Below are 691816 nucleotides of genomic sequence, written 5' to 3'. Positions count from 1 at the left end.
ACCGGCGACAAAGGCGAGACCGGCGACAAAGGTGAGACCGGCGACAAGGGTTCAACCGGCGACAAAGGCGAGACCGGCGACAAAGGCGAGACCGGCGATCCGTCGCTCACCTTGCCAGTAACTGAAAATGAAACAATCACCGTCACGATGGTTGGGGATCCGGTGTACTATGATCCATCTGGTGACTACACGCCGACAGATGGTGGTCGGACGGTCATCACGGTTGCCGGTTCGCCGGACCCTGTCTACTATGATCCGTCAGAGGATGACTCAATGACACAGCCGGGTGAACCTGGTGAAGTCGATGGCGGTGAAACGCAGCGGACGGTTGCCGGTTCACCGGACCCTGTCTACTATGATCCGTCAGAGGATGACTCAACGACGCAGCCAGGTGAACCTGGTGAAGTCGATGGCGGTGAAACGCAGCGGACAGTTGCCGGTTCACCGGACCCTGTCTACTACGACCCGTCGGAGGATGACTCAACGACGCAGCCTGGTGACGTTGACGACGGTGGGGATCCGCAGACGGATGACAATCAGCCTGGTCAGCCGACTGAGCCAAGCACACCAAGCGCTACTGGTGATCAACCGCAAGATCATGATGGTCGGACTGGCAATCAACAGCCGACGACGCAGGGCCCGCAGCTTATGGCGCATGTCACACCGGGCGTGTCAACTGCAGGTGCTCGAACGACCAGTCAAGATCACGCAACGTTACCACAAACTGGTGAACACACCGACAACGAGTTGATCGCTGCAGGTGTTGGTCTGACGATCATGGAAGCAATGGCAGCTTTCGCAGTTGCGAAGAAGCGCCGCGACGATGAAGCGTTGTACTAAGCTCACGGTGAAGTGAGTCCCGAACGAGCTGCTACCCTCAGTGATATCAAGGGTGGGCAGCTTGTTCATACATATGAGAAGTGAGGCGTTAGCCATGGAAAAACAACTTTCGATCATTATGCCGTTTCGTCGTGAAACGATCACACAGATTACGCGCATGTTGACGAGTTTAAATAATCAGATCGGCGTGGATTGGTCGACGATCGAAGTTTTGCTGGTCGGCGACGGGGTCGACCGCCTGCCGGCTGAAGTCACCGCGTGCTTGTCTCAGACGTCCGCACGGCAGGTGACCTATCGCCCGAGTCGTGGTGCAGGTGTTGCCCGGCAGGTCGGGATCGATCAGACCCGTGGGCGCTACGTGATGTTTCTCGATGCCGACGACGTTTTGGCAGATGTTTTCGTGCTTCGCGATATGCTACAGGTCGTGGCGACGCAAGCCCATCAGCTGGTCATCGCGCGGTACACGAAGCAACGCCGCGTGGGGCAAGAGTTCCACTACGAATGCTCAGCGGCGCATGATTGGAAAGCAGCGTATGGCAAACTGTACAATCGTGCGTATCTGGTTGCGAGCGGGGTGCGCTGGTTACCGGATCTGCGGATCTTTGAGGACACCTACTTTGTTGGCTGTGTCTGTGAGTTGGCGACGGATATCTCTTATCTGGATCGGTCGGTCTATGTCTGGCTCTGGAATCCGGTGTCGACGGTGCGGCGTGACCATCACGCCTTTGACCATCAACTTCACGACTGGGCGCGTGCGAATCAGGCTGCACTTGCGGTGATGCACGCCCAAAAACCACAGGTCTGGTCGCGTGATTTTGACACCTACATGGCGGATCTTTACTTCCGCACTCGGCAATATGTACCGGCGGATGTGCCCGCCTTTCGTGCGGCGCATACACGCCTACTGGTGGCCAACCGACAACTCTGGAACCCGTCGGCGAAACAACGGATCTGGGCGCGGATCAGCGAGCTGGCTCAGCCAGGCAAGCGTTATGCGGGGGCCGCAGTGGACGGGGTTGAGCGCTATCTGAAGGCACAGGATCAGATTCTGCGCCTGGCATTCGAAGAATCGAGGGGACAAGCGTGAGCCGACCATGGCTAAGCCTGATTATTCCGTATCACCTGGCGTACGGCGCGGACCTCGAACGTGCGCTCGATTCGGTGATGGCGCAGATCGGGATCGATCTGACCGCGATCGAGATCTTATTGGTCAATGATGGTGGGCCGGCAGCCCCTCAGCGCCTTTTGACGCGCTATCCCGTCCGTCACTTGACGTTGACGACTAACGCTGGGGCCGGTGTTGCCCGCCAGTATGGGATGGATCAGGCGTGCGGCGACTACCTGATGTTCATCGATGCGGATGATCTGTTGGCCAGCCCAATAGTCTTGAATGCCTTCGAACGCGCTGCTCGTCAAGCCCCGGATGTGATCACAGCCCCTTTTTGGCAGGAGGTCAAGGATCAGGGCATCACGTACATCCCGCATGCAAGCATCGATCGGTCTGCTGCGTACGCGAAGGCGTACCGCCGCGCTTACCTTGACGCACTGGGGTTGCGTTGGCATCCCGCCTTGCGGGTCTATGAGGACCTGTACTTCGTCAGCCTTGCCGTGGACCTGGCCGCAACGGTCGCGACGCTGACGCAGCCCGCGTACATCTGGCGCCTGAACCAGGCCTCGACGGGGCGCCGTGATCACCACGCGATGGCGAGTGCGATGGAGGTCTGGGTCGAGGCGCAGCGCATGCGCCTGCAGTTTTTGCGGACGCATGCGCCGCAACGGTGTGGACATGACTTTTACGAGTGCCTCGGGGACGTCTACGTGCATGCTCAAATTTATCCCCCCGCGCGCTTGAACGCGGTTCGGCGTCAGGTTAGACTATTATTAGTTGAAAACATTGAGTTTTGGCGGCGACCGGGCGCGGCACGCCTGGTGCAGGCGATCGCGACTCGGCGGCTCCAAAACCGCCGACTGCAGTGGCCAGCGCTATCGCTGGCCGGATTGCCCGCGTACACCGCGTGGCTGGAGGAGCAAGCATGGACAAGCTAATCAGCATCATTATCGCGGCCGATTCGGCCACTGCGGCCGATCTCAGTATCCCGCTGTCCTCACTGAATAACCAGCTAGGGATCGATTTTCGCCAGGTCGAGGTGATCTTGATCGATAACGGGCGCTACCAGCTGGATGATTTAGAGCCGCTGCGGCTGTTCAATCACTTGAAGTTCCGCTACATCAAGCCTGCACGAATCTGGTCTTGGCCGGCAGCCTTGCAGCAAGGGCTGATGATCGCCACGGGGCAGTTCGTGATGTTCATGGGGCCGAATATGCAACTGAACCAGATCGACGTCCTGCAGCGCTTTTTCACGGTGGCTCGGGCCCATCCTGAGGCCCAGTTGCTTGCCGGCACGTTGCTGACGCAGCAAATGGCCCCGACGCGTGAGGTGACCTATCAGGTCGACGAGACGACCCGTTTGCTGCGTGGTCGGTGGTTCAACCGGGCGCTACTGATGCAGGCACAGATCGCATTCGAACCGTTCGGCGACTATACCGAGGAGTTAGTTGCGCGTCTGGCGGAGGCCGCGGCGACTGGCCACATACAGCCGGTGGACGTGATCGCGTGCGCGCAGTTTCTCGGCCGAACGGTGTCTGAAGCGGTGTTGGCGCCGGTCGCACGCGCTGTTACACCAGAGTGGGTCCGCATGATGGACCGTTACTTCACGCAGCTGAAGGCGATCGCGCCGGCAACTTACGCGAAGGCACTCGCGCAGTCGATCATCCGCTTTTACACCCAACTGGCCCAAGCCAAACCCACGGATCGTGATGCGATGCTGGCGCTGATGGCCAACTTGGTCGCGCATCACGGGGCACGTTGGGATGAGATCCAGGTGCATATCGATGAAGCCCGACTGGCCGACCAGGCGCCGCGTGCGCCGTGGAACAGCGAGCCTGCGCGCTTTGACGCCTACCTCGCACGGATCGCTGGCCACTAAAGCCACCCTAAGACTTCTACCCACAACCTGGGTGGAAGTCTTTTTGGTCGTCGGCGTCGGGTTTGGGCGCTTGCACAGAGTTTGGTATAATGAGGCCGAACGGAGGGGTTGCAGATGACAGACGATCTGAATCAGTTCATCAAGGCCAAGGCGCTGGGGATCCCCACGTTGCATCCGGATGAGAAGCGTGCTTTTTTGGGTAACTTTCGCGATCGGGTCGCCATGGCCGTTACGATCCGCCAACTGCACGATCCACGCGTGATGGCACTGCTCGATCAGGTGCTCTCGCGGTATCCTGGCTACCGGATCACGCTCAACGGGCGCATGATGCCACAGATGATCGAAGCGTACATGAAACAGGCACTTGCGCATGATTATCCATTCACGATCATGGCGCAGCCAGGCGTGCGCATCAAGCGGGACGCGCATGCAGATGACTTCGGTTGGGTCTTGGCCCATCCGACGGATAAGATCACGCGGCCGATCCTCTTGTGAGCGGGCGCGGACTGAAAGGAACGATGAACAGATGACGGAAGAATCACAACGCGTGCGCCAACAGATGCAGGGGCTGCGCGACGGCCTGCTGGCGGGCAAGGTGTTCACCAAGCTGCCCACGGCGATCGCAGGCGTGATGGCTGGTGTCGCACGTCAGAACCCGACGCCCGTGGTCCTGCCCAGCGACGATATCCGTGCTCTCGCGCGGATCCAGACCATCAGTTTGCGGATCAAAAACGACAAAGAGCCAGCCGTGAGTGATGAGGAGCTCGCCTTTTTGGTCGATCACTTAGCGAGTCGCAACCCGGCCGTTCGGGATAAGGGGGTCTTTTTCCTGATGAGCGACTTGTTCCAGGCGGATGCGTTCACGGCCGCACAGGTCCGCTGGTTGTTCGACTGGTTCCAATCGGAAGACGTGCTGTTTGCCCACATCCTTGAACCGGAGAATGACGGGGTCTTCCAGCGAAGCTTCGCGGTAATGCTCTTGTCTGGACTGGTCTATGCCGACCTGAATCGGTATCACTTGCTGGCGCAGGCCGATTACCAGCAGTTGCTGGTCACCTTGGCCACGTATGTCGTGCTGGAGCAAGACGGCCGTGGTTATGTGCAGGGGGCCGGGTGGGCCCATGCCTACACGCACATTGCCAACCTAGCCGACGAGCTGACGCAGGTGCCAGTGCTGACGCGCGGTGAAAAAGTGTTCCTGATGGCGACGATCTTTGAAGGCTGGCAGCGCAACTCGGATGCGCTGGTGTTCGGTGAAGATCAGCGCGTGGCGAGCTACCTTGTCAACCTAGCGGCCAAGCATCAGTTCTTTGCGGAGTCCCAGGTGATGTGCTTGACTGCGTGGCAGAACCGGTTGAAGGACATGCGGCCGCAAGAGACGCTGGCGTTTTGGAACCGCTGGTACAACCGCTCACGGTTGCTAGAAGCACTGCTGATGCGGGCGGACCTCCCGAAGGTCGTTGTCGATTATCTCCAGAAGATTATCGACTTATATTGAGGTGATGATGGTCGAAGCAGTGATTTTTGATATGGACGGCGTGTTGGTCGACTCCGAGCCGATCACGCTTGATGATCGGCTCGCTTACTTTGCGCAGATCGGCCTTGAGCTGACTCCCGCACAGGTGGCGGGGTTGATCGGCCGGAACCTCGGGCAGACCTGGCCGGCGCTTCTGCCTGATCGCCCGGCAGCGGTGTACGCGAAGCTGACTGCCGGCTATCATGCTTTTCGGCGCGCCCGGGCACTGGATTACGGCCAGATCGTCGATCCCGCCGCGCGCCCGCTGATGCAGTGGTTGAAGGCACACGGCCTGCGTGTGGCGATCGCGTCTGCCTCAGATCAGGCGCAGATCGCCCAGATGGCGGCGCAGACGCAACTGGCACCGTACCTGGACGTGATCATTTCAGGGCTGGACTTTGTCCGCTCCAAGCCGGACCCTGCGGTTTACCAAGCGGCTTTGCGGGCACTCGACCTCAACGCGGAACAAGCGATAGCCGTCGAGGATTCCCAGATCGGCATCCAAGCCGCCCGCGCGGCCGGGTTACGGGTCGCCGCGGTGCCGATCCGCGACCCGCGCTTGCAACAGGATCAATCAGCGGCGACTTGGCGCGTCGCAAGTCTGAGTGCGATCACGGCGTTGGTCCAGACCAGCTGACCCTGTCATGACAGTTCGATGAGAGTGGGTTCGCCTTAGTGTGAGGCGGCTCGATCCGATCGTTGCCGAACCTCGGTGACGATTTTTTTGATGGGCTTGTCATGCGATTCACATATATTATTAAGATAAAATGATTTATATTATCTTGTTAAATGACTAACTTTCAAGAAAAGTAGCCAAAAATCATAATGTTAAGTATAATATCGTTATGGAAAAGAGTGTGTAAGCGACAGGCCCATTCGGCCGATAGAGGGAGTGGAACAGATGCAAAAATCACAGCCAGCGCTTCGCATCTTGGGTGAGAAGGTGCGCTATTACCGCAAGCTCAAGGGGCTGTCACAAGCCGAGTTGGCAAAGGGGATCTGCACGCAGGCGACGATCAGTCTGATCGAGAAGCGCAATAAGGTGCCGAGCATGAACATCCTGCTGCGCCTGATCAACCGCCTCGGGATCTCCCTGGAAGACATTGTGATCGAGAACCATAACCATATTCAGCGCACGCTGAATGAGGTCGATACCCTGATCCGCCACGGCGACTATGTCGAGGCCGGCGAGAAGCTGAAGCAGGTCCGCCAGGCACGGCTGAACGGTGAGGAGGAGACGAAGCGCTACTTTTACTATCAAGGGATGGTCGAGCTGTTCGTCAACCGCGATCAGGATGAGGCGATCTATTACTTCGGGCGCGTCTTGAATCCGCTGACGGTCAATTATCGCGATCTTCCGGCGATCATGGCGACGCTCGGGCTCGGGTTGGCCTACGCTGAGAAGGGGACGACGGAGCGGGCACGGGTGTATATCGATGAGGCCCTGCGCTTATTGAAGCAGATCCCGTTGACCGAAAGCCGTTACCTCGATATCGAGCTGACGATCTTCTGGCACATCGCGCGGATCTACTATGAGTTGGGGGAATACACGGGCGCGCTACAGCACATTCAAAACGGGATCGCGATCGCGGTGAAGCACGATAGCCTGTTTCTGCTCGACGAGTTGTACGCGTTGCGTGCGCGGTCGCTGATGAAGCTCGGTGATGCCAAGGCCCCCGAAGCGTATCAGATCGCTCTGGCGCTGGCCCGGGTGACGCAGAGCGATCAACTCGTTAACGCCCTGCAAGCTGAATTGGTCGCCGCGGGATGACGCGCAAAAACGCCTCCTTGCCCACCACGTCTAACGTGGTGGGCAAGGAGGCGTTTGATCTAGGCGCTTGTGTTGCCGGTCAGTGAGACGCTGGTGCGGCCAAGGCCGCCTCGATGGCGGGGATCATTTTCTCAGGCGCCGTCTTGGGTGCGAAGCGGGTGACCGTTTGGCCGTCGCGGTCGACGAGAAACTTGGTGAAGTTCCACTTGACTGTCTGGCCCAAGGCCCCAGGGGCGGCCGCTTTGAGCCAAGCAAAGAGTGGGTCGGTCTGTTCGCCGTTGACGGCGAGCATCTGGTGCATCGGGAAGGTCACGCCCCATGTGGTCCGGCAGGCTTCCGCCGCTTCCGCGCCATTCGCGAGTTCTTGGTGAAACTGGTCGGACGGAAAGCCTAGGATCACGAGGCCTTGCGCCTGGTACTTGGCGTATAGGGCCTGAAGCTGTTCGAACTGTGGGGCAAATCCGCACTTGGTCGCCGTGTTCACGATGATGATCGGCCGGCCGCGATAGCGCGAAAGCGGGTAGGTCGTTCCGTCCTCCAGGGTCGCGGTGAGCGCGTAAAAGTCTGACATAGTGAGCCTCCTATTCAAAAAAGGACCGCACAAACGCGCGGTCCCAGTGGTCAATCTTCTGCTTGTGGGCGGGGCTTCTTGGTCGAGGCGAGCGCTGGCTGGTTGTTCAAGTCGGTGCGGACGACAAGCACGTCACACAGCGCGTTGCGGGTGACGTACTCCGTCACGCTGCCGATCAGCAGGCGTTCAACGGCATTGAGGCCGGTCGCACCGATCATGATCAGGTCGATTGCTTTTTGCTTCGGGACGTCGCGGGCAATGATCGTCTTAGGCGCGCCGTATTCGATGGTGTAAGACACGTCCTGCAAGCCCGCCTTGTGGGCCTGTTCGATGTAACCATCCATCGTCTGCTTCGCGGTCTCGGTCACTTGTTCGACCATGGCGGAATCGAAGCTTGAGACATTCTGGAAAGCACGGGTGTCGACGATGTGGATCAAGAACAATTCACTGTGGTTGCGTTTGGCGACGGCGACGGCCTTTTGGAACGCCAGCTCAGACTCGTATGAGCCGTCGATCGCGACTAAAATGTGTTTGTATTGTTGGAGCATGTCAATCACCTCTTTACCTTAATTGTAACCGATTGACGGGCCAAAAGAAACGGTCCCGCTCAACCCAGATACTTCGGGATCATCAGCCCCAGCGCCGTGGTGATCAGGGCGGCGAGGATCAAGGCGACGATCTGCATCCCGCCGATGCCGGTAGCTGCGGCCAGCCCGGCGACCACCGCGCTGGCAATGAACGCAAAGGCGAACAAGGTGAGGTCGTGGCGCACGTTGGCTGGGACTTCTTTGAGCGTCAAAAAGCGTTCGTGGCGGTGGTTCAAGAGGTACAGCGCTAAGACGAGTTGCAGGAGCGCAAAGCAGATAAATAGTGACGTGATCAAGGTGAGGGTCCTTTCCGTATCTGAGGTTAAGTTCATTATACCGAATAACCATTGGTGGTGCACGACTGTCGCAGGCTGTGCGGCAGTCGACAAAAAAAGCCGGCATTTGCGCCGACTCCAAGTCATGACTTTATGAAAGGCTAATTGGTGCCGTTCTCTTCCCAAATCGTTGAAACCCGCTGATTAGCAAGTGGGCCCAGACGACGACCGCGTTAGCCGTTAAGTGAGATAACAGCACGGCGACCGCCACTTCCAGTCCCAAGGTCTCGAAACTGTTCGGTCAACTGATAACAGGGAAGCGCGCACACCTTAGGTAACTTCCATGGTTCTATCCTAGCACGCTTGTGGTGAATGTGCAAGAACAGCGCCTCGTCTAAGCGCGTCGTGGCGCGCTTGGAACCGCTCACGAGCCCCGTTGCATCTGGTGGAGCTGCTCGAGGCGCTGCGCCAGTGCACGTTCGTAATTACCGGTGGCCTTGGGCTGGTAGTAGCGCACCTGTCGCAGTTGGTCTGGCAGGTACTGCTGCCGGACCCAGCCGCCTGGATAGTCGTGCGGGAGCTTGTAGCCCACCCCATGGCCGAGGGCGGCCGCCCCTTGGTAATGGGCGTCGCGTAGATCCGCTGGGATCGGGCCGCTCTTGCCCGCGCGCACATCTGCGAGGGCGGCATCGATCGCAGTGATCGCCGTGTCGCTTTTGGGGGCGAGACACAGGTCGATCACGGCGTTGGCTAAGGGGATGCGGCCCTCCGGTAAGCCAAGGCGCTCTGCGGCCTGGATCGCGGTCAGCGTTCGGTTAGCCGTCTGGGGATTGGCCAGGCCGATGTCTTCGTATGCGATCACAAGCAGTCGCCGCATGATGCTGGGCAGGTCCCCGATTTCGATCAGGCGCGCCAGGTAATGCAGCGCAGCGTTGACGTCAGAGCCGCGAATCGATTTTTGAAACGCCGAGATCAGGTCGTAGTGCGCGTCCCCGTTGGCATCACCGTCGAGCGCGCGCTGTTGGAGGGATTGGTGCATCACGGCGGCGGTCAGGGTGATGTGCCCGGCGACTTCTGGGGTCGATAAAGTGGCCAACTCGAGTGCGTTGAGTGCGCTTCGCAGGTCGCCGTTGGTCGCGGACAGCAGGAACGTGCGTGCGTCTGGGTCTAACACGACGGGGTACTGCCCAAGCCCACGCGTCTGGTCTGCCAAGGCGCGGTCCACCGCCTGGCCGATATCATCTGCGGTGAGCGGGAACACTTGGAAGATCTGGGTGCGGGACCGGATCGCCGGGAGGATGCTCATGTACGGGTTCTCTGTCGTTGCGCCGATCAGCACGATCCGACCTGACTCAAGGTGCGGGAGCAAGAAGTCCTGTTTCGTTTTGTCCAAGCGGTGGATCTCATCCAGCAGGAGGATCACAGTTCCGCTCATTTTGGCCTCTTCTGCGACGATCTGAAGTGATTTTTTCGTGTCGGTCGCGGCGTTGAGCATGCGAAACGCGTACTTAGTCGACCCGGCGATCGCACTGGCGATGCTGGTCTTGCCTGTGCCTGGCGGCCCGTACAGGATCATCGAGGATAGGCGGTGCGCGGCGACCATGCGCCGAATGATCTGGTCTGGCCCGACGAGGTGCGCCTGACCGACGACTTCATCGAGGGTCGTCGGGCGCATCCGGTAGGCGAGGGGTTGTTGCATGTGGGCCACATCCTTTCTCCTTTCAAGTATACAAGTCGCCCGGCACAAGTCAAAACGTGGTAGGCTATCTGTAGGTCAAAATAGGAGGATGAGTATGGCAACGATGTGGCAACAGGTGGTCGACCTTGGGTTGACCCCGCTGATCGCACAGACGCGATTGCAGGTGACCCTGACGTTTCCTGGCCCTGGTGAAGGGCCTCAAGGCGCCTACATCACCCACACGGCAACGCATGTCACGGTCACCACGGATGCATCGGCGGACACCGTCGCGCTGACCGATCAGCTGGCGGCGCTTTTGGCGTCAATGCCAGCGACTGCGCTGAGTGTGCCGCAGGTGACCGTCGCCTTGCAACTCCCGGAGGGCCTGTTTGAACGCTTGTACGCTACAGGCGCCTCGGCCGCTCAGGTCGATTACCTGACGTTTCGCAACACACTGTACCGGCAACTGGCCGTGGCGACCGCACAGCATCGTGACGCGCTCGCTGGGGCATGGGGCAGTCAGGCGGCGCGCCCTGAGGTAGCCCTACAACAGGTCCCAGGACACGGGGCGCGCCCGATCGCGGCGCTGCGCGTCGGCCAGTTGGCGGCACTGGCAGGGGCGACTGGCGTGACGCCTGCCGCCTTGACCTGGCTGCAGGCGTTACCGTGGTTCATGATGACGGCCCCGAGTGGCGGACTCGTTGCGGGAATGGCGGCGTGGGGTGTCGCAGCGCCTGTGATGACACTGGCATCGGGTGCGCCCACTGCACTGGCGGTCGATCCGCTGGTCGCGCCGCTGCCCGGCGCGGCCGCGTTGAGCCGTGAGACCCAACTGCTACTGATCGCGGCGTACCGGACCGGCTTACGGGTGCGTGTCCTGGATGCTGACCAGGAGTTGATCGAGCTGACAGATGGGGCGCGCGTCGAAGTGGTCCAAGGCGGGTCGTTGACCGCCTTGGATCCGGCTGTCGCGATTGCGCTGACTGACCGCAAGCAGGCGCAGAAAATGCGACTGGGCGCCGCGGGATTACCGCTCTCGCGTGGCACGGTGTACCACACGTGGGCAGCGGCACAGGCGGATTTTAAGCAGGGCCTTGCGCACAAGAGCCTGGTGGTGAAGCCTAATGCCGGACACGACGGCCAGGGAGTCAGTGTGTTCCCCCTGCCACCGACCGCGGCCGCATTCGCGCACGCCTTCGATGTGGCGGCCACCTTCGGCGATGTGCTCGTCGAGCTCTTCGCGCCGGGGACAGTGGTGCGTTGTGTCGTCGTGGCCGGACGGGTCGTTGCGGCCTTGGAATGCGAGCCCCCCAGCCTCGTTGGCGACGGCCGACAGACGATCGCCGCGTTGGCCCAGCGGCGTGGGGTGAGTCTGGATGCTGACGCGGTCGCGACATTGGCCGCACAGGGCGCTGACGAAGCGACTGTGCCCCTGCGTGGGCACGAGGTGCGCTTGCGCGGACACGCGCGCGTGACCGATGGCACAACGATCGATGTGACCGACGAGCTGGACGACAGCTACCGGAACTTAGCCCTTGCCGCCGCCACCGCGCTTGGGGTGCAAGTGGCGGCAGTCGATATGGTCTTGGTGAACCGGTATCAACCGTGGACGGCGGAACACCCAGAGCTGGCGAAGGTCCTCAGCGTCAGCTTACAGCCGCGCATGGCTCCGCACTTGACGCCGACGATCGGGTCACCCCGGGCCGTTGCCCCCAGCGTGGTGGCGGCGTTGTTTGGGCCAACGACTCAAAAAAAGCCTGAGACGTGACCATAATCACGTTCCCAGGCTTGGGCCCGACGCATCCAGCTGCGTGATGCGCCAAGGGCCGGCGCTGAGCGTCCGACGCCAGGTCCAAGGGGGTTACCTAGCGCGGGTGACGCGATCTGTCAGCCCTCAGGAAGGCCTTCTGTCACCATCCAAGCTGACCTTTCATTGCGCCGTTCAGTCGAAGAAGCGCGCAAAGAACCCTGTCGGTTTATCCTGATCTTGCGGCTTGGGTGGCGTGGTGGTGAGACGGATCTCTGACTGCTCGATCGCCTGGTCGCTGGTGATCAGCGCCCCACAGCCAGTCGCGGCTTCGCTGGCGGTCTCATCATTGACTAGCGTGAACGGAAAGTCGGCTTGGTTAGCGGCGGCCATGAACGGGGCCGTGAGGGCGGGACTGAGCTTGCCATTCAGCAGGAGCTTGAAGTGCGGGTCACCACGATGTGTGGCGATCGCGCGCTTGACTGCGGGCAGCGCCGCGGCCGTTGTCATCTCGTCGTTGGTGATGAACAGCGCTGCGCGCTCGCGCAACGAGCCAAGGTAATGCCGGCGTTCGTCCGGGTTCGTCTGCGGAGCGCCGTAGAGACGGTTGTTCAGACGGGTTTGTAGATCATCTTGATCTGCCATGGGGGACCTCCAGAAGAGTTTGCCTCAAGTATAGCATAGGAGTGATCAGGTGTTTGAACGTGAAGATTTTGCAGTATTTGAAGCGCCGACATTGCCCGGGCGTCTGGCGTTGATCCGCCGTGACCTTGACCCCAAATTCGAGCAGGCTGGCCAGCAGCTGGTGGCCCAGTTGGCGGCTGCTGGCGTGCCGGACCAAACAGTCCACATTGCCAAACACTTAAGGCGGTACAAGTTTCCGCCGCCGGACACGTGGTTGGCCCTGTCCGCCTCTCACCGGGGATATAAGATGGTCCCGCACCTTGAATTGGGGCTATGGGATGATCGCCTGTTCCTGTGGCTGGCCCTACTTGGGGAGAGCAAAGCTCACGCGTGGTCGTTGGCGCCGTTACGCACGCCAACGCTCAGTTTGCCGGCAGGATTCGAGTTGAGCGGCGACCACACGAACAAGGTGGCCCACCCGCTGACGGCGCGCGCATTCGATGCACAGGTTCACCGCTTCGAGACCGTCAAGCGCGCGGAGTTTCTGATCGGGCGAACGTACCTAGCCGACAGCTCATGGTTCGATCATCCGACGCAGCTCTGGGCCGACGTCCAGGCGCGGGTGCAGGCGCTGGCGCCGCTATACCAGCAGTTACTGTGTCAGTAAAAGGCGTCTGGCCCTTCCACGATTGGGGAGGGTCAGACGCCTTGTTCACTTGCGTGGTCATTGGCGCTGATGCTTGGCGTGCAGGTGCTTATAGGCCTCGAACCACCGGCGCATCTCCGCTTGCTGTTCCGGTGAGGACTGCGCGAAGCGCGTGCGGATCATCTGGCGGCGCTTGGGGTCAACGTTTTGATCCAGCCAGTTCGACCAGTTGCGCGGTAACGGCTCGGCGCTGGGCTGGGCGGCCGTTGGTGGGGTGCCGGTCATGATCGCTTGGTGCGCCTTGCGAAAATCACGCCGGCCTGCTGCGGACAGCGACTCATAGTCCTTTTGCTGCTCAGCCGGCAAGCTGGCCGCATCGGACAGTTGCTGGCGTGCGTCGGCACTCAGCACGAACATCAAGATCGGGTAGGCGAGGTAAAACAGCATCGCGATATGTGGCTGAAAATACGCGACGACCAAGGCGATCGCGCTCCAACCGCTCAACGCGAGGTTGGCGTCGCCGTAGATCTTGGTGTACACCCGCTTCATCTCGGCGCGGTCCGTGTACTCGTGGTGAATGATCGCACGGGCCAGCAGGCGAAACAAGAGGTTGACGAGCAACTGCAGTCCGCCGTACAGCAGGACGGACCAGCGCGTCGTGTTGATCGCCATCATGTCTGTCATCAACGGCATCAGGGACAGCGGGGCGAGGAAGATGAGGTCGAGCAGCAAGATCCGGTACGTGATCGTTTCGATCTCGGCAAAGGCGGTGGCGTGCTGGTACCACATATTCGCCACGAACAGAAACGAGATCAGGAAGATCCCGACGCTTTTGCCCAAGGCGAGGTAATTGTTGAGGTTGTCGTGCAAGACGGGGGGGATGTTCAACACCATGATCGTGATAATGATCGCGATGATCGCATCCGAAAAAGCGTCCAGGCGCGTTTTGAGTTTCTCCATACAAGTGACCTCCATTGATGGAAGTATTGTACGCGTTCTATCGGACGCCGGCAAGCCATTCCCCTCAGAGTTGAACGAATTGACCATTCGCGAGCAGCAGGCGAACAAAATCGGGCACCGTCTCGGTCCGGTTCCAGTCGCGCTGCCACTCACAGGCGAGCTGGGCGTTCGTGACCAGTTCACCCCCGGCCTGCGCGATCCGGCCCAAGGCGGTCTCGTGCGCGATCACGCTGGTCCCGCCAACCGCGTCGACGACCGGATGCACGTGGTACTGCTCCCGCAGTGCGTCCAGGGCCGGGAAGGTCAGGCAGGCTTCGGTCCATAAGGCAGCCATGACCAGGTGGGTGCGCTTCGTCGCGCGGACCGCGTTGACGAAGCCCTGGTCTTCCCAGGCGTTGATACTGGTCCGATCATAGCTGGCCGTCGGGCCGAGGACCTGGCGCAGCGGGGCGATCGTATCTTGGTTGCGTCCAGTCGCGACATTGACGGTGGACACGATGATCGGCACCGCAAAGGCTTGGGCGAGCTGGATCGTCATCGTGATGTGACGGATCAGTGTCGGGTGGGGGATCGACTGGATCGATTCGATCTGAGTGGGTTGGTAGTCGATCACCAGCAGGACGCTGTTTTCTGGGGTCAGCAAGGGATCCGTCAAGGGGTCCCGTCTTGGTAAACTTGTCATCGTATCGCCTCCTAAGATGCCCTCAGTGTAGTCGCGCGTGACCCAAAAAGCGAGTGAGACGACTCGACAGGCGTCACACACAAAAACACTCGCGAAAAGCGCGTCGCGGGTGCGCACCAAGCCGATCTGAGGGTCAGAACTTGATCTGGTGGGTGGTGATGAGGTGGCGGATCTGTGTCTGAACGGCCATCAATGTCCGGTGTGCGTCGGCCTGAAAGTCGGTCACCAGCGCCGCCGCGATCGTGGTCGTGTCCTGGTAAGCGGTGGCCCCGACAGGATCAGTGATGTGTAGCCCGTGTTCAGTCAGGTGCGCCGTCAGATAACCACCTTCGAAGCCTTCGTCGAGAAGCTCCTGGATCCAGTTTTGCAAGCCGAGCCGGATGATCGTGTCCGGGTCGGCATCAGTCCCGTTGCGCTTGGCCGCCTCGACGAGCGCGGCGACTTGGGTCATTGATTCTGGGATCTCATGCATGGCTAACGCCTCCTTAGGTCTTGCCGCGAGTATACGCGCATTGGCCGCAAAACGCGAGGCAGATGTTGCACCAGTTGGCACCGGCACGCGTATAATGAGGCCGACCACCAAAAAAGGTGCACCGCTCGACCCTGAATCGAGCGGTGCACCCTAAAAATTGTCTGTCAAAGCGAGATCGTTAGCACGGATAACACAAGACAAGGGATAGTTTAACATGAATGCGGTTACGCGTCTAGTGAAATCGCTTGTGTTCATAAAAAAATCTCAATAAAGCCGCTTTCCTGCCCGACGGGTGCGCGAACGTTCGGTGACCTAGCAGCCCTTGATGGTGCAAGGTTCGGGGTGGCTGATGGGTCGCCCTTTCGGTGAGGGCTGCCCTAAGCGCCTGAGATCAACGCAATTCAGGGAACCAGATGGCGATCTCTCGCTCAGCGCTGGCAACGCTGTCGGAGCTGTGAACGACGTTTTGGATCGGGCCTGGGCCCCATGCGCGGCCCCAGTCGCCACGGATCGTTCCCGGAGCGGCGGCGGCCGGATCGGTCGGCCCGGTCATCAGGCGTACACTGTCGATGATCGTCACGCCCGAGGCCACGATCGCCACCATCGGCCCGGACTGCATGTAACGGGCGATCCCAGGATAGAAGGCTTCATTGACGAGTTGGTGGTAATGCTGTGCGAGTTGATCGGGCGTCGCCTGCACCAGTTTCAGCGCATCGATGGTGAACCGTCGGCGTTCGAGCCGTGCGATCACATCGCCGATGTGTCCCGCGGCGACCCCATCGGGTTTAACTAATATCAGTGTTCGTTCTTCGGTCATGATTGCCTCCTGCAACGTCACCAATTGGTCACGTTTGATTATCATCATGATTAGTTTACACACTTGAGGCGATTCTGACCAGTGGTTTCTGAAAAACGGAGGAAAAGTGATGAAACTCACCTTAGTGGTTCCAACGTACCAGCTGGGGGCGTACCTGCGCCCGATGCTGGCCACGTTGACGCAACAGACAGCGCCTTTTGAGCTCTGGTTGGTCGATGATGGGTCGACCGACGGGACCGCAGCACAGGCGGCTGCGTTTGCTGCACAGCGCCCAGAGGCACACTTTTACGCCTTACGGCAGCACCAAGGGGTCTCCGCCGCCCGTAACTACGGGCTGGCGCATGCGACTGGCGACGCGATCGCCTTTGTTGACGGTGACGACCGGTTAGCGCCGACGTTCGTTGAGACGCTCGTGCACGGGTTCGCGTTAGGCGTCACCGCGGTCAGTGTCGGGTATCGGTGGTTTCGGACCACGCCGGTGCGCGCACTGGCATGGCAGACGGTCGATCAGGCGACCATGTTCGGTCAAGTTGCGCATCACGGCACCCAGATCGGTGGGTACGTCTGGAACAAGGCGTTTGCTCGTAGCGCGATCGGGGCCCTGCGCTTCGACGAAAGCTTGCCGTTGGCGGAGGATTACTGGTTCACCGCCAACTTTGTTGCTAATAGTGTCGGTCCCTATGCCTACTGGCCGGCTAGCCTGTATGACAAACGGAGTCGGCCGAACAGCACGATCCATACGGCCAGCTTTGAGGCGCGTCAGACGGAAGCACGGGTATTTGAGCGGATCCGGGCGTTGCAGCCGTGACCGAACTCATGGCCGCCGTGTGTGGCCTGCGCGCGCTCGAAGCGCCAAGCCCCCCAGCGTGCAACCCGTGATCACCAGGCCAAGCAACAAGCACCAGTCGGTTTGCCGCCGCCTCGCCAGTGCGTGCTGAGTCGCCGCTTGTGTGGCTGGCGTGGTCGCGGTGCGGCGGCCAGTGACCAGTAGCCGGTGGGTGTTTTGCATCAACGGGGTACAGGTCAACAGCGTGACAAGGTCCTGTCCATGGCGCAAACGCACCGCATCGACCTGCTCTGGGCGCACCACCTGCAGCGCGATCACGCGGTAGGTCATCGTCTGGGGGCCGACTGTCACGCTGAAGCGATCGGCCACCTGCAGGCGATCGAGATGGGTGAACAGTGGCTGGCCCGGCAGGCCGTTGTGCGCCGCGATCACACTGTGCGTGCTCGGCCCACCGAGGGGAAAGCTGGTCCCAGGCACCACGCCGGCCCCTTGGGCCAAAAGCGCAGGGGTGGTCGCGTCGAAAAGCGGGATCGCAAGGCCGAGTCGGGGGATGGCGAGGTGGCCGATCAGATGAGCCGTGAGGTCGCCGGCACCTGCGAACCGTTGGGTGAAGTCAGGTGCGTTAGGGACTAGGCCGTTGGCGGCCAGCTGCGCATTGCGCGTCTGCTGGGTGGCGCGGGTGCGGGCAACATTTTGACTGGCTCGCGTGCGGTCTTGGGCCAAGCGGTACTGGGTGACCAGGTCATTGACCGCACTGGCGACCGGTGCGTACAGCAGCAGGAGCACCCCTAACCCCAACAAAAGCCAGGTCAGGCGGTCAAGCCGCCGCATGCTTGCGGCGCTGGCCAGCACGCGCCAGCCCAGCGCTGGTGAAGGCGAGGCCCAAAATGACTAGCGCCCCTGCCGCCAGTGACCCGGTGGCCGGCGGGACCCCAGTGGCCGGCGCCTGGCGGATGGTCAGGCGCGTCAACGCAGCAGGACCAGGTGTCGCGACCGCGATCGTCACGGGCGTGGGGGCTTGGCGACGCACGTAGCCGCCTGGCGCATGCGTCTGTTGGAGCTGGTAGGTCCCGGCGGCCAAGCCGGCCAGCGTGAGTTGACCAGCCTGATCAGACGTGAAGGTCGTGGCCGTAACGGGTTCGGTCACCCACTGGAACCCAGTCGCGGTGCGTTGGGCGTAGACGGTGCCATCGTCGGCTGCGCGGCTGAGCAGGTACTGGGCGTCGGCCAGCGGGCGTTGGTCAAAGGCGTCAATGGTCGTGACGACCGCGCCACCGGACTCGACTGCCCCGCTGGTCGCAGTCAGCGTCGTCGTGTCTGTCCCCAGCTGGAAGTGCGCCATGAACGTGGTGGTCAGGTCCTGGTAGGCAAGGGCGTCAGGGACCACTATCACCGTGTAATGAAGGGTCAGTGGCTGACCGGCCTGTTCGGTCAATTGGCGCCAGGCCGCCGTCATGCTTGGATCGATCGTTAGCCGATGGGTCTGCGCGTCAAGGGTCTGTGCCGTCAGCGGGACGGTCAGTGCCTGACCGTCAACGCTCAGGCGCATGCTGTCGGGGATGATTCGCAGGCCTGCGTCAGCGCGTAGATCGAACGCGAGCTGGCGGTAGTGCCATTGACCATCCCCCTGCGCGTCGAGGTCACCAGGTAGCGTCAAGCGGGCGATCGCCTCGATCTTGAGCCCGGCGGGCACACTGGTGAGCTGCCCGGCTGTCAGCGGCTCTAGGCCCGCCACTTGCAATTCGGCGGTCATCGTGCCCACCTTGGGGTATAACCGATACTGCGATTGTAGCGGCGTGGCTTCGAGGGGCAATCCGAGGATCGTCGGGACGGCTTTTTGTTGACCCGCGGCGACGACCGTCTGCTCGAATAGATAGACGCGGTACAGGCCGTCTGACTGCGTCGGCAGTGTCGCAAAGCGGACGATGCCGTCATCGCCGGTCGAGACTGGGGCCCCGACCGGTTGACCCGACGTGCGCAAGTCATCCCAGTGGTGGCTGATCGTTAGCAAAGCGGCCACGTTGCTGGTGGATTGACGGGTCTGGTTGAAAAGCGCGGTGATGTCATAGGCCTGAAAAGTCGCGTCGGCGCTTGGTAAGGCGTCCAAGGCGGGCAGTGCCTCACCGGAGTTCACGATCGGACCCTGCGTACTGGTCAGCTTGGGCACTAGGTCAACGGTGATCGTGGTCGGCGCGGCTGCGTGGGTGACTAGCCGCGGCAGGGCCCCTAAGGTGAGAAACAGAAGCGTCAGGGCAAAAGCGAGTCGTCGGATCATAATGAACCTCCTTTAGTGAACGAACGAGTGATCAGCAGGCAAGTGGCCAGTAGTAGGGTCAGCAGGCCAGCCCAGAAACTGATCGCGGCCGAGCCACCGGTCTGCGGCCAGCGCAGAGGGGCGACGGGGCGCGCGTTCAGAGTGAATGTGAGTGCATTGGCCGTGCCCAGCGTAGCCGTCATCCGGTAAGCCGCCTCGGTCAGGTCTGTGCCGCTGTACCGAAGATCGCGCAGTGCGCCGTTGGGCGTCAGCGTGAAGTGAAATTGCCCCTGCAGGCCCGGCTGATCAGCCGGTGCGGTGACTTCTTGCAGGACGTAGTCGCCGGCAGTCAGGCCGGTGAATGAGGCGTTAGGCGCGGACTGGTCCGTGCTGGCCGCGTGGGCGTCTGTCAGTCGCCAGACCGCGCCGTCGCTACGGGTCAAGTTGAGCCTGAGCCAAAACGGGTCGAGCTGGAGCATCAGCTGGGTCGGCTCAGCTAAGTCGCTTGTTAAGGCCAGCACGCCGTTGCGGGCAGTGACCGTGAAGGCCAGGGGGGCCGCGCTGAAGCCGCTCGGTGCGACCACCGCGACCTGGTAGCGGCCGTAAGGGAGCGGCGTTGCCAGGATCTGGCCGTTGGCCTGGAGCGTCGTGGCCCTTGTGATCGGCGGTTCACCGGTGTTGGTCCGGGTGATCGTGACCAGTTGCTTCGTCAACGGGCTGTGATCAGGGTAGTGAACGGCGAGGACGTACGGCAGACGTAAGGGCACCGCCGTCGTGGTGACTTCGCGCGTGCTGGACGTCAGTGAGAAGCGGTCGGGTGCCGTCGTCAGCGATTGGACCTCGGTCGGCTCGGCGTAAGTGATCAGGATCCGGTAAGTGAGCGAGGCGTTGTCTGCATACAGGGGCGCGGTGAACGTGTGGTTGAGCCCGGCGGTCGTCAATGTCTGGTCTGGTTGCCAGCCGGTCGCAGTCTGGTGCGCTAGGGTCAACGTCACGGCGCGATCCGCCTCCCAAGGGTTAAAATCAGGCCACTTGATGTGCCAGGCGATTGTGCCCATCGCTTGGGTCGTTGCGATCGCGGGCTGCGGCAGCGACCACTGGGACGCACCGATGGCTAGCGTGCTGCGCGTCGTCACCGGTGCCGGTGTGCCATCGGCGGCGTACGTGCTCAGGAACACCGGGTATTGGATCCGGAGGCCTTCCATTGCTGTGAGCGCCGGGAGACGCAACTCGAAACCGGTCGGTGTGTAGGTCACGCGCGCATCGGCGCGACTGGTGGTGGTCGGCGTCACCGTGTGGCTCGCAGGCGTCAGCTGCAAAGCGGTGAGCTGAACGTCGGTGACTTTGCCGGGGCGTAGCACGCGCTCGGAGAGGATCTCTTGCAGCACGATCGGCGTTGGTGGCTGTACGGTGGCTTGTTGCAGCGCTTCGAGCACGCGCGTGGCCAGCGCCGCCTCGGGGGTGCCACTGAGCGGCGGGGTCAGCGGGTCAAGCCGGCCGAGCGGTCGCCAAGTGATCTGGGCGGTCGCTAACCCTGCGGCCACCCCTGACGCGATCGGTGGCCCGACCGTCGTCCCGAGCGAGAAGATCAGCCGTTGTGTATTCGGGCGTGCGTCGGGGGCGCTCAGAAGCGCTCGGGCGGTAGCGAGGGCCGCGTCTTGCCACTCGGGGAGCGCGGGAGCAGGGGGCGTCTCCGCAGCAGCTGTCAGCAGGGTCATTGACAGGGTGGGGGCAGACGTTAGCGGCAAGGTCACGCCTGTGTCGCCGGCGCGAAGCACGCCCACCCGCAGATCGAGCGTGGTCAGGTCACGCAACACCTCAAACGTCGCGCCGAGCTGGCTGAGCGCAACGTCTGGGTCGACCACGAGGAGGAGATCCACAGCTGGCGGTGGGGCCGCGGCCCCGAGCAGATCGAGGGTGACTAAGACGTTCGCCCCCTGTTGCTGCAGCGTTTTGCGGGCGTAGCCCAAGGTCTGCTCGCCGGCGGTGAAGGTGTGATACCCCTGGCCGCTCCACAGCGTCACCGCCGGGAGGGTCGGGGTGTTGCGGGTGTAGTCGAAGTTGTGGAGCCCATCGACCAATGGGTATAGATCAGGCGGTGCGCCAGGATCGTAGAAACCGGGGATCTCAGCCGCTTGAACGGGCTGAGGGCCGGACCCCAGTAACCACCAGACGAGCAGAAACCAGAATTGGCACATTGCGCTCACTCCTTTGTAAAGTCGCATCAGTATTGATTACGCAGGAGGGGCCGGTTGGCCCTCACCGCATGAAAAAAAGGCCGTGCGTCGTGTTGCGCGCATGCGGCCGTGCGTCGTGCCTCGAGTCGATCCCGGGCGGCGCCGGGCGACCCAACTTTTTTTCCGCCGACGCGCGTGCTATGCTAAGAACACTTGTGGGAGGTGCGTCATGCAGATGATCATTGCCCCCGCCAAAGCGATGCGGGTGGATACGGATAGTTGGCCGGTGGCGAGCACGCCGGCGCTGAACGCGGAAGCAGCGACGCTGTTCCGGTCGCTTCAGCAACTGACGCTGGCGGAGGCACAAGCGGTTTGGCGGTGTAGCGATCGACTCGCAGCAACGAACTACGCGCGGTTGCACGCGACCCACTTCGACGGCCCGCGGACGCCTGCCGTGATCGGCTACGTCGGGATCCAGTATCATTACATGGCGCCTGATCTCTTCACGGCCCCTGCGATGGCTTACGCGCAGGCTAACCTGCGGATCTTGTCGGGGCTGTACGGGGTGTTGCGCCCGCTGGACGGGATCGTTCCGTATCGGCTCGAAATGCAGTCGCGCCTGCCAGATCATCCCTCGCTTTACGCGTTTTGGGGCGCGCGGTTGCACGATGCGTTGGACTGGTCTGCACCGGTCTTGAACCTCGCCTCTCAGGAGTACGCCAAAGCGCTGACCCCATATCTGCGCCCGGGTGAGCGCTTTATCGAGTGCGTCTTCGGCCGGTTGCAGGGCGCGCGCGTGCAGGTGCGCGCCACGCGTGCGAAGATCGCCCGGGGGGCGATGGTGCGCTACTTGGCCGAGCGTCAGGTGACCACGCTGGCGGGGGTCCAAGCGTTCGATCACCCGGAGTACCGGTTTGACCCGGCGCGTTCGAGTGACGATCGGCTCGTTTTTCTCGAACGCACCTGAGCCGGTTCAATTAGTTGCCTCGACGCCGATGGCCTGCGATAATGGGGCCAAAAATCTGGGAGGCGACGCGATGATGCGACGGTGGGGCAAGCAAGCCGGGTGGCGACGCTTGATCAAATGCGTCGTCGCCGGGGGACTGCTGTTAGGGGTTTGGTTGCCAGTGGGACACTGGGTCACGGGCCGTTGGGTGCCACACCCCGGCCACGTGGTGCCGGTGCCGACCGTGATGATCCCCGGCAGCGGTGCGGATCAGGATCGCTTCGATGCGCTGATCCAGGCGCTGTCACACGATACAGCAGTGAGTGTCTTGAAGCTGCGCGTGACGCCTGGCGGTCAGATCCGGGCGACTGGGCAGCTGATCGCCGGGCGATGGGCGGTGATCGTGGTTGCCTTTGTTGATAACCGCGATGGTGAGGCGACGATCCGCAAGCAGGCGGGGTGGTTACAACGGGCGATGCAGTGGCTGGTGCGCCGCCAGCGCGTGACCCAGGTCAACGCGGTCGGCCACAGCAACGGCGGGTTAGTCTGGACGCTGTACCTTGAACAGGCCGCTCCAGCGGCGGTGACGGTCACCCGCCTGATCACGCTGGGCAGCCCGTATAACGGTGACCACAGCAGCGTCACCAAGCCGACCCCACTGTTGACTGTCATGCGTGCGCAGCAGACCCGCCTGCCAGCAACGCTGCGCGTCGATTCAGTGGCGGGCACGCAGACGCTGACCGGCGACGGCACGGTCCCGCTGGGGAGTGTGGAAGCGGGCCGGTATGTCTTTCAGGGTCACGTGGCGCAGTTCACCCAGACGACGGTATCGGGGCAAGACGCAAGCCATAGTGACCTGCTGGCCAACCCCCAGGTGCTCGCGCTGTTACGCCACCGGCTAATGGTCGCGGGGCCGCCAGACCGGGGTCACGATTAACTCAAAACACGCCCACCTAACCGCGATGCTCTCGCGGTTAGGTGGGCGTGTCTGTCGACTCAGCGCTGTCTGAAACGCAGTCGGCCCCCGTGGCGGCCGGCGGGTTGGCGGAACCACAGGCCGAGGCTGGTGCTTAGCGCAAGGCCGCTGATGGCGACGCCAAGCCAGAAGTACGGCGGGGTGTAAGTCATGGTGATCTTGTGGCGCCCGACCTTGACCAGGATCGCCAGGAACGTCTCCGCCGCGACTTGGGTGGTGACCGGTCGACCATCAACGCGGACATGCCAGCCCGGCGCAGCCGGGATCGTGGTCATGACGACATCGTAGCTTGAGGTCATCCGGATTGTCGCGCTAAGACTGCGGTCACCGCGGTGGGTGAGTTGCCAGCTCTTATGCCGCAGGTCATAGAGGCTCGACACTGCCTTGGCCTGGTCGAGCTCGAAGAGTTGAAGCGCAGAGAAATCCGCGGAGTCCTTGTTCAAGGTGAACGTCAGCCGGACCGGCTTGCCCGGTTCGCTCGGTGTCACGTTCAACAAGAGATTATCGCGGAAGGTGTCGTAGATCGGCACGACATGCCCGTCTTGCGTCAGGCTGACCAGCCCGTCTGTGAAGTTGGCGCCGATCTGGAGGTAGTAAGGGTCAGTCGTGTCTGCGGTAAAGGTGTAGGTGACGGTGTGCGTTTTGCCGAGCGACTTGGTGTACACGCCTTCGCTGCTCGTCGCCTTGACGCCGACTAACTCGGGGCCCGAGAGGCCGACAATGGAGAAAAAGCTGGTGACTGGCGTGCCAGCCAGTCCCGCCATCAGCCGTTCGAGGTTGGCAGTCGGCATGTCTTCATTCAGTGTCGTCTCTAGGATCTGCGTGCTTGCGGCAAACCCTAAGCCGACGGTGTAGGGATTCTTGTACAGGGCGAGCGCTTTGGTTCGGTCGAGGTATTCGTAGCGCAACAGGTCTGGTCGCGCGGAGACCTGAGGCAAAAAGGCATTGCTGGTGTTGTCTAGGCGTGGTGAGAGCCAGCCCTTGATATCCAGGAGCCCATCGGTCAGCATCGTGCCGTTCGTGTAGGCGACGAACCCATCCCCGGCGGCCTGCCCGATTGCCCCGAAGAACTTCGGCATCGCGGGCTCCATCAGTGACGTGAATTGATCCGTGCCGAAGTAGCCGATCTGCATCGCGTCGTTTTTGGTGCGCAGGACGGTCTTGCCGATCCGGTCGGTCGTTCCGAGCTTGGCGGTCAGCTGGGCGACACCGGTGCGCAGGGTCTCGGTGTAAGTGTGATAGTCGTGGTGACTGACATACGCGAGTTGGTTCAGCGTCATCACGGCGTTGCTTCCGGCGTCGACCATCATCAGCAGTGCGGCCAGCACGCCAGACAAAGCGCGGGTGTCGTTGCGGATCGATAAGAGCACAAGCGCTCCCATGCTCAGCACGAAGGTCAAGCCGATCTGGGCGGTCGACAGATAGGGATAATCCGTCGCGCGGATGAAGACGTAGCCAGCGAGGGCGATCTCGATCAGGAGCACAGGGACCAGTTGCCGGACCGATAACCCTTGCGGAAGCGTGCGGAGCTCACGCCAAGCGAGCATGATCACCCAAAAAACGATCACAAAAGAGAAGCGGTACGGATACCAGACGGGAAACTGGCCTGCGTGCCACAGCAGGTCGAGGGGCTCATACATCACGGACACCAGCAAAAACAGCGTCCACAGACCAGCGGCCAACCGTTCCTGCCAGCGGTAGTGGCGATTGAAGAAGTAGAGGCCGAACCCGATCAAGGCGAGGCTCCCGACGAAGATATTGGCCTCGCCGCTCGGCATCTGATCGAAGGAGAAGGCGCCGGCGAAGAGTTTGCCCAACAGCTTGATCGGATCGGATTCGAAGCGCCAGTGCACCTTGGTCACCGTATAAGTCGCCTTGCTCTGCGTCAGCTGAAAGAACGTGGGGAGCAGGAGCCAGGCCGCAAGCGCGCCGGCGAGAAGGCTCCCGCCGGTGAAGTGCCCGATCGCGCGCCACAAAGCCCGTCCGCGCAGTTGCGCGGCAACCACCCGGAAGCCGAAGTAGCCGATGATGAACAGGCAGACCATGTAGCCCATATAGTAGTTGGCGATCAGCGTCAGCGCCAGCCACCCGGCGTAACCCGCCAAGCGGCGACGTGCGATCAACCGATCGATCCCTAAGGCGACGAGCGGCAGGAAGACGGCCGCGTCTAACCACATGACATTGAGCTGGTTGGCGAGCATCCAGCCGGATAAAGCGTAGGCGGTGCTCAGGCCGATCAACCAGCCGCCTTGCGCCCGGTGGGCCCGCAGGTAGTGGCCCATCGCAAGTCCGGCCGCGGCGTATTTGGCGAGCGTCATCACCGTGATCGCGAGGTCGAGCGCAGTCTTCGGGAAGAGGAGCAAGATGAAGTTGAACGGGCTCATCAAGTAGTAGGCGAACGTGCCCAACATGTCGCCACCGAGGTCCTTGTTGAACGCATAGAAGAATTGCCCTGGATGGCCGAGCACGGTCTGCCGCCAGTAGCTATAAAAATCGATGTATTGCTGGCCGAGATCGACGGTCAGCAGGCTGTTGTTGCCGAAGGGGAAGACCTTGATCGCGATGTAATAGCTGGCCATGATCAAGACTGGCAAAAGCGCAGCGGCCCACAGCGCGTGGCGTTCGATGAAGCGGATGGATCGCATCGGCAAGACTCCTTTGATCGGGGACCGGTGCCCGGACCAGCCTCTAAAAATCGGTTAAGGTCTGGGCGAACGTGTCCAAATGGTTAGCATTAATAATACCATACAGATATTGAGCCGTGGCGTTTGCGCACGGATTTTGCTACACTCGAAGGGATATCATCAAAAGGGGACCGAATCTTGAAATACATTCGTACGCCAAAACCAAAGCGTGAACGGTCGCACATCCCGTTTCGGTTGAACTTACTGTTCTTCTTCGTCTTTGTCTTGCTCGCGACGCTGGTCGCGCAGCTCGCCTACTTGCAGATCATGAACGGTGAAAAGTTCAAGGCCGATGTCGACAGTACAGATTCCGCGATTGTGACCGCCAGCGTGCCGCGCGGACAGATCTATGATAGTGAGGGCCGCGAGCTGGTGACGAACAAGGCCAACAGTGCGATCACGTACACCAAGGGCGTGGGGGTCACGGCCAAGCAAATGCGGACCGTCGCGGATACGCTGGCCAAGTACCTGAGCGTCCCGGTCGACAACCTGAGCGACGGCGATAAGGCCGACTACTACCTCTCGGATGAGGCGGTCAGCAAGGCGGTGCTCAAGAAACTGCCAGCGGCGATCCAGCGGAGCACCGACACCGCCGTTCAGTACAAGGCGGCGCGTGCGTATGCGGCCAAGCACTTACCGGATTACTCTGACCACGAGCAACAGGCGATCATGATCTTCAAGAAGCTGAACGGGGCGAGTCAGCTGACCACGGTGTATGTCAAAGACGCTGGCGTGACCGAGGCCGAAGTCGCTGCCGTCGGGGAGCACCTGACGCAGATGCCAGGGATCAACCTTGGGACCAACTGGGAACGCGCCTATCCGCAGGGCACGTCGATGAACGGGATCATCGGGACGGTGTCGACGGAAAAAGCCGGCTTGCCAGAAGAGACGGTCAACGCGTACTTGGCCAACGGCTACGCCCGCAACGACCGGGTGGGGACCAGTTACCTTGAGAAGGCCTATGAGAACGTGCTCAAAGGGGCGAAGAGTCGGACGCAAGTCGAGATCGGCAACAACAATGACATCATCAACCAGGTGACGGCCTTTCAGGGCGAGCAGGGCAACGATCTGACGTTGACCATCGATTCGGCCTACCAGGCGAAGGTGCAGGCCAACGTCACGAAAGTCTTCAACCAAGTGATGTCGGACGGGCTGGGCGGTTACTCCGACGGGGCGTACGCGATCGCGATCAACCCGAAGACTGGGGCGATCCTGGCGTTGGCAGGCCGGCACCACAACACTAAGACTGGCAAGATCACGGATGACGCGCTCGGGGTGCTGAATCGCTCCTTTGCCATGGGGTCGATCGCCAAGCCGGCCATGGTGCTGGGCGCCTTGCAAGACGGTGTGATCACGACCACGGATAACACGCAAGCCGACACCGCGATCTACCTGCCGGCGACGCCAGTTAAGAAGTCTGACTACCCGATCGGCACGTTTTCGAGCCTCAGTGCCGTCGATGCGCTCGCCCGGTCGTCCAACATCTACATGATGTGGCTGGCGATCAAGGAAGGCGGCGGTGAGCACACCTATGTCAAGGGGAAACAGCTTCGGCTGAACTCGACCATCTTCAAGAAGATGCGTGGTTACTTCCACCAGTTCGGCCTCGGGATGAAGACCGGCATCGACTTGCCGGGCGAGGTCACCGGGGTCGAAGGGAGCGAGCTTAACCAGTACGGTCAGCTCGCGACCGGGTCGGCGCTCGACTTGGCTTACGGGAACTACGATACCTACACGTTGTTGCAGGAGGCGCAGTACGTGGCGACGATCGCGAACAACGGCTACCGCATGAAGCCATACGTCGTTCAGCGCATCAGCAAGACCCTCAGCGATGGCTCACTTGGGCCAGTGGTCGAGACGACCACGCCGACCGTACTCGGCAAGATCAAGAACACGCAAGCGCAGATCGACCTCGTGAAGTTGGGGATGTGGCAGGCGGTGCACGGGACGAACGGGTGGACCACGGCAACGGTGATGAACGACCTGAATCCAGGGGTCGCCGGCAAGACCGGGACGGCCGAGACGTTCACCCATGCGGACCAAGAAAACAGCGACTCGGCGTTGATCGAGACGATGACCCAGAGCTTCATCGGGTTCGCCCCAGCCAAGGACCCACAGATCGCGATCGCGGTCGTCGTGCCGAACTTGTCCCACTCTGGCGCGTACGCGAAGACGATCGCTAAGCAGATGTTCAAGGATTACTATGAGATGAACGATGTCAAGCCGGTCGCAGGCTACAGTGCCACCCAGTACAACATCAACTGACCCACACGGGATCGAGGCGAAGGCGCACTTTGCTTCGGTCCCGTGCTTTGGCTCAGCCCAGTCCGTGGCCGAACTGGCGCGAGACCAGACTAGGCAGCGTATTCAAAAAATGCTACACTGAAAGACGAAAACTGGGTGGACCCAGTTGTAGGGGAAATGTTTGTTGCTTAGCTCGTGCCTTGGTGCGAGCATTGTACCCACTGGCTGCGCAGGCAGCTCGCGTCGCCCCGTCAGGTCTGTGCGATCGACCCTGGCGGGGCGGCGTCCGTTACCAGAAGAGAGGAGCGTCGCATGCACAATCCATATTGGCGGACGCGCTATGAGAATACCCCGTTTGTCACATACGGGCTACTCGCGGTCACCGTGGTGGTCTTTATCCTTGAGACGATCGCCGGTGGCAGTACGGACAACTATGTCCTGTTACAGTTCGGGGCGCGATACAACCCCTTGATCTATGCCGGCGAGTGGTGGCGGTTCATCACGCCGATCTTCCTGCACATCGGGTTGATGCACCTGGCGGTCAATGCTGTCTCCCTGTATTTTCTCGGGGAGATCGCAGAGAAGATCTTCGGCCACTGGCGGTTCCTTCTGATCTACCTCATCTCTGGGATCGCTGGGAACGTCGCGAGTTTCACCTTCAATCCCGAGGTGCTCGCGGCCGGGGCGTCGACGGCGATCTTCGGGCTGATGGGCGCGTTCTTGCTGCTCGGGGACACCTACCGGCATAACGCGCTGGTCACGCAGCTGTCACGGCAGTTCATGACCATGGCGCTTTTGAACCTAGTCTTCAACCTGTTCAGCAGTGGCGTCGACATCTTCGGTCACATCGGCGGGTTGGTCGGCGGCGTTTTGATCGCCGGTGCGCTCGGTGCGCCGAAGCTGGGCCCGATGCCGCGGGCACGTCAGGTGATCGCTGCGGTGGTCTTGGTCGTCGCGCTGATCGCCTTGATCCACCTTGGTATGTTGCAGGGGGCCCAATGAAGACCTATTACGATGTGCTTCAGCTGCTGAAGCGCTACGGGACTTATATCCATGTGGGCCGGCGTCTGTGGGACATCGAGCTGGCGGCAGTGGAAGTCGATCGGCTCCACCAAGCGCAGCTGATCTCAGATAAAGACTATGCGACCGCTAAGATCGTTTTGCGCCACGCGCACGAGCAAGAGCAAAAACACCCCTTAATTCAAAACGACGGAGGAAAAATTGATGACTGACAAGAAGCTGATCGGTGTCGACCTTGGCGGCACGACCTGCAAGTTCGCGATCTTGACCGCGGATGGTGAGATTCAGCAACGCTGGAGCATCGACACGAACATCCTTGACGAAGGGAGCCACATCATCCCAGACATCATCGCGTCGATCCAAGATCACCTGAAGCTGTACAACATGGTCGCCTCAGACTTTCAGGGGATCGGGATGGGGACGCCTGGGACCGTTGACCTCGAGAAGGGGACCGTCATCGGGGCGTACAATCTGAACTGGAAGACCCTGCAGCACCCGAAGCGCGACATCGAAAAAGCCACTGGTATCCCGTTTTATGTCGATAACGACGTCAACGTCGCGGCGATGGGCGAGCAGTGGAAGGGCGCTGGCGACAAGTCGCAAAACGTCACCCTGGTCGCCTTGGGTACCGGGATCGGTGGCGGCATCATCGCCGACGGCCACCTGTTGCATGGGATCGCCGGCTCTGCAGGCGAAGTCGGGCACGTCACCGTCGACCCAGACGGGTATGAGTGTACCTGCGGCAAGCGTGGCTGCCTCGAGACCGTCGCCAGTGCGACCGGCGTTGTTCGGGTGGCACGAGACATGGCCGAAGAGTTTGCCGGGGATTCCAAGCTCAAGCAGATCCTTGACGATGGCGACGACATCTCCTCCAAGATCGTCTTCGAGTGCGCCGAAGAAGGCGACAAGCTGGCTTTGATGATCGTCGACAAGGTCGCTTACTACCTCGGCCTCGGCCTCGGCAACATTGGGAACATGCTCAACCCAGAATACATCCTGATCGGTGGTGGGGTGTCGGCAGCGGGGGACTTCCTGCTCAGTCGGGTCGACAAGTACTTTGCCCAGTTCGTCTTCCCGAACGTGCGCAACACGACGCATCTGCGTCTGGCCACTTTGGGCAACACGGCCGGTGTGATCGGCGCCGCAAGCTTGGCGCGCTGATCGGTTAGACAATATTCAATAGCACACCGGGAGTGGTGGCAGCGTTAAGGAGCGATTGGTTTGATTCAATTATTGATTGTAGTCTTGGGTCTCGGTCTGATCTTCTGGGCGGCTTCGTGGGGGTTCACCCAGTTTCAGAAGTCACGTCTGAAGTCGGTGGGCGGTGAGCTCGACCCAGAAGCGTTCGAAAAAACGATGCGAAAAGCGCAGATCATCGACCTGCGCGAGAAAAAGGACTTCGATGCCGGCCATGTGCTGGGGGCGCGTAACCTGCCGTACACGGTCTTGAAGACCCGAATGAGTGAACTGCGGCCGGATCTGCCGGTCTATATGTACGACTTGACGGGCCAGCTCTCTGTCCGGGCAGCGACCCGCATGAAGAAGGCCGGGTTCACCTCCCTTTATTTCCTCAAGGGTGGCTACGACAACTGGTCGGGCAAGACGAAGAAGAAGTGACCTGAACGCCGTCGCGGCTGCGACGGCGTTTTTGCGCCAAAAAAAAGACCGGCAGATGCCGGTCGGTGAGGTCAGCCCATATGTGCGCCATGGCGCTTACGGTTGGCCTTCTTACGGTTGTCGTTGATCTCCTCGACCTTGGTCTCAACCGGTTCGATATATGTCTTCTTGAACGCGATCACGCTACCGGCGACTGCACCTGCAGTCGCAACGGTGCCGAGCAAAAAGCCAGTCAAAAATTTGTGCTTCATGAAAATCCCCTCCGAAATGTCGAATTGAAGTTCTGCCTCTAGTATACTATATAGCTGGTGATGAAATGCATACGAACGAACCCAAATCCAAAATTTTGATGATCGGCGGACCGACTGCGACGGGCAAAAGCGCCTTGGCGGTCCACCTGGCGCAGCAGTTCGACGGTGAGGTGATCAACGGCGACGCGTACCAGATCTACCGCGGGATGGACATCGGCACGGCGAAGGTGACCGTCAGCGAGATGGCTGGCGTGCCCCATCACTTGATCGACATCGTGGCGCCGAATGCGCCGTTTTCGGTCGCACGCTTCAAGCAACTCGCCGGTGACGCGGTCGAGGCGATCACGCACCGGGGCAAGTTGCCGATCGTGGTCGGGGGGACGGGGTTCTACCTGAACGCCCTGCGACTGGGCCTGCCGCTCGGCGGCGAAGCCCCGCCCACGGCAATGCGCCAGGCGCTCGCGACCGAGTCGCCGGACGTGCTCTGGGCCCGACTAGCGGCGCAAGACCCGGTCGCCGCAGCACAGATCCCAGTTGGCAACACGCGCCGCGTGATCCGTGCACTTGAGGTGCTGGCGACCACCGGCACACTGGTGTCCGCCCAGCCGCCAGCCGAGCCGGCGTATGACGCCCTCGTGCTGGGTCTGACGACGGACCGCGCCGCGCTTTATGCCCGGATCGATGCGCGGGTGGAGCAGATGATCGCCGCTGGGCTCGTCGACGAGGTGCGGCGGGTACTGGCGGTCGCTGGACCCGAGGCGCAGGCGCTTAAGGCGATCGGCTACAAGGAACTGGTCCCGTACTTAGCCGGACAGGTGCCGCTGGCGGACGCCGTTGCGGCGATCCAGCAGCACTCGCGGCGTTACGCCAAGCGCCAGCTGACGTATTTTCGCCACCAGATGCCGACCCACTGGTTCGACCTGCTGGCGCGACCGGAACAGATGGCAATGATCACCGCGCTGGTCACAGCGTGGCGAGAAGACAATGGAGGAGACCAATGAGTTGGACAGATGGGCTTGACCCACAGTTAGTTAAGACGGTGCGTGCGGTGGATGTGCAGATCGCGCCGCGCCTGGCTGAATTAGACGAGCAGATCTTAGACAATCAGGCCAAAGTGTTGACGGCGTTTCGCGCCCACAACGTGGCGGAGAGCAACCTAAGCGGGACGACCGGTTACGGTGACGACGATCAGGGGCGAGACGTCCTAGAGGCGATCTACGCGCAGGTCCTCGGGGGCGAAGACGCGCTCGTGCGTCCGCAGTTCGTCTCAGGTACCCACACGATCGGGGTCGCGTTGCTGGGCTTGACGCGGCCAGGCGACGAGATCCTCTATATCACCGGTGAACCCTACGACACGCTCCAACAGGTGTTAGGGATGGCCGGCAACGGCATCGGGAGCGCGAAGGAGTACGGTATCGCCTGTGATTACGTCCCACTCAACGCGGATGGCAGCGCGGACCTCCCCGCGATCCAGGCCCGGATCGGCGCGCAGACGAAGGTCGTCTGCATCCAGCGCTCACGCGGGTATGCGACGCGCGACTCGTTCACGATCGCCCAGATCGAGGCGATGATCCAGGCAGTCCGCGCCGTTGCGCCGACAGTCTGGATCTTCGTCGACAATGCTTATGGCGAGTTCTCTGAGACGCGCGAACCGTTGGACGTCGGTGCTGATCTGATGGCCGGCTCGCTGATCAAAAACGCTGGCGGGGGCATCGCCAAGACCGGCGGGTACATCGTCGGGCGCAAAGACTTGGTCGAGCGGGTCAGCTACCGCATGACGGTCCCGGGTATCGGGGCAGCCGAAGGGGCAACGGGCAGCAACCTGTGGGATATGTACGAAGGCTTCTTCATTGCACCGAGCGTCACGGGTCACGCGATCAAGGGCGCTGTGTTCGAGGCCGCTTTACTCGAACGCCTCGGGCTGGACGTCCGCCCGAAGTGGGACGCCCCGCGCACGGACCTGATCCAGACCGCTAACTTCGGCAACCCGGCAGACATGGTTCAGTTCGCCAAGGCCGTGCAGGCATACTCGCCGGTCGATTCCTTCGTCACGCCTGTCCCGTCCGCGATGAGTGGCTATGAGGACCAAGTGATCATGGCCGCCGGGAACTTTGTCTCCGGTGCGACCATGGAATTCTCCGCTGATGGTCCATTGCGCGAACCATACACGCTCTACATTCAAGGTGGGCTGACCTATGCCCATATCAAGCTGGGTATCATCGGCGCTGCTCAAGCGACGTTTTATGCGCACTGATCGTTCTGACCTGACCGCGAGTTTGCGGGCGGGTCTTTTTCATGGCCTGGGTCAGCGGATTGGTCTAGTCGTTGACGGCGGCGGCGTGGCTAGCCGGCATCGGAGTGGTTAAAAACCGGGCACAGGTGCAAACTCTAGTCCGAAATGTTCGTCTAATGCACGATAAAGTACTCAAAATGGCGCTCAGTTCATCTGATCAAGTTTTTTCGCCGTATTGTTAGATTAACTAACATCAGCGATTGACAGTGCATGGGTGCATTGGTAGACTGGAGCTCGTTATGAAGGGAGCCTTGTCATGACCGAGATCAGCGATTTGCGCACCCGCCCCGTGCTACCGATTGGTACAGTAATGGCACTGACCGACCTGACCGCACGTCAGATCCGGTACTACGAGGCGCAAGACCTGCTTCACCCGGCCCGCAGTGCGGGCAACCACCGATTATATTCGCTATTGGATGTCGACGCCCTGATCGAGATCCGCGAGCAGCTGACCGATGGCTTTTCGATCGCAGACATTCGCGCACTGCGGCACCCGCGGCACCGGCCGACGAGCGACGAGGAAGTACGGCGGATGTTGCGGGCGGAATTGATGAATCAAGGGCGTCTCACCCCCAACGACCGCAACATCCCGAGCCAGGGCTTTGGTTTTCGCAGCTAAAGACAATTATTGAAGGAGTCTAATTGAAGATGGCAAAAAAACAGATCACGGCTGACATGATCCGGACCAGCGTGAAGGAAGAAAACGTCCAGTTTCTCCGCCTGATGTTCACTGACATCAACGGGATCATCAAGAACGTCGAGGTGCCGGTATCCCAACTCGACAAGGTGCTCGCCAACAAGATGACGTTCGATGGGAGCTCGATCGATGGCTTCGTGCGGATCGAGGAGAGCGACATGATGCTCTATCCGGATTTGAACACCTGGCTGCTGTTCCCGTGGGAGAACGATCACGGGAAGATCGCGCGCTTGATCTGCAGCGTGCACGAGCCGGACGGCCGACCATTTGCTGGGGATCCGCGGAACAACTTGATCCGGATCGTGGCGGAGATGAAAGACGCCGGGTATTCTGCGTTCAACATCGGCCCAGAGCCAGAATTCTTCTTGTTCAAGCTGGACGAGAAGGGCGAGCCATCGATGCAGCTGAATGACAAGGGGTCTTACTTTGATTTTGCGCCGCTGGACATGGGGGAGAACTGCCGGCGTGACATCGTGCTTGAGCTTGAAAAAATGGGCTTTGAAGTCGAAGCCTCACACCATGAAGTCGCCCCGGGTCAGCACGAGATCGACTTCAAGTACGCTGATGCCCTGACGGCGGCCGATAACATTCAGACTTTCAAGCTGGTGGTCAAGACGATCGCACGCAAGCATGGGTTGTATGCGACCTTCATGCCCAAGCCGCTGCACGGGATCAACGGGAGCGGCATGCACATCAACATGAGCCTGTTCTCAGACGATGCCAACGTCTTCTATGACGCACAGTCCGAATCCGGCCTGTCTGACGATGCGCTGCACTTCTTGGCTGGCTTGCTGCGCCATGCCCGCGGGTTGACCGCCATCAACAACCCGACCGTGAACTCCTACAAACGCCTGGTCCCAGGCTTCGAGGCCCCGGTCTACATCGCCTGGTCTGGCACCAACCGTAGCCCGCTAGTGCGGGTCCCGAACGGGCAGGGCTTATCCAAGCGGCTCGAACTGCGCTCCGTCGATCCGACGGCCAACCCGTACCTGGCGATCGCGGCGATCCTTGAGGCCGGTCTTGACGGGGTGAAAAACCGCCTGACGCCGGAAGAGGCGATCGATCGCAACATCTACCGGATGCAGGATTCCGAGCGTAAGGCTAACCATATTCAAGACCTACCGAGCACGCTGCACAACGCCCTCAAGGCACTGGAAGACGACGCTGTGGTCAAAAAGGCGCTGGGACCACACCTCTACCAGAGCTTCAAAGACTCTAAGGACCTAGAATGGGCGGCATACCGTCAGAGCGTTTCTGAATGGGAACGTGATCAGTACCTGGAGCTTTACTAGTCACCAGCAACCCCAAAGCCAAAGAAAGCGTCCGTCACCGGCCGCTTTTTTTGTTACACTGGAAACAGATATGACCGGGGCCGATCGACGAGGGCCCCAGCAGTCACGCTCAAAGTCGGGGCCGTCGGCTTAGCCGACAGCCCAGGCGGTGACAACGTTGGACTTATTCAGGAGGCGACATGACGATGAATACGATCACAGTGGTCGGTAGCATCAATCTCGATCGGACCATTCGGGTCACCCAGATGCCTAAGCCGGGTGAGACGATGCACACCCAAGCACTTTTTTCCGCAGGCGGGGGCAAGGGGGCGAATCAGGCCGTGGCGGCCAAGCGCGCCGGCGCTAAGACGCATTTTATCGGCGCGGTCGGTGCGGATGACGCCGGCCGCACGATGCGTGAGCTGTTGGCGCAAGCGGCGATCGATATCACCGGCGTCGTGACCGTCAGCGAGGCGACAGGTCAGGCATACATTATCGTGGATGATCACGGGGAGAACAGCATCATGATCCACGCGGGGGCCAACGCTGCCTTCACCCCGGCCCAGGTGGCTGCGCACGCCGAGGTGATCCGCGGAAGCGACTTTGTGATCGCGCAGCTCGAAAGTAGCTTGCCGAGCACGATCAAAGCCTTCGAGCTGGCCCGTGCGGCAGGGGTCAAGACGATCTTGAACCCCGCCCCGGCGCTCAAGGAAGTGCCGGCGGCCCTGCTGCGCGTCAGCGACATGATCGTGCCCAACGAGACGGAGACGGAGATCCTGACGGGGATCAAGGTCACCGATGAAGCGAGCATGCAAGCAGCCGCATCAGCGCTTCACGCGTTGGGGATCGCCGCAGTGATCATCACCGTTGGCGCCCACGGCGCGTATTATGATGTCGCTGGGCGACACGGAATCGTCCCGGCGTTCCCGGTCAAGGCCGTGGATACGACCGCCGCAGGGGACACGTTCATCGGGGCGATGAGTAGCGTGCTGGCCCCGGACTTCAGCAACCTTGAAGCGGCGATCACCTACGCCAACCGCGCGTCGTCTCTAACGGTCCAGCGCTTCGGCGCCCAGCCGGCGATCCCATACGCCCGCGAGATCCAGGCGGCGAGCAAGACTGACGACGCTTGAAGCGATCGTCGGCCAGACAAGAAGCGGCTGTTGCCTCCGGTCAAGTTCCGGTGGCAACAGCCGCTTCTTGTCATGCTCAGGCTTTGAGGCGCAATGGCAGGGTCAGGGTGCTCGCTTCGAGGTCTAAGTGGTAATTCGTGACGGCGGTCGGGCGGTGCGTTTGCGCCATGTCTGCGCCATGAATGATCAGTGCCAGGTGGCGATCGGCTGGTAGGGTCAGGTGGGTCGGCTGAAGCTCGAAGTCGAGGGTGAAGGGTTCACCCGGCGTGACGGGCACGTTTTCGTAAGCATTCTTCTGGTTCTGCACGTTGACGTGACCGAAGGTGATCAGCTTGCTGGCCGTCGGCGCAGCCTTAGCGAACTCAAGGATGGTCGTCGTCTTGTAGTCGAAGCCAAGCGGGTAGCCGGCGGCCTCGACCGTCTTCGCCACCGGCCCGAAGCGCTGAGCCGGCCCGACATCGACGAGGCGAACGCTCAGGATCGCAGTCGGGGCGTCGATCCACAGCCGCAGATGCACGCTCGGTGTGCCTTCCAGTGTGACCTGGTGGTCGAATGCCGGGAGGTCGAGCCACAGGCGGTCTTCATTGTACAGGCTGTCCGGCTTGACAATCTCTAACTCGTAGGTGTCAGAAGTCTCGTGGTGGGCGCTGAAGGTCGCCGTTGCGTTGTCGGCGAAGCTAGCCCGCGTGTGCGTGGTGCCGGTCGCTAGGTTCACGCGCTGCTGCTGGTGTGCGTCATCATCGCGGCCGAAGTCTGAGTAGGTGTGCCAGGTCTCCGGTTCAACGTTGTCCTGCACGGTGACGTTCGGCAGCTGATCTGGGGCGCCGTTGTCAACGTCTAACAGTTCGTAGGATAACCAGAGGTTCATCATGTCGGTGAAGTCCAGGGATAAAACGTTGTTCACGTAGACGTGCTGGCCCTGGTGAAGGAACAGCTTCTTGTGGATCGGGAGTGCGCGTAAGCCTTCCCAGAGCTTGATCACGTTCTTGGGTTTGACGTTCCAGTCGTTGAGTCCGTGTGTGGAGACGATGTCGCAGGTGATGTTGGCGAGGTGGTTGCGGTAGTTGCGCGCATCCCACCACGCGGTGTAGTCGCCGGTCTCGCGGTCCTGTGCGGCGGTGATCGCCGCTAGCGCCTGATCCCATGTCGGCTTCATCCGCAAGAAGTCGCCGGTGGTCTTTTGGCGTGAGTAAGTGTCGACTGCGAGCACATCGGCGTCCTCGCCTTGGAACCCACCCGGGGCGACCACCAGGCCGTTCTCACGGTAGTAGTCGTACCAACTCGAGATGGCGGATTCCGAGATCACGGTCTTGAGCCCGGCGACGCCGCTGGTCGCCGCGGCGATCGCCAGTGTGCCAAGATAGGACTTACCGGTCATGGCGACCTTGCCGTTACACCACCATGCTTTGATCTCGATGCCATCTGTGCGGTTGGTGAAGGCGCGCCGGGCGCCGGTCAGCCATTCGATCACCGCGACGGCACTGTCCGTCTCGCTTTGACCGCCTGTCGAGCGCACGCCATCAGACCCGCGTGTGCCGACGCCGGCCGAGTAGACCGTGACGAAGCCGCGGCCGAGAAAATAGTCGTTCAGCGCGTAGATCCCGTTTTCATCCGCGTAGACCTCCGCCTCGCGCGCTTCGCCGTTGACCGGGTGGTGCGGCAGTACAGGTGGCGTCGCGGGGGCCGCGGTGACCTCCGTCTTGGTGCGCGAGTGCGTCTTGACGGCCACGCGCGTGCTTGGCTCATGGGTGATCCAGTCGACATCGTTCGTGCCGTGGAAATAGGGATTGGCGGTGAATAAGACCGGCATCTTCAGCCCGTGATCGGTCTCCAGCGGCCGGAAGATCGTCGCCTCCAGGAGGTCGCGCTGCCCGTCATGGTCGGTATCGAGGTCGGATTCGATCCAGACGACTTCGCGGTGCAGCTGCCGGGCGTCGAAGACGTTTTGGGCCTTGCCGTTGAAGAACAGGTAGCGCGGTGTGTCACCTTGAAAGTCCTTGAAAAAACCACGGGTGGCCAAGGCGTCGAGGTAGTTGACGAGGTGCTTTGTCCGCGTTGTCAGCAGCAAGTATAGCGCGTCAAGGAAGGCCGCCGGCGTATCGATATCCTCGGCGATCGTCGGCAGTTGCGTCTGCGCCATGAACGCCAGCGGGTCGTCTAGCGGATAATCTGTGAACGGCTCAAAGCCCAGTAGCTGCAGGACGGCCGCGTAGAACTCGACTCGTGAAATGTGTGTCACTTCTGCTTGGGTCAGGTCGACCAAGGTCCGGTGGGCGTCGATCGCGACGTTGGCCAGCGCCTGCTGCTTGGCGGTCGGGGAGTAAGCTTCTGGGAACAGCAAGGGGAGGTTGGTGCGGACCAGCGTTGTGAGGTCGAGCGTCGGATCGGTGGTGAAGCCGAGCTTGGCCAGCTCCTGGACTTGAGTCGCATGGTCTGGGGTCAGACGCGCGAATTGGTTGAGTTTCAAATCGGTCCCTCATTTCATTTTAATTGATAGCCCCAGTGTAGCCGTCTGGCCCATGACTTTCAAGCGTTGACGCGTGCTGGCGGGTTCCTTATAATAATATGGGTCCACCAGGTGCCAGTAGCTCAGTTGGATAGAGCAATGGTCTTCTAAACCATCGGTCGCGGGTTCGAATCCCGCCTGGCGCATTTTCAGCCGAACCACCGCAATGCCAAGCCGAGTAAGCCCGCAAACGCGGGCTTTTTGGTTTCCGGTCAGCTGACCGATTGGGCAAAACTAGCTCGATAGCCAATTGAATCGTAAGAAAATCAAAAGAAGATTGCATCGGGCGAATATAGCGGGTATGCTGTCAAACATTGCGATGTCACACGTTAGAAAATAGGAGAGATAGCATTGAAAATGACCTTCAAACAAGGACTGGCCGCCGTTGTGGCGGCTGTCGCACTGATGGCGACTGGATTCGGCGCCAAAACCTTCGCTGATAACTACTGGGCGGGACACGTGGATGTCGTGGCGATCAACACGGACATCGACACTCTGGCGAGCCGGGTTCAAGCGAAGAATACCCAGATCACGCAGCTCAACGCCGACCTGGCCAGCGCGAAGGCGACGGTGGCGGGGAGCCAGGACCAGATCAAGGGCTTGCAGGATCAGCTGGTGCAAGCTGACGCCGATAAGCAAGCGGCGCTTCAAGCCAAGATCGCCGAGATCGACCAGAAGATCGCGGAAGGGAATCGGAAGGTCGCGGCCAAACAGCAGGAAGTGGACGCCGCAAACCAGAGAGCTGCGGCCTTGCAACAGCAACTGGCGACGGCGCAGCAACAGCTTAACGCGGCGCAGGCTAAGGGCAACGCGGACCTTGATCAGGCATTGACGGAGGTCCAGGCGACCCGGGCCAAGGCAGACCAGGCCGTTCAGGCGAATCAGTGATTTTGGCCAAGGCGCTTCGGCGCCTTTTTTGCGTTGCAGCGCAAAAAAGACCGGCGGGTCGCCGGTCTGGGTGGTGCGTGCTTAGTCGCGGTCTAACTTGTCTTTGACGTCGTCCACGGTGTCTTTGATCGCATCCTTGGCGTCATCAAGCTTCTCTTTGACCTTGCCAAGGACACCCTCCGCCTTGCCTTGCGCTTCGCGGGCCTTATCGCCAGTGACCTTGCCTTCAACTTCTTTGGCCTTACCGGAGATCTTGTCCCTTGTGCTGTCGACTTTACCATCTAAACTCATAGATAATCCCTCCTTTGATATACCCCTATTATCTTATATTGAAGAATGAGTTGCAAACAATTTAATTCTTTATAAATGACCTCGGCTCGTCACCCCCATGCCCAGAGCAGTGGGCAGCAAAAAAAGCCCGGCGAGCCGGGCTTGGCAGAGGCCAGTCAGTAGTCGAGCGGGTCATCTTGTTCGAGCAGTTTGGCCTTTTGCGCGTCGAACTCCGCTTGGGTGATCGCGCCTTCGTCCAGCAGGGCCTTGAACGCACGGATCCGGTCGATCTTGGCCGCAGTCGCGGCTTGTTGCTGCTGATCGGCGGCTTGCTGGGCGGCTTGCGCGGCGGCTGCCGCGGCTGCCGCCAATTTTTGGCGGTGGTAGTAGTACCAGATCGCGCCGCCGAGGAGCGCCAGGCCGAGGAACACGTACCAGTAGGTGATCAGGACGGCGAAGGCGAAAAGGGCGATCAGGGCGAGCAGACAGCCGCCACTTTTGGATGTATTTTTCATCGGTTCACCTCCGGATGGTCTAAGCGACCGAACACTAGTGACCATTGTAGTCCGATCGTTGTGGTCGAGCAATGACCTTCTGCGGTGAGACACAAAAAGGCGCCCGGTGGGGGCGTCGAGTCGATGCGGGGCGTTAGCCGATGTAGCGGCCAACGACCGGACGCTTGGTCAGCACCCCTTTGCCGTGCGGTGAGTGCGCGATGGCGGCGGTCAGATCCTGCCCGGCGTGGTTGCCATGGTGATTCTCGCCGCCCCAAGCGGGCACATCAGTCAGATCGTAGACGATGCCGTCGATCGCGACATACTTGTGGGGGTCATCGACCCCATTGTAGTGGGCGAGCGTTGCGCGTGTGAAGGTGCGTTCCATCAAAATCCCTCCAGACCAATATAATTGTGGACATCCCAATCATACCGCCAGGTCTGTTGGGACTCAACCCCACGGGCGGATTAACTGGTGATGGCAATCGGACTAGGTCTTAGGTCTGATGTTTAACCTTATTTTCATGATAACGCTTGACTAAATTACTTAAAATCAGTAAGATGAATTCATCGCTACCAAAGAGACCATTCATGCAATTTCGAATGGAGGTAATTTACATGAAGTACAAGATCCAATTAGACACGCAGTCGCAACTGTTCATCGCGATCGACCTGACAGACCAGCAGCACACTGGGACTGGTCGGACGATCGAGCAGGCAGTGGCGCAGCTGAATAACTAATGCCGATTGTCAGCGCACGCCCTTTGGGTGTGCGCTTTGTGCTATACTGAAGCCCTTGGCAGGGGCACCGCGCGGCCTGACGCCGCGCACGCAAAAAGGGTCGGGCAAATGCCTGACCCTTTGATTTTTACGCGTCAACGCTGGCGCAGATAGTTGCGTAAGGCATAAAGCCCCGCCACTAGGGCGATCATCCACACAAGCAGGCTGAGTGTTAACAGCCCGACGCCGAACAGCTTGAGGGCGGTGGCCAGGATGATGACGGCCGCGACGGCGTCGATCGTCAGGTTCAACGGGGCGTGCAGCCGCGCCGTGACGACGATCATCAGGCCGGCGACCAGCAAGAATAATAATAGGTAGCTGAGAATTAACATGTCCGCACTCCTCTAACGGTGATCTCTGCCTGCCAGTATAGCGGATATCGTAGACGGCAACAAGCCTGGCGCACGGTGACACAAACTTTCACTTGTGCCTTGCCGGGGGATTTGCTATAATCGACACGTTGTATTTGTCACCCCTCATCTGCAACCGCACAACGTCAGGTTTTCAAGCGTAGCACCTGACTTGGCGAGTCCTCAGGGGAAAAAGCCTACGGGCAACAGGAGGTGCACAAGATGTACGCAATTATCAAAACTGGCGGTAAGCAATACAAAGCCGAAGTCGGCGAAGCACTTTACGTCGAGAAGCTCGATGTTGAAGAAGGCGCAACGGTCACCTTCGACCAAGTGATCTTGGTCGGCGGTGAAGGCGATGCTAAGATCGGCACGCCTACGATCGACGGCGCGACCGTTACGGGTAAGGTTGAGAAGCAAGGGCGTGAAAAGAAGGTCGTGACCTTCAAGTACAAGCCTAAGAAGCACAGCCACCAGAAGAAGGGTCACCGTCAACCTTACACGAAGGTTGTCATCGACGCGATCAACGCCTAACTAGGAGTTGAACACATGATCAAAGCGATTTTTACCCGCGACGGAGACGGCGCGCTACATCAGTTCAAGCTGACGGGGCACGCAGACTCCGGTGAGTACGGCCAAGACATCGTCTGTGCGGCGGTGTCAGCCGTCAGTATCGGTGCAGTCAACGGGATCGAAGCCCTCGCCGGCTACGAACCGACAGTCGTGGCGGATGAGGTCAACGGCGGTCACCTCGATGTGACCATTCCGCACCGCATCAGCCAGGATCAGCGCCACACCACGCAGATCTTGCTGGAGAGTTTATTGCTGGCCATGCAAGACATCGCGGCGGATTACGGCGATTATGTAACGGTGCAAACCAAATAGAGCCTAATTCAATATTCGGAGGTGTACAGACTATGTTAAAGATGAACTTACAATTCTTCTCCCACCATAAGGGGGGCGGTTCCACTTCTAACGGGCGGAACTCTGCCGGTCGGCGTCTTGGCTCCAAGCGCGCTGACGGCCAGTTCGTTCTTGCCGGGAACATCTTGTACCGTCAACGCGGGACCAAGATCCACCCAGGCACCAACGTCGGCCGTGGCGGTGATGATACGTTGTTTGCAAAGGCAGACGGCATCGTGAAATTCGAGCGCCTTGGCCGCGACCGCAAGCAAGTATCAGTTTATCCAGTCGAACAAGCTGAATAACACAAAGGCGCCCCGGTCACGGGGCGTTTTTTTGACCGACCAAGGGTGAGTGACTCCGGTCCCACCACCGCCATCACGGAGGGATCACTATGGCAAACGAACGATTACAGCACCTGCAGGCGAAGCTGCAGACGCAAGAACTAGATGCGATGCTCGTCACCGATGCGACGAATATCACGTACCTGACCGGTTTCACCGGTGAAGAGAGCGCGCTGTTGGTCAGCGCGACGCACGCGTGGTTGATCACGGATTCCCGCTTCACGGAGCAGGTCAAAGTCGAGGTCACGAACGCGGAGATGGTCTTGCACCAGGCCGGTGTGCTCGCAGAAGCCGGCACGCTGGCGACGACACACGCGCTGCACCGGATCGGGTTTGAGGCCGAGACGCTGGTGTACGCGGCGTACGCGAAGCTTCCGGCGACCGTCGAGTGGATCGCGACGACGAATTTGGTCGCCCAGCTGCGTGAGGTCAAAGACGCAACGGAGCTCGCGCTGATCCAGCGGGCGATCGAGATCGCAGAGGCCGGTTATCAGCACGTGCTGGCAACAATCCAGCCGGGGATGACTGAGGCGGCTGTGGCGCTGGACCTTGAGGTTTATATGCGCCAGCTCGGGGCCTCTGGCCCATCTTTTGAGACGATCGTCGCCAGCGGGGCGCGCTCAGCGATGCCACATGGGGCGGCGACAGACAAGGTGATCGAGGCTGGAGACGTGGTCACGCTAGATTGGGGCTGTGTCTATCACGGCTATATGTCCGACCTGACCCGGACGTTTGCGGTCGGTGAGCCGGATCCGCAGATCCGGGCCATCTACAAGGTCGTGTACGCGGCGAACGCGAGGGTCACCGCACTGATGGCCCCGGGGGTGACTGGCCGAGCGATCAACGATTGCGCGCACGGGTTCATCGACGCTGCCGGTTATGGGCAGTACTTTGGCCACGGCACTGGGCACGGGATTGGTCTGTCGATCCACGAAGGCCCTGGCGCTTGGGGCGTCTACAACCAAGTCGGTCAGGTGCCAGGCAACGTTGAGACGAACGAACCTGGGATCTACTTGCCTGGCATCGGTGGCGTCCGCATTGAAGATGACCTGCTGATCACGGCAGATGGGGCCCAGTTGCTGAGCACGCCGGCGCCAGCTGAGATCTTGGTAGTGAAGGTGAGCGATTGATAACAGCACGCAGCGGCCCCCAGTGCGGGCAGACCGCGAATGAGCGGGGACACCCGCAACTCCATTGATCCGATTCACCGCTTGGCTGACCTGCCGCCAAGACCTTGACGGCGCGGTTGCGCGACCCGGTGGAGATTGATATAGTTAGAGGTAATGGACAAACGACAATGGAGGAACCATAATGATTTCTGTAAACGACTTTAAAAACGGCTTGACGATCGAAGTAGAAGGCGGTCTTTGGCGGATCGTTGAATTTCAGCACGTCAAGCCGGGGAAAGGGTCTGCGTTCGTTCGCTCGACGCTGAAGAACCTGCGCACGGGGGCCGTTCAGGAGAAGACCTTCCGCTCCACTGAAAAGGTCGAAAAAGCCCAGATCGACACCAAGACGATGCAGTACCTGTACGCTGACGGGGATTCCTATGTGTTTATGGACATGGAAAGCTACGACCAACTGACCCTGCCGGGGGATGAGATCCGCGACGAGCTCAAGTACATGAAGGAAAACATGGCCGTCAAGATCATGATGCACGGCAGTGAGACCCTGGGGGTCGAAGTGCCGAACACGGTCGATCTGGCGGTCGCCGCGACCGAGCCGGGCGTGCGCGGGAACACCAGCAGCGGTGGAACGAAGCCGGCGACGATGGAGACCGGGTTGGTCGTCAACGTTCCGTTTTTCGTCAATGAAGGGGACGTCTTGACGATCAACACGCAAGACGGCAGTTACATCTCGCGCGCCTAGCGCGCGCAGAGGTGACGACGCACACGGATATGAGGAGGATGCCTAATGGCTGAAGAAACGAATATCATACTTGCCAACCGCACGGATGCGCAAGGGACGATCGAGATCGTCCCAGAGGTCTTGGAGGTCATCTTGGGCATTGCCGCGGTGTCGGTCGACGGTGTCTACCAGATGCGTGGGAGCCTCACCAGCTCGATCAATGAGTGGTTCGGCCGCGCCAACCATGGTAAAGGGGTGGCCCTGACCGTGGACGGCGAGCGGCTGACCGCAGACGTGTACGTCTACCTCGACTACGGGGTCGCCGTGCCGAAGGTGGCCTTGGCCATGCAGGAGACGCTGCGGGAACAGTTGCTCTTCATGACAGATCTCACCTTGGATGAGGTCAACGTGCACGTGGTGGGCGTCGTGCCGGAAAAAACGGCGAAGATCGACCCAGATGACCTGTTCAAAGACGACGACAACGAAACCGAGGAAGACGACGCATGATAGGCAGACATGAATCTCGGGAAGCGGCGTTCAAGGCCCTGTTCGCCTTGGATGGCAACCCGGAAGCCGACCGTGAGCAGGTCTACCAGGACGTGCTCGGCGATGACCAAGTCGCCAGTGACTACATGGTCGCGCTGATCGACGGCGTGCTTGCCCATGAGGCAGAGCTCGACGCTGCGATCACCGGCAAGCTCAAAGCGGGTTGGCGCTTAGACCGGCTGACGCGGCCGGATCTGGTCGTTCTTCGGTTGGGCCTGTACGAGGTCCAATACGAACCCGACCTCCCGGACAAGGTGGCGGTCAACGAAGCGATCGAGTTGGCGAAGAAGTACAGCGATGACCAAGCCGCGAAGTTCGTGAATGGCATCTTGGGCCAGTACGTCAAGGCCTGATCGCAAGCGGGTGTGGCGGTGAGGGCACGCCCGTGAGGCATTATCAGATACGCGCAAGGACCTGGGACACGTTCGCTGCTGTCCCGGGTCCCTTTCGCATTTTTGCCCTATTATTTATTTTTTGGTACAGACACAGCATATCCTTTATAATAGCCTGAGGAGGACGACACATGACGACGATTCTTGACGGGAAACAGACGGCCAACACGTTGATGACGACACTTGCCCAGACGGTGAGCGACTTACGCAGCCAAGGGGTGACCCCGGGGCTGGCCGTGGTGCTGGTGGGCGATGACCCAGCCAGCGCGATCTACGTACGTAACAAGCAGCGTCGCGCCGAGAGCCTCGGCATCCGGTCGATCAAAGAGACCTTACCGGCGACCACGACGCAGGCCGCGCTCCTAGACGTGATCGCGCGCCTGAACCAGGACCCCACAGTCGACGGAATCTTGGTTCAGCTGCCACTACCGCCGCAGATCGACGCAGACACGGTGATCGAAGCGATCGACCCGAACAAGGATGTCGATGGCTTTCATCCGGTCAATGTCGGGCGCCTGTGGACCCACACACCAGGGGTCGTCGCCTCGACGCCTTACGGGATCATGGCGCTACTCGCGCATTATGGGCTAGACGTGACAGGGATGAACGCCGTGATCGTCGGGCGCTCCAACATCGTTGGGCGGCCGATGGCGGGGCTGTTGCTGAATCATAATGCGACCGTCACGATCGCCCACAGCAAGACCCGCGACCTGGCGGCGGTGACGCGCCAGGCCGACCTGCTCGTGGTCGCGACAGGCGTGCCGGAGTTCATCACCGCAGACATGGTCAAGCCAGGCGCAGTGGTGATCGATGTCGGGATGGATCGCAACGCGGCCGGCAAGCTGGTCGGAGACGTTGATTACGCGAGTGTTGCGCCGATCGCTGGGGCGATCACGCCGGTCCCGGGCGGCGTTGGTCCGATGACGATCGCGGCGCTGATGATGCAGACTGTCGAATTAGCAAAGAGGCGAGTGCATGCCTGAATCAGATTATCTATCAGTCAGCGCGCTGACGCAGTATCTGCGCCGCAAATTTGACCTCGATCCCTACTTGGCGCGGGTGTTTTTGACCGGGGAGATCTCGAACTTCCGGCTGCGTCCGGGGCATCAGTATTTTTCCCTGAAGGATGATCACGCGAAGATCTCGGCGGTCATGTTCAAACCGGCCTTCGCCAAGTTGCGCTTTCGCCCCGAAGAAGGGATGAAGGTACGTGTTACCGGCCGGATCACGTTATATAACGCCTCGGGGCAATACCAGATCGTTATCGACTCGATGGAGCCGGATGGGGTCGGGGCCTTGTATCAGGCGTTGGCACAACTGAAAGAGAAGCTCGGCGCGGAAGGGCTCTTCACCCGTAACCAGCGGCCGCTGCCGTTGTTCCCCCGCCGAGTGGCTGTGATCACCAGTCCGAGTGGGGCGGTGATCCAAGACATCCGGACGACGGTTGCGCGGCGCTACCCGATCCTGCAGCTGACGCTGTTTCCCGCCGTTGTGCAGGGTGACCAGGCCGCTGACAGTATCGTCGCGCAACTCGAGCGGATCCGGCGCATGGGCGGCTTTGACGCCTTGATCATCGGGCGCGGCGGCGGGTCGATCGAAGACCTGTGGCCGTTCAACGAGGAGCGCGTTGCGCGGGCGCTCGTCGAGATGCCGATGCCGATCGTCAGCTCGGTGGGTCACGAGACAGATACCACGATCACCGACTTCATCGCGGATCACCGCGCCGCAACGCCGACAGCTGCCGCCGAGCTCGTCACCCCGATCACGCTGGTCGATGCGCTGGATCGCATCACGGAAGACCGGCTGCGGTTGGTCACAGCGATGCGCAACCGACTGCAGGCCCAGACGGATCGGTTGCGTCACGCGCAACGCAGCGTTGTGCTGACGCAGCCGACGCGGTTGTATGACCAGTACGCACAACAAGTCGACCTGCTGACCACGCGGTTGGGCGAGCGTATGCGCGCCCAGCTGGACGGGCAGGCGCGGCGGGTCGCCGTCGCGCAGGCGCAGTTGCGACCGCGACAGCTTGCGGTCCGCGTGACCACGGCGCAGCAGACGCTCGCGGCCGACCGCGCGCGGTTGATCCGGGCGGTGCAGGGGCTGGTCGCGACCCGGCGCCAGACCTTCGGGGCGGCGGTCGAGTCACTGGACCACCTGAGCCCGCTCAAGATCCTGGGGCGTGGGTATAGTTATGTGACCGATGTAGACGGCAAGATGCTGAGCCGGACCCAGGACTTCGTCCCCGGCGCGCAGGCTTCGATCCATGTGAGCGATGGGGATGTCCCGGTCGTGATCGCAGAAAGGAAGTAACTATGGCTGAAGAACCGACTTTTGAACAGAACCTCGCCCAACTCGAGCAGATCGTCGCCAATCTGGAGCAGGGCAACGTGCCCCTAGAAGAGGCGCTCGACCAGTTCAAGCGCGGCGTGACCCTGAGTAAGCAACTCGAGGCGACGCTGAAGACTGCAGAGCAAACCGTCACGCAGATGGTCAAGGAGGACGGCACGACGGTCGACTTTGCGCCGGATGGCAATGCTTGAGGCCCGCACGCAGACGTTCATCCCACTGATCGAGGCGACGATGGCGGCTCGGCTCGGCGCGATCGCGAACCAGCACTTACAAGACGCGATGCGCTACTCACTATTCGCAGGGGGCAAGCGGTTGCGGCCGTTGCTGCTGCTGGTGACCGTTGATAGCTTCGGCGGGGACGTTGAGCAGGCGCTTCCGGCTGCCGCGGCGCTCGAGTATCTGCACACGTACTCGCTGATCCACGACGACTTGCCGGCAATGGACAACGATGACCTGCGTCGCGGCAAGCCGACCAATCACCGGCAGTTCGGCGACGCACTCGCGATCCTCGCGGGGGATGCGCTGCAAAGCGAGGCTTTCGCGATGCTCGCGCAGACCGAGGCCCCGGCGGCAACCGTCGTCGCGCTCACGCAACGGTTCGCGCAGGCGGTCGGCGCCAACGGTATGGTCGCGGGCCAAGTGATGGACATGGACGGCGAGCATCATCACCTCGACATCGCGCATCTGCGGTTGTTGCAGGCACTGAAGACCGGTGCGCTGATCGAGTGTGCAGTGATGATGGGCGCCGATCTGGTCGCGGCCGACGCCTATGATGCCGTCGCCCTGCGCAAATTCGCGCAAGCGTTTGGGCTCGCGTTTCAGATCCAAGACGACCTCAACGATGTGACCAAGTCGACTGCAGAGCTGGGCAAAACGGCCAATAAGGACGTGGCGGCCGACAAGGCAACGTTTCCGGCGATCATGGGGATGGCCGATGCGCAAAAGGCGCTGGCCACCCAGTTGATGATGGCGCGGGATGCGCTCAGCCACCTCAGCGTCGCGGCCCCCCAGCTGCGCGCGTTTCTGACGTATTTTGACTGACGCACCTGGCTGATGGGTCGCCTCAGGGCAACGGCTGACTAAGTATAAGGAGTAACATGGCAAAAGAACGAGTAGATGTGCTGCTAGTCGAGCAGGGGTTGTTCACCTCCCGCGAGCAGGCCAAGCGCGCCGTGATGGCGGGCGAAGTGTACGACCAGAACAATGAGCGGCTGGACAAGCCCGGCGTCAAGATCGCGGCCGATGCGGTCCTGCACGTCAAGGGCAAGGTGATGCCGTATGTCAGTCGTGGCGGGCTCAAGCTCGCTAAGGCGCTGGACGTGTTTGCGCTCGACTTGACCGACAAAACTGTGCTTGATATCGGCGCCTCCACCGGTGGGTTCACCGACGTCGCGCTGCAGCACGGGGCCAAGCGTAGCTATGCGCTTGACGTCGGGTACAACCAACTGGCGTGGAAGCTGCGCGAGGATCCGCGGGTCACCGTGATGGAACGCGTGAACTTCCGCTACAGCAAGCCGGCGGACTTCACGGCCGGCCCCGTCGAGTTCGCAATGACCGACGTCTCCTTCATCTCCCTGCGTCTGATCCTGCCGCCGCTGAAGCCGATCCTGGCCCCGGGCGGACACGCCGTTGCACTGATCAAGCCCCAGTTCGAAGCCGGTCCGGCCAATGTCGGCAAAAAAGGGATCGTGCGTGATCCTAAAGTGCACGAAGACGTGTTGACCATGATCGTCGACTTCGCCCTGGCGACCGGATACAACGTCCTCGGGTTGGACTTCAGCCCGATCAAGGGGGGCGAAGGCAACATCGAGTTTTTGATCCACCTGCAAAACGCGGCCACGGTGCCTGGCGTGCGCGCCGAGTCCGTCTCCGTCAAAGAGACGCTGGCGCGTGCCTACGCGGAGCTGCGTCCGGGGCACTGACCCCATCGAGGTCTCGCCGTGGCGGGTGGGCCTTTTTTTCGTATCTGCATATCTATTCATTAAACTAGCATGAACATGCAAAATGCGTTAGACTACGGGTATAGATACGGAAAGCAGGTGGCAATATGCAAAAAAGTGAACGTCAGGCGCACATTCGGCGATTGGTCGAGCACACCGTGATCCAGCGGCAGGGTGAGTTCGTGACCAAGCTCGACGCCTTAGGGATCCCCGTTACGCAGGCGACGATCTCGCGCGACATCAAGGAGATGCAGCTGGTCAAGGTGCCGATGGCTAACGGGCAGTACCGGTACAGCCTGCCACCTGAAAAACAATTGGCGCCGCTGGATAAGTTGCGGCGGACACTGGCCGGGGCGTACCTGCGCGGTGATGTGATGGCGCAGTTCGTCCACTTGGTGATGTCGCCTGGGACCGCCCCGGCGGTCGGTACACTGATCGATCAGCTGGAGGACCCGCGGATCTTCGCCTCGATCGCCGGCGATGCAGCGATCCTGGTGATCTGCCGCGGGGCAGATGAGGCGGAGTCCGTGTTGAAGATGCTAGACGGAATGGTGGGATAACATGCTGCAAGAACTCGCGATCCACGATTTTGCGATCATTGAGGACCTCGAACTCAGCTTCACGACTGGGATGACCGCCTTGACCGGCGAGACCGGCGCCGGGAAGTCAATCATCATCGACGCCGTCAGCCTGCTTGCCGGCGGGCGCGGAAGCGTGGATTTCGTGCGCACCGGCGCGGCGAAGGCCAGCCTGCAGGGGCTGTTCGATGCGACGTCTAATCCGCGAACGGCCGAGGTGATGGCGACATACGGCCTGACCCCAGATGAAGGGACGGTCCTGCTCGCCCGGGAACTTTACGCGACGGGGCGCAACCTCTGCCGCGTCAACGGCACGTTGGTCAACACGGCCACGCTGCGGGCGATTGGGGAGACGTTGGTGGATATCCACGGGCAAAACGAGCACCAGCAGCTGATCCATCCCGAGACGCACCTCGGCCTGCTGGACCAGTTCGCCGGCGCGTCGCTCGCGCCGTTATTGACCGAGTACCACACGGCCTATGCTGCGTACACCAAAGACATGGCGGCCTTGCACAAGAAGCAGGCTAACGAACGCGAGTGGGCACAGCGGCTGGATATGCTGCGCTTTCAAGTCGGTGAGATCCAAAGCGCGGCGTTGCAACCGAACGAAGACGAGCAGTTGGCAGCCGAGCGTGATCGCTTGGCGAATTATCAGCGGATCGCCGATGCCTTGAACGACAGCTACGCGCTGTTCAGCAACGAAGAGGCCAACCCCCTCGATCTGATCGCCCAGGCGATGGCGAAGATGCAAGGCGTCGCGGCGCTCGATCCGGCGTTTGACAGCATCGCTAGCACCATCGCAACGGCGTATTACGGCCTGCAAGACGCCCAAGGAGACCTGTCTCGCCAGATCGATGAGCTGTCGTGGGATGAGGGGCGCCTAGACGACGTTGAGAAGCGGCTGGATCTGATTGCGCAGCTCGAGCGCAAGTACGGGGCCACCGTCGAGGCGGTCATTGCGTACGGGCAAAAAGCGGCGGCCGAACTCGCAGACATGGAGGCGACAGAGGCTGACGCGTCTGGGCTCGACCAGCGCGTCACCGCCCAGCACGAGGCGCTTTTGGCTCTGGGGGCGACGATCCACACGGCCCGCGTCAAGGCGGCCGATGCGTTGGCGGCAGCGATCCACCAGCAGCTGGCCGCGTTGTACATGGCCAAAACGGTGTTCACCGTTCACTTCACGCCGCTGGTGGCCGGGGAACTGCGGGCCGATGGGCTCGACACGGTCGAATTTTACATTCAGACGAACCCGGGCGAGGCGGCCAAGACGCTCGCACGCATCGCCAGTGGTGGTGAACTGTCGCGGATCATGCTGGCACTAAAGACGATCTTTGCGAAGACGGACGGCGTGACCAGCATCATCTTCGATGAGGTCGATACCGGCGTCTCTGGCCGGGTCGCACAGGCGATCGCCAACAAGATCAGTCAGATCGCCATGAACTCGCAGGTGTTGTGTATCACCCACCTGCCGCAGGTCGCGGCGATGTCCGACCACGAGTATGTGATCGAGAAGCGGGTGGCTGGCGGGCGGACCACGACCACGGTGGCCAAGCTCGACCACGCCGCGCGGGTGCGCGAGATCGCGCGGATGCTGGCTGGTGAAGAGGTCACCCACCTGGCGATCGAGCACGCGACGGAGATGCTGGCGATGGCCGCGAAGACGAAGGCGAGCCTGCGCGCGTGAGGCACAGGCGCAAAAAAATAGGGCGGCTCCTGTGGGGGGCCGCCCTATTTGTCTGCGTCGTGATCGGGTTCACAGCTTCTGGATGAAGGTCAGCTGAGCGAGGGACACGACACGCACCACGTTGCTGCGGTATGCTTGAAGCAGATAGCGTCCGTCGCCGAGCTGTCGCGTCAGGTGCCCGGCCATCGGGTCTCCCTCACCGGCGAAAAAGGCGGCGACCAAGTAATGCTTGGCGTGTGCCTGAGCGGCGAATGCGTGGAGCTGGAATTGTGGCATCACCACGGCCGGTTCTTCCAAGGCGAAGAACTCGCGCGTTGACTTGATCAGGGTGTGCGTGACAGATTGAAGGGTGTGGGCGTGATTTTCCATGGTGATGACCTCCGAACGTTTGTTTGTGTCTTCATTATACGAACAAACGTTCTGATGTGCAAGGACTTTGGTGAAATCTTTTTTGGGGGAGGATCGCAAATGACGGTAGCAGTGGTGTTTGGAGGGGGTGGCGCGCGTGGGGCCTTTCAGGCCGGGGCGTACCAAGCGTTGACGGCGGCAGGGCTCCGGCCTCGTTTCACTTTGGGCACATCGATCGGCGCGATGAACGCGTTTGCGACCACCCGGCTGGATGCGGCGGCCATGTGCCAGTGGTGGTTGACCGCGCTGCCTAGCCAGGTCGTCGGGGTGCCCGGTCGACCGGTCGTCTTCGAGCCGCAACTCGATGCGCTGATTGCATTGCCGCGGCGCTACCCGTGGCCGGCACTGGCGGTGTGTGGAGTCGGCCGAACGCGCGCACATGTCGTCACGCTGCAAGCGGCGACCGCCAAAGTGTGGTTGCTGGCGAGCGCAGCGATCCCCGGCGTCTTCGCGCCGGTCACCATCGACGGCGTGACGTACATCGACGGTGGGGTGGTGAACGACCTGCCAGTCGACATCGCCCGCGATCTGGGGGCCACGACGGTGATCGCGATCGCGGCCCAGGGCCTCGGGCCAGTGCGTGGTGCGGCCGACTACTTGATCCAGCCGGCGCCGCGCACCACCGGCATCCTCGACTTTCGCCCACGTAGTCGCGCGGCGCTCCTCGTGGCCGGGCAAAAAGCGGCGCAGCGGGTGCTGGCGACGACTGACCTGGCGCAGGTGTTCCGGGCCACTTGATGTGGGCGCGCAAGGCGGCATCCGGCGTGAATGCCGGTCAGCGCCGTGCTGCGGTGCGGAACCGCCGGATAGACCTTGAATTTTGCGGGTAAACACCGCATAATAGGTCTAATACAGTTAATGAAAGAGGTTAAAGCATGCAGGAACGGGGAATGCTCATCGTTTTGTCTGGCCCGAGTGGGGTCGGGAAGGGAACGGTGCGGCAAGCCATGCTCGAAGGGGATTATCGCGACTTTCAGTACTCGGTCTCGATGACGACGCGTCAGATGCGACCCGGTGAGGTGGATGGGGTCGATTACTACTTCCGCACCAAAGCGCAGTTTGAAGCGGAGATCGCAGCCGGGCAGATGCTGGAATATGCCAAGTATGTCGACAACTACTACGGCACACCGCTCAAGTATGTGAACCAGACGTTGGATGCAGGGCGAGACGTCCTGCTTGAGATCGAGGTCAAAGGGGCGATGCAGGTGCGTGAGAAGTGCCCCGATGGCGTCTACATCTTTTTGACCCCGCCAGACCTGATGGAGCTGAAGAACCGCCTCACCGGCCGCGGGACGGATTCGGCTGAGGTGATCGAAAAGCGCATCGCGCAGGCCAAAGAAGAGATCCAGATGATGGCGAACTACGACTACGCCGTCGTCAACGATGAGGTCCAGAAGGCCGTCGCGCGGATCGAGCGGATCATCGAAAGCGAACACCTGCGGGTCCCGCGGGTGATCGATCGCTACAAGAACATGGTCAACTGACCAAAAGGAGAGACAAACATGATCATCTACCCATCTATCGATAAGTTGCTCGCGAAGGTGCCGTCTCGTTACTCGCTGGCGGTGTTGGCCGCGAAGCGCGCGCACGAGCTAGAAACGCCCGGGAGTATCCGGATGCTGTCCACGTACCGGTCGAAGAAAATGGTCGGCCAGGCGCTAGAGGAAGTCGCAGCCGGTGACGTGATCATCGACCCGGAATCCAAGCTGCTCGAGCGCGACGCCGAAAAGTTGGACCACGAAGCATAAGCGCGTTAGCGACCGCCTGACAGGGCGGTTTTTTTGCGTTAGGCGTAGCGGTGTTGGTGACGGTGTGACCGCCGGTGAGGCAGGTCTGGTATAATATGACGCAGAATCATGCGCGCATGCGCATGGCAACTGATGAGGAGGCGCGTGGCATGACGCAACATATCGGAGTGATGGTGACAGGCGGGATCGCCGCATACAAGGTCCCACTGCTGATCCGCAGCTTGATCCGCGGTGGGGCAGAGGTCCGGGTCGCAATGACGCAGGCGGCAGAAGCCTTCGTGACGGCTGCAACGCTGGCCACCGTCAGCAAGCACTCAGTCTTGACCGATGCGCGTGAGTTCGCCGAGCCAGCGCATGTGGCACACGTGGCGCTCGCGCACTGGATGGACCAGGCGGTGGTGGTCCCGGCCACGGCGAACACGATCGCGAAGCTGGCGGCCGGGCTGGCGGATAACGTGGTAACCACGACGCTGCTGGCGTTTGGGGGGCAGAAGCTCTTAGTCCCGGCGATGAACGACCAGATGTGGGTGAACCCACAGACGCAAGCCAACGTGGCGCACCTGCGGGACATGGGGTGGCAGGTGCTGCCGCCGGCCACTGGGTTTTTGGCGGAGGGGTACGCGGCGGTCGGGCGAATGCCTGACCTGCCAGTGATCGAGGCTTTCATCGCGACCGCACAGCCCGAGCCCTTCTTAGCGGGTCAAACGGTGCTGATCACTGCTGGCGGCACGCGCGAGCGCCTCGACCCGGTGCGCTATATCGGCAACGACTCCTCTGGCAAGATGGGCACCGCGCTGGCCAATGTTGCCGCGGCCGCAGGGGCCCAAGTGACCTTGGTGACGACCGGCGACCAGCCGGTCCTCCCAGGGGTGACGGTCATCTCGGTGACAACGGCGCAGGCAATGCAGACGGCCGTGCAGGCAGCGTTCGCGGCGGCCGATGTGGTGATCATGGCCGCGGCTGTGGCCGATTACCGACCGAAGTACACGGCGACGCAGAAACTCAAAAAAACCGGTGACGCGGGCCTCACCCTTGAGCTGGTGCAGAATCCCGATATTCTCGCGGGGCTGGGGGCGACCAAGACGCACCAATTCGTCGTTGGGTTTGCGGCCGAGACGAATGATGTCCTAGCGAACGCGACCGCCAAGCTCGCGCGCAAGCACGTGGACATGCTCGTGGCCAACCGGGTCGGTGACGGCCACGGCTTCAACGCGGCGACCAACCAAGTGACGCTGCTGACGCCGGACCAAGCACCGGTCAGTGTGCCTGAGGCCAGCAAAGTCAATGTGGCCGCGGCGATCCTCCGTCACATCCAGCAGGTGCGGGCATGACCGCCGTCGCCAAGGTCATCGTCGATGTGCCGACGATGCAGACGGACAAACCCTTCGATTACGCGATCCCCGCGGCGTTGGCCGGCCAGATCCAGCCGGGCATGCGGGTGTGGGTCCAGTTCGGCCGCGGCGCGCGGCAGGTCGCAGGCATGGTGGTCGCCGTCAACGCGGCGGCTGACTATGACGGCGACCTGAAGCCGATCCTGGCGGTGCTGGATTACACCCCCGTGTTGAACGCAGAGGGACTCGCCTTGTCGCAGTGGCTCGCGCAGACCACCTTCGCGTTTTGGATCACCTGCATCCAGACGATGTTGCCGACAATGCTGAAGATCGAGACGATCAAGACGGCGGTCCTAGGGCCTAAGCCGACGCCAGCGGCGCAAGCGCTGCTCGGCGACCGTGCAGGACTGCCGCTGGCCGACCTCGATGAGGCGGCGACGGCGCAGGTCCTGCGATTGGTCCAAAGCGGGGCACTGACCCTCCATTACGCGCGCAAGGATCGCGCGACGGTCAAGACGCAAGACTATGTCGTCCCTGACGCTGAGGCCGACTACGCCGCGTTGCGTGTTGCTGTCCGCCCGAACGCCACGAAGCAGTTGCAGCTGCTGGACCTACTGGCCCAGTGGCAGGCGGCGCATGAGACGCCTGCGGTCGCCGCGGTGACGGCAGACACCGGCCTAGTGCGTGCGGACTTGGTGGCTGGCGCCAAGCGCGGGTGGTTGACCCTCGAGGCGCGTGAGGTCTACCGCGCGCCTTACGCGCAACTTGACGACCAGCCGCACACCGCGCCACTGACGTTGACCTCTGCGCAGGCGGCCGTGACGACCGCGATCCAAGCGGCGGTCACAGCCACACGCGCCGAGACGTTCCTGCTGGAGGGGGTGACCGGCTCCGGAAAGACTGAAGTGTACCTGCAGGTGATCGCTGCCGCTTTGGCTCAGGGGCGCAACGCGATGATGTTGGTGCCAGAGATCGCGTTGACGCCGCAGATGGTCCACCGCGTCAAGGGGCGCTTCGGCGCAACTGTCGCGGTGATGCATAGCGGCTTATCCGATGGTGAAAAGTTCGATGAGTGGCGCCGGATCCAGCGCGGTGAGGCGCGCGTGGTCGTGGGGGCACGCTCCGCGGCGTTCGCGCCGCTCACCAACATCGGTGTGTTCATTATCGACGAGGAGCACGAGTCGAGTTATAAGCAAGACGATGCCCCGCGCTACCACGCGCGCGATGTGATCCTGCACCGGGCGGCGACGCACCACGCGCCGGTGGTCCTCGGATCGGCGACGCCGAGCCTGGAATCGCGGGCGCGGGCCGCCAAGCAGGTCTACACCCCGCTGATGCTGCCCCAGCGGATCAATGCACACCCGATGCCGACGGTGCACATTGTCGATATGCGCGACGCCTATAAGCGCGGGGGCAAGGATGATTTTTCTAAGGACCTCCTAGACGCCCTGGCGCTGCGCCTGGCGCGTGGGGAACAGAGTGTGCTGCTGCTGAACCGGCGGGGCTATTCGAGCTTCGTGATGTGCCGCGAGTGTGGCTTCGTCGTGCAGTGCCCGAACTGCGATATCAGCCTGACGTTGCACATGGACACCCACACGCTGCGTTGCCACTACTGCGGTCACGAGGAACCGATCCCGACGGTCTGCCCGAGCTGCGGGTCTAAGAAGATCCGCTACTACGGGACGGGCACGCAAAAAGTGGAACAGTCGCTGCACACCTTGCTGCCTGAGGCGCGGGTGCTGCGAATGGACGTGGACACGACCCGGCGCAAGGGGGGGCACGAGCGGATCCTCTCGGCGTTTGGGGCGGGTGAAGCGGATATCCTGCTGGGCACGCAGATGATCGCCAAGGGACTGGACTTCCCGAACGTCACACTGGTCGGTGTGATCAATGCCGACACGGGACTGGGGATGCCGGACTTTCGCGCCAGTGAGCGGACGTTCCAGCTCTTGACGCAGGTGTCCGGCCGCGCCGGACGCGCCGATAAGCGCGGTGAGGTCTTCATCCAATCCTTCAACCCGGAGCACTACGCGATCCAGTTCGCGCAGCACCATGATTACGAAGGGTTCTTTCGCCACGAGATGACGATCCGCCACCGGGGGGACTACCCGCCGTACTACTTCACCACGAAGCTGACGGTCAGCCACCCGGATGAGGACGAAGCGGCCAAGGCGATCTTCAGCCTGGCCGCGCAGCTGCGCAAGGCGCTGTCGCCCACCGCGATCGTGCTTGGACCGACGCCCGGCGCGATCGCCCGACTGAAGAACCGCTACTTCTACCAGCTAGTGATCAAGTATAAGCGCGAACCCCAACTGGATCAGACGCTCAAGGCGATCTTGGACGAAACGCAAGCGGCCAGTCGCAACGGATTCTTCGTCGCGATCGACCGTGAGCCGCAGAATTTCATGTGAGACGTGTATAATAGTGAGCACATGGACCGACGAATCGAGGCTAATGAATGACATCTATTATTTTTCTCGGCACCCCACAGTTCGCGGTGCCGATCCTGGAAGCGCTGAATGCACAATACGACGTGGTGGCCGTGTTCACCCAACCCGACCGTAAAGTGGGGCGTAAGCAGGTCCTGCATGCGAGCCCGGTCAAGCAGGCCGCAACCGCGCTGGGGTTGCCGGTGTTGCAGCCGGAGAAGCTGGCCGGCTCACCAGAGCTCGCCGACGCGATCGCCCTGGCGCCGGACCTGATCATCACCGCCGCGTATGGGCAGTTTTTGCCGACCAAGTTTCTGAACGCGGCGAAGATCGCAGCGCTCAACGTGCACGGCTCCCTGCTACCGAAGTACCGCGGTGGGGCGCCGATCCAGTACAGTATCATCAACGGTGATACCGAGACCGGCGTGACGATCATCGAGATGGTCAAGGCGATGGACGCCGGGGGGATGTACGCGCAGGCCAAGTTGCCGCTGACGCGGACCGATGACACCGGCACCGCCTTTGCCAAACTCAGTCTGCTGGGCCGGGACCTGCTGCTGGCGACCCTGCCGGCAGTGATCGCCGGTACGGCCACCAAGACGCCACAGCCAGAAGCCGAGGTGACGTTCTCGCCGACGTTGAAGAAGGCTGACGAACACCTCGACATCACGCTACCGGCGGTCCAGCTCGACAACTGGGTCCGCGGCTTGCGGCCAGACGTCGGGGGCTGGGTCGACTTGCTGGGCGTGCGCACCAAGCTGTGGGCGATCACGCCGCTAGCGGACCGCACGGCGGCCGTGCCGGGCACGGTGATCACCCGCAGTAAGAAGCGCTTGGTGCTGGCGGCGGGTGACGGGACCACGTTTGCCGTCGATGAGCTGCAGCCAGCAGGCAAGGCGAAGCAACCGATCGCGGCGTTTTTGAACGGCGCCGGTCAGTCTATTCAAGAAGGAGATTTGATCATTGGCGAAACCAACTGACCCGCGGACCCTGGCGGTCACGATCCTGACGAAGGTGCGCACACAGGGGAGCTACGCGAACCTCGCGCTCGACGCGAGCTTGCGCCAGGCCCACTTGGAGGCGCGTGACGCGAACTTAGCGACCACGCTGGTTTACGGGGTGATCCAACATCAGCTGACGCTCGACTATTACCTTGCGCCGTTCATCGGCGCCAAGCCACTCGACGCCTGGGTGCGTGTGCTGCTCGACACCGCCGTGTTTCAGATGGTCTATCTCGACAAGGTCCCGGAACGGGCGATCTTCTACGAATCTACGCAGATCGCCAAGCGTCTGGGCCACATCGGGATCGCGAAGTTCGTCACCGCGGTCCTGCGTAACATCCAGCGGCGCGGTCTGCCGGACCCGCAGACGATCACCGATCCCTTGGCGCGCCTCAGCGTCACCGCCAGCGTACCGCGCTGGCTGGTCGACAAGCTGGTCGACCAGCTCGGACTTGAGAAGGCCAGCAGCATCCTGGCGTCGATCAACCAGCCAGCCGAGGCTAGCCTGCGCGTGAACACGACCAAGGGGACCCGCGCCGAGCTCAAGGCCGAGCTACAGTCGCGCTTTCCTGAATTGCGCGACTCCCTGCTGTCACCGGATGGCCTCGTCGCGCCTGGCGGGCATTTTGCCGCGCTCCCGGAGTTCGTCGTCGGGGCCTTCACCTTGCAGGACGAAAGCTCGATGCTGGTCGCGCCGAGCCTGGCGCTTGAACCTGGCGACCGAGTGCTCGATGCTTGCGCGGCTCCGGGGGGGAAGACCACGCACATCGCGCAGTTCCTCGACCCTGCACTTGGGGGCCACGTGGACGCGTTAGACCTGCACCCACACAAGGTTCGCCTGATCGAACAAAACGCGGCGCGCCTGGGCCTGACAGATCGCATCACGGCGCAGGCGATGGACGCCCGGACAGTCGGAACGGCGTTTGCCCCGGCGTCTTTTGATCGCATCCTGATCGACGCGCCTTGCTCAGGGCTGGGCTTGATCCGGCGCAAGCCTGAGATCCGTTACGAGAAGACCCCACAAGACCTTGAGAATTTGCCAAAGATCCAGCGCGCACTTCTCGACGCGGCCGCCCCTCTGCTAAAATCACAGGGACGGCTGACGTATAGCACTTGCACGATGGTCGAAGAGGAGAACCAGGGGGTCGTCGCGGCGTTTTTGGCGGCGCACCCTGAGTTCGAGCAGGTCCCAGTCCCGCTGGCCCAGCCGTTGGACCGCGCGCATGGGGGGCCTGCGCTTCAGCTTTTTCCAGACGATTACGGGACGGATGGCTTCTTCATCGCGAGTCTGGTGAAGCGCTGAGCGGCCGGCCGGCGCGAGAGATAAGACATAGGAGACACCATGGAATACACGTATCGGACAGACATTGGCCGCAAACGGCCGAACAATCAGGACTACGTCGGCCTGTTTGCCAATGACGCCGGCACCACGCTGGCGATCGTGGCGGACGGGATGGGGGGCCACCAAGGCGGCGACGTCGCTTCGGAGATGGCAGTGTCCCATATCGGCTACGCCTTTGAGAAGACGAATACCACCGACGTCGAGACGATCGTGCGGTGGTTGATCTTTGAGCTGCAAGAAGAGAACACGGTGATCTTGGAAAAAGCGCAGCAGTACGCGGACCTCAGCGGCATGGGGACGACGCTGGTCGCCGTGATCATCTCCGGTAACCGTTTCGTTGTCGCTAACATCGGGGACTCGCGCGGGTACCTTTATCGCAACCGGCACCTGATCCAGATCACCGAAGACCACAGTCTGGTCAATGAGCTGGTCAAGACCGGGGAGCTGACGCCGGAAGAAGCAGCGAAGTTCCCGCAACGCAACGTGATCACGCGCAGCCTAGGCGTCTCCTCAGATGTCGATGCGGACGTGACGATCTACGACATGGAATACGACGACTACCTGTTGCTGTGCTCGGACGGGCTGACCAATCAGGTGTCGGATCCGGAGATCGCCGCGGTCTTGGCGCAGCCGGTCCCGATCGGCGATAAGGCCGGTCAGCTGATCGACATGGCCAATGCCGCTGGCGGTCCTGACAATATCACGGCACTGATCATTCACCAGGATTGGAGGGCGCAGATTTGATCGAACCAGGCTATATTCTCAATGAACGCTATAAGCTGCTCAAGACGCTGGGCGAAGGGGGGATGGCGAACGTCTACCTCGCCCACGACTTGATCCTCGATCGCGATGTCGCCGTCAAGGTCCTGCGCTTGGACCTTCAAAACGATCCGGACACCATCCGGCGGTTCCAGCGCGAGGCGATGGCGACGACCGAGCTGGTGCACCCGAACATCGTGTCGATCTACGATGTCGGTTCGGCGCATGGTCAGCAGTTCCTCGTGATGGAGTACGTGCAAGGCTCTGACCTCAAAAAATACATCGTCGAGCACTTTCCGATCCCGTATCAGCGCGTCATCGACATCATGCAGCAGATCCTGTCTGCCGTGCAGTTGGCGCACGACCATCACATCATCCACCGCGACTTGAAGCCTCAAAACATCTTGATCGATGCAGACGGCAACGCGAAGATCACGGACTTTGGCATCGCCGTTGCGCTGTCGGATAACTCGATGACGCAGACCAACTCGCTGCTCGGCTCGGTCCACTACCTTAGCCCGGAGCAAGCGCGCGGTGCCATGCCGACGCGCCAAAGTGACATCTACGCGCTGGGGATCATCCTGTTCGAGATGCTGACCGGTACGGTCCCGTTCGAGGGGGATTCGGCGGTCTCGATCGCCTTGAAGCACTTTCAAGAAGACATGCCGGCGGTGCGGGATTACGATCCGCGCATCCCGCAGGCGCTTGAAAACGTCGTGCTCAAGGCGACCACCAAGGACCCGGCGAACCGCTACACCAGCGCAGACGCAATGGCGGCCGACCTCAAAACGGCGCTGTCGCCAGCGCGCGCACGCGAACCCAAGTACGTGGTCCCGACCGATGGCAGCCTGGATGAGACGAAGGTGATCCCAAGCATGGCGGCGGCGACGGCTACGCCGACGCCTAAGGACCCGAAGTTGGTCCCACGCCCCGGCGGCGCGGGCAAGGCGCCGCTGCCCAAGGCCGCCAAGAAGCGGCACTGGCGGTCGTACTGGCCGTTTTATCTGCTCGGGATCGTGCTCGTCGCGATCGTCGGGGGGCTGATCTTCGCCTTCAGCGGCAACCGTGGCGATGCGACCGTGCCGGATCTGCGCGGCATGACGCGCACGCAGGCGGTCGGCGCACTGACCAACGCTGACCTTGAGCTCGGCAGTGTCACCCGTAAGGCGTCTGAGTCGGTCGATAAGGATCACGTGATCAGCAGTGATCCGGGTCAAGCGGCGAGCGTCAAGAGCGGGAGCAAGGTGGATCTGGTCTTGTCCAGCGGGCCGAAGCGCTACACGCTGAAGGACTATGTCGGTCTAGACTATGTCGATGTGGCGGGGGACCTGCGCGATCGTGGGTTCACCGTCAAGAAGAAGGAAGAGAGCTCCGACACGGTTGCTGCCGGCGAGATCATGGCGCAGAGCCTTGATGCTGGCAAAAAAGTCGTCGTCAAGGGGACGACGATCACCCTGACGGTCTCGAGCGGGACGAAGACCTTCGCAATGGCAAATCTGAGCAATCAGACGAAGGCGCAGGTCGAGGCCTATGCCGAGAACCACGGCTTGACGCTGACCTTCAACGATGCGGATTACAGTGACAGCGTGGCGTCGGGCAATGTGGTCGATCAGTCGCCATCGGCAGGCACGGACATGAGCAAGGGGGACACCTTACGCGTGACGCTGTCCAAGGGTAAGGAACCGGAAGCGTCTAGCTCTTCGGCTAGCGATACGACGAAGACTGTGACCCGGCGCGTCTCGATCACTTACGAGGCGCCGGCAGACGCCAGCACCAGCGCGTCGAGCGATGCGGCCAGCAGTTCGAGCAGCACCAGCGGTGCCAACCAGGTCCAAGTCTACATCCAAGACAAGACCCACAACATCAGTCAAGTCTACAAGAACATGACCATCACCAGCGACACGACCATCACCTTGACCTTCACGGTCGATGATGCGACCAGTGGCGCGTACCGCGTCGTCAACAATGGCGTTGTCGTCGCCTCGGAGGATAATATTGAGTGATCAACAGTTGACCGGGCGCATCATTCGCCAGCTCAGCGGCTACTTCGACATTGCGGTCGATGGAACGGTGTACCGCACGCGTGGCCGCGGGAATCTGCGGCAAAAAAAGGTCGCCCCCCTGGTGGGTGACTTTGCCGAGTTCTCGCCCGGCGTGGGGGCCGATGATGAAGGGTACCTGCTGAAGGTCCTTCCGCGCGAGAACGCTTTGGTCCGGCCGCCAGTCGCCAACATCGATCAGGCGATCCTGGTCGTCGCAGCCGCTGAACCGGAATTCTCGCTCAACTTGCTGGATCGCTTCCTCGTCTACCTAGAGGGCAAGCAGATCCACGCGGAGATCTACCTGACGAAGACCGACCTGATCTCCGCCGCCAGGCTGGCTGAGATCAGCGCCAGTCTCGCCGGTTATGAGCAGATCGGCTACCGCACTTTCCACAGCGAGCCACCGTTTGCGGCGGCACTGATGGAAGCGGTACGGGCGACGTTCGCAGACAAGCTGACGATCTTCACAGGGCAGACAGGGGCCGGTAAATCGACCCTGATCAACCACCTGGTCCCCGGGCTGCGCCTAGCGACCGGGGAGATCTCCAAAGCGCTCAACCGCGGGAAGCACACGACCCGCACGACTGAGCTGTTCTTGGCCGACGGCGGGTTGGTCGCGGACACGCCGGGGTTCAGCTCGCTGGGCCTGCTGGACGTGACGCTCGATGACCTCCGGATGCGGTTTCCGGAGTTCGTCGCCCGCGCGTCTGACTGCAAGTTCCGCTCGTGCCAGCACGTGGCCGAGCCGGCCTGTGCGGTCAAGGCGGCGGTGGCGGCAGGGACGATCATGACCAGTCGCTACGAGAACTATCTGCAGTTCCGGGCCGAACTGGCGGGTCAGCGCCCGACATACCTGAAAAAATGAGCAAGAGGCGGGCGTTGTGCCTGCCTTTTTTGTGTGGCGGCGGTAATCAATTTTTTTTACGGACGATTAAGTGAACGAAAGCAAAACAGTGGCGCATCCGTGGGGTCTGCGCTATGCTGGAGACAAGAAGAGTTCCAAGGAGGACACACTGATGAAAATTGCGCCTTCGATCCTGAGCGCCGACTTTGCCAACCTGGCGCGAGACATTCGCTTGGTCGAGACCGCCGGTGCCGATCTGTTGCACGTGGATGTGATGGACGGCCATTTCGTCCCGAATCTGACCTTTGGGCCGAGCATGGTCGCGGCGATCCGCCCGGTCACCAACCTCGGGCTGGATGTCCATCTGATGGTGGACGATCCGAGCCTCTGGATCCCGGAATTCGCTAAGGCTGGTGCGGACACGCTGATGGTGCACGTTGAGGCGACGCCGCATATTTATGGGACCATGCAGGCGATCCGCTACGCGGGCTGCCGGGCAGGCGTCGTGCTCAACCCAGGGACTGCCGTCGACACGCTTCAGCCGCTGCTGCCGATCGTCGATCAGGTCCTAGTGATGACCGTGAACCCCGGGTTTGGGGGCCAGCAGTTCCTGCCGGACATGGCGGCCAAGGTCGCCGCACTGGCGGCGTTGCGTCAGACCAATGGGTACCACTATGCGATCGAAGTCGATGGCGGGATCACCGACCAGACGGCGCCGGTCGTGCTTGAGGCTGGGGCCGATATCCTTGTGGCGGGGTCTTACGTCTACGCATCAGACGACCCGGCTGCCCGGATCGCGGCGTTGCGGCGCGCCTGATGACGACGCTGAATCTGATGGTCGGCGGGCCGGCCGCGGCATTGCCGACCGATTGGCCGCAACTGGCGGGCGACTGGGTCGGGGTCGACCGCGGCACGCTGCGCTTGCTGAAGGCGGGCATCACCCCGGTCCTGGCGGTCGGGGACTTCGATTCGCTCACCCCGGCGGAGCGCGTGACTGTCGCCGCCGCAGTCGCCGAACTGCACACGGCGCCGGCGGAAAAAGACGAGACGGATACAGAAATGGCAGTCCGGCTGGCCTTGGCCGCCGGGGCGACCCGCGTCCGGCTGATCGGGGCGACCGGTGGCCGGCTGGATCACCTGCTGGCCAACCTATTCTTGGCGACGCAGCCGCGCTTCGCTGCCGACGCGGCGCGGATCGAGCTGTTGGACCGACAGAATCGGGTCCGGTTCTTCACCGCCGGCTCCCATCAGTTGCAGCCGGACTCGACATACCGATACTTGGGGATCGTGCCGCTGACAGCGATCGCTCACTTGACCATTACTGGGGCCAAGTATCCGTTGCACGACTGGTCGAGTCAGACCCCGTTTGCTTGGGCGTCCAACGAGTTTGTCGACGCGACGCCGGTGGTCATCAGCTGGACGCAGGGGACGGTTGCCGTGATCGAGTCGAATGATCGCATCGGCCAGACCCGCGACAACTGAACCAGTAGATGTGTCCCATTTTTACGGAGATTGATCCCCTCAAGTGCGTGTGCTGTTGGTATAATGGACCTAATCGAGGCATAGGAGGACATCTGGGTGGGTGAATGGGCACGAACGTTAGCGAATAATCTCTTGGTGCGCGAACTGGGGCTGGTCGCGCTGTTGGTCTTGGCGGTGGTGGTCTATTACTTCCGCTACGTGCATGCGGCCAAAACGCTGCGCGGCCGGTCTCAGCGCGGCAAGCTGAGCCGGTTGATCGCCGGGACGCGGCACTTCATGGTGCTGATCGCGGTGGTGCTAGTCGCAGTCGTCGGCTATGACCGACTCTGGCCGCACTTCGCACCGCACGCGCAGACGCAGCGGCAGACGGCCACTCAGCCGAAGAAGCGCGCGGCGCACACGTCGAAGTCGGTGCGCGCGTCGCAGGCCGCCGCGCAGACGACCAGCGAGACCAGCAGCACGTCCAGTCGCGCGGTGCAGGAGACGGCGGCAACGCGCGCCGCGGTCCAACTGGTCGAGGACTACTACGCGCAGCACGCCGATCAGCTGAAGACGGATAAGGCAGTCACGTACCGCTACCTGGGCGACACAACCGGCAATGCCAGCTTACCCGTGCACCGGGTGGGGGGCTTCGTCAAGCAAGGCGATCAGATGGTCCAGCGGTACGAATTCTGGGTCTATCCGGGCAATCAGTTCGATCAACAGACAGATTTCTAAGGTATACCGCTCAAGCCCTGTCACGACAGGGCTTTTTGCGTGGCCCAACAGGTTAAAAAAAAACAAAAGCGCGGTTTTGTCGGCGGAAATGTTTTCGTAATAAATAACACGGCAACACGCGCGCTTTGGCCCCGTTTGGGGTGGGCCATACGGCCAAAGCCCACCGATCGATAATCGTGACCATACGTGTTGGCTTAACTGAGCACAAGCGCAGGCCGCGGTGTGCGCCCAGACCCTAATGTGCAGTAACGCACGAATCACCTGAATGGTGGCGTTTTTATAAATGGAGAATTAGTTTGTGATTAGTTTTCGCAAAGAAAAAAGTTCGTGGCGACGAAAACGGTTTTTTTCTGCGGCGGATATGAAATCCCCTGAACAAGTTTTGTTGCAGATTTGAAAACATAATTTTAATACCACTAAATAATATAGCCATTAATTTTATATGTTTAAAATTCGTGGACTTTTATGAATTGTGGGCTTACAATTCAGATGATATCCGTGTATTTAGGCGCGCTCTGCCAAACATATCGTCTTACTGCGGATACAAAAATTGCTTTTTCTTATAGGATGAATTTGATATGAAGGATCGTCAAGGGGCAAAGAAATTGTACAAAGCTCACAAGACTTGGATCGCTGCCGGGGTCGCGGCTGCAACCCTGTTCAGTGTCCAAGCCTTGGGGACGCAAACTGTATCTGCTAGTGAAACCGCACCGGTGGCCACCAGCACGACCACTAAAGCGGACCTGCTCGCGGCAGTTGCAAGTGTCAAGTCTCAGATCGGCTCGATCGGTGGGGTGAAGGACACTGTCACCAATAAGACATTCTACGGCGACGTCGACGCCATCAACGCACAGGTCGAGAGTGGCGCGATCACGACTAAGGAACAACTCCTGACAGCCATGCTGCCGATGGCCAACGGCTACAAGGAATACGCTAAGGCGCAGGCGAAGCAACAGCTTGGCGAAGCCGCTAACCTGACGGACCCTGAAACTGGCCGCACGTTCAACGGTGACATGGACAACTTGTTCAACACCGCCGCTGTTTCGGTGGACCCAGAGTTCGAGGGTGTCCGGATCGACCTGGACACGACGGAGTACGCGGCCGTTCTGGCGCGTGCCAAGGCGGCCACGACCAAGACCATCAAGGTCGACTTCATCGACACGACGTCTGAGTCTTCCGACACGTATTTGAACGTCGTGGTTCAGACCTCGTTTACCGTGGGCAAGAACGAAGGCGTCAGCTTAGACAAGGTATTCGCCGAAGTGCCTGCCGGCTACCGTGTCGACAAGACCAAAGTCACCTGGGACCAGGCGAACAACAAGTATTACATTGGCGTTTACAACGTGCAGGCCTTGCAGGATAAAGTCGCTGACGCAGCGGCCAAGCTTGCTGCTGCCGCCAAGGACGCCAAGGCCACCGTCGTCAACGATCTGCTTGCCCGCATCCAGGACAACAAGGACCGTCTGAGCGAATACGGTGAAGAGACGGACACCGCGACCGGCCGCACGTTCAACGGCGACTTCGACTACGCGAAGCAGCTGGTCAACGAAGGTAAGATCACGTCCCGCAAGGACCTGTACAACTACCTCAAGCCAGTCGTTAGCGGCGTCAAGGAACTGCTGAAGAGCCAGGGCAAGGCTGCGGTCGCACCTGTTGGCGAAGCGATCGACCCAGAAACGGGCCGCACGTTCAACGGTGACATCGACTACCTCTTCAACTCTGCTGAGGTCAAGGTCGACGACGATGGGGTTTACTTCGATCTGGACTACGATGCCCTGAAGGCTGTGACCGAACGGGTCCAGGCGCTGAAGGCTAAGATCGCTGAAGACGCAGCTCGCGGCGGCAACATTGCCGACACCCCGAACAAGTCCACGATCGCCAGTGACGCGGCCCGTGGCGGCAGCATTGCCGACACCCCGAACAAGTCCACGATCGCCAGTGACGCAGCTCGCGGCGGCAGCATCGCGGACACCCCGAACCTGTCCACGTTAGCGTCCGAAAAGGCGGCTAAGGCAGCCGAAGCCGCGAAGACGCCGACTCCGACGCCAGTCGCTAAGAAGACGGTCAAGGCCGTTGCTGCGACCACGCCTGCTGCCAAGGCGGCTAAGGCGGCACTGCCTCAGACCGGCGACAGCGTGAACCCGATCGCTTCGTCCCTTGGGGTCGTTGCGGTCATCGGTGCGCTGTTCGGCCTGGCAGGCACTTCTCTGAAGAAGCGCGCCTAAGTTAGTCTGCGCACACCACTCAAAGACCCCGCGTAGCGGGGTCTTTTTGCGTCCTTGGCGACGGGCCCGCGGTTTTGGGTCCCACGGCGGGGTGTGGCCATGTATAATGGTAACTAGACGGAGGTGGGGAAATGGCAGGACAGCGGTTTTTGATCTGGGGCCTAAGTGTGGCGCTTGGGGCAACGCTGATCGGCTTCATCTGGCGCTATGTCTTCGTGGTGCGCCACAGCCAGGGGCGCACGCAGCAGCGGCAGTTGATCCAGGCGATCTTTGCGGCGCGGGCGCTGCTGATCATCGGCGGGGCCGCCTTGATCGGGACCGTTGCGCTCGGTCAGCTTCATCCTGCCGCCACGACGCCGGCGGCCACGGTCCCGCGCCAGGCGCCTAAGGTGCACTCGGCGAGCGGTCAGCGGCCCACGCGAGACGATGCGGTCCGCCTGGTCGACCATTACTACGCCGCACACCCCAAGGAACTCAAGCACAAGGGTCTGGTCGTTTTTCAGGCCGTTGGGACCACGACGGGCAAGGGCGGGGTAACGGTCCAGCGGATCGGCGGCTTCGTGAAGCGCGCCGGCCAGCTGACGCAGCAGTACGAGTTTTGGGTCTATCCCGGGTCGACGTTCGAGCGGGTGAAGTGAGGAGGGCAGGCAATGGAGATCAAGATCGGGACACACCCGTTGATGGCTGGTGAAGTGCCACCGGCGGTCTTTCCGGTGGTGATGACGACGGGCCTGACCGCACCGGTCTGGGCACCGGCCGATTTTGCGATCGACGGTCCCCTGACGGTCGGCAGCCATGCGATCACGTTGACGGCGCAAGGGAAGCTGATGCTTCAACTGGCGAACCCGGCGCTCGACCTCAGCCAAGCACATTACACCGCTGGACGACTCGTGGTGATGCCGGAGGCGACGGCGCGGACGATCACGGTCACACGCACGATCACGTTCATGGGCGCCGGCGCGCAGACACCCGCGCCGATCGTCCAGAAGGTCACGGTGCAGGTGCTAGCCGGCAAGGTCGGACGCGATCGGATCATCGGGTTTGCGCCGATGGGGGATTTTCCCGCCTTGGTCGCGCCGGGGGTCACGGGCTTCGTCGCGGATCGCAACGTCGCCGCGCTGCCGCTTGCCCCGGGGTTCACGCGACCGGTCCACCGCTTCATCACGGTCACGTACCTGCCTCGGGTGTTGGCGTACACGATGTACCCGATGGATGAAAGCGGGCAGAGCCTGGTCGAGGGCCAGCAGGTCTACGGGCTGCAGGGCCAGCCGATCGCTGACTACCCGGAGTATGCCGGCTACACCCGTGTAATCGAGCCGCTACGCGTCCCGGCCGACCCGGCTGATCCGGTGATCGTTACGTACACCCCGCTGAACCCATGGGCCGGGGTGGCGCCGGCGCGTTCACCGCACCACGTGGCGGCGGTCCCGTATCGGCCACAGGCCAGTGCGGTCCCGCAGGCGCTACCGGCGCGTCAGCTCGGACTGGCGGCGGTGGTCACCCGGGCGTTGAAGCAACTCGTCGGCTGGCTTCCACTGCCGCGCGACGTCGAGTGAGCGCTGCGGGCTGAGGGGGGCCTATTGCCGCGCGACCAGGGTTGAGACGCATGGCGCCGAGTGCGCAGGGCAGCGCCAGCCTTTGGGGCCGTCACATCAAAAAAAGCCCCTCACCGGCTGGTGAGGGGCTGATCTTTAGCTCGGGACTAGACCCGAGTCACTTTACCTGATTTCAATGCGCGGGCAGATACCCAAACGCGCTTCGGCTTGCCATCCACGAGGATGCGAACCTTTTGCAGGTTTGCCTTCCAGGAGCGACGGCTGGAGTTCAAAGCGTGGGAACGCTTGTTGCCAAATACGGTGTGGCGCCCTGTGATTACGTCTTTTGCCAATTCTCGGACCTCCTTGCTTATCCGCAAGCTGCGAATTTTTCACTCAACTAACTTATCATAGGCACAGCGGGAATGCAAGAAGTTTTGCCAAGTTATTTTACTTGACAGGGGTGGATAAGCGGATGGGGCGCGCTTTCCAAACATTCCGGCCTATGCTAAACTAGTTGTTAAGTAGTGCGGCTTGGCGCGTTTGGCGCCGAGCCAGTCAATAGGAGGTCAAGACATGGCGGTCAAAATCAAAACCAAGTATGGGATCATCGATATCTCCAACAACGTCATTGCGACAGTGGTCGGCGGTGCGGCGACGGATATCTACGGCATCGTTGGCATGGCCAGCAGAAACCAGATCCGCGACAACCTGAACGACATTTTGAAGCGCGAGAATTACCTGCGCGGGGTCGTTGTCCGCCAGGCGGATAACGGCGTCAACGTCGAGGTCAACATCGTCGTCGGCTACGGCACCAAGATCTCCGAGGTCTGCCGCAACGTCCAGGACAAGGTCAAGTACAACCTTGAGACTATGCTGGGCGTGACAGCCAATGAAGTGACCGTGATCGTCCAAGGTGTGCGGGTCCAAAACGAAGACTAGTCAACAAGTTACTCTCACGCCGCTGGCCGGCACCGTGGCAGGCGACGTGAGAGTTGAGCAATGGAGGCAATATCCCAGTGGAAGTAACCGAAATCAACGCGGCGAAGTTCCAAGACATGATCCGTGTCGCGGCACACCGCATCAAGAAAAATGCAGAGTTTGTCAACTCTTTGAACGTTTTTCCCGTGCCAGATGGCGATACCGGGACGAACATGAACCTGACGTTCCAGACCGGGGCCAAGGCGGTGCTCGAAAGTGACAGCGACCATGTCGGGGAACTGGCCAAGCACCTAGGCAAGGGCTTGCTGATGGGCGCACGGGGGAACTCCGGCGTGATCTCCAGCCAGCTGTTCCGCGGGTTTGCCAAGAGCGTTGAGAAGAAGTCGACGCTGTCTGCACAAGACCTCGCCGACGCCTTCGCTGGCGGCGTCGAGACGGCCTACAAAGCGGTGATGAAGCCGGTCGAAGGCACGATCCTGACGGTGGCCCGTGAAGGCGCCAAGGCGGGCCTCAAGGCGGCCGCGACGACCGATGACGCCGTCGAGGTGATGACTGCGGTGGTCAAGGCGGCCAAGCGTGCGCTGGCGAAGACGCCAGACTTGCTGCCGGTGCTCAAGGAAGTCGGCGTGGTCGACTCCGGTGGCCAGGGCCTCGTCTTCATCTACGAGGGCTTCCGGGAAGGGCTGAGCGGGGAGACCAGCGACGATGCCTATGTGCCGGATGAGACCGAGATGGGTGAGATGGTCAACGCCACGCACCACCAAGGCGCACAGACGCAGCTGAACCCGGATGATATCGTGTACGGCTACTGCACGGAGATGATGGTCAACCTGGGAGAAGGGGCGGACCCGAAGCCGTTCGACTACGAGACCTTCCGCACCTACCTGAACAAGCTCGGCGATTCGACACTGGTCGTCGCCGATGATGAGGTGGTCAAGGTCCATGTCCACACGGAGCACCCGGGCACGGTCTTCAAGTACGGGCAGCAGTTCGGCACGCTGGAGAAGATCAAGGTCGACAACATGCGGCTACAGCATGAGTCGATCATTGAGCGTGAGGAGCAACAGGCCGCACAGCCGCAGCCGCTAGCTGAGATCGCCGTGGTCGCCATCGCGGCCGGGGCTGGGCTGGGCGAGCTGTACAAGAGCCTGGGCGTCGCTTACGTCTTGAACGGCGGGCAGACGATGAACCCGAGCACCAATGACATCCTCGAGGCGATCACTGCCGCGCACGCCAAAAACGTGCTTGTGTTGCCTAACAACAGCAACATCTTCATGGCGGCAGAGGAGGCGGCGAAGGCCGCGACCGTCGACGTGGCGTTGGTCCGCTCGCGCACGATCAACCAGGGGTTGACGGCAATGCTCGGCTTCAATCCGGAAGGAACCTTGGCCGACAACGCCGAGGCGATGACCGCCGAGCTGGCGAACGTGGTCTCTGGCGCGGTCACCCAGGCGATCCGGGACACGACGATCGACGGGCTCGAGATCCACAAGGACGATTGGATGGGCATCATCGACAACAAGATCAAGGTCTCGATCGCCGATCGCACGCAGGCAACCATCGAGATGATCGACACGATGCTCGATGAGGACGCTGAGATCATCACGCTGATCGTTGGGCAGGACGGCACGTCGGCAGAAGCTGAGGCGATCTCGGCGGCGGTCACGGCGGCCAACCCGGACGTGGAGGTGGAGATCCACACCGGCGACCAGCCAGTGTATCCGTACTTGGTCTCCGTTGAATAAGCGCAAGGGCTGGAAGCTGGTGGTTTCCGGCCCTTTGCTTTTTCTACTATAGTATAGTCACAACTGAGAAAGGAGGGGCGGGATGCTAGCCGACCCATTGACGGCGCTCCCGGGCGTCGGACCGAAGCGCGCCGAGCAGCTGGCGACGCTGGGCCTCGAGACGATCGGAGACCTGTTGTTCTACTTCCCGTTTCGCTACGATGATCTGCAGGTCAAGGATCTGGCGGAAGCGGCCGATCAAGAGAAGATCACGCTCAAAGGGGTGATCGTCGCCCCGCCGATCGTCACCCGCGTCGGGGCGCGCAAGACGCGGCTGAACGTCAAGCTGCAGGTCGACCATGCCGTGGTGCTGGTCACTTTTTTCAACCAGCCGTGGCTCAAAGACAAGTTCGAAGAGGGCATGGCCGCCGCAGTCTACGGCAAGTGGGACGCCAAGCGGCACACGATGACAGGGATGAAGGTGCTGGCGACGCAGACTGAAGCGGCGCCATCGCTGGCGGGGATCTACCCGACGAACAAACACGTCCGCCAGAGCACGCTGGTCGAGCTGGTCCAGACGGCCTACGCGCAGGCGTCAGCGGAGATCGGCAACGTCGTCCCCCAGGCGTTGCGGCAGCGGTTCCGTCTGCTGAGTGACGCCCAGATCGTGCACGGCATGCACTTTCCCGACTCCCTGCAGGAGGCCCAGGCCGCGCGGCGGTCCGCGATCTTCCGTGAGTTCTTCCTGTTCGAATGCCAGATTCAGTCGCTGCGTGCGGACAATCAGCAGGCCGCCAACGGCCTGGCGATCCCATACGACAACCAGGCGCTGCGGGCCTTGATCCAGACCCTGCCATTTGCGCTGACTGGGGCGCAAAAGCAGGTGGTCAACGAGATCTGCGCGGACCTGCGCGCGCCGCGGCACATGAACCGACTGCTGCAAGGGGATGTTGGCTCGGGTAAGACGGTTGTCGCGGCGATCGCGATGTACGCGGCAGTCACGGCGCGCTATCAGGCTGCATTGATGGTCCCAACGGAAGTGTTGGCTGAGCAGCACTTCGCGAAGCTGACCAAGCTATTCGCGGAATTCCCCGTCAAGCTGGCGCTTTTGACCGGGTCGACGACCGCCAAGGCGCGCCGGCCGATCCTTGACGGCCTGCGCAGCGGCGAGATCGATCTCGTGATCGGGACCCACGCGCTGATCCAGACGGCGGTCGACTACGCGAACCTCGGGCTCGTCGTGATCGACGAACAGCACCGCTTCGGGGTCAACCAGCGCCGGATCTTGCAGGAAAAAGGGCTCAAGCCCGACCTGCTGGCGATGACCGCGACGCCGATCCCCCGGACGCTGGCGATCACGGCCTACGGGGAGATGGATGTCTCCAGTATCACCGAGCTGCCGGCCGGCCGCCAGCCGATCACGACCACTTGGGTGCGCAAGAACCAGCTTCGCTCGGCGATGACCCGGGTGCAACAGGAACTGTCGGCGGGGCACCAGGTGTTTGCGATCACCCCGCTGATCGCTGAGTCCGAGAAGATCGACCTGCAAAACGCGGCGCAACTGTTCACTGATCTCTCGCAGGCGTTTCCCCAGTGGCACGTGGCACTTCTGCACGGACAGATGAAGTCGGACGACAAAGAGGCGATCATGCGCGCCTTCAGCGCCAACGAGGTGCAGCTGCTGGTCTCGACCACTGTCGTCGAAGTCGGCGTCGACGTGCCTAATGCGACGGTGATGATGATCTACGATGCAGACCGCTTCGGCCTGGCGCAGCTGCACCAACTGCGCGGCCGCGTCGGGCGCGGCCAGGCCGCCGCCTACTGCATCCTGATCGCAGACCCCAAAAACGATACTGGCGTCGAGCGGATGGAAACGATGGTCGCGACCACCGACGGCTTCAAGCTGGCCGAGAAGGACCTTGAACTGCGCGGGTCCGGGGATATCTTCGGCGATAAGCAAAGTGGCCTGCCGGCCTTCAAGGTCGGCGACCCGGTCGCCGATTTTGCCACCCTGACCGCCGCACAGCAAAGCGCCGCCGCCTTGTTCAAGGCGGACCCAACGCTGAACGCTGCGGAATATGCCCCGCTACGGGCGTACCTCGCGCGGATGCAGCGGCAGGTCGGGCGGCTGGACTGACCGTCACGGTTGCTTTTTGGTCGGGATTGGCGCACAGTGGACCTATTAGACACACGACAAAGGAGTGGTTGGAAGTGAAAATTGCCGTAGACGCCATGGGTGGCGACCACGCCCCCGAAGTGGTGATCGCAGGAGTCGAGCGCGCGCGCGATGAGTTGCGCGATGTCGAGTTCTTGCTGTATGGGGATGAGACGAAGATCCGCCCGTTGCTGCACAGCCCGGCGCAGATCACCGTGATCCACACGACGGAGAAGATCGAGAGCACGGATGAGCCAGTTCGCGCGATCCGCCGCAAGAAACAGGCCTCGATGGTGCTAGCGGCCCAGGCGGTCAAAAGCGGGGCCGCTGATGCGGTCTTCTCCCTCGGCTCGACCGGCGCGTTACTGGCAGCAGGCCTGTTCATCGTCGGCCGGATCCCGGGGATCGACCGGCCTGGCCTGATGCCAACGCTGCCGACCGTCGACGGGCGCGGCTTCGTCATGCTCGATGTCGGAGCCAACGCCGATAACCGCGCCTCGCAGCTCGTGCAGTACGCGGTGATGGGCAACTTTTACGCCCGGGACTTGCGCGGGGTGGCGTCGCCGCGTGTTGCTCTGTTGAACAACGGGACCGAGCCGAACAAGGGCGATTCGCTGCACCAGGAGACCTACCAGCTCCTGAGTGAGCTGCCTGGGATCGTGTTCGTCGGCAACGTGGAATCTGACGCGCTGCTCCAAGGCGTCGCCGATGTCGTCGTCACTGATGGCTTTACCGGCAACGCGGCCTTGAAGGCGATCGAAGGGACGGCCAAGTCGATCATGCGGCTCGTCAAGCACGCAATCATGGACAGCGGGGTCAAAGGCAAGCTCGGCGGCCTGCTGCTCAAGGGCAGTATCCGCGGAATCGCCGACACCTTCGACGTCTCTAGCTATGGTGGGGCGGTGCTTCTTGGGCTCAAGGCCCCAGTCGTCAAGGCGCACGGTGGGGCGGATGCCGATGCGGTCTACTACACGATCAAGCAGGTCGCCGCGATGGTCGCCAACGGCACGGTCGCCAAGAGCGTGGACTACTTCGCCGCGCACCGCAGCGCGGAGTAGGAACGGTCTAGACAAATTCGGCGCTATCGGGTATGCTAGAGGGCGTCGAAAAAATAAGGAGGAGCCGTGTCATGACTGAGCAAGAAGTATTTGGCAAGATCGCCAGTCTGATCGAGGATCACTTCCAGATCCCCGCAGACAAGATCACCAACGAACTGAGCTTCAAGAAGGACCTCGACGCGGACTCGATCGATACGGTCGAATTCGTGCTCGAACTCGAGGACACTTTCGGGGCGGAGATCCCGGACGAAGACGCCGAGCACATCGAAACCGTCGGCGATGCCGTTCAGTACGTCCTGAACCACCAACAATGACTGTCAATCAGGCCCGCCTGCATCCCTCTGGGAGCAGGCGGTTTTTTTGACGTTCGGCGGCCCAAACGCGTCAATGCAGACACTTGTTCGCGATCTCGAGACAGGTTAGGCCCCCTGTACGATGATTACAGAACGGTGAGCCCCCCGGACCGAAATGAAAAATACCCCGCGGCGGCATGAAAAGGCTTACGAAGACGCGGTTGGCCTTGCAAAGCGGCAAAGTCTTATATATAATGATTCATAAATTCATTTGAAGTCTAATCTTGCTCTCATCTTCGAGTTTCAGCACCACGATTCGGAGTCAGCAAAGGGGGAGTCTATGTGGAAAAACCAGAAGATCTGCTTTTAGATATTCAACATCTTCACACCGCATTCCGAGTCGGCGACGACTTTTTTGATGCGATCGACGATGTCAATCTCACGTTACGCAAGGATGAAATCTTGGCGATCGTGGGGGAGTCCGGGTCCGGTAAAAGTACCCTGGCCACCAGTATCATCGGGCTACACAATCCGCTCAACACGCGGGTGACCGGTGATATCTTGTACAACAACCTGAACTTGGTCGGCTTGAACGAGCCGATCTACAACCGGATCCGTGGTAACGATATCGGTATGATCTTCCAAGATCCGCTGGCGGCTTTGAACCCGCTGATGCGGATCGGCGACCAGATCGCCGAGACCCTCGTCTACCACACGAAGATGTCGAAAGAAGAGCGCGATGCGCGTGTTCTGGAACTGCTGGCGCAAGTCGGCATCCCGAACCCCCAGCGGGTCTTCCGTCAGTATCCACACGAACTGTCTGGTGGGATGCGGCAGCGGATCGTGATCGCGATCGCGATCGCCTGCAAGCCGCCGATCATCATCGCCGATGAGCCGACCACCGCGCTGGACGTAACGATCCAGGCGCAGATCCTGGATTTGTTGCGCGACATCCAGACCGAAACGCACTCTGGGATCATCCTGATCACCCACGACCTCGGTGTCGTGGCCGAAACAGCCGACCGCGTGGCGGTCATGTATGCCGGTCAGATCGTCGAACTCGGGACGGCGCAGGATGTCTTCGAGCACCCGACGCACCCGTACACGCGTAGCCTGCTCCGGTCGATGCCTCAGGCGGACTCCGACGACGACGAGCTGCACGTGATCCAAGGGGTCGTACCGTCTTTGAAGAACATGCAGGTGAAGGGGTGCCGTTTTGCTGAACGGATCCCGTGGATCCCAGCCGACGCACATGAGGCGGAGCCACACATGCACGAAGTGGGACCGGACCATTTTGTCCAGTGCTCGTGCTACAAGACGTTCCACTTCGAAGACGAACCAGCGACGACCACGGAGGGGTAGCTTATGGCATTAATTGAAATTCGAGATCTTAAGATCCACTACCCGATCCGTAGCGGGTTCTGGAACCGCGTGACGGACCACGTGCTGGCCGTCGACGGGGTCAACTTCGACATTGAAGAAGGGGAAACTTACGGGCTGATCGGGGAATCCGGTTCCGGGAAGTCGACGATCGGTAAGGCCATCGTCGGCTTGGAGCCGGTCACCTCGGGGCACATCTTCTACAAGGGCGAAGACATCACCAAGGCGAGCAACCGCAAGCGCCTGCAGTACAACAAGGACGTTCAGATGATCTTCCAAGACTCCTTGTCCAGTCTGAACCCGCGCAAGCGCATCGAAGACATCATCGCAGAGCCAATCCGCAACTTCTCCAGCCTGACGCCGGATGAAGAACGGCGGCGCGTGCAGGAGCTGCTCGACATCGTCGGCATGCCATCCGATGCGATGTACAAGTACCCGCACGAATTCTCCGGGGGGCAGCGTCAGCGGATCGGCGTCGCCCGTGCCGTTGCGACCAACCCGAAGCTGATCGTCGCCGATGAACCCGTCTCGGCGCTGGACTTGTCCGTTCAAGCGCAGGTGCTGAACTTCATGAAGCGGATCCAGGAGCAGTACAACATCTCCTACCTCTTCATCTCCCATGACTTGGGGGTCGTCAAGCACATGTGTAAGGCGATGTCCATCATGCACCGCGGGCGGTTCGTCGAGATCGGCTCCCGTGAAGACATCTACAACGATCCCCGCCATATCTACACGAAGCGGCTACTCTCCGCGATCCCCGACATCAAGCCGGCCAACCGTGAAGCCAACCGTGAGAACCGCAAGGCGATCGAAGCGGAGTTCCGGGACGAAGAGAACCGCTACTACGACCAGAATGGCCGTGTCTACGACCTGCAGCAGATCACTGATTCGCACTGGGCGGCACTGCCAGAGCTGAAGAAAGATGAGGAGGCGTAGACTATGTGGAAAACCATTCTGAGACGATTTTTAGTGATGATCCCACAGTTGATCCTGCTGAGCGTCATGGTCTTCGTTCTGGCCAAGATGATGCCCGGGGATCCGTTCACGGGGTTGATCACACCGCAAACTGACCCGGCCCACATCGCCCAACTTCGGGCGCAAGCCGGGTTGAATGACCCGTGGTGGACCCAATACTTCCGGTGGGTCGCGAACCTGTTCCAAGGGGACATGGGCCAGAGCTACGCCTTTAAGCGGCCAGTCACCGGCCTGATCGGCGACCGGGCTGTGAACACCTTCTGGCTGTCACTGGTCACGCTGATCGTGGCGTACACTGTGGCGATCCCGCTTGGGGTCATTGCTGGGCGCTTCGAAGATTCCATGCGCGACAAAGTGATCCAGGTCTACACCTTCGTCCTGCTTGCCGTGCCGAGCTTCGTGTTCCTGCTGTTTGCCCTGTTACTGTTCGGGTACGTGCTGGAATGGTTCCCGACGTCGGGGTACGTGTCGCTTGAAGCAGACCCGGGGACCTTCGGGTACTTCTTGAGTCGCATCCAGCACATCCTGCTGCCGGCGATCACCGCCGGGTTACTGTCGACGTCTGGGACGATCCAGTACCTGCGCGCCGGGGTCATCGATAACACGAACGAAGACTTTGTCCGCACCGCCCGCTCTAAAGGGGTGCCGGAGCGCGTCGTCTTCTCCAAGCACATCCTGCGTAACTCCCTGTTGCCGATCGCGGCGTTCATGGGCAACTCCATCACAGGGTTGCTCGGCGGCTCGATCTTCGTCGAGACCATCTTCTCTTATCAGGGGATGGGGCAACTGTTCATCTCCTCCATCGGGACGCGTGACTACTCCGTGATCACCGCACTGACGCTGCTATTCGGCTTCCTCACGCTGCTGGGCAACCTGCTCTCAGACATCATCATGAGCATCGTTGACCCACGCATCCGTGTCGAGTAATGAAAGGGGGATATGACAATGGACAACAATGACAACCAAACGACGGCTGTAGTCGCCGAAATCAAACCATCGCCATCCGCCTTTCGGGTGATCGTGCGCGAATTCTTGAAGGACAAGGTGGCCATCGTCTCGCTGGCCCTGGCGTTGATCATCATGGTCGGGAGTTTCGTCTGGACGCTTTTCATCCCGAACGACCTCGTCACCTCGGTCAACATCATGGATCGCTACTTGGCCCCAGGGGTCAACGGTTTCATCCTGGGGACCGATGATGGTGGCCGTGACATCTTCTTGTACTTGGTCGTCGCCGCGCGCAACTCGATCTTCATCGGGGTCTCTGTGGCGGTCTTGAACGAACTGATCGGGATCGTCCTCGGGACGATCTCCGGCTACTTCGGCGGCCTCGTCGACAACCTGATCATGCGCGTCGTCGACTTCTGGATGGTTCTGCCAGGGAACCTGATCATCATCGTCCTGGTCACCATCGTGCCGAACTATAACCAGTTCAAGCTGATCGGGATCATGACGCTGTTCTCCTGGATGGGGACGGTCCGTCTGATCCGGTCGCAGGTCCTGTCACAGGGGCGGCGTGACTATGTCATGGCCTCCAAGACTTCCGGGACCTCGAACCTGCGGATCATGTTCGGCGGCGTGCTGCCGAACATCTCGTCAATCATCATCACCGACTTGACGCTGACCATCGCGAGCTCCATCGGGCTCGAATCCGGGCTGGCCTTCCTGGGCTTCGGTCTGCCGAACAACACCCCGTCGCTTGGGACGTTGATCGGGTATGCGACCCAGCCTGAGATCATCGTTGACCGTTGGTGGGTCTGGCTGCCAGCCGCGCTCTTGCTGCTGGTCCTGTCCATGTCGATCAACTTCGTCGGTCAGGCCCTCAAGCGCTCGGCGGACTCCCGTCAGCGCCGCGGCTAGGCGTTACAACTGAATTGGTTGCCGTGCATCTCGATGCACGGCATGCCTTAGCGGCGAGTCGGGCGACCGAACTCGCCGTTAACGCATGTCGAAGGGCATGATCCGGCGGGACGATCCACCGTCGAAGGGGCAATTTTGCGGCCTGAACGCATTTTTTGACGAAAATGAGACTAAATGGTGAAAATTAGTATTGACAATGTTTTTTAATTAGGCTATCATTTTGTTCACAGAAAGCGTTCAACCGTTGTGGATCACATAACTGTTGAGGGTTGGATATTTTAAGGGGGAAACTTCATGAAGAAGAAATCCGCATTTGGATATGTTACCCTTACCGCTGCACTGAGCATCCTGCTGGTTGCCTGTGGCGGCAAGAGTGACACGAGCAAGAACACCTCAAGTACCACCACCAAGAGCGTCAGCTTTGCGACGGCGTACAAGAGTGACAAGGCTGCCATCAAGGGCGGCACGATGAAGATCGGGGTCGCCATCGACCAGCCGTTCAAGGGGGTCTTCAGCGAACAGTACTACGATGACGCCTATGATGCTGACTTCATGGGCCCAGCAGCTGAATCCTTGTTCTCCACGGACAGCGAATTCAAGTTCACTAACGATGGGGCCGCTTCGATCAAGTTCGATAACGACGCTAAGACCGCGACCATCAAGATCAAGGACAACGTCAAGTGGTCTGACGGCCAGCCTGTGACCGCGAAGGACTACGAATTCGCCTACGAACAGGTCGCCAACAAGGACTCCGATACTTCCCGTCTGACCGGGGCGCTGTTGAACCTTGAAGGGTTGGAAGAATACAACGCGGGTAAGTCCGACAAGATCTCCGGGCTCGAGATGCCTGACGGTGAAAACGGCAAGACGGTTGTCCTGCACTTCAAGGAAATGAAGCCTGGCTTCACCCAGTCCGGTAACGGCTACTTCCTCGAAAGCGCTGCGCCGTACCACTACCTCAAGGACGTCGCGTTCAAGGACATGGTCAAGAGCGACAAGATCCGTAAGCACCCACTGTTCTTCGGGCCATTCGCCATCAGCAAGATCGTTGCGGGCCAGTCCGTTGAGTTCACCCCGAACAAGTACTACTACAAAGGGGTCGCGAAGCTCGACAAGATCACCATGGAAGTCGTTTCGACCTCCACGGCGGCGGCTGCGCTGAAGAACCACAAGTACGATACGGTCCTCAAAATGCCAACGACCACGTATGACAACTGGAAGAAAGTTCCGGGCTACGTCAACTTGGGTAAAGAAGAGCTGTACTACAGCTACATGGGCTTCAAGCTTGGGAAGTTCGATAAGAAGAAGAACATCAACGTCATGGACAAGAACGCGAAGATGAACAACAAGTCGCTGCGTCAGGCGATGGCTTACGCGCTCAACGAAGACGAAGTCAACAACAAGTTCTACGCTGGCGGCCTGCGGACCACCGCGAACACTCTGATCCCACCGATCTTCGGCAAGTTCCACTCCAACGCGAAGGGCTACACCCTGAACCTGGACAAGGCGAACAAGTTGCTTGACAAGGCGGGCTACAAGAAGGGCAAAGACGGCTACCGGACCGACCCAGACGGCAAGAAGCTGACCATCAACTTCGCCGCGATGTCCGGGAGTGAAGCCGCTGAAGCGATCGCTCAGAACAACATCCAGCAGTGGAAGAAGATCGGTCTGCGCGTTCAGCTGACCTCCGGGCGTCTGCTCGACTTCAACAACTTCTACGACAAGGTCCAAAACGACACCAAGGACGTGGATGTCTTCACCGGTGCATGGGGCGTTTCTTCCGAACCTTCCCCAGCTGACCTGTACTCCGCTGCGGCGCCGTATAACTTCTCCCGTTTCGTCTCTGACGAAAACACGAAGCTGCTTGATGACATCGACTCCGAGGCTTCCCTGGATGAAGCACACCGTGTTGAAGCCTTCAAGAAGTGGCAAGATTACGCCCTTGATCAGGCCTACGTTGTGCCACTGCAATACAGCATGACGGTATCGCCAGTCAACAAGCGCGTCAAGAACTACAATGTCTCCTACGGCTCCGAAGGGACCCAATGGCAAGACATCCAGCTTACTGCTGATTCTCCAGCAACCAAGTAAGCGTGACGAGAACACCCGCTGAATGCGGGTGTTTTTGTGTGCGCTGATTCAGTCGTCAATGCCACGGAATTGGCGGGGTGAGTGGCATTTGGGGTGGTCGACTTGTATAATAGTGAAGAATAGTGCGCATCAATGCACGGAGGGGGATTACACATGGTTGCATCAGAGTTCGTGAGTGAACTGCGGCAGCGCTACGGGATCGAGTTTCGCGATCTGGCGTTGCTCGACGAAGCCTTCACCCACTCCTCGTACGTGAACGAACACAAGGAACTTGGGCTCAAGGACAATGAACGTCTGGAGTTCCTGGGCGACGCGGTGCTCGAGCTCACGGTATCAGATTATTTGTACCGCCACTTTCCTGACCTGCCAGAAGGCAAGCTGACCCGCATGCGGGCGGCGATCGTGCAGACCAAGAGCTTTTCTGCGTTTGCCAAAGAGGCCCACTTCGATCAGTACATCAAGTTGGGCAAGGGCGAGGAAAATGCCGGTGCGCGGCAGCGCAAGACGCTGCTCGAGGACCTATTCGAGGCCTTCAACGGCGCGTTGTACCTCGATCAGGGGCGTGAAGCGAACATCCACTTCGCCGAGCAAGTGATCTTCCCGAAGATCGATGCCGGCGAGTACGCGGCGAACATGGACCACAAGACGGCACTGCAGGAGTTCGTGCAGCAAAACGGGGAGGTGCTGATCGCCTACCGCCTCGTGGCCGAAAGCGGCCCGGCGCATGACCGACAGTTCAAAGTCGAGGTGACGGTGGACGGCGAGGTGCTGGGCACCGGGCTCGGGAAGAACAAGAAGGCGGCCGAGCAAGCGGCGGCCAACGACGCACTGTTGCGACTCCAATCTAATGCGAGTGAGTGAATCGAATGCAATTAACACATCTCACGATCAACGGCTTCAAGTCCTTCGCGGATAAGACTGAGATCGAGTTCGTTTCTGGACTGACCGGCATCGTCGGGCCGAACGGGAGCGGGAAGAGCAACATCACCGAGGCGATCCGTTGGACGCTCGGGGAGCAAAGCGCCAAAAGTCTGCGCGGGGAGAAGATGGGCGACGTGATCTTCGCCGGCACCGCTGCGCGGCCACCGCTGAACCGGGCGGAAGTGGCGATGACCTTCGATAACGCAGATGGGTACCTCAAGAATCAGCCGGCGACCGTCACTGTGACCCGCCGGCTTTATCGTGATGGGGAGTCCGACTTTCTGATCAACAACCAGAACGTTCGCCTCAAGGACATCGTCGATCTGTTCATGGATTCGGGCCTGGGCAAGGAGAGCTTCTCCTTCATCTCTCAGGGGCGCGTCGAAGCGATCTTCAACTCGAAGCCAGAAGACCGGCGTGGCATCCTCGAAGAGGCCGCCGGCGTCTTGAAGTACAAGCTGCAGAAGCAAAAAGCCGAAAAAGAGCTACGCGAAACCGACGATAACCTCGATCGCGTCAACGACATCATCACCGAGCTGCACCACCAAGTGACGCCGCTGGCGGAGCAAGCCTCGCTGGCCCGTGACTTCGAGCGGCAGACGGCGGATTACACGCGGGTCCACAAGTCGATCCTGGCGTTGGAGATCCAAGCGCTGGCGGCGGAGCAGACGACCACGCAGCAGCAGGCGCAGGTGACGCACCAGACCGTCGCGGCGCTGACCGAGCAGGCCAAGCGGCTAGAGGACAAATCGGAAGGCCTGACGGCGCGCGATCAGGCGCTGGAAGCCGAGCTGAACCAGGTCAACGATGAGCTGTTGAGCCAGTCGATGCGGCTCGAGAATCTGACCGGTGAGGCGAACCTGTCGACTGAACGGGTCAACAATGCCCAGGCGACGCTGAGCGAACTGCAGACGCAACTCGACACAGCGAAGACGCAAGTCGCTGGCGCGTTGGCGCGGCAGGCAGACCTGCACGACCTGCAGGCGACGCAAAAAGCCAAGGTCAAAGCGCTGACGACGCAGCTCAGTGGCTTAGATGAGGCCGCGCAGAGCCCGGCCGAGCTCAACGCGCAGCTGGAGGACGCGCAGAGCGCGTACATCGACCTCCTGCGTCAGCAAGCGGATACGCGCAACGCGCTGAATGCGGCCAAGAAGGACCAACAAGTTGCCGAATCGCAGAATCAAGCCGAGCATCAGCGGATCCAGGAGCTGAACCGGCGGGTGACCGCGCAACAGGCAGCCGTTGACGACTTGACCGCCACAGTGGCCGACTTGCACGCGCAGGCTGAAGCGGCCCAGACGACGCACGCCAGCGCGCAAGCGGCGGCCGAAGCGGCGCAAGCACGTTACGCCGACGCCCAAGAGCGCTATGCGCAGGCCGGGACGCTCTATCAACGAGCTAAGTCGCGTTACGAGACGCTTCAGGAGCTTAAGGACGACTACGCCGGCTTCTTCTCCGGCGTCCGGGCCGTGCTGAAGCACAAGGCGGACCTGCCTGGCGTGATCGGGGCGGTCGCCGAACTCCTGTCAGTGCCAGCCGAGTACCAGCAGGCGCTGGATGTCGCGCTGGGGGGCAACCTGCAGGCAGTGGTCACCACCACCGAACAGGCAGCCAAGCAGGCGATCGGCTACCTCAAGCAGACGCGTGCTGGCCGCGCGACCTTCTTGCCGACCGCCGTCGTGCGGCCACGCTCACTCCCTGAATCCACCGTGCGTGAACTGACCGGCCAACCCGGCTACGTCGGGGTCGGGGCCGAGCTCGTGCGCTTCCGCGAAGAAGTTGGCAGCGTGATGCGCAACTTGCTGGGCAGTCTGATCGTGGCCGAGACGCTGGACGCTGGCATCCGGCTCGCGAACCTGACCGCTCACCGCTACCGGATCGTGACACTGGATGGCGACATCTTGACCCCAGGCGGGGCGATGACCGGGGGCCAAACCAAGAAGCAGGGGAGCTCGCCGCTCGCCCGCACGCAGGAGGTCACCGAGTTGCGTGCGCAGTTGCGGCAGATGCAAGAAGCGCTGACGCAGCAGCAAGTCAAGCTTGGTGAGTTGCGATCTGCCCTCGCCGCGGCCCAAGCGGCGGCCACCCAAACGCAGGCGGCCTTGCAGGCGGCGCAGGCCGCACACACGGCGCAGGCCGCCCAGCTCGAGGCGCAGACCGACAGTCTGACGCAACTACAGCGTCAGCGTAAGGCGTTGCAGCTCTCGGTCGACGGTGGTGAAGACTACGCCGGCCAGATCGAGACGTTGGCCAGCCGGGCGAGCGAGCTGGAAGCCGTGATCAGCGCCAAGCAGGCGACGATCGATCAGGTCAAGCAGGCGCTCAGTCAGGCCAGCCAGGACGCGTCTGTCACTCAGGCCGAGCTCAGCCGGTTGCAGACGGAGCTGGCGGTGCTCAAGAACGATCAGAAAACCACGGCGACACAGCTCGGCCAGTGGAACGAGACGCTGGTGGCCAACCGCCAGGCAGTCGAGCAGCTGACCACGCGGATCGCGAAGATCCAACAAGACGCGCAGTCCAACGCCCACGACAAGGAAGACCGCGCCAAGGCGATCGCCGCCCTTGAGGCCAGCACCAAGCAGCTCCGGGCGACGCAAGACCGGGTGACGAAGGCCAAAGCGGCGAACCGCGGCGAACTCAGTCAGGTCTCCGCGCAGATCACCACCACCTATACCCAACAGCACCAGGCAATGGCGGATTCCGAACAGCAAAGCGTCAGCCTTAACCGGATCAAGATCAACTTGGAGAACCGGCTGAGCACACTGGCCGAGACTTACCAGCTGACTTACGAAGCTGCGCTGGCGGCGACGTCGGACCAAGCCGCTGATCTGCCGGTGCTCCGCTCTCAGCTCAAGCTGCTCAAGCGCGGGTTGGATGAACTCGGACCGATCAACCCCAATGCGGTCGCCGAGTACGAGAACGTCAAGACCCGCTATGATTTTCTCACCAAGCAGCAGACGGATCTGCTCGACGCGAAGCAGCAGCTGCTCGACACGATGGGCGAGCTGGACGAGGAGGTCAAGGTCCGGTTCAAGGAGATGTTTGACGCGACCAACGCGGCTTTCATGGATATTTTTCCCCGGATGTTCGGCGGCGGCGCCGCCCACCTGTCGCTGACCGACCCGGATGACTTGCTGAACACCGGCTTGGAGATCTCGGCGGAGCCGCCGGGCAAAAAGCTGCAGCGCCTGTCCCTGCTGAGCGGGGGCGAGCGCGCGCTAACGGCGATCGTGTTGCTGTTTGCGATCTTGCAGGTGCGGCCGGTGCCGTTTTCGATCCTCGACGAGGTCGAGGCCAGTCTGGATGAAGTCAACGTCAACCGCTTCGGGGAATTCCTGAAGCATTACAGCTCTGACACTCAGTTCATCGTCATCACCCACCGCCGCGGCACGATGCTGGCGGCCAATATGCTCTACGGCGTGACGATGCAGGAATCTGGGGTGTCCAAGATGGTCGCGGTCTCGCTGGACCAGCTCGCGACCGATCAGAAGCACGCCTGACAAGGAGGCCCACATGGGATTATTCGATCGAATCAAACAGGCTTTCGGCGGGAGTTCGCCGGAAGCGGAGACGCCGGCCGTCGAGAAGTACGACGCGGGACTCGAAAAAAGCCGTAGCACCTTTGGCGAGCGGCTCAACACGCTGTTTGCGAATTTTCGCACCGTTGATGAGGACTTCTTCGATGACCTCGAGGAGATGTTGATCGGCGCCGACGTCGGTTACGAGACCGCTGTACGCTTGTCCGACGAGCTGCGCGAGTCTGTGAAGCTCCACAACGCGAAGAAGCCCGAGGACGTGGCGCGCGTGATCGTCGGCAAGCTCGTCGACCTGTACGGTGAGGCTGGCGCGCAGGAAGACAACACGCTACACTATGCGACCAGCGGCCCGACCGTTTTCCTCTTCGTCGGGGTCAACGGCGCGGGTAAGACCACGACGATCGGCAAGCTGGCCCACCAACTGCAAGCAGAAGGCAAGTCCGTTCTGCTGGCGGCGGCGGACACCTTCCGTGCGGCGGCCATCGAGCAGCTGCAGGAATGGGGCCGACGGGATAACGTGCCTGTCGTGGCGACTCAGGCCGGCGGGGACCCGGCGGCGGTCGTGTACGATGCCGTCCAGCGCGCCAAGGCCGATCAGGTCGACGTGTTGCTCGTCGACACAGCCGGCCGCCTACAGAATAAGGTCAACCTGATGAAGGAGCTCGATAAGATCAAGCGCGTGATCGTGCGCGAGCTCCCAGACGCCCCGCAAGAGGTCCTGCTGGTACTTGATGCGACGACGGGCCAAAACGCGCTGAGCCAGGCCAAGGAGTTCAACCAGACCACCAGCATCTCCGGCATCGTCTTGACCAAGCTAGACGGCTCGGGCAAAGGCGGCATCGTCTTGGCGATCCGCAACGAGTTGCACGTGCCGGTCAAGCTCGTCGGGTTGGGCGAGGGGATGGACGACTTGCAGGCCTTCGATCCAAACAAGTTCGTCTATGGGCTCTTCAAGGGCCTGATCGACGTACCGGCGGACGACTAGCCTTGGTCAGCACATGCTAGCATGCAAATAGGACCCCAGCGCCGCGGCATAAACCGTGGCGCTGGGGTCCTATTCGCGGTGCCGCGCCGTCAGGCGGTAGCCCTAATCAAAAACGCCGCCTGATCGGCGACGTTCAGCCATGCGAGTTATGCTGCAGCGGGCTTCTTCTCGCGCCCGAGGACCAGCTGGAGCAGGATCATCACGGCGTAGCCGATGATGATGTAAAACAACAGCGGACCGTTCGTGACGGAGTCGACGAACCAGTACTTCTGCCAAGCCGTGTTGGACATCACCACGTCGAAGATCACGGCGGCCAGCAGGCCCAGCGTGTTCAGGATGGCGAAGAACCACAAGTTGCCGTTCTCGCGGTTGTGCACGTAGACGGCGGAGAAGAGGATGTTCCAGGCGGCCCAGCCGAGCAAGGCTAGGATCACGCCCCAGTAAAGAATCGTTGCTACCATAATTGTCCCTCCAATTCAATGCACCCTTATTTTAACACGGATGTAAGCGCAACACATCCATTTTGTGAAAGTTGATACAGATTGTGCTGGCTGCAGGACCCGCGGCCGGCCGGCATTCGGCCTGGCGTGTGACAGTTGGCCCAGGCCGTGAGGGGCCGTCTCCGGCGCAAGCCGCATTGACGCGTCGCCGCTCGACCGGTATTCTTATAAAAGGACAATTTAGAAGGACTGACGAGATGGAAATCGATAAAAACAACCGAATGAATTCGCTGTTCGAGTTTTATGGCGCGCTGCTCACGTCGAAGCAGCATAGTTACCTCGAGCTGTATTACGGCGACGACTATTCCCTGGGCGAGATCGCCACGGAGTTCGACGTGTCACGCCAGGCGGTGTATGATAACATTCGCCGCACGGAGGCTAGCTTGGAGGAATACGAGGCCAAGCTGCACCTGCTGGCCAACTATCAGGCGCAGAATCAGGCGGTCGACGCCTTGGTCCGGTACGTACACGGACGCTACGCCGAAGACGCCGAGCTGAGCACGCTTTTGTCACGCGTCGCCGAACAGGCCGCGCGCTGATCAGAGGAGGAAACCATGGCATTTGAAGGATTATCCGAACGATTGCAAAAAGCCTTCGCGGGCCTGCGCCGCAAGGGCAAGGTCACTGAGGCAGACGTCCGTGACACGATGCGCGAGATCCGCCTCGCCTTGCTGGAAGCCGACGTCAATTTCGGCGTCGTCAAGGACTTCGTCAAGTCCGTGCGCGACAAAGCGCTCGGGGCTGAGGTACTTGAGAGCCTGACGCCGGGGCAGCAGATCATCAAGATCGTCAACGATGAACTGGTCGCGACGATGGGCGAAGCGGCCGTGCCGCTGAACAAGTCGCCGCACATCCCGACGATCATCATGATGGTCGGTCTGCAAGGGGCCGGGAAGACGACGACGGTCGGGAAGCTGTCGAAGTACCTGATCGAGACCCAAAAGGCGCGGCCACTGCTGATCGCGGCCGACGTCTACCGGCCAGCCGCGATCGACCAGCTGCAAGTCGTCGGTCAGTCGGTCGGGGTGCCGGTCTTCGAAATGGGCACCGACACTGACCCGCGTGAGATCGTGCGCCAAGGGCTGGCCCAGGCCGACCTGCAGCATAACGACTACGTGATCATCGATACCGCCGGGCGGTTGCAGATCGACGAGAAGTTGATGACTGAGCTGACCGACATCAAGGCGATCGCGCAGCCAACCGAGATCCTGCTCGTTGTCGATTCGATGACCGGGCAGGCGGCGACCGACGTGGCGAAGGGCTTCAACGATCAACTCGACTTGACCGGCGTGGTCTTGACCAAACTTGACGGGGACACCCGTGGTGGGGCGGCGCTGTCGATCCGCAAAGTGACGGGCAAGCCGATCAAGTTCATCGGGCAAGGCGAGAAGATGGACGCGCTCGACGTGTTCTATCCGGACCGCATGGCGAACCGGATCCTCGGCATGGGCGACATGCTGACGCTGATCGACAAGGCCCAGAAGAACTTTGACGAGAAGCAGGCGATGGAAGTCGCCGAGAAGATCAAAGAGAATTCCTTTGACTTCAACGACTTCCTCGACCAGATGGACCAGGTCTCCAGCATGGGGTCGTTCGATGAGATCATGAAGATGATCCCGGGCCTAGCGAACAATCCGGCGATGAAGAATTTTCATGTTGACCCCAAAGACATTGCGCACCAAAAGGCCATCGTCTACTCGATGACGCCGGCCGAGCGCGAGGACCCGGATCTGCTCAACCCGAGTCGCCGGCGCCGGATCGCGGCAGGGGCCGGGCGGCCGATCGTCGAGGTCAACCGCATGATCAAGCAGTTCAACCAGTCCAAGCAGATGATGAGCCAGATGTATAAGGGCAACTTCGCCGGCATGGAAGGCATGATGGGCGGTGGGATCCAAGGCCGCCTCGGCAAGATGGCGATGAACAACATGATCCGCAAGCAGAAGAAGAACAAGAAGAAACGCCTGAAGAACGTCAAGCGGTTCAAGTCCTAGCCAAGCGCAGGCGCTTGGCGATCGATCCAAATCCTGCACCGCCATCCCGCACCGCCGCACCGATTCGCACGTCGAATCGGTGCGGCGGTGTTTGTTTGGGCTTGAGGCCGGTGCTGCGCTTGACCGCCATTCTTTTTGAGGTGTGCAGTTGACTTCACATTAGGGACGTGGTTTACTACTAGGTGAAGACAACTTCACTTTGGAGGCACACATGCAACTGATCAACGATGTGGCCGCGGCGCGCAAAGCGCGGGGCTGGACGCAAGAAGCCCTGGCTGAACGGGTCGGGGTGACACGCCGCACGATCATTTCATTAGAGAAGGGGCACTATACGCCGTCGCTGACGCTTGGGCTGATGATCGCAACGGCGCTTCAGGTCCCGGTCGCAGACCTGTTTCGACTGGAGGAATGAGGAATGAAAAAAATTGCGTTTGTTCAGATCGGTAATGCCATCTTGAGTGGCCTGTTCGCGTTTGCGGCCATCGACGTGATCCGCCATTCGACTAGCACCGCATCGGCTGCGGCGTTCTGGCTGACACTGCGGTTCGGATGGCCCATGCTGGTGTTCCTGGCTTATGGGCTGGTCTTCGAGGTGGCGCAGCACCTCTATCCGCGGCTCGACGCGAGCTTTGACCCCCAGCAGGGCGAACAAAGCGCGGCCGATGAACGTGAACTTCAGATCGGGCGGTTGGCCGCGGCCAAGACTAGCCAGTGGGTCCTGGGGATCGTCCTGACGGGACTGATGGTCGTCGTTGTGCTGACGGTCAGCGCGACCATCACGAAGCAGCTGCTGGGGATGATCACGGCCGGAATGCTCGGCGCCACGGCCAGTGCCTATTACCTGATGTATCTCATCGAATGGTGGCGGCTCGACCGGCACCTGTGAGGGAGCAGTCCACCACACAAAAATATCGGTTGTAAAGAAAAAACTCTTTACACGCCCAATAAGCTTTGCTATTATATTGAGGTTGAGAAATTTACAGGAGGTGGACTTAATGGCAGTTAAAATTCGTTTGAAGCGGATGGGTTCTAAGCGTAAGCCTTTCTACCGCGTTGTGGTTGCTGATTCTCGCTCCCCACGTGATGGTCGGTTTATCGAATCCGTTGGCTACTACAACCCATTAACCGAACCAGTTGACTTGAAGTTGGACGAAGACAACATCTTGGCATGGCTTCAGAAGGGCGCGCAGCCTTCCGATACCGTTCGCAACTTGCTTTCCAGCAAGGGCATCATGCAAAAGTATCACGAAGCACGCTTTGCTAAGAAGTAGGGGATAACGTGGACATTGCTGCACTGATTCGAGCAATCGTGGCGCCATTAGTCACACACCCCGAGGCCGTCGTGATCACGCCGCACGAAACGGCGGATTACATGGCTTTTGACTTGATCGTCGCCCCTGATGATGTCGGTCGGGTGATCGGCAAGGGTGGTCGGGTCGCACAGGCGATCCGCACCATCGTTTATGCCGTCAAGTCACCATATACCAAGCGTGTGCGTCTGAACATCATGGACGCGCCGCATGACTAAAAAGGTCGGCAATCGCCGGCCTTTTTAGTTAAGTGACGAGAGACTGGAAGAATGAGGAGAACAACATGTCGAATCTGTATCACGTGGGTAAGATCGTCAACACGCATGGCATCAAGGGTGAGTTGAAGATTGTCCCGATCACCGATTTTCCCGAGCAGCGCTTCGCCAAGGGGAGCAAGCTGGTCATCGAGGCGGCCCCGAACGTTGACGTCGAAGTCGCACACGTCCGCCAGCAAAAGGGGCTCTACTTGCTGAGCCTCAAGGGGTACGACGACATCAACCTCGTGCTACCCTTCAAGGGGCACCTGTTGTCCGTCCGCGAGACGGACCTTCAGGCGCTTGATGACGGGGAGTATTACTACCACGACATCATCGGCTTGACCGTGATCGATCAGACCGGTGCGACCCTGGGTCAGGTCACTGAGATCCTCGCGCCGGGGCCTAACGACGTCTGGGTGATCCCGCGTCCCGGGCAGCCAGATATCCTCTTACCGTTCTTGAACAGTGTGGTGCAACGCATCGACTTGGCGACCAAGACCGCCTATGTCGACGTGCCAGCGGGGTTGATCGACGATGCGGATTGATGTGTTGAGCCTGTTTCCTGACATGTTTGCGCCGCTTCAGCAGTCGATCATCGGCAAAGCACTTGAGCGCGACCTGATGCAATTCAATGTCATCGACTATCGTCAGTACACCCACGACAAGCACAATCACGTCGACGACACCCCATACGGTGGCGGTGCAGGGATGCTGCTCAAGCCCGAGCCATTGTTCGAGGCGATGGACGCGCTGGATGCGGCGGCCCCTGGGCCTAAGCGCGTGATCTTGCTCGACCCGGCCGGGCGCAAGTTCGACCATGTGGCGGCTAAGTCACTGGCGCAAGAGGCGCACTTGGTGTTCATCTGTGGCCATTATGAAGGCTACGATGAGCGCATCCGCACCCTGGTCACCGACGAATACTCGATCGGCGATTTTGTCTTGACCGGCGGCGAGTTGCCGGCGATGATGATGATCGACGCGACCGTGCGCTTTTTGCCCGGGGTGCTCGGTAATGAGCAAAGCGCCGCGACCGATAGCTTCGAAGACGGCCTGCTCAACTATCCGGAATACACCCGGCCGCCGGTCTACCGGGGGATGGCGGTGCCGGAGGTGTTGCAAAACGGGAACCACCAGCTGATCGCGCAGTGGCGACTCAAAGAGTCGTTGCGGCGAACTTACGAGCGCCGGCCGGACCTTCTAGAGACGCTGACACTGGACAAGAACGCGCAAAAACTGTTGCGTGAAGTCGAACGTGAAGCCCGGACGGTGAGCGCACCGGATGAAGCCTGATCATCGATATTGCAAGCCTGACCGTCGAGTGGCGGTCAGGCTTGTTTTTGCGTCAGGGCGGGCCGAGGAGATGGTCAAACTGGGGAGACCGGTCGTTGGGCACTTGTGGTGGCATGGGTGCAGTCGGTCTAACGCAGGCTCGAGCCTGGTTGCGCGCGACATTGTGTTTTTGGGGGCTGACGTTGGGTGGGGACTGAGCAACGGTGGGAGCTTGCGTACTGCTTCCCGACTTTCGTCGAGCTACGGACTCGCAACGCGGGCATGTCTTGCTTCCGTTCGGCTTCGCCTCACGCCGCAGGACACATGAAGCATCGCTGCATGTGTCCGGCTAGGCTAGCCGTCCCGCTAAGGGCGGCTTTGCGCCGCTCTGGTTCGTCGAGCTGCGAAGCGCATGTGGGTGCGGTCTAAGTCGTTCCAACGCAAGGCCCAAGCCCGGGGCCTCACGTTAGGCCGCCTTAGCCCAACCCGCATGACCGCGCTTCTCCGCTCTGGAGTTTTCAGACACACCAAAGCCGCCCCCAGGGCACCTGAGGACGCCTTTGGCTGACTACCGCGGCTGCCCCGCGGGGGCGCCCGGCCGGGGGTGAACGGTCTGCCATCGACCGGCCGGGTGGTGACGCGGTCAGTCTGCGTCACCGTCTTGGTTATCCCGCCAGATTCAGACCGTCTGGCGTGGCAGCGTGCAGTTGCACCGATCACCACCGTCTTGCCTTGTGCCCGGTGGTGTCACCCAATTTCAACCAGCTAGCGTGTGTATGGTCCGCCGCGCCTCACCGTATCGATACTCCGGGTTGAGCCTACCGAGGACGCAATGCCCCTGGATGACTTCGGCTGTCCGTCGGGTTACCGGTCTCGTTGCGCTGACGCGATCACCCGGCGGAACCTCCCTGGATTACCTGCAGTCTACTGCGGGCCCGTGGGTTTGACAACTAAAACGACTCGGGCCTCGGCCTGGTCGACCGCAATAAACAATTAAATTAATTGAGTAAATTGCTTGTCACTATATCTAAATAAGCGTATAATCCAAATCCGCTGCTCTTTGATCTCAATGCCCAAGACGGGCCACGCCGTGTGCGGGGATCCGCCATTCGTGTGGGCAAGAGAGCGGACGTGAACAACGGAGGGATACGATATGGTAGGCAAAGCAATCGCGAAGCACAAAGGCCTGGTCACGGTCGCCGTGCTGATGATGCTCCTGCAGGTGGGGGCCGCACTGTGGCAACCCAGCTACATGAAGGAGATCCTGAGCGTGATGGCGGATCTCTCGCTGTCAACCACCAAGAAGATCGACAAGATCAGCGGTTACGGCCTTGGCCTGATCGCCATCGCTGTGATGGGCCTGATCGGGTCGGTGCTCAACACCCTGGCGGCGGCCAAGCTCGCCCAGACGGTGTCCGCCGATCTGCGTGAGCAGACGTTCCGCAAGATCCAGACGTTCTCCTATGAAGACATCGAAAAATTCAAGTCGGAGAACTTGGTCGTGCGGATGACCAATGACATCAACCAGATCCAGATGCTTCTGATGATGGTCTTCCAGGTGCTGATCCGCGTGCCACTGCTGTTCGTCGGCGCCTTCATCCTCTCGATCATGACCATGCCACGGCTGTGGTGGATCATCGTGGTGATGGTCGTGCTGATCGTGGCGGTCACCGGCGTCTCGATGGGCCGCATGGGCCCACACTTCGCGGCGTTCCAGCGGCTGATCGACAAGATCAACGGGATCGCGAAAGACAATCTGCGCGGCGCGCGCGTCGTCAAGTCGTTCGTCCAAGAGGACAGTCAGGCGGCCAAGTTCGATGCGGCGTCAGATGAGCTCAACGGCCACAACTTGGCGGTGGGGTACACGTTTGCAGCGATGATCCCAGCCTTCACGGTGATCTCGCAACTGGCGATCTTCCTAGCGATCTGGCTGGTATCGACGGTCGTCACCCAGAGCCCGAGTGTCGCGCAGGACCAGCTCGGCGGGATCATGTCATTCATCCAGTACATGATGCAGATCATGTTTGCCATCATCATGGGCGGCATGATGTCGATGTTCGCCTCACGCGGGTTCGTGTCAATGGGGCGGATCGCCGAGGTGCTGAATACGCCTGTGACGATGACCTATGACACCGAGGCCGTCGAGGACCTGGCGGGCACCGTTGAGTTCGACCACGTGACTTTCGCGTATCCGAACGACGCCCAGCCGACGCTCAAGGACATCAGCTTCAAGTTAACGGCCGGATCGATGGTCGGGGTGGTCGGCGCGACCGGCGCCGGTAAGTCGACGCTGGCCCAGCTGATCCCACGGCTCTTCGATCCGACTGAAGGGACCGTGCGTGTCGGCGGCCAGGACCTGCGCCATGTGTCGCAGGCCACGCTTCACAACACGATCTCGATCGTCTTGCAAAAAGCGATTCTGTTTTCCGGGACCATCGCGGGCAACTTACGCCAAGGTAAGGCAGACGCGACGACGCAGGAGATGGACCGCGCCGCCAAGATCGCGCAGGCGGCCGAGTTCATCGAGCGGCTACCGGAGCGTTATGACGCACCGGTGGAAGAGCGTGGGAACAATTTTTCCGGCGGTCAAAAGCAGCGGATGTCGATCACGCGCGGCGTGATCAAGCAGCCGAAAGTCCTGATCCTCGACGATTCAACGTCAGCGCTAGACGCCCGGTCAGAGAAGTTGGTCCAGGAGGCGTTCGACCGGGAACTGCAAGGGACAACGACGATCATCATTGCCCAGAAGATCTCCAGCGTCGTGCACGCGGATACGATCCTGGTCCTCGATGAAGGACGCTTAGTCGCGCAAGGCACGCACCACGAGCTGGTCGCGTCCAGTGATGTCTACCGCAAGATCTACGAGACCCAAAAGGCGAAGGAGGCGTAAGCATGAGCGATACGAGTCGCGCCATCAAGTTTTTCTACCTCTACTTCAAGAAGTACAAGCTACAATTTGCCGTGATCGCGGTCCTGATCTTCGCCGCGACCTACCTTCAGGTCAAGGCGCCGGTGGTCATGGGGGATGCGATCACGCACCTGTCGACCTATGTCGGGGACTACTTCACCCATCAGCACGCCCCGGAGGCGACCAAAGCACTCAAGCAGATCGCGGCGGCTGGGCCCCAGGCGCAAGATGCGCTCCAAGGGATCGCGACGAAGCTGAGTCAAGCGACCGGCCATACCGTGGCCTGGACCAGTCTGACAGATGCGACGGTGCCGACGCAGGTGGCGGCGGCACTACCCAAGGGGACCACGATCGATGGGCTCCAGCAGGTGGCGGCGATGCCGGACAGCTGGAAGGCCCTGACGGACGCCAACGTGCCCGCCGCACTGACCGCGAGCCTGCCGAAGGGCACCACCATTCACAGTCTGCATCAGGTCGCCGTGTCCGCGGCGGCCAGCAAGGCGGACTTCATGGGCACCATGTGGAAGCTGCTCGCCTTTTATGTGATGACCGGGGTGGCGCAGCTGCTCTACACGCTGTTGTTCACCCGCATCGTCGCGCATTCCACCAACCGGATGCGCAAAGGGTTGTTCGGGAAGCTTGAACGGATGACGATCGCGTATTTTGACCGGCACGAAGACGGCGACATCCTCGCACGCTTCACGTCGGACCTCGATAACATCCAGAACACGCTGAACCAGGCCGCCGTCAACGTGACGACCAACATCGCGCTGTTCATCGGGATCGTCATCATGATCTTCCGCCAAAACGTCAGCTTGGCGTGGGTCACCGTCTCCACGACCCCAGTCGCCGTGCTGTGCGCGGTCGTGATCGTGATGCAGGCCAAGCGCTATACTGACCGCCAACAGGCCGAAGTCGGGGTGCTGAATGCGTACATGGACGAGAAGATCTCCGGCCAAAAGGCGATCATCGTCGAGGGCCAGCAGCAAGAAACGATCGCCGGGTTCGTCGAGAAGAACGACCGCGTCCAGCGCTCGACCTTTGCCGCCCAGGCGTGGTCGGGCATGATCTTCCCGTTGATGAACGGCTTTTCACTGCTCACAACGGCGCTGGTGATTTTCTTGGGCACCAAGATCGCGCTGAACGACGCGTCGATCAGCACGGCCGCGGCGCTGGGCCTGGTCGTGACCTTCATCCAGTACGCCCAGCAGTATTACAATCCGATCATGCAGATCTCCAGCTCCTTTGGGCAGCTGCAGCTGGCGGTCACCGGTGCGACCCGGCTGAACGTGATGTTCGACGAGCCAGAAGAGGTCCGCCCGGTCGACGGGCTGGCCTTTGACGGGGTCGGCACCGGGATCGCCATCGACCATGTCGACTTCGGCTACCTGCCGGGCAAGCCGATCCTCAAAGACGTGTCAATCGACGTGGCGCCTGGCCAGATGGTCGCGCTCGTCGGGCCGACCGGCTCCGGTAAGACTACCGTCATGAACTTGATGAACCGCTTCTACGACGTCGATGACGGTGCGATCCGCTACGACGGGACCGACATCCGGGCGTTCGACCTCGATCAGCTGCGCGCGAAGGTCGGGATCGTCCTGCAGGAGTCCGTGCTCTTCGCCGGCACCATCGCGGATAACATCCGCTTCGGCCAACCGGACGCTAGCATGGAAGAGGTGATCACGGCGGCCAAGACGACGCACATCCATGAGTTCATTGACGCGCTGCCGGAAGGGTACGAGACCTATGTCGACGAGAGCAACTCCGTCTTCTCAGTCGGCCAAAAACAGCAGATCTCGATCGCCCGGACCATCTTGACTGACCCAGCCGTCTTGATCCTCGATGAAGCGACCAGTAACGTCGACACCGTCACCGAGCAGCAGATCCAGTGGGCGATGGAAGCGGCCATCGCCGGGCGGACGAGCTTCGTGATCGCACACCGCCTGAAGACGATCCTGAACGCCGACAAGATCGTCGTGCTCAAGGACGGTCAGGTGATCGAGGTCGGGACGCATGACGAACTCGTCGCGGCTGACGGCTTTTACGCCGAGCTTTACCACAACCAGTTCGTCTTCGAGTAGGCGCCCGTCAAGAAGTCGGACTTTACACCCCGACGACGCTATGCTACACTATGGACTTGTGATAACTCACAACAACAACGATATTCCGCTGGTCGGGACGATTAAGAATGTCGGTAAAAGGAGAAGCTTTTCATGAACCCAATTATTGCAGAAATCACGAAGTCCCAGCTTCGCGACGATATCCCTGAATTCCGCCCTGGTGACACCGTGCGGGTCCACGCCAAGATCGTCGAAGGCGAACGCGAACGTGTTCAGATCTTCGAAGGCGTTGTGATCAAGCGTCGCGGCGTTGGCATCAGCGCAATGTACACGGTCCGCAAGATCTCTAGCGGCGTTGGCGTTGAACGGACCTTCCCTCTCCACACCCCGCGTGTCGAGAAGATCGAAGTCGTTCGTCACGGCCAAGTTCGGCGTGCGAAGCTCTACTACCTGCGTGCACTGCGTGGGAAGGCTGCTCGTATCAAAGAGAAGCGTCGTTAATCCTGAAAAGGCCGCGAGAGCGGTCTTTTTATTTGACCAGCGCTCCGCGTTGCGGGGCCGTCGCTGCGGAGACCAGAGACGCGATTCCACGAAAGGAGGCAGTCAGATGGACCAGATCATCTATGTCGTGTTGTACGCGCAACCGGATGAACCGGTGCGCCTGATCAAAGCCTTCCAGTCGGCGCGGCGCGCGGCGGAGTACGTCGACATGCTTCGACGCGCCCCGTTTCCGGACCAGTCACCGGCCGGCTACCAGTACCAGGCGCTACATTTGAATTAAGCCAAGGGAGATGAGCAGATGGCAGAACAACCTCAGGAACGCTTAGCGCGGATCAACGAGCTGGCCCACAAGGCCAAGACCGTTGGCCTCACAGATGCGGAGACCGCAGAGCGCCAGGCACTGCGCGAGGCCTACCTGGCCGACTTTCGCGCCGGGTTCCGCGAGCAGATCGAGACCACGTCCTTCGTCAACAAGCAGGGCAAGGAATGGACGCCCAAAAAAGTGATCGAGATCCAAAAGAAACGCGGTTTGCGGCAAGATTAGGCTTTCAAACTGACGTGAGCTTTTGTACAATGATAGAGTTGAAACTTGTACGAACGGGTACACCAAGAGGGGAGGAACGAACATGACTTTCGCATTAGGGTTGATCCTCGGTGCGTTGTTGGGGGCCATTGCAGGCTTTTACGGCGCGCGAGCTTACATGAAGAAGTATTTCCGCGATAATCCCCCTGTGAATGAAGAGATGATGCGCAGCATGATGATGTCAATGGGGCAGAAGCCTTCTGAGAAGAAATTGAATCAGATGATGCAGCAGATGAAGCAGGCACAAAAGCGCACCAAGTAAGTCACGCTTTGCGGGAATCGGTTCGGTCGATCATGACCGAACCGTTTTGTTTTGCGACAGGCCGGCGATTTCTCATCGGGTTATTTGCATTCACTTAGCAAAAAATTATATAATTTCTGGACAATCTCATTTTGGAGGCAACGAACTGTGGGCATTTTCAAAAAACTCGGTTGGTACTTTCAACAGGAAAAGAAGCGCTATGGCTTCGGGATCTTCTGCCTGCTGTTAGTCGCTTTGGTGAACCTGATCCCACCGAAAGTCATCGGGACCTTGGTCGACGCCATGGATAAACGCGATCTAACTAGTGATCGCTTACTGCTGTGGCTGGCGCTCTTGCTGTTTGCGGGTGTCGGCCAGTACGTCTTCCGCTTCGGCTGGCGCAACGCCATCTGGGGTGGCGCCGCGAAGCTGGAAAAGACGCTGCGCACCCGGCTGTTTTGGCACTTCATGAAGATGGATGCGACATTCTACCAGAAGCACCGGACTGGTGACCTGATGGCGCACGCGACCAACGACCTCAACGCGGTCCAAAACGTTGCAGGGGCCGGGATCTTGACCCTGTTCGACTCGGTCATCACCGGTGGGACCACGATCCTAGCGATGGTCTTTTTCGTCGACTGGCGTCTGACCATTCTGGCGATCCTGCCGATGCCGCTGCTCGCGGTGATGGCCCGTAAGCTGGGGATGAAGCTCCACGCGGCCTTCGCGCACTCACAGGCGGCGTTCTCCCGCCTGAACGACAAGACGCAAGAATCTGTCTCCGGGATCAAGGTGATCAAGACATTCGGTCAGGAGCAGGAGGACACCGCGGATTTCAATAAGATCGTTGACAAGACGATCACGATCAACAAGAAGGTCAACTTCTTGGACGCGCTGTTCGATCCGACCACCAGCCTGATCATGGGGATCACCTACGTCATCACGATCGTCTACGGCGGTCACCTGGTCTTGAGCAGTCAGATCTCGATCGGCCAGCTGGTCTCCTTTGTCTCGTATGTGTCATCATTGGTCTGGCCGATGTTTGCCATCGGGCGGTTGTTCAACATCCTGGAACGCGGGAATGCCTCGTATGACCGGGTGAACCTGCTGCTTCAAGAGAAGAGCGCGATCCTCGAGGCACCGGATGCGATCACGACCCCCGCGCACGGCGACATCCGCTTCAAGGTCAATAAGTTCAGCTACCCGAACGACGACCACGCGACGTTGATCAACGTGCACTTCACGCTGCATGAAGGCGACACGCTGGGCATCGTCGGCCGCGTCGGCGCTGGCAAGAGCACGATCTTCAAGCTCCTGTTGCGCGAGTTCGACCAGTACGATGGGGTGATCGAATTCGGCGGGCACGACATCCGCCAGTACGCGCTGGATGCCCTGCTGGATTCGATCGGCTACGTGCCGCAGGACAACTTCCTGTTCTCGACCACTGTGGCGGACAACATTCGCTTCAGCGCCTTTGAGAAGGACCAGGGGGAGGTCGAAGAGGCCGCGCGCGAAAGTGCCGTCCATAATGACATCTTGGACTTCGCGGAAGGCTACGGGACGCTGGTCGGTGAGCGCGGGGTCAGCCTGTCCGGCGGCCAGAAGCAGCGCCTGTCGATCGCCCGGGCGGTGATCACGACGCCGGAGCTGCTGATCCTTGACGATTCGCTGTCAGCGGTCGATGCGAAGACCGAAAACGAGATCCTCGGCAACCTCAAAGGCGAGCGGGCCAACAAGACGACGATCATCGCGGCCCAACGCCTGAGCTCTGTGATGCACGCCAACGAGATCATCGTGCTGGAAGACGGCCATGTGATCGAGCGCGGCACCCACGCGGAACTATTGGCGACGCACGGCTGGTACGCTGAGATGTGGCAGAAGCAAGAACTCGAACAAAAGATCGAAGGTGAGACCCTTGGCTAAATACGAAAGTGCATGGGCGCGCAGTATCCCGATGAAAGAGCAGCTTCAGATCATGAAGCGATTGCTCGGCTACACCCGGCCGTACAAGAAGCAGTTCATCGGGGCGATCGTTGCCGCCGGCTTCCTAGCCGGTGTCAATGTCTTGCTGCCGCAAGTGCTCCAAAAATACATGGATGATTACTTGAGTCACATGAACGCGACCACCGCGATCATTTTTGCCTTCGGCGTCATCTATGCCGTCGGGACTGTGATCAAGGCGGTCTTCCAGTTCTTCCAGACCTTCCTGTTTTCGATGGGCTCCGAGCGTGGGTTGGAAGACGTGCGGCGCCAGCTGTTCAAGAAGCTGCACGCACTGGGGATGCGTTATTTTGACCAAACGCCGGCCGGCTCCATCGTCAGCCGGGTGACCAACGACACGATGACACTGACCGATTTTTGGAACGTGATCCTCAGCGTGATCGTCGGGCTGTTCTCCGTGATCTCCAGCTTCGTCACGATGTACGTGCTCAATGCCCGCATCGCGATGACGGTCCTGGCGTTCCTGCCAGTGCTGCTGATCGTGATCTGGTATTACAGCCACTACTCCAGCAAAGTCTACCGGCACATGCGGGAGAAGCTCTCGGAGCTGAACACCAAGCTGAACGAGTCGATCGAAGGCATCGGCATCATCCAGCAGTTCCGTCAGGAGAAGCGGATCGCCAGTGAGTTCGAGGCGACCAACGATGAGTACCTCGACTCGCGCAAGGCGATGATCCGCACCAACTCGCTGTTGCTGTCGCCGATCATCAACCTGCTGTACAGCCTTGGCCTGATCGCTGTGTTGTGGGCGTTCGGCCTGATCTCACTGCACAGTTATGTCGAAGCTGGGGTCGTGTACGCTTTCACGACGTACACCGCCAACTTCTTCAACCCGATGACGAACATGATGGACTCGCTGTCCTTCTTCCAAGACGGGGTCGTTGCCGGTAGCCGGATCTTCCGGATCCTGGACAACACGGAGTACGCACCAGCCCAGAACCCAGGCGCCAGTGCGACCATTACGACCGGCAAGATCGAGTTCAAGCATGTCTCCTTCGCTTACGATGGGGTCCACGAGATCCTGCACGACATCAGCTTTGTCGCCAACCCGGGCGAGACCGTCGCCTTGGTCGGGCACACCGGCTCAGGGAAGTCATCGATCATCAACGTGATGATGCGCTTCTACGAGTTCGGTACGGGGCAGATCCTGATCGATGACGTGGACATCCACGACTACCCGATGGAAGAGTTACGCACCAAGCTCGGCCTGGTACTGCAAGACTCCTTCATGTTCTACGGGGACATCGCCTCGAATATCCGGCTGTTCAACGATAAGATCACCGACGCACAGGTCGAGGCCGCGGCGCAGTTCGTTCAGGCCGACCGGTTCATCGACAAGCTGCCGAACCAGTACCACGCCCGAGTGATCGAAGGGGGGAGCCAGTTCTCAAGCGGTGAGCGCCAGCTTTTGAGCTTCGCCCGCACTGTGGTCACGAACCCGAAGATCCTGGTGCTCGATGAGGCGACCGCCAATATCGACACGGAGACTGAGTCTGTGATCCAAGAAGGGCTGCGCCGTATCCGGCAGGGCCGCACGACCATCGCGATCGCGCACCGGTTGTCGACCATCAAGGACGCGAACCTGATCCTGGTGCTCGATGCCGGCCGGATCATCGAGCGCGGCACGCACGACGAGCTCCTCGCCAAGCAGGGCCGCTACTACGATATGTACCGGTTGCAAAACGGGGATGTTGAGTGACGAACGAGACGCTGACCAAGTGGCCAGCGTCTTTTTGGGTGCCGGCGCGACGGGTTGGCAAGCGCACTGCGCCCCGGGCTGGGACGTCGCAAGCCTTGGCCGCGAGCCCAGCGCAACGCAGGCCGCCTTTCGTGAGCCGGCGAACGGGCTCACCGCTGATCATGCGCGACTCGATCGGCCCGGCAGTGACAAAACAATGAAATTTCGATTAACGTTGCCTTAGGGCCGCACTGTGTTATCCTGTGAGCAAGAAAGTAGCGGAGGTGCCACTGACATGATGAAGTGAGCGTAAATGGGAGCTGACGTGAGACTTGTTTGAAGCCACCACTGGGGCAGTTGACCCCGGTGCGGGGGACGGCCAAGGCGTCAGTCTGCATTGACGATCACCGCCGGCACCAGCCTGGGAGGGATCCCAGGCTTTTTATGTGCCGCCGGACCGGGTCAGCGCCCTTGTCCGTCACCACTGCCAATGGAGGAATCACAATGACGACCAATTATCTGCGCCAGCAGCGGACACGCCTGCTCGGCTACTTGCTACTCGTGCCAGTCGCGGCACTGGCTGAGGTCAGCGTTTCTTGGGTCCTGCGCCTGATCACCGACGTCGTGACGCACAAGTCGCCGCTGTCGTTCACCGCGCTGTGTGCGATCGTGCTGAGTTACATGCTGGTGTCTAACGGCATCAACTTCATCCGCAACATGCAACGGTCTAAGCTGCTGACCCAAGCGACGCGCAACCTGCGCGCAACGCTGTTTGCGGTGCTCGGGCATCTGGCGCTGCACCAGTTCAATACCGATGGGCAAGGGACCCACCTCGCGCGTTTCGGGCAGGAAGCGGAGATGGTGGAGCGCCAGTATTACGGGTCATTACTCAACGGCTACTACCTCGCTTGGCAGTTGGGGATCGCACTGATCGGCACGCTGCTACTGGATGTTCGGGTCATGCTGGTGGTCCTGGTGCTGTCGCTACCGGCGTTCTTCGTGCCGAAGCTGACGCAGCACGCGACCGAGGTCGCCCAGGGCCGGGTAATGACTGCGACGGAGGCCTTCACGGCGCGCGTCGCCGATCTAGCCAACGGGTATGCGACGCTACGGTTGAACCTGGCGCAGACGCGGTTTGGCCGCCTATTCGCGCACGACGCTCAGGCGCTGGCGACCGACACGGTGGCCTATAACCGGGTGCTCAAGTCGATCAACGCCTTGCAGAACCTGCTCAACGACCTGCAGTACCTCGGTACCTGGGTCGTCGGGGGCTACTTCGTGATGCAAGGGACGCTCACGTTGGGGGACCTTGTGGCGTTCTCCCAACTGATGATCTTTGTGTCCTATCCGCTGTTCGAGCTGGTCAGTCTGGTCAGCGATTACCAGGCTGGCCGGGCAGTCAAAGGGCGGCTGGATGCGATCGTCACCAGCGTGCCACCGGTCGCGGCGACACCTGCACTGGCGCCGGTCCACACGATCCGCTACGCACATGTCGGCGTGCAGGTCGCGGGGCAGACGCTGCTGCACGATGTGAATTTGACACTGGACACCACGGCGAAGACGCTGATCGTCGGCGCCAGTGGGAGTGGCAAAAGCACGCTGGTCCGGCTACTGTTCGGGTATTATCCCGCGATCAGCGGCCAGCTGACGCTGGACGGGCGGGCGGTCGACACGCTCACGCTCGATCAGGTCGCCAGCCAAATCGCGTATGTCCCGCAGTCGACGTACGTGTTCACCGCCGACCTCGCGGCGAACACGACGCTGTTTGCCCCCCAGCCCGCCGCAACGGTCACTGCGGCGCTTCAAGCGGCCGGTCTGGGCGACTGGGTGACGCAGCGTGATCAGGCGCTGGCGCAACCGCTGAGCCAAGCGGACACGGCGCTGTCAGGCGGTGAGCGCCAGCGACTGGCGTTGGCGCGTGCCGCGCTGCAGCCGCGGCCGTACACGATCTACGATGAGTTGACCACCGGACTGGACCCGCAGATCGCGGCGAGCATCGAGGCGACCGTGTTTGCGCAGCGAGCGGGGTGTGCGTTCATCACGCACCGGTACAACCCGGAGCTGTTTGCCGCGGCCGATCAGATCGTCTGCCTGGCTGCCGGCCGCATCCAAGCCGCCGGCCCGTTGTCAGCACCGGCTGTCCAGCAGGCGCTGGCGGCCCTTCACTTGAACTAGGAGGCATTATGAGCGATTATGCACACCGCCATCCTTGGCGGCTCGCCGCGTATGCGGTGATTGCACCGGCTGCGGTGCTTGCCCAGATCGGCTTTGCGCAAGTGCTGCGCCTGATCACAGGGGCCCTGACAGGGACTGTACGACTCGGTTACGGCCTGCTGGTCGTGATCGTCTGCGGGTACTTGGTCGTGGCGGCCGCCCTGTTTTTTCTTGACCTGTACTGGAGCCAGATGATCGCCGCTCAGGCGGCCAGTGAGCTGCGCGGCCGGGTCTTCAAGACCCTGACCGCGCTGCCGCCGGCCGAACGGCGGCGGCTGGCGAGCGGTCGCGCCGTCGCCAAGTTGACCAGCCAGGTCGATGCGGTCCAATCCGGCTGGTACCTGCAACTGCTCACGCTGTACGGGTTCATCTGTGAATTCGTGCTGGCAGTCGGGACGGTGCTGGTCGCTGCCCCGGGTCTAACGGCGGCGATCTTGTTGTTGACACTGCCCGGTGTGTTGCTCCCGGTGCTGGCGCGGGGGTGGTTGACGCGCGCCAAGGTCGCGCAGCTGGAGGCGATCCAGCGGTACACGGCACTGGTGACCGACCGACTCAACGGCTTCAGCACGATGTACCTTTTCGATCTTCGGGCCCGGCTGCGGCAGCAGCACGACGCGGCCGCCGATCAGCTATTCACGCAGACGCGTCACCAGCTGGCCGTGACCAAGGCGGTGCGGGCGGCCGGTCAACTGTTCAGCAATGCGATGTATCTGGGCACCTGGGTGATCGGGGCGCGCTTCGTGCTTGATGGCGAGCTGACGTTGGCCGATCTGGTCGCCTTTGCGCAGTTAGTGATCTTCATCAGCGAGCCACTCGAAGAAGGCATCGGGTTACTAGCCGAGCTGCCTGGCGGCCGGGCGGCAGCCCGTGAGCTGGCGGATCAGGCGCCCGCGCCGATCGCCGCACATCAGCAGGTCGCGCGCGTCGCGCTCCAGGCTTTTTCCGCCACCGTTGCCGGCACGCCTATCCTGCGCGAAGTCTCGATCACACTGGATCTGCACCAGCGGTACTTGATCGTCGGTGCGTCGGGGGCAGGCAAAAGCGCCTTGATCAGTGCACTGCTGGGTGAGTTACCGGCGACGAGCGGTCAGGTGGGTTACTGGACGGCAGATGGCCGCCCGGCGACGGCTGCTGATCTGATGGCCACCGTGACCGTTGCGCCGCAGACGCCAGACATCTTCTCGACGACGGTGCTTGAGAACCTGCGCCTGTTCGACCCGCAGATCACCCCAGCCGCAGTTGCGCAGGCCGCTGCGCTCGCCGCGCTCACCGTGCCGCTGACTAAGCACGTCTCGTCAGAGGCCGCCGCACTATCAGGTGGGGAGCGCCAGCGGCTGGGGGTCGCCAGGGCGCTGTTGTTCCCAGCGGCCGTAATGATCGCCGATGAACCGACGGCTGGCCTCGACGCCGACACCGCGCACCGCGTGGCTCAGACCCTGGCAGCGCGACCGGGTGGGCGCCTAGTCGTGACGCACCAGCACCTTGCGCCGCTGCTTGCGACGACGGATCAGGTGCTCGTGTTGGCGAACGGGCAGCTGGTGGCGAGTGGCGCACCGAGCGCACCGGCGATCCAGGCGGCACTACTGCGATTAAACCTGCAAGCTTGACGGTTCAGATGAAAGGGGAAAGCAATGAAGATCGATCGTTCAACGCGCGAGGATGAGGATCAGCTCGAGGGACAGCTCGAGGCATTCAATCAGCGGGTGCGCCCGTATCCGCAAGCGACGCCTCAGGTGTTCAGTTACAGTATCCATGACGCGGCCGGTGCGCTCATCGGGGGGATCTACGCGTACGCGTCGACCTATCGTGTGGGCTATATCGACACGCTGTGGGTCGCGCCAGAAGCCCGGCGGCGCGGGTTGGCGACTGCGTTGCTCAACCGCGTCGAGGCCGAGATGACCGCGTTCGGTTGCCCGGTCGTACACCTGGAGACCTTCGACTATCAGGCCCCGGCGTTCTACCGCGCGTGCGGGTACACTGAATTCGGCCGCTTGACCTACCCGGAGGCGACGGAACTGTTCATGATGAAGCCGCTGGCTGGATAGCCCAAAGACCCGCACCACCTCGACGTGTCGAAGTGGTGCGGGTCTTTGGGGCTCAGCTCACCGCGCTTGGTGGCGGAACCCGTAGGCGAAGTAGACGCACATGCCGACGGCGAACCACACCAGGCTCATGAGCCATGTTTCTCGGCTCAATTGGCTCATCAGTAACAGGCAAAAGCCAAACGACAGGATCGGGACCACTGGGTAACCAGGGACCTTGAACCCCGGGTTATCGATCTGCGCATGGCGCCGTAGCGGGATGATCCCGAGGCTGACGAAGGCAAAGGCGATCAGCGTGCCGATGTTGACCAGGTTGACGAGTTGCGTCAGCGGCACCAGACCGCCCATCACTGCGATGATCAGGGTGACGGTCCACAAGGCGTTGAGCGGCAGCTGGTGGACGACTTTGCCGAACCATGGCGGCAGCAGGCCATCACGACCGATCGCGTAGACCAGGCGGCTAGAGGAGTAGATCATAGTCACCATCATCGTGAACATCCCCGCCAAGGCCCCGATCGCGATGATCCCGCCGAGCTGTGGCTGGTGGATCAGGGTCAGTGCGAATGAGACGGGGTCGGCGACGTCCAGTCGCGTATATGAGACGATCCCGGTCAGCACGACGGCCACGGCGACATAGAGGACAGTGGCGATCAGGAGCGTGCCGATGATCCCCCGCGGGAGCGTCTTTTGCGGCGCCTTCACTTCAGGGGCGCTGGCGGAGACGGCGTCGAAACCGAGGTAGGCAAAAAACACCAGTGAGGCCCCAGCCAAAACGCCCTTCGCGCCGAACGGCAAGTAGGGCTGCCAGTTGAGCGGGCGGATGTAGAACGCGCCGACGCCGATGAACAACGCGATGATCGCCAGTTTGACGTAGACCATCGCGCGGTTGACCTTCATCGAGGTGGTCATCCCGCGTGAGAGCATGAAGCCGATGATCAACACCACGATCACGGCGACCAGGTTGATATACGTGCCGCGTGCCGGGGCGAACGCGCCGGACAACGCGCGGGGCAGGTGCAGCCCGAACCCGCTCAACAGGCTGGCGAAGTAAGCGGAGAAGCTGGTGGAGACAGCGGCGACGGCCAGCATGTACTCCAAGATCAGCGCCCAGCCGATGATCCAGCCGAACACCTGGCCGAAGACGATGTTCCCGTATGCGTATGCAGAACCGGCGACCGGTAAGGCGGAGGCGAACTCCGCGTAACACATCGCCGCGAGGCTGCAGACGATCGCGGCCAAGACAAAGGCCAGCGTGATTGCTGGCCCGCTGGTGGTGGCGGCGACGGTGCCGGGGAGGATGAAGATACCGGTGCCGATCACCGCCCCGATGCCCAACGCGATCAAGTCGCGAGTGGTCAGCGTGCGGGCGAGTTGGTGATCGGCGTTGAGCGTCTTTGCCAGATCCGGTTTTGCCGTGAGTCGTTGCCAAAAAGTCATGTTGTCGAATTCCTCTTATCTCTTATTTGAGCTTGCCTTGCTGCTTTTCGGCCTCGTACTTCTTCTGGTCGGGTTCATAGTGGAAGTCTGGGTCGATCGCGTGGTCGATTGCGTCAAAGGCGGCCTGCATCTGGTCGCCCAGAGCCTTGGTCACGTCCTCTGTCAGCCGGCCGCTCGGCACCGTGATCGGCTCACCGAAGCGGACCGTCACGCGTCGGCGGCGCAGCAGCTGCGAAAAGCGGACCGGACCCTGGTAGACCGCTGGAACGATCGGCACTTTCGCCAACTTGGCGATCAGGACCGCGCCGCCCTTGAGTTCGCTGGAGTAGCGCGTTCCGGATGGAAAAATGATGATCGATAACTGGCCGCTTTTGAGCTGCTTGACCGGAGTCTTGATCGCGCTTGGCCCCGGGTTGGCCCGATCGACGCCAAACGCGTTGGCGTGCACGAGGATCCAGCGCAGGATCGGGTTTTTGAAGAGCTCCTGCTTCGCCATGAAGCCGAACTTGCGCGGTGCGCCGGCCAGCGCGAAGAAGATCGGGTCCCACCAGGTGCGGTGTGGGCCGACCAGGACGTAGGGCCCGTCCGGCAGGGCTTCTTTGTTCTCGTAATGGGTGTTGCCGTTGATGATGAACACGAGCACGCGGGCGACCGCGCGGATGAATGTATAGAACATGGCGTCTTCCTTCTTTATTAATTTCTCGTTGAATTATACCATTGAACAGGCCGTTGACCAACCGCGGCGTCGGGACGGATTGAAAACCCACCGGGGCATGGTATGATGAAAGCCAGACGATAAAGGGGAGTTAACGATGGACCTTCAAGATGCAGAGCGCATCGACCACTTGCAGGCGGCCGGGGTGCAGATCATTCAGGCGCAAGACGTGTTCGCCTTCTCGCTCGACGCCGTGTTACTGGCCAACTTTGCGCAGGTCAGCCCGACCAGCCGGGTGGTCGACCTCGCGGCGGGCAACGGGGCCGTCGGGCTGTTCATCGCGCCGCGCACCCAGGGGCAGGTGACGCTGATCGAGCTTCAGCCACGGCTTGCCGATATGGCCGCCCGTAGCGTGGCGCTCAACGCCTTCACGCATGTCGACGTGCACGCGCTGGACCTGGCGGCCGCGACCACGGTGGTGCCGAAGGATTCAGTGGACGTGGTGACCTGCAACCCGCCGTATTTCAAAGTCAGTGCCAAAAGCGTCAAGAATCCGAACGCGCACCTCGCGTTGGCGCGCCACGAGCTGACCACGGATTTTGCCACTGTCTGCCGGGTGACGGCCGACTTGTTGAAGTACCAGGGCAAGGCGTTTTTTGTCCACCGGCCGGACCGGCTGCCAGAACTGCTGGCGACGATGACGGCAGCGAAGCTTGCCCCTAAGCGCATTCGCTTCGTCTACCCTAAGGCCGACCGGGAGGCGAACATGGTTTTGATCGAAGGGCTGCGCTCGGGCAAGCCGGATGGCGTGCGCATCATGCCGCCGCTGACGGTGTACGGGCCAGATGGGCACTACGGAGAAGAGGTGAGCCGGTTACTTTATGGCTAAACCGTATTATTTTTACGTGTTGCTGTGTGCCGATGGCACGTTCTACGGTGGGTTCACCGATGACGTGGGTCAGCGCGTCGCCACGCATAACGCTGGCAAAGGCGCGAAGTACACGCAGCGCCGCCGGCCGGTGCGGTTGCTCTTCGCGGCTGCATACCCGGACAAGCACGCGGCACTGTCAGCAGAGTGGCACTTCAAGCATCAATCCCGGGCGGCCAAGGAGGCCTTCTTGCAGGCGCAGGGGATCGATTGGCAGCACTGAAAGGGGCAACGGGATGACCTATCTCTTGTTACTGCGCGGGGTCAACGTCGGCGCGCACCGCGTGCCGATGGCGACGCTGCGGGCGCAGCTGACTGAGGCGGGCGCCACCGGAGTGGTCAGCTACATCAACAGCGGCAACCTGCTGTTCGACGACCCGCGGCCGGATGTGTCGGCGCGGGTCGCGCGCGTGCTGGCGACTTATCCGTTTGGGATCGGCTTCGTCTGCTATCCGGTCGCGACCTACCTCGACCTGGTGGCCACCGCGCCAGACTGGTGGGGGGCACCAGGCGATTTGCGCCACAATGTGCTGTTCAAGTTGCCGGGGTATCAGGCGGGGTTCGACGCCCGCTTGCAAGCCCAACTGACGCCGCAGGATCGCGTGGCGATCACCCCGCAAGCGATTTTTTGGACCGCGCCGGGGCAGGCGCACTTTTCCCAGAGCCTGTACGCGAAGCTGACGCCGCAGCCGTTTTATCCGCTAGTCAGCATCCGCAACCGGAACACGACGCTCAAGCTCGCGGCGCTGGCGACCGCACGTGTCAACTAATTATCCTTGTCAAACGCACGGCGAGCCGGTATACTGTACCAAGTGTGAAAACACAAACCACATTCTGTCGTGATCGTGGGCGTGGTGCCGCACAGCGGTCTGCTCGCGAGAAGAGCGGTGGAAGAGGAAAAAACCATATTGGAGGACTACACATGTCTGTATTGAGCATGAAACAACTGCTTGAAGCTGGTGTCCACTTCGGCCACCAGACCCGTCGCTGGAACCCGAAGATGAAGCCGTTCATCTTCACGGAACGTAACGGGATCTACATCATCGACTTGCAGAAGACCGTTAAGATGGTCGACGACGCTTACAACTTCGTCAAGGACGAAGCGCAAGACGGCGGCGTGTTCCTGTTCGTCGGCACGAAGAAGCAGGCCCAAGATGCGATCGCTGAAGAAGCGACCCGCGCCGGCCAGTTCTACGTGAACCACCGTTGGCTCGGTGGCACGCTGACCAACTGGAACACCATCCAGACTCGGATCAAGCGTCTCAAGGACATCAAGAAGATGGCCGAAGACGGCACGTTCGACAAGCTGCCGAAGAAGGAAGTTGCCCTGTTGAAGAAACAGCAGGAGAAGCTGACCAAGTTCCTCGGCGGGATCGAAGACATGCCACGCATCCCAGATGTGCTGTTCATCGTTGACCCACGCAAGGAAAAGATCGCGGTTCAAGAAGCGCAAAAGCTGAACATCCCGATCGTTGCGATGGTCGATACCAACACCGACCCAGATGACATCGACGTGATCATCCCATCTAACGATGACGCGATCCGTGCGGTCCGTCTGATCACGGCCAAGATGGCAGACGCGATCGTTGAAGGCAACCAGGGTGAAGACCAGGGCGAAGATCAACAGGTCGCTGGTGACGCCAAGGTTGATTCCATCGAAGACATCGTTGAAGCCGTTGAAGGCGACAACCAGGATGCCGAATAATACGAATTAACATGGCCGCCGACCGTTTCGCATACTTTTGCAAGACTTTCGGCGGCTATTTTTGTGAAATTCTTGCGCCTGCGCACGAATTTCGCTTTAATTAACTTAACGACAATTTTCCATATAGGAGGAACAATAATGGCTATTACCGCTGCTCAAGTGAAGGAATTACGTGACCGCACCCAGGTCGGCATGATGGACGCCAAGAAGGCGCTCGTGGCCGCTGACGGTGACATGGACAAGGCGATCGACGTCCTGCGTGAAAAGGGCCTGGCCAAGGCGGCCAAGAAGGCTGGTAACGTGGCGGCCGAAGGGCTTGCCGCGATCACGATCGACGGCAACGTCGCTGCGGTGATCGAAGTCAATTCCGAGACCGACTTCGTGGCGTCCAACGATAAGTTCCAGAACTTCGTGAAGCTTGTCGGCCAAGCCGTTGTGGCGAACAAGCCCGCAGACATGCCCGCCGCGTTGGCCCTGACCATCGACGGGCAGACCATCGACGAAGCCGCGAAGGCCCTGACCGCCGTGATCGGTGAGAAGATCAGCTTCCGGCGCTTCGAGATCGTTGAAAAAGGCGACGGTGACCACTTCGGCGCCTACCTGCACAACGCCGGCCAGATCGCCGCGCTGGTGACCGTCGAAGGCGCTGACGAAGAGACCGCCCGCGATATCGCGATGCACGTGGCCGCGATCAACCCGAAGTTCCTGAGCCGCGAGGACGTGCCAGCCGACCAGCTGGCCCACGAGAAGGCCGTCTTCACCGAAGAGACCATCAACGAAGGCAAGCCGGAGAAGATCGTGCCACGCATTGTCGAAGGGCGCGTCAACAAGTGGCTCAGCGAGATCTCCCTGGTCGATCAGGAATTCGTCAAGGACTCCGACAAGACCGTTGCGGAATACGCGCAGAGCAAGAACGGTACCGTTAAAGGCTTCGTTCGCTTCGAAGTCGGCGAAGGGATCGAAAAGAAGCAGGATAACTTCGTTGACGAAGTGATGGGCCAGATCAAGTAAGCTGACTCACCGAAGGAAGTACGCCGTGTGCGTACTTTTTTTGCGGCCGCACGCCTATCGCGGCGCCCCCTTGGGACTCGTTAAGCGCCGCGGATTATGGTAAACTGTTATCAGCAATTAACGGAGGGAAACGTGAACATGGTCAAATACAAGCGAATCGTACTCAAAGTCAGCGGCGAAGCCCTCGCCGGTGAAGACGGGTTTGGCATCAAGCCACCAGTGATCAAGAAGATCGCCGAGCAGATCAAGGTCGTCCACGACCTTGGCGTGCAGATCGCGATCGTCTGCGGCGGCGGGAACATCTGGCGCGGCGAGACCGGGGCTGAGATGGGCATGGAGCGCGCGCAAGCCGATTACATGGGCATGCTGGCGACGGTGATGAACGGGTTGGCCCTGCAGGATAACCTGGAGAGCCTCGGGGTCCCGACGCGCGTTCAGACCTCGATCGAAATGCGCCAGATCGCGGAACCATACATTCGGCGGAAGGCCGTGCGGCACCTTGAAAAAGGCCGCGTCGTGATCTTTGCCGGTGGCACCGGGAACCCGTATTTCAGCACCGATACGACCAGCGCGTTGCGCGCGGCCGAGATCAACGCCGATGTCATCCTGATGGCCAAAAACGGCGTGGACGGGGTCTACTCCGCAGATCCGAACAAGGATGAGACCGCCGTCAAGTTCACGGAACTGAGCCATTTGGACATCATCAACAAGAATCTGCACGTGATGGATTCCACCGCCAGCACGCTGTCGATGGACAACGATATCCCGCTGGTGGTCTTCAATCTGAATGAACCAGACAACATCAAGCGGGTCGTCGAAGGTGAGCACATCGGGACGACCATCAAGGGGAGAGAATAATCATGGCCAACGAGATCATTGAAGCCGCCAAGACGCAGATGGGCAAGTCGACCGACGCCTTGTCCCGCGAACTCGGCAACATCCGCGCAGGGCGGGCGAACGCCAGCCTGCTCAACCGCATCGAAGTCGACTATTACGGCGCTCCGACGCCGCTGAACCAGATGGCGTCGATCACCATCCCGGAACCGCGGGTCCTGATGGTGACGCCGTACGACAAGACCGCACTGAAGAACATCGACGCTGCGCTCAACGCTTCGGACCTGGGTATCAACCCGGCTAACGACGGCAATGCGATCCGGCTGGTGATCCCACAGCTCACCGGTGAACGTCGCCAGGAGATCGCCAAGGAAGTCGGCAAGTTCGCGGAAGAGGCGAAAGTCGCTGTCCGCAACATCCGGCGCGACGCCCTCGACAAGCTGAAGAAGCAGGAGAAGGCCTCCGAGATCACAGAAGACGACCTGCACCGCGCGGAAAAAGACGTCCAAAAGATCACCGATGACGCCACCAAGCGCATCGATGCGATCGCTGCGGACAAAGAAAAAGAGATCAAGGAAGGCTGAGCCGACCTTGCGCGTGGGCGTCCCCAGGTGGGGCGCCTTTTTTGGATATCTTAACCTAAAATTAGCGGTCGGCGTCTAGCTCGCCGGGCCCGCGTGCGCGGGTCGTAAGGTCGATGGCCGCCGATCACCAAATGCGACCTGGTGCGCGTCAGGCCGCCCCGAATTGTTGTTGCGTGGCGTGAGGTTTGATACAATCATCTAGAATGACTGTTGGGCTGAGCGCCCAGCATAAGGAGGAACCCGCGTGTTCACGGAAAAAACAACGCCACAGCCGCTCGACGCGACTCGGATCCCGGCACATGTCGCGATCATCATGGATGGCAACGGCCGCTGGGCGAAGAAGCGGTTCTTGCCGCGCATCGCCGGCCACAAGCAGGGGATGGAGAACGTCAAGGTGATCACGAAGGCGGCGAGTCGGCTGGGCGTCAAGGTGCTGACCCTGTATGCGTTTTCAACCGAGAACTGGAAGCGGCCGGACTCGGAGGTCAACTACCTGATGGGCCTGCCGGTCGATTTTTTTGGTGTGTTCATGCCGGAGTTGATCGCCGAGAACGTGCGCGTTCAGGTGATGGGCGAGCTCGATGCCCTGCCGGCCAAGACGCGCCAAGCCGCGGAAGACGCGATGGCCGAGACCGCGGCGAACACCGGCATGGTCTTGAACTTCGCCTTGAACTACGGCGCCCGTGACGAGTTGGTCCAGGCGACGCGAGAGATCGCGCAAGCGGCGGCGGCGGGTACGTTGGACCCGGCGACGATCGATGACACGACGGTGGCTGCGCACCTGATGACGCGGCACTTAGGCGCGCTCGCAGACCCGGACCTCTTGATCCGGACGAGCGGGGAGAACCGGCTGTCGAACTTCCTGCTGTGGCAGATCGCTTACAGCGAGCTCGTGTTCACCCCAGTCTTTTGGCCAGACTTTACGCCGGCCGTACTGACCGCTGCGATCGCCGATTACCAAGCTCGCGATCGCCGCTTTGGGGGCATCCATTAAGTTTTGTTGAGGAGGAAGTTATGAAACAACGTATCATCACCGCGGTCGTCGCGCTGGCGATCTTCATCCCGGTATTGATCGCCGGGGGCCTGTGGCTCGAGGTCGTCGCCGCCGCACTAGCGCTGGTCGCAATGTCTGAGATCTTCATCATGCGCAAGCGCATTATCGTGTCGTTTGATTTTTTGATCGCCGCCTTAGGGGTCTTGCTGGTCACCGTTCCGGACCGCGCGTTCGACTGGTTGCCGCCGTTCATCTCGCGGCTGGACCTGATCTATGTCGCAGTGGTCTTGTTGCTGATCCACACGGTGGCCAGCAAGAACAAGACGACCTATGACGACGCCGGGATCGCGACGCTGTCCCTGTTTTATATCGGGACCGGTTTCCACAACCTGATCGCAGTGCGCAACGACGCCGGGCTGGACACGCTGATGTTCGCGCTGATCGTGGTGTGGCTGACCGACTCCGGCGCGTACTTCGTCGGGCGGGCCTTCGGCAAACATAAGCTGTGGCCGGCGATCAGCCCGAACAAGACCTGGGAAGGGTCGATCGGGGGCAACGTCGTGGCACTGATCTTTGCGGCGGTGTATCTGCATTTTTTCCCGCAGTTCTACGGCTTCTGGCCGATGATGGGGATCGCATTGACCCTGTCGATCGTCGGGTCGCTCGGTGATCTGATCGAGTCCGCCTTGAAGCGCTACTACGGGGTCAAAGACTCCGGCAAGATCCTGCCCGGGCACGGGGGGATCCTCGACCGGTTCGATAGTCTGCTGCTGGTCCTGCCGATGCTTCACCTGTTCGGGATCGTCTAATCAATCGAAGGAGTGGGTCGCATGACCACAATCATTGCATTCCTGATCGTCTTCGTCGTCCTCGTGCTGGTGCATGAGTTCGGCCACTTTATTTTTGCCAAATGGGCAGGCATCTTGGTCCGAGAGTTCTCGATCGGGATGGGGCCGAAGCTGGTCGGCTGGCGGCGCAACCACACGGCTTACACGCTGCGGCTGATCCCGATGGGCGGCTATGTCCGCATGGCGGGCTGGCAGGATGACGATGACTCAGAGATCAAACCGGGCACGATGCTGACCGTCGAAGTCGGTGCAGATGACGTGATCACCCGCATCAACCTGAGCCAGCGAACCACCCTGCAAGGCGGGATCCCCGTGCAGGTCAGCGCGATCGACCTGGTCGATAAGCTCGAACTGCAGGGGTACGCGAACGGGGATGAGGACACGCTGCTGACGTGGCGCGTCGATCACGACGCGACGGTCATCGAGGCGGATGGCACCGAGGTGATCATCGCCCCGGCCGACGTGCAGTTCCAAAACGCGCCGGTCTGGAAGCGCCTGCTGGTGAACTTTGCCGGCCCGCTGAACAACTTCATCCTGGCGATCCTTGTGTTCATCGGCATGGCGTTAGCTAGTGGCGTCGCGAACCTGCAGACGAACCAGATCGGCCAGATCCAGCCGGATTCCCCGGCGGCCAAAGCTGGACTGCGTGCAGACGCGGTGATCCGGTCGATCGATGGGCAGTCGGTCGAGACGTTCACAGATATCAGCACCATCGTCAGCAAACATAAAGGCGACCCGCTGACCGTTATCGCCACGCAGGGCGGCCAACGGGCAACGCTGACCATCACCCCTAGCGCCAAGGGTGTGATCGGGGTCTACCCAGCGCTGGACCACGGCGTCGGCACGGCGATCCGCTACGGCTTCACCCAGTCATGGGCGATCGCAAGCCAGATCTTCCACGTGCTCGGTCAGCTGGTGTCCGGCCAGTTCTCCCTGAACAAGCTCGCAGGGCCGGTCGGCATCTATACGATGACCAGCCAGGCCGCGGCCGGTGGGTTGAGCACGCTGGTGATGTTCCTCGCGATGCTTAGCATCAACCTTGGGATCATGAACTTGATCCCGATCCCTGTCCTCGACGGGGGCAAGATCCTGTTGAACCTGATCGAGCTGATCCGGCGCAAGCCGCTGTCGCAGGACAAAGAAGGACTCGTGACGATGATTGGCGCGGGGCTGATGTTTGCCCTGCTGCTGGCGGTCACGATCAACGATATCATGCGCGCGTTTTGATAACCGCGCGGACCCGGCTGGGTCCGCGATCACTTTGGAGGCATTATTGTGAAACAATCCCGTTTATTCATCCCAACACTCAAGGAAGTCCCAAGTAGCGCCGAAGCCAGGTCGCACCAGATGATGCTGCGCTCAGGGTTCATTCGCCAGGTCTCGGCCGGCGTCTATGCGTACCTGCCGCTCGCCTACCGCGTCTTACAGAACATCGAGGCGATCATCGACGACGAGATGGCCAAGATCGACGCGGTCAAGATGCAGATGCCGGCGATCCTGCCGGCCGAACTGTGGCAGGAGTCCGGCCGCTACGAGACATACGGCCCGAACCTCTTCAAGTTCAAGGACCGCCACGAACGCGACTTCATCCTCGGCCCGACACATGAGGAGACGTTCACTGACTTGGTCCGCAATCAGCTGAACTCTTACAAGAAGATGCCGCTGGTGCTCTACCAGATCCAGACCAAGTTCCGCGATGAGGACCGCCCGCGCTACGGGCTGTTGCGGGGCCGCGAATTCATCATGCTTGACGACTACTCCTTCACGGCAACAGAAGCGGACCTAGATGTCGTGTATAAGCAGATGGAAAAAGCCTACACCAACATTTTCAACCGCCTGGGCTTGGACTTCCGCGTGATCATCGGGGATGGCGGGGCAATGGGCGGCAAGGACTCTAAGGAGTTCTCTGCGATCGCCCCGATCGGTGAAGACACCATCGTCTACTCGGATGCCTCCGATTACGCGGCGAATCTGGAGATGGCGACGAGCATGACCGTGCCGCGGCCGTCTCACGAAGACGCCCAGGCGCGGGAGACCGTCGACACCGGGGCCGCCAAGACGATCGAGGAGGTCGCGGCCGAGCTGGCGATCCCGGCGACGCAGATCATCAAAGCGGTGCTATTCATCGCCGATGACCAGCCGGTCCTTGCCCTGGTCCGCGGGGATTACGAGGTCAATGACGTCAAGCTGAAGAATCTGCTCGGCGCCAATTTTCTCGAGCTGGCGACGCCGGAGCAGGTCCGAGCGGTGATGCACGCCGAGATCGGCAACATCGGCCCGGTCGGCGTCGACGAGACCGTGCGCGTGATCGCGGACAACAGCTTGCGCGGCTTGGTCAACTTAGTCGCCGGCGCCAACGCACCAGCGCAGCACTACCTGAACGTCAACCTCGACCGCGACTTCACGCCTGAGCAGTTCGCGGATATCCGCTTTGTGACTGAAGGCGAGTTGTCGCCGGACGGGGAAGGGGTGCTCAAGTTCACCCGCGGGATCGAGATCGGGCACATCTTCAAGCTCGGGACGCGCTACACCGAGGCGATGGGCGCGACCTTCCTTGACGAGAACGGGCGGAGCCAGCCGATCATCATGGGCTCGTACGGGATCGGGGTCTCCCGCCTGCTGTCCGCCATTGCGGAGCAGACGTTGGATGACGCCGGGATGGTTTGGCCGACGAGCATCGCGCCTTACGATGTACATGTTGTGCCAGTCAACCTGAAGAAGGCGGATCAGCAGACCCTGACCGACCAGATCGAGCGCAACCTCGAAGCCGCAGGCTATACGGTGCTGGTCGATGACCGCAACGAACGGCCGGGCGTCAAGTTCGCCGATGCTGACTTGATCGGGTTGCCGGTGCGCGTCACCGTCGGTAAGAAGGCCGAGGACGGGATCGTTGAGCTCAAGTTGCGCAAATCCGGTGAGACGCTGGAGGTCAAGGCCGAAGAGCTGACGAACTCGCTGAAGATCTTGCTGGACCAGTTGAATTAAGCCCCAACGCCGCCGCTTTGGCGGCGTTTTTGGTGTCCGCCGCCCCGGTACCTTGCCCAACAGGTGCGGCCCACGCCTTGCCGCGGCGCCGACCAGGCGGTCCCCGGTCGGTCTCAGCCCGGCTTGCCGAACCGCGGCCCGTGGGTTACGATTGGGCTATGACAAAATAGAGGGAGTGTGCTTGTTGGCCCTATCGAAACAAGAAATGTTCGCCAAACTGCGTGAACAGATCCAATTACCTGACGACATCGCGAACTATCCGGGTTTTGCCAGCGCGTGGGTCGATGCGGTGGTCGTTCACCAGCGCTCGAAACGCTACGACTTCACCATCGGGACCGAGGCGATCCTGCCGTACGCGGTCTTCACTCAGCTGGAGGCGCACCTGACGGCCGCCTTCAAGGCGATCGCCGAGACCGGGCTGGCGATCAAGGCAACGCATCCGGAGATCACCCAAGACTTGTTGGCGGCATACTGGCCGTACGTCTGCGCGCACGCGGAGCTGACGTCCAGCATGGTGGCGGAGCAGTGCGCCAAGCAGACCCCACAGCTCGCGGACGGGCGGGTGACGCTGACGGCCGAGAACGATATCGTGCGCGATTTTTTGGTCAACCAAGGCGTTGGCAAGCTCGAAGAGACGTACCGTCAAGTCGGCTTCGGCGGCTTGCGGCTGAATGTCGTGATCGATGACGCGGAGAGCGAAGCGAAGCTGGCCGCGCTTCAGGCGCACAAGGCGCAAGAAGCCGCGGAGCTGGCCAAGCGGGCCGCCGCAGTCGTGCAAGCGCGCGAGCAACAAGCGGCCGCAACCCCAGCCGGGGGGAGCGGCCCGATCCAGCTGGGCCGCGGCTTGAAGAAAGACGACGTCCCGGCGCAGATGGTCACGGTCACGCAAGAAGAGCGGTCCGTGCTGATCGAGGGCTACGTGTTCGACGTCGAAGTCCGGCAGCTGCGCTCTAAGCGCGCCTTGTTGATGCTGAAGGTGACCGATTACACGTCGAGTTTTTTGGTCAAAAAATTCAGCAACGGCCCCGAGGACGAGGCCGCCTTCGCGCGGATCCAGACTGGGATGTGGCTGCGGATCCGGGGCTCGGTGCAGGAAGATAACTACTCGCGCGAGCTGACGGTCAATGCGCAGGACATCCAAGAGGTCCACAAGGCCCAGCCGGTGGACGACGTCGAGGGCGACAAGCGGATCGAGTTGCACCTGCACACGAACATGAGCACGATGGACGGGATGACACCCATCGGCGCCTATGTCAAGCGCGCCAAGAGCTGGGGGCATACCGCGATCGCGGTCACCGACCACGCCGGGCTGCAGGCGTATCCCGAGGCGCACAGCGCGGCGCAGAAGAACGAGATGAAGATGATCTATGGCGTCGAGGTCAACCTGGTCGACGATGGGACACCGGTCGCTTATAACGCCGATGCGCCGCGTGACCTGACCTCAGATGTCTATGTGGTCTTTGATATCGAAACGACCGGGCTGTCTGCTGTCTACGACAAGATCATCGAGCTGGCGGCGGTCAAGATGCAAGACGGGCATGTGATCGGTGAATTCGAGCAGATGATCGACCCAGGGTTCGCGCTGTCGGAGACCACGATCAACCTGACCCACATCACGGATGACATGGTCCACGGCTCGAAGTCGGAGGCCGAGGTCTTGCACCTGTTCCGCGACTTCTGCGGTGATGCGATCATGTGCGGCCACAATGTGACATTCGACGTCGGCTTCTTGAATGCGGCCTACCAGCGCATGGATGAGGCCAAGATCGCCAACCCGGTGATCGACACGCTCGAGCTGTCGCGCATGTTGCACCCTGAGCGCAAGAACCACAAGCTGGACACCCTGACAAAGGCGTACAAGATCTCGCTTGAGCACCACCACCGGGCCAACGCCGACGCCGAGGCGACCGGTTATCTGATGTACGCGCTCGAAAAAGAGGCGGCAACGAAGTACGGCATGGTCCGCCTCGATCAGCTCAACGACCGGATCGGTGCGGGGGATGCCTGGCAGCAGAGCCGCCCGAGCCATGCGGTGATCCTCGCCAAGACGCAGGCTGGGCTGAAGAACCTGTTCAAGCTGGTCTCGATGAGTAACGTGGAGACGTACTACCGGATGCCGCGCGTGCCGCGGAGCCGACTGCAGAAGCTACGCGAAGGGCTGATCGTCGGTTCCGGTTGCGCCTCGGGTGAAGTCTTCACCGCAATGATGCAAAAAGGCTACGCGGAAGCAGCAGAAAAAGCTGAATTCTACGACTACCTCGAGGTGCAGCCGCTGCCGAACTACTTGCCGTTGCGTGAAGCGGAGATGATCCAAGGCGATGCGCACCTGAAAGACATTATCCAAAAGCTCATCAAGATCGGGCAGGAACAGGGCAAGCCGGTGGTCGCGACCGGGGACGCCCATTATTTGGACAAGACTGATGCGATCTACCGCAAGATCTTGATCCACTCCCAAGGCGGGGCGAACCCGCTGAACCGCCACAGTCTGCCTGATGTCCACTTCCGCTCGACGCGGGAGATGTTGGATGATTTTGCCTGGTTAGGCGCCGATCTGGCCCATCAGGTCGTCGTCGAGAACACACACACCGTGGCCGATTGGATCGATGAGGCGATCACGCCGGTCAAGTCGAAGCTCTACACGCCGGATATTCCTGGCGTCGAGGAGAACCTGACCACCGACGTGATGACCAAGGCGCACCGCCTTTACGGCGACCCGCTCCCCGAGATCGTGGCCAAGCGGCTGGACAAAGAGATGAAGAGCATCATCGGCAACGGGTTCTCGGTGATCTACAACATCGCGCAGCAACTGGTGCTCAAGTCCAACAAGGACGGCTACTTGGTCGGCTCGCGTGGGTCGGTCGGCTCCAGCCTTGCGGCGACGATGTCGGGGATCACCGAGATCAACCCGCTCCCGCCTCACTACCGCTGCCCGCAGTGTCGCCACTGTGAGTTCTTCACCAAGGGGGAGTACGGCTCTGGGTTCGACCTGCCTGACAAGGTCTGCCCGGATTGCGGGGTGGAGATGGTCAAGGACGGTCAGGACATCCCGTTCGAGACGTTCTTAGGCTTCCACGGGGATAAGGTGCCAGATATCGATCTGAACTTCTCCGGGGATTACCAGGCGGTCGCGCATAACTACATCAAGGTGCTGTTCGGTGAGGACCACGCGTTTCGCGCGGGGACCATCGGCACAGTGGCGGACAAAACGGCGTATGGCTATGTCAAGGCTTACGAGCGCGACACTGGCCAGATGCTGCGCGGGGCGGAGATCGACCGGCTGGCCAAGGGGGCGACCGGGGTCAAGCGGACGACCGGCCAGCATCCCGCGGGGATCTTGATCGTTCCGGCGGACAAAGACATCTACGACTTCTCACCGATCCAATATCCCGCCGACGACCAGAACGCGGCGTGGATGACGACGCACTTTGATTTTCACTCCATTCACGACAACATCCTGAAGATGGATGTGCTGGGTCATGATGACCCGACCATGATCCGCATGCTCCAAGACCTCTCGGGCATTGACCCGAAGACGATCCCAATGGATGACCCCGGTGTCATGTCGCTGTTCTCCAGTCCCGACATCCTCGGGGTCACGCCGGAGCAGATCAACTCGAAGACCGGAACGCTTGGCGTACCAGAATTCGGGACCCGCTTCGTGCGGGGGATGCTCGAGGAGACGCACCCGGCGAAGTTCTCCGAACTGCTCCAGATCTCTGGGCTGTCCCACGGGACGGATGTGTGGCTGGGCAACGCCGAAGAGCTGATCCAACAAGGCGTCGTCACCATCAAGGAAGTGATCGGCTGTCGTGATAACATCATGATGGACTTGATCCACTGGGGCATGGACGAGTCCATGGCGTTCAACATCATGGAGCGTGTGCGTAAAGGTAAGGGGATCCCGGATGACTGGCAAGCCGCCATGCGGGCCAATGAGAACGTCCCGGACTGGTACATTGACTCCTGCCTGAAGATCAAGTACATGTTCCCGAAGGCCCACGCGGCGGCTTATGACTTGATGGGGTTGCGCATCGCATGGTTCAAGGTCTACTTCCCGCTGGTCTACTACGCCGCGTACTTCTCGGTGCGCGCCGAGGATTTTGACCTGGTCGCGATGAGCCACGGCAAAGACGCGGTCAAAGCGGCGATGAAGGCGATCACCGACCAGGGCAACGACGCCTCGGCCAAGGAGAAGAGCCTGCTGACGATCCTGGAGATCGCCAACGAATGCCTGGAGCGCGGCTTCAAGATCAAGATGGTCGACATCGAGCACTCCGACGCCCATGACTTTACGATCCTCGATGACCACACGCTGCTCGCCCCGTTTCGTGCGGTACCTGGGTTGGGGGATAACGTCGCGAAGCAGATCATCTCGGCGCGTGAAGAGAAGCCGTTCTTGTCTAAAGAAGACCTGGCAACGCGCGCGAAGGTCTCGAAGACCTTGATCGATTACATGACCGAGAACCACGTCCTCGACGACCTCCCAGACGAGAACCAGCTCTCCTTGTTCGACAGCCTGTTCTGAGCCGAGCCAAGGCGGTGAGGTTTTCAGCAAAGGCGGTTGCGCCGCTGACGAATTTGTGCTAGATTGTTAGTAGTATTTAAATCGTTGGCGGAAGGGAGTGAGCAGAAATGCTCACTCTTTTTCTTGGAAAGTCCGCGGATTTAAACCAATACACTTCGTCTCCAAGCGGAGGCAGACAAAGGGGGGAATGGGTTGAGCACGGTTGTCGATACTGTCAAAACAATCGTTGATCCGATCCTGGCAACACACCACTTCGAACTTGCGGATATCGAGTTCGTCAAAGAAGGGGGCAGCTGGTTCCTGCGCGTCTACATCGACAAGCCCGGCGGCATCACGCTCAATGAGTGTGTGCTGGTGAGTGAGGCCTTGTCTGAGCAACTTGACGCGATGGACCCTGATCCGATCCCGCAGGCTTACTTCTTGGAGGTCTCCAGTCCGGGTGCCGAACGGCCGCTCAAACGCGAGCAGGACTACCAGGCCGCGATGGGTGAGTACATCCACATCTCGCTGTTCCAGAAGCAGGATGGCAAGAAGGTCTTCGAAGGCTTCCTCAAGGCCCTCGACGAGACGACGTTGACGCTTGAGGTCAAGGACAAAGCCCGCCGCAAGACGTTGACGTTCGACCGCGCTGGCATCGCGAATGCGCGCCTGGCGATCGAGTTCTAGTGGGGATAATTGGCCCGAGCGAGTCGGGCGTTGAAAAGGAAGGAACAACATGTCAAAGGAAATGATCGAAGCCCTCGATGCGCTTGAGCAAGAAAAGGGCGTCAAAAAAGAAATCGTCATCGACGCGTTGGAAGCGGCGCTGGTCTCTGCGTACAAGCGCAACTATAACCAGGCCCAAAACGTCGAAGTAACTTTCGACCCGAAAAAAGGTGACATCAAGGTCTACGCCGTCAAGGAAGTGACCGAACAGGTCTTTGACTCCCGCCTGGAAGTTAGCCTGCAAGACGCCCTGGAACTCAACCGCGCCTATGAGGTCGGCGATGAGATCCGCTTTGAAGTGACGCCACGTGACTTCGGCCGCATCGCGGCACAGACGGCCAAGCAGGTGATCATGCAGCGCGTGCGTGAAGCAGAGCGCAGCATCATTTTTGACGAGTATTCCCAGTACGAAAACGAGATCATGACTGGCCAAGTGGAGCGCCGCGATAACAAGTTCATCTATGTGAACCTGGGCAAGATCGAAGCGGTGCTCGGCAAACAAGACCAGATGCCCAATGAACATTACGAGGCCCATGATCGCATCAAAGTCTTTGTCTCGAAGGTCGAGAACACGAGCAAGGGCCCACAGGTCTTCGTGTCCCGCACCAACCCGGGATTGGTCAAGCGCCTGTTCGAGCAAGAGGTGCCCGAGATCTTCCAAGGTGTCGTTGAGATCGCCGGCATCGCCCGCGAAGCCGGTGACCGCACCAAGATCGCAGTCCGCTCGACCAACCCGTCAGTTGACCCGGTCGGCACCACCGTTGGGCCGAAGGGCGCGCGGGTGCAAGCCGTGGTCAACGAGCTGTCTGGCGAGAACATGGACGTCGTGCAGTGGGAAGAAGACCCGGTGGACTACATCGCCAACGCCTTGAACCCTGCTCAGGTCATCGCCGTGCAGTTCAACGATGAAGACAACGACCGGTCCTGCACGGTGATCGTGCCGGATTACCAGCTGTCGCTGGCGATCGGTAAGAAGGGGCAAAACGCGCGGCTGGCGGCCAAGCTGACTGGCTACAAGATCGACATCAAGCCGGAGTCAGAAGTTGAATTCGTCGATGACGAAGAGCTGGAAGAGGCCGATGAGGCACTGGAAGCCCAACTTGAGGACACCGCGTCGACTGACCTTGATGAACCTGACGCCGCAGCGGCAGACGCCGAATAGGAGGCTTCTATGAAGCAGCGGAAGATCCCGATGCGCAAGGACTTGCTGTCCGGGGAGATGTTCCCGAAGAAGCAGCTCGTGCGCATCGTGCGCAATGCTGACGGGACCGTTTCGATCGACCCGACTGGCAAGGCCGCTGGGCGGGGCGCGTATGTCGCGCTCGACCCGACCGCCGTGGCGCAGGCCAAAAAGAAGCAGGTCATCGACAAGGCGTTTGCCCTCAAAGTCGACCCCGACTTTTACGATGAGCTGTACGCTTACGTCGACCACCAGAAGGCTCGCCTTGAGCTGTTCGGCGATAAGCAATGACCAAAGACCAAGCCTTGAACCTGCTGGGCCTGGCCAAGCGCGCTAACCGGCTTACGTCGGGTGAAGCGTTCGTCTTGGGCGCGATCCGCGACCAAAGCGCCCGCTTAGTGCTTGTGGCCAGCGACGCCAGCGCGAACACGAAGAAAAAATTTACCGATAAAAGTAGCTTTTACGAGATTCCACTTGTAGACAGTCTGACGACCATGGAGTTGTCTCACGCGATCGGCGCCAAGCGGAGTCTGATCGCGGTCTGCGATTCCGGCTTTGCAAAAAAGCTATTAAAGCTGCTCACCTAAACAACAAGGGAGCGTGAAGAAATGGGCAAAAAACGAGTCTATGAATTTGCCAAGGAAGTAAACGTCACGAGCAAAGCGGTCATCGATGCCGCCGCGAAGCAGGGGATCGCGTTCAAGTCCCACATGGCGACGATCGAACCAGCTCAAGAAGCGAGCCTGCGCGGGGCGCTGACGCCTGCCGCCAAGCCGGCGGAGCAGTCTGCGGCCCCTTCAAGCGCCAAGCCAGCCCCTGCGCAGACGAGCGCTGAGCCGGCCGTGAAGCCTGCCGCGCAGAAGGTCGCGCCCGCGGCCGACGCGAAGGCCGAGAAGCCAGCACCGGGCACCCACCACACCGTGCAGAAGACCGCCGACGGCAAGACCAAGATCTCTAAGTCAGCGATCCGGCGCCCGAAGAACACCCAGAATGCTCGCGGCGGCCGCTTCGGCCAACCGCAAGGCGGCCAGGGCAACCAAGGGGGCCAAGGCAACAATAACCGCGGGGGCAACCGCCAAGGCGGGGCGACTGGGGGCAACCGCGATAATCGCGGCGGCCAGACCCAAGGTCAAAGCCAGCGTGGGGGTCAGAGCCAAGGCCAGCGCAGCAGCCAGCCGCGCGATCGGCGCGACAACAACCGTAACGATCGGTTCCAGACTAGCGGCGCACCGAGCCCACGGCCACGCGCCGGGCGTGCGACCCAGGCTAACTCGAACCCGCGGCCTGTAGCGGGCAACGACGAGAAATTCATCCAGCAGCTGAAGCAGTCGCAGCAGCGGCGAGAAGACAAGCAGCGGGCAGCCGCGGCGCCAAAGCCGCAGCCGACCGCGACGCCGCGTGAGACCCCCGTGGTCCCACCGGTGGCGGCAACGCCTGCTAAGCCAGCGGCAGATAGCCGGCAGAACGACCAGCGCGGGCGCACCCAGTTCAACGGGCGGCCGCAGAACAATACCAATAACCGCGGGAATTCCTTCAACAAGAAGCGCAACAAGAAGAACAAGCGGCGTGCGCAGGCGCAGCCGAAGAAGGAAATGCCACAGCGTAAGGAGCGGCCATTGCCAGAAAAACTGATCTATACGGTCGGGATGAACGCCCAGGACCTCGGGAAGATCCTGCACCGCGAACCCGCCGAAATCATCAAGAAGCTCTTCATGTTGGGCGTCATGGTCAACCAGAACCAGAGTCTCGACAAGGATGCGATCGAGCTGATCGCGACCGACTACGGGATCGACGCCGAAGAGAAGATCGAACAAGACATCGCGGATATCGATACGCTGTTTGACGCCGAAGCCGAGAACACCGACTATCAAGCACCGCGGCCGCCAGTCGTGACCATCATGGGGCACGTTGACCACGGGAAGACGACCCTGTTGGACAAGCTACGTCACACCCACGTGACTGAAGGCGAAGCCGGCGGGATCACCCAGCACATCGGGGCCTACCAGGTCCGGCTGAACGATCGCTTGATCACCTTCCTCGATACCCCAGGGCACGCGGCGTTCACCAACATGCGTGCGCGTGGGGCGGACATCACGGACATCATCGTGCTGGTCGTGGCGGCGGATGACGGCGTGATGCCGCAGACGATCGAGGCGATCAACCACGCGAAGGCGGCCAAGGCGCCGATCATCGTCGCGGTCAACAAGATCGATAAGCCAGGGGCCAACCCGAACCACGTGATGGAACAGCTGGCCGAGTACGGGCTGATCCCAGAAGACTGGGGTGGCGACACCATCTTCGTGCAGATCTCAGCGAAGTTCGGTAAGAACATCGACGAACTGCTCGAGATGATCCTGCTCGAAGCCGACGTGCTCGAGCTCAAGGCCAACCCGCAGCAAAAGGCGATCGGGACGGTCATCGAAGCGAAGCTGGACAAGGGCCGTGGGCCTGTCACGACCGTGCTGGTCCAGCAAGGGACGCTGCATGTCGGCGACCCCGTCGTGGTCGGGAACACCTTCGGCCGGATCCGCGTGATGACCAACGATCGCGGGCGCCGCGTCAAAGAGGCCGTTCCCGCGATGCCAGTCGAGATCACCGGGCTGAACGACGTGCCGCAATCAGCGGACAAGTTCGTGGTCTTCGACGACGAAAAGAGTGCGCGTGCGGCCGGTGAAGAGCGCGCCAAGCGGGCTTTGGATAAGGTCCGCCAGGAGACGCACCGCGTGACCCTTGACAACCTCTTCGAAACGATGAAGGAAGGCCAACTCAAGGAAGTCGACGTCATCATCAAGGGTGACGTGCAAGGCTCCGTTGAAGCGCTGTCCGGCTCGTTGAAGAAGATCGAAGTTGAAGGCGTGCGGGTCAACATCATTCACCAAGCCGTCGGGGCCATCAACGAATCCGACGTCACCTTGGCCAGCGCATCCAACGCGATCATCATCGGGTTCAACGTCCGGCCGACCCCACAGGCGAAGCTCCAGGCCGACGCCGAAGACGTCGACATCCGCCTGCACCGGGTCATCTACAAGGCGATCGAAGAGATCGAAGCCGCGATGAAGGGGATGCTCGAGCCGACCTACGAAGAGAAGGTCATCGGCTCCCTGACCGTGCGTGAGACGATCAGCGTCTCCAAGATCGGGACCGTCGCCGGCGCCTTCGTCGACAACGGCTTCATCACGCGCGACGCTGGCGTGCGCCTGATCCGCGACGGCATCGTGATCTACGATGGCAAGCTCGGATCGCTGCGCCGCTTCAAGGATGACGTCAAGAAGGTCACGGCCGGTTACGAACTCGGCTTGACCATCGAAAACTACAACGACATCAAGGTCGACGATCAGATCGAAGCTTACACCATGGAAGAAGTCCCGGTGAAGTAATCGCTCGATCGTCCAGGAGGTCACTATGAAACACCGTATCGGCCGGGTAGAGACTCAGATCCAGCGAGAGATCGATGACATTTTGCTCAAAGACGTCAACGATCCGCGGGTCCAAGGCGTTACCATCACCGGCGTTCGCTTGACGGGTGACCTGCAGGAAGCCACAGTGTATTACAGCATCCTGCAGGACGATCCGAAGCACCTCGAAGACGCGCAGGCCGGGCTGGATAAGGCCCAGGGCCTGATCCGGCGTGAGGTCGGCCAACGCATCAAGCTGTTCAAGGTCCCGACGATCACCTTCGTCCGGGATGCCTCTGTGCAGTACGGGGCCAGGATCGACCAGCTCCTCAACGAGATGAAGCGCAAGGATTAGGGTCAACCATTGAAGCGTCAGGCGTTTGCCTGGCGTTTTTTGGTGTCTTCGGGCCGCCGCCGTCTGATGAATCCGCCGGCACGGGGTGCAGGCGGCGGGGTTAAACGGTATAATGGGACGAATGAGAGAGGTGTCCATCCATTATTATGATTGAACGACTATACATGCCTTTTTTTGAGGCGAGCAACTGGCACGCGGCGGTGATGACCTCGGGCGGCTGGATGATCATCTTGACGCTGGCCGTCTTGGAATGCTTACTGTCCGTGGACAACGCGGTCGTCCTGGCGGCGCAGACGAAGTCGCTCCCGACCGAGAAACTTCAGCACCACGCCTTGGTCTATGGGATGTGGGGCGCCTACCTGTTTCGCTTCATCGCGATCGGTTTAGGGGCTTACCTGCTCCACTTCTGGGGGGTCAAGGCCGCCGGGGCGTTGTATTTGCTGTGGATGTCGGGCCACTACTTCTATGGCCAACGGCACCCGTCAAGCGGCGCGAAGCCTGAGGTGCGGGAGAAGCACGTCCACTTCTGGCGCACGGTCCTTCAGATCGAGGCGTTGGACGTCGTGTTCTCCGTCGACTCGATCCTGGCCGCGCTCGCGGTCGATTCGAATCCGGTGATCGTGCTGATCGGCGGCTGTTTAGGGATCTTAGCGATGCGATTCGTCGCGCAGGTGATCACGAATTTCATCACTAAGGTGCCGGAACTCGAGACGATGGCCTATGTCCTGATCGGCGTGATCGCCTTCAAGTTAGCGGGCAGCTTGCCGATGATCAATGTGGAGATCCCGAACTGGTTGTTCAGTCTGATCGTGGTCGCGGCGTTTGGTGTGACCTGGTTGGTCCACCAGCGCCATGTGAAGAAGCGGAGGGAAGCGTGATGGATGGCATCGTGCCAGTTTATAAACCCGTCGGCATGACGAGTGCTGATGTCGTCAGTAAGCTGCGCTACTTGCTCAGGATGCGGAAGATCGGCCATTCCGGCACGCTGGATCCCAGTGTGGATGGGGTGTTGCCGATTGCATTAGGGGCGGCGACCAAGGCGGTCCCGGCGTTGATGACCCTGGGCAAGACGTACACCGGTGAAGTCACCTTTGGCTTTGCGACAGAGACCGAGGACCTCGACGGCGCGTCGGTCGCCCGCGTCGCCTTGGCTGCGCCGTTCACCGACGCAGCGATCGACGCGGGGATGCAGGCGCTGACCGGGCGGATCACCCAGATCCCGCCGATGTATTCGGCGGTCAAGGTCAACGGCCGGCGCCTGTATGATTATGCCCGACACGGGGAGACCGTCGAGCGACCGGTGCGGCAAGCGACGATCTACCGGTTTGACCGGGTCGGCGCGCCGGTATTCGATGCCGCGGCTGGGACGCAACGTGTGCGCTTTGAGGCGCAAGTGTCCAAGGGCACGTACATCCGCACGCTGGCAGTCGACCTCGGCCGGAGCCTCGGCGTGCCTGCGGTGATGAGCCAGCTGACCCGTGTGGCCAGTGGTGGCTTCACGCTGGCCGAGACGCTCGACTTACGCCCACTAGATCGCGAGACCGCTCCGGCCGCAGTGGCGGCGGTGCTGCGGCCGATCGAATCCGCCTACCCTGATGTGGTGCAGCACACGCTGACTGCGACAGAGTGGGCCGCAGTCCAGGTCGGCCGGGGCCTTGCGCTACCGCTCGATCAACCGCAAGTCGCCTTGATGCACGCCGGCGTACTCAAAGCGCTTTACCGGCGTGAAGGCACGGCGTACCGGCCGGATGTGATGTTTCTCGCGAATGAAGGGGGGCCAACGGCTTGACCACCAGTACAATGCAAGTCTTCGACGTGATCCCACCGCTGGCGCCAACGTTGCGGCCGGCCGCGCCGATCGTCTTGGCGCTCGGCTTTTTCGATGGCGTGCACCGCGGTCACCAGGAGGTGCTGCGGCGGGCCAGGGCGGAGGCCGACGCGCGTGGCGCGCAGCTTGGCGTGATGACCTTTGACGTCCATCCGGCCGTGATCTACCAGCATGTGCCGGCAGACTCGGTCAAGTATCTGTCCACTCGGGCGCGCAAGACCGAGCTGATGGCGCAGTTCGGCGTGGACCTGTTGTACTTCGTCCATTTCACGCCACGCTTCGCCGCGCTGGACCCGCAGACCTTTGTCGATGAGTACCTCGTCGGCCTGAACGCGGCGGTGGTGGTCGCGGGGTTCGATTACACTTACGGGAAGCAGGCGGTCGCCAACATGGCGACACTGCCGACATATGCCCGCGGGCGCTTCGACTGCATTACGGTCCCGGCCGCCTTGCGCGACGGCAGCAAGATCTCGTCGACGCATGTCCGTTCGGCGTTGGACGCCGGCGATGTCGACCTCGCCAATCAGCTGCTGGGCTACGCCTACGAGACGACCGGCACCGTCGTTCACGGCGAAGCGCGCGGGCGCACGCTCGGTTATCCGACGGCCAACATCGAGACTCCGAACGCGGAACGTCTGCCGGCCATCGGCATCTACACCGTTGCCTTGCAGGTCGACGGGCGGTGGGTCCCAGGAATGGCCTCAGTCGGGCGCAACGTGACCTTCGGGGCCGGGCGACCCGTCACGCTTGAGATCAACCTGTTTGATTTTCATCAAGACATCTACGGGCGCTCGGTGCGAGTCCGCTGGCTGCACTATCTGCGCGGTGAGGTCCGCTTCACCGGCGCGGCGGGGCTCGTCGCCCAGCTGGCCCAAGATGAGGCGCAGTCGCGCGCCTACCTGAAGGAGTTGACCCGCTGATGGCTGGGGCGTACATTCACATTCCGTTTTGCGCGCACATCTGCTACTACTGCGACTTCAACAAGGTCTTCATCGAGGGTCAACCGGTCGATGACTACATCGACATGCTGATCCGCGAGATGCACTTGGTGATGGCGAGTCACCCCGACGAGCCAATCGAGACGGTCTACGTCGGTGGCGGTACGCCGACCACGTTGAGCCCTGCCCAGCTGGAGCGACTGATCACCGCGATCCGGCGGGAGCTGCACTTTTCGCAAGGGGAATTCACCTTCGAGGCGAACCCGAACGACCTGCTGACGCGCGACAAGCTTGCGGTGATGCGTGACAATGGGGTCAACCGGCTGTCGATCGGTGTTCAGTCTTTCGACGATGCCATCCTCAAACGCATTGGGCGCACGCACCAGGCGGCGGATGTCTATCGGGCGATCGATAACGCACGGCAGGTCGGCTTCGAGAACCTCTCGATCGACCTGATCTTTCGCCTACCGGGGCAGAGCCGGACGAATTTTCTCCAGAGCCTGCACCAGGCGCTGGCGCTGGACCTGCCGCATTACTCGACGTACTCGCTGATCCTGGAGAAAAAAACGATCTTCTACAACCTGATGCGCAAAGGGCGCTTGCAGCTGCCGAGCCAGGACGTCGAGGCTGACATGTACCAAGACGCGATCGACCTGATGGCGGCGAACGGGCGGGCGCAGTACGAGATCGCCAACTTTGCGAAGCCTGGCTTCCAGTGCCAGCATAACCTCTTGTACTGGCGTAACGACAAGTACTTCGGCTTCGGCGCGGGGGCGTTTGGCTACGTCGGGCGCGATCGCTACCATAACTTCGGGCCGATCCAGCAGTACCTCGCGCCGCTACACGCCAACAAGGTCCCGGTGATCGAGCACCACCTGGTGCCGCTTGAAGAGCAGATCGAAGAGGAGATGTTTCTCGGGCTCAGGACACGCGAAGGGGTCAGTCGGGCGCGGTTCGCGGCCCGCTACCAGCTTCAGATCGAAGACGTTTACGGCGATCTGATCGCGGCGCTCAAAGCGCAGCAGCTGATGATCGAGCGCGACGGGCACCTGATCCTGACTAACCAAGGGATGTTTCTCGGCAACGAGGTCTTCCAGCAGTTCTTGATCGAAGATCCGCTGGTCTAACGCGATAATCAGGGGCCGCGCCCACCAGCTGACCGCCGGTGAGCGCGGCCCTTTGCCGTTGTGTGCGCACTCGGTCGCAGGACCGATTTGGCAGAAGCACCTTGACATTGCTAAGGCGGGTTGGTATATTATTCATTGTATTAGCACTCACCGTTTTGTAGTGCTAAAAGGGGTGGTAATATGTTGACGAAACGCCAACTGCTCGTCTTGAAGGAGATCATTCGGCTGTTCACCGAAAGCGGTCAGCCCGTCGGCTCGAAGACGCTGATGGCGGAGCTGCCGATCCATGTCAGTTCGGCGACGATCCGCAACGACATGGCGGCCTTAGAAGAGCAGGGATTGATTACAAAGACGCACAGTAGCTCCGGCCGGGTACCGTCGACACGTGGCTACCGCTACTACTTGGACAACCTGGTCGAGCCGGCAGCCGCGACGCCTAACGAGATCGCCGCGATCCAGCAGGGGTTCGGGGGGCATTTTTATAAGATCGACGAGATTGTCGCGCAGAGCGCTCGGATCCTGTCGAACTTGACTAGCTACACGGCCATCAGCCTCGGCCCAGAGGTCACGAATATCCGACTGACCGGCTTCCGGATGGTGCCGCTGGGCAACCACCAGGTGATGGCGATCCTTGTCACCAGCAATGGTAACGTGGAGAATCAGCTCTTCACCTTGCCGCCTGAGGTGGACGCTGAGGAGGTCGAAAAGGCGATCCGGATCATCAACGATCAGCTCGTGGGTCTGCCGTTAGGGCAAGTGGCGCGCAAGCTGCAATCCGAGGTGCCGGCGGTCTTGTTCAAGTACATGACCAGCCCGAACGGGTTCCTAGACATCTTCGGTAACGTCTTGCAAAAAGCGGCGGCCGAGCGCTTCTATGTCGGCGGGCGGCTAAACCTGATGGACTACGTCGAAGACGGCGACATCGGGCAGATCAAGCGGCTGCTTGCGATGATGGAGCCGGAGCAAGGCGACATCAACCAGCTATTGAGCCCGGGCACCGTCTCGGATCTTCAGGTCCGCCTCGGCGCCGAACTGACGCCGGACGCACTGGCGAACCTGAGCGTCATCACCGCTAAGTACAACGTTGGGGAGCACGGGACCGGTATGATCGCCTTGATCGGCCCGACGCAGATGCCGTACTCGAAGATGATCGGCTTGCTCACCGCCTTTCGGGCGGAGCTGGCCCAACGCTTGACCAACTATTACGCCCATTTTGACCAATGACGAAGGAGGGGCCCATGACGGATAAAGAAAAGCAACCGGAGCAGCCGGTCGACCAGCCGGAGCAAGCGCCGTCACTCAAAGACGAGATTGCCGCTGAGATGGCGGCAGACTTGAAAGACGAGGTGCAAGCCGCAGATGTCGATGTCGACGCGCTGCTCAAAGAGCGCGACGACTTCGAGGACAAGTACCTGCGCGCGGCCGCTGAGATCAGCAACATGAATAACCGCTTCAAAAAAGAGCGGGCACAGTTGCTGAAATACGATGGCCAGAAGCTTGCAACGGCGGTGTTGCCGGTGCTAGACAACCTTGAGCGTGCCTTGCAGACAGAAGTGTCTGACGACGGCGCCCAATCTCTGAAGAAGGGGGTCGAGATGGTTTACACCCACCTCGATCAGGCGTTGAAGGATAACGCGGTCACCGAGATCGACGCCAGCGGCAAGTTCGATCCGAACTTGCACCAAGCGGTCCAGGCGGTGCCAGCCGACGCTGACCACGCGAAAGACACAGTGGTCAGCGTGCTGCAAAAGGGCTACATGCTCAAGGATCGGGTCATCCGGCCAGCGATGGTCGTTGTGGCCAACTAACGTGACGAACAAAATTTAGAACAGAGAAGGGATTTTAACATGAGTAAAGTTATCGGGATCGACTTAGGGACCACGAACTCTGCTGTTGCCGTGCTTGAAGGCGGCGAACCAAAGATCATCACGAACCCAGAAGGTAACCGCACGACGCCATCCGTCGTTGCGTTCAAGGACGGCGAGATCCAGGTCGGTGAAGTGGCGAAGCGCCAGGCGATCACCAACCCAGACACGATCATCTCGATCAAGCGTCACATGGGTGAAGCGGGTTACACCGTCAAGGTCGGCGACAAGGCTTACACCCCGCAGGAGATCTCCGGCATGATCCTGCAATACATCAAGAAGTTCTCCGAGGATTACCTGGGCGAAGAAGTGACCGACGCGGTCATCACCGTACCGGCGTACTTCAACGACTCCCAGCGTCAGGCGACCAAGGACGCCGGGAAGATCGCAGGCCTGAACGTCCAGCGGATCGTCAACGAACCGACGGCCTCGAGCCTGGCTTACGGGCTGGATAAGACCGATAAGGAAGAAAAAGTCCTGGTCTACGACCTCGGCGGTGGGACCTTCGATGTCTCGATCCTTCAGCTCGGCGATGGCGTCTTCGAAGTGCTGTCGACCAACGGGGACACCCACCTCGGCGGTGATGACTTCGATAACAAGATCATCGACTGGCTCGTGGCGGAATTCAAGGCCGAAAACGGCATCGATCTGGCCCAAGACAAGATGGCAATGCAGCGTCTGAAGGACGCCGCAGAAAAGGCCAAGAAGGATCTCTCTGGCGTTTCCTCCACCCAGATCTCACTGCCGTTCATCTCGGCGGGCGCTAACGGGCCGCTGCACCTGGAGCGCACCTTGACCCGCGCCCAGTTCGATAACATGACCGAAGACTTGGTCCAAGCAACCAAGATCCCCGTTGACAACGCCTTGCGAGATGCTGGACTGACCAATGCCGACATCGACAAGGTGATCCTGAACGGTGGGTCCACCCGGATCCCGGCTGTTCAAGACGCGGTCAAGTCTTGGACTGGCAAGGAACCGGATCACTCCATCAACCCGGACGAAGCCGTGGCGCTCGGCGCCGCGATCCAAGGGGGCGTGATCTCCGGTGACGTCAAGGACGTGGTCCTGCTTGATGTGACGCCGCTCTCCCTGGGGATCGAGACCATGGGCGGGGTCTTCACCAAGCTGATCGATCGGAACACAACGATCCCGACCTCCAAGAGCCAGGTCTTCTCGACTGCGGCGGACAACCAGCCGGCCGTTGACATCCATGTCCTGCAAGGCGAACGCCCGATGGCCGCAGATAACAAGACACTGGGTCGCTTCCAGCTCACCGACATCCCGGCCGCACCACGCGGCGTGCCTCAGATCGAAGTCAAGTTCGACATCGACAAGAACGGGATCGTGCAGGTCTCGGCCAAGGACCTCGGGACCGGCAAGTCCCAGAACATCACGATCAAGAGTTCTAGCGGCCTGTCCGACGACGAGATCGATCGCATGATGAAGGAAGCCAAGGAGAACGAGGAAGCCGACACCAAGCGTAAGGAAGAAGTCGACTTGAAGAACGACGTGGACCAGCTCCTGTTCCAGACGGATAAGACCCTGAAGGAACTCAAGGACAAGGTCTCCGACGACGAGATCAAGAAGGCGGAAGACGCTAAGGAAGCCCTCAAGAAGGCGCAGCAAGAAAACAACATCGAAGACATGAAGGCCAAGCGCGACGAGCTGAACAAGATCGTGCAGGACATGACCGTCAAGATGTATGAAGAAGCGCAAAAAGCGCAGCAGGCGGCCGGCGATCAGTCCGCTGAAGCCACCGGCGACGCGGACACCAAGAAGGCCGACGATGACACGATCGATGGCGAGTACAAGGACGTCAACGATAACAAGTAGCCTGATGACCGAAAAAGCCGAAGCCCAGGCGGCTTTGGCTTTTTCTATGAACTGTGTTATCCTGAACTCCACTGAGCCAATCTGAACCGAACTGAGGAGACAATATGGCAGAGCAGAAAGATTACTACGACATTCTGGGCGTCAGCCGTGACGCGGACGACGCGGCCATCAAGCGGGCCTTCCGCCAGCTGTCGAAGAAATACCACCCGGACATTAACCACGAGCCCGGGGCGGAACAAAAGTTCAAAGATATCAACGAGGCCTACCAGGTCCTCTCCGATCCCCAAAAGCGTGCGGCCTTCGATCAGTACGGGTCCGCTGACGGGCCACAGGGCTTCGGCGGCTACGGTGGGGGTGGTCAAGGCTTCTCCGGCTTTAGCGGCGGAACGCAAGGGTTCGGCGGGTTTGATGACATTTTCAGTCAGTTCTTCGGCGGGGGCAACGGCGGCGGCCAGTCCGCAGCCGGGCCGCGCCAAGGCGCCGACTTGCAGTACCGCATGGACCTGACCTTCACCGAAGCGATCTTCGGCAAGAAGACCAAGATCTCCTATGACCGTGAGGCGCTGTGTCACACCTGTGGCGGGAGCGGGGCTAAGCCTGGCACCAGTCCAGTGACTTGCAGCAAGTGTCACGGATCCGGCTACGTCCAAGTCCAGCGCAACACACCGCTGGGCGCGATGATGACCCGTGAGGTCTGTGACGTCTGCGGCGGGACCGGCAAGGAGATCCGCGAGAAGTGTGAAGATTGTCATGGGACTGGCCACCAAAAGGAGCGGCACTCGGTCGAAGTGACCGTCCCAGCTGGCGTCGAGGACGGGCAGCAGATGCGGTTGCGGGAAGCCGGCGAAGCCGGGATGAATGGCGGCCCGTATGGCGACTTGTTCATCGTCTTCCGGGTCGCGCCGAGCAGCAAGTTCGAGCGCGATGGGGCGACGATCTACTTCAAGTTACCGATCAGCTTCGCGCAAGCGGCGCTGGGCGACACGATCAAGGTCGACACGGTCCACGGGCCGGTCGAGCTGAAGATCCCGGCAGGCACGCAGACGGCGACCAAGTTCCGGCTACGCGGCAAGGGGGCACCGCACCTGCAGGGCGCAGGGATCGGTGATCAGATCGTCACCGTCGAGGTCAAGACCCCGAAGAACTTGAACCCGAAGCAAAAAGACGCGTTGATGCAATTCGCTGCGGCCAGCGGCGAGGACGTGACCCCACACGAAGGGTCGCTGTTCGACAAGGTGCGCGACGCCTTCAAGAAGTAACGCGCGACCGCGAGGCGGGCGCACAGTAGAGCAGGCGCGGTGCGCCGACGGCCCATGGGGGCTGCCGGTGGATCGCGCCTGTTTGCGGGGCGCAAGGACGGCCCCTGCATCAAGAATCTTTTGTCCCGGCTGTTTTTCGGTTATACTTAAAGGTAACGGTTCGACACAGAAAGTGGGCAATTCAATGGACAAAGACGCAATGCTGGCGCGCCAGCAGCACATTCGCAACTTCTCGATCGTCGCGCACATCGACCACGGTAAGTCGACGCTGGCTGATCGCATCCTGGAGCTGACCGACACCATCGCTAAGCGCGATATGCAGGCGCAGGTGCTCGATGACATGCCGCTAGAGCGGGAGCGCGGGATCACGATCAAGCTCAACGCCGTCGAGTTGCACTACCACGCCAACGACGGCGAGACCTACATTTTCCACCTGATCGACACGCCGGGACACGTCGATTTTTCCTACGAAGTCAGCCGCAGCCTGGCCGCCTGTGAAGGGGCGCTGTTGCTGGTCGACGCCGCGCAAGGGGTCGAGGCGCAGACGCTCGCGAACGTCTATCTGGCGCTCGACGACGACCTCGAGATCGTGCCGATCATCAATAAGGTCGATCTACCCAGCGCCCAGCCCGATGTCGTCAAAGAGGAGATCGAGGAGATGATCGGGCTGGACGCCTCAGAGGCGGTCCTAACCAGCGCAAAGACCGGCCTGGGGATCCCAGAGGTGCTGGAGCGCATCGTCTCGGATATCCCTGCGCCCAGTGGGGACCTGGACGCGCCGCTGGAGGCGCTGATCTTCGATTCTGTCTACGACTCGTACCGCGGCGTCGTGCTGGCGGTGCGGATCAAGGAAGGCATGGTGCGGCCAGGTGACAAGATCCAGCTGATGAGCAACGGCAAGACCTTCGACGTCACCGAGGTCGGGGTGATGTCGCCTAAGGCCGTGCCGCGGGACTTCCTGATGGTCGGCGACGTCGGGTACATCACCGCCAGCATCAAGACGATCCAGGACACCCGCGTCGGCGATACGGTCACGTTAGCCGCCGACCCGGCGACCAAGGCGCTCGACGGGTTCCGCAAGATCACACCGATGGTCTACTCCGGGCTGTTCCCCGTCGACAACGCGAAGTTCAACGACCTGCGCGAGGCGTTAGAAAAACTGCAGCTCAACGATGCGGCCCTGGAGTTCACGCCGGAGACCTCCACGGCTCTTGGGTTCGGGTTCCGCTGCGGCTTCCTCGGTCTGCTGCACATGGACGTGGTCCAAGAGCGACTGGAGCGCGAGTTCAACCTCGACTTGATCATGACTGCGCCAAGCGTCGACTACCAAGTCGCGTTGACCGATGGTAGTCAGATTACCATCGATAACCCGGCCGAGTTGCCGGAACCCAGCGAGATCCGGACGATCAGTGAGCCGTTCGTCAAGGCGAGCGTGATGGTCCCTAACGATTACGTCGGCGCGGTGATGGAGATCGCCCAGCGCAAGCGCGGGGAGTTCGTCACGATGGATTACCTCGATAAGTACCGCGTCAACGTGATCTACAACCTGCCGCTGTCCGAGATCATCTACGACTTCTTCGATGACCTGAAGTCCTCGACCAAAGGTTACGCGAGCCTCGATTACGAGATCACCGGGTACCGCGAAAGCGACTTGGTCAAAATGGACATCTTACTCAACGGCGATGCGGTCGATGCGCTGAGTACCATCGTGCACAAGGACTTCGCCTACGACCGCGGTCGCGCGATCGTCGCCAAGCTCAAAGAGACGATCCCGCGGCAGCAGTTCGAGATCCCGATCCAGGCGGCGATCGGCAACAAGATCATCGCCCGCAGCACGGTCAAGGCCTACCGCAAGAACGTCCTGGCGAAGTGCTACGGCGGTGATATCACCCGCAAGCGCAAGCTGCTGGAGAAGCAAAAAGCCGGTAAGAAGCGCATGAAGGCAGTGGGGAGTGTCGAGGTCCCGCAAGAAGCGTTCATGAGCATCCTGAACATGAACGAAGCAGACAAGACCGGTAAATGATTGACGTCCAACAAGCGAGCAGGCCTGCACTTCCCGAACTGGGGGGTGCAGGCCTGCTCGCTTATCTGGTTTGAGGCGAAGTCGCCTTTTAGTGGTACAGCACGCGGAATTCCTCTAACACCACCAGCGCGGTGGTCGGATCGAAGGGTTGCCCGATCGCGGCAAAGGCGGCCGCGAAAAATGCGTCGTGGCTAGTGCGCCAGCTGGTGAGGGTGCGATCGGCCTCACCCTCGGCGAAGGCGTGGCTTGCCGGGACCGTCGCATAGCTGACCACGGTCACCGCCGTCGTCACGGTGATGGCGACGGGGCGCGCCTGGCCGTCGAGGATCACATCGAGCTCACCGACCGCCGGTAGTGGCTCGTGGTCGCGCTGGTAGAAGGCCAACGCGCTGGTGGTCGCGGTTTTGGTGCCGGCGACGACCAGAGCGGCGAGGGTGTCCGCTTCTGCTGGGGTCGCGCCGAACGCATAGGCACTGCTCATCTGTGCGGTCGGCAAGACGACGCCGGCCGCCTGTGCGTGCGCAAAATAGGTTTCTGGGTCCATGGGGTCCTCCGTTCAAAAAAGGCGGCCAGTCTGGCCGCCGGATGCCTAGTATTCGACTTTGTCGACGTCTGACAGTTGGATCTCAGGCATCGTCAAGTGCATATCGCTGGCAAGCGCCTGCTTAGCCGCGGCCCGAGTCTTGATCACATCCATGTTCCAGATGATGTTCTCGATCTGACCACCTTCAAAGTCGAAGGGTTCCGTATAGAGGTAGCCTTCTTCCTGTCGGTGCACACGGGTCTGGGTCAACTCGGTACTGAGCGCGCGCGCATAGTCGCGATCCTGTAGTGCCGGAAGCTCTTTTTCGGTGACAAATCCTTGCGCGTTGATCGTGTCTTCTGCGACACGCAACGCCTCTGCTGTTGCTGCCATATTCAATTCTCTCCTATCTGCGCAGTCGCTGATTGGAGTTGGGCTGTTGATCTTGTACGCCCTTATTATAGCACTGTTAGCCGGCAGGGTGACTGTCGCGGACCCTTGAGTTCTGGTATACTGGTTCAGTTATATGAAAGGACGATGGCTTGTGTCGCATTACGACTGGCAACTTGAAGAACAACCCGACGCATCAGCAGTGACCGATGTCGCCGTGGCGCTGAAGGTGCCGCCTTTTTTGGCGCGCCTCTTGATCCAGCGGGGGATCACCACCCCTGAGGGCTTCGAGGCGTTCGTGAATCCGGACCTCAGCCGCTTGCACGACCCGATGGCCTTGCACGACATGGACAAGGCTGTCGCACGCATCCAGCAGGCGATCGAACACCAAGAGAAGATCACGATCTACGGCGATTACGACGTCGACGGCTTGACCGCGGCCAGCATCATGCAGGAGACCCTGCAGAGCATGGGCGCGGAGCCCGAGGTTTTCATCCCGGATCGCTTCACGGATGGCTACGGCCCGAACGCGGCGGTCTATCGCTACTTGCAACATAATGGGACCCAGCTCGTGATCACGGTGGATAACGGCGTCGCTGGCGCTAGTGTGATCGATGCGGCGATGGATGCGGGGATGGACGTGGTCGTCACCGACCATCACGAGTTGCCAACGGACTTGCCGCATGCGGTCGCGGTCGTCCACCCGCGCCACCCAGGCGGCGACTATCCCTTCGGTGACTTGAGCGGGGCGGGGGTCGCGTTCAAAGTCGCAAGTGCCTTGCTCGGTGGCGCGCCAGTCGAAAGCATCGACTTGGCGGCGATGGGCACCGTGGCTGATCTGGTCAGCCTGAAAGACGAGAACCGGATCATCGTCCAGATGGGCTTAGCGATGATCCGCACGCAGCCGCGCGCGGGCTTGGCCGCCCTGCTAGACGTCGCCAAAGTCGATCCGGCGACGGTCGACGAGGCGACGATCGGGTTCGCCCTTGGGCCGCGGCTCAACGCGCTCGGGCGACTGGGAGATGCGAACCCCGGCGTCACGCTTCTGACGACTTTCGACGATGAAGAGGCCGCCGTGCTCGCAGCGAACATCAACGAGCTGAACAGCAAGCGCCAGGCGCTGGTCGACAAGATCGCGACTCAGGCATTGGCGATGGCGACTGCGCCAGAGAACCAAGCGCGCCGGACGCTGGTCCTCGCACACCAGGGGTGGCACGAAGGGGTGCTCGGGATCGTTGCGAGTCGCGTGGTCGAAGCGACCGGTAAGCCGACGCTGGTCCTCAACATCAGTACCGACGGGGCGAGTGCAAAGGGCTCCGGCCGCTCAGTCGAGGCTTATCACCTCTTCAACGCGCTGGATGCCGTCCGAGACGAGATGACGCATTTTGGCGGTCACCACATGGCCTGCGGGCTAACGGCCCCGGTGGCCAACTTGCCAGCACTCCAGACGGCGATGGAGGCGGCCGCGGTGACGAGTCTCAAGGATGCACCGCGGCCGACGTTACCGATCGCCACGCGGCTGAGTCCAGCGGATCTGACGCTGGATAATTACCACCTGATGCGCCAGCTCGCCCCGTTTGGCAACGGGAACCCGGAGCCGACCTTCACCTTGCGTCCGGAGAGCCTCGGCGATATCCGCCAGATCGGTCAGACGAAGGCCCATCTGCGCTTTGCGGCGGACGGGGTGCCAGTGATCGCCTTTGGGTATGGCGACCAGGCGACGGCGCTGGCCGGGGCCAGTCAAATCAAGCTGGCGGTGCGCCTGGACAGCAACACGTGGCAGAATCGCACGACCTTGCAGCTTCGCCTGGCCGATTGGGCCTTGCAGGCGCCGCAAGTGATCGACATGCGCCTGCCCCAAGTGGCGGCAGAGCAGTTTCGCGGTGCGTACACCTATGTCTTCTTCGATCAGCGCACGCAGGCTAAGCTGACCCGTCAGTTCCAGTTCGGCGGGCCGACGGTACTCGCTTCAGCGTTGCCGGATGCGGCGCCGGCGGTGGTCCTAGTGGATCTGCCCGCCGATGAGGCGAGCTTGCAGGCGGTGATGGCGAAAGTGACACTACCCGTGCGCGTGGTCTTTGCGGCTGAACCGGCCGCGCTGGTCGCGCTGCCGACGCGCGCCGAATGCGGGCAGGTGCTCCGCTTCTTGGGTCAGCACCCAGGCTTCGACAAGCACCACCTGCCCGCGCTGGCCAAGGCGGTGCACCTGACCACGACCCAAGCGATCTTTGCCGTGCAGGTGTTTTTTGAACTCGGGTTTGTTACAATAAAGGGTGCGCTGATCGACGTGGCGCCTGATCCGGTCAAGCGACCGTTGACCAGCGCCGTCGCCTACCAGAAGCGCGAGCAGTTCCTCAAGCTCGCCCAGCAGTTGCGTGCCGCGGCACGCCCTGAGCTGGAACAGCGCCTGATCGATATGAGAATGTGAGGCAATAAGCATGGCAATCAACTTCAAAGACTATATCGCCAACGTTCCGGATTTTCCGGAGCCGGGGATCATTTTTCGCGATATCTCACCCCTGATGCAAGACGGCAAGGCCTTCGCCGCCGCCACCGATGAGATCGTCGAGTACGCTAAAGACAAAGGGGTCGAGATGGTCGTCGGGCCCGAAGCCCGCGGCTTCATCGTCGGCTGCCCAGTGGCCTACAAGCTCGGCGTCGGCTTCGCTCCGGCCCGCAAAAAAGGCAAGCTGCCGCGGGCGACGATCAGCGCGAGCTATGACCTGGAGTACGGCCAGGCGACCCTATACCTGCATAAAGACGCGATCCGACCAGGCCAGCGGGTGCTGGTCTGTGACGACCTGCTGGCGACCGGCGGCACGTTGGCTGCGACCATCGAGTTAGTCGAAAAGCTGGGTGGTATCGTCGTCGGGACGGCCTTCTTGGTCGAACTCTCTGACCTACACGGGCGCGACAAGCTCAAAGGCCACGACGTGTTCACCCTGACCACTTACCAGGGCAAGTGAGTGCAACCGGTCATGACAATGCGTCGTGGCCGGTTTTTGGCTTCGCCGTTCCGCGAATTTGCACCCATGGCCCCCGAGTGAGAAGATAGAGTTGGAGGATCATCAGAATGGCGAAGAAGAAAAAAGACGAGAAGACGCTCGTCGAGAAGATGCTCGACAAGGCGAAGATCCCGTACACCCCGTATGAGTTCCCAACGCATGCCGAAGGGGACGTGGCCCAGCTGACCGTCGAACACCTCGGCGTGCCGGAGCACCGGATCTATAAAACGCTGGTGCTGACCGGCAATAAAACGGGGCCGCTAGTCGGAGTCGTGCCGCTGGATCGCCACCTTGACTACAAGAAGCTGAGCGCCGCTTCGGGCAACAAGAAGGTGGGGATGGTCCCGTTGCGTGACCTCGTCGCGACCACAGGCTATGAGCACGGCGCTAACACCCCGATCGGGATCCACGCGACCCACCGCTACCCGATCTTCATCGACACCGAAGCGCAAGCGGAAGCGGAGATCCTGGTTTCGGCCGGTAAGATCGGGCGCTCCGTCGGTGTCGCCCCCGAGACGCTCGCCACGTTCGTTGCGGCGCGCTTCGCAGACATCACGGCGCTGACAGAACAAGCTGAATGAGGGAGGCCTTTATGTTTACCACCGATCACAGTCGCTTTGCGACATATGGCGTCATTGCCCAGCTCCCAGGGGAGATCATCGACAGTCTCTGGTTGATCATCGATCAGAATCTGACCGGGGTCGTCCCGCTGGGGCAGCTCTTGCGGTTCGACCTGCTCAACACCAAAGGCAAGCTCACCGTCGCGTTCTCGCAGGAAGGGGACGAGACGCAGATCGCGATCGATCTACCGTTCGACTACGACCCCGCGTACCCCGGCACGGTCATGGCTTACGATGACGGGCACGCCCAGACCATCTTGCTCCCAACAGAGGCCAAAGGCGGCCAGAACTGACAAACCGGCTCGGACAACATGTCCGGGCCGGTTTCTTTTGGGGTGTCAGGGGTCACCGTGCGTCTCCCCCCAGAGGCGCGTGGTGAAGCCGGTTGCTAGCAGGCGGCAACGTCGATCTGTGAAAAGGCAGCGTCGATCTCCGCGCGGGCCTGCTCCTGCTGGGAGAGGCCGGCATTGAAGAGCGTTGCGTCCAGGTTGTCAGGCTCGATCGCCATCAGCGTCAGGGTGACGCCTTTTTTGATCCCCTGCAGGCCATCGATCAGTGTCCGGTTGAAATCCTCGTAACCGTGCGGGGCGCTGAGCTTGGCGCACTGGTCGACGAAACGGTTGAAGCGCAAAATATTTTTACTCAAGTACAGGCGGATCCGCTCGAAGCTCTCGCTCGCGTAGCAGTTCCCTTTTTCAATATTTTTGCAGGTGTGGTGATACTCTTTGAAAACCGTTTCGAAGACGAGCAGCCGTTCCAACTCCTGGTTCACACGCGCGACGTATTGGTCTTTTAGCATCAGTAGATCCTCCTTGCTCACGAATTAACTTAACTTACGAGACTAATTGTAGCACTTGCAAAACTAATCGTCAATATAATCAATAAAGAAAAATAAAAATTCGTTTGTTATATTAAACATTAATCGTAACCGCTGCCATTTTTAGCCGATTGGGGTTGCATAGAACCCAAAACTTCTCACCAGTCTTTGAGTGCCGTGAGCAGCCAGAGCCGTTCACAGGGTGACCAATAAAAAAACACTGACGCTCGGCGTCAGTGTGAAGGGGTAGGTCAGGGGTGTTTGGGCGGCTGCGGCTTAGGCGTTCGCCGAAGGTGCTTGAAGACGTCTTGCACCTTTTGAAAGTGCGCGGGGTCCGCCTGGGCCTGCTTGACCATCTGCGCGAAGTCATAAGGGCGCGGGCCATCATCGTTTTGGGGGTGCTTATTGAACCAGCTCATTGTGAGACCTCCATCTGCGCTGCGCGTGGGCGGCGGTATGTCAGGATCGACAAGACGGCACCGGCGTGAATGAATGCCGTGACGACCATGTAGTTCGGGACCAGGGCGTAGGCGATGAACGCCCACAAGCACAGCGTGTTCGCGACAAGCAGGCGATCGCGCCGCAGGGATAGCACGAACGCGACGAGGTGCGCCGCGCCGCCGAGGAGACTCAGCCACCACCAGTGCGGCTCCCAGGTCATCAGGAGCTGACCAAAGGCAGCGGGGGAGAACCCAGTCGCCAGCGTCCGAATCCCCGCGACGACGATCACGACCAGCGTAAACCCGAGATAAAGCAGGCTGAGCCCTGCGACCACTTTGACGACCGATATCTTCACTGCTGACCCCTCCAATTCGTCTAGTTCTCAGTATACCGGCTTGACCAGCAAAAACAAATCCAGATTTAGTGCTTTGCAAAAAAACAAAAATTTGCTATACTGAGTCCTGTTGTGATGCCAGACACCGCATCATGGAGAGTTGGCAGAGTGGTAATGCAACGGACTCGAAATCCGTCGAACCGGCTAATACCGGCGCGCAGGTTCAAATCCTGTACTCTCCTTTCGTAGCGCTTTGTTGCTTCCCGTTGAACCCTGAAAAGCCTGACATATAGGCGTTTCGGGGTTTTTGTTTTCCGTTGTTTTGCGTTGCTTTTAAAATCAGAGTGCACAAATAGTGCTTTCAAACGGCGTTTTAAGTCAGGCCTGATGCTTTTGCCTACCGCCCGCACGAAATGATTGTCTTGTACGGGATATCCTCGACTGTTCTATAGGGGTCGCCTGCTTGACCATTACTCCCTGTAAAAGTCCTACTCAAGACCGTTGTAGGTATGCGAGTACTCTGTTACTATCTCTGCAATGGTTAACAGACATTTGAAACAAAAAGATGGGGGAATACTATGGCTAAGCCTAAGTACAACACATGGATTCGAAGAAAACGAATTATTATCTTCTTAGTAATCAGCCTGTCTATCTTACTTGGGGCCGGAGTTTTAGCAAGCCAGTCTAGATACTTTTGGCTTCTGGGCCTGCTATCACTGCCATTCATCTACATCACAGTTGTGCTAAGCGTGACGTATTATCAGTTCTCCAGTAACGGAGGCGGCTATCAAGCCAAAATTCATACACTGGTTGCCTCACAGCTTCGTCAAGATCATAAGCACGTACTAGATATCGGTACTGGTAGCGGCGCACTTGCGATTGAGATCGCGCAGCAAGATTCACACGTTGCTGTTACGGGTATTGATTCTTGGTCGAAAAATTGGGAGTACTCAAAGCAACAATGCGAACGTAACGCTCAGTTGATGGGGGTCTCTGAGCAAACGCGTTTCCAAAAAGCGAGTGCGGCCAAGTTGCCATTTTCTGACAACAGTTTTGACGCTGTCGTCAGTGTCCTGACTTTTCATGAAGTGACTTCTGTTCAAAACAAGGTTGCTTTGATTAACGAAGCGCTTCGTGTCCTCAGTCCAAATGGTGAGTTTGTTTTTCTTGATCTCTTCCGAAATGATTCAATCTTTGGTGACTTATCAACACTAACTGCGACATTCAATGCTTCAACCGTCCAGATATTACCGCTAGAAGACTGTCTGCAACTTCCCGCCATATTGAGATCAAAACACGCCTTGTACTATGCAGCTATCATAAAAGGGGTTAAGTAATGCCGTGATTGCTGGGTACGGGAAGACTGCCTCCAAATGGATGTCATTACCTCTCCGATGATGGACCTAGCATTGGAGAGTGGGTTCAACCGTTTGGCGAACCACATCATTCTACCGGACGGGTTCACCTTAGCAAGGAGCAGAATGAGATTTACAAACTAAGCAGCGGCGTATTTTAAGAGGTGAATGTATGAAATTTGTCAAGTGTATGAACTTCACGCAAGAGCAGCTAGATGCCATTTCAAGGGCATTATACAACGACTATAGTCCAAAATACGGTAGTGATCATCAGTACCTAATTGGTGCGTATTTACGTGACGGCGCATACTTTGTAGAAGTGAAAGTGGACAATCAGATTAAAGAGACATTTCATTTAGTAATTTCAAACTACGCACTCGGACTCAGCGAGCAACTGCTACAAATCATTAACAAGAAGGCTGAGTTAATGTTTCGTGAAGAATTGTTCTACGGTGTCAAAGATGAGGGAACGCTTAGTGCTATTATCTCAAGCATTATGGGCTCGTTTGCCGGCCAGCAGTTCTATCCGGGAATCGTCAAAAAAGCGACGATGTACTGGTACAAGATCGCAACTTCGCAAGTTTTTCATAACGGGAACAAACGAACTGCTCTGCTTAGTGCCCTTTATATGTTGAATTACAATGGGTTTTCACTCCGTCGAGTTGACGGCAATGAACTATATAGAATTAGTGTACAGGTAGCCAAGAAGGAATTGAGCGCTGAGCAACTAGAGGACTTCATCCTTCGAAATTTAACGCTTAACTATTTCGACTCCGAACAAGCAGCAAATGAAAATAGATGGGCGATCGATATGAATATCCGAGTTGACAATCCAAATGCTTAGCGTATGATATATTTCAACAGAAGTTAGAAACGGAGGTCGAATCATGCAAAATCTGCAAACAAAAATCAGCGCCGAGTTAATCGCAAAGATTGATAAGAACGCAAAGTATCAAGCTGAATTTGACCAACCCGATCAAAAACAGTTTGAGAGAGATCTTGATAAGATGCTGCAAGATGAACAGATTAAGCAAGCAATGCTACTCTTGGCGGATGCTTGATTAAGGAAACACTCAAATTAGATGAGGATATACCCCACAGTTAATCGCGCTGTGGGGTATTGTTCTCCAGGGGTTCCACCTTGTGCTCTGGGTACATGTGCCAATATTTTAAGTACCGGCGATCCTCGTTCCCATCGCGGTTCAACAGGTACAGTCGAAAGTGGACCGGCAGATTCTTAGGTTGCCACTGCTCAAGATAGGTGTACTGATAAGTCATGCCTAGGCGGCGCATTACCGCGCCACTCTTCGGATTATTCACGTCATGCGTAGCGGTGAGGTACGGGTAATCGGCCACGGGGAGCGCCGCAATCAGTGCCAGGCTGGCCTCAGTCATGTACCCATGACCCCACGCACTTGGAAGCATGCCATACCCGAAATCATGGCTTTCACTTGCTTCTGCATGCACATAGCCAATCGCTTTGTTTGACTCTTTCAGGCACACTGCCAGCTGCTCGCCGTCTGGTGCATCGAGGTATTGATCGTGTAGCATCTGCAAAGCCGAATCAATAGTTGCCGGTGCAAACCACGGTAAGAAGCGGTTTACATCAAGGTTTCTTTGAATCGCGTAAAATTCGGGTATGTCAGTCTCGGTGAATGGTCGTAAAATGAGCCGTACTGTATTTATGATTGTCATAATCGGTTACTCCTTTAACATAAAGTCTATCAGACGACAGGCTGGCTGATCCAATCACTGATGGCAAAAATCTTCGCGATGAATGAGAAACGGTCGCCAGCCAGGACGACCAACCAAGTATATCCGCGAGCCAATTCAGTACCACTTCATCCAAATTCAGCTGATTTCAACCGTTCCAATCGCCTAAAGAATGGCCGTGCATCAACAATTAGACGTCATTCAAACCGTTAGATGACAACTCGAAATCCGTTGAACCGGCTAATACCGGCGCGCAGGTTCAAATCCTGTACGCTTCCTATTCATTGATTGTAGCGCCTCGTAAACGTTGACCTGCCAGGGTTTTCGACGTTTGCGAGGCGTTTTTTTCGATTGCGCTTGATTTCCCAACGAAACCGCCCTTGATCGTTCATTGTTTCGGTCGTCGAAAAGCATTACAATCTGACTGATCATATCGTCAAGTTGAAACGATCAGAACACGAGGGGAAACCAAATGGATCAAGTTGAAGAATGGCTGGCTGAAAGCCAGTTGGCGATGCATGGGTGGGATTTCAGCCACCTGGACGGTCGTTGGGCCAATGAGCAGCTGCCTTGGCGTTATCGAGATTTGGTTCAAGCTAACCTCGAGGACGAGCTGATGTGGCTTGATGTCGATACGGGCGGGGGGGAGTTGATGGACAGCTTCAATCATCCCGCAAGCCAAACTGTCGTCACGGAGGGCTGGGGCCCTAACCTCAAACTGCTGCGCGAGAAGTATGCGGCTTCTGGGGTGACGGTGATCGCTGACCAAGGTGAAGACCTCTCGAACGTTCCCGATAATCATTTCGATATCGTCACCAATAGTCATGGCGCCTTGCCCGTTCAGGAGACCGTGAACAAGTTGCGCCCTGGCGGCCTTTTCGTCACCCAGCAGGTCGGGGCCACCAATAATTTTGCGTTATCCCGATTTCTAGATCCCACTTACAGTCCGGCATACCCAGACAATACGTTGCTCGATGCCTGTGCGCGCCTGCAAAAGGCGGGCATGCACATCGCGCAACAAGACGCAGCGTTTAGCAAGATGAGTTTCTTCGACGTGGGCGCGATCGTGTATTATGCAACGGTGATCCCTTGGGAGTTCCCGCACTTCTCTGTCAGGGCGTGCTTGCCCCGGCTACAGCAATTAGATCAGCTGATCGAAACACAAGGTAGTATTTCAACGTTTGAAGATCGGTTCATGATCGTTGCGAGAAAACCGGTTTAAACCAGGGGAGGGACGGGAATGGCGCGCAAAAAGTTGATCCTGATCGGTGGCACAATGGGGATTGGCAAAACCACCATCGGCCAGTATCTAGTCGCAAAGCGGTTGGATCATGCCGTATTTCTCGACGGGGACTGGTGTTGGGCCATGCACCCTTGGGTCTTCAACGAAGAGAACAAGGCAATGGTGCTGCGCAATATTCAGTTCTTGCTGAATTCGTTCATCGCCAACAGCTCATTCGACAATATTGTGTTCGTGTGGGTCATGCATCAACAAGCGATCATCGATGATCTGGTGGCTGGGCTTCACGGTGACTACGACTTGTATTCGTTCTCGCTCACCGCAACCGAGGCCGAGCTGACGAAGCGGTTCAGCCGAGATGTTGATGCAGGCATTCGCGATCAAACCGCGCTTCAAGGCGCGATCGATCGGCTCAAGATGTATCAAGCGGTCAAGTCGATCAAGGTCGATGTCTCAGGCCGAGATTACCCCGAAACCGCCGATATCATGATCAATGAGATTCAAAAGGGCGCGGATCGATGAATTGACTTTCCGTTAGACGTCAAGCATGCTGAACGAAAAAACGGCGACCGATCTCGGTCGCCGCGCAGTTTTCTGCTCAGGTACGTGGTAAGGATGCGGGCAGACGCTCAGAAACACCTGTTTGTGACGGTGGGACGTATCGCTCACACCAGTGCGTCCAGCTGCTTCAGGGCTTTTTCCGCGTCCAGCAAGCCGACCGAGTAGACGAGGGTGCCGACTTCGGTCCGGGTGTTGATGTATTTGATCACCACGGGGCCGCTAGTCGTCTCCAGAGTCAAGAAGAGGTGATACATCTCCTTGGTCCCCGGTGTCGTGATGCCCATGATCCCCGCATCGCCAAAGAGCGTGTTGTCGATCAGGGCGGGATGATTACCATCAGAGGCCACAATCACGCGGTCGTCGATCGTCAGACGGTAGCCCTGAATCTCCGCGACGGGGATGTAGCGGTGACCGAACGGGGCTCGGGCGACGCGGACGACGCCTCGCGTGCGGTCGAGTTCGAAGTAGCGGTCGGGTAATTCGGCGTGAAACTCTGGGTAGCGGTCAAACATGGTCTGCCTCCGTCTTTAGGGTCGTGAGCGCTTCAACGAGCATGGCCTCAGTGAAGGCACGGACCTCAGCCAGCATGAAGGTCGTCTGTGAAGCCAGGTCGGCGTCAGGCGCTTGTTCCTGCCAAGCGGCCACGCGTTGGCGTAGTTGCCCCTCGGTGAAGTCGCGGGCGACGACGCGGTCCGCGGCGTCTGCGATCAGGGCATGTAGTTCGGTTGGGTCGGTCACATGATCATCTCCTAGCGTCTATACCGCCATTATAGCGGAAACAGTGACGGGTTTCACTTTGCCTCGGCGTGATTCTACGATATGATGGATTCAGCCGGGCGGTGAGCCGCCCCCACAATGACTGGTCAACGACTAGAGGAGAAACGACATGAGCAAGGACAAAGAGACGAACATGCTGGACTATATCGGCGACAAGATGGATGCATTGGACTTTGACGGTGACTTGGATCTGAACTGGGACAAAGAAGCCCACGTGATGGAAGTCGAGCTGACCATGTATGTCGACGCGGCCGAGGGGTTCGAGGTCGAAGACCAAGACGGTCAGACCGTCGACGCAGGCGGTGAGGTCGACTACTCCGATGCCCTCTTGTTCTTTGATGAGACGCGCATGAACGGGGCGGATTACGCGGAGAACTACCTGGCGACCGTCGGCTTCAACGGTAAAAAAGGGATCGAGCAGGCTAAGGTGGACGCGCTGTTCATCGTGTTGCAGGCCCTGCTTGACGACGGTCAAAGCGACCTGTTCGACTTTGTCGACGGGACTAGCGATGCGGAGACGTTCGAGCTGACGTTCGACCAGGCGCGCTTCGACGCGACCTATGCCGATCAACCCGCGGCGGCCAAAGCAACGTTCTTGCCTTACCCGAAGTACTGATAGGAGTGACGACGATGGATCAGTGGTTCGCGATCACTGTGGAGACGAGTACGGCCGCCGTCGAGGCCGTCGCCAATGCGCTGATGACCCTTGGCGCAGGTGGGGTGCAGATCGACGACGCCGCGGATTGGACGACGGCCAGTGTTAGCGAGACCGGTGACTGGTTCGATCCGACGACGATCACTCACCGTACGGAAGGCGCCGGGGTCACCGGTTTTTTCCCGCCGACAAGCAACGTGACCGAACTGCGTCACGACTTGCAGAACCTGATCGCGCAGTTACCCAGCTTCGGGCTCGCCCCGGGCGCGGGGACGGTGACGGTCGACGGGCTCAATGAAGCGGACTGGGCCAACGAGTGGAAGAAGTACTATCAGCCCCTTCGCATCACACGGTACCTGACGATCGTGCCGGAATGGCTGACCTACTCGCCCGCGCAGGCGGGGGAGCAGTTGATCCGGCTTGACCCCGGGATGGCGTTTGGCACCGGGAACCACCCGACCACGGCGCTGATGCTCCAGTTGTTAGAAAGCGTGATCCGCGGCGGTGAGACGATGATCGATGTCGGCACCGGCTCCGGGGTGCTCGCGTTGGCTGCGCGGCTGCTGGGGGTCACGCAGGTGCTGGCGACTGATGTCGATGACGTTGCGGTCACCAACGCGCAGGCGAACCTGGCGCTGAACCCCGCCATCGATGGGATCGAAATCGTCGCTAACGACTTGCTGAGCGGGATCGACGCGCAGGCCGACCTGATCGCAGCCAACATCCTCGCCGAGGTCTTGCTGCCGCTGATCCCCCAGGTGCCAGCGCGGCTAGCGCCGAAGGGTCAACTACTGCTGAGCGGGATCTACTATGATAAGTTGGCGGCGGTTGAAGCGGCCTTAGACGCGCAACAGCTCACTGTGACGCGACGCTGGCAACAAGGTGACTGGTACGGGCTGGTCGCCCGCAAGGCGGTGGTGGAATGAATCGCTTCTTCACGCAGCAGCCACTAGCGGTGGGCCAGGCCGTGACGCTGAGTCCTGAGATCGCCAAGCATGCGGTGCGGGTCTTGCGCCTCGACGTCGGCGCTGCGGTCGAGCTGGTCGATCCGAATGCCCAGGTCTTCGTCGCAACGATCGAAGCGACGGCGCCGCTGCGCGTGGTGGTCGCGTCAACCGTGGCGACGCGCAGCGAGCTGCCAATCGCGGTGCAGATCTGCTGTGGGGTGCCGAAGGGCGACAAGGCAGAGCTGATCGTTCAAAAAGCCACGGAACTCGGCGTGCAACGCGTCTCGTTTTATAACAGCCAGTGGGCGACAGCGAAGTGGCAGGCGCCCAAGGCGGACAAGAAGCTTGCCCGGTTGCAGTTGATCGCACAAGGCGCGGCGGAGCAGAGCCACCGAGCGCATATCCCGGTGGTCGAGCTCGTCAGTTTTCAGGCGATTCTGGCGGCGAAAGCAGATTCCAAGCTGATTGCCTACGAAAAAAGTGCTAAAATTGGTGAAACCAGTGCCCTTGTTCAGGCAGTCACGCAGCGCCCACAGACGCTGGTCGCGGTGTTCGGGCCCGAAGGCGGGATCAGTCCCGCCGAGATCACGGCACTGACTGCCGCCGGGTTCACAGCGGCTGGCCTTGGCCCGCGGATCTTGCGGACAGAGACGGCACCACTATATCTGCTCAGTGCGATCTCAACGCTGACAGAGTTGCAGGGAGAGAACAACTAGATGACGACATTCTTCACATGGGTACAGACATACCGCGGCCGGATCATCGCGCTCAGCGTGCTCAACACCTTGATCTTGCCATGGGTCTTCACGGGGTTACATGTGCACGTGGCGATCCGCGTTGCCGTGCTTTTCATCCTGCTCAACTTGACGCTGGCGTTTTGGATCGGCCGCTGGCTCGCTAAGGGTCACCTCGCGTGGTGGTACAGCCTGTGCTTGCCGCTGCTATTCGGCTTCATGGTCTGGTTCCGATTCGCGGATTACGGCTACTGGTTCATGCTGATCTACTGGGTGGTCACGATGCTCAGTAACACCAAAGAGGTTCAATGAGAGGCGCGGGCGACCGCGCTTTTTTCAATGCGCTGGGCGGGGTGAAAAACGGTTGCGCAGTACCACAGTGCGGGCCGATGCGGTATAATAACAACTAATATCGTCGAGTCACCGCGCTGATGGCGCAAGAGCCCGCGACAGCTGCTGCTACGCGCCGGCGGTCGCGGAGAGGGGGATTAACACAATGGCAGAAGAACCAGAGTTGACGCAAGATCAAGTCATGGCGATGTGTGAGACCTACATGAATGACGAGCACCTCGCATTCGTCAAGAAGGCCTACGACTTCGCGGCGTATGTCCACAAGGAGCAGCACCGCAAATCCGGGGAGCCGTACATCATCCACCCGATCCAAGTCGCCGGCATTCTCGCCAATCTACGGATGGATCCGGTCACAGTCGCCAGTGGCTACCTGCACGATGTGGTCGAGGACACCAACATCACGCTCGGTGACATTCAAGAAGTGTTCGGCAAGGAAACCGCGATCATCGTTGACGGCTTGACCAAGCTGTCGAAGGTCACCTATGTTGCCCACAAGGACGAGCTGGCCGAGAACCACCGCAAGATGCTGCTGGCGATGGCACAGGACATGCGGGTGATCTTGGTCAAGTTGGCCGATCGGCTGCACAACATGCGCACCCTGATGCATTTGCGCCCAGACAAGCAGCGACGCATCGCGAATGAAACGCTGGAGATCTACGCACCGTTAGCTGATCGGCTGGGGATCTCGGCCATCAAGTGGGAGTTAGAGGACCTGAGCCTGCGTTACCTCAACCCCCAGCAGTACTACCGGATCGCCCAGTTGATGAAATCCAAGCGTGGAGAGCGCGAGGCCTACATCGACTCGGCGATCAAAGACATCAACACGGCGCTGGCTGATCTCAACATGAAATACGAGATCTACGGGCGGCCGAAGCACATCTACTCGATCTACAAGAAGATGCGCGACAAGCACAAGCAGTTCGATGAGTTATATGACCTACTGGCGGTCCGTGTGATCACCGAGACGATCAAGGATTGTTACGCGGTGCTCGGCGCGATCCACACTCAGTGGAAGCCGATGCCTGGTCGCTTCAAAGATTACATCGCAATGCCCAAGGCGAACATGTACCAGTCGCTGCACACGACGGTGATCGGGCCTAAGGGCAAGCCACTTGAAGTGCAGATCCGCACCGAAGAGATGCACCATATCGCCGAGTACGGGGTCGCGGCCCACTGGGCTTACAAGGAAGGCCAGACGGATGAGGTCCAGTACGACAACTCCGGCAAGAAGCTCGACTTGTTCCGCGAGATTCTCGAGATCCAAGACGAAAGCAGCGATGCGGCCGACTTCATGGAAAGCGTCAAAGGGGACATCTTCTCCGATCGGGTGTATGTGTTCACGCCGCGTGGCGATGTTTACGAGTTGCCTAAGGGGGCTGGGCCGCTTGATTTTGCCTACCTCGTCCACACCGAGGTCGGCAATAAGTCGGTCGGCGCCAAGGTCAACGGCAAGATCGTGCCGCTGAATTACCAGCTCAAGAACGGCGACATCGTTGAGATGCTGACCAGTACCGGCTCCAAACCGAGCCGCGACTGGATTAACCTGGTCTACACCTCACGGGCGCGCAACAAGATCCGGCGCTACTTCAAGCAAGAAGACAAGGGCGCCAACGCGGAAAAAGGGCGCGATGCGCTTGAGCACGCGCTACAGGACCTGGCCTACACGCCCAAGGACTTCATGGGCGGCAAGGACGCGATGGGTGAGCTGCTTGCGCGGCTGAATTTTGCCAGCGAAGAGGAACTGCTCTCAGCAATCGGCTACGGGGAGTACAGCCCAAAGGTGATCGCCAACCGCCTGACCGAAAAAGCGCGGCGGGAGAAGGAGGCAGCGGACCAAAAGGAGCGCGAAAAAGCGATCCTGGATGCCAACCAGAAGGTCACCACGGTCTCCAAGGAACGTAAACCGACGAGCCGCACCGAAGAAGGCGTCGTGATCGAAGGCGTCGATAACCTGCTGGTCCACCTTGCGAAGTGCTGCAGCCCGGTTCCCGGTGACCCAATCGTTGGCTACGTCACCAAGGGCCGCGGGGTCACCATCCACCGGGCGGACTGCCCGAATGTGTCGGCGAGCGACCCGGCGATGGCTGGCCGGCTGATCGACGTTCAATGGCAGAACCTCAACGATCAGACCCAGCTGTTCGATACCGACTTAGAGATCTACGGTTACAACCGCAACGGGCTGCTGAACGAGGTCCTGCAGACACTGAACGCGCAGAGCAAGAACCTGACAAACATCAACGGGCGCGTCGACCACGACAAGATGGCTGACATTCACGTGACGGTCGGGATCCGCAACCTGGCGCACCTTGATCGCATGATGGATGCGATCAAGAATATCCCCGATATTTACGAAGTCAAACGCAAGCAAGGCTGACACGCGGCGCGCAGGGATGCGCGCCGTTTTGGCGGTACAGGAGGAATGAGATGAAAGCAGTGGTTCAACGCGTCTCAGAAGCCAAGGTCACGATCGACGGGATCGTCCATGGGCAGATCGGGACTGGGTTCATGGTGCTACTGGGGGTCGGCCCGCATGATACCGGTGCGGATGTCGACTACCTGGTCAACAAGATCAGTAAGCTACGCGTCTTTGCAGACGATGCGGGCAAAATGAACCGGTCGTTGGCACAGGTCGGCGGGGCGGTGCTCGCGATCTCACAATTCACGCTTTACGCGGACACCCGCAAAGGCAATCGCCCAAGCTTCACCGATGCGGCGGCACCAGCCCTGGGCGCGCACCTCTACCAAGCGTTCATCACCGGCTTGCAAGACGCTGGCCTGCCGGTCGAGACGGGTCGCTTCGGCGCCGACATGCAGGTCTCGCTGACCAACGATGGGCCAGTCACGATCCTTTTTGATACGGAGGCGCAACATGCTGGTTAACGCGATCTGGGACCTCGATGGGACACTGTTTGACACCTACCCGGAGATGGTCACCGCCTTGCATGCCGTGTTGACGGCGCAAGGGGTGACGATCAGCCAAGCGGCACTCTTGGTCGCGATCAAGCGCGAGTCGATCCAAACGACAGTCACCAACTATGCTCAGCAATTGGGTGTGCCCATTCAGGGTCTGCTCGAAGCGTATCATGCCCTTGAACGGCAGACGGTGATGACCGCCCGCCCATATCCAGAGGCCAGAATGGTCCTTGAGGCGGTCAAGGCGGCCGGTGGCCATAACCTACTGATGACGCACCGCGACCGGTCGGCGTGGGCGCTCCTGCAACAGGCCGGGCTTCGTGATCTGTTTCTTGATGGGGTGACCAGTGAACTCGCGTTACCGCGCAAACCGCGCCCGGATGCGATCAATTACCTGCTGCACCAAGATCAGCTGAACCCGGCGCGCACGGCGATGATCGGCGACCGTAAGCTGGATGTGATCGCAGGCCAGGCCGCCGGCGTGACCGGGGTCTACTTCAACGTCGACGGTCTCAATGACGCGCCGATGGCTGATGTATCGATCGATCACCTGCGTGAGCTCGTCCCGCTTTTTTCCGCCAGGTAACGAAAAATACCGTTCCACGCCGCATCAGCAGCGTGGAACGGTATTTTTGGGCAATGCGCCTTACTGGTGATTGCCGGCCTTGAAGTAGGCTTGCAAGCCCTGAACGACAGCGTTGGCGACCTGCTGCTGGTAGCTCGGACTGCTGATGTAAGTGAAGTCTTGATCCGAGTTGATGTAACCCATCTCCATCAAGATCGCCGGCTGCTTGTTGTCGCGAAGGACTTGGTAGTTAGCGAAGGCCGTCTTGCGATTCGTCAGCGTCAGTGAGCGGCCCAAGGCATCATTGACGGCAGTCGCGAGCGGCTTGCTGGTCGCGGCGGTGTAGTAGTAGGTGGTGAAGCCCGACGCGGTGTTGGGGTTCGGCGTCGAGTCGAAGTGAAGTGAGATGAACGCATCGGCATGCAAGGTATTCGACTCGGCCGCGCGCGGGGCGAGGTCGACGAACTTATCGGAATCACGCGTGTACACCACGTTGGCGCCTTGCGCAGACAAGGCGCTCCCGATCACCTTGGCCATCTGTAGCGTGTAGGTCTTCTCGTACTTACCGCCGGTGGACAGCGCACCGGAATCGACGCCGCCGTGCCCGGGGTCAAGCAGAATTGTCGCTTCCGCAAGGGTCGTCGCGGCCTTCGCTGTTTTGCTGCCAGGCGTGGAGACGGTCCAGCTCGCGACGTAGCCGGTCTTGCCGGTGCTGGTCTTGACCTGATACCAGTCGTTGGCCTGACTCAGGACAGTCAGTGTCGCCCCTTTGGCCACCTGGGTGACGACGGGTGCGTTGATCCCAGCCGCTTGGCGCACGTTGGTCGTAATGGTCGTGGTCACGGTGATCGCGCTAGTGGTCGGCGTTGGGGTCTTACGCAGGTAGGTCTGCTGCGGTGCCGCCAGGGTCACCGTCTGGCCAGTCATCTTGATCATGCTGGTGGCGACCCACGCCGCGGTGTTCTTATAGGTGATTTCGGTCCAGCCGTTTTCTTGGTACAGCACGTTGACCTTGGTGTTCGCACTCAGCGATCCAAGGATCTGGGCGCTAGTACTTGCGGTCTGCCGCACGTTGACCGTGCTGGCCGTGGTCGCCACTTTCGCGTGGTCGGTCGTCGCCTCGTTGTGGTCAACGAGCCAGCTCGCGACCCAACCGATCTTGTTGCCCGCCAGGCGAACTTGGTACCAGGAGTTGCGCTCGCCGAGCACGGTCAATTGTGTCCCGCTCGGCACTTGACCCATCGCGTTGTACGAAAGGCCGGGGCCGAGGCGGACGTTCAGCATGCTGGCGCGGACCGTCAGCGTATCGTTGTTCGCCAAAACGGTGGTCGTCGCCAGCGAGATGCCGATCAAAAACGCGAAGGCGGCGATCAGCGGCCAGCGGCGGAGCTGTCTTAGGTGCATGTTATCATCCCCAACAAAAAATTGTCTCTATTGATGATTATACCAAGCCCCCGGCTAAAAAGGGGCGTTTGGACTGATTTTTTGAGGCGAACGCCGGTCGGCGCGTCGCGCGATCAACCGGGCCAAGGGCGGGTGATCATTGGCGGCGACGGCATTGCGGCTGCATCATCACAGTTCGGTGGACTGGCCCACTAAAGTCACATTGACAATCCCGCCAAAACAACGTATCCTGTGTTGTAAATACAGGTGCCAATGACGAAGCAGGATAGGTCAACGTTTAGCGACCCGGGATGGTGCAAGCCGGGACAGACCGAAAAGACACTTCCGAGGCAGACGCGCTCCGGTCGCCACCGTTATGGCTGAGTTAAATCACAAGGTGGTACCGTGCACTGCACCCTCGTCCAGAGGGGCAGTGTTTTTTTGTGCCCGTCAACAATTAAGGAGGAAATTATGAGTTACCAACGTCCTAAGGGCACGGCGGATATCCTGCCGGGCCAAAGCGAACTGTGGCAGCGCGTCGAAGCGATCGCGCGTACCGTGATGACCCGCTATCGCTACCGTGAGGTCCGCACGCCACTGTTTGAAAACATGGAGGTCTTCGCCCGCACGAGCGGTGAGACCTCAGACATCGTCACTAAAGAGATGTACAACTTCGAAGACAAGGGCGGTCGAATGATGGCGCTGCGGCCAGAAGGCACTGCCGGCGTCGCCCGGGCCTATGTCGAAAACAAGCTCTATGGGCCGGAGTTCGCCAAACCCTACAAGGTCTTTTATATGGGCTCGATGTTCCGCTACGAACGGCCGCAAAGCGGGCGGCAGCGTGAGTTCCACCAAGTCGGGGTGGAAGCGTTCGGCGTCGACAGCCCGGCACTTGATGCCGAAGTGATCGCTTTAGGCGTCGATCTGCTGACGGCGCTTGGGGCGCGGTCGCTCAAAGTCGCGATCAACACCCTGGGCGATCCGACCTCCCGTCAGTCGTACCATCAGGCCTTGATCGACTACCTGACGCCGTTTGCCGACCAGTTGTCGGCAGACTCTCAGGTGCGCTTGACCCGCAATCCGCTGCGCGTGCTGGATTCGAAGGACAAAGGGGACCAGGCGATCGTCGCCAACGCCCCGAAGATCTTAGACTACTTGACGCCGAACGCAGCGGCGCATTTTGCCACCGTCCAGGCACAACTGGACGCCTTGGGGATCGCCTATGAGATCGATCCGGACATGGTGCGTGGGTTAGACTATTACAACCACACCATCTTCGAAGTGATGAGCGACGATCCGGTCTTCGGCGGCGGCTTCACCACGATCCTTGGTGGGGGGCGCTACAATGGACTGGTAGAAGAGCTCGGCGGCCCCGAGACCCCTGGCGTTGGCTTCGGGATGGGGATCGAGCGCGCAATGCTCTTGATGCAGGATCAGACTGTGGCCGACCGCCTGCCGGTCTACATCGTCACGATCTCAGCTGACGCGGCGGCCACGGCGGCGCGTCTGGCACATGAGATCCGCTTGCAGGGCTACCCAGTCGACCTGGACTACCAAGGACGCAAGGCCAAGGCCCAGTTCAAGGCGGCCAACAAGGCCAATGCCGAGCTCGTGATGACGCTTGGTGAAACGGAACTGGCCGAAGGGGTCGTTACAGTCAAGAACATGGCGACCGGTGAGCAACAGCAGGTCCAACAGGCCGCGATCGCCGGGTCGTTCAAACAAGTCTATACGGAATTAACGGAGGCAGCGCAACATGAGTAAGCGTTCAATGTATGCGGGTGACGTCACGACGGCCAATATCGGCCAGACCGTCACGCTGAAGGGCTGGGTGCAAAAGCGCCGCAGCCTGGGGAATTTGATCTTCGTCGACCTGCGCGACCGCGCGGGCATCGTGCAATTGGTGTTTTCCCAGGCATTCGGGGCAGACGCCCTTGCAATCGCCGAAAGCGTCCGGAACGAGTACGTGCTGGAAGTGACCGGTACGGTCGCGGCGCGGGATGCCTCGGCGGTCAACCCGAAGATGGCGACCGGTGAAGTCGAAGTCGAGATCAGTGACGCCACGGTGCTGAATAAGGCCAAGACCCCGCCGTTCGAGATCGACAACGCGGTCAACGCGTCGGAAGAAACCAAGCTCCGCTATCGTTACCTCGACCTGCGCCGGCCGGAGATGCAGCAGGCGATTTTCACCCGCGCCAAGATCATGCAGGCGACGCATCGCTACTTCGATGACAATGGCTTCATCGACGTGGAGACGCCAACGTTGACTGCATCCACCCCGGAAGGCGCGCGTGATTACCTCGTGCCGTCTCGCGTGTACCCAGGTAGCTTCTACGCGCTGCCACAGTCCCCACAGTTGTTCAAACAACTGCTGATGGGGGCCGGGTTCGACCGGTATTACCAGATCGCCCGTTGCTTCCGTGACGAAGACCTGCGTGGCGACCGCCAGCCGGAATTCACGCAGATCGATATGGAAACGAGCTTCCTGTCCGCAGAGGAGATCCAGAGCCTGACGGAAGGTCTGATCGCGCAGGTGATGCACGACGTCAAAGGGATCGACGTTGAGCTGCCGTTCAAGCGCATCGAGTGGCAGGACGCGATGGACAAGTACGGTTCCGACAAGCCAGACCTGCGCTTCGGCATGGAGATCCAAGACGTGTCAGAACTGGTCAAGGATTCCGACTTCAAGGTCTTCGCCGGCGCGGTTCACAATGGCGGTCAGGTGCGCGCTATCGTGCTCCCTGGCGGGGCGGAGAAGTACTCCCGCAAGAAGATCGACGAGCAGCAAGACTACATCAAACGCTTCGGCGCCAAGGGCCTAGCCTGGCTCAAGGTGACCGAAGACGGGATCAGCGGGCCGATCGCCAAGTTCTTCGGTGAAGGGACGTCATTGACGCAGGCGGTCGGAGCGCATGCCGGCGACTTGATCCTGTTTGTCGCCGACCAAGCGAGCGTTGTGGCGGCAAGTCTCGGCTACCTCCGCACGCACTTCGGGCACGAGCTGGGCCTCATTGATGAGGCTGCCTTCAAGTTCTGCTGGGTCGTGAACTGGCCACTGTTCGAGTACGATGAGGGGATCGATCGCTGGGTCCCAGCACACCACCCGTTCACCATGCCTAACGTTGAAGACGTTCACCTGTTGGATACCGATCCGCACGCCGCACACGCCCAGAGCTATGACATTGTGCTCAACGGCTACGAGTTGGGCGGGGGCTCCATTCGTATCCACCAGCGCGAGATCCAGGAAAAAATGTTGCACGCCCTCGGTTTTACCCCGGAGCGGGCGCAAAAGGCGTTCGGCTTCCTGCTGGATGCGTTGGACTTCGGCTTTCCGCCTCATGGTGGGCTGGCCATCGGACTCGACCGCTTCGCAATGCTGCTGTCCGGTCGCGACAATATCCGCGACGTGATCGCGTTCCCGAAGAACAGCAAAGCCAGTGAGCCGATGACCAAGGCGCCGTATCCGGTCGCCGACAACCAGCTGAAGGATCTCGGGATCGAGGTCCGTGCCGGTGTTGATGCCGAAGCGGCGCATGCCGGGGATGAGGACTTGACAGATTAGATAAGCTATGAGCAGTTCCGGTCAGCACTGGTGAGTTTTCCAGTTCTGACCGGTTTTTTGGGCCCGCCACCCCAAAGGCGTTACGGCACGTCACGTTCTGGAATCATCGGACCATCAAAGGTTATGGCACAACCCCACCAGCTTGAGAATCTGGCAGTGGACAATCTAACCGCGCACCGCGTATACTGGCGGTGAGGTGATGAACATGAAAGAAGACCAAGATGCCTTAAAGGCGCGACTGACCCCGGAACAGTACGCGGTCACGCAGGAAGCAGCGACCGAGCGCCCGTTTTCGGGCCAGTACGATGCGTTTGACGAGCCGGGGATCTATGTCGATGTGGTGTCCGGTGAACCGCTGTTCAGCTCGCTGGATAAGTACGACGCAGGGTGTGGTTGGCCGAGCTTCACGAAACCGATCGCCCCGGTGAAGGAGAAGCGCGACCAACGCTTCGGCATGGAACGTGTCGAGGTGCGCAGTCAAGAGGCGGATTCGCACCTGGGCCACGTCTTCACTGACGGGCCAGCCGCCGCGGGTGGCCTACGCTACTGCATCAACTCAGCCGCGCTGCGCTTCATCCCAGCCCAGGCGTTGAGCGGTCAGTACGCCGCGTATCGGGCCCTGTTCGAACAGGAGGCAGACGATGGCCAGTGAGACTGCGATCTTTGCCGGCGGCTGCTTCTGGTGCATGGTCGAACCGTTCGACACGCAGCCGGGGATCCAGGCCGTAGTGTCCGGTTATACCGGCGGTCACGTGCCTGATCCAACGTATGAGCAAGTCGCCAGCCACCAGACCGGTCACACCGAGGCGGTCAAGATCACCTTCGATCCAGCGGTGATCTCATACGCCAAACTGGTGGAGATCTACTGGCGGCAGACCGACCCCACAGACGCAATGGGACAGTTCCAGGACCGCGGCGACAGTTATCGCCCGGTGATCTTCGTCAACTCACCCGCCCAGCGTGCCACGGCCGAAGCGTCCAAGGCAGCGCTGAGCGCGAGCGGGCGCTTCAAGGCCCCGATCGTGACGACGATCGAGGCGGCCAAGCCGTTTTACCCTGCCGAAGCCGCACATCAAGATTTTTATAAGAAGGTTCCGTGGCGTTACGCGATCGAAGAGAACGGCGGCCGCGCGCAATTCAAGGCTACGCACTGGGCATGATTCTGGACCACTGGTCGCATTCAGTGGGGCCGGACTGTGCCGTGTGCATTGACGACTCTTTGGGGTGATCAACTGTGGCCCGCGGCTGCGGGCACTGCATCAGCTGGTTCCAATACTGGCCGTCGCGGACCTTGTCCGGCAGCTGCGTCTAAACTGGTGGCGCGATCACGGCGACGGTTCAACGTGAGGTGGCGAGGACCCAAGGACAAGCGCCGCTGCGAGTGGCTGATGTCGCGCAGAGGCGCCCAAGCCCCGCTGAATGCGGGCGTCCGAGCCGGGCACCGTGGCCGAGCACTTCTTCCCAGCCTGACACCCAGCCTGCAAGCGCAAGTGAAAACGCGCGGTGCAGGCTTTTTTGCGTGCGACGCCCCAGGGTCAGCGTGGTATACTGAAGGCACCAACGCGAGAAAGAGGATCGGTATGCAAGAGATAGAACGTCTGATCAGGCGGCACCAGAATTGGAGTCGGTTCACCGCCGCGATTTTTTACAGTATCTGTATCGCCATTGCGCTGAACATGTTCTGGGAACCTGGCGGTGTGTTCGCCAGCGGCATCACCGGGGCGGCACAGCTACTGGCGACTGTGGTCCGCAAATGGTTCAACTTCAACCTGTGGGGCGTGGCGACAACGGACCTCTTCAGCACAGGGACGTTGCTGTTCCTGCTAAATGTGCCGCTGTTCGTGCTTGCTTGGAAGCAGATCGGCCATCGCTTCACGCTGTTCACGTTTCTGGCCGTTATCTTCTCGACGATCTCCATTCGCTTGCTCGGGGTGATCCGGCCATTGACCACCGACCCGATCGTCTGTGGGATCTTCGGCGCGGTCGTGAACGGGTTGGGGACCGGGTTTGCGCTCCGCAATAACATCTCGACGGGGGGGCTAGACATCATCGGGATCGTTTGGCGCAAGAAGACCGGGACCACGATCGGCACGGTCAATATCGCGGTCAACGTCGTGATCATCTTCCTCGCCGGATTCGTTAACGACTGGCCGCACGCCTTGTATTCGGCGCTTGCGATCTTCATCAACGGCAAGGTGATGGATTCGATGTACACCCGCCAGCAGCGCCTGCAGGTGATGATCGTCACGGATCAGCAAAAAGCCGTGGTCAACGAGATTCAAAACACGCTGCGCCGAGGGATCACGATCGTCCATGACGCAGAAGGGGCGTTTCACCACGAGGAGAAGACGATCCTGTTCACGATCATTTCACGTGCGGAGATGTTTGAGCTAGAGGCGGCGATGAAGCGGGCGGATCCTTATGCGTTCGTCTCGATCACCGAATCGGTGAAGATCATGGGCCACTTCTACGAACCGAAGACTGACTGACGGATCATGGGGGTTGTGACATCACCGCTGACGGCACGACTATTCCAGATCGTGACGTGCCATAACGCAACGCCCTTTCTAACGCATGCCTGCCTGCAACTCACTGCGGTCGAACGGGCAGCGCAAGCCGCATAAGCGCGCTCCCTTGCAAAACCTAAGTGCGGGGTTTGCAGGGGAGCGCGCTTATACTCTGGGCGACAACCGCGTTATGGCGCAGCCCCTTTTTATCTGCCGTTAAGTCGGGTACAATCAATTCAGAGCGGGGAGCTGAAAATGTCTGATCGGGCAGCTTGGTCGCCTTTAGCCCAGCGGTGTCTGCGGCGATTGCGCGAGGCGGCTGGGGCATCCAGCGCTCCCGCAGCACCAATGACTCGAAGAAGGGAGTGCGTTCACCGATGAATGAGTTACTGATCGGGGCTAACGTCAGCATGTCCGGCAAGGGGATGTTTCCTGGGGCGGTCGCCGAGGCCGTCGGATACGGGGCCACGACGTTGCAGTTTTACACGGGTGCGCCGCAAAATACTCGACGCAAGCCCGTCAGCGAGATGCGGATCCCCGAAGGGCTGGCTGCAATGCAGGCGGCGGGGTTATCTCACCTTGTGATCCATGCGCCCTATATCGTTAACCTGGGAAACACGATCAAGCCGGAGAACTTTCCGTTCGCCGTCCAGTTCATGCAACAAGAGGTCGCCCGGGCGGAGGCGCTGGGGGCCTACACGATGCCGATGCATCCGGGCGCGCACGTGGGAGCCGGCGTCCCCGCCGCGATCGAGCAGATCGCCCGCGGACTCAACGAGATCTTGCGCCACGATCAGCACGTGACCATCGCGCTTGAGACGATGGCCGGCAAGGGGACAGAGGTCGGGCGTCAGTTCGAAGAGCTCGCCGCGATCCTCGATCGCGTTCAGCTCAACGACAAGCTGGCGGTGACGATGGACACTTGTCATATGAGCGACGCCGGCTACCCCGTTGAGACCGATTTTGACGGGGTCCTCAACACGTTCGATCACGTGATCGGCTTGGACAAACTGGCGGTCATCCACGTCAACGACTCCAAGAATGCGCAAGGGAGCCACAAAGACCGCCATGCCAACATCGGCTTCGGCACGCTCGGCTTCGATTGCCTCAACGCGATCGTGCACCACCCGCAGCTGACGGGGATCCCGAAGATCCTTGAGACGCCTTATGTCGGGCCAGCCGATAAGCGACTCTACCCGCCGTATGGAGTGGAGATCGACTGGTTCAGGACCGGACGCTTCGCCCCGGCGGACTTGACCGCGCTAGCTGAGCAGACGCCTTGACGGCGCATCAAAAAAGCACTTGAGGCGGCGCAACCAGCCTTACCTCAAGTGCTTTTTGATATGGCACGTCACGTTCTGAAATAGTCGTACCGCCAGAGGTGGTGTCACAACCCCACGCCATTATTTTTTGGCGACATCATCGAAGGCGTCGAGATTCATGTGCTCGAGGATCAACATCGCAGTCTCTTCGATCGAGCGGTGCGCCGTGTTGATCACCATACAGCCGAGTTTTTCGTAGAGGTCGGCCGCAAACTTGAGCTCTTCATCGACTTGTCCGCGGGCGGAGTAAGCCGTATCAGGGTTCAACCCGTAGGCGATCATCCGCTCGCGCCGAAATTCCATCAGGACCGATGCGTCGGTGGTCAGGCCCACGATCTTCTTAGGGTCGACTTTGTAGATTTCTGCCGGGATGTGTGCGTTCGGGACCAGCGGCAGATTGGCGACCTTGAGGTTCCGATTGGCCAGGAACAGCGACAGCGGGGTCTTGCTGGTGCGCGAGACGCCCAGCAACACGATGTCGGCCTCAAGGAAGCCTTTGGGGTCCTTGCCGTCATCGTAGAGGACCGCGAACTCCATCGCCGAGATCCGGTCGAAGTACTTTTCGTTCAGGTCGTGCACGGCCCCGGCGACACCGCTGGGGGTCTCACCGGTGAGTGTGGCGACCGAGCCGACGATCGCACTCATCACGTCGATGAACGGCAAGCCGATCTGCTTGGCGTAGTCCTTGCCGAGCTTCGCCAGCCCGGGGGTGACCAGCGTGGCGATGACCAGCCCGTTGTCCTGCTTAGCCGTGTCTAAGGTCGTCATCAGCTTCTGCTCGTCGTGGGTGAACGGGAAGCGCAGGTAATGCGCGGTCTGGTCATCGAACTGCGCCGCGACGGCCTGCGCCAGCTTGAGGCCGGTCTCGCCGATGGAGTCGGAGATAATGTAGTAGTTTGTTTCAATTGGCATGTTGTCACCTCGTGAATGAATGGGGAGCGCTTACGGTTCACCGCTATCTTACCATAACTCGCGATGGGGCGTGGCGAGTCGGCCGCGTCCCAATTTTCTGCAACAAATTCACAAGAAACTGGGAATGCCGTATTGACGCGTTTTTTCCGGTCCGGTATAATAGCTAAGAACTGTTGGCAATGATATCTGTCGGTGGTTACACAGTGTCGGAGGGAGGGATATCATATGGCAAAGACGGTCGTTAAGAAAAACGAATCTCTCGATGATGCTCTTCGGCGCTTCAAGCGCACCGTATCCAAGTCAGGTACATTGGCCGAATACCGGAAGCGGGAATTCTACGAAAAGCCAAGCGTTAAGCGCAAGCTGAAGTCAGAAGCAGCTCGCAAGCGCAAGAAGTTCTAATTGCGCGTCATCGAACGCGGTCCTTTGAGGGGCCGCGTTTTTCTTTGGGTCAGGATAAGCGTATACTGAACCCAGACGCAAGACGAAAGGAAGCCGATAACATGGCATTGATGGACCAACTCAACACGCAGATGAAGGACGCGATGAAGGCCAAGGACAAGCTGACCCTGGCCACTGTGCGCATGATCAAGTCTGCCCTGACCAACAAGCAGATCGCCAAGGGCGAGGCACTGACCCCAGAGGACGAACAGGCCGTCCTATCGACCGAACTCAAGCAGCGCAAAGAAAGTCTGGTGGAGTTCAAGGCCGGTGGGCGCGACGACCTGGTCGCACAGCTGGAGGCGGAGATCAAAGTCGTTGCGGCTTACCTCCCCAAGCAGATGGACGAGGCAGCGGTGACTGCGCTGGTCGATACCGTGATCGCGGAGACTGGGGCCACTGGCAAAGCCGACTTCGGCAAGGTGATGAAGGCGCTGATGCCACAGGTCAAGGGTCAAGCGGATGGCGCAATGGTCAACCGCATCGTCAAATCAAAGCTGGGATGATCCCCCAACAGCCAGGCAAATGAAGGGCGCATCTAGCCCGCCCAGTCAGTTGATCAACTGGCTGGGCGGGCTATTTTTGCGGCGCACCAGCTTCGGCCGACTCGTGGCACAGCGCCTCGGTTGCGCAACGGTCGGTGCTCTGGTATCCTTGCTGGGATCAATTGGGAAGGAATGCGGTAAGCTTGGGCCAAAGCGCGCCGCACGGGTGAACCGGATGTTCGAAAACCATAAACGTAAACGCCAAGTCGCTAAGTGGGTCAGCACCCAGGCCTTTGAAAGCTCACTGGATCCTGAGTGCTCGATCTGCGTGACCGACGCCGACGTGGTGAATGGTCTGACCCGGTTCTGCTTTGCCGACGCCGTGTTGCAGATGACGCTGGGCGAACAGGCGACCGTGACGCTGCCATTCGCTATGGATGAGATCGGTCGAAGTCCGTTGATGGGTGAGCTCTTCTTTCGCTTAGAAGAGTGGCAGACGGAGTATGAAGGGGCGTTCAAGGCGGCCCTGGCAGAGGACAGGGCCGGGACCGATATTTGGGCCGAAGCGACAGAGGCGGGCAGCTTTGAGCTGGCGGCGACACTGGCCGTGCTCAAGCGGTGGGCACGCAGGATGTTGGCGGAGACGCGTGAGCTGGCGACCGTCACGGCGGGACTGGGCGCGCTGGCCCGGCTGCGGCACGTCCCCGGGGTCACGCTAGCCGGCGACGTGGCGGCACCGGTGATACCGCTTGCCTTCACCTTAGCGCCGGCAGCCACGGCGGCCCTGGCTGACCTCGAGGCGGCGTACACCGGTGACGTTTGATCAGCGCAGCCCGCTTGGGTCACGGGCTGGCCGGGGCGCGAAGCCGCCAGTTGGTGCGCGAGTGCCTGCTCATAGGCGGCTTTGTCTGGCCAAGCCCGCAGACCCCCGGGCGTATCGCGCGCAGTTGGCGTCAGTGGTCGGCTTGCAGACGGCTTTATGGTAGAATAAAAGCAAAGACTATCCAAAATTGGGGGCAACGAGTTGCCAGACAACGCAGCAGAGAAGATTATTACTTTAGACAGCGCCGAGCAGGCGATCCAGCTGGCCGGCATCAATGACCAGCACTTCGCGCTGATCGAAGAACAGCTCGACGTCTTGATCGCACCGTTCGGCCAGGAACTGCGCATCAGTGGCACGCCCGAGAACGCCAGCCTCGCGTACCAGCTCCTGCAACAGCTGATTGCGCTGATGGCCCGCGGGATCCGAGTCGCGCCACAAGATGTGATCTCGGCGATCAACATGGCGAAGCGTGGCACACTGGAATACTTTGCGGACATGTACAGCGAGACGTTGATCAAGGACATGAAGGGCGCGCCGATCCGCGTCAAGAATTTTGGGCAGCGGCAGTACATCCAGTCGATCCGCCGCAACGATGTGACGTTCGGCATCGGTCCGGCCGGCACCGGTAAGACCTATCTCGCGGTAGTCATGGCGGTGGCCGCGCTGAAGGCGGGGGAAGTCGAGCGGATCATCCTGACGCGCCCGGCGGTCGAAGCCGGCGAGAGCCTTGGGTTTTTGCCGGGTGACTTGAAGGAAAAAGTCGATCCGTACCTGCGTCCGATCTACGATGCACTGCACGCCGTTCTCGGTACGGAACACACGAACCGGTTGCTAGACCGCGGGGTGATCGAGATCGCCCCACTGGCCTATATGCGCGGCCGTACGCTGGACAATGCCTTTGCCATCCTGGACGAGGCGCAGAACACGACCCGGATGCAGATGAAGATGTTCCTGACCCGTCTAGGCTTCGGGTCCAAGATGATCGTGAACGGCGATGTGACGCAGATCGACTTGCCAAACAATCAGCGCAGCGGCCTGATCGAGGCGCGCGACCTCCTGCAGGGGATCGACCATATCGGGTTTGCGACCTTCGCCGCCAGTGACGTCGTGCGGCATCCGGTCGTCGCCAAGATCATCGAGGCGTATGGCAGTGAGGCGTAAGTCTCAAGCGTAACTTGGGGGTGAACGCATGAAGCGCAAGCACATGACAGCCCGCGGCATGACGATCCTGACCGTCCTGGCGATCAGTCTCGCGAGTTTTGCAATGCTGATCTGGCAGGTATTGCCGCAGCCGTTGAACGTGAAAGTCAATACCGTCGCCAAGCAGACGATCATCGCGACGCAGACCGTGGTGGACCAGCAGCGGACTAAGGAGGCGCGAACCGCGGCCCGTAACGCGGTCACGCCGGTCTATTCCTACGACAACACGATTGCCGGTAAGCAGTTAGATAAGCTCAACCGCCTGCAAAAAGCGGTGACCGCAACGGTGGCGGCAGAATCTGCCAAGGCGCAAAAAGCCGCTGACGACTCAGATTACAAGGCCCCAGCGCAGAGGCCCTGCTCAAGGCATTCAAGGCAAGCTACCCGGCCGCTGACTACGATTATTTCGACCAGTACTCGGACGGCTTCTACCGTAGCCTGTTCGGGATGGACAAAGACGCGCGCACCGCGTTGTTCACGGCGGTCACCAGCGTCTTGACGACCCAGCTGACGGGTAAGATCGCGCCGGATGGCGTGACCAGCGCCAAGGCGGCGGCGGGCACAGCGCTGGATTCGATGGGACTGACTTCCGCACAGCGCAAACTCGCCGCACAGCTGATCGATCAGACGCTGATCCCGAACGAACTGGTGGATGCGACCCAGACTGAGGCGAAGCAAGCCGCAGCGGCGGCCGGCGTCAACCCGGTGCAGATCCTGCAAGGGCAGGTGATCGTCCAAGAAGGTCACTTGGTCGATAGTACGGCGATGCACCAGCTGGCGGTCCTCGGATTGACGAAGCGCGCCCGCCCGACGGCTGTGATCGGGCTGATCCTGCTACTTGTGATCCAAGCCGTTGCACTCGGCGTCTTGCTGCGGGATTATCCGGTCACTTCGTGCTTGCGACACACGGTGCTGTATGGCGCGCTGCTGCTGGTGATGCTTGGGCTCATGATCGGGCTGCGTGTGATCGCCCGGGCCGGTCAGCCGAACCTCACGTTGCTCCTGCCGGTCGCCGTAATGCCGCTACTGCTTCGCACGTTCATCGGCCGGCGCATCGCGTTACTCAGTGCCGTGATGATCACATTTTTCGCCTACTTCGCGTTCTACTCGACCACCGGGAGCATTTTCTCCGCCGGGACCGCGCTCACGTACTTGACGACAGGGCTGCTCGCCGTGATGATCGCTAATGAACGCCTTAATGATGTCTTCGGGCGGGTCGCTTTTTGGGTCCTGGGGATCAACCTGGCGCTCACGCTGAGCTTGATGTTGCAACAAGGGGTAGACTTCACCCGGGCGGCAACCTGGCAGACGATCGGTTTCACCGTGGTCGGCCAGCTGTTGGGCTACATCTTGGCGATCGGGCTCACCCCTTACTTGGAGATGCTCTGGCGCGATGATTCGATCTTCACGCTCAACCGCCTGTCGAACCCGAACGACCCCTTGCTGCGTCAGTTGCTGGAAGAGGCGCCGGGCACCTATCACCACAGCATGATGGTCGCCAACCTCGCGGCTAACGCGGTGGCGGCCGTCGGAGGCCGTCAGATGCTGACGCGTGTGGCGTGTTATTACCACGACGTCGGCAAGCTGACTCGGCCACTGTACTTCACAGAGAACATGCCAGCCGGCTTCGTGTCACCGCACAACGCGCTGACGCCAGCGCAGTCGGCCGAGATCATCTTCGCGCATGTGACCGACGGGGTGAAGATGCTCCGCAAGCGGCGGATGCCCCAGTTCATCATTGACATCTGCGCGCAACACCATGGCACGACGCTGATGCAGTACTTCTATGTGACGGCTAAAAAGGCGGATCCGCTCACTCGAGAGGAAGACTACCGGTATCCGGGGCCAAAGCCACAGACACTTGAGGCGGCCGTCGTCAACATCGCCGACACCTGTGAGGCTGCGGTGCGGTCGATGCCACATCCGACACCGGACGGGATCCAGTCGTTCGTGCACAAGATCATCAACGAACGGTTGGTAGATGGTCAGTTCGATGAGGCGCCGATCACTGTCGCGCAGCTGCGCGTGGTCGAGCATTCGCTGAATGACGGCCTGGCAAGCACCTTTTACAACCGCATTGAATATCCAAAATTAGAAGAAGATAAGTGAGGACTTGAGATGGATCTAGAATTGTTCGACGATGAGAAGCGCCTGACGGCCGATCATACGGCCTTGGTGACGCAGCTAGTGGCGTTTGCGGGGCGCGAACTGAAGCTACCTGAGGACACGGAGATGTCGATCACGATCGTTGACGACGCCGAGATCAACCGGATCAACCGCGAATACCGGGACACGGACCGGGTAACGGACGTGATCAGCTTCGCGATCGAAGAAGGTGACGAGGAACTGGTGGGCTTCGACGACATCCCGCGCAACATTGGCGACCTGTTCATCGATCCGGACCAGGTTGCGCGCCAGGCGGTGGACTACGGGCACTCGTTCGAGCGTGAGCTCGGCTACACGGTAGTTCATGGTTTCTTGCACTTGAATGGCTATGATCATATCCAGCCGGCGGATGAAGCGGTCATGATCCCGCTGCAAGAAAAGATCCTGAGCGCCTATGGCCTCACCCGATAAGCGCATCCAGAAGAACCGTCACTGGCTGGCCTCGGCTCGCCATGCCCTTGACGGCCTGTGGGGCACATTCTTGCACGAAGGGAACTTTCGACGGGAATCAGTCGTTGCCTTGGTCGTGATCGGGGCGGCAGCGGTGTTCGACGTCAGCCGCTTCGACTGGTTCCTGCTACTAATCGCGATCCTGCTGGTGTTTCTCGCCGAACTCTGGAACACGATCATCGAAGCGGTGGTCGACTTGGTCGTCGGGGCGCGATTCGATCCCCAAGCCAAGCGGATCAAAGACATGTCAGCCGGAGCCGTCCTCGTCGCCGCGCTGATCGCAGTCGTCTGTGGGGGCTATGTGTTCTTGCCTGTCCTCTGGCGTCTGATCGCTAGATGAGGCTATATCACATCAAACAGGGGCCGCCGACGTTCGGCGGCGCCCGAATAGGAGGGACCTAGATGGATGAATTGATCGAAGCGGCCAAGCAGCAGCGCGAGCGGGCCTATGTGCCTTATTCGCACTTTGCGGTGGGTGCCGCCGTGACTGTCGACGGCCACGTTTTTACGGGCTGTAACATCGAGAACGCCAGCTACGGGCTGTCGCTGTGTGCCGAGCGTAATGCGATGTTCGCCGCCGTGATGGCAGGTTACACACACTTAGATGCGATTGCAGTGATCGCTGATACACCGGGTCCGGTGTCGCCGTGCGGGGCATGCCGTCAGGTGATGACGGAGTTTTTTGCCCCAGACGCACCGGTCACCTTGACTAACCTCAAAGGGGACACACTTGAGACCACGGTGTCGGCAAGTCTGCCCGGCGCATTTGAGAAGGGAGATATGAACGCTTGACTCATCATTCAGGTTTCGTCGCCATCATCGGGCGGCCCAACGTTGGCAAATCGACATTCATGAACCGGATTCTCGGCGAAAAGATCGCGATCATGTCGCCTAAGGCCCAGACGACGCGCAACAAGATCAACGGCATCTACACGACCGACGACGCACAGATCGTGTTCGTCGACACGCCGGGGATCCACAAGCCCAAAAACGCGCTGGACGACTACATGGACACCGCGGCGCTGTCGACGCTGAACCAAGTTGACGCCGTCTTGTTCATGGTGGCCGCCGACGAGAAGAAGGGCCCCGGCGACCAGTACATCCTCGATCAGCTTGCGCACGTGCACGCCCCAGTCTACCTCTTGGTCAACAAGATCGACTTGGTCCACCCAGACGATCTGTTGCCGTTTATTGATCATTTTAAGGACGCACATGATTTCGCCGGCATCTTCCCGATCTCGGCGACTGAAGGCAACAACGTGGACGACTTGTTGCGTGAGCTGACGGCGGCCTTGCCGGAAGGACCACAGTACTACCCGGAAGACCAACTGACTGACCATCCGGAGTATTTCGTTGTCGGTGAACTGGTCCGTGAACAGATCCTGCACCTGACGCACGACGAGATCCCGCACTCCGTTGCCGTTCAAGTCGAGCGGATGAAGGACCGGAGCGAAACGGGCAAGCTGCAGATCGAAGCCTACATTATCGTCGAGCGGGATGGACAAAAGGCGATCGTGATCGGCAAAGGCGGTGTGATGCTCAAGCAGATCGGGATACGCGCACGCCGTGAGATCGAAGCCCTCCTCGGCGAGAAAGTCAACTTGAAGCTCTGGGTCCGGGTCCAGAAGAACTGGCGTGATAATAACGCTTACCTGAAGAGCCTCGGCTACAACATGAAGGAACTGCGGTAATGACTCGAGTGGACGCGACCTTTGCCGGCCTGGTGTTGGCGCGTCACAACTACCGGGAATCCGACATGCTGGTCAAGCTGATGACCGACCGCTTCGGCAAGAAAATGTTCATGCTCAATCGCGCGCGCAAGCCTGGCTTTCGGATGACGGCCGGGATCTTGCCGTTCACGCAAGGTGAGTATGTCGGGACGATCAATTCGGATGGGTTATCGTTCATGACGGCCGTGAAGGATGCGACGCAGTTTCAGGCGATCGCTAGCGATATCACACTGAACGCGTACGCAACATACATCTTGGCGCTGATCGATCAAGCCTTTCCAGACGGTGAGCCACTCGGCCGCTGGTTCGACTTTGCGACCGCGGCACTGACGGCGATCGACACGGGGTTCGACCCCGCCGTGATCACGAATATCGCTGAGGTCCAGCTACTCGGCGCCTTCGGGGTCCAACCCGACTGGCGTGGTTGCGCGCTAGACGGTCGAACAGATCTGCCCCTGGATTTTTCTGAGCAGTACGGCGGCCTGCTGTGCCAGGACCACTGGCACCTCGATGCCTATCGCTACCGCGTCCAGCCTAAAGCGCTGTACCTGCTTCGCCGCTTCAGCGTGATCGATCTGCATCAGCTGCACTCGATCACTGTGAGTCCGGCCACGAAAGCCGAGCTGCGCCGGGTCCTAGACCGCATGTACAGCGATATGGTCGGCGTGACCCCCAAGGCCAAGCGCTTCCTGGATCAGATGGCCCAGTGGCAAGACAAGTTGCCACCACTCAGTTGAAGGGCGTACCTCAGGCTTCACCTCACAGCGGGGTGAGGCTTTTTTGATCCCGCGCCACTAGATTGGTTGACAACTTAGTGACCGGCGAGTAGACTACTAAATAGTAAAACAACTTAGTGGGAGGCGCGTCATGAAACAGACTCAATTGCTCAAGGGGGTGCTGGATGGTTGCGTGCTCGCGCTGATTTCGGGGCATGAACTGTATGGTTACGAGTTGATCCAGGCGCTTCGCGCGACCGGCTTCGACTCGATCGTCGGCGGCACGCTGTATCCGCTGCTGGCAAAATTGGAAAAAAACGGCGATCTAGTCAGCCGAATGCGCGCCTCGCCGGATGGTCCGGACCGCAAATACTACCGGCTGACGCCGCAGGGCCGCCAGACGCTGGCGGCGTTCGACGCGCAGTGGCACCAGTTGACGAACCAGGTGGCAACGATCTTAGAAAGGGTGACCAAAGATGACTGATTTAGCGCAGACTTATCGAGACGAGATGACCCAACTCGAAGCGCAGCTGACACCGAGCGACCGCGCCTATTTTAGCGACTTGCGGGTGTATGCCAGCGCCCGCGCGCTGTGGGTGAGTGAGATTGCACTGAACCAGGCGCTGCTCAGCATGATGCGCGATCTCCTAGAGGCTGAAGCCGCCGGAGAGACCGCGGTGCAGCTGTTCGGCGACGACCCGAAGGCGATGGCCGATGCGGTGATCGGACAACTCCCGCGACCGCGTCTACGTGATACCGCGGCGCTCGGTCTGATCGTGATCAGCTTGAGCTGGTTTTTCTTACTGCTGAGCGGTGGAACTGCGACGGCAGCGGGGATGCGCCTCAGCATGATGGCCGTCGTCTTGACCCCACTGATCGAAGGGGGCTTGATCGTAGCCGCGTTTGCAGTGATCCGCGCCGCGACCTATCCGCACTCACGCTGGCTGGCCACCCGGTACGGCGCTGGGTTGACGATTGGCACACTGGTGGTCGTTGGACTGGCAGCGCTGGTCGCGGTCTATATCGGTCTGCCACAGGTGTGGTCAGTCCTGATCCCAGTCCCGTGGAACTTCGTCGTGATCGGTGGCGCGACGCTCGCCTTCCTGATCGTTGAGTGGCGGCAACATGACCGTGGCAACTGGCCGATCATGGCGATTGGCGGCTTTTTGGCCGGCCTGGCCTTGATCGAGCAAGCCGCGGCCATCCGTCCGCTCGCCATAGGGGCCTGGTGCACTTGGGTCGTGCTCGGCAGCTTAGGGGTTGCGGTCGTGCTCTTTGTGGCTTGGCGTCACCACCAGGCCTGAGCCCGATTCGTCGACCGCTTGCATTGCGCGCGTCGGCGCCCTATCCTGAACGCAAAGGAGTGAGCACGATGAGTGAATTTGACCACGCCCCCGAACGGCGGAGGACCGATGCGATCAAGTGGGCGGTGGCGGACTCAGAGCAACAATGTGGATCGCGGATATGGATTTCGCGACCGCGCCGGCGATCACGGCCGCGCTACAGGCGCGGCTGACCGATGGGGCGTATGGGTACGAGGCGCCGTCCGCTGCCTATTTCACGACTGTCGCTGAGTGGCTCGCGACCCAGCACCAGGCCCGCCCAGCCCTTGACTGGCTGATGTTTGCTGGCGGTGTGATGCCGGCACTTGCCGCTTTGATCCGTCAATTGACCGCACCCGGGGATCAGATCCTGGTGCAGGCGCCAGTGTACAACATGTTTTTCAGCACGATCGCAGCGAATGGCCGGCGCGCCGTCAGTGCGGATCTGCGTTACACTGCGGGTCAGTACGCGATCGATTGGCCCGCCCTGGCGGCGCAGTTAGCAGCACCGGCGACCACGATGATGCTCCTGTGCAGTCCGCATAACCCGATCGGTCGCGTCTGGTCTCGCTCGGAACTGACGCGCATCGCGGCCCTGTGTGCGCAGTGCGAGGTTCAACTGGTCGCAGATGAGATCCACGCCGATCTCGTGTGGCGCGGTGCGCCGCACGTGCCCCTCCATGCGGTGACCGATACCGGTATCAGCTTGATCTCACCCAGCAAAACGTTCAACCTCGCTGGTCTGCACTCCGCCACAGTGATCGTGCCAGAGCCAACGCGACGGGCGCAGGTGCGGCGCGCACTGGCGATCGCACAAGTCGACGAGCCCACGGTGTTGGCTGTCCCGGGGACGATCGCTGCTTATTCGCAAGGCGGGCTGTGGCTCGCCGCGCTTAACCAGCAGCTGCGGACGAACTGGACCGAGGTAATCGCCTTTCTTGCTGCCAACCTACCGCGGTGCACGTGGTTCCGGCCACCGCGACTTACCTGATGTGGCTTGACGTCTCAGCGTACAGATGCCCTGCGTCGGCTTTGGTCACACAGATCCGTCAACGTAGTGGGTTGGTGCTGGCAGATGGCACCGTCTACCAAGGCAACGGCGCGCATTTTTTGCGGCTGAACCTCGCCTGCCCACCGGTCATGCTGGCAGACGGTCTGCAGCGCTTGGCCAGCGGGCTGGCGGCCACTGATTGATGTCTGAGTCCGTGCGCAGACGACCTCAAAACAGGCGCGGCGCACCCCGGTACTGAAGGGGTGTGCCGCGCCTGTTCGGGCGTAGCGGTCAGACGAATAAATAGATCGAGGCGTACATGAACGCACTGCCCAGGATCACGAACAGATGCCAGATCACGTGGATGTAAGGGATCTGCTTTTGGGCGTACAAGACTGCACCGAACGTGTAGGCGACCCCGCCGGCAACGAGTAGCCAAAACCCGATCGGCCCCAAGTGTTGCCACAGTGGCTGCATCCCAATCAGACACATCCAGCCGAGGATCACGTAGATCGCCGTTTCAGCATACTTGAGCTTGCCGAGAAAAAAGCATTTATACCCGACGCCGAGCAGACACAGGACCCAGATCGCGGCGAGCAGCCCGACCCCAAGTGGCCCACCGATGGCGACGAGGCAATAGGGGAGATACGAACCGGCGATCAGGAAGAAGACCCCGGAGTGATCGATCACCTGTAGTACGTGCCGAGCCTTGGTGAAATAGAGGCTGTGAAAAAGGGTCGAGGCAGTGTAGAGGACGATCAGTGCGAGCCCGAAGCCGGTGAAGGTGACCAGGCGTAGCGGCGTCGTGGCCTTAAAGGCCAAGGCGACAGTACCGACGACGGCCAACCCGAGTGCAAAGGCATGGGTCACCGCACTCAGCATCTCGTTGTTGAAGGTGTAGTAGCGCGACCGCGGCTTAACTTGTAATTGCATGTTCGAGACCTCCCGTATTGGTTTACTCATTAATGATACCGCGTTCGGTACTGTATTTCAATTACATCTGGTTTTTAAAACTAAATAAAGTGATACTGACAAACCCTGCCGGTTTTGCTATAATTGAAGGGTGCCGAAGGACATCTACAAAGAAAGCGTGGCAGAGAAATGACCAAAATCAAACTTGTGACCGACTCATCGATCCAGATGACCCCAGAAGAGCTCGACCAGTATGACGTGCATGTGATCCCGCTGACGATCATGATCGACAGCACCGTCTACGTCGACGGCGAGACGATCACCCGAGAAGAGTTCATGGCCAAGATGGCGGCAGCGACCGCGCTACCGAAGACCTCTCAGCCGGCGATCGGCACGTTTCTCGATATGTTCGATGCGCTGACGGAAGACGGCAGCGAGGTCTTGGCCATCCACATGCTGGAGGCGATCTCAGGCACGGTCAACTCTGCACGCCAAGCCGCCGAGCTGGCGCACGGTAAGGTGACCGTGATCGATTCGGACTTCACCGATCGCTCGATGGCCTTTCAGGTGATCGAAGCGGCCAAAATGATCCAGGCCGGCCACACCGTCGATGAGATCGTTGCCCGACTCGCGGAGATCCGTGCCAACACGAAGCTGGTGCTGGGCGTGTCGAACCTAGACAACTTGGTCAAAGGCGGGCGGCTCAGCCGGGTGTCCGGGATGATCTCCACGCTGCTCAACATCAAGGTGACGCTCGAAGTCACTGGCGGTGAGCTGGTCGCACGTCAAAAAGGCCGCGGGATGAAGACGATCCACCGCTTCGTCGACGAGACCGTCGAGAAGATGAAGGCGCTCGAGAACATTCAGGCGATTGGCGTCTCCTACGCCGGTGGACTTGAACTGGCGACCGGGGTGGCAGACAAGATCCGCGCTGCGTTGCCGAATGTCCCGCTGATGTTTCGGCCGACCGATCCGGTGATCGCGACACACACCGGTGAAGGGGCCTTTGCGATTACGTGGTATGTGGATTAGAATAGAGACTAACGGGCAGGGGTGACCCTGCCTTTTTCTATCCAAAGGGGGCAATCAGATGAAATGGGCGACGATTGGCCGCCGCGTGCTGTATGTCGCGGTCGTGGCGGTACTCACGTTTGGCGGCTGGCAGCTTTTCGGGCCTGAGCCGACCACACACCACCTCAGCGGCCAGACCAAGTCGGTGCGGCCCCTCCAGCTGACCGCGATCGGCGACTCCCTGACACATGGGGTCGGAGACGAGACCAACAGCGGCGGTTATGTCGCGCTGATCAAGACCGATCTTGAGCGGAGCGGCGACTACACGGTCACGACACAGAACTACGGCGTAACTGGCGATACCTCGACGCAGATCCAAAAGCGCGTCGATCAGCAGTCGAAGCTGCGCGCATCGGTCAAGACCGCAGATATCTTGACGGTCACCGTCGGCGGCAATGACCTGATGCATGTGCTGCAGGACCACTTCCTCGACATCACCAAGCAGGACGTCGCCGAGGGGAATGCGGCCTTCCAGAAGCGGCTGGCGACCCTGATCGGCACGCTGCGCGCGATGAACCCGACGGCGCCGATCTATGTGTTCGGGATCTACAACCCCTTTTACGTCTATTTCCCACAGCTGACCGCGATGACCGACAGCGTCACCCAGTGGAACGCCGCAACGAAAAAGACGCTGGCGAAGGTCACCGACGCCTATTACGTCGACATCGACGCAGTGCTGACGAAGGGCGGCGCCACGCAGACCGACAAGGCGACTAAGAGCAGCCTGAAAAAGGCGCTTGCCGGTGGTAATCCGCTGATCTTCACCCAAGACCATTTTCACCCCAATAATGCGGGCTACGCGAAGATGACTTCGCAACTGTGGGCCGTGATGCAATCCAGTCAGAAAGCGTGGGAAAAACCATGAAACGCGCAGAACATCGACAACAGCAAGGGCAGCTGGCGCCCACCCGGCCCACGGCCTCACGCCACATCAACTGGTGGCAACTCATCGCCTTGACGCTGATCGGCCTGATCCTGGGCAGCGGCATCTGGTTCGTGACCAAGGTCGTGACGCCTTACCAGACGCCGATCAGCCGCTCGACGCCTGCGACGAGCAGCGACCCGGCACTGACCGTCTCATTGACTAAGCGCCAGGTCAACCGGATCGTGACCTATTATCTGAATGATTTTCAAAAAGGCAGTCAGGTGAAATACAGCCTGACCGTCGCCGACCAGGCGGTGCTCGGCGGCGACTTCAAGTTCTTCGGGGCGACCATCCACTTCGAGCTCCTGTTCGATCCACTGGTCCGGTCTAACGGCGATGTCGAATTGAAGGCGCGGAGCCTGAACGTTGGCAGTCTGCCCGTCCCGATCAGCTACGTGATGAGCTACGCCGGGCGCACCTTCAAGCTACCAGACTGGGTCAGCCTGAATAGTAAGAAGGAGACCATTGTGATAGAATTGAGCAAATTCGCGCTAGCTAACGGGATGAAGATCCAGGCCAATAAGATCGATCTGCCGAACGACCAGATCGACTTGTCGGTGTTCCTACCGACGCAGTCTAAGTGAGGGGGATGACCAATGTCTGAGACGGCAATTTTTGCAGGTGGGTGCTTTTGGTGCATGGTGCAGCCATTCGAGACCCAACCGGGGATCCAAAACGTGGTTTCCGGCTACACAGGGGGCCACGTGCCTGATCCAACCTACGCGCAAGTCAAGCAACACGAAACGGGGCACACCGAGGCCGTGAAGATCACCTTCGATCCGACTGTGATCAGCTATGCGCGACTGGTCGAGTGCTACTGGCAGCAGACCGATCCGACAGACGCAATGGGGCAGTTCCAAGACCGCGGCGATAACTACCGGCCAGTGATCTTCGTCAACTCACCGGCCCAGCGCGCGACAGCCGAAGCGTCTAAGGCCGCCTTGGCGGCAAGCGGGATGTTCCAGGATCCGATCGTCACGACGATCGAAGACGCCCAGCCCTTCTACCCGGCAGAGCCCGAGCACCAGCAATTCTACGCGAAAAATCCGCGCCGGTATGCGGCGGAGCACGCCCAACGTCAGGCGTTTCTTGACGCACACTGGAAGGAGTAAGCATGCGACAGTCTTTTTATCAGTTCTTGATGACCCTGCGCAACCCCAATGACCACGGGGAAGTGGCTAACTTTGCGCAAAACGCCTTCCTCGATCACGGCTTCCCCAAACAAGAAGACGACTTCGAGGCCCTCAGCAACTACTTGGAATTGAACGGCAACTACCTCCCGTCGATGAGCATCTTCGACGAGGCGTTCGCGCTGTATCAAGCACACGAACACGTAGGAGGTCCACAACATGGCTAAACTTCGAGTGCCGATCTGGGTGATGGCGACCGGGATGAGCGTTGCACTGATCGGTGGCGGGGCCCTCGGTTACGCGACGCGGGGGACCGTCGATTCTGCCCGTCAAGCCACAAGCGGGACCCCCACCGGTGTGCCCCAGTCTTTCGATAAGGTGCTGGCGACCTACAGTGTGATCCGCAAGAACTACTATGAATCGACCAGCGCGACCAAGCTGGCCGACGGCGCGATCGCCGGGATGCTAGATAGCCTCGGCGATCCGTATTCGACTTACCTGCAAGACACTGCTAAAAACGATCTGGATAGTACCATCTCGGCCAGCTTCGGCGGGATCGGCGCCACGATCGAGCAAGGTGCGAATAAGCTGACGATCGCGAGCATCATGCCAGACACCCCGGCCAAAAAAGCGGGGCTCAAGGTCGGCGATCAGCTCCTGTCCGTCAACGGACAGTCGGTCGAGAAGCTCGATGTGACCAGCGCGGTCGCCAAGATTCGTGGCAAGATCGGCACCAGCGTCAAAGTGGCCGTCTTGCGTGATGGCAAAACGGTGACTGCGACGATGACGCGCGCCAAGATCACCACTGATACGGTCACCGGGGCCCTGAGTCCCACTGATGCTAAAGTGGGGGTCATCACGATGGCCACCTTCTCTGAGCCGACGGCCTCGCAGTTCAAGGCCACCGTCAAGGCGTTGCGCAAGCAAGGCGCCAAGGCCTTCGTACTCGATCTCCGCGGCAACCCCGGTGGAATGCTGGAGACCGCGCTTGAGATCGGGTCGATGTGCCTCAAGGACGGGCAGACGATCGTCAAGATCGAGGACCGCGCGAAGCACCAAGAAGTCTACACGGCCAGCAAGCAGTACGACAACGGTTTCAAGGTGACCGAACCGCTGGCCGTCTTGATCGATGGCGACTCTGCTAGTGCCAGTGAGATCCTGGCCGGCGCGCTGGCGCAGGACCGGCACGCCCCGCTAGTGGGGACCAAGAGCTTCGGCAAGGGGACCGTCCAGAACATCGCGAGTCTGTCGAAGACGGCCGAAGTCAAGTTGACGGTCGCCCGGTGGCTGACGCCTAATGGGACCTGGATCCACAAGAAGGGCTTGACCCCGACGATCAAGGTCGACTATCCCGACTACGCGAAGATCGCAGCGGTCAGCGTGACTAGCCTCAAGCTGGGCGATGAAAGCGGTAATGTGCGGGCGCTTCAGCAGATGCTGGTCGCCCTCGGGTTCGATCCGCAGGCCACGAATGGCTACTACGGACCGACGACCGCCGCAGCGGTGAAAGCTTTTCAGGCGCAGTACAAGTTGACGACGAGTGGTACGGCCGATACGGCCACGATCAGTGCGATCGAGGGCCAGCTGGCCCAGAAGTTCCAGCACGATGATCCGATGATGATACAGGCGGTCAAAGCCGCACACCACTAAACAGCAGATGGCCCGAGTCAGTGATCGATCACTGACTCGGGCCATCTTTTTGAGTTCGGGTTGCGCCAAAAGGACATGCTGGTCGAATGGAGCCCGACTCCCGGGACGTGAGGGCGGCAGCCGTCGTCGACAACGGGGGACACGACCGGCTTGATGGGTCGTTTCGCATGGTCTGTCACATCCACCTCGACGAGGCCACTTGGCTTAGTGCTGACCTGCGCGGGTCGCCGCTTCTCGTACGGGGCTGAAGCTGAGGCGGTGGATCGGTGTGATCCCGAGGGCATCGAGGCCCGCCAAGTGGCGGGCCGTCCCGTAACCCATGTTGTCACACAGGTCGTACCCCGGGTAGATCTGATCATACATCACCATCAGCCGATCACGGACCACCTTGGCCACGATGCTCGCCGCCGCAATCGATAGGCTATTCGCATCGCCCTTGATCAGCTTGCGTTGCGGGAGCGGGACGGGGACGGTCATCGCATCGACAAGCAGATAGTCCGGGCGAACACGGAGGTGCTGCACGGCTGTGGCCATTGCCAGCTCGGTCGCGTGGTAGATATTCTCGCGATCGATCATCTGGGCGTCGGCCACCCCGAGGCTGACGGCAACGGCTTGTGAGACGATCTGAGGGAACAGTAAGGTGCGCGCATGCGCGGTCAGCTGCTTGGAGTCGTTGACCGGTAGCGCAAAATCATGCGGTAGGATCACCGCCGCCGTGACGACTGGCCCGGCCAACGGTCCGCGGCCCACCTCGTCGATCCCTGCAATGTGTGGATACCGGGGCCACAACTCACGCTCATAGCGACTGCGGTACTGCAACGCCAATGCCGAAGCCGCAGCTGCGGCCTGGTGGCGCTCGTATTGTGCGAGCAAGCGTTGTGCCCCGATCCGCGTGTCGGCGCGAAGTGCGGTCAGCGTCGCCTCAGCGACGACTGGCTGGGCCAACAACACCTTGAACTCACTCAGCGTGGTCATCGGGCACCTCGAGCGTGAACGGGCCAAGCTTGCCTTGGCGTGCATCGAAAATGAGCCGCTCAGCTGCCCGGTTGTAATTGTCCCCAAAGCCCATCTTACCCGCCAGCACGACCATCAGCTCGTGTGCGGGTAACGCGACCTCATCCGCGTTGAGATGGTAAAGGAAGCGCAACTTGGCCGGGGCCTCGGCTTGAAAGAATCGAAGCCCGTACAGACCGACTGTGTCCTCTTGAAAGACCGAGTCTGCGATCGCCCCGGTCAGCGCCAGCTTCATGCCGATCGTCTCGTCATCGAACTTCGGCCACAAGATCCCCGGGGTGTCCAGCAGTTGCAGGGTGTCATCTGCCTTGAGCCATTGCTGATTCTTCGTCACCCCAGGGCGGTTCCCGGTGACGGCAATATTCTTTTTGATCAGACGATTCAGCACCGTGGACTTGCCCACGTTCGGGATCCCGATGCACATTGCCCGCAGGCTCGGGTTGCGGATGCCGCGGGCTTTTTGCTTGGCGAGCTTGGCCGCCATCAGCTTCTGGGCCAGCTGGGGGATCTGCGCCAGACGCTTGGCGTGCTGGGCGTCGATAGCGAGCGCCTCGTAACCCAAGCTTCGATAGTGATCCAGCCACAGCGCCGTCTTGACCGGATCGGCTAGGTCCTTCTTGTTGAGCACCATGATGCGCGGCTTCTGGCCGACGATCTCGTTCATCATCGGATTACGGCTGGCTTCAGGAACTCGCGCATCGACGACTTCGAGCACAAGGTCGACGAGCTTCAGCTTTTCTTGAACTTGATTGCGGGCCTTGGCCATGTGACCGGGGAACCATTGAATTTGTGCCATGTGGATACCTCTTTCGTTGTTTTACCACCAGCCATTGTACCAGTTTTGGGGCCCGCCTGTAAAAGCCGGACGATCAGCGTAATCTTTTTCAAATGGGGGGATGGCGTGATGAAGATCCGTGAGTTGCTGGTGCATTGGCACCTGTTGATGCACACCAAAGCCTGGGAGACCGAGGCGACCCTGTGGCAAATCATCGTGGCGCGCCAGCTGGGTCCTGATGACGATGCCAGCCAGCTGGCGGATTGGCCCGGCGTCGCGCCGCTTCAGATCGCCTGGACCGACCCAGAGTGGCGTCACACGGCGCACCAGCTCTACCGTCGTCAGCCGGTCTTGACGCGACTCGACCCGCAGTACCCGCTTCGGCTCCAAGAAAGCAGTCAGCCGCCGCTGGTCCTGTTTTTCGCGGGGCGGTTGGGACTCTTAGAGCGCCTGGCTCTCGCGGTGGTCGGCGCGCGTCAGGCGAGTCGTTACACACGCGAGGCCCTGATCAGCTTGGGGCGGGACCTGCCGGCGCTGGTGATCGTCAGCGGGCTGGCGGCTGGGGCCGACACCTTCGCGCATCAGTATGCGCTCAGTCGTGAGTGGCCAACGATCGCGGTGTTGGCCAACGGCCTCGACCAGGTCTACCCCGCGCGCAACGTCGAACTTCAAGCCCGCATCGGGCAAGTGGGGCTGTTGCTGAGCGAATATCCACCAGGCGTCACGCCACAGCCGTTTCGCTTTGTTGCCCGAAACCGGATCATTGCGGGTCTGGTGCATGGGGTGCTGGTGACCGAGGCCGCGGCGCACAGCGGGAGCCTGATCACGGCTAACTTTGCCCTCCAGAACGGGCGGGAGGTCTTCGCGGTCCCCAACCAGCTCGATGCGCCGCTGGGCGTTGGGACGAACGCCCTGATCCAAGCGGGGGCCAAACTGGTCCAGCGAAGTGCAGATATTGCAGAAGAGTTGCGTTTTTATCACTGAGCATGCATATTTATATAGTAGGAATTGACAAAGGTTCCAACGATAGATATGATAGCTTGTGTTTTTGAGCTATCTGCTCAGTGAAAGGAGGGCGCCCATGACCGCCAAGAATTTGGTCATTGTGGAATCGCCAGCAAAAGCCAAGACGATCGAAAAATACCTAGGTCGCAACTACAAAGTGGTGGCGTCTTTGGGGCACATCCGGGACTTACCCAAAAGTCAGATGGGTGTCGACGTCGAACATAATTACGAGCCAAAATACATCTCCATCCGCGGTAAGGGGGATGTGATCAAGGACCTTAAGAAGGCCGCCAAGAAGGCTGACCACATCTACCTCGCCGCTGACCCGGACCGTGAAGGGGAAGCAATTGCGTGGCACGTCAGCCACATCCTAGACCTCGACCCCGCCGGCAAGAACCGCGTGGTCTTCAATGAGATCACGAAAGATGCCGTCAAAAACGCGTTCAAGACGCCGCGAAGTATCGATATGAATCTGGTCGATGCACAACAGGCACGGCGCGTATTGGATCGACTGGTTGGCTATTCGATCAGCCCGCTTCTGTGGAAGAAGGTCAAAAAAGGGCTGAGCGCCGGGCGTGTGCAGTCCGTCGCGCTGAAGCTGATCATCGACCGTGAAAACGAGATCCGCGCCTTCAAGCCCGAGGAGTACTGGAGCTTGGATGCCGAGTTCAAGAAGGGGACCAGCAAGAAGTTTGCAGCCAGTTTTTACGGTCTGAATGGCAAGAAGACGGCCCTGCCGAACAACGATGCAGTGCAAGCGGTCCTGCGTGAGGTCGACAAGAAGCAGCCGTTCGATGTGACGAACGTCGTCAAGAAAGAGCGCAAACGCTTCCCGTCACCACCGTTCACGACCAGCTCACTGCAGCAGGAAGCCAACCGTAAGCTCGGCTTCCCGGCCCGTAAGACCATGATGTTGGCGCAACAGCTCTACGAAGGGATCAACCTTGGCGGTAAGCTCGGCACGACCGGGTTGATCACATACATGCGAACCGACTCGACGCGGATTTCGTCTGTCGCCAAGGAAGAAACCAGTCAGTTCATCCACGACGTTTATGGCGAAGCCTACGCCGCGGTCAAGATCCGCCAGGGCAAGCTGCAGGAAGGGGCGCAAGACGCCCATGAGGCGATCCGGCCGACTAGCACGAACCGGACGCCGAAGAGCCTCGAGGCGGTGCTCGACAAGGACCAGATGAAGCTCTACCGCTTGATCTGGAGCCGCTTCGTGGCCAGTGAGATGACGCCGGCGGTGGTCGATACCGTACAGGTCACGATCACGCAAGGCGCAGCGACTTTCCGGGCCAACGGTAGCCAGACGAAGTTTGAAGGGTTCACGAAGCTGTACGTCTCAAGCCGTGATGCTGACACGAAGGACAATCTGCTCCCAGAACTCGCGATCGGCGATCAGGTGACCTTGGTCAAGACCGATCCGGCCCAGCATTTCACCCAGCCACCGGCGCGCTTCTCCGAAGCGAACCTGGTCAAGGCGCTGGAAGAAAACGGTGTCGGTCGCCCAAGTACTTACGCGCCGACGATCGAGACGATCAAGAAGCGCTACTACGTCAAGATCACGGCCAAGCGATTCGAGCCGACTGAGCTCGGGGAGATCGTCAACGACCTGATCAACGAATTCTTCCCGGACATCGTCAACATCAAGTTCACCGCGAATGTCGAATCTGAGCTCGATAGCATCGAAACCGGAGAGACGGAATGGGTCAAGGTCATCGACCAGTTCTACCAACCGTTCAAGCAAGAACTCGCCCACGCTGAAGAAGGGATCGAGAAGGTCCAGATCAAGGACGAACCCGCGGGCTTCGACTGCGACATCTGCGGCGCGCCGATGGTGATCAAGCTTGGCCGCTTCGGCAAGTTCTACGCCTGCTCACGCTTCCCGGATTGCCGCAACACCAAGGCGATCGTCAAGGAGATCGGGGTGATCTGTCCGAAGTGTGGCCAGGGTCAGATCGTCGAGCGCAAGTCCAAGCGCAACCGCATCTTCTACGGCTGTGACCGCTACCCTGCCTGTGACTTCGTCTCGTGGGATAAGCCGGTCGGCCGCGATTGCCCGATCTGTGGCCACTACCTGATCGAGAAGAAGTCGCGTGGCGGACGCCAAGTGGTCTGCCCGAACAACGACTACAAGGAAGCCGTGCAAAAATAACCGTCCGGTCAGATCGCGGCTGCGGTCTAGCGGGCACAGGAGGAACTTATGCCAACAGTCAACGTGATCGGTGCCGGACTGGCCGGCAGTGAAGCGGCTTGGCAGATCGCTAATGCCGGGGTCGACGTGAACCTGTACGAGATGCGGCCGGTCGCGACGACCCCGGCGCATCACACCGCGAACTTTGCGGAGCTGGTCTGTACGAATTCCTTGCGCGCGAACGGCCTGACCAATGCGGTCGGCTTGCTCAAAGAGGAGATGCGCCGGCTGGACTCCGTGATCATGGCCAGCGCTGATGCGACCGCAGTTCCCGCTGGTGGTGCGCTGGCGGTCGACCGAGAGCCATTCTCCCAGCTAGTCACCGCTAAGTTGCGTCAGCACCCACGGATCACCGTGATCAATGAGGAACTACACGATTTTCCAGCGGGGATCACGGTGGTGGCGACCGGTCCGTTGACCGCTGACGCGTTAGCGCAGCAGATCGTGGCCCTGAATGGGACAGATGGGTTGCACTTCTTTGATGCAGCAGCCCCGATCTTAGACGCCAACTCGATCGACGACAAGATCGTCTACAAAAAATCGCGTTACGATCGCGGCGAGGCCGCCTACCTGAACTGCCCGATGACCCGCGAAGAGTTCGAGACGTTCCAGCAAGCCCTGGTCACTGCCGAGGTCGCGACAGGGCACGGGTTTGAAAAACTCGACGTCTTCGAAGGCTGTATGCCCATCGAAGTGATGGCGAAGCGGGGGCCACGCACGATGCTGTTCGGGCCACTGAAGCCAGTCGGCTTGGCAGACCCACGCACTGGGCGGGACCCGTACGCGGTCGTCCAACTGCGGCAGGATAACGCCGCGGCCAGCCTTTACAACATCGTTGGGTTCCAGACGCACCTGAAGTGGGGCGAGCAAAAGCGCGTCTTTCGACTGATCCCAGGGCTCCAAAACGCGGAGATCGTGCGCTATGGGGTGATGCACCGCAACACCTACATGAACTCACCGGCGGTCTTGGCGGACACGTACGAAAGTCGCAAGCGGGCTGGTTTGTTCTTCGCCGGTCAGATGACCGGGGTCGAAGGCTATGTCGAATCAGCGGGGAGTGGCCTGATCGCTGGCCGCAACGCGGCGCGACTGGCCCTGGGCCAACCGTTGCTGACCTTCCCGGAGACCACCGCTTTGGGATCGATGGCCCACTATATTACGCATACCAGCGCCAAACACTTTCAGCCGATGAACGCAAACTTCGGCATCATGCCCAGCCTGCCAACCCGGATCCGCGATAAGCGCGAGCGCGCGCAGGCGCTGAGCGACCGTGCTTTGGCGGACCTAGCAACCTTCATGGGCTGAGCATAGCAAGGGACCTTGACTTTTGTCACGGTCCCTTGTTTGTGTACACTAGTCCAATAGCGTGACGGACCAAAAGGCCGCTTTCTTCGCTGCCGGCGTGCATGGCCACCCAGGCCTTGCGGGTTATCTCGCAGGTAAGCCATCAGCCTAGCACCCGTCGGCATAAAAATGCTTCTGCGCGAGTCGCGTGATTGTCGGCGCCTGCGCGCTGTGTTACGGTGTTAGGGAGGTGAGAAGATGGATCAGATCCAAGAATTCTGTCAGTACCTGCTTGTTGAGCGCCATTACTCTGCAGAGACCAAGAAAGCCTACGCGGAGGACCTCAATGCGTTTCGTCAGTTCCTCCAGGACAACGGCGGCTTCTCCAGCTTTGGGGCAGTCGACCGCCTGGACGTTCAGACCTACCTCGCGAGTCTGTCCGCGCGTGCGCTTGCGCGAAGCTCGGTCGCCCGCAAACTCTCCAGTTTGCGGAGCTTCTACCGCTACTTGATCCGAGTGGGTGAAGCCAAGGTCGACCCCTTCGAGGTCGTCGAGACCCGCAAGAGCCACAATCACTTGCCGAGCTTCTTCTACGAAGCGGAGATCCAGGAACTGTTCGCGGTCGTCGACGGGCCGACACCGTTAGATCAACGCAACTCGGCACTCCTGGAAGTGCTATACGGCACCGGGATCCGAGTCAGCGAGTGCGCGAATCTCACGTTACCGCAGATCGATTTTGAGCTTGGGCTCCTGCTCGTCCACGGGAAGGGTAACAAGGATCGCTATGTCCCATTCGGGCGGTATGCGGCAACGGCCCTGCACCGCTACCTGGACGACGGGCGCATCACGCTGATGGCGAAGCTGGATCAGCGCCACGAGCGCGTCTTTGTCAATCAACACGGTCGTCCGATCACCGCGCGCGGCATTGAGTACATCCTCGATCAGCTGGTGAAGCGCACGAGCCTGACCGGCGGGATCCATCCGCACATGCTGCGCCACAGCTTCGCGACGCACATGCTCGACCACGGCGCAGACTTGCGCACGGTGCAGGAGCTTTTGGGGCACGCGAGCCTGTCGACGACCCAGATCTACACGCACATGACGACGGAACACCTCAAGGCTGACTACATGAAGTACTTCCCCAAGCACAATTAGGGCGAAAGTCTGATGTTTTGACCAATCAAACCCTTTACACTGAAACTAGGACATGACGCCTTGTCGTCTCGCGACGGGCATGAAGGAGTGTAACGATGACAACAATTGCAGCAGTACGCAAGAACGGCCATACCGCCATTGCCGGTGACGGTCAAGTCACCTTGGGCGAAAAGGTGATCATGAAGGGCAACGCACACAAGGTCCGGCGCATCTATGGTGGCCAGGTCGTGATCGGGTTCGCCGGTGGCGTCGCAGACGCGTTCACCCTGGAAGAATGGTTCGAAAAAAAGTTAGAGAATCACGCCGGCAACCTGCGCCGCGCCGCGGTGGCGCTGGCGCAGGACTGGCGCAAAGATCCCACCCTGCAGAAACTTGAAGCGATGATGATCGTGATGGACCAACACGACTTGCTACTCGTCTCCGGATCGGGTGAAGTGATCGATCCGGACGATGACGTCGTGGCGATCGGCTCTGGGGGCAACTATGCCCAAGCTGCCGCGATGGCGATGATCCAACACACCGAGATGCCAGCTGCGGATATCGCCCGGGCCGCGATCGACATCGCGGGTTCGATCGATATTTTCACCAACCACAACATCATTGTGGAGTCCTTCTAGGAGGCCAATATGAGCGTAAAAACCCCAAAACAGATCGTTGAAGCCCTGGACCAGTATGTGATCGGTCAAAGTGACGCCAAGCGTGCCGTTGCGGTGGCGCTGTACAACCGCTACCGACGCATGCAGCTACCAGACAAGCTCCAACAAGATATCACCCCGAAGAACTTGCTGATGATTGGACCGACCGGGGTCGGCAAAACCGAGATCGCCCGTCGGCTCGCGAAGATCGTCAACGCTCCGTTCGTCAAGGTCGAGGCGACCAAATTCACCGAGGTCGGCTATGTCGGTCGCGACGTCGAGTCGATGGTGCGCGACCTAGCCGACGTCGCGGTCTCAATGGCAGAGGCCCGTGCGTTTGCCAACGTGCGCGGCCGTGCAGAGCGGGAAGCGAATAAGCGACTTGTCCGCCTGCTCGTTCCCGCCCTCAAGAAGGCCAAAAAGTCGTCTAACCCGATGGCCGACATGATGAGCATGCTACAGGGCCTTCAGAACGGCGACGGGGTGCCAGACCAGCAACCACAAGAGGAGCTGACCGACGAGATCCGCAACCAGCGGCTGAGCGTCGCAGAGCAACTCGAACACGGCCTCCTGGAAGACCGCGAACTCACCGTCAGCATCACCGACGAGAAAAAACCCAACGGCGGTAATGACATGTACGGCCAGATGGGGATCGACCTGAGCGAGACGCTGGGGGCGATGATGCCGAAGAAGAAAGTCGACCGGACGATGACGGTCAAAGAGGCGCGCGAGGTCTTCATCCGCGAAGAAAGTGACAAGCTAGTCAACCACGCAGACATCTACCACGATGCGATCCAGGCCGCGGAGAACAACGGGATCATCTTCATCGATGAGATCGACAAGATCGCGGCCGGGGATAAGCGTAATTCTGGCGAAGTCTCCCGCGAAGGCGTGCAGCGTGACATCCTGCCGATCGTAGAAGGGTCGCAAGTCTCGACCAAATACGGGCCGCTGAATACTGACCACGTCTTGTTCATCGGCTCTGGGGCGTTCGCCACGGCCAAGCCGTCGGATCTGATCGCAGAGTTGCAAGGGCGCTTCCCGATCCGCGTGGAGCTCAAGGATCTCACGCATGACGACTTCGTTCGCATCCTCACAGAGCCGGACAACGCGCTGGTCAAGCAATACATCGCGCTTATCAAGACTGACGGCGTCAAGCTGACGTTCACACAAGAGGCAATCGACGCGATCGCGACGATTGCCATCCGCGTCAACCACGATACAGACAACATCGGAGCGCGCCGGTTGGCCACTATCCTCGAGAAGCTGCTCGAGGACGTCCTTTACGAAGGGCCGGACATGCAGATGGGTGACATCATGATCACCGAGGAGTACGTTACCAGTAAGGTCGGCAACATCGCCGCGGACAAAGACATGACGCGTTATATCCTGTGATCGCCTGGCAGTCCGACCACACTTGCGTTTGGTCGTGATCAGCCGCCTGGCAGAGGCCGCGGGCAGGGCCAGACCTTGCCCCCGAGACCGCGCGCCCGGGTCAGATCGCGGGCCAGGGGCCAGGTTGCGCTTGGGCCCTGTGCCGGCCGTGGTGACGTCCGAAGTTCAGCGCTCAGACTTGAACGAAAAGCGCTGTCATGGTATAAATGAGAAGCACTGACCAGTGAATTGGTCGATACCAATCTTGAGAACGAGGAAGAGACTATCATGGTAACCTTACACAATGACTTCTTGACCGTCACCGTGGCGGAGCACGGGGCGGAGATCACGAGCATCCGCGATCACCATACGAACCAGGAATACATCTGGCAGGCTGACCCGAGCATTTGGAAGCGTCACGCCCCAGTGCTGTTCCCGATCGTCGGTGCACTGAAGGATGACACCTACACGTACCAAGGGCAGACGTATCACATGACGCAGCACGGGTTTGCGCGCGACCGCGAGTTCACCGTCAGCGCACAAAGCGCCACACAAGTCGACTTCCTACTGACCGATGACGCAGAATCGCGTGCGCTTTTCCCGTTTGCCTTTCGGTTCGGCCTGCGCGTGAAGCTCGAAAACAACACCGTCACGGTCACTTACCACGTCGAGAATCCAGCAGAAGATGCGCCGTTGCTGTTTTCCGTCGGTGGGCACCCTGGGTTCAACATCCCGCTGACTGAGGACACGACCTATACGGATTACTACATGGCGTTCGCGCCACGCAAGTCCCGTGTGCAGATCCCGTTGCTCGCTGGGGCGGGGATCGACTACCAGAACCGGACACTGGCGGCCACCGACACCAACCTGCAGTTAAGCCATGACTACTTCAAACACGACGCTGTGATCTTTGAGCTCAACGGCAAGAGCACCTTCGCGATCCGGTCGGACAAAACGACGCGCGGCGTTGAGCTGACCGTCGATGATGCCCCGTTCATGGGCGTCTGGAGCCCGTACCCGACCACCGGTGAGTTCGTCTGCATCGAACCATGGTGGGGGATCGCGGACACCGTCGACGCCTCAGGGCGACTTGAAGATAAGCTGGGGATCAACACGCTGGCCCCGGGTGAAGTCTTCGACCACCACTACACGATCACGATTCACTGACACCCAAAAAGAGCCGCTTACGCATTTGGCGTAGGCGGCTCTTTGGGGCTGTAGTGACAAGTCAATCCGCCGTTGCACACCCTGATTGGTCCGGCAGACAGTCACACGGGACCATCTCGGGGGCATCGAGCTGCTTGGCTGCCAGCACCGCTTGCAACGCCTCAATGTCGCGGCGCGACAGGGGGGTGGTTTGGATCAGGTCCAGCAGCACGCCGCCTTTTTTCATACCACAGAGGTGCGCGAAGAGCGCCTGGCTGGACTCGCGCATCGCCGTGCTTTCGGCGACCACCGGTTTGTAGGTGAATGCGCGCACGGCTTTTTGCGTCGTCAACATCTTTTTTTTGACCAGTCGCGCCAGTAACGTCTTGATCGTCGAGTCAGACCAATCACGGCGTTGCTGGATCAAGTCGATGATCTCACGGCTGGTCGCGGTGCCTTTGGTCCAAACGATCCGCATCAATTCCCACTCTGACGGTGTCATCACCGTCGCATCCGGTTGCGTCATCGTATCCCTCCATTGATCAGTATTGACCTACCGTAAGCTTACTGGCTTCGTCTACGGTTGTCAACCAGATGGCGATACTCACGGCTGGGCGTAGCGCCGCTGGATCTCCGCATTGAGGGCGCGCAGTTGGTCGGCATCGACCTTCAGGATCGCCCGGTCGTATGTCCACAGACCGTTGACCTCATCTTCGACATCGGCGACCTGCGTATAGATCGCGACGGCCAGCCCCGCTCCGAGCTGCTGCAAGACTTTCTTGCGGTACAGCTTGACTAAGGCGGTCATCAGCTGCGACGCCGTACGGTAGTGCCGGTAGCCATATGGCGTACCCGTCGCGAGATGATCAGGCACAGCGAGGGAATAGCCCCCGAATTCTGTCAGGGCTTGGATCCGACCGGCGGCATCTGCGTGGACGCGATACGGCTTGTAGTAGCGATGGACAGACTTGAAGTCGCCGCCGCCTTGGTCATACCAGCCGGACGCATGATCGATCAGTCGCGTCGGATCGTGCTGACGGATGCGCGCCGCCAACTGGACCGAATCAAACTGCCCCCAGCCTTCGTTGAAGGGTACCCAGGTGCACAAACCGACCACGTTTTGCAGTAGCCGCACGGTTCGATCAGCGTCGCGGATGAAGTGCGCACGGCCCCGCGCATCGCTTCGGCCAAGCCGCTTGTAGTCGTGGTCATTCAACGTCACGCCCACGAAGGGGAGCTTGCGAATGATCGTGTCGTCGTACGGCCCGCCGCCAGAAGGCAGGTCTTGCCAGACCAGCAGCCCGATGCGATCACAGTGATAATACCAGCGCAATGGCTCGATCTTGATGTGCTTTCGCACCATATTGAACCCGAGGGCTCGGATCGCCCGAAGCTCCTTGACCACGGCGGCGTCACTCGGTGCGGTGTATAGCCCATCCGGCCAGTAGCCCTGATCGAGCAACCCGGATTGGAACACTGGTTCCCCGTTGAGTAGAAAAGCTGGGTGCCCTTTGGCGTCCTTGCCGCGGGTAAAACTGCGCAGACCAAAGTAACTTCGGACCTCATCTTCACCTACCGTGATCCGCAGATCGTACAAGAACGGATCCGCTGGCGACCATGGATGCGGGGCGGGCAAGATCAGCGTCTGCGTTCGTCGCGTGTCCGTAACCGCAGCCACAGGTTCGCCTGCGGCCAGGACCCGGATCGTGATCGGTGTGCGATCGGTGGTGTTCAACACCACGGTGACCTTGACACTGGCCTCTGCCAGCATTGGGGTGATCGTCAGCGCCGTCACGTAGACCGCAGGGACGACCTCTAGCCACACGGTCTGCCAGATCCCACTTTGCGCAGTGTACCAGATCCCGCCGCGGGCCAGTTTCTGTTTACCATACGCCTCACTCCCTTGATCGGTGTGGTCTTGCACCGCAACGATCAAATCGATCTCGGCCCGGTCCGTCGGTAGCTCGAGGTCGAACGGCCAGTAGCCGCCGGTGTGTTCGCCGATCAGCGCGCGGTCGACGAATACGCGGCAGAATTGATCGACCGCGCCGAAGTGTAGGCGGATGTGGTCGCCTGGCGCATGTGCCGGTAGCACGACGCGCCGGTGATACCAGAGCGTCTCTCCCGGCTGGAGTTGCCGCTCGACGCCGGCTAGCGCAGCTTCAGGTGAAAAGGGGACCCGGATTCGCCCTGTGTAGTGCTCAGGCTCGCTTGGCGTGGCCGTGATTGCGTAGTCCCAGAGGCCGTTCAAGTTCGTCCAGGCCTGGCGGGCCAGTTGCGGCCGCGGATAGTCCGGCAATGGGTCCGCCAGTGTTGGGCTGAATGCTGTGTGAAGTTGATTCATACAAGACACCTCCATCTACTTATGAATGGTAGACCAATTCCACTTGGAGTACAATTACAGAAATGAAAGACAGGAGGCGCGCAATGACCCCAATACTCCGAACGCTGACGACCGCCGATATGCCCACACTTTATGCCTTAGCCTATGAAGGCGATCGCACCTGGCAGCAGTGGGATGGGCCGTACTTTGATCACGCCACACCAGACCGGGCGGCGTTCTTGGCGCATCCGCCCATTGAGACGCTTGACCATATCGCCGGTGTTATCGTCGACGATCAGCTCATCGGCGTCGTGACGGCTTACTACGAAGATGGCCCGCTGCGGCGCTGGCTTGAATGCGGGATCGTGTTGTACCGCTCCGGACAGTGGGGGCATGGGATCGGCAGCCAAGCCCTCCGGCTGTGGGCGCAGACCCTCTTCGCGCGTATCGACTTGCCCCATCTTAGCCTCACCACCTGGTCTGGCAACTCGCGCATGATGCACGCGGCAGTTAACGCCGGGTTCCAGCTCGAAGGCCAGTTGCGTCAGGTGCGCTTTTGGCAAGGGCGCTACTGGGATTCGATGAAATACGGCTGCCTGCGTGACGACTGCCCACGATGATCACCACCAAATAACCCGCCAAGGGGCTGTGCCATAACGCGGTTTTAGCCCAGAGTATAAGAGCGATCTCCTGAAAAACCCGAACTTAGGTTTTTCAGGAGATCGCTCTTATACGGCTAGGGCGTTGTGTTATGGCACGTAACGTTCTGGAATAGTCGTGCCACCAGAGGTTATGTCATACCCCCTTAGCGGGTTATTTGCGGTTCAGTGCCGGACCCAGTACGTGCGCCCATCGGTCGTGCGCGCCAAAAATCCGTATTCGATCAGATTGCGACGGACCGTGACATAATCGTCGACGTGGCGCCGCAACTGCTCGTTCACCGCGGCCTCACTGTAATTTTTTTGCGGATCGAACATCTGCGCCAAGGTCGCTAGGAGGACCAGCTTGCGCTTCTCCTTGCTCGGCCAAGTGTCGATGCGGCCGTCAGGCGTCATGAACGTCTTGAGCACTTTGTCGCGCTCGGCGGGTGTGATCGCGTAACGCTCATCCAGCATTGTGGCGCCTGCGTGGGGGAGAAGCGTGCCGTCTTCAATGGCCAACAACTGCATCACGGCGAGGAAGCGCGTAGCCTGACGTTGCTTGGTACGAAGCTTGAAGCGCTGATTGCGCACCGTCGCACTGGCGAGCCCCAACCGTTGGCTGATCACGGTGTCGCTCAATCCCTGAGCCAACAGGGCCAATAGTTTCGCTTGCGCTGCGCTCACGCCCAGCGCTGACGGATCCGTCAAAAGCGCCTGAAGCGGTCCCTGATGGTGACTGGTGACATGCGCGCGGATCGCGCCTGCGGCCGTCAGTAGTTGTTCACCGACCGGATAGATCTGCTCATGGACGACGACAAAATCACAGTACAAGCAACGGTACCCAGTTTCATTGCGGGAAAAACCGTTCATTACGTCAGCTATCGATTGATCTGTTTGCATATTCGTAAACCTTTCCTGTTTTTGTTTATTTTATCGTGAATCGACCCGCCGTGCAAGCCCGGTGGGCGGTAATCTCGCTCATACCGGCATTTAACGGCCGCGTGATCATTAATGAACCGATGTTCAATAAATACAGAACCGCTGGCTTGTTCAAGTGCCAAATGGTATCCTATGTCTATAAATAAACAGTCGTCACTTATCTAGGGAGGTACCACATGGACAGACGCATTGAGAAGACTCGCCGTGCGATCCAGACCGCGTACCTCGCGCTGCGCCAGCGGCAAGCCGCAAACACGATCACGGTGGCCGCAGTCGCTGAGCTGGCTGATATCGGCCGCGGAACGTTCTATCTTCACTACTCGGACCTTGCCGCACTTGATGCGGCGATCACGGATCAAGTTGCCGCGAACATCGTGGCGCAGCTTCAGCCCGACCGCGTCCAGGTGATCGGTGGGAGCTATCGGCACTGGCTCAGTGCACTGCTCGCTCTGCTGGAAGAGGCGCGACCGCGCTTGGCCTTGGCCGCAGCCAGTGGCCAGCTGGACCGGCTCATTGAACCTTGCCGGGCCGCATTAGTCGACCTGTTTGACCAACTCGCGCCCGGCCCCCTTGATCCGTTGGCGGCACGTTACTGCGCCGCCGGATTGGTCGGGGTAACGGTCGATTGGCTCACCGGTGCACTGACGAGTCCGGAGGCGGCCTTAGTCGCTATGATGGACCGAGAGATCCGTGCACTCTTGGCCTAAGTGGTCGTTCCCAATACCGCGGCCGCACGGCTGCATCTCACGAAAGAAGGCGCTCCATTTGAGTTCAATGCCCATTCGACTGATCGCAAGCGACATGGACCAGTCGTTGCTCCTTTCAACCAAACAGTTGCCTGTTGGCACGTTTGATCGGATCACCGCTTTGGCCCGAGCCGGGATCGAGTTCGTCGCGGCCAGTGGGCGCGCGGTGTACACGCTTGAAGCGATGTTCGCTCCGGTCCTGGATCGCATGACCCTAGTCGCCGAGAACGGCGCGGTGATCAAGCGCCACGGCCAGCTACTCGCAACGGAACTGCTACAGCCGAACGATTACTGGCAGGTCCGTGATTTTGCGCGTGCTCAAGGACGTGGCGTCCCGTTCGTCTGTGCGATGGATCAGACAGTGCTGGAACAAGCCGATGATGGCCACGAGGCGACACTTCGGCACTTCATCACCAACATGGCCTTCGTGCCGGACCTGCGAGACTGCACGGTCCCGGCGCCTAAGACCACGGTGTACCTCCCCGACGGCAGTGCATACACGGCCATGGCGCGGCAGTACCGCCCGCGATTCGGTGCGCAATACACGGTCACAGTCGGTGGGCCGACGTTCATCGACATCATGTCACCCCGTGCAGACAAGGGGCAGGCCCTTGCTTGGCTTGGACAGCACCTCGGTATCCCGACGGCTGCGATGATGGCATTTGGCGACACCGACAACGACATCGCGATGATGCAAACAGTGGGCTACGGCGTGCTGATGGCTAATGCAACGCCAAACATGCAGGCATACGCGCGTTACTGCACGGCGAGCAACGATGACCGCGGGGTCTTATTGGGGATCGATCGCGTACTGGCCGGTCAGCTGCCAGCACGCCTGACCTAAGTGGGGTGATTATAATGAAGATCGCGGTTTTTTGTGGCGCATCCGCGGGGAATGCCTCGATTTACACCGCGGCGGCCGAGCACCTCGGCCGATGGCTCGTGGCCTATGGGCATACGCTGGTCTATGGTGGCGGTGGTGTCGGCCTGATGGGAATACTGGGACGGACGGTGTTGGCGAACGGTGGGCAGGTGATCGGCATCATGCCGACCAACTTATATGCACGCGGGGCGGCCCTGGCCGGCCTTGAGGTGCAGCAGGTCCCGGATATGGCGATCCGCAAGCAGCGGATGCTCGCGTTGGCCGAAGGGTGCATCGCACTGCCTGGTGGTCCCGGGACGCTGGAGGAGATCACCGAGGCCTTCTCGTGGGCGCGGATCGGCGACAACGCGAGTCCATGCGCGTTTTACAACGTGGCGGGGTACTGGGATCCCTTAGCCCAGATGTTTGACCGGATGGTCGAGGCTGACTTTCTGACTGCCGCCGACCGCCGCAAGCTGTGCTTTGCGGCGCACCTGACGCCGATCGCGGCATTCATGCGGGCCTATACCCCGCCAGCCATCCGCACTTACCCAACCGCTGGTGCTTGACGCCCCGACACGGCGTGCTATACTAGAAGACAAAATCAATCGGTGATGAGAAAAAGGGTCGACCCATCTCAGACGTTCAGCGAGCAAGGGGCAGTGCAAGCCTTGCCGTCGTGGGGAGACTGGCGTTTTCGAGCCAACCTAAGCAAGGGCGAGTCGCAAGGCTCGAAGTAGGGTGGAACCGCGCGCAAGCGTCCCTATGTCAGTTTTGGCATAGTGGCGCTTTTTTGTGTCACTGAGGTGAAGGAGAACAGCGATGACAGAGAAAATGAGCGTCCAAAAAATGATCCAGACGCTGCAGAACTTCTGGGCGGACAAGGGGTGCATGCTGATGCAGGCCTACGACACGGAGAAGGGGGCCGGGACGATGAGCCCGTACACCTTCCTGCGCGCGATCGGTCCGGAGCCGTGGTCAGCCGCGTATGTTGAGCCCTCTCGGCGACCAGCGGATGGCCGCTACGGGGAGAACCCGAACCGGCTGTACCAACATCATCAGTTTCAGGTGGTCATGAAGCCGAGCCCCAAGGAGATCCAGGCCTATTATTTGGATTCCCTGCGTGCGTTAGGGATCGAGCCACTGCAACACGATATTCGCTTCGTGGAAGACAACTGGGAGAACCCCTCCATGGGGTGTGCCGGGGTCGGTTGGGAAGTCTGGCTCGACGGGATGGAAGTCACGCAGTTCACATACTTCCAAGTCGTCGGGGGGCTTGAAGTCTCACCGGTCACCAGCGAGATCACTTACGGGGTCGAACGCCTGGCGTCTTACATCCAAGACGTCAACAACGTCTTCGACCTTGAATGGGGTGACGGCGTGCTTTACGGCGATATTTTCAAGGAACCGGAGTTTGAGCACAGCAAGTACGCGTTTGAAGCAAGCGATCAGGCCATGCTGCTGCGGTTCTTCGATGATTACGAGAAAGAAGCTTGGCGGCTGATGGACCTCGGGTTGGTCCACCCCGCCTACGACTACATCCTTAAGTGCAGCCACACCTTCAACCTGCTGGACGCCCGCGGGGTCGTGTCCGTCACCGAGCGCGCCGGCTACATGAACCGGATCCGTAAGATGGCGCACAAGGTCGCCCGTGCGTTCGTCGCCGAGCGTGAAAAGCTCGGCTTCCCGCTCTTGAAGCACTAGCAATCGGAGGTAGAGGCATAATGACACACAACTACTTATTGGAGATCGGGCTGGAGGACATGCCAGCGCATGTCGTCACACCAAGCCTGGCGCAATTCGCGACGAAGACTGAGAAGTTCCTAGCGGACAACCACCTGACACACGGCATGATCGACCAGCTCGCAACGCCACGGCGGCTGGCGCTACTGATCCACGACTTGGCCGACAAGCAGGCCGACGTCGAAGAAGACGTGAAGGGCCCAGCCAAGAAGATCGCCTTGGATGCTGAGGGGCACTGGAGCAAGGCCGCGATCGGGTTCACGCGCGGGCAGGGGATGACTGTCGATGACATCACCTTCAAGACGATCAAGGGCGTCGATTACGTGTACCTCCACAAAGCGATCGAAGGCCGGCCTGCGGCGTCGATCTTGCCGGGCTTGATCGACGTGGTCAAAGGGTTGACCTTCCCGACCCGAATGCACTGGGGGAGTTACGCGTTCGAGTACATCCGTCCGATCCACTGGCTCGTCTCGCTGCTCGACGATCAGGTGATCCCGATGCAGCTCCTGGACATCGAAGCCGGGCGCCGCACCGAAGGCCACCGCTTCTTGGGCCAGCCAGTCGACCTCGCGCAAGCGACTGATTACGTCGAGGCACTGCGGGCACAGAAGGTCCTGGTCGAGCCGGCAGCACGTCAGGCGCTGATCGCCACTCAGATCGATGCGATCGCCGAGCGCAACGACTGGACCATCGATCTCGACGCGGATCTGCTCGAAGAGGTCAACAACCTCGTTGAGTGGCCGACCGCTTTTGCCGGCCGCTTCGACGCAAAGTATCTGGCGATCCCAGAAGCCGTGTTGATCACGTCGATGAAAGACAACCAGCGCTACTTCTACGCGCGCGATGCGCAGGGCAAGATGGTCAACGCCTTCATCGGGGTGCGCAACGGGAATGCCGACGACATGGCCAACGTGATCGCCGGCAACGTCAAGGTGCTCACCGCGCGGCTTGAGGACGCGGCCTTCTTCTACGCGGAAGACCAGAAGAAGACGATCGCCGAATATGTCGACCGCCTGAAGACGGTCAGCTTCCATGATAAGATCGGCTCAATGTACGCTAAGATGGCACGCGTGCAGACGATTGCCGGCTGGTTGGCCGACGCGGTCGGTCTGCCGGCGGCCGATAAGGCCAAGCTGCAACGGGCGGCGGCCATCTATAAGTTCGACCTGGTGACGGCGATGGTCGGTGAGTTTGCCGAACTGCAAGGCGTAATGGGCCAGGTGTACGCGACACTAGCAGGTGAAGACCCGGCCGTCGCACTTGCGATCAAGGAACACTACCAGCCGATCAGTGCGGACGGGGCACTACCGACCAGCACGATCGGGACGCTTCTGGCGATCGCCGACAAGCTGGACGGGCTGATGAGCTTCTTTGCGGTCGATCTGATCCCAAGTGGCTCCAATGATCCATACGCGTTGCGTCGACAAGCTTATGGGATCGTGCGGATGATCGCCGCGCAGCACTGGGCGTTCGATATTACGGCGATCCAAGGCGCACTGATCGACGCACTAGCCGCGAATGATCAGCTCGCGGGGCTCGACTACCAGAAGAATCTCTTGGCGCTGAGTGACTTCATGCGCGATCGGGTCAGCCAGTACCTGTCAGGACAACAGATCCGCCACGACATCCTCGATGCTGTCAGCGCAAGCGCGACGGTCGATGTCGAAGCGATGATCGATGCCGCTGCGATCTTGACCAAGCACCAAGATGATCCGGACTTCAAGTCGGTGCTTGAGGCGCTGGGCCGGGTGGTCCGGATCGCGGATAAGCAGCCGATGCATGTCGCGATCGATGCGGCGCTTTTCGAAAACAGCACTGAAAAAGCCTTGAATGACGCGGTCAGCGCCGCCAAGGCTGGTTACGGCGAGAAGCCAAGTGAGGCCAACTATCAGGCGCTGCGCGCGTTGACCCCAGCAATCACAGACTACTTCACCGAGACGATGATCATGGCCGACGACCCAGCTGTTCGAGCCAACCGCTTGTCCGAGCTGACCGGGTTAGCGACCTTGATCCACCAATTCGGTGACGTCACCGCGGTGATCGTCAAGTAGCGTTGACATCCATGAATAACCGCGTATACTATAGGTTGTATTAGTATGCGGTAAAACCGGTAGACAAGAAGTCGCATTTCGATCATGGAGTGCGACTTTTTACCGCTATGCCGCGGCACCAAAGGGGGTGGGCAACGATGGCAATGATCCCGAACGAGACGATCGATCAGGTGCGCAACACCGTCAACATCGCCGATTACATCGGGCAGTACGTCAACCTGCACAAGCAGGGCCAGAACCTGTTCGGCGTCTGCCCCTTCCACGCCGAGAAGACGCCGAGTTTCTCGGTTTCGGAGAGCAAACAGATCTTTCAATGCTTCTCTTGTGGGCGCGGGGGCAACGTGTTCAAGTTCGTGATGGACTACGACAAGTTGAGCTTCCCCGAAGCCGTCGCCAAGGTCGCTGAATTCGTCAATGTGCCTTTGGGCGTTACGATCGAATCCGACCGACCCAAGGAAAGCGCGACGGTCACCCGGCAAAAGGAGATCCTGCGCTTAGTCACTGACCTGTGTCACCACGTGCTGGTCAACACGGCTGGGGGAGAGGCTGCGCTCGCTTATCTGACCGGGCGTGGCCTAAGCCAGGAGACGATCGACCACTTCGAGGTGGGCTACCTCCCGAAGGACCGCACGCTGTTGAAGAAGTTTCTCGACAGCCGGGCCGTTCAGTACGACGAACAGCGCGCAAGCGGCCTGTTCGTTGAAGATCAGCAGGGCCACCTGTTCGATCGGTTCAGCGACCGGGTGATGTTCCCGCTCAAGGATGCGTATGGTGCCGTGATCGGGTTTTCTGGCCGCGTGCTGACCAAAGACGGGGCGCAGGCCAAGTACCTCAACTCGCCGGAGACCGAGCTGTTCAACAAGCGCGACGTCTTATTCAACTTGGATGAGGCGAAAGGCGAGTTCAAGCAGAGCGGGGGGGCGACCCTATTTGAGGGCTTCATGGATGTGATCTCAGCCTACCAGGCGGGCGTCAAGACGGGGATCGCCTCGATGGGCACGAGCTTGACACAAGAGCAAGTCGCGACGATCGCCCATCACACCCACCAGCTGACGATCTGCTACGACGGAGACGCCGCTGGGCAGCACGCCGCTGACCGCGCGTTGCGCCTCGTCCGCGACCACCCCCGGCTACAGGTCGGTGTGGTCGTGCTCCCGGATGCGCAAGATCCGGACGAGTACATCCAAGCCCGCGGTGCCCAGGCGTTCGGTCAGCAACTGGCGCATACGCTAACGCCGGTCGGCTTTCGGCTCAGTTACCTCGCCAACGGGCATGACCTGACCGCCGACCAAGAGAAGCTCGCCTACATTGACGCCGCGCTCAAGGAGGTGGCCGGCGAGCCCGATCCCGTCGCCCAAGCGGTCTACCTCGAACAGATCAGCGGGTTGACCGGCGTTCCGACGACGGCGCTTCAGCAGTCGTTGCGCACAGTCCGCCCATCAGCACCGAGTGCCGAGCCCGCCGACGGATTCGACTTCGGCCCACCGCCACCCGAACCGGACGTGGCGTTCGGAGCGCCGGAGATGGATCAGACGAGCAACCCCGCGCGGCCGAGCCACTACGACCGCTACCAAAAAGCGCAGCGTCAGCTGCTCCAGCTGGCCTGGCGCGATCCCAACATCGCGCGTCGGTTGCACACCAGCGATTTTGTCTTCGAGACGCCCCCGTATCAGCAACTGTTCGACGCCTGGCTCACTTACACCAAGGATGAACCGGCACCCAGCGTCGCCGGGTTCATGGACACGCTGGACCCGACGTTATCACCAGTCGTCGCTGGGATCGACTTTGCCCCACTGCCTGATCAGGCAGTGGACGCAGTCGATGACCTGATCGTGCGTGCGCAGGAGCAGACCGTCGTCACGCAGGCCCAACAAGTCAAACAGCAGCTCAACCAAGCGGTGCAGCTGGGCGACCGGGAGGCCATCAACCGACTGACGATGCAGTATTACACCCTGATGCGCCAAGTCAAGACCATGTGATAAGAACCTAGCGTCCACGGACGCTGACCCAAGGAGGAACTTTAATGGCTGAACAGACGACCAACAAGCAATACGAAACAGCAGTAAAGCAGATCATTAAGGACTACAAAGCAAAAAAAGAGATCACCAATGAAGAATTGGTGACGAAGATCGTCAAGCCATTTGAGTTGAAGAGCGCCGCGGTCGACGAGCTGATGCAGAATCTGGAAGATAACGGTATCTCGATCGTTGACGCCAACGGTGACCCATCCGAACTTAGCCTCAAGAAAGAAAAGAAGATCTCCAAAAAAGAGCTCTCCGACATGTCAGCGCCGAGCGGGATCAAGATCAACGATCCGGTCCGCATGTACCTCAAGGAGATCGGCCGGGTCTCGTTGCTGACCGCGGACGAAGAAGTCGCGCTGGCCCTGAAGATCGAGCAAGGGGACCAAGAAGCCAAACAGCGCCTCGCCGAAGCGAACCTGCGCCTGGTGGTCTCTATCGCGAAGCGTTACGTCGGGCGCGGCATGCAGTTCCTGGACCTGATCCAGGAAGGGAACATGGGGCTGATGAAGGCCGTCGAGAAGTTCGACTACCGCAAAGGCTTCAAATTCTCGACGTATGCGACTTGGTGGATTCGCCAGGCGATTACCCGCGCGATTGCTGACCAGGCGCGCACCATCCGGATCCCGGTCCACATGGTCGAAACCATCAATAAGTTGATCCGGATCCAGCGTCAGCTGCTGCAAGACCTCGGGCGGGAACCAACGCCAGAAGAGATCGGGGCCGAGATGGACATGCCGACGGATAAGGTCCGCGAGATCCTGAAGATCGCGCAAGAACCGGTCTCCCTTGAGACCCCGATCGGGGAAGAGGATGACTCGCACCTCGGTGACTTCATCGAAGACCAAGACGCGACCAGCCCGGAGGACCACGCGAGCTACGAACTGCTCAAGGAGCAGCTCGAATCCGTCCTCGATACGCTGACGGACCGGGAAGAGAACGTCTTGCGTCTGCGCTTCGGCCTGGACGACGGCCGGACCCGTACCCTTGAGGAAGTCGGGAAGGTCTTCGGCGTGACCCGTGAACGGATCCGCCAGATCGAGGCCAAGGCACTGCGCAAGCTGCGCCACCCGAGCCGGTCCAAGCAGCTCAAGGACTTTTTGGAATAACCCATTGAAGGGCGCCGGTATCGGCGTCCTTTTGGTTGTTCGGCCAGTCGTGTATACTAAAGTTATCACGAGATGAGGAGTAACACTGTCATGGAAAAATTTCACCTGTCTAAGCGCCTGCAGCACATTGCCGATTTCTTGGGGGACGGTCGCCGCATCGCCGATATCGGCACGGACCACGCGTACATCCCGATCCAGTTGGCCAAGGCTGGGCGCATCGACTTTGCCGTTGCCAGCGACGTCGGCGAGGGACCGGTCGCGATCGCGACGGCCAACGTGCGCGACAACGGGTTGGCCGATGTGATCGACGTCCGGTTGGCAGACGGTCTGGCGGGGCTGCGGCCGGAAGACGGCATCGATACCCTTTTCATCGCCGGGATGGGTGGCTTATTGATCCGCGACATCCTGACCGCCGGGCTGGCACACCTCGATGGCACCGAAACGTTGATCTTGGCCCCTAACCGCGATGACGAGGCGCTACGGATCTGGCTCGCCCAGCACGAGTTCGGGATCCTCGACGAAGACCTCGTTGAAGAACTGGGCCACGTCTACCCGATCATCGTCGCCGGGCAGACCAAGCCAGAAGTGCCGTACCAAGAGGCTGATCTGATCCTCGGTCCCGTGCTTCGGCAACGGCGCAGTGCACTGTTCCTGCAGGAGCTCGACAAGCGGATCGTCAAGACACAGGCGGTGCTGACGAACCTCGCCAACGCACAGGCGGATCAAGCCGCCAAGATCGCTGAAGAACGCGCGCGCCTCGCGCTGTTTGAAGCCGAGCGCAACGCCTAATCAAGGAGGCAACTGATGCTAACAGGTCAGACGATCATCGATCAATTCGAGCAGTTCGCCCCGCGTAGCCTCGCCGTTCCCGGCGACCCGGTGGGGATCCAGATCGGCGACGCGACGCGCCCGGTGCACACCGTCCTTGTGACGCTGGATGTGCGCCCAGAGGTGGTCGAAGAGGCGATCCAACTCAATGCAGACATGATTTTTGCGCACCATCCCGCCGTCTTTCGCCCCGCGGCGAACCTAGACTTCGCCGACCCACAGAATCGCATGTACGGCCGTCTAATCGAACACGGGATCCTAGTCTATGCGGCGCACACGAACCTGGATCGGGCGACCGGTGGGATGAACGACTGGCTCGCCAATGCGATGGGGCTGACACAGATCCGTCCGTTCATCGCGACCGGCGATGAAGCGAACATGGGCCGTATCGGTGACTTAGCCGAGCCGATGCGCCTCGACCACTGGGCGAGCACGCTCAAGGCGCGCTTTGACTTGCAGGGGCTGCGGGTGATTGCCACGGACCTTACCCGCCCGGTCCAGACCGTTGCCGTTTTAGGCGGCGATGGCGGCAAGTTTTATCGCGACGCGCAGGCGGCCGGTGCTGACGTCTACGTGACCGGCGACGTTTACTACCACACCGCCCATGAGATGCTCGCCGCCGACATACCCGTGATCGATCCTGGCCATCACATCGAGGCGATCATGAAGGCGCAGGTCCGCGCGCGCTTGATCGACTGGGCCCAAAGTGAGGACTGGCCCGTTCAAGTCATCGCGTCTCAACTGAGTACCGATCCGTTTCATTTCATGTGAAGCCGGGTTCTGCCCGATCAAAACAGGGCTGCGCCGTAACGCAGGTTTAGCCCAAAGTACAAGAGCGGTCTCCTGAAAAACCCGAACGGGTTGACAGGGGACCGCTCTTATGTGGCTTACTTTGCCCGTTCGAACGCAGTGAGTAACAGGCAGACATGCATTCGAATGCCTCGCTTCGGCATCGCCGGATGGCCGATAGGTGATGGCACGTCACGTTCTGGTAGACACGTGCCACCGGAGGTTATGCTTGCGTCCGTCAGCGCGCAGGCGGCATGAAGTGGTTCTCTAAAGAGAAGCGTAACGGTGGGACAGACTCATCGATGCACCGTTGCCAGTAGTCGACATGGCGACGGTCGATCGGATCCTGGCTATCCGTCACCGCTGGGGCGGGGGCAGTCTGTTCGCTGTACCAACAAAGGTAGAACCGGCCATTGAGGGTAATAGAGAAGATCGATTCGCGCGCGAGGTGTTCTGGGATCAGGGTGCGGTCCACGGCCGCCTGGTGCGTGCGCAAAAAAGTCATCCATTCGCGCGCCGTCGCGATCTGATCAGGGTAGACTGCAAATCCTTCCAGCTCGATCATAGGTTCGGGTCCGTTGTAAAGTTAAGTGGGCTGAGGTCCGTCGACTTGGCCAGCAAGGCCATCGTGAACCGCTGCCAGGCCGCCTTACTGAGAGCGGCGCTGGTCATCGTTGCGCTGGTCGCTAGCGCCGCCAGCGCCGGGGCATCCAAGCCGTGGCTCTGCGCGTCAGTTGCGGCGATGTGTGCCAGCAACTCAGCATGAGTGGCTACTTGCACCTGGTTCAGATCGTGCTGGAAGTACCGGAAGTGGGCGTCCATCAGCACCCCGGCCAGCTTGTACTGCCAATAGGCGGCGTCAAGGCTGGGCGGTAGCGCGCCGCGCTGATAGTCCGCCGGTGTGTCGGTCGTTCCGGCAAAGAACGGCACGAATTGACTCTGCGCCGCGACGCCCATGGCGATCCAGTGCAGATCGGCGATCTCGTAGGGCAGGTCCGGCCGCAACTGTAACACATGGGCCTCTTGTGTGCGAGCCAGACTGATCGGCCGGAAGCGGTGCGCTGCGCCAGCCAACCTGTCTGCCGGATCGTAGTCGGTCTCCTCGAAGTGGGCCCCGAGCACCTGGAACGCGTCGTCCACAAACAGCGGTCGGTCAGCCTGCAAGCAAAATGGCAGATCGTCATCTGTTGGCTGGCTCTGTCGCTTCGGGCTCAACCGACGTTGTCCGTCCCAGACGCGCGCGGTGTTGTAGGTGTGATCGAACGCGCCAGTCGTCCCGAAGATCTGCCGGAAATTGAAGGCGGTCCCGCGCTCCCACAGGCGGTGGGTCGCGGCGAAGTCGAACAAGTCGGGGCTGTACATGAAGTCGGGGGAGTCTGGGAGCACGCGCTGGATTGCCAGCTGGTTCGCGACCACGGCGTAGCAATCATCGGGGATGCGTTGCGCGACCCACTGATGCCCGGTCGCGATCTCCATGTACCAAGCCTCGTCGTGATCCGCAAATAAGACGCCGTTCGCCTCACCGGTGCCATGTTGCGTCACGATCTTCCCGAGTCGGGTCACGCCTTCTTGGGCCGACTGAATGTACGGGAGCACGACGGTGACCATCGCTTCTTCGATGATACCGGTGTCTGCCACGAACGGGTCGTAAGCCAGTACTCGCGGGTTCGCATAGGCGCTTTCCGTGGCACTCATCGCCACGCCCGCCGAGTTGATGCCGGCTTCTTCGAACAGCCCGAAGTCCGTCGTCCACTCCGGGGTGGCCGTGTACTTGAGCGCGTGGCTCGGCAAGGCGAGCGTGAACTGATTCGCCTTAGAAGCGAAGGTCACGGTGTCGTTGACTTGAGCTGGATGGACGACGACGTGCTTCGGCCAAGCCGCCTTGCTGTCTTCGTTGCGTCCGATCATCACGCTGCCGTCTGCGCTAGCCGCTTTGCCGATCAGGATACTGGTACAGGATGTGCGCGTTGCCATTGTCTTTGCCTCCTTGATCACTGTTCGCGGACTGTAGACAAAGTCCGCGCAGTTACCTCTAGTTTAACAAAAAAGTCGCTAGGGGGCTGTTAAATCCACAACCGCGCGTGTATTCTAGTGAAGGTCGCGCCTCGAACCCGGGTGGCGCGCAGAATATGTGTCTACAAAACGTAGACGAAGCGAGGCAATCCCCATGGCAAAACTGACCCAATACACCCAACATGACACACTGCGGCGGCTCGGCGTCGTCCTGGCCAGCGGTCTGATCACCGCCATCGCCTTGAATTTCTTTTTGACGCCAGCCAAGGTCTTCCAGTCTGGGGCCACCGGGGTCGCACAGCTGCTCTCGTTGTTCTTGCAGCGTGCTGGGGTGGCCCATCAGGATCTGACCGGCTGGTTCAACTTGCTGTTGAATCTGCCGCTCGCGTACCTCGGCTGGCGGAAGCTGGGCCGAGATTTCACCGTGTTCAGCTTCTTGAACACGCTGGTGATCTCAGTCCTAGCGATCCTCCTGCCCGTGCACGCCTTGTCGACGAACCCCTTGATGAATGCGATCTTCGGTGGCGTCCTGACTGGCGCGGGCGTCGGGATCGCGCTGCGTTTCGGGTTTTCGACCGGCGGCCTCGACATCCTGTCGATGTACTTGGCCAAAACGACCCGGCGGACGGTCGGCGCGCTGATGTTCGCGATCAACCTGGCGATCATCTTAGTTGCGGGCCTCGGGATCCAGTGGGAAAGCGCCTTGTACACGATCATCTCGATCTACTGCATGACCCGGGTCGTGGATGGTCTGCACACCTCGAACCAAAAAATCACCGCGATGATCGTGACCGAGCACGCCGAAGCGGTGATCGCTGCAGTCCGCGCCCGTCTGATCCGGGGGATCACGGTGATGCCAAGCAAGGGGGGCTTTCTCGGCCGGCCGAACACGACGCTGATGATCGTGATCACGCGCTACGAGCTGTACGATCTGACCCAAGCGACGCTGGGCGCAGACCATGCGGCCTTCATCGATATCCTCAACACCGTGGATGTCGTCGGCGAGTTTTTGACCTCTGACCAGCAAGCGGCCAAGCGTCAAGGTCAGCACGAGGCCTAGCCAATCCGTACGGGCTGTGCGATAATGGAGTATCGAAAAGAAGAGAGGATGATCACGATGCCATTAGTTCACATTGATCTCATCGAAGGTCGCTCCCCGGAAGCCTTGCGCCAGATGTGCGCGGACGTAACGGAAGCGATCGCTAAGAACACCGGGGCACCAAAGGAACACATTCACATCGTTCTCAACGAGATGGCGAAGAACCACTATGCCGTGGCCGGTGTGCTCAAGTCCGACGAGCAGTAAGGAGGCGCGCTGTGGCAGACGCACAGGAGTCATCAGAAGAGACTGCGTACTACGCGGAGATGAAACAGAAGATCGTGGCGGCGCTGGAAACGGTGATCGATCCAGAGCTTGGGATCGACATCATCAACCTTGGTTTGATCTACGGGGTCGACTTGGATGAAACCGGTCATTGCGACGTGGAGATGACGCTGACGACCATGGGTTGCCCGCTGACGGACATCCTGGATGATAGCATCCACCATGCGCTGCTGGCGGTGCCAGGGATCAAGTCCATCGACATCCACCTGGTCTGGTATCCCGCCTGGGGGCCCGAGCGCATGAGCCGTTATGCTAAGATGGCGCTGGGGATCCACTGACCGGTGATAGACACACACGAAGGCCGGGCCTGTCCCAGCCTTTTTTGCGAGCCAAAGGAGGACGGCGCGTGGACTACTGGCAACATCTGAATGCAATGGCCGCTGCGTGTCCGACACCGCTTGTCACGCAGCAGCTTAACGCGATGACCACCTGGCGGCAGGCGGTCGCGCACGGTCAACTGCCGGTTCAACCGCTGATCCGACTGGGATTGCCAGCCGAGGAGCGCCTCAGCACCGATCCCGTGGTCGAACAGGCGCTGCACCGCTTCGACCAGCTCGCACGGAATTTTCGTCAATACATCGCCTATCACTACGGGATGTGGGCCTTCGTCAGCCAGACGCTGGCCGAGACCTGGCAGGCCACTTATGGTCCGCAGCGCTACCTCGAAGTGGCCGCGGGTAACGGGTACCTATCCGCCGGCTTGCAGGCGGCTGGTAGTGAGGTGATCACGACCGACCCGTTGAGCTGGGTCGGGACGAACGCGACCGGTCGGGCCCCGTTAGTCCCGGTGCAGCGCGCGGGCGCCACAGCTGCGCTGTGGCGGTATGGCCACGCGGTCGACGCCGTTGTGATGGCCTGGTCGCCTGATCAGGAATGGAACGATGCCGCGTTCTTGCACACTTTGCGCGCCGCGTTTCCTCAGCTGCAACTGTTCGTGATCGGCGAACGTCATGGGGCGACCAACAGCCGGCTGTTCTGGCAACAGGCTCGATTCGTCCCGGATCGCCGCCTGCTCACCCTCAACCGGGCGTTTCCGCAGTTCGACGCGATCAACGACCGCATCTACCGGATGCGATGACACGAAAGGAGGGGCCGCATGAAGCGCTTTTTGTTGCTCGATATCTGCTGGGTCGCCTTGGTGATCCTGGCGGGCTGGACCTGGTCGCTGCACGACCAGTCCGAGTACGCCGATCGACTCGACCACTACGGCCTGTCTGAATCGGCCCAGGTCGTCCACCCGAGCCGCCACCTGACGGTCCAAGAAGCCGCAGCCGCCCTGGCCAAGGCCAAACTCGGTCCAGTCCAAGTCCAGTTCCACGCCGCGGACCACCAGATCTTCCTCTTTGCGACGCAAGCCGATGCCGGACTTCCGCTCCAATCCGGGCAATGGTTCTCGGTTGCAGACCTGACGGCAACGCTACCCGTCGCCGTGGTCGGCCAAGCGGTGGTGGCGCAGTTGTACACCGGTAGTCAGCAGCAATACCTTCAGTGGGACAAGACGTACTTACCCGTGCTTGGCACTGTCGCGACCCGCCGTGACAGTCCGCTGAACCGGGCAATCTTCCTGAACGCTAGCAGTACCGCCGCCCAAGATGTCTCGCTCACCGCCACGACGATCTATGTCGATGGTCAACACCTTGCGAAGGAGATGGCGACCATTCGCCGCGTCTTTGGTGGGACACTGACGGCCTATCACTACGAAGGCAGCAGCGCGCGGACTTGGTGGGCAGAGGTCGGCTTGACCCTGCTACGCAGTACCGGATTGCTACTCGCCGCACTCGGGTTGACCTGGGCTGCAGCACGACTGGTTCGCGCAGGCACGCCGCGTGACCTGACCCCTGAATGGCGGCGTCAGTACGACCGCGGCCGCTGGCGTCAGGCCGTCACGCATGTCGCCGGCGCCGTCGGCCTCGGCGGCGCTGTATGCTGGTGGTGGTTTTATTTGACGGACCGGACCCGTTTGATCGCTTTTGTTGCGGCATTGTGGGCGGTCCACGCACTCGGACTGTGGTGGTGGTTGCGCCGCAGTCGACTCACGAAGGAAGTGGCGAGACATGACTGAATTACCTGTTGGCTTTGTGGCCAAGTACACTGAATTGCTCGGTGCAGACGCCCCGGCATTCTTGGCACGGTTCTCCGCACCGCTCCAAACCGGCTACCGAGTGAACCCGCTGCGGCCGGCAGCCCCGCTTGAGACCGCTGGCGCTCCGATCCCGTGGAGCCAGTGGGGGCACTTCGGTAAGGTCGCCGGTAACGGGATCGACCATGTGGCGGGTTATGTCTACAGCCAAGAACCTAGCGCGCAGTTCGTGGGCACCGCGGCGGCCCCTACGCCTGGCGAACGGGTATTGGACCTCTGCGCCAGCCCCGGCGGCAAGACCACCCACCTCGCTAGCTTCATGGCGCAGCACGGGGTGCTGGTCGCCAACGAGATCAACCCGGGGCGCGCCAAGGTGCTCTCAAGTAACGTGGAGCGCTTTGGCATCCGTAACGCGATCGTGACGAACAACGACCCACAGACACTTGCCGTGCACTGGCCCGAGGCGTTCGATCGGATCTTGGTCGACGCCCCGTGCTCAGGTGAAGGGATGTTTCGCAAAGACCCCGACGCCATGCAGTACTGGACGCCAGACTATCCTGCCAGCTGTGCCACACGCCAACGTGAGATCCTGACCGCTGCGGTCAAGATGCTGCGCCCAGGTGGGACCCTGATCTATTCGACGTGTACCTTCAGTCCAGAAGAAGACGAGCAGATCGTCGCCTGGGCGCAGCAGACGCTTGACCTGACGCTGGTGCCCCTCGCCAAACCCGAAGGGATCAGCGACGCGCGCCCAGAATGGGGCGGCGGTGACCCGACGCTGGCCTATGCCGCCCGGCTTTGGCCTCAAACAGCTGCCGGAGAAGGGCACTTTGTCGCCAAGTTGGTCAAGGCTGGGGACACGCCGATCACCGGTCCGACCGAAGTTGCGAGCCGTCTGAGCGCCGAGCAAAAGACGAGCTGGCAAGCATTCGCGAACCAGAGCCTCACGTCGGCGTTGACACCAGGCGCCTTTTACCTGCGCGGTGACCAGCTTTATGCACTGCCTGCCACCACCCCCAGCTTAGCCGGCGTTAAAGTGCTGCGGGCCGGGCTACACCTGGGCACGTTCAAGAAGAACCGGTTCGAGGCCAGTCACAGTCTGGCCACTGCGCTTGCACCGCAGGCCTTTCAGCAAGTGGTCCCCGTCGACGACGCGGAGTTTGCCCGCTATCGTCATGGGGAGACCTTGGCGCGGCCGCAACTGACCGGTAAGCGGACCGTTTTGTTGACCCTTGACGGCAAGTCGTTTGCGCTAGGCAAACTTGTCGGCGGAACGATCAAAAACGCATACCCCAAAGGCCTGCGGATCTGAGCGACTGATCAAATTCAAAAAGCGGTCCATTCATCCGAGTCGGAGAATGGACCGCTTTTTAGCGTCGGGTCAGGGGTGGGGCAATCCGCGCTGATTGATGTAGCTTTGGAGTGCTGGCGTGAGCACAACCGGGACCTGACGCAAAGCAGCAGGCGATTCTGCCCCAAGCGCCGCCATCAGTGCCGGCAATTGTGCCTGCCAACGCTTGAGCCGCGCGATCGCCGCGGCCTCACCGTCTTGCACGAGCCAGTGCAGGACCAGCCCGCTGAGCCCGACCGCAGTTGCCCCGAGCCGTAGGGCCTTGACCACATCCAGCGGCGTACGGATCCCACCAGTGGCTAAGCGGGTGAGGGGCTGTCCCTGGGCTTCCAGCAAGGACTCAACGGTATTTTGGCCGAACCCTTGCAGATAGTCATAATCGCGGTCTGGGCGGCGCACGTTTTCGATCTGGCCGAAGTCAGTCCCGCCCCGGCCACCGACATCGACGTAGTGGACCCCGATCGCCGCAAGCTGGGTGAAGGCCTCCCGCGAGAAGCCATTGCCGACCTCTTTGACCACCACAGGGACCGGGCTGGCCGCAACGACCGCCTGCAGATTGGCCAACCAGTGAAACTCGCGGTCACCTTCCGGCATGACGGTCTCCTGGATCACATTGAGGTGAAGCTCGATCGCGTTGGCTTGGAGCATCGCGACCGCCTTGGCGACCGCCTCAGGACCGTGATTAGCCCCGAGGTTACCGAGAATGAAGGCCGCTGGTGCCGCAGTCCGCAGCGCCGTGAACGTTGGTGCCAAGGCCGGTTCGGCCAACGCAACGGATTGGGAGCCACTGGCGATCGCCAGGTCACAGGCCGCCGCGATCCGGCCGAGCTGTGCGTTCAGCCGCCCGGTCTGCGCTGAGCCGCCAGTCATCGCGTTGATGTATAGTGGCCACGACCACCCCCAGAGGTCTGGGGTGACTGAGACGGCCGCCACTGCAGTCTCGGGTAGTGGAGAGTAGATGAGCCGGACCTGGTCGAAGCCCGCATCGGCGACGGGTCTAAAGTATTTTTCCGCCAAAAACACATGCTCGTCCTTGCGGTGTGATTGTACAGACGTCATCTCAATCCTCCAATACGCGTGCGGCAGGACCAGGGGCACTGACGAGCACCCGCTGATCGAACTGCGGCGACAGTGCGGCGCAGACCGTGGCGACATGCGGTGCTAGCGTCAAGAGCTTGACGTTCGGCCCAGCATCCATTGTCGCGTAGACTGGCACCCCGCTCGCCCGCAAGCGGTGGACCGTCTGCCAGACCGCCAGCGTCTCCGGCTCAAAGTAGGTGAACGCCGGATCTGCAGCCATGATCGCCGCGTGCATCTGCATCGCGCTTTGCTCGGTCAGGTGGCCGATCGTGGGCATATCGTCGGCCGCTAGCGCCTGGATCATTGCAGTGGCCGCCGCTTCGTTGTGCGTGACCCAAGCAGGGTAGTAGGGGCTCGTCGCCACGGTGTTCGCCATCAGGTCGCGGGACCCGATCGGCTTAGGCCCCGCGTTGACCATCACGACCACCATACGCAGCGGTAGCGTCGTGGCCGGCAGTGGTTCTGCGTACGAACTGGCGTCATCAGTCCCCCGGTGCCAGACGGCCAAGCCGCCGAATACCGAGCGGGCGGCCGAGCCGGACCCGCGGCGCGCGAGTCGAGACAGCGCGCGGTCATCGAGTGTCAGGCCAGCGGCGTGGCTGGCCGCCAGCGCCAGTGCCGCATAAGCGGAGGCCGAGCTCGCCAGGCCAGCAGCCGTCGGGACGTGGTTGGTCGAGGTGACCCGTGCCCGCGTCGTGATGCCCGCTTGCCCGCGCACTAGGTCCAAAAATCGGGTCAGCTTAGCGGCTGACTGAGCCTGACCATCGAGCTGGAATTGGTCGGTCGCCAGGCGCGCATCGAACTCGACGCGCGTATCGGTGTAAAAATCCGCCAGCGTCAACGAAACGCTGCTGGTGTAGGGGAGGATCAGGTCAGCGTCTCGCTTGCCCCAGTATTTGATCAGGGCGATGTTCGTGTGGGCACGGGCAGTCGTCATACTAGCGCCTCGCTTTCGGCAAATTGATGGGTCCAGACAGCAGTGGCGCCCGCAGTGGTCAGGGCCGTAGCGATCCGGCGCGCCGTCCTGGCGTCTTGGGCCAAGGCGATCATGCAACCGCCTTGGCCACTACCGGTCAGCTTAGCGCCCAACGCGCCGGCTGAATGTGCTGCGGTGATCAGTCGGTCCAACGCAGCACTGCTGACCCCCAGCGCGTGCAAGGCACGCTGGCTCTCGTCTAGTGCGGCCCCAAGGCGGGGCAGATCGCTTGCGGCGAGCGCCGTGCGAGCGGTCGCCACCGCCGCCCCGATCCCGGTGATCAACGGCTGATACTGCGCAGGGGCGGCCTTAAGCTTCGCGGCAACGCTTGCGACCGCCGCTTTGGTCTGTCCCATCGTACCAGTGTCGGCGATCACAAGCGCTCCGCTAGTCGGAAAGGCGATCGGCTGCGGGGCCTGGCCGCGCACGAACCACTGCGGCGCCGTGGCACTGGTGGTCGCTGCGTCTAGCCCACTGGGGTTGCCATGGATCGCACGCTCCGACACCGCCGCCCAGTCGAGCAACGCACTGCGGCTCAGCGGTGTCTCGTACGCTGCGTACCACGCCCGGATCACCGCCGTGGCTGTGGCCGCACTGGAGCCCATCCCGCGCTCCGGGGGCAGTTGGCTGTCGATCCGCAGGTCAAAGCCCTGCGTCGAGGCGCCAAAAAACGCCTGCAGCGCGTCGATCAAGGCGGCGATGCCGGCGAAAGGGAACTGCGCCACCTCCAGGTGGCCACGGTAAAAGGTCGACTCGATCAGCCGCTGCCGATCGCGCCGCGGCGTCAGGGTCGCCTTTAGCTGAAGCGCGCGCACGGGCAATGCAATGGCCGGCTGGCCATACACGACCGCGTGCTCGCCGATCAAGATAATTTTGGCATAACTAGTTCCGGTCGATTGATTCACAATGATCTCTCCTTAACATCTCTTAAATCATACCCCAAAGCCCCGTTGGCGACTACGAACGTATGTTAAAATTAAGCATCACATCACGGGAGGCAAGCCGATGAGCTTACAGTTTATTCTAGGGACCGCGGCCGCCGATCACCGCACGGCAGTGGTCGCCGCCGTTCAGCGTGCACTGCAGGACCCCCAAGCGCGCGTCTTCTACTTGGTGCCGAACCACGTGAAGTTTGAATCCGAAGTCAGCCTGCTGCAGGGATTGCGCGCCGGCACTGGCCTGTATGCCCAGACGCGGGTGCAGACCTTCTCGTTCACCCGTCTGGCCTGGTATTTCCTCAAAAACGACCCCGTCTATCAGCAACCGCGCCTCGATCGCCCGAGCAACACCATGCTGGTGGCAAGGCTACTGCAAGCGCACGCCGATGAACTACGGATCTACGGGGGCGAGGCCTCACGCCCAGGCTTCATCGCACAGCTCGCCGATCAACTGAGTGAACTCCAGGTCGGCCGGGTCACCGCCACTGACTTGGCCACGGCCGCCGCGACTCGCCCCGTTGGCGATCGCCAGCGTCAAAAGCTCGATGACCTCACGGTGATCGCACAAGCCTACGAACAAGCGATCGGCCCTTATGTCACCGAGCCCAGCCTGTTGACTGCCCTGGGCGCCAAACTGGCGGACCTCGACCTCAGTCACACCACCTTCGTGCTCAATCACTTCAACGAGCTGTCGGCCACCGAGCAAGCACTTGTCGAAGCGCTCCTACCGCACGCTAAGCAGGTCGTGGTCGCCTTGACGCTCGATCAGCCCGCCGTCGATGCTGTGCCTGCACCGCCGTGCCTGTTTCTCCCCGCGGCTCGGCTGTACCACCGCTTATACCAAAGCGCACGCCGGCTCCAAATCCCGGTAATGGTCGATCAACGCGCCCCCGAGCGCACGTTGAGTGCGGCCTTGCAGGCGGTCGATGCCTTTTGGCGAGCCGACACGGCGCTTGACCCTAAGGCGTTGCCGCAAGTCGCGACCGGATTGACTTTAGCCAAGGCCAGTGACCCTTACACCGAGTTACGCCATGTCGCCCAGACGATCAACCAGGCGGTGCACGCCGGGGCGCGCTACCGCGACTTTCTTGTGATCGCTCGGCACCTTGACCCGTATCAGGACCTGATTGCCCCGGTGTTTGCTGCGTTCGATCTGCCAGTCTTCGTCGACCTCGAACACCCGATGGCGAACCATCCCCTGATGGCGCTCTTAGATAGCCTGTTTGCGATCCAGAAGCACCACTACCAGTACCAAGACGTGATGCGGTTGTTGAAGACCGAGCTTTTGGTCCCGGCCGGGATGTCTTTGGACGCGTTTCGCGACGCGGTGGACGTGACCGACAACCACCTGCTGCGCACAGGGCTGAGTGGGAGCAGCTGGCTGCGCGACACGCCTTGGCAGTATTTCCGGCGCCGCAGCGATGACGACCAAGTGGATCCAGATCCGGTCAAGACCGAGCAGATCAACCAGATCCGGCAGTTTGTCGCGACTGCCTTACCGCCGCTGTTCACCGAACTCACGCAGGCGACCAGCGGGCGGCAAGCCGCGACCGCGCTGTATACTTGGCTGACGCGCTACGGCGTCGCGACCCAGCTGGCGGCGTGGCGCGCGGCCGCGATCGCTGCAGGCGACCTCAGTCGCTCGACCGCCGGTGAACAGGCGTGGCACACCTTCGTTGACCTCCTGGACGATTATGTCGCCGTACTCGGTGAGGCGTCGTTTGACCTCACTCAATTCGTCGACCTGCTAGACGCCGGGATCGCCGGGGCGACCTACACCCAGATCCCGTCGACCCTAGATCAGGTCACCGTGTCCGAAACGGCGCTGACGCGCTTGCCCAAATTCAAGCATGTGTTTGTGATCGGAGCGACCAGTCTCGTGATGCCGGATACACCGAGCGATACAGCAGTGCTGACAGCCACCGATCGTAAACTGATCGCACCACTGTTGCCTGAAGGGGCATTTTTGCCCCAATCCGGCGCTGAGACAACGCTTGGGGACCCCTTCATCAACTACGTCGGGATGATGGCAGGGGATACGCACCTGACCATGAGTTATCCTGTCTACGCAGACCGCGAGAACCAACCGTCTTCCTACCTCAGTCAGATGGCGGTCCGCTTGCAATGCCCGCTTGAGCGCTGGCAGGGCGTTCAGCTCGACACCCCGGTCGCCCAGGTGGCCGGGACCGCGCGCAGCTTGCTGAGTGACTTCGTGGCCGTCGCCCGCCAAGCGCGCGACACGCACGTCGCGCTCGGGTCAGCCTGGCAGGCCGTCTTGACACAGCTGCGCCAGGTGCCACACTGGGCGGCACTGGCCGCACGTCTAGCTGGCAGTCTCGACTACAACAATGCCGTGGGGCGGCTCGACCCGACACTGGCGCAGAAGCTGTACGGGACCCACCTGAATGTCTCGATCTCTAAGTTAGAGACCTACTACCGCAACCCGTACGAGTACTTCCTGACTTACGGGTTACGCCTGCGCAAGCGGCCGGAGTTCGAGCTGACCCCAGCAGACACCGGATCGCTGTACCACGGGGTGATGGACCAGTATCTGCGCCAGCTCCAGGCCGAGGGGCAGACACTGGCGACGGTGCCCCCCGCTGAGATCGAATCAGCCGTTCAGGCGCTACTGGATGCCGCGATCACGCAACCAGGCTACGAGATCCTGACGGCCGATGCGCAGATGGCGATGGTCCGGCGCCGCGTATCGGCGATGCTGACAGCAGTCCTGACCATGATCCGCGGTCAGCAACAACGCACCGCGTTTCGGCCGGCTCGGACCGAGCTGTTATTCGGCCAGTTCGATCAGCAGCAGGGGCTGGCACCACTGATCCTACCGGTGGGACAGGCGCACTCGATCACGGTCCGCGGAAAGATCGACCGCCTCGACACATTGCACCTAGCGGATCGAGACTACTTCCTCGTGATCGACTACAAATCTTCCCAACACGACTTCGACCCGTTGCAGGCATACTATGGGGTCTCCCTTCAGCTACTGACGTACATCGACGCCGTCCAGAACGATGCCGCCCAAAAACAGACCGCGATCGTGCCAGCTGGGGCGCTGTACTTCAAATTCGGCCAGCCCAAGCTCGCGTACAAGCCGGCGCAGGACACGGCCGCCGAGGCGTTCAAGCAGTACCGCATGAAGGGGCTGCTCGTCTTTCCAGACGATGCCGATGATGCGCTTGAGCTGGCCACCGCGCTGGATCTGACGCTTGCGACCGACAGTGGCCAATCGGCGATCGTGCCCCTCGGGCTGACCAAGGCCAGAGCGTTCAGCAAGGTGAACAAGAATCGGTTGACTCCCGATGAACTGGCCCTGTACCTTCGCCATAACCGCGCCAAGATCGCGGCTGCCGCCAGCGCGATCCTCAATGGCACGATCGACCTGGCCCCGATCCAGTTCGGCCAGGAGAGCACCGTGATCACTGGCAGCGATTACCAGACGATCATGACCTTCGACCCGGCGACTGGGACTGACCACTATCACCATGTGCCGCACCTCAGCCGTGAGGACCTGCTGGCGCAACTGGCGGCCGAAGCCGACGATGACCCGGCGGACACGCAGAAAGGAACAAGTGACCATGGAATTCACGACTGATCAGCAACAGGCGATCACGCACACTGGCCATGACGTGCTGGTGTCTGCCAGCGCCGGCTCAGGCAAGACAGCGGTCCTCGTGGAGCGCATCGTGCAGCAAGTGCTCGCTGGGGCCGACGTGACGCGCATGCTGATCGTGACCTTCACCAACGCCGCCACGGCAGAGATGAAACTGAAAATTCAAAACGCGCTGAAGCAGCGGCTGACCACCGCTCACGCGACGCTAACTTCGGCCCAACGTCGCCACCTCGCGAATCAGATCGCCGTGATGAACGCCGCCTCGATCATGACCCTGGACGCGTTCTCGCTGCAAGTCGTTCAGCACTACTATTACGTGATCGACCTGGACCCAGGCTTTCGTATGCTGACTGATGCGACCGAAACAACGCTATTAGAGGCTCGCGTGTGGGCCGAAACGCGTGAGGCTGCGTTCAATGGTGCCGATGCGGCGGCCTTCACGGCCCTCGCGGATAACTTCACCGACCTCGCCGGGGGCGCGCCGACTGCCGATGGTCTGCAACCGATCGTCATGCAGCTTGTACAGTACGCGATGACGACGGTCGACCCAGCGGGTTGGCTAGCCAAGTTGCCACAAGCCTACACGCCAGCGGGGTTAGACACACTGTTTGCCACGACCCTTTGGCCCGCTTTGCGCGCCGAGTTGCTGAGCTTGGCCGATGCCCTAGAGGCGATCCGGGTGACCCTTGAAGACCCGGATCCCGGCCTGGCGGCGTGTGAAGCGAACGTGCAGGCGACCCTCGACCAGGTCACGAATGCCTTGGCCTTGGATGCCCCTGACTATGCCCAGGCGCAACTGGCGCTCAGCGCGATCAGCTTCGGGCTGTGGCCACGCAAAAAAGTCGCCGATGCCCACAAGCCGGTCAAGGACGCCGCGCACGCGCAACGTGAGGCGTTGCGCGACAGTCTCGCGACCATTCAGGCCAGTGTGGCGATCGCCCCGGCGGACCTGCGGCTGGCCCTCGCCAGTGCTGGCCCGATGATGATCACCCTGGCGTCAGTCAGCCAGACGTTCCTCGACGCCTTGACCCGCGAAAAGGCGGCCCGGCGCCTTCAGGGGTTCGCCGACATCGCGCAAAACGCCTTGCGGATCTTGACCGCGACCGATCCGCAAAGCGGCCAATCCGTCGCGACCCACTACCAGGCCGCTTTCGATCAGGTGCTCGTCGATGAATACCAGGATATCAACCAACTCCAAGAGGCGCTGCTGACGGCGATCAGCCGCCCTGAACCCGGTAATCGCTTCATGGTCGGCGACGTCAAGCAGAGCATCTACGGGTTTCGGCTCGCGGATCCACAATTGTTCTTGGCGAAGTATCAGGCCTTCGGTCAAGCCGAGGGGACTGGCGAGCGCATCGTCTTAGCCGAAAACTTCCGCTCCAGTGCCAACATCCTGAACTTCACCAACTTGGTGTTCAGTCAGCTGATGGACACTCAAGTCGGTCAACTCGACTACGACGCCGCCGCCCAACTTCGACTAGGGGCCAAAGACATCCCGGCCGACTTCGCGCCGGCGACCGAGTTTTTGATCCACGTGACCGACCGACCAGAAGACGACCAACCGGACACAGAGCTGACCGACGACGCGGCCGCGCTCGACAAAGATCAGGCCGAGGCGCAGATGGTGATTCGGCGGATCCAAGAGATGGTCAACGATCCCGAATGCCAACTCTACGACCGCAAGCAGCAGGCTTATCGCCGCGTTGAATACCGGGATATCACGCTGTTGTCCCGCGCCCGTAGCCAAAACGTGACGCTGCAAAGCGAATTCGCCCGTGCCGGCGTCCCGATCGTGATCGCCGACGCACAGAACTACTTCAAGACCACGGAACTGATGGTGATGCTGTCGCTGCTTCGGGTGATCGACAACCCCAAACAAGAGATCGCCTTGGTTGCGGTGTTGCGCTCGCCGCTCGTCGGGCTATCCGCGGACGCGCTGGCACTGATCCGCCTAGCCGACCGCAACGCCAGCTTCGACACCGCACTGGCGACCTTTGCGGCCCAAAGTGGCGGGACCGACTTTGCCACCGCGACCCGGGCCAAGGTCCAGCACTTCCTAGACCAGCTCGAAGAGTTTCGCGCGTTTGCGCGCGAGCAGGAGCTGGTCGACCTGATCTGGCACCTCTACGCGGAGACCGGCTACCTCGATTTTGTCGGCGGGTTGCCCGGTGGCGCCCAGCGCCAAGCGAACCTGCGCGCACTGGCCAGCCGCGCGGCCGGTTACGAAAGTGGTGGGTTCAAGGGCCTGTTTGCCTTCATTCGCTTCATCGAGATGATGCAGAAGCAGGACAAAGACCTGGCAATGCCGGTCACCTTAGCCCCGGATGTCAACGCGGTCTCGCTGATGACGATCCACGGCAGCAAGGGCCTGCAGTTCCCCGTGGTCTTCTTGATGGCTGCGAGCAAACAATTGAACTTACGTGACCTCAGCCAACCCCTGATCTTGACCAGAGACCTCGTCGGTGCTCAGTGGCTCGACCCCCAGACACGTGAAGTCTACGCCCTGCCACAGTACCAGGCCGCACGTCGCGCGAAGCACCGTCAACTACTCGCTGAAGAACTACGTCTGCTGTACGTCGCCCTGACCCGAGCCGAGCAACGGCTGGTGATCGTCGGTACCGCAGGGGAGGCGGCCAAGTTGATCGAACGCTGGGCCAAAGCCGAGACGGCCCCAGACCTCCTACTACCAGCACCACTGCGCGAGACTGCCGGGAGCTATCTTGACTGGCTCGGCTACGCGATCGCTCGGACGGGGGCCCTCGACTCGACGCCGGTGCTGCCCGCCGCGGCGCAGTTCCACGCAGCGGTCGACGTGCACTTCATCCACACGGTCACGCCGGTGATCCAAGCGACGCAAGCCAAGACCGGTGCCCAGCCGCCGCTCGATCTGCCACTGGCCGATTGGCTCGCTTGGCGTTACCCCCACACCGCGGCGACGACCACGACTGGCTTTCAAAGCGTCTCGGAGATCAAGCGCGCCTTCGACGACCCCGACACGATTGAGCTGGTGACCAGCAATCGTCAGCTCGGCGGCAACCGGCTCGTCAGCGACTTTGCCGAACCGACCTTTTTGACCCAGGGGACCGCGATCCCGCGGACCGCGGTCGGCTCGGCGACCCACCTGGTGCTCCAAGCGCTTGACCTGCACCACCCCGTTGACCGGGCGCATTTGCAAACAACGATCGCCACGCTGGTCGACGCTGGGGCGATCGAACCGGGGGTCGCCCGCCAGATCGCCGTCGATCAACTCGTGCGCTTCTTCGCGTCACCGCTCGGCGCCGCACTGATCACCCACGCCGACACGCTCCAGCGCGAGGCCGCGTTCTCGCTGCTGATGCCAGCCGAGTCGCTATTTGCGGCCATGGCAGGGGAGACCGCCGACATCTTGGTCCATGGGATCATCGACGGCTACTTCGTGGCGGATGAAGGGGTGACGCTATTCGATTACAAGACCGACCACATCAGCGGGGATCCACAGCCCGTGATCGACCGCTACCAGGGTCAGCTGAACCTCTACGCCCGCGCGCTAGAGACACTTCAGCCGCGGCCGGTGCGCCACCGCTACCTGATCCTGCTGGCGACTGGTGACGCGATCGACCTAGCCGCCACGCCGCAAGCAGAGTAGAATGGAGCCAGACTGTGAGAAAATTGGTGAGGACATGTCTTCTGTGACCACATATGCCGTGATCGACCTTGAGACCACGGGCACAAGTATCGATGCGGGGGACCGGATCATTCAATTCGGGTGCGCGTTGATGCGCGACGGCCAGATCGTCCAGACGGTCTCGCAGCTGATCAACCCGGATCGACCAGTCCCGCGCGCGATCCAACAGCTGACGGGGATCGTCCCTGCGCAGCTTGTCGCGGCGCCGTACTTCGAAGACGCCGGCTACATGATCGAAGACCTGTTGCGAGACACCGTGATCGTTGCGCATAACGTGAACTTCGACTACCCGTTCCTCAGTGCTGAGCTGGCCCGGATCGGCCTTCGCCCACTGACGAACCCGGCGCTAGATACCGTTGAATTAGCCCAGATCTTGATGCCCACACAAGCGAGCTTTCGTCTGAGCGACTTGACCGAATCCCTGGCAATCCCGCACGATGCGCCACACCACGCGGATTCAGACGCAGTTGCGACAGCCAAGCTCCTGTGGCAGCTGCGCGCTAAGTTTCAGCAACTACCAGGCGCCACCCAGCGGCAGCTCGTCGCGCACAGCGACAACTTGCTGCGGCAGACCGGCGACTGGTTAGCACAGCAAGTGATCGACCTCCCCATGCCAAGCGACTGCGTTGAAGTGGGCCAGTTCTGCCTGCGCCGACCGCAAGCACTGACGACCGCGTTGCACGGACCGGGCGCATATCCGCTGACTGACAAGGCCAAAAAGGCGCTGTTGACGCCAACTTACAAGCTCCGGCGGGGCCAAGTCAAGATGATGGACGCCCTGTACTACAACGCTACCGGTGCGCAACAACCGATGATGATCGAGGCGGGCACCGGACTGGGGAAGACGTTCGGCTACCTGCTCCCGTATGCGTATGTCTGCGATGAGAACCAGAAGCTGGTCGTCGCCACTGCGACGACCGTGTTGCAGGCGCAGCTCGTCCACCAGGCGATCCCGGCGCTGGCCACGATACTCGGGCGAGAGGTGCCCGCCGTGATGCTCAAAAGCGCCCGGCACTACCTGGACTTGCAGAAGTTGGCTGCGACCTTACAGGAACCCGCGGCCAATCGCCAGACGCAGCTGCTCCAGTTGCGGTTGATCGTTTGGCTCTGCGAGACCCAGACCGGCGACCTAGATGAGCTGCACATGACCAACTATCAGGCACCACTGTTCGCGCGTATCCGCCACACCGGCAGCACCCCGACCACAACGGGGCCATACCAGGCCGTTGATTTTTACGGACGCGTCTTGCGCGCTGCACACGATGCAACGATCATTGTGACGAACCATGCGTACCTCTCGCGACACTTTGAGACGTTACCGCTGCATCAGCCACCGTTTCTAGTGGTGGATGAGGCGCAACACTTCGCGGACAACACCGCCGCAGCCTTCTCCCACCGCATCGATCTGCGCCGGATGCGGTTGGCGTTGAGCCACCTACGCGAGCTGACTAGTCGCCGCAAGGGCCGCAGTCTCCAGGCGATCTATGCAGATGAACCGCTGATGCAATACCAGCTTGCGAGCACTCAGGCCACGATCGACACACTGCTCGGTCGGATCACGGACTTGCAAGCGCAACTCTATCAGCACTTCTTTCGGGCCGAGGGGACGACCACTGGCCCGGTAGAAAAGATGTTGATGCCCGAGCAGGTCAGCTGGCTGATGGATACCCTGGCCGCACCGCTGACCGTGATCGTCGCCCAGCTGGATGCCTTACAAGCGGTATATGATGGGTTACAGGCGGACTTCAACGCGCATCCCGATCGATTCCTGGTCGGAGATGCGGCAGTGTTTCAAGCAGTCGATGGGGTGGTCAGTGCATTGGCCGCGCGCCGCCGCACGCTTGCCCGACTGGATCCCGACGCGATGCGCACCGGCGCAAGCGGGGTGACTTGCGTGACGCTTGCGCATCCACGAGACGTCGCGAGCCTGGCCATCACCTGGGACCGCTTCAACGTGGCCGCTCCGATCCAAGCGGAGCTTCAGCATTTCAAAGCGCCGACATTCGTCGGTGCAACGTTGACAGTCACGCGAACGTTCGAGTTTCTGCAGGCCCAGCTGGGCTATTCGAGCCTGCCCGAGGCGCAGTGCTTGCGCCTGCGCAGCCCATTTCACTACAAGGAGCAGGCGGCGGTCTTCTTAGCCGAAGACGCCCCCAACGCGAACGACTTGACGCCAGCGGCCTACGCCGACTATCTGGCCGAAGCGATCGCGCAACTGGCGGATACTGATCACCAGACGATCGCCCTGTTCACCTCGCTGAGCACGATCGCCGCCGTGTACGCGCGTCTGAACGCGATGCCGATCGGGGGACACAAGGAGATCTTAGCCCAAGGCGTGACCGGCTCGGCGGAGAAGATCGCCAAGCGCTTTGCCCTCGGGGAGGACTGCCTGTTGCTCGGTGCGGCCAGCTTCTTTGAGGGGATCGACTACCCCGACAAGCAGCTCGAGCAGGTGATCTTGACCCGTCTGCCGTTTGACGCACCCGAAGCGCCGGTGACCAAGGCCCGGTACATCGCGCTGCGGCAAGCCGGGCTCGACTCGTTCAAAGTCGACGCACTGCCGCGCGCGACGTTGCGGTTTCGCCAGAGCTTCGGGCGATTGATCCGGACCGAGCGCGATCGAGGGGTGTTCGTCTGCCTGGATCCGCGGTTGACGCAGACCGCGTTCGGTCGCAAAATGGCCAAGAGCCTGCCGAACCTCAAACCGATGACCCTGCCCTTGGCGACGCTCGTTCCGCTTGCCCATCAGTGGCTGGCGGGGTCGATGCCACCGTTGAAAGGAGACCCACATGCGTAGAGCAGCAAGACAAAAATGGCGCCGACGCGCCTGGTTGATCATCAGCTTGATCTTACTCGCTGGCGTGATCGGCGTCTGGCTCCGTAGCCTGGCGCCGATGCGTGAGTTGCGGCGCCAGGCGATCACCATCGCCGAGACCAAAGCCGACGTGACCCGCGTCGATGACTTTTATTGGGACACCCAGCGTGATTCTTACCTGACCGTTGCGGGGCGGACCAAAGCGAAGAAGCGGGTCTACGTGCTGATCCGGCAAAAAACAGGGAAAGTCCACGTGCTCGCACAGTCGAGTGGCATCACCCAGGCACAGGTCACCGCCCAGGTCAACACGCAGTACGCGCCGCGCCGCATCACCAGCATCGGGTTGAGCCGGCGTGGAAAGAAATTCGTCTGGGATGTTGGTTATCGCACGAATTCTGGTAAACTTGGATACGTAACGTATGATTTTGAGACCGGCAAGCAGCTCGCGGCGATCCGCAACCTGTGACCGGACCCCAAAGGAGTGGTCCTTTTGCATTTAGCCAAACGTATCATCAGTGTCGCGCCGAGCGCGACGCTCGCGATCAGCAACCTCGCCAAGCAGATGAAGGCGCGCGGGGAAGACGTGATCGATCTGTCGATCGGTCAGCCAGACTTTCAGACCCCGACCTTCATCGCTGAGGCCGCCAAGGCGGCGATCGACAGCGGCGCGGCCAGTTTCTACACCGCAGCGACTGGGATCCCCGCACTTAAGGCGGCGATCCGTGCGCACGTGCTGGCACAGACCGGCGTCGATTACGGTCCGAAGCAGATCGCGGTAACCACAGGGGCCAAGCTGGCCCTGTACAGCCTGTTCCAGGTGCTCCTGGACCCCGGCGAAGAGGTGCTGATCCCGCTCCCGGGCTGGGTCTCTTACGTCGAGCAAGTACGCTTAGCCGGTGGCGTGCCACGACCGGTGCCGTCGTCAGGGCACTTCAAAGTCACGGTCGATGACCTCGAGGCGCAGTGCACCGCCGCGACCCGCGCGTTGGTGATCAATTCGCCGGCCAATCCGACCGGGACGATCTACACGCAACAGGAATTGACCCTGATCGGGAACTGGGCGCTGCGGCATCACATCTTAGTGATCGCCGATGACATCTACCGTGACCTGCTGTTCAACGGGGCCAGCTACACCAGTATGGTGTCGATCGATCCCGAGATCACGAAGAACACGGTCTTGATCGCGGGTGTCTCAAAGTCCTATGCGATGACTGGCTGGCGCATCGGCTTCGCCGCTGGCCCGGAGAAGGTGATCGGTGCGATGGCCACACTGCTGGGTCACGCCACGGGTAATCCGACCACTGCCGCCCAGTACGCGGCCATCGCGGCGTTTGACAGCGACGGCCGCAGTGTCGAGCAGATGCGGGCCGCATTCGAAGACCGACTGAACGTCATCTATCCGCTGCTGACCAAGATCCCCGGGTTCTCACTGCCGGAGAAGCCGCAAGGGGCCTTTTATTTGTTCCCCAACGTCAAGCGCGCCGCTCAGCTGACGCACTTCACCTCGGTCGATGACTTCGTCGCCGCGCTGTTGCGCGACACCGGTGTCGCGATCGTGCCGGGGCGTGCGTTCGGGATGCCAGATCACGCGCGGTTAAGCTATGCGGCGGCCAAGCCCGACTTGATCGAGGCCCTCCACCGCATCGACGCCTTCGTGGCCGCCAACGCCAACTAGCCAAAACCTGCGGCCGAGCGCCGCATGAATCAAAGGAGTAAGACATGACAGAACAGATCCGCATCATTGACGCTAAGGACCATGTGAACGAGGAAGTGCGCATCGGGGCCTGGCTGACCGACAAGCGGTCGAGCGGGAAGATCGCCTTCCTGCAACTGCGCGACGGGTCCGCCTTTTTCCAGGGCGTCGTCTTGAAGAACAAGGTCGATGAGGCCGTATTCCAGGTCGCTAAAGACATGAAGCAGGAGACCTCCATGTGGCTGACAGGGGAGATCCACGAGGACAGCCGGAGTCACTTTGGCTACGAAATCGAGGTCCACGACATTGAGATCATCGGTAACTCAGAGGATTACCCGATCACGCCGAAGGAACACGGGATCGAGTTTCTACTGGATCACCGCCACCTGTGGTTGCGGTCCAAGCGTCAGTTTGCGATCCAGCAAATTCGCAACGAGATGATCCGCGCGACCTACGAGTTCTTCAACAACGAAGGCTTTATCAAGATGGACCCACCGATCCTGACCGGCTCTGCGCCGGAAGGGACCACGGAACTGTTCGAGACTGAGTACTTCGACAAGCCAGCCTTCCTAAGTCAATCCGGTCAACTGTACGCGGAAGCCGGCGCGATGGCTTACGGCAAAGTCTTCACCTTCGGCCCCGTGTTCCGCGCGGAAAAGAGCAAGACGCGCCGGCACTTGACCGAATTCTGGATGATCGAACCCGAGATGGCGTTCATGCACCAAGCACAGAGCCTGGAGATCCAAGAACGCTACATCGCGTTCCTGGTCCAAGGTGTGATCGACAACTGCGCCTACCAGCTACAACTGCTCGACCGTGACATCGAGACCCTGAAGAAGTACACCAAGCTCCCGTTCCCGCGCATTCGTTACGATGAAGCGATCGAGATGCTTCAAAAGGCGGGCTTCGACGTGCAGTGGGGGGATGACTTCGGCTCACCGGAAGAAACCTACTTGTCCGATCAGTTCGAACAACCCGTGTTCGTGCTGAACTACCCGAAGGCGATCAAGCCGTTCTACATGTTGCCAGAAGAAGGGCGCGATGATACCTACGTCTGCGCGGACCTGCTGGCCCCTGAAGGCTACGGGGAGATCATCGGCGGTTCCGAGCGTGAGGTCGACTACGACAAGCTCAAGGCCGCGATCGAGGCCAAGGGGTTGGACCTTGATGAGTATGGCTGGTACCTTGACCTGCGCAAGTATGGCACCGTGCCGCACGCCGGTTTCGGACTCGGGCTTGAACGTGCGATCACGTGGATCTGCCACCTCGATCACCTGCGTGAGGCGATCCCGTTCCCACGCATGATCAACCGGCTCAAGCCGTAATCGCATCTCGCAGGCTGGGCGAACGCTCGGCCTGTTTGCGTCTACGTGCAAAGGAGAGGAGGGCCTATATGGAGTTGAATGCTTACCTGCGTGCTGGCAGTACCAGCGTCTCGAACGCCTTGTTCGCACACTTCGCGGACACCGACCTGACGCACCAGGAGTTCGTGGTCTACTTGTTCCTACTGGAATGGGATCAGCGCCACACCGCTGCGCCAGACCTAGCCGCCCTGAGCCAGGCGACCAAGCTTGCCCCCCAGGCGTTGTTCACGGTGATCCAGAGTTTGATCACCAAACAGGCGATACAGCTGGTCAGCACTAAAGACGCCAGTGGCCGCACAGTTGATCGCTACGACGTGACCCCGCTGCTGACACAAGTGCTCGCCCCAGTCGAGCAGACCGCCTTACCACAGGCGGACACTGCGGGTAAGGCCACATTCAGTCAGATCGAAGTCGAGTTTGGGCGGCCGCTGTCGCCGATCGAACAACAGACGATCCGTGATTGGCTGGCGGTCGATCACTACGCACCGGAGATGATCCAACTCGCGTTGCGCGAGGCGGTGCTCAACCGCGTCTACTCCCTGCGCTACATGGACCGGATCCTGATCGACTGGGAGAAGCGGCACCTGACCACGCCGGCCGCGGTGCAGGCAGAAAAAAACCGCCACCTCGGCTTATAAGGAGGGCTACGAATGGATGACCAACGCGCCGTCGCACTACTGACACTTGTGCTCAAGCTGTATCCCGGGGTCCCCCCGACGTTGAACGCCAAGGACCCATTCCAGATTCTGGTCGCGGTGCTTTTATCGGCGCAGACGACCGACGTTGCCGTCAACGCAGTCACCCCGAAGCTCTTTGCGGCCTATCCGACCCCCACGGCGATGGCCGCGGCCCCGGTCACGACCATCGAGACCTACATCGACCGGCTGGGGCTGTACCACAACAAAGCCAAGTACCTACAGGCCCTGAGCCAAGCGCTGGTGACCCAGTATGACGGTCAGGTCCCCAGCGACTTCAAGGCCCTGACCCACCTGCCAGGCGTCGGGCCCAAAACGGCGACTGTGGTGCGGACCGATGCGTTCGGGATCCCCGGAGTCGCCGTCGACACGCATGTCACCCGGATCATTCGAGGCTTCGGCATCGCATCTGCCACCGCGACACCAACGCAGATCCAACGGCGGTTGGAGGCGCTGATGCCCCCTGAGACCTGGATCAACTTGCACCGCGCGCTGATCCGGCTCGGCCGCGAGTGGCTGACCGCGCGGCACCCACAGCTACCACCAGGCGCTGAGTGGGACGTGTTTGCCCACGATTACGCCCCGTTGAATCAGGAGGAACCCGCAGATGACTGATCAGATCTTACCTTCCACACGCCACGCGACCCGTGAGTCCTGGGACCACTACTTCATGAAACTGGCGACCACGATCGCCGAACGCTCGACCTGCGAGCGCGCGACAGTCGGCGCCGTGCTGGTGATGGCCCACCGGATCATCGCGACCGGCTACAACGGCAGCATCGCGGGCGACCCGCACTGCGATGACGCCGGGCACCTGATGCGCGACGGCCACTGCATCCGAACGCTTCACGCAGAGATGAACGCGATCCTGCAATGCGCCCAAAACGGCGTCTCCACGCGCAACGCGGCCGTCTACGTGACGTTTTTCCCGTGCCTGAACTGCACCAAAGCGTTGATCCAAGCAGGGGTCAGCCGCGTCTTCTACGCGAATGACTACCACAACGATCCCTATGCGGTGGCGCTGCTGGAGGCGCACGACGTCGCAGTGACCAAACTTTAGACCACCTGGAAAGGGCCGCCTGTCATCCACAAACGTGACAGGCGGCCCTTGGCGCATTCGGACGCCGAGGGCGATCGCAGCCCCAAAAAAGCACTGCCTCATTCAAACACGTAACGCCCACCTTAGGATCGCAGGTAGGGGACGTGATCACCAGCCTGCGGTGGCGGTCCGGCGCGCACATGTCTGCCCGTCACCACTGCATTCGCACGCCCCCCTGTGACCCTAGTTTTACCGGAGGGCATGCGATGCGCTAGGTAACACCGCTTGACCCCTCAGCCTTGGTCGCGTATCCGGCCACACAAAAAGCCACCATCACTGGTGGCTTGCGGGCGCTCACTCGTCGTCGCCGTCACCCCCAGAACCGCCAGAGGTGGCGGGGGGCTCTGATGACGAAGGCGGCAGCGTGCTACTGCTGCTTGGCGTACTGTTGCTCGGCGTACTGCTAGGTTCAATGCTGCTGGTGCTGACCGAACTCGAGGTCGACTGGCTACTGATGCTACTTGATTGGCTGCTGGTGCTGCTCGAGGACGAGGATGAACTTGCCGGTGGCGTCGTCACCGCTTTTTGCGTGGTTGGGCCGTAACCTTGCACGTAGAGCTCACGGGTGGTGTTGCGGGTGTCACCGGTGATCTCGGTTCCCGGGTCGCTGCCTTTGAGAATGTAGGCCACGCTGACCGAATCTGGCTTGACCCAATCCCGGCTGGTGAGCCCTTCGGATGTGAAGGTCATCAGCGCTTTGTACAGGCGCTTAGGGATCGCTTCTTCGGTCGGGGAGACGCCATTTTGTTGGGCCTTGTCGTAACCAATCCAGACGCTGGCTACACGGTCTCGGGTGTACCCAGTGAACCAAGAATCCTTGACTCGGCCGCTGAGCGCGCTGTTTTTCGCCAACTCTTCATCGCTGTAGTTGGTCGTCCCGGTCTTGCCCGCTTGGATCAGTCCGCTGATCGCCGCGCTGGTCCCAGTCCCGCGCGTGATAACGCCCTTGAGCATGTCGGTCACCATGTAGGCGGTACTCGACTTCATCGCGCGGGTGCCCGCATTCTTGAAATTGACCGTCTCACCATCGGCCGTCACGACCTTGCTGATGTACGACGGCTTGTAGTAGGTCCCACCGTTGGCCAACGCGCCGTATGCCGCCGTCTCCTGTTCAGTCGTGACCGAGGCCCCGATCCCACTAGCGTAGACCTGCTGATCGGTCGGCAAGTCGATGCCCAAGCCCTTGAGGAAGTTCACCGAGCGACTCAAGCCGACATCGTCGAGCGCCTTGATCGCCACGATGTTACGCGACTGCTCCAGAGCCGTGCGCATCGAGATCCGACCGAGGTAGCCACGGTCAAAATCGTACAGGGGCGTGGTCGTTCCGGGATAATTGTACGGCGTGTCATCGAACTGCTGGTAGGTGGAGTAGTTCAAGTACTCGATCGCCGGCGCGTAATCCATCAGCGGCTTCATCGTCGAGCCGTTACTGCGATCGTTACGCGTCGCTCGGTTGTAGGCGAGTCGCACATCCCCAGTCTTGCGGCCACCGATCTGGGCGATCACCGCACCCGTTTTGGGGTCGGACAAGGTGACCGCGGTCTGCAACTTGTCGTCGTCAAAGCCGATCGATTCGTCATTGTTGACCAAGTCGTACAGCTTCTTTTGGGTCTCATAATCCATGTTCGTGTAGATCTTCAGGTTCTCGGCGTAAGGATCGACATCGAGTTTGGCTTTGACCTGCTTGATCACCTCAGTCAGATAAGAGTCGATCACTTTATCGACCGTGTTGACGTTGCTCGTGGTCGTCGTCTTAGGCTTCAACCCGGCTGTGATCGCGGTGGCCTTGGCCGCCGTCGCCTGTGCCTGGGAGATCTTGTCTTCACGCAACATCGCGTCGATCACGGCGTCCCGCCGCGCCTTGGCGCGGTCTGGGTAAGTGTAGGGGTCATAGCCTGCAGGCGACTGCCCCAAACCGGCAATGAACGCCGTCTGGGCGAGATTCAGCTGACTCAAGGACTTGCCGTAGTAGTACTGGGCCCCGGTCGCCATCCCGCGCTGACCGTAGTTCATGTAGACCTTGTTGATATAGAACTCGAGGATCTGGGCTTTGGAGTACTGGCGCTCGACCTTGACCGCTAGCCAGGCTTCTTGAGCCTTGCGCCGCAGGGTCTGATCTGACGTTTTGGTGGAGAAGACTGCGAGTTTGACGAGCTGCTGGGTGAGGGTCGAGCCGCCTTCAGGTCCGTTGCTAGTCCCGGTGAGCTTAGCTTTGACGTTGCTCAGCGCGGCCCCGGCGATGCGGATCGGGTCGATCCCCAGTGCTTCACGGTAGAAGCGCCGGTCTTCGATTGAGACGACCGCGTCTTTGAGCTGCTGGGGGATCTTATCGGCCGTGACATAGACCCGATTCTCCGTGCCGAGGCTGAGCAACTTTTTGTTGTTGGCATACAGCGTGCTGCTCCCACCGCTCATCAGGTCCTCTTGAGTGATCGTCGGCGCATCCTTGGCGTACCACGCGAATAGGCCGATGCCGGCGACCAGCGCCAGCACGAAAGCCAGGGCCAACCAGCGAAAGACTCGCAGGACGCGGCCGGGGCGGTGTTTACCTGCCTTTTTTTGTGGTGAGTTAGATTGGCGTGTGCGCCTAGACGCGACACGCGACGGAGTTGTTTTAGCCATTCTGGGTCCCTCTCTTTGTTTGGATCAGCCAATCGACCCCGTCCAGGTACGGGATCAACGGTTGGAGTTGCGGATGAAGCTCGAAGCCGTGCTGCTCAAGCTCGCTGAGCGGGATGGACTTGCGCTCACCACGCTGGGCGGCAGTCCAGAAACGGTTCAAGTCGCTTGCTGGGTAGACGAATAACCGGCCCGAGGTGACGAAGCGGATCACCACGAAGCAGATCCCGCCTTGGGCCAAGCAAGCGTTGAAGTGCGCGACCTGGTGTGGATGAAAATTCTTGAGCGGAAAACTCTGCTTGTTCTTGGTCTCTTTGGCGTCAAAGTCAAGGTAGCGGCCTTGATAGACCCCGTTATAGTCCGTCGTCGAAGGGGTCTTGAAGTACGCCTCCCGCACAACTGCCTGTGCCCGCGACGGGTAATCGACCTTAACGATCTGAAGCGGGGTCGGTTTCTTGTACACGACCGCCTTTTGCGCCTGGCGGTAATATTGATTGCTCTGATTGAGTTCTTCTTCTAAAGTCATGCCGCGGCCGCCATACTCGACAGGCGCAGACCGCGTAGTTTGCGCGGGTGCCGCGTATGGCTTACCATTAGGATAACGAATCGTCATAGGATCACACTCCTAGTGCTATTATAACAAGGACCGTGAATTTGACCTAATCGAATAGGGGGGGACGACTTTGGGGGCAAGAGTTTGGCTGACCGGTTACCGCGCGTGGGAACTCGGCGCGTACGGGGCGACGGATCCGAAGATCACCGTCATTAAATATGCGTTAAGAAACGCGCTACGCCCACTGTTAGAAGACGGGCTAGCGTGGGTGATCACCGGTGGGGAGCTGGGGGTCGAGCAGTGGGCCGCCAGCCTGGCACTCGACTTGCGGACCGACTATCCGGCGCTCAAAGTCGCGCTGATGTTGCCGTTTGCTGAGTTTGGCCATCAGTGGAATGAGGCGAATCAGGGCCAACTGGCCACCCTGATCACACAAGTCGACTACCACGGTAATACCTCCAGCCACCCGTACGAGCGCCCGCAACAACTCAGCGATTACACGCGCTTCATGGCCCAGCACACCGACCAGGCGCTGTTCGTGTACGACCCCGAGTTTGAGGGCAAACCGCGCTTCGCGTACCAGACGGCACAGGCGGAAGCTAAGCGGCGCCCATATCCGGTGCAGCTGCTGACGATGCCCGACCTAGAGGAAGCCGCCCGGGCGTACGGTGAGGCGCAAGCGGCCCAGCACTGGGACGAGTGAGCCGTTCAACGCCGGTGTGACGCATTTTTTCATTTTCAAACCCGGTCGAATATGGTATGCTTAATTCATCCTGTGTTTAGGGAAAACGACGAGGTGTTCGGTTATGGAAAACAACAACGAAGCAACGTTCAACTTGCAGCTCGATGCCAAGACCATTTTGGAGAAGAACTTCAAGACGAAGGTGCGTGGCTACGACGCGGATGAAGTCGATGAGTTCCTCGATCAGGTGATCAAGGACTACGAGGCCTACAATGCGGAACTGGATCGGCTGACCGAGGAGAATGCGCGCTTGCGCAGTCGTGTCGATGAGCTGACCAAGCAGCTGAGCGTCTCCAAGAACGTCGCGGCGGCCACCCCGTCACAGCCGAACGCGAGCGCGACCAATTACGACATCCTCAAGCGCCTGTCGAACTTGGAACGTCACGTCTTCGGGAGCAAGCTGGCCGACGGCGGCCAGAAGCCGACCGACCCGATGGGGATCGATCGCTACTAATCCGTGAATCGCTTGCAGATCACGAGTAATCGCGCCTGGCTTCAGTCAGGTGAGGAAAGTCCATGCCCGCACAAGCTGCGATGCTTGTAGTGTTCGTGCCAGGCCCAATAAGCCTGGGTACCGGCAACGGTAACGGCGGCTTAAAGCGCTAAAACTTCGGTCATGCGTGAGTCGGCCTGAAAGTGCCACAGAGACGATGCCCCTTGGAAACAGGGGGATTGGAACGGGTAAACCCCGCGAGCGAGTAACCCAAACTTTGGTAGGGGCGTATGACCATGGGAATTGAACCGACGGCCATACAGCGAAAGCTGAGATAGATGATTACTGACGGTGCGCCTTGCCTGATGGCGCACTTGAACAAAACATGGCTTATAGGGGTCTGCAAGCAGGCACAGTCCGAGTTCGCTCGGGCTGTTTTTTTGTCTGTGGCGTGAGGCTCGTCTACGCGTCCCAAAACAGGTACAATAAAGGTATTGAATCTGCACCCCGAAGGAGAAAATATGCAACACAAGTTAATGGCGACAATGGCCGCGGGCTTAGAAGCGCTGACGGCACGTGAGCTCCAAGCCCTCGGCTTCGAGACGACGACCGACAACGGCAAGGTGTTCTTCAGCGGCGACGACCAGGCGATCGCCACCGCGAACGTCTGGTTGCGCACCGCAGACCGCATCAAGATCATCGTTGGCCAGTTCAAGGCCACCACCTTCGATGACCTCTTCGAAGGGGTCAAGGCCCTGCCATGGGACCAGTACCTCCCACTGGATGCCGCGTTTCCAGTCGCGGGACGTAGCGTGCGCTCAACGCTACACGCTGAGCCAGACGTCCAGGCGATCACCAAAAAAGCGATCGTCGATAAGCTGGCGACCGTCTACCACCGCCGCGGGCGCCTGCCCGAAACCGGCCACACGTATCCGCTCGAGGTGTCGATCCTCAAGGACATTGCGACGCTGACGATCGATACGACTGGACCATCACTGTTCAAGCGCGGCTACCGGATCGCAAAGGGGGAGGCGCCGATGAAGGAGAACTTCGCGGCGGCCTTGGTGATGCTGACGAACTGGCGCCCCGAATTGCCGTTCATGGATCCGACCTGTGGCTCAGGGACAATCCCGATCGAAGCCGCGCTGATCGGCCTGAACATCGCTCCCGGTCTGCAGCGTCGGTTTGCCTTCGAGGATTTTGCCTTCTTCGATCAGGCGACCCTGACGGCGGCCAAAGACGCCGCCATGGATGCGGCCGACTTCGACCGGCCGCTGGACATCACCGGATGCGATATCAACCAGGAGATGATCGAAGTCTCACGTCTGAATGCGAAGCAGGCAGGCCTGTTACACAACATCACCTTCAAGCAACTGGCCGTCAAAGACAATCACCCGACCCAGCCACGCGGGGTCCTAGTCGCCAATCCCCCTTATGGGAAGCGAATGGGGGAGCTGGAAGCCGCGCGCAAGCTATACGCAGAGATGGGCCAGATCTACAGTCAGATGCCGGGTTGGAGCAAGTACATCCTGACGGCCGATCTAGGCTTCGAAAAGGCGTTCGGCAGCAAGGCGACCAAACGCCGCAAGCTCTACAATGGGAGCCTGCGGACCGACCTATTCCAGTATTGGGCGACTCAGCGGGCTTAACGCATACGCACTGATGGAGGTGGCAGAAGTGAAGGTCTTGACCTTGTTCGATCTCCCGGCAGACGCCGAGAAGACATTGACGCAACACCCTGAGCTCACCGTGATCCGCCAGGCAGACTACCGATCCGAGATGGGCCCAACGATCGATGCGATCTTGGGCTGGGATGACCGCGCCGCCGCGATCCTTGCCGCGCCTAACCACGTCCGCTTCATTCAGGCGGTCTCCGCCGGCGTCGATTACCTGCCGCTGGCAACACTCGCCCAGCAAGGGATCATACTCGCGAACACCAGTGGGATCCACGCTGCGCCGATCGCAGCGTCTGTCCTCGGCGCGACGCTGGCCTTTGCCCGTGGGCTGTTTCCGATCGCGACTAGCTGGGATGGCCAAGCGCGGCGTGCCGCGATGTTTGAATTGACCGGTGAACGCGCGGCCGTGTTCGGCACCGGTCATATCGGCCAGGCGATCGCCCGGCAACTGGGCCAGCAGGGGATGACCGTGATCGGGGTCAACCGCCGTGGGCGCGAAACCCCTGGGTTCGCCGAAGTGACGACAGCGGCCGACTTGACGCCGATCCACAACGCCCGGGTGATCGTCAACGTGATGCCGCTAACGCCCGCGACGCAGCACTTCTTCGACGCCGCGTTTTGGGCTGACTTGACGGCCGCACCGGTGTTCATCAACGTGGGACGCGGGCCGTCGGTCGACACCGACGCGTTGCTGGCGGCGCTCCGCACAGGCCAGTTGACCGGCGCCGCGCTTGATGTCTTCGAGCAGGAACCGCTACCAGCCGGATCGCCGCTATGGCACACCCCTAATCTGCTCCTGACCCCCCATGTATCCGGGACGGTCACACACCTGCGACAGGCCGTCGCCGAGATTTTTTTGCCCAACGTCTTGAGCCTTGACGCGACAGGGGCAATTGTTAAGAATCAAGTGGACCTGGCCACCGGGTACTGATTTTTGCGTACCGCTCGGGTATACTGAACGTGTAATCGGTTTCAGCAAACAAAAGGAGGTACTTGCTCATGGCGCAACGCACCACTGAGATCATTGGCTTACTGGAGGATGCTCTATTGACTCACCGACCGGTGAAGATCCACACCATCGACAAGCAGCAGCTACGCGGCGTCGTTGATTCGATCATCCCGGGCACGGTCAAACCGTATCAGGAGCGCAGCACCGTCACGATCACGACGGCCAAGGGCGCCAAACGTCTACAAGAATACGCCATCGCCAAGATCGCTTGGGCATGAGCGACTGGGCGCACTGACTTGACGCACCCAAACAGCGCCTCGACCGCACATCTCTCGTGCGATCGAGGCGCTGTTGCGCGTCGTTCGGCTCAGGCGCGTACGAGTAAGTCGACGAGTTGCGCCTTCGGGATGCCCGTGAAATACTGCGCCGTGTCGATCGGCTCAAGGGCGGCCGTAATGTGCGCCCGGTCGTACACCACGCCGATCAGCGCATTGGCGACCTCACTGGCGTCCTTAGGCCCGAAGAAGTCACCGAAGAACTTGACGGCTTGGATCTTGGCCCCTTCAACCGTGAGGCGTGCATCGATCGTGCCCATGTCGAAATGCTGACGTTTCTGCTGCGTGAAGGCCGGGGACTTGCCGTAGACCCAATCCCAGTTGCTGTAGACCTCACGGTAAAGCCGGTCGATCTCGACTTGGTCCTCAGGCGTGATCTGGTATTCCCGGTCTGCGATCGCGTCGACCGAGTCGACCCCGAACAAGCGCGTCAACAAGATATCGCGAAACTCCGGGACCGTGATCGCCTGATAAGCGGGAGCCAGGTAAGGGCGGAGGTTCGTGACCCGCGCGCGGACGCTTTGGATCCCCTTAGAGGCGATCTTGTCCGCTGGGACATTCAAGACCTGTGGCACGACAGACATATCGACGTCTAGCATTAGCGTGCCGTGTGAGAAGGTCTTGCCGTCTCGCGTGTACATCGCGCTGCCGGAGAACTTCTTGCCGTCGATCAGCATGTCGTTGCGCCCAGAGACCTCGGCACCGGTCGCGCCCATCTGGTGCAACGCGTCAACGATCGGTTGGGTGAAAGACTTGAAGTCGCCGAAATCCTTCGAATCGGCATCGACCACAAAGGAGAAACAGAGGTTGCCCAGATCGTGGTAGACCGCGCCGCCACCAGATAGCCGCCGCGTCACGACAACTTGGTGTGCGTCAACGTAGGCCTGATTCAGCTCTTCTTGGGTATTCTGGTTCCGCCCAACGATCACGCTTGGCCCCTCGTAGTAAAACAGCAGCAGCGGTTCATCAAAATTCTTGTTGTTCATTAGGTATTGTTCTGTTGCAAGATTCATGCGAATATCATGCGACGTCATCAAGACATAGTACATTTTAACGGCCCCTTTCTGTTGCATCCCCATTGTAAGCGCTGTTACACTTTGACGCAAGAAAAAGCGCCTAGGACCGTTTCGAAGGGGGGTGCATTTCGAATCGCCTTGCGCTACAATGATAACTATATTAAATGCCGGTGAGAAAGACCGGCGAAAGGGGATTAATATGGCAACTGAAACACCACGTTACCAAGATGATCTGTATGATGCCGTCAACGGCGAGTGGGCCAAGACAGCGGTGATCGCGCCAGACAAGTCCCGTACCGGCGGCTTCTCCGACCTTGCCGACGACGTCGAGGACAAGTTGATGGCCGACTTTGCCGCCGTCTCAGCCGGGGAGCAAGCGGCCCCAGATGCCTACTTCGAAGCCGCGACCCGGTTGTACGACAAGGCCAAGGACTTCACTGCCCGCGACGCTGCTGGGATCACGCCCGCGTTGACGCGCCTCGCGCAGCTGACCGCAGTCTCGGACCTCGCCACGTTCAACCAGCAGGCGGCAGCACTCGCGCAGGCCCTGTTTCCATTGCCATTCAGCGGTAGCGTCGACCCCGACATGAAAGACACCAGCGTCAACAAGTACATGATCAGTGGCCCAAGCACGATCTTGCCGGACACGACTTACTATGCTGACGACAACGCGCAGGGACAGCAATTGCTCAAGATCTGGACCGAGATGGCCCAAGCGCTGCTGGCGAAGACCGATCTCAGCCCTGAAGACCAAGCCACATTCCTGCAAGACGCGCTGCAGTTCGATGCGGCGATCGCCACTCACGTTAAGAGCGCCGAGGAGTGGGCCGACTATCCGAAAGTGTATAACCCACAGCCGTTCGCTGAAGTCGCTGAACAGTTCGGCGCCTTCGACTTCACCGCGTTTGTGACCGCCACCTTACCGGCAAAGCCTGAGGTGATCATCGTCGCAGATCCGCGCTTTTTGCAAGAATTCACCGCGCTGTTCAACGCGGACACGTTCACCGCGTACAAGCACTGGGCGTATGTCACGGAGCTGATCTCACTGACAGGGTACCTCTCCGAGACGTTGCGTCAGTTGGGTGGGACGTTCAGCCGAGCGCTGTCTGGCAGCCCTGAAGAACCGAGTCAGGTCAAGCACGCGTACCGCATCGCCAATCGGTTCTTCGCGGAACCGATCGGGATCTACTACGGCAAGACCTACTTCGGTGAGCAGGCCAAAGCGGATGTCACCGCCTTGGTCGAGAAGATGATCGCCACTTACAAGCGCCGCTTGGCTAACTCCGATTGGCTGTCACAGCCGACCAAGGACAAGGCGATCGTGAAGCTGGACAAGATGGTCCTGAAGATGGGCTATCCTGATCAGGCGCACGCGCTGTACCAAAAACTGACGGTTGCCCCAGACACTGACCTGACGACTGCGGTGATCCGCCTCGCGCAGACGGTCCGTGAAGACAACCTGGCCAAGCTGACGCAGCCGGTCGACCGCACCGAATGGGCGATGCCAGGGCACTTAGTCAACGCCTGCTACGACCCGTCGCGCAATGACATCACGTTCCCCGCAGCGATCCTTCAAGCGCCGTTCTACGCACTGGATCAGACCCCGAGCCAAAACCTCGGTGGGATCGGTGCCGTAATCGCCCACGAGATCTCCCACGGCTTCGACAACAATGGGGCCCAGTTCGATGAGTTCGGGAACATGAATAACTGGTGGCAAGAGGCCGACTACGCACACTTCAAGGAACTGACCCAAGCAATGATCGACGAATTCGATGGGTTAGAGACTGAAGCTGGTCGGGCCAACGGTAAGCTGATCGTTTCCGAGAACATCGCCGACGCCGGTGGCCTCGCCGCTGCCTTGGAAACCGCCAAGAACCTGCCAGATTACGACCTGCATGAATTCTTCATCAACTGGTCCCGGATCTGGCGGCAAAAGGCCCGGCTGGAACTCCAAAAGATGTTTCTGGCCACGGACGTACACGCCCCAGCCAAGCTGCGGGCCAACGTCCAGCCGCAGAACCTCGCCGATTGGTACACGACGTTTGACGTCAAACCTGGTGACGGGATGTACCTCGAACCGGCGAAGCGTATCACGATCTGGTAACCGCGCCAACTCGACAAAAAGGGGCCAGCTGGCCCCTTTTTGTGCTTGATTCAGGAGGATGACAATGACACGACCACAAGATGATCTCTATGACAACGTCAACGGCGAGTGGGCGGCGACCGCGACGATCGCGCCTGACAAGGCGGCCACCGGTGGCTTTGCCGACCTGCGTGACGGGGTGGAAGACCAGATGCGCGCCGACCTCGCCGCAATGGCTGCGGGAACGCACGTCACACCAGCCGAGTTGACCGATGCGATCACGTATTACCGCAAGGCAACTGATTTTGCCGCCCGCAACGCGGCCGGCATCGCGCCGGCACTGGTTCACCTGACCCCGCTGACGACAATCACGACTCTGGCAGAATTCAATGCCCAAGCGGCGCACTGGGACCACGCCGGCTTCGCGCTCCCGTTCAGTCTCTCGGTCGGGCCGGACATGAAAGACACGGCGCACAACATGGTCCGGTTGGCCGGGCCAAGCACGATCTTGCCCGACCGGACCTACTACGAAGACCCACACAAGGGTGGGGCACAATTGCTGGCTGTCTGGCGCGACATGGCCGAAGCCCTGCTCGCACAGACATCGCTCAGCGCGACCGACCAGGCGCAGGTCCTTGCCGACACACTGACGTTCGATGCCGCGGTCGCACGCCACGTCAAGAGCCGCCTGGAATGGGCGGACCGGGTCAAGTCGTACAACCCGCAGCCACTGTCAGAAGTCGCCGCGCAGTGTGGCGATTTCGCGCTTGTCGACTACCTAGAGGCGGTCCTGCCGACAGTACCGGAGACCGTCAATGTTGCGGACCCTGGGTTTTTGGCCGCGTTCCGCACGCTGTTGACTGAGTCTAGCTTCACCCGGTTCGCGCACTGGGCATATCTGCGGACACTGATCACCATGACCCCATACCTCAGCGACGACTTACGCCGACTGGGTGATCAGTTCGACCAAGCACGCAGTGGTAATCCTGAGGCACCGGCACCGGCGGTCGCAGCGTACCGGCTAACCAACGCCTATTACAGTGAATCGATCGGCGTCTACTACGGACAGACCTACTTCGGCGCAGCCGCCAAGGCGGATGTGACGACGCTGGTCGAGCAGATGATCGCGACTTACAAGCGTCGACTTGCGGACTCCAACTGGTTGTCTGCCCCGACCAAGGCCAAAGCGATCCATAAGCTCTCAACCATGCGGCTGAACATGGGGTACCCGGAGCACGTGCACCCGCTGTACGCGAACCAACCGATCGACGCCGAGACAGATCTGCTGACGGCCAGCCTAGCGATCCAGCGCTACCGGCGCGATTATGCATACGCGCAGCTGACGCGACCCGTCGATCGCACGATCTGGGCAATGCCAGGACATCTGGTCAACGCCTGCTACCGCTCCAGTTGGAACGATATCACATTCCCAGCGGCGATCCTCCAGGCCCCGTTTTATGCGCTGACCCAGACGCCGAGCCAGAACCTCGGCGGGATCGGTGCCGTGATCGCCCATGAGATCTCCCACGGCTTCGACAACAATGGTGCCCAGTTCGATGCCCAAGGGAACCTGAACAACTGGTGGCAGCCGGAAGACTACGCGCACTTCAGGGCGCTGACACAGGCGATGATCGCCCAGTTCGACGGGCAGCCGACACCGGCCGGGCCGATCAACGGGCAACTGTGCGTCTCTGAGAACATCGCGGATGCCGGTGGCCTCGCCGCCGCGCTAGACACCTGTAAACAACTGCCGGAATACGACCTGAAGGCGTTCTTCACCAACTGGGCGCGGATCTGGCGACAAAAATCTCGGCCGGAGACGCTGCGGTTACGCCTCGCCACCGACGTGCACGCCCCGCACCCACAGCGGGCGAACTTGCAGCCGCAAAACCTCGCAGATTGGTACACGACGTTCGACGTTCGGCCGGGCGACGGCATGTACCGTGCCCCAGAAGACCGGATCACGATCTGGTGAGACCAAGCGACGCCAAAAAAACTGCCAAGACGCAACGCGTCTTTGCAGTTTTTGATGTGTGCACACGGTAGGGGCTCAGCCCGCCAGTTGCTTCAGCGCTTCAGGCCGAAACCCAGAGAAAGCGTCCAGACCGTCTGCCTCAAGCACAGGGACCGCTTGGAATCCCTTGGCCTTAAGGTAGTTGATGTATTCGGGCTCATCGTTGATGTTGTGTTCGGTGAATGCGATGTTGTGCGTCTTCAGGTAGTTTTTGGTCATCCGGCACTGCGGGCAACCATTCTTCGTAAATAACGTGATGTTCGACATTGTGATCACTCCTGTCATTCAGTACCCACATGATACCCCATGTTGTGGTACACGTCAACTTAAAACACCACATCCAGTGTGTGCCGCAACGGGCCACCAGATGTGGTGTGACGATAGTCTCAGTATACACGATTCGTAGGGGGGAAGGCTAGTCGCGATCAGCGAACTGGCCCGTGTGTCACAGGATCGGCGAAAGTAGCCGAGAACCGGCCTGCTTGAAGCGTAGCCAGCGACTCTGGCGCGCGACTTCCTCAGCGGTCAACAGACGACTGTGCGTCAAGTCGGCGGTGAAAATCGTCGTCAGCTCGTGAGCCACGTGGCGATCATAGATGAACGCGTTCGCCTCGAAGTTCAGCTTGAAGCTCCGGATATCGAGGTTGGCGCTCCCAACACTCGCGATCTTGTCGTCGACCACGACAGTCTTGGCGTGCAAGAAGCCGTTCTCGTAGTGATAGACTTTGACCCCGTAGCGCATCAGCAGATTCGCGTAGTACTGGGTCGCGCGAAAGATGAAGGGGTGGTCCGGCATGTCCGGGATCATGACCCGCACATCGATCCCCGCCAATGCCGCCGTGATCAAGGCATCGATCACCGTGTCATCGGGGATCAGGTAGGGAGTCTGAAGCCAGACTGACTGCGTCGCCCCTGTGATCATCTTAACGTAGCCGTATTTGATCTGCTGGGCGCTGGTCTCGGGGCCACTAGACACGATCTGGATCGGCGTGCTGCCAGGGTGTTGCGGCTTGATCTGGCTCAGCGGCACCGTGGAGACGCTGTAGGGTGTCTCGCGTGCGGTCGGCACCGTCGCGTTCCAGTCCATCAAGAACTGGACCTTCATCGCCAAGACCGTGTTACCGATGATCCGCATGTGGGTATCCCGCCAGTGGCCAAACTTGGCCTTCCGCGAAACGTACTGATCACCAACGTTGAAGCCACCGATGTAGCCGATCTGATCATCGATCACAACGATCTTTCGGTGCAAGCGGTAATTCAAGCGAAAATCCAAGAAGAGGTGCCGCGAGGAAAAGTAGGTCTCGACCTCGCCGCCCGCTGCGACCAGTGGAGCCCACCACTTGGCCGTCGCCCCCTGGCTGCCCCAGGCGTCATACAGCACCTTGACCGCCACCCCGGCCTCAGCCTTGGCGATCAGCCGCTGCTGCAGCGCATTCCCCAGTTCGTCGTTATAGATGGTGTAATATTCAACGTAGATGTGATCCGTCGCGGCGTCAATATCTGCGAACAGCGCGTCAAACTTCGCCGTCCCAGTCGTGTACAGGGTGACCTCGTTGTCACCGAGCACCGGCGCGCCGTCTGTGTTGAGGAATAAGTTGATCAATTCCTTCGAGGCAGGGGAGAGCGCGCTCTTGGGCAGTAGCTGATTCTTGGCGTTCTCGCGCTTTTGTAGCTGAACGAACGCATCGATCCCTTTGCGGTACTCGGATTGGATCGCCCGCATTTTTTTGGCCGACAGGCCACGGCCAGCGAACAGGTAGACCCCGAACCCGATCACCGGGACAAAGATCAACACGAGCAGCCAGGCCCAAGTCGTTGAGATGTCGCGGACTTCGCGCAGGACGGTAAAGATCGCCCCCAGCGTGTTGAGGACCAGGATCGCAAGGACAAGTCCGGTAATGATCGTCATAGGCGACCTCCTGAAAAATTGATTTTGGGGGTTTACTTACTAATTATTAGTTGGTACACTAGTGACATTCTGATAAAAGGTGGTCATGACCAAATGAACAACGCACTGCTGAACTTATTACACCAACGTCGCTCGATCTACGCCCTGGGGAAGAACCTGAGCCAAACCGACGACGAGATCGTCGCCTTGGCTGAAGACCTGATCCAGGCCACGCCATCGGCCTTCAATTCGCAGACTGTTCGCGCCGTCTTCTTGTTTGGCGATAAGCACGACCAGCTCTGGGACATCATCGTGGAGCGGCTGAAGTCCGAGGTCCCGACCGAAGCAGCGTACGAGAACACCAAGAAGAAGATCGCAAGCTTCAAAGCGGCCTACGGCACGATCCTGTATTTCACCGATACCGCTGTCGTGCACCAGCTTGAAAAAGACTTCACCCTGTACGCAGACAATTTTGCCACATGGGCTGAACAGGCACAAGGCTCCAGCCAGCTCAACGTCTGGACAGGCCTGGCCAACAACCAGATCGGCGCGTCTATTCAGCACTACAACCCGATCATCGACGACCTGGTCCAAGCGGCCTTCGACATTCCGGCTAACTGGAAGCTGCGCGCCCAGATGCCGTTCGGCTCGATCGAAGCGCCTGCCGGCGACAAGGACACGATGGCCAAAGCCGATCAGTTCAAGGTCCTCAAGTAACGCGACACGAGCCACCCCAAGACCCGGTCGAGCGCCCATGGCGCCGGCCGGGTTTTTGCGGCGTTTGGCGCCACGGTTCAGGGCCTGGCAGCCTGCTGCTCAGCGACTCGCAACCCCTGCTGTGCGAGGGTATGCGCCCCACGGTTCTGCCGGTCGGGCACCCATTGCCACAGCAACAAGTCAAATTGATCCACCAGCGGCAGGAGTTTTGTGACATAATCAGCATAGTGTTTGGCGTAGCGTTTGGTCAGCGCGTCGATCACCAGTTGCGAATCCGAGTAGAGGATGACGCTGGTGGTCCGTCCCGTCTCAATGAGGTAGCTCAGCCCCGCGAGCACGGCTTCGAATTCGGCGGCGTGGTTCGAACTCGGCGGTAGCGGGTAATGCAGCTGGTCCGTGTGCCCGTTGTCGACCACCAAAATACCGATCCCGCCCAATCCAAAGTTGCCTTTTGTCGCTGCGTCTGTGTATAGTCGTATCAATGGAAAACCTCAACTCCAAGGAAGTGTTTATGTGGCAAAAAAGCGGTTCATGATCCAACCTGCCTGGCTTGATTTTAGCATTTTTTGGGCACTGATCGTTAGCGGGATCGCCCTGGCCGTCATCATTCAGATGGAAACCATCGGTTATGGTTGGCCTGAGCCAGTCGCGCTTGCGCTTCTGGTCATCACGCTGGGCGTCGCCGGCCTCCAAGTGCACCGATCCACCTTAATCATCACCGACCGGCAGGTGACCTTGCGCCGCTTGCTGCCAGGCAACACCCTTGTTCTACCAATCGGGAGCGTGACCGGGGTCAAGGCCACCGGGCACACACTGACCGTGACGACCCAAGCGTACGGCGCGATCACCTTCGTTCGACTGGGCCGCGTCGAAGCCGTCACCCAAGCGTTGAATGCGTTGATTTGAAAGGAGTGCACACATGTCAGATATTGAGATCTCACAAGCCAATGAACGGGACGAAATGCAGCCGATCCAGACGATCGGCGCGATGGTCGGTCTGTCTGAATCAGAGCTCGAACCCTACGGCAAAGCGAAGGCGAAGATCAGCTTCGCCGCGCTCAAGCGCCTGCGGGATCAGCCGCTGGGCCAACTGGTCCTGGTCACCTCGATCAACCCAACGCCCGCCGGTGAAGGGAAGTCCACGGTGACCATCGGGCTGGGGGACGCCCTTCGTCTCCGGGGCCAAAACGCAGTGATCGCCTTGCGTGAACCGTCCTTAGGCCCGGTAATGGGCATGAAAGGCGGCGCGACCGGCGGCGGCTACTCGCAAGTCGTGCCGATGGAGGACATCAACTTGCACTTCACCGGGGACATGCACGCGCTGACCACGGCTGTGGACACGCTGGCCGCCCTGATCGACAACCATCTGCAGCAGGGCAACGCGCTGAATCTCGACTCGCGCCGCATCCTGTGGCGTCGCGCCTTGGATATCAACGACCGCGCACTGCGACATGTGACCATCGGCCTCGGCGGGGCAACGTCGGGGGTGCCTCGGGAGACTGAGTTTGACATCACCGTCGCCAGTGAACTGATGGCGGTCTTGTGTCTAGCCACAGACTTAGGGGACCTCAAGACCCGAATCGCCCGGATCGTGATCGGCTACACTTACGATCGCCAGCCCGTCACGGTCGCGGACCTCGAGGTGACCGGCGCGATCGCGATGCTCCTTAAAGACGCGATCAAACCCAACCTCGTGCAGACACTCGCACACACACCCACGTTGATCCACGGCGGCCCATTCGCAAACATCGCCCACGGCTGCAATTCTGTCTTGGCGACCCGGACGGCCTTGGCGCTGGGGGACATCGCGTTGACAGAGGCCGGCTTTGGCGCCGATCTGGGCGGGGAGAAGTTCATGGACATCAAGACCCCGGTACTGGGTAAGACGCCAGATGCCGTCGTGATCGTCGCCACGATCCGGGCGCTTAAGTACAACGGTGGCCAATCGCTCAAGACGCTGACGACCGAAGACCGGACGGCGCTGGCCCAGGGGTTCCCGAACCTCCAGCGCCACATCCACAACATGCGCCAATACGGTGTCCCAGTGCTGGTCGCCATCAACGAGTTCGCGACCGACACCGCGGCGGAGATCGCCGATCTGGTCGCACTGTGCGCCGATGCCGGGGCGCAAGCGATCCCGGCCAACGTCTGGGGGCAGGGCGGCCAAGGCGGCTTGGCCTTGGCAGACGCCGTGCTTGACGCCTTAGCTCAGCCACACGCCACATTCACGCCGTTATACGATCCGCAGTCGCCGGTCAAGGAGAAGATCGCCGCGGTCGTGACCAAGATGTACGGCGGGGCCAAAGTCGAGTACGACAGTAAAGCCGAAACTGCGCTGCGCACGATCATCAAGCACGGCTGGGACCGGCTCCCGGTCTGCATGGCGAAGACGCAGTACTCGTTTTCGGATGATCCCAAAGCCCTCGGTGCACCGACGGACTTCACGATCCATGTCCGCGACATCACACCGAAGCTTGGCGCGGGCTTTCTCGTCGTGATGACCGGTAGCATCTTGACGATGCCAGGGTTACCGAAGCGACCGGCGGCCATGAACATGGATGTCTCAGACGATGGCGTTATCACAGGTCTATTCTGACGCCCAGGCGCTGGTGTTTCCCGACACCACGGGCTTCGTCCCGGGAACTGGGGCGACACACCCGCGCCTGGTGCTCGTCGGTGAGGCGCCCGGTGAAACCGAACTGACGGCCGGCCGACCCTTCACGGGCCGTGCTGGGATCAAACTTGACTTGATGTTGCAGGCGCTGGACCTGACGCGCCAGGAGGTCTTCATCACCATGGCCTTCCATCGCCGACCCACCCGGCGCAGCCCGAGCGGCCGGTGCGTCAACCGCCCGCCGACTCACCAAGAGATGCTCGCCGAGGGCTTCTTGCTCGATGCGGAGCTTGACGCGCACCCAGACGTGCCACTTTTGCTCATGGGCAACACCGCACTGTGGCGGCTTTTCCATGGCACTGTCCGCGACTGGCACGGCCAGGTCCAGACTGCTTCCCTGAGCCGGGTCGCCGCAGGGGCCTTCGTGTCTGGGCCGCGCCGCCGCTTCGGCGTGACCGCGCATCCCGCTGCCTTGCTTTACCGCAGGCAGACCGAGCAGATGGTCTTAGCTGACCTGATGCGACTCAAACCACTTCTACTGGAGGCAACAACTTGATCGGATATCTTCTTCTCGCCGTGGCCATGATCGGCCTCGACCAATGGGTCAAAGCCTGGATCATCGCCCATGTCGCGCTCGGCCAGACCGTGCGCTTCATCCCCGGGGTGCTCAGCTTGACCCACATCAAAAACACTGGCGCCGCGTTCTCGATCCTTGAAGGCAAGCAATGGTTCTTCTATATCGTCACCGTCGTCTCACTGGTCATCGTGGCCATGCTCTGGAAAGACTCCGGGTGTCACTTCTGGTACCGCCTCGGGTTGACGCTGATCTTTGCCGGCACCATCGGCAATGTGATCGACCGGCTGCGCTTCCAGGAAGTGACCGACATGTTCCAGCTCGACTTCATGAACTTTGCGATCTTCAACGTCGCTGACGCCTGCCTGACCGTCGGGGTCGTCATCGTGTTGATCTTCCTGTTATTCGTCGAAGGGAAGGGGAAAGCATGACCCTCGCGTTCACGATCACGGCGCAAAGTGGCCGCTTGGACAAAGTGATCGCAGATACTGAACCGACGATCACACGCTCGCAGGCTGCGAAGTGGCTGACCGCGGGCCGCGTGACCGTCAATGGCACGGTCGCGGCCGCCAAGTATAAGGTCCAGGCCGGTGACGTGGTCCAGATCGACCCACCGGCCCCAACGCCTCTGACAGCGATCCCCCAGGCGATGCCCCTAGCGATCGTCTACGAAGACGATCAGGTGATCGTGGTCAACAAGCCTCAAGGCCTGGTCGTCCACCCCGCACCAGGCCACCCGGACGGGACGCTGGTCAACGGCTTGTTAGCCCACACGGACTTCTCGGCCATTAACGATGTGATCCGTCCCGGGATCGTCCACCGCATCGATAAAGATACTTCTGGCCTGCTGATGGTCGCCAAGACGCCAGGGGCACTCGAAGCCCTGAGCGCGCAGCTGAAAGCCAAAACGTCACTGCGCGAATACTGGGCGATCGTGCACGGGACCTTCAAAGTTGCGCACGGGACGATCGACGCGCCGCTGGGTCGCGACCCTAAGGACCGCAAGAAGCAGGCGGTGGTCGCCAACGGCCGCCAAGCGGTCACGCACTTCGACGTGCTCGAACAGTTCACCCATTACGCGTTGGTCCGGTGCGTCCTTGAAACCGGTCGAACGCACCAGATCCGCGTGCACATGGCCTACATTCATCACCCCGTGGCCGGTGATCCGCTGTATGCGCCGCGAGTAACGTTACCCGGCCACGGTCAGTTCCTACACGCCCGCACGCTGGGGTTCGTTCATCCGACCCGCCACGAGCTGATGACCTTCGAGGCAGACCCGCCAGCTAATTTCACGCAAACGTTGACAGATCTGCGGGCAGGCATTGACAGGAGCACGCGGATCCGCTAAACTACGAGTAACTTAATCAGCACCTTTAACTAAGTCCAGAGAGGCTTAGAAGGGATCACGTTCCCGCTGCGGCGGGAGAGATAGGCTCAGACTGTTCAAGCCGCCTTCTACACCCTCACTGGATGCAGATGGCGGCTTTTTTGGTGCATCAGGCAGCAGCCTGAGGGAAAGGATGAGCAAAATGGCAAAACAAGTGGTCGATGCAGTCACGATGCAGCGCGCCCTGACGCGTATCACGTATGAGATCATCGAGCAAAACAAGCAGTTGGACGAGCTGGTCCTCGTCGGGATCAAGACCCGCGGGATCTACTTGGCCAACCGGATCGCCACCAGGCTGAACCAATTGGAAGGCCTGAACGTGCCGGTCGGCGAACTCGACATTCGGCTGTATCGAGACGACATCCACAAGGCGGATTACCACGAGCAGCCGGACGTGACCGGGGCCGATCTGCCGGTCTCGATCACCGACAAGCACGTGATCCTGGTCGACGACGTGATCTTCACCGGCCGCACCATCCGCGCGGCCCTGGATGCCCTGATGGACCAGGGGCGACCGAAGAAGATCAGCCTAGCAGTGCTCGTCGATCGTGGGCACCGCGAGCTGCCGATCCGCCCCGACTTTGTCGGTAAGAACATTCCAACGGCCCGCACGGAAGAGATCAATGTCGCCGTTGAGGAGATCGACGGCGTCGACGGCATCAGCATCGGTCAACTGGAGGCATAACAACGTGGCATACCGTAATCAAGACGCGATCTTAGACATTCACGACCGCCCGTCTCTCGGGCACTGGGTCGGCTTATCCATTCAGCACCTGTTCGCCATGTTCGGCTCCACCGTGTTGGTGCCGATTCTCGTCGGCCTAGACCCAAGCATTGCCTTGTTCTCAAGCGGGGTCGGCACCCTGATGTATATCCTGATCACGCGGGGCAAGATCCCGGCCTACATGGGGTCGAGCTTCTCCTTCATCGTCGTGATGCAAGCGTTGATGAAAGGGGCAGGCTATCCCGCCATTGCGCAAGGGACCATCGCCGTCGGGTGCGTCTACCTCGTGGTCGCCTTGATCGTTAATTTTGCCGGTAGCGCATGGATCGATAAGGCCTTGCCACCGGTCGTGGTCGGTCCGATCGTGATGGTGATCGGCCTGAGCCTGGCCGGGACCGCCGCGACTGACGCAACGATGCGCGCCGTCAGCGCCACCGAGAGCGTCTATGACCTGCGCTACTTTGCCGTCGCCCTGATCACCCTCGGCGCGACCATCGTCTACAACATGTACCTGAAGAAATTCATCAGCCTCCTGCCGATCCTGCTGGGCCTGGTGACCGGCTATCTGGTCGCGATCGTGGTGGGGCTAGTCGATTTTGGCCCCGTCGCGTCGGCGGCGTGGTTCTCGCTACCGGCGTTCCAGATCCCATTCGTCACGTACCACCCGCAATTCTACTGGGGTGCGATCATCTCGATGGCGCCGATCGCCTTTGTCACCATGACGGAGCACATGGGACACATCATGGTGCTCGATGAGATGACTCACCGCAACTTCTTCAAGGATCCGGGTTTGAACCACACGCTGGCTGGTGACGGTACCGCGTCGATCATCGCTGGTTTTGTTGGCGGGCCCCCAGTCACGTCGTACGGTGAAAACATCGGGGTGATGGCGATGACCAAAGTCCACAGCGTCTACGTGCTCGGTGGGGCAGCTTTCTTCGCGATCCTGTTCGCCTTCATCGGCAAGCTCTCTGCCTTGATCCACACGATCCCAAGTCCGGTGATCGGGGGCATCTCGTTTCTGCTGTTCGGCGTTATCGCCAGCAATGGCCTCAAGGTGCTGATCGACAACAAGGTCGACTTCAGCCAAAAACGTAACCTGATGATTGGGGCCACGATCCTGGTCATCGGCATCGGCAACGCCACGTTGAAGATCAAAGGCTTCGAGTTCTCCGGCTTGGCACTGGCGACCGTGATTGGCATTGTCATGAATTTCGTCTTACCCGCACACGCAGCCAATGAGGAGGCCCCGGCTGATGCAACAGACACCCACTAAGCTCGACCATTTCGTCTCCGCCGACCAAGTCGACCCAAGCCTTGCGATGCGCTTGATCGCCCGCGCGGCCGCCTTCAAGGCCGGCGCCACACCGACGCTCCCGCAACCGACGTACGTCGCCAATCTATTCTTCGAGAACAGCACCCGCACCCACACCAGCTTCGAGATGGCTGAGCGCAAACTTGGCATGACCGTCTTGCCGTTCGAGCCCAAGACCAGCTCCGTCACCAAAGGGGAGACGCTGAGTGACACGCTTCGGACGCTGGCGGCGATCGGCACCCAAGTTGCCGTGATCCGCCACCCCCAAGACGACTACTACACGCCCTTGATCGCAGAAGACATCCCATTACACCTGGTCAATGCAGGCGACGGCGCGGGGCAGCATCCCTCACAGATGATGCTGGACCTGATGACGATCTATGAGGAATTCGGGCACTTCGACGGACTGACGGTCGGGATCGTCGGCGACTTGACGCATTCACGCGTTGCCCACAGCGACATGCAACTGCTGACCGCGCTCGGCGCGACCGTGGTCTTCTCCGGCCCGCAGACCTGGTACACGCCTGAGTTTGAGGCGTATGGTGCTTATGTCCCGTTAGACGACCTGATCCCACAAGTCGATGTCTTGATGTTGCTGCGCGTCCAGCTGGAGCGCTTGAGTCCAGCCGAACTGACCGAATTCGACGCAGCGAGTTACCACGACCGCTTCGGGCTCACCGCGGCGCGGTACGCCCAGATGAAACCAGGCGCGATCATCATGCACCCAGCCCCCGCCAACCGTGACGTCGAGCTCGCTGGGTCGCTGGTCACGGCACCGCGCAGCCGGATCTTCACTCAGATGACCAACGGCGTCTTCATGCGCATGGCGATGCTTGAGCTCGTCTGCACTCCCTGAAGTCTTGACCCGCAGCCCACACACCGTGCGCTGCCTCAGAAAGGAAACCTGACAATGAACACGTTGATCCAAAATGCGATCGTGGCCGACCGCCATGTTTTTAAAGGGGACATCCTGATCGAGAACGGCCGGATCAGTGCCCTCGGGCAGCATCTCAGTGCACCGGCTGGCACGACCGTGATCGATGCCGCCGGTGCCACCGTGATGCCCGGCCTGGTAGATGTGCATGTGCACTTCCGCGAACCCGGCTATACGCACAAAGAGACGATCCGCACTGGCGCGCAAGCCGCGGCACATGGCGGTTTTACGACTGTCGTGGCCATGCCGAACCTCGATCCGGTACCAGACAATGTGACTGATCTGGCCGCGTTGATCGCCAAGAACCATCACGATGCGCAGATCCACGTCCAGCAGTTCGCCGCGATCACACACGGGCTACGGAGCACGAATCTGACCGACTATGCGGCGATGAAGGCTGCCGGAGCCCTCGGGTTTTCTAATGACGGAGTCGGCGTGCAAGATGCGGCAACGATGTATCACGCGATGAAGGGGGCCGCGGCTGTCGACGCGCCGATCGTCGCGCACATCGAAGACAACGGGCTGGTCGACCATGGGGTGATCAACGCCGGCCCCAAAGCGCAGGCCCTCGGCCTACCCGGGATCAACCACGTGAGTGAGTCGGCCCAGCTGGCACGCGATCTGACCCTTGCAGAAGCGACCGGGGTGCATTACCACGCTTGTCATGTCTCGACCAAGCAGAGTATCGAACTGATCCGCGACGCCAAGGCGCGCGGGGTCCACGTCACGGCTGAAGCGACGCCGCACCACCTGTTGCTCGACGATGGCCACATTCCCGGTGACGACCCGATGTTCAAGATGAACCCGCCGCTGCGGTCCGAAGCTGACCGCCTCGCGCTGATGGATGGTCTGCGCGACGGCACGATCGACTTGATCGCGACCGATCACGCGCCGCACACCCAGGCCGAAAAAACGGGCTCGTTCCGCGACGCTGCCTTTGGGATCGTTGGGAGCGAAACCGCGTTCGCGCTGCTGTACACCAGCTTCGTGCGTTCCGGGTGGTGCACCCTCAAAGATCTGATCGGCTGGATGAGCACCAAACCGGCAGACGCCTTTGGGCTGGACGCTGGCCGGATCAATATCGGCGCACCGGCTGACTTGACCATCGTCGATCTCGACCACGCGTACCAGATCGATCCGCGCACCTGGCGCTCCAAGGGCCACAACAGCCCGTTCATCGGGCGGACCGTCTACGGCAAGGTCCTGTGGACCCTAGTCGACGGCGCGGTCGCATACCAAGAGGAGGGAACCCTGTGAAGCGTTACTTGATCTTAGAAGATGGCAGCGTGTTTGCTGGTGAAGGTTTCGGTGCACCGACGGTGACGACCGGTGAGATCGTCTTCAACACCGGGATGAGCGGCTACCAGGAGACGATCACCGACCAGAGCTACAACGGGCAGATCATCACGTTCACCTACCCGTTGATCGGTAACGCGGGGATCAACCGCGACGACTACGAGAGCATCAATCCGACGACCAAGGGCGTCGTCGTGCGCGAGACCGCGCGAGTGACCGGCAATTGGCGCGCGCAGATGAGTCTCGATGAATTCCTGCGCCGCAAAAAGATCCCAGGGATCAGCGGGATCGACACTCGGGCGCTGACCAAGCGGCTGCGGGAGGCCGGGACCATGAAGGCGAGCATCGTCGATGCCGCCGATGCGCACGCCTTCGATCAGCTCAAGGCGCTGGTCCTGCCGCGCAATCAAGTCGAGCAAGTCGCGACGACTCAGGCCTATCCTGCACCTGGCACCGGCAAAAACGTGGCCGTGATCGATTTTGGCCTGAAGCACAGTATCCTGCGGGAGCTCTCCAAGCGCGCCTGCAACCTGACCATCCTGCCGCCGACCGTAACGGCTGCCGAGGTGCTGACGCTGAACCCAGACGGGGTGATGCTGACGAACGGCCCCGGCGACCCCAAGGACGTCCCTGGGGCGCTTGAGCTGATCCGCGGCATTCAAGGGCAGATCCCGCTCTTCGGGATCTGCCTCGGCCACCAGCTCTTCGCCCTGGCGAACGGGGCGGACACGTTCAAGATGAAGTACGGGCACCGCGGATTCAATCATCCCGTTCGGGAGATCGCGACCGGCCGGATCGACTTCACGAGTCAGAACCACGGCTTTGCGGTCGATCCTAGCAGTATCGATCCCGACGTCTTGCTGGTCACCCACGAAGAGATCAACGATCACACCGTCGAGGGGCTCCGTCACCGGCTATACCCCGCGTTTTCGGTTCAGTTCCACCCGGACGCCGCGCCTGGCCCGCACGATGCCGACCACCTCTTCGATGAATTCATGGAAATGATGGATGCCCATGCCCACCGCAAAGGAGTCGAAAATGCCTAAACGTCAAGATATTCACAAGATCCTCGTGATCGGCTCCGGGCCGATCATCATCGGTCAGGCCGCTGAGTTCGACTACTCTGGGACGCAAGCCTGCCTCGCGTTGAAAGAGGAAGGGTACTCAGTGGTGTTGGTGAACTCCAATCCCGCCACGATCATGACGGATAAGGAGATCGCAGACAAAGTCTACATCGAACCCCTGACACTCGAGTTTGTCAGCCAGATCCTGCGTAAGGAACTACCTGACGCGATCCTGCCGACGATCGGTGGCCAGATCGGACTGAACCTCGCGATGAGCCTGGCCAATAGTGGGATCCTAGACGAGTTACACATCGAGCTTCTGGGCACTAAGCTCAGCGCGATCGACCAGGCGGAGGACCGTGAGCTGTTCAAGAACCTGATGAAGTCGCTGAACGAGCCGATCCCAGAATCGACGATCGCCCACAGCTTCGAAGAGGCACAGGCTTTTGCCACCGAGATCGGGTATCCGGTGATCGTACGCCCAGCCTTCACCATGGGGGGGACCGGCGGCGGGATCGCCAAGACGGAAGCCGAACTCGCGGTCATCTGTGACAACGGCTTGACCCTGAGCCCAGTTCACCAGGTGCTGATCGAGCGCTCCATCGCCGGCTACAAGGAGATCGAGTTTGAGGTGATGCGCGACGCCGCGGACAACGCGATCGTCGTCTGCAACATGGAGAATTTCGATCCCGTTGGCATCCACACCGGTGATTCCGTCGTGTTCGCCCCGGTCCAGACGCTGACAGATAAGGAAGTGCAGATGCTGCGTGACGCCAGCCTGCGGATCATCCGCGCGCTGAAGATCGAAGGGGGCTGCAACGTGCAGCTGGCCTTAGATCCGCAGTCCTTCAAGTACTATGTGATCGAGGTCAACCCGCGAGTCAGCCGCAGTTCAGCCCTCGCCAGCAAGGCGACCGGCTATCCAATCGCGAAAATGGCGGCCAAGATCGCTGTGGGTCTGACCCTAGATGAGATCCAAAACCCGATCACCGAGGCAACCTTCGCCGAGTTCGAACCGATGCTCGACTACGTGGTCGCCAAGATCCCACGCTTCCCGTTCGACAAGTTCGAAAGCGGTGACCGCACGCTAGGCACGCAGATGAAGGCGACCGGTGAGGTGATGGCGATCGGCCGAACGATCGAAGAATCGCTGCTCAAGGCCGTCCGCGGACTGGAAGTCGGTGCGACCCACCTCTGGCGCGCGACCGATGCGACGATCGACGATGAGACGCTGACCGCGAAGATCATCACGCCCAACGATGACCGGCTCTTCTTCCTCGCCGAGGCGTTCCGGCGTGACTACACGATCAGTGAGCTCAGCGAGCTGTCTGGGATCAACCCGTTTTTCCTCGACAAGATCAACCACATCACTGAGTTGGAAGTCGAGTTGCGCGCCAACGTAGACGACCTCGCGCTTTTGACCATCGCCAAACGTAACGGGTTCGCAGACGCAACAGTCGCTGACTTGTGGCACACGACGGCAGACGCGGTGCGCGACCTGCGCAAGCAGCACGGCCTCGTTCCGGTCTACAAGATGGTCGACACCTGCGCCGGTGAGTTTGCCAGCACCACCCCGTACTTCTACAGCACGTACGAGCAGGAGACCGAATCGGTGCGTGATCCGCGCGAAAGCATCCTAGTGCTCGGCTCAGGCCCGATCCGCATTGGGCAGGGGGTCGAGTTCGACTACGCCACGGTCCACTCCGTCAAGGCGATCCAAAAAGCGGGCTACGAAGCGATCATCATGAATTCCAACCCCGAGACTGTCTCGACCGACTTCTCGATCTCGGACAAGCTTTACTTCGAACCGCTGACCGTTGAAGACGTGCTCAACGTGATCGACCTCGAGCAACCCCGTGGTGTGATCGTGCAATTCGGGGGCCAGACCGCGATCAACCTCGCGGCGCCGCTGGCCGCCCACGGGGTCAAGATCCTGGGCACCAGCCTAGAGGACCTCGACGCCGCTGAAGACCGGGATCGCTTCGACGCGATCATCAACGACTTGAAGATCCCGCAACCAGTCGGGGACACCGCCACGGATAAGGCTGGCGCGGTCGCGATCGGCAACCGGATCGGGTACCCGGTCTTGGTCCGCCCAAGCTATGTGCTGGGTGGCCGGGCAATGGAGATCGTCCACTCCGAAGCGGAGCTCGCGAATTACATCGACCGGGCCGTGTCTGTGTCGAACGATCACCCGGTGTTGGTCGACCAATACCTCGTCGGGACCGAGTGCGAAGTCGACGCGATCACCGACGGGACGACCGTGGTGATCCCCGGGGTGATGGAACACATCGAGCGCGCCGGGGTCCACTCCGGGGACTCAATGGCCGTCTACCCACCGCAAGACTTCAGCCCGGCCGTCTTGGCCCAGATCGAACGCGACACGATCGCGTTGGCGAAGGCGCTCAAGTGCATCGGGATCATGAACATCCAGTTCATCGTACGCGACGAGCAGGTCTACGTGATCGAAGTCAACCCGCGGGCCAGCCGGACCGTACCGTTCTTGAGCAAGGTGACCGACATCTCAATGGCGCAACTCGCCACCCAGGCGATCCTCGGCCAGGATCTCGCTACGTTAGGGTTCAGCTCCGGTATCCAGCCGGTCCGCCCAGGCGTGCACGTCAAGGCTCCAGTGTTCAGCTTCTCCAAACTCAACGCAGTCGACAGTATGCTCGGTCCTGAGATGAAGTCGACCGGTGAGGTGATGGGGTCCGATCTGACGCTCGAAAAAGCGCTGTACAAGGCCTTCGAGGCCAGCCACACACACCTGCCGAGCTACGGGACTGCACTGTTCACCGTCGCCGACGCCGATAAACCCGAGGCAGTCGCCTTGGCCAAGCGGTTCCGTGAAGTCGGCTACCAGATCGTCGCGACCCAAGGGACCGCCGCGGCACTGGAAGCTGCCAGTGTCCAGGTGACCACGATCGCTAAGCTTGGGGAAAGTGGTGAAAACGCGATCCTTGATGCGATCGCTGACCACAAGCTCCAGCTGGTGATCAACACCACCAGCGCGGATCGCGCGGCAACAAGCGACGGCTACCGTATCCGTCAGGCGGCGATCGCCCACGGCGTCCCGCTGATGACGAGCCTCGACACTGCAACGGCGATCGTGCGCGTGCTTGAAAGTCGCGCATTCACCACGCAGGCGCTATAATGACGACAGTTAGCGCTGACTATCGGGTCGCCATCAAGGAGGAGTTCGTCATGCAACCGATCATCGCACTTGATTTTCCCGCGCTGGAAGACGCGACCGCGTTCGTGCGGCGCTTCGACCTGCACCAACCCTTGTTCGTCAAAGTTGGAATGGAGCTGTTCTACGCTAGCGGGCCGCAGATCATCAGCGCGCTACGTGCGGTGCGGCCCCTGAACATTTTTCTCGACCTCAAGCTCCACGACATTCCCCACACCGTCGAGCGCGCAGCCTATCAGCTCGGACGCCTCGGCATTCAGCTGACCACTGTGCACGCCGCCGGTGGGCAGCAGATGATCGCCGCGGCTAAGCGCGGCTTGCTGGCCGGGGCGGCAGACGCGGGTCTCCCGCCGGCACGCCTGCTCGCGATCACGCACCTGACCTCCAGTGATCAGGCGATGTTGACCACAGAGCTGCAGATCGACGTCCCGATCGCCAGTGCAGTTCAGCATCTGGCCGCAGTGGCGCAGGCGGCGGGGGCCGACGGCGTCGTCGCGAGCGCTCAGGAGCTTCCGCTGATCCGCGCGGTGACCGCCCCAGATTTTCTCGTCGTCACGCCGGGTATTCGCCCCGCAGACGCCGCGGTGGGGGATCAGGTCCGCGTAGTCACCCCCGCAGAAGCTGCTCGACTCGGGAGCAGCGCCATCGTGGTCGGCCGCCCGATCACTCAAGCATCCGATCCGCTGGCGGCTTACCGTCAGATCAATCAAGAATGGAGTACCGCACATGTCTGATTATGAAACCCAAATCGCCGCTGACCTCCTCACGATCGGTGCCGTCAGCTTACGGCCATCGGCGCCGTTCACTTGGGCCAGTGGCATCCTCAGTCCGATCTACACCGACAATCGCGTGACGATCTCCTACCCCGAAGTGCGCAGTCGCATTGCAGCCGGATTGGCGGCGTTGATCCAGGCGCAGTTCCCGGCTGTTGAGGTAATCGGCGGCGTTGCGACGGCAGGGATCCCACACGCCGCCTTGGTCGCCGACCGCCTGGGCTTACCGATGGTCTACCTGCGAAGCAAACCCAAGGACCACGGGGCCGGCAAGCAGATCGAAGGGGCCTTCACGCCGGGGCAAAAGCTGGTCTTGATCGACGATTTGCTGAGCACCGGGGGATCGGTGCTCAAGGCGGCCGAAGCTGCCCGTCGGGAAGGCGCAGATGTGATCGGCGTTGCCGCCATCTTCAGCTATCAGCTACCGGCGGCCGATCAGAACTTTGCCGCCGCGCAGATCCCATTCGACACCCTGACGAACTACACGACGTTGATCCACACCGCTAAGGACCGCGGGACCGTCACCGCAGAAGAGCTCGACTTGCTCAAGGCCTGGCGGCGCGCACCCGAAGTATGGGGCCGCTAAAGGCCAACAAAAGAAGCACCGATGACGCGGCCAGAGCCTGTCATCGGTGCTTCTTTCGCTTATCACGCCCGGTCGGTCACCGGCCGGTGGCGCAGTTGCGCCACCTGTGCCGGGTCAGGCGTCGCCGTGACGGTGCGCTGACCCTCATAGACGACGAAGCCCGGCTTGGCGCCGTTGGGTTTGCGGATCTTCTTGACTTGGATCCAGTCCACCTGAACATTCGCGCCGTTGCGGCTCTTCGAGAAGTAAGCCGCCAGCATGGCGGCCTCCGCCAGAGTCTGCTCGCTCGGCACGGCATCATCGATGATCACATGCGAGCCAGGGATGTCCTTGGCGTGTAGCCAGATGTCGGTTTTTTTGGCTTTGCGGAGCGTCAGCTGGTCGTTTTGGAGGTTGTTCTTGCCGACCCAGATCTTGGTCCCGTCGCTGGCGTAGAACTCCTCGGGCTGGGCGAGCTTGCGCTTGAGCGGTTTCTTGCCTTTCTTCTGGCGCTTGAGGTACCCGCCATCTTCCAGCTCAGTCCGAATGTCTTCGAGGTCCTTGGGGCTAGCGATCTCGATCTGTGCCATGATGCCGTTGAGATAGTCGAGTTCACGCTGGTTTTCCGCCATCTGCTCGTGCACGTACGCGACCGCGTTACGTAGCTTCTGATACTTAGCAAAGTACTTCTGCGCGTTTTGAGACGGGGTCAACTGGTTCGACAGCGTGATCTCGATCGGGGCCATCTCCGCGTAATAGTTCGGTAGGGTGACCGTGGTCATCCCACGCTCGACCTCTCGCAGGTAGGTCGTCAAGATCTCCCCGCGAATGCGGTAGTCGTCTGCCTTAGCGGTTTCTTGAAGCGTCTGTGCGAGCTTCTGCTGCTTCTTGACGTCTTTATCAATGACCGTCTTGAGCACGTGGATGATATTGCCGCCCTGGTTCTGGACGCGATCATGCTCGGCCTTTTGCGCATAAAACCCGTCGAGCATCGCCGACAAGGTCTCAAAGTGTTGCGGCTGCCCGTCGAGGGTGAGGTACGGCACTGCCGAGAAGCTGACCCGCTTGCCGGTGGTGATCGTCGGGTGGGGCTGATCGAAGCCGGCGATGAAGTCGGCCCAGGCACGATCCGCGGGGCCGCCCGTCAGCCGTTGGGCGAGTTCCTGAGCCGAATCCACTGCCAGACCTTGATAATGGCGCTGCAATAACTTGGGGAGCGGAAGATCGGTCGCCTTCATCAACTCACGGTAGCCGCGGCTGGTATCAGTGAACGGATCCACCTTGTCTTGCCGTGGCGGAGCAACGTAGGTCGCGCCTGGCATCAGCAGGCGGTAGCGATTCTGATCCGTCCCGACGTGCCGGATCAGGTCGATGATCTTGCCGGTGTTCAGGTTGACCAGGGTGATGTTACTGTGTCGGCCCATCAGCTCGACGACTAAGCGGAGCGTGAGGTCATCCCCGAGCTCATCGCGCGTGGAGAAGTCGAGGTGTAAGACCCGGTCGGTCTCGACTTGGACTAGCCGCTGCAACGTGGCGCTGGCCAGGTATTTGCGTAACGTCATCGTGAAGTTGGTCGGGACATCCGGATTCGTGTAGGGGATCTGGGTGACCTGAACTCGGGCATACTGCGGGTGTGCAGACAGCAGGAGTGGCCAGTTCTTCCGGTTGGCCCGGATCCCGAGGATGACCTCATTGGCGTACGGTTGCGTGATCTTGTTGACGCGGCCGCCGACGAGCAGGGTCGCCAGCTCGCGCTGCATCGCATGTGTGAAGAGCCCATCAAATGACATAAGTGCCTCCAGGGGCGCCATTGCGCCGATTTTTCCGTAAAAGCTTCAGGTCTTATTGTACCGTTTTTCATATCTCGGCGCAAAACGCCGGGCGTGTCACCGGTGGTTTTTGCGCCGAAGTCATTCAAAAATAACGTCATTCATGGTATGGTTATTGAAGCTAATCGAAAAGAAGTGGGTGAGCACATGAAGATCGCAGTCGTCACAGACAGCACGGCATACCTGACCGAACAGCAGGTCACCGCTAACGACATCAAGGTCGTCCCGATCCCCGTCATCCTAGACGGCAACGTGTACGACGAGGGCAAAGACATCACCGCCCCTGAGTTCTACGCCAAGTTGCGCACGGCCAAGACGTTCCCGAACACTTCCCAGCCGCCGCTGGGCGAGATGCTCAAACTCTATGAAAACCTGGCCAACGAAGGCTATGACACCATTCTCAGTATCCACCTTGCCAGCACGATCTCCGGGTTCGTCAACACGCTACGCGGTGCCGTCAGCGAGGTCAAAAACGCCCATGTGATTGTCTATGACTCTCAGATCACTGTGATCTTGATGGGCGAGCTCGTCTTGACCGCCGCTCGGATGGCTAAGGCCGGCAAGTCAGCCGATGAGATCGTCGCCGCGTTGGACGACTTGCGCACGACGATCGGAGAATACTTCATCGTCAACGACTTGCAGAACCTCGTGCGTGGCGGCCGGCTGAGCAATGCGGCCGGCTTCATCGGGGGGATGCTGAAGATCAAACCCCTGCTGACCTTCGATGACGATAGCCACAAGATTGTGGCGTTCGAAAAGATCCGTTCGCTCAAAAAAGCTTATGCACGTGTCGAGGAGCTGTTCCAGACCGCACTAGATGCGACCGACTACCCGGTCAAGGCCTGGATCATCGATGCCAATGACCCGGAGGCCGGGGACGCTTGGCAAGCCGAGCTACAGGCCAAGTTTCCATCGGTCAAGTGGGCGCGGTCCTACTTCGGCCCGGTGATCGGCACCCACTTGGGCGAAAAAGCCATCGCGCTGGCCTGGATCCGCGACACGACGACCGACTAACGCCAAGCGCGACGCCAACTGCCGGCGTCGCGTTTTTGCGCCAATGACATAACAGAGAGGAAGGGCAACGTATGTTTTTGACGACACCCGGCCACAGCGGCCGGATCTTATCCACCGACACCGTCTACACTGGCCCGATCTTTTCGGTCCTCAAGCAGACGATCGACACCCCCGATGGGCTTCGCGTCACACGTGACTTGATTCAGCACGCGCCCGCTGTGGCGATGCTGGCGCTGACCGTCGACGACCAGGTCTTAGTCAACCGCGAGTATCGCGTTGGGGTCAACCGCGAGTCATTCGCCTTGCCGGCTGGCCTGATGGAACCGGATGAAACGCCGACTGCCGCCGCTATGCGCGAGCTGGCAGAAGAGACCGGGTACCTGGCCCAAGCGGTCACGCCGTTGGTCGCGATCCATTCGAGCGAGGGGATGACCGACGAGCTCGTCCACCTGATGCTGGTGACCCTCGATGTCGACCAGCGGACGGCGCGCCATTTTGACCAAGACGAGTTCGTGACGACTGCACTGGTCCCACTCGACACAGTTATCACCGCGATGCGTGACGGTCGGATCACCAGCGCTCAGAGCGTCGCTGCGCTGAGCTACTACATGGCGTTCATTCGCCCCACTCAAGACGAAGGAGCACGGCGGTTTGAAAAACATTAAATTCATTGCGACGGACATGGACCACACCTTGCTGACCGAGGCCGGCACGCTCCCCCCGCACTTTGAAGCCTATCTGGACCGACTCGAAGCACTCGGGATCCAGTTCGCGATCGCCAGTGGCCGCCCACTGTACACGCTGCAGAACCTGTTCCCCAAGCATAAAGACCAGCTGACCTTGATCAGCGACAACGGCGCGGTCGTCTGCCATCGTGGTGAGATCATCGCCAAGTCTCTGCTGGCACCAGCAGATTACCAGGACATGGCCCGCTTCATCAAACACCAGACAGATGGCCGGCCACTGGTCTGCGGACTGACCGCCGCGGTCGCCGAGGCGGATGACCGGGCCTACGACGCCGTGTACCGAGAGTTCTACCACAACCTTGACTACGTGGCAGACACCGCCCAATGGCAGGGTGAAGCCGACAAAGTCACGATCTATCTGCCCAACGACGACGCGCAGGCGACCTTCACCGAGCAGATCGCGCCACGCTACGCGGAGCGATTCTCTGCGACTGTGTCCGGCCCCGTCTGGATCGACCTCATGCCTAAGGGGATCAACAAGGGGACGGCCATCCGCGCAGTCGCCGAGCGACTGCAGATCGATCTTGGCGACATGATGGCGTTCGGCGACACGTTCAACGATGCCGAGATGCTGGCGACCGTCGGCCACGGCTACCTCGTGGCCAACGCCGACCCGGGCATGGTGCCTTACGCCAAGTATCGCACCGGAAGCAACGAAGACTACGGCGTGCTCCAAGTACTCGACCAGGTCATCGACGCTAAGGACTGACACGCACAGGCGGTGACGGTCGCATTGCACAGCGCACTCGGTTGACCATCTGCTCTGCGGCAACATCAGGGGGCGGGCGACTGTGGCCAGCGTTGCACAGGCTGGCCGCCGTCGGTCACGCGACGGGTAGCGTCTCGTGCACCAAAAAAGGCCGATCACTCGGCCTTAAGCTCACTCTGCCAGCTGCGCTTCCAGCCGGTGCAACCCAGCCTGAATGGCAGACTGAGGCAGCCCACCCGCGGCTAACGTCGCATCGCTGTACCGCGCGAGCGCCGCGTAAAACCAGCGCCCCAGCACCAAATAATCCTGCGGGGGCATCGCGTAGCGGACCCGCTGAAATAACGCATCCGCCTTGGCGAACTGTTGCGTCTCGATCAGCTGCTCAAGCTCAGTCTGGTAGGGCAGGGTCGCCGCTTCTGCTTGCGGCCAGACGATCGTTGTCTCCGGCGCGTCACCGCTCCCCCCGAGCAGGTAATGCAGCCCCTGCGCGAACCCCTTGATCTGGCGCATCAACCAGTCATCATCTTCTCGTTGTTGCATCTGCACCTCGCCTCCTTACCGGCAGTATACGCCCTGGCGTCGGCACTTGCACGTCATATGTCGGACAGGCAAGAAGGGACCTTCAACCATGTTAATCACCCCGTATACGACGCAAGCGATCACGCTGATCGGTGCGCCCACTGACACGCAACGCCTACTCGCACACCGCGATCAAGCGATGCTGCTCGGCACAGCAACTGGGCCGCTCGCGGCGTTCACCACTTGGCGCAACCCGATGCACCCATACCTGCTCAACTTCACCTTTGCCCTGACCGCTGCTGGTCAGGCGTACGATCAAGCTGAACTTGCAGATGCACTCCTGTCGGCGACCACCGCGCGCGCTAAGGCCCTCAAGGCCCGGGGCCTGATCACGCGCACAACTGCCACAACGACACCACTGATCTCCGCCATGGTCTCTCGTGGCCTGCGGCGGGTCCGCACCACCTTCAATCCGGTGCTCAGTCTGGCGACAGCTGCGCTGCCCTCGACACCACTGCCGGTCGGCACGACCCTGCACAGCAGCACCGCGCTAGCGCAGCAACCTGCGTTGCGCGACGCATTGCTCACGCGCACCTATGAAGCCTACGCACTCAGCCATCGGATCAATCCGGTGGCCCCCTACAACGCGGGGCGCTGGGCCGCAGTGATCCTCGATGATCTCGTCGCAGACGTACCGCTATTGCTGACCCACCAGGGAGAGCTGAAGGCTTACTGCTTGATCTACGCACACGACGCGCAGCAGGTCGATTTTGGCTACGCGTGGGGCGCCGACGCTGACTGGCTCGCCCCGTTAGCCGAACAGACGATCAGTAGCCTGAGCGGCTTGTACCAGACCCTCAACGGCGAGTTTGACGACACCGATCCAGGCGCCTTACAAGTCGCTCGACTATTTCCTGCCGCGACGCGGACAGACAACGAGCTGGCCGCCTACACACTGGTTTTTTGATCCTGAAGAAGGGACCGTGACAAAAGTCATGGTCCCTTCTTTGTGTCCGACGATTCCAGCAGCCTGACGGTCCCGTCAGGCCCAGGCGGCCAGGACGCCCAGGGCCGTCGCCCGGGCGGTGAGCAGCGCGACCCCGTGACTCAAGGCCCAGTAGTTCAGTGGATCTCGGCTCGTCTGGTGCGCCGCCGTGTTGATCACAGCCCACGGCGTCTGCTGCGCCAGCGGTGTCGTTGCCACTTGCAAACCGGCCGCAGTCAAGCCGGTGACGAGTTCGCGGTCTTGGGCCGCCGTCGGGTCCAGCAGGACGGTCTGACCGGTCTGCGGGCGAGTCAGATGGTAGCTATCCGTCAGCGCTTTGTCCAGCGCGGCGGCGAAGGTCGCCGCAATCCCGATCGTTTCACCCGTCGATTTCATCTCTGGGGCCAATGCAGTCGGTAACCCGGGTAGCTTGCCGAAAGAGAAGACCGGCGCCTTGACCGCGACGCGCGCCGGGGCAGGGGGGCAGCCGACCGGCAGCCCCAGGTCGGCGAGGCGCGCGCCGAGCAGCAGGTGCGTCGCGAGCTGGGCCAGTGGCCGCCCGGTGACCTTGCTCATGAATGGGACTGTGCGGCTAGCCCGTGGGTTCACGTCGATCACGTACAGGCGGTCGGCGACGATAAACTGCACGTTCATCATCCCCTGAGCGTGGACCGCCAGCCCGATCTTCGTCGCCGTGGCGATGATTGCTTGCTGTTGCACCGTCGTCAGGTGCTGCGGTGGGTACACGGCGATCGAGTCGCCCGAGTGAATCCCTGCACCTTCCACATGCTCCATGATCCCGGGAATGAACACCTGGTGCCCATCGCTCAGCAAGTCGACTTCACACTCGATCCCCTGAACCGCATGGTCGATCAAGATCGGCTGGTGCGGGGCGGCGTCGATCGCTTTTTGGACATACTCGGCCAGGGCCGTTGGGCTGTCGACGACCGCCATTGCGCGGCCGCCAAGCACGTAACTCGGCCGAACCATCACGGGATACCCGATCGTCGGCGCGATCGCCTGCGCGGTCGCGAGGTCCGTCGCAGTCGCACCTGCTGGCTGAGCAATCGCTAGCTCAGCCAGCAGGGCCTCGAACGCATGGCGATCCTCGGTCTGCGCGATGCCAGCCAACTCGGTCCCCAGCAGCTTAACGCCGTGTGCCACCAGTGCGGCACTCAGGTTGATCGCCGTTTGGCCGCCGAACTGCACGATCACGCCCAGCGGTTGTTCCAGCGCGATGATGGCCAAGACATGCTCGACGGTCAGGGGCTCAAAGTACAGTTTGTCAGAGACCGAAAAATCAGTCGAGACCGTCTCAGGGTTGTTGTTGACGATGATCGCGTGGTAGCCAGCAGCCTGCAGCGCTTGGACACAGTGCACGGTCGTGTAATCGAACTCCACCCCTTGGCCGATCCGGATCGGCCCCGAGCCGATCACCAAGACACTGTGACCCAGCGGCACGCTTTCGTTTTCACCCGGGAAGTGCGTGCTGTAAAAGTACGGGGTCGCACTGGCAAACTCACCGGCGCAGGTGTCGACCATCTTGTAGACCGGCGCAGGCGCCAGCGCCGCCACGTCATCGAGCGCACAATCCATTGCCGCCGCGATCATCTCGTTACTGAACCCAGCTTGCTTCGCAGCCTCGACGGCCGGTGCGGTACACGGCGTGTGATGCAACGCCTGCAACGCTGCCCAAAGTCGCGCGAAGTGATGCAGGAAAAATGGGCTGATCTGCGTCACCGCGGCTAATTGATCACTGGTCCACCCCTGGTGCAAGGCGCTGAAAAGGTGAAAGAGCCGCTGGTCAGTAGGGTGGGTGAGCGCGTCGACCAGTGCCGCGTCATGGCACTCGACTGCTGGCAACAGCGTCGTCTGCAGGGACGGCGTCGACTCAAGTGAGGCAATCGCTTTGAGCAAGGCCTCGTCGAAGGTCGTGCCGATCCCCATCACTTCACCGGTCGCCTTCATCTGCGTGCCCAACGTCGGCTCAGCGGTGGTGAACTTATCGAACGGGAGGCGCGGGAGCTTGACGACCACATAGTCCAGTGTCGGCTCGAACGCGGCAAAGGTGGTCTTCGTCACCGGGTTCTGAATCTCAGCCAGACTCAACCCCACCGCGATCTTCGCGGCGATCTTCGCGATCGGGTAGCCGGTCGCCTTGCTAGCCAGTGCGGAGCTACGACTGACGCGCGGGTTGACCTCGATCACGTAGTACTGGTCGGTGTCCGGGGACTGCGCCAGCTGCACATTGCACCCGCCACGAATATCCAGTTCACCGACGATCGCCAAGCTGGCTGTCCGTAATCGCTGATAGGTCGCATCGTCTAGGGTCTGCGACGGGGCGACCACGATCGAGTCGCCAGTGTGGATACCGACCGGGTCAACGTTTTCCATGCAGCAGACCGCGATCGCCGTGCCCGTTGCGTCGCGCATCACCTCGAATTCGATCTCCTTGAACCCTGCGATGCTCTGTTCGATCAGGCACTCGGTCACTGGTGACAGGCTAAGCCCGCGCGCTCCGATCTCGCGCAACTCAGCCGGCGTGGTCGCAATGCCACCGCCGCTCCCCCCGAGCGTGTAGGCGGGGCGCACGATCACTGGGTAGCCGACGGTGGCGGCAAAGGTGAGGGCATCGTCGAGCTGATGCACCGTCAGGCTTGCCGGGATCGGCTGCCCCAACGTCGTCATCAACTGCTTGAACGCTTCGCGGTCTTCGGCCTGCTCGATCGTCGCCAATCCGGTCCCGAGCAGTTGCACGTTATAGGTGTCCAACACCCCCGCTTGGTCTAAGGCGACAGCCAAGTTGAGCCCGGTCTGGCCACCCAGCGTCGGGAGCAAGGCATCGGGGCGCTCTGCTGCAATGATCTTCGTCAGGGCCGGAACGGTCAATGGTTCGAGGTAGACTTGATCGGCGATCTCCGCATCCGTCATGATCGTGGCCGGATTGGAGTTCACTAGGACCACCGTATACCCCTCCTCGCGTAGGCTCAAACACGCCTGGCTCCCAGAATAGTCGAACTCGGCAGCTTGACCGATGACGATCGGACCGGATCCGATCACAAGGATCTTATGAATGCTCAGATTTTTAGGCATAACGGGTCACCTTTTCCTGCATGAGTTGGTTGAACCGGGTGAAAAAGCCTGTCGCGTCTTCTGGCCCCGGCTGTGCTTCCGGATGAAACTGGACTGAAAAAGCGGGGAGGTGGCGCAGCGCCAGACCCTCGATCGTCCCATCATTACCTTCGACGGCGGTCACGACCAGATCCGTGCCGGCCAGCGAGCTCGGCATCACCGTGTAGCCATGATTCTGACTGGTGATAATCGTCCGCCCGCTATCGAGCAGCGTAACGGGATGATTGATCCCACGGTGACCGAATTTCATCGGTTGAGTCTGGGCCCCGTTGGCCAAGGCGAGGAGCTGATGCCCCAGGCAGATGCCAGCCAGTGGGTACCGCGCCTGCAGCGCCCGGATCAGTGGCAAACAGGCAGCGTAGTCCGTCGGGTCACCGGGGCCGTTGGACAGTAAGAGCCCATCCGGTTGCAACGCAACGATCGCCGCTAGCGAACACTGAGGCGCGACGACCGTCACATCACACCCATGGGCCAACAACTGCGCCTCGATTCCAGCCTTGGCGCCAAAGTCCAGCACGACCACGTGGTGGGTGGCGTGCGGTGCCTTCATCGTCGCGGCGACCGGCGTCGGCCACTTGTGCCGCTGGGAATGGAGCGCCGCATACGTCGAGTCGAACGAGGCCGTTAGCGGTGCATCGAGCAACAGCGCCTTCATGGTGGCGCAGGTCCGGATGTGTTTAGTCAGCGCCCGCGTATCGATCCCCGCGATGCCGGGGACGCCTTGCGTAGTCAAAAATTGGGCCAGTGTCTCACCCGTCGGGCCCGGTTCGTTCTCCAGTGTATGCACGATCGCCGCCTGGCAGACGGCGCGTGGCCCCTGATCACGACGCGGATCAACGCCATAGGTCCCGATCAGCGGGTAGGTGAAGGTCAGGAGCTGATCGGCATAGGACGGATCCGTCAGCGCCTCCTGGTAGCCGACCATACTGGTATTGAAGACCAGTTCGCCGACCCCGACACCAGGCGCGCCGAACGCCGTCCCGGTGAACTGGGTGCCATCTTCTAAGTAGAGAAATTTTGCCATCTGGGCCACCTCGATTTTTATACACAATATATGCGAATAATCATTGTGTACAGTTAACGCTACGGTGGGTGAAATGTCAACTCATTTCGGCTTATTATGCATATTTCCGCGTTTAAACCCGGATTTATTGGATTTTTTTCGCATATTTATTGCTAAAAGCTTGCCATTCAACCGCGGGAGGGGTAGACTACGTTCATCCAATATCGATGCATTTTCTTGAAATGAGGGCGACAATCATGCACGTAGCGCTGATCGGGGTCACCGGCTATGCCGGCACAACCCTATTCCAACTTCTCTCCACCCATCCTGCAGTCGACACGATCCACTGTTACGGCCACGACCTGACCGCTGCGGTGCCGCTGGCCACTGCGGTCCCGGCGCTGCGCTTCCTGGCGCCCGCCGCCCAGCTCGAACCGTATGCCCCCGAGACCGTAATGGCCGATAACGACGCCGTCTTTTTCGCGACCTCGGCCGGGGTCACCAGCCAGCTCGCGACCCCGTACTTGGCCGCGCAGTTTCCGGTGATCGATCTATCCGGTGATTTTCGCCTCCATGATCCTGCGACCTACACCGCGTGGTACCACAGACCTGCTGCCTCCGCCGATGCGCTTGCGCAGGCGTACTACGGGCTGGCCGAGTTCGGTGATGCCGCCGATCACCCCTATATCGCCAATCCGGGCTGCTACGCGACGGCGACGCTGCTGGGGCTTGCCCCGCTGATCCAGCACCACTTGATCGATCCTCAGACGCTCGTCGTGGATGCCAAGTCCGGGACCTCTGGTGCGGGCAAAACGCTCAGTGAGATGACGCACTTCAGCAATACGAATGAGGACGTGCAGCTGTACAAGGTCAACGAGCATCAACACATCCCCGAGATCGTCCAGCAGCTGCACGCCTGGGACCCGACGATCACGAGCCTCCAGTTCACGACGACACTGATCCCGGTGAGCCGCGGTATCCTCAGTACGATCTACGCCAAGGCCACGCCGACGCAGGCCGCGGCGGTGTCGGCGGCGTTCACGACAACTTACGCCGACCAGCCGTGGGTCCAATACCTCGGGCCCGCACTGCCAACGCTGAAGACCGTGGTCGGCTCGAACTACTGCGCGATCGGGACCCGCTACAACCCGACCACCCACACCCTGATGGTCGCCAGTGTCATCGACAACTTGATCAAAGGGGCTGGCGGTCAAGCGATCCAAAACTTCAATCAATACTTCGGCCTGCCCGCAACTGCTGGATTACCGGCCCTCGTCACAATGCCTTAGGAGGCGCGACATGCAAGTTTCTGACACATTTCTTTGGCCACAAGGCTATTACACCGATGGGTTGAACGCCGGGATGCGGCACCACAAAAACGACATGGGCTGGCTAGTCTCCAGCGTTCCCGCCGCCGCGGCCGGAACTTACACCACGAACCAGTTTCAAGCAGCCCCGACCAAGATCATGAAGCATCTGATCGGCACGCATCACCAGCTGCAGGCGATCATCATGAACAGCGTCTGTGCGAATTCCTGCACCGGCGCGCAGGGCACGGCCAATGCGCAGACCGTGCGTGAATGGGGGGCGGCGAAGCTCGCAATCCCAGTCGACCTCGTCGGTATCGCGTCAACGGGCGTGATCGGCACGCAGCTACCGATGGCGAAGCTGCAAGCTGGCCTGGCCCAGCTTCAGCTAACGCAGGACCAGGCCGTCACCACCGCGATCATGACGACTGACACGCACCCCAAGACCTGCAGCGTGACGCTGACGATCGACGACCAGCCGGTGACGATCACCGGGTTTGCCAAAGGGTCGGGGATGATCCACCCAATGATGGCGACGATGCTCGGCTTCGTGTTCACCGATGCAACGATCGACGGGTCAGTCCTGCAGGCCCTGTTATCCCAGACCGTCGATGAGACCTTCAATCAGATCACCGTTGACGGCGATACCTCGACCAATGACATGGTCGTGGCGCTCGCCAACGGGCAAGCCCACACCCACCCCTTGACCCCGACGCACCCCGCATACCCCGAATTCGGCGAAGCGCTCAAGGCCGTGCTCGCTCACCTAGCGCAAGGCATCGCTGCTGATGGGGAAGGGGCGACCAAGCTCGTCGAAGTCAACGTCACCGGCGCAGCGACGCATGCCGAAGGGCAGATGGTCGCCAAGGCCGTAGTCGGCTCTAACCTGGTCAAAGCCGCGCTGTTCGGCAACGACCCGAACTGGGGCCGGATCATTGCCGCGATCGGTCAGACGCACGCAACGGTCGACACTGCGCACACCGCGATCGCGCTGAATGGGATCCCGCTGGTGCACGACTCGCTGGAAGTCCCGTTCGATGAACCCCAGGTCAAAGCCAGCATGGCCGCGGCCAAGGTCACCGTGGATGTGGCGCTTGGTGCCGGGACTGCCTCCGGGCAAGCCTGGGGCTGTGACCTGACTTACAACTACGTCAAGATCAACGCGTCATACCGCAGCTAGGAGGCCCCATGAACGATCTGATCATCATCAAGCTCGGTGGCAACGCCGCCACCCAACTGACCCCGGCATTTTTTACGCAACTCAAGGCTTGGCATGCGGCCGGTCAGCACCTGCTTCTGATCCACGGCGGCGGGCCCCAGATCAACGCGTGGAGCGCCAAGATGGGCTTGCACGCCCACAAGCTCGCCGGTATCCGGGTCACTGACCCTGCCACGCTTGCAGTCACCCAGGCCGTGCTGCTCGGGCTCGTTCAGCCGACCCTGTGCCAAGCCATCGCACAGGCTGGACTGCCGGTCATCGGCTTGAACACCACCGATGAGCAGCTACTGGTCGGTGAATACCTTGATCAGCACCAATACGGCGAGGTTGGGCAGGTCACGGCGGTGAATGCTGCCTACCTGCATGACATGCTGCGCCACCACGTCGGAGTGCTCGCCCCGCTGGCGCAGACCACGCAGGGGCAGATGCTGAACGTGAACGCCGACATGGCAGCGGCCAGCATCGCCCAGGCGCTACACCCCGCCAAACTGATCCTGCTCACCGATGTTCCCGGCGTCTTACGCGACGGGGCGGTCATGCCGAGCGTCACGACCGGTGAGCTCGCCGAGCTGATCCGCGCCGAGGTGATCACCAGCGGAATGCAACCCAAGGTGAACGCGGCAGCCACTGGCGCCCAAAGCGGCGCCAGCGTCGTGATCACCGATGATCTGACCCACCCCGGCACAGAGATCCGCATCGCCGGCTGACCCCAAGGAGGCAATTATGACCCATCTTTTCAACACCTATGCCCGTTACCCGTTAGACCTCGTCCAAGGGCAGGGCACGCAACTGACCGATGCCACCGGTCACGAGTACCTAGATTTCACCAGCGGCATCGGGGTCTGCAGCTTCGGCTACCAACACCCCGCGATCACTGCCGCCGTCGCCACGCAACTGCAGCAGGTCTGGCACACCTCGAACCTCTACGAGAGTCAGTTACAGGAAGCCACGGCCGCACTGCTCGCCGGGGCGGATCAGCGCGTCTTCTTCTGCAACTCTGGGACCGAGGCCAACGAAGCGGCCCTGAAGCTTGCACGCAAGGCGACCGGCAAAAACCCAGTGCTCGCGTTCAACAATGGCTTCCACGGCCGCACGTTTGGGGCCATGTCCATGACTGGTAACCCCGACATCCGCCAAGGTTTCGGTCCACTAGTCCCGGACATCGAGTTCGCCGATTACAACGATCCAGAGGCGGTGACTCAGATCACGCCAGACTTTGCGGCCGTGATCCTAGAGGTGATCCAGGGCGAAGGCGGCGTGTATCCCGCTGACCCCAGCTGGGTGCACGCAGTCGCTGACGCCTGCCACGCCAACGGGGTCCTGCTGATCATCGATGAGGTCCAGACCGGGATCGGGCGCACCGGCACCCGTTTTGCGTACGAAGGCTATGGGCTCGACCCAGACATCGTGACCTGCGCCAAGGCGCTGGGGAACGGTCTACCGATCGGGGCGATGATCGGTAAAGCCGCTTTGGCCCCCGCCTTTGGGCCCGGCGTACATGGCTCAACGTTCGGTGGTAATAAACTTGCATTGGCCAGCGCTCAGGCGGTGCTGACCGCGCTGACCCCCGCATTCCTAGCGGCAGTCCAAGCTAAGGCCACGCGCGCTTGGAGCATGCTGACGACGCAGATCGCACCGCTGCCAGCCGTCACCGGCGTCTCGGGGCGGGGGCTGATGATCGGCATCCACTTGAACCCACAGGTGCCGGTGGCCCACGTGATCCAGCGACTGCAGCACCAGGGGCTCCTGACGCTGTCGGCTAAGCACAATACGCTGCGGCTACTGCCGCCGTTGGTGATCACAGAACACGACCTGCTGGCCGGCTTGGCCCAGATCGCCCAAGTGTTGAAGGAGGAAGCCTGATGAATCACTTCAAGAACCGGTCGTTTCTCAAGGAATGCGACTTTACCCCCAGGGAGCTACAGGTGTTGATCGACTTCGCCCAGCACCTCAAGGCCCTCAAGCAAGCGCACGTGCCGCATCCGTACCTACAAGGCAAAAACATCGCGCTACTGTTCGAGAAGACCTCGACACGCACACGGTCGGCCTTCACCGTCGCCGCCACTGATTTGGGTGCCCACCCGGAATTCTTGGGCAAAAACGACATCCAGTTCGGTCAAAAAGAGTCGACGGCTGACACCGCCAAAGTACTCGGAAGCATGTTCGATGCCATCGAGTACCGCGGCTTCGCACAGACCACCGTTGAGGCACTGGCCGCAAACAGTGGGGTGCCGGTCTGGAACGGGCTGACCGATGAGTGGCACCCGACGCAGATGATCGCCGATTTTCTCACGCTTCAGGAGCACTTTGGCCAGCTGAAGGGGCTGACGCTCGCGTATTTCGGGGATGGCCGAAGCAACATGGGTAACTCACTGCTGGTCACCGCCGTGATGCTCGGTGTCAACATCCATATCGGGGCCCCGGAAGCCCTGTGGCCAAGCCAGGCCGTGATTCAGCTCGCGCAGGGCTACGCCAAGCAAGCCGGCAGTCAGGTCCTGCTGACCGCAGACGCCAAACAAGCGGCGCAGGGGGCTGACGCGGTGTACACCGATGTCTGGATCTCGATGGGCGAAGCCGTCGATCCCGCTGAGCGTATCCAGCAACTGCTGCCTTATCAGGTCAACGCCGAACTGATCGCCGCTACCGGCAAGGACCCGCTGATCATGCACTGTCTACCGGCTTATCACGATCATGACACCGTCGTCGGCCAACAGCTCGGCGAGCAGTTCGGCTTGGCCGCCCTTGAGATCACCGACGAGGTCTTCACCAGTCCCCGTTCAGTCGTGTTCGAAGAAGCGGCCAATCGGATGCCGGCGATCAAGGCGATCATGGCCGCCACCCTGGGCGATCCATTCCTCCCAGATTACTTGTTCGACTGAGCAGATACGCCGGGCACACAATTGAACGCACTTGGCCCAAGGCTGGGCGCCGCGATCCCCGATCTAGGGCGATCCAAGCGTCCGGCCTTTGTCTGTGCCTTGCGGGTGGTGCCCAATCGACTTCACCAGCGCGATTTTACCTGTACTCGTACTCGCGCTGGTGACGTATTACAATAGAGCTAACAAGGAGGAGTCACCATGCATCTTGCAATCGTTGAAGACGACCCATTGGCACGGGCCGCACTGGCCCCTGTACTCGAAGCGGTGGGGCAACACCAGCCGTTGAGCTGGACTTTTTTTGCTAGCGGTGAGGCGCTATTGTTCGCCCTAGACGAAGTCCCGGTGGACCTCGTGATCCTTGACATCAAACTGAGCGGTATCGATGGGGTCACCGTTGCCAAGCGGCTCCGCCAACGCGATGCCGAGTTGCCGCTCGCCTTCTTGAGCAACTACGACCGCTATGTCTTTGACGGCTACGATGTGTCAGCCATGGCCTACTTGCTCAAGCCGCTGACAGTCGATCAGCTCGAACGGCTGCTGGTGCGGGCGCAGTCAGACCGACACGAAGCGGCACTACTGGTGACCACGAGCAAGGGGCTTGTGCGCGTCTATCTGTACGATCTGCGCTATCTGAGCGTGCAAGGTCACTACACGGAGCTGGTCACGCAGACCGAGCGGCTGACCGTTAAGCAACCCTTGGCCGAGCTAGCTGCACAACTGTCACCGGCCTTTGTCCAAACCCATCGTGCCTATTGGGTCAACCTGGGTTACGTGTCTGTGGTGGGGGAGTCCCAGATCACTCTGAACGACGGGACTCAGCTGCCCCTGGCTCGGACCGCGAAGTCGGCGGTGAAACAAGCGCTACTCGCGCACTACAGGGGGATCGCCAATGATCGTCGATAGCCTGATCGCCAGCCTGCTGCTCGCCGCCAGTGCCATGCTACCCGTACACCGGTGGGGCCACCTCACACTGGATCTGCTCGTCCTGGTCCTCGTACTCGGCGTGCACCAAGTCCCAGCAACACTGCTCCTACTAACCGGAAGCGCTGTGATCCTCGCCTGGCGTCAACGCACCGGGGGCCTGATCGTGGAGGCCGGTTGCCTTGGACTTACGCTGGCTGGAACGCTGTGGCAGCCACACGCTGCCCTCGGCTGGAGCGCTGTGGGCCTTGCATTCATGGGCTTGCGGCGCGTCTGGTCGACGGAACCAGATTGGATCGTGCGCCTAGCGGCCAGCGCGCTGGCGGCGCTGCTGATCAGTGTGCTCTGGTCCGCTGATGGCTGGCCGCAAGCCGCGCTTGTGATCACCTTGTTAGGCGGTGGCGGATTGTACGCGTACGTGCGGCACACGCTATTTCACGCCAATGACCTCACTGTCGCGCGGTCGCTGGACCAGATGATGGCCAGCTATGTGCAGGAGCTAGACGCCTTGTACGCGCGCGTGCGCGGTTGGCGGCACGACTACCATGACCACCTTCAAGTCCTCAAGGCGACGCTGGGCCAGGGGCAAGTCGCGAGTGCGCAAGCATACTTGGCGACACTGGAGGACAAACTGCATGAGGTCGACACCATCGTGCATTCCGGCGATCGCCTCGTCGACGCTGTGGTCAACGCCAAGCTCACGATCGCCGGTCGCCTGGGGATCCCCACCGATGTCAGCGTGTTCGTGGGTGAACGGCCACTGCGCGACGAGGTCGACATGGTCGTCATCCTCGGCAACCTGCTAGATAATGCGATCGAGGCGATCAGCGCGCAGCCGGTAGGTGAGCCACGCAGTCTGCGGGTCTACATCACGCTGGCGAAGCAGCAATTGTACATCTCGGTGACCAATTCGATGGCTGACGCTCAGGCCATCGATCCCGCCTTCGCGTCGACCAAAAACGATCGGCGCGGCTTAGGCCTGCGGCGGATCAACGCACTGGTCGCCAAGTATAACGGCATGATCAACCGCCAGTATGAGACCGGTGTGTTCGCCACGGAGATCTTACTGCCGCTGGCGACGATCACCAACTGACCGTTCAGGCGCGTTTTGGCCCCACTCAGGGTCAAAATGCGCCTGTGTTAGTCTTCCCGCGCTACACTGGGCGAAGTAAAGGAGGTGAGGCGGATGAATCGACCATCCCCTCAAGAACATCTGCTGACATGGTACGCCCGTGTCCTGCGCCAGGCCCAGGGCCACTTCTTATGGCTGATCCCCGCGCAAATTGCGAGCCAACTGACGATCACGCTGATCACGGCCGGGTTACCAGCCTGGTTGGTGGGCCAGCTAGAGGTCCACACGCCTGGTGCCCGCCTCGCGCTTGGGATCGCCGGGCTCTCTTTGACGCTCGCACTCGCGACGTGGCTTCGGCCGACGTTGCGCACCCGGCTGTTGGCCCACCAAAGTTTCGGCCGTCTGCGCCTCAGCTGGGGGGCCGAAAAAGAATTCGTGACCGGTGACTACCAGAACGTGATCGACCCGGTGTACCGTGAACGCTATGAGGCAGCGGCGCAGTTTGCGACTAATACCGACAACGCCGCAGCCAGTCAGCTGTTCACCGCTGTCAGCGATACCTTGAGCGCGGCGAGTATGACCCTGATCCTCAGCGCGTTACTTGGGCGGATCATCTGGTGGCTCCCGTTGGTCGCGATCCTCGTCGCGCTCGGCGCCGCTGGTCTGCTCGCGTGGGCACGGCGGGTCCGCACCCGAGTCCGAGACCAGAACCAAGCGCTGTATAACCAACAGTGGGTCGTCCAATCCGCGGCGTTTGCCCAGAAGAACGCCAAGGATCTCCGGCTCTACCACATGGCGCCTTGGTACGGCAAGCAGCTACACACGATCAAACGCAAGCGCTACGGACTACGCCAACAGATCGAACGGACACAGTGGCTCGCCACCACCGGAACGCACTGGCTGGGTGCGGCGCGAGATCTACTCGTCTACGGCGCCCTAATCGTGGCGATCCAGCATGGCCGCATTGACCTGAGTACATTCACGCTGGCCTTTGGGTTGATCGGTGAGGTCAGCCGGAACACTACAATGATGCTGACGAGCTGGCATCAGTGGCAGCTGCACCGCCATGACTTGGCGGCGTTCACACCGTTCTTGCCAACGGCCCCAGCCGCCGAGCCTGCTCCGAAGTCGCTGTCGGCCGCACCGACCATCCGCTTCATCGACGTCAGTTACACCTATCCCGGCAGTTCAACGCCGACACTGCATCACCTGGACCTGTTGATCCCCGGTGGGTGTAAGGCGGCGCTGGTCGGCCGTAACGGGGCGGGCAAGACGACCTTGACGCTTCTGTTGATGGGCCTGTTGACCCCGCAACACGGCACGATCACGCTGGATGACCAGCCGCTGAGCACGATCCCAACGGCAACGCTTCGACGGTTGTTTGCCCCGGTCTTTCAAGACGGGCTGGTGATCGCCGACACCTTGCGCCAGAACATCTTGATGCACCAACCCGAAGCACCCCAACGCCTTCAGCATGTCCTGGTGGCAACTGGCCTGCAGCCGCTTGTTGACCGACTCCCCCAGGGGCTAGACACGCCGCTGACGACTAAGCTGGACGACGCCGGCATGGACTTATCCGGCGGCCAAGTCCAGCAATTGATGCTAGCGCGTGCGCTATACCGTGACGGTGCGATCCTAGTCCTCGATGAGCCAACGGCCGCCTTAGACGCCCTGGCGGAACGCCGCCAGTATGAGGCCTACGAGCGCGAAAGCACTGGCAAGACGAGCCTGTTCATCAGCCACCGGTTGGCCTCAACGAAATTCTGCGACCAGATCTATTACTTACAAGACGGGCACGTGACCGAGCAGGGCAACCACGACGCCTTGCTAGCGCAAGGCGGGGCCTACGCCGCGCTATTTGCCATCCAGCGTCGCTACTACCAAAAGGAGGTGAACCCGGATGCACCGACAGTTTGACTATCTGCGTTTTGTCCATCAGCTCGACCACACGATCTTGCCGTTGGCGGTCGTTGCGGCCGTGCTGACCGTAGCACAACCGCTGCTGATCGCGACTCTGCTAGGCTGGCTTCTGACCCGCTTAGTCACCACCGGGGCCACAACGACCTTGCTGATGTGGACCGCCGGAGCTGTGATCGTGATCGCAGTTCTCAACACCGCTAAGTCGTTTTGCGATTATCGCTACAACCTAGCCGCCACGGCGCTGAACGACCGCGTCGATGAACAGGTCACCCAGAAGCTGATGACGGTCAGCTACGCCACATTTTTGACCCAACCGTTTCGCGACGAATACTCGGCTGCGATCAGCGGGTGGACGTATACCGGTGGCTTCCAGAACTACATCCATGACCAGCTCATCGCGGCGCTCACGCTCATTATTTCTGCGTTGGCCGGCGGCGCAGTGATCGTGCGCTTGATGCTCAGTCGCCCGGTACACAGCGCCGGTTGGTCGGTGTGGGTCAATGGTTGGCGATTCGCAACGTTACTCTTGATCTTACTAGGGACCGTGCTCGCGATCACGGTCGCCAGTAATCACTTGTCTGCGCGTTTGGGGGCAGCCTTTTACCAGTTCAACGTTCGCCTCAACACCGTGTTGAATTACTACGTCAACGAACTGTTGCGCCCGATCGCAAACGGGAAACATTTGCGCCTGTACGATCCCGACCATTGGTACTTGAACCAGGATCGGGAGGCCACTGACCGGCTGATGACCCGGAGCAACCGGCTTTGGATCCGGCGCAGTCAAGCGGGGATGCTGGTCAGTGTGGGACTCGTGCTGGCCGTCGGCTGCCTGTACCTGCTTGTCAGCCTCAAGGCGCTCAGTGGGGCGATCGCTATCGGGACCGTGGTCCTCAGCGTTGGCTACCTGAGTCAGCTGATCACTGCGATCGCCGGTTACTTCATGCTGCACCCCCAGGCGGCCGCACTGTACGACGCCCTGGATCATTACCTTCAGTTCCTGAACTACCCCGATCCACCGGCTGCTGGTTCGATCCCCGTTGAAAAACGACTCGACCGTCAGTTCAGCGTCCACTTCGACGATGTATCCTATCGCTACCCAGGCGCAACCGAAGATGCCGTCAGTCATGTGACCTTAACGCTAGAGGTCGGGCAGCGCCTCGCGCTCGTCGGCCCTAATGGAAGCGGTAAGACCACCCTGATCAAATTACTGATCCGCATGCTGACACCGACCAGTGGGCGGATCACCCTCAATGGCTTTGACATCCAAAAATACGACTTGGCCGAGTACCAGGCGTTATTCGCCACCGTCTTTCAAGATTTCCAGCTATTTGCGTTCTCTGTGGCCGAAAACGTCGCCGTATCGCCGAACGTGGATCGTGCACGGGTCGCCCAGGCCCTGACGATTGCCGGCGTGGCCGAGCGCGTCTGCGAGTGGCCGAAGGGGATGGATACCGCTTTGACGCGTGAGCTAGACCCAGACGGCGTGACTGTTTCCGGGGGTGAGGCACAGAAGCTCGCCATCGCCCGTGCCTGGTACAAGGACTCACCATTCATCGTCCTCGATGAGCCGACTGCCGCGTTAGACCCCGTCTCCGAGTACGAGATCTATCAACATTTTGACGCCCTGATCGCCGATCGGACTGCCCTGTACATCTCACACCGAATGAGTGCCACTCGATTTGCCGATCAGATCCTCGTCATGTCGGCTGGCCGCTTTGTCCAGCGCGGGACGCACGCGGCACTCATGGCCGAGCCCGGCTTGTACCGAGACTTATTCTCCGCCCAGGCCGACTTGTACCAGTGATCGCTTGATCGCTCGACTTGATCGCCTGGGCGGCTGATCACTCTAGACGAAAAACCGGTGCCTCGACAAGGCACCGGTTTTTCGTCTACGGTCCAGGCAAGCTCATGACAATGCCGTGATCAACGGCTGCAGGGCGCGCTTGAGGCGCGCTGTGGCCGTCGCAAACAAGACTGGGTCCGGTGCAGTCAGTTGCACTTCACCGAACGCACGCGTCGCAATGTAGCAGCGATAGCGAAGTTCTACCTGCAGCGCGGCCACGCCAGGTAGGCGACCGTATGTCTGAGTGATATCGCCACCGGCAAAGGGATGATTCGCCGCGACACTGAACCCTTCATCAGCAAGGGCGGCGCTGATCCGCTGCCGTATTGCGCGCGAAGCGGTCAGGTCGTGCCGGTTCCCGATCACCACATCTGCCGGCGGGGTCTCGTGGTCGTGCGGGTATTCCGCAAAACTGTGCAGATCGAGCAGCACGACCCGGCCAAACGTCGCCTGCTTAGCCGCCAACAACGCCTGTAGCCGATCACGATAGGGGGTGTGGTAAGCGCGCAGCCGAGCCTGGATCACCCTAGGCGGCAGGGGGGTTCGATACAATGGGTGCCCAAACGTGTTGCGCGTGTAGACTGCAGTCTGCTCATACGACCCATCATGCGGACCACGTCTCGACCGATTGGGATCGGCCACATAGCGGTTCACACGGTTGACTAACGTGGTCACCCCCATGGCAGGCAACCATTCATACAGCGCTGGTAAGAACCAATCCGTGTTCGCCAACACGACATCTGGCCGCAAAGCCGCCCGCATGCTGGCCGGACACCAAGTCCCGCTGTGCGGTAGGCTGACGACCAGCGGCCATCGGTGGGTGAATTCGTTGGCCACAGTGAGCAGGGGCATTCGATCGACCTTCTTTCGGGTGATTCGTGACGAAACTATCTCGATTCATTATAGTCAGATGATGTAGCACGATGCAATCAGCCTCGCCACCGGTCGCCGAGGCGACACGTTATGGCAAGCCGGTCAGCGTAGCGAATCGGACGTTAGGTGCCGGTGCAGGTTAGCGTCCCTTGGTGAGGGTTTAAGGGGAAACGTTTACGGTGTATGCTATGGTATAGGTTATAAGGAATTTGCTTCAACGAAAAAAGACTGACAAACAGATTCGCAACGGGGGACTTGGTGTGACTGCTTTGAGGCGTCTGTACCAGCCAGCGCTTAATCTGGAGGTAAACACATTGATCTTTCCACCACTTTTAACCAATCAAAAGACGCTAGAAGACCGCCTGAAGCAGCTAGGTATCCGCGATTCAACAAGGATGGTTTACGCCCGCCCTTGGAATGATTCTACGACTACTGCCGGCGCGCTTTTTATCGGCCCATCTATCTGGTTCTTAACGGCGTGCTTTAATCGGCCCAGCTTTATTGTCTTCGAAGAAAATCAAATTGCCGTTGTCAGAACCTTTGCGGTTCACACACACGTGACTCGCTTTGACAGACATCGTTTGACCGACTTCTCGCTTGCGCCTGTCGCGGCCGCAAAGTCTAACGATAATGGCGTCGGTTATCAATTGACGTTTACCAGCATGGGGCGGACATACAGCTACTTCGTCTTATCTCAATACAAGCTGCCTAAGAATCAGTATCTGACCCTGAAACTAACTCAGACGATCAAATTTGTTCAAACGTGGAAAATTAACCTGATATCGGCGTTCGCCTCAACGGGCGTATAAAAGAGCCGTTGAATCATCAGCATAGTCAGGCATAGACGCGTCGTTGGGCGTTACGCCTATGGCTCTTCTATTGGTTTTACGGCATTGCATATCTCACATTTGATTTTAGGCAATTGAAAAAGGGCGGACGTCGTCATGATTGATGACTATTTGAGTGAAGCAGATTGCGGCATATAAAGGCTTCTTTATGACATGACGATGACGGAGTCAAGGTAAGGCTCGCGCTGCAATGGCGCGCACCTTAAACCCACAGTCGAAATACGATCTCGCATGAGCGCCTTTGGCGCCAAGTGGTCCGAGACAACAGGCTGTTCAACCCTAAGCCACGTCAGCATATTCTCGGCTGTCATGCCACGATCACCGAAAATCGTGCTCATTGACGCAAGTGATCGGCACGTTCAACGAGCGATGCTCATGACTGACTTGTGTGGCGATCACAAAGGCTCCGTCGGGATAAGCGCTCGTCCCAGTTATCGGTAGTTCGAAGAGGGCAATTGCATAAGACTGGATGCGAACTACCGCCCACTTTTTAGTTAACATAATATATATTATACGAAGAAATGCAACCGAAGTTGATCGCGCCCACAGTTCGGCCGCGATCCAATATCCAACCACTGCGCGCATGCGCCGATCCACGGCGGATCCACAGCGATCACCGCCGCCATGTGCTTCAACGGCTGATGGCACCGCCGGCGTACCGGCACGACCACACCCAACGACTTGGTCATCACGCCGCCACCCAAATGCGCCGAACGCTCGCGCCATAACCGGTCCACCAAAAAGCACGCCATCCCGTTGGCTTCCGGGATGGCGTGCTTGAATCGACAACACAGGCTGATCGCTCAGTCCACACTGCTGAAGCTAGCAATGGTCGCTGCGTCCAGGCGCCGTAAGAGCGTCTGGACCAGCTGGGTCGACGCTTGGAAATCGCTTAGCGCCGTATAGTTGAACGCGGTGTGCTCGTAGCGCACCGGGATCCCGACCACGATCGTCGGGATGCCTTTCCAGTACCCGATCGCTGCCCCATTCTGTCCCCCACCGGTACGGACCGCACGGGTGTACGGGAGGTGCAACTCATCGGCAAGGTCGGCGGCAAACTGCTGGAACTGCGGGTTCGCGATGTAGGTGGTGTCCATATCGCGCAGCATCGGGCCACCTTTCATCCGGGTCTGGCTAAGCCAGTCTGGCTCGAAGGTATCATCGGCTGGGCAGCCTTCAAAGACGATGGCGAGGTCCGCCTCGACCTTGCGCGCGGTCACATACGCACCACGCAGCCCAACTTCTTCCTGTGTGGAGAGGCCTGCGACCACATCGACACCCAGCGCTTCACCGTCTAGGGTCGCCAGTGTGTCGACCAGCGCCGCGCACCCGATACGATCGTCGAATGCCTTGCCGAAGAACACGCCGTGCTTGGCATCGAATTGGCACGCCACGGTCGGCACGATCGGACACCCGGTGTCGATGCCAAAATCATTGATGGTCTCTTCACGGCTGGTGCTCCCAACGTCGATCGACATCTCGGCGATCTGCGGGACCGTGTTGCGTTCAGCAGCGGTCATGAAGTGCGGTGGCTTAGTCGCCACGACCCCTTGGACATACTCGCCCCGCTTGTTGCGGATCGTGACGCTCATCGCGGGCACGTTCGTCGGCACCCAGCCGCCGAGCGTGACGAACTTGATCAGCCCGCTTGGCCGCACCGCTTGGACCAGCAGGCCCACTTCATCCGCATGGGCGTCCAACTGAACGACCGGTCGCTTGCCGGTGTTCCCGTTACGCGCAGTGAGCGCGTTGAACATCCCGTCGATCGTCGTCGTGCCATATGGCGCGACGGCATCGCGATACAGGCGGACCACGGGCTGCTCATAGCCAGATGGCCCGAAGGCGTTCGAAAAGTTCTGGATCAGTTGGATCTGTTCAGCTTCTTGCATGGATAGGACCTCCTCTAAAAAAAGCGCCCAATGGTGGGCGCTTCGGCGTTACGCTTCGTAGGCTGCCTGCAGCGGTGGGACCACTTGCTTCTTGCGGGACACGACGCCTGGTAGTGCCAGCCGCCGATCCGCGTCAAAGGTTGCCCCGAACGCGGCTTCCAGCTTATCTTGGTCCTGACCGTACGCCAGGCCGATCGAGTTCGAATTCAGGATGTCGGTCGCGATCAGTACGAACGTATCGTAGCCGTTCTGCTCGGCTTCTGCCTTCATCGTGGCTTCGATCGCCGCCTGACGCGCTTCGATCTCGGTCAGATCGACGACATTGACTTGACCGATCCGGACTGTCTTACCGGCCATCTCGAAGCTCTTGGCGTCGCCCTCGACGATATCCAGATCTGACTTGGCTGCCAGGTTGGTGCCTGCCTTCAGCATGGCCAACCCGTATGCTTCCAGGTCGAGACCCGCGATCGCGGCAAGTTCAGGCAGGACCTCACGCTCAAGCGGCGTGGTCGTCGGGCTCTTGAGCAACAAGGTGTCAGAGATGATCCCGGAAGCCATCAGGCCGGCCAGGGTCGCCGGGACCGTAAAGCCTTTTTCCTTGAACATCTTGTAGATGAGCGAGTTCGTGCTCCCCACGGGTTCGGCCCGGTAGAACAGCGGCGCCGCCGTCTTGAAGTTCGCGACCCGGTGGTGATCCACCACGCTTGCGATCGTCACGTCGGCGATATCTGCCACGCTCTGCTGGAACTCGTTGTGGTCGACGAGCATGACCGTGTCGGTCTCGTTCGCCGCCGTCTTGATCACCCGTGGCGCCGCGACCTTGAAGTAGTCCAGCGCGAACTTGGTCTCATCGTTCGGTTCGCCCAGTGCCACCGCCTCAACGTCAGGGTTGCCGAGCTGGCGCTGATACTCCGCCCAGCTCATCGCACTTGTCAGCGCGTCCGTATCTGGATTTTGGTGGCCAAAAATCAATGTCGTCATGATTGGTTCTCCCTTATGTTTGTTGGTCTAAAAACTACTCATTCAGTTTAACACGGTTCTCCGCGACCCGCGACAAGTAATCCTTGTCCGCAAGATATTCATCGAAGGCGGCGAGCAGCTGCGCAACGCGCGGGATCTTATCCTTATCCTTGCGGAAGACGAACGCCAGCTCAAAGTTCACGGCGGGCTCAAACGCGACCGCATACGCATGGATCTGCTCCTGGTGCGCCTGATAGAAGGAATTCGGCAAGGCGGTGTTGATCCCGGTCCGGTTGATGAACTGCATGATCTGATACGGGGTCGTGAACTGGGCAACACAATGCGGGTAGTCGACCAGCTGATTCTTGTAGGACTCCTTCAGCAAGTGGCTGAGGAAGTACGTCTCTGGATACGTGACCCACGGGCTCTCGTTCGTGTCGCGGAAGTGGACCCGCTTGCGCTTGGCGAGCTTCTCGTTATGGTGCAGGAACAGCAGCTGCTCGTCAATGATCTTACGCGACTGGTACGGCTTCCAGTTCTTGATCGTGTCGTCTGGCAGGTACATGATCGCCAGGTCGATCTGGTTGTTCTCGAGGTGTTCCCAGATCTCGTGACGCGTCATGTTGAGCAGCTGGACCTGCACCGCTGGATTCTTCAGGTAGTAATCCGCGATGAACCCGGTGAAGGCCCCGTCTTCGATCGACGCCAACAGCCCGATCTTGATCACCCCAGTGTTTGCATTGGACGCTTGCTGGATCTCATCGGTCGCCTGATTGAGGACCTCGTAGATATCGTGCGTCGCACTGAGCATCGTGCGCCCAGCGTCGCTCAGGTGCAGTTTCTTGCCCACCGAATAGAACAGCGGTGCCCCCACCGTCCGTTCCAGCTTCTTGATCTGCTGCGTCAAGGCTGGCTGTGTGATGCCCAGCAACTGTGCGGCTTGAGTGTAGTTCATAGTTTCTGCGAGCTGCAGGAAGTAGGACAACGTCTTAGACGAGAAGATACTTTCTTGTTTAGTCTTCATCATGGGACCCCTTTGCGCGAATGCGTTTTCTCAAAAACAACTTACTGACCCAATAATAAGTTAAAACAAAAAAAGAAGCAACAAAAATGCATGTTACTTCTTATGATTTGGAAAAGTTTATTCAGTTGGCGGGTAACCAGCTCTTCCAGCCGGTATAGTCCGCGGTGTGCAGCAACGCCTCGGCGTTCTTGACGCGATCCGCCGTCGGTGGTTCGATCCCGTCCAGCGGGTACGTGATCCCCAATTCGTTGTATTTCTTAACGCCCAGAGTGTGGTACGGCAGGACCTCGACTTTTTGGATGTGATCCAAGGTCTTGATGTAGTCCCCGAGTTCAGCGAGGTAGTTGTCGTAGTCTGTCCGCTGTGGGACCAGAACGTGCCGGATCCACATATCGCAACCATTCGCCGACATCCACTCCACCATATCGAGGATGTTCTCATTGCCGAACCCAGTGAGCTTCTTGTGCTCGGCCGAGTTGATGTGTTTGATATCGACCAGTGAGATGTCCGTCACTGCCATCAGCTGCTTGAACTTCGAGAACCACGGCTCATCGCGAGTGAACGGGTTGCCCGAGGTGTCCAGGCACGTGCTGATGCCGCGCGCCTTAGCCTTAGTGAACAGATCGATCAGAAAGTCGATCTGCACCAGGGACTCCCCGCCCGAGCAGGTCAGCCCCCCGGTCTTGCCCCAGAAGGCCCGGTAACGCTCACAGTCATCCAACAGCTCGTCTGCGGTCATCTCGGTGCCGACCCCGATGTTCCACGTGTCGGGGTTGTGGCAGTACTGACACCGCATCCGGCACCCTTGAAGAAAGATCACGAACCGGATACCCGGGCCATCGACCGAGCCGAAGCTTTCGACCGAGTGGACATACCCCTTGATCGGCCCGTCGTCGGTCAGCCCGACCTGATCCAAGATGTTCAGTGGGCTCTTGCTGTTATCAATCAATTTCATCGTGATGACCTCCAATGTGTGGTACTAGCCTAAGCATAGGCCCTAATGGTTTTGACCACAAGCGGCAAGTACGTTTGCCGCCTCTGGACAAAACGGGAGCCATGGGCTCCCGTTTTGATGGTGCATGACTGTTGATCAGCTTACATCTCTTCGAAGAAGGTCCGGGCGATGACGTCGTCTTGCTGTTCCTTGGTCAGGTCTGCAAAGTAGACACAGTAGCCAGAAACACGGACGGTCAGCGTTGGGTATTCTTCTGGGTGCTTCTGCGCATCGATCAGGGTCTCCTTGTTGAAGACGTTGATGTTCAGGTGCATCCCGTTGTTCTCCATGTAGCCGTCGATCATGTTGACCAGCGTGTCCTTGCGGGTCTCATCATCATGGCCAAGAGTGTTCGGGGTCACGCCGAACGTGTTGGAGATCCCGTCTGTTGCGTAGTGATAAGGAATCTTCGCGGTGGACATCAGGGATGCCAGCGCCCCGTTCTTTTCTGCGCCGTATGCCGGGTTCGCACCTGGGGAGAATGGTTCGCCCTTTTGGCGGCCGTTAGGCGTAGTCCCAGTGTTCTTCCCATAAACCACGTTGGAGGTGATGGTCAAAACAGAGGTCGACAGCTTAGCGCCGTGGTACAGGTGGTGCGTGTTCATCTTGTTGTAGAAGAACTTGATCAGCCACTTCGCGATGTCGTCTGCACGATCATCGTTGTTCCCGTAGCGTGGGTAGTCTGGGTTCTCGGCTTCAAAGTCGATCGCGACACCCTTTTCGTCACGGATCGGGTGAACCTTCCCGTACTTAATTGCGGAGATCGAATCAACGGCATGGGAGAAGCCGGAGATCCCGGTCGCGAAGGTGTAGTCCAAGCGCGTGTTCTTCAGGGCCAGCTGCGCAGACTCGTAGTAGTACTTGTCGTGCATGTACTGGATCGCGTTCAGCGCGTTGACATACACGTCGGCCAGCCAGGTCGCTTGAACGTCGAACTTCTTCATGAATTCATCGTAGTTGATGACGTCGGAATCGATCGGTTCGGTTTCAGGCCCGACTTGGGTCTCACCGATCTCATCCATCCCACCGTTGATCGCGTACAGGATCGCCTTGGCCAAGTTGGCGCGGGCACCGAAGAACTGAACGCCGTCTGCGATCGGCTGAGCGGACACACAGCACGCGATGCCGTAGTAATCAGTGCCCCATTCGGTGCGCATCAGGTCGTCGTTTTCGTACTGGATCGTGGAGCTGGTGATGGAGACTTCGGTCGCATAACGCTTGAAGCCTTCAGGCAGCTTGTCGGACCAGAGCAACGTGATATTAGGCTCAGGCGCAGCCCCCATGTTGTCGAGGGTCTTCAGGAAGCGGAACGCCGTCTTGGTGATGTGGTGACGGCCATCGAGTCCGACCCCACCCAGAGACAGGGTCGCCCAGATCGGGTCGCCCGAGAACAGGGAGTTGTATTCTTCCGTGCGGATGAAGCGAACCATGCGCAGCTTCATCACCAGGTGATCGATGAATTCTTGTGCCTGTTCTTCGTTCAGCAGGCCCCGCTTCATGTCGCGTTCGATGAAGGCATCGATCGTGGTGTCGATGCGGCCAACGGACATCGCGGCCCCGTTTTGGGTCTTAACGGCCGCCAGGTAGCCGAAGTAGATCCACTGAACGGCTTCTTGGGCGTTCGTCGCTGGCTTGGAGATGTCGTAGCCGTAGCTCGCCGCCATCTTCTTGATGTCGTTCAGGGCACGGTACTGATCGGAGACCTGTTCGCGCAGACGGATCACATCGTCGGTCATTTCGCCGTCACCGATGTTGTTGAAGTCCTTGACCTTGTCTGCCATCAGCTTGTCGATCCCGTAGATCGCGATCCGTGGGAAGTCGGCCACGATCCGGCCACGCGCATAAGCATCTGGCAGGCCGGTCACGATCTTGTAGTGACGTGCCTTGCGCATATCCGGCGTGTAAACATCGAAGACCCCTTGGTTATGAGTCTTGTGGTAAGCCGTGAAGATCTTGTGCATCTCTGGATCTGGCTTGTAGCCGTAAGCCTCCAAAGCATCTTCAGCCATCCGGATCCCACCGAAAGGCATGAAGGCGCGCTTGAGCGGCTTGTCGGTCTGCAGCCCAACGATCGTTTCGAGGTCCTTGTTCAGGTACCCAGGGCCGTGGCTGGTGACCGTGGCAACGACTTTGGTGTCGGCGTCCAGGACACCGCCAGCTTCGCGTTCTTGCTTCTTCAGGTTCAGCACCTGGTTGTTCAAGGTCGTGGTCGCTTCGGTCGGGCCGGCGAGGAACGATTCGTCGCCATCATATTGGGTCAGATTGTGCTGGATGAAATCGCGGACGTTGATCTCATCTTGCCAATCCCCACCGTTGAACCCTTCCCAGTAGGTCTTGATGTCTGTTTTGTCTAACTGCTTCATCTGGATAGCCTCCTAATGTTGATTTCATATCACAGATTTTACATTCTTAGTATAACACATCACAATCATCGTGCAAGCACTTTCTTTCCTTATGTTTCGGGTAGTTAATCGCTTTCGCGTCAAGTGCTCACCGATGATCTTAGAAAAACATTTCACGAATTTATTTTTGGTCAGAAACCGCGTGTGCCCGAATGTAAGCGGTTATTGTGCCACTCAATTTAAGCACAGTTACCCAAGACTTGTGCTATAACAGGTGCAAAATTTCACAAGAAAAGCGTCGCCCAGATGAAGGGCGACGCTTTGTTTTATGCTTCACTTGGTCCAGCCAAAAGCGGCAACGGGTGCACATACAGCGGTGTCCCTTGCGTATCCGTATCGATCACAAACGACCCGTTGGAGTACCGATCGCCATCTGGGTAGCGACTCGCCTGGATTTCACAGACCTCGTCCGTACTGGTCAGGACCTGTAGCACCATGTCCGCTTCGACGGTCGTCATCGCAACGATCCGGTGCGGATCGCGCTTGAGTTCCCGTAAGACCATCAGGCCGCGCCGCGCCCGCGCACCGACCCCCATCTCCTTGAGCTTCATCTTCTTGAATGCCCCGCGTTGGGTCAAAAGCCCGACCTCAGTCTGCACCGGGTCGTCCGCCAGAATGAAGTTGACGACCGTGTCGCCGTCTTTGAGGTCCATACTCTTGACCCCAGTCGACCGCGCCCCGATCACGCTGACCTCACGCAGCGGGAATTGCTGCCCGTAGGCGTGCGTCGTGACGGCAAACACCGTCTGCTGACTGTCCGGTGCGGCGAAGTAGACATTGACGACACTAGCCGTCTGGGCCTTGAGCTTCATCCCCACCATCGGGCGACTCTTGTAGTTGCGCTGCGGCTGCAGGTCGGCGAGAGCGGTCTGCTTGATGTAACCGTCGCTGGACCCCAGCACGAAGTTGCCCGGTTGCGTCAGCTCGCTCAGCCCATAGACGGCGATCACGTGTTCATCCGTCCCGATCCCAACGGTCTGGCTCAGGTGCTCACCAGCGTCTTTCCACCGCAGGTCGGCGATCTCATGGACCGGCCGGTAGACGACGTTGCCCGCACTCGTGAAGATATACAGGTGCTCAAGCGTCCCCATCTCCTGGGCAAACAGTGCGAAGTCGTTGGCCTTGAGCCCATTATCCGCTGGTGCGACCGCCTGAAAGCTGCGCAGAGAACTCCGCTTCAAGTAGCCATCGCGCGACACGAGGACCATCACGCGCTCGTCGGCGACGGTCACGGTGGTGTCGACTTCCAGCTGTTCGATCTCAGACTCGATGCTTGAGGTCCGGTCATTGCCGTAGACCTTCGCGATCTGGCTGAGTTCCCGCTCGATCACAGCGTCACGGGCCGCGGGATCCGACAAGATCTGTTGGAACTCCGCGATTGCCTTGGCTAGGGCCGCGGCCTCTTCCTCCAGCGCCGTGATGTCGGTGTTGGTCAAGCGATACAGTTGTAAGGAGACGATCGCCTCGGCCTGCGCCACGGAGAAGCCGTATGCGCTGACCAGGTTCTGCTTCGCATCCCCCTTGTCCTTGCTGGCACGGATCGTGTGGATCACCTGGTCGAGGATCGAGATCATCTTGATCAGCCCTTCGACGATGTGCTGACGCGTCTGGGCCTTCTTCAGGTCGAACTCGGTCCGGCGCGTGATGACCTGCCGCCGGTGCTTCAAGTAGGCGGTCAGCATCGGGGCCAGACCGAGCTGGCGCGGCTTCATCTCGGCGATCGCGACCATGTTGAAGGAGTAGTTGATCTGCAAGTCGGTGTTCTTGAAGAGGTACGTCAAGATCCCGTCCGCGTTGGCTTCTTTCTTCAGCTCGATCAAGACGCTGAGCCCAAAGCGGTCTGACTCATCGCGCACTTCCGCGATCCCGTCGACTTTTTTCATCAGGCGCAATTCGTCGATCTTCTTGATCAGCTGCGCCTTGTTCACTTCATACGGCAGCTCCGTAATCACGATCTGCTGCTTGCCGCCGCGCAGCGTCTCGATGTGCGTGCGGGAGCGAACGACGATCTTGCCACGACCGGTCTCGTAGGCCTGCCGGATACCGGCGAGCCCCTGAATGATGCCCCCGGTCGGAAAGTCTGGCCCTTGGACAAACTTCATCAGGTCGGTCAGCTGCGCGTCAGGGTGTTTCATCAAGTACAGCAACGCGTTGATGACCTCACGCAGATTGTGCGGCGGGATCTCGGTCGCGTAACCCGCGGAGATCCCCGTCGCGCCATTGACCAACAGGTTCGGAAAGGCCGCCGGCAGCACCGTCGGTTCCTCAGTCGTATCATCGAAGTTAAGCACCATATCGACGGTGTCCTTCTCGATATCCTTGAGCAGCTCACCGGCGATCTTGGATAACCGCGCCTCGGTGTACCGCATCGCCGCCGGTGGATCACCGTCCATCGAGCCGTTGTTCCCGTGCATCTCGATCAACGGTTCGCGTAGCTTCCAGTCCTGCGATAACCGCACCATCGCCTCATAGATAGAAGAATCCCCGTGGGGGTGGAAGTTACCCATCACGTTCCCGACGGACTTAGCCGACTTGCGGAAGCCTTTGTCGTAGGTGTTGTTATCCTGGTTCATCGCGTACAGGATGCGCCGTTGCACCGGCTTGAGGCCGTCGCGGACATCCGGGAGCGCGCGTTCTTGGATAATGTATTTCGAGTAGCGGCCGAAGCGCTCGCCCATGACGTCTTCAAGCGTCATCTCTTGGATCTGGTTCGCCAACGCGGTCACTTTCCTTTCTTCAATTGTTGCTTGATCTGGTTGACCCCGAACTGCATCTCGGTGTGGTCGCTAGTCGGCGTGGCCATGATCGAGCCGTCATCGTCTAAGTCGAAGTCGACGTTCGCTTCGATCCACTCACGCCGCGGCTCCACGCGGTCGCCCATCAGGGTGGTGACCCGCCGTTCCGCCAAGGCGCCGTCTTCGACGCGCACGCGGATCAGCGTGCGTGTCTCCGGGTTCATCGTGGTCTCCCAAAGCTGGTCGGCGTTCATTTCACCCAGCCCCTTGAACCGAGTCAGGGTGTAGCCCTTGCCCATCTTTTTGGTCTCTTGCTCCAGCTCTTCATCGGTCCACGCATACGCGATCTTGAGGTTGCCGCCCTTGCCTTTTTGGAGGCGGTACAGCGGCGGCAGCGCGATGTAGACCTTGCCCGCATCCATCAGCGGACGCATGTAGCGATAAAAGAACGTCAGGAGCAAGATCTGGATGTGCGCCCCATCGGTATCCGCATCGGTCATGATGATGACTTTGTCGTAGTTGGCGGCATTCACGTCGAACTCCGCCCCGACGCCGGCGCCGATCGTGTAGATCATCGTGTTGATCTCTTCGTTCTTTACGATATCTTGCAGCTTCGCCTTTTGGGTGTTCAGCACCTTCCCACGCAGGGGTAAGATTGCCTGGAACTTACGGTCACGCCCTTGCTTAGCGGAGCCGCCCGCGGAATCCCCTTCGACCAGGTACAGCTCGTTTTTCTTCGCGTTCTTAGACTGCGCTGGCGTCAGCTTGCCCGACAGCAAGCCTTGGTCCTTCTTCTTGCGCTTGCCGGAGCGGGAATCGTCACGGGCTTTGCGCGCTGCTTCGCGCGCTTCACGGGCCTTGATCGCTTTGCGGACCAGCTCCTGGGCCGCCTCGCCGCCTTCCATCAGCCAGAAGCTCATCTTCTCGTAGATCACGCCGTCGACCACGGTGCGCGCTTGCGGCGTGCCAAGCTTGCCCTTGGTCTGACCCTCGAACTGCAGGATCTCCTCTGGAATCCGCACCGACAGCACCGCGGCTAAGCCTTCGCGCACGTCCGAGCCTTCCAGGTTCTTGTCCTTGTCTTTCAGCAGGTTGACTTTGCGGGCAAAATCATTGAACGCCTTGGTCAGCGCCGAACGCATCCCGAATTCGTGCGTCCCACCGTCACCGGTACGAACGTTGTTGACAAAGCTGATCGTGTTTTCGGAGTAGCCGTCGTTGTATTGCCCGGCAAAATCGACCACGACGCCGTCACGCTCACCTTCAAAATTGAAGACCGGGCTGACCGTGTCGCGGTCCTCGTTCAGGTACTTGACGAAGCTGACCAACCCATCCGGGTAGTGGTACGACTCCGCCCGGCCCGACCGCTCATCCGTTAAGGTGATCTCGATGTCCTTGAGCAAAAACGCGGACTCACGCAGGCGCTCCGCCAGCGTGTCGAACGAATACGTCGTGGTCGAGAAGATGGTCGGATCTGGCTTGAAGGTGATCGTGGTCCCATTCGGTTCATTCGCCTTGCCGAGCTTCTGCAGGCCCCCATCCGGATGCCCGCCGTTGATGAAGTGCTCCTCGAAGGCCTGCTTGTCGCGTACGACGCGCACGGTCAGGGACTCGCTCAGCGCGTTGACAACGCTTGAGCCCACACCGTGCAGACCACCGGAGGTCTTATAGGAATTCTGGTCGAACTTCCCACCGGCGTGGAGCACCGTCAGGATCACCTCGATCGTCGGCTTGCCCGACGCGTGCATCCCCGTCGGCATACCGCGTCCATGGTCGACGACGGTGATCGAATTGTCCGCGTGGATGGTCACGGCGATCACGTCACCGTAACCCGCTAGCGCCTCATCGACGGCGTTATCGACGATCTCGTAGACCAGGTGGTGCAACCCGCGGGTATCGGTCGATCCGATATACATCCCCGGCCGCTTACGCACGGCTTCCAGACCGTGCAGGACCTGGATCGATGTGTCTGTGTAAGATTCACTTGCTTTAGCCATAGAACGCTCCTTTGGATAAATTACTTGTTTAACCATACACCAGACCGCGCCGCTTTTAAAAGCAAATTCTGCGTGTTCGAATGTATGTTCGCCCGTCTAGTTTAGCGGTTCTTTGCGCCGCCGTCAAAAAATGGTAGAATCAGAGGCGACTTGCACCCACGAAAGGAGCTGCCTGATGCAGACGCTTGCGCACAAACCCACGCTTCAGACCGAAGACGGTCGGATCCGGCTTCGCCCCTTCGCGGCGGCGGATATCCCGGTCATGTTGACGATCTTGACTCAGCCACTGGTCAATTTATACACCGGCGCGCTCGACCACTGGCCGGCAGCTGACGAGCAGTGCCCACTGTCTGACGCCGAGCGCCAGCGCACGATCGCCTGGTACCAGACGCGTAACGCGCAACCTGACCGCCTCGACCTCGCGATCGAAGCGGCCGGCCAGCTCGTCGGGGAGGTCGTCTTGAATGCGTATGACGCGGAAGCGGCGCGCTGCAACCTGAGGATCTTGATCGCAGACGATGCGACCGATCAAGGTATCGGCACGTCGACCTTCCGCCTCCTGCTGCCTTACGCGTTCGCCCAGCTCGAACTGCGCGAACTGACGCTGGACGCATTCGCCTTCAACCCCCGCGCCGTGCACGTTTACCACCGCGCTGGCTTCGTCGATACCGGCGTGTTGCCGGCCGAGTTGATCGTCGACGGTCGCCCGATCGATTCGATCGAGATGCACCTGACCGCCGAGATGTTTACCCATGAAAGGAACGTATGATATGACCATCGCACTGTGCTTCATCCTCGCCTACCTGATCGGCTCGATCCCGAGCGGGGTCTGGGTCGGCCAGGCCTTCTTCCATAAAGATATCCGGACAGCCGGCTCTCACAATATCGGGACCACCAACGCGTACCGCGTCTTAGGCCCCATCGGCGGGACCATCGTCTTAGTGATGGACATCCTCAAAGGGACCCTAGGCGCCAGCCTGCCGATGCTGTTCGGCCTGCCGCAGCACTGGTTGGTGTTGATCGTCGGGTTGGCCGCCGTGTTCGGTCACACCTTCTCGATCTTCATCGGCTTCAAGGGCGGCAAGGCCGTCGCGACGAGCGCCGGGATCTGCCTAGCCTATAACCCCGCGTTTTTCTTGTTCTGCTGCGCGGTCTTCATCAGCCTCGTGTTGCTGACCAGCATGGTCTCCGTCGCCTCTACCGTCGGGATGGGGATCGTCACGCTGGCCTCCCTGTTCCTCCACGACTGGCTACTGACCGTCGTCGCCTTCGGGATCTGGCTGCTCTTCTTGATCCGGCACAAGGACAACCTCAAGCGCATCAAAGCCGGCACTGAGAACCTCGTCCCGTTCGGGCTGGGTTACCGCAGACACCAGAAAAAATGACCATGAAAAAACGCCGTCAACTTCTGACGGCGTTTTTCCATGGCCCTCAGTCCCGGCGCTGCCAGGTCTCAAAGGTGTGCGTCAGTGCCGGATCAGGGTCTTCGACGGTGCGCGCCGCCACGCGCGTAAAGGCGTCCCAGTCCAGTGCCGGCATCTTGACGTCCCCGACGAACTCCCCGGCCAGACGCGTCACGTACAGCGTATCAACGACGTCTGCGAAAAGCGCGAAGACCTGGGCCCCGCCAACGATCATCAACGCCTGTTCCGGATGCGCCGCGGCCAAGGCCAGTACGGCGTCGCGGTCGTGGACGACGACGGCCCCAGGTGCGGCGTAGTCCGTCTGCCGAGTCAGCACAATGTTCGTACGCCCCGGCAACGGCCGCTTGCGCAACCCGTCATAAGTCGTGCGGCCCATCACAACGAGCTGGCCTAGCGTCTGTTGCTTGAAGAATTTCAGGTCGTCCGGCAGGTGCCAGGGCAGGGTCTGCTCGTTGCCGATAACCCCATTATGGGCTTCAGCCCAGAGAAATGCGATCATAGTCTCCTCCTTGGGTCACACGGCCACCGGCGCCTTGATCGCCGGATGTGGGTCGTAGTCCAGCACGCGAATATCCGTCATCTCGAAGTCGTCGAGCGTCTGCTTGGCCGGGTTGAGCCACAGCGTCGGCGCCGGGCGCGGCGTCCGGCTGAGCTGTTCGGTCACCTGCGTCAGGTGGTTGCTATAGATATGCGCATCCCCGAAGGTGTGGACGAACTCGCCGGGGACCAATCCTGTGACGCGCGCGACCATCGCCAGTAACAACGCGTAGCTCGCGATGTTGAACGGCACACCGAGAAACAAGTCGGCGGACCGCTGGTAGAGTTGAAGCGACAACCGGCCGTCGTTCACGTAGAACTGAAATAGCGTGTGGCACGGCGGCAGCGCCATGGTCGGCACGTCTTCTGGGTTCCAGGCGGACACGATCAGCCGCCGCGAATCAGGCGTCGTCTTGATCATCTCGATCACGTTTTGGAGCTGGTCGATGGTCTCCCCGGTGCTGGTCTGCCACGCGCGCCACTGGCGCCCGTAGACGTTGCCGAGGTCGCCGAAGCGTGCCGCAAACGCATCATCGGCCACGATCCGCGCATCAAACGCGGCGAGCTCAGCTTGATATTGCTGGTCGAACGCTGCGTCGACGAGGTGCCGGCGGCCAAAGTCGGTCATGTCTGGGCCGGTGTATTCCGGGGACTGGATCCAACGCGCAAACGCCCACTCGTCCCAGATGTGGTTGTTGTGTTGGAGCAAGTATTGGATGTTCGTGTCGCCGTGCAGGAACCACAAGAGCTCGCTTTTGATCAGCCCCAGCGGTACGCGCTTGGTCGTCAGCAACGGAAACCCTTGGCTGAGGTCGAAGCGTAACTGCGCGCCGAAGACACTGTAAGTGCCGGTGCCGGTGCGATCGCCTTTGAAGTGGCCAGTGGTCAGGACCTGCTCGAGCAGGTCAAGGTAAGGTCGTTCTAGCATCTCAATCCTCCACGTATTCGTCAAGTTCCGCGAACCGGTCAAAGAGTTGGTCGAGCTGCGCGTTAAGCGCATCGATCTGTTGTTGCAGGGTCCCCAGGCGCTGATAATCCGCGCCGGCGACCCCGCGCATCTCCGCCTTGAGCGCCGAGATCTGGTCATCCAGTGCGTCCATCTGCGGTTGGAGCGCGTCGTGTTCGAGCTGTTCCGCGTAGGTCAGCTTGGTCTTGACCTTCGGCTGTGTCGGCGGCACCGGTGTCGGCGCGCTCGGCTTGTCCGCGTGCGCAGGGTGCGCCGGTTGCGTCTGAGCCTGCAAGTAATCGGTGAACAGCCCCGTGTAGCGTGCGATCGCCCCGTTCCCGTTGAAGATCAACAGAGTGTCCGCGACTTTATCGAGGAAGTAACGATCATGCGAGACCGTGATCACGGTACCCGGGAAGCGGTCCAGATAGTCTTCAAGCACCGTCAGTGTTGCCACGTCCAGGTCATTCGTCGGCTCATCGAGAAGCAAGACATTCGGTTGACTCATCAAGATCCGTAACAAGTACAGCCGCCGCTTCTCCCCGCCTGATAACCGTCCGATCAAGTTACCGTGCATGCTTCGCGGAAACAAGAACTGCTCCAGCAGCTGGGTGACCGAGACGCGCTCCCCGGCATTGGTCACGAGCTCCTCGCCGGCCTCTTGCAGATAACTGATCACCCGCTTGCTGCCATCAAGCGTCTGGCTCATCTGGGTGTAATACCCGAGGCGGACGGTCTCACCAAGTTCGATCACCCCCGCGTCTAACGGGCGCTGGCCGGCGATCACATTGAGCAAAGAGGATTTGCCCGCACCGTTGAGCCCCGTGATGCCGATCCGCTGCCCCGGCTGGACCAACCAATCGAAGTGTGACAAGATCGGGTGCCCGCCCAGCGTGAGGCTGGCATCGTGCATCTCGATCACTTTTTTGCCCAGTCTGGCGCTAGCGACCTTCATCTCGACTGTTCCAGTTGCGCTCGGGCGGCCATTGAGGTCATCTTTGAGGTCATTGAAGCGGTTGATCCGCGCCTGTTGCTTGGTCGAGCGGGCCTGGGCCCCGGCGTGCATCCACGCAAGTTCCTGCTTGTACAGCTGCTGTTGCTTGTGGCCCGCTGCCTGGTCACGCTCGACCTGCTCGGCTTTTTGGCCGATGTACGCCTCGTAGTTACCCGTGTAGCGGTAGAGCTGACCGTGATCCAACTCCCAGATCGTGTTCGCGACCCGGTCGAGGAAGTAGCGATCGTGGGTGACGACGAGCAGGGCCCCTTTGTACTTACTCAGGTAGGTCTCTAGCCAGGCGATCGAATCAAAGTCCAAGTGGTTGGTCGGCTCATCCAGGATCAGCAGGTCCGGCGATTCGATCAGGACCTGGGCGAGCCCCACCCGTTTTTGCTGCCCGCCCGACAGCTGGCCGATCTGCTGGTCGAGGTCGGTGATGTGCAGCTGCGTCAGGATCGTCTTGATCTCGGTTTCGACCGACCACGCATCGAGCGTCGTCATCTGCGCATCCGCGCGGGTGTAGGCTGCCTGGGCGGCTGGATCCATCGGCGCGTCAGTGTAAATTGCCAGCGCACGCTCATACTGCCGGATGGCCGCAAACACAGGTGACTGACCGCCGTACACCGCGTCCATGATCCGCTTTTGCGGGTCCAACGTGGGGCGCTGCGCGAGGTAGCTGATCTGATAGTTGCGCGGGGCCTCGACCTGCCCGGCGTCGAACGGATCGGTCTCGGCCAGCCCGTTGAGCAATGTGGTCTTCCCCGTCCCATTGACCCCGATCAACCCGATACGATCCCCTTCGTTGATCAAAAAATCGATGTTCTGAAACAGTTGTTTATCGCCGTAAGCTTTGCTGACGGCTGTTGCGGTCAATGTCTGCATGTTATTCCCCACTATCAAAGTCTGCTTTCATCATACCATGGAACGCCCCCGCGCGTTAGCCTCGCGTCTCACGCCAACGCCCCTCAGCGGCTCAAAAAAGCCGCCCGCAAGCGGGCGGCCAGGGACGGTCAGATGAGCGGATACTCGTCGGCGACCGTTTTTTTGGCGTCGATCACGATGTATAGGTGCCCGTTCTTCTGGGAGACCTTGCTGGTCTGGTAGGCATTATCCAGACCGCTCGGGTCTTTTTGGGAGAAGGGGAAGTAGATCTGAATGTTCTTCTCGCTGTCGGCGTCGAAGGTCAGATCCATTTTCTCGATGTCTTGGTACTTAGTCGCGCGGCCAAACATCCCCAGCTCAAGCGAGCCCGTGTTGATGTCCGTCGACTTCACATGGTCTGCTTCCGGCAAGATCTCGACCTTGAAGCTCTTGCACGGGTGGATCTCTTGGATGCTCCCCCCGTTGATGCGACCATAGCTCGTCGTTACCCGACTGATCCAGATATCGGCAAGCTCCTTATGGGAGATCGTCCATTCGTCCCCGTTACGGAAGTGGAAAACCAGTTGTTCAAACACGTGCTCTGTCATGCGGCTCATCCTTTCTTGTATGTGCTTACATACGTAGTGTACCACATCTGCCGCAGACTTAAACCATCGCTGCAGCGATCAACTGCTCGCGCTCATTCGGCAACTCCCCGGCCACGACCGCCGCTTCTAGCGCCTGCAGGGTCTCGCCGAGCTGTGGCCCCGGCGTGAAGCCCTGTTGGATCAACGCCGCCCCGTTGATCGCTAGTTCGCGCTTGCTGTGGATCGGCAGCGCGTCGTACGCCGCAGCGATCGCGTGCCCGTCAAAAGCCGGCACCAAGTACGCCTGCGCGGCCAACGCGACACGCACGGCGGCCTCCCCAGCTTGATACAGCTGCCACGCCGTCGGAGCCGCCAGCTGTGCACACAACTGGGTGGCGCGCTGCGTGAGCTCGGCGAGTGCATTCGCCTGCTTCCAGGCCGTCATCAGCGGATGGACCGGCACCTGACACAGGGTCGCGACCAGCGTCCAGGCGACTGCTGGCGCTGTGATCTGCGCCGGTGGCAAAGCTGCCAAGGCGACCAGCCCCGCCCGATGCGCCCCGAGCAAAGGGACATGCGTGTCGAGGCCGGTAGCCAAAAACGTCTGCAACCCGGCAGCGCGCGCCTGGCCGAGCATCAGCCGGGTGAACTCGGCCGCGATCCGTTCGACGGAGATCTTCTCCAGTAGCGCCGCGTTGGCTTGGATGGCCGCTTGCGTCGCCGGCTCGACGGCAAAACCGAGCTGGCTTTGGAAGCGGACCGCCCGCATCATCCGCAACGCATCTTCGTGAAACCGTGCGTGGGCATCGCCCACGGCCCGCAAGACGCGGCGGTCAAGGTCGGCCAGCCCGTCGAACAGGTCGATCACCGTCCCGTCGTGGCGCACCGCCAAGGCGTTGACGGTGAAGTCGCGCCGCCGCAAGTCCTCTTCCAGCGACCGAACAAAGGTGACGTGATCGGGGCGGCGAAAATCCTGGTAGCCCGACTCCGTCCGAAACGTCGTCACCTCGTAGCCCGCCCCGTGCCATAGCACCATCACCGTGCCGTGCTGGATCCCAGTGTCGACAGTCTTGCGGAAGATCCGCTTGATCTCCGCCGGGTAAGCCGAGCTTGCGATGTCGACATCGTGGATCGGCAGTCCCAGCAACGCATCGCGCACACTACCGCCGACAAAATAGGCTTCGTAGCCCGCGGCTTCGATCTGCTTCATGATCGGGATGGCCGCTTGAAAATCAGGATGGGATAGATCGATCTGCATGGACTCACCTTTTTCTCTAGATTGCCCTCCTATCATAGCACACCCGCACGACAACTCTGTTAAGATAAAGGCAGAAGCTATCCTAAGGAGGTGCAGCATGACCAAAACATCGCGCCGAGTACTGCTCGACTTGATCTTGATCGCGTTGGGGTGTGCGCTCTACGCCTTCGGGCTCGTCACCGTCAACATCGAAAACCACCTGGCAGAAGGCGGGATCACCGGGATCACGCTGCTGATCCGCTACTGGTGGCACCTCGATCCGGCCTACTCGACGATCTTACTGAACATCCCACTGATCCTCGTCGGCTACAAGTTCCTCGGCAAGCGCGCCTTAGCCTACACGATCTACGGGACGGGGATGCTATCTGGCTGGCTCTGGCTGTGGCAGCGTCTGCCCGTCAGCCTGAACATCCATCACGACCTTTTCATCGCTGGGGTCCTCGCCGGGTTGTTCGGCGGGATCGGCAGCGGGTTGATCTACCGTTGTGGCGGGACCACCGGCGGTTCGGATGTGATCGCGCGGATCCTGGAGAAGCAGACCGGCATCCCGATGGGTAAATCGCTGCTCGCCTTCGACGTCGTGGTGCTCTGCGCCAGCCTCTCCTACCTGAGCCTCGAGCTGATGATGTACACCCTGCTGGCGAGCTATGTGTTCTCCCGCATCGTTGACTTCACGCTGGAAGGGGCTTACTCGGCCAAGGGCGTACTGATCGTCTCCAACGAGGCGCAAGCGATCGCCGCGGCCGTCATGGCGCAGCTCGAACGTGGGGTGACCTACCTCCACGCAGAAGGCGGTTTTGCCCGCGATCAGAAGCGCGTCGTGTACGCCGTCGTCGCCCCGACCGAGATCGCCGCCGTCAAGCGGATCATCGAGCAAGCCGACCCGCAGGCGTTCGTCACGATCCTCGACGTCCATGAGGCGCTGGGCGAAGGATTCACCTACAAGAAAAAGCCGCGCCGCCTGTTTCTGGGCTGAGCGCCAAAAAGAAGCTGAGGGGCCCTGAATGCGAACCCTCAGCTTCTTTGGGCGTTCAGTCGCGGCCAACGGCTCGATTGCCCCGTCACTGCCGAGCGACTAGCCCGTGATCGAACAGCGATTGCGCCGCGTCAGTCATCGTCTGCGTCACCGGGCGCTGCCGCCACCCGAGGTCTGCCTCAGGCTCGGCGCTAGACAGCCGGTACTGGCGTGCCAGCATCGGGACCAAGGCGCGTAAGCTCGGGACCACCCGCGCGGCTAACCGGGTCACCGGATTCGGCAACGCGACGACATGGATGCGCTGGTCGGGATAGGCGCGCTGATAGGTGCGCGCGACCGTCACGAGGTCGGTGTGATGGGCCGCCGCTAGATAGCGGTGACCGACCGCAGCCGGGCTCGCCCACGCCAGTCGGTGCAAGGTCGCCAAGTCCCGTACGTCCGAGACCTCCAGTGGCACCTTCGGCACGACCGTCCAGCCCTTGAGCATCGCCTGAAGCATCTGATCCGAGCTGATCGCGTGGGCGGACAGCGCCGGACCGTAGATCGCTCCAGGCAAGATCGTGGTGAGCGCCAGCCCATACTCCGCCGCCAGCTGCCAGGCCAGGCGTTCTGCGTGCACCTTCGACCGGCGGTACGGATCCAGGGCCGGATCGGCCAGGTCCGTCCAAAAATCTGGGTGGATCGTGACCGCACCGACTGATGCCCGCGGGGTAGCCGCCGCGCCAGAGCTCGTCATCACGAGCCGCGTGATCCCCACGGTATGCGCCGCGGCAAAGACCTCCCGGACCCCGCTGGTGGCTACGGCCACCAGCTCTGCTTCACTTTCCGTCCCGTGCCCCAGTGGTGAGGCGACATGGATCACCCCATCCGCCCCACGCAAACCCGCCACCCAGCCCGTTGCAGCCGTCAGATCCGCCGCAAAGAACTGAAGGGCGTCGCCACGATCCGCCGCGTCGCCAACTAACACGCTGCGGCGTACCTCGTCCGCTTTGGCCAGGCTGCGTAGTGACCCCCTGACCGCATACCCGTGCGCGAGCAGGTCTTGGATCACCCAGCGGGCGACAAACCCAGACGCCCCTGTTACAACAATTGTTTGCATCAACGTATCCTCCACGATATGATTTTAGACATAATATACAGTTTTATGTCTAATTTGTCAATGGCCGATTTTTTTGGTATCCTTACGGTTGAGGTGATCCGAATGACGCGTCAAGAAACGCTCGCCGTCGCGCTGAATCACGCGGTACTTGCCCACGGTTTTGCAAAATCGTCGATGAATACGCTGGCCCAGCAAGTGCATATCAGTCGCGCGACCCTTTATCTCTACTTCAAGAACAAAGAGGCTGTCATCGCCGCAGTGTGTGCTCGCCACCACACGTTCCTTCAGCGTAACCAGCCCAAGACGTTGCCCCTGAGCGCCGCGGGCTACCTAACGCTTCGGCTGAACACGATGCTACTGCTGGGCGCGCGGTCGCCGGTCTTTCGTGCCGATCTGGCCGCGCAGTACCCGGCACGCGCTGCGGCCCTCGACGCCGATTATGCGCGCTATACGGCCGAGGCAGTCACGCAACTTCAGACCCTGCAGCAGGCGAAGATCCTGGCCCCAACCGTTCACTGTGAGACGTTGATCCCACAAGACGAGCTACTGATCACCGGTGCGTTGCGCCAGGTGATCGCAGCTGAGCTGGCGGTCGAAGACGCGGTCACGCTACTGCGCGACTACTTCGAAAGTGCGGTGCGCGGGACTGTCGTCGACGGCCTAGCGTTGCCGTTCGCCGCGGTGGCGCCACTGACTGAGCGCGTCCTGGCAGAACTGCGCGACACATACGCCTACCGCTGAATGACACGGCTAGCCAGCACAAAGAAGGGGTGCGCCCATGGGTGCACCCCTTCTTTGCTTGCTTCACGCATCAGCGCGCGGTCAGGTCATCTAGGCGCGCCTGCATCTCTGCATCATCTGGAACCAGCGCGAGATAGCGGGTCAGCGCCGCTTGTAGCTCGGCGCGCGCGCCAGTCGACTGGAAGAAGTCGATGATGTCGCGCAGGAAATCGGGCTGATCTTGGAAGTTGCGAAAGGCCAGCAGGTAGTTCTCACGGGCCTTGGCGACGTTATCCAGGCGATCGTAGCTCTTGGCTAAATTCCAGTAGATCTGCGGATCGACCCCCCCACTGGTGTCAACGGCTTCCAGGAAGGCGATATTGGTGTCATCCGCCCCTTGGGCCACCAGCAAATTGCTCCACTCCAGCATCACGGTTTGGTTCTCCGGATCAAGCGCCCGCGCTTTTTGGAGGTAAGCCTCTGCCAAGTCGAGCGCCTGGGTCTTCAAGGCCAGGCGCGCACCAAGCGTGTACAGCGCCGGGTTGGTCTCATCGACCTGCAGGCCCTGTTGCACCGTGGTCAAGGCCGCTTCCAGATCGTTGGTCTGACTCTGAGCCGTCGCCAGCGGCATATACGCATTGGCGAAGCTCGGGTCCTGGTCGATCACGCCTTGCAGCGTGGTGATCGCGCGCTCCGGCTCATCCAGCTGCGCGTACAACGTCCCCAGCTGAAACGCGCTCGTCGGATCGAGCTCGGTAACGCCGAGCTCCTCGTACACGGCCACCGCGTCTTCATACTGCCCCAGGTGAGCGAGCGTGGCGGCGTAGCGCGCCTTGATGCTGACGTTGGCCAGCGTCTCCACCCCGCTGTTAAGCAACTGCGCGTAAGCCACGCTCGCCAGGTCATCCTTGCCCCAGTCAAAATACAGCTCGCCCAAAGCGAACGTCACCACCGGCTCCTCGGGCACAAGGCGCTGGGCCAGCTGGAGCTTCTGCTCGCTGACCTCATACAGGCCCTGGGTCTGGTAGACATCTGCCAGGGCTAACAACGCTTGCGGATAAAACGGGCTGCTCGGCGCGATCATGCTGAGCAGTCCGATTGCTTGATCCGTGTCACCATTAGAGACCGCAATGTCCGCCAAGGCTGTCTTGAGGTCATCTTGATCGGGGTATCGCCCCATGAGCTCTTGGTAGAGCCGCTGGGCCTGACCCGTGAACCCAAGGGCATACAACTCACCTGCCAAGTTGTACTTGGTCTCATCGTCATCATGGGCCAGCACCTGCTGGAACAGCTCCCGGCTCTTCGCCAGGTCGCCTGCTTCCAGCGCATTCAACATTTGCTCCGCGTACATGCTTTCCTCCTCTAATAACGGTTCAGCCGGAAAAAAGAGGCCGAGCGCTGGCTCGACCTCTTTTGCCCTAGGATCGGTGATTCAAGAGACTACTTGACAGCGTCCTTGAGTGCCTTACCAGGCTTGAACGCAGGAACCTTGGATGCAGGGATCTCGATCTCTGCACCGGTTTGTGGGTTGCGGCCCTTACGAGCAGCGCGTTCGCGTACTTCGAAGTTACCGAAGCCGATCAGTTGAACCTTTTCGCCCTTGGCAAGAGCGCCCTGGATGGAACTGAAGACGGCATCGACTGCTGCGGTTGCATCCTTCTTGGTCAAGCCAGTGGTTGTTGCAACGCTTTCGATCAATTCTGCTTTGTTTGCCATGATCTATTTCACCTCCGTAAATTTACGGTGCAAGCACCGCACGACCCATTCGGGGATTCCCCAAGAATGAGGAAACAATGATAAAAACCGTATCACTATTTCATCCCTAAAGTTATCACACAAAGCCCGGCGTGGCAAGGTTTAATGCACTTTTGTCACACACTTTCGCATTTGCGTGAAAATATTCTTTTGAAAATTATCGCGCCCGGTCAAACTCGCCAAACGCCGGTCACTTGCGACTTCGCGCGATCAGGTGGATCGGCGTGCCGTCAAAGTCGAACGCCGCCCGCAACTGGTTGATGAGAAAACGCTCATAGGAGAAGTGGAGCAACTCCGGATCGTTGACAAAAACCACGAATGTCGGGGGTTTCACCGCCACTTGCGTCATGTAGTAGATTCTCAGGCGCTTCCCATTAATGGTCGGGGTCGGGGTGACCGCCAAGGCGTCCATCAACACGTCGTTCAGCACCGCGCTTTGGATCCGGCGGTTCTGATTTTCTGAAACCAAAGTGATCATCGCCGGCAGGTTGCGCAGCCGCTGCTTGGTCTTCGCCGAGACAAAGATGATCGGGGCGTACTCCAAGTACTGGAATTCGTCGCGTACGTGCTGCTCGAACTCCTTCATCGTGTGGTTATCCTTGTTGGTCAGCGTGTCCCACTTGTTGACGACGATGATCACCCCACGACCCGCCTCGTGCGCATAGCCCGCGACCTTCTTATCCTGCTCACGGATCCCTTCTTCAGCGTTCAGGACCACCAAGACGACGTCGGAGCGGTCGATCGCCCGCAACGCCCGCATCACCGCGTACTTCTCGGTGCTCTCATAGACCTTGCCGCGCTTGCGGATCCCCGCCGTGTCGATCATTGTGAATTCCTGCCCGTCGTGGACGAACTTCGTGTCGATCGCATCGCGAGTCGTCCCTTCGATATCGGAGACGATCACGCGCTCCTCACCGAGGATCGCGTTGACCAGGCTTGACTTACCGACGTTCGGCCGGCCGATGAAGGAGAAGCGGATGCTGTCATCCTCCGGGGCCGCCCCTTCCGCTGGAAAGGCGGCAAAGACCGCGTCTAACACGTCACCCAGGCCGATACCATGGGTCCCAGACAGTGGGAAGGGCTCACCGAAGCCCAGCGAGTAGAAATCGTAGATATCGTTGCGGCGCTCTGGGTTGTCGACTTTGTTGACCGCCAAGACCACCGGCTTATCCGCGCGGTAGAGGATCTGGGCGACCTTCTCGTCTGCCTCAGTGACCCCTGCTTCGACGCTGGTCAAAAACAGGATCACATCGGCCTCTTCGATCGCGATCTCGGCCTGTTGGGCGATCTGGGTCAAGAACGGCTCGTCCCCCATATCGATCCCCCCGGTATCGATCAAAGCGAACTCTTTGCCGAGCCACTCCCCTTTGCCGTAGATCCGGTCGCGGGTGACGCCGGGGGTATCTTCGACGATCGAGACACGCTCGCCGAGGATCCGGTTGAAGATCGTGGACTTCCCGACATTCGGGCGGCCAACGATCGCTAATGTTGGAAGGACCATTACCTCACTGCCTTTCTGGGCCCTGAGCCCCACATCCAAGGGCCTCAGGTGCTTGATTTGATAAGATCGGCCTTGTCGTGGGCCAAACGAAGAAGGAGGGCGTGACAATGTCACACCCTCCTCCCCATCATAGTCGATGATTAGTCTTGGTCGTCGGAACCGAAGCCCTTCAGCGCGTCACCGAGCAGATCGCCCATGGAGAAGCCGGAATCATCCTGCTGGTATTCAGCCGGGATCGCGGTGTGTTCTTCACGGCGGTTGTTACGACGAGGACGGTCGTTGTTGCCGCGGTTGTTGCTGCGGGCAGGCCAGTCTTCTTCGACGCCTTCAGGCCGTTCTTGCAGTGCCTTGATGGACAGGGCAAGACGGTGCTGATCAGGGTCAACAGACAGGACCTTGACGTCGACCACTTGGCCTTCCTTCAGCACATCGTTAGGTGTCGCGATGTGTTCGTGAGAGATCTGGGAAATGTGGACCAGACCTTCAACACCAGGGAAGACTTCAACGAACGCGCCGAAGTTCGTCAGGCGACGCACGGTCCCAGACAGGACAGCGCCAGCTGGTGCTTCGGTCTCGATGTTGTCCCATGGCTGTGGCAAGGTCGCCTTGATGGACAGGGAGATCCGGTCACGTTCTGGGTCAACAGCCAGCACTTTGACCTTAACGTCTTGGCCGACCTTGAGCACGTCGCTTGGCTTGTCAACGTGGTCAAAAGCGATCTCAGACACGTGGACCAGCCCATCAACGCCACCGAGGTCAACGAAGGCCCCGAAGTTGGTCAGACGTGCGACCTTACCTTCAACAACGTCACCAGGCTGGATCTTGGAGAAGATCTCAGCGCGAGCTTCCTTCTTGTTGGCTTCAACGATCGCACGGTGGGAAAGGATCAGACGGTTGTCGTTTGGTTCAACTTCAACGATCTTGAATTCCAGTTCCTGACCCTTGTACTGAGACAGATCTTCAACGAAGTGGTCAGCGACCATGGAAGCCGGAACGAAGCCACGGACCCCAGCGTTAACGACCAGACCGCCCTTAACGACAGAGGTCACCGGTGCGGTGATGGTCTCGCCTGCATCGGCCTTCGCCTTGATCTCGGCCCAGACTTTCTGCGCTTCAAGGCGCTTCTTGGACAACAGGTACTGCCCGTTTTCTTTGTCCTTACCGATCGTGGAGATCACGACCAGGTCAAGTTCATCGCCGACATTAGCAACCGACCGAATGTCATCGATTGGCTGAGTTGATAATTCTTTCAGAGGAACGACACCTTCGACCCCGGTGCCTTCGATCCCAACGATCAGTTGCTTGTCCTCAACGGCTAGTACTTCACCCTTAACGGTGTCCCCAATATGAACGGTTTCGACTTCCTTCAAAGCGTCCGCCATGGTTTGGGCGTTCTCGTTTGCTACATTGTTTTCACTCATGCCAAAAAATCCTCCTATACGACTGTCATACAAAGACTATTGTACCTAATGAGTCAAGAAATTACCAACTATTTGTTTACTCGGCTCAGCGTTTTTCTGCGACTAGTTTCAGGATGGTCGCGACTTCCGCCTCGATCGTCATGGCACTGGAATCGATCCGGATCGCATCCGCAGCCTCGCGCAGCGGGCTGACCGCACGCGTGGAATCCTTGCGGTCACGCGCTTCGATCTCGTCTGCAAGCACGTCCAATGGCGTCTCGATCCCCTTGGCAACGTTCTCCTTGTACCGGCGCTTGGCCCGCTCGGCGACACTGGCGACCATGAAGATCTTCAGGTCCGCATTCGGCAGGACCGTCGTGCCGATGTCGCGCCCATCCATCACGATGTCGCTGGTCGCGGCGATCTGGCGCTGGCGGGCGACCATCTCTTCACGCACCTGCGGCAGTGCCGACACTTGGCTGACATTGTTGGTCGCTTCCGGTTCACGGATCGCATGCGTCACATCGACCCCGTCCATGAAGACCAGCTGCCCCTCGGGGGTCGGCTTGAAGGTGATCTCAAGGTCCTTCAGGTGCGTCATGATCGCCGCCTCGTCCCCGTAGTCCAGCCCCAGACGATGCGCCATCACCGTGGCAGTGCGATACATCGCCCCGGTGTCGCAGTAGATGAACCCCAGCTGGCTGGCGACCAACTTGGCAATGGTACTCTTCCCCGACCCGGCTGGGCCGTCGATCGCAATTTGCATAATTAATCTCTCCCGATGCGTATTTTCTCAAAAAAAGTTGAGCCGGTGGTCGGCTCAACTCTGACTACTTGACCTTGACGACTTGCCCTGGGACCAACGTGCCCTGTCCGTTCAGCGCGTAGAATTCCTGCAGGGTCATGCCGTGATTGACCGCAATGCGGTAAGCGTTGTCACCCGCCTTGACCGTGTAAGTGCCACCGGCAGTTGGACTAGCGCTACTGCTGGAAGTCGAGCGAGACGTGCTGCTTGCTGCCGAAGTCGTCCCCGAGTCAGTCTGCGTCTGCTGGCTCGATGACTCGGACTGACTCGATTGCGGGTCACTGTTAGCGGACTCAGCACTACTCGACGAGCTGGTGCTGCTGGATTGACTCGAGCTCGAACTCGTGCTGCCACTGCTAGATTCCTCCGATTGACTCGAGCTCGACTTTTCACTTTCAACTGCGATATGCGTCTTATTGCCGCCGGAACCGCCGGAATTGCTCGAGATCGCGTACATGGTGACCGGGACCAAGACGAACAGTGCGATCAACGTCCACAAGACATAGGTCAGCACCGTTGTCCCGCGGTGTTTCTTGCGAGTCGCGAGACGCGACAGGTTGCCGTCGTCGTCTCGCTCATCCTCGAATTGTTTCTCCCACGGTTTGGTTGGGTCGTTAGAGGTTGGCGCCTCCTGGTCATTTTTGTGCATAACGATCCTCCTTACTCAACTGCAACCATTGTATCATAGTTAATGTCATTGGTTATTAATTCATTTTAAAGATCGTGTGAAAAATCGCCCGCCAGTCGGTGTCCGGCCGCTGCGGCCGCAGGCCCCCCGGGGCTAGCTGAGCCAGCACCGCCGGCGTCAGCGGCCCGCAACAGGTCTCGTGGTGCGCGACTGCCGGCGAATCAAAGTGAGCGAGCAAGGCTGCGCGGTGGCAAGGTTGTGCGTTCAAGAATGCGGCCATCGCCGCAAAGCTCCCCTGTTTCTCGCCGAGTCGCGCCTGTAGCTGTGCTAGGGTCTGGGCCTCAGTGAACCCAGCTTTGATGTAGGCTTCGACCAGGCTGATCTGCGGGTCGTCCATGTCGACGTAAGCCTCCGGGTGCTGGTAGACGGTCTGGATCAGCGTCGGCTCTGGTAGTGTCTGCGCGAACTGCTGCGCGCGCTGGTAGTCCCCTGGTGCGAGCAAGAGCAAGCTCGCGCTGGGCAGACCATCACGGCCAGCCCGTCCGATCCCTTGTGTATACGCCTCCAGCGACTCCGGGAGGTGGGTGTAGACCACCAAGCGAACATCGGGCTTGTCGATCCCCATCCCAAACGCGCTCGTCGCACAGACCACCTCGAGCTGATCCGCCATGAACTGACGCTGAATCAGATCCCGCTGGCCGCTGCTCAGCCCCGCGTGGTAATACGCCGCTGTGCAGCCGCGCGCGCGCAAGTGCGCACTCGTCGCCTCCGCCTCCGCTTTGCGGTCGAAGTAGACGATCTTGGGGCCATCGACGGCGCCGATCAGTTCATCGAGGCGCGCCGTCTTCGCCGCGGTTGAGTCAACGAGCGCCACGCCCAGATAGATATTGGGCCGGTCAACGGACGCGATTATGCGGACGGGGGCCTGTAACCCCAGGCCCGTCGTGATGTCCGCCTGCACGCGGGCCGGTGCAGTCGCGGTCAGCGCCATGGTCGCCTGGGGCCGAAGCTTCTGTCGCGCTTGCCCCAGTTGCAGGTAGGCCGGACGAAAGTCTGGGCCCCACTGCGAGATGCAGTGGGCCTCGTCGATCACCAGCAGACTGATCGGCAATTGCGCTAGCCGGTTCAGTGTCGCGGGCTTCATCAGCGTCTCCGGGGCCACGAAGAGAAAGCGCGTGGCGGCAAGCCCGGCCATCACCACCTCGGCATCACCTGGCGTCAAGCGACTCGATAAGGCCACCGCCCGCTTTTCACCGCTCGCCTGCAAGCGGGCGACTTGATCTTCCATCAGCGCCAACAGCGGTTCGACGACCACCACCAGCCCGGTCATCAGCACCCCAGGAAGCTGGTAGCACAAGGTCTTCCCGCTTCCCGTCGGCAGCACGCCCAAGGCATCCTGGCCCGCCAGTGCCGCTTGGATCAGCGGCGCTTGCCCCGGCCGAAAATGGTCAAACCCAAAGCGCACCTTCAATTCTTGCTCAAGCTCATTCATTCGGCCACCGTCCTTGTAAGTCGAGGATCTGCGCCAGCCGCACCGCGAAGAAATCCGCCTCGGGCACCGCCGCCAACAGGTGATGATAATCTGGGTCCAGGGGGCGTGGCAGCGCGGTCAGCGCCCCCATCACCGCCACGGGGATCAGGGCGGTGATCGGCGGCTGCCACCCCAGGATCGTCGCCCCCAGCAGATGCTCGTTCACCGTGCTCGGGCGCAACCGCAGCTGGGTCGCGATCGTCTCGCGTGACGCACCGGCCGTCGCCAGCGCACAGGCCTGGCGGTTGCTTGCAGACAGCAACGACTTGGGTCCACCCCACAACTGGTGCAAGGTCAGCCACTCCGGGTGGGCTGCGATCACCAAGATCAGCTGACTCAGCGCGTCCACGTCGCCGAGCTGGTCGCGTAAGCCGTCTGTGGGCGCGTCCCCGACGTAATCATGACCGACGAAGCGCGCCGCCAGCCGGTTCGCGGTCGCGTCAGGCAGGGCAGCAAAGGCCGCCGTCAGTTCGCTGATCACCGTCGGCAGCGCGACGGCCCGGCTCCAGCGCCGGATCGCTTGTTGCGTTGCCCAGTCGCTGCTCACTGGCCGGTAAGCCCGCGCGTGGTAGCGGGCCTCGGAGACCACTTGCACCCCAAGCAGCAGGCGTTGTTCAAAGCCCTGAACGTCCAACTGCGCAGCGTAATGCGCCGGTAGCGGCAGCCGAGCGGCCGCCCTCTGCTTTGCCTCTGGTTGATTCAGGATCAGACCGGTCTCCGTGCGCGTCAGTGCGCCTGCGCGCACCAAGCGCTCGACCGCCGCTTGAAAATCTTCGCGCGCCAGCGTAGGGTAGAGTTGAAGCCACTGGAGCTGCGCGTGCTCAAGGGCCGCGTACAAGTTGGACAGCGTTTTTTTGCCGACCAGCAAGAGGTACACGGCGATCTCACGCCGCGGCTTGGCGGAAAAAAATTGGATCACGAGGTCTTCCAGCATAACTGCCTCCCAGGAGATGAATTCTAATATGCCATTATACGCCAAGGTGGACCGCGCCGCATGCATTGCGTGCGGTCGGTGTCAGATGCTTGCCCCCGAGCTCTTCACCTACGACACAGAGGGGATCGCCAGCGTCACCCTCGACGCCAATACCGGCACGCAACCGCTGACGCCGGCACAGGCGATCGACTTCAAGCTCGCCTACACTCGTTGCCCCACCGGCGCGATCGAGCGACGCGAGACCCCGTTCGACTGACCGCGCCGCTCAGGGCCACCCCTAAACAGACACAAAAAACACAGCCCGTGCGGTGCCCCGGAGTTGGCGCGTTGTCCAACCCTGGAAAGTCACATCACGGTCTGTGTTTTTTGGTTGCTAGGTCCTCAGTGCAGGTGCGGCACCTGTGCGGCGCGTTGTTGCTTTTCCAACCACGGCATCAAGGCTTTGGCTAGGGCGAAGAAGACGACCGAGACCACTACGCCCTTGATCAGGTTGAACGGCACGACCCCGATCAGCACGTATTTGGCCGTCGACATGCCCAGCTGGAAGTTCATGACGGCCAGGTACGCCGGCATGATCAACACTAAGTTGAGCACGCTCATGATCACGGTCAGGCTGAGCGTGCCCCCGATCAGACCCGTGAGCTGACGCCCGATCGAGTTCTTATTCTTCATCAGGGCGACCACCGGCCACATGAACCCGCAACTCGCCACGAACGATGCGGCATCCCCGATCAGGTTGATCACCCCACCGCCGGTCAGCACATAATGCAGCAGACTGCGAACGAAGGCGACCATCACGCCGCCGACCGGACCGTACAGTAGCCCCCCAAGCAAGACCGTCAGATCAGACAGATCCAGCTTGAGGAACGGAAACGCCGGCAGGATCGGAAACGCCAAGAACATCTGCAGGATGAACCCCACTGCCGCCAGCAACGCCACACCGACCAAGCGGTGCACTTTAGAACCAGACATACAAAAACCCTCCAAGTGGTTGCTTCAGAGGAGCAAAAAAGACCCACTACCCCCGGGGAGATAACAGGTCTTTGATTTGAATGTTGGCATTCAAAATAAAGCCCCATCTTCTTTATCTAGACTTTAACTATCGGTACCGGAATCACACCGGATCGGCCGCGTTGCCGCGGGTCGTGGACTTTTACCACCGGTCGGGAATTGCACCCTGCCCCTGAAGACGAACCGAATATTTAATTACTCACTTATTGTAACCACGAGGGGCACGACTGTCAACCCTTTTCGGCAACCGTTTTCAGTGCCTGGATCTCGATCGGCTTCAACGCGCGGTGCTCGCCGGAGACGAGGCCTTCCAGTGTCAGTGGCCCGTATTCTGTCCGGGACAGTTTGAGCACCGGGAAGCCCAGCGTCTTGAACATCTTCTTGACCTGGTGGTTGACCCCCTGGTGGATCGTCAGGGCGATGATCGCAGTCCGCTTGGCCTTGTCGACCGACATGATATGGAACCGCGCCGGGGCCAGCTTTTGCCCCTCGACGACGAGCCCATCACGCAGCGGCATCAGCTGAGTGCGTGTCGGGATCCCTTGGACCTTGGCGACATACTTCTTGTCGACCTTGAAGCTGGGGTGCATCAGCATGTTGGCGAAGTCGCCGTCATTGGTCATGAGCAGCAGGCCAGAGGTGTCGTAATCAAGCCGCCCCACCGGATACAGGTGCTCCTGAACGTCGTCGAAGTAATCGGTCACGACCGCACGGTGCTTGTCATCAGTCACCGCGGTGATCACGCCGCGCGGCTTATAGAACAGGTAGTAGCGCTTGCGCTCCTTGCCCAGTGGGACCCCGTCGACGAGCACCTCATCTTGCGGGGTGACTTTGACGCCCATCTGCGAGACCACGGTCCCGTTGACTTCGACGTGGCCGGTCCGGATCAGCTCCTCAGCTTTGCGGCGAGAGGCGACCCCTGCGTTGGCGATCACCTTCTGCAGGCGTTCTTCATTCGATTGCATTGTCTTCTCCTTCTTCATCATCCAAGGCAGCTTCAAAATCGGCGAACAGGTCGACTTCAGCCGGCGCTTGGGCTTCACCCAGCGCCGGTAGGTCGTCTAGCGTGGTCAGACCGAAATAGTCCAGAAAAAACGGGGTGGTGGCATACAGGATCGGACGCCCAGGCGCCTCTTTGCGGCCGGCCTCGCGGACTAAGCGCCGCGCCGCCAGGGTCGTCAACGCACCGGAGCTTTGCACGCCGCGGACCTCATCGATCTCGATGCGCGTGATCGGCTGCTGATAGGCGATGATCGCTAGGACTTCTAACGCTGCCTGTGAGAGTCCCTGCGCCGGCGGCCCGGCAAAGTATTTCTTCAGGGTCTCACCGAACGCCGGCTTGGTCAGCAGGAAGTAACGGTCTTCGGACTGCTGGATCATCACCCCACGGGTGGGGTCATTCGCCAGCTGTTGCTGGTAGGTCTCAAGTTGCTGGCGCATCGCCGCACCGCTGATGTTGAGCAGCGTCGCAAACTCGCTCAGGTCAACCCCGGCCTCCCCCGCCGTGTACAGGACAGCTTCGATCAGTGGTTGCATCAGGCGACCTCCTTCATCATCACCGTGATCGGGGCGAACGGCTCCGCCTGCTCGCATTCGATCCGGTCGTTTTTCATCAGTTCCAAGATCGCCAAGAACGTCGTGACGACGCCTTCGACCGTATGCGCGGCGATCAACCGCTCGAAGTTGCAGGTGTGCCACTGCGCCAGGTTCGCGAGGACCTCCCCGATCCGCTCGTCGATGGAGATCGGCTCTGCCTCGATGTGGGCGATCGTCTGCGCCGTCGCCAGCTGGCGCTGGACCACCGCTGACATCGCCGCGGTCAGGTCGCGCAGCTTGACGGCACCGGGATGGATCGGCACCCGAACGTCGGCATCCGGTAGGGTCTCTGGCTTGGCGTACGAGCGCGCTCGGGCCTGCTCGTAGGCCTTCAGGTCGCCGGCCGCCTCCTGGTAGACCTGATAGGTCAGCAGCTGGGCGACCAGGTCCGCGCGCGGATCGACATAGTCGGTGTCGTCTGGCTCATCTAGCTCGGGCTGTGGCAAGAGCAGCTTGCTCTTGAGCGCCATCAGGCTGGCGGCCATGACAAAATAATCACCAGCCACATCCAACCGCAGCTCCTGCATCTGGTGCAGGTAGTCGAGGTACTGGCTGGTGATCTGTGCGATCGGGATGTCATAGATATCGACTTCATTGGTGCGGATCAGGTGCCACAGCAGGTCGAGCGGCCCGGAGAAGTCATTCAGCACTAGTGTCAGTGCCATCTGGATCCTCTTTTCTACGTTGGTTGAAAGCGGCGATCAGCGGTGCGGTCTCAAGCGTCCCCATCAGCTTGCGGTCCGGGTATAGGTGCTGCAGGTCGGCCAACACGGCGAATTGCGTCGCGGTGTCACGCACGGCCGGCGATAGCGATAAGTGCCGGACCAACGCGAATTCAGCGCCGAGCTCGACACCGACGACGCCTTCAAAGTCCGAGCCGATCGCCTCGCGGTACAGGTACAGCAGGTGGGTGTTGTCTTCGGTGTACAGCCTGAGCTCTGTCTTCAGGTGGTCCATATCCTTGAGGTCAGGCACGAAGGACAAGAACCCCATCGCGATCTTCGCGTAATCGTTCTTGTATTTAGTCAGCATAAAACAAGCCTCCCACATTAACTACTCTCACACGCTACGATACCATAGCTTGCGGCTTCCAGCAATCAAAACGCGCGCGTCAGCCGCGGGGATGGGTCTCGTGGTAGACCGCCACGATCTTCTTGTTGCTCAGGTGGGTGTAGATCTGAGTCGTGCTAATGTCTGAGTGACCGAGCAGCTCCTGCACCACCCGCAAATCCGCGCCGTTTTCGAGCAAGTGGGTAGCAAAGCTGTGCCGCAATGTGTGTGGCGTCACGTTCTTCTGGATGCCCAACGCGTCAATGTAGGCCTTGAGGTTCTTCCAGATCCCCTGGCGCGTCAGCTGCCGCCCGTGAAAATTAACGAACACGGTCACCGGTGCGGTCTTGCGCGTCAGCTGTGGGCGGGCTGAGCCGAGGTACTGCTGGACCCAGTCGACGGCCTGCGGACTGATCGGCACGATCCGCTCCTTATCGCCCTTCCCGGTCACCTGAAGCAGGTTCAGCGTCAGGTGCATCTGGTCGAGCCGCAGGTTGACCACTTCCGACACCCGCAACCCCGTCGCGTACATCAGCTCGAAGATCGCCCGGTCACGCAGCCCCAGCGGCTTGGTCACATCCGGTGCCGCCATCAACCGGTCAATCTCTGTGTTCGACAGCGTGGCCGGCAGGTGCTGTGCCGGCTTTGGTGAGTCGACCAGCGTCATCGGGTCAAAGTCGATCAGCGCCTCTTGGATCAAGTAACGGTAGAAGCGGCGCATCGCGCTGATCATGCGGCTCATGGAGCTCGCCGCCTTCAGCCCGTTCTGGTCGCTCAAGAAGGCTTGGATCACTGCAAGGTCCTCGGGAAATTGCGTCAGCGGCTGCTCGGCCAGCCACCCCGCGAATTCGCGCAGATCCTGCCGGTAACTGGTCTGCGTCGTCGCGGCCAAGCCACGCTCAACGTCGAGGTAATGGATAAAATCACTGATCAGATCATCCATAAGTGCACCTCTAATCGTGTGTCGTCAGTTCGGTCTGGCCATCGCGTTGCTGGATCAGCTTCGCCTTCATCAAGTGGCCCAAGGCCCGTTTGAAGGCCCCCTTGCTGATCCCGAAGGCCTGCTGGATCGCCGCCGGATCGCTTTTGTCCGTGTAGGGAATGACTTTGTTCGGACTGTGTTCCAGTACCGCCAGCACCATCGCAGCATCATCAGAGATCGCCTCATAAGCGCGTGGCTTGAGCGATAGGTTCAACACGCCGTCGTCGCGCACCCCGATCACCCGCGCAGAGACGACTTCACCGAGGCGGGGTTCCGCGTCACGCTCCGCCGGGTGGATGAAGCCGAGGTAAAAATCATCGGTCAGGACATGCGTCCCCGCCATCTTGAGCCGGTACACCGTGCCGGTGACGTCTTGATTCATCATCGCCGGCTTAGCCTGGTTCGCCACCGCCTGAATGATCGATTCGTCGGCCAAGTTGCCCCACAGCCGGTGCTTCTTGTCAATCATCAGGTCGACCATCAGCTTGTCACCACGGTTCGGCCACAGCCGCGCCAGCTCTGGCAGCTGGTCGAGTGAGACCACGATGTCTTTGTCAGGCAGCCCGATGTTGACGAAGACGCCCAAGTCCCGGCGCACCTCGACCACCGTCCCGAAGGCGTAGTGGTCGTGCCCGATCGTCGGGATCTTGGTCGTCAGCCGCGCATTGCCCTGCGTGTTCTCGTAAGCAAAGCCGGTCAACGCCGACCCGATCGCCGGGAGCACCTCGAACTCAGCCCCATCGATCGCCATCGTCACGCCTGCATACTGGGCGAAGACCTGCTTATCATTATGATCGGTGACCGTCGCCTCGATGATCTGACCATTGAATTTCATCTCTGTTCCTCCTCTATAACTCCGTGCCGGTCAGCGACCGGGCAACAGGTTGAAAACCGTCAAGACGACATACGTCATCCCGCTTGCGATCACTGGACCGGCCGCGATCCCGCGCAACAGCACGACGCCCATGATCGTGCCGAAGACTAGGGCGACCGTCATCTCGGGGCTCTGTGCCAGCAAGCCAACGCCCTTGGCCGACAGCACCGCGACTAGGACCCCCATGGCGATGGCGATCCAGCCGGCCGGGCTGCGCAGCACGCGGACCAGCTCCCGGACCCCGATCTCTCCGGTGGCGATCGGGACCATGATCGCCGCAGAGATCACGGTGACCCCCCAGTTGATCCCTTGTCCCTGCAGTAACTTCAGCGCTGGGTGGAAGGCGGGGATCAACTTCAACACCATCACCACCGCGACCCCGATCAGCAGCGACTGATTCTTCGCCAGTGCGGCGATCGCCAATACGGCGCCCAAAAAGATCCAGCTTTCCATATGCTCCTCCTCGATCTGTGCTGTTGCTATTCTACTTGAGTTGACATAAAAATGCAAAGCCGGGCTCACCCACACCGCGCCGGCGTCATCCCAGTGCAGACCAAGCACCGCCGCACCGTGATTCGCAAGACGAACCATGGTGCGGCGGTGCTTGGGTTAGGTCAAGCCGGTGTCTTCACCCGGTCGACCGATGTGCGTGGCTTAAAGCGCGTTGGTCGCGCCCTTGTAGATGATCCCACGACGGGAATCAACGGTGATCACTTGGCCATCGGTGATGGCGTTCAACGCGCCTTCTGCCCCGACGACGACCGGGATGCCCATGGCGATGCCGACCACTGCCGCGTGGCTGGTCAGCCCACCGTTTTCAACGACCAGGGCCGAAGCCTTTTCGATCGCTGGCAGGTAATCCTTATCGGTCGTCTTCACGACCAGGATGTCACCCTTTTGCATCTTTGCCGCGGCTTCCTGCGCGTTGGTGGCGAGGACCGCCTTACCGACGGTGGATTCGTCGCCGACACCGGACCCTTCGACCAGCTTGGAGCCGATCAACTGGACCTTCATCACATTGGTCGTGCCGGTCTCGCCGACTGGCACCCCTGCGGTGATCAGGATCAGGTCGCCTTCTTCAGCGAAGCCGAGTTCCTGGGCCTTCTTGGTCGCCAAGTCGAACATGTCATCGGTGGATTGTGGCGCTTCCGCGATGATCGGGTAGACGCCCCAGTTAATCATCAGACCGCGCTGGGTCTTTTCATCAAAGGTAATCGCCAAGATGTCTGCCTTTGGCCGGTACTTGGAGATCATGCGGGCGGTGAAGCCGGACTTCGTGGCCGCAACGATGGTCTTGACGCCCAGGTTACGCGCGGTGTGCGCAACGGCCTGGCCGACAGACTCGGTGATATTGGCGTTCGAGTACGCCTTGAGGGCGAACGCGTCCTGGTCCTGCATCGCCTTTTCGGTGTACTCGTCGATCCGTGCCATTGCGGCAACGGATTCAACTGGGTACTCCCCGTTCGCGGATTCGCCGGAGAGCATCGTCGCGTCGGTCCCGTCGAAGACGGCGTTGGCCACGTCGTTCACTTCCGCACGGGTCGGGCGTGGGTTCTCCTGCATGGAATCCAGCATCTGGGTCGCCGTGATGACTGGCTTGCCCAGTGCATTACACTTCTTGATGAGCGACTTCTGGACCAGTGGGACGTGTTCGAACGGGATCTCGACCCCCATGTCCCCACGGGCGACCATCAGACCATCAGAGACCTTGATGACATCGTCAAAGTTGTCGATCCCTTCTTGAGATTCGATCTTCGGGAAGATCTGGACGTTCAGGGCATCCTTTTCTTCCAGCAGTTCACGAATATCCAAGACGTCTTGCGGCTTGCGGACGAAGGACGCGGCGATGTAGTTGATCCCGTTGTCCAGGCCGAAGCGGATGTCATCGGCATCTTTTTCGGTGATCCCTGGCAGGTTGATCGCAACACCAGGGGCGTTCACGCCCTTGCGACTGCCGAGCACCCCGTCGTTTTGAACGGTCGTGACCAGTTCACGGTTCGCTTCGTCTTTCTCGGTGATCAAGCAATCGATCAGCCCGTCGTCAAACAGAACGTGGCCACCCACATGGGTGTCGTCGTACAGACCTGGATAGGTCACGGCGATCTTCTCTGGGGTCCCGTCAAGGCTAGCGTCCATCGAGATACGGAGCACGTCGCCCGTGTGTAGCTCGATCTTGCCATTCGGCGTTGCCTGCACGGTGGTACGGATCTCTGCGCCCTTCGTGTCGAGCATGATGCCGACGGTCTTGCCAGTGATCTTCTCCGCTTCGTGCACCATGTTCATGCGTTCAAGGTGTTCTGCGTGATCACCGTGAGAGAAGTTAAACCGGAAAACGTTAGCCCCCGCTTCGATCAACTTGACGATGATGTCTGTCGTGTTACTTGCTGGCCCAAGCGTGCTAACGATCTTGGTCTTTTTCATAAATGAAATCGCTCCTTTGACAATTTTTTAATGCCGACTTTAACGTCAGAATTAACTCGATTAGTAGGACAGGTCCTCTGCTAACTTATAGAGGGACAGCTCGGTCTCGTGCTTGGCGTTGAAGAGGTCAAGCATCGGGTGGTTGACCAGCTGGTTGTTCTGGATCCCGACGGCCAAGCCGCCTTTGCCCGCCATCAGCAGTTCAACGGCGTAAGCCCCCATCTTGGACGCCAAGACGCGGTCCTTAGCGGTCGGGTTGCCACCGCGCTGCACGTGACCGAGGACGGTCGCGCGGGTCTGGAAGTCGCCGTAAGCATTGAGCTTCTTGGCGAATTCATCCGCGTGCATGACCCCTTCCGCCAAAACGATGATCGCATGCTTCTGGCCCCGCTCGCGGCTGGACTTCAGCTTGTTGGCGACGGATTTGACGTCGAAGTCATGCTCAGGGATGATGACATCGGCGGCCCCACCAGCGACCCCGGCCCAAAGCGCGATGTCGCCGGCGCCGCGGCCCATCACTTCGACCACGAAGGTCCGTTCGTGAGAAGCGGCCGTATCGCGCAGCTTGTCGATGGCGTCCAGCGCAGTGTTGACCGCAGTGTCGAAGCCGATCGTGAAGTCCGTGTAAGGAATATCGTTATCGATCGTGCCTGGCAGACCGACGGCGTTGTAGCCGTGTTCGGTCAGCTTCAGCGCCCCGTGGTAAGAGCCATCGCCTCCGATAACGACCAGCGCGTCGATCCCGAACTTGTTGAGCTGCTCGATCCCCTTGAGTTGGGTGGCTTCCTGCTCAAATTCAGGGTAACGTGCGGAGTACAACATGGTCCCGCCGCGGGAGATCACGTCGCTGACCGTTGCGGCTTCCATCTTGAAGATGTCGCCCGCAACCAGCCCAGCGAACCCGTAATTGATCCCGAAGACTTCGAGGCCTTCAGTAATTGCCTTGCGTGCAACGGCACGAACTGCGGCGTTCATGCCTGGTGCATCGCCGCCACTGGTCATAATCCCAATGCGTTTCATCATTTCACCTCATGCGTTTTCTTTTAGGGACCATAACAGCCCCCAAATACTGATTAAGCATATCACTTTTCAGAAAAAAAGTCCCGTGCTCACTAAAGAATTTTCGTTTTTTCCGAGTGACCCGTCACGGCCTGTAGCACGGCGTTTGTGTCGCCAACTAGACCACGGACACCCGTCATCAACTCGTCTGTCGGACTGACCCAGTACCCCCGGTCCAGCAGCACGCTTTCGCGCGTTTGGTCCGCCACAGTGATCACTGGTACAGTCCCATGGTGCGCCTTGAACAGTTTCAGCAAATCTGCCTTGCCCGCCTCGCTCAGTGTCACGGGCAGTTTGACGAACAGCTTCTGTTGCGGCAAGTCGGCCAGCGCGTCTGCGGCTGTCACCACGCGGTTGGCGATCAGCTGCAGCCCCTCGCGCGCTTCCACGCGCCCGGTGATAACGATCACGTCGTTGGCCACCAGCGTCGGCAGGGTCGGAAACAATTTCGGAAAAACCGTGACGCTGACATTGCCGGTCGCGTCTTGACCATCGATGAAGGCCATCTCCTGCCCTTTTTTGGTGCGGATCTGCTTGATCCGGCGCACCACCAGCACCAGTGTCACCGTTTGGTTCGCCTCCAGCGTCGCCACCTGGGCCAGCGGTCGGTACGGGGCGAGTTGATTGACGACCCGGTCGACCGGGTGTCCGGAGAGGTAGACCCCCAACACCGCGGCCTCTTGGTCGAGCCGCTCCGTCGCAGCCATCTCTGGCACACTGATCGTTTTGGGCTGCAACAGTTCGAACAACCCGACGTCGTTGCCGGCGAGCTTGATCGACTCGATCAGCTCCCCCAGATTGGCCAAGGTCTGCGCCCGGTTGTCGTCGAAGCGGTCGAAGGTGCCGGCATAGACCAATGGGGCGAAGCTCTCCGGCCGCAACCACTTCGGATCGAGCCGCTGCATCAGGTCTTGCAAGGACTTGAATGGTCCCGCCGACCGCGCGGCCAACAAGGCATCCACAAAGTCACGGCGCACCCCGCTGATCGACAGCAACCCGAAGCGCAGCCCGCCTTGCTCAAGGCGAAAAACGCGCCCCGAGCGGTTGATGTCCGGCCCGGCGACGGTGAGCTTGCGCTCGCGCAGCTCCTGCACATACTGGCGCAACTTGCCCGTGTTGCTCAGGCTCGCGTTCATCAGTGCGGCGAAAAACGCCGCCGGGTAATGCACCTTGAGGTACGCGAGCCAAAACGCGATCTTAGCATAGGCGACCGAGTGACTGCGGTTGAAGCCGTACTGGGCGAACTTCTCGATGTACGCATACACGGTCGTCGCCGTCTCGACGTCGTAGCCCTTCGTCTGCGCCCCCTCGATGAAGCGGACGCGCTCACGCTCGATCACAGCTTGTTTCTTCTTGGACATCGCGCGGCGCAGCAAATCGGCTTCGCCCAAGCTCAGCCCGCCCATCACGCTGGCCGCCTGCATGACCTGCTCTTGGTAGACCAAGACACCGTATGTCGACTTCAGGATCGGCTCGAGCGCAGGTGCCGGATAGGTGATCGGCGCCTGCCCGTTCTTGCGCGCGATGAAGGTGTCGATCTGTTCCATCGGCCCCGGTCGATACAAGGCGTTGACCGCCACGACGTCTTCGAACTGCGTCGGGTGCATCCGGCGCAGCACGCTGCGGATGCCATTGCTTTCGAACTGGAACACCCCGTTCGTGTCCCCGCGCGCGAACAATGCCAGTGTCTCGGCATCGTCCAGCGGGATCTGCTTCGGGTCAAACGGGCGCCCGGTCTGCCGCTCGACCGATGCGACGGCACTGGCCAAGATGCTCAAGTTGCGCAGACCCAAGAAGTCCATCTTCAGCAGGCCGAGCGCTTCGACGTCACCCATCGGCACCTGCGTCTGGGCGATCCCGTCACCGCCATCTTGGAGCGCGACGGTATCCGTCAGCGGCTCCTGAGCGAGCACGATCCCGGCGGCGTGTGTCGAATCGTGGCGTGGCAGTCCCTCTAGCGCCAGCGCGGTCTGGAACAGCGCCTGGTTCTGCTCGGAGTCGCCCACTAGGTTGCGCAGGGGCTGTGACTGCTGGTAGGCGCTCTGCAGATCGATATGAAACTGACTGGGGATCGCGGCGCTCCACTTATTGCTGTCGAACTGACTCAGGCCAAAGACCCGCGCGCAGTCCCGCAGCGCTTGCTTGGCCCCGAATGTGCCGAAGGTGATGATCTGCGCCATGTGATCGGCGCCATAACGGTCGTGCACGTACTGGATCAGCTCACCACGCCGGTTGTCCGGGATATCCAGGTCGATATCCGGCATATTGGCGCGCGCTGGGTTCAGGAACCGCTCGAACAGCAGATCATAGGCGATCGGGTCGACCTCCGTGATCGCCAGCGCGTAGCTGACCAGCGAGCCCGCTGCCGAGCCCCGCCCGGCGCCGGTCATAATGCCAACGGAGTGGGCGTAGTTCATCACGTCCCACACGACTAAGAAGTAATCGTCGAACCCCATCTTCGTGATCACACCGAGCTCATAGTCCAGTCGGTCCCGGTAGCGCACCGGCACGGCCTGGCCGGCAAACCGCTGGCTCAGGCCCTCGACGGCCAGCGCCTGCAGGTACGCCGAGGCCGACCGATCGTCTGGGACCGGATAGCGCGGCAGCTGTGGCTGCCGGAACGTGATCGTCGCATCGGCGCGGGCCACCAGCTCGGCGAGCGCCGTCAGTGCATCTGTGCGCCCCGCCTGCTCAAACGGTGCCGCGGCGACTGCCGGTGGGGTCAACCAGTCTGGCCCTGCGTCCATCAACGTCGGGTCGCGGAAGTTGAGCGGCGTGCCGGCCCCGATCGCCTGCATCGCTTTTTGCGTGAACGCGTCGCTGGGGTCCAGGTAGCAGACCCGACTCAACGCGATCAGGGGCAACGCATGTGCAGCCGCCAGGGCAGGGATCGCAGTGGTCAGCTGCGGCCCCGTCACCCCCACTGCGAGGCTTGCGGGTTGCTTGGCGGCCAAGGTCGCCAGATAGGTCGCCTGGGCGGCTTGATCATCCGCTAGTGGTGGTGCCAGCAGCACCTCGCCCGGCACGATCACCGCGACGCCGGTCAGCTCAGGTAGTGCGGCCAAGTCGATCGGTCCTGGCGCCAGCTTGATCGCGCTGGAGACCCGCAGCAGCTGGTGGTACCCCGCCGTGGTCTCGGCGATCAGAAGCGCCGTCGCATCAGCGATCGCTAGCCGCATCCCCAGTAGCGGCTTGATCCCTGCGGCCGTCGCCTGCCGGTAAAAGTCGACCACCCCGTACATCACGTTCGTGTCGGCCAGCGCGATCGCCGAATAACCGCGCGCCTTGGCGGTGTCAACGATCCCCTGGACCGTCAGCGGGCTCTGCAGTAAGCTGAAGCTGCTTTGAACTTGTAAATGCGTAAACATCATTGGCCACCTCAGTTTCCATTATACCTGAATCCCCTCACAGCTGCAGGGCTGGTGCGCCTGAAAAAGCGGCGGTCCGCGCCTGTAACGGTTGCAATTCTGCCTTGCCGTGTTAAGATATCAGAGAAAAGAGGGATACTATGCGCTATATCGTCACACTCGTGTGGGGCATCCTGCTCGGCGAGGTCGTTGGCTTCCTGGTCAGCGCTTTAGCCGGCAGTACCTTTGACCCCATGCTGAGCATGGTCGTCGGCTTGGCCTTTGCGGTCATCCTGTTCATCATGCCCGTGATTATGAAACACTTCGACCCAGAAGCCACCAAAAAAGCGTGATCGCGGATCACGCTTTTTCTTTTGGGCTAGCCCTGCTCCCAAAGGAGTTGTGACGCAGCCTCTGATGGCACGACTATGCCAGAACGTGACGTGCCATAACGCCCTTTCTAACGCATGTCTGCCTGTCACTCACTGCGTTCGAACGGGCAGCGCAAGACGTATAAGAGCGACCCTCAGCAAAACCTAAGTTCGGGTTTTACCGAGGGCCGCTCTTATACTCTGGGCTAAACCCGCGTTATGGCCCAGCCCTTTGGGCGTTATTTGGTGATATAGATGAACAGCGTGGTCGCCGAGAAGCCCACGTCGAACTTGACGCCGTGAGACGTGATCGTGTCGATCGTCGTCGAGCTACTGTCCTTATCGCTGGTCGCCTTCTGAAAGGCCTTGGCGACTTTTTGGGCGTCTGCACCGACCGCGTTAGCCAGCAGCCCGAACTGCGTGCCAAACGCCGCCTGCGCTTGCTTGTCCTTGAGGGCCTTGACTGGGACCATGTCGGTGATTCCCATCAATTGACCCCCTTGAACGTTCAGGCGGACGGTGCCCCCGCTGGTTTTCAGCGCCTGCTTGAGCCCGCTGAACGTCGCCGGGAGCTGCTTCGCCTTCGTCGCCGCGCTCGCCTTGGCCATTGCGGCCTGAAGCGCCTGTTGCTGCTTGACCATCGCGGCCTGCTGTGCCGGCGTCAACTGACTGGCGTCGACCTTGGTCTTGCCGGCCTGCTTGAGCTGTTTTTGAACGTCTTTGGGTAGCGCGGTGGCAATGATCGCCTGGTTATACTTGGCCGCCACGGTCTTATACGCGCCAAGCGACTGCGCGGCCTTGACGGTCACGCGGTGATCCAGGTCCCCGGCCATCAGCCGGACCGACTGCGCCTTAGTGGTCACCGGCACGGTGATCACATAAGCCCCGCTGTTGACCTTGACGGACCCGTCGCCCGTCGCAGCGCGGTAGTGCACGCGGCTGGCGCCTTTAGCCTCGCCTTTGATCACCGCGACCATCCCCGACTGCTGATACGTTGTCTTCGTGGTGGTCAGGGTCTTGCCACAACCGGCTAAGACCAGCGCACTGGTCAGCACCAGGCCCAGCGCACCGACTCGTTTGATGTGTTTCATGATTAGCTTCATCCTTTTTACATTCAGTCTGTGCATTAGTGTAGGCCGCGTGCGCCCAAAAGACAACCAGAAAGTGACTAGGTGTCACATCGGCGGTAACACCTGAAAATTATGGTCGACCGTCGCCGAAAGGACCGGCTGTGCGCGTAAGTAGTCGGCGATCAGCTCCGTCATGTCTTTTTGGTTCTCGCGGATCACCTTGCTCGGGTCAAACATCGCAAAGTTGCCCCCGCCAGCCGCGCGATACTGGTTGACCGTGACTTCCAGTCGATCTGTCGGGGCCACCGGCCGGCCGTGGTACTGCAGCTTGCGGACGCGCTGGCCGACCGGCTGGGTGATGTCCAGCGTGTAATCGATCCCCTGATACATGTCATAGTTGTAGTGTTGCGGCTTGGGTTCAGCGAACCGCGGTGTGACGATCAAGTGACCCTGGTCGTTCAGGCTGAAATACGTCGCGTCTTGCTCCAACGCCGCCCGCAGATCCGCGCCGCTCAGTGCCATCACCGCTAGCGTGTTGGGGTAGATATAGTTGGTCACGACGTCGCGCATCGTGATCTGGGTGCCGAAACCGCGGCCTTCGTTGTTGAACAGCGCCGTTCCAGCGATGTCAGTGCCAGTCGCCGCCATCTGTACCCGGTTGATGAACTCGATGTACGGATGCTCGACGACCCGCGCCGCGAAGGGATCCGCGATGCGCATGTCGCCGACCACCTGGCCCAGCGGCGCGTCCAGCCAGTCCTCGACGGCCGCGCTAGTCGCGCTGACCGCGGTGATCACTGCCGGGGCCGCGACTGCCGCACCCGTCGGCACCAGCGCCGCCGAGGCGGCCGCGACGTGCACGCCGCTTGCCGTGCGGTCAAGGGTCAGGCAGATCTGGCCGACGTTGGCGCCGCGGTAGCCGGGCTGCGTGACGGGCACGCCGTTGACGATCCCCGCCAGCTCCCGGTGCTGGTGACCGGTGATGAGCGCATCGACCCCGTCGATCGCGGTCAGCGCAAAGCCGACGTTTTCACCAGTCAGCGCCTCGGTCGGTGCCCCAGTCGCCAGGTCGCGCTCGAAGCCGCCGTGATACGCGATCACGACGACATCCGCCAGCGCGCGTAGCCGAGGCACCCACGCCTTAGCAGTCTCCACGACGGACGCGAAGGTCAGCCCAGCGATGTTGCTCGGCCCTTCCCAGTGCGGGATGTAATCGGTGGTCAACCCGAGCACCGCAATGGTCACCCCATCGCGCTCGAACAGCTGGTACGGCTGACCAAAGGCGGGCCGGTCCCCGTCGAGGATGTTCGCGCACAGGATCGGGTATGGGAGCGTCGCGAGCGCTGCGGCCAGGTAGTCGCGACCATAATTGAATTCATGGTTCCCGATGATCCCAGCGTCGTAGCCGACCGTCGCGTAGGCCGCCGTCGCCAAGTCAGGCTGTGCCTTGACGCGCGCCGCGTAGTAAGCCAGCGGTGACCCCTGCAGGAAGTCGCCGTTTTCGATCGTCAACACCGGTCCCGGTGCGGCGGCCTTCAGCTGATCGATCGTCGTTTTGGCCTTACTCAGTGAAAACGGCAGGTCCTGATCGCGCTTGACGTAGTTGGTCGGGGTGACGAAGCCGTGTGTGTCGCTGGTGGAAAGTAATGTGAGCTGCATGTTAGTCCTTCTTTTTCGGAGTGGTGGGCGTCGGTTGGGTCATCGTGGTCATCGTCTCGACCAGCATCTTCTGAAGCACGGCGTTGATCGCCAGGTTGACCATCGCGTTTTGGATATTGGTCGTGTCTGTCTTATTCACCTTGTTGATCAGCACGTCACCGGTAAAATCGGAGTTCACCTGCTGCACCGCCCCGATGAAGGCGAGGATGAAGGCGTCAAAGGCCTGCTGCTTCTCGCGCCCGCGCAACTGGTAGTCGATGCCCGCGGCGATCGTATCTAACGCGAATACCGGCTTGAGCATTGCGATCACGAGGATGTTGGCGATCTGCCCCTTGTGGTACTTCTTCTTGACCGGTGAGGTGATCACGCCTTTTTTGACGTAATTGTTGACCATCGTCGGCGTCAGCTCGTCCAACCCGAGCGGCGTGATGATCTCGTTGACATACTGCACGACCTGATCCATGTACAAGTCGAACTGCGGCAGATCGGTCCACCGCGGCAACTGTGCCTGCTGGAGCCGTGCGAGGTACGCCGTAAATACTTCTTCTTCAGCCATATAGAGCCCTCCCTTTTAACTACATTGTACCACGTCAGCTAGACTTGGAAACCAGAATCATCCATCGCGTTGCCTCGACGCAAACAAATAGCCCCGCGCCGGTCGGCACGAGACTATCTGGGTTACGCGTTAGCGTCTGACTTCTTGACCACTTGGGCGCCTTTGTAGAAGCCCTTCGGAGAAACGTGGTGAGAAACGCGGTATTCGCCGGTCGTTGCGTCGAATTGCAGGTTAGGCACATTCAACTTGATGTGACCGCGGCGCATACGCTTCTTGGTTTTTGAAGTTCTGCGTGCTGGAACTGCCATGAGCGGAAAACCCCTTTGTTTTAGATTTCTTTTCTACTATACCGGACATCCGAGAAATTGCAAGGCAAAATCCCCGTCCGATGCCTTGGGTAGAGAACTACCACAGCACGTCTTATCTTACTAAAAAATGGGCGTCAAGGCAAGACCTTAACAGCAGATTTTTGGCGTGCCTAGTCCTGGGCCTTGCTGGTGAAGCTCAGCTGACCATCTGCGACCCCGATCTCGACGGTGCTGTTTGGCAGGATGTCGCCGCTGATCAGCCGCTTGGCCAGCGGCGTTTCGACCGCAACGGTGATCAGCCGCTGCAGCGGTCGCGCCCCGTAAGCGGGGTCGTACCCCTTGTGCGCCAACCACTCCTGCGCCGCCGGCGTGACCGTCAAGGCGATCTCCTGGGCGGCCAGGCGCTGACTCAAGTGGTCGAGGTCTTTGATGGCGATCTTCTCCACATCCGCCAAGCTCAGCGGGTTGAACAGGATGATGTCGTCGATCCGGTTGAGGAACTCCGGCTTGAAGTGACTGCGGATCAGCGTCATCACCTGCTGTCGACTCGCATCGGTGATCTGCCCATCTGTCTGCACGCTGTCAAGCAGCGCCTCCGATCCGAGGTTGGACGTCATGATGATGATCGTGTTCTTGAAGTCCACCGTCCGGCCTTGGCTATCGGTCAAGCGGCCATCATCCAGCACCTGCAACAGGATATTGAAGACGTCCGGGTGGGCCTTTTCGATCTCATCGAGCAAGACGATGGTGTACGGGTTGCGGCGGACCGCCTCCGTCAGCTGACCGCCTTCCTCGTAGCCCACGTAGCCCGGCGCGGCCCCGACCAAGCGCGAGACGCTGATCTTGTCCATGTACTCGGACATATCGAGGCGGACCATGTGCTTTTCGGAGTCAAACAGTGAGGCCGCCAGTGTCTTGGCCAACTCGGTCTTCCCGACCCCGGTCGGCCCGAGGAACAAGAAGCTCCCCAGCGGACGCGATGGATCCTGCAGTCCGGCGCGCGACCGCAAAACTGCATCAGCGACCGCCGAGACCGCTTCATCCTGGCCGATCACCCGCTCGTGCAGGTGATCAGCTAAGTGCATCAGCTTCTCGCGGTCGCCTTCCACGAGCTTGGCGACCGGGATCCCAGTCTGGCGCGAGATCACCGCCGCGATCTCGTTTTCGGTCACACTTTCCTGCACCAGCCAGCTGTCCGGCCGGTCGGTCTGCTCGAGTACGGCCAGTTCTTTTTCGAGCTCAGGGATGGTGCCGTGCTGGAGGCGCGCCGCGGCTTCCAGGTCATAGCGGCTCTGCGCGTCTTCCAGCTCGTGTTTGGCCTTGTCGATCTCGGCCTTCTTGGCGTTGAGCTGGGTGATGTCCTGCTTCTCCGCGTCCCACTGCGACTTGAGCTTGTTCGTCTCCTCTTTGAGGTCGGCGAGCTCCTGTTGCAGCTGGTGCAGGCGCTTTTGAGACGCCGGATCGCTTTCTTTTTTGAGCGCCGCCTCTTCGATCTCCAGCTGCATCTGGCGGCGTTCGGCCACGTCCAGCTCCGTCGGGCGCGAGTTCATCTCAACGTTGATGTTCGCACTCGCCTCATCGACCAAGTCGATCGCTTTGTCTGGCAAAAACCGGTCGGTGATGTAGCGATCCGACAGCGTGGCGGCCGCGACGAGTGCGCTGTCGTGGATCCGCACGCCGTGGAAGATCTCGAAGCGCTCCTTGAGTCCGCGCAGGATCGAGATCGTGTCGGCGACGGTCGGCTCCTGGACCAGCACGCGCTGAAAGCGGCGCTCCAGCGCCTTATCCTGCTCGATATTCTCGCGGTACTCGTCGAGTGTCGTCGCACCGATCAGGTGGAGCTCACCGCGCGCGAGCATCGGCTTGAGCAAGTTTCCCGCGTCCATTGCCCCTTCTGCCTTCCCGGCCCCGACGATCGTGTGGATCTCATCGATGAACAAGATGATCTGCCCCTCGGACTGTTGCACCTCTTTGAGTACCGCCTTCAAGCGCTCTTCGAACTCGCCTCGATACTTGGCCCCAGCCAGGAGACTGCCCATGTCGAGACTGATGATCGTCTTGTTCTTCAGGTTATCTGGCACGTCTTGGCGCACGATGCGCTGGGCGAGCCCTTCGACGATCGCGGTCTTGCCGACCCCTGGTTCACCGATCAGCACCGGATTGTTCTTGGTCTTGCGTGACAGGATCCGGATCACGTTGCGGATCTCTTCGTCGCGGCCGATGATCGGATCCATCTTGCCGCTGCGCGCCTCGGCCACCAGGTCCGTGCCGTACTTTTTCAGGCTCTGGTAGTTGTTCTCTGCGGTCTTGGAAGTGACCTTCGCCCCGCCACGCGCCTGCTGGACCACGTCGGCGAACTGTTGGCGGGTCACCCCAGTGTCCGTCAGGTACTTGGTGATCGCGAGGTACTTCTGGTCAAACAGCGCCAGCAAGACAGCTTCAGTCGCGATGAACTCATCGCCGAGCTGCTGCTGGACCTTGCCGGCGTCTTGGAAGAGCTGGAACAGCGACTGGCTCATGTTCTGCCCGTAGCTGCTGGCCCCTTCGACCACGGGTTCCGCGTCCAGCGCCTGATCGATCGCGGCGGTCAGCCCATCGAGGTTGACCCCTGCCTGCTGGAACAGTGCGGTCGCAAACGCGTTGGGCTGTACCATCGCCTTCATCAGATGGGGCACGTCGATCTCCTGGTGGTGCCGCACGCTGGCGATCTGCTGGGCCGCCGCTAGGGCCTCGGTCACAGCCTGTGTGAATTGTTCTGGATTCATCCTGAATTCCTCCGTTCCGGGTGGTCCGCTCGCACACCCTGATACCCTCATCTTACCAAGATGCGTTTGGTCAGTAAAGGTCAAAGCCCAAAGTTCAGCCCTAGGACCGAGCGCCAACACGGCCAAAAAAGGCAACGTCGATCGCGACGTTGCCGTGTTTGCCCAGCGGAGCCAAAAGCGCTTTTTATCGCGGTCCGGCCGCCTCTGAGCCCCTGGCAGCTGCTGAGCCGACTGAAGCCAGCCTGCTTCATGCTTTTTGCTGGCACCGCCGAACTGCCGGCCGCAGACGCAGACCCGGCCCTTTTGGGCACCAGGCACGGTCGTGTGGCCGTACGGGTCCCCAGCACCATCACTCACGTATTAGGACGCCAGCGACATCAAGCCTTGGGGTCGTCGTCTTGGGGGGCTGGACTTTGCGGGGCCTGGCGCGTCTCGGTCGGCGCCGGCGTCGATTCCGCCTGGTCCGTGAGGTCCTGATTCTCTTTTTGAAGCCGCTTGAGTTGCTTTTTGAGTTTGCTCAAACTAGCGGTCGACACGAGCAGTGCAGAGGCCGCCCCGAGGATCAGCGACACGACGATCACTAAGATCAACGGCCAGTGAAACGCCGCCCCAAAGAAGTTCACCGCGACCGGTTGGCCGTTCAGCAAGGCGAAGATGATCACGACCAGGGCGATCACCAGCCCGACGATCAGACGTTGTTGGTTTTTCATCACGCATCCCTACTTTCGATTGAAGAGCCCACCGGCCAGCCAATCGCCGACATGTGGGGCCAAGGTGTACAGTGTCGCGCCGACGTTCATCAGCCATGGCGCATTGATCTCGCGCACCGGTCGCCCAAAACTGTTGACGATCCGCGCGGCCAGCTTGATGGGGTCGAGCACGATCCAGTCGACCCGCTGCAGGTAATCGTTAGCCTCTGCCACCGAGAAGAAGGCGGTGTCGATCGGCCCTGGGCACACGGTGGTCACGCGCACGCCGAACGGTCGCAACTCCAAGCGCAGCCCGTTGCTGTAGCCGACCACGGCGAACTTGGTCGCGGAGTAGACCGCCGACTTCGGCGTCGCCATCTTGCCGGCCATCGAGGCAATGTTCAGGATGTGCCCACGCCCACGCGCGACCATCTGGCGGCCGATCAGCTGCGTCATGTACATCGTCCCCAGCACGTTGACGCGCATCATCCGCTCGACGGTCGCCATCGACGTATCCAGCGCGTCTTCAAAGTGGCCAAACCCTGCCGCGTTGACCAACACGTCGACCGGTCCGACCTCGCGGGCGATCCGGCTGACGACGGCCTCGATCGAGACCGGATCCGCGACGTCGCAGACATAGGCGTAGGCCGGCTGGCCGGACAGCGCGGTCGCCTCTGCCTGGGCCGCGATCAGTTTGTCCTTACGCCGCGCCAGGAAGACGACCGTCGCGCCCTGCTTGGCGGCGGTCAAGCCGATTGCCTTGCCTAGGCCGCTGGAGCCACCGGTCACGACGATGATCTGGTGATTCAAGTCTTTCATGAATGAGCCTCCTGCGTCTGCCCGGACTTGGCGAACGGCACCGTGACTTCCTGCAGGTCGTGGACGACCTGGGTGTGCGCGAAGACCTTCTGCGCACTGCGCTGAAGCTGCGTCGCCGCCTTGCCAATGTAGCGGGCTGAGATATGGTTCAACAGCAGCCGGTGGGCACCGGCCTGGGCCGCGAGCTTGGCGGCCTGAACGTTCGTCGTGTGGTAGTATTGCCGGGCGAGCTTTGCCTCGTCGGGGCCAAACGTCGCCTCGTGCACCATGACCGTTGCGTCTTGCCCTAACGCGATGGCCGCCTCGGTCGCCCGGGTGTCCCCAAGGATCGCCACCGTGCGCCCCGGTTGGGCCGCGCCGATGAAGTCGGCCCCGTTGAACTGACGGCCATCCGGCAGGGTGACCTGCTCACCGCGCTTGAGCCGCGCGTACAGCGGCCCCGCCGGGATCCCTGCGGCGCGGACCTTATCGATCAAAAGCTCACCAGGATGCGGCTTCTCCTCGATCCGAAAGCCAAAGCTGGTGATGCGGTGGTCGAGCCGGGCGAAGCTGACGCGAAACGTTGTATCCTCAAAGATCACGCCGGGATTTTCCAACAACACGAAGTTGAGCTTGTACGGCAACCGCGTCTGGGTGACCTGCAAGCTGGTGCGGACGAAGCGCTCGATCCCGGCTGGCCCGTACACAGTCAGCGGCGTTTCACCGCCTTGGTTCGCGCGGCTCGCCAAAAACCCCGGGAGCCCAAAGATGTGATCGCCATGCAGGTGCGTGATGAAGATCTTCGTCACTTTGCGTGGGCGGATCGTGGTCTGTAAGATCTGGTGCTGGGTCCCTTCGCCGCAGTCGAACAACCAGACCTCGTTGCGCTCATCTAAGAGCTTCAACGCCAAGCTAGAGACGTTACGTGACTTGGACGGTGACCCAGCACCTGTTCCCAAAAATAAAAGTTCCATGATGTGTCTTCCTCACTATGCATGCGCGCATGCAGACTACTGGTAAGTGTACCACAACTCACCGCCGGACCGAATACCGGCACCCGCGCCGGGCCGACATTTGCGCCAGGGGTGAAAAAACGACCGGGTGCCACGTGGCGACCCGGTCGACTGCGGTTACTTCAGGTGCGCGACGATCTGCTTGACCACATAGGCGGCGTAATACTTGTTGCCGGTCGGGTTCATGTGGGTCTCATCGTCGTAGAACCAGTCTTTGTGCGCGGCCGAGTACCCGTGCCAGTCGATCACGGTCAGATTCGAATAGCGCTTGGTCGCCCCGGCCAGCATCGTGTTGACCGTGTTTTGCCACGGCCGTGTCGGCACGTGCGCGTTGATCCAGAAGACTTGCCGACTGGCCCCGATCGCCTGCATCATCTGATCCATCTGGCTGGTCGAAAACGAGCCATTGGTCCCCAGGCCGATCACGACCGTCTGCCCCAGCGCCCCTTGCTTAGCGTACTGCTGGACCAGATCGATGCTCTGGTAAAGCTGACGCGAGATCCCCGCGTCAACGAAGGCCTTGGGCATCACCTTCATCAGGTCCGGTTTTGCATCCAGCATGACGGAGTCGCCGATCGCACTGACGTTCAAGTTCTGAGCGGTCTGCAACGCCGGCGCATCGATCCCGTAAGCCGTGTACCCAGCGACCGCCGATGGCAGCGCCGCGCTCGCACTGGCTGCGCGACTGGAGGCCACGCTGCTGGAGCGCGCCGCCTTGCTCGACGCAGCGGCGCGAGACTGTTCCGCGACGCGCGCGCGCATCGACGCGAGGGCCTTTTTCTTAGCGGCCTCGGTCGTCTCATTGGCCCGCAGCGCCTTGGCGACCGGACTATCGTTCGCCGTGTCCTTGACCCCCGGCGCAACGATCAGCGCCGCCGTACCCAGGCCGAGCACAGCCAGTGCCAACACCCCGCGCGTCGCGTGCAGTGGCGTCCAGTGGCTGGCCTGGAACCATTGCCGCCAGTGCCCCGGCTGCCAGTGCGCCAACGGTTGTTCGATGAACCGGTAAGACAGCTCACTGATCAGCAGGATCAGTGCCACTTCGATCACCGGGTAGAGCACGGGGTGATCCGCAACGTCGCGCATGGCGACTTCCCAGAGGATCATGACCGGGAACTGATACAGGTAGATCCCGTAGCTGCGCGTGCCGACCCAGTGGAACACCGGATTGCTCAGCACGCGGCCCCACAGGCTGACCGGCGAGGCGACGACCGCGACGAGTACGACGACCGCCAGGGTGAACAAGAACATGCCCCCTTGATAGACGAATGCGCCCTGCGCGTTCAACCCCAGCAAGCCGACGACCATCAAGACTGCCGCGATCGTGCCACCGCCATCGAGCAGCAGGCGCGCCGACGGCTTGAGGTGCGTCGCCAAGCGCGTGCTTGGCCACAAGAAGGCCAGCGCCGAGCCGATCAGCAGCGCGAAGGCCCGGGTGTCCGTCCCGTAGTAAAGCCGGCTCGGATCTGCCGTCGGGTGCATCGTGTACAGCACCGCCATCCAGAGCGCGCTGACCAGCGCCAGCCCCAGCGTGACGCGAAACGCCGTGGTCTTGGCGCGCCGTGAGCGGCCCTTGCGCATCAGCAGCAGGAAGACCAGTGGCCATAGCAGGTAGAACTGCCCTTCGATCGACAGGGTCCACAGGTGCGTGAACGGTGATTCGTTATTCGCGAAGTGCTCGAAGTACGACTGACCGTTGGCAATCTGCCACCAGTTATAGGTGAAGGTCAGGTTCGTGAGCACGATCTTGTGAAAATTGACCAGCAACGGCCGGGCAAACAGCACCATCGCGGCCCCGGTCCCGAACAGCACCGTCACCAGCGCCGGGTAGAGGCGCTTGATGCGCCGGCCCCAGAAGCGTTTGAGATCTAAGCGGGCGTCGCGCCCATACTCGCGCAAAAAGCCGTCGGTCAGCAGATAACCTGACACGACCATAAAAATCAACACGCCTAAATATCCGCCGCGAAACAGCTCTGGGCGCAGGTGATACAAAATGACCCCAATGACCCCAAGTGTCCGCAGACCATCGAAGCCCCCGATATAGCGGCGCGTCGCCGCAGTATCCTTGCTAGACATGGCCTAGGCCCCCTTGTCTTAGTATGATTTTATTCGACGAACTCGAACGTGAAGTCCTCGATCGCGACGAGGTCGCCCGTCTCTGCGCCGGCATCGCGCAGCGCGTCGTCGACCCCGAGGCTGCGCAACTGCCGAGCAAAGCGGATCGCCCCGTCGTCGTGGTCGAGGTTGGCCATCTTGAACAGCCGTTCGACCTTGGCCCCCGACAGGATGAAGGTCCCATCCGGATCCCGCGTGACCTGCAACTCCTCTGGCTTCGGCGCAAAGGTGTAGGTCGCCGATTCCAGCGCCTTGGACTTCGGCACGAAGACTGGCGCGGCGGCCAGGGCCTTGGCGGTGTCGCGCATCAACTGCTGCACCCCATCGTGCGTGATGCTGGAGATCGCGTAGATGTCCGCTTCGTCGACCCCTTCTGCCAGCAGGGCGGCCTTGAACGCCGCAAAGCGCTCAGCAGCCCCTGGCACGTCCATCTTGGTCGCCACGACCAGCTGTGGTCGCGAAAGGATCGTCTCGTCGTAAGATTCCAGCTCAGCGCGGATTTGGTGGTAGTCGTCGAGCGGTTCACGCCCATCGTCTGGATCCATCTCGACCAGGTGTAAGATCACCCGGGTGCGCTCAACGTGCCGCAGGAACTGGAAGCCCAGGCCGACCCCGTTGCTGGCGCCTTCGATCAGCCCAGGCAGATCCGCCATGACGAAGTCGCTGCCATCCGCCAACTGGACCATCCCCAAGTTCGGCACCAAGGTGGTGAACTGGTAGGCCGCGATTTTCGGCTTGGCCTGGGTCACAACGGACAACAGCGTCGACTTGCCGACCGACGGGAACCCGACCAGGCCGACGTCTGCCAGAACCTTGAGCTCAAGGGTGACGAAGCGGTGCTGGCCCGGCTCACCATTCTCGGCGATCTCAGGCGCCGTGTTCTTGGGCGACACGAAGTGCATGTTGCCACGGCCACCGCGCCCGCCGCGGGCCACCACTAGGGTCTCACCAGGGTGCGTCAGGTCACCGATCTCTTCGTGCGTGTCGGCGTCGTAAACCGTCGTCCCAGCCGGCACCGCCAGCCGCACGTCGTCTGCCCCGCGACCGTACATCTGCTTGCCCTGACCATTACCGCCAGCTTTGGCCTTGAAGTGCCGCTGGTAGCGAAAATCCATCAGCGTCCGCAGCCCTTCATCGACATAAAAAATGATGGAGCCACCCTTACCGCCGTCACCCCCGGCCGGGCCGCCGAACGGGACGAATTTTTCGTGGCGAAACGCCACCATCCCGTCGCCGCCTTTACCGGCCTGCACTTCTACTGTCACCTGATCGACAAACATGTTCGTCCTCCTTGATCCGTTCGCTGGGCCTAAAAACACAGTCTTCCTATTGTACGGGTCTGCCTTGCAAAATGCAATGCGGTTCTGCGTCTCATTATACCAATACCTTCAGGCGGTGTGCAGTCACGTTCTGAAAATAAAAAACCAAGCTCTCCTTATGAAAAATGGCAAAAGACTCTTTCATCACGCGCCACTTTCGACTAATATTTATTCATGACGTTACATGTTGGAAGGAGATCATCATGAAAACTAGCCGCACGCGCACGATCGGCGAGCTTCTCTGCGTCGGGTTGATCCTCGTGCTGGCCTGGGTCGCCTTACGCCCGGCGACGACTCACTCGGCCCATTATACATTAGATAAGGGTGACCTACGCTATGACGGTCAGGTCTTGAAGGGTCAGTTCACCGGCCACGGTCAGCTGTCGTTCGCGAACGGCGACCGCTACGTTGGCCACTTCACCACCGGCCGCTTCAACGGCCGCGGCACGTTCACCTCCCACGCCGGGTGGACGTATGTCGGCCAGTTCAAAGGCGGCGCCGTCACTGGTCAAGGCACACTGACGACCGCGCAACACAAGCAGTATCGGGGGACGTTCACGAATGGTAAATTCACGCGCGCACAAGCATCAACGGATTAAATGGTTCAGTCTCGTGCGCATCACCGGCTTGTTGCTGGTGCTCACCTATCACTTCTATCAAACTAGCTTTCCAGGCGGCTTCATCGGCGTCGATGTCTTCTTCGCCTTCTCTGGGTTCCTGATCACCAGCCTGATGGTCGATGAGTTCGCGCGGGCGCAACGCTTCGACCTGCTGGGCTTTTACCGGCGGCGCTTCTACCGGATCGTCCCACCGCTCGTCCTGGCCGTGTTGCTCGTGATCCCGTTCACCTACCTGGTCAACCCAGACTTCATCACGGGCATCGGCACCCAGATCGCGGCGGCCGTCGGATTCGTGACGAACTACTTTGAGATCAACACGGGCGGGAGCTACGAGACTAAGTTCATCCCCCACCTCTTCGTACATACCTGGTCGCTGGCCGTGGAGATGCATTTTTACCTGATCTGGGGGCTGGTCGTTTTCCTGATCGCCGGGCTCGTTGGGCACTTCGGCGGCCGCCGCGACGCGCAGACCACGTCGTTTCGCTACGGTGTCGCGTTCGTCTCGCTGATCCTAGCCGTCGCCAGCTATGCGACCATGGTGACGCGGGCGAACGGGCTGACCGAGTTCTCACCCGTCTACTTCGCGACCGTCACCCACTCCTTCCCGTTCTTCATCGGCGCAGTCACCGGCACACTCAGTGGGGTCACCACGCTGACCGCACCCTTCGCCCGGTTGAGTCAGCGCGCGCACGCGTCCGTTGCCGCACTGGTGATGGGCCTCAGCGCCGCGGGACTCGTCGGCCTGGGGCTGACCTTGCGCTTCGACCGCCTGAGTACCTACCGCTACGGGATGCTCGCTGCGGTGCTGCTGGCCTGCGTGATGATCGTCGCCGCCCGCGTCCTGCACGACCAGACGCCCACTGCGCGTGAACCACGCCTCGTCTCGTTTTTGGCCGACACGTCCTACAGCCTCTACCTCTATCACTGGCCGCTGTACGTCGTGTTCTCCCACCTGATGCACAACACCGCGGCCGTCGCGCTGACGGTCGCCATCGGCCTGTGCTTCTCCGCCCTGTCCTATTACGTGATCGAACCGACGCTCGCAGGCCGGTCAGGTCAGGTCTTCAGCTGGCGACCGACTTGGCGGCAGGTCGGCCTCCCTGTCAGCTTACTGACCCTGGGGTTGGGCGGGCTGACTGGACTCACGGTCGCGCACGCCCCGCAGATGTCTCGACTGGAACAAACACTGTGGATCCAAGGCCTTTACCAAGACCGCGACCAGCTCAAGGCGCTCAACGATCAGGTCGTCGCCCTTGAGCGCCCTAAGTCAAGCGCCCCACCGACAACGAGCCCGGCGCCGAAATCGCGCGATTACCGCGCCTTCAATCGCAATAGCACGGCTCAGCAGTATGGGATCCCGAGTGGCGTCTCGATCATCGGTGATTCGGTCACGCTGGGCACCCGAGAATACCTCAGCCAGCACGTCGCCGAGTCCAGCATCGACGCAGCCGGGGACCGAACGATGGACCTCGCCTACACGGTCTTGATCAACGCGCAAAAAGCGAACACGCTGCGCGAATTCGTCGTGATCGCGATCGGCACCAACGCGCTGAACGATTATGCGGTCCAGCTCAACAAGGTCGTCAAGGCGATTGCCCCCGGCCACAAGCTCGTGTTGATGACGCCGTACAACGCGCAAGCCTCACCGAGCTGGAACTCAAGCAAACTCGGCGAGCTGGAACGCCAGCTCCCGAGCCAGCACAAGTGGATCAGCATCGCCGACTGGGGCCAGATCGCCCCGCAGCACCCGCATGTCTTCAAAGGGACCGACGGGGTCCATTTCGGCGGCCACGCCGACGGAGACGTCCTGTTCGCCCAAGTCGTCAATGACGCCTTGATCGATGCCGCCAAGCGCCCCGCGAAAAAATGACCAAAAAGAAAACGCCCATTGGGCGTTTTCTTTTTGGTCGCGGTCAGGCCTCCGTCATCGTGAAGCCGCTCCACGGCTTCAAATACGGCAACAAGAACAGCTCCTCAGGGTGAACATGCCCGACGACGTTCACGCGCCCGTCGTTGACCATCTCACGCAAGGCGATCTGCGTCTCCCCCTTGTACTGGCCGTAGCCGTCATTGTCGATCAGCACATCCCCGCGCTGGATCGCCACAGTGTGATGCGCAGGAAACGCCCGATCGGCATACTTGACCCGCGTCTGCGAGCTGCGCAACAGGTACTCGGACCGGTCGCCGCGGTAGCTGTGCGCGTTGGCGAACATCAGCTCACGCTCCAACGCGGTGCTGTCCGCCGCTGGGATCACCCGCAGTGCGGGGTAGTCAGCATAAAACGCGTCGTGTGCCGCCTTCAGTTCCGCTTCACTGGCGTACGCGTTGCCGATGATCACGTCATTAATCGAATCCATCAGCACATAATGCTTGATCTGCGTCGCCAATGGCAAGTCGCGGTGTGCCTCCAACGTGCACAGCCCGTCTTGTGTCGGCCACGGGCCAAAGGTCGCTGCATGGGCATTCACGAAGGCCGCAGTGTTGAGGTCATAGCGCGTATACATCGCCGTCGCGAATTCGAAGAAGTCCTGCCCCAGCCCCGAGTAGCGGTGCGGATAGAAGTTATGCGAGCCCAGCAGGTTGTCTCGATTCGGCGAAAAGGACATGATATTGTCGATGTAGTGCGTCCCTTGCGACATGTTGACCTCGATCTTGATACCGTACGGGTTGCGTGTCATCTGCGCTTCCTCCGCGCCGGTGAACCCAAGGTCGAGCCGGACGCCCCACGCGCCAAGGTCGTGGAAGAAAGCCAGGTCGTCATACGCGACGCCCAGCTGCTTGAACAGGGCTGGGTTGATGTCGACCATCACCTGCATGCCAAGCTGGTTGGCGTGATCCACCACCCGCTTGAAGCTGGCCACGACCTCATCCTTATTGCCGCGGATCTCAAGCAGTGACGTGAAGACGCGCTTGAACCCGTACTTCGCCGCAAGGGCCAGGTACGCGGCGTCCTGCTCATAAGTTGAACGTTCTGGATAAACTGAAACACCGAGTTTTCCCATGTGTCAAATCCCCCTTTACCTCTCTCAGTCTACCATATTGGTTTAGACCGATGAAAGGGGTTTCTCTAAATTGGTAGGAACAATTTTACGGATGACGCTTATTGACGGTTACCGTCGCTTTATTTGGCCGTTTTTGAATGATTGTGCTTGAACGCGACGGGTTTTGGCGTATAATGAAAGCTATGAGGTGATGAAAATGCTTACAGAAGAACGGCAACGCTACATCAAGTCCGCCCTGGCGCAACAGGCGGTGCTCAAAGCCAAAGACCTGATGCAGGCGCTAGGCGCGTCCGAGTCGACGATCCGCCGCGACTTGGCGGAGCTGGAGGCCGCCGGTCAGCTCCGTCGCATCCACGGTGGCGCCGAACGGTTAGCCGACAACGTGGTCGAGGCAAGCGTCCAAGAAAAAGCGACCCAGGCGTTGCTGGAAAAGCAACAGATCGCCAAGGCCGCAGCCGCGATGATCCGCCCGCACAGCACGATCTTCCTGGACGCCGGCACGACGACCGCCCAGATGATCCCGCTGCTCCCCGCATTGGATGTCACCGTCGTCACCACCGGGGTCGATAACGCCAGCCAGCTGGCCGACTTCGGGGTCGAAGCCCTGATGCCTGGCGGCCGGATCAAGGCCGCCACTAAGGCGACGGTCGGCGCCAACACGGTGGCCGCCCTTCAAGCGATGCATTTTGATCTCGCCTTCATCGGGACCAACGGCGTCCACCTCAAGTACGGCCAGACCACGCCCGACGCAGAGGAAGCCCAGGTCAAGCAGGCCGCCATCGCGCAGGCACGAGACGCCGTGATCCTCGCCGACCCGAGCAAATTCGGTCAAGTGAGCTTCGCCCAGTTCGCCAAGCTCAGCGTGGGGACGATCTTGACCACCCGACTGAGCGACCTGGCCCCTTACTATGCCGACACCCAAAATATTCAGGAGGTCCAACATTGATCTACTCCATTACACTCAACCCGTCGATCGATTATGTCGTCGGTCTGCCCCAGCTGACACTCGGCCGAGTCAACCGCCTCGAGTCCGCCGTGAAGCTCCCAGGGGGCAAAGGCATCAACGTCAGCCGGATCTTGAAGGCGCTCGACCTGCCAACGGTCGCGCTGGGCTTCATCGGTGGCTTCACTGGCAGCTTCATCGAACACGCCCTGGCCACTGATCAGCTCGACTGTGCCTTCACCCCGATCCAAGCCGACACGCGGATCAACGTCAAGTTGAAGGCTGACGCTGAGACCGAGCTCAACGCCGCCGGGCCGACGATCACGCCCGCGGAACAAGCCAGCTTCAAGCAGCAGCTACAGGCGCGGCTCCAGCCTGGTGACGTGGTCGTCATGGCCGGCAGCCTGCCCACCGGGTTGCCCGAAACATTCTACCGCGACCTGATCCCGCTGATCCAAGCGGCCGACGCCGAATTCGTGATCGACACGACCGGTGCCGCCCTGCTGGAGACCCTCCCCGCCCACCCACTGGTCGTCAAACCGAATCATCACGAGCTGGCCGAGCTGTTCGGCGATGCGGCGTATCCCGACCTGGCCGCGGTCGCGACCGCTGGCCGCAAGCTACTGACACTTGGCGCCCAGCACGTCCTCGTTTCGATGGCCGGCCGCGGCGCGCTGATGATCACGCCGACCCACACCTACCACGGCAGCGTGCCGGCCGGTCGAGTGATCAACTCGGTCGGGGCCGGCGACTCGATGCTGGCGGGCTTCACCGGCACGCTGGCCGCGACGCATGACCCGCTCGAGGCCTTCAAGCGCGGGATCGCCTGCGGCAGTGCGACCGCTTTTTCCCAAGACCTGGCCACGCGGGCCAAAATCGATGAAGTCTACGCAACAATCAAAATGGAGGCACTCTGATGGATATCCGAGACTTACTGCTCAAAGACGTCATGATCATGGACCTGACCGCCACCGACAAGGCCGGGGCGATCGCAGAGATGGTCGCTCGATACGCTGAAGCCGGGGTCATCACCGACGCGGCGCTGTACCAGCGCGACATCCTGCACCGCGAAAGCGAATCGACCACCGGGATCGGTGATGGGATCGCGATGCCGCACGCCAAGGACGCGGCGGTCACGCGGGCAACGGTCTTGTTTGCCAAAAGCGCGGCCGGCGTCGACTTCGACGCGCTGGACGGCCAGCCCGTTCACCTGTTCTTCATGATCGCCGCCCCAGAAGGCGCCAACAACACGCACTTGGCCGCCCTGGCCGCCTTGTCTTCCCTGCTGATCGACCCGGCGCTGGTCGCCAAGCTGCGCGAGGCCCAGACGCCCGATGAGGTCGTGCAACTGTTCGCCGACGCCCAAGCAGCCAAGGACGCCAAAGACGCCGCCGAGTCGACTGCTGCTGCCACCCCGCCGACAGACACCCCTGCGACGGCCCGCCCGTTCGTTGTCGCCGTCACCGCCTGCCCGACCGGAATTGCCCACACCTACATGGCCGAGGCCGCCTTGAAAGAAGCCGCCGAGAAAATGGGGGTCGACATCAAAGTCGAGACCAACGGCTCAGAAGGCGTCAAACACAAACTGTCTGCCGCAGAGATCGCCGCGGCGACCGGCGTCATCATCGCCGCGGATAAAAAAGTGGACATGCCCCGGTTTGACGGCAAACACCTGCTCAACCGGCCCGTGATCGACGGGATCAAGCAGCCCGAAGCGCTGATCGAGGTCACCCTTGCCCAGAGCGCCCCAGTCTTCCACGCAGACGGGGCGGCGACCACCGCCGCAGAACCGGACCAAAAAGGGCTGTGGAACCGCGTCTACCAAGACTTGATGAACGGGGTCTCCAACATGCTGCCATTCGTGGTCGGCGGGGGGATCATCATGGCGCTGTCGTTCATCTTCGAGAATGCCTTCGGCGCCCACTCGATGGCCTTCACGTTCACCAATAACCTGGGCAACTACGCCTTTTCGTTCCTGGTTCCTGTCCTGGCAGCCTACATCGCGGTGTCCATCGGCGATCGGCCGGCCTTGATGCCCGGCTTCGTGGGGGGCTACATGGCCACGGTCGCCAGTGCCTCTGTCGTTCACGCACAAAACCCCGCTGGCTTCATCGGCGGACTGGCCGCCGGCTTCATCGCCGGGTGGCTGATCATCGGCCTCAAGCACCTGCTGGCCGGCATGCCGCACTCGCTAGACGGACTCAAGACGATCCTCGTCTACCCGGTGCTCGGGCTCGCAGCGATGGGACTGATCATGTTCTTCGCCGTCAATCCGATCTTTGCGGCCCTCAACGGCGCCCTGATCAGCTTCCTTGAAGGGATGGGGACCGGTAACGCGATCCTCGTCGGGGTGATCCTTGCCGCGATGATGAGCATCGATATGGGCGGCCCCTTCAACAAGGCCGCTTATACCTTTGCGATCGGGATCTACCAGGCGTCTAACTTCACCGACGGCCGCTGGATGGCGGCTGTAATGATCGGTGGGATGATCCCACCGCTGGCGATCGCGATCGCCTCCACCTTCTTCCCGACCAAGTTCACCCAGACCGAACGGAACTCCGGCCTCTCGAACTACGTGCTCGGCCTGACCTTCATCACGGAAGGCGCGATCCCATTTGCCGCGACCGACCCCGTCCACATCATCGGCAGCTCGGTGATCGGCTCTGCCATCGCCGGTGGGCTCACCCAAGTGTTCGGCGTCAATGTGCCCGCCCCGCACGGTGGGATCGTTGCCCTAGCCCTGACCGACCAGAAGCTCGGCTTCATCGTCAGCCTGCTCGTTGGCGCGATCATCGCTGGCGTACTCCTCGGCGTCTGGCGGCCGGTTGCCAAAGACAACGCCTGACCCTTGCCCCCTCGCGACTCAGGCATGTGACCTCGACCGGCACGCCTGAGTCGTTTTGTTTGCCCCAAAAACCGATTCGCAGTAGACTGCAGGTAATCCAAGGGGAGCTCGCCTGGTGATCGCGTCAGCGCAACGCGGTCGTTCACCGACGGGTAGCCGAAATCATCCAGGGGATATTGCTTCCTCAGTAGGCTAGGCCCGGAGTATCGATACGGTGAGGCGTGATGAGTATGCTCACGTTAGCTGGTCTAAGTCGGATGACACCACCGGGCACAAGGCAAGACGGTGGTGATCGGTGCAACTGCACGCTGCCACGCCAGACGGTCTGAATCTGGCGGGACAATCAAGACGGTGACGCAGACTGACCGCGTCGCCACCCGGCCGGTCGATGGCAGACCGTTCACCCCCGGCCGGGCGCCCCCGCGGGACAGCCGCGGTAGTCAGCCAAAGGCGTCCTCAGGTGCCCTGAGGGCGGCTTTGGTGTGTGTGAAAACCAGAGCGGAGGACTCGCGGGCTTAGCGGGACGGCTAGCCTAGCACAGTGCGTTGAGCCCGCACTTAGGCTCGACGTACTGTGCGTAGCTAGACGCGCCCGCATTGGCCTTGCAGCGCTCGACGACGATCGGGAAGCAGTAAGCAAGCACCCAACCATTGGTGAGTCCCCACCCAACGTCTGCCCCAAAGCCACAATATTGCGCGCATCCCCCGGACCTTAGCCACGCCGTGCGACGACCGCCGGCCTGCGATCGGCTCACCGATCAACGTTTCGGCCCCTTTGAGCCGCGCCACCTGACAGTCCAGCGATTAACGGTGTTTTTTGCCGCAAAGGTTGCTATACTGGTGAGGAAACTCACTGAAAGGAGCGTTGACACTTGGATGCCATTCGCTACGAAAAATTAGCCGACCACGAAGACGCCGGCCGGAAATACTTCATCGATCACTGGTTGAGCGACACGCTGATCGTGTCGTCCGGCGATTACCACTTCGCCGATCTCAACGGGTTGATCGCCTTAGAACCTGACGACACGGTCGTCGGCCTGATCACCTTTGCGATCCACGGGAACGCGATGGCGGTCGTCAGCCTGAACTCCGTGCGCAACGGCCGCGGGATCGGTAAGCGCCTGTTGGCCCTGGCGGAGAACCGGGCACGCATGATCGGGCTGACCAAGATGGACGTCTCCGTGATGAACGATAACCTACAGGCACTCGGCTTTTTCCAGCGCCAGGGCTACCGCCTGACGAAGATCATCCGCGGCTCTATCGACATCGCCCGGACACGCAAGCCGGAGATCCCGCTGATCGGTGCAGACGAGATCCCGTTGCACGATGAAGTCCTGATGTCCAAGCTGCTGGTCCAACCCAAATGACCGCGCGCCACGACCTGATCCGGCAGTACTGTCACATGTGGGAGACCCGCGACTTCAGCGCGCTAGACACCCTGCTCAGCCCGGACTGCCAGTATGAAGAGTGCTACGGCCCAGTGTACCGCAACCGGGCCGAGATCCACGCATGGATCTCGGCCAAACGCGAAGAACAGGTCGTGCAGGCCTGGACGCTGCACGACTGGTACGACACCGCCGAAGACGTGATCGTCACATGGACGTTCGCGGCGACGGAGGCCCAACCACTCCTGTTCGATGGCGTCTCGGTGATCCACTTCAACGCGGCCGATCAGATCGACCGCGTGCGTGAATTCTCCGCGACCCATCAGCGCACCACCCCGTACGCTTAACGCACAGTGCCCCGGTGACTCGGCGCTGGTCCGCGTCAAGTAGACAGGTCAAATAATTAAAGTGCCTATGCAGTTTTCCTTACGGCATGACTCCGGTATTCCATCGGGGTCATGCCGTTTAGTGTTTCTTGGCGGCGTTCGTGGTTATACCAGTTGATTGCCGCTTCAATACTCTTCATCATCTCAAGCTCGGACAAGCAGTGCTCAAAGGCGAACCACTCAACCTTAAGATGGCTCCACAGGCTCTCCATTGGGCTATTATCGCCAGGAGTACCTGGCCGCGACATGCTGTGGGTAATTCCTTCACCCGCTAAGAACGTGTTGTAGGTGCGCCCGGTGTATGCCGATCCTTGGTCACTATGCGTAATTTCTGGCCTGATGCCATTGTTGCTCTTGATGGCCAGCTTAATCGTCTTGGTGGTAAGCGCCGCGGTTTCGCTCGGTGCCACACACCAGGCAATCACGCTGTGATCATAGAGATCCTTCACGGCACTAAGCCGCAGTTTCTGTCTACCTTCTTGACCGTAAGTGAGCTCGGAACAGTCGGTCACCCAGACTTTGTTGGCCGCGCTAGGGTGGAAGGCATGCCCCGCATCGACGGTGTACAGCTTGTTGGCTAGGAGGAACTCCTTCCTCTCGGCTCTGCGATCGTGCTTCGCTACACGGATAGAGGCTCGAATCCGTCCCTGACGCATGAGCCTGCGGACACGACCGTGACTCACGTGATAGGGTGTTTCCTTATTGATATACGTCACGAGCCGTTTAACCCCGAAGACATAGTGATGCTTTTCCTCAAGGGTCACGATGTAGGCCAGAATAGCCTGATTCTCCCGTTCATGGACCGTCACCTTACGATGCGTCCACTTGTAGTACGCTGCACGCGAGATACCCAGAAACCGGCATGTCTCACTGATGCCATAAAGCTGACCGGAGTCGGGATTCACTTCTTGCGCGAGTTGCTGAATGGCCTGATATTGCCTGTCTGATCGACATTCCCTCTTTCCAGTTCTTGGAGTTTTTTTAACACTGCGACCTCCGTTGACACACGGGTTAATCGTGCCTGTAGTCGCTTGTTCTCGAGCTTCAAACGCTCTACTTCAGTGAGCTGACTATTATCTTCCTTCGCCTTACCGCGGCGGTCTGCGAGGGCGGACTCACCACCTTGCTTGAACTTTTTGACCCATGCATAAACCTGTCCATACGAAACGTTGAACCGCTGGGTTGCGGCGACGTAGTCGTGTTCGTTGGCGATGGTCCATTGTGCGATCTCGATACGTTCGAGCTGCGTAGTCTTGCGTCCATCCTTCATTGGCTTGGCCCTCCCAGTGGCTTGTAGTGATTTACCACTAGTATACAGGGATACCCATTGACTGATGACGGTTTTACCCGGAATGCCGTAGGCAACAGCCAGCTGCCGAAAAGATGTGTTACCGGCTAGGTACTTCTGCACGACTTCTAGCTTGAACTCCCGAGAATACTGTTGGTTAGTATGCCTGGACTTAAGACCATCCATCCCATCAGCTGCGTAACGTTCTAACCACTGGTTGACCTGGTGGTGATCGATACCGTGTATCCTTTCCACTGCCTGTGAACTCCAGCCGCCCTCATTAACCAAACCAATGTAGAACAGTTTCTCTTCGGGCGTGTATCTTGAACCTATCCGGCCCATAAAAAAACTCCTTCCTAAGAAGGCAAGCTTTAATTATTTGCTTGTCTACCTAGGTAGGAGTATAGCCCTCACTGGTCGAGTCACCGGGGCACTGTGCGTTATTGCAGCGAAACCTTGATCGCCTGGGCGACCGACTTGCTGATCCCGAGGGCCTGCAGGTCGGCCAGGCTGGCCGTCTTGATGTGGTTGATGGTCTTGAACTCACGCAGCAACTTCGTGCGCGTCTTCGGTCCGACCCCTTGGATCGTCTCGAGGCGCGACGCCAGGGAGTTCTTGTTGCGCAGCTGACGGTGGAACGTGATGGCGAAGCGGTGCACCTCATCTTGGATACGCGTCAGCAGGAAAAAGCCTTGCGACTGCGGGTCCAAGTCGATCGGCGCATCTTGATCGCCGAACAGCAACGCCGCGGTCTGGTGCTTGTTGTTCTTGACCATCCCCGCCACCGGGATGTCGAGGTTGAGCTCGTTTTCGAGCACGTCTCTAGCCGCATTGAGCTCCACCACCCCGCCGTCCATCAGGATCAGGTCCGGCAAGGTCGCGTGCTCCTTGAGCAAGCGGGTGAACCGGCGCCGGATCACCTCGCGCGTGTTGGCATCTTCGTTAGCACTGTGGCTATCCTCGGCCGCGGCCAGCTTGTACTTGCGGTAGTTGGTCTTCTCCGCTTGACCGTCGACGAACTGGACCATCGCCGACACCGGCTCGGCGCCTTGGAGGTGACTGTGGTCGAACGCCTCGATCACGCGGCCGTACGGCAACCCCAGCGCGTCGAACAGCTCTTTTTGCGCGCCGACGGTGGTTCGGTTGTCCAGCTCCATCAGCCGGAACTTCTCCTCCAGCTTGATCTGCGCGTTCTTGTGCGCGAGGTCCATCAGCGCACGCTTCTCCCCGCGCTGGGGGGTCCGCACCGGTAGCTCCAGTACCGACGCCAGCAACTCGCGGTCAAGCCCCGCCGGCACCAAGACCTCCTTGGGCCGGACGTTGTTCTTGCGGTCGTAGAACTGCAGGATGAACGACTCCAGCTCCTCTTCAGCCGAGTTGACGATTGGGAACAGGCGCGACTCGCGCTTCATCAGACGCGCCTGGCGAATGAAGAAGACCTGGATCGAGATCCACCCCTTATCCATGTAAAAATTGAAGATGTCGCGCTGCGTTTTGTCCGTCGAGATGATCTTCTGCTTCTCGACCGTCACGTCGATGTAGTGCAGCTGGTCGCGTAGCTCGGCCGCGCGCTCGAACTCCAAGTTCGCCGCCGCCGTCTGCATCTGCTTGGTCAGCGTCCGGGTCACTGTGCCGGTGTTGCCATCCAAAAAGCTGCGGATCTTGGCGATCTGTGCGGTGTACTCGGCCTCCGGCACCGTCCGCCAGCACGCACCGAGGCATTGCCCCATGTGGTAGTACAGGCACGGGCGGCCCTGATAGCCGTTGCAGCGGCGTAGCGGGTAGACTTTTTGCAGGAAGTGCATGGTCTCCTGGGCGGCGTAGACATTCGGATATGGCCCGAAGTAATACGCGCCGTCCTTCTTAATGTCGCCGGTGATCAAGAGCTTCGGGTCGCGCTCGTTGGTGATCTTGATGTACGGGTAACCGGTGCCCTTCTTCAACTTGATGTTGTAGTAAGGCTGCCACTTCTGGATCAGCGTGATCTCCAGCAGGAAGGCTTCCTTATCGCTGGAGGTGACGATGTAGTCAAAATCAGCGATGTTCGCGACCAGCTGCGCGGTCTTCCCGTCGTGGCTGCTCTTGAAGTACGACCGCACGCGGTTCTTCAGGTTCTTCGCCTTGCCGACGTAGATGATCTTACCGTTGAGGTCCTTCATCTGATAGCATCCCGGCAGGTCCGGCAGCAGCGCCAGCTTGTGTTCAATGTGTTCTGAGGCCACTGTGCCCCTCCTCTCGAAACAAACGTTCGCCTCCTATTGTACTGATTGTCCCCCTCGCCTGCAAGCGCGCCGCCCCCACCACGACGCGGCCATGCCCCGCACAAGCGCTCGAATGCCCAGTGCACGCCCGCCCAGCTCACGCGCGGGTGCGCCAACCACTAGGCGCTTGCCGCCTTCACCGCCAGTCGCCGCCGCGATCAGCCACAACCGAGGCTGGGCCATAAAGCGCTGTACCAGCGTAAAGCACGGCCCCGTGACCCCCCAAACTTCAAGGGGGACACGGGGCCGTGCGTATATGGCTTGTTCTGCCCGTTCGATCGTCGTGAGTGACGGGCAGGCATGCGTTAGGACGCCACACTGCGACCTTCGGCTATGCCGGACGGAAGCAATTGTACTGACTGCGGCCTTCGGCATGGTCGGACGGAAGCAACTGTACTGACTGCTGAGTTCGGCATAGCCGGACGGAAGCAATGGGCGTCGCGTATGGGGCGGACTATTCTGGACTAGTCGTGATGCAGCCTTGGGCCGTTCATTATGTCTTGGCCCCGTCGCGCCACTTATTGGGCCAGGACCTTGCTCAGAAAGTCCTTGGTCCGGGCTTCCGTCGGGGCGGTGAAGATCTGCTCCGGCGTGCCTTTTTCCGCGATCACGCCTTGATCCATGAACCAGACCTGGTCGGCCACTTCGCGGGCAAAGCCCATTTCGTGGGTGACCACGATCATCGTCATGCCGGACTTGGCCAGGTCCTGCATGACCTTGAGCACTTCGCCAACCATCTCGGGATCGAGCGCGCTGGTCGGTTCGTCAAACAGCATCACGTCAGGTTCCATCGCCAGCGCACGGGCGATCGCCACACGCTGCATCTGACCCCCGGACAGGCTAGCCGGGTAGGCGTCGGCCTTGTCCGCCAAACCGACCTGATCGAGCAAGCTCTTGGCTTTGGCGGTCGCCTCAGCATCGCTGGTCGCCTTGACCTTCATCGGCGCTAACTTGATGTTCTCCAGCACCGTCATGTTCGGGAACAGGTTGAACTGCTGGAACACCATGCCCATCTTCTCGCGCACGGCATCGAGCTGCTTTTCGGACAGGCCGACCAGGTTCGTCCCTTCGAATTCGATCTCGCCGCTAGTCGGCTGGTTCAGCAGGTTCAGGCTGCGCAAGAAGGTGGACTTCCCACCGCCAGACGCCCCGATGACGACGATCACGTCGCCTTGGTTGATGGTCTCAGTGATGTCGTTCAAGACGACGGTGTCACCGAATTTTTTCACGAGGTGGTTGATTTGGATCAAAGGCTTACTCATGTTTCATCTTCCTTTCAAAGTGACCGAGCAGTTTGGACAGCCCGAATGTGAGCACAAAGTAAATGACCATGGCGACGAAGATCGGCTGCACGCCCTTATAGGTCGCAGTCTGCACGACCTTGAGCTGGTAGATCAAGTCCGTGACCCCGATGATGGAGACGATCGAGCTTTCCTTGATCAGCGAGATGAACTCGTTACCCAGCGCCGGCCAGATGTTCTTGATCGCCTGTGGCAGGACCACGCTTTGCATCGTCTGCTTCTGCGACAGCCCAAGCGAGCGTGCCGCTTCGGTCTGACCCGTCGGGATACTTTCGATTCCGCCGCGGATGATCTCAGCGACATACGCACCGGAGTTCAGCGCGACGGCGATGATCCCGGCGATCAGGGCCGGAATGTCGATGAACATGCCGATCCCGAAGTAGACGAACATCACTTGGATCATCAGCGGCGTGCCGCGGACGAATTCAATGTAGGCAACGGCCAGCGCCTTGACCAGCTTGACGTGGCCGAGACGCATCAGCGCCAGGAGCGTGCCCAGCAGGACCCCGATCACGACAGCGACCGCGGTGATCAGCAAGGTGTAGCCGATCCCCTTGGCGAAGAACTGCCAGTAGTGGAACATGGAGGTGTTCGCCGTGTTTTGGGTCATGGCCTTGCCGGCGGTCTTCATGTAGGACTTGATCAGCCCCTGCTTCTTGATCTCGGCGATCGACTGATTGGCCTGGGCGACCAAAGCGTCCGACCCTTTGGCAAACCCGATCGCCTGCCCGTTTTCCTCGGGGTCCAAGGTCCACCCCGACTTGACCATCGCCAGTTGCGGATCGTTTTGGACATACGCCGTGGCGACCGGTTCTTCGGCGACGACGCCTTCGACCTTGTGGGACTTCAGCGCCAGGATCAGGTCCGTCACCTTCGTCAGCCCGAGCAGCTTGGAATCAGTCATCTCAGACTTGACCAGGTCTGCCTGCATGGAGCCGGTCTGCGCGCCAACTTTCTTGCCGACGAAGGACTCAGCACTCTTGTAGAGCTTCGCGTCGGCCTTGTTGACGATGATGTCTTGATCGGCGGTGTAGTAGATGCTGGAAAAATCGACGCTCTGCTTCCGCTCCGCAGTCGGTGTCATCGCGGACAGGACCATGTCGACCTTCCCCGTCTGCAACCCGACCAGCAGTGAGTCGAAGTCCATCTGCTTGATCACCAGCTTGACGCCCATGTCGGCGGCGATCTTCTTCGCGATCTCGACGTCGATCCCGACGACCTGGTTCTTCCCGTTCTCGTTGACCAAAAATTCGTAAGGTGCGTAATCCGGGCTGGTACCCATCACGATGGTGCCTTTGGCCTGGATCTTCTGCAGGCTGTTGTCCGCCGCGTGGACCGGCGTCACTGCGGCCGTGACGGCGGCAACCAGGCCGAGGATCAGTGGCATGACCCAGTGCATCAACTTCTTCATTGGTAAAACTTCCCCCTGACGATTTATCATGATTCATACAATACACCCATATTCATTTTTATGCAAGTAATATTCATACATTTTCACAGCGCTTGCCCGTCGCAACTTCGCCGTCTGCATGCTATAATGCGGACAAACGCTGCAAAGGAGTGAGCGCATGGCACTGAAGGTCAACACGAAGACCGACTGGGGCGAGATGTTCGATAAGTTCGCCGCGGTCCCGGAAGAAGAGAAAAAAGCCGCAACAGGCGCAGACCCAAAGAAACAAGCCGAGGTGGCCAAGAAGGCCGCCGCCAAAGACAACCCATGAGAACAGCAAAAACGGCCGGATATCCGGCCGTTTTTTGCTGTTCTCATGTTACTGGTCGCCCGGGCTCATCGCCTGCTGGTCGATCGCGTCCGCGTCCAAGAACCAGTACCGGTGCCAGTCACCGGCGAGTGCGGTGAACGGCACCGGCGTCTGCCCGGTCGCCGCCACCGCCGCGAGCAGGTAATTGCGCAGGATCCACGGGTCGTTGAGCGACTGTTGGGTCAAGGTCATCACGCGCTGCAACTTGGCCTCGCTAATGTGCAACCCGACGGCCACTCGCCGCGGGGTCTGTCCGCTCAGCCGCAGATTCGCGGCGAATTCGGCGCGCGTCGCGGCGCGTTGGTCAGGCGTCAAGGACATGGCAGTTTCTCCTTTCGAGTGGGGCAAAAAAGGCGCCTGCTCACAGCTTGATGTTCGGGTACTTCTTCTTCAGCTTCGTCAGGTTCGCCTGCGCGACCTCATCGAACGGGATGTCCGCCCACAGCGCGATCTGTGACAAATACCACAGGACGTCGCCGAGATCGCGTTTGAGCTCCGCGCGGTCGAGGTCGTACCCCTGAAAGGTGTACTTCTTGACCAAGTCCACGACCTTGCCGCCGTCGGAAGCGAGCCCCAGCGTCAGGTTCGTCAGCACATGCTCATTGCCAGCCAGCGTCTTGTTGGCCTGCTGTTGATAGTCATTCAGCTCCACAACTATTCCTCCCCTTCGTCCCCGGTCACCCCAGCGGTCGCCTCTAGCCACTGCCACACTTGCGGCTTGCCTTCGCCGGTCTCGGCCGAAAACAGGACCAAGTCATCCGTCTGGTTGAGGTCGAGGGTGCGCTTGATCTGGTTGATGATCGCCGCACGTTTGGCCCGGCTGGTCTTGTCGACCTTGGTCCCGACCACTAGTACCTTGATGTTGAAGTACTTGAGGTACTGGTACATGCTGACGTCGTCTTCACTCGGCTCGTGCCGCGCATCGACCAGTAGCACCGCGCCACGCAGTACTTTGCGCGTGCTCAGGTACTCTTCGATCATTGCGGCGAACTTCATCCGCGCGGTCTTCGAGACCTTCGCGTACCCGTATCCGGGGACGTCAACGAAGTAGAGCTTGTGCTCAACATCATAAAAATTCAGCGTCTGTGTTTTACCGGGCACGCTGGATGTCCGCGCCATGCTCTTACGGTCGATCATCCGGTTGATCAGGCTGGACTTACCGACATTGCTCCGGCCGACGAACGTGATCTCCGGATACCCGGTCGTGGGGTACTGTGCGGCGCTGGCCGCACTAATCTCTAGGTCAACTTCATGGACTTTCACTCGGGCTCACTCCTTAACTGAGGTCTAGTGTATCATAGAACGTCGGACAATTCCCATCGGCATAATAAAAAGCCGCCGCAGCGGCTTAAGTTGAACCAGTGGTCACGACGCCTGTTGGCCATCGGCGAGCACCATCTCTGGCGCGCCGGTCCCGTCGACCGCCGCCTTGGTCACGACGGCTTTGGCGACATCCGGCCGACTCGGCAAGTCGAACATCAGATCCTGCATCACGGCTTCGATGATCGACCGGAGACCGCGCGCCCCGGTGTCGCGCTCGATCGCCTTGTGTGCGATCGCGTGCAAGGCGTCCGGGGTGAACTCGAGGTCGGTGTCGTCGAGGCTCAACAGTTTCTGGTACTGCTTGACCAGCGCGTTCTTCGGTTCGGTCAAGATCTGGACCAGGTCGTCTTCCGTCAGCTTCTCAAGCGCCGCGATGATCGGGATCCGCCCGATGAACTCTGGAATGATCCCGAACTTCATCAGGTCTTCCGGGACGATCTGCTGCATCACTGACTTGCTGTCGTCGTAGCCCGCGACGGTCTTGCCGCCTGCGCCGAACCCGATCGTCTTTTCGCCCATCCGGTTCTTGACGATCGTCTCGATGCCGTCGAACGCCCCACCGACGATGAACAGGATGTTCGTCGTATCGATCTGGATGAACTCCTGCTGCGGGTGCTTGCGCCCGCCCTGCGGTGGCACATTGGCGATCGTGCCTTCGAGGATCTTCAGCAGCGCCTGCTGGACCCCTTCACCGGAAACATCTCGCGTGATCGAGACATTCTCGGACTTCTTGGCGATCTTATCGATCTCGTCGATGTAGACGATCCCCTTTTCTGCCCGCTCGACGTCGTAATCCGCGTTTTGGAGCAACTTCAACAGGATGTTCTCCACGTCTTCGCCGACGTAGCCAGCTTCTGTCAGCGTCGTCGCATCGGCGATCGCGAACGGCACGTTCAGGATCCGCGCGAGGCTCTGCGCCAGGAAGGTCTTCCCGGACCCGGTCGGGCCGATCAACGCGATGTTGGACTTCTGTAGCTCCGTGTCGCCGGCATCGGCGATCTCCATCTGGTTGACGCGCTTGTAGTGGTTGTACACCGCCACCGCCAGTGCCCGCTTGGCCGCGTCTTGGCCGATCACGTAATCGTTCAAGATCTTCAGGATCTCGATCGGCTTTGGCACCTCAAGCTGGTTTTGGGCAGCTTCTTCTTTGAATTCGGAATCGATGATCTCTTTGCACAGGTCGATACATTCATTACAAATATATACCCCAGGGCCAGCAACGATCTTTTTCACCTGATCGGCCGACTTGCCGCAAAACGAGCAGGTGACTGGTCCGGTGGTCTCCACGTTGTCAAACATGTTTATGCACCCCTTCTTGTTACGTCCATCATACCAAATAACCGGCTGAATGCCTATGGACTTGGTCTAGCCTATCACACTGCGCGCAGGGGCGCAAGCCACGCCGCCGGGTCGCGCTGGCGCAAAAAAGACCCACGCGTCGGCGTGGGTCTAAGTGCGTGAAGCTTAAGCTTCCTTGGCGGAGTCGGTGATCAGCTTGATCGCCTGCTTAACGCCGATATCGTGCTTCAGCATGTCATCGGACAGCGCACGGCGAACGGCGCTTTCCTCCATGTTGTACTCGCCGGCCAGGTCCTTGATCTCTTCGTTGATCTGGTCTTCGGTCGGTTCGATCTTCTCAGCGGCAACGATCGCTTCAAGCACCAGGTTGGTCTTGACACGCGTCTCGGCGTTGGCGGCGAACTGCTTCTTCAGGTCCGCTTCGCTAGTGCCCGTCAGCTGGAAGTACATCTGTGGGTTGATCCCCTGCTGCTGCATGGAGCCCATGTACTGGTCGTATTGGTTCTGGGTCTCGCTGTCGATCATCGCTTCTGGGATCTCTTCGATCGTGGCGTTCTCGACTGCTTTGGCGATCGCCTGTTCCTGAAGGGCGTCTTCTGCTGCTTCGACCTTCTTTTGCTGCAGGTCAGACTTGATCTTCAGCTTGAGCTCGTCGAGCGTGTCGACGTCTTCGTCAAGGTCCTTGGCAAAATCGTCATCCAAAGCAGGCAGTTCCTTGCTCTTGACTTCGTGGATGGTCGTCTTGAATTCGGCTTCCTTGCCGGCCAGGTCCTTGGCTTGGTAATCTTCTGGGAAGGTGACCTTGACCGTCACGTCTTCATCCGCCTTGTGGCCGATCAGCTGATCTTCAAAGCCTGGAATGAAGGAACCAGAGCCCAGCTCCAGCGCGTAGTTGGTGGCTGAGCCGCCGTCGAATTCTTCACCGTCAACGGTGCCGACATAATCGATGGTCACGGTGTCGCCCTTGGCCGCAGCGGCGTCTTCCTTGAGGACGAGCTCCGCTTGGCCTTCGCGCTTGGTCTCAAGTTCCTTGGCGACGTCTTCATCGGTGACGTCGCGGTCCTGCTTGTCCACGGTCAAGCCCTTGTAGTCGCCGAGCTTCACTTCTGGCTTCACAGTCACTTCCGCAGTGATGACCCACGGCTTGCCCTCGTCCATGGAGTCGATGTCGATCTTTGGCTGGTCGACTGGTTCGATCCCGGCTTCGTCAACGGCCGCTTCGTAGCTCCCTGGCAGCAGGATGTTCAGCGCATCTTCGTACAGGGCGGATTCGCCATACATGCGGTTGAACACCGTGCGGGACACGTGGCCCTTCCGGAACCCTGGAACGTTCAGGTTCTTCTTCACGCGGTCGAATGCCTTGCTCAAGCCTTCTTTGATTTGGTCTTGTTCGATTTCAAAGGTCAAGACGCCCGTGTTGGTGTCTTTCTTTTCCCATTTTGCAGCCATGCTGTACCTCCGACATAAGTTTTCGCAATTCGTATTGCATACCGTCTTATGATACTCGAAAACCACAGCGTTGTAAACGACTGCCAAGGGATTTTGCTTGCCAGGCACCGGGGCCGCACGCAGTCCCCTTCTATATTATTCTGCCAGCGTCGCCGCCAACTGCGTGGTCAATGCGGTGACCTGCGCTGCATCGGTCTGCCCGACCAGTGCGCTGCTCAACTGCACGCCGTCGACCAACCCGGCTAGCGCCTTGAGGTAAGCCGGATCGGTCGCATCCGTGTTGACGACGATCGGCAGGTCGCTGGCGGCGCGGATCGCGGCGACCTGCGCCGTCAGCAGTGGCAGTGGCAGTGCCGGGGACAGGGTCAAAAAGCCGGTGGCCCCCGCGACCACGGTCCGGATCCGGTCCGGCGCGGCGGGCCCGACGATCGTGATCAGATCGACCCCAGCGGCTGCCAGTGCCGGGGCGAACAGCCCAGCTTCCTCGTGCGGCAGGTCTGGGACGATCACGCCTGATAAGCCCAGCGCTGCGGCCGTGGCGGCGAACGCCTCGAACCCGTAGACGAACGGCAGGTTGACATAGGTGACCAGTACCAGCGGTACGGTCGTCTTGGCGTGGATCGCGCGGATCGTCTCGAAGGCGGCCGCCACGGTCAACTGACCATCCAACGCCCGCAAATTGGCGGCCTTGACCGCCGGGCCATCCGCGACCGGATCCGTGAACGGCAGCCCCAGCTCGATCATCGGCGCACCGGCTGCGACTTCGGCTAGCACATTGGCGACCGTCGTGTCACTGTCCGGATCGCCGATGATCTGAAACGGGATCAGTGCGGTATTCGTGAAAACAGAAGTGTAATTAGTCATTGAGTGCGACCCCCCGGTAGTCTGCGACCTGTGCGACGTCCTTATCCCCACGCCCAGACAGCGTGCAGATGATGATCTGATCCGGCCGCATCGTGGCGGCGAGCTTGCGCGTGTAGGCCACCGCGTGCGAGCTTTCGATCGCGGCGATGATGCCTTCTTCCTTGGCAATGTATTCGAAGGCCTGGACCGCCTCTTCATCAGTGATCCCAACGTAGTGGCCGCGACCACTGGCCTGCAAGGCGGCGTGTTCCGGGCCGATGCCCGGGTAGTCGAGCCCAGCCGAGATCGAGTAGACCTTCGCGATCTGACCGTCTTTGTCCTGCAAGAACTTGGAGGCCATCCCGTGGAAGATCCCATCACTGCCAAGCTCCAGCGTCGCGGCGGTCTTACCCGAGTCGATCCCTTCGCCCGCGGCCTCGGCGCCATATAGCATCACGTCCGGATCATCGAGGAAGGCGGCAAAGCTGCCGATCGCGTTGGAGCCCCCGCCACAACAGGCGACGATCGCATCGGGCAGCCGCCCCTCGGCTTCGAGGATCTGCGCACGCGCCTCCGTCGAGATCACACTTTGGAATTCGTGGACCATCGCGGGGTACGGCGCCGGGCCGACCGCCGACCCGATCACATAGAACGTGTCAGCCGCGTGCTGCGCCCAGTCGGCCAGCGCGGCGTTAACGGCATCCTTGAGCAGGCCTTGGCCGTCGGTGACGGCCACCACTTTCGCGCCGAGCAACGCCATCCGAAAGACGTTCAACCGCTGGCGGTCGGTGTCTTCCTTGCCCATGTAGACAACGCATTCCATCCCGAACAACGCGGCGATCGTGGCGGTCGCCACCCCGTGCTGGCCCGCCCCGGTCTCGGCGATCAGGCGCGTTTTGCCCAGCTGCTTCGCCAACAGCGCCTGACCGATCACGTTGTTGATCTTGTGTGCGCCGGTGTGGTTCAGGTCCTCTCGCTTCAGGTAGATCTTCGCCCCGCCGATGTCTTCGGTCATGCGCTTCGCGTAGTACAGAAGGCTCGGCCGCCCGGCGTAATCATTCAACAGGCGGTGAAACTCGGCTTGAAAGGCGGGGTCGGTCTTGCACGCCTGAAAGGCGTCGTTCAGCCGCAACAGCTCCGGCATCAGTGCTTCTGGGACAAACTGGCCACCGTAGTTGCCGTAACGGATATCTGATTCACTCATGGTTCATTCTCCTTTGTGTGTCTGTGGGTCATTGCGCTATCGCTCATCACGCGCGTCGCCATCGCTGCTCTGCCATCGTGTGCCCTCCCTCATGGAAACACAAAAAATTCCGCCCTAAACCAGTCGCCATGACTGATTAAGGACGGAATTGCTCCGCGGTGCCACCTTAATTGGCTGTAGGCCAAACAGCCTACACCCCTCCTTTGCGAAGGGCTAACACCCTCCCGACAACTGACGTATGCCTCACGTACACCCTGACTCGCCAATGCTTTTGGGGTGTCCCTCAGTGGTCCATTTAACTGCCTGCGTTCGACGACACTCTCAGCACCGGTCGCTCTCTGTGCGCGCACGACAATCTTGATCTCCACTTCAACGGTTTAGGACGAAATGTTTTGTTGTGACGACTATAAGGCTATTCTCACCGGTCGTCAACCCTTTTTTAATTTAGCGGTCAATCTGCGACGACGGCCGAGCCGTTGCCCGCCGCATCGTACTGCACGCCCTGGACCTCGAACTCAAACCCCGGGAAGCGCGCCATGAAGGCCCCGAGCGCCGCAAAGTAAGCGGCGGCCTCTGACGACCAGCGCTCGCCGGGCATCACCACGAACACCCCTGGCGGGTACGGCAGCGCCCCTGTCAGCGCGACCCGCCCACGGATCTGCGCGAGCGGCACGCGCTCGCCCTGCCCACGCACATAGAGCTGATCGGCCTCGCGCGGCGTGAGCGCTTGCGCGCCCCACGTCGACTGAGTGAACAGCGCGGACAGGGTCGCTTCGAGGTGCGCCGCGGCCAGCTGCGCATGCATCTGGCCCGCCAGTTCGCGCACCGTCACCTCAGCATACTGCGGCCACTGGGCGAGGGTCGGCAGGACCGCCGTCACCAGCGTGTCGTCCCAATAGGCGCGCTCCAGCGCCTGAAGCGCCGCGAGCAGGGTCGCCCAATCCGCCGCCGTCGAGCCCGGTGTCGCGAGGAACAAGCCGGTGGTCAGATCCGTTTTTTCCGCCACGATCCCGTGCTGGGCAAGGTAAGCCCCGACCAGTGGGGCCGGCAGCGGGGCCTCTGGGGTGCCGAAGCAGACGGTCACCTTCAGCGGATCGTTCAGCGACTCGGCCTCCGCCAGCCCCTTGAAGCCGTGCCATGTCGCGTCCGGGACCATCGTCCAGGCGGCCTGCGTCGCCAACGTCTCGTCGCTAACCGTTGCCCACGCTTGTCCGGCCACGGTCGGCGGAACGAACGGGCGGAACAGGCGGGTCCCGAAGAGTTGGCGCCGAAACGCGTTGGCGTCTTGCAGCGCCTGTGCCCACAGCTGCGCTCCGCGTGGCGCCTGGTTCACATAGGCGTTGACCGCCAGGGAGGCATACAGCGGGTAGGAATAGCTCGTCGTCACGAACTTGAGGTAGGCGTGGTTGAAGTGGTCGTGGTCGATGTAGCGAGCTTGCCCCACCAGGTGTGCATCGCGCTTCAGGATCTGCGAGGTCTGCGCCAGCCCCGACATGGTCTTGTGGACCGATTGGGTCACCAACAGCCCCGGGTCGTCCGGCCCCAACGTCAGGCGCGCGATATCGCCGCCGCGCAAGGCCGGTAGGAAGTGTTCGTACCCCGACCAAGCCGCGTCCAGCAGCAGGTAATCGCACAGCCCCCCAACGCGCGCCAGCAGGGCCGCCAGTTGCGTCATCTGCCCGTCGTATGTATCGAGCTGAAAGACGCCCAGCCGAAACGGCCGGAGCTGCTTCGCCCGCACTGGATCCACCGTCATCGCCGCGGCCCGCAGCTTGGCCGGCGTCAACGCGTCGGCCTGTACGCCGCCGATCATGCCCCGATCGTTGCGCATCGTTGGCAGGTACACGGGTTTGGCGCCGGTCATCACCAACGCCCCGGTGTCCAGCGACCGGTGGCTGTTGCGGTCGAACAACACGAGGTCCCCGGCCGTCAGCGCGGCGGCCGCGCAGATCGCGTTGCTCGTCGTCGTCCCGTTCGTGACAAAGTAAGCCGCGTCTACTCCGTAGACCTGCGCGGCAAACTGTTCCGCTTCAAGCGGCGCCCCGCCGTGCGTCAACATATCGCCCAGCGCAGGCACAGAGTCGCTGACGTCGGCTTGAAACAGGTGCGGCCCCAAAAACGTCGTCAGCACTTGCCCCGCCGGTGCCAGTGAGAAGAAGTGCCCGGCGTGGTGCCCTGGCGTCGCAAAGCTGACCGGCTGCTCGGCGCTGAACGCGATCAGATCGCGCAGGAACCGCGGAACCTGCGCGGTCTCATACGCCGCAGCCGCCGTGGCGACGGCGGGCCAGTCGACCGCTGTCGGCGCGAACTGCGGGAGCCCCGCCGGCAGCGCGCCCTGGGCCAGTTGGCCGACCACCGCCGCAGCCTGTAAGCCATCGCCCACTGCCGCGAGCGGTTGCGCTTGCCACCCCGCCGCGGTCAGTGCCTGCGGTAACGGTAGATCGGTCACGATTTTCAACACATGCATAGTCTCTTCTCCTCAGGCTTCACTTGACTTTTGAGCCAAATTTTCTATATTAGGATAAGTAATTTACACGACAGGAGGCGCGCCGTGCAGCATAACAAAGCACCTGGCCCAGTGGCATCTGGCTGACACTGCACACTTGGGAGGAATTCATTACATATGACTAGCTTAGAACCAGACCGCAAATACATCAAGTGGCCGACGCTGGCACTGCTGACATTCGTCACGGTGATCGGCTTCGACGACATCATCTACCCGTTCCAGAATCAGGGCTTGTCCGTCGTCGTCTCGTGGGTCTTCATGCTCTTCACCTTCGTGATCCCCTACGAACTGATCGCCGCACAGCTCGGCGCGACCTTCACCGAAAACGGCGGGGGCCTGGCGACCTGGGTCCGGCGCACCAGTACCGACACGCTGGGCTACTGGACCAGCTGGATGTACTGGTCCAGCACCCTGCCGTACCTCGTCGACGTGGCCAACTCTGTGATCGTCGCCCTGTCCTGGCTCGTCTTGGGCAACAACAGCCTTGATCAGCACATGTCCAACCTGTGGTTCGGGATCTTCACTTTCGCCGTGATCCTGATTTTCATCGTCTTGGAAAACGTCTTCAAGCGGTCGCTCGAGGTCATGAGCCTGATCGGCGGCGGTGCGATGTTCCTGATGACCGTCTTGTTCGTCGTGATGACCGTCGCTGGTTTGATGCACGGCAACCCGATCGCGACGCAACCCTTCGACTGGCACGCCTTCATGCCCAAATTCGACACGCACTACTTCGCCTCCACCGGCCTGTTGATCTTCGCCATGTCTGGCGCCGAACTCGGAGCGGCGTACATCCTGCAGATGCGCGACCCGAAGCATGAGTATCCGAAGGCCATGATCATGCTCGCCGTGATGACCGCCTTTTTGACCATCTTCGGCTCCTTTGCCCTCGGCGTGTTCTTCAACGCCCACCACTTGCCGAACGACCTCAAGATGAACGGCGCCTACTACGCCTTTCAGATGCTCGGTGAAAGCTTCGGCCTGGGCCGCAGCCTGATGTACGTCTTCGGCGTGGTGCAGCTGATCTATATGCTCGCCCAGCTAGCGGTCCTGATCGACGCCGCCTCGCGCGTGCTGTCCATGGATACGGCGATGCAGTACATGCCGAAGTGGCTGCTCAAAGAGAACCGCAACGGCCGGCCGATCCACAGTTATATTTTCACCGCGGGGCTTTGCTTGTTCCTGCTCCTGCTCTCCGGCACACTGCCAAATATCAACGCAGTCTTCAACTGGCTGTTGAACCTGAACGGGATCGTCAGCCCGTATAAGACGTGTTGGGTCTTCTTTGCCTTCATCGCCTTGCGTTGGCGCCAGGAGCGCTACCAATCCACCTATGTCTTCCTGAAGCACAAGTGGGCCGCCTTGGCCGTCGGGGCATGGTGCTTCCTGTTCACCTTCGCCTGCGCAACGCTCGGGTTCATCCCGCAGGAGGCGAAAGTCGGGACCGCCACCTTCACCCACCAGCTGGGGATGAACTTCCTCTCCGTGGCGGTCTTGTTCGGCCTCGGCTTCGTGATGCCGCTACTCGCACGCTGGGAAAAACGACGCGCGCGACAGTAGCGCAGCCCCAAAAGCGTTGGACCCCGACCGGTTCAACGCTTTTTTGGTGGCCAAAGCTTCCTCAGCGCTGGCGGGCCGCCGCTGACGCCGCTGGCGCCGCGACCGGCCCGCAACGACCAAGGCACGGCTGGTCAGTTCTTCTGCACGGCCAGCCTTCACGCTGCGGCCAACCCCGAGGGGGCATGCGCTTACCCGAGCGAGCCGGCCTGGGGCTTCGCGCTGGCAACAAAAAAAGCCCGCAAGCGGGTGCTTGCGGACTTCTGTGGGACGGCGTGTTAGTCGAGGATCTCGGAAACGACGCCGGCACCAACGGTACGCCCACCTTCACGAACGGTGAACTTGGTCCCCTTTTCGATCGCGACAGGACTGATCATGTCGACTTCGAAGGTGACGTTATCACCAGGCATAACCATTTCAACGCCTTCTGGCAGCTGGATTACACCGGTAACGTCCGTTGTGTGGAAGTAGAACTGAGGGCGGTAGTTAGAGAAGAATGGCGTGTGACGGCCACCTTCTTCCTTGCTCAGGACATAAACTTCACCCTTGAACTTGGAGTGGGTCTGGATGGAACCTGGCTTTGCCAGGACCTGGCCACGTTCGATCTGTTCGCGACCAACGCCACGAAGCAGGACCCCAACGTTATCGCCAGCTTCACCCAAGTCGAGGGTCTTACGGAACATTTCAAGCCCAGTAACGGTGGACTTGAGCACTTCTTCCTTCAGACCAACGATCTCGACTTCGTCACCAATCTTGACCGTCCCACGGTCGATACGGCCAGAAGCAACGGTCCCACGGCCGGTGATGGTGAAGACGTCTTCGACAGGCATCAGGAATGGCTTGTCGGTGTCACGAACTGGGGTCGGGATGTATTCGTCGACCGTATCCATGAGTTCTTCAATCACCTTGCGCTGTTCTGGGTCGCCTTCAAGGGCCTTGAGGGCGGAACCACGAAGGACAGGAATGTCGTCACCAGGGAAATCGTATTCGGACAGAAGTTCACGAACTTCCATTTCCACAAGGTCGGTCAGTTCTTCGTCGTCGACAAGATCGGTCTTGTTCAGGAAGACGATCAGGTAGTCAACGCCCACCTGGCGAGCCAGCAGGATGTGTTCACGCGTCTGTGGCATCGGGCCGTCAGTAGCGGCAACAACCAAGATCGCACCATCCATCTGAGCAGCACCGGTGATCATGTTCTTAACGTAGTCCGCGTGCCCTGGCGCATCGATGTGAGCGTAGTGGCGCTTTTCGGTCTCGTATTCAACGTGAGCGGTGTTGATGGTGATACCACGTTCCTTTTCTTCCGGAGCAGCATCGATGGATGCATAGTCTTGCGCCTTGGCGAGACCCTTTTCCGCAAGTACGGAAGTGATTGCCGCGGTCAGGGTAGTCTTACCGTGGTCAACGTGCCCGATCGTACCAATGTTGACGTGGGGCTTAGTGCGTTCATAGTGTTCTTTTTCAGCCATGAAAAAACGAACCTCCTGTATATTTTCGTAAAGACGCAAAGCCAAGACCCTGCAATCCTTTACGTTCTAGTGTACTACATTTAAGCCAAAATACCAAAGCAAATATTCTGGCTGGAAATGAATTCCGAAAATGATTATATCGAGAATCTCAGGCTTTGTAAACCGGCAACGTCAACTTTCTTTCCTTTACAGCAAAATGCCGCTATTTCGCCATATTCATCAGTTGCGCCGTCTGAGTGGTCAACCAGTTGAACAATGTTTTTTCCGCCGCCGTCACCCCGGCGCCCGCCTTGTTCAGGTAGCTAGCAGCAAAGTGTGCGGGGTCCGGAATCACCTGCGCGATGAATGGGTACAAGTAGCCCAGCTCAAAGCGCAACACCTCGACCGTCGCCCGCATCAACTCCGGATCATCGAGGCCGACCTGCAACTGGACCTGATTCAGCACCTGCAACAGGGTCGGATCATTCAGCACGCCAGGCAGTGCACTCGGCACCACGGTCCCGGTCTGCGCATAGCCGGTGACGGCCACCGGTGTGTCGTCCCCCACTGCGGTCAGCGCATCGAGGATGCTGATCCGGATCGCCGGGTGCACGTCGGGATCATTCAGGTTGGCCCGGGCCGCTTCGATCATCTGCGCGCGCGGCAGGCGGCCGATATCGTTGATCATCTGCTCTTGCTGGTGCGGGTCAAACCCACCGAGGTGGCGCAGCGCCCGGCTGAGCGACGCGATCACCTCACCGTTAGCCGCGAGGTCGGTCGCCTCTGCTGCCTCGATCTGCGCTTGAAGCGCCGGCTGCGCGGCCGGCTCGACATGGTGCAGCACCGCCCACGCGAAGCGGTAGTCCGGCAAGGCGAGCAGCGTCTCGAACAACAGCGTGCGGGCCTCTGGTGCGGCCAGGTAATCCTCCATGAACTGGCTGATGTACGGGACCGCTTCGTGTGGCTGGTGCAGCCCGTTCAGCGCTTGCGTCAGCGGCAGCGCGACCTCAAAGACCGGCGTCAGCTTGAACGCCTTTTCGAGGTGCGCGGCGGCGCTCGCGTAATTGGCGTCTTCGAGCGCCTGCAACCCGATGGTCAGGTGCCGGTTCCCGTTATTCGGCATCGCAACGATTTTTCCCATGACTGTCCCTCATTCGTGTTTTCTCGTTCTTATCATACCAAAAAACGGCACCTTGAGGGTGTCGTTTTTGCGCGCGTCACTTACTGGCGCTTGGCGCTGTTCTGGTTGACTTCCATGATCACCGGAAGGATCACCGGACGACGCTTGGTCTGATCGAACAGGAAGCGGCTCAGGTCATCACGCACACTTTGCTTCAGCGTGCTCCAGTCGAACTCCTTGTTGTCGAGGTTCTTCTGCACCGTCCCGGCGACCAGGGTGCCAGCCTCCGTCAGCAGGTCCTTGGCTGTCTTGGCATAGACGAACCCGCGGCTTTGGATCTTTGGCTTGGAGACGATCCGCTTCTTCTTGCGGTCGATCGTGACCACCGCGATGAAGATCCCGTCTTCGGCCAGCATCTTGCGGTCGCGCAGGACGATATTGCCGATGTCGCCGACCCCGATCCCGTCGATCATGGTGTTCCCGGCGTCGACATGGCCGGCGTTATACATCTTGCCTTTCTCGTAGCTGAGAATGTCCCCGATGTTCGGGATCAGGATGTGGTCCTCGGGGATCCCGGTTTCGTGGGCGATCTCTGCGTGGGCAGCCAGCAGGCGGTACTCGCCTTGGACCGGGATCACGAAGCGCGGCCGCAGCAGGTTGACCATCAGCTGCAGGTCTGCCTTGTTCGCGTGCCCCGACGCGTGGAGGTCATCGGAGACCGCCTTGACTTCGCCACCGGCCCGGTAGATCATATCGCGGGTCTTAGCCGCCATGGTCTCCATCGCGTGTGAGATCGAGGTCGTGATGAAGACCAAGTCGCCTTCGTGAATGTGGACCAGGCGGTGCTTATTGGTCGCCATGCGCTGCAGCGACTTGAGCGGCTCGCCCATTCGCCCAGTCTCGAGGATCACGACTTCGTGGTCTTCCAGGCCCTTCAGCTCCTTGGTCGTGGCGAGGATGTCGTCACTCGGCAAGACCAGATCGTTCAGCCGGATCGCGGTCTTGACGACCCGCTCCACTTCACGCCCGGTCAGCACCACGCGCCGGCCGTTCTCGGCGGCTGCGTTGAGCACCTGCTGGATACGTTCGATGTTCGACGCCACGCTGGCAACGATGATGCGCCCGGTGTGGTACTTGAAGGCCTCTTCGATGTACTTGTAGATCTCGCGCTCGCTCGCGTTTTGGTACGGCGATTCCGCGTTGGCGGAGTCGGACAGCAGCGCGAGGACTTTGCGGTCCCCGATCTTTGCCAGCCGCGACAGGTCGGATTGGTACTGCGGCGCGGCGCTCTGGTCGAACTTAAAGTCACCCGTGTACACGATCGCGCCGTTGGGCGTCTCGATCACGATGCCCAGCGCCCCTGGAATGCTGTGGGTCGTCGGGAAGAAGGAGACCTTGATCTTCCCAAACTCGACAACTGACTTGGCCGTGACCACATGAAAATCTTTGAACTTCTTGGCCTTAGGCGTCGTCATGTTCAGCTTGGCCAGGGCGACCGTCAGCTCGGAGCCAAAGACCGGGACCGGGTGCTCCGCCAGAAAGTATGGCAGGGCGCCAACGGCATCCGCGTGGCCGTGAGACAAGAAGATCCCCTCGATCCGGTCAGCATTCTCTTCCAGGTAGGTCAGATCCGGGATCACGATGTCGATCCCCAATAACTCATTGTCCGGGTATTTCAGCCCGAAATCACATACAAAAATTCGGTCGTCCACTTCGACGGCGTACATGTTTTTACCATTTTCTCGTACACCACCGAGGGCGACCACCTTGATCTTACTCATGGGTTCACCTCTGCAAAGTATTTACGTTTTTCGCCACGCGTACGCGGCAACGAATAAATCCTGTTTTCAGTGTACCACACCACTGGCGGACTTGCGACCGTTCCGGCAAAACCGCACCCCGCATTGCCGCCGCGCAGGCATCAAAAACAATCTAAGATTAGTTCCGGTAAGAACTGGTGAATTCTCCAGTTTCTTACCGGAATTTTCTTTTTGCTCGCTACACTGAAGATGAAGCTAAAATCGAACATAACCCAAGGGACTTCGAGTCCGTAACACAAAAGGATCTCCGTCATCTTCGTCGCGCAAATCTGGTTTAAGATCGTGGGCCTTCGAGGTCGTGTTTAGGAAATGAGTTACGAGAAGAAGATGCGGGCTAGCTTCACCAATTTAGAAAGGGAGTAATATTTTGTCCGATGTATTCGCATTGGATGTTTCTAAAGGTCACAGCTACGGTGTTTGGTACCGCGGTGACCAGTGTTTAAAGGAGTTCGAGTGTGTACACAACAAGCTCGGCTTCACTCAGCTTGACCAAATGCTCAAGCAAGCGGATGACCCGATCGTGTACTTCGAAGCCACAGGGATCTATTCACAGCCACTAGTACGCTTCTGCCAAGACCATCAATTACGGTATGGCCGCTTGAACCCGCTGGAGCTACACTTGCATTCAGAGAGTTTACGGCGCGTGAAGACCGACCAAAAGGATGCCCACAGGATCGCGCTATCTGTGACGCATCACCAGTATCGATTGACCACTCCGTGGACACCTGAATATGAGCAGTTACGCCAATTGAACCGCTTCTACCAACAAGTGATGGATGAGGTCAAACTAACGCGGCTAAAGCTATATACAGCCCTCCAACAGACTTTCCCCGAAGTCGAGCAACTGTTTAGCTCTCGCGTATCGAAGCTGGCACTAAACGTGATCCTTTTATTTCCACACCCAGCCTTTGTGCGGGGGATCTCACGTACTTGCTTAAAGAACAAGCTGATGAGTGAGACCGATAAGAAACTGTCTCAAGCCAAAGGCTTGAAGTACGCAGAGAAGTTGAGCGCCTTGGCCAAGGATAGCTATCCCGCCGCCGATTCGGACAGTGTCCAAGTCCAAGAAGTGCAGTATTATTGTCGGCAGTTGATCGAGTTGGTCAAGCAAGAAGACAGCTTACGAAAACAAATGACGAGTGTCGCAGAGAGACTACCACAATTTCAGATCTATCAATCGATGCCTGGCATTGGGGCATTATCAGCCGCACAACTGGTCGGCGAGCTTGGAGATATATGTCGTTTTGATAATGCCAATCAAGTCAACGCATACGTTGGGATCGATCTGAATCGTTATCAATCTGGCAAGTACACACGACAAGACCATATCAATAAGCGGGGTAATCCTCACGCGCGTGCCTTGCTTTATCTGATCGTCAGAAACATGATCCGGCAAAAGGCCGCCGCGCCCAATCATATTGTCGATTATTACTACGAACTAAAAAACAACCCTATCCCGAAACGGGATAAGGTTGCCGTCGTGGCTTGTATGAACAAGACACTGAAATGCCTATATGCCATGGTAATGGCAGGCACTAAGTATCGTTACCGATACACGGACTCGAAGTCCACTATTAGCGCGGAGTCATAAGCTCCTACACCTGTATAGTAGTTCAATCCAGGTCGTTTTTAAAGGGGAAGTGAGGAGGTTTATTTAGCTTACCCAAAAAGTGACGACCGTTTGCGGCCCACCCCACTAGTACCAAACCCTCAGCCTAAATACCTAAATCCAAGACCTAAGTTCAATACCTAAGTTCAAGACCTAAAACCTAGTTCAAAACCCTTGACTAATCGTAGGAAATCGGGTTGTGACATAACCCCTGGTGGCACGACTATTCCAGAACGTTACGTGCCATAACGCAACGCCCTAGCCGTATAAGAGAGACCCCCTGCAAAACCTAAGTTCGGGTTTTTCAGGGGGTCTCTCTTATACTCTGGGCTAAAACCACGTTATGGCACAGCCCCGTTAAGATTAACGACGAAGACCAAGTGCCTTGATCAGGTCGCGGTAACGCTGAACGTCTTTGTTCCGCAGGTAGCGAAGCAAGTTACGGCGTTGACCGATCTTCTTCATCAGACCAACATAAGAGTGGTGGTCCTTCTTATGAACGCCCAAGTGAGCGTTCAGGTTCTTGATGTCAGCGGTCAGCACAGCGATCTGCACTTCTGGTGAGCCAGTGTCGCCTTCGTGACGTGCAAACTTTGCGATGATTTCGTTCTTTTCAGTTTGAGAAACAGCCATGAGCTTATTTCCACCTTTCTATTGAAATTGCCCGAAACTGCGGGAGACGACGGTGAACCGTCAGGCGAAGAAACGGGTTCAAAACTTGACCACGTCCCAAGCACGAATGCCTGGTCATCCGAGGTCGCAATAGTTCACGACCCCGGGTGATTACTTAGCCAAAAGCGCAGACAGACGGCTCTTGTCGCGGCCGGCCTTGTTCTTGTGGATCAGGCCTTTGCTGGACGCCATGTCGATCGCACGCGTTGCAGCCTTGTACAGGTCCTGCTTGTTGTCGGCGTCAGAAGCGGCGGCGACCTTGAACTTCTTCACGCTGGTCCGCAGTGCGCTCATCTGAGCAACGTTGCGTTCGCGGTTAGCAGCCTGGGTCTTCACCCGCTTGATCGCAGATTTGATTTGTGGCATAAGAGTTTCACCTCCGGGGATTGATTGGGTGTCGTTAAACAACACAGGAAACATTATAGCGAAGCCCGTTCGGCTTTGCAATAAAAACTTGGCCGCCGGCTACGCGCGTTGCGGTTGCCCGCCGCAGTAACGCAGGACGAACAGCTCGAACGCCAGCGACTTATCGATCTGGCCGGTCTTCATCGCCGTTTCGGTGTCGACCAGGCCGATGTACGCCTGCCGAAGCGCCTGCGCACTGACCCGGTTGACCTGCTGCAAGGCGAGCTTGACGCGGTACGGGTGCACCTTCAGTGCGCTGGCCAGGCTCCCCTGGCTGTACCCTTTTTGCGCAAGGATCTGGGTTTGAAGCAGCAGGCGAAACTGGCTGATCAACAGGCTGTTGAGCCGGATCGGCTCCTCTTTTTGGAGCAGCAAGTCGCGGTACAGGCTCAGCGCCTGCGTCGCGTTGCGGGCGACGACGGCGGCTACGAGGTCAAATACCCGGTCCGTCAGCTGTTTGGGCACCAAGGCGTCGATCGCCGCTTCATCAAGCGGCTGCCCCCCCTGCGCGTACAGCGCAAGCTTGGGGAGCTCCCCCATCATCACGCTGTAATCACCTGCCGTCCGCTGGACCAGGGCCGCCAAGGCGGCCGGCGTGATCTCGGTGTGCTGCTGCGCCAGCGCTTGGCGGATCGCGGATTGGGCCGCGCGCTGGTCCAACGGTTTAACGTCTACGACGACCGCGGCCTTTTTCAGCGCCTTGGTCAAGCGCTTGCGCTCATCCAGCTTCGGGTAAGCGGCGACCACGACCATCACCGTCGACTCGACCGGGTGAGTGAGGTACGCGGTCAACCCCTCCAAATCATGGGTGACTGGGACCTTCGGCGTTTCTCCGGTCAAGAAAAACGGGTCTGTGATCACGACTTCGCGGAAGTCCCCAAAAAACGGGGGCGACGTTGCATCATCCAGCGCGACGGCCACCGGCGTCTGCCGCATGTCGTAGCTCGCGTAGTTCATCGTCGCCTGATCAGGCGGCACCAGCGCACGCAGCGCCGCGAGCGCTCGGTCCAGCAGGGCGCGCTCCGTGCCCAGTAACACGACCAGCGGTGGGCGCAGGCCCTGGTTCAACTGTTGGATCAGTTCATCAACTTGCATCACTCAGTCCCTTTCAAAAACGTGTGCAGGGTGCGCCCCTCCAGCCAGATCATCCCCGCCGTTGCCGTCGTGAGCACTGGGACCTTGGCGGCAGCCAGCGTCTGTAGCGTCTCGGCGTGTGGGTGACCGTAGCGGTTCGCAACCCCCGCCGAGATCCACGCCCACTGTGGGGCGATCTGCGCGATGAACGCCGGGTCTGTCGCGGTCCGCGACCCATGGTGGCCAACTTTCAAAAAGTCCACCGTCAGTTGCTGGGGCATCAACGTCGTCTGTTCAACGGTACGGTCCGCATCCCCTGTCATCAACCAATCGCTGCCTCCTATTTTACCATAGAGGACCAGCGAATCCGCGTTTTTCTCCGTCGCGGTCGCGGCGGTCGGTGCGACCACCCGCAAGCTGATCATACCCGCCCGAAGCGTTGCCCCGGCCAAGACCTGGCGGTGTTGGGTGACTTGACCCGCCAACGCGGCCTGGACATACGGGTGCGCCGCTGCCAATGGCGTGGTGTACAGCGTCGTCACCGGCATCAATTGCGTCAGCAGGCCAGCATCCCCGACGTGATCGGCATCGGCGTGGGTCAGCACCAGCGCGTCCAGGTGCGCCAAGCCGCGCGCGTGCAGGTAATTGACGATCGCCGCTTTGGCCGGTGGGTTGCGCCGGGTCCCGAATCCCAGTCCGCCGGTGTCGATCAACACGACCCCTTGCTTATAGGGCGCTTCGATCAACAGGGCGTCGCCTTGACCGACATCAAACATGGTCACCCGCCACTGCGCGTGAACATTGACGATCAGCCAGCTCACCGCGAACCAGCCGCCAACGAGCCCCCACCGCTTGCGGACCAGCGCACGCAGGATCAGCCCCACGCCCAGCAGCGCAAGCCCCGCCGGCAAGGCGCCAAAGATCACCTGACCGGGCAGCTGCCCTGCACGCTGGAGCTGCTGCTCGCCGACCGTCAACACAGCACCCAACACGCCGGTCAGCGGCCCCTTCGGCCACAGGCAGACGATCACCAGGGCCGGCATCAAGCCGAGCTCGAATACCGGCATCAATAGCCAGTTGAAGCCCACGGTCAACACATGCAACCGGTACGTCTGAGCGAGGATCACCGGGGCAGACACTGCGGCCAGTCGCCAAGTCGTGCCCCAGCGGGTCGCCCCCGGCGCCAATATCAGCACCCCGGTCAGCAGATAGGTCAGCTGCCCGCCCAACGTGTGCAACACGTACGGCTGGACCAACAGGTTCAACGCAAGCACGAGGCTGAAGCAGTCGAGCTTCGTCAGCATCAATTGCAGCCGGTCGTTGACCAACAGCGCGATGCGCAGCCACACGGCGCGCATGATCCCTGCGCCCGCTGGGAGCAGGACCAATAGCGCCGGTAGCGTGGCGATCAACAGCCAGTCGATCGCCGCCTTCGGGAGCCGCAACCGGTCCGTCAAGGCGTACAAGGCGCCGATCAACGCAAACAGATGCAGCCCTGACACCGAGAACAGATGGAAGAGCCCTAGGTCGATGAACGTCTGGCGCTGCGCGTCAAAATCGGCGTCGAGCTGGCCAAGCAACAAGCCCTTGGCGTAGGTCTGGACCTTGGCCGGTAGCTGAGCCAGGTGCAGCATCAGGCGTGCCCGCAGCCCATGAAGCCACTCGCCAAGCCCCCGCGGCGTCACGACGGTCAAGCTGAGCGCCTGCTTGGGGCTCTGGTAGGCCAGCTGTTGTTGTTGCCAGGCGTAGTCGGCATAATCGAACTCGTATTGATTACGCGCCCCGCTCAGGCGCGTCGCCGGGCCCTGCCAGGTCACGAGCGTCGGTGTCGTCACCCGTGCAAGCTGTGCGGCCTGTGCGTCGGTCAGGGTCACCTGGCCACTGATCCTCACGCCGTTAGCCGCTTGGCCGACGTAGCGCGCCATGCCCGCCTGCAGGGTCCACGCCGTTGGCATCACGCGGACCACCCCCACCGGGCGCGGCGGGGCAGCCGTCTGCTGCGCCATCACGGCCCCGCGCGCGAGGCCCAGGAGCACCCCGACCCCGATCAGCGGCCCGGCGAAGCGCCAGCTCTTGAAGCTCGCCCAACCGATCAAGAGCAGTCCCAGCCACCAGGGTTGCAGGATCAGGAGCAGTCCACCCAGCAGCGCCGCGATTCCGAACACGCCCTGCCGGCTCATGGTCCGACCGTCACTAACGGCGCCAGGCGTTCGTAAGTTTTCTCACCGATCCCGCTGACGTTCTTCAGGTCCTCGACCGTCTTGAACCCCCCACTGGTCTCACGGTAGGCGATGATGTCTGCGGCCTTTTTCGGCCCGATCCCGCTCAGCGTCTGCAGTTCCGCCTCGGTCGCCGTGTTGAGGTCGACCAACGTGCCGCTTGCGCTCGCCGCGCTGGCCCCACTTGCGCCCGGTGCCGGCGCCACGGCTGCTTCCCCTTTACTCGGAATGTAGAGGCTTTCCTGGTCGCTAGCGAACTTGGCCAAGTTGATCTGCGTGATGTCGGCGACTGGCGTCAGCCCGCCGGCTGCCTTGACCACGGCGTCCCAGCGGGTGGTCGTCGTCACCGGGTAGAGCCCAGGATGCACGACGGCCCCTTTGAGGTGAACGACCCCCGCCTGCGGCCCGCTTCCGCTACTCGTAGCCGTCGAACGGCTGGCGGTGCTGGTGCTGACGCTAGCTGTCAGCGGTTCAACGCTGGCCGGCTGCGGCCGCGCCTGCCACCAGAGCCACCCCAGCACTGCGACGACGACTAACGGGACGACCCAATATAGGCGCACCCACTCCTTAAGTTGATCCATCTGACTCACCTCCATTCACAGGAAGATTTCGCCAGTTGGCCCAAAAAAACCGCGACATCGTCACGGCTTCCTTAACGGTTCTGTAAGTAATCGACGGCGTCTTGCAAGGTGCGGACCGGCACGATCTTCATCTTGGTCCCGATCGCTGCGGCCGTCTTCTTGGCAACTGCGTAGTTATTCTGATAAGTCGGATCGACCTTCAGGATCGCCTTGGTCGCCGGTTCGTCCGGGGCGAAGAACACCTTCGCCCCCGTCTTATCCGCGATCACGACTTTCTTGTCGATCCCACCGATCTGGCCGACTTGGCCAGCGGCGTCGATCGTTCCGGTCCCCGCGATCAGCTGACCGTCGCGTAACTGCTGACTGGTGATCAGCGTATAGGTCTGGAGCGCAAACATCAGCCCCGCACTCGGTCCGCCGATGTCACCGGCATCGATCGCGACCTTGGGCGTCGTCTTGACCGTCGTATGCTCCGTCAGCGTGATGCCGATGCCCGCCTTGTGGGTCCCTGGAAGTTGCATCAGCTTGCCGCTGGCGTGGTGGACCTTGCCTTGGCGCGTGTAGGTCAACGTCAACCGACTGCCGACCTTACGTCCTTGGATCGCCTTGATGTAGGCATCTGCGCTGGCATAACGCCGTCCGTCCAGCTGTGTGATCGTGTCACCGAGCTGGAGCTTGCCCTTGAACGGCGACTGCTTGAGGATCGACATCACGTAGATGCCAAGCTGATTCACGGTGACCGGGCGCTTGGCCAGCTTGAAGGCCGCGACCACCGCGTTAGTGCCCGCACTTTGGATGTAGTAGCGCTGCAACAGATCATATTCGGCGCTGGTGTCGCTACCCATCAGCTCCTGTTTGGACATCGTCTCCGCATAGGGCTGAAACTTGCTCCACAACAGGAGCGCCGGGCTGGCCGGGCCGATCACGCCGACGGTGGTCAGCATGTAGGCGCCTTTTTCCGTATCTTTGTGCTGGTCAACCGTGACGTAAGGCTTGAGGGACTCGGCTGAGCCAGGCACCTCGATGTAGCGATTCGTCGGCCAAAACAGCAGCCCCCCGACGACCACCACCAGCCCCAAGGCCAGCGCGAGCCAGCGCCACCAACGGTGAGTCCGCTTCGTCGTCATAGGCGCTCACCGCCAAACTTGGCCTTCAACGCCGCATCGACGTTAGCCGGGACCAGCGCACTGACGTCGCCACCAAAACTCGCGACTTCCTTGATCAGGCTGGAGGAGATGAAGCGGTAGCGCTTATCCCCGAACAACAGCACGGTCTCGATCTCTGGCGCCAGGTTCGCGTTCATGTCTGCGATGCCGCTTTCGTAATTATAGTCCGCGGTGTTGCGCACGCCACGAATCAGGGCCGTCGCGCCGATCTGGCGGGCGTACTCGACCGTCAGCATCGCCGGCTGGGCAACCACACGCACGTTGGCCAACGCGGCGACCGCCCCGTCGATCAGGGCGAGCTTCGTCGCCGCGTCGAATAGCGGTGCCTTGCTCGTATTCGTCATCGCCGCGATCACGACTTCGTCGAACAAGCGGCTGGCCCGGGTCACCGTATCGAGGTGCCCGTTCGTGAAGGGGTCAAAACTCCCCGGAAACAATGCGATCTTCGTCATACCATCACTCACTTCGCTCTAGGATCAAAACTTGCGCCACGCCGTAGGTCTGGTGGCGCAGCTGCGTGTACCCCACGATCTCTGCGGGGTACTCGACATCGAGGCCGGTCTCCAGCATCACCCGCCCACCCGGGGCGAGCAGGTCGTGGGTCAAAAATGCGGCCAGTTGCGTCAACACAGTCTGTTGGGCGTATGGCGGATCGGCCATGATCAGGTCGAACTGCTGGTGCGCCGCCCCGAACTGGGCGATCGCCCGGTCCACTGGGGCTTTGAGCACCGTGAAGCGCTCGGGGGCCTTGGTCAAGGCAACATTCGCGTGGATCGTCTTGATTGCCGCGAACTGGCGATCGACCAATGTTGCGTGGGCCATTCCGCGCGATACCGCCTCGATCCCGAGTGCCCCAGTGCCAGCATACAGGTCGAGCGCCTGCCCACCGGCAAATTGCTGCCCCAGCATGTTGAACATCGATTCCTTGACCTTGTCTGCGGTCGGCCGGGTCTGATCCCCCGGCACGGCGTTCAGCCGGCGGCCGCGAAAATCACCACTAATGACGCGCATTAGGTCCTCCCTTCGGGGCATCGTCGTCTTCGTCGTCTTCCAGCGCCGCCAAACTGCGCTGGCCACCGTATTCAGTGGCGAGGCTCGGTTGCATCGAGACCTCGACTCGCTTGACGAAGCGCAACTTCTCCAGCTTTTCTTGCGCGGCCGGGATCTGCGCTGCATCAAGGTACAGATAGACGTACTTCATGCGCTTGGAGACATACAGCACGCTGCCGTAATGGCGCAATGCCTTGATCTGCTTGAGTGAATAGACCCAAACCACCAGTCCCTGACGCGGGGTAAGCGCTAGCATGTCCTTTCCTCCTTGCGTGTGTCACTCAATTCTGGGCGGCTGGCTTCAGGATCGCCAGCAGCTCCTGGCTCTGGACTAGGTCGCCTTCTGCGACGTACAGATGCCGCACTGTACCACTGAACGGCGCGTGCACCGTGGTTTCCATCTTCATTGCCTCGGTGACGAACAGCGGCTCACCTTCCGCCACCGTCTGCCCGACCGTCACGGCGACGCTCAGGATCCGCCCGCCCATCGGAGCCGGGATCTGGTTCTTGTCGGTCGGCTCGGCCAGCTGGTGACTGGCGGTCGCGTGCTGAACACTGGCATCGCGGACTTGCGCCTCGCGCTTTTGGCCGTTGACGGTGAAGTACAGCGTCCGCTGACCGCTGGCATCGGGTTCGCTGATCGCATCCAGCTGCATGATCATCATCTGACCCGGCCGCAGCAGCACCCGCACCCGCTCGCCGACCCGCATCCCCTGGAAGTACGTCGGGCTATCCAGCGTGGTGACGGGGCCGTATTGCCCCTGACGCTTCAGGTAGTCCTTGTAGACGTCCGGGTAGAGGATCGCCGAGAGCACTTGCGCCTCGCTCGGATGCGGCACACCAGCCGCCTTCAGCGTCGTCCGCACCGCGTCGAAGTCGACGGGTTCCGCCAGGCGCCCTGGCCGCACGGTCAGTGGGGCCTGCCCCTTGAGGATCTTTCGCTGCAAGGTAGCCGGGAATCCGCCGACAGGCTGCCCCAAGTCGCCGCGGAAAAAGTCCACGACGGACGCCGGGAAGTCCAGCGTTTCGCCGTGATCCAACACCGCTTCTGGGGTCAGGTCGTTTTGCAGCATGAACAGCGCCATATCCCCAACGACCTTCGACGACGGGGTGACCTTGATCAGGTCCCCGAACAGCGTGTTGACCTGCGCGTACATCGACTTGACCGCCTCGAAGTCGGTCAGGCCCATGCTCTTGGCCTGTTGCTGCAGGTTCGAGTACTGGCCGCCTGGCATCTGCACGGTGTAGATGTCGGTCAGCGGCCCGGTGACATTGTTGGCAAAATCAGCGTAGTACGGCCGGATCGCCTGGAAGTACTGGTTGAGGTGCTCGGCGTTCGTGATCGCCAGGTCGGGCTGCCGCGGGCTCCCCGCCAGCGCGTAATAGAGGCTCTCCATCGACGGCTGACTGGTGGTCCCAGACATCGCCGACTGCGCCACGTCGACCACGTCGACGCCGGCGCGGACCGCCTGTACGTAAGTCGCCACCCCGTTGCCGGTCGTGTCGTGCGTGTGCAGGTGAAGCGGGACGTCCACCGCGTCCTTCAAGTCGCTGATCAACTCATAGGCCGCCTGTGGCTTGAGCAACCCCGCCATGTCCTTGATCGCCAGAATGTTCGCACCAGCGTCGACGAGCTGCCGCGCCAGGTCGATGTAGTAGGCGCGGTCGTACTTCGGATGCGCCGTACTCAAGATGTCACCGGTGTAACACATCGTGCCTTCCGCCAACTTACCGGTCTCGCGCACCGCGTCGATCGAATGCGTCAACTGCGGGACCCAGTTCAGCGAGTCAAAGATCCGGAAGACATCGATTCCGTTCGCCGCGGCCACCTTGATGAACTGCCGGATCACATTGTCCGGATAGTTCTGGTAGCCGACCGCGTTACTGCCCCGAAACAGCATCTGGAACAAGGTGTTCGGCATCGCTTCGCGCAGCAGCGCCAGGCGCCGCCACGGATCTTCGTTCAAGAAGCGGTACGCGACGTCGAACGTCGCCCCGCCCCACATCTCCATCGAAAACAGGTTCGGCAGCGCATTGGCCATGTCCGGGGCAACGCGCAGCATGTCGCGCGTCCGCATCCGGGTGGCAAACAGGCTCTGGTGCGCATCGCGGAACGTCGTATCCGTCAGCATCACCCGTGGCTGGTCGGCCAACCACGCGGCAACGGCCTCAGGCCCGTCCTGCGCGAGCAACTGCACCAGGTTGACCTTCGGTGCCGCCTGCGGGAACTGCAGGCGGTAGCTCCAATCTGGGTAATACTTCTGGTCGTGGCGCTCTAACCCCGGAAAGCCGTTGACGGTGATCTCCCCGACATAGGCGAGCAGCTGGTCGGTGGTGTTGCGCGCCGGCTTGAGCTTGAACAACTGAGGGGTCGCGTCGATGAAGGTCGTCTCCGCTTGCCCCTTCTGGAACGTCTCCGAGCGCAGCACATTTTCGAGGAACGGCAGATTGGTCTTGACCCCGCTGATGCGAAATTCACGCAAGGCGCGCTGCATCTTCCGCACGGCGCCCTCGAAGGTCGCGGCGTGCACCGAGGTCTTGACTAGGAGCGAATCGTAATACGGGCTGACGATCGCGCCGGCGTAAGCGTTCCCGACGTCGAGGCGGACCCCGTAGCCCCCGGGACTGCGGTACGTTGTGATCGTGCCCGTGTCCGGCATGAAGTTGTTCGCCGGGTCCTCCGTGGTGATCCGGCACTGGATCGCGGCACCGCGGAAGCTCAGCGCGTCTTGGTGCGGCAGCCCGATGTCGTCAAACAGGTCCGCCCCTGCGGCGACTCGCAGTTGGCTCTGCACGATATCGACGTCGGTGATCAGCTCCGTGATCGTGTGTTCGACCTGCACGCGCGGGTTGACCTCGATGAAGTAAAACTGGTCCCCTTCGACCAGGAACTCGACGGTACCAGCGTTTTCGTAGTTCAAGCTTGCCATCAGCGCGACCGCGGCGCGGCAGATCTCGGCGCGCAACTCAGGCGCCAGGCCGATCGCCGGGGCGATCTCGATCACCTTCTGGTTGCGCCGCTGCACGGAACAGTCCCGCTCAAACAGGTGGATCAGGTGACCGTGCGTGTCGCCGAGGACCTGCACCTCGATGTGCTTGGCGGAGCGGATATACTTCTCGACGTACATCCGGTCGTCGCCAAAGCTTGCGACCGCTTCATTGACCGCGTTTTGGTAGACCGCACGCAGTTCTTCTTCGGAGTGCACGATCCGCATCCCCTTGCCGCCGCCACCGCTGGCCGCCTTGAGCATCACGGGGAAGCCATGCGTCTGCGTGAAGGCGAGGATCTCCTCGAAGTCCTGCGTCGGCTCCGGGGTCCCGGGGATGGTCTGCAGCCCGGCGGCGTGGGCGGCGGCCTTGGCCGCGACCTTATCGCCAAAGATGTCTAGAAGCGCTGGCCGCGGCCCGACGAAGGTCAACCCAGCTGCGGCGACCTTGCGCGCGAACGTCGCGTTTTCGGACAGCAACCCGTAGCCGGGGTGGATCGCGTCAGCACCGCTGACCTTGGCGATGCGGATGATGTCATCCATATCCAGGTAAGCCGCGATCGGGGCCTTGCCGGCACCCACTTGGTAAGCCTCCTGCGCCTTGAACCGGTGGATCGCCAGCTCGTCTTCTTTCGCAAAGATCCCGACCGTCTTGAGCCCGAGCTCCTCGGCGGCGCGGAAGATCCGGACCGCGATCTCCCCGCGGTTTGCCACTAACACTTTATGCATGCGTGCCCTCCTTGGCCTTTTTTTCACTTGCACTGATGTTGAGCATCAGCCCGACGCTGATCGACAGCACCAGCATACTGGAGCCCCCGTACGAGATGAACGGGAGCGTGACCCCGGTGACCGGGATGACCCCGCTCACCGCCCCGACGTTGAAGATCGTCTGGATCAGCATCATCGTCGCGATGCCGTATGCGATCAGCGCATGGTAGTTGTTCTTCGCCCGGATCCCGATCAGGTAAAACCGCCCGATCAAGAAGAAGATGCCGATGATCACAAGGCTCGCGCCGAGTAACCCCAGCTCCTCAGTGATCACCGCGAGGATGAAGTCGGTATACGGCTCTGGCAGGTAACCCAGCTTCTGGCTGCTCATGCCCAGACCGACACCCCAAAAGCCGCCGTGCGCGATCGCCAACAGCGAGTTGACCACCTGCCCGCCCTCAGTCTTGACCATGTCAAAGGGGTGAAACGCCGCGACGAGCCGCCGCAGCTGGTAGCTGTGCTTGAGCACCGTCTCGGGGATCTTGACCTGCGACAGGCCGTAGTAAGCCGCCCCGCCGAGGCTACCGAACAGCAGGCTCATCCCGATGCCCAGCCGCAGTGAGATCCCGCTGGCAAAAAGCATGATCAGCGCGATCATGGTCAGGATGATCGCCCCCCCGGTATCCGGCTGGCTGAGGACCAACACGATGCAGACGGCCACGATCATCAGCGGCCCCCAGAGCTCGCGCACCTGGAAGTCCGGCCGGCGCATCTCGTCTTGGCGCTGCGTGAACATGTACGCGAGGTAGAGGATCACCGCCAGCTTGGCAAACTCAGCCGGCTGGATGTGCACTGGCCCAAGTGGGATCCACGCGACCGCCCCGTTGACCGCGGCCTTAGGGTCGAGTTTGCCCTGCACGACCAGGATCAAGAGGCCCGTGAAGATCAGCACCCACATCCCCACTTGCGCCCACTTCGAGCGCAGGAGTGACAGCTTGAAGTAATAGAAGAACGCAACTAGCATCACCCCGAGCAGCACGAACAGCAGCTGCTTGATCATCACAGATGTCTCGGCGTCGCCGAAGTGCACCCGCACGTAATACGCACTGGCGGAATAGACCATCACCACACCGGTTGCACACAGCACCAGGAATGGGATTAAGATGTAGTAATCCATGTAGCGGAGTTTCTTGAACACGGCACTCGCCCTTTCACGGCAAAATGTTGTCTCGATTATACCATACGTTCCGCGCCGGCGCGCCGCGGTGCGTCGATCCTTGCGGCGGCCGCGCGGGCTTTTTTTCAAAAAAGCATTGCAATCCGATTAAGAAACGATTATATTCAGAATCAATCAATGGCAACGAAGAGATAAGTACCTCTGGGCGCGCGCGCAGAGAGCCGGGGTGGGTGTGAGCCGGTCGCGCAACCGTTGGGAATATGGTCTCTGAGCCAGTGACGCGGCGAGCTTCGGTGAGCGGCGTCCGGGCGCGCCCGTTAACGCGCTAGGGTATCCGTGCAGTGTGGCACGCGTACCCGATGAGTGGTCGCTAGCGATAACGATCAAAACAACGGGTGGTAACACGACTTGTCGTCCCGGGAACTTCAGTTGAAGTTCCCGGGCTTTTTTTGTCCCTGTTGGCCAGATCTGCCCCGCTCCCCACTCGATATGTCGCACACCGCTTCTAAAGGAGATCACCACATGACCGATCCAACTTATCACTTCGAGACCCTGCAGTTGCACGCCGGCCAAGAGGAACCGGACCCGACCACCGGTGCTCGGGTCACCCCGATCTACCAGACCGCCAGCTTCGTGTTCAAAGACGCCCAGCAGGCCGCGGACCGCTTCGCCTTGCGCGACGCCGGTAACATCTACGGCCGCCTGACCAACCCGACCAACGCGGCACTAGAGACCCGCATCGCCGCCCTAGAAGGCGGCACCAGTGCGATCAGCCTGGCCAGCGGCGCCGCCGCAGTGACCGCCGCGATCTTGAACATCGCCGGTAGCGGCGACCACATCGTCAGCGCCGCCACGATCTACGGCGGGACCTACGAGCTCTTCGCCGAGACCTTCCACCGGCTCGGCATCGACGTGACCTTCGTCGACCCCGATGACCCCGCCAACTTCGAGGCGGCGATCCAGCCGAACACCAAGGCGCTGTTCTTTGAGTCGCTGGGTAATCCCGCCATCAACATCGTCGACTTCGAGGCAGTCGCTGCGATCGCCCACCGGCACCAGATCCTGACGATCGTTGACTCCACCTTTGCGACACCGTACCTGATCCAGCCGCTGGCACACGGCGCCGACATCGTCGTCCACTCGGCGACCAAGTTCATCGGCGGTCACGGCGCGACGCTGGGCGGGCTGATCATCGAAAACGGTCAGTTCGACTACCGCGCCTCCGGCAAGTACCCCGGCTTCACGACCCCGACCCCATCTTACAACGGCCTCGTCTGGGCCGACCTAGCCCCGGCCGCGTTCACCACCAAGATCCGCGCGGAGCACTTGCGCGACACCGGTGCCACCTTGGCCCCCCAATCCGCTTGGTACTTGCTCCAGGGCCTTGAGACCCTGTCACTGCGCGTCGAGCGCCACGTCGCCAACGCGCGCAAAGTCGTCCAGTTCCTCGAGGCGCACCCCAAAGTCGCTTGGGTCTCCTACCCCGAAGCGACTGGCTCCAAGTACGGGGCGCTCGCCCAACGCTACTTCCCCAACGGCACCGGCTCGATCTTCACGTTCGGCTTGAAGGCGGGGCGCGCCGGGGCGATCCAGCTGATCGACCACTTGACCCTGTTCTCGCTCCTGGCGAATGTCGGCGATGCGAAATCGCTGATCATCCACCCGGCCTCGACCACGCACGCCCAGCTCAGCGACGCGCAACTCCAGACCGCCGGGATCACGCCGGACCTGATCCGCCTGTCGGTCGGGATCGAGAACATTGACGACCTATTGGCCGACTTGACCCAGGCCCTGGCGACGGTCGACTGATCGCCCGTTGGTGCTTGTCGCCGCTTCAGGCCCAACAAAAAAACCGTTTCGCGTCTGGCGAAACGGTTTTTTAACGGTCTTGGGTTACAGGTCCTTGGCCATCTTACGGCGCTTGTCCGCTTTCTGGCGCTCACCGGTGTTCAGGATCTTCTTGCGCAGACGCACGGACGTCGGCGTCACTTCGCAGAGCTCGTCATCGTTCAGGAACTCGATGGACTCTTCCAAAGACAGGTGCTTCGGGGTCTTGATCGCAGCCGCGTGGTCCTTACCAGATGCACGGGTGTTGGTCAGGTTCTTCCCCTTAGTCGCGTTGACGGCGATGTCGTTGTCGCGGCTGTTTTCACCGACGATCATCCCCTCGTACACATCGACCCCAGCGTCGATGAACAGCTGACCGCGGTCCTCGATGCTCTGCAGGGAGTAGGTCGTGCTCTGGCCGGCGTTGATCGAGACCAGCGCCCCGGTATTCCGCCCGGGTTCCCAGTTCTTGATCACCGGCATGTACTTCTCGAAGGTGTGGTTCATGATCCCATACCCACCAGTCGAAGACATGAATTCGCTGGAGTAGCCGATCAAGCCACGGGAAGGCGCGAGGAAGACCATGCGGGTCTGACCGTTACCTTCGTTGACCATGTTGATCATGTCACCCTTACGCTTCGCCATCGCGTCGATGATCGAGCCGGTGTATTCTTCCGGCGTGTCGATCTGCACTTCTTCGAACGGTTCGCTCATCACGCCGTCGATGTCGCGGTAGATCACTTCCGGGCGGCCGAGTTGTAACTCGAACCCAGCCCGACGCATCTCTTCGACCAGGATGGACAGGTGCAGTTCCCCACGCCCGGAGACCATCCAGGCCCCCGCCTGATCCGTCGGCTCAACGCGCAGTGAAACGTCTGTCTGCAGCTTGGAGTTCAGGTAGTCTTCGATCTTGCGCGCCGTCACCTTATCGCCTTCGCGACCGGCAAACGGGCTGTCGTTTTGCAAGAACAGCATCTGCAACGTCGGCGGATCGATCCGTAGCACCGGCAGTGCTTCTGGCTGGCTCGCGTCGGCGACCGTCTCGCCGACGAAGATGTCATCCATCCCCGACACGGCGATCAGGTCCCCGGCCTTGGCCGTCTGCACTTCGACCCGCTTGAGGCCGAAGAACCCAAACAGCTTGGTGACCCGGAAGTTCTTCTTGGTCCCGTCAAGCTTCAGCACGGACACGGAGTCGCCCACAGAGATCGTCCCGCGGAAAACGCGCCCGATCCCGATCCGCCCCACGTAGTCGTTGTAGTCCAGCATCGCGACTTGGAACTGCAGCGGTTCGTCGGTGTTGTCTTCAGGTGCTGGAATCGTCTTGATGATCGTATCGAACAGCGGCACCATGGTGTGTTCCTGGTCCGCCGGGTCATCGGAATAGCTAGACGTCCCGTTGATCGCACTCGCGTACACGATCGGGAAGTCGAGCTGGTCGTCTTCGGCGCCAAGGTCGATGAAGAGTTCCAGCACTTCGTCAACGACTTCGGCCGGACGGGCGCCTGGCCGGTCGATCTTGTTGATCACGACCACCGGGGTCAGGTGCTGCTCCAGCGCCTTCTTCAGCACGAAGCGCGTCTGTGGCATGGTGCCTTCGAACGCGTCCACGATCAGCAGCACGCCATCGACCATCTTCATGATGCGTTCCACTTCACCACCGAAGTCCGCGTGCCCGGGGGTATCCACGATGTTGATCGTGGTGTCCCCGTACTTGACTGCCGTGTTCTTCGACAGGATGGTGATCCCGCGTTCCTTTTCAATGGCGTTAGAGTCCAGCGCCCGGTCCCCGATGCTCATGTGCTCGGCGAGGGTGTCGGATTGCTTCAGCATCTCGTTGACCAACGTCGTCTTCCCATGGTCAACGTGGGCAATGATGGCAATGTTGCGAATATCGTCGCGTGTCTTCACGTGTGTTAACTTCCTTTCAGCGTGTCGCTTTTGGTTACGGCATAAAAAAACGTGTCGGTTCGACACAGTCTTCGGTTACACATTATAGCACAGCCAAGGTGGTTGTGGCAGTTTTCTGAAAACTTTATTTTGGGTGCACGAAACCGCTCTCGGGTGACGCGATAATCGTCAAGATCGTCGCGTGCGCCTGCGGCATCGCCGCGACCACCAGTCCGGCTTCCAGCAGGTCCACCGGCGTGCCATCCGGGCGGGTCACCCGCAACCCGAACCCGGCGCCGATCGCCATGCCGGCAGCGACGTCCCAGGGCTGCAGGTAGGACACATAGCCGACCTGTTGCCCTTGGGCGATGGCGAGAAACTCCATGCCGGCGCTGCCGGTCATGCGCGGCCCGGCACTCGCCAAGGCGATCTCGCCGAGGTGCATCCGATTGCGGATCACCATCGGCGCGTTGACCCCGAGCAACCCGTCAGCCAGCGCCCGGTCCGGGACCGGTGGCAACGGCACCCCGTTTTTGGTCGGGGCCAGCGTCGGTCCCCCGGTGATCAGCTCGTCCCGCATCACGTCAAGGATCGCCCCATACAGCGGGACGCCGTCTTGGTACACCCCGATCATCACGGCGAAGTGCGCGCGTTGCTTGACGAAGTTCATCGTGCCGTCGATCGGATCGACGAAGAACACGAGCCCCGCCAGCCGGTCGAGCTTCGCTGCGCCCCCTTCTTCCCCTTCAACGTGGGCATTCGGATAGGCCGCGTGGATCTGATCGATCAAAAACGCCTGGTTCGCCCGGTCCACGTTCGTCACCAAGTCGTTGCGGTTCGTCTTGGTCGTCACCGCGACCGGGGCCGCCATCGCCGCCAGGATCCGGCGCCGGCTCTCGTCCAGCCAGTTGCGGACCTGCCGATCAAGGGTCGTGAGCACCACCGTCATGGCGCCACCCGCAGTTTGAGCCGCGGCGCGGTACTCGTCTTCGCGGCCTTGACCACCTGGTACAGCGAATAGCCCGAGTCCGCCTCGAAGGCGCGACCCAACTGGCGCTCGGTGCCCTTGTCCGGGACGACTGACTTGAAACCGTTATACGCTGCGAGCAGGTTCGCGCGGTCCACGCCTTTTTCGTAGGCATCCTCGACCAGCGAATAGAACGTCGTGACCTGGATCATCTCGTCTTTGGTCCAGTCTAGGTCTAATGGGTATTGGTAGTTTGGTTTCATCCTTCATCACTCTCCTGTTGGATCTCAGTCAGCTTCGCCATCACGCCGGCAGTGATCGCCGCGACCTCCTGCTGCTCGGCATCGGACCCGCTGACGCGCGCCACCTGCGTCACGCCGCGCGCGTCGATCAACATCGGCTGCGATAGGGCTAACGGCGTCTCCGCGGCGTCGACCAGCGTCGCCACCGGCGTCAGCAGCGCGTCACCGGCCAAGGCGGCGATCAACCGGCGCACCGACGCGGCAATCACGAACTCGTCTGCGGCGTCCGCGAACGCCTGACACGCTTGCACCGCATCGCCCATCAGCGCCGCCGGGTCACCGTCTTTGAGCAGACTCAACACCGGCGTTGCACCGACATACGCACGGCTCCACAACAAGGCGTAATCGCGCTGCGTCCCCACCGCATACGCCGTCACGGTGTCGACTGGCACCGCCAGCCGCGTCGCCAAGAAGCGCCGGAAGCAGGCCGTCAGTGCCTGCGTGCCGACCCCCAGCACGCTTGTCTTCGGCAGACCGGAGATCCGCTGCGCAAAAAACGTCCCGACCGCGCTTTCCTGGGTCGCCACCAGCACCACGCCGCCGAAACCGGCGGCCATGGCCGTGTTGAGCACCTTGCGCATCTGCGCGACCGTACTGGCGCGCTGGGCGGCAGCCGGCGCATCACTGTAATCCGTGAACACCAACACGTCGGCCATCCCCAGCACTTTAGGGGTCGCTTTTTGGATCTGATTCGCCCCAAGCGTTGCCAGCGCTTCAAGGGCAGGTAGTGCCACCGCACCAGGCTCCGGGGTCTCCACCGCCAGCGCGAGGGCCAGGTCACTTTGGATCAACGTCGCCGCCACGCAGGCTGTCGCCCGGCTCTGGCCGCATACCACCACTCTTTGCATCCCACTTCCTCCATATACTTCTGTATTTTACGCATTTTGGTCACAAAACACAAAACCGGCTTTCGTCAGGCGACCACCCGTTGACACAGCGCCGGCCCGCTAAGCCCGTGGACCCTCGCTCTGGTCTCGTCGAGCTGCGGTTCCACAACGCGGCCACGTCTTGCCACGCCAACCCCCTCGCGCCCAACCCCGGGGCGCAATGCGCTTGCCTGAGCGAGCCGGCCCGCTAAGCCCGTGGGCCCTCGCTCTGGCAACCAAAAAGCGCCCAGGTCAGGAGGCTGACTTGGGCGCACTGTCTTCAGTTACAGGTTCACCGGCATCCCCAATGCGAGCTCGGCACCGTCCATGATCGCCTCACCCAGCGTCGGGTGCGGGTGGATCGTTAGCGCGAGGTCCTCGGCATTCAGCCCCGACTCCACGGCAACACTCAGCTCCGAGATCAGGTCGGACGCGCCTGGGCCGGCCACTTGCGCGCCGATGATCGTCCCCGCGGGATTGGTCACGAGGCGCACGAAGCCGTCCGTCTGCGCCAGCGAGATCGCCCGACCGTTGGCCGCAAATGGGAACTTCGCGGCCTTCGCCTTAATCCCCTGGTCCTCGGCTTGCGCCTGAGTCAGGCCCACTGAGGCGAGCTCCGGATCGGTGAAGCAGACCGCTGGCATCGCCTTGTAGTCGATGATATCCGGCTGGCCAGCGATCGCCGCAGCCGCGACCTTGCCCTCGTAGCTCGCCTTGTGCGCCAAGGCGGCCCCTGGCACGATGTCACCGATCGCGTAGATGTTTGGCACGCTGGTGCGCCCTTGGTTGTCGACCTTGATCAACCCCCGGTCCGTCGTCTCGACCCCGACAATGTCCAGTCCCAGGTTGTCCGTGTTCGGTCGGCGCCCAACGGTGACCATCACGTCATCCGCTTCAAGGGTGTGGTCCTGACCGTCAACGGTATAGGTGACGGTCACGCCGGTGTCGTGCTCTTCGGCGGTCTTGGCCATCGCGCCGGTGATCACGTCGACCCCGCGCGCCTTGAAGGACTTCGTGACCAGCTGCACCATGTCTTTTTCGAAGTTCGGCAAGATGCTCGGCGTCCCTTCAAGGATCGTCACATGGGCGCCAAGGTTCGCGTAGGCGCTCGCCAGCTCGGAACCGACGTACCCGCCGCCGATGATGACGAATTCCTTCGGCACTTCGGGCAGATTCAGGCCGCCGGTGGAATCGAGCACCCGCTGGCCGAACTTGAAGCCCTTGATCTCGATCGGCCGCGAACCGGTCGCAATGATCAGGTTGTTGAACGTATACGTCTGCGCGGAGTCTTTTTGCATCACGCGCAGGCTGTGGTCGTCCTTCAAGAAGGCCGTGCCCCAGACGACGTCGATCTTATGCTTCTTGAACAGCATGCCGACCCCGCCGGTCAGGCGCTCGACGACTTGGTGTTGCTTCCAGTCCTGCGTCTTGGCAAAATCCAGCGTCGCCCCGTTGCTCTGGACACCAAAGACGCTCCCGCCCTTAGCCTCCTGCAGCGCGTGCCCGGCGTTGATCAGTGCCTTGGAGGGGATACAGCCGACGTTCAAGCAGACCCCGCCGATGAAGGTATTCTCGATCACTGTGACCTTCTGGCCCAGCTGTGCAGCGCGGATCGCCGCCACGTAGCCGCCGGGGCCCGCCCCGATCACAACGGTGTCCAAATCAATTGCAAAATCGCCAACAACCATGCTTATCCCTCCATCAACAGCAGATCCGGATCTGCGAGCAGTGTCTTCAGTTCATTCAGCGCACGTTGTGCCAGTGCGCCATCGATCAAGCGGTGGTCGTAGCTCATCGACAGCTTCAACATGTTGCCGACCACGAGCTCACCGGCCGCATTGACCACCGGCTCCTTGGCGATCTTGCCGACGCCGAGGATCGCCACTTCCGGCTGGTTGATGACAGGCGTGAACCAGCCGCCACCGATACTGCCGACATTACTGATCGTCATCGAGCCACCGCGCATCTCGGCCGGCTTGAGCTTGCCGTCCACCGCCTTTTGCGCGTTTTCGCTGATCTCACGGGCGATCGCAAAGACAGACTTGCTGTCGGCGTTCTTGATCACAGGCACGTACAGACCATGCGGCGTGTCCGTGGCGATCCCGACGTTGAAGTAATGCTTATAGACGATCTCGTCGCTGCTGTTGTCGATCGATGCGTTCAGCGCCGGGAAGTCACGCAGCACTGTGACCAGCGCCTTGACGATGTACGGCAGGAAGGTCAGTTTGATCCCACGATCCGCCGCGACTTCCTTGTACTGCTTGCGGTGCGTCATCAGCTTGGAGACTTCCACCTCGTCAAAACTCGTGACATGCGGACTCGTCGCTTTGCTGGCCAGCATCGCCTTGGCGATCGCCTTACGCGTCGGGGTCATCTTCTCGCGGGTCTCGTATTCTGCCTCTTCAGGCGCAGGCTTGTACGCCGGCAGCGGTTGGGCCGCCGCTGGTGCGACCGGTGCAGCAGGCTGGGCTGGCGCCGGTCGATCGGCGGCCGGCGCGATCGGCGCGGCCGCAACTGGTGCACCGCCTGCCTTGAAGGCATCGATGTCCGCCCGCGTGATCCGCCCACGCTTGCCGGTGCCTGGCACTTGGGTCAGGTCGACGCCCTGGGTCCGGGCGTACTGACGCACCGATGGCATCGCTAAGATCTCACGGTCCGGGTCGACTGGTGCGCTCGGCACCGCAACCGCCGCTGGTGCCGCCGGCGCAGCCGCGACTGGTGCGACGGGGGCTGCTGAGGTTGGCGCCGCCGGTGCGGCCTCGTTGTGGCCTGGTGCGTCCATCTCGACGAGCACTTCACCGACGGTGGCGACCTGACCCTCAGGAACGAGCACCTGGAGGACTGTGCCGCTGACCGGTGACGGGATCTCCTCGACGCTCTTATCACTTTGGACTTCCAGCAACGTCTCGTCTTCAGCGATCTGGTCTCCTGCCGCGACGTGCCACTTGACGATCTCGCCTTCCGCGAGTCCTTCGCCGAGCTCCGGAAGCTTGAATTGGTAGACCCCGCCGGCAGCCGGTGCCGCCGCGGTCGCTGGAGCAGGCGTCGCGGCTGGGGCAGTAGGCGCCCCGGTCCCGTCGTCGATCTGAACCAACGGCTGGCCGACAGTGGCGACCGTGCCTTCAGGGACCAGGAGCGAAAGGACCTTGCCGGTCACCGGCGACGGGATCTCCTCGACGCTCTTGTCGTTTTGGACTTCCAATAGGGTGTCGTCTTCGTTGATCGTATCGCCTGGGGCAACGTGCCACTTGACGATCTCACCTTCCGCGATACCTTCACCGATGTCCGGTAATTTGAATTCATATGCCATGTCTGTTTCTCCTTCTTAGAACGCCACAATCTCGCGGACCTTGGCTTCAACGTCCTTCGCATTCGGCAGCCAAGTCGTCTCGGCCTCGCCGAATGGGAACGGGGTATCCGGGGCCGCCACTCGTCCGATTGGGGCCTCCAGTGACAGGATCGCACGCTCGGAGATCTCGGCGATCACGGTGCTGGCCACGCCAGCCATGCGCTGGGCTTCTTGAACGACGACCGCCCGGTGCGTCTTTTCGACCGAGGCGATGATCGTTTTCACATCCAGCGGGGCAATCGTGCGCAGGTCGATCACTTCGACCTCGATGCCGTCTTTGGCCAGGACGTCGGCCGCCTTCAGCGATTCGCGCACCATCGCGCCATAGGTGATGATCGAGACGTCGCGTCCCGGGCGAGCGACTGCGGCTTCATCCAATGGGACCGTGTAGGCCTCATCGGGCACTTCATCGCGGAAGGAACGGTACAGTTTCATGTGTTCCAGGTACAAGACTGGGTCATTGCTGCGGATCGCGCTGATCAAGAGTCCCTTGGCATCATACGGATTGCTCGGGACAACCACGCGCATCCCTGGGAATTGCGCGACAAGGCCCTCGAAATTATCTGAGTGCATCTCAGGCGTGTGCACGCCACCACCGAACGGTGCGCGGATCGTGATCGGCATCTCCCGCGTATTACCCATGCGGTAGCGCATGCGCGACATCTGCCCACCGATGCTGTCCATCACTTCAAAAATGAACCCGTAAAACTGGATCTCCGGAATCGGCCGCCAGCCGGTCAAAGCCAACCCGATCGCTAGGCCACCGATACCGGATTCGGCCAGCGGCGTGTCGAACACGCGGTCCTCACCGTGCTTGAGCTGCAACCCGTCAGTGGCGCGGAACACCCCGCCGTTTTGACCGACGTCTTCACCGAATACCAGCGTCTTCGGATCGGCCGCGAGTTCTAAGTCCAACGCATTCGTGATCGCTTGGATCATTGTTTTTTGAGCCATCTCACTTGGCCTCCTTTGCTTGGTACTGGGCGATCTGCTCGGCCACGTTTTGCGGTGCCACCTCGTAAGTGTTCTGCAAGAATTCAGAGACCTTCTGCTTCGGTGCCTGGTCGGCCTCAGTGATCGCCGCCTTGATGTCTGCCTTGGTCTGCTCGATCAACGCGTCTTCTTGCGCCTGCGACCACAAGCCTTTGGCGGTCAGGAAGTTCCGCATCCGGATCAGCGGGTCGCGCTTTTGCCAGATGTCGTCGGTCTCCTTGCTGCGGTAGCGCGTCGGGTCGTCCCCAGACAGGGTGTGAGGCCCGTAGCGATAGGTCAACGTCTCGATCAGGACCGGTCCGTTGCCAGCCGCGGCATACGCCCGCGCCTCCTTCATCACCTCGTAGACGGCCAGCGGGTCCATCCCATCGACCTGGATCCCCGGGATCCCCATCGCGACCGCCTTTTGGGCCAGCGTCTCCGCTGCGGTCTGCTTCTCACGCGGCACGGAGATCGCGTACTTGTTGTTCTGCACGACGAAGATCGCCGGCGCCTTGAACGCCCCTGCGAAGTTGACCCCTTCGTAGAAGTCGCCCTGAGACGTCCCGCCATCGCCGGTGTAGGTCCAGGCGACTTCGGTGCTGTTGTTCTTCTTCAGCCCCAGGGCGACGCCCGCCGTCTGCACGTACTGGGCCCCGATGATGATCTGTGGCGGCAACGCGTGCAACTCAGCCGGGTACTCATTGCCCTTGACGTGCCCCCGTGACCAGAGAAACACGTCAGCAACGCTCAGCCCGTGTTGGATGAGCTGCGGAATGTCGCGGTAGCCACCGAGGAGCCAGTCTGATGACTGCATCGCAAAGTTGCTGGCGAGTTGAGACGCCTCTTCGCCGCTCGTCGGTGCCCAAAAGCCCAGGCGGCCCTGGCGGTTGAGGGCCGTTGCGCGCTGGTCGAGCACGCGCGCCCAGACCATCTGTGTCATCAGTTCGACCAGTTCATCGTCAGACAGATCCGGCATCAAGTCGGCGTTCACGACCTCACCGACCTCATCAAGGATCTGCACTGTCGGGAAGTCCTTCGCCTGATTGCGCAACAACTGATCAAAATCAACTGCTTGCTGGTTTGCCATAGTTGGAACCCCTTTTCGTGTGTCTGTGTTCTGATTTTTTAGGAACTGTATTAGTTCAGCCCTTTACAATATGACTTTAACATCACGAAAGCGCGAATGCAAGCGTTTCACCCGCTAAGGGCAAAAAGTATAAATGCCTTAATCAAGCCTGTGAAAGCATTCACGGACCAAAAGAAACAGATTGAATTGTGAATTAGTACACATAGGTAACGCTCGGTATGGCTCAACCACGCAAAAACGCCTCGACGCGTGTCGAGGCGTTCAATCTCAAGTGTCTGTCAATTAGGCCCAGAGCCACGAGACGGGGTCCTGGTTGTAACGGAATGCGGCTTCTTTGGCCGAATGTCGCATCGGAGCAACCAGGGCACGACGCACCTGTGTCGTTGGGGTGGCGATCAGGCGCCGTACTGGCACCAGCGCGGTCGCGAGCAGCGGCCGGGCGGTGTGCTGGCGAAGGACCTGGGTCTGCACTTGACTGAACCAGGTGAGCGCCGCTGCGCGGAGCATCCCCAGGCCAGCCGCCAACGTCGGGCGAGTCAGCACCGGTGCGGCGAACAGCGTCTGGGCGTCCGTCGCGATGAAGCGGTTGTCTGCGATCGCGAGCACTTCGACGCGCGCATCGTGCAACACCCGGCTCCCTGCCAGCGCTACGCCGGTCGGCACCTGCCGACCGGTCAGCGCCAGCACCACGCGCAACCAACTCGTTGTGACAGTCGCTGCGTCCGTCAGCACATCAACGGGCAAAAGCTGGCCAGCACGGACCTGAACGAGGTCGCCGGCGACCAGTGCCTGCGCGTCGATCGCCCGAAGTAGCCCGTCGCGAACGACCAGCACCGACTGAGGGGCGTTGAACTGCATCAGCCAGCGCTTGAAGGCGGCATGGACCGCCATGCTCGCGCCAAAGATCAGCGTCGCCAGTGCGAAGCCGAGCCACGCAGCGTTGAACCAGGCGTCGGATAAGAACCCGAGGCCCGCGCCCAACAGGAGGACCGGCTGTAGCTGAAACGCTGGTGCCAAGATGCGCGCCGCGTGCCGCTGTGTGAATTGCTTTTGCTTGACCTGAATCCCGGTCAAGCCACTGCGTACTTGCATCATCGTCTGTCTCCTCTCTTCCCAGAGAGGCTAGAGACGTGCCGAATTTAATTTAGATTAAGTGGTGGCACATGCTCAAACCTTCCGGGATCTGCGTTATCCGGACTACCACCATCGATCGCTGTTTGTTTCATGCACTCACCACCCTTCCTTCACTCGCCGTTGCGCGTAAAAAAGCGCGCACCAATCGGGTATGCGCGCGATTACTGCATCCCAATCGTTTAGTTTTAGCACTATACGCCTAGAAGCGGACTTCAGTTGCATTAGCGCAGGCCTTTGTAGACAAGCGCAGTTGACTCATTGGCATCTCTGGATGTTTCTGAGCAGCAACATTGTTCGTATAGGAGCCTCACCTAACGGAAAGCACCGTATTTAGATTACTCTTATATCATACGCAATCTATCTCCTGCTGTCAAGGTGAGAGCTTGCAGATTGACTTTTTTGTTCCGCCGAGGTGTGGTAAAGTGGATTAGAAACCATGATATGGAGGTCACGCACGTGTATTTAATGAAAGACATTACCCGCGACGGCGAGCCCGTTCTGCGCCAGGTCGCGCAGCCAGTCGAGTTCCCGTTATCCGATGCAGACCGGCAACTCGCCCACGACATGATGGAGTACCTCGTGATCAGCCAAGACGAGGACGCCAACGAGAAGTACAAGCTGCGCCCCGGTGTCGGACTAGCCGCCCCTCAAGTGGGCGTCGGCGAGGCAATGGCCGCCGTCTTGGTCCCGGGTCCCGATGACGCCATTCTGTTCAAGGAAGTGCTCATCAACCCGAAGATCATCAGCCACAGTGTCCAAGAGGCCGCGCTGTCTGAGGGCGAAGGGTGCCTGAGCGTGGACAAGGACGTGCCCGGCTACGTCGTCCGCCATGACCGGATCACGATCCGCTACCAGAACCTCGACGGCGAGACCAAGAAGGTCCGGCTCAAGAACTACCCGGCGATCGTGTGCCAACACGAGATCGACCACCTCAACGGGATCCTGTTTTATGATCACATCGACAAGCAGCAACCGTTCCACATGGATCCTCAAGGGATCTTGATCGACTGACCCATTCGCCTCACGCGTTGCGTGGGGCGTTTTTTGTGCCCCTTGGCCCCAAAAAAACAGCCCGCAAGCGGGCTGTTGGGTCTCATTGGTGCGTCTGTTTGCGGCCCTCGACTAGGCGCGAAACGACCATGGACGCGGCGAGGTTCCCCGTCGAATTCAGTAGCGTCGCCGGCACGTCGATGATCGTCGAGATCACCAAGATCAGCGGGATCGCGTTGGTCGGGAAGCCGAACATCGTGACGATCAGCGTCTCGGCGATCATGCCGCCGACCGGGACTGCCCCCATCACCGCGCCGACGAAGAACCCGCCGGCAATGATCAAGAGGATGTTCATCGGATCCGTGATGTCGCGGCCGAATAGCAGGAACAAGAAGGCCACTTTGAAGACCCCGCCGATCGCGGAACCGTCTTTGTGGATGTTAGCCCCCAGCGGAATCACCGTGTCGACAATGTCGTCGGAGAGCCCCATCGCCTTGGCCGCCGTCAGGTTCGCCGGGATCGAGGCGGCCGAGGAGCTGGTCGCGATCGCCGTGATCGCCGGAACGGTCACATGCCGCCAGTAGTTTCGGACACTTTCGCGGCCGCCCGCCATGAACGCGTACAGCGTCAAGACGCCGAAGAAGTAGATCACGGTCAAAACGAGGTAGAGCACGAAGGCCCGCAGGTAACCGCCCACGATCTGACTGCCGAGGCTCCCGACGACGCTGGCGAAGTAGCAGGCCAGCCCGATCGGGGCATACTTCATGATGTAGTTGACCACCTTGAGTACAACGGCGTTCCCGGATTGCAGGAAGCGGCGGAAGAAATCCCCTTTGTCGCCGCTCGCTGACGTCGCGATGCCGACGAACAGGGAGAAGACGATCATCGCCATCATGTTCGACTTCGACAACAGCTTGGTGAAGTCATCCACGGTGAACAGCTCGACTAACCGCTGCAGGACCGGGATGTCCGATTGCTCGGCCTTCACGTTGCCCATCATCGCCTTAAGGCTGTCGACGTCCCCGGTCTGGATCAGCGGGAACAGCCGCACCCCAATGTAGCCGATCAACGTCGCGACGGCTGCGGTGAACAGGAAGACGGCGACCGTTGAGCCAAGGATCTTTCCCAGCCGGGCCTTGTTCCCCATCGACCCGATCGCACTGGTGATCGAAAAGAAGATCAGCGGGATCAAGATCATGTACATCAAGTTGAGGAAGAGTTCCCCGAACGGCTGTAAGACGCTCGCCTTGGGCCCGACGACGGCACCGACGATCCCACCGATGATCACGCCGCCCAGCAGCAGAAACGTTTCTTTATAATTGCTCCATAATTTGCGCATGAGATACTCCAGTCACTAATTTTTCATAAAATCAGCCTTTAGCCTACCGCATAACGTGTGCAGACACAAGTCTGAAGCGCGGGTGTTCGACTTTTTTACCTGCATCGATCAGACACGCGCAACATCGGCGACGTACTCAGCGGTGACCGCATTGGTGACAAAGGCGACATCAAAGTGTAGCTGCCCGTCCCGCCGCCAGTAGTCGGTGACGACGAACGCGGGCGTCTGCGGATCCACGCCCTGCTGCCCCGTCGCCGTGGCGACCGCGACCAACGCCGCGTTGAGCGCGGTGACGGTGCCGTCTGCCGGCTCAGCCACCTCATACTCGAACGCCAAGATCCCATGGCCCCAGACATCGGCGACCGGCTCGGACGCCACGCTCGCCGCCCAGCCAAGTTGTCGAAGCGCACCAGCCACGGCGCTATCGGTGATCCGCTGGGCCTGCGCGATGTACCCCCGCAGCGCCTGGCGTCGGTGAACCGCCCGCCACAACAAGACACCGGCCACACCGAGTCCCACGATCAGTATGCTGAGCCACCACCACATCTCGCCACATCCTTTCTTGGTCAAGGCTTTGGGTCCAGTATAACGCATCGGACCGCCCGCGCGATACCGGCACGGGCGGCGTGGCATCCCCTTGCCAAGTATGATAAACTGGTCATAACTGTTGAGTACGCTCGACAAACGACCGGTAAATCGCAAGGCGACACCCCGCGTTGGGGCGTTTCTTTGCGTAGACTGAAAGGAGTAGCAACAATGATCTACAAAGTATTGTACCAACCCGATAAGGTGCGCAACCCGAAGCGGGAGACGACCCAGACGCTTTACCTCGAAGCGGATTCTGCGGCCGCAGCCCGGGCCCTGGTCGAAGACCACACGCCTTACAACATCGAATTCGTTCAGGAGCTGAGCGGAAACTTCTTGGACTTCGAGAAGCAAGCGCCTGGCTTCGAACTGACGGAGTTTTGATCTAGATGAAACTCAATGTCAAGAATAACGAAACCGCCGTTTTCGCGATCGGCGGGCTGGGTGAGATCGGTAAAAACATGTACGGGGTTCAATTCCAAGACGAGATCATCGTCATCGATGCCGGGATCAAGTTCCCGGAAGATGATCTGCTTGGGATCGATTACGTGATTTCCGATTACTCTTACCTGCAACAAAACCAAGACAAGATCCGCGCGCTGGTGATCACACACGGGCACGAAGACCACATCGGTGGGATCCCCTACTTCCTGAAGCAGGTCCCGAACGTCCCGGTCTACGCCCCACCGCTGGCGGCGGCGCTGATCCGCGGCAAGCTGGAAGAACACGGCCTGCTGCGCACCACTGAGTTGCACGAACTCAAAGAAGACGCCGTCCTGAGCTTCAGCAAGGTCTGGGTCGACTTCTTCCGCACCACGCACAGTATCCCAGATACCCTTGGGGTCGCGATCCACACCCCCCAAGGCGTGATCGTCGAGACCGGGGATTACAAGTTCGACCTGACGCCAGTCGGCGATCAGCCGTCCCCGAACTTGCAGAAGATGGCACGCCTGGGTGATGAAGGCGTCTTGCTCTTGATGAGCGACTCGACGAACGCCGAGGTCCCGAATTTTACGAAGTCCGAGCGCTTCGTCGGCCACTCGATCCGCCACCTCTTCGATGGGATCGAAGGCCGGATCATCTTCGCGACCTTCGCGTCCAACATCAGCCGGATCGCACAGGCCGCCCAAGCCGCGATGGACCACGGCCGCAAGATCGCCGTCTTCGGCCGGTCGATGGAAACGGCGATGGTCAACGGCCGCGAACTCGGCTACCTCGACATCCCAGATGACGTCTTGATCGACGCCCACGCGCTCAACAAGATCCCCGCCAACGAGGTCATGATCCTCTGCACGGGCTCGCAAGGCGAACCGATGGCGGCGCTATCGCGCATCGCCAACGGGACCCACCGGCAGATCTCGATCCAGCCTGGCGATACGGTGATCTTCTCCTCCAACCCGATCCCTGGCAACACGGTCAGTGTCAACCACGTGATCAACTCGCTGGAGGAAGCGGGCGCCGAGGTCATCCACGGCAAGGTCAACAACATCCACACCTCCGGTCACGGTGGGCAGGAAGAGCAGAAGCTGATGCTGCGGCTGATGAAGCCGAAGTTCTTCATGCCGATCCACGGGGAGTACCGGATGCTGAAAATCCACACCGAGCTGGCCCAGGAGTGTCACATTCCCGAAGACCATTGCTTCATCATGGATAATGGGGACGTCCTCGCCTTGGGCAAGGACACGGCGCGCCGCGCCGGTCACTTCCCCGCCGCGGATGTCTACATCGACGGCTCTGGCATTGGCGACATCGGCAACGCGGTGATCCGCGACCGGCGCCTCCTGTCCGAAGAAGGGCTCGTCGTGGTCGTGGCGACGATCAACATGCAGAAGCAGGCCGTGCTGGCCGGACCAGACTTGCTGTCACGCGGCTTCATCTATATGCGTGAATCCGGCGAGCTGATCAACCAGGCCCAGCGGCGCGTCTACCGCACGATCAAGGCCACCTTCAAGCAAAACGAGAAGGTCACCGAGGGGATGCTGAAGGACGCGATCACCGCGAACCTGCAAGAATTCTTGTTCGATAAGACCGAACGCCACCCGGTGATCCTGCCTATGCTGATCACCCTGTGAGCCACGCCCCCGCTGCAAAGCCGCAGCGGGGGTTTTTGGTCATCAGAACCAAAAAGTGCGACTCGCCACAGTTCCAAGTTGTTTTCTGGAATCTCGCCCGGTATAATCAAACTTAGTGAAAAATCGGAAGGGGTAAGCGCATGGCCGCTGTTTTTTTCTACATCATCTTCAATCCCGCCGCGGGGTCTGGCACCTCGGTGGCGACCTTTAAGGCGGTGCGGCAAGTCCTCGATGACCGGCAGCTCCCCTATGAGATCCGCGTCAGCCGCTATTCTGGCCACGCCGTCCAGCTCGCCCGTCAGATCGGTAGCTTCAACACCCATGACCACGCCGTCCTGATGGTGATCGGCGGCGACGGGACGCTGAACCAAGCGATCACCGGCCTGCGCGAGACGAAGCAGCAGGAGCTGCCCGTCGCCTACATCCCGGCGGGCTCCGGCAACGATTTTGCCCGCGGGATCGGGATGCCGCAGGACCCGATGGCGGCACTCGACCAGATCCTCGCGGCGACGGCCCCGATCACCCTCGACATCGGCCAGTACACAGAGGCCACCCGGCACGAATCTGGCTTCTTCGTCAATAATGTCGGCGTTGGCTTCGACGCCGCTGCGGTCGCAGCCGCCAACCGTAGTAGCTACAAGAAGCTGTTGAACCGCCTCCACCTCGGCAGCCTCGCGTACATGTTTGGGGTCGTGAATGTCTTCTTCTCACGCAAGCCGTTCCCCGTGACGGTCCATGTCGACGGCCAATACGAGATCATCCAGCGGGCTTTTCTCTGCACGACGACGAACCACCCCTACTTCGGCGGCGGCGTGCGGATCCTGCCGACCGCGACCCCGACAGACGGTGAGCTGGACTTGATCGTCGTCGAGAATCTCAACGTCTTTTATTTCCTGTTCCTGCTGCTCGAGCTGATCCGCGGCAAGCACATGAAGTACAAAGCGGTGCACCACTTCAAGTCGAGCCACTTGCGCGTTGAGACCAACTCCCTCGAGTATGGCCAGATGGACGGCGAAGAGATGGGCACACGGGCCTTTCAACTGGAGTTCAACGTGACCAAGCAGAAGTTCTGGATCAAACTGGACTGATACCACCACCAAAAAAGCAGTCGCGACCAAGTCGCGACTGCTTTTTTGGGTCAGAAGTAATCCGAGAAGTACGGCTCATCCATCGGGATCAGGTTTTCCAGCAACTTAACGGCCTTCTTAGAAGCCTGCAAGCGCTCGATCTTCGCCAAGTAGGACGGGCGGCGGTAGCTCATCATCATGGTGGTGAGCGTCTGAATGTCCAGTCGTACCGCCTCACCGACCGGCCGTTCGGTCACGTGCAGGCCCGCTTCGTCCCACCACAGGCCGAAGGTGCCATTATTCCAGCTGGCCAAGGGGTCGCTGACGATGAAGTGCAGCGCACCGGTCGGCTCAACGAACGGGTAGTGCCTGAGAAATTCCGCGACATCGACGATCCGCGCCATGTAGTACGGGTGAATGGTCTGGTTGATGTCCCCATCATCGAGCAGGAAGTGCAGCGGCTCGTTCTTGTAGATATTGCCGCGGACGTGCTCGACCATCGAGAAGTGTGCGGCGACGAAGTTCCACAGCCCGATGCGGGCCTCCTGCGTGTTGTAAACCATCTCTTTGATGTGGAAGACCTCGTTGGCGATCCAGTACAGGACGTAGCCTTGCGGAATGTCGTGGTCGTCGTAATAGACGCCGGCAGTCCGCTCCTCTTCATTCTCCCACCGCCAATACTCGTCCCAGTTCAGCTGGTTGCGGATCATTGCCCCGTGGTTGTGCAGCGCGAAGCGGTCGTAAGTCTCGATCACATCCGGATCGTCGATCTCCAGGCGCTCCACGTGCCCCGGCATGTCCGCATTGGCCTTAGGCAACTGCGTATCGCGCACATCGAAGGTCAGGTGATCGGACATGATCTCCCAGCCTTTTTTGCGGTAAAACGGAATGGCGTACGGATAAAGGTAGGAGATCCACTGCCGGTGCTCACGCATGTGCGACAACCCCAGTTTGACCAGGTCATGCATCAGGCCGTGACCGGCATACTCAGGGTAGGTCCCGACGCCAGTCAGCCCTGCCATATCATAAAGCGTCCCGTGAATATTGACGCGGCACGGGTAGATCGCCAGCTGCGAGATCAGCTCGTCGCCGTGGAACCAGCCGATCACATCGGACTTCTCCAAGACCGGGCGCTTGGCCCGTTCGAGCTCCCCTTCATCATAGCCGGATTCCTCCACGTCCTTCGCGGTCACCTGAAACACGTAGGTGAGCAGGTCGTTGAACTGCTCGAGGTTGGCCGGGGTAACGGGGCGGATCTCCAATTCGGATCGTATGTCTGACATAAAAACTCCTTCTTCAAAGTTGGGCCGCCACGCTGGCTGGGGTGATCCCAGTCATCCCGATCATCGGGTCGACCGCGTTGTGGGCGACCATCTCCGGGGTCAGGCGGTAGTCTTGCGGTTCAGGCGCCGCGGGTTGGTCTTCATTATCCGCAGCTGGTATCGTCGTGTCAACTGTGGGCAACGCGACCTGGAGCCGCTCGACCAGGGCGGTCTGGCGGTTATCCGCGACGGACTGGACCGCCAGCTCGAAGGCGCGCGGATCGCCCATCAAGATCAAAAAATCCTTAGCCCGTGTCACCGCTGTATAGAGCAGGTTCCGTGCGAGCATTCGACGACTGCCCAAGGTCAGCGGGAGCACGACGACTTGAAACTCGCTCCCCTGCGCCTTGTGGATCGACGTCGCATAGGCCAGTGTGATCTTGGTCCAATCTGACCGCTGATACGTCAGCTCATTGCCGTCAAAATCCACGGTCAACTCGTCGGTCTTCGAGGCCGCTTGCTTGGCCGGCGTGATCCCGGTGATCTGCCCGAGCTCACCGTTGTACACGTTGGCTTCCGGGTTATTGACCAGCTGCAAGACCTTGTCCCCGATCCGGTAGACCCCGTTCAGCGCCTCGACTTCCTTGGTGCGCGCATCACGCTTCGGGTTCAGGATCGTCTGGATCATCGGGTTGAGCTGATCGATCCCCGCTGCCCCGCGATACATCGGGGCCAGCACCTGAATGTTGGCCGCCTCGAACTTCTGCGCTGCGCGCCCGACGACCTGTCCGACGGCCGCCGCCAGCTGATTCGGCGGGCAGAGGATGAACGAGCGGTCCGGCTGATTCTGCTGCCAATCCGGTGGCAGTGTCCCGCGGTTGATCGCGTGGGCCAGCGGGATGATCGAGCTCGTCGCGTCTTGGCGATGGATGTGCGTCAACTCCAAGCTCGGGAGCGTGCGGCTGCGCAGCAGGTCGGCGAAGACCTGGCCGGGCCCGACGCTCGGCAGCTGGTCCTTATCGCCGACCAGGATCAGTTTGATCCCCGGCGGCAACGCGGTCAACAGCGAGCGAAACAAGTACGTGTCGACCATCGACATCTCATCGACAATCAGGAGCCCTTCCGGGAGGTCTTTGGGCTCGAACTCCTGGGTGTCGACCGCCAATCCCAACAGCCGGTGGATCGTGCTGGCCGGCAAGCCGGTCGTCTCCATCATCCGCTTGGCCGCGCGCCCGGTCGGCGCCGCGAGCATCAGTGGGAACACCTCATCCTTGTATCGGTTCGGGTCCAGCGACAGCGCGTTGAGCTCCGCGTACACCCGCACGATCCCGTTGACGACCGTCGTCTTCCCCGTCCCCGGGCCACCGGTCAGCAAGAAGACCTGCTGCTGCATGGCAGTCTGGATCGCCTGGGTCTGCGTGTCATCGTAGGTGATCCCCTCACGCTTTTCGACCAAGCGGATCGCCTTGGCCACCGCCGACTCACTGGGGGCGTCCTCGTTGGCCCCAAGCAACAAGCGCATCCGGTCGGCGATCGCCCCTTCAGCCTCGTAGAGCTTCTTGGGGAACACCCGCTGGGCTTCGACGTACACGCGGTTCTTGCGCGTCAAGCCAATCAAGGCGTCTGCGACGCGGTTCGGGTCGATCTCCACATTGCGCGCGCCTTCGAGCAGGCCGATCGTCGCGTCCAGCAGTACCGGCAGCTGCGCGTAGGTGTCACCGGTCCCGTCGGTCAGCGTGCTCAAGGCGTCCAGCAGCGCGCCGGCCAGTCGCATCGGCGCATCCGCCGCGATGTTCAGGTTGGCCGCGATCGCATCAGCGCGCTTGAAGCCGATCCCGTCCACATCTGCGATCAGCTGGTACGGGTCCTCCTCGATGATGTGCAACGCGTCCGTGCCGTAAAGTTGGTAGATCCGCGCCGCCATATTGCTGGTGAAGCCGAAGTCGTTCAGCCCGATGATCACCTGCTCCATGCCGAGGTTCGCCGTCAGGTTATCGACCAGCGTCGCGCGTTTTTGGGCGTTAAGCCCCAGCGGCGTCAACACGGCCTCATCCTTGAGGATCTGGTCGATCGCCCCCATCCCCAAGGCATCGACGATCTTCTCCGCGGTCTTCGCCCCGATCCCAGGGAACTTATCCGAGCTCAGGTAGTTGATCAACCCCTGTTTGGAGGTCGGCTTCTCCACCTGGTAATTCGCAGCTTGGAACTGGCCGCCGTACTTCGGATGGTTGACCAGGCTGCCGACAAACGTGTATCGCTCCTCTTCCTTGATGTCCCCGAAGCTACCGGTCACCACGATCTCTTTGTCCGGCCAGTCGAAGTCCTTTTGCTTGATCTCGATCAGCAGGATCTTGAAGAAATTCGTCGGGTTCTGAAAAAAGATCGCCTTGACCTGGCCGCTGACGGTGTGTTGCCCCGCGTCAGCCATGCGCTTGCCCCTTTAAGAAGCCTGCGATGTCACGCACGCGCGACGCCTGCTGGTCGTAGCCATCGGGGTCCAACGCTTGGGCCGCGTCGAGCCAATGACTGCCGTCGGCGCCGGCCCCCGCCTGCGCCATCCCGTATGTGAACAGCACCTTCGCGTCGCCCATCTTCAAAAACGGCGTCAGCATCGAGGCGGCCGCGGTGAAGGCCCCGGTCGTCAGGAACAGCTCGGCCGCCAGCAGCGCTGCGTCGACACGCGTCGGATCCGCCTCGTGTGCCGTCAAGGCGAAGGCCACGGCCCGCTCTGGCCGCCCTAACTGCTGCTCGCACAAGGCAAGCATGTATTGGGCGTCCTGCGCCAGCGCGTTTTGGCCCCCGATCAACTGCTGGAAGTACCGGGCCGCCAGCGCGTAGTTCTCCTGCGCAAACCCCAAGAGCCCAGCGTCATACGTCAGCTCGGCCTCGTTGGGAAACAAGCCCTGCGCCCGGAGCAAGAGCTGGCCGGCCTCATCGTAGGCGTGGATACCGATCAGCATCGTTGCCAGCGTCGCATAGCGCTTGGGGTCCGTCGGCTTCGCGTCGATCCGACGCACCGCCTCTTGGATCGCCGCGTCGTGCTCACCGCGGTTGAATTGCGCGATCATTGAATCTGTCATGATGGCCTCCTTTGGCTCCAGTCACTAGATCGTATCGGTCGGCTCGAGCCGCCGGGTCAAAAAGTGGGTGTCGTTCCAGCGGATCAGTTCGAACGGCAGCTGCGGCCCGTGCGCCGCCAAGATCGTCACGCTGGTGTTCGTCAGCCCGCCGTCCTTGCGCATCGCCGCGATCGGCGTGCCCAGCAGGCTCTGGATGAGCGCGACCAAGGCCGCGCCGTGGCTGACGAACAGCAGGTTAGCCTGCCCGGTGGTGTCCTGCGCCACGGCGTCGAGCACCACCGGTTGCATCCGCGCGATCAGCTGTGGGAAGGTCTCTCCGTGGATTGCCGTCGGATCGTACTCGCCTGGGGCCTCGCGAAAGGCGTGCAGCTCCTTGGGGTAGCGCTTGGCCACATCCGCAAAGCGCATCCCCTCCATCTTGCCCAGGTTGAACTCGCGCATCCCGGCGGTCACCGTCGTCGGGATTCGCTGACCCAACGCCTCGATCAGGGCCGTCGCTGTGTTGCGCGCACGCGGGAGCGGGCTGACATAAGCGTGCGCAAACGGGATCCCCCGCAAGGCCCCCGCCAGCTGCGCGATCTGCGCGTAGCTCTCGGGCAACAGCGGGGAGTCCCCGTTCGCGCCTTGATAGCGCCCCTCTAGATTCCAGGTCGTCTTCCCGTGCCGAACAAAATATAACCGCGTCACACTTGGTCCTCCTCAGATTCGATACCTCTAATTATCGCGATTCGCGCACCACAATTCAAGGCGTGACCGGTATAATGAGACCTAAACGACGAAAGAAGGCCCTCTGGATGATCATTTCGACGACCGTGCTGACTCCGGCGCAGCGCACCGATTGCGACCAGCTGATCGCCGCCGCTCACGCGGCGGATCAGACACACCGCGATCCGTTTTTGAGCAACGACTACAACTACTACCGTGGAATGCCTGCCTTGTTTTTGGCCTACGAAGCCGCGCAATTGGTTGGCGTGCTCACCCTGTACGCCGACGACGCGCCCGGAACTGGCAGTGTGGATATCAACGTGATCGTCGCGCCGACTTGGCGACGACAGGGGATCGCCACCCGGCTGTGGGCGACGGCGCGCACTGTGCTCTTGCGTTACGGTTACCCCACTGTCGAATACAGCTGCGAGCGTCGCTTTTTGTTGACCCACCCGACGCTAACGACCAATGCGCACCTGCACGCCGACCCCGATGCTGAGTGGCAGATGGTCGCCACCCCCCAGCTGACGCCGGCTCACACCAGCCAGGCTGTCCGCCTGATGGTAGCCGCTGACCTCGAGACACTGCTGCCGGCTTACCGCCAAGCCTTCCCCGAGGCCAGTGAGGCAGAAGCAAGGCGTTACCTGCACGTCAACCTGGACGCCGAAGACGTCTGGCCGGTCGTGATGACGCACGCCGGCCAGGTGATCGGCTACTGCGCGATCGACTTAGACGATTACGACTACCTCTTCGGTCTTTTCGTCGCTGCCGATCAGCGCGGTCAGGGACTCGGCCAGCGCTTCGTGGCGTTGATCCTCGACCTGCTGGCCAAGACCCGCAAACGTCCGGTCCGCCTCAGGGTGACGGCGAACAACTCGCTCGCTCATCACGTCTATCAGGCCGCCGGGTTCCAAGACGAGACCGAAGTCCTGTACCTGACACCGCAACAGGCCCCTTGGACCGTGGGCTGACGCCAAACACCCCTCGATGGCCAGCCGCGCATTGGCACCAAGGGGGACGTCAAAAATAAAACAGGTCTTCAAAGCGCACTTCCAGCGCGATCGCGAGGGTCAGCGCCAACTTGGCCGTTGGCGCAAACTGCCCTGTCTCGATCGAGCTGATCGTATTGCGAGACACCCCGACTTGAGCGGCCAAGGCCTGCTGCGACAGGCCACGGGCTTTGCGCACCGTCTGCAGGTGATTGTGTAGCGTCAGCTGATCCATCGCACTCACCCTGGGGCGACCAGCTCGAGCACATACAGCAGGCTGGCGGCCACCGCGGCCAAGCCAGCGCCCCAGCATTCAAGGCGCCCCCAGCCCAAGCGGTGACTCCCGTGGCGCTGGCGGTAAGCAACCTGGACGAACTCATCCCAGCTGAGTATGGCCACGATTAACCAAGGGGCCACCAGCGGGGCGCGCCCCTGCCACTGCTGGATCATGCTGATCACCAACACGCCCAGCAAGAGCCCCCCGAGCACAAGGTGGCCCCCGCTAGCCGCTGCGGCGCGCACAGCGCGCTCCTGTTCATCCCATAACAGGTTATCCCGCCGACTCTTCGCTAAGATCTCGTCTCTTTTCATCACGGCCTCCGCTTATGCCAAGTTAACTTGTCAGACCGAGTATAGACTCGCCAAGTTCACTTGTCAAGTCGCAGCCGCACGGGATCGACCGCGACCCCTTCCAGCGTCAGTAAAGCGACCTTACGGGCCAGGCCCCCCGCATACCCGGTCAGGCCGCCGTCGCCGCCGACGACCCGGTGGCACGGCACGAGCAGGGACACCGGATTGTGCCCGACGGCCCCACCGATGGCCCGGGGGCTCGTTGGGTGGCCCTGGGCCGCGAGCTGGCGCGCCAGCTCACCGTATGTGATCGTGGCCCCCAGCGGCACCGCCTGGAGCAGGGCGCCGACCGCTTGGCGAAATGGGGTGCCCACCAACTCGACCGGGACCTGCGCCGGGGCCGGCGACTGCCCGGCGAAATACGCATCAAGCCACGCCACGGCCTGCACCAGGACCGGCGAAGCCCCTGGCGTGGCCGCCGCAAGGTCGAAGGGGCCGCCAAAGTACGCCTGATCGTCAAACCACAGGCCGTCCACCGCGTGCGCATTGGCCAACAGAGTCATCTCCCCGAGTGGCGCGTGATAGTGCATCGTCTTCATCGTTGAACCTCCCGTACATACGTTTGGGCTTATCATACCACGTCACGCCCCCAAGGGGAATCACCCGCGTCCAGTGCGCCCCCGCGAAAAAAAGTAGCCGCGTGGCTGCTTTATCAGTGCGTCTCAGATGTACTGCAGGACCTTGGCGTCGTTATACGCTAGGTCGATCGTGCCGCCACCGAGGCACTCGGCGCCATCGTAGAGCACGACGGCCTGGCCCGGGGTGATCGCGCGCACCGGCTCGTCAAAAACGATCTTGGCGCGGTCACCGGCCAGCGTCACAGTCACCCCAGTGTCCGCCTGGCGGTAGCGGAACTTCGCCGTGCAGTGGAAGGTCTGCGCCGGCGCCGCGCCGGTGAAGAAGCTCATCCCGCTGGCGTCGAGGCTTGTCGCCATCAGTGCCGGGTGGTTGAAGCCCTGGCCGACATAGAGCACGTTTTGCGCCAGGTCCTTGCCGACCACGAACCACGGCTCAGAGTTCTGGCTGTTGCCCCCGATCCCCAGCCCGGAGCGCTGCCCGATCGTGTAGTACATCAGCCCATCGTGCGTGCCCTTCTCGACGCCATCCAGCGTCATCATCTTGCCCGGCTGGGCCGGCAGGTAGGTCGACAGGAACTGCTTGAAGTTCCGCTCGCCGATGAAGCAGATCCCGGTCGAATCCTTCTTCTTGGCCGTTGCCAAGCCGTACTCCGCGGCGATCGCGCGGACCTCAGGCTTCTGCAAGTGGCCGATCGGGAACAGCGACCGCTTCAGCTGCGCCTGAGAGAGCTGGCTCAAAAAGTAGGTCTGATCCTTATTGCCGTCTGCGCCACGCAGCATGTGCACGGTCCCGTCAGCATCCGTCGTCGTCTGCGCGTAATGCCCCATCGCGATGTAATCGGCATCAAGTGCCTCGGCGTAAGCCAAGAACGCCTTGAACTTGATCTCCTTGTTGCACATCACGTCCGGGTTCGGCGTGCGCCCCGCCTTGTACTCGTCGAGGAAATACTGGAATACCCGGTCCCAGTACTCCTGCTCGAAGTTGATCGCGTAATACGGGATCCCGATCTCGCTTGCGACCTTGGCCACGTCCTCGTAGTCGGTCGTCGCGGTACAGACCCCGTTTTCGTCGGTGTCGTCCCAGTTTTTCATGAAGACGCCGACGACATCATAGCCCTGCTGCTTCAGGAGCAGCGCGGTGACAGAGGAGTCCACCCCGCCAGACATCCCGACCACAACGCGGGTGTTGCTGTTGTCCACAGTGATCACCATCATTTCAATCAGATTCTGGAAGTTATCCGATTTGAAGGTCGTCAATTCCAGTAATCCCCATTATACCAGTGACGCGGTCAAAAACAATCCTAACGCAAAGTAAGTGCTTTACCGGTAGCGAATGTTGCTCAGCCGCATCAGCTCCTTATAGCGCGCCTCTGCAACAGGTGGCAACAAGAAGCCCTGCTTGTGCATCAGCCCGGCCGCTTCCAAGTTCATCGTGGTCAGCACGTATGGCACCGACGTCCCCTGGGCCATCAACAGATCGTAATAGGTCTGCAACAGCGCACGCAGTGACGCTTGGGTCGGGGGCAGGGCCGCCATGATCTCCGTCAGCTTCGCGATCGCCAACTTGGCGCGCTCACTGCCACCAGCGTACCACTTGACTTCCTTGTCTTCCGCCCGCCAACGCAGCAGGTGCCGCCACTGAACTTTTTGCTTCATCCCCAGCAAGACGCGCACATCACAGTGCAAGACCGTTGCTAGCGCGACCAGCGTGGCAATGTCCGGATAGCGCTTATCCAATTCCCACTTCGACACGGTTTGACGTGTCACGTGCAGCTGCGTCGCCAACTCGGTCTGGCTCAATCCGACCGCCTCGCGTTGCTGACGCACCGCTGCGCCGATCCTTAATGTCATCCTCACCCACTCCTTTTGGGTCCCATCATACCCGTCGATTCGCCGCACTGCCAGCATTTCTGCCCGCAACCGCGCGTTGCCCCCTGACTGATCGCGCCCTAATGCACCGTGGCACCGGCACGTCGCCGTTGCGCCACCGGGCCAGGCGAAGCCGGCCGGTGCTGACCTGAGCGCGTACAGCCTCGCGCCGGCGCCTAGGCACACAAAAAGGCCGCGTTACCACGGCCCCGTGTGTTACGCCGGATCGATCACGTTGCGCTCGATCAGATTATCGATGATGTACTGGTACTGTTCGACGTTGTCTGCGGTCTTCGCGTCTTGGAAGATGTTGACCGCCTTCAGCCCGTTCGCTGTCGTCACACCCATCTGGAAGGCAGACAGGTCCTTTTTGACCGTCACCTTGAGCTTGTTGGCCGCCGTGAACGGTGAGTTCGGATCGAGGCTGCGCTCTAACTGGAAGTTCCCGTTCTTCGTCTGAACAAACCCTAAGTCGATCAACGTGTAGCGCTTCAGTTGCGCGCTGATCTGGTAGGTCCGTGGGTCGCCCAAGGCTGACCCGGTCGCCGCTAATGCCATACTCTCACACTCCTCGCATTGGATACGCTTCTAGTTTAACATTGCCGCGCCCCTGTGCGCAAAAAAACCGCGACTCAACGCGGTTTTTGACCGTTAGCGCGCGGACTTGGCGCGCAGACGCGTGACGATCTTGATCAAGGCCGTGGTGAACTGCGTCACGTCCAGCGCCGTGGTGTCCTTGCCGAAGCTGATCCGGATCGACTCCGCGATCCGGGGACTGTCGGCCCCGTACATCGCTGTCAGCACGTGCGACGGCTCCAAGCTGCCCGCGGTGCAGGCAGACCCGCCCGAGACCGCAAACCCGGCCAAGTCGAGGTTCGTCTGGAGCGCGTAAGTCGACACGCCTGGGAACCAGAGGTTAAACACATGGTTCAACGCATCGGCTTGGACCGCGCCATTCACGTCAAACGTGATCCCTGCGGCGCGCAAGTTATCGATGATCTGGTGCTTGAAGCCGAGGTATTTGGCCTGCCGATCGGCCTTCGTCTGCGGGGTGATCAGCTTCACCGCCGCGGCGAACCCGGCGATCCCGACGACGTTCTCCGTGCCGGCTCGCCGCTTCATCTCCTGCTCCCCGCCGCGGATGAACGGTGGAAAGTTGAGCCCGTCACGCCGGTAGAGGAAGCCGACCCCCTTAGGCCCATTGATCTTGTGGGCGGACACCGACAGCAAGTCGACGCCCAAGGCCGCGACATCGATGTCGAGCAACCCGTACGCCTGCGTCGCGTCCGTGTGGAACCACGCCTGGTGCGTGGCCAGTCGCGCACCGATCGCCGCGATCGGCAGGTGGCTGCCCACCTCGTTGTTCCCCATCATCACGGAGACCAGGATCGTCTCGTCGTCTAAGGCCGCGTCCAAGTCACCCAGGCTGATCTGCCCGGTCTCATCCACCGGTAAGTAGGTGACCCGAAAGCCCTCGCGTTCCAGCTGGGCCATCGGTTGCCCGACGCTGGGATGCTCGATGGCGGTCGTGATGATGTGGCGCCCCAAGGCGGCACGCGTGTGGGCCGTCTGCAGGATGGCGGTGTTGTTGGCCTCTGTGGCCCCGCTGGTGAGCTGGATCTCACCCATCCGGGCACCGATGCTGGCGGCCAGCGTCTGCCGGCTTTGGTCCATCACGGTGTGCGCCGTCCGACCGAACCAATGCGTCGAGCTCGGGTTGCCGTAATCATTGGTCATCTGTTCCGTCATGGCCGCGATGACCTGCTTAGCCATCGGGGTCGTGGCGGCGTTATCGAGGTAAATATGTGCCATGACGTCACTCCTTTGCGCTTGTTGGGTCAGGCTGCGAGCTGCTTGATGTAGGCCAAAAGCATCGCGGCGCTCCGCCGCCCGGCCTCGATAATGAACTCATCGAAGTTCACACTGGCCGACTCGTCACCGTTATCGCTCATCGCCCGGATCACAACGAACGGCTTGTGGAACTGCGTGGCGACCTGGCCGATCGCGCCGCCTTCCATCTCAGACGCCAGCGCCTCCGGGTAGATCGCGTGAATGCGCGCGATCGCAGCTTGGCTGTTGATGAACTGATCGCCGGTCACGATCAAGCCCACATGCGTGGTCAGGTCCACCGCCTGCGCCGCCTTAGCGATCGCCGCGACCAGCGTCTCATCCGCCGTGAAGCGCTGCGGCTGGGCGGGAAGCTGGCCCGGCAGGTAGCCAAACGCCGTCGAATCAACGTCGTGGTATGCGACCGCGCTGGCGATCACGACATCGCCGATGTTCAGCGCCGGGCCGATGCCGCCGGCCGAACCGGTGTTGATGACGACATCTGGTTGGTACTGGTCGATCAAGATCGCGGTCGTCATGGCCGCCTGGACCTTACCGATCCCGCATTCGACTAAGGTGACCTCGATCCCGTCGATCGTGCCGTGGTAGTAATGCTGGCTGGCAAAGACTTGCTCGCGCTGGCCTTCCAGCTGCCCCAACAGCGTGCGGATCTCTTCTTCCATCGCACAGATAACGCCTAACTTCATGCTCAATTCTCTCCTGTCTCGTTCAACTGACCGTCTGGTGGTCACGGTCCTCTATTGTACACTGACTTTTAGTCAGTCACAACCCAAACAATACCCCGGCGACGATCACGAGCAACCCGATCACGATGCCGATCGCCCAGTTCAGCTTTTTCTTCAGGCTATTGACCTTCTTATAGGTAACGTCATCGAATCGGCCCGTGGTCGGGTGCGTTCGCGTCTGCTTCGCGTAATCACGCTCGACCTGGCGGCGCCGCGCGTCGCGGCTCTCCGCTTCGGTCTCAGCGTGCTGTTGTGCCTCACGGTAAGCCTTGCGAGAACGTGTTTCAGCCATGGTCTTCCTCCTGTCTCATCGCGCGCCAGGCATTCAGCCCGATCAGCGTCTTCGCGTCGCAGAGCGTCCCTTCGGCTTGCGCCGCCTGCGCCTGGTCGAGCGTCAACCACTCGCCCGCCAGCTGTTCACCGTCGTCCAACGGGCGCTGGTGCGCCGGGTGGTGCAGGCCGGTGGCCATGAACAGGTGCGTCTGTGCGTCCGAGAAGCCGGCGCTTTGGTAAAACGCGCCTAGCGCCTGCCAGGTCGTCGCCGCTAGCTGGGCCTCCTCGTTGAGTTCGCGTTGCGCACACTGAAGCGGCGACTCGCCCGGCTCGATGCGGCCGGCCGGCAGCTCCAATGTCTCCTGCCGCAGCGGCGTGCGCCACTGCCTGACGAACAGCGCACGCGCCCCGCGAATGGCGAGGACGCCGGCTGCCCCATGCGTTCGGACGATCTCCCGCACCTGGGTCCGGCCATCCGGTAGTGCGACCGTCGCGCGCGTCAGCGTCAGGATCCGTCCGCGGTATAGTGTCTCAGTGGTCACGATGCGTTCCATGCCCTCGCCTCCCTTCGACCCTTAATGATACCAATTCTGCCCGCGTTTACAAATGGCTTAATCAAAACTCAAAGAATCTCAATCTAGAGGCGGATATTCCCCCTGCGGTTCTATGGTAAACTAAAGGCACGATATCGAAAAAACTCAGGAAGTGAAACGCCGTGAAAAAAACCCAAAAACGTGTCCGCCGCTGGCGCGTGGCCATCTGGACCGCCGGTGGGTTCGCGCTCGGATTACTCTCGCAACAACTCTGGCTAGCCCTCTTCGTCGCCCTGGTCTTCGGGGGCGCACGCCTGATCGGGGAACTCTCGCGCCCGAAGCCGCAAGCACCCGAGGAGACCCCGCCGCTGACCGACAAAATGGCGGCCCACTACGCCGACTCGGGCCTCAGCGACAGTGAGATCGACCTGTTCCGTGAGACCATGGACACTGCCGCCGCCCAGATCCGCGAATTCGATGCGATCGCCGCGCGGGTGCCTAAGATCAAGGCCGTCGCCTTGAACCATGACCTGCAAGACGTCCTGCACGCCTACTTCAAGGCGGTGGTCAAGACACCGAAGCAGCTGGCAATCGCCGGCCATTTTATCTACGAACAGCTCCCGAACCTCGTCAGCATCGCCAAGAAGTACGAGGCGATCAGCCACCATGAGGTGAAGACCCAAGACACCTACGACGTGCTGACCACTGCGGCCAACACCTTGAGTGAGCTGGCCGAGTCGATCCGGACCGACTATGCCACCTTCGTCGAAACCGACCTGGACGACCTTGAAGCCGACCTCAGCTTAGCCAAGAAGCAGATCACCCCACGGCTGGCCGAATCGACTGTTCAGCCCGGCCACACTGTCGATCTGACCCACATCAAAGAAGAAATGGAGAACACGCATGAGTGACGAACAACCCACCACAGAGACCCAAAGCCTCGTCAATGACCTGCTGAGCCAGCCCTTCTCGGCCAACGCAAACCCGGTCGTCGAACAGGCCGCCCCCGCTCAAGTCGAGAACCGCCTGACCCCCGAACAGGAGGCCCAGGCCAAGGAACTGGCTAAGCAACTCGACGTCAAGACCCAGGATGCCGTCATGACTTACGGCGCAGCGGCCCAAAAGCAGCTCGGCCAATTCTCCCAGACCATGCTGAACCAGGTCCAAAGCCAAGACACCGGGGCTGTCGGCGATGCGCTGACCAGCCTGATGGCCCGCCTGAACGAGGCGAACCCAGACGAACTGCGCGCCGAAAACAGCAACATCTTCAAGAAGATGTTCGGCAAGGTGAAGCGGTCGATCTTCGAGATCACCGCCAAATACCAGAAGATCGGTGCCCAGATCGACTCCATCGCCAGCCGGCTCGAGAAGGAACAGCAAGGCTTGCTGACCGACAACAAGATGCTCGAGGAGCTGTACGGCCAGAACAAGGCCTACTTCGACGCGCTGAACATCTACATCGCCGCGGCTAAGATGAAGCTTCAGGAGCTAGAGGAGACAACGATCCCGACGGCCCTGAAAGACGCCCAGGAATCCGGGGACCAGATGAAGGTCCAAGAGGTCAACGACCTCAAGCAGTTCCAAGCCCGGCTCGAAAAACGCGCGTACGATCTACAGCTCGCCCGGCAGATCACGCTGCAGCAAGCCCCCCAGATCCGGTTGATCCAAAACACCAACCAGGCCCTGGCCGAAAAGATCCAGGCCAGCGTGAACACCGCGATCCCGCTGTGGAAGAACCAAGTCGCCATTGCCCTCACCCTGCTGCGGCAAAAAGACGCCGTCACTGCCCAGCGCCAGGTGTCCGAGACGACCAACGACCTGCTGAAGAAGAACGCGTCGATGCTCAAGATCAGTGCGATCGAGACCGCCAAGGAGAACGAGCGCGGGGTCGTCGACATCGAGACCCTGACCCAGACCCAAAACGACTTGGTCGACACGCTCAAGCAGACGCTGCAGATCCAGCAAGACGGACGCGCCAAGCGCAAAGCCGCCGAGGCCGAGCTGTCCAACATGGAAAACGACCTCAAGAACCACCTGCTCGACTACACCTCCGGCCGCATGGGCAGCGGGCCGCAGGTCTAACCGTCCCCGGACCGTCGATGTTGATCGGCGGTTTTTTTGACGCACACCCAACAGGGGCAGTGTCGACTGGTGATTGACCAGTCGACACTGCCCCTGTTGGGCTGCGATCCTCATTGGATCACTGACCAACGCTTTACTTGGCCGCACGCTGCTGGTGCATGCGGTAGGCGGTCAACGCGACGGCGACCAGACACAGCGCCGCCGCCAGAACGAAGGCCCGGTGCATCCCGGTGATGAAATACGCCGGGTGCGCCGGCAGGTACGTCGTGACCTTGCGCCCCGCCGACTGACTCATCGACGCGAACAGCGTCGTCGTCGCCGCCGAGATGCCGACCACCATGCCCAAGTTGCGCGCCAGTGCGTTCAACCCGCCGGCGATCCCCAAGTCCTGAGGGGCCACCGCACTCATCACGATCGTGTTGTTGGGCGATTGGAACGTCCCGTTCCCGAAGCCCATCAGCCCGATCAGGAGCAGGACCACCGCGACGGGGGTCGCTAGCCCGAGCTGCGCGTAGCCGAGCTGGCTGACCAAGATCACGCCCAGCCCCACCAACGTGATGGTGTACGGGCCGATCTTATCCGACAGGCTGCCGGCCAGCGGCGCGACGATCACCTGCACGACGGGAAAGAGCATCAGGATATAGCCGGCTGTCGTTGCGGACAAGCCCCGCGCGTTCTCGAAGTAGAACGGTGAGATCACGTTGAAGAAGAAGTTCGTCACGAAGATCAAGAACCCGGCCAGCAGGCTGAGCGTGAACTCGGCGTTGCGAAAAAGCTTGAACGCCACCAGCGGTGCCGGGTGGTGCTGCTCGATGCGGACGAATGCCGCCAGCGCGAGCCCCGCGATCGCGAACAGTGCCAGCACCCGCCAGTTGCCAAAACCCACGACCTGGCCCATGTTGACGGCCAGGAAGAACGGGACGATCGCGCAGACGAAGCTGATGAAGCCCGGCCAGTCGATCGCCGCGTGGCTCGGGGCGAGGTCCTTCGGCAACACGATCTGGCCCACGATCATGGTGATCACCCCGATCGGTAGGTTGATCCAGAAAATGTAGCCCCACGGGAGCTGCCCGAGGATCAGTCCCCCCAAGCCCGGCCCGGCGATCGAGCCGACCGACACGAACGAGCCGATCAGCCCAAGCGCCTTGCCGCGCTCTTTCATCGGGAAGACCTCCGTGATGATGCCGTTGTTGTTGGCCATGGTCATGCTCGCGCCCAGCGCCTGCACCACCCGCGCCGCCAACAGGAGCGCGAAGCTGTGATTGAAGCCGGCGAACAGCGAGCCGACGGTGAACAAGACCGTGCCGAGGCGAAAGATCCGGATCTTCCCGACCGTGTCCCCGAGGCGCCCCATCAACAGGAGCAGCGCACAGATCACGATCAGGTAGATCGACACGACCCACTCGGCTTGATTCATCGGGATGGCCAGGTCGTTAGCCATCACTGGCAATGCAATATTGACGATCGATGCGTCGAGCGTCGACATAATGGTGAACATCCCCACCGCGGTAATGATCCACCAACGGTTCTTTTGAACCTTGGGATCGTTGACATAACTCGTCATAAGTACCTCCATGTGGTGTCTAAACTGTGGTTCGTCGTTCATTATACGCCGTGATTTTCAGAAAATGCAAAGGGGCAATTTACACTTTTTACGGAATCGCGGTCAGATATTTACCGTCGATACCGTGTCTTTACACAATGATGCACGTCACTTTACATTCACTGGGTATGCTAGAGACACATCAGAAATTGGAGGCACGATCATGAAAAAAACTGGTTTGCTCCTCAGCGTCACCTTGCTCTTCGCCTTGGCGGGCTGCAGCAGTCCAAGTAAGACCCCGGCGAGTTCCAGCAGCACCGCGCAGACGAAGATCGTCGCAGTCGGCTCGACGGCACTTCAGCCACTGGTCGAGGCCGCGGCGCAGCAGTACACCGACGCGACCCCCGGCGCGGACATCACCGTTCAAGGCGGCGGCTCCGGCGCCGGCCTCAGTCAGGTGGCGAGCGGCGCAGTCACCGTCGGGAATTCGGATATTTTTGCCCAAGAAAAAGACGGCGTGGACGCGAACGCCCTGGTCGATCACCAGGTGGCCGTGGTCGGCATCGCTCCGGTCGTCCACCCCGGTGTCGGCGTGACGAACCTGACCCACCAGCAGCTCGTTGACATCTTCACGGGCCAAGTCACCAACTGGCAGCAGGTCGGCGGCGCGGACCAGAAGATCGTCGTAATCAACCGGGCGCAAGGCTCCGGGACCCGCGCGACCTTCGAGAGCCTGGCCCTCAAGACCAACAAGGTGATGACCGCACAAGAACAGGATTCCAGCGGGACGGTCATGAAGATGGTCAAGTCGACCCCCGGGGCGATCTCCTACCTTGCCTTCTCCGCGATTCAAAGCGGCGTCAACAAGCTCAGCCTCGACGGGGTCGCCCCGACCGACGCGAACGTGACGACGAACAAGTGGGTCGTCTGGGCCTACGAGCACATGTACACCAAAGGGTCGCCTAAGGCCGCAACGGCGAAGTTCATCCACTACATCCAATCCGCCAAGGTGCAAGCCAGCCTGGTGAAGAAGATGGGCTACATTCCGGTCACGGCGATGAAAGTGGCCCGCACCCATGATGGTCAGATCGAAGACGTGAAGTGAGCTGACGCCTCAACAGACGCAAAGATGCCCGCCGCACTGCCTGATGGCAATGCGGCGGGCATCTTTAATGGTCAATCAGCGTCTGGTTCGACCTTGACGTTAGCCGCCTGCGGGCCTCGTGGGCCTTCGACGATCACGAAGTCGACTTGCTGGCCCGGGGTCAGGACCTTATACCCGCCGCCAACGATCGCGGAGAAGTGGACGAACACGTCCGGCTGATTCGGCAGTTCGATGAAGCCAAACCCCTTGGCCTCATCGAACAGCTTGACCCGCCCCTTCACCTTAAGCCTCGAAGCCGTCAGCGACGGCTTCTGGGAAATTCGCGGTGACGATCGCCGCACACCGGGCACACAGCGTCGGGAAGTGAGCGTCAGCCCCAACGGTCGGCGTCGTCATCCGGCACCGGTCGCAGACCGCGCCGGTCGCGTGGTCAACGTGCACCGCGACGTCCTCGAAGGCGACCGCGTCCGCTGGCTTCGGCGCATCCACCGCCGCAACGGTGAAGGCACTGGTGATCATCAGCTGTGCGACATTGGCATCAAGCCCCGCCAGCAGGTCCGCGACCGCTTGGGTCGGGTACACGGTGACATGCGCTTCCAGCGACTTACCGATCACCTTGGCGTCACGCGCCAGCTCCAGCGCCTTTTGCACCTCTGCGCGCAGGTGCATGAAGGCGGCCCACTGGTCAAGCAGTGCAGCTTGATCTGGGAAGTGCTGCGCGTCCGGCAGATCACTCAGCGCCGCGTAGTCGACGCTTTGGTGCAGGTACGGCCAGACCTCCTCGGCGGTGTGCGGCAGGATCGGTGTCAACAGCTGCGTCAGCGTGAGCAGCGCGTCGAACATCACGGTCTGCATCCGGCGGCGAGGCAGGCTGGTCGCGCCTTCGATATAGACCACGTCCTTGGCAAAATCGAGGTAGAACGCCGAGAGCTCGTTGACCAAAAAGCCGGAAATCGTTTTTTCGACCGTCGCAAAGTCATACTTGTCGTAGGCCGCCTTGACCGTGGCGATCACCTGGTTCAAGCGGACGGTCAGATACTGGTCGACGCTGCCGAGATCGGCATAGGCGACCGCATCCGTCGCCGGATCGAAGTCGCTGGTGTTCGCGATCATGAACCGCAACGTGTTGCGGATCTTACGGTAGGCTTCGGAGATCTGCGCGAAGTTATCCATCGAGACGCGCACGTCAGAACTCGAGTCGACCGTGGAGACCCACAGCCGGATGATCTCCGCCCCGTACTGCTTTTCGACCGTCTCCGGCACGATCGTGTTGCCCAGCGACTTGGACATCTTGCGCCCTTCCCCGTCCAAGGTGAAACCCTGGGAGAGGATCTGCTTATACGGCGCGTGACCGTGCGCAGCGACGCTGGTGATCAAGCTAGAGTTGAACCACCCGCGGTACTGGTCGGACCCTTCGAGGTACAGATCCGCCGGGTAAGTCAGCTCTGGCCGTGCCTCACACACTCCGGCCCAACTCGACCCCGAATCGAACCAGACATCCATGATGTCAGTCTCCTTGGTGAACTCACCGTGCGGGGAGTGTTCGTTGGTGTAACCGGCAGGCAACAGGTCCTTGGCCTCACGCTGGGACCAGACGATGGAGCCGAATTCACCGAACAAGTCGGCGACATGGTCGATCGTCGCTTTTTCGATGATCGGGGTGCCGTCTTCCGCGTAGAAGATCGGCAGTGGTACGCCCCAGGCGCGCTGGCGGGAGATCACCCAGTCGCCGCGGTCGCGGATCATGTTGTACAGACGGGTCTTGCCCCATTCCGGGGTGAAGGCGACGTGATCGATCGCATCCAGGATCTGCGCCCGAAACGCGTCGACGCTGGCGAACCACTGCGTTGTGGCCCGGAAGATCACCGGCTTCTTGGTCCGCCAGTCGTGCGGGTAACTGTGGGTGAAGAAATCGAGCTTGAGCAAGGCGCCCTTGGCCGTCAGGGCCTCTGTCACCATCGGGTTAGCCTTGTCATAGAACGTCCCGGTGAAGCCTGGGGCGTCTTCGTTCATGAAGCCCTTCTCATCGACCACAGACATCACCGGCAGCCCGTATTTCATGCCCGCCTTGTAGTCATCTTCCCCGTGTCCAGGCGCCGTGTGGACCAACCCGGTCCCCGCGTCTAGCGTCACGTGGTCGCCGAGGATCACAAGGCTCGTCCGGTCATACAGCGGGTGCTGGGCGGTCATGTTCTCCATGGCCGTCCCCTTGAAGGTCTTGAGCACCTTAACGTCTTGCCAGCCAAGGGTCGCCTGGATCTTGGTCAGCAGTTCGCTCGCGACGACGTACTTCTGGCCGTCTGCGTCCACCTGCGCATACTCGAAGCGCGGGTTGACCGCGATCCCTTGGTTCGCCGGGATCGTCCACGGTGTCGTGGTCCAGATGATGAAGCGCGTGTCCGTGTCGATCAGGCCTTTGCCATCCACGACGTCGAACGCGACGTAGATCGATGGCGACTTGACGTCGTGGTACTCGATCTCGGCTTCGGCCAGGGTCGATTCAGACGACCAGGACCAGTAGACCGGCTTCAAGCCGTGGTAGATGTACCCTTTTTCGGCCATCTGCCCAAAGACGCGGATCTCTTGGGCCTCGAATTCTGGCTGCAAGGTGATGTACGGGTGATCCCAGTCGCCCATCACCCCAAGGCGCTTGAAGTCGATGCGCTGCTTGTCGATCTCTTGCATCGCAAACTGCCGGCACAGCTCGCGGTAGTCAGCCATCGACATCTCCTTGCGCTTGACGCCTTTCTTCGCCAGCTGCTGCTCGATCGGCAGCCCGTGGGTATCCCAACCGGGGACGTACGGCGCACGAAAGCCGTTCATCGACTTGTAGCGCACGATGATGTCCTTGGACACCTTGTTGAGCGCGTGGCCCATGTGGATGTTCCCGTTGGCAAACGGCGGCCCGTCGTGCAGCACGAAGGTCGGTTTGCCTTCGTTGAGCTTTTGGCGCAAGGCGTAGACGTGGTTCTCTTCCCACGCCGCCTGCATGACCGGCTCCTTGGTCGGCAAGCCGGCGCGCATCTTGAAGTCGGTCTTGCCGAGGTTCAGTGTGTCTTTGACTTTCATGGTTTCCTCCTTGATCGCATCACGCAACAGCACAGTCTGGCAACAACCAAAAAGACCCCCATCCGATTAGGACGAGCGTCTCGTGGTACCACCTAAGTTCGGGTCGTCAAGCGACCCCTCTGACCCGATAACGGTGGTGACCGGTCTGACCTACATCTCGGCCAGGCGACTGTGAACTGATATCCCGCCTTGGGTCTGCCCGACTTTCACCGTCTTCGGGTCGCTTGCTCAGACTACCAAGAGGGGACGCGTGTTCATGCGTCTTTATTCAGCGTCGGTCGGCGCGTCGCTCGGCTGGTCGAGATCCGCCGGTGCCGCTTCGGCAGCCGGTGCATCGGCCACCTCGTCATCCGTCGGGAACACGATCTCCGTGTAGCGCGTCGCCCCATCGCTAGAATCATCTGCCCCCGAGTTTACTGGAACGTCCGGGGTCTTGTCAAGCTCGGATTCGACTTGCGCCGGGTCGAGGTACTCTGGCGCCTCTTGCGAGCTGGCCAGCAGTTCCTTCCATTCAGGGCTCTTGACGACTTCCAGTTGGCTCTCCAGCATGACTTGCAGGCGCTGGCGGAAGACCCGCGTCTGACGCTTCAAGTCCTCGGTCTGAACGTTGATCGTCTTGGCCTTCTCCGTCGCGTCGCCAAGGATGTGGTTGGCCTTATCAGTCGCATCCGTCAGCAAGTTCTGCGCGTTCTTCTCGGCCTGCTGGGTGATGAGGTCCGCTTCTTGATCCGCGTTCTTCTTGACCTTGTCGGCGGCTTCTTGGGCGACGATGATCGACTGGTTCAGGGCGTCCTTGAGGTCCGTGAAGTACTTGATCTTCTCCTCGGTCTCGCTGAGCGACTTCTCCAGTTCCTCGTTCTTCTTGATCGCCGCGCTGTAGTCCTTGATGATCTGGGCCAGAAAATCATTGACCTGATCCTTGTCGTACCCGCGCATCCGGGCGTCAAATTCCTTGTTGTGAATGTCCAATGGGCTCAATGCCATGTCTAGTTCCTCCTTAGACCAGCGCGCCTGCGCCGCCTTATTTGTGTATCACGTCGATGTCGACGCGCTGTTTGCCCTTCTTGGTCTCGCCCAACAACGCGGTCACGCGCACGCGCCCGAAACCGCGCACGGAGACGATGTCTGCCACGCCGACCATCAGGTCCGGCGCAGTGCTGACAGCGAAGTTCAGCCGGACTTTTTGCCCCTCGATCAGGGCCTTAGCCCGGGCCCGCGAGACGTTGAAGGTGTGGCCGACCAGGCTGTCCAAGCGCACGCTCGTCATGGTGAGCTGTGCTTGTTCCCAATCGTTGGTCGGCCGCACCACCGCATCCAGCGCGATCGGCTCGAGGCGCACGCCGATTCGGCCGACGTGATCCACATTGGCCTGCACCCACTCACTCATCGTCCGCGTCGTGAACGTCTGCCAGTGCACGCCGTCGGTGACGATATCCCCGAACTGCGCACGGTCGATGCCACTGTTGGCGAGTGTCCCGAGGACCTGACTGTGCGTCAAGTCGGCGAACTTGGTCGGGTACTTGATCTCTAAAGCGGCCAGCTCGAAGTCTTCCGGCTGCGGCTCAAAATAATCCGGGGCGAACAAGACCCGCACCCGCTCCGCGTCCGGCCAGCCGCCAAACGCATGGGCCCGCACCTCGCCGTGCGCGCCGCACAGGGTCTGAGCGATGTACCACTGCCGCGGGTCCAAAAAATCGGTCAGGACCGGGCGGTACTCCGTCGCAGCCTGACCGATGCGCTCCGCCAAGGCGTCGATCAGCGGGCCTTCTTCCTTGCGAAAGTGCTGATAGATTGCGTCCATCAGAGCATCGCCCCGATCAGTGCCCAGAACAGCCGCTGCAGGCCTTCTTGCACGAAGCTCAGGACCAAAAAGGCGAGGATCGGCGAGAAATCCAGCCCAAAGAGCGGCGGAATGAAGCGAAACAGATTCAAGAACGGCTCGACGATCCGCCCGAGCAACTGGCCAAGCTTGGAGTCCAAGGCCCCAGGAAACCAGGTCATCAGGATGTACACCGCGATCGCCACCATGTACAGGTACAACGCCCAGTTCAACACGTCATAAGTGACGCTCAATACGTTGATCATGCGTCCACCTCGCTCAGTTCGTCAGGTCGACATCGGCGTCGACGCCCAGTGTGGCGGCCAGGCTCCCATCGATCTGGAAGTTCGCCGGTGTGACCAAGAAGATCATCTCACCGATGCGCTTGATCTCGCCGTTGATGGCAAATACGGTCCCCGTGAGAAAATCCACGATCCGGGTCGCCGAATCCGGGTCGATCCGGTCAAAGTTGACCACGACCGCCTTGTTGTTCAGCAAGTGGTTGCCGATCTCTTTGGCGTCGGAATAGATCCGTGGTTCGTAAACCACGATCTTCGCCGTTTTGTTCGTCGGTTCGCTCATCGAGACCACCTTATTTCCTCGGAATGGCGTCTGCTTCGCCTGCGGTTGAGCAGGTTGGGCCGGCGCGGCTTGAGTCGGTTGCGGGGCCGACTCGAACGGCGCGTCGTCTTCTGGATCCATGGCAAAGAATTGATTGAATTTGCTTGAAAGCTTGTCAAATGCCATTCGCACACCTCCTCAAGGGGTTGTCGGCTCGCTTACTGACGACGGAAGCGGAAGAATGGCGGTTGCTCGTCACCCTTGTCTGGATCCGCCTGATCCGGCTGGCTTTCGAAGATGTCGAATTCCTTCTTCTCCGCCTTGTCGAGCTTGGCGTCAGACGCCGCTGGCCGCTGGCTCGGCTCGCGCCGCAGGTCCCAATCGTCACCGAACGGATCGTCGGTGGTCTTGGCGGCTGGCTTGGCCGGGGTCGCCGGCCGGCTGGTCTCGCCGCGGCCACTACGGGCAGGCTTGACTTGCGCTTCGTCGATCCCGGTCGCGATCACCGTCACGACCACTTCATCCCCCAGGTCCGAGTTGATCGAGGTCCCGAAGATGATGTTGACGTCGCTGGTCGCCGCCTGTGCAACGATCTCGCTGGCGTCTTGCGCTTCGAACAAGGACAGGTCTGGCCCGCCGGTGATGTTCAGCAGCACCTGCTTGGCCCCGTCGATGGACACTTCCAGTAGCGGGCTGGAGATCGCTTTCTTGGTCGCCTCGATGGTCCGGTTCTCACCGGTCGCCGCGCCGATCCCCATCAACGCCGACCCCTGGTTCGCCATCACGGTCTTCACGTCAGCGAAGTCCAAGTTGACATAGCCAGGGCTCGTGATCAGATCGGAGATCCCTTGGACCCCTTGACGCAGCACGTTATCCGCCGCATGGAAGGCCTCAAGCATCGGGGTCTTCTTGTCGACGATCTCAAGCAGGCGGTTGTTGGCGATGATCACCAGTGTGTCCACGACCTCCTTGAGCTGAGCGATCCCCTCGCTGGCGTTCTTCGCGCGCTTTGGTCCTTCGAAGGTGAACGGGCGCGTCACGACGCCGACGGTCAGGGCACCGAGGTCCTTGGCGATCTTCGCCACGACCGGGGCCGCCCCGGTCCCGGTGCCGCCTCCCATCCCGCAGGTGACAAAGATCATGTCCGCGCCGGTCAGCGCCTGCTGAATCGCTTCTTCGGACTCCTCCGCCGCTTTTTGGCCGATATCCGCCGTTGCGCCGGCGCCGAGGCCGCGCGTCAGCTTGGGGCCGATCTGGATCTTGGTCTCTGCGTTCGAGTTCGCGAGCGCCTGCACGTCCGTGTTGGCGGCGATGAACTCCACGCCCTTCACGTCCTCTGCGATCATCCGGTTGACGGCGTTGCCGCCGGCGCCGCCGACCCCGATAACTTTGATCACCGCGCCAGTATCATTTTGTGCATCAAGTGAGAATTCCATTGTCGTTCCTCCTAGGTTTATTCGAAGAAAGTATCGAAGAAGCGGTGAAGCAGGCCCGGCTTTTTCTCCGTCGGGGCGTCTTCGGCTTCTGCGCCTGCGCGCGGGGCGCTTGGGACTTTAGTCGGGGTCGGCGCCGCCTGCTTCGGCTGGTGCACGACAGGGGTCGGCAGCACGCTGGCCACAAGGGCGTCGATGTCTGTCATCTGGGCGGCGTAGGTGATCAGCCCGAGGGCCTGGGTGAACGCCGGGTGCCGCAGCCCCATCTCGTCTGGGACGAACCGCTTGACTGGGATCGGCTGCGCTTGTTCGGCGTTAAAAATGTCCTGCGCCAGCGTCACCGTCCCAGGCAGAGCGGTCGTGCCCCCGGTGATCACGATCCCACCGGGCAGCTCCAGGGCGTGCGCCTGTTGCAAGGCCACCTTGAGCCGGTTGAACGTCTGGGTCAAGCGCGCCTCGATGATCTCCGCCAAGTATTTCTCGGTGACCATCTCGGGTTCGGTCTTGCCGACCACGGTGACCGGAAAGGCGTTATCCGTGGCGGCCAGAGAGTCGGCAGTCCCGTAGTCGCGCTTGAGCTTCTCCGCGTCCTTGAGGTCCGTGTTGAGCACGACCGAGATGTCTTTGGTCACGTACTCCCCGCCTTCCGGATCGACGGCGGTGAACTTCAGCTTGTGGTCGTGGATCACGCTGGCGGTGGCTTGCCCCCCGCCGATATCGATCAAGACGGTGCCGAAGTCCTGCTCACCGTCGCTCAACGCGACCTGGGCGGCGGCCAGTGGGTCGACGACCATGCAGCGGATCTTCAACCCGGCTTTTTCGATCGCCTTCTTGGTGTTATGTAACACCGTTTTCGGAACGGTGAAGAGGATCCCGCGCATCTCGAGGCGCACCCCGACCATGTTGCGCGGATCCTTGATCCCGTCGAAGCCATCGACGATGAATTCCGTCGGCACCAGCGTCAGGCTCTCGCGCTCCGGTGGCAGGTTCCGCACCAAGGCCGCCGCCGCCACAGATTGGACATCCGTATCGGTGATCTCCTTGCTCTGGTCGCCGACTGCGATCATGCCGCTGACCGATTCGATCTGCAACATGTTCGCCGGGACGCCAGCGACGACCGCCTCAATTTTGATCGCGGCTTTTTCTTCCGCTTGGGCCACGGCGCGCTGGATCGCACCGGCCACTTTGTCAATATCAACGATCACGCCGCGGGATAACCCCTCGGACCGTTGACTGCCCACACCAATAATGTTCAGTTGGCCTTGTACAGACTCGGCAACAATCACTTTTATTGAGGTGGTCCCGATATCAAGTCCTACGTATAGCCCTCGATTTTCCATGACGACGGAACCTCCTTGTCTTTTTACATTATTTATCGAATGAAAACGTAATACTGGTTTAATTCTACCACAGGGGCCCTGTGTCTGTACCCCGTCTATTCGCTAAACCTAATCAAATTTTGTGGATTTTGCGCGTCACTTCGTGTAAGGCGTGAAATACGCGCCCACTTCCAGGTCGATCGTTCCCCGCTTCTTCACCTGGGCCACGATCGCCGGGTAGTAGCTGATCTTCTTCGCCACGGTCCGGCTGTCAGCGACCACGGTGTTGCCGTCGGTCATCGTCATGGTGATCTGGTACGGGTTGCTCCCACCGCGTGTCGCGCGGACCTCGCTGATCGTTCGCCGGACCGCCGACGGGAACTGCCGGATGGCCCGCGCCATTGTCGCCGCGTCGCGCGCCCCGAAGTCGGTCAGCACCGGGTAGTTATCGACCGGTGTCGTCGAGCTTGTCGCCATGATCGTGCCGTTCTCGAGGATCATGTGGTAGCGCCCCTTGGTCAAGACGTACCCCATCGGGATGTACTCCTTGACCGCCAGGGTGACGTGATTCAGGCGCGTCACCCACAAGCTGATCGTGCGAACCTCCGGCACTGTTGCCTTGATCTGGGCTAAGCGCTGCTGGCGGGCCATCAAGACCCCAGGGATCGTGTCGGTCGCCCCGAGCTGGCTGGCGTCGATCACCGTCTGGATCGGCAGGTTCTTGGTGCCGGTGACGCTGACCTCTTGTACCTTCGCCAGCGGACTGGCCATGTAGCCAAAAAACAGCAGCAGCACGGTCAGCGGGGCGAGCACCAGTATCAGATTGCGCGTGCGGTGGTGCCGCCGCAGCTCGGTGACCTGCGGCAGACTGAGCCGGGGGCGTGGGCGCCGTGTCCGGGCCTGACGCGCCTGATACGCTTCCCAAGGCGTCAAGGGGTCTTTGGTTGTTGGGTTGCGCTTGCGGGTCCAGGCCACGGGGAGTCACCTCACTTGATCACGGATTGAAGGACGGCGATCAGCTGATCGCTTGCATCGGGGGTCCCTAGCCCCAAAGCGGCCCGCGTCATGCGGACCAGGCGCGCATCATCATCCATCAAGTCGATGATGGTCTGCGCGAAGTGCGTGTCGATCTCCGGCTCGGTGATCATCAGCGCAGCCCCGGCGTCCGCCAGCGCCTTGGCGTTGACGAACTGGTGGTTGTGCGTGACGTTCGGGCTCGGGATCAACACGCTTGGCAACCCAAGCGCCGTCAGCTCAGCCAGGCTGGTCGCCCCACTACGGCCGACCACCAGGCTGATGTCCGGCAGAATGCTCGGCATGTCGTCGACGTACGGCACGACTTTGACGTTTGCCGGCAGCTGGTGCAGGCTCGGCTTGACTTTGCCGTAGTTCGCATTGCCAGTGACGAACAGCGTCTGAAAATCGGCTTGGCCAAACGCCGGCAGGGCGTCGAGCGCCGCTTGGTTGATCTTCGGGGCCCCGCGCGAGCCACCGAAGATCAGCAGCGTACGCTTGTGGGGGTCGAGCCCAAAATCAGCGAGCCGGTCGTTAGGCTTGAGCCCCGCCACCTGCTGCGCGCGGGGGTTCCCGGTGATCACGACCTTCTTGGCGGGAAAACTCGCCGCCACTTCCGGGAAGGTGATCGCGACCTTATCGACGAAGTGGGCGAGGAACTTGTTCGTCACCCCGGCCACCGAGTTCTGCTCGTGGATCACCGTCGGCACATGCTTGCGCGTCGCCGCGTAGAGTAACCCGGCGGAGACATACCCGCCGGTGCCGACGACCACGTCGGGGCGGAAGTCGGCGATCAGCCGCTTCGCCTTCTTCTGGGACTCCAGGAACAAGGCGACCGTCCGAAAGTTGTCCGCCGTCAGCTTGCGTTTGAAGCCCTGAAGCGCCAGCGTCTCGAACGGGATGTCTGCGCTGGGCACGATGCGAGACTCCAGTCCGCGCTCGGTCCCCACGTACAGCACCGCGTCGAGGTCGCCGCGTTCTTGCAGGCGCTGGATCAAAGCCAGGGCCGGGTAGATGTGGCCGCCTGTGCCGCCACCGGATATCATCAGTCGCATGCGGGATGCTCCTTTGCGTATTGGTCGACCGCGGTGATGAACAAGTCCCCCCGGGTCTCGAAGTTCGGGTACTGATCCCAGCTCGCCGCCGCTGGCGACAGTAAGATCACATCCCCCGGTTGGCTGGCGTCAAAGGCCAGCGGCACCGCGGTCTGCACGTCCTGTGTGCGCGTCGCCGGCACCCCGGCGGTGGCCGCGACCGCTTCCAGCAGCGGCGCCGTTTCGCCGAACGTGATCATGGCGCGCACGTGCTGTTTGATCAGCGGGAGCAACTCATCCATCGGCAAGTGCCGATCCAACCCCCCGGCCAGCAACACGATCGGTTGATCGAAGGCCTCGATCGCCACGCTGGCGGCCTCAACGTTGGTCGCCTTGGAGTCATTGTAGACTTTGCGGTCCGCAACGGTCTCGACGTACTGGATCCGGTGGCGGACGCCGGTGAAGCGGCTCAGGACCGCGCGGATCGCGTCATCGGTCACCCCGGCCAGCTTGGCCGCCGCGATCGCCGCCAGCGCGTTTTCGATGTTGTGCTCACCCGGGATCTGCAGCGCAGCGGCAGCCATGATCGGCTGACCGTCAAAACACAGATCGGTGCCATCGAAGGTCGCCCGCGCCCCGGGCGCGTTGTGCCGGGAGAACGGCACGATCGTCGCCTGACTCTGTTTGGCCAAATCATGCATCTCCGGCAGGTCCCAGTTCATGACGAAGTAATCCGCGGCGGTCTGATTCTGGGTGATCCGCATCTTGGCGGCGACATAGTGTGCGCGGTCCCCGTGGTAATCCAAGTGAGCCGCGTAGATGTTCGTCAACACCGCGATATGCGGATGCAACGTCACCGCCCCGGCCAGCTGGAAGCTGGAGAGCTCCGCCACGATCGTATCCGCCGCCGTCGCTTTTTGCGCGACACCCGAGACCGGGATCCCGATGTTACCGGCGTCGTAGGCGTGTCCGGTCGTCGCCCCTTCGTTGAGCATCAGGCCGATCAGCGTGGTGGTCGTCGTCTTCCCGTTGCTCCCGGTGACGCCGATCCACTTGGCGTCGGAGACCTGGTAGGCCAGCTCCGGCTCCGTGATGACTGGGATATGCAGCGCCAAGGCGCGCTGCACCATCGGGTTACTGTACGGGATGCCGGGGTTCTTGACCATCAACTCGAAGTCTTCGTCCAACAGCTCGACGGGATGGCTACCGGTGATCACCTTGATGCCATCGGCGAGCAGCGCCTGGGCATCCTTGTTGTCCTCGAAGTCCTGCTTGTCGTTGACCGTGACGAGCGCGCCCAGTCGGTGCAGGAGCCGGGCAGCGTTCACTCCACTTTTGGCCAGACCCAAGACCAAGACTTTCTTGTTCTGATAAGTTGTGATTGCTTTCATGGAACCTGATCCGCTTCTTTCTATCCGATTAAGTTAAAACAGTACGAGGTACAGCGCCCCACCCAGGAGGCCGACCAGCCAGAAGACCAGGTCGACCCGCCACTCAGACCAGCCGAGCATCTCGAAGTGGTGGTGGATCGGTGACATCTTGAAGATGCGCCGGTGAAAAACCTTGAAGCTGAAGACCTGAAGCATCACGCTGGCCGTCTCGCCGACGAACACGATCCCGATCAATAGCAGGGACCACGGCCGGTTGAGCAACAAGGCCACGACTGCCAGCAGCCCGCCTAAGGCCAGGCTACCGACATCCCCCATGAAGATCTGCGCGGGCTTGTGGTTGAACAGGAAGAACCCGACCATCGCCCCGATCACCGTCAAACAGATGATCAAGACATCGAGCCGTCCGTCGCGCACCGCCAGTGCCGCGTACATCGCAAAGGCGATCGCCGACAACCCCGCACACAGGCCGTCGATCCCGTCACTCAGGTTGACCGCGTTCGAGAAGCCGACGAGCCAGATGATGCTGAAGGCAACGAAGACCCACGCGACATTCAGCTCACCGACGACCGGTAGCGCCAGCGTGTGGGGGAACCCTTCGTGAAAGTAGGCGACCAAGAACACCACTGCCCCGAGGATCTGGCCGAGCAACTTCTGCCAGGCCCGCAAGCCAAGGTTCTGCTTCTTGGCGACCTTGATGAAGTCGTCCCAGAATCCGAGTGCTCCGTAGAGCACTAGGACGAACAGCGCGATCCAGACGCTCAGGCTCAGCTGGTGCTGCCAAGCCGCCGTTGCGATCGTGGCGACCACGATCGCCAACGTGTTGACCAAGCCGCCCATCGTCGGGGTGCCGTTCTTCTTCGCGTGCCACTTCGGCCCGATCTCTCGGATCGTCTGGCCTTCCTTCTTCATCCGCATGTAGCCGATGAACAACGGCATCAGGATCACCGTGAGGCCAAACGCCGCCACCATCGGGATCAACATCTGTGTGAATTGCATGATTCTCTCCTTCAGCAGAGCTGAGACACTGGCCGAGCCGGTCTCCACTCCCATTTTTGTCGCCGATCGGGCCCCGCTGGCGGGGCCACGCGCCCGAACCTAACTGGGGCCCTGACTTACTCGGCCTGCTTGAACGTGATCGTCACCGTCGCATTCGTCAGCAAACTCCCGGCGGCCAAGCTCTGATGGGTCGCATAACCGGTCCCACTCAGCGTGAATTTTTTACCAGTCAATTGGGCTAATTTTAACACATCGCTCTTAGACCAGCCACTGACGTCAGGCATTGTCATCGCCCCGTTCGTCAGGAGCAGGACCCGGGCGTTCGCCAAGGCGGCTGACCCCGCCAGCGGCAGCTGCTGGACCACCCGGTTGCCAGTGCCGACCGCACTGACCGTCAGCTTCGCCGCCGTCAACGTCTTCGTCGCCGCGCTGACGCTGGCATTGGTGACCGCGGGCACGCTGGCCAACACGGCATCGCCGCTTGTCGCCGCCTGGCCTTCGTCCAGTGCGAGCGCGCGTTTCAACAGCGGCTGGAAGATCTCGTTGATCATGGTGGAAGTCGGCGCCGTTTGCTTTTGGGCCTGCTTCAGCGTGACATAGACGACGTACTTCGGGTCACTGGCCGGCGCGACCGCCAACACGCTGTGCAAGTTGGCGTCGCCGCCCGTGATGTACCCCTTGCCGTCTGCGCGTGGGATCTGGGCGGTCCCGGTCTTCATCGCCAGGTCCACCCCGTCGATCTTGTACGGCACCCCGGTCCCGTACGACTCGCTGACCACCCGTTTCATCTCGGTCAGCACCGCGCTGGCCGTGCTGGCCTTGATTGGGTGGCCGACGACCTGGCGCGGATAAGTCGTGACCGTGCCGTTGGGCGCCACCGTCTTGCGAACGATGCGCGGTTGGATCATCGTACCCTTGTTCGTGATCGCCGTGACCCCTTGCAGGATCTGCATCGCCGTCACAGAGATCCCCTGACCGAAGCTGATGTTCAGCCGCTGCAGGTCGTTCGTCAGGCCGTACGCCCCCGCGTTTTCACTCGGCAGGGTGATGCCGGTCTTCTGGCCGAACCCGAAGGCCTTGAGGTACTTGCCCTGGTTGGTGACCCCGATCGCCTGCTCGATCTTGACCATCCCCGTGTTGCTCGACCGGGGGAACGCCTGGCTCAGCGGGATCATGCCCCAGCCCGCCGGATCCCAGTCCGAGACCGTCCCGCCGGCCACCTTCATCGTGCCGGACTTGTAGTACTGGTTGGGGGTGTAGGTCCCGGTGTCGATCGCCGTGGCCAACGTGAAGATCTTCATCACCGACCCCGGTTCGTAGCCGTCTTCGACCAAGGCGTTGCGCCATAGCGTCCCCAGACCGTCACCCGTGCTCGGGTCGAACGTCGGGCGTGAGCTGGCGGCCATGATCGCCCCGGTCTTGGCGTTCATCAAGACCGCGGTCAGCCCCTTGGGTTGGTACTCGGTCTGGACCTTCGTCATCAGGGTCTCAAGGTAGGTCTGCAGGTTGCTGTTGAGCGTCGTGTAGACCTTACAGCCGTTAGTCGCCTTGACCGTCTTGACCTTGGCTTGCGGCAGCCGGTAGTTGCCCATGTCCGCCTGGTAGGTCGTGTGTCCGTTGGTCCCTTTGAGCAGTTGATCGAACTGCTTTTCAAGCCCCATCACCCCGACCAGCTGCTGATCCTTGTCCTTGCTGTTGGCCTGGACCAGGCCAACCGTATAGCTCGCAAAAACGCCGTTCGGGTAGAGCCGCGACGGGCTGTCTGTGAAGTTGATCCCACTGAGGTGTTCGGATTCGATCTGTTCCTTGATCGCCAGTGATAGGCCGGTGCCCGCCCGGCCAAACTCGACTTGAAAGGCGTTTTTGGCCGTCGGGTTCAGGTAGGCCAAGATCTTCTCCCGGCTTAGGGGCAGGTACTTCGCCAGCACGGTGGCCGCCTTCTCCTTGTCTGTCACATACAGCTTCTTGTCGCCGTTCTTATAGGTCTTATCGACGATCGCGAAGACCGTGTAGGTGTTGGCGTCCTCCGCGATCACGTTGCCCGTGCTGTCATAGATCGCCCCGCGCTTGGCCTTCAGCACGCTGCCGCGTTGATACTGCTTCTCGCGGTAGGCCTGCAAGTCCTGATTATCGCTACGCCCGCCCAACGCAAGGTACGCAAAACGACAAACGAACCCGAGCCCGATCAAGGCCGTCAGGCTCATCAGGAGGATCCCGAAGAGCTTCCGGTTTTTCTCTGGGTGTCTCGCGTTCGTTTGTCGTTTGTGGGTCATCTTTTTCATTTATTCGTCACACGCTTGATATTGCCCTCGATCACGGTGAAGCCGTGAGCCTTGGCAAAGTTGTTCAGTCGACTGGAGTTGGAGAGCTCGCCCACCGTCTGCTTGGCGTCGGCGACGGCCTGGTTCTGGGTGGCGGTCGCCCGCGCGACGTCTTGGTACTCGCGGTTGATCCCGGCCAGCTGGAGCTGACCCATCAGGTAAAACAAGGCAAACGCGACGACGGCCAGGCCACAAGCCAAGACCAGCAGGCGCTCCAGTGGACTGAATGCGATCCGCCGCTTGGGGGCGGCCGCCGGCGTCGGCTGCGCCTGTGGGGTCGGGGCCGGGGTCGGCGCAACTTCTGGCTGGGCCAGGTCTAGCTGGCGCGCGGTATTATCATTCATCATCGGCATCCGCCTCCTTCAGGTTCTTCTCCAACACCCGCAGCTTGGCGCTGTGGGCCCGGTGGTTCACGTCCAGTTCGGCTTGGCTGGGCAGGATCGGCTTACGGCCGACCAGATGGAAGTCTGGCTGCGCACTGGCCGGGATCACTGGCAAGTCGCGCGGCAGGTCCCGGACCGTCGTCGCTTCCTTGAACATCGCCTTGACCAACCGGTCCTCAAGCGACTGGAAGGTGATCACGCTGAGCCGCCCCCCTGGCGCCAGCAGCGTAAGCGCTTGGGTCAGGGATGCTTCAAGCGCCCCGAGCTCGTCGTTGACCGCGATACGGATCGCTTGGAACACGCGCTTGGCCGGGTGGCCACCAGTGCGCCGAGCCTTGGCCGGGATCCCCGCCTTGATCAGCTCGACCAACTCGAACGTGGTCTCGATCGGCCGCGTCGCCCGCGCCCGTTCGATCTGGCGGGCGATCGGCTTCGCGAACTTTTCCTCGCCGTAACGGCTGAAGATGCGCACGAGGTCTTGGAAGGACCACTCGTTGACCACGATCTTAGCGGTCAGCGGCTGGCTCTGGTCCATTCGCATGTCAAGCGGCGCATCGAAGCGGTAGCTGAAGCCTCGCGCCGAGTCATCGAACTGCGGCGACGAGACCCCGAGGTCGTAAAGAAGCCCGTCCACTTGCGTCACGCCGAAGTCCGCCAGTGCAGCCTGCAGACGGCGAAAGTTCGTGTGCACCAGGTGCAGGTTCGGCGTTGTGCCGAGCTTGGCGCTCACCGCGTCGATCGCGGCTTGATCTTGGTCGAACGCATAGAGTTGGCCCGTTGTCAGCTGGCCCAGGATCCGCTGGGTGTGCCCGCCTCGGCCGAGTGTGGCATCGATATATGTACCCGTCGGCTGGATCGCCAGCGCGTCGGTCGCTTCGTGCAATAGCACAGTCTCGTGTGTGTATTCGGTCATCGTATCACAGTCCAAAGTCCATCAGATTTTCGGAGATCTCGTCGAAGTTGGCTTCGGCGTCGGTGGCAAAGGTCGCCCACTTCTCATCGCTCCAGATCTCGATGCGGTTGGCGACCCCCACCAGCGTGCAACCCTTCGCCAGCCCGGCGTGGGTGATCAGGGGGTTCGGGATGTTGATGCGGCCCTGTCTGTCCAGCTCGCACTCGGTCGCTGCGGAGTAGAGAAACCGCGTGAACGTCCGGGCGTCCTTCTTGGTCAGCGGCAGGGTCGCGACCTTCTCTTGCAACTTCTCCCACTCCGGCATCGGGTAACCGAAGAGGCAGCCGTCCATGCCGCGGGTGAGCACAAAATTCGCACCCAGCTGCTCGCGAAACTTCGCCGGAATGATCAACCGGCCCTTCGCATCGATGCTGTGATGAAACTCACCCATCAACATGGCGACACCTCCCCTGATATTGTTATTTTCAGTCTACCACATCCCCCCACAATCCACCACAAATCCTCTAAAAAAGCCTTGACAAAACTGGTGTTCGCCCCTTTTCCGCCGGCGCACACAAAAACGGCCTTGTGGTGACAGGCATCACAAGGCCGTTATCATGGTGGGACTGGGTGGGGACCCAGCCCTATTTATCTGACGATCAGTGCGGTCAGCCACCAGATCGTGGTGGCGATGAGGAGCGTGCGACTCAGCCAGTGGGTGTACACCGTCATCAGCAGGTCGTAGTCGCGCGCGACGCGGTCGATCACGAGCAGGATCGCGATGGCGACGGCGCAAAACAGGCATAGCCAGATCATGTCGGCTGTGGCAGGCGTGCGCATCAGCCACAGCGCGAGCAGGTTGAAGCCGACCGCGGCGAAGTAAAAGAGGTTATTGCGAAAATGTGCCGCCATGCTCGCCAGCACGAATGTCCAGCCGAACAGCGGTAGGGCAAAAATCAAGATCGTTGTCATAACTTTCCCTCCACTGTTACTATACCGGTTTTGGGCCAGCAGGGAAAGCCGCCGCTTCACGCGTGGGTGCAGATTTTGATTGCCGCCTGCGCCAAAAACAGGTAAACTGTACCGTAAATAGCAAAGGTGGTGTTCATGGTGAAACAGAAGCGGTCTAAGTTCTGGTATATCACCCACATCGCAGCGGTCGCGATGCTCATCGTCACCGTCTTCGGTGCGGTCGCAATGGCATTTGCAGCCTTCTAAACCGACACGCAAAAGCGCGGGGCCTCAAGCCCCGCGCTTTTTTCGTGCTTGGCCCCTAGGCGTGACCCAGCTTCTGCACTTGCTTCGGTAAGAATAGGGTCCGGATGCTGGTCACCAAAACGGAGATGACGATCAGGCTCAGCAGCCCTGTGGCCAGCGCGCTCCCGCCGTTGATCACCAGCGAGTACTGCCACGCCGGCATCCCCTTAGGCGCATACGACCCCCAGAAGATCCACCCGGCGAGGAAGTGGCAGAAGTACTTGGCCACATCGCCCAGCAAGACGGCCGCCCAGGCCCAGGCGAAACTGGCGGTGCGCTGGTCGCGCTTCAGCGCCGTCTGGAGCCGCCCGGCAAACAGCCCGCCCAGCCCAGCAACCGCAAAGGCGACTGGGTACTCCAAGAGCCCCTGCCCCACGTTCAGGACCGACCCTTCACCGATCCCGATCAGCAGCATGTCCAGCAGCCCCCAAGTGAAGCCAGCGACCAGCCCGGCCCCGACGCCGCGGCGCAGCGCCAGCACGCTGATCGGGATGACGCCGTAGCTCATCTGCACCGAGCTGATCCCGGTCTTATGTGGCACGTACTCCAGGGCCATTGCAAACGCCGCGATGATCGCGATCTCCATCAATACCAACAGTTTGTCCTTAGTTTTGGACATACAAAAAGCCTCCTCTGTGGTGACCCGCGCACAAAGAAGGCCGAATAATCGGCATTCACAAATCCCTACGCTCGTATTAACGAACAGGTTCGAAGGGTCTGGGTCTCCCCACTCTCAGCCATTGGCTCCCCCTTTGTGACGGTCGCACATGTTTAGTTGTCTTACTCGCTGACTATAACATAGTTGATCTGACCTGACAACTACAGGATCGGGGTCAACAGCCGCGACAGTTCCTCGCCCAGCCGCGTCAGGCGGGGCTTGCGCTTCGCCATCGCGTGCGTGTAGTGCGTCGCGCGGGCCATATCTGCGGTGAACAGCGCGGCCGCCTGCTGGGCCAGCGTCTTGTCGTAGATGAACGCCGCCAATTCGAAATTCAGCCGGAAGCTGCGGATATCGAGGTTCGCCGTGCCTGTCGCCAAGAACTGCCCGTCGACCACCACCGTCTTGTTGTGCAAAAAATCATCATTATAATAGTAGATTTGTGCACCAACGCGGACCAGCCGATCGAGGTAAAAGCGCGTGGCCCGCGCCATCATCGGTTGATTGGTCCGCCGCGGGACCATGATCCGCACGTCGATCCCGGAATTCGCGGCGATCGCCAAGGCGTCGATCAGGCTGTCATCCGGCACGAAGTACGGGCTTTGGACCCAGATGCTGTGCTTGGCCATCCCCAACAGCCGCAGGTACCCCAGCTTGATCGCCTCCAGGGGTTGCTCCGGCCCACCGGCCACGATCTGTAAGGTGGTCGTCCCTGTGTCTGGTGCGGGGGGGAAATCCTGCGGGTGAAAGTCGACTTTTTGGACCTTCGCCGTTGTGTTCCAGTCCATGAAGAAGCGCGCCTGAAGCACCGCGACCGCTTGACCGGTCAGCCGCAGCTCGGTGTCGTGGGCGATCGGGCGCCGGCGCGGTGAGCTGCCGATGTCAAACCCACCCATGTAGCCGATCCGCCCATCGATCACGATCACTTTGCGGTGGTTACGGAAGTTGATCCGGGGGTTCGCGCGCCCGAAGCGCGTGGCGATGAACGGCTCAACAGACCCGCCGCACAGGATCAGCGGTTGCCAGAACTTCGGACTCAACCGGTGAGAGCCGAACGTGTCGTACACGACCCGGACCCGCACGCCAGCGCGCGCCTTGGCGCACAGCAGCGTCCGTAACCGGCGCCCGGTCGCATCGGGCTCGATCGTGTACGCCTCGATGTGGATCTGAGTCTGCGCGGCCGCCAGGTCTGCAAACAACCGCGTCTCAAAGGCCGTGCGCGTGCTGATCAGCTGACAGTCATTGAGCGTTGTGATCAGCGCGGCATCGACCTGCAGCAAGGCGCGCACCAGCTCTGGCACACCGGCTGCTTGGTGGTTCCCGATCAGGTCTTGCCCCACCGCGACCGCCTCACGCTGAGCCGCCACCATCTGGTCGATCCCTAGCCGGTGCTGGGTGGCCATCGCGTTCAGCTTGTTCGTAGACAGTTTGCGCCCGAATAGCCCGTAGAACCCAAACCCGATCACCGGCAGGATCAGGAGCACTAACAGCCAGCCCCAAGTCGCCGAGATCTCACGTGGGCGACGCAGCATCGTAATCAACGCCAGCCCGGCATTGACGACCAATACCAGCCCCAAGATCAGCCAGCCCCACATGTCCCCCACACCCCTTCCTCGATATGAGTTTCATTATAACACGCGCTGACGCGCCGCCAAAACGCGGTAGGCCGCCGATACCCCGGGGCCAATCAGCGCACCGCCGCGAAGCTTGGGTTCGGTGCCCTGACGCCCCCGGTCTGATCAGCGTTGAGCGTCGCAGTGGCGCCCAAGAAGGGGTCAGGCCTCAGTAGCGGCGCCCGGTGCGGTCCGAGGCCAGAACCACATGCGCCATCAGCCCGCCCCTTCGAACGCCTATCTGCCGCACTGCGTTCGAGGGCCAAGCCCGCAAACAGGCGTGGCCCCCAGCCAACCTTGAGTGCAGGTTGACCAGGGGCCACGCTTATACGCTGGGCGACGCCCGCTTTGTGTCACAGGCTTGAGGCGATCAGTTATTGCCGAACCACTTCGTCTTTAGCTTAGCCATCGTGCCGTCTTGTTCCAGCGCCTTGAAGGCCGAGTTGAGCTTCTTTTGAAGCGTCTTATCCGACTTGCGCAGCCCGACGGCGAACTTCTCGGCCGTGAACTTCCCGGTCAGGATCCGGTACGCGGACGGGTCAGCCTGGTGGGCCACATAGTAGCGCGCGTAGACTTCATCCATGAAGATGCCTTGGATCCGGCCGGCATTCAGGTCAAGGAAGGCCTCATTGAACGTATCGTAGAGGACCGGGTCTTGATCTTTGATGTACTGCTTGAGCAGCTTCGGGCTGTTGTCCAGCGCCTCGGCACCACTTGAGCCCGTCTGGACCCCCAAGGTCTTGCCCTTCATGTCGCTCATCTGCTTAACGTTCGCGCTCGTCTTGGTCACCAGGATCTGATTGTTGGCCATGTAGCTATCCGAAAAGGCGACCTTTTTTTGGCGGGCCGGGGTGATCGAGTAACCGTTCCAGATCAGATCGATCGAGCCATTCTTCAGCTCGGTCTCTTTCATCGACCAATCGATCGGCTGGAAGTCGACTTTGATCCCGTAGCGCTTGAAGACGGCCCGCGCCAGGTCGATGTCAAAGCCGGCCAGCTTGTTGTTCTTCTGGCGAAACCCCATCGGCACGAAGGTGTCATCGAGTCCGATCACGACTTTCTTCGCGTCTTTGATCTTGGTCCAACCGTCATCGGACTGGGCCGAGCGGTCACAGCCGACCACCGCGAACAGTGCCAGTCCTAACATCAAAAGCCAAATCAATTTCTTTTTCATGATCCATTCCTCCTACTTAGTGACTGTGTATGTCGTATCTGCGACGCTCTGCGCGAAGTCCATGTCATGCGTGACGACGACCTGCGTCATCCCCTGCGCCTTGACCGCGTTGACCAGGTTCGCGACGCTTTGACGTAAGTTCGGGTCCAGCGCGCTGGTCGGTTCATCGTAGAGTAAGATCTTCGGGTTCAACGCCAAGGCGCGGGCGATCGCCACGCGCTGCTTCTGGCCCCCGGACAGGGAGAACGGAAAGGCCTCGGCCTGATCGGCCAAGTCGAGATCGGCCAACAACTTCAGGGCCCGTGCCTTGGCGTCCGCCGCGCTGAGCCCCTGTAACGTCGGGGCCAGCGTGATGTTGCGCAGCACCGTCATGTTAGGGAAAAGCTCGAAGCTCTGGAACACGACGCCGATCACGCCGTCCTTGCGCAGCTGGGCCGGGGTGGTCGCCTCGCCGTTCCAAGTGAAGCGGCCGCTATCAGCCGTGATCAGCCCCGCGATGATGCGCAGCAGCGTGGTCTTCCCCGCACCGGACGGCCCGACGATGGCCAGCGTTTTTTGGTCTTCGATCTTCAAGGAGACGTCCTTCAAGACCACCTGCGTGTCAAACTGCTTGGTAATGCCTGTCAATTCTAGCATCTGTTTTCCTCCCTGGCGCGCCGCCGGTTTACTTGAAGTAGTCGTAGGACTTCTCGATCTTCTTTTGAACGAAGGTCAAGACCAGCGTCATCAGCAGGTAGATCACCCCGACCAGCATCAGCGGGACCAGGGTCACGTCGCGCGCCGAGGCGATGTTGCCGGCGCGAAGCAAGTCGCCTAGCCCGATCACGTAGACCAGGCTGGAGTCCTTGACCAGGTTGATCACCTCGTTGCCCATGGACGGCAGGACGATCTTCAAGACCTGTGGGATCACGACGTAACGCAAGGTCTGCCACCGCGTCAGGTTCAAGACCGTCGCGGCTTCGAACTGGCCTTCCTCGACGGCATCGAACCCCCCGCGGAAGATCTCGGAGAAGTACGCCGCGTAGTTCAAGACGAAGGTGATGATCGCCGCGTCGAAGCGCTGAAAGACGATCCCGACCATCTGCAACCCGTAGAAGACGAAGATCAGCTGAAGCAACAGCGGTGTCCCGCGGAAGACCCAGTCGTAACCCTCGATCAACCCCTTCAGGCCGCGGAAGAACCACTTCTTCACGGCAGATTCCCCGGGCCGTTCCCGGCGCATCAGGCCAACTGAGAGCAACATGCCCAGCGGGATCGCCCCGAGCAGCGTCAGGCCGAAGACGGCAAGCGTCATCTTGGTGCCTGAGAGCAATGCGGGTAGTATCGATGAAATATAGTCCATGTTGTTTCCTCCTCAGAGCGCCTGGTCGCCCAGGTCTGGCAAAGTGTCACGGGCGCTGAGCCCGATCATTCAATCGTGGTGCAGCGGGCACGGACGCAAAAACGCGCCCGCCTACCCGTTGCCGGATAAGAGGACGCGTCTGCGTGGTGCCACCTCAGTTCGTCAGTGCGTCACCACACTGACCTCGCGTGGTTGAAAGCCCATGGGCCCGGGAACAAAAAACGCCCTCACACAGCAACTGCTGTATGAGGGCGCATCTCGCGCGGTACCACCTCAATGTTGCCGACTTGTCACCAAGGCGGCCTCACATGGTCTTTCAACCACAGCGATAACGAGCTCAACCGGCCTGACCTACTGGCTTTCAGCCAGGCACTCTTGGATGTGAGGCACAAAGGGTGACATCCGGCTCCCACCGTTCCGGATTCGCTTGGGTCACTGCGCTTGCGCCATTTCCAATCAACGTTTTGAATGATTGTCTTAGATAATACTCAGCCCCAACACACTTGTCAACCCTGCCGCCGAAATAATCTGGCCCAAAAGCCCACTTTTTTTTGCTCGATGTTCATCAGCGGCACGCTTTCGCCCAGCAGGCGCCGGGCGATGTTGCGGTAGCCTTGGCTCGCCAGGTCATCTGGGTCCATCACCACCGTCTCGCCCTTGTTGGAACTCGCGATCACCGAATCATCGTCGACGATGATGCCCAGCAAGTCGATCCCGAGGTGCTTGGTGATCTCTGTCACGTCCATCGCGCGGCCGTCCGTCATCATGTGCTGGCGGATGCGATTGATCACCAGCCGCGGCGGGAAGACCATGTCGCGCTGCTCGAGCAAGCCGACGATGCGATCGGCGTCGCTGACCGCGCTGATCTCCGGGGTCGTCACGACGATCGCCCCGTCTGCCCCTTCGACCGCGTTGCGGAACCCCTGCTCGATGCCCGCCGGTGAATCGAGGATCAGCCAGTCGAACTCCGGCCGCAGCGCCTCGACGATGGCTTTGACCTGCTCGGGCTCCAAGGCGTCCTTCTCGGCATTTTGCGCCGCCGGGAGCACATACAGGAGGTCATCGAAGCGCTTGTCCTTGATCAGGGCCTGGTGCAACTTGGCGCGGCCCGTGGTCACGTCGACGATGTCGTAGATGATCCGGTTGGAGAGGCCGAGCACGACGTCGAGGTTGCGCAGGCCGATGTCAAGGTCCAAGAGGCAGACCCGTTTGCCTTGCAGGGCCAATGCAGTCCCGATATTCGCGGTGGTCGTCGTCTTGCCGACCCCGCCCTTACCAGACGTCACTACCAGTGCGTTTCCCATTACAAGTCCTCCAATTTGCGGAATAGTTTGGGCCGCAGCTTACCCAGTGCCCCGAGCTCGCCGTGATCCAAGATGTGCAGATCGTTGATGTAGCACAGCGTCTGCGGGCCATACGTGTTCTTCTCGATCACCTCGACCGTATCGGCGATCCGGACCTGACCGGCACCGCTGATGTCACCGACGATCACTGCGTCTTGATCGCCGGTGAAGCCGGCGATCAACAGCCCTTCGACGGGGCCCATCACAAAAATGCTCCCCGTCGCCCGCAACGTCGCACTGCGATGTAGCGTGCCGGTGAACAGCACGTCGCCCGTGTAATCGAGCACCTGCCCCGAGCGAATGATCCCGCCGACCAGGTGGACGCTTTGCGCCAAGAAGCGCTGCCGCAGTGGCGCGACGTGATCGACTTCCGCGTGGACCGACTTGATCGCAAAGCGCGGGAACCCATCGAACACCTGCTGGACCTGGGCCAGCTGTGCCTCTGGCAACAGCCGGTCACCGGTCTCGATCGAAAAATCGACGCTCCCCTCTGGCGTATCCTGTGCCAGGCGTTCAAGTAGCGTCTGCAGCTGCGCCGTGATCTCGGTCATCCCTGCCCAGTCCGCGAGTTGCAACTCAAACCCCGCCTTGCGTCCTTTAAGTGTGACTGCCTCCACGTTTTCACCCCGTTAATCTCGTTTCTATCCTTCCATTATCGCACACTCCAGCCAGATTTGTAGCGGTTCAGCCAAACTTCTGCGCGTGCATCGCCGGCCACCAAAAAAAGATCCACCGCTAACTGCGGTGGATCGCTACGCGTGCGATTCAGGCTTGAGGCGCGCCAGCAAGTGGGTCAGCGGCGCGTAACTCAAGGCGAACAAGACGAGGTTGATCCCCAGTCCCGGGCCGATGTGGTGGGCGATCAGGTCGATCGGCGTCGCCGTGGTGCTACCGAGGAAGCGGCTGACGAAGTAATACGCCGCCAGGTACGCCGTCAACCCGATGATGACCACCGAGCCGACGTACAGGGCCGTTCGCGGCACCAGCGGTTCGATCTGTCGCACGACGTACACGAGCAACGGCCACAGCAGCATGTGGACGCCCAGCATGCCGGTGTAAAAACTGTCGAACACCAGCCCGACCACCCCGGCGATCGCGACGATGTAGGCCTCGTCGGGCAGCTGCAGCGTGATCATCAAAAGCGCGATCAGCGTCAGCTGCGGCACGCCGGTCACAGCGGGCGTCATCACCCACTGGGCGAAGACCTGCGTCAGCGTCCCGTCCAGCAGGAGCGCCACCAGCAGGATCAGCGCGACCCAGCCGTGACCGGTGAATGGCTTATCATTCTGCATCGCTGTCACCTTCGATCGTCCGGTCGATCACCGTCACGACAGAGGCATCGTGCAGGTCAGCCGCCGGCTTGAGGTAGACGGTGTTGGCCAGGCCGAAGTCGTCTTTCTTGATGCTGACGACGGTGCCGATCAACAGCCCCTTAGGCGTCGCCCCGCCCAGACCGGAAGTGACGACCTTCTCCCCTTTTTTGATGTCCTCTTCCGTGTTGATCTGACCCAAGATCAGCTCACCGGACTTTTCGGCAAACCCGGTGACCACACCGTTGATCGTCTTGCCGCTGGTCGTCAGGATCGAGGCGGCAAAGCGGTCCGCGGCGCGGTTGTCCGTCGAGATCATCTCGACTTTGGCCTGCGTCTTGGAGATCTCCACGACGCGCCCGAGCAGACCGGAGCCAGACATCACCGGCATCCCCTTCTTGACGCCAGCGCCTGAGCCCTTGTCGATCAAGAGCACGTTGCGCCAGTCATCCGGGGTGCGGGAGGTCACGGTAGCCGAGATCTGCCCGTAATCCGTTAGCGTCGCGTTGAGCTTGAGCTGCTTTTTGAGCGCTTGGTTCTCGCGCGACAGCGTCTGGTTGCGGACCTTCGTCTGCGCGAGGTCATCGATCTGCGCCTTCAGCCGCTTGTTCTCCTGAAACGCGTTGAGCAAGTCGTTGACGTCATCGAGGCCCGACTTGATCCAGCGCGCCGGACCGGAGACGACCCGCGCACCGATGCCGACCACATCGTTGCCGATCTGCTGCATCAGCGGCGGCGCCGACTGGTTGTTGCGGACCGAGATCGAGCTGAAGATCAAGCCGAGGCTTGCCAGCAAGGCGATCATCAGCACGATCATTTTTTTGTTCGAAAAGAACTTCTGCATTGCGTACCTCCAGACGTCGCGTCAGGCGCGGGTCGGCACAAAAACGGGCCGGCCCAAAACCAAATGGTTGGTCACCGGCCCCATGAACCCGCGCGGGCAATTAGTGCTTCTTCAAGACGTCGATGTTCTTCAGGGATTCCCCGGTGCCGATCGCGACGCAATCCAGCGGCGATTCGGCGACAAACACGGGGACCTTCGTCGCATCAGAGATCACTTCCGGCAGGTTCTTGAGCATCGCCCCCCCACCGGTCAGCACGATCCCGCGGTCGATCACGTCAGCGGCGATCTCGGGCGAGGTCTCTTCCAGCGTCTCCTTGATCGCATCGATGATCGCCAGCACGATCTCATTCATCGCAGTGGCCACGTCGACCGCCGAGATATCGATCGTCTTCGGCAGACCGGTCAGCAGGTCACGCCCGCGAATAGTCATGCTTTCGATGTCTTTGGCCTGGTCGACGGACGCAGAGCCAATCTGGATCTTGATGTCTTCGGCGGTCCGCTCCCCGATCAGCAGGCTGAAGTTCTGGCGGATGTACGTCGCGATCGACTCGTCGATCTTGTCGCCGGCCATGCGGATGGAGCGACTGGAGACGATCCCCCCCAGGGAGATCGTCGCCACGTCGGTGGTCCCACCACCGATATCGACGACCATGCTCCCCGTCGGATCCATGACCGGTAGCCCGGCACCGATCGCCGCAGCGTAAGGTTCCTCGATCACGAAGGCGTCTTTGGCCCCGGCGACCTTCGCCGCATCGATCACGGCGCGCTTCTCGACTTCCGTCACGCCACTCGGCACGCAGATCATCACTTGCGGGTGGTTGCCCTTGCCGCCGAGCGCTTTGTCCATGAAGTACTTGAGCATCGCGGCCGTGGTGTCGTAATCCGCGATCACGCCGTCTTTCATTGGTCGGATCGCATTGATGGTGGCCGGCGTCCGGCCGATCATCGCTCGGGCTTCTTCCCCCACCGCGATCACTTCGTCTGTCTGCGTATTTTTCGCGACCACGGAAGGCTCGTGCGTCACGATCCCTTTCCCGTCAACGTACACGAGGGTGTTGGCTGTACCGAGGTCGATCCCGATGTTTTTCGATCCTAATCCAAGCAAAATGTTCTCTCCTTCAACTACTGCATCGTTTTTTCGGTCCCTATGATTATAGCATACCCCGCACTATCAAGGGTTTTTCAACGCGAATTTGCAAAATCTTATATCTTGCCCGCCGCGGCAAACGAGTAAAAGCTAGCGCCACCGACCACCAAGTGATCCAGTAACGGGATGCCCACCACGGCGCCGGCGGCCACGAACCGCTGCGTCAGCTCACGGTCGGCCGGACTCGGTGTCGGGTCGCCGCTGGGGTGGTTGTGCACTAGGATCAGCTTGGCCGCATTCACCAACAGGGCCTCGCGGTAGACCACGCGGGGGTCGGCCATTGCCCGGTCGAGCCCCCCGCGGGCCACGACGCGCTCGGCGATCACCGCGTTTTTGACATCCGTCAGCACCGCGACCAACACCTCCTGCGCCTCACCGGCCAGCCGGGCGCTCATCGATCGGCCGAGCCCCGCGCTCGAGACGACCTGCCCGTGCCGGAGCCGCTGGCGCACCTGCACACGCCGCCCCAGCTCGACAGCCGCGCAGAGCAAGGCGGCCTTTCCCGGTCCGAGCCCGGGCAGGGCCATCAGCTGATCGACGCCGACGTGGGCCAGCTCGACCAGCTGCGGGTACCGGGCCGTGAGCGCGGTCGTCGTCGCCGTCAGTGGCGTCGCCCCACTGCTGCTGCCCAGCAGCACGCGCAGCAGTGCCTCGTCTGTCAGGGCCTTGGCCCCGTGCGCCCGCAACGCTTCTCTTGGCTGCATCCTGATGCGCCTCCACTCCTGTTTAGAGAAGATTACGCGTTCGGCGCCGCGAACAACGCCTGGCGTACGGCGCTTGCGAGGTACAGGGAGCCCGTGATCACGACCGGCTCATCGCGGTAGTCCGCGAGGTGTGCGGCCAGCGCCGCCTGCCAGGTCTCGAATCGCCGCAACTTGGCGGCGTCTGGATAATCCGCGAGCGCTTCAGCCCGAGGATTGTCTGGCACTGGCACCAGCCACAGCCGGTAAGGCGTGTGTTCGAGCAACGTGATCATCTGCGCGACGTCCTTGTCCGCCAAGATCCCGACGATCAGGGTCAACGACTGGTGGCCAAACACTTGCTGCAGCGTGTCGCGCAGCGCCGCGATTCCTTGAGGGTTGTGGGCCCCGTCGATCACGATCAGCGGGTCATCACTGAGCTTCTCCATGCGCGCCGGCCACTGACTGGCCGCCAAGCCCCGCCGGATCTCCTTGGACGCCAGCGGCCAGTGCAAGGCGGCCGCGGCCAGCTTGCTCGCCTGGATCGCAAGCGCCGCGTTGTGCTGCTGGATCTGGCCGACCAGTGGGAGCGTAAGGGCCGCCAGGCGGCCTTGGTCATCCCAGTAGCTGAACCGCTGCCCCCAGCCGACCATCGTCGCATGGTCGACGCCAAAATCCTGCCCGTCGACCAGCCAGCGGCTGTGGGTCGTGGCGACCTTCGCCGCGACAGCGGCGGCCGCCTCAGCCGGTAGCGCGGCAGTCACCACGGGCCGCTCTGGCTTGATGATCCCCGCTTTGTGGGTCGCAACACTGGCCAGCGTGTTACCAAGCAGCTTGGCGTGATCCAGCCCGACGCTGGTGATCACGCTGACCAGCGGTGTGATCACGTTCGTCGAATCCGTATCCCCGCCGATCCCCACCTCGATCACCGCCAGATCAACGCCTTGGTGGTCAAAGACCCAAAACGCCATCGCCGTGATGAACTCGAACTCCGTCACACCGAACCCCGGCTGGGCCGCCTGAAGCGACGCCAACGCGATGGCGACAACGTCGTACGCGCGCGCCAGTTGGTCGTCGTCCAGTGGCACCCCGTCGATCGCGATGCGCTCGTTGAAGCGCATGATGAACGGCGACGTGTACAGGCCGACCGTCAGCCCACTGGCCATCAGGATGTGCGCGATCGCATTGGCCGTCGAGCCCTTCCCGTTGGTCCCAGTCACATGCACGTACTGGCCGCGCTCCGGGTGGCCCAACGCCGCCAACAGCGCCGTGATCCGCTCGTGACCACCGGTCTTGGCCAGGCGGGGCAACTGGTGGATCGCCGCCACCGCCGCTTCATAACTTGTCATCTACTCACCCTCCGAATCGCTATTCCCTCAATTATAGCCCGTTCCCCCGCCGGGTCTAGCCCCCAAAATCGGGCCCGAGCGATCGACCCTGTCGACTGCGTGAGCGGTTGGGCCCTCGCGCGACGCGAGCAACGCGCACGCGCCACCGTCAAGCGGCCAAGCCATGGCCCTGGGTACCGCACGCCACCTTAGCCACCAACAAAAAAGCGCGGCATCGCTGCCGCGCCACGCAACCGCCCCGAGGGCCGCGCCTAAAAGACGATGACCGGGGTCCCGTTGTCGACCACACTGAAGAGTTTGGCGATAAAGGCCGGTGGGTTGTTCACACACCCGTGCGAGCCATGCGCCTGGTACCACGTCCCGCCGTATTGGGCCTGCCACGGGCTATCATGCAGCCCGACGCCAGTGTCGTTGATCGGCATCCAGTAGGCGACCGGGGTCGCGTAATCTTCCCCTTTGAGCGTCGCATTGCGCTGCTTGGCCCAGATGGCGAAGACCCCGCTCGGCGTCGGCGTCGCCGGCTTGCCGGTGACCACCGCACTGTCCATCACCAGCTGTCCGTTCTTGTAGTACCACTCATGCTGGTTGACCTTGTCGACTTCGATGTACGTTCCCCCGATGTCGGTCCCGTCTTCGTGGTACCCACTGCCGACATGCGCCAAAGCGTGGGTAAAATCTTCTCCGGCCTTGATCAGCGCCGTGACCTTCGTCGATTCACTGGCCGATGGGATGCTCCAGCCGTAGATCCCGGCGGGGACAGTCACCGTGCCCCGCTTGGTCGACTTGAACTGGCGCGCCTTCGTGTAGGTCCCGTACTGCGCGTTGATCCCCTGAATATAAGCCTTGACGGCCGCCTGATCGACGCTCACCGCGCCGTCCGTGTAACTCAGCCACGTGTGGAGCGTCTTGGTCGGGATCGTGACGGAATGGTTCTGAATCGTCAGCGTCGCCTTGAGCGTGCCCAGCTTCTGCAGCTTCGCGACGGCGTCTTTGAGCGCCGCCGAGTCGGCGGTCAGCTTCGGCTGCACGTAGGCCTTCGTCAGGTCCACCTGGGTCTGATCCGCGGCGACGGCCGTTTGGATCGCCGTGGCGAGCCGCTTGGCGTCCAGCTGGTTGCCGCTTTTTTCCTTCTCGATCACATAGGCATCCCCACGGTCGACGACCTTTGCGTCTGTCGGTGCGGTCCGCTGCGGGTTCAGGCGCTGCGCCAGGCTGCTGGCGTAACTGGTGATCGCCGTATCGTCGCCCACCGCGAGCATGTCGGCCTTGGCGTTGCCCGCTAAGACAACGGTCTCAAAGCCCCAGGGATTCTGCTTCTTGAGCAGCGCCGCCAGCGGCTGGTGAAAATCACGGTCCAACCCCAGCTTCGTGCCGCTGACCGACTCGACGGTCTGGTCCGCTTCGGTAAGCGTGTACGTCACGCGGTCAAAGTGTTTTTTTATCGCCGCATTGGCCCCGGCGACGGTCTTGCCGCCGACCGCCACGCCCAGTACGCTGGTGTCAGGCAGGAATCGGTCCCGGTAATGCAGCCCGCGTAGCCCGTAGGCACCTGCGGCTAAAGCCGCGACGGCGACCAAGCCGATGATGGCCGCACGTTTTTTCTTCGTCATGTGTTCGTCTCCTCGCTTCGGTTCGCCACTGCCGCACACAGCGTGGTCGGTGTTATGATAACACAACTTGCGCGCGCTGACAGCGACCGGATCCTTCAAGGTGATTATACATTTATTGCAGTTTTATGACAACGTCACAAAACTGTCACGCACGTTGGGTCAAAGTTCCGTCTTGCATCTCGAAGACATGATCGGCGAACGGATCGAGCCGCACATCATGCGTGACGATCACCACGGCCTTACCGCGCTCGCGGGCCAGCGCCTGGAACAGCTGCCCCACCACCTGGACCCGCGGGCTGTCGAGCGCCGCCGTCGGTTCATCCGCCAGGACGATCGCGGGGTCCGGGTACAGGGCGCGGGCGATCGCGACGCGCTGCTGCTGGCCGCCGGAGAGCTCAGCCGGGAACTTGTGCTTCAGCTGGTCGATCCCCAACTGGCGCAGCAGCGCTTGCAGGGCAGCGGCATCCAGATTGCCGGTGCGCTTGACGCGGTCGACCAGCTTGAACTGGTCAGCAACAGTCAGATACGGCAGCAGGTGGTAGGCCTGCAGGACGAAGCCGATCGATTCGAGCCGCAGCCGGTCGCGGGCCTTTTGGGTGCGGTCACTGTACGTCTGGCCGGCGACGGTGACGGTCCCGCTGGTAGGCGTCAACAGCCCCCCGGCGATCGTCAAAAACGTGCTTTTGCCCGACCCAGACGGTCCAACGATCAGGCTCAACTCGCCGGGCTCGGCGGCAAACGAGACATCGTGGAGCACTTGCACCCGCGCGGAGCCGGTCCCGAAGACCTGGTCGACGTGTTGTAACGTGAGAACTGACATGATTACCCTCCGATCACACTGACAGGATCAACGCGCAGGACCGAGCGGACTGGGATCAGTCCCCCGACTAGGGCCATGGCAAGCAGCCCGACGCCGACCAGCGCTAACACGGGCACGTCGAACGCCATCGGCACGCTAGCCGGCATCGCGACGGCGGTGATCACCGTCAGCGCGGTCCCCAACACGAGCCCCGCCGCAACCAGTAACAGCGACTGGCTGACCGTCGCCCCGACGAGCACGCGGCTCGGGAGTCCCTGAGCGCGCAGGACCGCGTAGTTCGGCAGCTTCTGCATCGTCAGGATGTACAAGAACACCGCGATCACGATCAGCGAGATCACCATCAAAAACCCGATCATCAGCTCGAACGTCATGTTTTGCGCCGAGTAACCTGGCAGTTTGTTGATGAACGTCTTCAGCGAATAGGTCTGCAGCGCCCGGTCCTTCGCCCGGTAGCCGGCATCACGCGACACGATCGCCGAGGCGATCGGGCCGGGCATCAGGTCCTTGAGCGTCTGCCAGGCGGCCAACTGACCGTAAAGCACCGGGGCGATGTTCATCTTGGCGTGTGCGGTGAAGCCGACGATCGTGTAGGGCTTGGGGTCCGCGTTCAGCTTGAGTGTGTCGCCCAGTTCGTGGCCTGCGTCTGCCAGCGACGTATCCACGACAAGCTCGTGTGCGGTCGTCGGACGGTGGCCGCGCGTCAGCTTGAGGTCGCGCGCGACGAACTGGGACGCCTTCAACCCGATGAAGACCGCGCTGAGTTTCGCGTGCCCTTTCGCCTTAGCGACGACCGACGCTTGACCGATGTAGGCCTCGTCCGCCGAGAGCGGGCCGGCCTGCGCCGGCGTGATCAACGACTGGCGCATGTCCACATTCGCATTGGCGTTCAGCGTGACGCTGTCAACGCCCCATGCGTCCAAGGCGTCTGTGTTCTCCCGCGCAAGGCCCAGCGCAAGGCTTGTGAGGATGAAGATCAGGTAGCTGATCAAGACGATCATCGCGATGATCAGCCCCGAGCGCAACTTCTCTTTGCGGATCTCTTTCAACGCTAAAAACATTCGGTCATCCCTCCATCTGGTCAAGCGCCGTCGCCAGCTGGGCGAGCCGCGCCGTGGCGGTGTCTGGTTCGAGCAAAACGTCTCGGATCGTCTGGTGGCACAGCGTGGTCGCGGCCCACGCGGTCGGCGACGGACCCAAGCGACTCGGCCCATTGTGCAGCCGGTCGGCGTTGGCGCGAAAATGCTGGCGGATCAGCGCCCGGTACGGCGACTCGCGCACCCCGGTCAAAAACGCGCGGGTGGCCGCCAAATACGCCGCGGCTTCGTGGCCATCCGGCTGCGGCAGCCCCGCATGAATGTCTTGCATCGCCAAGCCGAACACGTAGCGGTAAGCATCCGTCAGATCATCAAAGTATTTGTAGAACGCCCCGCGTGCGATCCCCGCCTGCGCGACGATCCGGGCCACCTGCGCCGTGGCCAACGGGTGCTGGCTGAACTCATCCAGCAACGCCTGCCGGATCCGCGCCTGCTTCTGCGGCGCCAGGTGGTCAAATGTCGTCGAAACCATCGTGCTCCCTCTCCGATCGTGTAAGTGACACTGTGTCAACATCGTTGAGTATAACGCAAAGTGACACCGTGTCAACCTTTTTCTCGCCGCCTGCCGGCTCTCGCCCGCGCGGGTCGGCGTCGCGACCACCGGTTCCTGCCCGACGGTCGTGGCATCAAAAAACCACTCACCGGTCGGGTGAGTGGCGTGGCGTTCGGTCACTTAGCGGCTTGCAGTTCCGCGATGCGCGCCGTTGTGGCGGCGAGCTTCGCCGCGAAGTCCGCCTGCTTGGCTTGCTGCTCGGCGACAACGGCCGCAGGCGCCTTCGCAAGGAAACCGGCATTACCCAGCTTCTTGTCGAGGCGACCGATCTCACCTTGGAGCTTGGTCGCTTCCTTCTCAAGCTTGGCGATCTCGTCGGCCAGATCGATCAACTCGGCCAACGGCACGTAGACCGTCGCCCCTGAGATAACCGCCGTGGCGGCCAGCGCCGGGGTATCGAGGGCGGTGCCGACCTCAAAGTGCTTGCTGTGCACGAAGCGGTCGATGAACTCGAAGTTCGCCTTGAAGATCGGTGCCAGCGCCGCGTCTTGCACCCGCACTTGCACGTCGATCGGGCTAGCGAGCGGCGCGTTCACGTCGGTGCGAATGCTACGGACCGCACGGATCAGCTCGATGATCGCCTGCATATCGTCGATCGCCTGGTCATTCGCGAACTCGGCGTGGGTCGTCGGGTATGCGGCGGTGACCAGCGATTCCCCGTCATGCGGCATGGTCAGCCAGATCTTCTCGGTCACGAACGGCATGATCGGGTGCATCAGGCGCAGGACCTGGTCCAACACGTACATCAGGTTGACGCGCTTGGCGGCCTTGGCCGCCTCGTCCTCACCGTACAGCACTTCCTTGGACATCTCGATGTACCAGTCGGCCAACTCGTTCCAGATGAAGTTGTAGAGGTCACGCTCGGCCTCGCCGAATTCAAAACTGTCGAACTTCGCCGTGACACTGGCGATCGTCTGATCCAACCGGGCAAAGATCCACTGGTCGGACAGGTCAAAGGTGGCCGGATCCGGCTTCTGGTCAGCGCTCGTGTCGGCCAGGTTCATCAGCACGAACCGGGACATGTTCCAAATCTTGTTGACGAAGTTCCAGCTCGCCCCCATCTTGTCCCAGGAGAAGCGGGTGTCTTGGCCAGGCGTGCTCCCATTGACCAGGAACCAGCGCAAGGCGTCGGCGCCGTATTGGTCGATCACATCCATCGGGTCGATCCCGTTGCCCAGCGACTTGGACATTTTGCGGCCTTGTTCGTCGCGGATCAGCCCGTGCAGCAGCACGTGCTTGAACGGGCGCTGACCGGTGAACTCGAGCCCTTGGAAGATCATCCGGGCGACCCAAAACGGGATGATGTCATACCCGGTGACCAGCGTGTCCGTCGGGTAGTAGCGCTTGTAATCCGCGCTGTCTGTGTCCGGCCACCCCATCGTGGAAAACGGCCACAGCGCGGAACTGAACCAGGTGTCCAAGACGTCTGGATCCTGGTCCCAGTTCTCGGCGTCTTCTGGTGCGGTCATGCCGACGTACATCTCACCGCTGACCTTGTTGTACCAAGCTGGGATCCGGTGACCCCACCAGAGCTGGCGAGAGATGACCCAATCGTGGATGTTGTTCATCCAGTTGAGGAAGGTGTGTTCGAAGCGCTCCGGCACGAAGGTGACCTTGTCGGCCGTCTCCTGGTTGTGGATCGAGGCCTCCGCCAGCGGGCCCATCTTGACGAACCACTGGGTGGACAGCCGGGCTTCGACTTGGACCCCGGTGCGTTCGGAGTGTCCGACGCTGTGGACGATCGGGTCGATCTTGATCAGATCCCCGGACGCTTGCAGGTCTTTGACCAGCGCCTCGCGGCAGTCGAAGCGGTCCATCCCCTGATACTTGCCGGCGTTCGCATTCATCGTGCCGTCGTCGTTCATGCAGTTGATCCGTGGCAGGTCGTGGCGATTCCCGACCTGAAAGTCGTTCGGGTCATGCGCCGGCGTGATCTTCACCGCCCCGGTCCCAAAGGCTGGGTCGGCGTGTTCATCGGTGATGATCGGGATCTCGCGGCCGACCCCTGGGACGATCACGTTTTTGCCGATCACGGCTTGGTAGCGCGGGTCGTGGGCGTTGACCGCCACGGCCGTGTCCCCGAACATCGTCTCGGGCCGCGTCGTCGCGATCTCGATGCCGCCCGGCGTCCCGTCGGCGTACTGATAGATCAGGTGGTAGAACGCACCTTCGTCGTCTTGGTGGATCACCTCGATGTCCGACAGCGCCGTGCGCGCCTGCGGGTCCCAGTTGACGATGTACTCGCCGCGGTAGATCAGGCCCTTGTTGTACAAGTCAACGAAGACTTTGCGCACCGCCTCGCTCAGGCCGTCGTCCAAGGTGAAGCGCTCGCGGGAGTAATCCAGAGACAGCCCCAACTTGCCCCATTGGGTCTTGATCGTGGCGGCGAACTCGTCTTTCCATTCCCAGACCTTATCGACGAACGCCTCGCGGCCGAGGTCATAGCGCGTAATGCCTTCTTTGCGCAGCTTGGCTTCGACCTTGGCCTGGGTCGCGATTCCGGCGTGGTCCATCCCCGGTACCCACAGGGTGTCGAAGCCCTGCATCCGCTTCTGGCGGATGATCATGTCTTGCAGCGTCGTGTCCCAGGCGTGGCCCAGGTGCAGCTTGCCGGTGACGTTCGGGGGCGGGATGACGATGCTGTACGGCTTGGCGGACTGATCGCCAGACGGCTTGAAGACGCCTTGCGCCAGCCACTTCTCGTAGCGGCCCGCTTCGACCGCTTTGGGGTCGAACTTTGGTGCTAATTCTTCTTTCATAAGGAATCCCTCCACAGGTTTTTGGTTGGACAAAAAAAACTCGCCCTAAGATTAGGACGAGTTGACTCGCGGTGCCACCTAAATTGGGGAAACCCGTTCCCCCAGCTCAGTTCGATATCGGTGAATGACCGGTCGCCCCTACTCGATTCAGGTGGACAGCTCGCAAGCTACACTCCGGAAGTGGCTCAAGGCTCGCACCTGACCGCCTTGTCGCTGCAAAACCCACCTGCCGGACCCTCTTGTTCAACGCGTTATCCGCATTATAAACTAGTGCGCATGACCCGTCAACGCGAATCGTCAGTGCCGCGTCTTCTGGTGCGCGGTGAACAGGAGGCTCTGCAACTCAGACGTCAGGTCGATGTAGCGGATCGTTGTCTCCGGCTTGCAGGCGACGGGCTTCGGGGCGAAGGTCAAGATCGCGTCGATGCCGGCGTCTTCCAGCGCGTGGACCACCGCGGGCTGCGAGGCACTCGGCACCGCCAGGATCGCCGTGTGCATCCCCGGCTCGAGGTGCGTGGCGAGCGTCTCGAACGCGTACACCGGGATGTCCGCCACCACCCCGAGCTTGGCCGGGTCCGAATCGAAGGCCATCGTGATGTTCAGATCCGGGTTGCGGCGAAAGTTGTTCTGCATCAAGGCAGCTCCCAGCCCCCCGACACCGACGAGGATGATCGACTCGCGTGTGTGCACCTCCAGCAACTTGCCGAAGGCGTCCACCAGCGTCCCGACCGAGTACCCGTAGCCGCTTTTGCCCATCTCCCCGAAACTAGAAAAATCGCGTCGGATCGTGGCCGACGGGATATGCACGATCTCACTCAACTTGTCCGAGCGAATGCGGCTGATCCCCTGTTGCTGCAGCTGCTGCACGGCGCGGTAATAGAGCGGGATACGGCGGATCGTTGCCTTGGATACTGGTGCTTTGGCTTTTAACATGGCGTCCACCCCTTACACATTTTGTTACCGTTTTCACCTTTCAGTTTATCACGTTGTTTGTGAACGGGCAAACAAACTTTTCGCCGGCGCCTCGCCGCCGGGCGCAAACCGGGTTGTGACATAACCCCTGGTGGCACGACTATTCCAGAACGTTACGTGCCATAACGCAACGCCCTAGCCGTATAAGCGAGACCCCCTGCAAAACCTAAGTTCGGGTTTTTCAGGGGGTCTCGCTTATACTCTGGGCTAAAACCGCGTTATGGCACAGCCCCTATGCGGTCACAGCAGTTCTGCGATCAGGTCTCGGTCCTGGGCCATGAACTCGTCGGAGCCCTTGATATCGGTGATGATCAGCCCGTCTAAGGCGCGTTGCATCAGGCCATCCACGTCGAGCTTACTTTCGTAGTAGCGTGCGCGGTCGAGGTTCGGCTTCGTCTTCGGTGCCGGTGGGGCGAAGATCGTGCAGCAGTCCTCGAATGGCATGATCGACAACTCGTACGTGTCGATGTCTTCCGCCAAGCGGATGATCTCGTTTTTGTCCATCGTCGCCACCGGGCGGATGATCGGCATCGTGGTGACGTCGTTGATCGCGACCATGCTCTCGAGCGTCTGCGACGCGACCTGGCCGACCGATTCCCCGTTAAAGATCGCGAGTGCCCCGCGCTTGTGCGCGATCGCCTCGGCGAGCCGCAACATCAGGCGCCGCTGGATGGTCATCAGGTACCCTTCCGGCAGCGTGGCCTTGATCGTCTCTTGGATCTCCGTGAACGGCACCTGAATGAAGCGGATCGAGCCGACATACGGTGCCAGCTTGGTCGTCAGCTGCTTGGCCTTGGCCAACGCTTGGTCGCTCGTGTACGGCGGCGAGAAGAAGTGGACCATCTCGATGTCGACCCCGCGCTTCAAGGCAAGGTAGCCGGCCACCGGCGAGTCGATCCCACCGCTGAGCATCAAGATGCCCTTGCCTGCCGTACCGACCGGCAAGCCGCCGGCCCCCAGCACCGTCTTCGTCGACAGGAAGATCGCCTCACGCCGCACTTCCACACGTAACACGTAATCCGGGTCTTTCATCTTGACCACTAGATCCGGGCGCACTTCGGTCAGGTAGTCGCCCAAGTCCAGGTTCATCTCGTTAGTGTCGAGGGCAAAGCTGTGGTCCGCCCGCTTGGTCTGGACCTTGTAGGACGCCCCGGTCGGTACGGTCGCCGCCATCAGCGCCTGCACCGCCGCGTGCACCGCCGGCATCTCCTTGGCCACGGCGACCGACGGCGAGAAGCTCTGGATCCCGAACACTTTGCTCAACCGCGCCATCACGCGCTCGGCGTCTTCTCCGTTCAAGTCGATGTGGAGCCGATCGCGCTTCGGGTGCAGGCGCAGCGCCGGGAATTCGTGCAGCGCCTTGGTGACATTGCCGTTCAGCCGGCCGATGAACGCTTGGCGGTTCTTGCCCTTGGTGGACAGCTCGCCGTAGCGAACCATGATTTCACTATATTGCACAGTATCTTCCTTTCTCGGTGTCAGGCCTGCGGCATCAGCTTGGCGAAGCCGGCATAGACCTGATCGAAGGCGGCGTTGAAGGCGTCCGCTTCGGCTAATGTGTTTTGGTCGTCCAGACTGACCCGGATCGCGCTGGTCGCCACGCTGCTTTGAACGTGCATCGCCGCGAGCGTACTGGATTCCGTCCCTTTTTTGCTGGAGCAGGCGCTGGTGGTGCTGATATAGATATCATGCTGCTCGAAGGCGTGCACGATCGTCTCGCCACGCACGCCGCGGATCGCGAAGCACAGGATGTGCGGGGCAAAATCCGGCGTCAGCTGGCTGAATAACACGACATTCGGGTACTGCGCCACGTGCTCATAGATCCGCGTCCGGATCGCCTGCTCATGCGCGACCTTCTCGTCTTCGTCGGTCAGCAGCAGGCGGAGCGCCTTGGCCATCGCGGCGATTGCCGGGGTGTTCTCCGTCCCGGAGCGCAGGTTCGACTCCTGGCCGCCGCCGGTCATCAGCGGCGCGATGTGGCGGCCTTCCTCCATATAGATAAACCCGGTCCCACGCGGCCCGTGGAACTTGTGGCCGGAGAACGTGATGAAATCGATCCGGGGGTGGCGCAGCGCCGCCATCAGCCCCTTGCCGATCCCCTGCACCGCATCGACATGCAGGTGGATGTTGGGATGGGCCTCGAGCAGCTCGGCGACAGCCGTCAGCGGCTGCTTGGCCCCGATCTCGTTGTTCACTGCCATCACCGACACCAAGATCGTGTCGTCGCGGATCGCCGCCGCCAGAGCCGCCGGATCGATGAAGCCGCGGTGGTCGACCGGCAGGTAAGTGACCTCAAAGCCCAACTGCTCCAGCTGGTGCATCGTGTTGATGATCGCCGGGTGCTCGACGGCCGTCGTGATCAAGTGCTTGCCGAACTGGCGCTTCTCGATCGCAGTGCCTTTGAGCACCCAATTGTCGCCTTCCGTGCCGCCGCTGGTGAAGTAGATCTCATCCGGTTGGGCCTGGATCAAGTCCGCGATCTGCTTGCGGGCGCTTTGAAGCATCGCATCACCCTTACCGCCGACCGCGTGCAGACTGCTCGGGTTCCCGTAGAAGTCCTCCGACACCTTGCGGTAGGTATCGAGCACTGCGGGTAGCGCCTTTGTCGTCGCGCTATTGTCAAAATAGATCATGTCTCGTCGCCGTTCCTTCCGAATTGTAAGTTCACTGGATGAAATTATACCAGAAGCCCAAGGGTTTGGGTACCCACGATCACGGTAGGCGGCTGGGAACCAAAAAAAGAGCGCGGACAATCGTCGACTTGTCCGTGCTCTATCTTTAGTCGCCGGCTTGCCGCACAGGCAGGGCCGAAACGCCAGTGCGGCGCCTTGACCATACCGATCACTCAGGCTCAGAGCTTGGCGGGGGAGCCGGTCAGCCCTAGCCCGCTCAGCGGGCCACGACCGTCACAGCTCAGAACAGATCGGCCCCCTTAGCCGTCAAGTAGGCGTCTTCGACTTTTTTCACGCTGCCGGGTTCGGTACTCTCCAGTGCTGCGCCGATCACGTCGGCGGCCTGCTGGTAGTTGAACTGCGCGTACAGCGTGTGGGCCGCCTCGACCGCCTTGGCGATGTCTTCGTGGGTGGTCTTGTAGCGGTTCGCGTACTGCAACAGCTGCTCGGTCATCGCTGCGGCGTCGATCACCTCGCGACTCTTCGTCTTGAGGGTCTCGATATCTGTAGCGATCCGGATCAGCTGCTTGGCGATCTGGTCGAGGTCGATCTTGACCTGATTCAGATCCCGGTTCAGCTGATCGACCGTCCGCGTGACCGCCCGGAAAAAGTCGAGGTACGGCCGCGGTAGACCCGGGAGGCCGTGGCGAGACATCTCGTATTTGATGTCCCGCAGCGCCAGCTCGAACTGGTCGGCCTGATCCACCGCTTTTTGCTCCGTCTCCCGCAGATCAGCCACCGACGCGTTGATCGCCTGCTGCTTGAGCTCGATCGCCTTCAAGTCGGTGCGCGTCGCGCCGAACTGGTCGCGGACCGCCGAGTAGATCGCGGTGTGATCCGCGATCCGGTCGATCGCCTGCTGGTAGCCCGTCTGCAGCGTCTCCAGCTCCAGGCGCAGGTCGTTGGTGCGCTTAAGCTCATCGTGGTTCAACGCGTACGACTGATTCAAGTGGTCGAGCTCGGTCGCAAGCGTGTGGTTCTGCTTCAAGGCGTGATTGATGAACTGACGCAAGTCCGCACCGGTCTTGTCCACCGTATCCTTGGCCGTCAGCTCTTTTTCCATCACGGCGTACAGGCTGTCGATCTTGTCGGCGATCGTCGCCGCGTTGGCGGTCAGCTCCGTCACGTCGAGGTCACGGATCTGCTGTTCGGCCTGCGCGACCAGCGCCCGAACGCTCGCCACGCCTTCCGGAATGTCTTCGGTGAACCGGAAGTGCCGCGCGACCAGCTGCGCGTCACCGCGCTCGATCTCGTTGAGCTGCTCAGGAAATTCATTGACGACCGAATTGACCAGTTGTGGGAGCGCCTTGATCTGGTTCTGCACGGCGGCGATCGCCAAGCGCGCCTGGTGCAACTGCGTCTTCGCCAGGTCGTAATCCCCTTCGACGTTCGTCGCGTTGACTGTCGTCAGCTGGGCGGCGATGTCTTGCAACGCGGCCTCTAGCGGGGGGAGGGCCTCGCCGTACGCGAAGCTCTTGGCCAATACCGTCTTGCGCGCCTCTTGGTAGTCGTCACGCAGGCGGTTCAGCTGGCCGCGGTTCTCAGCCTCGCTCGCCTGCAACTTCTGCAACGCGCCGTGGATCGCCACCAGCTGCTGTTGTGTGTCGGCCCGCAGTGCATCCAGCGTCTGCAGATCCGCGTTGACGGACTTGAAGCGAAACTGCTTGTTGGCCTGTTCGACATCTAGCAGTGCCGTCTGCAGGTCCGTCAGCGGGCCGCTCGTCAACTGCTGATAGGCCTGACGTTGCGCGGTGAACCCGTCAAGGCTCGCCCCGGCCACGCCCAGTTGATCGATGTTGCGGATCAGACTCGTGATCGAGCCGTCATCCAGCGTTGCGATCTGCGCGTCCAGCTGCTGGATCGCCCGGTTATTCTTGAGCTGGAAGCCCCAGACCCCGAGTCCGACCAGCACGATGAGCACAAGTATCGCAATAATGATCCCAGTCATATTTACACCTTCCACACCAGTGCCTCGAATTGCAAATTCACGCGCGTTCCACTACAATGCTCGTATTCACATGGGCACAAGTCTTCTCTCCTAGTATCTCAAAAAGACCCCGAACTTAAAAGGCCTAATATAGGTAAACGCCCGGTATTCCTGAATTTTCTCGAAAGGTGGTCCCCACATGACCGAACTAGATCCCCTCATCGTCGCCCAAGTCGACGCCCTGCTGGACGGCGAACACAACCCGATCACCGCACTGGCCAACGCCAGCGCGCTGCTCTACAACACCATGCCTGACCTGAACTGGGCGGGTTTCTACCTATACAGCCCGACCAACGCCAGCCTCGACCTCGGCCCCTTCCAAGGGCAAGTCGCCTGCATGCACATCCAGCCCGGCCAAGGCGTCGTCGGCACCAGCTTCGCCCAGCAGCAGGCGCTGCGGGTCCCGAACGTCCATGAATTCGCTGGCCACATCGCCTGCGACGCCGCCAGCAATTCGGAAGTCGTCGTGCCGCTGACTGTCGGCACGACGACGGTCGGGGTCTTGGACATCGATTCCCCACGCCTTGACCGCTTTAGTGAAAACGACCTGAAAACCTTGCAGGCCTTCGCGCAAGCGCTGGCGAAACACCTTGACGCCGATGCTATCCGTAAGGTATACTAGCCTGCGAGTAATTTAATGCAGCAGTGAATGGCATGGTCGGCTCCAGTCGCGCACCCCACTTGTGGGCGAGCGCAGTAACCGCGGCTGCATTGGTGAACCGCCTAGTGCGACTGCCCGTGTGCTGAGTTCACATCCCATTAACTTACTCCAATACAAAATTTTTGGAGGAATCTCAATATGTCTCGTTATACTGGTCCTCGCTGGAAGCAGTCTCGCCGTCTCGGCCTGTCCCTCTCCGGCACTGGTAAGGAACTCGCGCGTCGTCCGTACGCCCCTGGCGATCACGGTGCCAACAACCGCCGCAAGATCTCTGAATACGGTCAGCAACTGACCGAAAAGCAGAAGCTGCGCTGGATGTACGGCTTGAACGAACGCCAATTCCAGAACCTGTTCATCCGCGCCGGCAAGATCAAGGAAGGCACCCACGGTGATAACTTCATGGTCCTGCTCGAACAGCGCTTGGACAACCTGGTATTCCGTCTCGGCCTTGCGACCACGCGTCCGCAGGCTCGTCAGCTCGTCAACCACGGTCACATCACCGTTGATGGCAAGCGCGTTGACATTCCTTCCTACGAAGTTAAGCCGGGTCAAGTGATCGGCTTGCGTGAGCGTTCCCAGAACCTCACGATCGTCACCGAAGCGCTCGAAAGCACGGTTTCCCGCCCTGCTTACGTGACCTTCGACGACAACAAGAAGGAAGGCTCCCTGGTTCGTCTGCCACAGCGCGAAGAACTGGAACCAGATGTTGACGAAGCGCTGGTCGTTGAATACTACAACCAGAAGCTGTAATATTCAGCTCCACAAACGTTGTGACCGGACTTCTACTGTTGCAGATCGTTGCAGATTCTACAACTCGGATAGTAAGTCCATTGCACGCCCATTCTGGGCGTGTTTTTTTTTTCGGGCATTAACGAGATGTTCTGCAATAAAGTCTTGCTGGTTATACCTGTCGTTCAGTCGATTCATTTTTCATCTTCACAAAGTTCAACGTAAGCACCCAATAATCGACCGTCTTGCAAACTGAGAAGGGCCGCAATCCTATTTTTGGATTGCGACCCTTCATTGCTTACGCGGTTTCGCTAGTTGCTGGCTTTAGATGCTGATTCCAAGGTAAATAAGCCTCAGCTTGTTCCCTCGTTGGTGAGGCAGACAGTTGTGACAGCCCATGCAGAAGTCGCTCAATGTAACTTCGTGGATCCAGTCCGTTGGCTTTGGCAGTCTCAACGATCGTCATCCAGATCGCATTGGCTTCGGCCCCCTTTGGGCTGGTGGCGAACAGCCAGTTCTTTCGTCCAATCACGAAGGACTTCATGTTCCGCTCTGATGCATTGTTGCTCAAATCAATCTCGCCAAACTCCAAGACTCGATTAAGCATGCACCGCTGATTCAAAGCGTAGGTCAGAGCGACACCCAGTCGCGATTTCGGCGCCGGCGCGGCCTGATCACACCAAGCCCAGAACTGATCAATCAGAGGTTCTAGTTCTGCCTGTCGACATTTCAGACGCTCGGCCGGTGATAAGAGCGCCCATTGTGTCTCAAGGTGGAACATCTGGTTGAGCAGCTCTAGCGGTTTCGTGCTGGTAAATTTACCTTTAACCTTCGCTGCGTCGTCGTAGAATTTACGCCGAACGTGCGCCCAACAACCAACACGGATGACGCTGTCGCCAAGAAGATTATATCCGGCATAGCCATCACACTGCAGGACCCCAGTATAGCCTGAGTATATTCGCTGCGCGAACTTACCAGAGCGGGTGTTGCCATAAGCGTAGTAGACGACCTGCTGGTCGGCGAGGCGAATACTGCGTTCTACCCAGATGTATGATTTACTCTTTGCCGACTTACCCGGTTCTCTCAGCACTTGGAACGGTGTTTCGTCGCCTTGCAGGAACCGCTCTGACAGGAGGTACTCGTGCATCAGGTCATAGACTGGTCTGACGATTTCTGCCGCGTTGATTACCCAGTTTGTCATGGTCGTCTCACTGAGTAGAAGACCCGCTCGGCGCCATTCTAATATCTGACGATAAAGCGGTGTACCCAGCATGTATTTCTGATAGAGCAACTCAGCGACTAGCGACGAGGTCGCGAGACTGTGCGGGAACAACGCCTGCGGCGCTTGTCCTTGATACAGGTGACTCACACCATCCTCGAGCTCACATTCCGGACACTTGTATGTCTCTTCAAAGATACGCTCAACATACAATCTGCCTGGTATGTGTTGGACCACTTCACGCACGAGATGCTTGCCCACTTTAGCCAGCTGATGACCATGATCACACAGCTCACTTTTTCGAGTGATCACGGTTTCTTCGATGGGCAATTTTGGATCGATTGATTCACCGCGACTGCTTTTAGGCTTGCGCTTGGCTTTTACTACGACTATTTCTTCGCTTTGTTGCCCAGTCTGCTCTGGGTCGGTAAAAACACTGTTATCTCCCAGAAGAGACAGCTGATTAGGATCGGTCATCTTCTCCGAATGGGAGCCGTAGAGTTTCCGAGTTAAATACGCGACCTGCTCGGTGAGCGCCTGAACTTGTTTCATGAGTTCTCGATTTTGCTCGAGTGCCTGTTTGAGCAGATCTTCAGTCGTAGTGACCATGGGCGTAGCCCTCGATTCATTGATGTTGGGTTGAGTGTACCACTGGTGCGACGGGCTTTCTACCATTATTTCTTGGACAAAACTGGTTTACCGTCGACTCCAATCCCCAACCAGATAAAAGACGCTCTAATTGCTTAGCGTGGAGTTTCTTAACCTCATTTTGAGTCGTTGGCCACTGTAGCCGGCCGTCCTCAATTCGCTTGTAGAGCAGGATAAATCCATCGCCAGCCCAATATAGGGCCTTAAACCGATCCTTGCGGGTCCCGCAAAATAGAAACAGTGCCCGACTGTACGGATCCAGATGATATTCCTCTTGGATAACTCCAGCCAAGCCTTCAATACCACGACGCAAGTCGGTCTTACCACAAATCAAATAAATGCCGCTGAGCTTGTGGATATCAATGAGCATTGGCGAACACCGCCTTCATCAAGGCATCCAGGATATAGCCCTGGATATGGTTATACACTACAACCGTTTTGTTGGTGTCAATCTTAACTTGAAAGGCCTTGGTGGCAGTGCTCAGTGGCGCCCGCCGCTGGTCATCCTCTAATTTGATCCGAACAATCTCAGGTTTCTCATCCATAAAATTACCTCACCAATTTAGATTTGATGAGGCAATCATACTGCCCGGCAAGGGGCAATCATATCCGGTCTGTTATTGGGTGCTTACAGTTCAACAAAAAACAGACTCCCCGCTTCTCTAGTTTTGTGAATTTCAATAACTGGTGTTTTTCCCCTTCCATAGTATGATTGACCTTCATGGAATTAAGAATATAATCTTAGATATAAATAAATCTCTCGGGGGTCTATATGGAAAGGGAATGCGTTTTTATTTCGTTTGTGGCGGCTGTTACCACTGAAAGTGAGCAGAAATTATGACAGATGCCAGTAATGTCTTTGTAAGAAACGGTGTGCCAACAATTACTTATGTTGCTCGTCACGAGTTAATGCTGGAAGAAAATTTAAAAAACGAAATTACTCAACTAACAAAAATTGTACATGTAAAATCAATTAGTAAAACTGGTAAGACCGTTCTAATTCAGCATGTTATGAGTGAAAACCATTTAAACTACGTCACAATAAATGGATCCGACTTTGTACTCGAAGAGGACTTTGCAGCAACAATTGCCGCAATTATCGGGGTCGAGCTAGAGTCAGAGATTTTAAAAACTCAATCGGCTACAAAAGTTAACTTTTCGGCAGAAGTAAGGGCCGGCTTTTTAAGACTATTTGATATTGGCTTCAATACAGGTGATGACCTAGTGAAAACAAAGACCTATGTCGGCCAGCGACATACACCTGTACGAGATTCACTTTTAAGGTTTTTACTTCAAAACGACATTGTAATTGTGTTCGACGATTTTCATTTTATTGACGAAGAAAAACAAATTAAGATTCTAAGAGCATTAAAATCCTGGTCTCAGAGCGGTGCCCGGTTCATAATTGCTACCACTCCTGGACGTTCGAAAGAACTTTCAGACATTGAACCTGATTTAAGTGGTAGATATGATTCCCTTTCAATTCCGACCTGGACGACTGCCGATTTAATAATGGTTGGCAAAAAAGGGTTTGACTATTTAGGTATCCCCTATGACGAACCTGCCTTGTCTTTTTTAGCACGATATAGTTTTAGAAACCCACAGTTAATGCAATCGTTCTGCCTCTTTGCTGCCTTAGACGTTAAAAATAAGTTAACAGTCGAACATGCACGCGGTGCTATTCAGAAATATTATGAAAGAAACATTGATGCGGGCAAACGTTATCTAATTGATCTAGAAAAGGGGCCAGATGAACATGGAACTCAGCGTACCGTCCGACCAGCAATCGGTAACCCTGATGCCGATATTTATAATCTTATCGTGCGAGCTACAGCATCATTGAGCTTGGATCATGAAAAGGTTCCTTACCCAACGTTTACCAAAGAAGTTAAATCCTTTACAGATAACATCGAAGATAACAATTCGTTCAACGGATCGCTAACTAATTCATTGCATCATATAGTAAGTATTCAGGCTGTCAAACATAAAAAAGAGTCGCCACTTATAGTTTATGAAAGCGAAAAGAACGAGGTTCTCTTCCAAAACTCACATATTGCCTTTTTACTAAACTGGACAAGCACGCTAGATAAATTGTGTGATCTTGAAAAAGAAGCAGAGTCAAAGAAAAGCCGAAACGGTAACGTAGAAAACCAAATTGACCTTTTTGACCAAACGTTTAATTAAATGTTTATGAGTCTACACAAATTTTACAATACTATGCCACTACAAACCTTGGGCTCAGTACTCATTTTACGTCAGCTTCTCTCAATGCCACCTATGCATTTGAAAAGTCTCACTACTTCTGCGCGCACTAATCACAGTGAACTATATCGATATTGGAATGAACTCCTGATCTTGGTGTATAAGTAGTGCTCTTACGAGTTTGCCACACCCCTTTCTTGGTGAAAACGTGTGTGCTACCGGAAGTTTGCGCAGTGACCTATTAGTGCTCGCGACTGCCCTCAATGCGTAACGCCAACGACACCAAAATAAGTTCTGTGAATGAATCTCTAGATTTGGATTACTGCCCAAACCTGGAGGTTCATATCTGGTCAAATGCTTTTTTTGCGCCACCTGCGTGCTGGTGACCACGCGCCTCGGATCGTGCACCAGTTTGGCGGGGTGGTACACCGACCTGTCGTTTTTGGCGCGCCTAGACACACCAAAGCCGCCCCAGGGAAGCCCCCAGCGCGCCTTTGGCTGACGTGACCCGCCGTTGCCAGGCGGAGCCGCAGGGCCGCAGCGGCTTGACGCCGCGTGGGCCTTGCGTGGCCGGTGTGTCAGCACACCGGCCGGACTTGATTAGATGCCTGCCGGAGCAGGGGCAACCCGACGGTTCGCACGATCGATTCATCCACATACCACTGGCCTTTGCGTCCGTCAGTACGCGACGCTTCACTGCATATGCTCTGTGGGGGTTACTAGGCGAAAGCCTTGGATGATTTCACCAAGCCTGAAGGTCACCGGTGCCGGCAGCTGTCCGACATCACCTTAGACTCGAGCTCGACGTTACTGTAGCACGCCGTTGATTTTTTAGCAAGCGGTTACACTCGCGACGGATTTTCCGGCCGACTTCGCCCCGCCCCCGCAAAAAAGCGGTAAGATGAAGCTGTCTGATCCACCCGACACCGGCCTATTTCGCGGCAATTTGGCGATGTCAAATTTTTTGGCTACACAATCCAGGCCGATTCGACTAGGCTCAAGCGTGAGGAGTGATGTGTAATGATCATTGGCGAACAATTACGTCAGGCCCGAACGGCCGCTGGAATGTCACAGGAACAGTTGGCGGAGGTTGTCTCGGTCAGTCGGCAGACAGTGTCGAACTGGGAAAACTCACGCAGCTATCCAGACATCGAACGCGTGATGCGACTAGCCGAGCTGTACCATCTCTCCTTAGACGAACTCTTGAGAGGTGATCGACAAATGGTGAAGTCATGGCTCGATGCGACCGATGTCGTCAAGACGAGCAAGTGGTTAGCCCTGATGCTGGGGCTGAACCTCTGCTTGACGCTCGGGCTCATCTGCTCCAGCCACGTGGTGTGGCTGACCGCGTTGCTACTGCTGTTGCTGGTTGGATGCATTGGCACTGCATTCTTCTTGATGGTCAAGCTGATCTGAGGTGATCCTGATGCTAGTGCTAGTTCTAACGCTCCTCGTCGTCGCGATCGTACTCGCCGCGGTCACGCTCGCCTACCTGATGACCCAGCTGCTGACCCTTGACGCGACGGCCCGCGGGCTCGCCCGTCCCCGGTTGATCGGGGTGCTAGCCGCAGGGACCCAAAACGGCGCGGGCCTGCTCGCTTACCTCGCGCTCCGGCGCAGCCACCCGCTCGTCCCGGCGTGCGACTGCCCCGCTCGCCGCGAACGGTTGAAGGTCGCGAGCCTCGGCGCATTCGCCGTTCTGCTCGTCTGCGGGGTCTGCGGCGTGCTGGTCTTACTGTCGGGTCGGCTTGCGTGACCGGCGCCCCCGTTGCAGTGGCCGCCGCTGAACCGGATCCAGTACCCAGAACCGCAAAGGAGCCGTTGGCCTCATTGGCCAACGGCTCCTTTGTCATCCGCTCGGTGAGCAAGAACGCTCGTAAGCACCCAATAACAGACCGGATATGATTGCCCCTTGCCGGGCAGTATGATTGCCTCATCAAATCTAAATTGGTGAGGTAATTTTATGGATGAGAAACCTGAGATTGTTCGGATCAAATTAGAGGATGACCAGCGGCGGGCGCCACTGAGCACTGCCACCAAGGCCTTTCAAGTTAAGATTGACACCAACAAAACGGTTGTAGTGTATAACCATATCCAGGGCTATATCCTGGATGCCTTGATGAAGGCGGTGTTCGCCAATGCTCATTGATATCCACAAGCTCAGCGGCATTTATTTGATTTGTGGTAAGACCGACTTGCGTCGTGGTATTGAAGGCTTGGCTGGAGTTATCCAAGAGGAATATCATCTGGATCCGTACAGTCGGGCACTGTTTCTATTTTGCGGGACCCGCAAGGATCGGTTTAAGGCCCTATATTGGGCTGGCGATGGATTTATCCTGCTCTACAAGCGAATTGAGGACGGCCGGCTACAGTGGCCAACGACTCAAAATGAGGTTAAGAAACTCCACGCTAAGCAATTAGAGCGTCTTTTATCTGGTTGGGGATTGGAGTCGACGGTAAACCAGTTTTGTCCAAGAAATAATGGTAGAAAGCCCGTCGCACCAGTGGTACACTCAACCCAACATCAATGAATCGAGGGCTACGCCCATGGTCACTACGACTGAAGATCTGCTCAAACAGGCACTCGAGCAAAATCGAGAACTCATGAAACAAGTTCAGGCGCTCACCGAGCAGGTCGCGTATTTAACTCGGAAACTCTACGGCTCCCATTCGGAGAAGATGACCGATCCTAATCAGCTGTCTCTTCTGGGAGATAACAGTGTTTTTACCGACCCAGAGCAGACTGGGCAACAAAGCGAAGAAATAGTCGTAGTAAAAGCCAAGCGCAAGCCTAAAAGCAGTCGCGGTGAATCAATCGATCCAAAATTGCCCATCGAAGAAACCGTGATCACTCGAAAAAGTGAGCTGTGTGATCATGGTCATCAGCTGGCTAAAGTGGGCAAGCATCTCGTGCGTGAAGTGGTCCAACACATACCAGGCAGATTGTATGTTGAGCGTATCTTTGAAGAGACATACAAGTGTCCGGAATGTGAGCTCGAGGATGGTGTGAGTCACCTGTATCAAGGACAAGCGCCGCAGGCGTTGTTCCCGCACAGTCTCGCGACCTCGTCGCTAGTCGCTGAGTTGCTCTATCAGAAATACATGCTGGGTACACCGCTTTATCGTCAGATATTAGAATGGCGCCGAGCGGGTCTTCTACTCAGTGAGACGACCATGACAAACTGGGTAATCAACGCGGCAGAAATCGTCAGACCAGTCTATGACCTGATGCACGAGTACCTCCTGTCAGAGCGGTTCCTGCAAGGCGACGAAACACCGTTCCAAGTGCTGAGAGAACCGGGTAAGTCGGCAAAGAGTAAATCATACATCTGGGTAGAACGCAGTATTCGCCTCGCCGACCAGCAGGTCGTCTACTACGCTTATGGCAACACCCGCTCTGGTAAGTTCGCGCAGCGAATATACTCAGGCTATACTGGGGTCCTGCAGTGTGATGGCTATGCCGGATATAATCTTCTTGGCGACAGCGTCATCCGTGTTGGTTGTTGGGCGCACGTTCGGCGTAAATTCTACGACGACGCAGCGAAGGTTAAAGGTAAATTTACCAGCACGAAACCGCTAGAGCTGCTCAACCAGATGTTCCACCTTGAGACACAATGGGCGCTCTTATCACCGGCCGAGCGTCTGAAATGTCGACAGGCAGAACTAGAACCTCTGATTGATCAGTTCTGGGCTTGGTGTGATCAGGCCGCGCCGGCGCCGAAATCGCGACTGGGTGTCGCTCTGACCTACGCTTTGAATCAGCGGTGCATGCTTAATCGAGTCTTGGAGTTTGGCGAGATTGATTTGAGCAACAATGCATCAGAGCGGAACATGAAGTCCTTCGTGATTGGACGAAAGAACTGGCTGTTCGCCACCAGCCCAAAGGGGGCCGAAGCCAATGCGATCTGGATGACGATCGTTGAGACTGCCAAAGCCAACGGACTGGATCCACGAAGTTACATTGAGCGACTTCTGCATGGGCTGTCACAACTGTCTGCCTCACCAACGAGGGAACAAGCTGAGGCTTATTTACCTTGGAATCAGCATCTAAAGCCAGCAACTAGCGAAACCGCGTAAGCAATGAAGGGTCGCAATCCAAAAATAGGATTGCGGCCCTTCTCAGTTTGCAAGACGGTCGATTATTGGGTGCTTACGAACGCTCACGTAGAGCGGTGCGGCCACGGTTGCACCACGTCACGCGTCCACATCGCGCTGGGCGCGAGCGAGCCGGTCAGGACCGCTTGTGCCGCGCCGCTTTCAGAGTCGCCTTCATCTGCTTCTTGCTCCCAAACATCCGGTCGATCTTCGCGTTTTCACGCGCCCTGCCCCGCAACGTCAGGTTCTGAGCCTGCTCCGCCTCGAGCTGCTGAAAGCTCGCCAGGCGCGCCGCCGGCAACCTGCCGGCTCGGATCGCGGCCTGGACCGCACAGCCTGGTTCGTGTTGGTGGCGGCAATCCTTGAACCGGCAATCCCGGGCCAGTGCTTGGATGTCGTCGAACGTCGCCCCCAGGTCCGCCTCGACGAGCCCGAGTTCCCGCATTCCCGGCGTGTCGATGACCAGGCTCCCGTTGGGCAGGCGCATCAGTTGCCGGTCAGTGGTCGTGTGCCGCCCGTGCGCATCGTGGGCGCGAACGGCTTGCGTCGCCAATGCAGCGGTGCCGAGCAAGTGGTTGATCAGGGTCGACTTCCCCACCCCGGACGAGCCGATGAAGGCGTAGGTCAGCCGCGGTTGCATGAAGTCGGTCAGCTCGGCCAATCCGTTGGCCTGCGTTGCGTCGCAGACGATCACCGGGGCGGCCCCGGCGACCGCCGCGACGGCGGCCAACTGGTCCACGCGCGCGGTCGCCTGATCGGCTTTGGTCAGCACGACGGCGGCCTGCGCACCGGACGCGGCCGCAACGGCCAGGTAGCGTTCCAGCCGACGCAAGTTGAAGTTGCCGTCCAGGGCCATGCACAGGCACAGCCAGTCGATGTTGGCGGCGACGAGCTGCGCGTCTGTGCGCCGCCCCGCGCTTTTGCGGAGAAAAACAGTCTGGCGCGTATTCAGGCGCTCGATGGTCGCTGGGTCTGCGGCGTCTGCGGGCAGGCGCACCTGGACCCAGTCGCCCACGGTCGGATAGTCCTCCGGGCCCAACGCCAGGTTAGCGAAGCGCCCCGCGACTTGGGCCTGGAACTGCCCGGCTGCCGTGATGAGTGTGTAGTGGCGGTGACTGGTCGCGATCACGCGCGCCAGGGTCAACCCGCTGGCGACGGGCTGAGCGCCCGTCGCACCATAGTTTTCGATTGTCAGTTTGATGTCCTCCTTAGCGTGGAAGACTAGGCATTGTCTTCCTTCGGTGTCATGACGACCGCGATCACAATGCTCAGCATAGACCCTCACCCTTTCTCTCGGCGACTCATGCCGCCATTGCCTGACATTATACCAGACCGAGCCCGGGCGGTGCACGTCCGCTACGGCCGGGCGCTTGTCTTGCGCACGCCCGCATGGCATGCTTGGGGCAACTAGTTTTTTTGGCCGGACCCTGTCCCCTTTGGGTGGGGCTGATGCGTCTTACTATTGAGGAAAAAGGAGGGGTGGCATGGCAGGCGTAACCTTTGATGACCACTTGCTGGCGCTCGGGCGGCAAGTGGTCGCCCGACTCGCCGTGCGGGGCATCTCGCAAGCAGACGCTGAAGACGCTGTCGGGACGGCGTTTGAACGGATCTACCAACTGCTGCCCGAGCTGACGCTGACGAACCTAGACGGATGGTTCTACCGCGTCGCGTTGAACGCCTACCTCGACGCGTGGCGCCACCGGCGCAAAGAGGCGTTAGGCGCTGCTGTCCCGGCGGCTGCGGCCCCACCGCCCGCGCAGTTCGCGACCTTGATCGCACCGCTTAACGCGCGTGACCGGGAGATCCTCGCGTTGAAGTACTACTACGGCTTCTCGTACCAAGAGATCGCTTCGGCGCTCACGCTCAAGCCGGAGACCGTTAAGAAGCAGCTACAGCGGGCTCGCGCCCGCCTCAGACCTTACCTGGAGGATGATCACGATGGACCTTGAACACGCATTACGCCGAGCCAAAACCCGCCAACTCGTCAAAAATCTCGTTGGCGCCTTGCTGGTCGTCTTGCTGATCGGTGGCGGCAGCCTTGCGGTCGTCGACCGGCTGGCTGCCCACCAGATGCAACAGCTTTTCGATCAACTGCTGGTCTACCACCAAGTCGCCGAGCCCAATGTCGCCGTGAGCAACGAACAGTTGACCAACGCGGGGTTGGCCAGCGGTCAAGTCGTGACGAACGAGTACAAGTTGATCGCCGGGATCCCGGTCCCGTGGCGAACACTAACCAGCCAGTTCGCGACGCTATCTCACCAGGTGGATCAGACGATCGGGCATCGCCACGCGCTCAATGTCGGCGACACTGGCGCAGCGGACCAGACCCAGTCGTACACGCTGGACGGGCAGAAGATCGCCAATTTTTACACCGCGTCCACCGCCACGCTGCCCAATGAAGGGTTGCGCCTTGCAGGCATGACCAACACTTACGGGGAGCTGGCCCTGACCTTCGATGCCCCGCTGACGCTGGCGGAGATCAAGCACGCCTTGCCCCGGCAAATCACGCTGTGCTGGGGATACATCCTCGACGACCCGAGCACGGCCACCAATGGGCTTCAACACGTCGCCGATCCACTCGGCGTTGACCTGACGGCGCCACTCGACTACTCGGATTGGCGGCACTACTTGGCCCAGTACTGGCGATCATACGGCCCGCAGGACGCCAACGTGACCGCCTACCGCACCGCGATGGCTGCAACGGCCAAGACCGTCCGGTTCAAAGGCGTCATGGTCACCGGCAGCGCCGCGGCTTTGGTCACCGCGGCCAAGCTGCCGATCGTAGCGGGATCGAGCGTCGGCGTCACCGTCCAGCCCAAGCCCTATCAGCACCACGACTGATCACCCCGCGATCCGACCGCCGCGTCAGTCGCCCCCACGGCACGCAAAAAAGGCAACCGGCTGGTTGCCTTTTTGCGTGTCGCCCGCGCGGAACCGCTCACCCCGCCGGTGCGATCATGGTCAGTTGAATGCGATCGCGGGCTAGGTCGACGGATTCGATCCAGACCGACACGATGTCGCCGACTGCCACGATCGCCTTGGGGTCGCGCACGTACTGAGTCGTCATCCGTGAGACATGCACGAGCCCGTCGTGCTTGACGCCAATATCGACGAATGCCCCGAAGTCGACCACGTTGCGGACGGTCCCTTCAAGCGCCATCCCCGGGACTAGGTCGGTTATGCTCAAGACGTCTTGGCGCAACTGCGGGGCCGCCATGCGGTCACGCCCATCACGCCCCGGCTGCAACAGGCTGGTGACGATGTCGCGCACCGTCTCCGCCCCCACGCCGCTTGCGATCAGCGGCGCAGTGTCGACCAGCCGCAGCTTCGTCTGGGCGGCCTCGGTGCCGAGCGCGGCCGGGGCGACACCGGCCGCCTTCAGCAGCTGGCGGGCAACCGGGTAGCTCTCCGGATGCACATCGGTGTTGTCCAGCGGCTCACGGCCGGCAACGATGCGCAGGAACCCGACGGATTGCTCGAAGGCCTTGGGGCCAAGCCGCGGGACTTTTTTCAGCGCCGCCCGGCTCCCGTAGCGGCCGTGTTCATCGCGGTACTGCACGATGTTGGCCGCGATCGTCGCAGACAGCCCGGAGATGCGGGTCAACAGCGCCGCACTCGCTGTGTTCAGGTCCACCCCGACGCGGTTCACGGCACGCTCGACCACGCCGTCGACTTCGCTGGCCAGCGCTTTGGCCGGCAGGTCGTGCTGGTACTGCCCCACGCCGACCGCCGCGGGGTCGATCTTGACCAGCTCCGCCAGCGGATCCTGCAGCCGCCGGGCGATGCTGATCGCGCTACGCTGCTCGACGTGAAGCGTCGGAAACTCATCGCGCGCCGCCTGGCTGGCCGAATACACCGAGGCCCCTGCCTCGTTGACGATCACATAGTAGACCTCGCGATCCAGCTGACGCAACGCCGCCGCGACGAACTGCTCGGACTCGCGACTCGCAGTCCCGTTGCCGATCGCGACCACCGTGACCTGATAGCGCTCGATCAGGTCGATCAATGCCGGCATCGCGGCCTGCCGCTTGGCTTCCGGGGCCGGTTGGTGCGGGTAGATCACGGCTTGGGTCAAAAACTTCCCGTTCTCATCGACGACCGCCAGCTTACAGCCGGTCCGGTACGCCGGGTCGAACCCCAAGACGACCTGCCCCTTGAGCGGCGCTTGCATGAGCAGGTTGTAGAGATTCTGCCCGAACACTTGGATCGACTCGCCGGCGGCCGTGTCGGTCAGCGCACTGCGCGCCTCCCGCTCGATGGCCGGGCCGACGAAGCGCTTGTAGGCATCCTGGTACGCGGCTTCCACGGCGGCGGTGGCGGCGCTGGCAGGCCGCTGGCCGATCAGCTTGCCGTGGTAATAGCGAAAGATCGCCGCAGTGTCCACGTTGACTTTGACCGATAAGAGCTCGGCTTTTTCCCCGCGGTTGATCGCCATCACCTGCGTCGCAGATAGCTTCTTGAGCGGTGCCTCGAAGTCGTAGAACTGCTGATAGACTCCCTTCTCATCCAGTGCCTGCTTCTTGGGCCGCACGGTCACCCGCAGCGTCCCGGTCCGCGCCGTGGTGTTGCGGACCCAGTTGCGCCACGCCGCAATTTCACTGAAGCGCTCAGCCAACAACTCATGTGCCCCGTCAAGCGCCGCCTGTGCCGAGTCGACCCCCTTGGCAGCGGCGACATACCGCTGGGCTTCACGCAACACGTCGCCGCGCGGCAACGTCAGGAGCCAGTCCGCCAGCGGCGTCAGGCCCTGCTGTCGGGCGACCGCCGCTTTGGTCTGGCGCTTCGCCTTGTACGGCAAATAAAGGTCTTCCACCGCCTGAAGTTGGGTGCTCGCCAGGATCTGCCGTTCCAATGCGGGGGTCAGTTGCCCCTGCGCGTCGATCGCGTGGATCACCGCTGCCTGCCGCGCCTGCAAGGCCGCGACGCGCTGATAAGCCGCTTCGATCGTCTGGATCTGGACTTCGTCGAGGCTGCCGGTCATCTCCTTGCGGTAGCGCGCGATGAACGGGAACGTGTTGCCCGCATCCATCAGGGTCAGCACGGCGCTGATCTGCCGATCAGTGATGCCGGTGATCCCGGCACGAATGAGTTGAAGTGTTGGTTGATCGATCAAAGAAGCGTCCCTCACGTTCTTCTGGTAGTCGCGCAGCGCCAAGCGCTGCATGCCTCTCTATGTGTAACACAAAAGCGCCAAGGCGTCCAGGCAGGGCCCGCTCACGGCTCGTGCCCACTGTGCTCATGGACGCGCAGCGGCCCGCCAAACTCGGCCAGCGCGGCCGTCAGCCCCGGAAAGACCGCATCGGTATAATAATCAGCCGCATCGCTCAACGCCGCTGCCGGTTGCCGGCGCTGCATGCGCGCCATGGCCCCGAGCTCCTCACGCCGCCAATGCGCATGTACGCCCATCGCAGTCAGGATGTGCCGCCGGTTGTCCACCAGCCCATCGGCCAAGACCCGGTCGCCCAGCTGCCAGACGCCTAGGATCAGCGGCTGGGTCTGCTGGTACAGCGCCGCCGCCCCGCGCTCAGGGTGCAGGAGCGCCAGGTAGAAGCGACTGTTCAGGCGACTGAAGCGATCGTCCGCCGGCAGGCTGAGCGCCTGCTCGAAAGCTTGCCGACTGCGCGCCAGCTGGCCGCGCACGGCGTAATCGAACCCGCGAGTCGTCCACATTCCCGTCGCCACGCGCTGATAGCCCGGCACGGCGCGATAGACCTGAAGATCGCGCCACAACCGGTCACGGATCGACTCCCCAACGCTAGGGTCAAACAGCCAGCTGGCGGTCATCAGCTGCACGATGTCTCGCAACGACAGCACACTGGCCGTCAACGCATACTGACGCAACGTGTCATGCTCGGTCGCCGTCAACTGCCAATCCGGCCATTGGGCCAGCTTCGCGATCACCGCCTGCGCACTGGCCTCAAGGGCCGGCTTGACCGGGGGCGCCACGGTCTGGTGCGCGCGCTGTGCGTCAAACTCACTCAATGTCAGCCCGAGCCGCGCGATCAACGGAAATAAGGCGTCTAAGCGCGGGGCGTTCTCCCCATTTTCAAAGCGGATCGCCTGCCGTGGCGATAAGACGTCGGCGTAAAAATCTGCCTGGGTGATGCCTTTCATCTGACGCAACCGCCGCATCGTCGGCCCACTTTCATCTGCCATTTTTGTCACCCCTTCTACTGCGCTCAGCATAGCAGACTATGCTGGGTGATGAAAGGTGGGATCGATATGTTTCAACTGATACGCCGGCTCTACTCGCCGCACCGCAGGCTCGTGGTTGCCTTACTATTAAGTGCCCTGGGCCTGAGCTTCGATGGGATTGTGCAGCCTTACGTGATCGGCCATTTCACCGACGCGATGGCTGCCCATCAGCTCAAGCAGGGGCTCACCCTGTTAGGCGGGTGGGCCATCGCCCTCGTCTTCCTCGTCTCGTTCAACTACGCCTACAATTATTGCGTGGGCCAAAACCGCCGCGCCTTGAACCTCGACTTGCGAATGCTGGTGGCCCAACACGCTTTGGCCCCGAGCAACGCAACGCAGTCGAGCAGCCAGTTCACCGCGGTGATCTTCAACGACATCAAGCAGATCGAATCGGCGTTTGTCGACTCGCTGGGCATGATCGTTTTTTGTAGCCTACAAGCCCTGCTCACGTTCGCCTTCATCCTAGCCACTAACTGGCGGCTCGGCCTGCTCTTCGTCAGCTTCGGGCTACTGCCCAGCCTAGTCCCTAAGTTCACCGGTGCCTGGCTTCAGCGCGGCACCATCGCCTGGCAGACCGCCAACCAGCGCTACACGGACCAGTTGGAGGAGACCTTGAACGCCAGACCCCTGGCGCGCACCTACCAGCTCGATAGCACGCTGCTCGACCGCCTGCACCATAGTCTGGCCCGCAGCGAGCACCGCTATTTTGCGATGAATCTGCGTCAGAGCGGTGCCAGCACCCTCGTCCAGCTCCTGTATGACGTCGCCTTTCTCGTGCCGCTGGCGATCGGGGCCTGGCTCGTCTTTCACGGCCAGTTAACGATCGGTGCGCTGCTCACCCTGAACTCGGCCGCAGATCGCGTCACCGCGCCCCTCGTCAGTATCGCTCAGTATTACAACCGGTTGACCGCGGCGCGTCCACTCCTCGATCAGGTCCTCACCGCGCCTGTTGCCCCGCAGCCCTACCCACTGGCCCCGGTCGGCCCACCGACGCAACTCACCTGGACCCACGTGACAGTCGGCTACGATCACCCACTGACCCCACCGCTAGACTTAACGATCACCCAAGGGGCGCACTGGCTGATCCAAGGTCCATCAGGGAGTGGCAAGTCGACTTTGCTGCAGACGCTCGCAGACACCTTGCCGCCACTCAGCGGCACACGCGCTCACGCCACGCGCTGGGCCGAGCAGATCGCGCTGGTGGCCCAGACGCCCTTTTTGTTCCACGATACGTTACGCTTCAACCTCGCGCTGGGTCGCCCGGTGACCGACGCGGACTTGCAGGCAGCCCTGGTGCAGGTCGGCCTGCCACACTTGGTGGATCAACTCGCCCTGGTGCTTGGCGCCACGGCCCGCCCGCTATCCGGCGGCGAACTCAAGCGGCTCGAAGTGGCCCGCGCCCTACTCACGCACCGCCCCATCCTGCTGGTCGACGAAGGCTTGAGCGGATTAGATCCCCACACCGCCGCGCAGCTCCAGGCGGTCTTCCAACGCTTCAGCGGTACGCTGATCCAGGTGGAACACCATATCGATCCGGCAGCACTCGCGACCTACGATCACGTCCTCACGCTTCAGCCGCTGTGAGTCGCCCCGCTCAGCCGCTAAGTCAAGCAACCCGCGCACGCCAGGCCAGATACTCACCACTTTGACACTAAAAAGGCCATCAAACCGGATGTCGATCGCCACTTTGATGGCCTTTTCAGCTAATTATTGGGCATTCGCCGCTTGCAGGACCCACGATCAACTTCTCGCGCGCCCGCCACAGCGGTTGGGGCCGGCACGCTCACTGCCGGTAGTAGGCCTGCGGGGCAAACCCGCCTTGACCGCCACCGAGGATCATCCGGTCGCGCGTCACATCGGAGTCATCCGCCGTGGTCGCTTGTACCCCCTTGGGCACGAGCAGCAGCGGGTCGAACTGCTGAAACGGCTGGCTTGCATCCCAGTAGCCCAGGGTCGCCATCAGTGTGCGCCCGACCGTCGTGTCCGTCGAGTCGAACATCACGAACTGGTGGTGGTCGTCCTGGTCGTGGTTACTGATCACAACGCCGATGTCGCTGCCCGTGTTGTCGAAACCGGCGGGACGCTTCTGCGTCTCAGTCGTCACCACGAACCGCCCCCCATCGGCCGGATTGACCCACGTGCCGGCCAGGCTCGTGTAGTTCCCGGCCGCCAGCTGCTGTAGGTCGAGCCCCTGGATCGCGCGGCGCCGGGCAGCCGTGAGGTCCTGGGCGAAGATCTGCCGCACCGAGTTGTTGCTGGTCCAGACCTCGATCAGGTTCTCCTGATTGGTCGCATCCCCAGTCAGCGCCTTGAAGTCCGCAGTCGCGCCCTTGGGGTAAAAATTGACCGCCCAGTTGATCGCCACATGCGCCGCGTCGGCTAGGGTGCCCAAAAGCGCCGCCCCTTTGCGCGTGTAGGTGAGTGCGTGCGTCCCGGCGCTGTCGGTCAGGGTGGTGCCCTTGAGCGTGATCTCGCCGGTGCTCAGCTGATCCGCCGTGACGGTCAGGTGCCCCCCGCCGCCGGCCTCAAGGCCCGGGGTCGTCCCGTCGCGGTAGTTAGCGGAGAAGCCGATCGGCGTCCACTGCCCCTCGAGGCTGCTGAAGTCCCCCCGTTGGATCGCGGCAAGTTGCATGCCGGCGCGAGGCTTTTTGGCCTGAGGCTGACGGGGCTTGCCTTGAGTCGACTGACGCGTCGCCGTCTTCGGCTGCGGCGTCTGCTTGGTCGTCGGTCGGCTGGTCGCCGGCGCGCCACAGGCCCCCAGCATCGCCACCGTACCCAGGATCAAAGCGGCTTGAATCGTTCGTTTGCTCATCTCTGTTGTCTTGGCCGCACGCGGCCACCCTCCTCGTTCGCGTGACGTTCCCTCTCATCGTACGGGCGCCACGTGCCCGGCGCAAGCGCCGTCCGCGGCTTTTGGTCTGATCCTTGCATTTATGTAACACAAAAACACTGGGGCCCATTGCGGTCCCAGCGTTTGCGTCTATCGGGTTGGGCCTACCGCTCGCTGAAGTGGTACGCCGGCTCGTCGTGGGCCACGTCCACTTGCATCGCGAGGTGGTCGAAGAACCAGGCGTCCGGCTCAGCAATGTAGTAGGTCACGCCGTCTTTGAGGGTTGTGGCAACGGCATCGTCGAGGCTATCGTCTCGCGTCATGCCGACGGAGAAGCCGTCGTGCACTTCAGTTTTGCCGTAAACTTTGCCAAAAAACCGGATGCCACTCCCTGTCGCCGGGAGCGCCAATTCTTGGCGGAACCACTGGCTGGCCGCATCGGTGATCGTTAACATGGCGGGGCCTCCTTCGTTAATCAGCGTCCTTCTTGACGAGCCCATGGGTGAAGGCGTAGATCGCCGCTTGGGTACGATCTTCGACTTCCAGCTTCGCCAGGATGTTCGAGACGTGCGTCTTGACCGTCTTGAGCGTGATGAAGAGCTCGGTGGCGATCTCCTGGTTGCTCTTGCCCTTAGCGATCAGCATCAGGACCTCCCGCTCGCGGTTGGTCAGGTCATCGTACAGCTCGGGCTTTTGCTTTTGGGTCAAGCGATTCATCATCTTGGTCGTCACCTGCGGCTCGAGCACCGACTCGCCTTGCGCGGTCTGGCGGATCGCACTGGCGATCTCCTCGGCCGTCGCGGTCTTGAGAATATAGCTCGCGGCCCCCGCCTCAATGGCCGGGTAGACCTTCTCATCGTCGATGAAGCTGGTCAAAATGATGATGCGCGCCTCTGGCCAAGCGGCAAGGATCTTCTGGGTCGCGGTAATGCCGTCCATGTTGGGCATCACCAGGTCCATCAAGATCACATCGGGGCGCAGGTCGAGCGCCATCGCCAGCCCCTGGGCCCCGTCTTCGGCTTCACCGATCACGGTCAGGTCTGGTTGCACCCCGAGGTAAGTGGAGATGCCGAGGCGCACCATTTCGTGATCGTCTACAATCAATACATTAATCATTCGCGACTTCCTTTGATAGCGGGACCCGAATTTCGACGCTGGTCCCCTTTTTCGGGAACGAGATCACCTTAGCGGTGCCGCCCACACTGGCGGCGCGCTCGGTGATGTTCGACAGGCCGTAACTCCCGGTCGTATTTTCGGTCTTGGGGTCAAACCCCACGCCGTCGTCCACCACGCGCAGGATCACGTTGGTGTCGACGCGGCGCAAGTACACTTCGAGCGACTGCGCCTTGGCGTGGCGCAGCGTGTTACTGAGCAGCTCCTGCACGATCCGAAAGAGGTTATCTTCGACCGCCGCCGGCAGGTGAACATCCGCCAGCTCCCACTCGATATGGATCTTGATCTTGGTCTGCAACTCCTGCAACAGCGCGATGATCCCTTCACGCAGCGACTTGCCTTCCAGCGTGGTCGGGCGCAGATGCAACAGCAGGGCGCGCATCTCGGCTTGGGCCTCGTTGATCACACTTTCGATCGTCTTGATCTGCTTGAGCTCTGGCGCGTCCGGCGTCGTCGCGTTGACCACGCTGCGCAGCGCGGAGAGCATCATCATCGCCGCGAACAGCTGCTGCGACACGGAGTCGTGCAACTCGCGTGCCAAGCGGTGACGCTCCTGGGTCAGGATCTCCTCCTTGGATTCCCCCCCGACCAGGATCGGGGTGCTGGAGTAGCGCTCGATCTCATGCTGTAAGCGTATCATTTTTTGCCGCAAGGCTTCAAGTTGTTCTGCGACATCTTGGCCAAGCGCCGCATTGGCTTGCGTCGTACGCGCAAGCACCGGCGCCTCGTACTGGCCGGCGACCAGCTGCGTCAACCGGCGCGAGAGCTGGTTGTGCTGGACACGCATCAGACTATATGTACTGATCGTGACGATCAGTGCGACCAACACGGCCCCCGAGATCAGGTAGGCGAGGATCGGCCCGGCGAACACCGGCGTCATCAGGATCGTCAAGAACCCTTGCGTGGTCTTGGTCGTGACCAGGTAGACGATCCCCGCCTCCAGCGCGCCGATCAGGATCAGGGTGAACAGGAACTGCCACACGATGCGGTGAGGTTTCATACCGACAGCACCTCCAGATCACCGACGATCACATTCGTGATGATGTGAATGCGCCGACTCGCCGAATCGTAATCCGGGCTGTAGTGCTTCACGGCTTCATTGTGCAGCGAGAGCTCCACCCCGTCAAGCGTCAGATCACCGATCACCGCGCTGTGGTCGACCAGCACGCCAACACCGACTGGGACGAGCACCCGGGTCTTGCCGAAGCCCTTCCGGATCACGATCGTGTTGTCCCCGGTCGGCAACAGTGTGTTGCCGAGGTCGACGATCGTGTCCCCGGCGGCCAAGGTCATGTTGAGGTCATCCCACTCGAACACCCCACTGCCGATCGTCTCGTCACCGAACCAGGCGTGGCGCTTGCGCGTGCCGCCCTTCTCCATCGGTGTCTTCGCGCGCACCGCCACGTACTGCTTCTTCGCCCAGGGCATCACGCGATCGTGCTGGCTGCCGGAGAAAAAGCGCAGCAGTGCGATCAGCGCGATGAACAGCATGACCCAGACCGTCGGGTTGATGAACACCGAGACGACCATCAAGACGGTCCCGAGCGTGAGCCAAAACGTCCGCCAGAAGCGGCCCTTCAGCCCCAACAGCAGCGCGCAGCTCCCGAAGATGACCCCGATCAAAGAAGACGGGTTCGTCACGGTTTGGAACCCCAACAAGAGCAGTAGGCCGAGCTCGATCAGCCAGAATAGTTGCCAGCGTCGTTTCATCGCGGCCTCCTTGAATGATTGATGTCCCCATTATACGGCATGGGGGTGCCGTTGGCTTAGGCCTCGCGACTGATTTTGCCCGTTCCGCCTGACGCCAAAAAGCCGCGGCTCTGCCGCGGCTTGCGTCACTGGTGCCGACGTCTGCCGCTAGCCGACGCTGATCGCATCGACTAATCGGCATGGGTCGCCTTAACCTTCGACCTTCGTGATCTTGATGGTCATATCCCCACCAGGGGTCTGCACCGCCACGGTGTCGCCGACCTTGTGGCCGATCAGGCCTTCGGCGATCGGGCTTTCGTTCGAGATCTTGCCGTTGAACGCGTCCGCTTCCGCCGCGCCGACGATCTCGTAGGTCTCTTCCTCGTCGTCGCCGACTTCTACGAAAGAAACCTTCTTGCCGAGGCTGACCTCATCGGCGGCCACGGCGTTGGCATCGATGATCGTCGCGTAACGCAGCATGTTCTCGACGGTCACGATGCGCGTTTCCAGCGTGGACTGCTCGTCTTTAGCCGCTTCGTACTCCGAGTTTTCGGACAGATCCCCGAAGCCGCGGGCGATCTTGATCCGGTTGATCACCTCGGGCCGCTTGACGGTCTTCAGGTTCTCCAGCTCTTCTTCCAGCTTCTGCTTGCCGGATTCTGTCATTGGGTAGCTCTTATCTGCCATCTTTATTCTCCTCTACGCCCCGAGACTAGCGCGAAGGGGCGGGCCTGCGCCCGCCTCCTACGCTGGATCCCAGCGCTGATCTATGTGTATTGCCAATCAACTATGTTAGAAACATTGACGCCGAATGTCAACAGATTAATTCTGCAACCCGCGCGTCGCCAGGATATCCTTGATCTTCGTCACCAGCAGGTCGATGGCCACGGTGTTGCGGCCCCCTTCCGGCACGATGATGTCGGCGTAGCGCTTGGTCGGTTCGATGAACTGGTGGTACGACGGCTTGACCGTCTTCAGGTACTGACCGATGATGTCATCCAGCGCCCGACCGCGCTCCTTCATGTCGCGCCGGATGCGGCGGATGATCCGGATGTCGTCGTCGGTGTCGACGTAGACCTTGATGTCCATCAGGCTGCGCAGCTCCTCATCGGCGAGGATCAAGATCCCCTCGACGATGATGACGTCCTTGGGCTCGACGTGCACCACGTCTTGGGACCGGTTGTGGTCCGCGTAGTCGTAGACCGGCTTATCGACGGCCTGCCGCGCGATCAACTGGCGCAGCTGCTGGTGCAGCAGTGGCGTGTCGAAGGCCAGCGGGTGGTCGTAGTTGATCTTACGGCGCTCCTCGAAGGGCAGGTCGCTGTGCTTGTAGTACGAGTCCTGTTCGAGCAAGAGCAGCGAGTGCCCCGAAAAATGGTCGAAGATCGCGCGGGACACACTGGTCTTCCCGCTGGCGGAGCCGCCGGTGACCCCGATCACGATTGGTTTTTGAACGGTCATGCGTTAATTAGCCTCCAGGTCTTGGTCTCACAAAACGGGGCGCGAAGTCGCGCCCCGGGTCACGGTCAGTTGCCGTTATCGGCGGCGAACTGCTGTGTGTTGATATTATGCTGCTGCAGCGTCTGCGCGTACAAGATCTCGCCAGTCTTCAGATTCCCAACGAAGTACAGGTAGTCGAGCGACCGGTCCTTCGGCGCCAGCACCGCGCGGATCGACTGCTCGGATGGCTGGTCGAACGGTCCGGGCCCAAAACCGGCGTGGACGTACAGGTTGTACGGTGAATCGACGCTGGTGTCCTTGTTGGTCAGGAGCGTCTTGTGCGTGTTGAGCGCATACATCACCGCGACGTCGGACTGCAGTGGCATCTTCACATCGAGGCGGTTGAGGAAGACGCCGGCGATCTTCTGCCGGTTAGTCTCGTCGACCGCTTCGCGTTCGACCAGACTCGCCAAGGTCAGCACTTCTTGGACGGAGTAGCCCTTCTGCTTGATCGCGGCGTAGTACGGCGTCATCACCTGATCGGTCTTGGCGACCATCTCCGTGATCAGCGTCTCTGCGGAGGTCTCGGCGTCCACCGTGTACGTCGCCGGGAAAAGGTAGCCTTCCAGGCGGTAGCGCACGCCTTGCGCGGCCTGCGCGCTCTTCAAGAGCTTCGGGTACTTCTTGACCAACCGGTTGAAGAACGTGTCGTCCTTGAGTGCGGCGATGAAGGCTGCCCGCGTCAGGCGCGGGTTCTTCTTCGCCAGCTTTGCGACGTTGTCTGCAACCTCTTCGGCGGTGACCCCTTCATTGACCAGAACGGTCCCGATCGACCGGTCGGCCATCGCCCCCCCGCGCAGTGCGGTCAGGATGTCATCAAAGGAATCGGCCTTGGTAAAATCGTAGTCCCCCGCCTGAAAGCTAGGCACGTTGTGAAACTTGACGTAGAACTTGAAGATCAAGGCGCTTTTGATCACACCGCGCTTTTGAAGCACCGTGCCGATATCCCCGGTGCTCGCACCGCTGGGGATCGTGACGGCGATCTTGGTCTTGGACTCGGGGTCCAGTGGCTGCAAGGCGCTGTGCACGTACAGGCCGATCAGGAGCCCGACGATGACGACGATCGACACCAGCACCCCCACGATCCACTTCACTAAGTTGCGCGATGCGCGGCTGGTGACCAAATCGGCTTCACGCCGTGGGTCTTGGTTCGGAGACTTATCCACTCCCATGCCCTCCTCAAAAAAATTACTGGCCCCATTATACAAAACCCCGCCGCAAAATGCGACAGGGAGTTAGGACAGACCGCGCCGACCCGCAAGCGGACAACGGCACGGCGCGTCTGCCCAGGCCGTTAAGATTTCGTCAAACTTAGCGGATCTGCGCGGCGAGCTCCTGAGTCAGGGCGGCAACGACCTTAGCGAAGGCCGCATTGACCTCGTCTTCTGTCAGGGTCTGATCGTCACGCCGGTAGGTCAGCGTGTAGGCCAGACTCTTCTGGTCCGCTGCCACCTTGTCGCCGACATAGACGTCGAACAGGTGACTCTCCTGCAAGTACTTGCCCCCGACCGCCGCAATCACGGCCTGGATCTGCGCATTCGTCACGTGCGCTGGGACCTGGACCGCGATGTCGCGCGTCACGCTCGGGAACTTCGGCGCCGGTGCCGCCTGCATCTCACTGCGCGGTGCGGCCATCAAGGCGTCGAGGTCGAGCTCGAACACAAAGGTCTGCGGCAGGCTGTTGGCTGCCTCATACGCGGGGTGCAGCCGTCCGATCAGACCGATCACCTGCGTGCCGAGCATCAGGGTCGCGCTTTGGCCCGGGTGCATCGCCGGCTCATCGGTCAAGGCGACGTATTGGACCGGCGTCTCGAGACGGTAGTCCGCCAGAAGCGCCTCGACGACGCCCTTCACAGCGTAAAAATCGACCGACTGGGCGGCTTGATGCCAGTTCTTCTGGATCAGCTGACCGCTCAAGGCCCCGGCGACGTACTCGTGCTCGGCAGGCCGCGTGTGGCCGGCGGTACGCAGGAAGACACGCCCTTGCTCGTACAAGGCGAGGTCCGTCTGCTTGCGCGCGACGTTATACGCCACGGCGTCCAGCAAACCGCTGACCAGGTTGCGCCGCAGCGTCTTGTGGTCTTCGGTCATCGGGAAGGCCACACTGGTCGCTTCAGCCGGCGTCAAGGTGAACGCCGCCGCCTTGGTCGGGCTGGTCAGCGCGTAGCTGATGATCTGGGTCAAGCCCAGCCCTTCCAACAGCTTACGGGTCCGCCGGATGCGGGCCTGCGTCGGGGTGAACTCCCCGATCGTCATCGTGGTAGTCGGCAGTGTGCTCGGCAGGTTGTCATAGCCATAGATCCGGGCGACCTCCTCGATCAAGTCGGCCTCGATCGCGATGTCCCAGCGCCGAGTCGGCACAGAGACTGCGAACAGCCCGTCGGCAGCCGTGACGCCGAAGCCCAGCCGCTTGAAGATCGCGCTGACCGTCTCTTCATCCAGCGCGGTGCCGAGCACATGGTTGATGCGGGACAAGGAGATATCCACCACCGTCGGCGTCGCGTCGATCGCACTGGCCGACAGCGTCCCGGTGGCCACCTCTCCGTTGCCGAGGGCGGCCATCAGGCGGGCCGCCTCATCCAGCGCCGCATTGATACTGCCCACGTCGATCCCTTTTTCGAACCGGGCGGAGGCCTGCGAGCGCAGGTTGTAGCGCAGCGCCGTCTTGCGGACGTTGACCGGGGCGAACTTCGCCGCCTCGATCACGACCGTCGTTGTCGTGGCGGTGATCTCGGAATCGAGCCCCCCCATCACGCCGGCCAGCGCGATCGGCTGCTGGCCGTTGGTGATCACAATGTCTTCGGGGTCCAGCTCGTGCGCATTGCCGTCTAGCGTCGTCAACGCCTCGCCGGCGGTCGCACGCCGCACTACGATCTGCTGGCTGCCCAGCTTCGCATGGTCAAACGCGTGCAGCGGCTGGCCGTAGCCGAGCATGATCAGGTTGGTCACGTCAACGATGTTGTTGATCGGCCGGATCCCGGCGTTCCACAACCGCCGCTGTAGCCACAGTGGGCTGTCTTGGACCGTCACGTGATCGACCACGCGCATCTGGTAGGCCGGCGCGTCGGTCGGGTCGGTGACGGTCGCCGTCAGGTAGTCGGCGACCGGGCGGCCCTGCTCGACGACCGGCTGGTCATCAAAGTGTGGCGTCGTGTTGTAAGTCGCGCCGACCTCCCAGGCGACCCCACGCATCCCTAAGGCGTCCGCACGGTTCGGGGTGATCTCAAAGTCTAGGATCGCATCATGCATGCCCAGCGCCTCCAGCGCATCGCTCCCCGGCGTCAGCGGCTCGTCGAAGACATAGATCCCGGCGTCAAACGACTTGGGGGCGATCGAGTCCGAGAACCCGAGCTCCTGCAGCGCACAGATCATGCCGAGACTCTCGACCCCGCGCATCTTGCCCTTCTTGATCTTCTCGTTGCCGCCGATGCGGGCCCCTGGCAGCGCAACGATCACGGTCTGCCCAACGGCGATGTTCGGCGCACCGCAGACGATCTGGCGCAGCGCACCTTCCCCGACGTCGACCTGCGCGACGTGCAGGTGGTCGGAATCCGGGTGGTCGGCGAGTTCAACGACCTTACCGACCACGACTTTTTTCATCTTCTGGTCGTCGGGATAGCGCACCGAGTCGACCTCGATCCCCGTGCGGGAGACCTTGTCCATCAGTTCTTCTGGCGTGGCGGGGACATCCACCAATTCCTTGAGCCAAGCGTATGAGACATCCATGAATTAACCCTCCTGTTGGAACTGGGACAAGAAGCGCACGTCGCCCTGGTAGAAGCTGCGAATGTCGTCGATCCCGTACTTGAGCATCGCAAAGCGATCCGGGCCGAGGCCAAAGGCGAACCCCCCGTACGCGTCGGCGTCGACCCCTGCGGCGTTCAACACGTTCGGGTGCACCATCCCCGCGCCGAGCACTTCGATCCAGCCGGAATACTTGCAGATCGGGCAGCCGGCGCCGTTGCACCGGAAGCAGGACACGTCGACTTCGACAGACGGCTCCGTGAACGGGAAGAAGCTCGGGCGCAACCGGATCTGGCGGTCTGCCCCGAACACGTGCTGAGCCAGCGCCAACAGCGTCCCCTTGAGGTCGGCCATCGTGATGTGCTTGTCGATCACAAGACCTTCGATCTGGTGGAACTGGTGACTGTGGGTCGCATCATCTGTGTCGCGCCGGTACACGCGCCCCGGGCTGATCATCTTCAGCGGCCCCTGGGTGAAGTCGTGGATCTCCATCGTGCGCGCCTGGACTGGACTGGTCTGCGAGCGCATCAGCAGCTGTGAATCGAGGTAAAACGTGTCCTGCATATCCCGCGCCGGGTGGTCCTTAGGGATGTTCAGCATCTCAAAGTTGTAGTGGTCTTCTTCGACTTCTGGCCCGTCGATCACCTGGTAACCCTGGCCGATGAAGTACGTCTCGACATCATCCATGATCTGCGCCAGGATGTGCGGCGTGCCAGCGATCACCTGATCCCCCGGCAGGGTCACGTCGATCGTCTCCTGCGCCAGCTTCTTTTGGATCACGGCTTGCTCCAGCGCCGCCTTGCGCGCCGCGATGGCGTCTTGCAAGTCCGACTTGATCTGGTTGGCGAACGCCCCGACCTTGGGCCGCTCGTCTGCGCTGAGATCCTTCATCCCGCGCAGGACCTCAGTGATCGGGCCCTTTTTGCCCAACAGGTTGACGCGGATCTGGTTCAGTTCGTCCAGATCACCCGTCCGGCCGATCTGCTTGTGGTTCTCTTCGAACAACTGCTCCAACTTGGTCTTAAGATCCATGTTGTTTCTCCTTTACATTGTCTGACCACGTAACCCCGAATGCGGGCGGGGACCCAAAAAAAGACGCCTCGCCCCAAAAAGGGACGAAGCGTCGCGGTACCACCCTTGTTCACGAACTAATCGTGCAACTCAACAGCATAACGGCAGGACCGGAGCTTCCTTATCAGAAGTCTACTCGGGAAGTGAAAACACGCGCTTGACCCTGAGGCACCTTCCAGTCCATGGATGCCACTCCCTAGCAGGGTCGCCCGCCTGAGCTTCCGTCATCGTATTTACGTGATCGGTTATTGCCCTTAGTCTAGCACACGGCGGCTGAAAATGCCACCATCGTCCGGGTCCACTGCCGCACCGGTCGCCGTCTGCTATACTGAAAGCACGATCGATTGCCAAAGGAGGCCATGATTTGCCCACTCGCCAAGAACGTCACCACCAACCTGCCCCGCCGAACCACCTGCGCCTCATCGTCGGTGCCGTGGCCCTCTCCGTCATCGCCGTGACCGTCGGCTTCGCCTTGGGCCAAAACACGACGCCAGAACCCACCCCAGTCAAGGTGTCCTCACGCGCGAAGCGCCCGGTGGCCGCACACCCTGACAAGCCATCCGCAGCGACCAACAGCCCCGCCTCATCGACGGCCGCGGCCAACGCCACCACAACGATCACCGACGGGGCACGCCTCGCCCAATACAACGGCGTCTATGGCAGTGACACACGCAGTTACGCCCTGGACCTAGCAGCGGGGACCTTCAACCGCCAAGACGGCGACGCCAACGACACTTACCGCGTCACGCAGATCCTGCAGCATGCTGACCACAGCCTGGTGGTCAACCTGCAGGGACTGCGCACGACCCAGCCCAGCACCCTCAGCCTGCTGATCGCCCCGGCCGGTACGAAGATCACGCGCAACTGGCAGGTGCAGGCGCCGCTTCAAGACCATAGCGACGCCAATATGACCCGCCTGGCGATCGCACGCTCCCATGATGGCGGCCGCACGTTCGACATGACGCCAGCCTACCAGGCCTTCGCCGATGAGATACTCGTCACGCCTAGCGACGCAGACCCGTTCTCGGTGCTGTTCACGCCGGAGGACTGACCCGACTTCCGCTCACTAGCAGTCTGAAGGCCGATCGCAGCGCTAGCGCTGACTGGTTGGCCCCACATGGACACCAAAAGGCGCTGGGCCCCAGCTTTGACTGGGGCCCAGCGCCTTGTCGTCTCGATGTGCGTGATCACTGCCCGCACTCACCGTCAGACAGCCAGCCGTCTCCCCATGTGTGCGCAGCGGCCATCACGGGTTCCAGCGCGGCGCCTTTCGGGGTCAGCGCGTATTCGATCAAGGCGGAATCAGGGTGCGTCAGCCGGTCGATCAGACCTTCCCCTTCCAGCTCCTTCAAGCGCTCGACCAACACGCGGTCGGAGCACTTGGCTACCGCCCCGGCGATGTCTTTGAACCGAGACGGTCCGTGGTTCAACAGCACCTCCAGGATCATGCCGTTCCACTTCTTGCCCAGGATCGAGAAGGTCTTCGTGAACTTCGGGCAAAGCGTCATTTTCGTACAATCGCTGGTCGCGGTCGCGATACTTTCAGCCATGTATTCTCACCTCATAATAATGTCACTTACATTTAGATAGCACCAGTATACCGCAATCTCCAGAAAAAACAAGCCCAGCCCGGCAATATTCCGGGGCAACGCCAAACCAGTGGCCGAGCCGCAATCAACGGCTCACGATCAACGCACGACGCTTCCAGACCAGTCCCCGCCATAAAACGCGCCCAACGCTTTGCGTTGGGCGCGTCTGATACGCTTCCGTCAGTTCAGACTGGTCTTGAACGGATGACGGGCCTTCTTCAGCCACGGGACGATCACTTCGTCGACCGCGGCATAGTCGTCGACGAGCGACACCACCAGGCTTTCGCGGTACCGCGGCACACCGAGGGTCGCCCCCCACATGTGCTTGATGATGATGTCTTTTTCCATCGGCGTCAGGTCAGTGAGCTTCTCCGCGTTTCGCAAGGCGATCCGCGGGTGGACGTAAGCGTGGGTGCCTAGGTCGAACTTCGTCGTCCGCCAATCATAGTAGAACAGATCGTGAAGCAGGCCCGCTCGAGCTAGCGCGCGGACATTCAGATGCCAGCGTTGCCCCAGGAGGTAACTCCGGTACGACACGCTGATGCAATGGTCCAGCCGATTCGAGTAGTGGTGCTGGGTGTAGTCCGCCAGCCGCTGGACGGCGGGTTGATCTAACAGGTCCTGGACGAGTGCCAGGTACTCGGTGTCGGTGGTCCAATCAAGCTTTTCACTCATTGAATATCCCCTTTGATGAATTGCCTCGTTCAACACCCCTTAATTATAGCAGGTCGCGGGCCTCAAAAACCGGGGATTAAGCGATTCTTAATCCACCTTGATCGGCTCAGGCGGTCAGGTGGAATAACACGACGGCTGCCGCGATCGCGACGTTGAGCGACTCCGCGCGTCCCTTGATCGGGATGTACAGGTTGGCGTCCGTGGCGCGCAAGAGTTCCGCCGACATCCCGTTGCCTTCGTTGCCCACGATCAGCGCAAACTGGTCACGCGGCGCCACGTCGCGGTACGGGACCGCGTTGGCGTTCAGCTCGGTCCCGTAGACCGGCAGGCCGGCTGCCTGCAACTGCGCAACAAGCGCAGGCAGCGGTGCCGTGACTAGGTTGACATGGAACTGGCTGCCCTGCATCGCGCGCAGGACCTTGGGGTTGAAGGCATCGGCGGTCCCGTTGCCGAACACGACAGTCTGGATCCCTGCGGCGTCCGCGGTCCGGACCAGCGTCCCCACGTTACCCGGGTCCTGGATCCCATCCAGCAACAGGAACTGACCGGCTAGTGCCTTGTCGAGCGTGCCTGCGACCAGCGGCATGACCGCAAAGATCCCTTGCGGTGTCGGCGTCTCGGCGAGGTGCTTGGCCACTTCCGGCGAGATCTCCGTTGTGAGCGCGTAAAACGGCTTGAGTGCCCGCTCGTTCAGGTACTTGCTCGTCGCGTAGATGCGCTTCGGGGTGACGCCTGCGCGCAACGCCTCTTCGACGAGGTGCCAACCTTCAAGCAGATAGGCTTGCCCCTGCTTCTGGTACTTCTTGGTCGCCAGCTTCTTCGCGTTTTTGATGTGTTCGTTCTTCGGTGATGCGATGTATTCCATGATGGCCTCCTTAAGGCGAAACGTTCTTCTTCTCTGCTCAGTCTATCATAGCGACCCGCAGAATATGCTAAAATAAAGGAAGAAATCGGAGGCGATCAGATGACAACAATCGCAAAACGGATCCGCGTGCAAGGCCGCGTGCAAGGGGTCGGCTTTCGCTGGATGACCCTGATGGTGGCCCAACAGTTGCATATCGTCGGCATGGCGCAGAACGAACCGGACGGCTCGGTCACCATCGAGGCGGTCGGGGCGCCAGACGCGATGGCGCAATTCACCGCAGCCGTGAAGGCCAGTCCCTCACCCAGTGGCAAGGTGACGCAGTACACCGAGCAGGTGCTCGACCCGATCCCAGCGTACAGTCGCTTCATGGTGCGCTGAGTGACACCCAGCGAATTCAGCCCTAAGGCGGGTTGAAAGGCGTCCGCCCTTCAAGTAGAATGGTGTGCAGTACGAGATGAAGGGATAGACACCATGACGAAAAACAAAAAATGGCTCGCGCTCGGCGGCTTAGGCAGCCTGAGCCTACTTCTGGCGGCCTGCCAGCGCACAGCCAGCACGACGACGATGAAAGCTCCGACCGGCTTTTTCGGCAGTTTTTATAACCTGATCGGCAAGCCCCTGCAGCACCTGATGGAGTGGCTCGCGCAGTTCTTCGGTACCGCCAACGGCTACGGCATCGCGATCATCATCATCACCCTCGCGGTGCGGTTGATCCTGTTGCCGCTGATGCTGCGTCAGCAGAAGAACATGACCGAGTCCCAAGAGAAGATCAAGATCTTGAAGCCGCAGATCGACCTGATCCAGGCCCAGATGAAAAAGAGCAACTCGCAGGAAGACCAGATGCGGTTGAACGCGATGATGCAAGACGTCTACAAGAAGAACGGCACGAGCATGATCCCGTCCATGGGTTGCTTGACCCTCCTGATCCAGCTGCCGATCTTCTCCGGTCTGTACCAGGCGGTCGCCTACTCCCCGGAGATCTCCTCCAGTAAGTTCTTCGGGATCGCCCTGGGTCAATCCAGCATGGTAATCACCATCATCGCGACGCTCCTGTATGTCGCCCAGAGCTACATCATGCTCCAGATGTACCCACCGGAACAGCGCAAGCAGATGCAGACCAGCGCGTTTCTCAGCCCGGTCATGACATTCGTCTTCTGTATGATGTATAACGCCGGGCTGGGCCTTTACTTCCTGGCCGGCGGGATCATCATCTTGATCCAGCAAGTGATCGTGACCTACATGATCACTCCAGCGATCCGGACGCGGATGGACGCCGAGCTGGCCGAGAACCCACCGGTGATCGTCGTCGACGAGAACACCTTCAAGGCGACCGCACCGGCCGCGGTCGATGGCGACAACGTGATCCCAGCCTCTAGCCGGCCAGAGCGCAACGCTCACGGCCGCAACGCTGGTAAGCAGCGCCACCACTAAGCCACGATAACGCCTCTTTGAGGCGTTTTTTGGTGTCTCATGTCTCCTTGATCAGCTTGACGGTGGCGACGCGAACACGCTGTGGATGCATGACCACCGCCCCGGCCGTAGCGCTACTGGTCGCGTGAGTGGTCAGGCCCAGCCTCGGCGCGACATTGCGCTGAGCGGTCACGCACAGACCCCCTAGACGCCAAACAATCTAAGATTAGTTCCGGTAAGAACTGGTGAATTCTCCAGTTTCTTACCGGAATTTTCTTTTTGCTCGCTACACTGAAGATGAAGCTAAAATCGAACATAACCCAAGGGACTTCGAGTCCGTAACACAAAAGGATCTCCGTCATCTTCGTCGCGCAAATCTGGTTTAAGATCGTGGGCCTTCGAGGTCGTGTTTAGGAAATGAGTTACGAGAAGAAGATGCGGGCTAGCTTCACCAATTTAGAAAGGGAGTAATATTTTGTCCGATGTATTCGCATTGGATGTTTCTAAAGGTCACAGCTACGGTGTTTGGTACCGCGGTGACCAGTGTTTAAAGGAGTTCGAGTGTGTACACAACAAGCTCGGCTTCACTCAGCTTGACCAAATGCTCAAGCAAGCGGATGACCCGATCGTGTACTTCGAAGCCACAGGGATCTATTCACAGCCACTAGTACGCTTCTGCCAAGACCATCAATTACGGTATGGCCGCTTGAACCCGCTGGAGCTACACTTGCATTCAGAGAGTTTACGGCGCGTGAAGACCGACCAAAAGGATGCCCACAGGATCGCGCTATCTGTGACGCATCACCAGTATCGATTGACCACTCCGTGGACACCTGAATATGAGCAGTTACGCCAATTGAACCGCTTCTACCAACAAGTGATGGATGAGGTCAAACTAACGCGGCTAAAGCTATATACAGCCCTCCAACAGACTTTCCCCGAAGTCGAGCAACTGTTTAGCTCTCGCGTATCGAAGCTGGCACTAAACGTGATCCTTTTATTTCCACACCCAGCCTTTGTGCGGGGGATCTCACGTACTTGCTTAAAGAACAAGCTGATGAGTGAGACCGATAAGAAACTGTCTCAAGCCAAAGGCTTGAAGTACGCAGAGAAGTTGAGCGCCTTGGCCAAGGATAGCTATCCCGCCGCCGATTCGGACAGTGTCCAAGTCCAAGAAGTGCAGTATTATTGTCGGCAGTTGATCGAGTTGGTCAAGCAAGAAGACAGCTTACGAAAACAAATGACGAGTGTCGCAGAGAGACTACCACAATTTCAGATCTATCAATCGATGCCTGGCATTGGGGCATTATCAGCCGCACAACTGGTCGGCGAGCTTGGAGATATATGTCGTTTTGATAATGCCAATCAAGTCAACGCATACGTTGGGATCGATCTGAATCGTTATCAATCTGGCAAGTACACACGACAAGACCATATCAATAAGCGGGGTAATCCTCACGCGCGTGCCTTGCTTTATCTGATCGTCAGAAACATGATCCGGCAAAAGGCCGCCGCGCCCAATCATATTGTCGATTATTACTACGAACTAAAAAACAACCCTATCCCGAAACGGGATAAGGTTGCCGTCGTGGCTTGTATGAACAAGACACTGAAATGCCTATATGCCATGGTAATGGCAGGCACTAAGTATCGTTACCGATACACGGACTCGAAGTCCACTATTAGCGCGGAGTCATAAGCTCCTACACCTGTATAGTAGTTCAATCCAGGTCGTTTTTAAAGGGGAAGTGAGGAGGTTTATTTAGCTTACCCAAAAAGTGACGACCGTTTGCGGCCCACCCCACTAGTACCAAACCCTCAGCCTAAATACCTAAATCCAAGACCTAAGTTCAATACCTAAGTTCAAGACCTAAAACCTAGTTCAAAACCCTTGACTAATCGTAGGAAACGGGTTGTGACATAACCCCTGGTGGCACGACTATTCCAGAACGTTACGTGCCATAACGCAACGCCCTTTCTAACGCATGTCTGCCTGTAACTCACTCCGTTCGAACGGGCAGCGCAAGCCGTATAAGCGAGACCCCCTGCAAAACCTAAGTTCGGGTTTTGCAGGGGGTCTCGCTTATACTCTGGGCTAAAACCGCGTTATGGCACAGCCCCTTTTGGTGTCTAGTGGTGCAGCTTGCGGGCGATGATATCGCCGATGAATTGAACGATGAAGACGATCACCAAGATGAAGATCAAAGCGACCCACACGACGTCGTTTTGGTAACGCTGGTAGCCCAAGGCGATCGCCAGGTTCCCCAGGCCACCGGCCCCGACTGCCCCGGCCATCGCGGTCAGGCCGACCACGGAGATGATCGTCAAGACGCCGACGCGGACCAGTTCGGACAGTCCCTCACGCAGGTAGACGCGCATGACGATCGCCAGCGGGGATAACCCCATCGCCTCGGCGGCTTCGATCACACCGGGGTCAACCGTCAGCAAGGCGTTTTGGACCTGCCGGGCAAAAAACGGGGCAGTGCCGACGATCAGCGGCACCAGGGCCGCTGTCGGGCCGATGCCGGTGCCGACGATCAGACGGGTCAGCGGATTCATCACCGCTAGCAGGATAATGAACGGGATCGCCCGCAGCACATTGACGACCTTGTCGAGGATGAAGTAGAACGGCCGGTTGGCCAAGAGGCCCCCTTCGTCGGTCAACACGAGCAAGATTCCGAGCAAGATCCCCAAGATCCCGGCGACCACGACGGTCCCGAGGGTCATGTACAGGGTCTGCCAGATGGCCTGTGTGACCCCGTTGTCCCCACTCCAGATCGGAACGACGTTCGGGAAGAATTTTTCTAACAGAGACATTACGCTTCCTCCTTTACATCGAGGCGCTGAACGGTGACGTCATGATCCGCCAAGTACTTGAAGGTCTGCGCGAGGTCTTCCGCACGGCCGCTGAGCACGACGATCAGGTTGCCGAACGGCGTGTCTTGCAGGATCTGGATGTCCCCAAACAGGATGTTGGCGGTCACGTTGTAATCCTTATACAGCGTCGCCACCAGCGGCTGATCAGTCGATGCGCCGACGTAGGTCAGGCGGACCAAGGCGTCTGGCGCCTGTAGTTGCTGGACCGCCGGCTGCTGGCGAACCGAATCGAGCGCCGCCTCCAGTTGGATGGTCGTGTCGATGAAGTCCTTGGTCAGCGGCTGCACCGGCTTGGCAAAAATGTCGAGCAGCGAGCCCCGTTCGATGACACGCCCTTCATCCATCACCGCGACCTTGTTGCAGATCTGCTTGACGGCTTCCATCTCGTGGGTGATCAAGACGATCGTCAACCCCAAACGCTGGTTGAGCGACTTCAGCAGGTCCAAGATCGCGCTGGTCGTCTTCGGGTCCAGCGCACTGGTCGCTTCGTCCGAGATCAAGATCTCTGGGTCCGACGCTAATGCGCGAGCGATCCCGACGCGCTGCTTCTGGCCCCCCGACAGTTCGGCCGGATAGGCGCCGGCGCGGTCCGCCAGCCCGACCAGCTCGAGCAGCTCCGCGACCTTCGCCTGGATCTCCGCCTTAGACTTGTGGCCCTTCAGCGGAAACGCCACGTTCTCCGCGATCGTGCGCGAGTTCATCAAGTTGAAGTGCTGGAAGATCATCCCGATGCGCTGACGCTTAGCGCGCAACTGACGGGCGTCCAAGGCGAGCATATCCTCGCCGAGCACGGTGACCGTCCCACTAGTCGGCCGCTGGAGCAGGTTGATCACCCGCACCAGCGTCGACTTCCCCGCGCCGGAGTAACCGACGATCCCATAGATGTCGCCGCGCTCGACGGTCAGGTCGACATGGTCGACCGCGTGCACCGCGCGTGTTTTTTCTTTGAATTGAACGTCGATCTGGTCAAGCGTAATGATCGCATCGTTTGCCATGATTGTCCTCGTTTCTATTGGTTAGTACTTCGTATCCCAAGCCGGCACGGTCGACCCCTTGTAGTACTTCTTCAGCAGGGCGGCAGTCCGGTCGGTCTGGTAAGCCTTGACGATCTTCTGGTAGGTCTTGTTGGACTTGTCCTTGGCCGCCTTCGCCACGATGATGTTGATCCACGGGTGAGAAGCCTTGGAGAGCTTCTCGACGGCGATCGCATCCTTCGGGTCAAGCTTCGCAGCAGCCGCGATATCGTTGTTGACCACGGCCGCAGCGACGTCCTTCAAGCTGCGCGCAGTCTGGGCTGCGTCCAGTTCGGTGAACTTCAAGTTAAGCTTGTTCTCGGTGATATCCCGGACGGTCGGCGTCGCAACGTCTTTGACTTTGATCAGCCCCTGCTGCTCGAGCAGCTCCAGCGCGCGGCCTTCGTTGGTCGCGTCGTTCGGGACCGAGACCTCGTCGCCCTGCTTCAGGTCCTGAAGCGACTTGAGGCGATCGGAGTAGGCGCGGATCGGGCCGATGTAGGTATTCCCGATCGCGGTCAACTTCGCATCGTGCTTCTTGTTCCAGTTGTCCAAGAAGTCGTGGTGCTGGAAGGAATTCAGGTCCACATCCCCATCGAGCAGCGCCTGGTTCGGCGTGTTGTAGTCCGTGAACTCCACCAGCTTGATGTTGACGTCTTGTTTCTTCAGGCGCTTTTGGATGTCCTGCCAGATCTCCTTGTCGTTGCTCATGATCCCGACTTTGACGGTCTGGTCATCGGACTGGCCACATGCCGCCAAGCCTACTAATGGTAATACTAAAACGAGTGAAACAGCAACTTTTTTCCACAATTTCATGATGATTGCCCCCTATTGGTTTACTTCCACGCCGGTTCCGCCGAACCTTTGTAGTACTTCTTCAGCAACTTCGCCGTCCGCTCAGTCTGATAAGCTTGGACGATCTTCTGGTACGTCTTGTTGGCCTTGTCCTTGGCCGAGCGCGCCGCGATGAAATTCACGTATGGTTCGGCGGTCTTGTTGAGCTTCTCAACGGCGATCGCCGCCGCTGGGTCGAGCTTTGCGGCCGCGGCGATGTCGTTGTTGACGATCGCGACGGCCACGTCATTCAGGCTGCGCGCCGTCTGCGCGGGGTCCAGCTCGCTGAACTTCAGGCCCAGCTTGTTCTCGGTGATGTCGCGGATCGTCGGGGTGGCCACCGCCTTGACCTTGATCAACCCGGCGTCGGCCAGCACGCCGAGCGCCCGCGGTTCGTTCGCCGCATCGTTCGGCAGGGCCACCGTGTCACCGCGCTTCAAGCCCTGAAGCGACTTGAGCGTGTTCGAGTAAGCACGGATCGGTGCGATGTACGTCTCTCCGATGTCAGCGATCGCCGTGTGGTGCTTCTTGTTCCAGGTGTCCAGGAACACGTGGTGCTGAAAAGAATTCAGGTCCACGTCACCGTCTTGCAGCGCCTGGTTCGGGGTGTTGTAATCCGTGAATTCCACCAGTTTGATGGTCACGTCTTCCTGCTTCAGGCGCGTCTGAATGTCTTCCCAGATTTCCTTATCGTTACTCATGATGCCGACGGTCACCGTCTGCGCCGACTTGGCCTGACCGCAAGCGGTGAGGCCGATCACTGGCAGCACTAGGGCAGCGGTGACGAGCAATTTTGGCCAAATTTTCATCCTGTTTCCCCCCTCAAGTCTAACCAAACAAAAAGCCCGCTCCTAAACAACGTTAGAAGCGGACTGGCCGCGGTACCATTCTAATTCGGTGAGGACCCGGGTCCTCACCCTCACTAACGGGTCGTATTCAACCCGCGTGCAAGATAATGGATGCCAGCCATTGCAGCCTTACAAGCAAGCTTGTTCGGTGCACCGATCCGTGAGCCATCTTCATGCCTGTTCACTACCCCGTTCTCATCACCCGGGTTTTCTGCACAGTCCTGCAGGCATTACTCTCTCACATCGTTCGTTTGGTTACTGAATTGTCTTCGAGTTTACCGACTTCCGCTGGGCTTGTCAACCCCGAAAGTGAGAAAAACGTGAGACTCGACTCGCCGCAGCCCCCCCGCGCCGCCGCCACCGCAGTTCAGACCCGCCGCCGCCATGCAATCAAGGCCCCCAGCACACCGAGCAACCCGACGCCAAGCGCGAGCAACCCCAGTCGCTCACCATTGCGCGCCCCTTGACCTGGCGTGCGACTGCTGGCCGCTGCTTCGACCTTGCGGCCCGACTGCAACGCCTTAGCCGTCGTCGCCGGGATCGTCAGCGCCGCCTCATCCATCGTTCGGGCGTCAGGCGCCATCTGCCAATGGACCCCAAAGATGGCCACTTGGGGCGCAGTCGTCCGCTTGAGGGTCACGGTGAACTCACCCTGCGCGTGTGTTTTCACTGCCGGTAGTGCCCGACCGGCCACGCTGATCGTCACCGGCAAACCAGGCTTAGCGATATGCTGCGGAACGTGGCCGGTCACTGTCAGCGTCGTCGCCGTCTGGTTCGCGACGCGTACCGTGAGCCGCTCGCGCTTGACCTTGGCCGGATCCAGCAGGTTCAACTGGCGCTTGAGCTTCATCAGGCGCAGGTCCGCATCCGTGATGGCCGCGCGCGACAGCTGGCCAGACTCGACGGCGTGTTTGATCTGGGGGATCCCCACGGCGTAATCGTCGGCCATGATCGCGTCGTTCCCCGCCTGCACCGCCAGTAGGTCGGGGCTGGCGAGCCCCTGAGCTTGTTGGTAGGTCGTGATCGCCCCCATCGCCAGGTCATCGGTAATGATCACCCCGTCATAGCCAAGCTGGTGGCGCAGCAGATCTGTGATCACCGCATGTGACAGTGAGGCGGGGTGCTTGGCGTCAAGGGCCTGCATCACGATGTGCGTGACCATGATCGCATCCACCTTAGCCGCGACCCCCGCCGCGAACGGTAGCAGATCGGTGGTCTTGAGCGTGGCCAGCGGTTTCGTGACCGTGGCGAACTGCGTGTGCGTGTCCGCCGCTGAACCGTAGCCGGGAAAATGCTTCAGCGTTGCCGCGACCCCGGTCCCTTGGATCGCCGGGACCACTTGCTTGATGTAGGCCGCCGTCGCCTGGTAGGACTGGCCCAGCGTGCGTGAGTAGATGAAACTGTTGCGGTCGCTGGTCACGTCGGCGATCGGCGCAAAGTTCCAGTTGACGCCGAGCTGTTTCAGGGCCGTCGCTTGGGTCTTGGCCGCTGCCAACACCGCAGCCATCCCGCCGGTGGCAAAGGCCGCCTGTGGGGACAAAAACCGCTGCTTGGCAAAAGTCAGGCTACTGCTCAACCGCGACACCGTACCCCCCTCTTGGTCCGTCGCGATCAGAAGCGGGACCGTGGCCGCCGCTTGAAAGCCGGCGACCTTGGCCCGCGTCTGGGCAGCCGTCTGACCCGTCAAGTCGCTGCCAAACAGGATCAACCCACCGAGGTGATACTGCGCGACCGCTTGCCGGGCCGTCGCCGGATCTGCCGGTGTCCGGCTGATGAACAGCTGCCCGATCTGCTCATCCAGTGACCACGAGCCGATCATCATGCGCAGGTCTACGTCACTGATCGACTGGTCCGTCGCCCCTTGCACCGCTCGCCCCGGGGCCAACCACACCGCGGCTAGGATGAGCAAAAAGGCCCAAATTTTTTTCACTTTCATCACTCCATCGCCCGTTTCGACCATCATACCCAACCCCGTCACAAAGTGCAATCTTGCGCCCGGTGTGCGGTGACGACCCGGGCACAATCCACGCGGCCATCAAAAAAGCGCTGCGACGTTGGTCACAGCGCTTGCTATCATGCCTCAAGTTCGATGATCCAATTCTTGCTGCGCTCCGGTGAGTCGAGCACCGTTGGATCGTCGGCTGCCGCGGCGTTGACCGCGACCACGCGCCCGGACAGCGGGGCGTCGAGATCAAGGACCGTTTTTTCGGCCTCGACCGCCAAGAACGGCTTGCCCACGGTCAGCTGATCCCCGACCGCGGGTAACTCCGCGAACTTGATCGCACCGAATGACTCCTGTGCGCCTTCAGTCAAGCCAAGGCGCACCCGCGACGCGCGTGTCTCTTGCCAGAAATATTGTGCCATGCGACTTCCTCCTATTCAAACCCCTCGCCTTCACGCGAGAACATGTAACTCTGATGGTGATACCGCATCGATAAGACCATCCCGACCGACAGCATATTCGCCAGCAGGAACGACCCCCCCTGCGAGACGAACGGTAGCGGGATCCCGGTCAATGGGAGCAAGCCGATGTTCATCCCGATGTTTTCGAAGACGTGAAACAGGATCATCATGATCACGCCGGTCGCGATGTAGGCATAAAACTCATTCTTGGTGTCAAAGCAGACCCGGATCATCTGATAGATCAGCAGGAAATACAGCAAGATCAGCGCCGCACAGCCAATGAACCCGAACGCTTCCCCGATGGCCGAAAACGCCATGTCCGACTCGCGGACCGGGACCGTGACCTTGAGGTTGTTGAAGCCGCGACCGCTCATCATCCCCGATCCGATCGCCTTCATCGACTGCCAGAGCTGATAGGAGCTGCCGCTGGTCGAGCTGCTCGGATCCAGCCATGCGTCGATGCGCTTGAACTGGTAGTTCTGGAACCCGACACGCTTGAGGATCGCGCGCCCCCAGTCCTCGATGACCAGGAGGATCGTCCCGGTCGCGATCGCACCGGTCGCCAGCCCGATCGGCAGAATGATCCGCCACGTGATCCCGGAGACCAGCACGACCCCGGCGAAGATCGCCGCAAACACCAGCGAGGTCCCGAAATCTTTTTGCAGGATCATCAGGATCAGCACCGGGACTGTGCACAAGAGCATCGACCCGATCAGCCGCCAATCGTTGCCCCAGCTGTGCTTGTAGGTCACATTATGGTTTGTGACGACCCGCGCCAGCATCAGGATATACGCCGGTTTCATCACCTCGGACGGCTGGAACGTGATCGACTTGAACTTGAACCAGCTGCGGGCACCGGTGTCGATCGCCGTCTGCTTGTCGTAGAGGAACAAGACCGCGATCAACAGGAAGATCCCCAGCCCGTACAGCAGTGGGGCAACACGCCATAGCTGCTCGGCGTCGAACTGCATCACGAAGATGATTCCGGCACCGCCGACGACGTACCACACGAGCTGCATGATCATCGCACGCATCGGGCTGCCCGATGCATCGGCGGTGACGGCCATGTAGATCGCGGCCATCCCGAACAGCGCCAGCAGCATCACCGACAGGATAATCCCGTAATCGATGCGGTCGCCTTTCTTCTCGTTGGTGACTTCTCGTGCCAAATCTGTTCACCCCTTCCCGTCGCAAGCGACGGCCTGTCTCGTTGGCCTGGGCCAACACCCCTCCATTACACCAAAAACCGCGCCGATTTACAATCCGGCGCGGCAAATCCAGCACTTTCTTAACTGTGGTGCAGGTGATACTCCGCGATCAGGAAGTTGACCGCATCGTCCATGGTCTTGAACCGGTTCGGCTTGGTCTGCCCGGCTTGGTAGGCCAAGAAGCGCTTCTCCTCGGTCTCGACGTAGCCGATCTCGTTCTTGTTGACCGTCAACACAGAGACGGTGTGCCCGTTGCGGGTCACGTCCTCCTGCTGGACCATGATCTTTTGTTCTTTTGCCATATTAACTCCTTTGATTACCTACCGGTGGTAGTTGCCCTGCTCGGCCTCCGCCATGTTCTTCTGCGGATCGGGATTGCGCCGCACGGTGAAAAAGTCCGGCACCGGATCGAGTCCACCCGGCACCAGCGGGTTACACCGCAGGATGCGCGCCAGCCCCATCACCGTACCCTTGAGCGCCCCGTGCTTGCGCAACGCCTGGATCATGTATGTCGAGCACGTCGGATAATACCGACAGCTCGGCGGGATCAGGGGCGAGATGAAGCGCTGGTAGACGCGCACGACCCCTTCTAAGACTCGCCGCAACGGCCGTCACCTCAGTTCAAAAAATCGAAGATATGCGTCCAAGTGCTGGGCACGAACACCCGCCACGGGTTTCCGCCGCCGATCGCGTAGCCGATCATACTGCCGATGATCAAGGCACCGACAACGAGCAGCGCCCCGATCACCAGGTGCTTCACGACGCGTTTCGCATACGCTGTGCTCACTTTGTGGCCTCCGTTTCACAGGCGTCGACCCGACGCCGCGTGGTCTAGTACTGCTTGTGGTGCGCGATGTTGTCCAGCAGCACACCCGTCCCCAACGCAACGGCGTCCAGCGGATCATCGGCCAGCAGGACCGGGACCTTGAGTTCAGCGGCGAACAAGTGGCTGATGCCCTTGAGCAACGCCCCCCCACCGGTCAGCATCACGCCGCGGTCGATGATGTCCGCAGACAGCTCCGGTGGCGTCTTTTCCAGCACGTCCTTGGCCGCCGCGACGATCTGCATCATCGTCTCGTGCAGCGCTTCTTGGACTTCCGTTGAGGTCACCTCGACCTCACGCGGCAGACCGGTCGCGATGTCGCGCCCACGCACTTCCATCGTCTCTGCCGGGTCGGCTTCGTAGACCGCCCCGACCTGGATCTTCAGCTGTTCTGCCGTGTGTTCCCCGATCAGGAGCTTGTGCTTGTTCTTGACGTAAGCGGCGATCGCCGCGTCCATCTTATCCCCTGCCAGCCGCAGTGACCGGCTCGTGACGATCTCACCCATGGAGAGCACGGCGACATCAGAGGTCCCCCCACCGATGTCGATCACCATGTTGCCTTGTGGCTGGAAAATGTCCAGCCCGGCCCCAACGGCGGCGACTTTGGGTTCGAATTCGAGGTAGACTCGCTTGCCGCCGGACTTCTCGGCGGCCTGAATGATCGCCTTTTGCTCGATGGACGTGATGTTCGTCGGCGCACAGATCAGAATGTTCGGCTTGGACATGAAGCCCTTGACGTTCAGCTTGTTGATGAAGTACTCAAGCATCGCCTCGGTGATGTCAAAGTCCGCGATCACCCCATCCTTGAGCGGGCGGATAGACTTGATGTTGCCGGGCGTCCGGCCGACCATCTTATAGGCTTCTGTCCCCACCGCCAAGACCTTGCCGGTGTGCGTATCGATCGCAACGACAGACGGCTCGTTCAGGACGATCCCCTTGCCTTTCACGTTGATCAGGACGTTGGCCGTCCCTAAATCGATCCCAATGTCTTTTGCCATTGTTTATTTTCTCTCCTCAAAATGATTACTAACGTCACATTATACCATAGAACCGCCTACCTGCGAAGGTCACAGCAGATAACGCAGGTTCCCCGAGGCGGTCAGGAAGGACAGGAAGAACTCGCTGACGGTATACCCCAGCGCGATCGCGATGAACAGCATCAACAGGCGGCTGGCGCCCACGTGATTCGGGCGGAGCAGCTTATCGAAGCGCAGCGCGGACAGGAGCCGGAAGCTCACTAGGATAAAGAGCACATGGGAGATGATCGTCAAGACGGCGGATAAGCCGATATCGGTATACATAAGTGCCTCCTTCAACTAGGCATCGTCTCAGCGACCCCAGTATCCTCAATGTTACCCCACCCCCATCGGTTTGTGGGCATCCTTGGCAAAAAATTCAGAAATGGCGCCGATGGTCACCGGTGGCGCGCCCAGATCAGCCTGATCGCGTTGCCGTGTGCCCGACACCCAGGCGGTCGCGCAAGCCAACTCAGCGCCGGCACACCGGCCACCGCCCGCGCCCAGCGGCCCGATCACCCCCACGCGCATAGACCTGCGCAACGACTCAGCGCCGGGCTCGACGCCCCCAGATCAGGCCACCCCATCAGGCGACGCGCAGGCTGACGTCTGTCTGCCCGTCCACTCACGGCGTTCGAGCAAGCAAAGCCCGCCGTTAAGCGCACCCTGGTGCACCAGGCAAAAAGAAAATTCCGGTAAGAAACTGGAAAGATGACCAGTTCTTACCGGAACTATTCTTAGATTGGGTCACTTGCCCGTCTTGACGTGGATCCGGTTGATCGCGCGCTGCAGGGCGACCTGCGCACGCTGGAGATCATCGGTATCCGAGTGGGCCTTGGCTTCTTCGATCCGGCGTTGCGCCCGCTGACGTGCGGCTTCGGCCCGGTTCAGGTCGATGTCGCGTGCCCGCTCGGCGGAATCCGCCACGATCGACGCCACGTTGTTGGCGACTTCCATGAAGCCCCCGTTGACCGCGATCACGTCTTCGTGCCCGGGGTTATCGACACGGCGAACCCGCACCTCCCCGATCATCAGAGGCGCGACGACGGGTTCGTGGTTCGCCATGATCCCCATTTCCCCGGTCGTGGTCTTGACCACGACGAGGTTCGCATGGTGATCATAGACCAGGCCGTTCGGCGTCACGATGTTGACGGTCATCACTTTTGGTTGTTCAGCCAAGAAGAATCCCCTCCTTAGTTCGCAGCCGCTTGCAAGGTATCGTCACTAGACGCGGAACCGGCTGGGTCGTAGCCCAGCGTCTTCGCCTTTTCGACCACATCTTCGATGCGCCCGACCAGACGGAAGGCTTCTTCTGGGTAATCGTCCATCTCGCCATCGAGGATCATCTTGAAGCCCTTGACGGTTTCTTCAACGGGGACATACGTCCCTGGCAAACCGGTGAATCGCTCCGCCACGTTGAAGGACTGGGACAGGAAGAACTGGATGCGACGGGCACGGGCAACCGTGACCTTCTCGTCGTCAGACAGTTCATCCATCCCCAGAATGGAGATGATGTCTTGCAGTTCCTTGTAACGCTGAAGGACCTGCTGAACGCGGGTCGCGACCTTGTAGTGCTCGTCGCCGACGATGTCCGGGGTCAGCGCACTGGAAGAGGATTCCAGTGGGTCAACGGCCGGGTAGATCCCTTGCTCTGTCAAGCGACGTTCAAGGTTCGTCGTGGCATCCAAGTGCGCGAATGTCGTTGCCGGCGCTGGGTCCGTGTAGTCATCGGCAGGCACATAGATCGCCTGGATAGACGTGACAGAGCCCTTCTTCGTCGACGTGATCCGCTCCTGCAACTGGCCCATTTCGGTAGCCAGCGTTGGCTGGTAACCCACGGCGGATGGGATCCGGCCAAGCAGCGCGGACACTTCAGACCCCGCCTGAGTGAAGCGGAAAATATTGTCGATGAACAGCAGCACGTCTTGGCCCTGGACGTCACGGAAGTACTCCGCGATGGTCAACCCAGTCAGGGCGACGCGCATCCGGGCACCAGGCGGCTCGTTCATCTGACCAAAGACCATAGCCGTGTTCTCCAGAACGCCGCTTTCCTTCATTTCGAAGTACAGGTCGTTCCCTTCACGCGTGCGTTCGCCGACGCCGGTGAAGACGGAGATCCCGCCGTGTTCTTCCGCGATATTGTGGATCAGCTCTTGGATCAGAACGGTCTTGCCGACCCCGGCACCACCGAACAGCCCAACTTTCCCCCCACGCAGGTAAGGTTCAAGCAGGTCGATGACCTTGATCCCGGTTTCGAGGATCTCTGAGCTGGTACTCAGGTCTTCGAAGGCTGGGGCATCTTTGTGGATGCCGTCGCGTTCATGATCGGGGCCGAATTCTGGGCCGCCGTCGATCGTCTCACCCAACACGTTGAAAACGCGGCCTAAGGTATCCTTGCCGACCGGCACGGAGATGGAACCGCCGGTATCGGTGACGGCCATGCCGCGCACCAACCCATCGGTCCCATCCATCGCGATGGCCCGCATCACGCCATCCCCGAGCTCCAAGGCGACTTCCAGCACGAGCTGTTTGCCGTCTTCTTTGGCTACGGTCAAGGCGTTGTTGATCTCAGGTAAGTTTTCGTTAATTGGGAATTCGACGTCGACAACAGGGCCGATCACTTGCACGATTTTACCTAAATTACTCAATGAAATCGTCCTCCCTGTTGATGCGCTCGCAACTGCGAGCGTCTATTGCGCACTAAGCGCTTATTCGAGCGCGGTCGCCCCACCGACGATCTCGGTGATCTCGGTGGTGATCTGTGCCTGACGGGCCCGGTTATAGGTCACGGACAGGCGGGAGATCAAATCGTTGGCGTTATCCGTCGCGCTCTTCATCGCAGTAGTCGAAGCGGCGTGTTCCGCCGTCTTGGCGTCCATGATGGCGCCGAAGATCAGGCTCTCCGCGTATTGCGGCAGGATCGCCTCGAGCACTGCGTCTGGATCTGGCTCGGTCAGGTATTCGATGTTGGTGTCTGCCACCTCAGAGACATCAAGGTCTGTGATCGGCAGCATCTTCTCGGCCCGAAAGGCTGAGGTCAGCGAGTTGACATGGTGGTTATAGCACACGTACAGCTCGTCGAACACGCCGTTGTCGAACATCGTCACCGCGGTGCGCACGATCTCCCGCACTTCGTCGAAGGTCGGGATGTCGGAGACCCCGCGGTACTCGTAAGCCAGGTTCATGCCACGGCTCTTGAAAAAGTCTGCGCCGGTACCGCCGACCGCCATGATCACATAGTCATCCTTGTGCTTATGGTCGTCGACGAACATCTGCATCATGGCCTTCAAGATGGTCGAGTTGTAGGCCCCGACCAAGCCGCGGTCACTGGTGATCACCAGGTAGCCGGTCTTCTTGATCGGACGCTCCTGCAAGAGGTTCGCGATCTGCAGGCGTTCCGCGGACACTTCTGCCCCTTCCAGGGCCTCGGTCTGCTGACGCTCGATCTCGAGCAACTGCGCGGCCGCCAAGTGGGTCACGATCTCACGCACCTTGCTGGCGTACACCTGGTACGCTCCGGCGCGCTTCTCGATCTGACTGAGCTTGGCCCCCGAGACCATCTGCATGGCCTGGGTGATCTGCCCCGTCTTCTTGGTGGACGCGATCTGGCGCTTGATGTCCATTAATGATTCAGCCATGCGGCACCTCCTTATTTGTCGGTGCTGCTGGAGAACCCATCGGCGAAGCCCTTGACGAGCGCATCGAGCTTGTCCGTATCAGGCAGCTTGCCTGTGGTCTTGATGGTCTCGAGCAGGTCTGCCCCGTTGGAGTCAGCGTAGTCGAACAGTTCGTCTTGGAACCGCGCGATGTCGTCGATCCCGACGGCGTCAAGGAACCCGTGGGTCAGGGCGTAGAGGATCAGGACCTGCTTATCAACGGGTAGTGGCTTGTGAACGGGTTGCTTCAGCACTTCAACGGTGCGCCGCCCACGGTTCAACTTAGCCTGCGTTGCCGCATCCAGGTCGGAGCCGAATTGGGTGAAGGCTTCCAGCTCACGGAAGGAGGCCAAGTCGAGACGCAGGGTCCCGGCGACCTTCTTCATCGCCTTGATCTGGGCATCGCCCCCGACACGAGAGACTGACAGCCCAGCATCGATCGCCGGCCGCGTCCCAGAGTAGAACAGGTCGCTTTGCAGGAAGATCTGGCCGTCCGTGATGGAGATCACGTTGGTCGGGATATAGGCGGAGATGTCCCCGGCCTGCGTCTCGATCACCGGCAGCGCCGTCATGGAACCGCCGCCGAGCTCATCGGAGAGCTTGGCCGCGCGTTCTAGCAGACGGGAGTGCGTGTAGAATACGTCCCCTGGGTAGGCTTCACGGCCTGGTGCACGCCGCAGCAGCAGGGAGAGTTCACGGTAGGCGGTCGCTTGCTTGGTCAAGTCATCATAGATGATCAAGACGTGCTTGCCGTTGTACATGAACTCTTCACCCATGGCCGCCCCCGCGTATGGCGCGATGTAAAGCATCGGCGCTGGCTCGGACGGGCCGGCCGTCAGCACGATGGTGTAATCCATCGCGCCGAACTTACGCAAGGTTTCGACCTGGGTGCGTACGGTCGAGTCTTTTTGCCCGATCGCCACGTAGATACAGATCATGTTCTGGTCTTTTTGGTTAATGATCGTGTCGATCGCGATCGAGGTCTTCCCGGTCTTGCGGTCGCCGATGATCAGCTCACGCTGGCCACGGCCGATCGGGACCAGCGAGTCGATCGCCTTGAGCCCGGTCTGCAGCGGTTCCGTAACGGATTTACGCTGCATGACACCTGGGGCCTTCACTTCGATCGGCCGGGTCTTGGTCGTGTTGATCGGCCCCTTGCCGTCGACAGGCTGACCCAGCGCGTTCACGACGCGCCCGATCAGCGCGTCACCGACCGGCACGTCCATGATGCGGCCGGTCCGCTTGACTTGGTCGCCTTCGCGAATGTCGTCAAAATCCCCGAGGATGATGATACCGACATCATCGCTTTCAAGGTTTTGGGCCATCCCGTATGAGCCGTTGGCAAATTCAAGTAATTCGCTGGCCATCGCGTTCTTGAGGCCGGTCGCACGGGCGATCCCGTCCCCGACATAGGTCACGGTGCCGACTTCTTCGACGTTCAAGTCATCTTGATAGTTTTCAAGTTGTTTTTTGATCAGAGAACTGATTTCCTCAGTCTTGATGCTCATCCGGTTCACCTCTTTTGCTTAGTTGGTGAGCAATTGCTTCTGAAGCTTGACGAGGCGGGTCGCGATCGTGCCATCGATGACCAAGTCATCGGACACGACCTTCACCCCACCGACGATCGCCGGGTCGACCACAGGGGTCAACCGGACGTCTTGCACGTCGAAGCGAGAAGCGATCGCTTGTCGCATTGCCTGAGTTTGTGGGTCATCAAGCGGCACCGCCGTCGTGACCGTCGCGTTCACGATCCCGTTTGCTTCATCGAAGCGCCGGGCGAACGCGGTGATCACGTGGCTAAGGCCACCGATGCGGCCGTTGCCGGCCACCACGTCGATCAGGTTCTGGACCAAGGGGCTGGCGTCGCGCTTGAGCAGCGCGAGCAGTTGATCCTTGGCCGCCTGACCGAGGTCCTTGCCGGCCAAGGCCGGCAACAGCTCAGGGTTGTCGTCGATCACGCGTTGGAGTTGGTCGAGGTCCGCCTGCGTCGAGTCAAGCTCTTGGTGAGCTTGGGCCACTTCGAACAGGGCCTTGGCGTAGCGCGGCGCTACCATTTGATCAGTGACTGCCATTGGCGTCACCCAGATCCTTGATGTAGCGATCGATCAGCTCTTTTTGCGTATCGGCGTCTAATTCCTTGCCGATGATCTTCTTGGCGATCGCCAAGGAGAGATCCGCAACGTCATTCTTCGCGTTGGTCAAGGCGTCTTGCCGCTCCTGGGCAATGTCCTTGTGCGCGGTCGCCTTCAGGGTGTCTGCTTCCGCCTTAGCGGCCGACACGAGCTCTTGACGTTGCTTTTCGCCGTTTTCCTTCGCCGTGGTGACGATCTTAACGGCATCAGCCTTAGAATTCTTCAACTCCGCCTGGCGCTTTTCGGCCAATTCCTTGGCTTCTTGGCGGGCGTTATCCGCGTAGTCCAGATCGTTTTCGATCTTCTCTTGGCGCTTAGCCATGATCGCGGTAACGGGCTTCCAGGCGAAGATCCCGACAAGCACCATTAAGACAGCGAAGGTGACGATGGTAAAGAGCATATCGCCTGCAGTCATAGTTGTTGACTCCCTTCTTAACGCGCTGTGGCGCTGATGGCAAGGCCTGGCCCAACCATCACCACGCTGCGCGCTTGTCTTACTTTTGCAGCAACATGAACGCGATAACGATCGCCATGATCGGCACCGCTTCGATCATCCCAACCCCGATGAACATGGTGGAACGAAGGGAACCGGAAGCTTCTGGCTGGCGTGCGATGCCTTCCAGAGTCTTAGAGATAACTTGGCCGTTACCATAGGAAGCGGCGAGCGCGGCAAATGCGGCAACGATAGCAGCTGCGATGTATTGCATGATTTTTCCTCCTATTATTCAGAAACTACCTTTTCGGACGTGTATACCGTCGCTAAGGTGACAAAAATGTACGCTTGGATCGTACCAATGAACACTGAGAACCCTTGCCAGATCATTTCGATCAAAAAGGCCCCCACGAACGACACGGCCCCTGCGGCACCGTGTCCTGAGAACGCCAGCTGCCTGATCAAAAGCAGCAGGACTTCACCCGCAAAGATGTTCCCGTAAAGACGCATCGATAACGTGACAAAGTTCGTGAAGTTCTCAAGGATGTTGATCGGGAGCAGGATCGACACTGGCGAAACGTATCCCTTCAAGTACCCCTTCATACCGTTGAAGACGACCCCGAAGAAGTGCGACAGGACCATGACCATCATGCCCAGACTCATGGTGATGATCGGGTCAGCCGTCGCCGACCGGAACCAGGTCTTCCCGCCCACATCGACTTGGAAGATCAAGCCGATCTGGTTGTTCACGAAGATGAACAAGAACAGCGTGAAGGCAAACAAACCAAAACGACTGCCCTCCTTGCCGGGCATCGACTGTTTGACGATCCCGTTGACGAAGTCGATCAGGTACTCGAGCACGTTCTGCTTGCCGTTAGGCCGGATAGCCGGCTTGCGCGACAACCAGAAGACGAACGCGAACACGAGAACGGCACTCACCAGGATCGCCAAGTCGTTCGCCGGATTGAAGCGCAGTCCGAACAGTTCGAAGTCGGGATAACTTTCGTTCACAGAATTCACCTCCTTAACCGAAGCAATAGCCACACGATATGTACGGACGCATTGACGGGCGTGCAATGGTCGGTTATTGTTTCAAAAAATGTGGATTTCCGGATACCCATCCGTCAAACACACCAATCACTTTAACACCATTCAATGAAAAAGACAAAGCAAACCAAAAAATTTCCAACGTTGATCTGACGGCTTTTTCACGGGTTCTTTCACTGATCCCCCGGCGAGTGATGAAAAACCAAAAGGCGCATTGCTATGATTATGCCACATTCGGTCCCCTTGGACAACCGCTCGTCGGCGTTGCCTGACCGAAAAAAACGTGTCCCAAAGTTCCCCCGGTGAACTGGACACTCGGCGCGATCCGTCCATTGACAAGTCGGTTCAAGTTCGTTCACATATTATGGTAGAAACACGACTGACCGATCAGTCAAGCCCCGTCGAGGCAAACAAAAAGCGCCTCGCAAGTTGCGAGGCGCCAGAGGCACTTACTTCGTACCGAAGAGCCGGTCACCGGCGTCGCCGAGCCCCGGGAAGATGTAACCCGTGTCGGTCAGGTGGTCATCCAGCGCCGCCGCGTAGATGTCCACGTCAGGGTGTGCGGCCTGCACGGCCTTGACCCCTTCCGGTGCCGCGACCAAGACGACCAGGCGCATCGACTTGGCCCCGCGCTTCTTCAGGGCCTCGACGGCCATGTTCGCACTCCCACCGGTCGCAAGCATCGGATCAACGATGATCAGGTCACGCTGATCGATGTCGGCCGGCATCTTCACGAAGTATTCGTGCGGCTTGAGGGTCTGCTCGTCACGGTACATCCCCACATGCCCGACCTTGGCCGCTGGGATCAGGCGCAGCACGCCGTCCACCATCCCTAAGCCGGCGCGCAGGATCGGCACGACAGCCAGCTTTTTGCCTGCTAGCTGCTTTTGCGTCGTCTTGCCCATCGGGGTCTCGATCTCAACGTCTTCAAGCGGCAGATCACGCGTGATCTCGTACACCATCAGCTCCGCGATCTCGTTGGCGATCTCACGAAACTCCTTGGTCCCGGCGTTCTTGTCGCGGATCAGTGTCAGCTTGTGTTGAATCAATGGGTGGTTCAAAACCGTAAATTTGCCCATGTGCAAATGGCCCTCCTTTATTTATGGCAAACGCCAAGCTCACGGTGAGCTTGGCGCTTTTGGCATTCCTGCCCAAAACCTTATCTATGATAAAGGATGACGACCGGTCAGCGCAAGTACTGATTGCCGGATCCGGGTCAAAACTTCTTGATCGTCACGATTCTGGATCGCTTCGGAGATCAGGTGCGCGACGGCCTTGCAGTCTTCCTCGTTGAACCCGCGGGTCGTGATCGCAGCGACGCCGACGCGGACGCCAGAGGTCTTGAACGGCCCGTTCGTTTCGCCAGGGATCTGGTTCTTGTTCGTCGTGATCATCACCGTGTCCAGCAAGTCCTGGACCGTTCGGCCGGTGACCCCATAACCGGTGACATCGAGCAGCACCATGTGGTTATCCGAGCCCCCGGAGATCATCTTCAGGTGCGGGTCCGCGGCGAACCCTTCACACATCGCCTGCATGTTCTTGACGATCTGCTGGGCGTACAGCTTGAAGTCTGGCTGCATCGCCTCACCGAGCGCGATCGCCTTGGCCGCGATCACGTGATCCAGCGGCCCGCCTTGGATGCCTGGGAACAGCGCGGAGTTGATCGCCTTGCCGTACTGCTCACGCGCGAGGATCATCCCACCGCGGGGACCGCGTAGCGTCTTGTGCGTCGTCGTGGTCACCACGTCAGCGTACGGGACTGGGCTCATGTGCACCCCTCCCGCCACGAGGCCCGCGATGTGCGCCATGTCGACCATCAGGTAGGCCCCGACGTGATCGGCGATCTCCCTGAACTTCGCGAAGTCGATCTCCCGGCTGTAAGCCGAGGCCCCGGCCACGATCAGCTTCGGGTGCACCGCCTCCGCCTGGGCGGCGATCGCGGCGTAATCCAACCGGCCGGTCTCCGGGTCAAGCGCGTAGTGGTAGAAGTGGTAGGTCTGGCCGGAAAAATTCACGGCCGCCCCGTGAGTCAGGTGCCCACCGTCAGTCAGATCCATCGCCAGCACCTTATCGCCGTCTTCCAAAAAGGCGCGGTACACGGCCATGTTGGCCTGCGAGCCGGAGTGCGGCTGAACGTTCGCATACGCCGCGCCGAACAGAGCCTTCGCCCGATCGATCGCAGTCTGTTCGATCACGTCGATATACTCGTTGCCCCCGTAATAGCGGTGCTTCGGGTAGCCTTCGGAGTACTTGTTGGTCAACACGCTCCCCTGCGCGGCGCGCACGGCGGGGCTCACGATGTTCTCGGATGCGATCAGCTCGATGTTGTGCTGCTGGCGCATCTCCTCGTGTTGAATGGCAGTGAAGATCTCTGGGTCATAACTCGTGTAATCCATGCAATCCCTCCTATTCGGTTGGCTTCAGTATATCAGAACGTTCAATTCTCGTCAGGGTTAAAATGTTCGTTCCCAGCGGATTTTAATAACCGGTTCATGTAAGCGACGCCAAGGCCTGTCGGTGCGAATGCCTCGGCGAGGATCAGGGTGACCGTCGGGTGCAGATCGAACCACCGCAGGCCTGCAAACAGGTTCCGGGCGGCAGCCGGTAGATCTGCCCCCAGGCTGTATGTCGGCACGGCCGCCGGCAAGGTCATGAGCACCGGATCGGTCGCCAGCACGCCGAACGGCTGCTGGCGTGCGGCCGCCCACTTGAGCGCCTGCGGCCAGTCGGCTGGGTGGTCAACGATCACGACCTGCGCAGTCGGCGCGTAATGTTTGTATTTCATCCCCGGTGCCTTCGGGGTCTCCTTGGCGCCGACCTTATGGTGATCGGTCGCCACTTCACCGACCAACGGCTCGAGCATCTCCGGGGTCACTTCCCCCGGGCGCAGGATCGCGGGGGGCTGCACGGTCATATCGATCACCGTCGATTCGACCCCCACCTGCGTCGGACCATCCGCCAAGATCCCCGCGATCGCCCCGTCGAAGTCATGCAAGACGTGCTCCGGCCGCGTCCCGCTCGGCTTGCCTGACAGGTTCGCCGACGGGCCAACGATCGGTCGGTCCGCCAACCGGATCATCTCTCGGGTCAATGCGTTGGCCGGCATCCGAAAGGCCGCGGTATCCAGTCCCCCGGTGACGACCTTGGACAGCCGGCCTGGCAGGACCGGCAAGATGATCGTCAAGGGGCCCGGCCAGAACTGGTCCATCAGCTGCTGTGCCGCCGGCGTGATCGTGGCAAACCGCGCGACCATCGCCGGGTCGGCGACCGTCACAATCAGCGGGTTGTCCGCCGGCCGGTGCTTAGCGGCGTAGACCTTGAGGGCCGCTTGGGGGTCCGTCGCGTCCGCGCCCAGGCCGTACACGGTCTCGGTCGGAAACGCAACGACCTCCCCGGCGGCGATCAGCTGCGCCGCCGTGGCCACCGTGTCTCGATCAAACAATTTGGTTTCCATGCTTCTCTCCTCTTTTACGCAAAACTCAGACGCACCATTCGGGGGTGCCCGGCCATGTCGCGGCGAAACTCAACTTGCGCCTGTGGGACCACCGCCTTGAACAGCGCGGTGAGCGCCGGCACTTGGTGGTAGCCATACTCCAGGTAGATCCGCCCGCCTGGCGTCAGGTGCGCCGGCGCCGCCTGGATGAACCGCTCGAACAGCGCCAGTCCGTCATGTTCAGCAAACAGCGCCAGGTCCGGCTCGAACGCCAGCGTGCTCGCGTCCATCACCGCGACCTCAGCCCGGCTGATATACGGCAAGTTCGCCACGATGAAGTCGTAGCGCCCCGGCAGTGCCGCGAACAGGTCACTGACGACCAGGTGCACCGATGCCCCGAGCGCCTTGGCGTTGGCTTCGGCGACCGCCAGCGCCGCCGGGGACACATCGCTCAGTGTCATCGCTGCGGCGAGCCGCCGACTCAGCGTGACGCCGATCGCACCACTGCCGGTACCGACGTCCAGCCCGCTGGCAGCGCCTTGCTGGTCGGCCAAGACCCAAGCGACCAACTCCTCGGTCTCAAACCGCGGGATCAGCACATCTGGCGTGACGCCAAACCACTCGCCGTAAAACGGCGCCCGACCGACGATGTACTGCGGCGGCTCGTTGGCCAGCAGGCGCTGGACATCCGCGGCAAACTGCGCGGCCTGCGCTGGCGGCAGCGGGTCGCGGTCGTGCAGGCGTAGCTGGCTCGGGGTGAACCCGGCGCGCACCTCCAGCACGTAGCGCGCGCCGTCTGGGTCGATCCCGGCGTCAGTAAGCAAACGAGACGCCCCGCGGAGCGCCTCTGCATAAGTCTTACCCATTGATCTGTTCCAGCTTCGTGGTCTGGTCTTGCAAGATCAAGGCGTCGACGATATCTTCAAGCTCCCCGTTCATGATCCGGTCCAGCTTGTTCAGCGTCAGGCCGATCCGGTGGTCGGTCACCCGGTTTTGGGGGTAGTTGTACGTGCGGATCCGCTCGGAGCGATCCCCGGAGCCGATCGCCGTCTTGCGCTTCTCCGCGTAATCCGAGGCGTTTTGACTCTCATAATAGTCGTAAACACGGCTCCGCAGGATCTGCATCGCCTTCTCGCGGTTCTGCTGCTGGGAGCGCTGATCCTGCATCGTCACCACGATCCCCGTCGGCAAGTGCGTCATGCGTACCGCACTGGAGGTCTTGTTGATGTGCTGACCACCCGCCCCGCTGGACCGGTACACATCGGTGCGGATATCCTTCGGGTCCAAGTCGAGTTCGACCTCGTCGTACTCCGGCATGATCCCGACTGTCGCGGTGCTGGTATGCACCCGCCCCGCCGATTCAGTCGCTGGCACGCGCTGCACGCGGTGGGCGCCGTTTTCGTATTTGAGCTTGGAGTAGACCGACTCACCGGTGATCAAGACGGAAACTTCCTTGTAACCGCCCACCTCGGTCGGGTTCTCATCGATGATCTCGGTGGTCCAGCCCTGCTTTTCGGCGTACTTCATGTACATGGTCAGCAGGTCGGCGGCAAAGATGCTGGCTTCATCCCCACCGGCCGCCCCGCGGATCTCCATGATGATGTTCTTATCGTCATTCGGGTCCTTCGGCAGCATCAGCAACTTGATCTGGTCCTCCAGCTGCACCTGCTCCGGACGCAGGCTCGCCAGGTCTTCCTTGGCGAGTTCGACCATCTCCGGATCGTGGCTGTCGCGCATCATCTCCGTCGCCTCGTCGATGTCTGAGCGGACCTGCTTGTACTGCTTGTAGGCGGCGACGACTTCGCGCATCCCGCCTTCTTCCTTGGACAGCGCCAGGTAACGCTTCGTGTCCTGGATCACTGCCGGATCAGACATCAGCTCCTGCAACTCGTCGTAGCGGTCCAGCAAGCCGTCTAACTGTTCAAAAATCTTGTCCATAGTTCCTCCTCAAATCCGAGTTCATGCGCGCAGGGTCTGCGGCGGGTAATAGTAGTGGTGCCGACAGACCGGGAAGTAGGACTCGTTGCCGCCGATCTGGATCTGCTCGCCGGCGTAGACCGGCTTGCCGTCGTGCACACGCAGGTTCATGATCGCCTTTTTGGCGCAGAACCAGCAGATCGTCTTCATCTCTTCGATCTTATCCGCGTACAAAAGCAGCGCCTTGGAGCCTTCGAACAAGTCGTTTTTGAAATCGTTCTTCAAGCCGAACGCCATCACCGGGATGTGCAGCTCATCGACCACCCGCGCGCATTCGAACACGTGGTGCGTCTGCATGAACTGCGCCTCGTCGATCAGCACGCACGCCGCCTGCGGGTTGAGTGCTTGCACCAAGGCGAAGACGTCGGTGTCCCCTTCGATCGGGTGGGCGGGGCGTTCCATGCCGATACGGCTGGCGACCACTCCGACGCCGGAACGGTCGTCGAGCGCCGACGTCAGGATGATCACCTGTTTGTGCTGCTCCTCGTAGTTATGGGCGACCTTCAGGATCTCAATGGACTTGCCGGAATTCATTGCGCCGTAGCGAAAAAATAATTGGGCCAAGCGAAGCACTCCTTTGTCACGCGTTTTGAAAATACCCTTTCCAGTATACTAGACTCTGCCCCGAAAAAACAGACCGGGCGCGGGCCATCGCGTCACCATTCCGCCCGCGGGCCCGCGTGAAATATGGTAGAATGAATCGACACAATGAGAGGACGAATCAGGATGACAATTTCACTCAAAGCGCGCCTGGCGATCGCCGTCGGCCGCTTCAGCTACTGGTACCTGCACACCTTCCGCAACGGCGGCAGCTCACTCCCGGGCAAACTCGCGGCGCGCATTGACCCCGACGTGTTGACCGCACTGGGGCAAGGCCGCGAGACCATCGTGATCACCGGCACCAACGGCAAGACGCTGACGACGAACCTCGTCGTCAAAGTCTTGGCGCAGCAATACGATGACGTGTTGACCAACCCGACTGGGTCCAACATGATGCAAGGGATCATCACTGCCTTTCTCGCCCACAAGCCCGTGCGCGGCGCCAAGCGCCCGATCGCCGTCCTTGAAGTCGACGAGGCCAACGTTGCCCCAGTCAGCGCCGCGCTGCACCCGCGGGCGTTCGTGATGACCAACATCTTCCGTGACCAGATGGACCGTTACGGGGAGTTCTATACCACCTACGAGAAGATCCTCAAGGGGGTGCGGGCCAACCCCGATGCCGTGGTGATCGCCAACGGTGACGCCCCGATCTTCAGCGCGCGCGAGCTGCCGAACCGCTGGCGCTATTACGGGTTCGCACTCACTGAGACCGCCGGCACCGACCAGGTCGCCCCACCGAACACCGATGGCGTGCTCTGCCCTGTCTGCGAGCACATCCTACACTATCACGGGATCACCTATGCCAACCTGGGCGACTTCTTCTGCCCCAACTGCGGCTTCAAGCGCCCTGCGCTGGCTAACGCGGTGACCGCCGTCGCCGCTCAGACCCCGACGCGCTCCAGCTTCGCCATCGACAATCACCCCTACCAGCTCTCAGTGGGCGGGACCTACAACATCTACAACGCCTTAGCAGCCTACACGGTCGGCGCCGAGTTCGGTATCACGCCCGCCCAGATCGAGACGGCTTTCAGCTACGACGAGAAGGTCTTCGGCCGTCAGGAGCAGATCGAGATCGCCGGCAAGCACGTGACCCTGATCCTGGTCAAAAACCCAGTCGGGCTCAACGAAGTGCTCAGCATGATCCAACGCCAGCCGGACCCATTCGCCTTTGCGATGCTGCTGAACGCGAATTACGCCGATGGGACCGACACCAGCTGGATCTGGGATGGGAACCTAGAGGCGATCGTCGCCAGCCCCCAGGCTCAGACGTTCATGGTCGGCGGCGAGCGCTACCAAGACGTCGCCTTCCGCATGCAAGTCGCCGGCGTCTCCGAGGCCGACTTGATCGTCAAGCCCGACCTCGGAGACGTGATCGAGGCGGTCAAACAGGTCCCCGAGACACAAGTCTACCTGCTGGCGACCTATACGGCTGTGCTCCAGTTACGCAAGAAGCTGGCCGCCGCCGGTTACATCAAAGCGGGGTTTTGACCCACCCAAAAACGGCAGCCCTAGGGCTGCCGTTTTTGGTGTCATCACCCTTGCAAGTACGCCTGCATTGCCGGCAGCAAGGCGGTCGCTTCGCGCCGACCGGTTTCATATAGCGCCTGCAACTTGGTCGTGTCGCCTTCCAAGCGCGACACATTCACCGGTTGCTGCGGCGCGATCACGAAGAGCCGCCCCGCGTTTTCCAAATCGACTAACTCGTCGGCCTGGCGGTTATACATCGTCGGGCGGGCGATCGCAGCCTGCACGAAGTCTGGATATGGGGCAAATGCACGCGCGTAGGCACGCGCCAGGACGGCCCCGGTCTGGTGCTTGCGGTAAGTGCGCTCGCGCGTGCGGATCACAACGATCCGGTCGACCCCCGCACCCAAGGCGTAGTGGAACGGGATCGAATCCACGATCCCACCATCAAGGCACAAGCCGCGGGTGGTCTGGGCTGGGGCCGAGATGAACGGCATCGCGCTGGACGCCTTCAGTGCGCCCACCAGCGCGGCCCCGGTCGGATGGGTGAAGTAGATCGCCCGCCCCAGGCTCAGGCTCGTCGCAGTGATCACGAACCGCATCGGGCTGGCCGCGTATGTCGCTTCATCAAAATCCTCCCACGTGTCGCCGTGGGGCGCGAAGAGGTAATCTAAGTTGATAATATCCTGCCGCCGCAGCGCGCGGCGCAGAGAGATGTAGTTCTTATCGTGGCGGTACATCACGTTGATGCGGTCTGTGCGGCCCGGTTGCTGGGAGATATAGTTCGTCCCACACAGGGCGCCGGCGGACACGCCGACGACGAGGTCAAAAAACTGTTGGTGGGCCATGAACGTATCCAGCACCCCTGCGGTGTACTGCCCGCGCAGTGCGCCACCCTCCAAGATCAATGCAGTTCGTGTCATTCGCATCCTCCATTCTGCCGGTCCAGCCGGCGTGGCCCTATTCTACCCCAAAACCTGAGCCGGTGCCAAATCCAAGCCCGACCGGCAGGCGCCTGCCAGCGCCAGAGGCGGCCAGGGGTTCGGGTTAGACGCCTTGGGCCGACCAGCGTCGTGCGCTCGACCATCAAAAAAGCGCCGCTAGCGGCGCTTTTTTGAGGCTCAGGCCTCTTCTTCTGCCAATAGTTGGCGGAACGGGATCAGGTGCTGCGCCGAATACTTGGCGACAAAGGCATCGACCGCCGCCGGGTCTTGCGTCTCACGATCCAAAACCAGCTGTTCGACCGGTAGTGGGCGCAAGTCGGAGATCTTGACGTCGATCACGACTGGGCCCTGCGCGTCTTTGGCCTGGGCGAACGCCGCGTGCAACTCGTCTAAGGTCCGAACCTCAAACCCGGTCGCCCCAAGCGCCTGTGCCGCCGTCCCGTAGTCGGCGTCGATCAGATCGACCCCAGAGTGCGGCTGACGCGTGTCATCTTGTTCGGCTTCGATGAAGCCTAGGCTCTCGTTGGTCAAGATCACGTTGATGATCGGCATGCGGTACTTGACCTGCGTCAAGATGTCTTGCATCACCATCGCGTAGCCCCCGTCACCGGAGATCGACCAGACCTGGCGGTGCGGGAACTCCGCCTGCGCCCCGATCGCCGCGGGCAGCGCATAGCCCATCGTCGCATACCAGCCGCTGGTCGTGAACCGCTGCGCCTGATCGATCTTCAGGTAACGCATCCCGTTGATCGTCACGTTGCCGACATCGACCTGGAAGATCGCATCCGGCGTTGCGGCGTCGTTGATTGCCTTGAAGACCGGCTCGACCCGCAGCGGTGTACTGTCGTCGGCTTCAAAGCTCTGGATCCACTCGACCCAGTTCGCCTTGTTGCGCAACGCCGCACGGTACCAGCCCGTCTCCGGCTGCTGCTCACCGCGTTCGAGCAACTCATCAACGGTCTTTTTGACATCCGCCATGATCGCCAGATCGACCGTGTGGCGGCGCCCAAACTTGGTCCCGTCGATATCGACCTGGATGTACTTCGCGTCTGGCGCAATGAAGTACGCCTGGAACGGCATGTCGGTCCCGAGCATCAGCACAGCGTCCGCCGACCCGGCGACCTCGACCCCCGGCTTAGAGGCGACGCGGCCTGCCGACCCCATATAAGCCGGGGCGCTGTCTGGCACGATCCCCTTGGCTGGGGCGGAGCTCAGGATCGGCGCTTGGAGCATATCACTCAGCGCCAGCACTTCCTGACCAGCACCGCGCGCACCGAGTCCGATGTAGATCAACGGATGTTTGGCCGCCGCCATGATCGCCCAAGCGTCTTCGATCTGCGCCGGGTACGGGGCTGGTAACAGCGGCTTCTGGTACAGCGGCGCGCTGGAAACATAGTTGTCCTCGATCGGCTGCCACCCGAGGTCCTTCGGGATCGTGACCACGGCCACCCCACGCTTGGCGTATGCTTGGCGGATCGCTTCGTCGACCACGCTCGGCAGTTGCTCAGCGGTCATCGCAGTGCGGTTGTACACGGAGACATCCGCGAACATTGGGTTCTCGTTCATCTCTTGGAAGTAGCTGGTGTTCATCGCGCTCGTCGGGACCTGGCCGACCAACGCCAGCACCGGCACTCCATCGTACTGGGCATCATACAAACCGTTGAGCAGGTGGACGGCCCCAGGTCCGGCCGAACCGAAGGTCACGCCGATCTTGCCGGTGATCTTCGCCTCGCCGACCGCGGCTAAGGCCCCGACCTCCTCGTGCCGGACCTGGATATAATTGAGCGTCTCACGCCGGTTGTGAAGTGCGTTCATGGTCGAGTCGAACGACCCGCCCGGTAACCCGTAGATATTCTTGACGCCCCAGCTTTCGATGACCTTGAGCATCGCGTCTGATGCATTGAGCTTTGCCATGGTTGATCCCTCCGTATTTGCTTACTTTTTACAAGTCTCATTATAGCTCATCACTAATTAAAAACAAGTACCGAAACCACTTTCATTATTACCTCGACCATAGCACGCTGACGCACCGCCAGGGTAATGATGTGCTTGTGAATTCAGGGACGTCAAAGCGCGCGGGGACCAGGTTACCCTCGTCCCCGCGCGCTTTGTGATCAAACCTCATGGTCACCGACCAGACTGCCGCCAACCCGGTAACGCCTGCCTGGTCGCGCCTGCGCGAGCCAGACCGATCTGCGCAGCAGATCCAACCGACGATGCCTGCCGTCGCGCCACGCAACCGGACCGCTCCCGCGCCTCACGCTCAGTTCGTGCGGTACTGCCGCTCTTGGCCGCTGACGCCGGTCAGGACGAACGGGCCCGCAAAGAAGGCCGGATCACTGCTATAATCTGCTGGGCCATAAGGCACCTTGTCGCGGAACAGCGTCTCGTAGTCCGGGATGCTCAGGCGCGTACGGGCGTCCAGCAACGCGGCATGGTCGGCGCGATGCAGGTGCGCCGTGAACCCCTCAACCAGCGTCCCGCTGAAAAATTCGCCGACCGCGCCCGAGCCATAGGAGAACAACCCGATGCGCGCGCCAGGGGTCAGCGTGTCATCCAGCTCAAGTAGCGACAACAACCCCAGGTACAGGGAGCCGGTGTAGATGTTGCCGATGCGCCGACTGTACTGAATACTGCGCTCGAACCGTGCGGTCAACTCAGCCTGCTGGACTGCCGAAGCCGCCGGTAGAGCCAACCGTAGCGCCTTGAGGCCCATCTTCGTGTATGGCAGGTGGAAGCAGAGCGCGTCAAAATCCGCGACCGTGCGCCCAGACTGGCGTTGGTATTGGGCCCAGACGCGTTTGAAGAAGGCCAGGTACTGTTCCGTGGAGTACTTGCCACGCGCCAGTGCGGTGTCTTGGTACACCGGCCGCCAAAAGTCCATGATCTCTTCAGCATAGTAGACCGAATCGTCAGCCAAGGCCAGCACGCGCGGTGCTTCAGTCACCAGCATCGCGACTGCGCCGGCGCCTTGGGTGACTTCCCCGCCGGTCGCCAGCCCGTAGCGCGCGATGTCGCTGGCGATCACCAGTGCCTGCTGCCCGGGATGCGTCGCCACATAATCGCGCGCCATCATCAGCCCCGCAGTGCCACCATAACAAGCCTCTTTGATCTCAAGCGCACGTACCCACGGATGGAGTCCCAACAGGCGCTGAACATACAACGCGGACGCCTTGCTCGCATCGATGCCCGATTCCGTCCCGACCACGATTAGGCCCAGCTTCGTCGTATCGATCGTCAGCTCGCGCGCTGCTGCGGCCGCCATCGTCACGATGTCTTGGCTGCTGGGGGCGACGGCCTGCTGGTCCTGGCCGATACCGATGGTGTATTTATCCGGCTCATCGCCGCGTGCCCGCGCAAGCTCGCGCAGGTCGATGTACCAATTCGGGGTGTAAAGTCCGATCTGATCGATCCCGATCGTCACTGTGCATCATCCTTTCGTAATTCGGCCACAATGGCCTGAGCGTGCGCCAAGTCTTTGGGGACCGCCTGAAGCCGGGCCGCCACGGCCGCGATCTCTGTGTCCCGTGCCCCGGCTGCGATCGCCAGCGACCGCGCCTGAAGCGCCATGTGCCCCGCCTGGATCCCAGGGCCGGCCAGCGCGCGCAAGGCCGCCAGGTTCTGCACTAGCCCCAATGCAGCCAGGACCGCCTGAAGGGTCGCCACATCAGTGTACCCACCCAAGCGCTTGGTCACCTGGGCCAGCGGCAACGCGCTGATCGCACCGCCGACCACGCCCACTTGCAGGGGCAGTCGCAGCGTCCCGGTGAGGTCGCCTTGGGTCGTCTGCCGCCAGACTGCCAGCGGCCGGTAAATCCCGGTATGGGCAGCATACGCTTGGGCGCCCGCTTCAACGGCCCGTGTGTCGTTGCCGGACGCGAGTACCGCGGCGTCGATCCCGTTCATGATCCCTTTGTTGTGTGTCACGGCGCGGTCCACGTCACATTCGGCCAGGTCGCTCAAGGCGCCGATCCGCGCGGCGATCGTCTCGCCATCGACGTCACGGGTCGCCAGCGTGGCGGCCGTCAAGGTCACGGTCGCGGTGGTCACCTGCGGGCTCGCATTGGTCAGGATCGCGACCAACGCGGGCTGACCCAGCCATTGCCCGACCGCCGCGGCGACCGCCTCAGCGATGGTGTTGACGATGTTAGCCCCCATTGCCGCCTGCGGGTCCACCTGCAAACTGAGCTTCAAAAAACGCCCTGGGGTGCTGACCGTGACCGTCTCAAGCCCCCCACCGCGGCGCACGATCGACGGGTGAGCGGCAGCGGCGACGGCCTGCAGGTCAGCCATGCGCGCGGTGATCAGCGCCGCGGCGGCGGTTCGATCGGCCACACCATCGAAGACCACCTCTCCGGTGACCCGGTGAGGGCGCGTCTCAACGTGCACGCCGCCGCTGAGCGCCGCGAGCCGGGCCCCGTTAGAGGCCGCTGCGATCACAGATGGTTCTTCGGTCACCATCGGCACCTGATACACCCGCCCGTTGACGCGCAAGTCGCGCGCGAGCCCCAGCGGCAGCGTGAACTGGCCCAGCTGGTTCTCGATCAGGCTATCAGCCACGGCCGGCGTCAGGCCCGGCGCCGCCGCGAGGACGGCCGCGTCTGCCGCAGTCAGTGCGCCGCTTTCGACCAGCGCTGCGCGCCGCGCCGCGGCACTCATCTGGTAGAATTTCACCGGCTGACCTGCATCGCAACGCCGATGCCACCGCCGACGCACAGCGCCGCGATGCCTTGATGCTGATTGGTCTGCTGCAACGTATACAGCAACGTCGTCAGCACGCGCGCGCCGCTGGCGCCCAGCGGGTGGCCTAAGGCGATCGCACCGCCGTTGACGTTGAGCTTGGCTTCCGGCAACTCCAGCTCGGAGGCCACCGCCACGCTTTGAGCGGCGAAGGCCTCGTTGATCTCCACCAGGTCGATATCGGTCATGGCACTGCCAGTACGCCGTAGTAGCTTTTCGATCACGCGCTTCGGGGCGTAACCCATGAAGTTCGGATCGATCCCACCCTCATTGTAACCCGCAATCGTCGCCAAGTATGGCAGGCCCTCAGCGTCGGCTAGGTCCTTACGCATCAGGATCAGCGCCGCGGCCCCATCGTTGATCCCGCTCGCATTGCCCGCCGTGACGGTCCCGCCGTCTTTGAAGGCGGCCCGTAACCCGGCGAGCTTCGCCAGGCTCGTGTCCGCCCGTGGTCCTTCATCTGCAGTGACCGTCACCGGTCCGCGGCGAGTGGTCACCGTGACCGGCACGATCTCGGCGTCGAACCGGCCAGCCGCGGCCGCCGCAACGGCCTTTTGGTGAGATGCGAGCGCGAACCGGTCCTGGACCTCACGGCTCACACTGAACTGCTCCGCGACGTTCTCCGCGGTGATCCCCATCGGCAGACCGGTGAAGGCATCGGACAGTCCGTCACGGTACAACCCATCGATGAACTCAACGTTGCCGAACTTATGACCAAACCGCGCGCTCGGGGCGTAAAACGGGGCCTGACTCATGCTTTCTGTGCCGCCGACCAACACGACATCGGCGTCGCCGAGCAGGATCGCGCTTTGGCCCAGGCGCACAGCCTTGAGCCCCGAGCCGCAGACCTCGTTGATCGTCATTGCGGTGCTCGCTGGCGCCAGGCCACTCTTGAGCGCGATCTGCCGCGCGACGTTCTGCCCGGAATTCGCCTGCAGGACGTTACCGAAGATCGCCTGATCGACACGCGACGGCGCCAGCCCCGCGCGTTCGATCGCGGCTTGGGCGGCCACGGTCCCCAACTCGACTGCTGACAAGCTGCTCAGCGCGCCGCCGAGTTTGCCGATCGGCGTCCGCGCTGCACTGAGGATAACCACTTCCGTCATAATCTTCTCCACCTTATCCGTATGATTAGCCTTTTGACTAGCCAATTCTGTCCTAATCATTATACGCAAAAGGCCCGGTGGCAACACCTGGCCTTAGGAAAACTTATGGAATTCGCGCCGCCGCGGGCTTGGCGCCGGCCTTCCGCCTGGCGCGTCGATGCGCTACAATACGGAGGAAGCCTCACCACCGAAAGGAGCCCGTCGCCCATGCGCGTGATCGACCTGCTCGCTCTGTTGAGCGACTACAACCAAAACACGCCGGTGCAGATGGCCACGCGCGATGGCCGCCGAGCGATCGCCCGCTTGACCCTAGATGAGGTGCTGGAAGAACCCCGGCTGATCCTACACCCCCAAGCCGGCGGCCACCCGCACAAACTCTGGGAACTGGCGATCCTGCTGGACCGACCGGACTTGCGGTTGCGCTACGTCTACCTCGAGGATGCGCCGGTCCGCCCGGCCTTCGGGGTCCAACTGCGCGATGGTGCCTTGGTCCTCAACTGATCAGCTTGGGAGCCGCCGCATCAGGCGGCGCAGGTGCGGTCGATCGATCAGAAGCACCCCGAGGTCCTCAGCCAGCTCCTTGGCCGCGTCACTGAACTCGGAATTCGTGATCACCGCCGCCTCGTCCAACTTGTAGAAATTATGCCCGGTCCAGACCTCCTGCACCGCCTTGTTACCGACGAAGCCCGTATAGCGTTTGCACTGGAAGCCGACCGTCCGCTTCTTCTTGGTCGCAATGATATCGATCCCCTGATCACCGGCGAAACGGGTGACCTTGATGTGCTTGAACCCGTTGCGCTTCAACAGGTACGCGCAGAAGTGCTCGAAGTCTTCACCGGCCATGGCGTCGACCGCTTCCATCTGCAAGTCGCGGTAGCGAAAGTGTCGGCGGTACAGAAGCACGGCATTGAGCACCGTCCACCCGGCGATCAGCACGAATGCCGCGAGGTCCAAGTGCCCCTTGAATGTGGCTGGGAGCCATGCCCGACCGACGAACGCATAACCGAGGGCGAGCGCGAAGCCGAGGGTCAGGAGCCAGTAGAGTTTATGTAAGAATGCACGCATGGTGTCACCTCCTCTATTAGCCTACCAGAAAAACCCCGCGACCAGGCGAAAATTCGTTGATTCTTCACCCGGAATTCGGTACGCTTATAACAGATATGAAAGGAAGCGGTTACAGTTGAAGATTGATTCTATGGTATTCGTCCGGTTGCGCGATGACGTGATCACACAGTACACGTTAGAGAATGACCGCGGGATGAGCCTGAGCTTCCTGACCTTCGGCGCCCGAGTCTCCCGGATGCGCCTGCCGAACAAGGCGGGCCACAACCCCAACCTGACCCTCGGCTACATCACGTTTCAGGATTACATCGAGGAACCCGGCTTATTCGGCGCCACGATCGGGCCCGTGTTCGGCGAACAGGGCGCCTTGCCGGCCAACTCCGGGCGCACCGGTTGGCAGAACTGGAACTGGCACGCGGAGACGCGCCAAGACGACCAGCACGTTCAGATCCGACTGACACTGGACCTAGCCGACGGCATGGACGGCCAGCCCGGGAGCCGGCACATCGAGGTGCTCCATACGCTCGACAACGACAACCACTGGACGATCGACTGGCACGTGACGTCAGACGCCGTCATCGCGTGTCGCCCGCTGATCAACCTGCCGTTAGTCCTCACCGGCGATCCAGCACAGACGGTGATGACCCAGAAGCTGCGCCTCGACGCCGAACCGGTCGCCCTCCCCGTCGACCGCCCGTTGATCAGCGAGGCGACAACGGCCCGGCTAATCGCCAAGGACTGGGCGGTGAGCCTAGAGACCGATGCGCAAGGCTTGACCGTGACCACCTTCCCTGAGGTCGATGCGACCAACTGCTTCAACGGGATCTTAGGGCATCCGCATGTCGCCGTCGGCTTGCGCCCGACCAACGGCCCGTTCATGCTGGGCCCAACACGGGACTTTGACCGGACCACCACACTCACACTGCATTCACTACGCTAGGAGGGCCTATGAGTCCATTCAATGCGGCCGCAACGGCCATCGTCTTGATCATCATTCAGACCGGGATCATCTTACACTTGATCCCCATGAAGCGCCGTGGCCGCTCGATCCTCATCGGCTGCTCCGTCGCCCTGTGCGTCCTGTTGCTCGCGGTGATGTGGCGCGCTTGACCTCCGAACCCACCAGGGACTGTGACAAGCGGCGTCCTGGCGCTGACGAGGCGTCTTTCAGCCGGAACGCGCAAGCACAAACCAGCTGATCACGCGCCGTGCCAGCGCCGATCTGCTGGGATCGGCGCGCACCAACAAGGACCGAGTTGCTGATCGACAGATCCGGACACAAAAAAAGCCGCGCACAAGCGCGGCTTTTTAGGACTAAGTCTTAGGCGAGGGCCTTCTTAGCGGTCTCGGCCAGGGCCGTGAAGCCGGCTGGGTCGGAGATCGCGATGTCGGCCAACATCTTACGGTTCATGTCGATGTTTGCGACCTTCAAGCCGTGCATCAACTTGCTGTAAGAAATGTCGTTCAGACGAGCGGCGGCGTTGATGCGGGCGATCCACAGGGAGCGGAAGTTGCGCTTCTTAGCACGACGATCGCGGAAAGCGTAGCGATAGGACACCATGACCTGCGCATTCGCTGCCTTGAACAGCAAGTGCTTGGCCCCACGGTAACCCTTGGCGAGCTTCAGGACCTTCTTACGACGTTTGCGAGTAACGGTTCCACCTTTAACACGTGGCATTAGTAATTCCTCCTCAAATAATTAAACGAAAACGGGCCAATGAAAACTTACTTCACTTGGCTGAGCATCTGGCGGATCCGGCGCATATCTGAGTGGGATACCAAGCCTGACTTGCGCAGTTGACGACGTTGCTTCTTGGTCTTACCGTGGAAACGGTGGCTGGTGTAAGCGTGGCCCCGCTTCAAAGCACCACTAGCGGTCTTCTTGAAACGCTTGGCAGAGGCACGGTGTGTCTTGAATTTTGGCATGACGATAATTCCTCCTAATGACTTAGTCGCTGACTATTTCTTGTCAGCCTTTGGTGCGAGCATCATGAACATGCTCCGCCCGTCCATCTTTGGTCGGGCTTCAACAGTGGCCAGCTCCTTAACAGCTTCAGCCATCTGTTCGAGGACCTTTTGCCCGAGGTCCTTGTGGGTGATCGCCCGGCCACGGAACCGGACGGACACCTTGACCTTGTCCCCCTTTTCGAGGAACTTGGTCGCATTTTTCAACCGGGTGTTGAAGTCTGCCTCGCCGATGGTCGGGCTCAGGCGGATCTCCTTGATGCTGATGGTTTTTTGCTTCTTGCGCGCTTCACGCTGCTTTTTTTGCAGTTCGAAGCGGAACTTCCCGTAATCCATGATCCGGGCAACTGGCGGCTTAGCGGTTGGCGAAACCAGAACCAAGTCCAAGTTCACCGAAGCAGCTAACTCCAATGCCTCGTGGGTACTTTTGACCCCGAGCTGTTCACCAGTCTGGGAAATCAGTCGAACTTCACGGGAACGGATCCCATCGTTGACCATCATATCTCTTGCTATGGCAGTTCACCTCCGAAGAATTTTGGCGAAAAAACAAGAACGCGGAAGAGCCCACTATGAGCCCCGCCGCGTCGTTATATAACCGAACTATCAACCCAGCGGCCAGAGGCATAGGTGAGAAGCGGGAACTTCTGCTTGTTTTCTCAACGTGTACTAGTATAGCCAGCCGGGCGTCAAAAGTCAACGGAAAACTTCAGGTCCGCGCACCGATGACCCTTTACCCGGTGCGAGTCAGTCGAGCGCCTTGCCGAGTTCCCCGCGCTTGTGCTTGCCGTCACGGGAGTAGTTCTTGACCTCCGCCTCAACGGCTTCGACGAACATGTTGGCCGGCATCTCTTCGCTATCCGGCTGGCCGTACTTGCGCACCGACACGCTGGCGCTCGCCAATTCATCATCCCCCACCACGACAGTGTACGGGATCTTGTTGGTCTGGGCCTCGCGGATCTTATAGCCCATCTTTTCGTTGCGGCTATCCACCTGCGGCCGCAAGCCAGCCTTGAGCAGCTTGGTCTTCAGCTCGGTCGCGTAATCCAGGTGCTTGTCGGAGACCGGGATGATCGCGATCTGCGTCGGGGCCAACCAGGTCGGGAAGGCACCCTTGTAGATCTCCGTCAGATATGCGATGAAGCGCTCCATGGTGCCGACGACCCCACGATGGATCATCACCGGCCGGTGCTCCTGCCCGTCGTTGCCGACATAGGTGAGCTCGAAGCGCTCAGGCAGCATGAAGTCCAGCTGGATCGTGGACATCGTCTCTTCGTTGCCCAGGGCCGTCTTCGTCTGGATGTCCAGCTTCGGGCCGTAGAACGCGGCTTCCCCTTCGGCTTCGTAGTAATCGAGGCCCAGATCGTCCATCGCCCCTTTGAGCATCGTCTGGCTACGGGTCCACATCTCTTCATCGTCGAAGTACTTCTCGGTGTTCTGTGGGTCGCGGTAGGACAGACGGAACGTGTAGTCGTTGATGTTGAAGTCTTCGTAGACATCCATGATCAACCGCAGGATCTTCTTGAATTCTTCTTGGATCTGATCCAGCGCGACGAACGTGTGGCCATCGTTCAGCGTCATTTCGCGCACGCGCTGCAGGCCAGACAACGCCCCAGACTTCTCGTAGCGGTGCATCATGCCCAGCTCCGCGATGCGCAACGGCAGTTCGCGGTAAGAGCGGATGTGGTGCTTGTAGACCTGGATATGTGACGGGCAGTTCATCGGCCGCAGCTCGAGCAGCTCGCCGTCGCCCATGTCCATCGGTGGGAACATGTCTTCGCGGTAGTGGTCCCAGTGGCCGGAGGTCTTGTACAGATCCAGGTTGGCCAGGATCGGCGTGTAGACGTGCTCGTAGCCGTCCGCCAGTTCCTTGTCGATCACGTAACGCTCGATCACGCGGCGGATCGTCGCGCCATTGGGCATCCAGTACGGCAGGCCGGCGCCGACCTTGGGATCAACGAAGAACAGATCCAGGTCACGCCCGATGTTACGGTGGTCGCGCTCCTTAGCCTCTTGGCGGCGCTTGGCGTCGTCTTCAAGGTCTGCGGCCTTGTAGTAGGCCGTCGCGTAGATCCGCTGAAGCATCGGGTTGGACGACTTGCCTTCCCAATATGCGCCGGCAACGGACAGCAGGGCGAAGTGCTTCAAGTCCTTGAGGTTCGGCAGCAACACGGTCTCTTCGAAGTCGAAGAAGTCGCCCATCTTGAAGCCGGCCACGGTGTCTCCGGCCAACGCCTCAATCAGCTGCAGCTTGTACGGCTCCGCCTTGAAGTAGGCCAAAGCGTCCGCCTTGCTCATGCTGACGGCCTCGATCGCAGGCGCCGCCTTGACCAGCGCGGCCATCTTGTCGGCGATGGCCGGCAGCTGATCGACGGTCAGCTGGCCGTCGTCACGGTCGGTGTCGTAGAAGAACCCATCGTCTTGGGTCGCCCCTTGGCCCAACCGCACTTCCGGGTGCAGCGCTTTGATCGCGGCGGCCATGATGAAGGCCCCGGTCTCACGCAGGACGGCCAACCCGTCTTCGGTATCCTTGGTGACGATCTCCAGTGCGCCGTCTTGGATCAGCGCCGTCTCGAGACCCACGAAGGCCCCGTCGACTTTGCCGGCGACCGCCTTTTTGGCTAAGGACGTCGAGATGGACTTCGCCACGTTGATGACGGTGACGCCCACCTCGAATTCTTTGACACTCTGATCTGGGAAAGTGATCTTGATAGACATATTGTCGTCTCCTTTATTAGTCTGCCGAAGCGCAATAACGAAAAATCGCCCCGAATGCCATTTCTGACATCCGGGACGATTCCTCGCGGTTCCACCCGACTTGAAAGCACTGCTTTCCTCTCATGCTGCGTGTAACGCCGCAAGCCGGCCCCCAAGGGGGCACTCTCGGAAAGTGGTGCGGATCAGGTCATGCTCGACTTTCAGCCACGGTCGAGGCTCTCTGGTGAAACATGGTCCTTATTGCTTTCGTCTTCGATACCTAGATTAAACCACAGCCACCTCGACGGCGCAAGCATTTTGCCGCAAAAAAGTTATCGAACCGTCGACGCTTGTCTACGCAACGCGACACCGCGACGATCACCCGTTGCGTCGGTCACGCCCACCGATCGCGAGCTCACGAGCGAGAAAACGCACGCGTTCCATGATCCGCTGGGCCTTGAGGCCCTCGTTATTGCCGACGTCGACCCCGGCGAGAAACTCCGTCAGCTCGGCCATCGTCTTGTTGGACGAAAACAGCGTCGGCAGCTCCTCTTGCATGCGGTATTGCAGGATGATGCCGAGCACATCGTCACGGATCCATGGGCTCAGGCTCTCCGCACCGATATCGTCGAGCATCAGCACCGGGGCCTTCTTGATGCGGTCGAGCTTCGGGAGCACGGTCTTATCCCCGATCGCCGCTTTCATCTCCACGGCGAAGGTCGGAAAATGCACCAGTGTCGACGCGACGTTGCGGGTCGCCAAGTCGTTGGCGATCGCACCTAACAGGTAGGTCTTGCCGACCCCAAACGGCCCCGTCAGGTAGAGCCCTTTGTGGAAGTCATGCGGGGCCTTAGCCACCGCAACGGTGAACTGAATCGCTGCGTTCAAAGCAGCCGCTCGGTCCGTCGCGTCGTAGCCATCGAGGTGGGCGTTGACGATCGCCTTGGGCATGTTGATCGAGGTGACCAGCGCCGCGCGGTCTGCCTGCGCGTCTTGCGCTAGCTTCTCAGCGGTCGGCACATAGGTGATGTCGATCAGGCGGTTGGAAACCACCAGCTGCGGGGCGTACCCCGGCGCGATCAGGGGGGTGCCAGCGTGGAGCCGGTCGCGTGCGGTGACGAATTCGTAGATCTTCGCCGCGCTGCGCGTGACCGCGTCCGGGGCCAGCTGGTCAGCGCTAGCGCGCAAGAACGTCTGAACGTCTGGATCCGCGACCGCCTGTTGCATCATCGCCTGGTACTCATCGCTCAACCGGCGTCGGTCCATCACCTTGGCGAGTTCATCTTTCATCGGCTTCATGAGGGGTCACCTCCGTTGTCTTCAAGGGCTTTCAGGGCGGCAAGGCCCGCCTGGATGTCATGCTGCTCCGCCGCACTGACCGGCTTCGTCTCCGGTTGGTAATCTTGTTGCATCCACGCCGGTGTCTTCTCCTGGCGGCTCGGCCGCGAGTTGCGGCGCGTCGTGCGCGGCTTGCGCTCAGTGAACGCGTGGATCTCCGCCAAGGCGCTGGTCGGGGTGGTCACGCCGGCCTTGAGCCAGCGGTTCACGATCGCATCGAGATACGCCTGGTTCACACTGTCGTTGGTCTGCAGGATGTAGTCGATCAGGACGTTGACGGTCGCATCCGGAAGCACCTGACGCTGCACCAGCTTACGCACCGCGGCGATCTCGTTGGTCGCCGCATACATGTTCGGATTCTTCGCCTTCTTGGTCGCTTCCAGGAACTCGCGTACCGGCGTGGTCGCCGCGTCCGCAAGCAGCTGTTGCTCGCGCGCGGAGAGCTTGCCCGCGGTCGGGGCGTCTTTCGGCTTATCGGCCGCCGGGGTCGTCACCAGGTGCGGGGGCTTGGTCGTGTAGGTCTGCTCGGCAAACCGCCGGACTTGTGCGACATCTAACTGCCCCGTCGCAAAGTCGATCCCTTGCTCGATCAGGCGGGCAAAAGCGGTCGGGCCCAGCCCGTAGAACTTCGCGATCTGGTACAGGGCCGCCTGGTGCCGGTTCAACTCCCCGTCTTTGAGGTGCGTGCGCACCAGTAGCTGGGCGAGCAACGCCCAGTCGTAGCCGTCGCCGGCTCCGAGGCTGACCGCCGGCGCAGGCTTTTGTTGCACCGTCTGGTTCGCCGCCGTGACAGCAGGCTCTGGCAGCACGTGGCTGAGTGCAAAGACGTCTAGCAGGCTGGCGCTGACGTTCGCCCAGGTTGAGTTGTGGACATTGTGTAGCGTGTACTGGTCGACCAGCTCGTGGTAGCGACTCGCCCCCACCCGGTCGTACAGCAGCATCCCAAGTGTCGCATCGTTGAAAAACGCGTCCGGTTCGACCGGCCGGTGCAGCTCATACGCGTAATAGCGGCCCAGCGCATCGGTGGTCGTGTAGGTCTGGAGCAACCCGAGTGCCTCTAGTCTGACGCGTGCATCAAACAGGGCGTCGACCCCGACACCGAGCAGGTCGAGCAAGTGGGTCTGCTTCTTGCGATCCGTTAAGGCCGGTGCGCGGTTGGCTTCACGCCAAAGGCTCAGGTACAGCGCCAGCGCGGTCGGGCCGATCAATGGCTGGTAGAGGCAGATCGCCACATCCTGGTCGTGATCGCTGAAGTAGGTCGCCTGAGTGACGATGTAGTCATCTTGCGCCATGAAGCTCTTGGGTCGGTTCATCAGCTGTTCCTTTCCGTCACGCGGCGTCCAAAAAGGACCTGGCGCTCGGCCAAGCCCTTTTTGGCGCCCAACGCGCGACTATTGTTTGTTTTTCTCTTTATCCATCATGTCCTTCAGCTCCTGCATGAACACGGACATATCCTTGAACTGACGGTAGACGCTTGCGAAGCGGATGTAGGCAACGTCATCGACATCGGCCAGCAGGGCCATCACGTGCTCGCCGATCGCCTGGCTGGAGACCTCGTTCTCGCCGATCGCGCGCAGTTTGTTCTCCACGGATTCGACGATCCCCTGCATCTGCTCCATCGTGACCGGCCGCTTCTCTGCCGCACGGATCAGCCCCTTAAGAATCTTCTCGCGGTTGAATTCCTCGCGTGTCCCGTTCTTCTTGATGACCAACAGTGGCGTCTGCTCGACGCGCTCGAAAGTCGTGAAGCGAAACCCGCAGTTTTCGCATTCACGGCGGCGGCGGATCGCTCGGCCACCGTCTGTGGGGCGCGAGTCGACAACGCGAGAACTGTTATGATGACAATGTGGGCATTGCAAAAGGCCACCCTCTTAGTAGTTGATACTTTATTATAACACACCAGATTTAGTGTGCCAGCAGTGATTGTAACAGCCAGCGACCGCCCTTGCAACCGATTGCGGCCCTCAGGACTGCAGGGTACGCAAGTGCGCCAGCAGCGACTGGACCTGCGCCTCGCGCACGGCGCGACCCTGTGAGTTGTCGATCAGGAAGTCGGCCCGCGCGATCTTATCAGCCAGTGGCATCTGCGCCGCGATCCGCGCTTGGGCCGCAGACACCGTCAAGCCATCACGCGCCATCAGCCGCGCTAGCTGAAGGTGCGGCGGCAGGGTGACCACCGCGACCCCGTCGAAGCTGGCCTCGTAGTGCGTTTCGTACAGCAGCGGGATCTCGCCGACCACGACCGCCGCCCCAGTCGCCTTGGCCGCCGCCAAGGCATCGTTGATCGCCGCCCGCAAGTACGGATAGTCGATCGCGTTGAGCTCGGCAAGCTTCGCCGGGTCATTGAACACCAGGTCGCCGAGGCGCTTGCGGTCCAGAGTGCCGTCCGGGCGCAGCATCGCAGGGCCAAACGCCGCAGCGATCGCCGCCAAGGCCGGCTGACCCGGTTCAACGATCGCCCGCGCGATCACGTCCGCGTCGACCACCGGGCAGCCCAGGTTACGGAACACGGCCGCGACCGTACTTTTGCCGGTCGCGATCCCACCAGTCAAACCTAACAGATAAGTCATTTGATCCGCCGCTTTCTTAATGGCTGGCAGTGCGGGCAGTAGTGCGTCCCGCGCTGGCCGACCTTGATCTTGACGATCGTCGTCTGGCACCGATCACACGGCGTCCCTTCGCGGTCGTACACGTGTAGCTGCGTCTGAAAAGCGCCGCGCTGCCCCGTTGCATCGACGAAGGAGTGCACACTGGTGCCGCCCGCAGTGGTCGCCGTGGCCAACTCCGCAATGATGTTGTCTCGCAGGGTCTTGGCCTCTTGGCGCGTCAGGGTGCACGCGGGCTGCTCTGGGTTGAGGTGGCTGAGCCAGAGCGTTTCGTCTGCGTAGATGTTACCGACGCCCGCCACGACGTGCTGATCGAGGATCACCGACTTGATCGCCTGCTTGTGCCGCTGCAATTCGCGGTAAAAAGCATCGGGGTCAAAGTCCGCCTCGGTGGGTTCCGGCCCGATCGACGCAAGTCCGGCGACCGTCTTCATCTCCGTCCCAGTTGGGACCAAGGCCATGCGGCCGAACTTCCGCATGTCATGATAGCGCAACTGGCTCCCGTCGGTGAACGTGAACGCGACATGGACGAAGCGGTGCCGCGGCACTGCTGCGTCAGGGACGAGCTGATATTTGCCCTCCATCCGCAGGTGCGACACCATCGTGATTGCGTTATCGAAGCGAAACAGCAGGTACTTGCCGCGCCGGTCGATCGCCGTGATCGTCGCGTGCGCCAGGGTTTTGGCAAACGTCGCCTGCCCACCGACCAAGATCTTCTCCCAGTCGGTGTCGACGGCCTGGATCGTTCGGCCAGCGACCAGCCCGCTCAGCCCGCGTCGAACGTTTTCAACTTCTGGTAATTCTGGCATAGTGGCTCCTTTCACGCAAAAACCGAGCGCAAGCGCTCGGTCTGCGTCACCGTTACTTCGCGTCGAACCAGGTCTTGCCGTAGTGGCTCTCAACCTTCAGCGGCACGTCGAGGCTCACCGCAGCGTCCATCACCTTCGGCACGAGTGTCGCCAGCTGCGCCATCTCGTCGGCCGGACCTTCGAAGATCAGTTCATCGTGGACCTGCAAGAGCATCCGCGACTTCAAGTGGTGTTCATCCAGCATCGCCTGCATCCGCACCATCGCGATCTTGATGATATCCGCGGCGCTGCCCTGGATCGGCGTGTTCATGGCCGTCCGCTCTGCGAACTGACGCAGATTGAAGTTCCGCGAGTGGATCTGACTCAGGTACCGGCGCCGGTGGAACAGCGTCTCGACATACCCTTGCTCACGGGCGATGGCGACCATCCGCGCCATGAAGTCATGGACCTGCGGGTACTGCTCGAAGTAGCCGTCGATGAAGGCCTTGGCCTGCTTACGCGTGATCCCGATGTTCTTGGCCAGGCCAAAGTCGCTGATCCCGTAGACGATCCCAAAATTGACCGCCTTGGCCTGACGCCGCATGTCCGGGGTCACCTGGTCCGCCGCGGTCAGACCGAAGATCTTCATCGCGGTGTTCGCGTGGATATCCCGGTCGGCGCGGAACGCGGCTTGCATGTTGGCATCCCCAGAGATGTGCGCCAGTACGCGCAGCTCGATCTGCGAGTAGTCGCTGGAGAAGATCTGCCAGCCCAGCTGCGACGGAATGAAAGCCTGGCGCACCTGCTTACCGTTGCCGCGCGCCGGGATATTTTGCATATTCGGATCGACCGAAGACAGGCGCCCAGTCTGCGTCAGTGTCTGCAAGTAGCGCGTGTGGATCTTGTGATCCGGCAGGACCGCCTTGATCAGCCCTGCGACATACGTCGATTGCAACTTGGCCACCGTGCGGTAATCCAGGATATCCTGCACGATCGGGTTCGCGTCAGTCAGCTGCTCGAGCACATCGACGCTGGTCGAGTACCCCGTCTTGGTCTTCTTGATCACCGGCAGTTGAAGCTTGTCGAACAGCACTTCACCCAGCTGCTTAGGCGAGTTGAGGTTGAACTTCAGGCCCGCCTCGCCATAGATCTTCTCCTCCAAGACATGCATCGTGGTGGTCCACTCATCCCCCAGCGTCTGCAACTTCTGCTGATCCAAGGCGATGCCGGCGATCTCCATGCGCGCCAGCACCTTGGCCAGTGGCAGCTCAAGGTCATCGAATAGGGCTGACTCCCCTTGCGCGGCCAGGTCGTCTCGCAGGTGTGGGCGTAACGTCAGGATTGCCTGGGCCTTACGGGCGAAGTGGCTGAACAAGGCGTCGTCTTCCGGCACCTTGAGCTTGGCGCCCTTCCCGTAGACATCGACGTCGAACGGCAGTGCATAGTCGTGATCCTGAGCGATCTGCCCAAAGTCGTTACTGTTTTGGTCCGGATTCAGAAGGTACGAGGCCAGCAGCACGTCGAAGTCGATCTGCGGCAACGCCACGCCTAGGCGCTCGGCCGCCACCAGGTTGCGCTTAGCATCAAAGACGCTCAGCGTATGGGCCGCCAACCACGCGCTGAGTTGCGGCGTCGTCAGTAGCGTGACGTCGCTTGAGACGAAGGTCGTCGTCGCGGTGCCGATGAAAAACCCGATCATCTCCGCGGTGTGATAGTTCTCCGTCAGCATCTCAAGTTCAAAGGCGACCGGCCCTGGGGCCGCCGGTAGCTGGTCAAGGCCCGCCTCATCCAAGACCTGATAGTGCACTGGTCGCTCATCGACCACCGTCGCGCCCGGTAGCTTCGCCAGCGCCTGACGCATATCCAGGCGAGTGTACAGGGCCCGTAGCGCCTCGATGTCCGGCCCGGTGTAGCGGATGTCGGCCAGCCCAATGGTGATCGGCGCGTCCTGCAAGATCGTGGCGAGCCGCTGGCTCATGAATGCGTTGTCCCGGTCGTTGATCAGGTTGTCCTTCATCTTGCTCGGCTTCATCTCGTCGACCTGTGCGTACAGCGTCTCGAGGTCACCATAAGTCGTGACCAGCTTCAACGCGGTTTTTTCCCCCACCTTGGTCACGCCTGGGTAGTTATCCGAAGCGTCGCCCATCAGCGCCTTGACATCGATCAGCTGTCGGGGCGTGATCCCCAGCTTGGCCTTCATGTAGTCGGGGGTGTAGGCTTCAAGCTCCGCCACCCCTTTTTTGGTCACCTGTACCGTGACCTGGTCAGTGGCCAGCTGCGTCAGGTCGCGGTCCCCGGTCACGATCGTCGTGACCATCCCGGCTGCCTCAGCTTGCTTGGCCAGGGTCCCGATGATGTCATCGGCCTCGTAGTCCTGCAACGCGTAGTGGGCCATGCCGTGATCCGCGATCATCTCATGGATCAACGGGAGCTGCTCGAGCAGCTCCGAGGGGGCATTGTCACGGTTGCCCTTATAGTCGTCGAACATCTTCGTGCGAAACGTGCCGCCGCTCTTATCGAACGCGACCAAGATGCGGTCCGGTTTTTCCTGGGCCACGATGCTGTCGAGCATATTATTGAACGCGAACACGGCGTTAGTGTGGAGCCCCTCACTGTTGGTGAAGCGGTCGAGCTGGTTGTACAGTGCATAAAACGCCCGAAACGCGATCGAGCTACCGTCGATCAGCAGTAGTTTTTCTTTGGCCATGTTGTCCCTCCTAGCGTGCTGCCTCCATTGTACCATGCCACGCCCCATTCGTTGAGCCACCCTGGCCGTCGCTCTGGCAACAAAAAACCCTCTGCGAGCCGTTGCGGCATGCGGAGGGCTCACACTCAGTTGCGGTCAGAGCCGCCACCGAAGATCTGCAAGATCGCCATGAACATATTCAGGAAGTCCAAGTACAGCATCAGTGCGCCTTGGATCGCTAAGCTATTCATCGAGTACGCCGGCTGACCGGACTGCCCGGCCGTCAGGTACATCCGCTTGAGGGCCTGGTTATCCCACGCCGTCAAGACCAGGAAGACGATCAAGATGACATACGCCATGATCAGCTGCATCCCGCTCGAGTGGATCAGAAATACGTTGATCAACGTGACTAAGATGATCCCGATCAGCGCGTTCGACGCGATGGCCCCGGCGCGACTCAAGTCCTGCTTGGTCACACGCCCGACCACCGACATCGTGATGAAGGCGACCGCGGTCGTGAGGAGCGCAGCGGTCATCGTGCCGAGTTCGTAGCGGATGAACAGACTGGCGTACATGAAGCCAAACGACGCCGAGATCAGCGTGAACACCACGGTGGCATACGCCCCGCTTCGCCGCGCCGCCTTGTTGTTCATCACGAATAGCAGGATGAAGGGCATCAATGTCATCAGCCAAAACATCAGCGGACTCGAGTTGATGAAGCTGGTGTAACTGTCGACGAAGACGGTCCCCAGCAAATAGCTGATCAGGCTGGTCACAGCGATCCCCAACCCGACGGTCGAGTAGACCCGGTTGAAGAAAGCAGCTAAGCCAGTATCATTGACAACACGACGTTCTTCCATCGTATCAACCTCTCTTCTCTAGTGAATAGCCCCATTATACCAGTTTCTGACCAAAAGTCAGTTGGACTTAAGACGGAGTTCTCGCTCCGACCTTGCCAGGTCGCCTCAGCTCAATTGGCCGTTGGACTGACGTCTGACAGCAAGTTCTCGAAGGCGACTTCGTACTTCTGGATGTCACCGGCACCCATGAAGACGAACACGGCGTTCTGGTAATCCAAAAGCGGTGACATGTCTGTCAGTTCGATCACGTGACCGCCCTGAGTCACCTTGGCCGCCAGGTCTTCTGCCGAGACGCTCCCAGACTGCTCGCGCGCGGAGCTGAAGATCGGGGTGACATACACCGCATCGGCAGCGCTGAGCGTCGCCGCGAACTCGTCGAGATAAGCAATGGTGCGTGAGAAGGTGTGCGGCTGGAACACCGCCACGACCTGCTTGTCCGGGTACTTCTGACGCGCCGCGTCCAGTGTTGCCTTGATCTCGCTCGGGTGGTGCGCGTAATCATCAATGATCACCGCATCGGCCATCTTTTTTTCGGAGAACCGGCGCTTGACCCCGGTGAAGCTGGCCAGCTCGCGTGCGGTAAACTCAGGGTCAAGCCCTTCCGTGAACGCGACGGCGACAACCGCCAGCGCGTTCAAGACGCTGTGTTCACCGAACAGCGGGACGTGGAAGTGCCCGATCAGCTGGCCGGCATGAAAGGCATCGAAGCTCGAGCCGGTCGTCGTGCGGCTGATGTTTTTGGCGACAAAATCGTCTTGGTCGCTGGTCCCGTAGTAGTAGACCGGCACCGATACATCGAGTTTGCGCAGCCAAGGGTCGTCGCCCCAGGCGAAGATCGCCTTGCGGACTTGCTTGCCTTCCGCCTCGAACGCTGAGTAGACGTCTTCAATCCCGGTGTAATAATCCGGGTGGTCGAAGTCGATATTGGTCATGATCAGGTAGTCTGGCGAGTAGGCGAGGAAGTGGCGCCGGTACTCGTCCGCCTCGAAGACGAAGAACTTGGAGTCCGGCGTCCCCTTGCCGGTCCCGTCACCGATCAGATAAGAGGTCTTCTCGATCCCGCTGAGTGTGTGCGCCAGCAAGCCGGTCGTGCTAGTCTTACCGTGCGCGCCGGCGACCCCGATACTGGTGTACTGGCCGAGCAGCTTGCCGAGGTACTCGTGGTACCGGTAAAACGGCAGACCGAGCACCTTCGCCTGCTTGACCTCGGGGTGCTCGTCAGTGAACGAGTTCCCGCAGATGATCGTGTACCCCGGCTTGACATTCGCCGCGTCGAACGGCAGCATCTCGATGCCGGCCGCCGCCAGTCCCCGCTGGGTGAAGGTGTACTGAGTGATGTCAGACCCCAGCACCTTGTGGCCGAGGTCATTGAGGATGAGCGCCAAGGCGCTCATCCCCGAGCCCTTGATGCCGATGAAATAATCTGTTTCCTGTGTCATGGTCGAATACTTCTTTCTTAATACGCGCGAGAATCGCGCGAGTCTTTGGGTTCTGGGAGGTCTTCTTTGTTGAAGTAGACATCTCGAGGCTTGGAGCCATTGGCGGGCGAGACATAGTGGCGCATCTCCAGGTCATCGATCAGATTCGCCGCTCGGTTATAGCCGATCGAAAACACGCGCTGCAACTTGCTGGTCGAGACGTTCTTCTCCCCTGCGAGGTACTTGAGCACGTCGGGGAACAAATCGTCTTGCGCCTCGCTCGCGTCCGCCTTGGCGACCAACTTATCCGGTTGGAACAAGTACTGCGGCGCGCGCTCCTGGCGCACGAAGTCGACGATCGCTTCGATCTCGCGGTCGACGAACGTCCCCTGCAACCGGATCGGTTGACTGGCCCCGTTACCAAGGTATAGCATATCACCTTTGCCGAGCAAACGCTCGGCTCCGTTGTGGTCGATGATCGTCCGGGAGTCCACTTGACTGGCGACCATGAAGGCCACCCGCGTCGGGATATTGTTCTTGATCGTCCCGGTGATCACATCGACCGATGGCCGCTGCGTCGCGACGATCAGATGGATCCCGGCCGCCCGCGCCTTAGCTGTGATGCGGGCGATGTAATCCTGCACTTCACTGGCCGCGACCATCATCAGATCGGCCAGCTCATCGATAATGATCACGATGTGCGGCATCACCAAGCCATAGTCGCCATGGGCGCGCGCACGCTCGTTGAACTGATCGAGGCTGCGCACCCCACCGGCCGCCAGCCGCTGGTAGCGCGTCTCCATCTCGTTGACCGCCCACTTGAGTGCGGCACTAGCCGCCTTGGGTTCAGAGACCACCGGCGAGACCAAGTGCGGCAGGTCATTATAGACCGCCAGCTCCACAGCTTTGGGATCGATCAGGAGTAGCCGGACTTCCGCCGGCGTCGCCTTGTACAGCAAGGAGGTGATCAGACTGTTGATGAATACGGACTTCCCCGAACCAGTCGCCCCGGCGATCAGGCCATGAGGCATCTTATCGATGTTGGTCACGACTGGCTGACCGAACAGATCGACCCCCAACGCGACGGTCAGCGGTGACGTCGCGGTCTGAAAGGCCGAAGACGCCAACACTTCCTTGAGCATCACCGGCCGCGGGTTCAGGTTCGGGATCTCGATCCCCACGGTCGACTGCCCCGGGATCGGGGCCTCGATCCGGATATCCTTAGCCGCCAGCGCGCGCTTGAGGTCATCAGTCAGGTTCGTGATCTTGCTGACCCGCACGCCGGGATCCAAAGCGATCTGAAACTGGGTCACCGTGGGCCCGATCGTGTGGGCCACCGTGTGCGCACCGACGTTGAACGCAGTCAGCGTGGCGTCGAGCTTATCACTTTGCCGTGCGACCCACTCGGCCTGCGCGGCGTCGTCAGAGACGACCGGGGCCTTCAGCAAGTCCAATGGTGGCAGGTGGTAGGCCGCCGCGGCTGCCGCGCTGACTTCGAGTGCAGGGGTCGAATCGCGTCCAGCGGCACCGGTATCGTTCGTGTCGGTTGGCTGCGCCTCAGTCTGGGGGGGACTGCGGCGACACTGGCAATCCCTGCTGCATCGCAGGCGTTGGCGTGATCGCACGTGGCGGCTGCGCATCGGGCTCGCTCGGCGCCGAGACCGGCGCAGTCGGCTGCGCCTCTGTCGGGGCGTGCTTCGCGGCTTTTTGCGCCTTCAAGTACGCGCGGACTGAGGCGCGGACCGCGTATGGGTTCGGCAACTTGCTTGGTCGACCACCGGCGCCACGCTCGGCGGCCGCAGCGCGTGTCTCACTGCGCAGTTGTGGGTCTGCCGGAAGCGGGGCCTGTGCGTCCATCAACTCCGACACCGTCGCCGCGACCGGCACGGGCACGGGTCGATCGGTCTTTGGCTGATCGATCGGCGGCTCGGTCGCACTGGCCACAAGCGTCTCTGAGTCAGCTTCAGCTGGCTGGGTGACCACTTCGTGCGCGTGCGGCAGGTCAGCTTGAGCTGCGGCGACCGGTTGGGGCGCGGCGGCTGCCACTGGCGTCGTCAAGGGCGCTGTGGGCTTAACTGGCGTTTGCGTCGGTGCTGCGACCGGTGCGGACTGGGCGTCGTCGCCCGGCTGCTCAGGTTCAGCCACCACCACAGGGGTCGACGTCGGCTCATCTGCCCACAGCAACGCGCCGTCGCTCGGCTCGGCGAACCGATACACCGCGTCGTCGCTGGGCCGCATCTGCGTTGCGATCGCGGCGTAATCGACCGGTCGCACGGTCGGCCGGTGTCGCATCCGCGGGATCGCGATCAACGCGGCCAATGGGTCGACGGAATGGTGCACGGGCTCCGGGACGATCGGCGCGCGGTGTGTCACCGGCGGTGTCGCCGGTTGGCGCGGCGTGCGCGGCGGTAATTCATACGCCTGCCGCGAGGTAGACGGATGTGGGTCACGGTTGAACGCGGGCCCATCGTAATGCGGCATAACATCAACTCCCTTACTAATGGGACTATTTTACCATACGCACGCCCCTCCCCCGCGCCGGGACAACAAAAAACCGCCGATCTTAACGATCAGCGGTCGATCATCCGGCTAGGCTGTCTGCGCAGCCACCACGGCCGTGGCGGTGGCCATATCGAACGGCGTCCCCGCTGGCAGCTCATCGGGCATGACCAAGATCCCGCGCTGCTGCGGCGCACCTGGGATCGCGAGCTCACGTGCTGAACACAGCATCCCGTCAGACTGGACGCCACGCAACTGACCTGGCCAGATCAGCTTGCCATCGGGCATCATCGCGCCGGGCAACGCCGCGACGACCGTCTGGCCCAATGCCGCATTCGGTGCCCCACAGACGATCTGCTCGCGATGATCCCCGAAGTCGACCGTTGTGAGGTGCAGGTGATCAGAATCCGGGTGCGCACTGAACGCAACGATCTTACCGATCACCAGCTTCGGCGTGTGGTCGACGACCAGTTCGCCAGGCAACCCTGCCGCGTCGATCGCTGCATTCAGCGCTGAGACCTGGGCATCGGTCAAAAAGACCTGCCCGGTGCCTTCGATCGCACCGAGCCACTGGCTCGCGTTGAAGAAGTTGAAGCCGATCGCGGTCGAGTCCGGGCCGTAGATCCCGGTGATATCACCGGCCTGGACGGTGTGCTGAGCGGCCACATCCGGTGCCAATACGGCCACGAGCGTGTCGCCCCATGCAGTTGGATTATAACTGGTGATCAACATTCTGATGTCTCCTCCTTGATGTGCTGGCCCAAGTCTGGGCCGAAAAAGACGTGGCACCCGAGAGTGCCACGCAAGTGTCGCTTATGCCGGCAGCCCGTTGATGAAGGTCTCGACTTCTGCCTTCGTCTTCCGGTCGCCGTTGACGAAGCGGCCAATCTCTTCGCCGTCCTCGAGCGCGATGAAACTTGGGATCCCCATGACCCCTTTGTCCTGCGCGATCTCGATGTTGTCATCGCGGTCGACGTAGATAAATTGATAGTCTGGGTACTCGGCCTCGATCGCAGGCATCGCCGGCTTGATGAACGTGCAATCTGGGCACCAGTCCGCGGAGAAGAACAGCATTTTCTTGCCAGCAGCGTTGGCCGCCGCCAGGATCTTGTCGTTGGAATCGAATTTTTGCATACGCATCTTCCTTTCACTTACTGAATACAAGTGTAGCATACACGGTTTCAGTGGTTTTGGCAATGCAGTAAGTGTAGCTTTCGAGTATACTGAATGCAACCACAGAAAAGGGGTCTGGATGATGAAAAAACGCACCGCCTTGATCTTTGCCGCCGCCGGGACTGCAGCGCTTGCGGCTACGCTGGCGTCGCACGCCTACGCGTACTACTGGCACCACATCCTACCGAATCGCCTGTTCAAGCGCGTCCGCAACACGATCGCCTCTGAGCAAGACATCACTGGCGGATGGATCAACATGTCGCCCGACGCCGGTTGGCAGCACGATAAGCTGATCGCGACCTACCGCGGCGGGATCACCACCGCGACCACCACGTTCCACTTCAACGTGGCCGAAGACGGCACACTGATGGATCTGACGCGCGACTAGAAGTGCGCGACCAACTCGTAGATCCGCCCGCCCTTGGCACTGAACTTGTGCTCGTACTCGGTCTCGATATTGTCGCTCACCCGCGGATCGCGATGTAGGTCGAGCGCCACCAATTCATAGTGCATTCCATAGTTGTTCATGCTGACCAGGGAAAACTCGAAGAAGCCTTGGTTGTCCGTCTTGAACTGTAGCACACCGTCTGGCTTCATGATCGCCTTGTACTGATCGAGGAAGGTCTTGTAGGTCAGGCGGCGTTTTTCGTGCCGCGTCTTCGGCCACGGATCCGAGAAGTTCAGGAACACGCCGTCGACCTCACCGGGGGCAAAGTAGTCGGTCAGGTCCGCCCCGTCACCCAAGATCAACTGGAGGTTCGGCAGCTGTAGCTCAACTTGCTTGCGCAGGATGTACGCGATCGCCACATCTTGGATTTCCAGCGCGATAAAGTTCTGGTCCGGATGGGCCTGCGCCATCTCAGTGATGAACTTGCCCTTACCGGAGCCAACTTCCAAAAACAGCGGCCGCGCCTGGTCGAATTTGGCCTGCCACTGACCCTGCAGCCCAGCCGGGCGCACAGTGATGAACTCGGGATGCGCTTGGATCAGCGGCATCGCCCAGGGTTTGTTACGTAATCGCATGTGTTTCTCCTCTTCTCGTTGACAGTCCAAGGGGCCAAGACATTCGTCTCGGCCCCTTGACGGTCTGGTTCAGTCTTCTGGGTTGACCAGGTGGGATAACTGCAAGATTGCCCGGTTCATCTCGGTGTAACGCTGCCGCTCGTAGTTCTGCTTGATCTCATTGAGCAGGTGTAGCTGGCCGTACCACTCGATCCGGGCGAGCAAGCTGGGCGTCAAGGTCGTGCCGTAATCGGCCAACCACCGCGTCCACTCGTCCCGCGGGACATAGTTGATCAAGACGACGCTGAGGTCAAAGGCGATGTCGCCAAGGCTCGCCTGATCCCAATCGACCAGGTACAGCTTGTTCGCGTCCGACAGCAACCAGTTCTTGTGGTTCAGATCGCCGTGACACACCCGCAGCGTGCGCGGCCCTTGCGGCAAGGTCCGTAACCGCGCCGCGACGGTTGCGACGAGCGGGTGCTCGCGCAGCGCCTTGGGCAAGTCGGCGACGTATTGATCGCGCAACTGCGCCGGTGTCTGGCCCTGGCCGCCGACTTTTTGAAGCATTCGCTTCAACAAGGTAGACTGGTGGACTTTAGCGAGCAAGCTCGCGACCATCTTAGAGTTCATCTGCTCCCGCGTCAGCGTGCGGCCGTTCAGCCACTCCTGCGCGGTGAGTACATCACCGGTGGAAATGCGTTTGGTCCAGATCAGCTTCGGTGTGATGCCCTCAACTGATAATGCCGCCAAAAAGGGGGACGCATTTCGTTTTAAAAAGAATTTCTCATGGGCGTACACGCCCATGAATGCCCCACCAGTCGTTCCGCCCACCGGCGAAAGCGACCATCCGGGATCCAGATCTAGATCCATTGGCTGTCTCCTTAATGTGAATGCCGCAGGACTGGCCGCGATCGGCTCAGAGTGCGTCTTGCGCCGCCTTGAAGGCCGACGAACAGAATCGTTTCCTTAGAATATCTTACCGAGTCTGCGCGAACGCGTCAAGAGACGAACAACGGTTCTACGCTAGGCGGCTTTCGCAAGCCGTCGCGGCAGGTACCACTGGGCAAACGCCAGCCCAAAGGCGATGCCCACGCCCAAGACAACGCCGGCGACTAGCCAGCGGCCACGCAGCAAAGCGCCAACGCTCAAGCCCACCGCCAGCACCAACAACAGGCCACGTGTGAGCGCAATGAACGCACGCACCCGTGCCTGATCTGGCAACGGCCAAAGGTGGGTGAAGACGACCTCGCCGTACGCCAACGCCAGCGGAAGTAACTGAAACCCGACCAGGTAGACGAACAGCGCCGCAAGCAACGCCGCGAGCCACAGTGGTTGCACCAGCGCGATCACGACAGTGCCGATCACCGCCAGACGCAAGTACAAGCCGAGAAACTCGGTGCGCCGCAGGAAGCCGCGTAAGAACAGGTTCGCCCAAGGTTGACCAGCACGCTTGGGGGCTAGCGGCAAGAGGACGTCTAACCACTTGCGTCGGCGTACGCCGCCGGCCAGCCCAGGCACATCGGTGAAGAGATTGTAGAAGCGGTAGAGCCGCCCCATCCGCTTCTCCTCGGCGGCCACGACGCTCAACCAATCCAGCGTGGCTGGTGCGAACCGGCTACTCAACCGCCAACGCAGCGCCAAGTCGGCCGCCAGCGCGACCAGCATCGCCAGTGCGGGGTGCACCCATAGCCCGACTGTCACGGCACCCCAGGCCAGCACGAGCAGCAGCCCGCGTGTTGCCCAGCGTGGCAGGATACGCTGGTAGTGTCCCAACAACTGCAACCATTCGTCGGTATCCTTGAAGGCCCACAGCGCAACGATCAGCGTCAGGGTGCCTGATCCCGCTGGCACGCCAAGCACGCGCAACAACGGCATCACCGCGAGTGCGGCGAGGGCCAGGACAGCACCGGGCAGTAACAGGCTGTAGCGACGGGCACGCAACATCGCGGCGGCAAACGCGCCGGTCTGCGGGAGCAAGAACGTAGCGTCTGCCGGTTCGACCAGCGTGGCGAGCTGTCCCAGCGCCAGCAACGCGACCAGCACTAGCCCGACCAGCGGCCGAAGCCACCAACTGACCACCAACGTCTGCAACGTCTGGCTGTAGCCGTACATCAGCGTCCCTGCGAGGATGATCAGCGCCAAGACGAAATGGTCGTTAAAGACGAGTTTGAGGTATCTGAACTGCGCTTTTTGGTGCCGACGCAGGCGGCGCGTCCACAGCTCACGCATCGGCAGCCTCTTTCGTCATTGCCAAGTACACGTCATCGAGGCTCGCGTCTGGTAAGGCGAACTGGTCGCGCAAACTGGCAACGTCGCCGCTGGCCCGCACTTGGCCGTCTTTCAGTAGCACGAAGCTGTCCGCGTATTGCTCGGCCGTCGCCAGGATGTGCGTTGACATCAACACACTGCGGCCGGCCGCCCGCGCGGCCGTGACCAGATCTAGCAGGTCATGGACCGCCAAGGGATCGAGCCCGGTGAACGGCTCATCGATGATCGTCAGCTTCGCTTGCGTCATGAAGGCGGCCACGATCATCACCTTCTGCTTCATCCCCTTAGAAAAATTCGCCGGAAACCACTCTAACTTGTTGCCTAGTCGGAACCGCTCAAGCATTGCGTCGGCCAGCGGCCACGTCGCCTCCGGGTCCAGCCCGTAAGCCATCATCGTCAGCTCGAGGTGTTCACGCAGTGTCAGCTCCTGGTAAAGCACTGGGGTCTCCGGGACGTAGGCGATCGCTTGCCGGTACGCGTCCGGGTCCGTCGCCAGGGTCGCCCCATCGATCTCGATGCTGCCGGCCTGTGGCGTCAGCAGGCCAATGATGTGCTTGATCGTCGTGGACTTCCCCGCCCCATTGAGCCCGATCAAGCCGATGATCGCCCCGTCTGGGACCGTGAAGCTGAGGTGTTTAAGGACCGGCAAACTGCCGTAGCCGCCGGTCACGTCGTTGACGCGTAGGGTCATGAGATCGCTCGCTTTCATCTGTGATTTCTGATAATAATATGATAGCATGAAACCAAACCAAATCCGCACGGAAAGAGGAATCTACATGACAGATTGCATTTTTTGTAAGATCATCGCAGGCGAGATCCCAAGCGTCAAGGTCTATGAGGACGCTGATGTCCTCGCCTTCCTCGACATCAGCCAAGCGACCAAGGGCCACACCCTGCTTGTGCCCAAGAAGCACGTCCCTGACGTCTTCGCCTATGACGCAACGCTCGCCGCAACGGTCTTCAGCCGCCTGCCGAAGCTCGCACGGGCGATCCAGGCCAGCGACCCGCAGATCACCGGGATGAACATCCTGAATAATAACGGGGCCGTCGCGTACCAGAGCGTGTTCCACTCCCACATTCACTTGATCCCGCGCTATTCGGACCAAGACGACTTCAGCATCCACTTCGGCGACCACAGCGACCGCTTCGACACCGCGGCGCTCAACGCAGTTGCGGATGCCATTCGCGCAAAGGTCGGTGACTGACATGAAATTCTCCACTGGATTCATCCTCGGCGCCCTCGCCGGGACCACTTACGCCCTGCTCACGACCAAGCGCTCCGGCCCTGCCCGCCAGCAGGCGCTCGCACATTACGTCGACGACGTAACCGGTGCCACGCAAGACGTGCAATCCGCCGTCCAGCGCTTCGGCGCCGCGGTGACCGCTCTGCGCCAGGAGCTCAAAGACACCCTGGCGCCCAACGTCGAGGCGATCAATGACGCCGTCACCGACTTCAGCTTCCAGACCCAGGCGCACACCGATGCCCTCACCGAACACCTAGAGGCGATCAGCGGCGCCGCCGAAGCGCTCCAGCCGGAAGCCGACCAACCTGACACGCTATCGGACTAATATCATCCGCCGGTGCGGTGCGGGATTAATTTTTTGAAGCTTCTGTGAAGACCGCCCCCGGGTTTTGTGGGATGTGGTATAGTAAAAGGCGTGCAAAATAAACTCAAATAGGATGTGTCAAGATGAAAAAATGGATCGCCGGCTTAGCTGGCTTGCTTCTCGTCGCGACTTTGGCGGGCTGTTCCAGCAGCAACGAGACCGTTGCGAACATGAAAGGCGCCAAGATCACTAAAGACGAGTACTACGACGCGATGAAGACCTCCAGCAACGGTGGTGAAGCCACCTTACGGAATCTGATCGTGGCGAAGGCGCTTGAACAACAATACGGCGATAAGGTCTCCGATAAGAAGGTCACCGCGCAGTACAACAAGGTCAAGAAGTCCTACGAGGCGGCAGGCACCGATTTTGCCAGCGCCCTGACACAAAGCGGTCTGACCGAGAAGTCCTTCAAGGAACAGATCAAGACCTCCCTGCTGTCTGAGGTTGCCCTCAAGGCCCTCAAGAAGCCGACCCAGAAGCAACTGGATGCGCAGTGGAAGAAGTACCAGCCAAAGATCACCGTTCAACACATCCTGGTCGCCAAGAAAGACAAGGCCGAAGAACTGATCAAGCAGCTTCAGGCCGACAACACCGAAAAGAAGTTCAACGAGTTAGCCAAGAAGAACTCGACCGACACCGGTACCGCCTCTGCTGGCGGTAAGCTGACCGCGTTCGATAACACCGACACGCAACTGGACTCGACCTTCAAGGCAGCCGCCTTCAAGCTGAAGCAAGGCGAGATCACGACCACCCCGGTCAAGACCGACTACGGCTACCACATCATCCGGGCGATCAAGGTCCCAGCCAAGGGCACTGAAGCGTCCAATAAGAAGAAGCTCACGGCGCAGCTCTACACAACATGGCAGAGCGACGAGACAACCATGACTGGCATCATCAAGAAGGTGCTCCAGAAGGCGAACGTCTCCATCAAGGACAACGACCTCAAGGATGTTCTGTCCGTCTACCTCGGTTCCTCCAGCAGCTCCAGCAAGTAATGTTACTTTTAGCCTCCCTGCGCGGGAGGCTTTTTTGTTGCCGCCACAACTCGCTATGATCAACCACTCCCGATATAGACCAGTCCCTTCGCCCGATAAAGACGGCCTCCTGTTAAAACCCTAGGTTCGGGTTTAACAGGAGGCCGTGCTGATACGCTGAGCTGAAGCCGCATGTGCTTCAGCCTTCGGTGGTTCAATGCGGATCCGGGTAAGTCTGGCCGTTCAGCGGCCGGTAGAAGCGCCGGTTGTCCATACCGAACAGTCGCTCAGAAAAAGTGCCTGGTTCGACGTGCTGATACGCCGTCGTCATCATGTTGATGCTCGCGTCCAGCTCATCGAGGTCATGTAAGATCTGGGCTTCCAGTAGCTGTGGTCGGACCGGGCTGCCATACTCTAGCAGACCGTGGTGGGCTAGGATCATGTGCCGTAGCATCACCATGTCTTCAGCGTGCACATCGATCTTCAGCTGCTCCGCCGCCTCGACCAAGGCTTCATCGACTAAAACGATATGGCCGATCAGGTTGCCCTCGACTGTATACTCTGTTGAGACGGCGCCGGACAACTCCATCGTTTTGCCTAAGTCGTGCAGGATCGCACCAGCGTACAAGAGTGACTTATTCACGCTACTGTACTGCGCGGCCACCGCCTTGGCGAGCCGCAAGATGCTCAGGGTATGGAAGGCCAAGCCCCCGCTGAACGCGTGGTGATTAGATTTGGCTGCCGGATAGGTCAGGAACGCTTGCTTGTGGTCAGCCAAGAGCTTGCGCACGACCCGGTTCCAGTTGGCGTTCGTGATCTCAAAGATGAAATTGTTGAGCTCCTCCCCCATGTCTGCGCTGGATTCTGGCGCCCGCTCGACGAAGTTCGCCGGATCGTTGCCCTCTTCCTGCGTCGCCAGGCGCAGGCCAGTGATCTTGATCTGCGGATTACCCTGGTAGAGCTCACGCTTGCCGGACAGTAGCACGACCTCTCCAGCCTGAAACTGCTGGATGTCGTCTTCTGTCGCGTCCCAGAACTTGGCCGTGATGTGTCCGGAAGTATCTTGGAACGTGAACGCAATGAATTTTTTATTCGTCTTCGTCAGCCGTACCTCGGCGGACTTGATCAAGACCGCGAGTTTCACGTCTGCGCCGTTGGGGTAGTCAAAAATCTTTTTTGCCATATCGGTCACCTTTTTCTAAGCAGATCTTCTGCCCCCTATTCTACCAGTTCTGTGCAGTGGCAACAAACAGCACGCGCGTTTTTAGCGCAAAGGTGGGCGCAGGATCACGATGCGCACGTGCCCCCCTTCGTGATTGGCGCCTGAAGCGCTGAGTCCCTGCGTGATCGCCGCTTGCGGATCGTAGCCGCTGGTAATCGACCGCCCAGACCCGCAGTGCACCCTGCGCCCAATAATGAAGTGGCGGCGGCCTAGAGGTTAGCTTCTTAACGGTCACATCAACAAAAAGCCCCAGTATCTGAGAGGCTAGCTCACCTACTAGATACTGGAACTCCGTGTTTGGGGTCACTTCCGACCTAGCGCCTGTGTTTGTGCGTGAACTCGGCATTAACTCGTGCGGTGCTTGCATTGCCGCGTCAAGTTGATCCATTGGCCAGCAATACCCCTTCTCGTTATGCGGCGCCTCAATCTCTGCGCTGGTTACGCCTTAACAACGCCAAGGCGCTCATCGCCCCGAGCTCAGCGATCCCTAAGAGCTTTGCCCACGCTGCCTGATCATCACCAGTCTGTGGCAAATTCTCGGCGGACGATTCACTCTCAGTTAACCCCTAACCTGAGCTGAGTTGATACCATCCATACGCACCCGTCCGCAGCGTCCATCACCAATTCAAAAAGCCGTCCGCGAACGGACGGCTTTCACCTTACTTATCTTGCTTATCTTGGTAGATCTCGACGATCGGCTGGGAGATCGCCTTGTTCAGGTCGTCCATCAGGATGGACAGGGCCTGTTCGCGGGCCATCAGGTCTTGGATCGGCTGGATGTTTTGCATCTTGTCGCCCAGATCCTGCAGCGGCTGCACGTCTTCTTGCGTGATCTCAGTGCCCTGCATCTGCTTTTGCTGCAGTGCCATCTGCTTGTCCTGGAACTGCTTGAACAGCGCGTATGCCACTGCATCGAGCTTCAGCATATCGTAGGCCTTCTTCAAGTCTTGGTACTGCTGGCTCTGACGCAGATCGTCAGCCAGTTGGTTCGCGGTATCGTATACGTTTGCCATGCGGTGCCTCCTAAAATTGTGAGTGAGGGCTAGGGATTGAACCAGCCTTTCACGTCATTATACCATTCTCCAAGCGTCCCTTTGGCTTTGTCGAAAGCATTTTGTGCGCCACTTTGAATTTCGGTCCACAGATCGCCGCTTTCAAGCGCCGGGGTCTGCAACTCTGCACGCGTTTTGGCGTCCTTAGTCGCAAAACTGGTCTGCGGTGTGTTCGGCAAAATGTTGGTCATCTCAGACTTGAACAGCGCACTGGCGCTACTACCGGCTCGAATGTAGTGATCCTTATCAGAGTTGGCAAAACCCGTCCAGGTGGCCACAACGACATCCGGCGTGTAGCCGACGACCCAGCTGTCGTGGCTACCGCTGCCCCAGCTGTCCGGGATCTCGACGGTCCCCGTCTTGCCGGCAACGGTGTAGTTCGCCGGCTTGGCGTTTTGACCCGTGCCGTCGTTGAATACCCCGATCAGCATGCTGGTCATCTCGGTGGCTGTCGCCTTGCTGATGATCTGCTTGCTCGACGTCTTCGTATTGTCGACGATGGTCTGGCCGCTCGCATCCACGATCTTGCGAATGAAGTGGGTGCTAGGCAAGCGTCCGCCGTTGGCGTACGCCGAGTAGGCACGCGCCAACGTCAGTGGCGAAAAGCCGGTGCTGACCCCACCGAGCACCGAGGAGAGCTGGTGCGCATCGGTGCCCTTGAGCGTGATCCCGAACTTCGCCAGCTCCGAGACACCTTTGTCAATGCCGATCTGGTTCATCAACCAGACCGCCGGCGCGTTGAGCGACGCGGCCAACGCTTGGTACATCGGGACGGTGCCGAGATAGACCCCTTCTGGGTTGGTCGGGGTGTAATTGTCCTTGCCGTAGCTGAGCTTCTTGTCTGTCAGGCTGCTGTCGTACGCGTAGCCGTTCTCCAGCGCTGTCGTGTAGACCATCATCGGCTTGAGGGTCGAGCCCGGCGAGCGTTGGAGCTGTGTGGCGTAGTTGAAGCCCAGGTAGACATGCGGGCCGCGCGACCCGACGACCGCTAGGACCCCGCCAGTATCTGGGTCGACCGCGATCGAGGCCGCTTGGGCCTTGGTCCCATCCGCCGCATCAGGGGGGAAGACCCAGCTGTTCTCAAAACTAGTCTGCATCTGTGTCTGATAGGTCGTGTTGAGCGTGGTGTAGATGCGGTAGCCCTTGTTGACGATGTCATCCTCATCGATCCCGTACTTGTTGCGCGCCTCCTCGATCACCGCATCGAAGAAATATGGGTACTTCTGCGCACCGTCGTTGCTGTACGTGTTCTTCAAGGTCAGGCGCTTGGTCTTCTCCGCGCGCGCCTGCGCGGCGGTCAACTTGCCGTTATCGACCATCAGGTCCAGCACGAGGTCACGCCGCGACAGTGCGTTGTCCATGTGATCGATCGGATTGTAGAAACTCGGACTGCGCAGCATCGCGGCAAGCGTCGCGCCTTCGCTGATGCTCAGATCCGCAGCGTTCTTCCCAAAATACCGCCGGGACGCGTCTTGAACGCCCCAGACCCCGTTGCCGAAATACGCATTGTTGAGGTACATCGCCAAAATGTCTTGCTTAGAGTACACTTTAGTCAACTGGACCGCTAAAAACAGCTCCTGACCCTTGCGCAGGAACGTCTGCTTCTGCGACAACAGCGTGTTTTTCGCCAGCTGCTGGGTGATCGTGCTCCCACCACCGGTGATCGTCCCGCGGTTGATCACCAACCCGGCGACTGCACGCAAGATTCCTTTGATGTCAAAGCCAAGATTGGTGTAAAAACTGCGGTCCTCAGTCGAGATCACCGCGTTTTGAACGTTGATCGAGATATCCTTCAGGTCGACGTAGGTGCCTTTTTGACCGTACAGTCGGCCAGCGACCTGATCATCCCCTGCGAGGATCGTGGTCCGAGTCTGCATGCTGCTCTTGATCTCCTGCACGTCCGCCGTTTTAGCCTTGTAAGTGAACCAAGACGAGAGCCCCAAGACGACGAGGAGCACGAGCAACACTGCCCAGCGGATCAGCTGGAAGCGGCGAAAGACCCACGCGATCCCCCGCCCCGCCTTGGCGAGCCACGGGCGGATCGTGGTCCATGATTGCTTTAACAAGACGCGGTCCTCCTATAATGATAATAGCGTTATTCTACCATACGCCAACTGCCGGGCCTTCCGTCTGCCGGCTGATTTTTACCCAAAAACAAGAACCTAAAGGAGTTCCCATGCCTGAATTCACCCTTCATGCGACCGCCACCGACGCCCCTTCCGTCCGCGCGCTCTTGACCCAGTGGCGCGTGCCGAAACACTGGCGCCACACGCTGCGTACCACGCAGATGGTTCAAGTCGCCGGTCACTACCGCCACTTCAACGAACCAACACAGGCTGGCGAGCCCGTCACCTTGCACTTCAGCGTCCCGCCGGTCACGACCTACCGCCCGGACCCTGGGCCCCTTGATGTGGTGTACGAAGACGCACAACTGCTGATCGTGAACAAGCCCGCTGGCATGAAGCCACACCCGAATCAACCCGGTGAAGGCGCCACGCTGATGAACCGCGTGGCCGCCTACCTCGCGCCAAGCCCCGCCTTCATCACTCACCGCCTGGACATGGCCACCAGCGGGCTGACGCTGATCGCCAAAGACCCGCTGACCCAGTCGATCCTTAACCAGCAGCTCGGCGATAAGACCATGGCGCGCAGCTATACCGCACTGGTCCCCAGCGGTTTAGCGGCCAGCGGCACCATCACCGCCCCGATCGGTCGCGATCCCGACGATCGTCGCAAGCGGCAGGTGCGCGCTGATGGCGACGCCGCATGCACCCACTACACCGTGATTGCCCGCGGCCTCGCGGTAGATCGCCTCCACCTGACGCTCGAGACCGGGCGCACCCATCAGTTGCGCGTGCACCTCGCGGCCCTCGGCTACCCGATCATCGGCGATCCCCTGTACGCCCCCGCGCCCCTTGAGGCACCGCGCTTGATGCTTCATGCGAGTGAGCTGACACTGGTGCGGCCACTGACCACGTCACGCCTGACCGTCACCAGTCCCGTGCCGTTTTGATCGCACCACCCAAGACGACCAACGCGCGTCCCACCGTTTCCGGTGAGGCGCGCGTTGGCGTTAGTTCGTAAAGGCTTGTTGGTATTGGGTGTTGAACCAGATCGCCGCGTCGACGTCCGGACTGATCACAACGATCGTGTCGTGACCGGCCACGGTGCCAACGACCTGGGGAAACTGGATCTCGTCGAGGATCGCGGCCAACAGGTTACCGTTCGACGGCAGCGTTTTGATCACATTCAGAAACTCGACACGCGTGATCCCTAGCCCGACTTCGCGGACAGAGTCGCTGAGTCGCTCCAACTGCGAGTCCGAGTCGCCGCGAAACAGCGTGTAACGAACGGCGCCGGTCGCGTCTTGCGCCTTGACGATCCGCATCTCACGAATGTCTCGCGAGATCGTCGCCTGGGTCGCATCGATCCCCGCCTGCTTCAGCTCACTCAACAGCTCCTCTTGCGTCCCGATCGCTTTTTGGTTGATGATCTTGGCCAAAGCCGTCTGGCGTTCCGTCTTGTTCATGGCGCCACCTCCACGATATGATAAGTCGATTATACTACATTTCGGCAGGGGCACCGACCCCCAACAGCGCCAGCGCGCTCGTCAACACCTGGGTGGTCGCCTGGACCATCGCCAAGCGCGCCGGCAACTCAGCGTCGTCGACCAAGACCTTGGTCGCGGCGTAGTACTTGTTGAACGCCTTAGCTAGGCGCAACGCGTACTTGGCGATCACAGAGGGTTCGTACGCTTGGGCTGCCCGGGCGATGACGTTCGGGTAATCCGCCAGCAACTTCAGGACATCCCAAGCGGTCGGGTCCGTCAGCGCCACTTCCGGTGCCGGCGCGACTGTTGTCTTATTCAGGATGCTGTTGGCCCGCGCATTGGTGTACTGGACATACGGTCCGGTCTCGCCTTCAAACCGCACGACTTCTTCGAGGTTGAAGTCGAAGGAATCGAGCCGCTCGTTCTTCAAGTCGTGGAAGATCACAGCGCCAACGCCGACTTGATGTGCGACGGTCGCAGCGTCTGCCAGATCCGGGTGCTTCTCGGCGATCTGCGCTTGCGCCAATGCAATTGCATCGTTCAAGACCTGCTCCAGCAGAATGATGTTCCCCTTACGCGTCGACAGCTTCTTCCCGCCTGAAGTGATCAGCCCGAACGGGATGTGGTGGATCTCATCCGCCCAATCATCGCCCATCTCTTTGATCACTGCCTTGAGCTGGTCGAAGTGCTCACGCTGCTCGTTGCCGACGACATACAGCGACTGAACGAAGTCGTACTCAGCATGCCGGTAAAACGCAGCGGCCAGGTCCCGCGTCATGTACAGCGTGGCGCCATCGGACTTTTTGATCAGCGCCGGGTTCAAGTCATACTTGGACAGGTCGACGATCTCCGCGCCCTGGCTCTCGTGTAGCAGCCCCTTGTCCTCAAGCGCCTGCACCACGCCGTCCATCTTGTCGTTGTAGAAGGCTTCCCCGTTGAAGGAGTCGAACGTGACGCCCAGCATATCGTAGATGCGCGTGAACTCCTTGAGCGATTCTTCACGGAACCACGCCCACAGCTTCGTCACCTCAGGGTCACCGTCTTCAAGCTGTTTGAACACCGCACGCGCCTCGTCGTCGAGGTGCGGATCCTTCTCTGCTTCCTCATGGAACTGCACGTAGTACTGCACGAGGTAGTGGATCGGGTCCTGGCGCACATCCGCCTCATTGCCCCACTTGCGGTAGGCGACGATCAACTTACCGAACTGGGTGCCCCAGTCGCCGAGGTGGTTGATCTTGATCGGGGTGTAGCCGACCTTCGCCAAGATATTCGCCAAGGCGTTACCGATCACCGTCGACCGCAAGTGGCCCATGCTCATCGGCTTCGCGATGTTCGGGCTAGACATATCGATCGGCACATTGCCGGTCCCCAGTTGCTGATCGCCATAATGCGCCGGATCCTGTGCGATGGTGGTCAAGACACTGTGCGCAAAGCTGACCTTATCTAGGAAGAAATTGACGTAGCCCCCAACGGCGCGAACGGCTTCGAACGGCTTGGCGTCGATCGCAGTCGCCAAGTCCGCCGCGATCATCTTCGGTGCCTTGTGGTAAAGCTTGGCCAGTGCGAAGGTCGGAAACGCGTAATCACCGAGATCCGAACTCTTCGGCGTCTCGATTGCCGCAGCGATCGCGGCAACGTCTAGGTCAGTCCCCAGCGCCTGATGCAGTGCATTGACGACTTCTTGCTTAAAATCCATCTTTTTTCCTCCTTGTCGATAAAAAAACTCGTCTCTTCCGTTATGAACGAAAGAGACGAGTCACCCCGCGGTACCACTCTTGTTGGCTGTCTGCCCACTCGATATTCAGCTGTGCCTCCAAAGCGCGCCACCGCTCAGGCGAGTCGCTCACACTATCCGCGACCTCACTGCACGCCCTCAACGGCTTCTTCTTTGTCATCGGCTCGGGATGACCCGTGATGGTAACAAAAAACTGGTGCGACTCGCACCAGTTCCATCAAGCGGTTGACGAGAATCGAACTCGCGACGCCAGCTTGGGAAGCTGGAGTTTTACCACTAAACTACAACCGCAACAACAGGAATAATTATATCGAGCCTTGGCCCAGATTGCAAGTCTTTGGCCTAAAAAAACCAAAAGTTATCGGTTGCCCAATCATTAAAAATAGGTAAACAAGTTGCTCATAATTTTAACCGTGTTATAATTTTAGTAAGACATGAAAGGATGCGATCTTGATGGCAAAAACGACAAGACGGTACTACTTTGCCGCGCGGAACGAAAAAACGCCGAATGGCTATACGATCAGTTTCGTCAATATCCCGCACGCACAAGCCGTCGGTGTGACCTACGAAGAGACGGTCTATTACTCTTACCGCGTCCTCTCTGATTTTTTGTCCCACTTGCCCGACGACGAGGCGGCATTGACTGCCTACACCCTCGCACAGATCCCCGATAGTGAGGAACCCAATGTCTTCTATTCGTTGGTCAGTGTGACGCCTGACTACGATCCACATAAGATGCTGACCGATTTCACCCTCCCGCAAGCGCCGCCGGCCGAGATCCGGCGCAGGGCCGGTGAGCTGGCGAATCTTGTGGCGCGTCGTCAGGACCGCGTCGCCCTATGAGCCGCTTAACGCTCACTGCCTTCGCTGTGGGCAGCCTCGTGTTTTGCGTCGGCCTGATCGTGTGGCTCATCACGATGATCCGCGACCGTTCACCACTCTGGCCCCGTCGGATCACGCTTGGTGCTGCTGGGTTGGCGATCGCCGCGTTACTTCTGAATGCGTTCACGTAACGCGAGCGCACGTGCCAAACAACCGAATGCCCCTTCGCTGCAATGGCGAAGGGGCATTCGGTTGTTTGCGCTTCATCTGATGGCACTGGCCTCGGTTCTCACACTGGGCGGCTGACGAGGCGACACACACTGAGCATTGCTCATATGGGGGTCCACTGCGCGAAGGATCCGTCGGGGCGACTTTCCGAGTGGGTGTGCGTCGCCGCGTCAACCGCCAAGCCTGATGGCGTTGACCACAACGTCAAAATCACAGGTGCCGACGCCACCCCCACGCCCCAAGCGTGACCACGATCAAGCCCAGACCAAGCGCGACAACCCCTGGACCCGCCGCGTCCCCCGTCTGCGGCAGCGAAGGCTTGCCACTGCGGCGGGCGGGCGTTCGGGTCAACGCCTTGAGCCGCTTAGCCTTTGCGACTGACGGCTGCGTTGCCGGCGGCGTCGATGGGACCGCCGGCCGGCGTGGTTTGATTCGCCGGATTGGCTCGATCGGACTTGTCGGGTCAGTTGGGCCGGTCGGGCCCGTCGGATCCGTTGGGTCAGTTGGGCCCGTTGGATCGGTTGGATCAGTCGGACCCGTTGGACCCGTTGGATCGGTCGGATCAGTCGGGTCGGTTGGACCCGTTGGATCGGTCGGGTCAGTCGGGCCCGTCGGATCAGTCGGATCGGTCGGACCCGTTGGATCAGTCGGACCCGTTGGATCGGTCGGATCGGTTGGATCAGTCGGACCCGTTGGATCGGTCGGATCGGCGATGACCATGAAGCTTTGGGTCTGACTCGCAGGCGTCAATTGTCCTCCATCCGTGCGCCGCACGTCGAGATTCACAACAACGCACGCCCCTGTCGCTTCATTGACTGTTAGGGTGAATGGAAGCGTAAAAGACCCGCTGGCCGCTCCCGGGGTCGTCGCGACCCCCGCAGCGTTCGTCACGGTCACTGCAGCGTTATTGCTGGTCAGTTGCAAGGCATCCAAGGGCAAGCGCGCGCCTGCGCCATAATAACTAACGGTCGCGACGCCGTGGTAAGTTTTCCCCGCGATCACTTGCGAGATACCCGAGTTGGTGAGGCCCTCAATGTCTGAGACGCTCAGCGCCAAGTTGCTGATGTAAAACACCGACGGTACAGCCGCCGTGGATTGTGCTTGACGTTCAAGCGCCGCCTGGGGCCGGCCGACCGGTGCTTGGCCGACGCTGATGGTCCCTGCGACCACCCCAAATAACACAAAAGAACTAAATCTGCCCATCAATCAATTACTCCTCATTCACGTTTTACAAATTCTATAACAACACTTTGTATAAAAATATTTTTAGATTAGTGACTAACAATTCAGGCGCTGACGAGTCAGCTCTGATCTGTCGCATGCGCTGCAGTCGCACGACTGGCCGACAGCACCCCACCCAAAAACGCAATGACGACCTTATAGGTCTCGACATCAAGCGGGCGCTGCTGGAAGGTCAACGTAATGTTGGGATCGAACAGTTCCTCGATCGGTAGCTCTCGGTCGCCTTGGTCGCGACTGTTGTCTCGGGTCTGCATTCGGAGACTGACCAGACTGTTCAGATCGACCTCGTAGTACGTGGCCAATCGCCGCAGGCTACTCAGCGTGGGGACCTGCTTATTGGTCTCCCAGTTCGATAGACTCGCCGGTGAGATCCCGCTATCGGCCGCGACCGTCGCGATCGTCTTGCCCGTTCGCGTGCGGATCTCTCGCAGTTGTGCACCAAGTGTCATCAACATGACACGCCTCCTCCTTGTTCCCATGCCCCAGCCCATTACGCCTTGTACAGCTTAATTGAGCACGCACAGTTAATGTGATTATAGTATCACAGAATTTATGTATAGAAAATGGTAAAAAATGTTAAATTTTTATTTGTTAACTTTTTAAATAAGTTTCAGATAATTTCGTTTTTGGCTGCCTATGACGCAATAATTTATTCATGTGCCGGCTGATATATCGGCGTTTTATGTAATGTTTTATTATAAAGCGACGGTTTTTTTGTAAATCCAGACCCATTTCGACCGCAAATCACACGTCAACACGCGGCGGCGGGTGGCCGTGGCCGACGATCGACCGCTCGACTAGTCAAGACAGCCAAAATATGGTTAAATTAGGCACGACACACAGGACAAATTCAAAGGAGTGGCGATTTTGGTCAATTTGAGCACAACGATCGGCAAGTACACGTTCGACAACGTTTTGATGAACGCCAGTGGCGTTCACTGTATGACCGCGGACGAACTCGATGAAGTAGCCGCAAGCCCGGCGGGGACTCTGGTCACCAAGAGCGGGACGCTGGTTGCCCGCGCCGGTAACCCGGATCCGCGTTATGCCGCTTTGGCGCTCGGCAGCATCAATTCGATGGGCCTGCCCAACAAGGGGTATACCTACTACCTAGACTATGCACTCAAATTCCAGGCCACTCACCCGGATCGGCCACTATTCCTCTCGATCGCAGGGACCGGCCCAGCTGACTACGCCCAGATGGCCGCGACCATCCAGGCCAGCGACTTCAACGGCCTGACAGAGTTCAACCTGAGCTGTCCGAACGTGCCGGGCAAGCCACAGATCGCCTACGATTTGGAGACGACCGAGCAGATCCTCGATGACCTGTTCAACGTCTTCCACAAGCCGGCCGGGATCAAGTTACCTCCGTTCTTCGATCTCGCCCAATTCGATGTGATGGCCGCCCTGCTGAATCGCTACCCCCTGACCTTCATCAACTCGATCAACAGCTTGGGCAACGGGCTGATGATCGACACCGCGACCGACACCGCGCTGATCCGCCCTAAGGGTGGGTTCGGCGGGATCGGCGGCGCCTACGCCAAGCCGATCGCCCTAGCCAACGTACGGGCATTCCGCCAGCGCCTGCGTGAAGACATTGCGATTATCGGGACTGGTGGTGTGACCACCGGGCGTGACGTGTACGAGTTGATCCTCTGCGGCGCTAGCCTCGTCTCACTGGGCACGGTCCTGCAAGAGGAAGGCATCCCCGCGTTTGCCCGACTGACCCGCGAGTTAGAAGCCGAGATGACTGCCAAGGGCTACGACAGCATCTCCGCCTTCCAGGGCCAGTTGAAGACCCTCTGACCACACAAAAACGACGCCATGATGGCGTCGTTTTTGTGTCTCCCCTATTGGTCACCGAAGACTTGCTGGCGCAACCGTTGACCGGTCGGGGTTGTGGCGAGGCCGCCTTCTGCAGTTTCCTTGAAGATCGATGGCATCTGCGCGCCCACCCGATCCATCGCTTGGATCACCTCATCCGGCGGGATCACCGTGCGGACACCAGCCAGGGCCATGTCGGCACTGGTGAAAGCCTGCGCCGCTCCCATCGCGTTGCGCTTGATGCAGGGGATCTCGACCAGTCCGGCGACCGGGTCGCAGATCAACCCCATCAAATTGGCCAAGGTGATCGCGACGGCCTGCGCAGCGGTGTCCGCGTTGCCGCCTTTGGCGCAGACCAGCGCGGCGGCCGCCATCGCAGCCGCCGACCCGACTTCCGCCTGACAGCCACCTTCCGCGCCGGCGATCCCCGCATTGTTCGCGATCACCAGCCCGAAGGCCCCGGCGGTGAACAAAAAATCGACCTGCTGTGCGCGCGTCAGGTTCAGCTTGTCACGCGCAGCGACGAGGCAACCGGCGACGACGCCCGCGCTTCCGGCGGTCGGCGTCGCACAGATCAGCCCCATCTTCGCATTCACTTCATTGACCGCTACCGCGTTGCGCACAGCGGCTAACACGGTCTCGCCGAGAAAGAAGTCTCCGGCCGCTAAGTATTGGTCTAAGCGCTTAGCATCGCCTCCAGTCAATCCCGTCACGGAACGGACACCACGGATCCCTTGGACGATCGAATCCTCCATCACTTCAAGGTTCCGCGCCATGATCGCGCGGATCTGAGTCGGCGTCCGCCCGGAGTTCTCTGCCTCGACGGCCACCATGAACTCCGCCACACTGGCATAGGCGGCACTTTGGTCGATCAATTCAACGATCGTATTGAACATCGTCACCCCTCCTACTCAAAGTACGTGACATTGTGGACGTCCGGCAGTGCGCGCAGCACCGCAGCCAAATCAGGCCGCCGGTCGTCGACTTCAAGGATCATGATCGCATTGTCGCCTTTAGCTTCGCGCGTAACGGTCATCGTCCCGATATTGACCTTGGCCTCGCTCAGCACCTGCGTGACCTTCGCGATCATCCCCGGCACATCTTGGTGCACGGTGATGAACGTCGGCGTGCCCATACTCAGTGAGATCTTGAAGCCATTGATCTCACTGATCTGAATGTTCCCCCCGCCGATCGACACGCCTAGCACAGAGAGCTTGTGCGCCCCTTTTTGCAGAATGATGCGTGCTGAGTTCGGATGATCGACTTTGTCGCTTTTCGGCACGAAGGTCACCTTGATCCCTGCTTCGTGCGCCAGCTTGAGCGATTGCGGCAGCCGTTCATCATCCGGGGCCATGCCGAGCAACCCGCCGACCAGCGCGATGTCGGTCCCATGGCCGCGGTAGGTCTTGGCGAAGGACTCGTATAAGTAGATGTCCACCCGCTCCGGTTGCTCGCCGAAGATGTTGCGGACTACTTTGCCGATCCGCGCAGCCCCTGCGGTGTGAGACGAACTCGGCCCCACCATCACGGGGCCGATGATATCAAAAACGCTGTGGAACCTCATTTCTTTTGCCATATCGCGCCTACTTTCTTGCCTTAATCTAACCACGCCCGGCCTGAACGCGTCAACTGAGACGCGACACGGCCCGCACGTAAAAAGCGATGCCGACTGGCACCGCCTCGGGTCACTTGAAATAGTATCGACCGGTCTCTAGCGCACTTGTCGGCATCAACAACTTGCCGTACTCCGACAGGACCGCTGAGCTGATCGCGACCTTGTGGCCATACTCAAGGGCCACCGCGATCTGATCCTTCGCCTCTTCTGGCGTGATGTGGTTGGGGTAAAAGGTCAAGACCAGATAGTAGCGATCGTTGTAGCGATAGAGGTCACTCGATGCGCCTTCTAACCGCAAGACCCCCGCTAACGCGATGAAATCTTCAAAATCACGCATCTGGAGCACGAGCTCCTCTTTGCCTGACTCATTGGCGTCAATGAAGCCGCCTTCGTCCGTCGCGTCCTTATCGTCCGTGTCCAGCTGATTCAACTGCTGACGGATGAAGTCCGGCACGTTGACGTCTTGGTCGTCTGCCTCGTCATCCGCCTCGGACTCATCTTCGTCCATCATCGTCCGGCTGATCAGTAGCTCCAACCCAGACTGACTCGGCATCACCTGAAAAGTGACCGCCGAATCCGTCGCGAAGCTGTGGTCCTTGTCGACCTCGTCCAGGATGCTATAGAAGAAGTTTTCGATCGTTTTGTGGTTGCCTAGCAGATCTAAGACCGTGATCCCACGCTCGGCCAGATCCTCGTTGCCAAGTAAGACGCGAATCGTGTTGTCGTTAATGCGTTCCATTTCCATAATGACTGCACCTCACTTTGTCCGCAGTTCTGGCCTCATTATACCAGAAGTTCCATCGTTCGACATTCTACCCGTTACGCCCCTGGAATGCAAGCATTCACGCTAACTTTTGGTCAGCAAAAAAGCCTCGAAGGTCCCCTTCGAGGCCATGCCAACGCGCGCTTAGAACCCTGCGAGCAGTTGGGCTTGTTGCAGCTCCAGCGCACGCACGCTGCGCGGCAGGAAGCGGCGGATCTCGTCTTCGTTGTAGCCGACTTGCAAGCGCTTCTCGTCCATGATGATCGGGCGGCGAAGCAACGCCGGATACTGCACGACCAGATCGATCAGTTGATTGACCGTCAGATCGTCCACTTTGACCCCCAGATCTCGGAACACCTTGGACCGCGTCGACAGGATCTCTTCCGTGCCGTCCTCGGTCATCGTCATCACCCGCCGGATCTCCGCAGCGTTCAGCGGCTCCGACATGATATTTCGCTCCTCATAGGGGATCTGGTTCGCCTTGAGCCAGGCGCGGGCCTTGCGGCAGGAGGTGCAACTCGTTGATGTGTACAGATGAATCATACGCTCTCGCTCCCATCTTCGGTCGGTCTTTCCTTCTCTACATTATAAGTATAAAGGATTGACCAAAGCGGAAACAATCACATTTGAAAAAAATATTTTTGATTTTGGGCACAGGGTGCGATTATGAAGCGATTTCTTCGCAATTAAAAACCATCTGTGTTTTTATAATTTCTCATCTAAAGTGACTTGACACCCGAAAACTGCCCGTTTGGCTAACATAAACAATAAAGAATTTTCGTCTATTGCGCGACTGACAGACGCAATCCGGCCGTCGCCAACCGCACGGGGATCGCACCGGCAGCCACCTGTGCCTCTGCTTGGAGCTGGGCCAAGTCGACCGTTTGCGGCAGGTGCGTCAAGAGCAGCCGCCCGGCTCCGGCTGCGGCCGCCAGCGTGCCCGCCTGCGTCGACGTCAGGTGCCACATCGGCGGCTGGTGCTCGGCCAGAAAGTTCGTATCCGCCATCAGCAGGTCACAGTCGGCCGCAAACGGGGCTAACCCAGCAAAGGCGCGTGTATCGCTGGTGTTGACTAAGACCTGACCCGTCGCCAGCTCCTCGATCCGCACCGCAAAGGCCGGGACCGGATGCGCCGTCTCAAGAAACGTTAAGCGTAGCGGGCCGAGGGTCAGCGTCGAGTCCGCGGTGTAGCCGACGCCTTGCGTGAAGGAGCCAAACGTCAGCGCCGCAAAGTTCAACGGATCCTTCGTGTGCCCATAGACTGGTAGTGGCGACATTTTTTTGGTCCCTGGATGCAACTGATAGTAATACTGCAACACGCCGAGGTCCGCAGCGTGATCGTGGTGGTAATGCGTCAACAAGACCGCGTCTAACGCCAAGGGGTCCCCATATTTTTCCAGGGCCAAAAGCGCCCCACTCCCGCAATCCATCAGGAGCTGGTAATCCCCACTACGGACTAAGTACGCGCTCGTCCCGACGCCGTGATCAGGGTAGCCACCATAGTAACCTAATACCGTTAATTCCATGAGTTCGTCCTTTCCGCGCGTGCCGCGCGTTATACTAAAGGGGTTGGAGGTGGTCAAAAATGACACAGAAGATCCAAATGGTCCTGGGAACAAAATACTACTTAAAGCAGATCATCGCAAAGCACCCGGTCCCGATCCGATTACTGGAGGGCCTCGTCAAGGGTCAAAACGCCGCACTTCTCGACCCGACCGGGGTGATCCCGTTCGTCGCCCCAATGCGAGGGACAGTCCTTGCCCACAACGGGGAACTGCCCGAGACGGGGTACATGCACTTCATGTACTTCAAGCTGTCCAAAGACGACGCCCCGATCTTTGCCGACAAAGCCAAGGCCCTGGTCGACCAAGCCGACCGTCTGAGCGGCGAACAAGGGATGTGGCTAATGCAGACCGACAGCAAGGTGATCGAATACGTCCTGATGTCCGCCTGGAGCCGCAAACTCGACGTTTTTGCGGCGAAGGGTGCCCCGCTGTTCGCACCGATCCTCCCGTTCATCGACCGCGCAAGCCAAGGTCTCGGGTTCCACGAGGCCGCCTATCAGATCGTCGACCCGAACGCACCGGAACCAGCGCCTGCGGCTGATCAAGCCAAACCACTCACACTGGCTGACTTACTGCGTCCGCGGCCGAAAGCGTAATCGACCCGACTTGGACGACTAAGGGGGTGAGCATCAGCTCATCCCCTTTGGTGTCCCGCGCTGCCAGCGGATCAAGCACGCGGCGACATGCCACGAAGGATCAAGCGCGCCGTCAGGAAACCGAAAGTCGCATAAATCAGCGCAAAGACCGCGACAAATAGTAACCCGCCTGCCCCCCAGCCAGGATCATCGAGTACGGCACTGAGCAGTCGGATCACCAGGCCCGCATTGAGTGCACCGAACACGAGTGGCAACGCGAAGACCGCAAGCGTCTGATGGATCACCACGCGTCGGATCAGCGACTCAGGCATTCCGAGCTGTGCCAGCGTTCGGCGGCTGGCCTGCTCCTGCAAGCCAGCGACCAACTGCTTCACCAGCAGGATCGCACCGGTCGCGACCATTAGCGTCAACCCCATCAACAGCGCGATAAAGAGCTCCAACCCAAACGTTGCGCTCGTCACCCGCGTCAAAGGCCCTTTCAGGCCGATCGCACTGCGCGCCATGGTCGAGCCTTTCAGCTCGGCCCCAGTCTGGACGGCCCGTTGACCCCGCAACGCTTGGTCGGAGTAGGTCGCCTGATCGACTTCATCACGCGCGTCCAGCGCCGCTAACGCCTTGTCTAGGCGGGCAGGCGCGCGGAACTTGTAACCGTACAGCCTGTCGATCGGCGCCTTCAGCTCGCGGTAGACTGCGTCCGTCACGACCAGAGCCCGGTCAAAATACGCGGTCCCCCCTAGTGGGAACTGGCTCGTGATCTGGGTGACCATCACGTGTGTGGCCGTGCGTGGCAACGTCAGCGCCCATTGCGTCGAGCGCCGCAACCACGTGTGCTGGAGCAGCACGCGACTGTAGATCGCCATCACGGCCTGGTCGCCATGCAGCGTCAATGCCGGTAACCCCGGCTGGACGCGCCGGATCCGCGTGTACGCAGACAGGCTGATCACATTGTAGAGGGTCCGATCCCCGTCACCGTCCGCACCTTGCAAACGGCCCGCCGCTAGTTTGGTCTCTAGCGGCACGGTCTGGGCAATCTGGCCGTCACCTAGCTGTTGCCGCACGATGTCGCGGCCGCGTGCCGAGGTCACCCCGTCTAAGGCGATTGCCTGATGCAGCCCCATCTGGCTGAACTGGTAGATGATCACGCCGCTTCCGAGCACCGTGATCGTCATGGTCGCCAGCAACGTGGTCAAAAACAGCGAGTGGCTGTTGTGCCGGACCCGCTTGCGCAGATCCGTCAGCGTCAGCAGGGCGGACGCCCGGCGCCGGACCTGGGGCAGGCGGATCAGCACTCCCGCAAGCGTCGGTAATGCCGTGCGAAACAGGCCGTAAGTGCCGACCAACCCCGCCACCAGGATCATCCCCCACAGCAGTGGGACCGACCAGCCCCGCACACTCGCCGTGTAGGTCCAACTGATCAGGTTGTAGGCGCCGACGTAAGCGCCGCCCAGCAGGAACAGACTGAACCCGGTCAGCAAGAGTTGCCAGCCGCTGTCGCGCCTGACCGGCGTTCGGGCCGGTGTCGGGTTTAAGGCGCGGCGCAGCGGCGTGCTGGCGATGGCCAGTGCGTTGAGCACGCCCAAAACAGCAAAGATCAATAGGTAGACCCCGGCTAACTCCAAAGCTGCACTGGTCGACCAGAGCAAGCCGGTACTAGTCTTCAACGCCATCCAACGCATCAGCATCATCACGAAGAACTTGGACAAGAGCACCCCTGCCCCCAAGCCGATCCCCACCGTGGCCAGGCCCTTGAGCAGGCTCTCGGCCACCAGCAACACGGCCAGCCGGCGAGTGGGCATGCCCAACAGGCGGTACACCCCGATCTGATCCATTCGCCGCATGATCATCACGCCGTTGAGGTACAGTAAGAAGACGATCTCAAACAACAGCAAGAGCACCAGCAACACGATCAAAAATGCAGGGACCATGTCGGGGGTCGCTGAGACCGTCCCGACCGCCTGCATCAGGCGGTCATCATCAGTGATCGCCAGCAGAGCGTACAAGACGGCCAGCATCGCGCTGGCGACCAGGACAAAGAGCCAGTTGGTCGTCGCGTTGCGCTTAAGGCTAGTCGCGAGGAGTTGTCGCACGCCGCCGCCCCCCTCCGTTGATCGTCGCTTCCATATCGATGATCCGATCGAAGAACTCCTGACGGGTGCCGTGCCGCGTCACTTCCGCGAAGTACGCCCCATCGCGAATGAAGATGATCCGGTTGCAAAAACTGGCAGTGAACGCATCATGAGTGACCATCATGATCGTCACATCCTCGGCTAAGTTGAGTTTCGTCAAGTACTGCAAGAGCTCCGTAGCCGCCATCGAATCGAGGCTCCCCGTTGGCTCATCTGCCAAGATCAAGCTGGGTCTGGTGATCATCGCGCGTGCAGCCGTGACCCGCTGCCGCTGGCCCAAGCTGAGCTGATCCGGATAGCGCGTGAGCAGGCTGGACAGTCCCAACACCTCCGCGACATGTGCCAAGCGCGCGGCCATATCGGTCGGACGCGGCGGTACAAAGGTCAACGGTAGCGTGATGTTATCCGCCACCGTCAGATCCGGGAGCAGGTTGAAGGTCTGAAAGATGAAGCCAAGTTGCTCACGCCGGTACTGCGCCGCCTCACTGTCGGTCAGCGTACTAAGGGCTTGACCCGCGACCCAGACATCGCCCAGCGTGGGGGTATCGAGCGTCGCGATCATGTTCAGTAGCGTGGACTTCCCCGCCCCACTAGGGCCCATGATGCCGACAAACTCGCCGGCGTCGACTTGAAAGTTAAGGTCGTTGAGCGCGGCGACCCGGTTGAACCGGTGACCGTAGATCTTGGTGAGATGATCGACTTTGACGACTCGCATGATGGCCGCCTCCTTTTGGCTCTATCATACCAGAATCCCACAGGCCGCGGGGCATTCGCCTTGTTATCACCGGCCAAAACCGCTACGATAATAGAGAATGGAGATGAGTGCAATGTTCAAGATCATGATCGTTGAAGACGATCGGACTATCGCGGACCTGATCGCGCAGGCCCTGACCAAGTGGCAGTTCACCGCGACCGTCGTGACAGACTTCAATACCGTCGATACGCAGTTCGAGGCCGAATCGCCAGACCTCGTGTTATTAGACATCAACCTGCCGGTCTATGATGGGTACTACTGGGTCCGCAAGATCCGTGACATCAGCCACGTCCCCGTGATCTTCATCTCAAGTCGCAACACCAACATGGACATGGTGATGGCAATGAACCTCGGGGCGGATGATTTTGTCAACAAACCCTTCGCCATCGAGGTGCTCGTCGCCAAGATCAACGCGCTGCTCCGGCGCACATACAATTACAGCGATGGCAGTGGGGACGTCTTAGTCCACAACGGCTTGAGCCTGGACCTGCAGACCGGGATGGCCAGTGTCGGGGACACCGAGATCAACCTCTCAAAGAACGAATATAAGCTCTTACAGATCCTGCTACGCGCGCATGGCGCGATCGTCAGTCGCTCGCGCCTGCTCAAGGACCTCTGGCAAGACGAGCGGTTCGTCGACGACAACACCCTGACCGTCAACATCAATCGCCTGCGCAAAAAAATCGCGGAAGCTGGCCTACCAGACTACATTGAGACCAAAGTCGGCCAGGGGTACATCATCCCCTGACGCACGGAAAGGAGTCGCCCATGCGCTTGCGCGATTACTTACACGACCACCTGATCCAGATCGCCGTTTTCTTGGTCGGCCTCGGCGCGTTTTGCTTCGGGCTGTGGCTAGATCCAGACCAGCAAGTCCGCCTCTCGACGCTGGTCTACGTCGCGGCGCTGACCGTTCTGGCCGGGGCTGGGTTCCTCTGGTGGCGCTACCGGGTCACCCGGGCATGGCTTCGCCAGCTACAAGCGCGCACAGACGCGGGGGCCGGGGCGCTGGATTGGCCCCTACCGCCGGCACACACCGTCCGCGAGCAGACGGTCGTCACGGCCTACAACCACCTGTTGCGCGAGCATCAGCGCAGCCAATCCACGCTGCTGGCCAACCAGCAGGACCAAAAAAGCTTCATCGACTCATGGGTCCATGAGATCAAAGTCCCCTTGGCGGCCAGTCGGTTGTTGACCGACAGCCTCGATGGCCGGGCGCCAGAGGTGGAGATGGACCAGCTTACCTTGCAGCTTGATCGGATCGACCACTACGTCGAGCAGGTCCTCTACTACGCACGCCTCGACAGCTTCGCCCGCGATTACCTGCTCCAAGAACACGGGTTGCGCGCCATCGTCGACGCCGTGATCGTCGACGCCCGCAACCGGTTCATCGCCCAGCACATCCGCTTCACCCTCACCGGGCACGACCAAGTCGTCGTCACCGATGACAAGTGGCTCCGCTTCATCCTCGCCCAACTGGTCTCCAATGCCCTGAAGTATACGGCAGACGGCGGTCTGATCACCGCGACGCTGGCGGCGACACGCGATGAGGTGACCCTTGCGATCCAAGACTCCGGGATCGGCATCCCCGATGACGAACAGCACCGCGTCTTCGAGAAGGGCTTCACCGGGACCAATGGCCGTAACGCCAACCAAAAATCGACCGGGCTCGGGCTCTACTTAGCCCAACGCCTGAGCGATAAACTCGGCCACCACCTGACACTGACGTCTCGTGTCGGTAAGGGCACAACGGTGACGCTCCACTTTCCCAACCTCAGTTACTATGGGGAGTCTGGACCGACCCTGACCAAACCGCAACTTCAGAAAGGAGCTGATCGCCATGGCGACCACGATGACATTTGACCGCTGGCGATTGATGGAGAACTTGAGCACACACTGGATCACCCTAGCGATGATCCTCACGCTCATCTTGTTGATGGGCCTGGCGATTGTGACCCAGTCCGTTCGCCGCAAGTCCCTGCGTCGCCGCGTACAACTGGGCCTGACCGGTGCGATCCTGCTGTGTGCCGGCGGTGGACTCGTCGCTTGGCGCTACATCCAGCCCTATCTTGAGATCCGCCACTATGTCACCCCTCGTGTCCGCGTCGCTCACCCAGAATTCTTCGGCCTTGTGCCTGAATCGGGCACGACCGTCGGCAACAGCGCCGGGGTGAACAACTACGCTGACATGGCCCATCTCCCGATGTACGATCGCCACACCGTGCGCAAGCCGGTGACTTACCTCGGGCAGGACCACAGCACGGCCTACTTCGAGATGTTTGATCGCATCTACAGCTTCAGCGGACCCGTCAAGGTCGGCGGGGTCAAGCAGGCGGTCCTTCAAGGTGACCGCTACACCCTTAACGACACGCGCTACCGGCAACTCGGGTTCATCGACCCGACCAAGATCTCGACCCGCGCACTAGTCGTCCCTGCCGCCAAGACCTACGACCTCCCTAACGCCACGAAGGTCTATGCCCTCCAGACGGCTGGCTTCACTTGGACCACGGAACGGTCGAGCTCGATCGATGACGTGGATTGAGCGATCCCACGCACAAAGCCTCGCCACCGCCCAAAGTTTGGGTGGCAGCGAGGCTTTTTTGCGCCGGTTCAACGCTGAAGGTGCGCCCACAATTCAACGGTGCCCTTGGCCAGCGAGGCCGGCACATCGATGATGCGCTGGTTGCGACTGCCGCGAAATTGCAGCGTCAAGTCCTTCTCGGCTTCCAGGAAGCGCCCATCGACCAGAATGTCGATCAGGTCGAGTAGCGCCAACTTGTCTGGCGACTCCTGCATCAGTTCATCCCACTTGTAACCTGTCCAGCTCCAGATATCCTTCGTGTGCCCGAACGTGGCGCGGACTCGGCGGCATAGCTGCAGACACGTCTGGGTGTTGAGGAACGGCTCGCCGCCCAAGAGCGTCAGCCCTTGCACGTACGGCTGCGCGAGATCCGCGATGATCTGATCCTCCAGCGCCTGCGTGTAAGGCTGCCCGTAGTGAAAATTCTGGGCGACCTTGTTGTAACACCCGGGGCAAGCGAACTTGCACCCAGAGACGTAGAGGCTACAGCGGACCCCTTCGCCATCGACGAAGGTGAAGGGCTTGTAGCTGGCCACATACCCCTGTGACCAGTCAGCCGCGAGCCACTCCAATGGTTGCGGGTCATTCGGTAAGGTTTTGGGCATACGATCACTCCATTCAATGTTTCCATCCTACCACAAGATGTAGCATCAAAACAGCCCTCAGCACATGATGTTGAGGGCTGGACGATCAGAGTGCCTTGGCCCCGATGTCGGTGCGACTGGCCAGCAAACCGAGCAACGGACGCAACCGGTCATACGCGCTGGCCTGCGCCGCCGCCGGGGTGTCTCCGACCCCGACGACGGTGAAGACGCGGCCCCCGCCGGTCTGCAAGCCATCGGTCCCGTGGGCGATACCGGCCGGCAACCAATCGTTACGCGCCTCAAGCGCTGGTGTGACGACTGGCAAGACTGGCGTGGTCGCCTGCGGGTAGCCTGGATGCGCGGCGACCACGCCGACGTAGGTCCGACCAGTCAGCGTCAGGGGTTCGGCCGCGCCGCTCATCAAGTCAACGGTCAGCTGATAAAAATCATTCTCGACCTGGGGCAGCAGCACTTGGGTCTCTGGATCGCCGAAGCGCAGGTTGTACTCCAGTAACTTGGGCCCAGCCGCCGTGAACATCAGGCCCAGGTACAAGACCCCGCAGCCGTCGAGGCCATCCGCCGCCATCCCCGCAAGTGTCTGGTCGACCAACGCCGCCGCCTGTTCACGCTGGTGGGTCGTGAACTGCGGCGCTGGGCTGATCGCCCCCATGCCCCCAGTATTCGGGCCTTCGTCGCCGTCGAATCGCCGCTTGTGGTCCTGTGCGAGTGGGAACAGCACCCGCGTCGTCCCATTAAACATCGCCAGCACCGAGGCCTCTGCACCGCTCAGGTATTGCTCGATCAGGACCGGCGCCGCAGGGTGATCGGCGTAGAGGGCCTGAAGCGCGCTTGTGGCTGCCGCTGCCGTCGTCGCAACAGTCACGCCCTTGCCGGCGGCCAACCCATCCGCCTTGATCACGACCGGTAGTCCGGCCGCCTGGACGGCGGCCTGCGCCGCCGCTAGGTCATGGGCCACCGTCGCGGTCGCCGTCGGCAACCCGTGACGGGCCATGAAGGCCTTGGCGAACTGCTTGCTACTTTCAAGTTGTGCCAGTTCCGCCGTGGGGCCAAAGATCGCCAGCCCCGCGTCTTGAAACGCGTCCACGAGTCCCGCCGCCAGCGGTTGTTCCGGCCCGACAAAGGTCAAAGCGACGTTCGTCCGCGCGAATGCGATCAGCGAGGCGGTATCGTCCTCATAGAGTGGCACGAGGGTCAGCCCCAGTAGTGGCATGCCCGCGTTACCAGGGGCGACAAAAACAGTCTCGACTTGCGGCGAGGCGAGAAACGCCTTACCCAGTGCGCTTTCACGCGCACCGCTACCGATCACCAGTACATTGACCATGGTTCTCCTCCTTGGCTGAGCTCAGTGACGGAAGTGCCGCACACCGGTGGTGACCATCGCGATCCCGTACTTGTCCGCCATGGCGATCGAATCCTTATCCCGGATCGACCCGCCCGGCTGAATGATCGCGCGGATCCCGTGCTGCGCCGCATATTCAACGCAGTCATCCATCGGGAAGAACGCATCGGAGGCGAGGACTGCCCCAGCAAAGTCAGCGTTTTGCTGTGCCTGCTTCAGCGCGATCGCCACCGACCCGATCCGGTTCATCTGGCCGGCGCCGATCCCCAAGGTCTGCCCGTCGCGTACAACGACGATCGCATTGGACTTGACGTGCTTGACGACCTGCTGACCGAAAAGCAACGCCTTGAGCTGTGCCGCAGTCGGCTGGACTTTGGTCACCACGGTCACATCCGCTTCGGTCTCCACGCGGTCATCACTGGTTTGTCGCAGCAGCCCACCGAGCAGGTCGACCGATTCGATATGCGGCGTCTCATGGACTGCGGCCAGCTGGATGGTCATCAGCCGCAGGTTCTTCTTCTTCGCCAACACGGCCAGTGCGTCATCATCAAAAGCTGGCGCCATGATGATCTCAAGAAACAGGGCGTGCATTTTTTCGGCGGTCGCCAGGTCGACCGGTCGGTTCAAGGCGATGATCCCGCCGAAGATCGACGTCGAATCTGCCGCATACGCTTTGTCCCACGCGGCTTCGATCGTCTCCCCTTGCCCGATCCCGCAGGGGTTCATGTGCTTGACGGCCACCACCGTCGGCCCGTCGAACTCGTTCAACATGCTCAGTGCGGCGTCTGCGTCGCGAATGTTATTGTACGACAGCGCCTTGCCGTGGAGCTGGACCGCGTTCACCAGCGACTCCTGCGGTGCGTCTGGCGCAGCGTAGAACGCCGCCTGCTGGTGGCTATTTTCGCCATAGCGCAAGGCTTGCTTCAGCGTGTACGTCGGGGTGTAGCGTGTCGGGAACGGTTCTGGGTCAAGGTACGCGGCGATCTGCGCATCGTAGGCCGCCGTTACTTGGAACACCTTGGCCGCCAAGCGCGCGCGCAGGGCAGCGTCGTCTGCGTCCAAGCCCGCCAGGACCGCCGAGTAATCGGCCGGGTCGACCACCGCCCAGACGCTGTCACTGTTCTTCGCTGCCGCCCGCAGCGCACTAGGTCCCCCAATATCGATCTGTTCGATCGCTTCTGGGCGGGTGACGTCCGGCTTGGCGACCGTCTCAGCGAACGGGTAGAGGTTCACACAGATCACATCGATCGGCGTGATCTCATGCGCCTGTAACGCCGCCATGTGCGTCGGATCGTCGCGCTTGGCGAGGATACCGCCATGGATCCGGGGATGGAGGGTCTTCACCCGCCCGTCCAACATCTCTGGAAAGCCGGTCACGGCCTCGACGCCAGTGACTGCCAGCCCCGCGGCAGTCAGCACCTTGGCTGTCCCACCGGTCGAGACCAGTTCGAACCCTCGGTCGATCAGACCTTGCGCAAATTCAGTCAGGCCAGTCTTATCAGACACACTCAGCAATGCACGTTTCACGTTATATCGCTCCTTCTTCAATGAGTCGGTCAACAGTTGTCGGTAATAAGCGGTGTTCCACCGCGTGGATCGCGGTGGCAAGGTCGGCGCAGGACATGTGTGGCAGCACCGCGACCGGCACCTGCGCCAGGATGCGTCCGGAGTCGATCCCAGCATCGACGACATGCACCGTCACCCCAGTCACCTTGACGCCATACGCGTAGGCGTCCTCGATCCCCGTGCGGCCGGGAAAACTCGGCAGCAAGGCGGGATGCAGGTTAATGATCCGGTCAGGGTACGCCGCGAGTAGCGTCGGTCCGATGATCCGCATGAATCCCGCAAGGATCAGCAGGTCGGCCGGTGGGAGCATTGCCACGATCGCCTGTTCGGCCGCACGCTTGGTCGGATACGCCTTGTAGTCGACCGTCAACGTCGGGATCCCGGCTGCCTCGGCCTTGGCGAGCACCGGTGCATCTGCATGGTCGCACACTAAGGCCACGATCTGGGCCAGTGGGCTGGCCGCATAATGCGCCGCCAGCGCCGCAAAGTTGCTCCCAGTCCCCGAGGCAAAGATGATCAATCGTTTCATTCGCCCCTCCATGTCAGCGCGTGCGTCGACCGCGGCGTCACCCGGCCGATCTTACGCGCGTGCGGCAGCGCCGCCAGCACCGCCGGCACATCTGTCGCCGAGACGGCCAAGACCAACCCGATCCCCAGGTTGAACGTCCGCCGCATCTCCGCTTTAGCTAGGCCACCGGCTGTCTGTAACCGCTGGAACAGCTCCGGCCACGTCCAGCTCGCCGGATCGATCTCTGCCGCCAGCGCTGCCGGTAACATCCGAGGCACATTGTCCGTGAAGCCCCCACCGGTGATGTGCGCGATCCCGTGGATCAACCCCGCTTGAATCAGCGGCAGGACCTCCCGCACGTAGATCTTCGTCGGCTGCAGCAGCGCCGTGGTCACCTCGGTCCCATCCGCCAGCGGCATGTTGCCGAGATTGGTCTCAGCCAGCAACTCGCGGACGAGCGAGAAGCCGTTGCTGTGCACGCCACTAGACGGCAACCCGATCAGGACGTCGCCGGCCGTCACATGCTTCGGCAGCATCTGTGACGCTGACGCAACGCCAACGGCAAACCCCGCGAGGTCGTAGTGATGCTGCGGATACATTCCAGGCATCTCGGCAGTCTCGCCACCGATCAGCGCCATCCCCGCCTGGCTACACCCATACGCGATCCCGCGCACGATCGTCTCGATGCGCGCCGGGTCGACCACATCTGTCGCGAGGTAGTCGAGAAAAAACAGTGGCTGCGCGCCACTTGCGAGCAGGTCGTTTGCGACCATCGCGACCAGGTCGATCCCGATGGTATCGTGCTGATCACACTGCAGGGCTAGCAGTAGCTTCGTGCCAACGCCATCGGTCGCGCTGACCAACACCGGCTCGGGAACCTCTGGCATCCGGTAGGCTGCCGCAAAGCCGCCGAGTTGATCGAGCACCGCCGGATTCTGCGTCGCTTGCGCGAGTGGCGCGATCCGCCGCACCGTTTCGTTGCCCGCTTCGATACTGACGCCGGCGTGTTCGTAATCGATCGTCATGCGTAGACCTCCTTCACGTTGATGTGCAGTTGCGACAGCTCATGATCGAGGTTCGTCGCATAATCGTCTAGGTCCGTCGGGTACTCGCCCGTAAAGTAGGCGACACACAACCCGCCGTTCGGCGCGGTGGTCGGTAGCGCGACGCTGTCTTCCAGCCCCTGGACGGAGAGGAAACCCAACGAATCCACGCCCAGCGTCGCCTTCATCTCGGCCACGCTTTGATTGGCGGCCATCAGTTCCTTGGTGGTCTGAATGTCGATCCCGTAAAAACACGGGAACCGCAACGGTGGGCTGGCGATGCGTAAGTGCACCGCCTTGGCCCCTGCGTCTTTGAGCAGCTGGACTAGCTGGATAGCCGTGGTCCCGCGCACGATGGAGTCATCGACCAGCACCACACGCTTGCCGCTGACAACCGCGCGTACGGCACTGAGCTTCATCCGCACGCTTTTTTCCCGCAACGCCTGAGTTGGCTGAATGAACGTGCGCGCGACGTACTGGCTCTTGACCAACCCGAGCTCGTACGGCAGGCCACTGGCCCGTGCATAGCCGATTGCGGCAGATAACGAGGAGTTCGGCACGCCGACGACAATGTCACCGTCCGCTGGCTGCTCGGCCGCCAAGCGTTCGCCCATGGCCACGCGCGCCTGGTGCACGTTGACCCCGTGAATCTCCGAATCTGGCCGGGCGAAGTAGACGAACTCCATCGAGCAGACGGCCAGTTGGGTGCGGCTCGTGTAGGCCTCGACGGTCATGCCGGCGTCTGTGATCGTGACCAGCTCACCAGGCTGCACGTCTTGCAAGTAAGTGGCGCCGACCGCGTTCAGCGCGGCCGTTTCGCTACACACGATCAGGCCGCCGTCTGGCCGCTGACCCACCACCAGCGGTCGAAACCCGTTGGGATCGACGGCCGCATATAGGCCCGTCTCCGTCAGTAAAACGAAGGCAAACCCACCGTGGACCTGGTTCAGCGCGGCTTTGAGTTGCGCCTTGAACGTCGGCGCAGGGCTACGCCGCAACAGGTGCATCAGCACCTCAGTGTCGCTGGTCGACTGAAAGATCGCACCGTCCGCTTCGAGCTTCGCGCGCAGCGAGATCGCGTTCGTCAAGTTCCCGTTGTGCGCCAGCGCGACCGCGGCATCGGTGAAGCGAAACAGCAGCGGCTGAATGTTCTCAAGAATCCGCCCCCCCGCAGTTGCATAACGCACGTGACCCAAGGCCGCATCCCCGCGCAATTGCTGCAGCGATTCGGGCTGGGCGAAGACCTCCGACACCAGCCCGAACCCGTAATGGCGTCGAAGCCCGGCCGGGGTTTTGCCCACGATCCCGGCGCCTTCTTGCCCGCGGTGCTGGAGGGTGTGGAGCCCGAGGTGCGTGACTTCGACGGCGTGTGGGTCGCCCCACACCCCGAAGACCCCGCATTCCTCGTTCAGGCTCTTTACTTCAGCTGACATTGCAATGCCTCCTCGTTGAGTGCCTTCAGCGCTTGGACCGGCGCCTGGATCACTTGATCTTGCGCATAGACGGTCAGCATCGCATCGGCCGTCTCACCCAATCGCTGCGCCCGCCCCTCGGTCAGAGCCTCGAACGCGGCCTGCGCGGCGGCGGGGACCGTGACCACGAAGCGGCCTTGCGTCTCACTGAACAGCCGGACCGCAGGCCAATCCACGCTGACCTGCGCACCGATCCCGTGGCCAAAGCTCATCTCGGCCAGGGCGACCAACAGCCCGCCGTCAGCCACATCGTGCGCCGCCGTGACCAGGTGCCGGCGGATCGCCTGCAAGACCAGGGCCTGGGTGGCTTTTTCCGCCTCAAGGTCTAGCGGGCGCAGCGACCCACTGACCGTGCCGGTCTGCACTTGTTGTAGCAGCGACCCGTTATAGTCGTCGCCTGTGGCCCCGACAACGTAGATCGCTTCACCGGTCGCCTTGAAGGCCTGGGTCGTGATGGTCGTCAAGTCCTCGATCAACCCGACCATCCCGATCATTGGCGTCGGATAGATCGCCACCCCGTTCGTCTCGTTGTAAAGGGAGACGTTGCCGGAGATCACCGGCGTGTTGAGCACACGGGTCGCCGCCGTGATTCCCTTCGCGGATTCCGCCAGCTCGTAGAAGATCTCAGGCTTGGTCGGATCACCGTAGTTCAGGCAGTCCGTGATCCCGAGCGGTTCGGCGCCGCTGGCGACCAGATTCCGCGCCGCTTCCGCCACCGTGATCGCCCCACCGACCTCAGGGTCCAGATACAGATACCGGCCGTTGGAGTCGGTGGTCATCGCCAGCGCCCGGTGGGTGCCGCGCACCCGGACGACCGCGGCATCGCTACCTGGCCCAACGACGGTGTTCGTCTGCACTTGGGCGTCGTAGCGCTGGTACAGGAAGGCTTTGTCCGCCACGTTCGGATCCGTGAGCAACTGCTTGAGGGTCGCCAAGGCGTTCGGGACCCGCGGCGCAAAATCAGGGGCCGGATGGGCCAGCCGAGCAGGCCGGGCGCTGGCCTGGTGGTAGACCGGCGCATCCGACGTCAGGGCGCTGACCGGGACATCACAGACCACCTCACCATGGTGCAGCAGGCGGTAGCGGTGCCCCGCCTCAACGTGCCCGCACACCACCGCATCGAGGTCGTAGCGCTTGAACAGCGCGATGATCTCCGCCTCACTGCCCGCTTGCACGCAGAGCATCATCCGCTCCTGCGATTCGCTGAGCATGATCTCGAACGGCGTCATGTTCGGCTCCCGCTGCGGGATCAGATCGAGGTCCATCACCATCCCAGAAGCCGACTTATCCGCCATCTCGACGGTCGAGGAGACCAGTCCCGCCGCCCCCATGTCCTGCATCCCGACGAGCACATCTTGGTGCGCCCGTGTCACCTCCAGGCAAGCATCCATCAGGAGCTTCTCCATGAATGGATCGCCGACTTGCACCGCAGACCGGTCCGCTTCGGCCTCATCCGAGAACTCCGCGGAAGCAAAACTGGCCCCGTTGATCCCATCACGACCGGTCTTGGCCCCAACGTAGATCAGCGCGTTGCCGACCCCAGCCGCCTTCCCCTTTTGGATCTTCGCTTTGTCCATCACCCCAACGCACATCGCGTTGACGAGCGGATTCTTCGCGTAGGACGCCGCGAACTTGATCTCACCGCCCACGGTGGGGATCCCGATCGCGTTGCCGTAGCCGCCGATCCCGGCGACGACCTGGTCGATCAGCTGCTTTGTGCGTGGGTCCTGCGGAGACCCGAACGCCAGCGAATCCAGCACGGCGATCGGCTTAGCCCCGATAGAGAAAATGTCGCGGATGATCCCACCGACCCCGGTGGCCGCCCCTTCGTATGGCTCGACGGCGCTTGGGTGGTTATGGCTTTCCGCCTTGAAGACCACCGCCTTGCCCTCACCGATATCGATCACGCCGGCGCCTTCACCGGGCCCCATCAGGACGCGGTCGTTTTTGGTCCAAAAAGTTTTTAGCACCGGCTTGCTGAACTTATAGGCACAATGCTCGCTCCACATCCCGCTCGCAAGGCCGATCTCCGTATAGGTCGGCAGGCGCCCCAGCAGTGCGGCGTACCGATCGTACTCTGCTTCTGTCAAGCCCCACGCCAGGTAGGGTTTGACGGTACGGATCGTCTCTGGACTCATTTCAGTTTGCAACACGGTCGCTTGCTCCTTTCGTCGCTTCGATCAGGGATCGGAACACCCCGAGGCCGTCGGTGCCGCCGAGTAACGCCTCCACGGCGCGCTCAGGATGCGGCATCATCCCCAGCACGTTGCCCTGCGCGTTGGTCAGCCCCGCGATGTCATTCGCACTGCCGTTCGGATTGTGCGCGTAGCGGAACACGACCTGCCCGTTGGCCTCAAGCGTCGCGAGTGTGTCTGGGTCCGCGTAGTAATTGCCTTCCCCGTGGGCGATTGGGAGCACGATCCGCTGACCGGACGTGTACGCCGTCGAGAACGCCGTGTTGGCATTGGCCACGATCAGGGGTTCCGGCTCGCAGATGAACTGTAGGCTGCGGTTCCACTGGAGCGCACCGGGCAGCAGCCCGGCCTCAGTCAGGATCTGAAAGCCGTTGCAGATGCCCAAGACGTACCCACCGGCCGCGGCAAACGTCTGCAGGGCTGTCATCACCGGTGCGAACTTCGCGATCGCACCGCTACGCAAGTAATCCCCGTACGAGAAGCCACCAGGGACCAGGACCAGGTCGTACCCGGTCAGGTCGGTGTGATCGGCCGGGACCATAGTCGCCGCCTGCCCACACACGGTTTCGACGGCCCAGAGCAGGTCTTCGTCACAGTTTGACCCTGGAAAGCTCAGCACGGCCGCCTTCATGCGCCCACCGCCGTCAGGTCGAACCGGTAGCTTTCCATGTTGACATTGGCCAGCATCTGATCGCAGATCGCATCGATCTGCTCACGCGCGGCCGCCTCAGAGTTCGCCTGGAGGGTCAGCTCGAAGTACTTACCGACCAGCACGTCTTGCACATTGGTCTGGCCCAGCCGACCGAGCGTTTTTTTGATCACTTCCGCCTTGGGGTCCAGAACGCTCGGCTTGTAGTTGACGTAGATCTTGGCTTTATACATGTTGTGCTCCTTTCAGGCGATCCAGCACCATCTGGTAGACCGGCTGCAGCGGCCCCTGGTCCTTGCGAAAGACGTCTTTGTCCAGCGAGCGACCGCTGGCCTCATCGACGAGCCGGAAGTTATCCGGCGACAACTCATCGGCCAGCACCAACGTGCCGTCCGCCAGGCGGCCAAACTCAAGCTTGAAGTCGACGAGCTCGATCCCGATCTGGGCAAACCGCGCCTTGAGGTAAGTGTTGACCCGGTCGCTCAGCGCGTGGACCGCGTCAAGCGTTGCCTGATCGGCGAGCCCCAGCGCGATGATCTGCTCATCGTTGATGAACGGGTCATCCAAGGCATCCGACTTGTAGTAGAACTCATGCACTGCCGGGACCAGCGGCTGCAAGTGTGTGGCCTGGAACTTGCGCTCGAAGCTACCAGACGCGAAGTTGCGAACGACCGCCTCAAGCGGGAGCATCGCACACCGTCGCACCAGCATCGTGGTATCATCACGCGTCTCGAGGTAGTGGGTCGGCAGCCCGGCCGCGTTCAGCTCCGCGAACAGGAGGCTGGAGATCTGGCGGTTCAACGTGCCCTTGCCCGGGATCGCCACTTTTTTCTTGCCGTTCAGCGCAGTGGCCTGATCGAGGTACTCGACCCACAGCACATCAGGCGTCTCTGTCGCGTACATTTTCTTGGCCTTGCCGGTATATAACAGCTCAGTTTTGTTCATCTTGGTCTCCTTCCAGGCGGACTGCCGCCAACCGTTCAGCGCTGGCGCCACCGCACACAGTGATGTGCCCCATCTTGCGACCCGGCCGCGGTTCGGCCTTGCCGTAATCGTGCAGGTGCCAATCAGGGTGCGCGGACCAAGTGCGCCGCGCCGTCTCGAGATCGTCCCCCAGCAAGTTGCGCATCACCGCCGGCTGCGTCAGCGTGATCGGCGGGATCGACAGACCACAGATGCTCAGGATATGTGCGGTGAACTGAGAAAAATTGCACGCTTCGATCGAATAGTGTCCGGAGTTGTGTGGCCGTGGCGCCAGCTCGTTGACGACCACGCCACTCGTGCTCTCAAACAGCTCGATCCCCAGCACCCCGCGCAAGTCGAGCGCCACGGCGATCTTACTTGCCAGCTGCTCGATCTGGTGGCGGCCCCCCGGGGTCAAGTTCGGGGCCGGGGCGATCGTCGTGTGCAGAATATGCGCCTCGTGGCGATTCTCGACCACGGGGAACGGCCGGACCTCATCGCGGCCGTCGCGTGTGACCATCAGGGACAGCTCACGCACGAAGCTGAGCCGTTCCTCTAAGATGCACGGGGCAGATGCCGCCAAGGCCTGTGCGGCCGGTACATCGGCCGCCGTGTTAATGTCGACTTGACCATGGCCGTCATAGCCGCCGGTCGTCGTCTTCAGAATGCTCGGCACCCCGATCCGGTGGATCGCCGGGATCACTGCGGCCGCGTCTGGCACGGCCGCAAACGCGGCGGTCGGGAGTCCGTGATCACGCAGGAAGGTCTTTTCGGACAGCCGGTCTCGGGTGATCGCCAGCATGGCAGTACCCTGTGGCAGCGCGGCTTGGCGCTGCGCCGCGGCCAAGGCAGTCAGATCGACATTCTCGAACTCATAGGTCAAAACATCGGCCCGCGCGGCCAGCGCCGCCAGCGCCGCCTCGTCCGCGTAATCGGCCTCGATCTGAAAATCCGCGACCTGGCCCGCCGGTGCGTTAGGCGTCGGATCAAGGACTCCGACAGTGTAACCCATCGCTTTAGCCGCTAAGGCCAGCATCCGCCCCAGTTGACCACCACCAACGATGCCGATCGTGGCTGGCGGCAGGATCTGCTTAATCATCGAGTTGGGCCTCGCTTTCAGCGGCCTGGCGCGTCTGGGTCGCCCGGTATGCCGTCAAGGCCGTCGCTACCGGCTCGTGCGCCAGACTCAAGATGCTCGCCGCCATTAGCGCCGCGTTCTTGGCCCCGGCCTCGCCGATCGCCATGGTCGCCACCGGCACGCCGGCCGGCATCTGCACGATCGACAGCAAGGAGTCCACACCGTTTAATGTTCGGGTTTGGATCGGAACACCGATCACTGGCAAGGTGGTATTCGCCGCCAACATCCCCGGCAGGTGTGCCGCGCCACCTGCCCCCGCGATGATCACATCGATCCGCGCCGCACGCGCGGTCTGCGCGAACTGCGCCAGCGTCTCGGGCATCCGATGGGCCGAAATGACCCGTTTTTCATAAGGGATCCCCAGTGTATCAAGGAGTTCTGCTGCCTGCTTCATTGTGGGCCAATCCGAGATCGACCCCATCACGATCGCCACTTGCACGATAGCCACCCACTTTCTTAAGTTGCTTGTAGTTTAGCATGGACACGAGCGTCTTTCAACATAATTTCGGAACGTTTATTGATAGATATATTTATAATGTTCGTGTTTATTGTTCGCATAAAAAAAGGCTGTGCCGCGTGCACAGCCTTCGCCGTTATTGTTGCTGTTCAAAGTTGGCAACCGCCCCCATCAGGTTCGCCGCTTCAAGATACTTGCAGCTCATCACGCTCGGCTTAACGTCCGCGATCTCGACAGTTGCCATCACTTGGTCCAGATGCCGTTCAATGCCTGGGATCAGCGCTGGATTACGCGAGATCCCCCCGCCGATCAAGAACACTTCCGGGTCGAAACTGTACTGCAGGTTGAAGATCGCCTCAGCCAGCGCCTGATACATCTGCTCGGTCAAACGGACCGCCAGTGCATCTCCCGCCGCCGCGCGCTCAAACACGTCCTGACCCGAGACCACCTCACCGCTGGCCGCTTCATAAGCCTTGGCGACCGCAACGGCCGTCCCCTGATGACTCAACGTGTCACCGTTTTGAAGCATATACCCGAATTCACCGCCGAGTAGGTGGTGACCGTGTGCCACGCGGCCTTCTGCGATGATCGCCCCACCGACCCCGGTGCCGAGGACCAGGACCGCCACCCGCTGACGACCGGCAGCAGCGCCGCTGGCCACTTCGGCCAACGCCGCACAGTTGGCATCATTCTCGATCGCCACCGGCAGCCCGAAGCGCCGCTCAAGTTCTGGGACGATCTTGAAGTTGTGGATATAGGGCAGCGCGCTGGCGCCTTCGATCACCCCCGTCGCCTGGTTGACCGCACCCGGCGACGAAATTGCCACGCCGGTCAGCGGTCCCGCCTCCTTAAGCTTCTCGACCGCGGCGCTCAGCACGGCATAAAACGCGTCCAGCGTCGCTGGTGATGCCTCCGCAAAGCGCGCCGTCAGCGCCCCGTCTGCGTACCGGGCAAACTTGATGGTCGTCCCACCGATATCGATCACTGCAAGTGTCATTGTCTCACATCTCATTTCGTATTTGATCGCCGTCATGGCGTATAAACTCAGTGTAGACGCCTGTGTAACCGGTGTCAAACCAGTTTATCGGCCCCGAGACGACCAAAAAAGCCGATGTCTGACGACACCGACCTTTGCAGGCTTACTTCGTGAATTCTTCGACGAGCTTCTTGTTCTCATCGTTGGAAATGGATTCGTTAAGGGCCTTATCGGCCAACTTCGCCATATCCGCCGTCGAGAGCCGCTTCATCAGGCTACGGATCTTCAAGACGCTGGTTGCGGACATGGAGTATTCGTCCAGGCCCATCCCAAGCAGGATCGGGACCATGATCGGGTCGCCAGCGGCTTCCCCACACATGCCAGCCCACTTGCCTTCCTTGTGCGCCGCATCGATCACGTTCTTGATCAAGCGCAGGATGGATGGGTTGTATGGCTGGTACAGGTAAGAGACATGCTCATTCCCGCGGTCAGCCGCCATGGTGTATTGGATCAAGTCATTGGTCCCGATGGAGAAGAAGTCCACGTGCTTGGCGAATTGATCGGCCAAGACAGCCGCGGCTGGGATCTCGATCATCATCCCCAATTGGATGGTGTCAGACACGGTCACCCCTTCGGCCACCAGCTTGGCCTTTTCTTCCAAGAAGACGGCCTTAGCGGCTTCGAACTCCTGAATCGTTGCGATCATCGGGAACATGATGCGCAATTCACCGAAGGCAGACGCGCGCAACAGGGCCCGCAACTGAGTGCGGAAGATATCCTGCTTATCCAGCGAGATGCGGATCGCGCGGTAACCCAGGAATGGGTTCTGTTCTTCTGGCAGCGGCAGGTACGGCAGGTGCTTGTCCCCACCGATATCCATGGTGCGCACAACGACTGGCTTCGGGTTCATCGTCTCAAGGACCTTCTTGTAGGCCTCGAACTGATCATCCTCCGTCGGCAGTTCTGCGGAGTCCATGTACAGGAATTCGGTCCGGTACAAGCCGATCGCTTCGGCCCCGTTGGCGAGGACGCCATCGAGGTCCTTCGGTGTGCCGATGTTCGCCGCCACGTCGAAGTGCTTGCCATCAGCGGTGACCGACTTGGCGGTCTTGAGCAGTGCCCATTCCGCTTTCTGGTCCGCGTATGCCTTCGCTTCTTTGGCAGACGCCTCGACTTGTTCAGGCGTCGGGTCGATGGTCACGTCGCCGGTCAGGCCGTCGACGGTCAGCATCTGGCCTTCCGCCACGCTGGTCGTGATGTCTTGGGTCCCAACGACAGCTGGGATCTCAAGCGAGCGGGCCATAATCGCACTGTGGGCGGTCCGGCCACCGATATCGGTCACGAACGCCTTGACGTAAGTCTTGTTCAGCTGTGCAGTGTCAGACGGCGTCAAGTCGTGCGCCACAACGATCACTTCAGAATCGATCAGTGCCGGGTTCGGCAAAGCTCGTCCGAGCAGGTGGGCGAGCACCCGTGTCGAAACGTCGCGGAGGTCCGCAGCACGTTCCTGCATATACGGGTTGTCAGTCATCGCTTCAAACATGCCGATGAACATGTCGGAAACCGACTTCAGCGCGGCTTCAGCATTGACCTTATCATCCTTGATGTTGGTCTCGATGGCACCGGTGAATTCTGGATCAGCCAGGATCATCATGTGGGCATCGAAGACCTGAGCTTCTTCTTCGCCAAGTGATTCAGCCGCCTTGTCGCGGATGATCTTCAGTTCGCTGTTGCTCTGGTCGAGTGCTTGGTGCAAACGGTCGATTTCTTTTTCTGGATCTTCAATAGTAGACTGAGAAAATGACAAATCGGGTTGCACTAACAAGTAGGCCTTCGCAGTTGCGATGCCGTCACTAGCGGCGATCCCTTTGAGTTGCTTTGTCATTAGTCAGACAGACCTTCCTTTTTCATCGTATCTTCGATCGCTGCGATGGCTTCGGCTTCGTCAGCGCCTTCTGCGGAGATGGTCACGTCGGCACCCTGGCCAACGCCCAAGCTCATAACGCCCATGATGGACTTCAAGTTGACGCTCTTGCCCTTGTATTCCAAGTTGATGTCAGAGTTGAACTTGCTGGCCGCCTGAACCAAAAGGGTCGCTGGGCGGGCGTGGATCCCTGTTTCTGCAATAACATTAAATTCGCGTTTTTCCATGAGTAATCTGCTCCTTCGCATATAAAGTCTTTTGCCGAATAGAATGGACGATTCTATTTCTTGTAAACCTTACCATTATTCCGTTTTCGCGGCAAGTCTTAACAGCACTTTTAATCTTCCGACACGGATTGGTAGCGGTAGATGATCTGGCCGTTCCGCTTCGCCTGCCCGACGATCTCCTCACGGCCTGCGTAATTGGTCCAAGCCGCACGAAATGCGGTGAACGTCTCAGGCGTGATCTCGATCTGGTCCAGCTTGCCTGCCCGCATGTCATCCATCATCTGTCTGTAGTCCGGTGCCATTCGCCTACCCCCTTTGGCCGCGCCCATTGATGAGCTTCATCAGTTGACGCGATTTCACTGACACGATTATGCTAGCATTAAGCGAATGAAACCGCAAACATCGCGCCTTCGCCCGACACCTGCACCCGCTCAGCCGCGCGCCTCGTGGCCGACCGTGACCGGCACACCGAGCCCGCTCCCCTTACGATACCGGTCCAGCGGCGGTTAGGCAAGTTTTTTAGCACTCGTCGAGTCAGAGTGCTTGATTTTTCCGCGCGCTGTTGTATACTGATGGCAAGGTCAAAAAAGGTCAGACACTTTTTTGACGAAAGACCACGCGAGCAGGCCTCGCGTCCCCAGAGAAAGGTTGTGAATTCGGTGCTATGTGAGAACTGTCATCAAAATCCGGCGACCATCCACCTGTACACCAGCGTGAACGGTCAGCGGCAGGAGATCAACCTATGCCAGAACTGCTACCAGCAGCTCAAGGCGCAAGCAGGAGGTTCTATGAATCCAACGAATGCATCTAACGACCCCTTCGGCTTCAACAGCCTGGACGACATCTTCCGAGCGATGAGCCAGGGCGAACGCCCTCAGGGGCAACCACAGGAACAGACCCCGCCGACCCAAAGCGGCCGAGGCAACCGCGGCAGTAACCGCGGCGGCCAAGGCGTGTTGGCGCAATATGGTGTCAACCTGACCGATAAAGCGAAAAATGGCGAGATCGACCCCGTGATCGGCCGCGACCAAGAGATCGCGCGCGTGATCGAGATCCTTAACCGCCGGACTAAGAATAACCCCGTCCTGATCGGGGAAGCCGGGGTCGGCAAGACTGCGGTCGTTGAAGGCCTCGCGTTGAAGATCGCGCAAGGTGACGTCCCGGCCAAACTCCAGGACCGGCAAGTGATCCAGCTCGACGTCGTCTCGCTGGTCCAGGGCACCAGCATGCGCGGCCAGTTCGAGCAGCGCCTGCAGCAGTTGCTCGACGAGCTCAAGAAGAACCCGAACATCATCTTGTTCATCGATGAGATCCACGAGATCGTCGGCGCCGGCAACGCAGAAGGCGGTATGGACGCCGGCAACGTCCTGAAGCCGGCGCTCGCCCGAGGCGAGATGCAACTGGTCGGTGCGACAACCAACAACGAGTACCGCCAGATCGAAAAAGACTCCGCGCTCGCCCGTCGTCTGCAACCCGTGACGGTCGACGAACCAAGCGTCGAGGAGACCATCAAGATCCTGCAAGGCATCCAGCCACGCTACGAGGACTTCCACCACGTGACCTACACGCCGGAAGCGATCAATGCGGCCGTCACCCTGTCGAATCGCTACATCCAAGACCGCTTCCTGCCGGACAAGGCGATCGACCTGCTCGATGAAGCGGGCTCGCGCAAGAACCTGACGATCGCCGTTGCCGATCCGAAGACGCTCCAAGCCAAGATCGACGACGCCGAGAAGCAGAAACAAGATGCGCTGAAGCAAGAAGACTACGAAAAGGCCGCTTTCTACCGTGATCAGGTCACCAAGCTGCAGAACATGCAGGAAAAACAAAAACTCGACGCCAAGGAAGACATCCCGACGGTGACCGACAAGGACATGGAGCAGATCGTCGAACAGAAGACCAACATCCCAGTCGGTGAGCTCAAGCAGCAGGAACAGCAACAGCTCAAGGACCTCGCAGCCGACCTTGAGGCCCATGTGATCGGCCAAAACGAAGCGGTCGACAAGGTCGCGCGCGCGATCCGCCGCAACCGGATCGGCTTCAACAAGACCGGTCGACCGATCGGCAGCTTCCTGTTCGTCGGGCCGACCGGCGTCGGGAAGACCGAGTTGGCCAAGCAACTCGCTAAGGAGCTGTTCGGCTCACAGGAAGCGATGATCCGCTTCGACATGTCCGAGTACATGGAGAAGTTCAGTGTCTCCAAGCTCATCGGTTCGCCACCGGGCTATGTCGGCTACGAAGAAGCTGGCCAGCTGACCGAGCAGGTACGGCGCAATCCGTACAGCCTGATCTTGCTGGACGAGGTCGAAAAAGCCCACCCAGACGTGATGAACATGTTCCTGCAGATCCTCGACGACGGGCGCTTGACCGATAGCCAAGGTCGCACTGTCTCCTTCAAGGATACGATCATCATCATGACCAGCAACGCTGGAGCCACCGACGCGGAGGCGAATGTCGGCTTCGGTGCCTCAATCAAAGGGACGACTCGTAGTGTTCTGACACAGCTCGGCAACTACTTCAAGCCCGAGTTCTTGAACCGCTTCGATGATATCATCGAGTTCCAGCCGCTGGATAAGGCCGCCTTGCTCAAGATCGTCTCCCTGATGATCGACGAGACCAACGCGAACATCCACGACCAGGGCCTGACGATCCATGTCACCGATCCGGTCAAGGACAAGCTCGTCACGCTCGGTTACGACCCCGCAATGGGCGCTCGCCCGCTGCGCCGGGTGATCCAAGAACAGATCGAAGACCGCGTCGCGGACTTCTACCTCGATCACCCACAGGCCAAGGCCTTGGAGGCACGCATCGCCAATGGCGAGATCGCGATCTCCGAAGCCGGAGCATGACCGCGAACGGTCGGACCATGCGTCCGACCGTTTTTTTGGGCTTAGCCCACGCTGCCCCGCCGACGCGTCGCCTCGGCGTTTGCGAGACACCACTTTGCGACTTTCCGGTGGAATCCTTTTATTTTTCACCAAAAGTCCATTATAATGGAAATAGTAAGAAGAACGGGGGCAACGAAAATGCGTTTAATTGATATCACGAACAGCTACCCGCACCTCGTGGCGCAGCAGCTCGCCCACACCGATACGACCTACATCAAGCTTTACTCGCTCGGCAACGTGACCGTCGTCTACACCCGTGCACCGGGCCACGATGAGCTACTGTTCACCAGCGAGACCCGCAACATCAAAGATGCCGAGATCGCCTTTGCTTTGCAAAAGCTCTGCGGTGTCGAGTTCAACGACGTGACCGTGATCCGTGGTGACAAGATCGCCGAGGTGTCACTCGACACGACGAACGCGTGATGCTTCCCGAAAACACCGGCGCCGCCGGTGTTTTTTCGCACTTGGAGACTAATGATGGGACTTTTTGCCAAACTTAAGGCCTGGTGGCGGGCACGCCCCACCACGACCACGCCGCCGGCGGCCGTACCCGTCACATCGCGTCAGCAGCCGACCCCTGCGCCCGAGCCGCCGACTGGCGTGCCGCTGCCACCGGCCACCGGCACGCCGGCGACCAACGTTCATGTGACCGTGTACTTTTATGTTCGCGACCACACGCGTGACCTGCGGCCGCCACTTCAACTGAGCGGCCACACCGGGGCCCCGTTACCCCTCGTGCCACCGGTCATTGAAGGCTTCGCCCTTGCAGAGGTCGTTGGATTCACGACCACCTTCCCCGTGGCCAATCAATCGATCTTCTGCCTATACCGACCGTGCGTCGCTGCCCCGGTGCTCGTCTATCACCGCGACACGCACGGCCGCCTGCTGACGCCACCGGTGATACTGGCTGGGGCCCTCCACGCCCACTTCATCCCCACCCCTCTGGCTGAACTAGCAGATCACTTGATGACACCGCCGCTTGCTGGCCGGTTCACCACGGTCACACAGACCCGCACCCTTCGCTATGACTTGGACCCCTTAGTGCCTAGCCAGGCCCCTGAGGCCGCTTATGTCGAACTACTGGCGGCCAAAGCAGCTTACGCCCAACCTGATCTGACGGCCCCCTTGGCGACACCGCTACCGGCCGGCTCGTATTGGCGGGTCTTCGCCTTAGCGCGCGACCAAGACGGCACGGTGTGGCTCAACATCGGCGGGAGTCAGTGGCTCACGGCTGCCCAGACCCGCCCGCAGGCACACGATCCATTCCGTCTGCCACCTGCGCCGCTGCGGTTGCCCGACGCCGCCTTCGCCTATACGATGACCCCGACGACGCGTCAGGCGACCGTCACGGCCACCGTCAGTCAATGGACCGCCCCGTATGGAACCGTGGAGCCGGGGCCGGTCTCAGCGGGGACCCTCGTGCAGCTGACCCACACCGCCATCGCATCGAACGGCAGCCGCTGGGTGCGCCTCGCCTCTGGGCTGTACATCCAAGCCGAATACCTCGACTGACCGGGCCAAAAAACCACCTTCGCATTGAAGCGCCCCGTAATTGTTAGACAAGCAGTCTAACGATTGTGGACACTTCACGAAAGGTGGTTTTTTTGGTGATGGTTGCTCAGGCTTGATAGCTCGGCGCGATCTCGTTGACGAGGGCCTGCGAGTCCGAATCCAGCGGGGCCACGCTCAACCCCACGGCTGGCGCCGCGCCCAGAACGTCTGCGGCCACACTGCCAAGGCGCTCGACCAAGCGCTGTTGCGTCGTCTCGTCGGCCTCTGGCGCATCGATCACCAAGATCAAGTGGGCCTGCCCGGAGTAATGCATCAAGCGCAGCCAGGCGCGCCGGATCACCAGGTGCTCCGCCAGCTCAGTCTCAAGCGCAAGCCACAGGCCATCGGGGAGTGTTTCGGGATCAGAGACAGCAATCTCGACCTCGTTTTGCTCGGCGTGCCGATCATTGGCTTGCTTGCTCAAGTCGGCCAGCATCTCACGGTCGAGGTTGATGTTGTCTGAGAACGGATTGACCACGATCCCGGCAACATCGGCGTTATCGCCAACGAGGTGCGCGATGTCGAGGAATCCGACCGGTAGCACATGCGCCCGCGCAACGTTATCTTCCAGGCCGTTGTCATTCCAGTTATCGTACAGTTCGTTGACTGCAAGCCAGTCACTGAACAGCGGCTGGACGTGCTCGTCGTCATTCGTGGTCAGCAGCGGGAACTGCAGATCCGCGTTGTTGTCGAGATCTGCACCGTCTTCTGCGAGCACCACCATCAGAAGTGTCGCGTGCTCGATCAACTCTTCCAAGAACTCGCTCATGCTGTCCTCGGTGCGCTGCAACGTGAATGTCCGCCACTTGGCGAGCAAGTCGTCGTTGGTGATCGCATGCAGGTCGCGGTCGGCGTCTTCTTGTGCGTGGTCTTGGTTGTCTTTCGAATCAAATAATCCCATGGTGATTCCCTCCTTGGCTTATAGCTTGGCTGTCAGTGTGACGTCTGGATACTTGTCGGCGAACCACCGCAGGGCGTACTGGTTCTCGAACAGGAACAGCGGTGCGTCGTGCACGTCTTTGACCAGCAAGTTGCGCGAACTGGACATCCGTTCGTCGAGCTGATCCGGATCGATCCACCGTGCGACACGGCTACCGATCGTCGTCATCACGACTTCCGAATTGTATTCATTGAGCATCCGGAACTTGAAGACCTCGAACTGCAGCTGCCCGACGGCACCGAGAATGTAGTCTCCGGTCGAGTACGTGCGGTACAACTGCACCGCACCTTCTTGAACCAGCTGCTGCATCCCCTTGTGAAACGACTTTTGCTTCATGACGTTCTTCGCCGTCACGCGCATGAACAGCTCCGGCGTGAACTGCGGTAGTGCCTCATATTCGACCGGATCCTTGCCGGCATAGATCGTGTCGCCGATCTGGAAATTGCCGGTGTCATACAAGCCGACGATGTCGCCGGCCACCGCGTTTTGGACCTGTTCGCGCGAATCAGACATGAACTCCGTTGCGTTGTTCAGCCGCAGTGGCTTGCCGGTCCGGGTCAGCGTGACATCCATCCCGCGTTCGAACTCACCGGCGCCGATCCGCACGAAGGCGATCCGGTCGCGGTGGTTCGGGTTCATGTTCGCCTGGATCTTGAAGACGAAACCGGAAAACGCCTGATCCGTCGGACTGAGCTCACGGCCATCACGTAGCGTGTGTGCACCAGGCTCCGGTGCCAAGTCCACGAAGTGATCTAAGAAGGTCTCGACCCCGAAGTTCGTCAGTGCCGAACCGAAGAACACCGGCGTCTGGTCGCCGGCCATCACTTTTTTGAGGTCGAACTGGTTACCGGCGTCATCCAGCAACTCGATGTCGTCGAGCGTGTCGCGGTAGAGCGACTCGTTGACCAGCGGCTCGCTGGGGTCGAGGTGCCCATCCGCGTCCAGTGGCAGGTACCGCTCCCCCGCCTCGTTCTCGCGGTACAGCTCGATACGACTGTCGACGCGATCGTAGAGGCCGACCAGCCCCTTACCCATGCCGATCGGCCAATTCATCGCGTAACCTTCGATCCCAAGCAATTCTTCGAGCTCGGCGATCAGGTCCAGCGGCTCACGCCCGTCGCGATCTAGCTTGTTCATGAAGGTGAAGATCGGGATGCCCCGCTGCTTGACGACCTTGAACAGCTTCTTGGTCTGTGCCTCGATCCCTTTGGCGGAGTCGATGACCATGACTGCTGCGTCGACGGCCATCAGTGTGCGGTAAGTGTCTTCGGAGAAGTCCTCGTGGCCTGGGGTGTCCAAGATGTTGATGCGCTTGCCTTGGTAGCCAAACTGCATGACAGAGCTTGTGACCGAGATCCCGCGCTGCTTTTCGATCGCCATCCAGTCAGACTTGGCGAAGTGCCCAGACTTCTTGGCCTTCACGGTCCCCGCTTCGCGGATCACGCCACCGAACAGCAGCAGCTGCTCCGTGATCGTCGTCTTACCGGCATCGGGGTGGGAGATGATCGCAAAGGTGCGGCGGGTCGCCACCGCGTCCTTTAGTTCTTGTGGTTTCATGGTGAAAATTCCTTTCGTGTTGCCGTTAACGACTCGTCAGACGTGTCTTTACATCCGCTCGCTCCTGTCCGTGGTCATCCCACAAAAAAGCCCCGCGACTGCGCCGGGACTCGTCAAGTCTCAATTATAATGAACCGACGCGACCATGGCTAGTCTGGCGCCGATTTTGTCAGGGAAATCGGGTTCGGGGATCAGACCGGCTCGGCCGCGTCCGGCTGTTGCGGCCGGTGCAGATGAACGTTCACCAGCCGAGACCCTTCCATCTTGCCGGTGGTCAGCGTCATGCCCTCCCCTAACGTCAGCGTTTCCTGCTTGCGGTTGGTCGGGATCGCCCCCAGCCGTGTGATCATGAAGCCAGCGATTGTGTCGACATCCGGCTCATCGAGGGCGGTGCCGAACTCCGCGTTGAAATCATTCAGGGTCATCCGTCCTGCGATCAGGTAATCGTCCGCATCGAGCTTCGTGACCAGCACCGTGGCAGAATCCGACTCATCGTCGATATCGCCGACGATCTCCTCGATCAGGTCCTCGATCGTCACGAGGCCGACGACCCCACCGTACTCGTCCAAGAGAATGCCCATCTGTTGCTGACGGATCCGCATTTCGGTCAGCAGGTCATCGATCGAGATCGTCTCGGGCACGAACAGTGGATCGGTCATGATGTCTTCTAGGCGCACGGACGCAAACCCGACCGTGCGCGCCTGCCGCAGGAGGTTCTTGATGTGGACCACGCCGACCACGTTATCCTTATCGCCTTGGTAGACCGGGATCCGGGAGTAGATATTGCCGAGGATCGCATCGATCGCCGTGGCGTCCGGTTCGTCTGCGTCGACCATGAATGCATCGATCCGCGGCACCATCACCTCGCGCGCCATCTTGTTGTTCAGGCTAATGATGCCTTCCAGCATCTCGTATTCGTCCGCGTCGATCGCGCCGCTTTGCTTCCCACTTTCGATCATCGAGACCATCTCATCGCGGGTGACCTGGTTCTCTGCCGCATTGATCTCGATCGGCGTTAGCCGGATCAGCAGGTTCGTGGACGCCGACAGCAACCAGACGAACGGCCGCATCGCGACGCTCAGCCAGGAGATCGGGGTCACTGCCGCCTTGGCAACTTTTTCCGTCATCGACAGCGCCAGTTGCTTCGGGTAGAGCTCGCCGAACACCAGCGAAAAATAAGAGAGCACGATGGTCACGAGGATCACCGCCAGCTCCGAGGCGCCCTTGAAGTTCCCCAGCACCGGCGCGAGGCGGCTCGCGATCGCCGTGGCCGCTGAGGCAGATGACAGGAATCCGGCGAAGGTGATCCCCACCTGGATCGTCGCCAAGAAGTTGGTCGAATTCTTCATGATCCGCACCAGTTTCTCCGCCTTTTTGTCGCCGGCTTTCGCCTGGCCTTCCATCTTGCTGCGGCTCAACGAGACCACCGCGATCTCCGCCGCCGCAAAAAACGCATTGAGTAGCGTCAGTATCAGGATCAGACCGATCTGACCCCATATCGAACCCGCGCCACCGTCCATAGTCAACACACGCCTTTCAAGTCAATGATAACTTCAGTATATCAAGCACGCCCGCTCAATTCAATTTCGCGCCGCTCAACCCTTCGGCGCCGTCAGCTTGGCTTGCTTATGAAAATGATAGAGCTCTAACGCGTACGATAGCACCGTTTTGACCACTCCGTACACCGGCACGGCGAGGATCGTGCCCAAGATGCCGTACAGGTTCCCGACCACCAGCAGTAAGATGATGATCGTCATCGGGTGGATATCCAGACTGCGCCCGATCACGTTCGGGTAGATCAGGTTCCCGTCGGTCTGCTGGACGATCAAGACGACGATGATGACGAAGGCCACCTGGCTCCACCCCTGGGTCGCGGCCACGACGAGCGCCGGGGCGATCCCGATGTAGGGGCCGAGGTATGGGATGATCGTGACGACACCCGCGATGAAGCCAAGCAAGAAGGCGTAAGGTTGGCCAATGATCAGGTACCCAATGAATGTCGCCAGCCCGACGAACAGGCACTCCAACGCTTGGCCTGCGATGTAATGCGACAGCGTCTCACTCATCCGGGTGAACACCGTGGCGATCTCACCGGCGTAGCGATCCGGGAAGAACCGTTGCACCGCCGGAACGAACTTGTCCCCGTCCTTGAGCATATAAAACAGCAACACGGGGATCGTGATCACGTCGATCACCACGCCGGCCACGGACCCGAGCAGGCCCGGCAGGCCGGTTGAAAAGCCACCGAGCACCTGCGCGAGCAGTTTGCTCGGCTCCACTTTGAGCTTACTCAAAACGGCGTCGACGTCGAACTGCTGGTACCACTTGTAGTGCGCCATCTGCCGGATCACTTTGCGTAGCGCTGCCAGTGCGTCCGGTAACCCCGTGATCAACTGGGTGATCTGGGTGACCAGATTCGGAATGATCGCGGCGATGATCAACACCAGCCCACCGAGCACCACCAGAAACACAAGCGCGATCGCGATCCCGCGCGGCACATGCGCGCGCCCCAGCAGCTTGATCAGTGGGTTGAACAGGTAGAACAAGAAGCCCGCCGCGATGATCGGGATCAGGAGCGTCGAGAAGAATGTCGCGACTGGCGCGAACAGGAACCCCAGGTTGGACACCCCGATCACTAAGACCACTAGGATCAGGGCTTCGACTGACCAGAACATCAGCTTCGACTGACGCAGTTTTTCAAACATCACGGGTCCCTCCGATTTTTGCCGTCACCGGCACCTTGTAGTGCTATAATATCAGAAAATCATGACCCTTAGTGAAAGATGTGATGACCCATGGAATTCAATGTGACGACCGACATGACCAGCCAGACCTACCGCGAAGCCCTTGCGATCCGCCAAACGGTCTTCGTCGAAGAACAACACGTCCCAGCAACGCTGGAAGTCGACGCGGATGAACCAAAGGCGATCCACTTCGTCGCCTTCGAGAACGGACTGGCGCTCGGCACCGCCCGGCTGATCCCTGAAGGCACCGGCTACCACGTGCAGCGCGTGGCGGTGTTGCGCGCTTATCGCCACCACGGCGTCGGTAAGGCCCTGCTCGAACAGCTCGCCACTTACGCCGCCGCCCACGGCGCCACTGAGTTACACCTCGGTGCGCAAGTTCAGGCCGTCGGGTTCTACAAGACCCTCGGCTATCAGCTGACCGCGCGGCCCGAGTTTCTCGACGCTGGCATCCGCCACCGGGAGATGCAGCGCCGCCTATGATGATCTTGGCACCCCAAAACGGGCCTGTGCCGACCAGCAATTTGCCGGTCGACACAGGCCCGTTTTTGGGTCACTCACGCGTGTCAAAAGCGCCTCAGTCCGTCGCGTAGTGGGCGATGATCGCGTTCATCGCCGCGGCCGCGCCGGGGTCACCCACCAGGTTGGTATAGTAGGCGGCAAAGCGAGGGTCGGCCTCGTACATCTCCCCAAAGCCCCGGTGCATCGCTGCCGTCAGCTGCGGCGTCGTCACCAGTAACCACTCGCGGTGCGCGCGGTAGGCGCGTTCAGCCGCCGGACTGGGCAACGCTGGCGCCTCGAGGTAGGCGCGCAGGGCGGCCGCCAGTGTCTCTTGCGCCGCGGCCATCGCATCGAACTGCGCCTGCGTCAAGCCGGCGTAGCGCTGATCGGCAGCTGTCTTAGCTGCCTGGCCGTAGCGCGCAACGACCTCCGCCCCGTAAGCCTCATCGTTTTGGCGCAGCTGGTCTTGCTTGAAGGCCATGAATTTTTGATCATCAGTCATCTTCTGATCCCCCTTCTGATTGGTCAGGGTCGCCGTGATCTGATCCCGGATCCGTTGCAGTCGCTCGATCTGCGCCGCCAACTTCGCTTGTTGATCCATCAGGCGCGCCGTGCGCGCCGCCGCCGGCAGGGCCAAGAGCCCGGCGATCTCGGTCAGGCTGAAGTCCAACGCACGGTACGCCAGGATCAACTGCAGCCGGTCCACCTCAGTGGGCCCGTACTGGCGATACCCATTCACCGCCAGCGGTGGGGTCAACAAGCTGATCTGGTCGTAATAGCGCAGCGTCCGCGGGGAGACCCCACTAAGGCGTGCAAGTTCACTGGTCGAATACGTCATCTGGCTACCTCCACCACTGAGAATAAGGGCTGACGCAGCGTCAGGGTCAAGCCTTAATTAGTCGAATTCGTCGTACCCTTCAAGCTGGTCCAGATCGATGTAGAGGCGGTATTCGACCTGCGTGACCTGACCGGCCTCGAGGTCATACCGCTCAATGTAATACGGGTGATCGGTCTGGCCGATGTGTTGCGGTAACGGGAAACCCGCTTTTTCGAGCTGTTCTAGGCCTTTGCCGAAGCTCGTCTGGACCGGTAGCTGATTGAGCACCCCACTCGCCGGCGCCGTGGCGACGCCCACAGTCCCCGCCGGCATCTGGAAGCACTCCAGACCAGCAGGGGCGGTCGCCGTATCTGGTAACACACTGCCGATCCAGTACTGGAACTGGCCGTACGGCGAGAAGATCACCATACTGCTGCGGTTCGGCGTCTGTGTCTGCGCGTCGAGCTGCGCGAACCAGCCGGCCTGTTCGAACGCCGTCCAGCACGCCCAAAACGTGCCCATCTCATCGCTGTCCACAGCGGTGTACACCTTGCCGACGAACTTGGCCGGCTGCTGCATGATCAATTCTGTCATTGCTGTTCTCCTTTGTGACAAAAAAACGCGAGGCACGCCTCGCGCTTGGGTCTACACCCGGTGGGATAATTGCAAATACCGGTTGTACCACAAATCGATGTAAGCCTGCGAAAACGGGCCTTTGCCGTGGTTGATCCAGTCGACCAAGACGCGGACGTTGGCCTTCAAGATCCGGTCCGTTGTGGCCGGGTACTGCCACTGGCGCCGGTGGGCCTCGTACTCGTCGACGTCCAAGAGCCGCTTTTCACCATCGGGAAAGACTTTGACATCCAAGTCGTAATCGATGTATTTTAACGCCTCTTGATCCAGCGTGACCGGGCTGGCGAGGTTGCAATAGTAGGACACGCCGCCTTCGCGGATCATCGCGATCACGTTGAACCAGTAATGTTTGTGGAAATACACGATGGCCGGTTCACGCGTGAGCCAGCGCCGACCATCCGATTCGGTCACCAAAGTGTGATCGTTACAACCGATCAATGCATCTTCGCTGGTCTTCAGGACCATTGTATCCCGCCATGTACGGTGCAGCGTCCCTGGGTGCTTGTAGCTTTGAATGGCGATGTAATCGCCTTCCTTAGGGATCCGCATAGTTAACCAGCTTTCACCAAAAATCTGTTATCAGAGACGATTATATCAGAAAGCTGATGCTTATGCACCCGCCCACGCGTCCCTCAATCTGGCGTCTGCGCCTGGATCGCCGCGGCGATCTGCGGCTCGGGTTGGTAATGTTGCGCCCAGTCAGCCGGCTTCAACACCTTGTGCGTCACCGGGTCGCGGTGCGCCGTCCCGTCTGGGAACTGCTTGTGCATGTTGGCCGCATGGATCGCCGTCAATACGGGGGTCGGCTCAACGCCCATCAGCACGAAACTCCCAAAGATCAAGTAGGTCAGATCCCCCAGCGCATCAGCCTGCTGGACTAGCGGCGGGTACTGACTCGCCGGCTTGGCCGTCAACTTCTGGCGTGCGTGCGCGAGCTGGGCCTCGATCCGGTCGAACGCCGCGGCGATCCCCGCCTCACTGCGATCGGTCGTCGTTGCGAGCTCTGTCAGCTCCTCTAGGATGAAGCCGACGCGGTCCGTCAGGTCTAGCACACTCAGCGGTGTGGGGCGTGCGGGCTGGCGGTCGTCGAACACGCGGTGAAAAGCCGCAGACTGCTGGTATAAGTCTGTCATGGTCAGTCCTCCCTTGTCTGGTCTTCCAGCGTACGCAGGACCGGGTCGATGTCGTCAAGGGCAAACCCCTTACGAAATAGCGCCTGCTTGACCCGGTTACGGCGGTCGAAGCCGGTATAGTTGCGCTTGAGCCGCCACTGCTTCGCGGCCTCCTGCTGCAGGCGTTCCGCTTCGCCTGCTTCGTCCTTGGTCAGCGTCAAAGCCGCCAGGGCTGCCTCGGTCTGCTCCCGCGTGAAGCCCTTTTGGGTCAGGGCCAAGCGGATTTTTTGCCGCTGATCATTGAACGCACGGCGGGCGTTGCGCCGCGCCGCCTTCTCGGCCACCCGACCGGCGACGGCCAACCACTCGCTGGTCTTGACCCCCGCGAGTGCGTCCTCGATGACGCTTGCGGCCACCCCTTTTTCTCGCAGCCGTGCGCTCACCTGCTTCGGCCCACGCTCGCCCATCAGGAGGTCATCGCGCACGAAGGCGTCCGCCAACTTGGCGTCATCGAGGTAGTGGAGTGCCTGCAACCGCGCGACTACGGGGGCGATCGCCGCCTCGGGCAGATTCTCTTGCAAAAGACGCTGACGCACCTCTTGCACGGTCCGCATCTGGTGGCTCAGGTAGTCCAAGGCAAGCGAATTGGCGGTCGCCTCGACTTCTGCTGTCTTGATCGTCTGCTCGAGTGCCGCTGGTAGCGCCATCCCTTTGGTGAGCATGAAGCGGATCAACGTGCTTTCGCTGACCGGAAAGGCATACTGGCCGTCAACAAAAATGTTGTAGCGCCCTTTGCGCTTCTGCGTGGTGATAGCGGTGATGATTTTCACAATCAGGCCCTCCTTTGAGTTGGTCACACGGTGACTATGTAATATAATATACCTGAACTGGAATTGGAGGCGAGAAGATGTTTGAAGCTTATTTTTTTGACAAGCGCGCCACCACGAACTATCGCGTCTTCCGCCTGCTCAAGGCGCTGCAAGACAGCAACTTCACGATCAACCGGCTTGCCCAAGACAGCGGCCTGAGTTACTCACAGACCTATAACGCCTTTCAAGACATCATGCTCGAGCTCCAACTGATGTCCGATCGGCCCGTCGCCGATGTGAACGAAACGGACTTCAAGGCCCTGGGGGGGCAGGTGTCGGTCGATATGTACCGCTTCCACCTGCTCCAGGAGTCGTTGCCATTTCGCTTTTTTGATTACCTCTTCACCGCTGGCACCCCCGACGTCCACACTTTCTGTACCGCCGCCGGGGTCGCCATCCCAACGCTGCGGCGCCGGATCGCGCCGTTCAAGGCGTATGTGACTGGTGTGGGGCTGCACCTGAATGGGGTCACCTGGGCGATCGAAGGCGAAGAGCTCCAGATCCGGATGCTGATGTTGACGTTTTATCAGCTCGCCTTCCGCGGCGTCGGTTGGCCGTTCTCTGAGCCCGCCTTTCGCCGGGCCAAACACCAGATCGACCTGATCAACCAGGCGGATCCGCTGTGGTTCGAACCTGAGGCACTATACACCAAGCAGGACCTGTTGATCCTGGCCGTCCAGCAGCTGCGCATCGATCACGGACACGCGCTTACGCCGGACCGCCGCTGGAACAAACTGGCCAAGGCGTCTAACCTGCCCTTGAAGTCGCTGATCTACACCCGCGACCACTTCCCCTCTTTGACTCCACGCAAGTGCACCGCCGAGCGCGACTTCTACTACTTCTGTCGGATCCACTACCTCTCCTTCGGGACCCGAGTCACCCCGCGCCAAGCTTGGGTGATGCGCGACTTCGATCGGCCCGGCCTAGCGATCAACCAATTCGCCGACGGACTGCTGGATGCGCTGATCGATGCCGCTGATCCACTGACCCCAGAATCGATGGCTGCAGCGCACGACGTGTTGCGGGTCAACTTACACCGCATGGCGGTCTCTTACTATGTGCTCCACGGCAACTTCGCCAAGCGCATCGACTTTCTCGACCGCAATCCCGCCGAGGCGGAAAGCGGGACCCTACCGCACTTGATCCACGACTACTTCGACCAGATCGACGCGACTGGACCACTGGCGGCCTTTGCGCGCCACTGGCCCCACATGCACCGTGAGCTCTACCGGGTGATCGCCCCGGACTTTCCCGCGCTGAACGCCGACCACTTGGTCAAAGTCGCGATGTTCGTGGACGGTGGGACCTTTGTCGCGCGCGATTTGCGCCTTTTTTTGGAAGGTATCCAATTCGTGCATCTGCTGCCGACCGATCCCAGTCAGGTCCCGGATCTGATCATCTCCACGCTCAGCGATACCACGCTGATCACCAGCTTCTACGGCGCCGCGAACCTGACCCACACCGGGATCATCCCTTGGGCCACCGAAGCCGACGACAACGACTTCTACCACCTGATGACCCTCCTGCGGCGCGCACGCCAAGGGGCGCCGACCGACGCGCTGGCCGCTTGGTGAACCGAGCTAAGCGCCCACATCGGTCATGCGCCGGCGTCTTCGTGTGGGGCCAAGCACGCATCGATGGCCTGCGCGAGAGGCCCAGCGCGCCCAAAACCGGTCGCACTACCACACGATGCCCGGTCTAACGCCTGCGTATTCGGTCACGCACGGCACTCGACCGGGCACGCAGGCGGGATCAACACGGCCCCGTGTCAGTCCGAAGTTCGGGTTGACACGGGGCCGTGTTGATATGCTGGGCTTAAATCCACGTATGGCTCGTTTTCTTTGGGCGTTCAGGCCTGACCGTCGTGCCATGGCACCGCCTTGTAGCCGGTGAAGTAATTCAAGGCTTCGTAGCCAACCAATGCGATCACCACGACTACCGTCAGCAAGGTGTTATTCACCGACTTGAAGACGAACAACACCCCGACAAGGATCATCAGCGCTGCGACGAACAGCAGCTGTAGCCGCTTGTTCGGTTGGATCTGAAATGTCGCTTCAGGGCTTTGAAACGCCAGCTTGTGGGTGGCCGTAAACTTACCGACCCGGTAGCTGACCGCGTCACCTCGCTTCACGGTCAAGGTCAGCTCGTGGCCTGGCGTGATCTCATGGGTCTCACCCTGATGAAAGACAAAGGCCGGCATCCGGCTCTGCCCGTTATTCGTATACTTGATCTTCACTCGTCTTGCCTCCTGGCGCATCTTGCGCGTGCTTTCCTGTCGATTATACCGGAAATCCCCGGTTTTTGATATAATGCAGGAGACAATCAAAGGAGAGCTTATGGAAAACACAGTCAAAATCGGCCAGCGCTTCCCGCTGACCATCAAGCGCCTCGACATCAACGGGGCTGGGATCGGCTACTACAAGCGCAAGATCACCTTCGTCACCGGTGCTCTACCGGAGGAAGTCGTGGTCGCGGAGGTGACCGGTATCCACGAGCGCTACCTCGAAGCCAAAGTCCACCGGGTCAAGGTGCCATCCAAACACCGCGTCACGCCCGTTGACCCGAAATATGGACAAGTCGGTGGCATCGAACTGGGACACCTCGACTACCAGGCGCAGCTCGCATTCAAGCGCGATGTCGTCGCCCAAGCACTGGCCAAATTCAAACCCACCGGCTGGCAGCACTACGACCTGCGGCCGACCATCGGCGCCGCCGACCCGTTGCACTACCGAAACAAAGCCCAGTTCCAGGTGCGGTCGATCGACGGGCACGTTCGCGCAGGACTGTACGCCCCGAACTCCCACGACCTTGTACCGCTCGAGACGTTTGCGACCCAACGCCCCCTGACCATGCAGGTGATCAACCACCTCTGTGGCCTGCTCGAACAGCTCGACATCCCGATCTACTCGGAGCGCACGAACAGTGGGATCGTCAAGACCCTGGTCGTGCGCGAGTCCGCGGCGACTTCAGAAGCGCAACTCACACTGATCACCAACTCGGAGAAGCTGCCGCACCAAGCCCGACTGCTCGACGCAATCGCCCGTGAGCTCCCGATGGTGGTGACGGTGATGCAAAACGTCAACCCGGGCAAAACCAGCCTGATCTGGGGCGCAGAGAGTCACCTGCTCGCTGGCCAGCCCTACATCACCGAGCGCATCGGTGACCTCGACTTCCAACTGTCGCCACAGGCCTTCTTGCAGCTGAATCCCGCCCAGACCGAAGTGCTCTACGCCACCGCGCGTACCGCCTTGGCACTGGCCCCCCACGAGACGCTGGTCGACGCCTACGCGGGAATCGGCACGATCGGCCTAAGTCTCGCGCACACCGCCCAAGCGGTACGCGGGATGGAGGTGATCCCCGAGGCGGTCGCCGATGCTCAGGCGAATGCCTTACGCAACGGCATCACGAACGCACACTATGAAGTCGGCACCGCGGAAACGGTCCTCCCGAAGTGGCTTGCCGAAGGGTTCCGGCCCGATGCGGTGATCGTGGATCCACCACGCGCCGGCCTCGACGGCCCCTTCATTCAGGCGCTACTCCGCGCCCGGCCGAAGAAGTTCGTCTATATCTCCTGCAACCCATCGACCCTGGCGCGCGACCTGGTCGCCTTGACCCGCGCTTACACGGTCGATTACATCCAATCGATCGACATGTTCCCCCAGACCGCGCGCTGTGAAGCCGTGGTCAAATTCACCCGGCGCTAGCCGGCACACCAAAGAGGGCTGCGACGCGTGTCGCAGCCCTCTTTGGTGTGCCTGATCACATCTGTGCTGGCTTTACGCCTTGGTGCCGCGCTCTGCGCGCCACAGCGTGAACGCCTTGCGCATCCCCTTCAAGACCCCAGCATCGGAGTAGACGAGCACGTTGGTCCGGTAGATATTGACCGCCAGGACCGTGAACCCCGCGAGAAAGGCCACCGCGACGCCCAAACTGAGCCAGGCGGCCAGCATCGAAGCGTGACCGAGCGCCAAGCGGACCGGCATCAGCTCGATGTTCAAAAACGGAATGAAACTCGCCACCTTCAAGAGGGCGGCATCACTGGTCTGGGCGATGAACGCGAGCATATAGCCCGCCATCCCGAGCAGAGAGATCGGCATCACCGCCGTGTTGACCTGCTCCTGATTCGCCACGAGCGACCCACAGACCGCCGCCAGTACGGCAAAGGTCAGGGTCCCAACGATGAAGAACAAGACCGCGATCAGACTGGTCATCGACCAAAGCACGGACAAGTCGACGCTGGCCAGCAGAGTCTTGACGAACGCCTGCTGCCGCGCCCAGACCCACGCCGCACCGCCAACCAAGGCGTACACCGCGATCTGCGTGACCAACAGGGCTAAGATCCCGGCCAGCTTGCCAAAGAACTGGGTGGTCGCACTGACGGAGGACAGTAGGATCTCCATGATCCGCGAGCCTTTCTCCGTCGCGATCTCTTGGGCCAGCATCGACCCGTAGATCATCGTGATCACCATGATGAAGATCGTCAGCAACATGGCGAACCCACGATTGACCATGGCGGTGGTGTCGTTTTTGGCCACCTGCTTCCCGTCTTCGATCGCAACGGTGCGCGTCTTGACGGTGGCCGGACTCAGCAGTGATTGGACTTGCGCATCACTCAGGTGCAACTTCGCCGCATTTTGTTGTAACTTGAGCTGCGAGAGTACCGCCGTAAGCTGGGTTGCGTCGACGCTGGTCTCCGCGTTCGCGCGTTCCACGTACTCTGCGCTGACCGATGGCGTCAACGTCACCGTTAAGACGCCATCGATCTTCTCCTGTGTCAACTGGCGGTCAGCCTTAGCCGCCGGCGTCGCCACGTAGTCGACATCGGCGGTTTCCGCCTTGTTGAGCACCTTGACCAGTCCAGTGTTGTCGCTGACCACCGCCACTTTGGCCGGCTCGCTGGTCTGGCCGACGAACCAGGCAACCCCGACGCCGATCCCGACGAAGACCAGTGGTGAGAGGACCAGGAACAGCCAAGATCCGCTTTTGACGTTCTTCTTATAGACCTGTTGCATCACGATCCAGAATTTACTCATGGTCAGCACCTGCTTTCAGTCGGAAGATCTCATCAAGACTTGGTGGGACCTGTCGGAACTCCGGAATGTACCCTGACTGCGTGGCGGCCGCAAAGATCTGCTCACCGACGGCAGGCGTCGCCAGCGTCAGTTCGAACTGACGACCGTGGGCGACCACCCGCGACACGCCGTCAAAGGCCCGCAGCTGTGCTTCCGTCAACGGCGACTCGAGGAATAGCTTCGTGCGGCCAAACTGCTGACGGATCGCATCGACCGTGCCGTTCAGCACCGTCTGGCCGTTACGTAGCATCACGAGGTGATCCGAGATCGCCTCAACATTGCCCATGTCGTGACTGGAGTAGATGATCGCCGCCCCATGGTCACGCAGCATCATGATCCCGTCTTGCAGCAAGCTCGCATTAACGGGGTCCAACCCAGAGAACGGTTCATCGAGGATCACGAGCTTGGGCATGTGGATCAAAGTCGCGATCAGTTGCACTTTTTGCTGGTTCCCCTTGCTCAAGTCCTTGACCTTGTCGGTGAGCTTGCCCTTCACCTGGAACCGGTCGAACCAGGCCGGGATCTCCGCCTTGATGGCCGCGGTCTTCATCCCCCGCAGGCGAGCAAAGTAGACGATCTGGTCTTGAACGCGCATCTTGGGGTAGAGCCCGCGCTCTTCCGGCAGATAACCGATCATGTCGTAGTCGGCACGGGTCAATGGCTGCCCGTTCCAAGTCACCTGTCCCGCATCCGGCGTCAAAAAATTCAAGATCATGCGAAACGTGGTGGTCTTCCCCGCCCCGTTTTGCCCGATCAGCCCCATGATCTCCCCGGGGTGGACCGTGAAGCTTTCGTGGTCCACCGCGGTCATCGTGCCGAAGCGCTTGGTCAAATCATGTAGTTCAAGCATTACCATGCCTCCAATCCTGTTCTCGCTCTAAGTGGCGGATCTGTCGCGTCAGGCTGACAAAATTCGCCCCGTACAGTGCGGCCAGCCCCCCGATCAACCCACCGATCAGGCCGGTCCGAAGCGGTGTCGCACCGGTCAGACACACTAGGTACAGCGCGACAAACTCGAGGGCTACCGCGCCCAGGCCAACACCCGTCCAACGGCGGCGTAACTGGCGCAACAGCGCGATGTGCGAGCGCTGGTCCGTGTAGATCCGTGCGGTTGGATCGGCGTGTTGCCAATACAACCACCGGCCGCCGAGGACCGGTTGACTCATCAATAGCGTCCACCCGGCGTCTTGCATCAACTGCGTGTACTCAGGCAGGTCGGCGGCCAACTGATAATCCAGCCGGATCACCCCATCTTGGGCGGGCACGGGGACGAACGTGTAGCGACAGACGTGGCGCGCCTGAACGCGCCAGCCCGCGTGTAGCTGCGCCGTCAGGTAGTGCGCCTCTTGCGCCGACTTGTAGACCCAAAACACTCTAGTCTGCTTCATCATCCAGCACCTCCGCATTCTGTACCAACTCCTGCAACCGGGCGCGTTCCGCTCGCAGGAGCGCGATCCCAGCCGGGGTGGCTTGATAGATCTTGCGGCTGTCGGTCGTGGCGACCAGGTCGATCAAGCCGTCGTGTTGCATCTTCTTGAGCGTCCCGTACATCGTGCCAGCGCCGAGGACCAATCGGCCGGCGGTGATCGCCTCGATGTGCTGAATCACCCCGTAGCCGTGCATTGGCTGGCGCAGCGCCAGCAGGATGTAGAACGCGGTCTCACTCATCGGCAGCTGATCTGTCGTGGACATGACGCCACCTCCCCTGGTATATCGCGATGTGATATATCTGCCGTGGTTATATCGTACCGCGATACACGCGTCTTGACAAGTGCTTTTTTACGCGCGCATCGCGGTGTATCATGGACCATAAGCACAAAAGGAGGTTCCTATGAAAATCTATTTTGCCAACGGCCTGTTCTCACACGCCGACTTCAACTACAATGCGGCCCTCGTTGCGCGCCTGCGGCAGGCAATGCCAGGCCTTGAGGTCTACCTGCCGCAGGAAAACGCGGCGATCAATGATAAGCAGGCTTATGCCGACGCCAAGATGATCGCCCAGGCCGACACGGCTGAAGTTCTGGCCGCCGATCTGATGATCGCCGTCTTGGACGGTCCCGTGATCGACGCCGGCGTCGCCAGTGAGATCGGCGTCGCCTACGCCAAGGGACTCCCCATCATCGGCCTGTACACAGACTCTCGCCAGCAAGGCGCCGGCAACGCCAAGAAGCTCGCCGCACTCGCCGAGATCGCCGAGAATCAGTTCCACTACCTGAACCTGTACACGATCGGGTTGATCAAGCTCAACGGGACCGTGGTCAACAACGAAGACGCGCTGATCGAGGCCGTTCGCGCCCGGCTGTGACCACTCGCACCGCAGACCAAAACAACAGGCACTGCCCGGATGATCCGGGGCAGTGCCTGTTGTTTGATTGGTGTGGGGCAGGGCCAAAAGGTCAACTGCGGACAGGCTGATCGGTGTCGCGAGGCGAGCCGTCAGGGCCAAATGCAGCTTTGGTCACAGCCCTTTACGCCTCTGCCCCCGGCGTGGAGGTGATCAAGGTCATCTTGCCGGTGAAGCGCCACGACTTGATCTGGTTCGGAATGATGAAGTGCACCCCTTTTTGCAGCGGATAAGACTCACCGTCTGCGATGATCTGCCCATCGCCTGCCAGAACTGAGACTAGCGTGTACGGCGCGGTGGCCGTCTGATCCAAGTGGCCGTTCAGCTCGATCTTGTAGACCGAGAAGAACTTGGAGATCGGCGCGGTCACAAAAGTCGTGATCGTCGCGTCATCTTGCTTGACCGTCTGGATATCGAGTTGCGGGTCGACGCTTGGCACGTTGGTGGTCTCGATACTTTGCTGCAAGTGTAACTCGCGCTTGTTGCCATCGGCATCCGTGCGGTCGTAGTCGTACAGCCGGTAGGTCGTGTCCGAGCTCTGCTGCGTCTCAAGCACCATGATGCCCTTGTTCAGCGCGTGGATCGTCCCGCTTGGCACGTAGACAAAATCGCCCGTCTTTACGGGGACCTTACGCAACAGGTGGTCCCAGTCACCCTTGTGGATCATGTCTGCCAGCTCTTCGCGCGTCTTGGCGTGGTGCCCGTAGATCAGATACGAGCCGGGCTCTGCGGAGATCACGTACCAGCACTCCGTTTTGCCGAGTTCACCGGGACGTTCATGTGCCGCGGCGTAGGCGTCATCCGGGTGCACCTGAACGGACAACGAGTCGTTCGCGTCCAAGATCTTGGTCAACAGTGGAAAGACCTTGCTCTTTTGGTGGCCGAAGTAGTCTTGGTGATCGCGCCAGGCGACATCCAGGGTGGTCCCCGCCAGCGGGCCATTCGCGATCACATCAGGGCCATTCGGGTGCGCAGAGATCGCCCACAGCTCACCGATCTTACCCTCAGGCAGCGTGTAGCCAAAGTCAGTGGCCAACTTGCGCCCACCCCAGATCTTTTCGTGAAACACAGGTTCAAGAAAAATTGGTTCAGTCAAAATGATTGCCTCCTCGGTGTTCTTTCGTTCAAATTCTAACACACTAAGCAACCGTTCTCATAAAATCCGCGATAAATTCGTCTCGCCAAGTCAAAAAGTTGTCATTGACCACTGGGTGCACCCGGTTCGTCAACACGATCAGCGCCTGGTGTACCGCCGGTTGCAGTAGCCAAAACGTGCCGGTGTACCCGGTGTGGTACAACCACATCCGGTCGTGGCGGTCGCGCCGCAGGTCCCAGCCGAGGCTGCGCCCCAACCCATTGACCGTGTGATCTTGCAGCAGTTGCGCAAAGGTCGCCGGCCACGCAGGCGGCGGTGCCGGGTCAAAGGCGAGCTGTGAAAAGCGCTCGAAGTCCTGCAGGCTGGCAAACAACCCGGCCGCCCCAGAATGGCAGCCCAGGATCGCGCTCTTAGGATCGTGCACTACCCCGCGCTTAAGGGTCTGCGTCAACGCATCGTAGCTCGTCGGGACACAGCGCGCCGCTTCTGGATTGAACGTTGCGCTCATGAGTCCCAGCGGGCTGAGGACCCGCCGGCGGATCAGCAACTGGATCGGTGCACAGTAGACCTTCTCAAGCGCCCATCCGACCAGCAACAGGTTGACATCGCGGTACACGACCGCCCGATCGACGGCCGCTGTCACCTGTAGCTGCGTCAATAAGGCGGTCTGTAACGCCGGCGCCGCGAGCGTATCTCGGTGCGGGATATAACCCGCCAGACCCGAGGTATGCGTCAGCGCTTGGCGAAACGTCGTCGCGTGCGGAAACGCCGGTAGGATCGCCCGTAGCGGGGTGTCCGGGGTCAGTCGGCCTTCCGCCCAAGCTTGCAAAAAGACCATCGTCGTACCCATCACCTTCGTTAGGGACGCCACATCATACAGCATCCCCGAGTGGAGCGGTGCTGGCTGCGGTGCAACTTGCGCCTGCCCGAGGACCAGTTGCTCGACCACCCCATCGTGTAGCCACGCCGCGCTGACGCCTGGCACAAGGCCGCGCGAGACCAGCGGGCGCAATCGTTCTAATCCGTTCATTGCGTCACTTCCCGCTCCCAGTATACCAGAGTTCAACGGATCGAAAACCACAGCGTCAACTGATTCGGTCCGGTGACCATCAGATAATGTGCGGCCGGATCGAAGTGAAAATCGTGCCACCCGACCTCCAGCAGGTTCGCATAGAGGCGGGTCAAAGCCAGTTGATTCGGCACCGTCAGGTTCACATACTGCACGCCAGTGTGCCGCGCGAACCGCGGTTTGGCCTTCAAGTCCTCGATCACGGACCAACCGATGTGGCGGACCGCGTCGCCGTTCGTCAAAAACGCCTGGCTGTCATCTTCTTGCTGCCGCACGAATCCCAGCACCGCCCGTAGGTACCACGCCGTCTGCGTCACCGCAGTCGTTCGCACGACGAAGCGGCCGATCTGCGTCCCGACCGTCAGCGCGCCAGCCGGCTGGGCTAGGCGTGCCGGGGGCTTGAGCGGCCGCATCGCCCCGTCCGTGAAGTCATAGCCGCGCGTCACTTCGACTTGCGTGCCGCGGTCGTATTCCACGAGCAAGACGTTGAACTCAGGGTCTTGGGCGCTGAAGCCCTGTGCAAAGCCGGTCTGGTGCCAAGCCAGAGGCTCGGCGCCGGCGCGGGTCAACTGTGCCGCCACCGCGAGCAAGACCTGCCAGTTCGGTACGCTGAAGCTGAAAGCGGCCAGGCCGGCGCGGGTGCGTTTGACCACCGTCCCGCCACGCGTCAGGCTCAGCAGCACATGCCGGTTCCCCGCCACCCCGAGCAGTGCGCGCACCCCGTTATCCTGCAACACGGTCAGCCCAACGACTTGATGATACCAATCCCGCATCCGCGCCAGGTCATGGACCTGAAGCGCCACGAAGCCCACCCGCGTCTGCGGGCTCAACACGAACCATCCCATCTCTGTCCCCCCCGACACATTCGGCACACTTCCGTTTTGGTCAGCATACACACTCCTGGTGGGCTTGGCGAGTAATCGGCTTGATCACCATTGGGCATGCACATAAACAAGACGGGTGCACATGCACCCGTCTTTAGCGTCTTATAGGGTCAATTCATAGTGGATCGCCTGAGGGTAGCTCCGCCACGTCAACCAAGTAGCCAGCCCGCTGGCCAGCAACAAGCCCATGTCGTACCAGTATGAATTCAAGAAGCCCCCTGCGAGTACGATCAGCGCGATCAAGATGAAGCTGACCCCTGCGGTCACACAACCGATCGCACCACCCTGGGCCCCTTTATCCCCGGTGAATTGTTTCGTGAATGGCAGCTGCCTGCCGACCAAGATCCGCCCGTACAGTAAGCTGCAGAGCGTACAGAGCATCGCGACCAGCAGCCCCGCCGTCAACGCGTGCGCCCCGTTGAACGGCAGGGTCACCAAGGCGATCAGCAGGATGAACGGGTAGACCAGCTTCGCGGTCATCGCCATCACCACGCCACGCAACAAGAGCCCGTGCGTCGGGAACGGGACGTAGCGAAACAGCGTCATCGCCTCAGGGTGTGCCGAGAACGCCAGGTTGAAGACGGCCGTTGCCAGCCCAATGATCAGTCCGACCCCGAGATAGGAGAGGAACGGACCTGCTTGACGCAAAGGCAGATCGCGGATCAGGCTGAGGGCCATGATCCCTGGGAGGATCACCCCGTACGCCAACTGGGGATAGACGCGCAACTTATAATCACGCTCTGACTGCAACATGCGCCAGCCCAGTGTGTAATAGGTCGCCTCTTCAGGCGTCGCAGTCAGCACCCGACGCGTCAGCTTGAACCACCCCGACTGACGCTGGTGCTTATCCGAGCTCTGTTCGAGCTTGTCCAAGTACTGCTCGAAGGCCGCGGCCCGCCTTGCGTACGCCCACAACAGCAGGGCCGTGACCACCAGCGCTAAACCCGTCAGCATCGACGCCAGTGGGAGCGCCTGCCCCCCAAGCAGCAGCGCCGGGCCGGCAAACCAGACCGGGACCGCCGGAACGTACCACCACTGCAGGCTGGTCGTCATGTCGAGGTTCAGGTTGATATTCGCCGCGTTTAGCAGATTCGGGAGCTGCCCGCCGAGCATCATGAGCATCGCTAACCCGATCTGGATCACGTTCAGCCCATTTTTGAGGCGTTCACCATCGAAGTAGCGCAGCACGAGCAGGTAGAGAAATAGCGATAGCACGAAGGCGAACAGCGCCAGAAGCAGGCTGCCGAGTGCCGCACCCAGCACGACAAGCGGGCCGTGTTGCAGCAACAAGACCCCGAGGCTCGGGAGTGCCAACGCCGCCAGCGTGACGAACAAAAAGTAGCCGACGACCGCCAGCCGCGCCGCATTGAGGGTCTTATCCGCGACCCCGCGCACCGAGAAGATCCGCCGGTCGCGCGGGTCGAGGATCAGGCTGGAGTAATTCGACAGCATCTGCATGAAGAACATGAAAAACAGGAGCGTGTCAAAAAACGTCAGCTGGGTCAACAGCGGCAGCGGAACGAGTAGCAACAGCGCGACCACCCCACCGATCAGCAGATTGACCAGAAACGTCGTCGCCAAAGCGTGCGTGACGTCTGTCGGCTTCTTACGGCGTCCGCTCAACCCAAAGCCGTTGGTGCTACGCGCGGCGAGTTGAAACTTGGCCGCGACGATCAACGCGAACTGGTTAAAGTCGACCCCTGCACGGCGCAAACCGCCCCGCAGCCATCGGAGCCACCGCAGATTGCGGGGCAACGTCACTTCATTCATCGGCGCCGCCTCCCGTCACGATATCAACGAACGCTTGAGCCTTTTCCCCGTGCTCGGCAAAGCCGGTCAAGTCATTGAACAGCTGCTGCAGATTCGTGTCGGCCCCCTGCGTGATTGCCTGGAAGGTCCCGTCCGCAGCGACCGCCCCATCGTTGAGCAGAATGATCCGATCCGACAGCTTCTGGACGACATCCATGATGTGACTCGAATAGAAGATCGTCTTACCCCGATTGCGGAGCTCGACTAAGATCTCCTCGATCACGAGGACGGTGTTGGCATCCAGCCCGTTCAGCGGCTCATCCCAAAACAGGATATCCGGGTCGTGCAACAGACTGGCGATGATCAACACCAGCTGGCGCATCCCCTTCGAGTAAGCGGTGATCCGCCGATCAAACGCCGGCCCGAGCCCGACGATGGTCGCCAAGGCCTCTGCCTTGTCCCCAGCGGCCTGCTCAGACAGCCCATAGAGCTGGCCGATCAGCGTCAGGTACTCGCGCGCCGTTAACGCCTCAAAGACGTCGGCGCTTTCGGGCACATACCCGATGTGCCGCTTGTAGCTCGCGTCGTCCGGTCGCACCGGCTCACCCAGCAGTTCGATCGTGCCGCTGGTCTGCTGCAACAGACCGAGGATGATCTTGACCGTCGTGCTTTTGCCTGCCCCGTTCTGGCCGATATACCCGACGATCGTGCCGGGGTCGATGCTGAACGTGACGTCTTTGAGCACCGCCTTAGTGCCAAAGTTCTTCGTGATGTGTGACAAACTGATCGCGGGTGTCATCGTTACTCCTCCATTTCTTGCGGGGCCAACCGTCGCCCGCTGCCGCTTGTTCACGCCGCGCGTACGGCGTGAATGTCAATCGTGAACGGTATCACGGCTAGAATTGTCCTCAGTATACACGCTTTGGTCGACCGGACCAAAAAAAATGTTAGTTAGGGTTGACAGCCAGGCCCTAAGCAATTACACTGAACCAAGTTAGTTAGCCTTCAATTAATGCTAACTAACTTAAAATCGACAAAGAAGGTGCTTCTCTTGACTCACGATTCGCAAGCCCTTTTGAACCTCTTTGGCCGCCTGTTCCAACAACGCGGCTTCATGCAGGCCGCGGTGTTCAGTTCACGCCTCGACGGGCCACACACTCAAGAACGCGGTCAACTGCGCGTCCTGCGGCTGCTCGCGACGCAAGGCGAACTGACGAATGCAGATATCGTCGACGCACTCGACATCCGGCCGAGCTCCGTCTCCGCCTTGGTCAGCAAGCTGGAGGCAAGCGGCCTGATCACCCGCGAACCATCCGCGACCGATAAGCGGGTCACGTTGATCCAGCTGACAGACCAGGGCCGCGCGCTGATCGCCGATTCGCGGGACCAAAAGGATAAGCTGTCCGAAGCGCTGTTCGCCAGTCTGGATGACTCGGAACAACAGCAGCTCGCCGGTTTGCTCCGTAAGTTGACCGCTGGCCTCGACGCCCAGGCGCCGGACGTTGACATCGACGACTTCAAACGCCTCGCGCACCTGCACGGTCCTCGCCACGGTTTCGACCGACCGGGGTTCACCCCCGGCAACTGGCCACATTTTTGATCGACCCGGATACCCATAATTGACCTAGCCCGACTCAACGCATTGGAGGGGAGACCGCAGTCTCCCCTCCTTTAGCGTGGTCATCATTGTTGCGCAAAGGCAGCCACTGTACCCGTGAACGCGACGGCGGTGTAGCCGCCAAAGCGCTTGACCCCATCCTGCCAATAGTCGGCACTCGGCCAACGCGTTGCACCGATCACCCAGCGCGGCGCGTCAGGGGCAACGGTCGAGCATTGCTTCAGCAGAGACTGACTGCCCATCAGGACGACCCGCTTCCCCGTCGCGCGCTGGATCGTTGTAATGAATGTCTGAAGCGCTGGCCGCCACTTAGCCGGCGCCGGTGGCTCGTCCGCATAACGTCCATAATAGGTCAGATAGATCCCGATCGGTAGCGTACCGAGGTCCCGCCCCACCTTGGTCAAAAAATGGGCCGCCTGTGCACTCGGCGTTGAATCAAAGCTAAAGTAGTGGTAGACCCCGATGCGCACCGGGGTGCCGATCCCGCGGTCGTAGTTGGGCGTGAAGTCATCGTCGAAATAACTCGCCCCTTCCGTCGCCTTGAGGTACGCAAAGTCGACCCCGGCCGCGTGCAAAGCCCCGAAGTCCTGATACCCGTCGGCCTGTGTCAGCACCACCCCTTGCACTGGGTAACGCGCCGCCCCGCGGTGTTGCGTCTGATAGACGTGCCAGCCCCACCCGCCCGCGCCGATCAAGGCGAGTACCGCGACGACTGCAAGCGTCCACCACCACCGGCGGCGTCTGGGATATGTATCTGAGTAGATCGGGCGAACTCGACGGCGGATCGCGATCACTTCCTTTGCGGGTTTGGTGTTTATTATACGAGCAAAGTCCCCCGGTGGCGACCCCTGGCTTGTCAGACTTCCGGGGACCCCCAAAATCAGCCTCGGGACTGATTCACCTAGGGGGGATTGGATTATGATTGTCTCAATCCTTGGTAAGCCTTATCATGGAAGTAAGCGCGGGGTGCCGCGTAGACAGGAGGTGGCTCCATGCTCGATGAGCGATTGATCGGCACGACGTTCACCCTTCCCGCGACCGGTGACGATGTCGTCTTGTACGGCATCCATTACCACTTCCACATCATGGATGAGGCCTTACCGGGAGAGGTCGTGGTCGTCGTCGGCGCAGAAGCGTTAGGCCTGCGCGTGCGCCGCTTAGACCGCGATCTGCAATACTAAAACATAGCCAGGCACCATCAGGCCGCCCCCGTGGCGTGACCGCGGGAACTAAGGAGGAGTTTTTTTATGGGACAGATTATCTTATGGGCAGTGATCGCGATCGTCGTGATCGCCGTGATCGTCATGCTGCTGAGCAGCGTTGCCATCATTCACACCGGGGAAGTCGGGATCGTTGAGCGCTTAGGGAAGTACGTCCAGACCCTACAGCCAGGCTTCCACGTCGTTTTGCCGATCATCTACCGCATCACCGAGATCGTGAACATGAAGCAGATCCCGCTGAAAGTCGACGAACAGGAAGTGATCACCAAGGATAACGTGGTCGTGCGGATCAGCGAGACCCTGAAGTACCACATCACCGACGTCAATGCGTATGTCTACCAGAACAAGGATTCCGTGCTGTCCATGGTGCAAGACACACGGGCGAACCTGCGTGGGATCATTGGGAACATGGACCTGAACGACGTGCTCAACGGCACCGAGACGATCAACCAGACCTTGTTCCAGCAGATCGCAACGACCACCGCGGGCTACGGGTTGAATGTGGACCGGGTCAACATCGACTCCATCCAGGTCGACAAGACCATCCAGGAATCGATGAACAAATTACTGCGTGCCTCCCGTGAGAAGGAAGCCAACATCATGGAAGCCGAAGGGCTCAAGCAGTCCGCGATCGCCAAGGCCGAAGGGGAAAAGCAAGCAGACATCCTGCAAGCCGAAGCCAACAAGCAGACCCAGATCCTCGAAGCACAAGGGCGTGCGGAATCTCAGCGTCTGATCGCCGAAGCGGTCAAGGACCAGATCAACTCGATCAACGCAGGCCTTGCACAAAACGGCGACATGTACCTCAAGTACAAGAACGTCGAAGCACTCGAAGCGCTTGCCAAGGGGCAATCCAACACGGTCGTGATGCCAAGCACCGCGGTCGATTCGCTGGGCCAGATCCCCGCGGTCGGCCAGATCTTGAACGCAGGCAAGAAATAACCCACCGGCTAACCAAATGGGGCTGTGCCATAACGCGGTTTTAGCCCAGAGTATAAGAGAGACCCCCTGAAAAACCCGAACTTAGGTTTTGCAGGGGGTCTCTCTTATATGGCTAGGGCGTTGCGTTATGGCACGTAACGTTCTGGAATAGTCGTGCCACCAGGGGTTATGTCACAACCCGATTTCCTACGATTAGTCAAGGGTTTTGAACTAGGTTTTAGGTCTTGAACTTAGGTATTGAACTTAGGTCTTGGATTTAGGTATTTAGGCTGAGGGTTTGGTACTAGTGGGGTGGGCCGCAAATGGTCGTCACTTTTTGGGTAAGCTAAATAAACCTCCTCACTTCCCCTTTAAAAACGACCTGGATTGAACTACTATACAGGTGTAGGAGCTTATGACTCCGCGCTAATAGTGGACTTCGAGTCCGTGTATCGGTAACGATACTTAGTGCCTGCCATTACCATGGCATATAGGCATTTCAGTGTCTTGTTCATACAAGCCACGACGGCAACCTTATCCCGTTTCGGGATAGGGTTGTTTTTTAGTTCGTAGTAATAATCGACAATATGATTGGGCGCGGCGGCCTTTTGCCGGATCATGTTTCTGACGATCAGATAAAGCAAGGCACGCGCGTGAGGATTACCCCGCTTATTGATATGGTCTTGTCGTGTGTACTTGCCAGATTGATAACGATTCAGATCGATCCCAACGTATGCGTTGACTTGATTGGCATTATCAAAACGACATATATCGCCAAGCTCGCCGACCAGTTGTGCGGCTGATAATGCCCCAATGCCAGGCATCGATTGATAGATCTGAAATTGTGGCAGTCTCTCTGCGACACTCGTCATTTGTTTTCGTAAGCTGTCTTCTTGCTTGACCAACTCGATCAACTGCCGACAATAATACTGCACTTCTTGGACTTGGACACTGTCCGAATCGGCGGCGGGATAGCTATCCTTGGCCAAGGCGCTCAACTTCTCTGCGTACTTCAAGCCTTTGGCTTGAGACAGTTTCTTATCGGTCTCACTCATCAGCTTGTTCTTTAAGCAAGTACGTGAGATCCCCCGCACAAAGGCTGGGTGTGGAAATAAAAGGATCACGTTTAGTGCCAGCTTCGATACGCGAGAGCTAAACAGTTGCTCGACTTCGGGGAAAGTCTGTTGGAGGGCTGTATATAGCTTTAGCCGCGTTAGTTTGACCTCATCCATCACTTGTTGGTAGAAGCGGTTCAATTGGCGTAACTGCTCATATTCAGGTGTCCACGGAGTGGTCAATCGATACTGGTGATGCGTCACAGATAGCGCGATCCTGTGGGCATCCTTTTGGTCGGTCTTCACGCGCCGTAAACTCTCTGAATGCAAGTGTAGCTCCAGCGGGTTCAAGCGGCCATACCGTAATTGATGGTCTTGGCAGAAGCGTACTAGTGGCTGTGAATAGATCCCTGTGGCTTCGAAGTACACGATCGGGTCATCCGCTTGCTTGAGCATTTGGTCAAGCTGAGTGAAGCCGAGCTTGTTGTGTACACACTCGAACTCCTTTAAACACTGGTCACCGCGGTACCAAACACCGTAGCTGTGACCTTTAGAAACATCCAATGCGAATACATCGGACAAAATATTACTCCCTTTCTAAATTGGTGAAGCTAGCCCGCATCTTCTTCTCGTAACTCATTTCCTAAACACGACCTCGAAGGCCCACGATCTTAAACCAGATTTGCGCAACGAAGATGACGGAGATCCTTTTGTGTTACGGACTCGAAGTCCCTTGGGTTATGTTCGATTTTAGCTTCATCTTCAGTGTAGCGAGCAAAAAGAAAATTCCGGTAAGAAACTGGAGAATTCACCAGTTCTTACCGGAACTAATCTTAGATTGTTTTCTCATGTGATCCGGTTGTCTTCCCGTTAGCGCTGGCCCAATCTAGTTTGCCGCTAGGACCACACGTGGCCGCCTAAAACCGCGCCAACTGCGCCTCGCTTGTCGCATTGATGATATAGGCCCCCGAATGGATACGCTGCATCAATGACAGCATCACGCTGGCCGGCACGGAGACGCACCCCGCGGTGGCCCCTGCCCCGTTGCAGTGCAGGAAAAACGCAGAACCCCCACCGACGCCGCGGTTATACCCGATCACGATCGCGTACTGGTACTGCGCGTAGTCCGCCAGGTGCTCATCTTTGGCACTGGAGCTAGCGCGCTCCTGCCACGTGTTGTACTGTGGATCGGCCGTGTTCGAGATGTAATACGAATGCGCCGTGATCTGGCGGTATGGGAGGCCGGCGCCAGGATTACCGCCGCGACCGAACGCGAGCGTCAGCGGATAGGCACCGATCGGGGTCCGTCGGCTGCCTTCATAGGCGTTGCCGACCCCATTGGTCCCGACGCGCCCACTGCTGGTTAACACCTGTTGCCAGCCACTGGCGGTTTTGTTCAACAGCGTGACCCGCGCGTAGGAGCCACTGGCCACAACAGCCACGATCTGAGACGCGTGTTGCGCAGTCGGGCTAGCGGCCACACGCTGCACCAGCGTTGGCGTCGTTGTGCGCGCAGCCGGTGCCGTGGTCCGGCTGCTGGTCGCGCTTGACGCTTGCGCACGGCGGGCAGTACTTGCGGCCGCCTGCCGGCTGGCCGCGGCCTGACTACTGGCCACCGCCTTGCGACTGGCCGCTTGGCTCGCCGCGCGGGCCCGGCTGGCGACGGCGGCCCGACTCGAGGCCGTCGCCTGACTGGCCGCCGCCTTGCTTGACGCCGCCTTGCTTGACGCCGCGGCGCGACTCGCCGCGACTCGGCTTGCGCTTGTGGCACTCGCCGCCTTTTTGGCCGCTTGCTTGCGCGAAGCGGCCGCGCTCGACTGCGCCCGATCCGTTTTTGGCGTGGCCGGTTTGGTTGCGTGGCCGCACCCCGTCAGCAGGGCTAGTAACATCAGACACCCGATCATTTTTTTCATCTACAGTCACTCCTTATAAAATGGAGAATACCGCATAATCGATAAAAAATGCAAGATGTTACAATTTTTTATATAGAAAAAGGCGATGCCTTAGCCATCGCCTGGCATCGCCCTTAAAGCGTCGGGGCCTCGTACGTCCCCTTGATCACGAAGTAGCTCCCGCGGATCACCCCGGCGAGCTTCGACTTCTGGTGCGCAAACTTGAAGCGACCTTCAAGCGCCTCTGGGATCGGCATGCCATCCGAGAGCTTCAGTCCCACGGCGCGCTTGCCTCCGTCTTCGAGGGTGTAAAGCACATTGAGCCCTAGGCCGTCTTCATAGAAGACGTAGGTCCAGACGATACCCTCGACGTGCTGTTGCGCCACTTCCAGCGGGCGGGCCGTCAGCGTCAAGTCCTTTTCGGCCAAGATCGCCGTCACGTACGCGATCACGTCGGGGTGCTCAGCGGCCGGTTCAGTCACGAACGGCTGTTTATACTTGGTCCAGAAGTAGCGTGCTTCGTTCGCGCGCAACCCGGCCAGCGCATCCGCCACTGGCGACGTGGTCAGCCCGATCGTGCTGACCGCCTTAAAATCCACAAGATAACTCATCAGATCACCTTCTACTTTGATATTGTAAGTTTACAATACCGGTCCCACCGCCCGCCGTCAAGCGTCACGCGCGCCGCAACCGCCCCGCATGATCCACGGACACCAAAAACCGGCGAGTTGCCTCGCCGGTCGGTCATGCGCGTGCCGCTCGGATCGCCTCGAAGCGCTTGGGCGCCAGCTTTCCGAGTTCGACCAGCTTGCCTTCGATCTGATCGAGCACCGCGTTACGCTGCGCCTTGTCGTTCACAAAGTCGTACTGGTCGCGGTCGATCGTGATGATGCTGGAGCGCGTGTAGCCCTTGGCCCACTCGCGGTAAGCCTGGTTGACGCGGTTGTAATACGCGATCAGCTCCGGTTTGTCACGGATGTCCTCCATCTCCCGGCCGCGCCCCTGGATCTCTTCGATCTCGTGGTCGGGGTCGATCTGCAGGTAGATGGCCAAGTCCGGCATCCCGTTCCACGGGCTCCCATTGACGTTGCTTTGCATCTCCTGGCTTAGCGTGACGTAGATGTTGAAGTCGACATCGTCGATCTCCCCATTCTTATGCAGTTGCGAGGCCATCACGAAGTCCGACTCCAGCGACGAATCCATCACCGCATTTTCCTGCATGATCGCTTTTTTCAGCTGCTGGTACCGGAAGGTCAAAAACGCGATCTGCAAGATCGTGCCGGTCGTCTTGCGACTGTCTGCCCCTGCATCGTAGAACTTCTTGAGCATGTTGGCGATCATGCCATTGCCTTCAACGTCCTCGTAGTAAGCGGGCGTCCCCAAGTCTTCAGATAATAAGCGCGTCAAGGACGTCTTGCCGGCCCCGATACTCCCGAGAATATAGATCATACGAACTCTCCTTTGACTGATGCGCGGGCGTTGCCCGCGTTGAATGAACGAAACACAGCGACCTAGAACACCGGGAATGGGTGATCGGGTTCGCTTGGCATGTGGTTGAAGTTGAACTCGCGTAACGCGTCAATGGACGCCACGAAGGTCGTGGTCCCCGCCGCGAGCATTAGGTTTAACTTCTTATCGGAAAGGTCTTGCGCCAGGGGGACCAAGACGACCGGCTTATGTAGTGCACGCAGGTACCCGATCTCGAACGCACAGCCCGGATCCTCGTCATCGAGATCGTAGAGAAAGACTCCACAGTCCGCAGTGGCCATGGCAGAGAGATCATTTTGGTACGTCGCATCGATCCACAAGCGCGTCATCTGCGCTTCCGTGACCACCTCATCGTGGTACTCCCAGTCGAAGGGAAAGTGCACGATCGCGACGGTATCGTTCGCGTCCAGCGCGGCCTTGGCGGCTTCGACCCGCGCACGTTGCGCAGGGTTGAACCACGGACTGCCGAGATAGATCTTAGTTAGCGGGAGCCGCTGCTTGGTTTTGTCTGTCATGAGTGCCTCCTCCAATGGCCAGTCGCAAGACCGCCATGTTTGATAATACCAGAAACCGAACGTTTATTGAACGCCTTAGCGCATTTCTCATCGCCGATCACACCAAAAAATCGCCACCCATGCGTTGCAGCGGCCTGAGTCCATTATCAAAGACTCGTTAGCGAAAGTAAAGACTTGAATCTACCAGATACAGGTGTTATGGCCAAGGCCAAACACATGATGTAGTGTTCGCGGAATACTCACGCGAACCAGTGCGCCAGTGCGCCGCTTTCAACCAGGATGACCACGCCGATCCCGATGTAGACCGCCGCCATCAACCACCGTCCCCACCGTTCCAGCAACTTAACGACCAACGGACGTCGCCCAAGCTGCGCCCCTAGGCCACAAAAAACAGTCAGCATGACCCCAAACGTCAGGAGAACGACCGCGAGCCGCCCGCCAGACAGCTGAGCGAACAGCGGCACGTAGACTCCGATATGATCTGCCCCACACGTCGCGATCGTGATCAACGCAACATTCAAGCTCAGGCTGGTCTGCGGCCGAAGACGGCTAGACACTTCGTCGGCGTCTTCCGACTCACCGACCACGGCCAGCCGTAGCCCCATGAGAATCGGGATCACACCGAGCAGACCCAACGCCCAGGTCGCCGGCACATGCTTGAGCCCGAACGCGATGAACCAGCTGACTGCGATCAGCACTCCGGTCCCCAACAAGTCCCCCAATAGACGAGGTGACGGTCGCTGGGCTTGACGGTCCCAAAAATAATCATCAAAATGATGAGGTAGTCGAGACTGGTCGCCAAGTAGGCCGTCACCTCAGTCATAATATGTCGAGTGTAACATATAAAGGAGCGAACGTCTTGTCAGAATCGCAACACCAGATCAAGCCGGCACAGCTCGCCGAATCCGAGCAGATCTTCAAGCTCCTGAGCAACGCGACGCGGTTGCAGATGCTGATCCTGCTCGCGGCGCGTGAGCTGAACGTCGGTGAACTGCAGCAGGCGCTCGGGCTGCGTCAGTCGGTGGTCTCCCACCAGCTGGCGACCCTGCGCGCGCACCAGCTCGTGTCCAACCGCCGTGAAGGCACGACGATCTACTACCGGTTGGACGACCCCCACATCCTTGATGTGATCAATGAGATGCTCGAACACACCGATCACGTTGTGCGGGGCCAACGTCACGGGGACTAGCCGCGAACTTGCACCGTCACCGGCCAGCGCGCATAATAAGCCCAACCTTGAAGGAGGCGAGCATATGCCCACTTTGATCCTACTGCGCGGCAACTCCGGTTGTGGTAAGACAACGTTAGCCGACGCGCTGGCGCGAGCTTACGGCGAGGAGGCCTTACTGCTTCAACAAGACGTTTTGCGCCGTCACGTCCTTCACGCTGGCGACCACGCCGGGACCCACGCAGTTGATTTGATCGCCGATCTGATCGACTTTGGCCGCCAATTCTACCCGATCACCATCGTGGAAGGGATCCTCCGCCGCGATGTGTACGGCGCAATGCTTCAACGCGCGATCGAACGCTTCGGTGCGCGCGCCTTCGTCTACTACCTCGATCTCCCCTTCGCGCTGACGGTCGTGCGCAACGCACCACGACACTTCTCAGAAGTCGACCTACGCTGTTGGTGGCGCCCAACAGACCAGCTGGGACCGACGGACATCCGACTTAGTGACCGCCCCGTCACCACCAACCTCGCGCGTATCCGAAAGGCGGTGGGCAGATGAGCAAAGACCGGGTCAACGCCTTAAGCGACGGCGTCTTCGCGATCCTGTTAACGATCTTGATCTTGGACTTTCAACCGACGACCCTCGCGCCCGGGACGATCAGCCACCTGATCTCGCGGCAGGCCCCGCTATTCGCGATGTATGACCTGTCGTATTTTTACGTCGGCACGAGCTGGCTGTTCCATCACGACTATTTCCAGTATGTCCGCAAGACGAACCGGACGCTCAACCTCTTGAATCTGCTCGTGCTGTTCACCGTCACCCTGGTCAACTACGCGATGGTCCTGTTGATCGAAGCGCTGACCAACGGTGACCCCGGCGACATCCAGGTCGCCTTCATCGTGTACGATGCCGTTGCGCTTGGGATCTCACTGTCCTTTTTGATCCTCTACCGCTACCTGGAGCGGCACCCTAGCTTGCAGTCCTTCACCGGGATCGAGGCGCACTACAGCCGCATCCGCATGGATCCGGCCCGCAGCGTGACGATCTACCTGCTGTCGGCCATCGCGACGTGCGTCTCGAATCTGCTGGCCGGCATCCTACTCGTGGCCGGAGTGCTCTTCCACTTCATCGCCTACCTGCGCTTCTCCAAGGTGATCCACCTGGGCACACAAAAAAAGGATCACCCATAAATCTTCACGTTTTTGCGGTATACTGAGACCAACTAAGGAGGCACACACATGCGACGTGAACGACGACTCTCATTTCAAAAACGCAAGAAGCGCTGGCCCAAGGTGCTCGCCACGGTCTTGATCCTGCTGGTGGTCGCCGGAGGGCTTGGCTTCGTCTTTTTCCCGCAGCTCAACAACACGGTCCGCAACGTGACCGGCAATGACACGCCGGCTGACACCGCCGTCAAAAACGAGCTGGTCAAGCAGATCGAAGCCCGTAAGACCGGTGACAGCAGCACAGACGCCAAGATCGAATCGGCCGCCAGCACCCTCAAGGCGACGAAGATGAGCACGATCGTGGCGGCTGCGTCTGACCAGACCAAGATGGCGGACCTGCTGCGCACATCGGTCGGGGCCAGCAGTGAGCAAGCCAACGCGGCCGCCAAGCTGTTGTTCGCCAACTCGGACCTGCAAGGCGTCCGGGAGGCGGTGGCAGCTGGGGACTGGGTCAAGGCCTACCAGGAATACAAGGCCCTCAACGGCACTGAGGCACTGACGGCCCTCAAGGCCAACCTCGGTCAGTACTGAACTCACTAAAAAAGACGCATCTGCGTCTTTTTTAGTCTCACGGTTTGATATACGCGTACCCATCGAGCTGGCGCTGCGCTAACTCGAACATGGCCGAAGGCACCACGATCACGCCGGGCTGCAAAGTGTCCGCATCGATCTGACGCTGACGCAATGCGTTGCCGCACGCTGCCACCGTGACCCCCGCCGCGATCAGTCCGCTCAAGTCGATCTCGCTGCCTTGCTGGGCCTGCACGACTGGGTCCCCGTTGATCACCAGCTCGGCGTGGGCGACGACGCCGGCGCGCTCAGCCTGCTGAAGCAACGCTGGGATGTTGCTGAGCGTGGCTGCCCAGCGTGATGGTTCACTGAGATGGAAAATCACCTTCATCACGATCCCTCCTTGCCCTCAGTGTCGCGCCACGCGGGGCCCCTGTCAAGTTAGGGCGAAACAACTTTTTTTGTCCAGACAGTTGACGCGCGTGGGGATTCCTGTATAATAGTTATTGTTCTTGTTACGAACATTGCCCGTTGGTCAAGGGGTTAAGACGTCGCGTTCTCAGCGCGAAAACACGGGTTCGAATCCCGTACGGGTGAGCTAGAACCGTCGCATCGTTGATGCGGCGGTTTTTTTGTCCTTCAGACGTCTGTGTGGTCACCCATTGCGGGTCAGCCGCGTCGCCTTGCCCCACATCGCCCACAAGGTGAGCCCGTGGGCACCGACGATCAACAAGAGCCATTGCCACCAAGCCATTGCGCTCACCACCTTTCAAGGTCAGCTTAAGCGTCGATTGTATCGCCTTGACCGCTTTTGTGTAAAGATCCGGTGTCGATCGTGTAAACCCACATAAAAAGCACGCCGACGTTCAGCGTGCCCGGCTCGCGATCAGCAAGCCCGTTATTCCTTCGCGCGTGTTGTTGCGGGTTTCTTGCGCAGTACCCAGAGGATCGCGATCGCCAGCCCGGCCAGCAGGATCGCTGGCGCCGCGTTGCTGGCCAAGAAGCCCGTCGGTGTACCGTGTTCCAGCACTCCGAAGACGGAGAGCAAGATCCCCGCCAGGCCGATGATCGAGCCGCCGGCGATTAAGCCAGAAGACAGGCTGACCCCGTTTTGGACCCGTTCGGCGTTGGCTTCCTTGTTCTTGCCCTCGACCGCTAGCCGCAGCAGCGCCCCGACCAGGATGATCGCCGTGGTTGCCATCGGCAGGTAGAACCCGATCGCCACGGTCATCACAGGCAACTTCAGAAGGTGCAGCACCACCCCGATGACCGCACCGATAATGATGATCGTGAAGGGCAGCTTACCCGTGATGATTCCACTGGTCAGCGTGGCGATCAAGTTCGCCTGTGGGAGTGCGAACGCGGCGTTTTCGGACACATCGGCCAGCTGGTTGGCCAGCAAGACGATGACGCCGACGACGGTGATCGTGCCCAGTACCCCGGCAAGCAGGAAGCGACGTTGCATCTTAGGCCGATCGGCGTTCATCAGTGCCGTCGCCTTTTGCGTCTGCGTGTAGCCCCCACCAGTCGAGATCGCGGTCACCGCGAAGGTCGCCAGCAACAGCAGCGAACGCGTGTCGAAGTTAGAGGTCCAACCCATCACAACGAACAGCAACGTGAGCAGGACCAACGAGGCGATCGTCATCCCCGAGACCGGCAGATTGGAGGTGCCCAGCGTCCCGGTCAGGTTCGCCGCCACCACCACGAAGACGAAGGCCAGCAGCATGGCCAAGCCCCCACCGATCACCCCGATCAAGAGGTTACCGGAGAAAATGCTCCCGAGGACCAGCGTCGCCACGATCGAGAACACTAGCAGCATGATCCCGAACTTGGACTTCTTCTCGTTACCGCCAAGCGTGGCCTTCAGGGAACGCCCGATGACCGGGATCAGCCGCAGCGCACCGATGATCCCGCCGGCCAGCATCATGCCGGCGCCGAGATAGCGAATGTACCCGCCTGCGATCCCGTCGAAGGCCAGTCCCCGGATCGCGGCGTCTGAATTATTCCAGAGGACGGCTGACCCATGCGCCATGTCAGTGAAGTACCCGATCAGCGGGACCACCGCGAAGTTGGCCAGGATCGAGCCCGCGAACATCGTCAAGGCGACTTGGATCCCAACGATAAAACCGATCCCGGCGAGCAGTGGGTTGACTTCCAGCTCGAATTTCCACTTGAAGTCCTTGGCCCCATACATCACAAAATGATTGTTGACCCAGCCGAACATCGAGCCGGTGATCATGGTCAAGAACCCACCGATCCCGAAGCCCGAGGCCATCATCTTGAGCCCCTGGCCACCGTTTGCACTCGCCCGGATGGTCTCGGCGATCGCCATCGCTTCCGGGTACACCAGGGTGTCTTTAGACGCGATGATCAAGTGGTTCTCCACGATCGCGGCGGTGCCGATCCCGAACAGGACCCCCATCGTCCCGACCAGGACGGCTTCGAAGAAGTTGATGTCCGCACCGATCAACAGCACGGCCGGCAGCACGAAGATCATGCCGCTGGCGATGGTTTCCCCACCGCTCGCCATCCCCTGCATTTCGTTCGTTCCGGCGTACCCTTGACGCCGGGCAAAGGCGCGGATGACCGCGGAGCCGATGATCGCCCCGGGGATCCCGGCGGCGACTGTGAGCCCCGCTTTCATCCCTGAGTAGGCAGTCGACGCTGCAAATAAGATCGCAAGTATGATCCCCACGCCGAGAACGATGGTACTCCCCACTTTACTCTTCGCAGTGGGATCGGCCTTGGCTTTGGGTATACTGATAGGCTTTTCCATATGAGTTCCCCCTTATCGGAATGATTACTTAACTTTGTTTAGTTATAGCCTATCATGGTAATAAGACCGATGACTACATATAACACCTGTAATGGTAAAAAAAATACACCCAGTCACCTGGATGTATCTTTACGATCAATAAAGTTGCTTTGATTGCGCCGCGTATGCCTCGAACGTTGGCAGCGTCAACTCACGATCATGCTGACTCAGCGTCAGCGTGTCCCCTTGCAGACCGTGATCGATGAAGTCATAGATCGCCGCATCGCGGAACCCGATTGCCGCAGCATCCTGCGCACTATTGCCGTAGTACACGACCTGAATATTCGCCCAGATGATCGCGCTCAGGCACATCGGGCACGGCATGGCGCTCGTGTACAGCTCACAGCCGCTCAGGTCGTGCGTGCCCAGCTGTGCACCAGCCGCGCGGATCGCTTCCACCTCACCGTGTGCGGTGGCATCGTGCCCCGCCAGCACGCGGTTGTGCGCCGCGGCGATCTCCCGACCGTCCTTGACGATCACGCAGCCGAATGGGCCGCCTTCGTTCGTCGTCAGGTTCATCTTGGCTTGGTCGATCGCTTGTTGCATGAAGTCTCGTTGATACATTTCATTCGCCTTCCTTTCAGCGTACAATAGCGTTAATAAGACAGGAGGTCTGAGCATGGCCAAAACCACGACGCGCCCACTGGGCATCATCACCACCGTGGCTGGTGCGCTGACCATCGCCAGCGGCGCGATGGCGCTCGCCAGCGGGGTCCTCACCATCCTTAAGAGCAAGGCTCGTTAGCCAAGCGCCGGTCGCCCGGCGCTTTTTTTGTCTCTCGCGATCCCCGCCCGCAGCAGCGGACGCTTACAGCCGCTTCGCCATATCTGTCAGCACCGTGTGCGTCAATCGGCTCGTCTGCGGCGCGACCGGGTTGTCCGAAGCGTGCGCCACCGCCGCCAGGAAGGCCCGGATCATCGGCGCGAACCCGCGCGTCTCCAGCGTCGGCTGCCAGTCTGGCGCCGGCTGCGTGGTGACAGCCGTCCCTTGGTACACTTGTAGCGTACTGAGGTCCTGCACCCGGTAGAGGCCGTCTGTCGTCACAACGGTCGCCTCTTCCAGGTTCGTCCCCGCCACTAGGTTGATCGCCGCTTCCGCCCGGACGCCAGCGGCCGTGAAGGTCACGCTCGCCTGCTCCACGTTCCCGTCATCATCGAGGTGCATCGCGTAGCGTGCCTTCGGGTCTTCAGGAAAACCAGCTAGCGCCAGCGCGGTGTCCAAGGGGTGGATCAGCAGGTCGAAGATCGCCTCGCGCGGCTCCTGGGGATCTGCAACACGGTTTTTGGTCACTTGGATCAGATTCTTGTTCGGCAGGTCCACCAGCGTCTGAAGTTGCGGCGCAAACCGGCGATTGAACCCGACCGTCAGTAGCTTACGGTGCTGGGTGGCCAGCAGGTACAGCTCCGTGACCTGCGCTTGATCCATCGCCAACGGCTTGTCGACGAACACGTTCACATCCCGTTCAAGGAAGTGCTTGACCAGCTCATAGTGCACGGACGTGGCCGAATGGATCATCACGGCATCGAGCGCAAGCCCATCCAGCGCCGCAAGGTCTGTCCCTGCGGCAACCATATGAAACTGGTTAGCGACCCGTGTGACCTTCGCCAGGTCACGACTCTCAAGGTACCACTGCACCTCCGATTGCATCTGCGCGTACACCGGCAGATACGCCTTCTGGGCAATATTGCCCAATCCGATCACACCAACACTCAACATTGCGATCACCTGATTCCATCATAGTTTACTTTAACACTAGCACAGCGCCGCGACGGGGGCAAAGGCCGCTCATCAGCTTCAGTTTTAATTAGTGTAAACGGTTACCTAATTAAGTCTAGCAATCGTCCGCAGAATATTCAATAATAAGAATGAGTTGAAAAATGGGAGGGAATTATCATGTTGACACATCACCACCGGTCGCGATGGCAGCGACCGCTCTTGGTTCTCGCACTTGGCTTGCTCCTCACTGGGGCGGCCAGCTGCGCCGACGACCATGCCCAGGCGGATCACCAGCCGAAGGTCACGCAAGCCCAGCGCGCGGAATCCAAGCGCCTGAAGGCCAAGCACAGCAGCCTCAAAAAGGCGCTGGCGGCCAAAGAAGCGAAAGCTGAATCGCTGAAGAAGAAGCGGGCGGCCCTCGAATCCGAGCAGGCCGCGGCCGAGTCCAAAGCCGCCGCTGAGTCCAGCGCCGAAGCGGCCGCTTCGTCGTCTAAAGCCGCGGCGGCTTCCTCAAGCGCCGCCGTCGCCTCATCCAAGGCCGCTCAGGCCGCCTCAACGGCCAAGGTCCAAGCCGCGGCGGCCAGCTCCTCTGCCGCGGTTGCCCGCCAACGGGCAGCCAGCCAGCGCGCGGCTAGTCAGCGCGCCGCCAGCAGCCAAGGGCACGCTGTGACCAACCGCGGCGACATGAACACCGCCGCCACGGGGAAGATCGTCGGCAACCGTAATTCGCACATCTACCACGTCCCCGGTCAAGCGGGTTACCGCATGAATTCGGCTAACGCAGTGTACTTCAACAGTGAAGCTGAAGCCCGGGCCGCGGGCTACCGAAAGGCGCTCCGATGAGCCGCCGCTACCTGTGGGGCCTCGCCTTCGTCACCGCGCTGATGCTTAGCGGCTGCAGTCAGCCCAAACAAGCAACCGAACCGAGCCCACGTCGCCAGATGACCTCAGCACTGAAGACCGCGACTGAGCAGAATCGCACACTCGCTGACCAGGTCGATGACGTGGAAGCGACCATTCAAGCCGAAACCGAGCAGATCGCCGCCCTTGAATCGGCGGCGCAGTCAGCACCAACGGCCAAGACCACGCACTCGGCGAAAGCGCCGACTAGTACCGCCAGCCCCGCTGCCGCCACCGATACCGCCAAGCTCGCGGCGATGAATTTTGCCGGTCAACAAGAGATCCCTGTCGCGAACAACGCACCGGGGTTCACCACGGCAGAACTCAGCACGGCCAAAGGCGCTTGGGAGGCCTACACCGACCTCGACGGCTTGAACCGCGCTGTGGCCGCTAACGCCTTGCTCAGCACGGCCCTGATGCCGACCGATAAGCGTGAAGGCCTGACCTGGGACCCGACCGGCTGGCGCAACAAGCGCACTGCGCACGGCTGGCTGTACAACCGTAGCCACCTGATCGGATTCCAGCTTTCTGGTGAGAACAATAACCCAAAGAACCTCATCACCGGCACGCAGTCGCTGAACAATCCGCTGATGCTGGCCCACGAGATGGACATTGCGACCTACCTGAAGGCAGATGCGCACCACTTCGTTCGCTACCAAGTCCGCCCGATCTACCGTGGCAACGACCTTGTGGCCCGCGGTGTTCAGATGCGTGCCCAGTCGATCGGTGACAATACGATCCGCTTCAACGTCTATATTTTCAACGTTGAAGCCGGTTATACGATCAACTACGCGGATGGGACCAGCACCGCCAACTGATCGGCGTTGCGCTGAATGACCAGGGTGCCCCCCCCGCATCCCGATGACCACCGATCGAATCCAGGTCTAACCACAAAGCACCTGTCTGAATGGCTACCCTCAGCCATTCAGACAGGTGCTTTGTGGTGGTGCCGGTGCAAAAAAACACGCCACCGGCTGGCCACAGGGCCGGCGGTAGCGCGTCACGCGGCCTTACAGGCGTGCGTTCAGTTCCTTGGTCATGTCTTCATAGCCAGGCCGGCCGAGAAGGGCAAACATGTTCTTCATGTCCGACGGATATTTTCGAGGTAGTGGTTAAGACTGGTAATCCCTTAGTAGCAACGTTTTTAACATTTTCACGAGTTCCAATGGTTGCTCTCATCACGTCCTGACTTAACCAAAAACTGAACCGCCCTTTTCGCACTTTTTAGGAGGACTCATGGACTCACAAATTATCATCAGCAACTGCCTAGCCAGGATCAATCCAATCCACCCCTCCATGCTTGAAATATATCGTCAGCGAGCGGGTGATCTAATTTGTATTGCTCAGATTCCTGTCATCCTATCAGATAAGTGGCTCCCCGCTATCTTGCCCCAAGCACTAGGACACAGGCTAGACCCGATCGAAGCCGCGGTCGCTTATGTGCTTCCTGCCATTTTTTGATTGCAAAACAGAACGTACGTTCGTATAATTAATGGCGAGGTGATTATCATGAAACTACCTATTCAGATTGACGAGTATACAATCAGCCGCAGGGGCGCTGGCCGCGGCATGGTCAAGCTCCAGCATCGCGGTGAAACTGTCGGCATGCTAGAGGCGGCCAAACTGCTGGACGATCTGCCCCGCGTGATCGGTCGCCCGCTGACGATCGACGAACAGGTGGCGCTCACACTGGCCGTGCCGGGTGTTGCGGCATGACCGGCGCAGAGTATATCCGGCGAGTGGATCAGTTTTTTCGGACTGAGTACGAGGATCGCGGGATGCTAAAATGGCGCGGGTTTCTCATCTCCGACCACATCGCGGCGCTCAAACGCCAGGCACGCGAAGAGGCCGCCGGTGTCCCCGTGCTTCCGAAAATGGCTGAGGGGGAGATACGTGCCACGCTCAACCGCGCGTACACCTCCAAAGAGACTGTGCAAGTCCAGTCGACCGACATCGATCCCAACCTTAACCTCTATCCAGTCGTGGAGGGTAAGGTCATGGGATCCAACGGTCACGACAGCCTAGTGCTCGACACGGGCGTCGCCATACCAATCGGCAGGATCCGCAGCGTGCAAGTGATTCCGTATGCAGTCCAGTAGCAGAAAAAAATACCGCTATGCGTAATCTCATCAGGAGGTGATCGCATGGCGGTTTTTGTTGGTCCTGACTTCGCGGTGTTGCTGATCGGCACCGTGGTATACACAATAGAGCTAGGCGGCGTTGATTCGATTGAGTGCGGTTCCGCGGAGCATGCGGAAACGGTGTTCATTAAACAAATACTTGCATAAAAAAGCCCCGCATCGCGGGGACTACCATGCACACAACATTACAACATGGATCACCCCCGCATCGCGGGGAACACAACTATCATACACTAGTTCGTCTGGTAGCACTACCGCTTAAAAGTCTACTGTTTTGATCTCGACGGCGTACTTATCGGCGTACGCCTCTCCGAGAATAATTTTGACGTATGCTGGCCCGTCTGACGCGATCACGAGCTGCGTGTCGTCTAGATCAAAGTCTGCATCGGTCGCCAAGTCAAAGTGGTCAAGTGCGCGTTCGATCGCCAGAGATAGGATCCCCGGGCGGCCCTTGGCAAAGTCTAACCCCTGATCGAGCAGAATCAGGTCGCCCCACCCTTCACCGATCGCATCGGCCAGAATGTCGGCCAGGTATGCGCTCTGGGGCTTATCAGTCTTGCCCATCAGAATCGCGTTGCCCTCGCGATCACCATACTTGTCAAAAATCTCACCTGGCAGTGTGAAGTCGTAGCGGTCGATCTGAACACCATCTAGTTTTTGCGTTGTTGTGTGCTTCATTTTTCATCCTCCATTTTCTCCAGCTCGCTCATCACCACGCGCGTCGACTTTCCGACCGTGTCGGCTAAGGTTTGCACCTGACCGACCTTCCACTGTGACAAGGGCTTCTCGTTGACGTTCTGCCACGTGGACGCGTTGATCCCCGTAGCCTTCTCGAGCTTGTAGCGCGTCAGCTCGAACTTATCGAGATAGGCGTCCAGCAGCCCGGCCGACCGCGCCGCGTTGAACAGCGATGCCTTGGCAGCTACGACCGGCTCACCGATCACCTTGCTGATGTCGCCCATGGCCATATCCAGCACCTCGTGAATGACCCCGTACTTTTTCGCCGTCGCTTTGTCGACGTACGCCACCCGACGATCGCGACGGCCTCGATACAGGGCTTCGCCGACCACCGCCCCGCTAGCAGTTACGATCGCGAAGTGGGTCGGGTTCGCCGTCTCCGCCCACTCGGCGAGCGGCTTTGGATCAGCGTCTGGTGCCGACACGCTCCTGTAGAAGTCTTCCGCTTTTGTGATGTAGGTCTTGTGTGTCATTATTTTTCCTCCTAGTCTTTGACCATGATGCTCTTGCCCACCCAGAGGGTGATGTCGCCGTGCCAGTCTTCACCGTTTTCGGTGTCGTGAATGTGAAAGGTGATCTGCTTTGCTTTTTCGGTTTCGCGAACAACTTTGGTGCTCTCTGTGTAGAAAAACACACGACGGGCGTCAAAGCCGATGAGGTCTTTGTTGATGACCCACGCTGGTACGCCTGCAACGCTATCTGGGACAAGCTCAAGACTCGCTTGCGTGAGCAGGCTAGTGCCGTCAACGTGGCCGTTGTTTTCGCGAGCGACTTTCCAAGCCAGGCGAATGGCGAATGTGAACGCGATCTGATAGTCACCGAAGCGGTCTTTGAGGCGACGAGCAACCAAGTGTGCCGCGCGCATTACGCGGCCTGCGATACGGATCTGACGTTCCTTCTTAGTAAGCTTGCTCATGGTGTTTCCTCCTCGGCTTTGATCATCTCTACACTCAATATAATACGACTTCTCGGACTAAATGCAACCCTCTTTAATACATTTTATCGGATTATTTTTGAGCGCACAAAAAAAGGCCCACCCTACCGAAGTAGAGTGAGCCAAGATTGATGAGCCTACTTGAAGTTCCCCCAGTACGAGGTCCGTTTCGTGCCAGATGCGGTCCCGGTCGCGATGTAGCCGTAGCCAGTCGCGCGCTTCTGCCGAATGACGACGTAGCCATTGAAGTAACCGTAGGCGTTGTACTTGATCTCCTGACCTGAGTGCATCAGTGCGATCTTCTGGCCAGTGAGTGGTGCCGAGCGCAGCCAGATCTGCTGGTTGGCGCCCAGGGTGAAGGTGCCGTTCTGCGCGTACCAGACACCGGCCTTCTTGCCGGTCGGCGCCGGGGCGGGCTTCGGCGCTGCGGGCTTACTAGTAGCCCCGAGCTGGCGGTTGACCTCGGCCTGCACTGCGGCGTACTGCGATCCCAGGGCCGCCTTGCGCGCATTGCCACTGCCATACTTGCCCGAGATCACTTCGGCTGCAAGCTGAGCAACCGTCTTCGTTGGCACCGGACTTGGGACGGGTGCAATCGCCTTACCGATGAACTTTTCCCAGCTTTCAAGCGGCATGTTCGAGATGCTCATATCCTTCGTCCCGTCGCTGGACGTGAACTGCCACAACGTATAGGTTGGCCACGGTGCAGTCGAATACGGGAACTTTGTCGGAACGGTGAAAGTCGGGTACATCTTCTTGGTGCCAGGGTAGTACGGGTACCCAGCGAACCACAGGCCGCACAGATCCTTGACGTTCGCACACTCGCGCGCCCCGTCTGCCCCGGTGTACAGCAAGCACCACTGACCGGTCAGCTCATGCACCCGTGTCACGAACTGCTTGACCCAGTTGGCGTTCTTGCCGTATGCCGCGTTCTGGTAGCCTTCCCAGTCGATGGCCAGCAACGCTTCCCCAACATAGTTCTTGATGTTACTGATAAAGTAGTTGGCCTCGGCCACCGGGTCGCTGCCACTGGCGTAGTGATACAGACCCAGCTTCTTGCCCGCGGCCTTGGCTGCGGCGTACTGGCCGTTACACTTCGGGTTGACGTAGGTTGTGCCCTGCGTTGCCTTGATGATCACAGCGCCAATCTGGGGCAGTGCTGCGGCATCGATCGTATCGTGAGACGACACATCTGCTACGAAAAAGTTTGTCATTTTGGTTCCCCCTTCTGCTTAGTCAGATCATACAGTCCCGATGCCGACAGCCCCGACAGCATGCCGGCCATCAGGTACGGGCCGATCTGATCGATGTGGCCAAAGGTCAACGACCACAGGCCTGCCAGGGCAATCCCAACCAGCAGGCTCACAACGATGTTGAGCTTGTCACTGATGCCACTAGCCGTCTTAATACCCTGCACCAGGGCTGCTGTGATCGGAGCAATAATGGCCGCGATCACAGTTAGCTGCAATAATTCATTTTCCATTCGAGTTTCTCTCCTTTTCTAGCTCATCTTGGAGCTCGCTGTTCTCTTTCCGCAGCCGATCGTTATCGGCCGCGTATCGGTCAACCAGATCACCCAGTTCGTCGTGCTTCGTCTTGCGTTTGCTCTCCCGATAGCTCAGGTAGGCAATGCCAGCCGAGATGATAGCGGCGATATATGGTGCGAACGCAATCATCAGATCATGCAAGTCTTTACTCATCGCGTGTATCACTCCCTCGGCTTAGAATTAGCACGAAGGCTGTGATAATGGCGTTGCTGATCCAGCTCATATAGCGGCCGGTTGCTACCCACGTGAGAAACTGCAGGGCGGTCAGAAATGCCATCATGCCTGCCGTAGTTGTCAGCAGTCGACGATTCCACGCAATTGACCGTCCCTCATCTGCGACCCAGATCATCAACCCAACTCCGTCTAGTACGAAAAATGACCCCCAGACGTCATCGTTGAAAATCCCGACAGCCTCTGGTGGCCACATGAAAAAGTGATCATTAGCCATCAGCCAGAAGCCAATGGCAACTACTCCGACACCCAGCACGAAATGCGTTGGGTGTTTTCTAATGTTTTGCAATGTTCCTCACCTCTTTTCGTCTAAAGCAAAAGGCCGACCACGAAGGCCAGCCCGATCATTATTGCTGTGCAGATGCCTTGTCGGCGTCGCTCTCTACGGCGTCTCCGAAAAAAGCGCGCACCTTTGCTTGCAGGATGCCAGGCACCATCTCATCCATGAGCTGGTCAAAAGTCTTCTCTTTGTCCGCCTTGCTTGCTGCGAGCACCTGTGAAGCATAAATTTCTGCCATCGCCGATACGTCTACTACCATTGTGTTTCCTCCTTATTGTTGTCTGTCAAAGTCCTAGCGCGGCCGCCAGCTTGTCCTGATCGGCCACGGTAAAGACAAGGTTACTTAGCTCGGTGAAGGCTTGCTGCTGTGTGTCGATCTTCGTCTGCAGCAAAGCTACCTGTTCCTCGGCGCTCGGCTGCGGCTTATCCGCCTCTTCCATCTCAGCAAGCTTAGCCCGGTCGACTACGATCGCACCGTCTACCAGCTTGCTGGCACCGAGCACGATCTTGTCGACCTCAATCCGGGCCAAATCCACCGCATTGGTCGTGTCGAATGGGGCCTGCCACTGCTCGCCATCCCAAAATGCTTGCTGGTAACCCGTGATGTAACCTTGATTATCCGAATCAATGCTGACTTTCAAAATGCATACACCTCCCGCATCACAAACTTGGCTGCATCGCCAGAGCCATTACCGTCACTACCAGACGTATATCCTTTCAGAGTCGTGTTAGTGACAAACAGATACTTCTGTGTTCTCACCGACCCCGTCGCCGTGGACATAGGTGTTACAATTCCTTTTCCACTGTGCACAGCGCCCCAGTTTTTGTTGATAATTGTGGTGTTCCAGTCGGAGTCAGAAGATGCACCGTTGTTGTAATACGACCAAAGAATCACCCATCCGTTCAGACACTTGTTAAGCGGCACGCTTGGCGTAACGATCTGCGTCCCTGTCATGTAGTAGCCGCCCGACCAGAGAAGTTTCCCGGCCCCGTTAAGTTGTTCAAGGTAGCCGGCATCAAGCTGACCGATATGATCTGGCGTTCGCATGATCATCGACCCTGCAGCGGGGCTCATCGCCATGTAATACTGCTCTTTCTTTCCCGTAGCATCAAAAGTCTGCATCATCAAACCTTGAGTCGGGTCATATGCCATCGTGATTTGGTTAGCTAGCGTGGTCTTGTCAGCTTTGTAAATGCTGTCATGTGCCTCAAGTTTACCGTCCTTCATCGCCAAGGTCCCCGAGTGGTAAATATATGTCGGATCACCCTCAGCGCCCACGTCCTCCGGCACCAGCTCGTACGAGTTGGTGAAATCAGATCCGATGAAGTGCATTCCCTGGAAGGTCTTCCCGACGAAGGTCTCTGCAGCAATCGTGGAAGCGTCCACCGACTTCGGCACCCAAGTGGTGCCGTCATACAGATAGTAGCCAGTGACGACTCCTTTTGCGTCGGTCAGCCAGTGGATATCACCTGACTTCGGACTGGCGGGATAAGCGGGGCCTATGGTCATGACGGGGACATTTTCGGCCCCGTCCTTACCATCCTTACCGTCCTTACCAGGATCACCCTTTTCCCCTTTCACCAGCTGCCACTTATAGCTTGTCGGATCCGTGCTGTCGGCTTGAGCGAAGTCGCTGTAGGTACCCAGATACGCCTTACCCGTCGCATCGGTGGTCGAGAAGTCCAACCCGGCCATACTGTTTGCATAGGCCTTGTGGAAATACGGGGTTCGACCATCTTTCCCGGCCTCACCTGGCTTTCCGTCATTGCCATCCTTGCCGGCGGGGCCAACGACCTTCGCCCACTTGCCGGCGTAGTCGGCAGGCTCGTCAGACGGCACCGAAGTATTGCCATAGACGATCGCCATATATGCTTTGCCAGCTGGTAGCGCACTCAGACCAGTACCCTGATCGTCGTCCGCATATCGGACCCAGGGGTAGTACTGCACCGTCTTAGGGATCCGCTTGATCTGATCAGCTAGGTCTTGCAGGGCTGGATCGATCTGCGAGGCCTCAATCAAGTAGTCGCCAAACGTAGCGGTCCGTGTGCCTTCCGAGTAGCTAGTCTCAAGCTGGAGTAGCCGAGCCGAAAGATTCAACCCTTGTTCTTCGTCGACAAGGTGCACCGTGTCGCCGACCATGACGCTATCAGGCAGATCAACGAGATCCACTTCGTAGTTCACCGCGGCGTGATTATACTGCTTGAGGTCTGCCAATGCGGACTGAAGCAGTGTTGCCTGTGTCACCGCTTCGTAGGGCTTGGATCTCTGAATGTGGTGGTTGTTCGGGTTCGGGTTGTCATTTGACAGTGCTCGGCTCCACAACTGCACCGCTACGGTGTCTCGCAGGACACCATCTGCGCCCAACACAAAGCGGCCATCCGGATCAGTCCACTTGTATCCCTTCAAATTGATCGGGGTGTCCTTTCCTTCGGGCGTGCCGCCAGTCGGGCTAATGGAGGTGCATAAATCGTAGATATTGGAGATCGTCACAATTTTGTTGATGTGAGTATTGACCTCCATCCGCTGCCCTTTGTCGGCGCCAATGTGATGATAGATGTCGATGTAGCGCTTGACTACCTGAGTGCCAGTGATCTCAAAGCGAAAATCCAGTTCCGCATCAAACTGTGTTGCCACACTCTCAACCCGGGCCAAGGCGGTTTCCTCCTCGGACTCCCACTTGAGCGTGCGCGCTTGCCCTTCAAGTTCGTTGACACCAATCTCGAACCCTGAATCAGCTGCAAAAAGATCGATATACTCCGCAATCGACATCGCCTTGGCAGCAGTATAGCTACCAACGGTTTCGTTGATCAGGTCGATCCCACCGTTTTCAGCGGTGAATTCCAGTGTCCCAGTGAGTGAGTCTAGTCTCACCTCCATGAGGGTCATGAAAACATAGCGGCCGCGAGTATCTTGATACATCAGGTAGTTTCCTACCTTCCCGGCTGCTGTCACCAACGCTAGTTGGTCAGTCGAGAAATAAATGGTCCCTTCATACGCCCGTCCGACTGATTGCGGCACCATCTCCGTGTCGGTATCAGCGCCGATGACCAGCGGACCGTCTCCGCCAGCTGTCGCAATCGCCAGAAGGTTGTATTTTCGATCTGTGATGTAAACATCCACTAGTACCATGCCTCCCTGTACTCAATCGTTGCCTGAAACGGTTCAGCCCATTCAGATGCCACCGGCTGGATGATGGTCTCGCCAGCAGGAAGCATAAAGCTTTCCCACTGATCACCGACCGTCTGTAAAGTAGCGTCCTCAATACCGTTCACATACACTCTCTTCTGGCCTACGTCTGCCGTCACTACATCACCAGCCGCAAATCTATTTGGCAAATCCTTCCAGTAGTCCACGTTAACCCAGTCAAATCGGGTGTTGTTTAGTGCCATCAGCACGTGCTCTTTGTCGCGGTACCGCTCAAACCAGGCCGAGTAGCCATCTACTGGTAAGTCCGCAACAGTGTCCAGTGTGAAAGGCTTGATCACTGACCGGTCTAATCCATTGGCTGTTCCGGTCTGAGCCTGCGCGACGTGTCCAATCTCAAACTGCACGTCTCTGCCAAGTTTCGAAATCGTTACCTGCTTATAACCACCTTTGCCGATCTGTGCCTTAGTCAGTGAAAACTCAGCGTAGACTTTGTCTCGAATCCACAGCTCGCACTTGTATTGCTCTTCTGAGGCGGAGCTGTCGCGAATCACGAACCCATAGGCAACTTCGTCACCGTTTTGCAGATTTATCTCGAGACGTCCCTGCTTCGTTACGCTGGACTCGAAGTAAAATCGCGTGCGACAAACGAAGTTGTCAGTCTTACTGCCCGCGCTGTTGACGCCGATCGGTAAGAAGACAGACGGGCCGCCCCAGTCACCCGTGTTGCCGTTTGCGAAATAGGGCACCGCCGACTGGCCGCCCGTGTAATCTACTTTGTAGTCAATCCGTCCATGCTGCTTGTTGGGGCGCGAAACATCGCCATTGTAATTCGGGTAGTTGGTGGCAGCAGCGTTGTAGATCACACCGGTCGGCTCAGCTGCGTAGCTGACACTCAATGGTCGCTCGGATTTTTGCTTGGTGACCCCGTCCAGCTCATCAGGCGAGCCAAACTGCAGCACACCGCCTTGGTCATTGGTCCACGCGACCAGTCCGTTATCACTGGTCATGGTTGCCGTTAGGATAGGTGCCGTCGGGGCGGTACCGGCGTTGGTGATTGCAATCAAATCTCCGCTGGCACCAGACACATGTGTTAGAGGATCTACCGCATGCGCGACGCCGTCTGGGACCACGAACTTGATCGTGATTTCCGCATGGAACTGATCTTCGATCAGCCTTGGCTGCTCCGCCACAATCGCCAGGTAGTAGGTGCCCGGTTCGTCATCAAAGATGAGCGTTCTCGGTGTGTCCTTGGTCAGGACACTGCCTATGGTTCGCCGCTTATTCGCTAGATCGTAGTTCAGGTCAGCGACAACCGTGATCGCGTTTTCATCCGCCGTGATGTACTGAAACTTCTTGCCTGCGTTATGACCTGCCTTGGCCCATCCCAAGGTCCGAGGCTGTCCCACATTGCGCTGAATGTCTGAGACAGTCAACCACTTAGACAAATCGACGCCGTCATAGATTATGCCTACACTCGGTGTAATCGGAAAATCACTCACTATCTAACCCCCTTGACTCGGTTTTTCTGCCGTGAAATTTTGTCTAACTTGATGCGAATTGGTTCAGCAATTTCATTTGTCAGCTCACGCTTGTCGAGGTTCGCATGGACGTGGACCTCGATGACCCGCCCATCATCGTCCGCACCGTTAGCCAGTGTCTGCACCATCGTCTGTAGCGCCGCCAAGGACTTGTCCAAGCCCTTGATAGTCGTCGCCGACCCCGAGTCTAGCTGTAGCCGTAGCGGCTCAGCCGACGGCCGGAAGGTCGACGCCGACTCTGGCGTCAGGCTGGTGATCGCGTCGAAGGCGTCGTTGAATCCGCCAGTGGTCCCGGAAGCAAAGTGTGGGACCGCGCCAGACTTGATCAGGTCAGCGGTCTTACGCGCCGGTGTGATCGACGTCCCGGCGGGCAGGTCCGGCAGCATGACGTCACGGGCGTGCACCATCGCCATGTTGCCGTTAGGGAAGGTCAACAACTCCTTATACACCGGCCCGGTCTCGTCGTTGATGATCGCCGGGCCGCCGGGAAAGTTACTGGTACCGTTCCGGAAGCCGAGTGCCTTGGCGACGCCTTTACCAAAGTTTGTGACGACGCTCAACGTCTTCGTGATGACAGACTTACCGGAAGCAAACTCATCCACTGCGCCTTTGGCCTTCTTGGCCGCCTTACTTGCCTCATCTCGCGCACGAGCTATCTTGGCAGAGCCCGGATCAGTGTACCTATACTTGTCGATCGACTCCTTGGCTTTGCCAAATGCTGTAGTGGTGCTCTTGGTATCACCCTTACCGACCTTTGTCTTACCAGGATCTGTCTTCTTGTACTTCTCGACTGATGCGGTGCCCAAGCCAAAGTTGTTCTGCGCATTCGTAGTATCTGCCCGCGCTACCTTGGTCTTTGGATTGTGATTCAGGTTGTAGTCATCAATTATGATCCCGGCGTCGACCAACTTTTGGCGCACATCTTTGTCGTTCGCCAGAAGCTTTTTGGTCTTCTCTGGCATATCGTTCCAGCGACCATACTTCAGGATCATGTCTACAAGCTCTGTCTTGCCCTTCGCCTGGACTACGGCTTGCTGTTCTTTTGGCGTCATCTCCTGCCAGGTACCAAAGTTATACAATACCTCCATAAGGTCCTTATTGCCCTTAGTCTTAACGGTTGCTTCCTGCGTTGGAAAGTCCATTTGAGACCAGAGCCCGGACGAGAAGAGTATGTCTTGAATCTCTTTTTGGCCCTTGGCATTTACCAGGGCCTCTTTGGTGTCGAACTTGACCTTCGCCCACAGACCAGACAAGCGCAGTGCGTTGATGATCTCCGGGGTGGCCTTATCCTTCACCAGCAACATTTGCTGGTCAAGCGTCAGCTCATTCCACTGCCCGCTAGCCACAAGAGCGTTGACGAGCGGCGTGTAGTCACCTTTGACGATGGCTTGCTGTCCCTTAAGGGACAGGGTGTTCCAGTCAACAAACTTGCTCATCAGATCGGAGAGTTCCTCGCGTCCTTGCGTACGGATAATCGCGTTCTTTTCCCAGCTAGGCATCTCCTTCCACTGATCAGAGGCGGCCAAGGCTTCGGCGATCGTCTGCTTAGCGTTACTGCTGATCTTGGCGTACTTCAGATCGAAGTTGAGCTTATTCCAGCCCTCCTTCGTCGACGCGGTCTGCTTCAGCAGTTCTGGCAGGTTAGTCTTGACCTTACCAGTCTTGGAATCAAGCACGAGGCTGTTCCAATCGCGGCCAGCCTTTTGAACATTTTTCGACATGTTCTCGCTCACAGCAGCGGCGAACTGCTTCGTGGACTTGACGCCCTTGTTCATCGTGTCGTCGTACTGATCCATTGCGTCCTTGGCCTCTGTCGCTGTGAGGTCAAAAGCAGTCTGTAATCCCTCCAAGACTTCCGTCTCAGAGTCACCCCGTGCCTTCATCGACTGGATAGCACCTTGATAGATTGCATCGAGTTTGGTCTGATGATCCTTCTCGAGACCCTCCAACATCGCATTCTTGACAGTGGTACCAAGTTTCGCGTTATTCTTGATGTCGTTCTGCGCTTTGGTGTTGGCTTGATACTCTTTCTGCAAGGCCACCTGCATGTTCTCGTACTGCTTCTGAGCGGCCTCGTGCGAGATGTTGATCTTCTCGCCTTGAATGGCTTTGAGGACGTTGTTTTCCTGCGTTCCAGATAGGTGTAGCGTCTTCACTGCCTGTGCAGCACTGTCCTTGCGCAAGTTGTCCAGCACCTGGATTTGATCGACAGTTAGCTCCACGCCTGTCTTGTTGGACTGTCTAGTGATCTCCTCGGCTTTTTGGGCGTTTTCTCGCATCTGTGCGATACGCCTATCGTTCGCGACCTTTTCTTTAGCAGCGGCCTTCTCGCCCGCCTCACCGGCCGCGCCGCCGAGTGACTTTGCTAGCTTCTTCGCCGCCTTGTCGGATTCAGTAGCAGCCTGCTTTGCGGCTGAGGTCATAGCATCAAAGCCATCCACGATCGTCTTGGCGTTTTCCTTGACGGTGTGGTTCGTGTCGTCAAAAGCCCCACGAATCTTGCCAGAGGCTTGCTGCATTTTGGTTGCCGAGCGATCGGCAACTTCACCAATGTCGGACCCCCAACGCGAGGTGCGATCGGCAGCCTCAGCGACTTTCTTGCCGTAGAGTTCCCACCATGCAATGCCACCAGCGACGGCTACCCCAACTACCGCGAGAGCTGGTGCAAAAGGTGCCAGTGACGCGAGAAACCCTGTAGATCCTTCCGTGGCGGCTACAAGCCCCGCTCCAGTCTTGGTAGCGGCACCCGCGGCTGTCTCCAGCGCGGCCGTGGCCGGGGCGGCACTACCGGTCAGCTGGCCCAGAATGCTTTCGAGTAACTGGGCTTCCGTGCGCGTTTGCGCGCTCTTGCCGGTTAGCCGCCCGATGAAGGTGATAACCCCGCCACCAGCATGACTAAGTGCACCGAGTCCGGTGCTTAGCTTGCCGACCCCAGAGATAACCGGGCCGATCGCGGCGGCTGCCAGAAGTGACTTGAGGATCATCTCCTGCGTGCCTTCGTCCAGATCGGTGAACCACTCGACCAGGTCGGTGCCTTTCTCGACCAGCTTTGTGATCTCGGGAAGCAGTTTGGATCCGAAAGTGATCGCCAAGGTGTTCAACGAAGCCTTGAACTTATCGACGTTGGCCTTGCTAGTGTTGTTCATCGTCTCGGCTAGCTTCTTGGTGTAGCCGGTGGACTTCTCGGTCTCCCCAGTCAGCTTGCGAAGCGCATCGCCACCTTCACTGACCAAGATGTTCATGCCGGTCTGGGCCTCAGTCCCAAAGGCCAGCGCCAAGTTAGATTGGAGCTGTTGCTTGGTCATGCCTTCGGACTTCTTCTTGATGTTGTCGAGCATCTGTGGGACACTCAGCGCGCCTTTTTTGAACTCAGACACCGACACACCCAGCGCCTTGAAGCCCTGCATGTTCTGCTTGGACGGCGTCAACAGAGCCGACAGCGCGCCACGTAGCGCGGTACCAGCTTTCTGCCCTTCAATGCCCTGGTTAGACATCAGACCGATCATCGAAGCGGTCTGCTCAAGAGACATGTTCAGCCCGTGGGCGACAGGCCCGACGTACTCCATTGCGTTACCCATGTCGGAGAAACCGGCAGAGGTCTTGTTGGCGACAAAGGTCAGCGAGTCGGTGACCCGCTGAGTGTTCTTGAGCATTTGGGCCGTATTGTTGGACTTGAGGCCAAACTGCTCAAGGGTACTGGTCGACACGGACATGACGCTGTTGAAATCGTCACCCGAAGCCCGGGCGGCGTCCAGGATTGACGGCATGGCACCCAGGACTTGGTTGTAGCTGTAGCCCTTCTTGATGAGCTCCGACATGCCGTCGTTAATGTTGGAGGTCGCGACCCCATACTGGACTGACCACTTCTTGGACGCGTTACCCAGGCCAGCAAGCTCGGCCTTGAGGGCGGAGGCGGAGACCGTCCCATCATCAAGCAACGACCCCATGGACTGGATCTGGCTGTCGAAGTCGATTGCCGCTTTACCGGCATACCCGAGGCCGGCGATGATCGGTGCCGTGATCCCGATTGTCATGCGGCTACCGACGGCGCTCAGCTTCTCACCAACTGAGGTGAAGCGGTCACCGATTGCTTGGGCTTTGTCGGCGGCGGCCGCCATCTTCGGAGTCAGCCCGCCGAACTTAGATTCGAGACGTGATACTTCAAGCCCGAGGCCCGCCTGCTTACCCAAAAGCTCAGCGTACGCGTTCGTAGCTTCCTTGGTTGCGGTGGAGTTCTCACCCTCGGCGATCACCAACTCCTTGAGCCGGACCCGCGCCTTTTCAGTCTCCGCGTTGGTCTGTCCCAACTGGGCCTTAAGCGAGTTCAGATGGGACACCGAGGCCGAAGTCTTAAGCCCCATCTTCTCTTGCGACGTTGCGAGGCTGTCCCAATACTTGGCCTGCGAGGTCAGCGAGACGGCCAGGGTCTTCTGCGCGGCCGCTTGTTGCTTCGTCGCGTCCGCACTCTTGCGCGCTGCAGCTCCGTTTTGTTCCTGAGCCGCCGTGTCTTGCTTGGTGGCAGTGGTCGCCTGCTTGGCAGCACCGGCCGCTTCCTTGAGGGAGTTGGTGAGCTCTTTGGTTCCTTGGGTGGCGGTCGCTTTGACGTCCAGTCCCTCAAGACTCGTCTTGAGGACCTTCGCCTGGGCGGCTGCGTCTTTGGTGATCAGTTGGACGTCAATTTTGACGATGCCTTCAGCCACGTGCTTCACTCTCCTTCTTCATTTGCTCGGCCAGATATTTGATGCGTTGGACGCGATCCATGCCGGCCATCTTGCTCTCGATGCCGCTTGTCGTGGACGTCAGGCTGTACAGCTTCTTCATCTTGCGGATGTGCTCTTTTTGCTCAGGCGTCGCGTCGTCGGGGATCTCCATCACTCGATAAGCGGTTGCCTGACGAAAGGGCGTGTCCGGGCCGAGACCGCTCAGTAATGCATTGAAAAACGCCCAAGAGACGGCGTGCCGCTCCCGAGCGTTTCCCAAATCAATTCTGTATTGCTGCATGAAGCTAGCCGCGATGCGATCGGCGTCGATGTCGAAGTCGAACGTCTTTCCCTTGGTCCCAAAAAGCTGGGCCGCTAGCCGGTTCTCCGCCAGGTCGATCTTCTCGTCGAAAATCGTCTGCAGGAGCCGTTGCGCTACGAGCGCGTCTAAGGGCGTCTGCGGCGTTTTACGTAAGAGCAGACGGAGACACAGCGCAATGCGTTCCGAGGCCGCCAGCCCGTCGTCTCGCACGATTTTGAACGCCTCCAGGACGTTTGGAAAGGCTAGGTCCAGCTCGTAGGCCCGCCCATCGACGGTGATGACGTCTTCATTCTTCCCCGTGAGGTTCATCTGATCCCTCGCCTTCTGCCTTGATCGCTTCGACGTCTGCCGCGTACTTCGACATGTAGTCTGAGACGTCGTTGGCAGCGTTCATCTTGACCATGACGACGCCGATCACTTTGTTCACAGCCGCGATGTTTTCGCCACACGCTGCGTATATCTTCTGACCACTGTCCTCACCAAAGAGCACGTCGAGAAATGGCAGGTAGTGCTCCATACCGATCTGTTCCGCTTTGTCCGCCGCCAAGTTGAACTTGCGGGTGTAGTCCGCCTGCAGGGCCTGCTCGCGCTTCTGCGCCGCGTAGTCGCTCAAGTTGCCCTTCACGTGTGACAGCTTGTATTGGAGCTCATGCTGCAGGTCTTGGATGTGCTGTGCGTTTGCCAGCTCCAGCTTCTCGATCTCGCGATACTTTTCCGTGATCAGACCGCGACTCTTGTCCGCCAGCGACAGTGTGTAGATGCCGCCACCAATGTCGAATTGAATCTCGCTTTTAGGTACCTCGATGGTGATAGTGTCAGTCATGTGTATCTCTCCTTTTTTGAGTGATAAATGATCGCCGGCAGTTCGACCCGACCGGCGACCTGGTGGTGCGTTTAGCCTACAGAAATTTTCGCGCCGTCCGCGGTAGGCTCAGCTTTTAGGCTGGCCGGCGCTGTCATTCCCCCGCTGGTGCTCCCTTGACGCCTGCTTCCTTGCCCAAAATAACCGCGTTGATGGACGGAGTTTCGGTCAGGACGGTCGCAAGCTTCTCAGCCGCGCCCTCATCCGTCGCCTTGATCACAGTCGGCTTGGACGTGTAAGACGCAGTGGCCTTGAAGCTACCAGGGTCTGTCGCGTTGCCGCCCTTGTCCGTGATATCAGAGAAGGTGACGGTACCGGTCCGCGACTCGGTCAGCTCAAGCTTGCCGCTATCGCCGATCGTGAAATTGTTCTCGCGGAACCATTTATTACGCGATGCCCCAGTCTGATCAGCCAGTGCCGCGATCAGGTCCTGAGCTGGATCCCCGAAGGAACGGTCACCAGAGAACGCGAGCGACCGCGTTGACCCGGTGACGGTGGTCGTCTCCTGCCCACCGCCGTTGTAGTAAGACTTGGAGCTCTTCTTGTCTTCTTGAGTGACGTCGACCGTCTCGATACCATCGCCGATGTAGGCGAGGTTTTCAGGGATCGCGCCATCCTCAGTCAGATCACCCACGAAGTACTCGGTGAGGAAGTTTTCCTCGATGGAGCCGTGAGTCAGCAGTTCTTTTGCAGTTTTTTCAACCATGATTGGCCTCCTAATTAATGATTACTGTGGTCTTGAAGCTAGCGGCGTAGACCGAGTAGTCCACGCCGGCGTCTTCGACAGTGCTGCGGTACGCTGGGCTGTCGGTCATCTCCGCTTTCACGAACTGGAAGGACTGATTCGCAGAGCGAACGTCCACGCTACCCGCATGCTCGACAGCCGCGATGATGCGGTTGAGCAGCGCGATCGCGTCCACCGGCTCCGGCAGCTTGGTCATGACTGTGAACGCATAGGCCCGGCGAACGCGACCGTTGTAGAAGCGTTTGACCTCGCTGGTCGGCTTCACGATGTACGCGATACCCGGGCCAGATTCGTCTTGCCGCCCGACTGACACATCAGCAGGTAGCGTGACTTGCGATTTGATGTACTTGATGACCTGTACATCTAGGTCTAGCGTGTCTTCTGTCATCCAATCAACCTCCCTACGACAAACGTCTCCCAGCCCGCCATGTTTGCATCGGCCGCGCGCTCGATCCAATCTGGGCCAGCGTTTGAATGATTACCCTTGAAGTAGTTGAGCGCCTCACCGTTGGGGTGCTTGGGCTTGTGGCCCACCAGCACCTTACCGACGAAAACGTAGTGCGCGTATGGCGCACCGTACACAATCGTCCAGTTGGCCCCTGCATCCAGCACGTTGACGCTATCGCTAGCAAGATAACCCCACTCTGGAGCTGCGCTTGCTGGGACGAATGGTTCAGCTCCTTCGCGCACCTTGTAGGCAAGCTCCCCAGTCACGTTGCCCGGGTCAGCAAGACGGCCAGCCCAAGCCCCGAACCCAACCGTTGTCATGCGAGCCACACCTCCCAGTGATGCGGGGTCGGCAGCCACGCCTTGAGCGCATCGATCTGCACGACCTGGCCGCTACCGCCCGGGTAGTTGACAGTGTCGCCCAGCTTGATGGAGTAGCTGTCAGCGTTGACCGAGTTCAGCGCGTCGATGAAGACTACCGTGTTACCGAGATGCTGCATGAACGCCGCCTCGCCGCTACCACCAGTCACCTGTTTTTTGGTGACCGGTTGCACGAGGACTCGTTCGAAGTGATGTTTCGCCGGATCGCCTTGGTCTTCAAACGCGGTCGATGAGTGATGCTCAACCACATCAATTGAGTCAACCAGCGCGTCGATTGGGATTGGATCCACGTCCTTAGCCATACTGATGCACACCTCCATACAGGAGCCCAGTCGGCTGTAGGTAGCGAACCACCCGCTGGTCGATCGCACCGTCTGCCGCCACGCTCGCGTCTGCGGATGTGGTCGGCTTGGTCATCGAGAAGGACCCGACGGTGAAGGACTTAGCGCTATCGTGCGATGCTGCGCGTTCGTTGGCCGTGATGCCGCCCTGGTCTTGGTAGAACTCAACCTGAGCACAGATAGCGTTCTTGACGCGCGTCTGATCGGTCACGAGTTGCAGGTCGGCTAGCGTGTGATCATCAAAAAAGCCGCGACACAGGTTGTTCACCTCAGCCTCGGCCTCGTGCTCATAGCGCGCCCACTTGCTCTCGTCTACATCCATCCCGAAAAAGGCGGTCTTGTAGTAGTTCTGATCCACCAGTGCTGTCATCGCGGTCACCTCCTACTAGCCTTCGGCGGCAGCTACCGGCGTAGCCTTGACGATTGCGGAAGCGGGACTGTCCCCGGCGGCGTTGGTGGTGATGACCTTGACCTGATACTCAGTATCGTTGGTCAGCCCGTCCACGGTGCCGGTCAGCTTCGTTGGATCGGCGATCGCGACGTCTGTCCACTTGCTGCCGTCCGAAGAGTAGCTCAGCTTGAGCGCGGTGGCAGCGGAGCCACCGTTTGCGGCGCCCAGCTTGATCGTGTAGTCGAGCTTGGCATCACCAGCAGTCAGCGTCACGGTCGGCGCCGTGAGGGCGACGTCCTTCACCTTGAAAGCCGGGACGTCGACCTTATCAGACGTGTTGGTGCCGTCAGAAAAGGCGCCCTGGTAGTCGCCAGCAGCGACCGCCGTGTTGGGCGCCAGTCCGGTAATGGCGGCGCTAGTCGCGTCACCAGTGAAGGCGGGAGTTTCCTCCCCCTTCTTGAAAATCACGAGATTCTCAGCCATGATTGGCCTCCTTTCAGCCTACAGTTACATTTGCACCGTCTGCAGTAGGCTCGGCGTTAAGCGCCGACGGTGCGGTCATTTTCCCGCGTCAGGTTCTACCTTCGTGGACAGGTTCGTGGTGTCCTTGGTGGACTTCACGCGCTTGGAGCCACGAGGCGAGGTCGGCTTTACCGCTGGATCCTGAGCCCCATCGCCAGCAACCTCGGAGTTGTCGCCGATGACCAGAATCTTGGTGTCATCGTAGATCGCGACACCGTAGATGGCGTCGGCGTTGAACTTGGTAAGCTTGCGGTCCATGTCACGGCCGGATTCTGCGTTGACACCCCGCTTCATGTACGTGCGCAGCGCGCCTGGCTTGATCGCCAGTTGGGTGCCCACCGGCAACTTCTTGCTGGTCTGAATCTCCCATCCGAGTACACGGCCGATAGAGCCGCTGACCAGTACGCTGTCGCCAAGATCGGTCTGCCGGGTCCAGTCACCGGACTCAGTCTTCATGATCGCCGCACGCAGCGTCCGCATGTCCTTCGGGTTCATGAAGAGTACGCCAGCAGATGCGGACGCTTGGTCTTCCACCTTGTACGGACTATTGTCGTCATCGAAAGTGTTCTCGATCGCGTCGATCAGGGAAACGTCCAGGGTAGCAGGCTCTGCAATCTTCAAACGCGCATCAAGCGCCGCGTTGAGCGCATCGTAGTCCATCTTGGCGGCAATCCCGTTGGTGATCTGCTTTCGGCCTTCGCCGACAGGATCGCCGTAGCCGATCAGCGTGGACTCATCCGTGAATGACAGGCCCTTGGCGGCCTTCTTGATGGTGAGCTGGGTCGTGCCGGTCGTCAGCTGATCGTACTGAATTGCTTCGCCTTCAGCGACGTCCTTGGCGTCACCGGTATAGTTGAAGCGTGGCACAGTGACGGTGTCGCCAGGGCGGCCTTCCAGCGTTTCGTCTACCGGAGCCAGCTGGCGAAAGGCCAAACGCTTCGGCAGTTCAGCAGAGATGATGGCGCCCATGACTTCCGGGTCGATCATTTGAGATGCAGTGGTCGGATTAATATCAGGCATGTGTTAGTTCCTCCTTTTACTTAAAAAGCCCAGCGTATTCGGCTGGGTGAGTGCGTTTGAATTCAAGTTGGTCTGCCGTCTTCATTTTGATGAAGTCGGATAGGGTGGTGCCGGTCGGGGCACCCGAAGCCGGGTCGTCAACGATCGCAGTCCCGTCAGCGTTGGCCGCCGCGGTTCCCTCACCTTTGAAGGCCGGGTTGCGCGTGAGCACGCTCTTGAGCGCCTCGTCGATCGTCTTAGCCGGGTTGGCCTTGTCGGCCAGTTCCACACGTGCGAGCGCCAGAGCATCGCCGATATGTGATTCCGCGACCCCCTGCTTGTATGCGGCGAGCTGGGCCTCGGCATTGTCCGCGCGGCTTGACTCTTTAGAGAGCTTGCCAGTGGTCTTGTCGAGTTCTGCTTGCGCCGCTTGCAGGTCGGTGCGGTTGGCCGCCTCCGCGTCAGCGTGGGCCTGGACGATCGCCTTTAGATCATCGATGCTATCCACCCCGACGTCCTTAAGCAGGTCAGCGGTCGGGTCGGGTGCTGGATCCGTAGCGGCCGCAGGGGAACCCGCGGGAGCCCCGCTGCCGCCGTTACCGGCGTCTGGTGCAAAGTGGAAAAGGTTGTGCTTGAACATGCTGTGTCCTCCTTTTGGGCATAGAAATAGAGCAGTTTATAGGGTCTTGCTCGGGACCCATGGTATTAAAAAAGCATCTTTTTACGCTCTCTCTGTCTCAGGTCGTGCTTCCGTGAAGTATAGCCTCGCGTGAGTAGTCACGGCGAATCACGTCTGAGCGACCGCTCACGAACCCTCTTAGGTTCGATTGCCGCGTCCGCACCAGACGTTCAGCGCGAGAGATATGTGCATCTGTGCCGAACTCCTTAGCCGCCTCCAACTCACGCTTGGCCGCGCGCACCTCACGCTCGAGGCGCCGCTGTTGCTGTTTGAGCTGGTAAATTTCATTGTTGCTGTCGGGATCAAGCGTGTCTGTCAGGGGCGTGTCGTAGCCCGGCACATATGGCATGACATAGTGGTGACAGTTGATACCGCCAAGCCCACCGCCGCTGCCGAAGTTGGTCGCACCGTAAAGGTCCGGGTACTCGCTAGCGTCTCCACTGACCGAGTAGATCTGTCCCTGGTACTGCAGGTGTGTAGGCCGGCACCCGATGTGACTGCTGACCTTGACTAGCCCACTGGTCTCCTTAGTGCGAGCGATCATGACGTCGTTGGTCGTCTGCTTGACTTGATTCTGCACGACTAAGCGGAGATAGGTGTCGGGCTGCCAGTGACGGCCAGCCTTGTCGACCAGCGTCGGGATCCCCTGCGCTGACCATTTGGTTGCAGCCTGCGCTAGACCCTCACGCGGCGTCTTGCCATTCTTAATAGACAGTGCCGCGTCGGACACGATACCCTTAAAAACGCGCTGACCTTCCTTGTCCATACCGCGCATCGCCATAGCCAGGTAGTCACGCGACTTGGTGCGCGCAGCCGAAACAATCTTGTTGACGGCGTGCGACTCCTCGAGCGACTGTGGCGCTTTAAACGCGCCACCCTTGGCAGCGGCGGCCAGCCATGGCTCCACGAGCTTCTGCTGTGCAATCGGCACTCGCCGCACGTCTTGGTCCAGTTGCTTGGCGATCCGCGTGAAGGGCTCGACCTCGGCCTTGCGGATGAACTTAGACACCTCGCCCGCATGGCTGATCAGCTCCTGCCGCCAGTCGTCTGGTTGCAGGTCGTCCTTGCCCGCGCTGTGCTTGCTGAGGAGTGAGACGATAAAGACCCAGGCCGCACCCGCTAGGCCGGCGGCCAGCTTCTCGGCGTTGTCAGACAAAGCGTCCAAGTCTTCTGGGTTAAGCGTCATCGTCTTCACCCGCCGTCTTAGTCAGCACATCTTCGACGTCCGGGTCGCTCTCATCGGCCTTGATCTCCGCCAGCCACTTATCAGCCGTTTCGTCGTCCAAGGCGTTGGCGCGCTTGATCGCCTCACGCTGAGGCATCAACGTCTTGTTGCCGGTGACAGTCTGGTAGTACTTGGCGTTCTCGTCGCGGTCCTTGGCGATGCTGTCGTCGAAGTTGACTACGATCGTAACGTCCGCCGTGTCGCTGTACTGGACGCCTGTCGCGTTCTTGGCGAGTTCCAGACACGATGTAGCCAAGTCTTGGATAAAGCGCTCCACGAGCGTCTCATGGCTATTTTTGGTCTGGTAGGTCTCAGAGTTTTGACTGACGACCTCGGTAGCCGTCTTGAGCGCCTCGCCGTCGAAACTGAAAGTCCCCGCAGAGAAGCCGACCTGGGCCGCGTAGACCCGAAGAAGGCTGTTGATCGTGTCGATGAACTGGTCGTTTCGCAGTGGAAGCGTGATGTCCTTGATCTCGTCACGCTGCGTGCCGGTTTGGTTACCCTTGTAAGACTGGTAGACGCGCTCGCGCCAATCGACAACCCACTTGCGCTTGCCAGTCTTTGGATCCTTGACGTCCGCCAGCATATAGTCCGGTGCCACGATCCGGCGCCGCCCCATCTGCATCTCTTGCATCAGGCCGTTGTACGCTTCATCCAGCATGCGTAGCGTATCCACCGCGTTAGCATAGATTGGCACACCCAACGGCGAATTCAGGTTGAAGTTGTTGGCGATGTTCGGCTTGAGATATTGGAAGGTCGGTCGCGTGTAGGTCGCCTTATCATACAGCGACTTCTCCTTGAGCTGTGGGTAGACCTCCGATAGCGGGCACCGGGTGCCCAGGTCGCTTCCATTGGTCGTGGTCGACCGGTAGAGCTGGTTCTCCACGATGTAGTACTGATCATCCTCGCGGTGCCACTCCAGCAAAGTGTAGTGCTTCCCGTCGACTACCTTGGAGCTAGCGATCACGCATTCCGTGATCCCGTTAGCGTCCTGGCTGATCGGGATAATGGAGTCAGCCGCCGCAAAGCGGATCTTCACCTCACCGTCGTTGACATACTCGCGGGCCACCATACCGCCGGTGGCGTAGCAGTACTCCAGCCATCTCTCCATATTGACCTTGAAGTGGTTGCGCTCGAGGATCTGCTGCAACATCATGTTAGGCTCGTTCTGGTCGTCAGTTGCTGTCGTTTTGCCGGGCTGCGGCTCGTGGTCGCGCTCATAGGCAGTGATCGTCGCGGCCCGATTGAAGACCAGCGTCGCCATACGCTTCGCGCTGACCTTCGGCATGTGCAGTGACATGGTCGCGTCGATATGCGGGTTCCCTTCCCGATCGGTCCAGCGTTCGTTGAGCCACTCGGGCGCCCCTTGGTAGAGAGAGGTCCACGTGGTGATCCGCTGGAGCTCCGTGTCGTCCACAGTAAGTGACGGCACATCGGCCAGCGATTGGATCGTCTTAGCAAGTCCCATGCGAGCAAACACCCCCTTTATTTTTAGCCACAAGTCACGTAGCATAGGCTCTCACCTCACATGTAATTGAAATAGAAATGGTTCGCGGCGTAGCGGCTCTCGTCCATCGCGTGGTTGTTGGCGTCCACCGGGTGGCCCGAAGCCTCGTCGCGGACGTACATACCCAGCTCTTTGGTGAAGTCGTAGTGACCATACGGACAGCCGTCCGGCACCTCGACCAGGCGGAACTGGCCGTTAGCCATCAGGTTCTGCTGTCGCTGGATCCCGACCTCAATCCCTTTGCGGCCGCCAATCACCTCGTGGCCGTTGTTGTTGGACGTGGTCGCATCGATGCCGACCTTGATCAGCTCCATGCGCAGTGCCAGTGACGCCGGATCCACCTCAACCGCGCTATACTGCAAGCCGAAGTGCCGCGTGCACCACAAAATAAACTCCTTGAGCTGCGCCGCGTATGTCGACATGGCGCGCTGCTCACCGGTCTCTCGGCCAGAGTGGTAGAAGTTCGCTACTCTGTTCAGCACGTACTTCCACTCGCCGTCCACCACACGTCTAGTGACGATGTTGCAGCTCATGGTGGTCGCGTCGTCTTGCCCGGCGTCAGTCTCGAAGAACATCTCGACTGGCTCACCGATCAGGGTGGCATCCGTCATCGTGTCGGGATCAAAGATGGAGTAGATCAGCCCCTCGGGCATCACCCGCAGGCCCAGCCAGTCACGTTTGTACAGATATGGCGACTTCTTGAGTTGCGTCTCCATCTCGGCCAGCCGCTGCGGCGTCATGATTGGATTGTCGCTCATGCGCCAATGCAGCCAGTGCGCGTCGCGCTCCTGGAAGAACTTGATGATCGGGTCCTGTGGCGCCGGTGGGTTGAGGTCGGCCAAGTGGTATCGCACCTTGGCCGCAGCCGTTCGCCGGAACGTCTCGTTCAGGAACTCGAGGTTGAGCAAGTTGATTTCAGAGTAAGCCACGGATCCCAGCGACAAGCCACGAATTGCGTTGGCACTGTTGGACTTGGCACCACCCTTGAAGTAGATTTTCTTGTGTCCGCTCGGCAGATCGATTGCCAGGTGATCTCCCGACCGGTCATGACGTAGCTGACTGCACCCGTCGAAGATGTAGGCCAGCCCCATGCCGTCGCCTTCGATGAACAAGTTGTACGCCAGCTCCTGGTTATACGCGCTAACCAAGTGATCCTCGTCTGGGCTGATCATGTAAAACATGGCCAAACGCGAGTCGTCGGCCGCCGTTTTGCCAGCGCGGATTGAGCCTTCATTGACCTCGAAAAGATGGTCAAACGGTGAGAAGATGAAGCTCTGCTGCTTCGGTGAAAAAGTGATCTGGTCAGTGGTCGTCCTCATCCGCTCTCACCTCCTTTGGCATCAAAGCGGCAGCACTTTTCGCGAGCGCCTCAAGCAGCGGGTTCCTGTACCCTTCACCGCGCAAATCGTCGCGCTGCATTTCGGCCATGTCTGCCTCTGCAATAGCCCGTCGTGTCTGCGCATCGACCAGCCGGCTGGCCCCGGGATAGCGCTTGAGCAGCTCGCGCCCAGCAGCCATCCGATCCTTGATCGTCGGCGGGTTGTCATCGATGGTGACTGCGCCCTTTCCGGTGCCGACTGTAATCGTCTCTACAGCGTCTCCGCGAAGCACTGTCGTCAGATACTGCAGTACCTCATCGGCTTTAGCGATCTTCTCGGACTCCAGCTCACCCATGCGTTCTTGGATGGCTGACTGTATTCCCACATTCTCCAACATTTTTGAAGATTGGGACTTCGCATAAGAGGTTGAGTACCCCGCCGAAACCGCGGCCTGATAGGCATTTCCGGACTGTACATATTCATCAACAAATTTCTGCTGTTTGGCTTTTAGTGTCATTACATCTCACCACACCTCCACTCGGGCTCGCCGATCTCCATGATGTCTACCAACCGGACCGCCAGCCACCGTCCATCATCTACGATCAGTCGGACGCTGCCCTGATTGCCCTTCATCCATCGCTCGTAGTCCTTTGTTGCCATCGTCGCCGTCAGCGTCACGTAACTGTCCGATCCGCTGTCGGCTGGCCGCCAGATTCTGAGCTTCACTGTCATGTAGTCGCTGCTCATCTGACCGTCTCTTTTCCTCTCTGGCGATCTTGCCCAGAATCATCGCCTCGGTCCGGCAGACGTAGCCGAACTTCGTCCACATCATCTGACTCACTTGATCGCCTCCACGTAAAAAGCCGCCCGTAGGCGACTCGCATGACTGTTGCGCGCTATCAGTTTTCCGAGGAGGATTTCACATCCTTCAAGGTTTTTTTTCGTGCCACGCGCCTGCACTATGGCTCCCATCCCTTTGACAGGCTGAGAGTCGGAAGAAGAAGATATGTCGCTGATCGGGGCGGATCAGCAATGGCGGCCGGCCCTTCGACAGGTCGGTCGTCCCATGGTCGCTACCTTTGGACCATTGCATACTACAATCATAACTGGGTTTTTCGGTCATTTGGCTGAATCTTTCCGGGAAAAAAGGTGACTCACAGGTGACTACTAGGTGAAAACGAGGAGCTTTTGGCCTGGGTACGCCTCGGCAAACTCCAGAAGCGCCTTACGCTTCAAGTAGTCGACCACGTTATCACTGGTGGTGTTCATCCGTACCTGGATCTCATACTGCGACAGCTCCTCCGGTGTGCAGTAGCTGTAATACAGCACCCAGTAGCTCTGCGCGGGCAGTAGCGCCATCGCCCTGATGATCGTGTCGATGCTCTGCCGGGCGTCAAAGGTCTCAGTTAGTTTGCTCTCTGTCTGATTGCCGAAGGGCGTCGCCTTGGGCATGTCGCTGACCGTCGGTGACTTGATATCCACTAGCGGCCGCCCGGCCATGCGTGCTACCCGTCGAAAGTCCCTGAGCACGTCACGCGCCTTGTCCCGGCTCGCCTGCTCGTCGATGTCTGGTACCAGTCCCATGCTCAACGCTCCCCCTGTGATATAATGTGTCTGCAGTGGCGTTCCCAAGGGGGGCGCCTTTTTTTGCTAGAATGGCAGATCTTCATCCGAGATGTCGATCGGAGCCCCAGTATTTGCGAACGGATTCGGTCCTGCAATCGTCTGCGGGCTCGCGTAGCCCTGCTGGGCCGGCTGCCCACCGTAACCCTGCGCGGGGGTCTGAGCGGCTCCCTGTTGCTCCTGCGGCCGCGCCTGCGTGGTGGCCTTAGACTCCAGCAATGCGAAGTTGTCGACCACGACCTCTGTCACATAGACGCGCTGGCCTTGATTGTTCTCATAGTTTCGGGTCTGAATGTGGCCCTCAACCCCAATCAGCGACCCTTTGCGCGTGAAGTTGCTGAGGTTCTCGGCACTCTTGCGCCAGATCACGCAGTTGATGAAGTCGCTCTCGCGTTCCCCCTGTGCATTCGTAAAATGCCGGGTGACCGCTAGGTTGAACGACCCGACCGCGGTCCCGCTCTGCGTATACTTCAACTCGATGTCTCGGGTCAGCCGACCCGTCAGTGATACGTTGTTGATCATTTCGTTTCCTCCGTTAGTTTCCGTCCACACATCGGGCAAAAGTTGATTGGCACGAACGCCGCTTCTTCGCCACGCCTGACAGTCAGCAGTCGTTGGCCATTGAGAACTGCTTTCGACAGTTTGAATCGACTACCGTCGGCGACTTCCTGCCAGTCCTGCCTACCATGACAATACGGGCAATCTGGATCGCCGTCCGTGGCGGCAGCGTAACGAGCGCGGTAGTCTTCATAATCCGGAATTCCGCCCCATTCTTCGACCCGTTGCTTCTCGTCTTCTTCGTACGCAGCTAGCACTTCCTCGAACACCTCTTGCTTTGTCTCAGTCATGCATTTTCCTCCTCACCTTTCGTCTTGATCGGCCTTAGCTCATCCAAGCTCACGCCGAGCGCATCGGCTATTCTAATCACCGTACTCAACTTTGGGTCCTTGTTTTGACCGGACTTGATAGCGTAAATAGTCGAATTATTCTTGTACCCTGCCCGCTTGCTCAACTCCGCAGCGTCAATCCCTTGACGCTCTAATATTTTTTTAATCGAACACCACATACGCCTATTTTTTCGTGGTGGGGTTTTTCATTTTCACCATGAAGCTATAAACCGTTTCAACGCTGTCATGTTCTCCCTCCCGATTCGAAAGTGTTGTTTGCACGAGATCGAACGCTCCCGACTCAAGTCCTTCAATCAGTTCAGCCAAATATTTATTCATTTCGTTTCCTCCCTAGCTTTCCAGCCAATCCATCAAGAGTATTCCGCCCAAAAATACTACGCTCACCAGAACTCCGATCGCGATTGTACCTAGCGTCGCAACCGGGTCTTCGATGAGCTTAGCCGCGATGACAAGTAGCATGAACAGTCCGCCTGCAGCCATAATCGTATACCAGATCGTCTTGATCACTTTGGCGATCGCGTGTCTAGTCTTCCGGCTCATCGGCTTCCTCCTCAATCTGATACCCTTCCAGCCACGCGCGAGCGAATGCGTCCGGATGATCGTGCATCCAAGATAAGACTGCCGAATCCCCTTTTCGTCGCCATAGTACCCCGGTATCACGAAGTAAGTAATATACACTTTGATTAGGATTCTTTCGTTTCTTAGCTCGAATGTACTCACCCACCGCCTGTGGGATAACCGGCAGCTCCGCATACGTCTTCTTGAAGACTTCGTCCGCAATCGGCCAATGCTCACCGCTGACGCCGGTCGCGATCCAATCACCATCGTGGATCATAAGATCGCCTTCCATCGTCTCGATGATAATAATGATGGGGTCTCTGCCTAGTGCCGAGCTAGGCAGCAAATGACGGTAGACAAGCCCGTATCGTTTTACCATCTCGTCCGACCCGTCAAACTGCTCCGCGGTGATCGCGCCGCGCTTGTAAAATTTGTGTGCTGTCATAGAATATTCCCCCGTCGTCTCTGCGCGTTGAGCTCATGCTGCATACCGCGGAAGATTGCTTGGACAAGCTCTTTAGCTGACATTTGCTCCGATCCACGCATGGCTTCCACGATGCGGTCGCGGTCGGCGGGTGTGATGTCGTATGAGTTGTTGCTCCGTAGTCCGATGTACGGGTTGTCACCGCCCTTGATTACCTCCACCGCCTCCGCGTTGATGTAGTCCCCGCTGTCTAGCTTTACTAATGTCATTTCGACGCCTCCAATAGCTCCGGGTTCTCGTAGATATTACCGATGACTTCGCATTCTTGATTAACATGCCAGCGATTCGGGACTGGATGCTCTTTATCGAACATTTCGGGATCATCCGTGACAATTTGCGTCATCATCACGCCATTTGATGGCCAGATTCTAACTTCGCCAAAGATGTCAGCATCAACTGACCAATCAGAACCAATGAACCCAAGCGTAATTGGGTCATAATTCTCACCATATTCGCGTGTGAGATGGTATTTGATGATATCGCCTTCGTAGATCTCCCGCCCGTTCTTGTCGCGAAGGCCGGTGTACTGCATGAGCGGGGAATGGCGCATACTGAGCCACTCTTCATCGTCTACCAGCAACTCTTTGGTGTTGAGGTGAAGCTCCGCGACTTCGACCATCTCTTCGCCGTCCCACGCTCGAAACTTAATCTGTCTCATCTCGCACCTCCCGCCACTTGTGCAGTCCAACTGTAACTGTCACCTTGTCCCCCTCGTACTCGTCAATCGTGGACTGACGGTAGAAGTCGTGGTCTTCTGTACCGTGAGGCAGTTCAAGAATCTTTTGGATTCCCCGTCCCAACGCCCACAGCTCGTCACGTGTCATGCGCATGTAGATGTTTGATTCCATGTCGTTCACGTCTAGTTCGATAGCAAAGTCTGGTTTATTCATCGCGCACCTCCCCCAGTGCCGCACGCCAGCACCCTACCAACGCAGCCAAGCCGTTGTGCGTGAAGGTCATCGACACTTCCTGAACAGACCGACCGCGCTTTGTTCTTTTCGCAGTAACAATGTATTCTCCATCTTCGTTTGGCCCAACCAGCTGCATAGTGGCGGCTGCCCCGTCACGGTAATTTGCTTCGTTTTCAAGGTTCATCAGTCCTTCACCTCCGCTTTCTCGCAGTCGCCAAGTCCGTAGTAATCGATCTCGACGGCGGTGAGCTTTGCAAATTCTGACCCAACAGAATCCGGTTCGATGGTCAACTCACCGTCAGCAATCCGGTAGACGTAGTGCTTCACGTGTGGTACCTTGACGTTCCACCGCTTCGGCTTCTCGACCGTCCATCCGATGACGTAGGCGCGCATGAGGCGGTCTTCCAGAAGCACCTCATCGTCTCCCTGTTGTTCATGCTCGTATGCGTATCTAGCGATTACCGATGCGGGGCGCCACACGGTTGTGTTTTTGGCCTTTTTAAGCATCTCCGCTTCCGCTTCGCTCACCACGATTGGTGCGGTTTTCTCGACTACTTCGATGATTTCCGACCCGCCGGTGTTCGCCTTCACCTCTTCGGCCCACTTGCGTCCGCGATCGGTCGCGCTTAGAGGCTTTCTGTAATCGTCCATTCCCTCAAAATCCCAATACTTACCATTTTCATCTCTAACTGCAAACCAGCTCATCGCGATACCTCCTTAGATCCCATTGAATGGGTCAAATCCTGCTTTGTGTGACTCATCAATAAACTTGGCGGTTTCATCTTCGTGTCGCTCTATTTCGTCTCGAACAATCATGCGGATAGCAGCGACTTCATCATCGCTAAATACCCGCGTGATGATTTGATTTGCGCCCTTCCCGTTTACAATAAAAACTTCACCGTGTAGCATTTGCATACCTTGTTTCATTTCGATTCCCCCACTGGCACCAGCGTAAAGATGTCGCTGTCAAAGTGATACTTCTTGAGCTCGGCACGGGTGAACTGAGCGGCATATTCTTTGCACTTAAGTCCGTCTGAAATACCCATCGAGTCTAAATCAAAACATTCTGGCTTGTTTTTGTCTTCCCACCACTCTTTGGGCGTCTGCACATACCACTTAGCTTCCGGTTCATCCTCCCAACCGTATCGGTAAGCGTCGATTATCCTGTTAGCATGGTCGGAACGGTCTCCATCACTGTCGTAAATCCATTTGTTTGTTTTTAGAAGTTCAGATAAGCTCATGTCCACGTCAGCCAACAAATCTAGTACATCAATATCATGTTCAAACCCACGTTTATACTCGTCGAGTTCTTCCCCGACCTCTCGCGGTAGTTTGACTTTTTGTTCCTCAGTCAGCTTGACCACGTGGCCACCGTTCATGTCGGCGTATAATTGAGCTCGTGCGCCGTTTGGAAATCCCGTTGCATAAGGTCCCCACACATGCTCGCCGCCGCGATAGCTAAGCCACTCGCCTTTTTCGTTCTGTACTGCCAATGAACTCATTTTCTTCCCTCCCGGTATTCATGCACTTCGCCGTCAAAGATCACCCAGCTACCCGCTTCGAGGATCGCGCCGGGGACCTCGTGCGTCCCACGATCGTGTAGCTTCTTTGCTGGTAGGCCATACTCTTGGGCCGCCTGCGCGCGGCGGGTGTAATACTTGACCTCCCCGTCTAGCTTCATCACCCGTGCTGCCATGCGCTGGGGCGGGACAATGCCCGTCTCGCGCTCGGCTCGGGCGATCGTCTCCGGGCGGCGGTTGAGTAGCTTGCCCGCTTGTGAGCGGGTGAAGCCCTTCTTGTAAAGCCCGAGCACCCGCTTGGCTAGCGCCTCACGATCTTCCTTGGCGGTCGCGACCGTCCAGGACCGGCCATTGCTACCCCGGCCCTTTGCCTGCATGCCCCCGTAGGCGTTGACGACGGTGTTGGGCCGATGGCCGATAAACCGCCCGTCAATGTGGCGTTTCGATACGTTGATCCGCCCGGTGATCGTCGCTCGCTTTTGTTTGCGTGTCAGCTCCGGGCTGTCGCTCACGTCTAGGACTGCCGAGTGCTCGTTGACCTTGATGACCACTGCGTGAAAGTTGGTCCACACGCCGTACTCGTCAAAGCTCGCCACGTACTTCGTGACCAGGCACTCGTCACCTACTTCTAGTGCTTTCATACGCTTCCTCCGTCTTCCGTAGCCCCTGCGACGCCTCGTAGAGTTCGTCGCCCTTCTCCGTCGTCGACAGGGTCCGCCTTCCGTTGCGCTCCCACTCGACCATGCCCTCACGCTGCATGTGCTGCAAAGTGGCATATATCGTGGCCTTGGCGAAGCCGAGCTTGGTCGCTAGCTCCGTCAGCGTCGGTGGGTAGCCGTGATTGTCCAGCGAGTCCTCGATCAGCGTCAGCACGTCAACCGATCGGTCCCGCCATTCTCTAGGCGTTAGCATTCGCATTGTCTCCCTCCATCTCTCTCAATGTAGCCAGCCCCGCGTCAATGTCGGCCTGCTGCTGTTCGTCCGGCGGCGCCTCGGGCGGCGTGTAGCCTTTCCCCAGCCAGTCCGGGGCCTTCTCCACGCGGGCGGGCTTACCATATCGCGGCCGCGGCGCGGCGGCACGTGCGACTTGCTCGTGTTGCTTAGCCTCAGCCTCGGCTTGCTCTACCGTCGTCACGCCTGCGTCGCGGTAGTGTGTCAGCACTCGATCCAGATACTTGTTGGCGGCGCGCGGCTGAACGTCGCGACGGGCCGCATACTGGATCGCCCAGCAGACAAGCGTGTCGCCAAACTCGTCGATCCACTCGGTCAGGTCTTGCTGACTGATCGCGTTGGGAAAGCCCCAGACGGTTTGCCATAGTGCTCGGGCATCGTCAGACGGACTGTCTGTACTGGTCTTAGTAATGTCTAAGTCAGTCATAGTAAAGTACCGTTCCGCTTCCTGTTCCGCAGGTTGTTCCGCTTCCTGTTCCGCATTCATTTCCGCTTCCTGTTCCGTTTTTAGGTTTGGTGCAGGTTTCTGTTCCGCTTCCTGTTCCGTTTTTTCTCGCGTTTTGTTCTGTTCTTGCTCACTACCACCCTCAAGTGGGTAGCCCGCTTGATCCAATTCGATGATGCGATAGGCCGGGGCGTCCTCATTGCGCTTGCCCTTGGTATAGTCGATCAGCCCTTGTTGTACGAGCACGTTTCGTGCTTTGGAAAGGCCGTCAGCAGACTTGATGCCTGTCATCGACATGATGTAGTCGTTCTGGAGGCGGAAGTCGCGTCTCGCCAATAGGCCGGAGTCGTTCGCGTAGTCGAGTAACTCGCGATACAGGCTAACCTGATTGACAGTGAGCTTCTTCACCGCCACCTTGAACTGACGGAATGCACGTCTCTGTTTCCAGTAATCAATCACTTGCTGGCCCCCTTCCCGTCGAACCGGTCGAACTGCGCCCGGCTGTTGAGCTTGAGGCTGATCAGCGTTTCTTCGTCGAGCTTCACCGGCTTGATGTGGTAGAAGTCCATGAAGGCGTCGATCCCCATCTCGTGTCGCAGGCTGTGGTGCGTGCGACAGAGCGGGAAGAACTTGTATCGGCGGTTGTCGATCTGGGTGCGGTCGCGGCCGCTGCCGATCGGCGGCTCGTGGTCGATGTCTGCGTGCTTGCCGCAGATCACACACATGCGGTGCTTCAAGCACTGCATCATCAGCGGGTACGCGCTCGGGATCTCGTCCATGTGCTTCAACTTCCACGGGATCTCGTATTTGAATCCAAAGCTGATCACGTAGTTCAGGAAGTCGCTCGCTTGGCTCATACTACAGGAGGATATGGAGAAATAATCTCGACCGGTATCGGCCATGTAGTAGACCTTGACCCACGCTTCCATCTCGATCGGGTCATAGCCGGTGTAGTCCGCGTAGTCGCCAATCAGCGCCCATATCTTGCGGCGCTGGTCGGGACTGATACTACGTCCGTCCTCGATCTCGACTGCGGCTGACGGCTTGCGCCCATCGGCTAGCTGTCTCACCCGCAGTGTGTTAACCCCCTCGGGCTGTGTGACGCGCACCGTGATCACATCGCCCTGGATCGACTCGATATCGCCGTTCAGGATCAATGACATCGCGTGCTCCTTTCTAGCGCTGCGCCTGGAGCAAGGCATTGAAGGCCCGCTTGAGTCTGCCTAGCTCGTCCGGTAGTAAGGCTGAGAAGTGCTTACGCTCAACCTTGGCGCTGTTGAAGATCACCGCATAGATTACCTTGGGATCGGTGCCGTCCTTTTGAGCGAAGTCGCTAACGAGTGTCTTAAAGTTCTCGATCTCCTGCGCCGGTGCCGGCTGTGGCGCCTGTGGTGCCCGTTGCTGGGCCTGTGGCGCCTGCTGGTACTGTTGCTGGCCCATATCGCTATCGTCGGTGTCGGGGTCGTTTTCGCGGTCTGAGATGTTGAAAAGCTGTTTGTACAGATACTTCTGCGCACTCGTGCAAGCTTTGGCAGTGGCCTTCTCGCCCGAGTCTTGACCGCTACCTGGCATCTTGATCACCAGCGATGCTCGGCCGTCTGTGATCGTGAAGGTCCCGATGACATCTACGATGTGCACTGTCCCGCGCTTGCTCGGTGTGTCGTACTGATTGGTGATCTCATACGACGGCAGAATCTGGATCCCAACATCATTGATCGCCTTCTTGACCGCCTCTTTGATGGCCGCTTCACTCTGGAACTTGTAGCCCTGGTAGCCGTTCTCGCCGTCCTTGGCGACGGCACCGATAGATCGCGACGCCGCGACCAGCTTACCGACTAGCAGCGCTTCCGCATTCTCTGCTTGGTTCTTTACTTCGACTTCCTCTGTCATTTTGAGTGCCCCTTTCAGTCTAGGATCGTGAAGGCGTAGCCACTGTAGCGCATGAAGTCGGTCGTGGCTTTGAGCGCTTCTTCATCGCCTAGGAAGTTGATGATCGTACCAGTTGGCAGCTCCGGCATAGGCGGTTCCTCGGGAAGAGGCATCTGCTCGATAACCTCGCCAGTCTCGGTGTCGATCGTCTTGTCGCCGTGCTGCTCCTGGCTCATCTTCGCCATAGCCTCTTCGTAGGCTTGACGTGCCCGCGCTTGCTTCTCTTCGTGCTCTCGCTGGGCGACCGCCTTATCCATCAGCGGCTGGACCTCGGCGAAAGTGCGGTCCTCGTCAAGCATCACGAGCCAGCTTGCAGGCTCCAAGTTATTGCTCTCGGCGTAGGCTTTGGCGGCAGTACGGTCGGCGGCGATGCGCGCCTTGCGGTCGCGTAGGCCCTGGAGATGATCTCCGATCAGTCGGATCAGCGGTAGCCGTGGCGTGTCGTCTTGCTTCCAGTTGGCTTCGTTGAGCCACTGGCCCGGGATCTCGTCCATGTCGCTCAGCTCAAGCTCGTATTTTGGCAGCATCTCCTGGATCGTGTCGTCGAGTGCCTCACTCCGGCGGGCGCGCTTAGCCTCGCTGAGTTGCTTCACGGCCGCGTCGATCGGACCGCTCGCTTGGTCGAGCATCGCGATCAGGTCGTCAACCTTGCCCTTGAATGCCTTGAGCGGCGCGTTGTAGTCCTTGCCGATCTCGATACGGCGTTTGTTGAGTGATGTTGCCAGCTTGCGGTAGTCAGCCAAAACTGCCTTCGCATCGGCCACACTTTCCTCGGTGACGACCATGTCCTTGAACTTGGCGGAGAACGCCTTGACGGTGTCGGCGAGCTGATCGTAGTTGGCGATTTCGATTTCTGGCTTGGTGTAATTGACCTTATAGGTCAAAGTCTTTTGAACTTCGTTTGCCATGTTACCTCCTAAAGTGTCATCGTCTCGGCACCGTGGGCCAGTAGATAGGCCGCCACGTCGTCTACTTCGATGATGTCGTTGCGATAGATCAGATACTCGCCAGATGCGCGTAGCGGGTCGCCTTGCCAGTCCACCATGGGGGTGTGACTGCCGAAGCCGTAGTCCTCGGCGGCTAGCTGTTGCTCGCGATCGTGGGCGAAGAGTGCGTCAGTCGTCTCCATGATTACTTGACCACCTTTCGCATCGGCTGCTGTCGTGCTAAACTGAGGTAGATGATTTTTTTGTTTAGTGCCGAAGTCTCAGCGGTGGCCGCCGCTGGGGCTTTTTTGTCGTCCCAGTAGCCAGGGGCTTCACTGGGATCGTTGTCTGGGTTCACCGGCTGGCCTTCCCAGTCGAAGAACTCGGAGACCTTCGGGTGGCGGCTCATGTAGCTGTCCGCCTTTTCAAACAGTGTTTGTAATGGGTGCATCATGCTTTCACTCCTTTGCTGGGATCCATCGAGCGACCACTGTTGCGCTTATGCCACTCTTTGAAATACTCAAGATCGACCGTCTGCGTGCGGCCAGGGCCTTCAAACTTAAGCGGTTCGCCCGTCCAACCCTGCTTCCACCGCGTTACGGTAGATGGGCTGACTTGCGCGTACTTGGCGACGTCGCTTGCTCGCATCAGGACCTCGACCTTGGATCGCTTGCTGGCTTTTCTTACTTCGGCTTGCTGAGCGGCGATCGGGGTGGGCTCCGGCATCGTCTTGTGCTTGCGCAGATCAATTACTTGGCTTGCCATCCTGCGTCCTCCTTTCGGATGTAGTGCTTTCTGATATACGTTGGCGTCCGCTCGCGGAAAAGCTGTGCAAGGGTAATTCCAAGCTTGGCTGATCCCGCCGTCAGCAGAGTCAAGTCCATGACCGTGCTGTCTAGCTTCTCCAGCAAGTAGTCGCGTAACGCGGCCTGTTCAGCGTCGTCCAGCGGCTCTGGGTTGGATAGAACCATGCGGATATTCTTGTCTTCGAGATAACGCTTTTCCTCAGCCTCTTCGAAGTCGTCGTAGACCAGTAGCGAGGTCAGATCACCCGGTATTCTGGGTCCCGTAAAGCTCTTGATCAGCCCCAGGAGCATGTTGCCTAGCTCTTGCGAGAAGTGGTCATCGCCGAGCACGTTTGCGATCTCCACGGCGTCGTCACTAGCGACCGGCGAGCCGTGCATGTAGTTATTGATTGAGCTTTTGCTCTTGCCCACCCGTTGGGCGAGCCACCTCTGCGTCCCGTCAACCTTGATCAACGCGCGCGTTAGTGGACTTGCAAGTTGCATCTTCATGTATCTTCAACCTCCCCACGCTGGAAAAGTTGTGCATCTTTTCCAGCCATCTTCTGGTTAGAATGTTGGTGTAGTAAACATGTTCGCTACGCCATAGCCAGCTCGTCGCTGGTGTGCTGGACTACCCAGCGCTTCATCAGCTCGACTTGCTGTGCCAGCTCCTGGTCTTCATAGAAGGCCCAGTTGCTGGCTGGCACGTCTGGCCGGTTGGTGCGGAGATAGTCGATCATTTCCTGCCGCGTCCGTTGCTGCATGGCTTCACCCCCTCCCAATATCTTTTGACTCGCTTCATCTGCCCCCACGGCCTACTTGTCTGAGGAGTACAACATCAAAATGAGGATTGTCGTCAGTGCACTGACAATGATCGGCGTTAGGTAGTCAACGATGACTTTGCGGTCGAAGTCTTGCACCCGCTTGTCGAGATCGTCGTCTTTCTTGCCGGTCATTGAGTTACCTCCTTTGACTTCGTCGAAGGTGTCACTTCGTTACCTTCATCGGCAAAAAAAATGGTCCAATCAAAGTGCATTGCCTTGGCGACCTTCTTTGCGACCGATACGCTTGGGCGCCGATTTCCGGTCTCAATCATGTTGTATGCCGGGCGGGTTATGCCCGCGAGGCCCGCGATTTCTTCCTGGGTTTTGTCCATTTCGCTCCGACGCTCTTTAAGCCATTGGCGCATTGTGTCACCTCCCTCCGTGTATCAATTCGTTACATCCATTATAATACGTCACGGTTCGTTACCTGTCAATCGAATATGTAACGAAAAGAAACTTTTTGTTTTGGTCACAGTTTGTTACTATTTGGGCATCAGGAGGTGCATTATGTTACCACAGCGATTACGAGAACTACGCACGGAAAGAAAGTATACGCAAAGCGAAGTCGCTGATCGACTGGGTATTACTCGCCCTGCATACACCGCCTATGAGTCCGGAAACCGGCAACCGGATTATGAGACTCTGACCAAGTTATCCACTATTTACGGAGTCACAACTGACTATCTATTAGGTAGCAACAGCACTCCCAAGTGGGCAACTCCAGAAGACGTTGCCGACTTACAGCAGTGGCTTGATGATCCAGACGCCATGAACACATTCAATTTCGGCGGCAACAAGCTAAGCGACGACGAGAAAGCAAAGCTGCAGCTCGCAGTGACCCAGATCTTCTGGGATAAGCTCAAACAGCGTCACAAAGGTGGTAGTGCCTTTGGCAATTAATGACATGGTCCCATTCATCGCACACCGATACGGCACCGCCGACCCTTTCACAATCGCTGACAAGCTCAATATCGAGGTTCAGTGGCGAGAACTGACACCTGGAATCCTAGGGAAGACCGTGTATGTATTCGGCCAGCCGATCGTGATGCTGGATAACTGCGTCAAGCATTCCGTCCAGTCTACGTTCGTCATGGCACACGAACTCGGCCACGTCCTCTTACATGAGGGCCTGGCGAGTTACTATAGCCTGATCCCAAACGGGGACGACAAGTCCGAATATGAGGCCGATCGCTTCGCCGAAACATTACTGATCCTGTACTATGTTGAAGAACACCGGGAGCTACCGGAAAACTACCGTGACCTGGTTAGTGAGTACGGCTTTCCAGAACTATAAAACACGTCCAAGACTGATCGACGGTAAAAGCTGGGCAGGGGGAAATGGCATGAAAAAGGCTCTAATCGGCATTTGCCTGATGTTGATTCTAGCGGGTTGTGGGCAATCCTCTAGCAATAATTCGAAATCGAAGCATTCTACTACCAGTACAACTTCAAAGAAGATTGTAAACTCCGGTCATCTTTCCATTGACGGAACGACTATCGAAGCATCTGTCGAAGATCAGTATGGAGTATATGTAAAGGGTAAATGGTTACCCGATTCGAAAGTGTCATACACAGACGCATCAAAACAGAATGAATCCGAAACGACATACGCAAGTTCAGATGGCAATTTCTCATTTTACATCGTTGCAGGCTCAGGTCCTGCAAAACTTTCGATCAAAGCTGTACACGGCCACAAGTTTAAAACAGCAACCGTTACTGTACTACCGAAGAAACTCACTCCTGAGCAGGCCGCAAGCTCTTCTGCAGCAAGTTCCAAAGCTTCGTCAATAGCGGCTGCCCAGGCAGCTAGTGAGTCAAGTGATGCCGTTGCCTCGAGCCGAGCAGAAGAAGCATCAAGTAAAGCGGAAGCTGCATCCAGTAGTGCCTCGGCGGCGGCTGCAGCTTCGTCCAAGAAGGCTGCCAGTCAAGAAAATAATCTGGTTTACGGCGCCTTCAAAAGAAGCGCCATGTCAGAATATCTTTCTGATTTAAAGAAGAACTCCGCGGGCTTCTACCAAGGAACCGTAGGCATGTTGAAAGTCACCTTTGGAATAACCAATAGTGTAATTAACACAGTCAAAATGGATCTGCGGAAACTTCCTGAGGATCCAAACATTGACAAGGCCCACATCGAAGAATTAACAACGCAGTGGATGCTTCCAAACTCAGCAAAGATTCAAACAGTCAATAGCAAAGAGTTTATCTATCAGTCCGGCGATCCACTCAACCGAAAATACGAAGTAAGACAAACGGTTAACGGCCAGGGCAAAATCACTTTTATCTACGTTAGTCGCGTGGAATAGGTGGCCGGCCGCAAGATGATCCTGGTGGAGGCCGACAAGGTTAGCCGGTAGCAAAACCCCCATCCGGGGTTTTTATTTGACAGCCGAACCGAACGTCAGTTTGTAAAATTTGAGAGTCAATTCCAGAAATTAGGTGAAATTATGGCAACTGTCACATCATACACACTCAAAAATGGACAGACGCGATACGAAGTCCAAGTTTACGCCGGTCGCAGTCCGCGCACTGGCAAGCCTACCAACTTTCACAAGCGAGGGTTCGTTTCGTCAGAGGAGGCCAACAACTGGGCGAAGATGAAGGCGGCCGAGATCGTCGTCCATCCCACCGCGACTGGCTATCGACTCAACATGACCATTGAGTCCTGGCTACGCGACTGGATCGATCACTTCAAAGTCAACGTCAAAGAAGGCAGCATGATCATCTACCGCTATCAGGTCGACCACTACCTGATCCCGAAGATCGGGCATTATCGGCTCGGCCAGTATACGCCGGACGTCCACCAGCGCTTCATCCTAGGCCTACTCAACCATGGTGGCGAGAATGGCGCCCCACTATCTCGCGCCTCTGTCAACATCATCAACGGTACTCTGTCGAACGCCCTCAAGAAGGCAGTGAGTCTTGGCTACCTGCCGATGAACCCAACTAGCGGTGTCGAGTTCCCCCGACAGAGCACCAGTGAATCGCAACTCCATTATTGGACACGCGAGCAGGCTGATGCGTTTCTGGAAGCACTGCACGATGAGCAGGATCCGGTGTGGTACTACTTCTTCTTGACGATCTTAGACCTGGGGTTACGCAAGGGCGAAGCCATGGCTTTACGTTGGAGCGACATTGATCTTGAGCAAAACACCGTCGAAATCACAAAGACCCGGCTGTATCGCGCTGAAACGGGTGCTCACTCCCAGGACATTATCTTGGACGACCCCAAGTACCCCGCCTCATTTCGCACCCTGTACATGACGGATCGACTTAGCGAGGCGCTGATCGAGTTCAATCGCGCTTGGTACAGCCGTCGCGAAGTGGTTAAGCTTGCCCCAACCACTCAGCTCGACGGCGGACAGGACTTCATCTTTCGCTACTCAACACAGATGCGACACCGCTTAAAAGTGCTCCGCGATCGTAGCACCAACGGCACCTTCGAGCGCGCAAGGCTACGCGCGGGGCTGCCCAAGATTGTCGTCCACGACCTGCGTCACACGCTGGGCGTCCTGCTGCGTGAGTCCGGTGTTCCGCTGGAGGACATCAAAGACATTCTGGGTCACAAGGACGTATCGACCACACTCATCTATGCCCAGATCAGCCCCAAGGTGAAGAAATCGGCAACAAAGAAGCTCAACGACTACCTCGCCAAGAGCAAAAAAAAGAGCCCTCAGAGGGCTCCAAAAACCGATCACGGTTGAGTGCGACTTAACCATTTTCTTAACCAAAGGTTGGTTTCGAGCAAATGTTGGGCATTGTTTCCGCCGTCCAGCGTTGCACCCGATCGATGAAAACCGCGGTCTTACAGGCGCGCGTTCAGTTCCTTGGTCATGTCTTCATAGCCAGGCCGGCCGAGAAGGGCAAACATGTTCTTCTTATAAGCTTCTACGCCAGGCTGGTTGAATGGGTTGATCCCATTCAGGTAGCCGGAGATGGAGACCGCAGCTTCGAAGAAGTAGATCAGGTAGCCCAGCGTGTAGGCATCCTGCTTCGGGATGGAGACGGTCATGACCGGCACGCCACCATCGGTGTGGGCCAGCACGACGCCTTCGTAGGCCTTGCGGTTAACTTCCGCCATAGACCGCCCTTCGAGGTATTCGAGGCCATCCAGCGACCCTGGTTCAGCCGGGATCGTCAGGTCGTGGTTAGGCTGTTCGACCCAGACCACGGTTTCCATCAGGTTCCGCAGGCCTTCTTGGATGTACTGCCCCAGGGAGTGCAGGTCGGTACTGAAATTAGCGGAAGATGGGTAGATCCCTTTTTGGTCCTTACCTTCGGATTCACCCATCAGTTGCTTCCACCATTCGCCGAGGTACTGCAGGGTCGGTTCGTAGTTTTCTAACAGTTCGGTGGTGTAGCCCTTACGGTACAAAATGTTCCGGTAAGCGGCGTACTGGTAGGCCTCGTTCTTAGTCAGATCCGCGGAGCTGTACTCAGTGCGCGCGTCTGCGGCCCCTTGCATCAGCTGGGCGATGTCGCCGCCCGCCACGGCGATCGGCAACAAGCCGACCGCAGACAGTACGGAGAAGCGCCCGCCGATGTCATCCGGCACGACGAATTCTTCGTAGCCTTCTGCATCGGATTCGGACTTCAGCGCACCCTTGGCCTGGTCGGTGGTCGCGTAGATGCGGTGCTTGGCTTCATCCTTGCCGTACTTCTCGATCAGCTTTGCCTTCAGCACGCGGAACGCGATGGACGGCTCGGTGGTGGTCCCAGACTTGGAGATCACGTTCAGCGAGAAATCGCGGTCGCCGATCACGTCCAGCAGGTCGGCCAGGTAGGAACTCGAGATGGAGTTACCGGCGAAGTAGACTTCTGGCAACTGCCGGCTCGGGTCCGCGTTGCGGAAGGTGTGGGACAAGAAGTCGATGGCCGCACGCGCGCCCAAGTAGGACCCACCGATCCCGATGGCAACGAAGACTTCGGAGTCGGATTGGATCTTCTTGGCCGCCGCCTGGATGCGGGCGAATTCGTCCTTGTCGTAAGCGACAGGCAGGTCGATGAAGCCGCGGAAATCCGCGCCGGCACCGGTACCTTCGCGCAGTTCGGTGTCAGCCGCTGTGACCAGCGCCTGCATCTGGCCGAGTTCATTCTCGTGAACGAACTTGCCCAGCTTGGATGAATCAAATGAAATGTGAGCCATAATAAGTCTGTTCCTCCTAAAAGTGATCAGGTTTCGGTTTCAACTTTAAGCATCTTTTCACGAAAAAGCAAGGCATACCAATGCGAATGTGATAAGTCCTGTTCGCAAAACACACCTTGCTGTCAGTATACCATGCGGGCTTATTTCATGATGCCCAAAACGACCCCGCCGGCGATGATCAAAAGCGACCCCCACGTCACCCAGGTCATCTCCTTGTGCGTCTTGCGTTCGCCAAGCAGGAAGATCGAGCCGAACGTCGAGATCACGATTCCCATCTGCGACATCGAAAACGCGATCGCCAAGCCGACCTGGCTCATCGCCATCAGCATGAACACGTTCCCGGTGCCCCAGAGTAGACCGGTCAGCACGTTCTTGCCGGTCTCCCGGTTGAACGCGTCGTGCCCGATGGAAAACAGCGTGGCGCCGACGACCATCCCGACCGCCTGCGGTAGGACCACCGCCGTTGCGTCCAGGTGTCCGGCGTTGACCACGATGGTGTAGCCCGCGTAGCCGGCCGTCGAGATTAGCAGAGTCCGCAGCCCCTTGGCAAAGGAGGTCTGCGCCGCCGCGTCCCCTGTATTTTCCTTCCGCGAGGTCAGCACCGCCCCGAACACCAGCAGCAGCAAGGCGATCAGGCCCAGCGTGATGTCTTGGCCGCTCTGCCATTCATGGAACAACAAGGCGCCCGCGAGCGTGTTGGCGACCAGTTGCATCCCCGTCGACATCGGAACGGTCATGGAGACCCCGATGTATTTCATCGTCTGGAACTGCTGGCTCTGGCCCAGGCTCCAGAAGAGCCCGGACAGGATGCCCAGCGCCCAGACTTTCGTGTCCAACACGGGGTGCATGAAGATGAACGTCCCGATGCCGAAGACCAGCGCCCCGAGCGTCATGCCGAGTGTCTGCTGGTATGCGTTACCGCCTAATTTGGCACTGACGAGACCGATCGAGCCCCAAGCCAGTGCGGGGATCAGCGCGATAATGATTGCCATGTCGTATTCCTCTTTTCAGTCGTTGTTCGGGTCACAGGTAAAAACCACAAGTAGTTATTTTATCGTGGTTTCGTTTTCAACGCAAGCGCATGGCACCGGCGTCGTCGCGGTGAAAACGGATACCGAAATCGGTTGCACGCCTCTGTGTTCAGTCGCCAATCGGTCCAGACCAGCGTCAGGCTGGCACTTCCGGATTTGTGCGCGATCGCGCATAGTTTTTCTGAATTCAAGCGATTTTTCGGCCGTGTCACCCACCTAGAACCCGCCGCTTTCACAAAAGCACCGGGCCGTCGTGATGTTTCTGAAAGCTTCCGTTCGACTTGCCGGTGGCGGGGCCTTGCGTATTCGTTATCCAACCCCTGTGCCCCCACACGCAAAAACGCGCGGTCACCCGCGCGCTCAGAAGATCAGATAGTAAAGCGCCGCACCGATCAGCGCCCCCACCGTGTTGAAGATCAGGTCGTCAACATCGGCCACACCGCTGTAGAGCAAGAACTGCATCGTCTCGATCACAAGCGAGAACAGAACGCTGACGGTCAACACCGTCCACCACCGCGGACGGCGGCGTCGCACCGCAGGCAGCCCGAAGCCAAACGGGATGAACCAGACCACGTTGCCCAACGACTGGTACCAAAAATCGAACTGGCTGAACCCGGCGCGCAACTTCAGGGTCTCGACCAGCGGAGTGAAGTTGATGTCCCGCACCGGGTGGTCGAAGTACCAGTGAAGCTGCCACGGGTAGTACCACTGACGAAAAACGGTCAGCATCAACAGCAGGATGACATACCCCGCAAATAAGGTCACCGTAAGCTCATGCCCCCACTTCAGGGGCCGGTGGTGCAGGCGCCGCCACCCCCAGCGCACGAGCACGAACAACACGAGGTACAAGATCGTCTTGTCTAATGAATACATGACTAGTCGCACCAGCGGCCAGTGGTTGATACGGCCCTCCAGCTGTGCGCGCACAAACTGGTACACCGGTCCTAAAAACAGCATACGCCCCTCCATTGTTCTATCCATTGTACCCAACCGGCTCGGCGCGTGCGGGACCCACTCACGGGGTTTAAGTCATTCTTACAAAAGCCGGTGAGGTTTGCCCCGCCTGCGGGATACAGGTACAATAACCAAGACAAACCGACTAGGAGGAAGCTGTGAAAAACCTGATCAACTGGCTGCGCACGACGCGCCTCGGTTATCTCTGCCTACTATTGATCCTGATCTGGCTGAAGACGCTGTTCGCCTACTACGTCGACTTCACCCTCGGCGCAACTGGCGCCCTGCAGCAGATCATCTTATTCATCAACCCACTGGGGATCAGTGCCGCCTTGCTCTCACTGACCCTATACATCCGCAGTCCGCGGCGCGCTTACCTCACCGCCGGGGTGATCTACCTACTGTTGACCGTGCTGTTGCTTGTGAACGTGCTGTACTACCGTGAGTTCACCGACTTCATGACCGTCGGGACCGTCATGAGCGTCAAGAACGTCTCGTCCGGGCTCGGAGGCAGCTTCGTCAACATGATCATCTGGCGCGACGCGATCTACTTCATCGACCTCGCGCTGGCGCTGATCGCGGTACTCGGCTACGGCGCGTGGAACCTCTGGCGCTTCATCCACCACCAGCCCGCCCGCTGGCCTCACTTCGGCCTGACGCTTGACGCCAAGCCGCTGGGCTACCATGTGCCTCAGGCAGTCACCGCGGTGTCTGTCGCGGTTTTTGCCGTCACGATGGCCGTCTCGGAGCTCAACCGGCCGCAACTGCTGACGCGGACGTTCGACCGCAACTACATCGTCAAATACCTCGGCCTGGCGCCGTTCACAGTCTACGACGCCTTCCAGACCGCCCAGAATAACCAGGTCCGCGCCAGCGCAGACGGCGCCGATATGGATCAGGTGCTCGCCTACACCAAGGCGCACTACGCCGCCCCCGACCCGACGCGCTTCGGCACAGCGAAGGGCAAGAACGTCATCATCATTCACTTGGAGTCCTTCCAGCAGTTCTTGATCGGGGCCAAGATCGACGGGCAAGAAGTCACACCGTTTTTGAACAGCTTGATCAAAGACCAGAACACACTGAGCTTCGACAACTTCTACCACCAAGTCGGCCTGGGCAAAACGTCCGATGCCGAGAACATGTTGGAGACCAGCACCTTTGGTCTTTCCACTGGCTCACTCTTCTCTAGCCTTGGCTCCGACAACACCTTCCAAGGGGCGCCGGCCTTGCTGGAGCAGTACGCCGGCTACACCAGCGCGGTGTTCCACGGCGGCGAAGGGACCTTCTGGAACCGCACGAACACTTACAAGAGCCTGGGTTACGACTACTTTTTCGACGGGAGCTTCTACGCCCATGATTCCGGCACGACGACCGAGTACGGGATCAAGGACAAGCTGATGTTTGCGGAGACCAGCAAGTACCTCGAGCACTTGCAGCAACCGTTTTACGCCAAGATCATCACCACGACCAACCACTACCCGTTTTTCATCACCAACACCGACACCGATTTTCCAGACGCTGGCACCGACGACGCGTATATCAACGGCTACTTCCGCACCGCCCACTACCTCGACGCCGCGCTCAAGGAATTCTTCGCCTACCTGAAGCGCAGCGGGCTGTACGATCACTCGCTCATCATGATGTACGGCGATCACTACGGGATCTCCAACGACCGCAACCAGACGCTGGCCTCAGTCCTGAATCAAAGCGTGTCGGATCCGACCGGTGATACCGGGAGCGACTGGACCAGCTTCGATGACGCCAACCTGCAACGCGTCCCGCTGATCTTTCACGCCCCTGGCCTCAAGGGCGGCATCGACCACACTTACGGTGGGGAGATCGACGTCTTGCCGACGCTGATGCACCTGCTGGGTGTCGATACCCGTCAATTCGTCCAGTTCGGGACCGACCTGCTGTCCCCTGCCCATAACGCCGTCGTCGCCTTTCGCAATCACAACTTCGTCACCCCGCAATACACGGTGCTCGGGAGCACCGTCTACCGCAACAGTACCGGTGAAGTCGTCACGCCAGACGCGGCACTCAAAAAGAAGCTGGCCGCGGCGCAGCAGTCCGTCGACGATCGACTCACGCTCTCCGACACCCTTGCGACCAAGAACCTCCTGCGCTTCTATGTGCCATCGGGCTTCACCCCGGTCGACCCCACCAAGGCCGACTTCACGAACAGCCTGAAACTGATGCTCCAGGCCGAAGCGCAACACGGCGCGCAGTCCACGTCGCTGTATTCACGCAACCAAGACGAGACGGCGATCGGGCATTACGTGACCGACGCCCCGGAGGTCGCCAAAGACCGCAGCGTCATCACCCAGTACCCGAGCGCCGTGGCAGACCAGGCCACGCCGGTGATCCCTCGTCCGGACGGCAAACAACTCATCAAATCTCAATGACCTTGACTCAGGCCCCTGAATGCGACGCATTCAGGGGTTTTTGCCGTCCCGGCAAAAGCCTGACGTGCGGGATTCTTCCGGGGAAGTTCATATATTATTCAAAAGTGCTGGCTATACTGAGTCCTATAAGGTGAGGTGACATCATGCGTTTTATCGACCGCGCCTTGGGGGCGCTGCGATACCACCGCCGCGCCTACCTCGGCGAACTGCTCGTCGCACTGCTGTTCTGTGCCGCGAGCCTGTTGCTCCTGAGCTGTCAAGTGGCGACCGCCGGCATGCGTGCCGGCTTCAGCGACCGCCTGGCGCAATTCGATGACCAAGCCCTCGCCCAGGCGACCAGCGTGCTCGATACTGTGAAGCAGACCTACGTCACCCTTGATCAACGCTACACCTGGGGCTGGTGGGGCCTCGTCGCGGCAGTGACCCTGCTGGGGTTTGGCTTCGCCTTATGGTTCAACCGGCGCCGCCGACGCGAGACGACCGCTTATCTGATGGTGGGCAAACCTCTGGGTGACATCGCCGCCCAGTACCTGCTCGAAAGCGTGCTGGTCTTCACCCTCGCATTCGCCGGCCTGTGGCTGCTGTGCGCCTTGGCTGGGGCGACCCTGAGTAACGCCCTGCACCAACTGGCGCAGGCGACGTTCACCACCCGACTCGACCGCGCCTTGAGCAGCGCCAGCGCACTCAAGGACATCACGCGCCTGATGCATGCCCACCTGACGAGTTTCAACGGCCCGGGCCTGCTACGCCCAGCCGCTGACCCCGCACCGACAACGACGATTAGCGGTAGTCTACAGACGCTGACCGCTGGCCTGGGTGCTTTGTTCGCCGGGCAGGGGCTCGGGTGGGGCGTCGGCCTGACCCGCCTACGCCGCCACTTACAACGCACCGCGCCGACACCCCAAGGGCGCCCCTGACATTGGAGGGATCTCATGCCGATTTTTCATATCCGCGCTGCTAAGTCCTTCGAGGCTGCGCTCAGGCAGTTATTCACGCCGGCCGGGCTGTACTTCGTCTACACGCCCGACGCCGATGCGCTCGCGACGTGCTACCACACGTACACTCAGGCCTTCGTCGCCAACGGCGCGACCAAAGCGCTCGGGGTGATCAGCCAGGCCGACGCAGGTATTGTCCCCTACCTCAGTCTACGCGCCAACCTGTTGATCAACGGTCAGACACAGCCGCTGGACATCATCCCCGCCGACCTGCGGCGCGAACTCCCGCTGCTCGACGGCCCGGCCACCCCCTTGACGCCGGTTCAGGCCCTGTACCTCCAGTTGTTCCGCGGCCTTTTTGCCGGGCGTCAGTTCCTCTTGATGGCCGATTTTCCCACCAGCATGACGCCGCCGGACAAGCGCTACTTCCTCAACGTGGCCGACAAGCTCGTCCGTCAGACCGGCAGCAGCCTGATCCTGTTGACGCAAGACCAGAACCTGATCACGGCGCACCCCGACACGAGCTGGTGGGCTGCCCCGACGCTCACCACCACCGTTCAGCCGAATTGAAGCCTACCCCGAGCTGCCGCTTGCCGCGTCGACCCGGGGTATTTTTGTGCGACACCGGGCAACTTCGGACTTGAATATAGGGAACGTACGTTCGTATAATAAGGCGAGGTGATCTGATGCTGTACGTTCCCGAATCCAATCGCGTCGTCTTTTTGATCGACAACAAATCCTTCTATGCCTCCGTCGAGTGCACGGTCCGTGGGTTACACCCCTTGGAGACCGCGTTGGTCGTAATGTCGGAGCAAGCCAACACCAACGGGGGGTTGATCCTGGCCACTAGCCCGCTCGCCAAAAAACGCTACGGCTTGCAGGCCAACGTCAGCCGCCAGCGCGACCTCCCGCAAGACGACGCACTGCTGGTCGTCCCGCCGCGCATGACCCTATACATCCAGCGTAACCTGGCGATCAACGACATTTTTCGCCGCTTCGTGCCTGACACGGCGCTGTGCCCCTATTCGATCGACGAGTCGATCCTCGATCTGACCCACACCTGGCGGTTATTTGGCCCGACGCCGTACGCGGTGGCCCAGCTGATCCAACACACTGTGCGCGCTGAGCTCGGCTTGTACCTGACGATCGGCATCGGGTGCAACCCGGTACAGGCCAAGCTGGCGCTCGACCTTTACGCCAAGCACACGCCCGATCTGATCGGCACCCTGTCTTACGACCAGATCGCGGAGAAGCTGTGGCCGATCACCGACCTGACCAGCGTGTGGAGCATCGCGCACCGGACAGCCAAGCGCCTGCACCGGCTGCATATCACGAGCCTCTACACCCTTGCGCACACCGAGCCCGCCATACTCAAACACGAATTCGGCATCGTCGGCACCCAGCTGTTCGCCCTGAGCTGGGGGATCGATCGCGCCGAGCTCGCACGCACGGTGCCGACCCGCGCCCCGAGCATCGGGAACTCGCAGGTCCTGCCGCGCGACTACGCCGTGCAGACTCAGATCGAAGTCGTGCTCAAGGAACTCGCCGAACAAGTCGCCGCCCGCCTGCGCCACCACCGGCAACAAGCGGGCACCGTCGCGCTGACTATCGGGTTCTCCTACGCCGCCAGCGCCGCCGACGGACGCGGTGGGTTCACCCACGCGATGCGTATCCCGCCGACCAACCGCGATGACCTGCTGGCCGCAGCGGTGATCCACCTCTTTCGCGCGCACTGGGAGGGCCAGGTGATCCGCAACGTCGCCATCTCGACTGGCGCGCTCAGCCCCGACACCGGTGAACAACTGAACCTGTTCGAGGCCGTCAGCACACAGGTCCATCGCAGCGACTTGGCCCGCACGACCGACATGATCCGCAGCCGCTTCGGGTTCACCAAGCTCGTCTACGCTAAAAGTAAGCTGCTCGGTGGGACCGCCATCGACCGCGCCAGCCTAGTCGGTGGCCATAACGGCGGCAACGCCTACGAATAAAAAAAGGGATTGTGACATAACCTCTGGTGGCACGACTATTCCAGAACGTTACGCGCCATAACGCAACGCCCTTTCTAACACAACGCCCTTTCTAACGCATGTCTGCCTGTAACTCACTGCGTTCGAACGGGCAGCGCAAGCCGTATAAGAGCGCTCCCCTGCAAAACCTAAGTTCGGGTTTTTCAGGGGAGCGCCTCTTATACTCTGGGCTAAAACCGCGTTATGGCACAGCCCCTTCACTTGGCGACGACGCACTCACAGCGAAAAGTGATAGGTGTGCTCATCCGCCAAACTCATCGCATCGGCCACCGCCACGCCGTGCTGTTCTTGGACCATTCGCAACAGGTAGTCCCGCAGATCGTCTCCAAAATACGCGGCGACCGCCTGTTCGATCGCGCTCGACCACGTCTGGCCCCGCCGACGCTGCAGCCGGACCTTCAGCCACAGCTGCGCACAGATCGTCCTGCCGCACAAGTCGATGGTCACCGGGACTCGGTGCACCCCGGTCGCTAAGCGGCAGTACAGCGACGCGTGGTGAAAATGCGTGCACCAGCCGCCGAGCAACAAGGTGACCAGCAACCCCACCCCAATGGCCAGACCCCCGGCAGCGACCGACAGGGGGCCGCTAACGCTGGCCCACGTGACTCCAGCTAACAGTGCCGCCACCCCCAAGACCGCGACGACCAGCCCCATGGCCGGCAGCGTGACGACTAAGCCCACCACCAGCGCAAGCAAGACTTTGATCGATCGATTCATGCGCAAGCGCCCCCCAGAATTAGATATCCATTAGAGTAATCCTCATCGTATTCACTTGCAAGCAAAAAAATAGCCGAGCATCGCTCGACCATTGTGATTACTCCACCGAGATCAGCGTGACGTCCGTGACCCCGCGGGAATGCTTCAGCGCCATCAGCAGCGCATCCAGCGTTCCAGTCAGGTTGCTGATGTCAAAGGAGATGACCACGCTCGCCCAATCGTGGATCGGGATGTTCTGGTTGATGGTCACGATGCTGGCGTCGGCCGCCGACATCGTGTTCAGCACCTCGGATAGGATCCCGCGGTCGTGGTGTAGCATCAACGAGATCACCGCCTTGCGCTGGGTCAACCCCGCGTCCGGCAAGAACACGTAGTCCTTGTACTTGTAGTACGTTCCGCGACTGATCCCGACCTGCTTGACCGCCTCGGAGACCTGACGGACCTGGCCGTTTTCGATCAGGGTCCGCGCCTTGATTACCTTCTCGACGACCTCAGGCAGGATCGAGCTATCAACGATATAGTATTTGTCCACGACGATTGCCTCACTTCTTACACTTGTCGCCTAATTGTACCACGATGCATGCACATGTGAAGCATTTTCACAGCAAGCTGATCACACGATGCCGCGTCGCATCCGGGCGTAGCGGCGTAGCACGTTGACCAGCAGGGTCCCGAACAGCCCGAGCATCACCAGCGCGACGCTACACAGTCCCCACGACCGCGCCGCCAGCGTCTGCCAAAACGCCCAGCCGCTACCGGCGACCGCTGCGCCGTCGATCACCAGCGCCACCCCGAGCTGCACCCGTGCCCGCCGCCGGTGCGCGGGGTCAAAGTGCGGCAGGACCAGCAGTTCCACCAGCGGTTCCAGCAAACACCCCAGTACGTCTTCCATGCGTCTCCCCCTCCAGTTTAGCGTCATGATCCCAAAAACCACGCCTGAGGACAGCCGTGGTTTCTTACTTCATTGCACATGGGTGATCGGTGCCTGCTGCGGCGCCGTCTCCTCATCCGGGAACGTCAGCCGGAAGGTCGTGCCCTCACCCGGCGTCGACGCCACGTCGATCGTACCGCCGTGCAGCGTCACGAGCTGGTGGACGATCGCCAGCCCCAAGCCGGACTCCCCATAAGTCGTGTTCTTACGCGACGGGTCCGCCTTGTAGTAGCGTTCCCAGATGTTCTTGACCTGATCTGCGCTCATCCCGATCCCGGTATCCGTCACGGCTAGCTCGGTCTGGTGGTAGCCAGGCTTGGCCGTCAGCGTGATCTGGCCGTTTTGGGTGAACTGGATCGCGTTTTGGGCGATGTTGAACATCACCTGCACGAAGCGGTCGTGGTCGGCGAACACGGGCACGTCGGCTGCCGCATCGAGCGTCAGGATGTCGCCGGCCGCCGCCGCCTTTTGGGTCAGCTGCGACACGATGTCTTGCAACGTCTCGGTCGCGTTGAAGGTCGTCTTCTTCAAGAGGATCTGATTGGTGCGGATCTTCTCGTAGTCGAGGTTCTCGTTGACCAGGCGGATCAGCCGCCGCGTCTCTTTTTGCATCAATGCGATGGAGTCGCCCTTGCTCTCCTCGGGAATCGCGTCATACGCGAGCCCCTCCAGCAGCCCGTTGATCGTCGTCAGCGGCGTGCGCATCTCGTGCGCTGCATCCGCCATGAACTGCCGGCGCCGTTCCTCCTGGCGGTGGATCTCCGCTTCGCTGTCGCGCAGCGATTGGACCATGTCTTGAAAATCATGCGCCAAGCCCGCCACCTCATCGTGGCCCTTGCCTTGTAGCTGCACATCGACATCGTAATCCCCTTCTGCGACCTGGTGCGTGACCTGGCGCAACCGGTTGATGCGACGGACCTGGTAGCGCGCGACGAAGTACGACACGATGATCGCGGCCAGGGCCGACAGCAGAAAGGCGATGAACAGGTTGTACTCGGTCTTGCGGATCGAGCTTTGGATGTTATCCACCGGCGCGAACGCCGCGATCACGAACAACAGCTTACCCGAATAGAAAACCGGCTTGTAGTAGATCGTCATGCTCTGCTGTTTGCCGTCCCGCGGGTTGGTGGTCAACTCAGGCAGCGCCACGGGGTCGCCCTGCTTGAGTTTCTTCCACGTGGCCGCGCTGATCGAGCTGACCCCACGGCCATCGAGGTTCGGGTAGACAGCCTCGTTATCCGCGTTGTAGATCATGAAATGCACGCGCTGGTTCTCCAAGATCTTCTCGGAGTTCTGGATAAAATCGGTGTTCGGGACGTACACGCTGCGCGCCACATCGGCCTTCAGCGCGTTGCCTTCCAGCACGTCCGTGTACTCTTCGAGCTGCGCGAAGCTGGTGTCCCAGACATTCGCGGCGGTGGAGCGAATGAACAGGACCGACACGATCGCCAAGGTAACGAAGATCACCCCGAAGATCGCCAGCATCTGTTGGTACAGCAGTTTCATCAGGCGTTCCCATCGAGGGCAGAGTCATCGAATTTGTACCCGACGCCCCAGACGGTCTGGATGATCTGCGGGCCGACCTTCTCGATCTTCTGCCGCAGCTTCTTGATGTGCGCATCCACCGTACGCTCGTCCCCATAGTACTCGTAGTCCCACACCAGCTGAAGGAGCTGCTCGCGTGAGAAGACCTGCTTGGGATTCTTGGCCAGCGTGTGAAGCAGGTCGAACTCCTTAGGGGTCAGGCCTGCGATCTGCTGATCGTCGAGGTAGGCCTCGCGCGTCTTCGTGCTCAGCTTGAAGTGCGCGGTCACGACATCGAAGTCCCCGCCAGCGCCGGTGCCTTCTGCCGCCGGCGCGCTCTCGACCTCAGCGCGCCGGTGCAGTGCCTTGATGCGGGCAACCAGCGTGATCGGTGAGAACGGCTTGGTCACGTAATCATCCGCACCAAGCTCCAGCCCGAGCACCTGATCGCTTTCGGAGTCACGCGCCGTCAACATGATCAGCGGGACAGTGGCGGAGACCTTGCGGATCTCCTGGGCGACCTGCATCCCGTCCATCTTCGGCAGGTTCAAGTCCAGTGTGATGATGTCGAACGCGTCCGGCGTCGCTTTGAACAACTGGAGCCCGGCCTCGCCGTCATAGGCGTTGACCACGTCCCACTGCTCTTTTTTGAAAAACATGTCCATCATCTGGGCAACGCTCTCGTTGTCCTCGATCATCAAAATCTTCATATTAACCCTCCATGCCTTATCGCTTGTTCAATCGGTCGCGTAAGCCTTCCTCATAGCGCCGCTTGCTCTTGTGCTTCAGTGCCTCATCCGGATCGACGTAATCGACCGGCAGCTGATCGGTCTCACGCAAGTACGCCTTGAGCCGGCGCTCCGTGTACGTGAACATCGGCAAGAACAAGAAGACTGCGACGATCATCCAGAGCAAAAACAGCCTGTCCCACCCGAGCTGATGGATCAGCAGGCCAGCGCCCACTTCCAGTGCCCCGGTCACTAGGAGCGCTTGGCGCGCCCACCGCTGCGACTTGGCGTAGCCAGTCGGCGTGATCGAGGCTAAATAGGAGGTGTAGCCATAAAACCCGCTGACATGCTTAGCCGGATAGACCCAAAACAGCAGCCCCAACGCCACCTGCACCGCGCCGGCGAAAATCAAGATCATCGCAACCCCTCCCGTTTCCTTATCATTCTTTCATTATACCCGAAACCCCGCGCCGTGGCGCCCGTTTTGACAACTCTCCCCGCGTCGTGCTAGTATGTAGGGTGCATCCTACGGGGGTGTAATGGTCTCGACATTGGTCTTGGCACCGGTGGTGCACTCCGGAGGCTCGTCTTCGTCATCAACGGACACAGTTAATATAACTGCAAAAAACGAAAACTCTTACGCTCTGGCTGCTTAATCGCGTCTTAGCGTGATCCTCCCGTTGTCGCTCAAGCGGCGGATCTGGGTCTCAAATTAATTGAGCTACGGCGTCTGATCCCGTCTGAATCAGGCGCAAGAGACTATCAGGCTAGCATCGGCGGGTCAGCCTTGTGACCCGGCGCACCGCCGATGCGAACTTTTAAGTAGGGGCACTATGAGTGTAGACCTGTCGGTAGCGGGGCTGATGGACAGGAGTTCGATTCTCCTCACCTCCATTTTTAGCTCTTTGATGGTTTTCGTTGAACGCCACAAATGCTGTTAAATCAGCGTTTGTGGCGTTTTTATTTGCTGCTGGTTTTCGTTGTTGCCCACGAGTTCGTGGGCAAGCCGTGGGCAAGCATTTTTTTGACTGTCATTATAGTCTCAAAACTTTGTGAATATTAAATAACCAAAACGTGAATTCTCATTGCAAATCAGAACGTACGTTCGTATAATTAATGGCGAGGTGATAGCATGAAACTCCCTATTCAAATCGAAGAGTATACAATCAGCCGCAAAGGCGCTGGCCGCGGCATGGTCCGTCTCCAGAATCGCGGTGAGACGCTCGGCCTGCTCGAAGCAAACAAACTGCTTGACGATCTGCCCCGCGTGATCGGTCGCCCGCTGACGATCGACGAGCAGGTGGCGCTCACGCTGGCGGTGACGGGTGTCGCAGCTTGATTAGAACTACAGGTCGCGAATAGCGACCCTTTTTGTTGCGGACGAAAAAAATAAGCCCGAAGGCTTATATATCGCGTATTTTTTTGATGTACAAGTGTTGTTGGTTCACGGTTAAATATGGTCGCATCTGACCATCTCCGGTCTCGCTCGAAGTTTTAACTATAAGCTGTGAAAAACCATTTCTAGTATAAAAATCGCGAAGATGTGGTTCATTGTCCACTTCTACATATAATATCAAACCACCTATGACCTCGTTGGCAGCCTTAATGGCTTCATACGCCGCAGCGAGTAATTCCGCCCCAGAAAGTAAATGGGCACCATGGAATTGGAAATTTAGACCTAGCTGACCAAGTAATATCGAAGATACAGCATAATTTTCTTGCTCCGTTCGATAGCCAAGCGGCATCAACTTTCGCCTTACGTTAGTCGACAATCCTTTCCAGTTTTTCTTAGATATGGTAAGTGGCTTTGAGGAGATTGCAAAATAGCCCACAAGCACACGCTTACCCTGATACGAACTGAAAATCAACGTGGTTCTAGCGGATGCCACTTTCTCAAACTGAATGCACCTGTCGCGTAAGAAGCACTGAACATCTTCATTTACGGACACAAAAGAGGAGAGGCTCTCTCGAACCTGCTCCTCAGGATACTTTTGCAATATCGCATTTAATGGGACAAGATCAACGGCCATTAGTCAAGTCCTTACTAGGTTCTCCAAAGAAACTGTCAAATTTGTTGGTCTCCTTAACATCGGAAACGCTATAACGCGTAACGCGTTGCTTCATCTGGACATCAACTCGTCTGGAATGTTCCAAAGCATTAGCCAACGCACCTGCCGTTTTCGAAGTGAACTTAAAGTCGGTTTGAAAACTTTTTGTAGCCATGACTAACACCTCCCTTCAATGTGGCGGGAACAAAGACGATTCCATTGGAATACCGAAAATTTGTTCGCATAAAGCTCAAAAAAACGAACGAGTATTCCGTACCATCATTATGTCTTCTGCTCTTAATTAAGTCAATATATACGCTCAAGAAAAACATCTAAGAAAATTGGTCTAAGAAATTCTTACGGTGAAAAAACAAAAAGGCCCACCCTACCGAAGTAGAGTGAGCCAGTAATGAGCTGTGACAAGTTTTAATGAGCTAAGCGAACAGCTTCGGCGCAGTCGCCCGCCCGAAGCCGCCGTCAGCAGACAGCCCGTGCGCCTTCTGGAAGCTGGTCAGCGCGGTCCGGCACCCAGAGCCGAAGTCCCCGTCGAAGCCCTTTGGATCGTAGCCGTGGCAGATCAGCGCACCCTGGATCAAACGCGTCAGGTTGCCGCGAGCGCCGGGGTTGACGATGATGACAGCCGCAGCCGTCTTCGGGCCCCAGTAACCGTCCACGTGCAGGCCGGCGTTGGCCTGGCGGTTGAGCTCAGTCTGCAAGCCGACGATCAGCGCCCGCTTGGTGGCGGGGCCGCCAAAACCATCGACTGCCAGGCCCGTGCCATAGGTGGCGTTGAGCCAAGCCTGGACCGTCTTGATGGCTGCGTTGCCGGTGACCTTAGCGGGAGCTACTGGCTTGCCGGCCGGTGCTGGCGTCGATGCCGCGCCGCTATACTTCGGCCGGGCGTAACCGCGAATCTGACCAGCGCCGACAGATAACGTGCGCCGAGCAACCCGGTTGCCTTTGTTGCCCTCGATAGTCGTGATCGTGCGGCCGCTGACCGTCTCCACGAAGCCGATGTGGTCCGCGAAGCCGTTGTTCGGCTGCGTCGTGTCGTCCCAGTTGTAGACGATGATGTCACCGACCTTCGGCGTGATCGTGCCGTCCTCCAACCAGATACCTTCGGCAGCGAAGAGCTTTGTGTGGCGCTCGACCCCGCACTCGGTGCCACCGATAAGCGCCGTAGCACCAAGGCGGATGAAAATGAAGCTGACAAAGGTGTCGCACCAGTTGTCGCCGGCCTTAACTTTGTAGCCCTGGGCTAGCGGCTTGTGTCCGTTATACGTGGCGAGGATGTTTGCGTGGCCTGAGCTGCCACCCCGAACTCCGAGATACTTGCGGGCCTCGTCTAAGACCTGTGCTGCTGCGGTCATTTCGTTTCCTCCTTCTGCTTCGTCAGATCATACAGTCCCGATGCCGACAGCCCCGACAGCACGCCGGCCATTAGGTAAGGGCCAATCTGATCGATATGGCCAAAGGTCAGCGACCACAGGCCAGCCAGGGCAATCCCAACCAGCAGGCTCACAACGATGTTGAGCTTGTCACTGATGCCACTAGCCGTCTTAATACCCTGCACCAGGGCTGCTGTGATCGGAGCAATGATGGCCGCGATCACAGTTAGCTGCAATAATTCATTTTCCATTCGAGTTTCTCTCCTTTTCTAGCTCATCTTGGAGCTCGCTGTTCTCTTTCCGCAGCCGGTCGTTATCGGCTGCGTACCGGTCAACCAAATCACCAAGCTCATCGTGCTTCGTCTTGCGCTTGCTCTCCCGATAGCTCAGGTAAGCAATGGCAGCTGAAATGATGGCTGCGATGTATGGGGCGAACGCAATCATGACATCATGTAGATCTTTACTCATTTCGCGTATCACTCCCTCGGCTTAATATCAGCACGAAGGCTGTGATAATCGCGTTGCTGATCCAGCTCATATAGCGGCCGGTCGCAACCCACGTGAGAAACTGTAAAGTTGTCAGGAAGGTCAGCAGGCCGGCAGTGACCGTCAACAAGCGCCGGTTCCATTTCACCGACTTACCGCTCTCGACAACCCAAATGATTAGGCCCAGACCGTCGAGCGCAAATAGCGCACCCCACACGTCATCATTGAAGACACCCACAGCTTCAGGCGGCCACATGAAGAAGTGATCATTGGCCATAAGCCACAGGCCGATGGCGATCATGCCGAAGCCTAGCACGGTATGCGTTGGGTGTTCCTTAATTTGTTGCATGTTCCTCACCTCTTTTCCTCTAAATTAAAAGGCCAGCCACGAAGGCCAGCCCGATCATTATTGCTGTGCAGATACGTTGCCGGCGTCTGCGCCGGCGGACACCCCCAAGATTGTCTCAACCTGTGGGCGAATCACTGGCGAGATGCTGTCGAGGGTGCGTTCTCCGTCGAGTACCGCGGCGGCGTAGATTGCTGCTAAACTAGTGAACTTCATTTTGTGTTTCCTCCTTCAATGTCTGTGTGACCTGTTCTCGCAAAAAGGCCGGCACCTCATCAATCGTGCGGTCACCGGCTTTGATCGCCATAGCGTAAACCTTGGCTAGTGCTTCAAACTTCATGAATTACCTCCTGCCATTGAGCTAAAAGTAAAGTCTGACAGCTCCATCAGGGCTGATTGCATTGTGGCGTTGTCGGCCTTGAGCTGCGCAATCTCTTCCTCGGCTGTCGGCTGCGGCTTGTCCGCCTCGGCTATCTCAGCGAGCTTGACTTGGTCGACCATAATCGCACCGTTCACCAGCTTACTGGCCCCGAGTACAATCTTATCGACCTCAATCTGGGCCAAATCCACCGCATCGGTCGTGTCGAACGGGGTCTGCCACTGCTCGCCATCCCAAAACGCCTGCTGGTAACCCGTGATGTAGCCTTCATCGTCTGTGTCAAAGATGACCTTCAAAACGCATACACCTCCCGCAAAACAAACTTAGCTGCATCGCCAGAACCGTTGCCGCCGCTACCAGACGTATATCCCTTCAGCGTCGTGTTCGTAACAAAGAGATACTTCTGGGTCCTCACTGACCCGGACGCGGTAGACAACGGCGTCACAATCCCGGTCCCGCTGTGTGCAGCGGCCCAGTTTTTGTTGATAATCGTGGTGTTCCAGTCAGAGTCTGCCTGTGCGCCGCTGTTGTAGTACGACCAGAGAAGTACCCACCCGTTGAGGCACTTGTTGAGTGGCACGCTTGGGGTAATAATCTGCGTGCCCGTCATGTAATACCCACCCGACCAAAGAAGTTTACCCGCCCCGTTAAGTTGCTCCAAATACCCTGCATCAAGTGAGCCGATATGGTCTGGCGTTCGCATGATCATCGACCCTGCAGCGGGGCTCATCGCCATGTAATACTGCTCTTTCTTGCCTGTGGCGTCGAAAGTCTGCATCATCAAACCTTGGGTTGGGTCATATGCCATCGCGATTTGGTCAGTTAGCGTGGTCTTGTCAGCTTTGTAAATGCTGTCATGTGCCTCGAGTTTACCGTCCTTCATCGCCAGGGTCCCCGAGTGGTAAATGTATGTTGGATCACCCTCAGCGCCCACGTCCTCCGGAACCAGCTCGTACGAGTTGGTGAAATCAGATCCGATGAAGTGCATTCCCTGGAAGGTCTTCCCGACGAACGTCTCCGCCGCAATCGTGGAAGCGTCCACGGACTTCGGAGACCAAGTGGTGCCGTCATACAGATAGTATCCAGTGACAATCCCCTTCGCATCAGTCAGCCAGTGGATGTCACCCGACTTCGGACTGGCGGGATAAGCGGGGCCTACGGTCATGACGGGGACATTTTCGGCCCCGTCCTTACCATCCTTACCGTCCTTACCAGGATCACCCTTTTCCCCTTTCACCAGCTGCCACTTGTAGCTTGCCGGATCCGTGCTATCGGCTTGAGCGAAGTCGCTGTAGGTTCCCAGATAAGCCTTATCCGTCGCATCGGTGGTCGAGAAGTCCAACCCGGCCATACTGTTTGCATAGGCCTTGTGGAAATACGGGGTTCGACCATCTTTCCCGGCCTCACCTGACTCTCCGTCATTGCCATCCTTGCCGGCGGGGCCGACAACCTTCACCCACTTGCCGGCGTAGTCGGCAGGCTCGTCGGACGGCACCGACGTATCGCCATAGACGACCGCCATATAGGCTTTGCCAGCTGGTAGCGCACTCAGGCCAGTACCCTGATCGTCGTCCGCATATCGGACCCAGGGGTAGTACTGCACTGACTTGGGGATCCGCTTGATCTGATCAGCTAGGTCTTGCAGGGCTGGATCGATCTGGGAGGCCTCGATCAGGTAGTCGCCAAACGTAGCGGTCCGTGTGCCTCCTGAGTAGCTAGTCTCAAGCTGGAGTAGCCGAGCCGAAAGATTCAGTCCTTGTTCTTCATCGACCAGGTGCACCGTGTCGCCGACCATGACGCTATCAGGCAGATCAACCAGGGCTACCTCGTAGTTAACAGCGGCATGGTTGTACTGCTTCAGGTCTGCCAGCGCGGACTGAAGCAACGTCGCCTGGGTGATCGCCTCGTAGGTCCTTACCCGATTGATGTGATGATCGTTCGGATTCGGATTAGCATTGGACAGCGTACGGCTCCACAGCTGAACGGCCACGGTATCGCGCAGATATCCATCAGCACCTAAAGAATAACGCCCGTCAGGGTCAGACCATTTATAGCCCTTCAAGTTGATCGGGGTATCTTTGCCCTCCGGCGTACCGCCGATAGCAAAAACCGACGTGTAGAGGTCGTAGATGCTGGAGGTCGTCACAATTTTGTTGATGTGTGTGTTAACCTCTAGCCGCTGTCCCGTATCTGCGCCAATGTGGTGATAGATGTCAATGTAGCGCTTGACTACCTGCGTGCCCGTGAGCTCAAAGCGAAAGTCCAATTCCGCATCAAACTGGGTCGCCACACTCTCGACCCGGGCCAGTGCGGTTTCTTCCTCGGACTCCCACTTGAGCGTGCGCGCTTGGCCTGTAAGTTCGTTGACACCAATTTCAAAAC

706 protein-coding genes, 4 tRNA genes, 2 other RNA genes, 4 pseudogenes, 3 riboswitches and 1 other annotated feature (1 of these 720 cut by a window edge) are annotated in these 691816 nt (G+C 60.1%); of the genes and pseudogenes, 317 read left to right on the top strand and 399 right to left on the bottom strand.

Annotation, left to right across the window (positions count from 1 at the left end; genetic code table 11):
* The 8 genes from HII33_RS10000 to HII33_RS09965 form a co-directional block, all read left to right on the top strand.
* The coding region (locus HII33_RS10000) for an LPXTG cell wall anchor domain-containing protein (protein WP_179395650.1) at positions 1-840 on the top strand (840 nt) is incomplete at its 5' end.
* A gap of 94 nt (positions 841-934) precedes the next feature.
* Positions 935-1927 carry a glycosyltransferase family 2 protein gene (locus tag HII33_RS09995; protein ID WP_179395649.1) on the top strand — a complete coding sequence of 331 codons (993 nt, stop codon included), beginning with the start codon at positions 935-937 and terminating at the stop codon, positions 1925-1927.
* Complete coding sequence (locus HII33_RS09990) at positions 1924-2886, top strand: glycosyltransferase (protein WP_179395648.1); 963 nt, start codon at positions 1924-1926, stop codon at positions 2884-2886. The genes HII33_RS09995 and HII33_RS09990 overlap by 4 nt, the downstream gene beginning before the upstream one ends.
* Complete coding sequence (locus tag HII33_RS09985; protein WP_179395647.1) at positions 2874-3827, top strand: glycosyltransferase family A protein; 954 nt, start codon at positions 2874-2876, stop codon at positions 3825-3827. Before HII33_RS09990 ends, HII33_RS09985 begins: the two co-directional genes overlap by 13 nt.
* A 114-nt stretch (positions 3828-3941) precedes the next feature.
* Entirely contained in the window at positions 3942-4322 is a 381-nt protein-coding gene (locus HII33_RS09980) for a DUF1694 domain-containing protein (protein ID WP_179395646.1), read from the top strand.
* Positions 4323-4353: 31 nt separating this feature from the next.
* The gene (locus tag HII33_RS09975) at positions 4354-5325 is read left to right on the top strand and encodes a DUF2785 domain-containing protein (RefSeq protein WP_179395645.1); all 972 of its coding nucleotides are present in this window, start codon (positions 4354-4356) and stop codon (positions 5323-5325) included.
* A gap of 7 nt (positions 5326-5332) precedes the next feature.
* Complete coding sequence (locus tag HII33_RS09970) at positions 5333-5980, top strand: HAD family hydrolase (RefSeq protein ID WP_179395644.1); 648 nt, start codon at positions 5333-5335, stop codon at positions 5978-5980.
* Positions 5981-6244: 264 nt separating this feature from the next.
* A complete protein-coding gene (locus HII33_RS09965) occupies positions 6245-7114 on the top strand; it encodes a helix-turn-helix domain-containing protein (protein ID WP_179395643.1) in 870 nt (289 codons plus the stop codon).
* Positions 7115-7193: 79 nt separating this feature from the next.
* Here the strand turns inward: HII33_RS09965 and HII33_RS09960 are convergent, their stop codons facing one another.
* The 4 genes from HII33_RS09960 to HII33_RS09945 form a co-directional block, all read right to left on the bottom strand.
* Positions 7194-7685, bottom strand: coding sequence for a glutathione peroxidase (locus tag HII33_RS09960; RefSeq protein ID WP_179395642.1), 492 nt, complete (start codon positions 7683-7685; stop codon positions 7194-7196).
* Between the two features lie 50 nt (positions 7686-7735).
* Positions 7736-8233 carry a universal stress protein gene (locus HII33_RS09955; protein WP_179395641.1) on the bottom strand — a complete coding sequence of 166 codons (498 nt, stop codon included), beginning with the start codon at positions 8231-8233 and terminating at the stop codon, positions 7736-7738.
* Between the two features lie 59 nt (positions 8234-8292).
* Positions 8293-8568, bottom strand: a complete 276-nt coding sequence (locus HII33_RS09950; RefSeq protein WP_179395640.1) for a hypothetical protein — start codon at positions 8566-8568, stop codon at positions 8293-8295.
* 403 nt (positions 8569-8971) lie between these two features.
* Complete coding sequence (locus HII33_RS09945; protein WP_179395639.1) at positions 8972-10246, bottom strand: replication-associated recombination protein A; 1275 nt, start codon at positions 10244-10246, stop codon at positions 8972-8974.
* A gap of 94 nt (positions 10247-10340) precedes the next feature.
* Between HII33_RS09945 and HII33_RS09940 the strand changes: the two genes are divergently transcribed.
* A complete protein-coding gene (locus HII33_RS09940) occupies positions 10341-11993 on the top strand; it encodes a hypothetical protein (protein WP_179395638.1) in 1653 nt (550 codons plus the stop codon).
* 174 nt (positions 11994-12167) lie between these two features.
* Here HII33_RS09940 and HII33_RS09935 read toward each other — a convergent pair whose 3' ends face one another.
* On the bottom strand, positions 12168-12617 hold the full coding sequence (locus tag HII33_RS09935) for a YueI family protein (protein WP_179395637.1): 450 nt from the start codon (positions 12615-12617) through the stop codon (positions 12168-12170).
* Positions 12618-12666: 49 nt separating this feature from the next.
* Between HII33_RS09935 and HII33_RS09930 the strand changes: the two genes are divergently transcribed.
* Positions 12667-13263, top strand: a complete 597-nt coding sequence (locus HII33_RS09930; RefSeq protein ID WP_179395636.1) for a DUF1054 family protein — start codon at positions 12667-12669, stop codon at positions 13261-13263.
* A 57-nt stretch (positions 13264-13320) separates the two neighbouring features.
* On the opposite strand, the gene HII33_RS09925 is transcribed toward HII33_RS09930, so the two are convergent.
* The 4 genes from HII33_RS09925 to HII33_RS09910 form a co-directional block, all read right to left on the bottom strand.
* Positions 13321-14202, bottom strand: a complete 882-nt coding sequence (locus HII33_RS09925; protein WP_179395635.1) for a TMEM175 family protein — start codon at positions 14200-14202, stop codon at positions 13321-13323.
* A gap of 64 nt (positions 14203-14266) precedes the next feature.
* Positions 14267-14884, bottom strand: coding sequence for an isochorismatase family protein (locus HII33_RS09920; RefSeq protein ID WP_179395634.1), 618 nt, complete (start codon positions 14882-14884; stop codon positions 14267-14269).
* A gap of 133 nt (positions 14885-15017) precedes the next feature.
* Complete coding sequence (locus tag HII33_RS09915; RefSeq protein ID WP_179395633.1) at positions 15018-15356, bottom strand: hypothetical protein; 339 nt, start codon at positions 15354-15356, stop codon at positions 15018-15020.
* 391 nt (positions 15357-15747) lie between these two features.
* The gene (locus HII33_RS09910; protein ID WP_179395632.1) at positions 15748-16173 is read right to left on the bottom strand and encodes a nucleoside-diphosphate kinase; all 426 of its coding nucleotides are present in this window, start codon (positions 16171-16173) and stop codon (positions 15748-15750) included.
* 109 nt (positions 16174-16282) lie between these two features.
* Between HII33_RS09910 and HII33_RS09905 the strand changes: the two genes are divergently transcribed.
* Positions 16283-16981, top strand: a complete 699-nt coding sequence (locus tag HII33_RS09905) for a glycosyltransferase family 2 protein (protein ID WP_179395631.1) — start codon at positions 16283-16285, stop codon at positions 16979-16981.
* Positions 16982-16987: 6 nt separating this feature from the next.
* On the opposite strand, the gene HII33_RS09900 is transcribed toward HII33_RS09905, so the two are convergent.
* The 3 genes from HII33_RS09900 to HII33_RS09890 are packed head-to-tail and all read right to left on the bottom strand — an operon-like array spanning position 16988 to position 21412.
* Positions 16988-17791 carry a class C sortase gene (locus HII33_RS09900; RefSeq protein WP_179395630.1) on the bottom strand — a complete coding sequence of 268 codons (804 nt, stop codon included), beginning with the start codon at positions 17789-17791 and terminating at the stop codon, positions 16988-16990.
* The gene (locus HII33_RS09895) at positions 17778-19235 is read right to left on the bottom strand and encodes a pilin N-terminal domain-containing protein (RefSeq protein ID WP_179395629.1); all 1458 of its coding nucleotides are present in this window, start codon (positions 19233-19235) and stop codon (positions 17778-17780) included. Before HII33_RS09895 ends, HII33_RS09900 begins: the two co-directional genes overlap by 14 nt.
* The gene (locus tag HII33_RS09890; RefSeq protein ID WP_179395628.1) at positions 19232-21412 is read right to left on the bottom strand and encodes an MSCRAMM family protein; all 2181 of its coding nucleotides are present in this window, start codon (positions 21410-21412) and stop codon (positions 19232-19234) included. The genes HII33_RS09895 and HII33_RS09890 overlap by 4 nt, the downstream gene beginning before the upstream one ends.
* 208 nt (positions 21413-21620) lie before the next feature.
* On the opposite strand from HII33_RS09890, the gene yaaA reads away from it, so the two are divergent.
* Positions 21621-22358 carry a peroxide stress protein YaaA gene (yaaA, locus tag HII33_RS09885; RefSeq protein WP_179395627.1) on the top strand — a complete coding sequence of 246 codons (738 nt, stop codon included), beginning with the start codon at positions 21621-21623 and terminating at the stop codon, positions 22356-22358.
* 70 nt (positions 22359-22428) lie between these two features.
* Complete coding sequence (locus HII33_RS09880; RefSeq protein ID WP_179395626.1) at positions 22429-23274, top strand: alpha/beta hydrolase; 846 nt, start codon at positions 22429-22431, stop codon at positions 23272-23274.
* A 59-nt stretch (positions 23275-23333) separates the two neighbouring features.
* Here HII33_RS09880 and HII33_RS09875 read toward each other — a convergent pair whose 3' ends face one another.
* A complete protein-coding gene (locus HII33_RS09875; protein WP_179395625.1) occupies positions 23334-25958 on the bottom strand; it encodes a YfhO family protein in 2625 nt (874 codons plus the stop codon).
* Between the two features lie 177 nt (positions 25959-26135).
* Here HII33_RS09875 and HII33_RS09870 point away from each other — a divergent pair, with 177 nt between their 5' ends.
* The 5 genes from HII33_RS09870 (at position 26136) to HII33_RS09850 (ending at position 30878) form a co-directional block, all read left to right on the top strand.
* Entirely contained in the window at positions 26136-28262 is a 2127-nt protein-coding gene (locus tag HII33_RS09870; RefSeq protein ID WP_179395624.1) for a peptidoglycan D,D-transpeptidase FtsI family protein, read from the top strand.
* Positions 28263-28553: 291 nt separating this feature from the next.
* A complete protein-coding gene (locus tag HII33_RS09865) occupies positions 28554-29243 on the top strand; it encodes a rhomboid family intramembrane serine protease (protein WP_179395623.1) in 690 nt (229 codons plus the stop codon).
* Entirely contained in the window at positions 29240-29473 is a 234-nt protein-coding gene (locus HII33_RS09860; protein WP_179395622.1) for a YqgQ family protein, read from the top strand. The genes HII33_RS09865 and HII33_RS09860 overlap by 4 nt, the downstream gene beginning before the upstream one ends.
* Positions 29466-30422: an ROK family glucokinase gene (locus HII33_RS09855; RefSeq protein WP_179395621.1), complete on the top strand. Its 957-nt coding sequence runs from the start codon at positions 29466-29468 to the stop codon at positions 30420-30422. The genes HII33_RS09860 and HII33_RS09855 overlap by 8 nt, the downstream gene beginning before the upstream one ends.
* Positions 30423-30482: 60 nt before the next feature.
* Positions 30483-30878 (top strand): rhodanese-like domain-containing protein, encoded by a 396-nt coding sequence (locus HII33_RS09850; protein ID WP_179395620.1) that lies wholly within the window; start codon positions 30483-30485, stop codon positions 30876-30878.
* A 71-nt stretch (positions 30879-30949) separates the two neighbouring features.
* On the opposite strand, the gene HII33_RS09845 is transcribed toward HII33_RS09850, so the two are convergent.
* Entirely contained in the window at positions 30950-31129 is a 180-nt protein-coding gene (locus HII33_RS09845) for a DUF3042 family protein (RefSeq protein WP_179395619.1), read from the bottom strand.
* 65 nt (positions 31130-31194) lie between these two features.
* On the opposite strand from HII33_RS09845, the gene miaA reads away from it, so the two are divergent.
* From miaA to rbsK, 5 genes are all read left to right on the top strand, one after another.
* Positions 31195-32130 carry a tRNA (adenosine(37)-N6)-dimethylallyltransferase MiaA gene (miaA, locus tag HII33_RS09840; RefSeq protein WP_179395618.1) on the top strand — a complete coding sequence of 312 codons (936 nt, stop codon included), beginning with the start codon at positions 31195-31197 and terminating at the stop codon, positions 32128-32130.
* Positions 32127-33383, top strand: coding sequence for a methionine gamma-lyase family protein (locus HII33_RS09835; RefSeq protein WP_179395617.1), 1257 nt, complete (start codon positions 32127-32129; stop codon positions 33381-33383). Before miaA ends, HII33_RS09835 begins: the two co-directional genes overlap by 4 nt.
* A 295-nt stretch (positions 33384-33678) precedes the next feature.
* Positions 33679-34041 (top strand): MerR family transcriptional regulator, encoded by a 363-nt coding sequence (locus tag HII33_RS09830; protein WP_179395616.1) that lies wholly within the window; start codon positions 33679-33681, stop codon positions 34039-34041.
* 29 nt (positions 34042-34070) lie between these two features.
* Complete coding sequence (glnA, locus tag HII33_RS09825) at positions 34071-35411, top strand: type I glutamate--ammonia ligase (protein ID WP_179395615.1); 1341 nt, start codon at positions 34071-34073, stop codon at positions 35409-35411.
* Positions 35412-35596: 185 nt separating this feature from the next.
* Positions 35597-36523 (top strand): ribokinase, encoded by a 927-nt coding sequence (rbsK, locus tag HII33_RS09820; protein WP_179395614.1) that lies wholly within the window; start codon positions 35597-35599, stop codon positions 36521-36523.
* A gap of 76 nt (positions 36524-36599) precedes the next feature.
* Here rbsK and HII33_RS09815 read toward each other — a convergent pair whose 3' ends face one another.
* Complete coding sequence (locus HII33_RS09815; protein WP_179395613.1) at positions 36600-38990, bottom strand: Xaa-Pro dipeptidyl-peptidase; 2391 nt, start codon at positions 38988-38990, stop codon at positions 36600-36602.
* A gap of 111 nt (positions 38991-39101) precedes the next feature.
* Here HII33_RS09815 and HII33_RS09810 point away from each other — a divergent pair.
* Together HII33_RS09810 and HII33_RS09805 are read left to right on the top strand one after the other, a co-directional pair.
* Positions 39102-39175: transfer RNA gene (locus HII33_RS09810), tRNA-Arg, on the top strand.
* A 211-nt stretch (positions 39176-39386) separates the two neighbouring features.
* Entirely contained in the window at positions 39387-39917 is a 531-nt protein-coding gene (locus HII33_RS09805; RefSeq protein ID WP_179395783.1) for a hypothetical protein, read from the top strand.
* Between the two features lie 81 nt (positions 39918-39998).
* On the opposite strand, the gene HII33_RS09800 is transcribed toward HII33_RS09805, so the two are convergent.
* The 3 genes from HII33_RS09800 to HII33_RS09790 form a co-directional block, all read right to left on the bottom strand.
* A complete protein-coding gene (locus tag HII33_RS09800) occupies positions 39999-40208 on the bottom strand; it encodes a CsbD family protein (protein ID WP_179395612.1) in 210 nt (69 codons plus the stop codon).
* Positions 40209-40363: 155 nt separating this feature from the next.
* Complete coding sequence (locus HII33_RS09795; RefSeq protein WP_179395611.1) at positions 40364-40702, bottom strand: SHOCT domain-containing protein; 339 nt, start codon at positions 40700-40702, stop codon at positions 40364-40366.
* Between the two features lie 133 nt (positions 40703-40835).
* Positions 40836-41069 (bottom strand): cytochrome b5 domain-containing protein, encoded by a 234-nt coding sequence (locus tag HII33_RS09790; RefSeq protein WP_425483987.1) that lies wholly within the window; start codon positions 41067-41069, stop codon positions 40836-40838.
* Between the two features lie 230 nt (positions 41070-41299).
* Here HII33_RS09790 and HII33_RS13920 point away from each other — a divergent pair, with 230 nt between their 5' ends.
* Positions 41300-41422, top strand: coding sequence for a hypothetical protein (locus tag HII33_RS13920; RefSeq protein WP_281362271.1), 123 nt, complete (start codon positions 41300-41302; stop codon positions 41420-41422).
* A 134-nt stretch (positions 41423-41556) separates the two neighbouring features.
* Here the strand turns inward: HII33_RS13920 and HII33_RS09785 are convergent, their stop codons facing one another.
* On the bottom strand, positions 41557-41793 hold the full coding sequence (locus tag HII33_RS09785) for a hypothetical protein (protein ID WP_179395609.1): 237 nt from the start codon (positions 41791-41793) through the stop codon (positions 41557-41559).
* 142 nt (positions 41794-41935) lie between these two features.
* Positions 41936-42005 (top strand) — a sequence feature (ribosomal protein L21 leader region).
* A gap of 28 nt (positions 42006-42033) precedes the next feature.
* Here HII33_RS09785 and rplU point away from each other — a divergent pair.
* From rplU to recN, 14 genes are all read left to right on the top strand, one after another.
* Positions 42034-42345: a 50S ribosomal protein L21 gene (gene rplU / locus HII33_RS09780; RefSeq protein WP_179395608.1), complete on the top strand. Its 312-nt coding sequence runs from the start codon at positions 42034-42036 to the stop codon at positions 42343-42345.
* A 15-nt stretch (positions 42346-42360) separates the two neighbouring features.
* Positions 42361-42696, top strand: a complete 336-nt coding sequence (locus tag HII33_RS09775) for a ribosomal-processing cysteine protease Prp (RefSeq protein WP_179395607.1) — start codon at positions 42361-42363, stop codon at positions 42694-42696.
* 32 nt (positions 42697-42728) lie between these two features.
* Positions 42729-43019: a 50S ribosomal protein L27 gene (gene rpmA / locus HII33_RS09770; RefSeq protein WP_125704470.1), complete on the top strand. Its 291-nt coding sequence runs from the start codon at positions 42729-42731 to the stop codon at positions 43017-43019.
* Positions 43020-43108: 89 nt separating this feature from the next.
* Entirely contained in the window at positions 43109-44188 is a 1080-nt protein-coding gene (locus HII33_RS09765; protein ID WP_179395606.1) for a M24 family metallopeptidase, read from the top strand.
* Between the two features lie 181 nt (positions 44189-44369).
* Positions 44370-44927, top strand: a complete 558-nt coding sequence (efp, locus tag HII33_RS09760; RefSeq protein ID WP_179395605.1) for an elongation factor P — start codon at positions 44370-44372, stop codon at positions 44925-44927.
* A 45-nt stretch (positions 44928-44972) separates the two neighbouring features.
* Positions 44973-45413, top strand: a complete 441-nt coding sequence (locus HII33_RS09755; RefSeq protein ID WP_179395604.1) for an Asp23/Gls24 family envelope stress response protein — start codon at positions 44973-44975, stop codon at positions 45411-45413.
* Positions 45410-45805: a transcription antitermination factor NusB gene (gene nusB / locus HII33_RS09750; RefSeq protein ID WP_179395603.1), complete on the top strand. Its 396-nt coding sequence runs from the start codon at positions 45410-45412 to the stop codon at positions 45803-45805. The genes HII33_RS09755 and nusB overlap by 4 nt, the downstream gene beginning before the upstream one ends.
* 170 nt (positions 45806-45975) lie before the next feature.
* Positions 45976-46827, top strand: a complete 852-nt coding sequence (gene folD / locus HII33_RS09745) for a bifunctional methylenetetrahydrofolate dehydrogenase/methenyltetrahydrofolate cyclohydrolase FolD (RefSeq protein ID WP_179395602.1) — start codon at positions 45976-45978, stop codon at positions 46825-46827.
* Positions 46820-48154: an exodeoxyribonuclease VII large subunit gene (xseA, locus tag HII33_RS09740; protein WP_179395601.1), complete on the top strand. Its 1335-nt coding sequence runs from the start codon at positions 46820-46822 to the stop codon at positions 48152-48154. The genes folD and xseA overlap by 8 nt, the downstream gene beginning before the upstream one ends.
* Before the next feature lie 2 nt (positions 48155-48156).
* Positions 48157-48384, top strand: a complete 228-nt coding sequence (locus tag HII33_RS09735; protein ID WP_179395600.1) for an exodeoxyribonuclease VII small subunit — start codon at positions 48157-48159, stop codon at positions 48382-48384.
* Entirely contained in the window at positions 48371-49234 is an 864-nt protein-coding gene (locus tag HII33_RS09730) for a polyprenyl synthetase family protein (RefSeq protein ID WP_179395782.1), read from the top strand. Before HII33_RS09735 ends, HII33_RS09730 begins: the two co-directional genes overlap by 14 nt.
* A 56-nt stretch (positions 49235-49290) precedes the next feature.
* Positions 49291-50115, top strand: coding sequence for a TlyA family RNA methyltransferase (locus HII33_RS09725; protein WP_179395599.1), 825 nt, complete (start codon positions 49291-49293; stop codon positions 50113-50115).
* A gap of 125 nt (positions 50116-50240) precedes the next feature.
* Positions 50241-50693 carry an arginine repressor gene (locus HII33_RS09720; protein WP_179395598.1) on the top strand — a complete coding sequence of 151 codons (453 nt, stop codon included), beginning with the start codon at positions 50241-50243 and terminating at the stop codon, positions 50691-50693.
* A gap of 1 nt (position 50694) precedes the next feature.
* A complete protein-coding gene (gene recN / locus HII33_RS09715) occupies positions 50695-52395 on the top strand; it encodes a DNA repair protein RecN (RefSeq protein ID WP_179395597.1) in 1701 nt (566 codons plus the stop codon).
* Positions 52396-52464: 69 nt separating this feature from the next.
* Here the strand turns inward: recN and HII33_RS09710 are convergent, their stop codons facing one another.
* Positions 52465-52764: a hypothetical protein gene (locus tag HII33_RS09710; protein WP_179395596.1), complete on the bottom strand. Its 300-nt coding sequence runs from the start codon at positions 52762-52764 to the stop codon at positions 52465-52467.
* Between the two features lie 99 nt (positions 52765-52863).
* On the opposite strand from HII33_RS09710, the gene HII33_RS13915 reads away from it, so the two are divergent.
* The 16 genes from HII33_RS13915 to HII33_RS09625 all read left to right on the top strand — a co-directional run bounded on the left by HII33_RS13915 (position 52864) and on the right by HII33_RS09625 (position 70279).
* Entirely contained in the window at positions 52864-53541 is a 678-nt protein-coding gene (locus tag HII33_RS13915) for a patatin-like phospholipase family protein (RefSeq protein WP_281362270.1), read from the top strand.
* Between the two features lie 137 nt (positions 53542-53678).
* Entirely contained in the window at positions 53679-54287 is a 609-nt protein-coding gene (gmk, locus tag HII33_RS09695) for a guanylate kinase (RefSeq protein WP_179395595.1), read from the top strand.
* An 18-nt stretch (positions 54288-54305) separates the two neighbouring features.
* Entirely contained in the window at positions 54306-54551 is a 246-nt protein-coding gene (gene rpoZ / locus HII33_RS09690; RefSeq protein ID WP_179395594.1) for a DNA-directed RNA polymerase subunit omega, read from the top strand.
* Positions 54552-54700: 149 nt separating this feature from the next.
* On the top strand, positions 54701-55882 hold the full coding sequence (gene coaBC / locus HII33_RS09685) for a bifunctional phosphopantothenoylcysteine decarboxylase/phosphopantothenate--cysteine ligase CoaBC (RefSeq protein ID WP_179395593.1): 1182 nt from the start codon (positions 54701-54703) through the stop codon (positions 55880-55882).
* Complete coding sequence (priA, locus tag HII33_RS09680) at positions 55879-58293, top strand: primosomal protein N' (RefSeq protein ID WP_179395592.1); 2415 nt, start codon at positions 55879-55881, stop codon at positions 58291-58293. Before coaBC ends, priA begins: the two co-directional genes overlap by 4 nt.
* A 47-nt stretch (positions 58294-58340) precedes the next feature.
* Positions 58341-59291: a methionyl-tRNA formyltransferase gene (fmt, locus tag HII33_RS09675; protein WP_179395591.1), complete on the top strand. Its 951-nt coding sequence runs from the start codon at positions 58341-58343 to the stop codon at positions 59289-59291.
* On the top strand, positions 59275-60615 hold the full coding sequence (rsmB, locus tag HII33_RS09670) for a 16S rRNA (cytosine(967)-C(5))-methyltransferase RsmB (protein ID WP_179395590.1): 1341 nt from the start codon (positions 59275-59277) through the stop codon (positions 60613-60615). Before fmt ends, rsmB begins: the two co-directional genes overlap by 17 nt.
* 39 nt (positions 60616-60654) lie before the next feature.
* Positions 60655-61398, top strand: coding sequence for a Stp1/IreP family PP2C-type Ser/Thr phosphatase (locus HII33_RS09665; RefSeq protein WP_179395589.1), 744 nt, complete (start codon positions 60655-60657; stop codon positions 61396-61398).
* Positions 61395-63416 (top strand): Stk1 family PASTA domain-containing Ser/Thr kinase, encoded by a 2022-nt coding sequence (gene pknB / locus HII33_RS09660; RefSeq protein WP_179395588.1) that lies wholly within the window; start codon positions 61395-61397, stop codon positions 63414-63416. The genes HII33_RS09665 and pknB overlap by 4 nt, the downstream gene beginning before the upstream one ends.
* Positions 63409-64320 (top strand): ribosome small subunit-dependent GTPase A, encoded by a 912-nt coding sequence (rsgA, locus tag HII33_RS09655; RefSeq protein ID WP_246287366.1) that lies wholly within the window; start codon positions 63409-63411, stop codon positions 64318-64320. Before pknB ends, rsgA (HII33_RS09655) begins: the two co-directional genes overlap by 8 nt.
* A 151-nt stretch (positions 64321-64471) precedes the next feature.
* The gene (rpe, locus tag HII33_RS09650; RefSeq protein WP_179395587.1) at positions 64472-65116 is read left to right on the top strand and encodes a ribulose-phosphate 3-epimerase; all 645 of its coding nucleotides are present in this window, start codon (positions 64472-64474) and stop codon (positions 65114-65116) included.
* Entirely contained in the window at positions 65116-65781 is a 666-nt protein-coding gene (locus HII33_RS09645; protein WP_179395586.1) for a thiamine diphosphokinase, read from the top strand. Before rpe ends, HII33_RS09645 begins: the two co-directional genes overlap by 1 nt.
* A 96-nt stretch (positions 65782-65877) precedes the next feature.
* Positions 65878-66498, top strand: a complete 621-nt coding sequence (locus tag HII33_RS09640) for a hypothetical protein (RefSeq protein WP_179395585.1) — start codon at positions 65878-65880, stop codon at positions 66496-66498.
* Between the two features lie 578 nt (positions 66499-67076).
* The gene (locus tag HII33_RS09635) at positions 67077-68723 is read left to right on the top strand and encodes a KxYKxGKxW signal peptide domain-containing protein (protein WP_179395584.1); all 1647 of its coding nucleotides are present in this window, start codon (positions 67077-67079) and stop codon (positions 68721-68723) included.
* 131 nt (positions 68724-68854) lie between these two features.
* Positions 68855-69361: a hypothetical protein gene (locus HII33_RS09630; RefSeq protein ID WP_179395583.1), complete on the top strand. Its 507-nt coding sequence runs from the start codon at positions 68855-68857 to the stop codon at positions 69359-69361.
* A 12-nt stretch (positions 69362-69373) separates the two neighbouring features.
* Positions 69374-70279 (top strand): hypothetical protein, encoded by a 906-nt coding sequence (locus HII33_RS09625; protein WP_179395582.1) that lies wholly within the window; start codon positions 69374-69376, stop codon positions 70277-70279.
* Between the two features lie 146 nt (positions 70280-70425).
* Here HII33_RS09625 and rpmB read toward each other — a convergent pair whose 3' ends face one another.
* Positions 70426-70611, bottom strand: coding sequence for a 50S ribosomal protein L28 (rpmB, locus tag HII33_RS09620; protein WP_179395581.1), 186 nt, complete (start codon positions 70609-70611; stop codon positions 70426-70428).
* Positions 70612-70834: 223 nt separating this feature from the next.
* On the opposite strand from rpmB, the gene HII33_RS09615 reads away from it, so the two are divergent.
* The 13 genes from HII33_RS09615 (at position 70835) to ftsY (ending at position 88175) form a co-directional block, all read left to right on the top strand.
* Positions 70835-71200, top strand: a complete 366-nt coding sequence (locus tag HII33_RS09615; protein ID WP_179395580.1) for an Asp23/Gls24 family envelope stress response protein — start codon at positions 70835-70837, stop codon at positions 71198-71200.
* Between the two features lie 77 nt (positions 71201-71277).
* Entirely contained in the window at positions 71278-72945 is a 1668-nt protein-coding gene (locus tag HII33_RS09610) for a DAK2 domain-containing protein (protein WP_179395579.1), read from the top strand.
* 82 nt (positions 72946-73027) lie between these two features.
* Entirely contained in the window at positions 73028-75061 is a 2034-nt protein-coding gene (gene recG, locus HII33_RS09605; protein ID WP_179395578.1) for an ATP-dependent DNA helicase RecG, read from the top strand.
* Positions 75062-75135: 74 nt separating this feature from the next.
* The gene (gene plsX, locus HII33_RS09600) at positions 75136-76137 is read left to right on the top strand and encodes a phosphate acyltransferase PlsX (protein ID WP_179395577.1); all 1002 of its coding nucleotides are present in this window, start codon (positions 75136-75138) and stop codon (positions 76135-76137) included.
* Between the two features lie 71 nt (positions 76138-76208).
* Positions 76209-76451, top strand: coding sequence for an acyl carrier protein (gene acpP / locus HII33_RS09595; RefSeq protein WP_179395576.1), 243 nt, complete (start codon positions 76209-76211; stop codon positions 76449-76451).
* Positions 76452-76772: 321 nt separating this feature from the next.
* Positions 76773-77792 carry an oligopeptide/dipeptide ABC transporter ATP-binding protein gene (locus HII33_RS09590; RefSeq protein WP_179395575.1) on the top strand — a complete coding sequence of 340 codons (1020 nt, stop codon included), beginning with the start codon at positions 76773-76775 and terminating at the stop codon, positions 77790-77792.
* A gap of 3 nt (positions 77793-77795) precedes the next feature.
* The gene (locus HII33_RS09585) at positions 77796-78746 is read left to right on the top strand and encodes an ABC transporter ATP-binding protein (protein ID WP_179395574.1); all 951 of its coding nucleotides are present in this window, start codon (positions 77796-77798) and stop codon (positions 78744-78746) included.
* 3 nt (positions 78747-78749) lie between these two features.
* Positions 78750-79712 (top strand): oligopeptide ABC transporter permease, encoded by a 963-nt coding sequence (opp4B, locus tag HII33_RS09580; protein WP_179395573.1) that lies wholly within the window; start codon positions 78750-78752, stop codon positions 79710-79712.
* 18 nt (positions 79713-79730) lie between these two features.
* On the top strand, positions 79731-80642 hold the full coding sequence (locus HII33_RS09575; RefSeq protein WP_179395572.1) for an ABC transporter permease: 912 nt from the start codon (positions 79731-79733) through the stop codon (positions 80640-80642).
* Between the two features lie 294 nt (positions 80643-80936).
* On the top strand, positions 80937-82733 hold the full coding sequence (locus tag HII33_RS09570; protein ID WP_179395571.1) for an oligopeptide ABC transporter substrate-binding protein: 1797 nt from the start codon (positions 80937-80939) through the stop codon (positions 82731-82733).
* A gap of 153 nt (positions 82734-82886) precedes the next feature.
* Positions 82887-83594, top strand: a complete 708-nt coding sequence (rnc, locus tag HII33_RS09565; RefSeq protein WP_179395570.1) for a ribonuclease III — start codon at positions 82887-82889, stop codon at positions 83592-83594.
* A gap of 5 nt (positions 83595-83599) precedes the next feature.
* A complete protein-coding gene (gene smc, locus HII33_RS09560) occupies positions 83600-87154 on the top strand; it encodes a chromosome segregation protein SMC (protein ID WP_179395569.1) in 3555 nt (1184 codons plus the stop codon).
* A 13-nt stretch (positions 87155-87167) separates the two neighbouring features.
* Entirely contained in the window at positions 87168-88175 is a 1008-nt protein-coding gene (gene ftsY, locus HII33_RS09555; RefSeq protein ID WP_179395568.1) for a signal recognition particle-docking protein FtsY, read from the top strand.
* Between the two features lie 146 nt (positions 88176-88321).
* Here the strand turns inward: ftsY and HII33_RS09550 are convergent, their stop codons facing one another.
* A complete protein-coding gene (locus HII33_RS09550) occupies positions 88322-88636 on the bottom strand; it encodes a hypothetical protein (RefSeq protein WP_179395567.1) in 315 nt (104 codons plus the stop codon).
* Between the two features lie 236 nt (positions 88637-88872).
* Here HII33_RS09550 and HII33_RS09545 point away from each other — a divergent pair, with 236 nt between their 5' ends.
* The 19 genes from HII33_RS09545 (at position 88873) to HII33_RS09455 (ending at position 107733) form a co-directional block, all read left to right on the top strand.
* The gene (locus HII33_RS09545) at positions 88873-89214 is read left to right on the top strand and encodes a putative DNA-binding protein (protein WP_179395566.1); all 342 of its coding nucleotides are present in this window, start codon (positions 88873-88875) and stop codon (positions 89212-89214) included.
* Between the two features lie 15 nt (positions 89215-89229).
* Complete coding sequence (ffh, locus tag HII33_RS09540; RefSeq protein WP_179395565.1) at positions 89230-90666, top strand: signal recognition particle protein; 1437 nt, start codon at positions 89230-89232, stop codon at positions 90664-90666.
* A 211-nt stretch (positions 90667-90877) separates the two neighbouring features.
* A complete protein-coding gene (locus HII33_RS09535) occupies positions 90878-91078 on the top strand; it encodes a helix-turn-helix transcriptional regulator (RefSeq protein WP_179395564.1) in 201 nt (66 codons plus the stop codon).
* Between the two features lie 3 nt (positions 91079-91081).
* On the top strand, positions 91082-91552 hold the full coding sequence (locus tag HII33_RS09530) for a DUF2178 domain-containing protein (protein ID WP_179395563.1): 471 nt from the start codon (positions 91082-91084) through the stop codon (positions 91550-91552).
* 109 nt (positions 91553-91661) lie between these two features.
* Positions 91662-91937 carry a 30S ribosomal protein S16 gene (gene rpsP / locus HII33_RS09525; protein ID WP_179395562.1) on the top strand — a complete coding sequence of 92 codons (276 nt, stop codon included), beginning with the start codon at positions 91662-91664 and terminating at the stop codon, positions 91935-91937.
* Between the two features lie 8 nt (positions 91938-91945).
* Positions 91946-92194, top strand: coding sequence for a KH domain-containing protein (locus tag HII33_RS09520; RefSeq protein WP_179395561.1), 249 nt, complete (start codon positions 91946-91948; stop codon positions 92192-92194).
* Positions 92195-92259: 65 nt separating this feature from the next.
* Positions 92260-92778, top strand: a complete 519-nt coding sequence (gene rimM / locus HII33_RS09515) for a ribosome maturation factor RimM (RefSeq protein WP_179395560.1) — start codon at positions 92260-92262, stop codon at positions 92776-92778.
* Positions 92768-93523: a tRNA (guanosine(37)-N1)-methyltransferase TrmD gene (gene trmD / locus HII33_RS09510; RefSeq protein WP_179395559.1), complete on the top strand. Its 756-nt coding sequence runs from the start codon at positions 92768-92770 to the stop codon at positions 93521-93523. The genes rimM and trmD overlap by 11 nt, the downstream gene beginning before the upstream one ends.
* Positions 93524-94655: 1132 nt before the next feature.
* Positions 94656-96392: an ABC transporter ATP-binding protein gene (locus tag HII33_RS09505; RefSeq protein ID WP_179395558.1), complete on the top strand. Its 1737-nt coding sequence runs from the start codon at positions 94656-94658 to the stop codon at positions 96390-96392.
* Between the two features lie 2 nt (positions 96393-96394).
* Positions 96395-98491 (top strand): ABC transporter ATP-binding protein, encoded by a 2097-nt coding sequence (locus HII33_RS09500; RefSeq protein ID WP_179395557.1) that lies wholly within the window; start codon positions 96395-96397, stop codon positions 98489-98491.
* 132 nt (positions 98492-98623) lie between these two features.
* Entirely contained in the window at positions 98624-98971 is a 348-nt protein-coding gene (gene rplS / locus HII33_RS09495; RefSeq protein ID WP_179395556.1) for a 50S ribosomal protein L19, read from the top strand.
* Positions 98972-99077: 106 nt separating this feature from the next.
* Positions 99078-99251 (top strand): hypothetical protein, encoded by a 174-nt coding sequence (locus tag HII33_RS09490; protein WP_179395555.1) that lies wholly within the window; start codon positions 99078-99080, stop codon positions 99249-99251.
* Between the two features lie 18 nt (positions 99252-99269).
* On the top strand, positions 99270-99515 hold the full coding sequence (locus HII33_RS09485; protein ID WP_179395554.1) for a DUF896 domain-containing protein: 246 nt from the start codon (positions 99270-99272) through the stop codon (positions 99513-99515).
* 82 nt (positions 99516-99597) lie between these two features.
* Entirely contained in the window at positions 99598-99816 is a 219-nt protein-coding gene (locus HII33_RS09480; protein WP_179395553.1) for a YneF family protein, read from the top strand.
* A 147-nt stretch (positions 99817-99963) separates the two neighbouring features.
* On the top strand, positions 99964-101718 hold the full coding sequence (locus HII33_RS09475; RefSeq protein ID WP_179395552.1) for an ABC transporter transmembrane domain-containing protein: 1755 nt from the start codon (positions 99964-99966) through the stop codon (positions 101716-101718).
* Between the two features lie 31 nt (positions 101719-101749).
* Positions 101750-103495, top strand: coding sequence for an ABC transporter ATP-binding protein (locus HII33_RS09470; protein WP_179395779.1), 1746 nt, complete (start codon positions 101750-101752; stop codon positions 103493-103495).
* Positions 103496-103978: 483 nt separating this feature from the next.
* A complete protein-coding gene (locus tag HII33_RS09465; protein ID WP_179395551.1) occupies positions 103979-105649 on the top strand; it encodes an ATP-binding cassette domain-containing protein in 1671 nt (556 codons plus the stop codon).
* A gap of 8 nt (positions 105650-105657) precedes the next feature.
* Positions 105658-107295 carry an ATP-binding cassette domain-containing protein gene (locus tag HII33_RS09460; protein WP_179395550.1) on the top strand — a complete coding sequence of 546 codons (1638 nt, stop codon included), beginning with the start codon at positions 105658-105660 and terminating at the stop codon, positions 107293-107295.
* 24 nt (positions 107296-107319) lie between these two features.
* Positions 107320-107733: a GNAT family N-acetyltransferase gene (locus tag HII33_RS09455; RefSeq protein ID WP_179395549.1), complete on the top strand. Its 414-nt coding sequence runs from the start codon at positions 107320-107322 to the stop codon at positions 107731-107733.
* A gap of 57 nt (positions 107734-107790) precedes the next feature.
* On the opposite strand, the gene HII33_RS09450 is transcribed toward HII33_RS09455, so the two are convergent.
* Together HII33_RS09450 and HII33_RS09445 are read right to left on the bottom strand one after the other, a co-directional pair.
* Positions 107791-109167, bottom strand: a complete 1377-nt coding sequence (locus HII33_RS09450; protein ID WP_179395548.1) for an APC family permease — start codon at positions 109165-109167, stop codon at positions 107791-107793.
* 22 nt (positions 109168-109189) lie between these two features.
* Positions 109190-109843, bottom strand: coding sequence for a lysophospholipid acyltransferase family protein (locus HII33_RS09445; protein ID WP_179395547.1), 654 nt, complete (start codon positions 109841-109843; stop codon positions 109190-109192).
* 136 nt (positions 109844-109979) lie between these two features.
* On the opposite strand from HII33_RS09445, the gene HII33_RS09440 reads away from it, so the two are divergent.
* The 27 genes from HII33_RS09440 (at position 109980) to lepA (ending at position 140744) form a co-directional block, all read left to right on the top strand.
* Positions 109980-110711, top strand: coding sequence for a tRNA1(Val) (adenine(37)-N6)-methyltransferase (locus HII33_RS09440; RefSeq protein ID WP_179395546.1), 732 nt, complete (start codon positions 109980-109982; stop codon positions 110709-110711).
* Positions 110704-110973: a GIY-YIG nuclease family protein gene (locus HII33_RS09435; RefSeq protein ID WP_179395545.1), complete on the top strand. Its 270-nt coding sequence runs from the start codon at positions 110704-110706 to the stop codon at positions 110971-110973. The genes HII33_RS09440 and HII33_RS09435 overlap by 8 nt, the downstream gene beginning before the upstream one ends.
* Positions 110974-110986: 13 nt before the next feature.
* A complete protein-coding gene (locus HII33_RS09430; protein ID WP_179395544.1) occupies positions 110987-111520 on the top strand; it encodes a DUF1697 domain-containing protein in 534 nt (177 codons plus the stop codon).
* 152 nt (positions 111521-111672) lie between these two features.
* Entirely contained in the window at positions 111673-112455 is a 783-nt protein-coding gene (gene rpsB, locus HII33_RS09425; RefSeq protein WP_125704342.1) for a 30S ribosomal protein S2, read from the top strand.
* A 135-nt stretch (positions 112456-112590) separates the two neighbouring features.
* Positions 112591-113466: a translation elongation factor Ts gene (tsf, locus tag HII33_RS09420; RefSeq protein WP_179395778.1), complete on the top strand. Its 876-nt coding sequence runs from the start codon at positions 112591-112593 to the stop codon at positions 113464-113466.
* Positions 113467-113604: 138 nt separating this feature from the next.
* Entirely contained in the window at positions 113605-114324 is a 720-nt protein-coding gene (gene pyrH, locus HII33_RS09415; RefSeq protein ID WP_218841931.1) for a UMP kinase, read from the top strand.
* Between the two features lie 2 nt (positions 114325-114326).
* Positions 114327-114884, top strand: coding sequence for a ribosome recycling factor (frr, locus tag HII33_RS09410; protein WP_179395542.1), 558 nt, complete (start codon positions 114327-114329; stop codon positions 114882-114884).
* 244 nt (positions 114885-115128) lie between these two features.
* On the top strand, positions 115129-115878 hold the full coding sequence (uppS, locus tag HII33_RS09405) for an undecaprenyl pyrophosphate synthase (RefSeq protein ID WP_179395541.1): 750 nt from the start codon (positions 115129-115131) through the stop codon (positions 115876-115878).
* A 20-nt stretch (positions 115879-115898) separates the two neighbouring features.
* On the top strand, positions 115899-116687 hold the full coding sequence (locus HII33_RS09400; protein WP_179395540.1) for a phosphatidate cytidylyltransferase: 789 nt from the start codon (positions 115899-115901) through the stop codon (positions 116685-116687).
* Between the two features lie 21 nt (positions 116688-116708).
* Positions 116709-117953, top strand: a complete 1245-nt coding sequence (rseP, locus tag HII33_RS09395; RefSeq protein WP_179395539.1) for an RIP metalloprotease RseP — start codon at positions 116709-116711, stop codon at positions 117951-117953.
* Between the two features lie 48 nt (positions 117954-118001).
* Positions 118002-119711 carry a proline--tRNA ligase gene (locus tag HII33_RS09390; RefSeq protein ID WP_179395538.1) on the top strand — a complete coding sequence of 570 codons (1710 nt, stop codon included), beginning with the start codon at positions 118002-118004 and terminating at the stop codon, positions 119709-119711.
* A gap of 184 nt (positions 119712-119895) precedes the next feature.
* On the top strand, positions 119896-124236 hold the full coding sequence (locus HII33_RS09385; RefSeq protein ID WP_179395537.1) for a PolC-type DNA polymerase III: 4341 nt from the start codon (positions 119896-119898) through the stop codon (positions 124234-124236).
* Positions 124237-124428: 192 nt separating this feature from the next.
* The gene (gene rimP / locus HII33_RS09380; RefSeq protein ID WP_179395536.1) at positions 124429-124902 is read left to right on the top strand and encodes a ribosome maturation factor RimP; all 474 of its coding nucleotides are present in this window, start codon (positions 124429-124431) and stop codon (positions 124900-124902) included.
* A gap of 49 nt (positions 124903-124951) precedes the next feature.
* Positions 124952-126103, top strand: a complete 1152-nt coding sequence (gene nusA / locus HII33_RS09375; RefSeq protein ID WP_179395535.1) for a transcription termination factor NusA — start codon at positions 124952-124954, stop codon at positions 126101-126103.
* Positions 126104-126112: 9 nt separating this feature from the next.
* Positions 126113-126412 carry an RNase P modulator RnpM gene (gene rnpM / locus HII33_RS09370; RefSeq protein ID WP_179395534.1) on the top strand — a complete coding sequence of 100 codons (300 nt, stop codon included), beginning with the start codon at positions 126113-126115 and terminating at the stop codon, positions 126410-126412.
* Positions 126409-126708: a L7Ae/L30e/S12e/Gadd45 family ribosomal protein gene (locus tag HII33_RS09365; protein ID WP_179395533.1), complete on the top strand. Its 300-nt coding sequence runs from the start codon at positions 126409-126411 to the stop codon at positions 126706-126708. The genes rnpM and HII33_RS09365 overlap by 4 nt, the downstream gene beginning before the upstream one ends.
* A gap of 21 nt (positions 126709-126729) precedes the next feature.
* Complete coding sequence (infB, locus tag HII33_RS09360; protein ID WP_179395532.1) at positions 126730-129498, top strand: translation initiation factor IF-2; 2769 nt, start codon at positions 126730-126732, stop codon at positions 129496-129498.
* Positions 129499-129523: 25 nt separating this feature from the next.
* Positions 129524-129871 (top strand): 30S ribosome-binding factor RbfA, encoded by a 348-nt coding sequence (rbfA, locus tag HII33_RS09355; RefSeq protein ID WP_179395531.1) that lies wholly within the window; start codon positions 129524-129526, stop codon positions 129869-129871.
* A 164-nt stretch (positions 129872-130035) separates the two neighbouring features.
* On the top strand, positions 130036-130749 hold the full coding sequence (locus tag HII33_RS09350; RefSeq protein WP_246287364.1) for a TerC family protein: 714 nt from the start codon (positions 130036-130038) through the stop codon (positions 130747-130749).
* Positions 130749-131660 (top strand): tRNA pseudouridine(55) synthase TruB, encoded by a 912-nt coding sequence (gene truB, locus HII33_RS09345; RefSeq protein ID WP_179395530.1) that lies wholly within the window; start codon positions 130749-130751, stop codon positions 131658-131660. Before HII33_RS09350 ends, truB begins: the two co-directional genes overlap by 1 nt.
* An 11-nt stretch (positions 131661-131671) precedes the next feature.
* Entirely contained in the window at positions 131672-132619 is a 948-nt protein-coding gene (gene ribF, locus HII33_RS09340) for a riboflavin biosynthesis protein RibF (RefSeq protein ID WP_179395776.1), read from the top strand.
* A complete protein-coding gene (gene hemW / locus HII33_RS09335; protein WP_179395529.1) occupies positions 132619-133764 on the top strand; it encodes a radical SAM family heme chaperone HemW in 1146 nt (381 codons plus the stop codon). The genes ribF and hemW overlap by 1 nt, the downstream gene beginning before the upstream one ends.
* 180 nt (positions 133765-133944) lie before the next feature.
* Entirely contained in the window at positions 133945-134988 is a 1044-nt protein-coding gene (gene hrcA / locus HII33_RS09330) for a heat-inducible transcriptional repressor HrcA (protein WP_179395528.1), read from the top strand.
* Between the two features lie 14 nt (positions 134989-135002).
* Positions 135003-135572 carry a nucleotide exchange factor GrpE gene (grpE, locus tag HII33_RS09325; RefSeq protein ID WP_246287362.1) on the top strand — a complete coding sequence of 190 codons (570 nt, stop codon included), beginning with the start codon at positions 135003-135005 and terminating at the stop codon, positions 135570-135572.
* Between the two features lie 39 nt (positions 135573-135611).
* Positions 135612-137462 (top strand): molecular chaperone DnaK, encoded by a 1851-nt coding sequence (gene dnaK / locus HII33_RS09320; protein WP_179395526.1) that lies wholly within the window; start codon positions 135612-135614, stop codon positions 137460-137462.
* 104 nt (positions 137463-137566) lie between these two features.
* Positions 137567-138721, top strand: a complete 1155-nt coding sequence (gene dnaJ, locus HII33_RS09315) for a molecular chaperone DnaJ (protein ID WP_179395525.1) — start codon at positions 137567-137569, stop codon at positions 138719-138721.
* 184 nt (positions 138722-138905) lie between these two features.
* On the top strand, positions 138906-140744 hold the full coding sequence (lepA, locus tag HII33_RS09310; RefSeq protein ID WP_179395524.1) for a translation elongation factor 4: 1839 nt from the start codon (positions 138906-138908) through the stop codon (positions 140742-140744).
* Positions 140745-140832: 88 nt separating this feature from the next.
* On the opposite strand, the gene HII33_RS09305 is transcribed toward lepA, so the two are convergent.
* Entirely contained in the window at positions 140833-141288 is a 456-nt protein-coding gene (locus tag HII33_RS09305; RefSeq protein ID WP_179395523.1) for an ASCH domain-containing protein, read from the bottom strand.
* 45 nt (positions 141289-141333) lie between these two features.
* Positions 141334-141660, bottom strand: coding sequence for a hypothetical protein (locus HII33_RS09300; protein WP_179395522.1), 327 nt, complete (start codon positions 141658-141660; stop codon positions 141334-141336).
* 151 nt (positions 141661-141811) lie between these two features.
* Here HII33_RS09300 and recJ point away from each other — a divergent pair, with 151 nt between their 5' ends.
* The 4 genes from recJ to HII33_RS09280 all read left to right on the top strand — a co-directional run bounded on the left by recJ (position 141812) and on the right by HII33_RS09280 (position 145575).
* Complete coding sequence (gene recJ / locus HII33_RS09295; protein ID WP_179395521.1) at positions 141812-144085, top strand: single-stranded-DNA-specific exonuclease RecJ; 2274 nt, start codon at positions 141812-141814, stop codon at positions 144083-144085.
* A 10-nt stretch (positions 144086-144095) separates the two neighbouring features.
* Complete coding sequence (locus HII33_RS09290; RefSeq protein WP_179395520.1) at positions 144096-144623, top strand: adenine phosphoribosyltransferase; 528 nt, start codon at positions 144096-144098, stop codon at positions 144621-144623.
* 107 nt (positions 144624-144730) lie between these two features.
* Positions 144731-145243, top strand: a complete 513-nt coding sequence (gene ybaK / locus HII33_RS09285) for a Cys-tRNA(Pro) deacylase (protein ID WP_179395519.1) — start codon at positions 144731-144733, stop codon at positions 145241-145243.
* 11 nt (positions 145244-145254) lie between these two features.
* The gene (locus tag HII33_RS09280) at positions 145255-145575 is read left to right on the top strand and encodes a DUF960 domain-containing protein (RefSeq protein WP_179395518.1); all 321 of its coding nucleotides are present in this window, start codon (positions 145255-145257) and stop codon (positions 145573-145575) included.
* A 95-nt stretch (positions 145576-145670) separates the two neighbouring features.
* Here HII33_RS09280 and HII33_RS09275 read toward each other — a convergent pair whose 3' ends face one another.
* From HII33_RS09275 to HII33_RS09265, 3 genes are all read right to left on the bottom strand, one after another.
* A complete protein-coding gene (locus HII33_RS09275; RefSeq protein WP_179395517.1) occupies positions 145671-146081 on the bottom strand; it encodes a hypothetical protein in 411 nt (136 codons plus the stop codon).
* A gap of 269 nt (positions 146082-146350) precedes the next feature.
* On the bottom strand, positions 146351-146518 hold the full coding sequence (locus HII33_RS09270; protein ID WP_179395516.1) for a hypothetical protein: 168 nt from the start codon (positions 146516-146518) through the stop codon (positions 146351-146353).
* Positions 146515-146895: a hypothetical protein gene (locus tag HII33_RS09265; RefSeq protein WP_179395515.1), complete on the bottom strand. Its 381-nt coding sequence runs from the start codon at positions 146893-146895 to the stop codon at positions 146515-146517. Before HII33_RS09265 ends, HII33_RS09270 begins: the two co-directional genes overlap by 4 nt.
* Before the next feature lie 133 nt (positions 146896-147028).
* Between HII33_RS09265 and HII33_RS09260 the strand changes: the two genes are divergently transcribed.
* The 4 genes from HII33_RS09260 (at position 147029) to HII33_RS09245 (ending at position 149290) form a co-directional block, all read left to right on the top strand.
* A tRNA-Ser gene (locus tag HII33_RS09260) sits at positions 147029-147116 on the top strand.
* A gap of 336 nt (positions 147117-147452) precedes the next feature.
* Positions 147453-148211 carry a class I SAM-dependent methyltransferase gene (locus tag HII33_RS09255; protein WP_179395514.1) on the top strand — a complete coding sequence of 253 codons (759 nt, stop codon included), beginning with the start codon at positions 147453-147455 and terminating at the stop codon, positions 148209-148211.
* Positions 148212-148401: 190 nt separating this feature from the next.
* Complete coding sequence (locus HII33_RS09250) at positions 148402-149073, top strand: type II toxin-antitoxin system death-on-curing family toxin (RefSeq protein ID WP_179395513.1); 672 nt, start codon at positions 148402-148404, stop codon at positions 149071-149073.
* Positions 149074-149116: 43 nt separating this feature from the next.
* Positions 149117-149290 (top strand): hypothetical protein, encoded by a 174-nt coding sequence (locus HII33_RS09245; RefSeq protein ID WP_179395512.1) that lies wholly within the window; start codon positions 149117-149119, stop codon positions 149288-149290.
* Between the two features lie 40 nt (positions 149291-149330).
* On the opposite strand, the gene HII33_RS09240 is transcribed toward HII33_RS09245, so the two are convergent.
* The gene (locus HII33_RS09240; RefSeq protein WP_179395511.1) at positions 149331-149924 is read right to left on the bottom strand and encodes a GNAT family N-acetyltransferase; all 594 of its coding nucleotides are present in this window, start codon (positions 149922-149924) and stop codon (positions 149331-149333) included.
* A 490-nt stretch (positions 149925-150414) separates the two neighbouring features.
* Here HII33_RS09240 and HII33_RS09235 point away from each other — a divergent pair, with 490 nt between their 5' ends.
* Both HII33_RS09235 and HII33_RS09230 read left to right on the top strand, forming a co-directional pair.
* Positions 150415-151164 (top strand): methyltransferase domain-containing protein, encoded by a 750-nt coding sequence (locus HII33_RS09235; RefSeq protein ID WP_179395510.1) that lies wholly within the window; start codon positions 150415-150417, stop codon positions 151162-151164.
* 18 nt (positions 151165-151182) lie between these two features.
* Positions 151183-151704 carry an AAA family ATPase gene (locus HII33_RS09230; protein WP_179395509.1) on the top strand — a complete coding sequence of 174 codons (522 nt, stop codon included), beginning with the start codon at positions 151183-151185 and terminating at the stop codon, positions 151702-151704.
* Between the two features lie 143 nt (positions 151705-151847).
* Here HII33_RS09230 and HII33_RS09225 read toward each other — a convergent pair whose 3' ends face one another.
* Positions 151848-152255 carry a hypothetical protein gene (locus tag HII33_RS09225; RefSeq protein WP_179395508.1) on the bottom strand — a complete coding sequence of 136 codons (408 nt, stop codon included), beginning with the start codon at positions 152253-152255 and terminating at the stop codon, positions 151848-151850.
* The gene (locus HII33_RS09220) at positions 152248-152481 is read right to left on the bottom strand and encodes a hypothetical protein (RefSeq protein ID WP_179395507.1); all 234 of its coding nucleotides are present in this window, start codon (positions 152479-152481) and stop codon (positions 152248-152250) included. Before HII33_RS09220 ends, HII33_RS09225 begins: the two co-directional genes overlap by 8 nt.
* A gap of 148 nt (positions 152482-152629) precedes the next feature.
* Between HII33_RS09220 and HII33_RS09215 the strand changes: the two genes are divergently transcribed.
* The 7 genes from HII33_RS09215 to HII33_RS09185 all read left to right on the top strand — a co-directional run bounded on the left by HII33_RS09215 (position 152630) and on the right by HII33_RS09185 (position 158706).
* The gene (locus HII33_RS09215) at positions 152630-153136 is read left to right on the top strand and encodes a DUF3013 family protein (protein WP_179395506.1); all 507 of its coding nucleotides are present in this window, start codon (positions 152630-152632) and stop codon (positions 153134-153136) included.
* Positions 153137-153150: 14 nt separating this feature from the next.
* Positions 153151-154101: a 50S ribosomal protein L11 methyltransferase gene (prmA, locus tag HII33_RS09210; RefSeq protein WP_179395505.1), complete on the top strand. Its 951-nt coding sequence runs from the start codon at positions 153151-153153 to the stop codon at positions 154099-154101.
* A complete protein-coding gene (locus HII33_RS09205) occupies positions 154098-154838 on the top strand; it encodes an RsmE family RNA methyltransferase (RefSeq protein ID WP_179395504.1) in 741 nt (246 codons plus the stop codon). The genes prmA and HII33_RS09205 overlap by 4 nt, the downstream gene beginning before the upstream one ends.
* The gene (locus HII33_RS09200) at positions 154839-155168 is read left to right on the top strand and encodes a hypothetical protein (RefSeq protein WP_179395503.1); all 330 of its coding nucleotides are present in this window, start codon (positions 154839-154841) and stop codon (positions 155166-155168) included.
* 184 nt (positions 155169-155352) lie between these two features.
* Positions 155353-157581 carry a RelA/SpoT family protein gene (locus HII33_RS09195; protein WP_179395502.1) on the top strand — a complete coding sequence of 743 codons (2229 nt, stop codon included), beginning with the start codon at positions 155353-155355 and terminating at the stop codon, positions 157579-157581.
* A gap of 50 nt (positions 157582-157631) precedes the next feature.
* Positions 157632-158087, top strand: coding sequence for a D-aminoacyl-tRNA deacylase (dtd, locus tag HII33_RS09190; protein WP_179395501.1), 456 nt, complete (start codon positions 157632-157634; stop codon positions 158085-158087).
* The gene (locus tag HII33_RS09185) at positions 158077-158706 is read left to right on the top strand and encodes an HAD hydrolase-like protein (protein ID WP_179395500.1); all 630 of its coding nucleotides are present in this window, start codon (positions 158077-158079) and stop codon (positions 158704-158706) included. Before dtd ends, HII33_RS09185 begins: the two co-directional genes overlap by 11 nt.
* A 60-nt stretch (positions 158707-158766) precedes the next feature.
* Here HII33_RS09185 and HII33_RS09180 read toward each other — a convergent pair whose 3' ends face one another.
* Positions 158767-160089, bottom strand: coding sequence for an N-acetylmuramoyl-L-alanine amidase family protein (locus HII33_RS09180; RefSeq protein WP_179395499.1), 1323 nt, complete (start codon positions 160087-160089; stop codon positions 158767-158769).
* A gap of 450 nt (positions 160090-160539) precedes the next feature.
* On the opposite strand from HII33_RS09180, the gene hisS reads away from it, so the two are divergent.
* The 6 genes from hisS (at position 160540) to HII33_RS09150 (ending at position 167420) form a co-directional block, all read left to right on the top strand.
* Positions 160540-161832, top strand: a complete 1293-nt coding sequence (gene hisS / locus HII33_RS09175; RefSeq protein WP_179395498.1) for a histidine--tRNA ligase — start codon at positions 160540-160542, stop codon at positions 161830-161832.
* A complete protein-coding gene (aspS, locus tag HII33_RS09170; protein ID WP_179395497.1) occupies positions 161825-163630 on the top strand; it encodes an aspartate--tRNA ligase in 1806 nt (601 codons plus the stop codon). Before hisS ends, aspS begins: the two co-directional genes overlap by 8 nt.
* A gap of 205 nt (positions 163631-163835) precedes the next feature.
* Positions 163836-164282 (top strand): peptide-methionine (R)-S-oxide reductase MsrB, encoded by a 447-nt coding sequence (msrB, locus tag HII33_RS09165; RefSeq protein WP_179395496.1) that lies wholly within the window; start codon positions 163836-163838, stop codon positions 164280-164282.
* Complete coding sequence (gene msrA / locus HII33_RS09160; RefSeq protein WP_179395495.1) at positions 164272-164790, top strand: peptide-methionine (S)-S-oxide reductase MsrA; 519 nt, start codon at positions 164272-164274, stop codon at positions 164788-164790. Before msrB ends, msrA (HII33_RS09160) begins: the two co-directional genes overlap by 11 nt.
* Before the next feature lie 420 nt (positions 164791-165210).
* A complete protein-coding gene (locus HII33_RS09155; protein WP_179395494.1) occupies positions 165211-166119 on the top strand; it encodes a YitT family protein in 909 nt (302 codons plus the stop codon).
* 395 nt (positions 166120-166514) lie between these two features.
* Positions 166515-167420 (top strand): deoxyribonuclease IV, encoded by a 906-nt coding sequence (locus tag HII33_RS09150; RefSeq protein WP_179395493.1) that lies wholly within the window; start codon positions 166515-166517, stop codon positions 167418-167420.
* A gap of 120 nt (positions 167421-167540) precedes the next feature.
* Here HII33_RS09150 and HII33_RS09145 read toward each other — a convergent pair whose 3' ends face one another.
* Positions 167541-168371 (bottom strand): pyruvate, water dikinase regulatory protein, encoded by an 831-nt coding sequence (locus HII33_RS09145; protein ID WP_179395492.1) that lies wholly within the window; start codon positions 168369-168371, stop codon positions 167541-167543.
* A 225-nt stretch (positions 168372-168596) separates the two neighbouring features.
* On the opposite strand from HII33_RS09145, the gene rpsU reads away from it, so the two are divergent.
* From rpsU to HII33_RS13815, 16 genes and pseudogenes are all read left to right on the top strand, one after another.
* Complete coding sequence (rpsU, locus tag HII33_RS09140; RefSeq protein WP_054661478.1) at positions 168597-168773, top strand: 30S ribosomal protein S21; 177 nt, start codon at positions 168597-168599, stop codon at positions 168771-168773.
* A 101-nt stretch (positions 168774-168874) separates the two neighbouring features.
* Positions 168875-169318, top strand: coding sequence for a GatB/YqeY domain-containing protein (locus tag HII33_RS09135; RefSeq protein ID WP_179395491.1), 444 nt, complete (start codon positions 168875-168877; stop codon positions 169316-169318).
* Positions 169319-169532: 214 nt separating this feature from the next.
* On the top strand, positions 169533-170120 hold the full coding sequence (locus tag HII33_RS09130) for a hypothetical protein (RefSeq protein WP_179395490.1): 588 nt from the start codon (positions 169533-169535) through the stop codon (positions 170118-170120).
* A gap of 201 nt (positions 170121-170321) precedes the next feature.
* Positions 170322-171281: a PhoH family protein gene (locus HII33_RS09125; protein WP_218841929.1), complete on the top strand. Its 960-nt coding sequence runs from the start codon at positions 170322-170324 to the stop codon at positions 171279-171281.
* Between the two features lie 28 nt (positions 171282-171309).
* Positions 171310-171819, top strand: a complete 510-nt coding sequence (locus HII33_RS13910) for a hypothetical protein (protein WP_179395489.1) — start codon at positions 171310-171312, stop codon at positions 171817-171819.
* Positions 171744-172055 (top strand): annotated as a pseudogene (locus HII33_RS13970) (hypothetical protein); the annotation flags it as partial. The gene HII33_RS13910 and the pseudogene HII33_RS13970, both read left to right, overlap by 76 nt.
* A 30-nt stretch (positions 172056-172085) precedes the next feature.
* On the top strand, positions 172086-173429 hold the full coding sequence (locus HII33_RS09115; RefSeq protein WP_246287417.1) for an HDIG domain-containing metalloprotein: 1344 nt from the start codon (positions 172086-172088) through the stop codon (positions 173427-173429).
* 9 nt (positions 173430-173438) lie between these two features.
* Positions 173439-173897 (top strand): rRNA maturation RNase YbeY, encoded by a 459-nt coding sequence (gene ybeY / locus HII33_RS09110; RefSeq protein ID WP_179395487.1) that lies wholly within the window; start codon positions 173439-173441, stop codon positions 173895-173897.
* Positions 173881-174276 carry a diacylglycerol kinase gene (locus HII33_RS09105; RefSeq protein WP_179395486.1) on the top strand — a complete coding sequence of 132 codons (396 nt, stop codon included), beginning with the start codon at positions 173881-173883 and terminating at the stop codon, positions 174274-174276. Before ybeY ends, HII33_RS09105 begins: the two co-directional genes overlap by 17 nt.
* Before the next feature lie 62 nt (positions 174277-174338).
* Positions 174339-174728, top strand: coding sequence for a cytidine deaminase (locus tag HII33_RS09100; RefSeq protein WP_179395485.1), 390 nt, complete (start codon positions 174339-174341; stop codon positions 174726-174728).
* Positions 174725-175627: a GTPase Era gene (era, locus tag HII33_RS09095; protein ID WP_179395484.1), complete on the top strand. Its 903-nt coding sequence runs from the start codon at positions 174725-174727 to the stop codon at positions 175625-175627. The genes HII33_RS09100 and era overlap by 4 nt, the downstream gene beginning before the upstream one ends.
* Positions 175627-176403 carry a DNA repair protein RecO gene (gene recO / locus HII33_RS09090; RefSeq protein ID WP_179395483.1) on the top strand — a complete coding sequence of 259 codons (777 nt, stop codon included), beginning with the start codon at positions 175627-175629 and terminating at the stop codon, positions 176401-176403. Before era ends, recO begins: the two co-directional genes overlap by 1 nt.
* Positions 176404-176533: 130 nt before the next feature.
* On the top strand, positions 176534-176866 hold the full coding sequence (locus HII33_RS09085) for a PadR family transcriptional regulator (protein WP_179395482.1): 333 nt from the start codon (positions 176534-176536) through the stop codon (positions 176864-176866).
* The gene (locus HII33_RS09080) at positions 176859-177686 is read left to right on the top strand and encodes a hypothetical protein (protein WP_179395481.1); all 828 of its coding nucleotides are present in this window, start codon (positions 176859-176861) and stop codon (positions 177684-177686) included. The genes HII33_RS09085 and HII33_RS09080 overlap by 8 nt, the downstream gene beginning before the upstream one ends.
* A gap of 160 nt (positions 177687-177846) precedes the next feature.
* Positions 177847-178695 carry a MalY/PatB family protein gene (locus HII33_RS09075; RefSeq protein WP_246287360.1) on the top strand — a complete coding sequence of 283 codons (849 nt, stop codon included), beginning with the start codon at positions 177847-177849 and terminating at the stop codon, positions 178693-178695.
* 41 nt (positions 178696-178736) lie between these two features.
* Positions 178737-178898 (top strand): plastocyanin, encoded by a 162-nt coding sequence (locus HII33_RS13815; protein ID WP_246287358.1) that lies wholly within the window; start codon positions 178737-178739, stop codon positions 178896-178898.
* Positions 178899-178986: 88 nt separating this feature from the next.
* Here HII33_RS13815 and trhA read toward each other — a convergent pair whose 3' ends face one another.
* Complete coding sequence (gene trhA, locus HII33_RS09070; RefSeq protein WP_179395480.1) at positions 178987-179628, bottom strand: PAQR family membrane homeostasis protein TrhA; 642 nt, start codon at positions 179626-179628, stop codon at positions 178987-178989.
* Positions 179629-179796: 168 nt separating this feature from the next.
* On the opposite strand from trhA, the gene HII33_RS09065 reads away from it, so the two are divergent.
* From HII33_RS09065 to HII33_RS09040, 6 genes are read left to right on the top strand one after another with little or no spacing between them, the layout of a single operon-like run.
* Complete coding sequence (locus tag HII33_RS09065; protein ID WP_179395479.1) at positions 179797-180639, top strand: DegV family protein; 843 nt, start codon at positions 179797-179799, stop codon at positions 180637-180639.
* A gap of 58 nt (positions 180640-180697) precedes the next feature.
* Positions 180698-181543: an SGNH/GDSL hydrolase family protein gene (locus HII33_RS09060; RefSeq protein WP_179395478.1), complete on the top strand. Its 846-nt coding sequence runs from the start codon at positions 180698-180700 to the stop codon at positions 181541-181543.
* Positions 181540-182187 carry a YpmS family protein gene (locus HII33_RS09055; protein ID WP_179395477.1) on the top strand — a complete coding sequence of 216 codons (648 nt, stop codon included), beginning with the start codon at positions 181540-181542 and terminating at the stop codon, positions 182185-182187. The genes HII33_RS09060 and HII33_RS09055 overlap by 4 nt, the downstream gene beginning before the upstream one ends.
* A 12-nt stretch (positions 182188-182199) precedes the next feature.
* Positions 182200-182715: a peptide-methionine (S)-S-oxide reductase MsrA gene (gene msrA / locus HII33_RS09050; protein WP_179395476.1), complete on the top strand. Its 516-nt coding sequence runs from the start codon at positions 182200-182202 to the stop codon at positions 182713-182715.
* A gap of 2 nt (positions 182716-182717) precedes the next feature.
* Positions 182718-182960 (top strand): YozE family protein, encoded by a 243-nt coding sequence (locus HII33_RS09045; protein WP_179395475.1) that lies wholly within the window; start codon positions 182718-182720, stop codon positions 182958-182960.
* Positions 182953-184383 (top strand): S41 family peptidase, encoded by a 1431-nt coding sequence (locus HII33_RS09040; RefSeq protein WP_246287356.1) that lies wholly within the window; start codon positions 182953-182955, stop codon positions 184381-184383. The genes HII33_RS09045 and HII33_RS09040 overlap by 8 nt, the downstream gene beginning before the upstream one ends.
* Positions 184384-184587: 204 nt before the next feature.
* On the opposite strand, the gene HII33_RS09035 is transcribed toward HII33_RS09040, so the two are convergent.
* Both HII33_RS09035 and ylqF read right to left on the bottom strand, forming a co-directional pair.
* A complete protein-coding gene (locus tag HII33_RS09035) occupies positions 184588-185358 on the bottom strand; it encodes a ribonuclease HII (protein ID WP_179395474.1) in 771 nt (256 codons plus the stop codon).
* Complete coding sequence (gene ylqF / locus HII33_RS09030; RefSeq protein WP_179395473.1) at positions 185342-186193, bottom strand: ribosome biogenesis GTPase YlqF; 852 nt, start codon at positions 186191-186193, stop codon at positions 185342-185344. The genes HII33_RS09035 and ylqF overlap by 17 nt, the downstream gene beginning before the upstream one ends.
* A 108-nt stretch (positions 186194-186301) precedes the next feature.
* Between ylqF and dprA the strand changes: the two genes are divergently transcribed.
* The 7 genes from dprA (at position 186302) to HII33_RS08995 (ending at position 194989) form a co-directional block, all read left to right on the top strand.
* On the top strand, positions 186302-187156 hold the full coding sequence (dprA, locus tag HII33_RS09025) for a DNA-processing protein DprA (protein WP_343036855.1): 855 nt from the start codon (positions 186302-186304) through the stop codon (positions 187154-187156).
* A 97-nt stretch (positions 187157-187253) separates the two neighbouring features.
* On the top strand, positions 187254-189335 hold the full coding sequence (gene topA / locus HII33_RS09020; RefSeq protein ID WP_179395472.1) for a type I DNA topoisomerase: 2082 nt from the start codon (positions 187254-187256) through the stop codon (positions 189333-189335).
* 48 nt (positions 189336-189383) lie between these two features.
* Positions 189384-190679 carry a methylenetetrahydrofolate--tRNA-(uracil(54)-C(5))-methyltransferase (FADH(2)-oxidizing) TrmFO gene (gene trmFO / locus HII33_RS09015; RefSeq protein WP_179395471.1) on the top strand — a complete coding sequence of 432 codons (1296 nt, stop codon included), beginning with the start codon at positions 189384-189386 and terminating at the stop codon, positions 190677-190679.
* A gap of 237 nt (positions 190680-190916) precedes the next feature.
* Entirely contained in the window at positions 190917-191813 is an 897-nt protein-coding gene (xerC, locus tag HII33_RS09010) for a tyrosine recombinase XerC (RefSeq protein ID WP_179395470.1), read from the top strand.
* A gap of 95 nt (positions 191814-191908) precedes the next feature.
* Positions 191909-192430 carry an ATP-dependent protease subunit HslV gene (gene hslV / locus HII33_RS09005; protein ID WP_179395469.1) on the top strand — a complete coding sequence of 174 codons (522 nt, stop codon included), beginning with the start codon at positions 191909-191911 and terminating at the stop codon, positions 192428-192430.
* A 9-nt stretch (positions 192431-192439) separates the two neighbouring features.
* Positions 192440-193843 carry an ATP-dependent protease ATPase subunit HslU gene (hslU, locus tag HII33_RS09000; RefSeq protein ID WP_179395468.1) on the top strand — a complete coding sequence of 468 codons (1404 nt, stop codon included), beginning with the start codon at positions 192440-192442 and terminating at the stop codon, positions 193841-193843.
* A 267-nt stretch (positions 193844-194110) separates the two neighbouring features.
* Positions 194111-194989 (top strand): aldose 1-epimerase family protein, encoded by an 879-nt coding sequence (locus tag HII33_RS08995; RefSeq protein ID WP_179395467.1) that lies wholly within the window; start codon positions 194111-194113, stop codon positions 194987-194989.
* A gap of 61 nt (positions 194990-195050) precedes the next feature.
* Here HII33_RS08995 and HII33_RS08990 read toward each other — a convergent pair whose 3' ends face one another.
* Positions 195051-195494 (bottom strand): CopY/TcrY family copper transport repressor, encoded by a 444-nt coding sequence (locus HII33_RS08990; RefSeq protein ID WP_179395466.1) that lies wholly within the window; start codon positions 195492-195494, stop codon positions 195051-195053.
* Positions 195495-195572: 78 nt separating this feature from the next.
* Positions 195573-197312 carry a glycoside hydrolase family 2 protein gene (locus HII33_RS08985; protein WP_179395465.1) on the bottom strand — a complete coding sequence of 580 codons (1740 nt, stop codon included), beginning with the start codon at positions 197310-197312 and terminating at the stop codon, positions 195573-195575.
* An 83-nt stretch (positions 197313-197395) separates the two neighbouring features.
* On the opposite strand from HII33_RS08985, the gene HII33_RS08980 reads away from it, so the two are divergent.
* Complete coding sequence (locus HII33_RS08980; RefSeq protein WP_179395464.1) at positions 197396-197911, top strand: GNAT family N-acetyltransferase; 516 nt, start codon at positions 197396-197398, stop codon at positions 197909-197911.
* Positions 197912-198115: 204 nt separating this feature from the next.
* Here HII33_RS08980 and HII33_RS08975 read toward each other — a convergent pair whose 3' ends face one another.
* Entirely contained in the window at positions 198116-198832 is a 717-nt protein-coding gene (locus tag HII33_RS08975) for a DUF2087 domain-containing protein (RefSeq protein WP_179395463.1), read from the bottom strand.
* 215 nt (positions 198833-199047) lie between these two features.
* On the opposite strand from HII33_RS08975, the gene HII33_RS08970 reads away from it, so the two are divergent.
* The 9 genes from HII33_RS08970 to HII33_RS08930 all read left to right on the top strand — a co-directional run bounded on the left by HII33_RS08970 (position 199048) and on the right by HII33_RS08930 (position 209002).
* Positions 199048-199578 (top strand): TetR/AcrR family transcriptional regulator, encoded by a 531-nt coding sequence (locus HII33_RS08970; RefSeq protein WP_179395462.1) that lies wholly within the window; start codon positions 199048-199050, stop codon positions 199576-199578.
* A gap of 67 nt (positions 199579-199645) precedes the next feature.
* Positions 199646-200461, top strand: a complete 816-nt coding sequence (locus HII33_RS08965; RefSeq protein WP_246287413.1) for an HAD family hydrolase — start codon at positions 199646-199648, stop codon at positions 200459-200461.
* A gap of 14 nt (positions 200462-200475) precedes the next feature.
* A complete protein-coding gene (locus tag HII33_RS08960; protein ID WP_218841928.1) occupies positions 200476-201048 on the top strand; it encodes an LOG family protein in 573 nt (190 codons plus the stop codon).
* A gap of 253 nt (positions 201049-201301) precedes the next feature.
* On the top strand, positions 201302-202183 hold the full coding sequence (gene glyQ / locus HII33_RS08955) for a glycine--tRNA ligase subunit alpha (RefSeq protein ID WP_179395460.1): 882 nt from the start codon (positions 201302-201304) through the stop codon (positions 202181-202183).
* 20 nt (positions 202184-202203) lie between these two features.
* The gene (glyS, locus tag HII33_RS08950; protein ID WP_179395459.1) at positions 202204-204273 is read left to right on the top strand and encodes a glycine--tRNA ligase subunit beta; all 2070 of its coding nucleotides are present in this window, start codon (positions 202204-202206) and stop codon (positions 204271-204273) included.
* A 137-nt stretch (positions 204274-204410) separates the two neighbouring features.
* A complete protein-coding gene (gene dnaG, locus HII33_RS08945; protein WP_246287354.1) occupies positions 204411-206252 on the top strand; it encodes a DNA primase in 1842 nt (613 codons plus the stop codon).
* A gap of 44 nt (positions 206253-206296) precedes the next feature.
* The gene (rpoD, locus tag HII33_RS08940; RefSeq protein ID WP_179395458.1) at positions 206297-207403 is read left to right on the top strand and encodes an RNA polymerase sigma factor RpoD; all 1107 of its coding nucleotides are present in this window, start codon (positions 206297-206299) and stop codon (positions 207401-207403) included.
* Between the two features lie 90 nt (positions 207404-207493).
* Positions 207494-208192: a tRNA (adenine(22)-N(1))-methyltransferase gene (locus HII33_RS08935; protein ID WP_179395457.1), complete on the top strand. Its 699-nt coding sequence runs from the start codon at positions 207494-207496 to the stop codon at positions 208190-208192.
* 15 nt (positions 208193-208207) lie between these two features.
* Entirely contained in the window at positions 208208-209002 is a 795-nt protein-coding gene (locus HII33_RS08930; protein WP_179395456.1) for a Nif3-like dinuclear metal center hexameric protein, read from the top strand.
* A gap of 256 nt (positions 209003-209258) precedes the next feature.
* Here HII33_RS08930 and HII33_RS08925 read toward each other — a convergent pair whose 3' ends face one another.
* Positions 209259-209585 (bottom strand): DUF6176 family protein, encoded by a 327-nt coding sequence (locus HII33_RS08925; protein WP_179395455.1) that lies wholly within the window; start codon positions 209583-209585, stop codon positions 209259-209261.
* Positions 209582-210994: a C69 family dipeptidase gene (locus HII33_RS08920; protein ID WP_179395454.1), complete on the bottom strand. Its 1413-nt coding sequence runs from the start codon at positions 210992-210994 to the stop codon at positions 209582-209584. The genes HII33_RS08925 and HII33_RS08920 overlap by 4 nt, the downstream gene beginning before the upstream one ends.
* A gap of 193 nt (positions 210995-211187) precedes the next feature.
* On the opposite strand from HII33_RS08920, the gene HII33_RS08915 reads away from it, so the two are divergent.
* From HII33_RS08915 to HII33_RS08890, 6 genes are all read left to right on the top strand, one after another.
* Complete coding sequence (locus HII33_RS08915; RefSeq protein WP_179395453.1) at positions 211188-212093, top strand: YitT family protein; 906 nt, start codon at positions 211188-211190, stop codon at positions 212091-212093.
* Between the two features lie 24 nt (positions 212094-212117).
* The gene (locus HII33_RS08910) at positions 212118-212339 is read left to right on the top strand and encodes a 2-hydroxymuconate tautomerase (RefSeq protein WP_179395452.1); all 222 of its coding nucleotides are present in this window, start codon (positions 212118-212120) and stop codon (positions 212337-212339) included.
* A gap of 11 nt (positions 212340-212350) precedes the next feature.
* Positions 212351-212695 carry an iron-sulfur cluster assembly protein gene (locus HII33_RS08905; RefSeq protein ID WP_179395451.1) on the top strand — a complete coding sequence of 115 codons (345 nt, stop codon included), beginning with the start codon at positions 212351-212353 and terminating at the stop codon, positions 212693-212695.
* 68 nt (positions 212696-212763) lie between these two features.
* A complete protein-coding gene (locus HII33_RS08900) occupies positions 212764-213495 on the top strand; it encodes an SAM-dependent methyltransferase (protein WP_343036854.1) in 732 nt (243 codons plus the stop codon).
* An 18-nt stretch (positions 213496-213513) separates the two neighbouring features.
* The gene (locus tag HII33_RS08895) at positions 213514-214479 is read left to right on the top strand and encodes a hypothetical protein (protein ID WP_179395450.1); all 966 of its coding nucleotides are present in this window, start codon (positions 213514-213516) and stop codon (positions 214477-214479) included.
* On the top strand, positions 214472-215809 hold the full coding sequence (locus tag HII33_RS08890; protein ID WP_179395449.1) for an RsmF rRNA methyltransferase first C-terminal domain-containing protein: 1338 nt from the start codon (positions 214472-214474) through the stop codon (positions 215807-215809). The genes HII33_RS08895 and HII33_RS08890 overlap by 8 nt, the downstream gene beginning before the upstream one ends.
* A gap of 69 nt (positions 215810-215878) precedes the next feature.
* Here HII33_RS08890 and fni read toward each other — a convergent pair whose 3' ends face one another.
* From fni to mvk, 3 genes are read right to left on the bottom strand one after another with little or no spacing between them, the layout of a single operon-like run.
* Positions 215879-216907 (bottom strand): type 2 isopentenyl-diphosphate Delta-isomerase, encoded by a 1029-nt coding sequence (gene fni / locus HII33_RS08885; RefSeq protein ID WP_179395448.1) that lies wholly within the window; start codon positions 216905-216907, stop codon positions 215879-215881.
* A gap of 1 nt (position 216908) precedes the next feature.
* Complete coding sequence (mvaD, locus tag HII33_RS08880; RefSeq protein WP_179395447.1) at positions 216909-217865, bottom strand: diphosphomevalonate decarboxylase; 957 nt, start codon at positions 217863-217865, stop codon at positions 216909-216911.
* Entirely contained in the window at positions 217862-218809 is a 948-nt protein-coding gene (gene mvk / locus HII33_RS08875) for a mevalonate kinase (RefSeq protein WP_179395446.1), read from the bottom strand. The genes mvaD and mvk overlap by 4 nt, the downstream gene beginning before the upstream one ends.
* Before the next feature lie 100 nt (positions 218810-218909).
* Between mvk and HII33_RS08870 the strand changes: the two genes are divergently transcribed.
* The 9 genes from HII33_RS08870 (at position 218910) to HII33_RS08830 (ending at position 233755) form a co-directional block, all read left to right on the top strand.
* Complete coding sequence (locus tag HII33_RS08870; RefSeq protein ID WP_179395445.1) at positions 218910-222446, top strand: PD-(D/E)XK nuclease family protein; 3537 nt, start codon at positions 218910-218912, stop codon at positions 222444-222446.
* A complete protein-coding gene (gene addA, locus HII33_RS08865; RefSeq protein WP_179395444.1) occupies positions 222430-226089 on the top strand; it encodes a helicase-exonuclease AddAB subunit AddA in 3660 nt (1219 codons plus the stop codon). Before HII33_RS08870 ends, addA begins: the two co-directional genes overlap by 17 nt.
* 34 nt (positions 226090-226123) lie before the next feature.
* Complete coding sequence (locus HII33_RS08860; RefSeq protein ID WP_179395443.1) at positions 226124-228925, top strand: helicase C-terminal domain-containing protein; 2802 nt, start codon at positions 226124-226126, stop codon at positions 228923-228925.
* The gene (locus HII33_RS08855; protein WP_179395442.1) at positions 228918-229409 is read left to right on the top strand and encodes a cell wall elongation regulator TseB-like domain-containing protein; all 492 of its coding nucleotides are present in this window, start codon (positions 228918-228920) and stop codon (positions 229407-229409) included. Before HII33_RS08860 ends, HII33_RS08855 begins: the two co-directional genes overlap by 8 nt.
* 24 nt (positions 229410-229433) lie before the next feature.
* A complete protein-coding gene (locus HII33_RS08850) occupies positions 229434-230618 on the top strand; it encodes a pyridoxal phosphate-dependent aminotransferase (RefSeq protein ID WP_179395441.1) in 1185 nt (394 codons plus the stop codon).
* A gap of 44 nt (positions 230619-230662) precedes the next feature.
* On the top strand, positions 230663-231961 hold the full coding sequence (gene asnS, locus HII33_RS08845; protein WP_179395440.1) for an asparagine--tRNA ligase: 1299 nt from the start codon (positions 230663-230665) through the stop codon (positions 231959-231961).
* A gap of 68 nt (positions 231962-232029) precedes the next feature.
* Complete coding sequence (locus tag HII33_RS08840) at positions 232030-232638, top strand: DnaD domain-containing protein (RefSeq protein WP_179395439.1); 609 nt, start codon at positions 232030-232032, stop codon at positions 232636-232638.
* Between the two features lie 12 nt (positions 232639-232650).
* Positions 232651-233310, top strand: coding sequence for an endonuclease III domain-containing protein (locus HII33_RS08835; protein WP_179395438.1), 660 nt, complete (start codon positions 232651-232653; stop codon positions 233308-233310).
* Positions 233303-233755, top strand: a complete 453-nt coding sequence (locus tag HII33_RS08830) for a deoxycytidylate deaminase (RefSeq protein ID WP_179395437.1) — start codon at positions 233303-233305, stop codon at positions 233753-233755. The genes HII33_RS08835 and HII33_RS08830 overlap by 8 nt, the downstream gene beginning before the upstream one ends.
* Before the next feature lie 333 nt (positions 233756-234088).
* Here the strand turns inward: HII33_RS08830 and HII33_RS08825 are convergent, their stop codons facing one another.
* Both HII33_RS08825 and recU read right to left on the bottom strand, forming a co-directional pair.
* The gene (locus HII33_RS08825) at positions 234089-236416 is read right to left on the bottom strand and encodes a transglycosylase domain-containing protein (protein ID WP_179395436.1); all 2328 of its coding nucleotides are present in this window, start codon (positions 236414-236416) and stop codon (positions 234089-234091) included.
* Entirely contained in the window at positions 236409-237026 is a 618-nt protein-coding gene (recU, locus tag HII33_RS08820) for a Holliday junction resolvase RecU (RefSeq protein WP_179395435.1), read from the bottom strand. The genes HII33_RS08825 and recU overlap by 8 nt, the downstream gene beginning before the upstream one ends.
* Positions 237027-237096: 70 nt before the next feature.
* Between recU and HII33_RS08815 the strand changes: the two genes are divergently transcribed.
* From HII33_RS08815 to HII33_RS08790, 6 genes are all read left to right on the top strand, one after another.
* The gene (locus tag HII33_RS08815; protein WP_179395434.1) at positions 237097-237669 is read left to right on the top strand and encodes an SLOG family protein; all 573 of its coding nucleotides are present in this window, start codon (positions 237097-237099) and stop codon (positions 237667-237669) included.
* A 103-nt stretch (positions 237670-237772) separates the two neighbouring features.
* Positions 237773-238162, top strand: coding sequence for a cell division regulator GpsB (gene gpsB, locus HII33_RS08810; protein ID WP_179395433.1), 390 nt, complete (start codon positions 237773-237775; stop codon positions 238160-238162).
* A 17-nt stretch (positions 238163-238179) separates the two neighbouring features.
* An RNA gene (gene rnpB / locus HII33_RS08805) (RNase P RNA component class B) lies at positions 238180-238539 on the top strand.
* Between the two features lie 123 nt (positions 238540-238662).
* On the top strand, positions 238663-239790 hold the full coding sequence (locus tag HII33_RS08800) for a THUMP domain-containing class I SAM-dependent RNA methyltransferase (protein ID WP_179395432.1): 1128 nt from the start codon (positions 238663-238665) through the stop codon (positions 239788-239790).
* A gap of 28 nt (positions 239791-239818) precedes the next feature.
* Positions 239819-240748, top strand: coding sequence for an NAD(P)-dependent oxidoreductase (locus tag HII33_RS08795; protein ID WP_343036853.1), 930 nt, complete (start codon positions 239819-239821; stop codon positions 240746-240748).
* Between the two features lie 68 nt (positions 240749-240816).
* Positions 240817-241044: a hypothetical protein gene (locus HII33_RS08790; protein WP_179395430.1), complete on the top strand. Its 228-nt coding sequence runs from the start codon at positions 240817-240819 to the stop codon at positions 241042-241044.
* Between the two features lie 89 nt (positions 241045-241133).
* On the opposite strand, the gene lplA is transcribed toward HII33_RS08790, so the two are convergent.
* A complete protein-coding gene (lplA, locus tag HII33_RS08785; RefSeq protein ID WP_179395429.1) occupies positions 241134-242150 on the bottom strand; it encodes a lipoate--protein ligase in 1017 nt (338 codons plus the stop codon).
* A gap of 166 nt (positions 242151-242316) precedes the next feature.
* Here lplA and HII33_RS08780 point away from each other — a divergent pair, with 166 nt between their 5' ends.
* Together HII33_RS08780 and HII33_RS08775 are read left to right on the top strand one after the other, a co-directional pair.
* Positions 242317-244221, top strand: coding sequence for a M13-type metalloendopeptidase (locus tag HII33_RS08780; RefSeq protein WP_179395428.1), 1905 nt, complete (start codon positions 242317-242319; stop codon positions 244219-244221).
* A gap of 64 nt (positions 244222-244285) precedes the next feature.
* Complete coding sequence (locus HII33_RS08775; RefSeq protein ID WP_246287350.1) at positions 244286-246175, top strand: M13-type metalloendopeptidase; 1890 nt, start codon at positions 244286-244288, stop codon at positions 246173-246175.
* Between the two features lie 75 nt (positions 246176-246250).
* On the opposite strand, the gene nrdH is transcribed toward HII33_RS08775, so the two are convergent.
* Together nrdH and cls (HII33_RS08765) are read right to left on the bottom strand one after the other, a co-directional pair.
* Positions 246251-246481: a glutaredoxin-like protein NrdH gene (gene nrdH, locus HII33_RS08770; protein WP_179395426.1), complete on the bottom strand. Its 231-nt coding sequence runs from the start codon at positions 246479-246481 to the stop codon at positions 246251-246253.
* Between the two features lie 178 nt (positions 246482-246659).
* Positions 246660-248123 (bottom strand): cardiolipin synthase, encoded by a 1464-nt coding sequence (cls, locus tag HII33_RS08765; protein ID WP_179395425.1) that lies wholly within the window; start codon positions 248121-248123, stop codon positions 246660-246662.
* Positions 248124-248216: 93 nt separating this feature from the next.
* Here cls (HII33_RS08765) and HII33_RS08760 point away from each other — a divergent pair, with 93 nt between their 5' ends.
* Positions 248217-248819, top strand: a complete 603-nt coding sequence (locus tag HII33_RS08760; RefSeq protein WP_179395424.1) for a nitroreductase family protein — start codon at positions 248217-248219, stop codon at positions 248817-248819.
* A gap of 77 nt (positions 248820-248896) precedes the next feature.
* Here HII33_RS08760 and HII33_RS08755 read toward each other — a convergent pair whose 3' ends face one another.
* Positions 248897-249301: a ribonuclease HI family protein gene (locus HII33_RS08755; protein WP_179395423.1), complete on the bottom strand. Its 405-nt coding sequence runs from the start codon at positions 249299-249301 to the stop codon at positions 248897-248899.
* 31 nt (positions 249302-249332) lie between these two features.
* On the opposite strand from HII33_RS08755, the gene HII33_RS08750 reads away from it, so the two are divergent.
* The 13 genes from HII33_RS08750 (at position 249333) to pyrE (ending at position 263276) form a co-directional block, all read left to right on the top strand.
* A complete protein-coding gene (locus HII33_RS08750) occupies positions 249333-249725 on the top strand; it encodes an EbsA family protein (protein WP_179395422.1) in 393 nt (130 codons plus the stop codon).
* Between the two features lie 13 nt (positions 249726-249738).
* Positions 249739-251415: a formate--tetrahydrofolate ligase gene (locus HII33_RS08745; protein ID WP_179395421.1), complete on the top strand. Its 1677-nt coding sequence runs from the start codon at positions 249739-249741 to the stop codon at positions 251413-251415.
* On the top strand, positions 251390-251989 hold the full coding sequence (locus HII33_RS08740; protein WP_179395420.1) for a uracil-DNA glycosylase: 600 nt from the start codon (positions 251390-251392) through the stop codon (positions 251987-251989). Before HII33_RS08745 ends, HII33_RS08740 begins: the two co-directional genes overlap by 26 nt.
* Positions 251986-252438 carry a signal peptidase II gene (lspA, locus tag HII33_RS08735; protein ID WP_179395419.1) on the top strand — a complete coding sequence of 151 codons (453 nt, stop codon included), beginning with the start codon at positions 251986-251988 and terminating at the stop codon, positions 252436-252438. The genes HII33_RS08740 and lspA overlap by 4 nt, the downstream gene beginning before the upstream one ends.
* Complete coding sequence (locus HII33_RS08730) at positions 252435-253355, top strand: RluA family pseudouridine synthase (RefSeq protein ID WP_179395418.1); 921 nt, start codon at positions 252435-252437, stop codon at positions 253353-253355. Before lspA ends, HII33_RS08730 begins: the two co-directional genes overlap by 4 nt.
* Before the next feature lie 181 nt (positions 253356-253536).
* A complete protein-coding gene (gene pyrR / locus HII33_RS08725; protein WP_281362256.1) occupies positions 253537-254079 on the top strand; it encodes a bifunctional pyr operon transcriptional regulator/uracil phosphoribosyltransferase PyrR in 543 nt (180 codons plus the stop codon).
* Positions 254080-254083: 4 nt separating this feature from the next.
* Positions 254084-255394 (top strand): solute carrier family 23 protein, encoded by a 1311-nt coding sequence (locus tag HII33_RS08720; protein WP_179395416.1) that lies wholly within the window; start codon positions 254084-254086, stop codon positions 255392-255394.
* Positions 255375-256289, top strand: a complete 915-nt coding sequence (locus tag HII33_RS08715; protein ID WP_179395415.1) for an aspartate carbamoyltransferase catalytic subunit — start codon at positions 255375-255377, stop codon at positions 256287-256289. Before HII33_RS08720 ends, HII33_RS08715 begins: the two co-directional genes overlap by 20 nt.
* 54 nt (positions 256290-256343) lie before the next feature.
* Complete coding sequence (locus HII33_RS08710; RefSeq protein ID WP_179395414.1) at positions 256344-257624, top strand: dihydroorotase; 1281 nt, start codon at positions 256344-256346, stop codon at positions 257622-257624.
* Complete coding sequence (locus tag HII33_RS08705; protein ID WP_179395413.1) at positions 257621-258709, top strand: carbamoyl phosphate synthase small subunit; 1089 nt, start codon at positions 257621-257623, stop codon at positions 258707-258709. Before HII33_RS08710 ends, HII33_RS08705 begins: the two co-directional genes overlap by 4 nt.
* Positions 258702-261881, top strand: a complete 3180-nt coding sequence (gene carB / locus HII33_RS08700) for a carbamoyl-phosphate synthase large subunit (protein WP_179395412.1) — start codon at positions 258702-258704, stop codon at positions 261879-261881. Before HII33_RS08705 ends, carB (HII33_RS08700) begins: the two co-directional genes overlap by 8 nt.
* Positions 261882-261931: 50 nt before the next feature.
* On the top strand, positions 261932-262651 hold the full coding sequence (pyrF, locus tag HII33_RS08695) for an orotidine-5'-phosphate decarboxylase (RefSeq protein WP_179395411.1): 720 nt from the start codon (positions 261932-261934) through the stop codon (positions 262649-262651).
* Positions 262644-263276, top strand: a complete 633-nt coding sequence (gene pyrE / locus HII33_RS08690) for an orotate phosphoribosyltransferase (RefSeq protein WP_179395410.1) — start codon at positions 262644-262646, stop codon at positions 263274-263276. The genes pyrF and pyrE overlap by 8 nt, the downstream gene beginning before the upstream one ends.
* Before the next feature lie 62 nt (positions 263277-263338).
* Here pyrE and HII33_RS08685 read toward each other — a convergent pair whose 3' ends face one another.
* Positions 263339-265045, bottom strand: coding sequence for an NFACT RNA binding domain-containing protein (locus HII33_RS08685; protein WP_179395409.1), 1707 nt, complete (start codon positions 265043-265045; stop codon positions 263339-263341).
* 186 nt (positions 265046-265231) lie between these two features.
* Here HII33_RS08685 and HII33_RS08680 point away from each other — a divergent pair, with 186 nt between their 5' ends.
* The 3 genes from HII33_RS08680 to HII33_RS08670 all read left to right on the top strand — a co-directional run bounded on the left by HII33_RS08680 (position 265232) and on the right by HII33_RS08670 (position 267553).
* Entirely contained in the window at positions 265232-266098 is an 867-nt protein-coding gene (locus HII33_RS08680; protein ID WP_179395408.1) for a DegV family protein, read from the top strand.
* A gap of 71 nt (positions 266099-266169) precedes the next feature.
* Positions 266170-266763, top strand: coding sequence for an NUDIX hydrolase (locus HII33_RS08675; protein ID WP_179395407.1), 594 nt, complete (start codon positions 266170-266172; stop codon positions 266761-266763).
* Entirely contained in the window at positions 266750-267553 is an 804-nt protein-coding gene (locus tag HII33_RS08670) for an HAD family hydrolase (protein WP_179395406.1), read from the top strand. The genes HII33_RS08675 and HII33_RS08670 overlap by 14 nt, the downstream gene beginning before the upstream one ends.
* Before the next feature lie 171 nt (positions 267554-267724).
* Here the strand turns inward: HII33_RS08670 and HII33_RS08665 are convergent, their stop codons facing one another.
* Entirely contained in the window at positions 267725-268093 is a 369-nt protein-coding gene (locus HII33_RS08665; protein ID WP_179395405.1) for a DUF6483 family protein, read from the bottom strand.
* Positions 268094-268181: 88 nt separating this feature from the next.
* Here HII33_RS08665 and HII33_RS08660 point away from each other — a divergent pair, with 88 nt between their 5' ends.
* The gene (locus HII33_RS08660) at positions 268182-269039 is read left to right on the top strand and encodes a hypothetical protein (RefSeq protein WP_179395404.1); all 858 of its coding nucleotides are present in this window, start codon (positions 268182-268184) and stop codon (positions 269037-269039) included.
* 75 nt (positions 269040-269114) lie between these two features.
* Here HII33_RS08660 and carB (HII33_RS08655) read toward each other — a convergent pair whose 3' ends face one another.
* Together carB (HII33_RS08655) and HII33_RS08650 are read right to left on the bottom strand one after the other, a co-directional pair.
* A complete protein-coding gene (gene carB / locus HII33_RS08655; protein ID WP_179395403.1) occupies positions 269115-272150 on the bottom strand; it encodes a carbamoyl-phosphate synthase large subunit in 3036 nt (1011 codons plus the stop codon).
* Entirely contained in the window at positions 272143-273213 is a 1071-nt protein-coding gene (locus HII33_RS08650) for a carbamoyl phosphate synthase small subunit (protein WP_179395402.1), read from the bottom strand. Before HII33_RS08650 ends, carB (HII33_RS08655) begins: the two co-directional genes overlap by 8 nt.
* Before the next feature lie 236 nt (positions 273214-273449).
* On the opposite strand from HII33_RS08650, the gene argC reads away from it, so the two are divergent.
* The 9 genes from argC (at position 273450) to HII33_RS08605 (ending at position 284314) form a co-directional block, all read left to right on the top strand.
* Positions 273450-274481 (top strand): N-acetyl-gamma-glutamyl-phosphate reductase, encoded by a 1032-nt coding sequence (gene argC / locus HII33_RS08645; RefSeq protein ID WP_179395401.1) that lies wholly within the window; start codon positions 273450-273452, stop codon positions 274479-274481.
* Between the two features lie 10 nt (positions 274482-274491).
* A complete protein-coding gene (gene argJ / locus HII33_RS08640; protein ID WP_179395400.1) occupies positions 274492-275679 on the top strand; it encodes a bifunctional glutamate N-acetyltransferase/amino-acid acetyltransferase ArgJ in 1188 nt (395 codons plus the stop codon).
* An 8-nt stretch (positions 275680-275687) separates the two neighbouring features.
* On the top strand, positions 275688-276425 hold the full coding sequence (gene argB / locus HII33_RS08635) for an acetylglutamate kinase (RefSeq protein ID WP_179395399.1): 738 nt from the start codon (positions 275688-275690) through the stop codon (positions 276423-276425).
* 16 nt (positions 276426-276441) lie between these two features.
* Positions 276442-277581 carry an acetylornithine transaminase gene (gene argD / locus HII33_RS08630; protein ID WP_179395398.1) on the top strand — a complete coding sequence of 380 codons (1140 nt, stop codon included), beginning with the start codon at positions 276442-276444 and terminating at the stop codon, positions 277579-277581.
* On the top strand, positions 277581-278597 hold the full coding sequence (argF, locus tag HII33_RS08625; RefSeq protein ID WP_179395397.1) for an ornithine carbamoyltransferase: 1017 nt from the start codon (positions 277581-277583) through the stop codon (positions 278595-278597). The genes argD and argF overlap by 1 nt, the downstream gene beginning before the upstream one ends.
* A 198-nt stretch (positions 278598-278795) precedes the next feature.
* The gene (locus HII33_RS08620) at positions 278796-279500 is read left to right on the top strand and encodes a LytR/AlgR family response regulator transcription factor (protein ID WP_179395396.1); all 705 of its coding nucleotides are present in this window, start codon (positions 278796-278798) and stop codon (positions 279498-279500) included.
* Positions 279501-279774: 274 nt separating this feature from the next.
* Positions 279775-280611: a sensor histidine kinase gene (locus tag HII33_RS08615; RefSeq protein WP_179395769.1), complete on the top strand. Its 837-nt coding sequence runs from the start codon at positions 279775-279777 to the stop codon at positions 280609-280611.
* A 93-nt stretch (positions 280612-280704) separates the two neighbouring features.
* A complete protein-coding gene (locus HII33_RS08610) occupies positions 280705-282507 on the top strand; it encodes an ATP-binding cassette domain-containing protein (protein ID WP_179395395.1) in 1803 nt (600 codons plus the stop codon).
* The gene (locus tag HII33_RS08605; RefSeq protein ID WP_179395394.1) at positions 282491-284314 is read left to right on the top strand and encodes an ABC transporter ATP-binding protein; all 1824 of its coding nucleotides are present in this window, start codon (positions 282491-282493) and stop codon (positions 284312-284314) included. Before HII33_RS08610 ends, HII33_RS08605 begins: the two co-directional genes overlap by 17 nt.
* Positions 284315-284416: 102 nt before the next feature.
* Here the strand turns inward: HII33_RS08605 and HII33_RS08600 are convergent, their stop codons facing one another.
* Positions 284417-285205, bottom strand: coding sequence for an N-formylglutamate amidohydrolase (locus HII33_RS08600; protein WP_179395393.1), 789 nt, complete (start codon positions 285203-285205; stop codon positions 284417-284419).
* Positions 285206-285540: 335 nt separating this feature from the next.
* Here HII33_RS08600 and HII33_RS08595 point away from each other — a divergent pair, with 335 nt between their 5' ends.
* Positions 285541-286035 (top strand): hypothetical protein, encoded by a 495-nt coding sequence (locus tag HII33_RS08595; RefSeq protein WP_179395392.1) that lies wholly within the window; start codon positions 285541-285543, stop codon positions 286033-286035.
* 548 nt (positions 286036-286583) lie between these two features.
* Here HII33_RS08595 and HII33_RS08590 read toward each other — a convergent pair.
* The 8 genes from HII33_RS08590 to parE all read right to left on the bottom strand — a co-directional run bounded on the left by HII33_RS08590 (position 286584) and on the right by parE (position 298075).
* On the bottom strand, positions 286584-286826 hold the full coding sequence (locus HII33_RS08590) for a hypothetical protein (protein ID WP_179395391.1): 243 nt from the start codon (positions 286824-286826) through the stop codon (positions 286584-286586).
* A 51-nt stretch (positions 286827-286877) separates the two neighbouring features.
* Complete coding sequence (locus HII33_RS08585; protein ID WP_179395390.1) at positions 286878-287963, bottom strand: M42 family metallopeptidase; 1086 nt, start codon at positions 287961-287963, stop codon at positions 286878-286880.
* Between the two features lie 48 nt (positions 287964-288011).
* Positions 288012-288944, bottom strand: a complete 933-nt coding sequence (locus tag HII33_RS08580; RefSeq protein ID WP_179395389.1) for a manganese-dependent inorganic pyrophosphatase — start codon at positions 288942-288944, stop codon at positions 288012-288014.
* A gap of 34 nt (positions 288945-288978) precedes the next feature.
* Positions 288979-289947 (bottom strand): LysR family transcriptional regulator, encoded by a 969-nt coding sequence (locus HII33_RS08575; protein WP_179395388.1) that lies wholly within the window; start codon positions 289945-289947, stop codon positions 288979-288981.
* A 121-nt stretch (positions 289948-290068) separates the two neighbouring features.
* Positions 290069-290902: a pyruvate formate-lyase-activating protein gene (gene pflA / locus HII33_RS08570; RefSeq protein WP_179395387.1), complete on the bottom strand. Its 834-nt coding sequence runs from the start codon at positions 290900-290902 to the stop codon at positions 290069-290071.
* 140 nt (positions 290903-291042) lie between these two features.
* Entirely contained in the window at positions 291043-293304 is a 2262-nt protein-coding gene (gene pflB, locus HII33_RS08565) for a formate C-acetyltransferase (RefSeq protein ID WP_179395386.1), read from the bottom strand.
* A 305-nt stretch (positions 293305-293609) separates the two neighbouring features.
* The gene (parC, locus tag HII33_RS08560; RefSeq protein WP_179395385.1) at positions 293610-296060 is read right to left on the bottom strand and encodes a DNA topoisomerase IV subunit A; all 2451 of its coding nucleotides are present in this window, start codon (positions 296058-296060) and stop codon (positions 293610-293612) included.
* A gap of 5 nt (positions 296061-296065) precedes the next feature.
* Complete coding sequence (gene parE / locus HII33_RS08555; protein ID WP_179395384.1) at positions 296066-298075, bottom strand: DNA topoisomerase IV subunit B; 2010 nt, start codon at positions 298073-298075, stop codon at positions 296066-296068.
* A gap of 175 nt (positions 298076-298250) precedes the next feature.
* Between parE and HII33_RS08550 the strand changes: the two genes are divergently transcribed.
* Together HII33_RS08550 and plsY are read left to right on the top strand one after the other, a co-directional pair.
* A complete protein-coding gene (locus HII33_RS08550; RefSeq protein WP_179395383.1) occupies positions 298251-298844 on the top strand; it encodes a GNAT family N-acetyltransferase in 594 nt (197 codons plus the stop codon).
* 1 nt (position 298845) lies between these two features.
* Entirely contained in the window at positions 298846-299460 is a 615-nt protein-coding gene (gene plsY / locus HII33_RS08545) for a glycerol-3-phosphate 1-O-acyltransferase PlsY (RefSeq protein WP_179395382.1), read from the top strand.
* Positions 299461-299506: 46 nt separating this feature from the next.
* Here the strand turns inward: plsY and HII33_RS08540 are convergent, their stop codons facing one another.
* The 5 genes from HII33_RS08540 to HII33_RS08520 all read right to left on the bottom strand — a co-directional run bounded on the left by HII33_RS08540 (position 299507) and on the right by HII33_RS08520 (position 304685).
* The gene (locus tag HII33_RS08540; RefSeq protein ID WP_179395381.1) at positions 299507-299998 is read right to left on the bottom strand and encodes a dihydrofolate reductase; all 492 of its coding nucleotides are present in this window, start codon (positions 299996-299998) and stop codon (positions 299507-299509) included.
* A gap of 15 nt (positions 299999-300013) precedes the next feature.
* Positions 300014-300964 carry a thymidylate synthase gene (locus HII33_RS08535; RefSeq protein WP_179395380.1) on the bottom strand — a complete coding sequence of 317 codons (951 nt, stop codon included), beginning with the start codon at positions 300962-300964 and terminating at the stop codon, positions 300014-300016.
* Between the two features lies 1 nt (position 300965).
* Positions 300966-302861 (bottom strand): ABC-F family ATP-binding cassette domain-containing protein, encoded by a 1896-nt coding sequence (locus HII33_RS08530; protein WP_179395379.1) that lies wholly within the window; start codon positions 302859-302861, stop codon positions 300966-300968.
* A gap of 128 nt (positions 302862-302989) precedes the next feature.
* On the bottom strand, positions 302990-303448 hold the full coding sequence (locus HII33_RS08525; RefSeq protein ID WP_179395378.1) for a hypothetical protein: 459 nt from the start codon (positions 303446-303448) through the stop codon (positions 302990-302992).
* Between the two features lie 58 nt (positions 303449-303506).
* On the bottom strand, positions 303507-304685 hold the full coding sequence (locus HII33_RS08520) for a CCA tRNA nucleotidyltransferase (protein ID WP_179395377.1): 1179 nt from the start codon (positions 304683-304685) through the stop codon (positions 303507-303509).
* 97 nt (positions 304686-304782) lie between these two features.
* Here HII33_RS08520 and HII33_RS08515 point away from each other — a divergent pair, with 97 nt between their 5' ends.
* A complete protein-coding gene (locus HII33_RS08515; RefSeq protein ID WP_179395376.1) occupies positions 304783-305661 on the top strand; it encodes a YitT family protein in 879 nt (292 codons plus the stop codon).
* An 85-nt stretch (positions 305662-305746) separates the two neighbouring features.
* Here HII33_RS08515 and HII33_RS08510 read toward each other — a convergent pair whose 3' ends face one another.
* Positions 305747-306760 carry an NAD-dependent epimerase/dehydratase family protein gene (locus HII33_RS08510; protein WP_179395375.1) on the bottom strand — a complete coding sequence of 338 codons (1014 nt, stop codon included), beginning with the start codon at positions 306758-306760 and terminating at the stop codon, positions 305747-305749.
* A 102-nt stretch (positions 306761-306862) separates the two neighbouring features.
* Here HII33_RS08510 and HII33_RS08505 point away from each other — a divergent pair, with 102 nt between their 5' ends.
* A complete protein-coding gene (locus tag HII33_RS08505) occupies positions 306863-307501 on the top strand; it encodes a TetR/AcrR family transcriptional regulator (RefSeq protein WP_179395374.1) in 639 nt (212 codons plus the stop codon).
* A gap of 70 nt (positions 307502-307571) precedes the next feature.
* Here HII33_RS08505 and HII33_RS08500 read toward each other — a convergent pair whose 3' ends face one another.
* The 8 genes from HII33_RS08500 to HII33_RS08465 all read right to left on the bottom strand — a co-directional run bounded on the left by HII33_RS08500 (position 307572) and on the right by HII33_RS08465 (position 316034).
* Positions 307572-308831 carry a tetratricopeptide repeat protein gene (locus HII33_RS08500; RefSeq protein WP_179395373.1) on the bottom strand — a complete coding sequence of 420 codons (1260 nt, stop codon included), beginning with the start codon at positions 308829-308831 and terminating at the stop codon, positions 307572-307574.
* An 89-nt stretch (positions 308832-308920) separates the two neighbouring features.
* Complete coding sequence (locus HII33_RS08495) at positions 308921-309196, bottom strand: HU family DNA-binding protein (protein WP_179395372.1); 276 nt, start codon at positions 309194-309196, stop codon at positions 308921-308923.
* A gap of 229 nt (positions 309197-309425) precedes the next feature.
* Positions 309426-310736, bottom strand: a complete 1311-nt coding sequence (gene der / locus HII33_RS08490; RefSeq protein ID WP_179395371.1) for a ribosome biogenesis GTPase Der — start codon at positions 310734-310736, stop codon at positions 309426-309428.
* Positions 310737-310876: 140 nt separating this feature from the next.
* Entirely contained in the window at positions 310877-312157 is a 1281-nt protein-coding gene (rpsA, locus tag HII33_RS08485) for a 30S ribosomal protein S1 (RefSeq protein ID WP_179395370.1), read from the bottom strand.
* 85 nt (positions 312158-312242) lie between these two features.
* Entirely contained in the window at positions 312243-312902 is a 660-nt protein-coding gene (cmk, locus tag HII33_RS08480) for a (d)CMP kinase (RefSeq protein ID WP_179395369.1), read from the bottom strand.
* Positions 312903-312966: 64 nt separating this feature from the next.
* Positions 312967-313590: a LysM peptidoglycan-binding domain-containing protein gene (locus HII33_RS08475; protein ID WP_179395368.1), complete on the bottom strand. Its 624-nt coding sequence runs from the start codon at positions 313588-313590 to the stop codon at positions 312967-312969.
* Between the two features lie 55 nt (positions 313591-313645).
* Entirely contained in the window at positions 313646-315061 is a 1416-nt protein-coding gene (locus HII33_RS08470) for a RecQ family ATP-dependent DNA helicase (RefSeq protein ID WP_179395367.1), read from the bottom strand.
* Entirely contained in the window at positions 315054-316034 is a 981-nt protein-coding gene (locus HII33_RS08465) for a YpbB family protein (protein ID WP_179395366.1), read from the bottom strand. The genes HII33_RS08470 and HII33_RS08465 overlap by 8 nt, the downstream gene beginning before the upstream one ends.
* A 28-nt stretch (positions 316035-316062) precedes the next feature.
* On the opposite strand from HII33_RS08465, the gene HII33_RS08460 reads away from it, so the two are divergent.
* Positions 316063-316290 (top strand): ferredoxin, encoded by a 228-nt coding sequence (locus tag HII33_RS08460; RefSeq protein WP_179395365.1) that lies wholly within the window; start codon positions 316063-316065, stop codon positions 316288-316290.
* Positions 316291-316415: 125 nt separating this feature from the next.
* Here HII33_RS08460 and HII33_RS08455 read toward each other — a convergent pair whose 3' ends face one another.
* The 11 genes from HII33_RS08455 to HII33_RS08405 form a co-directional block, all read right to left on the bottom strand.
* Complete coding sequence (locus HII33_RS08455; RefSeq protein WP_179395364.1) at positions 316416-317006, bottom strand: ECF transporter S component; 591 nt, start codon at positions 317004-317006, stop codon at positions 316416-316418.
* 101 nt (positions 317007-317107) lie between these two features.
* A riboswitch (FMN riboswitch) is annotated at positions 317108-317229 on the bottom strand.
* A 46-nt stretch (positions 317230-317275) separates the two neighbouring features.
* Positions 317276-318010 carry a pseudouridine synthase gene (locus HII33_RS08450; RefSeq protein ID WP_179395363.1) on the bottom strand — a complete coding sequence of 245 codons (735 nt, stop codon included), beginning with the start codon at positions 318008-318010 and terminating at the stop codon, positions 317276-317278.
* Positions 317997-318581 (bottom strand): SMC-Scp complex subunit ScpB, encoded by a 585-nt coding sequence (gene scpB, locus HII33_RS08445; protein ID WP_179395362.1) that lies wholly within the window; start codon positions 318579-318581, stop codon positions 317997-317999. Before scpB ends, HII33_RS08450 begins: the two co-directional genes overlap by 14 nt.
* Positions 318581-319306: a segregation and condensation protein A gene (locus tag HII33_RS08440; RefSeq protein ID WP_179395361.1), complete on the bottom strand. Its 726-nt coding sequence runs from the start codon at positions 319304-319306 to the stop codon at positions 318581-318583. The genes scpB and HII33_RS08440 overlap by 1 nt, the downstream gene beginning before the upstream one ends.
* A complete protein-coding gene (locus HII33_RS08435) occupies positions 319281-319673 on the bottom strand; it encodes an N-acetyltransferase (protein WP_179395360.1) in 393 nt (130 codons plus the stop codon). The genes HII33_RS08440 and HII33_RS08435 overlap by 26 nt, the downstream gene beginning before the upstream one ends.
* Before the next feature lie 79 nt (positions 319674-319752).
* Positions 319753-320634, bottom strand: a complete 882-nt coding sequence (gene xerD, locus HII33_RS08430) for a site-specific tyrosine recombinase XerD (RefSeq protein ID WP_179395359.1) — start codon at positions 320632-320634, stop codon at positions 319753-319755.
* A gap of 10 nt (positions 320635-320644) precedes the next feature.
* Entirely contained in the window at positions 320645-321508 is an 864-nt protein-coding gene (locus HII33_RS08425) for a CvfB family protein (RefSeq protein WP_179395358.1), read from the bottom strand.
* A gap of 30 nt (positions 321509-321538) precedes the next feature.
* Positions 321539-322000: a DUF441 domain-containing protein gene (locus HII33_RS08420; protein ID WP_179395357.1), complete on the bottom strand. Its 462-nt coding sequence runs from the start codon at positions 321998-322000 to the stop codon at positions 321539-321541.
* Positions 322001-322201: 201 nt separating this feature from the next.
* Positions 322202-323968 carry a pyruvate kinase gene (pyk, locus tag HII33_RS08415; protein ID WP_179395356.1) on the bottom strand — a complete coding sequence of 589 codons (1767 nt, stop codon included), beginning with the start codon at positions 323966-323968 and terminating at the stop codon, positions 322202-322204.
* A gap of 60 nt (positions 323969-324028) precedes the next feature.
* Complete coding sequence (gene pfkA / locus HII33_RS08410) at positions 324029-324988, bottom strand: 6-phosphofructokinase (protein ID WP_179395355.1); 960 nt, start codon at positions 324986-324988, stop codon at positions 324029-324031.
* 92 nt (positions 324989-325080) lie between these two features.
* Positions 325081-328398, bottom strand: coding sequence for a DNA polymerase III subunit alpha (locus HII33_RS08405; protein WP_179395354.1), 3318 nt, complete (start codon positions 328396-328398; stop codon positions 325081-325083).
* Between the two features lie 137 nt (positions 328399-328535).
* On the opposite strand from HII33_RS08405, the gene HII33_RS08400 reads away from it, so the two are divergent.
* A complete protein-coding gene (locus HII33_RS08400; protein ID WP_179395353.1) occupies positions 328536-328727 on the top strand; it encodes a YjzD family protein in 192 nt (63 codons plus the stop codon).
* Between the two features lie 257 nt (positions 328728-328984).
* Here the strand turns inward: HII33_RS08400 and HII33_RS08395 are convergent, their stop codons facing one another.
* The 10 genes from HII33_RS08395 to obgE all read right to left on the bottom strand — a co-directional run bounded on the left by HII33_RS08395 (position 328985) and on the right by obgE (position 340998).
* Entirely contained in the window at positions 328985-329836 is an 852-nt protein-coding gene (locus tag HII33_RS08395; protein ID WP_179395352.1) for a hypothetical protein, read from the bottom strand.
* Between the two features lie 84 nt (positions 329837-329920).
* Positions 329921-331474: a bifunctional metallophosphatase/5'-nucleotidase gene (locus tag HII33_RS08390; protein WP_179395351.1), complete on the bottom strand. Its 1554-nt coding sequence runs from the start codon at positions 331472-331474 to the stop codon at positions 329921-329923.
* Between the two features lies 1 nt (position 331475).
* Positions 331476-332030 carry a DUF1836 domain-containing protein gene (locus HII33_RS08385; protein WP_179395350.1) on the bottom strand — a complete coding sequence of 185 codons (555 nt, stop codon included), beginning with the start codon at positions 332028-332030 and terminating at the stop codon, positions 331476-331478.
* Between the two features lie 122 nt (positions 332031-332152).
* On the bottom strand, positions 332153-332338 hold the full coding sequence (gene rpmF, locus HII33_RS08380) for a 50S ribosomal protein L32 (RefSeq protein ID WP_125703258.1): 186 nt from the start codon (positions 332336-332338) through the stop codon (positions 332153-332155).
* A 170-nt stretch (positions 332339-332508) separates the two neighbouring features.
* Complete coding sequence (gene clpB / locus HII33_RS08375; protein WP_179395349.1) at positions 332509-335103, bottom strand: ATP-dependent chaperone ClpB; 2595 nt, start codon at positions 335101-335103, stop codon at positions 332509-332511.
* A gap of 377 nt (positions 335104-335480) precedes the next feature.
* Complete coding sequence (locus HII33_RS08370; protein ID WP_179395348.1) at positions 335481-335813, bottom strand: LapA family protein; 333 nt, start codon at positions 335811-335813, stop codon at positions 335481-335483.
* 9 nt (positions 335814-335822) lie between these two features.
* Positions 335823-336611, bottom strand: a complete 789-nt coding sequence (locus tag HII33_RS08365; RefSeq protein WP_179395347.1) for an SDR family NAD(P)-dependent oxidoreductase — start codon at positions 336609-336611, stop codon at positions 335823-335825.
* Entirely contained in the window at positions 336608-337564 is a 957-nt protein-coding gene (gene rnz, locus HII33_RS08360; protein ID WP_179395346.1) for a ribonuclease Z, read from the bottom strand. The genes HII33_RS08365 and rnz overlap by 4 nt, the downstream gene beginning before the upstream one ends.
* Before the next feature lie 156 nt (positions 337565-337720).
* A complete protein-coding gene (locus HII33_RS08355) occupies positions 337721-339679 on the bottom strand; it encodes an acyltransferase family protein (protein ID WP_179395345.1) in 1959 nt (652 codons plus the stop codon).
* A 29-nt stretch (positions 339680-339708) separates the two neighbouring features.
* Positions 339709-340998, bottom strand: a complete 1290-nt coding sequence (gene obgE / locus HII33_RS08350; protein ID WP_179395344.1) for a GTPase ObgE — start codon at positions 340996-340998, stop codon at positions 339709-339711.
* A gap of 242 nt (positions 340999-341240) precedes the next feature.
* On the opposite strand from obgE, the gene HII33_RS08345 reads away from it, so the two are divergent.
* Positions 341241-341636 carry an MORN repeat-containing protein gene (locus tag HII33_RS08345; protein WP_179395343.1) on the top strand — a complete coding sequence of 132 codons (396 nt, stop codon included), beginning with the start codon at positions 341241-341243 and terminating at the stop codon, positions 341634-341636.
* Positions 341599-343527: an acyltransferase family protein gene (locus tag HII33_RS08340; protein WP_179395342.1), complete on the top strand. Its 1929-nt coding sequence runs from the start codon at positions 341599-341601 to the stop codon at positions 343525-343527. Before HII33_RS08345 ends, HII33_RS08340 begins: the two co-directional genes overlap by 38 nt.
* A gap of 43 nt (positions 343528-343570) precedes the next feature.
* Here HII33_RS08340 and HII33_RS08335 read toward each other — a convergent pair whose 3' ends face one another.
* Positions 343571-344659: a DUF871 domain-containing protein gene (locus HII33_RS08335; RefSeq protein ID WP_179395341.1), complete on the bottom strand. Its 1089-nt coding sequence runs from the start codon at positions 344657-344659 to the stop codon at positions 343571-343573.
* A 196-nt stretch (positions 344660-344855) separates the two neighbouring features.
* Here HII33_RS08335 and HII33_RS08330 point away from each other — a divergent pair, with 196 nt between their 5' ends.
* The 5 genes from HII33_RS08330 to HII33_RS08310 all read left to right on the top strand — a co-directional run bounded on the left by HII33_RS08330 (position 344856) and on the right by HII33_RS08310 (position 350178).
* Positions 344856-345605: a DeoR/GlpR family DNA-binding transcription regulator gene (locus HII33_RS08330; RefSeq protein WP_179395340.1), complete on the top strand. Its 750-nt coding sequence runs from the start codon at positions 344856-344858 to the stop codon at positions 345603-345605.
* Positions 345602-346519 carry a 1-phosphofructokinase gene (gene pfkB / locus HII33_RS08325; RefSeq protein WP_179395339.1) on the top strand — a complete coding sequence of 306 codons (918 nt, stop codon included), beginning with the start codon at positions 345602-345604 and terminating at the stop codon, positions 346517-346519. The genes HII33_RS08330 and pfkB overlap by 4 nt, the downstream gene beginning before the upstream one ends.
* A complete protein-coding gene (locus HII33_RS08320) occupies positions 346519-348447 on the top strand; it encodes a PTS fructose transporter subunit IIABC (RefSeq protein ID WP_179395338.1) in 1929 nt (642 codons plus the stop codon). The genes pfkB and HII33_RS08320 overlap by 1 nt, the downstream gene beginning before the upstream one ends.
* 871 nt (positions 348448-349318) lie before the next feature.
* A complete protein-coding gene (locus HII33_RS08315; protein WP_179395337.1) occupies positions 349319-349813 on the top strand; it encodes a GNAT family N-acetyltransferase in 495 nt (164 codons plus the stop codon).
* Positions 349810-350178, top strand: a complete 369-nt coding sequence (locus HII33_RS08310; RefSeq protein ID WP_179395336.1) for a nuclear transport factor 2 family protein — start codon at positions 349810-349812, stop codon at positions 350176-350178. The genes HII33_RS08315 and HII33_RS08310 overlap by 4 nt, the downstream gene beginning before the upstream one ends.
* 65 nt (positions 350179-350243) lie before the next feature.
* Here the strand turns inward: HII33_RS08310 and HII33_RS08305 are convergent, their stop codons facing one another.
* The 5 genes from HII33_RS08305 to HII33_RS08285 all read right to left on the bottom strand — a co-directional run bounded on the left by HII33_RS08305 (position 350244) and on the right by HII33_RS08285 (position 356478).
* A complete protein-coding gene (locus HII33_RS08305; protein ID WP_343036852.1) occupies positions 350244-351122 on the bottom strand; it encodes an IS3 family transposase in 879 nt (292 codons plus the stop codon).
* Positions 351119-351847, bottom strand: a complete 729-nt coding sequence (locus tag HII33_RS08300; protein WP_179394188.1) for a helix-turn-helix domain-containing protein — start codon at positions 351845-351847, stop codon at positions 351119-351121. The genes HII33_RS08305 and HII33_RS08300 overlap by 4 nt, the downstream gene beginning before the upstream one ends.
* A 98-nt stretch (positions 351848-351945) precedes the next feature.
* A complete protein-coding gene (uvrC, locus tag HII33_RS08295; RefSeq protein ID WP_179395335.1) occupies positions 351946-353727 on the bottom strand; it encodes an excinuclease ABC subunit UvrC in 1782 nt (593 codons plus the stop codon).
* A gap of 557 nt (positions 353728-354284) precedes the next feature.
* A complete protein-coding gene (locus tag HII33_RS08290; protein ID WP_179395334.1) occupies positions 354285-355028 on the bottom strand; it encodes an amino acid ABC transporter ATP-binding protein in 744 nt (247 codons plus the stop codon).
* A complete protein-coding gene (locus HII33_RS08285; RefSeq protein ID WP_179395333.1) occupies positions 355021-356478 on the bottom strand; it encodes an ABC transporter substrate-binding protein/permease in 1458 nt (485 codons plus the stop codon). The genes HII33_RS08290 and HII33_RS08285 overlap by 8 nt, the downstream gene beginning before the upstream one ends.
* 157 nt (positions 356479-356635) lie before the next feature.
* On the opposite strand from HII33_RS08285, the gene HII33_RS08280 reads away from it, so the two are divergent.
* On the top strand, positions 356636-356788 hold the full coding sequence (locus tag HII33_RS08280) for an SPJ_0845 family protein (RefSeq protein ID WP_179395332.1): 153 nt from the start codon (positions 356636-356638) through the stop codon (positions 356786-356788).
* Between the two features lie 48 nt (positions 356789-356836).
* Here HII33_RS08280 and HII33_RS08275 read toward each other — a convergent pair whose 3' ends face one another.
* From HII33_RS08275 to HII33_RS08240, 8 genes are all read right to left on the bottom strand, one after another.
* Positions 356837-357148, bottom strand: coding sequence for a DUF2316 family protein (locus HII33_RS08275; RefSeq protein ID WP_179395331.1), 312 nt, complete (start codon positions 357146-357148; stop codon positions 356837-356839).
* A gap of 40 nt (positions 357149-357188) precedes the next feature.
* The gene (locus HII33_RS08270) at positions 357189-357479 is read right to left on the bottom strand and encodes a MazG nucleotide pyrophosphohydrolase domain-containing protein (RefSeq protein ID WP_179395330.1); all 291 of its coding nucleotides are present in this window, start codon (positions 357477-357479) and stop codon (positions 357189-357191) included.
* Positions 357480-357481: 2 nt separating this feature from the next.
* Positions 357482-358090 (bottom strand): ribosome biogenesis GTP-binding protein YihA/YsxC, encoded by a 609-nt coding sequence (yihA, locus tag HII33_RS08265; RefSeq protein ID WP_179395329.1) that lies wholly within the window; start codon positions 358088-358090, stop codon positions 357482-357484.
* A gap of 102 nt (positions 358091-358192) precedes the next feature.
* Positions 358193-359449, bottom strand: a complete 1257-nt coding sequence (clpX, locus tag HII33_RS08260) for an ATP-dependent Clp protease ATP-binding subunit ClpX (protein WP_179395328.1) — start codon at positions 359447-359449, stop codon at positions 358193-358195.
* A 165-nt stretch (positions 359450-359614) separates the two neighbouring features.
* Positions 359615-360898 carry a trigger factor gene (tig, locus tag HII33_RS08255; protein WP_179395327.1) on the bottom strand — a complete coding sequence of 428 codons (1284 nt, stop codon included), beginning with the start codon at positions 360896-360898 and terminating at the stop codon, positions 359615-359617.
* A gap of 135 nt (positions 360899-361033) precedes the next feature.
* Entirely contained in the window at positions 361034-361762 is a 729-nt protein-coding gene (gene trpA / locus HII33_RS08250; protein WP_179395326.1) for a tryptophan synthase subunit alpha, read from the bottom strand.
* Positions 361755-362945, bottom strand: coding sequence for a tryptophan synthase subunit beta (gene trpB / locus HII33_RS08245; RefSeq protein WP_179395325.1), 1191 nt, complete (start codon positions 362943-362945; stop codon positions 361755-361757). Before trpB ends, trpA begins: the two co-directional genes overlap by 8 nt.
* A gap of 451 nt (positions 362946-363396) precedes the next feature.
* Positions 363397-365412, bottom strand: coding sequence for an Orn/Lys/Arg family decarboxylase (locus HII33_RS08240; RefSeq protein ID WP_179395324.1), 2016 nt, complete (start codon positions 365410-365412; stop codon positions 363397-363399).
* Between the two features lie 156 nt (positions 365413-365568).
* Between HII33_RS08240 and HII33_RS08235 the strand changes: the two genes are divergently transcribed.
* Positions 365569-367008: an APC family permease gene (locus HII33_RS08235; protein ID WP_179395323.1), complete on the top strand. Its 1440-nt coding sequence runs from the start codon at positions 365569-365571 to the stop codon at positions 367006-367008.
* Between the two features lie 275 nt (positions 367009-367283).
* On the opposite strand, the gene tuf is transcribed toward HII33_RS08235, so the two are convergent.
* The 3 genes from tuf to HII33_RS08220 all read right to left on the bottom strand — a co-directional run bounded on the left by tuf (position 367284) and on the right by HII33_RS08220 (position 371354).
* On the bottom strand, positions 367284-368474 hold the full coding sequence (gene tuf, locus HII33_RS08230) for an elongation factor Tu (RefSeq protein WP_179395322.1): 1191 nt from the start codon (positions 368472-368474) through the stop codon (positions 367284-367286).
* A gap of 202 nt (positions 368475-368676) precedes the next feature.
* Entirely contained in the window at positions 368677-369594 is a 918-nt protein-coding gene (locus tag HII33_RS08225) for a tetratricopeptide repeat protein (protein WP_179395321.1), read from the bottom strand.
* 80 nt (positions 369595-369674) lie between these two features.
* Positions 369675-371354, bottom strand: coding sequence for a ribonuclease J (locus HII33_RS08220; RefSeq protein WP_179395320.1), 1680 nt, complete (start codon positions 371352-371354; stop codon positions 369675-369677).
* 406 nt (positions 371355-371760) lie between these two features.
* Here HII33_RS08220 and HII33_RS08215 point away from each other — a divergent pair, with 406 nt between their 5' ends.
* Positions 371761-372984, top strand: a complete 1224-nt coding sequence (locus tag HII33_RS08215) for an IS110 family RNA-guided transposase (RefSeq protein ID WP_179395086.1) — start codon at positions 371761-371763, stop codon at positions 372982-372984.
* 381 nt (positions 372985-373365) lie between these two features.
* Here the strand turns inward: HII33_RS08215 and rpsO are convergent, their stop codons facing one another.
* From rpsO to HII33_RS08160, 11 genes are all read right to left on the bottom strand, one after another.
* Positions 373366-373635, bottom strand: a complete 270-nt coding sequence (gene rpsO, locus HII33_RS08210) for a 30S ribosomal protein S15 (RefSeq protein ID WP_179395319.1) — start codon at positions 373633-373635, stop codon at positions 373366-373368.
* A 150-nt stretch (positions 373636-373785) separates the two neighbouring features.
* Positions 373786-374040, bottom strand: a complete 255-nt coding sequence (gene rpsT / locus HII33_RS08205) for a 30S ribosomal protein S20 (protein ID WP_179395318.1) — start codon at positions 374038-374040, stop codon at positions 373786-373788.
* A gap of 99 nt (positions 374041-374139) precedes the next feature.
* Positions 374140-375174, bottom strand: a complete 1035-nt coding sequence (gene holA / locus HII33_RS08200; RefSeq protein WP_179395317.1) for a DNA polymerase III subunit delta — start codon at positions 375172-375174, stop codon at positions 374140-374142.
* The gene (locus HII33_RS08195) at positions 375174-377333 is read right to left on the bottom strand and encodes a ComEC/Rec2 family competence protein (protein WP_179395316.1); all 2160 of its coding nucleotides are present in this window, start codon (positions 377331-377333) and stop codon (positions 375174-375176) included. The genes holA and HII33_RS08195 overlap by 1 nt, the downstream gene beginning before the upstream one ends.
* Positions 377330-377953, bottom strand: coding sequence for a helix-hairpin-helix domain-containing protein (locus tag HII33_RS08190; protein ID WP_179395315.1), 624 nt, complete (start codon positions 377951-377953; stop codon positions 377330-377332). Before HII33_RS08190 ends, HII33_RS08195 begins: the two co-directional genes overlap by 4 nt.
* Before the next feature lie 71 nt (positions 377954-378024).
* Positions 378025-379080 (bottom strand): SepM family pheromone-processing serine protease, encoded by a 1056-nt coding sequence (locus tag HII33_RS08185; RefSeq protein WP_179395314.1) that lies wholly within the window; start codon positions 379078-379080, stop codon positions 378025-378027.
* Entirely contained in the window at positions 379077-379571 is a 495-nt protein-coding gene (coaD, locus tag HII33_RS08180) for a pantetheine-phosphate adenylyltransferase (RefSeq protein ID WP_179395313.1), read from the bottom strand. Before coaD ends, HII33_RS08185 begins: the two co-directional genes overlap by 4 nt.
* A 4-nt stretch (positions 379572-379575) precedes the next feature.
* Positions 379576-380130 carry a 16S rRNA (guanine(966)-N(2))-methyltransferase RsmD gene (gene rsmD / locus HII33_RS08175; protein WP_179395312.1) on the bottom strand — a complete coding sequence of 185 codons (555 nt, stop codon included), beginning with the start codon at positions 380128-380130 and terminating at the stop codon, positions 379576-379578.
* A complete protein-coding gene (locus tag HII33_RS08170) occupies positions 380117-380425 on the bottom strand; it encodes a YlbG family protein (RefSeq protein ID WP_179395311.1) in 309 nt (102 codons plus the stop codon). The genes rsmD and HII33_RS08170 overlap by 14 nt, the downstream gene beginning before the upstream one ends.
* 25 nt (positions 380426-380450) lie before the next feature.
* Positions 380451-383885, bottom strand: coding sequence for a pyruvate carboxylase (locus HII33_RS08165; RefSeq protein ID WP_179395310.1), 3435 nt, complete (start codon positions 383883-383885; stop codon positions 380451-380453).
* Positions 383878-385041 (bottom strand): FtsW/RodA/SpoVE family cell cycle protein, encoded by a 1164-nt coding sequence (locus tag HII33_RS08160; protein WP_179395767.1) that lies wholly within the window; start codon positions 385039-385041, stop codon positions 383878-383880. The genes HII33_RS08165 and HII33_RS08160 overlap by 8 nt, the downstream gene beginning before the upstream one ends.
* Before the next feature lie 522 nt (positions 385042-385563).
* Between HII33_RS08160 and HII33_RS08155 the strand changes: the two genes are divergently transcribed.
* Positions 385564-386850 (top strand): O-acetylhomoserine aminocarboxypropyltransferase/cysteine synthase family protein, encoded by a 1287-nt coding sequence (locus tag HII33_RS08155; RefSeq protein WP_179395309.1) that lies wholly within the window; start codon positions 385564-385566, stop codon positions 386848-386850.
* Positions 386851-386934: 84 nt separating this feature from the next.
* Here the strand turns inward: HII33_RS08155 and typA are convergent, their stop codons facing one another.
* The 9 genes from typA to HII33_RS08110 form a co-directional block, all read right to left on the bottom strand.
* Entirely contained in the window at positions 386935-388779 is a 1845-nt protein-coding gene (gene typA / locus HII33_RS08150) for a translational GTPase TypA (protein WP_179395308.1), read from the bottom strand.
* 124 nt (positions 388780-388903) lie between these two features.
* Positions 388904-389707, bottom strand: a complete 804-nt coding sequence (locus HII33_RS08145; protein WP_179395307.1) for an inositol monophosphatase family protein — start codon at positions 389705-389707, stop codon at positions 388904-388906.
* Complete coding sequence (locus HII33_RS08140) at positions 389704-389988, bottom strand: UPF0223 family protein (RefSeq protein ID WP_179395306.1); 285 nt, start codon at positions 389986-389988, stop codon at positions 389704-389706. The genes HII33_RS08145 and HII33_RS08140 overlap by 4 nt, the downstream gene beginning before the upstream one ends.
* Positions 389985-390875 carry a Rossmann-fold NAD(P)-binding domain-containing protein gene (locus HII33_RS08135; RefSeq protein WP_179395305.1) on the bottom strand — a complete coding sequence of 297 codons (891 nt, stop codon included), beginning with the start codon at positions 390873-390875 and terminating at the stop codon, positions 389985-389987. Before HII33_RS08135 ends, HII33_RS08140 begins: the two co-directional genes overlap by 4 nt.
* 302 nt (positions 390876-391177) lie before the next feature.
* Positions 391178-392581 carry a dihydrolipoyl dehydrogenase gene (gene lpdA / locus HII33_RS08130; RefSeq protein ID WP_179395304.1) on the bottom strand — a complete coding sequence of 468 codons (1404 nt, stop codon included), beginning with the start codon at positions 392579-392581 and terminating at the stop codon, positions 391178-391180.
* Between the two features lie 2 nt (positions 392582-392583).
* On the bottom strand, positions 392584-394203 hold the full coding sequence (locus tag HII33_RS08125) for a dihydrolipoyllysine-residue acetyltransferase (RefSeq protein WP_179395303.1): 1620 nt from the start codon (positions 394201-394203) through the stop codon (positions 392584-392586).
* 15 nt (positions 394204-394218) lie between these two features.
* Positions 394219-395196 (bottom strand): alpha-ketoacid dehydrogenase subunit beta, encoded by a 978-nt coding sequence (locus HII33_RS08120; RefSeq protein WP_179395302.1) that lies wholly within the window; start codon positions 395194-395196, stop codon positions 394219-394221.
* Between the two features lies 1 nt (position 395197).
* Positions 395198-396304 (bottom strand): pyruvate dehydrogenase (acetyl-transferring) E1 component subunit alpha, encoded by a 1107-nt coding sequence (gene pdhA / locus HII33_RS08115; protein WP_179395301.1) that lies wholly within the window; start codon positions 396302-396304, stop codon positions 395198-395200.
* Between the two features lie 282 nt (positions 396305-396586).
* Positions 396587-397399 (bottom strand): P-type ATPase actuator domain-containing protein, encoded by an 813-nt coding sequence (locus HII33_RS08110; RefSeq protein ID WP_179395300.1) that lies wholly within the window; start codon positions 397397-397399, stop codon positions 396587-396589.
* A gap of 202 nt (positions 397400-397601) precedes the next feature.
* Positions 397602-397764: riboswitch (M-box (ykoK) riboswitch) on the bottom strand.
* A gap of 130 nt (positions 397765-397894) precedes the next feature.
* On the opposite strand from HII33_RS08110, the gene def reads away from it, so the two are divergent.
* Positions 397895-398449 carry a peptide deformylase gene (gene def / locus HII33_RS08105; RefSeq protein WP_179395299.1) on the top strand — a complete coding sequence of 185 codons (555 nt, stop codon included), beginning with the start codon at positions 397895-397897 and terminating at the stop codon, positions 398447-398449.
* Positions 398450-398531: 82 nt separating this feature from the next.
* On the opposite strand, the gene HII33_RS08100 is transcribed toward def, so the two are convergent.
* Both HII33_RS08100 and HII33_RS08095 read right to left on the bottom strand, forming a co-directional pair.
* Positions 398532-399767 (bottom strand): dicarboxylate/amino acid:cation symporter, encoded by a 1236-nt coding sequence (locus HII33_RS08100; protein WP_179395298.1) that lies wholly within the window; start codon positions 399765-399767, stop codon positions 398532-398534.
* A gap of 108 nt (positions 399768-399875) precedes the next feature.
* A complete protein-coding gene (locus HII33_RS08095; protein WP_179395297.1) occupies positions 399876-400313 on the bottom strand; it encodes a hypothetical protein in 438 nt (145 codons plus the stop codon).
* Between the two features lie 210 nt (positions 400314-400523).
* Here HII33_RS08095 and HII33_RS08090 point away from each other — a divergent pair, with 210 nt between their 5' ends.
* The 3 genes from HII33_RS08090 (at position 400524) to HII33_RS08080 (ending at position 403512) form a co-directional block, all read left to right on the top strand.
* Positions 400524-400736 (top strand): DNA-directed RNA polymerase subunit epsilon, encoded by a 213-nt coding sequence (locus HII33_RS08090; RefSeq protein WP_179395296.1) that lies wholly within the window; start codon positions 400524-400526, stop codon positions 400734-400736.
* 5 nt (positions 400737-400741) lie between these two features.
* Positions 400742-402424: a ribonuclease J1 gene (gene rnjA / locus HII33_RS08085; protein WP_179395295.1), complete on the top strand. Its 1683-nt coding sequence runs from the start codon at positions 400742-400744 to the stop codon at positions 402422-402424.
* Positions 402425-402564: 140 nt separating this feature from the next.
* On the top strand, positions 402565-403512 hold the full coding sequence (locus tag HII33_RS08080; protein ID WP_179395294.1) for a diacylglycerol/lipid kinase family protein: 948 nt from the start codon (positions 402565-402567) through the stop codon (positions 403510-403512).
* Positions 403513-403562: 50 nt separating this feature from the next.
* Here the strand turns inward: HII33_RS08080 and HII33_RS08075 are convergent, their stop codons facing one another.
* The 4 genes from HII33_RS08075 to HII33_RS08060 are packed head-to-tail and all read right to left on the bottom strand — an operon-like array spanning position 403563 to position 408520.
* Complete coding sequence (locus tag HII33_RS08075; RefSeq protein ID WP_179395293.1) at positions 403563-404774, bottom strand: GNAT family N-acetyltransferase; 1212 nt, start codon at positions 404772-404774, stop codon at positions 403563-403565.
* Positions 404775-404787: 13 nt separating this feature from the next.
* A complete protein-coding gene (gene recD2 / locus HII33_RS08070) occupies positions 404788-407181 on the bottom strand; it encodes an SF1B family DNA helicase RecD2 (protein WP_179395292.1) in 2394 nt (797 codons plus the stop codon).
* Positions 407174-407833 carry a tetratricopeptide repeat protein gene (locus HII33_RS08065; protein WP_179395291.1) on the bottom strand — a complete coding sequence of 220 codons (660 nt, stop codon included), beginning with the start codon at positions 407831-407833 and terminating at the stop codon, positions 407174-407176. Before HII33_RS08065 ends, recD2 begins: the two co-directional genes overlap by 8 nt.
* 24 nt (positions 407834-407857) lie before the next feature.
* A complete protein-coding gene (locus HII33_RS08060) occupies positions 407858-408520 on the bottom strand; it encodes a histidine phosphatase family protein (protein ID WP_179395290.1) in 663 nt (220 codons plus the stop codon).
* 107 nt (positions 408521-408627) lie between these two features.
* On the opposite strand from HII33_RS08060, the gene HII33_RS08055 reads away from it, so the two are divergent.
* Positions 408628-409509, top strand: a complete 882-nt coding sequence (locus tag HII33_RS08055; protein ID WP_179395289.1) for a GNAT family N-acetyltransferase — start codon at positions 408628-408630, stop codon at positions 409507-409509.
* A gap of 49 nt (positions 409510-409558) precedes the next feature.
* On the opposite strand, the gene HII33_RS08050 is transcribed toward HII33_RS08055, so the two are convergent.
* From HII33_RS08050 to HII33_RS08005, 10 genes are all read right to left on the bottom strand, one after another.
* Positions 409559-409762 carry a helix-turn-helix transcriptional regulator gene (locus tag HII33_RS08050; protein ID WP_179395288.1) on the bottom strand — a complete coding sequence of 68 codons (204 nt, stop codon included), beginning with the start codon at positions 409760-409762 and terminating at the stop codon, positions 409559-409561.
* Between the two features lie 5 nt (positions 409763-409767).
* Positions 409768-410118, bottom strand: a complete 351-nt coding sequence (locus tag HII33_RS08045; protein ID WP_179395287.1) for a DUF6442 family protein — start codon at positions 410116-410118, stop codon at positions 409768-409770.
* Positions 410119-410174: 56 nt separating this feature from the next.
* A complete protein-coding gene (locus HII33_RS08040) occupies positions 410175-410696 on the bottom strand; it encodes a methylated-DNA--[protein]-cysteine S-methyltransferase (protein WP_179395286.1) in 522 nt (173 codons plus the stop codon).
* Between the two features lie 123 nt (positions 410697-410819).
* Positions 410820-411950, bottom strand: a complete 1131-nt coding sequence (mnmA, locus tag HII33_RS08035) for a tRNA 2-thiouridine(34) synthase MnmA (RefSeq protein ID WP_179395766.1) — start codon at positions 411948-411950, stop codon at positions 410820-410822.
* 105 nt (positions 411951-412055) lie between these two features.
* Entirely contained in the window at positions 412056-412586 is a 531-nt protein-coding gene (locus HII33_RS08030) for a helix-turn-helix domain-containing protein (protein WP_179395285.1), read from the bottom strand.
* A gap of 234 nt (positions 412587-412820) precedes the next feature.
* Positions 412821-413162, bottom strand: a complete 342-nt coding sequence (locus HII33_RS08025; RefSeq protein WP_179395284.1) for a DUF1831 domain-containing protein — start codon at positions 413160-413162, stop codon at positions 412821-412823.
* Positions 413163-413255: 93 nt separating this feature from the next.
* Entirely contained in the window at positions 413256-414416 is a 1161-nt protein-coding gene (locus tag HII33_RS08020; protein WP_179395283.1) for a cysteine desulfurase family protein, read from the bottom strand.
* Positions 414417-414442: 26 nt separating this feature from the next.
* Entirely contained in the window at positions 414443-415138 is a 696-nt protein-coding gene (locus HII33_RS08015) for a 5'-methylthioadenosine/adenosylhomocysteine nucleosidase (RefSeq protein WP_179395282.1), read from the bottom strand.
* A gap of 76 nt (positions 415139-415214) precedes the next feature.
* Positions 415215-415469: a hypothetical protein gene (locus HII33_RS08010; protein WP_179395281.1), complete on the bottom strand. Its 255-nt coding sequence runs from the start codon at positions 415467-415469 to the stop codon at positions 415215-415217.
* The gene (locus HII33_RS08005) at positions 415462-416004 is read right to left on the bottom strand and encodes an NUDIX domain-containing protein (protein WP_179395280.1); all 543 of its coding nucleotides are present in this window, start codon (positions 416002-416004) and stop codon (positions 415462-415464) included. Before HII33_RS08005 ends, HII33_RS08010 begins: the two co-directional genes overlap by 8 nt.
* A gap of 161 nt (positions 416005-416165) precedes the next feature.
* Between HII33_RS08005 and HII33_RS08000 the strand changes: the two genes are divergently transcribed.
* Both HII33_RS08000 and HII33_RS07995 read left to right on the top strand, forming a co-directional pair.
* Positions 416166-416894: a 5-bromo-4-chloroindolyl phosphate hydrolysis family protein gene (locus tag HII33_RS08000; protein WP_179395279.1), complete on the top strand. Its 729-nt coding sequence runs from the start codon at positions 416166-416168 to the stop codon at positions 416892-416894.
* Positions 416887-418065 carry a toxic anion resistance protein gene (locus HII33_RS07995; protein ID WP_179395278.1) on the top strand — a complete coding sequence of 393 codons (1179 nt, stop codon included), beginning with the start codon at positions 416887-416889 and terminating at the stop codon, positions 418063-418065. The genes HII33_RS08000 and HII33_RS07995 overlap by 8 nt, the downstream gene beginning before the upstream one ends.
* Positions 418066-418198: 133 nt before the next feature.
* Here HII33_RS07995 and HII33_RS07990 read toward each other — a convergent pair whose 3' ends face one another.
* A complete protein-coding gene (locus HII33_RS07990; protein WP_179395277.1) occupies positions 418199-419629 on the bottom strand; it encodes an MFS transporter in 1431 nt (476 codons plus the stop codon).
* Between the two features lie 202 nt (positions 419630-419831).
* Here HII33_RS07990 and HII33_RS07985 point away from each other — a divergent pair, with 202 nt between their 5' ends.
* The gene (locus tag HII33_RS07985) at positions 419832-420713 is read left to right on the top strand and encodes a phosphate ABC transporter substrate-binding protein PstS family protein (protein WP_179395276.1); all 882 of its coding nucleotides are present in this window, start codon (positions 419832-419834) and stop codon (positions 420711-420713) included.
* Between the two features lie 71 nt (positions 420714-420784).
* On the opposite strand, the gene HII33_RS07980 is transcribed toward HII33_RS07985, so the two are convergent.
* From HII33_RS07980 to HII33_RS07900, 17 genes and pseudogenes are all read right to left on the bottom strand, one after another.
* Positions 420785-420994, bottom strand: a complete 210-nt coding sequence (locus HII33_RS07980; RefSeq protein WP_179395275.1) for a cold shock domain-containing protein — start codon at positions 420992-420994, stop codon at positions 420785-420787.
* Position 420995: 1 nt separating this feature from the next.
* Positions 420996-423782 carry an isoleucine--tRNA ligase gene (ileS, locus tag HII33_RS07975; protein WP_179395274.1) on the bottom strand — a complete coding sequence of 929 codons (2787 nt, stop codon included), beginning with the start codon at positions 423780-423782 and terminating at the stop codon, positions 420996-420998.
* A 264-nt stretch (positions 423783-424046) separates the two neighbouring features.
* Positions 424047-424766, bottom strand: a complete 720-nt coding sequence (locus HII33_RS07970; protein WP_179395273.1) for a DivIVA domain-containing protein — start codon at positions 424764-424766, stop codon at positions 424047-424049.
* A 37-nt stretch (positions 424767-424803) separates the two neighbouring features.
* Positions 424804-425583: a YlmH family RNA-binding protein gene (locus HII33_RS07965; protein WP_179395272.1), complete on the bottom strand. Its 780-nt coding sequence runs from the start codon at positions 425581-425583 to the stop codon at positions 424804-424806.
* Entirely contained in the window at positions 425583-425867 is a 285-nt protein-coding gene (locus tag HII33_RS07960) for a YggT family protein (RefSeq protein WP_179395271.1), read from the bottom strand. Before HII33_RS07960 ends, HII33_RS07965 begins: the two co-directional genes overlap by 1 nt.
* 13 nt (positions 425868-425880) lie before the next feature.
* Entirely contained in the window at positions 425881-426348 is a 468-nt protein-coding gene (locus tag HII33_RS07955; RefSeq protein ID WP_179395270.1) for a cell division protein SepF, read from the bottom strand.
* Between the two features lie 296 nt (positions 426349-426644).
* Positions 426645-427598: pseudogene (gene ftsZ / locus HII33_RS07950) on the bottom strand (cell division protein FtsZ); the annotation flags it as partial.
* Positions 427599-427615: 17 nt separating this feature from the next.
* Entirely contained in the window at positions 427616-428935 is a 1320-nt protein-coding gene (gene ftsA / locus HII33_RS07945) for a cell division protein FtsA (RefSeq protein WP_179395268.1), read from the bottom strand.
* Between the two features lie 135 nt (positions 428936-429070).
* On the bottom strand, positions 429071-429889 hold the full coding sequence (locus HII33_RS07940; protein WP_179395267.1) for a cell division protein FtsQ/DivIB: 819 nt from the start codon (positions 429887-429889) through the stop codon (positions 429071-429073).
* 11 nt (positions 429890-429900) lie between these two features.
* Positions 429901-430983 carry an undecaprenyldiphospho-muramoylpentapeptide beta-N-acetylglucosaminyltransferase gene (gene murG, locus HII33_RS07935; RefSeq protein WP_179395266.1) on the bottom strand — a complete coding sequence of 361 codons (1083 nt, stop codon included), beginning with the start codon at positions 430981-430983 and terminating at the stop codon, positions 429901-429903.
* Positions 430974-432353, bottom strand: coding sequence for a UDP-N-acetylmuramoyl-L-alanine--D-glutamate ligase (gene murD / locus HII33_RS07930; protein ID WP_179395265.1), 1380 nt, complete (start codon positions 432351-432353; stop codon positions 430974-430976). The genes murG and murD overlap by 10 nt, the downstream gene beginning before the upstream one ends.
* A gap of 33 nt (positions 432354-432386) precedes the next feature.
* Entirely contained in the window at positions 432387-433349 is a 963-nt protein-coding gene (gene mraY / locus HII33_RS07925; RefSeq protein ID WP_179395264.1) for a phospho-N-acetylmuramoyl-pentapeptide-transferase, read from the bottom strand.
* 116 nt (positions 433350-433465) lie between these two features.
* Positions 433466-435631: a penicillin-binding protein gene (locus HII33_RS07920; RefSeq protein ID WP_179395263.1), complete on the bottom strand. Its 2166-nt coding sequence runs from the start codon at positions 435629-435631 to the stop codon at positions 433466-433468.
* On the bottom strand, positions 435628-436017 hold the full coding sequence (ftsL2, locus tag HII33_RS13810) for a cell division protein FtsL (RefSeq protein ID WP_246287348.1): 390 nt from the start codon (positions 436015-436017) through the stop codon (positions 435628-435630). Before ftsL2 ends, HII33_RS07920 begins: the two co-directional genes overlap by 4 nt.
* A complete protein-coding gene (gene rsmH / locus HII33_RS07910; protein ID WP_179395262.1) occupies positions 436007-436966 on the bottom strand; it encodes a 16S rRNA (cytosine(1402)-N(4))-methyltransferase RsmH in 960 nt (319 codons plus the stop codon). Before rsmH ends, ftsL2 begins: the two co-directional genes overlap by 11 nt.
* 4 nt (positions 436967-436970) lie before the next feature.
* On the bottom strand, positions 436971-437402 hold the full coding sequence (gene mraZ / locus HII33_RS07905; RefSeq protein ID WP_179395261.1) for a division/cell wall cluster transcriptional repressor MraZ: 432 nt from the start codon (positions 437400-437402) through the stop codon (positions 436971-436973).
* Between the two features lie 191 nt (positions 437403-437593).
* Positions 437594-437917, bottom strand: a complete 324-nt coding sequence (locus tag HII33_RS07900; protein WP_179395260.1) for a hypothetical protein — start codon at positions 437915-437917, stop codon at positions 437594-437596.
* A 135-nt stretch (positions 437918-438052) separates the two neighbouring features.
* Here HII33_RS07900 and HII33_RS07895 point away from each other — a divergent pair, with 135 nt between their 5' ends.
* Positions 438053-438163, top strand: a complete 111-nt coding sequence (locus HII33_RS07895; protein ID WP_179395259.1) for a DUF4044 domain-containing protein — start codon at positions 438053-438055, stop codon at positions 438161-438163.
* Positions 438164-438218: 55 nt separating this feature from the next.
* Here HII33_RS07895 and thiT read toward each other — a convergent pair whose 3' ends face one another.
* The 21 genes from thiT to ezrA all read right to left on the bottom strand — a co-directional run bounded on the left by thiT (position 438219) and on the right by ezrA (position 462090).
* On the bottom strand, positions 438219-438821 hold the full coding sequence (thiT, locus tag HII33_RS07890; RefSeq protein ID WP_179395258.1) for an energy-coupled thiamine transporter ThiT: 603 nt from the start codon (positions 438819-438821) through the stop codon (positions 438219-438221).
* A 45-nt stretch (positions 438822-438866) separates the two neighbouring features.
* A riboswitch (TPP riboswitch) is annotated at positions 438867-438963 on the bottom strand.
* Positions 438964-439021: 58 nt separating this feature from the next.
* Complete coding sequence (gene cls / locus HII33_RS07885) at positions 439022-440455, bottom strand: cardiolipin synthase (RefSeq protein WP_179395257.1); 1434 nt, start codon at positions 440453-440455, stop codon at positions 439022-439024.
* A gap of 388 nt (positions 440456-440843) precedes the next feature.
* Positions 440844-441647 carry an amino acid ABC transporter substrate-binding protein gene (locus tag HII33_RS07880; protein WP_179395256.1) on the bottom strand — a complete coding sequence of 268 codons (804 nt, stop codon included), beginning with the start codon at positions 441645-441647 and terminating at the stop codon, positions 440844-440846.
* A gap of 12 nt (positions 441648-441659) precedes the next feature.
* Entirely contained in the window at positions 441660-442283 is a 624-nt protein-coding gene (locus tag HII33_RS07875; RefSeq protein ID WP_179395255.1) for an amino acid ABC transporter ATP-binding protein, read from the bottom strand.
* Positions 442284-442311: 28 nt separating this feature from the next.
* Positions 442312-442989, bottom strand: a complete 678-nt coding sequence (locus HII33_RS07870) for an amino acid ABC transporter permease (protein WP_179395254.1) — start codon at positions 442987-442989, stop codon at positions 442312-442314.
* 506 nt (positions 442990-443495) lie between these two features.
* Positions 443496-444293, bottom strand: coding sequence for a septum site-determining protein MinD (gene minD / locus HII33_RS07865; protein ID WP_179395253.1), 798 nt, complete (start codon positions 444291-444293; stop codon positions 443496-443498).
* The gene (locus HII33_RS07860; RefSeq protein ID WP_179395252.1) at positions 444293-444949 is read right to left on the bottom strand and encodes a septum site-determining protein MinC; all 657 of its coding nucleotides are present in this window, start codon (positions 444947-444949) and stop codon (positions 444293-444295) included. The genes minD and HII33_RS07860 overlap by 1 nt, the downstream gene beginning before the upstream one ends.
* 135 nt (positions 444950-445084) lie before the next feature.
* On the bottom strand, positions 445085-445624 hold the full coding sequence (mreD, locus tag HII33_RS07855) for a rod shape-determining protein MreD (RefSeq protein ID WP_179395251.1): 540 nt from the start codon (positions 445622-445624) through the stop codon (positions 445085-445087).
* Positions 445614-446486: a rod shape-determining protein MreC gene (gene mreC / locus HII33_RS07850; RefSeq protein ID WP_179395250.1), complete on the bottom strand. Its 873-nt coding sequence runs from the start codon at positions 446484-446486 to the stop codon at positions 445614-445616. Before mreC ends, mreD begins: the two co-directional genes overlap by 11 nt.
* A gap of 100 nt (positions 446487-446586) precedes the next feature.
* Entirely contained in the window at positions 446587-447591 is a 1005-nt protein-coding gene (locus tag HII33_RS07845; protein ID WP_179395249.1) for a rod shape-determining protein, read from the bottom strand.
* A gap of 98 nt (positions 447592-447689) precedes the next feature.
* Positions 447690-448337: a RadC family protein gene (radC, locus tag HII33_RS07840; RefSeq protein ID WP_179395248.1), complete on the bottom strand. Its 648-nt coding sequence runs from the start codon at positions 448335-448337 to the stop codon at positions 447690-447692.
* Between the two features lie 32 nt (positions 448338-448369).
* Positions 448370-449662 (bottom strand): bifunctional folylpolyglutamate synthase/dihydrofolate synthase, encoded by a 1293-nt coding sequence (locus HII33_RS07835; protein ID WP_179395247.1) that lies wholly within the window; start codon positions 449660-449662, stop codon positions 448370-448372.
* A gap of 251 nt (positions 449663-449913) precedes the next feature.
* A complete protein-coding gene (locus HII33_RS07830; RefSeq protein WP_179395246.1) occupies positions 449914-451272 on the bottom strand; it encodes a L,D-transpeptidase family protein in 1359 nt (452 codons plus the stop codon).
* A 145-nt stretch (positions 451273-451417) separates the two neighbouring features.
* Positions 451418-452092, bottom strand: a complete 675-nt coding sequence (locus tag HII33_RS07825) for an ABC transporter ATP-binding protein (RefSeq protein ID WP_179395245.1) — start codon at positions 452090-452092, stop codon at positions 451418-451420.
* 2 nt (positions 452093-452094) lie between these two features.
* Positions 452095-453150, bottom strand: coding sequence for an FtsX-like permease family protein (locus HII33_RS07820; RefSeq protein WP_179395244.1), 1056 nt, complete (start codon positions 453148-453150; stop codon positions 452095-452097).
* Between the two features lie 4 nt (positions 453151-453154).
* Positions 453155-453658 carry a TetR/AcrR family transcriptional regulator gene (locus tag HII33_RS07815; RefSeq protein ID WP_179395243.1) on the bottom strand — a complete coding sequence of 168 codons (504 nt, stop codon included), beginning with the start codon at positions 453656-453658 and terminating at the stop codon, positions 453155-453157.
* A 197-nt stretch (positions 453659-453855) separates the two neighbouring features.
* Complete coding sequence (locus HII33_RS07810; protein WP_179395242.1) at positions 453856-456498, bottom strand: valine--tRNA ligase; 2643 nt, start codon at positions 456496-456498, stop codon at positions 453856-453858.
* A 297-nt stretch (positions 456499-456795) separates the two neighbouring features.
* On the bottom strand, positions 456796-457431 hold the full coding sequence (locus HII33_RS07805; protein ID WP_179395241.1) for a redox-sensing transcriptional repressor Rex: 636 nt from the start codon (positions 457429-457431) through the stop codon (positions 456796-456798).
* A gap of 279 nt (positions 457432-457710) precedes the next feature.
* Positions 457711-458928 carry a tRNA uracil 4-sulfurtransferase ThiI gene (gene thiI / locus HII33_RS07800; protein ID WP_179395240.1) on the bottom strand — a complete coding sequence of 406 codons (1218 nt, stop codon included), beginning with the start codon at positions 458926-458928 and terminating at the stop codon, positions 457711-457713.
* 20 nt (positions 458929-458948) lie between these two features.
* Positions 458949-460103, bottom strand: a complete 1155-nt coding sequence (locus HII33_RS07795) for a cysteine desulfurase family protein (protein WP_179395239.1) — start codon at positions 460101-460103, stop codon at positions 458949-458951.
* A gap of 280 nt (positions 460104-460383) precedes the next feature.
* Positions 460384-462090, bottom strand: coding sequence for a septation ring formation regulator EzrA (gene ezrA / locus HII33_RS07790; protein WP_179395238.1), 1707 nt, complete (start codon positions 462088-462090; stop codon positions 460384-460386).
* A gap of 178 nt (positions 462091-462268) precedes the next feature.
* Here ezrA and HII33_RS07785 point away from each other — a divergent pair, with 178 nt between their 5' ends.
* Complete coding sequence (locus HII33_RS07785) at positions 462269-462751, top strand: GAF domain-containing protein (RefSeq protein ID WP_179395237.1); 483 nt, start codon at positions 462269-462271, stop codon at positions 462749-462751.
* Between the two features lie 177 nt (positions 462752-462928).
* Positions 462929-463540, top strand: a complete 612-nt coding sequence (rpsD, locus tag HII33_RS07780) for a 30S ribosomal protein S4 (protein WP_179395236.1) — start codon at positions 462929-462931, stop codon at positions 463538-463540.
* A 277-nt stretch (positions 463541-463817) separates the two neighbouring features.
* Here rpsD and tnpC (HII33_RS07775) read toward each other — a convergent pair whose 3' ends face one another.
* From tnpC (HII33_RS07775) to HII33_RS07765, 3 genes are read right to left on the bottom strand one after another with little or no spacing between them, the layout of a single operon-like run.
* Positions 463818-465347, bottom strand: coding sequence for an IS66 family transposase (gene tnpC, locus HII33_RS07775; RefSeq protein WP_179394270.1), 1530 nt, complete (start codon positions 465345-465347; stop codon positions 463818-463820).
* Between the two features lie 16 nt (positions 465348-465363).
* Positions 465364-465756 carry an IS66 family insertion sequence element accessory protein TnpB gene (gene tnpB, locus HII33_RS07770; protein WP_179394269.1) on the bottom strand — a complete coding sequence of 131 codons (393 nt, stop codon included), beginning with the start codon at positions 465754-465756 and terminating at the stop codon, positions 465364-465366.
* On the bottom strand, positions 465746-465931 hold the full coding sequence (locus tag HII33_RS07765; protein WP_179394268.1) for a hypothetical protein: 186 nt from the start codon (positions 465929-465931) through the stop codon (positions 465746-465748). Before HII33_RS07765 ends, tnpB (HII33_RS07770) begins: the two co-directional genes overlap by 11 nt.
* Positions 465932-466223: 292 nt before the next feature.
* On the opposite strand from HII33_RS07765, the gene HII33_RS07760 reads away from it, so the two are divergent.
* The 6 genes from HII33_RS07760 (at position 466224) to tnpC (HII33_RS07735) (ending at position 471665) form a co-directional block, all read left to right on the top strand.
* Positions 466224-467570 carry an AAA family ATPase gene (locus HII33_RS07760; protein ID WP_179395235.1) on the top strand — a complete coding sequence of 449 codons (1347 nt, stop codon included), beginning with the start codon at positions 466224-466226 and terminating at the stop codon, positions 467568-467570.
* A 1038-nt stretch (positions 467571-468608) separates the two neighbouring features.
* Complete coding sequence (locus HII33_RS07755) at positions 468609-469004, top strand: helix-turn-helix transcriptional regulator (RefSeq protein WP_179395234.1); 396 nt, start codon at positions 468609-468611, stop codon at positions 469002-469004.
* Positions 469005-469014: 10 nt separating this feature from the next.
* Positions 469015-469344 (top strand): hypothetical protein, encoded by a 330-nt coding sequence (locus tag HII33_RS07750; protein ID WP_179395233.1) that lies wholly within the window; start codon positions 469015-469017, stop codon positions 469342-469344.
* Positions 469345-469551: 207 nt separating this feature from the next.
* Positions 469552-469737: a hypothetical protein gene (locus HII33_RS07745; protein ID WP_179394268.1), complete on the top strand. Its 186-nt coding sequence runs from the start codon at positions 469552-469554 to the stop codon at positions 469735-469737.
* Positions 469727-470119 (top strand): IS66 family insertion sequence element accessory protein TnpB, encoded by a 393-nt coding sequence (gene tnpB / locus HII33_RS07740; RefSeq protein WP_179394269.1) that lies wholly within the window; start codon positions 469727-469729, stop codon positions 470117-470119. Before HII33_RS07745 ends, tnpB (HII33_RS07740) begins: the two co-directional genes overlap by 11 nt.
* Before the next feature lie 16 nt (positions 470120-470135).
* Positions 470136-471665: an IS66 family transposase gene (gene tnpC, locus HII33_RS07735; RefSeq protein WP_179394270.1), complete on the top strand. Its 1530-nt coding sequence runs from the start codon at positions 470136-470138 to the stop codon at positions 471663-471665.
* Positions 471666-471819: 154 nt separating this feature from the next.
* On the opposite strand, the gene rsgA (HII33_RS07730) is transcribed toward tnpC (HII33_RS07735), so the two are convergent.
* Positions 471820-472968, bottom strand: coding sequence for a ribosome small subunit-dependent GTPase A (gene rsgA / locus HII33_RS07730; protein WP_179395232.1), 1149 nt, complete (start codon positions 472966-472968; stop codon positions 471820-471822).
* Between the two features lie 199 nt (positions 472969-473167).
* Between rsgA (HII33_RS07730) and HII33_RS07725 the strand changes: the two genes are divergently transcribed.
* Positions 473168-473632 (top strand): RNA polymerase sigma factor, encoded by a 465-nt coding sequence (locus HII33_RS07725; RefSeq protein ID WP_179395231.1) that lies wholly within the window; start codon positions 473168-473170, stop codon positions 473630-473632.
* Positions 473622-474524 carry a sigma factor regulator N-terminal domain-containing protein gene (locus HII33_RS07720; RefSeq protein WP_179395230.1) on the top strand — a complete coding sequence of 301 codons (903 nt, stop codon included), beginning with the start codon at positions 473622-473624 and terminating at the stop codon, positions 474522-474524. The genes HII33_RS07725 and HII33_RS07720 overlap by 11 nt, the downstream gene beginning before the upstream one ends.
* A 97-nt stretch (positions 474525-474621) precedes the next feature.
* On the opposite strand, the gene HII33_RS07715 is transcribed toward HII33_RS07720, so the two are convergent.
* Together HII33_RS07715 and HII33_RS07710 are read right to left on the bottom strand one after the other, a co-directional pair.
* Positions 474622-476796, bottom strand: coding sequence for a Tex family protein (locus HII33_RS07715; protein WP_179395229.1), 2175 nt, complete (start codon positions 476794-476796; stop codon positions 474622-474624).
* 101 nt (positions 476797-476897) lie between these two features.
* Positions 476898-477839 (bottom strand): helix-turn-helix domain-containing protein, encoded by a 942-nt coding sequence (locus HII33_RS07710; RefSeq protein ID WP_179395228.1) that lies wholly within the window; start codon positions 477837-477839, stop codon positions 476898-476900.
* Between the two features lie 66 nt (positions 477840-477905).
* On the opposite strand from HII33_RS07710, the gene HII33_RS07705 reads away from it, so the two are divergent.
* Positions 477906-479462: an ABC transporter transmembrane domain-containing protein gene (locus tag HII33_RS07705; RefSeq protein ID WP_179395227.1), complete on the top strand. Its 1557-nt coding sequence runs from the start codon at positions 477906-477908 to the stop codon at positions 479460-479462.
* Between the two features lie 199 nt (positions 479463-479661).
* On the opposite strand, the gene HII33_RS07700 is transcribed toward HII33_RS07705, so the two are convergent.
* The 10 genes from HII33_RS07700 to pheS all read right to left on the bottom strand — a co-directional run bounded on the left by HII33_RS07700 (position 479662) and on the right by pheS (position 489846).
* Positions 479662-480690: a DUF6287 domain-containing protein gene (locus HII33_RS07700; protein WP_179395226.1), complete on the bottom strand. Its 1029-nt coding sequence runs from the start codon at positions 480688-480690 to the stop codon at positions 479662-479664.
* A 182-nt stretch (positions 480691-480872) separates the two neighbouring features.
* On the bottom strand, positions 480873-481163 hold the full coding sequence (locus HII33_RS07695) for a HesB/YadR/YfhF family protein (RefSeq protein WP_179395225.1): 291 nt from the start codon (positions 481161-481163) through the stop codon (positions 480873-480875).
* Between the two features lie 16 nt (positions 481164-481179).
* Positions 481180-481824 carry a response regulator gene (locus HII33_RS07690; protein ID WP_179395224.1) on the bottom strand — a complete coding sequence of 215 codons (645 nt, stop codon included), beginning with the start codon at positions 481822-481824 and terminating at the stop codon, positions 481180-481182.
* A complete protein-coding gene (locus tag HII33_RS07685; protein ID WP_179395223.1) occupies positions 481817-482881 on the bottom strand; it encodes a sensor histidine kinase in 1065 nt (354 codons plus the stop codon). Before HII33_RS07685 ends, HII33_RS07690 begins: the two co-directional genes overlap by 8 nt.
* Complete coding sequence (liaF, locus tag HII33_RS07680; RefSeq protein WP_179395222.1) at positions 482878-483591, bottom strand: cell wall-active antibiotics response protein LiaF; 714 nt, start codon at positions 483589-483591, stop codon at positions 482878-482880. The genes HII33_RS07685 and liaF overlap by 4 nt, the downstream gene beginning before the upstream one ends.
* Positions 483592-483780: 189 nt before the next feature.
* Positions 483781-484257 (bottom strand): transcription elongation factor GreA, encoded by a 477-nt coding sequence (gene greA, locus HII33_RS07675; RefSeq protein ID WP_179395221.1) that lies wholly within the window; start codon positions 484255-484257, stop codon positions 483781-483783.
* 135 nt (positions 484258-484392) lie between these two features.
* On the bottom strand, positions 484393-485031 hold the full coding sequence (udk, locus tag HII33_RS07670) for a uridine kinase (RefSeq protein WP_179395220.1): 639 nt from the start codon (positions 485029-485031) through the stop codon (positions 484393-484395).
* A gap of 65 nt (positions 485032-485096) precedes the next feature.
* On the bottom strand, positions 485097-486242 hold the full coding sequence (mltG, locus tag HII33_RS07665; RefSeq protein ID WP_179395219.1) for an endolytic transglycosylase MltG: 1146 nt from the start codon (positions 486240-486242) through the stop codon (positions 485097-485099).
* Between the two features lie 139 nt (positions 486243-486381).
* Entirely contained in the window at positions 486382-488796 is a 2415-nt protein-coding gene (gene pheT / locus HII33_RS07660) for a phenylalanine--tRNA ligase subunit beta (RefSeq protein ID WP_179395218.1), read from the bottom strand.
* 3 nt (positions 488797-488799) lie between these two features.
* Complete coding sequence (pheS, locus tag HII33_RS07655) at positions 488800-489846, bottom strand: phenylalanine--tRNA ligase subunit alpha (RefSeq protein ID WP_179395217.1); 1047 nt, start codon at positions 489844-489846, stop codon at positions 488800-488802.
* 403 nt (positions 489847-490249) lie between these two features.
* On the opposite strand from pheS, the gene HII33_RS07650 reads away from it, so the two are divergent.
* Positions 490250-490936, top strand: coding sequence for a hypothetical protein (locus HII33_RS07650; RefSeq protein WP_179395216.1), 687 nt, complete (start codon positions 490250-490252; stop codon positions 490934-490936).
* Positions 490937-491072: 136 nt separating this feature from the next.
* On the opposite strand, the gene HII33_RS07645 is transcribed toward HII33_RS07650, so the two are convergent.
* From HII33_RS07645 to HII33_RS07635, 3 genes are all read right to left on the bottom strand, one after another.
* Positions 491073-491435 carry a winged helix-turn-helix transcriptional regulator gene (locus tag HII33_RS07645; protein ID WP_179395215.1) on the bottom strand — a complete coding sequence of 121 codons (363 nt, stop codon included), beginning with the start codon at positions 491433-491435 and terminating at the stop codon, positions 491073-491075.
* 219 nt (positions 491436-491654) lie between these two features.
* Complete coding sequence (locus HII33_RS07640) at positions 491655-492149, bottom strand: HD domain-containing protein (RefSeq protein WP_179395214.1); 495 nt, start codon at positions 492147-492149, stop codon at positions 491655-491657.
* 106 nt (positions 492150-492255) lie between these two features.
* Entirely contained in the window at positions 492256-493014 is a 759-nt protein-coding gene (locus tag HII33_RS07635) for a TrmH family RNA methyltransferase (RefSeq protein WP_179395213.1), read from the bottom strand.
* Between the two features lie 99 nt (positions 493015-493113).
* Here HII33_RS07635 and HII33_RS07630 point away from each other — a divergent pair, with 99 nt between their 5' ends.
* Positions 493114-493392 carry an acylphosphatase gene (locus HII33_RS07630; protein ID WP_179395212.1) on the top strand — a complete coding sequence of 93 codons (279 nt, stop codon included), beginning with the start codon at positions 493114-493116 and terminating at the stop codon, positions 493390-493392.
* A gap of 93 nt (positions 493393-493485) precedes the next feature.
* Positions 493486-494445 carry a membrane protein insertase YidC gene (yidC, locus tag HII33_RS07625; RefSeq protein ID WP_179395211.1) on the top strand — a complete coding sequence of 320 codons (960 nt, stop codon included), beginning with the start codon at positions 493486-493488 and terminating at the stop codon, positions 494443-494445.
* A 37-nt stretch (positions 494446-494482) separates the two neighbouring features.
* On the opposite strand, the gene HII33_RS13905 is transcribed toward yidC, so the two are convergent.
* On the bottom strand, positions 494483-494617 hold the full coding sequence (locus HII33_RS13905; protein WP_281362249.1) for a hypothetical protein: 135 nt from the start codon (positions 494615-494617) through the stop codon (positions 494483-494485).
* 282 nt (positions 494618-494899) lie between these two features.
* On the opposite strand from HII33_RS13905, the gene HII33_RS07620 reads away from it, so the two are divergent.
* Positions 494900-496123 (top strand): IS110 family RNA-guided transposase, encoded by a 1224-nt coding sequence (locus HII33_RS07620; protein WP_179395086.1) that lies wholly within the window; start codon positions 494900-494902, stop codon positions 496121-496123.
* A 431-nt stretch (positions 496124-496554) separates the two neighbouring features.
* Here the strand turns inward: HII33_RS07620 and HII33_RS07615 are convergent, their stop codons facing one another.
* The 20 genes from HII33_RS07615 to atpB form a co-directional block, all read right to left on the bottom strand.
* Positions 496555-497241, bottom strand: a complete 687-nt coding sequence (locus HII33_RS07615; RefSeq protein ID WP_179395210.1) for a methionine ABC transporter permease — start codon at positions 497239-497241, stop codon at positions 496555-496557.
* Entirely contained in the window at positions 497241-498296 is a 1056-nt protein-coding gene (locus HII33_RS07610) for a methionine ABC transporter ATP-binding protein (protein WP_179395209.1), read from the bottom strand. Before HII33_RS07610 ends, HII33_RS07615 begins: the two co-directional genes overlap by 1 nt.
* A gap of 21 nt (positions 498297-498317) precedes the next feature.
* Entirely contained in the window at positions 498318-499130 is an 813-nt protein-coding gene (locus HII33_RS07605; protein ID WP_179395208.1) for a MetQ/NlpA family ABC transporter substrate-binding protein, read from the bottom strand.
* Between the two features lie 20 nt (positions 499131-499150).
* The gene (locus HII33_RS07600; RefSeq protein WP_179395207.1) at positions 499151-499957 is read right to left on the bottom strand and encodes a MetQ/NlpA family ABC transporter substrate-binding protein; all 807 of its coding nucleotides are present in this window, start codon (positions 499955-499957) and stop codon (positions 499151-499153) included.
* Positions 499958-500363: 406 nt separating this feature from the next.
* The gene (locus tag HII33_RS07595) at positions 500364-501926 is read right to left on the bottom strand and encodes a glycoside hydrolase family 3 N-terminal domain-containing protein (protein ID WP_343036850.1); all 1563 of its coding nucleotides are present in this window, start codon (positions 501924-501926) and stop codon (positions 500364-500366) included.
* A gap of 143 nt (positions 501927-502069) precedes the next feature.
* The gene (locus HII33_RS07590) at positions 502070-502360 is read right to left on the bottom strand and encodes a glycine cleavage system H family protein (RefSeq protein ID WP_179395206.1); all 291 of its coding nucleotides are present in this window, start codon (positions 502358-502360) and stop codon (positions 502070-502072) included.
* An 11-nt stretch (positions 502361-502371) separates the two neighbouring features.
* The gene (locus HII33_RS07585; RefSeq protein WP_246287345.1) at positions 502372-503568 is read right to left on the bottom strand and encodes an FtsW/RodA/SpoVE family cell cycle protein; all 1197 of its coding nucleotides are present in this window, start codon (positions 503566-503568) and stop codon (positions 502372-502374) included.
* A gap of 119 nt (positions 503569-503687) precedes the next feature.
* Positions 503688-503909, bottom strand: coding sequence for a DUF2969 family protein (locus tag HII33_RS07580; RefSeq protein ID WP_179395205.1), 222 nt, complete (start codon positions 503907-503909; stop codon positions 503688-503690).
* Positions 503910-503927: 18 nt separating this feature from the next.
* The gene (gene yidD / locus HII33_RS07575) at positions 503928-504212 is read right to left on the bottom strand and encodes a membrane protein insertion efficiency factor YidD (protein ID WP_179395204.1); all 285 of its coding nucleotides are present in this window, start codon (positions 504210-504212) and stop codon (positions 503928-503930) included.
* Between the two features lie 11 nt (positions 504213-504223).
* Positions 504224-504394, bottom strand: coding sequence for a DNA-directed RNA polymerase subunit beta (locus tag HII33_RS07570; RefSeq protein WP_179395203.1), 171 nt, complete (start codon positions 504392-504394; stop codon positions 504224-504226).
* A 44-nt stretch (positions 504395-504438) separates the two neighbouring features.
* Complete coding sequence (gene mreB, locus HII33_RS07565) at positions 504439-505428, bottom strand: rod shape-determining protein (protein ID WP_179395202.1); 990 nt, start codon at positions 505426-505428, stop codon at positions 504439-504441.
* 69 nt (positions 505429-505497) lie between these two features.
* The gene (locus HII33_RS07560) at positions 505498-505731 is read right to left on the bottom strand and encodes a DUF1146 family protein (RefSeq protein WP_179395201.1); all 234 of its coding nucleotides are present in this window, start codon (positions 505729-505731) and stop codon (positions 505498-505500) included.
* Positions 505732-506193: 462 nt separating this feature from the next.
* Positions 506194-506604, bottom strand: coding sequence for a F0F1 ATP synthase subunit epsilon (locus HII33_RS07555; RefSeq protein ID WP_179395762.1), 411 nt, complete (start codon positions 506602-506604; stop codon positions 506194-506196).
* A 35-nt stretch (positions 506605-506639) separates the two neighbouring features.
* Positions 506640-508094, bottom strand: a complete 1455-nt coding sequence (atpD, locus tag HII33_RS07550) for a F0F1 ATP synthase subunit beta (RefSeq protein ID WP_179395200.1) — start codon at positions 508092-508094, stop codon at positions 506640-506642.
* Between the two features lie 60 nt (positions 508095-508154).
* Complete coding sequence (locus HII33_RS07545; protein WP_179395199.1) at positions 508155-509084, bottom strand: F0F1 ATP synthase subunit gamma; 930 nt, start codon at positions 509082-509084, stop codon at positions 508155-508157.
* A gap of 11 nt (positions 509085-509095) precedes the next feature.
* Positions 509096-510610: a F0F1 ATP synthase subunit alpha gene (atpA, locus tag HII33_RS07540; RefSeq protein ID WP_179395198.1), complete on the bottom strand. Its 1515-nt coding sequence runs from the start codon at positions 510608-510610 to the stop codon at positions 509096-509098.
* Between the two features lie 18 nt (positions 510611-510628).
* A complete protein-coding gene (gene atpH, locus HII33_RS07535; protein ID WP_179395197.1) occupies positions 510629-511174 on the bottom strand; it encodes an ATP synthase F1 subunit delta in 546 nt (181 codons plus the stop codon).
* Positions 511161-511649: a F0F1 ATP synthase subunit B gene (gene atpF, locus HII33_RS07530; RefSeq protein ID WP_179395196.1), complete on the bottom strand. Its 489-nt coding sequence runs from the start codon at positions 511647-511649 to the stop codon at positions 511161-511163. The genes atpH and atpF overlap by 14 nt, the downstream gene beginning before the upstream one ends.
* Before the next feature lie 79 nt (positions 511650-511728).
* Entirely contained in the window at positions 511729-511941 is a 213-nt protein-coding gene (gene atpE / locus HII33_RS07525) for a F0F1 ATP synthase subunit C (RefSeq protein WP_179395195.1), read from the bottom strand.
* A gap of 14 nt (positions 511942-511955) precedes the next feature.
* Positions 511956-512678: a F0F1 ATP synthase subunit A gene (gene atpB / locus HII33_RS07520; protein WP_179395194.1), complete on the bottom strand. Its 723-nt coding sequence runs from the start codon at positions 512676-512678 to the stop codon at positions 511956-511958.
* A 38-nt stretch (positions 512679-512716) separates the two neighbouring features.
* Between atpB and HII33_RS07515 the strand changes: the two genes are divergently transcribed.
* Positions 512717-512986 (top strand): hypothetical protein, encoded by a 270-nt coding sequence (locus HII33_RS07515; RefSeq protein WP_179395193.1) that lies wholly within the window; start codon positions 512717-512719, stop codon positions 512984-512986.
* Positions 512987-513163: 177 nt separating this feature from the next.
* On the opposite strand, the gene upp is transcribed toward HII33_RS07515, so the two are convergent.
* The 6 genes from upp to HII33_RS07485 all read right to left on the bottom strand — a co-directional run bounded on the left by upp (position 513164) and on the right by HII33_RS07485 (position 518688).
* Entirely contained in the window at positions 513164-513793 is a 630-nt protein-coding gene (gene upp, locus HII33_RS07510; RefSeq protein WP_179395192.1) for a uracil phosphoribosyltransferase, read from the bottom strand.
* A gap of 84 nt (positions 513794-513877) precedes the next feature.
* The gene (gene glyA, locus HII33_RS07505; protein ID WP_179395191.1) at positions 513878-515110 is read right to left on the bottom strand and encodes a serine hydroxymethyltransferase; all 1233 of its coding nucleotides are present in this window, start codon (positions 515108-515110) and stop codon (positions 513878-513880) included.
* Positions 515111-515151: 41 nt separating this feature from the next.
* The gene (locus HII33_RS07500) at positions 515152-516168 is read right to left on the bottom strand and encodes an L-threonylcarbamoyladenylate synthase (RefSeq protein ID WP_179395190.1); all 1017 of its coding nucleotides are present in this window, start codon (positions 516166-516168) and stop codon (positions 515152-515154) included.
* A gap of 14 nt (positions 516169-516182) precedes the next feature.
* A complete protein-coding gene (gene prmC / locus HII33_RS07495) occupies positions 516183-517013 on the bottom strand; it encodes a peptide chain release factor N(5)-glutamine methyltransferase (protein WP_179395189.1) in 831 nt (276 codons plus the stop codon).
* Complete coding sequence (gene prfA, locus HII33_RS07490) at positions 517006-518085, bottom strand: peptide chain release factor 1 (protein WP_179395188.1); 1080 nt, start codon at positions 518083-518085, stop codon at positions 517006-517008. Before prfA ends, prmC begins: the two co-directional genes overlap by 8 nt.
* A 21-nt stretch (positions 518086-518106) precedes the next feature.
* The gene (locus HII33_RS07485) at positions 518107-518688 is read right to left on the bottom strand and encodes a thymidine kinase (protein WP_179395187.1); all 582 of its coding nucleotides are present in this window, start codon (positions 518686-518688) and stop codon (positions 518107-518109) included.
* A gap of 162 nt (positions 518689-518850) precedes the next feature.
* Between HII33_RS07485 and HII33_RS07480 the strand changes: the two genes are divergently transcribed.
* A complete protein-coding gene (locus HII33_RS07480) occupies positions 518851-520212 on the top strand; it encodes a Mur ligase family protein (RefSeq protein WP_179395186.1) in 1362 nt (453 codons plus the stop codon).
* A 44-nt stretch (positions 520213-520256) separates the two neighbouring features.
* On the opposite strand, the gene HII33_RS07475 is transcribed toward HII33_RS07480, so the two are convergent.
* The 5 genes from HII33_RS07475 to HII33_RS07455 form a co-directional block, all read right to left on the bottom strand.
* Positions 520257-521111 carry a patatin-like phospholipase family protein gene (locus HII33_RS07475; RefSeq protein ID WP_179395185.1) on the bottom strand — a complete coding sequence of 285 codons (855 nt, stop codon included), beginning with the start codon at positions 521109-521111 and terminating at the stop codon, positions 520257-520259.
* 198 nt (positions 521112-521309) lie between these two features.
* Entirely contained in the window at positions 521310-523046 is a 1737-nt protein-coding gene (gene spxB / locus HII33_RS07470; RefSeq protein ID WP_179395184.1) for a pyruvate oxidase, read from the bottom strand.
* A gap of 349 nt (positions 523047-523395) precedes the next feature.
* Positions 523396-524556, bottom strand: a complete 1161-nt coding sequence (locus tag HII33_RS07465; RefSeq protein ID WP_179395183.1) for a hydroxymethylglutaryl-CoA synthase — start codon at positions 524554-524556, stop codon at positions 523396-523398.
* Positions 524553-525806: a hydroxymethylglutaryl-CoA reductase, degradative gene (locus tag HII33_RS07460; RefSeq protein ID WP_179395182.1), complete on the bottom strand. Its 1254-nt coding sequence runs from the start codon at positions 525804-525806 to the stop codon at positions 524553-524555. Before HII33_RS07460 ends, HII33_RS07465 begins: the two co-directional genes overlap by 4 nt.
* Positions 525803-526978, bottom strand: a complete 1176-nt coding sequence (locus HII33_RS07455) for an acetyl-CoA C-acetyltransferase (protein ID WP_179395181.1) — start codon at positions 526976-526978, stop codon at positions 525803-525805. The genes HII33_RS07460 and HII33_RS07455 overlap by 4 nt, the downstream gene beginning before the upstream one ends.
* Positions 526979-527185: 207 nt before the next feature.
* On the opposite strand from HII33_RS07455, the gene HII33_RS07450 reads away from it, so the two are divergent.
* The gene (locus HII33_RS07450) at positions 527186-527479 is read left to right on the top strand and encodes a hypothetical protein (RefSeq protein WP_179395180.1); all 294 of its coding nucleotides are present in this window, start codon (positions 527186-527188) and stop codon (positions 527477-527479) included.
* On the opposite strand, the gene HII33_RS07445 is transcribed toward HII33_RS07450, so the two are convergent.
* Positions 527480-528043 carry a restriction endonuclease gene (locus HII33_RS07445; RefSeq protein WP_179395179.1) on the bottom strand — a complete coding sequence of 188 codons (564 nt, stop codon included), beginning with the start codon at positions 528041-528043 and terminating at the stop codon, positions 527480-527482.
* 115 nt (positions 528044-528158) lie between these two features.
* Between HII33_RS07445 and HII33_RS07440 the strand changes: the two genes are divergently transcribed.
* Positions 528159-528980: an aldose epimerase family protein gene (locus tag HII33_RS07440; RefSeq protein WP_179395178.1), complete on the top strand. Its 822-nt coding sequence runs from the start codon at positions 528159-528161 to the stop codon at positions 528978-528980.
* Positions 528981-528988: 8 nt separating this feature from the next.
* Positions 528989-529150, top strand: coding sequence for a hypothetical protein (locus tag HII33_RS07435; RefSeq protein WP_179395177.1), 162 nt, complete (start codon positions 528989-528991; stop codon positions 529148-529150).
* Between the two features lie 211 nt (positions 529151-529361).
* Here the strand turns inward: HII33_RS07435 and rplT are convergent, their stop codons facing one another.
* The 16 genes from rplT to HII33_RS07355 form a co-directional block, all read right to left on the bottom strand.
* Positions 529362-529718, bottom strand: a complete 357-nt coding sequence (gene rplT, locus HII33_RS07430) for a 50S ribosomal protein L20 (protein ID WP_179395176.1) — start codon at positions 529716-529718, stop codon at positions 529362-529364.
* A gap of 47 nt (positions 529719-529765) precedes the next feature.
* Complete coding sequence (rpmI, locus tag HII33_RS07425) at positions 529766-529966, bottom strand: 50S ribosomal protein L35 (RefSeq protein WP_179395175.1); 201 nt, start codon at positions 529964-529966, stop codon at positions 529766-529768.
* A gap of 33 nt (positions 529967-529999) precedes the next feature.
* Positions 530000-530506: a translation initiation factor IF-3 gene (infC, locus tag HII33_RS07420; RefSeq protein WP_179395174.1), complete on the bottom strand. Its 507-nt coding sequence runs from the start codon at positions 530504-530506 to the stop codon at positions 530000-530002.
* A 243-nt stretch (positions 530507-530749) separates the two neighbouring features.
* Entirely contained in the window at positions 530750-532720 is a 1971-nt protein-coding gene (gene thrS / locus HII33_RS07415; protein WP_179395173.1) for a threonine--tRNA ligase, read from the bottom strand.
* Positions 532721-533077: 357 nt separating this feature from the next.
* Complete coding sequence (dnaI, locus tag HII33_RS07410; RefSeq protein ID WP_179395172.1) at positions 533078-533998, bottom strand: primosomal protein DnaI; 921 nt, start codon at positions 533996-533998, stop codon at positions 533078-533080.
* Positions 533995-535350: a replication initiation and membrane attachment family protein gene (locus tag HII33_RS07405; protein WP_179395171.1), complete on the bottom strand. Its 1356-nt coding sequence runs from the start codon at positions 535348-535350 to the stop codon at positions 533995-533997. The genes dnaI and HII33_RS07405 overlap by 4 nt, the downstream gene beginning before the upstream one ends.
* 78 nt (positions 535351-535428) lie before the next feature.
* Positions 535429-535896 (bottom strand): transcriptional regulator NrdR, encoded by a 468-nt coding sequence (gene nrdR, locus HII33_RS07400; protein WP_179395170.1) that lies wholly within the window; start codon positions 535894-535896, stop codon positions 535429-535431.
* A gap of 105 nt (positions 535897-536001) precedes the next feature.
* Positions 536002-536607 carry a dephospho-CoA kinase gene (coaE, locus tag HII33_RS07395; RefSeq protein ID WP_179395169.1) on the bottom strand — a complete coding sequence of 202 codons (606 nt, stop codon included), beginning with the start codon at positions 536605-536607 and terminating at the stop codon, positions 536002-536004.
* On the bottom strand, positions 536604-537452 hold the full coding sequence (mutM, locus tag HII33_RS07390) for a bifunctional DNA-formamidopyrimidine glycosylase/DNA-(apurinic or apyrimidinic site) lyase (RefSeq protein WP_179395168.1): 849 nt from the start codon (positions 537450-537452) through the stop codon (positions 536604-536606). Before mutM ends, coaE begins: the two co-directional genes overlap by 4 nt.
* Before the next feature lie 52 nt (positions 537453-537504).
* Positions 537505-540138 carry a DNA polymerase I gene (gene polA / locus HII33_RS07385; RefSeq protein ID WP_179395167.1) on the bottom strand — a complete coding sequence of 878 codons (2634 nt, stop codon included), beginning with the start codon at positions 540136-540138 and terminating at the stop codon, positions 537505-537507.
* A 125-nt stretch (positions 540139-540263) separates the two neighbouring features.
* The gene (locus HII33_RS07380) at positions 540264-540977 is read right to left on the bottom strand and encodes a Bax inhibitor-1/YccA family protein (RefSeq protein WP_179395166.1); all 714 of its coding nucleotides are present in this window, start codon (positions 540975-540977) and stop codon (positions 540264-540266) included.
* Positions 540978-541087: 110 nt separating this feature from the next.
* Positions 541088-542416, bottom strand: coding sequence for a UDP-N-acetylmuramate--L-alanine ligase (gene murC, locus HII33_RS07375; RefSeq protein ID WP_179395165.1), 1329 nt, complete (start codon positions 542414-542416; stop codon positions 541088-541090).
* A gap of 17 nt (positions 542417-542433) precedes the next feature.
* A complete protein-coding gene (locus tag HII33_RS07370) occupies positions 542434-544020 on the bottom strand; it encodes a DNA translocase FtsK (RefSeq protein WP_343036849.1) in 1587 nt (528 codons plus the stop codon).
* Positions 543953-544876, bottom strand: a complete 924-nt coding sequence (locus HII33_RS07365; protein WP_179395163.1) for a hypothetical protein — start codon at positions 544874-544876, stop codon at positions 543953-543955. Before HII33_RS07365 ends, HII33_RS07370 begins: the two co-directional genes overlap by 68 nt.
* 108 nt (positions 544877-544984) lie before the next feature.
* Entirely contained in the window at positions 544985-545626 is a 642-nt protein-coding gene (ytpR, locus tag HII33_RS07360) for a YtpR family tRNA-binding protein (protein ID WP_179395162.1), read from the bottom strand.
* Between the two features lie 81 nt (positions 545627-545707).
* Positions 545708-546028, bottom strand: a complete 321-nt coding sequence (locus HII33_RS07355) for a thioredoxin family protein (protein ID WP_179395161.1) — start codon at positions 546026-546028, stop codon at positions 545708-545710.
* A 121-nt stretch (positions 546029-546149) separates the two neighbouring features.
* Here HII33_RS07355 and HII33_RS07350 point away from each other — a divergent pair, with 121 nt between their 5' ends.
* Entirely contained in the window at positions 546150-546455 is a 306-nt protein-coding gene (locus tag HII33_RS07350) for a hypothetical protein (protein WP_179395160.1), read from the top strand.
* On the opposite strand, the gene trmB is transcribed toward HII33_RS07350, so the two are convergent.
* From trmB to HII33_RS07330, 4 genes are all read right to left on the bottom strand, one after another.
* On the bottom strand, positions 546452-547090 hold the full coding sequence (gene trmB / locus HII33_RS07345) for a tRNA (guanosine(46)-N7)-methyltransferase TrmB (RefSeq protein ID WP_179395159.1): 639 nt from the start codon (positions 547088-547090) through the stop codon (positions 546452-546454). The genes HII33_RS07350 and trmB overlap by 4 nt on opposite strands.
* Before the next feature lie 69 nt (positions 547091-547159).
* A complete protein-coding gene (locus HII33_RS07340; RefSeq protein ID WP_179395158.1) occupies positions 547160-547939 on the bottom strand; it encodes a phosphotransferase family protein in 780 nt (259 codons plus the stop codon).
* A 153-nt stretch (positions 547940-548092) separates the two neighbouring features.
* Positions 548093-549298 carry an ABC transporter permease gene (locus tag HII33_RS07335; RefSeq protein ID WP_179395157.1) on the bottom strand — a complete coding sequence of 402 codons (1206 nt, stop codon included), beginning with the start codon at positions 549296-549298 and terminating at the stop codon, positions 548093-548095.
* Positions 549291-550028, bottom strand: coding sequence for an ABC transporter ATP-binding protein (locus tag HII33_RS07330; protein WP_179395761.1), 738 nt, complete (start codon positions 550026-550028; stop codon positions 549291-549293). The genes HII33_RS07335 and HII33_RS07330 overlap by 8 nt, the downstream gene beginning before the upstream one ends.
* Positions 550029-550113: 85 nt before the next feature.
* On the opposite strand from HII33_RS07330, the gene HII33_RS07325 reads away from it, so the two are divergent.
* From HII33_RS07325 to HII33_RS07315, 3 genes are all read left to right on the top strand, one after another.
* On the top strand, positions 550114-550542 hold the full coding sequence (locus tag HII33_RS07325; RefSeq protein ID WP_179395156.1) for an HIT family protein: 429 nt from the start codon (positions 550114-550116) through the stop codon (positions 550540-550542).
* A gap of 1 nt (position 550543) precedes the next feature.
* On the top strand, positions 550544-550906 hold the full coding sequence (locus HII33_RS07320; RefSeq protein ID WP_179395155.1) for a YtxH domain-containing protein: 363 nt from the start codon (positions 550544-550546) through the stop codon (positions 550904-550906).
* A gap of 122 nt (positions 550907-551028) precedes the next feature.
* The gene (locus HII33_RS07315) at positions 551029-551940 is read left to right on the top strand and encodes a peptidylprolyl isomerase (RefSeq protein WP_179395154.1); all 912 of its coding nucleotides are present in this window, start codon (positions 551029-551031) and stop codon (positions 551938-551940) included.
* A 193-nt stretch (positions 551941-552133) separates the two neighbouring features.
* Here HII33_RS07315 and HII33_RS07310 read toward each other — a convergent pair whose 3' ends face one another.
* From HII33_RS07310 to HII33_RS07295, 4 genes and pseudogenes are all read right to left on the bottom strand, one after another.
* A complete protein-coding gene (locus tag HII33_RS07310) occupies positions 552134-553102 on the bottom strand; it encodes a 3'-5' exoribonuclease YhaM family protein (protein ID WP_179395153.1) in 969 nt (322 codons plus the stop codon).
* A 461-nt stretch (positions 553103-553563) separates the two neighbouring features.
* Positions 553564-553680: pseudogene (locus tag HII33_RS14005) on the bottom strand (LPXTG cell wall anchor domain-containing protein); the annotation flags it as partial.
* Between the two features lie 120 nt (positions 553681-553800).
* Positions 553801-554154 carry a YlbF family regulator gene (locus HII33_RS07300; protein WP_179395151.1) on the bottom strand — a complete coding sequence of 118 codons (354 nt, stop codon included), beginning with the start codon at positions 554152-554154 and terminating at the stop codon, positions 553801-553803.
* 29 nt (positions 554155-554183) lie between these two features.
* Complete coding sequence (locus HII33_RS07295; RefSeq protein WP_179395760.1) at positions 554184-556235, bottom strand: PBP1A family penicillin-binding protein; 2052 nt, start codon at positions 556233-556235, stop codon at positions 554184-554186.
* A gap of 134 nt (positions 556236-556369) precedes the next feature.
* Here HII33_RS07295 and HII33_RS07290 point away from each other — a divergent pair, with 134 nt between their 5' ends.
* A complete protein-coding gene (locus HII33_RS07290) occupies positions 556370-557206 on the top strand; it encodes an RluA family pseudouridine synthase (protein ID WP_179395150.1) in 837 nt (278 codons plus the stop codon).
* 60 nt (positions 557207-557266) lie between these two features.
* On the opposite strand, the gene HII33_RS07285 is transcribed toward HII33_RS07290, so the two are convergent.
* The 3 genes from HII33_RS07285 to HII33_RS07275 form a co-directional block, all read right to left on the bottom strand.
* On the bottom strand, positions 557267-557722 hold the full coding sequence (locus tag HII33_RS07285) for an arginine repressor (protein WP_179395149.1): 456 nt from the start codon (positions 557720-557722) through the stop codon (positions 557267-557269).
* Positions 557723-557756: 34 nt separating this feature from the next.
* Positions 557757-559439, bottom strand: a complete 1683-nt coding sequence (gene argS / locus HII33_RS07280; RefSeq protein WP_179395148.1) for an arginine--tRNA ligase — start codon at positions 559437-559439, stop codon at positions 557757-557759.
* Between the two features lie 259 nt (positions 559440-559698).
* Positions 559699-559769, bottom strand: a tRNA-Gly gene (locus HII33_RS07275).
* A 162-nt stretch (positions 559770-559931) separates the two neighbouring features.
* On the opposite strand from HII33_RS07275, the gene HII33_RS07270 reads away from it, so the two are divergent.
* The gene (locus HII33_RS07270) at positions 559932-560321 is read left to right on the top strand and encodes a hypothetical protein (protein WP_179395147.1); all 390 of its coding nucleotides are present in this window, start codon (positions 559932-559934) and stop codon (positions 560319-560321) included.
* Positions 560318-560491, top strand: a complete 174-nt coding sequence (locus tag HII33_RS07265) for a hypothetical protein (protein WP_179395146.1) — start codon at positions 560318-560320, stop codon at positions 560489-560491. The genes HII33_RS07270 and HII33_RS07265 overlap by 4 nt, the downstream gene beginning before the upstream one ends.
* A gap of 247 nt (positions 560492-560738) precedes the next feature.
* On the opposite strand, the gene HII33_RS13710 is transcribed toward HII33_RS07265, so the two are convergent.
* Both HII33_RS13710 and HII33_RS07250 read right to left on the bottom strand, forming a co-directional pair.
* Positions 560739-561731 (bottom strand): LPXTG cell wall anchor domain-containing protein, encoded by a 993-nt coding sequence (locus HII33_RS13710; protein ID WP_218841924.1) that lies wholly within the window; start codon positions 561729-561731, stop codon positions 560739-560741.
* A gap of 98 nt (positions 561732-561829) precedes the next feature.
* Complete coding sequence (locus HII33_RS07250) at positions 561830-562225, bottom strand: helix-turn-helix domain-containing protein (RefSeq protein WP_179395143.1); 396 nt, start codon at positions 562223-562225, stop codon at positions 561830-561832.
* A gap of 412 nt (positions 562226-562637) precedes the next feature.
* Here HII33_RS07250 and HII33_RS07245 point away from each other — a divergent pair, with 412 nt between their 5' ends.
* Complete coding sequence (locus HII33_RS07245) at positions 562638-563576, top strand: dihydroorotate oxidase (RefSeq protein ID WP_179395142.1); 939 nt, start codon at positions 562638-562640, stop codon at positions 563574-563576.
* A 44-nt stretch (positions 563577-563620) separates the two neighbouring features.
* Here the strand turns inward: HII33_RS07245 and sdaAA are convergent, their stop codons facing one another.
* From sdaAA to HII33_RS07220, 5 genes are all read right to left on the bottom strand, one after another.
* Entirely contained in the window at positions 563621-564490 is an 870-nt protein-coding gene (gene sdaAA, locus HII33_RS07240) for an L-serine ammonia-lyase, iron-sulfur-dependent, subunit alpha (RefSeq protein ID WP_179395141.1), read from the bottom strand.
* Positions 564491-564501: 11 nt separating this feature from the next.
* Positions 564502-565170, bottom strand: a complete 669-nt coding sequence (gene sdaAB, locus HII33_RS07235; protein WP_179395140.1) for an L-serine ammonia-lyase, iron-sulfur-dependent subunit beta — start codon at positions 565168-565170, stop codon at positions 564502-564504.
* A 109-nt stretch (positions 565171-565279) separates the two neighbouring features.
* Positions 565280-565954: an adaptor protein MecA gene (locus tag HII33_RS07230; RefSeq protein WP_179395139.1), complete on the bottom strand. Its 675-nt coding sequence runs from the start codon at positions 565952-565954 to the stop codon at positions 565280-565282.
* 162 nt (positions 565955-566116) lie between these two features.
* Positions 566117-566515: a transcriptional regulator SpxA gene (gene spxA / locus HII33_RS07225; RefSeq protein ID WP_179395138.1), complete on the bottom strand. Its 399-nt coding sequence runs from the start codon at positions 566513-566515 to the stop codon at positions 566117-566119.
* A gap of 239 nt (positions 566516-566754) precedes the next feature.
* Positions 566755-567498: an MBL fold metallo-hydrolase gene (locus tag HII33_RS07220; protein ID WP_179395137.1), complete on the bottom strand. Its 744-nt coding sequence runs from the start codon at positions 567496-567498 to the stop codon at positions 566755-566757.
* 59 nt (positions 567499-567557) lie between these two features.
* On the opposite strand from HII33_RS07220, the gene HII33_RS07215 reads away from it, so the two are divergent.
* On the top strand, positions 567558-568133 hold the full coding sequence (locus HII33_RS07215) for a hypothetical protein (protein WP_179395136.1): 576 nt from the start codon (positions 567558-567560) through the stop codon (positions 568131-568133).
* A gap of 71 nt (positions 568134-568204) precedes the next feature.
* Here the strand turns inward: HII33_RS07215 and HII33_RS07210 are convergent, their stop codons facing one another.
* Positions 568205-570220, bottom strand: a complete 2016-nt coding sequence (locus HII33_RS07210) for an FtsX-like permease family protein (RefSeq protein ID WP_179395135.1) — start codon at positions 570218-570220, stop codon at positions 568205-568207.
* Positions 570198-570974, bottom strand: a complete 777-nt coding sequence (locus HII33_RS07205) for an ABC transporter ATP-binding protein (RefSeq protein WP_179395134.1) — start codon at positions 570972-570974, stop codon at positions 570198-570200. Before HII33_RS07205 ends, HII33_RS07210 begins: the two co-directional genes overlap by 23 nt.
* A gap of 112 nt (positions 570975-571086) precedes the next feature.
* Between HII33_RS07205 and HII33_RS07200 the strand changes: the two genes are divergently transcribed.
* The 3 genes from HII33_RS07200 to HII33_RS07190 are packed head-to-tail and all read left to right on the top strand — an operon-like array spanning position 571087 to position 573555.
* Positions 571087-571761, top strand: a complete 675-nt coding sequence (locus tag HII33_RS07200; RefSeq protein ID WP_179395133.1) for a response regulator transcription factor — start codon at positions 571087-571089, stop codon at positions 571759-571761.
* Positions 571762-571781: 20 nt separating this feature from the next.
* Complete coding sequence (locus HII33_RS07195; protein ID WP_179395132.1) at positions 571782-572876, top strand: sensor histidine kinase; 1095 nt, start codon at positions 571782-571784, stop codon at positions 572874-572876.
* On the top strand, positions 572854-573555 hold the full coding sequence (locus HII33_RS07190; RefSeq protein ID WP_179395131.1) for a hypothetical protein: 702 nt from the start codon (positions 572854-572856) through the stop codon (positions 573553-573555). The genes HII33_RS07195 and HII33_RS07190 overlap by 23 nt, the downstream gene beginning before the upstream one ends.
* A 68-nt stretch (positions 573556-573623) precedes the next feature.
* Here HII33_RS07190 and nrdG read toward each other — a convergent pair whose 3' ends face one another.
* The 16 genes from nrdG to HII33_RS07110 all read right to left on the bottom strand — a co-directional run bounded on the left by nrdG (position 573624) and on the right by HII33_RS07110 (position 588958).
* Positions 573624-574199 carry an anaerobic ribonucleoside-triphosphate reductase activating protein gene (gene nrdG / locus HII33_RS07185; protein WP_179395130.1) on the bottom strand — a complete coding sequence of 192 codons (576 nt, stop codon included), beginning with the start codon at positions 574197-574199 and terminating at the stop codon, positions 573624-573626.
* 85 nt (positions 574200-574284) lie between these two features.
* Positions 574285-575520, bottom strand: coding sequence for a phosphoribosylamine--glycine ligase (gene purD / locus HII33_RS07180; protein ID WP_179395129.1), 1236 nt, complete (start codon positions 575518-575520; stop codon positions 574285-574287).
* A 21-nt stretch (positions 575521-575541) separates the two neighbouring features.
* On the bottom strand, positions 575542-577065 hold the full coding sequence (gene purH, locus HII33_RS07175) for a bifunctional phosphoribosylaminoimidazolecarboxamide formyltransferase/IMP cyclohydrolase (RefSeq protein ID WP_179395128.1): 1524 nt from the start codon (positions 577063-577065) through the stop codon (positions 575542-575544).
* A 1-nt stretch (position 577066) separates the two neighbouring features.
* Positions 577067-577633 (bottom strand): phosphoribosylglycinamide formyltransferase, encoded by a 567-nt coding sequence (gene purN, locus HII33_RS13805; protein WP_179395127.1) that lies wholly within the window; start codon positions 577631-577633, stop codon positions 577067-577069.
* Complete coding sequence (gene purM / locus HII33_RS07165) at positions 577630-578637, bottom strand: phosphoribosylformylglycinamidine cyclo-ligase (RefSeq protein ID WP_179395126.1); 1008 nt, start codon at positions 578635-578637, stop codon at positions 577630-577632. Before purM ends, purN begins: the two co-directional genes overlap by 4 nt.
* Positions 578634-580088 carry an amidophosphoribosyltransferase gene (gene purF / locus HII33_RS07160; RefSeq protein WP_179395125.1) on the bottom strand — a complete coding sequence of 485 codons (1455 nt, stop codon included), beginning with the start codon at positions 580086-580088 and terminating at the stop codon, positions 578634-578636. The genes purM and purF overlap by 4 nt, the downstream gene beginning before the upstream one ends.
* Complete coding sequence (gene purL / locus HII33_RS07155; RefSeq protein ID WP_179395124.1) at positions 580073-582280, bottom strand: phosphoribosylformylglycinamidine synthase subunit PurL; 2208 nt, start codon at positions 582278-582280, stop codon at positions 580073-580075. Before purL ends, purF begins: the two co-directional genes overlap by 16 nt.
* Positions 582267-582953 carry a phosphoribosylformylglycinamidine synthase subunit PurQ gene (purQ, locus tag HII33_RS07150; protein WP_179395123.1) on the bottom strand — a complete coding sequence of 229 codons (687 nt, stop codon included), beginning with the start codon at positions 582951-582953 and terminating at the stop codon, positions 582267-582269. Before purQ ends, purL begins: the two co-directional genes overlap by 14 nt.
* Entirely contained in the window at positions 582950-583204 is a 255-nt protein-coding gene (gene purS, locus HII33_RS07145; protein WP_179395122.1) for a phosphoribosylformylglycinamidine synthase subunit PurS, read from the bottom strand. The genes purQ and purS overlap by 4 nt, the downstream gene beginning before the upstream one ends.
* Entirely contained in the window at positions 583197-583916 is a 720-nt protein-coding gene (locus HII33_RS07140; RefSeq protein WP_179395121.1) for a phosphoribosylaminoimidazolesuccinocarboxamide synthase, read from the bottom strand. The genes purS and HII33_RS07140 overlap by 8 nt, the downstream gene beginning before the upstream one ends.
* Positions 583903-585033 (bottom strand): 5-(carboxyamino)imidazole ribonucleotide synthase, encoded by a 1131-nt coding sequence (gene purK, locus HII33_RS07135; protein WP_179395120.1) that lies wholly within the window; start codon positions 585031-585033, stop codon positions 583903-583905. Before purK ends, HII33_RS07140 begins: the two co-directional genes overlap by 14 nt.
* The gene (gene purE, locus HII33_RS07130; RefSeq protein WP_179395759.1) at positions 585026-585514 is read right to left on the bottom strand and encodes a 5-(carboxyamino)imidazole ribonucleotide mutase; all 489 of its coding nucleotides are present in this window, start codon (positions 585512-585514) and stop codon (positions 585026-585028) included. The genes purK and purE overlap by 8 nt, the downstream gene beginning before the upstream one ends.
* Before the next feature lie 151 nt (positions 585515-585665).
* Positions 585666-586526 (bottom strand): ROK family protein, encoded by an 861-nt coding sequence (locus HII33_RS07125; protein ID WP_179395119.1) that lies wholly within the window; start codon positions 586524-586526, stop codon positions 585666-585668.
* A gap of 142 nt (positions 586527-586668) precedes the next feature.
* Positions 586669-588390 (bottom strand): phosphoenolpyruvate--protein phosphotransferase, encoded by a 1722-nt coding sequence (ptsP, locus tag HII33_RS07120; RefSeq protein ID WP_179395118.1) that lies wholly within the window; start codon positions 588388-588390, stop codon positions 586669-586671.
* Complete coding sequence (locus HII33_RS07115) at positions 588390-588656, bottom strand: phosphocarrier protein HPr (protein WP_054723064.1); 267 nt, start codon at positions 588654-588656, stop codon at positions 588390-588392. The genes ptsP and HII33_RS07115 overlap by 1 nt, the downstream gene beginning before the upstream one ends.
* 110 nt (positions 588657-588766) lie before the next feature.
* Positions 588767-588958 (bottom strand): hypothetical protein, encoded by a 192-nt coding sequence (locus HII33_RS07110; protein WP_179395117.1) that lies wholly within the window; start codon positions 588956-588958, stop codon positions 588767-588769.
* Between the two features lie 357 nt (positions 588959-589315).
* On the opposite strand from HII33_RS07110, the gene HII33_RS07105 reads away from it, so the two are divergent.
* From HII33_RS07105 to HII33_RS07095, 3 genes are all read left to right on the top strand, one after another.
* Complete coding sequence (locus HII33_RS07105; protein ID WP_343036848.1) at positions 589316-591505, top strand: ATP-dependent Clp protease ATP-binding subunit; 2190 nt, start codon at positions 589316-589318, stop codon at positions 591503-591505.
* Between the two features lie 177 nt (positions 591506-591682).
* Entirely contained in the window at positions 591683-591967 is a 285-nt protein-coding gene (locus HII33_RS07100; protein ID WP_179395115.1) for a DUF1827 family protein, read from the top strand.
* Between the two features lie 54 nt (positions 591968-592021).
* A complete protein-coding gene (locus tag HII33_RS07095; RefSeq protein WP_179395114.1) occupies positions 592022-593056 on the top strand; it encodes a hypothetical protein in 1035 nt (344 codons plus the stop codon).
* 106 nt (positions 593057-593162) lie between these two features.
* Here HII33_RS07095 and HII33_RS07090 read toward each other — a convergent pair whose 3' ends face one another.
* The 4 genes from HII33_RS07090 to HII33_RS07075 all read right to left on the bottom strand — a co-directional run bounded on the left by HII33_RS07090 (position 593163) and on the right by HII33_RS07075 (position 598297).
* A complete protein-coding gene (locus tag HII33_RS07090) occupies positions 593163-593996 on the bottom strand; it encodes an enhanced serine sensitivity protein SseB C-terminal domain-containing protein (RefSeq protein ID WP_179395113.1) in 834 nt (277 codons plus the stop codon).
* An 18-nt stretch (positions 593997-594014) separates the two neighbouring features.
* Positions 594015-595592, bottom strand: a complete 1578-nt coding sequence (locus tag HII33_RS07085) for a peptide chain release factor 3 (RefSeq protein ID WP_179395112.1) — start codon at positions 595590-595592, stop codon at positions 594015-594017.
* A gap of 191 nt (positions 595593-595783) precedes the next feature.
* Entirely contained in the window at positions 595784-597112 is a 1329-nt protein-coding gene (locus HII33_RS07080) for a hemolysin family protein (RefSeq protein ID WP_179395111.1), read from the bottom strand.
* Positions 597113-597187: 75 nt separating this feature from the next.
* Positions 597188-598297 (bottom strand): AI-2E family transporter, encoded by a 1110-nt coding sequence (locus HII33_RS07075; protein ID WP_179395110.1) that lies wholly within the window; start codon positions 598295-598297, stop codon positions 597188-597190.
* Positions 598298-598387: 90 nt separating this feature from the next.
* Between HII33_RS07075 and HII33_RS07070 the strand changes: the two genes are divergently transcribed.
* Positions 598388-598819 carry a GNAT family N-acetyltransferase gene (locus HII33_RS07070; protein WP_179395109.1) on the top strand — a complete coding sequence of 144 codons (432 nt, stop codon included), beginning with the start codon at positions 598388-598390 and terminating at the stop codon, positions 598817-598819.
* 94 nt (positions 598820-598913) lie between these two features.
* Here HII33_RS07070 and HII33_RS07065 read toward each other — a convergent pair whose 3' ends face one another.
* The 5 genes from HII33_RS07065 to recX all read right to left on the bottom strand — a co-directional run bounded on the left by HII33_RS07065 (position 598914) and on the right by recX (position 602229).
* Positions 598914-599675, bottom strand: a complete 762-nt coding sequence (locus tag HII33_RS07065; protein ID WP_179395108.1) for a MerR family transcriptional regulator — start codon at positions 599673-599675, stop codon at positions 598914-598916.
* A 57-nt stretch (positions 599676-599732) separates the two neighbouring features.
* Positions 599733-600248: a hypothetical protein gene (locus tag HII33_RS07060; RefSeq protein ID WP_179395107.1), complete on the bottom strand. Its 516-nt coding sequence runs from the start codon at positions 600246-600248 to the stop codon at positions 599733-599735.
* 51 nt (positions 600249-600299) lie between these two features.
* A complete protein-coding gene (gene ntdP / locus HII33_RS07055; RefSeq protein ID WP_179395106.1) occupies positions 600300-600836 on the bottom strand; it encodes a nucleoside tri-diphosphate phosphatase in 537 nt (178 codons plus the stop codon).
* A gap of 83 nt (positions 600837-600919) precedes the next feature.
* The gene (locus tag HII33_RS07050; RefSeq protein WP_179395105.1) at positions 600920-601420 is read right to left on the bottom strand and encodes a pyrophosphohydrolase domain-containing protein; all 501 of its coding nucleotides are present in this window, start codon (positions 601418-601420) and stop codon (positions 600920-600922) included.
* A gap of 2 nt (positions 601421-601422) precedes the next feature.
* A complete protein-coding gene (recX, locus tag HII33_RS07045; RefSeq protein WP_179395104.1) occupies positions 601423-602229 on the bottom strand; it encodes a recombination regulator RecX in 807 nt (268 codons plus the stop codon).
* Positions 602230-602306: 77 nt separating this feature from the next.
* Between recX and HII33_RS07040 the strand changes: the two genes are divergently transcribed.
* Entirely contained in the window at positions 602307-603842 is a 1536-nt protein-coding gene (locus HII33_RS07040) for a helix-turn-helix domain-containing protein (RefSeq protein ID WP_179395103.1), read from the top strand.
* Between the two features lie 275 nt (positions 603843-604117).
* Here the strand turns inward: HII33_RS07040 and HII33_RS07035 are convergent, their stop codons facing one another.
* Positions 604118-604504: a hypothetical protein gene (locus HII33_RS07035; protein WP_179395102.1), complete on the bottom strand. Its 387-nt coding sequence runs from the start codon at positions 604502-604504 to the stop codon at positions 604118-604120.
* Positions 604505-604604: 100 nt separating this feature from the next.
* Between HII33_RS07035 and rlmD the strand changes: the two genes are divergently transcribed.
* Positions 604605-605972, top strand: coding sequence for a 23S rRNA (uracil(1939)-C(5))-methyltransferase RlmD (gene rlmD / locus HII33_RS07030; protein ID WP_179395101.1), 1368 nt, complete (start codon positions 604605-604607; stop codon positions 605970-605972).
* A 72-nt stretch (positions 605973-606044) separates the two neighbouring features.
* Here rlmD and HII33_RS07025 read toward each other — a convergent pair whose 3' ends face one another.
* The 4 genes from HII33_RS07025 to HII33_RS07010 are packed head-to-tail and all read right to left on the bottom strand — an operon-like array spanning position 606045 to position 609032.
* A complete protein-coding gene (locus HII33_RS07025; protein WP_179395100.1) occupies positions 606045-607301 on the bottom strand; it encodes an ABC transporter permease in 1257 nt (418 codons plus the stop codon).
* Complete coding sequence (locus HII33_RS07020) at positions 607294-608190, bottom strand: ABC transporter ATP-binding protein (RefSeq protein ID WP_179395099.1); 897 nt, start codon at positions 608188-608190, stop codon at positions 607294-607296. The genes HII33_RS07025 and HII33_RS07020 overlap by 8 nt, the downstream gene beginning before the upstream one ends.
* A complete protein-coding gene (locus HII33_RS07015) occupies positions 608183-608728 on the bottom strand; it encodes a DUF2812 domain-containing protein (protein WP_179395098.1) in 546 nt (181 codons plus the stop codon). The genes HII33_RS07020 and HII33_RS07015 overlap by 8 nt, the downstream gene beginning before the upstream one ends.
* Positions 608715-609032, bottom strand: coding sequence for a PadR family transcriptional regulator (locus HII33_RS07010; RefSeq protein WP_179395097.1), 318 nt, complete (start codon positions 609030-609032; stop codon positions 608715-608717). Before HII33_RS07010 ends, HII33_RS07015 begins: the two co-directional genes overlap by 14 nt.
* Before the next feature lie 139 nt (positions 609033-609171).
* Here HII33_RS07010 and HII33_RS07005 point away from each other — a divergent pair, with 139 nt between their 5' ends.
* Positions 609172-609645: a nucleoside 2-deoxyribosyltransferase gene (locus HII33_RS07005; protein WP_179395096.1), complete on the top strand. Its 474-nt coding sequence runs from the start codon at positions 609172-609174 to the stop codon at positions 609643-609645.
* Positions 609646-609808: 163 nt separating this feature from the next.
* Here the strand turns inward: HII33_RS07005 and manA are convergent, their stop codons facing one another.
* The 5 genes from manA to HII33_RS06980 form a co-directional block, all read right to left on the bottom strand.
* Positions 609809-610780: a mannose-6-phosphate isomerase, class I gene (gene manA, locus HII33_RS07000; RefSeq protein ID WP_179395095.1), complete on the bottom strand. Its 972-nt coding sequence runs from the start codon at positions 610778-610780 to the stop codon at positions 609809-609811.
* 43 nt (positions 610781-610823) lie between these two features.
* Positions 610824-611810, bottom strand: a complete 987-nt coding sequence (locus tag HII33_RS06995; RefSeq protein ID WP_179395094.1) for a serine hydrolase domain-containing protein — start codon at positions 611808-611810, stop codon at positions 610824-610826.
* A 32-nt stretch (positions 611811-611842) separates the two neighbouring features.
* A complete protein-coding gene (locus tag HII33_RS06990) occupies positions 611843-612694 on the bottom strand; it encodes a VOC family protein (RefSeq protein WP_179395093.1) in 852 nt (283 codons plus the stop codon).
* Between the two features lie 141 nt (positions 612695-612835).
* The gene (locus HII33_RS06985) at positions 612836-614503 is read right to left on the bottom strand and encodes an ABC transporter permease (RefSeq protein WP_179395092.1); all 1668 of its coding nucleotides are present in this window, start codon (positions 614501-614503) and stop codon (positions 612836-612838) included.
* Positions 614496-615281 (bottom strand): ABC transporter ATP-binding protein, encoded by a 786-nt coding sequence (locus tag HII33_RS06980; RefSeq protein ID WP_179395091.1) that lies wholly within the window; start codon positions 615279-615281, stop codon positions 614496-614498. The genes HII33_RS06985 and HII33_RS06980 overlap by 8 nt, the downstream gene beginning before the upstream one ends.
* A gap of 252 nt (positions 615282-615533) precedes the next feature.
* Here HII33_RS06980 and HII33_RS06975 point away from each other — a divergent pair, with 252 nt between their 5' ends.
* A complete protein-coding gene (locus HII33_RS06975; protein WP_179395090.1) occupies positions 615534-616082 on the top strand; it encodes a MarR family winged helix-turn-helix transcriptional regulator in 549 nt (182 codons plus the stop codon).
* 83 nt (positions 616083-616165) lie between these two features.
* On the opposite strand, the gene HII33_RS06970 is transcribed toward HII33_RS06975, so the two are convergent.
* Positions 616166-616795: a GH25 family lysozyme gene (locus tag HII33_RS06970; protein WP_179395089.1), complete on the bottom strand. Its 630-nt coding sequence runs from the start codon at positions 616793-616795 to the stop codon at positions 616166-616168.
* Between the two features lie 297 nt (positions 616796-617092).
* Here HII33_RS06970 and HII33_RS06965 point away from each other — a divergent pair, with 297 nt between their 5' ends.
* A complete protein-coding gene (locus HII33_RS06965; RefSeq protein WP_179395088.1) occupies positions 617093-617281 on the top strand; it encodes a hypothetical protein in 189 nt (62 codons plus the stop codon).
* A 66-nt stretch (positions 617282-617347) separates the two neighbouring features.
* Positions 617348-618262, top strand: a complete 915-nt coding sequence (locus tag HII33_RS06960; protein WP_179395087.1) for an SPFH domain-containing protein — start codon at positions 617348-617350, stop codon at positions 618260-618262.
* A gap of 392 nt (positions 618263-618654) precedes the next feature.
* Here the strand turns inward: HII33_RS06960 and HII33_RS06955 are convergent, their stop codons facing one another.
* The 6 genes from HII33_RS06955 to HII33_RS06930 all read right to left on the bottom strand — a co-directional run bounded on the left by HII33_RS06955 (position 618655) and on the right by HII33_RS06930 (position 623889).
* The gene (locus HII33_RS06955) at positions 618655-619878 is read right to left on the bottom strand and encodes an IS110 family RNA-guided transposase (protein ID WP_179395086.1); all 1224 of its coding nucleotides are present in this window, start codon (positions 619876-619878) and stop codon (positions 618655-618657) included.
* 335 nt (positions 619879-620213) lie between these two features.
* A complete protein-coding gene (locus HII33_RS06950) occupies positions 620214-621209 on the bottom strand; it encodes a hypothetical protein (RefSeq protein ID WP_179395085.1) in 996 nt (331 codons plus the stop codon).
* 113 nt (positions 621210-621322) lie between these two features.
* Positions 621323-621799, bottom strand: a complete 477-nt coding sequence (locus tag HII33_RS06945; RefSeq protein ID WP_179395084.1) for a phage tail protein — start codon at positions 621797-621799, stop codon at positions 621323-621325.
* A gap of 133 nt (positions 621800-621932) precedes the next feature.
* Positions 621933-622637: a deoxynucleoside kinase gene (locus HII33_RS06940; RefSeq protein WP_179395083.1), complete on the bottom strand. Its 705-nt coding sequence runs from the start codon at positions 622635-622637 to the stop codon at positions 621933-621935.
* A gap of 62 nt (positions 622638-622699) precedes the next feature.
* On the bottom strand, positions 622700-623191 hold the full coding sequence (locus HII33_RS06935) for a nucleoside 2-deoxyribosyltransferase (protein ID WP_179395082.1): 492 nt from the start codon (positions 623189-623191) through the stop codon (positions 622700-622702).
* A gap of 239 nt (positions 623192-623430) precedes the next feature.
* Positions 623431-623889, bottom strand: a complete 459-nt coding sequence (locus HII33_RS06930) for a cadmium resistance transporter (RefSeq protein ID WP_343036847.1) — start codon at positions 623887-623889, stop codon at positions 623431-623433.
* Positions 623890-624017: 128 nt separating this feature from the next.
* Between HII33_RS06930 and HII33_RS06925 the strand changes: the two genes are divergently transcribed.
* The 4 genes from HII33_RS06925 (at position 624018) to HII33_RS06910 (ending at position 626120) form a co-directional block, all read left to right on the top strand.
* The gene (locus tag HII33_RS06925; RefSeq protein WP_179395081.1) at positions 624018-624380 is read left to right on the top strand and encodes an ArsR/SmtB family transcription factor; all 363 of its coding nucleotides are present in this window, start codon (positions 624018-624020) and stop codon (positions 624378-624380) included.
* Between the two features lie 64 nt (positions 624381-624444).
* A complete protein-coding gene (locus tag HII33_RS06920) occupies positions 624445-624921 on the top strand; it encodes an AAA family ATPase (RefSeq protein WP_179395080.1) in 477 nt (158 codons plus the stop codon).
* Positions 624918-625553: a TMEM175 family protein gene (locus HII33_RS06915; RefSeq protein ID WP_179395079.1), complete on the top strand. Its 636-nt coding sequence runs from the start codon at positions 624918-624920 to the stop codon at positions 625551-625553. The genes HII33_RS06920 and HII33_RS06915 overlap by 4 nt, the downstream gene beginning before the upstream one ends.
* 48 nt (positions 625554-625601) lie before the next feature.
* Positions 625602-626120 carry a hypothetical protein gene (locus tag HII33_RS06910; protein WP_179395078.1) on the top strand — a complete coding sequence of 173 codons (519 nt, stop codon included), beginning with the start codon at positions 625602-625604 and terminating at the stop codon, positions 626118-626120.
* 37 nt (positions 626121-626157) lie between these two features.
* On the opposite strand, the gene HII33_RS06905 is transcribed toward HII33_RS06910, so the two are convergent.
* Positions 626158-626490 carry a DsrE family protein gene (locus HII33_RS06905; protein ID WP_179395077.1) on the bottom strand — a complete coding sequence of 111 codons (333 nt, stop codon included), beginning with the start codon at positions 626488-626490 and terminating at the stop codon, positions 626158-626160.
* A gap of 134 nt (positions 626491-626624) precedes the next feature.
* On the opposite strand from HII33_RS06905, the gene HII33_RS06900 reads away from it, so the two are divergent.
* Positions 626625-626696, top strand: a tRNA-Glu gene (locus tag HII33_RS06900).
* Positions 626697-626997: 301 nt separating this feature from the next.
* Here the strand turns inward: HII33_RS06900 and HII33_RS06895 are convergent.
* Positions 626998-628875, bottom strand: a complete 1878-nt coding sequence (locus HII33_RS06895) for an OPT/YSL family transporter (protein ID WP_179395076.1) — start codon at positions 628873-628875, stop codon at positions 626998-627000.
* Between the two features lie 135 nt (positions 628876-629010).
* Entirely contained in the window at positions 629011-629478 is a 468-nt protein-coding gene (locus tag HII33_RS06890) for a nucleoside deaminase (protein ID WP_179395075.1), read from the bottom strand.
* A gap of 55 nt (positions 629479-629533) precedes the next feature.
* Between HII33_RS06890 and HII33_RS13900 the strand changes: the two genes are divergently transcribed.
* On the top strand, positions 629534-629659 hold the full coding sequence (locus tag HII33_RS13900) for a hypothetical protein (protein ID WP_281362248.1): 126 nt from the start codon (positions 629534-629536) through the stop codon (positions 629657-629659).
* A gap of 63 nt (positions 629660-629722) precedes the next feature.
* Here HII33_RS13900 and HII33_RS06885 read toward each other — a convergent pair whose 3' ends face one another.
* Positions 629723-630631, bottom strand: coding sequence for a Gfo/Idh/MocA family protein (locus tag HII33_RS06885; RefSeq protein WP_179395074.1), 909 nt, complete (start codon positions 630629-630631; stop codon positions 629723-629725).
* A gap of 177 nt (positions 630632-630808) precedes the next feature.
* On the opposite strand from HII33_RS06885, the gene HII33_RS06880 reads away from it, so the two are divergent.
* Both HII33_RS06880 and HII33_RS06875 read left to right on the top strand, forming a co-directional pair.
* Positions 630809-631474 carry a sunset domain-containing protein gene (locus HII33_RS06880; RefSeq protein ID WP_179395073.1) on the top strand — a complete coding sequence of 222 codons (666 nt, stop codon included), beginning with the start codon at positions 630809-630811 and terminating at the stop codon, positions 631472-631474.
* Positions 631471-632349, top strand: coding sequence for a DNA/RNA non-specific endonuclease (locus HII33_RS06875; RefSeq protein ID WP_343036846.1), 879 nt, complete (start codon positions 631471-631473; stop codon positions 632347-632349). The genes HII33_RS06880 and HII33_RS06875 overlap by 4 nt, the downstream gene beginning before the upstream one ends.
* 192 nt (positions 632350-632541) lie before the next feature.
* Here the strand turns inward: HII33_RS06875 and HII33_RS14000 are convergent.
* Positions 632542-632613, bottom strand: a pseudogene (locus HII33_RS14000) (glucose-6-phosphate isomerase); the annotation flags it as partial.
* 427 nt (positions 632614-633040) lie between these two features.
* On the opposite strand from HII33_RS14000, the gene HII33_RS06870 reads away from it, so the two are divergent.
* The 3 genes from HII33_RS06870 (at position 633041) to HII33_RS06860 (ending at position 633819) form a co-directional block, all read left to right on the top strand.
* Positions 633041-633247 carry a hypothetical protein gene (locus HII33_RS06870; RefSeq protein WP_179395072.1) on the top strand — a complete coding sequence of 69 codons (207 nt, stop codon included), beginning with the start codon at positions 633041-633043 and terminating at the stop codon, positions 633245-633247.
* Positions 633248-633309: 62 nt separating this feature from the next.
* A complete protein-coding gene (locus tag HII33_RS06865) occupies positions 633310-633630 on the top strand; it encodes a phage infection protein (protein WP_179395071.1) in 321 nt (106 codons plus the stop codon).
* 45 nt (positions 633631-633675) lie between these two features.
* Entirely contained in the window at positions 633676-633819 is a 144-nt protein-coding gene (locus HII33_RS06860; RefSeq protein WP_179395070.1) for a hypothetical protein, read from the top strand.
* Positions 633820-633930: 111 nt separating this feature from the next.
* Here the strand turns inward: HII33_RS06860 and HII33_RS06855 are convergent, their stop codons facing one another.
* From HII33_RS06855 to HII33_RS06590, 54 genes are all read right to left on the bottom strand, one after another.
* Positions 633931-634350, bottom strand: a complete 420-nt coding sequence (locus HII33_RS06855; RefSeq protein ID WP_179395069.1) for a hypothetical protein — start codon at positions 634348-634350, stop codon at positions 633931-633933.
* Positions 634347-634883, bottom strand: a complete 537-nt coding sequence (locus tag HII33_RS06850) for a hypothetical protein (protein ID WP_179395068.1) — start codon at positions 634881-634883, stop codon at positions 634347-634349. The genes HII33_RS06855 and HII33_RS06850 overlap by 4 nt, the downstream gene beginning before the upstream one ends.
* Positions 634884-634894: 11 nt before the next feature.
* Positions 634895-635326, bottom strand: a complete 432-nt coding sequence (locus HII33_RS06845) for a hypothetical protein (protein ID WP_179395067.1) — start codon at positions 635324-635326, stop codon at positions 634895-634897.
* A 155-nt stretch (positions 635327-635481) separates the two neighbouring features.
* Positions 635482-636558 (bottom strand): GH25 family lysozyme, encoded by a 1077-nt coding sequence (locus tag HII33_RS06840; protein WP_179395066.1) that lies wholly within the window; start codon positions 636556-636558, stop codon positions 635482-635484.
* Positions 636555-636827: a holin gene (locus tag HII33_RS06835; protein WP_179395065.1), complete on the bottom strand. Its 273-nt coding sequence runs from the start codon at positions 636825-636827 to the stop codon at positions 636555-636557. Before HII33_RS06835 ends, HII33_RS06840 begins: the two co-directional genes overlap by 4 nt.
* Positions 636817-637044, bottom strand: coding sequence for a hypothetical protein (locus HII33_RS06830; protein WP_179395064.1), 228 nt, complete (start codon positions 637042-637044; stop codon positions 636817-636819). Before HII33_RS06830 ends, HII33_RS06835 begins: the two co-directional genes overlap by 11 nt.
* Positions 637037-637411 (bottom strand): hypothetical protein, encoded by a 375-nt coding sequence (locus HII33_RS06825; protein WP_179395063.1) that lies wholly within the window; start codon positions 637409-637411, stop codon positions 637037-637039. Before HII33_RS06825 ends, HII33_RS06830 begins: the two co-directional genes overlap by 8 nt.
* A 58-nt stretch (positions 637412-637469) precedes the next feature.
* Positions 637470-637661 carry a hypothetical protein gene (locus tag HII33_RS06820; protein WP_179395062.1) on the bottom strand — a complete coding sequence of 64 codons (192 nt, stop codon included), beginning with the start codon at positions 637659-637661 and terminating at the stop codon, positions 637470-637472.
* A 25-nt stretch (positions 637662-637686) separates the two neighbouring features.
* Complete coding sequence (locus HII33_RS06815) at positions 637687-638043, bottom strand: phage infection protein (protein WP_179395061.1); 357 nt, start codon at positions 638041-638043, stop codon at positions 637687-637689.
* Positions 638040-640523 carry a phage tail spike protein gene (locus HII33_RS06810; RefSeq protein ID WP_425483986.1) on the bottom strand — a complete coding sequence of 828 codons (2484 nt, stop codon included), beginning with the start codon at positions 640521-640523 and terminating at the stop codon, positions 638040-638042. The genes HII33_RS06815 and HII33_RS06810 overlap by 4 nt, the downstream gene beginning before the upstream one ends.
* On the bottom strand, positions 640523-642049 hold the full coding sequence (locus HII33_RS06805) for a distal tail protein Dit (protein WP_179395059.1): 1527 nt from the start codon (positions 642047-642049) through the stop codon (positions 640523-640525). Before HII33_RS06805 ends, HII33_RS06810 begins: the two co-directional genes overlap by 1 nt.
* Positions 642049-646788: a phage tail tape measure protein gene (locus HII33_RS06800; protein ID WP_179395058.1), complete on the bottom strand. Its 4740-nt coding sequence runs from the start codon at positions 646786-646788 to the stop codon at positions 642049-642051. The genes HII33_RS06805 and HII33_RS06800 overlap by 1 nt, the downstream gene beginning before the upstream one ends.
* On the bottom strand, positions 646781-647419 hold the full coding sequence (locus HII33_RS06795; protein WP_179395057.1) for a Gp15 family bacteriophage protein: 639 nt from the start codon (positions 647417-647419) through the stop codon (positions 646781-646783). Before HII33_RS06795 ends, HII33_RS06800 begins: the two co-directional genes overlap by 8 nt.
* Positions 647397-647933: a hypothetical protein gene (locus HII33_RS06790; protein WP_179395056.1), complete on the bottom strand. Its 537-nt coding sequence runs from the start codon at positions 647931-647933 to the stop codon at positions 647397-647399. Before HII33_RS06790 ends, HII33_RS06795 begins: the two co-directional genes overlap by 23 nt.
* Before the next feature lie 133 nt (positions 647934-648066).
* A complete protein-coding gene (locus HII33_RS06785) occupies positions 648067-648678 on the bottom strand; it encodes a phage tail tube protein (RefSeq protein WP_179395055.1) in 612 nt (203 codons plus the stop codon).
* Positions 648679-648688: 10 nt separating this feature from the next.
* Positions 648689-649105: a hypothetical protein gene (locus HII33_RS06780; RefSeq protein ID WP_179395054.1), complete on the bottom strand. Its 417-nt coding sequence runs from the start codon at positions 649103-649105 to the stop codon at positions 648689-648691.
* A complete protein-coding gene (locus tag HII33_RS06775) occupies positions 649102-649485 on the bottom strand; it encodes a minor capsid protein (protein ID WP_179395053.1) in 384 nt (127 codons plus the stop codon). Before HII33_RS06775 ends, HII33_RS06780 begins: the two co-directional genes overlap by 4 nt.
* A complete protein-coding gene (locus HII33_RS06770) occupies positions 649482-649847 on the bottom strand; it encodes a putative minor capsid protein (protein ID WP_179395052.1) in 366 nt (121 codons plus the stop codon). Before HII33_RS06770 ends, HII33_RS06775 begins: the two co-directional genes overlap by 4 nt.
* Positions 649840-650256, bottom strand: coding sequence for a head-tail connector protein (locus tag HII33_RS06765; protein WP_179395051.1), 417 nt, complete (start codon positions 650254-650256; stop codon positions 649840-649842). The genes HII33_RS06770 and HII33_RS06765 overlap by 8 nt, the downstream gene beginning before the upstream one ends.
* A 15-nt stretch (positions 650257-650271) precedes the next feature.
* Positions 650272-650760, bottom strand: a complete 489-nt coding sequence (locus HII33_RS06760) for a fibronectin type III domain-containing protein (RefSeq protein WP_179395050.1) — start codon at positions 650758-650760, stop codon at positions 650272-650274.
* A gap of 75 nt (positions 650761-650835) precedes the next feature.
* A complete protein-coding gene (locus tag HII33_RS06755) occupies positions 650836-651819 on the bottom strand; it encodes a N4-gp56 family major capsid protein (RefSeq protein WP_179395049.1) in 984 nt (327 codons plus the stop codon).
* A gap of 16 nt (positions 651820-651835) precedes the next feature.
* Positions 651836-652438 carry a hypothetical protein gene (locus HII33_RS06750; RefSeq protein ID WP_179395048.1) on the bottom strand — a complete coding sequence of 201 codons (603 nt, stop codon included), beginning with the start codon at positions 652436-652438 and terminating at the stop codon, positions 651836-651838.
* Positions 652439-652535: 97 nt separating this feature from the next.
* The gene (locus HII33_RS06745) at positions 652536-653663 is read right to left on the bottom strand and encodes a phage minor capsid protein (RefSeq protein ID WP_179395047.1); all 1128 of its coding nucleotides are present in this window, start codon (positions 653661-653663) and stop codon (positions 652536-652538) included.
* Complete coding sequence (locus tag HII33_RS06740; RefSeq protein ID WP_179395046.1) at positions 653653-655170, bottom strand: phage portal protein; 1518 nt, start codon at positions 655168-655170, stop codon at positions 653653-653655. The genes HII33_RS06745 and HII33_RS06740 overlap by 11 nt, the downstream gene beginning before the upstream one ends.
* 56 nt (positions 655171-655226) lie before the next feature.
* A complete protein-coding gene (locus tag HII33_RS06735) occupies positions 655227-656528 on the bottom strand; it encodes a PBSX family phage terminase large subunit (protein ID WP_179395045.1) in 1302 nt (433 codons plus the stop codon).
* The gene (locus HII33_RS06730; RefSeq protein ID WP_179395044.1) at positions 656512-657045 is read right to left on the bottom strand and encodes a terminase small subunit; all 534 of its coding nucleotides are present in this window, start codon (positions 657043-657045) and stop codon (positions 656512-656514) included. The genes HII33_RS06735 and HII33_RS06730 overlap by 17 nt, the downstream gene beginning before the upstream one ends.
* Complete coding sequence (locus tag HII33_RS06725) at positions 657045-657260, bottom strand: hypothetical protein (RefSeq protein ID WP_179395043.1); 216 nt, start codon at positions 657258-657260, stop codon at positions 657045-657047. Before HII33_RS06725 ends, HII33_RS06730 begins: the two co-directional genes overlap by 1 nt.
* A gap of 435 nt (positions 657261-657695) precedes the next feature.
* Positions 657696-658112 (bottom strand): ArpU family phage packaging/lysis transcriptional regulator, encoded by a 417-nt coding sequence (locus HII33_RS06720; protein WP_179395042.1) that lies wholly within the window; start codon positions 658110-658112, stop codon positions 657696-657698.
* 66 nt (positions 658113-658178) lie between these two features.
* Positions 658179-658673, bottom strand: coding sequence for a single-stranded DNA-binding protein (ssb, locus tag HII33_RS06715; RefSeq protein ID WP_179395041.1), 495 nt, complete (start codon positions 658671-658673; stop codon positions 658179-658181).
* Positions 658670-658999 carry a hypothetical protein gene (locus HII33_RS06710; protein ID WP_179395040.1) on the bottom strand — a complete coding sequence of 110 codons (330 nt, stop codon included), beginning with the start codon at positions 658997-658999 and terminating at the stop codon, positions 658670-658672. The genes ssb and HII33_RS06710 overlap by 4 nt, the downstream gene beginning before the upstream one ends.
* The gene (locus tag HII33_RS06705; protein ID WP_179395039.1) at positions 658996-659217 is read right to left on the bottom strand and encodes a helix-turn-helix domain-containing protein; all 222 of its coding nucleotides are present in this window, start codon (positions 659215-659217) and stop codon (positions 658996-658998) included. Before HII33_RS06705 ends, HII33_RS06710 begins: the two co-directional genes overlap by 4 nt.
* Positions 659218-659221: 4 nt before the next feature.
* A complete protein-coding gene (locus HII33_RS06700; RefSeq protein WP_179395038.1) occupies positions 659222-659377 on the bottom strand; it encodes a hypothetical protein in 156 nt (51 codons plus the stop codon).
* A gap of 12 nt (positions 659378-659389) precedes the next feature.
* Entirely contained in the window at positions 659390-659599 is a 210-nt protein-coding gene (locus tag HII33_RS06695) for a hypothetical protein (RefSeq protein WP_179395037.1), read from the bottom strand.
* Positions 659583-660062: a DUF1642 domain-containing protein gene (locus HII33_RS06690; protein ID WP_179395036.1), complete on the bottom strand. Its 480-nt coding sequence runs from the start codon at positions 660060-660062 to the stop codon at positions 659583-659585. Before HII33_RS06690 ends, HII33_RS06695 begins: the two co-directional genes overlap by 17 nt.
* Entirely contained in the window at positions 660059-660310 is a 252-nt protein-coding gene (locus HII33_RS06685; RefSeq protein ID WP_179395035.1) for a hypothetical protein, read from the bottom strand. The genes HII33_RS06690 and HII33_RS06685 overlap by 4 nt, the downstream gene beginning before the upstream one ends.
* Positions 660307-660759: a YopX family protein gene (locus HII33_RS06680; RefSeq protein WP_179395034.1), complete on the bottom strand. Its 453-nt coding sequence runs from the start codon at positions 660757-660759 to the stop codon at positions 660307-660309. Before HII33_RS06680 ends, HII33_RS06685 begins: the two co-directional genes overlap by 4 nt.
* Complete coding sequence (locus HII33_RS06675; RefSeq protein ID WP_179395033.1) at positions 660746-660991, bottom strand: hypothetical protein; 246 nt, start codon at positions 660989-660991, stop codon at positions 660746-660748. The genes HII33_RS06680 and HII33_RS06675 overlap by 14 nt, the downstream gene beginning before the upstream one ends.
* Positions 660984-661196: a hypothetical protein gene (locus tag HII33_RS06670; protein WP_179395032.1), complete on the bottom strand. Its 213-nt coding sequence runs from the start codon at positions 661194-661196 to the stop codon at positions 660984-660986. Before HII33_RS06670 ends, HII33_RS06675 begins: the two co-directional genes overlap by 8 nt.
* Positions 661196-661717 (bottom strand): DUF1642 domain-containing protein, encoded by a 522-nt coding sequence (locus tag HII33_RS06665; RefSeq protein ID WP_179395031.1) that lies wholly within the window; start codon positions 661715-661717, stop codon positions 661196-661198. The genes HII33_RS06670 and HII33_RS06665 overlap by 1 nt, the downstream gene beginning before the upstream one ends.
* A 12-nt stretch (positions 661718-661729) precedes the next feature.
* A complete protein-coding gene (locus HII33_RS06660; RefSeq protein WP_179395030.1) occupies positions 661730-661939 on the bottom strand; it encodes a hypothetical protein in 210 nt (69 codons plus the stop codon).
* On the bottom strand, positions 661936-662514 hold the full coding sequence (locus tag HII33_RS06655; protein WP_179395029.1) for a DUF1642 domain-containing protein: 579 nt from the start codon (positions 662512-662514) through the stop codon (positions 661936-661938). The genes HII33_RS06660 and HII33_RS06655 overlap by 4 nt, the downstream gene beginning before the upstream one ends.
* Positions 662511-663173, bottom strand: a complete 663-nt coding sequence (locus HII33_RS06650) for a hypothetical protein (RefSeq protein WP_179395028.1) — start codon at positions 663171-663173, stop codon at positions 662511-662513. Before HII33_RS06650 ends, HII33_RS06655 begins: the two co-directional genes overlap by 4 nt.
* Positions 663151-663444: a LexA family protein gene (locus HII33_RS06645; protein WP_179395027.1), complete on the bottom strand. Its 294-nt coding sequence runs from the start codon at positions 663442-663444 to the stop codon at positions 663151-663153. Before HII33_RS06645 ends, HII33_RS06650 begins: the two co-directional genes overlap by 23 nt.
* Positions 663431-664387 (bottom strand): DnaD domain protein, encoded by a 957-nt coding sequence (locus HII33_RS13965; RefSeq protein ID WP_179395026.1) that lies wholly within the window; start codon positions 664385-664387, stop codon positions 663431-663433. The genes HII33_RS06645 and HII33_RS13965 overlap by 14 nt, the downstream gene beginning before the upstream one ends.
* Positions 664384-665091: a putative HNHc nuclease gene (locus HII33_RS06635; protein WP_179395025.1), complete on the bottom strand. Its 708-nt coding sequence runs from the start codon at positions 665089-665091 to the stop codon at positions 664384-664386. The genes HII33_RS13965 and HII33_RS06635 overlap by 4 nt, the downstream gene beginning before the upstream one ends.
* Positions 665092-665104: 13 nt before the next feature.
* Complete coding sequence (locus HII33_RS06630; RefSeq protein WP_179395024.1) at positions 665105-665818, bottom strand: ERF family protein; 714 nt, start codon at positions 665816-665818, stop codon at positions 665105-665107.
* Between the two features lie 14 nt (positions 665819-665832).
* The gene (locus tag HII33_RS06625; protein ID WP_179395023.1) at positions 665833-666765 is read right to left on the bottom strand and encodes a DUF1351 domain-containing protein; all 933 of its coding nucleotides are present in this window, start codon (positions 666763-666765) and stop codon (positions 665833-665835) included.
* 8 nt (positions 666766-666773) lie between these two features.
* The gene (locus HII33_RS06620; RefSeq protein WP_179395022.1) at positions 666774-666986 is read right to left on the bottom strand and encodes a hypothetical protein; all 213 of its coding nucleotides are present in this window, start codon (positions 666984-666986) and stop codon (positions 666774-666776) included.
* A gap of 2 nt (positions 666987-666988) precedes the next feature.
* Complete coding sequence (locus tag HII33_RS06615) at positions 666989-667237, bottom strand: hypothetical protein (protein ID WP_179395021.1); 249 nt, start codon at positions 667235-667237, stop codon at positions 666989-666991.
* The gene (locus HII33_RS06610) at positions 667234-667548 is read right to left on the bottom strand and encodes a hypothetical protein (RefSeq protein WP_179395020.1); all 315 of its coding nucleotides are present in this window, start codon (positions 667546-667548) and stop codon (positions 667234-667236) included. The genes HII33_RS06615 and HII33_RS06610 overlap by 4 nt, the downstream gene beginning before the upstream one ends.
* Positions 667533-668078, bottom strand: coding sequence for a hypothetical protein (locus HII33_RS06605; RefSeq protein ID WP_179395019.1), 546 nt, complete (start codon positions 668076-668078; stop codon positions 667533-667535). Before HII33_RS06605 ends, HII33_RS06610 begins: the two co-directional genes overlap by 16 nt.
* Positions 668079-668164: 86 nt before the next feature.
* The gene (locus HII33_RS06600; RefSeq protein ID WP_179395018.1) at positions 668165-668332 is read right to left on the bottom strand and encodes a hypothetical protein; all 168 of its coding nucleotides are present in this window, start codon (positions 668330-668332) and stop codon (positions 668165-668167) included.
* 51 nt (positions 668333-668383) lie between these two features.
* Positions 668384-668524: a hypothetical protein gene (locus HII33_RS06595; protein WP_179395017.1), complete on the bottom strand. Its 141-nt coding sequence runs from the start codon at positions 668522-668524 to the stop codon at positions 668384-668386.
* The gene (locus HII33_RS06590) at positions 668521-668757 is read right to left on the bottom strand and encodes a helix-turn-helix transcriptional regulator (protein ID WP_179395016.1); all 237 of its coding nucleotides are present in this window, start codon (positions 668755-668757) and stop codon (positions 668521-668523) included. Before HII33_RS06590 ends, HII33_RS06595 begins: the two co-directional genes overlap by 4 nt.
* Before the next feature lie 142 nt (positions 668758-668899).
* Here HII33_RS06590 and HII33_RS06585 point away from each other — a divergent pair, with 142 nt between their 5' ends.
* The 4 genes from HII33_RS06585 (at position 668900) to HII33_RS06570 (ending at position 672093) form a co-directional block, all read left to right on the top strand.
* Positions 668900-669292, top strand: a complete 393-nt coding sequence (locus HII33_RS06585; protein WP_179395015.1) for a helix-turn-helix domain-containing protein — start codon at positions 668900-668902, stop codon at positions 669290-669292.
* Entirely contained in the window at positions 669282-669686 is a 405-nt protein-coding gene (locus HII33_RS06580; RefSeq protein WP_179395014.1) for an ImmA/IrrE family metallo-endopeptidase, read from the top strand. Before HII33_RS06585 ends, HII33_RS06580 begins: the two co-directional genes overlap by 11 nt.
* Positions 669687-669735: 49 nt before the next feature.
* A complete protein-coding gene (locus HII33_RS06575) occupies positions 669736-670695 on the top strand; it encodes a hypothetical protein (RefSeq protein ID WP_179395013.1) in 960 nt (319 codons plus the stop codon).
* A 141-nt stretch (positions 670696-670836) separates the two neighbouring features.
* Positions 670837-672093: a tyrosine-type recombinase/integrase gene (locus HII33_RS06570; RefSeq protein ID WP_179395012.1), complete on the top strand. Its 1257-nt coding sequence runs from the start codon at positions 670837-670839 to the stop codon at positions 672091-672093.
* A gap of 101 nt (positions 672094-672194) precedes the next feature.
* On the opposite strand, the gene HII33_RS06565 is transcribed toward HII33_RS06570, so the two are convergent.
* The 3 genes from HII33_RS06565 to HII33_RS06555 form a co-directional block, all read right to left on the bottom strand.
* The gene (locus HII33_RS06565) at positions 672195-673535 is read right to left on the bottom strand and encodes a glucose-6-phosphate isomerase (protein ID WP_179395011.1); all 1341 of its coding nucleotides are present in this window, start codon (positions 673533-673535) and stop codon (positions 672195-672197) included.
* A 140-nt stretch (positions 673536-673675) separates the two neighbouring features.
* Positions 673676-674527 (bottom strand): GRP family sugar transporter, encoded by an 852-nt coding sequence (locus HII33_RS06560; RefSeq protein WP_179395010.1) that lies wholly within the window; start codon positions 674525-674527, stop codon positions 673676-673678.
* A 399-nt stretch (positions 674528-674926) separates the two neighbouring features.
* Entirely contained in the window at positions 674927-675523 is a 597-nt protein-coding gene (locus HII33_RS06555) for a VanZ family protein (RefSeq protein ID WP_179395009.1), read from the bottom strand.
* A gap of 155 nt (positions 675524-675678) precedes the next feature.
* On the opposite strand from HII33_RS06555, the gene HII33_RS06550 reads away from it, so the two are divergent.
* From HII33_RS06550 to HII33_RS06535, 4 genes are all read left to right on the top strand, one after another.
* Positions 675679-677925, top strand: a complete 2247-nt coding sequence (locus HII33_RS06550) for an LTA synthase family protein (RefSeq protein WP_343036837.1) — start codon at positions 675679-675681, stop codon at positions 677923-677925.
* 143 nt (positions 677926-678068) lie between these two features.
* Positions 678069-678842 (top strand): hypothetical protein, encoded by a 774-nt coding sequence (locus HII33_RS06545; RefSeq protein ID WP_179395008.1) that lies wholly within the window; start codon positions 678069-678071, stop codon positions 678840-678842.
* A gap of 15 nt (positions 678843-678857) precedes the next feature.
* Entirely contained in the window at positions 678858-679430 is a 573-nt protein-coding gene (locus tag HII33_RS06540; RefSeq protein ID WP_179395007.1) for a hypothetical protein, read from the top strand.
* 116 nt (positions 679431-679546) lie between these two features.
* A complete protein-coding gene (locus tag HII33_RS06535) occupies positions 679547-680848 on the top strand; it encodes a Y-family DNA polymerase (RefSeq protein WP_179395006.1) in 1302 nt (433 codons plus the stop codon).
* A gap of 255 nt (positions 680849-681103) precedes the next feature.
* Here HII33_RS06535 and HII33_RS06530 read toward each other — a convergent pair whose 3' ends face one another.
* From HII33_RS06530 to HII33_RS06505, 6 genes are all read right to left on the bottom strand, one after another.
* Complete coding sequence (locus HII33_RS06530) at positions 681104-681604, bottom strand: hypothetical protein (protein WP_179395005.1); 501 nt, start codon at positions 681602-681604, stop codon at positions 681104-681106.
* Between the two features lie 97 nt (positions 681605-681701).
* Entirely contained in the window at positions 681702-682136 is a 435-nt protein-coding gene (locus HII33_RS06525; RefSeq protein WP_179395004.1) for an ACT domain-containing protein, read from the bottom strand.
* A gap of 81 nt (positions 682137-682217) precedes the next feature.
* The gene (locus HII33_RS06520; RefSeq protein ID WP_179395003.1) at positions 682218-682496 is read right to left on the bottom strand and encodes a hypothetical protein; all 279 of its coding nucleotides are present in this window, start codon (positions 682494-682496) and stop codon (positions 682218-682220) included.
* 69 nt (positions 682497-682565) lie between these two features.
* Positions 682566-684041 carry a sensor histidine kinase gene (locus tag HII33_RS06515; protein ID WP_179395002.1) on the bottom strand — a complete coding sequence of 492 codons (1476 nt, stop codon included), beginning with the start codon at positions 684039-684041 and terminating at the stop codon, positions 682566-682568.
* Positions 684041-684769, bottom strand: coding sequence for a response regulator transcription factor (locus tag HII33_RS06510; RefSeq protein WP_179395001.1), 729 nt, complete (start codon positions 684767-684769; stop codon positions 684041-684043). The genes HII33_RS06515 and HII33_RS06510 overlap by 1 nt, the downstream gene beginning before the upstream one ends.
* 16 nt (positions 684770-684785) lie before the next feature.
* Positions 684786-685205, bottom strand: coding sequence for a hypothetical protein (locus HII33_RS06505; protein ID WP_179395000.1), 420 nt, complete (start codon positions 685203-685205; stop codon positions 684786-684788).
* A 112-nt stretch (positions 685206-685317) separates the two neighbouring features.
* Between HII33_RS06505 and ssrA the strand changes: the two genes are divergently transcribed.
* Both ssrA and HII33_RS06495 read left to right on the top strand, forming a co-directional pair.
* Positions 685318-685684, top strand: a transfer-messenger RNA (tmRNA) gene (ssrA, locus tag HII33_RS06500).
* 235 nt (positions 685685-685919) lie between these two features.
* Positions 685920-686126 (top strand): hypothetical protein, encoded by a 207-nt coding sequence (locus HII33_RS06495; protein WP_179394999.1) that lies wholly within the window; start codon positions 685920-685922, stop codon positions 686124-686126.
* Between the two features lie 64 nt (positions 686127-686190).
* On the opposite strand, the gene HII33_RS06490 is transcribed toward HII33_RS06495, so the two are convergent.
* The 10 genes from HII33_RS06490 to HII33_RS06445 form a co-directional block, all read right to left on the bottom strand.
* Positions 686191-686817 (bottom strand): GNAT family acetyltransferase, encoded by a 627-nt coding sequence (locus tag HII33_RS06490; protein ID WP_179394998.1) that lies wholly within the window; start codon positions 686815-686817, stop codon positions 686191-686193.
* Positions 686807-687010: a hypothetical protein gene (locus HII33_RS06485; RefSeq protein WP_179394997.1), complete on the bottom strand. Its 204-nt coding sequence runs from the start codon at positions 687008-687010 to the stop codon at positions 686807-686809. The genes HII33_RS06490 and HII33_RS06485 overlap by 11 nt, the downstream gene beginning before the upstream one ends.
* Positions 687011-687269: 259 nt before the next feature.
* A complete protein-coding gene (locus HII33_RS13705) occupies positions 687270-688205 on the bottom strand; it encodes a peptidoglycan-binding protein (protein WP_218841922.1) in 936 nt (311 codons plus the stop codon).
* Positions 688202-688474 carry a holin gene (locus tag HII33_RS06475; protein WP_179394996.1) on the bottom strand — a complete coding sequence of 91 codons (273 nt, stop codon included), beginning with the start codon at positions 688472-688474 and terminating at the stop codon, positions 688202-688204. Before HII33_RS06475 ends, HII33_RS13705 begins: the two co-directional genes overlap by 4 nt.
* Entirely contained in the window at positions 688464-688691 is a 228-nt protein-coding gene (locus tag HII33_RS06470) for a hypothetical protein (RefSeq protein ID WP_179394995.1), read from the bottom strand. The genes HII33_RS06475 and HII33_RS06470 overlap by 11 nt, the downstream gene beginning before the upstream one ends.
* Positions 688684-689058, bottom strand: coding sequence for a hypothetical protein (locus HII33_RS06465; protein WP_179394994.1), 375 nt, complete (start codon positions 689056-689058; stop codon positions 688684-688686). The genes HII33_RS06470 and HII33_RS06465 overlap by 8 nt, the downstream gene beginning before the upstream one ends.
* Before the next feature lie 57 nt (positions 689059-689115).
* Positions 689116-689271 carry a hypothetical protein gene (locus HII33_RS06460; protein ID WP_179394993.1) on the bottom strand — a complete coding sequence of 52 codons (156 nt, stop codon included), beginning with the start codon at positions 689269-689271 and terminating at the stop codon, positions 689116-689118.
* Positions 689258-689395, bottom strand: coding sequence for a CD1375 family protein (locus tag HII33_RS06455; protein ID WP_179394992.1), 138 nt, complete (start codon positions 689393-689395; stop codon positions 689258-689260). The genes HII33_RS06460 and HII33_RS06455 overlap by 14 nt, the downstream gene beginning before the upstream one ends.
* Positions 689392-689730 (bottom strand): phage infection protein, encoded by a 339-nt coding sequence (locus HII33_RS06450; RefSeq protein ID WP_179394991.1) that lies wholly within the window; start codon positions 689728-689730, stop codon positions 689392-689394. The genes HII33_RS06455 and HII33_RS06450 overlap by 4 nt, the downstream gene beginning before the upstream one ends.
* A protein-coding gene (locus HII33_RS06445) for a phage tail spike protein (RefSeq protein ID WP_425483985.1) crosses the window boundary here: on the bottom strand, positions 689727-691816 show its 3' portion. The gene runs 394 nt beyond the window's last position; the window shows 2090 of its 2484 coding nt (coding positions 395-2484); its start codon lies beyond the right edge, outside the window — the gene reads right to left on this strand; the stop codon is at positions 689727-689729. Before HII33_RS06445 ends, HII33_RS06450 begins: the two co-directional genes overlap by 4 nt.

The organism is Lacticaseibacillus absianus, from assembly GCF_013407595.1.
GTDB classification, from domain to species: Bacteria; Bacillota; Bacilli; order Lactobacillales; family Lactobacillaceae; genus Lacticaseibacillus; species Lacticaseibacillus absianus.
This window is presented reverse-complemented; position numbering and strand designations above follow the sequence as displayed.

Coding starts and splice junctions, on each gene's coding strand:
- HII33_RS07110 (WP_179395117.1), bottom strand. CDS start 588,958: ATGGCACCGGACTACAGACAGATGATGGATGACATGCGGGCAGGCAAG.
- glnA (WP_179395615.1), top strand. CDS start 34,071: ATGGCAAAAAAACAGATCACGGCTGACATGATCCGGACCAGCGTGAAG.
- miaA (WP_179395618.1), top strand. CDS start 31,195: ATGCATACGAACGAACCCAAATCCAAAATTTTGATGATCGGCGGACCG.
- hemW (WP_179395529.1), top strand. CDS start 132,619: ATGGCTGGGGCGTACATTCACATTCCGTTTTGCGCGCACATCTGCTAC.
- folD (WP_179395602.1), top strand. CDS start 45,976: ATGACGACGATTCTTGACGGGAAACAGACGGCCAACACGTTGATGACG.
- HII33_RS06575 (WP_179395013.1), top strand. CDS start 669,736: ATGAAAAAGGCTCTAATCGGCATTTGCCTGATGTTGATTCTAGCGGGT.
- HII33_RS09830 (WP_179395616.1), top strand. CDS start 33,679: ATGACCGAGATCAGCGATTTGCGCACCCGCCCCGTGCTACCGATTGGT.
- HII33_RS09775 (WP_179395607.1), top strand. CDS start 42,361: ATGATCAAAGCGATTTTTACCCGCGACGGAGACGGCGCGCTACATCAG.
- HII33_RS07965 (WP_179395272.1), bottom strand. CDS start 425,583: ATGGACGCAATCTATCAGCACTTTCGCAAGGAAGAAGGCCCGCTGATC.
- HII33_RS07290 (WP_179395150.1), top strand. CDS start 556,370: ATGCCTGAATTCACCCTTCATGCGACCGCCACCGACGCCCCTTCCGTC.
- recN (WP_179395597.1), top strand. CDS start 50,695: ATGCTGCAAGAACTCGCGATCCACGATTTTGCGATCATTGAGGACCTC.
- pyrR (WP_281362256.1), top strand. CDS start 253,537: ATGGCAAAACAAGTGGTCGATGCAGTCACGATGCAGCGCGCCCTGACG.
- HII33_RS08285 (WP_179395333.1), bottom strand. CDS start 356,478: ATGAAGAAGTTGATGCACTGGGTCATGCCACTGATCCTCGGCCTGGTT.
- HII33_RS07710 (WP_179395228.1), bottom strand. CDS start 477,839: ATGGCAGATGAAAGTGGGCCGACGATGCGGCGGTTGCGTCAGATGAAA.
- HII33_RS07600 (WP_179395207.1), bottom strand. CDS start 499,957: ATGAAAATTTGGCCAAAATTGCTCGTCACCGCTGCCCTAGTGCTGCCA.
- HII33_RS07875 (WP_179395255.1), bottom strand. CDS start 442,283: ATGCTAGAATTGACAGGCATTACCAAGCAGTTTGACACGCAGGTGGTC.
- HII33_RS06660 (WP_179395030.1), bottom strand. CDS start 661,939: ATGAAACAAGGTATGCAAATGCTACACGGTGAAGTTTTTATTGTAAAC.
- HII33_RS07070 (WP_179395109.1), top strand. CDS start 598,388: ATGGAATTCAATGTGACGACCGACATGACCAGCCAGACCTACCGCGAA.
- HII33_RS06745 (WP_179395047.1), bottom strand. CDS start 653,663: ATGACGCTTAACCCAGAAGACTTGGACGCTTTGTCTGACAACGCCGAG.
- HII33_RS07350 (WP_179395160.1), top strand. CDS start 546,150: ATGAAAAAACGCACCGCCTTGATCTTTGCCGCCGCCGGGACTGCAGCG.
- HII33_RS08225 (WP_179395321.1), bottom strand. CDS start 369,594: ATGGGAAAAATCGTTGCGATGCCGAATAACGGGAACCGGCACCTGACC.
- HII33_RS08110 (WP_179395300.1), bottom strand. CDS start 397,399: ATGATGCAAGTACGCAGTGGCTTGACCGGGATTCAGGTCAAGCAAAAG.
- HII33_RS08280 (WP_179395332.1), top strand. CDS start 356,636: ATGGCACTGAAGGTCAACACGAAGACCGACTGGGGCGAGATGTTCGAT.
- pheS (WP_179395217.1), bottom strand. CDS start 489,846: ATGGATCTTAAGACCAAGTTGGAGCAGTTGTTCGAAGAGAACCACAAG.
- HII33_RS07870 (WP_179395254.1), bottom strand. CDS start 442,989: ATGGACTATATTTCATCGATACTACCCGCATTGCTCTCAGGCACCAAG.
- HII33_RS08010 (WP_179395281.1), bottom strand. CDS start 415,469: ATGGCTGAAACACGTTCTCGCAAGGCTTACCGTGAGGCACAACAGCAC.
- HII33_RS08465 (WP_179395366.1), bottom strand. CDS start 316,034: ATGCTGGAAGACCTCGTGATCCAATTTTTTTCCGCCAAGCCGCGGCGT.
- HII33_RS08580 (WP_179395389.1), bottom strand. CDS start 288,944: ATGACGACATTGATTTTTGGCCACCAAAATCCAGATACGGACGCGCTG.
- HII33_RS06890 (WP_179395075.1), bottom strand. CDS start 629,478: ATGTATCAACGAGACTTCATGCAACAAGCGATCGACCAAGCCAAGATG.
- HII33_RS09450 (WP_179395548.1), bottom strand. CDS start 109,167: ATGACTTTTTGGCAACGACTCACGGCAAAACCGGATCTGGCAAAGACG.
- HII33_RS09255 (WP_179395514.1), top strand. CDS start 147,453: ATGGCTAAGCCTAAGTACAACACATGGATTCGAAGAAAACGAATTATT.
- HII33_RS08960 (WP_218841928.1), top strand. CDS start 200,476: ATGAAGATCGCGGTTTTTTGTGGCGCATCCGCGGGGAATGCCTCGATT.
- HII33_RS06545 (WP_179395008.1), top strand. CDS start 678,069: ATGCGTTTTATCGACCGCGCCTTGGGGGCGCTGCGATACCACCGCCGC.
- HII33_RS08710 (WP_179395414.1), top strand. CDS start 256,344: ATGAACACGTTGATCCAAAATGCGATCGTGGCCGACCGCCATGTTTTT.
- HII33_RS07080 (WP_179395111.1), bottom strand. CDS start 597,112: ATGGACGGTGGCGCGGGTTCGATATGGGGTCAGATCGGTCTGATCCTG.
- HII33_RS06530 (WP_179395005.1), bottom strand. CDS start 681,604: ATGAATCGATCGATCAAAGTCTTGCTTGCGCTGGTGGTGGGCTTAGTC.
- HII33_RS08985 (WP_179395465.1), bottom strand. CDS start 197,312: ATGAATCAACTTCACACAGCATTCAGCCCAACACTGGCGGACCCATTG.
- tnpB (WP_179394269.1), top strand. CDS start 469,727: ATGCTCATTGATATCCACAAGCTCAGCGGCATTTATTTGATTTGTGGT.
- dnaK (WP_179395526.1), top strand. CDS start 135,612: ATGAGTAAAGTTATCGGGATCGACTTAGGGACCACGAACTCTGCTGTT.
- HII33_RS09665 (WP_179395589.1), top strand. CDS start 60,655: ATGGAATACACGTATCGGACAGACATTGGCCGCAAACGGCCGAACAAT.
- HII33_RS08585 (WP_179395390.1), bottom strand. CDS start 287,963: ATGCAAGAAGCTGAACAGATCCAACTGATCCAGAACTTTTCGAACGCC.
- HII33_RS06920 (WP_179395080.1), top strand. CDS start 624,445: ATGCCCACTTTGATCCTACTGCGCGGCAACTCCGGTTGTGGTAAGACA.
- HII33_RS08575 (WP_179395388.1), bottom strand. CDS start 289,947: ATGAAGACTAAACAAGAAAGTATCTTCTCGTCTAAGACGTTGTCCTAC.
- lpdA (WP_179395304.1), bottom strand. CDS start 392,581: ATGGTTGTTGGCGATTTTGCAATTGATTTGGACACCGTTGTGATCGGG.
- HII33_RS06475 (WP_179394996.1), bottom strand. CDS start 688,474: ATGGAAAATGAATTATTGCAGCTAACTGTGATCGCGGCCATCATTGCT.
- HII33_RS07635 (WP_179395213.1), bottom strand. CDS start 493,014: ATGGAATACATCGCATCACCGAAGAACGAACACATCAAAAACGCGAAG.
- rseP (WP_179395539.1), top strand. CDS start 116,709: ATGACCACAATCATTGCATTCCTGATCGTCTTCGTCGTCCTCGTGCTG.
- HII33_RS07615 (WP_179395210.1), bottom strand. CDS start 497,241: ATGTCTCTGTTAGAAAAATTCTTCCCGAACGTCGTTCCGATCTGGAGT.
- gpsB (WP_179395433.1), top strand. CDS start 237,773: ATGGAAAACAACAACGAAGCAACGTTCAACTTGCAGCTCGATGCCAAG.
- HII33_RS07330 (WP_179395761.1), bottom strand. CDS start 550,028: ATGACCCTACGCGTCAACGACGTGACCGGCGGCTACGGCAGTTTGCCG.
- HII33_RS09035 (WP_179395474.1), bottom strand. CDS start 185,358: ATGACCACGCTGAGTGAGTTCAAGGTGTTGTTGGCCCAGCCAGTCGTC.
- HII33_RS06605 (WP_179395019.1), bottom strand. CDS start 668,078: ATGAAGATGCAACTTGCAAGTCCACTAACGCGCGCGTTGATCAAGGTT.
- HII33_RS08540 (WP_179395381.1), bottom strand. CDS start 299,998: ATGATCGCATTTCTCTGGGCTGAAGCCCATAATGGGGTTATCGGCAAC.
- HII33_RS13915 (WP_281362270.1), top strand. CDS start 52,864: ATGACGGTAGCAGTGGTGTTTGGAGGGGGTGGCGCGCGTGGGGCCTTT.
- HII33_RS09290 (WP_179395520.1), top strand. CDS start 144,096: ATGGCAATCAACTTCAAAGACTATATCGCCAACGTTCCGGATTTTCCG.
- HII33_RS08610 (WP_179395395.1), top strand. CDS start 280,705: ATGAATCGACCATCCCCTCAAGAACATCTGCTGACATGGTACGCCCGT.
- HII33_RS09730 (WP_179395782.1), top strand. CDS start 48,371: ATGGCAATGCTTGAGGCCCGCACGCAGACGTTCATCCCACTGATCGAG.
- tnpC (WP_179394270.1), bottom strand. CDS start 465,347: ATGGTCACTACGACTGAAGATCTGCTCAAACAGGCACTCGAGCAAAAT.
- HII33_RS08235 (WP_179395323.1), top strand. CDS start 365,569: ATGACTAGCTTAGAACCAGACCGCAAATACATCAAGTGGCCGACGCTG.
- HII33_RS08870 (WP_179395445.1), top strand. CDS start 218,910: ATGAGCTTACAGTTTATTCTAGGGACCGCGGCCGCCGATCACCGCACG.
- HII33_RS08025 (WP_179395284.1), bottom strand. CDS start 413,162: ATGGCATTAGCGGCGACCGGGTCAGCCTTGGGCGACCCACGGACCTAC.
- HII33_RS08145 (WP_179395307.1), bottom strand. CDS start 389,707: ATGACGGTGGTGCTCACGACCCTTGATCGGCAGGTCCGCAACTGGCTG.
- HII33_RS09575 (WP_179395572.1), top strand. CDS start 79,731: ATGGACAACAATGACAACCAAACGACGGCTGTAGTCGCCGAAATCAAA.
- trmB (WP_179395159.1), bottom strand. CDS start 547,090: ATGCGATTACGTAACAAACCCTGGGCGATGCCGCTGATCCAAGCGCAT.
- HII33_RS09350 (WP_246287364.1), top strand. CDS start 130,036: ATGCCTTTTTTTGAGGCGAGCAACTGGCACGCGGCGGTGATGACCTCG.
- cls (WP_179395257.1), bottom strand. CDS start 440,455: ATGTGGGGCTGGCTGATCTTGGGGCTGGTATTGGTCGTCAATGCCGGG.
- HII33_RS09470 (WP_179395779.1), top strand. CDS start 101,750: ATGAAAGAGCAGCTTCAGATCATGAAGCGATTGCTCGGCTACACCCGG.
- rnjA (WP_179395295.1), top strand. CDS start 400,742: ATGAAACTCAATGTCAAGAATAACGAAACCGCCGTTTTCGCGATCGGC.
- HII33_RS08095 (WP_179395297.1), bottom strand. CDS start 400,313: ATGTGGTGGTGGCTCAGCATACTGATCGTGGGACTCGGTGTGGCCGGT.
- HII33_RS09430 (WP_179395544.1), top strand. CDS start 110,987: ATGACCTATCTCTTGTTACTGCGCGGGGTCAACGTCGGCGCGCACCGC.
- pheT (WP_179395218.1), bottom strand. CDS start 488,796: ATGGATGTCTCATACGCTTGGCTCAAGGAATTGGTGGATGTCCCCGCC.
- HII33_RS07285 (WP_179395149.1), bottom strand. CDS start 557,722: ATGAACAAGACGGAACGCCAGACGGCTTTGGCCAAGATCATCAACCAA.
- ffh (WP_179395565.1), top strand. CDS start 89,230: ATGGCATTTGAAGGATTATCCGAACGATTGCAAAAAGCCTTCGCGGGC.
- truB (WP_179395530.1), top strand. CDS start 130,749: ATGGATGGCATCGTGCCAGTTTATAAACCCGTCGGCATGACGAGTGCT.
- HII33_RS07545 (WP_179395199.1), bottom strand. CDS start 509,084: ATGGCTGAATCATTAATGGACATCAAGCGCCAGATCGCGTCCACCAAG.
- rpsO (WP_179395319.1), bottom strand. CDS start 373,635: ATGGCTGTTTCTCAAACTGAAAAGAACGAAATCATCGCAAAGTTTGCA.
- HII33_RS08080 (WP_179395294.1), top strand. CDS start 402,565: ATGGCCGCTGTTTTTTTCTACATCATCTTCAATCCCGCCGCGGGGTCT.
- ntdP (WP_179395106.1), bottom strand. CDS start 600,836: ATGCGGATCCCTAAGGAAGGCGATTACATCGCCATTCAAAGCTACAAG.
- HII33_RS06785 (WP_179395055.1), bottom strand. CDS start 648,678: ATGGTTGAAAAAACTGCAAAAGAACTGCTGACTCACGGCTCCATCGAG.
- HII33_RS06460 (WP_179394993.1), bottom strand. CDS start 689,271: ATGAAGTTCACTAGTTTAGCAGCAATCTACGCCGCCGCGGTACTCGAC.
- HII33_RS09725 (WP_179395599.1), top strand. CDS start 49,291: ATGGCAAAAGAACGAGTAGATGTGCTGCTAGTCGAGCAGGGGTTGTTC.
- HII33_RS07475 (WP_179395185.1), bottom strand. CDS start 521,111: ATGACACGAACTGCATTGATCTTGGAGGGTGGCGCACTGCGCGGGCAG.
- HII33_RS09085 (WP_179395482.1), top strand. CDS start 176,534: ATGAAACAGACTCAATTGCTCAAGGGGGTGCTGGATGGTTGCGTGCTC.
- HII33_RS08335 (WP_179395341.1), bottom strand. CDS start 344,659: ATGGGAAAACTCGGTGTTTCAGTTTATCCAGAACGTTCAACTTATGAG.
- purS (WP_179395122.1), bottom strand. CDS start 583,204: ATGTATAAAGCCAAGATCTACGTCAACTACAAGCCGAGCGTTCTGGAC.
- HII33_RS09225 (WP_179395508.1), bottom strand. CDS start 152,255: ATGTTTGACCGCTACCCAGAGTTTCACGCCGAATTACCCGACCGCTAC.
- HII33_RS08930 (WP_179395456.1), top strand. CDS start 208,208: ATGCTAACAGGTCAGACGATCATCGATCAATTCGAGCAGTTCGCCCCG.
- HII33_RS09895 (WP_179395629.1), bottom strand. CDS start 19,235: ATGATCCGACGACTCGCTTTTGCCCTGACGCTTCTGTTTCTCACCTTA.
- HII33_RS06965 (WP_179395088.1), top strand. CDS start 617,093: ATGCTCGATGAGCGATTGATCGGCACGACGTTCACCCTTCCCGCGACC.
- HII33_RS09195 (WP_179395502.1), top strand. CDS start 155,353: ATGGCAGAAGAACCAGAGTTGACGCAAGATCAAGTCATGGCGATGTGT.
- rpsU (WP_054661478.1), top strand. CDS start 168,597: ATGGCAAAGACGGTCGTTAAGAAAAACGAATCTCTCGATGATGCTCTT.
- xerC (WP_179395470.1), top strand. CDS start 190,917: ATGGATCAGATCCAAGAATTCTGTCAGTACCTGCTTGTTGAGCGCCAT.
- HII33_RS08550 (WP_179395383.1), top strand. CDS start 298,251: ATGCAGACGCTTGCGCACAAACCCACGCTTCAGACCGAAGACGGTCGG.
- ribF (WP_179395776.1), top strand. CDS start 131,672: ATGCAAGTCTTCGACGTGATCCCACCGCTGGCGCCAACGTTGCGGCCG.
- pflA (WP_179395387.1), bottom strand. CDS start 290,902: ATGAAATTGATTGATAACAGCAAGAGCCCACTGAACATCTTGGATCAG.
- atpA (WP_179395198.1), bottom strand. CDS start 510,610: ATGAGCATCAAGACTGAGGAAATCAGTTCTCTGATCAAAAAACAACTT.
- HII33_RS08405 (WP_179395354.1), bottom strand. CDS start 328,398: ATGATGTTTACGCATTTACAAGTTCAAAGCAGCTTCAGCTTACTGCAG.
- priA (WP_179395592.1), top strand. CDS start 55,879: ATGACCGCCGTCGCCAAGGTCATCGTCGATGTGCCGACGATGCAGACG.
- HII33_RS08760 (WP_179395424.1), top strand. CDS start 248,217: ATGAACAACGCACTGCTGAACTTATTACACCAACGTCGCTCGATCTAC.
- HII33_RS08740 (WP_179395420.1), top strand. CDS start 251,390: ATGGCGTTATCACAGGTCTATTCTGACGCCCAGGCGCTGGTGTTTCCC.
- HII33_RS07190 (WP_179395131.1), top strand. CDS start 572,854: ATGGCGACCACGATGACATTTGACCGCTGGCGATTGATGGAGAACTTG.
- HII33_RS09845 (WP_179395619.1), bottom strand. CDS start 31,129: ATGAAGCACAAATTTTTGACTGGCTTTTTGCTCGGCACCGTTGCGACT.
- purF (WP_179395125.1), bottom strand. CDS start 580,088: ATGTCAGCTGAAGTAAAGAGCCTGAACGAGGAATGCGGGGTCTTCGGG.
- recD2 (WP_179395292.1), bottom strand. CDS start 407,181: ATGGCTGACGCGGGGCAACACACCGTCAGCGGCCAGGTCAAGGCGATC.
- HII33_RS09180 (WP_179395499.1), bottom strand. CDS start 160,089: ATGCACCTAAGACAGCTCCGCCGCTGGCCGCTGATCGCCGCCTTCGCG.
- HII33_RS08435 (WP_179395360.1), bottom strand. CDS start 319,673: ATGCTGACTAAATACAAGAACGATTACGCGAAGATCGCGATGGGGTTC.
- rsmH (WP_179395262.1), bottom strand. CDS start 436,966: ATGACCGAATACACACACGAGACTGTGCTATTGCACGAAGCGACCGAC.
- purM (WP_179395126.1), bottom strand. CDS start 578,637: ATGACGATCGATTACGAACACGCCGGCGTCAGTATCGAAGCGGGCAAC.
- rpsP (WP_179395562.1), top strand. CDS start 91,662: ATGGCAGTTAAAATTCGTTTGAAGCGGATGGGTTCTAAGCGTAAGCCT.
- HII33_RS07325 (WP_179395156.1), top strand. CDS start 550,114: ATGACAGATTGCATTTTTTGTAAGATCATCGCAGGCGAGATCCCAAGC.
- ybeY (WP_179395487.1), top strand. CDS start 173,439: ATGGATCTAGAATTGTTCGACGATGAGAAGCGCCTGACGGCCGATCAT.
- hslU (WP_179395468.1), top strand. CDS start 192,440: ATGAGCGTAAAAACCCCAAAACAGATCGTTGAAGCCCTGGACCAGTAT.
- infB (WP_179395532.1), top strand. CDS start 126,730: ATGGGCAAAAAACGAGTCTATGAATTTGCCAAGGAAGTAAACGTCACG.
- HII33_RS08160 (WP_179395767.1), bottom strand. CDS start 385,041: ATGGATTACTACATCTTAATCCCATTCCTGGTGCTGTGTGCAACCGGT.
- HII33_RS06795 (WP_179395057.1), bottom strand. CDS start 647,419: ATGAACCTCACGGGGAAGAATGAAGACGTCATCACCGTCGATGGGCGG.
- purK (WP_179395120.1), bottom strand. CDS start 585,033: ATGATTAAGCAGATCCTGCCGCCAGCCACGATCGGCATCGTTGGTGGT.
- HII33_RS06780 (WP_179395054.1), bottom strand. CDS start 649,105: ATGACAGAAGACACGCTAGACCTAGATGTACAGGTCATCAAGTACATC.
- HII33_RS06620 (WP_179395022.1), bottom strand. CDS start 666,986: ATGGAGACGACTGACGCACTCTTCGCCCACGATCGCGAGCAACAGCTA.
- HII33_RS07590 (WP_179395206.1), bottom strand. CDS start 502,360: ATGGCACAATATTTCTGGCAAGAGACACGCGCGTCGCGGGTGCGCCTT.
- HII33_RS07580 (WP_179395205.1), bottom strand. CDS start 503,909: ATGGCAAAAGAACAAAAGATCATGGTCCAGCAGGAGGACGTGACCCGC.
- pyk (WP_179395356.1), bottom strand. CDS start 323,968: ATGAAAAAGACCAAGATCGTTAGCACGCTTGGGCCAGCAAGTAACACG.
- HII33_RS09490 (WP_179395555.1), top strand. CDS start 99,078: ATGGACCAGATCATCTATGTCGTGTTGTACGCGCAACCGGATGAACCG.
- aspS (WP_179395497.1), top strand. CDS start 161,825: ATGAGTAAGCGTTCAATGTATGCGGGTGACGTCACGACGGCCAATATC.
- argJ (WP_179395400.1), top strand. CDS start 274,492: ATGCAAGTTTCTGACACATTTCTTTGGCCACAAGGCTATTACACCGAT.
- HII33_RS08100 (WP_179395298.1), bottom strand. CDS start 399,767: ATGCGCAAATTATGGAGCAATTATAAAGAAACGTTTCTGCTGCTGGGC.
- upp (WP_179395192.1), bottom strand. CDS start 513,793: ATGGGCAAATTTACGGTTTTGAACCACCCATTGATTCAACACAAGCTG.
- ezrA (WP_179395238.1), bottom strand. CDS start 462,090: ATGACTGGGATCATTATTGCGATACTTGTGCTCATCGTGCTGGTCGGA.
- HII33_RS09215 (WP_179395506.1), top strand. CDS start 152,630: ATGAGCAAGGACAAAGAGACGAACATGCTGGACTATATCGGCGACAAG.
- HII33_RS09550 (WP_179395567.1), bottom strand. CDS start 88,636: ATGGTAGCAACGATTCTTTACTGGGGCGTGATCCTAGCCTTGCTCGGC.
- HII33_RS07200 (WP_179395133.1), top strand. CDS start 571,087: ATGTTCAAGATCATGATCGTTGAAGACGATCGGACTATCGCGGACCTG.
- pyrE (WP_179395410.1), top strand. CDS start 262,644: ATGTCTGATTATGAAACCCAAATCGCCGCTGACCTCCTCACGATCGGT.
- nusB (WP_179395603.1), top strand. CDS start 45,410: ATGATAGGCAGACATGAATCTCGGGAAGCGGCGTTCAAGGCCCTGTTC.
- HII33_RS09955 (WP_179395641.1), bottom strand. CDS start 8,233: ATGCTCCAACAATACAAACACATTTTAGTCGCGATCGACGGCTCATAC.
- HII33_RS09505 (WP_179395558.1), top strand. CDS start 94,656: ATGGTAGGCAAAGCAATCGCGAAGCACAAAGGCCTGGTCACGGTCGCC.
- HII33_RS09865 (WP_179395623.1), top strand. CDS start 28,554: ATGCACAATCCATATTGGCGGACGCGCTATGAGAATACCCCGTTTGTC.
- HII33_RS06940 (WP_179395083.1), bottom strand. CDS start 622,637: ATGATCTATATTCTCGGGAGTATCGGGGCCGGCAAGACGTCCTTGACG.
- obgE (WP_179395344.1), bottom strand. CDS start 340,998: ATGTTTGTCGATCAGGTGACAGTAGAAGTGCAGGCCGGTAAAGGCGGC.
- ftsL2 (WP_246287348.1), bottom strand. CDS start 436,017: ATGATGAATGATAATACCGCGCGCCAGCTAGACCTGGCCCAGCCAGAA.
- HII33_RS07645 (WP_179395215.1), bottom strand. CDS start 491,435: ATGGCTGAAAGTATCGCGACCGCGACCAGCGATTGTACGAAAATGACG.
- HII33_RS06515 (WP_179395002.1), bottom strand. CDS start 684,041: ATGAAACTGCTGTACCAACAGATGCTGGCGATCTTCGGGGTGATCTTC.
- murG (WP_179395266.1), bottom strand. CDS start 430,983: ATGCGACTGATGATATCCGGTGGCGGCACAGGCGGCCACATCTACCCG.
- HII33_RS13900 (WP_281362248.1), top strand. CDS start 629,534: ATGGCCAAAACCACGACGCGCCCACTGGGCATCATCACCACCGTGGCT.
- HII33_RS08385 (WP_179395350.1), bottom strand. CDS start 332,030: ATGGCTGAAGAAGAAGTATTTACGGCGTACCTCGCACGGCTCCAGCAG.
- HII33_RS08120 (WP_179395302.1), bottom strand. CDS start 395,196: ATGGCTCAAAAAACAATGATCCAAGCGATCACGAATGCGTTGGACTTA.
- HII33_RS08390 (WP_179395351.1), bottom strand. CDS start 331,474: ATGCAGCTCACATTACTTTCCACCAGCGACACACACGGCTTCGTCACC.
- atpE (WP_179395195.1), bottom strand. CDS start 511,941: ATGCAATACATCGCAGCTGCTATCGTTGCCGCATTTGCCGCGCTCGCC.
- HII33_RS06760 (WP_179395050.1), bottom strand. CDS start 650,760: ATGGCTGAGAATCTCGTGATTTTCAAGAAGGGGGAGGAAACTCCCGCC.
- HII33_RS08395 (WP_179395352.1), bottom strand. CDS start 329,836: ATGAAACACATCAAACGAGTCGGTGCGCTGGGCCTGGTGCTGACCAGT.
- HII33_RS09785 (WP_179395609.1), bottom strand. CDS start 41,793: ATGTTAATTCTCAGCTACCTATTATTATTCTTGCTGGTCGCCGGCCTG.
- HII33_RS06870 (WP_179395072.1), top strand. CDS start 633,041: ATGAAACTACCTATTCAGATTGACGAGTATACAATCAGCCGCAGGGGC.
- HII33_RS13910 (WP_179395489.1), top strand. CDS start 171,310: ATGAAGCGCAAGCACATGACAGCCCGCGGCATGACGATCCTGACCGTC.
- msrA (WP_179395476.1), top strand. CDS start 182,200: ATGTCTGAGACGGCAATTTTTGCAGGTGGGTGCTTTTGGTGCATGGTG.
- HII33_RS09900 (WP_179395630.1), bottom strand. CDS start 17,791: ATGCGGCGGCTTGACCGCCTGACCTGGCTTTTGTTGGGGTTAGGGGTG.
- greA (WP_179395221.1), bottom strand. CDS start 484,257: ATGGCAGATAAGAGCTACCCAATGACAGAATCCGGCAAGCAGAAGCTG.
- HII33_RS06680 (WP_179395034.1), bottom strand. CDS start 660,759: ATGAGACAGATTAAGTTTCGAGCGTGGGACGGCGAAGAGATGGTCGAA.
- HII33_RS09765 (WP_179395606.1), top strand. CDS start 43,109: ATGGCAAACGAACGATTACAGCACCTGCAGGCGAAGCTGCAGACGCAA.
- grpE (WP_246287362.1), top strand. CDS start 135,003: ATGACGGATAAAGAAAAGCAACCGGAGCAGCCGGTCGACCAGCCGGAG.
- murD (WP_179395265.1), bottom strand. CDS start 432,353: ATGAAAGCAATCACAACTTATCAGAACAAGAAAGTCTTGGTCTTGGGT.
- HII33_RS07630 (WP_179395212.1), top strand. CDS start 493,114: ATGACAACAATCGCAAAACGGATCCGCGTGCAAGGCCGCGTGCAAGGG.
- HII33_RS08800 (WP_179395432.1), top strand. CDS start 238,663: ATGCAACACAAGTTAATGGCGACAATGGCCGCGGGCTTAGAAGCGCTG.
- HII33_RS09080 (WP_179395481.1), top strand. CDS start 176,859: ATGACTGATTTAGCGCAGACTTATCGAGACGAGATGACCCAACTCGAA.
- HII33_RS08890 (WP_179395449.1), top strand. CDS start 214,472: ATGACTGAATTACCTGTTGGCTTTGTGGCCAAGTACACTGAATTGCTC.
- HII33_RS06490 (WP_179394998.1), bottom strand. CDS start 686,817: ATGGCCGTTGATCTTGTCCCATTAAATGCGATATTGCAAAAGTATCCT.
- HII33_RS07605 (WP_179395208.1), bottom strand. CDS start 499,130: ATGAAATTGTGGAAAAAAGTTGCTGTTTCACTCGTTTTAGTATTACCA.
- HII33_RS09615 (WP_179395580.1), top strand. CDS start 70,835: ATGGCGGTCAAAATCAAAACCAAGTATGGGATCATCGATATCTCCAAC.
- HII33_RS07355 (WP_179395161.1), bottom strand. CDS start 546,028: ATGCAAAAATTCGATTCCAACGACAAGATCCTGGCGGCGGCCAACGCT.
- HII33_RS08420 (WP_179395357.1), bottom strand. CDS start 322,000: ATGGAAAGCTGGATCTTTTTGGGCGCCGTATTGGCGATCGCCGCACTG.
- recU (WP_179395435.1), bottom strand. CDS start 237,026: ATGACGATTCGTTATCCTAATGGTAAGCCATACGCGGCACCCGCGCAA.
- mreB (WP_179395202.1), bottom strand. CDS start 505,428: ATGGCAAAAGACATTGGGATCGATTTAGGGACGGCCAACGTCCTGATC.
- HII33_RS08045 (WP_179395287.1), bottom strand. CDS start 410,118: ATGAAAAGAGACGAGATCTTAGCGAAGAGTCGGCGGGATAACCTGTTA.
- HII33_RS06835 (WP_179395065.1), bottom strand. CDS start 636,827: ATGGAAAATGAATTATTGCAGCTAACTGTGATCGCGGCCATTATTGCT.
- HII33_RS08140 (WP_179395306.1), bottom strand. CDS start 389,988: ATGAAACCAAACTACCAATACCCATTAGACCTAGACTGGACCAAAGAC.
- dnaI (WP_179395172.1), bottom strand. CDS start 533,998: ATGAAGCCGATGAAAGATGAACTCGCCAAGGTGATGGACCGACGCCGG.
- HII33_RS09975 (WP_179395645.1), top strand. CDS start 4,354: ATGACGGAAGAATCACAACGCGTGCGCCAACAGATGCAGGGGCTGCGC.
- HII33_RS07760 (WP_179395235.1), top strand. CDS start 466,224: ATGACAGATGCCAGTAATGTCTTTGTAAGAAACGGTGTGCCAACAATT.
- fni (WP_179395448.1), bottom strand. CDS start 216,907: ATGACGTCTGTACAATCACACCGCAAGGACGAGCATGTGTTTTTGGCG.
- HII33_RS07270 (WP_179395147.1), top strand. CDS start 559,932: ATGGCAAAAACGACAAGACGGTACTACTTTGCCGCGCGGAACGAAAAA.
- HII33_RS06895 (WP_179395076.1), bottom strand. CDS start 628,875: ATGGAAAAGCCTATCAGTATACCCAAAGCCAAGGCCGATCCCACTGCG.
- HII33_RS08015 (WP_179395282.1), bottom strand. CDS start 415,138: ATGAAGTTAGGCGTTATCTGTGCGATGGAAGAAGAGATCCGCACGCTG.
- nrdG (WP_179395130.1), bottom strand. CDS start 574,199: ATGCCCAAAACCTTACCGAATGACCCGCAACCATTGGAGTGGCTCGCG.
- mvaD (WP_179395447.1), bottom strand. CDS start 217,865: ATGACGACTGCCCGTGCCCACACGAACATCGCCCTGATCAAATACTGG.
- HII33_RS06630 (WP_179395024.1), bottom strand. CDS start 665,818: ATGACAGAGGAAGTCGAAGTAAAGAACCAAGCAGAGAATGCGGAAGCG.
- HII33_RS07060 (WP_179395107.1), bottom strand. CDS start 600,248: ATGACAGAATTGATCATGCAGCAGCCGGCCAAGTTCGTCGGCAAGGTG.
- HII33_RS09880 (WP_179395626.1), top strand. CDS start 22,429: ATGATGCGACGGTGGGGCAAGCAAGCCGGGTGGCGACGCTTGATCAAA.
- HII33_RS07795 (WP_179395239.1), bottom strand. CDS start 460,103: ATGATCTATTTTGACAATAGCGCGACGACAAAGGCGCTACCCGCAGTG.
- HII33_RS09735 (WP_179395600.1), top strand. CDS start 48,157: ATGGCTGAAGAACCGACTTTTGAACAGAACCTCGCCCAACTCGAGCAG.
- HII33_RS07125 (WP_179395119.1), bottom strand. CDS start 586,526: ATGACACTTGCAGTGATCGATATCGGTGGGACGACCATCAAGTTTGCC.
- HII33_RS09200 (WP_179395503.1), top strand. CDS start 154,839: ATGACGACATTCTTCACATGGGTACAGACATACCGCGGCCGGATCATC.
- HII33_RS09440 (WP_179395546.1), top strand. CDS start 109,980: ATGGACCTTCAAGATGCAGAGCGCATCGACCACTTGCAGGCGGCCGGG.
- HII33_RS07050 (WP_179395105.1), bottom strand. CDS start 601,420: ATGACAGACTTATACCAGCAGTCTGCGGCTTTTCACCGCGTGTTCGAC.
- argB (WP_179395399.1), top strand. CDS start 275,688: ATGAACGATCTGATCATCATCAAGCTCGGTGGCAACGCCGCCACCCAA.
- HII33_RS07830 (WP_179395246.1), bottom strand. CDS start 451,272: ATGACGAAGAAAAAACGTGCGGCCATCATCGGCTTGGTCGCCGTCGCG.
- liaF (WP_179395222.1), bottom strand. CDS start 483,591: ATGAAACGACGCTGGCAACTATTCTGGCTGATCGAGCTCGGCCTACTG.
- rpe (WP_179395587.1), top strand. CDS start 64,472: ATGAAAATTGCGCCTTCGATCCTGAGCGCCGACTTTGCCAACCTGGCG.
- argD (WP_179395398.1), top strand. CDS start 276,442: ATGACCCATCTTTTCAACACCTATGCCCGTTACCCGTTAGACCTCGTC.
- atpH (WP_179395197.1), bottom strand. CDS start 511,174: ATGGCAGTCACTGATCAAATGGTAGCGCCGCGCTACGCCAAGGCCCTG.
- HII33_RS08400 (WP_179395353.1), top strand. CDS start 328,536: ATGCGCTATATCGTCACACTCGTGTGGGGCATCCTGCTCGGCGAGGTC.
- HII33_RS08665 (WP_179395405.1), bottom strand. CDS start 268,093: ATGCAACAACGAGAAGATGATGACTGGTTGATGCGCCAGATCAAGGGG.
- HII33_RS07310 (WP_179395153.1), bottom strand. CDS start 553,102: ATGGCAAAAAAGATTTTTGACTACCCCAACGGCGCAGACGTGAAACTC.
- HII33_RS06725 (WP_179395043.1), bottom strand. CDS start 657,260: ATGACAGTGAAGCTCAGAATCTGGCGGCCAGCCGACAGCGGATCGGAC.
- HII33_RS06710 (WP_179395040.1), bottom strand. CDS start 658,999: ATGACTGAGACAAAGCAAGAGGTGTTCGAGGAAGTGCTAGCTGCGTAC.
- HII33_RS09500 (WP_179395557.1), top strand. CDS start 96,395: ATGAGCGATACGAGTCGCGCCATCAAGTTTTTCTACCTCTACTTCAAG.
- HII33_RS07955 (WP_179395270.1), bottom strand. CDS start 426,348: ATGGCATTTGACAAGCTTTCAAGCAAATTCAATCAATTCTTTGCCATG.
- HII33_RS09045 (WP_179395475.1), top strand. CDS start 182,718: ATGCGACAGTCTTTTTATCAGTTCTTGATGACCCTGCGCAACCCCAAT.
- HII33_RS06740 (WP_179395046.1), bottom strand. CDS start 655,170: ATGGGACTTGCTAAGACGATCCAATCGCTGGCCGATGTGCCGTCACTT.
- HII33_RS07085 (WP_179395112.1), bottom strand. CDS start 595,592: ATGAAACCACAAGAACTAAAGGACGCGGTGGCGACCCGCCGCACCTTT.
- HII33_RS07560 (WP_179395201.1), bottom strand. CDS start 505,731: ATGTATACCGATATCGGCTTATCCGCCGTCTTGACGATCATCTCCCAT.
- pdhA (WP_179395301.1), bottom strand. CDS start 396,304: ATGGCAAACCAGCAAGCAGTTGATTTTGATCAGTTGTTGCGCAATCAG.
- HII33_RS06845 (WP_179395067.1), bottom strand. CDS start 635,326: ATGAGCAAGCTTACTAAGAAGGAACGTCAGATCCGTATCGCAGGCCGC.
- HII33_RS09635 (WP_179395584.1), top strand. CDS start 67,077: ATGAAGGATCGTCAAGGGGCAAAGAAATTGTACAAAGCTCACAAGACT.
- HII33_RS09435 (WP_179395545.1), top strand. CDS start 110,704: ATGGCTAAACCGTATTATTTTTACGTGTTGCTGTGTGCCGATGGCACG.
- HII33_RS09235 (WP_179395510.1), top strand. CDS start 150,415: ATGGATCAAGTTGAAGAATGGCTGGCTGAAAGCCAGTTGGCGATGCAT.
- spxB (WP_179395184.1), bottom strand. CDS start 523,046: ATGGCAAAGCTCAATGCATCAGACGCGATGCTCAAGGTCATCGAAAGC.
- HII33_RS09280 (WP_179395518.1), top strand. CDS start 145,255: ATGTTTACCACCGATCACAGTCGCTTTGCGACATATGGCGTCATTGCC.
- HII33_RS08620 (WP_179395396.1), top strand. CDS start 278,796: ATGCATCTTGCAATCGTTGAAGACGACCCATTGGCACGGGCCGCACTG.
- HII33_RS09250 (WP_179395513.1), top strand. CDS start 148,402: ATGAAATTTGTCAAGTGTATGAACTTCACGCAAGAGCAGCTAGATGCC.
- HII33_RS06495 (WP_179394999.1), top strand. CDS start 685,920: ATGAAACTCCCTATTCAAATCGAAGAGTATACAATCAGCCGCAAAGGC.
- efp (WP_179395605.1), top strand. CDS start 44,370: ATGATTTCTGTAAACGACTTTAAAAACGGCTTGACGATCGAAGTAGAA.
- HII33_RS06995 (WP_179395094.1), bottom strand. CDS start 611,810: ATGAACGGATTAGAACGATTGCGCCCGCTGGTCTCGCGCGGCCTTGTG.
- HII33_RS07990 (WP_179395277.1), bottom strand. CDS start 419,629: ATGACGAGTTATGTCAACGATCCCAAGGTTCAAAAGAACCGTTGGTGG.
- HII33_RS09795 (WP_179395611.1), bottom strand. CDS start 40,702: ATGAAAAATACATCCAAAAGTGGCGGCTGTCTGCTCGCCCTGATCGCC.
- coaD (WP_179395313.1), bottom strand. CDS start 379,571: ATGACGAAGATCGCATTGTTTCCGGGGAGTTTTGACCCCTTCACGAAC.
- ylqF (WP_179395473.1), bottom strand. CDS start 186,193: ATGGCACAAATTCAATGGTTCCCCGGTCACATGGCCAAGGCCCGCAAT.
- clpB (WP_179395349.1), bottom strand. CDS start 335,103: ATGAATCCAGAACAATTCACACAGGCTGTGACCGAGGCCCTAGCGGCG.
- HII33_RS09625 (WP_179395582.1), top strand. CDS start 69,374: ATGGAGATCAAGATCGGGACACACCCGTTGATGGCTGGTGAAGTGCCA.
- HII33_RS07405 (WP_179395171.1), bottom strand. CDS start 535,350: ATGAACCGACCCAAGAGCTTCATGGCGCAAGATGACTACATCGTCACT.
- HII33_RS07090 (WP_179395113.1), bottom strand. CDS start 593,996: ATGGGATTATTTGATTCGAAAGACAACCAAGACCACGCACAAGAAGAC.
- HII33_RS06520 (WP_179395003.1), bottom strand. CDS start 682,496: ATGGAAGACGTACTGGGGTGTTTGCTGGAACCGCTGGTGGAACTGCTG.
- HII33_RS08925 (WP_179395455.1), bottom strand. CDS start 209,585: ATGATCGAGCTGGAAGGATTTGCAGTCTACCCTGATCAGATCGCGACG.
- HII33_RS09890 (WP_179395628.1), bottom strand. CDS start 21,412: ATGTGCCAATTCTGGTTTCTGCTCGTCTGGTGGTTACTGGGGTCCGGC.
- HII33_RS06910 (WP_179395078.1), top strand. CDS start 625,602: ATGCGACGTGAACGACGACTCTCATTTCAAAAACGCAAGAAGCGCTGG.
- HII33_RS07750 (WP_179395233.1), top strand. CDS start 469,015: ATGCTAGTGCTAGTTCTAACGCTCCTCGTCGTCGCGATCGTACTCGCC.
- HII33_RS08980 (WP_179395464.1), top strand. CDS start 197,396: ATGACCCCAATACTCCGAACGCTGACGACCGCCGATATGCCCACACTT.
- clpX (WP_179395328.1), bottom strand. CDS start 359,449: ATGTTTGACAACGTGGAGACCACCGGACCAGTCACCTGCTCGTTTTGC.
- HII33_RS08515 (WP_179395376.1), top strand. CDS start 304,783: ATGACCAAAACATCGCGCCGAGTACTGCTCGACTTGATCTTGATCGCG.
- HII33_RS08525 (WP_179395378.1), bottom strand. CDS start 303,448: ATGACAGAGCACGTGTTTGAACAACTGGTTTTCCACTTCCGTAACGGG.
- HII33_RS08860 (WP_179395443.1), top strand. CDS start 226,124: ATGTCTTCTGTGACCACATATGCCGTGATCGACCTTGAGACCACGGGC.
- HII33_RS07960 (WP_179395271.1), bottom strand. CDS start 425,867: ATGATCAACGTATTGAGCGTCACTTATGACGTGTTGAACTGGGCGTTG.
- HII33_RS09860 (WP_179395622.1), top strand. CDS start 29,240: ATGAAGACCTATTACGATGTGCTTCAGCTGCTGAAGCGCTACGGGACT.
- HII33_RS08650 (WP_179395402.1), bottom strand. CDS start 273,213: ATGGCAAAATTTCTCTACTTAGAAGATGGCACCCAGTTCACCGGGACG.
- HII33_RS06905 (WP_179395077.1), bottom strand. CDS start 626,490: ATGAAGGTGATTTTCCATCTCAGTGAACCATCACGCTGGGCAGCCACG.
- HII33_RS09945 (WP_179395639.1), bottom strand. CDS start 10,246: ATGCAACAACCCCTCGCCTACCGGATGCGCCCGACGACCCTCGATGAA.
- HII33_RS08450 (WP_179395363.1), bottom strand. CDS start 318,010: ATGCAATCGAATGAAGAACGCCTGCAGAAGGTGATCGCCAACGCAGGG.
- HII33_RS09570 (WP_179395571.1), top strand. CDS start 80,937: ATGAAGAAGAAATCCGCATTTGGATATGTTACCCTTACCGCTGCACTG.
- prmA (WP_179395505.1), top strand. CDS start 153,151: ATGGATCAGTGGTTCGCGATCACTGTGGAGACGAGTACGGCCGCCGTC.
- HII33_RS08935 (WP_179395457.1), top strand. CDS start 207,494: ATGGAAAAATTTCACCTGTCTAAGCGCCTGCAGCACATTGCCGATTTC.
- HII33_RS06615 (WP_179395021.1), bottom strand. CDS start 667,237: ATGATGCACCCATTACAAACACTGTTTGAAAAGGCGGACAGCTACATG.
- HII33_RS09965 (WP_179395643.1), top strand. CDS start 6,245: ATGCAAAAATCACAGCCAGCGCTTCGCATCTTGGGTGAGAAGGTGCGC.
- HII33_RS08910 (WP_179395452.1), top strand. CDS start 212,118: ATGGAGTATCGAAAAGAAGAGAGGATGATCACGATGCCATTAGTTCAC.
- HII33_RS06510 (WP_179395001.1), bottom strand. CDS start 684,769: ATGAAGATTTTGATGATCGAGGACAACGAGAGCGTTGCCCAGATGATG.
- HII33_RS09530 (WP_179395563.1), top strand. CDS start 91,082: ATGAAAAAAATTGCGTTTGTTCAGATCGGTAATGCCATCTTGAGTGGC.
- HII33_RS08965 (WP_246287413.1), top strand. CDS start 199,646: ATGCCCATTCGACTGATCGCAAGCGACATGGACCAGTCGTTGCTCCTT.
- HII33_RS07455 (WP_179395181.1), bottom strand. CDS start 526,978: ATGACGGAAGTGGTTATCCTCAGTGCAGCGCGGACGCCGATCGGCAAA.
- HII33_RS07985 (WP_179395276.1), top strand. CDS start 419,832: ATGAAAAAAACTGGTTTGCTCCTCAGCGTCACCTTGCTCTTCGCCTTG.
- HII33_RS07815 (WP_179395243.1), bottom strand. CDS start 453,658: ATGGTTTCGACGACATTTGACCACCTGGCGCCGCAGAAGCAGGCGCGG.
- coaBC (WP_179395593.1), top strand. CDS start 54,701: ATGACGCAACATATCGGAGTGATGGTGACAGGCGGGATCGCCGCATAC.
- HII33_RS06565 (WP_179395011.1), bottom strand. CDS start 673,535: ATGGCTCACATTTCATTTGATTCATCCAAGCTGGGCAAGTTCGTTCAC.
- HII33_RS09855 (WP_179395621.1), top strand. CDS start 29,466: ATGACTGACAAGAAGCTGATCGGTGTCGACCTTGGCGGCACGACCTGC.
- glyS (WP_179395459.1), top strand. CDS start 202,204: ATGACACACAACTACTTATTGGAGATCGGGCTGGAGGACATGCCAGCG.
- HII33_RS07320 (WP_179395155.1), top strand. CDS start 550,544: ATGAAATTCTCCACTGGATTCATCCTCGGCGCCCTCGCCGGGACCACT.
- ptsP (WP_179395118.1), bottom strand. CDS start 588,390: ATGACAAAGCAACTCAAAGGGATCGCCGCTAGTGACGGCATCGCAACT.
- HII33_RS06730 (WP_179395044.1), bottom strand. CDS start 657,045: ATGACACTAAAAGCCAAACAGCAGAAATTTGTTGATGAATATGTACAG.
- HII33_RS08510 (WP_179395375.1), bottom strand. CDS start 306,760: ATGCAAACAATTGTTGTAACAGGGGCGTCTGGGTTTGTCGCCCGCTGG.
- HII33_RS08195 (WP_179395316.1), bottom strand. CDS start 377,333: ATGAGCCGGCAGGGCGTGTTCGGAATCGCGGCGCTGCTGGGTGGACTG.
- mreD (WP_179395251.1), bottom strand. CDS start 445,624: ATGCAGAATGATAAGCCATTCACCGGTCACGGCTGGGTCGCGCTGATC.
- HII33_RS06830 (WP_179395064.1), bottom strand. CDS start 637,044: ATGAGTAAAGACTTGCATGATCTGATGATTGCGTTCGCACCATATATC.
- argF (WP_179395397.1), top strand. CDS start 277,581: ATGAATCACTTCAAGAACCGGTCGTTTCTCAAGGAATGCGACTTTACC.
- HII33_RS09445 (WP_179395547.1), bottom strand. CDS start 109,843: ATGTTCTATACATTCATCCGCGCGGTCGCCCGCGTGCTCGTGTTCATC.
- trpB (WP_179395325.1), bottom strand. CDS start 362,945: ATGAGTGAATCAGATATCCGTTACGGCAACTACGGTGGCCAGTTTGTC.
- HII33_RS07785 (WP_179395237.1), top strand. CDS start 462,269: ATGACCGAACTAGATCCCCTCATCGTCGCCCAAGTCGACGCCCTGCTG.
- HII33_RS06755 (WP_179395049.1), bottom strand. CDS start 651,819: ATGCCTGATATTAATCCGACCACTGCATCTCAAATGATCGACCCGGAA.
- HII33_RS07805 (WP_179395241.1), bottom strand. CDS start 457,431: ATGTTAAAAGCCAAAGCACCAGTATCCAAGGCAACGATCCGCCGTATC.
- HII33_RS08050 (WP_179395288.1), bottom strand. CDS start 409,762: ATGGATCAGCTGACGCTACACAATCACCTGCAGACGGTGCGCAAAGCC.
- HII33_RS08275 (WP_179395331.1), bottom strand. CDS start 357,148: ATGTCCTTGACGCCTGACCAACGCGCCGCGACGCGCGCCGAATTCGCC.
- HII33_RS06625 (WP_179395023.1), bottom strand. CDS start 666,765: ATGGCAAACGAAGTTCAAAAGACTTTGACCTATAAGGTCAATTACACC.
- HII33_RS06690 (WP_179395036.1), bottom strand. CDS start 660,062: ATGACAGCACACAAATTTTACAAGCGCGGCGCGATCACCGCGGAGCAG.
- HII33_RS06860 (WP_179395070.1), top strand. CDS start 633,676: ATGGCGGTTTTTGTTGGTCCTGACTTCGCGGTGTTGCTGATCGGCACC.
- HII33_RS06960 (WP_179395087.1), top strand. CDS start 617,348: ATGGGACAGATTATCTTATGGGCAGTGATCGCGATCGTCGTGATCGCC.
- HII33_RS08790 (WP_179395430.1), top strand. CDS start 240,817: ATGGCGCAACGCACCACTGAGATCATTGGCTTACTGGAGGATGCTCTA.
- HII33_RS09275 (WP_179395517.1), bottom strand. CDS start 146,081: ATGCTAAAAGACCAATACGTCGCGCGTGTGAACCAGGAGTTGGAACGG.
- HII33_RS08830 (WP_179395437.1), top strand. CDS start 233,303: ATGACTGATCAGATCTTACCTTCCACACGCCACGCGACCCGTGAGTCC.
- minD (WP_179395253.1), bottom strand. CDS start 444,293: ATGGGAAACGCACTGGTAGTGACGTCTGGTAAGGGCGGGGTCGGCAAG.
- HII33_RS06855 (WP_179395069.1), bottom strand. CDS start 634,350: ATGAAGCACACAACAACGCAAAAACTAGATGGTGTTCAGATCGACCGC.
- HII33_RS07920 (WP_179395263.1), bottom strand. CDS start 435,631: ATGAAAAAGATGACCCACAAACGACAAACGAACGCGAGACACCCAGAG.
- HII33_RS08310 (WP_179395336.1), top strand. CDS start 349,810: ATGACCGCGCGCCACGACCTGATCCGGCAGTACTGTCACATGTGGGAG.
- HII33_RS08170 (WP_179395311.1), bottom strand. CDS start 380,425: ATGCTAGCGCTTACCCCGCGTCAGGGACTGGTGGTTTGGGTCTATTCA.
- rpsT (WP_179395318.1), bottom strand. CDS start 374,040: ATGCCACAAATCAAATCTGCGATCAAGCGGGTGAAGACCCAGGCTGCT.
- HII33_RS08835 (WP_179395438.1), top strand. CDS start 232,651: ATGGATGACCAACGCGCCGTCGCACTACTGACACTTGTGCTCAAGCTG.
- rsmD (WP_179395312.1), bottom strand. CDS start 380,130: ATGCGCGTCATTAGTGGTGATTTTCGCGGCCGCCGGCTGAACGCCGTG.
- HII33_RS09075 (WP_246287360.1), top strand. CDS start 177,847: ATGGATTTCGCGACCGCGCCGGCGATCACGGCCGCGCTACAGGCGCGG.
- HII33_RS08855 (WP_179395442.1), top strand. CDS start 228,918: ATGCGTAGAGCAGCAAGACAAAAATGGCGCCGACGCGCCTGGTTGATC.
- murC (WP_179395165.1), bottom strand. CDS start 542,416: ATGACACAGGAAACAGATTATTTCATCGGCATCAAGGGCTCGGGGATG.
- rnz (WP_179395346.1), bottom strand. CDS start 337,564: ATGGAACTTTTATTTTTGGGAACAGGTGCTGGGTCACCGTCCAAGTCA.
- rpmI (WP_179395175.1), bottom strand. CDS start 529,966: ATGCCAAAATTCAAGACACACCGTGCCTCTGCCAAGCGTTTCAAGAAG.
- HII33_RS07695 (WP_179395225.1), bottom strand. CDS start 481,163: ATGTTAACGATCACCGATGCGGCCAGCCAGTGGTTCCGCCAAGAATTG.
- HII33_RS09055 (WP_179395477.1), top strand. CDS start 181,540: ATGAAACGCGCAGAACATCGACAACAGCAAGGGCAGCTGGCGCCCACC.
- HII33_RS09940 (WP_179395638.1), top strand. CDS start 10,341: ATGGCAACGATGTGGCAACAGGTGGTCGACCTTGGGTTGACCCCGCTG.
- HII33_RS06950 (WP_179395085.1), bottom strand. CDS start 621,209: ATGAAAAAAATGATCGGGTGTCTGATGTTACTAGCCCTGCTGACGGGG.
- HII33_RS07895 (WP_179395259.1), top strand. CDS start 438,053: ATGGTGAAACAGAAGCGGTCTAAGTTCTGGTATATCACCCACATCGCA.
- HII33_RS06915 (WP_179395079.1), top strand. CDS start 624,918: ATGAGCAAAGACCGGGTCAACGCCTTAAGCGACGGCGTCTTCGCGATC.
- coaE (WP_179395169.1), bottom strand. CDS start 536,607: ATGACTTATCTGTTAGGTTTGACTGGTGGGATCGCGACCGGCAAAAGT.
- HII33_RS09995 (WP_179395649.1), top strand. CDS start 935: ATGGAAAAACAACTTTCGATCATTATGCCGTTTCGTCGTGAAACGATC.
- HII33_RS06695 (WP_179395037.1), bottom strand. CDS start 659,599: ATGAGCCGGAAGACTAGACACGCGATCGCCAAAGTGATCAAGACGATC.
- HII33_RS06925 (WP_179395081.1), top strand. CDS start 624,018: ATGTCGAGTGTAACATATAAAGGAGCGAACGTCTTGTCAGAATCGCAA.
- HII33_RS09920 (WP_179395634.1), bottom strand. CDS start 14,884: ATGACAAGTTTACCAAGACGGGACCCCTTGACGGATCCCTTGCTGACC.
- purQ (WP_179395123.1), bottom strand. CDS start 582,953: ATGAAGGCGGCCGTGCTGAGCTTTCCAGGGTCAAACTGTGACGAAGAC.
- HII33_RS07610 (WP_179395209.1), bottom strand. CDS start 498,296: ATGGCAAACGATGCGATCATTACGCTTGACCAGATCGACGTTCAATTC.
- HII33_RS09100 (WP_179395485.1), top strand. CDS start 174,339: ATGGATGAATTGATCGAAGCGGCCAAGCAGCAGCGCGAGCGGGCCTAT.
- HII33_RS08505 (WP_179395374.1), top strand. CDS start 306,863: ATGACGCGTCAAGAAACGCTCGCCGTCGCGCTGAATCACGCGGTACTT.
- HII33_RS08520 (WP_179395377.1), bottom strand. CDS start 304,685: ATGCAGATCGATCTATCCCATCCTGATTTTCAAGCGGCCATCCCGATC.
- HII33_RS09300 (WP_179395522.1), bottom strand. CDS start 141,660: ATGGCAGCAACAGCAGAGGCGTTGCGTGTCGCAGAAGACACGATCAAC.
- HII33_RS09630 (WP_179395583.1), top strand. CDS start 68,855: ATGGCAGGACAGCGGTTTTTGATCTGGGGCCTAAGTGTGGCGCTTGGG.
- rnpM (WP_179395534.1), top strand. CDS start 126,113: ATGAAGCAGCGGAAGATCCCGATGCGCAAGGACTTGCTGTCCGGGGAG.
- HII33_RS06700 (WP_179395038.1), bottom strand. CDS start 659,377: ATGAATAAATATTTGGCTGAACTGATTGAAGGACTTGAGTCGGGAGCG.
- holA (WP_179395317.1), bottom strand. CDS start 375,174: ATGCAAGTTGATGAACTGATCCAACAGTTGAACCAGGGCCTGCGCCCA.
- HII33_RS08155 (WP_179395309.1), top strand. CDS start 385,564: ATGACCGATCCAACTTATCACTTCGAGACCCTGCAGTTGCACGCCGGC.
- HII33_RS07445 (WP_179395179.1), bottom strand. CDS start 528,043: ATGCGTGCATTCTTACATAAACTCTACTGGCTCCTGACCCTCGGCTTC.
- hslV (WP_179395469.1), top strand. CDS start 191,909: ATGACAACAATTGCAGCAGTACGCAAGAACGGCCATACCGCCATTGCC.
- HII33_RS07765 (WP_179394268.1), bottom strand. CDS start 465,931: ATGGATGAGAAACCTGAGATTGTTCGGATCAAATTAGAGGATGACCAG.
- argS (WP_179395148.1), bottom strand. CDS start 559,439: ATGGATTTTAAGCAAGAAGTCGTCAATGCACTGCATCAGGCGCTGGGG.
- purD (WP_179395129.1), bottom strand. CDS start 575,520: ATGGTCAATGTACTGGTGATCGGTAGCGGTGCGCGTGAAAGCGCACTG.
- recO (WP_179395483.1), top strand. CDS start 175,627: ATGACTCGAGTGGACGCGACCTTTGCCGGCCTGGTGTTGGCGCGTCAC.
- HII33_RS06820 (WP_179395062.1), bottom strand. CDS start 637,661: ATGGTAGTAGACGTATCGGCGATGGCAGAAATTTATGCTTCACAGGTG.
- HII33_RS08920 (WP_179395454.1), bottom strand. CDS start 210,994: ATGGCAACGCGCACATCCTGTACCAGTATCCTGATCGGCAAAGCGGCT.
- HII33_RS09130 (WP_179395490.1), top strand. CDS start 169,533: ATGTTCGAAAACCATAAACGTAAACGCCAAGTCGCTAAGTGGGTCAGC.
- opp4B (WP_179395573.1), top strand. CDS start 78,750: ATGTGGAAAACCATTCTGAGACGATTTTTAGTGATGATCCCACAGTTG.
- prmC (WP_179395189.1), bottom strand. CDS start 517,013: ATGGGTAAGACTTATGCAGAGGCGCTCCGCGGGGCGTCTCGTTTGCTT.
- HII33_RS07205 (WP_179395134.1), bottom strand. CDS start 570,974: ATGCGAGTCGTCAAAGTCGATCATCTCACCAAGATCTACGGTCACCGG.
- HII33_RS07335 (WP_179395157.1), bottom strand. CDS start 549,298: ATGCGTGAGCTGTGGACGCGCCGCCTGCGTCGGCACCAAAAAGCGCAG.
- HII33_RS08660 (WP_179395404.1), top strand. CDS start 268,182: ATGTTAATCACCCCGTATACGACGCAAGCGATCACGCTGATCGGTGCG.
- HII33_RS06535 (WP_179395006.1), top strand. CDS start 679,547: ATGCTGTACGTTCCCGAATCCAATCGCGTCGTCTTTTTGATCGACAAC.
- HII33_RS06705 (WP_179395039.1), bottom strand. CDS start 659,217: ATGTGGTGTTCGATTAAAAAAATATTAGAGCGTCAAGGGATTGACGCT.
- HII33_RS06455 (WP_179394992.1), bottom strand. CDS start 689,395: ATGAAGTTTGAAGCACTAGCCAAGGTTTACGCTATGGCGATCAAAGCC.
- smc (WP_179395569.1), top strand. CDS start 83,600: ATGCAATTAACACATCTCACGATCAACGGCTTCAAGTCCTTCGCGGAT.
- HII33_RS07555 (WP_179395762.1), bottom strand. CDS start 506,604: ATGACCGTCAACATCGTGACGCCGAACGGCCTGGTCTATGATCACCAT.
- gmk (WP_179395595.1), top strand. CDS start 53,679: ATGCAGGAACGGGGAATGCTCATCGTTTTGTCTGGCCCGAGTGGGGTC.
- HII33_RS06645 (WP_179395027.1), bottom strand. CDS start 663,444: ATGCTAACGCCTAGAGAATGGCGGGACCGATCGGTTGACGTGCTGACG.
- HII33_RS08040 (WP_179395286.1), bottom strand. CDS start 410,696: ATGAAGACGATGCACTATCACGCGCCACTCGGGGAGATGACTCTGTTG.
- rbfA (WP_179395531.1), top strand. CDS start 129,524: ATGAAACACCGTATCGGCCGGGTAGAGACTCAGATCCAGCGAGAGATC.
- HII33_RS06720 (WP_179395042.1), bottom strand. CDS start 658,112: ATGGGACTGGTACCAGACATCGACGAGCAGGCGAGCCGGGACAAGGCG.
- HII33_RS06765 (WP_179395051.1), bottom strand. CDS start 650,256: ATGACAGCACTGGTGGATCAGAACTACTACAAGACCGCCTTTTTCGGG.
- polA (WP_179395167.1), bottom strand. CDS start 540,138: ATGGCCAAAGAAAAACTACTGCTGATCGACGGTAGCTCGATCGCGTTT.
- recG (WP_179395578.1), top strand. CDS start 73,028: ATGCTAGCCGACCCATTGACGGCGCTCCCGGGCGTCGGACCGAAGCGC.
- carB (WP_179395403.1), bottom strand. CDS start 272,150: ATGCCTAAAAATCTGAGCATTCATAAGATCCTTGTGATCGGATCCGGT.
- HII33_RS06945 (WP_179395084.1), bottom strand. CDS start 621,799: ATGAGTTATCTTGTGGATTTTAAGGCGGTCAGCACGATCGGGCTGACC.
- HII33_RS07015 (WP_179395098.1), bottom strand. CDS start 608,728: ATGAAGCAGACTAGAGTGTTTTGGGTCTACAAGTCGGCGCAAGAGGCG.
- HII33_RS07900 (WP_179395260.1), bottom strand. CDS start 437,917: ATGACAACGATCTTGATTTTTGCCCTACCGCTGTTCGGCTGGACATTC.
- HII33_RS06685 (WP_179395035.1), bottom strand. CDS start 660,310: ATGACATTAGTAAAGCTAGACAGCGGGGACTACATCAACGCGGAGGCG.
- HII33_RS07100 (WP_179395115.1), top strand. CDS start 591,683: ATGCGTTTAATTGATATCACGAACAGCTACCCGCACCTCGTGGCGCAG.
- HII33_RS09230 (WP_179395509.1), top strand. CDS start 151,183: ATGGCGCGCAAAAAGTTGATCCTGATCGGTGGCACAATGGGGATTGGC.
- rplT (WP_179395176.1), bottom strand. CDS start 529,718: ATGCCACGTGTTAAAGGTGGAACCGTTACTCGCAAACGTCGTAAGAAG.
- HII33_RS08605 (WP_179395394.1), top strand. CDS start 282,491: ATGCACCGACAGTTTGACTATCTGCGTTTTGTCCATCAGCTCGACCAC.
- lepA (WP_179395524.1), top strand. CDS start 138,906: ATGGACAAAGACGCAATGCTGGCGCGCCAGCAGCACATTCGCAACTTC.
- HII33_RS08320 (WP_179395338.1), top strand. CDS start 346,519: ATGGATATCCGAGACTTACTGCTCAAAGACGTCATGATCATGGACCTG.
- HII33_RS09065 (WP_179395479.1), top strand. CDS start 179,797: ATGACCAAAATCAAACTTGTGACCGACTCATCGATCCAGATGACCCCA.
- HII33_RS06850 (WP_179395068.1), bottom strand. CDS start 634,883: ATGACACACAAGACCTACATCACAAAAGCGGAAGACTTCTACAGGAGC.
- HII33_RS09755 (WP_179395604.1), top strand. CDS start 44,973: ATGGCTGAAGAAACGAATATCATACTTGCCAACCGCACGGATGCGCAA.
- HII33_RS08185 (WP_179395314.1), bottom strand. CDS start 379,080: ATGACGACGAAGCGGACTCACCGTTGGTGGCGCTGGCTCGCGCTGGCC.
- HII33_RS09485 (WP_179395554.1), top strand. CDS start 99,270: ATGGCAGAACAACCTCAGGAACGCTTAGCGCGGATCAACGAGCTGGCC.
- HII33_RS09910 (WP_179395632.1), bottom strand. CDS start 16,173: ATGACCGAAGAACGAACACTGATATTAGTTAAACCCGATGGGGTCGCC.
- HII33_RS08065 (WP_179395291.1), bottom strand. CDS start 407,833: ATGACAGATTCAATGATCGCGCAATTCAACCGCGGTGAGCACGACGCG.
- HII33_RS09985 (WP_179395647.1), top strand. CDS start 2,874: ATGGACAAGCTAATCAGCATCATTATCGCGGCCGATTCGGCCACTGCG.
- HII33_RS06865 (WP_179395071.1), top strand. CDS start 633,310: ATGCTAAAATGGCGCGGGTTTCTCATCTCCGACCACATCGCGGCGCTC.
- HII33_RS08590 (WP_179395391.1), bottom strand. CDS start 286,826: ATGGCGTGCTTTTTGGTGGACCGGTTATGGCGCGAGCGTTCGGCGCAT.
- HII33_RS07995 (WP_179395278.1), top strand. CDS start 416,887: ATGAGTGACGAACAACCCACCACAGAGACCCAAAGCCTCGTCAATGAC.
- HII33_RS07380 (WP_179395166.1), bottom strand. CDS start 540,977: ATGGAAGAACGTCGTGTTGTCAATGATACTGGCTTAGCTGCTTTCTTC.
- HII33_RS09270 (WP_179395516.1), bottom strand. CDS start 146,518: ATGAGCTGGTTCAATAAGCACCCCCAAAACGATGATGGCCCGCGCCCT.
- HII33_RS09400 (WP_179395540.1), top strand. CDS start 115,899: ATGAAACAACGTATCATCACCGCGGTCGTCGCGCTGGCGATCTTCATC.
- HII33_RS06880 (WP_179395073.1), top strand. CDS start 630,809: ATGTTGACACATCACCACCGGTCGCGATGGCAGCGACCGCTCTTGGTT.
- HII33_RS08680 (WP_179395408.1), top strand. CDS start 265,232: ATGAAGATCGCAGTCGTCACAGACAGCACGGCATACCTGACCGAACAG.
- HII33_RS09460 (WP_179395550.1), top strand. CDS start 105,658: ATGAGCGATTATGCACACCGCCATCCTTGGCGGCTCGCCGCGTATGCG.
- HII33_RS07250 (WP_179395143.1), bottom strand. CDS start 562,225: ATGTTGATGACACTTGGTGCACAACTGCGAGAGATCCGCACGCGAACG.
- HII33_RS07690 (WP_179395224.1), bottom strand. CDS start 481,824: ATGATTAATGTATTGATTGTAGACGATCACGAAATGGTGCGCCTCGGC.
- HII33_RS08220 (WP_179395320.1), bottom strand. CDS start 371,354: ATGAGTAAGATCAAGGTGGTCGCCCTCGGTGGTGTACGAGAAAATGGT.
- HII33_RS09925 (WP_179395635.1), bottom strand. CDS start 14,202: ATGGAGAAACTCAAAACGCGCCTGGACGCTTTTTCGGATGCGATCATC.
- HII33_RS09060 (WP_179395478.1), top strand. CDS start 180,698: ATGAAATGGGCGACGATTGGCCGCCGCGTGCTGTATGTCGCGGTCGTG.
- HII33_RS06775 (WP_179395053.1), bottom strand. CDS start 649,485: ATGACAACGGTTGGGTTCGGGGCTTGGGCTGGCCGTCTTGCTGACCCG.
- mltG (WP_179395219.1), bottom strand. CDS start 486,242: ATGGGAGTGGATAAGTCTCCGAACCAAGACCCACGGCGTGAAGCCGAT.
- asnS (WP_179395440.1), top strand. CDS start 230,663: ATGACAGAACAGATCCGCATCATTGACGCTAAGGACCATGTGAACGAG.
- hrcA (WP_179395528.1), top strand. CDS start 133,945: ATGTTGACGAAACGCCAACTGCTCGTCTTGAAGGAGATCATTCGGCTG.
- sdaAA (WP_179395141.1), bottom strand. CDS start 564,490: ATGTTCAATACGATCGTTGAATTGATCGACCAAAGTGCCGCCTATGCC.
- HII33_RS07705 (WP_179395227.1), top strand. CDS start 477,906: ATGTTTCAACTGATACGCCGGCTCTACTCGCCGCACCGCAGGCTCGTG.
- HII33_RS06935 (WP_179395082.1), bottom strand. CDS start 623,191: ATGACAGACAAAACCAAGCAGCGGCTCCCGCTAACTAAGATCTATCTC.
- rbsK (WP_179395614.1), top strand. CDS start 35,597: ATGAATACGATCACAGTGGTCGGTAGCATCAATCTCGATCGGACCATT.
- HII33_RS06470 (WP_179394995.1), bottom strand. CDS start 688,691: ATGAGTAAAGATCTACATGATGTCATGATTGCGTTCGCCCCATACATC.
- rpsA (WP_179395370.1), bottom strand. CDS start 312,157: ATGAGTGAAAACAATGTAGCAAACGAGAACGCCCAAACCATGGCGGAC.
- HII33_RS08355 (WP_179395345.1), bottom strand. CDS start 339,679: ATGTCTAGCAAGGATACTGCGGCGACGCGCCGCTATATCGGGGGCTTC.
- HII33_RS08290 (WP_179395334.1), bottom strand. CDS start 355,028: ATGAGTAAGCCTTTGATCCAAATCAACCACCTCGTGAAAAAATTCGGT.
- HII33_RS09915 (WP_179395633.1), bottom strand. CDS start 15,356: ATGCATGAGATCCCAGAATCAATGACCCAAGTCGCCGCGCTCGTCGAG.
- pyrF (WP_179395411.1), top strand. CDS start 261,932: ATGCAACCGATCATCGCACTTGATTTTCCCGCGCTGGAAGACGCGACC.
- atpF (WP_179395196.1), bottom strand. CDS start 511,649: ATGACTGCAGGCGATATGCTCTTTACCATCGTCACCTTCGCTGTCTTA.
- rpmA (WP_125704470.1), top strand. CDS start 42,729: ATGTTAAAGATGAACTTACAATTCTTCTCCCACCATAAGGGGGGCGGT.
- HII33_RS06570 (WP_179395012.1), top strand. CDS start 670,837: ATGGCAACTGTCACATCATACACACTCAAAAATGGACAGACGCGATAC.
- HII33_RS06610 (WP_179395020.1), bottom strand. CDS start 667,548: ATGGCAAGCCAAGTAATTGATCTGCGCAAGCACAAGACGATGCCGGAG.
- ftsY (WP_179395568.1), top strand. CDS start 87,168: ATGGGATTATTCGATCGAATCAAACAGGCTTTCGGCGGGAGTTCGCCG.
- HII33_RS09040 (WP_246287356.1), top strand. CDS start 182,953: ATGGCTAAACTTCGAGTGCCGATCTGGGTGATGGCGACCGGGATGAGC.
- HII33_RS08475 (WP_179395368.1), bottom strand. CDS start 313,590: ATGCACAAAAATGACCAGGAGGCGCCAACCTCTAACGACCCAACCAAA.
- HII33_RS07340 (WP_179395158.1), bottom strand. CDS start 547,939: ATGGATCTAGATCTGGATCCCGGATGGTCGCTTTCGCCGGTGGGCGGA.
- der (WP_179395371.1), bottom strand. CDS start 310,736: ATGGTCCTTCCAACATTAGCGATCGTTGGCCGCCCGAATGTCGGGAAG.
- HII33_RS08970 (WP_179395462.1), top strand. CDS start 199,048: ATGGACAGACGCATTGAGAAGACTCGCCGTGCGATCCAGACCGCGTAC.
- HII33_RS07075 (WP_179395110.1), bottom strand. CDS start 598,297: ATGTTTGAAAAACTGCGTCAGTCGAAGCTGATGTTCTGGTCAGTCGAA.
- HII33_RS08300 (WP_179394188.1), bottom strand. CDS start 351,847: ATGGGCCGGATAGGTTCAAGATACACGCCCGAAGAGAAACTGTTCTAC.
- HII33_RS07835 (WP_179395247.1), bottom strand. CDS start 449,662: ATGACAAGTTATGAAGCGGCGGTGGCGGCGATCCACCAGTTGCCCCGC.
- HII33_RS08840 (WP_179395439.1), top strand. CDS start 232,030: ATGGAGTTGAATGCTTACCTGCGTGCTGGCAGTACCAGCGTCTCGAAC.
- HII33_RS09710 (WP_179395596.1), bottom strand. CDS start 52,764: ATGGAAAATCACGCCCACACCCTTCAATCTGTCACGCACACCCTGATC.
- HII33_RS07215 (WP_179395136.1), top strand. CDS start 567,558: ATGACACAGAAGATCCAAATGGTCCTGGGAACAAAATACTACTTAAAG.
- HII33_RS07720 (WP_179395230.1), top strand. CDS start 473,622: ATGGACCTTGAACACGCATTACGCCGAGCCAAAACCCGCCAACTCGTC.
- rpmF (WP_125703258.1), bottom strand. CDS start 332,338: ATGGCAGTTCCAGCACGCAGAACTTCAAAAACCAAGAAGCGTATGCGC.
- radC (WP_179395248.1), bottom strand. CDS start 448,337: ATGCAGCCAAGAGAAGCGTTGCGGGCGCACGGGGCCAAGGCCCTGACA.
- HII33_RS06750 (WP_179395048.1), bottom strand. CDS start 652,438: ATGTTCAAGCACAACCTTTTCCACTTTGCACCAGACGCCGGTAACGGC.
- rplS (WP_179395556.1), top strand. CDS start 98,624: ATGAACCCAATTATTGCAGAAATCACGAAGTCCCAGCTTCGCGACGAT.
- HII33_RS09935 (WP_179395637.1), bottom strand. CDS start 12,617: ATGGCAGATCAAGATGATCTACAAACCCGTCTGAACAACCGTCTCTAC.
- HII33_RS07020 (WP_179395099.1), bottom strand. CDS start 608,190: ATGCTTGAACTACATGATTTGACCAAGCGCTTCGGCACGATGACCGCG.
- HII33_RS09305 (WP_179395523.1), bottom strand. CDS start 141,288: ATGGACCCAGAAACCTATTTTGCGCACGCACAGGCGGCCGGCGTCGTC.
- HII33_RS07065 (WP_179395108.1), bottom strand. CDS start 599,675: ATGACGTATTCGACCAGTGAACTTGCACGCCTTAGTGGGGTCTCCCCG.
- HII33_RS09150 (WP_179395493.1), top strand. CDS start 166,515: ATGAATGAGTTACTGATCGGGGCTAACGTCAGCATGTCCGGCAAGGGG.
- yidC (WP_179395211.1), top strand. CDS start 493,486: ATGACGAAAAACAAAAAATGGCTCGCGCTCGGCGGCTTAGGCAGCCTG.
- HII33_RS08500 (WP_179395373.1), bottom strand. CDS start 308,831: ATGTACGCGGAGCAAATGTTGAATGCGCTGGAAGCAGGCGACCTGGCG.
- HII33_RS09105 (WP_179395486.1), top strand. CDS start 173,881: ATGGCCTCACCCGATAAGCGCATCCAGAAGAACCGTCACTGGCTGGCC.
- HII33_RS08005 (WP_179395280.1), bottom strand. CDS start 416,004: ATGGAACGCATCGTGACCACTGAGACACTATACCGCGGACGGATCCTG.
- HII33_RS07300 (WP_179395151.1), bottom strand. CDS start 554,154: ATGGCAAACGTATACGATACCGCGAACCAACTGGCTGACGATCTGCGT.
- HII33_RS13920 (WP_281362271.1), top strand. CDS start 41,300: ATGAAGTACAAGATCCAATTAGACACGCAGTCGCAACTGTTCATCGCG.
- trhA (WP_179395480.1), bottom strand. CDS start 179,628: ATGCAATTACAAGTTAAGCCGCGGTCGCGCTACTACACCTTCAACAAC.
- HII33_RS08915 (WP_179395453.1), top strand. CDS start 211,188: ATGGCAAAACTGACCCAATACACCCAACATGACACACTGCGGCGGCTC.
- xerD (WP_179395359.1), bottom strand. CDS start 320,634: ATGGATGATCTGATCAGTGATTTTATCCATTACCTCGACGTTGAGCGT.
- HII33_RS06985 (WP_179395092.1), bottom strand. CDS start 614,503: ATGAATGAAGTGACGTTGCCCCGCAATCTGCGGTGGCTCCGATGGCTG.
- HII33_RS06735 (WP_179395045.1), bottom strand. CDS start 656,528: ATGAGGACGACCACTGACCAGATCACTTTTTCACCGAAGCAGCAGAGC.
- topA (WP_179395472.1), top strand. CDS start 187,254: ATGACCGCCAAGAATTTGGTCATTGTGGAATCGCCAGCAAAAGCCAAG.
- fmt (WP_179395591.1), top strand. CDS start 58,341: ATGACATCTATTATTTTTCTCGGCACCCCACAGTTCGCGGTGCCGATC.
- HII33_RS09790 (WP_425483987.1), bottom strand. CDS start 41,069: ATGGAACGCACCTTCACACGCGCAACGCTCGCCCACTACAATGGGGTC.
- HII33_RS08345 (WP_179395343.1), top strand. CDS start 341,241: ATGAAAACTAGCCGCACGCGCACGATCGGCGAGCTTCTCTGCGTCGGG.
- glyA (WP_179395191.1), bottom strand. CDS start 515,110: ATGGATTACACGAGTTATGACCCAGAGATCTTCACTGCCATTCAACAC.
- HII33_RS09145 (WP_179395492.1), bottom strand. CDS start 168,371: ATGCCAATTGAAACAAACTACTACATTATCTCCGACTCCATCGGCGAG.
- HII33_RS08240 (WP_179395324.1), bottom strand. CDS start 365,412: ATGCATGTGTTGAAAATCGTGACCGATCTACCGTTACCGCAGGCACTG.
- rpoZ (WP_179395594.1), top strand. CDS start 54,306: ATGATCATCTACCCATCTATCGATAAGTTGCTCGCGAAGGTGCCGTCT.
- HII33_RS08995 (WP_179395467.1), top strand. CDS start 194,111: ATGGTAACCTTACACAATGACTTCTTGACCGTCACCGTGGCGGAGCAC.
- udk (WP_179395220.1), bottom strand. CDS start 485,031: ATGACCGTTCAAAAACCAATCGTGATCGGGGTCACCGGCGGCTCCGCC.
- trmFO (WP_179395471.1), top strand. CDS start 189,384: ATGCCAACAGTCAACGTGATCGGTGCCGGACTGGCCGGCAGTGAAGCG.
- infC (WP_179395174.1), bottom strand. CDS start 530,506: ATGATGGTCAACGATGGGATCCGTTCCCGTGAAGTTCGACTGATTTCC.
- HII33_RS08535 (WP_179395380.1), bottom strand. CDS start 300,964: ATGCTAGAACGACCTTACCTTGACCTGCTCGAGCAGGTCCTGACCACT.
- rnc (WP_179395570.1), top strand. CDS start 82,887: ATGGTTGCATCAGAGTTCGTGAGTGAACTGCGGCAGCGCTACGGGATC.
- cls (WP_179395425.1), bottom strand. CDS start 248,123: ATGACGATCATTACCGGACTTGTCCTTGCGATCCTGGTCCTCAACACG.
- HII33_RS08780 (WP_179395428.1), top strand. CDS start 242,317: ATGGCAACTGAAACACCACGTTACCAAGATGATCTGTATGATGCCGTC.
- msrA (WP_179395495.1), top strand. CDS start 164,272: ATGGCCAGTGAGACTGCGATCTTTGCCGGCGGCTGCTTCTGGTGCATG.
- tig (WP_179395327.1), bottom strand. CDS start 360,898: ATGGCTGCAAAATGGGAAAAGAAAGACACCAACACGGGCGTCTTGACC.
- dprA (WP_343036855.1), top strand. CDS start 186,302: ATGAAGATCCGTGAGTTGCTGGTGCATTGGCACCTGTTGATGCACACC.
- acpP (WP_179395576.1), top strand. CDS start 76,209: ATGACTGAGCAAGAAGTATTTGGCAAGATCGCCAGTCTGATCGAGGAT.
- HII33_RS07480 (WP_179395186.1), top strand. CDS start 518,851: ATGACAATTTCACTCAAAGCGCGCCTGGCGATCGCCGTCGGCCGCTTC.
- HII33_RS09905 (WP_179395631.1), top strand. CDS start 16,283: ATGAAACTCACCTTAGTGGTTCCAACGTACCAGCTGGGGGCGTACCTG.
- HII33_RS06600 (WP_179395018.1), bottom strand. CDS start 668,332: ATGCAGCAACGGACGCGGCAGGAAATGATCGACTATCTCCGCACCAAC.
- glyQ (WP_179395460.1), top strand. CDS start 201,302: ATGACAGAGAAAATGAGCGTCCAAAAAATGATCCAGACGCTGCAGAAC.
- HII33_RS08425 (WP_179395358.1), bottom strand. CDS start 321,508: ATGAAATTCAATGGTCAGATCATCGAGGCGACGGTCACCGATCATAAT.
- HII33_RS06465 (WP_179394994.1), bottom strand. CDS start 689,058: ATGCAACAAATTAAGGAACACCCAACGCATACCGTGCTAGGCTTCGGC.
- HII33_RS09800 (WP_179395612.1), bottom strand. CDS start 40,208: ATGAGTTTAGATGGTAAAGTCGACAGCACAAGGGACAAGATCTCCGGT.
- HII33_RS06560 (WP_179395010.1), bottom strand. CDS start 674,527: ATGGCAATCATTATCGCGCTGATCCCCGCACTGGCTTGGGGCTCGATC.
- HII33_RS09980 (WP_179395646.1), top strand. CDS start 3,942: ATGACAGACGATCTGAATCAGTTCATCAAGGCCAAGGCGCTGGGGATC.
- HII33_RS08020 (WP_179395283.1), bottom strand. CDS start 414,416: ATGGCACATATTTACCTCGATAACGCCGCCACGACCCCGATGGCTAAG.
- scpB (WP_179395362.1), bottom strand. CDS start 318,581: ATGCAACCACTGATCGAAGCTGTCCTGTACACGGCGGGGGAGGCCGGG.
- HII33_RS06675 (WP_179395033.1), bottom strand. CDS start 660,991: ATGAATAAACCAGACTTTGCTATCGAACTAGACGTGAACGACATGGAA.
- HII33_RS08470 (WP_179395367.1), bottom strand. CDS start 315,061: ATGAATGAGCTTGAGCAAGAATTGAAGGTGCGCTTTGGGTTTGACCAT.
- HII33_RS07025 (WP_179395100.1), bottom strand. CDS start 607,301: ATGAGTAAATTCTGGATCGTGATGCAACAGGTCTATAAGAAGAACGTC.
- HII33_RS08615 (WP_179395769.1), top strand. CDS start 279,775: ATGGGCTTGCGGCGCGTCTGGTCGACGGAACCAGATTGGATCGTGCGC.
- cmk (WP_179395369.1), bottom strand. CDS start 312,902: ATGCAAATTGCGATCGACGGCCCAGCCGGGTCGGGGAAGAGTACCATT.
- HII33_RS07810 (WP_179395242.1), bottom strand. CDS start 456,498: ATGAAAGAAGAATTAGCACCAAAGTTCGACCCCAAAGCGGTCGAAGCG.
- HII33_RS07820 (WP_179395244.1), bottom strand. CDS start 453,150: ATGTTTTTAGCGTTGAAAGAGATCCGCAAAGAGAAGTTGCGCTCGGGG.
- HII33_RS07515 (WP_179395193.1), top strand. CDS start 512,717: ATGTACGGACGCATTGACGGGCGTGCAATGGTCGGTTATTGTTTCAAA.
- HII33_RS06585 (WP_179395015.1), top strand. CDS start 668,900: ATGTTACCACAGCGATTACGAGAACTACGCACGGAAAGAAAGTATACG.
- HII33_RS07365 (WP_179395163.1), bottom strand. CDS start 544,876: ATGCCGCATTACGATGGGCCCGCGTTCAACCGTGACCCACATCCGTCT.
- HII33_RS07970 (WP_179395273.1), bottom strand. CDS start 424,766: ATGGCATTGAGCCCATTGGACATTCACAACAAGGAATTTGACGCCCGG.
- HII33_RS07745 (WP_179394268.1), top strand. CDS start 469,552: ATGGATGAGAAACCTGAGATTGTTCGGATCAAATTAGAGGATGACCAG.
- pflB (WP_179395386.1), bottom strand. CDS start 293,304: ATGAAGCAGTTAGACAAAACAGACATCAAGACCTACTGGGAAGGGTTC.
- dnaJ (WP_179395525.1), top strand. CDS start 137,567: ATGGCAGAGCAGAAAGATTACTACGACATTCTGGGCGTCAGCCGTGAC.
- HII33_RS07195 (WP_179395132.1), top strand. CDS start 571,782: ATGCGCTTGCGCGATTACTTACACGACCACCTGATCCAGATCGCCGTT.
- HII33_RS13710 (WP_218841924.1), bottom strand. CDS start 561,731: ATGGGCAGATTTAGTTCTTTTGTGTTATTTGGGGTGGTCGCAGGGACC.
- HII33_RS09205 (WP_179395504.1), top strand. CDS start 154,098: ATGAATCGCTTCTTCACGCAGCAGCCACTAGCGGTGGGCCAGGCCGTG.
- xseA (WP_179395601.1), top strand. CDS start 46,820: ATGCCTGAATCAGATTATCTATCAGTCAGCGCGCTGACGCAGTATCTG.
- HII33_RS09720 (WP_179395598.1), top strand. CDS start 50,241: ATGCAAAAAAGTGAACGTCAGGCGCACATTCGGCGATTGGTCGAGCAC.
- tuf (WP_179395322.1), bottom strand. CDS start 368,474: ATGGCTGAAAAAGAACACTATGAACGCACTAAGCCCCACGTCAACATT.
- HII33_RS06635 (WP_179395025.1), bottom strand. CDS start 665,091: ATGTCATTGATCCTGAACGGCGATATCGAGTCGATCCAGGGCGATGTG.
- HII33_RS06665 (WP_179395031.1), bottom strand. CDS start 661,717: ATGAGCTGGTTTGCAGTTAGAGATGAAAATGGTAAGTATTGGGATTTT.
- HII33_RS07725 (WP_179395231.1), top strand. CDS start 473,168: ATGGCAGGCGTAACCTTTGATGACCACTTGCTGGCGCTCGGGCGGCAA.
- HII33_RS08495 (WP_179395372.1), bottom strand. CDS start 309,196: ATGGCAAACAAAGCAGAATTGATCGAAAGCGTTGCAACAACCACTGGC.
- HII33_RS07640 (WP_179395214.1), bottom strand. CDS start 492,149: ATGAGTGAAAAGCTTGATTGGACCACCGACACCGAGTACCTGGCACTC.
- HII33_RS06670 (WP_179395032.1), bottom strand. CDS start 661,196: ATGAACCTTGAAAACGAAGCAAATTACCGTGACGGGGCAGCCGCCACT.
- HII33_RS06980 (WP_179395091.1), bottom strand. CDS start 615,281: ATGACACCCGCGATCAGTTTGTCACACATCACGAAGAACTTTGGCACT.
- rpoD (WP_179395458.1), top strand. CDS start 206,297: ATGGCTGAACAGACGACCAACAAGCAATACGAAACAGCAGTAAAGCAG.
- HII33_RS06875 (WP_343036846.1), top strand. CDS start 631,471: ATGAGCCGCCGCTACCTGTGGGGCCTCGCCTTCGTCACCGCGCTGATG.
- HII33_RS07825 (WP_179395245.1), bottom strand. CDS start 452,092: ATGTCAGTTCTCACGTTACAACACGTCGACCAGGTCTTCGGGACCGGC.
- HII33_RS08825 (WP_179395436.1), bottom strand. CDS start 236,416: ATGGCTAAAACAACTCCGTCGCGTGTCGCGTCTAGGCGCACACGCCAA.
- mnmA (WP_179395766.1), bottom strand. CDS start 411,950: ATGATGGTGATCACTGTGGACAACAGCAACACCCGCGTTGTGGTCGGG.
- ytpR (WP_179395162.1), bottom strand. CDS start 545,626: ATGTTGATCACCAGTTATAATCCAACTGCATGGGGCGACACGCTCGTG.
- parE (WP_179395384.1), bottom strand. CDS start 298,075: ATGGCTAAAGCAAGTGAATCTTACACAGACACATCGATCCAGGTCCTG.
- HII33_RS09875 (WP_179395625.1), bottom strand. CDS start 25,958: ATGCGATCCATCCGCTTCATCGAACGCCACGCGCTGTGGGCCGCTGCG.
- HII33_RS08730 (WP_179395418.1), top strand. CDS start 252,435: ATGACCCTCGCGTTCACGATCACGGCGCAAAGTGGCCGCTTGGACAAA.
- mreC (WP_179395250.1), bottom strand. CDS start 446,486: ATGCAGAAGTTCTTTTCGAACAAAAAAATGATCGTGCTGATGATCGCC.
- HII33_RS08990 (WP_179395466.1), bottom strand. CDS start 195,494: ATGACGCAACCGGATGCGACGGTGATGACACCGTCAGAGTGGGAATTG.
- HII33_RS08440 (WP_179395361.1), bottom strand. CDS start 319,306: ATGGCACTGACACTAGTGCTGAATGACTTCTCCGGGCCGCTCGACCTG.
- HII33_RS09465 (WP_179395551.1), top strand. CDS start 103,979: ATGACGACCAATTATCTGCGCCAGCAGCGGACACGCCTGCTCGGCTAC.
- HII33_RS08895 (WP_179395450.1), top strand. CDS start 213,514: ATGAAGCGCTTTTTGTTGCTCGATATCTGCTGGGTCGCCTTGGTGATC.
- HII33_RS08460 (WP_179395365.1), top strand. CDS start 316,063: ATGCCATTATACGCCAAGGTGGACCGCGCCGCATGCATTGCGTGCGGT.
- thiT (WP_179395258.1), bottom strand. CDS start 438,821: ATGTCCAAAACTAAGGACAAACTGTTGGTATTGATGGAGATCGCGATC.
- nusA (WP_179395535.1), top strand. CDS start 124,952: ATGTCAAAGGAAATGATCGAAGCCCTCGATGCGCTTGAGCAAGAAAAG.
- HII33_RS08685 (WP_179395409.1), bottom strand. CDS start 265,045: ATGTCATTTGATGGGCTCTTCACACATGCGATGCAGCGCGAGCTGGCG.
- HII33_RS09970 (WP_179395644.1), top strand. CDS start 5,333: ATGGTCGAAGCAGTGATTTTTGATATGGACGGCGTGTTGGTCGACTCC.
- HII33_RS06595 (WP_179395017.1), bottom strand. CDS start 668,524: ATGACCGGCAAGAAAGACGACGATCTCGACAAGCGGGTGCAAGACTTC.
- HII33_RS06540 (WP_179395007.1), top strand. CDS start 678,858: ATGCCGATTTTTCATATCCGCGCTGCTAAGTCCTTCGAGGCTGCGCTC.
- HII33_RS09455 (WP_179395549.1), top strand. CDS start 107,320: ATGAAGATCGATCGTTCAACGCGCGAGGATGAGGATCAGCTCGAGGGA.
- HII33_RS08365 (WP_179395347.1), bottom strand. CDS start 336,611: ATGAAAGACTTGAATCACCAGATCATCGTCGTGACCGGTGGCTCCAGC.
- HII33_RS07010 (WP_179395097.1), bottom strand. CDS start 609,032: ATGTCCACGACAGATCAGCTGCCGATGAGTGAGACCGCGTTCTACATC.
- HII33_RS07450 (WP_179395180.1), top strand. CDS start 527,186: ATGCGCGTGATCGACCTGCTCGCTCTGTTGAGCGACTACAACCAAAAC.
- rimM (WP_179395560.1), top strand. CDS start 92,260: ATGTCGAATCTGTATCACGTGGGTAAGATCGTCAACACGCATGGCATC.
- HII33_RS09480 (WP_179395553.1), top strand. CDS start 99,598: ATGACTTTCGCATTAGGGTTGATCCTCGGTGCGTTGTTGGGGGCCATT.
- pyrH (WP_218841931.1), top strand. CDS start 113,605: ATGGTCAAATACAAGCGAATCGTACTCAAAGTCAGCGGCGAAGCCCTC.
- spxA (WP_179395138.1), bottom strand. CDS start 566,515: ATGATTCATCTGTACACATCAACGAGTTGCACCTCCTGCCGCAAGGCC.
- addA (WP_179395444.1), top strand. CDS start 222,430: ATGGAATTCACGACTGATCAGCAACAGGCGATCACGCACACTGGCCAT.
- HII33_RS09365 (WP_179395533.1), top strand. CDS start 126,409: ATGACCAAAGACCAAGCCTTGAACCTGCTGGGCCTGGCCAAGCGCGCT.
- HII33_RS09960 (WP_179395642.1), bottom strand. CDS start 7,685: ATGTCAGACTTTTACGCGCTCACCGCGACCCTGGAGGACGGAACGACC.
- HII33_RS07315 (WP_179395154.1), top strand. CDS start 551,029: ATGAAAAAATGGATCGCCGGCTTAGCTGGCTTGCTTCTCGTCGCGACT.
- HII33_RS09585 (WP_179395574.1), top strand. CDS start 77,796: ATGGCATTAATTGAAATTCGAGATCTTAAGATCCACTACCCGATCCGT.
- HII33_RS07265 (WP_179395146.1), top strand. CDS start 560,318: ATGAGCCGCTTAACGCTCACTGCCTTCGCTGTGGGCAGCCTCGTGTTT.
- HII33_RS06485 (WP_179394997.1), bottom strand. CDS start 687,010: ATGGCTACAAAAAGTTTTCAAACCGACTTTAAGTTCACTTCGAAAACG.
- rplU (WP_179395608.1), top strand. CDS start 42,034: ATGTACGCAATTATCAAAACTGGCGGTAAGCAATACAAAGCCGAAGTC.
- HII33_RS06885 (WP_179395074.1), bottom strand. CDS start 630,631: ATGTTGAGTGTTGGTGTGATCGGATTGGGCAATATTGCCCAGAAGGCG.
- purN (WP_179395127.1), bottom strand. CDS start 577,633: ATGAAACGATTGATCATCTTTGCCTCGGGGACTGGGAGCAACTTTGCG.
- HII33_RS08600 (WP_179395393.1), bottom strand. CDS start 285,205: ATGCCCCTGCTCACTGTGGCCAACGAATTCACCCACCGATGGCCGCTG.
- HII33_RS09240 (WP_179395511.1), bottom strand. CDS start 149,924: ATGACAATCATAAATACAGTACGGCTCATTTTACGACCATTCACCGAG.
- HII33_RS13705 (WP_218841922.1), bottom strand. CDS start 688,205: ATGACCGCAGCAGCACAGGTCTTAGACGAGGCCCGCAAGTATCTCGGA.
- HII33_RS08340 (WP_179395342.1), top strand. CDS start 341,599: ATGGTAAATTCACGCGCGCACAAGCATCAACGGATTAAATGGTTCAGT.
- HII33_RS07005 (WP_179395096.1), top strand. CDS start 609,172: ATGAAAATCTATTTTGCCAACGGCCTGTTCTCACACGCCGACTTCAAC.
- trpA (WP_179395326.1), bottom strand. CDS start 361,762: ATGACTAATTACACTTCTGTTTTCACGAATACCGCACTGATCCCGTTT.
- HII33_RS07140 (WP_179395121.1), bottom strand. CDS start 583,916: ATGAACAAAACTGAGCTGTTATATACCGGCAAGGCCAAGAAAATGTAC.
- HII33_RS09185 (WP_179395500.1), top strand. CDS start 158,077: ATGCTGGTTAACGCGATCTGGGACCTCGATGGGACACTGTTTGACACC.
- ybaK (WP_179395519.1), top strand. CDS start 144,731: ATGGCGAAGAAGAAAAAAGACGAGAAGACGCTCGTCGAGAAGATGCTC.
- HII33_RS07435 (WP_179395177.1), top strand. CDS start 528,989: ATGAGTCCATTCAATGCGGCCGCAACGGCCATCGTCTTGATCATCATT.
- HII33_RS06770 (WP_179395052.1), bottom strand. CDS start 649,847: ATGGCTAAGGACGTGGATCCAATCCCAATCGACGCGCTGGTTGACTCA.
- HII33_RS08055 (WP_179395289.1), top strand. CDS start 408,628: ATGATCATTTCGACGACCGTGCTGACTCCGGCGCAGCGCACCGATTGC.
- HII33_RS08330 (WP_179395340.1), top strand. CDS start 344,856: ATGCTTACAGAAGAACGGCAACGCTACATCAAGTCCGCCCTGGCGCAA.
- mraY (WP_179395264.1), bottom strand. CDS start 433,349: ATGCAATTCACACAGATGTTGATCCCGATGGTGGCGGCGTTTGGCCTC.
- plsY (WP_179395382.1), top strand. CDS start 298,846: ATGACCATCGCACTGTGCTTCATCCTCGCCTACCTGATCGGCTCGATC.
- HII33_RS08715 (WP_179395415.1), top strand. CDS start 255,375: ATGCAACAGACACCCACTAAGCTCGACCATTTCGTCTCCGCCGACCAA.
- dtd (WP_179395501.1), top strand. CDS start 157,632: ATGAAAGCAGTGGTTCAACGCGTCTCAGAAGCCAAGGTCACGATCGAC.
- HII33_RS09645 (WP_179395586.1), top strand. CDS start 65,116: ATGACGACGCTGAATCTGATGGTCGGCGGGCCGGCCGCGGCATTGCCG.
- ftsA (WP_179395268.1), bottom strand. CDS start 428,935: ATGGAAAATCGAGGGCTATACGTAGGACTTGATATCGGGACCACCTCA.
- frr (WP_179395542.1), top strand. CDS start 114,327: ATGGCCAACGAGATCATTGAAGCCGCCAAGACGCAGATGGGCAAGTCG.
- nrdH (WP_179395426.1), bottom strand. CDS start 246,481: ATGTCGAACATCACGTTATTTACGAAGAATGGTTGCCCGCAGTGCCGG.
- HII33_RS08455 (WP_179395364.1), bottom strand. CDS start 317,006: ATGTCTGGTTCTAAAGTGCACCGCTTGGTCGGTGTGGCGTTGCTGGCG.
- HII33_RS09535 (WP_179395564.1), top strand. CDS start 90,878: ATGCAACTGATCAACGATGTGGCCGCGGCGCGCAAAGCGCGGGGCTGG.
- HII33_RS06650 (WP_179395028.1), bottom strand. CDS start 663,173: ATGAAAGCACTAGAAGTAGGTGACGAGTGCCTGGTCACGAAGTACGTG.
- dnaG (WP_246287354.1), top strand. CDS start 204,411: ATGGCAATGATCCCGAACGAGACGATCGATCAGGTGCGCAACACCGTC.
- ileS (WP_179395274.1), bottom strand. CDS start 423,782: ATGAAAGTCAAAGACACACTGAACCTCGGCAAGACCGACTTCAAGATG.
- HII33_RS09835 (WP_179395617.1), top strand. CDS start 32,127: ATGAGTTGGACAGATGGGCTTGACCCACAGTTAGTTAAGACGGTGCGT.
- HII33_RS07095 (WP_179395114.1), top strand. CDS start 592,022: ATGGGACTTTTTGCCAAACTTAAGGCCTGGTGGCGGGCACGCCCCACC.
- HII33_RS09805 (WP_179395783.1), top strand. CDS start 39,387: ATGACCTTCAAACAAGGACTGGCCGCCGTTGTGGCGGCTGTCGCACTG.
- rlmD (WP_179395101.1), top strand. CDS start 604,605: ATGGAAAACACAGTCAAAATCGGCCAGCGCTTCCCGCTGACCATCAAG.
- HII33_RS06655 (WP_179395029.1), bottom strand. CDS start 662,514: ATGAGTTCATTGGCAGTACAGAACGAAAAAGGCGAGTGGCTTAGCTAT.
- HII33_RS07880 (WP_179395256.1), bottom strand. CDS start 441,647: ATGAAAAAGAAATTGATTTGGCTTTTGATGTTAGGACTGGCACTGTTC.
- sdaAB (WP_179395140.1), bottom strand. CDS start 565,170: ATGGCAAAAGAAATGAGGTTCCACAGCGTTTTTGATATCATCGGCCCC.
- tnpB (WP_179394269.1), bottom strand. CDS start 465,756: ATGCTCATTGATATCCACAAGCTCAGCGGCATTTATTTGATTTGTGGT.
- rpsD (WP_179395236.1), top strand. CDS start 462,929: ATGTCTCGTTATACTGGTCCTCGCTGGAAGCAGTCTCGCCGTCTCGGC.
- HII33_RS07220 (WP_179395137.1), bottom strand. CDS start 567,498: ATGGAATTAACGGTATTAGGTTACTATGGTGGCTACCCTGATCACGGC.
- HII33_RS08370 (WP_179395348.1), bottom strand. CDS start 335,813: ATGAAAAACCAACAACGTCTGATCGTCGGGCTGGTGATCGCCCTGGTC.
- HII33_RS06505 (WP_179395000.1), bottom strand. CDS start 685,205: ATGATCTTGATTTTCGCCGGCGCGGTGCAGGTGGCGTTGGGGCTGCTG.
- HII33_RS08975 (WP_179395463.1), bottom strand. CDS start 198,832: ATGCAAACAGATCAATCGATAGCTGACGTAATGAACGGTTTTTCCCGC.
- rpsB (WP_125704342.1), top strand. CDS start 111,673: ATGTCTGTATTGAGCATGAAACAACTGCTTGAAGCTGGTGTCCACTTC.
- HII33_RS09115 (WP_246287417.1), top strand. CDS start 172,086: ATGCACCAGCTGGCGGTCCTCGGATTGACGAAGCGCGCCCGCCCGACG.
- hisS (WP_179395498.1), top strand. CDS start 160,540: ATGAGTTACCAACGTCCTAAGGGCACGGCGGATATCCTGCCGGGCCAA.
- HII33_RS08530 (WP_179395379.1), bottom strand. CDS start 302,861: ATGCAGACATTGACCGCAACAGCCGTCAGCAAAGCTTACGGCGATAAA.
- HII33_RS08675 (WP_179395407.1), top strand. CDS start 266,170: ATGTTTTTGACGACACCCGGCCACAGCGGCCGGATCTTATCCACCGAC.
- HII33_RS07230 (WP_179395139.1), bottom strand. CDS start 565,954: ATGGAAATGGAACGCATTAACGACAACACGATTCGCGTCTTACTTGGC.
- HII33_RS09135 (WP_179395491.1), top strand. CDS start 168,875: ATGGCATTGATGGACCAACTCAACACGCAGATGAAGGACGCGATGAAG.
- msrB (WP_179395496.1), top strand. CDS start 163,836: ATGAAAGAAGACCAAGATGCCTTAAAGGCGCGACTGACCCCGGAACAG.
- HII33_RS06555 (WP_179395009.1), bottom strand. CDS start 675,523: ATGCTGTTTTTAGGACCGGTGTACCAGTTTGTGCGCGCACAGCTGGAG.
- HII33_RS07040 (WP_179395103.1), top strand. CDS start 602,307: ATGTTTGAAGCTTATTTTTTTGACAAGCGCGCCACCACGAACTATCGC.
- HII33_RS08745 (WP_179395421.1), top strand. CDS start 249,739: ATGTCAGATATTGAGATCTCACAAGCCAATGAACGGGACGAAATGCAG.
- HII33_RS07500 (WP_179395190.1), bottom strand. CDS start 516,168: ATGGAAACCAAATTGTTTGATCGAGACACGGTGGCCACGGCGGCGCAG.
- thrS (WP_179395173.1), bottom strand. CDS start 532,720: ATGTCTATCAAGATCACTTTCCCAGATCAGAGTGTCAAAGAATTCGAG.
- HII33_RS08125 (WP_179395303.1), bottom strand. CDS start 394,203: ATGGCATATGAATTCAAATTACCGGACATCGGTGAAGGTATCGCGGAA.
- HII33_RS09245 (WP_179395512.1), top strand. CDS start 149,117: ATGCAAAATCTGCAAACAAAAATCAGCGCCGAGTTAATCGCAAAGATT.
- HII33_RS08075 (WP_179395293.1), bottom strand. CDS start 404,774: ATGTCAGACATACGATCCGAATTGGAGATCCGCCCCGTTACCCCGGCC.
- HII33_RS06990 (WP_179395093.1), bottom strand. CDS start 612,694: ATGGGATGGTTCGTGTTGAGCCCGCAGACGCGGGTGGGCTTCGTGGCG.
- HII33_RS08030 (WP_179395285.1), bottom strand. CDS start 412,586: ATGACATTAAGGATCGGCGCAGCGGTGCGTCAGCAACGCGAGGCGGTC.
- HII33_RS06840 (WP_179395066.1), bottom strand. CDS start 636,558: ATGACAAACTTTTTCGTAGCAGATGTGTCGTCTCACGATACGATCGAT.
- HII33_RS07755 (WP_179395234.1), top strand. CDS start 468,609: ATGATCATTGGCGAACAATTACGTCAGGCCCGAACGGCCGCTGGAATG.
- yaaA (WP_179395627.1), top strand. CDS start 21,621: ATGCAGATGATCATTGCCCCCGCCAAAGCGATGCGGGTGGATACGGAT.
- mutM (WP_179395168.1), bottom strand. CDS start 537,452: ATGCCAGAATTACCAGAAGTTGAAAACGTTCGACGCGGGCTGAGCGGG.
- HII33_RS08090 (WP_179395296.1), top strand. CDS start 400,524: ATGATCTACAAAGTATTGTACCAACCCGATAAGGTGCGCAACCCGAAG.
- HII33_RS06590 (WP_179395016.1), bottom strand. CDS start 668,757: ATGCGCCAATGGCTTAAAGAGCGTCGGAGCGAAATGGACAAAACCCAG.
- HII33_RS08135 (WP_179395305.1), bottom strand. CDS start 390,875: ATGCAAAGAGTGGTGGTATGCGGCCAGAGCCGGGCGACAGCCTGCGTG.
- HII33_RS07700 (WP_179395226.1), bottom strand. CDS start 480,690: ATGAGCAAACGAACGATTCAAGCCGCTTTGATCCTGGGTACGGTGGCG.
- HII33_RS09545 (WP_179395566.1), top strand. CDS start 88,873: ATGGAAATCGATAAAAACAACCGAATGAATTCGCTGTTCGAGTTTTAT.
- pfkA (WP_179395355.1), bottom strand. CDS start 324,988: ATGAAACGCATTGGGATTATGACCAGTGGCGGCGATGCACCAGGCATG.
- HII33_RS08190 (WP_179395315.1), bottom strand. CDS start 377,953: ATGGATCAACTTAAGGAGTGGGTGCGCCTATATTGGGTCGTCCCGTTA.
- trmD (WP_179395559.1), top strand. CDS start 92,768: ATGCGGATTGATGTGTTGAGCCTGTTTCCTGACATGTTTGCGCCGCTT.
- tnpC (WP_179394270.1), top strand. CDS start 470,136: ATGGTCACTACGACTGAAGATCTGCTCAAACAGGCACTCGAGCAAAAT.
- prfA (WP_179395188.1), bottom strand. CDS start 518,085: ATGGACAAGATTTTTGAACAGTTAGACGGCTTGCTGGACCGCTACGAC.
- carB (WP_179395412.1), top strand. CDS start 258,702: ATGCCTAAACGTCAAGATATTCACAAGATCCTCGTGATCGGCTCCGGG.
- HII33_RS07685 (WP_179395223.1), bottom strand. CDS start 482,881: ATGAAACCTCACCGCATCGTGTGGCAGTTCCTGTTCACCCTGATCCTG.
- ssb (WP_179395041.1), bottom strand. CDS start 658,673: ATGATCAACAACGTATCACTGACGGGTCGGCTGACCCGAGACATCGAG.
- HII33_RS09155 (WP_179395494.1), top strand. CDS start 165,211: ATGCAAGAGATAGAACGTCTGATCAGGCGGCACCAGAATTGGAGTCGG.
- HII33_RS08775 (WP_246287350.1), top strand. CDS start 244,286: ATGACACGACCACAAGATGATCTCTATGACAACGTCAACGGCGAGTGG.
- HII33_RS07115 (WP_054723064.1), bottom strand. CDS start 588,656: ATGGAAAAACGCGAATTTAATGTTATTGCAGAAACAGGGATCCACGCC.
- argC (WP_179395401.1), top strand. CDS start 273,450: ATGCACGTAGCGCTGATCGGGGTCACCGGCTATGCCGGCACAACCCTA.
- lplA (WP_179395429.1), bottom strand. CDS start 242,150: ATGTACTATGTCTTGATGACGTCGCATGATATTCGCATGAATCTTGCA.
- HII33_RS08165 (WP_179395310.1), bottom strand. CDS start 383,885: ATGCATAAAGTGTTAGTGGCAAACCGCGGGGAGATCGCGGTCCGGATC.
- HII33_RS06790 (WP_179395056.1), bottom strand. CDS start 647,933: ATGACTGACACTATCACCATCGAGGTACCTAAAAGCGAGATTCAATTC.
- mraZ (WP_179395261.1), bottom strand. CDS start 437,402: ATGTTGATGGGTGAGTTTCATCACAGCATCGATGCGAAGGGCCGGTTG.